816 protein-coding genes, 18 tRNA genes, 2 other RNA genes, 17 pseudogenes and 3 riboswitches (2 of these 856 cut by a window edge) are annotated in these 918,190 nt (G+C 68.2%); of the genes and pseudogenes, 329 read left to right on the top strand and 524 right to left on the bottom strand.

Annotated elements, in window-relative coordinates; translation table 11 throughout:
* Positions 1-633, bottom strand: the 5' portion of a protein-coding gene (locus tag QFZ52_RS08565; RefSeq protein WP_373425708.1) for an NADP-dependent oxidoreductase. 198 nt of this gene lie to the left of the window's left edge; the window shows 633 of its 831 coding nt (coding positions 1-633); the start codon lies at positions 631-633; its stop codon lies beyond the left edge, outside the window.
* 455 nt (positions 634-1,088) lie between these two features.
* Here QFZ52_RS08565 and QFZ52_RS08570 point away from each other — a divergent pair, with 455 nt between their 5' ends.
* Positions 1,089-1,622, top strand: coding sequence for a GNAT family N-acetyltransferase (locus tag QFZ52_RS08570; protein WP_307497197.1), 534 nt, complete (start codon positions 1,089-1,091; stop codon positions 1,620-1,622).
* 99 nt (positions 1,623-1,721) lie between these two features.
* Here QFZ52_RS08570 and QFZ52_RS08575 read toward each other — a convergent pair whose 3' ends face one another.
* Positions 1,722-2,093 (bottom strand): DUF488 domain-containing protein, encoded by a 372-nt coding sequence (locus QFZ52_RS08575; protein ID WP_307497198.1) that lies wholly within the window; start codon positions 2,091-2,093, stop codon positions 1,722-1,724.
* A gap of 118 nt (positions 2,094-2,211) precedes the next feature.
* Positions 2,212-2,586, bottom strand: coding sequence for a protease inhibitor I42 family protein (locus QFZ52_RS08580; RefSeq protein WP_307497200.1), 375 nt, complete (start codon positions 2,584-2,586; stop codon positions 2,212-2,214).
* Positions 2,587-2,701: 115 nt separating this feature from the next.
* Between QFZ52_RS08580 and gluQRS the strand changes: the two genes are divergently transcribed.
* The 4 genes from gluQRS (at position 2,702) to QFZ52_RS08600 (ending at position 8,978) form a co-directional block, all read left to right on the top strand.
* Positions 2,702-3,610: a tRNA glutamyl-Q(34) synthetase GluQRS gene (gluQRS, locus tag QFZ52_RS08585; RefSeq protein WP_307497201.1), complete on the top strand. Its 909-nt coding sequence runs from the start codon at positions 2,702-2,704 to the stop codon at positions 3,608-3,610.
* A gap of 38 nt (positions 3,611-3,648) precedes the next feature.
* A complete protein-coding gene (gene valS / locus QFZ52_RS08590; protein ID WP_307497202.1) occupies positions 3,649-6,264 on the top strand; it encodes a valine--tRNA ligase in 2,616 nt (871 codons plus the stop codon).
* 323 nt (positions 6,265-6,587) lie between these two features.
* Positions 6,588-7,700 (top strand): ribosome small subunit-dependent GTPase A, encoded by a 1,113-nt coding sequence (gene rsgA, locus QFZ52_RS08595; protein ID WP_307497203.1) that lies wholly within the window; start codon positions 6,588-6,590, stop codon positions 7,698-7,700.
* A 390-nt stretch (positions 7,701-8,090) separates the two neighbouring features.
* Entirely contained in the window at positions 8,091-8,978 is an 888-nt protein-coding gene (locus tag QFZ52_RS08600) for an Fpg/Nei family DNA glycosylase (RefSeq protein WP_307497204.1), read from the top strand.
* Positions 8,979-8,993: 15 nt separating this feature from the next.
* Here QFZ52_RS08600 and QFZ52_RS08605 read toward each other — a convergent pair whose 3' ends face one another.
* The 6 genes and pseudogenes from QFZ52_RS08605 to QFZ52_RS08630 all read right to left on the bottom strand — a co-directional run bounded on the left by QFZ52_RS08605 (position 8,994) and on the right by QFZ52_RS08630 (position 14,130).
* Positions 8,994-9,599 carry a mycothiol-dependent nitroreductase Rv2466c family protein gene (locus QFZ52_RS08605; protein ID WP_307497205.1) on the bottom strand — a complete coding sequence of 202 codons (606 nt, stop codon included), beginning with the start codon at positions 9,597-9,599 and terminating at the stop codon, positions 8,994-8,996.
* A gap of 59 nt (positions 9,600-9,658) precedes the next feature.
* Complete coding sequence (gene clpX / locus QFZ52_RS08610; protein ID WP_307497206.1) at positions 9,659-10,936, bottom strand: ATP-dependent Clp protease ATP-binding subunit ClpX; 1,278 nt, start codon at positions 10,934-10,936, stop codon at positions 9,659-9,661.
* Positions 10,937-11,086: 150 nt separating this feature from the next.
* Entirely contained in the window at positions 11,087-11,746 is a 660-nt protein-coding gene (locus tag QFZ52_RS08615) for an ATP-dependent Clp protease proteolytic subunit (protein ID WP_107002914.1), read from the bottom strand.
* Positions 11,747-11,776: 30 nt separating this feature from the next.
* Positions 11,777-12,370, bottom strand: a complete 594-nt coding sequence (locus QFZ52_RS08620; protein ID WP_208189416.1) for an ATP-dependent Clp protease proteolytic subunit — start codon at positions 12,368-12,370, stop codon at positions 11,777-11,779.
* A gap of 244 nt (positions 12,371-12,614) precedes the next feature.
* Positions 12,615-13,968: pseudogene (gene tig, locus QFZ52_RS08625) on the bottom strand (trigger factor).
* Positions 13,969-14,055: 87 nt separating this feature from the next.
* Positions 14,056-14,130: transfer RNA gene (locus QFZ52_RS08630), tRNA-Pro, on the bottom strand.
* 118 nt (positions 14,131-14,248) lie between these two features.
* On the opposite strand from QFZ52_RS08630, the gene QFZ52_RS08635 reads away from it, so the two are divergent.
* A tRNA-Gly gene (locus QFZ52_RS08635) sits at positions 14,249-14,319 on the top strand.
* A gap of 129 nt (positions 14,320-14,448) precedes the next feature.
* Here the strand turns inward: QFZ52_RS08635 and QFZ52_RS08640 are convergent.
* From QFZ52_RS08640 to QFZ52_RS08650, 3 genes and pseudogenes are all read right to left on the bottom strand, one after another.
* Positions 14,449-15,340 (bottom strand): annotated as a pseudogene (locus QFZ52_RS08640) (Fpg/Nei family DNA glycosylase).
* Complete coding sequence (locus tag QFZ52_RS08645) at positions 15,340-15,834, bottom strand: ribose-5-phosphate isomerase (protein WP_307497207.1); 495 nt, start codon at positions 15,832-15,834, stop codon at positions 15,340-15,342. The pseudogene QFZ52_RS08640 and the gene QFZ52_RS08645 overlap by 1 nt, the downstream one beginning before the upstream one ends.
* A gap of 64 nt (positions 15,835-15,898) precedes the next feature.
* Complete coding sequence (locus tag QFZ52_RS08650; protein WP_307497208.1) at positions 15,899-16,909, bottom strand: hypothetical protein; 1,011 nt, start codon at positions 16,907-16,909, stop codon at positions 15,899-15,901.
* A 130-nt stretch (positions 16,910-17,039) separates the two neighbouring features.
* Between QFZ52_RS08650 and pepN the strand changes: the two genes are divergently transcribed.
* Both pepN and QFZ52_RS08660 read left to right on the top strand, forming a co-directional pair.
* Positions 17,040-19,592, top strand: coding sequence for an aminopeptidase N (pepN, locus tag QFZ52_RS08655; RefSeq protein ID WP_307497209.1), 2,553 nt, complete (start codon positions 17,040-17,042; stop codon positions 19,590-19,592).
* Between the two features lie 168 nt (positions 19,593-19,760).
* Positions 19,761-20,231, top strand: a complete 471-nt coding sequence (locus QFZ52_RS08660; protein WP_307497210.1) for an OsmC family protein — start codon at positions 19,761-19,763, stop codon at positions 20,229-20,231.
* Positions 20,232-20,307: 76 nt separating this feature from the next.
* On the opposite strand, the gene QFZ52_RS08665 is transcribed toward QFZ52_RS08660, so the two are convergent.
* Positions 20,308-21,291, bottom strand: a complete 984-nt coding sequence (locus QFZ52_RS08665; protein WP_307497211.1) for an NAD-dependent epimerase/dehydratase family protein — start codon at positions 21,289-21,291, stop codon at positions 20,308-20,310.
* Positions 21,292-21,419: 128 nt separating this feature from the next.
* On the opposite strand from QFZ52_RS08665, the gene QFZ52_RS08670 reads away from it, so the two are divergent.
* Positions 21,420-22,019: a mechanosensitive ion channel family protein gene (locus QFZ52_RS08670; protein ID WP_066211865.1), complete on the top strand. Its 600-nt coding sequence runs from the start codon at positions 21,420-21,422 to the stop codon at positions 22,017-22,019.
* A 4-nt stretch (positions 22,020-22,023) separates the two neighbouring features.
* Positions 22,024-22,461 (top strand): globin, encoded by a 438-nt coding sequence (locus QFZ52_RS08675; RefSeq protein ID WP_307497212.1) that lies wholly within the window; start codon positions 22,024-22,026, stop codon positions 22,459-22,461.
* Positions 22,462-22,508: 47 nt separating this feature from the next.
* Here the strand turns inward: QFZ52_RS08675 and QFZ52_RS08680 are convergent, their stop codons facing one another.
* Both QFZ52_RS08680 and QFZ52_RS08685 read right to left on the bottom strand, forming a co-directional pair.
* Complete coding sequence (locus tag QFZ52_RS08680; RefSeq protein WP_307497213.1) at positions 22,509-23,219, bottom strand: hypothetical protein; 711 nt, start codon at positions 23,217-23,219, stop codon at positions 22,509-22,511.
* Between the two features lie 89 nt (positions 23,220-23,308).
* The gene (locus QFZ52_RS08685; protein WP_307497214.1) at positions 23,309-23,791 is read right to left on the bottom strand and encodes an acyl-CoA thioesterase; all 483 of its coding nucleotides are present in this window, start codon (positions 23,789-23,791) and stop codon (positions 23,309-23,311) included.
* Positions 23,792-23,936: 145 nt separating this feature from the next.
* Here QFZ52_RS08685 and QFZ52_RS08690 point away from each other — a divergent pair, with 145 nt between their 5' ends.
* Positions 23,937-24,863, top strand: coding sequence for an acyl-CoA thioesterase (locus QFZ52_RS08690; protein WP_307497215.1), 927 nt, complete (start codon positions 23,937-23,939; stop codon positions 24,861-24,863).
* Between the two features lie 135 nt (positions 24,864-24,998).
* On the opposite strand, the gene ettA is transcribed toward QFZ52_RS08690, so the two are convergent.
* The 3 genes from ettA to QFZ52_RS08705 form a co-directional block, all read right to left on the bottom strand.
* A complete protein-coding gene (gene ettA, locus QFZ52_RS08695; RefSeq protein ID WP_307497217.1) occupies positions 24,999-26,681 on the bottom strand; it encodes an energy-dependent translational throttle protein EttA in 1,683 nt (560 codons plus the stop codon).
* Between the two features lie 126 nt (positions 26,682-26,807).
* Positions 26,808-27,347 carry a DUF6993 domain-containing protein gene (locus QFZ52_RS08700; protein WP_307497218.1) on the bottom strand — a complete coding sequence of 180 codons (540 nt, stop codon included), beginning with the start codon at positions 27,345-27,347 and terminating at the stop codon, positions 26,808-26,810.
* An 82-nt stretch (positions 27,348-27,429) separates the two neighbouring features.
* Positions 27,430-28,005 carry a single-stranded DNA-binding protein gene (locus QFZ52_RS08705; protein ID WP_307497219.1) on the bottom strand — a complete coding sequence of 192 codons (576 nt, stop codon included), beginning with the start codon at positions 28,003-28,005 and terminating at the stop codon, positions 27,430-27,432.
* A 151-nt stretch (positions 28,006-28,156) separates the two neighbouring features.
* On the opposite strand from QFZ52_RS08705, the gene QFZ52_RS08710 reads away from it, so the two are divergent.
* The 5 genes from QFZ52_RS08710 (at position 28,157) to QFZ52_RS08730 (ending at position 32,657) form a co-directional block, all read left to right on the top strand.
* Positions 28,157-28,232, top strand: a tRNA-Arg gene (locus QFZ52_RS08710).
* 180 nt (positions 28,233-28,412) lie between these two features.
* A complete protein-coding gene (locus tag QFZ52_RS08715; protein ID WP_278266596.1) occupies positions 28,413-28,673 on the top strand; it encodes a hypothetical protein in 261 nt (86 codons plus the stop codon).
* A gap of 66 nt (positions 28,674-28,739) precedes the next feature.
* A complete protein-coding gene (glmS, locus tag QFZ52_RS08720) occupies positions 28,740-30,560 on the top strand; it encodes a glutamine--fructose-6-phosphate transaminase (isomerizing) (RefSeq protein WP_307497220.1) in 1,821 nt (606 codons plus the stop codon).
* 50 nt (positions 30,561-30,610) lie between these two features.
* The gene (locus tag QFZ52_RS08725; RefSeq protein ID WP_307497222.1) at positions 30,611-31,363 is read left to right on the top strand and encodes a YoaK family protein; all 753 of its coding nucleotides are present in this window, start codon (positions 30,611-30,613) and stop codon (positions 31,361-31,363) included.
* 61 nt (positions 31,364-31,424) lie between these two features.
* Positions 31,425-32,657, top strand: coding sequence for an MFS transporter (locus tag QFZ52_RS08730; protein ID WP_307497224.1), 1,233 nt, complete (start codon positions 31,425-31,427; stop codon positions 32,655-32,657).
* A gap of 50 nt (positions 32,658-32,707) precedes the next feature.
* Here QFZ52_RS08730 and mptB (QFZ52_RS08735) read toward each other — a convergent pair whose 3' ends face one another.
* Positions 32,708-34,216: a polyprenol phosphomannose-dependent alpha 1,6 mannosyltransferase MptB gene (gene mptB, locus QFZ52_RS08735; RefSeq protein WP_307497226.1), complete on the bottom strand. Its 1,509-nt coding sequence runs from the start codon at positions 34,214-34,216 to the stop codon at positions 32,708-32,710.
* A gap of 271 nt (positions 34,217-34,487) precedes the next feature.
* On the opposite strand from mptB (QFZ52_RS08735), the gene QFZ52_RS08740 reads away from it, so the two are divergent.
* Together QFZ52_RS08740 and QFZ52_RS08745 are read left to right on the top strand one after the other, a co-directional pair.
* Positions 34,488-35,792 carry a glycosyltransferase 87 family protein gene (locus QFZ52_RS08740; protein WP_307498692.1) on the top strand — a complete coding sequence of 435 codons (1,305 nt, stop codon included), beginning with the start codon at positions 34,488-34,490 and terminating at the stop codon, positions 35,790-35,792.
* Between the two features lie 9 nt (positions 35,793-35,801).
* Complete coding sequence (locus QFZ52_RS08745) at positions 35,802-37,085, top strand: glycosyltransferase 87 family protein (protein ID WP_307497227.1); 1,284 nt, start codon at positions 35,802-35,804, stop codon at positions 37,083-37,085.
* 135 nt (positions 37,086-37,220) lie between these two features.
* Here QFZ52_RS08745 and mptB (QFZ52_RS08750) read toward each other — a convergent pair whose 3' ends face one another.
* A complete protein-coding gene (mptB, locus tag QFZ52_RS08750; RefSeq protein WP_307497228.1) occupies positions 37,221-38,765 on the bottom strand; it encodes a polyprenol phosphomannose-dependent alpha 1,6 mannosyltransferase MptB in 1,545 nt (514 codons plus the stop codon).
* Positions 38,766-38,962: 197 nt separating this feature from the next.
* Here mptB (QFZ52_RS08750) and orn point away from each other — a divergent pair, with 197 nt between their 5' ends.
* Both orn and QFZ52_RS08760 read left to right on the top strand, forming a co-directional pair.
* Positions 38,963-39,610: an oligoribonuclease gene (gene orn / locus QFZ52_RS08755; protein WP_307497229.1), complete on the top strand. Its 648-nt coding sequence runs from the start codon at positions 38,963-38,965 to the stop codon at positions 39,608-39,610.
* A 132-nt stretch (positions 39,611-39,742) separates the two neighbouring features.
* Positions 39,743-39,818: transfer RNA gene (locus tag QFZ52_RS08760), tRNA-His, on the top strand.
* Between the two features lie 348 nt (positions 39,819-40,166).
* Here QFZ52_RS08760 and QFZ52_RS08765 read toward each other — a convergent pair.
* A complete protein-coding gene (locus QFZ52_RS08765; RefSeq protein WP_307497230.1) occupies positions 40,167-41,300 on the bottom strand; it encodes a hypothetical protein in 1,134 nt (377 codons plus the stop codon).
* A 179-nt stretch (positions 41,301-41,479) separates the two neighbouring features.
* On the opposite strand from QFZ52_RS08765, the gene QFZ52_RS08770 reads away from it, so the two are divergent.
* Both QFZ52_RS08770 and QFZ52_RS08775 read left to right on the top strand, forming a co-directional pair.
* Positions 41,480-41,956 carry a GNAT family N-acetyltransferase gene (locus QFZ52_RS08770; RefSeq protein ID WP_307497231.1) on the top strand — a complete coding sequence of 159 codons (477 nt, stop codon included), beginning with the start codon at positions 41,480-41,482 and terminating at the stop codon, positions 41,954-41,956.
* Positions 41,957-42,066: 110 nt separating this feature from the next.
* Complete coding sequence (locus QFZ52_RS08775) at positions 42,067-42,918, top strand: PhzF family phenazine biosynthesis protein (protein ID WP_307497232.1); 852 nt, start codon at positions 42,067-42,069, stop codon at positions 42,916-42,918.
* 38 nt (positions 42,919-42,956) lie between these two features.
* Here the strand turns inward: QFZ52_RS08775 and QFZ52_RS08780 are convergent, their stop codons facing one another.
* Positions 42,957-44,159, bottom strand: coding sequence for a BCCT family transporter (locus QFZ52_RS08780; protein ID WP_307497233.1), 1,203 nt, complete (start codon positions 44,157-44,159; stop codon positions 42,957-42,959).
* Positions 44,160-44,265: 106 nt separating this feature from the next.
* Positions 44,266-44,748 (bottom strand): annotated as a pseudogene (locus QFZ52_RS08785) (BCCT family transporter); the annotation flags it as partial.
* Between the two features lie 219 nt (positions 44,749-44,967).
* On the opposite strand from QFZ52_RS08785, the gene def reads away from it, so the two are divergent.
* Positions 44,968-45,552, top strand: coding sequence for a peptide deformylase (gene def / locus QFZ52_RS08790; RefSeq protein WP_307497234.1), 585 nt, complete (start codon positions 44,968-44,970; stop codon positions 45,550-45,552).
* A 3-nt stretch (positions 45,553-45,555) separates the two neighbouring features.
* Positions 45,556-46,398 carry an acyltransferase domain-containing protein gene (locus QFZ52_RS08795; RefSeq protein WP_307497235.1) on the top strand — a complete coding sequence of 281 codons (843 nt, stop codon included), beginning with the start codon at positions 45,556-45,558 and terminating at the stop codon, positions 46,396-46,398.
* A gap of 76 nt (positions 46,399-46,474) precedes the next feature.
* Here QFZ52_RS08795 and QFZ52_RS08800 read toward each other — a convergent pair whose 3' ends face one another.
* The gene (locus QFZ52_RS08800; RefSeq protein WP_307497236.1) at positions 46,475-47,362 is read right to left on the bottom strand and encodes a LysR family transcriptional regulator; all 888 of its coding nucleotides are present in this window, start codon (positions 47,360-47,362) and stop codon (positions 46,475-46,477) included.
* Positions 47,363-47,452: 90 nt separating this feature from the next.
* On the opposite strand from QFZ52_RS08800, the gene QFZ52_RS08805 reads away from it, so the two are divergent.
* The gene (locus tag QFZ52_RS08805; RefSeq protein WP_307497237.1) at positions 47,453-47,959 is read left to right on the top strand and encodes a GNAT family N-acetyltransferase; all 507 of its coding nucleotides are present in this window, start codon (positions 47,453-47,455) and stop codon (positions 47,957-47,959) included.
* Between the two features lie 51 nt (positions 47,960-48,010).
* Here the strand turns inward: QFZ52_RS08805 and QFZ52_RS08810 are convergent, their stop codons facing one another.
* The 4 genes from QFZ52_RS08810 to rnpB form a co-directional block, all read right to left on the bottom strand.
* Positions 48,011-48,829, bottom strand: a complete 819-nt coding sequence (locus QFZ52_RS08810; protein ID WP_307497239.1) for an HNH endonuclease family protein — start codon at positions 48,827-48,829, stop codon at positions 48,011-48,013.
* A 116-nt stretch (positions 48,830-48,945) separates the two neighbouring features.
* The gene (locus QFZ52_RS08815; protein ID WP_307497240.1) at positions 48,946-49,137 is read right to left on the bottom strand and encodes a hypothetical protein; all 192 of its coding nucleotides are present in this window, start codon (positions 49,135-49,137) and stop codon (positions 48,946-48,948) included.
* Between the two features lie 83 nt (positions 49,138-49,220).
* On the bottom strand, positions 49,221-50,663 hold the full coding sequence (locus tag QFZ52_RS08820; RefSeq protein WP_307497241.1) for a glyceraldehyde-3-phosphate dehydrogenase: 1,443 nt from the start codon (positions 50,661-50,663) through the stop codon (positions 49,221-49,223).
* 189 nt (positions 50,664-50,852) lie between these two features.
* Positions 50,853-51,229, bottom strand: an RNA gene (rnpB, locus tag QFZ52_RS08825) — RNase P RNA component class A.
* A 104-nt stretch (positions 51,230-51,333) separates the two neighbouring features.
* On the opposite strand from rnpB, the gene QFZ52_RS08830 reads away from it, so the two are divergent.
* Positions 51,334-52,098: a YaaA family protein gene (locus tag QFZ52_RS08830; RefSeq protein ID WP_278266612.1), complete on the top strand. Its 765-nt coding sequence runs from the start codon at positions 51,334-51,336 to the stop codon at positions 52,096-52,098.
* Between the two features lie 10 nt (positions 52,099-52,108).
* On the opposite strand, the gene QFZ52_RS08835 is transcribed toward QFZ52_RS08830, so the two are convergent.
* Positions 52,109-52,843 (bottom strand): zinc ribbon domain-containing protein, encoded by a 735-nt coding sequence (locus tag QFZ52_RS08835; RefSeq protein WP_307497243.1) that lies wholly within the window; start codon positions 52,841-52,843, stop codon positions 52,109-52,111.
* Between the two features lie 125 nt (positions 52,844-52,968).
* A complete protein-coding gene (locus QFZ52_RS08840) occupies positions 52,969-54,072 on the bottom strand; it encodes a Nif3-like dinuclear metal center hexameric protein (RefSeq protein ID WP_307497244.1) in 1,104 nt (367 codons plus the stop codon).
* 130 nt (positions 54,073-54,202) lie between these two features.
* On the opposite strand from QFZ52_RS08840, the gene msrA reads away from it, so the two are divergent.
* The 4 genes from msrA (at position 54,203) to QFZ52_RS08860 (ending at position 57,112) form a co-directional block, all read left to right on the top strand.
* The gene (gene msrA, locus QFZ52_RS08845; protein WP_307497245.1) at positions 54,203-54,727 is read left to right on the top strand and encodes a peptide-methionine (S)-S-oxide reductase MsrA; all 525 of its coding nucleotides are present in this window, start codon (positions 54,203-54,205) and stop codon (positions 54,725-54,727) included.
* 65 nt (positions 54,728-54,792) lie between these two features.
* A complete protein-coding gene (gene cysK / locus QFZ52_RS08850) occupies positions 54,793-55,728 on the top strand; it encodes a cysteine synthase A (protein WP_307497246.1) in 936 nt (311 codons plus the stop codon).
* A gap of 189 nt (positions 55,729-55,917) precedes the next feature.
* Positions 55,918-56,493, top strand: coding sequence for a serine O-acetyltransferase EpsC (epsC, locus tag QFZ52_RS08855; RefSeq protein ID WP_066211882.1), 576 nt, complete (start codon positions 55,918-55,920; stop codon positions 56,491-56,493).
* 94 nt (positions 56,494-56,587) lie between these two features.
* A complete protein-coding gene (locus tag QFZ52_RS08860; protein ID WP_307497247.1) occupies positions 56,588-57,112 on the top strand; it encodes a hypothetical protein in 525 nt (174 codons plus the stop codon).
* A 151-nt stretch (positions 57,113-57,263) separates the two neighbouring features.
* Here the strand turns inward: QFZ52_RS08860 and gndA are convergent, their stop codons facing one another.
* Positions 57,264-58,700, bottom strand: coding sequence for an NADP-dependent phosphogluconate dehydrogenase (gene gndA / locus QFZ52_RS08865; protein ID WP_278266616.1), 1,437 nt, complete (start codon positions 58,698-58,700; stop codon positions 57,264-57,266).
* A gap of 191 nt (positions 58,701-58,891) precedes the next feature.
* On the opposite strand from gndA, the gene QFZ52_RS08870 reads away from it, so the two are divergent.
* Positions 58,892-59,641: a FadR/GntR family transcriptional regulator gene (locus QFZ52_RS08870; RefSeq protein WP_307497249.1), complete on the top strand. Its 750-nt coding sequence runs from the start codon at positions 58,892-58,894 to the stop codon at positions 59,639-59,641.
* A gap of 119 nt (positions 59,642-59,760) precedes the next feature.
* Here QFZ52_RS08870 and QFZ52_RS08875 read toward each other — a convergent pair whose 3' ends face one another.
* The 3 genes from QFZ52_RS08875 to QFZ52_RS08885 all read right to left on the bottom strand — a co-directional run bounded on the left by QFZ52_RS08875 (position 59,761) and on the right by QFZ52_RS08885 (position 61,682).
* Entirely contained in the window at positions 59,761-60,021 is a 261-nt protein-coding gene (locus QFZ52_RS08875; protein ID WP_307497251.1) for a GlsB/YeaQ/YmgE family stress response membrane protein, read from the bottom strand.
* A gap of 114 nt (positions 60,022-60,135) precedes the next feature.
* Positions 60,136-60,747 (bottom strand): FMN-binding negative transcriptional regulator, encoded by a 612-nt coding sequence (locus QFZ52_RS08880; protein WP_307497253.1) that lies wholly within the window; start codon positions 60,745-60,747, stop codon positions 60,136-60,138.
* Positions 60,747-61,682 (bottom strand): DMT family transporter, encoded by a 936-nt coding sequence (locus tag QFZ52_RS08885; protein ID WP_307497254.1) that lies wholly within the window; start codon positions 61,680-61,682, stop codon positions 60,747-60,749. The genes QFZ52_RS08880 and QFZ52_RS08885 overlap by 1 nt, the downstream gene beginning before the upstream one ends.
* Here QFZ52_RS08885 and QFZ52_RS08890 point away from each other — a divergent pair.
* Positions 61,681-63,099 carry an aminotransferase-like domain-containing protein gene (locus QFZ52_RS08890; protein WP_307497255.1) on the top strand — a complete coding sequence of 473 codons (1,419 nt, stop codon included), beginning with the start codon at positions 61,681-61,683 and terminating at the stop codon, positions 63,097-63,099. The two genes, QFZ52_RS08885 and QFZ52_RS08890, sit on opposite strands and share 2 nt — an antisense overlap.
* A gap of 78 nt (positions 63,100-63,177) precedes the next feature.
* Positions 63,178-63,852, top strand: a complete 675-nt coding sequence (locus QFZ52_RS08895; protein ID WP_307497256.1) for a class I SAM-dependent methyltransferase — start codon at positions 63,178-63,180, stop codon at positions 63,850-63,852.
* Positions 63,853-63,902: 50 nt separating this feature from the next.
* Here QFZ52_RS08895 and QFZ52_RS08900 read toward each other — a convergent pair whose 3' ends face one another.
* The 7 genes from QFZ52_RS08900 to glyA are packed head-to-tail and all read right to left on the bottom strand — an operon-like array spanning position 63,903 to position 72,094.
* Positions 63,903-64,754 carry an HAD family hydrolase gene (locus tag QFZ52_RS08900; protein WP_307497258.1) on the bottom strand — a complete coding sequence of 284 codons (852 nt, stop codon included), beginning with the start codon at positions 64,752-64,754 and terminating at the stop codon, positions 63,903-63,905.
* 38 nt (positions 64,755-64,792) lie between these two features.
* Positions 64,793-65,647, bottom strand: a complete 855-nt coding sequence (purU, locus tag QFZ52_RS08905; RefSeq protein ID WP_307497259.1) for a formyltetrahydrofolate deformylase — start codon at positions 65,645-65,647, stop codon at positions 64,793-64,795.
* Between the two features lies 1 nt (position 65,648).
* Positions 65,649-66,308 carry a sarcosine oxidase subunit gamma gene (locus QFZ52_RS08910; protein WP_307497261.1) on the bottom strand — a complete coding sequence of 220 codons (660 nt, stop codon included), beginning with the start codon at positions 66,306-66,308 and terminating at the stop codon, positions 65,649-65,651.
* Complete coding sequence (locus tag QFZ52_RS08915; protein ID WP_307497262.1) at positions 66,301-69,273, bottom strand: sarcosine oxidase subunit alpha family protein; 2,973 nt, start codon at positions 69,271-69,273, stop codon at positions 66,301-66,303. Before QFZ52_RS08915 ends, QFZ52_RS08910 begins: the two co-directional genes overlap by 8 nt.
* Positions 69,270-69,563: a sarcosine oxidase subunit delta gene (locus QFZ52_RS08920; RefSeq protein ID WP_066210618.1), complete on the bottom strand. Its 294-nt coding sequence runs from the start codon at positions 69,561-69,563 to the stop codon at positions 69,270-69,272. The genes QFZ52_RS08915 and QFZ52_RS08920 overlap by 4 nt, the downstream gene beginning before the upstream one ends.
* A 21-nt stretch (positions 69,564-69,584) precedes the next feature.
* Positions 69,585-70,802 carry a sarcosine oxidase subunit beta family protein gene (locus QFZ52_RS08925; protein WP_066210620.1) on the bottom strand — a complete coding sequence of 406 codons (1,218 nt, stop codon included), beginning with the start codon at positions 70,800-70,802 and terminating at the stop codon, positions 69,585-69,587.
* Entirely contained in the window at positions 70,802-72,094 is a 1,293-nt protein-coding gene (gene glyA / locus QFZ52_RS08930) for a serine hydroxymethyltransferase (RefSeq protein ID WP_307497264.1), read from the bottom strand. The genes QFZ52_RS08925 and glyA overlap by 1 nt, the downstream gene beginning before the upstream one ends.
* 125 nt (positions 72,095-72,219) lie before the next feature.
* Between glyA and QFZ52_RS08935 the strand changes: the two genes are divergently transcribed.
* The 9 genes from QFZ52_RS08935 to QFZ52_RS08975 all read left to right on the top strand — a co-directional run bounded on the left by QFZ52_RS08935 (position 72,220) and on the right by QFZ52_RS08975 (position 84,609).
* The gene (locus QFZ52_RS08935; protein WP_307497265.1) at positions 72,220-72,876 is read left to right on the top strand and encodes a GntR family transcriptional regulator; all 657 of its coding nucleotides are present in this window, start codon (positions 72,220-72,222) and stop codon (positions 72,874-72,876) included.
* Between the two features lie 291 nt (positions 72,877-73,167).
* Positions 73,168-74,175 (top strand): quaternary amine ABC transporter ATP-binding protein, encoded by a 1,008-nt coding sequence (locus QFZ52_RS08940; RefSeq protein WP_307497266.1) that lies wholly within the window; start codon positions 73,168-73,170, stop codon positions 74,173-74,175.
* Entirely contained in the window at positions 74,172-76,229 is a 2,058-nt protein-coding gene (locus QFZ52_RS08945) for an ABC transporter permease (RefSeq protein WP_307497267.1), read from the top strand. The genes QFZ52_RS08940 and QFZ52_RS08945 overlap by 4 nt, the downstream gene beginning before the upstream one ends.
* Positions 76,230-76,243: 14 nt before the next feature.
* Positions 76,244-77,233 (top strand): ABC transporter substrate-binding protein, encoded by a 990-nt coding sequence (locus QFZ52_RS08950; protein ID WP_307497268.1) that lies wholly within the window; start codon positions 76,244-76,246, stop codon positions 77,231-77,233.
* A 70-nt stretch (positions 77,234-77,303) separates the two neighbouring features.
* The gene (gene fdhA, locus QFZ52_RS08955) at positions 77,304-78,521 is read left to right on the top strand and encodes a formaldehyde dehydrogenase, glutathione-independent (RefSeq protein ID WP_307497269.1); all 1,218 of its coding nucleotides are present in this window, start codon (positions 77,304-77,306) and stop codon (positions 78,519-78,521) included.
* 208 nt (positions 78,522-78,729) lie between these two features.
* The gene (locus tag QFZ52_RS08960; protein WP_307497270.1) at positions 78,730-79,314 is read left to right on the top strand and encodes a TetR/AcrR family transcriptional regulator; all 585 of its coding nucleotides are present in this window, start codon (positions 78,730-78,732) and stop codon (positions 79,312-79,314) included.
* A 242-nt stretch (positions 79,315-79,556) separates the two neighbouring features.
* Complete coding sequence (gene betA / locus QFZ52_RS08965; RefSeq protein WP_307497272.1) at positions 79,557-81,263, top strand: choline dehydrogenase; 1,707 nt, start codon at positions 79,557-79,559, stop codon at positions 81,261-81,263.
* 4 nt (positions 81,264-81,267) lie between these two features.
* A complete protein-coding gene (locus QFZ52_RS08970; RefSeq protein ID WP_307497273.1) occupies positions 81,268-82,773 on the top strand; it encodes an aldehyde dehydrogenase family protein in 1,506 nt (501 codons plus the stop codon).
* 138 nt (positions 82,774-82,911) lie between these two features.
* A complete protein-coding gene (locus QFZ52_RS08975; protein WP_307497275.1) occupies positions 82,912-84,609 on the top strand; it encodes an APC family permease in 1,698 nt (565 codons plus the stop codon).
* On the opposite strand, the gene QFZ52_RS08980 is transcribed toward QFZ52_RS08975, so the two are convergent.
* Positions 84,560-85,765 (bottom strand): MFS transporter, encoded by a 1,206-nt coding sequence (locus tag QFZ52_RS08980; RefSeq protein WP_307498693.1) that lies wholly within the window; start codon positions 85,763-85,765, stop codon positions 84,560-84,562. The genes QFZ52_RS08975 and QFZ52_RS08980 overlap by 50 nt on opposite strands.
* A gap of 55 nt (positions 85,766-85,820) precedes the next feature.
* On the opposite strand from QFZ52_RS08980, the gene QFZ52_RS08985 reads away from it, so the two are divergent.
* A complete protein-coding gene (locus QFZ52_RS08985; protein WP_307497276.1) occupies positions 85,821-86,321 on the top strand; it encodes a winged helix-turn-helix transcriptional regulator in 501 nt (166 codons plus the stop codon).
* Positions 86,322-86,513: 192 nt separating this feature from the next.
* Here QFZ52_RS08985 and QFZ52_RS08990 read toward each other — a convergent pair whose 3' ends face one another.
* From QFZ52_RS08990 to QFZ52_RS09005, 4 genes are read right to left on the bottom strand one after another with little or no spacing between them, the layout of a single operon-like run.
* Positions 86,514-89,021, bottom strand: a complete 2,508-nt coding sequence (locus tag QFZ52_RS08990) for a GcvT family protein (RefSeq protein WP_307497277.1) — start codon at positions 89,019-89,021, stop codon at positions 86,514-86,516.
* A gap of 25 nt (positions 89,022-89,046) precedes the next feature.
* Positions 89,047-89,970, bottom strand: coding sequence for a formyltetrahydrofolate deformylase (gene purU, locus QFZ52_RS08995; protein ID WP_444861217.1), 924 nt, complete (start codon positions 89,968-89,970; stop codon positions 89,047-89,049).
* A 51-nt stretch (positions 89,971-90,021) separates the two neighbouring features.
* Positions 90,022-91,416: a ferredoxin reductase gene (locus tag QFZ52_RS09000; protein ID WP_307497278.1), complete on the bottom strand. Its 1,395-nt coding sequence runs from the start codon at positions 91,414-91,416 to the stop codon at positions 90,022-90,024.
* Positions 91,413-92,717: an aromatic ring-hydroxylating oxygenase subunit alpha gene (locus tag QFZ52_RS09005; protein WP_307497279.1), complete on the bottom strand. Its 1,305-nt coding sequence runs from the start codon at positions 92,715-92,717 to the stop codon at positions 91,413-91,415. Before QFZ52_RS09005 ends, QFZ52_RS09000 begins: the two co-directional genes overlap by 4 nt.
* Positions 92,718-92,839: 122 nt before the next feature.
* On the opposite strand from QFZ52_RS09005, the gene QFZ52_RS09010 reads away from it, so the two are divergent.
* Together QFZ52_RS09010 and QFZ52_RS09015 are read left to right on the top strand one after the other, a co-directional pair.
* A complete protein-coding gene (locus tag QFZ52_RS09010; protein WP_307497280.1) occupies positions 92,840-93,769 on the top strand; it encodes a LysR family transcriptional regulator in 930 nt (309 codons plus the stop codon).
* A gap of 114 nt (positions 93,770-93,883) precedes the next feature.
* Positions 93,884-95,428 carry a S53 family peptidase gene (locus tag QFZ52_RS09015; RefSeq protein WP_307497281.1) on the top strand — a complete coding sequence of 515 codons (1,545 nt, stop codon included), beginning with the start codon at positions 93,884-93,886 and terminating at the stop codon, positions 95,426-95,428.
* Positions 95,429-95,460: 32 nt separating this feature from the next.
* On the opposite strand, the gene QFZ52_RS09020 is transcribed toward QFZ52_RS09015, so the two are convergent.
* Entirely contained in the window at positions 95,461-95,709 is a 249-nt protein-coding gene (locus tag QFZ52_RS09020) for a hypothetical protein (protein ID WP_307497282.1), read from the bottom strand.
* Between the two features lie 185 nt (positions 95,710-95,894).
* Between QFZ52_RS09020 and QFZ52_RS09025 the strand changes: the two genes are divergently transcribed.
* Entirely contained in the window at positions 95,895-97,571 is a 1,677-nt protein-coding gene (locus tag QFZ52_RS09025; RefSeq protein WP_307497283.1) for a serine hydrolase domain-containing protein, read from the top strand.
* 10 nt (positions 97,572-97,581) lie between these two features.
* Here QFZ52_RS09025 and QFZ52_RS09030 read toward each other — a convergent pair whose 3' ends face one another.
* Complete coding sequence (locus tag QFZ52_RS09030) at positions 97,582-98,688, bottom strand: LacI family DNA-binding transcriptional regulator (RefSeq protein WP_307497284.1); 1,107 nt, start codon at positions 98,686-98,688, stop codon at positions 97,582-97,584.
* A gap of 184 nt (positions 98,689-98,872) precedes the next feature.
* On the opposite strand from QFZ52_RS09030, the gene QFZ52_RS09035 reads away from it, so the two are divergent.
* Together QFZ52_RS09035 and QFZ52_RS09040 are read left to right on the top strand one after the other, a co-directional pair.
* Positions 98,873-100,228, top strand: coding sequence for an MFS transporter (locus QFZ52_RS09035; protein ID WP_307497285.1), 1,356 nt, complete (start codon positions 98,873-98,875; stop codon positions 100,226-100,228).
* A complete protein-coding gene (locus QFZ52_RS09040; RefSeq protein WP_307497286.1) occupies positions 100,225-101,223 on the top strand; it encodes an alpha/beta hydrolase in 999 nt (332 codons plus the stop codon). Before QFZ52_RS09035 ends, QFZ52_RS09040 begins: the two co-directional genes overlap by 4 nt.
* A 17-nt stretch (positions 101,224-101,240) precedes the next feature.
* On the opposite strand, the gene QFZ52_RS09045 is transcribed toward QFZ52_RS09040, so the two are convergent.
* Complete coding sequence (locus QFZ52_RS09045) at positions 101,241-101,405, bottom strand: hypothetical protein (protein WP_307497287.1); 165 nt, start codon at positions 101,403-101,405, stop codon at positions 101,241-101,243.
* Between the two features lie 601 nt (positions 101,406-102,006).
* Here QFZ52_RS09045 and QFZ52_RS09050 point away from each other — a divergent pair.
* Positions 102,007-102,957: a hypothetical protein gene (locus QFZ52_RS09050; RefSeq protein WP_307497288.1), complete on the top strand. Its 951-nt coding sequence runs from the start codon at positions 102,007-102,009 to the stop codon at positions 102,955-102,957.
* Between the two features lie 21 nt (positions 102,958-102,978).
* Positions 102,979-103,518, top strand: a complete 540-nt coding sequence (locus QFZ52_RS09055; RefSeq protein ID WP_307497290.1) for a hypothetical protein — start codon at positions 102,979-102,981, stop codon at positions 103,516-103,518.
* A gap of 610 nt (positions 103,519-104,128) precedes the next feature.
* On the opposite strand, the gene QFZ52_RS09060 is transcribed toward QFZ52_RS09055, so the two are convergent.
* The 4 genes from QFZ52_RS09060 to QFZ52_RS09075 all read right to left on the bottom strand — a co-directional run bounded on the left by QFZ52_RS09060 (position 104,129) and on the right by QFZ52_RS09075 (position 106,115).
* A tRNA-Val gene (locus tag QFZ52_RS09060) sits at positions 104,129-104,204 on the bottom strand.
* A 134-nt stretch (positions 104,205-104,338) separates the two neighbouring features.
* Positions 104,339-105,205, bottom strand: a complete 867-nt coding sequence (locus tag QFZ52_RS09065; protein ID WP_307497291.1) for an NAD-dependent protein deacetylase — start codon at positions 105,203-105,205, stop codon at positions 104,339-104,341.
* Complete coding sequence (locus tag QFZ52_RS09070; RefSeq protein ID WP_307497292.1) at positions 105,202-105,696, bottom strand: peroxiredoxin; 495 nt, start codon at positions 105,694-105,696, stop codon at positions 105,202-105,204. The genes QFZ52_RS09065 and QFZ52_RS09070 overlap by 4 nt, the downstream gene beginning before the upstream one ends.
* Positions 105,696-106,115, bottom strand: coding sequence for a DUF3052 domain-containing protein (locus QFZ52_RS09075; protein ID WP_307497293.1), 420 nt, complete (start codon positions 106,113-106,115; stop codon positions 105,696-105,698). The genes QFZ52_RS09070 and QFZ52_RS09075 overlap by 1 nt, the downstream gene beginning before the upstream one ends.
* 346 nt (positions 106,116-106,461) lie before the next feature.
* On the opposite strand from QFZ52_RS09075, the gene aceE reads away from it, so the two are divergent.
* From aceE to fabF, 6 genes are all read left to right on the top strand, one after another.
* The gene (aceE, locus tag QFZ52_RS09080; RefSeq protein WP_307497295.1) at positions 106,462-109,200 is read left to right on the top strand and encodes a pyruvate dehydrogenase (acetyl-transferring), homodimeric type; all 2,739 of its coding nucleotides are present in this window, start codon (positions 106,462-106,464) and stop codon (positions 109,198-109,200) included.
* A gap of 199 nt (positions 109,201-109,399) precedes the next feature.
* Positions 109,400-110,629: a PucR family transcriptional regulator gene (locus tag QFZ52_RS09085; protein ID WP_307497297.1), complete on the top strand. Its 1,230-nt coding sequence runs from the start codon at positions 109,400-109,402 to the stop codon at positions 110,627-110,629.
* A gap of 91 nt (positions 110,630-110,720) precedes the next feature.
* Entirely contained in the window at positions 110,721-111,704 is a 984-nt protein-coding gene (locus QFZ52_RS09090; RefSeq protein ID WP_307497299.1) for an ACP S-malonyltransferase, read from the top strand.
* Positions 111,701-112,750 carry a beta-ketoacyl-ACP synthase III gene (locus tag QFZ52_RS09095; protein ID WP_307497300.1) on the top strand — a complete coding sequence of 350 codons (1,050 nt, stop codon included), beginning with the start codon at positions 111,701-111,703 and terminating at the stop codon, positions 112,748-112,750. Before QFZ52_RS09090 ends, QFZ52_RS09095 begins: the two co-directional genes overlap by 4 nt.
* 99 nt (positions 112,751-112,849) lie before the next feature.
* Positions 112,850-113,095: an acyl carrier protein gene (locus QFZ52_RS09100; RefSeq protein WP_066210694.1), complete on the top strand. Its 246-nt coding sequence runs from the start codon at positions 112,850-112,852 to the stop codon at positions 113,093-113,095.
* Between the two features lie 206 nt (positions 113,096-113,301).
* On the top strand, positions 113,302-114,540 hold the full coding sequence (gene fabF / locus QFZ52_RS09105) for a beta-ketoacyl-ACP synthase II (RefSeq protein WP_307497302.1): 1,239 nt from the start codon (positions 113,302-113,304) through the stop codon (positions 114,538-114,540).
* Between the two features lie 211 nt (positions 114,541-114,751).
* On the opposite strand, the gene QFZ52_RS09110 is transcribed toward fabF, so the two are convergent.
* From QFZ52_RS09110 to rpsP, 15 genes are all read right to left on the bottom strand, one after another.
* A complete protein-coding gene (locus QFZ52_RS09110) occupies positions 114,752-115,255 on the bottom strand; it encodes a DUF3145 domain-containing protein (RefSeq protein ID WP_066210699.1) in 504 nt (167 codons plus the stop codon).
* A 232-nt stretch (positions 115,256-115,487) separates the two neighbouring features.
* Positions 115,488-116,411, bottom strand: coding sequence for a tyrosine recombinase XerC (locus QFZ52_RS09115; protein WP_307497304.1), 924 nt, complete (start codon positions 116,409-116,411; stop codon positions 115,488-115,490).
* 217 nt (positions 116,412-116,628) lie between these two features.
* The gene (gene dprA / locus QFZ52_RS09120; RefSeq protein ID WP_307497306.1) at positions 116,629-117,828 is read right to left on the bottom strand and encodes a DNA-processing protein DprA; all 1,200 of its coding nucleotides are present in this window, start codon (positions 117,826-117,828) and stop codon (positions 116,629-116,631) included.
* On the bottom strand, positions 117,825-119,378 hold the full coding sequence (locus QFZ52_RS09125) for a YifB family Mg chelatase-like AAA ATPase (RefSeq protein WP_307497307.1): 1,554 nt from the start codon (positions 119,376-119,378) through the stop codon (positions 117,825-117,827). The genes dprA and QFZ52_RS09125 overlap by 4 nt, the downstream gene beginning before the upstream one ends.
* Positions 119,378-119,734 carry a YraN family protein gene (locus tag QFZ52_RS09130; protein ID WP_373425645.1) on the bottom strand — a complete coding sequence of 119 codons (357 nt, stop codon included), beginning with the start codon at positions 119,732-119,734 and terminating at the stop codon, positions 119,378-119,380. The genes QFZ52_RS09125 and QFZ52_RS09130 overlap by 1 nt, the downstream gene beginning before the upstream one ends.
* 152 nt (positions 119,735-119,886) lie before the next feature.
* The gene (locus QFZ52_RS09135) at positions 119,887-121,182 is read right to left on the bottom strand and encodes a hypothetical protein (RefSeq protein WP_307497309.1); all 1,296 of its coding nucleotides are present in this window, start codon (positions 121,180-121,182) and stop codon (positions 119,887-119,889) included.
* Between the two features lie 22 nt (positions 121,183-121,204).
* Positions 121,205-121,531 carry a DUF2469 domain-containing protein gene (locus QFZ52_RS09140; protein ID WP_278266662.1) on the bottom strand — a complete coding sequence of 109 codons (327 nt, stop codon included), beginning with the start codon at positions 121,529-121,531 and terminating at the stop codon, positions 121,205-121,207.
* A 61-nt stretch (positions 121,532-121,592) separates the two neighbouring features.
* Positions 121,593-122,360, bottom strand: coding sequence for a ribonuclease HII (locus QFZ52_RS09145; protein WP_307497310.1), 768 nt, complete (start codon positions 122,358-122,360; stop codon positions 121,593-121,595).
* Positions 122,361-122,362: 2 nt separating this feature from the next.
* Positions 122,363-123,181 (bottom strand): signal peptidase I, encoded by an 819-nt coding sequence (gene lepB / locus QFZ52_RS09150; RefSeq protein ID WP_307497311.1) that lies wholly within the window; start codon positions 123,179-123,181, stop codon positions 122,363-122,365.
* 19 nt (positions 123,182-123,200) lie between these two features.
* Positions 123,201-123,857 (bottom strand): signal peptidase I, encoded by a 657-nt coding sequence (gene lepB / locus QFZ52_RS09155; protein WP_307497312.1) that lies wholly within the window; start codon positions 123,855-123,857, stop codon positions 123,201-123,203.
* 54 nt (positions 123,858-123,911) lie between these two features.
* The gene (gene rplS, locus QFZ52_RS09160; RefSeq protein WP_307497313.1) at positions 123,912-124,271 is read right to left on the bottom strand and encodes a 50S ribosomal protein L19; all 360 of its coding nucleotides are present in this window, start codon (positions 124,269-124,271) and stop codon (positions 123,912-123,914) included.
* A gap of 260 nt (positions 124,272-124,531) precedes the next feature.
* Positions 124,532-125,341 carry a tRNA (guanosine(37)-N1)-methyltransferase TrmD gene (gene trmD, locus QFZ52_RS09165; protein WP_307497314.1) on the bottom strand — a complete coding sequence of 270 codons (810 nt, stop codon included), beginning with the start codon at positions 125,339-125,341 and terminating at the stop codon, positions 124,532-124,534.
* Positions 125,342-125,344: 3 nt separating this feature from the next.
* A complete protein-coding gene (gene rimM, locus QFZ52_RS09170; protein WP_307497315.1) occupies positions 125,345-125,893 on the bottom strand; it encodes a ribosome maturation factor RimM in 549 nt (182 codons plus the stop codon).
* Between the two features lie 153 nt (positions 125,894-126,046).
* On the bottom strand, positions 126,047-126,289 hold the full coding sequence (locus QFZ52_RS09175) for an RNA-binding protein (protein WP_307497316.1): 243 nt from the start codon (positions 126,287-126,289) through the stop codon (positions 126,047-126,049).
* On the bottom strand, positions 126,290-126,703 hold the full coding sequence (gene rpsP / locus QFZ52_RS09180) for a 30S ribosomal protein S16 (RefSeq protein WP_066210725.1): 414 nt from the start codon (positions 126,701-126,703) through the stop codon (positions 126,290-126,292).
* A 295-nt stretch (positions 126,704-126,998) separates the two neighbouring features.
* Between rpsP and QFZ52_RS09185 the strand changes: the two genes are divergently transcribed.
* Positions 126,999-127,364, top strand: a complete 366-nt coding sequence (locus QFZ52_RS09185) for an ArsR/SmtB family transcription factor (protein ID WP_307497317.1) — start codon at positions 126,999-127,001, stop codon at positions 127,362-127,364.
* Here the strand turns inward: QFZ52_RS09185 and QFZ52_RS09190 are convergent.
* Entirely contained in the window at positions 127,349-127,504 is a 156-nt protein-coding gene (locus tag QFZ52_RS09190) for a hypothetical protein (RefSeq protein ID WP_307498745.1), read from the bottom strand. The genes QFZ52_RS09185 and QFZ52_RS09190 overlap by 16 nt on opposite strands.
* Positions 127,505-127,543: 39 nt before the next feature.
* On the opposite strand from QFZ52_RS09190, the gene QFZ52_RS09195 reads away from it, so the two are divergent.
* Positions 127,544-128,419, top strand: a complete 876-nt coding sequence (locus QFZ52_RS09195) for a cation diffusion facilitator family transporter (protein WP_307498695.1) — start codon at positions 127,544-127,546, stop codon at positions 128,417-128,419.
* Between the two features lie 84 nt (positions 128,420-128,503).
* Here QFZ52_RS09195 and QFZ52_RS09200 read toward each other — a convergent pair whose 3' ends face one another.
* The 3 genes from QFZ52_RS09200 to QFZ52_RS09210 form a co-directional block, all read right to left on the bottom strand.
* The gene (locus QFZ52_RS09200) at positions 128,504-128,950 is read right to left on the bottom strand and encodes a hypothetical protein (protein WP_307497318.1); all 447 of its coding nucleotides are present in this window, start codon (positions 128,948-128,950) and stop codon (positions 128,504-128,506) included.
* A gap of 72 nt (positions 128,951-129,022) precedes the next feature.
* Entirely contained in the window at positions 129,023-129,901 is an 879-nt protein-coding gene (locus tag QFZ52_RS09205; RefSeq protein ID WP_307497319.1) for a VOC family protein, read from the bottom strand.
* Positions 129,902-129,928: 27 nt separating this feature from the next.
* Complete coding sequence (locus QFZ52_RS09210; protein ID WP_373425647.1) at positions 129,929-131,056, bottom strand: amidohydrolase family protein; 1,128 nt, start codon at positions 131,054-131,056, stop codon at positions 129,929-129,931.
* Positions 131,057-131,158: 102 nt separating this feature from the next.
* A riboswitch (TPP riboswitch) is annotated at positions 131,159-131,265 on the top strand.
* Here QFZ52_RS09210 and thiC point away from each other — a divergent pair.
* Positions 131,259-133,031 (top strand): phosphomethylpyrimidine synthase ThiC, encoded by a 1,773-nt coding sequence (gene thiC, locus QFZ52_RS09215; RefSeq protein ID WP_307497321.1) that lies wholly within the window; start codon positions 131,259-131,261, stop codon positions 133,029-133,031. It overlaps the preceding riboswitch by 7 nt.
* Before the next feature lie 76 nt (positions 133,032-133,107).
* Here the strand turns inward: thiC and QFZ52_RS09220 are convergent, their stop codons facing one another.
* Positions 133,108-133,617: an alpha/beta fold hydrolase gene (locus QFZ52_RS09220; RefSeq protein ID WP_307497322.1), complete on the bottom strand. Its 510-nt coding sequence runs from the start codon at positions 133,615-133,617 to the stop codon at positions 133,108-133,110.
* A 3-nt stretch (positions 133,618-133,620) separates the two neighbouring features.
* Complete coding sequence (gene ffh, locus QFZ52_RS09225; RefSeq protein WP_307497323.1) at positions 133,621-135,192, bottom strand: signal recognition particle protein; 1,572 nt, start codon at positions 135,190-135,192, stop codon at positions 133,621-133,623.
* A 141-nt stretch (positions 135,193-135,333) separates the two neighbouring features.
* On the opposite strand from ffh, the pseudogene QFZ52_RS09230 reads away from it, so the two are divergent.
* Positions 135,334-136,738 (top strand): annotated as a pseudogene (locus tag QFZ52_RS09230) (glucose-6-phosphate dehydrogenase).
* A gap of 128 nt (positions 136,739-136,866) precedes the next feature.
* Here the strand turns inward: QFZ52_RS09230 and QFZ52_RS09235 are convergent.
* From QFZ52_RS09235 to coaD, 9 genes and pseudogenes are all read right to left on the bottom strand, one after another.
* Complete coding sequence (locus QFZ52_RS09235; protein WP_066210740.1) at positions 136,867-137,205, bottom strand: P-II family nitrogen regulator; 339 nt, start codon at positions 137,203-137,205, stop codon at positions 136,867-136,869.
* A pseudogene (locus tag QFZ52_RS09240) lies at positions 137,202-138,570 on the bottom strand (ammonium transporter). The gene QFZ52_RS09235 and the pseudogene QFZ52_RS09240 overlap by 4 nt, the downstream one beginning before the upstream one ends.
* Before the next feature lie 325 nt (positions 138,571-138,895).
* On the bottom strand, positions 138,896-140,101 hold the full coding sequence (gene ftsY / locus QFZ52_RS09245; RefSeq protein ID WP_307497324.1) for a signal recognition particle-docking protein FtsY: 1,206 nt from the start codon (positions 140,099-140,101) through the stop codon (positions 138,896-138,898).
* A 21-nt stretch (positions 140,102-140,122) separates the two neighbouring features.
* Positions 140,123-143,695 (bottom strand): chromosome segregation protein SMC, encoded by a 3,573-nt coding sequence (gene smc, locus QFZ52_RS09250; protein WP_307497325.1) that lies wholly within the window; start codon positions 143,693-143,695, stop codon positions 140,123-140,125.
* A gap of 167 nt (positions 143,696-143,862) precedes the next feature.
* Positions 143,863-144,822 carry a bifunctional DNA-formamidopyrimidine glycosylase/DNA-(apurinic or apyrimidinic site) lyase gene (gene mutM / locus QFZ52_RS09255; protein ID WP_307497326.1) on the bottom strand — a complete coding sequence of 320 codons (960 nt, stop codon included), beginning with the start codon at positions 144,820-144,822 and terminating at the stop codon, positions 143,863-143,865.
* Positions 144,823-144,825: 3 nt separating this feature from the next.
* Complete coding sequence (gene rnc / locus QFZ52_RS09260) at positions 144,826-145,521, bottom strand: ribonuclease III (RefSeq protein ID WP_307497328.1); 696 nt, start codon at positions 145,519-145,521, stop codon at positions 144,826-144,828.
* 16 nt (positions 145,522-145,537) lie between these two features.
* Positions 145,538-145,741, bottom strand: coding sequence for a 50S ribosomal protein L32 (gene rpmF, locus QFZ52_RS09265; RefSeq protein ID WP_307497329.1), 204 nt, complete (start codon positions 145,739-145,741; stop codon positions 145,538-145,540).
* Positions 145,742-145,793: 52 nt separating this feature from the next.
* Positions 145,794-146,321, bottom strand: a complete 528-nt coding sequence (locus tag QFZ52_RS09270; protein WP_307498696.1) for a YceD family protein — start codon at positions 146,319-146,321, stop codon at positions 145,794-145,796.
* Positions 146,322-146,466: 145 nt separating this feature from the next.
* On the bottom strand, positions 146,467-146,949 hold the full coding sequence (gene coaD, locus QFZ52_RS09275) for a pantetheine-phosphate adenylyltransferase (RefSeq protein ID WP_307497330.1): 483 nt from the start codon (positions 146,947-146,949) through the stop codon (positions 146,467-146,469).
* A gap of 178 nt (positions 146,950-147,127) precedes the next feature.
* Here coaD and QFZ52_RS09280 point away from each other — a divergent pair, with 178 nt between their 5' ends.
* Entirely contained in the window at positions 147,128-148,333 is a 1,206-nt protein-coding gene (locus QFZ52_RS09280) for an aminotransferase class I/II-fold pyridoxal phosphate-dependent enzyme (RefSeq protein WP_307498697.1), read from the top strand.
* The gene (locus QFZ52_RS09285) at positions 148,330-149,115 is read left to right on the top strand and encodes a spermidine synthase (protein WP_307497331.1); all 786 of its coding nucleotides are present in this window, start codon (positions 148,330-148,332) and stop codon (positions 149,113-149,115) included. Before QFZ52_RS09280 ends, QFZ52_RS09285 begins: the two co-directional genes overlap by 4 nt.
* A 145-nt stretch (positions 149,116-149,260) precedes the next feature.
* Here QFZ52_RS09285 and rsmD read toward each other — a convergent pair whose 3' ends face one another.
* From rsmD to thiL, 4 genes are all read right to left on the bottom strand, one after another.
* Positions 149,261-149,824: a 16S rRNA (guanine(966)-N(2))-methyltransferase RsmD gene (gene rsmD / locus QFZ52_RS09290; RefSeq protein ID WP_307497333.1), complete on the bottom strand. Its 564-nt coding sequence runs from the start codon at positions 149,822-149,824 to the stop codon at positions 149,261-149,263.
* A gap of 75 nt (positions 149,825-149,899) precedes the next feature.
* Positions 149,900-152,119 carry an ATP-dependent DNA helicase RecG gene (locus QFZ52_RS09295; protein ID WP_307497334.1) on the bottom strand — a complete coding sequence of 740 codons (2,220 nt, stop codon included), beginning with the start codon at positions 152,117-152,119 and terminating at the stop codon, positions 149,900-149,902.
* Between the two features lie 63 nt (positions 152,120-152,182).
* Entirely contained in the window at positions 152,183-153,157 is a 975-nt protein-coding gene (locus QFZ52_RS09300) for a DAK2 domain-containing protein (protein WP_307497335.1), read from the bottom strand.
* A gap of 22 nt (positions 153,158-153,179) precedes the next feature.
* The gene (thiL, locus tag QFZ52_RS09305) at positions 153,180-154,238 is read right to left on the bottom strand and encodes a thiamine-phosphate kinase (protein ID WP_307497336.1); all 1,059 of its coding nucleotides are present in this window, start codon (positions 154,236-154,238) and stop codon (positions 153,180-153,182) included.
* Positions 154,239-154,380: 142 nt separating this feature from the next.
* Here thiL and QFZ52_RS09310 point away from each other — a divergent pair, with 142 nt between their 5' ends.
* The 3 genes from QFZ52_RS09310 to QFZ52_RS09320 all read left to right on the top strand — a co-directional run bounded on the left by QFZ52_RS09310 (position 154,381) and on the right by QFZ52_RS09320 (position 156,327).
* Positions 154,381-154,914: a DUF3515 domain-containing protein gene (locus tag QFZ52_RS09310; protein WP_307497337.1), complete on the top strand. Its 534-nt coding sequence runs from the start codon at positions 154,381-154,383 to the stop codon at positions 154,912-154,914.
* A gap of 440 nt (positions 154,915-155,354) precedes the next feature.
* Positions 155,355-155,963, top strand: coding sequence for a hypothetical protein (locus QFZ52_RS09315; protein WP_307497338.1), 609 nt, complete (start codon positions 155,355-155,357; stop codon positions 155,961-155,963).
* A gap of 16 nt (positions 155,964-155,979) precedes the next feature.
* A complete protein-coding gene (locus tag QFZ52_RS09320; RefSeq protein WP_307497339.1) occupies positions 155,980-156,327 on the top strand; it encodes a hypothetical protein in 348 nt (115 codons plus the stop codon).
* A 36-nt stretch (positions 156,328-156,363) separates the two neighbouring features.
* On the opposite strand, the gene QFZ52_RS09325 is transcribed toward QFZ52_RS09320, so the two are convergent.
* The 5 genes from QFZ52_RS09325 to QFZ52_RS09345 all read right to left on the bottom strand — a co-directional run bounded on the left by QFZ52_RS09325 (position 156,364) and on the right by QFZ52_RS09345 (position 162,084).
* The gene (locus QFZ52_RS09325; RefSeq protein ID WP_307498699.1) at positions 156,364-157,494 is read right to left on the bottom strand and encodes a D-alanine--D-alanine ligase family protein; all 1,131 of its coding nucleotides are present in this window, start codon (positions 157,492-157,494) and stop codon (positions 156,364-156,366) included.
* 54 nt (positions 157,495-157,548) lie between these two features.
* A complete protein-coding gene (locus tag QFZ52_RS09330; RefSeq protein ID WP_307497340.1) occupies positions 157,549-158,613 on the bottom strand; it encodes an NAD(P)H-dependent glycerol-3-phosphate dehydrogenase in 1,065 nt (354 codons plus the stop codon).
* On the bottom strand, positions 158,610-159,389 hold the full coding sequence (locus QFZ52_RS09335; protein WP_307498700.1) for a lysophospholipid acyltransferase family protein: 780 nt from the start codon (positions 159,387-159,389) through the stop codon (positions 158,610-158,612). The genes QFZ52_RS09330 and QFZ52_RS09335 overlap by 4 nt, the downstream gene beginning before the upstream one ends.
* A gap of 36 nt (positions 159,390-159,425) precedes the next feature.
* Positions 159,426-160,748 carry a UDP-N-acetylglucosamine 1-carboxyvinyltransferase gene (gene murA / locus QFZ52_RS09340; RefSeq protein WP_307498701.1) on the bottom strand — a complete coding sequence of 441 codons (1,323 nt, stop codon included), beginning with the start codon at positions 160,746-160,748 and terminating at the stop codon, positions 159,426-159,428.
* 109 nt (positions 160,749-160,857) lie between these two features.
* Complete coding sequence (locus QFZ52_RS09345; RefSeq protein ID WP_307497341.1) at positions 160,858-162,084, bottom strand: ROK family protein; 1,227 nt, start codon at positions 162,082-162,084, stop codon at positions 160,858-160,860.
* A 232-nt stretch (positions 162,085-162,316) separates the two neighbouring features.
* Here QFZ52_RS09345 and QFZ52_RS09350 point away from each other — a divergent pair, with 232 nt between their 5' ends.
* The 5 genes from QFZ52_RS09350 (at position 162,317) to QFZ52_RS09370 (ending at position 168,965) form a co-directional block, all read left to right on the top strand.
* Positions 162,317-163,609 carry an ABC transporter substrate-binding protein gene (locus QFZ52_RS09350; RefSeq protein ID WP_307497342.1) on the top strand — a complete coding sequence of 431 codons (1,293 nt, stop codon included), beginning with the start codon at positions 162,317-162,319 and terminating at the stop codon, positions 163,607-163,609.
* Entirely contained in the window at positions 163,606-164,508 is a 903-nt protein-coding gene (locus tag QFZ52_RS09355) for a carbohydrate ABC transporter permease (RefSeq protein ID WP_307497343.1), read from the top strand. Before QFZ52_RS09350 ends, QFZ52_RS09355 begins: the two co-directional genes overlap by 4 nt.
* The gene (locus QFZ52_RS09360) at positions 164,508-165,416 is read left to right on the top strand and encodes a carbohydrate ABC transporter permease (protein WP_307497344.1); all 909 of its coding nucleotides are present in this window, start codon (positions 164,508-164,510) and stop codon (positions 165,414-165,416) included. The genes QFZ52_RS09355 and QFZ52_RS09360 overlap by 1 nt, the downstream gene beginning before the upstream one ends.
* A 49-nt stretch (positions 165,417-165,465) precedes the next feature.
* Positions 165,466-167,172: a glycoside hydrolase family 13 protein gene (locus QFZ52_RS09365; RefSeq protein ID WP_307497345.1), complete on the top strand. Its 1,707-nt coding sequence runs from the start codon at positions 165,466-165,468 to the stop codon at positions 167,170-167,172.
* A 74-nt stretch (positions 167,173-167,246) separates the two neighbouring features.
* Complete coding sequence (locus QFZ52_RS09370) at positions 167,247-168,965, top strand: glycoside hydrolase family 13 protein (protein ID WP_307497346.1); 1,719 nt, start codon at positions 167,247-167,249, stop codon at positions 168,963-168,965.
* Positions 168,966-169,089: 124 nt separating this feature from the next.
* Here the strand turns inward: QFZ52_RS09370 and leuD are convergent, their stop codons facing one another.
* Both leuD and leuC read right to left on the bottom strand, forming a co-directional pair.
* On the bottom strand, positions 169,090-169,689 hold the full coding sequence (gene leuD / locus QFZ52_RS09375) for a 3-isopropylmalate dehydratase small subunit (RefSeq protein WP_307497347.1): 600 nt from the start codon (positions 169,687-169,689) through the stop codon (positions 169,090-169,092).
* A gap of 33 nt (positions 169,690-169,722) precedes the next feature.
* Positions 169,723-171,174 (bottom strand): 3-isopropylmalate dehydratase large subunit, encoded by a 1,452-nt coding sequence (leuC, locus tag QFZ52_RS09380; RefSeq protein ID WP_307497348.1) that lies wholly within the window; start codon positions 171,172-171,174, stop codon positions 169,723-169,725.
* A gap of 133 nt (positions 171,175-171,307) precedes the next feature.
* Between leuC and QFZ52_RS09385 the strand changes: the two genes are divergently transcribed.
* Positions 171,308-172,027 (top strand): IclR family transcriptional regulator, encoded by a 720-nt coding sequence (locus QFZ52_RS09385; protein ID WP_066210786.1) that lies wholly within the window; start codon positions 171,308-171,310, stop codon positions 172,025-172,027.
* Between the two features lie 15 nt (positions 172,028-172,042).
* Positions 172,043-172,582 carry a DUF1697 domain-containing protein gene (locus tag QFZ52_RS09390; protein ID WP_307497349.1) on the top strand — a complete coding sequence of 180 codons (540 nt, stop codon included), beginning with the start codon at positions 172,043-172,045 and terminating at the stop codon, positions 172,580-172,582.
* 190 nt (positions 172,583-172,772) lie between these two features.
* On the opposite strand, the gene QFZ52_RS09395 is transcribed toward QFZ52_RS09390, so the two are convergent.
* The 7 genes from QFZ52_RS09395 to QFZ52_RS09425 form a co-directional block, all read right to left on the bottom strand.
* Positions 172,773-172,848: transfer RNA gene (locus QFZ52_RS09395), tRNA-Glu, on the bottom strand.
* A gap of 102 nt (positions 172,849-172,950) precedes the next feature.
* Positions 172,951-173,023, bottom strand: a tRNA-Glu gene (locus tag QFZ52_RS09400).
* A 65-nt stretch (positions 173,024-173,088) separates the two neighbouring features.
* Positions 173,089-173,160, bottom strand: a tRNA-Gln gene (locus QFZ52_RS09405).
* A gap of 115 nt (positions 173,161-173,275) precedes the next feature.
* Complete coding sequence (locus QFZ52_RS09410; protein WP_307497350.1) at positions 173,276-174,130, bottom strand: HAD family hydrolase; 855 nt, start codon at positions 174,128-174,130, stop codon at positions 173,276-173,278.
* An 8-nt stretch (positions 174,131-174,138) separates the two neighbouring features.
* The gene (gene gltX, locus QFZ52_RS09415; RefSeq protein WP_307497351.1) at positions 174,139-175,656 is read right to left on the bottom strand and encodes a glutamate--tRNA ligase; all 1,518 of its coding nucleotides are present in this window, start codon (positions 175,654-175,656) and stop codon (positions 174,139-174,141) included.
* Positions 175,657-175,797: 141 nt separating this feature from the next.
* Positions 175,798-176,574, bottom strand: coding sequence for a fumarylacetoacetate hydrolase family protein (locus QFZ52_RS09420; protein WP_307497352.1), 777 nt, complete (start codon positions 176,572-176,574; stop codon positions 175,798-175,800).
* Between the two features lie 51 nt (positions 176,575-176,625).
* Positions 176,626-177,249: a TetR/AcrR family transcriptional regulator C-terminal domain-containing protein gene (locus QFZ52_RS09425; RefSeq protein WP_307497354.1), complete on the bottom strand. Its 624-nt coding sequence runs from the start codon at positions 177,247-177,249 to the stop codon at positions 176,626-176,628.
* 63 nt (positions 177,250-177,312) lie between these two features.
* On the opposite strand from QFZ52_RS09425, the gene QFZ52_RS09430 reads away from it, so the two are divergent.
* Complete coding sequence (locus tag QFZ52_RS09430; RefSeq protein ID WP_307497355.1) at positions 177,313-178,539, top strand: beta-ketoacyl-[acyl-carrier-protein] synthase family protein; 1,227 nt, start codon at positions 177,313-177,315, stop codon at positions 178,537-178,539.
* Here the strand turns inward: QFZ52_RS09430 and QFZ52_RS09435 are convergent.
* From QFZ52_RS09435 to QFZ52_RS09445, 3 genes are all read right to left on the bottom strand, one after another.
* Positions 178,536-179,414 carry an MBL fold metallo-hydrolase gene (locus QFZ52_RS09435; RefSeq protein WP_307497356.1) on the bottom strand — a complete coding sequence of 293 codons (879 nt, stop codon included), beginning with the start codon at positions 179,412-179,414 and terminating at the stop codon, positions 178,536-178,538. The genes QFZ52_RS09430 and QFZ52_RS09435 overlap by 4 nt on opposite strands.
* Positions 179,415-179,503: 89 nt before the next feature.
* Positions 179,504-180,616, bottom strand: coding sequence for a branched-chain amino acid aminotransferase (locus QFZ52_RS09440; RefSeq protein WP_066210804.1), 1,113 nt, complete (start codon positions 180,614-180,616; stop codon positions 179,504-179,506).
* Positions 180,617-180,702: 86 nt separating this feature from the next.
* A complete protein-coding gene (locus tag QFZ52_RS09445) occupies positions 180,703-181,764 on the bottom strand; it encodes a 3-isopropylmalate dehydrogenase (RefSeq protein ID WP_307497357.1) in 1,062 nt (353 codons plus the stop codon).
* 139 nt (positions 181,765-181,903) lie between these two features.
* Between QFZ52_RS09445 and QFZ52_RS09450 the strand changes: the two genes are divergently transcribed.
* The 4 genes from QFZ52_RS09450 (at position 181,904) to QFZ52_RS09465 (ending at position 187,270) form a co-directional block, all read left to right on the top strand.
* Entirely contained in the window at positions 181,904-183,130 is a 1,227-nt protein-coding gene (locus QFZ52_RS09450) for a sensor histidine kinase (protein WP_307497358.1), read from the top strand.
* Between the two features lie 2 nt (positions 183,131-183,132).
* A complete protein-coding gene (locus tag QFZ52_RS09455) occupies positions 183,133-183,846 on the top strand; it encodes a response regulator (protein WP_307497359.1) in 714 nt (237 codons plus the stop codon).
* A 113-nt stretch (positions 183,847-183,959) separates the two neighbouring features.
* Positions 183,960-184,736 carry an ABC transporter ATP-binding protein gene (locus tag QFZ52_RS09460; protein ID WP_307497360.1) on the top strand — a complete coding sequence of 259 codons (777 nt, stop codon included), beginning with the start codon at positions 183,960-183,962 and terminating at the stop codon, positions 184,734-184,736.
* A complete protein-coding gene (locus tag QFZ52_RS09465; RefSeq protein ID WP_307497361.1) occupies positions 184,736-187,270 on the top strand; it encodes an ABC transporter permease in 2,535 nt (844 codons plus the stop codon). The genes QFZ52_RS09460 and QFZ52_RS09465 overlap by 1 nt, the downstream gene beginning before the upstream one ends.
* Positions 187,271-187,375: 105 nt before the next feature.
* Here the strand turns inward: QFZ52_RS09465 and metG are convergent, their stop codons facing one another.
* From metG to ilvD, 8 genes are all read right to left on the bottom strand, one after another.
* Entirely contained in the window at positions 187,376-188,932 is a 1,557-nt protein-coding gene (gene metG, locus QFZ52_RS09470; protein WP_307497362.1) for a methionine--tRNA ligase, read from the bottom strand.
* Positions 188,933-188,975: 43 nt separating this feature from the next.
* Entirely contained in the window at positions 188,976-189,788 is an 813-nt protein-coding gene (locus QFZ52_RS09475) for an ABC transporter ATP-binding protein (protein ID WP_307497363.1), read from the bottom strand.
* The gene (locus tag QFZ52_RS09480) at positions 189,785-192,580 is read right to left on the bottom strand and encodes an FtsX-like permease family protein (protein ID WP_307497364.1); all 2,796 of its coding nucleotides are present in this window, start codon (positions 192,578-192,580) and stop codon (positions 189,785-189,787) included. Before QFZ52_RS09480 ends, QFZ52_RS09475 begins: the two co-directional genes overlap by 4 nt.
* A 181-nt stretch (positions 192,581-192,761) precedes the next feature.
* Positions 192,762-194,357 (bottom strand): phosphoglycerate dehydrogenase, encoded by a 1,596-nt coding sequence (serA, locus tag QFZ52_RS09485; RefSeq protein ID WP_307497365.1) that lies wholly within the window; start codon positions 194,355-194,357, stop codon positions 192,762-192,764.
* A 193-nt stretch (positions 194,358-194,550) separates the two neighbouring features.
* Complete coding sequence (gene ilvC, locus QFZ52_RS09490) at positions 194,551-195,576, bottom strand: ketol-acid reductoisomerase (RefSeq protein ID WP_066210821.1); 1,026 nt, start codon at positions 195,574-195,576, stop codon at positions 194,551-194,553.
* Between the two features lie 50 nt (positions 195,577-195,626).
* A complete protein-coding gene (ilvN, locus tag QFZ52_RS09495; RefSeq protein WP_066210822.1) occupies positions 195,627-196,139 on the bottom strand; it encodes an acetolactate synthase small subunit in 513 nt (170 codons plus the stop codon).
* A gap of 2 nt (positions 196,140-196,141) precedes the next feature.
* A complete protein-coding gene (locus tag QFZ52_RS09500; protein ID WP_307497366.1) occupies positions 196,142-198,031 on the bottom strand; it encodes an acetolactate synthase large subunit in 1,890 nt (629 codons plus the stop codon).
* A 319-nt stretch (positions 198,032-198,350) separates the two neighbouring features.
* Complete coding sequence (gene ilvD, locus QFZ52_RS09505) at positions 198,351-200,054, bottom strand: dihydroxy-acid dehydratase (protein ID WP_307497367.1); 1,704 nt, start codon at positions 200,052-200,054, stop codon at positions 198,351-198,353.
* 287 nt (positions 200,055-200,341) lie between these two features.
* Between ilvD and QFZ52_RS09510 the strand changes: the two genes are divergently transcribed.
* The 3 genes from QFZ52_RS09510 (at position 200,342) to QFZ52_RS09520 (ending at position 202,172) form a co-directional block, all read left to right on the top strand.
* Positions 200,342-200,417: transfer RNA gene (locus QFZ52_RS09510), tRNA-Lys, on the top strand.
* A gap of 630 nt (positions 200,418-201,047) precedes the next feature.
* Positions 201,048-201,944, top strand: coding sequence for a hypothetical protein (locus QFZ52_RS09515; RefSeq protein ID WP_307497369.1), 897 nt, complete (start codon positions 201,048-201,050; stop codon positions 201,942-201,944).
* 15 nt (positions 201,945-201,959) lie between these two features.
* Positions 201,960-202,172: a hypothetical protein gene (locus tag QFZ52_RS09520; RefSeq protein WP_307497370.1), complete on the top strand. Its 213-nt coding sequence runs from the start codon at positions 201,960-201,962 to the stop codon at positions 202,170-202,172.
* Positions 202,173-202,702: 530 nt separating this feature from the next.
* On the opposite strand, the gene QFZ52_RS09525 is transcribed toward QFZ52_RS09520, so the two are convergent.
* The 3 genes from QFZ52_RS09525 to QFZ52_RS09535 all read right to left on the bottom strand — a co-directional run bounded on the left by QFZ52_RS09525 (position 202,703) and on the right by QFZ52_RS09535 (position 203,856).
* Positions 202,703-203,155, bottom strand: a complete 453-nt coding sequence (locus QFZ52_RS09525; RefSeq protein WP_307497371.1) for a hypothetical protein — start codon at positions 203,153-203,155, stop codon at positions 202,703-202,705.
* Positions 203,156-203,243: 88 nt separating this feature from the next.
* Positions 203,244-203,444, bottom strand: a complete 201-nt coding sequence (locus QFZ52_RS09530; RefSeq protein ID WP_307497372.1) for a hypothetical protein — start codon at positions 203,442-203,444, stop codon at positions 203,244-203,246.
* Positions 203,445-203,457: 13 nt separating this feature from the next.
* Positions 203,458-203,856, bottom strand: a complete 399-nt coding sequence (locus tag QFZ52_RS09535) for a hypothetical protein (protein ID WP_307497374.1) — start codon at positions 203,854-203,856, stop codon at positions 203,458-203,460.
* A gap of 362 nt (positions 203,857-204,218) precedes the next feature.
* Here QFZ52_RS09535 and QFZ52_RS09540 point away from each other — a divergent pair, with 362 nt between their 5' ends.
* The 9 genes from QFZ52_RS09540 to QFZ52_RS09580 all read left to right on the top strand — a co-directional run bounded on the left by QFZ52_RS09540 (position 204,219) and on the right by QFZ52_RS09580 (position 215,313).
* Positions 204,219-205,472: an APC family permease gene (locus QFZ52_RS09540; protein WP_307497375.1), complete on the top strand. Its 1,254-nt coding sequence runs from the start codon at positions 204,219-204,221 to the stop codon at positions 205,470-205,472.
* A gap of 126 nt (positions 205,473-205,598) precedes the next feature.
* On the top strand, positions 205,599-206,084 hold the full coding sequence (bcp, locus tag QFZ52_RS09545) for a thioredoxin-dependent thiol peroxidase (protein WP_307497376.1): 486 nt from the start codon (positions 205,599-205,601) through the stop codon (positions 206,082-206,084).
* Between the two features lie 128 nt (positions 206,085-206,212).
* A tRNA-Leu gene (locus QFZ52_RS09550) sits at positions 206,213-206,297 on the top strand.
* Positions 206,298-206,374: 77 nt separating this feature from the next.
* Positions 206,375-208,048: an ABC transporter substrate-binding protein gene (locus tag QFZ52_RS09555; RefSeq protein WP_373425652.1), complete on the top strand. Its 1,674-nt coding sequence runs from the start codon at positions 206,375-206,377 to the stop codon at positions 208,046-208,048.
* Between the two features lie 78 nt (positions 208,049-208,126).
* Positions 208,127-209,638, top strand: coding sequence for a malate:quinone oxidoreductase (locus QFZ52_RS09560; RefSeq protein WP_307497378.1), 1,512 nt, complete (start codon positions 208,127-208,129; stop codon positions 209,636-209,638).
* Between the two features lie 127 nt (positions 209,639-209,765).
* Entirely contained in the window at positions 209,766-212,873 is a 3,108-nt protein-coding gene (locus tag QFZ52_RS09565; protein WP_307497379.1) for an efflux RND transporter permease subunit, read from the top strand.
* 203 nt (positions 212,874-213,076) lie between these two features.
* Entirely contained in the window at positions 213,077-214,210 is a 1,134-nt protein-coding gene (locus tag QFZ52_RS09570) for an LLM class flavin-dependent oxidoreductase (protein ID WP_307497380.1), read from the top strand.
* Positions 214,207-214,680 carry a MarR family winged helix-turn-helix transcriptional regulator gene (locus tag QFZ52_RS09575; RefSeq protein WP_307497382.1) on the top strand — a complete coding sequence of 158 codons (474 nt, stop codon included), beginning with the start codon at positions 214,207-214,209 and terminating at the stop codon, positions 214,678-214,680. Before QFZ52_RS09570 ends, QFZ52_RS09575 begins: the two co-directional genes overlap by 4 nt.
* A 102-nt stretch (positions 214,681-214,782) precedes the next feature.
* Positions 214,783-215,313 (top strand): GtrA family protein, encoded by a 531-nt coding sequence (locus tag QFZ52_RS09580; RefSeq protein WP_307497383.1) that lies wholly within the window; start codon positions 214,783-214,785, stop codon positions 215,311-215,313.
* A gap of 41 nt (positions 215,314-215,354) precedes the next feature.
* On the opposite strand, the gene QFZ52_RS09585 is transcribed toward QFZ52_RS09580, so the two are convergent.
* The 5 genes from QFZ52_RS09585 to QFZ52_RS09605 are packed head-to-tail and all read right to left on the bottom strand — an operon-like array spanning position 215,355 to position 221,260.
* Entirely contained in the window at positions 215,355-216,512 is a 1,158-nt protein-coding gene (locus QFZ52_RS09585; RefSeq protein ID WP_307497385.1) for a cysteine desulfurase family protein, read from the bottom strand.
* Entirely contained in the window at positions 216,509-217,411 is a 903-nt protein-coding gene (gene nadC, locus QFZ52_RS09590) for a carboxylating nicotinate-nucleotide diphosphorylase (protein ID WP_307497386.1), read from the bottom strand. Before nadC ends, QFZ52_RS09585 begins: the two co-directional genes overlap by 4 nt.
* Positions 217,408-219,192 (bottom strand): L-aspartate oxidase, encoded by a 1,785-nt coding sequence (locus tag QFZ52_RS09595; RefSeq protein WP_307497388.1) that lies wholly within the window; start codon positions 219,190-219,192, stop codon positions 217,408-217,410. The genes nadC and QFZ52_RS09595 overlap by 4 nt, the downstream gene beginning before the upstream one ends.
* Positions 219,189-220,502: a quinolinate synthase NadA gene (gene nadA, locus QFZ52_RS09600; protein ID WP_307497389.1), complete on the bottom strand. Its 1,314-nt coding sequence runs from the start codon at positions 220,500-220,502 to the stop codon at positions 219,189-219,191. The genes QFZ52_RS09595 and nadA overlap by 4 nt, the downstream gene beginning before the upstream one ends.
* Positions 220,499-221,260, bottom strand: coding sequence for an NUDIX hydrolase (locus tag QFZ52_RS09605; protein ID WP_307497390.1), 762 nt, complete (start codon positions 221,258-221,260; stop codon positions 220,499-220,501). The genes nadA and QFZ52_RS09605 overlap by 4 nt, the downstream gene beginning before the upstream one ends.
* A gap of 249 nt (positions 221,261-221,509) precedes the next feature.
* Here QFZ52_RS09605 and QFZ52_RS09610 point away from each other — a divergent pair, with 249 nt between their 5' ends.
* Positions 221,510-222,334 carry an alpha/beta fold hydrolase gene (locus QFZ52_RS09610; RefSeq protein ID WP_307497391.1) on the top strand — a complete coding sequence of 275 codons (825 nt, stop codon included), beginning with the start codon at positions 221,510-221,512 and terminating at the stop codon, positions 222,332-222,334.
* 96 nt (positions 222,335-222,430) lie between these two features.
* On the opposite strand, the gene QFZ52_RS09615 is transcribed toward QFZ52_RS09610, so the two are convergent.
* Positions 222,431-223,744, bottom strand: a complete 1,314-nt coding sequence (locus QFZ52_RS09615) for an MFS transporter (RefSeq protein WP_307497393.1) — start codon at positions 223,742-223,744, stop codon at positions 222,431-222,433.
* A 188-nt stretch (positions 223,745-223,932) separates the two neighbouring features.
* Here QFZ52_RS09615 and QFZ52_RS09620 point away from each other — a divergent pair, with 188 nt between their 5' ends.
* Positions 223,933-225,351 (top strand): DUF2130 domain-containing protein, encoded by a 1,419-nt coding sequence (locus QFZ52_RS09620; RefSeq protein ID WP_307497394.1) that lies wholly within the window; start codon positions 223,933-223,935, stop codon positions 225,349-225,351.
* A gap of 37 nt (positions 225,352-225,388) precedes the next feature.
* On the opposite strand, the gene QFZ52_RS09625 is transcribed toward QFZ52_RS09620, so the two are convergent.
* Positions 225,389-225,754: a VOC family protein gene (locus tag QFZ52_RS09625; protein ID WP_307497395.1), complete on the bottom strand. Its 366-nt coding sequence runs from the start codon at positions 225,752-225,754 to the stop codon at positions 225,389-225,391.
* Positions 225,755-225,847: 93 nt separating this feature from the next.
* Between QFZ52_RS09625 and QFZ52_RS09630 the strand changes: the two genes are divergently transcribed.
* Positions 225,848-226,834: a helix-turn-helix transcriptional regulator gene (locus tag QFZ52_RS09630; RefSeq protein ID WP_307497396.1), complete on the top strand. Its 987-nt coding sequence runs from the start codon at positions 225,848-225,850 to the stop codon at positions 226,832-226,834.
* Positions 226,835-226,897: 63 nt separating this feature from the next.
* On the opposite strand, the gene QFZ52_RS09635 is transcribed toward QFZ52_RS09630, so the two are convergent.
* Positions 226,898-227,863, bottom strand: coding sequence for an MIP/aquaporin family protein (locus tag QFZ52_RS09635; RefSeq protein ID WP_307497397.1), 966 nt, complete (start codon positions 227,861-227,863; stop codon positions 226,898-226,900).
* 223 nt (positions 227,864-228,086) lie between these two features.
* Complete coding sequence (locus QFZ52_RS09640; protein WP_307497398.1) at positions 228,087-228,467, bottom strand: helix-turn-helix domain-containing protein; 381 nt, start codon at positions 228,465-228,467, stop codon at positions 228,087-228,089.
* A gap of 53 nt (positions 228,468-228,520) precedes the next feature.
* Between QFZ52_RS09640 and QFZ52_RS09645 the strand changes: the two genes are divergently transcribed.
* Positions 228,521-229,441 (top strand): alpha/beta fold hydrolase, encoded by a 921-nt coding sequence (locus QFZ52_RS09645; protein ID WP_307497399.1) that lies wholly within the window; start codon positions 228,521-228,523, stop codon positions 229,439-229,441.
* Here the strand turns inward: QFZ52_RS09645 and QFZ52_RS09650 are convergent.
* Together QFZ52_RS09650 and QFZ52_RS09655 are read right to left on the bottom strand one after the other, a co-directional pair.
* Positions 229,385-229,717: a DUF202 domain-containing protein gene (locus tag QFZ52_RS09650; RefSeq protein ID WP_307497400.1), complete on the bottom strand. Its 333-nt coding sequence runs from the start codon at positions 229,715-229,717 to the stop codon at positions 229,385-229,387. The genes QFZ52_RS09645 and QFZ52_RS09650 overlap by 57 nt on opposite strands.
* 2 nt (positions 229,718-229,719) lie before the next feature.
* Positions 229,720-230,076, bottom strand: coding sequence for a YidH family protein (locus tag QFZ52_RS09655; RefSeq protein ID WP_082723999.1), 357 nt, complete (start codon positions 230,074-230,076; stop codon positions 229,720-229,722).
* Between the two features lie 71 nt (positions 230,077-230,147).
* On the opposite strand from QFZ52_RS09655, the gene QFZ52_RS09660 reads away from it, so the two are divergent.
* Entirely contained in the window at positions 230,148-231,266 is a 1,119-nt protein-coding gene (locus QFZ52_RS09660) for an ADP-ribosylglycohydrolase family protein (protein WP_307497401.1), read from the top strand.
* Between the two features lie 114 nt (positions 231,267-231,380).
* Here QFZ52_RS09660 and QFZ52_RS09665 read toward each other — a convergent pair.
* From QFZ52_RS09665 to QFZ52_RS09680, 4 genes and pseudogenes are all read right to left on the bottom strand, one after another.
* Positions 231,381-231,938 (bottom strand): annotated as a pseudogene (locus tag QFZ52_RS09665) (3'-5' exonuclease); the annotation flags it as partial.
* Positions 231,939-232,026: 88 nt separating this feature from the next.
* A complete protein-coding gene (locus QFZ52_RS09670; protein WP_307497402.1) occupies positions 232,027-232,713 on the bottom strand; it encodes a hypothetical protein in 687 nt (228 codons plus the stop codon).
* Positions 232,710-233,657 (bottom strand): ABC transporter ATP-binding protein, encoded by a 948-nt coding sequence (locus tag QFZ52_RS09675; RefSeq protein ID WP_307497404.1) that lies wholly within the window; start codon positions 233,655-233,657, stop codon positions 232,710-232,712. Before QFZ52_RS09675 ends, QFZ52_RS09670 begins: the two co-directional genes overlap by 4 nt.
* A gap of 2 nt (positions 233,658-233,659) precedes the next feature.
* Entirely contained in the window at positions 233,660-234,061 is a 402-nt protein-coding gene (locus QFZ52_RS09680) for a GntR family transcriptional regulator (RefSeq protein ID WP_307497405.1), read from the bottom strand.
* A gap of 164 nt (positions 234,062-234,225) precedes the next feature.
* Here QFZ52_RS09680 and QFZ52_RS09685 point away from each other — a divergent pair, with 164 nt between their 5' ends.
* On the top strand, positions 234,226-234,897 hold the full coding sequence (locus tag QFZ52_RS09685) for a DedA family protein (protein WP_307497406.1): 672 nt from the start codon (positions 234,226-234,228) through the stop codon (positions 234,895-234,897).
* Positions 234,898-234,997: 100 nt separating this feature from the next.
* Here QFZ52_RS09685 and rdgB read toward each other — a convergent pair whose 3' ends face one another.
* The 6 genes from rdgB to clpS are packed head-to-tail and all read right to left on the bottom strand — an operon-like array spanning position 234,998 to position 239,194.
* The gene (gene rdgB, locus QFZ52_RS09690) at positions 234,998-235,651 is read right to left on the bottom strand and encodes an RdgB/HAM1 family non-canonical purine NTP pyrophosphatase (protein ID WP_307497407.1); all 654 of its coding nucleotides are present in this window, start codon (positions 235,649-235,651) and stop codon (positions 234,998-235,000) included.
* Positions 235,648-236,433, bottom strand: coding sequence for a ribonuclease PH (gene rph, locus QFZ52_RS09695; RefSeq protein WP_107002769.1), 786 nt, complete (start codon positions 236,431-236,433; stop codon positions 235,648-235,650). The genes rdgB and rph overlap by 4 nt, the downstream gene beginning before the upstream one ends.
* Before the next feature lie 23 nt (positions 236,434-236,456).
* Positions 236,457-237,254, bottom strand: coding sequence for an MBL fold metallo-hydrolase (locus tag QFZ52_RS09700; RefSeq protein ID WP_307497408.1), 798 nt, complete (start codon positions 237,252-237,254; stop codon positions 236,457-236,459).
* Positions 237,251-238,249: a glutamate racemase gene (gene murI / locus QFZ52_RS09705; protein ID WP_307497410.1), complete on the bottom strand. Its 999-nt coding sequence runs from the start codon at positions 238,247-238,249 to the stop codon at positions 237,251-237,253. The genes QFZ52_RS09700 and murI overlap by 4 nt, the downstream gene beginning before the upstream one ends.
* The gene (locus tag QFZ52_RS09710) at positions 238,246-238,851 is read right to left on the bottom strand and encodes a DUF2017 domain-containing protein (RefSeq protein WP_307497411.1); all 606 of its coding nucleotides are present in this window, start codon (positions 238,849-238,851) and stop codon (positions 238,246-238,248) included. The genes murI and QFZ52_RS09710 overlap by 4 nt, the downstream gene beginning before the upstream one ends.
* On the bottom strand, positions 238,844-239,194 hold the full coding sequence (gene clpS / locus QFZ52_RS09715) for an ATP-dependent Clp protease adapter ClpS (protein ID WP_208189260.1): 351 nt from the start codon (positions 239,192-239,194) through the stop codon (positions 238,844-238,846). Before clpS ends, QFZ52_RS09710 begins: the two co-directional genes overlap by 8 nt.
* Positions 239,195-239,304: 110 nt before the next feature.
* On the opposite strand from clpS, the gene QFZ52_RS09720 reads away from it, so the two are divergent.
* From QFZ52_RS09720 to QFZ52_RS09740, 5 genes are all read left to right on the top strand, one after another.
* Positions 239,305-240,630, top strand: coding sequence for a nicotinate phosphoribosyltransferase (locus QFZ52_RS09720; protein ID WP_307497414.1), 1,326 nt, complete (start codon positions 239,305-239,307; stop codon positions 240,628-240,630).
* Positions 240,627-241,241 carry an isochorismatase family protein gene (locus QFZ52_RS09725; protein WP_307497415.1) on the top strand — a complete coding sequence of 205 codons (615 nt, stop codon included), beginning with the start codon at positions 240,627-240,629 and terminating at the stop codon, positions 241,239-241,241. The genes QFZ52_RS09720 and QFZ52_RS09725 overlap by 4 nt, the downstream gene beginning before the upstream one ends.
* A gap of 119 nt (positions 241,242-241,360) precedes the next feature.
* Positions 241,361-242,197 carry an IclR family transcriptional regulator gene (locus tag QFZ52_RS09730; RefSeq protein WP_307497417.1) on the top strand — a complete coding sequence of 279 codons (837 nt, stop codon included), beginning with the start codon at positions 241,361-241,363 and terminating at the stop codon, positions 242,195-242,197.
* 171 nt (positions 242,198-242,368) lie between these two features.
* Positions 242,369-243,841: an aromatic amino acid ammonia-lyase gene (locus QFZ52_RS09735; protein WP_307497418.1), complete on the top strand. Its 1,473-nt coding sequence runs from the start codon at positions 242,369-242,371 to the stop codon at positions 243,839-243,841.
* 2 nt (positions 243,842-243,843) lie between these two features.
* Positions 243,844-245,148: an MFS transporter gene (locus QFZ52_RS09740; protein ID WP_307497420.1), complete on the top strand. Its 1,305-nt coding sequence runs from the start codon at positions 243,844-243,846 to the stop codon at positions 245,146-245,148.
* 65 nt (positions 245,149-245,213) lie between these two features.
* Here QFZ52_RS09740 and QFZ52_RS09745 read toward each other — a convergent pair.
* The 7 genes and pseudogenes from QFZ52_RS09745 to QFZ52_RS09775 all read right to left on the bottom strand — a co-directional run bounded on the left by QFZ52_RS09745 (position 245,214) and on the right by QFZ52_RS09775 (position 253,858).
* Positions 245,214-246,990, bottom strand: a pseudogene (locus tag QFZ52_RS09745) (DEAD/DEAH box helicase).
* A gap of 133 nt (positions 246,991-247,123) precedes the next feature.
* On the bottom strand, positions 247,124-247,432 hold the full coding sequence (locus QFZ52_RS09750) for a DUF3039 domain-containing protein (protein ID WP_307497421.1): 309 nt from the start codon (positions 247,430-247,432) through the stop codon (positions 247,124-247,126).
* Positions 247,433-247,521: 89 nt separating this feature from the next.
* Positions 247,522-248,304, bottom strand: a complete 783-nt coding sequence (nagB, locus tag QFZ52_RS09755; RefSeq protein ID WP_307497422.1) for a glucosamine-6-phosphate deaminase — start codon at positions 248,302-248,304, stop codon at positions 247,522-247,524.
* 90 nt (positions 248,305-248,394) lie between these two features.
* Entirely contained in the window at positions 248,395-249,966 is a 1,572-nt protein-coding gene (locus QFZ52_RS09760; protein WP_307497423.1) for a transporter, read from the bottom strand.
* Positions 249,948-250,766 (bottom strand): ABC transporter ATP-binding protein, encoded by an 819-nt coding sequence (locus QFZ52_RS09765; protein ID WP_307497425.1) that lies wholly within the window; start codon positions 250,764-250,766, stop codon positions 249,948-249,950. The genes QFZ52_RS09760 and QFZ52_RS09765 overlap by 19 nt, the downstream gene beginning before the upstream one ends.
* Before the next feature lie 199 nt (positions 250,767-250,965).
* A complete protein-coding gene (locus QFZ52_RS09770) occupies positions 250,966-251,958 on the bottom strand; it encodes a tetratricopeptide repeat protein (RefSeq protein ID WP_307497427.1) in 993 nt (330 codons plus the stop codon).
* Positions 251,959-252,025: 67 nt separating this feature from the next.
* Complete coding sequence (locus tag QFZ52_RS09775) at positions 252,026-253,858, bottom strand: hypothetical protein (protein WP_307497429.1); 1,833 nt, start codon at positions 253,856-253,858, stop codon at positions 252,026-252,028.
* Between the two features lie 136 nt (positions 253,859-253,994).
* Between QFZ52_RS09775 and QFZ52_RS09780 the strand changes: the two genes are divergently transcribed.
* The gene (locus QFZ52_RS09780; RefSeq protein WP_307497430.1) at positions 253,995-255,338 is read left to right on the top strand and encodes an AI-2E family transporter; all 1,344 of its coding nucleotides are present in this window, start codon (positions 253,995-253,997) and stop codon (positions 255,336-255,338) included.
* Positions 255,339-255,438: 100 nt separating this feature from the next.
* Here QFZ52_RS09780 and QFZ52_RS09785 read toward each other — a convergent pair whose 3' ends face one another.
* The 3 genes from QFZ52_RS09785 to QFZ52_RS09795 form a co-directional block, all read right to left on the bottom strand.
* Positions 255,439-256,254: an alpha/beta hydrolase gene (locus tag QFZ52_RS09785; RefSeq protein WP_307497431.1), complete on the bottom strand. Its 816-nt coding sequence runs from the start codon at positions 256,252-256,254 to the stop codon at positions 255,439-255,441.
* 61 nt (positions 256,255-256,315) lie between these two features.
* On the bottom strand, positions 256,316-256,657 hold the full coding sequence (locus tag QFZ52_RS09790; protein WP_307497432.1) for an ATP/GTP-binding protein: 342 nt from the start codon (positions 256,655-256,657) through the stop codon (positions 256,316-256,318).
* Between the two features lie 83 nt (positions 256,658-256,740).
* Positions 256,741-257,922 (bottom strand): hypothetical protein, encoded by a 1,182-nt coding sequence (locus tag QFZ52_RS09795; RefSeq protein ID WP_307497433.1) that lies wholly within the window; start codon positions 257,920-257,922, stop codon positions 256,741-256,743.
* Positions 257,923-258,267: 345 nt separating this feature from the next.
* On the opposite strand from QFZ52_RS09795, the gene nucS reads away from it, so the two are divergent.
* Both nucS and QFZ52_RS09805 read left to right on the top strand, forming a co-directional pair.
* Entirely contained in the window at positions 258,268-258,963 is a 696-nt protein-coding gene (gene nucS / locus QFZ52_RS09800; protein WP_307497434.1) for an endonuclease NucS, read from the top strand.
* Positions 258,964-260,063: 1,100 nt separating this feature from the next.
* Positions 260,064-261,296: an N-acetylglucosamine-6-phosphate deacetylase gene (locus QFZ52_RS09805; RefSeq protein WP_307497435.1), complete on the top strand. Its 1,233-nt coding sequence runs from the start codon at positions 260,064-260,066 to the stop codon at positions 261,294-261,296.
* A gap of 113 nt (positions 261,297-261,409) precedes the next feature.
* On the opposite strand, the gene QFZ52_RS09810 is transcribed toward QFZ52_RS09805, so the two are convergent.
* The 12 genes from QFZ52_RS09810 to QFZ52_RS09865 form a co-directional block, all read right to left on the bottom strand.
* The gene (locus QFZ52_RS09810) at positions 261,410-261,841 is read right to left on the bottom strand and encodes a DUF2550 domain-containing protein (protein WP_307497436.1); all 432 of its coding nucleotides are present in this window, start codon (positions 261,839-261,841) and stop codon (positions 261,410-261,412) included.
* Positions 261,842-261,861: 20 nt separating this feature from the next.
* Entirely contained in the window at positions 261,862-262,137 is a 276-nt protein-coding gene (locus QFZ52_RS09815; RefSeq protein ID WP_066210930.1) for a F0F1 ATP synthase subunit epsilon, read from the bottom strand.
* Positions 262,138-262,139: 2 nt separating this feature from the next.
* A complete protein-coding gene (gene atpD, locus QFZ52_RS09820; RefSeq protein WP_307497437.1) occupies positions 262,140-263,594 on the bottom strand; it encodes a F0F1 ATP synthase subunit beta in 1,455 nt (484 codons plus the stop codon).
* A gap of 84 nt (positions 263,595-263,678) precedes the next feature.
* Positions 263,679-264,569, bottom strand: a complete 891-nt coding sequence (locus tag QFZ52_RS09825) for a F0F1 ATP synthase subunit gamma (RefSeq protein ID WP_307497438.1) — start codon at positions 264,567-264,569, stop codon at positions 263,679-263,681.
* A gap of 89 nt (positions 264,570-264,658) precedes the next feature.
* A complete protein-coding gene (gene atpA, locus QFZ52_RS09830) occupies positions 264,659-266,296 on the bottom strand; it encodes a F0F1 ATP synthase subunit alpha (protein WP_307498702.1) in 1,638 nt (545 codons plus the stop codon).
* Between the two features lie 82 nt (positions 266,297-266,378).
* Positions 266,379-267,206, bottom strand: a complete 828-nt coding sequence (locus tag QFZ52_RS09835) for a F0F1 ATP synthase subunit delta (protein ID WP_307497439.1) — start codon at positions 267,204-267,206, stop codon at positions 266,379-266,381.
* A complete protein-coding gene (locus QFZ52_RS09840) occupies positions 267,206-267,760 on the bottom strand; it encodes a F0F1 ATP synthase subunit B (RefSeq protein WP_307497440.1) in 555 nt (184 codons plus the stop codon). The genes QFZ52_RS09835 and QFZ52_RS09840 overlap by 1 nt, the downstream gene beginning before the upstream one ends.
* 50 nt (positions 267,761-267,810) lie before the next feature.
* On the bottom strand, positions 267,811-268,029 hold the full coding sequence (gene atpE, locus QFZ52_RS09845) for an ATP synthase F0 subunit C (RefSeq protein ID WP_066210942.1): 219 nt from the start codon (positions 268,027-268,029) through the stop codon (positions 267,811-267,813).
* Positions 268,030-268,104: 75 nt separating this feature from the next.
* A complete protein-coding gene (gene atpB, locus QFZ52_RS09850) occupies positions 268,105-268,905 on the bottom strand; it encodes a F0F1 ATP synthase subunit A (protein ID WP_307497441.1) in 801 nt (266 codons plus the stop codon).
* A gap of 78 nt (positions 268,906-268,983) precedes the next feature.
* Positions 268,984-269,271, bottom strand: coding sequence for an AtpZ/AtpI family protein (locus QFZ52_RS09855; RefSeq protein ID WP_307497442.1), 288 nt, complete (start codon positions 269,269-269,271; stop codon positions 268,984-268,986).
* Position 269,272: 1 nt separating this feature from the next.
* Positions 269,273-269,785, bottom strand: coding sequence for a hypothetical protein (locus QFZ52_RS09860; RefSeq protein ID WP_307497443.1), 513 nt, complete (start codon positions 269,783-269,785; stop codon positions 269,273-269,275).
* 95 nt (positions 269,786-269,880) lie between these two features.
* On the bottom strand, positions 269,881-270,987 hold the full coding sequence (locus QFZ52_RS09865; protein WP_307497444.1) for an MraY family glycosyltransferase: 1,107 nt from the start codon (positions 270,985-270,987) through the stop codon (positions 269,881-269,883).
* Positions 270,988-271,235: 248 nt separating this feature from the next.
* Here QFZ52_RS09865 and QFZ52_RS09870 point away from each other — a divergent pair, with 248 nt between their 5' ends.
* The gene (locus QFZ52_RS09870) at positions 271,236-272,132 is read left to right on the top strand and encodes a glycosyltransferase (RefSeq protein WP_307497445.1); all 897 of its coding nucleotides are present in this window, start codon (positions 271,236-271,238) and stop codon (positions 272,130-272,132) included.
* Positions 272,133-272,169: 37 nt separating this feature from the next.
* Here the strand turns inward: QFZ52_RS09870 and QFZ52_RS09875 are convergent, their stop codons facing one another.
* From QFZ52_RS09875 to argS, 10 genes are all read right to left on the bottom strand, one after another.
* Positions 272,170-272,916 (bottom strand): WecB/TagA/CpsF family glycosyltransferase, encoded by a 747-nt coding sequence (locus QFZ52_RS09875; RefSeq protein WP_307497446.1) that lies wholly within the window; start codon positions 272,914-272,916, stop codon positions 272,170-272,172.
* A complete protein-coding gene (locus QFZ52_RS09880; protein WP_307497447.1) occupies positions 272,917-273,906 on the bottom strand; it encodes an L-threonylcarbamoyladenylate synthase in 990 nt (329 codons plus the stop codon).
* An 83-nt stretch (positions 273,907-273,989) separates the two neighbouring features.
* A complete protein-coding gene (gene prmC, locus QFZ52_RS09885) occupies positions 273,990-274,874 on the bottom strand; it encodes a peptide chain release factor N(5)-glutamine methyltransferase (RefSeq protein ID WP_307497448.1) in 885 nt (294 codons plus the stop codon).
* A 9-nt stretch (positions 274,875-274,883) separates the two neighbouring features.
* Complete coding sequence (gene prfA / locus QFZ52_RS09890; RefSeq protein WP_307497449.1) at positions 274,884-275,957, bottom strand: peptide chain release factor 1; 1,074 nt, start codon at positions 275,955-275,957, stop codon at positions 274,884-274,886.
* 93 nt (positions 275,958-276,050) lie between these two features.
* Positions 276,051-278,192, bottom strand: a complete 2,142-nt coding sequence (gene rho / locus QFZ52_RS09895) for a transcription termination factor Rho (protein ID WP_307497450.1) — start codon at positions 278,190-278,192, stop codon at positions 276,051-276,053.
* A gap of 209 nt (positions 278,193-278,401) precedes the next feature.
* A complete protein-coding gene (gene thrB, locus QFZ52_RS09900; RefSeq protein WP_307497451.1) occupies positions 278,402-279,370 on the bottom strand; it encodes a homoserine kinase in 969 nt (322 codons plus the stop codon).
* 3 nt (positions 279,371-279,373) lie between these two features.
* Positions 279,374-280,477 carry a threonine synthase gene (thrC, locus tag QFZ52_RS09905; protein WP_278266783.1) on the bottom strand — a complete coding sequence of 368 codons (1,104 nt, stop codon included), beginning with the start codon at positions 280,475-280,477 and terminating at the stop codon, positions 279,374-279,376.
* A complete protein-coding gene (locus QFZ52_RS09910; protein ID WP_307498703.1) occupies positions 280,478-281,782 on the bottom strand; it encodes a homoserine dehydrogenase in 1,305 nt (434 codons plus the stop codon).
* A gap of 38 nt (positions 281,783-281,820) precedes the next feature.
* The gene (locus QFZ52_RS09915) at positions 281,821-283,356 is read right to left on the bottom strand and encodes a diaminopimelate decarboxylase family protein (protein ID WP_307498704.1); all 1,536 of its coding nucleotides are present in this window, start codon (positions 283,354-283,356) and stop codon (positions 281,821-281,823) included.
* A gap of 8 nt (positions 283,357-283,364) precedes the next feature.
* Complete coding sequence (gene argS / locus QFZ52_RS09920; protein WP_307497452.1) at positions 283,365-285,014, bottom strand: arginine--tRNA ligase; 1,650 nt, start codon at positions 285,012-285,014, stop codon at positions 283,365-283,367.
* A gap of 187 nt (positions 285,015-285,201) precedes the next feature.
* Here argS and QFZ52_RS09925 point away from each other — a divergent pair, with 187 nt between their 5' ends.
* The 6 genes from QFZ52_RS09925 (at position 285,202) to QFZ52_RS09950 (ending at position 293,745) form a co-directional block, all read left to right on the top strand.
* Positions 285,202-285,672 (top strand): FMN-binding protein, encoded by a 471-nt coding sequence (locus QFZ52_RS09925; protein ID WP_307497453.1) that lies wholly within the window; start codon positions 285,202-285,204, stop codon positions 285,670-285,672.
* Between the two features lie 7 nt (positions 285,673-285,679).
* Positions 285,680-286,555 carry an FAD:protein FMN transferase gene (locus QFZ52_RS09930; RefSeq protein WP_307497454.1) on the top strand — a complete coding sequence of 292 codons (876 nt, stop codon included), beginning with the start codon at positions 285,680-285,682 and terminating at the stop codon, positions 286,553-286,555.
* On the top strand, positions 286,555-288,084 hold the full coding sequence (locus QFZ52_RS09935; protein ID WP_307497455.1) for an FAD-dependent oxidoreductase: 1,530 nt from the start codon (positions 286,555-286,557) through the stop codon (positions 288,082-288,084). Before QFZ52_RS09930 ends, QFZ52_RS09935 begins: the two co-directional genes overlap by 1 nt.
* Positions 288,085-288,221: 137 nt before the next feature.
* A tRNA-Arg gene (locus QFZ52_RS09940) sits at positions 288,222-288,297 on the top strand.
* A gap of 293 nt (positions 288,298-288,590) precedes the next feature.
* Positions 288,591-292,658: an ATP-dependent RNA helicase HrpA gene (gene hrpA, locus QFZ52_RS09945; RefSeq protein WP_307497456.1), complete on the top strand. Its 4,068-nt coding sequence runs from the start codon at positions 288,591-288,593 to the stop codon at positions 292,656-292,658.
* A gap of 103 nt (positions 292,659-292,761) precedes the next feature.
* Positions 292,762-293,745 carry a beta-ketoacyl-ACP synthase III gene (locus QFZ52_RS09950; protein ID WP_307497457.1) on the top strand — a complete coding sequence of 328 codons (984 nt, stop codon included), beginning with the start codon at positions 292,762-292,764 and terminating at the stop codon, positions 293,743-293,745.
* A 152-nt stretch (positions 293,746-293,897) separates the two neighbouring features.
* Here the strand turns inward: QFZ52_RS09950 and QFZ52_RS09955 are convergent, their stop codons facing one another.
* Together QFZ52_RS09955 and QFZ52_RS09960 are read right to left on the bottom strand one after the other, a co-directional pair.
* On the bottom strand, positions 293,898-294,326 hold the full coding sequence (locus QFZ52_RS09955; RefSeq protein WP_307497458.1) for an HIT family protein: 429 nt from the start codon (positions 294,324-294,326) through the stop codon (positions 293,898-293,900).
* A complete protein-coding gene (locus tag QFZ52_RS09960) occupies positions 294,323-295,486 on the bottom strand; it encodes an NAD(P)-dependent alcohol dehydrogenase (protein WP_307497459.1) in 1,164 nt (387 codons plus the stop codon). Before QFZ52_RS09960 ends, QFZ52_RS09955 begins: the two co-directional genes overlap by 4 nt.
* Before the next feature lie 88 nt (positions 295,487-295,574).
* On the opposite strand from QFZ52_RS09960, the gene QFZ52_RS09965 reads away from it, so the two are divergent.
* From QFZ52_RS09965 to QFZ52_RS09980, 4 genes are all read left to right on the top strand, one after another.
* On the top strand, positions 295,575-296,501 hold the full coding sequence (locus tag QFZ52_RS09965; RefSeq protein WP_307497460.1) for a LysR substrate-binding domain-containing protein: 927 nt from the start codon (positions 295,575-295,577) through the stop codon (positions 296,499-296,501).
* Between the two features lie 91 nt (positions 296,502-296,592).
* The gene (locus QFZ52_RS09970) at positions 296,593-297,966 is read left to right on the top strand and encodes an MFS transporter (protein ID WP_307497461.1); all 1,374 of its coding nucleotides are present in this window, start codon (positions 296,593-296,595) and stop codon (positions 297,964-297,966) included.
* 31 nt (positions 297,967-297,997) lie between these two features.
* Positions 297,998-299,230, top strand: a complete 1,233-nt coding sequence (locus QFZ52_RS09975; protein ID WP_307497462.1) for a M20 family metallo-hydrolase — start codon at positions 297,998-298,000, stop codon at positions 299,228-299,230.
* Entirely contained in the window at positions 299,227-300,678 is a 1,452-nt protein-coding gene (locus QFZ52_RS09980; RefSeq protein WP_307497463.1) for an amidase, read from the top strand. Before QFZ52_RS09975 ends, QFZ52_RS09980 begins: the two co-directional genes overlap by 4 nt.
* A gap of 19 nt (positions 300,679-300,697) precedes the next feature.
* Here QFZ52_RS09980 and QFZ52_RS09985 read toward each other — a convergent pair whose 3' ends face one another.
* Entirely contained in the window at positions 300,698-301,537 is an 840-nt protein-coding gene (locus QFZ52_RS09985; protein ID WP_307497464.1) for a sulfurtransferase, read from the bottom strand.
* A gap of 130 nt (positions 301,538-301,667) precedes the next feature.
* On the opposite strand from QFZ52_RS09985, the gene QFZ52_RS09990 reads away from it, so the two are divergent.
* Positions 301,668-302,777, top strand: a complete 1,110-nt coding sequence (locus QFZ52_RS09990; protein WP_307497465.1) for a PLP-dependent cysteine synthase family protein — start codon at positions 301,668-301,670, stop codon at positions 302,775-302,777.
* Between the two features lie 76 nt (positions 302,778-302,853).
* On the top strand, positions 302,854-303,321 hold the full coding sequence (locus tag QFZ52_RS09995) for a hypothetical protein (RefSeq protein ID WP_307497466.1): 468 nt from the start codon (positions 302,854-302,856) through the stop codon (positions 303,319-303,321).
* Positions 303,322-303,393: 72 nt separating this feature from the next.
* Here the strand turns inward: QFZ52_RS09995 and QFZ52_RS10000 are convergent, their stop codons facing one another.
* Positions 303,394-304,080: an MBL fold metallo-hydrolase gene (locus QFZ52_RS10000; RefSeq protein WP_307497467.1), complete on the bottom strand. Its 687-nt coding sequence runs from the start codon at positions 304,078-304,080 to the stop codon at positions 303,394-303,396.
* 51 nt (positions 304,081-304,131) lie between these two features.
* The gene (locus QFZ52_RS10005; protein WP_307497468.1) at positions 304,132-304,965 is read right to left on the bottom strand and encodes an aldo/keto reductase; all 834 of its coding nucleotides are present in this window, start codon (positions 304,963-304,965) and stop codon (positions 304,132-304,134) included.
* Positions 304,966-305,170: 205 nt separating this feature from the next.
* Between QFZ52_RS10005 and QFZ52_RS10010 the strand changes: the two genes are divergently transcribed.
* Positions 305,171-305,608 (top strand): Fur family transcriptional regulator, encoded by a 438-nt coding sequence (locus QFZ52_RS10010; protein ID WP_278266801.1) that lies wholly within the window; start codon positions 305,171-305,173, stop codon positions 305,606-305,608.
* On the opposite strand, the gene QFZ52_RS10015 is transcribed toward QFZ52_RS10010, so the two are convergent.
* The 7 genes and pseudogenes from QFZ52_RS10015 to QFZ52_RS10045 form a co-directional block, all read right to left on the bottom strand.
* Complete coding sequence (locus QFZ52_RS10015) at positions 305,550-306,866, bottom strand: MFS transporter (RefSeq protein ID WP_307497470.1); 1,317 nt, start codon at positions 306,864-306,866, stop codon at positions 305,550-305,552. The two genes, QFZ52_RS10010 and QFZ52_RS10015, sit on opposite strands and share 59 nt — an antisense overlap.
* On the bottom strand, positions 306,859-307,743 hold the full coding sequence (locus tag QFZ52_RS10020; protein WP_307497471.1) for a metal ABC transporter permease: 885 nt from the start codon (positions 307,741-307,743) through the stop codon (positions 306,859-306,861). Before QFZ52_RS10020 ends, QFZ52_RS10015 begins: the two co-directional genes overlap by 8 nt.
* On the bottom strand, positions 307,744-308,547 hold the full coding sequence (locus tag QFZ52_RS10025; RefSeq protein WP_373425653.1) for a metal ABC transporter ATP-binding protein: 804 nt from the start codon (positions 308,545-308,547) through the stop codon (positions 307,744-307,746).
* Positions 308,548-308,601: 54 nt separating this feature from the next.
* Positions 308,602-309,099: pseudogene (locus QFZ52_RS10030) on the bottom strand (metal ABC transporter solute-binding protein, Zn/Mn family); the annotation flags it as partial.
* Positions 309,100-309,121: 22 nt separating this feature from the next.
* The gene (locus QFZ52_RS10035) at positions 309,122-309,631 is read right to left on the bottom strand and encodes a metal ABC transporter substrate-binding protein (RefSeq protein WP_307497472.1); all 510 of its coding nucleotides are present in this window, start codon (positions 309,629-309,631) and stop codon (positions 309,122-309,124) included.
* Positions 309,632-309,714: 83 nt separating this feature from the next.
* A pseudogene (locus QFZ52_RS10040) lies at positions 309,715-310,798 on the bottom strand (hemolysin family protein).
* The gene (locus QFZ52_RS10045) at positions 310,791-312,110 is read right to left on the bottom strand and encodes a hemolysin family protein (protein ID WP_307497473.1); all 1,320 of its coding nucleotides are present in this window, start codon (positions 312,108-312,110) and stop codon (positions 310,791-310,793) included. The pseudogene QFZ52_RS10040 and the gene QFZ52_RS10045 overlap by 8 nt, the downstream one beginning before the upstream one ends.
* A 345-nt stretch (positions 312,111-312,455) precedes the next feature.
* Here QFZ52_RS10045 and QFZ52_RS10050 point away from each other — a divergent pair, with 345 nt between their 5' ends.
* The 4 genes from QFZ52_RS10050 (at position 312,456) to QFZ52_RS10065 (ending at position 318,666) form a co-directional block, all read left to right on the top strand.
* Positions 312,456-316,289, top strand: coding sequence for a multifunctional oxoglutarate decarboxylase/oxoglutarate dehydrogenase thiamine pyrophosphate-binding subunit/dihydrolipoyllysine-residue succinyltransferase subunit (locus QFZ52_RS10050; RefSeq protein WP_307497474.1), 3,834 nt, complete (start codon positions 312,456-312,458; stop codon positions 316,287-316,289).
* A 171-nt stretch (positions 316,290-316,460) separates the two neighbouring features.
* The gene (locus tag QFZ52_RS10055; RefSeq protein WP_307497475.1) at positions 316,461-317,063 is read left to right on the top strand and encodes a GDSL-type esterase/lipase family protein; all 603 of its coding nucleotides are present in this window, start codon (positions 316,461-316,463) and stop codon (positions 317,061-317,063) included.
* 167 nt (positions 317,064-317,230) lie between these two features.
* Positions 317,231-318,049, top strand: coding sequence for a DUF4097 family beta strand repeat-containing protein (locus tag QFZ52_RS10060; protein ID WP_307497476.1), 819 nt, complete (start codon positions 317,231-317,233; stop codon positions 318,047-318,049).
* The gene (locus QFZ52_RS10065) at positions 318,049-318,666 is read left to right on the top strand and encodes a PadR family transcriptional regulator (RefSeq protein WP_307497477.1); all 618 of its coding nucleotides are present in this window, start codon (positions 318,049-318,051) and stop codon (positions 318,664-318,666) included. Before QFZ52_RS10060 ends, QFZ52_RS10065 begins: the two co-directional genes overlap by 1 nt.
* 118 nt (positions 318,667-318,784) lie before the next feature.
* Here QFZ52_RS10065 and QFZ52_RS16155 read toward each other — a convergent pair whose 3' ends face one another.
* The 4 genes from QFZ52_RS16155 to QFZ52_RS10080 form a co-directional block, all read right to left on the bottom strand.
* Positions 318,785-318,859: a 50S ribosomal protein bL37 gene (locus tag QFZ52_RS16155; RefSeq protein ID WP_369299106.1), complete on the bottom strand. Its 75-nt coding sequence runs from the start codon at positions 318,857-318,859 to the stop codon at positions 318,785-318,787.
* Between the two features lie 150 nt (positions 318,860-319,009).
* A complete protein-coding gene (locus tag QFZ52_RS10070; RefSeq protein ID WP_307497478.1) occupies positions 319,010-320,176 on the bottom strand; it encodes a zinc-dependent metalloprotease family protein in 1,167 nt (388 codons plus the stop codon).
* A gap of 284 nt (positions 320,177-320,460) precedes the next feature.
* Positions 320,461-320,712, bottom strand: coding sequence for a mycothiol system anti-sigma-R factor (gene rsrA, locus QFZ52_RS10075; RefSeq protein WP_307497479.1), 252 nt, complete (start codon positions 320,710-320,712; stop codon positions 320,461-320,463).
* Entirely contained in the window at positions 320,709-321,521 is an 813-nt protein-coding gene (locus QFZ52_RS10080) for a sigma-70 family RNA polymerase sigma factor (protein WP_307497480.1), read from the bottom strand. Before QFZ52_RS10080 ends, rsrA begins: the two co-directional genes overlap by 4 nt.
* Before the next feature lie 171 nt (positions 321,522-321,692).
* Here QFZ52_RS10080 and QFZ52_RS10085 point away from each other — a divergent pair, with 171 nt between their 5' ends.
* The 12 genes from QFZ52_RS10085 (at position 321,693) to QFZ52_RS10140 (ending at position 334,497) form a co-directional block, all read left to right on the top strand.
* A complete protein-coding gene (locus QFZ52_RS10085; RefSeq protein ID WP_307497481.1) occupies positions 321,693-322,148 on the top strand; it encodes a DoxX family membrane protein in 456 nt (151 codons plus the stop codon).
* 3 nt (positions 322,149-322,151) lie between these two features.
* Positions 322,152-323,519, top strand: coding sequence for a 3-phosphoshikimate 1-carboxyvinyltransferase (gene aroA, locus QFZ52_RS10090; protein WP_307497482.1), 1,368 nt, complete (start codon positions 322,152-322,154; stop codon positions 323,517-323,519).
* A gap of 1 nt (position 323,520) precedes the next feature.
* A complete protein-coding gene (gene rsgA, locus QFZ52_RS10095; RefSeq protein ID WP_373425655.1) occupies positions 323,521-324,645 on the top strand; it encodes a ribosome small subunit-dependent GTPase A in 1,125 nt (374 codons plus the stop codon).
* 64 nt (positions 324,646-324,709) lie between these two features.
* The gene (gene hisN / locus QFZ52_RS10100; RefSeq protein ID WP_066211009.1) at positions 324,710-325,531 is read left to right on the top strand and encodes a histidinol-phosphatase; all 822 of its coding nucleotides are present in this window, start codon (positions 324,710-324,712) and stop codon (positions 325,529-325,531) included.
* A gap of 72 nt (positions 325,532-325,603) precedes the next feature.
* Positions 325,604-325,719, top strand: a riboswitch (SAM riboswitch).
* A 38-nt stretch (positions 325,720-325,757) separates the two neighbouring features.
* A complete protein-coding gene (locus tag QFZ52_RS10105; RefSeq protein WP_307497483.1) occupies positions 325,758-327,167 on the top strand; it encodes an aminotransferase class V-fold PLP-dependent enzyme in 1,410 nt (469 codons plus the stop codon).
* A gap of 119 nt (positions 327,168-327,286) precedes the next feature.
* Positions 327,287-328,063, top strand: a complete 777-nt coding sequence (locus tag QFZ52_RS10110; RefSeq protein ID WP_307497484.1) for a class I SAM-dependent methyltransferase — start codon at positions 327,287-327,289, stop codon at positions 328,061-328,063.
* 87 nt (positions 328,064-328,150) lie between these two features.
* Entirely contained in the window at positions 328,151-329,410 is a 1,260-nt protein-coding gene (locus tag QFZ52_RS10115; protein WP_307497485.1) for an Nramp family divalent metal transporter, read from the top strand.
* Positions 329,411-329,484: 74 nt separating this feature from the next.
* Positions 329,485-330,198: a metal-dependent transcriptional regulator gene (locus QFZ52_RS10120; RefSeq protein WP_307497486.1), complete on the top strand. Its 714-nt coding sequence runs from the start codon at positions 329,485-329,487 to the stop codon at positions 330,196-330,198.
* A gap of 58 nt (positions 330,199-330,256) precedes the next feature.
* The gene (locus tag QFZ52_RS10125; RefSeq protein ID WP_307497487.1) at positions 330,257-331,006 is read left to right on the top strand and encodes a hypothetical protein; all 750 of its coding nucleotides are present in this window, start codon (positions 330,257-330,259) and stop codon (positions 331,004-331,006) included.
* A 62-nt stretch (positions 331,007-331,068) separates the two neighbouring features.
* Positions 331,069-331,614: an SRPBCC domain-containing protein gene (locus QFZ52_RS10130; protein WP_307497488.1), complete on the top strand. Its 546-nt coding sequence runs from the start codon at positions 331,069-331,071 to the stop codon at positions 331,612-331,614.
* A gap of 52 nt (positions 331,615-331,666) precedes the next feature.
* Positions 331,667-333,877, top strand: coding sequence for a transglycosylase domain-containing protein (locus tag QFZ52_RS10135; protein WP_307497489.1), 2,211 nt, complete (start codon positions 331,667-331,669; stop codon positions 333,875-333,877).
* A gap of 53 nt (positions 333,878-333,930) precedes the next feature.
* Positions 333,931-334,497: a phosphatase PAP2 family protein gene (locus QFZ52_RS10140; protein WP_307497491.1), complete on the top strand. Its 567-nt coding sequence runs from the start codon at positions 333,931-333,933 to the stop codon at positions 334,495-334,497.
* Between the two features lie 254 nt (positions 334,498-334,751).
* Here QFZ52_RS10140 and QFZ52_RS10145 read toward each other — a convergent pair whose 3' ends face one another.
* The 14 genes from QFZ52_RS10145 to QFZ52_RS10210 all read right to left on the bottom strand — a co-directional run bounded on the left by QFZ52_RS10145 (position 334,752) and on the right by QFZ52_RS10210 (position 347,815).
* A complete protein-coding gene (locus QFZ52_RS10145; RefSeq protein ID WP_307497492.1) occupies positions 334,752-335,807 on the bottom strand; it encodes an HIRAN domain-containing protein in 1,056 nt (351 codons plus the stop codon).
* A 575-nt stretch (positions 335,808-336,382) separates the two neighbouring features.
* Positions 336,383-336,751, bottom strand: a transfer-messenger RNA (tmRNA) gene (gene ssrA / locus QFZ52_RS10150).
* Positions 336,752-336,855: 104 nt separating this feature from the next.
* Complete coding sequence (smpB, locus tag QFZ52_RS10155) at positions 336,856-337,326, bottom strand: SsrA-binding protein SmpB (protein ID WP_066211021.1); 471 nt, start codon at positions 337,324-337,326, stop codon at positions 336,856-336,858.
* 149 nt (positions 337,327-337,475) lie between these two features.
* Positions 337,476-338,924, bottom strand: a complete 1,449-nt coding sequence (locus tag QFZ52_RS10160; protein WP_307497495.1) for a M23 family metallopeptidase — start codon at positions 338,922-338,924, stop codon at positions 337,476-337,478.
* Between the two features lie 25 nt (positions 338,925-338,949).
* Positions 338,950-339,864, bottom strand: a complete 915-nt coding sequence (gene ftsX / locus QFZ52_RS10165; RefSeq protein ID WP_278266825.1) for a permease-like cell division protein FtsX — start codon at positions 339,862-339,864, stop codon at positions 338,950-338,952.
* Positions 339,861-340,616, bottom strand: a complete 756-nt coding sequence (gene ftsE, locus QFZ52_RS10170) for a cell division ATP-binding protein FtsE (protein ID WP_307497496.1) — start codon at positions 340,614-340,616, stop codon at positions 339,861-339,863. The genes ftsX and ftsE overlap by 4 nt, the downstream gene beginning before the upstream one ends.
* 221 nt (positions 340,617-340,837) lie before the next feature.
* Complete coding sequence (gene prfB / locus QFZ52_RS10175; RefSeq protein ID WP_307497497.1) at positions 340,838-341,953, bottom strand: peptide chain release factor 2; 1,116 nt, start codon at positions 341,951-341,953, stop codon at positions 340,838-340,840.
* Between the two features lie 89 nt (positions 341,954-342,042).
* On the bottom strand, positions 342,043-342,591 hold the full coding sequence (locus tag QFZ52_RS10180; protein ID WP_307497498.1) for a GNAT family N-acetyltransferase: 549 nt from the start codon (positions 342,589-342,591) through the stop codon (positions 342,043-342,045).
* 133 nt (positions 342,592-342,724) lie between these two features.
* Entirely contained in the window at positions 342,725-343,228 is a 504-nt protein-coding gene (locus tag QFZ52_RS10185; protein WP_307497499.1) for a pilus assembly protein TadG-related protein, read from the bottom strand.
* Positions 343,225-343,665 (bottom strand): hypothetical protein, encoded by a 441-nt coding sequence (locus QFZ52_RS10190; RefSeq protein WP_307497500.1) that lies wholly within the window; start codon positions 343,663-343,665, stop codon positions 343,225-343,227. Before QFZ52_RS10190 ends, QFZ52_RS10185 begins: the two co-directional genes overlap by 4 nt.
* A 205-nt stretch (positions 343,666-343,870) precedes the next feature.
* Positions 343,871-344,218: a TadE family protein gene (locus QFZ52_RS10195; protein WP_307497501.1), complete on the bottom strand. Its 348-nt coding sequence runs from the start codon at positions 344,216-344,218 to the stop codon at positions 343,871-343,873.
* Between the two features lie 587 nt (positions 344,219-344,805).
* Entirely contained in the window at positions 344,806-345,744 is a 939-nt protein-coding gene (locus QFZ52_RS10200; RefSeq protein ID WP_307497502.1) for a type II secretion system F family protein, read from the bottom strand.
* The gene (locus tag QFZ52_RS10205; protein WP_307497503.1) at positions 345,741-346,595 is read right to left on the bottom strand and encodes a type II secretion system F family protein; all 855 of its coding nucleotides are present in this window, start codon (positions 346,593-346,595) and stop codon (positions 345,741-345,743) included. Before QFZ52_RS10205 ends, QFZ52_RS10200 begins: the two co-directional genes overlap by 4 nt.
* On the bottom strand, positions 346,595-347,815 hold the full coding sequence (locus tag QFZ52_RS10210; protein WP_307497504.1) for a CpaF family protein: 1,221 nt from the start codon (positions 347,813-347,815) through the stop codon (positions 346,595-346,597). The genes QFZ52_RS10205 and QFZ52_RS10210 overlap by 1 nt, the downstream gene beginning before the upstream one ends.
* Positions 347,816-348,014: 199 nt before the next feature.
* Here QFZ52_RS10210 and QFZ52_RS10215 point away from each other — a divergent pair, with 199 nt between their 5' ends.
* The gene (locus tag QFZ52_RS10215; RefSeq protein WP_307497505.1) at positions 348,015-350,498 is read left to right on the top strand and encodes a GH25 family lysozyme; all 2,484 of its coding nucleotides are present in this window, start codon (positions 348,015-348,017) and stop codon (positions 350,496-350,498) included.
* An 18-nt stretch (positions 350,499-350,516) separates the two neighbouring features.
* On the opposite strand, the gene QFZ52_RS10220 is transcribed toward QFZ52_RS10215, so the two are convergent.
* From QFZ52_RS10220 to QFZ52_RS10255, 8 genes are all read right to left on the bottom strand, one after another.
* A complete protein-coding gene (locus QFZ52_RS10220; RefSeq protein WP_307497506.1) occupies positions 350,517-351,767 on the bottom strand; it encodes a hypothetical protein in 1,251 nt (416 codons plus the stop codon).
* A gap of 190 nt (positions 351,768-351,957) precedes the next feature.
* A complete protein-coding gene (locus tag QFZ52_RS10225; protein WP_307497507.1) occupies positions 351,958-353,385 on the bottom strand; it encodes a hypothetical protein in 1,428 nt (475 codons plus the stop codon).
* Positions 353,378-354,580: an aminotransferase class I/II-fold pyridoxal phosphate-dependent enzyme gene (locus QFZ52_RS10230; RefSeq protein WP_307497508.1), complete on the bottom strand. Its 1,203-nt coding sequence runs from the start codon at positions 354,578-354,580 to the stop codon at positions 353,378-353,380. Before QFZ52_RS10230 ends, QFZ52_RS10225 begins: the two co-directional genes overlap by 8 nt.
* On the bottom strand, positions 354,549-355,556 hold the full coding sequence (locus QFZ52_RS10235) for an SDR family NAD(P)-dependent oxidoreductase (RefSeq protein WP_307497509.1): 1,008 nt from the start codon (positions 355,554-355,556) through the stop codon (positions 354,549-354,551). The genes QFZ52_RS10230 and QFZ52_RS10235 overlap by 32 nt, the downstream gene beginning before the upstream one ends.
* A gap of 5 nt (positions 355,557-355,561) precedes the next feature.
* Positions 355,562-356,620, bottom strand: a complete 1,059-nt coding sequence (locus QFZ52_RS10240; protein ID WP_307497510.1) for a sugar phosphate nucleotidyltransferase — start codon at positions 356,618-356,620, stop codon at positions 355,562-355,564.
* Between the two features lie 4 nt (positions 356,621-356,624).
* Positions 356,625-357,803, bottom strand: a complete 1,179-nt coding sequence (gene neuC / locus QFZ52_RS10245) for a UDP-N-acetylglucosamine 2-epimerase (RefSeq protein WP_307497511.1) — start codon at positions 357,801-357,803, stop codon at positions 356,625-356,627.
* Positions 357,787-358,839, bottom strand: a complete 1,053-nt coding sequence (locus tag QFZ52_RS10250) for an N-acetylneuraminate synthase family protein (protein WP_307497512.1) — start codon at positions 358,837-358,839, stop codon at positions 357,787-357,789. Before QFZ52_RS10250 ends, neuC begins: the two co-directional genes overlap by 17 nt.
* Positions 358,836-359,450, bottom strand: coding sequence for an acetyltransferase (locus QFZ52_RS10255; RefSeq protein WP_307497513.1), 615 nt, complete (start codon positions 359,448-359,450; stop codon positions 358,836-358,838). The genes QFZ52_RS10250 and QFZ52_RS10255 overlap by 4 nt, the downstream gene beginning before the upstream one ends.
* A 205-nt stretch (positions 359,451-359,655) precedes the next feature.
* Between QFZ52_RS10255 and QFZ52_RS10260 the strand changes: the two genes are divergently transcribed.
* From QFZ52_RS10260 to QFZ52_RS10270, 3 genes are read left to right on the top strand one after another with little or no spacing between them, the layout of a single operon-like run.
* On the top strand, positions 359,656-360,741 hold the full coding sequence (locus tag QFZ52_RS10260) for a Gfo/Idh/MocA family protein (protein ID WP_307497514.1): 1,086 nt from the start codon (positions 359,656-359,658) through the stop codon (positions 360,739-360,741).
* A 54-nt stretch (positions 360,742-360,795) separates the two neighbouring features.
* Positions 360,796-361,608, top strand: coding sequence for an acylneuraminate cytidylyltransferase family protein (locus QFZ52_RS10265; protein ID WP_307497515.1), 813 nt, complete (start codon positions 360,796-360,798; stop codon positions 361,606-361,608).
* The gene (locus QFZ52_RS10270; RefSeq protein WP_307497516.1) at positions 361,605-362,399 is read left to right on the top strand and encodes an SDR family oxidoreductase; all 795 of its coding nucleotides are present in this window, start codon (positions 361,605-361,607) and stop codon (positions 362,397-362,399) included. The genes QFZ52_RS10265 and QFZ52_RS10270 overlap by 4 nt, the downstream gene beginning before the upstream one ends.
* 24 nt (positions 362,400-362,423) lie before the next feature.
* On the opposite strand, the gene QFZ52_RS10275 is transcribed toward QFZ52_RS10270, so the two are convergent.
* From QFZ52_RS10275 to QFZ52_RS10290, 4 genes are read right to left on the bottom strand one after another with little or no spacing between them, the layout of a single operon-like run.
* The gene (locus QFZ52_RS10275) at positions 362,424-363,455 is read right to left on the bottom strand and encodes a hypothetical protein (protein ID WP_307497517.1); all 1,032 of its coding nucleotides are present in this window, start codon (positions 363,453-363,455) and stop codon (positions 362,424-362,426) included.
* Positions 363,456-363,471: 16 nt separating this feature from the next.
* Positions 363,472-364,446 (bottom strand): glycosyltransferase family 2 protein, encoded by a 975-nt coding sequence (locus QFZ52_RS10280; RefSeq protein ID WP_307497518.1) that lies wholly within the window; start codon positions 364,444-364,446, stop codon positions 363,472-363,474.
* A complete protein-coding gene (locus QFZ52_RS10285) occupies positions 364,443-364,862 on the bottom strand; it encodes a DUF2304 domain-containing protein (protein ID WP_307497519.1) in 420 nt (139 codons plus the stop codon). The genes QFZ52_RS10280 and QFZ52_RS10285 overlap by 4 nt, the downstream gene beginning before the upstream one ends.
* A 3-nt stretch (positions 364,863-364,865) precedes the next feature.
* Complete coding sequence (locus tag QFZ52_RS10290) at positions 364,866-365,603, bottom strand: glycosyltransferase family 2 protein (protein WP_307497520.1); 738 nt, start codon at positions 365,601-365,603, stop codon at positions 364,866-364,868.
* Between the two features lie 153 nt (positions 365,604-365,756).
* On the opposite strand from QFZ52_RS10290, the gene QFZ52_RS10295 reads away from it, so the two are divergent.
* Positions 365,757-367,811, top strand: coding sequence for a DUF6541 family protein (locus QFZ52_RS10295; protein WP_307497521.1), 2,055 nt, complete (start codon positions 365,757-365,759; stop codon positions 367,809-367,811).
* A gap of 138 nt (positions 367,812-367,949) precedes the next feature.
* Here the strand turns inward: QFZ52_RS10295 and QFZ52_RS10300 are convergent, their stop codons facing one another.
* The 6 genes from QFZ52_RS10300 to glf are packed head-to-tail and all read right to left on the bottom strand — an operon-like array spanning position 367,950 to position 376,063.
* The gene (locus tag QFZ52_RS10300) at positions 367,950-368,996 is read right to left on the bottom strand and encodes a hypothetical protein (protein ID WP_307497522.1); all 1,047 of its coding nucleotides are present in this window, start codon (positions 368,994-368,996) and stop codon (positions 367,950-367,952) included.
* Between the two features lie 51 nt (positions 368,997-369,047).
* Positions 369,048-371,213, bottom strand: a complete 2,166-nt coding sequence (locus QFZ52_RS10305) for an acyltransferase family protein (protein WP_307497524.1) — start codon at positions 371,211-371,213, stop codon at positions 369,048-369,050.
* Positions 371,214-371,220: 7 nt separating this feature from the next.
* Positions 371,221-371,970 carry an ABC transporter ATP-binding protein gene (locus tag QFZ52_RS10310; RefSeq protein WP_307497525.1) on the bottom strand — a complete coding sequence of 250 codons (750 nt, stop codon included), beginning with the start codon at positions 371,968-371,970 and terminating at the stop codon, positions 371,221-371,223.
* Positions 371,971-372,840, bottom strand: coding sequence for an ABC transporter permease (locus QFZ52_RS10315; protein ID WP_307497526.1), 870 nt, complete (start codon positions 372,838-372,840; stop codon positions 371,971-371,973).
* Positions 372,837-374,879 (bottom strand): glycosyltransferase, encoded by a 2,043-nt coding sequence (locus QFZ52_RS10320; RefSeq protein WP_307497527.1) that lies wholly within the window; start codon positions 374,877-374,879, stop codon positions 372,837-372,839. The genes QFZ52_RS10315 and QFZ52_RS10320 overlap by 4 nt, the downstream gene beginning before the upstream one ends.
* On the bottom strand, positions 374,876-376,063 hold the full coding sequence (gene glf / locus QFZ52_RS10325; RefSeq protein WP_307497529.1) for a UDP-galactopyranose mutase: 1,188 nt from the start codon (positions 376,061-376,063) through the stop codon (positions 374,876-374,878). The genes QFZ52_RS10320 and glf overlap by 4 nt, the downstream gene beginning before the upstream one ends.
* A gap of 166 nt (positions 376,064-376,229) precedes the next feature.
* Between glf and QFZ52_RS10330 the strand changes: the two genes are divergently transcribed.
* Complete coding sequence (locus QFZ52_RS10330; RefSeq protein ID WP_307497530.1) at positions 376,230-380,114, top strand: FtsK/SpoIIIE domain-containing protein; 3,885 nt, start codon at positions 376,230-376,232, stop codon at positions 380,112-380,114.
* On the opposite strand, the gene QFZ52_RS10335 is transcribed toward QFZ52_RS10330, so the two are convergent.
* Complete coding sequence (locus tag QFZ52_RS10335; protein ID WP_307497533.1) at positions 380,102-380,587, bottom strand: hypothetical protein; 486 nt, start codon at positions 380,585-380,587, stop codon at positions 380,102-380,104. The genes QFZ52_RS10330 and QFZ52_RS10335 overlap by 13 nt on opposite strands.
* Before the next feature lie 284 nt (positions 380,588-380,871).
* On the opposite strand from QFZ52_RS10335, the gene QFZ52_RS10340 reads away from it, so the two are divergent.
* Positions 380,872-381,120 carry a WhiB family transcriptional regulator gene (locus tag QFZ52_RS10340; protein ID WP_066211085.1) on the top strand — a complete coding sequence of 83 codons (249 nt, stop codon included), beginning with the start codon at positions 380,872-380,874 and terminating at the stop codon, positions 381,118-381,120.
* 190 nt (positions 381,121-381,310) lie between these two features.
* Here QFZ52_RS10340 and QFZ52_RS10345 read toward each other — a convergent pair whose 3' ends face one another.
* The 4 genes from QFZ52_RS10345 to QFZ52_RS10360 all read right to left on the bottom strand — a co-directional run bounded on the left by QFZ52_RS10345 (position 381,311) and on the right by QFZ52_RS10360 (position 389,873).
* Positions 381,311-382,813: a sensor histidine kinase gene (locus QFZ52_RS10345; protein ID WP_307497535.1), complete on the bottom strand. Its 1,503-nt coding sequence runs from the start codon at positions 382,811-382,813 to the stop codon at positions 381,311-381,313.
* A gap of 15 nt (positions 382,814-382,828) precedes the next feature.
* Complete coding sequence (locus tag QFZ52_RS10350; RefSeq protein WP_307497537.1) at positions 382,829-387,676, bottom strand: NAD-glutamate dehydrogenase; 4,848 nt, start codon at positions 387,674-387,676, stop codon at positions 382,829-382,831.
* A gap of 83 nt (positions 387,677-387,759) precedes the next feature.
* Complete coding sequence (locus QFZ52_RS10355; protein WP_307497539.1) at positions 387,760-389,124, bottom strand: AAA family ATPase; 1,365 nt, start codon at positions 389,122-389,124, stop codon at positions 387,760-387,762.
* Between the two features lie 113 nt (positions 389,125-389,237).
* Positions 389,238-389,873 carry a hypothetical protein gene (locus QFZ52_RS10360; RefSeq protein ID WP_307497540.1) on the bottom strand — a complete coding sequence of 212 codons (636 nt, stop codon included), beginning with the start codon at positions 389,871-389,873 and terminating at the stop codon, positions 389,238-389,240.
* Positions 389,874-390,023: 150 nt separating this feature from the next.
* Here QFZ52_RS10360 and QFZ52_RS10365 point away from each other — a divergent pair, with 150 nt between their 5' ends.
* Positions 390,024-390,254, top strand: a complete 231-nt coding sequence (locus QFZ52_RS10365; RefSeq protein WP_307497541.1) for a helix-turn-helix domain-containing protein — start codon at positions 390,024-390,026, stop codon at positions 390,252-390,254.
* A 27-nt stretch (positions 390,255-390,281) separates the two neighbouring features.
* On the opposite strand, the gene QFZ52_RS10370 is transcribed toward QFZ52_RS10365, so the two are convergent.
* Positions 390,282-390,890, bottom strand: coding sequence for a hypothetical protein (locus QFZ52_RS10370; protein ID WP_307497543.1), 609 nt, complete (start codon positions 390,888-390,890; stop codon positions 390,282-390,284).
* Between the two features lie 106 nt (positions 390,891-390,996).
* Between QFZ52_RS10370 and QFZ52_RS10375 the strand changes: the two genes are divergently transcribed.
* Complete coding sequence (locus QFZ52_RS10375; RefSeq protein ID WP_307497544.1) at positions 390,997-391,977, top strand: LysM peptidoglycan-binding domain-containing protein; 981 nt, start codon at positions 390,997-390,999, stop codon at positions 391,975-391,977.
* 68 nt (positions 391,978-392,045) lie between these two features.
* Entirely contained in the window at positions 392,046-392,558 is a 513-nt protein-coding gene (locus QFZ52_RS10380) for an Rv3235 family protein (protein ID WP_307497545.1), read from the top strand.
* 40 nt (positions 392,559-392,598) lie between these two features.
* Here the strand turns inward: QFZ52_RS10380 and secA are convergent, their stop codons facing one another.
* The 13 genes from secA to QFZ52_RS10445 all read right to left on the bottom strand — a co-directional run bounded on the left by secA (position 392,599) and on the right by QFZ52_RS10445 (position 408,141).
* On the bottom strand, positions 392,599-395,316 hold the full coding sequence (gene secA / locus QFZ52_RS10385) for a preprotein translocase subunit SecA (protein WP_307497546.1): 2,718 nt from the start codon (positions 395,314-395,316) through the stop codon (positions 392,599-392,601).
* A gap of 115 nt (positions 395,317-395,431) precedes the next feature.
* On the bottom strand, positions 395,432-396,649 hold the full coding sequence (locus QFZ52_RS10390) for a winged helix-turn-helix domain-containing protein (protein ID WP_307497547.1): 1,218 nt from the start codon (positions 396,647-396,649) through the stop codon (positions 395,432-395,434).
* A gap of 46 nt (positions 396,650-396,695) precedes the next feature.
* On the bottom strand, positions 396,696-397,376 hold the full coding sequence (gene hpf, locus QFZ52_RS10395) for a ribosome hibernation-promoting factor, HPF/YfiA family (protein WP_107004430.1): 681 nt from the start codon (positions 397,374-397,376) through the stop codon (positions 396,696-396,698).
* Between the two features lie 144 nt (positions 397,377-397,520).
* Positions 397,521-398,393: a ComF family protein gene (locus QFZ52_RS10400; protein WP_307497548.1), complete on the bottom strand. Its 873-nt coding sequence runs from the start codon at positions 398,391-398,393 to the stop codon at positions 397,521-397,523.
* Between the two features lie 273 nt (positions 398,394-398,666).
* Positions 398,667-400,478, bottom strand: a complete 1,812-nt coding sequence (locus tag QFZ52_RS10405; protein WP_307497549.1) for an LpqB family beta-propeller domain-containing protein — start codon at positions 400,476-400,478, stop codon at positions 398,667-398,669.
* 11 nt (positions 400,479-400,489) lie between these two features.
* On the bottom strand, positions 400,490-400,615 hold the full coding sequence (locus QFZ52_RS10410; protein WP_307498746.1) for a hypothetical protein: 126 nt from the start codon (positions 400,613-400,615) through the stop codon (positions 400,490-400,492).
* Positions 400,582-402,453 (bottom strand): MtrAB system histidine kinase MtrB, encoded by a 1,872-nt coding sequence (gene mtrB / locus QFZ52_RS10415; protein WP_373425657.1) that lies wholly within the window; start codon positions 402,451-402,453, stop codon positions 400,582-400,584. The genes QFZ52_RS10410 and mtrB overlap by 34 nt, the downstream gene beginning before the upstream one ends.
* Positions 402,425-403,099: an MtrAB system response regulator MtrA gene (mtrA, locus tag QFZ52_RS10420; RefSeq protein WP_066211108.1), complete on the bottom strand. Its 675-nt coding sequence runs from the start codon at positions 403,097-403,099 to the stop codon at positions 402,425-402,427. The genes mtrB and mtrA overlap by 29 nt, the downstream gene beginning before the upstream one ends.
* Positions 403,100-403,165: 66 nt before the next feature.
* On the bottom strand, positions 403,166-404,233 hold the full coding sequence (locus tag QFZ52_RS10425) for a hypothetical protein (RefSeq protein WP_307497550.1): 1,068 nt from the start codon (positions 404,231-404,233) through the stop codon (positions 403,166-403,168).
* Positions 404,230-404,625, bottom strand: a complete 396-nt coding sequence (locus QFZ52_RS10430; RefSeq protein ID WP_066211110.1) for a chorismate mutase — start codon at positions 404,623-404,625, stop codon at positions 404,230-404,232. The genes QFZ52_RS10425 and QFZ52_RS10430 overlap by 4 nt, the downstream gene beginning before the upstream one ends.
* 69 nt (positions 404,626-404,694) lie before the next feature.
* Positions 404,695-405,819 (bottom strand): tRNA 2-thiouridine(34) synthase MnmA, encoded by a 1,125-nt coding sequence (gene mnmA, locus QFZ52_RS10435; RefSeq protein WP_066211112.1) that lies wholly within the window; start codon positions 405,817-405,819, stop codon positions 404,695-404,697.
* Positions 405,820-405,943: 124 nt separating this feature from the next.
* Positions 405,944-407,167 carry a cysteine desulfurase family protein gene (locus tag QFZ52_RS10440; protein WP_307497551.1) on the bottom strand — a complete coding sequence of 408 codons (1,224 nt, stop codon included), beginning with the start codon at positions 407,165-407,167 and terminating at the stop codon, positions 405,944-405,946.
* Positions 407,168-407,211: 44 nt separating this feature from the next.
* On the bottom strand, positions 407,212-408,141 hold the full coding sequence (locus QFZ52_RS10445; RefSeq protein ID WP_307497552.1) for a diacylglycerol/lipid kinase family protein: 930 nt from the start codon (positions 408,139-408,141) through the stop codon (positions 407,212-407,214).
* 125 nt (positions 408,142-408,266) lie between these two features.
* Between QFZ52_RS10445 and QFZ52_RS10450 the strand changes: the two genes are divergently transcribed.
* Positions 408,267-409,220, top strand: a complete 954-nt coding sequence (locus QFZ52_RS10450) for a J domain-containing protein (protein ID WP_307497553.1) — start codon at positions 408,267-408,269, stop codon at positions 409,218-409,220.
* Positions 409,221-409,269: 49 nt separating this feature from the next.
* A complete protein-coding gene (locus QFZ52_RS10455; RefSeq protein WP_307497554.1) occupies positions 409,270-409,737 on the top strand; it encodes a tRNA (cytidine(34)-2'-O)-methyltransferase in 468 nt (155 codons plus the stop codon).
* Between the two features lie 156 nt (positions 409,738-409,893).
* Here the strand turns inward: QFZ52_RS10455 and QFZ52_RS10460 are convergent, their stop codons facing one another.
* From QFZ52_RS10460 to QFZ52_RS10485, 6 genes are all read right to left on the bottom strand, one after another.
* A complete protein-coding gene (locus tag QFZ52_RS10460; protein WP_307497555.1) occupies positions 409,894-411,276 on the bottom strand; it encodes a GntT/GntP/DsdX family permease in 1,383 nt (460 codons plus the stop codon).
* Positions 411,273-411,818, bottom strand: a complete 546-nt coding sequence (locus tag QFZ52_RS10465; RefSeq protein ID WP_278266874.1) for a gluconokinase — start codon at positions 411,816-411,818, stop codon at positions 411,273-411,275. The genes QFZ52_RS10460 and QFZ52_RS10465 overlap by 4 nt, the downstream gene beginning before the upstream one ends.
* Before the next feature lie 102 nt (positions 411,819-411,920).
* Positions 411,921-412,682, bottom strand: a complete 762-nt coding sequence (locus QFZ52_RS10470) for a PIG-L deacetylase family protein (RefSeq protein ID WP_307497556.1) — start codon at positions 412,680-412,682, stop codon at positions 411,921-411,923.
* A gap of 5 nt (positions 412,683-412,687) precedes the next feature.
* Complete coding sequence (locus QFZ52_RS10475; protein WP_307497557.1) at positions 412,688-413,626, bottom strand: electron transfer flavoprotein subunit alpha/FixB family protein; 939 nt, start codon at positions 413,624-413,626, stop codon at positions 412,688-412,690.
* An 18-nt stretch (positions 413,627-413,644) separates the two neighbouring features.
* Positions 413,645-414,445, bottom strand: coding sequence for an electron transfer flavoprotein subunit beta/FixA family protein (locus QFZ52_RS10480; RefSeq protein WP_307497558.1), 801 nt, complete (start codon positions 414,443-414,445; stop codon positions 413,645-413,647).
* 218 nt (positions 414,446-414,663) lie between these two features.
* A complete protein-coding gene (locus QFZ52_RS10485; RefSeq protein WP_307497559.1) occupies positions 414,664-416,277 on the bottom strand; it encodes a S1C family serine protease in 1,614 nt (537 codons plus the stop codon).
* 284 nt (positions 416,278-416,561) lie between these two features.
* Between QFZ52_RS10485 and QFZ52_RS10490 the strand changes: the two genes are divergently transcribed.
* Positions 416,562-418,583, top strand: coding sequence for a TPM domain-containing protein (locus tag QFZ52_RS10490; protein ID WP_307497561.1), 2,022 nt, complete (start codon positions 416,562-416,564; stop codon positions 418,581-418,583).
* A 117-nt stretch (positions 418,584-418,700) separates the two neighbouring features.
* The gene (locus QFZ52_RS10495) at positions 418,701-419,510 is read left to right on the top strand and encodes a PspA/IM30 family protein (RefSeq protein WP_307497562.1); all 810 of its coding nucleotides are present in this window, start codon (positions 418,701-418,703) and stop codon (positions 419,508-419,510) included.
* A 123-nt stretch (positions 419,511-419,633) separates the two neighbouring features.
* Here the strand turns inward: QFZ52_RS10495 and QFZ52_RS10500 are convergent, their stop codons facing one another.
* The 5 genes from QFZ52_RS10500 to QFZ52_RS10520 form a co-directional block, all read right to left on the bottom strand.
* Positions 419,634-420,167 (bottom strand): GNAT family N-acetyltransferase, encoded by a 534-nt coding sequence (locus QFZ52_RS10500; RefSeq protein WP_307497563.1) that lies wholly within the window; start codon positions 420,165-420,167, stop codon positions 419,634-419,636.
* 169 nt (positions 420,168-420,336) lie between these two features.
* Positions 420,337-420,410, bottom strand: a tRNA-Met gene (locus QFZ52_RS10505).
* A 149-nt stretch (positions 420,411-420,559) separates the two neighbouring features.
* A tRNA-Met gene (locus QFZ52_RS10510) sits at positions 420,560-420,633 on the bottom strand.
* A 102-nt stretch (positions 420,634-420,735) separates the two neighbouring features.
* Positions 420,736-423,723, bottom strand: a complete 2,988-nt coding sequence (locus QFZ52_RS10515) for a UPF0182 family membrane protein (RefSeq protein ID WP_307497564.1) — start codon at positions 423,721-423,723, stop codon at positions 420,736-420,738.
* Between the two features lie 232 nt (positions 423,724-423,955).
* Complete coding sequence (locus tag QFZ52_RS10520; RefSeq protein WP_307497565.1) at positions 423,956-425,089, bottom strand: YlbL family protein; 1,134 nt, start codon at positions 425,087-425,089, stop codon at positions 423,956-423,958.
* 167 nt (positions 425,090-425,256) lie between these two features.
* Here QFZ52_RS10520 and QFZ52_RS10525 point away from each other — a divergent pair, with 167 nt between their 5' ends.
* Complete coding sequence (locus QFZ52_RS10525; RefSeq protein ID WP_307497566.1) at positions 425,257-426,732, top strand: zinc-dependent metalloprotease; 1,476 nt, start codon at positions 425,257-425,259, stop codon at positions 426,730-426,732.
* Positions 426,733-426,817: 85 nt separating this feature from the next.
* On the opposite strand, the gene QFZ52_RS10530 is transcribed toward QFZ52_RS10525, so the two are convergent.
* The 3 genes and pseudogenes from QFZ52_RS10530 to nudC all read right to left on the bottom strand — a co-directional run bounded on the left by QFZ52_RS10530 (position 426,818) and on the right by nudC (position 430,779).
* Positions 426,818-427,381: a M48 metallopeptidase family protein gene (locus QFZ52_RS10530; RefSeq protein ID WP_307497567.1), complete on the bottom strand. Its 564-nt coding sequence runs from the start codon at positions 427,379-427,381 to the stop codon at positions 426,818-426,820.
* Positions 427,378-429,514: pseudogene (locus QFZ52_RS10535) on the bottom strand (ATP-dependent DNA helicase UvrD2). Before QFZ52_RS10535 ends, QFZ52_RS10530 begins: the two are co-directional and overlap by 4 nt.
* Positions 429,515-429,726: 212 nt before the next feature.
* The gene (gene nudC / locus QFZ52_RS10540; protein ID WP_307497568.1) at positions 429,727-430,779 is read right to left on the bottom strand and encodes an NAD(+) diphosphatase; all 1,053 of its coding nucleotides are present in this window, start codon (positions 430,777-430,779) and stop codon (positions 429,727-429,729) included.
* An 89-nt stretch (positions 430,780-430,868) separates the two neighbouring features.
* Between nudC and QFZ52_RS10545 the strand changes: the two genes are divergently transcribed.
* On the top strand, positions 430,869-432,386 hold the full coding sequence (locus QFZ52_RS10545) for a phosphotransferase (RefSeq protein WP_307497569.1): 1,518 nt from the start codon (positions 430,869-430,871) through the stop codon (positions 432,384-432,386).
* A 40-nt stretch (positions 432,387-432,426) separates the two neighbouring features.
* Here QFZ52_RS10545 and QFZ52_RS10550 read toward each other — a convergent pair whose 3' ends face one another.
* The 3 genes from QFZ52_RS10550 to QFZ52_RS10560 are packed head-to-tail and all read right to left on the bottom strand — an operon-like array spanning position 432,427 to position 439,806.
* A complete protein-coding gene (locus QFZ52_RS10550) occupies positions 432,427-435,819 on the bottom strand; it encodes an ATP-dependent helicase (RefSeq protein ID WP_307497570.1) in 3,393 nt (1,130 codons plus the stop codon).
* A complete protein-coding gene (locus QFZ52_RS10555) occupies positions 435,816-439,370 on the bottom strand; it encodes an ATP-dependent helicase (protein WP_307497571.1) in 3,555 nt (1,184 codons plus the stop codon). Before QFZ52_RS10555 ends, QFZ52_RS10550 begins: the two co-directional genes overlap by 4 nt.
* Before the next feature lie 13 nt (positions 439,371-439,383).
* Complete coding sequence (locus QFZ52_RS10560) at positions 439,384-439,806, bottom strand: MGMT family protein (RefSeq protein ID WP_307497572.1); 423 nt, start codon at positions 439,804-439,806, stop codon at positions 439,384-439,386.
* A 91-nt stretch (positions 439,807-439,897) separates the two neighbouring features.
* Here QFZ52_RS10560 and QFZ52_RS10565 point away from each other — a divergent pair, with 91 nt between their 5' ends.
* The 4 genes and pseudogenes from QFZ52_RS10565 to QFZ52_RS10580 all read left to right on the top strand — a co-directional run bounded on the left by QFZ52_RS10565 (position 439,898) and on the right by QFZ52_RS10580 (position 443,499).
* Positions 439,898-440,629 (top strand): 3'-5' exonuclease, encoded by a 732-nt coding sequence (locus QFZ52_RS10565; protein ID WP_307497573.1) that lies wholly within the window; start codon positions 439,898-439,900, stop codon positions 440,627-440,629.
* 329 nt (positions 440,630-440,958) lie between these two features.
* Positions 440,959-441,906 carry a substrate-binding periplasmic protein gene (locus tag QFZ52_RS10570; protein WP_307497574.1) on the top strand — a complete coding sequence of 316 codons (948 nt, stop codon included), beginning with the start codon at positions 440,959-440,961 and terminating at the stop codon, positions 441,904-441,906.
* A 93-nt stretch (positions 441,907-441,999) separates the two neighbouring features.
* A pseudogene (locus QFZ52_RS10575) lies at positions 442,000-442,765 on the top strand (amino acid ABC transporter permease).
* A complete protein-coding gene (locus QFZ52_RS10580) occupies positions 442,762-443,499 on the top strand; it encodes an amino acid ABC transporter ATP-binding protein (RefSeq protein ID WP_066211147.1) in 738 nt (245 codons plus the stop codon). The pseudogene QFZ52_RS10575 and the gene QFZ52_RS10580 overlap by 4 nt, the downstream one beginning before the upstream one ends.
* Positions 443,500-443,679: 180 nt before the next feature.
* On the opposite strand, the gene QFZ52_RS10585 is transcribed toward QFZ52_RS10580, so the two are convergent.
* Positions 443,680-444,135: an Lrp/AsnC family transcriptional regulator gene (locus QFZ52_RS10585; RefSeq protein ID WP_307497575.1), complete on the bottom strand. Its 456-nt coding sequence runs from the start codon at positions 444,133-444,135 to the stop codon at positions 443,680-443,682.
* An 80-nt stretch (positions 444,136-444,215) separates the two neighbouring features.
* Here QFZ52_RS10585 and QFZ52_RS10590 point away from each other — a divergent pair, with 80 nt between their 5' ends.
* Positions 444,216-444,911: a LysE family translocator gene (locus tag QFZ52_RS10590; protein ID WP_307497577.1), complete on the top strand. Its 696-nt coding sequence runs from the start codon at positions 444,216-444,218 to the stop codon at positions 444,909-444,911.
* Positions 444,912-444,935: 24 nt separating this feature from the next.
* On the opposite strand, the gene QFZ52_RS10595 is transcribed toward QFZ52_RS10590, so the two are convergent.
* From QFZ52_RS10595 to QFZ52_RS10605, 3 genes are read right to left on the bottom strand one after another with little or no spacing between them, the layout of a single operon-like run.
* A complete protein-coding gene (locus QFZ52_RS10595; protein ID WP_307497578.1) occupies positions 444,936-446,231 on the bottom strand; it encodes a glycoside hydrolase family 3 N-terminal domain-containing protein in 1,296 nt (431 codons plus the stop codon).
* Between the two features lie 14 nt (positions 446,232-446,245).
* A complete protein-coding gene (gene hemL, locus QFZ52_RS10600; protein WP_307497579.1) occupies positions 446,246-447,547 on the bottom strand; it encodes a glutamate-1-semialdehyde 2,1-aminomutase in 1,302 nt (433 codons plus the stop codon).
* A gap of 38 nt (positions 447,548-447,585) precedes the next feature.
* Positions 447,586-448,500, bottom strand: coding sequence for a LysR family transcriptional regulator (locus tag QFZ52_RS10605; protein ID WP_307497580.1), 915 nt, complete (start codon positions 448,498-448,500; stop codon positions 447,586-447,588).
* Positions 448,501-448,668: 168 nt separating this feature from the next.
* Between QFZ52_RS10605 and QFZ52_RS10610 the strand changes: the two genes are divergently transcribed.
* Together QFZ52_RS10610 and QFZ52_RS10615 are read left to right on the top strand one after the other, a co-directional pair.
* Positions 448,669-450,060 carry an MFS transporter gene (locus QFZ52_RS10610; protein ID WP_307497581.1) on the top strand — a complete coding sequence of 464 codons (1,392 nt, stop codon included), beginning with the start codon at positions 448,669-448,671 and terminating at the stop codon, positions 450,058-450,060.
* Complete coding sequence (locus tag QFZ52_RS10615) at positions 450,057-450,803, top strand: 3-hydroxybutyrate dehydrogenase (RefSeq protein WP_307497582.1); 747 nt, start codon at positions 450,057-450,059, stop codon at positions 450,801-450,803. Before QFZ52_RS10610 ends, QFZ52_RS10615 begins: the two co-directional genes overlap by 4 nt.
* 93 nt (positions 450,804-450,896) lie before the next feature.
* Here QFZ52_RS10615 and QFZ52_RS10620 read toward each other — a convergent pair whose 3' ends face one another.
* From QFZ52_RS10620 to hemE, 9 genes are all read right to left on the bottom strand, one after another.
* Positions 450,897-451,949 (bottom strand): LLM class flavin-dependent oxidoreductase, encoded by a 1,053-nt coding sequence (locus tag QFZ52_RS10620; protein WP_307497583.1) that lies wholly within the window; start codon positions 451,947-451,949, stop codon positions 450,897-450,899.
* A 22-nt stretch (positions 451,950-451,971) separates the two neighbouring features.
* The gene (locus tag QFZ52_RS10625; RefSeq protein ID WP_307497584.1) at positions 451,972-453,627 is read right to left on the bottom strand and encodes a hypothetical protein; all 1,656 of its coding nucleotides are present in this window, start codon (positions 453,625-453,627) and stop codon (positions 451,972-451,974) included.
* A 99-nt stretch (positions 453,628-453,726) separates the two neighbouring features.
* Positions 453,727-454,704, bottom strand: coding sequence for a porphobilinogen synthase (gene hemB / locus QFZ52_RS10630; RefSeq protein WP_307497585.1), 978 nt, complete (start codon positions 454,702-454,704; stop codon positions 453,727-453,729).
* Between the two features lie 18 nt (positions 454,705-454,722).
* A complete protein-coding gene (locus QFZ52_RS10635; protein ID WP_307497586.1) occupies positions 454,723-455,670 on the bottom strand; it encodes a uroporphyrinogen-III synthase in 948 nt (315 codons plus the stop codon).
* Positions 455,654-456,628 (bottom strand): hydroxymethylbilane synthase, encoded by a 975-nt coding sequence (gene hemC / locus QFZ52_RS10640; protein ID WP_307497587.1) that lies wholly within the window; start codon positions 456,626-456,628, stop codon positions 455,654-455,656. Before hemC ends, QFZ52_RS10635 begins: the two co-directional genes overlap by 17 nt.
* A gap of 44 nt (positions 456,629-456,672) precedes the next feature.
* Entirely contained in the window at positions 456,673-457,902 is a 1,230-nt protein-coding gene (locus tag QFZ52_RS10645) for a ferrochelatase (RefSeq protein ID WP_307497588.1), read from the bottom strand.
* Positions 457,899-458,609 (bottom strand): hydrogen peroxide-dependent heme synthase, encoded by a 711-nt coding sequence (gene hemQ / locus QFZ52_RS10650; protein WP_307497589.1) that lies wholly within the window; start codon positions 458,607-458,609, stop codon positions 457,899-457,901. The genes QFZ52_RS10645 and hemQ overlap by 4 nt, the downstream gene beginning before the upstream one ends.
* Before the next feature lie 91 nt (positions 458,610-458,700).
* A complete protein-coding gene (gene hemG / locus QFZ52_RS10655; protein WP_307497590.1) occupies positions 458,701-460,248 on the bottom strand; it encodes a protoporphyrinogen oxidase in 1,548 nt (515 codons plus the stop codon).
* A gap of 7 nt (positions 460,249-460,255) precedes the next feature.
* A complete protein-coding gene (gene hemE / locus QFZ52_RS10660) occupies positions 460,256-461,332 on the bottom strand; it encodes a uroporphyrinogen decarboxylase (RefSeq protein WP_307497591.1) in 1,077 nt (358 codons plus the stop codon).
* Between the two features lie 146 nt (positions 461,333-461,478).
* On the opposite strand from hemE, the gene QFZ52_RS10665 reads away from it, so the two are divergent.
* Complete coding sequence (locus QFZ52_RS10665) at positions 461,479-462,873, top strand: glutamyl-tRNA reductase (protein WP_307497592.1); 1,395 nt, start codon at positions 461,479-461,481, stop codon at positions 462,871-462,873.
* 37 nt (positions 462,874-462,910) lie between these two features.
* Here QFZ52_RS10665 and moeB read toward each other — a convergent pair whose 3' ends face one another.
* Positions 462,911-464,122: a molybdopterin-synthase adenylyltransferase MoeB gene (gene moeB / locus QFZ52_RS10670; RefSeq protein WP_307497593.1), complete on the bottom strand. Its 1,212-nt coding sequence runs from the start codon at positions 464,120-464,122 to the stop codon at positions 462,911-462,913.
* Between the two features lie 104 nt (positions 464,123-464,226).
* Between moeB and QFZ52_RS10675 the strand changes: the two genes are divergently transcribed.
* From QFZ52_RS10675 to QFZ52_RS10685, 3 genes are all read left to right on the top strand, one after another.
* Positions 464,227-464,850 (top strand): TetR/AcrR family transcriptional regulator, encoded by a 624-nt coding sequence (locus QFZ52_RS10675; RefSeq protein ID WP_373425660.1) that lies wholly within the window; start codon positions 464,227-464,229, stop codon positions 464,848-464,850.
* 175 nt (positions 464,851-465,025) lie between these two features.
* On the top strand, positions 465,026-465,250 hold the full coding sequence (locus tag QFZ52_RS10680; RefSeq protein ID WP_066211181.1) for a DUF3107 domain-containing protein: 225 nt from the start codon (positions 465,026-465,028) through the stop codon (positions 465,248-465,250).
* A 6-nt stretch (positions 465,251-465,256) separates the two neighbouring features.
* Positions 465,257-465,559, top strand: a complete 303-nt coding sequence (locus QFZ52_RS10685; RefSeq protein ID WP_107003580.1) for a hypothetical protein — start codon at positions 465,257-465,259, stop codon at positions 465,557-465,559.
* Positions 465,560-465,771: 212 nt separating this feature from the next.
* Here QFZ52_RS10685 and QFZ52_RS10690 read toward each other — a convergent pair whose 3' ends face one another.
* The 3 genes from QFZ52_RS10690 to thiO all read right to left on the bottom strand — a co-directional run bounded on the left by QFZ52_RS10690 (position 465,772) and on the right by thiO (position 468,003).
* Positions 465,772-466,569, bottom strand: a complete 798-nt coding sequence (locus QFZ52_RS10690; protein WP_307497594.1) for a thiazole synthase — start codon at positions 466,567-466,569, stop codon at positions 465,772-465,774.
* Position 466,570: 1 nt separating this feature from the next.
* A complete protein-coding gene (gene thiS / locus QFZ52_RS10695; protein ID WP_307497595.1) occupies positions 466,571-466,807 on the bottom strand; it encodes a sulfur carrier protein ThiS in 237 nt (78 codons plus the stop codon).
* Positions 466,804-468,003 (bottom strand): glycine oxidase ThiO, encoded by a 1,200-nt coding sequence (gene thiO, locus QFZ52_RS10700; protein WP_307497596.1) that lies wholly within the window; start codon positions 468,001-468,003, stop codon positions 466,804-466,806. Before thiO ends, thiS begins: the two co-directional genes overlap by 4 nt.
* A riboswitch (TPP riboswitch) is annotated at positions 467,999-468,115 on the bottom strand. Its footprint overlaps the gene before it by 5 nt.
* Before the next feature lie 27 nt (positions 468,116-468,142).
* Between thiO and thiE the strand changes: the two genes are divergently transcribed.
* The gene (thiE, locus tag QFZ52_RS10705) at positions 468,143-468,805 is read left to right on the top strand and encodes a thiamine phosphate synthase (protein WP_307497597.1); all 663 of its coding nucleotides are present in this window, start codon (positions 468,143-468,145) and stop codon (positions 468,803-468,805) included.
* Between the two features lie 74 nt (positions 468,806-468,879).
* On the opposite strand, the gene QFZ52_RS10710 is transcribed toward thiE, so the two are convergent.
* The 3 genes from QFZ52_RS10710 to QFZ52_RS10720 form a co-directional block, all read right to left on the bottom strand.
* On the bottom strand, positions 468,880-469,581 hold the full coding sequence (locus tag QFZ52_RS10710; protein ID WP_307497598.1) for a DUF805 domain-containing protein: 702 nt from the start codon (positions 469,579-469,581) through the stop codon (positions 468,880-468,882).
* Positions 469,582-469,687: 106 nt separating this feature from the next.
* Positions 469,688-470,398, bottom strand: coding sequence for a DUF805 domain-containing protein (locus QFZ52_RS10715; RefSeq protein ID WP_307497599.1), 711 nt, complete (start codon positions 470,396-470,398; stop codon positions 469,688-469,690).
* Positions 470,399-470,532: 134 nt separating this feature from the next.
* Positions 470,533-471,486 (bottom strand): DUF805 domain-containing protein, encoded by a 954-nt coding sequence (locus tag QFZ52_RS10720; RefSeq protein ID WP_307497600.1) that lies wholly within the window; start codon positions 471,484-471,486, stop codon positions 470,533-470,535.
* A 131-nt stretch (positions 471,487-471,617) separates the two neighbouring features.
* Between QFZ52_RS10720 and QFZ52_RS10725 the strand changes: the two genes are divergently transcribed.
* The 3 genes from QFZ52_RS10725 (at position 471,618) to QFZ52_RS10735 (ending at position 475,913) form a co-directional block, all read left to right on the top strand.
* Positions 471,618-473,105, top strand: a complete 1,488-nt coding sequence (locus tag QFZ52_RS10725; RefSeq protein ID WP_307497601.1) for an RNB domain-containing ribonuclease — start codon at positions 471,618-471,620, stop codon at positions 473,103-473,105.
* 265 nt (positions 473,106-473,370) lie between these two features.
* Positions 473,371-475,029, top strand: a complete 1,659-nt coding sequence (locus QFZ52_RS10730) for a DEAD/DEAH box helicase (protein ID WP_307497602.1) — start codon at positions 473,371-473,373, stop codon at positions 475,027-475,029.
* An 8-nt stretch (positions 475,030-475,037) separates the two neighbouring features.
* Positions 475,038-475,913 (top strand): DNA-methyltransferase, encoded by an 876-nt coding sequence (locus tag QFZ52_RS10735; RefSeq protein WP_307497603.1) that lies wholly within the window; start codon positions 475,038-475,040, stop codon positions 475,911-475,913.
* A 118-nt stretch (positions 475,914-476,031) separates the two neighbouring features.
* Here QFZ52_RS10735 and QFZ52_RS10740 read toward each other — a convergent pair whose 3' ends face one another.
* Positions 476,032-476,862 carry an alpha/beta fold hydrolase gene (locus tag QFZ52_RS10740; protein WP_307497604.1) on the bottom strand — a complete coding sequence of 277 codons (831 nt, stop codon included), beginning with the start codon at positions 476,860-476,862 and terminating at the stop codon, positions 476,032-476,034.
* Positions 476,863-476,898: 36 nt separating this feature from the next.
* On the opposite strand from QFZ52_RS10740, the gene QFZ52_RS10745 reads away from it, so the two are divergent.
* The gene (locus tag QFZ52_RS10745) at positions 476,899-477,525 is read left to right on the top strand and encodes a TetR/AcrR family transcriptional regulator (RefSeq protein ID WP_307497605.1); all 627 of its coding nucleotides are present in this window, start codon (positions 476,899-476,901) and stop codon (positions 477,523-477,525) included.
* Positions 477,526-477,530: 5 nt separating this feature from the next.
* Here the strand turns inward: QFZ52_RS10745 and QFZ52_RS10750 are convergent, their stop codons facing one another.
* Positions 477,531-478,376, bottom strand: a complete 846-nt coding sequence (locus tag QFZ52_RS10750; RefSeq protein ID WP_307497606.1) for a PHP domain-containing protein — start codon at positions 478,374-478,376, stop codon at positions 477,531-477,533.
* Positions 478,377-478,409: 33 nt separating this feature from the next.
* Complete coding sequence (locus QFZ52_RS10755) at positions 478,410-479,699, bottom strand: MFS transporter (RefSeq protein ID WP_307497607.1); 1,290 nt, start codon at positions 479,697-479,699, stop codon at positions 478,410-478,412.
* Positions 479,700-479,907: 208 nt separating this feature from the next.
* Here QFZ52_RS10755 and QFZ52_RS10760 point away from each other — a divergent pair, with 208 nt between their 5' ends.
* Positions 479,908-481,470 carry an aminopeptidase P family protein gene (locus QFZ52_RS10760; protein ID WP_307497608.1) on the top strand — a complete coding sequence of 521 codons (1,563 nt, stop codon included), beginning with the start codon at positions 479,908-479,910 and terminating at the stop codon, positions 481,468-481,470.
* A gap of 165 nt (positions 481,471-481,635) precedes the next feature.
* Here QFZ52_RS10760 and QFZ52_RS16160 read toward each other — a convergent pair whose 3' ends face one another.
* Both QFZ52_RS16160 and QFZ52_RS16165 read right to left on the bottom strand, forming a co-directional pair.
* The gene (locus QFZ52_RS16160; RefSeq protein ID WP_373425662.1) at positions 481,636-482,169 is read right to left on the bottom strand and encodes a hypothetical protein; all 534 of its coding nucleotides are present in this window, start codon (positions 482,167-482,169) and stop codon (positions 481,636-481,638) included.
* Positions 482,150-482,572: a general stress protein gene (locus QFZ52_RS16165; protein WP_373425663.1), complete on the bottom strand. Its 423-nt coding sequence runs from the start codon at positions 482,570-482,572 to the stop codon at positions 482,150-482,152. The genes QFZ52_RS16160 and QFZ52_RS16165 overlap by 20 nt, the downstream gene beginning before the upstream one ends.
* A gap of 76 nt (positions 482,573-482,648) precedes the next feature.
* Between QFZ52_RS16165 and QFZ52_RS10770 the strand changes: the two genes are divergently transcribed.
* From QFZ52_RS10770 to QFZ52_RS10780, 3 genes are read left to right on the top strand one after another with little or no spacing between them, the layout of a single operon-like run.
* The gene (locus tag QFZ52_RS10770; RefSeq protein WP_066211215.1) at positions 482,649-483,932 is read left to right on the top strand and encodes a magnesium transporter MgtE N-terminal domain-containing protein; all 1,284 of its coding nucleotides are present in this window, start codon (positions 482,649-482,651) and stop codon (positions 483,930-483,932) included.
* A complete protein-coding gene (locus QFZ52_RS10775) occupies positions 483,925-484,587 on the top strand; it encodes a DUF1003 domain-containing protein (RefSeq protein WP_307497610.1) in 663 nt (220 codons plus the stop codon). The genes QFZ52_RS10770 and QFZ52_RS10775 overlap by 8 nt, the downstream gene beginning before the upstream one ends.
* Positions 484,584-485,714, top strand: coding sequence for an Mrp/NBP35 family ATP-binding protein (locus tag QFZ52_RS10780; protein WP_307497612.1), 1,131 nt, complete (start codon positions 484,584-484,586; stop codon positions 485,712-485,714). The genes QFZ52_RS10775 and QFZ52_RS10780 overlap by 4 nt, the downstream gene beginning before the upstream one ends.
* Before the next feature lie 97 nt (positions 485,715-485,811).
* Here QFZ52_RS10780 and QFZ52_RS10785 read toward each other — a convergent pair whose 3' ends face one another.
* Complete coding sequence (locus tag QFZ52_RS10785; RefSeq protein ID WP_307498706.1) at positions 485,812-486,201, bottom strand: twin-arginine translocase TatA/TatE family subunit; 390 nt, start codon at positions 486,199-486,201, stop codon at positions 485,812-485,814.
* Between the two features lie 84 nt (positions 486,202-486,285).
* Positions 486,286-486,927 carry an RNA polymerase sigma factor SigE gene (sigE, locus tag QFZ52_RS10790; RefSeq protein WP_307497613.1) on the bottom strand — a complete coding sequence of 214 codons (642 nt, stop codon included), beginning with the start codon at positions 486,925-486,927 and terminating at the stop codon, positions 486,286-486,288.
* A 158-nt stretch (positions 486,928-487,085) separates the two neighbouring features.
* On the opposite strand from sigE, the gene QFZ52_RS10795 reads away from it, so the two are divergent.
* The gene (locus tag QFZ52_RS10795) at positions 487,086-487,718 is read left to right on the top strand and encodes an O-methyltransferase (protein WP_307497614.1); all 633 of its coding nucleotides are present in this window, start codon (positions 487,086-487,088) and stop codon (positions 487,716-487,718) included.
* 77 nt (positions 487,719-487,795) lie between these two features.
* Here QFZ52_RS10795 and QFZ52_RS10800 read toward each other — a convergent pair whose 3' ends face one another.
* From QFZ52_RS10800 to QFZ52_RS10815, 4 genes are all read right to left on the bottom strand, one after another.
* Positions 487,796-487,966 carry a DUF3117 domain-containing protein gene (locus QFZ52_RS10800; RefSeq protein ID WP_307497615.1) on the bottom strand — a complete coding sequence of 57 codons (171 nt, stop codon included), beginning with the start codon at positions 487,964-487,966 and terminating at the stop codon, positions 487,796-487,798.
* A gap of 105 nt (positions 487,967-488,071) precedes the next feature.
* A complete protein-coding gene (locus QFZ52_RS10805; RefSeq protein WP_307498707.1) occupies positions 488,072-489,262 on the bottom strand; it encodes a hypothetical protein in 1,191 nt (396 codons plus the stop codon).
* A gap of 58 nt (positions 489,263-489,320) precedes the next feature.
* Positions 489,321-489,671 (bottom strand): DivIVA domain-containing protein, encoded by a 351-nt coding sequence (locus QFZ52_RS10810; protein WP_307497616.1) that lies wholly within the window; start codon positions 489,669-489,671, stop codon positions 489,321-489,323.
* A 100-nt stretch (positions 489,672-489,771) separates the two neighbouring features.
* Entirely contained in the window at positions 489,772-490,548 is a 777-nt protein-coding gene (locus tag QFZ52_RS10815) for an LOG family protein (RefSeq protein WP_307497618.1), read from the bottom strand.
* A 104-nt stretch (positions 490,549-490,652) separates the two neighbouring features.
* On the opposite strand from QFZ52_RS10815, the gene QFZ52_RS10820 reads away from it, so the two are divergent.
* From QFZ52_RS10820 to QFZ52_RS10835, 4 genes are all read left to right on the top strand, one after another.
* Entirely contained in the window at positions 490,653-491,408 is a 756-nt protein-coding gene (locus tag QFZ52_RS10820) for an amino acid ABC transporter ATP-binding protein (RefSeq protein WP_208186400.1), read from the top strand.
* Between the two features lie 138 nt (positions 491,409-491,546).
* Positions 491,547-492,461: a glutamate ABC transporter substrate-binding protein gene (locus tag QFZ52_RS10825; protein ID WP_307497619.1), complete on the top strand. Its 915-nt coding sequence runs from the start codon at positions 491,547-491,549 to the stop codon at positions 492,459-492,461.
* A gap of 69 nt (positions 492,462-492,530) precedes the next feature.
* Complete coding sequence (locus QFZ52_RS10830) at positions 492,531-493,178, top strand: amino acid ABC transporter permease (protein ID WP_307497620.1); 648 nt, start codon at positions 492,531-492,533, stop codon at positions 493,176-493,178.
* Complete coding sequence (locus tag QFZ52_RS10835; RefSeq protein ID WP_307497622.1) at positions 493,175-494,050, top strand: amino acid ABC transporter permease; 876 nt, start codon at positions 493,175-493,177, stop codon at positions 494,048-494,050. The genes QFZ52_RS10830 and QFZ52_RS10835 overlap by 4 nt, the downstream gene beginning before the upstream one ends.
* Positions 494,051-494,136: 86 nt before the next feature.
* Here QFZ52_RS10835 and dapE read toward each other — a convergent pair whose 3' ends face one another.
* Complete coding sequence (gene dapE, locus QFZ52_RS10840; RefSeq protein WP_307497623.1) at positions 494,137-495,240, bottom strand: succinyl-diaminopimelate desuccinylase; 1,104 nt, start codon at positions 495,238-495,240, stop codon at positions 494,137-494,139.
* A gap of 68 nt (positions 495,241-495,308) precedes the next feature.
* Here dapE and dapD point away from each other — a divergent pair, with 68 nt between their 5' ends.
* A complete protein-coding gene (gene dapD / locus QFZ52_RS10845) occupies positions 495,309-496,319 on the top strand; it encodes a 2,3,4,5-tetrahydropyridine-2,6-dicarboxylate N-succinyltransferase (RefSeq protein WP_307497624.1) in 1,011 nt (336 codons plus the stop codon).
* Positions 496,320-496,396: 77 nt separating this feature from the next.
* Entirely contained in the window at positions 496,397-497,251 is an 855-nt protein-coding gene (locus tag QFZ52_RS10850) for a hypothetical protein (RefSeq protein WP_307497626.1), read from the top strand.
* 65 nt (positions 497,252-497,316) lie between these two features.
* On the opposite strand, the gene QFZ52_RS10855 is transcribed toward QFZ52_RS10850, so the two are convergent.
* Complete coding sequence (locus QFZ52_RS10855) at positions 497,317-497,958, bottom strand: hypothetical protein (protein WP_307497627.1); 642 nt, start codon at positions 497,956-497,958, stop codon at positions 497,317-497,319.
* 89 nt (positions 497,959-498,047) lie between these two features.
* Complete coding sequence (locus QFZ52_RS10860; protein ID WP_307497628.1) at positions 498,048-498,656, bottom strand: TetR/AcrR family transcriptional regulator; 609 nt, start codon at positions 498,654-498,656, stop codon at positions 498,048-498,050.
* A 66-nt stretch (positions 498,657-498,722) separates the two neighbouring features.
* On the opposite strand from QFZ52_RS10860, the gene galE reads away from it, so the two are divergent.
* Positions 498,723-499,736, top strand: coding sequence for a UDP-glucose 4-epimerase GalE (gene galE, locus QFZ52_RS10865; protein WP_307497629.1), 1,014 nt, complete (start codon positions 498,723-498,725; stop codon positions 499,734-499,736).
* Between the two features lie 82 nt (positions 499,737-499,818).
* Here the strand turns inward: galE and QFZ52_RS10870 are convergent, their stop codons facing one another.
* The 3 genes from QFZ52_RS10870 to fdxA form a co-directional block, all read right to left on the bottom strand.
* The gene (locus tag QFZ52_RS10870) at positions 499,819-501,102 is read right to left on the bottom strand and encodes a citrate synthase (protein WP_307497630.1); all 1,284 of its coding nucleotides are present in this window, start codon (positions 501,100-501,102) and stop codon (positions 499,819-499,821) included.
* 225 nt (positions 501,103-501,327) lie between these two features.
* Positions 501,328-502,470, bottom strand: a complete 1,143-nt coding sequence (gene dapC / locus QFZ52_RS10875) for a succinyldiaminopimelate transaminase (RefSeq protein ID WP_307497631.1) — start codon at positions 502,468-502,470, stop codon at positions 501,328-501,330.
* An 11-nt stretch (positions 502,471-502,481) separates the two neighbouring features.
* A complete protein-coding gene (gene fdxA / locus QFZ52_RS10880; RefSeq protein WP_066211251.1) occupies positions 502,482-502,805 on the bottom strand; it encodes a ferredoxin in 324 nt (107 codons plus the stop codon).
* Between the two features lie 120 nt (positions 502,806-502,925).
* On the opposite strand from fdxA, the gene QFZ52_RS10885 reads away from it, so the two are divergent.
* Positions 502,926-503,183: a putative acetyltransferase gene (locus tag QFZ52_RS10885; protein ID WP_307497632.1), complete on the top strand. Its 258-nt coding sequence runs from the start codon at positions 502,926-502,928 to the stop codon at positions 503,181-503,183.
* A gap of 41 nt (positions 503,184-503,224) precedes the next feature.
* Here QFZ52_RS10885 and QFZ52_RS10890 read toward each other — a convergent pair whose 3' ends face one another.
* Positions 503,225-503,659, bottom strand: coding sequence for a DUF3592 domain-containing protein (locus QFZ52_RS10890; RefSeq protein ID WP_307497633.1), 435 nt, complete (start codon positions 503,657-503,659; stop codon positions 503,225-503,227).
* Between the two features lie 162 nt (positions 503,660-503,821).
* Here QFZ52_RS10890 and QFZ52_RS10895 point away from each other — a divergent pair, with 162 nt between their 5' ends.
* Positions 503,822-504,307 (top strand): hypothetical protein, encoded by a 486-nt coding sequence (locus QFZ52_RS10895; RefSeq protein WP_307497634.1) that lies wholly within the window; start codon positions 503,822-503,824, stop codon positions 504,305-504,307.
* A gap of 16 nt (positions 504,308-504,323) precedes the next feature.
* Here the strand turns inward: QFZ52_RS10895 and QFZ52_RS10900 are convergent, their stop codons facing one another.
* From QFZ52_RS10900 to typA, 3 genes and pseudogenes are all read right to left on the bottom strand, one after another.
* Complete coding sequence (locus tag QFZ52_RS10900) at positions 504,324-504,785, bottom strand: hypothetical protein (protein WP_307497635.1); 462 nt, start codon at positions 504,783-504,785, stop codon at positions 504,324-504,326.
* 52 nt (positions 504,786-504,837) lie between these two features.
* Positions 504,838-506,382, bottom strand: coding sequence for a WXG100 family type VII secretion target (locus QFZ52_RS10905; protein ID WP_307497636.1), 1,545 nt, complete (start codon positions 506,380-506,382; stop codon positions 504,838-504,840).
* A 131-nt stretch (positions 506,383-506,513) separates the two neighbouring features.
* A pseudogene (typA, locus tag QFZ52_RS10910) lies at positions 506,514-508,422 on the bottom strand (translational GTPase TypA).
* A 348-nt stretch (positions 508,423-508,770) separates the two neighbouring features.
* On the opposite strand from typA, the gene QFZ52_RS10915 reads away from it, so the two are divergent.
* Positions 508,771-509,541, top strand: coding sequence for an SGNH/GDSL hydrolase family protein (locus QFZ52_RS10915; RefSeq protein WP_307497638.1), 771 nt, complete (start codon positions 508,771-508,773; stop codon positions 509,539-509,541).
* Positions 509,542-509,713: 172 nt separating this feature from the next.
* Here QFZ52_RS10915 and QFZ52_RS10920 read toward each other — a convergent pair whose 3' ends face one another.
* The 7 genes from QFZ52_RS10920 to QFZ52_RS10950 form a co-directional block, all read right to left on the bottom strand.
* A complete protein-coding gene (locus QFZ52_RS10920; RefSeq protein WP_307497639.1) occupies positions 509,714-511,426 on the bottom strand; it encodes a dipeptide ABC transporter ATP-binding protein in 1,713 nt (570 codons plus the stop codon).
* An 11-nt stretch (positions 511,427-511,437) separates the two neighbouring features.
* Positions 511,438-512,427 (bottom strand): ABC transporter permease, encoded by a 990-nt coding sequence (locus tag QFZ52_RS10925; protein ID WP_307497640.1) that lies wholly within the window; start codon positions 512,425-512,427, stop codon positions 511,438-511,440.
* The gene (locus QFZ52_RS10930; RefSeq protein WP_307497641.1) at positions 512,417-513,346 is read right to left on the bottom strand and encodes an ABC transporter permease; all 930 of its coding nucleotides are present in this window, start codon (positions 513,344-513,346) and stop codon (positions 512,417-512,419) included. Before QFZ52_RS10930 ends, QFZ52_RS10925 begins: the two co-directional genes overlap by 11 nt.
* Positions 513,347-513,491: 145 nt before the next feature.
* On the bottom strand, positions 513,492-515,132 hold the full coding sequence (locus QFZ52_RS10935; protein ID WP_307497642.1) for a peptide ABC transporter substrate-binding protein: 1,641 nt from the start codon (positions 515,130-515,132) through the stop codon (positions 513,492-513,494).
* A gap of 294 nt (positions 515,133-515,426) precedes the next feature.
* Positions 515,427-515,972 carry an MOSC domain-containing protein gene (locus QFZ52_RS10940; RefSeq protein WP_307497643.1) on the bottom strand — a complete coding sequence of 182 codons (546 nt, stop codon included), beginning with the start codon at positions 515,970-515,972 and terminating at the stop codon, positions 515,427-515,429.
* The gene (locus QFZ52_RS10945; protein ID WP_307497644.1) at positions 515,969-516,184 is read right to left on the bottom strand and encodes a hypothetical protein; all 216 of its coding nucleotides are present in this window, start codon (positions 516,182-516,184) and stop codon (positions 515,969-515,971) included. The genes QFZ52_RS10940 and QFZ52_RS10945 overlap by 4 nt, the downstream gene beginning before the upstream one ends.
* A gap of 110 nt (positions 516,185-516,294) precedes the next feature.
* Positions 516,295-517,302, bottom strand: a complete 1,008-nt coding sequence (locus tag QFZ52_RS10950; protein WP_307497645.1) for an ArsR/SmtB family transcription factor — start codon at positions 517,300-517,302, stop codon at positions 516,295-516,297.
* 92 nt (positions 517,303-517,394) lie between these two features.
* Here QFZ52_RS10950 and QFZ52_RS10955 point away from each other — a divergent pair, with 92 nt between their 5' ends.
* Complete coding sequence (locus QFZ52_RS10955; protein ID WP_307497646.1) at positions 517,395-517,619, top strand: hypothetical protein; 225 nt, start codon at positions 517,395-517,397, stop codon at positions 517,617-517,619.
* 47 nt (positions 517,620-517,666) lie between these two features.
* A complete protein-coding gene (locus tag QFZ52_RS10960) occupies positions 517,667-518,374 on the top strand; it encodes an IclR family transcriptional regulator (RefSeq protein WP_307497647.1) in 708 nt (235 codons plus the stop codon).
* A gap of 77 nt (positions 518,375-518,451) precedes the next feature.
* On the opposite strand, the gene QFZ52_RS10965 is transcribed toward QFZ52_RS10960, so the two are convergent.
* Positions 518,452-520,350 (bottom strand): FAD-binding monooxygenase, encoded by a 1,899-nt coding sequence (locus tag QFZ52_RS10965; protein ID WP_307497648.1) that lies wholly within the window; start codon positions 520,348-520,350, stop codon positions 518,452-518,454.
* 288 nt (positions 520,351-520,638) lie between these two features.
* Between QFZ52_RS10965 and QFZ52_RS10970 the strand changes: the two genes are divergently transcribed.
* Complete coding sequence (locus tag QFZ52_RS10970; protein WP_307497649.1) at positions 520,639-522,282, top strand: thiamine pyrophosphate-binding protein; 1,644 nt, start codon at positions 520,639-520,641, stop codon at positions 522,280-522,282.
* A gap of 140 nt (positions 522,283-522,422) precedes the next feature.
* Here the strand turns inward: QFZ52_RS10970 and QFZ52_RS10975 are convergent, their stop codons facing one another.
* Positions 522,423-523,790, bottom strand: coding sequence for an MFS transporter (locus tag QFZ52_RS10975; protein WP_307497650.1), 1,368 nt, complete (start codon positions 523,788-523,790; stop codon positions 522,423-522,425).
* 151 nt (positions 523,791-523,941) lie between these two features.
* Here QFZ52_RS10975 and QFZ52_RS10980 point away from each other — a divergent pair, with 151 nt between their 5' ends.
* Genes QFZ52_RS10980 through QFZ52_RS11005 form a run of 6 tightly spaced genes read left to right on the top strand, consistent with a single transcriptional unit; the run spans position 523,942 to position 530,455 of the window.
* Positions 523,942-525,414 carry a fumarylacetoacetate hydrolase family protein gene (locus QFZ52_RS10980; RefSeq protein ID WP_307497651.1) on the top strand — a complete coding sequence of 491 codons (1,473 nt, stop codon included), beginning with the start codon at positions 523,942-523,944 and terminating at the stop codon, positions 525,412-525,414.
* A gap of 4 nt (positions 525,415-525,418) precedes the next feature.
* Positions 525,419-526,096, top strand: coding sequence for a GntR family transcriptional regulator (locus QFZ52_RS10985; protein ID WP_107003547.1), 678 nt, complete (start codon positions 525,419-525,421; stop codon positions 526,094-526,096).
* Between the two features lie 41 nt (positions 526,097-526,137).
* A complete protein-coding gene (hpaE, locus tag QFZ52_RS10990) occupies positions 526,138-527,649 on the top strand; it encodes a 5-carboxymethyl-2-hydroxymuconate semialdehyde dehydrogenase (protein WP_307497652.1) in 1,512 nt (503 codons plus the stop codon).
* Between the two features lie 34 nt (positions 527,650-527,683).
* Positions 527,684-528,847, top strand: coding sequence for a 3,4-dihydroxyphenylacetate 2,3-dioxygenase (gene hpaD, locus QFZ52_RS10995; protein ID WP_307497653.1), 1,164 nt, complete (start codon positions 527,684-527,686; stop codon positions 528,845-528,847).
* Between the two features lie 25 nt (positions 528,848-528,872).
* Positions 528,873-529,658 (top strand): 2-oxo-hept-4-ene-1,7-dioate hydratase, encoded by a 786-nt coding sequence (gene hpaH, locus QFZ52_RS11000; RefSeq protein ID WP_307497654.1) that lies wholly within the window; start codon positions 528,873-528,875, stop codon positions 529,656-529,658.
* Positions 529,643-530,455: an HpcH/HpaI aldolase family protein gene (locus tag QFZ52_RS11005; RefSeq protein ID WP_307497656.1), complete on the top strand. Its 813-nt coding sequence runs from the start codon at positions 529,643-529,645 to the stop codon at positions 530,453-530,455. Before hpaH ends, QFZ52_RS11005 begins: the two co-directional genes overlap by 16 nt.
* Positions 530,456-530,501: 46 nt before the next feature.
* On the opposite strand, the gene QFZ52_RS11010 is transcribed toward QFZ52_RS11005, so the two are convergent.
* The gene (locus tag QFZ52_RS11010) at positions 530,502-531,737 is read right to left on the bottom strand and encodes an acetyltransferase (RefSeq protein ID WP_307497657.1); all 1,236 of its coding nucleotides are present in this window, start codon (positions 531,735-531,737) and stop codon (positions 530,502-530,504) included.
* Between the two features lie 66 nt (positions 531,738-531,803).
* On the bottom strand, positions 531,804-532,742 hold the full coding sequence (locus QFZ52_RS11015; RefSeq protein ID WP_307497658.1) for a DMT family transporter: 939 nt from the start codon (positions 532,740-532,742) through the stop codon (positions 531,804-531,806).
* A 72-nt stretch (positions 532,743-532,814) separates the two neighbouring features.
* Between QFZ52_RS11015 and QFZ52_RS11020 the strand changes: the two genes are divergently transcribed.
* Positions 532,815-533,720: a LysR family transcriptional regulator gene (locus tag QFZ52_RS11020; protein ID WP_307497659.1), complete on the top strand. Its 906-nt coding sequence runs from the start codon at positions 532,815-532,817 to the stop codon at positions 533,718-533,720.
* Positions 533,721-533,798: 78 nt separating this feature from the next.
* Complete coding sequence (locus QFZ52_RS11025) at positions 533,799-534,629, top strand: oxidoreductase (RefSeq protein WP_307497660.1); 831 nt, start codon at positions 533,799-533,801, stop codon at positions 534,627-534,629.
* Between the two features lie 33 nt (positions 534,630-534,662).
* On the opposite strand, the gene QFZ52_RS11030 is transcribed toward QFZ52_RS11025, so the two are convergent.
* The 7 genes from QFZ52_RS11030 to QFZ52_RS11060 form a co-directional block, all read right to left on the bottom strand.
* Positions 534,663-534,956 carry a HigA family addiction module antitoxin gene (locus QFZ52_RS11030; RefSeq protein WP_373425711.1) on the bottom strand — a complete coding sequence of 98 codons (294 nt, stop codon included), beginning with the start codon at positions 534,954-534,956 and terminating at the stop codon, positions 534,663-534,665.
* On the bottom strand, positions 534,952-535,233 hold the full coding sequence (locus QFZ52_RS11035) for a type II toxin-antitoxin system RelE/ParE family toxin (RefSeq protein WP_307497662.1): 282 nt from the start codon (positions 535,231-535,233) through the stop codon (positions 534,952-534,954). The genes QFZ52_RS11030 and QFZ52_RS11035 overlap by 5 nt, the downstream gene beginning before the upstream one ends.
* Before the next feature lie 274 nt (positions 535,234-535,507).
* Positions 535,508-536,044, bottom strand: a complete 537-nt coding sequence (locus QFZ52_RS11040) for a hypothetical protein (protein ID WP_307497663.1) — start codon at positions 536,042-536,044, stop codon at positions 535,508-535,510.
* Positions 536,045-536,090: 46 nt separating this feature from the next.
* On the bottom strand, positions 536,091-536,954 hold the full coding sequence (locus QFZ52_RS11045; RefSeq protein WP_307497664.1) for an AraC family transcriptional regulator: 864 nt from the start codon (positions 536,952-536,954) through the stop codon (positions 536,091-536,093).
* A 72-nt stretch (positions 536,955-537,026) separates the two neighbouring features.
* Positions 537,027-538,058 (bottom strand): GNAT family N-acetyltransferase, encoded by a 1,032-nt coding sequence (locus QFZ52_RS11050; protein WP_307497665.1) that lies wholly within the window; start codon positions 538,056-538,058, stop codon positions 537,027-537,029.
* Between the two features lie 26 nt (positions 538,059-538,084).
* Positions 538,085-539,062 carry an alpha/beta fold hydrolase gene (locus tag QFZ52_RS11055; RefSeq protein WP_307497666.1) on the bottom strand — a complete coding sequence of 326 codons (978 nt, stop codon included), beginning with the start codon at positions 539,060-539,062 and terminating at the stop codon, positions 538,085-538,087.
* Between the two features lie 213 nt (positions 539,063-539,275).
* Positions 539,276-540,709: an MFS transporter gene (locus QFZ52_RS11060; RefSeq protein WP_307497667.1), complete on the bottom strand. Its 1,434-nt coding sequence runs from the start codon at positions 540,707-540,709 to the stop codon at positions 539,276-539,278.
* A 117-nt stretch (positions 540,710-540,826) separates the two neighbouring features.
* Here QFZ52_RS11060 and QFZ52_RS11065 point away from each other — a divergent pair, with 117 nt between their 5' ends.
* Together QFZ52_RS11065 and QFZ52_RS11070 are read left to right on the top strand one after the other, a co-directional pair.
* Entirely contained in the window at positions 540,827-541,381 is a 555-nt protein-coding gene (locus QFZ52_RS11065) for a TetR/AcrR family transcriptional regulator (protein ID WP_307497668.1), read from the top strand.
* 283 nt (positions 541,382-541,664) lie between these two features.
* Positions 541,665-543,218, top strand: a complete 1,554-nt coding sequence (locus tag QFZ52_RS11070) for an LGFP repeat-containing protein (RefSeq protein WP_307497669.1) — start codon at positions 541,665-541,667, stop codon at positions 543,216-543,218.
* Between the two features lie 628 nt (positions 543,219-543,846).
* On the opposite strand, the gene QFZ52_RS11075 is transcribed toward QFZ52_RS11070, so the two are convergent.
* Positions 543,847-545,355 carry a DUF2971 domain-containing protein gene (locus QFZ52_RS11075; protein ID WP_307497671.1) on the bottom strand — a complete coding sequence of 503 codons (1,509 nt, stop codon included), beginning with the start codon at positions 545,353-545,355 and terminating at the stop codon, positions 543,847-543,849.
* 40 nt (positions 545,356-545,395) lie between these two features.
* Positions 545,396-546,481 carry a redox-regulated ATPase YchF gene (ychF, locus tag QFZ52_RS11080; RefSeq protein ID WP_307497672.1) on the bottom strand — a complete coding sequence of 362 codons (1,086 nt, stop codon included), beginning with the start codon at positions 546,479-546,481 and terminating at the stop codon, positions 545,396-545,398.
* Between the two features lie 78 nt (positions 546,482-546,559).
* On the opposite strand from ychF, the gene QFZ52_RS11085 reads away from it, so the two are divergent.
* The gene (locus QFZ52_RS11085) at positions 546,560-547,756 is read left to right on the top strand and encodes a DNA recombination protein RmuC (RefSeq protein WP_307497673.1); all 1,197 of its coding nucleotides are present in this window, start codon (positions 546,560-546,562) and stop codon (positions 547,754-547,756) included.
* 74 nt (positions 547,757-547,830) lie between these two features.
* On the opposite strand, the gene QFZ52_RS11090 is transcribed toward QFZ52_RS11085, so the two are convergent.
* The 3 genes from QFZ52_RS11090 to QFZ52_RS11100 all read right to left on the bottom strand — a co-directional run bounded on the left by QFZ52_RS11090 (position 547,831) and on the right by QFZ52_RS11100 (position 552,276).
* Positions 547,831-548,676 carry a PhzF family phenazine biosynthesis protein gene (locus tag QFZ52_RS11090; protein WP_307497674.1) on the bottom strand — a complete coding sequence of 282 codons (846 nt, stop codon included), beginning with the start codon at positions 548,674-548,676 and terminating at the stop codon, positions 547,831-547,833.
* Positions 548,677-548,832: 156 nt separating this feature from the next.
* On the bottom strand, positions 548,833-549,918 hold the full coding sequence (locus QFZ52_RS11095) for a 4-hydroxy-3-methylbut-2-enyl diphosphate reductase (protein ID WP_307497675.1): 1,086 nt from the start codon (positions 549,916-549,918) through the stop codon (positions 548,833-548,835).
* A gap of 123 nt (positions 549,919-550,041) precedes the next feature.
* Complete coding sequence (locus tag QFZ52_RS11100; RefSeq protein WP_307497676.1) at positions 550,042-552,276, bottom strand: MMPL family transporter; 2,235 nt, start codon at positions 552,274-552,276, stop codon at positions 550,042-550,044.
* Between the two features lie 131 nt (positions 552,277-552,407).
* Here QFZ52_RS11100 and QFZ52_RS11105 point away from each other — a divergent pair, with 131 nt between their 5' ends.
* Positions 552,408-552,986: a MarR family winged helix-turn-helix transcriptional regulator gene (locus tag QFZ52_RS11105; protein ID WP_307497677.1), complete on the top strand. Its 579-nt coding sequence runs from the start codon at positions 552,408-552,410 to the stop codon at positions 552,984-552,986.
* Between the two features lie 16 nt (positions 552,987-553,002).
* On the opposite strand, the gene QFZ52_RS11110 is transcribed toward QFZ52_RS11105, so the two are convergent.
* Positions 553,003-553,896: a hypothetical protein gene (locus QFZ52_RS11110; RefSeq protein ID WP_307497678.1), complete on the bottom strand. Its 894-nt coding sequence runs from the start codon at positions 553,894-553,896 to the stop codon at positions 553,003-553,005.
* A 141-nt stretch (positions 553,897-554,037) separates the two neighbouring features.
* Between QFZ52_RS11110 and xseA the strand changes: the two genes are divergently transcribed.
* Together xseA and QFZ52_RS11120 are read left to right on the top strand one after the other, a co-directional pair.
* A complete protein-coding gene (gene xseA / locus QFZ52_RS11115; protein WP_307497679.1) occupies positions 554,038-555,399 on the top strand; it encodes an exodeoxyribonuclease VII large subunit in 1,362 nt (453 codons plus the stop codon).
* A gap of 1 nt (position 555,400) precedes the next feature.
* On the top strand, positions 555,401-555,625 hold the full coding sequence (locus QFZ52_RS11120) for an exodeoxyribonuclease VII small subunit (protein WP_208186461.1): 225 nt from the start codon (positions 555,401-555,403) through the stop codon (positions 555,623-555,625).
* 69 nt (positions 555,626-555,694) lie between these two features.
* Here QFZ52_RS11120 and QFZ52_RS11125 read toward each other — a convergent pair whose 3' ends face one another.
* The 4 genes from QFZ52_RS11125 to QFZ52_RS11140 form a co-directional block, all read right to left on the bottom strand.
* A complete protein-coding gene (locus QFZ52_RS11125; RefSeq protein ID WP_307497680.1) occupies positions 555,695-556,558 on the bottom strand; it encodes a polyphosphate kinase 2 family protein in 864 nt (287 codons plus the stop codon).
* 51 nt (positions 556,559-556,609) lie between these two features.
* Complete coding sequence (locus QFZ52_RS11130) at positions 556,610-557,830, bottom strand: pyridoxal phosphate-dependent aminotransferase (RefSeq protein ID WP_278266994.1); 1,221 nt, start codon at positions 557,828-557,830, stop codon at positions 556,610-556,612.
* Between the two features lie 28 nt (positions 557,831-557,858).
* Positions 557,859-558,857: an ABC transporter substrate-binding protein gene (locus QFZ52_RS11135; RefSeq protein WP_307497681.1), complete on the bottom strand. Its 999-nt coding sequence runs from the start codon at positions 558,855-558,857 to the stop codon at positions 557,859-557,861.
* 89 nt (positions 558,858-558,946) lie between these two features.
* Positions 558,947-560,770, bottom strand: a complete 1,824-nt coding sequence (locus tag QFZ52_RS11140) for a glycoside hydrolase family 35 protein (protein ID WP_307497682.1) — start codon at positions 560,768-560,770, stop codon at positions 558,947-558,949.
* A 103-nt stretch (positions 560,771-560,873) separates the two neighbouring features.
* On the opposite strand from QFZ52_RS11140, the gene QFZ52_RS11145 reads away from it, so the two are divergent.
* Complete coding sequence (locus QFZ52_RS11145) at positions 560,874-561,914, top strand: pirin family protein (protein WP_307497683.1); 1,041 nt, start codon at positions 560,874-560,876, stop codon at positions 561,912-561,914.
* Positions 561,915-561,932: 18 nt separating this feature from the next.
* On the opposite strand, the gene QFZ52_RS11150 is transcribed toward QFZ52_RS11145, so the two are convergent.
* The 3 genes from QFZ52_RS11150 to QFZ52_RS11160 form a co-directional block, all read right to left on the bottom strand.
* On the bottom strand, positions 561,933-562,739 hold the full coding sequence (locus QFZ52_RS11150; protein WP_307497684.1) for a Fic/DOC family protein: 807 nt from the start codon (positions 562,737-562,739) through the stop codon (positions 561,933-561,935).
* Positions 562,739-562,960 carry a hypothetical protein gene (locus tag QFZ52_RS11155; RefSeq protein WP_307497685.1) on the bottom strand — a complete coding sequence of 74 codons (222 nt, stop codon included), beginning with the start codon at positions 562,958-562,960 and terminating at the stop codon, positions 562,739-562,741. The genes QFZ52_RS11150 and QFZ52_RS11155 overlap by 1 nt, the downstream gene beginning before the upstream one ends.
* An 82-nt stretch (positions 562,961-563,042) precedes the next feature.
* Positions 563,043-563,966, bottom strand: coding sequence for an N-acetylglucosamine kinase (locus QFZ52_RS11160; protein WP_307497686.1), 924 nt, complete (start codon positions 563,964-563,966; stop codon positions 563,043-563,045).
* A 29-nt stretch (positions 563,967-563,995) separates the two neighbouring features.
* Here QFZ52_RS11160 and QFZ52_RS11165 point away from each other — a divergent pair, with 29 nt between their 5' ends.
* Complete coding sequence (locus QFZ52_RS11165) at positions 563,996-565,048, top strand: NAD(P)H-dependent flavin oxidoreductase (RefSeq protein WP_307497687.1); 1,053 nt, start codon at positions 563,996-563,998, stop codon at positions 565,046-565,048.
* A 62-nt stretch (positions 565,049-565,110) separates the two neighbouring features.
* Entirely contained in the window at positions 565,111-565,614 is a 504-nt protein-coding gene (locus QFZ52_RS11170) for an Lrp/AsnC family transcriptional regulator (protein ID WP_278267003.1), read from the top strand.
* A gap of 103 nt (positions 565,615-565,717) precedes the next feature.
* Here the strand turns inward: QFZ52_RS11170 and QFZ52_RS11175 are convergent, their stop codons facing one another.
* Positions 565,718-566,950 carry an MFS transporter gene (locus QFZ52_RS11175; RefSeq protein WP_307497689.1) on the bottom strand — a complete coding sequence of 411 codons (1,233 nt, stop codon included), beginning with the start codon at positions 566,948-566,950 and terminating at the stop codon, positions 565,718-565,720.
* A gap of 171 nt (positions 566,951-567,121) precedes the next feature.
* On the opposite strand from QFZ52_RS11175, the gene QFZ52_RS11180 reads away from it, so the two are divergent.
* The 4 genes and pseudogenes from QFZ52_RS11180 (at position 567,122) to QFZ52_RS11195 (ending at position 572,870) form a co-directional block, all read left to right on the top strand.
* Positions 567,122-567,637, top strand: coding sequence for an Lrp/AsnC family transcriptional regulator (locus tag QFZ52_RS11180; RefSeq protein ID WP_066211360.1), 516 nt, complete (start codon positions 567,122-567,124; stop codon positions 567,635-567,637).
* A 7-nt stretch (positions 567,638-567,644) separates the two neighbouring features.
* A pseudogene (gene corA, locus QFZ52_RS11185) lies at positions 567,645-568,642 on the top strand (magnesium/cobalt transporter CorA).
* Positions 568,643-568,650: 8 nt separating this feature from the next.
* A complete protein-coding gene (locus tag QFZ52_RS11190; RefSeq protein WP_307497690.1) occupies positions 568,651-571,257 on the top strand; it encodes a hypothetical protein in 2,607 nt (868 codons plus the stop codon).
* Positions 571,258-571,448: 191 nt separating this feature from the next.
* The gene (locus QFZ52_RS11195) at positions 571,449-572,870 is read left to right on the top strand and encodes a hypothetical protein (protein ID WP_307497692.1); all 1,422 of its coding nucleotides are present in this window, start codon (positions 571,449-571,451) and stop codon (positions 572,868-572,870) included.
* 62 nt (positions 572,871-572,932) lie between these two features.
* Here QFZ52_RS11195 and QFZ52_RS11200 read toward each other — a convergent pair.
* From QFZ52_RS11200 to galU, 4 genes are all read right to left on the bottom strand, one after another.
* Positions 572,933-573,005, bottom strand: a tRNA-Ala gene (locus QFZ52_RS11200).
* A gap of 70 nt (positions 573,006-573,075) precedes the next feature.
* The gene (locus tag QFZ52_RS11205) at positions 573,076-573,972 is read right to left on the bottom strand and encodes a hypothetical protein (RefSeq protein WP_307497693.1); all 897 of its coding nucleotides are present in this window, start codon (positions 573,970-573,972) and stop codon (positions 573,076-573,078) included.
* A 101-nt stretch (positions 573,973-574,073) separates the two neighbouring features.
* Positions 574,074-574,688: a GNAT family N-acetyltransferase gene (locus QFZ52_RS11210; protein ID WP_307497694.1), complete on the bottom strand. Its 615-nt coding sequence runs from the start codon at positions 574,686-574,688 to the stop codon at positions 574,074-574,076.
* An 11-nt stretch (positions 574,689-574,699) separates the two neighbouring features.
* Positions 574,700-575,596: a UTP--glucose-1-phosphate uridylyltransferase GalU gene (gene galU, locus QFZ52_RS11215; protein WP_307497695.1), complete on the bottom strand. Its 897-nt coding sequence runs from the start codon at positions 575,594-575,596 to the stop codon at positions 574,700-574,702.
* A gap of 73 nt (positions 575,597-575,669) precedes the next feature.
* Between galU and QFZ52_RS11220 the strand changes: the two genes are divergently transcribed.
* The 3 genes from QFZ52_RS11220 to cpaB all read left to right on the top strand — a co-directional run bounded on the left by QFZ52_RS11220 (position 575,670) and on the right by cpaB (position 577,495).
* Positions 575,670-576,308: a 5-formyltetrahydrofolate cyclo-ligase gene (locus QFZ52_RS11220; RefSeq protein WP_307497696.1), complete on the top strand. Its 639-nt coding sequence runs from the start codon at positions 575,670-575,672 to the stop codon at positions 576,306-576,308.
* A 100-nt stretch (positions 576,309-576,408) separates the two neighbouring features.
* Positions 576,409-576,684, top strand: coding sequence for an FmdB family zinc ribbon protein (locus QFZ52_RS11225; protein ID WP_307497697.1), 276 nt, complete (start codon positions 576,409-576,411; stop codon positions 576,682-576,684).
* A gap of 124 nt (positions 576,685-576,808) precedes the next feature.
* Positions 576,809-577,495, top strand: coding sequence for a Flp pilus assembly protein CpaB (gene cpaB / locus QFZ52_RS11230; RefSeq protein ID WP_307497698.1), 687 nt, complete (start codon positions 576,809-576,811; stop codon positions 577,493-577,495).
* A gap of 701 nt (positions 577,496-578,196) precedes the next feature.
* Here the strand turns inward: cpaB and QFZ52_RS11235 are convergent.
* The 4 genes from QFZ52_RS11235 to QFZ52_RS11250 all read right to left on the bottom strand — a co-directional run bounded on the left by QFZ52_RS11235 (position 578,197) and on the right by QFZ52_RS11250 (position 585,276).
* Positions 578,197-581,973: an AAA family ATPase gene (locus QFZ52_RS11235; RefSeq protein ID WP_373425665.1), complete on the bottom strand. Its 3,777-nt coding sequence runs from the start codon at positions 581,971-581,973 to the stop codon at positions 578,197-578,199.
* 198 nt (positions 581,974-582,171) lie between these two features.
* A complete protein-coding gene (guaA, locus tag QFZ52_RS11240; RefSeq protein WP_370959580.1) occupies positions 582,172-583,719 on the bottom strand; it encodes a glutamine-hydrolyzing GMP synthase in 1,548 nt (515 codons plus the stop codon).
* A gap of 229 nt (positions 583,720-583,948) precedes the next feature.
* Entirely contained in the window at positions 583,949-584,434 is a 486-nt protein-coding gene (locus QFZ52_RS11245; RefSeq protein WP_307497702.1) for a DUF3817 domain-containing protein, read from the bottom strand.
* The gene (locus tag QFZ52_RS11250) at positions 584,431-585,276 is read right to left on the bottom strand and encodes an SURF1 family protein (RefSeq protein WP_307497703.1); all 846 of its coding nucleotides are present in this window, start codon (positions 585,274-585,276) and stop codon (positions 584,431-584,433) included. The genes QFZ52_RS11245 and QFZ52_RS11250 overlap by 4 nt, the downstream gene beginning before the upstream one ends.
* A gap of 210 nt (positions 585,277-585,486) precedes the next feature.
* Here QFZ52_RS11250 and QFZ52_RS11255 point away from each other — a divergent pair, with 210 nt between their 5' ends.
* Positions 585,487-587,208 carry an ABC transporter ATP-binding protein gene (locus tag QFZ52_RS11255; protein WP_307497704.1) on the top strand — a complete coding sequence of 574 codons (1,722 nt, stop codon included), beginning with the start codon at positions 585,487-585,489 and terminating at the stop codon, positions 587,206-587,208.
* 55 nt (positions 587,209-587,263) lie between these two features.
* Positions 587,264-589,033, top strand: coding sequence for an ABC transporter ATP-binding protein (locus tag QFZ52_RS11260; protein ID WP_373425712.1), 1,770 nt, complete (start codon positions 587,264-587,266; stop codon positions 589,031-589,033).
* A gap of 112 nt (positions 589,034-589,145) precedes the next feature.
* On the opposite strand, the gene QFZ52_RS11265 is transcribed toward QFZ52_RS11260, so the two are convergent.
* Together QFZ52_RS11265 and QFZ52_RS11270 are read right to left on the bottom strand one after the other, a co-directional pair.
* The gene (locus tag QFZ52_RS11265; RefSeq protein ID WP_307497706.1) at positions 589,146-589,634 is read right to left on the bottom strand and encodes a PTS sugar transporter subunit IIA; all 489 of its coding nucleotides are present in this window, start codon (positions 589,632-589,634) and stop codon (positions 589,146-589,148) included.
* An 85-nt stretch (positions 589,635-589,719) separates the two neighbouring features.
* A complete protein-coding gene (locus tag QFZ52_RS11270; RefSeq protein WP_307497707.1) occupies positions 589,720-591,456 on the bottom strand; it encodes a glycerol-3-phosphate dehydrogenase/oxidase in 1,737 nt (578 codons plus the stop codon).
* Between the two features lie 138 nt (positions 591,457-591,594).
* Here QFZ52_RS11270 and QFZ52_RS11275 point away from each other — a divergent pair, with 138 nt between their 5' ends.
* Positions 591,595-592,080 carry an SRPBCC family protein gene (locus QFZ52_RS11275; protein ID WP_307497708.1) on the top strand — a complete coding sequence of 162 codons (486 nt, stop codon included), beginning with the start codon at positions 591,595-591,597 and terminating at the stop codon, positions 592,078-592,080.
* An 85-nt stretch (positions 592,081-592,165) separates the two neighbouring features.
* Positions 592,166-592,669, top strand: a complete 504-nt coding sequence (locus QFZ52_RS11280; RefSeq protein ID WP_307497709.1) for a hypothetical protein — start codon at positions 592,166-592,168, stop codon at positions 592,667-592,669.
* 195 nt (positions 592,670-592,864) lie between these two features.
* Here QFZ52_RS11280 and QFZ52_RS11285 read toward each other — a convergent pair whose 3' ends face one another.
* From QFZ52_RS11285 to QFZ52_RS11300, 4 genes are all read right to left on the bottom strand, one after another.
* Positions 592,865-593,248, bottom strand: coding sequence for an excalibur calcium-binding domain-containing protein (locus QFZ52_RS11285; protein ID WP_307497710.1), 384 nt, complete (start codon positions 593,246-593,248; stop codon positions 592,865-592,867).
* A 705-nt stretch (positions 593,249-593,953) separates the two neighbouring features.
* Complete coding sequence (locus QFZ52_RS11290; protein WP_307497711.1) at positions 593,954-595,084, bottom strand: GuaB3 family IMP dehydrogenase-related protein; 1,131 nt, start codon at positions 595,082-595,084, stop codon at positions 593,954-593,956.
* Positions 595,085-595,129: 45 nt separating this feature from the next.
* Entirely contained in the window at positions 595,130-595,930 is an 801-nt protein-coding gene (locus tag QFZ52_RS11295; protein ID WP_107003797.1) for a family 1 encapsulin nanocompartment shell protein, read from the bottom strand.
* Positions 595,931-595,956: 26 nt separating this feature from the next.
* Entirely contained in the window at positions 595,957-597,096 is a 1,140-nt protein-coding gene (locus QFZ52_RS11300; protein WP_307497712.1) for a Dyp-type peroxidase, read from the bottom strand.
* 251 nt (positions 597,097-597,347) lie between these two features.
* Between QFZ52_RS11300 and QFZ52_RS11305 the strand changes: the two genes are divergently transcribed.
* Together QFZ52_RS11305 and QFZ52_RS11310 are read left to right on the top strand one after the other, a co-directional pair.
* Positions 597,348-597,479, top strand: coding sequence for a hypothetical protein (locus QFZ52_RS11305; RefSeq protein ID WP_307497713.1), 132 nt, complete (start codon positions 597,348-597,350; stop codon positions 597,477-597,479).
* Positions 597,479-598,126, top strand: a complete 648-nt coding sequence (locus tag QFZ52_RS11310; protein WP_307497714.1) for a hypothetical protein — start codon at positions 597,479-597,481, stop codon at positions 598,124-598,126. The genes QFZ52_RS11305 and QFZ52_RS11310 overlap by 1 nt, the downstream gene beginning before the upstream one ends.
* A 112-nt stretch (positions 598,127-598,238) precedes the next feature.
* Here the strand turns inward: QFZ52_RS11310 and QFZ52_RS11315 are convergent, their stop codons facing one another.
* Positions 598,239-599,714 carry an MFS transporter gene (locus tag QFZ52_RS11315; protein WP_307497715.1) on the bottom strand — a complete coding sequence of 492 codons (1,476 nt, stop codon included), beginning with the start codon at positions 599,712-599,714 and terminating at the stop codon, positions 598,239-598,241.
* Positions 599,715-599,798: 84 nt separating this feature from the next.
* Here QFZ52_RS11315 and QFZ52_RS11320 point away from each other — a divergent pair, with 84 nt between their 5' ends.
* On the top strand, positions 599,799-600,188 hold the full coding sequence (locus QFZ52_RS11320; RefSeq protein WP_307497716.1) for a MarR family winged helix-turn-helix transcriptional regulator: 390 nt from the start codon (positions 599,799-599,801) through the stop codon (positions 600,186-600,188).
* Between the two features lie 38 nt (positions 600,189-600,226).
* Here the strand turns inward: QFZ52_RS11320 and QFZ52_RS11325 are convergent, their stop codons facing one another.
* Genes QFZ52_RS11325 through QFZ52_RS11335 form a run of 3 tightly spaced genes read right to left on the bottom strand, consistent with a single transcriptional unit; the run spans position 600,227 to position 603,185 of the window.
* Entirely contained in the window at positions 600,227-601,045 is an 819-nt protein-coding gene (locus QFZ52_RS11325; protein ID WP_307497717.1) for an ABC transporter ATP-binding protein, read from the bottom strand.
* The gene (locus QFZ52_RS11330) at positions 601,042-602,148 is read right to left on the bottom strand and encodes a FecCD family ABC transporter permease (RefSeq protein WP_307497718.1); all 1,107 of its coding nucleotides are present in this window, start codon (positions 602,146-602,148) and stop codon (positions 601,042-601,044) included. Before QFZ52_RS11330 ends, QFZ52_RS11325 begins: the two co-directional genes overlap by 4 nt.
* Positions 602,145-603,185 (bottom strand): FecCD family ABC transporter permease, encoded by a 1,041-nt coding sequence (locus QFZ52_RS11335; RefSeq protein ID WP_307497719.1) that lies wholly within the window; start codon positions 603,183-603,185, stop codon positions 602,145-602,147. Before QFZ52_RS11335 ends, QFZ52_RS11330 begins: the two co-directional genes overlap by 4 nt.
* 150 nt (positions 603,186-603,335) lie before the next feature.
* On the opposite strand from QFZ52_RS11335, the gene QFZ52_RS11340 reads away from it, so the two are divergent.
* Positions 603,336-604,346: an ABC transporter substrate-binding protein gene (locus tag QFZ52_RS11340; protein WP_307497720.1), complete on the top strand. Its 1,011-nt coding sequence runs from the start codon at positions 603,336-603,338 to the stop codon at positions 604,344-604,346.
* 106 nt (positions 604,347-604,452) lie between these two features.
* Here the strand turns inward: QFZ52_RS11340 and guaB are convergent, their stop codons facing one another.
* Positions 604,453-605,964 carry an IMP dehydrogenase gene (gene guaB, locus QFZ52_RS11345; protein WP_307497721.1) on the bottom strand — a complete coding sequence of 504 codons (1,512 nt, stop codon included), beginning with the start codon at positions 605,962-605,964 and terminating at the stop codon, positions 604,453-604,455.
* Between the two features lie 136 nt (positions 605,965-606,100).
* Positions 606,101-608,200 (bottom strand): acyltransferase family protein, encoded by a 2,100-nt coding sequence (locus QFZ52_RS11350; protein ID WP_307497722.1) that lies wholly within the window; start codon positions 608,198-608,200, stop codon positions 606,101-606,103.
* A 173-nt stretch (positions 608,201-608,373) separates the two neighbouring features.
* On the opposite strand from QFZ52_RS11350, the gene QFZ52_RS11355 reads away from it, so the two are divergent.
* The 3 genes from QFZ52_RS11355 to QFZ52_RS11365 all read left to right on the top strand — a co-directional run bounded on the left by QFZ52_RS11355 (position 608,374) and on the right by QFZ52_RS11365 (position 610,443).
* Complete coding sequence (locus QFZ52_RS11355; RefSeq protein WP_307497723.1) at positions 608,374-608,739, top strand: PadR family transcriptional regulator; 366 nt, start codon at positions 608,374-608,376, stop codon at positions 608,737-608,739.
* Positions 608,736-609,737, top strand: a complete 1,002-nt coding sequence (locus QFZ52_RS11360) for a hypothetical protein (RefSeq protein ID WP_307497724.1) — start codon at positions 608,736-608,738, stop codon at positions 609,735-609,737. The genes QFZ52_RS11355 and QFZ52_RS11360 overlap by 4 nt, the downstream gene beginning before the upstream one ends.
* A 91-nt stretch (positions 609,738-609,828) precedes the next feature.
* Positions 609,829-610,443, top strand: a complete 615-nt coding sequence (locus tag QFZ52_RS11365) for a suppressor of fused domain protein (protein ID WP_307497725.1) — start codon at positions 609,829-609,831, stop codon at positions 610,441-610,443.
* Between the two features lie 88 nt (positions 610,444-610,531).
* Here the strand turns inward: QFZ52_RS11365 and groL are convergent, their stop codons facing one another.
* The 3 genes from groL to QFZ52_RS11380 form a co-directional block, all read right to left on the bottom strand.
* Positions 610,532-612,142, bottom strand: a complete 1,611-nt coding sequence (groL, locus tag QFZ52_RS11370; RefSeq protein WP_066211404.1) for a chaperonin GroEL — start codon at positions 612,140-612,142, stop codon at positions 610,532-610,534.
* A 104-nt stretch (positions 612,143-612,246) separates the two neighbouring features.
* On the bottom strand, positions 612,247-612,543 hold the full coding sequence (gene groES / locus QFZ52_RS11375) for a co-chaperone GroES (protein WP_066211406.1): 297 nt from the start codon (positions 612,541-612,543) through the stop codon (positions 612,247-612,249).
* 223 nt (positions 612,544-612,766) lie between these two features.
* Positions 612,767-613,153, bottom strand: coding sequence for a hypothetical protein (locus QFZ52_RS11380; protein WP_144627767.1), 387 nt, complete (start codon positions 613,151-613,153; stop codon positions 612,767-612,769).
* An 81-nt stretch (positions 613,154-613,234) separates the two neighbouring features.
* Here QFZ52_RS11380 and QFZ52_RS11385 point away from each other — a divergent pair, with 81 nt between their 5' ends.
* Positions 613,235-614,458, top strand: a complete 1,224-nt coding sequence (locus tag QFZ52_RS11385) for a class I SAM-dependent methyltransferase (RefSeq protein ID WP_307497726.1) — start codon at positions 613,235-613,237, stop codon at positions 614,456-614,458.
* A gap of 103 nt (positions 614,459-614,561) precedes the next feature.
* Here the strand turns inward: QFZ52_RS11385 and QFZ52_RS11390 are convergent, their stop codons facing one another.
* From QFZ52_RS11390 to QFZ52_RS11405, 4 genes are all read right to left on the bottom strand, one after another.
* Positions 614,562-616,646 carry an endo-beta-N-acetylglucosaminidase gene (locus QFZ52_RS11390; protein ID WP_307497727.1) on the bottom strand — a complete coding sequence of 695 codons (2,085 nt, stop codon included), beginning with the start codon at positions 616,644-616,646 and terminating at the stop codon, positions 614,562-614,564.
* Positions 616,647-616,797: 151 nt separating this feature from the next.
* Positions 616,798-617,634: a shikimate 5-dehydrogenase gene (locus QFZ52_RS11395; RefSeq protein ID WP_307497728.1), complete on the bottom strand. Its 837-nt coding sequence runs from the start codon at positions 617,632-617,634 to the stop codon at positions 616,798-616,800.
* Positions 617,635-617,687: 53 nt separating this feature from the next.
* A complete protein-coding gene (gene ykgO / locus QFZ52_RS11400; RefSeq protein WP_287902055.1) occupies positions 617,688-617,810 on the bottom strand; it encodes a type B 50S ribosomal protein L36 in 123 nt (40 codons plus the stop codon).
* A gap of 50 nt (positions 617,811-617,860) precedes the next feature.
* Positions 617,861-619,066, bottom strand: a complete 1,206-nt coding sequence (locus tag QFZ52_RS11405; RefSeq protein ID WP_307497729.1) for a GTP-binding protein — start codon at positions 619,064-619,066, stop codon at positions 617,861-617,863.
* A 220-nt stretch (positions 619,067-619,286) separates the two neighbouring features.
* Between QFZ52_RS11405 and QFZ52_RS11410 the strand changes: the two genes are divergently transcribed.
* Complete coding sequence (locus tag QFZ52_RS11410; RefSeq protein WP_307497730.1) at positions 619,287-620,441, top strand: glutamate--cysteine ligase; 1,155 nt, start codon at positions 619,287-619,289, stop codon at positions 620,439-620,441.
* Positions 620,442-620,577: 136 nt separating this feature from the next.
* Positions 620,578-620,910 carry a TfoX/Sxy family protein gene (locus QFZ52_RS11415; RefSeq protein WP_307497731.1) on the top strand — a complete coding sequence of 111 codons (333 nt, stop codon included), beginning with the start codon at positions 620,578-620,580 and terminating at the stop codon, positions 620,908-620,910.
* A gap of 10 nt (positions 620,911-620,920) precedes the next feature.
* Here QFZ52_RS11415 and QFZ52_RS11420 read toward each other — a convergent pair whose 3' ends face one another.
* The gene (locus tag QFZ52_RS11420; RefSeq protein WP_307497732.1) at positions 620,921-621,820 is read right to left on the bottom strand and encodes a LysR family transcriptional regulator; all 900 of its coding nucleotides are present in this window, start codon (positions 621,818-621,820) and stop codon (positions 620,921-620,923) included.
* Positions 621,821-621,943: 123 nt separating this feature from the next.
* Between QFZ52_RS11420 and QFZ52_RS11425 the strand changes: the two genes are divergently transcribed.
* Entirely contained in the window at positions 621,944-622,642 is a 699-nt protein-coding gene (locus QFZ52_RS11425; protein WP_307497733.1) for a type 1 glutamine amidotransferase domain-containing protein, read from the top strand.
* An 84-nt stretch (positions 622,643-622,726) separates the two neighbouring features.
* Here QFZ52_RS11425 and tsaD read toward each other — a convergent pair whose 3' ends face one another.
* The 5 genes from tsaD to alr form a co-directional block, all read right to left on the bottom strand.
* Positions 622,727-623,824 carry a tRNA (adenosine(37)-N6)-threonylcarbamoyltransferase complex transferase subunit TsaD gene (gene tsaD / locus QFZ52_RS11430; protein WP_307497734.1) on the bottom strand — a complete coding sequence of 366 codons (1,098 nt, stop codon included), beginning with the start codon at positions 623,822-623,824 and terminating at the stop codon, positions 622,727-622,729.
* Positions 623,821-624,291: a ribosomal protein S18-alanine N-acetyltransferase gene (rimI, locus tag QFZ52_RS11435; RefSeq protein ID WP_307498708.1), complete on the bottom strand. Its 471-nt coding sequence runs from the start codon at positions 624,289-624,291 to the stop codon at positions 623,821-623,823. The genes tsaD and rimI overlap by 4 nt, the downstream gene beginning before the upstream one ends.
* Before the next feature lie 68 nt (positions 624,292-624,359).
* Positions 624,360-625,064, bottom strand: a complete 705-nt coding sequence (tsaB, locus tag QFZ52_RS11440) for a tRNA (adenosine(37)-N6)-threonylcarbamoyltransferase complex dimerization subunit type 1 TsaB (protein ID WP_307497735.1) — start codon at positions 625,062-625,064, stop codon at positions 624,360-624,362.
* Positions 625,061-625,636, bottom strand: coding sequence for a tRNA (adenosine(37)-N6)-threonylcarbamoyltransferase complex ATPase subunit type 1 TsaE (gene tsaE, locus QFZ52_RS11445; RefSeq protein ID WP_307497737.1), 576 nt, complete (start codon positions 625,634-625,636; stop codon positions 625,061-625,063). The genes tsaB and tsaE overlap by 4 nt, the downstream gene beginning before the upstream one ends.
* Positions 625,633-626,889: an alanine racemase gene (alr, locus tag QFZ52_RS11450; protein ID WP_307498709.1), complete on the bottom strand. Its 1,257-nt coding sequence runs from the start codon at positions 626,887-626,889 to the stop codon at positions 625,633-625,635. The genes tsaE and alr overlap by 4 nt, the downstream gene beginning before the upstream one ends.
* Before the next feature lie 207 nt (positions 626,890-627,096).
* Here alr and mshA point away from each other — a divergent pair, with 207 nt between their 5' ends.
* Positions 627,097-628,308 (top strand): D-inositol-3-phosphate glycosyltransferase, encoded by a 1,212-nt coding sequence (gene mshA, locus QFZ52_RS11455; protein WP_307497738.1) that lies wholly within the window; start codon positions 627,097-627,099, stop codon positions 628,306-628,308.
* Positions 628,309-628,602: 294 nt separating this feature from the next.
* Here the strand turns inward: mshA and QFZ52_RS11460 are convergent, their stop codons facing one another.
* The 10 genes and pseudogenes from QFZ52_RS11460 to QFZ52_RS11505 form a co-directional block, all read right to left on the bottom strand.
* The gene (locus tag QFZ52_RS11460) at positions 628,603-629,643 is read right to left on the bottom strand and encodes a glycoside hydrolase family 32 protein (RefSeq protein WP_307497739.1); all 1,041 of its coding nucleotides are present in this window, start codon (positions 629,641-629,643) and stop codon (positions 628,603-628,605) included.
* A 91-nt stretch (positions 629,644-629,734) separates the two neighbouring features.
* Positions 629,735-630,202: pseudogene (locus QFZ52_RS11465) on the bottom strand (glycoside hydrolase family 32 protein); the annotation flags it as partial.
* A gap of 104 nt (positions 630,203-630,306) precedes the next feature.
* Positions 630,307-630,462 (bottom strand): hypothetical protein, encoded by a 156-nt coding sequence (locus QFZ52_RS11470; protein ID WP_307497740.1) that lies wholly within the window; start codon positions 630,460-630,462, stop codon positions 630,307-630,309.
* Between the two features lie 144 nt (positions 630,463-630,606).
* Entirely contained in the window at positions 630,607-632,172 is a 1,566-nt protein-coding gene (locus QFZ52_RS11475) for a glycoside hydrolase family 32 protein (protein WP_307497741.1), read from the bottom strand.
* Entirely contained in the window at positions 632,172-633,221 is a 1,050-nt protein-coding gene (locus tag QFZ52_RS11480; RefSeq protein WP_307497743.1) for an ABC transporter ATP-binding protein, read from the bottom strand. The genes QFZ52_RS11475 and QFZ52_RS11480 overlap by 1 nt, the downstream gene beginning before the upstream one ends.
* Positions 633,218-634,147, bottom strand: a complete 930-nt coding sequence (locus tag QFZ52_RS11485) for an ABC transporter ATP-binding protein (RefSeq protein ID WP_307497745.1) — start codon at positions 634,145-634,147, stop codon at positions 633,218-633,220. The genes QFZ52_RS11480 and QFZ52_RS11485 overlap by 4 nt, the downstream gene beginning before the upstream one ends.
* Positions 634,144-635,145, bottom strand: coding sequence for an ABC transporter permease (locus QFZ52_RS11490; RefSeq protein ID WP_307497747.1), 1,002 nt, complete (start codon positions 635,143-635,145; stop codon positions 634,144-634,146). The genes QFZ52_RS11485 and QFZ52_RS11490 overlap by 4 nt, the downstream gene beginning before the upstream one ends.
* A 9-nt stretch (positions 635,146-635,154) precedes the next feature.
* Positions 635,155-636,132, bottom strand: coding sequence for an ABC transporter permease (locus QFZ52_RS11495; RefSeq protein ID WP_278267051.1), 978 nt, complete (start codon positions 636,130-636,132; stop codon positions 635,155-635,157).
* A 322-nt stretch (positions 636,133-636,454) separates the two neighbouring features.
* Entirely contained in the window at positions 636,455-638,128 is a 1,674-nt protein-coding gene (locus QFZ52_RS11500; protein ID WP_307497748.1) for an ABC transporter substrate-binding protein, read from the bottom strand.
* A gap of 68 nt (positions 638,129-638,196) precedes the next feature.
* The gene (locus QFZ52_RS11505) at positions 638,197-639,258 is read right to left on the bottom strand and encodes a LacI family DNA-binding transcriptional regulator (protein WP_307497749.1); all 1,062 of its coding nucleotides are present in this window, start codon (positions 639,256-639,258) and stop codon (positions 638,197-638,199) included.
* A gap of 1,045 nt (positions 639,259-640,303) precedes the next feature.
* Between QFZ52_RS11505 and QFZ52_RS16170 the strand changes: the two genes are divergently transcribed.
* On the top strand, positions 640,304-640,801 hold the full coding sequence (locus tag QFZ52_RS16170) for a uracil-DNA glycosylase (protein ID WP_370959576.1): 498 nt from the start codon (positions 640,304-640,306) through the stop codon (positions 640,799-640,801).
* Between the two features lie 132 nt (positions 640,802-640,933).
* Here the strand turns inward: QFZ52_RS16170 and QFZ52_RS11515 are convergent, their stop codons facing one another.
* The 6 genes from QFZ52_RS11515 to glmS (QFZ52_RS11540) all read right to left on the bottom strand — a co-directional run bounded on the left by QFZ52_RS11515 (position 640,934) and on the right by glmS (QFZ52_RS11540) (position 649,999).
* Complete coding sequence (locus tag QFZ52_RS11515; protein ID WP_307497752.1) at positions 640,934-642,019, bottom strand: inositol-3-phosphate synthase; 1,086 nt, start codon at positions 642,017-642,019, stop codon at positions 640,934-640,936.
* A 235-nt stretch (positions 642,020-642,254) separates the two neighbouring features.
* Entirely contained in the window at positions 642,255-643,307 is a 1,053-nt protein-coding gene (gene mgrA / locus QFZ52_RS11520; RefSeq protein ID WP_307497753.1) for an L-glyceraldehyde 3-phosphate reductase, read from the bottom strand.
* A gap of 574 nt (positions 643,308-643,881) precedes the next feature.
* On the bottom strand, positions 643,882-646,002 hold the full coding sequence (gene glgX, locus QFZ52_RS11525; RefSeq protein ID WP_307497755.1) for a glycogen debranching protein GlgX: 2,121 nt from the start codon (positions 646,000-646,002) through the stop codon (positions 643,882-643,884).
* 84 nt (positions 646,003-646,086) lie between these two features.
* Positions 646,087-647,727, bottom strand: a complete 1,641-nt coding sequence (locus QFZ52_RS11530) for an NAD(P)H-hydrate dehydratase (protein ID WP_307497756.1) — start codon at positions 647,725-647,727, stop codon at positions 646,087-646,089.
* 14 nt (positions 647,728-647,741) lie between these two features.
* On the bottom strand, positions 647,742-648,089 hold the full coding sequence (locus tag QFZ52_RS11535; protein WP_066211436.1) for a holo-ACP synthase: 348 nt from the start codon (positions 648,087-648,089) through the stop codon (positions 647,742-647,744).
* Between the two features lie 5 nt (positions 648,090-648,094).
* Entirely contained in the window at positions 648,095-649,999 is a 1,905-nt protein-coding gene (gene glmS, locus QFZ52_RS11540) for a glutamine--fructose-6-phosphate transaminase (isomerizing) (RefSeq protein ID WP_307497757.1), read from the bottom strand.
* Between the two features lie 83 nt (positions 650,000-650,082).
* Here glmS (QFZ52_RS11540) and coaA point away from each other — a divergent pair, with 83 nt between their 5' ends.
* From coaA to mscL, 3 genes are all read left to right on the top strand, one after another.
* Positions 650,083-651,033 carry a type I pantothenate kinase gene (gene coaA, locus QFZ52_RS11545; protein WP_307498710.1) on the top strand — a complete coding sequence of 317 codons (951 nt, stop codon included), beginning with the start codon at positions 650,083-650,085 and terminating at the stop codon, positions 651,031-651,033.
* Positions 651,033-651,863: a M15 family metallopeptidase gene (locus tag QFZ52_RS11550; RefSeq protein ID WP_307497758.1), complete on the top strand. Its 831-nt coding sequence runs from the start codon at positions 651,033-651,035 to the stop codon at positions 651,861-651,863. Before coaA ends, QFZ52_RS11550 begins: the two co-directional genes overlap by 1 nt.
* A 136-nt stretch (positions 651,864-651,999) precedes the next feature.
* Positions 652,000-652,374, top strand: a complete 375-nt coding sequence (gene mscL / locus QFZ52_RS11555) for a large conductance mechanosensitive channel protein MscL (RefSeq protein WP_307497759.1) — start codon at positions 652,000-652,002, stop codon at positions 652,372-652,374.
* A gap of 79 nt (positions 652,375-652,453) precedes the next feature.
* Here the strand turns inward: mscL and glmM are convergent, their stop codons facing one another.
* The 11 genes from glmM to QFZ52_RS11610 form a co-directional block, all read right to left on the bottom strand.
* Complete coding sequence (gene glmM / locus QFZ52_RS11560; RefSeq protein WP_307497760.1) at positions 652,454-653,812, bottom strand: phosphoglucosamine mutase; 1,359 nt, start codon at positions 653,810-653,812, stop codon at positions 652,454-652,456.
* Positions 653,813-654,384: 572 nt separating this feature from the next.
* Positions 654,385-654,891 carry a 30S ribosomal protein S9 gene (gene rpsI, locus QFZ52_RS11565; protein ID WP_307497761.1) on the bottom strand — a complete coding sequence of 169 codons (507 nt, stop codon included), beginning with the start codon at positions 654,889-654,891 and terminating at the stop codon, positions 654,385-654,387.
* A gap of 37 nt (positions 654,892-654,928) precedes the next feature.
* Complete coding sequence (gene rplM / locus QFZ52_RS11570) at positions 654,929-655,372, bottom strand: 50S ribosomal protein L13 (RefSeq protein ID WP_066211456.1); 444 nt, start codon at positions 655,370-655,372, stop codon at positions 654,929-654,931.
* Between the two features lie 257 nt (positions 655,373-655,629).
* A complete protein-coding gene (gene truA, locus QFZ52_RS11575) occupies positions 655,630-656,520 on the bottom strand; it encodes a tRNA pseudouridine(38-40) synthase TruA (protein WP_307497762.1) in 891 nt (296 codons plus the stop codon).
* A 29-nt stretch (positions 656,521-656,549) separates the two neighbouring features.
* Positions 656,550-657,089, bottom strand: coding sequence for a 50S ribosomal protein L17 (gene rplQ / locus QFZ52_RS11580; RefSeq protein ID WP_278267065.1), 540 nt, complete (start codon positions 657,087-657,089; stop codon positions 656,550-656,552).
* A 68-nt stretch (positions 657,090-657,157) separates the two neighbouring features.
* The gene (locus QFZ52_RS11585) at positions 657,158-658,168 is read right to left on the bottom strand and encodes a DNA-directed RNA polymerase subunit alpha (RefSeq protein ID WP_066211477.1); all 1,011 of its coding nucleotides are present in this window, start codon (positions 658,166-658,168) and stop codon (positions 657,158-657,160) included.
* Positions 658,169-658,295: 127 nt separating this feature from the next.
* Complete coding sequence (gene rpsK, locus QFZ52_RS11590) at positions 658,296-658,697, bottom strand: 30S ribosomal protein S11 (RefSeq protein WP_066211479.1); 402 nt, start codon at positions 658,695-658,697, stop codon at positions 658,296-658,298.
* Positions 658,698-658,750: 53 nt separating this feature from the next.
* Complete coding sequence (gene rpsM, locus QFZ52_RS11595; RefSeq protein ID WP_066211481.1) at positions 658,751-659,128, bottom strand: 30S ribosomal protein S13; 378 nt, start codon at positions 659,126-659,128, stop codon at positions 658,751-658,753.
* Between the two features lie 178 nt (positions 659,129-659,306).
* A complete protein-coding gene (rpmJ, locus tag QFZ52_RS11600; protein WP_011775570.1) occupies positions 659,307-659,420 on the bottom strand; it encodes a 50S ribosomal protein L36 in 114 nt (37 codons plus the stop codon).
* Between the two features lie 58 nt (positions 659,421-659,478).
* Positions 659,479-659,700 carry a translation initiation factor IF-1 gene (gene infA / locus QFZ52_RS11605; protein WP_009358723.1) on the bottom strand — a complete coding sequence of 74 codons (222 nt, stop codon included), beginning with the start codon at positions 659,698-659,700 and terminating at the stop codon, positions 659,479-659,481.
* 231 nt (positions 659,701-659,931) lie between these two features.
* The gene (locus QFZ52_RS11610) at positions 659,932-660,963 is read right to left on the bottom strand and encodes a P1 family peptidase (RefSeq protein ID WP_307497763.1); all 1,032 of its coding nucleotides are present in this window, start codon (positions 660,961-660,963) and stop codon (positions 659,932-659,934) included.
* Positions 660,964-661,211: 248 nt separating this feature from the next.
* Between QFZ52_RS11610 and QFZ52_RS11615 the strand changes: the two genes are divergently transcribed.
* The 4 genes from QFZ52_RS11615 to QFZ52_RS11630 all read left to right on the top strand — a co-directional run bounded on the left by QFZ52_RS11615 (position 661,212) and on the right by QFZ52_RS11630 (position 666,245).
* The gene (locus QFZ52_RS11615; protein ID WP_307497764.1) at positions 661,212-662,195 is read left to right on the top strand and encodes a carbohydrate ABC transporter permease; all 984 of its coding nucleotides are present in this window, start codon (positions 661,212-661,214) and stop codon (positions 662,193-662,195) included.
* Entirely contained in the window at positions 662,192-663,061 is an 870-nt protein-coding gene (locus tag QFZ52_RS11620) for a carbohydrate ABC transporter permease (protein ID WP_307497765.1), read from the top strand. The genes QFZ52_RS11615 and QFZ52_RS11620 overlap by 4 nt, the downstream gene beginning before the upstream one ends.
* 85 nt (positions 663,062-663,146) lie before the next feature.
* Positions 663,147-664,493, top strand: a complete 1,347-nt coding sequence (locus QFZ52_RS11625) for an ABC transporter substrate-binding protein (RefSeq protein WP_307497766.1) — start codon at positions 663,147-663,149, stop codon at positions 664,491-664,493.
* Positions 664,494-664,784: 291 nt separating this feature from the next.
* A complete protein-coding gene (locus tag QFZ52_RS11630) occupies positions 664,785-666,245 on the top strand; it encodes a chlorohydrolase family protein (RefSeq protein ID WP_307497767.1) in 1,461 nt (486 codons plus the stop codon).
* A gap of 116 nt (positions 666,246-666,361) precedes the next feature.
* Here the strand turns inward: QFZ52_RS11630 and map are convergent, their stop codons facing one another.
* The 31 genes and pseudogenes from map to QFZ52_RS11785 all read right to left on the bottom strand — a co-directional run bounded on the left by map (position 666,362) and on the right by QFZ52_RS11785 (position 695,431).
* Positions 666,362-667,192, bottom strand: a complete 831-nt coding sequence (gene map, locus QFZ52_RS11635; RefSeq protein WP_307497768.1) for a type I methionyl aminopeptidase — start codon at positions 667,190-667,192, stop codon at positions 666,362-666,364.
* Positions 667,193-667,318: 126 nt separating this feature from the next.
* A complete protein-coding gene (locus QFZ52_RS11640; RefSeq protein ID WP_066211500.1) occupies positions 667,319-667,912 on the bottom strand; it encodes an adenylate kinase in 594 nt (197 codons plus the stop codon).
* Positions 667,909-669,219 carry a preprotein translocase subunit SecY gene (secY, locus tag QFZ52_RS11645; RefSeq protein WP_066211503.1) on the bottom strand — a complete coding sequence of 437 codons (1,311 nt, stop codon included), beginning with the start codon at positions 669,217-669,219 and terminating at the stop codon, positions 667,909-667,911. Before secY ends, QFZ52_RS11640 begins: the two co-directional genes overlap by 4 nt.
* A gap of 178 nt (positions 669,220-669,397) precedes the next feature.
* Entirely contained in the window at positions 669,398-669,886 is a 489-nt protein-coding gene (gene rplO / locus QFZ52_RS11650; protein WP_066211506.1) for a 50S ribosomal protein L15, read from the bottom strand.
* Positions 669,886-670,092 (bottom strand): 50S ribosomal protein L30, encoded by a 207-nt coding sequence (gene rpmD / locus QFZ52_RS11655; RefSeq protein ID WP_066211508.1) that lies wholly within the window; start codon positions 670,090-670,092, stop codon positions 669,886-669,888. Before rpmD ends, rplO begins: the two co-directional genes overlap by 1 nt.
* A gap of 3 nt (positions 670,093-670,095) precedes the next feature.
* Positions 670,096-670,764, bottom strand: coding sequence for a 30S ribosomal protein S5 (gene rpsE, locus QFZ52_RS11660; protein ID WP_174521246.1), 669 nt, complete (start codon positions 670,762-670,764; stop codon positions 670,096-670,098).
* 29 nt (positions 670,765-670,793) lie between these two features.
* Positions 670,794-671,177, bottom strand: coding sequence for a 50S ribosomal protein L18 (gene rplR / locus QFZ52_RS11665; protein ID WP_066211516.1), 384 nt, complete (start codon positions 671,175-671,177; stop codon positions 670,794-670,796).
* A gap of 2 nt (positions 671,178-671,179) precedes the next feature.
* Positions 671,180-671,716, bottom strand: coding sequence for a 50S ribosomal protein L6 (gene rplF, locus QFZ52_RS11670; RefSeq protein WP_278267073.1), 537 nt, complete (start codon positions 671,714-671,716; stop codon positions 671,180-671,182).
* 18 nt (positions 671,717-671,734) lie between these two features.
* On the bottom strand, positions 671,735-672,133 hold the full coding sequence (rpsH, locus tag QFZ52_RS11675; RefSeq protein WP_066211521.1) for a 30S ribosomal protein S8: 399 nt from the start codon (positions 672,131-672,133) through the stop codon (positions 671,735-671,737).
* A gap of 67 nt (positions 672,134-672,200) precedes the next feature.
* On the bottom strand, positions 672,201-672,779 hold the full coding sequence (gene rplE, locus QFZ52_RS11680) for a 50S ribosomal protein L5 (protein ID WP_066211524.1): 579 nt from the start codon (positions 672,777-672,779) through the stop codon (positions 672,201-672,203).
* A complete protein-coding gene (rplX, locus tag QFZ52_RS11685; protein WP_066211529.1) occupies positions 672,779-673,141 on the bottom strand; it encodes a 50S ribosomal protein L24 in 363 nt (120 codons plus the stop codon). The genes rplE and rplX overlap by 1 nt, the downstream gene beginning before the upstream one ends.
* A gap of 2 nt (positions 673,142-673,143) precedes the next feature.
* Complete coding sequence (gene rplN, locus QFZ52_RS11690) at positions 673,144-673,515, bottom strand: 50S ribosomal protein L14 (RefSeq protein ID WP_066211533.1); 372 nt, start codon at positions 673,513-673,515, stop codon at positions 673,144-673,146.
* Between the two features lie 304 nt (positions 673,516-673,819).
* A complete protein-coding gene (locus tag QFZ52_RS11695) occupies positions 673,820-676,090 on the bottom strand; it encodes an excinuclease ABC subunit UvrA (protein ID WP_307497770.1) in 2,271 nt (756 codons plus the stop codon).
* 245 nt (positions 676,091-676,335) lie between these two features.
* Entirely contained in the window at positions 676,336-676,629 is a 294-nt protein-coding gene (rpsQ, locus tag QFZ52_RS11700) for a 30S ribosomal protein S17 (RefSeq protein ID WP_066211537.1), read from the bottom strand.
* On the bottom strand, positions 676,626-676,949 hold the full coding sequence (rpmC, locus tag QFZ52_RS11705; protein WP_307497771.1) for a 50S ribosomal protein L29: 324 nt from the start codon (positions 676,947-676,949) through the stop codon (positions 676,626-676,628). Before rpmC ends, rpsQ begins: the two co-directional genes overlap by 4 nt.
* Before the next feature lie 2 nt (positions 676,950-676,951).
* Positions 676,952-677,368, bottom strand: coding sequence for a 50S ribosomal protein L16 (gene rplP, locus QFZ52_RS11710; RefSeq protein ID WP_307497772.1), 417 nt, complete (start codon positions 677,366-677,368; stop codon positions 676,952-676,954).
* A complete protein-coding gene (gene rpsC, locus QFZ52_RS11715; protein WP_066211544.1) occupies positions 677,369-678,172 on the bottom strand; it encodes a 30S ribosomal protein S3 in 804 nt (267 codons plus the stop codon). It lies immediately after the preceding gene.
* Positions 678,173-678,538 carry a 50S ribosomal protein L22 gene (gene rplV, locus QFZ52_RS11720; protein WP_066211546.1) on the bottom strand — a complete coding sequence of 122 codons (366 nt, stop codon included), beginning with the start codon at positions 678,536-678,538 and terminating at the stop codon, positions 678,173-678,175. It abuts the gene before it with no gap.
* Positions 678,539-678,576: 38 nt separating this feature from the next.
* The gene (gene rpsS / locus QFZ52_RS11725; protein WP_066211549.1) at positions 678,577-678,858 is read right to left on the bottom strand and encodes a 30S ribosomal protein S19; all 282 of its coding nucleotides are present in this window, start codon (positions 678,856-678,858) and stop codon (positions 678,577-678,579) included.
* Positions 678,859-678,870: 12 nt separating this feature from the next.
* Positions 678,871-679,710 carry a 50S ribosomal protein L2 gene (gene rplB / locus QFZ52_RS11730; RefSeq protein WP_307497773.1) on the bottom strand — a complete coding sequence of 280 codons (840 nt, stop codon included), beginning with the start codon at positions 679,708-679,710 and terminating at the stop codon, positions 678,871-678,873.
* Positions 679,711-679,738: 28 nt separating this feature from the next.
* Positions 679,739-680,044: a 50S ribosomal protein L23 gene (gene rplW, locus QFZ52_RS11735; protein ID WP_066211554.1), complete on the bottom strand. Its 306-nt coding sequence runs from the start codon at positions 680,042-680,044 to the stop codon at positions 679,739-679,741.
* On the bottom strand, positions 680,041-680,661 hold the full coding sequence (gene rplD, locus QFZ52_RS11740) for a 50S ribosomal protein L4 (RefSeq protein ID WP_307497774.1): 621 nt from the start codon (positions 680,659-680,661) through the stop codon (positions 680,041-680,043). The genes rplW and rplD overlap by 4 nt, the downstream gene beginning before the upstream one ends.
* Before the next feature lie 4 nt (positions 680,662-680,665).
* Entirely contained in the window at positions 680,666-681,316 is a 651-nt protein-coding gene (rplC, locus tag QFZ52_RS11745; protein ID WP_307497775.1) for a 50S ribosomal protein L3, read from the bottom strand.
* Positions 681,317-681,333: 17 nt separating this feature from the next.
* Entirely contained in the window at positions 681,334-681,642 is a 309-nt protein-coding gene (gene rpsJ, locus QFZ52_RS11750) for a 30S ribosomal protein S10 (RefSeq protein WP_003803825.1), read from the bottom strand.
* A gap of 714 nt (positions 681,643-682,356) precedes the next feature.
* Positions 682,357-683,547: an elongation factor Tu gene (gene tuf / locus QFZ52_RS11755; RefSeq protein ID WP_066211563.1), complete on the bottom strand. Its 1,191-nt coding sequence runs from the start codon at positions 683,545-683,547 to the stop codon at positions 682,357-682,359.
* 224 nt (positions 683,548-683,771) lie between these two features.
* A pseudogene (gene fusA / locus QFZ52_RS11760) lies at positions 683,772-685,887 on the bottom strand (elongation factor G).
* 69 nt (positions 685,888-685,956) lie between these two features.
* Positions 685,957-686,427, bottom strand: a complete 471-nt coding sequence (rpsG, locus tag QFZ52_RS11765) for a 30S ribosomal protein S7 (protein WP_066211568.1) — start codon at positions 686,425-686,427, stop codon at positions 685,957-685,959.
* A gap of 1 nt (position 686,428) precedes the next feature.
* On the bottom strand, positions 686,429-686,803 hold the full coding sequence (gene rpsL / locus QFZ52_RS11770; RefSeq protein ID WP_066211570.1) for a 30S ribosomal protein S12: 375 nt from the start codon (positions 686,801-686,803) through the stop codon (positions 686,429-686,431).
* 435 nt (positions 686,804-687,238) lie between these two features.
* Positions 687,239-691,138 carry a DNA-directed RNA polymerase subunit beta' gene (locus tag QFZ52_RS11775; protein ID WP_307497776.1) on the bottom strand — a complete coding sequence of 1,300 codons (3,900 nt, stop codon included), beginning with the start codon at positions 691,136-691,138 and terminating at the stop codon, positions 687,239-687,241.
* An 85-nt stretch (positions 691,139-691,223) separates the two neighbouring features.
* A complete protein-coding gene (rpoB, locus tag QFZ52_RS11780; RefSeq protein WP_307497777.1) occupies positions 691,224-694,724 on the bottom strand; it encodes a DNA-directed RNA polymerase subunit beta in 3,501 nt (1,166 codons plus the stop codon).
* Between the two features lie 287 nt (positions 694,725-695,011).
* Positions 695,012-695,431 carry an aminoacyl-tRNA deacylase gene (locus QFZ52_RS11785; RefSeq protein WP_307498711.1) on the bottom strand — a complete coding sequence of 140 codons (420 nt, stop codon included), beginning with the start codon at positions 695,429-695,431 and terminating at the stop codon, positions 695,012-695,014.
* Between the two features lie 227 nt (positions 695,432-695,658).
* On the opposite strand from QFZ52_RS11785, the gene QFZ52_RS11790 reads away from it, so the two are divergent.
* On the top strand, positions 695,659-696,858 hold the full coding sequence (locus QFZ52_RS11790; protein WP_307497778.1) for an acetyl-CoA C-acetyltransferase: 1,200 nt from the start codon (positions 695,659-695,661) through the stop codon (positions 696,856-696,858).
* Positions 696,859-696,964: 106 nt separating this feature from the next.
* Here the strand turns inward: QFZ52_RS11790 and QFZ52_RS11795 are convergent, their stop codons facing one another.
* The 10 genes and pseudogenes from QFZ52_RS11795 to QFZ52_RS11840 form a co-directional block, all read right to left on the bottom strand.
* Entirely contained in the window at positions 696,965-698,791 is a 1,827-nt protein-coding gene (locus QFZ52_RS11795; protein ID WP_307497779.1) for a bifunctional metallophosphatase/5'-nucleotidase, read from the bottom strand.
* Positions 698,792-699,083: 292 nt separating this feature from the next.
* A complete protein-coding gene (gene rplL / locus QFZ52_RS11800; RefSeq protein WP_307497780.1) occupies positions 699,084-699,461 on the bottom strand; it encodes a 50S ribosomal protein L7/L12 in 378 nt (125 codons plus the stop codon).
* Positions 699,462-699,523: 62 nt separating this feature from the next.
* On the bottom strand, positions 699,524-700,081 hold the full coding sequence (rplJ, locus tag QFZ52_RS11805; RefSeq protein ID WP_066211587.1) for a 50S ribosomal protein L10: 558 nt from the start codon (positions 700,079-700,081) through the stop codon (positions 699,524-699,526).
* Positions 700,082-700,380: 299 nt separating this feature from the next.
* Positions 700,381-701,502 (bottom strand): GNAT family N-acetyltransferase, encoded by a 1,122-nt coding sequence (locus QFZ52_RS11810; RefSeq protein ID WP_307497781.1) that lies wholly within the window; start codon positions 701,500-701,502, stop codon positions 700,381-700,383.
* Positions 701,499-702,623 (bottom strand): GNAT family N-acetyltransferase, encoded by a 1,125-nt coding sequence (locus QFZ52_RS11815; protein WP_307497782.1) that lies wholly within the window; start codon positions 702,621-702,623, stop codon positions 701,499-701,501. The genes QFZ52_RS11810 and QFZ52_RS11815 overlap by 4 nt, the downstream gene beginning before the upstream one ends.
* A gap of 177 nt (positions 702,624-702,800) precedes the next feature.
* On the bottom strand, positions 702,801-703,508 hold the full coding sequence (gene rplA / locus QFZ52_RS11820) for a 50S ribosomal protein L1 (protein ID WP_066211592.1): 708 nt from the start codon (positions 703,506-703,508) through the stop codon (positions 702,801-702,803).
* A gap of 127 nt (positions 703,509-703,635) precedes the next feature.
* On the bottom strand, positions 703,636-704,064 hold the full coding sequence (gene rplK, locus QFZ52_RS11825) for a 50S ribosomal protein L11 (RefSeq protein WP_307497783.1): 429 nt from the start codon (positions 704,062-704,064) through the stop codon (positions 703,636-703,638).
* A gap of 130 nt (positions 704,065-704,194) precedes the next feature.
* A pseudogene (gene nusG, locus QFZ52_RS11830) lies at positions 704,195-705,002 on the bottom strand (transcription termination/antitermination protein NusG).
* Between the two features lie 158 nt (positions 705,003-705,160).
* The gene (gene secE, locus QFZ52_RS11835; RefSeq protein WP_066211598.1) at positions 705,161-705,442 is read right to left on the bottom strand and encodes a preprotein translocase subunit SecE; all 282 of its coding nucleotides are present in this window, start codon (positions 705,440-705,442) and stop codon (positions 705,161-705,163) included.
* A 115-nt stretch (positions 705,443-705,557) separates the two neighbouring features.
* Positions 705,558-705,630 (bottom strand) — tRNA-Trp (locus QFZ52_RS11840).
* Between the two features lie 182 nt (positions 705,631-705,812).
* Between QFZ52_RS11840 and QFZ52_RS11845 the strand changes: the two genes are divergently transcribed.
* Positions 705,813-707,033, top strand: a complete 1,221-nt coding sequence (locus QFZ52_RS11845; protein WP_307497784.1) for a pyridoxal phosphate-dependent aminotransferase — start codon at positions 705,813-705,815, stop codon at positions 707,031-707,033.
* 233 nt (positions 707,034-707,266) lie between these two features.
* Positions 707,267-708,481 carry an MFS transporter gene (locus tag QFZ52_RS11850; RefSeq protein WP_307497785.1) on the top strand — a complete coding sequence of 405 codons (1,215 nt, stop codon included), beginning with the start codon at positions 707,267-707,269 and terminating at the stop codon, positions 708,479-708,481.
* On the opposite strand, the gene QFZ52_RS11855 is transcribed toward QFZ52_RS11850, so the two are convergent.
* From QFZ52_RS11855 to QFZ52_RS11880, 6 genes are all read right to left on the bottom strand, one after another.
* Positions 708,397-709,155 carry a helix-turn-helix domain-containing protein gene (locus QFZ52_RS11855; RefSeq protein ID WP_307497786.1) on the bottom strand — a complete coding sequence of 253 codons (759 nt, stop codon included), beginning with the start codon at positions 709,153-709,155 and terminating at the stop codon, positions 708,397-708,399. The two genes, QFZ52_RS11850 and QFZ52_RS11855, sit on opposite strands and share 85 nt — an antisense overlap.
* Positions 709,156-709,259: 104 nt before the next feature.
* Positions 709,260-709,781 carry a M23 family metallopeptidase gene (locus QFZ52_RS11860; protein WP_307497787.1) on the bottom strand — a complete coding sequence of 174 codons (522 nt, stop codon included), beginning with the start codon at positions 709,779-709,781 and terminating at the stop codon, positions 709,260-709,262.
* A gap of 188 nt (positions 709,782-709,969) precedes the next feature.
* A complete protein-coding gene (locus QFZ52_RS11865) occupies positions 709,970-710,656 on the bottom strand; it encodes an ABC transporter ATP-binding protein (RefSeq protein WP_307497788.1) in 687 nt (228 codons plus the stop codon).
* Between the two features lie 2 nt (positions 710,657-710,658).
* Entirely contained in the window at positions 710,659-712,068 is a 1,410-nt protein-coding gene (locus tag QFZ52_RS11870) for an ABC transporter permease (RefSeq protein WP_307497789.1), read from the bottom strand.
* Between the two features lie 155 nt (positions 712,069-712,223).
* Positions 712,224-712,919 carry a LuxR C-terminal-related transcriptional regulator gene (locus QFZ52_RS11875; RefSeq protein WP_307497790.1) on the bottom strand — a complete coding sequence of 232 codons (696 nt, stop codon included), beginning with the start codon at positions 712,917-712,919 and terminating at the stop codon, positions 712,224-712,226.
* On the bottom strand, positions 712,916-714,292 hold the full coding sequence (locus tag QFZ52_RS11880; RefSeq protein ID WP_307497791.1) for an ATP-binding protein: 1,377 nt from the start codon (positions 714,290-714,292) through the stop codon (positions 712,916-712,918). The genes QFZ52_RS11875 and QFZ52_RS11880 overlap by 4 nt, the downstream gene beginning before the upstream one ends.
* Before the next feature lie 126 nt (positions 714,293-714,418).
* Between QFZ52_RS11880 and QFZ52_RS11885 the strand changes: the two genes are divergently transcribed.
* The 4 genes from QFZ52_RS11885 (at position 714,419) to QFZ52_RS11900 (ending at position 717,870) form a co-directional block, all read left to right on the top strand.
* Positions 714,419-715,819, top strand: coding sequence for a PspC domain-containing protein (locus tag QFZ52_RS11885; RefSeq protein ID WP_307497792.1), 1,401 nt, complete (start codon positions 714,419-714,421; stop codon positions 715,817-715,819).
* The gene (locus QFZ52_RS11890; protein ID WP_307497793.1) at positions 715,819-716,379 is read left to right on the top strand and encodes a hypothetical protein; all 561 of its coding nucleotides are present in this window, start codon (positions 715,819-715,821) and stop codon (positions 716,377-716,379) included. Before QFZ52_RS11885 ends, QFZ52_RS11890 begins: the two co-directional genes overlap by 1 nt.
* 31 nt (positions 716,380-716,410) lie before the next feature.
* On the top strand, positions 716,411-716,665 hold the full coding sequence (locus QFZ52_RS11895; protein ID WP_278267095.1) for a PspC domain-containing protein: 255 nt from the start codon (positions 716,411-716,413) through the stop codon (positions 716,663-716,665).
* Positions 716,666-716,844: 179 nt separating this feature from the next.
* Positions 716,845-717,870 (top strand): 6-phosphofructokinase, encoded by a 1,026-nt coding sequence (locus QFZ52_RS11900; protein WP_307497794.1) that lies wholly within the window; start codon positions 716,845-716,847, stop codon positions 717,868-717,870.
* 139 nt (positions 717,871-718,009) lie between these two features.
* Here the strand turns inward: QFZ52_RS11900 and QFZ52_RS11905 are convergent, their stop codons facing one another.
* The 5 genes from QFZ52_RS11905 to QFZ52_RS11925 all read right to left on the bottom strand — a co-directional run bounded on the left by QFZ52_RS11905 (position 718,010) and on the right by QFZ52_RS11925 (position 723,113).
* Positions 718,010-719,512, bottom strand: coding sequence for a DHA2 family efflux MFS transporter permease subunit (locus tag QFZ52_RS11905; protein WP_307497795.1), 1,503 nt, complete (start codon positions 719,510-719,512; stop codon positions 718,010-718,012).
* Between the two features lie 70 nt (positions 719,513-719,582).
* The gene (locus tag QFZ52_RS11910) at positions 719,583-720,155 is read right to left on the bottom strand and encodes a PadR family transcriptional regulator (RefSeq protein WP_307497797.1); all 573 of its coding nucleotides are present in this window, start codon (positions 720,153-720,155) and stop codon (positions 719,583-719,585) included.
* Between the two features lie 173 nt (positions 720,156-720,328).
* On the bottom strand, positions 720,329-721,444 hold the full coding sequence (ygfZ, locus tag QFZ52_RS11915; RefSeq protein ID WP_307497798.1) for a CAF17-like 4Fe-4S cluster assembly/insertion protein YgfZ: 1,116 nt from the start codon (positions 721,442-721,444) through the stop codon (positions 720,329-720,331).
* A gap of 63 nt (positions 721,445-721,507) precedes the next feature.
* The gene (locus QFZ52_RS11920; protein WP_307497799.1) at positions 721,508-722,134 is read right to left on the bottom strand and encodes an FABP family protein; all 627 of its coding nucleotides are present in this window, start codon (positions 722,132-722,134) and stop codon (positions 721,508-721,510) included.
* 133 nt (positions 722,135-722,267) lie between these two features.
* Positions 722,268-723,113, bottom strand: a complete 846-nt coding sequence (locus tag QFZ52_RS11925; protein ID WP_307497801.1) for a permease — start codon at positions 723,111-723,113, stop codon at positions 722,268-722,270.
* Positions 723,114-723,272: 159 nt separating this feature from the next.
* On the opposite strand from QFZ52_RS11925, the gene QFZ52_RS11930 reads away from it, so the two are divergent.
* From QFZ52_RS11930 to QFZ52_RS11995, 14 genes are all read left to right on the top strand, one after another.
* Positions 723,273-723,971, top strand: a complete 699-nt coding sequence (locus QFZ52_RS11930) for a winged helix-turn-helix transcriptional regulator (RefSeq protein ID WP_066211624.1) — start codon at positions 723,273-723,275, stop codon at positions 723,969-723,971.
* 42 nt (positions 723,972-724,013) lie between these two features.
* Positions 724,014-725,000 carry a mycothiol synthase gene (gene mshD / locus QFZ52_RS11935; protein WP_307497802.1) on the top strand — a complete coding sequence of 329 codons (987 nt, stop codon included), beginning with the start codon at positions 724,014-724,016 and terminating at the stop codon, positions 724,998-725,000.
* Between the two features lie 54 nt (positions 725,001-725,054).
* Positions 725,055-727,298, top strand: a complete 2,244-nt coding sequence (locus tag QFZ52_RS11940) for an RNA degradosome polyphosphate kinase (protein ID WP_307497804.1) — start codon at positions 725,055-725,057, stop codon at positions 727,296-727,298.
* The gene (locus QFZ52_RS11945; protein WP_307497805.1) at positions 727,298-728,275 is read left to right on the top strand and encodes an NUDIX hydrolase; all 978 of its coding nucleotides are present in this window, start codon (positions 727,298-727,300) and stop codon (positions 728,273-728,275) included. Before QFZ52_RS11940 ends, QFZ52_RS11945 begins: the two co-directional genes overlap by 1 nt.
* Positions 728,276-728,286: 11 nt before the next feature.
* Complete coding sequence (locus QFZ52_RS11950) at positions 728,287-728,907, top strand: hypothetical protein (protein ID WP_307497806.1); 621 nt, start codon at positions 728,287-728,289, stop codon at positions 728,905-728,907.
* Positions 728,908-729,059: 152 nt separating this feature from the next.
* Entirely contained in the window at positions 729,060-730,697 is a 1,638-nt protein-coding gene (locus QFZ52_RS11955; RefSeq protein ID WP_307497808.1) for a hypothetical protein, read from the top strand.
* A complete protein-coding gene (locus QFZ52_RS11960; RefSeq protein WP_307497809.1) occupies positions 730,694-731,122 on the top strand; it encodes a GntR family transcriptional regulator in 429 nt (142 codons plus the stop codon). Before QFZ52_RS11955 ends, QFZ52_RS11960 begins: the two co-directional genes overlap by 4 nt.
* 4 nt (positions 731,123-731,126) lie before the next feature.
* On the top strand, positions 731,127-731,930 hold the full coding sequence (locus tag QFZ52_RS11965; RefSeq protein WP_307497810.1) for a thymidylate synthase: 804 nt from the start codon (positions 731,127-731,129) through the stop codon (positions 731,928-731,930).
* Positions 731,927-732,502 (top strand): dihydrofolate reductase, encoded by a 576-nt coding sequence (locus QFZ52_RS11970; protein WP_307497811.1) that lies wholly within the window; start codon positions 731,927-731,929, stop codon positions 732,500-732,502. Before QFZ52_RS11965 ends, QFZ52_RS11970 begins: the two co-directional genes overlap by 4 nt.
* Before the next feature lie 37 nt (positions 732,503-732,539).
* Positions 732,540-732,770: an NF038396 family protein gene (locus QFZ52_RS11975; RefSeq protein ID WP_307497812.1), complete on the top strand. Its 231-nt coding sequence runs from the start codon at positions 732,540-732,542 to the stop codon at positions 732,768-732,770.
* Positions 732,771-733,288: 518 nt separating this feature from the next.
* A complete protein-coding gene (locus tag QFZ52_RS11980) occupies positions 733,289-733,876 on the top strand; it encodes a hypothetical protein (protein ID WP_307497814.1) in 588 nt (195 codons plus the stop codon).
* A 57-nt stretch (positions 733,877-733,933) separates the two neighbouring features.
* The gene (locus QFZ52_RS11985; RefSeq protein ID WP_307497815.1) at positions 733,934-734,563 is read left to right on the top strand and encodes a hypothetical protein; all 630 of its coding nucleotides are present in this window, start codon (positions 733,934-733,936) and stop codon (positions 734,561-734,563) included.
* Between the two features lie 1,094 nt (positions 734,564-735,657).
* On the top strand, positions 735,658-736,788 hold the full coding sequence (asd, locus tag QFZ52_RS11990) for an aspartate-semialdehyde dehydrogenase (protein WP_307497816.1): 1,131 nt from the start codon (positions 735,658-735,660) through the stop codon (positions 736,786-736,788).
* Positions 736,789-736,975: 187 nt separating this feature from the next.
* Entirely contained in the window at positions 736,976-738,121 is a 1,146-nt protein-coding gene (locus QFZ52_RS11995; protein WP_307497817.1) for an aminotransferase class V-fold PLP-dependent enzyme, read from the top strand.
* Positions 738,122-738,171: 50 nt separating this feature from the next.
* Here the strand turns inward: QFZ52_RS11995 and QFZ52_RS12000 are convergent, their stop codons facing one another.
* Complete coding sequence (locus QFZ52_RS12000; RefSeq protein WP_307497818.1) at positions 738,172-739,311, bottom strand: winged helix DNA-binding domain-containing protein; 1,140 nt, start codon at positions 739,309-739,311, stop codon at positions 738,172-738,174.
* A gap of 65 nt (positions 739,312-739,376) precedes the next feature.
* Between QFZ52_RS12000 and QFZ52_RS12005 the strand changes: the two genes are divergently transcribed.
* Positions 739,377-739,853, top strand: coding sequence for a hypothetical protein (locus tag QFZ52_RS12005; RefSeq protein ID WP_278267117.1), 477 nt, complete (start codon positions 739,377-739,379; stop codon positions 739,851-739,853).
* Between the two features lie 98 nt (positions 739,854-739,951).
* Here QFZ52_RS12005 and QFZ52_RS12010 read toward each other — a convergent pair whose 3' ends face one another.
* From QFZ52_RS12010 to QFZ52_RS12040, 7 genes are all read right to left on the bottom strand, one after another.
* Positions 739,952-741,016: a UDP-N-acetylmuramate dehydrogenase gene (locus QFZ52_RS12010; RefSeq protein WP_307497820.1), complete on the bottom strand. Its 1,065-nt coding sequence runs from the start codon at positions 741,014-741,016 to the stop codon at positions 739,952-739,954.
* Positions 741,013-741,456: a MaoC family dehydratase gene (locus tag QFZ52_RS12015; protein WP_307497821.1), complete on the bottom strand. Its 444-nt coding sequence runs from the start codon at positions 741,454-741,456 to the stop codon at positions 741,013-741,015. The genes QFZ52_RS12010 and QFZ52_RS12015 overlap by 4 nt, the downstream gene beginning before the upstream one ends.
* 23 nt (positions 741,457-741,479) lie before the next feature.
* Positions 741,480-741,929 (bottom strand): MaoC family dehydratase N-terminal domain-containing protein, encoded by a 450-nt coding sequence (locus QFZ52_RS12020; protein ID WP_307497822.1) that lies wholly within the window; start codon positions 741,927-741,929, stop codon positions 741,480-741,482.
* Between the two features lie 125 nt (positions 741,930-742,054).
* Positions 742,055-742,282, bottom strand: coding sequence for a DUF3188 domain-containing protein (locus tag QFZ52_RS12025; protein ID WP_307497823.1), 228 nt, complete (start codon positions 742,280-742,282; stop codon positions 742,055-742,057).
* A gap of 14 nt (positions 742,283-742,296) precedes the next feature.
* Positions 742,297-743,157: an HpcH/HpaI aldolase/citrate lyase family protein gene (locus QFZ52_RS12030; protein ID WP_066211663.1), complete on the bottom strand. Its 861-nt coding sequence runs from the start codon at positions 743,155-743,157 to the stop codon at positions 742,297-742,299.
* Between the two features lie 162 nt (positions 743,158-743,319).
* Positions 743,320-744,264 carry an aldo/keto reductase gene (locus tag QFZ52_RS12035; protein ID WP_307498713.1) on the bottom strand — a complete coding sequence of 315 codons (945 nt, stop codon included), beginning with the start codon at positions 744,262-744,264 and terminating at the stop codon, positions 743,320-743,322.
* Between the two features lie 103 nt (positions 744,265-744,367).
* Positions 744,368-745,963 (bottom strand): Na+/H+ antiporter, encoded by a 1,596-nt coding sequence (locus QFZ52_RS12040; protein ID WP_307497824.1) that lies wholly within the window; start codon positions 745,961-745,963, stop codon positions 744,368-744,370.
* Positions 745,964-746,070: 107 nt separating this feature from the next.
* Between QFZ52_RS12040 and QFZ52_RS12045 the strand changes: the two genes are divergently transcribed.
* Positions 746,071-746,538 carry a group II truncated hemoglobin gene (locus QFZ52_RS12045; protein ID WP_307497825.1) on the top strand — a complete coding sequence of 156 codons (468 nt, stop codon included), beginning with the start codon at positions 746,071-746,073 and terminating at the stop codon, positions 746,536-746,538.
* 111 nt (positions 746,539-746,649) lie between these two features.
* Here the strand turns inward: QFZ52_RS12045 and QFZ52_RS12050 are convergent, their stop codons facing one another.
* From QFZ52_RS12050 to QFZ52_RS12065, 4 genes are all read right to left on the bottom strand, one after another.
* Positions 746,650-748,365 (bottom strand): ABC transporter ATP-binding protein, encoded by a 1,716-nt coding sequence (locus QFZ52_RS12050; RefSeq protein ID WP_307497826.1) that lies wholly within the window; start codon positions 748,363-748,365, stop codon positions 746,650-746,652.
* Positions 748,362-749,414 carry an ABC transporter permease gene (locus tag QFZ52_RS12055; protein ID WP_307497827.1) on the bottom strand — a complete coding sequence of 351 codons (1,053 nt, stop codon included), beginning with the start codon at positions 749,412-749,414 and terminating at the stop codon, positions 748,362-748,364. The genes QFZ52_RS12050 and QFZ52_RS12055 overlap by 4 nt, the downstream gene beginning before the upstream one ends.
* On the bottom strand, positions 749,414-750,499 hold the full coding sequence (locus QFZ52_RS12060; protein WP_307497828.1) for an ABC transporter permease: 1,086 nt from the start codon (positions 750,497-750,499) through the stop codon (positions 749,414-749,416). The genes QFZ52_RS12055 and QFZ52_RS12060 overlap by 1 nt, the downstream gene beginning before the upstream one ends.
* 131 nt (positions 750,500-750,630) lie before the next feature.
* On the bottom strand, positions 750,631-752,259 hold the full coding sequence (locus tag QFZ52_RS12065; RefSeq protein ID WP_278267126.1) for an ABC transporter substrate-binding protein: 1,629 nt from the start codon (positions 752,257-752,259) through the stop codon (positions 750,631-750,633).
* A gap of 397 nt (positions 752,260-752,656) precedes the next feature.
* On the opposite strand from QFZ52_RS12065, the gene QFZ52_RS12070 reads away from it, so the two are divergent.
* Positions 752,657-753,139: a GNAT family N-acetyltransferase gene (locus QFZ52_RS12070; RefSeq protein WP_307497829.1), complete on the top strand. Its 483-nt coding sequence runs from the start codon at positions 752,657-752,659 to the stop codon at positions 753,137-753,139.
* Between the two features lie 150 nt (positions 753,140-753,289).
* Here the strand turns inward: QFZ52_RS12070 and QFZ52_RS12075 are convergent.
* The 5 genes from QFZ52_RS12075 to QFZ52_RS12095 all read right to left on the bottom strand — a co-directional run bounded on the left by QFZ52_RS12075 (position 753,290) and on the right by QFZ52_RS12095 (position 757,372).
* Positions 753,290-753,363, bottom strand: a tRNA-Met gene (locus QFZ52_RS12075).
* A gap of 62 nt (positions 753,364-753,425) precedes the next feature.
* A tRNA-Thr gene (locus QFZ52_RS12080) sits at positions 753,426-753,497 on the bottom strand.
* Positions 753,498-753,617: 120 nt separating this feature from the next.
* Positions 753,618-754,055 (bottom strand): LysM peptidoglycan-binding domain-containing protein, encoded by a 438-nt coding sequence (locus QFZ52_RS12085; RefSeq protein WP_307497830.1) that lies wholly within the window; start codon positions 754,053-754,055, stop codon positions 753,618-753,620.
* Positions 754,049-756,256: a DEAD/DEAH box helicase gene (locus tag QFZ52_RS12090; protein ID WP_307497831.1), complete on the bottom strand. Its 2,208-nt coding sequence runs from the start codon at positions 756,254-756,256 to the stop codon at positions 754,049-754,051. The genes QFZ52_RS12085 and QFZ52_RS12090 overlap by 7 nt, the downstream gene beginning before the upstream one ends.
* A 459-nt stretch (positions 756,257-756,715) precedes the next feature.
* A complete protein-coding gene (locus QFZ52_RS12095; protein WP_307497832.1) occupies positions 756,716-757,372 on the bottom strand; it encodes an MOSC domain-containing protein in 657 nt (218 codons plus the stop codon).
* Between the two features lie 84 nt (positions 757,373-757,456).
* On the opposite strand from QFZ52_RS12095, the gene QFZ52_RS12100 reads away from it, so the two are divergent.
* Positions 757,457-757,870, top strand: coding sequence for a GNAT family N-acetyltransferase (locus tag QFZ52_RS12100; RefSeq protein ID WP_307497833.1), 414 nt, complete (start codon positions 757,457-757,459; stop codon positions 757,868-757,870).
* A gap of 13 nt (positions 757,871-757,883) precedes the next feature.
* On the opposite strand, the gene QFZ52_RS12105 is transcribed toward QFZ52_RS12100, so the two are convergent.
* Positions 757,884-758,558 (bottom strand): response regulator, encoded by a 675-nt coding sequence (locus QFZ52_RS12105; RefSeq protein WP_278267132.1) that lies wholly within the window; start codon positions 758,556-758,558, stop codon positions 757,884-757,886.
* A complete protein-coding gene (locus QFZ52_RS12110; RefSeq protein ID WP_307497834.1) occupies positions 758,555-760,093 on the bottom strand; it encodes a sensor histidine kinase in 1,539 nt (512 codons plus the stop codon). Before QFZ52_RS12110 ends, QFZ52_RS12105 begins: the two co-directional genes overlap by 4 nt.
* Positions 760,094-760,316: 223 nt before the next feature.
* Here QFZ52_RS12110 and QFZ52_RS12115 point away from each other — a divergent pair, with 223 nt between their 5' ends.
* The 3 genes from QFZ52_RS12115 to QFZ52_RS12125 are packed head-to-tail and all read left to right on the top strand — an operon-like array spanning position 760,317 to position 763,749.
* Entirely contained in the window at positions 760,317-761,039 is a 723-nt protein-coding gene (locus tag QFZ52_RS12115) for a Tat pathway signal protein (RefSeq protein ID WP_307497835.1), read from the top strand.
* A gap of 2 nt (positions 761,040-761,041) precedes the next feature.
* Positions 761,042-762,265, top strand: a complete 1,224-nt coding sequence (locus QFZ52_RS12120) for a glutathionylspermidine synthase family protein (RefSeq protein ID WP_307497836.1) — start codon at positions 761,042-761,044, stop codon at positions 762,263-762,265.
* The gene (locus QFZ52_RS12125) at positions 762,262-763,749 is read left to right on the top strand and encodes an APC family permease (protein WP_307497837.1); all 1,488 of its coding nucleotides are present in this window, start codon (positions 762,262-762,264) and stop codon (positions 763,747-763,749) included. Before QFZ52_RS12120 ends, QFZ52_RS12125 begins: the two co-directional genes overlap by 4 nt.
* Here QFZ52_RS12125 and QFZ52_RS12130 read toward each other — a convergent pair.
* Entirely contained in the window at positions 763,730-765,778 is a 2,049-nt protein-coding gene (locus tag QFZ52_RS12130) for a DUF2264 domain-containing protein (protein ID WP_307497839.1), read from the bottom strand. The genes QFZ52_RS12125 and QFZ52_RS12130 overlap by 20 nt on opposite strands.
* A gap of 141 nt (positions 765,779-765,919) precedes the next feature.
* Here QFZ52_RS12130 and QFZ52_RS12135 point away from each other — a divergent pair, with 141 nt between their 5' ends.
* From QFZ52_RS12135 to QFZ52_RS12160, 6 genes are all read left to right on the top strand, one after another.
* On the top strand, positions 765,920-767,011 hold the full coding sequence (locus QFZ52_RS12135) for a substrate-binding domain-containing protein (RefSeq protein ID WP_307497840.1): 1,092 nt from the start codon (positions 765,920-765,922) through the stop codon (positions 767,009-767,011).
* 149 nt (positions 767,012-767,160) lie between these two features.
* Positions 767,161-768,072, top strand: a complete 912-nt coding sequence (locus tag QFZ52_RS12140) for a Vgb family protein (protein WP_307497841.1) — start codon at positions 767,161-767,163, stop codon at positions 768,070-768,072.
* The gene (locus QFZ52_RS12145; RefSeq protein ID WP_307497842.1) at positions 768,069-768,560 is read left to right on the top strand and encodes a hemerythrin domain-containing protein; all 492 of its coding nucleotides are present in this window, start codon (positions 768,069-768,071) and stop codon (positions 768,558-768,560) included. The genes QFZ52_RS12140 and QFZ52_RS12145 overlap by 4 nt, the downstream gene beginning before the upstream one ends.
* A gap of 153 nt (positions 768,561-768,713) precedes the next feature.
* A complete protein-coding gene (locus QFZ52_RS12150) occupies positions 768,714-769,751 on the top strand; it encodes a hydroxyacid dehydrogenase (RefSeq protein ID WP_307497843.1) in 1,038 nt (345 codons plus the stop codon).
* Between the two features lie 178 nt (positions 769,752-769,929).
* Positions 769,930-772,380, top strand: a complete 2,451-nt coding sequence (locus QFZ52_RS12155; RefSeq protein ID WP_307497844.1) for a cation-translocating P-type ATPase — start codon at positions 769,930-769,932, stop codon at positions 772,378-772,380.
* A gap of 211 nt (positions 772,381-772,591) precedes the next feature.
* Positions 772,592-774,733, top strand: coding sequence for a phosphocholine-specific phospholipase C (locus QFZ52_RS12160; RefSeq protein WP_307497845.1), 2,142 nt, complete (start codon positions 772,592-772,594; stop codon positions 774,731-774,733).
* 108 nt (positions 774,734-774,841) lie between these two features.
* On the opposite strand, the gene QFZ52_RS12165 is transcribed toward QFZ52_RS12160, so the two are convergent.
* On the bottom strand, positions 774,842-775,246 hold the full coding sequence (locus QFZ52_RS12165) for a hypothetical protein (protein WP_307497846.1): 405 nt from the start codon (positions 775,244-775,246) through the stop codon (positions 774,842-774,844).
* 486 nt (positions 775,247-775,732) lie between these two features.
* On the opposite strand from QFZ52_RS12165, the gene QFZ52_RS12170 reads away from it, so the two are divergent.
* Positions 775,733-776,605 (top strand): EamA family transporter, encoded by an 873-nt coding sequence (locus QFZ52_RS12170; protein WP_307497847.1) that lies wholly within the window; start codon positions 775,733-775,735, stop codon positions 776,603-776,605.
* Between the two features lie 239 nt (positions 776,606-776,844).
* On the opposite strand, the gene QFZ52_RS12175 is transcribed toward QFZ52_RS12170, so the two are convergent.
* Entirely contained in the window at positions 776,845-779,190 is a 2,346-nt protein-coding gene (locus QFZ52_RS12175; protein WP_307497848.1) for a BNR repeat-containing protein, read from the bottom strand.
* Between the two features lie 1,618 nt (positions 779,191-780,808).
* Here QFZ52_RS12175 and QFZ52_RS12180 point away from each other — a divergent pair.
* Both QFZ52_RS12180 and QFZ52_RS12185 read left to right on the top strand, forming a co-directional pair.
* Positions 780,809-781,231 (top strand): hypothetical protein, encoded by a 423-nt coding sequence (locus QFZ52_RS12180; RefSeq protein ID WP_307497849.1) that lies wholly within the window; start codon positions 780,809-780,811, stop codon positions 781,229-781,231.
* Between the two features lie 59 nt (positions 781,232-781,290).
* Positions 781,291-781,662 (top strand): helix-turn-helix domain-containing protein, encoded by a 372-nt coding sequence (locus QFZ52_RS12185; protein WP_307497850.1) that lies wholly within the window; start codon positions 781,291-781,293, stop codon positions 781,660-781,662.
* Between the two features lie 24 nt (positions 781,663-781,686).
* On the opposite strand, the gene QFZ52_RS12190 is transcribed toward QFZ52_RS12185, so the two are convergent.
* From QFZ52_RS12190 to QFZ52_RS12215, 6 genes are all read right to left on the bottom strand, one after another.
* Positions 781,687-782,274 (bottom strand): ClpP family protease, encoded by a 588-nt coding sequence (locus QFZ52_RS12190; protein WP_307497851.1) that lies wholly within the window; start codon positions 782,272-782,274, stop codon positions 781,687-781,689.
* On the bottom strand, positions 782,271-782,900 hold the full coding sequence (locus tag QFZ52_RS12195) for a ClpP family protease (protein ID WP_307497852.1): 630 nt from the start codon (positions 782,898-782,900) through the stop codon (positions 782,271-782,273). The genes QFZ52_RS12190 and QFZ52_RS12195 overlap by 4 nt, the downstream gene beginning before the upstream one ends.
* A gap of 81 nt (positions 782,901-782,981) precedes the next feature.
* Positions 782,982-783,767: a VOC family protein gene (locus QFZ52_RS12200; RefSeq protein ID WP_307497853.1), complete on the bottom strand. Its 786-nt coding sequence runs from the start codon at positions 783,765-783,767 to the stop codon at positions 782,982-782,984.
* A gap of 678 nt (positions 783,768-784,445) precedes the next feature.
* On the bottom strand, positions 784,446-785,612 hold the full coding sequence (locus QFZ52_RS12205; RefSeq protein ID WP_307497854.1) for a cystathionine gamma-synthase: 1,167 nt from the start codon (positions 785,610-785,612) through the stop codon (positions 784,446-784,448).
* Between the two features lie 36 nt (positions 785,613-785,648).
* The gene (locus tag QFZ52_RS12210) at positions 785,649-787,034 is read right to left on the bottom strand and encodes a cystathionine beta-synthase (protein WP_307497855.1); all 1,386 of its coding nucleotides are present in this window, start codon (positions 787,032-787,034) and stop codon (positions 785,649-785,651) included.
* A gap of 99 nt (positions 787,035-787,133) precedes the next feature.
* Positions 787,134-787,682, bottom strand: a complete 549-nt coding sequence (locus QFZ52_RS12215; protein ID WP_307497856.1) for a Chromate resistance protein ChrB — start codon at positions 787,680-787,682, stop codon at positions 787,134-787,136.
* A gap of 82 nt (positions 787,683-787,764) precedes the next feature.
* Between QFZ52_RS12215 and QFZ52_RS12220 the strand changes: the two genes are divergently transcribed.
* The 5 genes from QFZ52_RS12220 (at position 787,765) to QFZ52_RS12240 (ending at position 796,777) form a co-directional block, all read left to right on the top strand.
* Positions 787,765-788,952 carry an MFS transporter gene (locus QFZ52_RS12220; protein WP_307497857.1) on the top strand — a complete coding sequence of 396 codons (1,188 nt, stop codon included), beginning with the start codon at positions 787,765-787,767 and terminating at the stop codon, positions 788,950-788,952.
* 211 nt (positions 788,953-789,163) lie between these two features.
* Positions 789,164-789,910, top strand: coding sequence for a hypothetical protein (locus QFZ52_RS12225; protein WP_307497858.1), 747 nt, complete (start codon positions 789,164-789,166; stop codon positions 789,908-789,910).
* On the top strand, positions 789,907-791,583 hold the full coding sequence (locus QFZ52_RS12230) for a Y-family DNA polymerase (protein WP_307497859.1): 1,677 nt from the start codon (positions 789,907-789,909) through the stop codon (positions 791,581-791,583). The genes QFZ52_RS12225 and QFZ52_RS12230 overlap by 4 nt, the downstream gene beginning before the upstream one ends.
* Positions 791,584-791,654: 71 nt before the next feature.
* The gene (locus tag QFZ52_RS12235; RefSeq protein ID WP_307497860.1) at positions 791,655-795,686 is read left to right on the top strand and encodes an error-prone DNA polymerase; all 4,032 of its coding nucleotides are present in this window, start codon (positions 791,655-791,657) and stop codon (positions 795,684-795,686) included.
* An 83-nt stretch (positions 795,687-795,769) separates the two neighbouring features.
* Entirely contained in the window at positions 795,770-796,777 is a 1,008-nt protein-coding gene (locus tag QFZ52_RS12240) for a DNA-3-methyladenine glycosylase family protein (RefSeq protein WP_307497861.1), read from the top strand.
* A gap of 20 nt (positions 796,778-796,797) precedes the next feature.
* Here the strand turns inward: QFZ52_RS12240 and QFZ52_RS12245 are convergent, their stop codons facing one another.
* The 3 genes from QFZ52_RS12245 to QFZ52_RS12255 form a co-directional block, all read right to left on the bottom strand.
* A complete protein-coding gene (locus QFZ52_RS12245; RefSeq protein WP_307497862.1) occupies positions 796,798-797,091 on the bottom strand; it encodes a DUF1905 domain-containing protein in 294 nt (97 codons plus the stop codon).
* A gap of 63 nt (positions 797,092-797,154) precedes the next feature.
* Positions 797,155-798,285 (bottom strand): NAD(P)-binding domain-containing protein, encoded by a 1,131-nt coding sequence (locus QFZ52_RS12250; protein WP_307497863.1) that lies wholly within the window; start codon positions 798,283-798,285, stop codon positions 797,155-797,157.
* Positions 798,282-798,782 (bottom strand): MarR family winged helix-turn-helix transcriptional regulator, encoded by a 501-nt coding sequence (locus tag QFZ52_RS12255; protein ID WP_307497864.1) that lies wholly within the window; start codon positions 798,780-798,782, stop codon positions 798,282-798,284. The genes QFZ52_RS12250 and QFZ52_RS12255 overlap by 4 nt, the downstream gene beginning before the upstream one ends.
* 81 nt (positions 798,783-798,863) lie before the next feature.
* Here QFZ52_RS12255 and QFZ52_RS12260 point away from each other — a divergent pair, with 81 nt between their 5' ends.
* Positions 798,864-799,526 carry an NADPH-dependent F420 reductase gene (locus tag QFZ52_RS12260; protein ID WP_307497865.1) on the top strand — a complete coding sequence of 221 codons (663 nt, stop codon included), beginning with the start codon at positions 798,864-798,866 and terminating at the stop codon, positions 799,524-799,526.
* Between the two features lie 61 nt (positions 799,527-799,587).
* Here the strand turns inward: QFZ52_RS12260 and QFZ52_RS12265 are convergent, their stop codons facing one another.
* The 4 genes from QFZ52_RS12265 to QFZ52_RS12280 form a co-directional block, all read right to left on the bottom strand.
* On the bottom strand, positions 799,588-800,508 hold the full coding sequence (locus QFZ52_RS12265) for a hypothetical protein (protein ID WP_307497866.1): 921 nt from the start codon (positions 800,506-800,508) through the stop codon (positions 799,588-799,590).
* A 127-nt stretch (positions 800,509-800,635) separates the two neighbouring features.
* Positions 800,636-802,321 carry an AMP-binding protein gene (locus QFZ52_RS12270; protein WP_307497867.1) on the bottom strand — a complete coding sequence of 562 codons (1,686 nt, stop codon included), beginning with the start codon at positions 802,319-802,321 and terminating at the stop codon, positions 800,636-800,638.
* 10 nt (positions 802,322-802,331) lie between these two features.
* The gene (locus QFZ52_RS12275; RefSeq protein WP_307497868.1) at positions 802,332-802,961 is read right to left on the bottom strand and encodes a rhomboid family intramembrane serine protease; all 630 of its coding nucleotides are present in this window, start codon (positions 802,959-802,961) and stop codon (positions 802,332-802,334) included.
* 100 nt (positions 802,962-803,061) lie between these two features.
* Positions 803,062-803,448, bottom strand: a complete 387-nt coding sequence (locus QFZ52_RS12280) for a thioredoxin family protein (protein ID WP_107004346.1) — start codon at positions 803,446-803,448, stop codon at positions 803,062-803,064.
* A 121-nt stretch (positions 803,449-803,569) separates the two neighbouring features.
* On the opposite strand from QFZ52_RS12280, the gene QFZ52_RS12285 reads away from it, so the two are divergent.
* Genes QFZ52_RS12285 through QFZ52_RS12295 form a run of 3 tightly spaced genes read left to right on the top strand, consistent with a single transcriptional unit; the run spans position 803,570 to position 806,043 of the window.
* Positions 803,570-804,226, top strand: a complete 657-nt coding sequence (locus tag QFZ52_RS12285; RefSeq protein WP_307497869.1) for a TetR/AcrR family transcriptional regulator — start codon at positions 803,570-803,572, stop codon at positions 804,224-804,226.
* 1 nt (position 804,227) lies between these two features.
* On the top strand, positions 804,228-805,250 hold the full coding sequence (locus tag QFZ52_RS12290; protein ID WP_307497870.1) for an ABC transporter ATP-binding protein: 1,023 nt from the start codon (positions 804,228-804,230) through the stop codon (positions 805,248-805,250).
* A 1-nt stretch (position 805,251) separates the two neighbouring features.
* Positions 805,252-806,043: an ABC transporter permease subunit gene (locus QFZ52_RS12295; protein WP_307497871.1), complete on the top strand. Its 792-nt coding sequence runs from the start codon at positions 805,252-805,254 to the stop codon at positions 806,041-806,043.
* 29 nt (positions 806,044-806,072) lie between these two features.
* Here QFZ52_RS12295 and QFZ52_RS12300 read toward each other — a convergent pair whose 3' ends face one another.
* The gene (locus QFZ52_RS12300; RefSeq protein WP_307497872.1) at positions 806,073-806,615 is read right to left on the bottom strand and encodes an acyl-CoA thioesterase; all 543 of its coding nucleotides are present in this window, start codon (positions 806,613-806,615) and stop codon (positions 806,073-806,075) included.
* 16 nt (positions 806,616-806,631) lie between these two features.
* Positions 806,632-807,438, bottom strand: coding sequence for a N5-glutamine methyltransferase family protein (locus QFZ52_RS12305; protein WP_307497873.1), 807 nt, complete (start codon positions 807,436-807,438; stop codon positions 806,632-806,634).
* Between the two features lie 170 nt (positions 807,439-807,608).
* Between QFZ52_RS12305 and QFZ52_RS12310 the strand changes: the two genes are divergently transcribed.
* Both QFZ52_RS12310 and QFZ52_RS12315 read left to right on the top strand, forming a co-directional pair.
* Entirely contained in the window at positions 807,609-807,818 is a 210-nt protein-coding gene (locus tag QFZ52_RS12310) for a hypothetical protein (protein WP_307497874.1), read from the top strand.
* Positions 807,819-807,882: 64 nt separating this feature from the next.
* Positions 807,883-809,205, top strand: coding sequence for an erythromycin esterase family protein (locus QFZ52_RS12315; RefSeq protein ID WP_307497875.1), 1,323 nt, complete (start codon positions 807,883-807,885; stop codon positions 809,203-809,205).
* 74 nt (positions 809,206-809,279) lie between these two features.
* Here QFZ52_RS12315 and QFZ52_RS12320 read toward each other — a convergent pair.
* Both QFZ52_RS12320 and QFZ52_RS12325 read right to left on the bottom strand, forming a co-directional pair.
* Positions 809,280-809,364: transfer RNA gene (locus QFZ52_RS12320), tRNA-Tyr, on the bottom strand.
* A gap of 117 nt (positions 809,365-809,481) precedes the next feature.
* Positions 809,482-809,784 carry a hypothetical protein gene (locus tag QFZ52_RS12325; RefSeq protein ID WP_307497876.1) on the bottom strand — a complete coding sequence of 101 codons (303 nt, stop codon included), beginning with the start codon at positions 809,782-809,784 and terminating at the stop codon, positions 809,482-809,484.
* Between the two features lie 193 nt (positions 809,785-809,977).
* Between QFZ52_RS12325 and QFZ52_RS12330 the strand changes: the two genes are divergently transcribed.
* The 4 genes from QFZ52_RS12330 to efeB all read left to right on the top strand — a co-directional run bounded on the left by QFZ52_RS12330 (position 809,978) and on the right by efeB (position 814,188).
* Positions 809,978-810,469, top strand: a complete 492-nt coding sequence (locus QFZ52_RS12330) for a YajQ family cyclic di-GMP-binding protein (RefSeq protein ID WP_066211754.1) — start codon at positions 809,978-809,980, stop codon at positions 810,467-810,469.
* 255 nt (positions 810,470-810,724) lie between these two features.
* Complete coding sequence (efeU, locus tag QFZ52_RS12335) at positions 810,725-811,624, top strand: iron uptake transporter permease EfeU (RefSeq protein WP_307497878.1); 900 nt, start codon at positions 810,725-810,727, stop codon at positions 811,622-811,624.
* Positions 811,625-811,657: 33 nt separating this feature from the next.
* Positions 811,658-812,830, top strand: coding sequence for an iron uptake system protein EfeO (gene efeO, locus QFZ52_RS12340; protein WP_307497879.1), 1,173 nt, complete (start codon positions 811,658-811,660; stop codon positions 812,828-812,830).
* Between the two features lie 2 nt (positions 812,831-812,832).
* Positions 812,833-814,188 (top strand): iron uptake transporter deferrochelatase/peroxidase subunit, encoded by a 1,356-nt coding sequence (gene efeB / locus QFZ52_RS12345; RefSeq protein WP_307497880.1) that lies wholly within the window; start codon positions 812,833-812,835, stop codon positions 814,186-814,188.
* Between the two features lie 85 nt (positions 814,189-814,273).
* Here the strand turns inward: efeB and htpX are convergent, their stop codons facing one another.
* The 3 genes from htpX to QFZ52_RS12360 form a co-directional block, all read right to left on the bottom strand.
* Positions 814,274-815,143 (bottom strand): zinc metalloprotease HtpX, encoded by an 870-nt coding sequence (gene htpX, locus QFZ52_RS12350; RefSeq protein ID WP_307497881.1) that lies wholly within the window; start codon positions 815,141-815,143, stop codon positions 814,274-814,276.
* 91 nt (positions 815,144-815,234) lie between these two features.
* A complete protein-coding gene (locus QFZ52_RS12355; protein ID WP_307497882.1) occupies positions 815,235-816,506 on the bottom strand; it encodes an MFS transporter in 1,272 nt (423 codons plus the stop codon).
* A 3-nt stretch (positions 816,507-816,509) separates the two neighbouring features.
* Positions 816,510-817,121, bottom strand: coding sequence for a TetR/AcrR family transcriptional regulator (locus QFZ52_RS12360; RefSeq protein WP_307497883.1), 612 nt, complete (start codon positions 817,119-817,121; stop codon positions 816,510-816,512).
* A 192-nt stretch (positions 817,122-817,313) separates the two neighbouring features.
* Between QFZ52_RS12360 and QFZ52_RS12365 the strand changes: the two genes are divergently transcribed.
* From QFZ52_RS12365 to katG, 5 genes are all read left to right on the top strand, one after another.
* Positions 817,314-817,928, top strand: coding sequence for a DUF6230 family protein (locus QFZ52_RS12365; protein WP_307497884.1), 615 nt, complete (start codon positions 817,314-817,316; stop codon positions 817,926-817,928).
* A complete protein-coding gene (locus QFZ52_RS12370) occupies positions 817,919-818,515 on the top strand; it encodes a DUF6114 domain-containing protein (protein ID WP_307497885.1) in 597 nt (198 codons plus the stop codon). The genes QFZ52_RS12365 and QFZ52_RS12370 overlap by 10 nt, the downstream gene beginning before the upstream one ends.
* Entirely contained in the window at positions 818,512-819,327 is an 816-nt protein-coding gene (locus tag QFZ52_RS12375; RefSeq protein WP_307497887.1) for a hypothetical protein, read from the top strand. The genes QFZ52_RS12370 and QFZ52_RS12375 overlap by 4 nt, the downstream gene beginning before the upstream one ends.
* A gap of 87 nt (positions 819,328-819,414) precedes the next feature.
* On the top strand, positions 819,415-819,885 hold the full coding sequence (locus QFZ52_RS12380; protein WP_278267195.1) for a Fur family transcriptional regulator: 471 nt from the start codon (positions 819,415-819,417) through the stop codon (positions 819,883-819,885).
* Between the two features lie 65 nt (positions 819,886-819,950).
* Positions 819,951-822,125: a catalase/peroxidase HPI gene (gene katG / locus QFZ52_RS12385; RefSeq protein WP_307497889.1), complete on the top strand. Its 2,175-nt coding sequence runs from the start codon at positions 819,951-819,953 to the stop codon at positions 822,123-822,125.
* Between the two features lie 84 nt (positions 822,126-822,209).
* Here the strand turns inward: katG and QFZ52_RS12390 are convergent, their stop codons facing one another.
* The 4 genes from QFZ52_RS12390 to QFZ52_RS12405 form a co-directional block, all read right to left on the bottom strand.
* Positions 822,210-822,632, bottom strand: coding sequence for a hypothetical protein (locus QFZ52_RS12390; protein WP_307497890.1), 423 nt, complete (start codon positions 822,630-822,632; stop codon positions 822,210-822,212).
* A 117-nt stretch (positions 822,633-822,749) separates the two neighbouring features.
* A complete protein-coding gene (locus QFZ52_RS12395) occupies positions 822,750-823,307 on the bottom strand; it encodes a TetR/AcrR family transcriptional regulator (protein WP_307497891.1) in 558 nt (185 codons plus the stop codon).
* A 216-nt stretch (positions 823,308-823,523) separates the two neighbouring features.
* Entirely contained in the window at positions 823,524-825,020 is a 1,497-nt protein-coding gene (locus QFZ52_RS12400; protein WP_307497893.1) for an APC family permease, read from the bottom strand.
* 130 nt (positions 825,021-825,150) lie between these two features.
* Complete coding sequence (locus tag QFZ52_RS12405) at positions 825,151-826,596, bottom strand: FAD-dependent oxidoreductase (RefSeq protein WP_307497894.1); 1,446 nt, start codon at positions 826,594-826,596, stop codon at positions 825,151-825,153.
* 111 nt (positions 826,597-826,707) lie between these two features.
* Here QFZ52_RS12405 and rarD point away from each other — a divergent pair, with 111 nt between their 5' ends.
* Positions 826,708-827,691, top strand: coding sequence for an EamA family transporter RarD (gene rarD, locus QFZ52_RS12410; RefSeq protein ID WP_373425715.1), 984 nt, complete (start codon positions 826,708-826,710; stop codon positions 827,689-827,691).
* A gap of 88 nt (positions 827,692-827,779) precedes the next feature.
* Positions 827,780-830,215 carry a polysaccharide lyase 8 family protein gene (locus QFZ52_RS12415; RefSeq protein WP_307497897.1) on the top strand — a complete coding sequence of 812 codons (2,436 nt, stop codon included), beginning with the start codon at positions 827,780-827,782 and terminating at the stop codon, positions 830,213-830,215.
* Positions 830,216-830,331: 116 nt separating this feature from the next.
* Here the strand turns inward: QFZ52_RS12415 and gabT are convergent, their stop codons facing one another.
* Entirely contained in the window at positions 830,332-831,684 is a 1,353-nt protein-coding gene (gene gabT / locus QFZ52_RS12420) for a 4-aminobutyrate--2-oxoglutarate transaminase (protein ID WP_307497898.1), read from the bottom strand.
* Positions 831,685-831,826: 142 nt separating this feature from the next.
* Here gabT and QFZ52_RS12425 point away from each other — a divergent pair, with 142 nt between their 5' ends.
* From QFZ52_RS12425 to QFZ52_RS12435, 3 genes are all read left to right on the top strand, one after another.
* Positions 831,827-833,275: a PucR family transcriptional regulator gene (locus QFZ52_RS12425; protein WP_307497899.1), complete on the top strand. Its 1,449-nt coding sequence runs from the start codon at positions 831,827-831,829 to the stop codon at positions 833,273-833,275.
* Positions 833,276-833,356: 81 nt separating this feature from the next.
* Complete coding sequence (locus QFZ52_RS12430) at positions 833,357-834,676, top strand: MFS transporter (protein ID WP_307497901.1); 1,320 nt, start codon at positions 833,357-833,359, stop codon at positions 834,674-834,676.
* Between the two features lie 4 nt (positions 834,677-834,680).
* Complete coding sequence (locus QFZ52_RS12435; RefSeq protein ID WP_307497902.1) at positions 834,681-835,400, top strand: FadR/GntR family transcriptional regulator; 720 nt, start codon at positions 834,681-834,683, stop codon at positions 835,398-835,400.
* 98 nt (positions 835,401-835,498) lie between these two features.
* On the opposite strand, the gene QFZ52_RS12440 is transcribed toward QFZ52_RS12435, so the two are convergent.
* Positions 835,499-837,025 (bottom strand): FAD-dependent oxidoreductase, encoded by a 1,527-nt coding sequence (locus QFZ52_RS12440; RefSeq protein ID WP_307497903.1) that lies wholly within the window; start codon positions 837,023-837,025, stop codon positions 835,499-835,501.
* 46 nt (positions 837,026-837,071) lie between these two features.
* Positions 837,072-838,331 (bottom strand): uroporphyrinogen-III C-methyltransferase, encoded by a 1,260-nt coding sequence (cobA, locus tag QFZ52_RS12445; RefSeq protein WP_307497904.1) that lies wholly within the window; start codon positions 838,329-838,331, stop codon positions 837,072-837,074.
* A gap of 106 nt (positions 838,332-838,437) precedes the next feature.
* Here cobA and QFZ52_RS12450 point away from each other — a divergent pair, with 106 nt between their 5' ends.
* On the top strand, positions 838,438-838,902 hold the full coding sequence (locus tag QFZ52_RS12450; protein WP_307497906.1) for an SRPBCC family protein: 465 nt from the start codon (positions 838,438-838,440) through the stop codon (positions 838,900-838,902).
* Positions 838,903-838,975: 73 nt separating this feature from the next.
* Here QFZ52_RS12450 and ppnP read toward each other — a convergent pair whose 3' ends face one another.
* Positions 838,976-839,260, bottom strand: coding sequence for a pyrimidine/purine nucleoside phosphorylase (gene ppnP, locus QFZ52_RS12455; RefSeq protein WP_307497907.1), 285 nt, complete (start codon positions 839,258-839,260; stop codon positions 838,976-838,978).
* Positions 839,261-839,752: 492 nt separating this feature from the next.
* Between ppnP and QFZ52_RS12460 the strand changes: the two genes are divergently transcribed.
* Complete coding sequence (locus QFZ52_RS12460; protein ID WP_307497908.1) at positions 839,753-841,138, top strand: hypothetical protein; 1,386 nt, start codon at positions 839,753-839,755, stop codon at positions 841,136-841,138.
* 363 nt (positions 841,139-841,501) lie between these two features.
* Positions 841,502-842,104 carry a hypothetical protein gene (locus QFZ52_RS12465; RefSeq protein ID WP_307497909.1) on the top strand — a complete coding sequence of 201 codons (603 nt, stop codon included), beginning with the start codon at positions 841,502-841,504 and terminating at the stop codon, positions 842,102-842,104.
* 67 nt (positions 842,105-842,171) lie between these two features.
* Here the strand turns inward: QFZ52_RS12465 and QFZ52_RS12470 are convergent, their stop codons facing one another.
* Complete coding sequence (locus QFZ52_RS12470) at positions 842,172-843,188, bottom strand: LLM class flavin-dependent oxidoreductase (RefSeq protein ID WP_307497910.1); 1,017 nt, start codon at positions 843,186-843,188, stop codon at positions 842,172-842,174.
* A gap of 206 nt (positions 843,189-843,394) precedes the next feature.
* Between QFZ52_RS12470 and QFZ52_RS12475 the strand changes: the two genes are divergently transcribed.
* Entirely contained in the window at positions 843,395-845,599 is a 2,205-nt protein-coding gene (locus QFZ52_RS12475; RefSeq protein WP_307497911.1) for a hypothetical protein, read from the top strand.
* 332 nt (positions 845,600-845,931) lie between these two features.
* Positions 845,932-848,871, top strand: coding sequence for a TIM-barrel domain-containing protein (locus tag QFZ52_RS12480; RefSeq protein ID WP_307497912.1), 2,940 nt, complete (start codon positions 845,932-845,934; stop codon positions 848,869-848,871).
* A gap of 22 nt (positions 848,872-848,893) precedes the next feature.
* On the opposite strand, the gene QFZ52_RS12485 is transcribed toward QFZ52_RS12480, so the two are convergent.
* A complete protein-coding gene (locus QFZ52_RS12485; protein WP_307497913.1) occupies positions 848,894-849,112 on the bottom strand; it encodes a hypothetical protein in 219 nt (72 codons plus the stop codon).
* Positions 849,113-849,231: 119 nt separating this feature from the next.
* Between QFZ52_RS12485 and QFZ52_RS12490 the strand changes: the two genes are divergently transcribed.
* A complete protein-coding gene (locus tag QFZ52_RS12490; protein ID WP_307497914.1) occupies positions 849,232-849,801 on the top strand; it encodes an NPCBM/NEW2 domain-containing protein in 570 nt (189 codons plus the stop codon).
* Here the strand turns inward: QFZ52_RS12490 and QFZ52_RS16175 are convergent.
* The 6 genes from QFZ52_RS16175 to QFZ52_RS12515 form a co-directional block, all read right to left on the bottom strand.
* Positions 849,749-849,883: a hypothetical protein gene (locus QFZ52_RS16175; RefSeq protein ID WP_373425716.1), complete on the bottom strand. Its 135-nt coding sequence runs from the start codon at positions 849,881-849,883 to the stop codon at positions 849,749-849,751. The two genes, QFZ52_RS12490 and QFZ52_RS16175, sit on opposite strands and share 53 nt — an antisense overlap.
* A gap of 12 nt (positions 849,884-849,895) precedes the next feature.
* Positions 849,896-851,293 (bottom strand): sulfate adenylyltransferase subunit 1, encoded by a 1,398-nt coding sequence (locus tag QFZ52_RS12495; RefSeq protein ID WP_307497915.1) that lies wholly within the window; start codon positions 851,291-851,293, stop codon positions 849,896-849,898.
* Positions 851,293-852,222 carry a sulfate adenylyltransferase subunit CysD gene (gene cysD, locus QFZ52_RS12500; protein ID WP_307497916.1) on the bottom strand — a complete coding sequence of 310 codons (930 nt, stop codon included), beginning with the start codon at positions 852,220-852,222 and terminating at the stop codon, positions 851,293-851,295. Before cysD ends, QFZ52_RS12495 begins: the two co-directional genes overlap by 1 nt.
* Positions 852,223-852,433: 211 nt before the next feature.
* On the bottom strand, positions 852,434-853,144 hold the full coding sequence (locus QFZ52_RS12505) for a phosphoadenylyl-sulfate reductase (protein WP_307497918.1): 711 nt from the start codon (positions 853,142-853,144) through the stop codon (positions 852,434-852,436).
* Positions 853,141-854,889 (bottom strand): nitrite/sulfite reductase, encoded by a 1,749-nt coding sequence (locus QFZ52_RS12510; protein WP_307497919.1) that lies wholly within the window; start codon positions 854,887-854,889, stop codon positions 853,141-853,143. Before QFZ52_RS12510 ends, QFZ52_RS12505 begins: the two co-directional genes overlap by 4 nt.
* A gap of 75 nt (positions 854,890-854,964) precedes the next feature.
* A complete protein-coding gene (locus tag QFZ52_RS12515; protein WP_307497921.1) occupies positions 854,965-855,663 on the bottom strand; it encodes a sirohydrochlorin chelatase in 699 nt (232 codons plus the stop codon).
* Positions 855,664-855,776: 113 nt separating this feature from the next.
* Here QFZ52_RS12515 and QFZ52_RS12520 point away from each other — a divergent pair, with 113 nt between their 5' ends.
* From QFZ52_RS12520 to QFZ52_RS12530, 3 genes are all read left to right on the top strand, one after another.
* On the top strand, positions 855,777-856,415 hold the full coding sequence (locus tag QFZ52_RS12520) for a trimeric intracellular cation channel family protein (RefSeq protein ID WP_307497922.1): 639 nt from the start codon (positions 855,777-855,779) through the stop codon (positions 856,413-856,415).
* A gap of 190 nt (positions 856,416-856,605) precedes the next feature.
* Positions 856,606-857,547: a hypothetical protein gene (locus tag QFZ52_RS12525; protein WP_307497923.1), complete on the top strand. Its 942-nt coding sequence runs from the start codon at positions 856,606-856,608 to the stop codon at positions 857,545-857,547.
* Between the two features lie 194 nt (positions 857,548-857,741).
* A complete protein-coding gene (locus QFZ52_RS12530) occupies positions 857,742-858,170 on the top strand; it encodes a hypothetical protein (RefSeq protein WP_307497924.1) in 429 nt (142 codons plus the stop codon).
* A 329-nt stretch (positions 858,171-858,499) separates the two neighbouring features.
* On the opposite strand, the gene QFZ52_RS12535 is transcribed toward QFZ52_RS12530, so the two are convergent.
* The 3 genes from QFZ52_RS12535 to QFZ52_RS12545 are packed head-to-tail and all read right to left on the bottom strand — an operon-like array spanning position 858,500 to position 861,704.
* Positions 858,500-859,603 (bottom strand): polyprenyl synthetase family protein, encoded by a 1,104-nt coding sequence (locus tag QFZ52_RS12535; RefSeq protein WP_307497925.1) that lies wholly within the window; start codon positions 859,601-859,603, stop codon positions 858,500-858,502.
* Positions 859,604-859,612: 9 nt separating this feature from the next.
* Positions 859,613-860,953: a geranylgeranyl reductase family protein gene (locus QFZ52_RS12540; RefSeq protein WP_307497926.1), complete on the bottom strand. Its 1,341-nt coding sequence runs from the start codon at positions 860,951-860,953 to the stop codon at positions 859,613-859,615.
* A 10-nt stretch (positions 860,954-860,963) separates the two neighbouring features.
* Positions 860,964-861,704, bottom strand: a complete 741-nt coding sequence (locus QFZ52_RS12545) for a demethylmenaquinone methyltransferase (RefSeq protein WP_261372188.1) — start codon at positions 861,702-861,704, stop codon at positions 860,964-860,966.
* A gap of 150 nt (positions 861,705-861,854) precedes the next feature.
* On the opposite strand from QFZ52_RS12545, the gene QFZ52_RS12550 reads away from it, so the two are divergent.
* From QFZ52_RS12550 to QFZ52_RS12565, 4 genes are all read left to right on the top strand, one after another.
* Entirely contained in the window at positions 861,855-863,186 is a 1,332-nt protein-coding gene (locus QFZ52_RS12550; RefSeq protein WP_307497927.1) for an isochorismate synthase, read from the top strand.
* Positions 863,187-863,591: 405 nt separating this feature from the next.
* Positions 863,592-864,551 carry an ABC transporter substrate-binding protein gene (locus tag QFZ52_RS12555; RefSeq protein WP_307497928.1) on the top strand — a complete coding sequence of 320 codons (960 nt, stop codon included), beginning with the start codon at positions 863,592-863,594 and terminating at the stop codon, positions 864,549-864,551.
* A gap of 31 nt (positions 864,552-864,582) precedes the next feature.
* Complete coding sequence (locus tag QFZ52_RS12560; protein WP_307497929.1) at positions 864,583-865,515, top strand: amino acid ABC transporter permease; 933 nt, start codon at positions 864,583-864,585, stop codon at positions 865,513-865,515.
* A 14-nt stretch (positions 865,516-865,529) separates the two neighbouring features.
* Positions 865,530-866,306 (top strand): amino acid ABC transporter ATP-binding protein, encoded by a 777-nt coding sequence (locus QFZ52_RS12565; RefSeq protein ID WP_307497930.1) that lies wholly within the window; start codon positions 865,530-865,532, stop codon positions 866,304-866,306.
* Between the two features lie 101 nt (positions 866,307-866,407).
* On the opposite strand, the gene QFZ52_RS12570 is transcribed toward QFZ52_RS12565, so the two are convergent.
* Both QFZ52_RS12570 and menD read right to left on the bottom strand, forming a co-directional pair.
* Positions 866,408-866,659 carry a hypothetical protein gene (locus QFZ52_RS12570; protein WP_307497931.1) on the bottom strand — a complete coding sequence of 84 codons (252 nt, stop codon included), beginning with the start codon at positions 866,657-866,659 and terminating at the stop codon, positions 866,408-866,410.
* Positions 866,660-867,166: 507 nt separating this feature from the next.
* Positions 867,167-868,825, bottom strand: coding sequence for a 2-succinyl-5-enolpyruvyl-6-hydroxy-3-cyclohexene-1-carboxylic-acid synthase (menD, locus tag QFZ52_RS12575; protein ID WP_307497932.1), 1,659 nt, complete (start codon positions 868,823-868,825; stop codon positions 867,167-867,169).
* A 343-nt stretch (positions 868,826-869,168) separates the two neighbouring features.
* Between menD and QFZ52_RS12580 the strand changes: the two genes are divergently transcribed.
* The 8 genes and pseudogenes from QFZ52_RS12580 to QFZ52_RS12615 all read left to right on the top strand — a co-directional run bounded on the left by QFZ52_RS12580 (position 869,169) and on the right by QFZ52_RS12615 (position 878,283).
* On the top strand, positions 869,169-869,282 hold the full coding sequence (locus QFZ52_RS12580) for a potassium-transporting ATPase subunit F (protein ID WP_278267232.1): 114 nt from the start codon (positions 869,169-869,171) through the stop codon (positions 869,280-869,282).
* Entirely contained in the window at positions 869,282-870,922 is a 1,641-nt protein-coding gene (gene kdpA, locus QFZ52_RS12585) for a potassium-transporting ATPase subunit KdpA (RefSeq protein ID WP_307497934.1), read from the top strand. The genes QFZ52_RS12580 and kdpA overlap by 1 nt, the downstream gene beginning before the upstream one ends.
* Positions 870,919-873,070, top strand: a pseudogene (kdpB, locus tag QFZ52_RS12590) (potassium-transporting ATPase subunit KdpB). Before kdpA ends, kdpB begins: the two are co-directional and overlap by 4 nt.
* 9 nt (positions 873,071-873,079) lie before the next feature.
* The gene (locus tag QFZ52_RS12595; protein WP_307497935.1) at positions 873,080-873,688 is read left to right on the top strand and encodes a potassium-transporting ATPase subunit C; all 609 of its coding nucleotides are present in this window, start codon (positions 873,080-873,082) and stop codon (positions 873,686-873,688) included.
* A 55-nt stretch (positions 873,689-873,743) separates the two neighbouring features.
* Positions 873,744-876,320 carry a DUF4118 domain-containing protein gene (locus tag QFZ52_RS12600; protein WP_307497936.1) on the top strand — a complete coding sequence of 859 codons (2,577 nt, stop codon included), beginning with the start codon at positions 873,744-873,746 and terminating at the stop codon, positions 876,318-876,320.
* Entirely contained in the window at positions 876,317-876,991 is a 675-nt protein-coding gene (locus tag QFZ52_RS12605) for a response regulator (RefSeq protein ID WP_307497937.1), read from the top strand. Before QFZ52_RS12600 ends, QFZ52_RS12605 begins: the two co-directional genes overlap by 4 nt.
* A gap of 43 nt (positions 876,992-877,034) precedes the next feature.
* Positions 877,035-877,685: an HAD-IA family hydrolase gene (locus QFZ52_RS12610; protein ID WP_307497938.1), complete on the top strand. Its 651-nt coding sequence runs from the start codon at positions 877,035-877,037 to the stop codon at positions 877,683-877,685.
* A gap of 40 nt (positions 877,686-877,725) precedes the next feature.
* Positions 877,726-878,283 (top strand): GNAT family N-acetyltransferase, encoded by a 558-nt coding sequence (locus tag QFZ52_RS12615; protein WP_307497939.1) that lies wholly within the window; start codon positions 877,726-877,728, stop codon positions 878,281-878,283.
* Here the strand turns inward: QFZ52_RS12615 and QFZ52_RS12620 are convergent.
* Positions 878,269-879,066: an SDR family NAD(P)-dependent oxidoreductase gene (locus QFZ52_RS12620; protein WP_307497940.1), complete on the bottom strand. Its 798-nt coding sequence runs from the start codon at positions 879,064-879,066 to the stop codon at positions 878,269-878,271. The genes QFZ52_RS12615 and QFZ52_RS12620 overlap by 15 nt on opposite strands.
* A 118-nt stretch (positions 879,067-879,184) precedes the next feature.
* Here QFZ52_RS12620 and QFZ52_RS12625 point away from each other — a divergent pair, with 118 nt between their 5' ends.
* Positions 879,185-879,418, top strand: coding sequence for a type II toxin-antitoxin system ParD family antitoxin (locus QFZ52_RS12625; RefSeq protein ID WP_278267241.1), 234 nt, complete (start codon positions 879,185-879,187; stop codon positions 879,416-879,418).
* Positions 879,415-879,702, top strand: coding sequence for a type II toxin-antitoxin system RelE/ParE family toxin (locus QFZ52_RS12630; protein WP_307497941.1), 288 nt, complete (start codon positions 879,415-879,417; stop codon positions 879,700-879,702). The genes QFZ52_RS12625 and QFZ52_RS12630 overlap by 4 nt, the downstream gene beginning before the upstream one ends.
* Positions 879,703-880,109: 407 nt before the next feature.
* Here QFZ52_RS12630 and QFZ52_RS12635 read toward each other — a convergent pair whose 3' ends face one another.
* From QFZ52_RS12635 to QFZ52_RS12650, 4 genes are read right to left on the bottom strand one after another with little or no spacing between them, the layout of a single operon-like run.
* A complete protein-coding gene (locus tag QFZ52_RS12635) occupies positions 880,110-881,108 on the bottom strand; it encodes a glycosyltransferase family 4 protein (RefSeq protein WP_307497942.1) in 999 nt (332 codons plus the stop codon).
* Positions 881,108-881,497: a 6-pyruvoyl trahydropterin synthase family protein gene (locus QFZ52_RS12640; RefSeq protein ID WP_307497944.1), complete on the bottom strand. Its 390-nt coding sequence runs from the start codon at positions 881,495-881,497 to the stop codon at positions 881,108-881,110. The genes QFZ52_RS12635 and QFZ52_RS12640 overlap by 1 nt, the downstream gene beginning before the upstream one ends.
* Positions 881,498-881,499: 2 nt before the next feature.
* Positions 881,500-882,507: a zinc-dependent alcohol dehydrogenase gene (locus QFZ52_RS12645; RefSeq protein ID WP_307497945.1), complete on the bottom strand. Its 1,008-nt coding sequence runs from the start codon at positions 882,505-882,507 to the stop codon at positions 881,500-881,502.
* 49 nt (positions 882,508-882,556) lie between these two features.
* Positions 882,557-883,816 (bottom strand): MFS transporter, encoded by a 1,260-nt coding sequence (locus tag QFZ52_RS12650; RefSeq protein WP_307497946.1) that lies wholly within the window; start codon positions 883,814-883,816, stop codon positions 882,557-882,559.
* A gap of 72 nt (positions 883,817-883,888) precedes the next feature.
* On the opposite strand from QFZ52_RS12650, the gene QFZ52_RS12655 reads away from it, so the two are divergent.
* Positions 883,889-884,761: a LysR family transcriptional regulator gene (locus QFZ52_RS12655; protein ID WP_307497947.1), complete on the top strand. Its 873-nt coding sequence runs from the start codon at positions 883,889-883,891 to the stop codon at positions 884,759-884,761.
* 103 nt (positions 884,762-884,864) lie between these two features.
* Positions 884,865-885,308: a hypothetical protein gene (locus QFZ52_RS12660; RefSeq protein ID WP_307497948.1), complete on the top strand. Its 444-nt coding sequence runs from the start codon at positions 884,865-884,867 to the stop codon at positions 885,306-885,308.
* Positions 885,309-885,367: 59 nt separating this feature from the next.
* Here the strand turns inward: QFZ52_RS12660 and QFZ52_RS12665 are convergent, their stop codons facing one another.
* Together QFZ52_RS12665 and QFZ52_RS12670 are read right to left on the bottom strand one after the other, a co-directional pair.
* Positions 885,368-886,657, bottom strand: a complete 1,290-nt coding sequence (locus QFZ52_RS12665) for a C39 family peptidase (RefSeq protein ID WP_307497949.1) — start codon at positions 886,655-886,657, stop codon at positions 885,368-885,370.
* Positions 886,658-887,375: 718 nt separating this feature from the next.
* Positions 887,376-887,894 carry a helix-turn-helix domain-containing protein gene (locus tag QFZ52_RS12670; RefSeq protein ID WP_307497950.1) on the bottom strand — a complete coding sequence of 173 codons (519 nt, stop codon included), beginning with the start codon at positions 887,892-887,894 and terminating at the stop codon, positions 887,376-887,378.
* A 22-nt stretch (positions 887,895-887,916) separates the two neighbouring features.
* On the opposite strand from QFZ52_RS12670, the gene QFZ52_RS12675 reads away from it, so the two are divergent.
* Positions 887,917-889,155 (top strand): benzoate/H(+) symporter BenE family transporter, encoded by a 1,239-nt coding sequence (locus tag QFZ52_RS12675; RefSeq protein WP_307497951.1) that lies wholly within the window; start codon positions 887,917-887,919, stop codon positions 889,153-889,155.
* Between the two features lie 87 nt (positions 889,156-889,242).
* Here QFZ52_RS12675 and QFZ52_RS12680 read toward each other — a convergent pair whose 3' ends face one another.
* A complete protein-coding gene (locus QFZ52_RS12680) occupies positions 889,243-891,276 on the bottom strand; it encodes a PhoX family protein (RefSeq protein ID WP_307498714.1) in 2,034 nt (677 codons plus the stop codon).
* Positions 891,277-891,460: 184 nt separating this feature from the next.
* Positions 891,461-892,477, bottom strand: coding sequence for an o-succinylbenzoate synthase (locus QFZ52_RS12685; protein ID WP_307497952.1), 1,017 nt, complete (start codon positions 892,475-892,477; stop codon positions 891,461-891,463).
* A 127-nt stretch (positions 892,478-892,604) separates the two neighbouring features.
* Here QFZ52_RS12685 and QFZ52_RS12690 point away from each other — a divergent pair, with 127 nt between their 5' ends.
* Entirely contained in the window at positions 892,605-893,675 is a 1,071-nt protein-coding gene (locus tag QFZ52_RS12690) for a LacI family DNA-binding transcriptional regulator (RefSeq protein WP_307497953.1), read from the top strand.
* 116 nt (positions 893,676-893,791) lie between these two features.
* Here QFZ52_RS12690 and QFZ52_RS12695 read toward each other — a convergent pair whose 3' ends face one another.
* The 4 genes from QFZ52_RS12695 to QFZ52_RS12710 form a co-directional block, all read right to left on the bottom strand.
* Positions 893,792-895,165 carry a glycoside hydrolase family 32 protein gene (locus QFZ52_RS12695; protein ID WP_307497954.1) on the bottom strand — a complete coding sequence of 458 codons (1,374 nt, stop codon included), beginning with the start codon at positions 895,163-895,165 and terminating at the stop codon, positions 893,792-893,794.
* A gap of 101 nt (positions 895,166-895,266) precedes the next feature.
* Positions 895,267-896,154: a carbohydrate ABC transporter permease gene (locus tag QFZ52_RS12700; protein WP_307497955.1), complete on the bottom strand. Its 888-nt coding sequence runs from the start codon at positions 896,152-896,154 to the stop codon at positions 895,267-895,269.
* 8 nt (positions 896,155-896,162) lie between these two features.
* Entirely contained in the window at positions 896,163-897,035 is an 873-nt protein-coding gene (locus QFZ52_RS12705) for a carbohydrate ABC transporter permease (RefSeq protein ID WP_307497956.1), read from the bottom strand.
* Positions 897,035-898,450, bottom strand: a complete 1,416-nt coding sequence (locus QFZ52_RS12710) for an extracellular solute-binding protein (RefSeq protein ID WP_307497957.1) — start codon at positions 898,448-898,450, stop codon at positions 897,035-897,037. Before QFZ52_RS12710 ends, QFZ52_RS12705 begins: the two co-directional genes overlap by 1 nt.
* A gap of 301 nt (positions 898,451-898,751) precedes the next feature.
* On the opposite strand from QFZ52_RS12710, the gene QFZ52_RS12715 reads away from it, so the two are divergent.
* Both QFZ52_RS12715 and QFZ52_RS12720 read left to right on the top strand, forming a co-directional pair.
* Positions 898,752-899,027 (top strand): MafI family immunity protein, encoded by a 276-nt coding sequence (locus QFZ52_RS12715; RefSeq protein ID WP_307497958.1) that lies wholly within the window; start codon positions 898,752-898,754, stop codon positions 899,025-899,027.
* A 116-nt stretch (positions 899,028-899,143) separates the two neighbouring features.
* The gene (locus tag QFZ52_RS12720) at positions 899,144-900,055 is read left to right on the top strand and encodes a phosphatase PAP2 family protein (RefSeq protein WP_307497959.1); all 912 of its coding nucleotides are present in this window, start codon (positions 899,144-899,146) and stop codon (positions 900,053-900,055) included.
* A gap of 8 nt (positions 900,056-900,063) precedes the next feature.
* Here QFZ52_RS12720 and QFZ52_RS12725 read toward each other — a convergent pair whose 3' ends face one another.
* The gene (locus tag QFZ52_RS12725) at positions 900,064-900,690 is read right to left on the bottom strand and encodes a TetR/AcrR family transcriptional regulator (protein WP_307497960.1); all 627 of its coding nucleotides are present in this window, start codon (positions 900,688-900,690) and stop codon (positions 900,064-900,066) included.
* Between the two features lie 77 nt (positions 900,691-900,767).
* Here QFZ52_RS12725 and QFZ52_RS12730 point away from each other — a divergent pair, with 77 nt between their 5' ends.
* Positions 900,768-902,498 carry an amidase gene (locus QFZ52_RS12730; protein ID WP_307497961.1) on the top strand — a complete coding sequence of 577 codons (1,731 nt, stop codon included), beginning with the start codon at positions 900,768-900,770 and terminating at the stop codon, positions 902,496-902,498.
* A gap of 177 nt (positions 902,499-902,675) precedes the next feature.
* On the opposite strand, the gene QFZ52_RS12735 is transcribed toward QFZ52_RS12730, so the two are convergent.
* From QFZ52_RS12735 to QFZ52_RS12745, 3 genes are all read right to left on the bottom strand, one after another.
* Positions 902,676-903,176, bottom strand: coding sequence for a tetratricopeptide repeat protein (locus QFZ52_RS12735; RefSeq protein WP_307497962.1), 501 nt, complete (start codon positions 903,174-903,176; stop codon positions 902,676-902,678).
* A gap of 218 nt (positions 903,177-903,394) precedes the next feature.
* On the bottom strand, positions 903,395-903,682 hold the full coding sequence (locus QFZ52_RS12740; protein ID WP_307497963.1) for a hypothetical protein: 288 nt from the start codon (positions 903,680-903,682) through the stop codon (positions 903,395-903,397).
* A gap of 164 nt (positions 903,683-903,846) precedes the next feature.
* Positions 903,847-904,665, bottom strand: coding sequence for an MBL fold metallo-hydrolase (locus tag QFZ52_RS12745; RefSeq protein WP_307497964.1), 819 nt, complete (start codon positions 904,663-904,665; stop codon positions 903,847-903,849).
* Between the two features lie 205 nt (positions 904,666-904,870).
* Here QFZ52_RS12745 and QFZ52_RS12750 point away from each other — a divergent pair, with 205 nt between their 5' ends.
* Together QFZ52_RS12750 and QFZ52_RS12755 are read left to right on the top strand one after the other, a co-directional pair.
* Entirely contained in the window at positions 904,871-906,115 is a 1,245-nt protein-coding gene (locus QFZ52_RS12750) for an MFS transporter (RefSeq protein ID WP_307497965.1), read from the top strand.
* A 65-nt stretch (positions 906,116-906,180) separates the two neighbouring features.
* Positions 906,181-908,394, top strand: coding sequence for a S9 family peptidase (locus tag QFZ52_RS12755; RefSeq protein ID WP_307497966.1), 2,214 nt, complete (start codon positions 906,181-906,183; stop codon positions 908,392-908,394).
* 76 nt (positions 908,395-908,470) lie between these two features.
* On the opposite strand, the gene QFZ52_RS12760 is transcribed toward QFZ52_RS12755, so the two are convergent.
* The 5 genes from QFZ52_RS12760 to QFZ52_RS12780 all read right to left on the bottom strand — a co-directional run bounded on the left by QFZ52_RS12760 (position 908,471) and on the right by QFZ52_RS12780 (position 913,096).
* Entirely contained in the window at positions 908,471-908,995 is a 525-nt protein-coding gene (locus tag QFZ52_RS12760; protein ID WP_307497967.1) for a GNAT family N-acetyltransferase, read from the bottom strand.
* A 54-nt stretch (positions 908,996-909,049) separates the two neighbouring features.
* Positions 909,050-909,643, bottom strand: coding sequence for a GNAT family N-acetyltransferase (locus QFZ52_RS12765; RefSeq protein ID WP_307497968.1), 594 nt, complete (start codon positions 909,641-909,643; stop codon positions 909,050-909,052).
* 174 nt (positions 909,644-909,817) lie between these two features.
* Complete coding sequence (locus QFZ52_RS12770) at positions 909,818-911,290, bottom strand: amino acid permease (protein WP_307497969.1); 1,473 nt, start codon at positions 911,288-911,290, stop codon at positions 909,818-909,820.
* A 269-nt stretch (positions 911,291-911,559) separates the two neighbouring features.
* On the bottom strand, positions 911,560-912,636 hold the full coding sequence (locus QFZ52_RS12775; RefSeq protein WP_307497970.1) for a choice-of-anchor A family protein: 1,077 nt from the start codon (positions 912,634-912,636) through the stop codon (positions 911,560-911,562).
* Entirely contained in the window at positions 912,578-913,096 is a 519-nt protein-coding gene (locus tag QFZ52_RS12780) for a choice-of-anchor A family protein (protein WP_307497971.1), read from the bottom strand. The genes QFZ52_RS12775 and QFZ52_RS12780 overlap by 59 nt, the downstream gene beginning before the upstream one ends.
* A gap of 140 nt (positions 913,097-913,236) precedes the next feature.
* On the opposite strand from QFZ52_RS12780, the gene QFZ52_RS12785 reads away from it, so the two are divergent.
* From QFZ52_RS12785 to QFZ52_RS12795, 3 genes are all read left to right on the top strand, one after another.
* Positions 913,237-914,190 carry a 1,4-dihydroxy-2-naphthoyl-CoA synthase gene (locus QFZ52_RS12785; RefSeq protein WP_307497972.1) on the top strand — a complete coding sequence of 318 codons (954 nt, stop codon included), beginning with the start codon at positions 913,237-913,239 and terminating at the stop codon, positions 914,188-914,190.
* A gap of 53 nt (positions 914,191-914,243) precedes the next feature.
* Positions 914,244-915,359 (top strand): AMP-binding protein, encoded by a 1,116-nt coding sequence (locus tag QFZ52_RS12790; RefSeq protein ID WP_307497973.1) that lies wholly within the window; start codon positions 914,244-914,246, stop codon positions 915,357-915,359.
* A gap of 90 nt (positions 915,360-915,449) precedes the next feature.
* Positions 915,450-916,331 carry a 1,4-dihydroxy-2-naphthoate polyprenyltransferase gene (locus QFZ52_RS12795; RefSeq protein ID WP_278267272.1) on the top strand — a complete coding sequence of 294 codons (882 nt, stop codon included), beginning with the start codon at positions 915,450-915,452 and terminating at the stop codon, positions 916,329-916,331.
* Between the two features lie 224 nt (positions 916,332-916,555).
* On the opposite strand, the gene QFZ52_RS12800 is transcribed toward QFZ52_RS12795, so the two are convergent.
* Positions 916,556-916,879 (bottom strand): DUF4229 domain-containing protein, encoded by a 324-nt coding sequence (locus QFZ52_RS12800; protein WP_307497974.1) that lies wholly within the window; start codon positions 916,877-916,879, stop codon positions 916,556-916,558.
* Between the two features lie 210 nt (positions 916,880-917,089).
* Between QFZ52_RS12800 and QFZ52_RS12805 the strand changes: the two genes are divergently transcribed.
* On the top strand, positions 917,090-917,506 hold the full coding sequence (locus QFZ52_RS12805; protein WP_307497975.1) for a PLDc N-terminal domain-containing protein: 417 nt from the start codon (positions 917,090-917,092) through the stop codon (positions 917,504-917,506).
* Positions 917,507-917,670: 164 nt separating this feature from the next.
* On the opposite strand, the gene ccsB is transcribed toward QFZ52_RS12805, so the two are convergent.
* On the bottom strand, positions 917,671-918,190 hold the 3' portion of the coding sequence (ccsB, locus tag QFZ52_RS12810) for a c-type cytochrome biogenesis protein CcsB (RefSeq protein ID WP_307497976.1). 494 nt of this gene lie beyond the right edge of the window; 520 of the gene's 1,014 nt are visible here — the last part of the coding sequence; its start codon lies beyond the right edge, outside the window — the gene reads right to left on this strand; the stop codon is at positions 917,671-917,673.

The raw sequence follows: 918,190 nt of genomic DNA on the forward strand, positions 1-918,190 counted from the left end.
CTCGCGCGCCGCGTCCCGGAATGCCGCACTCTCGGGTTTGGTGCCGGCGAGCGCCTGGAACCCGTGTTCCTCGGCCTGGCGGGGAGCGGCGACGGTGACGATGCGCTGCCGGTCGGAGACGAGGGACCACGACAGCTCCACGGCTTCGTCGGTTCCAGCGGCGTCCAGTGCGGCATCCACTCCGGTGCGTTTGAGAGAACGGACCGCCTCCTCAACCCGCTCCTGCAACCCGGGCCCGTAGCGGACCGGAGTCCCGCCGAGTGCCCGGACGTCCTCCGCCCGGGCCTCACTCGCCGTGCCGATCACGGTGATGCCTCGCAGCGCCGCGAGCTGAAGGACGATGGACCCGACCGCGCCGGACGCCCCATGCAGCAGAAGGGTCTCGCCGGCGGTCGCGCCGACCGCGTGCAGCATCTCCGCCGCGGTGGTCCCCGCCAGCAGGAGATTCGCGGCTTCCTCGACATCAAGCGACGGCGGACGGTGCAGGACCTTCTCGGCCGGCACCGTGAGTTCCGTGGCATAGCCGCCGCGGACCCGGAAGGCGAGCACCTCGTCGCCGACCGCGACGGGGCCTGTCACCGCCGTCGTGCCGGGACCCACCGCCACCACGGTGCCGGCGACCTCGTAGCCGATGGCGACCGGTAGCTGCTGACCCGCACGCGGCGCCGCGACGTGCTTGGCATCGGGCCGGGTTGACCCCGGCGGCCCGCACGGAGATCGTCACTTCTCCGGGCCCGGGCTTCGTGGGAGCGTATTCGACGAACTCCCATCCTTCGGGGCTTCCCCATTCCGACGCGATCCAGTGCCATGCCATGAGTTCTCCTTCTGTCGAATGCCTACCGGCTTTCAGATGACTGCCTGTCGAAGGCCGGCCGATTCCGGCCCTTCGCTCCTCCCGCGACTGCTCTCCCCGCATCTTTCCGCGCCCCAATCGGTTGCGTGGCGGTGCCTGCCCGTTGCCCGCGCTGTCGTTCGACCGTACTCCCGTGTATCACTCCTGCGCCTCCGAGAGGACATCACACAAGACGAACACCGTCACCGGAGACAACTCTTCCCACCCCACGGAAACCCAGGATTACAGTGGATGGATGCTGCCTTCCCCCACGTCACGCCTCCGTTTCCGGGACATGGCCCCGGCTGACCTGGACGCGATGGCCCGGCTTCTCGGTGATCCCACCGTGATGGAGTTCTACCCCCGCCCGAAGACCAGGCCCGAGGCGCTGGCGTGGATCGAATGGAACCAGCGCAACTACCGCGAGCTCGGTCACGGGCTCTGGATCGTGGAGGACCACGACGGCACCTTCGTCGGGGACTGCGGTCTCACGTGGCAGCGGGTCAATGGCCTGCCCCGCCTCGAAGTGGGCTACCACATCGTGCCGGAGTTCCAGGGCCGGGGTTTGGCCACGGAGGCTGCTCAAGCGTGCCGGGACTTCGCACGGGACGTGCTCGGTGCCCAAGAACTCGTCGCGATCATCCACCCGGAGAACCGGGCATCCCGGCGGGTGGCGGAGAAACTCGGCATGGCGCAGGGCCCGGATGATCACGGGGATTCTGGAGCTCTCGAGGGCATCGGACCGGCCCGGACCGTCATGGCCCTGGAGTTTCCTCGGCCTCGTCCGTGAGCTCCCTTGAATCCGTGAGGCGCAGTGGCCGCTTGAGGTGCGCGGGCGAGTTCCGTCCGCCTCTGGCCTTCCCGCCCGGACCGTGGCACCGGACGGATGTCACTCCAGCTGTTCCAACAGATAGGCGCGCAGCACCTGGGCGTGATTGATCTCGCGATCTTTCGCCGCGTAGAGCAACTCGACGTCCCGGCCCTCCCTCACGAGTCCGATCACGTGGTCCACCGGTACCGGGTGCTCATCGAGCTCCCCCCGGTACAGCGTGGTGAACTCCTCGAAGCGGGATGCCATGTGGGCGAACTCCGTCCGGAGTGGGCCGGACGGGGCGATGTCCTTGAGCCACTCGTCCAGCGCGGCCTTCTCCTTGCTTACCCCGCGCGGCCAGAGCCGGTCCACGAGTATGCGGTACCGGCCTTCGACGGGCTCGTCGTAGATCCGGGCGGTGGTCAATTGTCCAAGCTGCTGATTCGTCATGGTTCATGCTAGGCACCGCGGATCCATGGAGACCCAGGTGAAGGTCTTTATGTGGACAACCGGCCGGGCCACGCCCTGTGAGGTTCCGCTGACCGCCTGGGCAGCCCAGGCGCTCCGGTCAGGACGCCGTCACGGTGAACGTCATCCGCTGCCCGTTGAGTTCGTAGCGGTCGCTGAGTTCAGGCCGGACCTCGAACTCGTAGATGATGGTCGTCGTCCCCGTGGAGACCGCGGTGAAGGTCTCCACCTGTTCCGAAGGTCCCCCGATAGGCCGTCGCTCGGCGGGAGGCTCCTTCCTGACTTCGGCGAGATGAGATCCCGGGCCTTCGACGCGCACCCAGCGGTATCCGACGGAAGAATTGGTCATGCCGAGATCGATGATGACCCGGCCGCCCACGGGGACTGTCGCAGCGGTGTGGTCCTTGTCCAGACGGACCTCCGGCGCCGCACATGCGCTGGCGGCGAAGGCCAGCCAGACTGCCGGAACCGACACCAGCACCGCGCGCCGGCTCGTTGATGATCCTGACGCCATTCCCCTGTTCCCCCGATGACCGGCCATGGTCGGAGTGTACCCCCAAGGCGTGCGCCGGCCCGGTTACAGTGGCACCGTGAACTCTTCCGGTGCCGGCCGCTACGCCCCGTCCCCCAGCGGTGACCTGCATCTGGGCAACCTCCGCACCGCCTTGCTGGCCTGGCTCTTCGCCCGCAGCACGAACCGCCGTTTCCTTCTGCGGGTGGAGGATCTGGACAGGGTCCGGGCCCGCGCCGAAGAGTCGCAGCTCCGAGACCTCGAGGCCGTGGGCGTGACCTGGGACGAACCCGCGGTCCGCCAGTCCGAACGCGGAGGGCTCCACGACGCCGCCCTCGAAACGCTGATCCGCGACGGGCGGACCTTCGAATGTTTCTGCACCCGCCGCGACATCGCCGAGGCGACGTCCGCGGCGCACGGCGCGATTCCCCTCTACCCCGGGACCTGCCGGAACCTCAGCGATGCCGAACGCGAGGAACGGCGCCGTGAGCGCCCTGCCGCGCTGCGCTTCCGGTCCGGGGGCGGCACGGAACGCTTCACCGACGCCCTGGCGGGCGACTACGTGGGTCCCGTGGACGACGTGGTCCTGCGCAGGAACGACGGAGCCGTCGCCTACAACCTGGCGGTCGTGGTCGACGACGCCGACCAGGGCGTGGACCAGGTGGTGCGCGGTGACGATCTCCTCGCCTCCACGCCCACCCAGATCCGGCTGGCGCGCACCCTGGGCCACGCGCCGCCGTCGTACGCCCACGTGCCGCTCGTCCTGGGGCCGGAAGGCAAGAGACTGGCCAAGCGCGACGGCGCGGTGACGCTCAGCGATCTGGCCGCGGCAGGCTGGGACGCGGCGGAGGTCCGCGACGCGCTGTTGCAATCGCTGGGTCTGCCCGGGGGCGGGCTGGAGAACGCCCTGGCGGCCTTCGACCCCGAACGGCTCCCCCGCGAACCCTGGGTGTTCCGCGGCACACTGGGCCGCGGAACACCCGGCTGAGGACCGCCGCGCGTACCAGGCATGAAAGAATTGCTCTCATGACTGATGCGACGCAGGGTACAGACACGCCCGAGGCCACCACCGTTCCCGACAAGCCGGCCCTCGAGGGCCTGGAAGCCAAGCTCACCGAGCGGTGGCTGGCCGACGGGACCTACAAGTTCCAGCAGGACACCACCCGGGGTGAGGTCTACTCGATCGACACTCCCCCTCCCACCGCTTCCGGCTCGCTGCACGTGGGCCACATGTTCTCCTTCACCCAGACCGACGTTCTCGCGCGCTACCAGCGCATGCAGGGCAAGAACGTGTTCTATCCGATGGGCTGGGACGACAACGGTCTGCCCACCGAGCGCCGCGTCCAGAACTACTACGGCGTCCGCTGCGATCCGGCCATCCCCTACCAGGAGGGCTACCAGCCCCCGGCCGAGCCGGCGAAGAACCAGCGTGACTGGGACGTCGTGTCCCGTCGCAACTTCATCGAGCTGTGCGAGCGCCTGGCCGTCGAGGATGAGAAGGTCTTCGAGCACCTGTTCAAGACCCTCGGACTCTCCGTGGACTGGGACATGACCTACCGCACCATCGATGACGCCTCCCGTGCGGTCTCCCAGCGCGCCTTCCTGGCGAACCACGCGGCCGGGGACGCCTACCTGGCCGAGGCCCCGACCCTCTGGGACGTGACCTTCCGGACCGCCGTGGCCCAGGCAGAGCTCGAGGACCGCGAAGTCGCCGGCGCGTACCACCGGTACCCGTTCTTCACCGAGGACGGCGAGAAGATCTTCATCGAGACCACGCGTCCCGAGCTGCTCGCCGCGTGCGCCGCGCTCGTGGCGAACCCGGACGACGAGCGCTACCAGCCGCTCTTCGGCAAGAAGGTCACGTCGCCGCTCTTCGGCGTCGAGGTCGAGGTCAAGGCCCACCCACTGGCCAAGGCCGACAAGGGCTCCGGCATCGCCATGGTCTGCACCTTCGGTGACCTGACCGACGTCACCTGGTGGCGCGAGCTGCAGCTGCCCACCCGCGCGATCATCGGCCGCGACGGCCGCATCCTCGCCGAGACCCCCGAGTGGATCACCACCGACGCCGGCCGTGAAGCCTACGAGCGGATCGCCGGCAAGACCGCGTTCTCCGCCAAGGAGGCCGTGGTCGAGATGCTGCGCGAGCAGGACCTCCTGGACGGCGAGCCGAAGAAGATCATGCACGCCGTGAACTTCTTCGAAAAGGGCGACAAGCCCCTCGAAGTGGTCACGAGCCGCCAGTGGTACATCCGCAACGGCGGCCGCGACGAGGACCGTCGCGAGCGCCTCATCGCGCGTGGCCGGGAGATCGACTTCCACCCGGCGTTCATGCGGTCCCGCTACGAGAACTGGATCGAAGGCCTCAACGGTGACTGGCTGGTCTCCCGCCAGCGCTTCTTCGGTGTGCCCGTGCCGGTCTGGTACGGCCTCGACGCCGAGGGCAACCCGGACTACGAGAACCCGATCGTCCCCGCCGACGAGATGCTTCCCGTGGACCCTGCCGCCGACGTGGCTCCCGGTTACACCGAGGACCAGCGCGGCGTGCCCGGCGGCTTCATCGGTGACGCCGACGTCCTGGACACCTGGGCCACCTCCGCGCTGACCCCGCAGATCGTGGGCGGCTGGAGCCGCGACGAGGACCTCTTCGCCAAGGTGTTCCCGTTCGACCTCCGCCCGCAGGGCCACGACATCATCCGCACCTGGCTCTTCTCCTCGGTGGTCCGCGCCGACGCCCTGCAGAACGTGGCGCCGTGGAAGCATGCCGCCATCTCCGGCTGGATCCTGGACCCGGACCGCAAGAAGATGTCCAAGTCCAAGGGCAATGTGGTGGTCCCGACCGCCGTCCTCGAGGAGTTCGGTTCGGACGCCGTCCGCTACTGGGCCTCCTCCGCCAAGCTCGGCGCGGACACCGCGTACGAGATCGCCCAGATGAAGATCGGCCGCCGCCTGGCCATCAAGCTGCTCAACGCGTCCAAGTTCGTCCTGAACCTCGGCGCCACGGAGGCCTCCGTGCTGACGGCCGACAGCGCGGTGCTGACGAACGCCCTGGACCGCGGGCTGCTGACGCAGCTCGCCGAGGTCGTCCGTCAGGCCACGGACGCGTTTGAGAAGTACGACTACGCCCGCGCCCTGCAGGTGACCGAGTCCTTCTTCTGGCAGTTCACGGACGACTACGTCGAGCTCATCAAGGACCGTGCCTACGGCGCTCAGGGCGAGGAAGGACAGGCGTCCGTCCTGGCCGCCCTGGCGACCACGCTGGATGCGCTGCTGCGCCTCTTCGCGCCGTTCCTGCCGTTCGCGACCGAAGAGGTGTGGAGCTGGTGGCGCACCGGGTCCGTGCATCGAGCCGCGTGGCCGGCTCCGCTGGAGGACATCGACGGCGACGTCGCTCTGCTCGCCACGGTCGGTGAGGCCCTCTCCGGTCTCCGCAAGGCGAAGTCCGAGGCGAAGGTCAAGCAGCGCACCGAGGTCCTGCAGGCGACGGTCTCCGGCCCCGCTGCGCGGATCGCTCAGCTCGAGGCCGGTCTCGCCGATCTGAAGGCAGCGGCGAACGCCCGCGAAGTCTCCCTGGTGGAGGCCGACGGCGAGCTCACCGTCAGCGACGTCGAGCTGGCTCCGGCCGAGGCGCCGGCGCAGGCTTGAGTCGAGCGCATGACTGAGTCGCGGCACAGGGTGCCGTGACGCCGAAGGGGTGGTCCCGGAACTTCCGGGACCACCCCTTCGGCGTTATGCTAGGGTTGCTTCACATTCAGGCGTTCCGACCGCCTGCCCGAGACGCAGAAGGAGGTGTGACCATGACTGTCACGTTCACTGTCGCCATGCCCGGCGACGCTTCGACACTCCACACCTCCCCCGTCTCCGCCTGAGCCGCATTCCTTCCCGCGCCGTCCGCACCCCGTCCCTCCGGGACGCACCGCACCGCGCCACAACCTGCGGCAGGAGACCTCCACGAAAGAGTCTCCACTGTGACTTCTTCACTGCATGAAACTTTCGATTCCCCACTGCTCCGCGCCCACGGCTGGGATCCGGAATGGCAGGACATCTTCTCCGGGCTCGCCGTGCCCGGAACTCTCCCGGCCCGGGTGCTCCGGGCCGAACGCGGCCTCTGCGAGGTCATCACCGCACACGGACCGGACCGCGTCCAGCTCCACGGTTCCCCCGGCATCGGCCGCGGCGTCTGGCCGACCACGGGAGACTGGATCTCCATGGTCCCCGCCACGAGTTCGACGGCGGCACATCTGGGCTCAGTCCTGCCGCGGCGGACGCTGCTCGCCCGGGCGACGGCGGGCGGCAACTCCCAGGAACAGGCACTCGCCGCGAACGTCGACACCGTCGTGGTGGCGGTGTCTCTGGCGAGCCCGCTCCGGCATTCCCACACGGAGCGGCTCCTGGCCCTTGCCTGGGCATCAGGGGCCACGCCCATCGTGGCGTTGACGAAAGCCGACACCCATCCGGACCCGGAAGCAGCACTCGAGGAACTGGGACCTGTGGCACTCGGTGTCCGGGTCGTCGCCACGAGCGCCGAGACCGAGGAAGGCGTGGACGAACTCCGCGCCGCGATCACCGGCACCGTGGCCCTCATCGGACCTTCCGGCGCCGGCAAGTCCAGCCTGGGCAACCGCCTGCTGGGAGCCGACCTCCTGGCCACGGGAGAAGTCCGCGCCGTCGACGGGAAGGGGCGCCACACCACCGCCTGGCGGGAACTGCTGCCGATGCCCGACGGCGGCGTGCTCCTGGACACCCCCGGCCTGCGCTCGGCGGGCGTCACCGGATCTGAAGAGGGAGTGAGCGACGCCTTCTCCGACCTGGAGGAACTGTCCGCACGGTGCAGATTCTCGGACTGCGCCCACACCAGCGAACCAGGGTGCGCCGTCCAGGCAGCGATCGACGAAGGCACTCTCACGGAGCGCCGGCTGCAGAGTTACCGGAAACTCCAGCGGGAGGCCGAACGCATGGCGGCCCGCACGGACGCGAGGCTGCGCTCCGAACGACTGGCCCAGATGAAGTCGATGGCTCACCAGCACCGGGCCTTCGCCAAGGAACGGGGGCTTTCGAAGAACCGCGACCGTCGCCGCTGAGGTGTCGGCCTCGGAGCTGTCCTGGTCCGGGACAAAGGGGAAGCCCCATCGGCGTGTTGCCGTCGGTGGGGCTTCGACTTTCGGCTGCCTGGTGACGGACCGGCAGTCTGGCGGAATCCTCGGATCTTCAGGTCTTCCCGCCTCGTCACTGGCGGCGAGTTCCCGACTTCGCCGATGGCTGCGTCAGGAGTCCCTCATCTCTGAATCTCTGGCTTCCGCGTCCTCTCCTTGCGGAGTGGTACTCACCATTGTGAACCTGCCCGCGGAGCAGGACAAGACCTCCGGAAGAACTACTCCGGTGTGATTCCGGGACGTCGGTTTCCGTGCCCGTGCGCCGGCCCCACCGAGTGCCCGCATCGCAGGCCGGGCACTCTGTGGCACAGTAGTGGCATGCCGGAACTGCCAGAGATCACGGGGCTGCGGACCTTCCTGGACCACGCTCTCCACGGCGCCGTCGTGGACTCCGTGCGCATCACCTCCTTCGCCGTGCTCAAGACGGCGGATCCCCCGTACTCAGCGCTGGAGGGCCGGACCATCACCGGCGTCGCGCGCCACGGGAAATTCCTCGACCTCGACGCCGACGGGATCCATTTCGTCTTCCATCTGGCCAAGGCCGGCTGGCTCCGCTTCACGGACAACCCTTCGCCCAAGCCGCTCCGACCTGGTTCCGGCCCGATCGCAGCCCGGCTCGCCTTCACGACGGCGACCCAGGACGGACAGGAACCGGCGCGCGTGGGTTTCGACCTCACGGAGGCCGGCACCCGGAAGAGCCTGGCCGTCTACGTGGTCCGCGATCCTTTTGAGGTTCCGGGCATCGCCAGTCTGGGACCGGATCCGCTCGACCCCGGCTTCACTCAGGACGTGCTGGACGGAATCATCGAGGGCAGCTCGCAGCAGATCAAGGGGCTGCTGCGGAACCAGGCCGTGATCGCGGGTATCGGCAACGCCTACAGCGACGAGATCCTGCATGCCGCGAAGATCTCCCCGTTCGCGATCGCCAAGTCGCTGGACCAGGACGAGCGCACCCGTATCTTCACCGCCGTCGAGCAGGTTCTCGGTGAAGCCGTGGCCTCCGCGTCCGGTAAGCCGCCGGAACAGCTCAAGGACGCCAAAAGGGGTGGCATGCGCGTCCACGGCCGGACGGGCCAGACGTGCCCGGTGTGCGGTGACACGGTCCGCGAAGTCTCGTTCGCCGACAGGGCGCTGCAGTACTGCCCCACCTGCCAGACACACGGGAAGGTCCTCGCGGACCGCCGCACCTCACGGTTCCTGAAATAGCGTCAGGGCACGGCGTCAGTCGAATTCAGGGCTTTCGGTCCTGCTCCGCTTGAGCTCGAAGAAGTGCGGGTAGGCGCCGAGGGTGACGGCGGCATCCCAGATGCGGCCTGCTTCCTCACCGCGCGGGATCCGGGTCATCACCGGGCCGAAGAAGGCGGTCCCGTTGAAGGCCACCACCGGCGTCCCGACATCCTGGCCCACGCGGGAGATCCCGTCCTCGTGGGAGGCGCGGAGTGCCTCGTCATAGGCGTCGCTCTCGCCTGCCGCGGCCAGTTCGGCCGGGAGACCCACCTCGGCCAGTGCCTTCGCGACGACGGCCGGGTAATCCTTGTTGCCGTTGTTGTGGATCTCGGTGCCCATGGCGTCGTAGAGCGGCTTGATGCACTGCTCACCGTGCTGCTGACTCGCCGCGATGATCACCCGCACGGGCCCCCACGCCTGGTCCATGAGGGCCCGGTAGTTCTCCGGAAGCTCTCGGCCCTCGTTCAGCACCGAAAGGCTCATGACGTGCCACTGCACCGTGATGGGCCGGACTTCTTCCACCTCGCCGATCCAGCGACTGGTCACCCAGGCGAAGGGGCATACGGGATCGAACCAGAAATCGGCGCGCTGCTGTTCCACTGGAAATGCTCTCCTTGCTGTACTGGACTGTTCCGGGTCTGGATCTCAGACGGATCGGATCAGGCGGACTTGTTCCGGCGCTTGGCCCGGACCTCGTGACTGATGATGGTGGGTTCGGCCTGATCGGTGACCACGTCCTTGGTGATCACCACGGTGGCCACGTCCTCGCGGCTGGGCAGATCGAACATGATCGGCAGCAGGACCTCTTCGAGAATCGCGCGCAGGCCTCGGGCGCCGGTGCCCCGTTCCAGGGCCTGGTCCGCGATGGCGTCCAGCGCCTCCTGCTCGAATTCCAGCTCCACCCCGTCCAGGTGGAACATCTTCTGGTACTGCTTGGTCAGGGCGTTGCGCGGCTCGGTGAGGATCTGGATGAGCGCGGGGCGGTCCAGATGGGAGACGCTCGTGATGACGGGCAGGCGACCGATGAACTCGGGGATCAGACCGAACTTCAGCAGGTCCTCCGGAAGGACGTCCGCGTAGTTGTCCGTGTGGTCCTCGGCGGAATGCAGAGGGGCCCCGAACCCGATGCCCTTCTTCCCTGCCCGCGAGCCGATGATCTCCTCCAGGCCGGCGAAGGCGCCGGCCACGATGAAGAGCACATTGGTGGTGTCGATCTGGATGAACTCCTGGTGCGGGTGCTTGCGGCCACCCTGTGGCGGCACGCTGGCGACGGTCCCTTCCAGGATCTTCAGCAGGGCCTGCTGCACGCCCTCACCGGAGACGTCACGCGTGATGGACGGGTTCTCGCTCTTGCGGGAGATCTTGTCGATCTCATCGATGTAGATGATGCCGTGCTCGGCCTTCTTGACGTCGTAGTCCGCGGCCTGGATGAGCTTGAGGAGGATGTTCTCGACGTCCTCGCCGACATACCCGGCCTCGGTGAGGGCGGTGGCATCGGCCACCGCGAACGGGACGTTGAGCCGCTTGGCGAGGGTCTGTGCCAGGTACGTCTTGCCGCAGCCCGTGGGGCCGACGAGCAGCACATTGGACTTCGCCACCTCGACCTCGTCGAGTCCTTCGCCCAGGGCGGTGCCGGAAGCTCCCGAGCGGATGCGCTTGTAATGGTTGTAGACGGCGACGGACAGCGCGCGTTTGGCCGGCTCCTGGCCGATGACGTACTGCTGCAGGAAGTCGAAGATCTCGCGGGGCTTGGGCAGCTCCATGGGGCCGAGGTCCTTGACCTCCGCCAGCTCCTCTTCGATGATCTCGTTGCAGAGCTCGATGCACTCGTCACAGATGTACACCCCGGGACCTGCGATGAGCTTGCGCACCTGCTTTTGGCTCTTTCCGCAGAAGGAGCATTTGAGCAGGTCCGTGCTCTCACCAATCCGAGCCATGAGGGACTTCCCTTCGTCGCCCACCCGGGAACGGTGTGTCTCCGGGCTCCAGTCGTATTTCCACTCTAAGTCAGGGCTCCGACACTTTGGCCGAAGACAGACGTCGCCGGGGCAAATAATTGCCCCGGCGACTTCCGGTTGCGCTGAGGATCAGCGCGTGATCGCGGCCTTCTTCACCTTGCGAGAATCAAGCACCTGATCCACGAGGCCGTATTCCACGGCCTCGGCGGCGGTCAGGATCTTGTCGCGCTCGATGTCGTTGTTCAGCTGCTCGGGCGTGCGGCCCGAGTGCTGAGCCAGCGTCTCCTCCAGCCAGGAACGCATCCGCATGACCTCGTTGGCCTGGATCTCCAGGTCGGAGGCCTGACCGCCCTGGCCGCCGGAGAGGGCGGGCTGGTGGATCAGGACACGGGCGTTCGGCAGGGCCAGACGCTTGCCGGGGGTTCCGGCGGCGAGCAGGACCGCGGCGGCACTGGCCGCCTGGCCGAGGCAGACCGTCTGGATCTCCGGGCGGATGTACTGCATGGTGTCGTAGATCGCGGTCATCGCCGTGAAGGACCCACCCGGGGAGTTGATGTACAGGGTGATGTCCCGTTCCGGGTCGGTCGACTCAAGCACGAGCAGCTGCGCCATGATGTCATCGGCCGAAGCGTCGTCCACCTGGACACCCAGGAAGATGATGCGGTCCTCGAACAGCTTGGTGTACGGATCCTGGCGCTTGAAGCCGTACGGCGTGCGCTCCTCGAACTGGGGCAGGACGTAGCGGTTGTTGGGCAGGTTTCCCGCGGACCAACCGAAGTTGTAGTTCATGTCTGTGACTCCTTGCGAATCGGTCCGATGTTACTTGTTGGTTCCGCCACCGCCGGGCACGGAGGCCGCGTGCTCGGCGATCTTGTCGAAGAACCCGTATTCCAGGCCCTCCTTCGCGGTGAACCACTTGTCCCGGTCGTTGTCCTTGAGGATGGTCTCCACGCTCTGACCGGTCTGGTCGGCGGTGAGTTCCGCCATGACCTTCTTCATGTGAAGGATGAGCTCGGCCTGGATCTTGATGTCCGAGGCCGTGCCGCCGATGCCGCCGGACGGCTGGTGCATCAGGATGCGGGCGTTCGGGGTGGCGTAGCGCTTGCCCTTGGTGCCCGAGGAGAGGAGGAACTGACCCATGGAGGCGGCCAGACCGGTCGCCACCGTCACCACATCGTTCGGGATGAACTGCATGGTGTCGTAGATCGCCATGCCCGCCGTGACGGAACCGCCGGGCGAGTTGATGTAGAGGTAGATGTCCTTCTCGGGGTCTTCTGCCGACAGGAGCAGCAGCTGGGAGCAGATGGCGTTCGCGTTCTCGTCACGCACCTCCGAGCCGAGCCAGATGATGCGCTCCTTGAGCAGGCGATTGTAGATGTAGTTGTCCTGCGCCGCAGGGTCAACACTCGCCATGCGCGGTGCCGGTGTTTGCTGTGACATGGTTGCCTACCTCTTTCGTGGATGGCCGCAAACGGATTTCGGTTACTTGGACACTAACCGTTTTCGGCGGGCCGTTGTTCGCCAAAACGGTCCTGTTCGCTTTAGGCGCACCGGGCCGGCGGCCGGACAGCGCAAAGGACCGCCGGAGGATGAATCCTCCGACGGTCCTTCGGGTCATGCAGCGTGCGACGGCGGCAGCCCGCCGTCGTGGTCGCGCTTACGCCTTGGCGTCAGCAGCTTCCTCAGCGCCTTCTTCGGCGGCTTCGGCTTCGAGCTCGTCGCGGCCCTTGACGAAGTCGCTCAGGTCCACGGCCTTGCCCTCGGAGTCGACGACCTCGGCCTGGCCCAGCACGACGGCCAGAGCCTTGCGGCGGCGGACCTCGGCGACCATGAGCGGCACCTGGCCGGCCTGGTCGAGGATCTGGGCGAACTGGTTCGGCTCCATGCCGTACTGGGAAGCGGTGGTCACCAGGTAGTCGATGAGCTCGTTCTGGGAGACGCCGACCTCTTCCTTGTCCGCGATGGCGTCCAGGATGATCTCGTTCTGGAACGCACGCTCGGAGTTGGCCTTGACCTCGGCGCGGTGCTCCTCGGTGTCGTGGTCCTCACCGGAGTGGTTGTTCTCCGGGGAGAAGTGCTGCTCGATCTGCTCTTCGATGACGGACTCCGGGACCGGCACGGAGATGAGCTCGACGAGCTTGTCCAGGACCTTGTCGCGGGCCTCGACGCCCTGCTCCATGAGCTTGCCCTCGGCGGCCTGCTTGGCCAGGTCCTCACGGAGTTCGGCGATGGGTGTCGAACTCGGAGGCCAGCTGCGCGAAGTCGTCATCGGCCTTCGGCAGTTCGCGGACCTTGACGCTCTTGAGAACGACCTTGACCTGAGCCTTCGTGCCGGCGTGCTCGCCGCCCACCAGGGTGGTGTCGAAGACGGCGTCCTCGTCGACGGACAGGCCGGTGACGGCCTCGTCGAGGCCTTCCAGCATGGTGCCGGAGCCCACCTGGTAGGACAGGCCACTCGCGCTGTCGACCTCTTCACCGTCGATGCTGGCGGTGATGTCGATCGTGATGAAGTCATCGTCGGCGGCCGGGCGATCGGCGGCGACGAGGGTGCCGAAACGGCCACGCAGGTCTTCCAGCGCCTTGTCGACGTCGGCTTCGCTCGCCTCTGCGGCGGCGACCTCGACCTTGATGCCGGCGTAGTCCGGGAGCTCGACCTCGGGACGGACGTCCACCTCGACCTGGAACTTCAGCTCACCGTCGGTGGCGGAGGGGTCGGGGACCTCGGTGATCTCCACCTCGGGACGGCTCAGCGGACGGATCTCCGTCTCGGCCACGGCCTGCTGGTACCAGCCGTTGAGGCCGTCGTTGATGGCGGTCTCGAGGACGTAGCCACGACCGACACGCTGGTCGACCAGCTTGGACGGAACCTTGCCCTTGCGGAAGCCCGGGACCTGGATCTGGGAGGCGATGGTCTTGTACGCCTCGTCAATGCTGGGCTTCAGCTCCTCGAAGGGGACCTCGACATTGAGCTTGACCCGGGTGGGCGAAAGGTTCTCGACAGCGCTCTTCACGGCGTTCGTTCTCCTGATTGGTGTCTGGATTCAGTTCTGCGCCGCCGGATTGCTGTGAACGCACCGATGGCAGATGTGTGCGCAGAGTCGGGGTGACAGGATTTGAACCTGCGACTTCCTGCTCCCAAAGCAGGCGCTCTAGCCAAGCTGAGCTACACCCCGTAAGTGCAGATGACAGTCTATAGGCCACCGTGACGCATTCCCTAAATCGGGTTCGGCGCACCTGGGGAAGCCCCGTTTTGCGATCATCCCGGCTCGCCTGTAAGCTCAAACGCGCAACGGGGACGTAGCTCAATGGTAGAGCCTCAGTCTTCCAAACTGATTACGCGGGTTCGATTCCCGTCGTCCCCTCTCCCGATGCCCCGGTTCAGCTGAACCGGGGCATTTTTCATGCCCTGGGAGCGGCTTGTCTGCTCAGTTGTTGCGGGTCTCTCGGCAGAACATCCGCAACAACTGAGCAGACAAAGAGGGAGCGGTGATTCAGCGCTGGCAGCCCGGGCACCAGTACAGCTTGCGCCCGGCCAGTTCGCGGAGAGCGATGTCCGTGCCGCAGCGCGGGCAGGGGCTGCCCTGGTGCTGATAGACGGAGAACGCCTCATGCTCCTCCGGCAACGGACCCGACCAAGTCGCGGGATCCGTCGTGATGATCCTGCCGTCCCGCACCCCGTCGGCCAGGAGACGCTCGGCGTCGGCCCAGAGTCCGGCGGCCTCCTCGGCGCTGAGGGAGGTGCCAGAGCGCGCCGGATCGATTCCGGCGCGGAACAGCAGCTCTGCGCGGTAGATGTTGCCGATCCCGGCCACCACGCCCTGGTCCATCAGCAGTTGCCCCACAGAAGTGCGACGCGACCTCAGGCGGCGGGCGAACTCCTCGCCGTCGTGCTCATGGCCGGGAAGGCCTCGGTGCAGCGGGTCGGGGCCGAGCTTGGCGCGCGCGGCCGCCACGTCAGGGCCGGTGGCGGCGTCGCAACGGCTCGCTCCCCGCAGGTCCGCCCAGCCGTGCTCGCTCACGAGGCGGACGCGGACCGCGCCCACGGGCGCCGGAGGGCCGGTGTAGACGTCCTCGCCGCTGTCCGCGACTTCGCGCTCACCGATACGCCGCGGGGCGCCGATGCTCGACGCCCCCGTGAAGGTCTCATCCCCGCCGAACTCCCACGCGCCGTACAGGCCGAGGTGCACGTGCAACCAGAGATCGCCCTCGAAACCGAGGAACAGCTGTTTTCTCATGCGCCTCGGAGGAGAGCAGGCGACGCCCGTCAAGCAGGGCAGCGCCCGCGGCGAACCGCCCCTGAGGGCTGCTCACCGCCAGGCGCTGACCGGCGAAGACGTCGTGGAACTGGATGGCCAGTCGCCTGACCGAATGCCCTTCAGGCACTAGGCCAGGACCTCGCCCGTCTCTTCGTAGTGGGCGATCTTGCCGATGCGGCGGACGTGGCGCTCGTCGTTGCTGAACGGCTCGGTGAGGAACGCGTCGATCAGCGCGGCGGCTTCTTCGACCGTGTGCTGACGGCCGCCCACGGCCACCACGTTGGCGTCGTTGTGCTCACGGGCCAGGCGGGCCGTGGAGTCGTTCCAGGCGAGCGCCGCACGGACGCCCTTCACCTTGTTCGCGGCGATCTGCTCACCGTTGCCGGAACCGCCCAGGACGATGCCGAGAGCGTGGACACCTGCGGCCTGATCGGCGACGACGGCCTGCGCCGCGTTGATGCAGAAGCCCGGGTAGTCATCGAGCGCGTCGTACTCGGTGGGCCCGTGGTCGATGACCTCGTAACCGTGCTCGGTCAGGTGCTTCACCAGGTAGGCGCTCAGCTCCATTCCGGCGTGGTCGGTGGCGATGTGGACGCGGGGCTTGACGGCAGTGTCGGTCACGTGGGTCTCCGGGGAATTCTGAGGAGGGATCGGTCCTCTCCACCCTACCCGTCCCGGGCGCACGTTACGCGGGACGGGTGAGGCTGCGCAGCGCGGCCGCGAGCAGTTCGGCCGTTTCCGGATCGGGGGCGGAGAACGTCACCGCCGGGTGCCCGGCGTCCGCCACCGGCAGCACGACGACGGCGGGCCCGCTCGCCACGAGGAAGCTGCGGCCGCGCTCCCCCGTCCTCGGCCCCCAGCCGCCGTAGTCGGCCGCCGTCGCCTCAAGCGCTTCGGCGCCTCGGATGTCCCCCGCGGAGATCCGGCACACGGGAAGGAACCCGCCCAGGCGCAGCGAGAGCCCCTCACGGCTCACACGGATGCGCAGGATCAGCAGCGCCGCGGCGGCCAGGGCGAGCACCAGGAGCACCAGGGCCGGCCACGGGTTCACGATGCTCACAAGGGCCGCCGGGAAAACCCCCAGGAGGCCCGTCATCACGAGCACCGAGGTGCGGGGACGCGCCCACACCGCGGTCTCCACGGCGGCCAGCTCCGGATGCGCCAGAGCCTCGAGCTCCCGCTGCAGCGCACGGTCATCGCGGGGATCCCATTGCGCGAGCGGTGTGTACACGTAATGGACCAGCAGGCCGAGACCGAGGGCGCCGCCGGTGCCCAGGAGGAGGACCAGGTTGTCCACATGGGAATTCCGCGCATCAGAAACGTCGAACTGACCCGCGAGTCCCGCCGCGGCCACCGTGCAGAGGAACAGGCTCAGGGTGATGCCGGCGGAGAGCATGATCCGCCGCATCAGCACGGGGAGGTTCGTCAGACCGGAGGCCACCAGGAACGGCAGTGAGGGGATGATGATCAGGAGGACCGCCATCGTCAGATAGCCGGCGAGGTCCGTGAACGCCACGCCACCCTGGCTCTCCCAGCGGAAAGCCACGGGCGTGGGCAGGCGGCGCGCGACCGCCTGCACGGCCAGCCAGAACGCGCCGGCCAGGACCACGGGGAAGCCGACCGCGAAGCGCAGGGTCCGCCAGTCGATCACCCCGTCACGCCGACGTCGTGTTTCGTCTCCTTCTGCACCGCGCATGTTCTTCACGCTACCCTCTGGCGGAGAGGAGCGGTCAGCGGGCATAGTTGTGAAACACTAGCTTCAAAGTGGCGCCAAAGGTGGCGCTCCTCACCATCAGCCCCAGGGAAAGGCGCAGAACTTGCCAGGAATGAATCTCACCCGAGCGGAAGCCGAGGAGCGCTCAGCGCTCCTTTCTGTTGACTCCTACACGGTGGACCTGGACCTCACCAGGGGCGATCGGGTCTTCGGCAGCACCACCACGGTGCGCTTCACGGCCAAGGACGGCGCCTCCACCTTCATCGACGCGGTGACCGACTCGGTCTCCCAGGTGATCCTCAACGGCGCGGATCTCGACCCCGCCCAGGTCTCCGACGGCGTGCGGATCCAGCTCGACGGGCTGGCCGCCGAGAACGTCCTCACCGTGGTCGCCGAGAACCCCTACATGAACACCGGCGAGGGTCTGCACCGCTTCGTGGATCCCGTCGACGGCGAGGTGTACCTCTACACGCAGTTCGAGGTCCCGGATTCGCGCCGCATGTTCGCGGTCTTCGAGCAGCCCGACCTCAAGGCGACCTTCACGTTCAACGTCACGGCCCCCGCGCACTGGGACCTGGTCTCCAACTCCCCCACCCCGGTGCCCGTGCCGCAGCCCGCAGGCGCGGACGGCGGCGCCCGCTCACTGTGGAGCTTCACCCCCACCCCGCGGCTGTCCTCGTACGTCACCGCCCTGATCGCCGGCCCGTACCAGTCGGTGCGCAGCGAACTCGTCAACTCCGAGGGCCGGACCATCCCGCTCGGCGTCTTCGCCCGCAAGTCCCTCATGCAGTACCTCGACGCGGACAACATCTTCGAGCTGACCCGCCAGGGCTTCGAATTCTTCGAGCAGCAGTTCGGCATCCCGTACCCCTTCGAGAAGTACGATCAGCTCTTCGTCCCCGAGTTCAACGCGGGCGCCATGGAGAACGCCGGCGCCGTGACCATCCTGGAGGGCTACGTCTTCCGCGGGCAAGTCCCCCAGGCCCAGGTGGAGCGCCGTGCGATCACCGTGCTGCACGAGCTCGCCCACATGTGGTTCGGTGACCTGGTCACCATGCGCTGGTGGAACGACCTCTGGCTCAACGAGTCGTTCGCCGAGTACATGTCCCACCTGGCGGCCGTGGAGAACACCGCGTTCACCAACGCCTGGACCACATTCGCCTCGGTGGAGAAGTCCTGGGCCTACCGCCAGGATCAGCTGCCCAGCACCCACCCGATCTTCGCCGCGATCAACGACCTCGCGGACGTCGAGGTCAACTTCGACGGCATCACCTACGCCAAGGGCGCCTCGGTGCTCCGTCAGCTCGTGGCCTGGGTGGGCCAGGAGGAGTTCATGGCGGGCGTTCGCGCCTACTTCGCCAAGCACGCCTGGAAGAACACGGTCCTGAACGACCTGCTGGTCGAGCTGGAAGCCGCCAGCGGGCGCGACCTGGGCGACTGGGGCAAGCTCTGGCTGGAGACCGCCGGCGTGAACACCATCAAGCCGGAGCTAGAGCTCGATGCGGCCGGCGTCATCACGTCCTTCACGCTCGTGCAGACCGCGCCCGCGGACCACCCGACCCTCCGCCCGCACCGCCTGGCCATCGGCCTGTACTCTCTGGACGCCGTGGGCCGCCTGGTGCGCACCCGCCGCCTGGAGCTCGACGTCGACGGCGAGCGCACCGAAGTTCCGGAGCTGGTGGGCACGCCGCACAACGGGCTCATCCTGATCAACGACGACGACCTCGCGTACACCAAGGTCCGTCTCGACTCGGCGTCCTGGAGCTATGCGCAGGAGCACCTCTCCGCGTTCGCCGAGTCCCTCCCCCGCACCCTGGTGTGGGCCTCCGCCTGGGACGCCGCCCGCGACGCCGAGGTGCCGGCCCGTCAGTATCTTCAGCTGCTCCTGAACAACATCGGCGCCGAGACGGACTCCTCCGTGGTGCTCATCCAGCTCCGCCAGCTGGCCACCACGCTGAACTTCTACGTGGCCCCGGAGCACCGGGAGCAGGCCATCATCGAGGCGGCGGACGCCCTCCTGGAGCTCGCCGAGAACGCGGCGCCGGGCAGCGACAGCCAGCTCCAGTTCATCAAGGCCTTCGCGCTGCACGCCCGCAGCCAGGCTCAGCTGGACTGTGTCGCCGAGATCCTCGACGGCACCCGGGAAGTCCCCGGCCTCGCGGTGGAGCAGGACCTCCGCTGGGAGCTGCTGACCTCGCTCGTGGTCGGCGGACGGGCCGCGCAGGCGGAGATCGACGCCGAGCTGGAGCGCGACAACACCGCGAACGGCCAGAACTCCGCGGCACTGGCCAAGGCCGCCATCGCCACACCCGAGGCCAAGGCTGCCGCGTGGCAGGAGATCGTGGTGGACGGCAAGCTGTCCAACGCCATCCAGGGTTCCGCGGTGTCGGGCTTCACCCGCGTGCACGACGCGGCCCTCCTGGCGCCGTACGCGGAGAAGTTCTTCGAGGCCGTCCCCGGGATCGTGAAGAGCCGCACGCTGGCCCTCGCGCAGCAGATCCTCGTCGGCCTGTACCCGTCCTACCAGACGACCCAGCAGACGGTGGACCGCACCAACGCGTTCCTGGAGACGCTGGATGAGGACAGCGCCGCCCTGCGACGCACCCTCCTGGAGAACCGGGACGCCGTGGAGCGCGCACTCCGGGCACAGGCCGCGGACGTCTGACCCCCGGCGGTGACCTGAGCGGCAGAGCCGCCACAGCAGCCCCGACGACGGCGGGTGGGCCACTCACGCGAGTGGGCCACCCGCCGTCGTCGTGCCGCCGTCCTGATCCGGACAGCGCGGATGGCCTGGGCAAGCACGGCGCGCATAGCGCGGCATTAGGCTGAGCACATGGCCATCGACCTGCATCATTACAACGTGACCGTGGACTGGACCGGGAACCTCGGCACGGGCACGAGTTCCTACCGCGCCTACTCGCGGGACCACACCGTCCAGCTGCCCGGGCTGCCCCCGCTCCCCGGCTCGGCGGACCCCACCTTTCACGGGAATGCCGAACGGTACAACCCCGAGCAGCTCCTGCTCACCGCGCTGACGCAGTGCCACATGCTGTCGTACCTCCACGTGGCGGTCCAGCACGGGGTGACCGTCACGGCGTACCGCGATCACGCAACCGGGACCATGCGGCTGAACCGCGACGGCAGCGGCCAGTTCGAGGAGGTCACCCTGCACCCCGAGGTCACCGTGGCGGATCCCGCGCATCGCGAGCTCGCCGACGAGCTGCACCGCGAGGCCAACCGCCTGTGCTTCATTGCGAACAGCGTGAACTTCCCGGTCCATCACGAACCGAGCGCGCGGGCCTGACGGTCCGCCTGCTCCTTCGGCGCCCCTGGCAGGACGCGCCCCCGGTAAGGACGGGCCGCGCCTACCGCAGCGGGGCCTACCGCAGCAGTCCCAGCAGTTCAGCCTCCCGGGCCGCGCTGAGTCCTGCCTTCCGCTCCCGGTCGAAACCCTGACGCCGCTCCCACTCGAGAGTGTCGGCCCAGGTCTCCTCACGATGACGCTGACGCAACCCCGAGGCGACGGCTCCCGCCGCGGTGCGGGTCATGAAACCCTCATAGCCGGCCGGGAGCCAGACGGGGAGCGACCCGGGGCCGGCCCACGGAGCGACGCCCTGTTCCTCCAGCCAGGCGTCCTCGGCGACGGCGGGCTCGCCGTCGAACCCTGAGACGCGCAGCCATTCGGCCACCTCATCCACCCAGGGCCGGGACGCGCCGGCCGCATTGAAGGTTCCCGCCAGGCGCCGTTCCGCGGCGGTCAACAGGAACGCGGCGTAATCCCGGACGTCCAGGTATTGCACGCTCGAGCGTTCCCCGCGGGGCAGCAGCACCCGGCCTCCCTGGGAGAGTCGGGCGGGCCAATAGCCGAACCGGTCGCTCGGATCACCGGGACCGACCAGCAGCCCCGGCCGGCTGATGTGGGCGCGTTCCGGGAGGGCGTCCAGGACTTCCAGCTCGCAGCGGACCTTCGCCGGCCCGTACTCCTCCATGGACGCCATCGGCGTGCCGGCCGGGAGCGGATCCAGCAGCTCCGCCGTCTCGTCGGCCTCCGGCACGTCATGCGCGGCGTAGACGGAGCAGCTGGACACGAGGGTCCAGTGCGCCGCCCGGTCCGCCAGGGCCTCCAGAGCCCAGGCCGCATGGTGCGGCTGGCGCGTCACGTCCACGACGGCGTCGAAGTCTCCTGTGAGCGCGTCCAGGGCGGCGGTCCCAGCTTCCCGGTCGGCCCGGTGCCAGTGGGCGCCATCCGGGGCCGCTCCACTCTCCCCTCGGGCGAGGATGTGGACCTCGTGGCCCGCGGCGAGGGCCTGCCGGGCCAGTTCGGACGAGAGGAATGCGGTGCCACCGAGGATCGCTATGCGCATGCGTTCAGGCTACGGCGCTAGGGTGGTGAAGGCCATGGCTTCCGCCCACGGCAGAGATCGACACGTACGGCGAGGAAAGGACCCGAGTGGCAGTCAAGACAGGCAGCAGTGAGCAGGCGGCGATCGTGATGACAGGAGCGTCCGTCGATTTCCTCGAAGTGGCGATCGTGATCGCGGTCGGAGTGCTGATCTGGGCGCTGGCGACCTTCTTGATCCGCAAGGTCACCAAGCGGATCGCCCAGGGGATCACGTTCCTGAAGAAGGAGCGCTTCCGCTGGGTGGCTCCGGCGCTGCAGGCTCTGGAGAGCCAGCGCCGCGAGCAGCGGGCCAAGACGATCGGCTCCCTGCTGACGAGCGTGACCACGGTGGTGATCTCCGTGATCGTCGTGTTCTACGTTCTCAAGGCGTTCGGCGTGGACATCGCGCCGCTCCTGGCGAGCGTCGGCGTGGTCGGCATCGCGATCGGCTTCGGCTCCCAGCAGCTCATCCGGGATTACCTCGCCGGCATCTTCATCAGCCTCGAGGACCAGTACGGCATCGGGGACCGGATCGTGACCAGTGAGGTCGAGGGCGTCGTGAAGGCCGTGGGTCTGCGGATCACCAAGGTCGAGGGAGACGACGGCACCATCTGGTACCTCCGGAACGGTGAGATCATGAGGGTGGGCAACCGCTCACAGGGCAACTACGTCCCCGCAGAGACCCCCTCCGGCACGGAAGAAGGACAGTAAGCGCATGGTCAACCCCGAGGAGCGTCCGCAGCTCATGCGCAACGACCCGTTCTCGCAGCCCACGTACACGGACAGCTTCTACGAGCTGATCGGTGGTCACGAGACGTTCGTGAAGCTGGTCGATGTGTTCTACGAGGGCGTGGCCCAGGACGAGCTGCTCCGGCCGATGTACCCCGAGGAGGACCTCGGCCCCGCGAAGCACCGGCTCACGATGTTCTTCGAGCAGTACTGGGGCGGGCCGAACACTTACAGCCAGGAGCGCGGCCACCCCCGTCTGCGGATGCGGCACTTCCCCTTCACCGTGACGGCGGAGGCCCGCGACCGCTGGCTCCTGCACATGCGCACGGCCGTGGACGCCCTCGAACTGGCGCCCCTGCACGAGGCGACGCTCTGGGACTACCTGGAACGCGCCGCCCACTCCCTGGTCAACACGCCAGGCTAGGTCTCCTGGAGTCTTCGGGGCGCGCCTTCGGGTGCCCTGGGGAAGGATCAGCCGAGCAGGCTGGCAGGGCGACGCACCAGCACGTGCCCGGCGGGCGTGCTCAGCCGCCACCAGGTGCCGTGGCGGAAGAGGGTGGCGTCGGCGTCGTCGGTCAGGAATCCGAGGGCATGCGCAGCGAACGCCGCACCCCGCGGCAGTTCCGCGGCGGATTCCGCTGCCTCGCCCTGCTGCACGATCCACGGCGCCGTGAACGGCTCGCCCCAGACGCTCGCGCGGGCATTGTTGACGATCAGCGCACCCGGACTGTCCGGCAGGATCCCCGCCACCCGGCGGATGCCTTCCTCGGCTGCGTCTCTCAGGGCGGCGCCGGACACGGCGGCGACCGGCTCCCAGGGACCGCGGGGCACCCCGACGCCGGCCCACGACTCACGCACCGTGGTCGGCGGGATCTCCAAGTGGGACGCCTCCGGCTGTCGCGCCACCCGGTCAAGGATCGCCGCGAGCGGGACGGTGACGTCGAGCTCCGCGGGGGCGGCCAAGGCGACCGTGCGCAGACCCAAGACGGTCGGCGTCGACTCGCCCAGCAGCGCGGGACGCAGCACGCAGACCGAAGCCAGGAGGACGGGTCCCGCGGCTTGCAGCCGGATGCCCGAATCCTGGATCGACTTGGCGCGCGTCACGAAGTTCTTCAGGTCTGCGAGGTCCCGGGCGTCGCTGAAGTCCAGCTGCTCCGGGCGGAAGAGGGTGGGTGCTTGCACCTCATCGACTTTACTCGGGCCTGCGCCGCCAAGGGTCGCGCTGTGTCATACGCCTCAATGGCCGGTCCCGGCCTACGCCGCCATGCCGATCAGCGACGACGGCGGAACGGCACCGCCTCACCGTTCCACTGTTCCAGCGCGTGCCGCTGAGCGGGGCTGAGGCGGACGGGCACGCCGCTTGCGCGGTTGACCAGGACCATGGACGACGCCGCCAGGGCATACACGGCCGAGCCGTCCGGTTCCGCCACCTCGTACCCGAAGTCGAAACTCGAGCCGCCGATGCCCGTCACCCAGATGTTGACGTGCACTGGATCGGTGCGGAAGAGCAGCGGCTTGACGTACTCGATCTCGTGCCGTGCCACCAGGGTGAAGTTCTCCACGCCCACCAGATCGTCGAAGGAGTCCTCCTCCGCGGCGCCCGCTCCCGCATCCTCGCCGAGAGCCCGGTGGATCAGCTGCACGCGCGCATCCTCGAGATAGCTGAGGTAGACCACGTTGTTCACGTGGCCGTAGCTGTCGATGTCGCCGAAGCGGATCTGGACGGGGAAACTCAGGCCGGGTCGTTCTGTCATGAAGGAGATTCTTCCAGATCGGCGCGGCAGTCCTCGTCCCGCAGGCCGCACCGGGTGGCCTTCCGCCGGGCCCGGAGGATCACCGCCGAAACGCCACCACGCTCTCGGTTGAGCCTGCCGGAAGACACTGAGTAAAGTCGGCTCCATGACTGCAGAGCGTGATCGTCCCAGCCCCACCGTTCCGGACTTCCAGGAGACCGGGCGGAAGGCCACTCAGGAACTGCTGAAGCTGTTGGAACTGGACGACTTCAACGGCATCAGGACGGACGAGGACATCTTCGTCGGGCCGGTGCACGAGCAGCCGCGCAGCCGCGTGTTCGGCGGTCAGGTCCTGGCGCAGTCCATCATGGCGGCCGGTCGCACGGTCGATCCGGAGCGCGCCGTCCACTCGATGCACGGGTACTTCCTCCGGGCCGGTGATTCCCAGGAGCCCATCACGTTCGGGGTCCAGCGCCTGCGGGACGGAAGGTCCTTCTCCGCCCGCCGCGTGCACGCCTACCAGGGCGGTGTGCCGATCCTCTCGATGATCGCGTCCTTCCAGACCGAGGACGAGGGCGTGGACCACTTCGAGCCGATGCCCCAGGGGATGCCGGATCCTGAGTCGCTCCCGTCCACCGCCGAGCTGCTGGCCGGGATCGACCATCCGGTGGCCCGGTACTGGGCCTTCGAGCGTGCCTTCGACATCCGGCACATCGACGCCCCGCTCTACCTGAGCGCCGATCCTCAGGCCGGAAGCCGGAACGCGGTGTGGATGAAGACCTTCGACAAGCTGCCGGACGATCCCGCGCTGCACCGCGCCGCCCTCGCCTATGCGAGCGACTACACGCTGCTGGAGCCGATCCTGCGCAGGCACTCTCTGGCCTGGAGCAAGCCGGGGATGAGCGTCGCCAGCCTGGACCACGCCATGTGGTGGCACCGACCCGTCCGCGCTGACGAATGGCTCCTCTACGTGCAGGACTCCCCCAGCGCCCAGAACTCCCGTGGCCTGGCGCAGGGCCGGATCTACGACCGGAACGGCGTCCTCGTCGCGTCCGTGGCCCAGGAGGGCATGGTCCGCGTCCCCGAGCTGTAAGGCACACGGGACCGGCGCCGCCTCGTTTTAGGACGGAAACGGCAAGGGCCGACGACGGCGGTCTCCCGCGGTCGTCGGCCCTTGCCGTTGCGCTGTGTCTTAGTCAGCCGCGCTGACCTGTCCGGCCTGTCGCGATCAGTCGCGGGTCAGGCGGCGGTGCGTCACGCGGTGCGGACGGGCCGCTTCGGCGCCCAGACGGTCGACCTTGTTGGCCTCGTAGGACTCGAAGTTGCCCTCGAACCAGTACCAGTTGGCCGGGTCTTCCTCGGTGCCTTCGTAGGCCAGGATGTGCGTGGCCACTCGGTCCAGGAACCAGCGGTCGTGGCTGACCACCACGGCGCAGCCCGGGAACTCGAGCAGCGCGTTCTCGAGGCTGCTGAGGGTTTCGACGTCGAGGTCGTTGGTGGGCTCATCGAGGAGCAGGACGTTGCCGCCCTGCTTGAGGGTGAGCGCCAGGTTCAGGCGGTTGCGCTCACCACCGGAGAGCACACCGGCCTTCTTCTGCTGGTCCGGGCCCTTGAAGCCGAAGGCGGCCACGTAGGCGCGGGACGGCATTTCGACCTGACCCACCTGAATGAAGTCCAGACCGTCGGAGACGACCTCGAAGAGGGTCTTCTCGGGATCGATGCCGCCACGGCTCTGGTCGACGTAGGAGATCTTGACCGTGTCACCGATCTTGAGCTCGCCGCCGTCCAGGGGCTCCATCCCGACGATCGTCTTGAAGAGCGTCGACTTGCCGACGCCGTTGGGGCCGATGACACCGACGATGCCGTTGCGGGGCAGGGAGAAGGTCAGGCCGTCGATCAGGACGCGGTCATCGAAGCCCTTGCGCAGGTTCTCTGCCTCGATGACGAGGTTGCCCAGGCGCGGTCCCGGCGGGATCTGAATCTCTTCGAAGTCGAGCTTGCGGGTGCGCTCGGCCTCCGCAGCCATCTCCTCGTAGCGGGCCAGACGGGCCTTGGACTTGGTCTGGCGGCCCTTGGCATTGGAACGGACCCAGTCCAGTTCCTCGGCCAGGCGCTTGGCCATCTTGGCGTCCTTCTTGCCCTGGACTTCCAGACGGGCGCGCTTCTTCTCCAGGTAGGTGGAGTAGTTGCCTTCGTACGGGTAGAGACGGCCACGGTCGACTTCACAGATCCACTGAGCGACGTGGTCCAGGAAGTAGCGGTCGTGGGTGACCGCCAGGACGGCGCCTTCGTAGTTGCTGAGGTGCTGTTCCAGCCACAGCACGCTCTCAGCGTCCAGGTGGTTGGTGGGCTCATCGAGCAGGAGGAGGTCGGGCTTCTGCAGCAGGAGCTTGCAGAGTGCGACGCGGCGGCGCTCACCACCGGAGAGGACCGTCACATCGGCGTCGCCCGGCGGGCAGCGCAGTGCATCCATGGCCTGCTCCAGCTGGGAGTCGAGGTCCCAGGCGTTGGCGGCGTCGATGGCCTCCTGCAGCTTGCCCATCTCTTCGAGGAGAGCGTCGTAATCCGCATCGGGATTGGCCATCTCTTCGGAGATCTCGTTGAAGCGCTGGACCTTGGAGTAGATCTCAGCGACACCTTCCTGGACGTTGCCCAGGACGGTCTTCTCCTCGTTCAGAGGAGGCTCCTGGAGAAGGATGCCCACGGTGTAACCGGGGCTCAGCCGGGCCTCACCATTGGAGGGGGTGTCCAGCCCGGCCATGATCTTGAGGATGGTCGACTTACCAGCACCGTTCGGGCCCACGACACCGATTTTGGCACCGGGGAAGAACGACATGCTGACGTCATCGAGAATGACCTTGTCACCAACGGCCTTGCGAGCCTTGGTCATCGTGTAAATGAATTCCGCCATGACCTTAAATCTAGTGCGTGGGCGCGCCGAAGTCCTATTCGTTCCTCGAACCGCCCCACGCTGGCATCGCAGCCGGCGCGCCTCCGGCCCGCCGCGTCACCGCACGAAAGGTCCTGACGGCTGAGCTCAGGCGCCGGTCCGAGGAGCGCCCTGGTCGCCGACGAAGCACTTGCCGTTGCTCAGCGTCGGCAGCACAGCAGTGCTGACCGCTCCATCCCGGAGGTAGACGAACACACAGTTCTTGGGGGCCACCACTGCCGCGCCGACCACGGAGTCCGCTTCCAGCCCGGTCGGGGTGACCGAGTTGCTGACCTCCACCGCCACGCCCGGACTGACCGCCGCCTGCAGGGCCTTGCGGACCGCGTCCGTGGACGGCTTGGAGACTCCCTTGAGGCTCTTCTCCACGGAAGCCTGGACCTTCAGCCTCGCTTGCTCGGCAGGGTTCGGTGTTGCGGCGGAGCCTGCGCCCGCCGTCGTCGGGGATTCCGGCGCCACTGGTCCCGGGGCCGGAGAGCTGCACGCGCTCAGGAGAAGGCCCAGGCTCACGGCGCCCGCCGCCAGGAGGCGGCGCAGATGACCGCCGCGCCGCACGTCGGACCCTGACCACACACGGTAAAGTGCGGGCTCACGGAAGGAGGATTGCGGGGCGGGAGCGGAGGGCTTCATCAGGCGTTATTGTGCCATGCCGCCCCGTCAGGATGCCGGGACCCCGCCTCCCCTGGCCCGGATCCCCCATCCGCCGGGGCGCTCAGGCCGCCTCCGGATAGCTCCCGGACTCCTCGTCATCACGCACTACACCGAGCGGCCCGTCCTTCTGCCCCTCACCGCCCTCGCCACGTGGCGCGTCGGCCGACCGATCGTCCAGGAACTCGCCCGTGTCCGGATCCACGCGCCGCCCCTCGACCAGGAGCACGTCCTCACGTGCCGCCTGCGTCCCGGTCTCGGGCTCGCGGTTCGCAGGCTGCTGCGCGACGCTCCGCTGATAGTTCGCCGTCCCCCAGCTGAGGTCGTGGCCGATGCTCTCCGCATCGATCTGCGCGACGTTGTAGATCCTGCCGTCCCGTTCCCATTGCCGGAGCTTCAAGCGGCCCATGACCACCACGCGCTGGCCCTTCTTGACGCTGCCCGCGATGTTCCCCGCCAACTGGCGATAGGCCTGGACCGTGAACCAGTTGGTGTCCCCGTCCACCCATTGCTGCGTGGCCCTGTCGTAATGCCGGTCCGTGGAGCCCAGGCGGAAGTTCGCCGTGTTGACGCCGCCGTTGGTGGTCCCGGGCCGGACGTCCCCGGCCACGAAACCCCGCACCGTGATGATGTCTGCCATGGTCTTTCCTTTCTCGTGCTGAATCGATGACTCCAGCCTGGGCCAGGGCATCCCGCTCCGGACCGATGTATCCCCGTATGTGGACACCTCGCGCAACTGGCGCTCCACAACTTCGGGGTAGACTCGATGGGCCGCCGGGTTACCCCGGCCGGCCCCTGTAGCTCAGTGGATAGAGCAGCGGCCTTCTAATCCGACGGTCGGGGGTTCGACTCCCTCCAGGGGCACCAGCCCGGATGCCCGGGCCTCCTTTCACCGGAGGCCCGGGCATCTCGCGTTCAGGCGCTGACGCACCCTCTTTCCCCTCTCCGGATCACCCTTGGCACCAGGAATCGTGCCGCACTCTCATTTTCTGCCCGAATTCGGGCGGATTTTTGCCACTCGACTCCGAATAGGGCAATACTCCCTGTATGCCTGACCACGACCTCATCCGCCGGATCGCCGGTTCCACGGGCCTGCCCGAGTCCGTCGCGGCCCGGGTGATCGAGGACGTCCTCGCCGTGCACTCCGAGACGGTCGACAGCTACGTCCGGCGCCGTCACGCGGAATTGCAGATCCACGGCACCCGTAACACCGAGGCCTTCGAACTCATCGCGGCCGAGCTCAAGGACCGCCCTTTTGCGGCGCCCGACCTCTCGGTCCGGCAACTGCGCCGCATGATCTACGGCTGAGCCGGCACCGCCCGGCTCAGCCACCCAGCATCACCATCCAGCCCCTCGACCCCCAGGAGACTCCCCATGTGCGGAATCGTCGGATACATCGGCCACCAGCCGGCCGCGCCCATCCTCATCGAAGGCTTGACCCGCCTCGAGTACCGCGGCTACGACTCGGCGGGCATCGCCGTCGTCGGCAGCAAGGGCACGACGACGGTCCGCCAGGTCGGCCGCGTGCGCCAGCTCGAGGCGGCCCTCCCCAAGCGGCTGGCCGGCAAGGCGGGCATCGGCCACACCCGCTGGGCGACCCACGGCCCCGCCGTCGAGGAGAACGCACACCCGCACCGGAGCCAGGACGGCCGGATCAGCGTCGTCCACAACGGCATCATCGACAACGCCGCCAGTCTGCGAGCGCAGCTCACGGACGCCGGCGTGACCTTCACGAGCGAGACCGACACCGAGGTGATCGCGCATCTGGTCGCGCGCTCCACCGCGGGCACCCTCGAAGAAGCGGTCCTCGACGCCCTCGGCAAGATCACCGGCACCTACGCGCTGGCCGTGCTCGACGAACAGCACCCGGACCGCATCGTCCTGGCCCGGAGCGGCTCGCCGCTCATCATCGGGATCGGGGACAAGGAGATGCTCGTGGCCAGCGACGTCGCCGCCCTCGTCCGCCATACGAACCAGGTGGTGCATCTGGAGGACGGCGAACTCGCCACCGTCACGGCCACCGGCTTCAGGACTTTCGACCGCGGCAACAGCCCCACCAGCCGTGAGCCCGTCGAGATCAGCGTCGCCGCCGAGGACCTGGAACTGAGCGGTTACGAGCACTACATGCTCAAGGAGATCCACGAGCAGCCCGACGCGGCGGCCATGGTCCTGCGCGGACGCCTGGACGAGCGCTTCGCGACCGCCCGCCTGGACGGCCTCGGCCTGGACCCCCGGGAACTGCGCGGATTCCGCCGGGTGAAGATCCTGGGCTGCGGCTCCGCCTACTACGTCGGCCAACTGGGCGCCCAGTTGATCGAGGACCTGGCCCGCATCCCTGCGGACGCCGAGGCCGCGTCCGAATTCCGGTACCGTCAGCCGATCATCGAACCGGACACGCTCTACGTGGTGGTCAGCCAGAGCGGCGAGACCGCGGACACCGCGTTCGCCGTCGAGGAGATCAAGCGCAAGGGCGGGCGCGTGATCGGCGTCGTCAACGTGGTCGGCTCCACGATCGCCCGGACCGTGCACGGCGGCATCTACCTGCACGCCGGGCCTGAGATCTCGGTGGCCTCCACCAAGGCGCTCACCAACATGGCCCTCGCGTTCGCCCTCCTCGCCCTGCACCTGGGCCGTCTTCACGACCTCTCGCATGCCGAGGGCGAGCGCATCCTGCGCGGTCTGCAGCGCATCCCGCAGCAGGTGAAGGCGATCCTCGACGACGCCGGCCAGGTGACCGCGCTCGCGCAGGAGATCGCGAAGGCGCGCAGCGTGTTCTACATCGGCCGGGTGCGCGGCTTCCCGGTGGCGCGGGAGGGCGCACAGAAGCTCAAGGAGATCAGTTACATCCACGCGGAGGCGTACCAGACGAGCGAACTCAAGCACGGCCCGCTGGCCCTGATCGACGAGCAGATGCCGACCATCGCCGTGATCCCGGATGACATGCTGACCGACCGCAACGTCGCCGCGGCCGAGCAGGTCCTCGCCCGCAAGGGCCCTCTCGTGGCGATCACCCACGAGTCCGTCGACCTCGCGCATCTGAAGACACACACGATCGTCGTTCCGAAGAACGAACCCGAGCTGGACCCGATCCTCCTCACGATCCCGACGCAGCTGCTCGCCTACCAGGTGGCGGTGCTTCTGGGTCATGATGTGGACAAGCCGAGGAACCTCGCCAAGTCCGTCACCGTCGAGTGACCCGGGCGGCCGGACCGGCCGAGCGATGAACCGAACGATCAGGAGCACCCATGAGCACACCCTGGCGCGACGCGTGGCACACCCTCAGGCCTCGGCCGGATGACCCTCATGGGCCGCTCGCCCCGATGCTCGTGCTCCTGACCGTCGTGACGGGCCTCGTCGACGCGTTCAGCTACCTCGAGCTGGGCCGGGTCTTCGTGGCGAACATGACCGGCAACGTCGTGTTCCTGTCCTTCGCCCTGGGCGGGGCGCCGGGCTTCCTCTGGTGGGCGTCGCTCCTGGCGGTGCTGACGTTCCTGCTCGGGGCGTTCCTCGGCGGCAGGATCGGCGCGACCTCGGGCGGTCACCGTGGCCGGCATCTGTTCGCAGCAGCGGCCACCCAGACAGCCCTCCTCCTCGCGGCGGTGATCCTCACACTCATCGTCCCCACGCCGGCGCCCCGGGATTCGTACGACGGCGTTCTGCTGACGGTCCTGATCGTCATCCTCGGCATCGCCATGGGCCTCCAGAATGCGACGGCGCGCGGTCTCGGCGTCCCGGACCTCACCACGACGGTCCTGACCATGACCCTCACGGGCATGGGCGCGGACAGCAGGTTCGCGGGCGGCCGGGACAGCCGGATCGGCAGGAGACTCCTCTCGGTGGTCGCCATGTTCCTGGGAGGACTGTGCGGGGTCCTCCTCATCGAATCGGGGCAGGGCCGCTGGGTCCTGGTGTGCGCCACGCTCCTGCTGGGAGGGGTCACGCTGTGGACGGCACGCTCCCGTCGCGCCACCACCGGCTGGGTGACCAAACCCGCCTGAACGGGATCGGAAGGGGCCGGGCTGAACTCCCCGTGACGGACGGCCCGGCTAAGATCGACTGGTGCTGAACACCCCCGAACCGCGGAAGACCCGGCTGCCCTTCGAAGTCTGGGCCCTCGTGGCCGGAGGGTTCACCGTGGCCCTCGGCTACGGCGTGGTGGCGCCGGTCATCCCGCAGTTCGCGCTGGAGTTCGGGGTCTCGAATTTCGCCGCCTCAGCCATCGTCAGCGCCTTCGCACTCATGCGGGTGGTCTCCGCCCCCGTGGCCGGCCGCGTCATCGACCGTTTCGGCGAACGCCGCACCTACATCACGGGCATCCTGATCGTCGCACTGTCCACGGGTGCATCCGCCCTCGCCGTCGACTACGCCCAGTTCCTCGTGCTCCGGGGCGCGGGTGGCATCGGCTCCGCCCTCTTCACCATCGCGGCGACCGCCCTGTTGATCAAGGTGAGCCCGCCCGACGCACGCGCCCGGGTCGCGAGCCTGAACGCCGCCGGTTTCCTGCTGGGCGGCCTGCTGGGACCCGTGTTCGGCGGCATCGTCACGGCCTTCGGGCTGCGCGCGCCGTTCGTGTTCTACTTCTTCACCCTGCTGGCGGCGGCCACCGTGGTCGCGATCGCCCTCCGCGGTTCGAGCCACGCGGCGCGGAGCGTGCCTCTGCCCGGGGCCGAGGCGCCGGTGGCCTTCCGGACCGCGCTGGTCATCCCCCAGTACCGCGCATTGCTCCTGTCGGTCTTCGCTTTCGGCTGGACGTCCTTCGGGGTGCGCGTATCCGTGATCCCGATCTTCGTCGTCGTCGGTCTGCACGGCGACCCGGCGACGGCGGCCTGGGTTCTTGCCGCCTATGCGGCGGGCAATGCCGCGCTCATCTTCCCGGCCGGACGCTGGGGCGACACCATGGGCCGCAAGCCCTTGCTCGTCTCCGGACTCCTGCTCATGACAGCGGTGTATCTGCTGGTTCCCGCGGTCCCGATCCTCTGGGCCACCCTCGCCCTCATGGTGATCGCCGGCATGGGGTCCGCCCTGGTCAATCCGGCGCAGCAGGCCGTGCTCGCGGATGTCCTGGCGCAGCGCCGCGGCGGCAACGTGGTGGCGGCCTATTCGATGGCGAGCGACCTGGGCGGTGTGCTCGGTCCGCTCATCGCGGGTGCGCTGCTCGACGCCGCGGGCTTCGGCTGGGCGTTCTCCGTCACCGCCGCGCTGCTCGCCGCCGCCACGCTCACCTGGGCGCTGGTCCCGGACTCACGCAAGCTCCAGTCCGCGGATCCCGTGGACACCGCGCCCGGGCGCTGAACCCGGACACCGAACCCGCGCGGACCGTCGCCCCGGACGGCGCCTGTGCGTCAGCCGGCTTTGCGCTTCCGCAGACGCGGAGCGTTGAAGAGGTGATGCGTCTTCCGGTCCGTGTAGATCAGGTGCAGCACGAGCACCACACCGACCGCGATCGCCACGCCCCGTGCCACGGGCATCCCGAACGGGATCCAGCCGAACACGCTCAGCTGGTCGGTCAGGGCGATCAGGACGAAGAACACCGTCAGGTAGTACACCAGGCGGAGCTGCCAGCCCTCCGCGATCCCGGTCATGCCGAAGAAGACCAGGAGCCAGACCATGTACCAGGGCTGGATCACCGGCGCGAGCACCACCACGGCGGCGAACGCCCAGGCGTTGTTCCGCAGGATCTCCCGCGTGAAGTCCTGGTCCTTGCGGGGCCAGCGGAACACGAGCCAGAGGACCACCAGGACGGACAGCACCTTGCCGATGGTGAGGATGACGTCGGTGACGGGGTCGCCTGAGCCCCCGAGCAGCTGCACCACGAATCCGACGGCGTGACCGACGAGTCCCACCGGGGCGAACCAGATCCAGACCGCGCCCGGCGTCTGGAGGGCGCCCAGCCAGCCGAAGCCCAGCCCGTTCAGGTACCCGACCACCGCCAGCAGCCCCAGGGAGATGCCCGCCGTCGCGCCCCAGCAGAGCAGACGGCGCGGCCAGCGCGCGTCACGGCCGGCCCACAGGAGACCCGCGAAGGGCAGAGCGAGGATGGTGATGGGTTTGATGGCGATCGACGCGGTGATCAGGATGACCCCGCGCACGGCCCGGCGGGTCGCGGCGTAGTACAGGCCGGCCACGACGAGCCCCATCATGAGGGAGTCGTTGTGGCCGCTCGCGACGAAATTGATCAGGAGCACCGGGTTCAGCACCACGAGCCAGAGCGTGCGCTCCGGGTTGAGGCCGGCCAGCGAGGCGATGCGCGGCAGGTAGATGTACAGCAGGACCACACCGAGCACCCCGGCGAGCCGGAACAGGAACAACGCCGGTTCGGGGATTCCACCGGACACGAGCACGGCGCCGAACTCAATCCACAGCCACAGCGGACCGTATGGCGTCGGCGCTTCGGTCCAGAGGGTGTCGGGCCCCAGGTTGAAGTAGTTGCTCAGCGAGGAGATCCCGTTGGTGTACGGATCGAGGCCCTCCAGCATGAGGCGGCCCTGTCCGATGTACGCGTACATGTCCCGGCTGAAGAGCGGCACGGCGAACACCATCGGGGTCACCCAGTACCAGAGCGCCTTCTTCAACAGCGGCCGCGTCTCCGGAGTCCATTCGCCCACCTTCTGGCCGAGACGCAGCCAGGCACGCAGGAGCAGCACGGCGCCCGCGCAGAGCAGGACGGTGCACACGACGACGGCGGGCAGCGTGGTGCGCGCGACGATGAAGGGCCAGGTGCGGATCAGGACGCTGCTGGTGCCGGCCAGCCAGCCGACACCGACGGAGCCCAGGGTCATCAGAACGGAACCGAGCAGTCCCTGGCGCAACGCCACCTTGACCCCGCCCCCAGCGGGCTTCGGCGCACTCATCTGCAGTCCTGGTTCCTTCCGACACTCTGAATCTGTGGCACGTGATGGAAGGCACGTGCCCGGCCCGGTGACCGCGTGGCACCCGGGCGGAAGCGGCACCCGGAGGTCGCCGCACCCCCACCGAGGCTATCCGAGCGTTCTCAGGATCGGCTGGGAAGAGGGTACTGGGATAAAATGTACCGTCTGGGCCTCTGTCTCCGTACCACCACGCCCAGGCCGAGGCCGCGCGTGTTGGCCGTGGACCCATTCGCTGGCAGACAAGGACAAGCCCATTTTCTCCGACGCCTTCTTCTCGAAACTGACGGACCTCAGGACAAGGCTCATCCCCCGCCGAGCCCAGGACTGGCTGACCACCCCTCGCGGTCTCTGGACCGGTTTCGGAGTGCTCCACGCGGTCTTCCTGATCTTCGCCCTGGTGCTCGCCACGCGCAATGAGGCCTTCAGCGACACCTTCATCTACCGCGACTGGGTGGCGGCCGGGTTCAACGACCAGCTCATCTCCGGCCCGAGCCCCTGGGTGTACCCGATCCTGGCCCTGCCGCCGATGGCGATCGCCTACGCCTTCGGGCCCGCGCTGTTCTTCTTCCTCTGGGTGCTCATGATCACGGTGCTCAATGGCATCGCGCTGGGGATGCTCACCGACTGGGGCCGGAACCGGAAGTCCATGACGGCGGCCTGGTGGTGGCTCAGCTTCGTGTTCCTCATGGGCTGGCTCGGCTTCGCCCGGGTGGACGGCTTCACCGCTCCGATCGTCCTGATCGCCCTCATCCACGGCGTCCGCCGGCCTTTCGTGGCCTCCGTGATCCTCGCCGTCGGCACCTGGATGAAGGTGTGGCCCGCCGCGGTCATGCTCGCGCTCTTCGCCGTGGTGAAGAACCGCGTCCGCGTGATCCTCGGCGGTGTGGTGGTCACCGCGGGTGTCGCCGCCGTCGCCGCCGCGCTCGGTGTGCTCCCCCGCCTCCTCAACTTCCTGACCCAGCAGGGTGACCGCGGCATGCAGCTCGAAGCCACGTTCACCACGCCGTGGCTCTGGCTCTCCGTGCTCGGCGTCGGGGACTCCCACATGTACATGAACACGGACATCAACTCGATGCAGGTGGACGGCCCCGGCACCACCGTGATGTCGGCCCTCATGCAGCCGCTCCTGGTCCTCGCCGCACTCGTGGTGACCGGCCTGGTGTTCTGGGCCCTGCATCAGGGCAAGCAGCGCGGCGGCATCGACCGCACCGAGCTGCTGCTCGCGGGTGCGCTGGCCCTGACCACGGCGTTCATCGTGTTCAACAAGGTGGGTTCCCCGCAGTTCATGGTGTGGCTGGCTCCCGCGGTCGCGCTCGGTCTGATCCACGACTTCAAGGCGTGGCGCACGCCGGCCGTCATGCTGATCCTGATCGCGATCACCACCTTCCTCATCTACCCGCTCTTCTACGACGCGCTGAGCCACAACAATCCGCTCATGGCCCTGGTCCTTACGGTCCGGAACCTGCTGCTCGTCGGCCTGCTGGTGATCTCCGTCCACCGCCTGTACGTCCTGGGCCGCGACGCCAAGACCGCCGCCCCGGCCGTCACCGCGGCCTAGGAGCTGACCATGCTGGATCGTCTGACCTCCCTGCGGGACCGTCTCCTGCCCGCCTCCGTCGTGGCGTGGTTCGGCACCCGTGCCAGCGTCTGGTGGGGCTTCGCCGTGGTGCACGGCTACTTCCTGGCGTGGATGGCGTCCTTCTTCCTCCGGGGGGACACCTTCAGCGACACCGAGCAGTACCGCCAATGGGCCACCGGCGTGGTTCCGGACCGCCCCGGCATGGCGCCCATCACCCCCTGGGTGTATCCGGCGCTGGCCCAGATCCCGATCCACCTGGCGAACGTCTTCGGCCCTTCGCTGTACCTCCTCGGCTGGTTCCTGCTCATCACCGCCCTGAACGCCTGGGCCCTCGTGGTCCTGCTGTCCGGTCCGCGCCGGACGACCGGCATCGCGCCGGCCTGGTGGTGGATGTTCTTCCTGGTGTTCATGGGCTACCTGAGCTTCGCCCGCGTCGAGGGGGTCGTGGCGCCGATCGTGCTGGTGGGCCTGCTCGCCGCGGTGCGCCGTCCGGTGCTTGCGGCCGCCCTCCTGAGCGTCGCCACGTGGATCAAGGTCTGGCCGGCCGCGGTGATCGCGCCGATCATCATCGCCAGCCGGGACCGGCTCAAGGTCCTGGCCACCGGCGTGGTGGTCACGGTGCTGGTCGCCGTGGGCCTCTGGAGCACGGGCAACCTCTCCCACATCGCCGACTTCATGCTCCAGCAGGGTGAACGTGGCATGCAGCTGGAGGCGACCTTCTCCACCCCCTGGGTGTGGCTGAGCGTCTTCGGGATCGCCGGCTCCCGCATCGCGGACAACGTCGCGATCAACTCGTCCGAGGTTTACGGCCCAGGCGCCTCCGTGGCCGCCTGGCTCATGCAGCCCCTGTTCCTGCTGGTGATCGTCGGCGGCGCCGCGATCCTCGTCTGGGCCCTGCGCCGTGGCGCCGAGCGCGAGGAGCTGTTCCTCGAGGGCGCGCTCCTGATGACCACCGCGTTCATCGTATTCAACAAGGTGGGTTCCCCCCAGTTCATGATCTGGCTGGCACCCGTGGTCATCGCCGGCCTCACACACGACTGGGACCGCTGGAAGGTCCCCGGCGCACTGCTCATGGTCATCGCCATGACCACCTTCGTCATCTACCCGCTGTTCTACACACCGCTGATCCACGCGCACCCGGTCATGGCCGCCGTGCTGACCCTGCGGAACGTGCTGCTGGTGGTCCTGCTGGTGTGGTCGATCCGGAGGACGCTGGACCTCGGGCGCAGCGCCTCCCGCCGCGCGGAGGACGCACCGGCCCCGGCTCTCTGAACCACGGCTGCGGCCACCACCGCCTGACAGGACGACGACGGCGCGCCACCGGCGCGCCGTCGTCGTCCTGTTCCGTCTCCCGGCTCCGCGTCCGGGCCGGGCCAGGCGCCCCCGCTCAGGCGCGCGCTGCGCGGCTCAGATGACGCCCCAGTTGCCGTCCGCCCGACGACCGCCGAACAGGGCCTTGCGGGTGTGCACGTCGAGGAACGCGAGGTACACGGTCATCCCGAGCGCCACGAAGAAGGCGATCGAGGAGACCGGCACGCCCAGCTGGACGAAGGAGTAGACCGAAAGCTGGTCCTGCGCTCCGAACACCACGAAGAAGGTCACCACGATGTAGAGGGACTTGACCTGCCAGTCGTTGCGGATGCCGGTGGCCGCGAGCAGCGGCACGAACCACAGGATGTACCAGGGCTGGATGATGGGCGAGAGCAGGACGATCGACGCCATGGCCAGGCCCGCGCGCCGCACCAGGTGCTCGTGCTTGCCGCGCAGGATCAGCAGGGCCGCGATGACCATCGAGCCCACCTTCAGGAGGGTCCGGAAGCCCGTGGCGATGTCGCCGCCGGGCAGACCGAGCGCGTTGAAGATCATCTCCAGCTGCTGTCCCAGGAAGCCCGAGGGCGCATAGCCGGTGTATCCCGGGGTGGGATCCGTGAGGGCGAACAGCCACCCCATACCGAGGTGGTACGGGATCCCGCTGACCACGAGGATCGCCAGGGACCCCACGCCGCTGATGGCCCAGAACACCACTTTCCGGAGCCAGCCGGCGCCCTTGCCGGCCCACATGAGCGCCAGGAACGGCAGGAAGACCACGGTGATGATCTTCACCCCGATCGACGCCGTGATGAGCAGCAGAGCGGTCTTGTGTCTTCCCACCGAGGCGAAGTAGAAGGCCGCCACCGCGAGGCCGATCATGAGCACGTCATTGTGCGCACTGGCCACGAAGCTGATGATGAAGAGCGGGTTCGCCACGGCCAGCCACAGCGCCCTGCCCGGGTTGATGCCGTGCTGAGCCGCGAGCTTGGGGACGTACACGATACACAGCACGACGCCGATGAGAGCGACCACCCGGAAGAGCAGGACGGAATAGTCCGGCTGAGCTCCCGTGATGCCCACGACCGCGCGGGCCAGCCAGAGGAAGTACGGCCCGTACGGAGTGCGGTTCTCCGCCCAGGCCTTGTCCGCGCCCAGCTGGAACCAGTTGCTGAGCGAGGAGATGCCTTGCGTGTACGGGTCGAGGCCCTCGGCCACGAGCCGTCCCTGACCCGTGTAGGCGTAGATGTCACGGGAGAAGATCGGGACGGCGAAGAACAGAGGCAGCGCCCACAGGGAGATCGCCCAGACCACCGCCTTGAGCGAGCCGGTCCCCCAGCCACCCAGCCGTTGCCCGAGCCGGATCCAGGAGCGGATGAGGATCATGGCGCCGAGGCTGAGCGCCAAGGTGGACGCCGCGATGCCCTGGCCGTCGGTGCGGAGGAAGATGACCAGCGGATGCCGGAGCATGGGTGAGGCGGGGGCGATCCAGCCCATGCCGATCGACCCGGCGAACATCAGGAAGGAACCGACGGTCCCTTCGATGATGGCCGGCCAGGGATTGCCGGCCCATGGCTCGCGCCAGGACAGACGGCGCTTGCGGTCCGGTTTTTCCACGGTGGTGCTGTCCTGCGTCTCCGCCATGCCCGTCACCACCGCCACCCGTCCGTTCCTACCACTTCCATTCCAGCGTGCCGGCAGGGGTGATCGTCGGCCGGCCGGCCGCGCCCCTGCTTTTGCAGACGCCATTTTATCAGCGCGGCCGCCGCATAAGCGGAAGGCGGCCACCCCGAGCCGCCGGTCTGCCGGTCTCCCGCACCACTGACCGGTAGTCTGTCCTCGTGGCTAAAACACAAGAGCGAATTGTCTGGATCGACTGCGAGATGACCGGGCTGGACCTGGAACACGACGCCCTGATCGAGGTGGCTGCCCTGGTCACCGACTCGGAGCTGAACATCCTGGGTGACGGCGTGGACGTGGTGATCAAGCCGTCCGACGAGGCACTGGCCCAGATGAACGACTTCGTCCGCCAGATGCACACGGACTCGAAGCTGCTGGATGAACTCCCCCACGGCATGACCATGGCGGAGGCGCAGGAGAAGGTCCTGGCGTACATCAAGGAATGGGTTCCCGGGGTCGGCGTCGCCCCTCTGGGCGGCAACTCCATCGGCACGGACAAGATGTTCCTGCTCCGCGACATGCCGGAGCTGGTGAACCACCTGCACTACCGGGTGATCGACGTGAGCACCATCAAGGAGCTCTCCCGCCGCTGGTTCACCCGGGCCTACTTCCAGGCGCCGGCCAAGCACGGCGGTCACCGCGCACTGGGCGACATCCGCGACTCCATCGACGAGCTGCGCTACTACCGCCAGGCCGTCTTCGTCCCGGCCCCGGGCCCGGACACGGCCACCGCGCGGGAGATCTCCGCTCAGATCTCAGCCGCCCCCGAGAGCGCCGCCACCGCGGCCCGACTCGGGCAGGAGCTGTAATCTGCGCCACTCGCTGAAACTTTTTTCGCGAAAAGTGCCAAAAGTGGCACGAAGTGGGTTCCGGAGCAGGTAAGCTAGTTGACGTTGCTTTTCGGGGGAACACCGGGAAACCTGTCCGTCGAAAGCCGCATGGTGGGCGTAGCTCAGTTGGCAGAGCGCCTGGTTGTGGTCCAGGAGGTCGCGGGTTCAACCCCCGTCGCTCACCCCATGTGCCGGCCCCAGCATTTCGATGCTGGGGCCGGTTTGCTTTTCGTGGTGCCTCCCCTCCGGTCAGTGCTCGTTTCGTTTTGGTCGATGCAACTCACTCCTCGTCTCAGTTGAGGTGGAGCGGATCCGACAGCAATCGAGACGTAGCTGAATGCCTGGCGGATCGCAGTTCGGCCGTCGATGGCGATTGGGAATCATGGACGTTGTGGGCACCTCTTCGCTCGCAGCACGGAGCCTCCTTAACTCTTCATGGCCAACCCATTCATTGCGCAAGCTCAACTATCACACCTAGGACTACGTGAGATTTCGTCGCAGTCCCTTGTGCCGGCACCGCGCACCCTGTGGCGGCCTACCGATGCCACTGATGCCGAGGTACCGACCATGTGCTTAGCAAGATTGCCACCCGTTCCATCACGAGTCTGACCTTTGCATTGAAACCGGCCCAAGTCTCGCCTGGAAAGACCGCTTCGACGATCCCGAACATCGGTAAGTTTGGGTTGACAATGACTCGCGGGTCATTGATCTCGTAGTGCATGCATCGATTGCGCACCATCTTGCCGTGCGAGGAAAGTATCGCCCGAACCGCGCTATCAGCCAATAGCTCTCTCAACAGCGGCAGCGACTTACTGTTCGCCGAATCGTAGTGCTTCGCAATTCGCACCAAAGCAGTCAGGGAGTGGTACAGCGTGATGGTCCGGGCACGGAACACAGCGAACTCGTGGCCAGGTTCGCTATGTGACGCGACGATAGCAAGAGTGTTCATGTCGCCTTCGATGCCGAGCAGTAGCATCTTAAGAGCATCCGGGAAATCGCCCTCAAAACGTTGTCGTAGATATCTGTCGGACCGCTTGTCCATGCCTCTGATTGCCGGGACACCAGTCAGGTCCAGAGTCGCGGTCGACTCGGCGGGATTTAGACCAGCTGCTCCGAGAACGGCGAGCATGCCGCCCCATTCCTGGGTTACGGCCTGCAAATCATGACCCGCGATGGTTCCGTCTGTCTCGACGCTGAGGCCAAGACGGTAGGCAGTCGGCCAACTGGCACCTAGCAACCGCCCGTCTGCCATATAGAGTCCGATGTCGCTTTCGAGCCATCTCGTCCATGGGCCGGCATTGCCGGTAAAGGTAGAACGGTGCTCGGTGATGACCTGATCGAGCTCGCCGAGGATAGTGTCATAAGACTTCCTTTTATCATCGAGCATCTTAGTGATGTGTCGGCCGCGCTCGGTGACTGAGGCAAATGTGCTACCCAGAAGATTCGCAAGTTGTGGGATGCCCACATGAGAATTGCGTGACCTAAGTGCCGCCGATCCTTCATATACGATGCGGACGAAGTGATGCCCGAGGAGGAGTGCGATATAGGGGTTGAGGTCAGGCATGCTTTGAGCAGAGAGAACGAGATCCATCGCCCAGCGAGCATCCTCAGCGATCATCTGACGTGCTGCCCTGCCACGCGCCTCTGCTCCAGTATCGTTCGCCGACATGAGTCGAACAATACTTGAATGCCTCCCGACGTTGAACTGTGGCGTGTCGTGCGAATTTCTTCCGTATCCGCTCAATGCCATTTCCCCTGTCAGTCCCGCTCTTTAGACTGGCGGTGCGATTCCAGACGACGGAACGGCGCGGCCACGTGACCGGACAAATGCACCAGAGAGGGGACACCATGGAGCTTCGTCTCCGCGAGCTGAGGGATGCGGACCTGGACGCGGTCTTCGCGTGGGAAAGTGATCCGGCCGGCGTCGGGCTGGCAGCCTTCACCCGGAGCGATCCGAGCGATCGCGACGCCTTCGACGAGCACTACCGCAGGATCCGGGAGGAGCCGTCCAATCTGATCCGCGTGATCGAGGCCGCGGGCACACCGGTCGGGACGATCTCCAGCTTCTGGATGGACGGAGACCGCGAGATCTCGTACTGGGTCGCGCGGGAGCACTGGGGCCAGGGCATTGCGTCCCGGGCACTCGGCCTCTTTCTCGCGGTGGAGACCAACCGTCCGCTGCGAGGCCGGGTCGCCGAGACCAATCCCGCATCCCGTGCCGTGCTCCGGAAGAACGGCTTCGAGGAGGTCGGGCAGGACACCGGTTATGCGGCCGGCGTCGGCCGCGAGGTGACGGAGTACCTCTACCGCCTCGACGCGCGCTGAGGTCTCCACCGGGGATGCCGTCGGAGACGCCGCGCGGCGGTTGCCGGGAACGTGACACCTGAGCAGGCAGAATGATCGGTGAACCCGGCCATCAGCAGCGAGGATCCCCCATGCGCCACCGCCCCTTCCGCCAAGTCGACGTGTTCTCCGGAGCCCACTACCGGGGCAACCCCCTCGCGGTCGTCCTTGATGGCGACGGGCTGGATCCCGAGCAGATGCAGGAATTCGCCCGCTGGACGAACCTCTCCGAGACCACGTTCCTGCTACCGCCGGACTCCCCCGAAGCCGACTACCAGGTCAGGATCTTCACCCCGCTCACGGAGCTGGCGTTCGCGGGCCATCCCACGCTGGGCAGTTGCCACGCCTGGCTCGCCGCCGGCGGCACAGCCCGGAACGCGGATCACGTGGTGCAGGAATCCGCCCAAGGTCTGGTCCGGGTCCGGCGCGATGACGGCTTGCTGCATTTCGCCGCCCCGGATCCTCTCCTGGAGCCGGTCCCGGAGGAGCTTCAGGCGGAGGTCGCCCAGGCTCTGGACCTGCCGGACGGCGCCCTGCTCGGCGCCTGCTGGATCGACAACGGCGCACGCTGGATGGGATTGCTCCTGCGCGACGTCGAGACGCTGCGAGCGGCAAGTCCGCAATCGGCCGTGCTGCGGGCACTCGGGGTCAAGGCAGGGATGTGCGCACTGCACCCGAGGCGCGACGGCGAGGAGCCTGTTCTGGAGGTCCGCGGCATCACCCTGACACAGCAGGGCACCGCGGAAGACCCCGCGACCGGCAGCCTGAATGCCGGGCTGGCGGGCTGGCTGTCCCGTGAAGGAGTCCTGGACACGCCCTACGTCGCCCATCAGGGCACCGGCATCGGCCGGGCCGGCCGCCTGTTCCTGACCCGTGACGCCGAGGGCCGGTTGTGGGTGGGCGGTGCGGTGCGCGACGGCTTGGCGGGTACCGTCCTGCTGTAACTCCGGCCCCGCCACGCCGCACCGCGTCTACTCCGTACCTACTCCTTGCGCTTGCGCCGTCCCAGGAGGTTTTCCCGGTGCTCCGGGCGCATCGACTGGGCGGCCTTCGTCACCCCCATGACGATCGCCTGCTGACGGCGGCTGCTCAGACCGTCCCACCATGCGTCCGCACTGCGCGGGCCGGACTCGATGGCGTCGTCGTCGGACTCCAGGCCGAACTTCTCGGACAGATCCGCCACGAGGGCTTCCCGCCGCAGGCGGTCCGCCCGGCGGACATTCCGCTGGAGTGCTTTGAAGGTCGCCACGCACATGAGAATCATCACGACGCTGAAGGGCAGTGCGATGGAGACGGCGAGCGTCTGAATGGCCGCAAGACCCCCGGCGAGCAGCAGTGCCGCGGCCAAGGCCGCCGTCGCGAGCGTGAAGAAGACCCGGATCCAGTTCCGCGGCTCGGTGTCCCCGCCCGTGGCCAGCATGGCCATCACCAGGGAGCCGGAGTCCGAGGACGTGATGAAGAAGATCGCGGAGAGGATGATCGCGCCCACCACCAGCAGACCGCCGGCGGGAAGCTGCTCCAGCACCTGGAACAGGGCCGCGTTCGCATCCACGCTGCCGTCGGCCGCGATCACCGAGGTGTAACCCGCGGTCTTGTTCATCTCGTGGAAGATCGCCGTGCCACCCAGGACGCCGAACCAGACGAAGGTGATGAGGGCCGGGACGAGCACCACGCCGAGGATGAACTCCCGGACGGTGCGGCCGCGGGAGATGCGCGCGATGAAAACGCCCACGAACGGCGCCCAGCTCATCCACCAGCCCCAGTAGAAAGTGGACCAGGAGGCCTGCCAGGCCTCACCGGCGGCGCCCGTGAACGCGGAGGTGTCCGTGGACATGCCCAGCCAGTTCTGCAGGTAGTGCCCCACGGACTGCACGATCTCCTTGGCCAGGAACTGCGTCGGGCCGACGATCAGGATGAAGAGCAGGAGTGCGCCCGCGAGGATCAGGTTGATGTTGGAGAGCCACTTCATGCCGCGAGAAACGCCCGACAGCACCGACCACAGCACGAAGCACGTGACCACCACGATGATCACGTATTCGATCCAGTGATTGTCAGCGGCGATCACGCCGAGGGATTTGAGGCCAGCGCTGATCTGGGTCACGCCGAGACCGAGCGAGGTGGCCACCCCGAAGACGGTGCCGACCAGGGCCACGACGTCGATGGTGTTGCCCCAGCCGCCGCGCATCGCTTTCTCTCCGAACAGCGGCTCGAGGGCCCAGCGCACGGCGAGGGGCCGCCCCCCGGCGATGGATGGCGTGCGCCAGCGCCAGGCCGACGACGACGTAGATCGCCCAGGGCTGGAATCCCCAGTGCAGGAAGGTGGTCGCGATGGCCTCCTGCGCCTGGGCGCTCGGCTGGAGGTGCTGCCCGGCGAGGGACGGCTTGGGCGTGGCGAAATGGGTCAGTGGCTCGGTCACTCCGTAGAAGACGAGGCCGATGCCCATGCCGGCCGCGAAGAGCAGGGCGAACCAGCTCACCAGGGAGAATTCGGGGTCATGGTCGGGACGTCCGAGCTTGACGTCGCCCTTCCGGGAGAACCCGAGGTAGACGCAGAAGAGCACGAAGCCGAACGCGAGGAGGACGTACCACCAACTGAAGTTGGCGATGATCGCGCCCTGGACGGCCGCGATGCCGACGCTCATGCCCTCAGGGCTGACGATGGTCGCCGTCACGAAGGTGAGGACGATGACCGCGGTGGGCCAGAACACCCAGCGGGCGATCCCGGTCCGGGAGACTGTCGAAGGGACGGGCGGGCTATTGCTCTCCGTGCTCATGCTTCGACCGTATCCAAGCGCTGAATGGACGGGCAAGCCGACGGTCCCGCCCTGCGGGCCCGTCAGAGCCGCACGGTTTGTCCGGGATTGCGGCTTCCGGTAATGTTTCCGGACGTGCCCCACGGCACGGTTCCAGGGCTCCGGCCCGCTTGGCCGTATCGGATTCCGATGCGGCCTTATTCGTTCATCCGCACATCGGCAAGAGGGGAAGTGGCGGCCATGGCAGTCCGTCCTGTGACTATCTGGGGCGAACCGGTGCTCCACCGCCGGGCCGACGAGGTCACCGTGTTCGATGACGAGCTGCGCGCTCTCATCGCGGACATGTTCGAGACCAATGACGCGGCCAACGGCGTGGGCCTGGCGGCGCCGCAGATCGGTGTCGGCCTCAGGATCTTCGTCTATAAATACGCCAATGAGGACGGTGTCCCGCCCGAGGGCGTCCTGGTGAATCCCCGCCTCACGCTGTCCAAGGTCTCCGGGGCCGCGCCGGATCCGGAGGACCACGTGGAGGGCTGCCTCTCCTTCCCGGGCGAGCATTACCCGCTCCAGCGCGCCGACTGGGTCCGCGTCGACGGCTTCGACGGCTTCGGCGAACCGGTCTCCTTCGAGGCCACCGGCTGGTTCGCGCGCGTCATGCAGCATGAGTACGACCACCTGGACGGGCTGCTCTACGTGGACCGCCTGATCGACCGTTACGCCCGCCGCGCCAAGCGCCAGGTGAAACGCAACGGCTGGGGTGTTCCGGGCCTGACGTGGATGCCCGGCGTCGACCCGGATCCCTTCGGCCACGACACGGAGGACTGAGCCGTGGAAACCACCGCGCTGGAACCGGCCGAGCTCCTGACACTCCTCGGCGTGCAGGACGCCGACCGTGATGCGGCGCTGGCGCTGCTGGACGGCCCGCCCAGTGAGGGCGCACGGACCGCACTCGGTGTTCTGCGGGAGCGCCTCGGCACCTTCCCCGGCGGATACGCCCCGAAGAGCGACGTCGACGAATTCGGCTGGCTGGAGGCGTACGCACGCTTCACCCCCGAACTCCTCGCCTACTGGGAGGGCCTCGGCATCCCCCAGGAGATCGTGGCCGCGACGCTCGCGGACCTCGGCCGCCACGTGGACATCAACCGCCGGGTGTTCGGGACCTTCGGTTTCGAGACCTTCGGCTGGCTCTCCCTGCACTTCGCCGGCAGTCTGTTCCAGCTCGGGCGGTTGCAGTTCCATCTGCTCCAGCACCACGAGGACGCCGACTGGGCCGAGCCCGGCGAGTGGATCCTCTCGGTGCACATCCCGGAAGGCGGCGGCCTGTCCCCCGCCGCCGTGGACGCGAGCTTCGAGCAGGCCGTCGAGTTCTTCGCCCGCCACTTCCCGGACAAGCCGGTCCGCAGCGCCGAGTGCATCTCCTGGCTCCTGGACCCTGAACTGGCGCGACGCGTTCCGGGCAGCAACATGGCCGCCTTCGCCCAGCGCTTCACGCTCGACCGCACAAGCGCCTCCCCCACGGACGCCGTGTACTTCACGTTCCGCCAGCGCGGCCTCGAGGGCCTGGACCGGCTCCCCCGCGACAGCTCGCTCCAGCGCGCGGTGCTGGAGCACATCGACGACGGCGGCGAGTGGGGCCTCGGCCACGGTCACCTGACCCTGCCGCGCGGCTGAGCCGGGCTTCCGTCCGGTTCCCGTCGCCGCCAGGGCGGCGGCGGGCTCAGCGAACGCCGGCCCAGCAAGGGCCGGCTCAGAGGACGCCGGCCGCCTGCCGGAAGGCCTCCACGACAGCCCGGTGGTCGCCGTCGCGCGTCGCGAGCTGCACCTCCGTGGTGTAGCGTTCCGGCCCGGCAAGGCTCACGCGGACCGCGCCCACGGGTAGCTCCCCCGTCACGCTCTCCGGGGCGATCGTGACACCCAGCCCCCGGGACACGAGCTGGATGATGGTGTGCCAGCCCGTGCATTCCTGGTCGGCCCGGCGCTCCACCCCGAGGTCCCGGAACGGCTTTACGTTGAGGTCATAGGCCCGGGGGCCGCTCGTGCGCGGGAACAGGATCAGGGGCGAATCGAGCAGCTCGGCGGCGCCCACCTCGGCGGACCCCGCTGCCGGATGATCCGCCGGGAGCACCGCCACGAAGTCCTCACGGCTCAGCGTGCTCAGCAGGATCCCGGCTTCGGGCTCCGCATCGCGGACGATCCCGATGTCGCAGCTGCCCCGCCGGAGCTGGTCCAGCACCTGGGTGGTGTCGCCGTTGGACAGCCGCACCTGGACATCCGGCCGCACCGCGGCGAACCCTTGCAAGTGTCCGCTGACGATCACGCCGGCCGAGGTGATGAAGGCCAGGTCCAGCCGTCCGGTCTCGCCGCGCGCCACACGCCTGGCCTCCTCCACGTCCCGGTCCAGGCGGTCCAGGAGGTCCAGGACGCGCGGCAGGAATGCGGCGCCCGCCTCGCTGAGCGCCACGTGCCGCGACGTCCTCTCGAAGAGCCGGAGCTCCAGCAGATCCTCCATCTGCCGGATCCGCTGTGACAGGGCCGGCTGGGCGATGCCCAGCTCGAAGGCCGCCTGACCGAAGTGAAGTTCCTCGGCCAGCGCGGCGAAGGCACGGAGGTGTTTCAGCTCGAGCGAGTTATCCATAAGGTGAGCTTATCAATCACTATCGTCTGATTTATTGGACTTCTTGATCGCGGCTGGACAGACTGATTCCACGCCTGAAAGGAGGCCTCCATGTCCCAGCAACCCACCCTCGGTGTCACCATCGACTCGCTCCGGGGAGCGGAGGACGCTCTCGCCTTCCGTCAGATCAGCGAGGAATGGCTCACGGAGCACTTCCAGGTCGAGCCGGAGGATCTCCATGCCCTGGGCGACCCGCAGCGCACCATCATCGACACCGGTGGCGATGTCCTGCTGGCCCGCGATGACGCGACCGGCGAGGTTCTCGGGGCCGTCGCCCTGGTGGCGTATCCGGAGGACGTTTTCGAACTCGCCAAGATGGGGGTGCGCCGTGCCGCACGCGGGCGGGGCATCGGCGGACTTCTGGTGCACGCCGCGATCGAGCGGGCCTCTGCTCTCGGCGGCCGCAGACTCTTCCTGAGCACCAACCACGCCCTGACCAGCGCCCTGCGCCTCTACCGGGCCGCGGGATTCGTGAGCATCCGGCCGGACGAAGTGCCCGTCAAGAACTACTACGCCCTCGCCCTGGACCGCGCCGACGTCTACCTGGAACTGAAGTAGCCCGCCTGACTGACCGGGCCGTACTCCGGATCAGCGTGCCGGCAAGCCGGATCAGCGAGCCGGGACGGCCGGGCGCGCGATGGCATGCTGGTCAGGGCAGCCGTCCAGCACTCGGCGCATGGCATCCCGTTCCTGAGGGCTGACGCTCAGCCCGTAGCTGTATTTCACAGACACCTGCCGCGCCACATAGTGACAGCGGAATCCTTTACTGGCGGGGAGCCAGGTGGACGCGTCCTGGGCGCTCTTCTGCTGATTGGACGGACCGTCCACCGCGAGAAGGTTCAGTGGATCGTTGGCGAGGGTCTCGCGCTCAATGGCCGTCAGGTGGTCCGCCCCGCTCTTCCAGGCTTCAGCCAGCGCCACCACATGGTCGATCTGGATGACCTGGCTGCTCCCCTGTCCGCGCTCGAAGGGAATGTGGTGTCCGGTGTACGGGTCCCAGAGCTGGCCCGTGGCCACACGGCACTGCGTCCGCGCGGAACTCGTCGTGAACGTCACTGCGTCCAGATCCCGGCGCAGGATGTCATTGCGGGTGTCGCAGCCGTTGCGGTCCTCATCGGCCCAGGCCTGACCGAAGACCGCGCGGTCGTAGCCACGGGAGGAGCCTTTCGGCGCCACGGGCAAGGCATCCAGCACGGCACGTGCCGGGGAGTCGGGGACGGCGTGCACGCCCGGCAGCGGCTTCATCCAGGCCATGTCGTACAGACGGGCGGTGGTCGGCCCGGAGCCGCCCTCCGCGATCTCGAACTGCCCCCGCAGGAAGAACCAGCCGAGCAGCCCCACGACGGCGGCCGTCACCGCGGCGAGGAGCGCCGCGGCGGACCGGGAGCGCCGTCGTCGTCTCCGGTAACCGGTCCAGTTCACGCTCACAGACAACCCCTTCCAGACCGGACCGATGCCCGCACCGGTCCAGCCTAGGAGGAGTCACTGACAGGTTCCGCGGCCCGCCGTGTGGATGTGGAAAAACTCACACACGGGCCGGGGTCTTACTGCTCTTTTCGCACCCTGACGAGGTCGGCGTCAGCGGCGTCGGCCAGCTCCTGGAGCTGGTTCACCCGTTCCTGGGTGACGTCGCCGGTCGCCAGCATGTCCTTCGCCTGGTCAAGGAGACGGTGCGCCTCCTTGCTGTTGGCGGTGGCGATGTCGAGTGCGTGTTCCAAAGTGGTGTCGTGTTCCATGAAGCCCATCTTGATCCCGCGCCGCGTTAAAAGCGAGAGGCCACGCCAGGGTGGCGTGACCTCTCAGCTCCTAGCGGAAATGCTCAGGCGGCGGGGAAGGCAGGCGGGTTCACGCCCGCCATCTCCTCCATCACGCGGACGACCTGGCAGCTGTAGCCGAACTCGTTGTCGTACCAGACGTAGAGGACCAGGTTCTTGTCGTTGGCGATCGTGGCGAGGCCGTCCACGATGCCTGTGCGGCGGGAGCCGACGAAGTCGGTGGAGACCACCTCGGGCGAGTCGATGAAGTCGATCTGCTTGCGCAGGCCCGAGTGCAGGGACAGCTCGCGCAGGTACTCGTTGACCTCGTCCTTGGTGGTGCCGTTCTCCAGGTTGAGGTTCAGGATCGCCATGGACACATCCGGCGTGGGGACGCGGATGGCGTTGCCCGTGAGCTTGCCCGCCAGCTCCGGCAGGGCCTTGGCGACGGCCTTGGCGGCGCCGGTCTCGGTGATGACCATGTTCAGCGCGGCGGAACGGCCACGGCGATCGCCCTTGTGGAAGTTGTCGATCAGGTTCTGATCGTTGGTGAAGGAGTGGACGGTCTCGACGTGGCCGTGGAGGACGCCGAACTTGTCGTTGATGGCCTTCAGGACCGGGGTGATCGCGTTGGTGGTGCAGCTCGCGGCGGAGACGATGGTGTCCTCGTCCGAGATCACACCGTGGTTGATGCCGTGGACGATGTTCTTCAGCTCGCCCTTGCCCGGAGCCGTGAGCAGCACGCGGGCCGCGCCCTTGCTCTGCAGGTGCTGGCTGAGGCCTTCGGCGTCACGCCAGCGGCCGGTGTTGTCCACCACGAGGGCGTTCTCGATGCCGTACGCGGTGTAGTCCACGGTGGACGGGCTGTCCGAGTAGATGACCTGGATGCGGATGCCGTTGACCGTGATGGTCTGGGATTCCTCGTCCACCTGGATGGTGCCCTCGAAGGGGCCGTGGACGGAGTCGCGGCGGAGCAGGCTCGCGCGCTTGGCAAGGTCGTTGTCGCTGCCCTTGCGGACAACGATGGCCCGCAGGCGCAGGCCCTGGCCGCCACCGTGCTTCTCCACGAGGATGCGGGCCAGCAGGCGTCCGATGCGGCCGAAACCGTACAGCACCACGTCCTGGCTCGTACGGTCGTCGGCGCCCTGGCGGCCGACGACGGGGGCCAGCTCCTCACGGAGGAACTCCTCGAGCGGACGGCCGGCGGCGGTGTCGTGGTACTTCTCGTTCAGCAGGGCCAGGTCCACGGCCGCGGCGCCGAGCTCGAGGCGGTCGATCGCCTCCACGAGAGGCAGGGTGTCTTCCAGGGTCAGCTCGCGCTGGCTGATCCGGCGGGCGAAACGGTGCGCCTTGAGGATCTGCATGGTGGACTTGTTGATCAGGCTGCGCCCGTGGATGCTGGTCACCACATTGTTGTCGCGGTACAGGCGGCCGACGATCGGGATCATCGCCTCGGCCTTGGCCTCACGGCTCATCCACTGCTCGAAGGACTCGGAGTTCTGACTCACTCAAGGAACCTTTCTCTTCTGCGCGCGACGTCGGGCGCAGTTCGCCACCGGAGTTCAGGGCATGAAAAAACCGCCTAGGCGAACGCAGGCCCGGCGGGGTGAACAACAGCGTTCAGAATCAGTTTATCGTCCCCGGGACCGGCTCCGGGACGGGACTCCGGTGACATCAGTCACAAACGGATCGATGAGTGGACGGGTTGGCCTGTGAGCCGGGTTCTGTCAGCCGCGCCCGTTACCGGAGGCGGCGCAGCGATCATCCATCTAGGACCACTGTTGCCAGTGGCCTCAAGCGGCCTACCCGGATGCTCGGGCGAGCAGCCCTCGAACACATCCTGTCTGGCCTTGCTCCAGGTGGGGTTTACCTAGCCTCCCCGGTCACCCGGGGAGCTGGTGGTCTCTTACACCACCGTTTCACCCTTACCCCGCGCCGAGGCGCGTGGCGGTCTGTTTTCTGTGGCACTGGCCTGCGGGTCACCCCGAGTGGGCGTTACCCACCACCCTGCTCTGCGGAGCCCGGACTTTCCTCGGTGACGCCGGAGCGTCAACGCGATCGCCCAGCCAACCCGTCCAGCGACCATTCTATCCGCCGCGGGCACGCCCGGCCGCCAGCCTGGACCGGACGGCGTCGAGCCGGATCGGGAGCGGTCCCCGGATTCGCTACCATCGAACGGTGCTGATCCTCCTCCCTCCCTCCGAAGGCAAGACCGCCGCCTCCCAGGGCCCCGGCGTCGACTTCTCCGCCCTGAGCTTCCCGGAACTGAACACCGCCCGGGCCGAGGTGCTGGAAGCGCTCGGCACCGTGAGCGCCCACGAGGACGCGCTGGAGCTGCTGGGCGTGGGAGCCTCCCTGCACGAGGAGGTGGCCCGCAACACCCGGCTCCGGCACGAATCCGCCGCCCCGGCGCACAGCGTGTACTCCGGCGTCCTCTACGACGCCCTCGGCTACGCCTCGATGACCGCCGCCCAGCGGCGCAAGGCGGATGACGCCGTCGTCATCATCTCCGCACTCTGGGGCGCCTTGAAATTCGACGACGCCGTCCCCGCCTACCGCCTGTCCATGGGCACCGCTCTGGCCGGGCTCGGCCGGCTCGCCTCCTACTGGAAGCCCCGGCTGTCCGAGGCGCTGGCCCCGCTGATCGACGGGGAACTCCTGGTCGACTGCCGCTCCAGCACGTACGCCACCGCCTGGGTCCCGCCGGCGGAGCAGACCGTGGCGGTGAACGTGTTCCGCGAACGCGACGGCAAGCGGAGCGTCGTGAGCCACTTCGCGAAGCACACGCGGGGCGAGCTGGCGCGGCACCTGCTCACGCGCCGAGGCAAGGCCCCGCAGTCCCCCGAGCAGCTGCTCAAAGCCGCCTCCGAGCTCTACCGGGCGGAACTCGTTCCGGGCACGGCACGCAAGGCTCACGCCCTGAACATCATCCTCACGGACTGACGATCCCGGTTCAGCTCCACTCGGGGCTGCGCACCAGGATGACTCCGGAGTCCGGGCAGTACACCACGTCGTCCTCCGCGGCGGCCCTGACCTCGGCCAGGTCACCGGGGCTCAGGTCCAGGCCCGAGCCTTCGCTGTGGCCGTGGAACAGTCGCGCCGCACCCACGCCGCGCCGGGCCAGGGTCTTCTCGTAGAGGGCCAGGAGGGCCGGATCCAGCGTGACGGCGAACGCGTCCCGTTCGCCGCGCACGCCGTCGCGTTCCGCCTCGGCCTCCGCCGTCTTCGCGGCCAGTTCGTCCTGCACGTCACGGAGCCGGTGCTGTGCCTCGGCGAGAGCCTCCTCGGTCCTGACCACCTCGGCTTCCGCGGCTTCGAGCTCCTCCATGAGCTCCAGCTCGGTGTCCTCTTTGCCGGACTTGAACGCACTCAGCGTTTCAATGTCCTTCTGCAGCGCCATCAAGTCCTTGGAGAGGCCGCCGGAGTTGAGCCGCACCGTGTCCCGCTCGATCTTGACGTCCAGCGCGGAAACCTCGTCCTCCAGCGCGGTCAGCGCTTTCCGGACGGCGTCCCGTGCCTGCCCCGCTTCCTCGGCGCCGGCCTGAGCATCCTCCACGGCGGCGAGAAGGGCCGGCAGACGCGGGTCCTGCTCCAGTGCCTTCAACCGCGTGGCGTTCGCCTTCAGGGCGCTGTCGAACGCCTGCAGTTCGAGGAGTCTGAGCTGCTCGGCAGCCGGTGCCTTGGCCATGCGGACCTCCTATGACGGCGCTGAGAATCAGGCCGCCTCTCTGGTGACAGGTGCTTTGAGACTAGGCCATATCCGGGCCGAACGAAACGCGCACTGCGCCACGGCTCATCCCGGACCGGTCCAGGTCAGCCTTCGCCGTCGCCGTGGGGGGTGAGGATGAAGTCCCACGGGTCCGTGTTGATCCCGCTGACGCCGATCTCGACAGGGAAACCCTGGTCCTCGAGCACGTTGTCGAGAGCCTGGGCGGCCGCGGGCAGCCAGAGCCACTCGCTCGCGAAATGGGAGACGTCGATGAGGTACGGGCGGCCACCGCGGGCGGTCTCACGTGCCTCCGACGCCGGGTGGTGCCGCAGGTCAGCGGTGATGTACACATCGGCCTGGCGCGCGCGGACGTCGTCGAAGAGGGAATCCCCCGCACCGCCGCAGATCGCCACGCGCTGCACAAGCGCGTCCCGGTCCCCCGCCACGCGGACCCCACCTGCGACGGAGGGCAGGAAACCGCAGAGCCGGGCGGCCAGCTCGGCCAGAGTGACGGCGGAGCCGAGGGCGCCGACGCGTCCCACGCCTTCCTCGGGAAGCCCGTTGCGGGCGGCCGTCAGCGGTTCGCGGTCGTGCAGCTTCAGGGCGTCGGCGATGACATCGGAGACGCCGCCCACCGCCGAGTCGCCGTTCGTGTGGACCGTCAGCAGGGCCACGCCGTTCTCGATGAGCCGGTGGATCACCCGGCCCTTGGCGGTGGTGGCGGCCACCGAACTGACGCCGCGCAGCAGCAAGGGATGGTGGGTGATCAGCAGATCGACGCCGAGGTCCACCGCCTCCTGGACCACTTCTTCGGTGGGATCCACCGCGAACTGGATGCGGCGCACCGGCTGCTCCGGCCGGCCCGTCACGAGGCCGACCTTGTCCCAGTCCTCGGCGAGCGACTCGGGCCAGAGCTCCTCGACGGCGAGCAGCACTTCGGCGAGCGTCGGCGCCTGCTGGTCCGGGGCCGCGGTGCTGGCCGCCTCACCGGTGAGGGAGGGGGCGTCCTCGGCCGGCGTCGTCGTCTCGCCCGCGGGTCCGGAGGCCGCGGCCTCCCCGCGGCGCCCGTCCGAATGCTCCTGGCCGTGAAGATCCAGCAGCTCGGCGTCGTGGGCCGCGGTTTCAGAGCCAGCGGTTTCAGCGGCCGCGGTGGGCGGAACCTGCCCTTCCAGAGCCGGTCCGGGGCTGCCGTGCGTCTCATTCTGCATACTCAAGTTCTACCGCACCTCACGCGCACAGGGGCCGCTCCCCCGGTCCGCGAACGGCGCTTCTCCCAGAGCTGAACCCGCCCGGGACCATCCGGGGAACATTTCAGCTCCGTCGGCCATTGAGCATGCTGTGAAAACTTTCATCTTGGCCGGCGGCTGCTTCTGGTGCCTTGACGCGGTGTACCAGCAGACGCGCGGCGTCTCTTCTGTTGTTTCCGGCTACATCGGCGGGCACGTGCCCGATCCCGGCTACTACGAGGTCTGCTCCGGCACCACCGGGCATGCCGAAGCGGTGGCCGCCACCTTCGACGAGGACATCATCCCGGCCGACGTCATCCTGGACATGTTCTTCGCTCTGCATGACCCCACCACGCTGAACCGTCAGGGCTACGACGTCGGGACCCAGTACCGGTCCGCGATGTTCTACCAGGACGAGGAGGAGGCTGAGCTGTTCCGCGCCGCCATCGAGCGCAACCAGGCGCTGTGGAGCGCCCCGATCGTCACCGAGGTGACCCGGGCCAGCCGCTTCCACGAGGCCGAAGCGATCCACCAGGATTACTACGCCAACAACTCCGGGCAGGGATACTGTCAGGTGATCATCAATCCGAAGCTGGCCAAGGCCCGGAAATATTACTCCGCATGGCTGAAGTCATGACGCTGGGTGAACCGGCTCACTAGGCTTTCCTTAACCATCCACCTGGAGATAGGCAGCAGTACACCATGGCACGTATCTACGATGACGTCACTCAGCTCATCGGCCGGACCCCCCTGGTCCGGCTGAACCGTCTGACCGAGGGCCTGGACGCCACGGTCGCCGTGAAGCTCGAGTTCTACAACCCGGCCAACAGCGTCAAGGACCGCATCGGCGTGGCCATCATCGACGCGGCCGAGAAGGCCGGCGCGCTGAAGCCGGGTGGCACCATCGTGGAAGGCACGTCGGGCAACACGGGCATCGCCCTGGCCCTCGTCGGAGCGGCCCGTGGCTACAAGGTCATCCTGACCATGCCGGAGACCATGTCCACCGAACGTCGCGTCATGCTGCGCGCCTACGGCGCCGAGATCGTCCTGACCCCCGGTTCCGAGGGCATGCGCGGAGCCGTGGAGAAGGCCCAGGAGATCGTCGCCAACACCGAGAACGCCATCTGGGCCCAGCAGTTCGCCAACCCGGCCAACCCGGCCATCCACCGCACCACCACGGCCGAGGAGATCTGGGCCGACACCGACGGTGAAGTGGACATCTTCGTGGGCGGCGTGGGCACCGGCGGCACCGTGACGGGCGTCGGCCAGGTCCTCAAGGAGCGCAAGCCTTCGGTCCAGGTCGTGGCCGTGGAGCCGAAGGACTCCCCCATCCTCAACGGCGGCGCCCCGGGCCCGCACAAGATCCAGGGCCTCGGCGCGAACTTCGTCCCGGAGGTGCTGGACACCAGCATCTACGACGAGGTGCTGGACGCCAGCCTCGAGGACGCCGTCGCCACCGCGCGTGCGCTCGGCGTCAAGGAGGGCATCCTCGGCGGCATCTCCTCGGGTGCGGCCGTCTGGGGCGCCCTCGAGCTGGCCAAGCGTCCCGAGAACAAGGGCAAGCTGATCGTGGCGGTCGTGCCCGACTTCGGCGAGCGCTACATCTCCACCGTCCTGTACGACGACATCCGCGGCTGATCCTCCCGGCTTCGCCTGCCCGGCGTCGCCCCTCCCGTCCCGGCGGTTCCTGCGTGCTCCAGCGCACGGACCACGGACGGAAGGCGACGTCGGGCAGTCGGCTGCCCGGGGAATTCTTTCCCGGGCCCGCTGGTTATCCGTTCAGCATCCACCACGTACGCGCCCGTGTACGGCGACCAGAAGGAAAGCGTGAGCTTCTTCACCCGCCTGAAAGAGGACCTCGAGAGCGCCCGCTCCCATGACCCCGCCGCCCGCGGGTCCGCGGAGAACTTCTTCGTCTATTCGGGCCTGCATGCCATCTGGGTCCACCGCGTGACGCACCGCATGTGGCAGAAGCCGGCCCTCCGCTTCCCCGCGCGAGTGCTGTCCCAGCTGACCCGCTTCCTCACGGGCATTGAGATCCATCCCGGCGCGACCGTGGGACGGCGTTTCTTCATCGACCACGGCATGGGCGTGGTCATCGGCGAGACGGCCGAGATCGGCGATGACGTCATGATCTACCACGGCGTGACGCTCGGCGGACGGTCCCTGGCCAAGGTCAAGCGGCACCCGACCATCGGCAACAGGGTCACCATCGGCGCCGGCGCCAAGGTCCTCGGCCCCATCGTCATCGGTGACGATTCCGCGATCGGCGCCAACGCCGTCGTCGTGAAGGACGCACCCGCCAATTCGATCGTCACCGGCATCCCCGCCACCTGGCGTCCCCGCGTGGCCGAGGTCGAGACGAAGCCCGCCGTGGACCCCGCGGAGTACTACTACATCTGACGGGTTCTCTCCGCCCGCGGGCCGAGAGGCCTCATGCGCAAGTCCGTCCCGGGACCGAGGCGGAGGCTGGGGCCCCGCTCCTAGCGTGGACGGTATGAGAACCCTGAAGAACCCCACCGTGTCCGGTCGCGCTCGGAAGCTGACGGTCCTCGGCCTGGCCGGAGCCGCCCTAGTGCCGTTGAGCGGCTGTGGCATCGCGCCTCTGGTCGACAACTACGACAAGCGGGAGAGCCACGACTGGCCCCGCGGAGCGGAGGCGACGAAGGACGGCGTGGCCCCCGCCTGGATCCCTGCCGGTGCGACCGACGTCCGTGAAGTCATCCGGACCACCGGTGCGGAGCGGATCCTGAAGTACTCCGGCGATGTGTCGGGCCTCCCCGCTCAGTGCACGGCGCTTCCCTCCGGCACCCAGCCGGGACCCCAGGCGGAGACCGGGGATTCGCGGAAGGCCGAGGACTTCATCTCGGAGGCCACCCTCTCCGCCGACTGGTGGCCGGCGGGTCAGGAGCGCAAGGCGAGCCATTACTGCGGCAGGTGGTGGGTGTCCGGGGCGCACGGGACCGTCTACGCGTTCGCGCCGGAGATGAAGACGATCGCCCGGCACCTCGGCAAGGACTGACCGCATCGCGCGCTGCGTGCTCAGTTGTTGCGGGTGTTCGCCGGGAACACCCGCAACAACTGAGCACGCAACGCGATTGGCAACTCAGGGCGATGAAGCACGACGGCGGCCCCCACCGGAAGGTGAGGGCCGCCGTCGTCGTGCAGGGGTGTCAGTGGGTGTCGACCGCGCTGACCTCGGTGCGGTCACCGCTCCACTGGGTGTGGAACGTGCCCTCTTCATCCACGCGCCCGTAGGTGTGGGCGCCGAAGAGATCACGCTGGCCCTGGATCAGGGCGGCGGGCAGGCGCTTGCGGCGCAGACCGTCGTAGTAGGCCAGCGAGGAGGAGAACACCGGCACCGGGATGCCCAGCTGGACGGCGGTGGCCACCACGCGGCGCCAGGCCGGGACGGCCTCGCCCACGGACTTCGCGAACGCCGGGGCGAACAGGAGGTTCTCCGGCTTGGCGTCGCCTTCGTAGGCGGCCATGATGTCCTTGAGCAGCTCGGCGCGGATGATGCAGCCGGCGCGCCACAGAGAGGCGATCTCGTCCAGCTTGAGGTCCCAGCCGTACTCCTTGGCGGCGCTGGTCAGCATGTCCAGGCCCTGCGCGTAGCTCACGAGCTTGGAGGCGTAGAGGGCCTGGCGGACGTCCTCCACGAAGTTCTCGGGAAGCGCCACCTCGATCTCGTGGCCTTCCAGGGTCTCCTGGGCGATCGCGCGCTGACCGCGCTGCGAGGAGATGCCGCGGGCGAACACGGACTCGGCGATGCCGGAGACCGGCGAACCCAGATCCAGAGCGGACTGGACCGTCCAGCGGCCGGTGCCCTTCTGGCCGGCGGAGTCGACCACGACGTCCACGAACGGCTTGCCCGTCTTGGCGTCCACGTGGCCGAGCACCTCGGCGGAGATCTCGATCAGGAAGGAGGACAGTTCGCCCTTGTTCCACTCTTCGAAGATCTTGGCCTGTTCCGCGGGCTCGATGCCGGCGGCGCTGCGCAGCAGGTCGTAGGCCTCACCGATGACCTGCATGTCGGCGTACTCGATGCCGTTGTGGACCATCTTGACGAAGTGGCCGGCGCCGTCGGTGCCGATCCAGGCGCAGCAGGGCTCTCCGTCCACGTGGGCGGAGATCTTCTCCAGCAGCGGGCCGAGAGCCTCGTAGGACTCCTTGGAGCCGCCGGGCATGATGGACGGGCCGTTGAGCGCGCCCTCCTCGCCACCGGAGACGCCGACGCCCACGAAGTGCAGGCCCTTCTCCGCCAGCGCGGCTTCTCGGCGGCGCGTGTCCGTGTAGTGGGAGTTGCCGGCGTCGATCACGATGTCGCCCTCGTCCAGCAGCGGGACGAGCTGGTCCACGACAGCGTCGACCGGAGCACCCGCCTTCACCATGATGAGCACGCGGCGCGGCTTCTCGAGCGAGTCGACGAGTTCCTGGAGGCTCTCCGTGCGGACGAAGTCGCCTTCGTCGCCGTGGGCGGCGAGCAGGGCGTCCGTCTTCTCCACGGAGCGGTTGTGCAGAGCGACCGTGAAGCCGTTCCGGGCGAGGTTCCGGGCCAGATTGGCCCCCATGACGGCGAGACCGGTGACACCGATTTGTGCAGGCATCTACACTCCAAGTCAATGCTAGTAATCTGATTTTAACAAGACGTTTTCAACCCTACGTCCTGGACACCGGCGACGGAAGAGCAAGCTGTAAGGTGAAACACCTTTAACGTGGTCGGGGCGGAATCCGCCGGAAGAACCTACGCTGGTGTTACTTCACATTTGACCACTTCACCCTGAGGATTTCGACATCGATGACGAGCCGTCAGCCCAGCCTTCACCACCAGGCACTGGAGATCCTCGGACGCAGGATCGTGACGGGAGACCTTCCCGCAGGTCACGTCATGCTGGCGGAGAATCTTGAGGCCGAGCTCAAAGTGTCACGGTCCGTGGTCCGTGAAGCCGTCCGGGTGCTCCAGTCGATCGGCATGGTGGAGAGCATCAAGCGCGTGGGGATCCGCGTGCGTCCAGCCCACGCCTGGAATCCCTTCGACTCCAGCGTGATCCGCTGGAAGATGGACAGCGACGCGCGGGGCGCCCAATTGCGGTCCCTCGCGGAACTGCGGTCCGCGGTGGAGCCCGTGGCCAGTGAGCTCGCAGCGCAGAACGCACCCTTCGCCATGCGCCGCGAGCTGCTGCAGGTGGCCGAGGAGATGGCGAGAGTGGGTCGCCAGGGGAAGCTCGAACGCTTCCTCGACCTCGACACGCGCTTCCACGCCCTGGTGCTCAGTGGCTCCGGCAACGAGATGTTCGCGACCCTCATCGGACAGGTCGCCGAGACCCTGGCCGGTCGCACCACCCACGGGCTCATGCCAAGCCAGCCCAAGGAGGAAGCGCTCCAATGGCACCTCGACGTGGCCCGGGCGATCCTCGACGGCAAAGCGGCGGCCGCCCGCCGCGCCTCGGCCAAGCTGATCAACGAGACCATCGAGGACCTCTCGTCCCAGTGGGCCGGTCAGCCGCGCGTCTTCGTCCCGCTCAAGCCGCTCAGCACGCAAGCCTAGCGGCGACTCCGCCGCGCGCGAACGCCGGGCACCGCACCCTATGACAGAACGACGGCGGGGCGGAACGACGGCGGGGCCGGCCCCGAAGGACCGGCCCCGCCGTCGTCGTCAGCACACCGTCAGGCGCGCCGCTTCGTGATCAGGCCCCAGATGAAGAGCACCACCAGCGAGCCGACGATCGCCAGCAGCCAGGTGGACAGGGACCAGAATTCATTCACGCCGACATTGAAGATGGCTGATCCTATCCAGCCACCGACCAAGGCGCCCACCACTCCGAGGAGCAGGGTCGCCAGCCAGCCGCCGCCCTGCTCGCCCGGCATGAGGGCCTTCGCAATCGCGCCGGCGATGAGTCCAAGGACGATCCAACCAAGAAATCCCATGATGAACCTTTCTGTAGAAAGCCTTCTCAGAGCCCGGTTGAGGCTTCTTTCAGCCTACCGTCAGACTCCCGCACCCGGCGGACCTGACTTTTCGAGGGCGTGCCGGGATGGGCTTCACACGTCCCGGTCAGGGTGAACCCGGCGCATCTCTTCGGCCAGCGCCGGGTTGCCCTTTCCCAGCTCCCCCACGATGTTCTCCACGACCTCCGGGCTCTTGTTCTGACTGAGCTTCGCCCGCGCCTCGAAACGGGTCACCCTCATCCGGAGGCCGACGGTGCCCTTCGCGATACGGCGAGTCCCCTCCTCGTCCTCGCTCAGGCTGCGGCCGTGCGGCTGGTGGCGCTCGAAGTGATCCGTGAGGCGGCCGAGCATGGCGTAGTTCTCCTCATCGCTGAGGATCTCGGGCGTCCCGTAGAGGTGCGCGGTGACGTGATTCCAGGTGGGCACCAGGTCGCCGGGCGCGTACCAGCTCGGGGAGACGTAGTCGTGAGGGCCCTGGATGATGACGAGGATCTCGTGCTCGCCGAGTTCGTGGAGTTTCTCGTCCGGCCGTCCGAAGTGGCTGACGATCACGATCCCTTCCTCGTCCTCGTCCAGGATGGCCGGGTAGTGCGAGGCCGTGAGTCCCTGCGAGGACGGAGAGACGAACGTCGCCCACGGGTTGTTGCGGATGAGCCGCTTGACCTCGGCGGGATCGGTCATGAGATAGCGGGGTGTGTGACGCATCAGAGTCCTTTCGAGGAGGAGACGGGCGTGGTCCGGGTGCGGACCGCGAGCGCGGCGCACAGGATGACGGCGACGCCGCCGAGGAGGGTCGGCACGCCGGGATGCTCACCCAGCAGCAGCGCGGCCCAGAGGATGGTCATGACGGGCTGGGTGAGCTGGATCTGACTCACCTGGGCCATCGGGCCGAGGGCGAGTCCGCGGTACCACGCGAAGAATCCGAGGAACATGCTCACCACGGCCAGGTAGGCGAAGGCCCACCACTGCGCCGGGCCCGCTTGGAGGACCCGGTCGTCGAGCGAGGAGATGGTCAGCGCGGTCATGAGGGGCGCCGCCAGGACGAGCGCCCAAGAGACGGTCTGCCAGGAGCCGAGTTCGCGGGCGAGCAGCCCGCCCTCCGCGTAGCCGGCGGCGGCCGCGAGCACTGCGGCGAACAGCAGGGCGTCCGCCCAGTGCAGGGTTCCCATCCCCCCGCCCTGCACGGACGCGAAGGCCACGGCGCACACCGCGCCGAGTGCGGAGAACACCCAGAAGGAACGCGCGGGCCGTTCTTTGCCGCGGAGCACGGCCAGGACCGCCGTCGCGGCGGGCAGCAGGCCGATCACCACCGCGGCGTGACTCGCAGGCACGGTAGTGAGGGCGTAGGACGTGAGGACCGGGAAGCCGACGACGACGCCGGCGGCAACGACCGCGAGCCGGAGCCACTGTGCCCCGCGGGGCAGCCGTTGCCGGGTGAGTGCGAGGGCGCAGGCGGCGAGCACCGCCGCGACGACCGCGCGGGCCGAGCCGACGAACAGGGCCGGAAGACCCGTGGCCGCGATCCGCGTGAACGGGAGGGTGAAGGAGAAAGCCACGACGCCCAGCAGGCCCCACCAGAGGCCCGGATACCGGGATAGCACTGTCGGTCGATCGAGAGTAACGCTACTATCTACTTTCATGAATCATGATAGCACCGAGCGAATCGTCCAGGGCTTGCGCACGTGGATCTCCACCGCGGCACCCGGCGCCAGAGTGCCGTCCAACCGGGCCCTCATGGCGGAATACGGCGCCAGCCCGGTCACCGTTCAAAAGGCGATGCGGGCCCTCGCCTCGCTGGGACTCATCGAAAGCCGCCCGGGCGTGGGCACGTTCGTCCGGGGCGTCCGGCCCACCCGGCCCGCCGATTTCGGCTGGCAGACGGCGGCCCTCGGGGCTCCGCCGTCGCGGGGCGGCTCGCTCTCCTCGACCCAGCGCACCATGGCCCCCGACGCGATCGGGCTGCACTCCGGATATCCCGCCCGCGAGCTGCTCCCGGAACGGCTCGTCCGCTCCGCCCTCGCCCGCGCCGCGCGCACCGAGGCCGCCATCGGGCGCTCCCCCGCCGCAGGTCTGCCCGAGCTGCAGGCCTGGTTCGCCGGAGAGCTGGCGGCCTTCGCCCCCGTGGACGTCACACCGCCGAGCGCACGGGACGTCCTGGTGCTCTCGGGGAGTCAGAGCGGCCTGAGCTCGATCTTCCGGGCCCTCGTGGGGCCAGGCCAGCCTCTCGTCATCGAATCGCCCAGCTACTGGGGGTCGATCCTCGCGGCAGCCCAGGCCGGGGTGACCCTGGTGCCCGTGCCGAGCGGTCAGCACGGTCCCGATCCCGCCGACGTCGAGCGGGCCTTCGAGGAGACCGGAGCACGCGCGTTCTACGCCCAGCCGAGCTACGCCAATCCGAGCGGCGCGCAGTGGAGCCGCGAACGCGGGCTCGCGATCCTCGACGTGGTGCGCCGGCACGGGGCCTTCCTGATCGAGGACGACTGGGCTCATGATCTGGGCATCGACACCGAACCGCATCCGATCGCGGCCCAGGACGACCAGGGGCACGTGATCTACCTGCGCTCCCTCACCAAGAGCGTCTCCCCGTCCCTCCGCGTCGCAGCCCTGATCGCCCGCGGTCCCGCGCGGGACCGCATCCTGGCGGACCGGGCCGCAGAGTCCATGTACGTGAGCGGACTGCTCCAGGCAGCCGCGCTCGACGTCGTCACGCAGCCATCCTGGCGGACGCATCTCAAGGGTCTCCGGCGTCAGCTGAAGGACCGGCGCGACCTGCTGCTCGACGCCTTGCGCGAGCACGTTCCCCAGGTGCAGGTGGAGTTCACTCCCCCGGGCGGCCTGAATCTCTGGGCGCGGCTGCCCGACGGCACGGACGCGGAGCTGCTGGCGCGCCACTGCGAGAGCCGCGGCGTCATCCTCGCACCGGGCACGGAGTGGTTCCCGGCCGAGCCGTCCGGGTCCTACATCAGGCTCAATTACTCCGGTTCGAACCCCGAACGCTTCCCCGACGCGGCCCGCATCCTGGGAGAGGTGCTGGGAGAAGCCCTGCGCGAGAGCTGACCGACGCCCCGGTTTGCCCTTCCGGCAAACGGGCTTGCCACTCGCCGTCGCGGTGGCGATGCTGGGAGGAGACTCCGGATGAAAGGCCGCCACGTGACGCACACCTTCGACAAGCAGTACTGGGACGGGCATTGGCGCGACGCGGCAGACCGGCCGACGCCAGCGAACCCGTATCTCCAGGAACATCTGTCAGCGCTGCCTCCGGGCACTGCCCTGGACGCCGGCTGCGGGACAGGAGCCGAAGCGGTCTGGCTCGCCGAACACGGCTGGCGAGTGACCGGGGCCGACCTCTCCCCGCACGCGCTGCGGGAAGCAGCGGCACGGGCCACCCAGGCCGGAGTGGCCGATCAGGTGCGCTGGGTGGAGGCTGACCTGACCACGTGGGAACCGGGCGAGCGCTTCGACCTGGTCGTCACCAACTACGCACACCCGGCCACACCACAGCTGGACTTCTACCGAAAGATCGCGGACTGGGTGACGGTGGGCGGCACGCTGCTCATCGTGGGGCACCTGCACGGTCACCTGTCCGAGGTCCGGCACCCCGCGCCGGACGAGGCGGAGGGACCGGATCACGACCACGACGGCGGTCACGCCCCGGAGAAGAGCACCGTCACTCTGGTGGACACGGTGGCCGTCCTGGACCCGGAGCGCTGGAGGATCGACGCGGCCGACGAGCGGCATCGCACCGTGCGGATGCCCGAGCGGGAGCTGTCCCTGCACGATCTGGTGGTACGGGCCACCCGGCTCGCCTGAGGCGGGCAGGCTCGGCCGGCCCAGTGACTCAGCCCTGAACGCAGCCGACCTCAGCGTGCCAGCACGGTCTCCAGGACGCGCGCCACGCCGTCGTCCGCACAGGCAGGCGCCCGGAACCGCGCGGCGGCGAGCGCTTCCGGATGCCCGTCCGCCATGGCATAGCCCTCGCCGGCCCAGGAGAGCATCTCGAGGTCGTTGGGCATGTCGCCGAAAGCGATGACCTCGGACGCTCCGATGCCCAGGGAGGCGGCGTGCTTCTCGAGCGTCCGCGCCTTGGTGACGCCGGGGACGGCCAGCTCCAGAAGTGCCAGGCGACGGACGTCCGAATAGGTCACGTGTGCCAGTCCCTGCACGGCCGGCGCGACGAGCGCGTGGAACTCCTCGGCGCTGAGCACCGGCGAGAGGGCGAGCAGCTTCACGACGGCGGCGTCCGGCGCGAGCGTCTCGGACAGCGGCCCGACCACCTGGTCCTCCACGGGGAGGCCGGGATGGAGACGGAGGAATGCCGGCTCACGGTGCGGACCGGTCACCAGTTCGCTGGAGAACCCCGCCTCGGGGTGGAGCGCCCTGATGAGCTTCTGCAGGTGGAGGGCCTGCTCGAGCCGGAACGCCTCAGCGGCCACGACCTCCCGCCGGGCCATGTCCCAGACGACCGCGCCGTTCGAACAGATGACGGTTCCGGCGTGGTCGAGCTGTTCCTCGAGCGGCCCGAGCCAGCGGATCGGACGGCCGGTCACGAAGACGACCTCCACTCCGGCCTCGCGCGCACGACGGAAGGCGGCCCTGGTCCGGGCGGAGACGACTCCGCCCGGACTCAGGATCGTGCCGTCCACATCGCTCGCGATCAGGCGCGGCCGCGAGGGCCGGGCTGTGGATCCCGTGCGGATCGCCGGTGTGTCCATCAACCCAGTCTCCGGCACTTCCGTCCCGAGGAGCAGGGTCACCGCAGCACCACGGTCCGGTTCCCGTTGAGCACGACCCGTCCTTCACAGTGCCAGCGCACCGCGTTGGAGAGGGCCTTGCACTCGGCGTCACGGCCCACGGCCACCAGATCCTCGGGCGAGTGGGTGTGGTCCACATCGATCACCTGCTGGGCGATGATCGGCCCCTCATCCAGCTCGGCGTTGACGTAGTGCGCCGTGGCGCCCACTGTCTTCACGCCGCGCTCCCAGGCCTGGTGATACGGCTTCGCGCCCTTGAAAGACGGCAGGAAGGAGTGGTGGATGTTGATCACGCGGCCGGCCATGCGGGTGGCCAGCGCATCCGAGAGGACCTGCATGTAGCGGGCCAGGACCACCAGCTCGGCGCCGTACCTGTCCACCACGGAGAGCAGCTCCGCCTCGGCTTCCGGCTTGTTCTCCTTGGTCACCGGGATGTGGTGGTACGGGATGCCGTGCCACTCCACGAGCCCGCGATGATCCTCGTGGTTGGACACCACGGCCACGATCTCCACCGGCAGCTCCCCGATCCGGGCACGGAACAGCAGGTCGTTGAGGCAGTGCCCGAACTTGGAGACCATCAGCAGCACCTTGGTCTTCTCCCCGGCGGGCCGCAGGGACCAGGTCATGCCGAACGGCTCGGCCACGGCGGCGAAGTCCTCCGCCAGCGCCTCCGCCGTCTCTCCGGCCCGCGCTTCGAAATGCAGCCGCATGTAGAAGTGCCCGCCGCGGCGGTCGCCGTATTCCTTGATGTCCTCGATGTCGCAGCCCCGCTCCGCGAGGAAGCCGGACACCGCGGCCACGATCCCCGTGGACCAGCCGCAGTCGAGGGTCAGGACGAATTCCGGTCCGGTCATCTCAGTACACCTCCGGCGCGGAGAACTCGCGCATCGCATCCACGAGCCAGCGGCCCACATGATCGGCGAACGACGCCCGGGGCAGCACCCGGAACGTCTCCGCGCCCGTTTTCCACACCAGGACCGGAACGTGATCCAGCACCGTGACGATCGCCTGACCTGCGGGGAAGGACCGCGGGTGCAGATCGAAGGAGACGCCCTTCTCCAGGACCAGGCGGGCGCTCGGACCGCTCAGTTCGAAGGTGGTGCGGTTCGCCGAGAGGTCGACGACGGCGCCCGGCAGCCGGGAGCCCGGCTCGCCGAGGGTCGCGGCGAGACGTCCCGCCTCCGCCGGACCGCGATCCAGGCCGGCAGTGCTCTCGTCACCCACCGCGAGGAACTCGTCGGGGCCGATCCACAGGACGGTGTAGCCGCCACCCGCCGTCGTGCTCCCATGACCGGACGGGAGCGGGAAGCCCAGCGCCGCCTCCACGGCCGCGGCCGCAGCGGATCCCGGCACGGCACGGAGGCCCAGCTGGGTCAGGAACGGGATCTCCCGGAGGGTCACGCCCCGTTCGCCGGCCACACCGGCGGCCGCGAAGGCCTCCGCGAGCTGCGCGGCAGGGCTGCGCCGCAGGCTCGCGACGTCGGCCAGGGTTGCCTCGGAAATCATCTCAGCCATCACGGCGCTTCCCTTCAGGGTCGTAAAGGACGGTGTCACCGACCAGGACTTCCACGATCCGGTCCCCGGCGACGGCGGTGAGCTTCTCGCCGATGCGGTTCCGGCCGTTCTTGATCAGAGCCAGCGCGAAGGAACGTCCCAGCGCGGCCGAGTGGTAACTGGAGGTCACGTGTCCCAGCATCGGGACCGGGCCGTACGCCGGGTTGAGCGAGATGCCCTGCTCCACCACCTGCGTGCCTTCCGGCAGCCGGAAGGAGTGGTCCACCGGGAGCAACGAGACCATGTGCTTGCGGTCCGTGCGCGCGGTGTCGATCCGGGCGTAGGAGCGCTTGCCCACGAAGTCCTTCGCCTTGGAGACGATCCACTCCATGCCGGCGTCCTGCGGCGTCACCGTGCCGTCCGTGTCCTGGCCGACGATCGGGTAGCCCTTCTCGGCGCGGAGCACGTGCATGGTCTCCGTGCCGTACGGGGTGATCCCGAACTCGGCTCCGGCCTCCGCCACATCCTCCCAGACCTGCAGGCCGTACCAGGTGGCCACGTTGATCTCGAAAGCCAGCTCGCCGGAGAAGGAGATCCGGCAGACGCGGGCGGGGATGCCCGAGGCCAGGGTGGTCTCGCGCCAGGCCATGAACGGGAAGGCGTCGTTGTCCACGTCGAGCCCGGGGGCGACCTTGGCGATGACGTCGCGGGACTTCGGGCCGACGACGGCCACCGTGGTGACCTGCTCCGTGACGGACGTGAAGTTGACGTCCAGGCCGGGCCACTCCGTCTGGTGCCACTCCTCCAGCCAGTCGAGGACCTTCGCGGCCCCGCCGGTGGTGGTGGTCATGAAGAAGCGGTCCTCGTCGAGGCGGAGGGTCACGCCGTCGTCGAACATCATGCCGTCCGGGCCGCACATGACGCCGTAGCGGCCCATGCCCGGCGCGAGCTTCTTGAACGCGTTGGTGTAGATGCGGTTCAGGAACTCGCCGGCGTCGGCGCCCCAGATCTCGATCTTGCCGAGCGTGGTGGCGTCCATGAAACCGACCGATTCGCGGACGGCCCGGCACTCGCGGAGCACGGCCTCGTCCATCGACTCCCCCGGCTGCGGGAAGTACCAGGGGCGCAGCCACTGGCCGACGAACTCGAACTCGGCGCCGTGGGCCACGTGCCAGGGGTGGATCGAGGTGATCCGCTCCGGATCGAACAGGTCGCCGCGCTTCCGTCCGGCCATGGCCGCGAAAGCCACGGGTGCGTAGGGGGCGCGGAAGGTGGTGGTGCCGATGGAACCGAGGTTCTCCGGCACCCCGCCTTGGGCGTCCTTCAGGGCCGCGGCGATGACGCCGATGGCGTTGACGCCGGAGGTCTTGCCCTGGTCGTTGGCCGTGGAGATCGAGGTGTAGCGCTTGATGTGCTCCACGGACCGCATGCCGGCTCCGGTCGCGCGCAGGACGTCGGCCACGCTCTGGTCCCGCTGCTGGTCCACGAAGTGGGTCTTCCACTCCCCCGGGCCGCCCTCGGATCCGGGCACCAGCCAGAGCTGGCGGGTCGGCGCGGCGGCGGACGGAGCGTGGCTGGACAGGGCGGACGCGTGCGCTCCGGCCTCGGTCACGAAGCCGGCGTTGAACGCTGCCACGGCGCCGGCGTGGGCGCCCTCGGACGCGCAGTCCGCCAGGCGGTACGAGCCGCGGGCCGCGCCCACGATCTGCTGCGCCTTGACCGTGCTCGCCGGCACGAATCCGGCCAGTTCCTCGTCCCAGCGCAGCTTGCCCTGCCGCTGGCTGAAGAGATGGACCACCGGGCTCCAGCCGCCGGAGACGGCCAGGAGATCAGCCTCGATCCGCTCGGGCTCGCCGCTCAGCGAGCCGTCGGCATCGAGCGAGCGGACGACGACGGCGCTCACGCGGCCGGTCTCCCCCTCCGCCTCGGTGCCGCAGACGGCGGCCCCGCTGATCACCCGCACGCCGGCCGCCTCGGCGGTCAGGGCGGCGTCGCTCTTCTCGGGGCGGGCGTCGACGACGGCCGCCACGGGAACCCCGGCGGACGCCAGGTCACGGACCGTCTCGTACGCGGAGTCGTTCGTGGTGAAGACCACGGCCCGGCTGCCGGGCACCACACCGTACCGGTTGAGGTACGTGCGCACCGCGGAGGCGAGCATGATGCCGGGACGGTCGTTGTCCGCGAAGACGAGCGGCCGCTCGTGGGCGCCGGTCGCAAGCACGACCTGGCCTGCCCGGATGTGCCAGAGCCGCTGCCGGGACACGCCCTGGGCGTCCAGCTCGCGGGCGCGCTCCGAGCCGAGGTGATCGGTCCGGGACTCCAGGGCGATCACGTAGTTGGAGTCGTAGGAGCCGAAGGCGTTGGTGCGGGTCAGCACCGTGACCTCCTCGGCTGCGGCGAGTTCCGCGGCGGCCGCGGCGATCCACTCGGGTGCGGGCACGCCGTCGACGGTCTCGCCGGGAGCCGAGAGCAGCGAACCGCCCAGCTCGGGCTGGTCGTCGATCAGGATGACGCGGGCGCCGGTGGCGGCGGCCTGACGTGCGGCGGACAGGCCCGCCGGGCCGGCGCCGATCACCAGGACATCCGTGTGGACGTGCTTCTTGTCGTAGTAGGCCTCATCCTTGCGCGGATCCAGCTTGCCGAGGCCGGACAGGTATTCGGCGTCCAGACCGTCCGTCAGCTCGACGATCGTGGCGGGGAGCATGGACTCGTCCACGCCGCCGGCGCCCCGGTCCTTGACCTTGAGCAGGGCGTTGGGCTCCTCGACCCCGGCGGCCAGGATGCCGCGGGGACGGCCCAGGTACAGGGACGGCGCCGCTTCGACCACCCCGTGGGCGATCAGCGCGGAGGCGACCGTGTCACCGGCGTGACCGGTGTACTCGGCGCCGTCCACTGTGAAGCGGAGCGTGTCCTCACGGGAGATGCGGGCGTGCGGTGCCCGGTCCGCGGGGAGGCGGAACGGCTGGGCGGACTCTGCGGTGCTCACTGGGAGTCTCCTTTCGCGCCGGCGGTGAGGGGTTTCTCCCCTGTGTAGATGGTCTTGAACTCGTACGTCACGGTGTCGCGGAGGGCGTTGAACCACTTGCGGCAGCCGGCGCTGTGGACCCAGCGCTCGGCGAACAGGCCCTTGGGGTTCTCGCGGTAGAACAGGTACCGCGACCATTCGGCGTCGCTCAGGGCGCTGGGGTCCTCGGGATACGGGACGTGCGCCTGTCCCCCGTAATGGAACTCGGTCTCGTCGCGCGGCCCGCAGTTCGGGCAGGTGATGAGCAGCATGGCTCGGCTCCTTTCGTGGGGTCAGTGAGCGACGGCGGCCGCGCCGTGCTCGTCGATGAGTGCGCCAGTTTCGAAGCGCTCCAGGGCGAACGGGGCGTTCAGCGCGTGGGGCTCGTCCGTGGCGATCGTGTGGGCCATGGTCCAGCCGGCGCCCGGGGTCCCCTTGAAGCCGCCGGTCCCCCAGCCGCAGTTCACGTACAGGTTCTCCACGGGCGACTTGCCGACGATCGGCGAGGCGTCCAGGGTGACGTCCACGATGCCGCCCCAGGTGCGGAGCAGATGAGCCCGGGCGAACACCGGGAACAGTTCGACGGCGGCGGCCATCTGCTCCTCGATGACGTGGAAGCCGCCGCGCTGGCCGTAGCCGTTGTAGGAGTCGATGCCGGCGCCCATCACGAGCTCGCCCTTGTGGGCCTGGGAGACGTACACGTGGACGTGATTCGACATCACGACGGTCGGGTGGACGATCTCGTGCAGCTCGGAGACGAGGGCCTGGAGGGGGTGGGACTGGATCGGCAGATCGAAGCCGGCCATCTTCGCGAGCACCGAGGAGTGCCCGGCGGCGCACAGGGCCACCTTGCCGGCGTGGATGGTGCCGCGGCTGGTCTGGACGCCCACCACGCGGTTGCCGTCCTTCAGGAACCCGGTGACTTCACAGTTCTGGATGATGTCCACGCCCAGCTCGTCGGCCTTGCGGGCGAAGGCCCAGGCCACGTGGTCGTGCTTGGCGATGCCGGCGCGCGGCTGGTAGGTGGCGCCGAGGACCGGGTAGCGGATGTCCTGGCCGATGTTCAGGATGGGGCAGAGTTCCTTGACCTGCTCCGGTTCCAGCCATTCGGCGTCGACCCCGTTGAGCTTGTTGGCGCCCACGCGCCGCACGGACTCCCGCACGTCCTGGAGGGTGTGGGCCAGGTTCATGACGCCGCGCTGGCTGAACAGGAAGTCGTACTCCAGCTCCTCCGGCAGGGCCTCCCAGAGGCGCAGGGAGTGCTCGTAGATGGCCGCCGACTCATCCCAGAGGTAGTTGGAACGGATGATCGTGGTGTTGCGGGCCATGTTGCCGCCGGCGAGCCAGCCGCGTTCCAGGATGGCGATGTTCGTCATGCCGTGGTGCTTGGCGAGGTAGTAGGCGGTGGCCAGACCGTGCCCGCCGCCGCCGACGATGATCGCGTCATAGGAGGGCTTGGGGTCCGGGTTCCGCCAGAGGAAATCCGGGTGTTCGGGCAGCAGATCCGCCATCAGAGCGCTCCGTTCTCGGCGTTCAGGTTCGGGTAGAGGGGGTGCTTGTCCGCCAGGACGCGGACGCGGGCGCTGAGTTCCTCGGCGAGCTCGTCGCTGAAGTCCGGCTTCAGGGCGGCGGCGATGATGTCCGCCACCTCGGTGAACTCGGCGGCGCCGAAGCCGCGGGCGGAGAGCGCCGGCGTGCCGATGCGCAGACCGGAGGAGACCATCGGCGGTCGCGGGTCGAACGGCACGGCGTTGCGGTTGACCGTGATGCCGATCCGGTGCAGGCGGTCCTCGCCCTGCTGGCCGTCCAGCTCGGAGTTGCGGAGGTCCACCAGGACGAGGTGCACATCGGTGCCCCCGTTGACCACGGAGACGCCGGCCTGAGCGACGTCGTCGGCCAGCAGGCGGCGGGCGATGATCTGCGCCCCTTCCAGGGTGCGCTGCTGGCGGTCGCGGAAGGCGGGTTCGGCAGCGAGTTTGAAGGCCACGGCCTTCGCCGCCACCACATGCTCGAGCGGGCCGCCCTGCTGGCCGGGGAAGACAGCGGAGTTGATCTTCTTGGCCAACGACTCCTTGCTGAGGATGACGCCGCCGCGCGGGCCGCCGAGGGTCTTGTGCGTCGTGGTGGTCACGACGTCGGCGTACGGCACCGGATTCGGGTGCAGGCCGGCGGCCACCAGACCGGCGAAGTGGGCCATGTCCACCATGAGGTAGGCGCCCACGAGGTCCGCGATGCGGCGGAACTCGGCGAAGTCCAGCTGGCGGGAGTAGGCGGACCACCCGGCGACGATGAGCTTGGGGCGGTGCTCCAGGGCCAGGCGCTCCACCTCCGCCATGTCGATCAGCAGGGTGTCCCGGTTCACCTCATACGGCACCACCTGGTACAGCTTGCCGGAGAAATTGATCTTCATGCCGTGCGTGAGGTGGCCACCGTGAGCCAGGGAGAGGCCGAGGATGGTGTCTCCCGGATCCAGGAGAGCGAACATCGCGGCGGCGTTGGCCTGGGCCCCGGAGTGGGGCTGGACGTTGGCGGCTTCCGCGCCGAAGAGGGCCTTGACGCGGTCGATCGCCAGCTGCTCGATGACATCGACGTGCTCGCAACCCCCGTAATAGCGCTTTCCGGGATACCCCTCGGCGTATTTGTTGGTGAGGACCGATCCCTGAGCCTCCATGACCGCGAGCGGCGCGAAGTTCTCGGAGGCGATCATCTCCAGGGTCCCCTGCTGGCGCAGGAGTTCCCGGTCGATGGCCGCCTTGACGTCGGGATCGGTGTCGGCGAGCGAACGCGTCAGAACCTCGGTCATCTGGTCTCCTCACAAGGCTGGTCTCTGATGGCTAGTATCTAATTGATATATCAGAGTTCTAAGACGAGTATCGCGTTGGTCTGAGAAGATGTCAACGACGATCCATCAGGAAAGGAAGGACTGACGTGACAGCGGATCCGGGAGTCGCAGGACGGTCCCTCGCAGACCAGGCGTACGAGACGATCAAGGACCGCCTGGTCATGCTCGACATCCGGCCCGGCGAGCCCCTGAACGACGGACTCCTGGCAGCCGAGCTCGGCATGGGCCGCACGCCCGTGCGCGAGGCGATCAAACGCCTGGAAACCGATCATCTCCTGGTCTCCTATCCCCGGCGCGGCACCTTCGCCACGAGCGTGGACATCACGGAGCTCGCCGCCATCTGGGACATCCGCTCGGTGCTGGAGCCCGTCGCCGCGCGCCGCGCCGCCGAGAACGCCACCCCCGCCGTGCGGCAGGAGATGAAGGACGTCATCGAACGGCTCCTCGCCGTCGACGAATCGGGGGACGCGCAGAGCGAGCTCATGCGCCTGGACATGGCGGTGCACCGCCTCATCTACCGGGCCGCGGGCAACCCCCACCTGGAAGACGTCCTGATCCGCTACGACAACCTTTCCACCCGCATCTGGTGCCTCGTGATCGAGCGCCTGCCCGGACTGTCGGGGCACATCGTCGAACACGCCGCCTTGCTGCAAGCGATCGTCGACGGCGACGCCGACCGCGCGGCCGAGCTCGCCCTGGCGCACGTCACCGACTTCGAGACGGAGATCCGCAAGGTCCTCTGAGCGGCTCCGCGAACGGCGGGCCGACGGCCCCTCCCCCGGAATTCCGCGCCGCTCCGGCCGGCGCGAACGGTCACCTCCCCGGACTTCTCGACGCAACGCAGTGTTTACACCGCGAACCCTTGACGCTGATATATGAGTTGCGTCACAGTTGTGCATGTTGCTTCCAGTTGCCTCCGATGACCTGAATCGGAGGCCGCAACCGCTAAGGAGAACGACGTGAACACTGTGGCCACCGCGGAACCATCCTCTGCCGGAAGATCCGCCCCAGCCTCTGAAGACACCGCTCTCCGTGTGGAAGGACTGTGGAAGATCTTCGGTCCGAAAGCGGACAAGATCATGGGCACGGCCCAGGCGGATCTCAGCCGTCAGGAGCTTCTCAGCCAGACCGGATGTCTCGCCGCCGTGAAGGACATCTCCTTCGAGGTCGCCCGCGGCGAAGTGTTCGTCATCATGGGTCTCTCCGGCTCCGGCAAGTCGACCCTGGTCCGCCTGCTGACCCGGCTCATCGAACCGACTGCCGGCCGCGTCACGATCAACGGCGAGGACGTCACCCAGGCGAGCAAGGCGAACCTCAGGACGCTGCGCCGCAAGCACATGTCGATGGTCTTCCAGCAGTTCGGCCTCCTGCCGCACCGGAAGGTCATCGACAACGTCGCCTACGGACTGGAGGTCCGCGGTGAGTCCAAGGCGGTCCGCCAGGCGCGGGCCCAGGAGATGGTGGAGCTCGTCGGACTGTCCGGTTACGAGCAGTCCTTCCCCGACCAGCTCTCCGGCGGCATGCAGCAGCGCGTCGGGCTCGCCCGCGCCCTCGCGGTCGATCCCGAGGTCCTCTTCTTCGACGAACCGTTCTCCGCACTGGACCCCCTGATCCGCCGCGACATGCAGAACGAGGTCGTCCGCCTTCACGAAGAGGTGGGCAAGACCATGGTCTTCATCACCCACGACCTTCAGGAAGCTCTGAAGATCGGGGACCGCATCCTCATCATGCGCGACGGCGAGATCGTCCAGGTGGGCACCCCCGCCGAGGTCGTGGCCAATCCGGCCGACGACTACGTCCGCGACTTCGTCTCCGAAGTGCCCCGCTCCCACGTCCTGACCCTGCGCTACGTGGTCCGGCAGCCGCGCCCCGGCGAAGCGCTGGACGGTCCCATCATGCAGGCGGACCAGGTGGTCCGTTCCGCGGCCCGCCAGGTGCTCCACTCCTCGCTTCCGGTCCGGGTCTTCGACGGCGAGGACTTCCTCGGCGTTGTGGATGACGATGACATCCTGCGCGTGGTCGTGGCCGAGGAAGCCCCGTGAGCACGTCCACCAGCGCTCCGGAACGCCAGGCGGGTCCCGCCTCCGAAAGCCCGGCCACGGCCGCAGCGGCGCCCGCCGACTCTCTTCTGGGCAGCCTCCGGCGGCACTGGCGCAGGACGCTGCTGGTCGCCGTCGTCGTCCTCTGGCTGATCCTCTGGGCCCTGCTGAAGGGCACCCAGACCCTGGAGATCGGCGGCGCGGACAAGACCGACATCCACCTGTGGCTCAACAGCGTCCGGGACGCCTTCGACTCGGCCCGGGACACGTCGGCGTTCTTCCAGTACGTGGTGCAGCCCATCACGAACGGCGTCAACGGCCTCGTCACAGGGCTGCAGAGCCTGTTCAGTCAGGGAAGCGCGACGCGGCCCGTCCCTGAAGTGGGCTGGCTCGGCGTCGTGGCGCTCCTCGCCTGGCTCACCTACACCTTCGCGGGGCTCCGCTCCACCATCCTGGTCACGATCTGCGTCCTGCTCTTCGGCTTCTTCGGCTACTGGCAGCAGAGCATCGACACCCTGATCGTCACCTTCGTGGCGGTGATCCTCTGCGCGATCGTCGGTCTGCCCCTCGGCATCTGGATGGCCAGGAGCCAGCGGGCGTCCGCCGTCTTCACCCCCGTACTGGACCTGATGCAGACGCTGCCGTCCTTCGCCTACCTCGCGCCGCTGGCCCTGGTGTTCGGCATCGGCCCGGCCGCGGCGATCGTCACGACCATCATCTACTCCCTGCCGCCCCTGGTGCGCATCACCGAACACGGCATCCGGAACGTCTCCCCGACCACCCTCGAGGCCGTGACCTCCATGGGCGGCACCGCCTGGCAGACGCTCGTCAAAGTGCAGCTGCCTATGGCCCGGCGGACGATCGTGGTCGGCATCAACCAATGCACCATGGCCGCCCTCTCCATGGCGACCATCGCGGCCCTGATCAATGGCCCAGGCCTCGGCCAGCCGGTCCTCCAGTCCCTGCAGTCGCTGGATGTCGGCGGCGCGTTCGTCTCCGGCCTGGCCATCGTCCTCATGGCCGTCATGCTGGACCGCACGACGACGGCCGCCTCCGAGCGCTCCGCCGTCGCCGCCCGCTTCCAGAAGCGCTCCCGTTCGGGCCTGATGCCCGGACCGCGCAAGCGCCGCATCCTCGTGACCGCGGGAGCCGTCGTGGCGGCGATCGCCGTGTACCTCTCGCACAACTACCTGGCGCTCGCCAAGTTCCCGTCCTCCCCGGACCTCGGAACTCCGCTGGCCAACGCCATCTCCGCCGCCACGCAGTGGATCGTCTCCACCTTCGCCGGCTTCACCGGCTGGCTCAAGGACACCGTGACGGCGCTTCTGGTGGACCCACTGCAGTCCCTCCTGGCGCAGGCCCCGTGGTGGGTCATGGTGATCGTCCTGCTGGGCGTCGCACTGGCCCTCGGCGGGATGCGTGCCGCCGCCGTGACGCTGGTCTGCGAGGCGGTCATCCTCGGAACGGGTCTCTGGAACGAGAGCATGAAGACCCTGGCCACCACCCTGGTGGCCACCCTCCTGGTCATCATCGCGGCCATGGCGCTGGGCGTCTGGATGGGGCGGAGCAAGGTGGTGGACTCAGTCATCCGGCCGGTGCTGGACGCGCTCCAGACCATCCCGTCCTTCGTGTACCTGGTCCCGGCGCTGGCCCTGTTCGGACCGACGCGCTTCACCGCCATCATCGCGGCGTTCTGCTACGGCGTGCCCATCGCCACCAAGCTCGTGGCCGACGGGATCCGGGGAGTCTCCCCCGTCACGGTGGAGGCGTCCGAGTCGATGGGCACCACCTCCTGGCAGATGATCTCCAAGGTTCAGCTGCCCATGTCCCGCTCCGCCGTCGTGCTCGCCGCGAATCAGGGCCTCCTCTACGTGCTGTCCATGGTCGTGGTCGGCGGTCTGGTGGGCGGCGGCGGACTCGGGTACCTCGTGGTCGCCGGCTTCTCGCAGTCCCAGCTCTTCGGCAAGGGTCTGGCCGCAGGCATCTCGATCACCGCACTGGGCGTCATGCTCGACCGCATCACCAAATACACCGCGGCCCGTCTGGGCCGGGACTGACAAAGGAAAATGCCATGAAGAAAACGAATCACCAGCGTGGGGGCGCAGCACGCTTGAGGAACACGGCCCTCGCCGCGGTCTTCATGACGGGCCTGCTCGGACTCACGGCCTGCGGCGGGGACATCTCCTCGGCGGGTTCCTCGTCCGGAGCGGCCGCGGCCTGCGGCGCCTTCAACGTCGCCGTGAACCCCTGGGTGGGGTATGAGGCGGACGCCTATGTGGTCGGCACGGTCGCCAAGGAGAAGCTCGGCTGCACCGTCAACTACAAGACGCTGAAAGAGGAAGTCGCGTGGCAGGGCTTCGGCAGCGGTGACGTCGACGTCGTCCTGGAGAACTGGGGCCACCCCGAGCTGACGGACAAGTACATCAAGCAGCAGAAGACGGCGGTGGACGCCGGACCCACCGGCAACACCGGTGTGATCGGCTGGTACGTTCCGCCATGGATGGCCAAGCAGTACCCGGACATCACGGACTATAAGAACCTGAACAAGTACGCCGATCTGTTCAAGACCTCGGAGTCGGGCGGCAAGGGACAGCTGCTCGACGGCGACCCTTCCTACGTCACGAATGACGAGGCCCTGGTCAAGAACCTGAACCTGAACTTCAAGGTGGTCTACGCGGGCAGTGAGCCCGCCCTGATCCAGGCCTTCCGTCAGGCGGAGCAGAAGCACACCCCGCTCCTCGGCTACTTCTACGAGCCCCAGTGGTTCCTCAACGAGGTGCCGCTGGTGAAGGTCAACCTGCCCGCCTACACGGCCGGCTGCGACGCCGACGCCGCGAAGGTGGCCTGTGACTACCCGAAGTACGAGCTGAACAAGATCGCCTCGAGCAAGTTCGCCTCCTCCGGGAGCCCGGCCTACAAGCTGGTGAAGAACTTCACGTGGACCAACGAGGACCAGAACGCCGTCGCCGGTTACATCGCGAAGGACGGGATGAGCCCGGAGGCCGCGGCCAAGAAGTGGATCGACGCCAACCCGGACAAGGTGGCGGCCTGGCTCAAATAAACGTCCCCGGGGCGGAGCCGTCCTCGGCTCCGCCCCGGGTTCGCCACATCAACAGAATGGAGAGCAGCGCATGTCAGGAAACAGAGCAGTAGCCTACAAAGCGCCCGGAGTCGTGGAGGTCATCGACACCGAGTACCCGACGTTCGAATTGAAGGACGGGCCGGGGGTCAACCCGCTCAACGTGGGCCGCAAGGTCCCGCACGGTGCGATCCTGAGGACCGTCACCACCAACATCTGCGGCTCGGACCAGCACATGGTCCGCGGTCGCACCACGGCTCCCCAGGACCTGGTCCTGGGTCACGAGATCACGGGCGAGGTGATCGAGGTGGGGCCCGACGTCGAGTTCCTCAAGGTCGGCGACATCGTCTCGGTCCCCTTCAACATCTCCTGCGGCCGCTGCCGCAACTGCAAGGAGCGCAAGACCGGCATCTGTCTGAACGTGAACCCCGACCGCCCCGGCAGCGCCTACGGCTACGTGGACATGGGCGGCTGGGTCGGAGGCCAGGCCGAGTACGTCCTGGTCCCCTACGCGGACTGGAATCTGCTGAAGTTCCCGGACCGGGACCAGGCCCTGGAGAAGATCATGGATCTGACCATGCTCTCCGACATCTTCCCCACCGGTTTCCACGGCGCCGTGACGGCGGGCGTGGGTGTGGGGTCCACCGTCTACATCGCCGGCGCCGGCCCGGTGGGTCTCGCGGCGGCGGCCGGAGCGCAGCTGCTGGGCGCCGCCGTCGTGATCGTCGGCGACATGAATGAGGACCGCCTGGCACAGGCCCGCTCCTTCGGGTGCGAGACCGTGAACGTCGGCGCCGGTGATCCCCGCGACCAGATCGAACAGCTGCTCGGAGTGCCGGAGGTCGACTGCGGTGTCGACGCCGTGGGCTTCGAGGCCCGGGGGCACGGCAAGGACGCCTCGCACGAGGCCCCGGCGACCGTGCTCAACTCGCTCATGGACCTGACGGCCGCCGGCGGCGCGCTGGGCATCCCCGGACTCTATGTCACGGGCGATCCCGGCGGCATCGACGAGGCCGCGCAGCGGGGCTCCCTCTCGCTGTCACTCGGCACCGGCTGGGCGAAGTCGCTCTCCTTCACCACGGGTCAGTGCCCGGTCATGAAGTACAACCGCCAGCTCATGATGGCGATCCTCCACGACAAGGTGCAGATCGCCAAGGCGGTCAACGCCCGGGCGATCCCCCTGGAGGACGCTCCGCGCGGTTATGCCGAGTTCGACGCCGGCGCCGCCACCAAGTACGTGCTGGATCCGAACGGTTACGTGAGGAACTGACACAGGCCGCCCGCGCTGCGGGCCCACTCCTCCGTGAGTGGGCCCGTGCGTGCGTGTCCCGAGCCCTCCCGGCGAGATCCGGGAGGGCTCTCTCCGCGCGCCCGGGATCGCGCTTGGGAGCGCGCCCTGGAGCGCGCCCGGCGTCGTGCGGAGACCCGCGGAAAGCCGGTGGATGCGCCACCGGGGATTTTCGCCATAGTCTGTCCGAGTGGAACCCAGCACAGTGAATTCCCGGCAGCAGGTGGACCGTCAGTCCCGCATTCTGGATGCGGTGCTGGAGCTGCTCTCGCGTCATGGCATCTCGGGGGTCAACATGCGAGCGGTGGCGAGGGAAGCCGGCGTCGCGCTCGGACTCGTGAACTACTACTACGCGGACAAGCCCAGTCTCATCCGCGCGGTGCTCGGCCGGATCAGCGAAAGCGATCTGCGGCTGGTCGCCCCGGATCCCGACGCGACCCCCGATGAGCAGCTGCGCACGGCGCTGCGTCGCGTCGCGGCGCCGGAGATCCTGACCACCCAGTACCTCTCCCTGCGTCTCCACCTCTGGGCCCTCGCCCAGGCCGATGAGGAGTTCGCCGCCATCAACGCCGAGGCGTTCGACCGGTATCTCGACGGGCTCGCCGAGCTGATCTCCAAGGCGAAGCCCACCCTCACGCCGGCGCAGTGCAAAGACCGGGCGGCCGACGTCGTCGTGGTGCAGAACGGCATGTGGCTCACGTCGCTGCTGGGCATCGATCCGTCGTCCATCGAGCGGAGCATCCTTCGCACGGAAGAGATCGCTTTCGCCGACTGAACGGCGGTCCTCCCCCTCGTCCGCGCCAATGTGACGCGACTCTTTCCCTCTGGCCGGACCGCCCTCTTCCGCGCCTGAACAGGCCTGACGGGCGCCGGCGCGCACCCCTTTGAACAAACGTCCAAACTGGGTCTTGAACGTTTGTTCAAGCTCCGCTAACCTCGAAAATATGACCCGCGTCACACCGGCGCGGGTCGCGCGGAGCAGACGCCGTGCTTCCGCTCGAGGTGCAAGGAGACTTCATGAGCAACAGCAGCTACGACTACGTGATCGTGGGCGGAGGAAGCGCCGGCTCCGTGCTGGCCAACCGCCTGAGCGAGGGCGGCACCCGCAGCGTGCTGGTCCTGGAAGCGGGCCGCAGTGACTACCCCTGGGACCTGTTCATCCAGATGCCCGCGGCCCTGACCTTCCCCAGCGGCAACCCGTTCTACGACTGGCGCTACGAATCGGACCCCGAACCGCACATGGGCGGTCGTCGCGTGGCCCACGCCCGCGGCAAGGTGCTCGGCGGCTCCAGTTCCATCAACGGCATGATCTTCCAGCGCGGCAATCCCCTGGACTACGAGCGCTGGGGCGCCGACGCCGGGATGGAGACCTGGGACTACGCCCACTGTCTGCCCTACTTCCGCCGCATGGAGACCACACTCGCCGCGGACCCGGACGACGAGTTCCGCGGCCATGACGGCCCCCTCGTCCTGGAACGCGGCCCGGCCACCAACCCCCTCTTCGGCGCGTTCTTCCAGGCCGCCCAGCAGGCCGGCTTCCCTCTCACCGACGATGTCAACGGCTACCGCCAGGAGGGCTTCGCCCCCTTCGACCGCAACGTCCACAAGGGCCAGCGCCTCTCCGCCTCCCGCGCCTATCTCCGTCCGAACCGCGGCCGCCCGAACCTGACCGTGCAGACCCGCGCGTTCGTCACCAAGGTCAACTTCAGCGGCGACACCGCCACGGGCGTCACCTACCGCCACAACGGCAAGACGCACACCGTCAACGCCGGCGAGGTGATCCTCTCCGGCGGCGCCATCAACACCCCGCAGCTGCTGCAGCTCTCCGGCGTGGGCGACGCGCAGCACCTCCGGAACTTCGGCATCAAGTCGGTGGTCAACCTCCCCGGCGTCGGCGAGAACCTGCAGGACCACCTCGAGGTCTACATCCAGCACGCCTGCACCCAGCCCGTCTCCATGCAGCCCGCGCTCGACGTGTGGCGCATGCCGTTCATCGGTCTGCAGTGGCTCCTCGGCCGGAAGGGTCCCGCCGCCACCAACCACTTCGAAGGCGGCGGCTTCGTCCGGTCCAACGAGGACGTGGCCTACCCCAACCTCATGTTCCACTTCCTGCCGGTGGCGGTGCGCTACGACGGTCAGAAGGCCGAGGCCAAGCACGGCTACCAGGTCCACATCGGCCCCATGTACTCCGATGCCCGTGGCAGCCTGAAGATCCGCTCCTCGGACCCGACCGTGCACCCGTCCATGATCTTCAACTATCTCTCCACGGACCAGGACCGCCGCGAATGGGTCGAAGCCGTCCGCATCTCGCGCGACATCCTCGGCCAGTCCGCCATGGCCCCCTACAACGGCGGGGAGATCTCCCCCGGCGCCCGCGTCCAGACGGACCAGGAGATCCTCGACTGGGTCGCCAAGGACGCCGAGACGGCCCTGCACCCGTCGTGCACCGCCAAGATGGGCCCGGCCTCGGACCCGATGGCGGTGGTGGATCCACTCACCATGCGCGTGCACGGCACCAAGGGTCTGCGCGTCGTGGACGCCTCCGCCATGCCGTACGTGACCAACGGCAACATCTACGCACCGGTCATGATGCTGGCCGAGCGGGCCGCGGACCTCATCCTGGGCAACGAGCCGCTCGCCGCGCAGCACACCGAGTTCTACCGCCACGGCATCTCCCCGCTTGAGCGGGACCAGTCCGCCAACGGCCAGTCAGTGAAGGGTTGAGAAGATGACCGTGACACCCACCGAGACGAAGACCATCCGGGGCCTGTACATCGACGGGTGCTGGCAGCAGGCCGCCGACGACGGGACCACCACAGTGCGCTGTCCGGCGGACGGGCGGGAGGTCGCCGTCGTCGTGTCGGCCACCGTCGAGGACGCCGAGCGGGCGATCGCCGGCGCGCGCAACGCCTTCGACGAGGGCCCGTGGCGCCGGAAGACCGACATCGAGCGCGGCGAGGTCCTTCTGAAGATCGCGGGCCTGCTCGAACGCGACAAGGCCGCGTACGCGCGGGCCGAGGCCCTGGACACGGGCAAGCGCCTGGTCGAGGCCGAGTACGACATCGACGACATCGCCTCCTGCTTCCGGTACTACGGCAAGATCGCTGGCCTCGACGCCGGCCGCGTGATCGACACCGGACTGCCGAACGCCATCAGCCGCGTGGTGTATGAACCGCTCGGCGTCTGCGCCCTCATCGCGCCGTGGAACTACCCACTCCTCCAGGCCGCCTGGAAGGTGGCCCCGGCACTCGTGGCAGGCAACTCGTTCGTGCTCAAGCCCAGCGAGCTCACCCCCTCGACGTCCATCCTGCTCATGGAGACGCTGGCGGAGGCCGGGGTTCCGGCCGGCGTCGCGAACCTCGTCACAGGAAGCGGCTCCAAGGTCGGACCGGTGCTGAGCTCCGATCCCCGGGTGGATCTCGTCTCCATGACGGGAAGCCTGGCCACGGGCCAGACCATCATGGCGTCCGCGGCCGAGACCGTGAAGCGCATCGCCTTCGAACTCGGCGGGAAGAACCCGAACGTCGTGTTCGCCGACGCCGACTGGGACGCGGCGCTGGACAACGCCCTGACCGCGGTGTTCCTGCACTCCGGTCAGGTCTGCTCGGCCGGCGCCCGGCTCGTCGTGGAGGAGAGCATCGCGGACCGCTTCGTGGCCGAGATCGTGGAGCGCGCTCAGAAGATCCGGATGGGCGGCCCGTTCGACGCCGACGCCGAGACCGGCCCGCTCATCTCCGCGAAGCACCGTGACCAGGTCCACGCTTACGTCCAGGCGGGCATCGCCGAGGGGGCCGAGCTGCTCTGCGGCGGCTTCATCCCCGACGACGGCCCGCTCGCCGACGGCTTCTTCTACCCGCCCACCGTGCTCGGCAACTGCCGTTCCGGCATGAGCGTGCTGCAGGAGGAGTCCTTCGGCCCCGTGCTGACCGTCGAGACGTTCCGCACCGAGGCCGAGGCGGTGGCGATCGCCAACGACACCGAGTACGGCCTGGCGGGCGCGGTGTGGACCTCGGACGCGTCGAAGGCGCAGCGGGTCGCCGGCGCTCTGCGGCACGGGACCATCTGGATCAACGACTACCACCCCTACGTCCCCCAGGCCGAGTGGGGCGGGTTCGGCAAGTCGGGCATCGGGCGGGAACTCGGACGCGCCGGGCTCAACGAATACCGGGAGGCCAAGCACATCTGGCAGAACATCCAGCCTGCTCCCAGCGGCTGGTTCGGCTCCTCCGACTGAGCAGCGCCTACCGGCAGAACAGCAGCATCCGGTATTCCAGGAGATCCGGCCGGGCGTGCAACGAGGCACGCCTGATCGGTTCCGCCGCCCCATTCCCGGGGCGGCGGGACCGGCGGGTCACATGAACGAGGAGCACAGATGTCAGAATCACGCACCGCCACCGGCCCCGGTAAGGCCGCCGACAGCAGCGGAATGGATGAGTTCGGCTACGCCCAGACTCTCGACCGCAGCATCGGGAAATTCGCCAGTTTCGCCGCAGGAGTCAGCTACATCTCCATCCTGACCGGCGTCTTCCAGCTTTTCTATTTCGGTTTCTCCACCGCCGGACCGGCGTACGCCTGGTCCTGGCCCATCGTCTTCGTCGGCCAGCTCATGGTCGCACTCTGCTTCGCCGAACTCGCCGGCCGGTATCCGGTGGCCGGTTCGGTCTACAACTGGGCCAAGAGGCTCAGCAGCGGCACCCCGTCCTGGCTGGCCGGCTGGCTGCTCCTGATCTCGTCGATCATGGCGCTCGGGTCCGTCGCCCTGGCCCTGCAGATCACCCTGCCGCAGCTGTGGAGCGGCTTCCAGTTCATCGGCGATGGTTCCGGCCCCTACGACTTCGCGATCAACGGCGTGGTCCTGGCCACGGGCATGATCGTCATCTCCACGCTGATCAATGCGTTCGGAGTGAAGCTGATGACCAAGATCAACAGCATCGGCGTGTTCGTCGAGCTCATCGCCGCCGTCCTGCTGGTCGCCGCACTCTTCTGGCACGTGAACAACGGCCCCGAAGTCCTGCTGGACACCCGCGGTTTCGGCGAAGGCAAACCCATGGGTTTCTTCGGGGTGTTCCTCATCGCGGCGATGGCCTCGGGCTACGTCATGTACGGCTTCGACACCGCCTCGTCCCTGGGTGAGGAGACGAAGGATCCCAAGAAGACCGCCCCCAAGGCGATCATCCGTGCCGTCACGGCGTCCTTCCTGCTCGGCGGCCTGCTGCTGTTCGGCGGCATCCTCGCGGCTCCGGATCTGAACGATCCGAAGCTGGGGTCCCCCGACGGCGGGCTGCAGCACATCGTGCTGTCCGTCCTGGGCGGCCCCTTCGGGAAGGCGTTCCTGGTCTGCATCGTCGTCGCCGTCGTCGTGTGCACGCTCGCAGTCCACGCCGCCGCCATCCGCATGATGTTCGCCATGGCCCGCGACAACAACCTCCCGTTCAGCCGCCAGCTGAGCAAGGTGGATCCGGTGCGCAAGACCCCCAAGGTGGCCGCCATCGTCATCGGCGTGCTGGCGATCATCCCGCTGCTGGTGAACATCACCCAGCCGGCCATCTTCACGATCCTGTCCAGCATCAGCATCGTGCTGATCTACCTGTCGTATCTGCTGGTCACCGCGCCGATGCTCCGCCGTCGCTTCCAGAAACGCTGGCCGCTGAAGGACGACGGCGCCGAGGTCGGTTTCAGCCTCGGGAAATGGGGCCTTCCCGTGAACATCCTGGCGGTGCTGTGGGGCGGGGCCATGACGCTCAACCTTGTGTGGCCGCGTCAGGAGATCTACAACTCCGTCCCTCCGTTCGAGTGGTACTTCCAGTGGGGCGGGGTGATGTTCGTGGTCGGGGTGATCGTCATCGGCACCCTTCTGTACCGCCTGAAGCTCCGGCATCAGACAGGTGTTCTCGCCGAACATGCGGCGGTGGCGGAGGCGCCGGCGGATCCGGCCGCCGGGGCGACTTCCGTGGAAACGGACGACCTGGCGCTCCAGCCGTGCCCGGTGCATCACCGTCACCATCGGCGGACGCCGGCCCTCAGCGGCGCCGGGACCGCCCGCTGTCCTTACGAGCCGCAGGGGAACTAGCTGAAAAGGCCGTGACAGTGCGCCGGCTGAATGCCCAGGCGAGGAGCCCGCACAGGGCGAACCCTGCGCCGAGAATGGCGCATCCGATCCACCCCGAGGCGGAGTAGATCGTGGAGGTGGCGGTCGCGCCGAGGGCGGAGCCGAGCGAGTAGAAGATCATGTAACCACCGATCGCGCTGCTGGTCTGTTCGGGGTAGGCGGCGGTGAGAAGGGACTGATTGCTGACGTGCGCGGCCTGGACTGCGAAGTCCAGGCCGATGACACCGACGGCGACCCACCAGAGGGACCACGTGACCTGCCCTGATGCGATCCAGGACAGCGCCAGCACTGCCAGAGCAGCACCGGTAACCTGGTTGGCGTGGCCATGGTCGGCCCATCTGCCGGCCCGTGCAGCGCCCAGCGCGCCGGCGAGCCCGGCGACTCCGAACATGCCGATCTGGGCCGCGCCCAGCCGCCACGGTTCAACTGCCAGTGGTAGCGCGAGCCCGCTCCAGAGCGTGCCGAAGGAAGCGAAGAGGAAGAACGCGATCATCCCACGCGAAACGAACAGCGGCTCACGGAAGAGGTGCGCCAACGAGGTCAGCACGTCGCCGTAAGTCCGGCGATGTGAGCGATGGTCCGCAGGCAGCAGCGTCAAGACCGCGATCGACAGTGCGGCGAGAAGCAGCGCGAGCGTGATGTAGACGCTTCGCCACCCCCACAGATCTGCAAGGATCCCGGCCAGCACTCGAGCCCCGAGTATTCCGATGATGACTCCGGATGTGACGATTCCAAGCGTGCGGCCACGCTCCTCCGGCGTCGACAGGTCAGCGGCGAATGCGACGGTCGTCTGCACGACGACGGCGAACAGGCCCGTCGCGGCGATACCTACGAGGAGCAGCCACAGCCCAGGAGCGACCGCGGTCACCAGCATGCCGACGGCGGCGAGGACCAGCTGACCTCCGATGAGCTTGCGCCGGTCCAGCATGTCTCCCAAGGGGACCAGGACAGCCAATCCGATCAGGTACCCGATCTGTCCGGCGGCCACGATCCACCCGACGTCAGACTCGGGCATTCCCAGATCTCGCCCGATCTGCGCGAGCACGGGCTGAGCGACGTAGATCGTCGCGACGGCAACCGAGCAGACCGCCGCGAGCAGCATCCTTCGGCCAGGCATGGGTCCCACAGCGCCTCCAATCAGTAGCAATTTGCAACTGATTCAGTATGGCAGAATGGTTTCGATCTGCAACTCATTGGGAGGCGTGATGAACGCGGCCGTACACCGTGACAAAGTGATCTGGACCGATCCGGAGTGCCCGGTCGCGCGGACGCTCGACCTCGTCGGTGACCGGTGGAGCTTCCTGATCATTCGCGATGCGATGGATGATGCCCGATCATTCACGGACTTCCAGCACCGCACAGGGGTCGCCCGCAACATCCTCACGGACCGACTGCGTCGCCTTGTTGATCGCGGCATCCTTGAACGGGAGACGGCGGCGTCCGGACGTCGCCAGGTCTACGTCCTCACCGCAGCGGGCCGAGACCTCTTCACGGTCATCGTGGCCCTGCGCCAGTGGGGCGAGCGATACGCGTTCAACGACGATGAAGCGCATTCCGAACTCGTTGACGAGAACGGTGACCCGCTGGCCCAACTGCGCCCGACCGACGTTCACGGTCATCGCGTCGGCGTCGCCTCAACCGCGGTAAGGCGCCCCAACGAACACAACTCCTGAGCACGTTCTCGGAAGTGCCAGGGTGAAGGGCATCGACCGGCCGGATCGCCCGTGCCTCCCCTGCTCCCGCAGGCCTCCTCCTCTCCCCCCGGCCGGACAGTCATCTCCCCCGGAAGCACAGCCCACGCACGACACAGCTCCGCCCCGGTCACGGATGTCCATGACCGGGGCGGAGCCGTGGGTGACTGCGGATCAGCCGCGGATGCGCTCCATGGAGGGGTCGTAGAGCGGCTCGGCCGTCACGGTGGCGGGAATCCGCTCACCGAAGTACTCGATCTCCACCTGGTCGCCGATGCCGACGGCGGTGGGCAGCCAGGCGTAGGCGATCGGGCGGTGGATCGAGAAGCCGTACGCGGCGCTCGTGACATACCCGGAGGCCTCGCCGTCGACGTACACCGGCTCCTTGCCCAGCACCACCGAGCGGCCGTCGTCGATCGTCAGACAGCGCAGCGTCTTCTCCGCCGGCTGTTCCTTGCGCTCGGCGAGCGCCTCAGCGCCGGTGAAGCCCACCTTGTCCTTGGCCACGGAGAAGCCGAGGCCCGCCTGGTACGGGTGGTGCTCGGTGTTCATGTCCGTGCCCCAGAGCCGGTAGCCCTTCTCCAGACGGAGGCTGTTGAAGGCGCCACGTCCGGCGGCGATGATGCCGAACTCCTGGCCGGCCTCGAAGAGCAGGTCCCAGAGCTTCAGCCCGTACTCGGCGCTCGTGTAGAGCTCCCAGCCGAGTTCGCCGACGTAGGACAGGCGCATCGCGGTGACCGGGATGCCGCCCACGGAGATCTCCTTGGCGCGGAAGTACTTCAGGCCGTCGTTGCTGAGATCGTCGCCGCTCACCTTGCCGATCACCTCACGGGCCAACGGGCCCCAGAGGCCGATGCAGCAGGTGCTGCCGGTGATGTCGGTGACGTGGGCCCACCGCGACGGATCCTCGGCGGACTGCTTGCGCGCCTCGGCCCGCAGGTAGTCGAAGTCGACATTGCTGTTGACGCCGAGCTGGAAGCGCTCCTCATCGAGGCGCGCGACCGTCACGTCACTGCGGATGCCGCCGTCGTGCTCCAGGAGCAGACAGTACGTGACCGCACCCGGCTTCTTGGTGATGTTGCCGGTGCTGAGGCGGTGCAGCAGCGCTTCCGCGCCCGGGCCGACCACCTCGAGGCGCTTGAGCGGCGTCATGTCATACAGCGCGACGGCGGTGCGCGTCTTCCACGCCTCGGCGGCGGAGATGGGCGAGTGGAACATGCCGGACCAGGACTCGCGCTCCGGCGCCTGCCACTCGTCCGGGAGCTCTTCGAGGAGCCCGCGGTTCGCCTCGAACCAGTGCGGGCGTTCCCAGGCCGAGGCCTCCAGGAAGAAGGCGCCCAGTTCCTTCTGCCGGACGTGGAACGGGCTCACGCGCAGGTCCCGCGGGGATTCCTTGGGCTGCAGGGGGTGAAGGATGTCGTAGATCTCCACGAAGTTCTGCTGCGAGGTCTCCGAGACATAGTCATCGGACGTCTGCACCTTTTCGAAGCGGGTCAGCTCCGTGCCGTGCAGATCCGTGCGGGAACGGCCCTCGATGAGGAGTTCGGCCACGGCCTTCGCGACGCCGGCGGAATGGGTCACCCAGACCGCTTCGGCGACGAAGAAGCCGCTCAGGTCCGGGTGCTCGCCGATGAGCGGGCCGCCGTCGGGGGTGAAGGAGAAGATCCCGTTGAAGCCGTCCTCGATCTCCGCGTTCCGCAGGGCCGGAAGCAGGTCCTGGCTGTCCTCCCAGGCCGGGAGAAAGTCCTCCAGCGTGAAGTCCAGGCGGGACGGCATCTTGTGATCGGACATCTCCTCGGCGGAGACCTGCGGCAACTGGGTCATGTCCACGGGCATCGGGCGGTGGGCGTAGCTGCCGATGCCGATGCGGTCGCCCCACTCGCGGTAGTAGAGGTCCTTGTCCTGGTAGCGCAGGATCGGCTTGCTGGCGCCCTTGGGCAGCTCGTTGACCCCGTCGAGTTCGGGCAGGGGCGTGGTGACGGCGTACTGGTGCCCGAGCGGCAGCAGCGGCACTTCGAGGCCGACCATCTTGCCCAGCTCCCGGCCCCAGAATCCGGCGCAGGAGACCACGATGTCGGCCGGGATCAGGCCGGCGTCCGTCTCGACGCCGGTGACCTTGCCGCCGTCGCGGGCGATGCCGGTCACGGTGGTGGAGCCGCGGAACTCGACGCCGCGCTCGCTCGCGCGTTCGATGAGCAGCTGCACGGCACGAGCGGCGAGCGCCAGTCCGTCACTCGGGATGAGCAGGCCGCCGAGGATCTCGCGGCCATCGCTCAGCGCACCCGTGGTCAGCAGGGGGTAGTGCTTCTCGCATTCGTCGGCGTCGATGATGCGGCTCTCGACGCCCCAGGAAGTCATGAGACCCATCTTGCGGTGGAGGTCCTTCAGCCGTTCCGGCGTGGTGGCGAGCTCGAGGCCGCCCACCTGGTTGAAGCAGGACTGGCCGTCCTTGCTCAGGGCCAGGAGCTTCTCCACGGTGTACGTGGCGAACTGGGTCATGGTCCGGGACCCGTTGTTCTGGAACACCAGGCCCGGCGCATGGGATGTCGAGCCGCCCGCCAGCTCCAGGGGTCCCTGCTCGACGACCGTGACGTTCGTCCAGCCGCGACTGGAGAGTTCGTCCGCGAGGTTGGTGCCGACGATGCCGGCGCCGATGATGACGACTCGTGGTGATGTGCTCATCTTCTTGTGTTTCTCCTGGTTCGCGTCAGCGGAAAACGACGGTTCGGGTGTTGTTCAGCAGGACCCGGTGCTGGCAGTGCCACTGCACCGCCCGGGACAGGGCCTGGGATTCGGCGTCGCGGCCGACGGTGGCGAGGGCGTTCGCGTCCAGGCTGTGGTCCACCCGGAACACCTCCTGCTCGATGATCGGGCCTTCGTCCAGGTCCGCCGTGACGTAGTGCGCGGTGGCCCCGATGAGCTTCACGCCGCGGTCGTAGGCCTGGTGGTACGGCTTGGCGCCCTTGAAACCCGGGAGGAACGAGTGGTGGATGTTGATCGCCCGGCCGCGCAGGGTCTGGGTGAGGCCGTCGGAGAGGACCTGCATGTAGCGGGCGAGCACCACCAGATCGGCCTGGTACTCCTCCACGAGTTCCAGCAGCCGCGCCTCGGCCTGAGGCTTGGTGTCGGCGGTGATCGGCACGTGGATGAACGGCAGGCCCGCGGCCTCCGCCATGGCCCGCAGGTCCTCATGATTGGACACCACGACGGCGATCTCCGCCCCCAGGCTGCCGGCTCGCCACCGGAAGATGAGGTCGTTGAGGCAGTGGCCGAACTTGGACACCATCACGAGCAGACGCTGCGGCTTGCCGTCATGGATCGTGAAGTCCATGCCGAACTCCTCGGCCACGGCGGCGAATTCCGCGCTGAGCCCTTCGACAGTGACGTCCTCGTCGCCGGGAGTGAAGGCCGTGCGCAGGAACAGCTTGCCGCTGACCTGGTCGTCGAACTGCTGGTGCTCGATGATGTCGAAGCCACGGTCCGCCAGGAAAGCGGTGATGGCTCGGACGATCCCCGGGCGTTCCGGACAGGCGAGGGTGAGGACGTACTGAGGCATGGGGGTCCTGCCCTGGGTGGCAATGTTTTCGGCGGTCGCCTCGCCGGCGGTGCGGCTTTCAAGAACAACGGTCACGATCTACTCCTGGATCTTGAGACGTGCTGTGTGGTGACGGGGAGCTGAGGGTCAGGCGTCGATGACCAGGTCGGTCTTCGCCGTGGAGCAGCAGGGCAGGAACTTTCCGGCCGCGATCTCCCGCGCCCGGATGCCGCCCTGATGGTTCATGTCGACGTCGCCGGAGAGCTTGACGACCTTGCAGGAGCCGCACATGCCTTCCTTGCAGTTGGCGCCGATCCGCACGCCCGCGCGCTGAGCCACTTCGAGGATGTGCTCGCTGGGGTCGATCCGGACGTTGACACCGGTGCGGAGGAAGGACAGGGTGAGGCTTCCGGTGCCCACGGTGCTGAACTCGGAAGGGTCCGGGGTGCCCGGGTCGGCCGCCACCGCGGGCCCGGCCGCTTCCGTGCCCGCGGCTTCCAGCGGCAGCCCGGTGGCGTCGAGCGTGCCGTCCTCGTCGTAGCCGGGTTCGTAGAGCCCGAAGGCGGCCGGCTGGCTCTCGTAGTAATCCTCGGGGGATTCCGCGATCTCCTCCGCGATCTCCTCCGCGATGTCCGAGGCCAGCGCGATCTCCTGCTGGTATTCCAGCAGCGTCTGCCGGTTACCGGTGAAGAACTCCATGTAGATCGAGGTTTCGTCCACCCCGACCTTCTTCAGGAGCTCCGTGGCGGTGTTCAGATAGCCCTCGGGCCCGCAGGCGTACACCTGCCGGCCGTTGGCGTCCGGGGCGACCTCGTCGATCATCGCCGCACTGAGCCGCCCGCGCAGGCCCTGCCATCCCTCCGGGATGCCCCGGTCGCCGAGCGAGTAGTGCACCCGGATCCGCGCGTCGACGGAGGCGATGTGGTCCAGTTCCCGCTGAAAGGCGAAGCCATCGGCCTCGGCCCCGTGATAGAGCACGACGACGTCGGCCTGGCCGGGCAGCGAATGGATGGTCCTGACCATGGACATGATGGGAGTGATGCCCGCCCCTGCGGCCAGCAGGAGATAGCGGGCGCGACGGTCCGCATCCGGCAGATGGAACGCGCCGACCGGCCCGAGCATATCCAGCACGGTGCCGGGCTTCACGTTCTCGTGGATCCACGGCGAGACCGCGCCGGTGTCATCCCTCTTCACGGAGAAGCTGAAGGTCCACGGCTGGGTGGGCGAGCTGGACAGCGAGTAGCTGCGGTCCACCGGGTCCTCGTCGTCGCCGTTCACCGGGAAGGCGATGTTGACGTACTGGCCCGCACGGAATGCGAGCGGCGCCCCGTCGCCGCGGCGGAACACGAAGGTCATCAGACCGCCCGCCTCGGGGATGGTCTCGACGCACTCGGCCATGAACTCCTGCGGGTGCCACGGACCCAGTGCCCGGGCGGCCCGGGCGGGGGTCTCGGCGCTGCCCATCACCCGGTTCCAGGGCATCTCCAGCCCGCGGATGCGCTGGGGTTCCCGGACCGCCTGCTGAGTGAGGACTTCGGTCATGCCAGGTGCTCCTGCACGCGGTGCACGTACCAGTTGATGAACGCCTCCACCTGGTACTCGCTCTTCATGTACGGGCCGGGTTCGTAGGCGGGGCTCGCCGCACCCTGCTGGCAGAGCTCCACGAACGCCTTGTCCTGGATGTTGGTCTGCTTCCAGGTGTAGGTGAGCTTGTCCAGGTCGTAGTCGACGCCTTCCACGGCGTCGTCGGCCACGAGCCAGGTGGTGCGGACCAGCGTCTGGTGCTCGTTGATCGGGAAGACACCGAAGGTGATGACGTGATCGCTCATGAAGTGGAACCAGCAGTTGGGCTGGAGGTGCATCGAGCAGCGGCCCAGGCGGAAGTCCCGCAGATCGCCGAGAAGCTTCTTGGACAGCCGGCGGCCGTCGGCGGAGAACGACTCGCCGTCACCGTCGAGGGCTTCGCGGGAGATGCGGATGCCGGCGATGCGGGTGTCGAGCTCCTCGACCACCTGGTGCGGCAGGCCGTACCGGTCGCAGCGCGCCTCGAGGTCCGACTGGGCCACCTTGTTGCGCTCCCAGACCTCTTCGAGGTGGGTGGGGATGAGTCCCTCCGTCAGACCCCAGGTGGGGAACAGGGAGCAGGCGAGCTCGGGGTGCCCGTCGCAGTGGTAGCACTCACGGTTGTTCTCCATGACGAGCTTCCAGTTGCCCTCTTCGATGATGTTCTGCTGGTACGCGATCTTCGTCGTTGCCAGCTCGTGGGGCGCCAGGTACGGCTCGAAGATCTTGGCGGTCTCGTAGAAGTCGGTGGGCGGCTCGGCCGCGAGACACACGAAGATGAGCCCGGCGACCTCGAGGCCGTGGGCCTTCTTGAGCGCGAAGCAGTTCTTGTCGAACTTGGCCTCGCCCGGCGCGGAGGCGTGGATCAGGTTGCCCTCGGGCGAGTACGTCCACGAGTGGTACCCGCAGACCAGGTTGCCGGTCTGCCCAGCAGCCTCGGTGAGCACCCGGGCGCCGCGATGGCGGCAGACGTTGTGCAGGACGTTCACGCCGCCGTCGTCGTTGCGCAGGACGATCAGGGAGTAGGGCCCGTAATCAACCGTCACATAGTCCCCCGGCTCCGGCAGTTCCGCGGTGCTCGCGGCGAAGATCCAGTGCTGTCCGAAGATGGCTTCCATGTCCAGCTTGAAGATCGTGGGGTCCGTGTAGAACGGGGCGTCGAGCGAATATCCGGTGCGCCGGAACTCGAACAAGGCGGAGATCTCGGCCAGCTGCTCCACGGGCAGAGTGGCGGCGAGTCGTCCGCGCGAGCTGAGGGGAGCGTTCGCTGGAGCGGTCATGGGTTTCCTCCCGGGGAGACACGAGGGGCGGGGTGCGCGACAGGCTTGTCATGATGAGATTAGAGTCACATTCCCCGCAGAAAAAGCGCGAGATTTTGCGAATATCCATGCAGAATTAGCGCATGATCGATGTCAGGCTCATCACACTCCGCGTCTTCGGCCAGTGCGGCACCATCGGCGCCACCGCGGAGCTCACGGGCTACTCCCCCTCAGCGGTGTCCGCACAGCTCCGCGAGCTGCAACGGGTGCTCGGAATGCAGCTGCTCACCAAAGACGGACGCGGCCTCCGGCTGACCACCACGGGACGCATCCTCGTCGCCGGCTCGGACGCGCTGATCGCCGAATGGGAACGCCTGCGCGCGGCCGCCATGGAGGCCGGGGACCAGGTCCAGTCCCACTTCGGCCTTGGAGGCTTCTCGACGGCGGCGGCCCACCTGCTCGCCCCGCTCGCCGCGACCCTGCGGTCCACGCGTCCCCTCGTGGATGTCCAGGTCCTCGAAGCCGACCCGGCCCGGTGCTTCGACCTTCTGGTCGCGGAGCGGATCGATCTGGCCGTCATCATCGCGATGCAGTCGGACGCTCAGGAGGAGGATCAGCGCTTCGAGAAGACGGTTCTGCTGGATGACCCGCTGGACGTGATCGTCCCGGCCGATCATCCCCTGGCCTCGCGGGAGGTAGTCACCCTGGAGGAACTGGCCTCGGAACCGTGGATCACGGAGGCCGTCGGCTCCACCTATCACTCGCTCTTCACGGCCGCGTTCACGGCGGTCGGGGTGACACCCCGGATCGCTCACGAGGCCTCCGAGTGGGAGACCATGATCGCCTTCGTCGGCGCGGGCCTCGGCGTCGGCCTGCTGCCGCGGCTGGCCCCGTTGCGCGGCGCCGAGAACGTCGTGCGGCTGCGGATCTCCGGCAAGGGGCGGCCCTCGCGGCGGATCATCGCCGTCGCCCGACGGGGCAGCCTCGGCTCCCCGCTGATCCAGGAATCGCTCGGGATCCTGCAGGCCGGCGCGCACCAGATCCTCACCGCGCGCCTGGACGAAGAGGACTGATCTCCTCGGGTTTCACGGCCTGCCCGAGGGAGCGAAGGGCCTTTACCCTGTCAGTCGGCACGGTGATACTGACATCGGGGATCCGTTATGAACCGACGATGTCTGGAGGACCCGATGGCCGGAGTGAACGAACCCTACAACGCACGGGAAGACGGCATTCCCCTCAAGAGTTCGGCCCGGGCGGTCGTGCCCGGCGTAGAGCTGCACGGCCCGGCGGACGGCGCCAGCCGTCTGGAGATCACGGTGGTCCTGCGGCGCAGGACGGCCCTGCCGGCTCCTGCGGCGGTCGGCCATCTGACCGCCGCCGAGCTGGCCTCCGAGTACGGGGCCTCCGACGACGACGTGCGGCTCGCCACCGAGGTCTTCACCCGGCTGGGGGCGGACGTGGTCGAGTCGGACCCCGCATCGAGGCGTCTCCGGCTGTCCGGCACGGTGGAGCGACTGAGCAGCATCTTCGGCACGACGCTGGAGGATGCCACGAGCACGGCGCCGGACGGCGCCACGGTGCACTACCGCCACCGGCAGGGTGAACTGAGGATCCCCGCCGAACTGAACGGCATCGTGATCGCCGTGCTCGGCCTGGATGACCGCCCCCAGGCCCGTGCCCATTTCCGCGTGCTCCCCCGCGCGGCGGCGGGCACCAGCTACAGCCCCGTGGACCTGGGCCGCGTGTACGACTTCCCTGATGGCACCGACGGCTCGGGCCAGACGGTGGCCATCATCGAACTCGGCGGCGGCTACGCTCAAGCCGATCTCGACGCCTATTTCACCGGGCTGGGACTCGCCACACCCCACATCACGTCCATCGGCGTCGACGGCGGCGCGAATCAGGGCGGGAACGATCCGCAGGGCGCGGACGGCGAGGTCCTGCTGGACATCGAGGTGGTCGGCGCCCTGGCGCCGAAGGCAGCGATCCAGGTCTACTTCGCCCCCAACACGGACGCTGGATTCCTGGACGCCGTGGTCGCCGCGACCAAGGCTTCGCCGTGTGCCATCAGCATCAGCTGGGGCCAGAGCGAGGACCAGTGGACGGCCCAGGCCCGCGACGCGTTCGACCAGGCCCTCGCCGATGCCGCGGCGCTCGGCATCACCACGACCGTGGCCGCCGGGGACCGCGGCAGCAGCGACGGCGCGGCCGACGGAAAGGCCCATGTGGACTTCCCGGCGTCCAGCCCGCACGCCCTGGCCTGCGGCGGCACAAGGCTCGAAGCGGATCCGGCAACCGGGACGATCAGCTCGGAGACCGTGTGGAACGAAGGTCCCGACTCTGCGACCGGCGGCGGCTACAGCAAGGTGTTCCCCCGGCCGGCCTGGCAGTCGCCGTCAGCCGGGAAGTCCGGACGCGGCGTACCGGACGTCAGCGCCGTCGCAGATCCGCAGACCGGCTACCGGATCCGCGTGGACGGCAAGGACATGGTGATCGGCGGCACGAGTGCCGTGGCCCCGCTCTGGGCTGCGCTCATCGCGCGCTTCGCGCAGGCCGGGAACCGGCGTTTCGGGCTCATCCAGCCCTCGCTCTACGCCGTGTCGTCGGGGTTCCGGGACGTGACCGTCGGCGACAACGGAAGCTACCATGCGGGGCCCGGCTGGGATGCCTGCACGGGACTGGGCACACCCGACGGCACGGCGCTCCTGGCGGCGCTGAAACCGGGCTCCTGAAAGCCGCGCTGAGACCGCGCTGACCCGAAGCGCTACACCGAGCTGCTGGCCCGGTGCCGCGCCCTCGCGCCGCGCCGTGACTTCATCCAGTTTCTGCGAGCCCGCCTCGCACTGCCCGGGAGCCACCGGAACAGCGCCTTCGGCACAGCACCGGAGAAGACGTACGTCTTCCCGTCGCGCTCCAGGGCGAACTCGGGTTTGCCCTCCGGGGCCGTCGATCCGGCGCCGAGGGACAGGGCGAAGGCGCACTTCCCACCGAAAGCCAGGTAGCTCTCACTCACGTTGACATCCTCAATCCTCTGGGCGGACCACCGATGGCAGACCTCGGCACCACCGCATCACTCTGATGAGTGGCGTGAGGCCCCGGATCATGACGTGATCCGGGGGCCTGAATTCGTCCGGGTCCCGTCTCTTGCACGAGGGGTGGACCGAGGGCTCCCGCTTGCATAGGCTGACGTCAAGCGCCATGTATGCGCATACAGCCCTCTGGTGGAAGGTGGTCATCGTGACCCAGGAAGTGTTGCCTCGTCAGACTCCCGAACAGCTCGGCGTGGACCCCCGCGGAATCGGTTCCTTCCTCGACGCGGTCGAGGCCGCGGGCATCGAGCTGCACAGCCTCATGATCTCGGTCGACGGCGCCGTCGTCGCCGAGTCCTGGTGGCATCCGTACGACGCGTCCACACCTCATCTGCTGTACTCGCTGAGCAAGAGCTTCACCTCCCTGGCGGCGGGCATCGCGGAGTCCGAGGGCCTGCTCCGCAGGGACGATCGGCTGTCCGATCTCCTCCCGGAGGCCTCGGGTTACGGCGAAGCGACGATCGCCGACGCCCTGCGGATGTCGGTGTGCCATCTCCTCGACCCGGTCCTCGACCCGAGCGTCGAGCTTCCGGTCACCGACGACGGCCTCCTCCAGCTGCTGTCCGCGTACCACCCCGAGCGGCGTCCGGGCGAGATCTTCACCTACGACCAGCTCGCCACCTTCGCGGTCGCCAAGATCATCGAACGCGCCGCCGGAACCTCCCTCTTCGACTATCTCCGCCCTCGCCTGCTCGAACCCCTCGGGGCGACGGAGGCGAAATGGGCCGGCGGCGACTCCAACCCCGGCTTCACGGGCCTCCACCTCCGCACCGAATCGATCGCCGCGTTCGGGCAGCTGCTCCTGCAGCGCGGCGTCTGGCAGGGCCGCCGGCTCGTGCCGGCGGAGTGGATCGATCAGGCCACCTCGGTGCGGATCAGCAATGACGCGGACCACCGGTTCCCGCCGGGCCAGCCGGTGGATCGGGACAGCTCGCTCGGGTACGGGTATCAGTTCTGGATCGGCGATCACGGCTATCACGCGGGCGGCGCCTACAGCCAGTTGTGCATCGTGCTTCCGGGGGTGAACTCGGTGATCGCCCTGACCGCCTCGACCGTGCTCGGCCAGCCCCTCCTCGACGCCGTCTGGGAACATCTGCTCCCCGTGCTGTCCGACCGGGACGACGCTCCTGGGGCCGATGCCGAGGCCACGGACAGCGCCACTCTCTCCCGCCGCCTTCAGGAAACGGCCATCTCCGCGCCCACCGCCGGCGCCGAACGCCGCGCCGAGGCGCAGGCGAAGGCCAATCTGGGAATGCTGGCGGGACTCGTCCTGGCGCTGCGGGGCGAGGCTGCGCCTGACGGCTGGGTGGAGGCCGCCGAGCGTGCGCCGGAGTGGGCCGCCCTGGCCGCCCAGGCGATCGGGGCTGCGGGCGCACGGCTGGCGCCGCCGTCGTCGTACAGCGTCGCCGGGACTGTTTTCACTCGCGCGCCCAGCGAGCCGGGCCTCCCCGAGGTGCGTTTCGGCGGGCTGGGCGGCACAGACCTGCCGGAGCTCGAAGAGGTGCGGCTCGACGGCGACACCCTGACCTTGACGCTCGACGGCGTGGCCTATCGTCTCCAGGTCGGCGGCGATGACTGGGCGCAAGGCAAGTTGCTGAGCGATCCTCCGGTCCGCTTCGCCACGCGGGGCGGCTGGAACGGGACCGATGCGTTCGAGGCCGAGCTCCGGATGATCGAGGGCCCGCATGTGGGGCTGCTCAGCCTCTCCCCCGCGACCGGGCGCTTCTCCTTCACGTGGCGGGAACCGACGCTCGTGGGCCGGGGCCTCGCGGGCTACCAGGTGTAGTGCCCGCCCCTCAGGGGCAGCCGCAGCTGCGGCCCAGGAGCATCGCCACGGGCAGGACGACGTGCCGGCTGGTCCCCGGCGCGTCGAGCGCCTCGGTGAGGAGCTCTACGGCGACGCGCCCGAGCTCGTCCATCGGCTGACGGACCGTCGTGAGTGGCGGATCCGCCAGCCGGGCCGCGTCGATGCCGTCGAAGCCGGTGACGGCGATGTCGCCGGGGACCGCGATCCCGTGCTCCACGAGCGCGGCCTGCACCCCCAGGGCCGTCTGATCACTGGAACAGACGATCGCGTCCGGGAGTGAGTCCGCGAACGTCGGAGCCGACGTCAGCAGTGTGGTCACGGCGGCGTACGTGGCGGAGCGGGACCCGGCGTCCACGAGCGGCTCCGCCGGCGCCCCCAGGCCGCGGTCCTGCAGTGCCGCGGTGAAACCCGCGTGGCGAGCCGCATGCTCGGCTCCCGTGGCGGAACCCGCGAACGCGAAACGGCGAGCGCCGTGCTCGTCGGCCAGATGCGCCGTGAGGGCCCGAATGCCGCTGAAGTCGTCCACCCTGACGGAGGATGCCGCCATACCCTCCGGCACCAGCTGGGAGACGAGAACCATCGGGAGCCGCTGCGCCAGGAGCCGCAATTGCGCCTCCTCGATCGTGGCGGGCAGCACCACGAGACCGTCGCTGCGGCGTGCGATGTCATCGAGCCCCACGCCGCGGCCGTCGGCGTCCTGCCATCCGACCAGGAGTGGGAGCCGGCGCAAGGTGCACTCGAGTTCGATGCCCCGCAGCACCTCGTCGGCATAGAGAGGGAACAGCCGGGGCCAGCGTCCGCGGTACTCGACGCGAGGCACCTCGCCCTCGGCGCTCGGCACCGGGCCGCGGTCCCATTCGTCGGGTTCGTGCCCGCTGAACGAGTAGAAGCCGAGGGTACCGGTGCTCCGTTCGGCGAGGCCGCGGGCCAAACCGCTGGGCAGATAGCCGAGTTCCTGGACGGCGCTCTGGATGCGGTCCCGGAGCGTCTCGCTGAGCTTTTCCGGAGTGCGGAAGTACCTCGAGATCGACGCCGTGGACACACCGGCCGCCGCTGCGACGTCGTACACCGATGGACGCGCCTTCGTCACGGTCATCCCTCACTCTCTGTCCTCCGACGCCGGTCCGGCGTCGGCCGCCCCGGAATGGGCCGGGGCCGCCGCCCCCAACGGTATCGGAAGAAGCGCGACTCCAGCCCTTGTTTCCACGAATGTACGCGCATACGCTCGTGTCCACCAACCTCGGGTACGACATCCGTGCACCAACTCGATGAGGAGTTACATGTCGGTCCAGAAGAGAATCCCCGCCGCGCTCGACCCGTCGCCGGCCGTTCCGGAACCCGTCCTGCACCTGGCCGACGCCGAAACGGTGCCCGGGGAACGGCAGACTCCCTGGTTCTGGGTGAGCTTCGCCCTCGCCTGGGGCGCCACCGGCGTCGCGCAGGGGGTGGCCGGCGTCGCGGTGCCTCAGCTGCTGAAACAGTGGGACGCTGCGAGCGCCTCGGCGAACCTCAGCGTCCTGCTGACGGTGGGCGGCTTCGCAACGCTTGTGGTGACCCCGGTCTTCGGGCGGCTGAGCGACCGCTCGCGATCCCGCCTGGGGCTGCGGCGGCCGTGGATCCTGACCGGATCGCTGATCGCCCTCGCCGGCTACCTCGCGCTCGCCTGGGCGCCCTCCCCCGCCTGGCTCTGGATCGGCATCGTGCTGAACTATGTGGGCTGGGGCGCCGTCGCCATGGCGCAGCACAGCCTCTTCGCGGATCAGATCCGGCGCCGGATCCGCGCCATCATGTCGGCGGTCACCGGGGCGGCCGGCACGGTCGGCATCCTGGTGGGCACGATGATGACCGGGCAGCTCGCCTCCCTGGGGCAGGCCGCCATGTTCCTCATCCCGGGCGCCGTGGCGGTGGTGCTGTCTCTGACGCTGTTCTTCACTCTGCGGGATCTCCGTCGGACGGACGCTCCCCCGCCGTTCAATCTGGAAGCGTTCATCAGCACCTTCTGGCTCAGTCCGCGGCGCCATCCTGATTTCGCCTGGGCCTGGATCTGCCGTTTCCTCATGACCGCGTCGATCGTCACGGTGACGAGCTACCTCTATCTGACGATCTCCGGACGGTTCGACCTCGACGATCCCTCGGTGATCGCCGGCGTGCAGACCCAGGCCACGCTGGTCTTCACCGTCTGCAATCTGCTGTTCGCCTTCATCTTCGGCGTCATCTCGGACCGGACCAGGCGGCGCAAGCCGAGCGTGCTGTTCGGCGCGATGCTCAGTGCCATCGGTCTCATCGTGGCGGTCGCGACGCCGGGGCTGCCCATCTTCCTGGTCGGCATCGCCCTGATCGGCGCGGGACAGGGCGCGTACATCTCGGCCGACGTGGCCCTGATGACCGAATGCCTCCCCTCGGTGGACGAGGCCGGCAAGGACCTCGGGATCGTCGCGCTGGCGTATCTGCTGCCGAATATCTTCGTCCCGGTGCTCGGCTTCCTCCTCACCAGGATCGGCTCGCCCACCGGGGAGAACTTCGTAGCCCTCTATGTGGCCGCCTTCGCCATGGCCGTGCTGGCCGGTCTGTCCGTCCTCAGAATCAGGAGTGTGCCGCTGATGAACTGCCTCAACGGGAAGGTCGGCCTCGGATGAGGTGGAGACGTGGGCGCTGGCGGCGTCCCGCCGTCGACCCGGCCGTCACCGCCTTCGAGAAGGCTGCGGCTCCTTTCAAGAAGCCGGAACCGTCCGATCCCGCCGGGCGTCGCCGCGTGGCCCAGGAGAATGACGACCGGATCCAGGCCGAGTTCGCCGAGCAGCCTCCTGAAACCGCGACGGCGGATCACCTCATCCCGGTGCGTCAGGCGCCAGACGTGCGGGTGCGGGTGTACTGGCCGGGCGAGGAGCCGACGTCCCCCGGGGCCGGGCTCCCGGTACTCGTGTACTGCTACGGCGGCGGCTTCACCCTGGGCGGGATCGACTGGCAGGCCTGGGACGCCCGATTGCGACGGCGGGCGCAGGACGCCGGGGTCATCATCGTGGCGCCGGACTACGCGCACGCGCCTGAGCTCCAGTTCCCGGTCCAGCCGGAGCAGTGCTGGGCGGCGTTCGAGTGGGCCTTTGAGCACGCCGAGGAGCTGGGAGGGTCGCGGGACCGGATTGCCGTCGGCGGCGCCTCGTCTGGCGGCAACCTCGCGGCGGCGGTGACGCTCATGAATCGCGACCGGAACCGAATCCCCGTGCGGCTTCAGATCCTGGAGAACCCGGCCCTCGATCTCACGATCGGCCACGCGGACATGAGCGGCATCGGCCCGAGCATGCCGCACGTCATCCTGGAGAAGGCGGGCCGGGCGCTCGTGGCCCAGTACCTCGGACCGGACCGGGCGCTGGCCCGCGAGCCGTATGCGTCACCTCTCCTCGCGGAGTCGCACGAGGGTCTCCCACCCGCCGTGATCTTCACCGCGGAGTTGGACCCGCTGCGCGGCGATGGCGAGGCGTATGCCCGGGCGCTCTCGGCGTCCGGTGTCCCGGTGACGGCACTGAGGTTCGTGTCGCAGACCCACGAGTCCTTGGGGATCCCGGTCCCGTTCGCGGCGGGCGACTTCGCACACCGCGCGTGGGTGAACGAGGTGGCGCGGCTGCGGGAGTAGGTGGTGCGGGGCATTTCTCAGCCGCGCTCGCGGGCCGCTTCCCGCTCGATGCGCTTCCGGCGGGACGACTCCGCCAGGATCGCGGCAGTGATCGCCCCGATCGCCGCCGACGTCGGTCCGTTCACGTAGTAACCCACTCCGGCGCCCAGCAACGTCACGATGGCCGTCCCCCACAAGTTCATCAGAGCGCTCCCCACTGCTCACGATTTTCGACCTGTTGTCTCTGGAGCCTATCGATGAGAGCGCTCGAGGACAACGGCAAAGGTCATCGGCGGGCCAGCCAATATTACGCCAAGCCACATTCGACGCCTACCTCGCAACGCCCCGTCGACACCAGACGTGTACCGCTCCTGCTCCGCGAATGGAGAGCCCGCATCCGATGTCGGCTACCCCTACTGGAGCGAGTTGAATAAGCCACGGCATAGTAGGAAGACTGACGCCGGCGTAGCGACCACTGCCAAGCAATTCGGGCAAACGGCGGACAATCCCTAATAGCACTTGGATTCGCCCTCCGCTCACGAGGCGCGGCGACGCCCTTCACTTGACGAGCCTCGGCTCTGGCACCTAGCCAAAGGCCTGACACGCGTCCGGGAATACGAACCCACACGTCTTCACTTCTGTCGGAATAGGCACCGAGGACACCACGCCGAAGCAATCAAGGAAGCGTTAGGCGGCGCCCGAGACGGTCACCCGGTAATATCCATGAGTCACACGACTGAAAAAGACTTTCAGCCACGACACTGACACGAGCCACTACTGGGGGAATCTATGGCACAGCGAACTATGACGCTTCAGGCAATCCGAATCAAGGCCAGCCGAAAGGACGCCTTCTACTTCCTCGACAATGTCAGTGGAGTTGAAGTCCTCGACTACTTCGAAAAATGGGCCAAAAGCCTCAGCCCGGACCACTTCAACAACCACACCAAGCAGACCTACGGAACCAAGCCACTGGTCGAGCGCCGGAATCGGCTCGTCGTGCTGACCATGCGTACAGGTCACTACGGAAGCCCAGGAGAACATGTTATTGATACAGCGAAGCATGCTCCTCAGTACGAGACAAAGGACATAGACGCGGCCACGGTGGAAACTCGGTGCGCCTTGTTGGTACCGCCGGGAGCTGATCGGGGACTATTCTTCATCGAACGCGTAGTGATCGAAGGATGCGGCTCTCGAGTTTGGAGCTCGTTCAGCGAACACCTGAAGGATCTACTTCACACGAAGAATGCAGATGACGGCCGGCCGCTAAGGGCAACCATCCAGGCCCATACGGTGAATGAACTTGACGAGTGGCTCGAGGGTGCCGATCTTGAGTCGATCAAGGCAACAATCAAGTCAGCTCATAAGGATGTAGCCGACGACGGTGACACAAGAGGCTACAGCTTCGAGTACACGGGCATGTTGAAACCGACCAATGGGACCAAGTATTTCCCGCGCTGGGTCCGGGACCTCATCCTAAAGCATGGCATCGGCGAAGCCGCCGAGATTGGATTCCCGGTCGTCGAAGGGAGCGATTACGAAGACATCGCCGTCACCGTCGGGGATGGAGACCGTCACAAGACTTTTGTCGTAGGTAGGGAGAAGACTCCTGCACTGAAGCTCCTACTTAGCGGACACGGTGAGCAGAAGCTCACCACCGATAGACTGATCGAAGAGATCGACGAAGCGGCGAAGGACTACTACGCACGGCACAACATCGCGTACCAGATGGGGTGGACGAGAGCGCCGCGAAGCTGATCTCCAAACAGAGGGGAAACTGTGAGCGCCAAGGTCAGCGTGCTGCCGATCGTAAAGGACCACTTCGCAACTCTGCGAGATGCCCGCAACGGAAAGATTTCATTCGGGGACTTATTCACTCAACTCGGTGTCCCAGTTCTAGCTGGAGGTACCAGCTATGCCGCCGGGCTCAACCTTGACCAGGCTTACGGCAACGTCGTCGCCGCCTTAGCCATCGTGTTCGGTTTCGCGTTTGCCGTGGCTGTTTTTGTCTTCCAACTCCGGATGCAGATGGCAGACCTGCAAGTCTCGGCCGAACAGTCCCATGTTGCAGAGATCACCCCCCTAATTGACACTCGAGCGCCCCAACTTGTAAACGAACTGTTTTCAAACTGTCTCTACGCGGTCGTCGTGTCGGGCGCAACAACGGTCCTCGCCACGGCAGCAGGGCCGTTTCATCTAGGACGGGTCGGCGACTCCGCCCTACTCACCTTGGTCATCCATCTTGCTCTGGTGCTCATGATGTGTCTCAAACGCCTGAACTCGGCGTTCACAAAGGTTGCAAAACGGAGATCTCATTGAAACCCGCCCTGGAATACGAGGCGTAATACGCACGTTCCAGGCGACATGGGTACTCACAGGGCACGTCGCGTACTTAGATGGCAGTCAATCAGCAATATCTAACCGACTATTACGCTCGCCAACTCGAACGATGCCACGACGTGGACAAAGCCACAAGCAGTTCATAGTGCAATAACATTACCTCTCGACCTCGCTGCAAACGGCGTCAACGACGGCACATTGCTTCGCACCAGACTCCAAGAAAATGCCGTCGAACAATCAAACATCCGCGACCAACTCACCAACAACCAAATAGGCCATCGCGCAGGGGTGAAGCCAGCTTGACCTACATCACGCTGTTCGCTGATCCTCCGAGGCACTATCGCGTTGCGAGCGACACAACAAGGCGGCACTTCCGCAGATGCTGGCTCGTCCGTGCCGATGGGGACAATTGACCCCCACGGTAACCGGGACCCTCCAAGCACCTGCCGCTGCTCTCTTCGGCAAGACCCTCGAGAACACAGTACCCATCCCCAAGAATCAAAAGACCACCCAGTCCTTACGGGACTGAGTGGTCAATTCGACACGACATCCAAAAACCAACATGTCCTTGGTGTGAGTAAGTTCACCTTGGTGGGCCCTACCGGGATCGAACCGATGACATCCACGGTGTAAACGTGGCGCTCTACCAGCTGAGCTAAAGGCCCTTCTCTGCTGTCCGCGCTGCGGTCAACAGGTATCAACCTTAGCGGATGCCCAGTTCAGCGGGCAAACGGCGACACCGCCGGCAACCCTGCCGCGGCACCCCCGGAGGAGGCCGACCGCCGTCGTCGTGCGCGGGTCAGTGCGCCCGGGGCGCCGGCGGCGGGAGCAGTGCGCGCGCGAACGCCCGCAAGGTCTCCGAGGTGCCGCTGTGCAGCCGTACGGTGGCCAGCTCATCGCCCCTGGTGGGGCCCTGGTTGACCAGCACCACCGGAGTGCCCGTCTTGTCGGCCTGCCGGACGAATCGCAGCCCGCTCATGACCGTGAGCGACGTCCCTGCGACCAGCAGCACGTCGGCTTCCTCCACGAGCTTCAAGGCACGCGCCAAACGCGGCTTCGGCACGTTCTCACCGAAGAACACGAAGTCGGGCTTCAGCACTCCCCCGCAGCGCGGACACGGAGCGACCACGAACTCTCGGGCCAGGGCGTCATCGATCTGGGCGTCGGCATCGGGGGCCTCCACGACGCCAAGTTCCTCGGCCCGCTCGATGAACCCGGGATTGAGCGCGGTCAGCATCTCCTCGAGCGTCCGGCGCCGCAGCAGATCGCCGCACTCGGTGCAGATGATCTGGTCGACCCGGCCATGCAGATCCACCACATTCTCGCTGCCGGCGTCCTCATGGAGGCGGTCCACGTTCTGCGTGATGACGGCCTGGATGGCTCCGCCGCGTTCGAGCTCGGCCAGCGCGAGGTGACCGTCATTGGGCTCGGCCCATTTCACGCGTCGCCAGCCCAGATGGTTCCGGGCCCAGTACCGCTGCCGAGCCGCGGCGGAGCCCATGTACTCCTGGAGCGTGATCGGATTCGAGGGGCGCGAATTCGGGCCCCGATACGCGGGGATCCCGGAATCCGTGCTGATCCCGGCCCCCGTCAGCACCACCACGGCACGGGAGCGGAGAAGGCCCAGGGCCTCCTCGAGCGCCTCGTCCGTGGTGATTTCGGTCATTCCGCGAGGTCCGCCAGGGCCTGCCGGTACGCCTCGAAGTCGCGTGCCTGGCCGCGCGGATTGACCACGCCGTAGCGGACCACTCCGTCGGCGTCCAGGATGAACGTGCCGCGCACGGCCATGCCGGACTCCTCGTCGAACACCCCGTACGCCCGGGCAGCTGCGCCATGCGGCCAGAAGTCCGCCAGAAGATCGAAGTCATAGCCCTGCTGATCGGCCCAGGCCCGCAGCGCGAACTTGCTGTCCACGGACACGGCCAGCACGCGGGCGTCGAGCCCGGCGAACAGAGAGATGTTGTCCCGGATCTCACACAGCTCACCCGTGCAGATGCCGGAGAAAGCGAACGGGAAGAACACGACGACGGCGGGGCGGCCGCGCAGCGCACTGAGCGTCACCTCTTCACCGAACTGGTTCACCAGGGTGAAGTCGGGTGCCTCCTCCCCCACGGCCGGGGAAACCAGCCCCAGAGGGTTCGCCACTTGTTGAGACATCACTTCTTCTTCCGGAACACCAGTCGGGTCCCGGACCAGTCCTTCGCAGCGGACAAAGTCGATGTGCTGTGCAGACCTGCGGTGGGGGCGGCCTGCTGGATATCCGCGGGAGGAACGTACCCGTCCCGGCCGGACTTGGGGGTCAGGATCCAGACCACACCGTCGCCCTCCAGGGCGGGAAGCACGTCCACGAGGGCGTCCACCAGGTCGCCATCCTCGTTGCGCCACCACAGGATGACGGCGTCGACTACTTCCTGTTCTTCCTCGTCCAGCAGCTCCGAACCGGTGATGTCCTCGATGTCCGCGCGGAAGTCGAAATCGACATCCTCGTCGTATCCGAACTCCTGGATCAGGTCGCCGTCCTTGAAACCCAGACGGCTGGCAGTGGTGACGTCCGCGACGGCGTCGGCCTCGCTCACTCGTTCCTCCTCGTAGTAGGCCGGTAACTCCATTCCGGCCCGCGTCACTTCCCATTGTGATGCATGAGAGGCGCTTTCGCAGCGGTTGACACCGAATTGTCCTCAGGCGTCGCTCCGAGACCCGCGGACCGCGCGCAATGCACAGGTCCCCAAATGCGAAGGCCGCGATGTGAGGGCTAGAGTGATCCATGAACACGAGTGAGTCATGTCCGGAACCCCGGCCGTGCAGGACGAGTGACCAGTTGAGAGTGCCGGAATCACCTGACCGGCGCCCGGAAGCGATTTGCCGCGCGCGGTAGCCCCTGGATCAGCGAGGCGCCGCAGTTGCATCAAAGAGAGGTTTGACGTGGCTGCTGAAGAAATCACCCCTTCGATCCTGAGCGGTCTGACCGCCGGAGTCCCCGATGTGGATCCCGAGGAGACCAGCGAATGGGTTGAATCATTCGACGCGTTGGTCAAGGAGCAAGGCACGGAGCGCGCACGCTTCATCATGCGTTCCCTGCTCCAGCGTGCCGGCGCACAGTCCGTGGGCGTCCCCATGGTCACCACCACCGACTACGTGAACACCATCCCGGTGGACCAGGAGCCGGCCTTCCCGGGCAACGAGGAGCTCGAGCGCCGCTACCGCGCCTACATGCGCTGGAACGCCGCGATCATGGTGCACCGCGCGCAGGATCCGCGGATCGGCGTCGGCGGCCACATCTCCACTTACGCGGGCGCCGCGACCCTGTACGAAGTCGGCTTCAACCACTTCTTCCGCGGCAAGGACCACCCCGGCGGCGGCGACCAGGTCTTCTTCCAGGGCCACGCCTCCCCCGGCATGTACGCCCGCGCCTTCATGGAAGGCCGCCTGAGCGAGGAAGACCTCAACGCCTTCCGCCAGGAGAAGTCCAAGGCTCCGCACGGCCTGTCGTCCTACCCGCACCCGCGCCTCATGCCGGAGTTCTGGGAGTTCCCGACCGTGTCCATGGGCATCGGCCCCATGAACGCCATCTACCAGGCACAGTCCAACCGCTACCTGCACAACCGCGGGCTCAAGGACACGAGCGACCAGCACGTCTGGGCCTTCCTGGGTGACGGCGAGATGGACGAGCCGGAGAGCCGCGGCCTGCTGCAGCTCGCGGCCAACGAAGGCCTGGACAACCTGACCTTCGTGATCAACTGCAACCTCCAGCGCCTCGACGGACCCGTCCGCGGCAACGGCAAGATCATGCAGGAACTTGAGGCCTTCTTCCGCGGCGCCGGCTGGAACGTCATCAAGGTCGTCTGGGGCCGCGAGTGGGACGACCTGCTCGCCAAGGACCAGGACGGCTCGCTCGTCGACATCATGAACACCACGGTCGACGGCGACTACCAGACGTACAAGGCCGAGAACGGCGCCTTCGTGCGTGAGCACTTCTTCGGCCGCACCCCGCAGACCAAGGAACTCGTCGCGGACCTCACCGACGACCAGATCTGGAACCTCAAGCGCGGCGGTCATGACTACCGCAAGGTCTACGCGGCCTACAAGGCAGCCATGGAGTTCAAGGGCAAGCCCACGGTCATCCTGGCCCACACGGTCAAGGGCTACGGCCTCGGCACCCACTTCGAGGGCCGCAACGCGACCCACCAGATGAAGAAGCTGACCATGGAGGACCTCAAGGCCTTCCGCGATCACCTCCGCATCCCGGTCACGGATGAAGAGCTCGAGAAGGACCTCTACAACCCGCCGTACTACCACCCGGGCACCGACGCACCGGAGATCAAGTACATGATGGAGCGCCGCGCGGCCCTCGGCGGTTCGGTTCCCGAGCGCCGTGCCAAGCACGACGAACTCGTGCTGCCGGGTGATAAGGCCTACGAGGTCGCGTACAAGGGGTCGGGCAAGCAGAAGGCCGCCACCACGATGGCCTTCGTCCGCCTCCTGAAGGACCTCCTCCGCGACAAGGACTTCGGCAAGCACGTCGCCCTGATCGTCCCGGATGAGTCCCGCACCTTCGGCATGGACGCGTTCTTCCCGACCGCGAAGATCTACAACCCGAACGGCCAGAACTACCTGTCCGTGGACCGCGAGCTCGTCCTGGCGTACAAGGAAGCCGCGACCGGTCAGCTGATCCACCCGGGCATCAACGAGGCCGGCGCCGTCGCCGCGTTCACCGCCGCCGGCACGTCCTATGCGACCCACGGCGTCCCGCTCATCCCGATCTACGTGTTCTACTCGATGTTCGGGTTCCAGCGCACCGGCGACTCCTTCTGGGCCGCCGCGGACCAGATGACCCGTGGCTTCATCATCGGCGCCACCGCCGGCCGCACCACCCTGACGGGTGAGGGTCTCCAGCACGCGGACGGCCACTCGCCGATCCTGGCCGGCACCAACCCGGCCATCCGCAGCTACGACCCCGCCTTCGGCTACGAGATCGCCCACATCATGCGGGACGGCCTGGAGCGCATGTACGGCCCGGACTCCGATGACCGGAACATCATGTACTACCTCACGGTGTACAACGAGCCGATCCACCAGCCGGCGCAGCCCGAGAACGTGGACGTCGAGGGCATCACCCGCGGCATCCACCACATCAGCTCCCCGAGCGTCGACGGCCCCCGCGCCAACGTGTTCGCAGCCGGTGTCTCCGTGCCGTGGGCCCTGGAGGCCCAGCAGGTCCTCGCCGAGGACTGGGGCGTCGCGGCCGACGTCTGGAGCGTCACGTCCTTCAACGAGCTGCGCCGTGACGGCGTGGCCGTGGACGAGCACAACCTGCTCAACCCGGAGGACCTCCAGACCCCGTACATCACGCAGAAGATGGCCGACAACCCCCACCCGGTGGTCGCTGTCTCGGACTACATGCGTGCCGTGCCGGACCAGATCCGCCAGTACCTCCCCAACCGCTTCACCGCGCTGGGTGCGGACGGCTTCGGCTTCTCCGACACCCGCCAGGCAGCCCGCCGCTTCTTCAAGAACGACACCCACTCGATCGTGGTCGCCGTTCTTCAGCAGCTGGCCGCCGAGGGCAAGGTCGACGCGACCGCGCCGCGCCAGGCGATCGAGAAGTACGACCTGAACAACGTGAACGCCGGAACCACGGGCGGTGCGGGCGGCGACGCCTGATCCCCGTCCACCGACATCACTGAAAGCTGAGGCCCGCATCCGCACCGGATGCGGGCCTCAGCCGTCCTGCGCACAGCGTCAGCCGCGCACGACGACGGCGGGCGGGGCACGCCGTCGTCCTCACCGCGGTCATCACCCCAGGTGGGCCGCGGCTCAGTTGTAGCCTTCACACAAAGCACCTGGCACTAAGCTTCTTAGCATGACGCAGTCCGATGGAAAGCCCTCGCCCACCCCGTCCGCCTCCGCGGACAAGGCGGAGACCTTGAAGAAGCTGCGCGCCAACGTCGGGCAGCTCTCGACCCGGACCACCCGGCAGCTCGAAGCCTCGCTCCCCTGGTACGCCCGGCTCAGTGCCGATGAGCGGTCCACGCTGGGCCTGGTGGCACAGAACGGCATCGCGGCATTCGTCACCTGGTACGAGCGGCCCAGTTCCCCCGCCTGGATCCTGTCCGATGTCTTCGGCACGGCGCCGAGCGAGATGACCCGCTCCATCAGCTTGCAGAAGGCGCTCCAGCTCATCCGGATCGTGGTCGAAGTGGTCGAGGAACAAGTCCCCGTGCTCGCCCCGGAGAAAGCCCAGCCCGAACTCCGCGAGGCCGTGCTCCGGTACTCCCGGGAGGTGGCCTTCGCGGCTGCCGATGTCTACGCCCGCGCCGCCGAATCACGCGGTTCGTGGGACACTCGCCTCGAAGCGCTCATCGTGGACGCGATCCTGCGCGGCGAGAACACGGACGCCCTCCGGTCACGGATCGCGGCCCTCGGCTGGAAGGCCCAGGAGCGCTTCACGGTGGTCGTCGGCAAGACGCCCCTGGAACCCAGCGCCAGCTACGTGAGCGAACTGCGGCGCACGGCCGGCCGCTACGCCGACGACGCGCTCGTGGGCATCCAGGGCGACCGGCTCATCCTGGTGCTCGGCGGCCTGCATGACCGCGAGAACTCCCTCGCCAAGCTGAGCGAACTGTTCGCGCCGGGGCCCGTGGTGCACGGCCCCGAAGCGGCCTCGCTCACCGATGCCAGCCTGTCCGCGCAGGCGGCGTTCGCCGGACTGACCGCGGCCCGCGCCTGGCCTGCCGCTCCCCGCCCCGTGGCGGCAGGCGACCTCCTGCCGGAGCGGGTCATCTCCGGGGACGAGACGGCTCGGAGGCAGCTCGTGGCCGGGATCTACCGTCCGCTGCTGGCGGCCTCCAACGGCTTGGTGGACACGCTGAGCAGCTACCTGGAACTCGGGCATTCGCTCGAGGCGACGGCCCGCGAGCTCTTCGTCCACGCGAACACCGTGCGGTACCGGCTCAAGAGGGTCTGCGACGTCACCGGCTGGGACCCGTTGATCCCCCGCGAGGCGTATGTGCTGCAGACCGCGCTGGCGGTCGGCCGCCTCGCTCCGCCGCAGCGACCCGCGCACGACCGCCATGCAACGCGCCCACATTGACCCATTCTTGTAGACTTCCTACAAACAGGCCCCCTGAGCTTCGTTCAAGCAAACAGGCGGCAATGCCCCCTCGATTTGGAAAGCTGATTAAGTGCTAGCAATCGTCTGCCCCGGACAGGGCTCTCAGACCCCCGGTTTCCTCGCCCCCTGGCTGGAGGTCCCCGGCGTCGCCGAGCACCTGGCCGCCCTGAGCGAAGTGGCTCAGCAGGACCTGGCCGCCCACGGAACCACCTCCGATGAGGAGACCATCAAGGACACCGCCGTCGCGCAGCCGCTCATCGTGGCTGCCGGTCTGGTCTCTGCGAAGGCCCTCTTCGACGTCGAGCTCTCGACCCTGCCCGTCACTCTGGCCGGTCACTCGGTCGGTGAGATCACCGCGACCGCCCTTGCCGGTGTCCTCAGCGAAGCCGACGCCATGCGCTTCGTGCGCGAGCGCGCGAACGGCATGGCCGAGGCCGCAGCCGTCACGCCTACCGGCATGAGCGCCGTCGTCGGCGGCGATCCCGCCGAGGTTCTCGCCGCGATCGAAGCGTCCGGCGCCGCCCCCGCGAACGTCAACGGCGCCGGACAGGTGGTGGCCGCGGGCACCTTCGAGCAGCTCGAAGCCCTCGCCGCCAACCCGCCGGCCAAGGCCCGCGTGATCCCGCTGAAGGTCGCGGGCGCGTTCCACACCACGCACATGGCCCCCGCCGTGGCCGCCCTGGACGTGCTGCAGCACGAACTGAACATCCACGAGCCGCAGGTTCCCCTGCTCTCCAACTACGACGGTCAGCTCGTCGCCAACGGCAAGGCCGGTGTCGCCAGCCTGGTCGCCCAGGTCTCCCGCCCGGTCCGCTGGGATCTCTGCATGGAGACGCTGCTGGCGCAGGGCGTCAAGGGCGTCATCGAGCTCTCCCCCGCCGGCACCCTCACCGGTCTCGCGAAGCGCGGCATGCCCGGGATCAAGACCGTCGCCGTCAAGACCCCGTCCGACCTCGACGCCGCCCTGGCACTCTTCGCCGAGGTCGAGCAGGATGCCGCTCCCGGCGGCTCCGGCCACCACGCGGCGGGGAACGGCGAGGGCGCGCAGGCATGACCCCCGTCCTCCGGCAGAACGAAGTCCGGGCAGGAACCCGCATCCACGGTGTGGGGGCCTTCCGTCCTGACGTCGTGGTGACCAATGACGACGTCTGCCAGTGGATCGATTCCTCGGACGAGTGGATCCGGCAGCGCACGGGCATCGTGACCCGGCGACGCGCGTCCCAGGACGTGAGCGTCATCGACATGGCCGAAGGCGCCGCGCGCGACGCGCTGGCCAAGGCAGGTATCGAGGCTTCCCGTCTCGGGGCGGTCATCGTCTCCACGGTCTCGCACCCCTTCGCCACGCCGTCCGCAGCGACGGCCCTGACCGAACGCCTCGGGGCGACCCCGGCGCCGGCCTATGACGTCTCCGCGGCCTGTGCTGGATACTGCTATGGCGTGGCCCAGGCGGACGCTCTGGTCCGTTCCGGCGCAGCAGAATACGTCCTGGTGGTGGGCGCGGAGAAGCTCTCCGACCTGATCGACAACCACGAGCGCACCATCTCCTTCCTCCTCGGGGACGGGGCCGGGGCCGTGGTGATCGGCCCCTCGGACGAGCCGGGCATCAGCCCGTCGATCTGGGGTTCCGATGGCAGCAAGTGGGGCGCCATCGGCATGACACACTCGCTCAACGACGTCCGCGGTCTGGAAAGCCTCGCCGCGGCAGGTGACGAGGACGCCGTCGTCGAGGCCGCCCGGAACATCTGGCCGACCATGCGCCAGGACGGCCCCACGGTCTTCCGCTGGGCCGTCTGGGAGATGGCCAAGGTGGCGCAGTCCGCGCTCGACGCCGCCGGCGTCACCGCCGAGGATCTGAGCGCCTTCGTGCCGCACCAGGCGAACATGCGCATCATCGATGAGATGGTGAAGCAGCTCAAGCTTCCCGAGCACGTCAAAGTCGGGCGGGACATCGCCGATTCGGGCAACACGTCCGCAGCGTCGATCCCCCTGGCCATGCACCGCCTGCTCGAGGAGAATCCGGACATCAGCGGCGGCCTCGCGCTGCAGATCGGCTTCGGGGCCGGTCTGGTGTTCGGAGCGCAGGTGGTCCGGCTCCCCTGAGCCGCATGACTTCCCGACCACAACTTCACAAGCACCGGTCAGCACAAGCTGGCCGTCAAGCCCCGGCAGCTGCCGGAACAACACAGAAAAGGAGCCGACATGGCTAGCAACGAAGAGATCCTGGCCGGCCTGGCTGAAATCGTCAACGAGGAGACCGGCCTGGCTCCCGAGGCTGTCGAGCTGGACAAGTCCTTCACCGAGGACCTGGACATCGACTCCATCTCCATGATGACCATCGTGGTGAACGCTGAGGAGAAGTTCGGCGTGCGCATCCCCGACGAAGAGGTCAAGAACCTCAAGACCGTCGCCGACGCCGTGAACTTCATCGCGAACGCCCAGGCCTGATCGCCTGCTGCCGGAGCTGACCATCCCGGGATGACCGCATCCCGGGATGGCGCTCCCTGGCACGGCCGACCGCGGCATCCCTCTCAACAGAGGGCGCCAACGCCGGCCCTGCCCGTGCCGGACGCCGTCCCAGGAGGCGTCCACCACGGCACTCCCCTGAACCTGACGCCCTACAGGGCAGACCCTAGATCACTTGGAGAGTGACGATGCCTCGCAAAGTTGTCATCACCGGCCTCGGTGCCACCACGCCCATCGGTGGCGACGTCCCGACTCTGTGGAAGAACGCCCTCAAGGGCGTCTCCGGCGCGCGCACCCTCGAGGACGAGTGGGTCAGCACCTACGAGCTCCCCGTCACTTTCGCAGCCCGCTGCTCCGAACCGGCGTCTGAAAAGCTCAGCCGTGTCGAGATGAAGCGCATGGACCCGTCCACCCAGTTCGGCGTGGTCGCGGCCCGTGAGGCCTGGGCGGACTCCGGCATCGAGGACATGGACAAGGACCGCCTCGGCGTGGCCTTCGCCACCGGCATCGGCGGCGTCTGGACCCTGCTGGACGCCTGGGACACGCTCAAGGAGCGCGGTCCCCGGCGTGTGCTGCCCATGACCGTGCCGATGCTCATGCCCAACGGTGTGGCCGCGGCCGTGAGCCTGGACCTGGGCGCCCGCGCCGGCGCCCACACCCCCGTGTCGGCGTGCGCCTCCGGCACCGAGGCCCTGCACCTGGGCCTGGACCTGATCCGCTCCGGCAAGGCCGATGTGGTCATGTGCGGTGGCGCAGAAGCCGCCATCCACCCGATGCCGATCGCGGCGTTCGCGTCCATGCAGGCCCTGTCCCGCCGGAACGACGACCCGCAGCACGCTTCCCGCCCGTACGACGTGAACCGTGACGGCTTCGTCATGGGTGAAGGCGCCGGTGCTCTGGTGCTCGAAGCCGAGGAACACGCCCTGGCCCGTGGCGCCCGCATCTATGGCGAGCTGGCCGGCACCTCGGTCACCGCCGACGCCTACCACATCACGGCTCCGGACCCCGAGGGCCTGGGCGCCACCCGTGCTCTCAAGGCCGCCATGTTCGACGGCCGCATCCAGCCCGAGGACGTGGTGCACGTGAACGCCCACGCCACCTCCACCCCGGTGGGCGACAAGCCCGAGTACACGGCTCTGCGTGCCGCTCTGGGGACCCACGTGGACGACGTGGCGGTCTCCGCCACCAAGTCCCAGATGGGTCACCTCCTGGGCGCCTCCGGTGCCGTGGAGGCCGTGCTGACGACGCTGGCGGTCTACGAGCGCAAGGCGCCGGTCACGATCAACCTGGAGAACCAGGATCCGGAGATCCCGCTGGACGTGGTCACCAAGACCGCCCGCGAACTCCCCGCCGGTGACATCGTGGCGCTGAGCAATTCGTTCGGCTTCGGCGGCCACAACGCCGTGATCGCGGTCCGCAACTACTGATCCGCGCTCAGCCGCACTGACGACGACGGCGCCGCTCACCTCACGGTGAGCGGCGCCGTTCTCGTCGGTGCAGGTTTTCCGCTGCCGCGGTTGCGCTACGGACAGCCTCGTGGCGCGTGCTGTCCGACGGCTTTCACTCTCGGGGCGGGCCCATGGCTTGGAGGACGGGCCGTCCCGAGTGTGTTTGCATGATGCTGCGCGTAGGAAGTGGTCAGCCCACCTGGTGGAGCCAGCGGACGTTGGAGCCTTCCGAGGCGTGACGGAACGGCTCGAGCTCCTCGTCCCAGGCTTCGCCGAGAGCGAGCGACAGCTCGTGGTAGACGGCGGCGGGGTCCCCGGCGCCGGCTTCGTAGGCGAAGCGGATGCGGTCTTCGGACACCATGATGTTGCCGTGGGCGTCGGTGACGGCGTGGAAGATGCCGAGTTCCGGGGTATGGGACCAGCGGCCGCCATCGGTTCCAGGAGAGGCTTCTTCGGTCACTTCGTAGCGGAGATGAGTCCAGCCGCGGAGCGTGGACGCCAGCTGGATCGCGGTCCCGGGGGCACCGGTCCAGGCCAGCTCAGCCCGGAACATTCCAGGCGCGGCGGGCTGAGCCACCCACTCCAGGGTGGCCGAATCGTCCAGCAGCGATGCGACGGCCCACTCGACGTGGGGGCACAGCGCAGCTGGGGCGGAGTGCACGAACAGCACTCCCCGAGTCATTGCAACAGACATCCCATCCTCCTTAGCCGTAGGTACGTCTTCCCCAACGCCCTCGACTCCGTGAAGTCCGGTGATTCCTGTTTCGCCTTCTTGCAGGCTCTTGAGTTGTCTGTGGCCTTGCGGCACCGACCGATGGTTCAAGCACTACTTGAACCCCGGCGCTGGTTCTTATTGTGCCGTAGGGCGGTGATTTGTGCCAGTGGCAGGGACGGCCGGGCCGCACGCGCGGCCAGGTATCGGGTTTTCAGGCGCGCGGGTGTGCTTGGCGGTAGCTGTCCCTGAGCCGTTCGACGGAGACGTGAGTGTACAGCTGGGTAGTGGCAGGCGTGCTGTGGCCCAGGAGTTCCTGCACGGCCCGGAGTTCCGCACCACCGTCCAGGAGGTGGGTGGCGGCCGTGTGACGGAGAGCGTGGGGTCCGGTGGCCGCGGTGTCCCCCAGAGTGGCGAACCGGTCCGCCACCAGACTGCGGATCTGCCGCGGATCCACCCGGCCGCCTCGCGCACCGAGGAAGAGCGCTGGACCGCTCGACGCCGTGACCAGCGCAGGCCGTCCCCGCCGCAACCAGTCGACGATCGCGCGGGAGGCAGGAACGCCGAAGGGAACGGTGCGCTCCTTGTCCCCCTTGCCGAGGACCCGGAGCGTGCGGCGTTCCAGGTCCACGTCGTCCACGTCGAGCCCCACCAGTTCACCCACACGGATGCCCGAGGCATAAAGGGTCTCGACCACGGCGAGGTTACGCAGTGCGACAGGATCGGCCTCCTGGGCCGCGGCCTGCAGGTCCTGGAGCACCTTGTCCATCTGTGCCGGGCGGAGCACGGTGGGCAGACCGGACGTCTTCTTCGGAGACCGCAGCCGGAGCGTGGGGTCCTGCGTGACCCCGCCTTCGCGGAGGAGCCACGCGAAGAAGGTCCTGGCGCTGGCCGCATGCCGAGCCAGGGTGGCCCGCGCCATCCCCCGGGCCGAATGATCCGCGAGCCACTCCCGGAGAAGGTGAAGGTCCACGTCGTCCCAGGATGCGGCTCCGGCTTTCGCCGCGAATTCCTGCAACTGACGGACGTCCGTGAGGTACGCCCGCAGGGTGTTCCCGGACCGGCCCCGCTCACCCGTAAGGTACCGGGAATATTCGTCCAGGATGCGGTCCTGGAAGGGGGCTGGTTTCTGTGGCACTTCTCCACTCTGCCGCCCTCGTGGGCCAGGATCAAGCCGGATGGGGAACGTGCCGCCGGGCCTGAGACAGACCAGGAGGGCTGAGATCGAGTCTCACTGGATCAGGGGGCGCAGGTCTGGCAGCGGTGAATCGGGCGGTGCCAGATCCGGTGGTGCCAGATCTGCGCCTGGTGGGTCTGCCCTGGCCGGATCGGGTAGCCCACTCCCCTCCAATCTCTTATGCGGGATTTCTCGTCGGCCCTCGGCGCCAGAGAAGCCCGACCGATTCGGCCAGTCCCAGCACCTGGAGGCGTCCCAGCCCCGCACGGACCGCCAGCAGACTGAGCCCGGCCACCACGCAGAGCTTCTCCGGCGGGACGGGGGTCCTCAACGGCAGGGCGTCCAGGAGGATCAGATCCTCCAGGGTCAGTCCGTCCTGAATCGCCGCCTCGTCCCGATGCAGGCCGTCACTCTCGGAATCCGGCGGCCCTCCCAGCAGTTCGAGAACCTCCGTGACATCGGTGACGAGGACCGCCCCGCCGTCGCGCAGGAGCCGATGACAGCCGGCACTGTTGGCCGACAGCACCGAACCTGGGACGGCTGCCACGGGTCGGCCCAGGGCCTCGGCGTGGTGGGCCGTATTCAGGGCGCCGGACCTCCACCGGGCCTCGACCACCACCGTCGCTCCGGCGAAGGCGGCGATCATCCTGTTCCGTTGAAGGAACCTATACCGGGTGGGCGCAGCTCCGGGTGGCACCTCTGCCAGCACCAGGCCACGGCGAGCGACCGTCCTCAGGAGCTCGTCATTGCCGCTCGGGTAGAAACGGTCCAGCCCGCCCGCCATGAAGGCGACGGTCGGAGCCCGGTCGCCGCCGGGATCGGCTCCTGCCAAGGCCGCACGATGCGCATGCGCATCGATCCCGTAGGCACCGCCGGACACCACCGTGAACCCGCGGCGCGCCAGCCCGTGGGCGATGTCGGCACTGACCGTGGCGCCGTACGCCGTGGAATCACGCGATCCGACCACCGCCACGGCGCGCCCGGCGTCAGGAAGGAGGGAAGGATTCCCCCGGAACCAGAGTCCGAGCGGTGCCTGGAGCCCGAGATCATCCAATTGCCGCGGCCATTCCTCGTCCGACGGCATCAGGAACCCACCGCCGAGCCGGTGCAGCACCATGAGATCGCGTTCGGGGGCCAAGGACGGCACCCGAGGCCTCCACCGTCCGAAGGCTGCGCCGAGGCCCTTCCACGTCGTGTTCCCGCTGTGCTCGGCGAGCAGGCCTTGCAGCGAAGCCTCCACGCGCTGGTCCGGATCGCCCCCGGAGACGATGAGGTCGAGCGCCTCTTCCGGGCCGAGGACCGCGACCAGGGCGAGCCCCACCGCGTCCTGCGGTTCGAACAACCGTGTCAGAGAAGCACGGGCCAGAAGTTCACTCATGCTGCCGCCTCCGGCGTCCTCAGAGCGAGCGCGAGGCCCACGTGGTCGCCACTCGGAGTCGTGGAGCCGTCCAGGTCGGCCAGCGTCCACGCCAGGCGCAGGACACGGTCGTAGCCGCGCGCGCTGAGCGACCCACGGTCCATCGCCGCGTCGAGAATGCGAGTCGATCCGCGATCGAGCCGGAGACTGCCCCGGAGGATCTTGCCCGGGACCGTCGAGTTGGTCTCGAGGCCGAACCGACCGAGGCGCTCCTTCTGCGTCTGCCGCGCCCGGCTGACCCTGTCCCGGACGACGGCGGTTTCCTCGTTCTCCCCTTGTGAGTCCAGATCCAACCGGCTGATCTTCTGGACGCCGAGCTGGATGTCCACGCGGTCGAGAAGTGGCCCCGAGAGACGCCCGAAGTAGCGTCGCCGAGCCAAAGGGGTGCAGGTGCAGTCCAGTCCTTTACCGCTCGCCTTGCCGCACGGGCAGGGGTTGGCCGCCAGGAGCAACTGGAAGCGCGAAGGATAGGACGCGCTGCCACCGGCCCGGTGGATCACGAGCTTTCCCTGCTCCAAGGGCTGGCGCAGCGCGTCGAGGACCCTTCGCTCGTACTCCGGAGCCTCGTCCAAGAAGAGCACCCCGCGATGAGCTCTTGAGGCGGCGCCCGGCCTGGGCAGACCCGCACCGCCGCCCACGATGGCTGCACACGTCGCCGTGTGGTGGGGGTTTTCGAAAGGTGGCTGCCGGATGAGTTCGGTGCGGACTTCTCCTTGCATGGCCAGTGAGTGGATGCTCGTCACTTCGAGTGCGGCGTCGTCCTCCAGGGCGGGAAGCAGACCCGGCAACCGCTCGGCCAGCATCGTCTTTCCCGCTCCCGGCGGGCCGACCATGAGCATGTGATGCGCCCCGGCCGCGGCCACTTCCAAGGCGAAACGCGCCTCGTGCTGTCCGGCGACGTCCGCCAGATCCGGCACAGGAGCGGAGGGCTCCACGGCCTCCCCCTTGCCCTCGGAATCAGCCGGATCGAAATCCAGGTTCAGTTCCTTCCGATCCGCACCGAAGTCGAAGACCAGCCGGGCGAAGGTCCGATACGAGGACACCTCCGCACCCGGCACCAAGGACGCTTCGGCGGCATTCCCACGAGCCACCACCACCCGCGAATGACCGGCCTTGACCGCCGCCGCGACCGCCGGCAGCACGCCCCGCACTGGACGAAGCCGACCATCCAGCCCCAGCTCCGCCAGGAACACCACACCCTCGGTCCCCCGGATCTCCCCGTTCGCAGCGATCGCCGCGACGGCGATGGCCAGATCAAATCCCGAACCGCGCTTGGGCAGTGACGCAGGAAACAGGTTCACTGTGATCTTCCGGCGGCTCAACGGAATCCCCGAGTTCGACGCACATGCCCGGATCCGCTCCCGTGATTCCGACAACGCGGTGTCCGGCAGGCCGAGAATGACGAACCCCGGAAGGGTGTTCCCGATGTCCGCCTCAACCTCGATCACGCGGCCTTCCAGACCATGAAGCGCCACGGACAGAGACCTCCCGACCCCGTTCCGGCCCGCCATCAGCCGATCCCCTTCAAGTGCTCGATGACCGGCTCCTCACCGCGCACGGCGACGACGGCGATCGCATCAAGCCGACGCCGCGGAAGACGCAGCCCCCGCTCCCTGATCCAGCGGCACGCCAGAAGATGTAACCGGGCCAGCTTCGGCGGCGTCACCGCCTCAAAAGGATGCCCGTAATCCAGGCTGCTCCTGGTCTTGACCTCGGCCACCACCAACGTGTCACCGTCCACGGCCACGATGTCCAGCTCGCCCGCAGCGCACCGCCAGTTCTGCTCCACCACCCGGATCCCCTGGTCCTCCAGGAAATCCGCGGCAAGCTCCTCGCCCCGCTGCCCGAGCGCGTCTTTCGCTCTCATGTCCCTCACCTCCACACCCAGTCTCAAGGCGCGGAACAAAGGACCAGAGAGGTGGATCAGAGAATGTGGACAAACTCCAGATCGAACAGCCCACAGGAACCCGAGTGCCCGCCGTCGACGGCTGGGCAGGAGCTCAGAGCGCTACGGCGCGCTCACCGCTCCTGAATGGCGCCGACAGCCTCGGGAGTAGGGTGCTCAGTATCCCGTCCGCGGAACAGCAGCAGCGCCCCGCCGAGCACCGTGACGGCACCGCCGAGGCACACCGCCCACGGAACCAGTGGGCCACCGGCACTCGGAAGGGCGAACAACAGCGACACGACGGCCGCGGCCAGGAGCGAACTGAGAGCGGCGACGGACGCTGTCGTCGAGACGACCCGCCCGGTAAGCGCTGTCGGCGCGGCCTCCAGGAGCATGGGCGATTGCACGACGGCGTAGAGGCTGAACAGGAATCCGCTCACGAACATGAGCGCGAAGGACACGAAGTGATCCGGCGTCCACGCCAGCAGCCCGTAGCTCACTCCCAGCGCCGCAAGGCTTGCGGCGAAAAGCCGGTGGAGGTTCCCGTGTGCGACCAGCCGATGCGCGGCCACCGCCCCCACGAAACCGCCCACCCCGAACAAGGAGGATCCCAGTCCGTAGTCGATGAGGGTTCCGCCTTTGGTGTCCACCCAGAGCAGCACCAGGGCCACGTTGTTCACACCCAGCGGCACGCCGTAAAGCACCGATCCGAACAGCACGAAACGGAGCCGGGGCACCGTCCAGGATGCCTTCCACCCCTCGACCAGAGAGGTGAGGAATCCGGGCCGAGCGCTCACGGGAGGCGCTCCGTCACCGGTCGTGCGCGGGAACCCCGCGAGGCTCAGGACCGTGCCCACGGCGAACAGCAGGGTGATGAGGAGCAAGCTGAACTCGAGGCCGGCGGAGGTGAAAGCGAACGGCCCCAGCGACGCCGACACGATGCTCAGCGCGGTGAGCACGGTCATGGAAAGACTGGAGGCGGATCCCCGCAGTTCCTGCGGCACGTACTGCTGGACGGCCTTGGCCCGGGCCGCCGTGAACAACTGGTTCACCGTGGAGCAGCAGACCACGAGCACGAGCAGGACCACGGCCAGAAACGGCACCTCGGTCCGGCCCAGATAAGCACTGCCCGCGGCGCCCGCAGCGAGCCCCGCACGGGCCGCCGTCGAGATCTTCAGCGAGAGTGCGGCGCCGAGGGAGTCCGAGCAGACCCCCATGACGGCCGCACCGAAGATCCTCGGGACCGTGGACAGCACCACGTAGGACCCGAGGAGCAGGGAGCGCACCCCCGGATCCGTGGCCGTGGCGGCGACGATCCAGCAGTACACCACGGATTCCAGGAGGAACTCCGCGAAGACGGTCGCCGACATCACCTGCAGGAGACGGCGGAACCCCGGGATCCGCAGGACGGAACCGCGCGCGTCACTCACGTCGGTCCCGCCCACGGGCACATCAGTTTCCGAGGTCTCCGGGCTGCGGCAGACCCAGGTCATCGTTGCGGGGCAGTTCCTCGACGTTGACGTCCTTGAACGTGATGACCCGGACGTTCTTGACGAAGCGAGCCGTGCGATAGACGTCCCAGACCCAGGCGTCGGTGAGCTTCAGGTCGAAATAGACCTCGCCGTCGGCGCTGCGGGCGTTCAGGTCCACGTGGTTCGCCAGATAGAAGCGCCGTTCGGTTTCCACGACGTAGCTGAAAAGCCCCACCACGTCCCGGTACTCCCGGTACAGCTGGAGTTCCATCTCCGTCTCGTAGTTCTCAAGATCCTCGGCACTCATGCCTCCATCTTCCCCCAGGCGGGACGTGAGTGCACACCGGCTCGTGGGCGGGCCGTCAGGCTCAGAGGAGTTTCCAGCTCCGACGGTGGTGATCGCACGGCCCGAGCTGCCGGATCGCGTCCTTGTGCGTGGCGGTGCCGTACCCCTTGTTGACGTCCCACCCGAAGGCCGGGTGCTCGCCGGCCAGCTCGGCCATGATGGCGTCACGCTCCACCTTCGCCAGGATGCTGGCGGCCGCCACGCCCTGGCAGTCCATGTCCGCCTTGATGCGCATGGTCACCGGGATGTCGCGGATGTCCACTGCGGGCGCGACGACGGCGGTCCCACCGCCGCGCGAACCTGCCGCGCCGTCGTCGGCGGCGAAGCCTGTGGTCACCGGGGCGGCACCGGTCACCGGGGCCGCACCGGCAGGAGCGAACAGGTCGAAAAGAGACTCCTCCGGCCTCCGGAGCCAGTTGTGCTTGCCGTCCAGCAAGACGGCGTCCGCCCGTCCACCCGCGGCCACCACGCCATGCCAGGCACGCTGCGCGGCGAGGGCCAGCGCCTCCACGATCCCCAGCGCGTCGATCTCGGCCGCTGCGGCGTGCCCCACGGCGCAGAACGCAGCCCATTCCCGGACCACGGGTGCGAGTTCCTCCCGGCGGGCGGCCTTGAGCAGCTTCGAATCCCGGACATCGGGCAGTTCCACGAGCGCCGTGAGGTCCAGCACCGTCAGGCCCACACTCACGGGTCCGGCCAGCGCTCCGCGGCCCACCTCATCGAGGCAGGCGAGATACCGGACGGACGGCCCGGCCAGGGACCGTTCCATGTCGAGGGTGGGAGCGGCCATGGTTACTCCCCCGAGTGGGTGGTGCCCGCCGCGGCACCCTGGTCCGGGCGGGTGTCCTCGGCCGCCTTGGACGGAGCCGGAACGTCCTTGAACACATCCGGGTAGTTGTCCAGCACGGACATACGGTTCAGCGGCAGCACGATGACCGCGGCCCGGCCCTGGATGTCCTTGATGTCGATGAAGCCGCTGCCCGGCCCCTCCACATGAGACCGGGAGTCCGCGGAGTCATTCCGGTTGTCCCCCATGACCCAGACCTTGCCTTCGGGGACCACCACGTCGAAGGGCTTCACCACGGGCGCGCTGTCCGGGTTGATGTACTTCTCGTTCAGACTGGCGCCGTTGATCTGAATCCGCCCTTGCGCGTCGCAGCACACCACGTGATCTCCGGGCAGCCCGATGAGCCGCTTGACCAGGTACTGCTTGGTGTCATCGGCCTGCAGACCGAGGAACACCAGGGCGTCCCCCACCCACGCGAACGGGCCGCGGCTCTCGACCGGCGCGGGCGCGAGCCAGCCCTTCGTGTCCCGGAAGACCACCACGTCGCCGCGCTCCAAGCCGATCGGATTGGGCACCAGGCGGTTGACGAAGATCCGGTCGTTCACCTCGAGCGTGTGGACCATCGACGGACTCGGCACGAAGAAGGCCTGGAACAGGAAGGTCTTGATGAGGAACGACAGCAGCACCGCGGCGGCGACGATGCCACCGACCTCCTTCACGAAGGACAGCAGCGGATGGTCCTTCTTCCGTTGCCGCGCCCGGCTCTTGCGATCCTGCGGACCCTCTTCAGGCTGGGGTTCCGGTTCGGGAAGGTGTGCTCCCAATGCCGTCCTTCCGTTCAGGTCACGGGCCAGTTGCCGGTGACGGAATCTGTCCAAATCTATCAAGAGGCCACACGATGCTTTCCGCTGTGCCGATGACACGGCCGAGCGGGATCATGCCGCCGCCGGGAGCGCCGAGCAGGGATCGTGAGTCCCGGGACACCGAGCGATGATCGCCCATGACCCACAGACGATCCTCCGGCACTTTCACATCGAAGGTGAAGTCACTCGCCGTGTCCCCAGGAAACAGATAGCTTTCCGGCACGGGTTTGCCGTTCACGTCGAGTTTCCCGTCCACGGTGCAGCACCGCACCCGGTCCCCGCCCACACCGATGACACGCTTGACGTACACGGTGTCGTGCCCGATCACACCGAGCCACTGCCCGACCGCGGTGAACGCGTCGAGCACGGGACCCCGTCCGCTCTCGGCCGGGTCCAGAGAACCCCGTCCGTCGAACACGACCAGGTCACCGCGCTGCGGCGGACGGCCCTGGAACGCCGTGCGGGACACGGCGATCCGGTCCCCCTCCCGCAGCAGCGGCTCCATGGAGGCGGAGGGGATGTAATACACGTCCACCCACAGGGCGCGGACGCAGGAGACCAGAAGGATGGCGAGAACCACCCCGGAAGCGACAAAACGCCAGCTCCGCAGAGGGTTCTGGCGTTTTGTCGTCTTCATGCGAAGGAAGATCCCAGGAGCGTCCTGCCGAGGCGGAGACGCAGACCTGAAGACTTACTTGGCGTTGCTGAAGTCGCGCTTTTCCTTGATCTTCGCAGCCTTGCCGCGGAGCTTGCGCATGTAGTACAGCTTGGCGCGACGCACGTCACCACGGGTGACGAGCTCGATCTTCTCGATGATCGGGGAGTGCACCGGGAAGGTACGCTCCACGCCGACACCGAAGGAGACCTTGCGGACCGTGAAGGTCTCGCGCACGCCGGCGCCCTGACGACCCACGACGAAGCCCTGGAAGACCTGAACACGGCTGTTCTTGCCTTCGATGATGTTGACGTGCACCTTCAGGGTGTCGCCGGGGCGGAAGTCGGGGACATCGTTGCGCAGCGACGCTGCATCAATGGAATCGAGGATGTTCATATCCATACTCCTGGCGGGCGCCACAGGTCATCCGCTTGGGTAGCCAGCGCCGCGACGGCCGGAGCCGGGCACGGTGCTGAAGTTGCAAGCCGCGGTCCCCTTGTGGGTTCCGCGGTGGTCCTCTTGTTGACGGCACACCCCCTGTGGCAGGCGGCAGCCCAATGGACACCAAGAATCAATTTTGCCACAGCCACGGGAGCGAGGCCAATCCGGCGTCCGGCAGGGCAAGCCCTTCCCCACCGGCGTCAGCGCGCGGCGCGTCAGGCTCCGGCGTCGCCGCTCTCGGGACGGCGCACCAGGCGGCCGCCGACGACGTCGTACCCCAGCGCCGAAAACGCCTCGCGGTCCGCGCGGGGCAGCTTCGCCGCGTCGAAGTCCGCGAGAAGGTCCGGCCTGCGCTCGGCCGTCCGGGCGTACTGCTGGTGACGGCGCCACTGGGCGATCTTGCCGTGGTTCCCGGACAGCAGGACCTCAGGGACCTCATGGTCCCGCCAGGAAGAGGGCTTGGTGTAGACGGGGTACTCGAGGAGGCCGTCGGAATGCGACTCCTCCACGAGGGACTCGGCGTTCCCCACCACACCGGGCACCAGCCGGCCGATCGCCTCGACCATGGCCATGACGGCCACCTCGCCGCCGTTCAGGACGTAATCGCCCAGGCTGACGGGCCGGACGTCGAAGTGCTCCTGCGCCCAGTCGATCACGCGCTCGTCAATGCCTTCATAGCGTCCGCAGGCGAAGACCAGCTGCGGCTCCTCGGCCAGCTCGTACGCCATCGCCTGGGTGAAGCGCGCCCCCGCGGGAGACGGGACGATCAGGACCGGCTTGCCCTCACGGGTCCCCTCCACCGGCAGGACCGATTCGAGCGCCTGGGCCCACGGCTCGGGCTTCATGACCATCCCGGCGCCACCACCGTAGGGGGTGTCATCCACGGTGCGGTGCCGGTCGGTGGTGAAGTCGCGGAGGTCGTGGACCTCGAGCGACAGGAGGCCGTCCTGGCGGGCCTTGCCGAGCAGCGAAAGCCCCAGCGGCTGCAGGTACTCCGGGAAGATGCTGATGACGTCGATGCGCATGGGTCAGGCCTCGTCGCCGGACGGGGCGGAGCCCTCCTGCTCGGCGTTCAGTTCCAGCAGTCCCGGCGGCGGAGTGAGCAGCACGTAGCCCTCTTCGGGGTCGATCTCCGGGACGATCTCATCCACGAACGGGATCAGCACGTCCCGGCCGTCGACGGTGCGGATGACCAGCAGATCCTGGACCGGCATGGTGCGGAGTTCGGCGACGGTGCCGACCTTCTCCTCACCCACGCGGACCTCCAGGCCGAGCAGTTCGTGCTCGTACCAGCCCTCGTCCTCGCCGTCGTCCTCGAGTTCGTCGCTGTCCACAAAGAGGTAGGTGCCACGGAGCTCCTCGGCACGGTTACGGTCCCGCACGGCGTCGAATCCGAGCAGGAGCGTGCCCTTGTTCCAGCGCGCGCTGGTCACCGTCAGCGGGCCGTTGGCCGCGGGCTCGGTCACGAACTCGGTGCCGGGCGCGAAACGGCCCTCGGGATCGTCCGTGAACAGTTCGACGGTGACTTCCCCACGGATGCCGTGCGGCCTGCCCAAGCGTGCAACCTGGAGCTGCATGTTCCACCTACCAATTCATGTCTGTCGATGGCGCCGGGAGCGCCGGGTTTACACCGTGAAGGTCTTCTGAGGATGTCATCTGACGGGAACGGCCCCTCCACCACGAGGGCGGAGGGGCCGTTCCGGCTTTAGCCTTGTCTTCGCAGGCCGGTTCTAACGACGGCGTTCGCCGTCGACGACGTCCACGCGGATGGGGCCACCCTCGGAGAGGGCACCCACCACCGTGCGGAGCGCGCGTGCCGTACGGCCCTGACGGCCGATGACCCGGCCCAGGTCGTCGTCGTTCACACGAACCTCGAGGCTCTCACCGCGGCGGCCGTTCTTGGCGGCTACGGAGACATCCTCGGGGCTGTCCACGATGCCGCGGACCAGGTGCTCAAGAACCTCGGGAAGCAACTACTCAGCCTCGGTGGTCTCGGCGGCTTCCTCGGAAGCCTCCTCAGCCTTCTTGGCCTTCGGGGTGATGGCTTCCGGCATGACGACGGAGTCGGTGGACGGAGCCACGAAAGCCGGCTTGGCTTCCTTGGTCTTCAGGGTGCCCTCGGCGCCCGGGAGACCCTTGAACTTCTGCCAGTCACCGGTGATCTTGAGGAGGTTCAGAACCTGCTCGGTCGGCTGAGCGCCAACGGACAGCCAGTACTGAGCACGCTCGGAGTCGACCTCGATGTAGGAGGGCTGCTCGGTGGGGTGGTACTTGCCGATCTCCTCGATGGCACGGCCATCGCGGCGGGTGCGGGAATCCGCAACGACGATACGGTAGTACGGTGCGCGCATCTTGCCGAAGCGCTTAAGGCGAATCTTAACGGCCACTGTTGTGGTCACTCCTGTTTCTGAAACGGGGTTGAACCCAGCGTTCTGCTCCCGTGGGGCGGGCCATACTGGAGGGTTCGAAAGGAACATGATCATGCACGGGAAGAGGGGCCACGCAGATCAGGTACCCGTCCATTATGCCAGAGACGGCCAAGGGTGCCTAATGCGCCGCGCAGCGCGCTGAACCGTCGGGGCCCGACGCCGGATATCGAGCCCCGGAGGCGCCGGGGGCTTCGTGTCACTCCCCCATCCCTCCACATGACATCCCGCGATGCCATCGTGCAATAATCTGCGTATGGACGCAGATAAGCAGATATGCGGAATGGATCCCGACGGTCAGTTCGTGGAACTGGCCGTGGAGGTCTTCACCCTGCTCGCGGACGCCACCCGGGTGCGGATCATCCTGGCGCTGCGACGCGAGGAGGAACTCTCCGTCAATCATCTCGCCGAACTTGTGGGCAAGTCCCCCGCCGCAGTGTCGCAGCATCTGGCCAAGCTGAGGATGGCCCGGATCGTCGCCACCCGGCAGGAAGGGCAGCGAGTGTTCTACCGCCTCGAGAACGAGCACGCCTCCCAGCTCGTCTCCGACGCGATCTTCCAGGCGGAACACTCCCTCGGCGGCCTCCCGCGCCACCACCACACCGGTCAGGGCGAGGCATGACGACGGACGAGCACGCGCACGGACACGACGCCGGACATCCGCATGGCCACGGAGCGCACGGCCACTCCCACGATCACGGCCACGGCCACGGCCATGACCATGACCACGCGCACCCCTCGGGGCTGAAGGGGTTTCTCCACGGGCTCTTCGTCCCGCATTCCCACGACACGTCGGACTCGATCGACGATGCCCTCGAAGCGCATTCAGAAGGCATCCGCGCTCTGAAGCTGAGCCTCGTCATCATGCTGCTCACCACTGCCGCGCAGGCCGCGGTGGTGGCCTTCTCGGGTTCGGTGGCCCTGCTGGCCGACACCATCCACAATCTGTCCGACGCTCTGACGGCGGTGCCGCTGTGGATCGCCTTCGTGCTCTCCCGCCGGGCCGCGACCCGGCGCTACACCTACGGCTTCGGCAGGTCGGAGGATCTGGCGGGCCTGTTCATCGTGCTCATGATCGCCCTCTCCTCCGTGATCGCCGCCTGGGAGGCCGTGGACCGGATCATCACGCCGCGCCCGGTGGAGAACATCGGCTGGGTGATCGCGGCCGGCGTCATCGGCTTCCTCGGCAACGAGGCGGTGGCGGTCTACCGCATCCGGGTGGGCCGGCGGATCGGATCGGCCGCACTCGTCGCCGACGGCGTCCATGCCCGAACCGATGGTTTCACGTCGCTCGCCGTGGTGCTCGGCGGCGTCGGAGTCCTGCTCGGCTTCCCTCTCGCGGATCCCCTGGTCGGACTGCTGATCTCGGTCATGATCGCCGTGCTGCTCATCGGCACGGTCCGTTCCGTGGGACGCAGGCTCATGGACGGCATCGAACCGGAACTCGTGGACCGCGCCGAGCATGCCCTCGAACACGTCGCGGGAATCGAGGCGGTCGAGCGCGTGCGCCTCCGCTGGGTCGGTCACCGTCTGCACGGCGACGCCGTCGTCCGCACCTCGGCCCTCACGCTCGCCGAGGCCGATCTGGTCGCGGAAGACGCCGAGAAATCCCTGAAACGGCACCTGCCCAAACTGGACGAGGTGACGGTGCGGGTCACCGCGACCGGCCCGTCCTGAGCCGGATTCGCAGGCTTCCCGGCAACAGAAAGGCGCGTGGGCGCCGGCCTCTCCAGGCCGGTGCCCACGCGCCTTTCGCAAACGTCAGGCCGAGTACAGGTACAGCCGGTTCCGGGAGGAGGAATCGGTCCTGCCCGCGAGCGCGGACAGGGCGAGCAGGTACTGCTGCGCCTCACCGGCCGCGAACGGCACGTCCTCGTCAGCCGCCCACTGGACCGCCACCGACTGGAGCGCCGGGTCCTCGCCGTCGCTCTGGTAGCCGGGCAGTTCCTCCAGAACGCGGACGGCGGAGGCCGGGAAGGCGTACAGCTCGTCGACGGCGATGTCCGCCATCTCAAGTTCCTGCTCGCCCTGGGTGTGCACGGCCTGTGCGGCCAGAGAGCACAGCTGCTCGACTTCGAAATCACTGATGCCGGGGATCCGGAGAGCGGACCCGTCCGGGGCCGCACCGCCGGACAAAGCCTTGGCCCGCTGCAGGGCCTCCTGGTGAGTGGCGATGAAGACCTCTACGAAAGCGTTCGACTGGCTCATGTCATCCTCGGGTTCGTCGGTGGCGCTGGGGTTCCCGGATCTCCAGGACGACTGGAGCCGGATGGCTTCAGGCTATCCCACCGCGACGCGCACCTGGTTGCGCCACGGGTCTTCGAAGCGCAATTCCGCACCGGTGTGGTGATGGGTCACCCCGGCGACGAGCAGACGGTCCGCGAGCGCCGCGACGTCGTCGTCCGCCGGGACGTGGAGGAGGACCTCGCCGAGGCCCAGCGTGTCCTTGCGGGGACCGGCGCCGCGGCTGTTCCACACGTTCATGGCCATGTGGTGGTGGTAGCCGCCCGCGGAGACGAAGAGCGCGCTGTTCCCGATCTCGGCGGTGCGCTCGAAGCCCAGCGTGTCCACGTAGAAGCGCGCGGCGGTCGCGACGTCGCCGACCTGCAGATGCACGTGCCCGACGTCGGCACGCGCCTGCCGCTGCTGCTGCAGCGCCGTCTCGCTCAGGTGCTCCCCGAGGTAGCCGTTGGGGTCCAGCGGCAGCGAGTCCATGACGACGGTGCTCCCGTCCCAGGACCATTCGCTGCGCGGGCGGTCGTAGTACAGCTCGATGCCGTTGCCCTCGGGGTCGCCGAAGTAGAACGCCTGGCTGACCAGGTGATCGGCGCTGCCCTGGAAGAGCCGCGCGTCATAGGAGGCGGCCGTGGCCAGCGTCGCGGCGAGGGACGCCTGATCTTCAAAGAGGAGCGCCGTGTGGAAGAGCCCGGCCTCTCCCCTGCCCGGCAGCTGCAGTCCGGCGGCCGGCTCCAGGTGGACGAGGGCGGAGTCGCCACGGCCGAGGTAGAGGCCGCCGTCCTGTTCGGCGACGACCTCCAGGCCAAGGGCGCGCTGGTAGTAGTCGCTCATGAGGTTCATATCGGCGACCTTGAGCATGACGGTCCCCATGCTCAGATCGGCGGGGAGGAGGTCCTGGGACTGCGGGAGCGAAGTGTTCATACCTCTAAAATTACTTGAAGCTTCAATTTATTCCATCCCGGTGGCGCGTTTTTCACCCGGCAGGTCGCCGTTCAGGACCACACGGCGCGGCGCGGCCAGCGTTCCCAGGTTCCGCCGCGGGTCCTGTGCATACAGCACCACATCCGCCGGGGCGCCCTCTTCGAGGTTCTCCGCCCCGAGCCACTCGCGGGCCGACCAGCACGCGGCGTCCAGGGCCACCACCGACGGCAGCCCGGCACGGTGCAACTCAGCGATCTCGTCCGCGATCCGCCCGTGCGCGATCACGCTGCCCGCGTCCGTCCCCGCGAAGACCTGCACCCCCGCGGAATAGGCACGCGCGACGTTCTCGTAACGCCGCTCCCAGAGGGCGTGCATATGCGCCGCGTAGACCGGGAACTTCGGCTCGGCCTGCGCCACGATGTCCGGGAACGTGGCGATGTTGACCAAGGTGGGGACGATCGGAATACCCGCCTCCACGAGCCGGGGCAGGTGCTCCGGCTGAAGTCCCGTGGCGTGCTCGATGCAGTCGATCCCGGCGGCGATGACGTCGTCCAGGACCTCCTCCCCGAAGCAGTGCGCCGTGACCCGGGCGCCCTCCTCGTGGGCCGCGGCGATCGCCTCCGCCACCAGTTCGGCGGGGAACGATGGGCGGAGGTCCCCGGCGTCGCGGTCGATCCAGTCCCCCACCAGCTTCACCCAGCCCCGCGCGTCAGCAGCCACGGAGAGCCGTGCCTGCTCGCGGACGGTCTCGACGAGGTCCCGGTCCTCGACCTCGAGGGCCAGGCCGCGGAGGTAGCGACGGGAGGCGGCGACGTGCCGCGCCGCCCGGATGATGCGCGGCGCGTCGGCCCGCCCGGCGAGCCAGCGGGTGTCCGCCGGGGACCCGGCGTCGCGCACCAGAAGAGTGCCGGCGGCCAGGTCGGCGCGGGCCTGCGCCAGGGAGGTGGGTTCGTCCGCGGCGCCGCCCTCCACGAGGCCGATGTGGCAGTGCGCGTCCACCAGGCCGGGGACCACCCAGCCGTCCAGCGTGAGGTCCGGTTCCACCGTGGGCATCCTGAAGGTCAGGCGTCCGTCCACGGACCAGAGCCCGAGCGCTTCGTCGTCCGGCCCCAGCAGAACGGGGCCCGTGAACTCGATGACTGGGTGACGTCGCATGTCCGGCATGGCTTCAAGCGTAGGTCAGCGAGCCTGCGAGTGGGAGATGACGGTCACGAGCCGGGCGTTGCGGAGCGCCCCGTCCGGACCGTGCTACGGTGTTCGCGACCACACGGGTGTCCCAGGAGGGGCTGAGATCGGACTGCCACTGTCCGGACCGTAGAACCTGACCGGGTAATGCCGGCGAAGGAAGTGAGTACCGATGAAATCCTTGCAGCAATCCCCTGCCCACAGCCTGGAATTCCTCACGGGAGACGACGGCATCGCCGTGCCCGTGACGAGCATCCAGCTGGACGACTCCCCCGACGGCACGGCCAACGCCCCGTTCCAGGCGTACCGCACGGTCGGCCCGGGCAGCGATCCCGAGCATGGCCTGCCGGCCCTCCGCGCCGGCTGGATCGCATCCCGCGGCGACGTCGAAGAGTACGAAGGGCGCCAGCGTGATCTGCTCGACGACGGCCGCTCCGCCGCACGCCGCGGCGCCGCCTCCCAGGAGTGGCGGGGTGCGCAGCGCCCTCCGCTCAGGGCACGGCCCGGGCGGCGGGTGACCCAGATGCACTACGCCCGCGCCGGGATCGTGACTCCGGAGATGAGATTCGTGGCGCTCCGCGAGAACTGCCCCGTGGAGCTGGTCCGTTCCGAGGTCGCGGCCGGGCGCGCGATCATCCCCGCCAACATCAACCACCCGGAATCCGAACCGATGATCATCGGCAAGGAGTTCCTGGTCAAGATCAACGCGAACATCGGCAACTCCGCCGTGACCAGTTCCATCGCCGAGGAGGTCGACAAGCTCCACTGGGCCACCCTGTGGGGCGCCGACACCGTCATGGATCTCTCCACCGGAGACGACATCCACACCACTCGCGAGTGGATCCTGCGGAACTCCCCCGTGCCGATCGGGACCGTGCCCATCTACCAGGCGCTGGAGAAGGTCAACGGCGACGCCTCGGCGCTCACCTGGGAGGTCTTCCGGGACACCGTGATCGAGCAGTGTGAGCAGGGCGTGGACTACATGACCGTCCATACCGGGGTGCTGCTGCGGTACGTGCCCCTCACGGCGGACCGCGTCACCGGGATCGTGTCCCGCGGCGGCTCCATCATGGCCGGCTGGTGCCTGGCGCATCACCAGGAGAACTTCCTGTACACGCACTTCGACGAACTCTGTGAGATCTTCGCGCAGTACGACGTCGCGTTCTCCCTGGGTGACGGGCTGCGCCCCGGCTCCACCGCGGATGCCAACGACGCCGCACAGTTCGCCGAACTGGACACGCTCGCCGAACTGACCAAGCGGGCGTGGGAGTACGACGTGCAGGTGATGGTGGAAGGACCGGGACACATCCCGTTCCACCTGGTCCGCGAGAACGTGGAACGCCAGCAGGAACTCTGCGACGGCGCCCCGTTCTACACGCTCGGCCCGCTCGTGACGGACGTCGCCCCGGGTTACGACCACATCACCTCGGCCATCGGCGCCACGGAGATCGCCCGCTACGGCACGGCCATGCTGTGTTACGTCACGCCCAAGGAGCATCTGGGGCTGCCGAACAAGGACGACGTGAAGACCGGTGTGATCACGTACAAGATCGCGGCCCACGCGGCGGACCTGGCCAAGGGCCACCCGGGAGCGCACGAACGGGACGACGCCCTGTCCAAGGCCCGGTTCGAGTTCCGCTGGAAGGACCAGTTCTCGCTGTCCCTCGACCCCGCCACGGCCGAGGCCTTCCATGACGAGACGCTGCCCGCCGAACCGGCCAAGACGGCACACTTCTGTTCGATGTGCGGGCCGAAGTTCTGTTCCATGAGGATCTCCCAGGACATCCGACGGGACTTCGGTTCGCGGGAAGCTCAGGAGGCCACGGTGGAGGAAGCACTGGCTCAGGAAGCACTGGCCGGGATGGCGGCGAAGAGCCGGGAGTTCCGGTCCCAGGGCGGCAAGGTCTACGTGGAATCGATCCCGGTGGGCGCACCCCAGGACTGAGTCGCAGGAATGCGGGGTCATTTGATGCCGGATGGTCCGTCCGGAGCCGGCCTTAAGTGACCCCGCAATGCGTCTCTCAGGCGGTTCGGCGGAGGAAGTCCTTGATGGCGGCCGCGCCCTCGGCGGAATCCTGCGGCCGGTGACCTCCGGGCGCCACGACGTGTTCCGCCCCGGACTCGGCCAGGAGCCGTGCGGTGCGCTCATAGGCGGGCTCCCACCCGCCGGAGAGCACGAGCATCGGGACACCCGGGATGATCGCACCCTCGGTCCCCTGGGGACGGGGCGCGGTGAGGTCCGGCAACCAGGGTTCGCACAGGACCAGGGCCCGCACCAGTGAGGGATACTCGACGGCGGCCTGCACGGCCGCCGTCGAGCCCTCGCCATGCGCCACAAGGACGGACGGCACGTCGGCCAGGGTGCCGAGGACCGCCTCGGCGTCGAGGGCCTGACCGTCCGGCTGCTTGAGGAACAGCGCGTCGAATTCGAGCGCCAGTCCGTGCTGCCGCGGCCAGGCGGCGGCCCCGGACGCGTCACGCCCGGGGACGAAGACCACCCGGGGCAGCGCGCCGGTGCTGTTCAGGACCAAACCTTATTTGCCCAGGAACTTCTCGAAGCCCTTGGGGAGCTCCATGGTGGACGGGTCGAAGTCCTGCGCCTGCTGCCCGAAAGCGGCGCCGGACGGGGCGCGGTTCGCCTTCCGGGCCTCGGCCTCGCGCAGTTCCTGAGCGGCCTTCGCCGGGTTGCCCGAGCGGGCCTTCTTCTTGCCGGCGTTCTTCTTGGCCGCCTTACGAGCCGTTCCGCCACCGGCGCCCATCGACATGCCGGGCATCCCCGGCATACCGCCCTGCGCCATCTTCTTCATCATCTTCTGAGCCTGGCCGAAGCGCTCCAGGAGGCCGTTGACCTCGGAGACGTGCACGCCGGAACCACGGGCGATGCGGGCGCGGCGCGAGCCGTTGATGATCTTCGGCGCCACACGCTCGTGCGGGGTCATGGAGCGGACCATCGCCTCGACGCGGTCGATCTCGCGCTCGTCGAACTGCTCCAGCTGCTGACGCATGTTCTGTGCGCCGGGCATCATCATGAGCATCTTCTTCATCGAGCCCATTTTGCGGATCTGCTGCATCTGGGCGAGGAAGTCCTCGAAGGTGAAGTCCTCCTGGTCGGCGAACTTCTTCGCCATCCGGGCTGCTTCGTCCTTGTCCCAGTTCTGCTCGGCCTGCTCGATCAGGGACAGGATGTCGCCCATGTCGAGGATGCGGGAGGCCATGCGGTCCGGGTGGAAGAGCTCGAAGTCGTCCACGCCTTCGCCGGTGGAGGCGAACATGACCGGCTTACCGGTGACAGAAGCGACGGAGAGGGCGGCGCCACCGCGGGCGTCGCCGTCGAGCTTGGACAGCACGACGCCGGTGAAGTCGACGCCCTCGTGGAAGGCGTTCGCCGTGTTGACGGCGTCCTGGCCGATCATCGCGTCGATGACGAAGAGGACCTCGTCAGGGTTGATCGCCTCGCGGATGCGGCGTGCCTGGTCCATCATCTCGGCGTCCACGCCGAGACGTCCGGCGGTGTCCACGATGACCACGTCGTGCAGCTTCTGGCGGGCCTCGGCCACGCCGGCCTCGGCGACGGCGACCGGATCGCCGGTGGGGACGTCGAATTCGCTGGTGGTGCCCGGGTGCGGCGCGAAGACCGGCACGCCGGCGCGCTGGCCGACCACCTGGAGCTGCGTCACGGCGTTGGGACGCTGAAGGTCACAGGCCACCAGCAGCGGGCTGTGGCCCTGGCCCTTGAGCCACTTGGAGAGCTTGCCGGCCAGGGTGGTCTTACCGGCGCCCTGGAGACCCGCGAGCATGATCACGGTGGGCGGGTTCTTGGCCAGACGCAGGCGGCGGGTCTCGCCGCCCAGGATCGTGACGAGCTCCTCGTTGACGATCTTGACGATCTGCTGGCTCGGGTTCAGCGCAGCGGAGACCTCGGCGCCGAGGGCGCGCTCCTTCACGCGGGAGGCGAATTCACGCACCACGGGCACGGCGACGTCGGCATCCAGCAGGGCGCGACGGATCTCGCGCACGGTGGCATCGACGTCGGCCTCGCTCAGGCGGCCTTTGCCGCGGAGGTTCTTGAACGTCGCTGTGAGCCGGTCAGAGAGTGAATTGAACACGCGCCGCGCACTTCTTTCGGATGGAGGTTCCTGGACTTCACCCCGGTGAGGGATGGAACCCTCACAGGGCCCCGCGCCAGGGTGGCACGGGCTTTCAGCTTTCTAGGGTACCAAGTCGGACTGACGAGATGGCATGCTGGCATGGTGACCAGTACGCGACGCGCCCGGCGATCCCGGGCCCAGGACATCAAGACACTGCTCATCCTCGGCGCCTCAGGCGACCTCACGGGACGGCTCCTTCTGCCAGGGCTCGCTTCCCTGGTCTCCGCCGGCCGGGCTCCCGGGCTCACCCTGGTGGGTGCGGGGACCGAGCCCTGGACGCCCAGCAAGTGGCAGCGGCGGCTCGCGAAGGCCCTCCCCCTCGACGCCGGCGAGGAGGCGAGCGCCCATTGGAAGGAGCTCATGGCCACCTCGCAGTACCGCCAGGTGGACGTGACCGCTCCCGGCGCCCTGGCCGGTCTGCTCGCCTCACTCGACGGCCCCGTGGCCGTCTTCTTCGCGCTGCCGCCGCGCATCAGCCAGCTCGCCTGCGAATCGCTCTCCCCCGAGGAAGTGCCGTTCGGAACGCGCCTGGTCCTCGAGAAACCGTTCGGCTCCGACGCAGCCTCGGCCCGCGAGCTCAACGGCACCCTGCGCCGTCTGGTCCCCGAGGAGCACATCCACCGGGTGGACCACTTCCTCGGCAAGTCCACGGTGCTCAACATCATCGGCATGCGCTTCGCGAACCGCTTCTTCGAGCCGCTCTGGAACCGGGACAACGTGGCCGAAGTGGAGATCGCGTTCGAGGAGGACCTCGCCCTGGAGGGCCGCGCGGGCTATTACGACTCCGCGGGCGCGCTGCGTGACATGATCCAGAGCCACCTGCTCCAGGTGATGGCGCTCATGGCGATGGAACCTCCCGCGACCCTGAGCGAGCGCGATCTGCGGGACGGCATCGCCACCGTGCTGCGCGCCAGCCGCGTCGCCACGCCGTTCCGGCGCAACACGCGCCGTGCCCGGGTACACCGCCGGCAAGATCGGCGGTCGGAAGGTCCCCGACTACGTGGCCGAAGAGGGCGTGCACCCGGAGCGTGAGACCGAGACGTTCGCCGAGGTCCGCGTCGAGATCAACAACACCCGCTGGGCCGGGGTGCCGTTCATCCTGCGCACGGGCAAGGCCATGGGGACGCGCCGCAAGGAGGCCGTGGTCCGTTTCCGTCCGCTGGCGCACCTGCCGGCAGGCTTCAGCGGCACGGATCAGCCGGACGAACTGCGGATCGGGTTCGGGCCGGACACCCTGAGCGTCGGGCTGGACGTCACGAGCGCCGGCAACGGCTTCGAACTGTCCCGGGCGGAGCTGGCCACCGAACTGCATTCCTCGGCGCTGCTGCCCTACGGCGAAGTCCTGGACGGCGTGCTGCACGGCGACCCGTTGCTCTCCGTGCGCGCCGACGTGGCGGAGGACTGCTGGCGGATCGTGGATCCCGTCCTCTCCGCGTGGTCCCACGGGCGCGTCCCGCTCGAGGACTACCCGGCGGGGTCCCAGGGGCCCGTCATCGAGAGCTGACCCGCACTCGCTGCACGCACGACGACGGCGACGCACCCTGGCCGGGTGCGTCGCCGTCGTCGTGGGGGGAGGTGATCGTGCTGGGGAGGTCTTCGCCTCCCGCCGGGCGGGAGGCCGGAACAGCTCCGCTAAATGGCGGCTGCTCCGCGTTCTCCGGTCCGGACCCGGACCGCTTCGTACACGTCCACGGACCAGACCTTGCCATCACCGGCGCGGCCAGTGTTGGAGCTGGCGATGATGACGTCCACGACGTCATCCGCCGTCTCGTCCGTGGCCAGGACCTCCACCCGCAGCTTCGGCAGGAGGTTCACGTTGTACTCGGCCCCGCGGTAGACCTCGGTGTAGCCGCGCTGACGGCCGTAGCCGCTGGCCGCGCTCACCGTGAGTCCCTGGACCCCGTATGCTTCAAGACCTTCGCGGATGCTCTCGAGCTTCTCCGGGCGAACGATTGCCGTGACGAGTTTCATGCGTCAACACTCTCCTTGCGATCCTTGCCTGCGCTCTTCTTGGATCCGGCGGAATCCCGCTGGAACTCTGCTGCCCGGCGGTCCAGCGCCTCGGAGATGGCCTCCAGCGAACCGTGCGGCTGGAAGGTGCCACCTTGACCGGCGATGCCGAACTCGTAAGCCGACTCCGCGTGGAGGGACAGGTCCACGCCGATCTCCTCCTGCTCCTCCGAAACCCGGAAGCCGAGCGTCTTGTGGATGGCGAAGCCGATGATGGCCGTCAGAACCGCGGTGTAGACCATGGAGAAACCTGCCGCTGCCAGCTGCGACCACAGCTGGTCCCAGCCGCCGCCGTAGAAGAGGCCGGCACGGGAGCCTTCGAGCGGGATGGCGATGAAGCCCAGTGCGACGGTGCCGATGAGACCGGAGACCAGGTGGACACCCACCACGTCCAGGGAGTCGTCGTAGCCGAAGCGGAACTTGAGGCCGACGGCCAGGGCGGAGGCCCACACCGGCCACGATGCCCAGACCGATGGCGCCCACCGGGCTGACGTTGGCACACGCGGGGGTGATCGCGACCAGACCTGCGACCACACCGGATGCGGCGCCCAGCGAGGTCGGGTGGCCGTCACGGATGCGCTCGGTCACGAGCCAGCCGAGCATGCCGGCGGCCGGAGCGGCGAGGGTGTTGATCCAGATGAGACCGCCCTGCTGCGCGGTGGTGGCGGCGCCGGCGTTGAAGCCGAACCAGCCGAACCAGAGGATCGCCGCACCGAGCATGACGAACGGGATGTTGTGCGGGCGGTGGTTCGGGTCCTTGCCGAAGCCGCGGCGGTTGCCGATGATCAGGACGAGGATGAGGCCCGCGACACCGGCGTTGATGTGCACCACGGTGCCGCCGGCGAAGTCGATTGCCGGGCCGAGCGCCTTGCCGATGGCGCCGTCGGGGCCGAAGAGACCGCCGCCCCACACCATGAACGCGATCGGGCAGTAGACCAGGGTCACCCAGACCGGCACGAAAAGCGCCCAGGCGCCGAACTTCGCACGGTCGGCGATGGCGCCGGAGATCAGAGCCACCGTGATGATGGCGAAGGTGGCGGCGTAGCCGGCCTTGATCAGGCCGTCAGGGGTGCTGACGTTCTCCAGACCGAAGGTCGCGAAGGGGTTGCCGAACAGTTCGAAAACGCCTTCGCCGCCGCTCATGGAGGATCCCCAGAGGACCCACACCACGCCGACGATGCCGATGGAGATGAAGCTCATCATCATCATGTTCAGGGCGGCTTTGGCACGGGTCATGCCGCCGTAGAAGAATGCCAGGCCGGGCGTCATGAACAACACCAGGGCCGCAGCCACCATGACCCACACATTGCTGGCGGTAAGTTCCATGGCTTTCGGTCCTTTCTCGAAGGGGCTCTCTCGCGAGGTGCCCGTGGTTCTCTCTGACGCCGGGGCGTCCTGCATTCAACTTTCGGCTTCCCGTGTTTCACCTGGCCTGGTGGTTCATTGCGTGGTTGTTACGCTTCCGGCCCGGGCGTAAAGGGTCGGTGTCCAGAACGTTTCCGGCATGTTTCACGGCCGGGTTCGGGGCCTGGTTCATGGCAGGGTCAGTGCCCCCGGGACGCACGAAGGCCCCGCAGGCGTTCGCCTGCGGGGCCTTCGGAAGATGTCCGGAGTAGCGCTGTGTCCGGAGAGGTGCGGTCCGGAAGACTGCTCAGTCGAGCAGCGCGTCGACGAACGCCTCCGGGTCGAACGGCGCCAGGTCGTCGGGGCCCTCGCCGAGACCCACGAGCTTCACCGGCACGCCCAGGGTGCGCTGGATCGCGACGACGATGCCGCCCTTGGCGGTGCCGTCGAGCTTGGTGAGCACGATGCCGCTGATGTCCACGACCTCGGAGAACACCTTGGCCTGAGTGAGGCCGTTCTGGCCCGTGGTCGCATCCAGGACCAGCAGGACCTCGTCCACCTCGGCCAGCTTCTCGATGACGCGCTTGACCTTGCCGAGCTCGTCCATCAGGCCGGTCTTGTTCTGCAGCCGGCCTGCGGTGTCCACCATGACCACGTCGACTTCCTGCTCGATGCCGGCCTTCACGGCCTCGTAGGCGACCGACGCCGGGTCGGCGCCTTCCACGTCGGACTTGACCGTGGGCACGCCCACGCGCTCGCCCCACGTGGTGAGCTGTTCGGCGGCGGCGGCGCGGAAGGTGTCCGCCGCGCCCAGGAGCACGTCCTTGTCCTCGGCGACGAGCACGCGGGCCAGCTTGCCGACCGTGGTGGTCTTGCCGACGCCGTTGACACCGACCACGAGCACGACGGCGGGGCGCTCAGCATGGCGGGTCACATTGAGGGCGCGGTCCATGGACGGGTCGACCAGCTTGAGGAGCTCCTCGCGCAGCATGGCGCGGACCTCGGCGGTGTCACGGGTGCCCATGACCTTAACGCGGGCACGGAGCGCATCCATCAGCTCCAGGGTCGGCTCGGTGCCGAGGTCGGCCAGGAGGAGGGTCTCCTCGATCTCGTCCCAGGTGTCCTCGTCGATGCGGTCGCTGGAGAGCAGGGCGAGCAGGCCCTTGCCCAGGATGTTGCCGGAGCCGACCAGGCGGGCCCGGAGGCGGTTCAGGCGGCCGGCCACCGGCGCGGGGCGCTCCACGAGCGGCGCGGCCGGCAGGACCTCCTCGACGGGCTCTTCGACGAGCGTGCCCGCGGAGGGCGAGGTGGCGGCGTCGTGCGCGGCGCCCGCTTCGTCGTCGCGGTCCAGGACGGCGGTGCCGCCCGAGGAGGGACGCACGGGATCGTTCGCGTCACGCGTGCTGGTGTACTTCCGGGAGTTGCGGCCCTTGAGAAGCAGCGGGACCGCCAGGCCGATGACCACCAGGGCGCCGACGATGGACAGGATCACGGGAAGGAGGACGTCATTCACCCCACTAGCTTCTCACGCGGGCTACTCCCCCATGCGCTGTGAAATCACGGTGGTGACGCCGTCGCCGCGCATCGTGACGCCGTAGAGGGCGTCCGCCACCTCCATGGTGCGCTTCTGATGCGTGATCACGATCAGCTGGCTGGACTCCCGCAGCTCCTCGAAGATCGTGATGAGGCGGCCGAGGTTGACGTCGTCCAGGGCGGCTTCCACCTCGTCCATGACGTAGAACGGCGAGGGGCGCGCCTTGAAGATCGCCACGAGAAGCGCCACGGCGGTCAGGGAGCGTTCACCACCGGAGAGCAGGGACAGGCGCTTGATCTTCTTACCGGCGGGCCGGGCCTCGACCTCGATGCCGGTGGTGAGCATGTCATCCGGATCGGTCAGGACCAGACGGCCCTCGCCGCCCGGGAACAGGCGTCCGAAGACGTGGACGAACTGCTCCGACGTGTCGGCGAACGCCTGGGAGAAGACCTCCTGCACGCGGGCGTCCACCTCCTTGATGATGTCCAGAAGGTCCTTGCGGCTCGCCTTCAGGTCCTCGAGCTGGGTGTTGAGGAACTGATGACGCTCCTCGAGTGCAGCGAATTCCTCCAGGGCGAGGGGGTTGATCTTGCCCAGCGAGGACAGGTCCTTCTCGGCGCGCTTGAGACGCTTCTCCTGCTCGGCGCGGACGAAAGGCACGCCCGTCGGGATCGGATTGCCGTCGTCATCCACCTCCTGCCGCAGCTCGGCCCACTTGTCCTGGGCGCCGTCCACGGACGGCACGGGAAGATGCGGCCCGAATTCGGCCACGAGTTCCTCCGGACCGAGCCCGAGTTCGTCGATGGCCCGCTGCTCGACGGCCTCGATCCGCGCGCGCTGCTGAGTGAGCGCCAGCTGATCCCGGTGCGCGGAACCGGTCAGCTCCGCGAGTTCCCGGGCCAGGGCGTCGTTCCCGGCGCGCAGGCCTCCGAGGAGGGTGTCGTACTTGCTGCCGTCCTCCTCCACGCGGGCAAGCTCCGCGGCGGCGGATTCGACGGAGCGGTCCGCCACCAGGACGGCCTGCCGCGCGGCCTCCGCTACGGCGGCCGCACGGGCTGCCTGGCGACGGCGGCGTTCTGCCCGGACCACGGCCTCCTGCTGGGCCCGGCGTTCGCTCGCGGCCGCGCGTTCCAGCCCGGCCGCCCGCCGTTCACCGTTGGACAGCTGTTCCTCGGCCGTGCGCAAGGCGAGCCGGGCATCCACTTCCATGGCGCGGACCTCGCGTGCGCGGGTCTCCAGCGTCTCCCGCTGGTCCTGGATCGCTTCGCCCTCCTGCGACTGCGAGGCGTCCTCGTGGGCCTGGGTCAGCTGGGCCGCGAGGGTTTCCAGGCTTTCGTTCTCCTGGGCGAGGGTCTGCTGGGCCCGGTCGCGGGTCTCGCGCAGACGCTCGGCCTCGGCGGTGATGGAGCGCAGCTGCCCCTTGAGGCTGCCGAGCCTCTCGGCGGAGGCGGCAAGGGTGGCATCGGACTCGTGCAGGCGGTCCAGGGCGGCGTCGGCCCGTTCGCGGGCTTGCTCGAGCTGGTCCGCGAGTCCCTTGCGGGCGAACCGCAGCCGTTCGAGCTCCGAGGTCACTGTGCCGAGCCGCTGTTCGGTCTCCTCGAGGGCCGTCTGGGTTTCCAGGAGCGAACCGCTCGCCGGCGAACCGCCGCTCGCAGTGTGGGCGGAGAGGACATCGCCCTCACGCGTCACCACGGTGGAATCCGGTGCTTCGGCGAGGATCCCGCCGGCCGCCTGGAGCGTCTCGGCGATGAGGACGGACTCCAACAGCCGGAGCACCGCTTCCCCACCGGGACCATGGGCGGTCACGACGGCGTGTGCGGGCACGGCGTCGGTGGGAACAGCGCCGTCGGGGCTTTCCGCCGACTCGGTCCGCGCCGGGCCGTCCTGCTCGCCCGGGCGCCCGATCAGGACGTTCGCCCGTCCGGCGTCCTCGTCCTTGAGCTGTTCGAGCGCCCGGGCGGCACCTTCCACGCCGTCGGCGACGAGCGCCTCGGCGAACGGCCCGAGGGCTGCGGCGATGGCGGCCTCATGGCCCGGCGTGACCTTGACGGCGTTCGCGATGCTCCCCAGGATCCCGGGATGGCCCTCCAGGCGGGCACTGCCGTCCCGGGGTGCCGTGGCCTGGCGGAGCGCCTCGATCCGGGCGCCGAGCGCGGCCAGCTGGTGCTCGGCGTCGCGCTGTTCCGCGGCGAGCCGTTCGTCCCGTGCTTCGAGCGCTTCCAGGGCGTCCGCGGCCTGCTCGTACTCGCTGTCCAGATCCTGTTCGCCGGACTCGCTGTCCGCGAGTTCGGCCTCCTGGGACGCGAACTCGGCCTCCGCCGTCGCGCGGCGGCGTTCGCATTCCAGCAGGGAGTCGTGGATGCGACCGAGCTCCGCCTCGACGGACTGCACGCGCGACCGCGCGGCGCCCACCTTGCCGCTCAGGGTGGCGAGCGACTCCCGGCGGTCCGCGGCGGCCCGCAGCGCGGCGGTCACGCGGGCGTCCTCGGCCCGCGCGAGCGCTTCGGCTTCCGCCCGCTGGTTCACCACGACGTCGAGCATCTCCTTCAGCTGCTCCACCTCGGCGGCGATCCGGGCGGCCTCCTCCCGGGCCCGGACGGCCTGCTGCTCCATCTGTTCGGCGTCGTTCTGACGCGTCACAGGCTCCGAGCTGCCCAGCAGGCGGTGGCGCTCGGTGGCGAGCTGCCCGAGGCCGCGCAGGCGCTCCCGGGCGGTGGTCAGCTGGTGCCAGGTGGCGCGGGCCTGGGTGATCCGCGGGGACATCGCGGCCGCCGACTGCTCGGCGAGGGACTGCTGCTCGCGGCCCTGCGCGAGATCCGCCTCGACCACGGCGATCCGTTCCCGGAGCGCCTGCTCGCGGGCGGCGTCGGACTCGAGCTCCCCGGTGAGGCGCACCAGATCATCGGCGAGGAGGCGCGCCTTGGCGTCCCGGAGTTCGCTCTGCACGGTCTGCGCCCGGCGCGCGACGGCGGCCTGCCGCCCGAGCGGTCCGAGCTGGCGGCGCAGCTCGGCGGAGAGGTCGCTGAGGCGCTGAAGATTGCCCTGCATGGCGTCGAGCTTGCGGAGCGTGCGCTCCTTCCGGCGGCGATGCTTCAGGATGCCGGCGGCCTCTTCGATGAAGCCGCGGCGGTCCTCCGGGGTGGCGTGGAGGATGCGGTCCAGCTGACCCTGGCCCACGATCACGTGCATCTCGCGGCCGAGGCCCGAGTCGGACAGGAGCTCCTGGATGTCGAGGAGACGGCAGCTGGTCCCGTTGATGGCGTACTCGCTGCCGCCCGTGCGGAACAGGGTGCGGGAAATGGTGACTTCGCTGTAGTCGATGGGCAGGGCGCCGTCGGCGTTGTCGATGGTGAGCGAGACGTGCGCACGGCCGAGCGGTGGGCGTCCGGAGGTCCCGGCGAAGATGACGTCCTCCATCTTGCCGCCGCGCAGGGTCTTGGCGCCCTGCTCCCCCATCACCCAGGCGAGGGCGTCCACCACATTGGACTTGCCGCTGCCATTGGGCCCCACGATGGCCGTCACGCCCGGCTCGAACGTGAAGCTCGTAGCCGAGGCGAAAGACTTGAAAGCCACGGATGGTGAGGTTCTTCAGGTGCACGGTGGTGGGGACTCTCTGGCCGGCTCAGCACGGGTTGGCGGAATACGCGTCCCCCAAGACTATCCTGGGATGGCGGGGATTCTGAGGGTGGCGCGGCGGGGCGGAGGCCCGGTCAGGCTGGCGGGAGCCGGTCCGGCGGCGGCTACTCGGCTCGCCGCCCCCGCGGCACCGGCTGGCACTTGGGGCAGAAGTACGAGGAGCGGTTCATGAACGACGCGCGGCGGATGAGCGTCTCCCGGCCCTCGGCGGCGCAGCGCAGGCACGGCTGCCCTTCCCGTCCGTAAGCGTTCAGAGACCGGGAGAAGTACCCTGACGCTCCGTTCACGTTCACGTACAGGGAGTCGAAGCTGGTGCCGCCCGCGGCCAGAGCCCGTTCCATGACCTCGCGGCACGCGTCGAGGAGCCGGAACGTCTCGGGCCGCCGCAGGGTCGCCGTCGAGCGTTCGCCGTGCAGACGCGCGGCCCACAGCGCCTCGTCGGCATAGATGTTGCCCACGCCGGACAGGAGGTTCTGGTCCAGCAGCGCCCGCTTGACGGTGCTGCGGCGGCGGATGAGCACCTGGTGAACGGCTTCGGGATTGAAGTGGGGATCGAGCAGGTCCCGGGCGATGTTGCTAACCTCGCCGGGCAGCAGCGGCGCCTCGGAACCCCGCCCGCCGGGCAGGCCGTCGAGCGTCGGCACGAGGGAGGTGACGGACAGCCCGCCGAAGATGCGCTGATCCACGAACCGCAGCTCGTCCGGCATCCCGGGACTCGGGCTGAGGGCCAGCCGGACCTTCAGGTGCTTCTCGTCCGGAGCGTCCGGCTCTTCGAGGAGCAACTGGCCGCTCATGCCGAGATGGGCCAGGAGCGCGGTCGCCGGGAACGGACCGGGAGGATCGGCCTCGCTCCCGGTCGGCTCGAGCAGAAGCCAGAGGTACTTGCCACGGCGGACGGCCGCGTTGATGCGGGCGCCGCCGAGGGAGGAGGTGAAGTGTGAAGGTGCGCCGTCGTGACGGCGGATGCTCCGCGCGTCGAGCACTTCCGCCTGTTCGATGCGGCGGCCGACCGCCCACCGCTCCAGGCCGGAGCGCACCACCTCGACTTCGGGCAGCTCAGGCATGGATCAGGATTCGACCGGAGCGGGGTTCAGCTGACGCCAGGCGTCACCCGCGGCTTCCTGTTCGGCTTCCTTCTTGGAATTGCCGTGGCCGGTGCCATAGGCGGTGCCGCCCATCATGAGCACGGCCTGGAAGACCCGGGCATGATCCGGGCCGGAACCGGTGACGTCATAGACCACGGGGCCGAGCTGACGGCTGGCCGCGTACTCCTGGATGTAGGTCTTCCAGTCGGTGGCCGCGCCCAGGGCGGCGGCATCCGTCAGGAGGGGACCCATCAGGCGCATGACCATGTCCCGTGCGACGTCGATCCCATGGTTGAGGTAGCAGGCGCCGATCAGGGCCTCCATGGTGTCCGCGAGGATGGAAGCCTTGTCCATCCCGTTGGTGCGCTTCTCGCCCTGGCCGAGGTAGATGTGCTCCCCGACGCCGAGCTGGCGCGCGACGCCGGCCAGCGCCCGGGTGCTGACGACGGCGGAGCGGCGCTTGGCGAGCTCGCCTTCCGGCAGATCCGGGTAATCGCGGTACAGCGCATCGGTCACGGAGAATCCCAGGATCGAGTCGCCCAGGAACTCCAGGCGCTCGTTGGTGGGGATCCCGCCGTTCTCGTAGGCGTAGGACCGGTGTGTGAGTGCAAGACGAAGCGTCTCGGCGTCAAGAGTGACGCCGAGACGCTTCATCAGGTCTTCGGGTGAAGACGTCATATCAGCCGGGGGCGGATTAGACGTCAGCGACCTTGCGGCCCTTGTACTCCAGGAAGAGCTCGGTACCGGCGGAGTCGGTCACGACCTTGGCCTGGTGAGGCAGGCTGTAGGTGACGCGGCCGTTCTCAACGGTCTTCACCAGGTTGGGGGCGGTAGCCTTCCACTGGGAGCGGCGGGCACGGGTATTCGAGCGAGACATCTTCCGCTTGGGAACAGCCACGGCTAACTCTTTTCTCTCTCAGTCCATCTCTGAACTTGGGTCCAACACTGAATCAATCGGTTTTGCCGGTTTGGCCTTGCAAATTCGCGAGGGCAGCCCAGCGAGGGTCCAATACCTCGTGGTGGTGCCCCGGCTCATCGTCAAGGCGTATCCCGCATTCGGAACACAGCCCCTGACAATCTTCCCGGCACACCGGCTGGAAGGGCAGCGCAGTCACCACCGCATCCCGCAACACCGGCTCAAGATCGATCTCATCGTGCTCGACTCGACGTTGCTCTTCATCGTCTCCCTCTGCCGCGGACACGTGTTCCGGGTAGAAGAAAAGCTCTTGCACAGTGACGCGCTGGTCATACGCAAGGGGATCCAGGCAGCGGCCGCATTCGCCCTCGATGAGGACGTCCGCGGTTCCCGATACCAGAATTCCTTCGTGTACGGACTCCAGCCTCAAGTCCAGCTCCACGGGGGAACCTTCCTTGACGCCAATGAGCGGCACACCAAGATCTCTTGGTGCTGGCACCTGCTCTTCCAGGGTCCGCATGCTGCCTGGGCTGCGCCCAAGATCCTTGACATCGATAGTCAAAGGTGTGCGGTGATCGCGTTTGATGAGAACTCCTGAAAGAACATAGGACCGACGAACCATCTTAGCGTGAGGCAGGCACTTGACTCAAACCGCAGGCCTCAGCCTGGTCCGTTCACCCAGAAATCCTACCGTTAAACGCCGGGTCTCAGCCCTTCGGCGCGCCGCCGCCGAGCCGCTTGAGCACGGCACGAGGCACGAAATCGGAGATGTCCCCGCCCAGAGAATCCACTTCCTTGATGAGCGAGGAGGAGATGTGGGTGAAACGGCCCTCAGCCGCGAGGAACACCGTCTCCACGCCGGAGAGCTGCCGGTTCATGGTGGCCATCGGCAACTCGTAGTCGAAATCACTCGAGGACCGGAGACCCTTGACGATGGCACTGGCGCCGCGGCGGTGGCAGTACTCCGCGAGCAGTCCCTCCCCCATCGGCTCCACGATGATCCCGCTCAGATAGCTGAGCGTCTCCCGCGCCATGTCGAGCCGTTCCTCCAAGGTGAAGCGGTACTTCTTCGCAGGGTTGGTCGACACGGCCACCACCACTTCATCGAAGATGTTCGCGGCACGCGCGATCACCTCGAGATGCCCATGATGGATGGGATCGAAGGAACCGGGGCACACAGCACGACGCATGTCTCGACGCTACAGCAGAGGCACCCGGGATAGCATGACCGACAGGGGCGCGCCGCGCCTCCTCCCAGGGCCCACGACGTGATGCACGGGCGAGGACGCCCCGGAGCGGCACCATGCGAAGCAGGCACCTCACGTGACTCCAGCAGAAGACATCACCTGGCTGACGGACTCCCCGTGGATGGACGCGGCCCGGGGAGCGAACCTCCTCGGCGCCGACGGCTCCCTGGGGACGACCATCTTCGAGGAGATGACGGGCCTGGCGGTCCGGCACCAGGCGATCAACCTGGGCCAGGGGTTCCCCGACGAGGACGGCCCCGGACCCATCCGTGAGCTCGCCCAGGAGGCGATCGCCCGCGGCGAGAACCAGTACGCGCCGGGGAAGGGCATCCAGCCCCTGCGTGAGGCGATCGCCGGACACCAGCACCGCTTCTACGGGATCGGGCTCGACCCGGAGACCCAGGTGGTGGTGACCACCGGCGCCACCGAGGCGATCGCGGCGGCGATCCTCGCCGTCGTGCGTCCGGGGGATGAAGTGGTGACGTTCGAGCCCTTCTACGACTCGTACGGGGCCATGATCGCGCTGGCGGGCGGCGTGCATCGGACCGTCCCCTTGCGTGCCCCGGACTTCCAGCCCGACCCGGAGGAGCTGGCCGCCGCGTTCGGTCCGCGGACCCGCCTGGTGATCCTCAACAACCCTCACAATCCCTGCGGTGTGGTGTTCGGGACCGAGGTGCTCGACCAGATCGTCGAGCAGGCCGCGCGGCATGACGCGGTGATCCTGAGCGACGAGGTCTACGAGCACCTGACGTTCGACGTGCCCCACGTGCCGATCGCGACGCGTCCTGGTGCCTTCGACCGCACCCTCACGGTCTCCTCGGCCGGTAAGACCTTCTCCTTCACCGGCTGGAAGGTCGGCTGGCTGAGCGGGCCGGCTCCCCTGGTCGCGGCCGCGCGCACCGTCAAGCAGTTCCTGAGCTACAGCTCCGGGACGCCGTTCCAGGGCGCCGTGGCGTCGGCCCTCAACCTGGACGACTCCCTCTACCGCGGCTTCGCCGAGGCCCTGCGCGGGAAGCGGGACCTCCTCTCGGACGGTCTGCAGGCCGCCGGTTTCACCGTCTACGAACCGCAGGGCACCTACTTCGTCACCGTGGACACCGCTCCCCTGGGCTTCCATGACGCCGCCGCCCTCGCACGGCTGATGCCGGAGCGCATCGGGGTGGCGGCCATCCCCCTCTCGGTCTTCTGCCACGACGACGGCGCGCGCCGCACCGCGAGTCTGCTCCGCTTCGCCTTCTGCAAGCGTGAGCCGGTGCTCCGTGAGGCGGTCGCCCGCCTCGGCGGACTGAGCGAGGCACTGGGCCAGGCCTCAGAGGTGAGCCGGTGAGCTCGCGGTACCTGCGGGCCAGTGGCGTCCACGCGAGCATCGAGCCGGACACCCTGGTGCCCGGCTCGGCGATCCTCGCGCTGGGCGGCGCCGAGCAGTCCCACGTGAACCTGGCCGACCCGGGTCAGATCTTCTACGAGTACCTCGCCCGCATGGCCCATGCGACGGATCTCGTGGCGCCGCCCGGTCAGCCCGTGACGGCCGCTCACCTCGGCGCCGGTGCCCTCACCCTGCCTCGGTACCTGCAGCACACGCGCCCCGGCTCTCGGCAGTGGGCCGTGGAGCTAGAGAGGGAGCTGCCGGACTTCGTCCTGACCGAGTTGCCCCTGCCCGAGGGTACTGTGCTGGAGATGGCGCTGGGCGACGCGCGGGCGGAGTTCGCGGCGCTGGAACCCGAGGCCGACGGCGGGCCGCGGCGTTTCGACGTCGTGGTGCTGGACGTCTTCTCCGGCCCGGAAGCCCCGGCTCACCTCGCGTCGGCGGACTTCTACCGCGAAGTGGCGGAGCGGCTCGAACCCGGCGGCCTCTTCCTGGTCAACGTCGGCGACGACCCGCCCTTCACCCTCATCCGCAGCCAGGGCAAGGCGCTCCTGGAGGTCTTCCCCGGCGGGGTCGCGGCCCTCTGCGAGACCGGCATGCTCGCCGCACGCTACCCGGGCAACATCGTGTTCGCGGCCCGCGCCGAACCCTGGCCCGCCGCCTGGACGGACGCGCTTCTGGCCGCAGGACCCCATCCCGCCGCGGTCCTGAACGGCATGGAGCTCGAAGACTGGCTGGGGTGAACTCGGGGACTGCCCGTCGGGCGTTTTCCCGGAAGCGGCGCATCGCGCCTCGCAGCGAGGAACGAGCGCAGAGGCGTGTCTAAGCCGCGGGGGAAAACACCCGGCAGGCACACCGGCCGTACCCGCCAGTCCTAGGAACGAACGCTCAGGCCGGCTCCGCGAACCACAGGGTCGTCTCGCCGTACTTCTTCTCCGCGAACCGCTCGAGCCCCGCAGGCCACTCCGGCTCGGGTGACCGCGAGCTCCGCTCGACCACCACGACGGCGCCGTCCGAGAGCCGCGGCACGAGCAGTTCCAGGACCTTCACCAAGTCCTCCTCGGTGAGCGGGTACGGCGGGTCAAGGAACACGAGGTCCCACGATCCCACGGCGGTCCGCTCCAGGAACGTGCCCACCTTGGCCCGCTGCACCGACGTCCGCAGCCCCTTGGCCGAGGCCGTCACGAGTTCGGCGTTCTTCTGGCAGACCCGGGACGCCTTCTCGTCGAAGTCCACGAGCGTGACCGAGGCGGCGCCACGGCTTCCGGCCTCCAGCCCGAGCGCTCCGGAGCCGGCGAAGAGGTCGAGCACCTCGGCGCCCTGCAGGATCCCGTACGCCTCCAGGCGCGAGAACAGCGCCTCCTTGACCCGGTCGGTGGTGGGGCGCGTGGCCGTGCCCGGCACCGAGACCAGGCTCAGCCCTCCGGCGGCGCCTGCGATGATCCGGCTCATGGGTTCCTTCCTTCCAGTGCCTGACGAAACAGTGCATGACGGACCTCGGGTCCCGCCGTGCACCGTCGTCCGTGCTCAGCCCCGTTCAAGGAATGCTTCCTTCTCCGGGTTCAGATAATTCTCCATCGCCACCCGGAGCGCCTGATGCTGCTGCAGGGTGGGGTCCTCGGCCACGAGATCCTGGGCGTCGTCCCGCGCCTCGGCGATGATCTTCTCGTCCTGGATGACGCGCAGCAGCTTGAGGGTCGACCTCCCGCCCGACTGCCGGGCGCCCAGGATATCGCCTTCGCGCCGCAGCTTGAGATCCTCCTGGGACAGCGCGAAGCCGTCGGTCGTGGCGGCGACTGCCGTGAGCCGCTCTCGGCTCGGGTGGTCCGGTTCCAGGCGCGTCACCAGGAGGCACGTGCCTGGCAGGCCGCCACGGCCCACCCGGCCGCGCAGCTGGTGCAGCTGGGAGATGCCGAAACGGTCGGCGTCGAGGATCACCATGAGCGTCGCATTGGGGACGTCCACGCCCACCTCGATCACGGTGGTGGACACCAGCACGCCCACCTCGCCGGCGGCGAAGGCGGCCATGGTGGCGGACTTCTCCTCCGGGGCCATGCGCCCATGCAGGGCCTCCACCCGCACGCCCTGAAGAGCCGGGGCCGCGCGGAGCGTCTCCAGCATGCCGACGACGCCGGCCAGCTGCTGCGTGCCCTGCTCACCGCCGGCCGGGTCGGCGAGGCCCTCGCCGCCGTCGTCGTTGGAGACGTCACCGTCACCGATCTTGGGGCACACGACGTAGACCTGACGCCCGGCGTCGACCTCTTCCCGGGCCCGCTGCCAGAGCCGTGCCTCCCAGGACGGGTGCTCCTGCAGTCCCACCACGTGGGTGATGATCGGCGCACGTCCAGCCGGCAGTTCGTCCAGCACCGACGTCTCCAGATCGCCGAAGACCGTCATGGCCACGGTGCGCGGGATGGGGGTGGCCGTCATGACGAGCAGGTGCGGAGGGGCGTCCGCCTTGGCGCGGAGGGCGTCCCGCTGCTCCACGCCGAAACGATGCTGTTCGTCCACCACCACGAGTCCGAGGTCGAAGAACGTCACGTTCTCCCCCAGCAGGGCGTGGGTGCCCACCACGATGTCCGCGTCGCCCGAGGCCGCATCCAGGAGCGCCTGGCGGCGTGCCGCCGTCGAGAGGGAACCCGTGAGGAGAGCGACGCTCACGGAAGGGCCGTCGCCGGGGCCGAGAAGGCCGTCGCGCGCGAGGGTTCCGAGAGTCCTGCGAATCGACTCGGCGTGCTGAGCGGCGAGGACCTCCGTGGGGGCCAGGAGCGCGGCCTGACCTCCCGAATCCACCACCTGGAGCATCGCCCGGAGTGCGACGAGTGTCTTGCCCGAGCCCACGTCGCCCTGCAGGAGCCGGTTCATGGGGTGGGACGTCGCCAGGTCGCGGGAGAGCTCCTCGCCCACGCGCCGCTGACCCGCAGTGAGCGTGAACGGAAGCTGGGCGTCGAAGGCCTGGAGCGCGCCGTCGAGCCTTCCGGGACGGGAGGTGGCCACCTCCTGCGCCATCTCCGCGCGGCGACGGGCCAGCGCCGTCTGGAGGACCAGCGCCTCCTGGTACCGGAAGCGGTGACGCGCACGCCAGTAGTCCTCGGCCGTGGCGGGCTGGTGAATCATCCGGTATGCCTCAGACAGCCCGGGAAGGTGCTTCCGGTGCCGGATCTCCGCGGGAATCGGGTCACCCCAGCCGCCGGTGTCCACCTGGTCCAGCACGATGCCGACCGCCCGCTGGACGGTCCAGGAACTCACCTTCGCGGTGGCCGCGTACACGGGGATCGGCATCCGCGCGAGGGCCTCGGCGTCCGCGGTGCTCGTGACCGCCTCGTCCAGCAGGATGAAGTCCGGATTGGTGAGCGTGAGCTTGCCGGCGTAGGAGCCGACCCGGCCGGAGAACAGCGCGAGCACGCCCGGCTGGAGCTGCTGCTTCGCCTTGAAGCCATTGAAGAAGCTCAGCTTCACGGAGGAGAGCGCCGGCCCGAACTCGTCCTCGGCGTCGCTGATCACCACTTCGGTGATGGAGCCGCGGCGGGCGCGCATGGTACGGGTGCTGCTGGAGATGACGCGGGCGAGAATCGTGACGTCCTCATCGAACGGCAGGGTCTCGATGCTGCTCAGCTCCCCGCGGTCCAGGTACCGGCGCGGGAAGTCGTCCAGGAGGTCCGCCACGGTGTGCAGCCCCAGGTTCTTCTCCAGGCTCCCGGCCACGCGCTTGCCGAGGAGGAGTTCCAGCGAGGTGTGCTGTTCCATGGGTCATCGTCTCCGGCCGGAGGGGTCCAGGACCGCGGGCACGCGTGCGTTCCGCCGTCCCATTCAGGACTCGCGGGGGGCGGCGAGCTCCGACAGGGTGACGTTGGCGGGCTCGCCCAGGGCGTTGATCAGTTCGAGCACCGGGGCGGGATCCGCCGCGTGCACGTGGACGCGCCAGCGGTAGCTGAGTTCGCCTTCCTGCACATCGACGCCGTCGCGGTGCCCGGACACGGCCTTCACCGGCGAGATGATGACGGACTCACCGATCTCGTCGAGGCGCTGGCGCAGGGTGGCGGCGTCCAACGGCGACAGCTCGATGGTGCACATGACCTCGTAGCCGTCATCGGCGGGCATGTCGCCGTGGATGTGCGGGAATTCGGTCTGGTAGCCGTGCAGCTCGTCCCAGGCCGTCTCGCTCGTCTGCGTGCCCAGGATGGTGCCGCGCAGGCAGTCCAGGACCAGGAGGAACCCGACGGCGCCGGCGTCCACCACCTGGGCCTGACGCAAGGCGCCGAGCTGCTCCTCCGTGCGGACCACGGCCTGCTGGACCGTCTCCACCACGTGGTTCAGGGACTGGGCGAGGGCCAGATTGCTGTCGTCACCGTTGAGAGCGGAGTCCATCTCCTCGGCGGCGTCGGCGGCGGCCGCGAGAGCCGACAGCATGGTCCCTTCCACGGGCTCGCTCAGCGCGGACCAGCAGCGCATCCGGGCCCGCCGCAGACCGGAGGCCAGCAGGGGGGCGCTGAGGCGGGTGTGGCCCTGCACGGATTCCGCGAGCGCGGCGAGGAAGACGGCCAGGAGGGTGCCGGAGTTCCCGCGGGCGTTCTCCATCGCGGCGCCCGCGGCATCGGCGAGCACGACGCCGACGTCGTTGCCGACCGGGTATTCCTCGGGGCCGATGGCGCGTGCCGCGGCCCGGAGGGTCAGATAGAGGTTGGTTCCGGTGTCGCCGTCGGCCACAGGGAAGATGTTGATGGCATTCAGACGGTCGCTGTGATTGCCCACCACCTGCTCCGCGGTGCAGAGCCAGCGCCTCATCGCCTGAGCGTTGGCGGCAATCTTATGGTGCCCCAAAGTGATCCCATCCTCGCGTCGCGTGCCCTGCTGCATCCCCGTCACCGTTGCGGATCCGGGAACCGTGTTCCTGTCCAGGCGGGGTGGGCACCACTGAGCCTATAACAGTGAAGCTGTCCGGCACGGGACCGTTTCCTGGGAAAGTGCTGAGGAGGCAGAAGTCCTCTCCCCCGCCCTGAATCCACGCCCGGAGCAGGTTCTCCGCGGATTCGCCGGACCCCGGCACGGCGGCCAGGAGTTCTGCCGCGGGGCGCAGTTCCGGGCCGAAGACGGCCAGCAGGAGAGGGTCGAGTTCGAGGGTGACCCCGCTCGCCCGGGCAAGCCGCCCGGAGTCCTTCAGCAGCCCGTCCGAGACGTCCATCATGGCCGTGGCGCCCGCTGCCAGCGCCTCGGCGCCACTGCCGAGGGGCGGGCACGGCCGGCACTGGGCATCCATCAGCTCGCGCTGGTCAGGCGTGAGATCCCCCACGAGGACGGTGCTCTCCAGGAGGGACCAGCCGGCGGCGGCACGGCCGGGCTTCCCGGCCACCGCGACGACGTCCCCGGCCGTGGCCCCCGAACGCAGACCGACTCTCCCGGCCACCTCACGGCCCATCGCCGTGGCGGTCACCGAGATCTCCCGGCCACGGCCGAGATCACCCCCGACGACGGCGACCTCCGCTCCCAGCGCGCGCACGGCGTCGTGCACTCCGCGGGCGAAGTCCTCCACCCAGGCGACCGGCGTCTCCGGGGGCAGGGTGAGACTGATGAGAAGCGAATGGGGCTCCGCGCCCATGGCGTTGATGTCACTCAGGTTCTGGGCCGCGGACTTCCACCCGACGTCGTGGCCGGTGCTCGCATAGCCGTTGTTCCAGCGCAGGCGGAAGTCCTGGTCCTGCGTCTGGGTGTCGATCGAGACCACCACGGTGCCGCCCGGTGCGGCGACCACGGCGGCGTCGTCCCCGGGGCCGAGGAGCGTCGCAGGGCCCTGCGGCAGGAGGGGGAAGATCCTCGCGAGGAGGCCCGACTCCCCTACGGTGGCGACGGTCGGCTGGTTCTCTGGCACACGGCAACGCTATCCAACTTCCGCCCGGGAGCGTCAACCGCTCCCGGACCGGACCTGTCATCCGGTGCGGGAAGTGCGGACGGCGCCACCGCGCGACCGTCTCCTGACAAGGGCTCCCAGCGAAGCTCGGTAGGCTGGTGCCATGCGTGTCTCCCGTCCTGCCCCGCGGTCCGCGGCCCGGAAGCTCCCGAAACCGGCGGCCCTGCTGGCCCTCTCGCTGGGCTCCGTGCTGGCCCTGAGCGCCTGCTCTCCCGCCGTCGACGTCACCCCGGCCAAGGATGCCGCCAACCCGGATTGCGCGCCCATGATGGTGGCGCTTCCGGACAAGATCGGCGACGCGGCGCTGCGGAAGACGAATGCTCAGGCCACGGCGGCCTGGGGCGACCCGTCCCTGGTGATCCTACGCTGCGGCGTCACCCCACCCGGTCCCACGAAGGACCGCTGCGCCACCGTGAACGGCGTGGACTGGGTCATCAAGGAGGGCGAGAAGGGCAACCCGATCTACACCCTGACCACGTTCGGCCGGACCCCTGCCGTGGAGGTGCTCCTGGACCCGGGGAAGATCTCGTCCGCCACCGTGCTGGCCGACCTCTCCGCCCCCGCGAGCAAGATCAAGGCCACCAAGAAGTGTGTGGGCCAGGAGGATCTGCAGAACCTCCCGGGCAGCGGCAAGTAGGCGGTTGCCCGACGGGGAAGCCCCGACGGCGAGGGCCCCCACCGCGGAGAAGTTCAACATCTGCTTGGTGCCGAAACCTTGACCGCCGAATCAGGCGGAGCACCAAAGAGCGGAAGCGCATAGCGGAGCCTCGTTCTACGGAATCGTCAACGCCGTCACTCGCTCCCGCACGATCGAACTACGGCTTTCCTGAGCAGAGATCGGCACCACACCAGAGCTTGCGCCAAACGAATATTGACTGCCCCGAGGACCTGGTCCGCGAGCTCGATGGCGCAGGCTATTTCGCATGCTGGTGAGATCTCCAGTCGAACTGAGACATGGGCAGTTACCGAGAAATGAACTTGCCCCGCCCTTCTCCTCCCTGGAAACGTCGGTGACCCTTCACCAAACCGACCTTGATCAAGAGGAGCTTGATGCCATCCCTGTCTAAGAAGCTCGTGATGACTGCAACGATGGCCCTGCTGGCTCTTGGCGGGACGGCGACTGCCGCCAATGCGGCCGCAGGCGATCCACCAGTGGTCAAACAGGTCGACGCCTCGATTGAGACGGTCACCACCACGTCGCTCCGGCCGACGTCCGAAGCGCTGGACCAGGCAAAAACAGTTGTCGACCAGAAACGACAGGCCGACCCGGCACTGTTCACCAGGAAAACTGCCATGATCCTCGCCTCGCCGGCGACCACGGCTTACCTCAAGAAGTTCGACTACGCATCGCTGACAGACCAGAGCGACATTCTGGCAGCATCCATGCCGACCGAGGCTCTACAGGGCTTCACTCAGATGCTGGACACGAAAGCCATCGAAATGGCGGTGGTGCGAACCGATGACGGCTACACCACGGTGATGACCGTGCATAAGGCCTCCGGCGTAGGTCCACAGGACCGTGGAAATCTCCCACAGTGCCCGCCGGCATGGGCGGCCTTCTGGGCCTGGTTTGCTACGAATGCCGCAGTTTGCGGCCCAATGGCAGCGATGCCAGTGGCGGCGTTCGCGTGTGCTGCCGGATTCGCAGTTGGAGGGACCATTATCGATTTCAATGAGGGCTGCTGAAGGGAGGAATGCTGTCATGAGTGTTAAAGATCAATACTGGCTGTCCGTCAGCGCTCTTCTCTCTGCCACCGTCTTCGTGGTCGGTGGAGCTCCGGCGCCCATGATCTTCTTCCTCGGTGCCGTGATCATCCTGGGACTACTTTTCACTGGCCTCATATTCGGGCAGTTGAAACGGGTCAAACCGAAGAAGGGAACAGGCTCCGCGGTCCTTCCTCTCCTGGGATTCATGGTCATCCTGTATGCAGCCATCCTGCTACGAGGCACCACCATCTCGTTCGTTGCCACCCCCGTCCTCGCAATCGTGATGGGCACGGGCAGTTTCATCTGGGCACACAAGAGGGGCCCATTCATCCATCAGAACTGAGGACGGACGCGACGCTCGACTGGCAGAGCCGAACCGTCAGCGCAGCCCGGTCTTGCGGTGCAGCGCCAGGTGGATGAGCTCGTCGATCAGCTCGGTGTAGCTCAGGCCCGTGGCGGCCCACATCTGCGGGTACATGCTCTTGGGGGTGAAGCCGGGCAGCGTGTTGATCTCGTTGATGATGAACTCGCCGTCCGGGGTGTAGAAGAAGTCCACGCGGCTCAGTCCCTCGGCGCCGATCGCGTCAAAGGCGACGCCCGCCAGCTTCCGGACCTCGGCGATGGCCTCCTCCGGCAGGTCTGCCGGGCAGCTGAGCGACGCGGCGTTGTCCACGTACTTCGCCTGGAAGTCGTAGAAGGAGTGCTCCCCCACGGCCACGGCGATCTCGGCGGGCAGCGAGGCGCGCGGTTCGTCGGTGTCCCGGCCTTCCAGCACGGCGCACTCGATCTCCCGGCCCACGATCCCGGCTTCGATCACGAGCTTCGGATCGTGCCTGCGGGCCTCCTCGATGGCGGCGTCCAGATCCTCCACGCAGTCCACCTTGGAGATGCCCATGCTGGACCCGGCACGGGCGGGCTTGACGAAAACGGGGAACCCGAGGTCCTCCACCCGACGGCGCACCCCGGCGGGGTCGCGGAGCCACTGACGGTCGGTCACGGCGACGTACGGTCCGACCTTCAGCCCGGCGGCTTCGAAAACGACCTTCATGAAGTGCTTGTCCATGCCGATGGCCGAGGCCAGCACGCCGGCTCCCACGTAGCGGGTGTCGCTGAGCTCGAGCAGACCCTGGACCGTGCCGTCCTCGCCGAAAGGCCCGTGCAGGAGCGGGAAGACCACGTCCACCTGTCCCAGCTCCGTGGGGACCTGATCGGGCGCCGCCACGATCAGCTGGTGCTCTCCGCCGATCTCGGCCAGGGCCACGGTGGCCTCCCCGGGGGTGACCTCGGGCAGCGCGTCAGCCGTGAGGGACCACTGGTCGAGGTCCGCCTCGGGCAGCACCCACTGGCCCGTCTTGGCGATGCCGATCGGGATCACGTCGTACTTCTCCCGGTCGATGGCTCCCAGGACGCCCGCTGCGGTGACACAGCTGACGGCGTGCTCACTGGAGCGTCCTCCGAAGAGGACGGCGATGCGGGGCTTCCGGGCGTCAGTCACAGTGGTTCCGTTCAGGTTGTCGAAGGAGCGGTTCGTCGAAGGTGCGGTTCGTGGGTCTGAGCGGCCGGCTCAGTAGCCGTCCTCGGACTTCAAGGAGCGGTTCAGGAGCAGCGGGCCCAGATCCTCGACAGCCAGCTTACCGGCGAGCACCGCCACGACGGCGGCGGTGATGGGCATCTCGACGCCCTGGCGCGCCGCCAGCTCCTGCACGGCGTCCGCGGACTTCACACCCTCCGCGGTCTGGGTCATGCGCTCCACCACTTCATCCAGCGTCAATCCCTGGCCGAGCAGCTTGCCGGCCGTGTGGTTGCGGGAGAGGGGCGAGGCACAGGTGGCCACGAGGTCGCCCAGACCCGCCAGGCCGGCCAGGGTGTGTGCTTCGCCGCCCAGCGCCAGCGCCAGGCGGGTGGTCTCGGCGAGGCCGCGCGTGATCACGGAGGCCTTGGTGTTGTCCCCCATGTCCCGGCCCTCGCAGATGCCGACGGCCAGGGCGATGACGTTCTTGACGATCCCGCCGATCTCCACCCCGACCACGTCCGAGCTCATGTACGGGCGGAAGTACGGCGCCGTGCAGAGTTCCGCGACGCGCTGCGCCATGGCTTCATCCGCGCACGCCACCACGGAGGCGGTGGGTTCCTCCCGCGCGATCTCCATGGCCAGGTTCGGACCGGAGAGCACCAGGATCTGGGAAGCGGGCGTCCCCCACTCCTGGGCGATCACCTCGCTCATCCGCTCATCCGTGCCACGCTCCAGGCCCTTCATGAGGGAGACCACCAAGGCGCCGGGCGCCACGGCGTCCTTCCAGGCGCGCAGCTGCTCGCGCAAGGACTGCGCAGGGACCGCCAGCACGACGACGACGGCGTCCCGCAGGGCCTCGACGGCACTGTCCGTGGCGCGCACCGCGTGCGGCAGCGGGATCTGCTGCAGGTAGCGGCTGTTGCGGTGCTCGCGGTTGATCTCCTCCGCGGCCTCGGCACGCCGGGCCCAGAGCACGACGTCCCGGGGTTCGCCCGCCGCGAGGGCGGCGTCGCCCAGGACCTTCGCGAAAGTGGTCCCCCAGGATCCGGCGCCCATGACGGCGATCTTCTCCACAGCTGCCTTTCCCGGTGCGGTGGCGGTGTCGTGAGCGCTCACGCGGCGCCGCCGTCGTCGTTCTTCGGGGCCGGAGCGGCGCCCGTCGGGTCGAGCCGGCCCGTGGCGCTCTGGCCGTGGGCGGCCGGATCCCAGCGCTCGGCCGGCGCGGGCTCCTGCCGGAGCTCCGCGACCAGGGCGGTCACGGCGTTCATGATGCGCGTGGTGGCCTCGGTGAGCACGGTCTTGGTCATGGGCTTGCCGCGCAGGTCCTCCAGGTCCACCGGCGGGCCGACCACCACCCGTACCGTCTTCCGCGGGAAGACGTGGAGCTTCTTGGCGTAGCGCGGGAAGAGCTCCTGGGCGCCCCAGTGGCCGATCGGGACCACGGGCGCACCGGTCTGCAGCGCCAGCCGCGCTGCGCCCGTGTGCCCCTTCATGGGCCACAGATCGGGGTCACGCGTCAGGGTGCCCTCCGGGTAGATGATGATGGAGCCACCGGCGTCCACCACCTCCTGCGCCACCTTGAGCGAGTTGTTCGCTCCGGCGGTGGTGCGCTCCACCGGGATCTGCCGCGAATTGTGCAGCAAGCGTCCGAACACCGGGATCTTGAACAGACTCGCCTTGGCCAGGAAGTGCGGCGGGCGCTTGGCGTTGTAGAGCATGTGCCCCACCACGACCGGATCGATCTCCGTGACGTGATTGGGCGCGGCGATGAAACCCCCCTCGGGCAGGTTCTCCAGGCCTTCCCAGCGCTTGGAGAGCACCAGGTTGATGAGAGGCCGGAGCACACCGGCCAGGAAGGCGAAGGTGGCCCGGGTCCCCAGGCTCTCCTTCATACCGTGCTGAGTCGTCTCGTTCTTCCCCATCGGGTTCTACGCTCCGGTGAGTTCGAAATCGGCGCCGAGCCCGGCGATCTTCTCGGTGAAACGCTCATAGCCGCGCTGGATCACTTCGGTGCCGGTGACGCGGGAGACGCCCGTGGCGGCGAAGGCCGCGATCAGGTGACTGAAACCGCCCCGCAGATCCGGGACGTCGATGTCCCGTCCCACGAGCGGCGTGGAGCCGGAGATGACGGCCGAGTGCAGGAAGTTCCTCTGACCGAAGCGGCACGGCACGCTACCGAGGCATTCGCGGTGCAGCTGGATGTTCGCGCCCATGCGGGTGAGGGCCTGGGTGAAGCCGAAGCGGTTCTCGTACACGGTCTCGTGCACGATCGACACGCCGTCCGCCTGGGTCAGGGCCACCACGAGGGGCTGCTGCCAGTCGGTCATGAATCCGGGGTGCACATCGGTCTCGAGCACGAGCGGGTTGAGCTTGCCACCCGGGTGGTAGAAGCGGATGCCCTCGTCCATGATGTCCATGCCACCGCCCACCTTCCGGTAGGTGTTGAGGAAGGTCATCATGTCGTGCTGGGCGGCGCCCTCGACGAAGATGTCGCCCTGGGTCACGAGCGCGGCGGAGGCCCAGGAGGCCGTCTCATTGCGGTCCGGGAGCGCCCGGTGGTCGTAGCCGCGCAGCTCGGAGACGCCTTCGATCCGGATCGTCCGGTCCGTCTGGACGCTGATGATGGCGCCCATCTTCTGGAGCACCGCGATGAGGTCCACCACTTCGGGTTCCATGGCGGCGCCGCGCAGCTCCGTGATGCCCTCGGCACGGGTGGCGGAGAGCAGCACCTGCTCGGTGGCGCCGACGCTCGGGTAGTCGAGGGTGATCTTGGCGCCCTTGAGTCCTTCCGGCGCCGAGAGGTGGATGCCGTTGCCGGTCTTCTCCACCACGGCGCCGAACTTACGCAGGACGGCGAGGTGGAAGTCGATGGGCCGGTCGCCGATGCGGCAGCCGCCCAGGTCCGGGATGAAGGCCGCGCCAATCGCGTGGATGAGCGGTCCGCAGAGCAGGATCGGGATGCGGGAGTCACCGGCGTGCGCGTCGATCTCGGTGTGGGAGGCGTTCCTGGCGTTGGCCGGATCCAGGCTCAGATCCCCGGTCACCGGGTCCTTCTCCACCGTCACGCCGTGCAGCTGGAGCAGGCTGGTGACGACCTCGACGTCCTTGATCTCCGGGACGTTGCGGAGCACGGAGGGCTCGCTGCCGAGCAGTGCCGCGACCATCGCCTTGGGCACCAGATTCTTGGCGCCCCGCACGGAAACCTTGCCACTGAGCGGAACCCCGCCCCGGATGGTCAGCACACTACTCATCGACATCTGCCCTCGCACTTCTACGTTCGGAGCTGGGTCCCAGCTCCTCATCAAGCATAGAGCCCTGACGGCGCGCGGGCGGGACCCTGCGCCCCTGTCCCGGCGTGGATCAGACCCGTTCGGCCGGGGTCCGGCGCAGCGACGCAGGGTACACGTCCAGGGCGTTCTCCTCGACGTAATCGAGGGCGTGGCGGACGGCTCCGAGGGACACGATGCCCTCTCCCAGGGACGACACGAGCACCCGCGGCGGGGTGTGGGTGTAACGCGGCAGCTCGCGGGCGATCCCGGGCAGCAGCGCTCCCGCAGACTCGGCCACGGCCCCGGCGATGACCACGGCTTCCGGGTTCACCATGGTGCTCAGCGCGCCGATGACCCGCGCCATACGCCGGGCCACCCTGTCGAGGATCCCGACGGCGGTCGCGTCGCCGTCCGCCGCGGCCGAGAACACCATCTCCGCGCTCAGTGCGGAGGGGTCCCCGCCGCAGAGGACGCGCAAGGTGGTGTCCGCGCCGTCGTCGAGAGCTTCCCGCGCCCACTGCGCCACGTGGTGCGCGATGCCGTGCGTGTCGCCGACCCCGTCGAGGTGCTCGAGGTAGCCGAGTTCGCCGAAGCCCCCGAGCTGGCCGTGCAGGAGCCGGCCGGACTCGAGCACGCCGGAACCGAGCCGGTCGCCGGCCAGCATGACCGCGAGGTTGTCGATGCCCTGCGCGACGCCCATCCAGCGTTCGGCGAGCGCGGCGAGGTTGGCGTCATTCTCCAGGAGCACGTGCCAGCCGTGACGTTCGGAGACGATGGCCCGGACGTCGAAGGACCGCCAGAACTCCTGGACGGTGAGGACGTTCCCGTCCCGGCCGACCGGGGCCGCCACGCCCACCGACACCGCGAGCACCGAATCGGCCGCCACGCCGGCGTCGGCGAGCGTCTGGGCGGCGAGGCGGTCCAGGACGTCCGCTCGTTCGTCGGCGGCGACGTTGTCGGCGCGGAACGGCAGGGTCACCTGGGACAAAGGGGTTCCGGCCATGTCCGCCACGATGGCAGTGATCTTGTTGGCGCCGATGTCGATGCCCAGGACACTCGCGGCACGGTCATCGAAGACGAAACGGCGGGCCGGGCGGCCCTTGACGTAGTCGCCCGCGTCCCGCTGGTTCCCCAGCTCGCGGAGCCAGCCGAGCCGCACGAGTTCGTCACAGATCGAGATGACGGTGGCCCGGGAGAGACCGGTCCCCGCCATGAGTTCAGTGCCCGTGAGGACCCCGGCGCCGCGCATGGCCTGCAGCATGGCTCTCGCGTTGATCCTGCGCACCACCTGGGTCGAAGGCGCGGTCTCGCTCATCATCGACGCCCACACTCCTTCTGCCTGCGAGGCCCGTCCGCGGGCCTGCTCTGAAATCTAGCTCATGAATCGAGGTGGCGAAACACGTCACGACCGCCCTTGACGGCGTGAGCCGGGTCACCTCTATACTGTCGATAGGTTATAAATTTACCTCCTATCTAAACTCGCCCGGCAACTCTCAGAAGGACTCTCCCGCCCGGCGCCTGCGGCTCGGCCGCACGACGAAAGGACAACGGTGTCTGTGAAACCGACACGGGCCAAGCGCACGGCGGGGCTGGCGCTGAGCCTCGCCCTGCTGGGCGGCCTGCTCTCAGGGTGCGCGAGCGACGGCGGGACGGAGACCATCCGTTTCACCTTCAGCAAGCGCGAAGCGATCCCCTTCATGACCAAGGTGGTCAACGAGTACAACGCGTCCCAGAACAAGACGCGGGTGGTGCTGGACACCTCGGGCGTGGACGTGGTCTCGGCGAGTTTCGTCCGCGGCAACCCGCCGGATCTGATGCTGGCGAACTACAACACCGAGGTCTCGCGGTTCATCGACCGCTGCGCGCTCAGCGATCTGAGCGGGACGGCCGCCGCCGGTCAGATCCGCCAGGACTACCAGCCCTTGCTGGATCAGTATGGGCACTGCGAGGGACGCCAGAGCGCACTCCCCTACTCCGTCATGGCGTCCTCGGTCATCTACGACAAGAAGATCTTCGCCGCCCACCGCATCGCCGTGCCGAAGACCTGGGATCAGCTGCTCGCGGCCTGCGAAGCACTCAAAGCCTCCGGCGTCACTCCCTTCCAAGCGACCATCATGGACAACTGGACGGTCGGCCAGGGCTGGTTCGACTACGCGGTGGGCGGCTCGCTCAACTTGGTGGACTTCTACCAGCGGCTCGCGGCCGAAGGCGACACGGTGGGCACGACGTCCACGACGTCCTTCTCCCAGGCGTTCACCGCGCCGATGGACCGGATGCAGCAGCTCCTGAAATACGCGAACAAGAACGCTTCAAGCCAGACCTACGGCGACGGCAATCTCGCCTTCGCCCAGGGCAAGGCGGCCATGTACCTGCAGGGGCCGTGGGCCTTCAGCGAGATCGCCAAGACGGCGCCCGATCTGGAGCTCGGCACCTTCCCCCTGCCGATGACGAACAACGAGAAGGACCTGGCCGTGAGGGTCAACCTGGACCTGGCGGCCATGGTGCCCCAGGCCTCGAAGCACCAGGAGGCCGCCCGGGCCTTCCTGGACTACCTCTACAAGCCCGAGCACATCCAGGCCTACAACGACTCCCAGCTGGGGTTCACCCCGCTCAAGGGCGCGGCACCGCCGAAGGACCCGCGGGTCGCCGGGATGATCCCCTATGTCGACCAGGGCAAGGTCTACCAGGGCCCCTCGGTGCTCATCCCGAAGACCATCCCGGTCTTCAACTACGCCCAGGCGATCGCCCTCGGCGCCGAGCCCGAAGCCACCCTGCGCACCCTCGACGCCGACTGGGCCCGGCTCGCGTTCCGGGCGCCGGCCACGAAGGAGAAGACGAAATGAGCACCTCCACCAGCGCCGCAAGGCGCACGGTCCGGCGCGGCCGGCGTCGTGTCGAACCCGTCTACTGGCTCTTCCTGCTGCCGAGCCTCGTCCTGTTCACTCTGGCCATCACGGTCCCCGGCATCATCGGCATCACGTTCAGCTTCACCGACTCCATCGGCGTCGGTGACTGGAGCTTCAACGGCCTGACGAACTACATCGCCCTGTTCAGTGACCCGGCCATCCTGCAGAGCTACCTGTTCACGTTCGGCTTCTCGATCGTCACTGTGCTCGTGGTGAACGTGATCGCCTTCCTCCTGGCGATCGGTCTCACCGCGCGCATCCGTTTCAAGACCGGGCTCCGCACCGTCTTCGTGATCCCGATGGTCATCTCCGGCATCATCATCGCCTACGTCTTCAACTTCCTGTTCTCGAACTCGCTGCCCGCCGTCGGCTCCGCCACAGGCGTGACCTGGCTCCAGACGAGCCTGCTCGCCAACCCGGACCTCGCCTGGGTGGCGATCGTGGCCGTCACCGCCTGGCAGGCCATCCCCGGCACGCTGCTCATCTACATCGCCGGGCTCCTCTCGGTCCCGGGCGACGTCTACGAAGCGGCCGATCTGGACGGCGCCAGCAAGACGCAGCAGCTCCTGCGGGTGACCATGCCGCTCGTGGCGGGCTACGTGGTCATCAATGTCATCCTCGGCTTCAAGGGCTTCCTGAACGCCTACGACATCATCAAGGGCCTCACCGACGGCGGCCCGGGCACCTCGACCCGCAGCATCGCCATGAGCATCATCGCCGGATTCAACGGCGGCGATTACGGCTACCAGATGGCCAACGCGACGATCTTCTTCGTCGTCGCGGTCCTCATCTCCCTGCTCCAGCTCTCGCTGACCCGCGGAAGGAACGCACTCTGATGTCGACACAGACGCTTCTCACCCCCGAGGCTTCCGCCACCGACGGCGAGCGCGGCCGCGGCCTGGGCCGCACGCCCCGTGTCCGATTGGAACGGGTCAACTGGCCCGCCACCGTCCTGCTCCTGCTCTGCGCGGTCACCGTGCTCCTGCCGCTCTACGTCACCCTCTCGATGGCGTTCAAGACCGGGGCGCAGGCCGTGGACGGCAACGCGTTCTCCCTGCCCGCGCCGTTCTCGGTCGACGGCTTCGTGCAGGCCTGGAATCTGACGAGCTTCCCCGTGGGGGCCGGGGTCAGCCTCCTGGTGACCGCAGGCACCGTGGTGCTCACCATTGTGCTCTCCGCGTTCACGTCCTATGCGATCGTGCGCAACTGGGACCGCAAGGTGTTCCGCTACTCGTTCTACTACCTGCTGGCCGCGATGTTCATCCCGTTCCCCGTGGTGGCGCTGCCGCAGATCCAGCTCACCGGGCTCTTGCACCTGGACAACCCGCTGGGAGTCATCCTGCTGGCGAGCATGTTCCAGCTGAGCTTCAGCGTGCTCCTGTTCACCGCGTTCCTTCGGTCGATCCCGCTCGAACTCGAAGAGAGCGCCCGGATCGACGGGGCGAGCACCTGGGTCACCTTCTGGCGCATCATCTTCCCGCTGCTCGCCCCCATGAGCGCCACGGTGGGCATCTTCGCGTTCCTGTACGCGTGGAACGACTTCATGATGCCGTCCCTCATCATCTCGGATCCGGCACTGCAGACCCTTCCGGTTCGGCAGAACCTGTTCCAGACTCAATTCAGCAACAACTACAACGTGTCGTTCGCGTCTTATCTCATGGCGATGGCTCCCGCGATCGTCGCCTACCTGTTCACGCAGCGCTGGGTCATGGCGGGCGTCACCCAGGGCGCCGTCAAGGGCTGACGCCCACTCCGCCGCATCCGTCACACCGACTTCCCCGAGGAATCCCCCCATGGCAGCAGAACCCGTCCTCCTCCCCGAGGCCACCTGGTGGCGTCAGGCCGCCGTCTACCAGATCTACCCCCGCTCTTTCGCGGACGCCAACGGCGACGGCATCGGCGATCTGCGCGGCATCATCTCGCGGGTGCCGTACCTGGCCGGCCTGGGGATCGACGCCGTGTGGCTGAGTCCCTTCTACCCCTCGGCACTCGCGGACGGCGGCTACGACGTGGCGGACTACCGCGACATCGACCCGCGGATCGGCACGCTCGAGGAGTTCGACGAGATGGTGACGGCCCTGCACGCGGCCGGCATCCGCGTCATCGTGGACATCGTGCCGAACCACTCCTCGGACGAGCACGCGTGGTTCCGGGAGGCCCTGGCCTCGCCCCGCGGCTCCGCGGCCAGGGAGCGGTACCTCTTCCGGGACGGGCTGGGTGAGCACGGGGAGAACCCGCCGTCGGACTGGGACTCGGTGTTCGGCGGCCCCGCCTGGGAGCGCATCACCGAACCGGACGGGACGCCGGGCCAGTGGTACCTGCACACCTTCGCCAAAGAGCAGCCGGACTTCAACTGGGACAACCCGGAGGTCCGCGAGGACTTCCTGAGGACCCTGCGTTTCTGGTCCGATCGCGGCGTGGACGGCTTCCGCGTGGACGTGGCGAACCTGCTGGTGAAGGACCTTCCGGAGACGCTGCCCAGCCGCGCGGAACTGGAGGCCCTGGACCGCGACTCCGGCACGCACCCGCTCATGGACCGGGACGAGGTGCACGAGATCTACGCCGACTGGCGCGCCGCGTTCAACGAGTACGACCCGCCCCGCACCGCCGTCGCCGAGGCCTGGGTCGACTCGCCGGTTCGCCGCGCGAAGTACGCCTCGCCGGACGGGCTGGGCCAGGCCTTCAACTTCGATCTCCTGACCGCGGACTTCGACCCGGAGGCGTTCCGGCGGATCGTCACGGAGAACCTCGCCCAGTCGGCGACCACCGGCTCCTCCTCCACCTGGGTGCTCTCCAATCACGACGTCACCCGCCACGCCACCCGCTATGGGCTGCCGCCGCTGGGCGACCGCAAGGGCGTGAAGCAGGGCATCGAGTGGATGATCGCCGGGGCGCCGGCCGACGGCGTCGATCCCGCGCTCGGCCTCGCCCGGGCCCGCGCCGCGACGCTCTTCCTCCTGGCCCTGCCCGGCAGCACCTACCTCTACCAGGGTGAGGAGCTCGGGTTGCAGGAGGTCGGTGATCTGCCGGCCGAGGCGCGGCAGGACCCGGCCTACCACCGCTCGGTGCACCAGCCGGCCTGGTCCTACGACGGCCTGGGGCGCGACGGCTGCCGCGTGCCCCTGCCCTGGACGTCGTCCGGACCGTCGTTCGGCTTCGGGCCGGGCGGCGCCCATCTGCCCCAGCCGGCGTGGTTCGGCGCGTACTCGGTGGAAGCCGAGGACTCGGATCCGGCGTCGACCCTCCATCTGTACCGCACGGCTCTGCGCCTGCGCAGCACGCTGCAGGGCGCCGAGACGCTGGACTGGGTGGAGACGCCCCCTGCAGCGCTCGGCTTCACCCGTCCCGGCGGCTGGCTGACGATCACCAACTTCGGCCAGGAACCCGTGGACCTGCCCGTGGGAGAGCTGCTGCTCGTGAGCGCGCCCGCGGAGAACGGCCTGCTGCCCGGCTCCGCGACCGCCTGGCTGCGTGTCCCGGGCACCGCGGCCTCGGCCTGACCGCCTTCATTCCCGTTCCCGGCCCGGGTGACCCCTCGGCCGGGAACACCCCCGACCTTCCGACAAGGAGCATTGTGAGCACCACCGCCCCCGAGGCACAGCACCGCGACGCCGACCACCTGAGCGACCCCGACTGGTGGCGCCAGGCGGCCGTCTATCAGATCTACCCGCGCAGCTTCGCCGATTCCAACGGCGACGGCATCGGCGATCTGCCCGGCATCACGTCCAAGGTCGGATACCTCAGGGAACTGGGGGTCGACGCCGTCTGGCTGAGTCCGTTCTACCCCTCAGCGCTGGCCGACGGCGGCTACGACGTGGACGACTACCGCGACGTCGACCCCCGGCTGGGGACGCTCGCGGACTTCGACGACATGGTCGCCGCGCTCCACGCAGCCGGCATCCGTCTCATTGTGGACATCGTGCCGAACCATTCCTCAGACCGCCACGCGTGGTTCCGGGAGGCACTGGCCTCGGAGCCCGGCTCGCCTGCCCGCAACCGGTACATCTTCCGCGACGGCAAGGGCGAGCACGGCGAGCTGCCCCCGGCCGACTGGGATTCGGTCTTCGGCGGGCCCGCCTGGGAACGCATCACCGAACCGGACGGCACTCCCGGCCAGTGGTACTTCCACCTCTTCGCCAAGGAACAGCCCGACTTCAACTGGGACAACCCCGAGGTGCGTGAGGACTTCCTGAAGACCCTGCGCTTCTGGTCCGACCGCGGTGTCGACGGCTTCCGCGTGGATGTGGCGCATGGGATGGTGAAGGACTTCTCCGAGCCGATGCCGTCCAAGGCGGACCTCCAGGCACTGAACACCGGCACGGACGGGTTCGTGGACGGCTCCCACCCGTTCTGGGATCGCGACGCGGTGCACGAGATCTACGCCGAGTGGCGCACGGTCTTCAACGAGTACTCCCCCGCCCGCACGGCCGTGGCCGAGGCCTGGGTGCACCCGGACCGCCGAGCCCGGTACGCGAGCCCGGAGGGACTGGGCCAGGCGTTCAACTTCGACCTCCTCCAGGCGGACTTCCGGGCCGACGACTTCCGTGCGGTCATCACGAAGAACCTCGCCGAGGCAGCGGCAAGCGGCGCCTCCTCCACGTGGGTCTTCTCCAACCACGACGTCGTCCGGCACGCCACACGCTACGGGCTGCCAGAGTCCGGCCCGGCGGAGTCCGGCGCCATCATGGCGAACGCCGGCAAGTCCTGGCTGCTCGACGGCGGCGACCCCGCCGCGGTGGACGCCGCACTCGGCCTGCGACGCGCCCGCGCCGCAACGCAGCTCATGCTCGCCCTGCCGGGCTCGTCCTATCTGTACCAGGGCGAGGAGCTCGGGCTCCAGGAAGTCGGTCAGATCCCGGACTCGGAGCGGCAGGACCCGTCCTTCTTCCGGAACCCCGGCGTGGAGATCGGCCGCGACGGCTGCCGCGTCCCCCTGCCCTGGACGTCGTCCGGACCGTCGTTCGGATTCGGGCCCGGCGGCTCCCACCTGCCCCAGCCCGCGTGGTTCGCGGACTACTCGGTGCAGGCGGAGGAAGCGGATGAGGACTCCACGCTGAGCTTCTACCGCAAGGCCCTGGCTCTCCGTGCCGAGCTCCAGGGCGCCGAGGACCTCGAGTGGCTGCCCACTGAGGAGCCCTCGGTGCTCGCCTTCCGGCGTCCCGGCGGCTGGATCAGCGTCACGAACTTCGGCGACGCTCCGGCCACGCTCCCGGACGGCGAGGTGCTGCTGAGCAGTGCCCCGCTCAAGGGACACACCCTCCCGGGCGCGACCACCGCCTGGCTGCGGGGCTGACCAGCCGCACACCGGCTGACGCACCCAGCACACGACGACGGCGGCCCCTCCCGCAGGAGGGGCCGCCGTCGTCGTGCGTCACGTCAGTCCTGGCCGGCTGCGCGGCCGTTCAGCACGCTCCCGTTCAGCTTTTGGCGGGGAGCGTCTTCGGCTTGAAGGACGGCCGCGTCGCCTCGTAGGCGGTGATGTCCTCTTCGTGCTGCAGGGTCAGCCCGATGTCATCCAGGCCTTCCAGCAGGCGCCAGCGGGTGTAGTCGTCGATCTGGAACGGCGCCACGACGTTGCCGCATTCCACGACCTTGGACTGCAGGTCCACGCGGATCTCGGTGCCCGGCGCGTTCTCGAGGACCTTCCAGATCAACTCGATGTCGTCCTGCTCCAGCACAGCGGCCAGGAGGCCCTGCTTACCGGAGTTGCCGCGGAAGATGTCGGCGAAGCGGGAGGACAGCACGGCCTTGAACCCGTAGTCCTTGAGCGCCCAGACGGCGTGCTCGCGGGACGAACCGGTGCCGAAGTCGGGCCCGGCCACCAGCACGGAACCGCGGCTGAAGGGCTCCTGGTTCAGGATGAAGTTCTCATCCTTGCGCCAGCCCGCGAACAGCGCGTCCTCGAAGCCCGTCCGGGTGATGCGCTTGAGGTAGACGGCGGGGATGATCTGGTCCGTGTCGACGTTGCTCTGACGCAGCGGGACGCCGATGCCGGTGTGGGTGGTGAATTTTTCCATCGTGTGCTCCTGGGAATTCGTGTCGCGGCGGGCTCAGGCGGCGGCGGTGCCGGCGTCTTCCTGTGCCAGGGGTTCCAGATCCGACGGGGAGCTCAGCGTCCCGCGGACCGCGGTGGCGGCGGCCACCACGGGCGAGACCAGGTGGGTGCGCCCACCCTTGCCCTGACGGCCTTCGAAGTTGCGGTTGGACGTGGACGCGCAGCGCTCGCCCGGGGCCAGCTGGTCCGGGTTCATGCCGAGGCACATCGAGCAGCCCGCGAAGCGCCACTCGGCGCCGAACTCCTTGAAGACCTTGTCCAGGCCGATCGCCTCCGCCTCCAGGCGGACGCGGGCGGAGCCGGGGACCACCATCATGCGGATGTTGGGATCCTTGCGGCGGCCACGGATGACGTCCGCGGCGGCCTGCAGGTCCTCCAGGCGGGAGTTGGTACAGGAGCCGAGGAAGACCGTGTCCACCCGGATGTCCTTCATCGGGGTGCCGGCTTCCAGGTCCATGTACTCCAGGGCGCGGCGCGCGGCGGCCTTCTGGTTCTCGTCACCGAAGGACTCGGGGTCCGGGACGGCCTGCGAGAGAGAGACGCCCTGGCCCGGGTTGGTGCCCCAGGTGACGAACGGCTCGAGGGTGTCGGCGTCCAGGAACACCTCTTCGTCGAAGACGGCGCCCTCATCGGTGTGCAGGCTGTTCCAGTACTCGACGGCGGCGTCCCAGTCGGCTCCTTCGGGAGCGTGCGGGCGGCCCTTCATGAAGTCGTACGTGGTCTGGTCCGGCGCCACCATGCCGGCGCGGGCGCCGGCCTCGATCGACATGTTGCAGATGGTCATGCGCGCTTCCATGGACAGCGCCCGGATGGCGGAGCCGCGGTATTCCAGGACGTAGCCCTGCCCGCCGCCCGTGCCGATCTTGGCGATGACCGCCAGGATGATGTCCTTCGAGGAGACGCCCGGCTTCAGGGTGCCCTCCACGTTGATGGCCATGGTCTTGAACGGCTTCAGGGACAGCGTCTGCGTGGCCATGACGTGCTCGACCTCGGAGGTGCCGATGCCCATGGCCAGCGCGCCGAACGCGCCGTGCGTGGAGGTGTGGGAGTCGCCGCACACCACGGTCATGCCGGGCTGCGTCAGGCCGAGCTGGGGGCCGACGACGTGGACGATGCCCTGTTCCTTGTCACCCAGCGAGTGCAGGCGGACGCCGAACTCCTTGCAGTTGGCGCGCAGCGTCTCGATCTGGGTGCGGCTGGTGGGGTCCGGGATCGGCTTGTCGATGTCGATCGTCGGGGTGTTGTGGTCCTCGGTGGCGATCGTCAGATCCGGGCGGCGCAGCGGACGGCCGGCCAGGCGCAGGCCCTCGAAGGCCTGCGGGGAGGTCACCTCGTGCACCAGGTGAAGGTCGATGAAGAGGAGATCGGGCTGGGCGTTGACTCCTTCGCCCTCGCCTTTACGCACGATGTGCGCGTCCCAGACCTTCTCGGCCAGTGTCTTCGGCATGGCCTTCTCCCTTCATTGCGCGGGCCGGTGGCCCCGCGGTGTGCTGATGCTGTATTTCAACTGTTCCAGCCCGCACCGGAGAGTGCCAGCGAAATGATTTGCATCTCAGATATTGAGACGGCAATATCATTGTATGGACACTTCAAGTGGCGTCGGCGTCATCGACAAAGCGGCTCAGGTTCTCGACGCTCTCGAGGCCGGACCGACCACCCTGGCACAGCTGGTCGCTGCCACCGGACTCGCACGCCCCACCGTGCACCGGCTCGCCCTCGCCCTGGTGCACCACCGACTGGTGAGCCGCGACATGCAGGGCCGCTTCGTGCTCGGCAGCCGCCTCGTCGAGCTGGCCTCCGCCGCGGGTGAGGACCGCCTGATCGCCTCCGCCGGCCCGGTGCTCCTCCAGCTGCGGGACGCCACCGGCGAGTCCGCCCAGATCTTCCGCCGCCAGGGCGAGTGGCGCGTGTGCGTCGCGTCCGCCGAGCGCCCCGTCGGCCTGCGGGACACCATCCCCGTCGGCACCCAGCTGTCGATGAAGGCCGGCTCGGCCGCCCAGGTGCTGCTCGCCTGGGAGGACCACGACCGCCTGCTGGAGGGTCTGCAGAACGCCCGCTTCACCCCCACCGTCCTCGCTGGCGTACGACGCCGCGGCTGGGCTCAGAGCCTCGGTGAACGCGAGCCGGGGGTCGCCTCAGTCTCGGCCCCCGTGCGCGGGCCGTCCGGCCGCGTGATCGCCGCCGTGTCGATCTCCGGACCGATCGAGCGCCTCACGCGCCAGCCGGGCCGGATGCACGCCGAGGTCGTCTGCAACGCCGGGCGACTGCTCACCGAGGCCTTGCGCAAGGGAAACGACTGAGGCACGGTTGACGTCATGACCGAGCCGCACCGCTACGCCGTCTTCCTCCGCGGGATCAACGTGGGAGGGATCAACATCCGGATGGCGGATCTCAAGGCCTGCCTGAGCGAAGGGCCCTTCCGGAACGTGAAGACGCTGCTGGCCACGGGCAATGTGATCCTGGAGGCGGATGCCGGGCCGGATGTCGTGAAGAAGGCCTGCGAAGACGCCCTGCGGGCCCGGTTCGGCTACGACGCCTGGGTGATCGTCACGGACCGCGAGGAGATCGACCGGATCGTCGAGTCCACCCCCTATCCGGCCGACGACCCGGCCCAGCACTCCTACGTCACCCTGGCCAGCGACCCCACGGTGCTGGACTCCCTGATCGAGGCCGCCTCGGCCCTCGGTCCCACGGGCATCGTCCGCCTGACACCGGGTGCCATCGCAACCCAGGTGGCCGTGGGATCCAGCACGGACGCTCCCGTCTCCAAGCTCATGGCACGGGCCGCCTACAAGCCCTACACCACGACCAGGAATCTCCGGACGCTCCTGAAGGTCCAGGCCGCCCTCGCCTGAGAGCCGCGCGTCGGTGACGCCTCGCACCCACACCCCCACGACCCCCACCCGCTGAGTTCGGGGGGTTCGTTGCGAGCGCGGTGGCTGCAACCCGGGTATTCGAAACGAACCCCCGAACTCGGTGAACAGCCAACAGCCGAACAGGCTTAAACGCAAGAATCCCCGGCCCATGAGGACCGGGGATTCTTCGTGGTGACCCCAGCGGGATTCGAACCCGCGTTACCGCCGTGAGAGGGCGGCGTACTAGGCCGCTATACGATGGGGCCGAGCACTTGCGGCTCTTGTTCCGGAGAACAACGCCGCACCGATTATCGTCTGCGAACAGACGTGAAGACCATCCACCCGGCATGCCGCGTGAATGGATTCCGTGACCCCAGCGGGATTCGAACCCGCGTTACCGCCGTGAGAGGGCGGCGTACTAGGCCGCTATACGATGGGGCCAGTACTTTTCGGAGGATCAGAGAGAACTCGACCTTCCGGCTGTTTTTCCCGAAGGAAATCCTGCGCTGGGATACCAGGACTCGAACCTAGAATGACGGTACCAGAAACCGTAGTGTTGCCAATTACACCATATCCCATCGGCATTTCAGGGCATTCGCCGGTTCCCACTTGCGGTTCACCGTGCCCCTCAGCACGAGTAATTACTTTACCTGCTCGCCTGGCCGCTGACAAATCGGCGGCCGGAGCGGTGGATCACACCGCGTCACCGACGCTCAGGGACTCCCTCGCCGGGTCGTCGAGACCGAGCAGAGCCGGCACCTCGGACAGGGAACGGATGGTCAGACGCTCCCCGGCAGGCCGCACGAATCCGGGCACGGGAGAGTTCCCGGAGCTGCCGCTCCCGGGGATCCCGCGATCCAGGTACACGCCCTTCAGCCCGGCGGCCACGGCGCCGTCGTGGTCCACCACCGGGTTGTCCCCCACGTACCAGCACTCGGCCGGCGGAACGGCCAGCTGGCGCGCGCCCTCGTGGAAGATGGCGGGGTCGGGCTTGGTCACGCCGAGGGTGTCGGTCCCCACCACCACGGCGATGCGGGACAGCCCGGCATAGCCCAGCTTGGCCCGCTGGAAAGCCTCCACGTTGTTGCTGACCGCTCCATACGGGATACCGTGCACGTCGAGGAAGTCGAGCACGGGCAGCACGTCCGGGAACGGGGTCACCCCGGACTCGGCGAGCTCCGCGAACCGGACGACCCAGCGCAGGGCCAGCTCGTCGTCGACCCTCAGACCGAGCGGTTCCGCCGCCCGGTGCAGCCGCAGGATCCGCATGGACCGGAAGTCCAGCCGGCCGGTGAGGTAGTCGTCGTAGGCGCCGGTGACGTCCTGCACGAAGTGCTCACTGAACGCCAGCCAGCGACGGCGGGCCTCGGCGTCGTGCGCGGAAAGCCCCGCGCCGTCCGCGGCAGGCACGCCGGAACCCAGTCCCAGAGACGCCAGCGCCCCGGGCGGCAGGACCTCGAGGAGGCTGCCGCCCAGGGCGCGGGTCATGGCGGAGGCCAGGTCCACGAGGGTGTCATCGATGTCGAACAGGACTCCCGTGGGGACCATGGCGCGCCTCAGCGGGTGGCGCGGAAAGCGCGGAGGCGGGCCAGGGAGGAGTCCTTCCCTAGGATCACCATCGACTCGAACAGCGGCGGGGAGATCCGGCGGCCGGAGAGGGCCGTGCGGACCGGCCCGAAGGCCAGGCGGGGCTTGAGGCCCAGGCCGTCCACCAGAGCGCCTCGCAGGGCCTCCTGGATGGTCCCGGCGTTCCAGTCCTCCAGGGCGTCCAGCGCGTCGACCGCGGCATCCAGCGCCTCGCCGGCGTTCTCCGGCATGCCCTTCAGCGCGTCATCCGCGACGTCGATCGCGTCGTCGGCCTTGAAGAGGAAGGCAAGCATCTCCGGGGCCTCGCCCAGCAGGGTGATGCGCTCCTGGACCAGCGGCGCGGCTTCGGTGAGGATCTCCTCCTCGCGACCGGTGAGGGTCTCCCCCACCAGGCCCGCGGCGCGCAGGTACGGCACCAGGCGGTTGCGGAAGTCCTCGGCGCCGAGGAGACGGATGTGCGTGCCGTTGATGGCGTCCGCCTTCTTCTGATCGAAACGCGCCGGGTTGGCCAGCACGTCGTGGATGTCGAAGTTCTCCACGAGCTGGTCCACCGTGAAGATGTCCTCGTCGGCGGAGAGCGACCAGCCGAGCAGGGCCAGGTAGTTCAGCAGACCCTCCGGGATGAAGCCGCGGTCGCGCTGCAGGAAGAGGCTGGACTGCGGGTCGCGCTTGGAGAGCTTCTTGTTGCCCTCGCCCATCACGTACGGCAGGTGGCCGAAGAGCGGCATGTACTCGGCGACGCCGATGGCGTAGAGCGCGCGATAGAGCGCGATCTGGCGCGGCGTGGAGGACAGCAGATCCTCGCCGCGGAGCACGTGCGTCACGCCCATGAGCGCGTCGTCCACCGGGTTCACCAAGGTGTAGAGGGGCTGGCCGTTGGCGCGGACCACCACGAAGTCCGGGACGGAGCCCGCCTTGAAGGTGATCTCGCCGCGCACCAGGTCGGTGAAGGTGAGGTCCTCGTCCGGCATGCGCAGGCGCAGCACGGGCTCGCGGCCCTCCGCCTTGAACGCCGCCACCTGGTCCTCGCTCAGCTCACGGTCGAAACCGTCGTAGCCGAGCTTCGGATCGCGGCCTGCGGCACGGTGCCGGGCCTCGATCTCCTCCGGGGTGGAGTAGGACTCGTAGACGTGCCCGCCGGCGACCAGCTTGGCGATGACGTCCTGGTAGATCTCACCGCGCTGCGACTGGCGGTACGGCTCGTGCGGGCCGCCGGTCACGACGCCTTCATCCCAGGTGATCCCAAGCCACGCCAGGGCCTCGAGGAGCTGCTGGTAGCTCTCCTCCGAGTCGCGCTGCTGGTCCGTGTCCTCGATGCGGAAGATCATCTTGCCGCCGGTGTGGCGGGCGTAGGCCCAGTTGAACAGGGCGGTGCGGATCAGGCCGACATGCGGGGTGCCCGTGGGAGACGGGCAGAAGCGTACGCGGACAGGCGTGGTGTCATCGACGCTGGGGATTTCGGAGCCAAGGCGTTCAGCGGTAGTCATAGTGGTTCTAACTTTACGACTTTCCGGGAGCATCCCACGGACGCCGCGGCTCAGTCCGGACAGCGCGACGGCGCGTCGCGGCTTCCGCCGCCACGCGCCGTCGTGACCGTACAGGCCGTCCGAGAGGCCCGGGTGGGACGCTTAGCGCCGCACCACCGGGTTGGTCAGCGTCCCGATGCCCTCGATCTCCACGGAGACCCGGTCCCCCTCGTTCAGCAGCCCGACGCCGGCCGGGGTGCCCGTGAGGATGACATCGCCGGGCAGAAGGGTGAACGCGCGGGACACCTCGGCGACGAGCTCCTTGACGCCCCAGACCATGTCCGCGGTGCTGCCGTCCTGCTTGACCTCGCCGTTGACCAGGGTGCGCAGGCCGAGCGACTCGGTGTCCAGCTCGGTCTCGATCCACGGGCCCAGAGGCGCGGAACCGTCGAATCCCTTGGCACGGGCCCACTGCTTCTCGCGGCGCTGCACGTCGCGGGCGGTGAGGTCGTTGGCGCAGGTGTACCCGAAGATGACCTCGTCGGCACGCTCCACCGGCACGTCTTTGCAGATGCGGCCGATCACGACGGCGAGCTCGCCTTCGAAGGAGATCTCATCGCTGAATTCAGGCAGGAAGACGGGCTCACCGGGGCCGATCACGGAGGTGTTGGGCTTGAAGAAGAGCAGCGGCTCCTCGGGAACCTCGTTGCCCAGCTCGGCGGCGTGTTCGGCGTAGTTGCGGCCGACGCCCACCACCTTGCTGCGCGGGATGATCGGGGCCACGAGGCGGACGTCGACGAGCGGGTGGGTGGTTCCGGTCCGCTCGACACCGTTGAAGAACGGGTCGCCGTGGATGACGGTCACGGTCTCGGACCCGGCGGGGCCGTCGACGATGCCGTACTGGGGTTCGGAGTCAAGGACGAAACGGGCGATACGCATGGTGCTAAGTCTAGGGGGCGCGGAAACCGATTCCGGGCGCAGAACACGGTCTCAGTCCAGCGGCTCAGACCCGTCCCGGACGCTGAGCACTCCGGCCAGGTCCAGGTCATCGGCCGTGCCGTCGGCGCCGGCCCGGGCGAGGAGCGCCGCCCCCAGCGCCGTGCTCCAGAAGGTGCGGGCCTCGGCTTCAAGAGGCCGCGCCGTCACCCACCCCCGGCCGTCGATCTGCTGCCGCAGGAACCGCTCCGACTGGCGGAACAGCAGGTGCAGGTGGTGATCGACCACGGGAGCGAGTTCAGGCTTGGCGACCCCGGTCGCGAGGGCCTTCGCCACGAGAGGAAGCGCGGGAAGGGCCAGCACGGCCCGGGATATGTTCCGCCGGAACGCCCCGGCGTCGGGGGCCTGCCGCCCGATCCGCTCAACCCTCCGCGTCTCCTGCAGCAGTACCAGGAAGGCGGCCTGCAGGAGCAGGGAGTCCTTGGACCCGAAGTGATACGTGACCTGGTTGGGGAAGACGCCGGCCTCCCGGGCGATCTCCGCCACGCTCACGTCGAGACTCCGCCGTTCGGAGCAGAGCCGTGCGGCGGTGGCCATCAGCCGGTTCCGGGTGGCGCGGCCCCGCTCCCCTCCCGAGGAGAGGGCTGCGGCGGACGCCGAGTGTCGTTCCACGATCATCCTCAAATTGTATGTGATACAACTTTAAGCATTGTTGTATCGCATACAAGAAAGGCGATCCCCTTGGAATCCTCCGATGTGGTCATCACCGGCCTCGGCGCCATCACTCCCCTGGGCCAGGACGTCCCCTCGACCTGGGCCGCGTTGCTCGCAGGCGACTCCGGGCTGGGCATCGTCACCCTGCCCGGCACCGGGGTCGCGGAACTCGCCCCACAGGTCGCGGGCCGGATGGCGGCGGATCCGGCCACCCTGCTGGATCCCGTCCAGGCCAAGCGTCTCGACCGCTCCCAGCAGGCGGCCCTGGTGGCGACGGCGGAGGCATGGGCGGACGCGGGGACACCCGACGTCGACCCGGACCGTTTCGCCGTCGCCATCGGCACGGGCATCGGCGGGGTGACCACGCTGCTCGAGCAGGACGACGTGCTGGAAACGTCGGGGCAGCGCCGCGTCTCCCCGCGGACGATCCCCATGCTCATGCCCAATGCCGCCGCCGCGACCGCCAGCATCCAGTACGGCGCCCGCGGCGGGGCATACACCCCGGTGTCGGCCTGCTCGTCAGGCGCCGAGGCCATCGCGCTCGGGGCCCGGCTCATCAGGTCCGGAGAGGCGGACGTGGTCATCGCGGGAGGAACCGAGGCCGCCATCGCGCCGATCACCGTGGCCGGATTCGCCCAGACCCGCGCCCTCGCTCAGCCCGGCGAGGACCCCGCCTCCGCCTCGCGGCCCTTCGCCGCCGACCGGCGGGGCTTCGTGCTCTCCGAAGGCGCCGCCGTCGTCGTCCTGGAGAGCGCTGAGCATGCGCGACGCCGCGGGGCTGCGGTTCACGCGGTCTTGGCCGGGGCGGGCATCACCTCCGACGCACACCACATCACAGCCCCGGCTCCCGACGGCTCGGGGCAGACCGCCGCCATGTGCAAGGCCCTCGCCCAGGCCGGGCTGCGCCCGGAGGACATCTCGCACGTCAACGCTCACGCGACCGGGACGCCGGTGGGCGATTCCGGCGAGGCCCGCGCGATCCGCGAAGTCTTCGGACGGGCCACCGTCACCGCGCCGAAAGCCGCCCTGGGCCACCTGTTCGGCGCCGCGGGCGCAATCGAGGCGCTCCTGGCGGTCCTGAGCGTGGAACACGGGGTCGTCCCGCCCACCCGGAACCTCTCTCCGGGCACGGTGGACCCGGACATCGATCTGGATCTCGTGGTCGAGCGCCGGGAGGCTCCTCAGGACGCGGTGCTGAGCAATTCCTTCGGCTTCGGCGGGCAGAACGTGTCCCTCGTGGTCACCCGCGCCTAGGCGTCGCGAGACTCCCGCAAGTACCGCAGTTGCGCTTCGATGCTCAGGCGCGCGGCGCGGCGCACGCCGTCCGACACGTCGGGGTAGACGGCGGCGGTGACCGCGTCGACGTCGTCGCCCACGGCGGTGACGGCGCGGCGCACCTCGGCGAGCCGGGCCAGGCGGTGCTCCCGGTACTCCCGCACGACGACGCCGAGGTCCCCGCCCAGCCCGCCGTGGGCCGGGAGCAGGGTCACCGGAGCCCCGGCGTCCTCCGCGAGGGCGGCCAGCTTCCCGAGGCTGGCGAGGTAGTCGGCGACCGTGCCGTCCGGGTGGTCCAGCATCGTGGTGCCGGTGCCGAGGATCGTGTCACCGCTCAGGAGGCTTCCGCCGTCCGGTCCCCCACCCACACAGGACGCCTGCTTGCCCAGCACGTGGAAGCAGAGCGAGTCGGAGGTGTGGCCCGGCGTCGCGAGAACCCGGATCTCCAGATCGCCCACCGCCAGGATCTCGCCGTCCGCCAGCGGTTCGGCGTCGCGGCAGAAGGCCGAGGACGCGGCCCGCACCGGCGCACCCGTCAGGGTCCGGAGCCGGTCGATCCCCGCGGTGTGGTCGGCGTGGCGATGCGTGACCAGGATCAGCACCGGACGGAGGGCCGCCAGAGCCGCCAGATGACCCTCGTCCTCGGGTCCGGGATCCACGATCACACAGGAACCGTCCGGCCCGATCACGTAGCTATGCGTGCCGCGCAGGCTCATGGGCCCGGGGTTCGGGGCGAGCAGCACCCGGAGGCCGGAGCCGGCGTCGCTCAGGACACCCGGAAGCAGCTCGGCGGCAGAATCCCCCGCCCGCGGCTCAGACACGGGAGGGACGGCGTCAGGTGTGGTGTCCGGCATGAGGACAGCTTGCCAGATGCGGCCGTGGCCGCCCAGCGACGCGATGCGTCGCCGGGCGGCCACCAGATGCAGGACCGGGAGGAACGGACTCAGGCCAGGCGGGTCAGCCAGCCGTGAGTGTCCTCGACCTTGCCGGTCTGGATGCCGAGCAGGCGTTCGCGGATGGCCATGGTGACCTCGCCGGCCTTGGCATCCTCGCTGCCGATGCTCTCGGTCTCATCCTTGAGCAGGCCGATCGGGGTGATGACCGCTGCGGTGCCACAGGCGAACACCTCGGCGATCTCGCCGGAGGCCACGCCGTCGCGCCACTCATCCAGGGTGATCTTCCGCTCGACCACTTCGCGGCCCATTTCGCGGGCCACGGTGATGATGGAGGACCGGGTCACGCCTTCGAGGATCGTGCCGCTGAGGGCCGGAGTCACCAGGGAGCCGTCCTTGAGGACGAAGAAGACGTTCATGCCGCCGAGCTCTTCGACCGCGTTGTCATTGAACGGGTCCAGGAAGAGGACCTGCTTGCAGCCGTGCGACTCGGCTTCCATCTGTGCGATCAGTGATGCGGCGTAGTTGCCGCCGCACTTGGCCGCACCGGTGCCGCCGCGGCCCGCACGGGCGTATTGACGGGAGATCCAGATGGAGACGGGCTTCAGCTCGCCGCCGAAGTAGTTGCCGGCCGGGGACGCGATGACACGGAAGGAGACCTCGCGTGCCGGGCGGACACCCAGGAAGGCCTCCGTGGCGATCATGAACGGGCGGAGGTAGAGGGCCTCGCCGTCTCCGGACGGGACCCAGTCCTGGTCCTCGGCCACGAGCCGCTTGATCGCTTCGACGAAGACCTCTTCGGGAAGCTGCGGCAGCGCGAGACGCTCGGCGGACTTGTTCAGACGGCGGGCGTTGGCGTCGGGACGGAAGGTCCAGATGGAACCGTCGGCGTGACGGTACGCCTTGAGGCCTTCGAAGATCTCCTGGCCGTAGTGCAGCACGCCGGCCGCGGGGTCCAGGCTGATCGGGCCGTAGGGCTCGACGCGGGCGTCATGCCAGGAACCGTTGCCGTCCGCGTCGACGGTGTAGTCGACGACGGCGGTGTGGTCGGTGAAGTGGTTGCCGAATCCCGGGTTCGCCAGGATCTCGGCGCGTTCCTCAGCGGACTTCGGGGTCTCCGAGCGCTGGATGGTGAAGGTGACGTCTTGAGCCGTCGCAGTCATGATTCCTCCAAAAAGTGCCGCTGAAGCGGCGCCTGCTCATCGCTGAGGGGACGCCGCCTGCGGCTGGTGAGTTGTCCTTGCCAAGCTTACGCTTTGCGGACGGCTTCGGTGATGGCTGCGCCGATCTCGCTCGTGGTGCGCGGGGCACCCGTGCGGGACTCGACGTCGGCCGCCGCGGCCGTCTCAATGCGCCGGGCCGCCTCGTGGTGGCCCAGATGATCGAGCAGGAGCGCGGCGGAGAGGATGGCCGCCGTGGGGTCCGCCTTCTGCTGGCCGGCGATGTCGGGCGCCGAGCCGTGCACGGGTTCGAACATGGACGGTGCGGTGCGGTCCATGTTGATGTTCCCGGACGCCGCCAGGCCGATGCCACCCGTGACGGCAGCGGCGAGGTCGGTGAGGATGTCACCGAAGAGGTTGTCCGTGACGATCACATCGAAGCGGCTGGGATCGGTCACCAGGAAGATGGTGGCCGCGTCGATGTGCAGGTAATCATGGCTGACCTCAGGGAACTCCTGAGCGACAGCCTCCACGGTGCGCTTCCACAGATGTCCGGCGAAGACCAGGACATTGTGCTTGTGCACCAGGGTGACCTTCTTGCGAGGGCGCTGGCTGGCACGCCGGAAGGCGTCCCGGACCACGCGCTCGACGCCGTAGGCCGTGTTGAGCGAGACCTCGGTGGCCACCTCCTGCGGGGTCCCCGTGCGGAGGGAGCCGCCGTTGCCCACATACGGGCCTTCGGTTCCTTCGCGGACCACGACGAAGTCGATCTCCCCCGGGTTCGCCAAGGGGCTGCCCACCGTGCCGTACAGGCGGGAGGGGCGCAGATTCACGTAATGGTCCAGGGAGAAGCGCAGCTTGAGGAGCAGTTCGCGCTCGATCAGGCCGGACGGGATGCGGGTGTCGCCCGGCGCGGCGCCAATGGCTCCGAACAGGATCGCGTCCCGGGTCTTCAGGTCCTCCAGCACGGATTCCGGTAGGGTCTCGCCGGTCTCGAGCCAGTGCTGGGCGCCCAGTGCGTAGTGCGTGGGCGAGACCTGAACGCCGTCACGTTCGACGGCGGCGGTGAGCACGGCGAGCGCCTCAGCGGTGACTTCGGGTCCGATGCCGTCGCCGGGGATGACTGCCAGATCAATGGTGCTCGTGCTCATGTTTCCACAGTGCCAGAGCATCCAGAATATGGTCAACGCGTCTCACATTGTGAAACGGACCTCTCCTGGGGCGGGTGCGCGCCGATTTCCGACCCAGGGTTGAGGACCCTGCCGGGGTGGTGGCATAAGGTCGGGAACGATGGAATTCTGGCAGCGCATCACCCATTGGACCCACCGGCACCACTTCATCGTGGACGTGATCGTGGCGGTCCTCGTCATCCTCGGCGTGGAGTCCATCTACCTGCTGTCGACGGTCACCTCACCGGACCCGGGCGATCCGATGTACACGAGCAGGATCTGGGGCGCCATCCTGAGCCTCCCCATGCTCGCGACCCTCGCCTGGCGCCGGACCCGGCCGCGGATCGCGATGTGGACCCTCGCGGTGCTCTGTCTCGCGAGCCTGGGGATCGAGTACGACCTGGCGGGCGGCATCCTCGCCGTCCCCTTCATCATCTACGCCGCGGCGGCGTACGGCCGACGCTGGGACGGCCGCTTCGCCCTGATCCTCGGCCTGCTCGGCGGTGTCCTGCTCCCCGCCAAGATCCTCGCGCAGAATGTGAACGACTTCTCCCGGGGCGAGATCTTCGGCGTCGCGATGGCCGCCGTCACCCTGTGGCTCGTGGTCCTCTTCTGCTGGACGCTCGGCGCCCTCACCCGGGCACGCCGCATCAGGATCCAGGCCCTGGAGGACCGAGCCCGGCGGCTGGAGATCGAGAACCAGCAGGAACGCGCCCTGGCCGCCGCGGACGAGCGGGCGCACATCGCTCGGGAGATGCACGACATCGTGGCCCACTCCCTCTCGGTCATCATCACCCAGGCCGACGGCGGCCGGTACGCCGCGGTTGCCGATCCGGAGATGGGGCGCAAGGTGCTGGAGACGATCGCTCAGACCGGCCGCTCCTCACTCGCCGAGATGCGCAGGCTCCTCGGAGTACTGCGGCAGGAAGAGGACACGGAGTACCGTCCCCAGCCCGGGCTCGAGGACATCCCGCATCTGGTGACGGACATGCGGGCCAGCGGGCTCGTCGTCGCGCTCCAGGAGGAAGGCGCACCGCGCTCGGCACTGCCCGCCGGCGCGGGGCTGACCGCCTATCGGCTGGTCCAGGAGGCGCTCACCAACTGCCTCAAGCACGCCGGTCCCGCTGCCTCAGTCGACACCACGCTGCGCTGGAGCGGCAAGGGCCTGCACCTCACGGTCAAGGACGACGGCCGCGGAGCTGCCGCCGATCCGCCGTCGGCCGGCGGCGGGAACGGACTGCGCGGGATGGCCGAGCGCGTGGCGCTCTACGATGGAAAGGTCACGGCAGGCCCCGCTCCCGGCGGAGGATTCACCGTGGAAGCACTGATCCCCTACTCGGAGGCCTGACCATGCAGGAACCCACCCCCATCCGCGTCGCACTGGTTGATGACCAGCAGCTGGTCCGTTCGGGCTTCAGCATGCTCATCAACTCCCAGCCGGATCTGAGTGTGGTGGCCGAGGCGTCCAACGGTCTCGAAGCGCTCCAGAATCTCGCGGCCACCACGGCCGACGTGGTCCTCATGGACGTGCGCATGCCGGGGATGGACGGGATCGAAGCCACCCGCCGGCTGCTGGAGGACTCGTCCCGTCAGAACCCCGGTTCGCAGCGTGCCGGCCTCAAAGTCGTGGTCCTGACCACCTTCGACCTGGACGAGTACGCACTCGAGGCCATCCAGGCCGGCGCCAGCGGATTCCTCCTGAAGGACGCGCCCCCGGAGGAGCTCCTGGAAGCCATCCGGACCGTGCACCGCGGCGACGCCGTGATCGCCCCCTCCACCACCCGCAGGCTGCTGGACCACGTGGCGCCCATGCTCCGCAACAGCCCCCAGGCCCGAGGCAACCACCAGGAGGAGCTCGACTCCCTCACGCCCCGCGAACGCGAGGTGTTCGAGATGATCGCAGCCGGCGATTCCAACCCGGAGATCGCCGCCCGCCTGTTCGTCTCCGAGGCCACCGTCAAGACCCATGTGGGCCACGTCCTGGCCAAGATGCAAGCCCGGGACCGCGTCCAGCTGGTCGTCATGGCGTACGAGGCCGGAGTGGTCACCCCGGGCGTCGGCTGACCCTGGTCGGAGGCGCGCCCTCCGAGGCTCATCCCGCGGTATGAGCCCGCCAGTCCCGAAAGGCAGACCCTGGCCCGATCCGCCGGAGTGGCGCCGCGCCATAGCGTGGAATCATGACCACCACAACGCACCAAGTCCCTTCCCCAGGTTCACCTTCCGGGGCTACGAACCTGGCCGTCAGCGCCCGCAATCTCGTGAAGAACTACGGCAAGGGCGAAACCGCCGTGGCCGCCCTGAGGGACGTCAGCATCGACTTCGCCAAGGGCCGCTTCACGGCCATCATGGGCCCCTCCGGCTCCGGCAAGTCGACCCTCATGCACCTTCTCGCGGGCCTGGACACCGCGGATTCCGGGCAGATCCACCTCGGCGACACCGAGATCACCGGCCTGAACGACACCCAGCTCACGACCCTCCGGCGCGAGAACGTCGGATTCGTGTTCCAGGCCTTCAACCTGGTCCCCACCCTCACCGCGGAGCAGAACATCCTGCTCCCCATCGAACTCGCCGGCGGGAAGCCCGATCTCGAGTGGTTCGACTTCATCGTGGACGTCCTCGGTCTCAAGGACCGCCTGAAGCACCGCCCGCACGAGCTCAGCGGTGGCCAGCAGCAGCGCGTCGCCGTGGCACGCGCCCTCCTGACCCGCCCCCACGTGCTGTTCGGTGACGAGCCCACTGGAAACCTGGATTCCCGCTCCGGCGCCGAGGTCCTCTCGCTCCTGCGCCGCAGCAGCAAGGAACTGGGCCAGACCATCATCATGGTCACCCACGACCCGGTGGCCGCGAGCTACGCGGACCGCGTCATCCTGATGAGCGACGGCCAGGTGGTGGGACAGATCGAGGAGCCCACCGCGGAATCCGTCCTGGCCGCCATGAGCGAGCTGGGGGCCTGATGCTGCGCGTCGCACTCTCCCAATTGCGCACCCACGGGCGGCGCTTCATCGCCGTGGGCCTGGCCATCATGCTCGCGGTGGCCTTCCTGGTCAGCACCCTGCTGGTGTCCTCCAGCACCAAAGCGTCCCTGGCCGCCAGCCTCGGTGAGAGCTATCACCGCGCCGGCCTCGTGGCGGCCCCGGTCAAGGGCACCGAGAACTTCACCGCTCAGGACGTCAAGACCCTGGCCAAAGTGCCCGGCGTCGAATCCGTGTACGGCCAGTCCAATGCCATGACCCTCGTGGACGGCCGCAATGCCTCCTTCCTCGGCATGGTCCAGAACTCCGCCCCCGCCGAACTGGAATCCGCGCGGACCCGCTCGGGCCATCTCCCCGGCGGCACCGGCGAAGTGGCCATCGACGCGAGCACGGCCGGGCAGTTCCGGCTCAGCGTCGGGTCCGTGCTGAAACTTCAGCCGGCCGGAGCTGCGGACGAAGGCGCGGGAGCGAGCAAGCCCGAGCCGATCACCCTGAAGGTCTCCGGCATCCTGGAACCGAGCTCGGATCCACTGCGCGGGAGCTTCGCTCAGCTCCTCGCGCCCGCCTCCGTGGTCTCGCAGCTCTCGGGTGGCGAGGACCGGGTGTCCATGATCCAGCTCAAGCTCGCCTCCGGCGCGGATCTCGGTCAGGTGAAGCAGGAGGTCTCGAAGGCCCTCGCCGCCGGCCCCGTCGCCGCAGCCGTCCGCACGCCGGAGGAGGCCGCCGTCGCGCAGGTCCAGCAGTTCACGGACGGTCAGGATCAGCTGACCGTCGTGCTGCTCGCCTTCGCGGTGATCGCCTTGTTCGTCTCCGCCCTGGTGGTGTCCAACACCTTCTCCGTGATCATCGCCCAGCGCACCCGCGAACTCGCTCTGCTCCGCTGCATCGGCGCGACACGGTCCCAGATCCGTTCGTCCGTGCTCGTGGAGGCCGCGATCGTGGGCCTCGTCTCCTCGGTGGTCGGCGCCCTGGCGGGTGTCGGCGTCATGGCCGGGCTGATCGCTCTGGCCAAGACCGATCCCACCCGTTCCTTCGCCACCCTCGCCGTCGATCCACTCGCCCTCGTGGCGGGCGTGCTCATCGGCGTGATCATGACCTTCATCGCGGCGCTGGTGCCCGCCCGGGCCGCGACGCGTGTCGCCCCGCTGGCGGCCCTCCGTCCCCTCGACGACGCCTCGCTGAGCAACCGCCGCGGCCGGGTCCGTCTGGTGATCGGCTTCATCCTGCTGGTCATCGGTCTGCCGATGCTGCTGGGCGGAGCCTGGATGAACAGCCTCCTCGTGGCTCTTCCCGGCGGTCTCCTGACCTTCCTGGGCGTCCTGTTCTGCGCCGGGCTCTTCATCCCCGGCGCCGTGCGCGCCGTGGGCCGGCTGGCCCAGCCGAGCGGAGTCCCCGGCCGGCTGGCCGCCCTCAACGCGGTCCGCAACCCCGCCCGCACCTCCGCGACGGCGTCGGCACTGCTCATCGGCGTGACGCTCGTGACCATGATGATGGTGGGGGCGGGCTCCGCCAAGGCGGCCCTGGGACAGGGTCTTGCCGAACGGTACCCCGTGGACATCAGTGTCAGTTCACCCGCCGGTCCGGCTGTAGGTCAGCAGGGTTCCTCCGCCAAGGGGTTCACCCCGGCCTCGGCCCAGAGCGTCGCCGGTCTGAAGGGTGTCGCGGCGACCGCGATGCTGGTCACCGCGGGCAACGTCGTCGACACTTCCGAAGGCGCCAACGGGTCTCAGATGACCGTCTACGCGGTGGATCCGAGTGCAGCCCGCACAGTGCTCAACGACCAGAACCGGCAGCCTCAGAACGGGACACTCCTGGTGTCGCGCACCGGGCCCAAGGGCCCAGTGACCGTGAACGGCCCGCGCGGCAAGATCGTGCTCGAGGCCATCCGCACCAGGACCGATGAGATGGTCCCGGTCATGACGCTCGACGACGCCCGCGCCATCAACAACGCCCTCCCCGCCAGCGGGGAACGGCTCTGGGTGAAGCTCAACGCCGACGTGCAGGCCAGCGACATCCGCGGCGTGGTCAACACGATCGCCACAACCCTGGACGTCCCGGCCGCCTACGTGAGCGGGGCCGTCATGGAACGGGCCGCGTTCGAGGAGGTCATCAACGTCATGCTCCTGGTGGTCACCGCCCTGCTGGCGGTGGCGGTCTTCATCGCCCTGATCGGTGTGGCCAACACCCTGAGTCTCTCGGTGCTGGAACGCACCCGGGAGAACTCGCTCCTCCGGGCACTCGGTCTGACACGGCGCCAGCTCCGGCTCATGCTGGCCCTGGAAGCGGTCCTGATCGCGGGCGTCTCGGCACTCCTCGGTGTGCTGCTGGGCGGAGCGTTCGGCTGGCTCGGAGCGAAGTCCGCCCTCGGCGTGATGGGTCCCGTCCCGTTCGACGCCCCGTGGCTGGGTGTCGCCGGGGTGCTGCTGGTGGCGATCGTGGCGGCGCTGCTCGCCTCCATCGTCCCGGCACGGCGTGCGGCACGACTCTCCCCCGTGGAAGGTCTGGCCGTGAGCTGACCCGCTCCGTGAGTCGGGGTTCCCCCTGACGCGAGAGAACAGCTGAGGCCCGGAAAACATGGTTTTCCGGGCCTCAGCTGTTCCTTCGCGGAAGACGACGGAGGGTCAGGCCTCCTCGGGCTCCTCGTACTTGGGGAAGACGGGAGCCGGGGCGGGCAGTGCCGTGCCGGCCACCAGGCGCGTCGGAAGCGCCGCGAACAGGCGGCTCTCCTCGGTGTCCTGGCCGAGCAGGTCGAGCACCTTGCCTGCGGAGGCGGGCATGACGGGCTGGCTCAGGATGGCCACCTGGCGCAGCACTTCCAGGGTCACGTAGAGCACCGTGTTCATGCGGGCGGGGTCGGTCTTGCGCAGGACCCACGGCTGCTGCTCGGCGAAGTACGCGTTGCACTCCCCCAGCACGTGCCACATGGCCTCCAGGGCCCGTGAGAACTGCTGCTCCTCGAACTCCGCGCGCACGGTCCCGAGCAGCGCGTCCGCCTGTGCCAGCATGGCCTCGTCCGCGGCGGTGAAGTCACCGGGGACCGGCACGGCGCCGTCGCAGTTCTTCGCCACCATGGACAGCGACCGCTGCGCCAGGTTGCCGAAGTTGTTGGCCAGATCGGCGTTCATGCGGCCCACGATCGCGTCATGGCTGTAACTGCCGTCCGCGCCGAAAGGCACCTCCCGCAGGAAGAAGTAGCGCACCTGGTCCAGGCCGTACTGCGCCACGAAGTCAGCTGGCGCCACCACATTGCCCAGCGACTTGGACATCTTCACGCCGTTGTTGTGCAGGAAGCCGTGGATCATCACGCGCTTCGGCAGCGGCAGCCCGGCGCTCATGAGGAACGCCGGCCAGAAGATGGCGTGGAACCGGGAGATGTCCTTGCCGATCACGTGGACATCGGCGGGCCAGAACCGCTGGAACTTCTCGCTGGACTCGTCCGGGAACCCGACGCCGGTCAGGTAGTTGGTCAGCGCATCCACCCAGACGTACATGACGTGCTTGTCATCGCCCGGGACGGGAACGCCCCAGTCGAAGGTGGTGCGGCTGATGGAAAGGTCCTCCAGACCGCCCTTGACGAAGCTGATGACCTCGTTGAAGCGGCCGCGCGGGTAGCCGAATTCCGGCTGCTCCTCATAGAGGGCCAGGAGCTTCTCCTGGTACTGGGAGAGCCGGAAGAAGTAGCTCTCCTCCTCGGTCCAGGTCAGCTCGGTGTCCGTGGCCTTGGAGTAGCGCTTGCCGTCCTCGCGGAGCTCGGTCTCGTCCTCGCCGTAGAACGCCTCGTCACGCACCGAGTACCAGCCCTCGTACTTGCCGAGGTAGATGTCGCCGTTGGCCTCCATGCGGCGCCAGATCTCCTGGCTGGCCGCGTAGTGGTCCTCATCCGTGGTCCGGATGAAGCGGTCGTAGCTGATGCCCAGCTCCGCGTGCGTGGCCTTGTAGATCTCCGCGTTGCGGTCCACGAGCTCCTGGGGCGTGATGCCCTCCTTCTCGGCGGCCTGCGCGATCTTCATGCCGTGCTCGTCCGTGCCGGTGAGGAACATGACGTCGAAGCCGTCCAGCCGCTTGAAGCGGGCCATCGCGTCCGTGGCGATGTACTCGTAGGCGTGCCCGATGTGCGGGACGCCATTCGGGTACGTGATGGCCGTGGTCAGGTAGTAGGACGGCTTCTGCTGCGTCACGGTGTGTTCTCTCCTGCTGTGCGTGCGGTGCGCTGGGCGGTGATCAGTTGAGTTCGGTCATCGTGTCGGACACGCGGATGAGCTCGTGGTCGTGCGAGGCGACCAGGACCGAGATGCCGTCCTTGGTGGTGTCCTTGAGGATGCCGATGATCTTGTTGGCCGCGGCGCGGTCCAGGCTGGCGGTGGGTTCGTCGACCACCAGCACGCGGGTGCCGAGGATCAGTGCGCGGGCGATCGCCACGCGCTGACGCTCACCGCCGGACAGCTGGGCCGGACGGTGCTTGATGCGCTTGCCGAGACCGACCAGCTCGAGCAGGTCCTTCGCGGCTTCGGTGCGCTGTTCCACCTCGCCGTCCGGGACGGCGGGCAGCAGCACGTTCTCCAGGGCGCTCATGCCCTCGATCAGGGCGCCGCCCTGGTCCACATAGCCGATGAGCGCGCGACGGCGGTCGGCCACCTCGTCGTCGTTCATCGCGTCGAGCGGGGCGTCCTCCCAGAACACGCGGCCACTCGTGGGCAGCGTCAGGCCCGCGCTCACGGTCAGGATGGACGTCTTGCCGGAACCGGAGCGGCCCGCGACGCAATGCATCTCACCGGCGTCGAGGTTCATGGTGAAATTCTCGACCACGGTGACGCGCTCGGCGCCATTGCGCTCCCCGCCGTAGCGGATGGTGACGTCCTCCAGGCGCAGCGGGGTCTCGTGGTCGGCCACCTTGATGATGGTGTTCGCACGGGTCTGGAGTTCGGTGCCGTCCACGGCGGACTGCTCCACGCTCACGGTGTTCTCCTGGTCCTGGGTCGGGGCGGGGCGCTCTTCGGCGCGGCGGTTCTTCCGGGATTCCGGTTCAATGGTCATCGAATGATCCTTGTCGCTACGGGAACCCACACCACGACGGCGAGCAGACCGGCCAGGCCTGCCCAGACAGCCGCGTAGGGGGCGAGGAAAATACCCAGGAGCGCGGCACCCAGCACGCCGATGGGGAGGGCGTACAGGCCCACGAGGGCGTGTTCGAAGAAACGGACCTGACGGAGCATGTCAGGGTTCCAGCCCATCGCGTTGAGCACGCCGATCTGTTCGCGCTTGGCGCCCAGTTCGAAGCGGCCCGTCACGATGGTCAGGAACAGCCCCACCACGGCGCCGGCCACGGCCAGGATGATGGCCGGGAGCACGATGCTCCCCGCCGCCAGACCGCCCAGGGCGGAAGCGCCGGCTGCTCGCGGGATGTCCACGAGGACCGAGACGAGCGCGCCGACCGCGGCACCGAAGACGCCGACCGCGACGGCCAGGGACAGGGTGTTGAAGCGGTGGGTCTTCAGCTGACGGTTCGCGAAGGTCAGCGGCGAATCGATCGTGATGAGGCTCGAGTCGTCCACGACTTCCTGATCGACCACGTGATGGTGGCGCAGCTGGCGCACGGCCAGCCAGGCCGCGACCGCGTAGATGACGAGGACGAGCAGCGAGACGATCGCGGTGGCGAGGTTCCAGCTCAGGAGGCTGAGGATCAGACCTGCGGCGGCCAGCGCCGCGGCGCCCACGCCGAACTCCTGAAGGACCCACTTCCTGATCTGCTTCTGGTTCCAGCCCATGGCCCGCAGGATGCCGGCGTCGCTCCGGCGCTTGCGCACATAGCTGACGGTGGAGGCCGCGGTCAGCAGGGTGGCGCCCAGCAGGGCGAGGAAGAGGAGCATGATGTTGGTCCCGGAGAGCGAGCTGCTCACCGCGGCCGCGGCGTCCTGACGGACCCACGACTGCTGGACGGTGCCGAGGGCCTGCTCGGCGCCGGAGGCGTCCTTGCTGTAGCCGGGCACGAAGATGTTCGCGTCCTCACGGGCGGAACCGGAGACGATCGTGGCCTTCAGGCCCAGGGCACGGATCTGGTCGGCGAGCTTGGCGATGTCGCCGCCGGCCTGACGCCAGCCGCCCTCCGCCTTGGCACGCACGCGGATGGCATCCACGACGTCGGCGTCCTTGGTATAGCCGCGGGCGGCGGCCAGGCCGTAGTAGTCCGTGATCGCGCCGGCGGACTGGCTGACCAGACCCGTGGCGCTCAGGCTCGGCTTGAGGGCCTTCGAGCCGGCGTCGCCGCCCGAAGCGTCCTTCGCGAGGCTGAACGGCACAGGGTCGTAGCCACCGAGCGGCAGACGGTTGATGTCACCCGCGGCCTTCTGGACCGCGGAGGGGTCGAAGGTGCCGTAGACGATGGGCAGCGGGGTCGCCTTGGCGTCGCCACGGGCGACGTCCTTGCGGTAGGAGCGGTCCTGGACCGGCTTGCGCTGGCCCTGATCCACGGCCGTGCCGTCGAGGGCGCGCTCCGGGAGGCTGTTGACCGTGACCCAGTCACCGGGGACGGCCTGCTTCTCCTCGGAGCCGTTGGCTTCGGTGCTCTTGGCGGAGTAGTCCGGCGCGGCCGCGAACTGGGTGCTCCAGGTGGCGGGGTCGTACAGACCGGACGCGAAGCTGGAGGTGGAGCCCAGAAGGTCGGAGTGATCCGTGCCGCCGGGCCACTGCAGGACGAACGGGGACTTGGAGACGAACGGGAGGTAGCCGTCACCGAGGTTCTTGGAGACGGTGCCGACCTCCTTGGTGACGTTGCCGGCGTCGTCGAGCTCTTCGATCTTGACGTTGTACTTGACGTCCAGGTTGGTGCCCTGGCGCACCACCAGCGGGATGGCCTGGGAGTCGTCGGTGATCTGCTTGCTGCGCACGCTCGCCTCATACTGCATGAGCGTGGGGGCCCAGTACTTCAGGCGGACGCCCAGGAAGTCCGGGCCGTCCTGGATGTCCTGCTGGGACATGCCGGAGGAGAGCTTCTCCTGGAAGAAGCGACCGATGGCGCCGGCGTTGCGGCCGTCCGCGGGCGGAGCCTTCTCGAGGGGTGCGAGGAACGCGCCGGCCTCACCGAGCAGAGCACGCTCGGCGGTCGGGTCCACGGCCACCACGGACTCACTGATCTCCGGGGCGAGCGGCAGCGCGATGTTGGCGTTGAAGAGGGTGTGGGTGGAGGTGCCGGCGGGGGCGGGGAACTTGATACCCGTCTCGCCTTCCGGAGCCTGGATCTGCACGGACTTGCCGCCGGCGACCGTGGTCTGGACGACCTTGGCCTTGCCGAGCGTCCCCTCGCCCACGGTGCTGAACAGCTGCCGCTCGGTCACCCCGTCCGAGCTCGTGGCGCTGGCCGTGATCCGGTACTTCGTCGCCTTGTCCGGAAGCACGGACTCGGCCTGCGGCCACTTCGAGCCGTCGGTGGAGCCGGGGGTGCTGGTCTGCTGCAGCCCCACCAGGCCCGAGTTGTATCCGAGGTAGTCCATCGCCCGCAGCTGCGGGGCTTCGAGGTTCTGCGTCACGCGGGACACCAACGAGATGGGCGCGGCCACCGCGGTGCCGTCCATCTGGCGGATCTTGTCCAGCTGATCGAAGCTGATCCCGCCCTGGCCGGTCACGATGTCCGGCTGCATGAGCTTGCCCTCGCCCTGTCCCGGCGCCTGCACCAGGATGTCGTAGAGGCCGCGGGAGTTCTGGTCCACGGTCTTCACCAGAGCCGCCTGTGAGCTGCTCTGGACCAGGACGGACAGCGCCATGGTCGCGATCAGGATGGTCGCGGTCAGCAGCAGCACGCGGCTCCTGATGAACCGTTCAACGGCGTTCATTGCACTCCTGGGGTGAGGGAACGGGAGAGGGCTGCACTGCAGACATGGCTTCGCCCACGCTCCGACGGGGTGGTTCAAGACTTCGGGCCGGCCTGCCGACCGCTGTGACGCTCAAAGCGCCATAGCTATTGTAGGCAGACCGGCCCAGGTTCCCGGGACCTTCGGTCCCGTCAGTGTGGCCCTACGACTCGAGGTCGACCTCACGCACGGCGTTGGCGCCCACGCCCGCCTTGATGGCGTCGAGGACCTGCTGCGGGACGGAGGAATCGACCGTCAGCAGTGCCAGGACGTCGCCGCCTTCAGCGCTGCGCGCCACCTGCATGCCGCCGATGTTGATGTTGTTCATGCCCAGGATGTGGCCGATGGTGCCGACGACGCCGGGACGGTCCTGGTAGCTGACCACGATCAGGTGATCGGTGATGGGGATCTCGATGTCGAAACCGTTGACGCCCACGAGCTTCTCGACCTGCTTCGGACCGGTCAGGGTGCCGGACACCGTGATCTGCGACCCGTCGCTCAGCGCGCCGCGGAGGGTCAGCACATTGCGGTAGTCCTCGGCGTTCTCGGTAGTGATCAGGCGGACGTTGATGCCGCGCTGCTCGGCGATCACCGGGGCGTTGACGTAGGAGACCTGCTCGGAGACGACATCGGCGAACACACCCTTCAGGGCGGACAGCTCGAGGACCTTGACGTCCAGGGCTGCGATCTCACCGGCCACCTCGACGTCGATCTGGGTCACCGAGTCGTGCGTGAGCGCGGTGAAGATCCGGCCCAGCTTCTCGATCAGCGGGATGCCGGGGCGGACGTCGGAGTGGATGACGCCGCCGGCCACGTTGACCGCATCGGGGACGAGCTCGCCGGCCAGGGCCAGACGGACCGACTTCGCCACGGAGATGCCGGCCTTCTCCTGAGCCTCCGCGGTGGACGCGCCGAGGTGCGGGGTGACGACCACGTTGTCCAGGCCGAAGAACGGCAGGTCCGTGGAGGGCTCCTTGGAGAACACGTCGATGCCGGCGCCGGCGATCTTGCCGGCCACGAGCGACTCGTGCAGGGCGGTCTCATCGACCAGGCCACCACGGGCGACGTTGACCACGTACGCGGTCTCCTTCATCTTCTCGAAGGCGTCCGCGCCGAGCATGCCCACGGTCTCGGGGGTCTTCGGCATGTGGATGGTGATGAAGTCGGACTGCGCCAGGAGCTCATCCAGGGTCACGAGCTTCACGCCGAGCTGTGCGGCGCGGGCCGAGGTGACGTAGGGGTCGTAGGCGAGGATCTCGGTGCCGAAAGCCTGGAGACGAGCGGCGACGAGGGCGCCGATGCGGCCGAAGCCGATGATGCCGATCTTCTTCTCGAACAGCTCGGTGCCCGAGTACTTGGAGCGCTTCCACTCCCCCGCCTTGAGGGCGCCGCAGGCCTGCGGGATGTGGCGGGCCAGGCTGAGGATGTGGCCGACCGTGAGTTCGGCGGCGGAGATGATGTTCGAGGTGGGCGCGTTGACCACCATGACACCGGCCTGGGTGGCGGCCTTGATGTCGACGTTGTCGAGGCCGACGCCGGCGCGGGCGATCACCTTGAGGTTCGGCGCGGCGGCGATGGCTTCGGCGTCCACCTGAGTGGCGGAGCGAACCAGGATGGCGTGGGCGTCGGCCAGGGCCGGCAGGAGCTGGGAACGGTCGGCGCCGTCGGTCTGCCGGATGTCGAAATCCGGTCCCAGTGCCGCCACGGTGGCAGGCGATAGTTCTTCGGCAATGAGTACTACGGGCTTGGTGTCTGTCACCGGTGACCTCTTTGTGGCGATCGATACTGCAGTGGCTTGTCTCAGGTGTCCTGAGCGTGGAATCGCCGGACCCGCACAGCGTGCGGGCCCGGCGTCCTTGCTTCACACGCCTGCCACCGAGATTACTGGCTCGGTGCGGCGTGCCGGGAATCGGCTTCCCTTTTGTGAAGGATCACGGTCCTTCGGGCGGCGATCAGCGAGCGGCGGAACCGTCGACGTAGTCGGAGTCCTGCTGCTTCCAGGAGAACAGAGCACGGAGATCCTTGCCCACGGCCTCGATCGGGTGCTGCTCCGCCTTGGCGCGCAGCTCCTTGAACTCGACGGCGCCGTTGTCCTGGTCGTCGATGAAACGCTTGGCGAAGGCGCCGTTCTGGATGTCGGCCAGGACGGCCGCCATGTTCTCCTTGACGCGCGGGTCGATGACACGCGGGCCGGAGACGTAGTCACCGAACTCGGCGGTGTCCGAGACGCTCCAGCGCTGCTTGGCGATGCCGCCCTCCCACATGAGGTCGACGATCAGCTTGAGCTCGTGCAGCACCTCGAAGTAGGCGATCTGCGGCTGGTAGCCGGCCTCGGTCAGGGTCTCGAAGCCGTACTGGACCAGCTGGGACACGCCACCGCAGAGGACGGCCTGCTCGCCGAAGAGGTCCGTCTCGGTCTCTTCGGTGAAGGTGGTCTTGATGACGCCGGCACGGGTGCCGCCGATGGCCTTGGCATAGGACTTCGCGGTCTCCCAGGCGGTGCCTGTGGCATCCTGCTCGACGGCGATGATGTCCGGGATGCCGCGGCCGGCGACGTACTCGCGGCGCACCGTGTGGCCGGGAGCCTTCGGAGCGACGAGGATGACGTCCACGCCTTCGGGGACCTGGATGTACCCGAAGCGGATGTTGAAGCCGTGGGCGAAGGCCAGGGTCTTGCCCGCGGTCAGCTTGTCCTTGATGGAGTCGTTGTAGATCGCGCGCTGGTGCTGGTCCGGCGCCAGGATCATGATGAGGTCGGCCCAGTCGGCGGCGTCTGCCACGCTCTTGACCTCGAAGCCCTCGTCCTCAGCCTTGGCGATGGACTTGGAGCCCTCCTTCAGGCCGATGACGACCTGGACGCCGGAGTCGCGCAGGTTCTGGGCGTGGGCGTGGCCCTGGGAGCCGTAGCCGACGATGGCGACCTTCTTGCCCTGGACGATCGTCAGGTCTGCATCGTCATCGTAGATCAGCTCGGTCATGGAAATTCTCCTTGGAATGGTGGGGGGTGGAACGGTGTCTCGTGTGGGATTCAGGCGGACCGCAGAGCGCGGTCACTCATGGAGCGGGGTCCCCGTCCAACGGCCAAGGTGCCGGACTGCACAATCTCGCGGATGCCGAAGGGCTCCAGGACTGACAGCAGTGCTGTGATCTTCTCCGGATGACCGGTGGCCTCGATGATCAATGAATCGGTGGACACATCGACCACGGAGGCGCGGAACAGGTCTGCGGCTTGGGTGACCTGCAGACGCGTTGCGGCATCGGCCCGTACTTTGACCAGGATATGGTCGCGCTGCACGGAAGCGTCGCTCGTGAGCTCTACGATCTTGATCACATTGATCAATTTGTTGAGCTGCTTGGTGACCTGCTCGATGAGGTCACCTTCCGCCTCGACCACCGCGGTGATGCGGGACGTGCCCGGCACCTCCGTGGGGCCGACGGCGAGGGAATTGATGTTGAAGGCCCGGCGGGCGAAGAGGCCGGAGACGCGCGTGAGCACGCCGGGCTTGTCCTCCACCAGCACGGAGAGAGTGTGACGGCTCATGATCAGTCCTCTTCTTCCCACTCGGGGGTCATGTTCCGGGCGACCTGGATCTGGTCATTGCTCACGCCGGAGGGCACCATCGGCCACACCATGGCGTTGGGGCTGACCACGAAGTCGATCACGACGGGGCGGTCGTTGATCTCCAGGGCCTTCTGGATGGTGGCGTCGATGTCCTCTTCCCGCTCACAGCGCAGCGCGGCGCAGCCGTAGGCGTCGGCGAGCTTGACGAAGTCCGGGATCCGGACGGTGTCGTGGCCGGTGTTCAGGTCGGTGTTCGAGTACCGGCCTTCATAGAACAGGGTCTGCCACTGGCGGACCATGCCCAGCGAGGAGTTGTTGATGATCGCGACCTTGATCGGGATGTTGTTGATGGCGCAGGTGGCGAGTTCCTGATTGGTCATCTGGAAGCAGCCGTCGCCGTCGATCGCCCAGACCACGCGGTCCGGGTTGCCGACCTTGGCGCCCATGGCCGCCGGGACGGAGTAGCCCATGGTGCCGGCACCGCCGGAGTTCAGCCAGGCGTGCGGGCGCTCGTACTTGATGAACTGCGCGGCCCACATCTGGTGCTGGCCGACGCCTGCCACGAAGACGCCTTCGGGACCGGTCAGCTCGCCGATCCGCTGCAGCACGCGCTGCGGGGCGATCAGGCCATCCTCCGGTTCGGTCCAGCCGAGCGGGTAGGTCTCCTTGAGGTTGTTCAGGAACGCCCACCAGGCGCCGAGGTCCGGCTTGCCGTTGGCCTCGAAGTACGCGCGGAGGACCTCGGTCAGCTCGGGGATGATCTCCTTGACGCTGCCCACGATCGGCACATCCGCGGTGCGGTTCTTGGAGATCTCGGCCGGGTCGATGTCGGCGTGGATGACCTTGGCGTTCGGCGCGAAGGTCTTCAGCACGCCGGTCACGCGGTCGTCGAACCGGGCGCCGAGCGTGATGAGCAGATCCGCCTGCTGCAGTGCGGTGACCGCGGACACCGTGCCGTGCATGCCGGGCATGCCGACGTGCTGCGGATGGGAGTCCGGGAAGGCGCCCTTGGCCATGAGGGTGGTGACCACGGGGGCGCCGCTCAGCTCGGCGAGTTCCTTGAGCTCCTCGCAGGCATGGCCCTTGAGCACGCCGCCGCCCACGTAGAACACGGGCTTCTTGGCGGCGCCGATCAGCTTGGCGGCCTCACGCAGCTGCTTACTGTGACCGCGCAGCACGGGACGGTACCCGGGCAGGTCGATCTTCGGCGGCCAGGAGAACAGGGTCTTGGCGACCTGGGCGTCCTTGGCGAAGTCCACCAGGACGGGGCCGGGACGGCCCGTGGAGGCGAGGTGGAAGGCCTCGGCCATGACCCGGGGGATCTCGTCCGGGTCCGTGACCAGGAACGAGTGCTTGGTGATCGGCATGGTGATGCCGACGATGTCCGCCTCCTGGAAGGCGTCCGTTCCGATCACACCACTGCTGACCTGACCGGTGATGGCGACCATCGGCACGGAGTCCATGTGGGCGTCCATGATGGCGGTGACCAGGTTGGTGGCGCCAGGACCGGAGGTGGCGATGCACACGCCCACCTCACCGGTGACCATGGCATAGCCCTGCGCGGCGTGGCCGGCTCCCTGCTCGTGACGGACCAGGATGTGATTCAAACTGGAAGCCATCAACGGGTCGTAGGTGGGCAGGATGGCACCACCGGGCAAACCGAAAATGTCCTTGACGCCGAGTTCTTCGAGCGAGCGGACGAGTGCTTGTGAGCCGGTCATCTCCGTTGGGGGTACAACGTTGTTCGGCCCGAGGACAGGAGAGAGGGCCGCTGCGTCATCGGCAGCGGTGACGGCGCGCTCGGACTTTTCCGCATTCTTCGCGGACTTTGCAGCCAACAGCGTGGGGCTGATGGGCGATCCTTTGCTCATCGGACTCTTCCTCGTTGGTGCCCCAAACGGGGCGATTTCGGGTGGGCGACTGATCGTGGCGTCTGTAGCAACAAAAAAACCCCTCAGCCGTGAGGCTCTTCGAGGGGTTGCGCGTGACTGACCGTTACCAGCTTGGCTTATGCCACGCGCTTGGTAAGGACTACGACGATCACGGTTTCAGTCATGGCTACAGTGTTCCCCGTGGCGCGATTTAGTGTCAACTGCTGGACGCCTCGTCTCACAATGTGGACCGCCGCGTCCGGCATGCGGGCACGACGACGGCGGTGAGCCGCCGCCGTCGTCGTTGCGAGAGCGTGGGCTAGCCGCAGTACGCGCCCGTGGACGCCGAATTGACCAGCTTGGCGTACTTGGAGAGGACGCCCGTGGTGAAGCGCGCCGGCAGAGGCGCCCAGCCCACCTTGCGGGCCGCGAGCTCGTCCTCGTCCACCAGGAGATCGAAGGACCGGGCCGCGATGTCCACCCGGATCCGGTCGCCGTCCTGGACGAAGGCGATGGGCCCGCCGTCGACGGCTTCCGGCGCGACGTGTCCGATGCAGAGCCCGGTGGTGCCGCCGGAGAAGCGCCCGTCCGTCAGCAGCAGGACGTCCTTGCCGAGGCCCGCGCCCTTGATCGCGCCGGTGATGGCGAGCATCTCGCGCATGCCCGGGCCGCCCTTGGGGCCCTCGTAGCGGATGACGACGACGTCGCCCTTCTGGATCTCGCCGCGGTCCAGCGCGTCGAGGGCGCCCTGCTCCCGCTCGAAGACGCGGGCCGTGCCTTCGAAGATGTCGGCGTCGAAGCCCGCGGTCTTGACCACGGCGCCCTCCGGGGCGAGCGATCCGTGCAGGATGGTGATGCCGCCGGTCTTGTGGATCGGATTGTCGAGAGCCCGCAGGATCTTGCCGTCCACATCCGGCGGGTTGATCGCCTCGAGGTTCTCGGTCACGGTGCGACCGGTGACGGTGAGGCAGTCGCCGTGGAGGAGGCCGGCGTCGAGCAGCGCCCGCATGATGACCGGGACGCCGCCGATGCGGTCGACGTCGGTCATCACGTAGCGGCCGAACGGTTTGAGGTCGCCCAGGTGCGGCACCTTGTCGCCGATGCGGTTGAAGTCGTCGAGGACGAGGTCGACGCCGGCCTCCCGCGCGATCGCGAGAAGGTGCAGCACCGCGTTGGTCGAGCCGCCGAAGGCCATGGTGACGGCGATGGCGTTCTCGAACGCGGGCTTGGTCATGATGTCCCGCGCCGTGATGCCCAGCCGCAGCAGGTTGACCACGGCTTCACCGGAGCGCCGCGCGAAGTCGTCACGACGCCGGTCGGCCGAGGGCGGCGCGGCGGAGCCGGGCAGGGACATCCCGAGTGCTTCGCCGATGCACGCCATGGTGTTCGCCGTGTACATGCCGCCGCATGCACCCTCCCCCGGACAGATCGCGCGCTCAATGCGGTCCAGGTCTCCCCTGCTCATCCGGCCCGCGGCGCAGGCGCCCACCGCTTCGAAGGCGTCGATGAGGGTGACTTCCTTCTCGGAGCCGTCCTCCAGACGGACCCAACCGGGCATGATCGAACCCGCGTAGAGGAAGACGCTCGCGAGATCCAGGCGCGCGGCGGCCATCAGCATTCCGGGGAGGGACTTGTCGCAGCCCGCGAGGAGCACCGAGCCGTCGATCCGCTCGGCCTGCATCACGGTCTCCACCGAATCCGCGATCACCTCGCGGGAGACGAGCGAGAAGTGCATGCCGTCGTGACCCATGGAGATCCCGTCTGAGACGGAGATCGTGCCGAACTGCATCGGGAACCCGCCTCCGGCGTGCACGCCCTCCTTCACCGCCAGCGCGAGGCGATTGAGCGACAGATTGCACGGGGTGATCTCATTCCACGAACTCGCGACGCCGATCTGCGGCTTCGCGAAGTCCTCATCGCCCATGCCCACGGCGCGGAACATGCCGCGCGCCGGAGCCGCGTGGATGCCGTCCGTCACCACCCGGGAACGCGGCTTGATGTCTGGAGTGGGTTCTGCGGTCATGGCATCCTCCGTCGCTCGGGAGCCAGGGCCCAGCAAGCAAGGCCCGGCACGTTGCGGCCAGTCTATGACGTGCCTCACAGAATGGCACCGGACGAGTTGCTGGCGGTCTGATTGCGACAGCGCCCGGCATCCACTCCCCCGGAAAACCGGGGCAGAAGGACCTGCGGGACCGCTCCGAGGCGCCCCGGAGGCCTCGATTTCACTTTTGCGGAAAACTCCAGTAGAGTTCTTACTCGTTGCGGGGAACGCAGACGGGAAGAAAAGCCCGCCTGAGAAGCCACAACGATGCACCTCTAGCTCAACTGGCAGAGCAATTGACTCTTAATCAATGGGTTCCGGGTTCGAGTCCCGGGGGGTGCACCAACGAGTCCCGCTCGATCTGCTGAAAAGCAAGATCGGGCGGGACTTTTTTGTGTCGCGCATCGTCGCATCTCTTAGATGCTGCGGGAAGACCGTGCGCCCGCGTTTCAGCGCCATGCGACCTGCCTCAGCACGACTCCATTCCTTGACGCGGACGCCCGGGCAATCATGTCTCGTGTGGGCACCATGGACAGGACCTCCAGGCCCCCTGCTCAATGGGACGTGCTAGCCGGCGACCGCCATGAGGAACCACGGCCACCCGAACCAGCACATGCACGCCTCCGTCGAATGCACCCGCCGGGCTGAACTCGGCGCAGAACCGCCACACACCCGCTTGGCGCGGTCGGCACCCGCTTCGTAGAGGTCGGGCTCTGGGCGCAGATCGCGCGCTCACCCATCCCGACTTCTGGTTCCCCCACAAGGTCGGGCTGCCCCCAGAACGTTCAAACGCGCCCCGCCGCTTCGCCAGTTTCGGGCAGGCCGTATGAACAGGCCCTAATTATTCTCAAATCGGTGTAGAAAATACCCCCTAGGCGCGACAGCAACTGTCACGTCGCGTCGGCTAGCGTGAAAAATGGCCAGTACGATCGGTCAAAAATTTCCAAGTCAACAAGCAGTTCAGGGGAGAACTAAATGTCAGCACTGAAGAAGTTACTGACGGGCGCGGCAGCCGCATTCGTCGTCGCAACATCGTTGGGAGTCGCCGGACCGGCGAACGCCGCCGAGGCGAACCACCACAAGGATCCGCTCGCCGTGGTCCAGCAGCAGGGCCTCATCGGTTCACCTGCCGCCAAGGCGCAGAACGAGATCGCCGCACGAAACCTGGCGGCCAAGCCCGCGAGCGAGTCGAAGGTCGCCCCCGTGAACCTCACGGCCTCCGTACCCGGCACTACCGCCACCGTCGAGAACGGCGCCAAGGTCAACCGCGCCCGCGGAAACGACTACGGAACCGTCGTCGGCACCGGCCCGAACGGCACCAAAGCCGGATACGTGGTGATCAACACCCCCACGGCTCCGAGCGAGTACAAGTTCATCGTCGGAGACGCCAACACCAAACTGAGCCTCAACAAGAACGGCTCCGTCACCGTCAAGAACGCCGCCGGCGAGCAGGTGAACAACATCCTGCCGCCGTGGGCGAGTGACGCCACAGGGAAGTCCCTCCCCACCTCGTACACGGTGGCAGGTAACACGCTCCTTCAGAAGGTCGATCACCGTGGCGCGGCGTACCCGGTCGTGGCAGACCCAGAGTTCGGGTGCGGCGTCCCGTGGTGCTCGATCTACTTCGACAGGGGCGAGACCGCGGCTATCGCCTCCGGAGGTTCACTCGGGCGACAGTACATCTCTGCGGCCTGCCAAGCAGCTCCTGGCCCTGCTGCAATCGCCTGTCGGCTCGCAACGGCGTATGTGACGATTACCGCTGGCGTTGCAACGGCCCAGCAGAAGTGTGTCGGAATTATCGGCTACCCAATCCCACTTCCGCCATACGCTTCGTGGAACACGTTCGTCTACAGTGGAAGTCAATGCCACTAGTTGGGAGGCGAAGTCGTGAAGAAGGAGAATTTCCTCAAGATTCTGAAAGTCGTCATGGCGTTGATCGCGACATCCTTCGTGGGCTGGCTCGCCGGCCCACTCCTGCTCCACCCAACGGTTGAGAGCTGGTTCTACATCGCACTTATTGCGGCTGGTGGACACATCATCTACGTGGAGGGCACGAGGATGATTTTGTACTTCGCCAATAAGGAATGGCTCCGAAATTGATGAGTTTCCCATCGGGTAGGTTGTGGCGTTATAGGTCGCGCCACAAAGAGGCCCGGGTCGGCGGTTTGTCGGCCCGGGCCTCTTGCGTGCCACGGCCAGTCGATTCAAAATCTGCGGTGAGGCCGCAGCGCGGCCACCGACGTATTCCACCACACCGCCCAGCAGCCCTCGCCCCCGAGCACCCTTCCCGGGTGCCATTTCATGCCCGAAAGCCTGACCATGCCCACCCTGTTCCTCTTCCCACCGCCGCTCTGCGGACAGTGCAAACACCCCACCCACCTGAACAGGAGCTGCGTGCGGGCATGCACAACCTGCCGGCTCTGATGGCCCTTCACCGACCAACCCGTTTACACAGCACAAGGACAAAGGACATGAACTCCGCACTGTTCCCCGGCTTGGAGCCGGAGGACCCCAAAACCGCGGCGCCGCCGGACCAGCGGACTGTCAACTACGAGACCATCCACGGCGAGCACTAGATCGACGCAACCGCCATCGGGACCTACACCTGCGGCCATGCCGTGTTGCTCTTCTCACCCCGCGTGCGCACGCACCAGGTCCGCCTCTTTGACCAGCACGCCGTTCTCCGCGCTCGTCAGGCCGTACAGCATCGCCCCCGGGGCGGCGTCGGCGGCGAGCGCCTCCACCTCGTCCCACAACGGCCGGCACGTGTGGCAGCCCCCGTGCGCGAGATAGTCCGCCGGGACCCAGAAGGACACGAACGGGTCATCGGCGAAGCGGACCTTCAGCAGGACGCCTGCCGTGTATGGCGACGACGCGGAGAACTGGCCCAGGAACTCCACCTCAGGGCTCATGCCCCGGTCCATGGCGGTCCGGTGCCCGAGCCGAGCGAACGGGAGGTACACCGCTCCCCCGGACAAGATGTGGTCGACGACGGCCAGCGCTTCCGAGCTGAGCCCGTCGCGATGGTCCCCCGTGAGACGAAGCGTCGCCGGCAGACGGTCGATGAAGGAGAGGGTGCTCACGGTGTGCCGCCTTCTGGTGTGTTCCGGATCCATATGCAACGATTCGGAGCCACACGCGGGAACGGATTGGAGCCGCCCGGCCCCCGCGCTACTTCCGGGCGGACCCCCGCGGCGGCGGTTCACGACGGTCGCGCCACAGCCATCCCGCGATGACCACGACGGCCATCACTGAGCTCGCCGTCACCAGCCCGATCTTCCACCCCGGGCTGTGGTCCGACAGAGCGTTGCTCACCGCCAGGAAGATGAACAGTGAACCTTGCCAGCAAGCGGCCTTCTTGCAGTAGCTCATCGCGCTCCTCTCGTCAGCCTCGGCCGACGGTATCGAAGGGTTCCGCTCCGGTCGGCCCAGGCTTCACGACGGCGAAACGCAGGTGGACGTCTGCGGTTTCAAGGGTCAGAGTGTCCTCCAGTGACAGCGACGGCATCAGAGGAAAGGCGATGTCCTCCATACCCGCAAAGGGCCCGTCGCTGAACCCGGCTGATTGCAGAGGACTCAGCCGGTTGCCCGATTCATCGGACAGGTTCACTCCGTCCGCCAGGAGGCTCCGCCGTGTGAGACGCACACCTCTGGGCGTGTCCACGTATTCCTGCCGTTCGTCGTCGACGCGCAGACGCACCAGGAGATACCCCTCCACGATTTCCACGGTCTGCACCTCGAATCCCGGGCTCGAACCTTCCAGCGTTTCCGTCCTCAGCAGCACAGCGGTCTCCCCCTGACCTTCCGGCCGCACGCGTCGTAGAGTGTGGCCATTTCGTCGCGTCGTGGGCACAGCCGCCGGGCGGCGTCGTACACACGGCGCGAAGTTCGATTCAAACCGTCCTCCGATCCAAGCACGCCCCTGAGACAAGCGATAGTCGCAAGGAAAGGCCACCTAAAGCGAGTAGCGCCGACCGCCGTCCATTGCGAACCCGTAACCCATTGATTAAGAGTCAATTGCGGTGCCGCAATGTGTGCCGGTGCACTCGGGATGCGCGTTCACGCAGGCACGTGCAACGATCTGTGGGAGAGGCACGGTTCCCGACGGACGCCTCCTGAGCGACGACACCCGAGAAGGAACCCCGCATGAGTGAGACCCCTGCGCTGGCACGCCGTCTCGGCACCCTCGACGCCGTGCTGATCGGGCTCGGGTCCATGATCGGCGCCGGAGTGTTCGCGGCCTTCACCCCGGCGGCTGCGGCGGCCGGGTCGGGGCCGCTCATCGGACTGCTGGTGGCCGCGTTCGTGGCCTTCTGCAATGCGAGCTCCTCGGCGCAGCTCGCCGCGGCGTATCCGGCCTCGGGCGGCAGCTACCTCTACGGCAGGGAGAGGATCGGTCCGTGGGCCGGATTCCTGGCCGGCTGGGGGTTCGTGATCGGTAAGACCGCGAGCGCCGCCGCCATGGCCATGACGTTCGCCGCGTATGTCGCGCCGCCCGGCTGGGAACGCCCGGTGGCCATCCTGGCGGTGATCGCGCTCGCCGCGGTGAACTACCGCGGCATCACCCGGACCGCTCGGCTGACCCGCATCCTCATGGTCCTGGTCCTGGCCGCGCTGACCATCATCGTCGCCGCCTGCTGGGCGGGATCCTCCCCCGATCTGGGCAAGGTCGCCGGAGAAGGTCTCCTGGCGCACGGCTGGTACGGCATTCTGCAGTCCGCAGGGCTGCTGTTCTTCGCGTTCGCCGGGTACGCCCGCATCGCGACCCTGAGCGAGGAGGTCCGCGAACCCCGGCGGACCATCCCCCGTGCCATCCTCATCGCCCTGGCCGTGACCGCCGTCGTGTACGCGACGGTGGCCGTCACGCTGCTCGCCACGCTCGGACCGTCCGGCGTCGCCGCGGAACCAGCACCGCTCGCCGCTGCCGTCGCGTCGGGAAACGCTGCCTGGGCGACGCCGGTCGTGCGCGCCGGAGCGGCGGTCGCCGCGCTCGGGGCTCTGCTCGCCCTCATCGCCGGTCTCGGAAGGACGAGTCTGGCGATGGCCCGCGAACACGACCTGCCCCACTGGCTCGCGGCCGTGCACCCCCGGTACCGGGTGCCGCACCGGGCCGAGGTGACGGTCGCCGTCGCGATCTGCGGGATCATCGCGGTGGCAGATCTCCAGGGAGCCATCGGCTTCTCGTCCTTCGGCGTGCTGATCTATTACCTCGTGGCCAACCTCGCCGCATTCACCCAAGTGGGCGCGGACCGCCGGTATCCGCGCGTGTTCCAGGTCCTCGGCGCGCTGGCCTGCGTCGGACTGGCCGCGACCCTGCCCCTGCCGTCCGTGGTCGCCGGGGCGGCGGTGTTCGCCGTCGGCGTCATCGTGCGCTGGATCCGCATCGCCAGGACCTCTTGAAACCGCCTGCCCGCGGCATCAGTCTGATTAGGGCGCCCCTGGCCCGGACTATAGGCTGAAAGACACCGACGGCCCCGCGCAGCCGGCGCCGTCGTCCCCCGGATCACCGCTTCAAGGAGGAGACTCTTGCCCACGTCCACCACTCCGCGCCTCACGCCGGGAACCCCGGCTCCGGACTTCACACTGAAGAACGCCCAGGGCGACGACGTCACGCTCTCCTCGCTCCGCGGCCAGCGGGTCATCCTCTTCTTCTACCCGCAGGCCGACACCCCGGCGTGTGCGCAGCAGGCCTGCGACTTCCGCGACAACGTGGCGCGTTTCGGTCAGGAGGGCTACACCGTGCTGGGCATCTCCCCCGACTCGGTGGACAAGCTCGCCGCCTGGGACCAGCGGGAGCACTTCGGCTACACGATGCTGGCCGATGAGGGCCACCTCGTGGCGGAGCGCTATGCCGTCTGGGGCGAGAAGCTCAACTACGGCAAGCCGTACCAGGGGATCATCCGCAGCACCTTCGTGATCGACGAGGGCGGGAACGTCGCGGTGGCCCAGTACAACGTGCGCGCCAAGGGCCACGTGGCCAAGCTGCGCCGGGACCTCAAGCTCCCCGCCTAATCCTGCACGGGTCCTGATGCGGCGGCCACGGACCGCCGCATCAGGACCCACATCACGCAATTCGCTGAGCCGACTCCCCGGCGATTGCGTCTAGACTTGAGCGTGGCGTTCAGCGCCGCACAGCACCAGCGCGAGTGGTGAAATTGGCAGACACGCAGGATTTAGGTTCCTGTGCCTTCGGGCGTGTGGGTTCAAGTCCCACCTTGCGCACCAGTGACACAGCATGACCCCAGAACACCAAGCAGTCCACGGGCCGCCGGACAGCCGGCGGCCTTTCCACACGTGAGGTGATGAAGCCAGTGGCCCCAGCCCGCTCCGTCCGTGTTCCGCGCACGCGGCGCCTGCTGGCGGCCGCCAGTGCCGCCGTCGTCCTTCTCAGTGGCTGTACGCCCACCACGACGCCCGAGCCGAGCATCAGCTCCTCCACCGCCCCCACCAAGGCGTTCCGCTTCGGAACTCCGGCGCCGCCTGTGGGCCTCGACCCGGCGCTCACCTCCGATCTGGAGTCCTACCGGGTGACCCGGCAGGTGCTGGAGGGCCTCCTGACCGTCGACGCCATCACGGGCAAGCCCGCGCCGTCTCTCGCCACTGAATGGAAGGCGTCCGACGACGGTCTGCGCTACGACTTCACCCTCCGCCAGGGCGTGAGCTTCCAGGACGGGACCCCCTTCAACGCCCAGGCCGTCTGCGCCAATTTCCAGCGCTGGTACAAGCTGAGCCCGGCCCTCCGCAAGGAGAGCAGCGCGACCTTCGGCACGATCTTCCGCGGCTATTCGGACGAACCGGCCAAATCGATCTACCGGGGCTGCACCACCAAGGACGCCCATCATGTCTCGATCGATCTGGCGGAACCCTTCACCGGTTTCCTCCAGTCGCTCACGATGCCGTCGCTGGCGATCTCCTCCCCCAAGGCCCTCACCGAGGGCAAGGCCGACGCCCTCACGCAGACCAAGGCCGGAACGAAGGTGTCCGCCTATGGCACCCACCCCGTGGGGACCGGGCCCTTCCAGTTCGCGTCCTGGGACGACTCCGAGGTCACTCTGAAGGCCAACCCGCGGTACTGGGGCGACCGTGGCGAGATCGGCACCGTGACATTCCGCGTCATCTCGCACCCCGAGGTGCGCCGCGAAGCCCTCGACAAGGGTGAGATCGACGCCTACGACAACATCACCGTGGACACCATGGAGGCCCTGGTCAAAAAGGGTCAGCAGGTGGTCCAGCGCGACCCCTTCTCCGTGATGTACCTGGGCATGAACCAGTCCGTGGCCCCGCTGAACAATCTCAAGGTCCGGCAGGCCATCGAGTACGCCGTGGACAAGAACACGATCGTGCGGCGCTTCTACCTGGATGGCACCGCCCAGGCGACGCAGTTCGTCCCGCCGCGGCTGTCCGGTTTCAACAACGGCGCCCCGGCGCTCGGCTACGACCCGAACAAGGCCAAGGCCCTCCTCAAGGAGGCCGGCTACGACGGCAAGCCCATCCCGTTCTACTACCCGGTCAACGTGACCCGGGCGTACCTGCCGTCCCCGGAGAAGGTCTACGCAGAGATCGCCCGCGAGCTGACCGCCGTCGGCCTGGTGATCAAGCCGGTGCCCGTCCCCTGGACGGACGGCTACGCGCAGAAGGTGACCTCGGCGGGAACCCACGGCCTTCACCTGTTCGGCTGGAACGGCTCGTACGCCGATCCGGACAACTTCCTCTCGCCGCTTTTCGGCTCCACGCGCAGTGAGTTCGGTTACACCGACGCGGACGTCTTCAAGGACATCGCACGTGCCCGCACCCTCCCGGACGGGGACGAACGCTCCACGCTCTACCGCTCCATCAACGAGGGGATCGCGAAGGCGCTGCCCGCCCTGCCCATCGCCTATCCGATCTCGGCTCTGGCGATGTCGGACCGCGTGGTGAGCTACCCTTCGTCCCCCGTTCTGAACGAAGTCTTTTCGAAGGTAAAACTCAAAGGATAACTCCCAGGGGCAATTTTTGATAGAGACCGCCAGGGGATATTCTGCTACTGCCCAATGTTGCTGCAATCGGAGTTCACTGTGACCTTCATTTCCAAGACTTCCTCCGCCGACGTCGTCCTCATCGGTGGAGGCATCATGAGCGCCACCCTCGGTGCGTTCCTCAAGCAGCTCCAGCCGGACTGGTCGATCGTGCTCTACGAGCGCCTCGACCAGGCGGGCCTGGAAAGCTCCGATCCCTGGAACAACGCGGGCACCGGCCACTCCGCCTTCTGCGAGCTGAACTACATGCCGCAGGCCAAGGACGGTTCCGTGAACCCGGCCAAGGCGCTCGGCATCGCCGAAGGTTTCCAGCTCTCCCGGCAGTTCTGGTCCCACCTGGTCTCCGAACAGCTCATCGGCTCCCCCAAGGGCTTCATCAACACCGTGCCGCACATGAGCTTCGTGCTCGGTGACGACCACTCCGATTACCTCAAGAAGCGCTACGAGGCCCTGAAGCCGCACCCGCTCTTCTCCACCATGGAGCACAGCGAGGACGCCGCGACCATCGGGGGCTGGGCACCCCTGGTGATGGAAGGCCGTCAGCCGGGCCGCTTCGCCGCCACCCGCGTGGCCGAGGGCACCGACGTCGACTTCGGCGCCTTGAGCCGCGAACTCACCGCGTACCTGGAGCGCTCCGGCGTGGAGGTCAACTACTTCCACGACGTCACCGACCTGGAGAAGCTGTCCTTCGGCCGCGGCTGGCAGGTCTCCACCCGTCACCTGGGATCCAACGAACGGGGCAGCGTCAAGGCCAAGTTCGTCTTCGTGGGCGCCGGGGGCGGCGCACTGCACCTGCTCCAGGCCTCCGGCATCCCCGAGTCCAAGGGCTACGGCGGATTCCCGGTGTCCGGCAAGTTCTTCCGCTGCACCGACGAGACCGTCACCGCGCAGCACAACGCCAAGGTCTATGGCCAGGCCTCCGTGGGCGCCCCGCCCATGTCCGTGCCGCACCTCGACACCCGCTATGTGGGCGGCCAGCGCTCCCTGCTGTTCGGCCCGTACGGGGGCTTCTCCACCAACTTCCTCAAGAACGGCTCGTACTGGGACCTCCCCGGCAGCGTGCGCCCCAACAACATCGTGCCGATGCTGGGCGTCGCCAAGGACAACCTGGACCTGGTCGCGTACCTGGTCAAGGAGGTCACCAAGAGCCATGGCGCCAAGGTCGAGGCCCTGCGCGAGTACTACCCCAAAGCCGACGGCGACAAGTGGGAACTGATCACGGCCGGCCAGCGCGTGCAGATCATCAAGAAGGATCCCAAGCGTGGCGGCGCCCTGCAGTTCGGGACCGAGGTCATCACGAGCCGTGACGGCTCGATCGGCGCCCTGCTCGGCGCCTCCCCCGGAGCCTCCACCGCGGTTCCGATCATGCTCGAGCTCCTCAAGCGCTCCTTCCCCGCGCAGTTCAAGGGCTGGGAAGGCAAGATCAAGGAGATGCTCCCCGGCTACGGCGTGCGCCTGAACGACAACCCGGAACTGGCCCGTGAGCTGGCAGCCCACACCGCCACCGTGCTCCAGCTGGACGAGGCCAATACCGTCAGGACCGCACAGTAAGATTGCCCTCAGCAACAGTGTTTGGCAGCGCGGGTCCTTGAACCCGTGACGAACCCCCGCCCTGTGGCGGGGGTTCTCTGCATTCACGGCCGAGTCCCGCACTGACCGTTCCTGCTCAAGGAGTACCGTGTTCCGCCTCTCCCAGCTCTCCCTCGCCAACAGGGCCCTGATCGCGCTGATCACGGTGTTCGCCGCGGTGTTCGGCGTCATCACGATGGGCTCCCTCAAGCAGGAGCTCATCCCGTCGATCGAGTTCCCCCAGATCTCCGTGCTCAGCACCATGCCAGGCGCCTCCGCCGAAGTGGTGGACAAGCAGGTCGGCGAGCCTCTCGAACAGGCCCTGGGCGGCGTGGAGGCGGTCGAGTCGACCACCTCCACCTCGCGCAGCGGCGTCTCCACGGTGAGTCTCAAGTTCGCTTACGGCACCAATCTGGACCGGGCCCGCAACCAGGTGGACCGCGCGATCTCCAGCGCCAAGCGCAACCTGCCGGCCGACGTCGACCCCCAGTCCTATGCCGGCAACATCAACGACTTCCCGGTCGTCTACCTCGCCGTGTCCTCGGACCAGCCGCTGAGCGTGCTCAGCGAGCAGCTGAACCGCCTGAGCGTGCCGCGTTTGCTCAAGCTCGACGGCGTGCGCGGCGCCGAAGTCAGCGGCGCCACCGGTCAGTACGTCTCGATCCTGCCGCAGACAGGAGCGCTCGCCCAGCGCGGCCTCAGCGCCCAGTCGATCCGACAGGCCCTCAAGGACAACGGCTCGGTCATCCCGGTCGGGACCATCACCGAGCAGGGCAAGGAACTGTCCCTGCAGGTCGGGACCCGGGTCGACACCCTGGACGCCGTGAAGGCGCTCCCGCTTACGGGGGCGAACACCCCGACCACGATCGGCGACATCGCCCAGGTCCAGCTCAAGGACAACCCCGCCACCTCCATCACGCGCACCAACGGCGTGCAGACGCTCGCGCTCTCCGTCACGAAGAAGCCGGAAGCGGACACCGTGGCGCTCTCCCACGCGGTGCGGGACGCGATCCCGGCCCTGCAGGACGAACTCGGTCACGGCGCCAAGTTCACCTCGGTCTTCGATCAGGCGCCCTTCATCGAGAAGTCCATCAAGGACCTCACCACGGAAGGTCTTCTGGGCCTCGGATTCGCCGTGGTCATCATCCTGCTGTTCCTGCTCTCCGTGCGGTCCACGCTGGTCACGGCCATCTCGATCCCGCTCTCCCTGCTCATCACGTTCATCGGGCTCGGGGCTGCCAAGTACTCCCTGAACATCCTGACGCTCGGCGCCCTGACCATCGCGATCGGACGGGTGGTGGACGACTCGATCGTGGTGATCGAGAACATCAAGCGGCACCTCAGCTACGGCGAAGACAAGAAGACGGCCATCCTGACCGCCATCCGCGAGGTGGCCGGGGCCGTGACGGCCTCCACCCTCACCACAGTGGCAGTGTTCCTGCCGATCGCCTTCGTGGGTGACATCGCGGGCGAGCTGTTCCGGCCGTTCGCGCTCACGGTGACCATCGCCCTGCTCGCCTCGCTCTTCGTCTCCCTCACCATCGTCCCCGTCCTCGCGTACTGGTTCCTGAAGTCGGGGAACGTCCAGGGCCGCGAGCAGGCGGAGATCGAGCGGGAGGCCCACGCCAAGGAGGAGCGCTCCTGGCTCGCCCGTGGCTACGTCCCCGTCCTGCACGCCACGCAGCGCCATCCCGTCATCACCCTGGTCTCCGCCGTCGTGATCCTGGTGGCGACCTTCGCCATGACGCCGCTGCTGCCCACCAACCTGCTGGGCGACTCGGGCCAGAACAGCTTCACCATCCGGCAGTCCCTGCCTGCGGGCACCACCCTGGACGATTCCAGCAAGGCCGCGGCGAAGGTGGAGAGCGCGCTCAAGGACGTCGACGGCGTCAAGGACGTCCAGGTCATCCTCGGCAACGCCGGGACCGGCTACGGCGCCATGGTCTCCAGCGGCTCCTCCGACGCCAACTTCACGGTGACCACGGATGAGAAGAAGAACCAGCTGAAGCTCCAGGACGCGGCACGGGCCAAACTCGACGACCTGAAGGACGCGGGCAAGCTCACGATCGGCTCGCAGCAGGGCGGCTTCGGCAGCTCCAACACGGTGGACGTGACCATCCGCTCGGGCGACTCGGACGCCCTCGCCAAGGCCTCCCAGCAGCTCGTCACGGCCTTCGGCGACGTGCCGAACACCACCTCCGTGACCAGCAATCTGGCGTCCTCCTACCCCGTGGTCCAGGTGGAGGTGAACCGGGCCAAGGCCGCGGCGCTGGGCCTCTCGGAGCAGCAGATCGGCGGCCTGCTGGCCAGCGCGTCCAACCCGCCGCTCGATGTGAAGCTGCGCCTCGGCGTCACGGACTACTCCGTCCGCGTGGGCGAGGCCCAGCCGTTCCGCAGCATCCAGGAGCTCAAGGACAGCAAGATCCCGGGCACTCCGCTGACGCTCTCCGCGGTGGCCGACGTCCAGCAGGTCAACGTGCCGTCCAGCATCACCAGCAGCAACGGCCAGCGCACCGCCGTCGTCTCGGTCACTCCGGACGGCAGCAATCTGGGCGCGGTCAGCACGGAGGTGCAGAAGCGTCTGGCGTCCATCAAACTCCCGGCCGGCACGACGGCGGCCGTGGGCGGCGCGACGACGCAGCAGGCCGACTCCTTCCGTCAGCTGGGGCTGGCCCTGCTGGCCGCCGTCGCGATCGTCTACGTGATCATGGTGGCGACGTTCAAGTCCCTGGTCCAGCCGCTCATCCTGCTCGTCTCGATCCCGTTCGCCGCGACGGGCGCGATCGGCCTGCTCCTCGTGTCCCGTGTGCCGCTCGGCCTGCCGTCCCTGATCGGCATGCTCATGCTGGTGGGCATCGTGGTCACGAACGCGATCGTGCTGATCGACCTCATCAACCAGTACCGGCGGGCGGAGCCGGGGCGCAAGGCGATGTCCGTGGCGGATGCGATCGAACACGGCGCCCGCCGCCGTCTGCGGCCGATCCTCATGACGGCGGCGGCCACGGTGTTCGCCCTGACCCCGATGGCCCTCGGCCTGACGGGCGGCGGCGGTTTCATCTCGCAGCCGCTGGCGATCGTGGTGATCGGCGGGCTGGTGTCCTCCACGCTTCTCACCCTGGTCCTGGTGCCGGTCCTCTACCGCCTCGTCGAGGGGCGACGGGAACGGCGTCAGGAACGGAAGCAGGAGCACCACCGGCACGTCGCCGTGCAGGAGTGACTCGTCCCCCGGCTTGACCTGGGGGAACTCCACAGGACCCGGCCCGTCCGGGGCCTCGGCAGCACGCCGGCGCCCGGGGCGGGCCGCTCCGTTCCACCTCCGGATCCCCGGGAATAGATCCAGACCCTCCAGCGCTGACACGAGTGAAATTAGATGCAAATGCATATAATTTGGTAGAGTTGGACGTGGCCAAGGAGGCAGCAATGCAATTCGGAATCTTCACCGTGAGTGACATCACCACGGACCCCACCACGGGCACCACCCCCACGGAGCACGAGCGGATCAAGGCGACGGTCGAGATCGCCAAGAAGGCCGAGGACGTGGGCCTGGACGTGTTCGCACTCGGCGAGCACCACAACCGCCCGTTCTTCTCCAGCTCCCCCACCACCACGCTGGCGTACATCGCGGCGCAGACGGAGAAGCTGATCCTCTCCACCTCCACCACGCTCATCACCACGAATGACCCGGTGAAGATCGCCGAGGACTTCGCGATGCTGCAGCACGTGGCCGATGGCCGCGTGGACCTCATGCTCGGCCGCGGCAACACCCCGCCGGTCTACCCCTGGTTCGGCAAGAACATCCAGGACGGGGTGAACCTGGCGATCGAGAACTACAGCCTGCTGCGTGAGCTGTGGGACAAGGACATCGTCAACTGGCAGGGCAAGTTCCGCACCCCGCTGCAGAACTTCACCTCCACTCCGCGTCCCCTGGACGACGTCGCGCCGTTCGTCTGGCACGGCTCCATCCGCACCCCGCAGATCGCCGAGCTGGCGGCCTACTTCGGTGACGGGTTCTTCGCCAACAACATCTTCTGGCCGAAGGAGCACTTCCAGCGGCTCATCGCCCTGTACCGCGAGCGCTACGAGCACTACGGCCACGGCACGGCGGAGCAGGCCATCGTGGGTCTCGGCGGGCAGTTCTTCATGCGCCGGAACTCCCAGGACGCCGTCCGCGAATTCCGCCCGTACTTCGACAACGCCCCCGTCTACGGCCATGGCCCGTCCCTGGAGGACTTCACCTCGCAGACGCCGCTCACCGTCGGAAGCCCGCAGGAGGTCATCGAGAAGACCCTGAGCTTCCGTGAGACCTTCGGCGACTACCAGCGCCAGCTCTTCCTGGTGGACCACGCCGGCCTGCCGCTGAAGACGGTCCTGGAGCAGCTGGACCTGCTCGGTGAGATCCTGCCGGAGCTCCGCAAGGGCTTCGCCGAAGGCCGTCCCGCCACCGTGCCGGACGCCCCGACGCACGCCTCGCTCGTGGCCGCCAAGGAGGCCAAGCAGGCCGAGGGTGACGCCGCAGGACAGGACGAACCGGCCGGGCAGGTCGCGACGTCATGAGCAAGGCACCGCACGTCCGCACCGCTGCCGCCACCTGGGAGTCCCTCTTCCGGGCCCAGGTGGCGGTCATGCGGCGCCTCAATGAGGCTCCCGCCTTCCGGCAGGTCGGCGTGTCCCACAAGGTCAGCGTGAAGGAGTACGACGTCCTGTTCACGCTCAGCCGCTGTCCGGAGGGCTGGCTGCGCCTGCACGAGATCAACGATCGCGTGCTCCTCAGCCAGTCGAGCCTGAGCCGGCTGGTGGAGCGCCTGCAGAACCGTGGGCTGATCGAGCGTCAGACCGCGCCGGACGACGGTCGGGGCATCCTGATCCGCCTCACGCCAGAAGGCCGCGCGGTGCAGAAGGAGATCGGCCGGGCGCACGTGCGGGACATCGCCGCCGTCGTGGGCCCGGCGCTCAGTGAGGACGAGATGGCCGACCTCATGCGCCTGACCGAGAAGCTGCGGCAGGGACTCGGGCACCCGGAATAGGGCCCGGCCCTCCGCACGACCGGTGGTGGCCGGCCAGGAAATCCCCAGCCACCGCACAGCAATCCACCGGCACGCCACAGGGTGCCGTGAAAGACTGAGAGCATGAGCAGCAGCACCACCGGGACCGTCGGAAGCACGGCCGCCGCGGAACCCGGACCCGGGTCGCCGGCGGCCGTCGCCGTGACGGCTGAACCCGGCGGCGCCTCCACTGCGCGACCCACGACGGCGGCCTCCCGCCTCTGGGGCCAGATCGGCCGGTTCACGGTGGTGGGCGTGCTGTGCACGGCGGCGTCGATCGGACTGTACGCGCTGCTGCGCCCCTCCGTCGGACCCCAGTGGGCCAACGCGCTCGCTCTGGTCTCGACGTCGATCCTCAACACGGCCCTGAACCGAGCCGCCACGTTCCGCATCCAGGGCGGACAGGGCGCGGCCCGGGATCACGCGCGCGGACTCCTCGTGATGGGCATCGCCTGGGTCATCACGGCGTCCAGCCTGGCCCTGCTGCACTGGCTCCAGCCGGAAGCGACCGTCACCGAGGAACTCTGGACCACCACCCTGGCCGGGTTCCTGGCCACCGTGGTCCGCTTCACCCTGTTCCGGCAGTGGATCTTCCGCCGCGCACGGAACGCGTGAGCACGCAACACCTGAGCACGGAACGCCCGAGCGCCTGAGGATCAGACGGTTCCGGCGCCCAGCCTGCTGAAGATGTCGCCCAGCGCTCGCGCGGTCACCGTCAGGTCTTCGTCGCTCGTGTCCCGCGGCAGGCTGAAGCGCACCGCCGTGAGCGCCACGTCCGCCGGATGACCCATGGCCGTCAGGACGGCCGACGGCTCGCTGGACCCGGCGGCGCACGCCGAGCCGCTCGAACAGACGATTCCCCGCCGCTCCAGCTCGAGCAGCACCGTCTCCCCCGCCACACCGGGGAAGCAGAACGAGGCTGAACCGGGAAGCCGGTTCACGGGATCGCCCGTGAGCACCGCACCCGGGACGGTGTCCTGGACGGCGCGGATGAAGCGGTCCCGTCGAGCCGCTGCGGCGGCGCCGTCCGCGGCCCGGCGTTCGTCCTCGGCGAGTTCCAGCGCGGTCGCGAACGCCACCGCTCCCGCCACGTCCTCGGTTCCTGAACGGCGGTCCCTCTGCTGGCCACCGCCGTGCAGGAGCGGTTCAAAGGGAGTCCGGGCCTTCAGGTACAGCACGCCGTTGCCCTTGGGCGCGCCCAGCTTGTGACCCGCGAGGGACAGCGCCGCGACACCCAGCTCCCGGACGTTCAGCGGGAGTGCACCGGCTGCCTGCACGGCGTCGCTGTGCAGCGGGGCGCCGGCCTGCTGCGCGAGGGCCGCCAGGGCCGGGATGTCCTGGACGGTGCCCACTTCGTTGTTCGCATACATGACGCTCGCCACCGCCGTGCGTTCCCCCAGGAGCGCGGCGAAGTCCTCGGCGAGGACCACGCCCCGGTGGTCCACCGGAACGACATCCACCGCGAAGCCGTGCACCCTGGCAAGATACTCCGCCGATTCCGTCACCGCGGGGTGTTCGATCGCGCTGATCAGGACCCGGTCGAGCCGGGGATCGCGCGCCCGGCGGGCGAGGGCGATGCCCTTCAGCGCCGCGTTGTCGGCTTCGGTGCCGCCGGAGGTGAAGAGCACCTCCGCGGGGCGGCAGCCGAGCACGGCGGCCACCCGGCGTCGTGCGTCCTCCAGGACCGCCCGGGCGCTTTCGCCCACTTCGTGGTGGCTCGCCGGATTGCCGAACGTCCCGGACAGCACCGGCCAGAGCGCCTGCAGCACCTCGGGGCGGACCGGGTTGGTGGCCGCCGCGTCCAGGTAGATCACGGCGTGCCCTGGGAGTGGATGTCCATGTCGAGGCCCAGGTCCAGGTTGGCGACGCTGTGCGTGATCGCGCCGGAGGAGATGATGTCCACCCCGGTGGCGGCGATCGCCGCGATGGTGTCCAGCCGGACGTTGCCGCTCGCCTCCACGAGCGCCCGTCCCGCCACCCGGCGCACGCCCTCGGCGAGGTCCTCGAGGGAGAAATTGTCCAGCATGATGGTGTCCACCTCGGCGGCCAGCACAGGTTCGATCATCTCCAGACCGTCGACCTCCACCTCGAGGTGCACCGTGTGCCCAAGGCGGGATTTGCCGTCCAGAAGCGCCTGGGTGATCTTCCCGGGGTCTCCGCCGGTGAGGACCGCCAGGTGGTTGTCCTTCACCATGACCGCGTCGGACAGACTGTAGCGGTGATTGTGCCCGCCACCGCAGCGCACGGCGTACCGTTCGAGGTTCCGCAGGCCCGGCGTCGTCTTCCGGGTGTCGACCACCCGGGCACGGGTCCCGGCCACAGCCTCCACGAGCTCGTGGGTGGCGGTGGCGATGGCGCTCATCCGCTGCATCAGGTTCAGCGCGATCCGCTCGCCCAGCAGCACCGAGCGGGCCGGGCCCTCGATCAGGGTCAGCCGCTCTCCCGGCTCGAACGACCGGCCGTCCTCCACAAGCGGCGTCACCCGGACCCGGGGATCGACCAGCGCGAACACCCGCTGCACCACGGGTCCTCCGCTCAGCACACCCGGGACCCGGGCCCGCACCACTGCCTCCGCGGTCGCCTCCAGCGGAATGAACGTCTCACTGGTGACATCGCCGTGCGCGGCGTCCTCCTCGAGCGCGGTCAGGATGACCCGGTCCAGGGCCCGCTCGTCCGGGCCTGCCAGGAATCCGGTGGTCAGCGTCTGGTTCATGGGGTGGGGATCCTTCCGGAAGGCGAGGGGACGACGACGGCGCGCGGCTCGGCGCGCCAGCTGAGGTGCCGCTGGTCGACAGGCCGTCCGAGTGGGGCGTCCGCGCGGTGATGAGCGCCGACACTGACCTCACGGGAGAGGGCTCCCGCCACGAGGACCCGGGCGGCGAGGAGACTGTGCCGGAACGCGGGGGTGTTCGACCTCGCGAGCCAGCCGTCCAGCACGGACGCGGCGTGGGACAGCCCCTCCGCGGTGCGGGACATGCCGGCCTCCGCGGTCATGAGGTGCTGCAGCGCCTCGAGGCCCGGGGACTCAAGACTCGGGTCCTCACGACTCAGGGCCTCGGGGCGGGACGTCGCGGCGCCGGACACGGGCGCGCCGCCTTCGGTAGCCTCACCGGGGATCATCACCGGCAGCTCTGCCACGCCCGCCGCCGGATTGCCGGCGGGCCACCGGGTCCCAGCGGATTCGCCGGAACCCGCCCGTTCCGCCGAGAGCGCCTCGATGACGCGGCGGGCGAACACCAGCCCTTCCAGCAGAGAGTTGGAGGCGAGCCGGTTCGCACCGTGCACGCCGGTGCACGCCACCTCGCCGGCGGCCCAGAGGCCGGGGACGGACGTCCTGCCCCAGAGATCCGTGGCGACGCCTCCCATCCAGTAGTGGGCGGCGGGGGCCACCGGGACGGGCTCGCGCTCCCAATCGATTCCGGCGAGCGCCAGCGCGGCGCTGATACTCGGGAAACGGCGCGCCAGGAATCCCCGGCCCTCGCGTTCCACGAGTGGCCTGGCATCGAGGAACACGGCCCCTTCGGGGGTGCCGCGGTCGGCGAGGTGGGCGGCGACCGCCCGCGAGACCACATCGCGCGGAGCCAGCTCGGCCAGAGGGTGATAATCCGGCATGAAACGACGGCCCTCGTCGTCCAGCAGCACAGCGCCCTCGCCACGGACAGCTTCGGAGACCAGCCAGCCGTCCTGTGCCTGGCCCGGCAGCCGCAGCGCGGTCGGGTGGAACTGCAGGAATTCGGCATCCGTCACGACCGCGCCGGCCTCCAGTGCCAGGCCGACGCCCTCCCCGAGAGCCCCGGACGGATTGGTGGTCCGGGCGAAGAGACGGCCGGCGCCGCCGGTGGCCAGGAGCACCCCTGCCGCCGGCAATTCGTGGCGCACGCCGTCCCGCTCGAACACGACGCCGCGGACGCTTCCGCCGTCGCGGGCATCAGGCAGCAGCGCCGTGACCCAGGCGTTCTCCACCAGACTGACCCGTCCGGCCAGCACCTGGGCGATGACGGCCGAGACCAGGGCACGGACGATCCCGGCCCCGGTAGCGTCCCCACCGACGTGAAGGATCCGGGGGTGGGAGTGCGCGGCTTCCAGGCCGAGCGCCGGATCGCCGGACGCCCCGGCGTCGAAGCGCACGCCGAACCGTTCCAGATTCCGCACGTCCAGCTGCGCGCCCGAGCAGAGGATGCGGACAGCCTCCGGATCGCACAGTCCGGCCCCCGCGGCCAGCGTGTCCCGGACGTGGGCCTCCACCGAGTCCCCGGGGGCACGGCGGGCCTCGTCCAGGACGGCGCAGATCCCGCCCTGGGCCGCGAAGCTGTTACTGGCCTCCAGTTCGCTCCGGGTCAGGAGCACCACGGGGATTCCGGCTTCGGCGGCGAGCAGCGTGGCGTAGAGGCCCGCGATCCCGGCGCCGACCACGGCGAGCCCGGCGGACGGCGCGCGACCTTCGGATGGTGTGGCGGCGTCGTCGGCCCTGGGAAGGTCCGGACGGGCTGTCATGGCCGTGCCGCCAGCATCCGTTCCAGGGCGACGCGGGCGCCCTGCTGCACGGCGTCGTCTACGACGATCTGGTTCACGACCCGGCCCTGCACCAGTTCCTCCAGCACCCAGGCCAGGTAGGCGGGGTGGATGCGGTACATGGTGGAGCAGGGGCAGATCACGGGGTCGAGGCAGAAGATCGTGTGCTGCGGGTACTCGGCGGCGAGCCGGTTGACCATGTTGATCTCGGTGCCGATGGCGAAGGTCGTGGGTTCGGTGGCGGATGCGACGGCCTTCCGGATGTGGTCGGTGGACCCCGCCGAGTCCGCCGCGTCCACCACCTCCATGGGGCACTCGGGGTGGACGATCACGGTCACGCCCGGGTGGTCCTGACGGGCCTTCTCGATCTGCGCCACGGTGAAGCGCTTGTGGACCGAGCAGAAGCCCTGCCAGAGGATGACCTCGGCCTCCTCCAGGGTGGCCTCGCTGTTGCCGCCCAGGTCCTTGCGAGGATTCCAGAGGGGCATGTGCTCGAGCGGCACGCCCATGGCCTTCGCCGTGTTGCGGCCCAGGTGCTGGTCCGGGAAGAACAGGACCCGCTGCCCGCGTTCGAAGGCCCATTCCAGCACCGTCGCGGCGTTGGAAGACGTGCAGACGATCCCCCCGTGCTCACCGCAGAACGCCTTCAGTGCGGCCGAAGAGTTCATGTAGGTCACCGGGATGACGGGGAGCCTGCCGTCGGCATCCGGTGCGGTGCCGTAGATCTCCTCGAGCTGCTCCCAGCACTCCTGCACGGAGTCGATGTCCGCCATGTCCGCCATGGAGCAGCCGGCCGCCAGGTTGGGCAGGATCACGGCCTGGCGGTCCGTGGAGAGGATGTCCGCGGTCTCGGCCATGAAGTGGACCCCGCAGAAGATGATCGCCTCCGCCTCGGGACGGGTCAGGGCGGCGTTCGCGAGCTGGAAGGAGTCGCCCACGAAGTCGGCGTACTTGACCACTTCATCGCGCTGGTAGAAGTGTCCCAGGATCACGGCCCGGTCTCCCAGCACCTCTTTGGCGGCCAGGATGCGGCGGTCCAGTTCGGCGTCGCTCGCCTGCTTGTACTCGGCGGGGATCTCACCCTGGCGGGGCGTGCTCGACGGCGCGACGTCGGCGCTGGAGGCGCCCGGCCCGTACGCGGGGACGCCGCGAGCGGCCTCGGCGGCGTCGTACTCCCAGGGGCCGCTGGCCAGCTCGGTGCTGCACGTGCTCTGCCCGGCAGCCCGGGACAGCGCCGCGCTTTCGGCCTGCTCGCGGGTCAGGAGCTGAATGGTGGCGTTGACGCTGCTCATGAGGGGTTCCTTGCTGTGTTCGGTGCTGTCCGGGGAGTGCTCGACGGCGCGGGGCCGGTGTAGCGGTAGAGGCGCGGCGGGCGGTGCTTGCCGCCCTGGAGGTAGCGGTCGCTGGGTTCGATGCCGACGGCGCTGGTCACGTGCCGCCGGAAGTTCGCGGGATCGAGAGGCTTGTCCAGGACGGCCTCGTAGACCTCCCGCAGCTGGGCCAGCGTGAAGTACTCCCCGAGGAAGTGGAACGCGATCGAGGCGTATTCCATCTTGTTGCGGAGCCGCCAGAGGGCGTAGTCCACGATCTCCTGGTGGTCGAAGGCCAGGTCCTCGACCTTGTCCGCCCGGAACCAGCGGACGTTCTCCTCCTCCCCGGGCAGCTCGGCCTCCTCCGGCTGGACCAGCGCCCAGTAGACGATGCTCACCACGCGCTGAGCGGGCGAGCGGTGCAGGCCACCGAAGGCGTAGAGCTGTTCCAGGTAGCGGGGAGCCAGCCCCGTGGTGTCGAGGAGGTTCCGCGAGGCGGCCTCGGGCAGCGATTCGTCGTGGCGGAGGGGGCCGCCCGGGAGCGCCCACTGTCCTTTGAACGGCTCCCGGATCCGTCGGACCAGGGGAAGCCAGAGCGTCGGACGACCGGAGGTCTCGCTGGGTTTCAGCGCGAAGATGACCGTGGAGATCGCCAGCCCGGGCGCCGCGAGGCGGCGTTCCTCCACATTGCCGACCGGGTTGGCCTGCACGGGGACCGTCAACGGCTGCCACTGATCCATCGGCTCTCCTTTCCCGGGATTCGGGCTCCCGGCTCCTCCACCGAGTTAAAGTCGCTATGACTATAACTGAGGATAGTCCTCCACAGGCCCGACGGACAAGCGGATGAAGCGGGCTGTCCGGGACTGCTGTTCCCTCTCAGGCGAGCGGTAGAGTGACTTCACGGGCCGACCCAGGCCCCGGACCCCGACGACGGCGCCCCGGAGGCGACCGGCGCGACGGCCGCGAGATCACCCAGGAGGGACACGGACATGACCCGGCACGCAGGCCAGAACCAGCCGCACACCGTGGAGGGACGCGACCCCGGGCTGAACGTCGAAGTGTTCCGCGCTGACACCGACGCCGGCCTGCCGCCCATCCTGCTCGTGCACGGCTTCTCGTCCAGCATCGAGCTCAACTGGGTGCAGAGCGGCTGGATCCGGGACCTCCTGAAAGTCGGCCGCTGGGCCATCGCCGTGGACCTCCCCGGCCACGGACACAGCGAGGCGCCCGCCGACATGGACTCCTACTCCCCCGGCAAGATCCGCGCCGATCTGTTGCAGGCCGTGACCGACGTCGGGGCCCGGCCCCTGCGCGACGGCGACCCAGGCAGCGGCCTCGACGTCATCGGCTACTCACTGGGCGGTCGCATCGGCTGGGAGATCGCCGGCACACAGCGCGGGCTCGTCCGGCGCGCGGTGCTCGGCGGCCCGAGCCACAACGACCCGCTCGCGGAGTTCGACGTCGTGGCCGCTCAGCGTCACCTCGCCGACGGCACTCCGATCGCCGACGCGTCCACTGCGGCGCTGCTCACCATGGCTCAGCTGGTGCCGAGCAACAACATCTTCGCGTTCCTGCAGCTGATCGAGGCGGCGAAGGTCGAGCCGTTCGACCCGGAGGACGCCGTGCCCCATCAGGACGTGCTCCTCGCGGCGGGTTCGGAGGATCCCCGGGCGGCGTCGCTCCCCACCCTCGCGGCTCTGGTCGAGGAGGCGGGGGGTCACGCCGAGACCCTGCTGATCCCGGGCCGGAATCACACGAACGCCGTCACCAGCCGGGTCTTCAAGGAAGCCGCGCTCGAGTTTCTGGCGCGCTGACCCTGCCTCTCCCGCGTTCCGTGCGTTGAGTGCTCAGTAGTTGCGGGTTCAGACGCCCAGGACCCGCAACTACTGAGCACTCAACGGGGAGCGCACTCAGCGCGACAGGGCCTTGAGGATCCGCCCGGCCACCAGGCCGAGCAGCATGAGCAGCAGCGCGGCCGACCCGGACACCAGGAACGCCGGATGCGAACCGCCGGCCTGCGCCGCGGCGCCCGCCACGGCATAACCGAGAGCCGTCCCGGCGACGATCCCGCTCGAGAGGGCGGTCATGACGGTCGACATGCGCGCCGCGGGGGCCACCTGGGCGCCGATCGCGAACACGGTGACCATGAGCGGCCCCACCGCGACACCCAGCAGGAGCAGCACCGGGATGATGCTGCCGAGGGTGAGGGGAAGGAGAAGCAACGCACTGCCCGCCGTGAGGAGCAGGGCGCAGAACACCCACCGCGCACCATGGCGGAACTTCTCGGGCCAGGCGGCGATGGACAGCGCCATGACCGCGGAGCTGAGCCCCATGGCCGAGTAGAGCAGGCCCGCGAGCTCCGGGTTGGCGAACTCACCGGCGAAGGCGCTGAGTGCTGCTTGGGTGCCGCCGAAGAAGGTGCCCATGCAGACCATGGCCAGCACGGCGACGGCGACCATCGCCAGACGCAGGCGGGCCGCGCCGTCGGGGGCTTCCGCCGTCGTCGTCCCGGCCGGCGCGTTCCGCGTCCCCTGGACGGCGGTGACACTCGGGTGAAGGGCGAAGAGCGGGACGAGGACCAGAGTGAGCAGCGCGGCGAGCGCGAGCGGCAGCCAGGGGGCGAGGAACGCCGCCAGGACTCCCACGAGGGCGGGGCCGAGCACGAAGGTGAGTTCGTCCGTGGTGCCCTCGAAGGACATGGCGACGTCGTTCATGCCGGCACGCGAGCCACGCTTCCGTCCGATGAGCGCGAGCCAGCGCACCCTGGAGAGCGGCCCGACCTGCGGAGACGTGAAGCCACCCGCGAAGGCCGCCACCACGATCCACAGCACGGAGGGCTCCTGCGAGGTGAGGCAAGCGCCCAGAAGAAGGGCGAGCGAGACGACGTTGGCGGCCGCGTAGCCGAGGAGCACGGGACGCTGGCCCAGGCGGTCGGCGAGCATGCCGACCAAGGGCGCGCCCACCGCGGAGCCGATGCCGACCGCTCCGGCGGCCAGGCCGGCCGAGGCGTAGGAATGGGTCACGGCGGTGACCAGGCTCATGGTGCCGATGGTGAGCATGGCCAGCGGAAGGCGGGCCAGCATGGTGAGGAAGATGTACCAGCCGCCGCTGAGACGCGGAAGCTGGGCGTACTGCCGGAACATGCCGACGATGCGCTCCCAGGCGGAGACCGGGGATGCCGCCACGGAGGGGCGGTCTTCAGAGGTACGGGAGGGTGCTGTCATGCGCAGGACTCCTGAAAGGTGATACTGCAGAACGCAGTGCGCACCGTCCCTGCCACCCGATGCGCCCGACCCTTTGTACTCCCTCCAGTATACCGGCGTTCCCGTCCACGCAGCGCGTCAGAGTGTCGGCCGTCCGCTATAGGCTGAGGGCTGCGAATGCATCCTGGCGACGTGGAAGGAACGCGCACATGCACGAGGTGGTTTGCCCCCATTGTGGGAAGGCCTTCACGATCGATGAGGCGGGCTACGCCGAGATCGTCCGGCAGGTCCGGGACCGCGAGTTCGAGGAGCAGCTGCATCAGCGGCTCGAGCTGGCCGAGAAGGACAAAGCGGCGGCTGTGGAACTCGCCGAGTCGCGGATGGCCCAGGAGCTTCAGAAGTCCGCCAGCGCCAAAGACTCCCAGATCCAGGATCTGAAGGCACGGCTCGAAGCCGAGGAGACCGCGCGCCGCCTCGCTGTCGCGGAGGCCCTGGGCGGTCTGGAAAAAGAGCGCGACACCCTCCAGAGTGAGCTCCAGCAGGCCCGCCGTGACCAGCAGACCGCCACCGAACTGCTCGAAGCGAAGCTGCGCAGTGAATTGCAGGCCGCGGCCGCCGCCAAGGACGCGGAGATCCAGAGCCTCAAGGCGAAGCTCGACGCCGGCGAGACCGCCCGGCGGCTGGCGATCACCGAAGCGGTGGGCAACGTCGAGAAGGACCGCGATGCGCTGCGCAACGAGCTGGACCGCGCGGCCCTGGAGAAGAAGCTCGCGGAGCAGGCGCTCAAGGACAAGTACGAGACCCAGCTCAGGGACCGGGACGACGCGATCGAGCGTCTGCGGGACATGAAGGCCCGGCTGTCCACCAAGATGGTGGGCGAGACGCTGGAACAGCACTGCGAGACCGAGTTCAACCGCCTGCGGGCCACAGCGTTCCCGCGCGCGTACTTCGAGAAGGACAACGACGCGCGGAGCGGCAGCAAGGGCGACTACATCTTCCGCGACAGCGATGAGAACGGCACCGAGATCGTCTCCATCATGTTCGAGATGAAGAACGAGAACGACGGCACGGCCACCAAGCACAAGAACGAGGACTTCCTCAAGGAACTCGACCGGGACCGCGCCGAGAAGGGCTGCGAGTACGGCGTGCTGGTCAGCCTCCTCGAAGCCGACAGCGAGCTGTACAACGGCGGGATCGTGGACGTGTCCCACCGCTACCCGAAGATGTACGTGGTGCGGCCGCAGTTCTTCATCCCGATCATCACCCTGCTCCGCAACGCCGCGCTGAACTCGCTGAAGTACAAGACCGAACTGGAACTCGTCCGGGCTCAGAACATCGACATCACGGAGTTCGAGGACCAGCTGGAGGACTTCAAGAGCCGCTTCGGCAAGAACTACGAGCTGGCGTCACGGCGCTTCCACGAGGCCATCGACCAGATCGACAAGTCGATCGCGCAATTGCAGAAGGTCAAGGAGTCGCTGCTCGGATCGGAGCGGAACCTGCGGCTGGCCAATGACAAGGCGCAGGACGTGACCATCAAGAAGCTCACCCGCGGCAATCCGACCATGGCGGCCAAGTTCGCCGAGCTGTCCCGGCCGGACGCTCCGGAGCAGCCCACGCTGGAGTAGCGCGGGCGGCCCCGGGCGGGCTGCCGACGTCGGGCGCCTAGTCCACCGGCGAGACCCGGATCAGATTGCCGTCCGGGTCGGCGATGACGAAGGTGCGTCCGAAGACGTCGTCATGCGGCTCCTCCAGGACCGTGACCCCCTTCGCGGCCCACCGCGCGTACATCGCATCCACGGCCTCCGCCGAGCCGGGGACCATGAGCCCGATCTCGCTCGTCCGCGGCGTGCCCGGGACGGCGTGCTCGCTGCGGCCGGTCCACAGGGCGAACAGCACGCCCGGGGCGGCTTCGAACGCGACGTAGCGCGGGCTCGTGAAGGTGGGCGCCATGTCGAACAGATCGCTGTAGAAGGCGGTGGAAGCCTCGGCATCGCGGACGTAGAACAGGAACAGATTCGGTGCAGACATGAGATCTCCTCGGGTCGCTGATGATCGGTACAGGACCATCAGATCCTCTAAACACGACACCTTCTGTCACCTTTTCTGCGAGGATTGCTGTCCATGAAGGCTTCGCGGCTGCTGCATCTCCTCCTCCTGCTCCAGGTCCGCCAGCGCGTCACCACCACGGAGCTCGCGGAGCGCCTGGAGGTGTCTCGCCGGACCATCCTGCGGGACGTCGAGGCGCTCTCCGCGGCCGGGGTTCCGGTGTATGCGGAACGCGGACGCGCGGGCGGGATCGTCCTCCTTTCCGATGCCCGGCTCAACGCCTCCCACCTGGATCCGGAGGAGCTGGAAGCCCTGTCTCTGACGGGGCTGGACGCGGCGCAGCTCGACGCTCTCGGACTGTCCGCCGCGCACCAGGCGGCAGCACACAAGATCGCCGCGCGGGCCGCCGCGAACCCGGGAACCCGGCAGCTGGCCCGCCTGGCCGATCTGGTCCATGTCGAGAGCACGGCCTGGTTCGCCGATCCCGGCGCGGGAGCCGACGTCGCGGATCTCGCCTGGGCTCTCCGCACCGGCAACCGCCTGCGGATCGAGTACCGGCGCAGCGCGGAAGCCCAGCCGTCCTCACTCGACGTGGACCCGTACGGAATCGTCGCGAAATCGGGGCGCTGGTACCTCATAGCGGACGCGGACGGGGAGGGCCGCCTGTTCGCCCTGGAACGGCTCGCGGACTACCGGATGCTGGAGGCCCCGGCACGACTGCGCGACGGCGAGACCCTGCGGACCGCGTGGACGGCCCTGAAGGAACGCACCGAGTCATCGGGCCGGGTGCGCGTCACGGTCCGTCTGCGGGCGAACCGGCTCGACCTGGCCCGGCGGATCCTCGGGTCCCGGCTGAAGACCGTCGATCCTTCGGAAGCCGCGGATCAGGACGGCTGGTGCACCGCGGTGCTGCACTATCCGGACCTCGAATCGGTGCGGCAACTGCTCCAGTTCGGGGACCATCTGGAGGTCCTCTCCCCCGACGGCGCCCGCGACGTCATCCGCCGTCTCGCCGAGGATCTGGCCCTGCGGCACGCGCCGCGTCCTGCCGGGGACGGCTGACGCCGGAAACGCGCAGGGGCCGCCGACCTCGTGGTCGGCGGCCCCTGCGGAGAGGGAAGCGGGCTACTTCTTGTCGAAGAAGTCCCGGGCCTCCTCATGCTCGGCGGCGGCGCGAGCGCCGTCGGCCTTCTCCTGAGGAGCCTCCTCCACCACGGTCTCCTGCACGACCTCCTGAGAGGCCTCCGGCGCGACGACGCCGGTCCCGGCCTCCGCCGGCAGGCCGGCCTCCGCGGCGCGGACCTCCTCCGCTGCCGCGAGGTCGGCGCCGGTGACACTGATGAGGCGTGCCACCATGCCCGTCAGCAGGGCGCCGGCGAGCGGTGCGACCCAGAAGAGCCACTGCTGCTGAAGGGCCCACGGCTCGGCGAAGATGGCCGTGGCCAGGGCCCGCACCGGGTTGAACTGGCTGTTGGACAGCCCCTGGGCGAACTGTCCCAGAACGGCGAGCGCCAGGCCCACGGAGACGGCGGCGGCGGGGATGTTGCGGTTCTTGCCGTCCTTGCTCGCGGCGAGGTACACGGCGGCCAGCACGGCGGCGCCGACGATCTCCACCAGGAGGACGCCGGGCAGCTGCACCGAGAAGGGCGAATGCTCGGCGTAGCCCGCGGCGACGAAGCGGAACGAGCTGTCCACCTTGATGCCCGGGATGTTGCGGAGCACGGCCGCGAGCGCCAGCGCGGCGCCCAGGGCGCCGACCAGCTGTGCGAGAAGGTAGACGATCGCGTCACGCCAGGCCGATCGTCCGGCGACGGCGGAGGCGAGACTCAGCACAGGGTTGAAATGGCCGCCACTGACGCGCCCCAGGGCGTACATCGCCGCGATGGTCGCCAGACCGGTGGCGATGGGGCCCGGGAACAGCGCGAGTGAGGTGTTGGTGAACATCACTACGCCCGCACCGGCCAGGACCACCAGGAAGGTGCCCAGGACCTCGGCTCCGGCGCGCAGCAGTAGGCTGTGCGCCGGCTTCTGTCCGCTGCCGGGAATCGTACGGATGGCCGTTTCGGCGCGCTCAGCGTCGACGGAAGTCATGAATGTCCTGTCCTTCGAATGTCAGCTTGATGTGGTGCGCGGCAAGGTTCCGGCCACGCGGGCCCCCTCACCATGGCATCACTGCCTGGGAACCCCCTGTAGCTGTAAGTCTAGTGCCAGGGGTCCCCGGGCTGAGCTCTGCGAAGTCCGGGGCAGGCACTGGACGCTAGTGCCAGGGGTCCCCGGGCTGAGCTCTCCGAAGTCCGGGGCAGGCGCTGGACGCTCACGAGGACGGGATGCCGCCCGACGCATATCGCGTGCAGTCCGGACATCTCGACAGCAGATCATGAGTACATCCGAGGACATGTTCGAGAAATCGCTCGGCGTCCTCCAGCTGCGAACGCTGCGAGCGGATCCGTGCCAGCCGGTGTCCGATGACCTCGGCCCGCCCGGCCTCATCGCGATGCAGGATGAGCCGGATCTCCGCAAGGCTCATCCCTACCCCCTGGCACGCCCGCACGACGCTCAGCCGGGTGACCTGATCGGACGTGTACTCCCGGTGTCCCGACGGGGCCCGGTCCGGCACGACGACGCCCATCTCGTCCCAGTGCCGGAGCACGTGGATGTCGACCCCGGCTTCTCTCGCGGCCATCCCGATCTTCATCCCTGACCACCTTTCCTTGACCTCAGGTTGACCTGAGATTTTACCGTGGCCTCATGAGCATCCATGAACCAGTCCTGCCGGAACCGACCATCGTGACCGTTGACGGCCACGCCATCGCGACGCGCGTCCTGGAACCGTCCGGGCCATCCCGGGGTGACATCGTGTTCTGCCACGGCACGCCCTGGTCGTCCGCCGTCTGGGGCGCTGTCGCACAGGACCTGCGGCGGGACCATCGTGTCTTCCTCTGGGACATGCCCGGCTATGGCGACTCCGCGATGGGTCCGTCCGTGTCCACCAGCCTCCGGGCTCAGGCGCCCCGGCTCGTCCGGCTCCTGGACCGGTGGGAACTCGACCGGCCTCATGTCGTCGCGCACGACATCGGCGGGGCCGTCGCGCTCGGCGCCCACCTCCTCCACGGGGCGGAGTACTCGGATCTCCTGCTGTGGGACATCGTCACGCTCGAACCGTGGGGGTCCCCATTCTTCCGCCTGGTGTCGGATCACTCCGGGGTCTTCTCGGAGCTTCCACCCAGCCTCCACGCCGCCCTGGTCAGGGAGTACATCTCCGGAGCGCTGGCCCGAGACCTCCCTGCTGAGGACATTCACCGGCTCGTGTCACCCTGGCTGGGTGAGCCGGGTCAAGCCGCGTTCTATCGGCAGATCGCGTCGCTGAGCGCGGAAGACACCCGGCCCCTGGCCGAACGCCTCGGGTCGGTCCGCTGCCCCACCCGCATCGGCTGGGGCGCACAGGACCCGTGGATCCCGCTCGAGCAGGCTTACCGGCTCCAATCGCTTCTTGCCGGCAGCCCGGACGTCACCGTTCTTGACGACGCAGGCCATCTCGCTCCGTATGAGGATCCCGCCGCGGTGTCCGCGGTCCTCCGGGGCTGGCTTGCGGACATCGAGGATCACTCCCCCTCAGCGCACCAGCATCACGGCGACCGCACAGCAGGCCAGAAGACACACGGCCGCTGAGCTGCCGGCGACGGCGAGCGCCCGGGGCGCCCCTTCGCCGTCGCGCAGGTGCCGCACGCGAAGGACCGCGAAGGTGCACACCACGACGGTGGCGGCTGCCGCGGCGGCCACGGCGACGCCGTTCGCCACGGTCACGGCGCCACTCCCGTCGGCACGGGGGAACAGCCAGGACCGCAGGATGAAGAAGTCCACCACCAGCAGGGAGAGGAGCGTCCGTCGCCAGGCGAGCGCGGTGCGCTGCGGCTGGAGCCCCGGGTCCCGCTCGGTGTCGTCCATGCTCAGTGCCGCACCACGATCAGCACGGCCAGGACCATCGCGGCCAGGACCACCACCACGCTCATGACCAGCAGGATCCAGGAGAACGGCAGTTCCCGCCCCTGACGCATGGCGTCCTCGGCCTGAGCCCAGCGGCGGTACGCCATCCCGGCCAGTCCCGCGCCGATCAGCGCCAGGACCACGCACAGCGTGATGCGAAGAAACACCGGGGCGATCCCGGGCGCCAGCTGGTCGACGGCGACGGCTCCGGCGAGCAGTGCCAGCGACGTCCGGAGCCATGCCAGGAAGGTCCGTTCATTGGCCAGGGAGAAGCGGTAGTCAGGGGCAGTGCCACGCTGCCGCCACCGAGGTTGTCGCATGAACCAAGGGTACCGGCGCAGCGACGCCGGGCCGCGCGCCGGGCGCCCTTCCGGGACGATAGATTGGCACCATGGCAATCGCATCGAAGATCCGCGGCTCACTCCTGGGCGGCGCCCTCGGGGACGCTCTCGGCTACGTGGTCGAGTTCGACCGGACCCCCGTCATCCGCGAGCGCTTCGGCGCCGAGGGACTGCAGGGGTTCGAGCAGCTGAGCGGTCCCGTCGACTTCTCCGATGACACGCAGATGACCCTGTACAGCGCGGACGGCCTCTCGGAAGTGCTCGCCTGGGCCCGGGACGGGGTCGCCGCCGACGAACTGGCCTGCGTCTGGCTCGCCTATCTCCGCTGGCTGGAGACTCAGGGAGTCGAGCTGCCGGACTCCGCGCCGCACCCTCAGCCCCGCTGGATCGACGACCAGGAGATCCTCCGCCATCAGCGCCATCCCGGCAACGCCTGCCTGACAGGCCTCTCGACCGGGCAGATGGGCACCCCGGCCCGCCCCGTCAATCCCGACAGCAAGGGCTGCGGCACCGTCATGCGGTCCGCCCCGTTCGGCCTGGTCCCCCAACTGGCCCCCGAGGCAGTGCTGCGCCTGAGCGCCGACGCCGCGTCCCTCACCCATGGGCATCCGTCCGCCCGGCAGTCGGCCGCGCATTTCTCGCTCCTCGTTCATGAACTGTTGCTCGGGGCATCGCTCGATGACGCGGCCGCCGCGCTGGCGGCGCGGCTCCGGAAGGACACCGCGACCGACCCCGCTCTGCTGCTCCGCGTCTCCCGCGCCCTGGAGCTCGCCGCCGAGGGCCGCGTTCTGACGCCCGAACGGCTGTGCGCTGAGCTCGGCGAGGGATGGGTGGCTGAAGAAGCACTCGCCATCGCGCTGTACGCCGTGCTGGCCACCCGGCCCACGGGTGATGCTTCCGGCACGACGACGCCGGGCACCCCCGCCGCGCAGGCTCAGCAGGCTGCCGGGCAGTCCGCCGCGGCCCAGGCCCAGCGGCACTTCCGTGCCGCCGTCGCACTGGCGGTGAATCACGACGGTGACTCCGATTCCACGGCGTCCCTGGCCGGCAACATCCTCGGGGTGCTGTACGGCGAGGAGGCGCTTCCGGAAGCCTGGCTGAGAGGCGTCACGGGTCTGGACGTGGTGGAGCACATCGCGGACGAACTCGCCCGGCTCGTCGCGGAGTAAGGCGCAGAGGAGTAAGACGCAGAGGAGTTCGCAGAGCGGCCCGCACTGCGGCGACGGTACTGCGCACACGGCACTCAGCGGACCCCGGTCTCAGCGGGTCGGCACACCCGAGGTCTGCGGCAACGCCATGCCGAGGCCCTGATACAGCTCTTCGACCGAGCCGGCGCCCTGCCGGGTGGCGATGTCCACCAGGATGCCCGCGCAAGCCCGTGCGTCCTCCGCCGGGTCGTGATGATTGACCAGGGTGACGCCCGCCTGGTGAGCCGCGAACGGCAGCGAGTTGGATGGCAGGCTGTAGCAGCGGCGGGAGAGCACCACGGTGCAGGCGTAGCGGTAGCGGGGTGCGCGCTCCCCCGAAACCCTCAGCGCGGCGTCGATGACGCCCAGGTCGAAGGCGGCGTTGTGAGCCACCACCACGTCATCCCCGATGAACTCCTGAATGCGCGGGAACAGCTCCAGGAAGCGGGGCTCCCCGGCCACTTCGTGCGGGTGGATGCCGTGGATCGCGATGTTGCGGGGGTCGAAATGATCATGCCCCGCGGGCGGCCGGATGAGGAAGCAGTCCTCCTCCACCACGAGGCCGTCGCGGACCCGGGTCATCCCCAGGGCACAAGGAGAGCCCCAGAATCCGTTCGCGGTCTCGAAGTCGATCGCGGTGAAATTCAGGGGCACTCCTCAAGCCTACGCCTTCGTGCCGGTCCTCCGGGTCAGGCCATCCGGCGAGGTCACGCCGTCCGGCCTTTCGCACTCAGGCGGCCCGTCAGGGCACTGCACGGCGGATGGTGAGGAACGCGCCCAGTCCCATCGCCGCCGCCAGCAGCGCGAGGATTCCTGAGAGACCCAGGATGGAGATCTGGACGAGGAAGTCGCCCACCGCGCCCCAGAACCCGCCCAGCGTGATGACGAAGATCGCGGCCACCACCAGGAGAGCCAGTCCGATGCTCACCACGAGGACTCCCGTGACACCCCAGCGCTTGTAGAGCGTGGCGCCCCAGAAACCGAGCGTGAAGAAGAACAGCGTGATCACGAAGGACACGATCATGCTCTGCCACCACGGCCCGTCGAAGAGGAACGGGACGCGGAAGAAGTAGCCGTCCATCCCCCAGCCGTGCGTCGCGAGCTCCACCTGGGTGCCGATGCCGTAGATCACGGCCATGCCGAGCGCCACCGCGGTGAACGTCACGTAGGTGCCGAGGAAGAAGGCCCGGCGGGTGACGCTCATGCCGAGCGAGAACGGGAACGTCAGCGTCAGACTCTGGATCCCGAGGGCGAAGAAGTACCAGAGCGGCGCGAAGGGCGCGCCACCGCTGAACTTCGGGCCGGCGGGGATGATGGCGAAGAGCGCCAGGCAGAGGGCGAAGGCTCCGCCGAGGATGACGGACGGGATCCCCAGGAACGTCCACTTGTTGATGAGCTGCATGCGGCTGACCGCCAGGACCCTGTTCACCGGGCCACCTCCTTGCTGTCCGTGCCGCGGCCGGAGCCGGCGGCGTCGTTCAATGAGCTCTCCGCGCCCCGAGCGGACAGGGAGGCGTGGACCACCAGTTGCTGGAGCGAGACCTGTCCGAGCGTGAGCCCCAGTTCGGCCGCCTCGCGGCGCTGCATCGGGCTGAGCCGTCCGGCGATCGACACCGACACCGTGTTGAGCAGGCGCTCTTCAAACAGGACCGGATATCCCCCGACGAAGGCGGCGACCACGTCGGCCGGACCCGCCACACTGACGGCCGAACCACGGATCTCCTCCGCCTCGTCGTCCATGATGATCCGGCCCCTGTCGATGACCACGATGTGCTCCAGGAGGTTGGCCACCTCGTCGATCAGGTGGGAGGAGAGCACCACGGTGCGGGGATGCTCCGCGAAGTCCTTGACCAGGTGGTCATAGAACAGGTGGCGGGCCACCGCGTCCAGGCCCAGGTACGGCTCGTCGAAGAACGTCAGCTCCGCCCTGCTCGCCAGGCCGATCACGATCCCGACGGCGGAGAGCTGGCCCCGCGAGAGCTTCTTGATCCGCCGTTTGAGAGGCAGCTGGAAATCCTCGGCGAGGCGTTCGGCGAAGGCCTGATCCCAGTCCGAGAAGAACAGGGCGGCTGCCCTGAACGCCTGCGCGGGGGTGAAATCATCCGGGTACTTCTGAGACTCACGGATGAAGCAGATCCTGCGCAGGACCCGTTCGTTCTCATACGGATCCTCGCCGAACACGCGGACCGTGCCGCTGCTCGGGAAACCCTGCGCGGTCAGGATGGACATCAGGGTGGTCTTGCCCGCCCCGTTGCGCCCCAGCAGGCCGTAGATCCTGTTCTCGCGGAACTCCAGATCCACCTCCTCCAGGGCGGTGACGTCCTTGTACCTCCGGCCGAGGCCGCGCACCTGGACCACTGTCTGTTCGTTCATGGCTATGCCTTCCCCTGCGTGCTCGTGTCGTGGCCTTCGGCCGTCCCGTCGTCCAGCGCCGCGGTCAGCATCGCCAGGAGCTCGGCGCGGGCGATGCCCAGCTTTCCGGCCTCGAGGCAGAGCGGCTCCACGAACTGCGACTTGAAATGCTCCCGGCGGCGGCCGAGCAGCTTGTCCCGCGCTCCTGCGGCGACGAACATGCCGATGCCGCGGCGCTTGTACAGGATTCCTTCTTCCACCAAGGTGTTCACTCCTTTGGCAGCCGTGGCCGGATTGATGCGGTAGTACTGGGCGAACTCATTGGTCGAGGGCACCTGGGATTCCTCCGGCAGCGCGCCCGAGACGATGTCGTTCTCGATGAGCGCGGCGATCTGGAGGAAGATCGGGCCGGAATCGTCGATCACGGCGCGCCTCCCAACCACGTTGGTTCATTACTCATGTAACTAACCATAGAACCACCGAACCCGTCACGCAAGCCCATGGAGCGAACGTCCAGCGAAACCCCAGTGGGGACCCGTAGGCTGGGACGGTGATTGATGCCTCTTTTGCCGCCGATACCCTGCACGCCATGGCGCGTGTACCCGTACCGACCGCTTCCTTCCTGCCGGACTGGCTGAACCCGCAGATCTTCCTGGCCGACCCGGCGCTGGCGCCGTGGGTGGTCCTGCTGGTCTGCGGCATCGTCTTCGCGGAGACCGGCCTGCTGGTGGGGTTCTTCCTGCCGGGTGATTCCCTGCTCTTCACGGCCGGCCTGCTCGTGGCCACCGGAACCATCAAGTTCAACATCGTCGCCCTGATCACCCTCGTGGTCATTTCGGCGATCATCGGCAACCAGTGCGGCTACCTGATCGGCCGCAAGGCCGGCCCCGCACTCTTCAACCGGCCCGAATCCCGGCTGTTCAAGCACGAGAACGTCGAGAAGGCCCATGTCTTCTTCGAAAAGCACGGCGGCAAGGCCCTGATCCTGGCCCGCTTCGTGCCCATCATCCGCACCTTCGTCCCGGTGATCGTGGGCGTCGCGGAGTACGACCGGAAGAAGTTCTTCCTCTTCAACGTGATCGGCGGCGTCCTCTGGGGCGGCGGCGTCACCCTGCTCGGCTACATCCTCGGCGACCGCGTGCCGTGGGTCTCCAAGAACCTGGACCTGATCTTCATCGCGATCGTCCTCGTCTCGGTCCTGCCGATCCTCATCGAGGGCATCCGGGGTTACCTGGACAAGAGGAAGTCCGGACAGGCCTGAGTCCTGCCGCGGACCCTGTCCGGCCCCGGACACACGAGAGCCCCCACTGGATCCCAGTGGGGGCTCTCGTGTGTCACCGGCAGATCAGCCAGATCAGCGGCTAGGACAGTGCCTTCACGATCGCGGGCAGCAGGGCACGGAACGCCTTGCCGCGATGGCTGATGGCGTTCTTCTCCTCGCGGCTCAGCTCGGCACAGCTGCGGGTCTCGCCCTCCGGCTGCAGGATGGGGTCGTAGCCGAAGCCGCCGTCGCCGCGCGGCTCACGGAGCAGGGTGCCATTCAGCGTGCCGTATTCGACGACGTCGTACGCCTCCTCGTCCGCCCCCGGCACCGTGAGTGCGGCGGCACAGACGAACGCGGCGCCGCGGTGCGGCTCGGCGATGTCCCCCAGCTGGGCCAGCAGAAGATCGAGGTTCGCCTGGTCGTCGCCGTGGCGGCCGGCCCAGCGGGCGGAGAAGATGCCCGGGGCGCCGCCCATGATGTCCACGCTCAGGCCCGAGTCGTCCGCGATGGACGGCAGCCCGGTGGCCGTCGCCACGGCGCGCGACTTGAGCAGGGAGTTCTCGGCGAAGCTCGTGCCGTCCTCCACCACGTCCGGCACGCCCGCCGTCGCGGCGTCGATCACCTGGGTGTCGACGTCCAGGCCGGGCACCTGCCCGCGCAGGAGGTCACGGAGTTCGTTCAGCTTGCCGGCGTTGCGGGTGGCGAGCACCAGCCGGGCACCGTCGGGAACGGTGTACTCGGGGGCCGTCACAGGATGCCGTCCAGGGTTTCCCCGAGCGTCTCCCGCTGGATCGCGGCAAGCTGGCTCGTGCCGATCAGGGCCAGGTCCAGGAGACGGTTCAGCTCGTCCCGGTCGAACGGCGCGCCCTCGGCCGTGCCCTGGACCTCCACGAACTTGCCGCCACCGGTGACCACCACGTTCATGTCGGTCTCGGCGCGCACATCCTCCACATACGGCAGGTCCAGCATCGGCACGCCGTCGATGATGCCCACGGAGACCGCGGCGATCGTGTCGGTCAGCGGCTTGGCCTTCGGGGCGATGAGCTTGTTCTCCCGCGCGAAGCGGATGGACTCGGCGAGCGCCACGAAGGCGCCGGTGATCGCCGCGGTGCGGGTGCCGCCGTCGGCCTGGAGCACGTCGCAGTCCAGGACGATGGTGTTCTCGCCCAGTGCCTTGGTGTCGATGATGGAGCGCAGCGAACGGCCGATGAGCCGGGAGATCTCGTGCGTGCGACCGCCGATCTTGCCCTTCACGGACTCACGGTCGGAACGCGTGTTGGTGGCACGGGGCAGCATGGCGTACTCGGCCGTGACCCAGCCGCGGCCCTCCCCCTTGAGCCAGCGCGGCACCCCTTCGGTCAGGGACGCGGTGCACAGCACCCGGGTGTTGCCGAACTCGATCAGCGCGGACCCTTCGGCCTGGTTGGACCAGCCGCGGGTGATGCTGATGGGCCTCAGCTGCTCGGGGCTGCGCCCGTCGGCGCGCACCACGGTGGCGGGCAGGGATGACTCGTTCGAAAGGTTGGGGGTCATGACACCAAGCCTATCGCGGGCGGTCAGAGCTCGTAATGCACGCCCGCCACGGCCACCGAGACCCCGCCGCCGAAGACTTCCTTGGCCTCCGCGAGCACGGTGTTCGCGTCCGTCCAGACCGGGATGTGCGTCAGGAGGAGCCGCTTGGCCTCCGCTTCGACGGCCGCTTCGCCTGCCCTCTTGCCGGTCAGATGCACGTCCTTGATCGCGTCGTCCCGGCCCTCCTGGAAGGCCGCCTCACAGAGGAACAGATCGGCGTCGCGGGCTGCTTCGACCAGTGCGGGGCAGCTGTCCGTGTCACCCGAATAGCTGAGCACGGTCTCCTTGACGGTCCCGTCCTCGAGCTCCTGACGGCACTCCACGCGGAGGGCGTACGCCTCCTCGATCGGGTGGTTCACGGCGTAGGGCGTGACGGTGAACGGGCCCACCTGGACCGGCTTCTCCACGGTCCAGGAGCCGAAGTCGAAGTCCTCGTGCATGCCCGGATCCAGCTCCAGGCCGTATGCCGTGGCCAGGCGGTCCGCCGTCGCTTCGGGTCCCCAGACCGGGATCCGGCCGCGGTCCCAGCCACCGGGCTTCCAGTGCACCGCGACGTGCAGTCCGCACAGGTCCATGCAGTGATCCGGGTGCAGGTGACTCAGGAAGATCGCGTCGATGTCCTCGAGATCCGTGTACCGCTGGAGCGAGCCGAGGGCGCCGCTGCCGAGGTCCAGGATGATCTTCCAGCGGCGTCCACCGCTGTCTGCGGTCAGGAGATAGCACGACGCCGGCGAACCGGGCCCGGGGAAACTCCCCGTGCAGCCCACGATGGTCAGCTTCATCCCTGTCCCCCGTCCGCCGTGGCCTTCGCCACGAAGTGGGAGATGCGCGGCTGCCGGGCCGCCGCCCGTGCCGCCTCCAGCATCTCCGGTGTGATCTTCGCCAGGCTTCCGGTGGGATAGCTCGCCGAGACATGATCCACATGCTCCACGCTGACCACCTCCGGTCCGAGGAATCGACGGGCCAGTTTCCCGAACCCGTCGGCGTCACCCGTCGCGACGAAATGGTGCTTCGGAGTGGCCGGGTCCTGGCGTTCCAGACCGTGCCTGATGAGTGAACGGTACACGTCCTTGGCCGTCTCCTCGGCACTGGAGACCAAGGTGACGTCCTCCCCCATCACGTAGGAGATGACGCCGGTGAGCAAGGGGTAGTGCGTGCACCCGAGCACCAGCGTGTCCACGCCTGCGGCCTTGAGCGGAGCCAGGTAATCCTCCGCGAGCGCCAGAAGCTCCGGCCCCGTCGTGATGCCCTCCTCCACGTACGGCACGAACTCGGGACAGGCCACCGAGAGGACCTCCAGGTCAGGGGCCGCCGCGAAAGTGTCCTCGTACGCCCGGGACCCCACCGTGGCGGAGGTCCCGATCACGCCGATCCGCCCGTTCCGGGTCGAGGAGACCGCCCGGCGCACCGCGGGCTGGATGACTTCGATCACGGGGATGCCGTAGCGGGCCTCATAGCGTTCGCGGGCATCGCGGAGCACGGCCGCCGACGCCGTGTTACAGGCGATGGTGAGGAGTTTCACGCCCGAGTCGACGAGTTCGTCCATGATGCCGAGGGCGTTGGCCCGCACCTCCGCGATCGGCAGAGGGCCGTAGGGGCCGTTGGCGGTGTCCCCGACATACAGCACGGCTTCGGTGGGCAGCTGGTCGATCACGGACCGTGCCACGGTCAGACCCCCGACACCCGAGTCGAAGATCCCGATCGGACGCTCGGAGCGTGGCAGCTGCGTGGCCTCGTTCGCGGCCGACAGCAGCTGCTCGGAACCCGGCAGACTCATGCGCGGCCCTCCCCCTCGCCCTTCTTCCCGGCCCGGGACGAGCCGGCATCCAGGCTGTAGCTGAGGGCCTGGACCAGGGAGTCCTGAAGCCAGGTCACGAAGTTGTAGACCACGGAGAGGTAGGTCTCCAAGTCATCGGCGTCCGACCACTCCTGCATGGCGTGGACCGCCTCGGCGTCATCCTGGGTGCGGATGCCGAGGCGTTCGCTCACCACCAGGCGCACGTCGTTCAGGGCCATGGCGAAGTTCCGGGCCTGGTTCTCATCCAGGTGAAGCTCATTGCTTTCGAGCGCCAGGGAGGCCGCACGCAGCGCGCCGATCTTGCTCTCCCGCAGCGAACGCTCGGTGAAGCGGCGGAATTCGAGGGCGGCCTCGTCGTCGTCCTTCACGCCGTCCGGGAGGAGGCGGCGCAGCGCGGCATCCGACGGAGGGGCGATGTGGGGGTCGAAGCCGACCAGCGCCACCAGCGGATCCTCGGAGTCCAGGGCCTCGGGCTCCAGCATGCTGATGACGTCGGAGAACAGCTTCCGCAGGAGTTCCCGTTCCTCTTCCTCGAGGAAACCGGTGATGCCCCGGCTGCCCGGCACGAATGTCTTAGCCATGCTGTCCCTTTCCACCGGCGCCGGCTCGTTCCACGGTGGCCCAGAGGCCGTACCCGTGCATCGCCACCACGTGCTGTTCCATGCGCTCCCGGCCCCCGTGGGCCACGATCGAGCGGCCTTTGCGGTGGACTTCCATCATGAGCCGGTCGGCCTTCTTCTGGGAGTAACCGAAGTAGCTCCGGAACACGTAGCTGACATAGCTCATGAGGTTCACGGGATCATTCCAGACCACCAGATTCCACGGGGTGTCCGTGAGCGTCCGTTCCTCCAGGCCCTGCTCCTCACGGACCTCCGGGTCCGTCAGGGCGGCAAGCCGCACCTCTGCCGTGGCTGTGGGATTCATTAGTCCATTCTAGGCAGTGTCCGGGACCCACCGTGTCCCCGGCGGGTCGCCCGGCGCCGGGCGCGGAATGGACCAGCGCCGGATCACGGCGTGGGGATAAAGTGTGATGCGTGAGTACACCCTGGCAGCAACCCCGCGCTTCGCTGTATACCGACCACTACGAGCTCACCATGGTGCAGGCGGCTCTGGAGTCAGGCGCCGCCCAGCGGCGCTCCGTCTTCGAGGTCTTCGCCCGTCGCCTTCCGGACGGCCGCCGTTACGGCGTCGTCGCGGGCACGGGCCGTCTCCTGGAGGGCATCCGGAACTTCCGTTTCGGGCCCGAGGAACTCGACTTCCTCCGCAGCACCGGCGTGGTGAATGAGAAGACCCTGGCCTTCCTCGCGTCCTACCGTTTCACGGGCGACATCTGGGGCTACCCCGAAGGCGAGCTGTACTTCCCCAACTCCCCGCTGCTGGTGATCGAGTCGACGTTCGCCGAGGCGTGCATCCTCGAGACCTACGTCCTCTCGGTCCTCAACCATGACAGCGCCATCGCCTCGGCGGCGTCCCGGATGGCGCTGGCCGCCCGGGGCCGCCCGTGCATCGAGATGGGCTCCCGCCGCACGCACGAGGAGTCCGCCGTCGCGGCCGCCCGTGCCGCCATCATCTCCGGCTTCGTCAGCACCTCCAACCTGGAAGCCGGTCTGCGCTACGGTCTGAAGACCTTCGGCTCCGCCGCGCACTCCTTCACCCTGCTGCACGACACCGAACGCGATGCGTTCACCGCGCAGCTCAGCTCGCTGGGCCCGGAGACGTCTCTCCTGGTGGATACCTACGACGTCGAGACCGCCGTCCGCACGGCCGTCGACCTGGCCGGGGACAAGCTGGGCGCGGTGCGCCTGGACTCCGGCGACCTGGTGGCGCAGGCGCAATGGGTGCGTCAGCTCCTGGACGAGCTCGGCGCCGTGAACACGCGGATCGTGGTCACGAGCGACCTGGACGAGTACGCCATCGCCGCCCTGCAGTCCGCCCCGGTGGACTCCTACGGTGTAGGCACCTCGCTGGTCACGGGCAGCGGCGCCCCGACCGCGGGCATGGTCTACAAGCTCGTCAGCCGCACCAACGACGACGGCGAGTTCGTCTCCGTCGCCAAGGCCGCCAAGAACAAGGCGAGCGTCGGCGGCCGCAAGTACGCGCTGCGACGGCTCAACGAGCGGGGCACGGCCACCGCGGAACTCGTGGGCATCGGCCACGAGCCCGAGAACGACGGCAACGACCGGCCGCTCCTCGTGCAGTTCGTGGCGGGCGGAGAGGTCCTCCCCGGCTGGACGGGCCCCGAGGCGGTGACGCGCGCCCGCGAACGGCATGCCGCGTCCCTGGCCGAGATGCCGCCGGCGGTGAACAGGCTCCAGCGAGGAGAACCGGTCATTCCCACCCTCTACGAGGAGGCACCATGAGCAAAGCCCTGATCATCGTGGATGTGCAGAACGACTTCTGCGAAGGAGGATCGCTGGCCGTCGAGGGCGGAGCCGCCCTGGCCGCGGCCATCAGCGAATACCTGGACGATCACGGCCATCTGTACGACCATGTCGTGGCAACCCAGGACTGGCATGTCGATCCGGGCAGCCACTTCTCCGACGAGCCGGACTACCAGGACACCTGGCCGCGCCACTGCGTCGCCGGGACGAGCGGCGCGGAACTCCATCACGACCTGGACCAGGAGTTCATCGAAGCGATCTTCCGCAAGGGCCGCTTCGCCGCCGCCTATTCCGGCTTCGAGGGGCTGCTCGCCCCTGAGGACGCCGTGTCCACCGGGGACCGCCAGCCCGGCGCGCTGCCCTCGGAAGACGAGGACGGCGAGTCCCTGGACGAATGGCTCCAGGAACGCGATGTCGAGGACATCGTGGTGGTCGGGATCGCCACGGATCACTGCGTCCGCGCGACCGCCCTCGACGGCGTCCAGGCCGGTTACGCCGTCACGGTCCTCCGCGAGCTGACCGCCGCGGTGGCGGATGACCCGGAGCCGACCTTTGACGAGCTCGAGGAGTCCGGCGTCGCCATCGCCTGATCCGGCGTTGCGTGGGGGCCGGCCTCCGGGCCGGCCCACGGCGTGTCCCGTGAAGCGCCGCCCGTCGTTCGACGGCGTGGGCCACGCGGCGAGGTCCACGCGGCGAGGGACAATGAGGCATGGCTGAGAAGCGCGCATCACAGGTCCCCTCCGCCTATGAGGTCCTGGCCGTCCTGGAATTCATCGGCACTCAGCCTGCGCCGGTGCAGGCCTCGACCATTGCGCGGGAGCTGAAGCTTCCGCGTTCCACCACGTATCACCTCCTCACGGCCCTGGTCAGCGAAGGCTTCGTCACGCACCTCCCAGAGGAGCGGCGCTATGCCCTCGGAGCGGTGGCGCACGAGCTCGGCACGGGCTATGCGCGCCAGGTGCCGTTGCAGCGTCTGGCCATCCATCCGATGGCGGGCCTGGTGAAGAAATCACGGAACACGGCCCACCTCACCGCCATGCGGGGCCGCGAAGTGATCTACCTGATCGAGCAGCAGGCTCCGCGCAAACCGTCGTTGGTCACCCACGAAGCCGTCCGGCTTCCCGCCCATCTGACGGCCAGTGGACGAGCCATGCTCGCCTGGATGCCGGAGGCTCAGGTCGCCGCCATCTATGCGGGTGAAACCGTCCTCTCCCGGCGCACCGACCACGGCCCGGCGACCGTGGACGAACTGATCGCCCTGCTGAGTTCCATGCGGACGGCCGGGTTCGCCTGGGAATGCGAAGAAGTGACGCGAGGTCTGTTCTCCGTGGCGGCGCCGGTCTTCGACCGCTCCGCTCATCCCATCGCCAGCGTCGCGCTGACGGTCCGCGCTGAGGACATCGCGGCACCGGAACCCGAAACCGCCGTGGATTCCGCACTCCCCTCAGAAGTCCGGGCCCTGGGTGCGAAGTACGCCAAAGCCGTCAGGGACTGCGCCCACGAACTGACCAGACGCCTGGGGACGGCGCGTTCCACCGACCGCTAAAGTCTCAGATCCGAGACACGTGTTCCCGCGGACAGCGCCCGTGGGGCCGCCGCGTCGCGTTCAATGGAGTATGACCTGGATCACGCCAGAGAGGGCGGGCCGGGTCCTTCCCCTCGGACAGCCCGGGGAAAAGCCCTCGGCCAGGGCATCGCGACGCAAGGATTCACGCACATGCACCAACCACCCCCTCTTCACGACCCGGTCCTTCGGCTCGGCCACGCACCGTTGACCTGGCAGGAACTGTTCCGTCGAAGCCGGACACCCCTCAGAGTCGACATCGATCCCGAGGCCGCACGCCGGGTGACCGTGTCCTGGGAAACCGTGACACGGGTCGCCCAGCAACGTCCGGTCTACGGCCGGACCACCGGCGTCGGCGCCAACCGCACGGTTCACCTGGACACCTCAGATTCGGAAAAAGACCTCAGTCTCCTCCGTAGCCACGGCACCGGCTCGGGACGCTGGCTGCCCTCGCGAATGGTGAGGGCCGGGCTCCTGGCACGGCTCAACCAGCTGCTCCAGGGCGGTTCCGGGATGCACCCGGACATCATCCCGGCGCTGGAAGACACGCTCGCCTCCGATGAACTCCCCCGCGTCCACGCCTTCGGGGCCATCGGCACCGGAGACCTCAGCTCCTTCGGTGAGGTCGCGCTCGGACTCATGGGAGAGTCGGAGCTCTCTGGCGGATCACTGATCCGGCGGTGGTGGCCTCACGAAGGTGACGCACTGCCGTTCCTCTCCACCAACGCGATGACGACGGCGCAGGCCGCCCTCCTCGCCGGCCGCCTGCACGCCTGGCTCTCGTGCTACGAAAAAGTCGCCGCCCTGTCCTTCCTGGCAGTGGGTGGATCCAGCGAGACGTTCGCGCCCCAGCTCGACCGGGCCCGTCCGCACCGAGGACAGCTCACGGTCGCGGAGCGTCTGAGGACCCTTCTCCAGGGCGAGGACCATGAGCCCCGGCGCGTGCAGGACTCCTACGGGTTCCGGGCACTACCCGCGGTCGCAGGCGCGTTCCAGCAGACTCTCGACCGGCTCGGAGAGGTCCTGGACATCGAGCTCAACGCGGCCTCCGAGAACCCCTTCGTGTCCCTCGAGGCCTCCGACGTGTTCCACAATGCCAACTTCCACACCATGGAGCTGGCACTCGCCCTGGATCAGACGAAGCTGGCCTTGTCCGGCGTCGGGCATCTCTCGCTCGCCCGGCTCGGTGACCTGTCGAACCCCGGAATGACCGGTCTCCAGCCCTTTCTGGCCCAGGGGAACCCTGGTGACAGCGGCATCATGGTCCTCGAATACAACGCGGCCGCCGCGCTGTCACGCCTGCGCGCAGCCGCTCAGCCGGCCTCGCTCGGATCGGTCGTCATCTCCCGGGGAACCGAGGACCACGCCAGCTTCTCCACTCAAGCGGTGGAGCAGCTCACCCAGTGCCTCGACGCCGCCGAGACCGTGCTGGCGTGCGAACTGGTGGCCTGTGTCCGCGCGCTGGTGCTCCAGGGCCGGGCCCCGGCCGCCGACTCGGATCTCGGTTCCTTCTTCGATTCCCTCCAACCCCTCCGCGCCGCCCAGGCGCCCGGCGACCGCTCCTTGAGCGATGACATCGCCCAGGCAACCCGCCACCTCCACCTTCTCTCCGCTGACGAGGACTGATCATGCACAGCACCACACCGGCCACCCACCGGAATCTCGACGACATCCCGTTCGGACGTTTCCACCTCAAGGTCACCGCCATGACCTTCGGCGCCAACTTCTCGGACGGCTACGCGCTGGGCATCATCGGCGGGGTTCTCCCCGTCCTGACCGAAAGGATGAACCTGGACGGTTTCTGGCAGGGCATGCTCGCCAGCTCCGCGTTGATCGGGCTCTTCCTCGGCAGCCTGTGCCTGGGGAGGGTGGGTGACATCATCGGGCGCCAGAGGGTCTACGTGCTCAATTTCATCCTGATCGCCCTCGCATCACTCGCACAGCTGTGGGCGCCCAATGTGGAGACCCTGTTCGTCCTGCGACTGCTCATCGGCTTCGGGCTGGGCGCGGATTACGCGGTCGGCCCGACCCTCCTCTCCGAGTTCGCCCCACGACGCCACCGCGGCATGATGCTCGCCTCGCTCACGGTGCTCTGGACCGTGGGGTACGTCGTGGCCAACATCCTCGGAACCTATGCCTCCTCAAGCCCCGACGCCTGGAAATGGCTTCTGGCCAGCGGCTTCATCCCGGCCGTGATCGTGCTGATCGTCCGGATCGGCACACCCGAATCGCCGGGCTGGCTCATCAGCAAGGGCCGTGTGGAGGAGGCCCGGGAGATCGTCCGCAAGTATCTGAAGGTCGAACTTGATCCCGCCGAATACGACGTCACCTCCAGCAGTGGCAACTACCGCGAACTCTTCAGCCCCGCGATGTGGCGCCGCACTGCCTTCGGTTCCCTGTTCTACAGCGCCCAGGTCCTTCCCTATTTCGCGATCTACACCTTCGTGCCCACGATCCTGGGAGAGCTGAAGATCGACGATGCGGATCTGCAGAACCTCATCATCAACCTGTTCCTGCTGGCCGGTGGAGTGGTGGGCCTGTGGTTCGTGCAGAAGATGCCCCGGCGCGGCTTCACCATCTGGACGTTCCTCATCCTGGCCGCCTCCCTGGTCGCCCTCGGCGCCATGGCTGACCTTCCGGCCGTGTTCATCATGGTGCCCTTCGCCATCTACACCTTCGTGATGTCGGGGGCCTCGAACATCACGCAGGTCTACCCGCCGGAGCTGTTCCCCACGGAGATCCGCGCCTCAGGCGTCGGCTTCGTCAATGCGATCAGCCGTATCGCTTCGGCGGCAGGAACGTTCCTGCTGCCGCTCAGTCTGGAGGCGTGGGGAATCCCGGTGTCCATGTACTGGCTGGCGGGTGTGCTGGTCCTCGGCATGGTCGTGACCATCGCCTGGGCGCCGGAGACCCGCAAGGAACACCTCGTCTAGTGACAGGACAGCAAGAAGACGCGTGAGGGTCCGCCGGAACCGGCGGACCCTCACGCGTCTGGACGCTACTTCCGTCCGACGAACCAGCCCTGGATCTTCGCCAGACGAGCCTTGAGCTGCTCCTCGCTCGCCTGCGCGACGGCCGGACCGCCGCACACCTCACGCAGCGTGTTGTGCACCATGCCGTGCGGCGTGCCGGTGCGCGCCGACCAGGCCGAGACGTTCTTCGCGAGCTCGTTGCGCAGATCCATCAGACGGCGGTGATCCGCGACGCCGGGCGCCTCCGTGGGAGCGGCGGCGGGCTTCCGCCGGCGGGACTGCTGCTCCGCCTGGCGTTGCCGCAGCAGCACGCCCACCTGGTCGGCGTCGAGCAGACCGGGAATCCCGAGGAAGTCCAGCTCGTCCTCACTGCCGATGTCTCCACCGGTGCCGAACTCGCCGCCGTCGAACAGCACGCGGTCGAAGGAGGCCTGCGAGTCCAGCGCCTCGAACTTGCCCTTGGTCAGGGAGTCTGAGGCCTTCTCCTCCCGGTTCGCCTCGTCCATCAACGAGTCCTCCGGGTTGAACAGCCCGTCCTCGTCCTCGTTCCGGGGCCGGTCCAGCGCGTGATCGCGCTCGGCCTCCATGGAGTTGGCGAGGCCCATCAGCTGCGGGACGGACGGCAGGAACACCGAGGCGGTCTCGCCGCGCTTCCGGGCACGCACGAAGCGGCCGACGGCCTGGGCGAAGAAGAGCGGCGTGGAGGTCGAGGTGGCGTACACGCCGACGGCCAGGCGCGGCACGTCGACGCCTTCGGACACCATGCGCACCGCCACCATCCAGCGGCTCTGCCCGTCGGAGAACTCCTCGATCTTGCTCGAGGCCTTCGCGTCGTCGGAGAGGATCACCGTGGGCGACTCCCCCGTGATCCGGCGGAGCTGCCCGGCGTAGGCGCGCGCGTCCTCGTGGTCCGTGGCGATCACCAGCGCGCCCGCGTCGGGCACGGTGCGGCGGACCTCGGAAAGGCGCTTGTCCGCCGCCGACAGGACCGCGGGGATCCATTTCGCCCTGAGGGTTCAGCGCCGTCCGCCACGCCTGCGACGTCACGTCCTTGGTCACCGCCGCCTCGCCGAGCGACGCGGCCATCTCCTCGCCGGCACTCGTCCGCCAGCGCATCTGTCCCGAGTAGGCCATGAAGATGACCGGGCGGACCACGTGGTCCTTGAGCGCATTGCCGTAGCCGTAGCTGTAGTCGGCCTTGGAGCGACGGATGCCGTCCTTGTCCTCGGCGTACTCCACGAACGGGATGGGCGAGGTGTCGGAGCGGAACGGGGTGCCCGTCAGGGACAGACGTCGCACGGCCGGTTCGAACGCCTCACGGAGCCCGTCACCCCAGGACAGGGACTCGCCACCGTGGTGGATCTCGTCCAGGATGACGAGCGTGCGGGCCGCCTCGGTCCGGGCCCGGTGCAGCATGGGCTTCGACGCCACCTGGGCGTACGTCACCGCGACGCCGATGAACCCCTGGCCGTGCCGGCCGTCCGAGTTCTTGAAGTTCGGGTCGATCGACAAGCCGACCCGGGCTGCGGCGTCGGCCCACTGCCGCTTCAGGTGATCGGTGGGCGCCACGATGCAGATGCGATTCACGACGCCGGAATCCACCAGGGTGGTCGCCACCCGGAGGGCGAAGGTCGTCTTACCGGCGCCCGGCGTGGCGACTGCGAGGAAGTCCCGCGGCCGGGTGCTGAGGTACTTGTCCAGAGCCTCCTGCTGCCAGGCACGCAGTTTGGGCGCGGTGCCCCAGGCGGCACGCTCAGGGTAGGCCGGTGGGAGGGTGGGGCCGCCGAAGAGCGTGTCAGTCATGGGGAAAAGAGCCTCGCTAGGGTCGTCGGTCGTCAGCGGAAGAAGCAATGGCGGGCCGTGGGGAACGCCGGGGCGCGGCGGCACCCGGCCGGTCCCTCAGGAAACCCGCGCGCAGGGCGCGGAAGGGCGGGCGCTACTTGGCGCCGTCGTTGTCCTTGCCCGGACGGAGGCCCTCGTAGATCTCCTTGCACGTGGGGCACACGGGGAACTTCTGCGGGTCACGGCCCGGGGTCCAGACCTTGCCGCAGAGCGCGATGACAGGCTCGCCCGTCAGCGCGGACTCCATGATCTTCTCCTTGCGCACATAGTGCGAGAAGCGCTCATGATCGCCCGGTTCCACCTGTTCGCGCTGCTCGGTGCGCTCGATCGTCGCGGTTGAACCGCCCGGGCCGGAGAGCTCGCGCGAGGGGTCGTTCTCAAAAGGATCGGGAGGCAACGTCATGACACCCACTCTACCGTGCCCGGACCTGAAGAAGGGCTCCCGGCGGACGTCTGAACGTCCGCTGGGAGCCCTTCGCGGGACAGCTGGACTCAGAGTCCCTGCCACTCCGGCTTGCTCTCGAAAGCATGGCGGTAATAGTCCGCGAGGCGCAGTGACGAGGCGGCCGCCTCGTCGATCAGAATGGTCGCGTGCGGGTGCAGCTGGAGGACCGAGGCCGCGCAGATCGCGGCGACCGGCCCCTCCACGAAGTCGTGGACCGCCTGTGCCTTCTGGGCCCCCGTGGCCACGAGGACCACGTGCCGGGCGTCCATGATGGTGCCGAGTCCCTGGGTCACGACGTGATGCGGGACATCGTCGATGCTGTCGAAGAACCGGGCGTTGTCCTTGCGGGTCTGTTCCAGGAGCGTCTTGATCCGGGTCCGGCTGGCGAGCGAGGAGCCGGGCTCATTGAACCCGATGTGCCCGTCGGTTCCGACACCCAGGATCTGAAGGTCGACCCCTCCCGCTGCCTTGATCGCGTCCTCGTACTCCTGGCAGGCCGCCGCGAGGTCTTTCGCGGCGCCGTTCGGGCTGTGCACGTTCTCCGGATCGATGTTGACCCGGTCGCTGAACTCGCGGCGGATGACCTCGCGATAGGACTCCGGATGCCCCAGGGGCAGACCGACGTATTCGTCCAGGGCGAAGCCGTTCGCCCGGGAGAAGTCCAGACCGTCCTCCGCATGGCGGCGGGCGAGTTCGTCGTAGATCGGCAGCGGTGAGGAGCCCGTCGCCAGGCCCAGCACCGCCTCCGGTTTGCGCTTCAGGAGCGCCTCGATGGCGTCCGCCGCCATGGCACCGATGTGAGCGGCATCGGGGAGGATGACAACTTCCATGCTCTTGCGGCCTCATTTCCTACTCAGGAGCTGTGAACTGCTTCGATCTTATACAGTTCGACCCCAAAAAACGATAGAAAGTGAGTGAAGTCAGCTATTTTTAATCAATTGTGCTAAAAGTTCCGGTCCTCGGCGCTCAACGTCCCGGCCACCGAGACGCACTCCCAGCCACAGGAGGAAGGCTCCCCAGGCCGTCCCGGCCACGAGGTTGATCCAGCCCCACAGGTGGTTTCCGGTCACGAGCTCCGCGATCAGCAGCCCGGCGAGCGGCAGGCAGATCACCAGGAGCACGAGCATGCCGACACCCTGGACCGCCAGGGTGAGGCCCTTGCCTCCGGGCGGGTTCTTGAACGGACTCTCGCCGGGCTTCGGGACGGCCGTCACGTAGCGGGCCGAGATCACCGAGGACAGGCCCAGACCCGCCATGAGCACGCCGGCCGACGCACCGAAGATGCCCGCGAGCAGTTCCCACCGCCCGCTGAGCGCGATGGAGGCGAAGACCACGACCACCACGGCGGGCACTGCCAGGATGCAGCAGCCGAGGACGCGGCCCCAGCGGTCCGCGCGTCCCGGCGTGCCGGTGGAGAGGTGCAGGGCGAAGGCGGTGTCGTCATAGGAGACGTCCGAACTGATGCTCCAGGACATGAGGAACGCCACGAGCGGGCCCACCACCAGCAGCATGGTGAAGTTCCCGTTCCGCATGCCCATGAAATACAGGAGGACCGGCATGAGCGGCACCACGATCAGTGACGCCGAATACCGCGGATCGCGGAACCAGTACGTGGCCGTGCGGGCCGCGACAGCACCCGTGGGGGTCGCGGGGAACCACGAGAAGAAGCCGAGCTTGCCGGCGGCGCGCTTGGCGCCGGTGGCCCGCGGCGGGTTGACCATGGACCGCACCAGGGCGATGTTCCACAGCCAGACCGCCAGTGCCATCACGGCGAGGCAGATCAGGATCCGGAGCGCGGCCGAGCCGTAGTCCCCGGCCGCGACGTCAGCGGGCAGGGCCCAAGGGGCGCCGAAAGGAGTCCACGCGAGAGCAGCGGCGAGGTCGGGAAGGTACCGCGCATTGTCCTTGAGTCCCTGGGCGGCGCCGCTGAAGATCGGGCCCAGCAGCACGAGCGGGATGAAGATCAGGATGGTCCCGATCTCCCGGTAGCGGCGGGACTGCGCCAGGTTGTTGCCCCAGGCGGCGGCACACCGTGAATAGAGCAGGCAGCTCGCCAGGCCCAGGAGCGCGCCCACCAGGGCGGCGAACACCTGCAGCGGCGACCTCCACCAGCTCACGACCGTGGTCAGACTCAGGATGGCCGTCAGCAGGCCGGGAATCCCCACCAGGCCGGCGAGCGCCATGCCGGTCATCAGGTCACGCTGCGGGATGCCGAAGGCGGCGAACCGCTGCGGGTCCAGGGTCATGTCCATGCCGGAGGCGAGGATCGGCACCACGGTCCAGCCCAGCACCGCGGCGAATCCGGCCAGCACCAGAATGGTCCTGGCGAGGTCGACGTCCGCCAGGCGCAGCACGATGAGGCCGATGACCATGAACGTCAGGACGCCCAGGCCGTACAGCCCGCCGAGCACCAGACCGACGATCTGCCACGGACTGCGGCGGAACCCGTTGCCCAGGATCTGGAGTTTGAGCCTCAGGAGTGTCGCAACCATGCCAGCCCCTCCCCCTCGTGACGGCCGCCCACCAGGCTGACGAAGCGCTCTTCGAGGCTCTGCCCCGCACGCACCTCGTCCACGGTGCCTGCCGCCAGGAGACGCCCACCGGCCACCACGGCCACGTGGTCACAGAGGCGCTGGACCAGGTCCATCACGTGGCTGGAGATCACCACGGTGCCGCCGGAGGCCACGAAGCCCTTCAGGATGTCGGTGATGTTCGCGGAGGACACGGGGTCCACGGCCTCGAAAGGCTCGTCGAGCACCAGGACCCGCGGAGCGTGGATCAGCGCCGAGGCCAGGGCGATCTTCTTGGTCATGCCGGCGGAGTAATCCACCACGAGATTCCCGGCGTCCGCCGTGAGATCCAGGGCGGCCAGCAGTTCCTGGGCGCGCACGGCCACGGTCTCCCGGTCCATCCCCCGCAGGAGACCGGAGTACGTGATCAGCTGCTCACCACTGAGGCGGTCGAACAGGCGGACACCGTCAGGAAGGGTCCCCAGCAGCTTCTTGGCCGCCTGCGGGTCCTGCCACATGTCCACCCCGAGGATCTCGGCGCTTCCGAAATCGGGGCGCAGAAGTCCGGTCGCCATGGACAGCGTGGTGGTCTTGCCGGCGCCGTTCGGTCCGACCAGGCCGAAGAAGGATCCCACGGGGACATCCAGGCTGATGCCGTCGACGGCGATCTTCTCACCGAAGCGCTTGGCCAGGCCGCGCAGGGCGATGGCCGGGACGTGCGACGGGGCCCTGGGGACTTCCACCGGGGAAAATGGCTGGGATTCCGGGTGCGAGTGAGTCATGCATTTCACGCTAACAAGTGTGATGACACTCGGGGATGCTACTTCAGGACGATCTTTGCCTACGCCCAGCGGGTGCCCTGCGCCCGGTTCCGGACAACCTCCGGACACACCGCAGGGAGGGCATCCACTGTGGGATGCCCTCCCTGCGGTCACACGCGTCGCCGGCGGTCGGCTCACTGAGCGTCCGCTCAGAGTCGGCTCAGAACAGAACCCTCGCCAGAGCCTGGCGCGCCGCGGCCACGTGCGGATCCTTGACGCCCACCACTTCGAAGAGTTCCAGCAGGCGGACCCGTGCGGTCTCACGTTCAGGTCCGAAGTGGCGTCCGATGAAGGTGACGATCCGCGAGAAGGCGTCCTCGACGTGGCCGCCCGAGACGTCCAGATCCGCCAGGCGCAACTGGGCCTCGACGTCGTCGGGGTCGGCTGCGGCCTGCTGGCGCAGAGCCTCGGCGTCCGTGGCGCTCAGACCCTCGAGGCGCAGCAGGAGGCGCACCTGCGCCAGTCCGGCCTTCGCCTCGTGGTCGGCGGGCTGCTCGTCGAGAGCCTGCTGGTAGGCGCGTTCGGCCGCGGCGTAGTCGCCGGACTCGATGGCCTCCAGGGCCTCCTGATGTAACGGCGGCAGCGGCGCCTCGGCAGGCTCCGCGCCGGCGCCGTCACCGGAGACCGGGCCGATCCGGCCGTGCACGCCGTTCGCCTGCGCCAGCTGCAGCAACTCGGTGAAGAGCGCTTCCAGATGCGCCTCCTCCACGGGACCCTGGAACAGGGGCACGGGCTGACCCTTGACGACGGCGACCGCGGCGGGAACCCCGGAGATCTGCATGGCCTGCATGATCTCGGGGAAGGCCTCGACGTCGACCGCGCCCAGGACCATCGCGCCGTCCTGGCGATTGACGAGCTCCTCGACCAGGCTCAGCGTGCGCTGCGACTCGGGCGAGTACTGGGCCCAGAGGGCCAGGATCACGGGCACCTGGACGGAGAGCTCCACCACGTCCTGGAAGTTCGCTTCGGTGACGTTCGCGCGGTACGACCCCGCGCCGCCGGCGCTCTCCGCTCCGTCAGCGGCGGACGCGGCCGGAGCGGCTGCCCGGGGAGCCGGGGCCGGAGCCTGGGCGCGCGCCTTCAGGGCCGAGAGATCGACCGCGCCGCGAAGGCTGGCGAGTGAATCGAATGGGTTCTGTGCTGCCTGGGGCAACTGTCCTCCTAGGGGATCGGCCGGTGAGGGATCACCTCACCGGCCGGGAAACGATGCGTGGACGGGCTCAGCCCAGCTTGACGCCCGTGAGGTAACGGTCCGCGGACAGCAAGGTGAAGCTCTCCTTGGAACCGGCCGGCGGGATGCGCAGCGTCACCGAGTCGATGAAGTGCTGAGTCACCTTCTTGTTCGTCTTCTTGGTGCCCGCCAGGGTGGCCACGGCCTGATCGGACAGGTCCACGGTGTCGCCGTCGTTGGTGGGCTCGAGGGTGATGGTGAACTCGAGGTCCGCCACGACCACGGCGCCGCCGTCGTCCGACTGGAACACGGCGTCCGGCTGACCGAGGAGCTTGTAGTCGAACCCGGGCTTCACGTTCGCCCCGTTGTTCTTCGGGTCGATCGCGTCCTTCTTCTGCTGCTCCGCCTGCTGGAAGTAGGTGTTGTCACCGAACTTCAGCTTCGCCGAGCCGTTCGGGTCCTTCAGGCGCGCCACCAGTGCCGCGATCGCGTCCGTGGGGCTCGCCGTCAGGCCGCTGGCGCTCTTCGCATCCAGAGTCTTGACGCCGTCCGCGCTCATCGCGGGGAAGGTGTTGCCCGGCAGCAGGTAGGACGCGCTCACGAGCTTGTAGTTCTCCCGGGCCGACTTCTGGGTCAGCGTCAGGATCAGCGGCGTGGGGTTCTTGGCACCCTGGGTCACGGCGGTCACCGTGCGCGGCCACGCGCGATCCGTCGGGACGACCTGGGCCAGCAGCTTCTGAGCGGCGACCGGCGCGACCGCCGGGTGGCTTGAGGCCGAGGCGCGGATCTTGTAGTTCTGCGTGCGGATCGTGAGCGCCTCACCGGTGGCGCGATCGCCCAGGTCCTTGGCGTTCTTGGCGGCATCCGCGGTGCCGACCGCGTCCGCGGTGCTGGAGAGGATGCGCTTCAGCTGATCGTGTGTCACCACGGGCACCGCGCCGGACCCGGCGTCGGAGGCCGCGGGGCTCGACGGCGAGCTCTCGGCGTGAGCGGGGACGGCTGCTCCCAGCGCGCCGGCCACGGCCAGGCTGAGCGCACCGGCGATGGCGGGGATCCGCTGGAATGCAGACGGCTTGTCCTTCGGCTCGGCGTTCTCCGCCTCGCTGTCCTTCGGCTCAGCATTCTTCGGCTCGACGTCCTTGGGCTCGACGACGCCCGCGGTCTCCTCGGAGGCGGTCGTCTCGGCGTCGGAGGCATCGGAAGCCGGAGCCTCCACCACGGTGTCCGCGTCACCCGAGGTCGTGGAACCGGCGCCGCCGGTCGAGGTGGCCTTGGCCGGCGTGGAGCCGCCCTTGCCGAAGAGGAAGGCGAAGAGGAGTGCGCCCAGCATGAGCAGGCCGCCCAGCACCATGAGCGGAACGCTCCACGGGGTGCTGGTGTCATTGGCGTAGCTGAATTCGAGCTGGGACGGGGCCGGCTTGGTGCCGTCGCTCGCGATCACCAGCGACCAGTCGCCCTTCTCCGGTTCGGACCAGGCGAACTTGAGCTCACCGTTGCCGGACTGGGTGCTCGCCCAGATGTCGGCGGTGGCGGGGTTCGGCGCCTTGGCGTCGCCGTCGACGTGCTGGACGTCGAGCGCCTTGCCTTCCGCGTCCGCGCCCTTGACGGTGTTGTGAGCGGTCTTGTCCACCCAGGCGGCGACGTCGTCGGGGCGTCCGACCGCGACGGTGAAGCTGCCTTCACCCTTGATGTCCAGGTCGACCTTGCCGTCGCCGAACTTCGCGAACGCGGGGTCCACCACCGTGAGCGGGGCCTGCTGCACCGAGGAAGGGAGCGCAACGCTCACCCTCTCGGGCGGAGCCCAGAAGGTCTTCTGGCCGATGCCCAGGAACAGGGCTACCAGTCCCAGGACAAAGACGGCGATCGCTGACTTCAAACGCACAAATGCACCTAACATCGGGGTCATGGTCTCTTTCATGGTATCCGCTGAGGCTGGGAAGCAGGGAGGAAAGGACTGCGCTGATAGTGTGAATCCGGCCCCAGCCCATCATTTCGCCTGACCACCCAAGGAAGACCCCATGAGTGAACACCAGCCGGAGAACACCCCGCCCACCGAGGCGACGGAACAGACGACTCCTGACGCGGAGTCCGCCGCCTCCGTCCCGGCGCCCACCCCCGCTGCGCCCGCCTCCCGCGAGGGCGCGGGCGCAGCCGCGGCGAAGCTGCCGGAGGCCGTGGCTGCGGACACGGGTCTGCTCGGCCGGGTCAAGCGGGCCTTCGGCCAGCTGAAGAAGCCGGTGCCGGGCGCACTGCCCCGGGCGCACTTCGCCCTTCCCGAGGCGAGCGACGACGAGGCCAACCTCACAGAACCGGCCGGACAGGGCTTCTCGGTGCAGCGTCCGGTGTTGCTGGGATTCATGCTCACCGTGGGCGTCGGGCTGGCGCTGCTGCTCTTCTACGTCGGAAGCCACACCACGCAGCTCATCCTCTGGATCATCGCGGCGCTGTTCATCGCGCTGGGTCTCGATCCCGTGGTCCGCACCCTGGAGAACCGCAAGGTCCCTCGCCCCGCGGGCATCGTGATCGTCCTGCTCGGTCTCCTGGCCGTGGTGGGCGGCTTCTTCGCCACCCTGATCCCGACCGTGGTCGACCAGGTCAATCAGATCATCACGCAGGGCCCGGTCTGGATCAACGACTTCCTGCGCTCGGACTTCTACAACAACCTGAATGAGCAGTTCGGGCTGAAGGACCGCGTGACGGAGGAGATCCAGAAGTTCATCAAGGACTCCAGCGCCGTGGGTGGCGTGTTCGGCGGAATCGTCGGCTTCGGCACCTCGGTCGCCAACGGCCTGTTCGGCGCGTTGATCGTCCTCGTCCTCACGCTGTACTTCCTGGCGGCGCTGCCGTCCATGAAGTCCTTCGCCTACCGCCTGGCCCCGCGCTCGCGCCGCCCGCGCGTGATGGAGCTTTCTGAGGAGATCACCCGCTCGGTGGGCAACTACGTGATCGGCCAGGTCTGTGTGGCCCTCCTCAACGCCACCTTCGCGTTCATCGTGATGTCCATCCTGAACGTGCCGTTCTCCGTCCTGCTCGCGTTCGTGGTGGCGCTGCTCGCCTTCATCCCGCTGGTGGGAGGCCTGATCGCCGGGATCCTCGTGACGCTGGTGTCCTTCACCATGGGCTGGCAGACGGCCGTCATCTACGCCATCTGCTACTTCGCCTACCTGCAGTTCGAGGCGTACTTCGTCTCGCCGCGCATCATGCAGCGCGCCGTGTCCGTCCCCGGTTCCGTGGCCGTGATCTCCGTGATCGCCGGTGGCAGCCTTCTCGGAGTGCTCGGCGCCCTGATCGCCATTCCGACCGCCGCGGCGATCATGCTCCTCATCAAGGAAGTCCTGGTCCCACAGCAGGACCGGAAGTAGCCCCGACGGGAACGCAGCGCTGACCGGAAGAAACAGCCCTGACGAGCGAGGGCCCCACCGCTGATGCGGTGGGGCCCTCTCCCGTTCGGAGGAGTCCTCGCTACTGTCCCTGCGCGGCGGGACCTGCCCACTCGGTGGGCAGCGGCGTGGGAACCTCCGGTGCCACGGTCGCCACGATCTCGTTGAGCACCCGCTGCACCTGCTTCTCCCCCACCCAGAGGTGCTTGGCGCCGTCGACGCCGATCACGTCCGCCTGCGGCACCAGCGCGAACCGCTGTGCGGCCTCCGCCGGCTGCAAGTAGTCGTCATGCTCCGGGACCAGGACCTTCAGCGGCAGACCGCTCGGACCCCAGCGACGCAGTTCGTCATCGCCCGCACGGTGCAGCGGCGGGGACAGGAGGATCGCGCCCTCGATCGCTTCGGCGGCCGGGCTGACACTGCCGTAGCTGAGCGCGAGTTCCGTGCCGAAGGACCAGCCGAGGAGCCAGCGCCGCGGGAGTCCACGGTCGACGGCGAAGCGCACCGCCGCCTCGAGGTCGTGGCGTTCGGCAACGCCGCCGTCGAACTCACCGTCACTCGTGCCGCGCGGCGAGGAGGTGCCGCGCGTGTTGAAACGCAGCACGGCGATCCCGGCGAGGGCCGGCAGGCGGTAGGACGCCTTCCGGTAGACGTGGGAGTCCATGAACCCGCCGTGCGTGGGCAGCGGGTGGAGCGTGATGAGGGTGGCGCGGACCTGCCCGTCGGCCGGGAGCGCGAGTTCGCCGTACAGTGTCAGGCCGTCCGCCGTGCGCAGCTCGATGTTCTCCCGCACGGCCGGAAGAACCGTGGACGCGCGGATGGGCTGCGGCCCTCCCGCGTCGGTGAAGGTGAGCGTCGCCGGGTCGGCGGGGTCATAGGCGGAGGGCACTGCAGTCATGCTCACAAGCCTAAGTCAGGACCACCCGCCGTCGCGCCGGGTGACGGAGCACGACGGCCCTTCAGCGGTACCGGTAGCTGCGGCCCGTCCAGCAGCGCGTGTGCCAGTGGCGGCGTTCATTGATGCCGGCCTGCTCGCCGAAGAGGTGGTCTTCCTCCCACACCACCAGGTGAGCGAGACCGGGCGGGATCTGCCGATGGCAGCCGGGGCAGGTGTACTCCTTGCCGGCCCTGAGCGCCGTCATCGTGCGGACCATCCAGACACCGTCCGGGGCCACCTCCCGCCGGTCGATGCCGATCCGCGCGCGCTCCAGTCCTTCGAGCGGAGCAGGCGCCCCACCACGCTTGCCGCTCCCGGTAGGCGTGCTCCCGGGACGACGGCGGGGACGGTTGCTGCGGGGCATGGTTCCATTGTGCCAAAGCCGTGGCCGCCGGACCGCCGCTGTGTCGCCCCGGGACGTGCCCGGAACCTTGCGGGATAAGCCGGTCAGCGCAGCGCGACGACGGGTTCCCCGCCCAGCAGGCCCGTGCCGGAACGCGCGCAGCTTCCGCCCTTCGGAGCGCCCTGGTTGTAGGCCTGGCGCAGGCAGGACCGCAAGGCCAGCTGGCCCCAGTAGTTGGGGTGCAGGGACTCCTGGACGAAGTAATCCGAGTTCGCGGTGCTGACGGTGCGGATCTGGTTCACCCACTCGGTGGCGTCGGAGGCGCCGGCCTGGGTCCAGGACGTCACGCCCTTCTCTTCCAGCAGCCCCACGGTGTTCTCGCAGAGCCTCCGGCCCGAGAAGAGCGAGGTGACATCCAGGGTCTTCACATTGCTCAGCCCGCTCTGCGCGACGGCCTGAGTGACGGCGCCGTTGATGGCGGGCAGGAGGGTGTTCGCCGCGTAGTCGACGTCGGCGTCCCACAGTCCGCATCCTCCGGTGTTCTGCCGGGTGTAGCCGCTCTGGCCGTAGCGCATCGCGCCGCTCGCCGGCAGCGGCGACGGGTAATTCTGCACGAGGAGTGTCCACGAACCGTCGCTGTACCCCGCGTTCCGCATGGCGGTGCGGATGTTCTGCATCGCCGTCGCGATCTTGCCGGTGTTTGCGGCGACCGTGCTGGAACTCATGGCGGTGGCGACCGTGCTCCCGTTCTTGCAGTACTTCGGGCTCCAGCTGAAGGAGGTCAGGAAGTCCGTGACGCATTCCTGCATGATCGTGCCGAACTCGAAGTCGTTGCCTCCGATCGAGAGCGCCACCATCTTCACGTTGTGATTCGTGGCGAAGTTCTGAAGCATGAGCGCCTGGCCCTGCTGACCACCGGCGTTGTAGAAGTCCAGGCCGGGCTTGAAGTAGCCGCTCGAATTGGTGAAGGTCGAGGTGCGCGCCCCGGAGCAGGCGAGGTTCATACTGTTCACCCCTCCCCCGATGCTCACTTCAGCCGAGTGGCTCCGGTGGCACCGGGCGATGGTCTCGGCGGTGTTCGAAGCGTTGTCGTTGTAGGCGCTCGCGCCCAGAGCATCGACCGTGCCGGCACCGCCGTTGGTGTTCCCGGCCCAGCGTCCCGCCTCCCCCGAGATGTAGGAGTCCCCGACGGAGACCACCCACGGATCACCTGCGCCGGGACTGTCTGCGCTGGCGGCAGGCGTGACGGCCAGCAGGGAGCCGAACGCCAGGGCGGCGATGCCCAATGTCGAGGTCAGTCCTGTTGTCCGTGTTGTGGTCAGTGCTGGAACAAGACGGGAACGCATCCCGCGGGCATGATGCTGCATGTCTGGAGACTCCTGGTCGGTGACGCGTCCCCGGGTCCGATGGTCCGGCGGACGGCCCCGGCGGTGGGGCCGAGACTGAAATTACCAACGAGTAACCCGGCTGCCCAGAGGTCCCGAGGAGTTCCGACGAAGAGTTCATGGAGCGCTCTCGCACCGTTCAGATGACGTTCGTCAGGAGCGCGGGAGGTTCACCCGCGCGACCCGGCGCGCACAGGGCCGTGGCCCGCACGCCCGTTCGCTGCCCGAGCCGGTATTGTTCTGTGCGTGCGTTTGGTGATTGCTCAGTGCTCCGTGGACTATGTCGGCCGGCTCAAGGCCCATCTGCCGTTGGCTAAGCGCCTCCTGGTGGTCAAGGCGGACGGTTCCGTCCTCGTCCACTCCGACGGCGGCTCCTACAAGCCCCTCAACTGGATGAGCCCGCCCGCCACCCTGCGGGTCCAGGCCCCTGAGGACACGGAGCTGGAGACCGGCGTTTCCGAGCAGTGGGTGGTGCAGTCCGCCAAGACCGACGACCGGCTGATCGTCAATATCCACGAGATCTTCCACGACACCGCCCACGACCTCGGCGTCGATCCCGGGCTGATCAAGGACGGCGTCGAGGCCGACCTCCAGCGGCTTCTCGCCGAACAGATCGAATTGCTCGGGACCGGATACAGCCTCATCCGCCGTGAGTACTTCACCGCGATCGGCCCTGTCGACATTCTGGCGCGCGACGCCGCCGGCGCCACCGTCGCGATCGAGCTCAAGCGCCGCGGCGACATCGACGGCGTCGAACAGCTCACCCGGTACCTCGAACTGCTCAACAGGGACCCGGTGCTCGCCCCCGTGCGCGGCATCTTCGCCGCCCAGCAGATCAAGCCGCAGGCCCGGGTGCTCGCACAGGACCGCGGCATCGACTGCGTGACGCTCGACTACGACGCGATGCGCGGCGTGGACGACGCGGAGAGCCGGCTGTTCTAGGTACCTTGCTGAACCTAAGAATTTGGATCTCCACAGCCTTGCTCGCGGAAACGAAGGATCCGCTCCCTATGCCGGCGCGACCAAGTTAACTTGGTGATCGCTGAATCCTTCAAGGTGAGACGAGACTACGAATCGCATCCGGGAAGATGCGATATCGGCACAAATCACGCAATCACTTCAGACTCATCGAAACCGTAGGGACGCTCGAGTCCATACTTCGCGTAGACATCTTTGTCGTCCTCATGAAGACCTCCACTGGTGCTTCGCGTCCAAGTTGTCCCTTTCGCGTCTCGAAAGGTGACCTTGGCGTATGGCACAGCGCTCATGCCAGCCCAGCCCTGGCCCAGGACCGCGCGGACCGTCGTCCTCGGAGGCACAACTCGCATGAGTCGACTGAAATCGCGGCCTTGACTCTTAGAGGAGCTCCAATCGTCGGGCTTATTCAAGATGAGTGCAGCGAATACCTCGTAAATAACGGCACCCGAGTCGTTTCGCACGCAAACGCTATTGCTCGCCACGTCGAACCACGCTGTCACTTGTGATGCTTGCAAACTGTGAGCTTCACTGCGACGCCGCTTGAACTCCAGCCGAAGCTGTACCACCGCAAATACGAGCGCGCCCGCTGTCGCAATCCCTGACACCCAGCCTGCTGCGTCCCCCCAGTCGATCGTTCTCCACCAGTCCCAGAAGAGCATGGACCAATATTAGCCGGACCGTTCACTCGGGAGGTGGAGTTGTGCAGGCGACAACAGGCCTGACGACTGAAATTGTCTTCGAACAACCGAGATTTCAGTCTCTTTCCGGTCAGAACGACCTTCGACCTGTAGCTGAACTCGGCACTAACAATAATCGGTCAGTCTGAGATGACCATCCCATCTGCATTGTTGAATAAGTGCAAAGCCGGACCGCCCAGGAGCACAGCGTGATCGACTGCGCGCCCCTGGACTGCGACGCCATGCGGAACGTGGGCGCTGCGGAAGGCTACCTGCCCCGAGCGCCACCTCCCGCGCTGGTTCCACTCCGCCTGAGGACGGCAAGCCGGCGCCACCCCAAGCAGGTCACGCTTCAACCGTCCGCGGTCCTGCCCGTAGACTCATGGCATGCCTCTGGACAGCACCTCTTCACCTGATGGACAGCGCGTCATCCTGCGCGGCCGCATCGTCTCCGACGGCGACTCCCTCGCTGACGGACTGGTGGCCATCGCGGACGGCAGGATCGTCCACGCCGGGCCCGCGGAGGGCTTCTCAGACCCGGCCTTCGATGGCGTGGAGCCCACGCCCCTGCCCGACGGCGCCATCCTGATCCCCGGCCTGGTCGACATCCACTGCCACGGCGGAAACGGCGGTGACTTCCCCTCGGGGCAGGAAGACTCCGCCCGGACCGCCATCGACTTCCTGCACCGCGCCGGCACCACCTCGCTCCTCGCGAGCATGGTCACCGCGTCCCGCGAGGATCTTCTCCAGGGCATCGGCCTCTACGTCGATCTGACCGAGGAAGGACTCCTTGAAGGCATCCACCTCGAAGGTCCCTTCCTGTCCGAGGCCCGCTGCGGAGCGCAGAACCCCGCCTTCCTGCTGAATCCGGATCTGGAGCTCGCCGAGGAGCTCATCCTCGCCGCCAACGGCAAGCTCCGCACCATGACCTACGCCCCGGAACTGCCGGGAGCGGCGGAGCTCGTGGACCTGCTGACCACCCACGGCGTGGTTCCGTCGCTCGGTCACACCGATTCCGATGACCCCACCGCCGCCAGCTCCCTGGCCGCCGCACGGGACGGCCTCGCCGCCGCGGGTTTCGACGGTTCCACGAGCCGCCCGACCGTCACCCACCTGTTCAACGGCATGCGGCCCATCCACCACCGCGATCCCGGCCCCGTGACGGCGTGCCTCCGCGCCGCCCAGGCCGGGCGCGCCGCCGTCGAGCTCGTGGCCGACAACACCCACCTCGACCCCCAGACCACGCTGACCGTCTTCGAGCTGGTGGGCTCTGCGAATGTGCTGCTCGTGACGGATTCCATGGCCGCCGCCGGCCTGAGCGACGGGCACTACATGCTCGGCCCCTCCCCTGTCACTGTCGCGGACGGGGTCGCGACCCTCGACGCCACCGGGTCGATCGCGGGTGGCACCGCCACGCTGCTTCAAGTGGTCCAGCGGACCGTCGCCGCCGGCGTCCCCCTCGCCGACGCCGTCCGCTCGGCGACGGCCGTCCCCGCGGACGTCCTGGGACTCGATGACGAAGTGGGGAGCCTGCGGCGCGGCCTGCGTGCCGACGTCGTGGTGCTCGACGCCGATCTCCAGCTCCAGCGCGTCATGCGCCAGGGGGAATGGCTCGGCTGAGCCGCACGACCCTCAGAAATGCCGAAGGCCGGGCCGTGTGCCGCCGTGGAGAATCCCACAGCGGCACACGGCCCGGCCTTCGTCGTTCCCGGGAGGTGCTCCCGGGCACGTGCTCAGTCGAGCCGGTTGAGTCCCGGTCTCGGCCCGGCTTCCAGCCAGGAGGAGAGCCCCGTGTACTCATCGAAACGCATCGCGAGCAGCACTTCCTGACCCTCATAGCTCAGCTCCACGATCACCGAGCCCGGCTGGATCCTGGAGGACTCCGCCTCGCCCGGTTCACGCCGTCGCACCAGATCAAGCTGGTTGCGCTCGAAGCTGTAGCGCGGCGTGGGACTCAGGGAGAACATCTTGAACCACTCGAGTTCCGAGCCCTGGAAACGACAAACCCCCATCTGCCAGCGGCCGTTGGCCAGGCAGATGGAGGCGTCAATGGTGCCCAGGGCGCGCCGCAGATTGACGCGGCGCACCCCTACCAGGCACAGAGCACCGATGATGATCGCGAGGATCGCTGCGATGCCCAGAGTGACAATGACCGAATCACCCATCTAGCGCGGACTATTCAGCCCTACGCCGCGGCGGAATCGTTGAGCTGAGCATTGTCAGCCACGATCACCACTCGGTCATTGTCAACGGAGAAGAATCCCCCATCCACGGTGACGTGGATGCGGCTGCCCGTGACCGGCTCGATGGACAGCTCACCTTCCGCGAGGATCGCCAGAACCGGCGCGTGCCCGGGGAGGATGCCGATCGCGCCATCGCTGGTGCGGGCGTTGACCACCTTGGCCGCGCCGGACCACACGAAGTGGTCCGCCGCGACGACCTCAACGTCGAGCTCAGCCATGATCAGCGGGTCTCAGACTGGATCTTGGCCCACTGACGCTCGACATCGTCCATGCCACCGACGTTGAAGAACGCCTGCTCGGCGATGTGGTCGACGTCGCCGTTGCAGATCGCCTTGAAGCCCTCGATGGTGTCCTTGATGGACACGGTCGAACCCTCGACGCCGGTGAACTGCTTGGCGGTGTAGGTGTTCTGGGACAGGAACTGCTGGATACGACGGGCACGGGCCACGACGATCTTGTCCTCTTCGGAGAGCTCATCGACACCGAGGATGGCGATGATGTCCTGGAGTTCCTTGTTCTTCTGCAGGATCTGCTTCACGCGCACAGCGGTGTCGTAGTGGTCCTTGCCGATGTACTGGGGATCCAGGATGCGGGAAGTGGAGGTCAGCGGGTCCACGGCCGGGTACAGACCACGGGAAGCGATCTCACGGGAGAGCTCGGTGGTCGCATCCAGGTGCGCGAAGGTGGTGGCCGGCGCCGGGTCGGTGTAGTCGTCAGCAGGGACGTAGATCGCCTGCATGGACGTGATCGAGTGGCCCTTGGTCGAGGTGATGCGCTCCTGGAGGAGACCCATCTCATCGGCCAGGTTCGGCTGGTAACCCACGGCGGACGGCATGCGGCCCAGCAGGGTCGACACCTCGGAACCGGCCTGGGTGAAGCGGAAGATGTTGTCGATGAAGAGCAGCACGTCCTGGTTCTGCACATCGCGGAAGTACTCCGCCATGGTCAGAGCGGACAGGGCCACGCGCAGACGCGTTCCCGGCGGCTCATCCATCTGGCCGAACACCAAAGCGGTGTCCTTCAGAACGCCGGCCTCGTCCATTTCGACCCAGAGGTCGTTACCCTCACGGGTGCGCTCACCGACACCGGCGAACACGGAGGTGCCACCGAAGTTGCGAGCAACACGGGTGATCATTTCCTGGATGAGCACGGTCTTGCCCACGCCGGCGCCGCCGAACAGGCCGATCTTGCCACCCTTGATGTACGGGGTGAGAAGGTCGATGACCTTGATGCCGGTTTCGAGCATCTCGGTGGAGCCTTCGAGGCTCGCGAAGCTCGGGGCCTTGCGGTGGATGGGCCAGCGCTCGGAGACCTGGAGCTCGGACTCTTCGACGTCCAGCGGCTGCCCGAGCACGTTGAAGATGTGGCCCTTGACGCCGTCGCCCACAGGCACGGAGATGGGGGCACCGGTGTCGAAGACCTGCGTGCCGCGGACCAGGCCGTCGGTCGCCTGCAGCGAGATCGCGCGGACCAGGTTGTCACCCAGGTGCTGCGAGGTCTCGAAGGTGATGGTCTTGGTCTCACCGTTGAGGGTGACCTCAGTGGTCAGGGCGTTGTAGATTTCCGGGATGGCGTCGGCCGGGAATTCGACGTCGACAACCGGCCCAATGACGCGGGCAATACGACCGGTGGCGCCGGCCGCGGTGGCTGCGTGCTCGGTAGCGGTGGCAGTCATCTCTCTCACTTCACTCAGTAGATGGCGTGTGTTAAGTCTAGCTTTGGGTACAGCCGCGAAGGCTGCGCCGGGATCCTCGGGCGGTTACGACGCGAGTGCGTCGGCACCGGCCACGATCTCGGTGAGCTCCTGCGTGATTTCGGCCTGACGGGCCGTGTTGCGCAGTCGCGTGTACTTTTTGATCAGCTCGGTCGCGTTGTCGCCTGCGGACTTCATGGCACGCTGACGGGCAGCCAGCTCGGACGCGGCAGCCTGCAGCATCGCCGCGAAGATGCGGGATTCGATGTAGCGCGGCAGCAGCGAGTCCAGCACCTGCTCGGTCTCGGGCTCGAAATCGTAGAGGGGCAGGATCTCCGCTTCCGGAGTGTCCTCCTCTTCCACGACCTCCAGGGGCAGGAGGCGGACCACGGTCGGCTCCTGGGTCACCATGGACTTGAAGCGCGTGTACACCACGTGGATCTCCTCCACGCCGCCTTCTTCGAAGTCGGTGGCGAAGTCTTCAAGGATGACCTTGCTGACCTCCTGAGCGGTTGCGAACTCCGGAGCATCGGTGCCGCCGGTCCAGACGCGGGCGTAAGGACGGGAACGGAAATCGAAGTAGGCCTGCGCCTTGCGACCCACCAGGTAGGTCTTGACGTCCTTGCCTTCGCTGTGAAGCAGCTCGATCAGGCCCTCGGCCTGCTTGAGCACGCTCGCCGAGTACGCACCGGCGAGACCACGGTCGGCCGTCATCACGACGACGGCGGCGCGGCGCACCTGAGCGGGCTCAGTGGTGAGCGGGTGCTCCACCTGGCTCTGGCTGGCGACAGCAGAAACGGCACGGGTGATGGCGCGGGCGTAGGGCTGCGATGCAGCAACACGAGCACGTGCCTTACCGATGCGAGAGGTCGCGATCAGTTCCATCGCCTTGAAGATCTTGCGCATCGACGTGGTCGAGGCGATCTTCTGGCGGTAGACCCGGATCTGGGCTCCCATACTTGTCCTTTCTTAGGATCCAGCGGATCCAAGGCTCCGGTGCGGTACCCCGGGGCCACCCGTGAAGGTGGCCCCGGGGTGATGCGCCTCTAGCGCTTCTGCTTGACGATCTTTTCCTGGTCGACGGAGTCGCCCGAGATGGCCTCGTGCTCCTCGTGACCGGCGCCGACCAGCTGGCTGTGACCCTCGCCGAAGAAGCCGCGCTTGAAGTCGGCGATCGCCGTCTTCAGAGCCTCGACCGTGTCGTTCTCCAGCAGGTTGGTCTGGCCGATGGTGGTCAGGATGGACGTGCTGTGCTTCAGGTGCTCGAGGAACTCGGACTCGAAGCGGGACACGTCCTCCACCGGGACATCGTCCAGGTAGCCGTTGGTGCCGGCCCAGATGGAGACGACCTGGTTCTCGACCGGGTACGGCTGGTACTGGCCCTGCTTGAGCAGCTCCATGAGGCGGGCGCCACGGGTCAGCTGCTGGCGGGAAGCCGCATCCAGGTCCGAGGCGAACATGGCGAAGGCCTGCATGTCGCGGTACTGAGCGAGGTCCAGCTTCAAGGTGCCGGAGACCTTCTTCATGGCCTTGACCTGAGCGGAACCACCCACGCGGGACACCGAGATGCCCACGTCGACGGCCGGACGCTGGTTGGCGTTGAAGAGGTCCGACTGCAGGAAGATCTGGCCGTCGGTGATGGAGATGACGTTCGTCGGGATGTAGGCGGACACGTCGTTCGCCTTCGTCTCGATGATCGGCAGACCGGTCATCGAGCCCGCGCCCAGCTCGTCGGAGAGCTTGGCACAACGCTCGAGCAGACGGGAGTGCAGGTAGAACACGTCACCCGGGTAGGCTTCACGTCCCGGCGGGCGGCGCAGGAGCAGCGACACGGCGCGGTAGGCTTCGGCCTGCTTGGAGAGGTCATCGAAGATGATGAGGACGTGCTTGCCGCCGTACATCCAGTGCTGGCCGATGGCCGAACCGGCGTACGGTGCCAGGTACTTGAAGCCCGCGGGGTCGGACGCCGGGGAGGCCACGATCGTGGTGTACTCCAGGGCACCCTTCTCTTCCAGGGTCTGGCGGACAGCGGCGATGGTGGACGCCTTCTGACCGATCGCGACGTAGATGCAGCGAACCTGCTTGTCGACGTCGCCGGACTCCCAGTTGGCCTTCTGGTTGATGATGGTGTCCACCGCGATGGCCGTCTTACCGGTCTGGCGGTCACCGATGATCAGCTGACGCTGGCCACGGCCGATCGGGATCATGGCGTCGATGGCCTTGAGACCCGTCTGCATCGGCTCGTGAACCGACTTACGCTGGGTCACGCCCGGTGCCTGGAGCTCCAGTGCGCGGGTGCCCTCAGCCTTGATGTCGCCCAGGTCGTCGATGGGCTGGCCCAGCGGGTCAACCACACGGCCGAGGAACGCGTCACCGACGGGGACAGAAAGAATCTGACCCGTGCGGTGCACTTCCTGGCCTTCTTCGATACCGGTGAAGTCACCGAGTACGATCACGCCGATCTCACGGACGTCAAGGTTCTGGGCCAGGCCCAGAGTTCCATCCTCGAAGCGAAGGAGTTCGTTGGCCATGACCGAGGGAAGGCCCTCGACACGGGCGATACCGTCGCTGGCGGCGGTCACACGGCCGACCTCGACGCGCTCGGCATTGCCGGGCTCGTAAGACGCCGCGAACTCGTTCAAGGCATTGCGGACGTCGTCGGCATTGATGGTCAATTCGGCCATCTGCAGTCCCTGCTCTCCTGTTTCGTGATCATCGCTGCTCACGATGACCTGGTGTTCTGTCGGTAAGTTGTGCTTGCCTGGCTCAGCCGGCCAGCTTGCGGCGCAGTTCGCCGAGTTTGGTCAGCAGGGAAGCGTCAACCACTTCGTCACCGACCTTGACGCGGATTCCGCCGATGAGCTCCGGATCCACGACGGTGTTGACCTTGAGCTCCCGGCCGTAGAGCGCGTTCAGACCGGCCTGGAGGCGGGCCTGCTGCTCTTCGGTGAGGGGGCGGGTCACTTCCACCGTGGCGATCCAGCGCTCCTGGCGCTTGGCGGCCAACTCTGCAAAGCGCTCCACCAGCTTGGCCGGCTTGACGCCACGCGGGGCGACGACGGCCTGACGGATGAGGAGCTGTGCCTCTTCGCTGGCTCCGGGCACGAGCTTGCGTGCCAGGTCTGCCTTCTGCTGCGGTGCAGCAGCCGGCTCCACGAGGGCGCGCTGCAGCTCATGGCTGCCATCGACCACCGTGTTGAACGCGAAGAGATCGTTCTCCAGTGCTTCCAGCCCGGAAGCGCCGCGACCTGCTGCGGCGCCCTTGGACTCAGCGACGGCGATCGCCACGGTTGCGGCGATAGTTTCGAGCGCATCGCCGATGTCGCGGGAGTCAGCCCAGCGGGAGGCCGCCAGCGAACTGACGATCTGCTCTGCATCGGCTGAGACCTTGCCGGCCAGCAGTCCGCGGATCAGACCCGCCTTCTCCTCCGCGGTGCGCGAAGGATCCGTCAGAGCCCGGCGCAGACCGGCCGAGCCGTCAAGAGCCTCGAGGGTTCCGAAAAGCTCGTTTGCCAGGGACAGCGGAGCCGTGGGGAGCTTGGGCTCCACCTCGGCCAGCGCCGTCTTCAGCGATTCGCTCGATACACCTGCCATTACTGTGCTGCACCTGCGCTCTGGTTCTCCAGATCGGCGAGGAAGCGATCGACCACGCGGGATGCGCGGGCGTCGTCATCCAGCGACTCACCGACGATGCGCCCGGCGAGCGTCGTGGCAAGGCTGCCGACTTCGCTGCGCAGGGAGACGACGGCGGCCTGACGCTCTGCCTCGATCTGTACGTGGGCCTGCTCGGTGATACGGGCTGCCTCGGCGGCGGCCTTCTCCTTGAGGTCAGCCAGAATCTGGGCGCCTTCAGCACGGGCTTCTTCGCGGATGCGATTGGCCTCAGTGCGGGCGTCCGTCAGCTGCTGCTTGTACTCTTCCAGAGCGGCCGTAGCCTCGGCCTGGGCCTTCTCAGCCTTCGCGATGCCACCTTCGATGGCTTCGGCACGCTCGGCGTAGGTCTTCTCGAACATCGGGACAACGAACTTGACCACGATGAAGAGCAGAACCAGGAAGCCGACCAGGACCACGCCCATTTCCCAGACATTGGGAACAAGCGGGTTCGGAGACTCATGGGCTTGGTCTGCAGCAAGGATCAGCTGATCCATATTCACCCGTCCTATCTACTCGTAACTGATTTGGCGTAGGGGCTGAAGGTTTACTTCAGAACGAACGCGAAAACCAGGCCGAGGATGGCGAGGGCTTCGGTCAGGGCCAGGCCCAGGAATGCGATCGGCTGCAGCACGCGCTGCGCCTCGGGCTGACGAGCCACACCGTTGATGTAGGCCGCGAACACGAGACCCACACCGATGCCACCGCCGATGGCGGAGAGGCCGTAGCCAACGAGGTTGAGGGAGCCGTTGATTTCGCCGTTCATGGTTTTCCTTTCAGTCGCCGCGGAGCGGCTGTTACGGGGTTGTTTTTCCCCGAGAGGGGAAGTGTGGGTGAAGTCTTAGTGGCTGTCCGCGTGGAGAGCGCCTTCAATGTAGATGGCGGTCAGCAGCGTGAACACGTACGCCTGCAGCACCATGATCAGCGCTTCCAGCATGTACATGGCCACAGCGCCTGCCAGCACCAGCAGCGAGGTGCCCTTCAGCAGGACGTTCTCCTGGGCGATGAGGAACTCGATGCCGGAGCCCGCGATCATCACGATCAGGTGACCTGCCAGCATGGTCGCGAACAGACGGAGGCTGTGCGTGATGGGGCGGACCACGAAGTTCGAGATGATCTCGATCGGGACGACGAGCGGCAGGATGTAGAACGGCACGCCCGAGGGAACGGTCGCCAGCTTGAAGTAACGGATGCCGTTCTTCTTCACGCCGATCACGATCCAGGTGAGGTACACGAGACCTGCCAGCACGTAGGCGCCGCCCACGTGGGAGAAGGACGGCAGCTGGATCACGGGGATCGCGCCGTAGATGTTGTTCACCAGGATGAAGAAGAACAGGCTGAACAGCAGTGGGACGTACTTGATGAAGTCCTTACCGCCGATGATGTCCTTGGCGATGCCGTTACGGACGAAGCCGTAGGCGGACTCACCGGCGAACTGGAGCTTTCCGGGCACCAGCTGGCCCTTGCGGGCGGCGGCCACGAAGAACGCCGCAATGATGACCACGGAGAGGATCACCAGGAGCATCTGCTTGGAGAAGCCGTCCGCTGCACCCCAGGGCAAAATCGCCGGGAGGTGCATTTCGTCAATACCAGGCGGGTTGAAAGAACCCGAATCCTGAGCGGGGAGCGTAAGCGCGAACAACGCGTTTCCTCTCTGCAGTGTCCATCGTTGGGCAAATTAGCGGGGCTCCACGCTCGGTGAGCGGCTCCCCCTGTGAAATTATTTGGAAGGCGTGTGAGGCTTCTTCGAGTCCGTGCCGGAACTGTCAGCGCGGTGTTTGAAGAATCCATGCATCTGGGCGAGATAGAAACCGCCGACCGCCCCGAGCAATGCTCCGGCGAGTACAATCCAGCGGGTCCCCCACAGTGAATCCAGTCCCCACCCTATCAAACTCCAGACCAGGATTCCGCCGACGATATAGCTGAAGACCGCCATTCCGGCGTTGTAGCCGCCGTCGCCCTGATGCGAAGGATCGGCTTCCGACGGGCGCTTGTTTTCTGTCGCCATGTCAGCGGCCTCCTTCCGTGGTTCCGGAGGAGTCTTGTGCCTGTTCAGCGGCCTGGGTGGGCTCGTTGAAAATCAAGAGGCGGGCCTTGGAGAAACCATAGAGTTCCGCGATCTGCCACAAGACAACAGTCACGACTGCCGCAGTAACAAACCATCGGCCATGGAGCCAGCCGGGAGCACCGAGGACCAGGAACACGACGCCGAACACCACGACCTTCACGAAGTACAGCGCCACCATGAGGCCAATGGCCCCAGAGGGGTTGTTCCTGCCGACGAAGTGCCCGGCGAGCAGGGAGATCGCAAAGAAGACGATCACCAGTGCACCGCCGCAGAGCACGGACAGTGCGCCCAGTCCCCCGTTCATCACCACGGCGATGACCGCGGTGACGAGAAGACCGGCGGTGGCCGCCGCTGAGCTGAGTGCCAGAAGGCGGAGCCAGAGCGATCCGGGATCCCCCGCCGTCGTCGTCCGACGCCGAGAAGCCCTGGAAGGGCGGGGCGTGGATGCAGACATGGCGGCCTATCAGCGTGTGAGATGAGGGTGCGGAAGCTGAAGTGAACTTCCGGGGTTAAATTCTACACGAGATAGAAAGAGGGGTGATCGGTGCCTCAGGAGTCGTCGGCGGAGCGCGCGAGGCGGGGCTTGAGGGTCATCGCGGTGAGGATCGCGCACAGCACCAGCACCACGGTCACCACGGTCCCCCACGGGAAGAACGCCATCGCAGCGCAGCCGTAGGCGAGGACGGCGGTCCACGCGTACATGAGGAGCACGGCCGACCGGTCGGAATGCCCGAGGTCCAGGAGCTTGTGGTGCAGATGCCCACGGTCGGCGGCCCAGGGGGACCGGCCGCGCGCCGTGCGCCGCACCACGGCCGAGATGAGATCCAGCAGCGGGACGGCCATCACCATGAAGGGCAGCAGCAGCGGCAGCACGGTGGGCAGGCCGTTGACCCGCTCGTACAGCCCGGAACCCACCTGGCCCGTGGCCACGATGCCGGCGGAGGCCATGAGCAGGCCGATCAGCATGGCGCCGGAATCCCCCATGAAGATCCGCGCCGGATACCAGTTGTGCGGAAGGAAGCCCAGGCAGCTCCCCACGATCACGGCAGTGAGCAGCGTGGCCAGGTCCGAATAGTCGAGGAGCACGGCATTCCGGTGCACCCAGTACGCCATGAGGAAGAACGCCGAACCACCGATGATCGAGACACCCGCCGCGAGGCCGTCCAGCCCGTCGATGAAGTTCAGGGCGTTCATGGTGACGGCGATCAGGAAGGCCGTCACCGCGACGCTGAGGGGGTAGGAGGTGAGGTGGATCGGCTCCCCGAAGAACGGGATGACCGTCATGCGCACACCCCAGACGGCCACGACGAGCCCCGCGCCGAACTGCCCCAGCAGTTTGATCCACCACTTGAGGTCGATGAGGTCGTCCAGAAGTCCGACCAGCACGATCACGGCGGCGCCCGCGAGCACCCCCCAGGGCGAGGCGTTGCCTTTGAAGATGTCCTTGACGAAGAAGGACTGGCTGGCCACCAGGAGCGCCACCAGAACACCGGCGAAGATCCCCAGGCCGCCCAACCGGGGCACCGGTTTCGAGTGCTGGTCGCGGAGGCGGATCGGTGTGAAGAGCTCGTACCGGTTGCCCAGCGATCGGGCCAGCCACGTGGCGAAGTAGGAGACGACCATGGCGGTGAGCGCCATGAGGGAATACATGATCATGCGGAACGGCCCCGCGATGCGTGAGTGGGAACCAGGTCCCCGCTTCCGCGTCGGTTGTTCTTCTGCACTGATCCTGCTCTCATGGGATCGTCGGATCCGCGGTGTCCTGCGTTGCACCGTCCCGACGGCGACCGGACCACGTAATAAGGTTGACGGTAGTCAGGATACTCAGTCCGTGACGTGGTTGCGGGTTTCACCATACCAAGTGGTGACACGGCGACGTGGCAGAACACCCTGAGAGGAACACAATGAATCCGACCGTTGCCGTGGCGGCGGTGACCTTCGACCGTCCCGACGATCTCGAGGTCCTCCTCGGTTCACTGACGGCTCAGAGCGCACCGATCACCAGCATCTGCCTGGTGGACAGCGGCACCCGGCCGGCCTCCGACATCGCCGCACGGTATCCACAGGTGGACTACGTCCGGTCCGAGGCGAACCTCGGAGGCGGCGGCGGTTTCGCACTGGCCGCGCTGAAGGCCGTCGCCAGCGGCGCCGAATGGGTCTGGATGATGGACGACGACGCCGTCCCGCTCGGCGAGGACTGCCTGGCCACCCTGGTGCGGGAGGCCGAAGCGCGAGGACTCGACGCCGTCGTGCCCCTGGTCGTCTCCCCGCAGGACTCCAGCAGGCTCTCGTTCTTCTTCCGCCTGGACGGCAAGGTCACCCACGACCGCTCGGAGGTGGAACGACTGGGCTTCATCCCCGACGACGGGCACTTCTTCAACGGGGCGCTCATCCGTTCGGACGTGTTCTTCCGCGTGGGATTCCCGGACATCCGGCTGTTCATCCGGGGCGATGAGGTGGACTTCACCATCCGGCTCCGCAAGGCCGGGATCCGGTTCGGCACGGTGACCACTGCCGCCATCAGCCATCCGGCGGCGGAGGACGAGACGCAGCACGTCTTCGGAGCGCGCTGGCACGTGATCGTGCCGGGATCCGCGTTCAAGCGCTTCTATTACTACCGCAACCGGGGGTACCTCATCCGCCGCTACAAGCGGGTGAAGTCGTTCGTGGCCGACGTCGGCGGCTACACCGTGTATTTCCTGCGCCGCGGCGACCTCAAGGGGTATCTGGGCTGGCTCCGTGCGTTCTCGCTCGGCTTGCGGGAAAAGGGCTTCGCGCCGCTGGACCAGCAGAAGTTCTGATCCGGGCACGATCCGTGCCGCGCCCGGAGGGCGCGGGTCAGCCCCGGAACCTGCGCTGGACCAGGAGCCACGCGAGCTTCCACGGTTCCACGAACACGCGGTAGGCGACCCTGCGCGGATGGAACAGCAAGCGGTAGGCCCACTCGAATCCGAGGCGGCCGATCCACCGGGGCGCCAAGCGCTGGAGACCCGCCGTCTGCTCGATCGCGCCACCCACGGCGCAGTACACCGCGGGAAGGCCCTCAGCGGTCAGACGGCCGATGACCTGCTCCTGCAAGGGCATGCCGAGACCGACGAGCACGAGCTGAGGGCGGAATCCCCTGAGCCACGCCACGGCACGGGCCTCGGTCTCCGGGCCCCAGTCCTCACCTGACATGCCCTCCACCCGGGCGTCAGGAAGCCGTCGGGCCAGTTCCCCGACGGCGGCGTCATTGGCCTCCGCGCCCGCGCCCAGGACGGCGACACGGTCCAGACCGGGCACTTCACCGATCCGGTGCAGCCAGTCGGTGGTGCCAAGACGGTACTCCCCCGCACCCGACGCCGGCCCATGAGCCCGCGCCCAGAGTTTGGCGACGGGAGCTCCGTCCATCAGGACCACGGAACTCTTGTCATAGAACTCCGCGAAATCCGGATCGGACAAGCAGAGGGTGACGCTGTGCAGATTGTGCCCCGCCACGGTGTGGGTGCCGCCGTCGGACACGAGCCGTCCGAACTCTTCCAGAAGCTCCGTGGCGGTGCAGGGGGTCACCTCCACGCCGAGCAGAGGGACCCTCTCGCGCTTCACTCAGGCGTCCTTACCCGGTTCCTGCTGTCCGGGGATCCGCTCGGCCCCGGCGGACTGTGCCGTGTCATCCGTCGGGAGGTCGGCTGGGGCGTCGGGCGTTGCGGCTTCGGCTGTTGAGGCGTCCTCCGCCGATGGGGTGTCCTCCGATGAGTTGTCCTCCGCCGCAGCGTCGGCGGCGTCGGTGGCGGCGTCGGGGGTCTCCGGGGCATCGGTCTGTTCGGCCGGCTCGGCCGGCTCAGCGTCGTCCGCCACGTCGGCGTCCGTCGCAGCATCCTCACCGTTCAGCGCGCTGTCGGCGCCGGGCTGCCAGACGGGGACCTCCTGGCCGAACGCCAGGATCGAGGGGACCACGTCACGGAGATCTTCCAGTGCGATCGCACCCTGGCGCACCACACGGGCGCGGCTGCCGGTGCAGTCGACGATCGTGGACGGCAGGGCGATGTCCTCGCTCTCGGACTCGGCCGGGCGGGGTCCGCCGTCGAGGTAGACCTCCACGGACTCGGCGAGCTGTTCCTGGGCGTTGGCAGCCGTCTGCGCGGCCGGCTGACCGCTCCGGTTGGCCGAGGAGACCGCCAGAGGACCGGTCCGGGCCAGGATTTCCAGGGCCAGTTCGTCATCGGGGACGCGCAGCGCGACGGTGCCCTTGGTCTCGCCCAGGTCCCATTCCAGGGACGGCTGGGCGTGCAGGATCAACGTGAGCGCGCCGGGCCAGAACTTCTCCGCGAGCTTGCGGGCATCGTCGCCGATGTCCACGGCCAGCCCGTCCATGGTCTGAACCCGCGGGATGAGCACGGGCGGAGGCATGGTCCGGGAGCGGCCCTTGGCGGCCAGCAGGAGACGGACGGCCAGCGGGGAGAAGGCGTCCGCGGCGATCCCGTACACCGTGTCCGTGGGGAAGACGATGCACTGCTGTTCGGCGATGGCTCGCTGCGCGTGCGCCAGTCCCTCGAAGCGGGTTTCTTCCGTTGAGCAGTCGTAGCTAGAAGTCACGCTGACATTCTCCCATCTCTTTTCGGATCCAGAGTCCGTGCCGTGTCACACCTCCGGCAGAGGCGTCCGTCCCGGTGTCCACCTCAGACGCGACGGGCGGATGTGGCGCGGTCCAGGCCGTTGAGGTCCTGGTGGGTCCTCACGTCGGACCAGGCGGGATCCTGGCCCAGACGCGCGGCGAGCCACGGCGCCTGCACCTCGGCGTGCTCCATGATGAACCAGCCGCCCGGTCTGAGCAGACGCGCCGCACTGACGGCGGCCGCGAGAGGCAGCTCCATGCCGTCCACTCCCCCGCCGTACAGCGCCATCTCGGGGTCGTGCTCGGCGACCTCGGGTTCGCGGGGCACCGCTTCACTCGGGATGTACGGAGGATTGGACACCACCACATCCACCAGGCCGTTCAGTTCCGGCAGCGCGTCCCGCAGATCGCCCTGATGAAGCTCGACGCCGTGAGGCCGGGTGTTGCGCTCGGCCCAGGCGATCGCCAGCGGGCTCAGCTCCACGGCATGCACGCGCGAGCCCGGAACCTCATGCGCCAGCGAAGCCGCGATGGCTCCCGAGCCCGTGCCGAGGTCCACCAGAAGAGGTGCCAGGACCCCGTCGGTCCGCAGCTCGGCGCACCGGTCGACGGCCCACTGGACGACGGTCTCGGTCTCGGGCCTGGGGATGAAGACGCCCGGGCCCACGGAGAGTTCCAGGTGCCGGAAGGAGGCAACCCCGGTCAGATGCTGAAGCGGGATGCGTTCCGCGCGCTGTTCCACGAGGCTCTGAAACCCCACCGGGACGACGCGCGATCCCATGAGGACAGCGTGCTGCAGTTCCTTGAGGTCGAGGCCGAGGGTGTGCGCCAGGAGCAGCTCGGCGTCGCGGCGCGGACTCGGCACGCCCGCCGCGGTGAGCACGGCCGCGGCGGCCCGGACCGCAGGGGCCAGGGGCGCGCCGGAGCGCAGCGCGTCGTCGTCGTACACGGTGTTCCGCTACTCGCCGATGGCGTCCAGGCGGGCCTGCTCGTCCATCTCGATGGCGGACTGGATGACCGGGTCCAGATCGCCGTTCATGACGGCGTCCAGGTTGTACGCCTTGTACCCGGTGCGGTGATCCGCGATGCGGTTCTCCGGGAAGTTGTACGTGCGGATACGCTCCGACCGGTCCATGGTCCGGATCTGCGACTTACGGTGTTCGGCGCTCTCCGCGTCGAGCTGTTCCTGCTGGTGCGCCAGAAGACGGGCCCGGAGCACGCGCATGGCCGCCTCTCGGTTCTGCAGCTGGGACTTCTCGTTCTGCATGGCCACCACGATGCCCGTGGGCAGGTGGGTGATGCGGACGGCGGAGTCCGTGGTGTTCACGGACTGACCGCCGGGGCCGGAGGACCGGTAGACGTCGATCTTGAGATCGTTCTGGAGGATCTCGATCTCCTCGGGCTCGTCCACTTCGGGGAACACCAGGACACCGGCGGCCGAGGTGTGAATGCGGCCCTGGGATTCGGTCGCGGGGACACGCTGCACACGGTGCACGCCGCCCTCGAACTTCAGACGGGCCCAGACGCCCTCCGCGGGGTCGTTGGAGGATCCCTTGATGGCCATCTGGGCGTCCTTGTACCCACCGAGGTCGGACTCGTTGGCGGAGATCAGTTCGGTCTTCCAGCCACGGGCCTCTGCATAGCGGGTGTACATCCGGAGCAGGTCGGCTGCGAACAGCGCGGCCTCCTCACCGCCTTCGCCGCCCTTGACCTCGATGATGATGTTGCGGGCGTCGTCGGGATCGCGCGGGATGAGCAGACGGCGCAGCTTCTCCTGCGCGGCCGGCAGCTTCTCCTCGATCTGGGCGACCTCTTCGGCGAAGTCAGGATCCTCGGTGGCCATCTCGCGGGCGGCCTCCAGGTCATCGGTGAGTCCGCGCCAGATGTTGTACGCCTCCACGATGCCATTGAGCTGCGCGGAACGACGCCCCAGTTTGCGGGCCAGCGACTGGTCCGCGTAGACGGCGGGATCGCTCAGCTGCGCCTGGATCGCGGCATGCTCGTCGAGCAGACCCTGGACGGACTCAAACATGTTCTAAACCTCTTTCGACCTGGTCACCAGTTTATCGGGAGACGGCAAACGGGGATGGGACCGGCGTATGGCCGGTCCCATCCCCGTCAGGAGCTACTTGTCGTTCTCCGACTTTGCAGCCAGGGTGGTGCGCTGCACCTGGAGCAGGAACTCGGCGTTGCTCTGCGTCTCACGGATCTTGCTCGTGAGCAGTTCCAGGCCCTGCTGCTGCTCGAGGCCGGAGAGCAGACGGCGCAGACGCCACATGATCTTGACCTCGTCCGCGGAGAGCAGGTTCTCCTCGCGACGGGTGCTGGACGCGTTGACATCGACGGCCGGGAAGATGCGCTTGTCCGCCAGGTGGCGGGACAGGCGGAGCTCCATGTTGCCGGTGCCCTTGAATTCTTCGAAGATGACCTCGTCCATCTTGGAACCGGTCTCCACCAGGGCCGTGGCCAGGATGGTCAGCGAGCCGCCGTTCTCGATGTTGCGGGCCGCGCCGAAGAACCGCTTGGGCGGGTACAGCGCTGCGGAGTCGACACCACCGGAGAGGATGCGGCCGGAAGCGGGCGCGGCCAGGTTGTAGGCACGGCCCAGGCGGGTCATGGAGTCCAGGAGGACCACCACGTCCTTGCCCATCTCCACGAGACGCTTGGCTCGCTCGATGGAGAGCTCGGCCACCGTGGTGTGGTCATCAGCGGGGCGGTCGAAGGTCGAGGCGATGACCTCACCCTTCACCGTGCGCTGCATGTCGGTGACTTCTTCTGGACGCTCGTCCACCAGGACCATCATGAGGTGGACCTCAGGGTTGTTGGTGGTAATGGCGTTCGCGATCGACTGCAGGATGAGCGTCTTACCGGCCTTGGGCGGGGAGACGATCAGGCCACGCTGGCCCTTGCCGATGGGAGCCACGAGGTCGATGATGCGCGGGCCGATCTTCTTGGGATCGGTCTCCAGACGCAGTCGCTCGGACGGGTAGAGCGGAACGAGCTTGTTGAACTCGACGCGGTTCTTGAGCTCCTCCGGCTGCAGGCCATTGACGCTCGTGACGCGGACCAGAGCGTTGAACTTCTGTCGGTTGTTCTGCTGGTTGTTGTTCTCGCCCTCGCGGGGAGCACGGATCGCGCCGACGACGGCGTCGCCCTTGCGCAGGTTGTACTTGCGGACCTGGTTGAGGGTCACGTACACGTCCTGCGGGCCCGGCAGGTAACCGGAGGTGCGGATGAACGCGTAGTTGTCCAGGACGTCGAGGATGCCGGCCACGGGCACCAGGACATCGTCATCGCTCAGCTCGGTGTCGTCCACCTCGGGGCCCTGGTTACGGCCGCGGCGGCGCTCGTTGCGATCGCGGAACCGGTCGTTGCGATCGTTCCGGTCATTGCGGTCGTTCCGCTCGTTGCGGTCACGGCGGTTGCGACGGTTCCGGCGGTTTCCGCCCTCTTCCTCGTCGCCGCGGGTTTCCTGCTGGCGGTTGTCCTGCTGACGGTTATCCTGCTGGCGTGCGCCCTGCTGATTGCCGTTGGTCTGAGCGTTGCCCTCGCCATTGCGGGGGCCGCGCTCGGAGCGCTGACGGTTGCGGCGGTTGCCTTCGCCGTCACGGACGTCGCCCTGCTCGGAGGGAGCCTCGGTGGTCTCGGACGGGGTTTCGGAACGCTCGACGGCGTTCTCGCCGCCTTCGGCACGACGGTTGCGGTTGCGCGTGCGGGTGTTGCGGCGCTCGGAACCCTGCTCGCCGGAAGCGTTGTCGGCGTTGTCGGAGCGCTGCTCGGCGGCCGGAGCAGCCGTCTCGGCGGGTGCGGTCTCCGCAGCGGCTTCGGTCGCGGCGACGACGCCGTCGCTGCCCGCGCGGCGGGAGCGGCCACGGGTGCGGCTGCGGGCCGGCGCGGCGTCCGAAGAGGACTCCTGCTCGGAAGAAGCGGGCTGAGCGTCGGCCTTGGCCTCAGTCTTTGCCTCGGCCTGCGGCGCGGCGGCCTTGGCGGAGGAGGTCTTGGCGGCGGTCGCCTTGGTGGTGGCAGGCGCTTTGGCGGCTTCCTCGCCCTTGGCGGGACGATCGGCCACGGAGGAACCGCGCTGGTGGTCGGAAATGGCGGTCACGAGGTCGCCCTTGCGCATCCGGGAACTCCCGGAGATGCCGAGCTGGCTGGCAAGCGCCTGCAGCTGGGCGAGCTTGAGGCCCGCCAGGCCGCCGCTCTTCGCTGCCGGTGCAGCGGAGCTTGTCTTGTCCACATCCGTAGTCAGGACAGTGGTTTCAGTCACGAAGGATCCTTCCCCCTCGATGGCGTCCGGGCTGGAGCCGGACGGTTGGGTTGACAGCACAGGCCTTCAGATCATCCTGGGCTGCTCATGACCGCGCAATGGGGCGGAGCACGAGTTTTTGCAAGGAATTTGCCGCGCGAAACACACGGTCCAAGAAGAGGATCCGCGGGTGGATTCCCCGCGCGCAAAAAGTGGCATCCACTGCGGATTTACCGCGGATGCACTTCCACTTTAGCACCTTCACGGTCCACGGCCGGTCGCAGAACACGCCACGACACCGCGGCCGATTCCCGCTGCCGGATGAATTCCTCCACCTCTGCGGCCTCCGCGGCCGAACGGGCGAGGGTCATGACCGTGGGACCGGCTCCGGAAACGACGGCGGCGTGGCCGCGTTCGCGCAGCGCGGCGATGAGATCCGCGCTGGGCTGCATGGCCGTGGCGCGGTAATCCTGGTGGAGGTAGTCCCGAGTCGCCGGGACGAGCAAGTCCGGCTGTGACGTCAGCGCCGCCACGAGCAACGCGGCCCGGCCGGAGTTCATGGCCGCGGCGTGGTGGTCGACCTGCGCCGGCAGAAGCGTCCGGGCGAGTTCCGTGGAGAGCTCGAAGTCGGGAATCGCGACGACGGGGACCACGTCCGCGTGCACCTCCGCGCGGGCGCTGCGGAACTCCGCGCCTTCCTGCCAGGAGAGGGCGAGGGCGCCGAAGATCGCCGGTGCGACGTTGTCCGGGTGCCCTTCCAGCTCACTCGTGAACTGCAGGACCCAGTCCAGCCCGCGGCGGGACTCCTCCGGCACCAGGCCGTTGGCTGCGAGAGCTGCGGCCACGACGGCGGCGGCCGAGCTTCCCAGCCCGCGTCCGTGCGGAATGACGTTCTCAGCGCTCAGGTGCAGACCCTGGTGCCGGTACCCGAGCTGGGCCAGGGCTGACTCGAGAGAACGGACCACCAGGTGGCTGCCGTCCCGGGGCACGGATTCCGTGCCTTCACCCGTGAGGGTGAATTCGAGGGCGCCGGACTCGAGGGTCTCGACCGTCACGGTGTCGAAGAGCTGCACGGCCAGGCCGAGGCTGTCGTAGCCGGGGCCGAGGTTCGCGCTCGTCGCCGGGACGCGGACGGTGACGGAAAGACCGGACGGCAGTGCGACGAGAGACGCCGCACCGCCGTCGTGATGGTGAGCCAAGACCTAGCCCTCGAAGCCGAGGGCCGCGGCCACGGAGACCACGTCGTTCTGCACCTTGACCGGGGAGACATCACTGCCGTCCTCGGTGCGCAGGGCCCACTGGGGATCCTTCAAGCCGTGACCGGTCACGGTGATGACGATGGTCTTGCCGGTGGGGACTTCGCCCGCGGCATGCTTCTTGATCAGACCGGCGACACCTGCGGCGGAGCCGGGCTCCACGAAGACGCCCTCCTTGCTGGACAGCCAGCGGTGGGCGGCGAGGATCTCCTCATCGGTGACGGCCTCGATCAGGCCGCCCGACTCGTCGCGGGCGGCGACGGCGGTGTCCCAGGAAGCGGGATTGCCGATCCGGATGGCGGTGGCGATCGTCTCGGGATGAGTGATCGGGTGTCCGGCCACGAACGGCGCCGCGCCGGCCGCCTGGAAGCCCCACATGGCGGGGGTGCGCGTCGCGACGGCGGCGAGTTCGCCGGCGGTCGCGGACTGGTACGGCGCCGCGTACTCCTTGTAGCCCTTCCAGTACGCGCTGATGTTGCCGGCGTTGCCGACGGGCAGCACGTGGATGTCGGGGGCGTCGCCCAGGGCGTCGACGACCTCGAAGGCGCCGGTCTTCTGGCCTTCGATACGGGCCGGGTTGACGGAGTTCACGAGGAACACCGGGTACGCCTCGTTCAGCTTGCGGGCGATCTCGAGGCAGTCATCGAAGTTGCCGTCCACCTGGAGCAGCGTGGCGCCGTGGGCGATGGCCTGGGACAGCTTGCCCATGGCGATCTTGCCTTCGGGCACCAGAACGGCACAGCGAAGGCCGGCCGAGGTCGCGTAAGCCGCGGCGGACGCCGAAGTGTTGCCGGTGGAGGCGCAGACCACGGCCTGCGCTCCTGCCTGCACGGCGGCCGTCATGGCCATCGTCATGCCGCGGTCCTTGAACGAACCGGTCGGGTTCATGCCCTCGACCTTGAGGTAGACGGTGTTGCCGGTGAGCTCGGAGAGCTTCTGGGCGTGCACCAGAGGAGTGCCGCCTTCGCCCAGGGTGATGACCCTGGTGCTCTCGTCGACAGGCAGACGTTCGGCGTATTCGCGGATCACGCCGCGCCACTGATGAGCCACTTAGACACCTTCCACACGGAGGACGGACGTCACGTCTTGCACGACGTCCAGTTGAGAAATGGATGCGACGGTCGCCGCGAGGTCCGCCTCGCTGGCCCGGTGCGTCACGATCCGCAGTTCGGCGGACTGATCAGCACTGCTGATGCTCTGCCGGAACAGTTCGATGGACACACCGTTGTCACTGAAAACCTGAGCGATCCGGGCGAGGACACCCGGCTGGTCGGCTACCCGCAGACCGACGTGGTAGCTGGTCCGGCTGGCCGAGATCGGCAGCGCCGGGACATGGCCCGTGGTGGTCTCGGTGCGGCCAGGGCCTCCGAGCACGATCCGTCGTGCCGCAGACACGAGGTCGCCCAGGACGGCGGACGCGGTCGGAGTGCCGCCCGCGCCCTGGCCGTAGAACATCAGCTCGCCGGCGTTCTCCGCCTCGACGAACACGGCGTTGAACGCTCCCCGGACCGCGGCCAGCGGGTGCTCCCGCGGCAGGAGGGTCGGGTGGACGCGGACGCTGACGCCCTCGGCGTCGGCGTCGTCCGTCAGCTTCTCGGCGATGGCGAGCAGCTTGATGACGAATCCGGCGTCCTTGGCGGCGGCGATGTCCGCAGCGCTCACCTTGGTGATGCCCTCGCAGTACACGTCGTCGAGGGAGAACCGGGTGTGGAAGGACAGGGCGGCCAGGATCGCGGCCTTGGCCGCGGCGTCGTGGCCCTCCACGTCAGCGGTGGGGTCCGCTTCGGCGTACCCCAGTCGCTGTGCCTCCGCCAGGGCGTCCTCGAACTGGGCTCCCGTGGAATCCATCTGATCCAGGATGAAGTTCGTGGTGCCGTTGACGATGCCGAGCACCCGGGTGATGCGGTCACCCGAGAGGCTGTCACGGATGGGACGCAGGATGGGGATGGCACCCGCGACGGCGGCCTCATACGAGAGCTGCACACCCGCCTTGTCCGCCTCTTCGTAGAGGGTGGGGCCGTCCTGGGCGAGCAGCGCCTTGTTGCCCGTGACCACGCACGCGCCGTGGCGGACCGCGGACAGGATCAGACTGCGAGCGGGCTCGATGCCGCCCATCAGCTCGATGACGAGGTCGGCGCCGGCCACGAGAGACTCGGAGTCGGTGGTGAAGAGCTCCCGGGGAAGCTCGACGTCACGGGGCGCGTCGATGGTGCGGACGCCGATGCCGACGAGCTCCAGACGGGCACCGGTGCGGGCGGCCAGGGTCTCCGCGTCCTCGAGGAGGATGCGGGCCACCTGAGATCCCACGTTGCCGCAGCCCAGAAGCGCGACCTTGAGGGTCTTGGTCTCATTCACGTCAGTCTTCACGACATCAGAGTTCACAACGTCGGTGTTCACAGCTGTCCGGCTCCCATGTCTCGGTTCAAGAGGTCTTCCTCGGTTTCCCCACGAATGATCCACCGGGCGGTCCCGTCGGAGACCGCGACCACTCCCGGACGTGCCAGGTAGTTGTAGTTGCTCGCGAGTGCCCAGCAGTAGGCACCGGTGCCCGGCACGGCCAGGAGATCACCGGCCCTGACATCCGAGGGCAGGTAAACATCTTTAACAACAATGTCCCCGCTCTCGCAATGTTTGCCCACCACTCGGGACAACTGGGCGGGAGCATCCGAGGATCGGCTGGCCAGGGCGGCCGAATAGTCGGCGTCATAGAGCACCGGGCGGGCGTTGTCGCTCATGCCGCCGTCGACCGAGACGTAGCGCCGCGGATACGTCTGCTCCGCGTCGTCCGGCGCCTCGACCTGGACGGTCTTCCGAGTGCCGACTTCGTACAGCGTGAAGGTGGTGCTGCCGACGATCGCCCGGCCGGGCTCGATCGAGATGCGCGGGCACACGATGCCCAGCTCGCGGCAGGTCTCCCTCACGACGCCGGCCAGGGCCTGCGCGATCTCGGCCACCGGGCGCGGGGTGTCCACGGGGGTGTAGGCGATGCCGTGGCCTCCTCCGAGATCCATCTCCGGCAGGACGATCCCGTGTTTGCGCTGCATCGCGTCGTGGAACGCGAGCAGCTTCCTGGCCGCGACAGCGAAGCCGTCCGCCTCGAAGATCTGCGATCCGATGTGGCAGTGCAGGCCCAGGAGTTCGATGCCCTCCAGTGCCACGGCCGCATCCACGGCCTGCTCCGCCGCGGACAGGGCCGGGTCGATGCCGCGCAGTTCAGCATCCTCTGCGGTGCCCGGCGCCATGGAGAGACCGAACTTCTGGTCCTCATGGGCCGTGGCGATGAACTCATGGGTGTGGGCGTGCACCCCGGGCGTCAGCCGCAGCATGACCTTCGCGGTTGCCGGCCGGCCGGGCTCCTGAGCGCCCTTGTCCTGAACGCCCTTGTCCTGAGCGCCTTCGGCCCGCCGGCGCTGGACGATGTCCGCCACGCGCTCCAGCTCGTCGATGCTGTCCACGACGATCCGGCCGAGGTTCATGTCCAGGGCACGGTTGATCTCGGCGACCGACTTGTTGTTGCCGTGCAGTCCGAGCAGTTCACCGGGGAAGCCGGCTCGCTCAGCGACCGCCAGCTCGCCACCGGAACAGGTGTCGAGCCGGAGCCCTTCCTGACGGACCCACCGGGCGACCTCGACACTCAGGAAGGCCTTGCCCGCGTAATAGACGTCCACTCCCCCGCAGAGGTCGGCGAAGGCCTCGTTGAACGCATCACGGAACGCCCGGGCACGAGCACGGAAGTCACCTTCGCTCAGCACGAAGAGAGGAGTGCCGAACTGCTCCTTCAGAGAGCTGACGGTCACCCCGTCCACGGTGAGTTCGCCCGCGTCGGACCGTGCGACGTCGTGCGCCCAACTCGGGGCGTGCAAGGCGTTCAGATCGGAAGGAAGCTGCAGCCATTCCGGGGCCAGCGGACTGGGCCCGGTCACGTCCACGCCGCTCACTACATCCGCTCCGGGGCGGAGACGCCGAGGAGCGCGAGGCCGTTGGCCAGGACCTGGCTGGTGGCGTCGTTGAGCCACAGCCGGGTGCGGTTGACCGTGGTCACCTCTTCGTCGCCCTGCGGGGTGACGCGACAGGCGTCGTACCAGCGGTGGTACGCCCCGGCGATGACCTCGAGGTGGCGGGCGATGCGGTGCGGCTCCCGGAGCTCGGCGGCCTTCGCCACGATGGACGGGAAGCTGCCCAGCTGGGACAGCAGCTCGTTCTCGGTGGGATCGGTCAGCAGCGACGCGTCGAATTCGCTGCGGTCCACGCCCGCAGCCACGGCGTTGCGCGCCGTGCCACGGGAGCGGGCGTGCGCGTACTGCACGTAGAAGACGGGGTTCTCGTTGCTGTTCTTCTTGAGGACCTCAGGCTCCAGCGTGATCGGCGAGTCCGCGGGGAAACGAGCCAGCGAGTAGCGCACCGCGTCCTTGCCGAGCCAGCTGATGAGGTCCTTGAGCTCGATGATGTTGCCCGCGCGCTTGGACAGCTTCGCGCCGTTCACCGACACGAGCTGCCCGATCAGGACCTCGATGTTCTTCTCCGGATCGTCACCGGCGCAGGCCGCGATGGCCTTGAGGCGGTTGACGTAGCCGTGGTGGTCGGCGCCGAGAAGGTAGATCTTCTCCTCGAAGCCGCGGTCCCTCTTGGTGAGGTAGTACGCGGCGTCCGCGGCGAAGTACGTGGGCTCGCCATTGGCGCGGATGAGGACGCGGTCCTTGTCATCCGTGAAGTCCGTAGTACGCAGCCAGACGGCGCCGTCCTGATCGAAGACATGACCCTGCTCGCGCAGGCGGTCCACCGAGGCTTCAAGTGCGCCGGACTCGTGCAGGGTCCGCTCCGAGAAGTACACGTCGAAATGCACGTCGAAATCGGCCAGCGTCTGCTTGATGTCCTCGAGCTGCGCCTGGTAGGCGGCCTCGCGGACGATGGGCAATGCGGCCTCATCGGTCAGTTCCCGGATGGCGGGGTGTTCGCGGAGGACCTCGTGGCCCAGGTCCACGATGTACTGGCCGGGGTAGCCGCCCTCCGGCACGTCCCGGCCACGCAGGCGGGACAGCACCGAGTTGGCGAACACGTTCATCTGGCTGCCGGCGTCGTTGATGTAGTACTCGGCCGTGACTTCGGCGCCGGCGGCACGCAGCACGCGGGCGATGGAATCGCCCAGCGCCGCCCAGCGGGTGTGGCCGATGTGCAGCGGACCCGTCGGGTTGGCGGAGACGAATTCCATGTTGACCGTGTGGCCCGCGAGCGCGTCATTGTTGCCATAGGTGGCGCCCGCCTCGACGATGGTGCGCGCGAGCTCGCCGGCGGCGCCTGCGTCCAGGGTGATGTTGATGAAGCCGGGACCGGCGATGTCCACCGAAGCGACGCCGTCCACACCTTCGAGCTTCGCGGCCAGAATGGCGGCGAACTCGCGGGGCGAGAGGCCGGCGCGCTTCCCGAACTGCATGGCGGCGTTGGTGGCCCAGTCGCCGTGCTCCCGATTCTTCGGTCGCTCCACACGGACCTCGGCCTCCAGCGCCTCGGCGGGGAGGTTGATCGAGCCGTCAGCGACGGCGTCCTTCAGGCATGCGGTGATTGCTGCGGAAAGCTGTTCGGGAGTCACCCCTCAATCCTACGGGGAGGGGCCTGCCCGGCGGAAAAGCATGAACCCGCCATGTGGACAGCTTCGGACGGGTTGTCCACATAGAGCATCCATTCTCAGGAAACTCTGGACATACGCCCAGCAAGGCGATTTACGGTGGAGCCAGCCCTCTGGGTCTCCATCCCTTCTTCCCCCACCAGGAGCATCGATGACCACCTCCACCCCTTCTCTGAAGATCCTGGCCGGCACCGCCGCCGGGCTGGCCGTGCTGGCCGGCGCCACGGCCTGCGCCCCGGCGAAGCAGGGGACCTCGACCGCCGATGTCTCCCCCACAGGCGGCGCGTCCAGTGCCGCAGGCAGCACCGGAGCCCCTGCCACCCCTGGTCACTACAAGGACGGCACCTACAGCGCGGACGGGCATTACACCTCGCCCAACGGTGAGGAGACCGTGGGGGTCACTCTCACGCTGGCATCCGGCAAGATCAGCGATGTCAAGATCGCCACCCATCCCACCAGCGCGAACACCCAGCTGTTCCAGAACCGCTTCGCCGGCGGCATCAAGGACCTGGTGGTGGGCAAGAGCATCGATGAACTCGACGTGAGCCGGGTGGCCGGATCGAGCCTGACCAGTGGCGGATTCAAGGACGCGGTGGAGGCCATCAAGAAGCAGGCGGGCTGAGCCCGGTATGAACAGTCCCCTGGAATTCGACGCGATCGGCACCCGCTGGTGGATCCGGGCCGAGGGAATCACCGAACGGACCGAAGCAGACATCCGGCGGAGGATCGACGAGTTCGACGGCGTGTGGTCGCGTTTCCGCTCCGACTCCAAGGTCGCGCGCTGGGCGGCCGAGCCCGCCCCACGGGACGGCGCCGAGCGGACTCTGGCGCTCCCCGCCGAGGCAGCACCCCTCGGGCGCCTGTACCGGGAGCTCCACGATCTGAGCGGAGGCTCGGTGACCCCCTTCATCGGGGAGTCCCTCGTGCGGCTGGGCTACGACGCGGCCTACTCCCTGACTCCACGCGGCCCAGCCGTCCCCGCGCCCGTCTGGGGCCGGGACGTGCGCTGGGAAGACCGGACCGTGTCGGCAAGCGCGCCGGTCCTGCTGGACATCGGCGCGGCGGGCAAGGGACTTCTGGTGGATCTGGTCTGCGGAGTCCTCGAGGACGCCGGGGTTTCCGACTACCTGGTCGACGCCGGCGGCGACCTCCGGCACTCGGGCTCCGTGGCTGAGCGGATCGGGCTGGAGAGCCCCTTCGACAGCAGCCGGGCGATCGGCGTCGTCGCGGTCCATCAGCAGGCGCTCGCGGCCTCCGGCACCGCGCGCCGCGCATGGGGCCGCGGGCTGCACCACGTCCTGGACGGCCTGACGGGCGAACCCGTGCGGCGAGTGGTGGCAAGCTGGGTTCTGGCACCCGAGGCCATGCAAGCCGACGGGCTCGCCACGGCGCTGTTCTTCGTCCCCGGCCATGAGCTGGCGGCGCGCTACGGCGTGGAGTGGCTGACCGTGCACAGCGATGGGCACGCCGAAGGTTCCGAGCACTTCCTGGAAGGCCTGTTCTGATGTCCGCACTTCTGAGCGTCACGCAGCGTGTGACCCGGCCGCTGGGCCGACTGTCGATGACCCGCGTGGTGGCGCTGTCCCTCGGCGTCCTGATCGTCTACAGCCTCGTTCTGGACGCCCTCGGCTGGACCGAGTTCGGTGTTCCCGAACTGTGCCTCCACCTGTTGCTCTGCCTTGCGGCGACCACGCTGTCCAACGGAGCCTGCGCCCTGTTGTTCCGGATGCGGCCCTACTGGGATTCGTCGCTGGTCACCGCCGGCCTGCTGTACTTCCTCTTCTGGCCGGCGACGGGCTTCCGCGAGGGGCTGGGCGTGGCGCTGGCCGCCGTGCTGGCCTCCGCGTCGAAATACGCTCTCGCCTGGCATGGCCGGCATCTGTTCAACCCTGCCGCGCTCGGGGCCTTCATCATCTCGCTGACAGGTCTGAACGCGGCGACCTGGTGGGTGGGCTCCCCTCTGCTGCTCTGGGCGGTGGTTCCGCTGGGTCTGCTGGTGCTCTACCGGGCCGGCCAGTTCCCGGTGGCCCTCACGTTCCTGGGAGCCTCGCTGGTGACGGCCATCGCCGTGGCCCTGGGCCGCGGAATGTCGGCGGCGGAGGTGCCCGCGCTGTGGTTCACGAGTCAGGCCACGGTGTTCTTCGCCTGCTTCATGCTGAGCGAACCGCTCACCCTTCCGCCGCGACGGTGGCAGCGAATCCTGGTCGGCGTCCTGGTCGGAGTGCTTTTCAGCCTGCCGTTCTCCCTCCAGCTCGGCGCCGTGATCCTCTCGAATGCCCCGGAGGCCGTGCTGCTCGTGGGCAACATCCTCGCGTTCATCCTCCGACCCAAGAGTTCCAGCCTGGTGACGTTCCTCGATCACCGACCGGTCGGCAAGGACATCACCGAATTCACCTTCCGCGCCGCTGACGACCCACGCCTCGCCGCGGGTCAGTATGTGGAACTCACCATTCCGGTTCCCGGCATCGGTTCCTCGCGGCGGGTGTTCAGCCCGGTCGCGGCCGGCGACGGTGACCTCCGGATCGCCACCCGCATGCCGAGCCAGCCATCGCCCGCCAAGAAGGCCCTCTACGACATGGAGACAGGCACGGCGCTCCGCCTGAGCCGCACCGGGGGCGAATTCCTGCTCGGCCCGTCGGACCGCCCGGCACTTCTGGTCGCGGGAGGCATCGGGATCACCCCGTTCGTGGGGATGCTGGATGGCGCCACTGCCGGGTCCCTCCCGGACACCGTGGTCCTGTACTCCGTGCGGGACTACGACGACGCCGCCTACCTCGGCGCGCTGGCCCGCTCCGGCGCGAAAATCCTCCTGCGCACCTCCGCGCCGCTCCCTGAGGGCGCCCAGCTGCCCAACGGTGTCGAGCACGTGGGCAGCGAGCGTTTCAGCGCCGCGCGGATCGCCGAACTGGTGCCCGACGCCGCAGGGCGGCATGCGCTCGTGTCCGGCGCCCCGGACTTCGTCGCCGCCCTCCGCGGCGCCCTACGTGCCGCAGGAGTCCGACGGGTGAAGAGCGATTCCTTCCTGGGGTACTGATCCTGCTGTTCCCTCGGTGAGAACCAGCCCGTGGTCTGCACCTCCAGGGCTTGCCGGACGAGTGCCGATTTCGCATCCGGAGGTGGATTCCTGCTAAGCTCGAGGACGTTCCGGGGCCACCCCGGGATCCCTGGCCCGCCCTCGTAGCTCAGGGGATAGAGCGTCTGCCTCCGGAGCAGAAGGCCGTAGGTTCGAATCCTATCGAGGGCACCAGATACAGCGAGAGCCCCGGTTCCACGGAACCGGGGCTCTCGTCATTTCTCCCTTCCCCGGATCGGCACGACTGATCAGTCCGCAGACGCCGAGCACGGGGCGGGCAATCACGCAACGCAGCGCCCGGGAGACCGAGGTGCGGCAGCTTGCGTCAAGGGGCCCCGCGCCCAGGCCCCATCGTCAGCCAGCAACAGAGCGCGGGGAAAGCAAGCAGAGCACCTCGGTCACCCGGGCATCCACACCGAAGCATTCCTTTCAGCCGGGCGATCCGGGACAACTAGACTGATCAGGTCATGCCTCTGAACATCACATACCCTGCCGCGCTCCCCGTCTCCGAACGCCGTGAGGACATCATGGCCGCCATCTCGGAGAACCAGGTGGTCATCGTGGCCGGCGAGACCGGCTCCGGCAAGACCACGCAGCTGCCGAAGATGTGTCTGGAACTCGGCCTGGCCGAGCACGGCCTGATCGGCCACACACAGCCCCGTCGTCTGGCCGCCCGCACCGTCGCGGAGCGCATCGCGGAGGAACTGGACGTGGAACTCGGCCAGGAAGTGGGCTATCAAGTGCGCTTCACCGGTGAGGTGGGGCCGCAGACCCAGGTCAAGCTCATGACGGACGGCATCCTGCTCGCGGAGATCCAGCGGGACCGTCTCCTGCGCAAGTACAGCGTCATCATCGTGGATGAGGCCCACGAGCGCAGCCTCAACATCGACTTCATCCTCGGATACCTCAAGCGCCTGCTGCCCCAGCGGCCGGATCTGAAGATCATCATCACCTCGGCCACGATCGATCCGGAGCGCTTCGCCCGGCATTTCGGCGGAGAGGACACCCCGGCACCGATCGTCGAGGTCTCCGGGCGCACCTTCCCCGTGGAGATCCGCTACCGCCCGCTGTCCGAACCGGGCGGCGAAGAGGAACTGGACGACGAACTCGAAGAGGACCGCGACCCCGTGGACGCCGTCTGCGACGCCGTGGACGAGCTCTCGCGCGAAGCGCCCGGCGACATCCTGGTGTTCTTCTCCGGCGAGCGGGAAATCCGCGAAGCCGCGGAAGCGCTGCAGGGCCGTCTCCCCCGCAACCCCCGCCTCGCCGACGCCGAGATCCTGCCGCTGTTCGCACGGCTGAGCCTCGCGGAGCAGCACAAGGTGTTCAACCCGGGACCGCGCCGTCGCATCGTCCTGGCCACCAACGTCGCCGAAACGTCGCTGACGGTCCCCGGCATCAAGTACGTGATCGACACCGGCACCGCACGCATCTCCCGGTATTCGCACCGGACCAAGGTCCAGCGGCTGCCCATCGAACGCGTGTCCCAGGCGTCCGCGAATCAGCGGTCCGGTCGTTGTGGCCGTGTCAGCGACGGCATCGCCATCCGGCTGTACTCGGAGGACGATTACCTCGGCCGTCCTGAGTTCACCGACCCCGAGATCCTCCGCACCAATCTGGCCGCCGTCATCCTCCAGATGATCGCGATCGGCGTCGCGCGCACTCCGAAGGACGTCGAGGGCTTCCCCTTCGTCGAGTCGCCGGACACCCGCGCGGTCAACGACGGCGTCACCCTCCTGCGCGAGCTCGGCGCCCTTCCCGCGCCGGGCGAGTCGGCCGATGCGGCCCCTTCTGAGAGGGCCAGCGCTGACGGCACCACCGGTGGCGGCAAGGCCGGCCGTGGCGAGCGCGGCGGCGGGCGGGGCCGTGGCGAGCGTTCCGGGGGCCGCAAGCCGTCCGGGCTGACCGCCGTCGGGCATCAGCTGGCCCAGCTCCCCGTGGATCCGCGCCTCGGCCGCATGATCGTGGAGGCCGCCCGCCGCGGCTGCGCCCGTGAGGTCATGGTGCTGGCCGCCGCACTGACCATTCAGGACCCGCGCGAACGGCCCACCGACAAGCAGCAGCAGGCCGCGGAGAAGCACGCCCGCTTCAAGGATGAGAAGAGCGACTTCACCGGCTATCTGAACCTGTGGAACTACCTGCAGGAGAAGCAACGGGAGCTCTCCTCGAGCCAGTTCCGCCGACTGTGCCGCACCGAGTTCATCAATTACCTCCGGGTCCGGGAGTGGCAGGAGCTCTACGCGCAGCTCCGGCAGCTCGCCAAACCGCTCGGCATCGCGGTGGACAACAGCCGGGACACCGATCCGGTGGGCCTGCACGACGTGATCCACCAGTCCCTCCTGTCCGGTCTGCTCAGCCAGATCGGACTCTACGACGAGCGCAAACGCGAGTATGCGGGCGCCCGCGGCACCCGTTTCGCCATCTTCCCCGGCTCAGCGCTGTTCAAGAAGTCCCCGGCCTTCGTCATGGCGGCAGAGCTGGTCGAGACCAGCCGTCTCTGGGCGCGGGTCGCCGCGGCGTTCGCGCCAGAGTGGGCCGAGCTGGTGGCGCCGCAACTGGTCAAGCGGACCTTCAGCGAACCGCATTGGTCCTCGAAGTCCGGCTCCGTCATGGCCTATGAGAAGGTCACGCTCTACGGCGTGCCCATCATCCCCAAGCGCCGCATCAACTATGCCTCCGTGGACCCGGAACTCTGCCGCGAACTGTTCATCCGGCACGCCCTGGTGGACGGCGAATGGCGCACCCACCACAAGTTCTTCCAGCGCAACCGCGCCCTCCTGCGGGAGGTGGAGGAACTCGAGACCCGCATGCGCCGCCGCGACATCCGGGCGGATGATGAGACGCTGTTCGAGTTCTACGACCAGCGGATCGGCCGCGAGGTCGTCTCGGAACGGCACTTCGACGCCTGGTGGAAGCAGGCCCGCCAGCAGGATCCGGGCCTGCTCGACTTCGACCGCGCCCTCGTCATGAGTGACGAGGCCGATGACCTGGACGAGTCGGCCTTCCCCCGGACCTGGCATCAGCAGGGCTTCGAGTTCCCGCTGAGCTACGAGTTCCATCCCGTGGCCCCGGGCGCCACCCCGGATCCGTCCGACGGCGCGACCGTGGAGATCCCGGCGCTGTTCCTGAACCAGGTGGATCCCGAGCCCTTCCGCTGGCAGATCCCCGGCCAGCGTGTCGAGCTGGTCACCGCCTTGATCAAGTCCATGCCCAAGGCGGTCCGGAAGAACTTCGTCCCGGCTCCGGATGTCGCCCGGCAGGCCGTCGCGGCACTGGACACCGACTTCTCCCCCACCGAGGACCGGATCGAGAACGCCCTGGCGCTGACCCTTCGGCGGCTCCGTGGTCAGGTGGTCCCGGACGGCAGCTTCTCCTGGGACTCCGTGCCGCCCCACCTGCGCATGAGCTTCCGCGTGGTGGACGCGAAGGGCAAGGTTCTCGGCGACAGCAAGGACCTCGCCGCGCTCCAGGACGAACTCGCCCCCGCCACACGCCGGGCGATCGCGGAGAGTCTGGGCGCCACACCGAAGTCGGTGAACGGCACGCCGGGCAGGCCGGGTAAGGCCGTCGGGAAGACCGGCGCCGGCGCGCGCACTCCGGACAGCACGACGACGGCGGGCGCCCAGCCGGGCCTGCACGCCTCGGGCGTCGCGGAGCTGAGCGGGCTCAAGGACTGGGCCGCGCTGACCGCCGCGAGTGGCGGCGTGATCCAGCGCAGCGTGAGCCGGCAACTCAGCGGCCACACGGTCACGGGCTACCCGGCGCTCGTGGATGAGGGCTCCACGGTCGGCCTGCGCGTGTTCCAGACCGCCGAACGCCAGGAAGCCGCCATGCGTGCTGGTGTCATCCGCCTGCTCGCCCTGAAGATCCCCGCCCCGGACCGCTATGTCCTCGAACACCTGAGCAACACCGAGAAACTGACGTTCAGCCAGAACCCGCACGGCAGCGTGAGCGAGCTGATCGCGGACTGTGCCCAGGCCGCGATCGACAAACTGGTGCCGGCCCAGCTTCCCTGGGACACCAAGGCGTTCGACGCGCTCTACGAACAGGTCCGGGCCGACCTCATCGACACCGTGTTCACCGTGACCGCGGTGGTCGAGCGCATCCTCGCCAGCGCCCGCCGGATCGAGAAGCAGCTCAAGGGCAGCACGAGCCTGGCACTCATCAGCGCGCTGAACGACGAGAAAAGCCATCTGTCCCAGCTCGTGTACCGCGGGTTCGTCGCACAGACGGGTTACCAGCAGCTCGCTCAGCTGCCGCGGTACCTGAATGCCATCGAACGCCGGCTCGAGAAGCTGCCGACGAACGTCCAGCGCGACGCCAACAACATGGCGGTCGTCCAGCGCCTGGAGGATGAGTACGACGACGCCGTGGCGGCACTCCGCTCGGGCGAAGGACCCGGCCCCGAGTTAACCCATGTGCGCTGGATGCTGGAGGAACTGCGGGTCAGCCTGTTCGCCGTCGAGCTCGGCACGCAGTATTCGGTGAGTGAAAAGCGGATCCGCGTCGCGCTGAACAAGGCCCTCGCACCCTGACTCTCCTCACCATGACCCTCCGCGCCGGACGTCATGGAAGCCAGGATGCGGCCCGGTCAAATAAACTTGGATGGTCCGCCCATCCGCAACCTAAGGACTCCATATGAAGCTCAGCTTCCCTGCGCCGAACGCCGGCACTGAAATCCTCGGCCTCGGCCATGCCCAGCCGGAACGGGTCATGGACAACCATGAGCTCGAGGGGATGATGGAGACCTCCGACGAATGGATCCGTCAGCGGACCGGCATCGTCACCCGGCACATCGCCGGTGAGGAGGAGACGGTCAAGGACCTCGCCATCCACGCGGCCGGGATGGCGCTGGAGGACTCCGGGATCGCCGCTGAGCAGATCGACCTGGTCATCGTGGCCACCACCACCGCGGCGGAACGCTCCCCCAACACCGCCGGGCGCGTGGCACAGGCCCTGGGGCTGGGCGATGCCGAGCGTGGCCCAGGCATCATCGACATCAACACGGCCTGCTCCGGCTTCGAATACGCGCTCGGTCTGGCGGACCAGTCGATCCGCTCCGGCACCGCGAGCCACGCCCTCGTCCTGGGCGCCGAGACGCTCTCCAAGGTCACGGACTGGACCGACCGCAGCACCGCCGTGCTCACCGCCGACGGCGCGGGCGCCATGGTGATCGGCGCTACCGACGAACCCCGCATCGGCCCTGTGGTGTGGGGCTCCAAGGGCGATCTGGCCGACGCCGTGCTGATCACGCCACCCACCAACAAGTTCTGGCAGAACGGCCGTGAGGTGCTCCGCTGGGCGCTCAAAGACGCAGAAAAGCACGCCCGCGCCGCCGTCGAGCGCGCCGGACTGCAGATGGAGGACATCGAGGTCCTCGTGACGCACCAGGCGAATCTGCGCATCATCGAGCCCATGGCGCAGGTCCTCGGCCTGACCGACAAGGTCGTAGTGACGGACGTGACCGAGTCCGGCAACACGTCAGCCGCGAGCGTCCCCCTCGGCTACAGCAAGTGGTGGCACGCGGGCAAGATCCCGGCCGATGTCCCGGCGCTGCTCTTCGGCTTCGGTGGCGGCTTCACGTTCGCGGGCATGGTCGCCATGACCCCGCGCAAGAAGTAACACCCCCACCCCCATCGACTGTCCCCACCGGCTCCCAGCGCTCGTACCTCGCGCTGGGGCCCTCGCCGGCGTGGGCCCTCCATACGATGCTGGAATCCCCGGAAATCCGGGGAATTCAGCATCGTATGGAGCAGTCGATTGTGTTTAAAGCCTCACGCCTCCGGCACGAACTCGGCGTAACCCGCGGCGCGCAGTCCCTCGCGGATCTTCTCCGCGTTCGCCTCCAGCTCCGCGGGATCCGGGTTGGTGTCCACCGCGGCGAAGTCGTAGTCCTTCATCGAATTCGACGGCCATACGTGCACGTGCAGGTGGTCGATCTCGTACCCGGCCACCAGAAGCCCTGCCCGCTCCGAGCCGAAGGCCTCCACCTGGACCTTGCCGATCCGCTGGGCCACGATCATGGCCTTCGAGAGGGTCTCCGGCGAAGCGTCGGTCCAGCGGTCGACCTCCTCCACCGGGACGACGAGGGTGTGGCCCGGGGCCAGCGGGCCGATCGAGAGGAAGGCGACCACCTCAGGATCGCGCCAGACGAACCGTCCGGGGATGTCGCCGTTGATGATCTTGGTGAAGAGAGTGCTCACGCGTCTGCTTCCTTCCCTGCGGGCTGCAGTGTGCTGTTGTCCAGGACAAAACGGTACTTCACGTCACCGGCCACCATCCGGTCGAAGGCCTGGTTGACCTGCTCCGCGCCGACCAGTTCGATATCGCTCGTCAGGGAATGCTCCGCGCAGAAATCGAGCATCTCCTGGGTCTCCGCGATCCCGCCGATCAGGGACCCCGCGTAGGCCGCGCGCTTGCGGATGAGCAGTCCGGGATCCACGGGCGGCATCTCGCCGGAGGGGAGGCCGAGCTGATAGATCACGCCGTCCCGCCGGAGGGTCCGCAACAGGGCGTTGAGGTCATGCGGAGCGGCGACGGTGTCGATGATGACGTCCACGGAGTCCGCGGCGTCCCGCATCTGTTCCTCGTCGCGGGAGTTGACCACACGGTCCGCGCCGAGCTCGGCCGCCGCCTCGCGCTTCGACTCCGAGGTGGTGAAGACCGTGACCGTCGCGCCCATGGCCTTGGCCAGCTTCACGGCCATGTGGCCGAGCCCGCCCAGGCCGACGACGCCGACGTCGTCGCCTTCCTCGACGCCGGCATGGCGCAGAGGCGAGTACGTCGTGATCCCCGCGCAGAGCAGCGGCGCCGCCGCGGCGGGATCGAGGGATTCGGGGACTCGCAGGACGTAGTTCCGGTCCACCACGATGGTCCGCGCGTAGCCGCCCTGGGTCCGCTCGTTCCCGTGGCGGACGTCGGAGGCCCCGTAGGTGCCCACCATGCCACGGGAGCAGTACTGTTCCAGGCCGTCCTCGCAGGCGTCGCACTCGCGGCAGGAGTCCACCATGCACCCCACGCCCACGCGGTCGCCGACGGCGAAGTCCGTCACCGAGGACCCTGTGCGCAGGACCCGGCCCACGATCTCGTGGCCGGGGACGAGCGGATAGTTCGCGCTCCCCCACTCGCCACGGGTCGAATGGACGTCCGAATGGCACAGGCCGCAGAATTCGATCAGGATCTCGACATCGTCAGGGGCAGGAGCCCGCCGCGCCAGCGTGAGCGGCTCCAGGCCGCCCTCCGCCGAGCGGGCGCCGAGGGCCGCGACCAGGCGCCCCTCGTCGTCGCGCGGATCACCGAGCGGGGAGGCGAGATCGGGAAGGGGTCTGCCCAGCGGAGGGGGCACGGGACGTCCGGGAGTCATACCCGAAACGCTACCGCCCGGGCCGCGCGGCTGACCAGGCGGACGGGTCTGGACGCCCTGCGGGATGGCCGGATGCCACCATGGAGTCATGTCACGTCCCTTCACGCTGACCCAGCTGCGCTACTTCGCGGTGGTCGCCGAGCTTCAGAACATGACGGCCGCCGCGAAGGCCCTGAACATCTCTCAGCCTGCCCTCTCCACGGCGATGGCGCAGCTCCAGTCCGCTTTGCAGACGCAGTTGCTGGTCCGCCAGCGGCCCCGTGGGGTGCGGCTCACGGCGAGCGGCCGTCAGCTGGCCCAGGACCTCAAACCGATCCTGGAGCAGGCCGACTCGCTGTACGAGTCCGTCAACGGCATGTCCGCGTCCCTGAGCGGCGAGCTGAAACTCGGGGTCTTCGCACCGCTCGCTCCGTTCCGGCTCCCCACCATCCTGCAGGCGTTCGAAGCGGAGCACCCGGAGGTGTCGGTCTCGATCGTGGAGGCCGACCTCGCCCGGCTCCACGAGGTGCTGCTCCGTGGCGAGTGCGACGTCGCGTTGATGTACGGCCTCGGACTCGGCGCCGGCTTCACGTCTGAAGTCCTGGAACGGATCCCGCCGCACGTCCTCGTGCATGCTGACCACCCGCTCGCCGTCGCTGGACGGAGCCGGATCGCGCTGCGGGAGCTGGAGAACGATCCAGCCATCGTGCTGGACCTCCCCCACAGCCGCGAATACTACGAACTGCTGTACCGGAGCGCAGGCATCAGCCCACGGGTGCGTCACCGTTTCTCGGGCTACGAGACCGTGCGCTCCTTCGTCGCCAAGGGACACGGTTACGCCGTCCTCAATCAGCGCCTCCACAATGACCGCACCTACTCCGGTGGCCGGGTCGTCGCGCTGGAACTGAGCGATGACTTCCCGCCCATCGAGGTGATGCTGGTGCGCCCCGCAGGAGTCCAGGCCACGCGCCGCGCCCTCGCGTTCGAGGACACCTGCCGGCTCATCTACGGACGGGCGGGCTCACCGGACTCATAAGGGAAATCTATGAGAGGGCTAAAAACAATCAATTAGACAGATGTGATCCGCACCACTGATCGTTGATGGCAAGTCCTTCAAAGGAGATCCCATGGTCCTGAAGCACGCCATCGACCTCACCGGAACCCCCACCGGGAGCACCACGAAACCCCCAGCCCCCACCGTCACAGCAGCAGCCACAGCCGCAGCCGGCAAGAGCACCGTCATGCAGCGACGGGTCCTCCTCGGAGGAAGCGTCGGCCAGTTCATCGAATTCTACGATTTCACCCTGTACGGCCTCACGGCCGTCATCTTCTCCCAGTTGTTCTTCCCGAGCGGAAACCCGGTCGTGGGCCTGCTTGCCACCTTCGCGACCTTCGGCGTCGCCTTCGTGGTGCGGCCGCTGGGCGGCCTGTTCTTCGGCGCGCTCGGCGACCGCATCGGACGACGCCGGGTCCTCACCATCACGCTCATGGCGATCGGCGGGGCCACGGCCCTGATGGGCGTGCTGCCGGGCTATGCGCAGATCGGCCCGTGGGCGCCCGCGCTGCTCGTACTGTGCCGGCTCATCCAGGGGTTCTCTGCCGGCGGCGAATCCGTGGGGGCGCCGTCCTTCGTGTTCGAACACGCCCCCGTGCACAAGCGGGCCTTCTGGCTCAACATCACCATCGCCGCGACGGCCCTGCCCTCCGTGGTGGCGGGAGGCATGATCCTGCTGCTCAGCCGCTCCCTGCCCGACGAGGCGTTCACCTCCTGGGGCTGGCGCCTGCCGTTCTTGCTGGCGCTGCCGCTGGCCCTGGTCGGGGTGTGGATCCGCAGCCGGACCGAGGAGAGTGAAGCGTTCCACCAGGCACGTGCCGATCGGGACCCCGAATTCAGCCCCGTCCGCGCCGCATTCCGCGAGAACGGCCTCCGCATGGTCCAGGTCATCGTCGTGATGGGCCTGACCGCCATGGGGTTCTACTTCCTCTCCGCCTACTTCGTCTCCTACGTCCAGACCGCGGGGCACCTCACCCGCGAGCAGTCGCTTCTGGTGAACGCCTCGGCCTTGGCCCTGTACGCGATCCTGCTCCCGTTCGGCGGACGGCTCAGCGACAGATTCGGCCGGAAACCCCTGCTCATCGCGGGGGCCGCCGCGCTCGCTGTCCTGTCGGTGCCCAGCTTCGCGCTGGTCACGAGCGGGAACATGATGCTCGCACTCCTGGGCCAGGCCCTCTTCGTGGTGGCCCTCTGCACCTACGGCGGCGGCTGTTACACCTTCTTCGTCGAGATCTTCACGACCAGGACCCGCTTCACCTCGGCCGCCGTCAGCTACAACGTCGCCTACGCCCTCTTCGGCGGCACGGCGCCGTTCATCGGCACGGCCCTGGTCGGAGCGAGCGGTGTGCCCTTCATACCGGGCGTGTACATGGCTGCAGCCGCCGCCGTCGTGCTCCTGCTGCTCCTGTTCACCAAGGTTCCCGAAACCCGCGGCCGCCTCGGCTGACCCACCTTCCTTCACGACAAAGGAGAAGCTCATGAGCGCTTCCGAATTCCTCAGCGACTTCCACCACGTGGCAACCATCGGCGCGACGCCGCGCCACGGCGTCGAACGCCAGGCCGCGACCGACACCGACCGCCAGACCCGTGACTGGTTCGCCGGCAAGACCCGCGACGCCGGATGGCAGCTCCGCGTGGACGGCATCGGGAACATGTTCGGCCTGCTCGAATGGACTCCCGGCGCCCCGTACATCCTGCTGGGCTCGCATCTGGACAGCCAGCCGCTCGCAGGCCGCTTCGACGGCGCGTACGGCGTTCTCGCGGCCCTGCACACCGCCAAGGCACTTGACGCCGAGGTGGCCGCCTCCGGCGAGCGCCCGCGGTTCAATCTCGCGGTGGTCAACTGGTTCAACGAGGAAGGCAGCCGCTTCGCCCCGAGCATCATGGGCAGCTCCGTCTTCGCGGGCCTCTTCGACCGCGATGAGATGCTCCGGGTCCGTGACCTGGAGGGGACGGCGGTCCGCCAGGCGCTGGACCTGATCGGATACCTCGGCACGGACGAGGGTCCGGACGTGGCCGGGTACGCCGAGATCCACATCGAACAAGGACGCATCCTGGAGCGCGAGGGGCACACGATCGGTCTGGTCGACTCCAGTTGGTACACCCAGAAGCTGGACATCGAGGTCCTGGGTGAACAGTCCCACACCGGGGCCACCGCCATGGCGGACCGGCACGACGCCCTGGTGGCGGCGTCCAAGATCATCCTCCAAGTGCACGATGTGACGGGCGATTTCCCGGACGAGGCACTGGTCTCCTCCGTGGGTCAGCTGACCCTGGAGCCCAATTCCCCCATCGTCGTGGCGCGGCGCGTCCATCTGGTAGCCGATCTGCGCTCCGGAGACCCCGCGATCGTGGCTGCCGCGCGGGAGAGTCTCCTGCGGGACATCGACCGGCTGGCCCGGGAACACGACCTCACCATCAACGTGAAGGACTTCGACGTCCGCCCCATCCGCCGCTTCCCGGAGAACGGCCTGGAACTCTCCGAGAAGGTCGCGGCGAACCTCGGCCTGTCCGCCCGCCGCATCCAGACGATGGCCGGCCATGATTCGGTGGCGCTCAACACCATGACCCCCACGGTGATGCTGTTCATCCCGAGCGTGGACGGCGTCTCCCATTGCGAGCGCGAGTTCTCCACGGACGCCGACATGACCGCCGGCCTCGCCATGCTCACCGGGGTGGCCCGCGAACTCGTCGCCGGAGCTCTCTCGTGACGGGCGGCTCCACCGAACTGCACCGGCTGGACGCCACCACGGCACTCCGCCTCTTCCGCAGTAGGGAGCTCTCCCCGGTCGAGCTGATGGAAGCGCTGATCGCACGGATCGAAGACGTCGACGACGCCGTCAACGCACTCAGCGAAACGCTCTTCGACACGGCGCTCGCCTCCGCCCGGGAGGCCGCCGACCGCTACGCCCGCGGGCACGGCATCACCCCCTTGCTCGGTCTGCCGGTCGCGGCGAAGGAGAAGCACGGATTGGCCGGACATACCCTGTCCCAAGGGCTGGTGGCCCACCGTGACGTGATCGCCGAACAGGACCACCCCGTCATCGAACGGATCCGCGCGGCCGGCGGGATCATCCACGCCCGGACGACAACCCCTGAATACAGCTGCGCCACCGTCACGCACAGCCCGCTCTGGGGGGTCACCCGGAACCCGTGGAACCCGCGGTACTCACCTGGAGGGTCGTCCGGCGGGGCCGGCGCCGCGCTGGCCGCCGGGATGTCGCCGCTCGCCACGGCGTCGGACATCGCGGGCTCCACCCGGCTCCCGGCCTCCTTCACGGGCACGGTCGGATTCAAGGCGCCTTACGGGCGGATCCCGGGGCTGGCGCCTCTGGCCGCGGACCACTACCGCGGCGACGGACCCATGGCCCGGACCGTGGCCGACACGGCGCTGCTCGCCTCCGTCCTGGCGGGCCGGCACCCCGGTGACCACGCCACGCTCGCGGACCCTCCGCCCGTGCTGACTCTCCCGGACACGGCCGTGGACGCGGTCCGGGGCCGCCGCATCGCCCTGTGTGTGCGGCTCGGCGACTACCCCGTGGAACCCGACGTCGAGGCCAACACCCGGGAGGTCGCCGCAGCACTGCGGGCGGCCGGCGCTGTGGTCGAGGAGATCTCCCTGCCGTGGACCACGGAAGAGATCGGTCGGACCATGTTCACCCATTTCGGGCATCTGCTGGGGCCGGCCATGGAGGACGACACGGCCGGCTCGGATCACCTCCTGGCGCCGTACACCCGGCGGTTCATGGCGGACGCGCGTGCCGCCGCGGCCCGCGACCGTCTGCTCGACGGGATCCGGGCCGAGGCGCGGATCCAGGCACAGCTCGCCGGGGCCATGACCGGCTTCGACGCGCTGCTCTGTCCCGCGTCCGCCGTCGCAGCGCTGGAAGCCGACGGTCTGTATCTCGACGGCATCGACGTGAACGGGGTCCACCTGGAGCACTACTGGCAGGCCCACATGACCGGGCCGTTCAACATCGCCAACCGCTGTCCGGTGCTCGCGGTGCCGAGTGGTATGGCCGCGTGCGGCATCCCCACGGGAGTGCAGATCGTGGGTCATCCCTTCGACGACGCGACCGTGTTCTCACTGGGCGCCGCCGTCGAGGAACTGCGCCCCTGGAATCACCGCACGCCGTCGCTGGGGCTCAGCCGGGTCTGACGGCGTCGACCGGTCCCCCTCACTCCCCCGTGGCGACCTCGCGGGAAGCATCGTGGGACCACTGGGAGAATGAGCCGGGGTACAGAGTGGCGTCGATGCCCGCGAGCGCCAGGGCCGCCACTTCGTGCGCCGCCGTCACGCCGGAACCGCAGTAGACGGCCACGCGGCTGCCGGGCTCGACGCCGAGGCCCGCGAACCGCTCCCGGAGCGCCTCCGGCTCGAGGAACAGCCCGTCCTCGTCGACGTTCTCGGTGGTGGGCGCGCTCACCGCGCCCGGGATGTGGCCCGCGCGGGGGTCGATCGGTTCGGTCTCGCCGCGGAACCGCTCCCCGGCGCGGGCGTCGAGCAGGATGCCGTCGGCAGGCCACTCGGCGGCCTGGTCGATGGTGATCGCGGCGTCCTGGGCCAGCGGCCGGAGCGTCACGTTCCCCGCGGGGAGGACCACCTCGTCCTTCTCGATGGGGAAGTCCTCCTGGACCCAGGCCATGAGCCCGCCGTCGAGAATGCGCGTGTCCGCGTGGCCGTACGCGCGCAGCAGCCACCAGGCGCGGGCGGCCGCCATGGATCCGGAGTTGTCATAGACCACGACCGTGTCGCCGTCGTTGATGCCCCAGCGCCGCGCCGCGGCCTGGAAGCTCTCCAGATCGGGCAGGGGGTGACGGCCGTCCTCCGGACTGGCAGGACCCGCCAGATCGGTCTCCATGTCCACGAACACGGCGGCCGGCAGGTGTCCCATGAGGTACTTGTCCCGGCCTAGCGGATCGCCCAGCTTCCATCGGACATCCAGGAGGACGAGCTTGTCCGGGTCCAGATCGTGGACTTCGGCAGGGGCGATGGTCACGGGGAAGTCTTGGTCCATGAGGCACACTCTATGCCCGTCGACGCGTTCCCCGGCAACACCTCACCACCAGCTGAGCTGGGCGGGGACCGGCTCCGGAGACAGGTCCACCACGCCGATGTGGAGGCACCTGCCCAGTAGGCTAGTGCCCGTGAGCGCAGCAGATTTCCCCCAGGTGGTCCGTTCCGAGGAGCGGGCCTGGGCCGACGAAGCCATCCGGATCATCACGGCGGAGGCCAACCGCTCCGCCGACACCCACCTGTACAGCGTGCCGCTGCCGGAGCAGTGGGGCATCGAGCTGTTCATCAAGGATGAATCCACGCACCGTTCCGGCAGCCTGAAGCACCGGCTCGCGCGCTCGCTCTTCCTCTTCGGCCTGGTGAACGGCTGGATCGGGCCGGGAACCACCATCGTGGAGGCCAGCAGCGGCAGCACGGCCGTTTCCGAGGCCTACTTCGCGCGGCTGCTCGGCCTGCCCTTCATCGCGGTCATGGCCCGCAGCACGAGCGAGGAGAAGATCCGACTCATCGAGGACTTCGGCGGCTCCTGCTTGCTCGTTGACCACCCCGGCGAGGTCTACTCGACCGCGGAAGAGGTCGCCCGGACCACCGGCGGCCACTACATGGATCAGTTCACCTATGCCGAGCGGGCCACGGACTGGCGCGGCAACAACAACATCGCCGAATCGATCTTCCAGCAGATGTCGCGCGAGAAGCATCCGGTCCCGGAGTGGATCGTGGTGGGCGCCGGGACCGGCGGCACGAGCGCCACGATCGGCCGCTACCTGCGGTACCACCGGCACCCGTCGAAGCTCGCCGTGGTGGACCCGGAGAACTCCGCCTTCTACCCTTCCTGGCGGGACGAGGACCCGGAGCTCACCACCGGGATGCCGTCGAGGATCGAAGGGATCGGCCGTCCGCGCGTGGAACCGAGCTTCGTACCCGCCGTCATCGACGCCATGATCCCCATCCCAGATGCCGCGTCCATCGCGGCGATGCGTCACCTCAAGCGCTACGCGAACCTCGACGCCGGCCCCTCCACCGGCACGAACCTCTGGGGCGTGTGGCAGATCATCGCCGGCATGGTCGCGCGTGGCGAACAGGGCAGCGTGGTGACGCTCATGTGCGATCCGGGGAACCGCTACGCCTGCAGCCACCAGAACGACGCGTGGCTCGCCGACAAGGGACTGGATCCCTCGCCGCACGAGCGCACGATCGAACGCTTCCTCGACACGGGGGTGTGGGAGCCGTTCGCGGAATGATCCGCAGGGACTCATCCGCCTACATCACCAACGAAAAGCCTACGGGAGTCCCTGGCGGCGAGGGCCAATTCTGGGCGTGGACGAACTGAAGCTGGATTCGGAGTACCGTGGCCGCATGTGCAGAGCCCTCCTGTGGAAGCGACGGCTGAATCGAATTTCCCTGTGGCTCCTCATGGCGGTCGTCATCTACCTGGCGACCGTCGTCGTCTCGGCGACCGTGATGGGCGTGACCGGGCGGCACTCGCTCAATAACTGGTTCGGCCGCGCCTTTGGCGCAGGAGGTGGGACCGCAGCCCTGATGTCGTTGACCGCTCTGAACGCACTCGGCTGGATCACCCACGCACGGTTGGTGGCCTTGATCTTCCAGAGATCGCCGGGATCAGTGTGGTTACGCCTCTGTGATGTGGCGCTGTGCGTCGTACAGGCGGCCACTGCAGGAATATTCGCCATGGCCTCGCTGCCGGATGAGATCGCGTTCCAGCTGGTCGGGGCGGCGATAGGCATCGCATCTTTGTGCTTCCTTCAGCCTTCACGGGAAAACTGACCGGGACCGCGGCGTATCCAGCGCCTTGCCGGCAAACGCTCGGCGGACGAACCGCCCATGAGCGTGCATGCCTCACCCGAGGTCGCGGGTCTCCCCCGGATCGAGGTGCTCGTAGCTGGTGCCGTACAGGCCGCCCAGCCGGGTGACGTGTCCTTCCAGCATCGACAGGCCCGCGGGGTTGAGCAGCGCCTCGTGGATGTTGAACGCGCGGCGTGCCCGGACGCTGATGACGAAGTCGACCACTTCCTGGATCTTGGACCACGGCGCGTGCACCGGCACGAGCAGCGTGTCCACCTCCACCCCGGACGGCACCGTGAAGCTGTCACCCGGGTGGAACAGCGTCCCGTCCACGAGGTACCCGGTGTTGGCCACGAGCGGCACGAGCGGGTGGATGAGCGCGTGCTGGCTTCCGAAGCCGCGCACCGAATATCCGGCCACGACGACGTCGAGCCCGCTCCCGGCGTCGTGCACCCGGCCGTCCGGATCAGTGGCGCCCGCTGCCGCGGCCTCCTGCCGCAGAGTGCCCGCGATGCCCGCCGGCGCATAGACGACCAGGTCCGGGGAGCTCACGAGCGCCGCCACGACCGCCGGCACGTCCACATGGTCCGCGTGCTCGTGGGTGATGAGGATGGCGTGAGCACCGTCCAGAGCGGGCCCGGTCTCCGAGAACGATCCCGGATCGATGACCAGGGTGCGGGGACCGTCAGGGGTGTCCTTGTCGAGGCGGACGCAGGAATGGGTGTACTTGGTCAGCTGCATGACCTCAGGGTACGCCCGCAGACTGTCCTGGCATCAGCGGTTCCAGCACCCTCACAGCATCTCCAGCGGAATCTTCCGGGTGGGCGCCGGGAACGCGGCGTCGATGCGGTCCAGGTCCGCAGCGCTGAGTTCCAGTGCGGCGGCGGCAGCGTTGTCGCGGACGTGCTCGACGCTGGACGCCTTCGGAATGGCGATGACGTCCCCGGACCGGATCGCCCAGGCGAGGAGCACCTGTGCCACACTCGCGCCGCGTTCCGCCGCGATGTCCCGGAGTGTGGGGTCCTCCAGCAGACGGCCCTGCTCGATCGGCGAGTATGCCATGGTCTTCACCGGGCGAGCGAGCCGCGCCTGCGCCGGGAACAGGTCGAATTCGGGGCCGCGCCGCGAGGGGTTGTAGAGCACCTGATTCACTGCGGGGGCGCTCGGGAAGCGGTCCAGCGCGTCGGCGTCGAAGTTGCTGATCCCCCACGCCCCGATCAGCCCGCGCCGGATCAGTTCCTCGAACCCTTCAACGGTCTCCTCCAGCGGATGGGAGCCGGGCCAGTGGAGCAGGTACAGGTCGATCCAGTCGGTTCCCAGCACCTCGAGGGACCGCTCGCAGGCCTGCACGGTGCCCCGCCGGGACGCGTTGTACGGCAGGACCTTGTCCACCAGGTACACCCTGTCCCGGATCGGAGCGATGGCCTCCCCGACGAGGTCCTCCGAGCGCCCGTCGCCGTACATCTCCGCCGTGTCCACCAGGGTCAGGCCGAGCTCGATCCCCTCCCGCAGCGTGGCGATCTCGGCATCACGGCGCCAGGGGTCGTTGCCCACGAACCAGGTGCCCTGACCCAGCGCGGGCAGAACGGTGCCATCGGACAGCGTGACGGTTTTCAAAGCGGCCATGGCAGTGAAGCCTACTGCGTGAACCACCGTGGCGTGCTGGGAACCCGATTGTTGCCATCCAGTCTGCGCCGAACTCTCTGCACCGAACTCTCTGCACCGAACACCCTGAGCCGAACCTCTCACCACCCCCGGTCCACGTGGGACTAATCCCCGTCCGCTCCTTGTTAAACTGGACGTTCAGAACAGGACAACCAGGAGAGTAGTCGTGGAGCAGAGCTCAGAGGCCCGGGTGCAGACGAGGGTGACCAAGCAGCGCCTTGCAGTGGACGCCGCCCTGGATCAGCTGGAGGACTTCGTGAGCACGCAGGAACTGCACCGCTCCCTGCAGGACTCCGGCGTCTCCGTCTCCCTGGCCACCACCTACCGCATCCTGCAGTCCATGGCGGATGAGGGCGTCGTGGACGTCCTCCGCAGCACCGACGGCGAGGCCGTCTACCGCCGTTGCGAGGCCGACAGCCACCACCATCACCTGCTCTGCCGGCGCTGCGGCAAGGCCGTGGAGATCGAAGCGCCCGCCGTCGAGGCCTGGGCCGCGAAGATGGCCGCCGAGCACGGCTTCACCGCCGTCACCCACACCGTGGAGATCATGGGGCTGTGCGCCGAGTGCTCCCAGTCCGCTGGGACCACAGCACCACAGGAATGAGCAGGAGGGCGAGCACCCCTCCTCCGAGAGTGACCGCGGCGTAATCCCCCGCCGCCATCACCACACCCGCCATGGCGCTGCCACCGGCGCCGGACAGCGCCACGAGAACGTCGACGCCGCCCTGCACCCGGGCGCGGCTCTCCGGTTCGGTGGCGTCCACCAGGAGCGCGGTCGCCGTGATGAGGCCGAAGTTCCAGCCGAGGCCCAGCAAGGCCAGCGCCAGCAGGAGCAGTCCCAGGGAATCGCTCGGGGCCAGCGTGGCCAGAACGGCGGAAGCCACCAGCACGACCCCACCGGCGCAGGCCATCCAGACCCTGCCGATCCGGTCCACGAGCCAGCCCGTGACCAGGGACGGCAGGTACATGGCGCCGATGTGGACGCCGATCACCAGACCGACCTCCCCGAGACCGTGATGATGTGCCCGCATGTGCACCGGGGTCATGGTCATGATCGCGGTCATGGTCACCTGGGTGAGCACCATGATGAGCGCGGCCAGCGCGACGCCGTGACGCGCGGGCGTCCTCTCCGGCGCCACCCCGGCAGACGCGGGAGCGGGTGTCTCCGGGACCGCGGGGACCTCGGCCACGGCTTCCGCCGACTGCCGCAGCTCGTGGGCCAGGCGGTACGGATCGGGCCGCAGGAGGACCCAGAGCACCAGACCGGCCGCCGCATACGCCACTGCGGCCAGCAGGAACGGCCCCGACAGGACAGGCAGCCCCCAAGAGCGGGCCAGTGCGCCGAGCGGTTCCACGAGATTGGGACCGGCGACCGCGCCCAGCGTGGTGGAGACCAGAGCGATGCTCACGGCCCGGCCGCGCTGATCGGCCGTCGCGAGATCGGTCCCGGCGTAACGAGCCTGAAGGTTCGTCGCGGAGCCTCCGCCGTACAGGAACAGCGAGACGAAGAGCAGCACCGGGTTCCACAGGATCGCGGCCAGCACCACACCGGCCGCTCCCAGAGCGCCCGCGCCGAAGCCGAACGCCAGCCCGGGCCGCCGGCCGAAGCGCTGCGTCGTCCGGCCCACGAGATAGGCCGCCAGGGCGGAACCCAGGGTGAAGAGCGCGGTCGGCAATCCGGAGACACCGTCGCTGCCGAGCATCTCCTGCGCCAGCAGCGCGCCCACCGTGATGCCGGCCGCGAGCCCGGCGCCGCCCAGGATCTGACTGATCACGACGACGGCGAGCGTCCGCCGCTGCGCCCGCGCCCGGCCGCCGTCGTCGGTCAGCTCACCGGCCACCGCCGGAGACGCCTCAGGCACCTGCCCCGTCCTCGACGCGGCGCCCGTTGCGGCCCTTCCGCTTCCGCCAGGACCCGATCCCCCAGCACACGAGGTAGATGAGGAAGGAGATGGTCGTGACGTAGGGGCTGATCGGGATGCGCCCGCCCAGCGCCAGAAGGATGCCGCCCACGGTGGACGTGGTGGCGAAAATGACGCTCAGCAGCACGACGAGGGCCGGCGAACCCGTCACCTTGAAGGCGGCGGCCGCCGGAGTGATGAGCAGAGCCAGCACCAGGAGCGCGCCCACCACCTGGATGGACAGCGCCACGGAGACTCCCAGAATCAGCATGAAGGCCATGGACAGGCCTTTGACCGGGACGCCACGGGCCTCGGCCACATCGGGGTCGTCACTGGCGAAGTTCAGGGGCCGCCACAGGACCACGAGCGCCACCATCACGAGGGCGGCGGTGACCGCGAGCATCTGCAGCTGCACGGCGTCCACGGACACGATCTGCCCGGTGAGCAGGGAGAACTTGTTGGCCGCGCGGCCCTCGTACAGCGAGAGGAACAGGATGCCGAGACCCAGGCCGAAGGGCATGAGCACTCCGATGAGGGAGTTCTTTTCCCGGGCCCGCAGACCCATCACGCCCAGGAGCAGGGCGGCCGCCACGGAGCCGAGCAACGAGCCGAACACCACGTCCGCCCCGATCAGCAAGGCGAAGGAAGCGCCGGCGAAGGACAGCTCGGAGATGCCGTGCACCGCGAAGGAGAGGTCCCGCTTGACCACGAACACGCCGACCAGGCCCCCGAGCACACCCAGGATCGCCCCGGCCCAGAGGGAGTTCTGGAGCAGGGCCAGCAGTTCGCCGTAGTTCTCGAAGTTGAAGATGGCACTCAGAACGGAGTTGAAGTCCACTTACTCGCTCTCCTGTTCGTGGTGCACCTGTTCGGGGATGCCCGAGACCATCAGCCGGTCGCCGGACCGGATCACTTCCACGTGGCCCTGGTACAGCTCGGACAGGGTCTCGGTGTTCATGACTTCGTCGGGGGTGCCGATGCAGAAGCGTCCCCCGGCCAGGTAGAGGACCTTGTCCACATATGGCAGTACCGGGTTGAGTTCGTGGGTCACGAACACCACGGCGGAGCCCTCGTCACGGCACTGACGGTTGACCAGTTCGCTCACGATGTTCTGGTGGCGCGGGTCCAGGGAGAGCAGCGGCTCATCGCAGAGCAGGATGGCGGGGTCGGCCGCGAGCGCCTGCGCGATCCGCAAGCGCTGCTGTTCGCCGCCGGAGAGCTGGCCCACGGGGACCTTGGCATAGTCCGTGGCACCGACATGGGCCAGCAGCTCGTCGACCTTCCGGTTGACGCCGCGCCGTTCCAGGCGGACGCCCCACCGGTGACCGTCGACACCGAGCGCCACGAGATCGCGTGCCCGGAGGGCGGTGTCCGGGGCGAACGACTTCTGCTGGGGCACGTAGCCCACGCGCTCCTTGGGCACCCTGCTCTCCAGCGTGCCGGAGGTCAGCGGCAGCAGCCCCAGCAGGACGCGGAGCAGCGAGCTCTTGCCGCTGCCGTTGGCGCCGAGCACCGCCAGGAACTCGCCGGCCTTCAGATCCAGGTTCAGGTCCTCCCAGAGGACGCGCCGGCCGAAGCCGAGCCCGGCCTCCCTGAGTGACATCAGGGAGGCCGGGCCCGGGTGAATCGTGTTCTCGTTCATGTTCTCCCTGAGCACGGGACGATGGAGGATGCGCAACGGCGCATCGCTATCACTTTAGCCCCGGACCTTCTCCACGGCCTTCTGGACGGCGTTCACGTTGTCCGACATCCAGCTCAGGTAGTCCTTGCCATCCGGCAGCGTCTCGGTGAAGGAGACGACAGGCGCACCGGCGTCGGTGGCGGCCTTCTTCACCGCTTCGGTCTGCGGGCCGGAGGTCTGCTCGTTGTAGGCGAGGAAGGACGCCTTCTTCGAGGAGAACAGTTTGAGGGTCTCGTCGAGGACGGAGGCCGGGACGTCATGGCCCTCCTCCACCGCGCTCGTGAACTCCTCGGGGGTGACATTGTGCAGGCCTGCGGCCTCCAGGAGGTAGAGCGGTACCGGCTCGGTGACCGCCACATCCACATGGCTGCCCTTCGTCATCTTCTCCAGGGTCTGCTGGTAGCCGCCCAGGCGGGAGGTGAAGGCCTCAGCGTTGTGCTTGAATTCCGCCGCCGACGCCGGGGCCAGCGCGCTCAGCCGCTGCTCCACCTGGGCCGCGACCTTCTGCATGGCCGGGAAGTTGTACCAGACGTGCTCATTGAAGGAGCCGTGGTCGTGATCGTGCCCGTGGTCGTCCGCCGCGGAAGCGGTCGGGGCGGCGGCTTTCGGTGCTCTCCTGCTGGAGGCCGGAGACGTTCACCGCGTTGATGACGTTGGCGGGATCGAGCTTGGCGTCAGACACCATGCCGTCCATGAACGCGTCATAGCCCCCGCCATTCACCACGACCAGGCCGGCCTTGGAGACCTTGAGGCGGTCCTGGGCCGTGGCCTCGTAGGAGTGCGGGTCCTGGCTGACCTTGGAGACGATCGATTCGACCGTCACCTTGTCTCCGCCGATGGCTTTGACGAGACTGCCATAGGCGCTCGTCGACGCGACGACGGTGATCCCGCCGGACGTGGCGCTTTCCGTGCCCGCGGCGCTGCTGCCGGGGGTGGAGCAGGCGGCGATGCCCAGGAGGACGACGCCGGACAGCGCGGTCAGGGACAGGGTCTTCTTTCGGGACTGCACGTTCTTTCGGAACTGCGCGTTCTTTCGGGACTGCACGGGCACCTCGGATTCAGGCTGGGGGAAGGTTGCTTCCCCCAGCCTAGACCTAAATGAGAATCATTTCCATTTAAGGGTGGATGTCACGATTCCTCGGATGTCCGCTGACTCTCCCAGTACCGCACGGCGTCCTTCGCCTGAGTCTCGTCCTGGATCTCACCCACCAGTTCCTCGATGACGTCCTCGAAGAAGAGGACACCCAGGGTTCGCCCCTGCCCGTCCACCACACGAGCCACGTGGGACCCGCTCTTCTGCATCCGGGCCAGCACGTCCTCGATCTCCATCTCCGGGTCGATGTTCACCAGCGACCGCTGGCGGACCACCGCGATGGGCTGGTCGTACTGGGACTCCGGAATGGAGATGACGTCCTTGATGTGGAGGTACCCGGACAGCTCGCCCTCGTCGTCCTTCAGCAGGATGCGGGAGTAGCCGGTCTTGGAGACCATCCGTTCGAACTGCTGCGGCGTGGCGTCCTCACTCAGCGTCGCCAGGCGGTCCAGCGGGACCATCACCTGGGACGCGCGGCGCTCGGAGAACTCCAGAGCGCCCGTGAGCAAGGCCGGCGTCGTCCTCCACGAGGCCGTGCCGCGTGGATTCGTGGACGATCGACTGCACCTCCTCCAGGGTGAAGGTGGAGGTCACCTCATCCTTCGGCTCCACCCGCATGAGCTTGAGCACGTGGTTGGCGCACCAGTTCAGCGTGGCCACGACCGGCCGCAGCATGGTGGCCAGCGCCGCCAGCACAGGGGCCAGCAGCAGGGCCGCCTTGTCCGCGGCGGACACCGAGATGTTCTTCGGCACCATCTCACCGAAGGTCACGTGCAGGAAGGTCACCACGAGCAGTGCCGCAGCGAACGCCAGCGCACCGGCGAGCGTCTCCGGGATGCCCAGGTGCTCGAGCGGCTCCGCGATCAGGTGGTGGATGGCCGGTTCGGCCACCTGCAGGATGAGCAGCGAGCACACCGTGATGCCGAGCTGGGCGCAGGCGAGCATGAGCGAGACCTGCTCCATGGCCTTCAAGGTGGTGGCCGCGCGTCGCGACCCCGCCTCGGCCAGAGGCTCGATCTGACTGCGGCGCGCGGACATGATGGCGAACTCCGCCGCCACGAAGAAGGCGTTGCCGAGCAGGAGCACCACCAGCCAGAGGATTCCCATCCAGTCACTCATGGCGCGCCCCCTCAGTGGATTCCTCGTCGCGCGGCACGAAGGCGAGCCGGTCCACCCGGCGCCCGTCCATACGGACCACGCGCAATTCGCCGCCCTGGACCGCGACGTGATCGCCGGCCACCGGGATGCGTCCCAGGCTGCCCATCACGAAGCCACCCACCGTCTCGTAGGAACCGTCCTCGGGGATGACGAGGCCCTTGATCTGGGCCCCGACCTCGTCCGGCCGCAGCAGGCCGGGGAAGAACCACCGGCCGTCCGCGCCCTGGAGCACGCCCGGCCTCCGCCGGTCATGCTCATCGGCGACCTCGCCCACGATCTCTTCGACCAGGTCCTCCAGCGTCACGACGCCGGCAGTGCCGCCGTACTCGTCCAGCACCACGGCCAGCTGCATGTTGGAGGCGCGCAGCTCGGCGATGAGGTCATCCAGCGGGATGGTCTCCGGAACCCGGAACACCTCGGTCATGAGGGAGCCGACCTCCAGTTCGGCGCGTTTGGCGGTCGGCACCGACACGGCCTTCTTGATGTGCACCACTCCCCTGATGTCGTCCACGGACTCTCCGGTGACGGGGAAGCGGGAGTAGCCGGTGGCACGGGCCGCATCGACGACGGCGGTCACCGGCTCCACGGCGTCCAGCGTCTCCATGCGGAAACGCGGGGTCATGACGTCCGCCGCGGTCTTGTCGGAGAAGCGCAGGGTGCGCGCCAGGAACTCGGCGGTGCCGGGATCCAGGGTCCCCATCTCGGCGGAACGGCGCACCAGGGAGGCGAGCTCGTCCGGGGTGCGGGCGCCGGAGATCTCCTCCTTGGCCTCCAGTCCGAAGATGCCGAGCACCTTGTTGGAGAAGCCGTTGAGGACGATGATCGCGGGCTTGAAGATCATCGTGAACACGAGCTGCGGACGGGCCACGGCCTTGCCGACGGCCATGGCCTTGGCGATCGCGAGGTTCTTGGGCACCAGCTCGCCCAGGATCATGGAGAAGACGGTGGCCGCGATCATCGCGACCACGAGAGACACCGGGGTCGGGTCGGCGAGACCCAGGCCCCTCAGAGGTTCCTTGAGCAGACTGCCGACCGACGGTTCCAGCACATAGCCGGTGAGCAGTGTGGTCAGCGTGATGCCCAGCTGGCAGCTGGACAGCTGGGTGGAGAGGGACTTCAGGCAGGCCAGCAGAGGCTTGGCGGCCTCATCGCCGTCGTCGACAGCGGCCTGGACCTGTGCCTGGTCGAGGGCCACGAGGGAGAATTCCACGGCCACGAAGAAGCCGGTGCCGAAGATCAGCAGGATGCCGAAGACGAGGAAGAGCCATTCCATGGGGCGTGGTCACCCCCTCGGCTGGCAGCGGTCAGCCCGCGGGCGGGTGGATGGGCATGGGATCGGGGTCTGCCGGCTGGATCGGAAGCCGCTGGGGCAGCGTGGCTGCGGCGGCGTCGGGAGTGTCCAGGCCGGCACCTGGAATGACTGTCCATAAGAAGACCAGTCTATCCAGAGCCGGGCCCGGATGGCACGCAAAGTTTTACGCTCTGTAGATTAGCCCTCAGCAAGCCTCGTCACTAGACTTGCAAAGGTCTGGGTTCACGCAACCCGGCACTGGACCAGGCCGGCACCGAGGCCGGCTCTCATTCCAGCGGGCAAACAAAAATGGAAGAGGCGTATCACGTGCCAGAGCAGCCAAACCACCGTCTACCCGAAGAGTTCGGCGGAAATGAGTGGCTTGTAGATGAGCTCTACGAGCAGTTTCTGAAAGACAAGAACTCTGTGGACTCCAAGTGGTGGTCTGTCTTCGAGAACTACGGTTCAGGCAACCCGGCCCCGTCGACGCAGACTCAGGTGCTGCCGACCGTGGCCCAGGCGACCAAGACCGCCACTGCGACCGAGGCACCCGCCTCACCTGCTCCCGCGACGGCGCCGCCCGCCGCCGCTGCACCGGCGCCTGCCGCTCCGGCACCCGCCGCCCCGGCCCAGGGTGATCCGGCTCAGACCGCCCCGGCCGCGCCCGCGGCGAAGGCCCCGCCGCGCGTCGTCGCCAAGGACGGCAACCGCACCACGGCCACCGCGCCGATCCCCGCCCAGCTGCCCAAGAGCGCCCCCGCGGACTCCGGCCCGCACGAGGAGAACGTGGTCCAGGTCCTCCGTGGACCGGCCAAGGCCATCGCCGCCAACATGGTGAGCAGCCTTGAGGTCCCCACGGCCACGAGCGTGCGCGCCGTCCCGGCCAAGCTCCTGATCGACAACCGCGTGGTCATCAACAACCACCTGGCCCGCGCCCGCGGCGGCAAGGTCTCCTTCACGCACCTCATCGGCTTCGCCGTGGTCAAGGCGCTCAAGCAGTTCCCCTCCATGAACGTCACGTACGACGTGCAGGACGGCAAGCCGGTCGCGGTCGAGAACGCCCACGTGAACTTCGGCATCGCGATCGACATGCCCCGCCCGGACGGCAGCCGTCTGCTGGTGGTGCCGAACATCAAGAAGGCCGAGACCCTGCGGTTCGCCGAGTTCTGGCGCACCTATGAGGACCTCATCAAGCGCGCCCGCAACGGCAAGCTGACCGCGGACGACCACTCCGGCACCACGGTCTCCCTGACCAACCCCGGCGGCATCGGAACGGTGCACTCGGTCCCGCGCCTGTCCAAGGGCCAGGCCGCGATCATCGGCGTCGGCGCTCTCGAATACCCGGCCGAGTTCCAGGGCTCCAGCGAGAAGAAGCTCGCCGAGATGGCCGTGGGTAAGATCATCACTCTGACCTCCACCTACGATCACCGCGTGATCCAGGGCGCCGGTTCGGGCGAGTTCCTGCGGATCGTCCACCAGCTCCTGCTGGGCGAGCAGAACTTCTACGACGAGATCTTCGAAGAGCTCCGCATCCCGTACGAGCCCGTGCGCTGGAGCCCGGACGTCCAGGTCGACCCGGCCGACGAGATCAACAAGGTCGCCCGCATCCAGCAGCTCATCCACTCCTACCGCGTGCGCGGACACCTCATGGCGGACACCGATCCGCTCGAGTACGTCCAGCGCAAGCACCCGGACCTGGATGTGCTCAACCACGGCCTGACCCTCTGGGATCTGGACCGCGAATGGCCCACCGGCGGCTTCGGCGGCAAGCAGTTCCTCAAGTTCCGCACCATCCTCGGCGTGCTGCGCGACGCGTACTGCCGCACCACCGGCATCGAATACATGCACATCCAGGATCCTGAGGAGCGTCAGTGGTTCCAGGATGAGCTGGAGCACCCGTACTCCAAGCCGAGCCGCGAGGAGCAGCTCCGCATCGTCTCGCGCCTGAACGCCGCTGAGGCCTTCGAGACCTTCCTGCAGACCAAGTTCGTCGGGCAGAAGCGCTTCTCCCTCGAAGGCGGCGAGTCGCTCATCCCGCTGCTGGACGCCATCATCTCGGACGCCGCGGACAAGGGCCTCGACGAGGTCGCGATCGGCATGGCCCACCGTGGCCGTCTCAACGTGCTGACCAACATCGCCGGCAAGACCTACGCTCAGGTGTTCCGCGAGTTCGAAGGCACGCAGGACCCGCGCAGCGTCCAGGGCTCCGGTGACGTGAAGTACCACCTCGGCACCGAGGGCACCTTCACCTCCGAGTCGGGCAACGCCACCAAGGTCTACCTGGCCGCCAACCCGTCCCACCTGGAGGCCGTGGACTCGGTGCTGGAAGGCATCGTCCGCGCCAAGCAGGATCTGCTGGACCAGGGCACCGCCTTCCCGGTCCTCCCCATCCTCGTCCACGGCGACGCGGCCTTCGCGGGCCAGGGTGTGGTCGCGGAGACGCTGAACCTGTCTCAGCTGCGCGGCTACCGCACCGGCGGCACCATCCACGTGATCGTGAACAACCAGGTCGGCTTCACCACGTCGCCGTCGTCCTCGCGGTCCTCCACGTACTCCACCGACGTCGCCAAGATGATCCAGGCGCCCGTCTTCCACGTGAACGGCGATGACCCGGAGGCCGTGGTCCGCGTGGCCCAGCTCGCCTTCGAGTTCCGCGAGCGGTTCCACAAGGACGTCGTCATCGACATGGTCTGCTACCGCCGCCGCGGTCACAACGAGGGTGACGACCCCTCGATGACCCAGCCGCTCATGTACAACCTGATCGAAGCCAAGCGCAGCGTCCGCAAGCTGTACACCGAGGCCCTGATCGGCCGCGGCGACATCACCGAGGAAGAAGCGGAGCAGCTGCTGCGCGACTACCAGGAGCGCCTGGAGCGGGTCTTCGCGGAGACCCACGCCGCCCAGACCTCCCCGATCCCGGTCATCACCTCGGATTCCGCGGCCGTGTCCGGCATCGAGCGGCCGATGGCGCAGCGCAACGACGGCATGGTCAACACGCCGAGCACCACCGCGATCAGCGCTCAGACCCTCGCCCACATCGGCAAGGCCTTCCTCAACGTCCCGGAGGGCTTCACGGTCCACCCGAAGCTCAAGCAGCTCCTCGAGAAGCGTGCGCAGATGTCCGTCGACGGCGGCATCGACTGGGGCTTCGGCGAGATCGCGGCCTTCGGCTCGCTCGTGATGGAGGGCGTCCCCGTCCGTCTCACCGGTCAGGACTCCCGCCGCGGCACCTTCGTGCAGCGTCATGCGGTGTTCCACGACCGCAAGACCGGCCAGGAATGGGCCCCTCTGGAACACCTCTCCGAGGACCAGGCCAAGCTCTGGATCTATGATTCGCTGCTCTCCGAGTACGCGGCCATGGGCTTCGAGTACGGCTACTCGGTGGAGCGTCCGGACGCCCTGGTCATGTGGGAGGCGCAGTTCGGCGACTTCGTCAACGGCGCCCAGACCGTGATCGACGAGTTCATCTCCTCGGCCGAGCAGAAGTGGGGTCAGCGTTCCTCGCTCGTCCTCATGCTGCCGCACGGCTACGAGGGCCAGGGCCCGGACCACTCCTCGGCCCGCATCGAGCGCTTCCTGCAGATGTGCGCGGAGAACAACATGGTGGTGGCGGAGCCGACGACCGCGGCGAACCACTTCCACCTGCTGCGCCGTCACGCCTACAGCCGCCCGCACAAGCCGCTGATCGTCTTCACCCCGAAGCAGCTCCTCCGTCTGAAGGGCGCCGCCAGCTCGGTCGCCGACTTCACCACGGGCGGCTTCCAGCCGGTGATCGGCGACCACGCCGAGCTGGATCCGGCTGCCGTGCAGCGCGTCATCCTGGTCGCGGGACGTCTGTACTACGACCTTCTGGCCAACCGCGACAAGGCTCAGGACTCCAGCACGGCGATCGTCCGCGTCGAGCAGCTGTACCCGCTGCCCGAAGAGGAGATCCGCGCGGAGCTCGCCAAGTACCCGAACGCCGACGTCGTCTGGGCCCAGGACGAGCCCGCCAACCAGGGCCCGTGGAGCTTCATGGCCCTGAACCTGGTGCCGTCCCTGGACCGCCCGGTCCGCCTGGTCAGCCGTCGCGCGTCCGCCTCGACGGCCGCCGGCACCGGCAAGCGTCACGCGGCCGAGAACGCACTGCTCCTGCAGCAGGCCTTCGACCACCGGGCCTGACCCGGCCGACGCGCCGTCGTCGCCCACCGCACAGCGGTGACGCACGACGGCGCGTCGCGGCTTCCAGACGCCCGTCACCTGCGCTTCGTGGCACAGGCGGCGGGCGTCTGTCGTTTAATGGAGTGGGGACGCTGCGCCGGACACGGCGCATCAGCTGCGCGAAAGGACATTGTGGAGGACAGGAAACTTCGAATCGCCGCGATCGGCGATGAACTGCTGGCAGGACTCGGCGACCCTCGCGCACTGGGCTGGTACGGCCGGGTGCTGGCCCGCACGCCGCGGGATCAGTTCGCTCTGGAGAGCTACTCGCTGCCGTGCCCCGAAGAGGGCACCGAGGGTCTTTCGGCGCGCTGGGCGGACGAGACGGGCCGCCGTTTCGGTCAGGGCTATGAGAACCGCCTGGTCATCGGCCTCTCCGGACGGGACATCGACTTCGGGCTCTCCACCGCGCGCAGCCGCCTGAATCTGGCGAACATCCTGGATCACGCGTCGCAGGCGAGCGTCTCCGTCTTCGTGGTGGGCCCGCCCCCGAGCCTCGACCCGGCCAAGAACCGGCGTCTGGCAGATCTCAACACGGCCTTCGCCGATGTGACCACCCGCCGTCACCACCTGTACGTGGACACCTTCGCTCCCCTGCTCAACCATGAGCAATGGCGCAATGACCTGGCGGCCAATGCCGGCGCCCCCGGCCAGGCCGGCTACGGGCTGATGGCCTGGCTCGTCCTGCACCGGGGCTGGTTCCAGTGGCTCAAAATCGCGGAGCCCACGGACTGACTCTCCCCGCTTCCCGCACTGAGTGCTCAGTTGTTGCGGGTGTCGAACGCCGACACCCGCAACAACTGAGCACTCAGTGCGTTTAAAAGAACCTCTTGACTCGAGATATATCGCGATATATCGTGAAATCACAAACGCGATATATCGCAAGATCCGAGGAGGAGAGCATGGCAGAGGAACGCTGGGCCGTCACCGGTCCGCAGACGATCGACATCGAAGGCGTGACGTCCCTGAAGCTCGGCATCGTGCACGGGCGCTTCGACGTGGTCACCCACGAGGACAGCATCACCCGCATCGAGGTCTCAGAGATCTCCGGTGATCCCCTCGACGTCAGTTTCAACGCCGGACGCCTCGAGGTCCGGCACCAGGAACCGGGACCTCAGGGCTGGTTCAAGAACGTCATGAACACCGTGACCCAGTCCCAGGAGAACTCGGTCATCATCAGCATCGCCGTGCCTGTCGGCATCCAGGTGGACGCGTCCACCGTCGCCGGCAACGGACTGGTCTCCGGCACCACGGCCAAGACCTCCCTCAACACCGTCTCCGGCGACGTGGTGGCCGACCAGACCGCCTCCCACCTGGACGTGAACTCGGTCAGCGGCGAGGCGATCGTCCGCAATCACCGCGGCAGCCTGTCCGTGAACACCGTGTCCGGAGCCGTCACTGCCACCGGCGCGCTCAACCACGTCCGGCTCAACAACGTCAGCGGCGAGATCCTCCTGGACGTCTCCGCGGACACGCAGGACATCGGCGCCAACACCGTCTCGGGTGACATGACCATCCGGCTCCCCCACACCGTGGGCGTCGACCTGAAGGCCAAGACCGGCTCCGGCCAGGTCACCATCGACACGCAGCGCTACATGCCCGTGAAGAACACGGTCGCCACCATCGTCGGACCGGAGGAACACCTCCTGGTGCTCCGCACCAATTCCGTGTCCGGCGACGTCTCGGTGGTGCACGCCCCGGACGAGGAAGGAGAACTGTAATGCCCCCCGTCTTCGCCCACGGCGCCCTGCGTCTCTACCTTCTGGCTCTGCTGGAGGACGGCGCCAAACACGGCTACGACCTCATCAAGGCCCTCAGCGACCGCTTCAACGGGACCTACTCCCCCAGTGCCGGGACCATCTATCCCCGGCTCGCCAAGCTGGAAGAGGAAGGACTGGTCAGCACCCAGGTGGACGGACGGCGCACGAGTTACAGCCTGACCGACGCCGGCCGCCGGGAACTCGAGAATCGCCGGGAGGAGCTGTCCGGCGTGGAGAACGACATCTCGGCGTCCGTCCGACGCCTGGCGGACACCCTGCGGGAGGACATCGGGAGCAACATGCGCTCCCTCCGCGAGGAACTGACGTCCACCACTCGCCAGGCCCGTGCGGAGGCCGCGCACCACGGGTATGTGAAGCCGGGGACCTCGGCGTCGCAGGCCCGGGCCACCGCCCTCAGCCAGGCCGCGGAACAGCTCATCACCGGTTTCCGGTCGGAGCTCCTGATGCTCGTGAGGCTCCGCAAAGCCCACGGTGAGCTGAACGAGACCGAGCTGGACGCACTGCGCACCATCCTGGACAGGGCCCGCACGGAGGCGAAGGAGCTCTTCAGGAGCTGACCCCGCCACACGCCGTCCTGATCCACAGACGCCTCGGGCCCTGGAACCGCAATGGTTCCAGGGCCCGACTGTTCAGCGTCACGCTGAGATGATCTGCCGCACGGGGCGGCAGTCAGTCTCAGGTGTTGGGGCGCTTGCCGTGGTTGGCACCGCCACGCTTACGATCACGACGCTTGCGTGCACGCTTGCTCATAGCTGGACTCCTTCTGTTCTCGACTCTCAAAGAGCTGCCCTCAAGTCTCCCATATGGAGGCGACCGGAGCGAAACCGCGCCATCGGCGCAGAGTGAGGGCCGACGTCGGGCGTTCAGGGTGTGAGCAGGCGTCCGGCGCGCTCACGCCGCTCAGCGCTTGGCCGGGACCTTGTCCGGGTGGAGCTGCCGGGCCAGTTCGTAGGTGAGCTCATTCGTCTCGGCCACGAGCGGGACCGGTGCGCTGCGGGCGGTCCGGCCGCTGTACGCCTTGCCCTTGGTGCCGACGGCGAGACTCAGGTTCTGCAGATCATTCGGGGCGTTCAGGGTGCCGACCGCTTTGTCCTTGTTGATGTCCTGCTTCACGGTGCCCGGGTTGATGACGCCGTTCCAGTTCCAGTCGATCGCGGCGTCGGCTCGGGCCTGATGGCGCGTGCCACCGGTCCACCAGTACAGCTGGTTGCCCGCCGCCGCGGCTCCGAGTCCGGCCCCTTCGTTGAGGGCCGCCTCGTTGAGGCTGATCTGCGAGCGGGTGGAGTACCCGAAGTAGGCCGCTCCCGCGGTCTGCGGGACGCCCGTGAGCTGGTACGAGTAATTCATGATGCTCAGGTAGTTCGGCTTGTTGTTGACGTTGTCGGCGCCGCCGTGCGTCAGACCGAGGTTGTGCCCGAGCTCGTGGATGAAGGTGCCCACGCGGGTGTCGCTGCTGGCGTTGCCCCAGTAGCGGGGTCCCACCGTCACCAGCAGTTCCAGCCCGTTGATCCACGCCTGTCCCGACGACGAGCTGTTGCCGTAACTGTCACCGAACACCGCGTAGTGAAAGACATTGGCACGGTTCGCGTCGGAGTACTGCTGCCGAAGTGTGCGGACCTCGTCCACGCCGCTCAGGTTCTGCTTGTACGGGATCTCATTGCCGCCGCCCAGATCGTAGGCCGCTCCACGTGCTGATCCCGCGTCGAGGTGGATCGTGACGCCGGTCGTGCCGTCGGGGTTGTTGACGGGGAGGTCCGCGAAGCCCTGCCGGATCCTGTCGAGCTCCGCCGTGGACGGCAGGAGACCCGGCATGTAGTCCAGCTCGACGAAGAGGTCCGCCCGGTGCGGGTCAGCCCCCAGCGCGGGAAGGTCAAGGTCGATGACGCCGTCCCCGTTCGTGTCGACGCCGTTGGTCTCCCAGGCGTCGGGCAGGCCGTCGCCGTCGGAGTCCGTCGAGGTAGGGGTGATGGCCGCCTGGGCCGGGCCGGCGGGAAGCAATACGCCGAACAGGCCCAGACCCAGGGTCAGGACCCCGGCGGAGGCTGCGCTCACGATCTTCTGTCTCATGGTGATCACCTTTCAGGGTGGAGGTGCGAGGACCACAGGATGCTCCGGCCGGGTGGGCCGGGCTGTGATCACTTCCACAAGACCAGATCGTCACAGTCCTCTTCAATGACTGTTACAGAAAAAGTTAAACAATTAACAACAGGCGACCGAGCGGAAGACAGCCTCCTGCGAAGCCGCGTCCCAGGGCACGGAAAAGCCCCCGTGCCGGTCCACTCGGGACGGGCACAGGGGCTTCCACGGAATTCAGCTGGCGCCGAGGCTCGGCGCGCCGCGAGGGTCGAAGGTCAGCCGCGGGCGGCGTGGATCTTCTCCAGGATGCTCTGCTTCAGCTGGTCCGGGGCGGCTTCCGTGCAGGAACGCTTCACCATGGACCGGATCATGCATTCGAGGTCGTGCTGCTCCAGGCAGTTGGGGCAGTTCGCCAGGTGATCCTTGATCTCCTCGACATCGGCGCGGGGCAGCGCGCCGTCGAGGTATTCGTAGATGCGTTCAATACGGGCGTCTTCACAATCGCCCAGGCCTTGGCAGTCTTTCATTTCGCTTTCTCCACTGGTGCCGTGTCGGCCGCGGTGCGCCGCACGCCGATCCCCCGTTCCGCCGCGTACTCCGCCAGCATCTCGCGGAGCATCCGGCGTCCACGGTGCAGGCGGGACATGACCGTCCCGATCGGGGTGTTCATGATTTCTGAGATCTCTTTGTACGCGAAGCCTTCGACGTCCGCGAAGTACACCGCCAGCCGGAATTCCTCCGGAATGGACTGCAGGGCCCGCTTGACGTCCGAGTCCGGCAGGTGGTCCAGGGCTTCCGTCTCAGCGGAACGGAGGCCCGTTGACGTATGGGACTCCGCCCGCGCCAGCTGCCAGTCCTCGATGGTCTCCCCATGGGACTGCAGAGGCTCGCGCTGCCGCTTGCGGTAGAGGTTGATGTACGTGTTGGTCAGGATGCGGTACAGCCAGGCCTTCAGATTCGTTCCGGGCTTGTACTGGTGGAAGGCCGAGAACGCCTTGGTGTAGGCCTCCTGCACCAGATCCTCAGCGTCGGCGGGGTTCCTGGCCATGCGCATGGCCGCCGAATACAGCTGGTCCACGTACTGCATGGCGTCCCGCTCGAAACGGGCCCGCCGCTGGTCGTCGCTCTCGGACGCGACATCCACCGCACTGCTGTCCGAGGCCGACCGCCCCGTTGCTTCTTCGTCCGTCTTCCGGGCCGCTGCGGCTCCGGACCCGGGGATCTCCGATTCCGTGGTGTTCATCGCGTCCCAGTCTAGCCCCGCGGACAGGGCCGGAACCCGGGAGCCACCGGTCCAGCCCACGGGTGCGGCCGGGCGATCCAAGACCACGGGCATGGGCACTCCTGAAACATCGTCGGCACGAGGCTTCTCCTCGTGTCATCACTGCTTCGGACAACCGGTTCCGCGGCGCAATTATTCCGCAAAGATGCAAGACTAGAGGTAGTCCGGGCGCTCCTGTCCCGTGACCCACCAGGTGAACCCATCTCTCCAGGAGGTCTCGTGTCCATGGTTCGAATCCTTGCCCGTCCGCTCCTCGCCAGCAGCTTCATCGCCGACGGCATCCACAAGATCAAGAAGGCCCAGGATCCCACCGTCCGGCCCGCCGTGCTGGCACGCCGCGTGGCGGACACCCTGCCGGTCGAGCTCGGGGACGCCTTCCTGAATCGCGCAGCCGGCGGCGCGCAGCTGGGTGCGGGCGCTCTCTTCGCCTTCGGCAAACTGCCGCGTCTCGCCGCTCTGGTGCTCGCCGCCTCCGCCGCGTGCACCACGGCTCTGGAGTACCGCGCCGCTGACGCGACCACCAAGGAAGGCCGCGCGGCTCGCCGCAATCAGCTCCTGAAGAACCTCTCGCTCAACGGCGCCGCCCTGCTGGCCATCGTGGACACCGCGGGGAAGCCGAGCCTCGTGTGGCGTGTGCAGAACCGGCCCGAGGGTGGCGCCGGCGCCTCCAAGGGAGACTGATTCGTGCCGCAGCAAGCCCCTGTCGTCCAGCCCTGGGCGGCGCCCCTGGCCACCGGTCCGGTCGACGCGACCGTCTCGGTGCCGGGTTCCAAATCCCTGACCAACCGCTACCTCGTGCTCGCCGCACTCGCGGACGGCCCCTCCCGGCTCCGCGCGCCTCTGCATTCCCGCGACTCGGCGCTGATGATCGCGGCCCTGCGCAGCCTGGGCGCCACCGTGGAGGAGGTCCCCGGGGACGGGTCCTTCGGTCCGGATCTGGTCATCACCCCGATCCCCCAGGACGCCCCGGCCTCCGCCGTGAGCGTGGACTGCGGGCTCGCCGGGACAGTCATGCGGTTCGTCCCCCCGCTGGCGGCCCTGCGCAGGGGTGACACCCACTTCGACGGTGACCCCCACGCCCGTCAGCGCCCCATGGGCGCGATCATCCAGGCACTCGCGGCGCTCGGCATCACCCTGACGTCCGACGACGGCGGCGCCCCGGCGTCGCTCCCCTTCACCGTGCGCGGCGAAGGCTCCGTCCCCGGCGGCCACGTGATCATCGACGCGAGCGGGAGCAGCCAGTTCGTCTCGGCCCTCCTCCTGGTCGGCGCCCGCTTCGACGATGGCCTCCACATCGAGCACGCCGGCAAGCCCGTGCCCAGCCTGGACCACATCCGGATGACCGTCGAAGTCCTCCGGTCCCTGGGTGTCACGGTGGACGACTCCGTGCCGGACCACTGGTTCGTCTCCCCCGGCCCCATCAGCGCCTTCGACGTCCGGATCGAGCAGGACCTCAGCAACGCCGGTCCGTTCCTCGCAGCGGCGCTCGTCACGGGCGGCACCGTCCGCGTGCCGCATTGGCCCAGCCCCACCACGCAGGTGGGCGACCTCTGGCGAGACATCCTCACCCGGATGGGCGCGACCGTGACCCTGGACGGCTCCACCCTCGTGGTGCAGGGCGGGTCCCGGATCCTGGGCGGCGACTTCGCCGACACGAGCGAACTGGCTCCGACGGTCGCAGCGCTGTGCGCCCTGGCCGACTCGCCGTCGCGCCTGAGCGGCATCGCTCATCTGCGCGGTCACGAGACCAACCGGCTCGAGGCCCTCGTCACCGAGATCCGCCGGATGGGTGGCGACGCGGAGGAGACCGCCGACGGCCTGATCATCCGGCCCGTCCCTCTGCACGGCGCCGTCCTGGACAGTTATGCAGACCATCGCATGGCCACCGCGGGCGCCATCTGGGGTCTGGCCGTGCCGGGGACGTTCGTGGAGGACATCGCCACCACCGCCAAGACCATGCCCGATTTCCCCGCACTCTGGACGGCCATGCTGGACGGACGCGCAGGGGACACGGAGCAGATCTCGCCCGCCGGCACTCAGGCTGGCTCCTGACGTGGGGCAGGGTCAGTCCGGTCGTTCCCTGTCCTCCTGGGATGAATCCGATGTCCGGCTCCGGCCGAGCAAACGAGGGTCCCGGCCCCGCACGAAAGACCGCCCGAGCCACTCGGATGCGGTGATCGGGCGCATCATCACCGTGGACCGCGGACGCTACACCGCCGTCCTGGACGAGGGGACGCCGCAGGAGCGGACGGTGATCGCGGCGCGGGCGAAGGAGCTCCGGCGCAACCCGGTCGTGGTCGGCGACTTCGTGGCCCTCGTGGGCGACGTCTCCGGAGATCCCGACACGCTGGCCCGGCTGGTCCGCATCGAACCCCGCAAGACGCTTCTGCGGCGCAGCGCGGACGACACCGACCCGGTGGAGCGCGTCGTCGTCGCCAACGCGGACAAGCTCGTGGTCGTGGTCGCGGCCGCGAACCCCGAGCCCCGCACCGGCTTCATCGACCGCGCCCTCGTGGCCGCGTACGACGCCGGGATCGAGCCGATCCTGCTCATCACCAAGGCCGACGTGAAGGACCCCGCCGAGCTGCTGGCGAACTACCAGGCCCTGGATCTCAAAGTCATCATCAGCCGCACCACGGAGGCGGGAGCCAGCGGGATCGACGCCCGGAGCGCCGACGGCGGTTCCGCCTCCCTGCTGGGCACCGCCGTCGAGGAACTGCGGGAGGAGCTCGACGGCTCCGTCAGCGTCCTCCTGGGGCACTCCGGCGTCGGCAAGTCGACCATGGTCAACGCCCTGACGGGATCCGAACGGGCCACCGGACAGGTCAACGCCGTCACCGGCCGCGGACGCCACACGTCCAGCTCCGCCCTGGCACTCCAGATGCCGGGGGCGCGGCCCGGAACGTGGATCGTGGACACTCCCGGCGTCCGGTCCTTCGGCCTCGCCCTGGTCGATCCCGAACGCATCCTGCAGGCGTTCCCGGATCTGGCGCCCGGCACCGAGGCCTGCGAGCGCGGCTGCAAGCACGGCGCGCAGGCGATCGGCTGCGGCCTGGATGCCTGGGTGGCCGAGGGACACGCCGGGCCCGCCGGAGCCTCGCGGCTGGAGTCGCTGCGCCGGGTGCTGGACGCCGGAACGCAGGAGGAACGCGAGGCCAAGGAGCTCGGCACTCCCTGACGGCGCGGTCACGTCCACGCCCCGGATGAGCTGGGATGCGTGCTTTGTGGGTACGGTTTAACCCATGATGGACTCCTCCCAGAACTACACCGATGACCTCCGGCTTGCCCATGTCATGGCGGACCAGGTGGATGCCCAGACCATGGCGCGCTTCAAAGCCCAGGATCTGAAGGTCGAGACCAAGCCGGATCTGACACCGGTGAGCGATGCGGACCGGAGCGCCGAGGAGTACATCCGCGCCCAGCTGTCCCGGGCCCGGCCTCGGGACTCCGTCATCGGCGAGGAGTTCGGCACCACGGGCCACTCCTCCCGCCGCTGGGTCATCGATCCGATCGACGGCACCAAGAACTTCGTGCGCGGCGTGCCCGTCTGGGCCACGCTGATCGCCCTCATCGAGGACGATCAGGTGGTGGTCGGCGTCGTCAGCGCCCCCGCCCTGGGCCGCCGCTGGTGGGCCTCCAAGGGCCATGGCGCCTACACGGGCCGTTCCCTCGCCTCGGCCACCCGGCTGAAGGTGTCCGACGTCCACCGCCTCGAGGACGCCTCCCTCTCCTACTCCAGCCTGGGCGGCTGGAAGGAACTCGGCCTGCGGGACGAGTTCCTCGACCTCCACGACACGGTCTGGCGCACCCGCGCCTACGGCGACTTCTGGTCCTACTGCCTCCTGGCCGAAGGCGCCGTGGACCTCGCCTGCGAGCCGGAGCTGAACCTCTACGACATGGCGGCGCTCGTGCCGATCGTCACCGAGGCCGGTGGCCGCTTCACCTCGCTCGACGGGCAGGACGGCCCGTTCGGCGGCAACGCGGTGGCCAGCAACGGCATCCTGCATTCAGAGTTCCTCCGGAGGCTCAATCCCGGGCTGGACGATCTGCTGCAGGCCCCCTGAGCAGGTCATATTCCACGTAATATTGGCGGCGCGTTCCTTCGGGGACGCGCCGCTGTTTTACTCTCGTAATCAGGTCACGAGTGCCAGCGCAAAACCCCGGTTTGCTGGCCGGCAACCCTCCAGACGCGGTGGGGTGCCCCGGGTGACGACCAGGCCGGCCACAGAAAGTGGTGCGGCAAGCGCGGTGCCCGCCTGTGCGGGCCCCTCCACGATGCAGAGGTCCAGCATGTCCGTCAACACCCTCGCCCCCCGCTCCACCGCCGCCGGAACCGGTCGCGCCCACGCGCCGTCGTTGGCCGCCAATCCGTTCGCCGCGGTCACCGGCGCGGAGATCCAGGCCCCGCTCATCCAGGGCGGCACGGCCCGGTACGCCAATCTCGACTACGGCGCCTCCGCCCCCGCGCTCAGCGTGGTCTCGGCCTACCTGAACGAGATCCTGCCGTACTACGCGAGCGTGCACCGCGGCGCCGGCTACGCCTCGCAGATCAGCACCTCGGTGTACGAGAATGCCCGGGAGATCGTGCGCGACTTCGTGGGCGGACGTCCGGATGACCTGGTGATCTTCACGCGCAACACCACCGATTCGCTGAACGTGCTGGCGGGCTGCCTCCCCCAGCGCCAGGGCGAACAGGCCGGCGACGTGCTCTACCTGGACATCGAGCACCACGCCAATCTGCTCCCCTGGCAGCGGGTCGGTCACCGGAGCCTCGTGGCGCGGGAGACCATCGCGGCCACCGTGGAGGCCCTCCGGGAGGAGCTCGAAGCCGGCGGTGTCGCCCTCCTGGCCGTGACGGGCGCTTCCAATGTCACCGGTGAGATCCTGCCGATCGCCGAGCTCGCCGCCTTGGCGCACGAGTACGGCGCCCGGATCGTCGTGGATGCCGCCCAGCTGGCGCCGCACCGCCGGATCGACATCACCGCGCTCGACGTCGACTTCCTCGCCTTCTCCGGCCACAAGCTGTACGCGCCGTTCGGCGCCGGAGTCCTGGTGGGCCGTGCCGATTGGCTCGACGCCGGGACTCCCCACCTGCTCGGCGGCGGCGCCGTGCGGGAGGCCCGCCTCGATTCGGTCGTCTGGACCACCGGACCGGCCCGGCATGAGGGCGGCTCCCCGAACGTCCTCGGCGCGGCCACCCTGGCCCGGGCGACCCAGGTCCTGGCATCCCTCGACCACGACTCGTGGCAGCAGCACGAGGCGGACATCCGCCGCCACCTGGAGGACGGTCTCGCCGCCCTGGACGGCGTCACCGTGCACCGCATCTTCAGCGATTCCACCGACTCGATCGGCGTGGTGAACTTCTCCGTGGAGGGTTACGACGCCGGCCTCGTGGCTGCTTACCTCTCCGCCGAGCACGGGGTGGGACTCCGGGACGGCAAGTTCTGCGCCCACCCGCTGCTCAAGCGGCTGGGCCTGCCCGCCGGATCGCTCCGGGCCAGCTTCGGTCTGGGGTCGCGGCTCGAGGACGCCGAGTGCCTCATCGAGGGGATCCGGCAGCTGCGCGAACGCGGTCTCGGCTGGGACTACGTGGTCGACGCCGGACGCTGGGTTCCCGCGAACGATCAGCGCAGCTACCCGCACTGGGCGCCGAACACCCCCGGCACGGCGGGCGCCGCGCCCTGCACCACCACGGACTGATCCTCTGACGCAGCACGTCCGGTCGCACAGGGGCCGGCGCGTCCGCCCCCTGTGCGACCCTTAAACGGCAAGCCGCCCCGCGCTCCGCGGGCGGATCCCGTCATCGTCCAGGAGTCAGCATGTCAGCCCGTCACGTGTCGCCGCCCGGTGGTCCCCGCATGGACACCACCACCCGCCGGGAGATGGGCCGCGCGTTCGAACAGGGCGGGGAGCACTACGCTCAGGTCCGGCCTTCGTATCCGGCGGAGTCAGCTGCATGGTGCGTGCCGGACGGCGCGCGATCGGCCGTGGACCTGGGAGCGGGCACCGGCAAATACACCGCGCTGCTCGTGGATCTCGGCCTGGACGTGACGGCCGTGGAGCCCTCCGCCGACATGCTGGCCCAGCTGCATGCGGAACTCCCCGGCGTCGCGACCGTTCAGGGAACGGCGGAGGCCACGGGGCTTCGTGCGGAGAGCGCCGATCTGATCGCGGTGGCCCAGGCCTGGCACTGGTTCGATCCTCTCGCCGCGAGCGCGGAGGCCCTCCGGGTCCTGCGGCCGGGCGGGACCCTCGCACTGATCTGGAACCAGCTGGACACGTCCGTCCCGTGGGTGCACCGGCTGTCCCGCATCATGCACGCCGGTGACGTCATCAAGCCGCACTTCGTGCCCGCCGTCGGGCCCGGCTTCACCGAGCTCCAGGCCGCGGTGATCCCGTGGCAGGACCGGGTGACGCCGGAGGATCTCCTGGAGCTGACCAAATCCCGGAGCTACTACCTGCGGGCGTCCGCCCCCACCCGGGAGAAGGTCCTCAGCAACCTCGAGTGGTACCTCTGCGAGCATCTCGGACATCGCCCCGGGGAGATCCTCACCCTCCCCTACCGCTGCTACGCGTGGAAGACCACGCGGCGCTGACGGTCACACTTGCGCCGAGAGGTCTCCGAGCCTAGAGTTTTAGGCAAGCCGAAATTACCTGGTTCGGCTCGCCTAAAGGAGGATGAGATGAAGACCGAGCTGTCCCCAGGAGTCGTCGCACCACGCCGCGGCGCGGGAATCCTGCTGCTCGGGCCGGCCTTCGTCGCCGCCATCGCCTATGTGGACCCGGGCAATGTCGCGGCCAACCTGACCGCGGGCGCCCAGTTCGGCTATCTGCTGGTCTGGGTCCTCGTGGCCGCGAACATCATGGCCGTCATGGTCCAGTACCAGTCCGCCAAGCTCGGGCTGGTCACCGGACGCTCCCTCCCCGAACTCCTGGGGCAGAGGTTCCCCACGTGGGGCCGGCGGCTCTTCTGGCTGCAAGCCGAGACGGTGGCCGTCGCCACGGATCTCGCGGAGGTGGTCGGCGGCGCCATCGCCCTCAACCTGCTGTTCGGCATCCCGCTGCCCCTCGGCGGCATCATCATCGGCGCGGCGTCCATGGTCCTGCTCCTGATGCAGAACCGGCGGCGCCAGCGCAGCTTCGAGAACGCGATCATCGTGCTGCTCGCCGTCATCACAGTGGGGTTCCTGTGCGGTCTGATCGTGAGCCCGCCCAGCGCCGGCGGTGTGCTCGGAGGCCTGGTGCCCCGCTTCCAGGGCACCGAGTCCGTGATGCTGGCGGCGAGCATGCTCGGTGCGACCGTCATGCCCCACGCGATCTACGTGCACTCCGCGCTCTCCCGGGACCGGCACCGCCCGGTGGGTGGCCCGGAACCGGACGACCGGGCTCTGAGCCGCCTCATCCGGGCCACCCGCTGGGACGTCGTCTCCGCCCTGGCCATCGCCGGCGCCGTGAACATCGGCATGCTGCTGCTCGCGGCCTCCGCCCTGAGCGGCCGGGAGGGCACCGACAGCATCGAGGGCGCGCACGCCGCCATCACGACGACGCTCGGCCCGGTCATCGGCGCGGTGTTCGCCGTCGGGCTGCTCGCCTCGGGTCTCGCCTCCACCGCGGTCGGGTCCTACGCCGGCGCCACGATCATGGGCGGCCTGCTCAAGGTGCAGATCCCGCTCCTCCTGCGCCGGGTCCTCACCCTCATCCCCGCCGTGATCATCCTGGCGGTCGGCATGGATCCCACCCAGGTGCTGGTGCTGAGTCAGGTCGCCCTGAGCTTCGGCATCCCCTTCGCCCTGATCCCGCTCTTCCTGCTCAGCCGGGACCGCCGCGTCATGGGCCGTCACGCAGACCATCCCGCGCTCCAGGTGGCGGCCGCCGTGAGCGCCCTCCTCGTGATCGTCCTGAACGGCGTGCTGATCTGGCTGACATTCGTCCCGGGCGGCTGAGGAGTCGCGGCTCCGGCGCGACGGCGGCCGACCACCACCCCGGCGCCGTCGCCCGCCTCGACTAAACTGGGGCCGTGAAGTCTGCCGTCGCCTCCTCCTCGATCGAGGACTACGTCAAGGTCATCTACTCGTTCACCGAGTGGCAGGACAAGCCCATCAGCAGCACCCAGCTGGCCCAGCGGCTGGGCGTGGCGAACTCCTCGGTGTCCGAGATGGTGCGCAAACTCAAGGACCTCGGCCTGGTGGACCACAAGCCCTACGGCGCCGTGACGCTCACAGCGGAGGGCCGGACTTTGGCTCTCGCCGTCGTGCGACGGCACCGCCTGATCGAGACGTTCCTGGTCCGCGAGCTCGGCTACGCGTGGGACGAGGTCCATGACGAGGCCGAACTCCTGGAACACGCCGTCTCCGAGACCTTCGTGGAGCGCCTCGCGGAGAAACTCGGCCACCCGGACCGTGACCCTCATGGCGATCCCATCCCCACCGCCGACGGCACCGTCGCGCTGCCCGACGCCCGGTTGCTCTCCGAGCTGGATGAGGGGCACCACGGGCTCATCACCCGGATCAGCGACGACGACCCGGAGCTCCTGCGCTACCTCAGCCGGGAGGGCGTGGACGTCGACGCCGTCGTCGAGGTCGGCGAACGCAAGCCGTTCAGCGGCGCACTGCAGGTTCATGTGGCCCCTCCCGGCGGCCAGGAGGGCCACACCGCGGAGCTGGGCGAGCAGGCGCTGCACGCCCTCTGGGTCGCGGACGACTCGCCGCATGAGGGCTGCATCCTCCCCTGAGGGTCCGTTCCTTCCCCGGAGCATTGCGGATCGCGGGGCATCGTGTTTGCATCCTTGCATGAGCATCATCGATCCGGACGCCGCCGCTCGTGCCAAAGCATCCAGGACCCCGCAGGCCCAGGACCTCTGGGTGCCCGGCCTCACACTGGTCCTCGGCGCTTTCGTGACGGCGTACAGCATCACCGCGTTCGTGACCGTGCTCGATACGGAGAACGAGGATCCGGAGCCGTGGCAGTGGATCCTCCGGATCATAGCCCTGACCGTCGCCGCAGGCGCGACGATCGTGGGCCTGAACACCTGGGTCGCCCGCTCCGTGCGCAATCCCCGGCTGCCCGGGTTCGGCGCGGCTCAAGCCCTCGCCTGCGCCTCCGCCGCCTTCGGAACGACCGTCGTCGCGCCGGCACCGGAATGGTTCCGGGAACCGCGGATGATTCCCGGGACCTGGTGGCTGGCCGGAATCGCCCTGTTCCTGGGGATCCTGTCCGTGGTCTCCTGGGGCGCGCGGGCCGCCGACCGGCGCCGTGAAGAGGACACCGTGCGCACCGGACGGCTGACCACGGGAGTGGTCACCAACCAGGGCTATGAGCGGTTCCACGAGTCCAACCGGATTCTGACGTCGGTCACCTACTCCTTCGAGGACCTCAACGGCACCCGCCGGTTCGTCCGCCGTCCGGCCATGATCACCGCGGACGATCCCGTGGTCACCGGTGAGCTGGTGGATGTCTGGTTCGACCCGGCCCGGCCGGATCACCTCAAGACGATCGCCGTGCGACGGCGGCCCGCGGAACGACGACAGGCCGCAAGCTGACGGAGCACTGCCAGACACTGCACGCGGTCCGGACGTTCCGGGCCCCGAGAGAAGGAGACTTCATGGAAGACCAGGACAGCACCCAGCAGAAGCCGAACGCCCAGCAGAATCCCGCCGCCCAGCAGGAGCCCAGTGGCGGCGCTCCGGTCACGGACCTCCGCTTCGAGGTCTTCGGCTTCATCGCCCGGCCCGTCGCGGACGTGTACGAGGCGGTGGCCGATCCGGCCATCCTGAGTGAGTACTTCACCACCGGCGGCGCGGTGGGCCGCCTCGAGACCGGAGCCACCGTCCAGTGGGACTTCGCGGACTTCCCGGGCGCCGTCCCCGTCACGGTCCTCCGGGCCGAGCCGGGCGAGGCGATCTCGGTGCGCTGGGGCGCGGCCCCGGGCACGTCCGTCGAGGCGGACGGCACCGTGGTCGACTTCCTGTTCTCCTCCGTGGACGACGGCGCCCGCACCAAGGTCGTGGTGCGCGAGCACACGTGGAAGCCCACGGAGGACGGCGCCACGGCGGCCTTCGGCAACTGCATGGGCTGGACCGGAATGCTCGCCGCGATGAAGGCCTGGCTGGAACACGGAGTCCGCCTCCGGGACGGTTTCTACCGCTGAAGCACGTCGTCTTCTGAGCGGCCGTCCAGGCATTTCCGTTAGGCTCGAAGGGATGAGCCCTGCGAGAAATGTCCTGAAGTCCGTGGCCGCAGTGGGTGGAAGACTCCTGGCCTTCGCCACCGTGAGCGCCGTGATCGGTGCGCTCCTGGTCGGTTTCCTGGCGCCTTTGGTGGCCGCCACGGATGCCGCCACCAAGGGCTCGGTGCAGTTCTTCGACAGCCTGCCGGAGGAACTCACCATCAACCCTCCCGGGCAGGTGAGCAGGATCCTCGCAGCCGACGGCTCGCAGATCGCCACCGTCTTCAGCGAGAACCGTCAGGATGTGACGCTCAAACAGATCGCCCCCGACATGCGCAACGCGCTCGTGGCGATCGAGGACTACCGCTTCTACGAACACGGCGGCATCGATCCGATGGGCATCATGCGCGCCCTGGTCAGCAACGCCTCGGGTGGCCGGCAGGGCGCCTCCACCCTGACCCAGCAATACGTGACCAATGTCCTGAACGACAGCCGGACCGCCCGCGGCGACGCAGCCGACGTCGTGCTCAACGGCCAGAAGACCACCGGGGACAAGCTGCGGGAGATGAAGCTCGCCCTCGGACTCGAGAAGCGGCTGAGCAAGGACCAGATCCTCCAGGGCTACCTCAACATCGTGGCGTTCAGCGGCAACGCGTATGGCGTCCAGGCCGCCAGCCAGTACTTCTTCTCGGTGGACGCCGCGAAGCTCAGCCTGCCGCAGGCCGCTCTGCTCGCGGGCCTGGTGAACGGCCCCGGCTACTACGATCCGATCGCCCACCCGGACCGCGCCGTCGAGCGCCGCAATCTGGTGCTGGACGCGATGCTCAAGCACGGCTACATCACCGCCAAGAAGCACGACGCCGCCGTCAAGACCCCGCTCAAGCTGGCGGTGAAGCAGCCGCGCCAGGGTTGCGCTTACGCCGCGCAGTCGCCGTACTTCTGCGATTACGTGCTGCACCAGTTCCTGAACGATCCCGCCTATGGCGCGACGCCGGACGAGCGCCTCAAACTGCTGCAGCGCGGCGGTCTCACGATCCGCACCACGCTCGACCCGCGTCTGCAGGGTCCGGCGCAGCGCCAGGTCGACGCGACCACCGGCGCCAATCCGGACAAGTGGGGCGCCTCCCTGGTGACGATCCAGCCGGGCACCGGCAAGGTGGTCGCCATGGCCCAGAACTCCCGGATGCTCGCGAAGCAGGGCTCCGGCTTCGTCACGGCGTACAACTTCAACGTGGACAAGACCGACGACGCCGGCCAGGCCCTGGGCGGCGTGGGCGGCATGCAGCCCGGTTCCACCATGAAACCGGTGACGCTCGCCGCGTGGCTCGGTGAGGGCAAATCGCCCGATCAGACGGTGGACGCCGCGCGACGTGTCTATCCGCTGAACTTCCCCTGGAAGAGCACCTGCGGCCCGGTCGCGGGCGCCTACAACTCCCGGGAGATGGACAAGGGCGCGGCCCCGGACCTGCAGAACGACACACCCGGCTTCTACCGGCCCATGACCGTGCGGATGGGCATCTACTACTCCATCAACACGGCCACGTTCGCCTCGGCCGCCGGCCTGAATGACTTCTGCGACATCCAGCGTGCGGCTGACGCCCTGGGCATGCACGACGGCGCCGGGAAGGGCCAGAAACTCCAGCTCAACACCCTCGGCAACCTCCTGGGCGGAGCCAATGTGGCCCCTCTGACCATGGCGAACGCCTTCGCCACCTTCGCGAGCAATGGCACGTACTGCACCCCCATCTCCATCACCCGCGTGGAGGACGGGAAGGGCAAACGACTCGGAGGCCAGAGCCCGTCCTGCAGGGCCGGCGCGATCACCCCCGAGGTGGCCAAACGCGCGACCAACGTGCTCCAGGACGTCCTCTCCAAGGGCTCCGGTCTCCTGATCCCGGACAAGGTCACCGCCCCGGCCGCGGCTAAGACCGGCACGAACCAGTACAACAACCAAACCTGGATCGTCGGCTATACGCGAGGGCTGGCGACGGCGTCCTTCTTCGGCGATCCGTTCAACGCGAGCGAATCGCGTCCGGGCACCAACGTGACGATCAACGGCCGCACCTACCCGGCCGTTGACGGCGCGGACATCGCCGGGCCGCAGTGGGCACGGTACATGCAGGCTGTTTACGGTCTGTACGCTCACGGCCCCTTCGATCCGCCGACGCTGCCCAAGAAGGCCCCGCCGAAGAAGGCCGACCAGAAGAAACCGGACACGGCGAAGAAGGCCAAGCCCCGGCGCTGAGTGGCTCTTCAGCAGTTCCCCGGGGTCGTCTGCCGCCGGATACGATGGGCGACGTGCGCCGTCTAGCCCGGATCCTCACTGAGGCCTTCTCCCCCACCGTCCTCGTCACCGCTTTCCTGTTGATCAGCTGCGCTGTGGCGGACGGCTGGCGCGGTCTGTGGTTCGGCCTGCTCGCCGCCGTCTTCACGGCGATCGGGCCATTCCTGGGCATCGTCATCGCCTCCCGGAGTGGGCGGCTCAGCGACCACCACGTCGGCGACCGCCGGCAGCGCCTGCCCGTGCTGATCGCCTCACTCGGCTCGGCGGCGATCGGCTGGGCGGTTCTCCTCCTCCTGCACGCGCCGTGGTCCGCAGTGCTCGGGCTGCTCGGGGTGGCGCTGGGGATGATCGTGGTGGGCGCCGTCAACGCGTTCTGGAAGCTCAGCGTGCACACCGCCGTCGTCGTCTTCACCACCACGGCGCTGGTGACCGCCTTGGGTCCGTGGAGCGCCCCGCTCCTTCTCATCCCCGTCGCCGTCGGCTGGTCGCGGGTCCGGCTGGGCGACCACACCGTCGCCCAGGTGCTCGCCGGAGTTCCCGCCGGACTGCTCGTCTGGGGCGCCTACGCACTCATGGCGTGACAGGGTCCTGGCAACACCCTGAAGACGGCGAAAGGCCCTGGATCTCAAGGATCCAGGGCCTTTCAACAGTGGAGATGGCGGGAATCGAACCCGCGACGCCCTTTTCGTGCTCTGCGTTGTAATGCTACAAACCTGAAGTGACGGAGCACCTGACGTGCAGTGGTGACCGCAACCGGGACGCGGATTGCCTACGGCAACCCTGAGACGGACCTGTCCGGCACTGCTGCAATCAGCGCCCCAAAGCACAAACACACTTAGCCTTTTGAGCCAGTTCTCGTGCCGGCGGCGGAGTTGACCCGCCATCTTCGCAGCTGACGCCAGCCGAGAAACCCACACCATGCGGCCGGAACAATTGCGATCGGGGCGCCAATAATGCTTATCAAGAAGACCCCCGCGACGCAGAGCCAGAAGACGGCCCACCCCAAAGACCCTTGCTTGGCACCTTTCGCCAGAGATTGCGCTGTAACAACCGTGCGAACCTGGCTTTTGCCAGCTTTCGGATCTCGCCCAGGCGAAGCTACGAACCCGCTATCCCAGCCAGCAGGAATTTCGTACTCAAGACTCCAAGGAACCAGCTTCATTGCATGGTCTGGACCAGCCTCCACCCACTCGTCAGGGATTTCAGATGCTCTTGCGGCCTGGAGCACAAGCTGGGCGGCCAAGGCTGACCCCTTTATCTTGACAGTTGCCACAGGTGCAATCCCTAGACCTTCTAAATGCTCGATGATCGGGAGGAAATGCTGCGAGGTCACGGGCGACATTTCACCTACACGCTCGCCGTCAATCCGCAGCTCAACATATGGGCGCTCCTGCCCAGTTCTCAGGGTGCGAACCCCCCTATGAAGCGTCGAATACAAGAAACCCTCTCCGCTGGGTGGCACGAAGTTGAACAGCACATCGAAGTGCTCTTCTTCCTTAGTGACCTGCAAGCCGCTCCCCCATGGCAGTTGCTTGTGTTCCCGATCCGGAAGTTGGTTGAGAGGAAGCAAGTCGACATGAGGGATTGCAACTTGAACTCTGGTCCTGATGTCGCTTGAAGTTCGGAATGCCCAAATCCTTCCAATTGTGCCTGGAAGATAACCACTCGCCACGATGCGACGGACCAGCGGACGGTACCGGATCGCATCTTCTCTTGACAAATAGCCAACATGGTAGTCGTTGGCAATCACCATTACAGCGTTTTGATCATGGGCATTGGATGGCTCGGGCACGAGAAGGCACTGGACATCCTCCACAACGATCTGTTGATTCAGCGGTAAAACACCGCCGGCGGCCGCCGCGAGTTCATCCAAGCGGTAATACTCACCCACGACGTCAACATTTGCCCACGTGCTACTGCTGTCTGTTATCGGATACACCGGAAGCACTGTCTCCCCCACTCTGTCCAAGTCCACGGTTTCACCCAAGGCTATCCAGGAGCACACTTGAAAGGAACTAAAGTCAGCGTTCTTGGCTTCAGATACCTATGTTACGTAGAGCATCCAACTGCGATTCTGCAAGCGTTCGAAGGAAGCTGCGAAGCCCATCCGGCAAGACAACAAGCAATGCTGCTACTTCCTGAGCCGAAACCGCCTCTTACGCCAGGGTGTCAAGGACGTCGTTATCTATTGCCTGCCAGGCTGTGCACCAGTTCAGCAGCAGCACTCATTCCGGGGCCGCGCCCTGGCGTCAGTTTTACGCATACACATGTTCGTGCATCAATGTTCAAGACCTCTGGAGCGGGTGGAGCACTGGCCTGATCGCGACGAGGCGGTGGCTGGGATCACAGACTCCGGTCCCCTGAGTAGCGAGTATCGCAAAGGGTCTTGTCGTACCAACAATTCCTAGGAATAAGGCAACAGGAGAAGCGAAAGGCCCTGGATCTCAAGGATCCAGGGCCTTTCAACAGTGGAGATGGCGGGAATCGAACCCGCGTCCGATGTTGCTTCTGCAGGGCTTCTCCGGGCGCAGTTTGCGTCGGAATTTCTCGGCCCCAGCCATGCTGCAAACAGCTGGCTGATCCGGGCCCAGTCATCTTAAAGTCCCAGAAGCCCCGATGACGAGGGCCCCTGGCAGTGGCTATCTAGACGACGCCAGATTCCACGGCGATAGCAACCGTGGGCTGACGGACTGTCTTACTGCTTAGGCAGCAAGAGCGAAGTCAGTGCGCTTAGATTCGGCACTTATTGGTTTGCAGACATCGTTTACGAGATAAGCCTGCATCCTCGGCCCGCTTCACCTGCGTCGACAGACATCGTCGAAACCGATCATCCCCATGTTCATTTACCAATCCCTGTCAGGACTCCCCAACAGGACTCTTCAGCATAGCGCCGTCGGCGCAAGATGCCAAGCCCAGAGGCCTCCCCCGGGCGAGGCGGATCAGCGCTTGTTGCGCGCCCGGAGGACCCGCTGAGCCTCGCGCTTGTCCTGGGCTTCGCGCAGGCTCTGCCGCTTGTCGTACTCCTTCTTGCCACGGGCCACGCCGATCTCGACCTTGGCCCGCCCGTCGACGAAGTACAGCTGCAACGGGACGATCGTGAAGCCGCTCTCCCGGATCTTGTGCGAGATCTTGATGAGCTCCGCGCGATGCAGGAGCAGCTTCCGGCGACGGCGTGAGGAGTGGTTGGTCCAGCTCCCCTGGCTGTACTCCGGGATGTTGACCTGCTCCATCCAGAGCTCATCGTTGTAGAACGTGCAGAACGCGTCGCCCATGTTGGCGTGCCCCTCGCGGAGGGACTTCACCTCGGTCCCCATGAGCGCGATCCCCGCCTCATAGGTGTCCAGCACTTCGTAGTCGTGGCGCGCCTTGCGGTTCGTGGCCACGACTTTCCGGCCACTTTCCTTCGGCACGGCTGACTCCTTCGGTCTGAAAACAGTCCTTCCAGTCTACCCATGCGCCACGCCGTACCGCGCATTGTCCGCTCAGGAAGAACGCGCCAGACGCCGGAAGGCCCGCTCCCCCTCGGGGAACGGACCTTCCACGTGATGCTCCCGGGCGTCTAGAGCATGGTCATCGGGTCCACCGGGGAGCCGTTGACCCACGTCTCGAAGTGGGCGTGGCAACCGGTCGAGTTGCCGGAGCTGCCCGAATAGGCGATGACCTGGCCCTGCTCGACGTGCTGCCCCGCCGACACCACGACCGAGCTGTTGTGGTAGTTCACGGTGGTCAGCGCATTGCCCTGCACGACGCCGTGAGACACCTGGACGGTCCAGCCACCACCGGTGGTGATCCAACCGGCCAGGGTCACCGTGCCGGATGCCGCCGCGTGCACGGGGGTGCCGCACCCGACGCCGAAGTCGACGCCCGTGTGCATGTAGCCACCGGTGCCCCAGAAGTCGATGGTGCCCGGCGGCACCGCACGCCAGCCCCAGCCGGACGTGATGGGCGGGTTGCCGTCGAACGGAGCCCGGATCCCGAACGAGGAGATCGGTCCCGGCGCCGGCGGCACGTACGGCGGCTGGGCCGGAGGCTGTGCCTGACCCTGCCGTGCGGCCTCGGCGGCGGCAGCAGCGGCGGCCTCCTCGGCCTTGCGGCGCTGCTCGGCGAGCCATTCCTGGCGGAGCCGCTCGTCGCGGGCCTTGATCTGAGCGGCCACCTGGTCCTGAGCCTGGTTGACCTTGGCCAGCTGAGCCTGGATCGCCGGCTTGGAGGCTTCGAGTTCCTTGTTCAGCCGCGTGGTGTCCGAGACGAGCTTGTCCACCGCCGCCTTCTGGCGCGCGGCTTCGTCGCGGGCCGACTGCTCCCGGGCCAGGGCCGCGTCGGCCTGCGCCTTGAGATCGGCGATCTCCTGCTCGACGGCGGCGAGGCGCGCGGACTGGTTGACGTTGACGGCGCTCTGCTGGTTGAGCTTCTCCATCGCGGCGTTCTGCGTGCGCAGCGCCTGATCGGCCAGGTCCATGCTGCTGACCAGCTTCTCCGTGTCCGTGGCGCCGAAGAACAGCGTGAGGTCATTGGGCACGCCACCCGACTTGTAGGCCTGCGTGGCGATCTGCCCGATCAGCTTCTTGGTCTCGCTGGACTTCGCCTTGTCCTGGCTCATCTCCTGCGCCAGCTTCGCCTTGCTCTGCTGGGCCGCGTCGACCCGCACGGCCAGGGACTGCGCCTCTGACGCAGCCGCCGCGACCCGCCCCTGAGCGTCGGCCAGAGCCTTCTGGGCACCCGGCAACCGGCCCTGGAACAGGGTCAGATCAGCCGCGGACTTGGCAATCTTGCCGTCCAGGAACTCGAGCGAGGACTGCACCTGGTTCGCGCGGTTCTGGAGTGCCTGCTGCTGATCGTCCAGGTTGTCGGCCTGGCTCGGTGTGAGGCCGAAGCCCAGCAGGAGCGCGACGACGGCGGATACGCCCACGGTGCGGCGCGCGGCCTTGCGGCACTGGTCGCCGTCGTACGGGAAACGGAGCCGCGCAGCCTTCGCGAGAGCCCTCTGAGTCGGTCCTGCAACGTTCATGACGTTCCTTTCCATGGGCCCACGCTCAGGCGTTGAGCGGCTTGCGGAGGGTGAACAGGGACGAGACGCCGGCGATCACGGCGCCCAGAGCGATCAGGCCGGGAACCAGCCAGAGGGTCTGCGCATCCGAGATGAAGGCGGTCTGCTTGTACTGCTCGGCAAGGTAGCCGGTCAGGAAGAAGTGCGAGATCCCCCAGATCGCTCCGGAGGCGAGGAGCGCTCCGACCACGGCCGCGATCACGCCTTCGAGGATGAAGGGCAATTGGATCACCGCCTTGGAAGCCCCCACCAGTCTCATGATGGCAGTCTCCTTGCGCCGCATGAAGGCCGAGAGTCTGATGGTGGTCGCGATCAGCAGCGCCGCACAGATGATCATGATCGCCGCGATGCCGATGGCCACGAACGAGGCCGTGTTCATGGCGGAGAAGAGCTTCTCCAGGATCTGGCGCTGGTCGATCACGCTCTCCACGCCGGGCTGGGCGGAGAAGGTCTCCGAGATGACCTTGTACTTCTCGGGGTCCTTCAGATTCACGCGGAAGGAGGAGGGCAGCTGGTCCGGCGTCACCGAGTCGACGATCGGCGAATTGGCGAACTGCTCCTTGAAGTGCTTGTACGCCTCGTCCTGGGACTCGAACTGGAAGTCGTTGACGTACTGGCGGATCGCATCCGAATCCAGGGTCTTGCGCAGATTGTCCTGCTGTTCCTTGGTCACCGGACCGGAGGAGCAGTTGGCGGTGGTGGAGCCGGGGCTGCAGAGGAAGATGGCGACCTGGACCTTGTCGTACCAGTAGCCCTTCATCTGGTTGATCTGCATCTGGAGCATCCCGGCGGCGCCCACGAAGGTGAGGGACACGAAGGTCACCAGGACCACGGAGATGAACATGGAGAGGTTCCGGCGGAGGCCGTTGACGATCTCTCCGAGGATGAACATGGGCCTCATGCGCGCGGCTCCCCCGTCGTCGTGGCGGCGGTCTCCGGCGCACCGGCGGACGTCTTCACCTTGGGGATGAGGGACGTGTACGTGGCCTTGGCCTCGTCACGGATGACCTTGCCCTTGGTGAGCTCGATGACGCGGCGGCGCATCTGGTCCACGATGTCGTCATCGTGCGTGGCCATCACCACGGTGGTGCCGTTGGCGTTGATCTTCTTCAGCACCTCGGTGATCTCCACGCTCGTGGTCGGGTCGAGGTTACCGGTGGGCTCGTCGGCCAGCAGGATGTCCGGCTGATTGACGACGGCGCGGGCGATCGCCACACGCTGCTGCTCACCACCGGAGAGCTCATGCTGCATGCGCTTCTCCATGCCCTCGAGGCCCACCATCGCGAGCACGTCGGTCACGCGCTCCTTGGTGCGGGCACGGCTGGCGCCGATCACCTGCATGGCGAAAGCGACGTTCTGGTAGACGTTCTTCTGCGGAAGGATGCGGAAGTCCTGGAACACCACACCGATCTTCCGGCGCAGCTTGGGCACACGCCAGCTGGAGAGGGAGGAGACGTTGTGTCCGGCGACGTAGACGGATCCCGTGGTGGCCACGTCTTCGCGGTACACCATCTTGAGGAAGGTCGACTTACCGGAACCGGAAGCGCCCACGAGGAAGACGAATTCGCCGCCCTCGATCTCCACGCTCACCGAGTCGAGCGCGGGTCTGGCCTTGGGGTCGTGGATTTTGGTGACATTTTCGAATCGAATCATGGCTTCACACAGCCCGGTCGGCAGGCGCGACGGAACCGCTCCAGCGGCCGGGGCCTGGGCCTAGTGTTGGGGGAAGTGATGGCACCGGCTCCTCGAGTTTATGTTCGTGCTCCGGGAACGCCGCCCCATTCGGGCGGCGTGTCGTGCAAAGGCTTGCACGGCTCTCCCAGGTGAGGCCGCTGTCATCGACGCTCCGCGCCGGTGTTCTCCTCGGCTCCGGCTCAGGCCTCGGCCTTGCGGCTGTCGGCGCGCCAGCGGATGCCGGCGTCGATGAAATCGTCGATGTCGCCGTCGAGGACCGCACTGGTGTTGCCGACCTCATGGTTGGTCCGGAGGTCCTTGACCATCTGATACGGGTTCAGGACGTAGGACCGCATCTGGTCGCCCCAGGACGCCTTGATGTCGCCGGCCAGGGCCTTCTTCTCCGCATCCTCCTGCTCCTTCTTGAGGAGGAGAAGACGGGACTGGAGCACGCGCATGGCGGCAGCGCGGTTCTGGATCTGGGACTTCTCGTTCTGCATGGAGACCACGATCCCGGTGGGGATGTGGGTCAGGCGGACAGCTGAGTCCGTGGTGTTGACCGACTGGCCGCCGGGGCCCGAGGAACGGAACACGTCCACACGGATCTCGTTGTCCGGGATCTCGATGGAGTCGGTCTGCTCGATCAGCGGGATGACTTCGACGGCGGCGAAGGAGGTCTGGCGGCGGCCCTGGTTGTCGAAGGGGCTGATCCTCACGAGACGGTGGGTGCCGGCCTCCACGCTGAGGGTGCCGAAGGCATACGGCGCGTTGACCTCGAAGGTGGCGGACTTGATGCCCGCTTCTTCGGCGTAGGAGGTGTCCATGACCTTGGTGGAGTAGCCGTGGCGTTCGGCCCAGCGGAGGTACATCCGCATGAGCATCTCGGCGAAGTCGGCGGCGTCCACGCCACCGGCGCCGGACCGGATCGTGACCACGGCCTCGCGCTCGTCGTATTCACCGGACAGGAGCGTGACCACTTCAAGCTGCTCGAGGGAGGACCGGATGGAAGCGAGCTCGGTGGCTGCTTCGGCCATGGAGTCCGCGTCGCCGGCTTCCTGGCCGAGTTCGACCAGCACCTCCAGGTCCTCGATCCGGCTGGCCAGCGTGGTCAGGCGTTCGAGTTCCGATTGACGGTGGGAAAGCTGTGAGGTCACCACCTGAGCGGCGGCCGGGTCGTCCCAGAGATCGGGGACGCCTGCCTTTTCGCTGAGTTCGGCGATGTCCCGGCGCAGGGAATCGACGTCTGACACTTGTGCGATCGAGTCGTAGGTAGCCCTCAGTGCACGGATCTCTGCAGGAAAATCAATCTCAGCCATGGTCTTCCAAGACTACGGCATGCGCGGCGGTCGCTGTCCTGGCCTGGGTGTCCGGCGCCAGCCGGCACACTTCAGGACGAAGCCGTGGTTCAGGCGGGATCTTGTCTAATCCTGCTGTACACGTACATGTCCTTCCGGGCTCCCCCGATCTGCTGCCATGATCGCAGCAGTCCCTCGCGCTGAAACCCGCAGCGTTCAGCGGCCTGCCACGAAGCCCGGTTCCACGGTTCGACGAACATCTGGAGACGCTCCACCTCGTCGAGCTCGAACGCCCAGACGGTGAGTGCCTGCAGGGCGGCGGTGACATATCCCCGGCCCCGGTGAGCCCTGGCCACCCAGTAGCCGGTGCTCGCACGCCCCTGCTCGATGTCTCGGAGCCACAGTCCGATCTGGCCGACGGCTTCGCCGGACGCGGCGTCCGCGATGGCGAACGAATAGCCTGTGCGGGCGACCAGGCGGTCCTGTTGCCGCGCGATGAACGCCAGGGCGTCCTCGCGCGTCCCGCTGACCGGCACCGTGGTGATCAATGGGATGAGGTCATCGGACGCGGCCGCCTGCACCAGCGCAGCGTCGCGGCTTTCGAAGGCTCGCAGCACGACCGGGCCGTGCTGAAGGCGGGGCATCTCGTTCGGCAGCATCGCCCCAGTACACCACGAGTCCAATAGGCTACGGGCCCAGCACACCAAGGGCCCTCTACACCACGGGGGTCGCCCTTCGGCAAGTGCGGGGGCAGGGTCTGCCCGGCCCTCTGGGGGTTCCGGCTCCGGCTCCTCACCGCACCAGCCGGGCGCGCGCCGTCGAGCCGGCCTCGATCGTGATGCCATCCGGAACGAAGACGCCGAGCAACGGTGGGTGCGCCACGGCGCTGAGCTTGACCATGGCGCTCCGCCCGTCGGGACTGCCGGAGGCGCCCACCACCGCCAGATGGTCCAGGTTCGACGCCGACGGGCTGCGTCGCAGGTAATCCGTCGCCGTCGCGCGGACCCTGCCGTCGTCGAGTCGCACCGCGGCACGGTCCGGCCCCTCCCCTGCGATGCCGGTGATGTCGAACGAATCCGCTGCGGCGGAGGCCGCGCCGTCGGCCAGGGCCAGCAACTTCTTGTGCTCGAGGTACACAGAGGAGACATCCAGCAGAACCACGGCGGCCAGCAAAGCGATCACCACATAGCCGAGGGTGAGGATGTTGATGCTCCCGAGCTCTCTTGAGGAGGTCGCTGGTCGCCGGCCCGCCCCTGCACCGGATCCGTTGAGCAGCCCGCCGTCGCCGGCCCTCATCCGAACCTCCCGACGATCTGTGTGCCGCTGGCGCTGAGATGCGCGACGTCGAGTCCGAGGCCCGGTGGTGTGAAAGGGAGCTGGACGTCGACGGTCACCTCCACCGTCACCGCTGTGCCGGGCCGCTGGCAGTCTTCCGGCTGGCAGGTGACCGTGAGCTGCGCGGTCCCGGTCGGGAGATCCTGATCAGCCAAGGCGAGTTCGACGGCACGGTCCATGGCGAGGCGGGCGCTTCGTTCATCCTTCGAGTGGACCGCCAGACGTGACGCCTGGTCCGCAGCGCCCGTCACCGCGAATCCCGCCGCTTGAATCCTCGTGACCGTGAGGACGAAGTAGAGGACCGGGATCAGGACCAGAAGGGACAGGAAGACGAACTCGACGGTGGCGCTTCCCTGCTCAGAGGCACCGCTCACGACGAGCGTCCGGCTCTCGTTCACACAGCCGCCCTCTCCCTCGCCCCAGCCCTCGCTCGCACAGGCCTCGCGACCCGGCCTGGAGGACGACGTCACGCCGCGGGGCGCGGGGGCCGCGCTGTTCTCAGGACCGAGGTGTTTCTCAAGTGCCTGGTGTTTCTGAGGAGCTCTGTGTTTCTCTGGAGCTCTGTGTTTCTCAGGAGCTCTGTGCTTTTCAAGTGCGGCGCGCTCACTCGACGCGTTCGGCATGTCCGCACACTTCCAGTGCCTTGTCCGGGCCCAGGAGGCCCAGGACCGGGAACGGGGCCCTTACGGTCACGGTGATCAGCCGGACCTCGCCTTCCCGGGACTCGGCGACCGAGATGTCCTGCGCGAATCCCTGACCGACGGATCCTGAGATCAAGTCCTTGGCTCTCGAGACCGCGTCCTCCGGAGACCGGTCGGCGAGCGCACCATAGCGCGCACCCGACGAGGCCGCATCGATCAACGAGTTGCGGACATGAAGGATCAGGGTGAGCTGCAGAACCCCGAGGAACACCAGGGTGAGGAGCCCCGACACCAGCACGAAATCGACCACCGCCGAACCCCGTTCCCGGCCACACCCAAGAGCCGTCCACCCCGCCGGTGGCGCGACGCCGCCACCCAGCTCGATTCGTCGGCGCACCCCGGCCCTCACACGCACCTCATTTCCGCGTGACGGTGTCGATCGCCTGGCGGAACAGACCTTCGAGAGCAGGTCCCGCCACCGCCAGCAAGAGGGCCACCAGTGCTGCCGTCATGAGCGTCACCATCACCCAGCCGGGGACGTCCCCTCGTTCCGGGTGCCGACTCCGCTCCTCCAACTCCGCGCAATGATGGGTCCAGAGGGACGTGCGGAACGTGAGAAGGAAATGACAGAGCGCCGCGATCCAGATGGACAGCAGGGTCGCGACCGTTCGGACGCCCCTGGGCGCTGGACGGCGCGAGGTACGGAGAATGCCGGGGTTCCCTCGTCTGTCCGCTGGGCCCCAGGGCGGGCCCTGCATCCCAGGCGCGGGTTCTGCCGCCCGTCGCAAGCGGGCCAGCCTGTTTTCATAGGGTGTCATCGATATACCTTTCCTTCAGCGGAAGTGGTTGGTCCTTCGGTGAGCTTGCACGGGCGATCGGCCTGGAGCATCAGGGTGCCTAGAGCATCAGAGTGATGGCCGCGAGACCGGGGAAGACGGCGAAGAGGACGGTCAGCGGCAGCACGCCGAACACGACCGGCACCATCATGAAGATCTCCTTACGGCCGGCGGATTCCATGAGCTCGCGCTTGCCGAGGTCGCGAACGTCCTGGGCCTGGGCACGCAGCACGTCGCCGAGTGGCGTGCCTCGCTCCATGGCCACGATGAGGCCATCCACGAACCGCTCGACTGGTACGAGGCGCACCCGTCGGGCGAGACCCCGCAGCGCGTCCAGAAAGGGCGTGCCGGACCGGGCATCGGCCACCGTCCGCGCGAACTCCTCGGCCAGTTCGCCCTGGGCGATCGTGGCGATCCTCTCCACCGCGCCACGAGCGTTCATCCCGGCTCCGACGGCCAGTGCCATCATCTCGGCGAGTCCGGGGAACTCCCGCAGAATTTTCGCCTCCCGTGCCCTGATCCGCTGCGCCAGCCATTGCCCTTGCGCCAGTGCCACGACCGCCGCTGCGCTCAAGGAGGCGACGACCGCCTGCACAGGAGTGACCCGTCCGGCGATGACCCCGAGCAGGCTCACTGTGAGAATGCCTGCGAAGGCTGCGACGCCGAGCAAGAGCTGAACCACCCTGAAATCCAATGGTGTTCGAGCGCTTCCGGCCCGCGTCAGCCGGTCCTGGAGCGCGGCATTCCCCCAGCGGAACCGACTCAGCCAGGCGCCCGCATCACGGACGACGGGCGCGAGGATCCGCTCCAGCGGGCCGAAGGGTGTCAACGAGTGCGCCGCGGACCTGAGCAGACGCGAACTCGTGTCCTGAGACCGCAGCTGCGGGGCGACGCGTTCAGTGAGCGTCGTCGACCTCATGATGGGCAGCCGCACCACCGCGAGCCACACTCCGCATCCCCAGAGGAAACCGCACAGTGCGGCCACGAACGCCGGACTCATCCGAGGACCCGTTCGTCGGATGGGAGCGCACCGATCCGCTGCATGACCCGGTAACAGACGACCGACACGACCAGCCCACCCGCGAGGACGGCCATCCCCTGCACCGTGCTGTAAGCGCTGATCGCCTCATGCCGCGTCGACATCAGAAGGAGCACCAGCCACGGCGCCGCCACCGCCAGCCGCGCGGCATTGACGGTCCACGACTGCCGGGCCTCGAGTTCGCTCCGGGTCCTCGCATCATCCCTGAGGAAGTCGGCCAGTGCGGAGAGCAGAATTCCCAGATCCGCTCCACCGACGTCCCTGGTCAGTTTCAGCGCCTCGATGATCCGGTCCGCGACAGGATCGGACAGACGGCCCTTGAGGCGTGCGAGGGAGATCTCGAAGCTCCCACCGGACCGGTAGTCGGCCGCGAACTCCTCGAAGAAGGGACGCAGGTCCTCCGGCCCTTTGAGCGCCAGCTGCATCAGTCCTTCCGGCAACGAAAGCCCGGCCCGGATGGCGGACCGCAGGTGGTCCACGGCGTCCGGCCAGGCACGGCGCAGGGCGACAACTCGGCGTCGTGCCCGCCAGGTCACCAGTGACCACGGCCCCCAGGCGGCGAACGCGGCGAAGCACAGGGCGATGGGTCCTGATCGTGTGAGCGCCAGGAGCGCCAGCCCGGTGACCAGCGCCAGAGCGGCCGCGGAACCCACCAGGCCGGCCGGTGTCACCCGCTCCACCCCTGCCGCCTGAAGCGCACTGGACATCCGCGAGGGGCGTGACGGCGCCGTGGCGCGTTCGGGACGTGGCCAGCAGGACCACCAGATCAGCAGTACGCCCATGCCGAGCACGAGCCCCAGTGCCGCCGACATCAGGCAGCTCCCACGAGCGATTGCAGCCGGAATCCGGCGCGGACGAACTTCTCGTCTGGCGGGAACTGGCCGGTCGCTTCCAGGACACCGTCCTGCAGAGCGAAGATCACACTGGACTCGATGACGTTGTTCTCCACCCGTCTCCCGAGCGCGACGATCTCCGTGACCAGCCGTCGGCCGTTGGGCTGCCGCTGACAGTGCACCACGAGGTCCAGGCACGAGGCGACCGTTGGCACCACGAAGTCACTGGTGATGTTGCCGCCGGCGAGCAGGGGCAAGGTGCAGATCTTGGTCACGGCGTCCCGGGCGGAGTTGGCATGGACACTCGCCATCGCCCCCACCCCGGAGTTCATGGCGATCAGCAGATCGAGACTCTCGGCGGCACGGACCTCACCGACGATCAGCCGGTCCGGTCTCATCCGCAGCGCCTCCTTCACCAGCCGCCGCAGGGGGATCTCGCCCTCCCCTTCGAGATTCGGCTGGCGGCATTGAAGACCGACCACGTCCGGGAGCGGACATTGCAGCTCGAACACCTCCTCCACGGTGATGACCCGTTCGCGGGCGCCGATCGCAGACGTCAGGCAGTTGAGGAGCGAGGTCTTCCCGGCCTGGGTGGCTCCCGAGACGAGGATGTTGAGCCCGCTGCTCACGGCGGCTCCGAGGAACCGCGCGGCCGACCGGGTCAGGGTGCCGAGTTCCACCAGATGCTCCAGACGGGACGCCCTCACCACGAACTTCCGGATGTTGACGGCCCAATGCCGACGCGTGATGTCCGGAATGACCACGTGGAGTCGGGAGCCGTCCGGCAGTGAGGCGTCCACGAAGGGGGAACTCAGATCGAGACGGCGGCCGGACGTCTTCAGCATCCGCTCCACCAGGGCTTCGACCCGTGCCTGAGAGATGACCAGTCCGGTCCGCTCCGACTCCCCGGCTCGCGCCACGAAGACCTCACTCGGCCCGTTCAGCCAGATCTCCTCCACCTCAGGGTCGTCGAAATAAGACTGGAGCTCGCCGAATCCCGCCACGGAATCCAGCAGGTGACGCGCCGTTTCCTCCGGCCTCACCAGCGCGGGCAGACCACCCCGCACCGCCCGCTCCTCATAGTCCGCCACCGCCTCCGCGACGAGGCTCTTGATCTGGTCCGCGTCCGCCCACGGATCGATCCCCCGACGCCGCACCAGCTCCCGCACCTCGGACTCGATGAGTTCCACAGCCTCCACGGCTCACCCTCCGTTGATTTCTGTCATAGTGAAGTCATGTTATGAAACATCTCAATTCACGACAAGTAACATCTGGAGGCCTGTGGACAACGCCTCGACGACCCCTGACTCATCCGAGAGCGCGCTGTTAGTCTGGAGGCACTGCGCGAGTCCGCCCCGCTCCCGCCTCCCCCACCCTTCCGGCCCTCGGAGAAGTCTCATGCACCACGGGTTCCAGCCCGCCACCCCAGCCCACCGTCGTCGTGCATTCGCCAGAAGCCTGGCATCCGCGGCACTGTCCACAGTGCTGCTTCTCTCCCTGGTCAACTCCGCGACCGCGGCTCCCACCCCGCAGCCGAGCGGCACCGCGACGCCGACTCGCACCACCCCTTCCACCACGGCCCCCAGCGAACCCGCGACGGCGGCACCCGCGACGGCGGCGCCCACGCCGTCCCAGAGCACCCTGACGCCGCCGGCGACCGAGCCGCTGCCCGACGGCGAGACGGCCGGCGATCCCGCCACGGCCCGGAACGCCGTGGGACGGATCGGCGCCACCATGCGGTCGAATGCCGACCGGAAACGCCTGGCGGTCCAGCCCACCGCCGGCCCACAGCCCAAGCCCGAGGCCTTGACGGCTCCCGACCATCCCGACGCCCCGGTCACCGGCGCGGGCAACGGCCCGGTCTCCTCCTCCGGTCTCTCCCGCATGGCACCCGCCGCCTTCAGCACGGGCCACTGGCGCCCCGGCTTCGGTGTCCCGGGACAGGACGTCAGCGCCTGGCAGGGCACCGTCGACTGGACGGCACAGTGGAACCTCGGGTCTCGCTTCGCGTATGTGAAGGCGAGCGAGGGCTCCTATTACACGAACGCGAACTTCGCGTCCCAGTACAACGGATCGGCCAACCAGGGCATGGTGCGAGGGTCGTACCACTTCGCCATCCCGAGCTGGTCCTCGGGCGCGGACCAGGCCAAGTATTTCGTCGCCAACGGCGGCGGATGGAGCAGCGACGGCATCACCCTTCCGCCCGTCCTGGACATCGAGTACAACCCCTACCAGGGCCGCACCGACCTCGGCTACAACTCCGGCGACACCTGCTACAGCCTGGGCGGCGCGCCCATGGTCCGTTGGATCACCGATTTCGGCAGCACCATGAAGCAGCTGACCGGGCGGTACCCGGTCATCTACACCACCACGGACTGGTGGAGCCGCTGCACCGGCAACTCGGCCGCGTTCTCCGACTACCCGCTGTGGATCGCGGCCTACCCGTCCTCCGCCAGCAACACCCCCGGGACGCTCCCGGCGAGCTGGCAGCAGTACAGCCTCTGGCAGTACAGCGACGAGGGCCCGTTCGTCGGCGACTCGAACGTCTGGAACGGCGATCAGGCCGGTCTGACGCGGTTCGCCACGGGCCGTGACGACTCGCGTGGCGCGATCGTCAACAAGTGGCTCGCCACCGGCGGAGCCACCGGTCCCCTGGGTGCCGCCAAATCCACGGCCGACATCTGCGGCCTGGTCAACGGGGGCTGCTACAGGCCCTATGCGAACGGCAACATCTACTGGAGCCCTGCGACCGGCGCGTACCCGGTCACCGGCAGCTTCTGGACCGCCTGGGGCCAGGCGAAGTGGCAGGCCGGAATCGGCTATCCGACCAGCGACGTCACGTGCCCGTCCGGCACCACCACGTGCCATCAGACGTTCCAGCAGGGCAACATCTACAACACCCCGAACGTCGGAACCTTCGCCGTGACCGCGGCTTATCTTCCTGCCTGGAAGGACGCCGGCTGGCAGTACGGCCTCGGCTACCCGAAGGGCAACGTCACGTGCGGGCTCTACGGCAACGGCTGCTACCAGCCCTTCACCAAGGGCAACATCTACACGAGTCCCACCACGACCCCGCAGGCGGTCACCGGCGCCTACTGGAACGCGTGGGAAGAGGCAGGGTTCCAGCCGAACCTCGGCTACCCCACGGGCCCCGTCACCTGTGGGCTCTACGGCAACGGCTGCTACCAGCCCTTCACCAAGGGCAACATCTACGCGGGCCCCGACACCGCACCCCACGCCGTCACCGGCGCGTACTGGAGCGCCTGGCAGGAAGCCGGATTCCAGCCGAACCTCGGCTACCCCACGGGCCCTGTCACCTGTGGGCTCTACGGCAACGGCTGCTACCAGCCGTTCACCAAAGGCAACATCTACGGCGGTCCTGGCATCGCCCCGCACGCCGTCACCGGGATCTACTGGAATGCGTGGCGAGAGGCAGGGTTCCAGCCGAACCTCGGCTACCCGACCGGTCCTGTCACGTGCGGGCTCTACGGCAACGGCTGCTACCAGCCGTTCACGAAGGGCAACGTCTACAGCAGCCCTGCCTCGGGCGCCCATGCCGTGACCGGAGCGTACTGGACCGCCTGGCAGCAAGCCGGTTTCCAGCCCAATCTCGGCTACCCCACGGGCCCCGTCAGCTGCGGGCTCTACCGCAGCGGCTGCTACCAGCCCTTCACCCAGGGCAACGTCTACAGCAGCCCCACCTCGGGCGCCCACGCCGTCACCGAGCCGTACCGTGACGCCTGGCGCCAGGCCGGCTGGCAGATGGGCAAGCTCGGCTACCCCACCGGAGCCGCGGTTGCCGGGCTGGGATACCGCACGGTGCCGTTCGAGGGCGGGACCATGAACTGGACGGCAGCAGGGGTGAAGGTCAGCTACCGCTGACGCCCGCTGCGGAGACCATCACGTCAACTGATCCCGACGACGGCGGCCCGCGCCGCCGTCGTCGGATGCCTTCCGCTGTCCGCCCAGGCTGAACAGGAACCACGCGAGGAAACCGACGCCGAGCGCGGCCACGACCCAGATACTGGACCCGAGCCGTTCCGCCTGGCTGTAGACGGGATGCCCCACCACGCTGAGCACGCCGTAGAGTGCCAGCGCGATCAGCGGCCAGCCCGACAGGTCGAAGCTGCGGGCACGCAGGGCCAGGACGATCCCCATCACGCCCGCGGCGAGGACTGAGAAGTATCCCAGGTTCTCCAGGATGTCCGCGACGAACGAGTTCAGGAAGTCGAACTCGAGCGCGATCAGCCGCTGGACCGGATCGGAGACCGGCGGCAGGCGGAAGTGGTCCGTGAAGGTGTCCTGCAGGCTGTGTTCCAGGCCGGGGAAGGAGAACAGGGCATTCAGGCCGAGGGTGACCAGCAGCAGAGCCACGGACAAGAGGGTCGCCACCCGCAGTTCGCTGCGTGCGCGAAGGGTCCGGAACAGCAACAGCATGAGGCAGACCAGCACGATGCTCACGCAGAGCAGCAGCATGGACGAGTACTTGAAGAACAGGACCAGCCCCAGTCCGGGCACCGCGAGCACGACACCGAGGACCGTTCGTCTCCTGAGGACGTAGGCGAAGCCCATGGCGAGCACCAGGGAGGCCGCCAAGGTGGGCGCCTCGGCCAGCAGCGCGATCCCGTGCGGAATGCTCACCGGAAGCAGGTAGAAGGCGATCTGCGCGATGATGGCCGGGACGCGGGGCAGTCCCGCCAGACGCGCCAGCCTGGTGAACAGGAGCCCGGCCACCGTGATCGAGAGGATCGAGATCAGCCACAGACCAGTCCGGTCACCGAGCCAGTTCATCAGCGGGATCGCCATCAGGGGATACCCGATCCGCGGGCTGAAGATCTCCTGATACTGCGGATTCCTGTCGACGTACCCGATGATCGGCCCGCGCCCCGCCATGGTGGTCGTCACACAGTTCTCGACCGTCCCCTGGTACGGGATCGAGGGGTTGCGGCAGAACTCCGTGTAGGCCGCACGCCAGGCGTCATCGGCGGACTCGCCCTGCAGTTCGTGAGCGATCCGGATGTACTGGACCGTGTCGGCCCACACAACACCGGGGCCGAGGCACGCGACGGTGATCGCGAAGATCGCGGCGATCACGCCGTGCACCCACCCCAGGCGTTGCTTCGTCCCCCGAAAAGCCGTGAACTGAGCCATGCCTGATTCCCACGTTCCCTTCTCAGGATCTGATGCGAGTGGCTTCCGGTCCCCGACGGGACCGGACTCATCGGGGCAGGGCGTCGCTGACGGCCGCGCTCCCCCGGACAGCCGGGTCGATTCTACCAAGACCCGCGTATCAGGGCTGGTGGCGCTGGGAAGCGCGCTTGCCGGCTGCTTGCGGAAAGGTTCAGGCCCGGGCCGCAGAACGGCGGGCCTTGATCCTCCAGAGCACGGCGCCCGCGAAGGCGATGACCGCAGCCACGCCCACGGTGGCGAGGCCGGTCACGACGTCGGTGGGCAGAAGGAGCAGCACGCCGACGTAGGCGACACCGACCACCCAGCACAGGGCATAGACACCGAGGGCCCAGCCACCGGCGGCCCGTCGCCACGCCACGGCCAGATAGGCCAATCCGAGCAACAGGAACGAGATCACCGAGACCAGCGCGACACCCTCGAGGTTTCCCTCCCTGGCCGGCCACAGCGCCAGGGCGCCCGAGGCCACGAGCACGGCCGGCGTGACGACGGAGAGCCACCAGGTCACGTTGTCCGCGAAGAGCAGCGTGGAGGCATTGAGGTAGAGGAGATATCCCAGCGCGATGAGCGGCATGATCTGCGCCACCGGGATGAGGCTCTCCTTGCCACCCGCCATCACATGCACGACGAGGTTCGCCCCGGAGGATGCGGCCACCACGATGGCGAGCCCGGCCAGGCTCGCGGTGGTCATGGTGGACCGCATGCGCCGGACGCGGTCTTCTCCTCGGACCGACATGAGCGCGGGGACCCAGGCGTTGTTCAGGGCGCCGAGCAGCGTGATGCTGCCCAGCACGAAGATCTGGACCTTCCCGTAGTCACCGGAGACGCCGCTGACCGCGACCACCGCGAGCAGGAAGGGGGCGCCCTGGGTCAGAAGCATGAGAGCCCCGGTGTGGGGCAGGACCGGAACGCCGATCGCCACGGCCTCCCGGATGGCTTCCGGATGGGTGAAGGGAATCACCGGACGGGCCACGATCACGGACAGGATGGCGCTCAGGAAGACGAGGAACCCGTAACCGGTCATGAAGATCGAGGCTTCCGCCCCGAACAGCAGCATGGCCACCAGCCCGCCGAGGTAGGCGGCCATGGAGGAGCACAGACTCAGGACGACGAACATGACAGCGCGTCCCTGGGCTCGCAGGATGGCCTGGGCGGCGAGCACGGAGGCCTGCAGCCCCATCGCCACCAGGGCGATCGAGAAGCTGGTCGAACCCTTCAGGCCCGACGCGAAAAGCAGGCAAGCGCCCCCGGCGAGAAGCCCGAGCACCAGTCCGCCCAGCGTGAGGAACCCGCTGATCGCACGGGCCTTGGTATGGCCGCCCGGATCGAACCAGGCCTTGGTGATGGCCAGGGGCAGGCCGGCCGCGGCGAGAACCACGCCCACCTGGATCACCGACACGGACAGGAACAGTTCCTGCCATTTGGCGTCATTGTTCAGGACATGGAGCGCGAACGGCTGAACGATGAAGATGCCGAGGCCCTGCATGAGGGCTCCGACGAGGTACAGGACCGAATTGCGCCCCGTGCGCACCGGTGCACCCGGGGAGGGTGCACCGGCTTCAGCGAGCTGCGGGTCACTCACTGCCGAGGGCGAGCCATTCCCGGACGCGGTCGATGACCCGCTGCTGGTCCTCGGGAGTCAGCTCGGTCGAGCACGGCAGGGACAAACCGCGGGAGAAGAGGTCCTCGCCGACGGCGCCGCCGACGCGCGCCTCGTCCTTGAGCGGCGGCTGCATGTGCAGCGGACGCCAGAGCGACCGGGATTCGAGGTCGACCTCGGCCAGGAAGTCCTGCAGTTCGTCGCGGGCATTCGCTCCGCGCGAGGCCGGCACCAGGATCGAGTACAGCCAGTACGTCGACTCCTGTCCCTCCAGAGCCGGAGGGGTCTGGATCTCGGTGCCGGCGAACGCCTCGTTGTACCGTGCGGCGATCTCCCGCTTGGTGACGACGAAACCGTCCAGGCGCTCCAGCTGGGCCACGCCCAGCGCAGCCGCGATGTTCGTCAGACGGTAGTTGAAGCCGATCTCGTCGTGGAGGTAGCCCCGGTCAGGCATCCTGGCCTGGGTGGACAGGTGCTTCGCACGGCGGGCGAGCTCCGGATCGTCGGTGGTGAACATTCCACCACCGCCGGTGGTCATGATCTTGTTCCCGTTGAACGAGAACGCCCCCATGTCACCCACGGTGCCCACGTGCCGGCCGGCCAGAGGACCGGAGGTCCAGGTCGCGCCCAGAGCCTCCGCCGCGTCCTCGATCACGAGAATGCCGTATTCACGGGCCAGTTCGACGGCGGCAGCCGCGTCAGCAGGCTGGCCGAGGATGTGGACGATCTCGATGGCCTTCGGAAGCTTCTCCCCCGCGGCCTGACGGCGCTCGAGTTCGGCGCGGAGCTTGGGGACGTCCATGCACCAGGACTCGGCGTCGGAGTCCACCAGCAGCAGATCGGCGAACTGGTAGGAGGCCGCGTTGGAACTCGCCATGAAGGTGAAGTCCGAGACGGCCACCATGTCGCCGGGCTGGATGTCCGCGAGTCGCATGGCGATGTGCAGAGCCGCGGTGCCGGAGGCACAGGCCACGGCATACTTGGCTCCGACGTAGTCCGCGAAACGTTCTTCGAAGTCGCTGACGAAATGGCCCACCGAGGAGACGAAGCCGCTGCGAACGGCTTCATTCATCAGTTCAGCTTCGCGCTCTCCGATGTTCGGGATTGCAAGAGGGACTCGCGACACGTTCTGCCTTTCCGACGATTCAGCGGGAGTACTTGGCTGCGGCCGCGGCATCCACACCGCGGGCCTTGATCCACTCGGCCGAGCGGCGCAGGCCCTCTTCCAGGCTGACCTGGGGGGCCCAGCCGAGCTCGGCGAGAGCCTGGGACGGGTCGGAGAGGAGGTGCATGACTTCGCTGGCCTCGGGACGGACGCGGACGTCTTCGGTGACGATCTCCGCGGTGGAGCCCGTGACCTTGGCGGCCATCTCGACGAGTTCGCCGATGCTGACGTCGTGGCCCGTGCCGAGCTGGATGACCTGGCCTTCGAGCGGGATCTGGGCCGTGGCGGCCTTGAAGAAGCCGTCCGCGGTGTCCTCCACGAAGGTGAAGTCACGACGCGGGGTCAGGGAACCCAGGTGGATCTTCTCAGCACCGGCGATCATCTGTTGAAGAACCGTGGGGATGACGGCGCGGGCGGACTGACGCGGGCCGTACGTGTTGAACGGACGCAGCACGACCACGGGGGTCTCGAAGGAGCTCGCCCAGGCTTCACAGAGCTTGTCGGCGGCGATCTTGGTGGCGCTGTACGGGGACTGGCCCCGCAGTTCGTTCTCGATCGTGATCGGGACGGTCTTCGGCGTGCCGTACACCTCGGAGGTGGAGGTGTTCACGAGGCGCGGGACGTCGTGACGGCGGACGCCCTCGAGGACGTTCAGGGTGCCCACGACGTTCGTCTCGACGTAGGAACGGGGAGCCTGGTAGGAGTACGGGATCGCGATCAGCGCGGCGAGGTGCAGCACCACATCGGAACCCTTGACCAGGTCGGAGACGAACTCGGCGTCGCGGATGTCACCCAGCTGCAGGTCGACGGCGTCGCGCTCCGCGGGGCTCAGGTCATCGAGCCAGCCGTAGGAGCCGTTGGAGTTGTAGACACACAGCGCCCGGACGTTCGCGCCCTCAGCGATCAGCCGCTGCGTGACGTGGCTGCCGATGAAGCCATCGGCACCGGTGACAACTACTGTCTTGCCCTTGATGTCGTTGTAGTTCATGGTGTTCACTGGCCTTTCGCTGTTGCTAGGTCTTTGGGGGTTCCGACGTCGATCCAGTCGGAATCAATGGGCCATGCGGCCACGGTCTTCGAGTCGTCGATGCACGCCTTGACCAGCTCGGGCATCGAGAAGGGTTCCATGTAAGGGACCATCGCCAGTGCCTGAGGAGAGACGGCGTAGATGCCGGTGCTGATCTCGAACTCCACCGTGGGCTTCTCCACCACGGAGCTGATCGCGCGTCCCTCGCCGATCTCCAGGACACCGAACGGCACCTGGTGGGTGTACGGCCGTGCCGCGACGGTCACGGCCGCGCCCTTGGAATCGTGGAACGCCAGCAGATCGCTCGCGGAGTAGCGGACCATGAGATCGGCGTTCGTCACGATGACGGCGTCCTTGATCTCCGGGACCTCATGGTGAAGCAGGCCCAGCGCGCCGGCCGTGTTGAGCGGCTTCGCGGGATCCTCATGCAGGTACTTGATGGTGCAGCCGAGGCGGCTGCCGTCGCCCAGGTGATCGATGATCTTCTCGGCGAGATGCGCGACCGAGACGTAGATGTTGGTGATCCCGGACTCGACCAGGCCGAGGATGATCCACTCGATGATCGTCCGGTCCGCCACCGTCATGAGAGGCTTCGGGGTGTCCTTGGTCAGGGCGCCGAGACGGGTTCCCTTGCCGCCGGCCATGATGACGGCGAGGTTGTTCAGCTGCTTCCGCCCGACGATGTCGGTGAGGGTGTGGAGCCCCACGAGCCGGCCGTCGTCGTCGACCACCGGGACCTCGCTGATCCGCAGGCTCCTCATCAGGTCCAGCACGGACGCCCGGGTGGCGCCGGTGCCCACGACGTGGGGGCTGCCGTTCGCGAATTCGAGGACGTTCGAGCCCAGCTCCGCTCCCCGGAGGAGACCGCGGCGGATGTCACCGTCGGTGAGGACTCCCTGCAGGACTCCGTCGGCGTCGGTGACCAGCGCTATTGCGGACGCCCCGCGATCGATGGCTTCGAGCGCCTCCCGCACAGTGGCCTCCGGACCGATGCACACGTTGCTCAGCGGGCCCTCAATAGTCATAGATTCAGTCTCCAACGGATATGTCAACGAATGTCTTGCTCAACCCGGTCTCAGGGCTGTCCACGACGACCTTTTCGATCAATGCAGCAGCGTGTGAATCTCCGTAAGGATTGACCACATCACGGCTCAGGGCGCGAAACGGCGTCGTCAGAACCTTCTCAATACTAGCGCGGATCTCTTCGCGCTCATCGCGGGCGTGGAGCACGTTGGCCCCGTGTTCCCGGCCCCGCTGCCTGTCTCCGACGTTGACCACCGGCACGCCGAAACTGGCGGCCTCCAGGATTCCCGACGAGGAATTGCCCACCAGAGCCTGCACGGTCGCCATGACACGGGGGTACAGCGGGCCCAGGCTTTCCCGGACGATCACGCCCGGAATCCCCTCGGCCTCGAGGGACTGGAGTTCCGCGATGATCTCCTCGCGTCCCGTGTCGAAGCCCGGGTACGTGAGAATCGTGGTGCCCGCCTGCGTGATGCTCTCCTCGAACACCTGACGGGCGAGTTCACCGGCCCCTCCGCGCATCTCGGCGGTGGGAGGGTGGTAGGTGACGAGCACCAGGGGCTGCACCAGCGGGGTGCCGAACTCGCGTTCGAACTCTTCGGCGCTCAGCGGGACGGGATCGGCGAAGCGGTCCAGTCCGGGGGCTCCGGTCTGATGGATCCGGTCCGCGGATTCCCCGAGCTGCGCGACACGCCGGGCGGCGCCGGCGGTGCTGACGCAATGCTGATCGGCCAGCTTGGTCACCGCGTGACGGACGCGCTCGTCCAGGGCCCCTTCCGTGACCTCCCCGCCGTGCAGATGGATCAGACGGATGCCCCGGAGGATGAATGGCGGGATCACGTACAGCAGTTCCCAGCGGTCGCCCAGGACGACGATCGCCTCGGGCTCCAGGTCACGCGCCAGATCGGCCATCTTGGCCGAAAGCCCGGCCCCGGCATGCGCCTGGGAGTCGGCGGTCAGGGTCTTGAGGTGGAGTCCCAGCTCGTGGTGGGTGAAATCTCCGTCGGTCAGCCCGGCCTCGAGCAGCCGCGCCTTCGCGGTCCCGTCCGGGAACCCGATGGCGGTGGCCACATGGAGGTCCACCGCTTCATCGGCGGCGAGCGCGGTGAGGACGGGACCCAGCGGGAACAGGTCGGCGCGGGTGCCGACGAACGCGAGGACCTTCATCTCAGACGAGGTCTTCACGACGGAGCGCGGAGCCCGCCGTGACATTGCGCGCGGTGGTCTCGCCGATCACCAGCGACGACGGCGCGAGGCCGCCTTCCGGCCGGAGGATCGCGACGTCGTCGGCCGTGATCACAGCCCCCTGCGCGATGTCCCGCGCGGCATGGTACGAACGGCGGACGAGCGACGCGTTCGCCTCCTCGCTCGGCATCCGGCGCTTCCGGCCGTCACCCAGCGCACGGTGCGCCTCACGGACGGAGCGGACGTAGTCGGCGAACTCCTCGCGCTCCAGGGAGGCCGAGTGGTCCGGGCCGTTCCGGGTCTTGTCGGTGGTGATGTGCTTCTCCAGCAGGGTGGAGCCCAGCGCGGTCGCGGCGATGGCCGTGACGGCACCGGGGGTGTGGTCGGACCAGCCGACCTCCACCCCGAACTGCTCACGCAGCGCGGGGATCGCCCGGAGATTCGCTTCCTCCAGCGGCGCCGGGTAGGCGGAGACGCAGTGCAGCAGCACCGTCGCGGGCGCCTTGGCGGTCGCTTCGAGCGCCGCCGCGATCTCCTCAAGGGTGCCCATGCCGGTGGACACGATCATCGGGATCCCGAATTCGGCGATGGCCGAGAGGTACGGGGTGTTGGTGAGTTCACCCGAGCCGATCTTCAGGCCCGGCACACCGAGCTCGGCGAGCATCAGGGCGCTCTCGTAGTCGAACGGCGTGGAGAGGAAGGTGATGCCCCTCTCGTCACAGTGATCACGGAGCTCAGCCCACGCGGTGCCCGGCAGGGTGAGACGCGCCAGCATCTCCGACTGCGACTCCGCGAATCCGGCCTTCTTCTGATACGGCGTGGTCCCCGCAGAGCTCGTGACCAGCGCCTCCGGCTTGAAGGTCTGGAACTTGACCGCGTTGGCCCCCGTGTCCGCCGCGAGATCGATGAGCTCATGGGCGACGGCGACGTCGCCGTCGTGGTTGACGCCGGCCTCGGCGATCACGAAGATCTCTTCGCCCGCGCCGATGCGGTGGCTGCCGAAAGTGACGGAGGCGGGAACCTGATCATGCGTCAATGTGCTGGGCCTTTCGTAGAGGGGAGCCGCCGGGCGGGCACTCCCACATATGTTGCCATACCGTCCAGTGGCCGGGTCGCCACGGCGCCGGCCCCGAGGACCGTCTCATCACCCAGCTCAAGGCCCGGGAGGACCCGGGAGCCCGAACCGAGGAAGGCCCCGGATCCCACGCGGACCGCGCCCAGGAGAACCGAGCCTGGCGCGAGGTGCGTCCCGGCACCGACGAAGCAGTCGTGTTCCACCACGGCGGCGGTGTTCACGATGACGGCCGTCCCCACCTGGGAGAGGGGTCCGACGTGCGCGTGCTCGGCGACCTGCGTGTAAGCGCCGAGTTCCGCCGTCACATCGACGGTCGCGCTCCGGGCGACGAGGGCCGGGGCGAGCGCGGACAGGCGGGGGTCCGCGAGCAGACGGTCCGCGATCCTGCGGCGCACCCCATTGGCGCCGATGCCGATCGTGATGGCCAGTCCCTCGGCGACGGCGAAATCGACACCCTCGTCGTCCGCGGTGAACCACCGCGGCAGAGTGCCGTCCAGGTTCCTGAAGGCTTCGGCCTCGGGCGAGCCGGCGACCGGTTCCACCGGCAGACCGCTGTCGCTGACGGCGGCCACACGATCCCCCCGGCCCCGGATGATGGACGCAAGACTCCGTGCGTGACCCGACCCGCCCAGGATCAGCCAGCCGGTCATCCCACTCGCCCCGTCAGTCCGGTCGGGAGCCCTGCTATGTTGTTCCGGGCGGATTCGCCGGGACGGCGGGACGCCGTTTCATGGTGGTCCATTACCGCCGCAGCACCTCAGAGCATAGATTGGCCAGATGACGTTCACATCATACTTGGATGGCTCCTCTGCGGCCGGGGAACTGGAAGCCCCACGGCTCTCCCCCGGCGCGGACCGCGGCCTGCGGGTCCTGGTCAGAGGCAGTGGATCGATCGGCGCCCGGCATCTCCGGGTGCTGGCGGGACTCGGCGTCGACCGGCTCTACGTGTGGCCGGTGCGGCCCGGGATGGTGGTGGGCGACCGGCCTGACATCCCCCCGACGGCGGAGGTGGTGGACCGCTACCCGGAGGAGCCCCTGGACCTGGTCGTGATCGCGACCGACACCAGGCGCCACATCGAGGACACGCTCGAGGCTCTGGAGCACTCGCCGTCGGCGATCCTCCTCGAAAAGCCTGTGGCCCCCGACGTCGAGCAGGCGGCTCGCCTGCTCAGTCGCCCGCTGGCCGGCATCATCTCGGTCAGCGCCCCGCTCCGCTTCCACCAGGGCTTCGCGGTCGCCTCCGAGCTCCTGCCCCGCCTCGGCAGGATCACGAGCGCCCAGGTGGTCTCGCAGTCGTGGCTCCCCTCGTGGCGTCCTCAGCGGGACTTCCGCAGCAGCTACTCCGCACGCAGGGAGGATGGCGGCGCACTCCGCGATCTGGTCCACGACATCGACTACCCCTGCCAGCTCCTGGGCGTTCCCGAACAGCTCAAGGCCACCCTGGGCCAGGGGATCCTCGGCATCGAAGCCGAGGAAGCCGCTGATCTTCTCTGGAACACGCCCGCGGCCGTCCATGTCCGGCTGGATTACGTCACTCCGGTGAAGACGCGCGGAATCCGGATCGCGACCGCACTCGGAGCTCTCAGCTGGGACGTCGTGACTCATCGCGTCAGCCTTGAATGGCCGGGGGCGGTGGGCAGTGCCATCGACCGGTCCGAGCGGCTCTTCCCCGCGGACTCCGACGTTGATACGATCCTGGGCCGGCAGACCCTGGCGATTCTTCAGAGGTCCGGCCTGGATGCCGGGACCTCCATGAACCGCTTCCGTCCGGCGAGCCTCCTCGAGGGCGTTCAGGCCGTGGCGGTGTGCGATGCGGCGCGGCGCTCCGACCGGTCCGCAGGCGCCGAAACGGTAGTGTGGTGATACTGCATTCCCGCCACGTCACCGTGGTCGAACATCACAAGGATGAAGCCAATCATGAATGAGAATCCGTCCAGGCCCAAGGTGCTCGCGGTGATTCCTGCACGAGGCGGGTCCAAGGGACTTCCCGGCAAGAACATCCGTCCGCTCCTGGGCAAGCCTCTCCTCGCGCATTCGGTGGCGCTGGCCGGCCTTCTGGGTGATGATGTCCGCTGCATCGTCTCGACCGATGACGAGGGCATCGCGGCGGTCGCACGCGAGGCGGGCGCGGAGGTGCCCTTCATGCGGCCCGCCGAGTTCGCCAGCGACACGGCCCCCATGAGCGTCGTGCTCCGGCACGCGCTGTCCTCCATGGAGGAACTGGACGGCACGTCCTATGACATGGTCCTGCTGCTGGACCCCACCAGCCCCACCCGGACCCCCGAGAGCGTCCGGGCGGCCATCGATTCCCTGGCCGGGTCCCCCGAACTGGACGGCGTGATAGCGGTGTCGGAACCGTTCTTCAACCCGACCTGGGTGGGCGTGAAGCCCGCCGAGGACGGCGGCTCCCACCTGGAGCGCTACTTCAGCGAGGGCACCGGCGTGGTCCGCCGGCAGGACGTGCCGCGGTTCATGCGCATCAACGGCAGCTTCTACGTCTGGCGCTCGGACTTCGTCCGCCGTCTGGAGAACAGCTGGTTCGACGAGGGCAAGCACGGGTACGCCGAGATCCCCGAGACCCACGCCTTCAGCATCGACGACGAAAGCGAGTTCCGTCTGGTCGAGGCGGTGGTCGGCGCAGGGCTGGCCTCGCTCCCGGGGATCACCCCGCAGCAGGCGGCACAGCACGCGACGGCAGTCCAGGCAGCGAGCGAAGGAGCACAGGCATGACCCCTCAGGATTCCCTCTTCTCCCTCCGGGGTCGCCGCGCACTCGTCACGGGTGGCAGCGGCCCTCTGGGCAGCGTGCTCGCCGACGCCCTGGCCGGCCAGGGCAGCGACGTCATCATCTCCGACGTCGATCCGGAGGCCTGCCAGCGGGTGGCCGAGGAGATCGCGGAGCGCCATGGCGTCCGGACGTGGGGCATCGCGTCCAATCTGCTCAGCGCCGAAGGCACCACTGAGCTCGTGGAGGCCATCGACGGCCCGCTGGACATCCTCGTGAACAACGCGGCGTTCACCGGCACCTCGGGCGTGCCGGGGTACGCGGTCCCGTTCGAGGAACAGAGTGATGAGGCGTTCGAGCTCGCCTCCTCCCTGAACCTGCGGGCCCCGTTCTCCCTCGCCCGCCAGCTCGCCCCCCGCCTCTCAGCCAGCCCCGGCGGATCCATCATCAACGTCTCGTCGATCTACGGCCTCGTCGGTCCGAACATGGGCCTCTACGAGGGCACCCGGATGGGCAATCCCGCGGCCTACGGTGCGACCAAGGGCGGCATCGTGCAGCTCACCCGGTACCTCTCGACCGTGCTGGCGCCGAACGTCCGCGTCAACGCGTTCGCTCCCGGCGGCATCGCCCGAGGCCAGGACGACAGCTTCACCGAGCGCTACGAGAAGCTCACCCCCCTGGGGCGGATGGCCACCGAGGATGACTTCCGCGGCGTCGTCGTCTGGCTCGCCTCGGATGCCTCGCGCTATGTGACCGGGCAGACGATCGCCGTCGACGGCGGCTGGAGCAGCTGGTAGACCCAGCGCCCCAGCCGCTCCGGCTCAGGGCCGCAGGGGTTCGACGGCGGCCATCGCCGGCAGCTTCGGCAGCGGCGACGGAAGGTGCTTGAACGGGTGCCGGATCCAGTGCCACGGGGACAGTCCGGCCTCCGTGGCGTGGGCTCCCTCGGGGATCTTCTTCAGGCCGAGCACCGTCTGCGCCTTGGTGAGCGGGCCGCTCGCCCAGTATTCGAGGAACGGAGCCGCCGTGCTCCCGTCCCAGCCGAGCAGCGCCTTGAGCTCCTCCGGGGTGCGCATATCCCCACGGCCCAGTTCCGCCTCGGCGATCCCCCGCAGGACCTCCTGCGGGGTCGACGGGTCGTGGAACTCCGGCCAGAAGTCACGCATCACGAGGCCGGGATCGGCCTGGGCGTTGTTCCCCAGCTTGAAGTCGGGACCGTACACCTCCACGTCCGCGCCGGAGACGCTCGCGTACATGATGGACGTCGACAGCCGGTTCGACACGACACGCGGCGCCTCAGACATCATCCAGAGGATCCGGCCGATGAACTGAGGATCGCGACGGTCCCCCGCGCTGATCACGTCGTGGCCGGCGTCGGTCCAGGCCGACATGATCTCCTGGTTGTCCAGGTCATCGATGTGCAGGCAGACCGTGGCCGCGCCTTCGCGTTCGCGCACCATCCGCGCGTACTCGCCATGATCGCCGTCGACCTTCAGCAGTGCCGTCCCATGCAAGGGCAGCACGAGCGTGCGCTCACCGCGGGCCGGAACGGAGCCCGCCTTCCGGGCGCCGTCCAGCAGGTACAGGTAGGGCGCTCCCACGGCGTGCAGCATCGGTGTGCCGTCCTCGAAGAAGTTGCCGGGGTCGTTGGGGCTCCAGCCCCGGGAGGTGCTGGTCCAGGAGAGGCGCCGGCGCTTGGGACCCCAGCTGGCGAAGTCGCCGAACTGTGCCGTGATGGGGCTGCTCACGGTCCATCCGTGCTGAATGAGCCCGGAGACGTGCCGCAGCCGCTTGAGCCCGCAGTACAGGCCGAAGACGGCGGAGTGACCGTAGTAGTGATTCTGGATATCCATGAAGCGTCAGGCACCTTCAGAGGTCTGGGGGCGGACAACGAAAATGCGCCGCCGGATTCGTGAACGGTCCAGTCGGCGCATCAACGTCGGAGATCAGGGACGGACTGCGTGCGCGGCGAGCTTGCGCAGGCCGGGCCACATGCCCTTGGAGATGACCTTCGGGGTCAGGGAGGCCGCGTTGAGGCGGGACGTCAGGTGCCACTTGGCGGCGCGGGCGGCCTGCGGCCAGCCACTTGGCCGTGAAGTCACGGACGCACTCGTCGAAGAAGGCGCGCTCCTCGGCGAAGCGGCGGCCGTCGAGCGCACGGACCGACGAGTCGGACTCACGGTGGCGGCGGTACTGGAAGCAGACCGTGGAGACCACGGCCATGCGGCCACCGGACAGGATGATGTCGGTCGCCAGCGCGAGGTCCTGGACCACGTTGTACTGGGGACGGAAATCGTGGTGCTTGACGGCCTCGGAGCGCCACGCCACCGACGGGAAGTACAGCCAGTCGCCCACCATGAGGCTCTCGGCGATCGCTTCGCCCTCGACGACGGCCTCGCTGCTGCCGCCGACGAGCTTGTGGCGGAGGTAGGTCTTCACCTTGTCGCCGAGCGGCTCGTAGACGGCGCCGTTCTCATCGATGACCTCGACGCCGGGCTGCACGATGCTGACGGACGGGTCCTGGAACGCCTTGCGGACCGTGCTCAGGTAGTTGGGCAGCATGATGTCGTCGGCGCCCATGATGATCACGATGTCGTGCTCCACGAGGCCGATGCACTTCTTGTAGTTGCCGTTGGCCCCGAGGTTCTCCTCGTTCCGGTAGTACCGGACGCGGTCGTCGCCCTCGACCAGGCCGTTGAAGTAGGCCGGGAGGCTCTCGTCCGGGTAGCCGTCGTCGACGATCGTGAACCGGAAGTCCTTATCGTCCTGGGCCAGCACCGAATCCACGGCGGCCTTCATCATGGCCACGTCGCCGTAGTACGGCAGCATTACATCAATCGTCACTTGTCTTCTTCTCTCGCTAGAAGGCTTGGCTGAGTGGCGGCCTGGGAATCCGGGGCCAGGGTCTGGGAAGCGTGGACATCACGCTGGAGCTGCTCCACGGAGCAGCGAAGGATGGCGACCTCTTCCGCGAGGATGCGGGTCTCGTCCTCGAGGATGGTCAGTTCTCGGGACACGTGCAGGCTCACGCCCACCAGGAGCAGGATCGACAGCGCGAACAGCAGGTTCGACGGCACGACCACGCCCACCAGCGAGGCGGCCCAGTTCAGAAGGTGCGGGAACAGCCCGAGGATGATGGTGAGGCCACCGATGACCAGCCAGAGAATGGCGTACTTCTCACGGAGGCGTCCGTTCCGGAGCATGACCAGAACGACGATGACCATCAGGATGGACAGGACCAACGACACTGCGACACTCATGCCTCAGACACTTCCCTCTCCGGCGATGTCGCCCGACTGTGGTGCGTGCAGCTCCAGCGGGCGCGGGGTCCTGCGCCGGGCCAGTGCGAAGCACAGGACCAGACCCGAACGGGCCAGGTAGATGGACGACTTCAGAGGGCTCTGGCTCGGCGTGCCGGCCTGGCGCTCCTTCATCTCCACGGGGATCTGCGTCACCTTGCAGCCGGACTTGATGGCCACTACGAGGGAGTCGATCGTGTCACCGAGGTATTCGGTGGGGAAATGCGAGATGTACTGCCGGATGGCCCGCTCGTTGGCAGCGCGGAACCCGGACGTCACATCCGTGAGCTGCGTGTGCGCGACGCCGGAGATCACCTTCGCGAGGAAGAACATAGCCCAGCGGCGCGGGCCCTTGGCGCCGTAGCTGCCGCGGCCGGCGAAACGGGCGCCGATCGAGATGTCCGCATGTTCGAGGCCCGCGAGCACCCGGTCGATGTCATGCGGATCGTGCTGACCGTCGGCGTCGACCTGGATGACCGCGCGGTACCTGTTGCGGAGCGCGTACTTGAACCCGGCACGCATGGCGCCGCCGACACCGAGGTTGAAGGGGAGCCGGAGAACCGTGGCCCCTGCCTCCGCGGCGATCCTCGGCGTGTCATCCTTGGAGCCGTCATCGACCACCAGGACATCGTGCTGGGGAACCACAGCAAGCACATTTCGGATGGTGTCACCGATCGCCTCGGCTTCGTTCCACGCTGGCATGACGATGAGAACGCCAGAACGCCGTGAGTTACCCATGGTTTGCAAGTATAGCAACGGGACTAACCCGGTTCGCCGCCCGCACACACCAGCCCTTGCGCCGACTGGCAGGACAACCCTTGTAACCTTGGATGGACGTAATAGAGGAGTTGATTCATGTCCTGGTGGGAAGCCGTCCCCACGCTCGGTTTGGCCATCGTCGTATTCGTGGTGCCAGGTCTAGCGTTGCTCATAGCCAGCGGAGTCAGGGGATTGAACCTCGCGGCACTCTCCGTGCCGACGACGGCGACCATCGTCGCGTGCGGCGGAGTCGTCTTCGGAATCCTCCGGATTCCGTTCAATCCGCTCACGATCCTCGCCCTCACCCTCGTGCTCGTCGCCATCGCGCTGGCGGGCCGCGCCGTGATCCGGCGCCGGCGCCTCGTCGCCGCGGGAGCCGGCCTCCGCGACTCGGCGTCTGAAGCCGTGAGGGAAGCGAACCCCCGCCTTCTCGCCTGGCTGATCCCTCTCGCCGTCGCGGTTCCCGCGATCATCATCACAGCCCGGTACATGAGCGGCTTCGGGACGCCGGAGTCCTTCTCCGAAACGTTCGACAACATCTACCACCTGAACGCGATCCGCTACATCGCCGAGACCCAGTCGGCGAACTCGCTGACGATCGGCAATCTGACGGACTCCTCGAAGGCGCTCTACCCGGTCGGCATGCATGCCATGGTCGCCCTGGTCTACATGATGGGCGCTCCGTCGATCATGGTCGCGCTGAACTGGTCGACCATCATCTTCGCGGCCCTCGTCTGGCCGATCTCTTGCATCTTCCTGATGAGCCGCATCATCGGGTTCCGCCCCTTCGGCCTCCTCACCGCCGGTGTGCTGTCGGCAGGGTTCAGCAGCTTCCCATATCTCATGGTCGCCTTCGGCGTGTTGTACCCCAATCACGCGGCCCTGACGATGCTGCCCGCCGTCCTGGGCCTGCTGATCGAGTCCACGAACATCACGTCGGAGAAGCTCCGGCTGCACATCCCGGCATTCCTGGCCCTGATCGTGACGGTCCCTGGACTCTCACTGACCCACCCGAGCGCCCTGGTGGCCCTGCTGATGTTCGGCTGCCCGGTGGCGCTGGCCCTGCTCCTCCGCATCCTCAAGCGCGCCGTGGCCCGCGAACTGAGCGGCCGGCAGCTCGTGCTGTGGCTCGGCCTCATCGTCGGCTATTTCCTTGTGACCCTGGCGCTCTGGGTCGTGGCACGCCCGCCGGCCAGCGCGGCCAGCTGGGCGCCGATCCAGAGCAACGCGGACGCCGTCGGCGAGGTCCTCACCAGTGCGCCGATGGGCACCACCGTCGCCTGGATCCTCTTCATCCTCACGCTGGCGGGCCTCTACACGATCGCCCGGAACTTCCGCTCCATGTGGTGGATCCTCCTGATCTACGTGATCGCGGCCACGCTGTTCCTCATCGTCTCCGCCTGGCCGGCCGGCCAGTTCCGCTTCTTCATGACGGGTGTCTGGTACTCGGACAGCAACCGCTTCGCGGCCATGCTCCCGATGGCGACGCTCCCCATCGTCGTCATCGGGGCCGAGGCGATCATCCTCAAGGTCATCGAATGGGGCCGTGCGCTCAAGACCGCCCCGGCAGCCTCCGAGCCCGGCGCGAGCCCGGTGCGTGCGCCTCTCGCCCGCCTGGTGCAGAGGCTCTCCCCCAAGACCCTGACGGTCGCGGCCACGGTCCTGCTGGTGATCCTGGGTCTTGCCACCCAGGGCGGTTCCCTCGCGCCCGTCCAGGAGAAGCTCACGACCACCTTCCTCACCAAGAGCGACACGTCCCTGGTGAACTCGGACGAGCTGGCGCTGCTGAAGCAGCTCGACCAGCTGGTCCCCGAGGGCGACATGATCGTCGGCAACCCGCGGACGGGCGCCTCGCTCGCCTTCGCCTTCAGCGGGCGCAAGGTGGTGGCCCCCCACATCCTCGGCGCACGCAGCGACGAGGAACGGCTCCTCATGGATCACTGGAGCGAGGCCGCGTACAACGACGCCGTCTGCCCGGTGATCAAGGAGAAGCGGGCCTACTGGGGTCTGGACTTCGCCGACTCCGAGATGGTGCCGCGCAGCGAACCGCTCGAAGGGACACGGGACCTCGCGGACGACTCCGCCCCCGGGGTGAAGCTCGTGAAGGCCGTCGGCTCAGCACGGCTGTTCAAGATGACTGCCTGCGGCTGATCAGCCCAGCAGACGCCGGAGGGGCGGTGACCGATCGGTCACCGCCCCTCCGGCATTTCCTCGTAAGTCGCGGCGGATCAGCGCATCCAGCCGTCACAGGGCCGTGTCCGCCTGCTCAGGTGGACACGGCCCGCGGGCTCAGGCCTTGGCGCTCAGGTAGGCGAATTTGGCGAGCTCCGGGACCACATTGCGCCCGAGCCAGGAGGCGCCCAGGGAGGAGGTCTTCTCGAAGCCGAAGGCGTTGTCCGTGGTCACCACATAGACCTCACCCTTACCGAGCTTCGGGAACAGCGTGAGGTCCTTCGACGCCTTGTAGTTCTGGTAGTCGGCGTAAGGCACCGCGAGCATGATCACATCCGCGGTCAGAGACTTCGCCTCGGTCTGCGGGATGTAGGCGGAAGCGCCCTGCCGGTCAGCGTCGTTCCCCGGGTGCGCCAGGACCTGGTCCAGCGACGGCGCCGGGACGAAGCCGACCTCACGCAGGAGCCGCAGGGGGCTGCTGTCCTTGTTGTAGAGCTGGATGTCCGCGCCCTTGGCCGAGGAGGCCCGCACGAAGAGGGCGGTCTTGCCCTTGATCCCGGGATAGTCCTTGATCGACTGCGCCAGATCATCCGTCGTCGTCTTGACGACGTCCTCAGCAGCGGACGCCACCCCGAGCACCTTGCCGTAGAACCGCTGGACGTCCGCCCAGGAGTCCACGTTCAACGTCTTCGGGGCCAGCACCACCGGGGCGATCTTGGACAGGGAGTCATACAGAGCCCGGGGAAGGACCTGAGACACCGAGATGATCAGCTGGGGCCGGATGTCCCGTGCGGCCTGGAGCAGCGGCTTCGGGGTGTAGTCGACCAGCTGCGGCATCGGATCCGGTCCGAGAGCGCGGAGCGCGGCCCCGTACCAGGCGGACACGTTGTCCCCCGTCCGGGCGATCGGAGCGAGCCCCAGCGCCAGCATGGACTCGGAGTCCTGACCGCCCACGGTGAGCACCTTGGTGAACGGGCGCTCGACCACGGTGGAGCCGTAGACGTGCTCGACCGTGAAGGGGAATCCGGTGCTCTGCTGCACAGGAGGGCTGGAGGCAGGCGCCTTGGGCGAGCCCGAGCAGGCGCTCAGGGCCAGAGGGATCGCTGCACACAGCGCCAGGAAGCCGCGGCGGCTGGTGCTGTTGAGTTCGGGTCCGGAGGTCATTTCTCGCTTCCCATCATGAAAATCGGCATTCCTGTCGTCATGGCGTCCTGGCTATGCCCCTTGCGCGAGGCCCAGGAGCCTCCGCTCGAACACGGGTGCAAGGCTTTCAACATAGCTCCTGGTGAGGTGATTGTTGTCGAAGTAGACGAAAAGCCCACCCGTGACCGCGTAACAGCGGGAGTCGTCGCAGAACTGGTCGGTCATGTCCAGCACCTTCAGATTCCGCACCTGGAGCTTCTCGGCCGCCTGAGCGGTCGGGTCAGCCACGAGCGCCTTGGCGCGTTCCGTGGCACAGGCGAGGGCGTTGCCCTTGTTGTTGAGCACGCAGGTCGGGGTGCTCTTGCCGAGCGTCAGCGGAGGATCCCGCACGATGATCACCCGGGTGCCGTTCTGGGCCCACTTGGCGATGCGCCGCTCCGTGCTGGAGTGGTACTGGCTCAGCTGATCGCGCCCCGTGCCGTCGTCGATCGTCTCCTTCGCGGAGAACGTCGAGGCGACCACCAATTCAGGGCGCTGCTTCATGATCCGGTCGGAGACCTGACGGCTCCAGTCCAGGCACTTGCGCTGGCTCGTGGCGTCGAGCCGCGGCGCATCCATGAAGGCCACGCGGCGGACGTCCGCGAGGGAGCATCCCCCGGCGAGGCTCATCCGCACCTTCCACTGCTGTTTGCGCGCCAGATCGAAGAAGACCGACTTCCACTGCTCGGCGTGGGAGTCCCCGATGAACCACACGTCCTTGGCGTCCGCCTTGCCCTGGGAGAAATCGCACTCCTGCAGGTAGGACACGCCCTGGACGACCAGCGGATCAGCCGCACCACGGCAGCCGGGCACCGCGAAGTAGGGGGACTCGGCCTTGCCGATGTTCTGCGCGTCGGGAGGGCCGTACTTGTTCGGGCAGGAAGAACCTTTGAGAAGGCTCGCAGCGCCATAGCACGGCGACTTCGCCAGCTGGGCGAGCTGTTCCTGCTCCATCTTCTCGGCCTGACCGGCGGAGAAGACCATGGCGACGGAAAGGGCCCCGGCGACGGCCATCGTGCCGAACCCGGCGAGGATGGTGACGCGGGCCTTCCGGTTCCGGAACAGCCGGGTCCGGCCTGGATCCTCCACGTACCGCTTGGTCAGGAACGCCAGGATGATCGCCAGGACCGCGATCACCACCTTCTCCCGGTTCCCCAGCTCCCGACCGAGCAGGGGCATCGCCAGGATGATCAGGGGCCAGTGCCAGAGGTACAAGGAGTACGAGATGTCTCCCAGGAACTGGACGGGCCGGAATCCCACCCACGGGAGCGCGCTCCGGCCGAGGACGGACCCGGACAGCACGATCGCCCCGGTGCCGAGCACGGGGATCAAGGCCATGAAGCCGGGGAAATCCGTCTCCGTGCTGAAGGTCGCGAGGGAGTAGACCAGCGCGGCCACACCGGCGAATCCCAGCGCGCCCATCCACCGCTGCGCCGCGGCCGGCGGCTCGGCGTCGTGGGCACGGGCGCCACGGCCTGACAGGGCGAAGGTGACGATCGCGAGCAGACCGCCCAGGGCGAACTCCCACGCCCGGGTGGTGGTGACGAAGTACGCCTCGTTCTTGCTGGTGGCGGTGAAGTAGACGCTGTAGGCCAGGGAGGCGGCGAACACCACGCCCATGACCAGGCTCAGCAGACGCAGAGGCTGCTTGCGCAGACGCAGAGCCAGCAGGAAGGCCCCCGCCAGCAGCAGCGGCCAGATCAGGTAGAACTGCTCCTCCACGGAGAGGGACCAGTAGTGCTGCACCGGCGTGGCCAGCTCGTGATCGGCCGAGTAGTCGATCGACTTCGCGGCCAGCATCCAGTTCTCGCCGTAGAAGGACGCGGCCAGCGTTTCCCACGCCACGTCGAGCCAGCGCGAATACGGCAGGATGAACCAGGACGCCACCAGCCCGACCACCGAGACCAGCAGGGCCGCCGGCAGGAGCCGGCGCATACGGCGGGCGTAGAACGCGGCGAAGCGGACCCTGCCGGTCCCCCGCAGTTCGCCCACCAGATGACGGGTGATCAGGAAGCCCGAGATCACGAAGAAGATGTCGACGCCCACATAGCCGCCGGGCAGCGCGGCGGGCCAGAGATGGTTGACGACGACGGCGGCCACGGCCAGGGCGCGCAGGGCCTGGATGTCGGTGCGGAACTTCCCCTGGGGCTTCTTCGGCTTCTCGGTCGCCGGCGCCAGGGTGGGTGCGTCCTGCGTCATCGGGCGATCACGCGCTCTCTCGGGAGCGCAGGAACTCCACGACCTCGTGGCTGGGCCCGTCCTTGATGACGCGGCCGTGCTCCAGGAGGACTCCCCGGTCGCAGACCCGCTGCACGAGGTCCAGGTCATGGCTGACCACCACGAGGGTCTTGCCCTCGTCGGCGAGTTCCTGGATCTTCGCGAGGCACTTGCGCTGGAACGGCTCATCTCCCACAGCGAGGATCTCGTCGACCAGGAAGACCTCCGGATCGGTGTGGACCGCCACGGAGAACGCCAGGCGCAGGTACATGCCCGAGGAGTAGAAACGGACCTCGGTGTCGATGAACTCGCCGATCTCGGCGAAGTCGACGATCGCGTCGAAACGCTCCTTGATCTGGGCCTCCGACATCCCGAGGATGGCGGCGTTGAGATAGACGTTGTCGCGGCCGGAGAGATCAGGGTGGAATCCGGCCCCGACCTCGATGAGGCCGGCGACGCGTCCGCGGGTGCGCACGGTCCCCTCATCCGGCGTCATGACGCCGGAGATGTGCTTGAGCAGCGTCGACTTGCCGGAGCCGTTGAATCCGAGGAGGGCGACGGTCTCGCCCTGGCGGATGTCCAGGCTGACCTCGTGCAGGGCGTGGAACTTCGCGGAGAGATCACCCTTGCGGCCCTTGAGGAACCAGATGAGGGCTTCCTTGATCGAGCGCGTGTGCCGCAGGACGAACTGCTTGCTGATGCCCTTGATCTCGACGGTGACGGGGGGTTGTTCGGACACTCAGAGCTCCTGCGCGAACTTGACTTCCAGCTTGCGGAAGGTGAACTGGCCGAGAGCCAGGACCGCAGCCGAGACGATGAGAGCCACCGGGAGCCACAGCTCGAAGAGCATCGGCGGGGCGGCCTGGGTGGCCGAGCCCCCCGTCGTCGTGGACCAGAAGGCGTAGTGGAAGAGCTCGACGCCCACGGTGACCGGATTCGCCTGATACACCGCGAACCAGAACTCGCCGAGGCGGTCGTGCACCATGTTCCACTGGTACATGACCGGGGATGCCCAGGTGGCGACCATGAGCATCATCTCGACGAAGTTCTCCGAGTCCCGGAAGTACACGTTGACGGAACTGAAGAACAGACCGAGCCCCACGGAGAGCATGGCGAGCACCACGAATCCCGCGATGCCGGCCATCAGCCCGAGCAGCGTGGGACGCCACCCTGTGAGGAGACAGCCGATCAGCAGCACCACGAGCTGCGGGAGGAAATGGGCCGCCGAGACGAAGACCGAGGCGACCGGGAACAGCTCGCGGGGCAGGAAGATCTTCTTGATCAGCCCGCTGTTGTAGACGATCGACCTGGCCGCGTTGTTGAGGGCTTCGGTGAAGAAGTTGATCATCACGATGCCGGAGAAGAGGTACACCGCGTAGTTCTCGACGTTGCGGTTCTGCCCGAGGAAGACACCCATGGCGACGTAGAACACCACGAACTGGATCGCAGGCTTCACGTAGGACCACAGGACGCCCAGCACCGAGCCGCGGTACCGGAGCTTGATCTCCTTCTGCACCAGCAGCTTGAGCAGATACCTCTGCCGGAAGACATCCTTGAGCCCGTGCCCGATCCCAGGCCGGATCAGGGGGGTGTCCTGGAGCGAACTCATGCTCGCTCCCCCACCGCCTGGGAGCTCTTCTCACGGGTGTCCGAGATGGTGTGCTCCGCGAAGGTCTTCGCCCAGCTCTCGCGGGAGGTCAGCTCCGGCAGTGCGGCCTTGTACCGTGCCGCGAGGTCATCCCAGTTCCGGACGATCTGTGCCAGGCTGCCGACCGCGTTCATCAGGAGGGACTTCGCCAGCCGGGGGTCGCGGACGTACCAGGACGCCCCCGTGCCGTCGGCATTGGTCACGATGGCCGAATCGAACTGCGACACCGTCCACCATTTGTTGTCCTGGTGGGCGATCCGCGTCTGAGGCACGGCGCGGTCCCGGTCCGAGACGTCCGTGAACAGCTGCTTCCGGAGGGTTTTCAGACCCCACGGGAGCATCGTCTTCAGCGACGGGCGGCTGGACACCGCGGCACTTCCTCCGAGGCTCTGCTCCTTCTGAGCGGTCGGGAACGCTTCGGGGTCGCTCTTGTACACGGTGTCGCTGTGGGATGCGAGCATCGTCCGGATGCGCGGCAGCGTGGTGCTCAGCGTGCCGTGCAGTTCACGGGGCCCCTTGAGCAGGTCCTGCATGGCCCAGACACGTCCCTGGGACGTGGCGTACTGCATGGAGAGGGTGTGCTTGATGTCGGCGAACAACGCGCCCACCAGGGCACGCCCGCCGCGGGCGAAGGGACTGTAGAGCAGGGCGACCATGAGCCGGTTGCGGTTGTGGAAGTAGGCCTGCCAGCCGACCAGATCGTCCTTGTCACCCCACGAGATGTGCCACACGGCCGCGCCGGGAAGGCTGACCGTCTGGTACCCCTTCGCCTTGGCCCGCAGGCCGAACTCGACGTCGTCCCACTTGATGAAGATCGGCAGTGCCAGGCCGATCTCGCGGATCACCGACGTCGGGATGAGGCACATCCACCAGCCGTTGTAGTCGACGTCGACCCGCCGGTGCATCCACGGCGTCTGCCGCAGATTGGACGTGAGGAAGTCGTGGCCGAGTTCCATCTCCCCGTAGGGCTGGTCCGGCTGGATCCGGTGAGGGTTCACGATCTCGCCGAGCGTGTGCAGGGCGGTCCGGTGGTGCAGATCGAACATGTGTCCGCCCACGAGCGTGGGCTTGCGGCAGTAGGCCGCGAACGTCAGGAGGCGCGTGATGCTCTCCGGCTCGATCACGACGTCGTCGTCCATGAGCAGCACGTAGTCGCTGCCGTTCTCGCAGGCCTCGAACATGCCGCGGGAGAACCCTCCCGAACCGCCCAGATTGGACTGCTCGATGATCCGGAGCTTGCCTTCGAGACGGCTCGCAACGTCGTCGAACCCTGCGGCCTCCACGAGTTTGTCGGTGCCCTGATCCACGATCAGGACCTCGGTGACCTGCTCGAGGCACTCGGGGTGGTCCGCCAGGAGCCGGAGGTTGTTCAGGCAGTAGGACGTCTTGTTCAGCGTCGTGATCTCGAGCGTCACCGTGGCACGCTCCGGGGCGGGGCCCGGCGCCTGCCATTCGGCCGACTCCAGGAAGAGCTCGCCGCGGCCGGCCACCAGGTCGAACCAGTACCAGCCGCCGTCGCCGAACGGCAGAAGGTCGAGGTCCACCACGGAGGTCTGATCGCCCGTCACCGGGATGCTCTTCTGCTGCAGAAGTGCGCCCTTGGCGTTGGAGCGGAAGACCACGATCGTGCCTTCACCGCGGGTGCTCACACTGAGGCGGATCTTGCTGAGAGTGGTCCACTTCCGCCAGTACCCGGCCGCGAAGGCGTTGAAGTAGCTGCCGAAGGACACACGCTCACCCGGGCGGACCCTGGTGGAGCAGCGTCCGGTGAAATCCTCGGCGTGTGCTTCACGGGCCTGAGAGCTCAGGCGCACCGGGCGGCGGCCCTGCCGCCGGGCCTCCTGCTCGCTCGGCGCGGGCATGCCTGCGGCGGTGCCCATGTCCACATAAAGCGGGGCGGTGTCCATCTCCGAATGCTCCGGGAAGATGACCCGCTGGAGGGTGACCCATCCGGAAGCGTCATCCACACCGGTCTGCCCGGGAAGGACTCCCTTGCTCATGCGTCCACCCCACCGCTTTCCATCTTCGCCCCGTCCGCGAAGGCGGGACGGATCTTGTTCTCGAACATGGAGAGCGCCGAGCCGATGGCCATGTGCATGTCCAGGTACTTGTAGGTGCCGAGGCGGCCGCCGAACAGGACCATGTCCTCGGCGGCGGCGAGATCGCGGTACTTGAGGAGCTTCTCGCGGTCCTCGGGGGTGTTGATCGGGTAGTAGGGCTCGTCGCCCTTCTCGGCGAAGCGCGAGAATTCGCGCATGACGATGGTCTTCTCCTCCTGGTAGCCGCGCTCCGGGTGGAAGTGGCGGGGCTCGATGATGCGGGTGAAGGCGACGTCCTCGTCGTTGTAGTTCACCACGCTCGTGCCCTGGAAGTCGCCCATCGGCAGGACTTCCTCTTCGAAGTCGATCGTGCGCCAGGAGAGGTCGCCCTCGACGTAGTCGAAGTAGCGGTCCACGGGACCGGTGTAGACCACGGGGATCTTGCCGACGACCTTGGACTTGGAGTACTCGTGCGAATCGTCGAAGAAGTCGGTGTTCAGCCGGACCTCGATGTTCGGGTGCTCCGCCATCTTCTCGATCCACGCGGTGTATCCGTTGGTGGGCAGACCCTCGTACTTGTCGTTGAAGTACCGGTTGTCGTAGTTGTAGCGCACCGGGAGTCGGGAGATGATGCTGGCCGGCAGGTCCTTGGGATCCGTCTGCCACTGCTTGCCTGTGTAGTGCTTGATGAACGCCTCGTACAGCGGACGTCCGATGAGCTGGATGCCCTTGTCATTGAGGTTCTGGGGGTCCGTGCCTGCCAGTTCGCCGGCCTGCTCCTGAATCAGGGCCTTGGCCTCGCCCGGGGTCATGTTGGCCCGGAAGAACTGGTTGATCGTGGCGAGGTTGATGGGCAGGGAGTAGACCTCGCCCTTGTGAACGCCGTAGACCTTGTGCACGTAGTTCGTGAACGTGGTGAAGCGGTTGACGTACTCCCAGACCTTCTCGTTTGAGGTGTGGAAGAGGTGGGCGCCGTAGCGGTGCACCTCGATTCCCGTCTGGGGTTCGGTCTCGCTGTACGCGTTGCCACCGATGTGATGACGCTTGTCCAGGACCACGACATTCAGGCCCAGCTCACGCGCAGCCCGTTCCGCAATGGTCAGACCAAAAAAGCCTGAACCGACAACAACCAGATCAGCGTTCACCAATTCTCCTGAACTACTCGGGGCGGACCGGCGGCCATGCATGGAGGAGCATGCGCCTGCTGAACTAGGGTACCCGAGTTTGTGCCCACAGGCCGGAGGGCCGGTTTGTCCACATAGCGAGACCGACGGGGTCATTCCAGGGCATCCGCTCCCTAGTCTTCACGTCATGAAACCTCTCCGGTCACCGGTGATTCCCGAGTGCACACTGGTAGCGCCCGACGGCGCGGAGGCGCCTTCCGTCCTCGGCCCGCGGTCCGTGGAACTCACCGTCGACTGCGGGCCGGCGGCGGAGGGAACCCACCTCTCCGCCGCCCTCGAGAGCCGCTACGGCCCAGGCCCGTACACCGTCGCGGGCAGGCCCCTGCTCTCGCTCACCCCCGGCACGGAACCCCTCGTGACCGGGTGCGTCATCCTGGGTCCCTCGCTCGGGAACACGCTCGGATCCGGCCGGTCCGGCGAGCCCGCGGCGCATCTCGAACTGGTCGTGCTGTCCGGCCCGGACGCGGGGGCCGCTCTTCCTCTCCGACGTGGTGAGCATCACCTCGGACGGGGCGCCCCTGCCCTCGGTCTCACCGATCCGAGCCTGTCGCGGGACCATGCGGTTCTGTCCGTGTCGCCTGAAGCCATCCGGTGGACCGACCGGGGCAGTCTGCACGGGACCATCGTGGATGGCGTGGACCTCCGCGGCACCTCGGCCGTTTCGACGGAAAGCACCATCAGATGCGGGGCCACCGAGTTCGTCCTCCGCCCGACCGCACTATGGGAAACGGACCTGAGTTCGCTCGGTGCGCCACCCGGAACACCTCATGAGATCACGGCGCCGCAGAAGGAACACGGCAGAGCGATGACCCTGCTCCTGGCGGCCGGTCCCCTGCTGGGTGGGATGGCCCTGGCATGGAGTTCCGGGACCTGGCAGTTCGCGCTGCTGTCCCTGCTGTCCTCGGCGCCTTTCGTCTTCCCCGCGATCGCCGGCACCCGCGCGAGCCGGACCTTCCAGGTCCGGCTCGAGGAAGCGATGGCCGAGGACCGCGAGCGCCTGGAGACCGGATTCCCTCCGCTGGGGATACTGCTCCTCGCACAGGCCGCCTCCACCGCGACGCACTGCGGCTCACCCCCGGCGGGACCGGGACGCACCCTTCCGGAGGGTGGCGAACCGGCCTCCGACGACGGCCTGTGGCTGAGGCTCGGCACCGGGGAGGCACCGGCCAACATCGTCTGCCATGCGGAGACTCCGCTCATCGCCCGGGCGATCCGGACCTCCGACGCCGGGAGCCCCCGACGGTCCCGAGACCGAACTGAAGCGTTCCGAGCTGGGGACCAGGAAACGCGCGGGCGGTGGAGGGAAGCACGATTCCGTTCCCACAGCCGTCTGCGAGCGCGCCTCCACGGCGGATACCCCGGCTCCCGGACGATGCGCGACCTCACGGGCGCTGTTCCAGGATTTCCGCCCCTCCTTCATCACGATGCCCCGATCCTCGTCCGGGTCGACCCCGGACTGAAGGTGGTGGCCGAATCTCCCGAGTACAAGGAGTTCGTCTGCGGGCTCCTGGTCCACCTTCTCCGGAGACCAGGCGGACGCCGGCCGAGCGTGATCCTGGTCGACCCTGACCGGGTCATGCCCGCCTCACTGCGGTTCCTGCCCGGCATCCGCTGGGTCAAAAGCTGGGCGGAGGCCTTCTCACAAGGGACGACGCCTCTTCACACCCTGTCCCAGCACCCGGCGGCTTCGGCGCCGGCCCGCCTGGTCGTGGTCGGCGCGCCCGCCGTGCCGGCTCCCGGTGGTCCGAGGGAATGGAGCGCCCAGGGGTCACTGACGGTGCTGTTCCAGGAATCGCCCGGCGCCGGCGCCTCGGTTCACCGCGGGCCTCACGGACTTTCGGTGGTGAGAATCGACCGCACTCTGGGCACGGTGCTCCCCGGCCACACGAACCCTCCCGCGGGACGACCACGTGCCACCACGAAACTGCCTGCCCGAACCTTCATCCCCGATCTCGTCTCGCCGGAAGTCCTGGACCGGTTCTGCCGGAGATTCCGCGATCTGCACCCTTTCGTCACGGGCAGCGGATTCTCCGAGAAACGCACGGCCATCCCTGACACCGTGCCCCTTGGCGGCCTCTCCCCCACGTCCACCCCAGCGATCTTGGAGGCCTGGCACTCCATGTGCGCGGCGGGTGCCTTCACCTTCCCTCTGGGCGTCGGGCAGGAGGGACCGGCCATGCTCGATCTGGTGCACGACGGCCCGCACTTCCTCGTGGCCGGCACGACAGGAGCCGGCAAGTCGGAACTTCTCCGCACGATGGTCCTCTCCGCCGCGAGCCACCTGGCCCCGTCGGAGCTGGGTTTCGTCCTGGTCGATTTCAAAGGAGGAGCGGCCTTCGACGGGTTGGGTGGCCTGCCGCACGTCCATGGACTGGTGACCGATCTCGGGCCGGCCGAACTGGACCGGGCTCTCGCCTCCCTACGGGCCGAGATCCTCCACCGGGAACAGCGGTTCCGCGAACTCAGAGTCGCGGATTGGGCGGGCTATCGGAAGGTACGACGGCCACACGAGTCTCCGCTCCCCCGCGTCTGCCTCATCATCGACGAATTCCGGATGATGATGGATCACGCGCCGGACAGTCTGCGCGAACTCATCAGGCTGGCCAGTATCGGTCGGTCGCTGGGACTGCACCTGGTCCTTGCGACCCAGCGGCCTCAGGGTGCCGTCAGTGCCGACATCCGGGCCAACCTGGGTACGAGCATCGCCCTGAGGGTGCAATCGGAACTCGACTCCCTGGACGTGATCGGCACATCCCAGGCCGCAGGGATCCCCTTGGAGCTGCCCGGCCGTGCCGTGCTGGCGAAGGGAGCCACCAGGACACTGATCCAAGTGGCCGACGCTTCCTCGACACCTCTTGTCGCCGACGACGACGTCCGGGTGAGCGTGTGGGGCGATCAGGAGCCGTCGAACGAGACGGCATTCCGCGAGGCGGACGACCCCGGCACTCACCTCACGTCGTGGTGCAATGAGGTGTCCTCCGCCTGGGAAGCGTGGATCGCGGAACACGATGGCGGGGCTCCTCGTGACGGGCGCCCGGGTCATGCACTGGGAATGGAGCCGGGCGTGGGGCCGCGGCCGCGGAGAGTTCTCGCGCCACCCCTGCCCCGACGGTTCGATCCGGCCAGGCTCCCGGATTTCGCACCCGTTCAGGCAGACGATGATCCACCGCTCGCTCTGGTCGACCGGCCCGAACACCAGCGCCTGGACGTCCTACGGTGGGCGCGCGGGGAATCCGTCGCGGTGCTGGGAGCCCCACGCGACAGGAACGCGTTGGCCTCTGCTCTCTTCGCCACCGCCGCCGACAGTCGCGCTCCTCTATTCGTCGCGATCACCGTGCAGGCGACCTGGCCTGGAACCGACCCACCGCCTCACGGAAGGGTGAACTCTTCAGTCGCTCCGGCGACCGGCCGGCTCTCGTCCGCGAGCCCGCCGGAGACGGCTCCTGGCCCCCGGATCATCCCGGCTCAGAACACCGCTGACATCGCCCGGCTGTTCTGCGAGTTGCGGGAGGGCCGGCAGGATCCCGACCGAGAGGTGTTCCTCTACATCGAGTCCTGGGAATCGACTCTCGCGGCGATCAGGTCCTCGGAGCATTACGGGCTGGAGGGAGAACTCCTGGACCTGCTGCGCAGTGACGGGGTCGGTGGGGTCCGCGTTCTCGTCGGCGGCAATGAGGGTCTGGCGTCGTCCCGCGCCGTGGGAACTGTCTGCCACTCGATCTATCTGTCCTCGGCCCGGGCCGAGGAGGACCTCCGGCTGTCCGCGGCGCTTGCTCGGCTCGAGCCGTCGTCGTCGCGCGTGCTGCTGAGGAGTTCGCGCTTCGGTGGAGGTCTGCAGGTGGCAGAGCCGGTGTCCGCCAGGGCCTCGACGCCGGAGGCGTGGCGCCCTGCTCCGAATGCCGAGGCCCAGCGGCTCCGGTCCCGAACCACCAGGTCGGAGGGCGGCCGGTCCGAGGGTGGAGCCTCGGCGGACGCCGCCTCACCGGACAGCCAGTGGAACTACTTCGGCTGACCTTCAGAAGGTCCGTCGGCCGCGCCCTGCTCGGCGCTGGTCTCGTCTTCGTCGGCGGCCTGCGTGCTCCATCGGCCGTAGGCGACCGCCCTCGGATCGAAAATAAGCACGGCGGAAACGGCAGCGGGAATGATGATGAGGAGACCCTGCCAGATCAGACCGGCCTGAAGCGTGGGAATTCCGATCGCGAGGATGAACAGCTGCGCCACCAAGGCGCCGGATCGAGGCCACCGATAGCCGCGGAAGAGGAAATGTCCGATCGCCATGAGACCCAGCCCGAGCGCCGCGAACAACACCGCGAGGAAGACGGCGCCCGCGAAGGTGAGGACGGGAGTGCCGGCGAGGAGGTTGACCACGTAGATCCCGGCGACCACCAGGAGGACCAGGCCTTCCACCAAGGCGACCAGGGAGACCACCGTCACCGAGAGTGGCCGGGACAGGGGGGCACCGGTCTGAGGGGAATTCATCGGCATGCTTTCTCTTTCAGCCACACGGCTGGGACGGGCGCCCTATGGCGGGACCCTTGACACAGTCGCACCCTACCGGACATAGTCAAATTCGGGACATCACTGAGCCGGGGATGTGATGCACCACTCATGTTTTCCGGCGATTTGACGGCTTTCACCCCTTGTTTGCTCCGCGTTAACGTGACACGCTTGTTAATAGAGTCGCGGGGCCAGAAATGGCCCCTTTCCTATGAAGGGCCAAGTGAAATTTTTCACAAAGCCTGAAACACAGATTTGGAGTGAGTGATCGCATGGATTGGCGTAGCCGTGCCGCCTGCCTGGACAAGGACCCCGAGCTTTTCTTCCCTGTCGGCAACACGGGCCCAGCGCTTCTCCAGATTGAAGAAGCCAAGAGCGTCTGCCGCCGGTGCCCCGTGGTGGACACCTGCCTGCAGTGGGCACTCGAATCCGGCCAGGATGCCGGTGTCTGGGGTGGCATGAGCGAAGACGAGCGCCGCGCCCTCAAGCGCCGCGCCGCGAGGGCTCGCCGCGCCTCCTAAGGGGCAACGAAGCAGTCGAACGTCCAAGCAGTACAACGCAGTGGCGGGCCGGAACCTGAGGGTTCCGGCCCGCCACTGCGTTGTCGTGCTCCTTGCGGACTGGGCTACTGGAAGTCGACGCCGCCGGACTGTGGCGCCCACGGTAATTGCCGCGGCCTCTCCGGGACAGCCCCGTGCGGATCCGACGGCCTCAGGCGTCGAGCGGGACCACCAGACGGACGACGGTTCCTCCACCGTCACGGGACAGCCAGCGGATCGTGCCGCGAAGCTCTGACGTGATGAGTGTCCGGACGATTTGAAGGCCGAGGCCCCCGCCGGTGCCGCCGAGGGCGCCCGGCCCGGCCGCGGGATCGGCCTCCGGAGGCAGCCCCACACCGTCGTCGGAAATCGTGACGGTGAGCTGACGCTCACCCGCTTCGGTGACGCTTCGCTGCGCGTCGAGCCAGACCGTGCCTGCCCGGTCCTGCAGGCCGTGTTCGACCGCGTTGGTGATCAGCTCGTTGATGACCAGGGCGAGCGGCGTCGCGAGGTCACTCGGCAGTTTGCCGAATTCCCCGGTGAGTTCGGTGCTCACCTTCTGCGCCGGGGAGGCGACCTCCGCCGACAGCCGGAATTGCGGGCTGATGAGCTCGTCGAAATCCACCACCTGCGACAGGCCCTGCGACAGGGTTTCGTGCACACGGGCGATCGTCGCCACCCGGCGCATGGCCTGTTCCAGCCCCTGCCGGGCCTCCTCGCTCACCATGCGGCGCGACTGCATCCGCAGCAGCGCCGCCACGGTCTGGAGATTGTTCTTCACCCGGTGATGGATCTCCCGGATGGTCGCGTCCTTGCTGACCAGCTCTTGTTCGCGACGGCGGAGCTCGGAGACGTCGCGGCATAGGACAAGCGCTCCGAATCGATGGGTGCCGTCCCGCAGAGGGATCGCCCGCAGCGTCAGCGAAACGCCCCGGGACTCGATCTCGGAACGCAACGGCATGCGGCCCGTGACGACGAGCGGAAGGGTTTCATCCGCCAGACGCCGGTCCTTGATGAGGCCCGCCGTGACCTCCGCCAGAGAGCGTCCCTCCAGCGACTCGATGTCACCGAGCCGGCGGAAGGCGGACACCCCGTTGGGGCTGGCGTACTGCACGATGCCATCGGCATCCAGCCGGATGAGACCGTCTCCCACACGGGGCGCGCCACGACGCGACCCCGTCGGAGAGGCGAAGTCCGGCCAGAGACCCTGCGTGCCCATCTTGAGCAGGTCATAGGCGCACTGCCGGTACGTGAGTTCCAGCCGGGACGGCATCCGGGAACTCGACAGGTCCAGGTGAGAGGTGACCACCGCCAGCGTCCGGCCATTGCGGACCATGGGGATCGCCTCCACCCGGAGCGCCGAGTCGCCGTTGCTCCAGGCCGCTTCGGAAGACCGCTCGATGTGGCGGGACTTCCATGCCCGCTCCACGAGTGGCTGAAGATCCGAGCGGATGCCTTCGCCGACGAAGTCCGTGTGGAACACGGTATGACTCGTGGACGGCCTCACGTGAGCGAGAGCCACGAATCCCAGCTCGGGATCCGGGAACCACAAGGCGAGGTCGGCGAAGGCGAGGTCGGCCACCATCTGCCAGTCACCGACCAGCAGATGGAGCCACTCCGCGTCCCCGGGGCCGAAATCAGCATGTTCCTTGATGGGATCAGTGAATATGGCCACGGGGAGTCTCCTCGATCAGTGCCGGACGATGGAACGCAAGAGCCTCAATGCTACCGAGAGAGACGCCATGTCGTCCTTCTCGAGCGAGTTGACCTCTTCGAACATGTTCCGCGCCCGCATCAGCTGCTCGGCGTTCCGGTCCTCCCACTGCGCCAAACGGTCGTCGGCCGCGGTCTCCCCCTGGCTGACGCCGAGCACCGACATGGTCATGTCGGCGACCGTCGAGTAGAGGTCGTCGCGCAGCGCGGCACGGGCCAAGGCCTGCCAGCGGTCATCCCGGGGAAGCGCGCTGATGCGTTCCAGCAGGGAGTCCACGTGGAAGCGGTCGAACACCGTGTAGTACACGCGTGCCACATCGTCCATGTTCTCGCCGGTCTGACGGGAGATCCTGGCCATCTCCAGCAGCGGGAAGCTCTCGAAGAGTTCCGCCCACCGGATGCCGAGTTCGTCCGGCAGACCCCAGGAGCTGGCGCGGGTCCGCCAGGCCTCGAAGCGCACCAGGTCCTCGCCACGGAGGTAATCCGCGAGGCGGCCGCGCAGGGCGGCGACCTTGGGACCGAAGTCCGCCACGATGTCCGCCACCGGAGCGCTGGTCGCGCCGTCGGCCACGAGCCAGCGCACCGCACGGTCGAGAAGACGACGGATGTCCAGGTGCACCGTGGTCCAGTGCGCGGTGGGGAACGACGCCGGCAGGCTGTTCAGCGCGTTCAGCATCTCCGGGAGCTTGTAGATCTCCCGGAGGGCGATGAACGCCTTCGCCACGGCCGACTCGGTGGCCGAGGTCTCCTCGATGGCGCGGAACGCGAACGTGATGCCGCCGACGTTGATCATCTCGTTGGCGACCACCGTGGCGATGATCTCGCGGCGCAGCGGGTGGCTGTCCAGCTCGGCGTCGAAACGCTCCGCCAGAGCCTTCGGGAAGTACGCCCGCAGCGTCGAACCGAACCACGGATCGTCCGCGAGGTCACTGTCGCGCAGAGCGTCGGCCAGTTCGATCTTGGCGTAGGCGGCGAGGACCGACAGCTCCGGAGAGGTGAGGCCCTGACCCTGTGCCAGACGCTGGCGCAGCACCTCGGTGGACGGCAGGGCCTCCAGCTCGCGGTTCAGATCGGCCTTCACGTCCAGCCAGTCCATGAGGCGCTCGTAGCTCGGGCTCCACTCGGCGACCCGCGTGCGGTCGTTGAGCAGCAGGATGTTCTGCTCGATGTTGTCCTCAAGCACCAGCTCGCCGACCTCGTCCGTCATGGACGCCAGGAACGCGGCGCGTTCCGCTGGATCGAGCTTGCCCGCCGACACCATGCGATCGATGAAGATCTTGATGTTGACCTCGTGATCGGAGCAGTCGACGCCGGCGGAGTTGTCGATGGCGTCCGTGTTGAGGATGACGCCCTGCAGGGCCGCCTCGATCCGGCCGCGCTGGGTCATGCCCAGGTTTCCGCCCTCACCGACGACCTTGACGCGCAGGTCGCGCCCGTCGACGCGGATGCCGTCGTTCGCCTTGTCGCCCACCTCGGCGTGGCTCTCGGTGCTGGCCTTGACGTAGGTCCCGATGCCGCCGTTGTAGAGGAGGTCGGCCGGTGCCAGGAGGATCGCCTTGAGGAGCTCAGGCGGGCTCATGGACTCGGTGCCCTCGGGCAGGCCCAGAGCCGCGCGGACCTGGGGCGAGATCGGGATCGACTTCGCGGAACGCGGGAACACCCCGCCCCCGGCACTGATCAGATCCCGGTTGTAGTCGTCCCACGAGGAACGCGGCAGCTCGAACAGACGCTTGCGCTCCGCGAAGGAGGACGCGGCATCCGGCTGGGGGTCCAGGAAGATGTGCCGGTGGTCGAACGCGGCCAGCAGCCGGATGTGCTCGGACAGGAGCATGCCGTTGCCGAACACGTCGCCGGACATGTCGCCGACGCCGACCACGGTGAAGTCCTCATTCTGCGTGTCGAGGTCCAGCTCGGAGAAGTGCCTCTTCACGGACTCCCACGCACCGCGGGCGGTGATGGCCATGGCCTTGTGGTCGTAGCCCACGGAACCGCCGGAGGCGAAGGCGTCGCCCAGCCAGAAACCGTATTCGGCCGAGATGGCGTTGGCGATGTCGGAGAAGGACGCGGTGCCCTTGTCGGCGGCCACCACCAGGTAGCTGTCATCCGCATCGTGGCGGACGACGTCGCGCGGGGCCACCACGTGCTCACCGTTGGCGTCGGTCACGAGATTGTCCGTGATGTCCAGCAGACCGCGGATGAAGGTCTTGTAGCTTTCGATGCCCTCGGCCATCCAGGCGGAGCGATCCACCGACGGGTCCGGGAGCTGCTTGGCGAAGAAGCCGCCCTTGGCGCCCGTCGGGACGATCACGGCGTTCTTGACCATCTGGGCCTTCACGAGGCCGAGGATCTCGGTCCGGAAGTCCTCACGGCGGTCGGACCAGCGCAGACCACCACGGGCCACGGCGCCGAAGCGCAGGTGGACACCCTCGACCCGGGGCGAGTAGACCCAGATCTCGAACGCGGGCCGCGGGAACGGAAGACCTTCGATGCCGGCCGGGTTGAGCTTGAAGCTGAGGTACTCCTTGCCCTGGTAGTAGTTGGTCCGGAGCGTCTGATCGATGAGGTTGATGAACGTCCGCAGCACGCGGTCGGCGTCCAGCGTCGCGACCCCGGCCATGGCCTCCTCCAGCGCAGCGTGAGCCTGCTCGACGGCGGCGGCGCGGCCGTCGTCGTCGAGCTCGCCGCCGGCGGTGGGCAGGGCAGGATCGAAACGGGCCTCGAACAGGGCCACCAGGCCGCGCGTGACTTCTGCGTTGGCCAGCAGCGTGTCCGCGATGAAGCCGTACGAGTTGGTGTTGCCCATCTGCCGCATGTACTTGGCGTAGCTGCGGAGGATCAGGACCTGACGCCAGGTCATGCCTTCGGCGAGCACCAGGCGGTCGAAGCGGTCGGATTCGATGGTGCCGTTCAGCGCCGCGGAGAACGATTCGGCGAGCAGGGTGCTGCTGGCCAGCGGATCGGTGCCGGCGGGGTACTTCAGGCCGAGGTCGTAGAGGAAGAAGTCCCGACCGTCCTTGGTCTCGATCTCGAACGGACGCTCATCGAGCACCTCGAGACCCAGGTTGTGGAAGACCGGCAGGATCTTGCTGAGGCTTCGCGGAGCAAGCAGGTAGATCTTGACGCGGGCGTCCTCCTCGAGGACCTCGCCGGCGCCTTCCGGGAGGTACGCGTGCAGCTGGATCTGCTGTTCGACCGCCTTCTCGCCGCCCTGCGCCGCCGCGTGGGCGAGGCAGTCCTCGAAGCGCCGGATGTCCAGCAGGGCATCCTCCACCTCGTAATCCACGCGGTAGCTGGCCGGGAAGGCGTCGCTCCACTGGGAGGCCAGGCGTTCCGCAGTCGCCTCCGGGTAGTTCTCGCCGAGGACCTCGCCCAGTCCCTCGGACCAGGAACGGGCGGCGCGCACCAGGCGCTCTTCAAGGCCATCGGTGTCGAACGCACTCAGATCGGCGCCCTTCGGCAGCCGGATCCGGAAGAACACGCGGGCGAGGGCGGACTCGCTCATCCGGGCCTCGAAGTCGATGGAGACCGCGTCGAACGTGCGGGTCAGCTCGTCCTGGAGGCGCAGGCGCACGGACGTCGTGTACCGATCACGCGGAATGAAGACCACCGCGGACATGAACCGCCCGTAGATGTCGGGGCGGAGGAAGAGGCGCGTACGGCGGCGCTCCTGCAGCAGCATGATGGCCTGAGTCGTGGCGACGAGTTCCGGCACGTCCATCTGGAACAGCTCGTCGCGGGGGTAGGTCTCCATGATGCCGAGGAGATCCTTGCCCGAATGCGACTCCGTGGGGAACCCGGAGGCTTCGAGGACGGCGCGCACCTTGTCCTTGATGATCGGGATCGTCCGCACGGAGCCCGTGTACGCGTTGGTGGAGAAGAGCCCGATGAAACGGCGCTCTCCGGTCACGTTGCCTGCAGCGTCGAAACTCTTGATGCCGATGTAGTCGAGGTACGCGGCGCGGTGCACGGTGGACCGCGAGTTCGCCTTGGTGATCACCAGAGCGCGCTTCTCGCGGGCCTTCGGCCGGCCGGAATCCGTCAGGTGCTGGATCTTCGGGGAATCGCCGAGGCTCCGCATGAGGCCGAGACCGCCCTCTTCGTGAGCTTCCAGGACGTCCTCGCCGTTGACGTCCAGGAGGTCGTACTCGCGGTAGCCGAGGAAGGTGAAGTTGTCATCCTCCATCCAGCGCAGCAGCGCCTGGGCGCCGGCGACATCCTGGATACCGGCGTCGGCGGGAAGCTGGCCCAGCTCATCGGCGACCTCGGAGGCCTTGTCACGCATCTTCTGCCAGTCTTCGACGGCGGTGCGGACGTCGTGAAGGACCTTCTCGAGTCCGGTCACGAGCTCCGCGGCTTCCTCCTCGTCAGCCCTGTCGATCTCGACGGCGATCCACGACTCGAGGCGCGTGGTGGAACCTTCCGCGGCGACGAACGAGGCGAGCGAGGGGATGGCGGCGGTGTCACCGCTGGTCTGGCCCACGTGTGCGGGGACCTGGGAGATCTTGCCGGCGTCGTGGGTCTCGGAGTCGCGCTGCACGACGAGCATCGGGTGCACCACGAGGCGGATGGCGCGGTGCTGGCGGACCAGCTCAGCGACGACGGAGTCGACCAGGAACGGCATGTCATCCGTGACGATCAGGACGACGCTGCATCCGGGTTCGGTCCGGACTTCCACCAGGGCCTGCTCCGGGGAGCGGCGGCTCCCGAGCCCGTGGTGGGCCAGCGCACGCTCGCGGAGCACGTCCGCGTCGTAGCGCGCCCGATCCTCGGGAGCGAGGTGCTGGTAGTAGTTGTCCAGGAAAGTGTCGACCGTTTCCTTGGTCATCGTCGGATTGCTGTCTGCCAGCGACACGTTGCACGCCTCCAGGGAGAATGATTCACCGCTTCATTGCGGTCTTAGTGGCGAGCCTAGCGCGATCCCGCCCGCCGCGTCGTGGCGTAAAACACAGAGGATTTCCGAGAACGCTGTGCAGATGCACAAACCAATGTTCGGACCGCCTGGCGCAGTTCAGAGTGCGGAGCGGACTCCGCCAGAACACTCCCCAGGCGCAGCGCGGTGTCCGCAACCTCCGGGGTGAACGGGAGAAATGAGCCGATCGGCAGGGACGGGCCGAAACGCTCCCACGCTTCTCGCAGCTGGCGCTCCGGAAAGCGTCCGACAGCGTCCTGCCGCACCTTGTTCATCAGCACAACCACTTCAGCCTCCGGCGAAGCCTCGCGCAGAGCGGGCGCGGCGCGCACCAGACGGGGCAATCCCACCGCGGTGGCCTCCCCCACGGCGTAGACCCTTTCCGCCGCTTCCAGCGCTACGAGAGAGGCGGCGTTCCGCCGGGGAGCCATGGTGTCGAAGCTGAGTTCCTCGTCAGCCTCCAGACAGAAGCCCACGTCGATGACCACATGGTCATAGAGCGCGGAACAGAGCTCCAGAACGATCGCCAGCGCGGGCCCTCTGAGCTCGCTCCACCGTTCCGGCCGGGTGAGTCCACTCAGCACGTCCAAGGATCCCGTCCCCAGTGCGAGCGGCACCCTGAGGCGTTCGAGCGCCGTCGCGTCGAGCCTGCCCTGGTCCGCCAGACGGCACGCCTGGGCGAGACCTGCGGACTCGTCCAGTAAACCGAGGTGTGCGGCCACGCTCGCCCCGTAGACGTCGGCGTCGAGAAGTGCGACGCCGCGTCCCTCCATCGCGAGTTCGGCCGCGATGTTGACCGCCACCGTTGTCCGCCCCGGTGCCCCGGCAGGCCCCCAGACCACGAGGACGCACGGTGGTCCCGCCGGATCCTGCGCCGCGTGCTGTCGATGCCGTCGCCCCTCGGCGGACCTCCCGGCACCGGCTGCATTCTCCCGCGATCCCTCCGCAAGAACCCGTCCGTCCGCGTGACTGCCGGCGGAGTCTCCGTCAGCGTCCACGGACCCGTCCACTGCGGATCCCGACGGTCGCGCGGCGGCCTGATGGTGAACCCGCGCCCAGGAGTTCCCCGGCTTCGCCCTCGACCCGGACGCGGCGCCGTCGTTCGCCGCACGAGGCGGATCCATCCGCCGGCCCACGAGGTCCAGAGCCGTCGAAAGCGATTCCTCCACCTGCGCGACCTCGGCGTCGGAAGGCAGGGTCAGCGCCCCCACGCGCGTCAGCCGCTCCCGCTCCGAAGAATCCTCACTCAGCACGAGCACCACGACCCCGAGAGCCCTCAGGCGGTCGACCGTGGTGGCGTCCAGCGCCGAGTCGCCGCCGGCGAAGAGCGCCACCTGCGCCAGGCCGGCCTGACAGGCGCCCATCAATTCCTCGAGGCTCTCGCTCCGTCTGACCACCGTGAACACGCCGCGTCGCGCCCCGCTCAGCCTCTCTGCGACTTCCGCCGATCCACCGCCAAACGCGGCGATGCTCACCGTCATGAAGCGTGCCCCGCAGGATTCCAGACCAGCGAGATCCTGGACTTGTTCGCCTGCGCGGCGAGAACCTGGGACAACTGGCCATCAGGGATCAGCACGATGACCACCTGAGACGTATTCGCACCGAACGTCTGCTGGTTCTGCACCACTTTGACCACGTCACCCGCGCGGACGAGAAGGCGAGGCTCCTTGAACCCGTTGCGCTCATCCGGAGCGGCCACCCACAAATCAGCGGTGGCCCCTTCCTGCAGTTGCTCCGGAAGTACGCCCTCCACGGGAACGGCGACCGGCTTGCTGGTGAGCGTGCGGGCTGCAGCGATGCTGCTGGTGGGGACGAGCTGCCCCTTTCCGACGAACGCCGTCGCGATCATCCCCTCCGGAAACGGCTGATCCGCGCGGAGGTACTGAGTCTCCGTACCTCCAAGCCTCATGGTGGAGCGCTCGAAGTCAGCCGCCACGAGGTGATCACCTGCCGGAATCCCCTTCCGTGCCACGTAGACCTCGACTCCCCGATCAAGACTGGCGACCAGGACGATCGTGCCCGCAGTGGACAGCAGAACCAGAAGAAGCCCCAGGAGGAGACGAGGGTCCTTCCACGAGGGCTTTCTCAGGCGGCCCACGGCAGCATCACTCACGGAACTCTCCAATCCATCGAGGGGAACACATCACTTTCCCGGGACATTATTCATGAAGCGTGACGCAATTTTCTGTCGAGTGACATGGCGTGATCGCTGACTGTGGATAACTCGCCTTCGCGCAGATCCACAAGATGGCAGAATGGGTTCATGCGCCGCTTCCTGACCCTCGCCGACGTGGAGGAGATCCTCCAGATCAACTCCTCGCAGGCCTATGCGCTCGTCAGGAGCGGGCAGCTGAAGGCCATCCGGATCGGCGGACGCGGCGTCTGGCGCGTGGAGGCTGAAAAGCTCGAGGAGTACATCCAGGAGCAGTACGAGCAGACGAGGCTCAGCATCGAGAACACCGCTTCCTCGTCCGAGAGTCCCACTTCCAGCTGAGATCCGAGCCCCACCGGACTGCGGGCTTCAGAGGGCGCCGAACACCCCTGCTCCCGCTCCACTCTGGAGAGCCCTGAATGCGGCCAGTGGAATCGTGTGGACCGCTTGCCGTCCTCCGGCCTCCATGGCGCGGTCCACCTCCCAGAGATCCAGAAAATCGGCGCCGACCCGGGCGATCACGCCGGACAGCACCGAGGGACCGGGGCCGTCAGAAGCCAGGAAGACCCGGACCGCTGACCGATCACGGGACACCGTCCTCAAGGCGGACGCCACTCCCAGCCGCCCCCATAGGGCCCCTTCAGCGGGAGGAGCGGACGCGCCCATCCCTGACGCCGACAGGATCGTCGGGGTGAAGATCAGCCAGTCGGAGGCGCTCTCTTCCACGATCAGCCAATCGCTGCCGACCCGTCGCACCACCCCTTCCAGTCGACCCACGCCGGCCACCTCCAGCGTGACCACGCGACCACTCGCACCCCTCAGACGGTCCCGGAACAGCACCCGAGCGAACTCGGCGCGTTCCATTTCGGCCGCGCCGGATTCCCTCTCCAGGCGCAGAGCCTCTTCGAGTTGAGCTTCGATGTCTTCAAAGAGCAGTCCCCAGCGCATGGGATCACCGTAGAAGCGACGCCTTGTCATTCAAAAGTCACCCTGTTTGAAACAGACTCTGGACAAACACGGCCAACCGGATCAAGATGGATCTACTTTCATCAAATGACACCAAATGACATCAAAGGAGAGGTCGATGACGCTCGCACAGCCTCCTCACCACCGCCGCGTGCCTTCAGGGACGAGGGCAGACGCCGTGCTGTCCTTGTGTGTCCTCGGCGCGGGAGCCGGCCTGATCCTGATCGGCTGGATCAGCCGCTCCTCCGGATCGGGACGCGTCGACTGGGCCGCCTCAGACCTGCCGAACGAGCGGGTGGAGACACTGGTGGGTTCGCTCGCTCTCTGGGCGGGCTCGGCGACAGTGGTCTGGTGGCTGCTGTCGATGCTGTTGGCCTTCCTGTCCGCCGCCTCTGAGATCCGGGGGCACCGCACCCCGTCCGATCAACTGGGCAAGTGGACCCCCGCGTTCATGCGGCGCCTGGCGCTGGCGGTCCTGGGCCTCAGTCTCCTCGGCGGCACGGGAGCCCAGGCCGCCGTCAGTGTCGCACCTGGCACAGTCCTTGCGGGCTCGCCCGCTCAGATCGCTTCCCCGACGCAATTCGGGCATTCGGCATCTCCAGGTGGGGACACTCTCCTGGACCGGGTGAGCGGCGCCCCCGGAAAGACCGCGTCGGCGGAGTCCGTCCTGAGCCCTCCCAAGGACCGATCTCTCGATCCGGTGTGGTCGGACGGAACCCCAGAAAGGAACAGACTCCCCCAGCCGATGGCCCCGGCTCACGATAGTTCTGCGGACGCGGTCCGTTCCCCCGCCTCCTCGGACGGGCCGGGTTCCCTGGATCCTGGGTGGACGCCTTCCGCCGGCCTCCCTGAGGCGGGTCATCTGGCGGCAGGACCGCGGCGATCCCCGGTGACCCATCCATCCGCGCCGCGCGAAGTCGAAGTCCGGTCCGGTGATTCCCTCTGGATTCTGGCGGCCCGCGAGCTGGGCCCCGGGGCCACGGACGTGGAGATCGCCAAGTATTGGCCCCGCTGGCATGCCGCCAATCGCGGCGTCATCGGCGGGGACCCGAACCGCCTTCTGCCGGGGACGGTCCTCACAGTGCCGGACAGGGGCTGACGTGACGGCTTCTCCACCCTGCCTGATGGCTGCGCCCCGACACCAACGTTTTCGAAGGAGAACATCGCATGACACCGCCTGCAAGGACACCGGCCGAGGCCGGAGCACCTCCCACAGCCAGTCCGCGCCGATTGCCCAAGGCCCTTGATGGCCGTGCGGAAACCCTCCGGACCATCACGCCTCCACGGCCGATCCCGCCGCAGCCGCTTCCCGTGTCCCTGGACGACGCTCGAAGGCTGCACCAGCTCAAAGGGCAGGTCCATCGCCTGGTGCAGGCCATCATGGAGGCGCTGAACGGCACCCGGCCACTTCAACAGCTGTCGCGCTGGATGGAACCCCCGCTGTTCTCATCGCTCCAGCTCCGGAGGGCCCTGGTCCAGGAGTGTCAGGAACACTTCGGGCGGGACCGCCCGTCACCCTACGCGGACGCCCACGTGCAGAGCATCCACGCCCAATGCGTCACACCCCTGGTGGTCGAGGCCACCGCCGTTGTCCGTTGCCGCCAACGCACGAGGGCCGTCGCGATCCGGATGGAAGCACGGCGTGCTTCCTGGATCGTGACGGCCCTCGAGGTCGGTTGACCACCGGACGGTTTCCCGCCCTGGCGATCACTCCCGGCGACTAGCGACGCTTACGGTTGCCCTTCTTGCCACCACTGCGGGCAGGGTTCCCGGACCGCGCGTCACGAGTGGCGTCCGTCGCGGAGTCCTTCCGCTCGACGTGGGTCTCCGTCTCGCCGTCCTCGCCCGGAGCGGAGTACTGAAGTTGCGCGGGCTGTTCCGGAGTCTCCAAGCCTGCGGCGTGGATGTGCGGCTCCGACGTGGCCTCGGCGGCGGGAGTCTCGGTGACCTCCACCTCCAGGTTGTAGAGGAAGCCGACCGACTCCTCGCGAATACCGGCCATCATGGCCTGGAAGAGCGTGTACCCCTCGCGCTGGTACTCGACCAGCGGGTCGCGCTGGGCCATCGCCCGGAGCCCGATGCCTTCCTTCAGGTAATCCATCTCGTACAAGTGTTCCTGCCACTTGCGGCCGATCACCGAGAGGACGACGCGGCGTTCGAATTCGCGCATGTTCTCGCTGCCGAGCTGCTTCTCCCGTGCCTCGTAGGCCAGACGCGCGTCGGAAAGGATCTCGTCCTTGAGGAAGGAAGCAGTGACACCGGACTTGCCCCCGGCCTCATCGAAGATGTCCTTCTGGCTCAGGGTCATCGGGTACAGCGTCTTGAGGTTGCTCCAGAGCAGGTCGTAGTCCCACTCCTCGCTGTGTCCCTCCGCCGTGGCGTCGTCGATCACCGCGTTGATGGTGTCCTCGAGGAAGAACTGCACCTTCTCGTGCAGATCGTCGCCCTCGAGGATCCGGCGACGGTCACCGTAGATGGCCTCGCGCTGGCGGTTCAGGACGTCGTCGTACTTGAGCACGTTCTTCCGCTGCTCAGCGTTGCGCCCTTCAACCTGGCCCTGGGCCGAGGCGATCGCACGGGAGACCATCTTGGACTCCAGCGCGGTCTCGTCGTCCAGGGTCGAAGCCATCAGACGTTCCGCTGCGCCGGAGTTGAAGAGGCGCATGAGGTCGTCCGTGAGCGACAGGTAGAAGCGGGACTCACCCGGGTCGCCTTGACGGCCGGAGCGGCCACGGAGCTGGTTGTCGATACGGCGGGACTCGTGACGTTCCGTGCCGAGCACATACAGACCGCCGAGTTCCAGGACTTCCTCGTGCTCGTCCTTGACCGCCTTCTTCGCGGCTTCCAGAGCCTCAGGCCAGGCGGCCTCGTACTCTTCGGGATTCTCTTCGGGATCCAGACCACGGGCCTTGAGCGCTGCGACCGCGGTGAACTCGGGGCTGCCGCCCAGCATGATGTCCGTACCGCGACCGGCCATGTTGGTGGCCACGGTCACGGCGCCCTTGCGGCCCGCCTCGGCGACGATCGCGGCTTCGCGAGCGTGGTTCTTGGCGTTGAGGACTTCGTGACGGACGCCCTCCTTGGCCAGCTTCTGGGAGAGGTACTCGCTCTTCTCGACGCTGGTGGTGCCCACCAGGACCGGCTGGCCCTTTTCGTGACGCTCGACGATGTCCTGCACGACGGCGTCGAACTTGACCACTTCGTTCTTGTAGACGAGGTCGGGCTGATCGATGCGCTGCATCGGCCGGTTCGTGGGGATCGGCACCACGCCGAGCTTGTACGTGGACATGAACTCCGCGGCCTCGGTCTCGGCCGTGCCGGTCATGCCGGAGAGCTTGTCATACATGCGGAAGTAGTTCTGCAGAGTCACGGTCGCCAGAGTCTGGTTCTCAGGCTTGACCTCGACCTTCTCCTTGGCCTCGATCGCCTGGTGCATGCCCTCGTTGTAGCGGCGGCCGGCGAGTACACGCCCGGTGTGCTCATCGACGATGAGGACTTCGCCGTCCATGACGACATAGTCCTTGTCGCGCTTGAACAGTTCCTTGGCCTTGATGGCGTTGTTCAGGAACCCGATGAGCGGTGTGTTCGCGGATTCGTAGAGGTTGTGGATGCCGAGGTAGTCCTCCACCTTGGCGATGCCGGACTCGAGAACACCGACGGTGCGCTTCTTCTCGTCGACCTCGTAGTCGCGGCCTTCCTCAAGCTTCTGCACCAGCGAAGCGAACTCGCCGTACCAGCGGTTGGCGTCGCCCTGGGCGGGGCCGGAGATGATGAGCGGCGTACGGGCCTCATCGATCAGGATGGAGTCCACCTCATCGACGATCGCGAAGTTGTGACCGCGCTGCACCAGTTCCGACTTGTCCCACGCCATGTTGTCGCGCAGGTAATCGAAGCCGAACTCGTTGTTGGTGCCGTACGTGATGTCCGCGTCGTACTGGACCTTGCGCAGAGCGGGATCCTGATTGGCCAGGATGCAACCGCTGGTCAGGCCGAGGAAGCGGTAGACGCGGCCCATCAGTTCGGACTGGTACTCCGCGAGGTAGTCGTTGACCGTGACGACGTGCACGCCCTTGCCGCTCAGCGCGTTCAGATACGCGGGAGCGGTGGCCACCAGGGTCTTGCCTTCACCGGTTTTCATCTCGGCGATGTTGCCGAGGTGAAGCGCGGCTCCACCCATGAGCTGGACGTCGAAGTGTCGCATGCCCAGGGTGCGGGCTGAAGCCTCACGGACGGCGGCGAAGGCCTCCGGCAGCAGCGCGTCCAGGGACTCGCCGTCCTCATGGCGTTCCCGCAGCCGGTCCGTCTCAGCACGGAGCTCGGCATCGGTGAAGCCTGTGAAGGAATCCTCAAGTGCATTGATGGCGTCCGCATAGTTGCGGAGACGCTTGAGCGTCTTCTTGTCGCCGGTGCGCAAGAGTTTTTCAAGAAGTGAGGCCACGTGCGGGTACTCCCAATCGATACGCGTGTCTTGGCATGCCGTTCACGGCGTGTTCAGTCTACGTGAGACACGTGTGGGAACCGCCCAGGGTTCCCGGTTGCAGGCTCGAATGCGCCTACAGCGAACGCTTCAGCCGGGCGGTGAAGTCGTCGCTTCCCTCGACCTCGACCGATTCCAGTCCCAGCCAGGACGCCATGGTCTCCAGTTCCCCGGCCAGCCGGACCGCCGTGTCCGACGGAGCGCCGGGCTCCTCGTAGGCGCCGGGGACCAGCAGACGCGATGCCGCGCGATCCGCCTTCAGGTCCACCCGCGCGGCCATGGTGTCCCGGAGCAGGAACGGCAGCACGTAGTAGCCGTAACGCCGGCGGTGGGCGGGCGTGTAGATCTCGATCCGATAGTGGAAGCCGAAGAGCCGTTCCAGGCGGGTGCGCTCGAACACCATCGGATCGAACGGACTCAGCAAGGCCTGCCCCGCGGCGGCCCGCGGGAGTTTCACCCCCAGATGCCGGTAGAGCCCGCTCCCCCAGCCGTCGACGTCCACGGAGCGCACGACGTCGCGCGCGGCCAGCCGCTCGAGTGCTTCGGCCACCGGGCGGACCGGCAGCCGGAAATAGTCCGCGAGGCACTTCACCGTGCCGACGCCGTGGGCTCTGGCGGAAGCCTCGACCAGGAGATCGAGGGACGTTTCACGAGCGGCAGGATCTTGGAGATCGGGCCCCTGCGGGGAATCCAGGAGGGGGAAGGCCCGGGTGGTCAGGGTGTAGCGGCGTTCGAATTGTTCCGTCCGGCCGGCTGACGTGACTTCACCGCGGGCGAACAGGTACTCCAGCACCACCTTCACGGCGTTCCAGTTCCAGCCCCAGTGGTCGTTCCGCTTCTCTTCGACGTGGCCGAGGCGCTCCGTGAGCTGGGACGCGGTTAACGGCCGCGAGCGCCCGAGCACGTCCAGAATGCTCTCCCGCAGCTCTTCGCGCTGACCGGCGTCGAGGTGCTCGGCGCTCACCCAGCGGCGGCGCTGCCAATGCCGCAGGGCTTCGAAATGGGACGGCTGGATGAAGCTCGCTTCGTGCGCCCAGAACTCCATCATGCTCCGCGGAGCCTTCTGGGACATCCGGTCCACCAGGGCCTTGTCATACGCTCCCAGCCGGGAGAAGAACGGCAGGTAGTGGCTGCGGGACAGGACGTTGACCGAGTCGATCTGCACCAATTGCATCTGGGCGAAGGAACGGCCCACCGACCTCGCCGTGGCGGGGCCGGTGGGCCGTTCCTTCGAGAGTCCCTGTGCCGCCAGTGCGATTCTCCTCGCCTGGGCGAGAGTCAGCGTTTCCGGCACGGTGCTCCTTGTCTGTCCTGCGCGCCGCCTCTGGCGCGCGCTTCCGTCAGGCGACGACCACCGCGTCCTCATCGTCGGAGCGGTAGGCGTGGATCTTCTCCTGGCCCTCGGCTTCGGTGCATTCGGGATCGAGGGTGATGACGCCGTAGGTCCATCCCGTGCGACGGTACACCACGGAATGCTGTTCGGTCTCCTTGTCCACGAAGAGGTAGAAGGCGTGGCCCACGAGCTCCATGTTGTCCACGGCCTCGTCCACCGTCATGGTCGTGGCGGGGAAGACCTTCCGGCGGATCAGCACGGGCGAATCGCCCGCGGGGATGTCGTTGGGGATCTCATAGGGTGCCGGAGGTTCAGGGGATTCCGGTGCCGGTGGTTCCAGGCTCGCGGTCGCCTCATGCACCGCTTGTGGAGTGTGCCTGCCGTGATGCACCTTGCGCCTGTCCTTGGCCCGGCGCAGGCGCTCAAGGAGCTTCCCGTAGGCCAGGTCGAAGGCCGCGAACTTATCACCCGAAACAGCCTCGGCCCGGATCACCGGACCACGTCCCAGAACAGTGACCTCGACGGTGAGATCGTTATCCGCCGACCGGGAGTGGGCTTTCTTGGAGACCTTCGTGTCGATCCGCTGGACCTTGTCGCCCAGCGTTTCCAGCTTGGAGAGTTTCTCGCTCGCGTACTCGCGGAAACGGTCCGATACAGTCACGTTGCGGCCGCTGATCATGAACTCCATGGTGTCCTCCACAGTGTTTCGGTGGCACGACGACGGCTGGTTCCTGGGGCCGGTCTGTTTGACAGTCGAGCCCCTTTCCGAGCCGCTATCGACAGGTACCTTCTTGGCTTGGTACCCAGTACTGACGTTAGTGGATAGCGCTCACTAATTCATCCCTTGTTCACTTATTTCTTCCTGGGAACTCCCCCGGTCCGAGGGCGGCCTCGCAGCGGCGACCACCACCGCGCCGAGAACCCTGGCCCCGGCCTCCTCCAGGACCCGGCCCGCCTCATCCAGCGTGGCGCCGGTGGTCAGGACATCGTCCACGAGCACACAGTCGGCGCCCCTCAGCGCATCGTCCCGGTACGCGAGCCGGAAGGCCAGGGACAGCCTCATGCTGCCGGACAGGCGCGATCGGCGGGCCGAGGCGCCGAGCCCCTTCTGCCCGTTTCCCGGCCGTGGCAGGGCTTTCCAGAGCACACGGCCCACCCTGCTCAGCACCGGATCCGGGCTGCCGTCATCGCGCAGGCGAGCACCGCGCACGACCGCACGCACCAAGCGTTCCGGCAGGCCGCGGACGGCCAGCGCCGGCATCATGCCGCAGTCGGCCGGAAGCCCGGCGGCAGCGGCACAGCGCACCACGAGGGCCAGAGGGTCGAAGCCACGTTTGCGGAACGAGGCCCCACTGCCCGGCACCGGCACGAGCCACACCGGACGCGGAGCCTCCTGCCGTGCGGGCGCGGGTGCGGCCACTCGGGGGAACGCCCAGATCACACGGTGCAGCAACGCCCCGAGTTCGCGCGACAGTTCACGATGGCCAAGGCGTTTCTGGGTCAGGATCACCTGTGTAAGGACCCCCGCGTAGTCGGCGGCCGTCAGCACCGTCCAGTCCGGACGGCCCGCGAGAGCCGGCGCACGGTGCCCCACCGGAAACGGCGCCAGGCCGTGGTGGTGCAGTTCGCGCCGGCAGGCGGGACAGAGCATGACCTCGGGCAGCCCGCAGGCCGCGCATTCGGCGCCGGTGACGAGGCTGGCCATGGAGGTCAGACCTGCGAGGAGCGCACCCGCTGCGCGTGACAGTCCGGTCCGAGGCGCCGCGCGTCGTCCGCCGGGAGAGAGCCGGCCGCCGGGAGAGAACGGTACGCCGGGAGAGAGCCGGCCGCCGGAAGGCAGCCGTCCACTGGCAGAGACCGAACTGGTGAAGGAGTCCATGGGACGATCCTGGCCGAGGACCATCTGCAGTGGAACACACGCCCGCTGCGTGTGGATATCGATACCCACAAGGGCCGGATCAGGTCGTCCAGACGTCCCTCAGCCGGCGAACTTCGGGTCCTTCACACCCGCGCCCTGCTGGACCCAGGTGTTGCCCACCCGCTGAGCCAGCCCGGTGGCCGTCTGCACGTAGATGTCCTGGATGCCGTTGCCGACGCTGATCCCGCGCAGGCCGACGACATCGGACAGTTCCTGGACCTGGAAGCTCCGCAGGGACAGCAGCAGGGGCGATTCGGCGCCGGAGCCCGAGGTGTTGGCCACGAGCACCTGGGTGTCGCTGACCCAGGCGCCTTGGGTGACGTTCTTCCCGTCGGAGAGCGGCAGCGGCGTGGTCAGGCCACGGGGCGTTCCGTCCGCGCTGCGGATGACCCCCGCGATGAGGACCTTGGTGCCCTCCCCCGAGCCGGTGAGGATCAGGATCCTGGTGCCGTCCCGCGAGAGCTGAGCGTCCTTGACGGTCTGCCCGCGCAGCCAGTCCGGGGTGAGCGTCACGGAGGCCGGCGGCGCGGCGCCGAAGGCGTTGTCCGAGTTGAACGCGGTGAGCTTGCCGCCCTGGGGACTGCTCATCCCGCTCCAGACCCAGCCCTGCGGATCGAAGCTCGGCCGGAGGAGGTCCGTGCCGTCGAGGACTTCCTTCACGGTCCTGCCGGCGGTGGCCATGTACAGCGCCGTCCGCTGCTGATTGAGGAAGGCGAAGCTGTCCTGCGTGTAGGACACGGCCGGGTTGCGCGGGTTGTAATTGGCGGCGGTGTCCAGACCCTTGACCCGCTCCGCCTTGTTGTTCTCGTAGATCCCGAGCTGTCCCTGGAGCACGGACACCTGCCACGAAGGAACGGTGGCGTTCAGGATGGGAGGGACCACGGAGTCGGAACCGTCCATGGTCAGCGCCGTGGAACCGGCCAGAAGCTGGACACTGACCACCGAGGCGGGCGCGCGCAAGGCGATCGTCAGCTGGTTCAGCATCCGGTGCCGATCCGTCACGGAGCTCTGCAGCAGTTCCGCCGTGAGGTCCACCTGGGCGGTGCCGGACACGATCGGCACCGAGTCCTTGGCGAGCCGGGTCCCATCCGGGAACGCGCTGACCACGGCCCCCTTCAAGTGGGGCGCCGGGCCTGCGAGGACCGCCTTGACGATCGACGTGGCCGTGCTGGAACCGGTGATGAACCAGCGCACATCGGGGACGGCGTACCGGAAACTGGGGTCGTAGAAGTAGAGCGTGTACGGGTTGTACCGGCGCTGGAAGACGTCCTGAGGGATGACCGTCCCGCCGTCGAGCTGGCTGATGCGCCACTCGCCGTTGACCTGGGCCAGGGTCAGCGGCACCCGGCGGTGGGTGCCCTTCGGGTGGGTGGTCACGATGCCCTGGCCGTCCACCTCGTAGGCGAGGTCGAGGTCATAGACGTACTCGTTGGCTTTGGCCCCGCGCTCCACCTTCGCGGAGCGGTACACCAGGGTGCCCACCTCCGCCTTCCACGTGGTCGAGGCACTCTGCGACAGGTACAGGCGGGCCACCTGGTAATCGTCGGCGTCGCTGCTGCCCGCGTTGTAGAAGCCCTCGATGATCGAGTCCTGCGATCCGCCGGGCGTCGGCGCATGCGGATAGTAGTTCTGCGCGTCCTTGGCCTGCAGCACCGTGTCGCCCTGGCTCTTGCCCACCGGCCCGGAGCGCGGGATCGAGGCGCAGCCGCCCGCCGCCACCAGCACGACGACGGCGAGCACCAGCGCGAGGGCCTCCCGCACCGACGGCGCGCCCCGCCGTCGTCCGGCATTCCGTCTGCGACTGACCGCACCCTGCGCCGTGGTCACGGCCGCGGAGTCCGCGGGCGCCGCGCCGGACCGTCTCGGTTCCACGGGAAGTCCTTTCACCGGGAGTCCTCCCGCCCGATCTCCTCGATGAGAGGTTCGGCGATGCCGGACCCGGCCGGAAGGGCGGGCGGCAGGAAGCGCGGAAGGCTCACGGGCGCTTCGGCGGGCTGGTAGTTGTCCACGGGCAGGGGGGATTCGACGATCGTGCCGTCGACCTTGAGCGGGAGGGTGAGCCGGAAGGTGCTGCCGTCGCGCCCTTGCGGCCACGCGCCTCGAGCCAGCCGTTGTGGAGCTTCGTGTCGGCCAGGGCGATGGACAGGCCCAGGCCGCTGCCGCCGGTCGAGCGGGCTCGCGCCGGGTCGGCCCGCCAGAAACGGTCGAACACCCGGGCCGCCTGGGCCGGATCCAGTCCGAGACCGTAATCCCGCACGGTCACCGCCGCCGCATCACTGTTGGCGGCGACCATCACGTCGATCCGGCGGCCTTCGCCGTGCTCCAGGGCGTTCAGGAGCAGGTTCCGGAGAATCCGCTCGATCCTCTTGGCATCCATCTCCACCACGACACCGGCCGGGGGCGCGGTGAGGTGCACGACTGAGCCGTACTCCTCCGCGACCGGCTCGGCGCCCTCGATCACGCGTCCCATGAGCGCGGCGAGGTCGAGCGGTTCGGCGTCGAGCTGCGCGGCTCCGGCGTCGTAGCGGGAAATCTCCAGGAGGTCGGCCAGCAAGGACTGGAACCGCTCCACCTGGGTGTGCAGGAGCTCCGCGGAGCGCTTGTTGATCTGGTCGAAATCGTCCCGCGATTCGTACAGCACATCGGCCGCCATGCGGACCGTGGTGAGAGGCGTCCGCAGCTCATGGGACACGTCCGAGACGAAGCGCTGCTGCATCTGCGAGAGCGTGTTGAGCTGGGTGATCTGTTCCTGCAGGCTCGCCGCCATGTGGTTGAACGAAGCGCCCAGACGCGCGACCTCGTCCTCGCCCTTGACCAGCATCCGTTCCTGGAGCTGACCGGCCGCGAGGTTCTCGGACACGTGCGCGGCATGGCTGATGGGCCGGACCACGGCGCTCGTCACGTACCAGGCGAGCACGCCGATCAGGACCACCAGGACGCCGGCGCCGATGAGGAGCACGTTCTGGATGTCGTTCAGGGTCGTCTCGGCCGAGGAGATGTCGTAGATCAGATACAGCTCATAAACACTGCCGTTGAAGGACACCTTGTTGCCGATGGCGATGGCGGGATCCGTCCCACCCGGGACGGGCAGCGAGGTGGAGGCCCAGTACTGCTCGTGGCCGGCCTTCTGCACCGCCTCGCGCAGATCATCCGGGAGGACGCTCAGTCCGATGTCGGTGGAACTCCGCGAATCCACCCAGCGGGTGCGCGGCTGGGTCTGGTCCGGGACGGCCAGGAAGATGAACCGCCGGTTCATCTGGGTTCCCCTGCTGTCCAGCGCCGCGAGGGTGTCCCCCACGAGCTTCTGCACCGAGTCGAGGTCCGTGACCTGAGCACCGTCGAACGTGTTCTGGACGGTGGCGACACTGCTCCGGGTGTCGTTCTCCGCCTGGTGGAGGCGCTCCTGGAAGAGGTTGCTGGCGATCTGGCTGCTGAGGTACGCGCCCACGGCCACCAGGGCTACGGACGCGAGCAGCACCGTGACGAGGACCGTGCGGAACTGGAGCGAACGGCGCCAGCGGTGGATCACGGAGCGGCCGAGCCAGGTCACGCCGCGCCAGAGCAGCCTCGCGGCTCGCCGCAGCATGGCCAGCGCCCGGAGCCCGAAAAGCCGGACGAGACGCCCGCTCCGTCCGCCGTAGCGCTTCAGAACGCCGCTGGTGTCCTGGGTCTCCGGCACGACGGCGGCCGGCTCCGGCTCCGTTCCCCCGGCCGGGAGCGTGCTCGCGGCCGTCAGTCGCACCAGCGCCTTGCCCGGCACGGCGGTCGCGGAACCGGCGGAGGCGCCGGCAGGCGAGGAACTAGCGGAGGCGCCGGAGTCAGGAACCGGCTTTATATCCGACACCACGCACCGTCAGGACGATCTCCGGGGACTCCGGGTCCTTCTCGATCTTGGACCGCAGCCGCTGGACGTGGACGTTCACCAGGCGGGTGTCCGCGGCGTGACGGTAACCCCAGACCTGCTCCAGGAGCAGCTCACGGGTGAAGACCTGCCAGGGCTTGCGGGCCAGGGCCACGAGAAGGTCGAATTCCAGCGGGGTCAGGGAGATCGGCGCACCGGCACGGGTCACGGTGTGACCGGCCACGTCGATGGACACGTCACCGATCTTGAGGGTCTCGGGGGCCTTCTGATCGCCCGGGCGCAGCCGGGCGCGCACTCGGGCCACGAGTTCGGCGGGTTTGAACGGCTTGGGGACGTAATCGTCCGCGCCGGACTCCAGACCGCGGACCACGTCCGTGGTGTCCGACTTGGCGGTCAGCATGACGATCGGGACGTCCGACTCCGCGCGGATCGCGCGGCAGACTTCGATGCCGTCCGACCCGGGCAGCATGACATCCAGCAGGACGAGGTCCGGCTTGGCGCTGCGGAAGGCGCTGAGCGCCTGGGCGCCGTCGGCGCAGAAGCTCGGGTCGAAGCCGTCGTTGCGCAGCACGATGCCGATCATCTCGGCCAGTGCCTCGTCGTCGTCAACTACCAGAATGCGTCCCTTCATGGCACCCATCTTCCCTTAACGGCCGTGGCTTTGTCGTATCCGTGTCGTCAGCGGTGATTCGCCCGGTCAGGACGCGATCGACTGCTCCAGTGAGTCCGCCAGCGCGGTGACGCGCTGCAGGGTCCGGAGCGCCTCCTCAGGGGTACGGCTCCGCCCGCCCCGTTCGGACACGAACCGCGATTCCGGCAGGAGCCGCAGCCGTGTCATCAGCGAGGACGGCAGGCCCAGATCGCGGAAGGTGCGCAGCAGCGAGTCCGCGAGCGCCGTCGTCGTGCGCGCCTCCTGGCCGGGCGCGACCGTCAGCGGCACGCATTCCGCCCACACGGTCTTGCCGCCTTCCAGAAGCCCCGCCAGCCGTTCCCATTGCCGGGTGGTGAGGGTGGCCGTCTTCAGCCCCACCCCGTCCGCGCCCGCCTGCACGATGCGCTCCAGTGGCGCTTCCACCCCCGGGACCGCGATGGCGACCTCGGCGGCGCCCGCGGAGTGCAGGGCGTCCACGAGCCAACGCCAGGAAGCGGTCACCTCCTCGCCGGGCAGGGACCGCAGGGTTCGGTAACCGCTCGCGGTGGGGATGGTGCCGGCGAGCGCCTCGGTCACAAGAGGCTCCTCCACGACGACGGCGATCTCGGCGCCGGGAACCGCGCGCCGGGCGGCGGCCACATGGTCCAGGACCCCCTCCGCGAGGGCCTGCGCCACGTCGCGGCGCGCACCGTGGTCGGAGATCACGCGTTCACCGTGGTGCAGATACAACGAGCCCGCCAGGGTCACGGGCCCGAGCAGCTGGAGCTTGAGGGGCCCGGGCACGGCCTCTTCCGCCCCGGCGACGTCGGCGAGCACCTGCAGATCCGTGGCGAGTGCCGACAGAGCCCGGCGATGATCCGCGGAGCCGGCCTCTCCGAGGCGCCAGCCATGGGGCTGCACATCGGCCGACAGCCCAGCGAGGAGTGCCGCGCTCCGTCCGGTGGCGTCGGAGCCGACACCCCGGGACGGCAGTTCGGCCAAAGGAGCCGCGTGCGGTGCGCCGAGTTCTCCGCGCAGGGCCCGCGTGGCTTCGAGCGGGTCGGTCCCGGGCCAGGGGCCGTGGGCGGATCCGATCACGCGGGCGCCGCTCAGACCCGGCAGCTCCGTGGTCACGCCGGGGAGCCGGCCTGACCGGCCTGGCGCTCGTGGTCGGCGGAAATGGCCTCGTGGTGCCGGATGACCTCACTGATGATGAAATTCAGGAACTTCTCGGCGAAGGCGGGGTCAAGATGAGCCTCCGTGGCAAGGGCCCGCAGGCGGGCGATCTGCGCCGCCTCACGGCCCGGATCCCCGGCGGGCAGCTTGTGACGGGCCTTGAGCACGCCGACACGCTGCGTGGCCTTGAACCGTTCGGCCAGGAGGAACACGAGCGTGGCGTCGATGTTGTCGATGCTGGACCGGATGGTGAGCAGCTCGTCCATGACACTCTGGTCCACTTCACCGGCGAGCGAGCTCGCTTCGGGATCGAAATCAAAGGCCTGGCTGATGTGATGCTCCGCGGTCATGGGAACCAGTTTACTGACGCGGACTGGCAACCACGGCGGCCGTCCGCTGAGTGGGACGGGTGCCCCGCCTCAGAGTTCGGCGCGCTGGAGGGAACGGGCCTTGTCGATGGTCGCCTGACCCAGCACGCGCGAACCCTGGTAGAGCACCACGGTCTGGCCGGGGGCGACGCCGCGGAGGGCCTCGTCGAGCGTCACGACGAGCTGCGGCGCGCCGTCGCGCTCCTCGACCCGCGCACGGGCCGGAACGGGGTCGCCGTGCGCCCGGACCTGGGCGTGGCAGGGGAACTCCTCGCCCGTGGCGACCTCGGCGATCGGGAGGCCGGCCCAGGAGATCTTGATGCCGCGGATCTCGTCGATGGCCAGGAGGGCCTGCGGACCCACCACCACGGTGTTCTCCTTGGGCCGGATCTCGAGGACGAAGCGGGGCTTGCCGTCGGACGCCGGGCGGCCGAGCTTGAGGCCGCGGCGCTGCCCGACGGTGAACGCATTGGCGCCGCCGTGCTCGCCGACCTTGGCGCCGGTCTCGTCCAGGATGTCCCCCGGCTCCATCTCGATCTTCTCGGCGAGCCAGCCGGCGGTGTCGCCGTCGGGGATGAAGCAGATGTCGTGGCTGTCCGGCTTGTTGGCCACGGAGAGCCCGCGGCGCTCCGCCTCCGCCCGGACCTCAGCCTTCGACGGGGTTTCGGCCAGGGGGAACATGGCGTGCTTGAGCTGCTCGTGGGTGAGGACCCCCAGGACGTAGGACTGGTCCTTGGCCCAGTCGGCGGCGCGGTGGAGTTCGCGGTTGCCGTTCTCGTCCTCGATCACCTTGGCGTAGTGCCCGGTGCAGACGGCGTCGAAGCCGAGGGCGACGGCCTTCTCCAGCAGCGCGGCGAACTTGATGCGCTCGTTGCAGCGCATGCACGGGTTCGGGGTGCGGCCCGCAGCGTACTCGTCGATGAAGTCCTGGACCACGTCCTCCTTGAACCGCTCCGAGAAGTCCCACACGTAGTAGGGGATGCCGAGCACGTCGCAGGCGCGGTAGGCGTCGCGGGAATCCTCGATCGTGCAGCAGCCGCGGCTTCCGGTCCGCAGCGTGCCGGGCATGCGGGAGAGCGCCAGGTGGACGCCGACGACGTCGTGGCCGGCCTCGACCGCCCGTGCTGCGGCGACGGCGGAATCGACTCCGCCACTCATGGCTGCTAGAACTCGCATACCGGCTTTCTCATCAGGTTTCTCGGGGAGGGGGTGTGGAAGGACGCGCACCGCAAGCGGTCTGCGCGTCCTTCCATCTTAACGCCCACGGCTGAGCGGTATTCCCGGAAAAGCCCGCGACCGCTCAGGCTCCGCTTCCCCGCGCGACGGTCGCGGCCGTCTGGATGCTCGACTCATGGCCCGCCATGCCCGCCTTGCGGGCCTGGGCGAACGCGCCGGGCAGGGCCTTGAGCAGGGCGTCGACGTCGGCGTCCGTCGTCGTGTGACCCAGGCTGAAACGCTGGGCGCCGCGCGCCGTCTCCTCGTCGAGCCCCATCGCCAGCAGCACATGAGACGGTCGCGGAACGCCCGCGGTGCACGCAGAACCAGTCGAGCTCTCGACACCGGACATGTCCAGCAGGAAGAGCAGCGAATCCCCTTCGCAGCCGGGGAACGTGAAATGCGCGTTGGCCGGAAGGCGGCCCGGACCCGGCGCACCGCGGAGGACGGCCTCGGGCACCGCGGCCCGCACGCCCTCGATGAGACGGTCGCGGAGTGCGGAGAGCCTGGCGCCTTCCTCCTCCAGCGCCTCCGCGCAGGCGGTCGCGGCCGCCGCGAAACCCACGATCGAAGCGGTGTCCAGCGTGCCGGAACGCACGTCGCGTTCCTGTCCCCCGCCGTGCTGCACGGGGACGAGCTTCACGTCGCGGCGCAGGAACAAGGCCCCCACGCCCACGGGTCCCCCGATCTTGTGGCCGCTGACGCTCATGGCGGCCAGCCCGGAGTCGCGGAATCCCAGCGGGAGCGCTCCGAACGCCTGCACGGCGTCCGAGTGCACCGGGACCCCGGCGGTCTCCGCGAGTTCCACGACCCGGCGGATCGGCTGGATGGTCCCCACTTCATTGTTGGCCCACATGACGGTGACGAGCGCGATCGACTCCGGGTCCCGCCGGAGTTCTGCCTCCAGGGCCCCCAGATCCAGGAGCCCCTCTCCATCCACCGGTAGCCAGATCACCTCTGCGCCCTCGTGACGCTCCAGCCACTCGACCGTGTCCATGACGGCGTGGTGCTCGATCGTCGAGCACAGGATGCGCACCCGGCGGGAATCCTCCGCCCGGCGCTGCCAGAAGAGGCCCTTGACCGCCAGATTGTCGGCTTCGGTGCCGCCCGAGGTGAAGATCACCTCGGACGAATGCCCGCCACCGGCCGCTGCGATGGCCTCGCGGGCCTCTTCAACGGCGCTCCGGGCCCGGCGTCCCGCGCCGTGCAGCGAGGACGGGTTCCCGGTGCGCGTCAGCTCACGCGTCATGGCTGCGAGCGCGGCGGGATGCAGGGAGGTGGTGGCGGCATGGTCGAGATAGACAGGCACCTCACCAGTTTAAGTCCGCGGCGACGACCGCGTGGCGTCGCCCGTCAGACGAGCACGCGCAGCGCCCCGGGCAGCACCGTGACGGTGAGTGGCGGCGCGGTGAGGGCTTCTCCGTCGGCATGACACACGGGACCGCCGGATTCCAGACGCACCTCCCGCACTCGGCGCACCGTCACGGCCGGATGGAGCACGTGCAGGCCGAAGAAGGCGAGCGGGAAGATCAGCACCAGGAGCAGACGGGAGATCGGCGCGACCGTGACCAGGTCCAGCATCCCGTCGTCCGGCACGGCCCGGGGAGCGATCCTCAGCCCTCCGCCGAAGGACGAACCGTTCGCCACCGTGAGGATGACGGCGTCGGTCTCCTCGGCTACTCCGTCCACCCGCAACCGGTAGTGCAGCGGGCGGAATCCCCCGATGCGGCGGAAGATGGCCCCCACATACCTCAGCGTTCCCCGCGGGCGGGTCCACTCATTGGCCTGCCGGTTCACGACGGCGTCGAAGCCGGCCGCGAGCGCCGTCACGTAGTGCCGCACGGCTCCGTCCGGCAGGTCCACGCGGGCCACGTCCACGGCCCTGCCTCCCGAGGCCCAGACGCCGATGAGCCGGTGGACCGCGGAGTCACCCCGGCGAGGAATTCCGAGGGCCCGGGCCGCGTCGTTCCCCGTGCCGGCCGGGATGATGCCGAGCGGCAGCCCGCTCCGGAGGGCCGCCTCGGCGCCGGCCTGGACCATGCCGTCCCCGCCGACGGCGACGAGCGCGTCCGCGGAGGAGGCGGCGTCGTCGGCCATCACGGCGAGGGCATCCGGATCCGCGGCCGACAGCACCGTCGTCCAGGCGCCGGCCTCCTGCAGGACCGCGACGGCACGGGCCGCCCGGAGCATCCCTTGCCGGCTGCCGGCCGAGGGGTTGACCAGGACGGCCAGCCTCACGCCGTCCAGGGGCCGTGGTTTGACGGGGCGCGGGCGATTGATCACGCTTTATTGTGCACGCCAGGAACCGGCCCGGCGAACGATTCGTTGCACCACCACCCGGCGATCGCGGGATGGCCCCGGTGGAATGGGACGCCGGACAGGAATGTCGGACAGGAAAGGCAGTGCTGATGACCGCAGTACCTGGTGAGAACCACTACCAGGTTCTGGGCGTGGCCATGACGGCCAGCACCCAGGAGATCAAGGTCGCCTACCGCAGGGCCGCCCGCCTGACCCATCCGGACCACGGCGGGGATCCCGAACGCTTCCGTGCCGTCACCCTCGCCTACGAGATCCTGGTCGATGATCAGTCCCGGGCCCGGTACGACTCAAACTACGGTTCGAGCCGCGGGGCGGGCCAGGCCAACGGCCAGAGCGGCTGGGGCACCCCGCCCCGGGACGGATTCTCCACGGCGTGGGAGGCCGGCACCGATTCGCACGCCACCACACGTTCCTCCGGTCCACGGCCCAAGGCCTCCGACCCCGCGGTCTTCGCTCCCCCGCTCGACGCTCCAGGGACGCTGCTCCCCGAGGATCTCGCCCGGCTCCAGATGCACGGGCTGCCCCGGAAGCGCGGCATCTTCGGGGCCGAGGCACGCATCCGGCGCGAGCAGCGGACGATGCACCTTCTCCTGCGCCACGTGGTGGCCCAGCAGCCCTCCGCACGGCTGATCAACGGCCTGAAGGCCCCGGACGGCAGAACCCACATCGATCACGCGATCCTCGCCGGGTACCGGCTGGCGCTGATCGATTCGATGGTGCTCCCCCATGGCGCGTACGCCTGGGATGGGGAGAGCCTGCTGCACGGCGGCCGCTCGGTGCTGCCGCCGCTGCTCGCCCACTCGGTGCGCCACCTCCAGGACCTCTTCCCGGAGCTCCACGTCACGGGGTGGACCATGGTCCTGGGTCCCGGGGACAATCTGCACGAACCCGTGATCGACCGCAGGCCGGGCGTCACGGGAGGCGTGGAGGTGGGCAACGCCGCGGGGACCATCCGCGGGTTGCGGGAGTTCCTAGGCGGCGGGCCGCAGCCGAACGTGGTGCACGTGCCGTCCCTCGCACGGCTCATCCGGGGGATGCACTGAGCGGGCCGTCCTGAGCAGGCCATCCCCTCCGTCCGGATAGGATGATCGGGTGTTCCGCATCCTGTTCTACACCCCCGAAATCCCTGGCAATACCGGCAACGCCATTCGTCTGGCCGCCATCTCCGGGGCGGAGCTCCACCTCGTGGAACCTCTCGGATTCGACTTCGACGACGCCAAACTGCGCCGCGCCGGCCTCGATTACCACGACCTCGCCGTCGTGACGATCCACCCCACCCTCGAGGCGGCGTGGGAGGCTCTCAAGCCCCGCCGCGTCTTCGCGTTCACGAGCGACGGCGAGACCTCTTACACGGATGTCGACTACCTCCCCGGTGACGTGCTGATGTTCGGCCCGGAGTCGGTGGGCCTGCCGCGCGAGGTGAAGGACGACCCCCACGTGACGTCCCGGGTCCGGATCCCCATGCTGCCTTCGCGCCGCTCGCTGAACCTCGCGAACTCGGCGTCGATCGTCCTCTTCGAGGCCTGGCGCCAGAACGGCTTCCAGGGCGCCCAGCTCTGATCCCCGCTCCCCACTGATCGACTGCTCCATACGATGCCGTTTCCGGGCCTCCGGGACCCTGGAATGGCATCGTATGGAGCAGTCGATCGGTTTAAACGACGACGGCGGGTGGCCACCCGGAGAAGGTGACCACCCGCCGTCGTCGTCAGTGTGGCGTTACGGGACCACGAACGAGAGCAGCATGACGCAGACGAAGCCGACCACGGAGATCAGCGTCTCCATCACGGACCAGGTCTTGAACGTCTGACCCACGGTGAGGCCGAACAGTTCCTTCACGAGCCAGAAGCCGGCGTCGTTGACGTGCGAGAGGAAGAGCGAGCCCGCGCCGATCGCGAGGACCAGGAGCGCTCCGTGCGCCGGGGAGAGTCCGCTGGCGAGCGGAGCCACGATGCCTGCCGCGGTGACCGTGGCCACCGTGGCGGATCCGGTCGCGAGCCGCAGAGCCACCGCGATGAGGAAGCCGAGCACCAGCACCGAGATGTTGGCGCCGGTCGCCCACTTGGCCACCGCGTCGCCCACGCCCGCGCCGATCAGCGTCTGCTTGAAACCGCCGCCCGCACCGACGATCAGGATGATCGCGGCGATCGGGCCGAGGCTCGCGCCGAGCTTGGAGGTGATGGTGGAGCCGTTGAAGCCGACCGCGTAGCCGAAGGTCACCATGGCCAGGATGACGGCCAGGGTCATCGCCACGAGAGGCTCACCGATGAAGTCGGCGAAGATCCGGAGACTGGACGGGTCCTTGGCCGGCGTCGTGATGTCCACGATCGCCTTGAAGAGCATGAGGATGACCGGGAACACGATCGTGAAGAGCGTGATGCCGAAGCTCGGCACGCGCTTGACCTCGTTGAGGTCGGGACCGGACTGGGTGTCGATGCCGCCGGCCACGGCCGGGGCGTCGACCGGGACCCAGCGGGCCGCGAGCTTGGAGAACAGCGGACCGCAGATGATGACCGTCGGCACGGCGACGGCGAGGCCGAACATCAGGGTGAGGCCGAGGTCGGCCTTCAGCGCGGCGATGGCCACGAGCGGACCCGGGTGCGGCGGGACCAGGCCGTGCAGCACGGACAGGCCGGCCAGTGCGGGGATGGCGACGCGCATGAGCTTGAGCCCGGAACGCTGGGCGACCAGCACGATCACGGGAAGCAGCAGCACGAGGCCGATCTCGAAGAACATGGGCAGGCCGATGATGACCGCGACGAGGGTCATCATCCAGACGAGCTTGTTGCCCTTGGCCTTGTCCAGCAAGGTGTCGACCACCCGGTTGGCGCCGCCGGAGTCCGCGAGGAGCTTGCCGAGCATGGCGCCGAGAGCGATCAGGAGGCCGACCTCCTTGAGGACGCCGCCCACACCGTCTTCGAAGTTGGAGATCACCTTCGGGAAGTCGACCCCGGAGGCCAGGCCCACGAAAGCCGATCCCAGCACGAGCGCCAGGAAGGGGTGGACCTTGAGTTTGGTGATGAGGAGGACGATCGCGGCGATGCCGAGAAGCGCCACGATGATGAGCTGAGTGTCATGCCCTGTCCACGCCGTCGTGTTCATGCGATTTCTGCCTCTCCATACGGGGTGGGCTTCAGTCCGAGACCTTGGATGATGCGGTGTGCTTCCTCTGCGGGTGTCCCCTCGATGTCCACGATGAGGACGTTCTCGTCCTCAGTGGGCTCTTCGAGAGCCTCGAACTGGGACTGCAGGAGTTCCGGCGGCATGAAATGCCCGTGACGCGCCTGGAGGCGGTCGGAGATCTGTCCCTTGCCGCCGTGCAGGTAGACGAACACGACGTTCGGGCCGCGGAGCACGTCCCGGTAACGCTTCTTGAGCGCCGAGCACGTCACGACGCCGGGTTCACCCAGGGTGTCCCGGTTACGGATCCAGTCGGCGATGGTGTTGAGCCACGGCCACCGGTCTTCATCGGTGAGCGGCTGGCCGGAGGCCATCTTGGCCACATTGGCCGCGGGGTGGAAGTCGTCGCCTTCGGCGAGTTCCCACCCCAGCGCGCCGGCCAGGAATCCGCCCACGGTCGACTTGCCGGAGCCCGAGACACCCATGATCACGAGGACCGGGTGCTCGATTGCAGTCTTCTCCATTGAGGTCTGCCCTTCAGAGGAATAAGTATTATTTAATTTCTCTAGAACTGTAGACCCAGCCTACTCCTCGCGCAAGATGGCGCTGTGGAATAAATCACATTTTTAGAAGCCGGCGAACGTCGACTCCGCGTTCACGAACACCACGTGGAAGCACTCGACCAGAGCGTCCTCCCCCGCATCGGTCCGCGCGCCGTTCTCCCGCAACTGGGCCCTGACCTGGGCATCCATGGCCTCCGGGTCCGGGTGCTGGGAAGCGTGGATGTGGATGGCGGCCAGCTTGGCGTCCACGGTCCCGGCGACGTCCACGAAGTGGTTCTCCCGCTCCTGCGGCGCCGCCATGAACCAGAGCTGCGGGACCTTGTACGCGCGCAGACCGCGCTCCTCCAGCTGGGGGTACGCGAACGGGTTCTCGGCCGCGGGGTACACCGCGCGGGTCACGATCTCCCCCGCCGCCAGATGATCCGGGTGGCTCTTCTGCAGACGCTCCCAGTTGCGCTCCGGGTGCATGGTCAAAACCACGTCCGGCCGGTACTGCCGGATCAGCGCGACCACCTGGCTGATGACCTCATGGTTCGGCTCGAGATACCCGTCCCGTTCGTGCAGATAGTGGACCGTCTCCACGCCCACCAAGGCGGCCGCACGGCGCTGCTCCTCCACCCGGCGGGACGCGATGTCCTCCTCGGCTTCGAAGCCGCCGGCGTCGCCGTCGGTCATGACGCAGTAGATCACCTCCACCCCTGCGGCGGTCCAGGCGGCGATGGTGCCGGCTGCGCCGAAGTCCACGTCGTCCGGGTGGGCGGTAAAACAGAGCACCCGCCCGCCCTCACGCGGGGTGAAAGCGGACGGGTGATGAGTGATGCTCACGTGGTTCAGCCCCTCCGGCGCCGGATCTCTTCGCTGGCCTGCGGCAGCACGGTGAACAGGTCGCCCACGATGCCGAAGTCGGCGATCTCGAAGACGGGCGCGTCCTCGTCGGTGTTGATCGCGACGATCACCTGCGCCGTCTGCATGCCGGCCTTCTGCTGGATCGCGCCGGAGATGCCGGCGGAGATGTACAGCTGCGGGGATACGACGACGCCGGTCTGGCCGACCTGCGAATCGTGGCCGATCCAGCCGTTGTCGGTGGCGACGCGCGACGCGCCCACGGCGGCGCCGAGCAGGTCGGCGAGTTCCTCGACGGGGCCGAAGTCGCCGTCCACGCCGCGGCCGCCGGCCACGACGATCCGCGCGTCGGCCAGGTCCGGACGGCCCGTGGCGGGCTTCGCTTCACGGGACGTGATGCGGGCCGCCGCGCCGAAGGCGGACTCCGGAAGGTCGATCGCCTCGGTCCGGCCTTCGACCGGAGCCTCGGACGGCTCCACCGCGTGGGCCTTCACGGTGTAGACGGCCACGGCGGTGCGGGCGCGGGCCACCGTGGTGTAGGACCCGGCCAGGACGGACTTGGTGGCCGCGCCGTCGCCGCTCAGGGACACCACATCGGTCACGACGCCGGCATTCAGCTTCACGCCGAGGCTCGCCGCGAGCTCCTTGGCCGCGACGCCGTTCTCGAGCAGGACGACGTCGGCGCCGGAGCGCGACACCGCTTCCGCGACGAAGGCGGCCCGCGCGGAGCCGCCGAGCGTGCTCACGGCGGCAGGGGCTGTGTAAGTGACCTCGGCGCCGTAGCTCGCGGCTTCGGTGGCTGCGGCGTCGTCGCCGATCAGGGCGACGGACACGTCACCCAGGCCGCGGCCCAGGGTGAGCAGTTCGCGCTGGTTCTTCTTGAGGGCGCCATCGGGGCTGGTGATGACTGCAAGGACATGTGCCATGGTTCGCTCCTGGTAACGCTAGATCAGCTTCTCGGCGGCCAGGAACTCGACCAGCTTGATGCCGGCGTCGCCCTCGTCCGTGATGATGGTGCCCTGGGTGCGGGCCGGACGCTCCTGCGCGTCCTCCAGGACCGTGAGCGATCCCGCGGCGCCGACCGACGCCGCCCCGAGGCCCAGGTCGCCCAGCGCCAGGGGGTGGGTCTTCTTGCGCTTGGCCGCGATGATGCCCTTGAAGTTCGGGTACCGGGGCTCGTTGATCTGATCCGTCACCGACACCACGGCCGGCAGGGAGGCTTCGAGGGTCTCGGCGAAGCCGTCCACCTCGCGGGACGCGGCGACCGTTGCGCCGTTCACGTCGAGGGACTTGGCGTGGCCCACATAGGCCCAGCCGAGGCGCTCGGCCAGCTGTGCGGGGACCAGCGAAGTCTCGCCGTCCGTGGAGGCCATGCCACCGATCACGAGGTCCACGGGACCGTCCTGGGCGATGCGCTGGATCGCCGCCGCGAGGGCGAGGGACGTGGCCGCCGCATCCGAACCGGCCAGGGCCGGATCGCTCAGGTGATAGCCCTCGGATGCGCCGATCTGCAGGGACTTCTTGATGGAGTTGGACGCGCCGTCGGCGCCCATGGTCAGGGCGATCACGGTGTTGCCGCCCTTCTCACCACCGTTCGCCTCGCTGATCTGCAGAGCCGCTTCCAGAGCGTACTCATCGAGCTCGGAAAGGATGCTCTCCGAACGGTCGACGGTGTGACCCGGACCGGACAGATGGCGCTCGAATTGAGCGTCCGGGACGTGCTTGACCAAGACCACGATCTTCATGGTTCTCCCATAGTGTTCTCACGCAGGCCTCGGTTCAGGCCCTGGCTGACGGGAATCACCGCGCGGGGCGGACAGCCGCATCTGCCCGCGACGATGCGGACGGACGGCTGCAACTCCTAGCTTGCCACACGACGGAGGCCGGGTCCTGCCGCCGGTCACGGTGCGTCACCACGACCGGCCGCAGCGCCCGGCCTCACTGCGAGGACGGAGCCTGACGCCTACTGCTTGGCGGCGTCCAGGGTCACCTCGATCTGCTTGCTCTGACCGTTCCGCAGCACGGTCACCGTGGCCTTGCCGCCGGCGGGCTGCTCGCGGACCGCCGCGGTCAGCTCCTTGGCGTCGGAGATGGTGTACCCGGCGAACTGCGTGATCACATCGCCCTTCCGGATCCCGGCCTTGTCAGCCGCGGAACCCGGCACGACACTCATGACGAGGCCGCCCACGGAGAACGCCGAGGAGTCGCTGGAGCCGGCGGACTGGCTCTGCACCGTGGTGCCGAACTGACCGTGCGTCGCCTTGCCGTCCTTGATGATGTCCTGGGCGATCCGCTTGGCGTAATTGATCGGGATGCTGAAGCCGACGCCGATGTTGCCGGTGCTGCCGCTGCCGTCGCTGGAACCGCTGCCCGCCGTCGCGATGGCGACGTTGACGCCGACCACCTCACCCTTGCCGTTGACGAGGGCGCCGCCCGAGTTGCCGGGGTTGATGGCGGCGTCCGTCTGGATGACGTTGAGGTACACCGAGCCGCCGGAGGACGAGGACTTGTTCTGGCCGAACGGCGGGGCGAAGTTGTAGCCGCCGTCGTCCTTGCCGGAGTCACTGCCGTCCGAGGGCGCAGCCGAGGACTGCACCGAGATCGTGCGGTTCAGGGTGGAGACGATGCCGTCCGTCACCGTGTTGGTGAGGCCGAGCGGCGAGCCGATGGCCACCGCCGTGTCACCGACGTTCAGCTTGCCGGAGTCCCCCAGGGTGGCGGGAACCAGTCCGGAGGGGTCGACCTTGATGACCGCGAGGTCGGAAAGCGGATCCGTCCCGACCACGGTGGCTTTGAGGACCTTGCCGCCGCTCGTGCGGACCTCCACCGTGGGCTTGGAGACGGCGCCGTCCAGCGTCACGACGTGGGTATTGGTGAGGATGTGGCCCTGATCGTCGAGGACGATGCCCGATCCCGTGCCCGAGGAGTTCCCGCCGCTGGCGGCGATGGTCACGACGCTCGGGGCCGCCTTGGCCGCCGCGGCCGTGACCGCGGTGACGCTGTCCTTGTTGTTGATGACGATCCCGCCCTGTCCGCTGCTGTTGGACTGGGTCGCCGCGGCCGGCTGACCGGCGTTGAGCAGGGAGTTGCCACCGACGCCGACGGCGCCGCCGACCAGTCCTGCCGCGAGCACGGCCGCCACGAGCGTGCCGACGCCGATCTTCCGCGATGTCTTCGGCTGGGTTCCCTGCGTGGCGTACGGCTGAGCCGGGGCCGCCTGCTGCTGCGGGTAGCCGCTCTGCTGGCCGTAGAACTGGGGACCGGCGCCGTCGTGCGTGCCGCCGTGCTGCGACGCCGGGGCGCCCGCCATGGCCGGCGCGGCCGGCGCACCCGGCGCGTAGCCCGGCTGAGGCGGTTGCTGCGGCTGGGGCTGCTGATATCCGCCCTGCTGGTACGGAGCCTGGTGGGCCTGCGGCTTCTGCACCTGGTCCTGAGAAGGAGACCCCGGGGCGGACGGGTGACTCGGGAGTGCCTGCGTGGGCTCCGTGGCGTGCTCGAGAGGCATGGTCGGGTGCTCCTGTGGGCGGGGCTCGTGGGAGGCCGCGCCGCCGTGCTCGTTGCTGGGGTTCTCCGTCATCGTTCTGCCTTTCAGATTCGTCTTCCGGCTTCCACTATCCATAAGGAGTCTGAGCGGACTGAAAGCACTGGCTGACTGTTTGCTGAAAGCCTAGACGCGGCATACGACCGGCTGGGGAACCTTTTCGCCATGGGCGGAGTTCCACTGATGGACGCCCCTTTCGGGGCATGCCTAGAATCAAGGAAATGCCACAGCGGCCAACGGCTGAGCAGTACGGCTGGGGGACGTTCATGGCAGCGGGTCCGACTACCTCAGCGGGTCCCGTGACTGCTGAAAGGTAGCGGATGCGCACCCTGTTGAAACAGGCCAGGACGATTCTCGCCGTGGGGCTGGGCCTCTCGGCCACACTTCTCCTCGGCACCACCGCCGCGCAGGCGGCCGACCCCGTGACCATCGGTCCGGGGCAGAACATCGTGGACCCCGGCAACAAGCTGGACCAGGGCAAAGTGCAGTCCGCCATCAGCAAGCTGTACAAGGACCAGAAGATCAACCTCTACGTCGTGGTGGTGGACACCTTCACGAACCCTTCGGCCCCGACCGACTGGGCCAACGCCGTGGCCAAGAAGAAGAGCTTCGGTTCCAAGGACCTGCTGTACGTGGTGGCCTCTTCCGAAGGCAAGGCCAATCTGACCCGTGGCCCGAAGAGCCCCATCAGCAATGATCAGCGCGGCAAGATCAGCGACGCCGCCACCGCCCAGCTCGCCCAGGGCAAGCTGGACTTCACCGCGGCTGCGGTCGCCGTGGCCGAGCAGACGGACAAGGAGCTCTCCGGCCCCGGCGCCACGCCGTTCCTCGTCGGCGGCGCCGTGGTGGTCGTCGGCGGCGCGGGCGCCTTCTGGCTGGTCCGCCGCCGTCGTCAGGCCGCGCAGGCCGCCGGCATCGAGAACGCGCCCACCGAGCAGGACCGTCTGGCCCGGATGAGCATCGAGCAGCTGCGGGCCGAGAGCGGCCCCCTCCTGATCGCAGCCGACGACGCCATCAAGACGAGCGAGCAAGAACTCGGCTTCGCGGAGGCGCAGTTCGGCCCGGACGCGGTGAAGGACTTCGCCGCGGCGGTGCAGCAGGCCAAGGCCCAGCTCAGCGAGTCCTTCAAGTTCCAGCAGCAGCTGGATGACCACATCCCGGACACCCCGGAGCAGCAGCGCACCTGGCTGACGCAGATCATCGGCTACTCGGAGGCGGCGATCGCCTCCCTCAAGGATCAGCAGGCCTCCTTCGACTCCCTGCGTGAGCTGGAGAAGAACGCACCGCAAGCCGTGGTCCGGATCAAGTCCGACGCCGGCGCGGCCACCCAGGCCATCCAGGCTGCCGAGCAGAAGCTCGAGGGTCTCCGCCAGGGCTACGCCCCGACGGCCCTCGCGCAGGTCCAGGACAACATCGCGCAGGCACGGGAGCGTCTCGACTTCGTCGGTAACGCCGTGAGCACCGCCGAGCAACGTCTGCAGGCCGGCGACGGCGGTCAGGCCGCCGTCGCGGTCCGCGCTGCGGAAGGGTCCCTCGGTCAGGCGCAGAAGCTCGTCGAGGCGATCTCCTCCGTTGACCAGAACCTGGCGCAGGCCAAGACCTCGCTGGAGGCGGCGGTCTCCCAGGCCGCACAGGACCTGGCCCAGGCGAAGGCCTACGCCCAGACCGGTCAGCACCCTGAACTGAACGGGCCCGTGGCGGGCGTGGAGGCCGCACTGGCCGGAATCAAGGCCCGCTACCAGGACGGCCACCTCGATCCCGTCGCGGATCTGCAGGCCCTGTCGAACTCCACCGCCGCCCTGGACCAGGTGCTCACGGGTGTGCGGGACCAGCAGGAGCAGGCTCAGCGGGCGCGTGCGTCGCTGCAGCAGAGCATCGTCACGGCCCAGTCCCAGATCAGCGCCACGAGCGACTACGTCGCGGCACGGCGCGGCGGCGTGGGGACCGAGGCGCGCACCCGTCTCGCGGAGGCCCAGCGCAATCTCGACTACGCGATCTCCATCTCCCAGAGCGATCCGGTGCAGGCCCTCAACTACGCCAACCAGGCCAACGCCCTGGCCGGACAGGCCGCCCAGCTGGCCCAGTCCGATGTCGACCAGTTCGGCATGAACCAGCGCGGCTACGGCGGCGGTGGCATGTTCGGTGGAGGCAACGGCAACGGACTGGGAGGCGCGATCCTCGGCGGCCTCCTGATCAACTCCATCCTCAACAGCGGAAACCACCACGACTCCGGCGGGGGCTGGGGCGGAGGCTTCGGCGGAGGCGACTCCGGCGGAGGCTGGGGTGGAGGCGATTCCGGCGGGGGCTGGGGCGGCGACTCAGGCGGCGATTCCAGCTTCTGACCCCGTCCGACCAGACCCTACGATTTCAGACACTTTCAGACACACATCACCCACGCGTCCATGACCACGCCGGCGGCGGCCGCCTTCGGCATCACGGGCCACACGAAAGGTAACACCATGGCAAAGCAGTCCATTTTCGGTCGCATCGCGCAGCTGGCCAAGGCGAACATCAACGCGCTGCTCGATTCCGCCGAAGACCCGCAGAAGATGCTGGACCAGATGGTCCGCGACTACACCAACAACATCGCGGAGGCCGAGTCGGCCGTGGCGCAGACGATCGGCAACCTGCGCATGCTGGAGCAGGACCACGCCGAAGACGTCCGCAACGCCCAGGACTGGGGCAACAAGGCCCTCGCGGCCTCGCGCAAGGCTGACGAGTACCGCACCGCCGGCAATGCCGCCGACGCCCAGAAGTTCGACAATCTCGCCAAGGTCGCCATCCAGCGTCAGATGACCTCCGAGAGCGAGGCCCGTGCGGCCGAGCCGAACATCGCAGCCCAGACGGAGGTGGTGGACCGCCTCAAGACCGGCCTGGACCAGATGCGCGGCAAGCTCAACGAGCTGACCTCCAAGCGCAACGAGCTCGTGGCACGCGCCAAGACCGCTCAGGCTCAGACCCAGGTCAACGACGCGCTCCGCAGCATCGACATCATGGATCCCACCAGCGAGGTCGGCCGCTTCGAGCAGAAGATCCGCCGCGAGGAGGCCAAGGTCCTCGGTCAGCAGGAGCTCGCTGCGTCCAGCCTGGACGCCCAGTTCAACCAGCTTGAGGACCTCGGCGAGCAGACCGAGATCGAGGCCCGCCTGGCCGCTCTGAAGTCCGGCGGCAGCCCGGCCGCGATCTCCGGCGCCCCGGCCGCGCCTGCGGCCGCCAAGCCGCTGGCGGGCGCGGGCACCGTCAACGAAGAGGACTTCGACCGCCTCTGAGCCTCAGTCGCTCCTGAAGGGTGTGCCCTTCGGAAAAGAGCCCCCGGACCTTCGTGGTCCGGGGGCTCTTCTGTTCGTTCTCGACGCCGGCGGTCGACCGCCGGCGTCGTCGGCGCCCGGGCGTCAGCCCTCGTTGAGGCGCTGGAACAGCCGGTGGTCCTGCCAGCGGCCCTCGATCTTGAGGTACCGCGGTGCCGTCCCGAATTCCGTGAAGCCGTTCTTGAGCAGAACACGCTGTGATGCCGCGTTGTGGAGCAGTGTGCCCGCCTCCAGCCGGTGGAGCCCCAGCTGGCGGAAACCGTGCTCGACAGCCTCTCCGACGGCCCTTCCGGCCAGGCCACGGCCCGTGCGCCCGGCGGCGACCCAGTAGCCCAGGCTGCCCGACTCGAAGGCGCCCCGCACGATGTTGTTGATGTTCAGCCGGCCGGCCACGGCGCCGTCGTCGTCCAGGATGACGAAGGGCGCCCGGCTCCCCTGCGCCAGCGCCTCCAGCGCGCCGCGGATCTCCAGGCGTTGCCCTTCCTCCGTGAAGAAGAACTCGGGCCGCACGGGCTCCCACGGCGCCAGGTGCTTGCGGCTCTCCTGCAGTAGGGTCGCGACGGCGGCGGCATCGTTCAGAGTGATCGGGCGCAGAGTGAGGGGGCGCAAGGAGGTCATCAGCTCATCCTCGTCGCCGCCGGGCCGGACGGCAAGCGGACAGGCCACCCGAAGGGGTCGAGCTTGCACTTTCTTGGGGTTCCCCCGCCCGAACTCCCGAGAAACTGCAAGGTCAACCAGTGCCAGGGCATGAAAAAGGGCCGGAACCATTGGTTCCGGCCCTCGCGAGTTGCGGGGACAGGATTTGAACCTGTGACCTCTGGGTTATGAGCCCAGCGAGCTACCGAACTGCTCCACCCCGCGTCGTACCGTCAACGTTACCCGCTCAGCCCTGTCGCACCAATTCGAGGCCGCGTGATCTCCGCCTCATGGTGCCGGACGTCGGAAAATGCAGTGCTGCATGCACCGGGAAAACAAGAAGGCCGGAACCAATGGTTCCGGCCTTCTGCCAGTTGCGGGGACAGGATTTGAACCTGTGACCTCTGGGTTATGAGCCCAGCGAGCTACCGAACTGCTCCACCCCGCGTCGCAAGAACTACTCTACCGGCTGATGAACCGCAGACCAAATCGAGGTGACGTGATCAGCGCCTCACCTGCCGCGATACGCGACGCGGGGCGGGCTTTCGGGCTACTTCCCCGTGCTCGGCGAAGGGCTCGACGACGGCGACGGGCTGGGCGTCGCCGCACCCTGAGCGCCCTCGGCGGCCAGAGCCCGGTTCAGCGCGTCCTGCAGCTTCTTCTGCTGCTCGCCGTAGGTCGCGAAGTCGCCGTTCTTCAGGGCGGCCTGGCCGGCGTCGATCGCCTTCTTCGCGTCGTCCAGCGCCGCCTTCAGCCCCGGCGCGGGAGCAGTGCCGCCGCCGTTGCCTCCGGTGTTGCCCGAGGCCGAGCCGGAGCCGGTGCCACCGGAGCTGCCGTTGTTGTTGGCGGCGTCACCGGCCTTGGTTCCCGAGTTGCCGCCGAACAGCTGATCGAGCGCCGCATCCAGCGTCGGAGCGAAGCCGACCTGGTCACCGAACGCCACCAGCACGCGCTGCAGCGTGGGGTACGCCGTGCTGCCGGTGGACTTCAGGTAGACCGGCTGCACGTAGAGCAGACCGCCGCCCATCGGCACCGTGAGCAGGTTGCCGCTCACCACGGAGGAGGCGCCCTGCCGCAGCAGGTTCAGTTCGCGGGAGACGTTCGGGTCCGAGTCGAACTTGTTCTGCGCCTGCCCCGGACCCGGGACCAGCGTGTCGGTGGGCAGCCTGAGGAGCTCGAGCTCGCCATACTTGGGATCCTTCACACCCGCCTTGTCCCCGGCATCGCCATTGGCGGCCAGGAAGCCGTAGAGCACGTTGCGGGCGTTGCCACCCACGGTCTGCGGGATGAAGGTGCTCGTGAGGCGGAAGGCCGTGCTGGACTCACCCGGCATCTGCATCGACATGTAGTACGGCGGCTGCTTCACAGGCGCGACGTCGTTGCCCTTGATCGTCGGGTCGTTCGGCACGCTCCACGCGTCGTTGTTCTTGTAGAACCCGTCGGCGTCGGTCACGTGGTAGCGGCCCAGCAGCTCACGCTGCACCTTGAAGAGGTCTTCGGGGTACCGGACGTGGCTGATCAGGTCGCCGGACATCTCGGACAGCGGCTTCACCGTGGTGGGGAAGACCTTCTGCCACGCCTTGAGGATCGGGTCCTGATCGTCCCACGCGTACAGGGAGACGGAACCGTCATAGGCGTCCACCGTGGCCTTGACCGAGTTGCGGATGTAGTTCACCGACTCACCGGGGAGTGCCGCGAGCCGGCCCGCCGCGGTCTGGGAATCACGGGTCGCGGAGTCCAGCTGCTGCGACTGCGAATACGGCAGATCGCTGCTGGTGGTGTAGCCGTCGACGATCCACTTCACCCGGCCGTCCACCACGGCGGGATAGGCGTTGCCGTCGATGGTGAGGTACGGAGCCACCTTCTCGACGCGGTCACGCGGGTTCCGGTCGTAGAGGATCTGCGAGTCGGCGTTCACGCCGTCGGAGAGCAGCAGGTCCGAGGACTGGAACTTGATGGCGTACAGCAGCTTGTTGAGCGGATTGCCCACGTTCGGGCCGCCATTGCCGGTGAAGGTGTACTGGGTTTCGCCGCCGTCCTTGCTGGCCGGCCGGTCCTGCTCCCGGTGAGGGGCACCCTGAGGGGCGCCCACGATCGAGTACTCGGGCGAATTCTCGCCGAAGTAGATCCGAGGCTGGTACTTGCTGTCGTCACCGAACACGCCGGTGCTCGGGATCCCCGACTGCAGGAAGTCCGGCTTGCCGTCCGAGGTGAACTTGTTGCCCTTGGCCGCCACGACGCCGTAGCCGTGCGTGTAGACGATGTGCTTGTTGTACCAGGACTGCTGGTCGGCATTCAGCCCGTCCGGGTTCAGCTCGCGCAAGGCGATCACGGTGTCCTGGACCTTGCCGTTGATCTTGTAACGGTCCACGTTGAGGGTGCTCGGGAACTGGTAGTACGGGCGGTACTGCTCGAGCTGACCGAACGACGCCGAGACCAGGTTCGGGTCCAACAGACGAATGCTCGCCGCGGTCTCCGCGTCATTCCGGAGCGCGCCCTGAGCCGCGGTGGTGGTGGCTTTGTACTCGTTGACCTTGATCTTGTCGAGGCCATAAGCCGCGCGGGTAGCGTCGATGTTCCGCTGGATGAACTCCTTCTCCAGGGTCTGCTCCGACGGACGCACCTGGAACTGCTGGATGACCCACGGGTAGAGGCCGCCCGCGAGCAGCGAGGTGATGATGAGCATGGCGGTGCCGATGACCGGCAGACGCCATTTGCCGATGATCGCGGCCACGATGAACAGCACGGCCACGATCGCAGCGGCGACAGCCAGGATCGACCGGGTGGGCACCACGGCGTTCACATCGGTGTACAGGGCACCGGCCCAGCGGCCGACGTTCGGGTTCTGCACGGTGGTGTAGCGGCCGAGCCAGTAGTTCGCGGCCAGCAGGAGGAGGAAGACGGCGATCGTGATGCCGAGCTGCAGACGTGCGGCGTGGCTGAAGAACACGCCGCGCGGCTGGATCCGGATCGCGCCGTAGAGGTAGTGGGTCAGCAGACCCGCGAGTCCTGCCACGGCGACGATGCTCATCAGCAGGGACAGCAGGAAGCCGAGGAACGGCAGCGAGAAGACGTAGAAGCCCAGGTCCAGGTTGAACTGGGGGTCGGTCTGACCGAAGGACTCCTGATTGAAGAAGAGCAGGACCTTGGGCCACTGACCCATCGCAGCAGTGCCGGCGAAGAGCCCGAGGACCGCCGGAAGGCCGATCATCACGGCCCGGCGCACCGGTTCCAGCTGGGCCTGGTAGCGGCCCAGATTGTCCTGGGCGGCCTGGTCAGGCGCGTACACCGGGCGGGCCCGGTAGGCCACCCGGATGGAGAAGTAGACGGCCAGTCCCATGAGCAGGAACACGGCCAGGAAGACTCCGATCCGCGCCAGATTCTGGGTCACGAAAACCCCGATGAACCCGAGCTGCTGGTACCAGAGGACATCTGTCCAGACATTGGCGAAGAAGACGAAGCCGGCCACGAGTGCGGCCACCACGATGAGTGTTGGCACGAAGGCTCCGCGTCGCCTGCGGGGCCCGGGGGCTGACATGGGATGGGGTGTTCCTGACACGCTCAGTACCTCGATGGAAGTTTCGCTGCGGTGATGGACGGGGGACCCGTCACACCTGTTCCACGAACGGATCGGCCGTGAGGTTCCCCGCCTTCAGCCTAACTCCCCCGCCCCGCGCCTGCCCGGGCCGTTCCCGCGCAACCGGCCGGATGACGTGGCACGACGCCTCGAGCAGGGCAGGACGCGTGCCCGGCCACGCGCCGTCGGGCGCTCAGCCTGTTGTGCAGTGCGGCAGGGCTGCGAGGTCGCCGCCCTTGGCGTAGGTCTCCACCGCGGTGCGGGCGTCGGACACGGTGTTCACCTTCACGACCTCCAGCCCGTCCGGGATGTGGCCCACCACTTCGTCGCAGTTGGCTGCCGGGGCGAGGAAGAGGCCTGCGCCGGCAGAATGGGCGCCGTGCATCTTCTGGGCGATGCCGCCGATCGGTCCCACCTGACCGTCAGGGGTGATGGTGCCGGTGCCCGCGATGTGCTTGCCACCCGTCAGGTCCCCCGGCGTCAGCGAATCGATGAGACCCAGGGTGAACATCAGGCCGGCGCTCGGGCCGCCCACCTGGTCCAGCTGATACTGGACCTTGAACGGGAAGTCGAAGGAGAAGACCAGCCCGATGCCCATGAGGTAGCGGCCGTCCTTGTCGTCCTTGACCGGGGCGAAGCGCACGGTCGGCTTGTCCGCGCCGCGCTGCACCTGGACGGACACCTCGTTGCCGTTCGACGCGGCGAGCGCGTCACGGACGGCGGTCATCGAAGTGGAAGGCTTCCCGTCGATGCTCAGCAGGACGTCGCCGTCCTTCAGCTTGCCCTCGGCCGGAGAGTTCTGGGTGAAGCCGCCCACCGTGAGCTTCTGCTGGAACGGGATCTTCAGCGCGCCCAGCGCCGCCGCGGTGGCGTTCTCCTGGGAGCTGGTCATGGCCTGGGCGTTCTCCTTCTGGTTCTCCTCCTTGGTGACGCCCTTAGGGAAGATCTGGTCCTCGTCATAGACCGCCTTGGATGGATCGAGGAACGCCTGGATCAGCTCGAAACCCGTCACCTTGCCGCCCGGGCCGCCCGAGACGTACACCGTGGTGAGGTCCAGGTCGCCCTGGGCCGGGAAGCTCTCGTGCCCGGTGATCTGGATGACCTTCTTGTCCTCGACGGTGCCGATCGTGTTGTAGGTCGGGCCCGGGGATTCGATCACGTACGGCAGCGGCACGAGCGAGCCGATCGCGAGCACCACGAAGAACAGTCCCCAGATCACCGCGCCGATCGGGAAACGACGACGGCGGCGCCGGCCGGGCGTGCCCTCCGGCGGGGCCGGCATCGAATAGGGCTGCGCCGGCGGGGTCGCCGGGAACTGCTCGCTCATGGTTTCCTTCCGGATCAACGGTGCTCACTCAAGGGTAGGCGGCGAAACTGAGTGTCCCCGCCGCACGGCCCTGCTTTGCCCTCAGCGAAACCGCCATCAGCACCGGCGACAGGGGCGCCTGGGCAGGGGTACCGTGAAGGAAAAGGCCCAGGAAAGATCGGTGGACCATGAGCAACGAGCCCAACACGAACAACCCCGGCGAGGATCCCCAGGACCAGTTCCAGGAGATGCTGCGGCGACTCATGGGAGGTGCTGCTCCGGAGGGCTTCGACGTCCAGGAGTTCGCCAAGGCCAGTGGTCTGCCGGATGACCCCCAGTTCCTGGCCTCCATGTTCCAGCAGGTGCAGGCGATGCTCTCATCGAGCTCGGACGGACCCGTGAACTGGAAGCTGGCTCACGACACGGCCCGGAACGTCGCGGCGCAGTCCAGCGACCCGACCCCCAGCTCCGCCGAACAGCGCGACGTCGACCAGACCCTCCGTCTGGCGGACATGTGGCTCAACAAGGTCACCGACTTCCCGGAGCCGAACATCATCGGCAAGGCCTGGTCCCGCGCCGAGTGGGTCGAGGCCACCATGCCCACCTGGCGCCGCCTGACGGAGCCCGTGGCCAACAGCGTCGCCAAGGCCCTCACGGACGCGATGACGCAGAACCTCCCCGAGGAGCTCAAACTCCAGGGCCTCGGCGGCATGATGGGCGGCGCCGGATCGATGCTGCAGAACATGGGCGGCGCCATCTTCGCGATGCAGCTCGGCCAGGCGATCGGGTCGCTGGCCACCGAAGTGGTGGGTTCCACCGAGATCGGCATTCCGCTGGCGGACCTCGAGATGGCTCTCCTGCCCACGAACATCGCGGCGTTCGGCGAAGGCCTGGAGATCCCCGCCGAGGACGTCCGGATCTACCTCGGCGTCCGCGAAGCGGCCCACGCCCGGCTCTTCACCTCCGTGCCATGGCTGCGCGGTTACGTCCTGGGCGCCATCGAGGACTACGCGCGCGGCATCCACATCGACGTCTCCCGCATCCAGGACCTGGCACAGGACGTGGATCCGTCCAACCCCGAGTCCCTGCAGGCCGCACTACAGGAGGGCGTGTTCATGCCGGAGCGGACCCCCGCCCAGCAGGCCGCGCTCGACAAGCTGGAGACGGCCCTCGCCTTGATCGAAGGCTGGGTGGACGAAGTGACCACAGAGGCCCTGGAAGGGGTGCTGAACACAGCCCCCGCACTGCGCGAGACCGTGCGCCGCCGTCGCGCGACCGGTGGCCCGGCCGAGCACGCGTTCTCCTCGCTCGTGGGCCTGGAACTCCGTCCCCGCCGCCTCCGTGAGGCCGCCGCCCTGTGGGCCGCGCTGAAGGAGGAACGCGGCACCGAAGGCCGCGACGCCGTGTGGAAGCACCCCGATCTCATCCCGACCACCGAGGATCTCAACGACCCCCAGGGCTTCGGCGCCCGCCGTCAGCTGGCCGAGGCCAGCGACGCCGAGGTGGACGACGCGATCGAGAAGCTGCTCTCGGGCGGCTTCGACGAGCCGGCAGAGGGGTCCGCGGACGAGTCCACCGAGAAGCCGGCAGAGGGGTCGACGGAGGAGTCCACCGAGAAGCCGGCCGATGGGCCGGCGGACGAGGACGGCAAGCCCGGCGCCTGAGGCGCTGAGATCTTGTGTGCTCAGTTGTTGCGAGTGATCCGCCGGATGACCCACAACAACTGAGCACACAAGATCAACACCGCCATCAGTCCTCGGTGAGGCCCCGTGACTGTGCGTACGCGACTCCGGAGAGGAACGCCTTCGCCTTCTCCAGATCGGGGTAGGCAGAACACAGTTTCCAGAAGTCCGGGCCGTGTCCCGCCACGAGCAGATGCGTCAGCTCGTGCACCAGGACGTAGTCGACCACCCAGTCGGGCATGCCCTGGAGCTTGTCGGACAACCGGATGGAACGGTCCGCCGGGGTGGCGGATCCCCACCGCGAATTCTGGTTGCTGACCCAGCGCACGCTGCTCGGCCGCGCCTGGCCGCCCAGGTACCGCTGGGACAGGAGCCGGGCGCGCTCGGCGAGCTCGTCGTCGTTCCGACCGGCTGACTTGCCGGAGGCTTCCCGCGACTGGAGGCGGAGCAGCATCTTCTGCACCCATTCGTCCTCCTGGGCGTGCGTGAAGCGCGCCGGGATGGCGACGACGACGGTCCCGCCCTCCCAGAACGCGCTCACGGTCCGCTTGCGGCGGGCCGAGCGGCGCACTACGACCGGGGTGCCGTCCGGCGCGAACCGGGGCTGCTCCGCTTGACCCGCACGGCTCATTGAGCCGCCACCACCTTCAGCACGGCCTCACCGTACTTCTCGAGTTTGCGCTGCCCCACACCGGAGAGGACCGCGAGCGCCTCCATGGTCTCCGGCTTCTCCTCCGCGATCAGCGTGAGGGTCGCGTCGGTGAAGACCACATAGGCCGGGACGTCCGCCGTGGACGCCTCCGCCTTGCGCCACTCACGCAGCGCCTCGAACAGTTTCTCGTCCAGCGACGGCGGGCAGTCGACGCAGCGTCCGACCTTCCGCTCCGGGCCGGTGGTGAGCTGCGTGCCACACACCTTGCACTGGGTCGCGACGGCCTTGACGCGGTTCTTGCGGAGCCGCGTCGCGGATTCGCGCACCGTGCTGCCGTTGCCGCCGGGCCGCAGCGCGTCAAGGAACCGGGACGGCTTCCGATGGGCCCGGCCGCCCGGGGTGCGAGCAGTGGACCAGGTGAAGCAGAGGTCGGTCCGCGCACGCGTGATGCCCACGTAGAGCAGCCGTCGTTCCTCATCCACGTCCGACGGGGTCTCGGCGAAGGAGATCGGCATGAGTCCTTCGCTCATGCCCACCAGGAACACGGCGTCCCATTCGAGGCCCTTAGCCGAGTGCAGCGAGGCGAGGGTGACGCCCTGCACCGTCGGGGCGTGCTGGGCCGTGGCCCGCTCCTGGAGTTCCGTCACGAAGTCGAGGAGGGAGAACTCCTCCCCGCGGCTGGTCGCCAGATCCTGTGCCAGGTTGACCAGGGCCGCCAGGGATTCCCAGCGCTCCCGGACGGCGCCGCCGCCCACCGGCGCCTCGGACGTGTAGCCCAGGCTCGACAGGACGTCCGCCACGGTCCCGGGAACGGCGGTGCCGCGGGTCGAGTCGGCGCGGGCCGCGGCGCGCAGCTGAAGCATCCCTTCGCGCACTTCGCGGCGCTGGAAGAACCGTTCCCCTCCGCGGAGCTGATACGGGATGTCCCGGGCGGACAGGGCCTGCTCGAACGCCTCGGACTGTCCATTCGTGCGGAACAGGACGGCGATCTGGGCCGCGGGAGTGCCGGCCGCGATGAGCGTCGAGATGCGTTCGGCCACGACGGCTGACTCCGCTTCGTCGTCGGGGCACTCGACGAAGACGGGTTCCGCGGCGTGCGGCCTCTGCGCCACGAGTTCCAGGGGCTTCGCCCAGACCTTGTCGGCCTCCGGCCCACCCGAGGGACGGCTCCGCAGGAGGGTGTTCGCGAGCTTCACCACCTCCGGCGTGGAACGGTAATCGCGGATCAGGCGCACCACCTGCGCCTGCGGATACGTCTTCGGGAAGTCGAGAAGGTGCCGCGGGGGTCGCGCCCGTGAAGGAGTAGATGGTCTGGCTGGCATCGCCCACGACGCACAGTTCCTCACGGCCGCCCAGCCACAGCTGGAGGAGCCGTTCCTGGAGCGGGGAGACGTCCTGGTACTCGTCCACCACGAAGTGCCGGTACTGGTCGCGCACGGTCGCGGCCACCTTGGGATCCTCTTCCAGGATGCCCACCGTGATGAGCAGGACGTCCTCGAAGTCGATGATGTTGCGGTCCGTCTTCACCTCTTCGTACGCCTCGAAGATACGCGCGACGGCGGGCAGCTCCAGGCCGCCCGGCTCACCGCGGCCCTGGGCGCGGGCGAGGTAATTGGCCGGGGTCAGCATGGACACCTTGGCCCACTCGATCTCCGCCGCGATGTCCCGCACCGCGGCCCGGTCCACGGTGAGGCGCAGCCTGCGGGCCGATTCGGCGATGAGACCGGCCTTGTGGTCCAGGAGCTGCGGGACCGACCCGCCGATCGCCTGGGGCCAGAAATACTGAAGCTGCCGGAGCGCTGCCGCGTGGAAGGTGCGGGCCTGCACCGCGGGGACGCCGAGGTCCCTCAGCCGGCTGCGCATCTCCGCGGCGGCACGGGCGGTGAACGTCACCGCGAGCAGACGCTGCGGGGTGTAGACCCCGGAATGGACGCCGTACGCGATGCGATGCGTGATGGCGCGCGTCTTACCGGTCCCGGCGCCTGCCAGGACACACAGCGGTCCGGTCAGCGTGGTCGCGACCGCTCGCTGTTCCGCATCCAGGCCTCCGAGAATCCGTTCCTCGAGGCTGCTGCCGTTCTCCACGTCCAGGGTGTTTGCTCCTTCAGTCACTGCGGCACCTGAGGTGCCGGGTCATGCGTCGTGCCAGGTCTTGCATCGGGTCTTGCCGCGGGCCGGCCCGGGGCCCGTGCCCGGTTTTGCGCCCTTCCGCCGTCAGGCGGCGCCGGGTGAAGCCGGGGTGAAGCGGTGGTGCTGTGCGGCCCGGGCCGGTGGTCTGGGCCTGTGGTCTGGGCCTGTGGTCCGGCGGAGCGTGCCCGCCCCGCTCAGTTCCGCACGCTCACCGGCTGCGCCGGAGGCTCCAGCACCTCACCGCCATACCAATGTTCGATCAGATTCCTCGCGATCGACAACCGGCTGGGGATGACGACTGTTCCGGCCAGGACCGCATCCTGCAGTTCCTCACGGGTGAACCAGCGGGCGTGAGTCACCTCGACGCCGTCCGGCCGGGCATCGCTGCTCCTGGTCCGCGCGGTGAAGCCCAGCATGAGGGAGGCCGGGAAAGGCCACGACTGTGAACCGAGATACTGGACCGCGTCCACCTCGACCGCGACCTCCTCCCCCAGCTCACGGACGACCGCCTGCTCAAGCGACTCCCCCGGATCGACGAAGCCGGCCAGCACCGAATGTCCTTTGCCATCGGCCGGACCACCGCCGCCCAGCAGGATCCGGCCGTCCGGACCCACCACGCTCACGATGATGGCGGGGTCCATCCGCGGGAAGATCTCCACGTTCTCCCGGGGGCAGCGCCGCACCCAGCCGCTCTGCTCGATCCCGGTCGGAGTTCCGCAGCGCGGGCAGAATCCGTGGCCTTCGTGCCACCCCGCGATCGCCTGCGCCTCGATGAACAGCTCCGATTCGAGAGGGGAAAGCCACGCACCGCTCTCGCGGTAGCCGCGCCACACCGCTCCTGCGGGAAGTGCGGGACTGTCCGCGGCGAGAGGTTCGCTCAGCACGAGGGCGACGACGGCGGTCCCAGCCGGCAGCGGACCGTCGCCGGACCCGGTGGCCGGGTCGGCGTCGTCGCGCGTCGGAAGCACGCGGCCCAGGTGGATCTCCTGGAGGACCTGCACCGGACCCAGACCGTCGACCTCGGTGGAAGAGAGGAAGACGAGCCGCTGCGTGTCCTCCTCGGCCAGAACCGGGGTGCTGCGCCGGGCCAGGAGCAGGTACCGAGTGGCGGGGTCTTCGCGAAGTGCCGCCAGAGCTTCCGCCCTCGCTCTCTCACCGGACACACGGTCCATGAGAGCCGGAGGCGTCCCGAGAACCGTCGGCGAGAGCAGGCCTGCGGAAGTGGTGGAAAGCCCGGGGGAATGCATGCCTCAACCGTACCCACTGCCTTCCGGGATTGGCGACTCGCCGCCCGTGCTGGGGACAGTCGGGTGCACACCCCTCTACGGTGGAAGATGTGAAGCGCTCCCCCCTCGAACTGGCGGCCCTGGCCGCCGCTGCAGTGCCCGGCATCTCCCCCACCGCCGTCCGGGCCGATCTTGACGACCCCGCAGACTTTGACGCCGCCCTGCTCTTCGGCGACGACGAACAGCGCTGGCGCGTCCGGTCGCCTCGCCACGAAGAAGCCAGTGCCCGGCTCGAGAGCGAATTCGCCATCCTCCGCGCCTTCCCGGCGGGGCTGCGGGCCGAGCTGCCGTTCCGCATCCCGACCGTGCTCGGCTGCGTCCGACGGGGCCCGCTCAGCACGTTCGTCTACACCCACGTGGCCGGGCAGTCGTTCCCGCTCGAACAGCTCGAACGGTCCGGGGATGCCGCGGCAAGAGAGGTCGCCTCGGTCCTGGCCGCCATCCACGCCCTTCCGCAGGACGTCGTGGACCGCGCCGACCTTCCCCGCTACAGCGCCAACGAGTTCCGGCAGCGCCGCCTGAACGAACTGGATCAGGCCGCCACCAGCGGGAAGATCCCCGCCGAACTCCTGCTGCGCTGGGAGCACGCCCTGGAGGATGTGACGCTGTGGCGCTTCAACGCCTCGGTGGTGCACGGCGATCTGCACGAGGACAACCTGCTGTTCGACGACGGCAAGGTCACCGCCGTGACCGGCTGGACCGATCTGCACATCGGCGATCCGGCGGACGACTTCGCCTGGCTCGTCGCCTCCCATGACACCTCCTTCGTGGACGCCGTCCTGCACCACTACCGCGACGCGCTGCCCGGCCCGGCCGGGCAGGTCCCGGACCCGCATCTGCTCCGCCGCGCCGCACTCTCCGCGGAGTTCGCGCTGGCGCAGTACCTCATGAAGGGCCTGGCCAAGAACGACGCCGCCGTGATCGGCGAGGCGGAGACCATGCTGGCCGATCTCGCCTCGGACATCCGGGCGAGCGAGGCCGCGGCCCGCGAACTCGAGGAAGCGGAGGAAGCAGCGGCCGAGGCTGACGCTGCCGAGGCCGCCGAGGAGTCCGCGCGTCTGGAGCGGGAGCGGGAAGACGACGGCTCCGGTGTTGCCCCGGTGACAGGCCAGGGCGCCAAGGTCACCGTGACGTCGATCTCCGGAACCGCCGCAGCGGAGGCCGCGAAGGCCCCCGGCGGTGAAGCGGAGGACGTCCATGAAGAGACCTCTCCTCGCCTCTCCGTGGTGCCGTCTCCGTCTGAGTCTTCGGCAGATCCGGATGCCGATGGCACTGCGGGCGCCAGCGAGGGTGACGGAACCGGCGCCGGGACCGTGAACGACAACGGCGATAGCACCAGCATCAGTGCCCACGAGGCCAAGGGCGCCGGCGCCGGTGAGCCCGGTACTCCCGGGGCCCCGAGCTCCGAACACTCCTCGGAAGCCGAAGCCCCTGCCGGCTCGGAACCGTTGAACGGCGCACCCGCCGAGAACGCACCTTCTCCGTCGTCCGAGCGCGAGGGAGAAGCTCGCGACGCGCAGGCCGGCGTCGAGACCACGGCCCTGCCGGTCATCAAGCACGAAGGCTGACCGGCAGTCCGCACCACGGCCCGCCGGAGGCTCGACGTGCTCAGCCGAGCGCGTCGCTGACGATCCTCTCCAGTTCCTCCGCGTCCGCAAGGTCATGCGGCCTGATCTCCTGGCCGTCGGCCACGTAGTAGAAGGCAGCCCTGACCGAGTCCAGGGGAACTCCGCGCAGCCGTGACCACGCCAGCCGGTAGACCGCCAGCTGGACCGACTTCCGCGCCAGATCCTGGGCGTCCCGCGGTGCCCTGCCGGTTTTCCAGTCGACGAGGTCCCACCCGCCGTCGGCGTCGCGGAACACGGCGTCGATCCGGCCCCGGACCACGAGGGGTCCCACCGATGTCTCGACCGGCGCTTCCAGGTACGCCGGAGTGCGGTGGGCCCAGTCCGAGGCCTTGAAGCGGGCCACCAGCTCATCAAGTCCGAGCGCGGCGTCGAAGGCGGCGTCCTCGCTCAAAGGCTCGTCGAGGTCCAGCATGCCGGCCTGTCCGAAGAACTCCTCCACCCAGCCGTGGAACACCGTGCCCTTCCGGGCCGCCTGGCCCGGCTCCCGGGGAACCGGACGCCGGAGTCGACGCGCCACCGCTTCGGCATCCGTGCCCAGTTCCACCAAGGTCGACGCCGAGATGTGCGCAGGCAGCCGGACCTCGTGTCGCCGGGGCTGCCGCTGCTGGGCTGCCAGCAGGAGCTCGGCATCCTCAAGCCAGGCTTCGCCCTGTGGTGTTCGGACCGGATGCTGTCCGTCGGGTTCAGCCGCAGTGAGCCCGGGTCGCCCCGGACGGACTTCCTCGCCCGGTTTCAGTGCGGCGAGCACGGCGTGAGCGGACGCCTCCAGAGCGGCTCGACGGCCCGCGACCATGCTTCTGCGCTGCCCCGTCTCGCCGTCGAGGGGACCCTCGAGCGGGTCGTACGGCCAGGGCGAGCGACGGGTCTGCGCCGTCAGCGGATTGGCGTCCGGGATGTCCTCTTCCCCGACGCTGAGCCCGTGGAGCTGCACTTCGGGGAAGTCCTCGTCCTCAGCCAGCGGGAGCAGTTCGGCCAGGAAGTCCGACATCGGGCGCAGCGCACCGGCCGTGGCGTACGCGTGGCTCGACACCCAGAGCAGGTCCTTGGCCCGGGTGTACGCCACATAGGCGAGCCTCCGTTCCTCACGGACGGCGTGCACCTTCGCCTCCTCGGCGAACAGCTTGGCGCTCCGGGTCCATTCGGCCTGCCCCGCCTCCGTGGTGTCCCACAAGGGAAGGCTGGCATGATCGCCGCGCAGAGGCCACGGCAAGGTGTCGATCTCGACGTCCCAGTGCGCGGCCCGCTCCGAGGGGAAATCCTTCGTATTGAGACCGGGCACGAAGACCGCGTCCCATTCCAGGCCCTTGGACGCGTGCACGGTCAGGATCTGCACCGCTTCCGGATCGGGTTCAGGAGGAGCAGCCGCAAGGCCGTTCTCCTCGCGTGCCGCGGCCTCGAGCCACGACAGGAACGCCAGGAGGTCCACCCGCTCGTTGCTGCGATTGAACTGCAGCACCTGATCCGTGAAGGCTTCGAGATTCCGGCGTGCGGAATGGAGGCTCCGCCCGGCCCGCGCCTCCACCTCGATGTCCAGGAGCATGGCCCGTTCCACCTCGGCGATCAGGTCCACGAGTTCATGGCCCAGGTGTCCCCGGAGCCGCCGGAGTTCCTCGGACAGTCGTTCCAGACGCTGCTGGCCGAGCGGGCTCAGGGACCGCCCGGCGGGAGACACCCAGCCCGGTTTCGGCAGGAAGTCGAGGCCTTCGATCAGACTCGAATCGTCCACCGGGTCCGGGGTCAGAGCACTGTCCTCGTCCGGTTCCTCCGCGTCCTCCCGGATCCGGGAGGACCGACGCCGCGCCAGCTGGGAGGACCACTCCTGCAACGCCATGAGGTCAGCGGGCCCGATCCGCCAGCGCGCCCCCGCCATCAGGCGCATGAGCTTGTCCGACCGTCCCGGATCAGCCAGAACGTGGAGGGTGGCCGTGAGGTCCATGATCTCCGGCGTCTCCAGCAGGCCTCCCAGGCCGATCACTTCATATGGGATGCCACGCAATTCGAAGGCTTCCTGGACCGGGAGCATCTGTGAACGCTTCCGGCACAGCACCGCCATCGTGCGGGCGGGCCGTCCGGGGGCGCGCAGAGACAGCACATCGTCGGCGAGCGCCGCGGCCTCGCTGTACTGGTCGGCGAAACGAGCCAGCACGACCGCTCCGGCAGGGGCCCCTGGACGAGGCCTGAGTTCGGGAACGCTCGCGGCGCCCGAAGCGGAGGAGAGCGGAGCGGCCACCCGGTTCGCGACTTCCAGGATCCGTTCGCCGTTGCGCCAGGCCGTGGTGAGGTAAGCCGTGCCGGACGGTTCGAAACCGCAGTCGGGCCGCCGTCGGGGGAATGCTTCGGTGAAGCGGAAGAGCTGGCCCGCGGAGGCGCCGCGGAAGCCGTAGATCGACTGGTTCGGATCGCCGACCGCGGTGACCGCGTGGCCTTCGCCGAACAGCTCCGAGAACAGGACCATCTGCGCGTGGGACGTGTCCTGGAACTCGTCCAGGATCACGACCCGGCTCCGGTCCCGCTCCAGCTGACGGGCCTGCGGGACGTCCTGGGCGATCGTGGCGGCGAGAGCCACCAGATCGCCATAGTCCATGAGACCACGCTGCCGCTTGACCTCGGCGTAACGGCCGACCATGCGGGCCAGGGCCACCCGGGTGCGGAACTTTGTCTGGAGCGACCGTGCCGCGGTCTCCGCGGCACGTCCTGCGACCTTCGGGGGCAGCGCCTCATACTGCGAGAGCAGATCCGCCACCCACTCCTCCACGCTGAGTCGCTGCGAGGACCCGGCCAGTGCACCCGGCACGGCGGGGCGAAGATGCTCGGCACACTCTCCCGCGAGTTTCAGGACGCCGTTGACCAGGCTCGATTTCGCGGCTTCCACGTACTCCATAGGACCGTCATAACTTTCGACCACCTGACTGGCGAGCTGCCAGGCCTGTGCCGGGCCCATCAGGGTGACGTCCCGCTCGATCCCGAGGCGAAGGCCGAAGTCCGAGACGAGGGAGTTCGCATAAGAGTGGTACGTGGAGACCCGCGGTTCGTGGAGCTCGTCCACCGCCAGTTCCACGGGAGCCATTCCGAGCCGCTGATTGACCTGGGCGAACTGCTGGAGCGCCTTCCGGACCCGATGGGCGAGTTCCCCCGCCGCCTTGCGGGTGAACGTGACGCCGAGGACCTCCTCGGGACGGACCAGTCCGTTGGCGACGAGCCATACGACCCGGTCGGTCATGGTGGCGGTCTTGCCCGACCCCGCGCCGGCGATCACCAGCAGTGGTTCAAGGGGCGCCGCGATGATGCGGGACTGCTCCTCCGTGGGGGTGTTGCCGCCGAGCAGGACGGCCAGTTCCTCCGGCGAGATGATCGCCGCTGTGGTTTCCGTCATTCCGTGACCTGCCTTCCCGAGTGGCACAGCGGACAGACTTCAGGGGTCTTGCAGCCGCCGAAAGGCGTCCCCGCCGAATCATGCCGGGCCTCGAATGCGTGGCCGGCCATGGCGATGGCCGCCTGGTGGACCAGGTCCATCGCCCAGCCGTCCTCCGGGCCGAGCTGCGGCTGCTGCTGCTCGGTGAATCCTTTGGTGGTGTCACCGAGCTGCACCAGGGCCGCACCACCACTCCGGGTGATCGGCGGGACGGTCCTGGACCCGGCGGAGGGATCCTCCTGAACAGCCCCGTTCTCAAATGCCCCCGCATTGATGGCGGCCTGATAGGTGCCGAGCTGGGCGTGCTGGATGATGTCCTCTTTCCGGGGCTTGGACTTCCCGGTCTTCAGGTCGACGACATAGGCGCCGCCCTGTGCGTCCACCTCCAGCCGGTCGATCTGTCCTCTGATCCTGGTGTGCAGCTTCCTGGTCGTGGTCTCCCCCTCCGGCACGAACTCCAGCGGCTCCGCGAGGTCCACGGTGAAGTCGATCTCGACCGCCGCGAGGGACCGTCCTGTGCCCGTGGCTCCTGTGCCCTTCAGTGATGCGACGTAACTGGCGAGCTTGAAGAGCATCAGGTCCGCACGTCGCCGAAGGGCGTCGTTCTCCCAGCCTTCCGGAAGGCCCAGTTCAGGCCAGCGGCGGTCCAGCAGTTCCCTGTACTCATCGAGCGTGCCGTCCGGGAGTTCCGCTGCGATGGCGTGAATCAGGGTTCCCAGGCTCCTGGCGAAGTCCGTGTGCGCCTCTCCGCCTGCGGCCGGGACGAACCATTCGAGCGGCGATTTGCTGGCCTTCTCCACCTTCGACGGCGACACCACCACCGTTCCACCGTCCGGGACCAGATCGTCCTCGGTGCTGGCCGGCGCCAGCCCCCACCACTGCGCGGGGTGCGCGCCGGGAACGTTGTGACGGGAGAGCAGAGCCAGCACCTGGGCCGCATCCCGAGCGACGGCGGCCTCGGCGTCGTGAGGCACAACGTCATGAGGCAGGGGGTCGCGAAGCAGGGTGTCGTGAGGTGGAGCATCGTGGGCCGCGGCGTCGCGGGACCCGGTGGACGGGTCGGCACTCTCGCGACCGACTGACGAACCCTCGGACCGCGACGGGCCTGTCCCGGAGGCCGGCCCTGCGTGATACTCCTCCGCGGTGCGTCGCAGCTCCGCGACGAGCGAGCGCAGATCAAGGGAACGGATGGCCTGGGTCCCCACCTCGTCCGAGGCGCCGGGGACGGCCAGCTCCAGGAAGGCCGAAGAGCGAGATTCCTCATCCTCCACGGCCGTCAGCACCAACCGTTCTGACGCCCTGCTGAGTGCCGCGACGAAGGTCCGGAGCTCGTCGGTGCGGATGGCGCGCAGCCGCTCCCCGGGCCCCTGCTGCAGTGCGACGACGGGACCGTGTTCCATGGCATCCGCGAGCAGCGTGTTGCCCAGAAGCTCACCCCGCAGCCTGGTATTGGGCCAGGTTCCCTCCTGCAGGCCCGCGATGAAGACCACGGGCCACTCGCGTCCGGCGGCTCCGGCAGGCGTCAGCACCTCCACGGCCTCCTCGACAGGAGGCCGCGCCGTGAGGGTGTCCATCGGAAGTTCCTGCGCGGTCAGGTAGTCGTAGAACTGCGCCGCTCCTGACCCGGGAAATTGCGTGGCGAAACGCTCGGCGCTTTCGAACAAGGCCATCACGGCGTCCAGATCGCGGTCCGCCCGTGCGCCGGCCGTGCCGGATTCGAGAGCGGTCTCCGCCCAGGGATCAGCCAGACGGGAGGCCTTCCAGATGGCCCAGAGCACGGTCTCACCGTTGGCCGCCTGCTCTTCCGCAGCTCTCCTGCCGTCCGCGAGCATCCGGGCGATCCGGAAAGCATGGCGGGCCACGATGCCCAGCGATTCCAACCAGCCCGGATCCCCGAGGGCCTCCACCAGCAGATCGTCGCTGCCCCGCGTCCCACCGGCGATCAGTTCCTCATGGCGCAGCCCCTGCCGCAACCGCCGGATGTCGAGGCTGGAGGCCCCTCCCACCCGCGAGGACAGCAGTTCCACGGCACGTTCGGGGTCCAGCGCCACGTGGTCCAGGACCACGCCCAGGACGTCCAGCAACGGTCGGACCGCGAGCTCGTCACGGACGGCCGTCTCTCCGAGCGACACGCGCACAGGGATGCCCTGGGCCAGGAGGAATCGCTGGACGCGAGAGACCTCCGCCCCGTTGCGGACGACCACGGCGAGGTCCTCGAGGCTCCTCTTCCCCTTGAGGTGTTCGGACTTGATCTCCGACGCCAGGAACCTCAGTTCATGACCGCTCCCGCGGAACACGGCTCCGGTGACCGGCGGTTTCCGCCCATCAGTCGCCTCGGTCGGCGCCGAATCGGGATCCGGCTCGCCCTCACCCGGGCGCGGCGCTGTGGCGTCCAGAGTGCGGGTTTCCAGTGTGCGGGCCCAGGACGCGTCCGCGCCCCGGGGCACCCGGGCGGCGGCTCTCTGGTACACCTCAGCCAGCGGCCGGGTCAGACGGTGCGAGGTGGTGAGTTCACGGTTCAGGACGCCCTTCCCGTCCGCGCCGGATGCCTCCGCGCTGAGTTCCTCCGCGACCCGGGCCACCAGGTCAGGCCGGGCTCCACGGAATCCCTGGACTGCGGTGTCCGGGCAGACCGTCGCGATGACGTCCTTCCCTTGCGCCAGGTCGAGGAAGAATTCGTACACGGAGCGGTTGGACTCGTGGAGGTCGTCCACCAGGATCAGTTGCAGACGGTCCCGTTCGGCGGCCAGGAACCCGGGAGATCCTGCGAACACCGATCGTGCGGCCGAGATGATCCCGGCGGGGTCGAAGGCGCCGGCGTTCCGCAGGTCCATGACGTCCCGGTACTCACGGTAGAAACGGGCGGCGGCCAGCCATTCCGGCCGCCCCACCTCTCCGGCCAGCTCTTCCAGATCCTCCGCGCCGCCGTCGTGCTCGATCAACCGGTCGAAGAGTTCCCGGACCTCCTGGCGGAAGCCGCGGGTGGGCAGTGCGGCCTCCAGGTCGCGAGGCCATGTGATTCCAGTGCCGGGGGTCTCCCGCGCACCGTCCAGCAATTCCTTGATGACCTGATCCTGTTCGGGCCCGGAGAGCAGCCGGGGCGGCCCGTCCAGGGCGATCGCCCCTTCAGCATGGGCACGGCGGATCACGTCGAAGGCGTACGCCGCCCAGCTCCGCGCCGGAGTGGTGCCGAGGCTCCTGCCCAGCCGGGCCGTCAGGGAATCCCGCAGCCGGGTTGCCGCCACACGGCTCGGAGCCAGGACGAGGACACGCTCCGGATCCACCTCACCGGCATCCACCCGTCGCACGGCCGCTTCCACCAGCGTGGTCGATTTTCCGGTGCCGGGCGCTCCCCACAGGATCACCGGTCCGCTCCCCTGGGGGAGACCCACCACGGCCTGCTGGTCCGGGCTCAGCTCCGGCCGGGCGCCCGCCACCCGCAGAGGTGGCAGCAGCGTGGGCCGTGCGCCGCGGACTGCCGCGGCCTGCCGTCCTGAGATCTGTTCCGTCACGCGAACCATTCCATCACGGTGCTCCGACATTCTTTCCGCCGATGCCGGCCCCTTCCGGCCCCGCCGCCCGCAGGGTCTCGGCGAGGGCATCCATCACGAGGAACTCCTCCTCGCGAGGCGCCCACCGCGCCGCAGGAAAGTCCACTCGCCAGCGGCCCTCCCCGGTCCGCGCGAAGTCCTCCACCTGACCCCGGAGCGGCGTGCCCTCCTCCCGGTACTTCCGGAAGGCGTCCAGTTCGTGACCGCTCGGCGCCTCCCCGCTGGCGCGCAGCACCCGCCACCAGCAGAGCCCTTCCGAGTGTCTCGCCATGATCGCGCCGATCTGACGAGGACCACCCTGTCCGAGCAGATCGGAGATGTCGCTGTACGCCACCGCGGTGCCCGGGGGCACCATGGCCACGATCCGCCGGACCGCATCGATGTATTCCTGCCGCATGTTCCTCAGCGTAGAGGGCCGCGGCCGAGCTGCTCTGCCGCGAATGCCGCATGTGGATAATTCCGTCGGCCGGTCCAGGTAGCGTTGAGGCATGAGCAGCACGCAGCGGAATGAGAGCATCTGGAACGCGGGTCCCCGCGCGGCCTTCGACGTGGAGACCACCGGAAAGAACTCCCGCGCCGCCCGGATCGTCACCGCCTCGCTCATCGTGGTGGACGCGAAGGGCGAGGTCCTGCAGGAACACGAGTGGCTCGCGGATCCCGGCGTCGAGATCCCCGCCGAGGCCGCCGAAGTGCACGGCATCACCACCGCCAAGGCGCGCGCCGAGGGCCGTCCGGCCGCCGCCGTCGTGCTGGAGCTGCGGAACACCATCCAGGACCTGTTCGACGCCGGCACCCCCGTCATGGCGTTCAACGCCAACTACGACTTCACCGTCCTCGCCGCTGAATGCGCCCGCCATGGAATCCCCCAGGTCACACGCTTCCCCGTGCTGGACCCCTTCATCATCAACAAACAGGTGGACCGCTACCGCAAGGGCACCCGGACCCTCGGCGCGCTCTGCGAGGAGTACGGAATCCGCCTGGACAATGCTCACACCTCGGCGGCGGACGCCCTGGCCACCGTGCGACTGCTGGACGCGATGGCGAAGAAGTTCCCCAAGATCCTCATGCCGACGGCTTCGCTCCACCAGTTGCAGATCGAATGGGCCGCCGCCCAGGCCGCCGACTTCCAGCAGTACCTCCGCCGGACCAAGCCGACCGCGGTGATCGAGGGCGAGTGGCCGGTCCTGCCTCCCGAAGAGCCTGAGCGCGGCGGCTTCTGACACCGGCGTGAGATCAAGGTCACAACGCGACGTGATCCGGTCCGCACCTCAGTGCTTCTGAGATACGGCTCTCACGCCACCACATTCCCAGCAATTCTTCAGCTTCACTTGCAGAAAATTCGGCGAAATCAAGTCAACTCCGAATGTTACGCCTTCATGAAGCCGCGAATCCCCGCGTGCCATACTTAAATTCATTCTTCGGCCCGCGCCAGGTGACTGATCAGAACACCCTTCCTGCGGGCCGTTTCGACGACCGGAACCCCCGGAGTCCGCGCGGATCATCTCCCCCGGACTGACCGGGTCAGGCCACGAGAGAAAGCACCACACCTTTGAAACTGACCGGAAATCTCCTGAAGACCGGCGCCATCGCCGCAGTCCTCTCCCTGTCTCTTGCCGCGTGCGGCGGGACCTCGGGCCCGGCCAGCGGCGGTGCCTCCACGGACGCCCTCGCCGGCGCTCAGACGCCGGACAAGTACACGACGGCGGACGTGACCCCGATCGACAAGATCGAGAAGGACAAGCTCGGCCTCCTGACCCCGGGCGTCCTGAAGGTCGGCACCCTGTCCGACGCCCCGCCGAGCATCTACATCGACAAGTCCGGCAACTTCACCGGCTTCGACAACGAGCTGCTCCGTGCCATGGGCGCCAAGCTCGGACTCAAGGTCGAGTTCGCCTCCACCAAGTTCCAGAGCCTGCTCGCCCAGGTCAAGAACAAGCAGTTCGACGTCGGCTCCTCGTCCATCTCCACCACGGACGCCCGTCGCAAGACCGTCGCCTTCACCAACGGTTACGACTTCGGCTTCATGGCCCTCGTCTCCAAGACGGACAGCAAGGTCAAGGCCATCTCCGAGCTCAAGGAAGGCGTCCGCGTCGGCGTCGTCCAGGGCACCGTGCAGGACGACATGGTCACCAACCAGCTCAAGCTCGATCCGGTCCGTTACCCGGACTACAACACCGCTTACGCGAACGTGAAGAGCGGCCAGATCGACGCCTGGTTGGCTCCGTCCCAGCAGGCCGAGGGTCAGATCAAGGAAGGCGACGGCACCAAGATCCAGGAGAAGAAGGTCGCCACTCAGAACTTCTCCGCCTACGCCGTGGCCAAGGACAACCAGCCGCTGACCGACGCGCTGAACTCCGCCCTCGACGCCGTGATCGCCGACGGCACCTGGACCAAGCTCGTGAAGCAGTGGTTCCCGGAGCGCAAGACCGACGCCGAGCGTCTGCCGGACGGCTGGAAGCCGGGCAGCAAGACCGTCAAGGTCCCCGCCGACAAGTAACGGCTGACCGCAGGTCACGTCGCTGTGAACACCGCCCCTCAAGCCTGGGCCCTTCGGGGTCCAGGCTTGAGCGGCTGATACCGAAGGAGTCATATGGACGCCTGGAGCCGCCTTGCGGACACCTTTCTGAACTGGGACTACATCGCTGAGGTTCTGCCCACGATGTTCTCCTACGGCTTGCTGAACACGATCGTCCTGGCTGTCAGCTCGGCACTGATCGGCATGGTCCTCGGCATCCTGCTGGCCCTGATGGGCATCTCCCGGAACCCCGTGGCCCGGTGGATCGCCCGCATCTACACCGACATCTTCCGCGGCCTGCCCGCCGTGCTGGTCATCCTGGTGATCGGCCTGGGCTTCGGCCCGATCCTCAAGGACTTCACGGGCATCTCCAGCCCGTACCCGATGGCGATCATCGCCCTCGGCCTGATGGCCGCCGCGTACACCGGCGAGATCTTCCGTTCCGGCATCCAGAGCGTGGACAAGGGACAGCTGGAGGCCGCCCGCGCGCTCGGCTTCGGCTATGGCTCGTCCATGCGCTCGATCGTGGTGCCGCAGGGCATCCGGCGCGTGCTGCCAGCCCTGATGAACCAGTTCATCTCGCTCATCAAGGACTCCTCCCTCGTGTTCACCCTGGGCCTCATGTCCCGCGAACGCGAGCTGTTCCAGATCGGCCAGGACTTCGCCGCGAACAACGGCAACCAGTCGCCGCTGGTCGCCGCCGCCATCTTCTACCTGGTGCTGACCATCCCCCTGACGCACCTGGTCAACTACCTCGACAATCCGCCTGCGCACCGGCAAGGCCCAGAAGGCCGAGCCGGATGAGGCCGCAGCCGTCATCGGGAAGGGATCCCACGCATGAGCCAGTTCGAATCCGGTTCCCTGACAGGCAAGAACCTCCACCTCGCCTTCGGCAGCAACAAGGTGCTCCGCGGCATCGACCTCCATGTCGAGAAGGGCACGGCCGCCTCGGTCATCGGCCCGTCCGGCTCGGGCAAGTCGACCCTGCTGCGGGTCATGAACCGCCTGATCGAGCCCGACCAGGGTGACATCCTGCTGGACGGCCGCTCCGTGCTCAAGGACAATCCCGACGAACTGCGCCGCCGCATCGGCATGGTCTTCCAGCAGTTCAACCTGTTCCCCCACAAGTCGGTGGGCGAGAACGTGGCGTTCGCCCTGCGCAAGCTCCGGAAGCTGCCCAAGGACCAGGCCTGGACCGAGGCTCTGGCACAGCTCGACAAGGTCGGGCTGAAGCACAAGGCCGAGGTGCGTCCCGCCACCCTGTCCGGCGGACAGCAGCAGCGCGTGGCGATCGCCCGTGCCCTCGCCATGCAGCCCGAGGTCATGTTCTTCGACGAGGCCACCTCGGCCCTGGACCCCGAGCTCGTCAAGGGCGTCTTGGCCCTCATGACGGACCTGGCGAAGGACGGCATGACCATGGTGGTCGTCACCCACGAGATGGGCTTCTCCCGCAACGTCTCCAACCAGGTGGTGTTCATGGACGGCGGCGTCGTGGTCGAGAACGGGTCCCCGGACCAGCTCTTCACCGACCCGCAGACCGACCGTCTGAAGACCTTCCTCTCGGACGTCCTCTGACACCTCACCCCTTCGCGAGGGAACAGCTGAGGCCCCCATCCGGCTCGGGTGGGGGCCTCAGCTGTTCCCTCGCGGGGCCAGGGGGCGCGGGCAGGTCAGGGGCACGGCGCACGACGACGGCGGCGCACCGTCACGCCGTCGCTCGCCTCCGCCACCGCATGCCGGAGAGACGCGCGCGCCTCACAGCGGCAGGACGCCGGCGCCCTTCAGATCCCGCATGACGATCGTGGAGCTGAGCTTGGCCACCCCGGGAAGGGCCGCGAGATGGGTGTCGTACAGGGACTGGAAGCCGGCGAGATCGGTCGCCACGCACTTCAGCAGGTAGTCCGGATCCCCGAACAGGCGGTACGCCTCGACGATCTGCTCCTCCGCCACCACGGCGTCCTCGAACGCCCGGATCGTCTCCTGGGACGTCTCCCGGAGCGTGACGAACACGAGGGCTCCGAAACCGAGTCCGACGCTCTGCAGGTCCACCTCGGCACGGTAGCCGCGGATGACGCCGTCGGCCTCCAGATCCTTGAGCCGTCGATGGCACGGCGCCACCGTCAGCCCGACCTCCGCGGCCAGCGCGGTGGCCGTCATCCGGCCGTCCTTCTGGAGGCTGCGCAAAATACTTCTGTCAATGGCGTCGATCACGAGAAGAATCTATCCCAGAATGTGGGAATCCGCCGCAAAGTCGCGAGCACTTCTCGCGCAGATTTCCCTAGTCTTGCGCCATGGACTTCTCGCCGTTCCTGGGCTTCGCAGGCATCTCCCTGGCACTCGTCATGACTCCGGGCGCCGACTGGGCGTACACGATCGCGGCGGGTCTGCGGCGTTCCTCCCCGGTCCCGTCCGTGGCGGGCCTCTGCACGGGCTACGTGCTGCACACGGCTCTGGTCACCGCCGGGCTCGGGGTGCTCCTCGCGGCCCGGCCGGACCTCGTCTCCTGGCTGTCCATCGCGGGGGCCTTCTACCTCGCCTGGCTGGGTCTGAGCACCCTGCGGTCGTGGCGTTCGGCGCGGATCGAGTCCACCGGCCCGGCGTCCTCGGGTGACCTTCCGACCCTGAACCAGACCGCGGGAACCCTTCCGTCCACACCCATCGCCGAGCGTCCTCGCCGCGGGCGGGAGTTCCTCGTGGGGCTGGGCACGAGCGGCATCAATCCGAAGGGCGTGCTGCTGTTCGCCGCGGTCATGCCTCAGTTCGTGACGCTAAGTTCGCCGCTGCCCGTTGCCGCGCAGACGACCGTGATGGGCCTGTCCCACGTGCTGATCTGCGTGCTCGTCTACGGAGCGGTGGCGTTCGCCGCCCGCCGCCTGCTGCGGAGCCGTCCCGGACTGGCCCGCACCGTCACGCTGGGCAGCGGCTTGCTCATGCTGCTGATCTCCGTCGCGCTTCTGGTCGAGCAGGGCGGGCACCTGCTCGCCTGACCGCCACCGGCCCTGCCGTCCGGTTCAGGATGCGGACTTGGTCCGCACGACGAGCTGAGCGGCCGCCTCGACCTTGGCGCGGAAGGCGGGATCAGCCTCGGCCCGTGCCACCACGGCATCCAGCATCCGGCCCGCCTTCCAGCTGTTGGCGCACACCAGCAGCGACCCACCGGCGTTGAAGAACCCGATCGCGCGGTCCTCCAGGCTCAGCGAGGACAGCTGCTTCGCCTCACAGAGGTCGTCCGAGACGACGGCCCCGCGGAATCCGAGATCCTGGCGCAGCATGCCCTGGATGACCACGGGCGAGAGCGGCGCCATCCGGGACGGATCGATCCGGTCGTAGTAGGCGTTGGACAGCATCACCCACCGGACACCCGACTGGACGGCCTGGCGGAACGGCTGGAGGGAGGGATCGTTCCGTGTGGTGACGGTGTCATGCACATCGGTGGCGACGTCCGTGTTGGCCGTGACCCGGCCGAGGCCCGGGAAGTGCTTCACCACGGGATCCACGCCCGCCGAGGTCATCCCCTGCGCGAAGGCGTTTCCGGACGCCGCGACCGTCGCCGGGTCGAAGCCGTAATTGCGCTGGTAGTGGCCGATCGGGATGTTCTGCGGCGCGAAATCCGCAGAGGGGACCACGTCCAGCACGGGCGCCAGATCCATCGTCAGGCCCGCCGCGCGAAGCTCGCTCCCCCACTGCCGGGCGGCCGCCCGAAGGCCCGCGGGAGCCCACTGGCCCTGCTGAAGAGCACTCGGAATCGCGCTGAACCCGGGCCCACGCAGCACCTGCACCTGCCCGCCCTCCTGGTCCGTGGCGATGGCGGGAGGGATGACGGTCTGCGAGGACTGGACGGCGGCGCGCAGCTGAGCGACCACGGAGGCCGTCGCATCGACGCCGCCGTACGTCCGGCCGTTGAGATAGAAGTTGCCCACGCCTGCCTGGAGGGCCGCCGCGGTCGCCCCGAGGTTACTGCCGTCCGCCTTGGCCGAGACCAGGAAGAGCTGCCCCAGCCGCTGGCGCAGGCTGAGCGAGGCCAGGCCGGTGGTCGGCTTGGCGGGGCTGGTGCCGGGCGTGGCGGACGACGGCGCCGGGCTCGGAGTGCTGCGCGTCGGGGTGGGCGTGGGCGTCGGAGTGGGGGTCGCCGAACCTGTCGGCGACGGCCCTGCCGTGGCACTCGCGCTCCCGGACGCCGTGGTGGAGCCCGGCGGATTCACCGGCTGCGCCTGGCACGCACAGCCGGAGAGGACGCCGCCGGAGAGGACCAGGAACAGGGCGGTGATCCCCGCTCCCCGGGTCCTTCTCAGGCTGCGCGCGCCCATGGTGAGTCCTGCGCTCAAGCCCCCGCGGCTGCCTTGGCCGCGGCGGGAAGTGCGGTGAAGATGCGGTCCATGGCGGCGTCGTCGTGGGCGGCGGACAGGAACCAGGCCTCGAAGACGCTCGGCGGCAGGTAGATCCCGGAGTCGAGCATGGAGTGGAAGAACGGCGCGTAGCGGTGCGCTTCCTGGGCCTGAGCCTGGGCGTAGTCGTGGACGCCGGTGGCGGACGTCCCGAAGGCCACCGAGAAGAGGTTCCCAGCGCGCTGGATGGAGTGGTCCACCCCTTCGGCGTCCAGGGCGACCGAGAGGGCCGTGGACAGTTCCAGCGAACGGGCGTCCACCGTGGCGTAGACCTCGGGTGTCGCGTGGGTCAGGGTGGCGACGCCGGCCGCCATCGCGACCGGGTTACCGGACAGGGTGCCCGCCTGGTAGACGGGACCCAGAGGAGCGAGGTAGTCCATGACCTCGGCGCGTCCGCCCAGAGCGGCGGTCGGCAGGCCGCCGCCGATCACCTTGCCGAAGGTGAAGAGGTCGGGAGCCCAGCCCTCGGTGGCACCGGTCAGGCCCCAGTAGCCTGCCCAGCCGGTGCGGAAGCCGGTGAGGACCTCGTCCAGGATGAGCAGGGCGCCGTTGGCCTCCGTGATCCGGCGCAGACCCGCATTGAAGCCCTCATCCGGGGTGACGACGCCCATGTTGGCGGGCGCGGCCTCCGTGATGACCGCGGCGATACGGCCCGGGTGAGCGGCGAACGCGGCTTCGACGGCCGCGAGGTCGTTGTACGGGAGCACCAGGGTCTGCGACGCCGTGGCCTCGGTGACGCCCGCGCTGCCCGGCATCGCGAGAGTGGCGAGGCCGGAACCGGCGGCGGCGAGGAGCGAGTCCACGTGGCCGTGGTAGCAGCCGGCGAACTTGATGACGAGTTCACGGCCGGTGAAACCGCGGGCCAGGCGGATGGCGGTCATGGTCGCCTCGGTGCCGGTGGAGACCATGCGGATACGCTCGACGGCGGGGACGCGCTGCATGACCAGCTCGGCCAGGCGGCCCTCGTCCTCGGTGGACGCTCCGAAGGACAGACCGCGGTCCACGGCCTGGTGCACGGCGTCCAGAACGGCGGGGTGCGCGTGGCCCAGGAGCGCGGGGCCCCAGGAGCAGACGAGGTCGACGTATTCCTGGCCGTCGGCGTCGTACAGGTAGGCGCCCTTCGCGCCCGCCATGAACCGAGGAGTCCCGCCGACCGAGCCGAACGCCCGGACGGGCGAGTTCACCCCACCGGGCATGAGTTGCTGGGCACGGGCAAAGAGCTCTTCGGAGTGGGTCATGACTCCATTCTCCCACTCCGGGAGGGCTCCACGCACGTTCAGGAGGCCCCTGGATCCGCCCGTCCCAGGAGCATTTCGCGCTCCTCCGCCATCCTGCTCCGGATGGCCGTGATGACCGCTGCGACGGCGGGCTGGCGGAGCGCGTCGGCGCGGACCACCATCCAGTACGGGAGCTGTTCGCTGAACCGGTCCGGGAGGAGCCGGACCAGGTCCGGATGCCGGTCCGCCATGAAACAGGGCAGGAAGCCGATGCCCGCGCCGGCCCGCGTGGCCTCGACATGGACGAAGACGTTGGTGGACGTCAGGGCGTCCCGCATCTGCGGCGCGAGCCGGCGCGGGGCGTCGAGGTCGTCCACCTGGAGCATCGAGTCGACGAAGTACACCAGGCCGTGCCGGGCGAAATCCTCCTCGCACTCCGGCGTCCCGTGCCGCTCCAGATAGTCACGTGAGGCGTACATGCCGAGCGTGTACGCGCCGAGGGGGATCGCCTCGGCCCTGTGCACCTGCGGCTCCCCGACCACCACCTCGATGTCGACGCCGGAGCGCTGCTGCTGGGCACGCCGGGTCATGGTCACGAGCTCCACCGCGAGACCGGGATGCGTCCTGCGCAGCGCCGCGACCGCGGGCGAGGCGATGTAGGCGCTGAACCCGTCCGTGGCCGTCATCCGGACCACCCCGGTCACCGGGTCCTCCGCCTCGGGCCCCAGACGCGCGACGGCGTCGGCCACCTGGGCGGCGACGCCCACCGCCCTCTCCCCCAGCGGCGTGAGTTCCCAGCCACCGGCCGACCGGACGAGGACGCGGCCTCCGAGCGTTTTCTCCAGAGCGGCGATCTTCCGGGCCACCGTGGTGTGGTTCAGTCCCAGCGCTCCGGCGGCCACGGTGAACCGTCCGGAGCGGGAGACCTCCAGGAGGACCAGCAGTTGATCCGGCGAGGGTGACGGCGTCGTCATGGGCACCACCTTAGACCCGCCGCCCACCACGTGCTGTGCAATTCTGCACATGCAGGGTGCGGCACTGGCCATTGAAGCCGCAAATTCGCGCAGCGATACTGGCAGGGATCCAGTGACGCGCATCACAACGCGGTGGTGCGGACTCACTGCAGACACCGGAGGAACTCCATGAGCACCAGAGAACAACCCGCCGAAGCGGCCGCCGACCGTCCGCTCCTGACCCGCATCGTCTCCGCCTCCATGGCCGGGACCGTGGTGGAGTGGTACGACTTCTTCCTCTACGCCACGGCGTCGACGATCGTCTTCAACAAGATCCTGCTGCCGAAGATGGGCAACGAGTACGACGCCATCATCGCGGCCTTCATCACCTACGCCGTCGGCTTCATCGCGCGGCCCCTGGGCGGCGTGGTCTTCGGGCATCTCGGCGACCGCGTCGGCCGGAAGCAGACCCTGCAGATCACCATCATGATGATCGGGGTCGCGACCGTCCTGATGGGCTGCCTTCCGGGCTACCAGCAGATCGGGGTGTGGGCGCCCATCCTCCTGGTCACGCTCCGTTTCATCCAGGGCCTGGCCTTGGGCGGCGAATGGGGCGGCGCGGTGCTCCTGGTCGCCGAGCATGCCCCCGACGGTCAACGGGCCTTCTGGTCCTCCTGGCCCCAGGCCGCGGTGCCGCTCGGCAACGTGCTGGCCACCCTGGTCCTCTGGATCATGACCTCGGTCCTCGCTCCGGCGGAGTTCCTGTCCTGGGGCTGGCGCGTGGCGTTCTGGCTGTCCGCCGTGGTGGTGCTGGTCGGGTACTACATCCGGACCAGGATCACGGACGCACCGGTGTTCCAGGAGGCCAAGGCGGAGATGGACCGGGAGAAGAGCGCCGGGTTCGGGGTCTGGGAGGTCCTCCGCAAGTACCCCCGCGGCGTCCTGGTGGGCATGGGTCTGCGCTTCGCGGAGAACATCCTGTACTACCTCGTGGTGACGTTCTCGATCGTCTACCTCGGGACGGCCCTGAAGGTGAACACGGCGGAGATCCTCGGCATGATCGCCGTGGCGCACGTGTGCCACTTCATCGCCATCCCTCTCGTCGGACGCCTTGCCGACCGCGTGGGGCGGCGGCCCGTGTACCTCGCCGGCGCGGTCCTCGGCGGCACCTGGGGCTTCTGGGCGTTCCCCGCCTTCGGGACGCGGAACACCTGGATCGTGGTGCTCACGATCATCGTGGGTCTGCTGTTCCACTCCTTGATGTACGCCGCGCAGCCGGCCATCATGGCGGAGATGTTCCCCACCCGGATGCGATACTCGGGGGTCTCCATCGCCTATCAGGTGACCTCGATCGTGGCGGGCTCCCTCGCGCCGGTCCTGGCCACGGAATGGCTCAAGACCACCGGCTCGTGGTGGCCCACCGCCGTGTACCTCTCCGTGGCCGGCGTCATCACCCTGATTGCGGCGCTGTGTCTGCGCGAGACGCGCGGGGTGTCCCTGCGGGCCCTCGACGCCGGAGCCGCGCCGGGCCGCGGGGCGTCCGCCGCCGTCGTCGGCCACCCGAAGGAGTCCCTGCGATGAGCGCGGACCGGCAGCGGAAGGCGCTCGTCACAGGAGGGGCCTCGGGGATCGGAGCGGCCGTGGCCGCGACCCTGGCCGACGCCGGGCTGCACGTGGTCGTGGCGGACCTGGACGGCCGGGCAGCCGAAGACGTCGCCGCACGGATCGGCGGGGAGGCGTGGGCCGTCGACCTCCTGGACACCGCCCCTCTCGAGTCCCTGGAGCTGGACTGCGACGTCCTGGTCAACAACGCCGGGTTCCAGAAGGTCGCCCCGATCACCGAGTTCGACCCGGACACCTTCCGGCGGATCCAGCGGCTCATGGTGGAGGCGCCGTTCCTCCTGATCCGGGCCGCGCTCCCCGGGATGTACCGCCGGGGCTGGGGCCGGATCATCAACATCAGCTCGGTGCACGGGCTGCGCGCCTCGCCGTTCAAGAGCGCGTACGTGACCGCCAAACACGCCCTGGAGGGGCTGTCGAAAGCCACCGCGCTCGAAGGCGCGGCCCACGGCGTCACCTCGAACTGCGTGAATCCTGGATACGTCCGGACCCCGCTGGTCGAACAGCAGATCGCGGACCAGGCCACCGCGCACGGCATCACCCCCTCCGAGGTGCTGGAGAAGGTGATGCTGACCGAGATGGCGGTCAAACGCCTCGTGGAACCGGAGGAGGTCGCCTCGCTCGCGCGTTTCCTCGCCTCCGACGACGCCGCCATGGTCACCGGGGCCGGCTACACCATGGACGGCGGCTGGTCGGCGCGCTGACCCCGGCTTCACTCTCCACGCGAGAACGCGCCTTCCCCGGCGCCGGAACGCCGGGGAAGGCGCGCTCTCGGGGGCGCGTCTCAGGGGTGAGAGCTACGCCAGCATGTTGTTGACGAGCGGCGCGACCTGGGTTCCCAGCAGCTCGATGCTCTTGAGCATGGACGCGTGCGGGAGCGTGCCGTTGGAGTACTTCAGGTCGAAACGCTGCATGCCGAGGTTCTTCTTGGCCGTGACGATCTTCCGGGCCACGGTCTCCGGCGAACCGACGTAGAGCGCGCCGTGCGCCGCGACCTGCTCGTTGAACTCGATGCGGCTCGCGGGACCCCAGCCTCGCTCGGCGCCGATCTTGTTGCGGCTGGCGAGCCAGTGCGGGAAGAACTCCTCGCGGGCCTGCTCATCCGTCTCGGCCACGTGGCCCGGGGAATGGACGGCGAGAGGCTGCCATTCCTTGCCCTGCTCCTCGAGCGACTTGTAGTACAGGTCCACGTAGGGACGGAAGCGGGCCGGATCGCCGCCGATGATCGCGAGTGTCATCGGGTAGCCGTAGCTCGCGGCGCGCACCACCGACTGCGGGCTGCCGCCGACGCCGATCGACACGGGAAGCAGACCGTCGGACACCTGCGGGTACGCCATGAGCCCGCGGATCGGCCCGCGGGTGCGGCCCTCCCAGTGGATGGGCTTCTGCGAGCGTGCCTTGTCGAAGAGGGCGAGGCGCTCCTCGAACAGGAGCTCGTAGTCCTCCAGGTCGTAGCCGAAGAGCGGGAAGGACTCGATGAACGATCCGCGGCCCAGCACCACCTCGGCCCGTCCGCCGGAGACGGCGTTGAGGGTGGAAAAGCGCTGGAAGACGCGGATGGGGTCGTCGGAGGAGAGCACGGTGACGGCCGAGGAGAGGCGGATGTTCTCCGTCTTCCCGGCGATCGCGGCGAGGACCACCTCCGGTGCGGAGACCGCGAAATCCTTGCGGTGGTGCTCCCCCACGCCGAATCCGAACAGACCCACCTGATCGGCCAGGACCCCCTCCTCCACCACGTCGCGGAGGACTTCCTCATGAGACTTGGGCGTGCCGTCCTGGTGGAGGGTCACATCACCGAAGGTGTCGACGCCGAGATGAACCGAGTGCGTGGAATCTGTATGCATATGCATGCAAACCGAGGGTGGGCCCGTTTCATTCCCGGCCGCGGAACGGGCCGTCCGGGACCGGCCCGTCGTACTCCAGCTCCCGGATCTCGACTTCCCCGTTCCCCACGTCCCACGCCCTCGATCCGGCCACGGACGCCGCCGCCGCCGCGCGCCGTCCCGCAGAAGAAGCGCCTCCGGCCGGCTCCGTGAGACCGCGGGCCTCCTGCCAGGCGGCCAGCTCACGCGTGCGCCAGGCGAGCAGGCCCATCAGGCGAGGAGCGCGCTCGAGGATGGACGGAAGCCATGCCGCGCCGGCCGAGATCAGGGCGGTGAAGACGCCGCCGAACAGAGGAAGGTACCAGGGCAGCGACACCCCCGAGGAGTACCCCGGCGCGGGCCCGTCCGACGGCGGCATCATCACAGGCTCGAACCAGGAGACGGCATTCACGAACGTCTGCTGAAGGATCACGAGCAGCACCGTCACGAGCACCGGAAGCGCCACGGCCCGCCCGGCCCTCCTCCGGCGGGAGCGGATCATCTCCCAGCTCCGCGCCTGCCCCTCTTCCGCACCCGACGGCCGCCCCTCGGCCAGGTCGCGGGCGGCCAGCGCCTCGTCGGCGGCCCGCCGTCGCAGTCCGAGCACGACGGCGGGGCGCAGCGCCAGCACGAGCGCCAGCATCCAGAGTCCGAGCAGCAGCGGTGTCGCCTCTACGGCGCCCTCCGGTCCGAAGCCCGAGGTGAAGGGAGCGGGGGTCTCCACCAGAGCCTGGAAGGGCAGCGACACCGAGGACCAGGTGATGATCCCTCCGCCGACCACCGTCGCCGCAGCGAGGAACCCCAGGTACACGGGATCCGCCAAGAGCAGCGCAGGGCCCAGTGTGCCGTCGCCCGGCACGTCCGGCAGTGGAGGGGCCGAGGCCAGGGCGACGACGGCGATCACCGTCGCGATGACCGTGAACGCCACCAGGAAGTGGACGGCGACCCGCCGCACCTCATCGACGAGAAGTTCCAGCAGACCCTGGCCCGGTGCGCGCAGCCATTGGAGGCGGCCGGTCAGCGCCGCCAGGAAGACCAGGGCGAACACGGTGAGAGCCATCGACCACCAGCGCGTCTGCAGAGTGACGCCGAGAGTCAGCGGAAGGTCCACCGTCGGGGACCAGAAACCGAGCGCGGGCACGACCACGAGCACGGTGAACAACGCCTCCCAGAACGCCCGCGCCAGTATCGCCGGGATCGGCCAGGGACTCTGTTCCCGGCGGCTGGACCGCCGGTACACGCCCCGCACACACCACCAGAGGAGCAGGAGAAAGCTCATCACCAGCCCGGTCGCATGGAGCTGGGAGAACGCGGTGCCCTGAGCGATCTGTGCGCCGTGGAAGGTCGCGTCGAGCCCTCCGCCGAGCAGCATGCCCGCTTCGACCAGCAGGACCACGACGGCGGTTTCCGGGTGCTCGGCCAGGGCGCCGGCGTTGAGGGGAAGGCCGGTGACCGTCGCCAGCATCGTGGTGAGGACGATCGTCAGCACGACGCCGGCCAGCACCGAGAAGACGAGGATCACCGCCACAAGCGACAGCAGCGTTCTCAGGCCGCTGCGGGAGAACACCGCCTGACCCTGAGCGCGCAGGACCTCGATCCAGGACTCCTCCGGCCCCGTCGGGACCGCCCCCGTCCAGGCTTTGCCCGCAGCCCGCTCTGCACCCATCGACGTCCCCCTCGCCATCGGCGCCACGGCCGATCCGGGACGCCATGCCACCCGCGCCGTGCAGGCCGCCGTCTCAGACGCCCCGGAACACCTCCGGGTTCAGCCCCGGCGCAGCCACCCGGCCAGCTCACTGGCCCAGTACGTCAGGATCATATCGGCACCGGCCCGCTTGATGCTCAGGACGGACTCCATGATCGCCGCGTCGCGGTTGATCCAGCCATTGGCGGCCGCGGCCTCGATCATCGCGTACTCGCCGGAGATCTGGTACGCCGCCACGGGCACGGGGCTCATTTCAGCGACATCCGCCAGGATGTCCAGGTAGCTCATGGCCGGCTTGACCATGACCATGTCCGCACCCTCGTCGAGATCCAGCTGGACCTCGAGCAGGGCTTCGCGGCGGTTGGCGGCGTCCATCTGATAGGTCCGGCGGTCGCCCTGGAGCTGGGAATCCACCGCTTCACGGAACGGGCCGTAGAACGCCGAGGCGTACTTGGCGGCGTAGGCCAGGATCGAGACGTCCTGGAACCCGGCGGCGTCCAGCGCGGAGCGCATCGGGGCGATCTGGCCGTCCATCATGCCGGACGGGCCGAGGACGTGCGCGCCGGCCTCCGCCTGTGCCACGGCCATCCGCGCGTAGATCTCGACCGTGCGGTCGTTGTCCACGCGGCCCTCGGCGTCGAGCACGCCACAGTGGCCGTGATCGGTGAACTCGTCCAGGCAGACGTCGCTCATGACCACCAGCTCGTCCCCGACTTCGGCGCGGACGTCGCGGATGGCCTTGTTCAGCACGCCCTCGGGGTCGAGGCCCGCGCTGCCCTCGGCGTCGCGCACCGCCGGCACGCCGAACAGCATGATGCCGCCCACGCCCAGCTCCACGGCCTCGGCGGCCGCGCGCTTGAGGGAGTCGGTGGTGTGCTGCACGACGCCGGGCATCGACGTGATCGGCGCGGGCTCGCTGAGGTCTTCGCGGATGAACGCGGGCAGGATCAGCTCGGCCGGCGCCAGGCGGTGCTCGGCCACCAGACGGCGCAGAGCAGGGGTGGTCCGGAGACGGCGGGGACGGTGGTGGAGTTCCATGGGTTCTTCTCCTGAATGTCAGTCGTGCAGCGCCGCGATGACGGCGTCGACGATTCCCTGGGGTGTGGGGGTGGCCGCGACGGCGGCCACGGTGAGGCCGAGGCGCTCCGCCTCGGCCGCGGTGCTCGGCCCGATCGCCACAAAGCGGGCCTGGAGAGCGCTGCCGAAGCGCTCCACGATGGCGCGTGCGGCGCTCGGCGAGGCCGCGACGACGGCGTCGAGCCGCCCCTGCGCATCGGCCTCCCGGGCCTGTTCCGGGCTGAGGACGGCGAAGGAGGACACGCTCGGCGCACCGGTCACGCTGCGGCCGAGTTCGACCGTGAGGCGGCGTTCCGGCCGGGCCGGGGCGTCCACCGTGTGGTACGCCGTGACGGTGTCCACGGTGTTCCCTGCGGCCCGGAGCCCTTCGGAGAGCACCGTGCCCGCGATGTCCGCCTGGGGCAGGAGGATCCGGTGGCCCCGGTCGGTCCAGAGTGCCAGGAGTCCTTCGGCGGACTGCTGGTCCTCCGGGGCGAGCGCCACGGTGAGGCCCAGCCGCTCCAGGATCGCCTTTGAGGTGGGCCCGATGGTCGCGATCCTGACCGGGGCTTCCGTGAGAGCCTTCCAGCGCTCACTGCCGGCGTACTGCACGAGCGCCCGGACCGTGGTGATGCTGCTGACCACGAGCCAGTCGTACTCCCCCGCGATCGCACGGTCCACGGCGTCGACCACCGCGGACGGCTCGTCCACGGCTTCGAAGTCGATGAGGGGCAGCAGCGCCGGCTGGGCGCCGTGCACCTTCAGGGCCTGGTTCATGCTCTTCGCCCGGTCCGGAGAACGGGTCAGGAGCACGGTGCGGCCCGCGAGCGGCAGACGCTCAGGATCCAGGCCGAGGCGTTCCCGCTCGGCCCGGATGTCCTGGTCCTCCAGATCGGTGGACGCCTGAGGGAACCCCTCGCCGGACCGTCGCTCAGCCGAGGTCGGCAAAGTCCGCCACCCCGGCGTCGAGAAGTTCCTCGGCCAGTTCGATCCCCAGGAGGGTCGCCCCCACCTCGGTGAAGACGTCCGTCGCCTTGGAACGGCGCTCGTGCCGGGTGCCGTCCGGCGCGCAGACCACGGCCTGCAGGTGCAGGAAGCTGCCCTTGCGGAACGCGTGGGCGCCGACCGGCGCGGCACAGCCGGCCTCGAGCCGCGCCAGCAGCGCGCGCTCCGCGGTCACGGCGAGGCGGGAGTCGGCGTCGTCGATCGCGGCGAGAGCCTGTGCCAGGACGTCCGGCGCGGCGGCCTGCGAGAGGTCCTGCGGCGCGTCGGCGCTACGCGTCTCGACGGCCAGTGCGCCTTGCCCGGGGGCGGGAAGCATGACGGACGTCTCAAGGTACTCGCTGATGACATCCGTGCGGCCCAGGCGCTTCAGCCCTGACGCCGCCAGCACCACGCCGTCCAGGTCACCGGGGGCGTCCGCGGCGTTGCCCGGGAGACCCGGCACGCGGCCCAGCCGGGTGTCGACGTTGCCGCGGATGTCCACGATCTCCAGGTCCGGACGGGTCAGCAGGAGTTGCGCCGCCCGGCGCGGGGAACCCGTGCCGACCCGGGAGCCGATGGGCAGCGTCTCCAGCGTGAGGCCGTCCCGCGCGCAGAGCGCGTCACGGACGTCCTCACGCGCCGGGACCGCCGCGATCGTCAGACCGGGGACGGCCGCCGTCGGGAGGTCCTTGAGCGAGTGGACGGCCACATCGCAGCGTTCCACCAGCAGCGCGTCGCGCAGGGCGACGGCGAACACGCCGGTGCCGCCCATCTGGGACAGCGGGCCGGTGAGGACGTCGCCGTCGGTCTTGATGCGGATCAGCTCCGTCTCAAAACCGCCGACCGCGGCCAGCTGATCTGCGGTGTGCTGGGACTGCGTGACAGCCAGCTGACTCCCACGCGTTCCGATGCGGACGCCCATGCTCTTCTCTTCCTCCCTGTCCCGGTGTCCCGGGGTGATGCGGCCTAGGCCGGGTATGCGTCGTGCGTGGTGCCGAGGGTGACACCGGCTTCGGCGATCACCGGCTTGGCGCCGCGGAAGTTCTCGCAGCAGCCGGGACGGCAGATGTCGTACCAGGCGCCGAGGTCCGTGACGTGCGGGCGGTCGGCGATGTTCTGGGCCACCGTCCGCTCGCTGATCAGGTCCACGAGGCCGGCCACGAACGTGCCGTGCGTGCCGGGGGTCGGCACGCGGACTGCTTCGACGCCGAGCTCCTTGCAGGTCTCCAGCGCCTCAGTGTCCAGGTCCCAGGCGACCTCCATGTGGTCGCTCACGAAGCCGAGAGGCACGATCACGGCGCCCTTGACGCCCTGCGGAGCGATCTCCTCCAGGTGGTCGTTGATGTCCGGCTCGAGCCACGGCACGTGCGGGGCGCCGGAACGGGACTGGTACACCAGATCCCAGGCGACCTCGGGGGCCACGACGGCCATGATGGCGCGGGCGGCGGCCAGGTGCTGCGCGACGTAGGCGGAGCCGCCCTCGAAATCGCGGGGCTCGTCCGCGCTGCGGCCGGCGGCCTCGGCGTCACGGGTGGGGATGGAGTGCGTGGCGAAGAGGACGCGGATCTCCGAGTCCCGGGAACCGTCCTCGGCTTCCAGCGCGACGCGGATCTTCTGCAGACCCTCGAGAGTGCCCTCGACGAACGGGAGGATGAAGCCCGGGTGGTCGAAGTACTGGCGGACCTTGTCCACCTGGAGCTTGCCGTCCAGGCCGGTCTCGGTGAGCGCGAGGCCGATGTCCTCGCGGTACTGGCGGCAGCTGGAGTAGCAGGAGTAGGCGCTCGTGGTGATCATGAGGACGCGGCGGTGGCCGTCGTCGTACATCTGCTGGAGCGTCTGCGGGATGTAGGGGTCCCAGTTGCGGTTGCCCCAGTAGAGCGGCAGGTCGAGGCCGCGGGCGGAGAGCTCGGACTCGATGGCCGCCTTCAGCTCACGGTTCTGCTGGTTGATGGGGCTGATGCCGCCGAAGGCGCGGTAGTGGTGGCTCACCTCTTCAAGGCGCTCGTCCGGGATGCCGCGGCCACGGGTGACGTTGCGCAGGAAGGGGATCACGTCGTCCTGGCCCTCGGGGCCGCCGAAGGAGGCGAGGAGGACGGCGTCGTACTCGGCCGGGGCCATGCGGCCGCGGTCGGTCACGGTGTTCGGTTCGGTGCTGATGTGCAGCGCCTCGAGGGCGGCGTCGACTGGGGTGCTCATGCAAGGACCTCGGCAATCTGGGCCGCCGGGATGCGACGACCGGTGTAGAACGGTATTTCTTCGCGAACGTGGTTACGAGCCTCGCTGTGACGCAGGTGGCGCATCAGGTCCACGAGGTCCACCAGCTCCGGCGCTTCCAGGGCCAGGATCCACTCCCAGTCACCCAGGGCGAAGGATGCCACGGTGTTCGACTGGACCTGCGGGAACTCGCGGCCGAGCAGACCGTGCTCACGGAGCATCTGGCCGCGCTCCTCGGCGGGGAGGATGTACCACTCGTACGAGCGGACGAACGGGTAGACGCACAGCCACTCCTCGGCGGGGACGCCGCGGGAGAAGGCCGGGGTGTGGCTCTTGGCGAACTCCGCGTCGCGGTGCACGCCCATGGCGGAGAACGCCAGTTCGGTGCCGGCGAACAGTTCGGTGCGGCGGATGCGGCGCAGTGCGGCCTGCAGCTCCTCCGGCTTGGCGCCGTGCAGCCAGAGCATGACGTCGGCCTCGGCGCGCATGCCGGAGACGTCGTAGGCGCCGCGGAGGGTCACCTGCTGCTCCGAGAGCGAGTCGATGAGGGTCTCGAAGGCGGCCACCGCGCTCTCGGCCCGCTCCACGGTGCCGGTGCGCTTGAAGACGGCCCAGAGGGTGAAGAACTCGTTGCCGCCGCCCTGGGGCTCCGGCGCCCCGGCGTGGTGTCCTGCTGCTGCGTGGCTCATGCTGCTGTGTCCTCCTGCATCGGAAGTGATCGGATGTCCGTCTCCGCTGTGTACTTCGGTACTTCTTTTGACTTCTACGATATGTAGAATTCTAGGCCCGCGAGGGACCCTGCCCGGAACCGGTCCCGGCTCCGGTGAAAATCTTGAGCGTGTCCGCCACCACGGCGGCGAGCCCGGTTCCTGCCAGCCATGCTCCCACGACGTCGAGTCCCGGCTCCGCGGCGCACAGGTCCCGGACGGCCGCGACACGCTGCCGGTGCCCGACCGCCGCGAACGGCAGCGCCCCGGACCAGCGGACCACGTCGTGATCTAGCACATCCTCCGCGGCGAGGGGCACGCCCAGCAGCTCGGACGCGTCGACCAGGGCTGACTGGAAGAGCTCGTCATCGCTCTCGACGGCGACGGAGCTCTCCGGATGCTGACCCGGGTCACCGTCCTGGCGGCCGTAGCTGAGGCGCAGCACGTGCACGCCCGGCCCGGCGGCCTCGGCCAGCCAGGGCCACTTCGCCGTCGCGTGGGTGAGGGCCTTCGCCTGCACGCCCTGCGTCTGGGGCGCCACGAGGATGCCGGTGCCGCGGGGGCGGGCGTCGAGCTCGGGCTGATCGACCACGAGGGTCACCAGCTTGATCTGCGCCCCCGGCTCGGGGCGGTGCGCTGCGAGAGCGGGCACCTGGGAGGCGAGCAGCTCCACGGCGGCCGGGCCGTCCAGCGCCACGACCAGGTGCTCGGCGCGCAGTGTCTCGACCGCGCCGTCCTGCTCGACGGGAAGGGTCCACACGCCCTCGGCGTCACGGCTGACGGGCCGCGCCGCGGCGGAGGTGAGGACGCGGGTGCCGGCCTCCCGGACACGGGCCTCCAGCGCCTCCACGAGCCGGTGCATGCCGCCACGGAGACCCGCGACGGCGGACCCCGCACGGCGCGAGGCGCCGCTCCGGTCCGCGTCCCCGGCGATCGCCCGGGCGGACTGCCGCTGGGCGAGGACGGCCGCGCCGAGCGAGCCGTGTTCCCTCATCCGGTTCCGCAGGCCCGGAGCGACCATGTCCACATCGAGCAGGCCCGGATCGGCGGCGTGGACTCCGCCCACCACCGGTTCGACCAGGCGTTGCAGCACCCGCCGGCCCTGCCGCAGCCTGACCAGCCGGGCCACGCTGCTGACGTCCGCGCCCGCTCCAAGGTTCCCGGGCAGGACCCGGTCGAGGCTCGCCCGCAGCGATCCGGCCCAGCCGAGCGTGCGGCGAACCTCCTCGTCCCAGGGGTCGGCGGGGATGCCGAGGACACCGGTCTTCGGGAGTTCGCGCGGCCCTTGGGGAAGCCTCACCCACGCGCCCGACGGATGCGGCGCGACCACGTCCTGGTCGAGTCCCAGCTCCTTCAGCAGAGCAGGGATGGCGTCGCCGCGCGTCGCGAACGACTCCGCGCCCGAGTCGAGCGTCAGCCCGCCCACCGTGTGCGAGCCGACCGCACCGCCCAGCACAGGCCGCGCCTCCACGAGGGTAACGGCCACGCCGTCGGCGCTCAGCCGGTACGCGGCCAGCAGCCCCGACACTCCCCCGCCGACGACGACGGCGCGCCGCACCCCGGCGGGCGCGGTCGCCGGGGCCGGGCCGCGGCCCTGCTGTGGCTGGGTGGGCTGGGACATGGCGGGCTCAGTACCCGATCGAGTGGATGAGCTCGACCACGCGGGTGAGCACTGCGGGATCCGTCTCCGGGGGAACGCCGTGGCCCAGGTTGACCACGTGGCCCGGGGCCGAGGCGCTCGCCGCGATGACCTCGCGGACGTGGGCTTCCAGGACCTCCCACGGGGCGGGCAGCAGGGCAGGGTCGATGTTGCCCTGCAGCGGGACCGCGCCCCCGAGGCGGCGGTTGGCCTCGTCGAGCGGCAGACGGTAGTCGACGCCCATGACGTCCACGCCGACCCGGTGCATGGCGGGCAGCAACTCGGAGGTCCCGGTGCCGAAGTGGATCAGCGGGGCGCCGAGGCCGCGGACCGCGTCCAATGCCCGGGCGGACGCGGGGGCGACGTAGCGCTCGTAGTCGGCCAGGCCGAGGGAACCGGCCCAGGAGTCGAACAGCTGCGCGGCGGAGGCGCCGGCTTCGAGCTGCGCCTGAAGGAAGAGACCCGAGGCGTCGGCGGCCCAGGCGGCCAGGGCCTCCCAGGTCTCGGGGTCGGCGTGCATCATCGTCCGCGGGCCGAGGTGGTCGCGGGACGGGCGGCCTTCCACCATGTAGGCGGCCAGGGTGAACGGAGCGCCCGCGAAACCGATCAGCGGGGTGCTGCCCAGTTCCTCGACGGTGAGGCGGACGGCCTGGCGGATGGGCTCGAGCGCCTCCCAGGTGAGCTTCGGCAGGGCGGCGACGTCCGCCGCGGTGCGGACCGGGTTCTCCAGGACCGGGCCGACGCCGGGGACGATGTCCACGCCGACGCCCGCGAGCTTGAGCGGGATGACGATGTCGGAGAAGAAGATTCCGGCGTCGACGTCGTGGCGGCGCACGGGCTGCAGCGTGATCTCGGCGGCGAGTTCAGGCTTGAGGCAGGAGTCCAGCATGGAGATCCCCTGGCGGGCCTCGCGGTATTCGGGCAGCGAGCGGCCGGCCTGGCGCATGAACCACACGGGCCGGCGGGTGGGCTTGCCCCCGCGGTACGCGGTGATCAACGGGGAATCCGACGTGGCGCCGGTGACCAGAGGGTGGGCAGCCGGGAGGGCCTGGAGCATGGAAGGCATATCTTGATTGTGCCTATCTTCAGGGCTCCCACTTGACGACACTTCGTCACTGACACTGTGTCAGTGATTTCCGCGCCATTGCTGGGATCCGCGGATTCGCGGCCGGTTTTTCTACAAAGGTGCGAAGAGCATAAGATGGTGCCACTGTGGTGCTCTTTTCCCTCACGGCGACCCACGCCGATCTGAACCTCGAAACCGTTGCTCGGCTGAGCAAGGGCGCTTCCGCCGTCGCCTCGCGGAGCGCCATGTCGCCGCCCCTGCCGGGCCGGACCGCTGACGGCGCTGAGGACCTCGCGCTGAACGGCTCCGTGGTGCTCGCGACCTGCAACCGCTTCGAGATCTACGCCGAAGCCGCCACCGAACGCGGTCTGGAAGCCGCGCGTGACGAACTTCTCAAGAACATCACCACCCAGAGCGGCCTGGACGTGGACACCGTCTCCCAGGCCCTGACGCTCCGCCGCGGCCCCGAAGTGGCCCGCCACCTCTTCTCGGTCGGCGCCGGACTCGACTCCGCCGTCGTCGGAGAACGCGAAATCGCCGGCCAGGTGCGCCGCGCCCTCATCACCGCCCAGGATTCCGGCACCGCCAGCCCCGGCCTGGTGCGCCTCTTCCAGGCCGCCAGCCGCACGGCGAAGGAGGTCGGCACCCGCACCGCGCTGGGCAGCCGCGGCCTCTCGATCGTCTCCGTGGCTCTTGAACTGGCCACCGAGCTGTCCGTGGACCGCGACTGGCAGAACACCCGCGTGGTCCTCTTCGGCACCGGCGCCTACGCCGGAGCCACCATGGCCCTGCTCCGCGAACGCGGCTGCACCCAGGTCAGTGTCTTCTCCGGTTCCGGCCGGGCGGGCGAATTCGTGGCGGCCCGTGGCGGCACCGCGCTCGACGCGGACAATCTGTCCGCCGCGATCGCCGAAGCCGACGTCCTGATCGGCTGCAGTGGTTCGGACCGCCGGGTGTCCGCCGAGGAACTCGCCGAGGTCCGCGGCCCTGAGCCCAAGCCCAAGCCCTTGATCGTGATCGACCTGGCGCTCAGCCGCGACTTCGACCCCGCCGTGGATGAACTCGACGGCGTGGAACTCCTCACGCTGGAATCCGTGCGGCTCGCCGCGCCCGAGGAAGCCGCAGAATCCCTGGCCGAGGCCACCCGGATCGTGGATTCCGCCGCTCATGAATTCGAAGCGGAGCGTCGCTCCCGCAGCGTGGATTCCGCCATCGTGGCGCTGCGCCGCCACACCATGTCCGTGCTCGACTCCGAGATGGAGCGCGTGCGGGCCCGGCATGGCTGCACCGCCGCCGCCGAGGAGGTGGAGTTCGCGCTGCGCCGCATGGTCAAGCAGCTCCTGCACACCCCCATGGTCCGCGGCCGCGAACTCGCCGCCGCCGGCATGCAGGAACAGTACGTGAACGCCATCGAGGCGCTCTACGGCATCGACGTCGCCGAGCCGCAGCCTGCCTCGGCCGAGGCCGGTTGCCCGGCCCACGAGGTGCCGGCGCATGAGATGTCCGTGCACGAGGACACCGCCCAGGACCTCAGCGCCTGAACTCCGGGCGCCTGATCCACGGACACAGGCCCGAACCTCAGTAGACCGGTTTGCCCGGCTCCACGTCCCGCACCCACGCCAGCACGCCGCCGTCGAGGTGGCTGACCTTCGTGTACCCCTCGCGGCGCGCGGCGGCCAGGACGTTCGCGGAGCGGCTGCCCGCCTTGCAGTGGAACACGATCTCCGTGTCCCGCGGCAGCTCGTCCCAGGCGTCGCCGGCCAGGATCCGGCCCTGCGGGATGAGGACCGAGCCCGGGATCGCCACGATGTCCCGCTCCCCCGTCTCCCGCACGTCCACCAGCAGGAAGTCCCGCGCCCCGGCGTCGCGCTCTTCCAGCATCGCGGCCAGGCGCCGCGCGTCGATCACTCCGTCGTCTGCACCGCCGGCCTCCGACGACGACGGCGCCTCCTCCGCAGGAGCCGTGCCGCAGAACACGGCGTAGTCGCTCAGCTCGGTGATGGGCTGCGCCTCCGGATCCTTGAGCACGGTGATCTCCCGCCAGGACCCGCCCAGGGCATCGAACAGCGCGACGCGGCCCAGCAGGGACCGGCCCACGCCCGTCACGAGCTTGATGGCCTCGCTCACCATGAGGGAGCCCACCGCGGCGCACAGCATGCCGAACACCCCGCCTTCGCCGCAGCTCGGGACGCTGCCGGCCGGCGGGGCTTCGGGGTACAGATCCCGGTAGGTGGGGCCGTGCTGCTCCCAGAACACGCTCACCTGCCCGTCGAACCGGAAGATCGAGCCCCACACGTACGGCTTGCCGGCGATCGCCGCGGCGTCGTTGACGAGGTAGCGGGTCTCGAAGTTGTCGGCCCCGTCCAGGATCAGGTCGTACTGGCGGAAGAGCTCCACGGCGTTGGACGAGTCCAGGCGGACGCGGTGCTGGACCACGGTCACCAGCGGGTTCAGCTCGGCGATGGCCAGCGCGGCCGATTCGGTCTTCGGCAGCCCCACTCGATCCACCGTGTGCATCACCTGCCGCTGGAGATTGCTCAGCTCCACGACGTCGTCGTCCACCACGCCCAGGGTGCCCACGCCCGCAGCCGCGAGATAGAGCAGGGCCGGAGAGCCCAGCCCACCGGCGCCGATCACCAGGACGCGCGCGTTCTTCAGCCGGCGCTGACCCTCGGAGCCGATCTCCGGGATGATCACGTGCCGCGAATAGCGCTCGAGCTCTTCGCGGGTCAGATCCGCCGCGGGTTCGACCAGGGGCGGCAGGGCGGTGCGGGAAGTCAGGGAGGACATGTCTTCAATGTATGCCCACCGCCTCACACGCGTCATATTACCTATGGGTAAACTGGCCTTCACGCCGGACGCACAGGGATGGCGCTGGAAGTAAAGGATGGAATGTGACGGTGAGCGAAGCACGGCCGGGCGCTCGTACCGCGCGTCTTCCCCGGGACGAACGGCGGGCACAGCTGCTCCAGGCGGCCCAGGAGGTGTTCGTCGCGAACGGCTATCACGGCGCCGCGATGGACGAGATCGCCGAGACGGCCCGGGTCAGCAAGCCGGTCCTCTACCAGCACTTCCCCTCCAAACGGGAACTCTTCCTCGCGCTCCTGGAAAGCCATCTGGCGGTGCTGACGGACATGCTCCTGAGCGCCATCGACTCCACCACGGACAACAAGCTCCGCGTCCAGGCCGTCATGCGGGCCTACTTCGAGTTCATGGCCGGCGACGATCAGGCGCACCGCCTGGTCTTCGAGTCCGGGCTGACCAATGACGAGGAGGTCAGCGACCGTCTGGAGACGTTCAACCGGACCTTCGCGGACGCGGTCGCCCGGGTGATCGCCGAAGACACGAAACTCCCGCTCCTGGAGGCACAGCTCCTGGGCCGCGGTCTGGCCGGCATGGCCCAGGTCAGTGCGAGGTACTGGCTCGAGACGGACGGGAAGCTCGACCTCGACGTCGCCAGCGACCTCATCTACCGCCTCGCCTGGCGCGGCATCAGCCGCTTCCCGAAGGAGAGCTGAGCGCGCGGCGTCCACGCCACGCCACGCCGACTGCTCTGCCCGACCTCGTGTTCGCTCCCAGCGTGCCCGAACGGGCCTTCTCCCCCGGCCCGCCATATTAGGCTTGGAACAGCTGTTGAAGCCTGCGGTGCGCCGTGTTCGTCCGTGGCCCGCACGAAACTGCCAGGAGGCAATTGTGGAAGTAAAGATCGGCATCCAGAACGTCGCTCGCGAAGTCGTGTTCGAGTCCTCCGAGGAAGCGGAGGCCATCGCCACCGCCGTCTCCGAGGCGCTGGCCTCCGGCGGGCAGCTCTCCCTCACCGACGACAAGGGCCGTCGCGTGATCATCCCCGCCGCGGTCCTCGGCTATGTCGAGATGGGCCCGGAGGAGCAGCGCCGCGTCGGTTTCGGCGCTCTGTAGGCAGACATGCTGTCCTTGATCATCCCGGTCCTGCTCGTGGCGGCCGTCGGCGCGCTCGCCTGGGCCGTCAACCGGCAGCGCGCCACGCTGGGCGCCGCGCTCCCGGCCGGGGCGGGCGTCCTGGTCACCGCGCTGAGCTGGATCATCTTCATCGCGTTCGGACTGGGCTACCTGCCCGGCTGGACCTGGCTGCCGTGGATCGGACCGCTGGTCCTGGGCATCGCGGCGTCGTTCGCCGTGTCCTGGATCCTCAGCTCCCGCCGGTCCGCCGAGGACGCCAAGGCGCTGACGGAGATCCTGAAGGTCTGACTCAGTCAGCGCAGACGTCTTCAGGCCCGACGCCGAGGGGCGCCTCCCGTACCGTTCAGGTCCGGGAGGCGCCCCTCAGTCGTTGTGGCCAGGCGGGCCCAGGCCTGCCGCGCTGCGCAGCGGTCGGGCGTAGCCTGCGGAATCAGCCCGCGATCAAGCGTGGCCCGCAGTGCGCGCACACGCCCGGAAGCCGCCGTCGTCGAGCCCGCGCCTCAGAGGAACTCGGCCCGGCCCTCCATGCTGGACGAGGCCAGGGCGTGCTCCCGCCGGGGGATGCGGCCTGCGGTCCGGGCGAGGCGGCCCGCGACCACGGCATGCCGGAACGCTGTCGCCATCCGCACGGGGTCCTGTGCACGAGTCACGGCCGTGGCCAGCAACACCGCGTCACAGCCCAGTTCCATCGCCAGCGCCGCGTCCGAGGCGGTGCCGATGCCGGCGTCGAGCACGACGGGAACGGACGCCCGGGAGACGATCACTTCGATGTTGTGCGGATTGAGGATGCCCAGCCCCGTGCCGATCGGGGCGCCCAGCGGCATCACGGCCGTGGCGCCGAGCTGTTCGAGGCGCAGGGCCAGGACGGGGTCGTCGTTCGTGTAGGCGAAGACCTTGAAGCCCCGGGACACGAGCTGCTCGGTAGCGTCCACGAGCTCCACGGCATCCGGGAGCAGCGTGTGCTCATCGGCGATGACCTCGAGCTTCACCCAGTCCGTCTCCAGAGCCTCGCGCGCCAGTTCCGCGGTGAGCACGGCGTCGCGCGCCGTGAAGCATCCGGCTGTGTTCGGCAGGACGCGGATCCCCTGGTCCACGAGCAGCTGGAACAAGGAGCCGCTTTGTGCCGGGCTGTACCGGCGCATCGCCACGGTGGTGAGCTCGGTCCCGGAGGCGACGAGCGCAGCGCCCAAGCCGTCCAGGCTCGGTGCCCCTCCCGTGCCCATGATGAGCCGGGAGCCCAGCTCCACGCCGTCCACCACCAGCGGATCGAGCCTCTGGTCCTGCAGGATCTCCGTCATGTCAGCCTCCCTGCACCGCGGTCACGAGTTCCAGTTCATCGCCGTCTTCCAGCGCGGTCCCGGACCACAGGCTCCGCGGGATCACGGTGGCGTTCCGGGCCACGGCCATCCCGACGCGGCGTCCGTCCGCGGCCCGTCCATCGGCCAGGATCTCGCGACCCGTCACCTGAGAGACCAGGACCGCCACGGTGGCGTCCTCCCCCACGGCGCGCTGTTCGCCGTTCACCGTGATGTTCATGCGTGCGCCTCCACTGTGTTCTCCTTCAGAAGTCCCGGGCTGAACCGGTCGGGCCGGAAGGCCGCCCAGCGCCCGTCGGAGTGTCCGTCGAGCAGGTCCAGGACCGCCCGGGCCGCCACCGGCGTCAGCAGGACGCCGTGCCGGAAGAATCCCGTGGCGATGACTAGACCCGCCACCTCGCCGCTGCCTGCCGCGGCGACCCGCCCGAGCAGTGGCGCGTTGTCCGGTGTCCCGGGCCGCGCCCGGGCAGTGATCTCCTCGAGTTCGAGCTCCGCGACTGCGGGGACCAGCTGCTGTGCGTCCCGGAGCAGCTGGTGCACACCGCCCGCCGACACTCCGGCCTGCCCGTCCTCGCGCTGGGTCGCTCCGATGACAACGGTGCCGTCGTCGCGGGGCACGAGGTAGACGGGGAGGCCACGGACCGAGCCGCGCACCGTCGCGGAGAGGAAAGGCCGCAGGCGTTCCGGGACCCGCAGGCGCAGGATGTCCCCGTGCACCGGGCGCAGCGGCAGGTCGAGCCCCTCGGGAAGCCCTCGCAGTTCGGGCGATGCCAGGCCGTTCGCCACGACGACCTCGTCCGCGGTCACGACACGGCCCGAGGCGAGCAGGACCCCCGTCACCCGGCCCGCCGTGGAGCCGCCGTCGTCGTCCGCCGACCAATGCAGCGCATCCGCGCGCTCGGTCAGCACCGTCCCGCCGTCGCGTCGGAAGGCCTCCAGCATCACGGCGTGCAGGACCCGCGGATCCACCTGATGGTCACTCGGGGTGAGGAACGCGCCGGACAGCTGGGGCGAGAGCAGAGGCTCCATCCGACGCGCCTCGCGCAGCGACACCGTCTGAACCTCAAGGCCGTGCGCCTGCTGCGCCGCCTGCAGGTCGGCGAGCGCGGCACGGTCGGCCGCGTCGAAGCCCACCACGAGGGTCGGCGTCGTCCGGTGGCCGTTGAGGGGTCCGAAGGGGGCGGCGAAATCCTCCCAGAGCGCCGCCGATTCCAGCGTCAGTCCGAGGAGGGCTTCCTCCTGATAGTGGTATTCGCTCACCGGGGCCAGCATGCCGGCGGCGGCGAAGGTCGCGCCCTGTGCGGGCGCCGGGTCGATCAGGGTCACGCGGCGGCCGGAGCGCAGCAGCGTCCAGGCGATCCCCAGGCCCACGATGCCCGCGCCGATCACCGCGACGTCCGCCGGCTCCTGCTCCATGCTCCTCGTCCTTCCCTACGCCGGTACTAGCCGGATCAGGTGTGGCGGTCGGCGCTCAAGCCCTCTCAGCCGGCGAATGTGACCATCCGCTCCGGCTCCCGCAGTACCGCACCAGTCTAGAGGAACTAGGCTGAAGCCCATGGGTAATCGAGCAATTGCGACACCATCCCTCGCCGCCGCACGGCTGTACGTCTGCACGGATTCGCGCGCGGAACGAGGGGACTTCGCGGACTTCGTGGACGCCGCGTACTCGGGCGGGGTGGACATCATCCAGCTGCGGGACAAGAAGATCGAAGCGGCCGAGGAACTGGAACTCCTCACGGTGCTCCGGGAGGCCGCCGAACGCCATGGGAAGCTCTGGGCTGTGAATGACCGGGCCGACATCGCTCGCCTGTCCGGCAGCCCGGTGCTGCACGTGGGCCAGAAGGACCTGCCGCTGCCTGCCGCGCGTTCTCTGCTGAACGACGACGTCCTGCTCGGCCTCTCGAGCCACGCGCCGGAGCAGGTGGACGCCGCCCTCGCTGCCGCGGCCCGCGGCGAGACCGACTACTTCTGCGCAGGGCCGCTCTGGGCGACGCCGACCAAGCCCGGCCGCGCCGGGGTGGGTCTCGATCTGGTCCGGTACGCGGACTCGACCGGGACCTCCGTGCCGTGGTTCGCCATCGGCGGCATCGATCACAGCAACGTGGCCCAGGTGGTCGAGGCCGGGGCGCGGCGCGTGGTGGTGGTCCGCGCCGTCACCGAGGCCTCGGACCCCGCGGACGCCGCCCGGCGCCTGCTGGCGGAGCTTCCCGACGCCTGACATTTCTCTTAAACCGCCACGGCCCCGGCCGCCTTCTCGCGAAGGCGCCGGGGCCGTGGTCGTCGCAGCCGGAGCTACTGGACTTCGTACTTCATGCCCTCGGGCTTGCTGGGCATGGCACACAGCACGATGAGGATGATGCCACCCACGTACGGGATGAACGTGAGAAAGAACATCGGGCCGGGGAAGCCTGCGTCATGCAGACGGCGCCACGCGACGGCGATGAACGGCACCAGCAGAGCCAGGCTGATGAGGCCACCGAGGATCAGGAGGATGATGCCGAACACCATCGCTCCCGTGAAAGTGACGTCCGAGGAGGACGTGTAACCGGTCGAGGAGTCCGAGTAGGCGGACTGGGAGACGATCCCACCAATGAACAGACCGTAGCCGATGGCTACCGGAATGCCCGCCACCAGTGCCTGGAAGAGGTACCACCACCAGAACTCACTCCGGCTGGCGCGGCCCTTGAAGTTCGCGTAGTTGGCGAAGCCCATCTTGATGGCCTGCGAGAACCCGACGCTCGGGCGCGGGACGTACGGCGGGTAGAGGCCGCCGCTATAGGCGGGCTGGCCGTAGGGGCTGGAGGGCTGCTGCTGGTAGCCCTGCTGGCCGTAAGGCTGCTGCTGGCCGTACTGAGGAGCCTGCGGCGCCTGAGGGGCCCCGTACTGGGGTGCCTGAGGAGGCTGCTGGCCGTAGGACGGCTGCTGCGGCGGCTGCTGCGGCTGCTGCTGCGGCTGGCCGCCGTTGTTGTTCTGCCAATCGGGTTGTTGCGTCATGGTCCTGTTCTTTCCCTGTTCATGGGTGCGCTTGATGCTTCTTCACCGTACAGTCTCCACCACATCCAGCCTTCGCTCAATGGGGAAAACTCCCCATTGAACAGGCTCAATATCCGTACTTCATGCCTTCGGGACTGCTTTCCATGGCAAGGAGCGCCAGCACGACCACCGAGCCGAACGGCACGAGGCTCAGCAGGACGAACCAGCCGCTGTAACCGGCGTCGTGCAGACGGCGGACCCGCAGAGCGAGCCCGGGGATCAGAAGCGCCAGTGCCACGATGAGGAAGAGGATGCCCAGAACGATTCCGGCCACCAGCGGAGCACTCCAGATGAAGTCGGTCTCCGGACTGCGGTAACCGCGTCGGGACGACGTCGACAGCGCCCCGCCCAGCGACGTCATGATGCCGGCGAACAGGAAGAAGTACGCCACATAGCCGAGGATCCCGAGCACCAGGTACTCGAAGACGAACCACCACCAGAACTCGGAGTTGACCGCACGGCCGTTGAACGTGGCGTAGTTGCGGAAGCCGGACTTGATGGCGTCCACGAACCCGACGCGGGGGCGTGGCACGAACGGGACGGGCTGACCCCATCCCGGCGCCTGCCACGCGGGAGTCTGCCAGGCGAGACCGCCCTGCGGATGAGGCTGCGGGTAGGCCTGGGGGTACTGCTGCGGGTACTGCTGTGAGTACCCCGGCGCGGTGTCCGGTGGGACCGGGACGCCCGCGCCAGGCTGGACCGGCTGGGGGCCGGGCTGCGACGGCTGCGTGCCGGTCATGGGAGGGGTGTCGCCGGGGTGGTTCGGAGGCTGGCTCATGATCACGCTTTCCCTGGTGTTGTCCTGTTCTCCCGCCAGTCTCGCCCACCGAACGCTCCAGGGAAAGGAAAGGCCGCCACGGAGAGTCTCCGTGGCGGCCTTTCAAGGCTCCATCCTGGCCGTCGACGACGGCGTCAGAAACTCGCGTCGAAGCGCGCGCCTTCGGGCTTGGGAGCCTGAGCCCACAGGAACAGGAGCACCAGGTTGCCGATCGGCACGAGGTAAAGGAGCAGGAACCAGGCGCTGAAGTTGGCGTCGTGCAGACGGCGAGCCCCGACGGCCGCGGTCGGCACGATCACCGCCAGCGAGAACAGCCCCGCGATGCCCCAGAAGATGAAACCGATGATCATCAGGGCATTGGTGTTCACCTGGGCCTGGCCGGTGCCCGGGATCTCCGTGTAGTCACCGTTGGCGACCGCCTGCGACAGACCGGTGCCGAAGAAGATCGCCGCAAGGGTGCTGAGAACCACCGCGATCACGGCCACGAAGACGAACCACCACCAGAATTCCTGACGGCCCGCCCGGCCGGTGAAGGTGGCGTATTTCCGGAACACGGTCTTGATGGCCGCCATGAAGCCGAGGCTTGCGCCCGGGTCCAGGGGGCCCGACGCCGCGGCGGACTGGCCACCGTAGACGGGCTGCTGCTGACCGTACGCCTGCTGGGCATACGATCCACTCGCCTGGCCGTACTGCTGCGGCGCAGCCTGGGCGGCCTGCTGATACTGGGCGGCCGGCTGCTGACCGTACTGCTGGTGCTGGCCGGTGTGCTGGTACTGGCCCTGCTGCGGGTAACCCTGCTGCTGCGTGGGCTGGCCCTGGCCGTACTGCTGTTGGTTGTACTGCTGCTGGTTGTACTGCTGAGGCTGCTGCCCGTACTGCTGGGGCTGCTGTCCACCCTGGCCGTACTGCTGCGGCTGGTTCCAGTTCTGCTGGCCATACTGCTGCTGGCCGTACTGCTGCGGCTGCCCCTGCTGCTGTCCCTGGCCCGGCTGAGCCGGCGCACCCTGGGTCGGTGCGTTCTGGGGGCGCTGCGGGGGAACCGGCGGCTGCTGAGGCTGCGGCTGCTGGGACTCGGGCTGATTCGTCATGGCTGGCCCTGCTCCTGACTGGCCTTGACGGCCGTGACACGCGGTGATGATTTTGCTGTCAGTATGCCAGAAGCCGGGCCCGGTGGGATGTCGGGGAAGCCGGAAGTCCGCCCGGGGGCTAGCCTGTGAGCGTGACGAACACATGGATCCCCAGTGGCGCCCCAGGAGTTCAGGACGGTCTCGCGGAGGCGCTCACCGCGCTCCGCGAAGAACTCGAAGTCCCCCGGGCCTTCCCGCCCGAGGTCCTTGAGGAGACCGAGCGTGCCATCCGCGCCCACGTGCTTCCGGACCAGGACCGCACCGACGTGGAGTTCGTGACCATCGACCCGGCGTCGTCCACGGATCTGGACCAGGCCCTCTTCATCGAGCGTCATGAGGACGGGTACACCGTCTACTACGCGATCGCGGACGTGCCCTCGTTCGTCGCGCCGGGCGGGGCGCTGGACGCCGAATGCCGTCGTCGCGGGCTCACCCTGTACGCTCCCGACGGCCGGATCCCGCTCCATCCGGAAGCGATCTCCGAGGATGCCGGCAGCCTGCTGCCCGACGTCGACCGGTCCGCCTTCCTCTGGGAGTTCACGCTCGACTCCACCGCCGCCGTCGTGAACGCCACGGTCCACCGGGCCCGCGTCCGCTCGCGCGCCAAGCTGAGCTACCAGGGCGTGCAGGAGGCGATCGACGGCGGCACCGCGAGCGAATGCCTGCAGCTCCTCAAAGAGGTGGGTCTGAAACGGATCGAGCTCGAACGCCTCCGGGGCGGCGCCTCCTTGAAGCTCCCGGCCCAGGTGGTGGAGCAGGACCCGGAGAGCGGCGCGTACCGCCTCCTCACCGAAGTCCCCCTTCCCGTGGAGGACTGGAACGCCCAGATCTCCCTGATGACCGGCATGGCGGCCGCGGATCTGATGGTGCGCGGCTCGGTGGGCATCCTGCGGACCATGCCCTCTCCGGACGCGCGCTCGCTGGAGACCTTCGAACGCCAGACCGCCGCGCTCGGCAAACCGTGGAGCGCCGACGGCCCGGACGGCATGAGCTACGGCGAGTACCTGAGGACACTGGACCCCTCTCAGCCGAAGGATCTCGCGATCGTCCATGCGGCGGCAGCGCTCTTCCGCGGCGCGGGCTACGTCGCGTTCGACGGCGAGGTCCCCGAGGACACCGTCCAGGCCGCCATTGCGGCGCCCTACTCGCACGCGACCGCGCCATTGCGCCGTCTGGTCGACCGCTGGGTGCTCGTGATCTGCGAAGCGCTCAGCCAGGGCACCGAGGTCCCGGGGTGGGCCAGGGAGAGCCTGTCTCAGGTGCCGGATCTCATGAAGGCGGCCGAGCAGCGCTCGTCCCGCTTGGACCGTGCCGCGATCGACACCGTCGAAGCCGCCGTGATGCTGCCCCGCCTGGGCGAGGTCTTCGACGCCGTGGTCATCTCCACCGGCAACGGGAAGAACGCCACCGCGCCGGTCGCCACGGTCCAGCTGCTCGACCCAGCGGTCTCGGCTCGCTGCACCGGCGCCATGGAACCCGGGACGCGGGTCAGGGTCCGGCTGGACGCCGCGGACGTCAAGGGCCGCTCAGTCACCTTCAGCCTGGTCGAGGAGGCCTCACCGGCCGCTGCCGCGGGGTGAAATCAGGGGAATCAGCCCTCCATCCCCTAGAATGAGGGGGTAGTCATGGATGCCCGGTCGTTGATTGACCATTGATTTCCCCCGCCCCGCCCGTTCTTCACGGGCCCGGCACCCCTGATGGCCGCCAGTGCGGCCCACGCAGACCGCGATCGGCTTCCACCCGTACTCCGCCTTCTCCGGGACCTTTCCTGGAACGACCGGTGCCGTCGCCAAGGTTGGCAGACGCCCGTCCCGGCGCTGGCGGAGCAATGCCAAGGAGGCACGCGTGAGCGAAACCCACAGTCATGAAGTCCTGGTCGACACCAGCGGCACCGAGAGTGTCGAGCCGGAGGAGACCATCACCACCACGGCGGAACCGCACGCCGAGGTCCAGAAGACCTTCGCGGACTTCGGCGTCCGCGCCGAGATCGTCGATTCCCTGGCCCAGGCCGGAATCATCCACCCCTTCCCCATCCAGGCGCTGACGCTCCCCGTCGCGCTCGGCGGGCACGACATCATCGGCCAGGCGAAGACCGGCACGGGCAAGACCCTCGGCTTCGGCGTCCCGGCGCTGGAACGCATCGTGACCAGCGATGACCCGAAGTACTCGAAGCTGCAGGTCCCGGGCGCTCCGCAGGCCCTCGTGATCGTCCCGACCCGTGAGCTCGCCGTGCAGGTCGCCAACGACCTCGCCACCGCCAGCCGCCTGCACCAGGTCCGGATCGCCACCATCTATGGCGGCCGCGCGTATGAGCCGCAGATCGAGGCCCTTCAGAACGGCATCGACCTGGTGGTCGGCACCCCGGGCCGCCTGATCGACCTCTACAAGCAGCGCCACCTGAACCTCTCCAACATCAAGATCGTGATCCTGGACGAGGCCGACGAGATGCTGGACCTCGGCTTCCTGCCGGACGTCGAGACGCTGATGGCCGCCACCCCGGCGGGCACGCGCCAGACCATGCTCTTCTCCGCCACCATGCCCGGGCCGGTCATCGCCATGGCCCGCCGGTACATGACGCGCCCCACCCACATCCGCGCGGCCGACCCCGATGACGAAGGTCTGACCAAGCGGGACATCCGCCAGCTGGTGTACCGCGCCCACGCTCTCGACAAGATCGAGGTCGTCGCCCGCATCCTGCAGGCACGGGGCCGCGGCCGCACCGTCATCTTCACCAAGACCAAGCGCACCGCCGCGAAGGTGGCAGAGGAGCTCGTGGACCGCGGGTTCGCCGCCGCCGCTCTGCACGGTGACCTGGGCCAGGGCGCCCGCGAACAGGCCCTGCGGGCCTTCCGCAACAACAAGGTGGACGTCCTCGTGGCCACCGACGTCGCGGCCCGCGGCATCGACGTCGACGACGTCACCCACGTCATCAACTACCAGTGCGTCGAAGACGAGAAGATCTACCTCCACCGCGTGGGCCGCACGGGCCGTGCCGGCAACAAGGGCACCGCCGTGACTTTTGTGGACTGGGAGGACATGCCCCGCTGGGGCCTCATCAACAAGGCTCTGGGGCTGGACTTCGCCGAGCCCGTGGAGACCTATTCCTCCTCCGCGCACCTCTACACGGATCTGGACATCCCGGAGGGCACCAAGGGCCGCCTGCCCCGGGACAAGCGCGTTCTGGCCGGTGTGGACGCCGAGGTCCTCGAGGATCTGGGCGAGACCGGCAAGCGCGTGGCCAAGCGCCCGTCGTCCTCCTCCCGCGGTGACCGTCAGGGCGGCGGCGAGCGCCGCTCCGGTGGCCAGCGCAGCGAGGGGGCGTCCGGGGATGCCGAGGGCCGCCGTCGTCGGACGCGTCAGCCTGCCGCGGAGACCACCGAAGCGCCTGCCGCCGAGAAGAAGAGCGACGACGACTCCCGTCGCCGCCGCCCGCGCAACCGCACCCGCCGCCGCAACGGCGAGGTCGTGGCCCGCGAGGCCGGCGCCCCCGCCCAGGAATCCTGACGGGATCCATGGCCCGGACCGCTGAACAGCTCTGGCAGCCGGACGGCGGGAACCTGGTGGTCCAAGCGGACAACGCCGGGTTCCTGCCGACCCTGCCGGATGACTCGTTCACGCTCATCTACATCGATCCCCCGTTCAACACGGGTCGCACCCAGCGCCGCCAGCAGACCACCATGGTCCGCAGCGCGGAGGGCGAAGGTGACCGGATCGGCTTTCAGGGACGGTCGTACCAGACGCTGCGGGGGGACCTGCACCGCTATGACGACGCCTTCGAGGACTACTGGGCATTCCTGGAGCCCCGGCTGCGGGAGGCATGGCGTCTCCTGGCGCCGGACGGAACGCTGTACTTGCACCTGGACTACCGCGAGGTGCACTACGCCAAGGTGATGCTCGACGCGATCTTCGGGCGGGAGTGCTTCCTCAACGAGATCATCTGGGCCTACGACTACGGCGCCCGTGCCCGTCGCCGCTGGCCCGCCAAGCACGACAACATCCTGGTCTACGTCAAAGACCCGGAGGCGTATCACTTCGACGCGTCCGAGGTGGACCGCGAACCGTACATGGCCCCTGGCCTCGTGACCGAGGAGAAGCGCCAGCGCGGGAAGCTGCCCACGGACGTCTGGTGGCACACGATCGTCTCCCCCACCGGCAAGGAGAAGACGGGCTACCCGACGCAGAAGCCGGAGGGTCTCCTGCGCCGCATGGTCATGGCGTCCACCCGGCCGGGCGACTGGTGCCTGGATTTCTTCGCGGGTTCGGGAACCCTCGGGGCGGTGGCCGCGAAGACCGGCCGGCGCTTCATCTGCGTGGACGAGAACCCGTCCGCCGTGTCCGTCATGGCAACCCGCCTCGCGGACTCCGCCACGGTGCATACGCTGGGCTGAGAGCACCTTCCCGGCATCGTGTGCCGTTGGTGACGGTTTGCGCCCTTGTTGGCGTGGCGCGCCCCCATTGCGGCGCATTGCGTCGACAGGGGCGCCGAGACCGGCGAAACCGGTCCGGTCAGCCCCGGATCACGCTGCCGCGTCCCTGGTCCTCGATCCGAGCGAGGGCGTCGAGGAGGCGTCCCAGCCCGACGGGGTCCTCCAGATGCGCGAGGTGGCCCACTCCGGCGAGTTCGTGAATCCGCGCGCCGGAAACCCGGCCTGCGATGGCGTCGAACGCCGTCCCATAGGGCTCACCGTGGCGGTTGCGCTCGCCGACGATGAAATCCACCCGGCCGGCTTCCTGCGCCAGGGTCTTCGGCGGCGCCACCGCGTTCAGCGCCGTCAGTTCAGCCGACAGCGGCACGCTCAAGCGCCGGAGTTCCTCCCAGACGGCGGGGTCCGCCCGCAGCCCCGTGACGTAGTCGGCCGTGAAACCTGAGATATCGCGGTTGACGATCTCGACGCTCCGGTCCCAATCCTGTGCCTCCTCCGCCGTCCGCAAGGCCGGGAGGGCCTCCGCGGCGAAAGGCCGTTCGACGGGCTCGTAGGCGATCACCTGCTCCATCGGATGCCGGCCGGCGGCGAGCAGAGCGATCAGGCCCCCGTAGCTCCAGCCGAACACGGACTTCACGGGACCGAGGACGTTCAGCACCTCGAGCAGATCGCCTACTTCGGTATCCAGGGAGTAGTCCGCGGTGAGCGGGCCAGACGGCGTCCTGCCCCGGCGGTTCAGCACGGCGACCGAAGGCCAGGCCGTGATCGCCCGTGCCACGGCTCCCCAGGACCGCGCGTCGCTCATCACGCCCGGCACCACCATGAGGCCGGGAGCGGCGGGGTCGCCGTACACATCGACCGTCACCCAGCTGCCGTCGTCACGCTTCACTGTTTTTTGAATCGTTTGCTCCATAAATCAATTATGGAGCAAACGATCTATAATTCCAGGGTGTCTTCCACCACCCGCGGCCGCCCCTCGACGTTCAGTCGCGATCGCGCCATCCTGGGTGCCGCGCGCCTCTTCTGGCGCCACGGCTACTCCGGGACGTCCACCCGTGCGCTGACCACGGAGCTGGGGATCTCGACGTCGAGCCTCTACGCCGCCTTCGGGAGCAAGGCCGGCCTCTTCGAGGAGACTGTGCGGACCTACGCCGAGCGCTACCGCGAGATCTACCAGCAGGCCGTCGCCGAACCGGACGTTCTGGGGGTCATTGAGCGAGTGCTCATCGATTCGGTGGGCGAGTTCACCCAGAGCAGCGAGGTTCATCCCGGCTGCCTCATCAGCAGTGCCGCCCTGGCCGACAGCACGAGCACCCTCGACGCCCGCGCTTATATCGCGGACCTGCAGGCCTCCAACGCGGAGGCCCTGCTCACGCGGCTTCGCCGGGCGGCCTCCGACGGCGAGCTGCGCCCCGGCGTCTCACCGACGACACTGACGTCCTTCATTCAGTCGGTGTGGCACGGGCTGTCCGCACAATCGAATCTCGGGGCAGGACGGGATGAACTCCTGGACACGGCTCGTCTCGCCCTCCGGCTGATCGCCGGGCAGGCACTTGCCGCACCCTCCAAGGACTGACCCCCTCAGCCCCGGATCACGCGACCCTGGCCCTGGTCCTCGATCCGGGCGAACTGCTCCGGTGACGTGAGGTTCTCCCCCAGCAGATTGGGCTTGCCCTTGCCGTGATAGTCGCTCGAACCGGTGACGATCAGGTCGTGCTTCGAGGCGAGGCCCAGCAGGTATTCGCGGCCTTCGCGTGGATTGTCCCGGTGCCAGACCTCCAGGCCCCCGAGACCGGCGTCGATCATCTCGTGGAAGGTCCGCTCCCCCACCACGCGGCCGCGCGCGCTGGCCACTGGATGGGCGAACACGGGAACGCCGCCGGCGTCCCTGACGAGTTCGACGGCGAGCGCCGGCTCCACGGCGTAGTGCTGCACGTAGTACCGCGAATGGGACGTCAGGATGGTGGCGAAAGCCTCGGTCCGGTCACTCACGATCCCCGCGGCCACGAGTGCGTCTGCGATGTGCGGCCGGCCCACGGTGGCACCCGGCGCCAGGTGCTGGGTGACATCGTCCCAGTTGAGCGGGTAGTCCTCGGCGAGCAGCGCGACCATGTGCTCGGCCCGGCTGAGCCGTGCGTCGCGGGCCTTCGAGATCTCCTCCAGCAGGCCGGGGTGCGTGGGGTCGTGCAGATAGGACAGCAGGTGGACGCTGATGCCCTCGGAGGTGCGGCAGCTGATCTCCATGCCCGGCACCAGGGCGACGCCTAGAGCCTTCGCCGCCTCGGCGGCCTCGGCCCACCCGTCGGTGGTGTCATGGTCGGTCAGCGCGACGACGTCGAGTCCGGCCTGAGCGGCGGAGGCCACGAGGTCGGCGGGCGGCTGAGTGCCGTCCGAGATGTTCGAGTGTGCATGCAGGTCGATCCTCACGCTCCCAGCGTAGTCCCGGCGGACCCGCGGAGCTCACCCGTCGCCGTCGTCGCCCCCGGCAGCACCGGCGTGCTCCACAGGAGCAGTCTCCCGGGTCAGCCACCAGGCGACGCCACACAGGACGACCGCGATCACCCCCGACACGATCAGCGCCGGACGCGCCCCGAAGGACCCCACCGACCAGGCGGCGGCCAGCAGGACGACGATTCTCAGCGCGTTGTCCACCGACACGTCCAGGCCTTCGACACGCCCCAGGAACTTCTCCGAGATCGACTTCTGGAACAGCGTCGTGACGGCCACGTTGTACGGAGCATTGACACTTGCGCTCACCGCCACACCCACCAGCAACAGGACCACGTTCGGAGACAGCCCCATGATCACTTGCGAGGTGGCGAGCAGGAGCAGACAGGCGAGGAAGTACCGGCGCAGAGCCTCGGTGCGCAGGAAGACGCCCGTGAGAACCGCGGCGGTCACGGCCACGATGCCATTGAGTGACAGCACGACACCGAAGACCTCGGCGGGCAGCCCGAGATCGGATGCGATCAGGAAGATCAAGCTGAACGAGTTGACCGCGGCGGTGATGGTGACCCCATAAGAACCGAGGAGTATCCCGAGAGCCGGACGGTGTCCTGCCAGATACCGCACCGCGGGAGGAATGCCCAGCACCAGCTCCCGCACTTCCTCCCTGAAGACCCGAAGCCGGTCCGCCAACGGCACGCGTTCAGCACCCGCTCCAGGCGTCTTCCGGACGACCTTGGAGAACAGGCACGCGGCGACCATGAAGGACACCCCGTCGATGAGGAAGGCGGGCACCGCACCCCAGAGCGCGAAGGCGCCTGACGCCAGGGCTGGCCCGACCGAGCTCACAGCCCACGTGGCCGACTCGAGGTAGCCGTTCGCCCGGGACAGCAGACCTTCCTTGACCAGCCGCGGAAGGAAGACGAACGCCGACGAAGCGAAGAACACCGACGAGATCGCCGAGGCGGTCACGATCAGCACCGCCAGATACCCCGGCCCGGCGAGCCATGCCGCAGCGGCAAGTCCGAAACTCAGAACCCCTCGGAGCACGGTGGTGACGAGGAAGGTCCGCCGCAGATCCCACCGGTCCGCCACGGCACCGGCGAGAGAGCCCAGCACCAAAGCCGGGAGAATCGTCATCAGCAGCAACGTGACCCGTGCTGCCTCCTTGTCCGCTGATGCCTCGTAGAACCACAGATCAAGGGAAAGCGACCGGAAACTGTCCCCGATGTTCGAGATGCTGACGGCGGTGAGGAAGCCGAAGAAGGCAAGGGGCAGCCCGGCTCTCCGGGCCGTATCCGTCACTTCCGCCCTCATCGATGACCTGACCTTGAATCGGGCTGCCGAACCGATCCGGCGGAACACCACGTTCCCCCGAGTGCCCCGGGCGGGCCGGAGTTTCGGCATGAAGTACGACATATACAGCGGACTCGTCTGTGACGCGAGTCAAACCGCTCGAGCGGCACTCCACGCCCCGGCTCCTGCCCGCCCGGATCAGTGAGACGATAGAAGGGTGAATGACGCAGAACACACCACTGATGCCAGCACCCAGCCGTTGGAGGACCGTGTGAACAACCGTTCGCAGCGCCCCTCCTCCGATGCCTTCAAGGCCTTCATGGCCAGCAGCTGGGCTCCCGCCTCGCAGGAGCTCCCGGCCGAGGAAGCCGTCGCCGCACACGCCGCCCGCCGCCGTCGTGCGATCTCGGAGCAGTTCAAGGGCGAACGCCTGGTGATCCCCGCCGGTCCGCACAAGGTCCGCAGCAATGACACGGATTACCGCTTCCGCCCCCACTCGGCCTTCGCGCACCTGACGGGCCTCGGCGTGGACCACGAGCCGGATGCGGTCCTGATCCTCGAACCCACCGATGACGGCCAGGGCGACGACGGCGGCCACCACCACGCCACCCTCTACTTCCGCCCGATGGCCGGCCGCGACACCGAACAGTTCTACGCGGACGCCCGCTCCGGCGAGTTCTGGATCGGCCCCCGCCCGAGCCTGGCCGACCTGAAGGCCCGCCTCGACCTGGCGACCGCGCACCTCGACGAGCTCGAAGTGGCGATCACCAAGAACGTCGGCGCCTCCGAGATCGGCGGGATCTCCATCCGCCTGCTCCGCAAGGTGGACGAGAACATCGATGCCCTGGTGGACACCGCCCGCTACAACACCGCCCAGGACCCCGAGAATTTGGACCTCTCCCAGCTCGACGCCCTGGACGAGAAGCTGGCCGAGGCCCTCTCCGAACTCCGACTGATCAAGGACGAGTGGGAGGTCGAGCAGCTCAAGCTGGCCGTCGCCGCCACCATCGAAGGCTTCCACGAAGTGGTCAAGGCCCTGCCCCGCGCCGTCGCGCACCACCGCGGTGAGCGCGTCGTGGAAGGCGCGTTCTTCGCGAAGGCCCGCGAGGAAGGCAACGACCTCGGCTATGACACCATCGCCGCCTCCGGCAACAACGCCACCATCCTGCACTGGATCAACAACAACGGTCAGGTGAAGGAGGGCGATCTCCTCCTGCTGGACGCCGGCGTCGAGGCCGAGAGCCTCTACACCGCGGACATCACCCGCACCCTGCCGGTCAACGGCACCTTCTCCGAGGTGCAGCGCCGCGTCTACGAAGCCGTCCTGGACGCCGCCGATGCGGCCTTCGCCGCCGCACGCCCGGGCCTGAAGTTCCGCGAGCTGCACCAGATCGCCACTCGCGTCCTGGCCGAGCGCCTGGCCGAGTGGGGCCTGCTGCCCGTGACCGTGGAGGAGGCCGTCGCGGACAGCGGTCAGCAGCACCGCCGCTGGATGCCGCACGGCACGAGCCACCACCTCGGCATGGACGTCCACGACTGCGCCCAGGCCAAGCGTGAGCTGTACCTGGACGCCGAACTCGCCGAGGGCATGGTGTTCACCATCGAGCCGGGCCTGTACTTCAAGTCCGAGGATCTTGCGATCCCGGAGGAGTACCGCGGCATCGGCGTGCGCATCGAGGACGACATCCTCGTGACGGCGGACGGCGCCGTGAACCTGAGCGCCGTGCTCCCCCGCACGGCCGACGACGTCGAGGCCTGGATGGCCGGCCTGCGCGGCTGAGTGCCGCTCACCGCCGTCGTGGCGCGCTGAGCGCGACAGCGTGAGCACCGCGCCTCGGGCATGAGAATGGCCCCGCACCGGAATCCCGGTGCGGGGCCATTCGTCGTTCCGGACCCGTGCGACGCGCGGCGTCACATTCCATAGTCCCGCCGGAGCGGGCCGGGGCTACTCGCCTCGGGGGTCCTTGGGGTGCTGCTCACTGTGCTGTCCCTGCTGAGGCTCGTCATGCTGGCCCTCCTGCTGCTGCCCGTGCTCGCCGAACGGTTCAGCCTGCGGAACCTCAGCGTGCTGCTGTTCCGCGGACTGCGGCTCAGCCTGCTGCGGTTCCTGGGCCGGAACGGCGGGAGCCGCCGAGGGCGTCTGGTTCAGCCGGACGCCATACTGCGGGCGGCCATCCGGGAGGTCGCGGTAGTCCGAGGACACCGTGGACGGCGCCTGCTGTTCGGGCGACTGAGCCTGCTGGCCGGCGTCCTCAGCGCGCTGTCCGTACGGATTGCCCCAGGCCTCGGGCCGCTGCGGCTCCTGTGGCGCCTGCGGCTGGCCGTGGCCCTGCCCGTAGCCGGGGTGCTGACCACCCTGCTGCTGGCTGTGCTGGCGGGCGCCGCCGTCGTTGCCCCGCATGGGGAGATGCAGGAGCATCCGGCTCGCCTCCCCCGCGACTTCGGGAGCCACGATCACGTCATAGCTGCTGGCCAGCACCTGGCTGGTCGAGGTGAAAGTCCCGCTTGCCCCGCTGCATGGCGTAGCTGACGATGCCGAAGAGGGCGAAGAAAGCCGCGCCCATCAGGACCGAGGTCACCACGGAGAACGCCCCGCCCGGGGAGAACAGGGACAGCAGCAGACCGATGAAGAGACCGAACCACACGCCGCTGAGCAGGCCGGACATGGCCACGCGCGGGTAGCTCAGACGGCCGGTCACGCGCTCCACGAGTTTCAGGTCGTTGCCCACGATCGAGACGTACTGGACGGGGAACTGCTGGTCCGCCAGGTAGTCCACGGCCTTCTGGGCATCGAGGTAGGAGTTGTAGGAGCCCACCGTCACGCCCTGCGGCACGGAACGGAGCTCCTCGGGAATCCTGGGTGCACCAAACAAGTTCGACATACCCACATTCTTGCCTATTCAGCCGGGCTGCAACCGGAATTCAGCCAAACGTGGACGAAGTGGATAGCCTAGTCGGGTGAGCAACCCTACTTCCCGCGTCTTCGTTGCCCGCCTCCTCGGTCTGGATGTCTTCGACCCTTTGGGTGATCGGCTCGGACGCGTCCGCGACGTCGTGGTGCTGGCCCGCGCCAACAACGCGCCTCCGCACGCGGTCGGCCTGGTGGTGGAAGTCCCGGGCAAGAAACGCGTCTTCGTGCCGATGACGCGCGTGACGAGCATGGACCAGGCCCAGGTCATCAGCACCGGGCTCGTCAATCTGCGCCGTTTCGAGCAGCGCGGCATGGAGACCCTGGTGGTCGCCGAGATGTTCGACAGCCGGGTCACCCTCACGGACGGCTCGGGTTCGGCCACGATCGAGGACATCGCGATCGACCAGCACCGTTCCGGCGACTGGTTCGTCTCCAAGCTCTTCGTGCGCCGCGGGCACTCGTTCTCCCCGCTCGCCCGGCTGCGCCGCAACGAGACCATGATCATCAACTGGACGGACGCCGTCCCGGCCGCGGCCACCGAACCGCAGGCCGCCACGGCCTTCGTCGCCAGCCACGAGGACCTCAAGGCCGCAGACTTCGCCGAAGCCCTGCAGGAGATGAGCGACAAGCGCCGCTTCGAGGTGGCCAGCGAACTCCAGGATGAACGCCTCGCGGACGTCCTCCAGGAACTCCCCGAAGAGGACCAGGTGGAGATTCTGTCCTCGCTGGACCGCGAGCGCGCCGCCGACGTGCTGGAGGAGATGGACCCGGACGACGCCGCCGACCTCCTCTCCGAACTCCCGGAGGCGCAGCAGGAGGAGCTCCTGCAGCTCATGGAGCCGGAGGAGGCCGAGGATGTGCGGCGACTCCTGGAGTATGACGAGGACACCGCGGGTGGTCTCATGACCCCGGTCCCCGTGATCCTCCCGCCGGAGGCCACCGTGGCCGAGGCCCTGGCCCACGTGCGCCGCGAGGAGCTGACACCGGCACTCGCCTCCTCCATCTTCATCGCCCGCCCGCCGCTGGAGACCCCCACGGGCCGCTTCCTCGGCGTCGTGCACATTCAGCAGCTCCTGAGGTATCCCCCGCCCGAGCCGATCGGCAATCTGGTGGACAAGAACCTGGAGCCCGTCCAGGATCAGGCCCACATCAGCGAGGTGGCCCGCATCATGGCGGTCTACAACCTCAATGCCCTGCCCGTGGTGAACGACACCGGCCGGCTGGTCGGTGCCGTCACCGTCGATGACGTCCTGGATCACCTCCTGCCCGAAGACTGGCGTGCCCACGCCGAGGACGTCCCGTTCAAGAAGCTGAGGGGTCGCAATGGCTGACAACAGGGATCGCCGCCCCGGGGCGGAGAAGAACAGCCTGGACACCCCCCGTGCCGCACGGGGCCGGTTCTTCCCCCGGTTCTCGCCCAACCCGGACGCGTTCGGCAAGGCCACCGAGGGCTTCGCCCGTTTCATGGGCACCCCGCAGTTCCTCGTCTACATGACGATCTTCTGTGTGTTCTGGCTGGCCTGGAACAGCTGGGCTCCCGCCGACTGGCAGTTCGACCAGCAGGCGCTCGGATTCACCCTCCTGACGCTCATGCTCTCCCTTCAGGCCTCCTACGCGGCGCCACTGCTCCTCCTCGCCCAGAACCGGCAGGACGACCGTGACCGCGTCGCCCTGGAACAGGACCGTCAGCGCGCCGAGCGGAACCTCGCGGACACCGAGTACCTCACCCGCGAGCTCGCCGCGCTGCGCGTGGCGCTGCGTGAAGTGGCCACCCGTGACTACGTCCGTGCCGAGATGCGCTCCCTCCTCGAGGACATCATCGAGGCCCAGGAGGAGTTCCACTCGGGCGAAGACGGCACCGGCGACGGCGAGACCACCGCGGACAAGGTCAAGGAGAAGATCCGCGACAAGCGGGACCGTCAGCGCGGCCCCCGCACCCAGCAGATCCCGAAGATCAAGAAGCCCAGCCAGGACCCGGGAGCATGACCCCGCCCACCACGGAGCAGCTGCACCGCGCCCTGGACACGGTCATCGACCCTGAACTCCGGCGCCCCATCACGGAGCTGGGCATGGTCGACGCGGTCGCGATCGACGACGACGGCGCGGTCCGTCTGCGCGTGCTCCTCACCATCCAGGGCTGCCCCCTGCGGGACACGATCACGGCCGATGCGACGGCAGCCCTGTTCACGGTCCCCGGAGTGACGGCCGTGGACGTGGAGCTCTCCGTCATGACCCCCGAGCAGCGGCAGGCGCTCAAGGATCAGCTCCGCGGTCCCGGCGACACCCGCGGGATCCCGTTCAACCAGCCCGGCAACTTCACCAAGGTGTTCGCTGTGACGAGCGGCAAGGGCGGCGTCGGCAAGTCCTCCGTGACGGTGAACCTCGCGTGCGCCCTCGCGGCCCGGGGCCTGCGCGTGGGCATCGTCGACGCCGACGTCCACGGTTTCTCGGTCCCGGGCCTCATGGGCATCACCCAGTCCCCGACCCGCGTGGACGAGCTGATCCTGCCGCCCGTGGCCCACGGGGTGAAGGTCATCTCGATCGGCATGTTCGTGGAGGGCAACGCCCCCGTGGCCTGGCGCGGCCCCATGCTGCACCGCGCCCTGGAGCAGTTCCTCTCCGAGGTGTACTTCGGCGACCTGGACTACCTGTTCCTGGACCTGCCCCCGGGCACCGGCGACATCGCCATCTCCGTCTCCCAGCTCCTGCCGTCCGCCGAGGTCCTCGTGGTCACCACCCCGCAGTCGGCGGCGGCCGAGGTGGCCGAACGCTCCGGCACGGTCTCCACGCAGACCGGCCAGCGGGTGGTCGGCGTGGTCGAGAACATGTCATACCTGGACACCCCGGGCGGCGAGCGGCTCGAAGTGTTCGGCTCAGGAGGCGGTGAGACGCTCTCCCAGCGCCTGACGGAGACCCTCGGCTACCAGGTCCCACTCCTCGGAAAACTGCCCCTGGAAATCGCTCTCAGGGAGGGCGGCGACTCCGGCATGCCGGTCGTCCTGGCCCACCCGGACACCGCGGTCTCGCGCGAACTGCTCTCGGTGGCGGACGCGCTGGCCGCCAAGCCACGCGGGCTGAGCGGGCTCTCCCTCGGAGTCACCCCGCGGGGGTGACCGCCGGCCGTCCAGCCGGCCACGGCTCACCCCGGATACGACGACGGCGTGCCGACCATCGGTGGTCGGCACGCCGTCGTCGTGTTGGCAGCTCGGCTCAGGTCGCCTCGGTGTCGAAAGGCGCGCTTTCGCCTTCGGCCAGTCGCGGGATCTCCCGCTCCGGCATGGCGGTCGCGACGGCGGCCGCACCCACGGCGGCCGCACCCACGGCGGCCGACGCCGCGGCCGGGGCGTCCGGTTCCAGCAGCGCTTCGCGGATGATGCGGCGCGGATCGTACTGACGGGGGTCGTACTTGCGCCAGTCGACCTCGTCGATGTCGATGCCGACCTCGTCCTTGATCTGCTCCCGTGCGCCGGAAGCCATCTTCCGGACGCCACGGACCAGATTCATCAGGCCCTGAGTGTATTCGGGCAGACGCTTGGGGCCGATCACCAGAATGCCGATGATCAGCAGGATCAGGAATTCTGGCCCATTAATACCGAATATCACGTTGGAAAGACTACCCTCTCCCCCGCCTCCCGGACGATCCCGGACGTGGGGCCGATCTTCAGTGACACGGAGCGGATCCGGTCAGTGGATTCCCGCCACACGAGGGAGCTTGAGCTGGGGCCGTCCGGTGGCCGTGCGACGCGGATCGCGGTCCGCCAGAGCGGTCCGGAGAAGCGCACGCCCACGGTGGATCCGGGAGCGCACGGTGCCGAGCTTGATGCCGAGTGCGGTGGCGACCTCATCGTAGGAGAAACCCTCGATGTCGCACAGGATCACGGCCGTGCGGAATTCGATCGGCAGCTTGTCCAGCGCCGCCTGGATGTCGGAATCCAGGTTGTTGAATTCGAAGCTGCGTTCCGGGCTGGTCTCGTTGCCGGGAATCCGCTGATCGGCGTCCTCGGGCAGTCCGTCGAAGCGGATGCGGGCCTTGCGGCGCACCTGGTCCAGGAAGAGGTTGGTGGTGATGCGGTGGAGCCAGCCGTCCAGCGTGCCGGGCTTGAACTTGTCCAGGGACTTGAAGGCCCGGACGAAGACCTCCTGCGTGAGGTCCTCGGCGTCGTGGCGGTTGCCCGTGAGACGGAAGGCGAGTCGGAAGACCTTGGCGGAGTGGTTGGTGACCACTTCCTCCCAGCTGGGGCGCTTCCATTCCTCCAGCGGCGTTTCCACCTGGCCGGAGTCCTCGACTGCCACCGCGGTGGCAGGATTGTCAGCCATGTTCAGCATGTCCTGCTCCCTTCCGATCCATCCCCCGATGGCGGGTATGCGCCATACCGAGCCCCGGCTTCAATCGCCAGCACTTTGACCGTTATCATGTCAAGGTTCCCTGTGAAATATCTGGGGAGCTTCTTCCGAATTCATCTTTTCCGCAGAGGGCGAACCACATGAGCACCGACAAATCCACCAGCTGGTCCTTCACCGAAGGCCTGCCGGAGGAAGACCAGGTGCTCCTCAGGGCACGGGAACGTGCTTTCGACCTGGGGGTTCCCGCGGTCTCGGCGGGCACCGGCATGGCCCTCTCGGTCCTCGCCGCCACGGCGAAGGCCCGGACCGCCGTGGAGATCGGCACCGGCGCGGGCGTCTCCGGCGTCTATCTGTTGCGCGGGCTCTCCCCGCAGGCGGTGCTGACCTCGATCGATCACGATGTGGAGCACCTCCGTGCGGCCCGTGTGGCCTTCGCCGAAGCCGGCGTCCCCGCCAACCGCACCCGCACCATCTCCGGCCGCGCTCAGGACGTCCTGCCGCGCCTCACCGATTCCGCCTACGATCTCGTCTTCATCGACGCCGACAAGGCTCAGGCGCCCGTCTACGTCACCCAGGCGCTCCGCCTGCTCAAGCCCGGCGGCGTCCTCCTGCTCAACGATGCCCTCGACCGCGACCGCGTGAGCAACCCTGCGAACCGCGACCAGACCACCGTCGCCCTGCGCCAGCTCATCAAGAGCCTGCGCGAGGACGAGGGCGTGCTGGCGACCGTGTTCACCGCCGGCGACGGCCTCCTCGCCGCGGTCAAGCGCTGAGTCCGCGGAACTCTCAAACCGCTCAGCCTTAAATGCCGCAGCGCGGCCGCTTTCCAGCAGCCGCGCTCCGTGTGCCTTCAGCTCTGCGTCACGCCCTCCAGGCAGCCCTTGAGCTCAGCGGCCTCCGCGGCGTTGAGCTCCACCACCAGGCGGCCTCCGCCTTCCAGCGGGACCCGCATGATGAGACTGCGTCCTTCTTTGGTCACTTCCATGGGTCCGTCCCCGGTCCGGGGCTTCATGGCGGCCATAGGAGATTCTCCTTGTGTTCGTCGAGTGCGTCCAGCCTATTATCCCCTGAGTCGCGCGTCACAGGCTAATCGATGGACCAACCCGGACACGGGCGGGGCCCCAGGTCACGGCGGATAGTCTCCCCCGCCCGGCAGCTGGGCCCAGGCCCAGAGCCAGACGATCCACACGATCTGGAGCAGGGAGAACATCAGGACGACCGTCCAGCGGTACGCCCTCGAACGCGAGACGAATGCCGTCGCGAGGGCCAGCGGGAAGAGCGGCAGCAGCATCCGGAAGGTGCTGGTCTGCGGGTGCAGGAAGGCCAGCAGGTACCCGAAGTAGCAGGCACACCACAGGCGGAGTTCGACGCCGATCGCCCGGACCGCCGGAGCCTTCAGCAGAGCCCACGCCAGCCCGCCCACGAACACTACGAGGGCGATCGGGCCGAGTCCCGGTCCGAGAAGCCCGACGGCCATGTCCCACCACGGCTTGAACGGCACCAGGTCGGTCCCCCGCCAGACGGTCTCGGTGCGGGTGTAGGCCTGGGGGTCGCCGGTCTTCAGCCAGGCGAGCGCCGGCCAGGTGAGGGCGGCCGCGCAGGCCGCCACGGTCAGCGCCGCGTGGCGCAGCAGCGAGCCGAGCTCCTCCGGGGCCGGCCGGCGTCGTGCGCGCAAGAGCTCCCACAGGCGGTGGACCAGCAGCAGCCCCACGAGCGCGCCGAAAGGCACGCCGGTGGGACGGGAGAGCGCCGCGAGGATGACGAACGGGATCGCGGTCAGGTAGCGCTTCCGCACGAGCGCCAGGAGCGAGGCGGCCAGCAGCAGGAGGTTCAGCGATTCCGCATACGGCACCTGCAGAATCCCGGCGACGGGGAACACGGCCACGAAGGCGGCGCCCCAGAAGGCCGTGCGATGCGAGGCGAAGCAGAGGAACAAGCGGAAGATCACCAGCACGGCGCACAGCCCGGCCACCATGGCGATCGCCGTCAGGGATGCCAGGACCGGCACCCCGAGGACGCCCGTGAGCGCCTTCCCCAACAGCGGGAACAGGGGGTAGAAGGCCCAGGCGTTCTCCTGGACGTTGCCGAGCGCGTCGACCGGGAGCTGCGACGGGTATCCCTGTTCGGCGGCCGTCTGATACCAGCGGCCGTCCCAGATGGTGATGAAGTCCCAGTACCCGGGACTCGCCGGCATCCAGGGATTCATGCCCTGTTTGAACGCGGCGCCGGAGAAGACGAAGAAGCTGAAGACCCTGGCCGCCACGTAGACCGCGCTGAGCTGCGCCCACCAGGGCCAGCCCCGCGGCGACGTGATCATGTCCCGGGCGCGCGGCGCCGGCTCTCCCACGCCCCGGCGGAGCTCCTCGGAGACCGGCTCACTCATGCGGCTGGTCATCGCCGGCGGGCCCGACGACGGCGCCGCCCGCCGTCAGCTCCGCGATCCGGCCACGCAGCCGGCTCAGTTCGCTCTGCTGGACGGCGAGCTGATCCCGCAGGCGATCAAGGACCTCGTCGACCTGGTCCATCCGGTACCCGCGCAGGCCGAGCGAGAACCGCAGCCGGTCCACATCCGCGGGCGTGGGGCGTTCCGGGAGCAGCACGGCCGGCAGGTTCGCCGCCGGCTCCTCGAAACCGTCCTCCAGATCGGGGGCTGTCACGGATCGTCCTCCCACCTTGATCCTGCGCAGCAGCGGCGTGGCCATGACGAAGGCCGCGCCGAGCACCACGATCGCGAGAAAAAACCAGGAGGAAACTCATGCCTCCATGGTGCCAGAAAGCCCCGCCCCGGCCGACAACCGACCGGGGCGGGGCTCGCGGGGCGGAACCCTACTCGGGGCGCTCGTCCGAGGTGCCCGGGTGGACGTCGTGGAGCACCCGGCGCACGGCGTCGTCGGGGTCGTCCACCAGCTGGATCAGGTCCAGGTCCTGAGGGGACACCATGCCCTCGGCCACGAGCGTCCCCTTGATCCACTCGAGCATGGGCGTCCAGTAGTCCACGCCCACCAGCACGATCGGGAAGGAGGTCACCTTGTGGGTCTGGACCAGGACCATGGCCTCGAACAGCTCATCGAGCGTCCCCAGACCACCCGGCAGCACCACGAAGCCCTGGGCGTACTTCACGAACATGGTCTTGCGGGCGAAGAAGTACCGGAAGTTGACGCCGAGGTCCACCCACTCGTTCATGCCCTGCTCGAACGGCAGCTCGATGCCGAGGCCCACCGAGACCCCGCCGCCCTCGACGGCGCCCTTGTTGGCGGCCTCCATCGAGCCGGGCCCGCCGCCAGTGATCACCGCGACGCCGCTCTCGGCGAGCTTGCGGCCGATCTGCACGCCGAGTTCGTAGTACCGGGAACCGGGTTTGGTGCGGGCCGAACCGAACACGCTGATGGCCGGTCCGAGCTCCGCCAGGGCGCCGAAGCCCTCAACGAACTCGCTCTGGATCCGCATGACGCGCCACGGGTCGGAGTGGACGAAGGCGCCCGGCGTGCCGCTGTCCAGCAGGCGGTGGTCCGCCATTTCGATGCCGGCCTGCCCGCGCCGCAGTTCCACGGGGCCGCGACGCCGGGGTTCGTTGTGCCGGGGGGAAGTGAAGTGCGTGCTCATGGTCTTAGGCTAACGGGATCAGCCCAGCTCAGCGTGGATCACAATCCGGCAGAGATTGTGCGCTTGAGTTCACATTGCCCAAAAGATGTGACTAAGGTCATGGCATGACCGCACATGAGGAAGGGGAGGCCCTCGTCTCCCTCAAGGGCGTTAACAAGCACTACGGCGCATTGCACGTTCTGCAGGACATCAATCTGCAGGTGAAGCGCGGCGAGGTGGTGGTGATCATCGGACCGTCCGGGTCCGGGAAATCCACGCTGTGCCGGACCATCAACCGCTTGGAGACCATCGACGACGGTGTCATCACCATCGACGGCAAGGAGCTCCCGGCGGAAGGCAAGCAGCTCGCGAATCTGCGCGCTGATGTCGGCATGGTGTTCCAGTCCTTCAACCTCTTCGCGCACAAGTCCATCCTGGACAACGTGACGCTGGGCCCCATCAAGGTCAAGAAGCAGGACAAGGCCACCGCCGAGCGCGATGCGAGCGCACTTCTGGAACGGGTGGGGGTGGGCAAGCAGGCCCCGAAACTCCCCGCCCAGCTTTCGGGAGGCCAGCAGCAGCGCGTGGCGATCGCCCGTGCTCTGGCCATGAAGCCCAAGGTCATGCTGTTCGACGAACCCACCAGCGCTCTGGACCCCGAGATGATCAACGAGGTCCTGGACGTCATGGTCCAGCTGGCCAAGGAGGGGATGACCATGATCGTGGTGACTCACGAGATGGGCTTCGCCCGCAAGGCCGCGGACCGGGTGGTGTTCATGGCCGATGGGCAGATCGTGGAGGATTCCGAGCCCGAGGCGTTCTTCACGAATCCTCAGAGCTCCCGTGCCAAGGACTTCCTGTCCAAGCTGCTCACCCACTGACCCCACCCACCACTGACGCTGTCGGCATGTGATGGCTCAGTGACCGATTTCTACTCGATTGCTCAGTACCGAGCCACGCACCCGGCTCATCTCCATCTCCCCGGTCTGCCGACCGGACACGGAAAGGGAACGACAACCATGAGGAAGCTTTTCACCGGCCGCACCGCGGCCCTGGGCGCCGCAGCCGCGGCACTCGCCCTGACGCTCTCCGCCTGTGGCGGCTCGAGCGGCGGTTCCCCGAGCGACGGCGCCGCAGGCGGCGGTGACGCTCCGTACACCGTCGCCAAGGACGTCTCCCTGACGGGCAGCCCGACCTTCGACAAGATCAAGTCCAATGACAAGATCCGCATCGGCGTCAAGCAGGACCAGCCCGGACTCGGCTACAAGGACGCAGCCACCGGCGAGTTCAGCGGCTTCGATGTGGAGATCGCCAAGTGGATCGCCGCTTCGCTCGGCTACGACAAGAGCAAGATCGAGTTCAAGCCGATCCCCTCCGCCAACCGCGAGTCCGCGATCCAGAACGGTGACATCGACTACTACGTCGGCACCTACTCCATCACCGACAAGCGCAAGAAGCAGATCGACTTCGCCGGACCGTACTTCATCACGGGTCAGGGCCTGCTGGTGAAGTCGGACAACACCAGCATCAAGAGCGAGAAGGATCTCGGCGGCAAGAAGGTCTGCTCCGCCACCGGTTCCACTCCGATCCAGAACATCAAGGAGAACTTCAAGACCGCCGTCCCGGTCGAGTTCGAGAACTACTCGCAGTGTGTCGACGCCCTGAAGAGCGGCTCCGTTGACGCGGTCACCACTGACCAGGCCATCCTCCTGGGCTACGCCTCGCAGGATCCCGACAAGGCCCTCAAGGTGGTCGGCGAGCCGTTCACCACCGAGAAGTACGGCGTCGGCATGGCCAAGGGCGACGCCGCGCTGCGTCACTTCGTGAACAAGCTGTTCACGGATGGCAAGGACACCTGGACGAAGATCTACGACTCGACCCTCGGCAGCACCGGCACCAAGGTGCAGCAGCCGCCGGTGGATGACTACAAGTGACATCCCTCGTGGGGCGGGGAACCGCCCCACGAGCCGTCCCTGTCCCTGCGAGCGAAAGCGATCTGAGACGTGAACACGCTGCTCGACAACCTCGACCTCTTCACTGAGGGCTTCAAGAACACCATCATCCTGTTCTTCTTCTCGGCCATCTTCGCCTTGATCATCGGCTCGGTGGTCGGCGCCATGCGCGTCTCCCCCGTTCCGGCGGCCCGGGCGGTCGGCACGGTGTACGTCAACCTGGTCCGCAACACCCCGCTGACCCTGATCCTGTTCTTCTTCGCTCTGGGCTATCCGAAGCTCGGCCTGCCGCAGATCAGCTTCATGGTGGCGGCGATCATCGGCCTCAGCCTGTACACCGCCACGTACATCGCGGAGACCATCCGGTCCGGCATCAACACCGTGCCGGTCGGTCAGGCTGAAGCGGCCCGCGCCATCGGTCTGGACTTCGGACAGACCCTGAGCCTGGTGGTCCTGCCCCAGGCCGTGCGCGCGGTGATCCCCCCGCTGTTCAGCGTGCTGATCGCGCTGCTGAAGAACACGACGGTGGCCGCGGGCTTCTCGGTCATGGAGGCCGGCGCCATCCGGGCCAACCTGTCCGAACGCGGTGAACCCGCCATGGTCGGTCTCCTGTGGGTGGCCCTGGGCTTCATCATCCTGGTCGCTCTGCTCTCCCTGCTCCAGCGGCACTTTGAGAAGAAGTGGAAGGTGGCACGATGACCTCGGTACTCTTCGACGCACCCGGCCCCAAGGCCAAAGCCCGCTATCTCGTGGGCGGCGTGGTCACGCTTCTGGTGGTGCTGGGCGTCATCGCCTTCGTCGTCATCCGCTTGATCGACTCCGGGCAGTTCACCGCGGCCAAGTGGAAGATCTTCACCTTCCCCCTGGTGCAGCAGACGATCCTCCAGGCCGTCGGCGCCACGCTCTCGGCGTTCGCCCTGGCCGCGGTGCTCAGCATCGTGCTGGGCATACTGCTCATGGTCGGCAAGCTGTCCGATCATCGCTGGGTCTCCGTGCCCTGCTTCTGGTTCGTGGAGCTGTTCCGGGCCGTGCCGCTGCTGATCCTCATGATGATGATCTACTACGGTCTGCCGACCATCGGCGTGCACGGCGTGACGCCCTTCGCGGCCGTGGTCGGCGGCCTCACCCTGTACAACGGCTCGGTGCTGGCGGAGGCCTTCCGCGCCGGCATCGAGTCGCTGCCGAAGGGCCAGAAGGAGGCCGGTCTGGCGATCGGCCTGCGGAAGAGCCAGGTCATGAGCCTGATCCTCTTCCCCCAGGCGTTCCGCGCCATGCTTCCCCTGGTCCTGGCACAGCTCGTCGTGATCCTGAAGGACACGGCGCTGGGCTTCATCGTCACCTACAACGAGATCCTGTTCCAGGCGAAGTACTTCGGCTCGCAGGCGCTCTACGGCTCGCCGATCATCCCGGCCGCCATGGTGGCCGCGGTGATCTACATCGGCCTGTGCCTCATCCTGTCCGGCATCGCCAAGCTGGTCGAGATCCGGTTGCGGAAGGGCCGTAAGGGCAAGGTTCTGGACGCCAACCCGGCTCCGGGATCCACGCTGGAAGGCGGCAGCGCCGGCGCCTGACGCCGGCATCCGCGTACGCGAGAGGCCGTGACCCCTGGGGTCACGGCCTCTCTGCTGTTCCGCAGGACTCTGTTGTTCCGCCGGACTCAGTCCGAGAGCCAGGCGGTGAGCGCCGCGAGGCACGTCCGCACGGCCTGAGCGTCCACGCGCTCGTCGTCCTTGTGAGCCAGCAGCGCATCCCCCGGTCCGAAGTTCACGGCGGGGATGCCGAGTTCGGAGAAGCGCGCGACGTCGGTCCAGCCGTACTTGGGCTTCGGCTCGCCACCGACCGCGGCCACGAAGCTCGCGGCCGCCGGGTGGTTGAGGCCGGGCCGGGCGCCCGGTGCGGCATCCGTCCGCACCACATCGAAGCCCTCCATGAGCTGCTTGACGTGCAGCTCGGCGTCGTCCGCGGTCTTGTCCGGGGCGAAGCGGTAGTTGATCTCCACCACGCAGCGGTCCGGGATGACGTTGCCGGCGGTGCCTCCGTGGATGAGCACCGCGTTCAGGCTCTCGCGGTAGTCCAGCCCGTCCACCGCGACGGTGCGGGGCTGGTACGCGGCGAGCCGGGTCAGCACCGGGGCCACCGCGTGGATGGCGTTCTCCCCCATCCATGCGCGGGCCGAATGCGCGGCCACGCCGCGGGTCGTCACCTCGAAGCGGCTCGTGCCGTTGCAGCCGCCCTCCACCACGCCGTTGGTGGGTTCGAGCAGGATCGCGAAGTCACCCGTCAGCAGCTCGGGGTGGTTCTTCACGAGCCGGCCCAGACCGCTCTTGGAGGCTTCGACCTCTTCGTGGTCGTAGAAGACGAAGGTGACATCGCGCTGCGGGACCAGTTCGCCTCGGCCGATCGCGGCGGCGAGAGCCAGCTGCACTGCCACGCCGCCCTTCATGTCGACGGCGCCGCGCCCGTGGAGCACTCCCTCACCCGGAGTGCCGTCCCAGCTGCTGGGCACCGTGCCGCGGGAGCCCTCGGTACCCGGCAGGGGCACGGTGTCCAGGTGACCGGCGAGGATGACGCGTTCGGCGTGGCCCGCCGTCGTGCGCGCGACGATCGAATCGCCGTCGCGCGTCACCTCGAAGAAGTCCAGGGCCCGCAGGGCCTGCTCCACCGCGTCGGCGATGGCGGTCTCCTGATCGGAGACGCTGTTGATGTCGATCAGTGCGGCGGTGAGGAGCGAAACGTCCTGCTGAAGGTCCAGAGCGGTCATTTTTTCACTCTACCGTCACGCGGAGCCGCTGCTTTTGAGGCCGCACGACGCGCCGATAAACTGCTCGCATGACTTCCGCAGCCCCTGAGAACGCTTCCGCCCAGAGCCGCACCGCCCACGGTTTCGGCATCGCCACCATCGCCGTCCGCGGCGAGGACGCCACCGTCCTGGACGTCTGGTTCCCGGCTCCCGCCCTCGGTGAGGCCGCCGAGTCCCTGCGCTCCGTGGAGAACGCCCCGCAGGACCTGATCGAGGCGGCTGCCGCCGGGGACGACGCCGACCGCGGCACCCAGCAGCAGGTGGTCTTCGCGCAGATCGACCTGGACGAGGCCCCCGCGGACACCGCCGACGCCTACCTGCGCCTGCACCTGCTCTCCCACCGCCTCGTGGCCCCGAACACCATCAATCTGGAGGGCCTCTTCGGCAAGCTCGCCAATGTCGTGTGGACCAACTTCGGCCCGGCGCTGCCCGAGGGCTTCGAAAGCGTTCGCGCCAAGCTGCGCAAGCGCGGCAACGTCACGGTCTACGGCGTGGACAAGTTCCCGCGCATGGTCGACTACGTGGTCCCCACGGGCGTGCGGATCGCCGACGCCGACCGCGTCCGCCTGGGCGCGCACCTCGCCGAGGGCACCACGGTCATGCACGAGGGCTTCGTGAACTTCAACGCGGGCACCCTCGGCACCTCCATGGTGGAGGGCCGCATCTCGGCCGGCGTCGTGGCCGGCAACGGGACCGACGTCGGCGGCGGAGCCTCCATCATGGGCACCCTCTCCGGCGGCGGCAAGGAACGCGTCGCCCTGGGCGAGCGGGTCCTGCTGGGCGCCAACTCCGGTGTGGGCATCAGCATCGGCGACGACTCGGTGGTCGAGGCCGGCCTGTACGTCACGGCCGGGACCCGGGTCCGCCTCCACGGGCCGAAGGACGCCGACGGCGAGGAGCAGCAGCAGATCGTCAAGGCCGTGGAACTCTCCGGCGTCCCGAACCTGCTCTTCCGCCGCAACTCCAGCACGGGTGAGGTCGAGGTCCTGCCGCGCAAGGGCCAGACGGTGGAACTGAACGAGGCGCTGCACGCCAACTAGTCAGGAACGCCATTTACCATGGAGGGGGCGGGGCCACAGGCTCCGCCCCCTCTCCTGTCCCCCAACGGAAGCTCCTCGTGTCACGACGTCGCCACCTCAGGCTCTGGATCACGCTCGTCCTCCTCGCCAGCCTTGTGGCCGGAGGCATCTGGGTCGCCGTCCAGCTGACCCACTCGATCAGCGCCGACGGACCCGAACTGTGCACCACCGAGACGTCCGGGCAGAAGTTCCAGCTCACCCCCGAGCAGTCCGTCTACGCTTCGCTGATCTCCGCCGTCGGCGTCAGCCGCGAGCTCCCTCCGCGCGCCTCCTCCATCGCGATCGCCACGGCCATCCAGGAGTCGAACCTGCGGAACCTCAACTACGGCGACGCGGCCGGCCCGGATTCCCGCGGACTGTTCCAGCAGCGGCCTTCCCAGGGCTGGGGCACCGAGGCCCAGATCATGGATCCGTACTACTCCACCGCCACGTTCTACAAGGCCCTGGTGAAGGTGCCGAACTACCAGTCGATCCCGTTGACCGAGGCCGCCCAGACCGTTCAGCGCTCCGCTTTCCCCGAGGCCTACGCGGATCATGAGAGCGAAGGCCGCGCGTTCGCCTCCTCCCTGACCGGGCAGTCCCCCGCGTCCTTCAGCTGCAGCCTGGCCCCCGCGTCCGGCGCCGGTGATCCCCAGGCCGTGCGGAAGGAACTGGCGAAGGCCTTCCCGCACCTCGGACTCGACGGCTCCGGCCGCGAGGTCCGGGTGGACGTCTCCGGGACAGCGGGCTGGGCCGTGGCTCACTGGGCCGTGGCTCATGCCAAGGCGTTCGGGATCGACCGGGTGGACTACGACACGCAGACCTGGCTGCGGGAGAACCGGGACGGTTGGCGGTCCACGCATGCGCTCAGCCACCAGGTGGTCATCACCCTCGCCTCCGGGCCTGGCGCCTGACCCGAGCCCTGGCACGGGCTCCCCGCAATCCTCAAACCGGCGCAGTCCTCAAACCGATGCAGTCCTCAGACCAGCAACTCCACGATCGGCTCCAGATAGCTGCGCAGCAGCAACGGGTCCTGCGTGAGGTGGTGGCTGAGCAGCACCAGATCGGGCGCCGAGTACCAGGCCCGCGGCTCGGCGAACGGCAGCACCACGACGTTCAGGCTGAACGTCCTCGCCCGGCGTCGCACGGCTTTCTCCCGGGCTTTCACCACGGCTTCCACCTCGGCCTCGAGGACCCCGGAATGCCGCGCCTGATGCTGGGTGTGCTCGCGGACCCTCGCCTCCGCCCAGCTGTACGCCGCGCCGCGGTGCGCGCTGGCCACCCGGTGGAGCGCCGGGGACCCGACGAACTGTGCGGTCTCCAGGATGGCGGGCGACTGGGTGTGGCTGTGATGGGTCCGGAGGAGATGCTCCCACCAGGCCTCCCACTCGATCCGGAGGGCGTCGCGACCGCCCACTTCCGAGATCAGGTGGTGGTGCTCACTGCCGTGCACGCGCGGTTCGATGGGCGCCAGGGTGGGGATCCCGGCGTCGTGCATCCCCGAACTGTCCCGGAGATACAGGGCGACAAGCAACGGGAATGAGGTGCCCACGGTGATGTGCCATGGTGCAGGCTCGTCCGCCCCGGACCCTCCGGAGCCGATGGGTTCATCGACGCTCATGCAGACCTCCTGGCCCTGCCGACACCGCGGCATACGGCCCCGGCTCTCAGTGTAGATCCGCGGCCCGGCAGTGTTAATGGGCTGGGGGCTTAAACCTCGGGAGACTCCAGGCTCGCCAGATGGGCCACCAGGACGCTCCGGCACATGGACGCGTCCAGCCACTGGGTGTGCACGAGGCCGTGGAGGGACAGCCCGTCCAGCAGCGACATGAGGCGTTCCGCCTCCACCACCAGATCCTCCAGCCTCCCGTCCGGCCGGAACGCCTGGATGACCTGCCCGACGACGGCGGCCGACGCCCGGTAGCCGCGCTCGGCCTCCGCCTGCAGCCCGGCGTTCCCGCGGGAGGCCAGGCGGAACTCCGTCCTGGCGCTGCATTCGGCCGCGCTGTTCCCGTCGAGGGGCAGGAACTCCGCGAGAAGCAGGAGTGAGGCTTCCGTCAGGGCCTCCCGGTCCCCGGCTTCGACGGCCGCGTGCACGGCGGGGAGGCGGGCGCTCAGGCGCTCCTCCAACCGGTCGTGAGCCGTGGCGAAGGCGTGCTCCAGAAGCTCGGCGCTGTCCTTGAAGTAGTGCCGGACTGAACCGACCACGAGGGACGCCTCCGCGGCGACCTCCCGGAGTGACACGCGGGCCAGGCCATCGGTGGCGATGATCCGGAAGACCGCATCGGCCACATCGGCTCTTCGGGCTACTGCATTCACGACTTTCGGCACCCTTAGTTTGTAGCACACCTGCGCTTCTTCTGCGCGCTGCGATACGGTGATGCCATGACGATTTTGGTTACCGGCGGTTCCGGCTACATCGGTTCGCACACCGTCCTGGCGCTCCAGGAGGCCGGGCATGACGTGGTGGTGATGGACAATCTGTCCAATTCGAGCGAGGAGTCGCTGCGCCGGGTGGCGCAGCTCAGCGGCAAGCCGGTCCCCTTCCACCAGGTGGATCTCACCGACCCGGAAGGCCTGGACCGGCTGTTCTCCGCCTACGACTTCACCGCGGTGATCCACTTCGCGGGCCTGAAGGCCGTGGGCGAATCCGCGAGCATCCCGCTCGAGTACTACTACCGGAACGTGGCCGGCACCATCAATCTCCTCCGCGCCATGGACGCCCACGACGTGCGCAGCATCGTGTTCAGCTCGTCCGCCACGGTGTACGGGGAGCACAACCCCATCCCGTACATCGAGAAGATGGAGATCGGCGCGAGCAACCCCTACGGCCGCACCAAGGAGCAGATCGAGGACATCCTCAGTGATCTCAGCGCCGCAGACGAGCGCTGGTCCGTGGCACTCCTGCGCTACTTCAACCCGGTCGGCGCCCACCCCTCGGGCCTCATCGGCGAGGACCCGCAGGGCATCCCGAACAACCTGGTGCCGTACATCGCCCAGGTCGCGGTGGGCCGCCGCGAGAAGCTCATGGTGTTCGGCGGGGACTATGACACTCCGGACGGGACCTGCCTGCGGGACTACATCCACGTCGTGGACCTCGCCGAGGGCCACCTCGCCGCGCTGAACCACATCGCTTCCCGCACCGGCACCTTCCGCTGGAACCTGGGCTCCGGGCGGGGATCCAGCGTCCTGGAAGTGCTCCAGTCGTTCGAGCAGGCCGTCGGGCGCCGGCTCCCCTACGAGATCACCGGCCGCCGCCAGGGCGACCTCCCCGCCTTCTGGGCCGACCCCTCCTCCGCCCTGGCCGATCTCGGCTGGTCCACCACCCGGTCCCTCGACGAGATGTGCGAGGACCACTGGCGCTGGCAGAAGAACAACCCCCACGGCTACGCGTCCTGACGGCGGAGCCTCCAGCGCTTCAACGACGACGGCGGCCGCTCACCGGAAAGGTGAGCGGCCGCCGTCGTCGTTGCTGCGGAGATCAGACCGCCGGGTAGTTGCGCTCCGGGTAGCCCGTGTAGAGCTGGCGCGGGCGGCCGATCTTGGTGGCGGGATCGTTGATCATCTCGCGCCACTGGGCGATCCAGCCCGGCAGACGGCCGATGGCGAAGAGCACGGTGAACATCTTCTCGGGGAATCCCATGGCCTTGTAGATCAGGCCGGTGTAGAAGTCCACGTTCGGGTAGAGCTTGCGCTGGATGAAGTAGTCATCCGCCAGGGCCTTCTCCTCCAGGCGCATCGCGATGTCCAGCAGTTCGTCGTTGCCGCCGAGCTTGCCGAGGACCTCGTGAGCAGTCGCCTTGATGATCTTGGCGCGCGGGTCGTAGTTCTTGTACACGCGGTGGCCGAAGCCCATGAGCCGGACGCCGTCCTCCTTGTTCTTCACCTTCTCCATGTAGTCCTCCGGCTTGATGCCGTCGGCCTGGATCTGGCGGAGCATCTTCAGCACGGCCTCGTTGGCGCCGCCGTGGGCAGGGCCGAAGAGGGCGTTGATGCCGGCGGAGACGGACGCGAAGAGGTTGGCGTTGGCCGAGCCCACGAGGCGCACCGTGGAGGTGGAGCAGTTCTGCTCGTGGTCCGCGTGCAGGATGAGCAGCAGGTCCAGGGCCTTCACGATCGTGGGGTCCATGTCGTACTGCTCCACCGGAAGGCCGAAGGACAGGCGCAGGAAGTTCTCCACCAGATTCATCGAGTTGTCCGGGTACAGCATCGGCTGCCCGATCGACTTCTTGTGGGCGTACGCCGCGATGACCGGGACCTTGGCCAGGAGGCGGATCGTGGACAGCTCCACCTGCTCCTGGTTGAAGGGGTCCAGGGAGTCCTGGTAGAAGGTGGACAGCGCGGAGACTGCGGAGGAGAGCACCGGCATCGGGTGGGCATCACGCGGGAACCCTCCGAAGAAGCCCTTCAGGTCCTCGTGCAGCAGGGTGTGACGGCGGATCTTCTGGTCGAACTCTTCGAGCTCGGTGGGGGTCGGCAGTTCGCCGTAGATCAGGAGGTAGGAGACCTCGAGGAAGCTGGAGTGCTGCGCCAGCTGCTCGATCGGGTACCCGCGGTAGCGGAGGATCCCGGCGTCGCCGTCGATGTAGGTGATGGCGGACGTGGTGGCCGCCGTGTTCATGAACCCGGGGTCGTAGGTGACGGCGCCCGTGGCCTTCAGGAGCTTGGAGACGTCATACCCGTCGTTGCCTTCCACCGCGGCGATACGGGGAAGTTGCAGCTCGCCGTTTTCATGGCGGAGCGTTGCGCTCTTGTGCTCAGTCATGGAGTCTCCTTCATGGGGGCGTCGCCCCGGTAGAACTCGTGATCCAGTGGCTTCAGCGGCTGCGGGTTGGCCGTATCCGACAAAGCCAGGGCGGATTTCCCGGAGGAATCGCCAGGTTTCCAGTAACAAACTACAACCACCGGCAAGCGCTACCCTAATCGACAGCTTCTTCCCAGCAAGGCTTGCGCGGCACCTCGCGGCGGAGTAGGTGTGCGACGCCGGGGCTCAGGCGAGCAGGCGTTCGACCGCGGCGTCCACGCGCTCGTCCGTGGCCGTGAGCGCGATCCGGACGAAGCCTTCGCCGCGCCGCCCGTAGAAGACGCCGGGGCCGCACACGATGCCGCGCTCGGCCAGGCGGTCCACCGTGGTCCAGGTGTCCTCGCCCGCGGTGCTCCACAGGTACAGTCCGGCCTCGGAGTGCTGGATGTCCAGGCCGAAGTGCCGGAGGGCGGGCAGGAGACGCTCGCGGCGGCCACGGTAGAGGTCCTTCTGCGCCTGCACGTGGGCATCGTCCCCCAGCGCGATCCGCAGCGCGGACTGCACGGGCGCCGGGACGATCATCCCGGCGTGCTTGCGGGCGTTGACTTGGTTGGCGATCAGGGCGGGGTCACCGGCCGCGAACGACGCGCGGTACCCGGCCAGATTGGACTGCTTGCTCAGGGAGTAGACGGCGAGCAGACCGGACACGTCTCCCCCGCTGACCCTCTCGTCCAGCACGCTGGGGACGGCCTCGCCGCCTCGCTGCGCATCCCAGGCGTCCCAGCCCAGTTCGGCGTAGCACTCGTCGGAGGCGACCACGGCGCCCTGTGCCCGCGCCTGGTCCACCACCTTCTTGAGCCGTTCGGCCGTGCGGACCTCGCCGGTGGGGTTGCCCGGGGAGTTCAGCCAGACCAGTCGCACCTTGGCGCGTGTGGCGGCGTCCAGCTCGTCGAGGTCATCGGCGGCGATCGGGGTGGCGCCCACCAGCTGGGCGCCGATGTCATACGTGGGGTAGGCGACGCTCGGCCGCACCACGACATCGCCGGGCTTCAGACCCAGGAAGAACGGCAGCCAGGCGACCATCTCCTTGGACCCAACGGTGGGCAGCACGGCGTCGGGATTCAGCCCTGCGACGTTCCGGCGGCGTTCGAACCAGTCGACCACGGCTTCGCGGAGCGCCGGGGTGCCGTGCACCGTGGGATACCCGTGAGCGTCGGCCGCGGCCGCGAGAGCGTCCTGGATGAAGGCCGGCGTCGGATCCACGGGAGTGCCGATGGACAGGTCCACCACACCGCCCGGGTGCTGCGCCGCCTTGGCACGGTAAGGCGCCAGGGCCTCCCAGGGGTACTCAGGAAGACTCAGACCGAAGTTCTCGGAGGGAAACGCCATCGTCGCGGAACTCAGTCCTGGTTCTGCGGAGGGAGGGCCGAGATGAAGGGGTGGTCCGTGCCCGTGTTGCCGACCTTGGCGGCGCCGCCGGGCGAACCGAGGTCGACGAAGAACTCGACGTTGGCCTTGTAGTACTCGCTCCACTCGTCGGGGACGTCATCCTCGTAGTAGATGGCCTCGACGGGGCAGACCGGCTCGCAGGCGCCACAGTCGACGCACTCGTCCGGGTGGATGTAGAGGGAACGCTCGCCTTCGTAGATACAGTCGACCGGGCATTCCTCAATGCAGGCCTTGTCCTTCACGTCCACGCAAGGCTGCGCGATTACGTACGTCACGTTCCCATATTCCTTCCGATAACGGTGCCCGTGTCCCGCAGGCGTTCCTCCGTTGGACTCCACTGTATTACCCCGGAGGTCACTTCACCGAAGAGGATGACGCCGCTCTACGATGGAGGCGTGTCGTTCTCCACCCTTCGCGGCGTTCCCCTGCTGCTCAGCGCCCCCTTGGGCACCCGGGTGGTCGTGCGTTTCCGGCTCGACGACGGCGCCCTCAGCGACGCTCTTGGCGAGCTGACCGCGCGGGACGGCGCCGCCGTCGTGAGTCCGCGGGTCGTCATCACGGGCAGGACCGGCGAGATCAGCATCCCGCTGGACCGCGTGACCCTGGCCAAGCCCGTCCCAGCGCCGCCGGCGCGCCGTGCGCCGCGATTCTGACGCTGGTCCCGGACGGCATCCGGGGTCGCCGGCCTGGGCCGTCAGCCCAACAGGATCCTGAGGAAGAAGAACGATCCGATCAGGAAGACCCCGGCGAACACCATGGTGCAGCCGAGCATGGCCTTGCTCGTCTTCTCGATCACATAGGACTCACTGGGTTTCTGCGGGTTGACGCAGATCTCGAGGGCGCTGCCCAACGGGTACGGCGTCGGTCCGCCCCGCAGGCCACGCCCCTGGAGCACCCGGCCTTCGGGGCCCTGGTACTGGTAGATCGGGAAGTACCGCACCCGGCCGTCCGTGCCATCGCCGACTCCGGGACCCAGCTTGTGGCCGACCACCACGGCCTGCACGTGCGGCCACTCGCGCATGCCGCGCTCCCGCCGTCGTAAAGCGAACATCTGGACCACGGAGACGACCACCATCAGGACGACGAAGGCTCCCCAGATGCTCCAGGCGATGATCTGAACGGTGGACATGGGCAGTTCCTCTCTTCACCGGATCCGTGGCTCACGCCGGGACCCCTTTCCGTCCGGATGGGCAGGTCTCCCCATCCACCTGACATGCGCGGGCCGGTCGGTCCCGGTAGCGTGGCTCACAGTACACGCACCGTCCAGAACACGACCGGCAGAAAAGGCACCATGAAGAAGACCTCCATCTGGCCCGCAATGGCGCTCGTCCCCCTGCTCGCGGCGTGCGCACCGACCATTCCGCTCCCCGCTCCGGCCTCAAGCCAGCCGAGCGAGGCCGCCACCACGCCGGTGGACGAATCCTCGCCTTCCGACAGCGCCGGGAGCCCCTCCGCGAGCACCGGCGCCCTGAGCCTGAAGGAAGGCTGCGAGAAATTCAACGCCCTGGATGAGAAGCTCGCCGGTCTGCAGCCGACGGACAAGAAGGGGCTTCTCGATCTCTGGGACGAATTCGATCAGGCCTCCGACGCCGTTCCCTACGATCTGCAGGGACTGTACAAGTCCATGAGCATCGTGGTGCTGGCGTACCAGGGCAAGGCCGCCGGTGAGGGCGACGGCCCCAGCAAGCAGGACAAGGACCTCGTGTCGCAGCACTTCCTGCGCGCCTCCGGGCTCTGCACCCCGGAGGGCGTCACGCTCACCCTCAAGGTGCTCTGACCGGCCCTTCCGAACGTTACGACGCCGGCGGAAGCACCGTCACGGCGCCGACGATCTCGCGCAGGAGTTCCGTGCGCGGCTCCACCGACTCGTCGAACACCGGCCACACCGTCACGAGGCCGAGGAACGACCCGTTCTGCACCATCCCGACGCAGGAGACGATCCGCGGCGCCTCCTCGTCGCCCGCGGGCAGCTTGAGCATGACGACGTAGGCTGCCTTCCCGTCGCCGTTCAACGCGCCCTCGGTGAGCTGCGAGGCATTCATCTCGGTCAGGTAGTAGTCACCTTGACGGTGCGCCCACAGATTGGCGCCGGCGACGTCGACGGGGATGTTCCGGTCCTGGTACAGGGTGACCAGGACGTTTCCGGGAAGGCCGTACTGCTCGGTCAGCGGCCCGCCCGTGGACTCGTCCAGCGTGAGGGTGTGCTCGGGGAACTCGGCCCGGAAGCCGAGCGGGGAGTCGATGTTCACGGTCATGATGCGATTCTCCTTGAGGACTGACTACTCGGAAACAGCCTATCGGCGCAGCTCACCAGCCACCTGACCCCGTCTGGTCCTTGCCGTTCACCACGTCCAGCCGGCCGTCGTTGGGCACTTTGTAGTAGGTGACCACGTTCTGGGTGACCTTGGCCTCGGTGCTGACCTTGGCCTCCACCACCTTGGCGTCCACCTTGAACTCGTTCTTGTTCGTGACCACCTCGTTGACCTGGACCGTGGCGGAGCCCGCGTCGTAGAGCCTGGAGAGGTCCCCTGCCACCCCTGCGGTGTCGTTCGACGCCGCATGCTGCAGGTACTGCTGGATCAGTTGCTGGTTCTCCTGGGTGTAGGGGATGTCGATCTTGACCGACCCCTGGGTCCCGGTGGTGGTCGTGGAGCTCGCGGACAGCCCGTTGTCCGCGCCCTTGACGGAGTCCTTCACACCTTGTGCCACGGTGCCCTCGACGGCCACGGAGACCGACTTGATGTTGTGGTCCTTGTCCCAGTTGACCGTCAGGCCGCCTTTGCCGTCTGCCTCGAAGCGCCGGCCGTCCAGATCGAGGTTGCCCTTGGCGGAGAACTCGCCGGAACCCTTGGAGGTGCCGTCCGAGAGATTGTGCTCGTACGCCAGATCGAGCTTCGCGCTTCCGGAGGCGCTTCCGGCCTTGCCTTCGGCCTCGAGCGAGAGCGAGCCCTTCAGACGGTCCACATGGCTCGAGGCGCCGTTCTTGTCCGCGGCGTTGTCGATCGTGTCCAGCACGTACTTCGGGGCGTTCGTGGTGGCGTCCACGGCCTTGTCGAAGCTGTCCGGCGGCAGATCCGTGACCATCTGGGTGCGGGCCTTCATCGCCTCCTCCAGGGAGGCGAACTTGTACTCGCGGGACATCTCGCCGTTGAGCGTGGCGCCCAGTTCACCCGTGGGGTTGTTGGCGCCGATGCCGAGCTTCCCGGAGACCCTGAGGGTGGCGGAACCGTCGGCGTTCTGCACGACCTCCGCGCTCACACCCACGCCTCCGTGCACCCAGGCCACCCGGAGGTTGGCGTCGGCCTTGAGGGATTCCTTGTAGACCGGGATGGTGCGCTTGGCCTCGTCCTGCAGGAACTTCCGGGCCTGCTCCTGCGCGGAGTCGGGCACGCCGCCGTCGAGCTTCATGATGAGCGCCGCGGTGGCCGGATTGCTCAGGAGGTACTTCTTGTCCTCGTCGGACAGGGCGTTCCACCAGGCCGCCTGCTGCGCCGGCGTCGCGTGGGAGATGTCCTCCAGGGATTTCGTCAGTTCCTCGGGGGACGTCTTCTGGACTCCGCCCGGGCCGCCACCGGTTCCGGCGCCTGAGGAGTTGGAAGCGTCTTCCTGCTCCTTCGCCTGGGCGGTGAGCGTCTTCGCGTTCTGGCTCAAGGCGTTGATGGCCTTCTCCAGCATCGGCTGGTACTCACTGCTCCAGCTCTGCAGGAACCGGCGCGCGTCCTGGCCCTTCCACGGCGAGTTCATGATCTCGGCCTGGAGATTCCTGGTCCGGGATTTCAGCAGTTCCGCCGATTTGTCCATGGCGCTGGACAGTTCCCGGAGTCTGGCGACATCCGCTCCGTAAAGGCCCATCAGTTCGTTCCTCCCCGCGCCGGGCATCCCCTGGCCACCGTATTGATCCAGTCGACAGCCTTTCACGACAAAGGCGCCGTGCGCCATGGGGATAACTCCCCATGGCGCACGGCGCCCAGGTCAGGCGGGAATCAGGAACGCGCGCGGGCCCTGGCGGCCTTCAGGCGCTCGTTGGAGTCCAGGATCACCTTGCGGATGCGGATGTCCTCGGGGGTGATCTCCACGCACTCGTCCTCGCGGGCGAATTCGAGGGATTCCTCCAGGGTCAGCTCGCGCGGCGGCGTGAGGTTCTCGAAGGAGTCCGAGGAAGCCGCACGCATGTTGGTGAGCTTCTTCTCCTTGGTGATGTTGACGTCCATGTCATCGGCGCGGGAGTTCTCGCCGACGATCATGCCCTCGTACACCTCGGAGGTGGGCTTCACGAAGAAGGAGCCACGCTCCTGCAGGTTGATCATGGCGAACGGCGTCACCACACCGGCGCGGTCGGCCACCATGGAACCGTTGGTGCGGTACTCGATCGGGCCGGCCCACGGCTCGTAGCCCTCGGCGATGGAGGAGGCGATGCCGGCGCCACGGGTGTCCGTGAGGAACTTGGTGCGGAAACCGATCAGGCCACGGGCCGGAACGATGAACTCCATGCGGCACCAGCCGGTGCCGTGGTTGGCCATGTTGGTCATGCGGCCCTTGCGGGCGGCCATGAGCTGCGTGACGGCGCCGAGGAACTCCTCCGGCACGTCGATGGTCATGTGCTCCATCGGCTCGTGGACCTTGCCGTCGATGGTCTTGGTGACCACCTGCGGCTTGCCCACGGTCAGCTCGAAGCCCTCACGGCGCATCTGCTCCACGAGGATGGCCAGCGCGAGCTCGCCACGGCCCTGGACCTCCCAAGCGTCGGGACGCTCGGTCGGCAGGACGCGGAGGGAGACGTTACCGATCAGTTCCTTGTCCAGGCGGTCCTTGACCTGACGGGCCGTCACCTTGGCGCCCTTGACCTTGCCGGCCAGCGGGGAGGTGTTGATACCGATGGTCATGGAGATCGCGGGGTCGTCCACCTTGATGAGCGGCAGCGGCTGCGGGTTCTCCAGATCGGTCAGGGTCTCACCGATGGTGATGTCCTCGATACCGGCGACGGCGACGATCTCACCCGGGCCGGCGGACTCGGCCGGAACGCGCTCCAGTGCCTTGGTGGCCAGGAGCTCGGTGATCTTGACGGTCTTGAGGGTGCCGTCCTGACGGGCCCAGGCGACCTGCTGACCCTTGCGGAGGGTGCCGTTATAGATGCGGAGCAGCGCCAGACGGCCCAGGGAACGGGGAGGCGTCCAGGTTGGTCACGTGGGCCTGCAGCACGCCGTCCGGGTTGTAGGTCGGCGCCGGGATGTGATCGATGATCGTCTTGAAGAGCGGCTCCAGGTCCTCGTTCTCCGGAGCGGTGCCGTCGGCCGGCTGCTCGGTGGAGGCACGCCCCACCTTGGCGGCGGCGTAGACCACGGGGACCTCGAGGACCTTGTCCAGGTCCAGGTCCGGAACCTCGTCGGCCAGGTCGGAGGCCAGGCCCAGGAGGAGGTCCATGGACTCGTGGACGACCTCTTCGATACGGGCATCGGGACGGTCGGTCTTGTTGACCAGGAGGATGACCGGCTTGTGCGCGGCCAGCGCCTTGCGGAGCACGAAGCGGGTCTGGGGCAGCGGGCCCTCGGACGCGTCCACGAGCAGCACGACGCCGTCGACCATGGACAGACCGCGCTCCACCTCGCCACCGAAGTCGGCGTGGCCGGGGGTGTCGATCACGTTGATGGTGATGGTCTCGCCGTTGGAGGCGGGACCGTTGTAAGCCACCGTGGTGTTCTTGGCCAGGATGGTGATGCCCTTTTCACGTTCAAGGTCACCAGAGTCCATGACGCGGTCCTCGACCTCGCCGTGGGAGGCGAAGGAGTTCGTCTGACGGAGCATGGCGTCCACGAGCGTGGTCTTGCCATGGTCAACGTGGGCGACGATTGCGACATTGCGCAGATCAGAACGCGAGGCAGTGTTTTCGGACATGCGGTTTTCGACTCGTTTCAACGACGACAAGACAGTGAATTCCGTGCCCGCGGATCACTTGTCCAGCGACGGGGCACAAAGCAGGGGGAGGACACCACAGCCCTTCCACGACAATTCTACCGGTTGGAGCAAGGGCTCTGGGACCAGCCGGGAATCCCGCGGCGGGACGGGCCTCGGGCCGCCCCCTTCCGTGCCCCGGACCGGCACTGGCGCGTCCTCCGACGTCAGGGGCGCCATGCCCTCTCGCGCGGGGTTCCAGGTCGTGATCATTTCGATACGCCCACCGACTGGTCAAACCCCTTCCACGGGCCCCACACTGAGTGAGAGCCCCCTCGTCTAAGGAATCCCGTGAACATCGCCTTCCGTCGCGTCGCACTCTCCGCGGCCGTGCTCGCCCTCGTGGCGGGCTCCGTCGTCGTCAGCGAGAAGGCCCCCCTCTCCCCCGCTCACAGGTCCCCCGGTCAGATGGCCGCGGGCGGAGTCGGCGCAGGGCGCGGGACCGCCGTCGTCGCCCTGACCGGGCCGGACGGCGTGCGGAAAGGCACCGCGCTCCTCGTGGGCGACTCCCAGTCGGCCGGAGCCGCCGGTGTCCCCGGCGAGGACACCTGGCCGCGGCGCGGACTCGCCTCGCTCGGCTACTCGGTCACGTGGGTCGGGGCAGGCGGCACCGGGTACGCCGCGACCAGGCCTCGGTCCGGGAACTACCTTCAGTCGTACCGGCACGGCGCCTGGAAGCTCCCGCCGTTCGCGCCGGAGCTGATCGTGTTCCAGGGCGGCGGCAACGACGCCGGCCAGGGCAAGCAGCTCTCCGAGGTCTCGCAGAACGCCCGGCAGCTGGCGTATCTGATGCACCGTCGCTATCCCGGTTCCCGGCTCGTGATGGTGGGCGTGCTCTCCCGCTCGGCGAACGACGGCGGAGGGCGCCGCCTGGTGGTCGACTCGATGCTGGCGGGGGTCGCCGAGGAACTGCGGGCCCCGTTCGTGGATCCCGGCGGCTGGGTGTCCACGTATGGACTCCAGAACGACATGGCGGACGGAGTGCACCTGAAGGCGAGCGGCCATCAGCGCCTGACGCCGGTGTTCGCGGAGCACCTGGCCCGGGCGCTGGAAGGCCGTTGAGCGCCCCCGGTTGCTGAACTCTCCAGCCCGCTGAACGCCCCAGGCCGCTGACACGCGACCGCGGACCGGGACGGAACAGGGCGGGATGCGTACGACACCGCGGCCCTTCAACACCGAAGGCCGGAGCCCCACCGCATGCGGTGGGGCTCCGGCCTCTGCCGGTTTCCAGGTCTCAGGCGACCTCAGGCGGCAGCAGCAGAGTGGCGCCCGGGATGGCGTCAAGCAGCCTCCGGGTGTAATCCTGCTGCGGGTTCTCGAACACGTCGTCCGTCGTGCCGGTCTCCACGAGCTTGCCACGCTCCATGACGCAGACTTCGTCGGCGATCTGGCGGACCACCGCGAGGTCGTGCGTGATGAAGAGGTAGGTCAGACCCAGATCGGACTGCAGGTTCGCGAGCAGGTTGAGCACCTGATCCTGAACGAGCACGTCAAGGGCGGACACCGCCTCGTCACAGATGATCACTTCGGGATCGAGCGCGAGAGCGCGGGCGATCGCCACACGCTGACGCTGACCGCCGGAGAGCTCATTCGGGTACCGGGTCATCGCCGACTGCGGCAGCGAGACCTGGTCCAGCAGCTGCCGGACCTTCTTCTCGCGGCTGGCCTTGTCGCCGACCTTGTGGGTGCGCAGCGGCTCTTCGATGGTCCGGTAGATGTTGTACATCGGGTCCAGCGAACCGTACGGGTCCTGGAAGATCGGCTGCACACGCCGGCGGAACTTGAACAGCTCCGCTGCGCTCAAAGTCGAGGTGTCCACGCCGTCGAAGATGATCTTGCCGCTGGTGGGCTTCAGCAGGTTCAGGACCATCTGGGCGACGGTCGACTTGCCGGAGCCGGACTCACCGACGATCGCGGTGGTGGTGCCGCGCTTGACGGTGAAGCTGACATCGTCCACCGCGGTGAAGTCCGTGCTGCGTCCGAAGCCCGAGCGCAGCTTGAAGACCTTCTTGAGGTTCTCGATCTTCAGGACCTCGTCCGGCTTGCCCTTCTCGTGCACCACTTCCGTGGGAGCAAGGAGGTCGACGGCTTCCACCCCTACCTCCTTGGCCACCTGGATGCGCCGGGAGGACAGCGACGGAGCCGCGGACACGAGGCGCTTGGTGTACGGGTGCTGCGGGTTGCGGAGAAGCTCGAGCGACGGCCCGGACTCGACCACCTGGCCCTTGTACATGACGACGACCTTCTGCGCACGCTCGGCCGCAAGACCGAGGTCGTGCGTGATCAACAGCACGGCGGTGCCGAGTTCCGACGTCATCCGGTCGAGGTGGTCCAGGATCTGGCGCTGGACCGTCACGTCGAGCGCCGAGGTGGGCTCGTCCGCGATCAGCAGACGCGGCTGGCACGAGAGGCCGATGGCGATCAGCGCACGCTGGCGCATGCCGCCCGAGAACTCGTGCGGGAACTGCTTGGCACGCCGTTCGGCGTCCGGCAGTCCTGCCTCGGCGAGCACCTTCGCCACGTCCTTGGGGCCGCTCGGCAGACCATTGGCCTTGAGCGTCTCCTTGACCTGGAAGCCGATCTTCCACACCGGGTTGAGGTTGGACATGGGGTCCTGAGGCACCATGCCGATGGAGTTGCCGCGCAGTTCGATCATGCGCTTCTCACTCACATGAGTGATGTCCTCCCCATCGAAGATGATCTGGCCGGCGGACACCCGTCCGTTGCCAGCCAGCAGGCCGATGGCGGCCAGGGCCGACGTCGACTTGCCCGAGCCGGACTCGCCGACGATCGCGACGGTTTCGCCCGGCATGACCGTGAAGTTGGCGTTCCGGACCGCGTCGACCTCTCCGTGGCTGGTGCGGAAGGTGATGGCGAGGTCTTTGATCTCCAGGAGCGGACGCTGTGCGTCCGCACCGCTTTCTCGGATCTGAATGTTCTGAGTCATGGGAGCTCCTGTCACCGCTTCCGTGCTTTGGGGTCAAGCGCATCGCGCAGGGCGTCACCCAGCATCATGAAACTCAGCACGGTGAGAATCAGGGCGAAGGAGGGCCACAGCAACGGCCAGGGGTTCGAGCGCAAGGACGCCTGAGCACTCTGGATGTCGTTGCCCCAGCTCATCGCGCTCGGAGGCAGACCGATGCCGAGGAAGGACAAGGTGGATTCCGCCGCGATGAAAGTACCGAGCGAAATGGTCGCGACCACGATCACCGGCGCCATGGCGTTGGGGATCACGTGGCGCAGGAGCGCCCGGAATCGCGAGACACCCAGCGACCGCGCCGAGGTGATGAAGTCGGCGTTCCTGACCTCGATCACCGCGCCACGGGTGATGCGGGCGACCTGAGGCCAGCCGAACAGGGCCAGGATGACCACCAGGGTCCATGCCGTACGGGACGAACGGAACATGGGGAGCTGCATCACGACGATCGCGCCCAGGATCATGGGCAGTGCGAAGAAGATGTCGCTGATGCGGGCCAGGACCGCGTCGACCCAGCCACCGTAGTAGCCGGCCAGGGCGCCGATCGCACCGCCGAGAAGGACCACGGCGAGGGTGGTGAAGACACCCACCGTCACCGAGTTCTGCGTGCCGAAGATCACACGGGCGTAGACATCGCAGCCCTGCTGGGTGAATCCGAGTGGATGCCCTGCGGTCGCCGGTCCGTTGGAGTTCTCCAGCAGGCACCGGTCGTCGGCCGGGTTCAGCGGCGAGAAGAGGCTGGGGAACAGGGCCACGAGGACCACCAGGAGGATCAGGAAGGCCGAAAGGATGAAGAGCGGCTGACGGCGCAGGTTCCGCCAGGCTTCCTTCCAGAGGCTGGACGGAGCCGCGCCCTCGTCCACCTTGTCCGTGGCCTGGAGCGGCGTCTCGTCCAGCGGCGCGACGAAGTGCGGGATGGTCTGCGGACGCGGAGTCGCGTTCATGTTCGGAATGTCGTTCTCAGGAGTCATAACGGATCCTCGGGTCGAGCCAGGCATAGAGCAGGTCCACTACGAGGTTGGAGATGCAGTACACCAGCACCAGCAGCGTGACGATGGACACCACGGTCGGTCCCTCACCGGAGAGGACCGCACGGTAGAGCCTGTTGCCCACACCGGGCACGTTGAAGATGCCTTCCGTCACGATCGCGCCGCCCATGAGCGAACCGAGGTCGGCGCCCAGGAAGGTGACCACCGGGATCAGCGAGTTCCGGAGGATGTGGACGGTGACCACGCGGGACCGCGAGAGGCCCTTGGCCGTGGCGGTGCGGACGTAGTCGGCGTTCATGTTCTCGATGACGCTCGTGCGGGTCAGACGGAGCACGTACGCGAAGGACACCAGGCCCAGGACGAGCGCCGGAAGAATGAGGTCTTCGAAGGGGGCGCCGGCGCCGACGGTCGGTTTGGCCCATTTGAGCTGAACACCGATGAAGAACTGCATCAGGAAGCCGAGAACGAAGATCGGGATGCCGATCACGATGAGGGAGGCCACCAGGACGGTGCCGTCGAAGATCTTGCCCTTGCGCAGGCCGGCGAACAGGCCGAACAGGACGCCGAAGACGGCCTCGAAGACCAGCGCCATGATGGCGAGCCTCGCCGTGACCGGGAAGATCTCGCCGAGAACCGCGGCGATCGGACGACCGGAGAAGTCCTGTCCGAGGTCGAACGTGAAGATGCTCTTGAGGTAGAGCAGGTACTGGACGAAGAACGGCTGATCCAGGTGGTACTGCACGCGCAGCTGAGCCGCGACGGCGGGGTTGACCGGCTTGTCGCCGAACAGCGCGGCGATCGGGTCACCGGGAAGGCTGAAGACCAGGTAGTACACCAGGAAGGTGGCGCCCAGGAAGACGGGAATGAGCTGCAGGAAGCGTTTGAGGATGTAGCTAACCACGGGGTCAACCCACCTCTCCGGAGTTGTGCTCCGCTGTGCGGGAGATGGATGTGTTCATCAAGGAACCTTATTTCGAAACATGAGAACGACGGCGGAGCCGTGCCGTCCAGCGGCCGGCGGGCTCCGCCGTCGTCGTCTTCAGGTGTTACTTGGCGGTGATGTTGTAGTACAGCGGAACGCCGTCCCAGCCGTAGTCCACGTTGGTCACCTTGGTGCTCCAGCCGCCCTGGGCGACCTGGTACCAGAGCGGGATCGCCGGGAGATCCTGCAGCAGCATCTCCTGAGCCTTGTTCATGGTCTTGTTGCCCTCCTCGACCGAGGTGGCGCCCAGACCCTCGTTCAGCAGCTTGTCGAACGCCGGGTTGTCATACCGGGCGTCGTTCGATCCGGCGCCCTTGGCGTAGATCGGGCCGAGGAAGTTGTAGAGCGACGGGTAGTCGGCCTGCCAGCCGGCGCGGATGCCGCCGGTCAGGGTGCCCTTCGTGGCGTCGTTACGGGCTTCCTTGAAGGTGGCGTAGGGCTTGCCCTCCGCCTTGATGCCGAGGTTGTTCTTCAGCTGGTTGGTGACAGCCTCAACCCACGCCTTGTGACCGCCCTTGTCCGCGTTGTACGCGATGGTGAAGGTCTGGTTCGGGTCCCACTTCTCGATGCCGTCGGCCTTCGTCCACAGTTCCTTGGCCTTGGCGGCATCGAACTTCAGGTTCTCAGAACCCGGCAGGGAGTCGGAGTAGCCGGACAGCACCGGTGCGGTGAAGTCCTTGGCCGGCTGGCGGCCGTCGTGGAAGATGACCTTGGTGATCTCGGGCCGGTTGATGGCCATGGAGATCGCCTGGCGGCGCAGCTTGCCTGCTTCACCGGACCAGCCCTTGAGGTAGTACGGGATGGCGATGGTCTGGTTGCCCGCGTAGGGCTTCTCGATGTTCCGGTCCGGCAGATCGGTCTTGAAGTTCGCGATCGCGCTGGTCGGGATGGTCTGGAGCACGTCCAGGTTGTCCCCGACGAGGTCCTGGTAGGCCGCCTCGTCGTTCTGGTAGATCTTGAAGACCACGCCGCCGTTCTTCGGCTTGCGCGGGCCGTCGTAATCCGGGTTCGGAACGAGCTTGATCTGGACGTTGTGCTGCCAGCCGGAGTCATCCAGCTTGTACGGGCCGTCACCGACCGGCTTCTCGCCGAAGCCCTTCGGGTCCTTGATGGCGCCCGAAGGCAGCGGCATGAAGGCGGAGTAGCCGAGACGCAGCGGCCAGTCAGACTCCGGCTGGGCCAGCTCGACCGTGAAGGTGGTGTCATCCACGACCTTCAGGCCGGACATCTTGTCCAGGGTGGAACCTTCCTTGTTCACCTCGTCGAAGCCCTTGATGCTCTCGAAGAAGTAGGAGCTCAGCTGGGCGTTCTTCGCAGCAGCACCGAAGTTCCAGGCGTCCACGAAGCTCTTGGAGGTGATGGCCTCGCCGTTCGTGAACTTCTTGCCCGCACGGAGCTTGATCGTGTAGTGCTGGGCGTCCTTGGTCTCAATGGACTCTGCGAGCTCATTGACCGGCTTGCCGGTGGGATCGTAGCTGACCAGACCCGCGAAGATGAGGTCGATGATCTTACCGCCGCCGACCTCGTTGGTGCCGGCAGGCATCAACGGGTTCTGGGGCTCGGATCCGTCCACCGTGATCACCTTGGTGGTGTCGCCGCCACCGTTGGAGCCGCCAGCGGTGGTGCCGCCGCCACCACAGGCCGTGAGGGCCAGTGCAGCGATGGCCGCCAGGCCCAGTGCTTTGGAAGTGCGCGAGAAACGCATTCCGCCTCCTTTGGAGTTCCTGAGTAGAGATGGGGAATCTCACGGATTCCCATGAACGAGGTCCAGGACACACAGGTGTGACTTGGCCTACATAACGTGAAAGCTTAGCTTGATTTTGTCCACCCAGTGGGCATCCGTTGCCAAACCGTGATCCTCAAACCGGCCCTTTGTTACGTCACCGCGGGAAGTTGACTTGATTGTCACCTCGAATGACGCAATACGTCCGGCGTTCGCCATTTCTCCACCACTTCTCCGCGGGTTTGTCGAAGGCCCAGTTCAGCGGCCCGAGCCGGTTCAGACCCTTGTCAAAGGGAAGTGGTCTCCGGCGGGAAGCACCACCTCGATGCGGTCGCCGGTGGACAGCTCTCCCCCGCGCGAGACGATGCCCATCACGCCCGCCAGTCGGATCGGACGGCCCTCCCGATCAACTTTCAGGACCTGCTTCAGCAGCCCCTTCTGGAAGCCGTTGATCTGCTGGCAGGGGTTCCTCAGGCCCGTCACCGTGACGACGGTCTCACCCATGAGCAGCCGGGTCCCCACCGGAAGGGACAGCAGATCCACTCCCTTCGTGGTCAGGTTCTCCCCCAGATCTCCCGGCTTGACCGGGAAGCCGGCCGCCCGCAGGTCCTCGAAGAGCTCGGCCTGGATCAGATGCACCTGACGGAGGTTGGGCTGGGAGGGATCCGCCGCCACCCGCGAGCGGTGCTGAACAGTCACCCCACAGTGGGCGTCCCCTTCGACGCCCTGCCCCTCCAGGAGACGGAGCGAGTCGACGGTCTCCTTGGAGAAACCATGCACAGGACTCCGATGCAGAGCCACGACGTGGCCGGACACATTCATCCCCGCCCGCCCTTCTCATTGCCGCGGCGGTAATTACCGGTGGCCCGGGCCAGGAGCTGCTGCCGGGCGTCCTCATCCGACCGTGCCAGGCGGGCCGCCAGATCCTGCGCCCGGCCTCCTGCGACGGTCACGACCAGTCGTCCACTGCGACGGATCAGGATCTTCCCGTCCTTGGTCTCGCTGTAGTCGAAGGGGTCATCGAGGAGGCTCACGGAGCCAGCCTAGGATACGGCGGGTCCCTGTGGAAGAGCACCCGGCCGGCACCTGCGGAAGGCCGACCGTGCGACATCGGTTCACGTCCCGGGCGCCTTTCCCTCGGCGGTCAGGCCTTCAGCAGTTCGTCCGCCAGCGAGGTCCGGCGGTAGAAGACCTCCCGGCCCCGCCGGTACGCCTCCAGCAGCCGCGCCGCGGACAGCACCTTGAGATGTTCGCTGACGGTGGCGGGCGAGATGTCCAGGTGCCGCGCGAGGTACTTGGTCGTCATGGGGATGTCCAGCTGAGCCAGCACGGCTGCGCGCGTGCCGCCCATCAGATCGGACAGCGCGCAGGCGTCCCGTCCGCCGTCGCGCACTTCCCAGAGGGAGCCCACGCCGCGGGGCGCATAGCTGACGGTCGGCGTGTAGGGACGGGCGTTGAGCAGGACCGTTCCCGGCCAGGCGAAGACACAGGGGATGAGGGTCAGGCCTGGGCCGGCGGGATCGACCGCGGGGTCGCAGCTCGTGCCGGAGAAGACGTCGCAGCTCTTGCCCACGAAATCGAGCCCCTCGTCCACCCGCAGCACCTGGGGGTGGAGGGTCCTCAGCACCTCGTCGAGGCCGCCGCGGGAGAGCAGACGGAGCCGGTAGTCGATGTCGGCCACCTGCAGCGCATGGATGCGCTCCCAATGAGGTTCGACGGCGAGCCGCCAGACCCATTCGACGGCGTCGCACAATTCCTCGATCACCCGGTGCGGCTCGGCTTCGAAGGCGTCCAGGATCGCGGGGGCGGCCGGGTGATCGGCCACCGAGCGGATGATCCGCAGGTCATGCAGCAACAGATTCGCGTCCTGATTCAGCACGCGGTCTTTGCTGTCCTGGAAGCTCTCATCCCGCGACGGCGTGGGGGTCAGCCCGTCCAGGATGTGGCCGTTGGCCGTGATGAAGGCCCGGAGCACGTCCCATTTCCGTGCGGCGCCGGGGCTCGCGGTCAGGACCTGTTTGGACTCGGCGATCCACCGCCGGTGCATCGGCACCCCTTTGGCGAGCGTGAGCACCGAGGTGACCGCTTCCCACCAGGGCGAGACGCAGAAACGGATCCGGGTGAGGTCCGCCGGGGTCAGTTGCAGCAGCATGGCTTGAGACTAATACGGTGCGCCGTCGGCCTCGATGATTCGGCCTGAGCCGAATCGAGGACTCCACCGGCCGGCCCACGAACACTGGGGACATGGTCACTTCACCCCTTCACTCCAGCCCATCCCTCCGCCGTCGCCTGTTCCCGTCCCTCGCCCGCTTCATCCCCCGGCACACCCTCCAGCCTTCCCTTTCCCCGCGCGAGCGGGACCTGCTCCGCGACCGTCTGGATCTCGAGTACCGCGCACGGAAGGAGGCCGAGACCGTCCGCCGCGAAGTCGAGCTGGCGCGTGCTCAGGCGCGCACCGTCATCCACTGAATTCCAGCGGCCGGGATCCAGGCCGCGCCTGTTCTACTATCGAACGTGTGAGTGAGACGAGCACGCCCGGATCCCAGACTCTCAGCCGCGGCATCCGCCTGCTGGAGATCATCGCCGCGTCCGACCGTCCGCCGACCATCGCGGAACTGGCCGCGGCGCTGGACGTCCACCGCTCCGTCGCCTACCGGCTCCTCCTCACTCTGGAAAGTCATGGCCTGGCGACCCGTGACGCCTCCGGCAGGGTGGTGCTCGGCGCCGGTCTGGCCGCTCTCGCCGCGGGCGTGTCCCGCGACCTCCAGCAAGCCGCTCTCCCCGAGCTCAACGCGGTGGCCAACGAACTCGGGATGACCTGCCTCCTCGCCGTCCAGCTGGACCACGAGGAGGCGGTCACCCTGATCAGCGCATCACCGCGGCAGACCGTGGCCGTGGTCTCCTACCGCCCCGGGCACCGTCACCCCATCACCCGCGGCGGACCCGGAAAGGCGATCCTGCTCTCCCTCCCGGCCGAAGCCTGGCCCGACGACGTCGACGAGCAGCTCCGCGCAGAGATCGACCTCAGCCGGCGGCGCGGGTACGCGGTGAGCCACGACGAGGTGGTCCCGTCCCTCTGGTCCGTCGCGGTGCCGCTGACCCTCCCGGGCCAGCCGCCGGCGTCGATCGCCGTCATCCACGTCTCGCTCCCCCACGAGGAGGACGGCATCGCCGAGCGGCTCAAGGCCGCGGGCGAGCGGATCGCCCGCGCGTACGGGGCCTGAGCGCGCTCCGCCCTTAAGGACTCTGCCCCTCAGTACTCTGCTCTTCAGGACACCTGCTGCCCAGGCCGCCGAACCCGTCAGGAGTGCGAGGGCTTCGGGCAGGCCTGCGCGAAGAATCCGGCCAGTTGGTCCCGAGCCGTGAGCGGAAGGACCTGCGCGACGTACTGGTCGGGGCGGACCACGACGATCACGCCGTCCCGGTCGATGCCGCGGGCGTCGAAGACGTCATGCTGCGGATCGGCGGCGTAGACCTTTTCATAGTCGACGACCTGGAACGGCCCGGTGCGGGGTAGGAAGACCTCCGGCGCCGTGGTGATGTCGATGTCCAGATGGGGCTGCTGGTAGATCACCTTGGCGTCGAACCAGGCGTCCGTGTCCAGACCGGCCGGGGTGGCGGCGAGCGGTGAGTCCGGGGACTCCCCCAGCCACCGCCCGAGTCCGGCGGTCTCCGACGCCGGATCCAGGCCGTCACGGCCCGCGAAGACGTAGATGCGCCAGCGGCCATCGGCCCGGGCGTGATGACCGAGGTGCACGGGGTTGCCGTCGCACACCCGGGTGACCTCGGCGGACTTGAAGCGCTTGCCCAGCGGGAAGCCGGTGGCGAGATCCTGGTGGTCAGCGGTCCCGACGATCAGCGACGGGGTGTATTCGGTCATGAACCCGGCGGGGAACTCCGCGGTCTGGACATAGAAACGCTCCAGTTCCGCGGGATCGGCCATCTCGTCCGGACGGGCCGCCATGAGACTGGACCACTCCTTGTCGAAGTCGATCAGATTCTGCGCCACCACCTGACGTTCGGCGGAGTAGGTGTCGAGCAGGGAGAGCGGCGCCCGGCCTTCCAGCACGTGCCCGAGCTTCCAGCCCAGGTTGAAGCCGTCCTGGATGGAGACGTTCATACCCTGCCCGGCCTTGGCGCTGTGAGTGTGGCAGGCGTCGCCCATGATGAACACCCGCGGCGTCCGGGAGCCTACCTCCTCGGCAGGGACGTCGTCGAAGCGGTCCGTGACACGGTGCCCCACCTCGTAAACGCTCCGCCATGCGACATGCCGCACGGTCAGGGTGTAGGGGTGCAGGATCTGGTTGGCCCGGCGTTCCACTTCCTCCTGGCTGGTCAGACGGACCTTGCCCGAGTCGTCGTGCGGCACCTCGCCGAGGTCCACGTACATGCGGAAGAGGTGGTTGCCTTCCCGGGGAATGTGAAGGATGCTGCCGCCGTCGTGGGACTGGATGGCGCACTTGCGGCGGATGTCCGGGAAGTCGGTGTCCGCGAGGACGTCCATGACTCCCCAGGCGTGGAAGGCCTGATCGCCCACCGGCTTGCGGCCGATGGCGTCGCGGACCTTGCTGCGCGCGCCGTCGCCGCCCACCACGAACTTGGCCCGGATCACCCTCTCGGAACCCTCCTCCGCACCCGCGGTGCGGCGCAGCGTGACTGACACGGGGTGGTCGCCGCCGTCGTCAGCGACCTCGAGGCCCACGAACTCCCAGCCGTAGTCCGGCCGGTTGCGGGTGGGAGAGTTCTTCATGAATTCCAGGAAGTAGTCCTGCACGCGGGCCTGATTCACGATGAGGTGCGGGAACTCGCTGACCCCGCTGGGGTCATCCGGCGCCACGGCGGTGCGGATGATGTCGCCGGGCTGCTCGGGGTTCGGCTTCCAGAACGCCATCTCGGTGATCCGGTACGCCTCCTCGGTGATCCGTTGGGCGAAGCCGAACGCCTGGAAGGTCTCGACGCTGCGCGCCTGAATGCCGTCGGCCTGTCCCACTTCGAGCCGGCCCGGACGGCGCTCGATGATGCGGGTGGTGACGTCCGGGAACTGGGACAGCTGCGCGGCGAGGGTGATGCCCGCGGGCCCCGTGCCGACGATGAGGACGTCCACCTCATCCGGCAGCTCATCCGGGCGATCGAGCCCGACGCCCGCGGCCGGCTGGATTCGCGGGTCGCCGGATACGTACCCATGGTGGTGGAACTGCACGGTGGATCTCCTCACGTCGCTGTGTGGTGACAGACGTTGCTGATTTTCAAAGTTCGATAGTTGAACTTGCTATTCCTTTATCGAATGATGCGAGCATAACCGCCGGGAACCGGCGCGACAAGAGAACGTATACGATCCAATTTCTTGGGTATGATGTGTGACGTCCGGCACAGCCAGCCCCGCAGGCGGTTGAGCCCGGTGCCCGAAAAAGGGGCACGAAGCCGTGCAGGCAGCACGCGCGAGACACATACGGACACCACCTCTCCGTCTGTCTCGAAAGGCACGACCATGCCCACCGTCTCTCAGCACGTCGCGATCGCACTCTCCCGTCACATCGATCAGGTCTTCGGCCTCATGGGCAACGGGAACGCCTACTTCCTGGATTCGATCCTGCGCGACACGGACGCCACCTTCACCGCCGTGCGGCACGAGGCCGGCGCCGTGGTGGCGGCGGATGCGCACTACCGCGCATCCGGCCGCATCGCCGCGGCCACCACCACCTACGGCGCCGGGTTCACCAACACGCTGACCGCCCTGGCGGAAGCGGCCCAGGCCCGCATCCCGCTGGTGCTGATCGTCGGGGACGAGCCGACCTCCGGCCCGCGCCCCTGGGATGTGGACCAGATCGCCCTCGCGTCCGCCGTCGGGGTCCGCACGTACACCGTGGGGCGCCTCGACGCGGCGGCGACCACCATCATCGCGATCGAACACGCCCTCGCGTACCGGCTCCCGGTGGTCCTCGCCATCCCCTACGACGTGCCCACGCTGGAGGCCGGCGACGTCCCCGCCACCCCCCCGCTCCGCCTCCCGCAGCCCCAGGCGCCGGCCCCCTTCACCGAGGCCGCCATCGCACGCGTGGCCGAGGCCCTCGCTCAGGCCGAACGGCCGCTCCTGCTCGCCGGTCGCGGAGCGCATCTCGCCGGCGCCGGCCCCGCCCTTGGAGCTCTCGCGGACGCCACCGGGGCCGTCACCTCCTCCAGCGCGCTCGGACGCGGCGTTTTCCCCGACGAGCGATTCGACCTCGGGGTGACCGGCGGCTTCGGGGCGCCTGGCGCCATGGAGCTCATCCGGGAAGCGGACGTGGCGATCGTTTTCGGCGCGTCGCTGAACCCCTTCACCATGCGGTTCGGCGAGCTGTTCGCGCCGGACACCCGCGTGGTGCAGGTGGACATCGCTCCGGCCGCGACCCATCCCCGCGTGGGCGACTATCTGCAGGGTGACGCGCGCCTGGTGGCGGAAGCACTCACCGCGGCCCTCGACGGCGCACGGGCGTCGGGCTGGCGGGACACCGTGGACGTCGCGACCCTCCGCACGCAGGACCCCGGAGAGTCCGAGCTGGCCGACGGCCGGCTTGATCCCCGGCTGGCAGCCGCGCGGATCGCCGAACTTCTGCCGGAGGACCGGATCGTGGTGAGCGACGGCGGGCACTTCATCGCCTGGGCCAACATGTTCTGGCCGGTGGCCTCGCCCACCCGCATGATCATGGTCGGCACCGCGTACCAGTCGATCGGGCTGGGTTTCCCCAGCGTCGCCGGCGCGGCTCAGGCCGACCCTGATGCGACGATCGTCCTCACGACCGGCGACGGCGGCGGCCTGATGGCGCTGTCCGATCTGGAGACCGCGGTGCGGACCGCCGGCGGCCGGGGCCTGTGCGTGGTCTGGAACGACGGCGCGTACGGGGCCGAGGTCAACCTCTACGGTCTCAAAGGCCTGGCCGAGGATCCCATGCTCATCCCGGATGTGGACTTCGCCGCCCTGGGCAGCGCCGTGGGGGCCGAAGGCGTGGTGGTGCGGCGCATCGAGGATCTCGACCGGCTCGCCGAGTGGGCCTCCCGTCCGGCGGGAGAGCGCCCCTTCCTCGTGCTCGACCTGAGGATCTCGCGCTCGGTGATCGCGCCGTACCAGCGCGAAGTCATCCGCGTGAACAGCTGACGCCGGGGGCCGGCGTCGTCGTCGAGGTGACACTTTCTCGGGGAAACCGCGAGGTTCCGCCCGAGAAAGTGCCTTCTCAACCACGCACGACGCCGGCGCCGGGCCTCGCGTTCAGCTCGCCGCCCTGCTCGCCGTCCTAGTCAGCGCTGCCAGGCGTAGACGCCGCGCGACTGCTCCTCCTCCGCGGTGGGGCTGAGATCGATGCCCCGCCGGTCCCGGAGGAGCAGTGTGGCGATCAGACCCACGACGGTCATGCCCAGCAGGTACCACGTCACGGACTGGGACGTGCCGGTGGTCTGCTGGAGCCAGGCGGCGATGGTCGGAGCGAAGGCGCCGCCGACGATGGCCCCGATGGCGTACGAGATCGAGACACCGGAGAAGCGCACGGACGCCGGGAACATCTCGGAGTACCAGGCCGACTGCGGGCCGTAGGTGAACCCGAGCCCGAGCGTGAGCAGGATGAGCCCCAGGGCCAGCAGGCCGGGGTTGGCGGTGTTGACCAGCGGGAACAGCGCCAGGACCGCCGATCCTTGGAGCACCCACCCGATCAGATAGGTGTTCTTGCGGCCGATGCGGTCGCTCAGCCAGCCGGCCACGAAGGTGGACACGAGCCAGCTCACCGACGACGCGGTCACGGCCCACAGCACCGAACCGCGGTCCAGACCCACCGGCCCGTCCGGATTGGTGGCGTAGTTCTGCACATAGCCGCCGGTGGTCATGTACCCCGCGGCGTTGTTGCCGGCGAACACGAGGGCGGCCAGGAGGACCAGCGGCGTGAACCGGGCGAAAAGCCGCACCACGGGCATGCCTGTCTGCTCCTTGCGGGCGGCGATCTCGGTGAACACCGGGCTCTCCTCCACCCGGCGGCGCACCCAGTAGCCCACGAGGATCAGGACCACCGAGAAGAGGAACGGGATGCGCCAGCCCCAGCCGAGGAAGGCTTCGCCCGGGAAGAGCACGTTCATGATGGCGAGCATCGCGCTGGCGAGGAGCAGCCCGATCGGCACGCCGATCTGCGGCATGGCCCCGTAGAGCCCTCGCCGGTTCCGCGGGGCGTGCTCGACGGCCATGAGCACCGCGCCGCCCCACTCGCCACCGGCCGAGATCCCCTGAAGAATCCGCAGGACGATGAGAAGAATCGGTGCGAGCAGACCCGCCTGCGCGTAGCCCGGCAGCAGGCCGATGAGCACGGTCGAGACGCCCATCAGGATCAGCGTCACCACCAGGACGATCCGGCGGCCGTACTTGTCACCGAAATGCCCGGCGAGGAAGGCCCCGAGAGGGCGGAAGAGGAAGCTGATGCCCACCGTGAGGAAGGCCAGGATGGTCCCGATCCCCTTCCCGGCGGGCTCGAAGAACAGGTGTCCGAAGACGAGCCCCGCGGCGGAGGCGTAAATGAAGTAGTCGTACCACTCGACGGTGGTTCCGACGACGGTGGCGAAGAGGACCCGCCGGCGGTCCGTGGAGGACGCTTCCGGGCGGGTGAGGACAGGGGATTTCTCGTTCATCTGGTGCTCCAGGGGCGAGTTCGGGCGATGCACCATCGCATTGCACCAGAAAATATACGATTTCAGATATGACCTGACAACCCCCTTGTCAGGGAATCCAGATCGTATATGATTTGGTGTACGACCTCCGTCAGCGAATGAAGGGACGCCCGTGCCGACCAAGGAAACCACGCCGTTTCAGGTGACTCCCGGCAAGATCATCGCCGTGCATCTGAGCTATGCGTCGCGTGCCGCGCAGCGCGGCCGGACACCCGCTTCGCCTTCCTACTTCCTCAAACCGACGAGCTCCCTGAGCGCCTCCGGCAGCACCGTGGAGCGGCCCGCCGGCACCGAACTGCTCGCTTTCGAAGGCGAGATCGCGCTCGTCATCGGTGAGCCCGCGCACCAGGTCTCCGTGAATGAGGCCTGGAACCACGTCGCCTGGGTGACGGCGTCGAATGACTGGGGCCTGTACGACCTCCGGTCCAATGACAAGGGCTCCAATCTGCGGAACAAGGGACGGGACGGCTACACGCCCGTGGGTCCCGAGCTGATCGACGCGCGCACGATCGACCCCGCCGCCCTCCGCGTCCGGGCCTGGCGCAATGGCGAGCTGGTTCAGGACGACACTTCGGGCGCCATGATCTTCCCGTTCTCGCAGCTGATCGCCGATCTCTCCCAGCACCTCACCCTCGAGACCGGCGACGTGATCCTCACCGGCACCCCGGCGGGCTCCTCCGTGGCCCTGCCGGGCGATGTCATCGAGGTCGAGGTGGACGCACCCACGGTGGACGGCGCCCCGTCCACCGGACGCCTCGTCTCCCGCGTAGTCGAGGGCCCGGGCGCCTTCGACCCCGCCCTCGGCTCGCTGCCCTCCGTGGACGACCACCAGCGCGAAGAGGCCTGGGGCTCCCGTGAAGCCGCCGGTCTCGGCGAACCCGGCCCCGCCCTCTCCCCCGCCCTGCGCGCCAAGCTGCTGGAGACCCCGGTAGCGGGCCTTTCGCAGCAGCTGCGCAAGCGCGGCCTGAATAATGTGGCGATCGACGGCGTGCGGCCCTCCGTGCCCGGCACCAAGATGGTGGGCGTCGCGAAGACGCTCCGCTTCGTCCCGAACCGCGAGGACCTCTTCCGCAGCCACGGCGGCGGCTTCAACGCCCAGAAGCGCGTTTTCGACAGCGTCGGCGAAGGCGAGGTCATCGTCATCGAGGCCCGCGGTGAGCGCGGCTCCGGCACGCTCGGGGACGTGCTCGCGCTGCGCGCCCAGGTCCGGGGAGCGGCCGGCGTCGTGACCGACGGCGGCGTGCGAGACTACGTCACGGTGGCGGAGACCGGCCTCCCGGTCTTCAGCCAGGGCCCCCACCCCGCGGTCCTCGGGCGCAAGCACGTGCCGTGGGACAGCGATCTGACCATCTCCTGCGGCGGTGCCACCGTCCAGCCCGGCGACATCATCGTCGGCGACGACGACGGCGTGATCGTCCTGCCGCCGTCGCTCGCCGAAGAGGTGGCGGACGCGGCCCTGGCCCAGGAAGCGGAGGACGCCTGGATCGCGCGTCAGGTGGCCGACGGTCATCCCGTGGACGGGCTGTTCCCCCTGAACGCCGAGTGGCGGGCCCGCTTCGAGGCCGACCACGGCACGGGAGAATGACGTCATGAGCAGCACCGTGACCTCCCTCAGCAAGTCCCAGATCGCCTACGAGTGGATCCGCGAGCGCATCGCCCGCCACGAGTTCGGGCCCGGTTACCGGCTCGTGCTCGGGTCGATCGCCTCCTCCCTGGACATGAGTGTGGTCCCGGTCCGCGAAGCCGTGCGGCGTCTCGAAGCCGAGGGACTCGTGGAGTTCGAACGCAATGTCGGCGCCCGCGTGACGCTCGTGGATGAGCAGGAGTACGTCCACACCATGCAGACGCTCGGCGTCGTGGAAGGTGTCGCGACCTCGCTGTCCGCACCACACCTCGGCTCGATCGACCTGGACCGGGCGGCGGAGATGAACGAACGCCTGCGCCGGCTCCTCGACGACTTCGACCCCCACCTCTTCACCGTGGTGAACCAGCAGTTCCACACCGTACTGTTCGAGCCCTGCCCGAATCCGCACATCCTGGACCTCGTGCACCGGGGCTGGGCCCGCATGGCCGGGGTCCGCGATTCCACCTTCTCCTTCATCCCCGGCCGCGCCCGCGAGTCGGTGGAGGAACACGACCACATCATCGAGCTCATCCGGAGCAACGCCAGCCCTCTCGAGATCGAGATGGCCGCCCGCGACCACCGCTGGGCCACGATGAACGCCTACCTCGCCCAACGCCATCCCGGCGACGGGCACACCGCCTGAGCACCCATCCGGGTGTCACGATCACATCCTTGGAGGAGAGCATGACCTCACCCGCCCTCGATCAGCGGCACGTCCCCGCGGATCTCCCCGAGCGCATCCGTCACTACATCGACGGGGAATTCGTCGACTCTCTCGACGGAGACACCTTCGACGTCCTCGAACCCGTCTCCAACGAAAGCTACGTCACCGCAGCGGCGGGCAAGAAGGCCGACATCGACCGCGCCGTCGCGGCCGCCCGTCGTGCCTTCACCGAGGGGCCGTGGCCCCGTATGCTCCCCCGCGAGCGCTCCCGGATCCTGCACCGCATCGCGGACATCGTCGAGTCCCGGGATCAGCGCCTCGCGGAGCTGGAGTCCTTCGACTCCGGCCTGCCCATCACGCAGGCTCTCGGCCAGGCCCGCCGCGCCGCGGAGAACTTCCGCTTCTTCGCGGACCTGATCGTGGCGCAGGCCGATGACACCTTCAAGGTCCCCGGACGCCAGATCAACTACGTGAACCGCAAGCCGATCGGCGTCGCCGGGCTCATCACGCCGTGGAACACCCCGTTCATGCTGGAGAGCTGGAAACTCGGCCCCGCCCTGGCCACCGGCAACACCGTGGTGCTCAAGCCGGCCGAGTTCACCCCGCTCTCCGCGTCCCTCTGGGCCGGCATCTTCGAGGAGGCCGGCCTGCCAAAGGGTGTGTTCAACCTCGTCAACGGGCTCGGCGAGGACGCCGGCGACGCCCTGGTGAAGCACCCGGACGTGCCCCTCATCTCCTTCACGGGCGAGAGCCGCACCGGCCAGATCATCTTCGGCAACGCCGCGCCGTTCCTGAAGGGCCTGTCCATGGAACTGGGCGGCAAGAGCCCGGCCGTGGTGTTCGACGACGCCGATCTGGACGCCGCGATCGACGCCACGATCTTCGGTGTCTTCTCCCTGAACGGCGAGCGCTGCACCGCCGGCTCGCGCATCCTGGTCCAGCGCGGCATCTACGACGAATTCGTGGAGCGCTACGCCGCCCAGGCCCAGCGGGTCAAGGTCGGCTATCCGCACGATCCCGCCACGGAGGTCGGCGCGCTGGTGCACCCCGAGCACTTCGAAAAGGTCATGGGCTACATCGAGATCGGCAAGGGTGAGGGCCGCCTCGTGGCCGGCGGCGGGCAGCCGGAAGGCTTCGCCTTCGGCAACTTCGTGGCGCCGACCGTGTTCGCCGACGTCGCTCCGGACGCCCGGATCTTCCAGGAGGAGATCTTCGGACCGGTCGTGGCGATCACCCCCTTCGACACGGAGGAGGAGGCGCTCGCGCTGGCCAACGACACCAAGTACGGCCTGGCAGCCTACGTGTGGACGAACGATCTGAAGCGCGCCCACAACTTCTCGCAGGCCGTGGAGGCCGGCATGGTCTGGCTGAACTCGAACAACGTCCGCGATCTGCGCACCCCCTTCGGCGGCGTCAAGGCCTCCGGTCTCGGCCACGAGGGCGGCTACCGTTCGATCGACTTCTACACCGACCAGCAGGCCGTGCACATCACGCTCGGCAAGGTCCACAACCCGACCTTCGGCAAAGCCTGAGCCGCACGCCCCATCTCACGCAAGGACGCATGACATGACGCATCTGGATGACCGCACCCTCACCTCCTCCGGCTTCTACGTGAGCCAGGAGGCCCCGATCCACGCCACGGACCCCGTGACCACGCCGACCTCCCCCGCTCCGGACATCCTCCGCTGCGCGTACATGGACCTCGTGGTCACGGACCTGGCGGCTTCGCGGGTCTTCTACGTTGACGTGCTCGGCCTGCATGTGACGGAGGAGGACAAGGACGCGATCTACCTGCGCTCCACCGAGGAGTTCATCCACCACAATCTGGTGCTGCGCAAGGGACCCGTGGCCGCCGTCGCCGCCTTCTCCTACCGTGTCCGCACACCGGAGGACCTGGACCGCGCGGTCGCGTTCTACACGGAGCTCGGCTGCCGGGTGGAGCGCCGCCCGGAGGGCTTCGTCAAGGGAATCGGCGACTCGGTCCGCGTGGAGGATCCCCTGGGCTTCCCGTACGAGTTCTTCCACCAGACCGACCACGTGGAGCGGCTGTCCTGGCGTTACGACCTCCAGACGCCGGGCGAGCTGGTCCGGCTGGACCACTTCAACCAGGTCACCCCGGATGTCCCCCGCGCCGTCCGGCACTACCAGGATCTGGGTTTCCGGGTCACCGAGGACATCCAGGACGAGGACGGGGTGGTCTACGCCGCCTGGATGCGCCGCAAGCCGACCGTTCATGACACGGCCGCCACGGGCGGCGACGGTCCCCGCATGCATCACGTGGCTTTCGCGACGCACGAGAAGCACAACATCCTGGCGATCTGTGACAAGCTCGGTGCCCTGCGCCGCAGCGACGCGATCGAGCGCGGTCCGGGCCGGCATGGCGTGTCCAACGCCTTCTACCTGTACCTGCGCGATCCCGACGGGCACCGGGTGGAGATCTACACCCAGGACTACTACACGGGAGATCCGGACAACCCCGTCATCACGTGGGATGTGCACGACAACCAGCGGCGTGACTGGTGGGGCAATCCCGTGGTGCCCAGCTGGTACACCGAGGCGTCGCTCGTCCTGGACCTGGACGGGAACCCGCAGCCCGTCGTCGCGCGCACGGATGCGAGCGAGATGGCCGTGACCATCGGCGCGGACGGTTTCTCCTACACCCGCCCGGATGACCAGGACGCCATGCCCGAATGGAAGCAGGGCGAGTACAAGCTGGGTCACCAGCTCTAGAGTCATCGGAGAGGGAGGCAGGACCATGCTCGACGACAGCACGATCAGCCGGCTCGCGGAGGAACTCGCCGACGCCGAACGCGACCGTGCGGTGATCCCCCGGATCACCGCACGGCACCCCGAGGCGACGGTCGACGATTCGTACGCCATCCAGCGGGTCTGGCAGGAGAAGAACCTGGCTGCGGGCCGCCGGCTGGTGGGCCGCAAGATCGGGCTCACCTCCAAGGCAATGCAGCAGGCCACCGGGATCTCGGAGCCCGATTACGGCGTGATGTTCGATGACACCGTGTGGGAGAACGGCTCCGTCCTGCCCTTCGACGCGTACTCGAATGTGCGGATCGAGGTGGAGCTGGCCTTCGTGCTCAACGCGCCTCTGGAAGGACCGCACTGCACGGTCATGGACGTCCTCCGGGCCACGGAGTACGTCACCCCGGCGCTGGAGGTGCTGAACTCCCACCTTGAGCTGGAGGGGCGCACGATCGTGGACACCATCAGCGACAACGCCGCCTACGGTGGCATGGTCCTCGGCGGGAATCCCACCAAGCCGGACGCGATCGACCTGCGCTGGGTGTCCGCCCTGCTGTACCGCAATGAGACCATCGAGGAGACCGGCGTCTCCGCGGGCGTCCTCAACCATCCGGCCACGGGCGTCGCGTGGCTCGCGAACAAGCTGCACCACCACGGAGACCGGCTGGAGGCCGGGGAGATCATCCTGGCCGGGTCCTTCACCCGGCCCGTCTGGATCTCCCGGGGCGACAGCGTGCTCTGCGACTACGGACCGTTGGGAACCATCTCATGCCGCTTCCTCTGAGCCCCACACTCCGCCACCGACTGCGCGAGTCCGACCGGCCCCTGTTCGGCGGCTGGGTCTGCTCGGGCTCGCCCGTCATGGCGGAGGTCATGGCCGGCTCGGGCCTCGACTGGATCCTCCTCGACATGGAACACGCGCCCAACGGTCTCGAATCCGTGCTCTCCCAGCTCCACGCCGTCTCCGGGTATCCGGTCACGGCCGTGGTGCGGGTGCCGTCCGCTGATCCGGTGATCATCAAGCAGGTCCTGGACCTGGGCGCTCAGACCATCCTGGTGCCGATGGTCTCCACCGAGGAGCAGGCGCGGTCCGTGGCGGCCGCCGCCCAGTACCCGCCGCACGGCATCCGGGGTGTGGGCAGCGCCCTGGCGCGGTCCGCCCGCTGGAACCGCGTCCCGGACTACCTGCAGAACGCCGCCGAGCACGTGTCGGTCTTCGTCCAGGTGGAGACCGGCGAGGGCGTGAAGAATGCGCGTGCCATCGCGGCGGTGGACGGGATCGACGGCGTGTTCGTCGGTCCCAGCGATCTGGCCGCGTCGCTGGGCCACCTCGGCCGGCAGGGTCACCCGGAGGTCGTCGCCGCGGTGGGCCGCGCCTTCGCCGACGTGACGGCCGCGGGGAAACCCGTCGGCGTCAACGCTTTCGACCCTCAGGCCGCGGCCGACTATGCGGAGGCCGGGGCGACCTTCCTGCTCGTGGGGGCCGACGTCGCGCTGACGGCCAGGGCGTCCGAGGCTCTCGCCGCGCGCTTCATCCCTCAGTCCGGGGGCGACGACGGCGGGGCCACGGCCTCCTACTGAAACGCGCCCTGGCCCGGGCCGGGGCCGACAGGACCGGCCCGGTTCCCTACCGCCGCACCCGCGCCACCCACTCGCGGAGCAGCTCACGGACCTTCTCCGGCTGGTCCAGGTGGACGTTGTGGCCGGCTTCATCCAGCTCCGCGTACCGCGCGTCCGGGAAGCTCTGAGCGAGGACTTCCTGGTCCTCGAAACCGACCACGTGATCCTGCCGCGCGGCCACGATCAGCACCGGCTTGGCGAACCCCGCCAGCCGGGCCTCCGGCGCCGGGTCCAGGACGTACCGCTCGGCCAGCCGGTCCATTGCGCGCGTGTCCGCGGCCTTCAGCCCGGGCAGGGCCGCAGTCCGGAACCTCTCCCAGTTCTCGGGCGACTGCACCACCGACAGCTCCTCGTACGCCTTGGCCTCGCCGGGTTTCAGCGAACGGAGCAGGTCCTCGTCGCGCCGCAGCACGGTCTGCTCCGGCAGCGTGCGATGAGAGAGAACCGGGTCCACGACGGGCGCGAGCAGCGCCAGTCCGAGCACCTGGTCGGGCCGCCTCGCCGCCAGTTCGCGCGCCAGCAGGCCACCCAGGGAGTTGCCGACGACGGCGAACGGCCGCCCGCCCGTCAGCTCACCCGCCGCGGTGTCGAGCCAGTCCGCGAGGGCCGGCAGGTCGCCGTCACCGGCCAGCGCGGGAGTGCCGCCGAACCCGGGGAGGTCGAGGTACAGACGCTCCCAGCCGCCGTCGTCGAAGACGTCATCCAGATCCAGCAGCAGGCGGTGGTCGATGCCGTTGCCGTGGACGAAGAGGAGCGGTGTGCCCTCGCCCCGCCGGACGAGGTGCGGCACGGGCCGCACCGTCGAGAGGGCGAGGTGGAGGAGCGGATACGGGCGCCCGGCGTCGTCGGTCTCGCTGCGCCCCGTCACGACGAAGCCGCGGTGCGCATAGAAGGCGGCGGCTCCGGCGTTCTGTTCGTTGACATCCACGGACCGCACGCCCTGCGCGCTGATCACGTGTTCCAGCAATGCGCCTCCGATCCCCTGCCGATGAGCGGAGGCGTCGACAAAGAGCATCTCCAGCCGGTCCTCGGCCGTCCCGGCGAAGCCGACCACCCGCCCGTCCAGCTCTGCAACGCTCAGCCGCACCTGCGGGAAGTACGCCTTCGCGAGCTGCGCCTCGATCTCGTCGCGGTCCGCGGCCGCGAGGAAGTCATGGGTCGCGTCCACAGCACTGCGCCAGATGGCGACCAGCCCGGGGTACTCCTCAGGTCCGCGGCAGTCGCGGATGAGCACGGAAGACATCGCGGGGAACTCCTTTGTCAGGGCCGGATCGCCGCTGCAACGGGCGGGAACGGATCAGTGACCACACTAATCGAGGGCCTTGTCCTTCCGGGCGGTGGTGATCGTGAGCGTGGCGACCGCGATCAGGACGATGCCGGCGAGCTGGACCAGGTCCGGGATGTGGCCGTAGACCGCGATGTCCGCGAAGATCGCCACGGCCGGATTCACGAAGGACAGCGCCGCGAGGGCCATGGTGGACAGGACCCGCGCCGAGCCGTACAGGGCCGAGTACAGCAGGCCGGTGTGGATCACGCCCATCGCCGCGATCCACCACCAGCCGGTGCCGCTCCACTGCAGCTGCGCGGCGAACGGCAGGAGCAGAAGGGCGCCGGTCACGCACTGGATCAGGGTCATGACGTACGGCCGGATGCCTGAGGTGTGCTTCGCCGCCAGCGTTGCGAGGGCGTAGAGGAGTCCGGCGAGCAGCGCCGAGAGGACGCCTCCGATCTCGCGTGGCGCGAGGCTCTCGATTCCTCCGGGCCCGATGAACTTCGTGGCCAGGAGAAGCCCACCGAAGGCCACGACCAGCCAGATCAGGTCCCGCCTTCTCGGCAGTTCGCGGCTGATCAGCGCGCCGAGCGCCACCAGCAGGAAGGGCTCCATGTGGTACGAGACGGTCGCGACGGTGAGCGTGGTGGTGGCGAAGGACTGGAAGAGGAACACCCAGTTGGCGACGAGCGCCACCCCGCCACCGAGGGTGAGCAGCACGGCTTTCACCGTCCACGTGCTCTGGCGGAACGCGTCGGTCGCCAGCGCGAGGAGCAGCAGCGCGCCGGAGGCGAAGACGCAGCGCCACGCGACGGTGGTGATCGGGTCGGTCCCCGCCTGGATGCTGAACACGCCGATGGTGCCCCAGCCGGCCATGGCGAGCGCGAGCCAGATCTTGGCGCGCAGCACCGTAGAGGCTGACGGCGAGCCTGATGGAGGCTGTCGGCGGTTGGTGGTGAGGTCTGCGGAGGAGGTCATGTATCGATCATGAGCGCGAATTTCTTTTAGCACCAGTAATAGTTTCTAGGCCTTTCATCGTAGAATTTGTGAATGATCGATGTCCTCTCGCTCCGCGCCCTGATCGCCGTGGCCGACACGGGATCGGTGACCTCGGCCGCGACCCTGCTCAGTTACACGCCGTCGAACATCACCCAGCACATCCGCCGGCTCGAACGGACCGTTCAATGCGCCCTCCTGGAGCGGGTGGGGCGCGGGGTGGTGCTCACGGAGTACGCGCGGTCCCTCGTGGAGCGCGGACGTCCGATCGTCCTCGCGCTGGACGACCTGGCGGCGGCGCACGACGGCGAACCGGCGGGCCGGGTGCGGATCGCCGTCTTCCCCACGGCGCTGCGGGGGCTGATCATCCCCGCCGTCGCGGCCCTCGCCTCCGCGCATCCCGCCCTGGTGGTGCAACCACTGGAGCTCGAGCCCGAGGAATCCCTGCTCTTCGTCCGGACCGGCCTGACCGATCTGGCGCTGGTGAAGACGTGGGGCCGTCTCGCGGAGGAGGCACCCGATCCCGAACTGCGGCGCATCTCGCTCGGGGTGGACCGCGTGGACGCGATCCTGCCGAGCGGCCATCCGCTGGCAGGGCGGCCAGGCGTGTCCATGGAGGAGCTGCGGCATGAGCCGTGGGCCGTGACACCTGATGACGGACCGTATCGCCAGTGGATCGCCGCGCAGGGCGGACTCGGCAATCCCACCGGGCCCGTCTACGAGGCCGCGGAATTCCAGTCGATCATCGAGTACATCGCGGCGGGCCTGGCCGTGGGCGCGGTCCCCCGCCTCGGTCGCGGCCCCCTGCCACCGGGCGTCACCGCGGTGCCCCTCACAGGGGAAGCCTCGTTCCGCGAGGTGTCGCTCGTGGTCCGGGCGGCGGCCGCCGACGGCCCCAATCTGCACACGGTCATCCAGGAGATTCTGCGGCAGTCAGGATTGTCCCTGGAAACTCCGTGAGAATGAGGTGAGCAAGCGCTTCACCTCACTGCCCGGACGATCCGGCGGGGAGTCCACACGCCAGTAAAGGACGAGGACATGACGCAGAAGGTCGCAGTGGTCACGAGAGCCTCCTCGGGGATCGGCGAGGCCGCCGCCCGCGCATTGCACGCGGCGGGCTTCACCGTCTATGCGGCGGCCCGCCGCCTCGACCGCATGGCCGCCCTCGCCGACGCTGGCATCCACACGATCGCCCTTGATGTCACGGACGCGGAGTCGTCCGCCGCCGCGATCGTCGCGATCCTGGAAGCGGAAGGCCGGATCGACGTGCTGGTCAACAATGCCGGCTATGGGTCCTACGGCTCGGTGGAAGAGGTGTCGCTCTCGACGGCTCAGGCGCAGCTCGACGTCAACGTCTTGGGGCTCGCGCGGATGGCGCAACTCGTGATTCCGGGGATGCGCGCTCAGGGCAGCGGCCGGATCCTCAACGTCAGCTCCATGGGCGGCCGCTTCGCCATGCCGATGGGCGCCTGGTATCACGCCAGCAAATACGCCGTCGAGGGACTCAGCGACGCCCTGCGGATGGAGCTCGCGCCCTTCGGGATCGACGTCGTGCTCATCGAACCGGGATCCATCCGGACCGAGTGGGGCGGCATCGCCGCGGGGAACCTTCAGGAGGTCTCCGGGGACGGGCCGTACGCCCGACAGGCCGCGGCCATGGCCGTGACGATCGGTGGCAGCTCGGGTCCGACGGCGCGCCTGGCTTCCCGGCCCGAAGTGGTCGCCAAGGCCGTCGTGAAGGCCGCCACCGCCAAGCACCCCCGGACGCGGTATCTTCCGGGCTTCGGCGCCAAGCCGCTGGTGTTCCTGCGGGCGATGCTCCCCGACCGCGCCTTCGACGCGCTGATCGCCCGAGGTCTGGGGATCTGAGGCTCGGAACGGGAGTGCGACAGCACGCTTCTGCTAAGCCACCTGCAACGGCGTGATCTCGGCGATCTGCCCGGCCACCCGATCCTCGGCACGGTCCAGTTCATACTGAATCTGGAGATTGAGCCAGAACTGGGGCGTGGTCCCGAAGTACCGCGCGAGCCGGAGCGCGGTATCAGCCGTGATCGCCCGCTTTCCGTGCACGATCTCGTTGATCCTTCGCGGAGGCACCTTGATCGAGACTGCCAGTTTGTTCTGCGTGATGCTGAAGGCTTCGATGAAGTCGGCCAGGAGCACTTCACCGGGGTGGACCGGCGCGAGCCGCTCAATGATAGTCAACGATCTCGACCTCCTCGGGACCAGCGTCCGTCCATTGGAAACAGATGCGCCACTGGTCATTGATCCTGATGCTGTGTTGCCCTGCACGTTCTCCCGCGAGCGCCTCCAGGCGATTGCCAGGCGGAACGCGCAGATCAGCGAGTGATTCAGCCGCTCCCAACTGACGGAGCTTTCGCAGGGCGACACGATGGATCCGAGAATCGATCGACGGCACGCGCTCCCTCCGCCACAGGCGACCGGTGGCGGAGTCGCGGAACGACCTGATCACAGCGCCAGCGTATAACGCATCGCGTTATTAACGCAATGCGTTATACCCAGAACTTGTCACGTCACCAGCGACCGATAGGGCGAGTTGGTCCCCTGCAGGGCTCCCGGGACGAAGACCTGTGGCCGGATGAACTGTCTGATGCTCATACCCTCAGCTTCGTCCAGGCGCATCGCCTCGTCGCCTGGTGAAGTGCGCTATGTGGACAAGGTGTCCTGCGTGGACAACTCGAAACGCGGCGAAGCAGGCTCCACTCCACCACAGGCGACCAGCGGTCTCAGCTCAACGGCCAGGACCAGTGCGCATCAGCAGCGTTGCAGTCCCGGGCCATGCGCCGGGCATGAGACGCAGCGCGCTTAGTGGACGGTGGCACCGCTGATTCCCAGACCCAGTCCTTGGGGAGGACATGGAGGGCGAGAGTCTCCAATCGCCCCCGTTCGTCGACAGCGCGGACGAGCACGACCGCGAAATTCTGAATCCCCCACCACAGCACAGCGCTCCCGTGGGGAATGGCCCCGGCGTCGAGCACCTTCCGCCCGTAGCCGTCGTCCGGGCTCAGGACCGACTCGGCGTGAAAGGAGTCGCCGCCGTAGAAGTGAATGCAGTGACGCCTCAGCGTGGTCTCAGTCTCGAGAAGCGCGCCGGCGTCACCGGAATCACTCAAGGGCGCTATCGCGAGAGGGAAGATCGCATGGTCACCTCGGTCGACGACGGGCACGCCAAGATCTCCCCACCGGGGCTTCCTCCACGTGGGGATCGTCTCCAGGGTGCGGAGAAGCGCAATGCCATCCGTGATGTTCTCGACGTCGGTCATGGACACTGATCCTGCCATGACCGACGTCGGCCGCGTAGCTGTTCCCTCACCCCTTTTCGATCGGCAACCAGAGCTCGCACGAGGCGAAGTTCTCCGTGAATTCCAGGTACCGCACGATCGACGGCCCGGGCCGCAACCGCCACGGGTTGGACGGGAACCATTCAGTCGCCGTCGCGGCCCACAGATTCTGCAGCGTTCCCGGGAACGGGCCCCGCGCGGCGAACACCGCCCAAGTGCCGGGATCAAGCGGGAGAGCGTCGAGATCCTCCGGCACCTCCGTGCCGGACTCCACCGCGACGCCGTGCAGATACGTGAGCGGGGATCCTTCCGGAGCGTCCGGCTCGGCGCCGTCGGTGACCGCGAGGATTCCCGACGGCTCGGCGTTGCTCAGAGCCTTGAGCCGCACGTGTTCCTCGACCGGGATCGCGGCGATGTGCGCCTGGATGTGAGGGTTGACCCCGCGATGGATGAGCGGGACCCGAACGGCATGCCCGACGAGCATGAGGCCGGGCAGTTCGGTGATGGTGACGTCCATGGACGTGCCCCCTTCTACGCTCAGGCGGAACCTGAGCGTGGTGTGAGTGCTGAGCGGACCACCTTGACGTCGCACCTCGGACGGGCTGGCGCCGTGCACGGAACGGAACGCCCGGCCGAACGCCTCGACCGACCCGTAGCCGTAGCGCACGGCGACATCGAGGAGATGCGGCGCGCCCGAGGCCAGCTCGGCACCGGCGAGGGTCATCCGACGGTTGCGGATGTACTCCGAGAGCGGCACCTGCGCCAGAGACGCGAACATCCTCCGCAGGTGATACTCCGTGGTGCCGTGCCGCCGGGCGAATCCGGCGACGTCGACCGGCTCACCGAGGTTCTCCTCGATGTGGTCGACCAGGGCGTTGAGCGTGGCGATCATGTGGTCCTCCTGACACCAATGATTCTCCGGGGCGGGCCGGGGAAGGGACCCGATAGTTCCGGTCAGGTTCGATCAGGACTGCGATCCCTTCGGCAACCGCACGTCGAGAGGGTCGAAGGAAGGCCAGGGATCGGACAGCAACCTGCCGTAGGTCGCGACGTCGATCCGCTGTCCGTCGATCAGGAACTTGCCGCGTTCGGTTCCCTCCCGGACGAAGCCGGCCGCATTCGCAACGGCACCCGACGCCGGATTGTTGACTCGATGTCCGAGTTCGAGACGCTCAAGGCCGCTCTGCGACAAAGCACGGTCGGCGATGGTCGCCGCAGCACGGCTCATGAGACCCCGACCGCGGGCGGCGGCGTTCATCCAGTACCAGAACCAGCCCGAGCGGTTGTCCGGATCCACACTCACACAGACCAGCCCCACCAGGCGCCCACCGTCCACGATCGCCCAGGGTTCATGCGGAGAGTCCGCGGAGACGAGATTCGTGACGTAGCGCTGAGCCTCCTCCACGGTCGTCACTTGACCCTGGCGGTCCATGTCCGGGCTCGAACGGAACGCCGTGAGCACCTCCGGGACGTCTCCCCCGGCCAAGGGGCGAAGGTAAGTCCGCACGTCCACGGGTTCGGGGTTTCCAGGGATGGCGTTCTCCGATTCCGGGTCAGACGCACCAACCGGATTTTTCTCAGGTTCGACCCGCCCCAGCCGGGCCCCGAAGCCCGCGCACAGCACGTGACCTTGCTCCAAGGGCGCCCACCAGCACGTCCAGCGCTGCGCCTGCCCCTCGGACGGATGCTCCTCGCCGGCGTGCCATCGTTCCGGGACAGAGTCCTCCACCGGTGCCAGCTGGAAGAAATGACGTTCGTGACGTTCGTCTTTAGCCGGCCTCACATCGTAGAACTCCGTGCCCAGGTCACGAACAACACGGGTCCTCAGGCCGGTCTCCTCGAACACCTCTCGGACGGCGGCTTCCGCGGGAGTCTCCCCGGGCTCGACCGTTCCCGCCGGAACCTGCACGCCCGTAACCTCGATCGGCACGTCGTCGTGGGTGAAGACCAGGAGCCGTCCGCGGTGGACGACGTAGGCGACGGCTTTCTGGACCACCCGCGTCTCCCGGCGCGCTGCGCCACTCACGCCGCGCCCCGGACTCGGGCAGCCGCCAGGATTTCGGCATTCGCCCGCGACCACGCCTCGATCATCCCGGCGCCTCCATGGCCTTCCCCCTCATCGATCACCAGACGGGACTCAGGCCAGGCGCGGTGCACTTCCCAGGCGGTCACCGCCGGACCGGAAACGTCGTTCCGGCCGTGGATGAGCACGCCCGGTATGTCCGCGATGCTGGCCATACCAGCCAGGAGCCCGGCCTCGCAGAACCCTGAGTTCGACCAGTAATGCGTCGTCAGCGTCGCGAACGCGAGGCGGTAGGCGTCGGACTCCCATCGCGGGTCCCGGGAGAATCCGCCAGCTCCGATGGACACGTGGGTGTCTTCCCACAGGGCCCACTCCTTCGACGCCGCATCGCGAAGCGCACTGTCCGGCGATTGCAGGAGCCGGGCATAGGCGTCGATCAATCGCCCCTCGCCCCGCCGGTATCCGATTCCCGAATCCTCCGCGAACGTGGCAAATCTGTCCCAGGCCTCGGGGAACATCATGCCGACCCCTTCGGTGATCCATTCGACCTCACGGCGGCTCGTGGTGGTGACCGCCACGAGCACAAGCCCCAGCACCCGGTCCGGGTGGGTCTGGGCATACGCCAGTGCGAGAGTAGAACCCCATGAGACGCCGTTGACCACCCAGCGGTCGATCCCGCGGTCGGCACGAAGTGATTCGATATCCCCGATGAGGCGGGCCGTGGTGTTCGCCCCGAGGTCTGTCAGCGGATCGGAGGCGTGTGGGAGCGAGCGCCCACACCCTCGCTGTTCAAAACCCACCACCCGGGTCCGTTCCAGGTCCACCCGACGCCGGTAACCACTCGCGCCGAGCCCTCCGCCAGGACCTCCGTGCAGATAAAGGACAGGAGTTCCCAGAGGGTCGCCCCATTCCTCCCAGTAGATCCGCTGGCCATCGGTGACCTCGAGGGATCCGGACTCGCGAGGAACCTCTGACATGGCGTCACGCCCTTTCCCTGCCGCGCCCCGTGAGGCGACGGGTCGCCGTCGTCGTGGCAGCCTCCGACCGTGCCACAGCACGAGCCTGCCACACGACCTCCCGTTCCGCGGCGACCACGGTCACCTCGCCCGACGACTCCCGACACGGAAAGACCCCGGCACCAGGTGGCGTCGGGGTCGGTCCCGTCGGGGCGTGAACGGACAACGGAGGGCTCAGGCGGCGTCGACGTCGGCCGTCAGCGGTCGTGCAGTCCGCGTCCGGAACGCAAGGCCGAGCACCGACAGCAGCGCGATGACCGAGAGGATCGTTGCCGCAAGGAAGCCCGCCCGTCCGCCGGCGTAGAAGTCGCCCGGGATCGCAAAGGCCGCGAAGACGGACGCCACGATGGCCAGGCCCACCGCCCCGCCGAGCTGCTGCATGGTCTGGAACAGGCCCGATGCGGCACCGGCCTCCTCGGGATCGACGTTGCGCAGGGCGAGCGTGGTCAACGGCATAAAGGTGAGACCGGCCGAGATGCCCGTAAAAGCGAGCGCTGCGATCACCACCGCGAGCGGCGTCTGCGGACCGATGAGAGCCAGCGGCACGAAGGCCGCCACCCGGAGTGCGGCGCCGACGTTCACCAGACGCTCCGCGCCGAATCGCTCCACCAGGCGTGGCACGATGCGGGACATCGTGAACACCCCGACGGGCATCGGCAGGAACATCAGGCCCGTGACGAGCGGCGAGTACCCCTTCGAGTCCTCCAGGTACTGCACCATCAGGAAGAACATCGCGAGCATCCCGGCATAGGTCGCCGCCATCGCGGCCAGCGCCGCCACCCGGCTGGGGCTGCGGAGCAGCTGGGGCCGGAGCAGCGGATGGGCCACCCGGCGTTCCGTCACGGCGAGCGCGACAAGCAGGAGGACGCCGACGGCGAGTCCCGTCAGGGTGAGCGGGCTGGACCAGCCGTCCTCGGCCGCCTGGATCAGGGCCCACACGATCGCGACGGCGCCGCCGGTTGCCGTGACGGCTCCCAGGACGTCGAAGTGCCCGGTCTGGCGCGGGGTCTCCGCCACCAGCCTCGGCACGGTCACGAGAATCGCCACGCCGATGGGGACGTTGATGAACAGCGTCCACCGCCAGTCCGCCGTCGAGGTCAGGATGCCGCCGAGGATGAGACCGAGCGCGCCACCCATGGAGGAGATCGCGGAGAACATTGCCAGGGCGCGGTTGCGGGCCTTGTCATCGCGGGCACTGGTCGTGATGAGGGCCAGCACGCTGGGCGCGGCGAATGCGGCGCCGACGCCCTGGAAGGCGCGGGCCACCACCAGGAAGAGCGGGTCGGTGGCGAGGCCGCCGAGGAGTGAGAAGAGAGTGAAGACGGCGACGCCGGCCAGGAAGGTCCGGCGGCGGCCGAGCACGTCGCCCACGCGACCGCCGAGCAGCAGGAGGCCGCCGAAGGCGAGGGCGTAGGCGTTCAGGACCCAGCTGAGCTGAGCCGGGGAGAAGTGGAGGTCCGTGGCGATGCGGGGCAGCGCCACGTTCACGACGGTGGCGTCGAGGACGAGCATGAGCTGGGCGAGCATGACGAGGCCCAGCCCGAGGGAAGTGGTCCGGGCTGTGGCCCGGTTCCGGGTGGGCAGAAGGGTGTCTGTGAGGGGAGCCATGGGGAGTCCTGTTCTGACGACGGGGACTGGCGTACACTAATCGGAGAGTTGCTCCGCTTAGAACTATACGGAGACACTCTCCGTTTTCGCAAGACTTTTCTCGAAGGAAGTGTTCAGGTGCGCGCTGACGCCCGTCGGAACCGTGACCGGATCGTCGAAGTGGCCCGGGAGCTGGCCCGCGCCAAAGGCTACGATGCGCTGACCATGGATGAGGTCGCCAAGAAGGCCGGCATCGGCGCCGGCACGCTCTACCGCCACTTCCCCACCAAGGACGCGCTGCACGACGCCGTCATCGAGGCCTGGGCGGACAAGGTCAACGCCGCCGTGGACGCCGCCATGGAGGCGCCGGGGACTCCGCGGGAACGACTCGCCCTGTGGCTCCGCGAGTACACCGCGATGCTGACGGCTCACCAGGGCGCCGCCGCGCGGATCACCGCCTCACTCGGGGTGGCCGGGTCCCCCTACGAGGCCAAGTGCCAGACCTATATGCAGGCCAACCAGCGGGTCATCGACGCCCTTGGGTCCGACCTCCGGCCCGACGCGGAAGCCCTGCAGATGTGCCGCCTGGTGGGTGGCGTGGCCGCCGTCGCCGACAACAGCGGCCTGCCTCCGGAATCTGTCACCGCCATGCTCGACGTCCTCGCAGACGGACTCCTCGCGCCGCGCGCCTGACGCTCACGCAGCACCCTTCCCAGGGGCCCTCCCACCCGATAGAATCCGTTCAGCAATCCGGCCGTACGGTATTTTTTGGGGGACCATGGCACATTTGCCCAGCATTCGGCGTCGAGGGCTGAAAGCTCTCTTCTCGGTGACCGCAGCGATCGCTCTGTGCAGCGGATTGGTCACCCCGGTGGCCTCTGCGAATGCTGAGGAATCGCCCACCCCCGAGGTCAGCAGCACCTCTGTTCCGTCGGAGACACCCTCCCCGACGGAGTCCGCCCCCGCCACGGACCCGGTGAGCACTGACGCACCGACCGCCACGCCGTCGTCGGAGCCGACACAGTCGCCCTCCCCCAGCGACACGGCCACCGTGGCACCCACCCCGCTTCCGACCGCCACACCGACGCCCGTCGCCATCGGCGACAAGTTCGCCGAGTGGTACCGGTATTACGAGATTCCGCCGCGGTTCGGCAAACCGGTCGCCGCCCAGGTGTGCGCGTCCGCCACCTTCTGCACGCAGGAGTTCGAAGACGGCACCGCCTACTGGAACAACAGCCTCGGAGCCCATGGGGTCTCGCGGACGACGGCGGTGGGCGCCAAGTACTTTGAGGGCGGCGGATACGCAAAGTACGGCATGCCGGAAGGTGACCTCGCGGACTACCAGTGGACCGAGCCCGGTCTCTCGGTGCCCGGTTCGACCCAGCAGCTCTTCGACAAGGCGATCATCGTCGCGCCCGACGGGGCCGCCGCCTTCGTGCTCGACCGCAGCCAGCCGATCGTCCAGTACCTGCAGCCGCGCGGTTCCAGCGACAGCGGCGTCCGCTGGCTGTCTCCGGTGCAGTGCGGTCTGGCCCAGGGAGGCTGTTCCGCCCGGTTCGTGGGTTACGCGAACAGCGTGAGAAACCGCGTCATCGTCCAGATGTACTCTCTGGGGACCTCGGTCCGAGGCTCCATCGCGGTCGGCAGCCCCGAGTGGACGCGCTGGCGGGCCCTCGGCGGCGAAGCAGGCCAGGCGGCAGGCTATCCGCTGTACTCGACGTGCGACCTGACATACGCGGTCGGCTACTGCAAGACGACGTTCCAGCACGCCTCCATCTACACCAAGGGGACATCACTCGCGGTGGTCCGGGGAGCGATGTTCCGCTGGGACGGCGACAGGGTCAACGTCGGTCTGTACGGGGCGCCGCTGTCCGACGAGCGGTGCGGTCTGGTCCAGAAGGGCTGCAGCCAGGAATTCGCCCGTGGAACCGTGATGTGGACCCCCACCACCGGCGCCCAGCCCGTCGCCGGCGCCATCCGCACCAAGTGGCGGTCCCTGGGCGGCGAGAAGGGGTACCTGGGGTATCCCACCGCCGTCGAACAGTGCTTCGGTCTGATCGTGAACTCCGTGAACAAGTCGGGCTGTTACCAGCGCTTCCAGCACGGGATGATCTGGTGGTCGAAGGCGAGCGGCGCCCGCGCCGTCCGGGGCGCGGTCCTGGGCGCCTACCAGCGCGCCAACTACGTGTGGGCGGACTACAAGTCGTCGGCGTACACCGGGAAGTCCCTGGGCTACCCGATCGGCGATGAGCAGTGCACGGCCCCCGGTCGCGGCTGCTACCAGTGGTTCCAGAACGGGATGATCTGGTGGTCCCCCACGACCGGCGCCCAGCGGGTGATGGGGCCGGACGCGAAGGTCTACCAGTCCCTGAAGTGGGCGTGGGGCCGTCTGGGGTACCCCACCACGGAGGAGAAGCCGCTGCTCATGGGCCGGACCTACCCGAACAACGTCTGGGGCTCCCGGCAGTTCTTCCAGCACGGATACCTCACCTGGCATCCGCGCTACGGGGTCACGGTCACGTACCGCTGACCACTGAATAACGGGAAAGGCCCCGGCAGCTGAAGCTGCCGGGGCCTTTCCGTGCGCAGAACTACACGTTGAAGCGGAACTCCACCACGTCGCCGCATGCACGTCCCAAGAAAACCGCGTATCGGGATGTTTCGATTTTGGGCACACCACCAATTCTAAATCTGAAAAGCACCTACTCAACAGTACCCCTAGCACTCACAGCAGAATCGACGACAAGCTCGCCCAGAGTTCGCACGCTTGATTGCATCTCTGATACGAAGGAGCCAGCGAATCAAGCGGATCCCGGCTTCGCCAAGCACTCGAGGGGATTCCCGTTGAGGTATCACCCAGTCCGGACTCATCGCAGGAAGCACGAACGACGTCCACGCAATCAGCTCACAGTCGTCTGGATGTCACTCTGTCGATCACGAAGTGCCGGATGCACTCGTGCACAACACCAAGGCCTAAATTGACCGTGCAACTTGACGGCTGCCCCTTAAAGGGATGCTTGGTCCCGGTCAGTGGAAGTAGATCTACAGGATCTCGCGTCGCGGGCCACGAATGGACATTGCAACACCGCCGGAAGAAGACCAGACTATGCTTTAGCCGGAAAGGAAACAAATTCGCCGAAAAATACAACCATCATGCCCTAATCGACGGCGCGAATATCGCGGCAAATCAAACCGCGGAGAATATCAAACTTCAAACGAGCCTTGGGTATTTCATCGATGAATTCCTCCAACGCCTTACGAGCGACAACTGAAAAATCCTGCTCAGAAAAATCGCGTTGCCCTCGATACAGGTCCTGCCGTTTGTTGCCGGAATCGATCCACTCTTCAGAACTAATGCACGCATGGACGACTCCACTGCCATCCGATCTGAGCTGAAGCGCAATCTGTGCAACCCAAGTGAAACTGTACGCCGGATCCTGCTCCGCGATAGTTCCCACTCCACCTTCGTAAACAATTTCGTCTCCACGAACGCCAGGTCGGGTTTGACGTTGCCCACTGGGGATTTCAGACGTCGAGGACCCCCAGTCACCGGTTAGCATATTCGTCCAGTTCTCAAGTAGCCGGGACTGATTCATAAGGTGGTCATGCCACATCCGCAACACGGGCGCAGCAAGCTGCGTCGCGACTTCCCGAGCGATAGCCGCAGTTCGCTCGACCTCGTCGAGTGAGCTTAGTCTTTGAGTGAGATCACCCGAACGTCGAGGCGAGATATTCGAAATGGTCGCAGGAACGGGAATGGTCCTACGGCCCGCCTCTTCGAGTATGTCGACCGGACACAGATAAAGATTACGGTTATGGAACCTGATTTGATGCACTTCAACATCGTCAAAGCCAGCCAACATCGCGCGCAAGGCTGGAACTCGGTCACGCGGGAACGCATCTCCCAGCACGACGCCGCGAAGGGCAGTGGTGATATCGAAGTAGAACGGCTCAGTGGACAGGTCTGTTCTAACTAACCTGAATTCGGACTCACTCGCCCAATCAGCATGTTTGCGGAAGAACACGCGGTCACGATGGACTTGCGCATAACGAAGTGCAACGGCGTCGATCCCGAACTCCTCAGCCTGGGCAAGACTAATACCGTACGGGCCGCTTCCCGTCTCCGCGCGTCGATAACGCACTGGCCCATAAAATTGATGGATCGCGCCGCCACGAGATTTCTCAAAAGACTCAATGAGGCGCGCACGATCAAATTTCAGACACACGCCTGCATGCCCGGCGCCGTAGTGGGCCCACAACGATAGATGCCCCCATCCTCGGAGCGCATCCGGATGAATTACGCGCTGAGCGATCTCCCAGTCTTGTGTGAAACACGCCACCTTCGAGTAGCCTCGAATAAACTGATCAATGTCAGTCCAGACTTTCGAATAGTCGTACGCGTCCGAAGGCAAGCCTTCGAAGCCCCCCTCAAGATTTGGAATTAGAGGACGCGATTCCCACAGGTCATTAGTGCCCTGAAATGGAGACATTCTAATGGTGCGAGTCGCGAGAATGCCCAGAATTGCCGCTTCAGAAGAGGTGTAATGATAGAGATCCGATGTCAGCACCTTAGGCGCAAAGTTCAGCTCCAGTTCGGGATGATCATCCCCCTCGTCTCCAGTAAGGAAATTTGAATCCGCAGGCAACATTATTGGCTCATCATGCATAGTAAAAACCAACTTTAGACGAGGAAACGAAGAGGCGCACTCACACGTTGAAGCGGAACTCCACCACGTCGCCGTCGGACATGATGTATTCCTTGCCTTCGATGCGGACCTTGCCACGGGACTTCGCCTCGGACATGGAACCGGCGTCGACCAGGTCGTGGAAGGACACTACCTCGGCCTTGATGAAGCCGCGCTGGAAGTCGGTGTGGATCACACCGGCGGCCTGCGGAGCGGTGTCACCCTGGCGGATGGTCCAGGCCCGGGCCTCCTTGGGACCTGCGGTGAGGTAGGTCTGCAGGCCGAGCGTGTGGAACCCGACGCGGGCGAGCTGGTCCAGGCCGGACTCCTCCTGGCCGTTCATCTCCAGCATCTCGCGGGCCTCCTCCTCGGAGAGCTCCACGAGGTCGGATTCCAGCTTGGCGTCGAGGAAGATGCAGTCGGCCGGCGCGACCAGGGCCCGCAGTTCGGCCTGCTTCTCCTCGCTGCTCAGGATGCCTTCGTCGGCGTTGAAGACGTAGATGAAGGGCTTGGCCGTCAGCAGGCTCAGTTCCTTGAGCTTGTCCAGGTCCAGCTTGTCCGAGGCGATCGAGGAGAAGATGGTGTCGCCGCGCTCGAGGACGGCCTGGGCGGCCTTGATGGCGTCGAGCTCGGACTGCTCGCGCTTGCGGGCGCGGATGTCCTTCTCCAGGCGCGGGATCGCCTTCTCGATGGTCTGCAGATCGGCGAGGATCAGCTCGGTGTTGATGGTCTCCATGTCGGAGCGCGGGTCGACCTTGCCGTCCACGTGGATGACGTCCGGGTCATCGAACACGCGCACCACCTGGGCGATGGCTTCGGCCTCGCGGATGTTGGCGAGGAACTGGTTGCCCAGGCCTTCACCCTCCGATGCGCCCTTCACGATGCCGGCGATGTCCACGAAGGACACGGTGGCCGGCAGGATCCGCTGGCTGCCGAAGATCTCGGCGAGCTGGTTGAGGCGCGGATCCGGGAGGTTGACGACGCCGACATTCGGCTCGATCGTCGCGAACGGGTAGTTCGCTGCGAGGACCTGGTTGCGGGTCAGTGCGTTGAAGAGCGTTGACTTGCCAACATTGGGAAGTCCGACGATGCCGATAGTAAGAGCCACGGTCAACCATCATACCGGGAACCGCCCCTCGGCCCGCCGCCGCCATTAATGTCAGTCCCCCATGGCACAGTGAAAAGTATGGAAAACATCCTGCTCGTTCTTCTCGCACTGCTGCTCGGACTCGCCGCCGGTTTCCTCTGGGGACGTTCCCGGAACGACGACGGCGCGCCCCTCCTGCGCGCCCAGCTGCGGGATGCGGAACAGCAGCTCGGCCTCAGCCGCGAATCCCTCGCCGACGCCCGGGCGCGTGCTGAACTGCTCGAACGCCAGAACAGGGCCCTCAGCAGCTTCGACGAGCAGGAGAACACCGTCCTGCATGCGCTGGCGCCCGTGGCCGAGAAACTCGCCGCCGTCCAGCAGCACGTCGCCCTCCTGGAACGGGACCGGCAGCACCAGTTCGGCCAGCTCTCCGAGCAGCTCCAATCGGCCCGTCAAGTGGAGGCGGCCCTGCTGGAGAGCACGCATTCACTGGCCTCGGCCCTCAAGAACAACGCCAGCCGCGGACGGTGGGGAGAAGTCCAGCTCCGCCGGGTGGTCGAGTCCGCCGGCCTTCTGGACCATGTGGACTTCCACGAACAGTTCAGCTCGGTGTCCGGTGACGCGGCGGTCCGTCCCGATCTCGTGGTGCAGCTGCCCCAGGGCAAGTACCTGGTGGTGGATTCGAAGGTGCCGCTCAGCTCCTTCCTGGAAGCCCAGGAGAACGGAGCGTCCTCACCGGAGCGGAGGAACGACCTCCTGAAAGCCCACGCCAAGGCTGTCCGGGCCCACATCGACGCCCTCGCGAGCAAACGGTACTGGGATGCCGTGCCCGCCAGTCCCGAACTCGTGGTCTGCTTCCTGCCCGCGGAGTCCTTCCTGGCCGCAGCGCTGGAAGCCGACGGCAGCCTGCTCGACTACGGCTTCAGCCGGAACGTCGCCCTCGCCTCACCCGCCACCCTGATGGCGCTGCTCAAGGCCGTCGCCGTCACGTGGCGGCAGGAGCTCCTGACCGAGAACGCCAAGGACCTCTACGACCTCTCCCAGGAGCTGTACACCCGTCTGGGAACCATGGGCGGCCACATCTCCAAGATGGGCACGTCGCTGAAATCGAGCGTGGAGAACTACAACCGCTTCGTCGGCACCCTTGAGACCCGGGTCCTGAGCACCGCCCGCAAGATGACGAGCCTGAACCTCGGCGACGCGGAACAGTTCAGCACCCCGGCCACCATCGAAACGACGCCCAGGGTGCTCACCTCGGCCGAGCTCCTCGACGAGGAGGATCGGGCCGCCTCCTGACGGCGAAGCCCACGAGGTCAAGCCCACGGGCCTCAGCCCGCCAGCCTCAGCTTGCGGGTCTCAGCCCACGGGACTCAGCCGCGATACTCTCCGCTGAAGACCACTTCGGCGGTGCCGCCGACCCACAGCTCGCCGTCGACGTCCTTGAGGTGCACGCGGCCGTCCCGGTCCATGCAGCCGCCCTGCCGGTTGGTGAACGGAGGCGTCGCGCGACCGGTCTCGATCATCCACTGGGATGCCGACGCGTTGAGGCTGCCGGTCACCGGGTCTTCCATCAAGGGGCCGCCGAGCCCGTCGGAGAAGAAGCCCCGCACTTCGAACGCATCCTGGTCACCGTCGGCGCACGGGCCGAGGACACCGATGTCCCATCGTCCGGGATGACGGCTCGCATTCGGCTGAAGGTTGACCACGGCGCGGTCGTCCGCCAGGAGGACTCCCACCCACCCGGGACCGTTGTCGATCCACCGGGCCTCGACCACGTCGTCGCGCTCGATGCCCAGGATCTCCACGACGTCCTGCAGATAGGACTCCTCCACTTCACCGCCACGGATCAGACCCGGGGCCGAGAAAGCCAGCAGGCCCTCTTCTTCTCGGACCTGGATCAGACCGGCGCCGCACTCCTGCACGATGACCCCGGGCGTCTTCGGCACCCCGCCGGCATCCAGCCAGGCCCGTGCCGTTCCGAGCGTCGGGTGACCCGCGAAGGGACACTCGGAACCCGGGGCAAAGATCCGGACACGGTACTCCGCTTCGTCGGTGGTGGGCGGCAGGACGAAGGTGCACTCGGACAAGTTGGTCCAGGCGGTGAAGCGGACCATCTCCTCGGTGGTCATCCCCTCGCCGTCGAGCACCACGGCCACCGGGTTACCACCCAGTGGTGACGTGCCGAAAACATCCACTTGCCTGAAACGCCTGCTCATCCTTCGAGGCTATCAGCCGGCAAGGGTTGGAAATGACCGGATTCTCAGGCATCAGCGCAGGTCAGCGGGCTTTCGGCCGCGCCTGCCCGAAACGGGGAAACCCCCTGCATCACGCAACGGTGATCCAGGGGGTTTCAGACGGCGAACGACGGCGCGTCAGCTCAAGGGTCGGTTGCCGCGGCCGCCCAGGGCCCGGCTGGAATCGCCGGCCGCCTTGAGCGTCGCGCGCAGTTCCTTGGGGAGGGAGAACAGCAGGTCCTCCTCGGCCGTCACGACTTCCTGGACATCGCCGTACCCGTAGTCGGCCAACAGACGCAGGACGTCCTGCACCAGGACCTCGGGGACCGACGCACCGGAGGTGACGCCGACGGTGGCCACGCCTTCGAACCATGCCTCATCGACCTGGTTCGCATAGTCCACGCGCTCGGACCGCTTGGCGCCGTACTCCAGCGCCACTTCGACGAGGCGGACGGAGTTGGAGGAGTTCGCCGAACCGACCACGATCACGAGGTCGGCCTGCGGGGCGACCTTCTTGATGGCCACCTGGCGGTTGGTGGTCGCGTAGCAGATGTCGTCGCTGGGCGGGTCCTGCAGAGTCGGGAACTTCTGGCGGAGCAGGCGCACGGTCTCCATGGTCTCGTCCACGCTCAGGGTGGTCTGCGAGAGCCAGATGACCTTGTCCGGGTCACGGACCGTCACCTGGTCCACCTCGTGGGGCCCGTTGACGACCTGAATGTGCTCCGGAGCCTCACCCGCGGTGCCTTCGACCTCCTCATGACCTTCGTGACCGATGAGCAGGATGTCGTAATCGTCCTTCGCGAAGCGGACGGCCTCGCGGTGAACCTTGGTGACCAGCGGGCACGTCGCGTCGATGGTCCGCAGGCCACGGTCCTCGGCGGACTGCACCACGGCCGGAGAAACGCCATGGGCGGAGAAGATGACCAGAGCACCCTCGGGCACCTCATCGTTCTCCTCCACGAAGATCGCGCCCTTCTCCTCGAGAGAGGTCACCACGTGCACATTGTGGACGATCTGCTTGCGCACATATACGGGAGGACCGTAGTGCTCCAGCGCCTTTTCGACGGCGATCACGGCACGGTCCACGCCGGCGCAGTAGCCGCGCGGCGCAGCCAGCAGAACCTTCTTCGGCGCGGTGACGGGCGCAGCGGCCTCCACATCCTCGCGGGTCCGGCGCTTACGCGGGATGGAGGGCATGGGCACTGAGATGGCGGCCGAGGTCATGACATCCATTCTACTGAACCGGACCCGGCCTCCGGGGGTGAGCTGCGTCCCAGCCCTCCCCCGGAGGCCGCCGGCGTGCCGTCACGGTCCCCCATCGACTGTGAACAGCACGTCCTGCCGGGCTCACCGCTTCCGCGACCAGCGCGAAGGCCACCAGATCCACCGGCCCAGCTCGTAACTGACTGCCGGCACCAGCAGCGACCGGACCACGAAGGTGTCCAGCAGCACACCGAAGGCCACGATGAAGGCGATCTGGGCCAGGAAGAGGATCGGGATCACGCCAAGCGCCGCGAAGGTCGCTGCCAGCACCAGACCTGCCGAGGTGATCACCCCGCCCGTCGCCTTCAGCCCGCGGAGCAGTCCCTCCCGGGAGCCGTGCTTCTTCATCTCCTCCCGCACCCTGCTCATGAGGAAGATGTTGTAGTCGATGCCGAGTGCCACGAGGAACACGAACCCGTAGAGGGGCACCGACGCGTCCGCTCCGGGGAAGTGCAACACGTGGTTGAACACCAGAGCCGACACCCCCAGAGCGGCGCCGAAGGACAGCACCGTGCTCAGGATCAGGAGCAGCGGCGCCACGATCGAGCGCAACAGCAGACCCAGGATCACGAAGATCACCCCGAGCACCACGGGGATGATGAGATTCCGGTCGTGGACCGAGGCGGTGTTGGTGTCCAGGGCGGTGGCGGTGACGCCGCCCACCAGACTCCCCGGGACCTCCCGGCCCACCGCGTTCCTCAGTGCCACCACGGTGTCCTCCGCGGCCTGCGAATCCGGGGCGTCCCGGAGCGTCGCCTGGAGCAGCACGCGGCCGTCGGCCTCGGTCGGGGTGGCCTTGGCGGCCTGCGGGGCGCCGCCCTGCGAGGCACCACCCTGCGCTGTTCCGGCTGGCTTCTCCCCCGGCGGGGTCCACGGAATCGACCCGCCTGGGGCGTCCTTGGAACTCACGCTCACCGACTGGACTCCCGGCTCCCGGGACGCGATGGCGGCGGCATCGGTCCAGCGATCCGCGGGAACGACCAGCAGCGCGGGGCTGCCTGACCCTCCGGGGAAGTGCTCCCCCAAGGCCTTCTGGCCATCCCGGGCCTCGGACGCCCCCAGGACGAGATCCGACTGCGGCACGCCGGACGCCTGCAGCCCGCCCAGCCCGAAGCAGGCGGCGACCAGGAGCACCACCGTGCTGCTCCAGATCAGCCGCGGACGACGCCGGATGGCCACGGCGAGGCGGTCCCAGACGGTCCGGCGCGTGGGCGCCGAGGCTGGGTCGGCGTCGTCGTCCACGGCACGCGGGCGGCGCGGCCAGAACGCGGCCCTGCCCATGACGTAGAGCAGCGCGGGAAGGAACGTCAGAGCCGACAGCATCGCGAAGACGATGCCGATCGCCGCCACCGGACCGAGGGCGCTGTTGGACTTCAGGTCACTCAGCAGAAGACACAGCAGACCGGCGATGACGGTACCGCCGGACGCCGCGATCGGCTCGAGAGAGCGGCGCAGAGCCGTGCGAGAGGCGGCCCAGCGCTCGTGGCCACGGGCCAGTTCGTCCCGGTAGCGGGACACGTAGAGCAGTGAGTAGTCGGTGGCCGCGCCGATGACCAGGATGAACAGGATGCCCTGCGTCTGGCCGTTGAGCAGCAGCACGCCGGCTTTCGCAAGCCACCAGACGGTCAGCAGGGCCACGCACAAGGCGAAGACACTGCTCAGGAGCACCGCCAGCGGCAACAGGAAGGAACGGTAGACGACCACCAGGATGATCAGCACGGCGATCAGGGAGACCGCCAGCAGCAGCCCGTCGATCCCGGAGAAGCCTTCCAGGAGATCCGCGGTGAACCCTGCCGGCCCCGTCACCTGAACGCTGACCCCGGAGGGCGTGTTCTGACGCAGGTCCTGGCGCAACTCCTCGACCACGGCGCCGACCTCTGACGTCGAGTCGATGCTCACGAACGCCTGGACCGCTTTCCCGTCCTCCGACGGGATCGCCGGGGAGATGTCCCCCGCGACACCCTGAGGCCCCTTCAGGTCCTGGAGCGCCGCGGAGATTCTCGTGGTCTGGTCCTGGGTGAGCGCCGAGTCCGCGGTGAACAGGACGATCGCGGGGATCCGGTCTGGCTCATTGAAGGCGGGCAGCAGCTGCTGGACCTGAGTGGCCTCCGCCGAGGACGGCAGGTACGTGGTCTGGTCGTTGGAGGAGACCTCGTCCACCTTGCCGAAATACGGGCCTCCGACACTTCCGGCCACGAGCCAGCCGACGATCAGCAACGCCGGCAGGAGGATCCTGATCCAGCGCGCCGGAGTCCTCGTGGCGCTCGGAGATGGGGGCGCCACGCCCTCTCGGAGAGGTTGTTCCTGGGTCCGCTGCATTCTCATGTCCTGCCCTCGTCATCCCGATCGGAAGCGTTCCGGTTCGGCCACCAATATACTTCCATTGCCTTGTTTCTAGCCAGGCTAGCAATTAGACGAGTTGAAAGAAAGCCGGAGAGTAAACTTGAGGGATGACATTCTCTGGTGACGAGGAGGGCCTCGGACCCGCGTCCATGTATCACGCTGAGACCACCGATCCGCACCAGGAACTGGTCGACCGGTCGGGCGTGTCCCCCGAAGACCTCCAGCAGATCAACCGGGTCATGGAGGCGCTGGCGGCACTCCGCACAGCGGAAAACGAGTTGTCGGACGCCTCACGCCGCTATATGAAGCTCAATGAGTCCGATATGCGAGCGCTGCACTACTTGATCGTGGCTCGAAATCAGGGCATCGTTGCCACCCCGGGCGGCATCGCGACGCATCTGGGGATCTCCACCGCCTCGACCACGAAGCTCCTGGACCGGCTGGAACGAGCGGGACACGTGCTGCGCCAGGCGCACCCCAGCGATCGCCGGGCCCTGGCCATCACCGTCACCGAGGAGACCCGCGCGGCCGCGATGAACACGGTGGGCCGTCAGCAGGCGCGCCGGTTCGGCGTCGCGGCAGGGCTGACACCGGCCGAGCGGGAGGTCGTCATCCGCTTCCTGCAGGAGATGGCCCAGGAGATCACCCCGTCACCGGAGATCTGGGCATCCGCGACGGCGGAGTGAACCGCCGCAGGGACGGTCAGCGGCCGGGCAGGAAACCGTCGTCGTCGTAGTCGTCCTCGCGGGGCGCGGTAGCGCCGACCCGGCGGATCTCCTTCCGGCGACGGACCGACTCGATCACGATGCCGGCCAGGAATCCGGCGAGCCCGGCGACGACGAAGGCCCAGAAGGCCTGGTCGACCTGCGCCGTGACGACATCGCCGACGCGGGTGAGGACCACCCCTTCGAGTTCGCCGCCCATGCGCTGACCCAGGACGGTGACGCCGGCGAACGTGACCACTTTCCAGATGACGGCGATGACCACCGCGCCGACGCCTGCCACCATGAGGAATGCGCCCCGCCGTCGCGCGCTGACCAGGGCCAGAAGGAATGCGATGACGGCGCCGACGGTCAGCGGCGTGCCGTACGGCGCGACCTTGAGGACGGGTTCGATCATCTGGCGCTGGCTGAGATCACCCATGCTGATGAGCGCCACCTTGGGCCCCGCGACCTTGACCGGGAGTTTCTTGTTCGCTTCCTTCACCACGAGGTCCACCAGCGGCGCGACGTCGAGGGTGAAGGCGGTGGTGGAGGTCTTCGACTCCGCGCCGATGGTGAGGGCGTGGCTCCGCTCGAGAGTGGCGTTCCAGGCCTCGGGATACCCCGGGAGGTCGAACATGCCGTTCGCCGCGACGGTCACGGCCTTGCTCACCACGGAATCCACCTGCTCCGGAACCGGGGCTTCGGCCGCCACGCGCCGTCCGATGGCCGTCGCGAGATCCCTCTTGAACGAGTCGTCCTGGCCGAGCGGACTCATGGTCTGCACGAATCCAGCCCGGTCCACGACATTCTTGTCCAGCCACAGCACGGGACCCGCGATCAGGGTCAGGACGAAGGACAGGATGGCCGCGAGGACGGCGATGGTGGTACGCACCGTGGCCTTTCTATTGGCGGGGAAGCGGGGCGGAGGAACCCGCGGGTGGGTCGCCGGGGTCACCAGCCAGTCTAGTCGGCACGAAAATGTCCTCGCTCCTCGATAGGGTGAAGGAAAGAATGGCGAGAGTGAGGAAAGCACATGAGTGAACCGCAGGACAGCCTTGCGGCCCTGCCCGCCACCGCGGGCGAGACCTCCCCGGACAACCCCTGGCCCCTGCGCCTCCTGTCGGAGAAGCTCAAGGCCCACATCGACCGGACGCCCATGGCGTGGGTCGAGGGCCAGATCATCGAGCTGAACCACCGCGGCAGCGCCTCGTATCTGACCCTGCGCGACGTCGACGCCGAAGTCTCGCTCCCGGCATCCATCTGGGCGAACAACCTCAACCGGCTGGACGCCACCCTGGAGCGCGGCTCCCGCGTGGTGGCCCAGCTCAAGCCGGAGTTCTGGCTCAAGACGGGCCGCCTGAACATGTCCGTGCGGGACATCCGCCCCGTAGGCCTGGGCGATCTGCTCGCCAGGATCGAACGGCTGCGGCAGGCCCTGGCCGCCGAGGGCCTGTTCGCCGACGAGCTGAAGCGGCCCCTCCCCTACCTGCCGCACCGGATCGGACTCATCACCGGCCGGGACTCAGACGCCAAGAAGGACGTGCTCCGGAACGCCGCGCTCCGCTGGCCGGCGGTCGAATTCGACGTGCGCGAGGTCGCCGTCCAGGGCGTCACGGCCGTCGGCCAGGTCACCGCCGCCCTTGCCGAGCTGGATGCCGACCCCGACGTGGACGTCATCGTCATCGCACGCGGTGGCGGTTCGCTGGAGGACCTGCTCCCGTTCAGCAATGAGGAGCTCATCCGGGCCGTGAGCCGCACGACCACACCGGTGGTCAGCGCCATCGGGCACGAAGCGGACCAGCCTCTGCTGGACTACGTGGCCGATCTGCGTGCGTCGACCCCCACCGATGCCGCTAAACGGATCGTTCCGGACGTCGCCGAGGAACTCGCGGGTCTCGCCTACGCCCGGGACCAGATGCGCCGCGTCATCCACCAGCGCGTGGACCGCGAGTCCGAGCGCCTGGAACAGCTCCGCTCGCGCCCGGTGCTGGCGCAGCCTCTGACCATGGTGGACTCACGGGCCGAGGAGCTCCGGCGCCTCCGCCAGACGTCCACGACGGCGCTCACTTCCGCCCTGGCGCGCGGTCAGGATCAGATCACCCACCTCCAGGCTCAGCTGCTCGCGCTGTCGCCGCAGAAGACGCTCGACCGCGGGTACGCCGTCGTGCATCTGGAAGGCGGCGAGGATTCCGGGGCGATCGTCCGGGACCCGGCACAGACCGAGGGCGGGCGGGACCTGCTCATCCGCGTCGCCGGAGGCAAGTTCGCGGCACAGGCGACCACTCGGGCTTCGTCCGGGACCACCACCCGCGCCCGCAAGAGCACCCAGCAGGACAAGACCACCCAGCAGAAGAAGCCCGGAAGCGACACCGCTTCCCAGGACGTGAGGAACTGACATGGCCGAGAAGACCACCACCGCACCGGACGTGACCGCTCTCAGCTACGAGGAGGCCCGTGAAGAACTGCTCCTCGTGGTGCAGCGCCTGGAGGCCGGTGGAAGCACCCTGGAGGACTCGCTGGCGCTCTGGGAGCGCGGCGAGGCTCTGGCCGCACGCTGCGAGGAGTGGCTGGAAGGCGCCCGCGCCCGGCTCAAGGCCGCCCAGCCGGACGCCGAGGTCTGACCCGGCAGCGGTCAGCCGACCGCTGACTTCGGGGGAACCACGTTCAGGGCACCCACCTGGACGGTTCCCTCAGGAGGCCTCGACCGCGGCGATCTGCTCCGCCACGTCGAAGTCGGCGGCCGGCCACTGCGGATCGATGTCCTCCAGCGCGTCGATGAGCAACTGCTGGACGGCGATGCGGGCGTACCACTTCTTGTTCGCCGGGACCACGTACCACGGCGCCGCCGCGGTGGACGTCTTCTCGAACATGGCCTGGAAGGCGGCCTGGTAGTCCTCCCAGAAACCGCGCTCCTTCAGGTCCCCGGTGCTGTACTTCCAGTGCTTGGCAGGATCCTCCAGCCGGGCGAGCAGGCGTTCCTTCTGCTCGTCCTTGGAGATGTGGAGCATGACCTTGACCACGCGCGTGCCTTCCGCGATGAGGCGTTCCTCGAACTCGTTGATCGCGGCGTAGCGGCGTTCCAGCTCGGCGTCATCGGCCCAGCCGTGCACACGATGAATGAGCACGTCCTCATAGTGGGAGCGGTCGAAGACACCGACCATCCCGGCGCCGGGCACCTCCTTCTCGATGCGCCACAGGAAGTCGTGGGACTTCTCCTCCTCCGTGGGGGCCTTGAACGCCTTCAGACGCACACCCTGCGGATCCATCGCGCCCACCACGTGGCTGACGATGCCGCCCTTGCCCGCGGTGTCCATGGCCTGCAGCACCAGGAGCACCCGATCCGGGGCGCCGCCCTTGGACGCCGCGAACAGCCGCTCCTGCAGCCCCTCCAGCAGGGCGTCCTGCCGCTCGAGGTGTGCGGCGCCGTCGCTCTTCCGGCCCGGGAATCCCGGGGAGGAGTCAGGATCGACGTCCGCGAGAGCGAAGCCCTCCTTCACCTTCAAGGTCTTCGCAGGATCTTTCGTGAAGTCCACCAGGCTCTTCTTCGACGCCATGTTCCGTTCCTTCCCCAGGGATGTGCGGGCTATTGGGTGACCGGAGGCCGGTCAGTTGCCGGGATACCGGCTCAGGAAATCGGCCATGCGCCCGATCGCCTCTTCGATGTCGGGGACCGCCGGAAGCGTGACCATGCGGAAGTGATCCGGGCGGACCCAGTTGAACGCGCGGCCGTGCGACACCAGGATCTTCTGCTCCCGCAGGAGGTCCAGGACGAACTTCTCGTCATCCCGGATGTGATAGACCTCGGGGTCCAGTTTCGGGAACAGATACAGGGCGCCGTGGGCCTGTTCCGTGCTCACGCCGGGAATGGCGTTGAGCAGTTCGTACGCCTTGTTCCGCTGTTCGAGGAGGCGGCCGCCGGGCAGGATCAGATCGTTGATGCTCTGGTACCCGCCCAGAGCAGTCTGGATCGCGTGCTGGCCCGGGACGTTGGCGCACAGCCGCATATTGGCCAGGAGGTTGATGCCCTCCAGGAAGTCCTTGGCGGCGGCCTTCGGGCCCGAAATGGCCATCCAGCCGGCACGGTAACCACAGATGCGGTACGCCTTGGACAAGCCGTTGAAGGTGAGGCAGAGGACGTCGTCCCCCGCGATCTTGGCCGTGTTCACGTGCACGGCGTCGTCGTAGAGGATCTTCTCGTAGATCTCGTCGGAGAAGACCACGAGGCCGTGCTTGTCCGCGAGCTCGACGATCGCCCGGACGGTGCGCTCGGAGTACACGGCGCCCGTGGGGTTGTTAGGGTTGATGAGGACGATGCCCTTGGTGCGTTCGGTGATCTTGGACTCGAGGTCCGAGATGTCCGGCGCCCAGCCCTCTTCCTCCACACAGAGGTAATGGACGGGGCGGCCGCCCGCGAGGCTGACGGACGCAGTCCACAGCGGGTAGTCCGGGGTAGGGATCAGGATTTCGTCGCCGTCGTTGAGCAGCGCCATGAGGGAGAGCGTGATGAGCTCGCTGACGCCGTTGCCCAGGTAGATGTCATCCACGCCGATGTTCTGGATGCCGCGGGTCTGGTAATACTGCGAGACGGCGGTGCGGGCGGAGAAGATGCCGCGGGAGTCGCTGTACCCCTGGGCGTGAGGCAGATGGCGGATCATGTCCACCAGGATCGCGTCCGGCGCTTCGAAGCCGAAGGGCGCCGGATTTCCGATGTTCAGCTTCAGGATCTTGTGACCCTCGGCCTCCATCTGCTGCGCAGCCTCAAGGATCGGTCCCCGGATGTCATAGAGGACGTTGTGAAGCTTGGTGGACTGCTTGAATTCTGCCATTCACCAAATATGCCATATGACACAGCCTCTACCCTGTGATCCCCCTCTCTTTCAGCCAGGAGAGGGCGACATCGTGCGGCGTGCGGGCCTGGTCACCCCGGATGGCCCGGTTCATGGTCACCAGATCGTCCACGGTGAGAGTTCGCGACACGTTGTTGACGGCGTCCCGAGCCCGGTCCGGCAACGCGGCCTCGTCCACCACGGGCACGACCTGCTCCGGCAGCAGCGCCTTGCGGTTGTCCTCCAGGACCACCAGGTCGTTGTCCACGATCGCGGGATCGGTGCTGAGCAAGACCGCCACCTGAGCCTCGTCCTCGAGGAGCGACTTGAGCGGCTGCGGGAGCGCCGCATTGGGCTGAGCGTCAGAGTTCGGGAGCGACGGTCCGCCGTCGGGTCCGCTCGTCATGCCATAGGTGATCACGCGCTTGGGCGTGCAGGAATACGCGGTCTTCAGCGCCTGGGAGCCGTAGGGTCCGCCACTGAAATCCGCCGCCGCGGCGAACACCGTCTGCGAGCAGACCTTCCCCAGATCCTCCAGCGTCCTGAGCTGGTACTTCTCGGCCGTCACCTTGGTGACGGCCACGACCTCACGGTCCTGCGCGCCTGAGGCGTCCAGGAGGGCCAGGGGCTTGCGCAAGGCGGCGTTGATCCCCGTCTTCACCGCGTCGTCGCCAGTGTCCTTGGTGGTGCCGCCCAGCGCTTCCAGGAGGCTGCCGGTGTAGGCCGGGACCAGTTGCACCCTGCCGGAGCGGAGGGCTTCCAGCGTCGCGGCGCGTCCGCCGACATTGAGCTTCACGCTGCTCGGCACCCCGGCCGAGCGGAGTGCGCCGGAGTACAGCTCCGCGAGAAGCGCGCCTTCCGCCGTGTCCAGCGCACCGACGACGACGGGCCGCTGGGGCGCGGCGCTCGCCACGGCCGGGCTCGGGGCGGGCTGTCCGGGCGTGCAGGCGGTGAAGGCCGGCAGGCAGGCCAGAACGGCGGCGGCCATCACGGTCCGGACGACGGCAGACGGACGCAGCGGGGCCATGGGGGCACTCCTTCGAGGGGGCGTTCAGGACGGTGCGAGAGCCTGTCCAGCATATCCCGCGGCCCCGCACCGATCCCGGGTGCTCCGGCTCAGGCGAGTTCGGCCTCCGTGAGGACGTCCACGCGGGTGGCCCCGAGCTGTGGCGCCTCCCGGAACTCCACCGTGCCGCCGCTGACGCCCAGTTCCAGCACATGCACCGTGTTCCGGCCGGCCTTCACGAGCGGCGCCGGCACGTACAGGGTCTCCTGTGGCCCGATCTCCCAGTACCGTCCCAGCAGGAACCCGTTGACCCAGACGAAGCCCTTGGTCGAGCCGGGCAGCGCGAGGTACGTGTCCGCCGGGGTCTCCGCCTCGAAATCGGCGGCCGCCAACTCAGCCAGCTCGTCCGCGCCGAACCGTGACGGGTCGACCACCAGGTGCTCCCAGCCGAGCGTGAAGCGCTGGTTGACGAGGACCCCGCCCAGGAGGCCCTTGCGCTGGCCCGTGTGCGGGCCGTAGTTGATGCGGCCCAGGTTCTCCACCAGGATCTCCAGGACCACTTCGCGCCCGTGGCCCTGCACCGCCAGGCCCGCCGCGCCGGTCTTATCGTCCAGGATGCCCACCGGTTCGCCGTCCACCCAGATCTGGGCGCGGTCGTGGAGTTCGGGCAGCTTGAGGAGGCACTCCTGGGGAGCGTCCTCGCGGCCCGGGAGGACCGCCGTCGCGCGGTGGAAGAGCAGGCCGTGGTGCTGGCCGATCTCCTCGAAGCTCAGCGGCCGCTCGCTCGGGTGGTGCTCCCCGGCCGCGACGGCGGAGTCGAGCCCCGCGCGCAAGGAGTCCAGAAGCGGCAGACGGGCCGGGGACAGCTCCAGAGTGCGGGCGGGCAGCACGGGCGCCTTTTCCAGGAGCTCCGCCGGGATGGCCGGCCACTCGTCTTCGGGCAGTCCCTGCGCGCGCAGGAACTCGGCGCGGATGGCGTGGAACTTCTCTGTGAGGGCTCCGTTTTCGGCGATGGGGGCGTCGGAGTCGTAGCTCGTCACGGTCGGCTGGATGCCGCCGTCCTCGTTCGCTCCCGCACCGAGCCCGAAGTTCGTCCCGCCGTGGGCCATGTAGACGCAGAGGGAGCCGCCGGCGTCGAGCATCGTGCGGATCTCCGCCGCCGCCTCACTGCCCAGACGCACGTGGTGGGCTTCGCCCCAGTGATCGAACCAGCCGCCCCAGAATTCGACGTTGAAGAACGGCTCGGCGGGCCGGCGGCGCTTCCACACCTCGATCGCCTCGGCGCCGCGGGAGCCCAGCGTCGCGGTCGCCCAGATCTCCGGGACGGCGCCGCCGTCGAGGTAGTAGTCGCTGCCGCCGTCCGCGGTGAAGAGCAGCTCGGTGATGCCCCGCTCCCGCAGCGCCTCGGCGCTCCAGCGGATGTACTCGGCGGAGTCCCCGTAGCTGCCGTATTCGTTCTCGACCTGGACCGCGACGACGGGCCCGCCCTGCGCCGCCTGCCGGCTCGCGATGACGGGGACCAGGTGGTCGAGCCATTCGCCGACAGGCCCGGTGAAGCGCGGATCGGTGGAGCGGAGCATGATGTCGGGGGCCCCGGTAAGCCAGGACGGGAACCCGCCGTTGTCCCATTCGGCGCAGATATAGGGTCCGGGGCGGACGATCACGTCCAGGCCGAGTTCGCCCGCGAGGTCGATGAACCGGCCCAGGTCCCGCCAGCCGCTGAAGTCCGGGGCATCCTCACGCCGCTCCTGGTGGAAGTTCCAGGCGACATACGTGTCCACGGTATTGGCGCCCATCGCCTTCAGACGCGACAGGCGGTCCTCCCACAGCTCGGGGTGAACACGGAAATAGTGGATGGCGCCGGCCAGGATGCGGTGCTCGCGGTCGCCCTTGAAGAGGCGGGCATCGCGGTAGCTGAGAATCGGAGTGGGCATGGCACCAGTCTAGAAGTGGCACCACACTTAATCGATACAAAATAAACAATTACGCACACATAGGCCCACTGCCCGGGCCGCTCCGGCGGCGTAGAGTGGCGCTGTGACCAACCTCGACCCGTCCCCGGACCAGCAGGCCTGCCCGGCCCGGACCACCGTGCCGGAACCGTGCCTCGAACTCTGGCCCGAACGCGCCGTGCCCCTCGGTGGAATCCGCGCCATCACCGTCCAGCGGACGCTCCCCCTCAAGGATCTTCCCACCATCGGGGCGTGGTGCTTCCTGGACCGGTTCGGCCCGGGCCGTGTCGCCATGACCGTGCTGCCTCATCCGCACATCGGCCTGCAGACCGTCACGTGGCCGCTGAAGGGCGAGATCCGCCACCGGGACAGCCTGGGCAGCGATGTGACCGTCCGCCCCGGAGAGCTCAACCTGATGACGGCCGGCCGCGGGATCGCCCACTCCGAGTTCACGTGCTTCGAGGGCGACGAGATCCCGGTGCAGGAAGGCCTGCAGTTCTGGGTGGCACTGCCCGAAGAGCACCGGCACCGCGAACCCGCGTTCGAACAGCACCAGGACCTGCCCGTGGCCTCGGGTGAGGGCTGGGAGGCCACCGTCGTGATGGGGTCGCTGGCGGGCGTCACCTCCCCTGCGAGCGCATTCAGTCCCCTCGTCGGCGCACAGGTGGACACCGCGGGATCCGCGGTCATCCCGCTGGACCCGGGCTTCGAGCATGCCCTGCTGGTCATCGACGGGACCCTCAGCGTCGAGGGACAGTCCCTCGGACCGGGCCCCCTGCTCTACCTCGGTGGGCAGCGCACGAGCCTGACCGTCGACGCCGGAACCGGCGCCCGCTTCTTCCTCCTGGGCGGCGAACCCCTCGGCGAGGACCTCCTCATGTGGTGGAACTTCGTGGGCCGCAACCACGAGGAGATCGTGCAGGCCCGGGACGACTGGGAAGCGAGCGGAACCCTCTATACGGACGACGGCGTCGAGCCCACGGCCGCGGAGGTCGCCGGGTCACGCTTCGGCTGGGTCGCGGGTCACCAGGGAGGCGCGACCGCCGCGGCGCAGGCGGAAGTCGGGCACATCCCCGCGCCACCGCTGCCCGGCGTGACGCTCAGACCGCGCGTGCGGCGCCGCTGAGGCCCGCCGTCGTCGGGCTCAGTGCTCTCTGGGCCGTTCCTCGCCGTAGCCGTGATACCGCCGGTGCTCCGCCTCGTCACGGCGAGCCCTGAGGGCATCCGGGCTGGTGAAGCGTCCGGAGGAACTCCTGCGGGAGATTTCGCGCATCGCCTGGATGGTGCGGTTCGGAACGGGGGTCGTGCGGATGACCGAGGCCGCCCGGAAGACGGCGACGGCCTCCGTCGCCCGGGGCATGAACTCACCCCGGGCGGGCAGAGTCGCCCGGGTCATGGCGTCCCAGGCGCGCCGGCTCACCCGATCGAAGTCGAACTCGAACCTGCTGAGGGTCGAGATCTCATGCAGGACGGCCATGATCATCCGCCCATTGCCCGTGCGGAAAGGCCGCACGTGGTTGAGCCCCGCGAAGAGGATCGACGCCATGCGGGCGAAGCCGTCGTGATCGATCCTGCGCCAGTCCGTGGTGGCCGCCGTGCACAGGAGCGGGCGGAGATGAGTCCGCAGAAGGTTCTTGTCTGGGAACGCACTCTCCCCCAGGGTGAGGTTCACGGTCCGCAGTTCACCGGCCCACGCGTAGGTGTCCTGGAACAGGTGCCGGTGGACGTCCTGCAGGTACGCGGTGTCCGGTTCGATCGGTATCCGGACCACGCCCTGCAGCAGCTGCCGGAACCGGGCGGTCGCGAGTTCTGACTCAACCGTGGCGAGGGTGGAGAAGTCCCGGATCCCGTGGAGGTTCCGGAGCACCGCGCGACCCGTGGCCGGGTCATAGGTCTCCGGATAGACGTAGTCCTCCTGCGCAGCGGCCTCCGGGCCGGGCAGAGTTTCCATCACCGGACTCCGGCGCGTCGCAGCACCCGGTGTTTGAACTCATCGAAGCTGATCTCGCTCCGGGCGCGGGCAGCGATGTCCCGGACAAGGTCCGCCGTCGGCTCGACGCCCTCATGCCAGGAGGACACGAGGGCCTGTTCCAGGGCATGCGTCTGCAGTGCGCTCAGGCCTTCGAAAGCCCCGGGCCACCGCTCCCTGGCGTTCAATCGCTGGTCTTCCATCACGTGCTCCTCTTCGGATCCTAACCACAAGGTACGCCGTGGCACCGACAATGGAGAACAGGACTTCGTTGGCCGCCACCGCTCACCCCGCCGTGAGCAGCGCGACCGCGCCGAAGACCGGCTCCTGGTCCAGCACTCGGACGTCGTGGTGACCGCGGGCGGCCAGGCCCTCGCGGAATGGGACCGAGATCTCCGGGACGTGCTGTCCCAGGCCGCCGCCGAGCACCACAGGGCCCTCGATGCCGAGGTTGTCCAGTACGCCGAGAGCGAGGGTCGTGAGTTCTTCAGCGGCGCGGCGCAGGATGTCCTTGGCCCCTTCGTTGCCGCCCCGCGCGGCGTCCACCACCACGCGGCTCCGCTCCGCCCAGTAGCGGCGGCCCTTGTCGGGGTGATGGAAAGCGGCGATCAGCCCGGCGACGTCGGGCGCTCCGACCGACTCGCACAAGGCCAGAGCGAGCGCGTCGGCTTCCAGGCCGGAGTTGAAGCGGCGCAGCGAGTGGCGCACGGCCTCGCGGCTCAGCCAGTAGCCGCTGCCCTCGTCGCCCAGCAGATAGCCCCATCCGCCGAAGCGGGACTCCCGGCCCGAGATGTCACGGCCCCAGGCCGCGGTGCCGGTCCCGGCGATGACGGCGACGCCGGCCGTCGCACCCGCAGCGGCCAGGAGGAGGGCGGAGTCGTGCACGACGGTGATGTGCGCGCCCGGGACATGCGGCTGAATGAGGGACGCGAGGGCGTGCTTGTCCTGCTCGGTGTCGACGCCGCCCGCACCGACCACCACGCGGTCCACGGCCGTCGGGGCAAGGCCCGCGAACAAGTCGGCGAAAGCCTGCTGTGCGGCTTCGACGCTGACGTTCTGCACATTGGCACTGCCCACGGTCAGATCACCCGCGATCCGGCCGTTCCGCAGCAGCACGCCGCGGGTCTTCGTGCCCCCGATGTCGATGGCCACGGCTTCGTGGGAGGCGGTCTCGGGCAGCTCGGTGGCAGGATGGCTTGGAGTAGTCACGAGTCCAAGGGTACGCAGGAGGAAACCCCATGTCAGGAACCACCAGCGGCATGCCGTTGCCGTCCCGTGTGATCGCGGCGCCCATGGCGGGAGGAACCAGCAGCACCGCTTTCGTGAGTGCCGCGCTGGACGCCGGAGCCATGGGATTCGTCGCCGCCGGCTACCGGAGTGCCACGGCGCTCGGCGCTCAGCTCAAGGAGGTCGTGGAACGCTCCTCCGCGCTAGGAGGGGCCCCGTTCGGGGTGAACCTGTTCGTCCCGGACACCGCTCCCGTCGACGCGGAGGCCGTGCTCGGCTATGCCGAGGCCCTGCGTCCCTGGGCAGACCGTCTGGGAGTCGCGGTGCCCGAGCCGGTCCTCGACGACGATGACGACTACCCCGCCAAGATCCGCCTCCTGCTGGATCACCCGATCCCGGTGGTCAGCTTCACCTTCGGCCTGCCGTCCGCCGAGGATGCCGAGGCGCTCCAGGCCCGTGGCACACGGCTTTGGGCGACGGTGACCCACCGCGCGGAGGCCGAGGCTGCGCTCGCTCTCGGCGTCGACGCCCTCGTGGTCCAGCACGAAAGTGCGGGCGGCCATTCGGGTCGCTTCCTCCCGGGCGAACCGCCCGCAACGGACGACGCCGCGGGCCTCGTCGCCGAGCTGGCCCGGCACATCCCCCTGCCGCTCATCGCCGCCGGCGGCATCATGACGCCCGCCGACGCTCGTGCGGCGTACGACGCCGGAGCCTCCGCGGTGCAGCTCGGCACCGCGCTGCTGCGGACGCCGGAGTCCGGGGCGCGCCCGCTCCACAAGGACGCCCTGGGCGACCCCCGCTTCGCCGCGACCCGGATGACGAGAGCCTTCACGGGACGGCGGGCCCGGGGGCTCGAGAACGCCTTCCTGCGAGAGTACGACGCGCTCGCACCGGAGGCGTACCCCGCCGTTCACCACCTCACGGCGCCGCTGCGCGCCGAGGCGGCCCGGCAAGGACTCGCGGACGGCGTGAACCTCTGGGCCGGCACCGGCTGGCGGCAGGCCTCCACCGCTCCGCTGCGCGACGTCCTGGCGCCGTTCCTCGCCGTCGCATCCGAGCGCTGAACCGGCATTTCGCGAATCGCCGCCCGGCCGTATCATGTAGTGACATTCGAAGCGGAGGAACAATGGCCGATTCAGCGAAGAATCTTCGCAATCCAGGGGCTACTGGCGAAACCTTGGACGACGTGGACCGGAAAATCATCCGGATTCTTTCGGAGGACGCCCGCATCTCCAACAAGCAGCTGGCCGAGGACGTGGGCATCGCACCCTCCACGGCGCTGATGCGGACCAGGACGCTCCAGGAACGCGGCATCATCAAGTCCTTCACCGCCGAACTCAATCTCGCCTCGATCGGCCGCAGCGTCCAAGCGCTGATCGCCGTTCGCCTCCGGGCGCACGACCGCGATCAGATCGATCAGTTCACCGCACGCGTTCCGCGCCTCCCTGCGGTGCTGTCCACCTTCCACACCTCGGGCTCGGTGGACTACCTCCTGCACATCGCGGTGGCCACCACCGAGGAACTCCGTGACTGGGTCCTGGACAACCTCGCCACGGACCCGGTGGTCGGGCACACCGAGACCACCCTGGTGTTCGAGCACATGGACGGGAACTCGGGCCTGCTCGACTGAGGGCGGGCACGGCCGGGGCTCGGGTACGGGCGGAGACGCGGGCTCGGGCACGGGCGGAGCCGTGGACTTCAGGCTCGTGGGCGTTCACGCGCCCGTCCGCCCCTCACACCCGGCGAGAACCGCGCAGTGAGGCGAGGGCCAGGAGGAACGCCGCTACGGCGGACAGGATCGCGAAGGCGGTGACCGCCGTCGTCATCCCCCAGACCGCGGCGGCGAGGCCGAGACCGAGCACCGGCACCGCGCTCCCAAGGTAGGTCACCACGTACACCGTGGAGACCATCTGTGCGTGCTGGGTCGGTGACACGGCCATCGCCGCACGGTTGAACACGGTCCGGAAGGACAGACCCTGGCCGAAGCCGGCGGCCACCGAGGACACCACCAGCAGCCAGAGTGCGGAGGTATTGCTGGCCCAGGCGGTCAGGAGCATCGAGAGTCCGAGCACCGTGAGTCCCACGGGGACGGTCGCCTTGCCAGAGAATCCCGTGAGCTGACTCAGGGCCGAGGCGCCGAGGGAGAGGCCCGCCAGGACCCCCACCAGGGGAAGGGAGTTGAGGTGCATCCCCTGGGCGAAGAACCCGGGCGCGAGGGAGAGCTGGAAGCCGAAGATCGCGAAGCTGAGGAATCCGACCAGCGCAGCGAGCCAGAAGGGTCCGCGGGCCTCTGACGGCACGCCGAGCCGCCGAGGAGCGAGGGCCCGGTGGTTGAAGCCGTGCTCGGCGCGCATGATGGCGGGTCGGGCCTTGATGAGCCAGAGCGGCACGAGAAGAAGCGCCAGCACCACCATCTGCACGACGAACGGCGCGGTGCGGCCACCCGGCAGCAGGGCGAGCAGACCACCGATGGCCGGCCCGGCCGCGACTCCCCCGGAGGACGAGAGCAAGGTGAAGCGGGAGGCCCATTCCGGGCGGCTCGGCAGCAGTTCCCGCAGGGCCGCGGCGCTGGCTCCCGTGGCGAGCGCGATCGAGATGCCCTGGAGCACCCGCCCGCCGCACAGCATCAGCAGATTCTGAGCCAGGCCGAACACCGCGGTGCCGGCCAGTCCGACCACCACCGAGACCACCAGTGCGGCACGCCGTCCGATGTGATCGGACCAGTGGCCCGCGAGCACGAGGGTGGCCACGAGGGCGATCACATAGCTGGAGAAGGCGACCGTGGTGCCGAAGGGTCCCAGGGCCAGCTCGGCCTGCAGCGAGGGGTAGAGCGGGGTGGCCAGATTGGCTCCGACCAGGAGCACGAAGATGACCACGCCGGACAGCACCAGGCGGGCCGTGGTGGACGCTTCCCAGCCCCATTCACGGGCGGCCGGGCGCATACGCAGTTCACTGATGACGGTCATCGGGATCTTCCTCGCGGCTGTGGACGGTGGGTGTGCCGTCGCGAAGCTCTCAGGCCCTGGGTTGAGGCCTGTTCAGATCATGAGGCATTCACGTACTATCGATCAGTATGCGCAGAGAAAATTGCGCAAAACATTCAACAGATTCGCCGTCTCTTGAGCTGGAGTGCGCAATTGAACAATCTCGATGCCACCGATCTGAAGATCCTGCTGGAACTCGTCCGGGAGCCACGGATCCAGGTCAGCGAACTCAGTGAGGTCCTGGGCATCGCCCGCAACACCGCGCAGGCTCGGCTGCGCCGCCTGCAGCGCTCCGGCGTCCTGACCGGAGGCGGCCGGGAGATCGACCTCGAAGCGGTGGGGTACGACGTCGTCGCGTTCGTCACGATCGAGGTGACCCACCGCGAACTGGACTCCGTCATCGCCGCCCTCAGGCTCATCCCGCAGGTGCTGGAAGTCCACGAGATCTCGGGTCGTGGCGATCTCTGGGTCCGGCTCACCGCCACGGACACCCATCAGCTCCAGTCCGCGCTCCGTCAGGTGGTCCGCATCAAGGGCGTGATCAGGACTGAGACCGTGCTGGCCCTCCACACCCACATCGCCTACCGCACCGAACCGCTGCTCAGCCGGGCCCTGGATGTGCAGGAGAATGCCCGCGCAGCGCGCGCCCAGGCCTCCGCTCATCCATAATGAAGCCGTGACGATCATCGACAACGCCGTCTACGTGGACGGCCGCCGGATTCTCGAACCTCAGTCCGTGCTGCAGACCAGCGAGTGCATGGAGGAGACCGGCGGGATGGCCTGGCTCGGCCTGTACCGCCCGAGCCAGGAGGACATGAAGGACATCGCGGTGGAGTTCGGCCTCCACCCCCTGGCCGTCGAGGACGCCGTCACCGCGCATCAGCGCCCCAAGCTGGAACGGTACGACTCAACCCTCTTCACCGTGCTCCGCCCGGCACGCTACATCGACTCCACGGAGACCGTGGAGTTCGGCGAGCTCCACATCTTCACCGGCCCGGACTTCGTGGTGACCATCCGTCACGCCGAGACCCAGGGCGTCGCGGCCGTGCGCAAACGGCTGGAAGACAATCCCGAGCTGCTCAGCATGGGCCCGGAGGCCGTGCTGTACGCGCTGCTGGACAAGGTGGTGGACGACTACTCCCCCGTGGTCGCCGGTCTGGAGAACGACATCGATGAGATCGAGGACCAGTTGTTCGCGGGTGACTCCACGGTCTCCCGCGGCGCATCTACGAGCTCACCCGTGAGGTGATCCAGTTCCAGCGGGCCATCCAGCCGCTCCCGGACATGGTCGAGGTGCTGGAACGGGGCTTCACGAAATACCAGGTCAACGTCGAACTGCAGCGCAATCTCCGGGACGTCCGCGACCACGTCGCATCCGTGATCGCCCGAGTGAACTCCTTCCGCGAAATCCTCCAGAACGCCCTCACCCTGGACGGCACCCTGACGGCCAACCGGATGAACGAGGTGACCCTCGCCCAGAACGAGCAGGTCAAGAAGATCTCCGGCTGGGCAGCGATCTTCTTCGCCCCGTCCATCGTGGCCGGGATCTACGGCATGAATTTTCACGACATGCCGGAACTCGAGTGGCCTTTCGGCTATCCGCTCGCCGTGTGCATGATGGTCGCCCTCGCCGCGCTGCTGTATCTGATCTTCAAGAAGAAGGGCTGGATGTAGGGAGCACCATGAGCATCGACGCCGAATTCCTCACCTTCGTCCGTGTCCTGTCCGACGGCGGTGACGACGAGCAGGCCGTCGAGCTGCTCAGCGCCGCCCTCGCGGATGCCGCGCCGGCCCGGACCGAACCGGAGGCGGTCGCCCTGGCCGAGGCCGTGGGCCTCCTCCTCCGGCTGAGAACCACCCCCGAGACCTATCCGTTGGCCACTGAACACCTCCTGCGGCTCGGCGAGCTGACCGCCAGCGTGCCCACCCCCGCGGTCCGGGAAGCGTGTGCTCTCGCGGAGCTGGAGGCCATCGAGTGGATCCACGGTGCAGATCCCGACGCGATCGTGCTCGTGGACGTGCTGCGCGCCGCAGAGGCGTACGCCGCGCGGTACTCCGATCCCACGGAACCGCTGGTCATCCGGCGCGCCCGTGCCGAGGCCCTGCTGACCGCCGGCCTGCTCGTGCGGCACCTCGGCCGGCCGGGGAATGACGTGGCACGCGCCTTCGAACACCTGGCCCTGTCCCTGACCGGCGAGGACGATCCGCGCCTCCGGACCGTCCGCCTCCACGCTCTGTACGAGGCGTCGAAAACCCGGCTGAACCTCGACGACGGCCGGGCCGAGAGCCTCGAGCTGCTGCAGCGCGTGATCGAAGAGGCGCAAGGCCTCCCCGACGCACGACCCCTCCTTCACCGTGCCGCGCTGCTGCTTCTGGACGCCGAGGACGACGATCCGGCATCCGCACGCTCCAGGGCCGACGCCGCGCTCGCCCTGCCTCTGACAGAGGAAACACGGCGCGGATTCGCACAGCACCGCGCCTTCCTGGAGGAGGTGCTCCTCCGCGTCCCCGAGGAGCACCAGGAAAACGAGGCTGAAGCCCGTCACCGAGCTCTCATCGACCGGTTCGGCGCGCATCCCGACGACGAACTCCGGGACGGCCTGCTGTGGGCCCTCCTGCTCCGCTACGGCCGGCAGGGCGAGCAGTCATCCCGCACGGCCACGGCCCTCCGGGTTCTGGGTCACGCGGACGCCGCATTCGCCGGGGACCACAGCACGGTGACCGTCGCCGCCCGGCTGCGGCTGGCGGCCCGGGTGGCGGAAGCGACCGCCGCGCTCGGGGACCCGGTGCGCGCCGTCGCGCTCTCTGAAGACCTGGCACGGCGCTTCCCCGGCGCCGAGAGGGATCCCGAACTGCGGGTGCCGTTCGCGCTCGCCGAGCTGGAACGGGCCCTCCGTCTGGACGATGTGGGCCGGCGCGAGGAGGCGCGGGCACTCCTGGCCTCGATCCCGGGGCGCTTCGCCAACGCGGAGGGCCTGCCGGATGCCTCGGGCGTCATCGCTCAGGCCCTGTACTGGCAGGGACGGCAGCTCCGCGAAGCAGGGCACCTGGCCGAGTCCCGTGCCGTCATCGAAGAGCTCCTCGGGCGGTTCGCCACAGCGGAAGACCCCCGGCAGAGGGCCCAGGCCGCGAACTCCCTCTTCTCGCTCTGGCAGTCCCCGGACGTGTCGCCGGAGGAACAGGAAGCCGCACGGGCACGCTTCGGTGTCCTGTTCGGACAGGACGAGGATCCTCACATCCGCGGGCTCGACGCCCGTCGGCTCCTCCTCCAGGCCACGGACGAGGCGGAGCGCGGCCGGAAGGACACCGCTGTCGCGCTTCTGAACTCGCTCGTCGCACGGCACGGCGAAAGCAGCGAGGCTGACGTCCAGGACACCGTGCGCCTCGCCCGCGAGAATCTGGGCATCCTCAGCGTGCCGGCCGTGGCGCAGTCGGACAGCGCGTCCGGCGCCCGCTACCGCGATCTGCGGGCACGCCTCGACGAAGCGGACCGGGCGGTCAAGAGCGGCCACCTCGCGCACGCCGAGGCGGTGCTGCGCTCCATCACCGACGACGCCGGCGCCCGCCCCACCGACCAGGCGACCGTCCTGCTGGTGCTGGCCGCGCTCGACGGCCTGGGTGGGATCCTCGAGGATGCGGGGCGCTGGGAGGAGCTCTCCCTCGTGGCGGGTCGCGCCGCGCCACCGCGCCCGGACCTCGACACGCGCGCCGCCCGCATCAACGCGCGGGCGCACCTCCGCCTCGCCCGGGCGCAGGCCCAGCTCGGCGATCCGGCCTCGGCCCTGAACGTCTACGACGCCCTCGACCGCTTCGCCGACGGCTCACAGGACGGGGACATCGTCAGCGCGCGCGAGACGGCGCTCTACAACCGCGCCGTGCTGCTCGACGACCTGGGGGACGTCCACGCCGCGCTGGCGGCCTACGACCGCCTCCTCTGGGTTCAGCAGGCGTCGGTGCCGTCCCCTGAACGCCGGCTCCGAGCGGTGAAGGCCCTTCGCAACAAGAGCCTGCTGCTGGACCGGCTCGCCCTGTTCGCGGACTCCGCCACGGCGCACCGGCAGGTCCTGGACATCGCGGGCACCGCCCCGGAGCCCGCCGTTCTGCAGCGTGCACGGTCCTCCGCCTTCGCGCTGGCCACTTGCTTCGCGCACCTCGGCGACCACCGCTCCGCCGCCGACACCTACGCCTGGATCCGCACGGCGCATCACTTCGGCTTCAGCCCGGAGGAGCTCCGCGAGGCCGCGGGCCTCCTCAAGCTCGCGCAGAAGGCCGCCAAACGGCAGCGGTGACCTCGCGGGGCGGCTAGCGGCGGCGCAGCGGCGGCACACGGAGCCCGTTCTCAGCGTCATTCCACAACACAGGCGGTCCTTTCCCGCCCACTTGAACCGCACTATCCTGAGCGGATTCACTCGCGCCGGATAGGTCTGCCACGGGCTGCGTGAAGTTTTGGCAGACACTCTCGCATCGAAAGGACCGGCTCATGACACACACCGCATTCTTCGAGACTGCTGAAGTCTCGGCCACTCAGTACTCTGACTTGGTCGTGGCGGGCGATTGGACCGCTGCGATTGAGAAGTGTATTGAAGTGCTCCCCGCGAAGAGCGACATAGAGGGCCAGTCCGGCGGCACGGTACGGCTTCCTTCTGGTCTGCTCAAGGTGTCGAAAAAAATTACTGTGAACAAGGCCATCGTGATCGAGGGGGCCGGGCCAGCCTCGACGCTTATTGTTCCCGACACCGGTTTCACCGACGACGTGATATTCGATTTTGTGCACGATCCGAACCTCATGCTGGCGCCAGGAGCAGGCGTGAAGAACCTGCTCATCAACATGCAGAACAAACCTGCAGTGGCCATCCGCGGAGCCGGTCTCTACGACAACATCCTGTTCGAAAACGTTCGAGTGGTCGACGTGAATGGCACGGTAAACGCCTTTCGTTTCATCCCCAGCGACGGCAGCCTGAAGATCAGCCAGACCATGACTTTCGTGAACGTCTACGCTCGTTCACACGACGGCTTGGGTACAGAACCCCTCTACTACTTCAATCAATGCCAAGAAGTCGTATTGGAGAACACAAAGGCCATCGGCTCCTACGGCGGCGGCACCGTCATTGGAAGACGTCCAGGCTTTCAGATCGTGGACTCCAGGGGATTCGTCTTCATCGGGTGCTCGGTCGCCTTCTGCAAGGACGCATTCGACCTCAGAGCCAACAGCAGGGACGTCAATGGAATCTTCCTCTACGGAACCACCGTCGAATCCTGTGAGACCTGGCTCTACGCACGAGGCCTCCTGACCAACAAGGTCCGTGAGCTGAACGTTTCACGCGTCCGGCTCGAGGGCGGAGGAGGAGGCTGCGACATCGACAATGTCGTGCGTGCGTCCATCGACTACCAACCGGTGACCGCAGGTCCTGACGTCACCAATTTCTCCGGCCCCCAGACTGAATGCATCTTCATCTCGCCCAACGAACTGATCCCAAACTTAGGCAATCCGGCCGAGTTCACGAACGATTCGTCCTACGCCGCCGGTCGCCTCATGCCGGAAAACGGAACCACCGCCGTCATCGCAAACTTCGTTCTGCCAACGCATTGGTCAAGCTATAGCGTCATCCTCGTCTGGACGCCCACGCAGAGTAAGAGCGGGCAACAGGTGAAACTCGGCATTCACCACGGCCCCATGATCGCAGAAGGGAGTCAGACTATCGCTGGCTCTGTCAGCGGAACCTATACCAGGCAAGCGCCAGAGACCGCCTTCACCCAGACGCGAACGGTACTCGCGTCTGGCATCCCGGCAGCGGCGACCACGATGCGAGGAACTCGCATCACAAGATTCGGTGATGACTCTGCCGACACGCTTCAATCACCTGTCGTGTTTCAAGGGATCATCATCCAGCGGAACTCATGAGCCAGAACTCGCACTCAACGGAAAAGGCCCCTCCTGAGCAGGAGGGGCCTTCGGTGAAACTGTGGAGCTAAGGAGATTCGAACTCCTGACCTCTTCGATGCGAACGAAGCGCTCTACCAACTGAGCTATAGCCCCGGACCCGCTCTCGCGGGAACCAACTGGATCAGACTACAAAGAAACAGCCGCAAGTTCAAAAACGCGAGGCTCAGGCCCTCCGGCGCTGCAGGATCGCGTCCAGATTCCGGAGTGCGGACTGGCCCTGTCCCACCACGGCGACGTTCGCCGCACCGGCCTGAACGGCCTGCGCGAGATCCGGCTTCAGCGCGTCCTTGATGATCGGTTTACCCTCGGGCTTGGGTGCCTCGGGCAGGTCGAGCGGCTCCGGAGCGGGACGTTCCGCACGCGGCGCGTCGACGTACAGGGGCTTCGGGACATCGACCGGCTCCCAGGTCTCGCCGGACGCGGCCTCGGAGTCACCGATCTCCCGCGCGACGGCGAGGGCCGCGAGCCGCAGCTCGGCCGCCGTGAGCGGGGGTTCCTCCGTCTCCTTCACCGGCTCCGCGGGCGAACCGTCGAAAGGCTCACTGGGCGACGACAGCGGACGTTCCACCGCGACGTCGCGCACCGGAGAGGCAGGGGACGACATCGCGTCCTGGAAGGCGCGCTCCACCCGGCGCAGGCGGTCACGCTTGGCCAGCTGGCGCAGGACAGCGACGCATGCCGCGGTCACGAACAGGCACAGCAGGGGTGCGCTCGGCGCGACGACCGAGAACAGCGTGAGGACAGCTGTCACCGGGACGGCGACCAGGGAGACGGCGCCGAGCAGCGCGAGCGATGCCCGTCCCTTCTTGATCCTGGGACGGCGGACAGGGTTCACCGAGAGATCTTGCTGGCCTGGATTCTCCATGGGCACGGTCTCTTCCTCCTCGCTGCCGTCCTGCACTGTCACCGTGGGCCCGATCCTTGCCACTGACAAGTGAGCGGGATGCTCCTCCCCCTCCACTTCCACGGTCCGGACCCGGACGCGGCGCTTCAGCAGGGATGGAGCGATCCCCAGGAGCCAGAACGCGACAGCAGCCACCAGGACCACTGAGCTGCTCATGGGGAAATCCACAGTCTTCACGTTAGGGGGTGGTCACCACCCGCCTGACCATTTGACCTAGTGTGTCGCCCAACTCGCCAGGAAATGACGGCGACGTGATCTCATCTGCTGGTGAGCCAGCGGTTCAGGACACCACCGGGTACCTCGTCGGCTGTCAAAGCGAAGCTGAGATGATCCGCCCATTCGCCGTTGATGTGGAGAAACGCCGGGCGCAGCCCTTCCGGCCGGAAGCCGAGCTTCTCCACCACCCGCAGACTCGGGGTGTTCTCCGGACGGATGTTGATCTCCATCCGGTGCAGGCCGAGTTCCTCGAAACAGAAGTCCGTCGCGAGAGCCACCGCGGTCGGCACGATGCCCCGGCCCGCGCGGTCCTGATCCACCCAGTAGCCGATGCTCGCCATCATGGCCGACCCCCACATGATGTTGGAGACGGTCAGCTGACCAACGATCGCGGGAGCCGCCAGGCCCGGCCGGCGCTCGGTGATCACGAAGGGCAGCGCACTGCCCTGACGCGCCTGCGTTCTGAGCGAGCTGACCATCTCCCGGTAGCTGGGCAGACGGCCGCCCGGATTCGGGTTGCTCGCCTCCCAGGGCTGCAGCCAGTCCCTGTTGCGCTGACGGACCGTCGTCCACTCGACACGGTCCTTCTGCCGGATGGGCCTGAGGACGATGTCACCGTGTTCCAGGGTGACGGGCCAGTACGGAACCTGACGCACCGGCGGCGGCGTCAGAGAGCGGAGGTGAACTCGCCGAGCCAGGTGCGGAGGTCAGGACCGAGGTCCTCACTTTCCGAAGCCAGCTGGATCACGGCCTTGAGGTAGCTCAGCTTGTCCCCGGTGTCATAGCGGCGGCCGCGGAAGATCACACCGTAGACGCCGTACCCTTCGCCGTCGCCGGCGGCGAGCGTCTGCAGGGCATCGGTCAGCTGGATCTCGCCGCCACGGCCGGGCTCGGTGTGAGCCAGGACGTCGAACACGGCGGGATGCAGCACGTAACGGCCGATCACGGCGAGGTTGGACGGGGCCTCCTCGACGGACGGTTTCTCGACCAGCTGGCTGACGCGGACGAAGTCCTCGCCCTCCACCGGGGAGATGTCGGCGCAGCCGTACGCGCTGATCTGGTCCGGTTCAACCTCGATGAGGGCGATCACGGAACCGCCGGTCTTCTGCTGCACCTTCATCATGGTGGACAGCAGTTCATCGCGGGCGTCGATCAGGTCGTCGCCGAGGAGCACGGCGAAAGGCTCCTGACCCACGTGCTGCTGGGCACGCAGCACCGCGTGGCCCAGGCCGAGGGGGTCGCCCTGCCGGAGGTAGTGGATGTCCGCGAGATTCGTGGACTCCTGGATGGCGGAGAGCTTGCGGGCGTCGCCCTTGGCCTCCAGCGTCGCTTCCAGGGACGGGACGCGGTCGAAGTGGTCCTCCAGGGCCCGCTTGCTGCGGCCCGTGATCATCAGAATGTCATCCAGGCCGACGCTGGACGCTTCTTCCACCACATATTGAATGGCCGGCTTATCCACCACCGGCAGCATTTCCTTGGGCATGGCCTTTGTGGCCGGCAGGAATCGGGTTCCCAGGCCTGCGGCCGGGATGACGGCTTTACGGATCTGCTTCTGTTCGGTCACAGGACTAATCTAGCCGATACAGTCACCAGTCCATCCTCCCGGGTTTTCCTGCGACAGAATGACGGTTTTATCCATGCCAGCAGCAAAAGCGGAATTCCGATCCGCGCAGCGCACCCGACGGCGTGCGGACGCCGCTCTCCGCACCGACGACGACGCCGCACGCCTGAGTGCGGCCTTCGCCGAGCAGGCCTCGGCCTGGCTCTCCACGGTGCTGCCCGCGGACTCGTCGTCCGCTCCCAGCGTGGCGTGCTACCTGAACGCCGCCGTCGAACCACCCACCGCCGCACTGCTCCACGCCCTCCACGACCGGGGGTGTACGGTCCTGGTCCCGGTCTGCCTTCCCGGGCACCTGATGGAGTGGGTCCGCTGGCATCCCGGCATCGAGGTCCGGCGCAGTGCCCTCGCCCCGGTCGACGAACCCGTGGGTCCAGGGCTTGGCTTTCAGGAGCTGTTCGCTGCGGACGGCCCTGGGCTCGACGTGATGCTTCTGCCCGCGACCGCCGTGGATGCAGCGGGTAACCGACTGGGGCAGGGCGGCGGTTACTACGATCGTTTCCTGGCGACGCTGGCGGACACCGGGCATGCCGTTCCGATGGCGGCACTGGTCTTCGAGCCGGAGCTGGTCCCGGAGGGCTCCTTCACCGTCGGCCCGCTCGACCGCCCCGTGGACGCCGCCGTGACGGAGCGCCAGTGGCGGGCGTTCGGGAAGTGAATCCACCGTCCGTGCGTTGACCTCTTTGATAGAATTGGCACTCGGAACCTGACAGTGCTAATCCGTATCCGTTCAGGACCCAGAGAACTGAGGAGAATCCGTGCCGACTTATGCGTATGCCTGCAAGGACTGCGGCCACGATTTCGAGATCGTCCAGTCATTCAGTGACAACTCCCTGACCACGTGCCCCGAGTGCGGCGGAACTCTGCGCAAGAAATTCAACAGCGTTGGCGTGGTCTTCAAGGGTTCCGGTTTCTACCGGACCGACTCCCGCGGTTCCTCCTCGCAGAGCACCGTCCCGGCCGCCTCCTCGGCGTCCTCCACGGCCTCCAGCTCCTCCGCCCCTGCGGCGGCGCCCGCCAGCAGCGGCAACTGACCGGCGCTCCCGGGCGCCTTCCACAGGGGAGACTCTCCCCTAACGGAACCCGGGAGCATCCCCGTCTGTCCACATAGAGGATTTCCCCACCGTCGGGAGCCCCTCCGCTCCCTAGCCTCGGTGTATGAGGAATCCACCGTCAGGCCCACGCCGCATCTCCGCCCCGCGTCGAGTCCGTTCCTGGGCCATCCGGCACCGCCGTTTTCTCGCGGCCGCCAGTCTCGCCGCCGCGGCAAGTCTCGCGGTGTACCAGCTCACTCCCGGGCCTGCCCAACGCACGTCGGTGGTGGCCGCCTCGGCTGATCTTCCGGCCGGGGCCACGCTGGAACGAACCCAGCTCACCACGGTGCAACTGCCACCCTCAGCGGTTCCCCCGGGCAGCTACCGGGACCCGACGGCCCTCCTGGGCCGTCGGTTGGCCACACCCCTGCGCCGGGGTCAGGCACTCAATGACACCTCGCTCACCGGGCCCGGACTCCTCGCAGGAACTCCGCCCGGCACCACTGCTGTGCCTCTCCGGATGGCCGATCCGTCGTCCTTGCGCATTCTGAGTCCGGGACAGCTCATCGACGTGGTCTTCAGCCCCGAGCCCGGCCCGGAGGCAGCACGGGATCCCGAGGACCAGGGCTCGCGGCTTCTGGCGCGCCGGGTCGCCGTTCTCTGGATCGGACAAGGGGAGAAAGGTTCCGGCTCATGGCTCGGAACCGAGGAATCACCGGGCCTGGTGGTGGTCGGAGCGACGCCGTCGCAGTCGAGGGCGCTTGCCGGAGTGCAGCGGCAGGGCCGTCTGTCCTTCGTGCTGGTCCGATGAGTTCGCAGACCATGAAACTGCGTGGAACATGCTTGGATCACACCCCCACGTGGAGCGCCGGCGCGCTGCGACCGTCAGTCCCAGTGGGGAGGCCGCTGTTCCTTCAGCCAGTCGTCCCGTTCGGGATTGCCCGTCGATCCGCCCCAGGCCGCGTCCAGGTCTTCGGCGGCCTTGTCGGGCAGGATCCCTTCCCGGGATGCCCTTCCGCCCCGAGGCCTTCGGAGTGGACACCCCCGGAGTGGAGGCCACCGGTGACGCCGCGGCAGTCTGCTGAGCGGTTCGCACGGAATCCGGCGTCGCGTCCCCTTCGGCCGGGTCTCCAGCGGATGGCCCACCAGTGGTCGTGCCTCCGGCGGTGGCTCCTCCGGGGGCCGGACGGCCAGGGGCTGGTGGGGACGGCTGCGCACGCGGAGCCTTCGCCGACGGCAGCACGATCGACTGGCCGACGGCCACGTCCAGCCGTGTCACCTGGACCGTGGCGCGACGGGATCCCCGCCGCTTCCGCCCTGTGCCTGACTCGTTCCGCCCTGGGTCTGACTCGCCGGCCGGGGCGGTCCGGGAAGCGGTCGCGGCAGCAGTGGAGTCCACGCTCTCTGTTCCTGTGCCGTCTCGTCCCGCGGGCCCCGATGGTGACGTGGAGTCTGCCGAGGTGGCGTCCGGCGAGCCGTCCAGGCCTCCCCCGGAGTCGCCGGGCGCACCGCTCACAGCACTCCGTCGTCGCCCAGGGGCACCTGCGTCATGAAGCCGGTCGCGGTGTTCTCGGTCCCTGCCGGTTCCTCGCCTTCCAGGTGGAGGAAGGAGGCGATGCGGTCGGCGCAGAACGAAGGATCCGTGAAGACCTCGATCGTCCAGAGGGAGACATGACGCCAGCCCATCCGTTCCAGCAGCTCGGGACGCAGGCGGCTCCGTTCACGGATGGACCGCTTCTGATAGGCGGCGGTGCCGTCGGACTCGATGGCCACGGGCGTGGGGATCTCGGAGTCGTCCTTGCCCATGGTGTGCAGGGGGTCGGCTGCGGCCACCACGTCGATGGCGCCATCGTACTGGTGCCACACCCGGGCGCCACGCACCCGGAGGCGCTCGGCGAGGTCGACCACCAGGGCGTCCTCCCCCAGGCTCGGGTCGCTCGACGCGGCACGGGACGCGTGACTGCCCAGGGAGTAGTTGCCCCCGAGTTCACGGTCCAGCAGATCATAGAAGTCCGCGGCGCCGTGGCTCAGGCGACTGCGGTCCAGGTCCTCCGGCTTGAAGCAGCTGAGGACATGAAGATTCTGACGCGCCCGGGACATGGCCAGAGCGAACTTGGCACGGCCGCCGCGAGCCGAAAGGGGCCCGAAGCTGTGCAGCGCCCGGCCGTGGGGCGTCCGTCCGAAACCGAGCGAGAAGATGATGTGATCCCGCACCAGGCCACGGGCGCGTTCCAGGTCCACCACGCGGAAGGACTCCGGCCCGGTCCCATGGAAGAAGTCCGCCAGCAACGGGTGGTTCGGCAGCTGAAGCCTGATGGCCTCGCCGATCCGCGCTGCATGGTTCAGGGTGCTCGTCACAACCGCGAGAGAGCGCCGCGGACGAGTCCTCGCGTGTTCGAAGACCAGCTCCACCACGCGATTGACCTCGGCCATCACCGACTCCACGGCTTCCTTGCCCTGCACCGGCAGGCCCGTGCCGTCCGGAAGGTACTCGACCACGATCGACCGGTCGAGACCGGTGACCGCGTTCCCGTCGGGCAGACGGTTCAGGCGTTCGCCGTAGAACGAACGGCTCAGCTGGAGGCTCAGGTCCTCATCCACCGAGCGGTAGGCATTGCGCAGTTCGACACTGGGCAGCACCTCGCTCAGGGCGTCGAGAGCGCTCGTGACCGTCTGAGTGGCGTCGGCCCGGTCATCCGGTCGCTCGACGGCCACCGAGAAAGCCCGGGGCGATCCGATGCTCGCATCGCCGAAGGCCACCACCTGGGTGCCTCGGGCCAAGGCGGGCAGAGCGCTCCGCAGCGAGGTGGATTCGGCGTCGATCACCACGACCGCGTCGAAGTGGACGCCCGCCGGCAGGGCGCGGGACAGCGAATGCGGGCTGACCGTCCAGATCGGGACGAGGCTGGAGAGCAGCTGGGGAGCCTGCGCCCAGAGGGCGGCCATGCTGACCCGGCCGTCCTTGAGGAGACTCCGCAACAGCTCGGCCTGGCGGGTCTCCCGCTGCACGAGGTCCCGCCAGCGCTCCGCCAGAGACCACCGCAGGCGTCCGGCGCCGCTCGCGATGTGGGCGCTGTCCGCGAGGCGGAACTCGCCTTCGATGGTGCGGAGGCTGTCGCCGTCGGACATCGCGAGATAGTCGTCGCCGCTGATCATCGCTTCGAGCACGGACTGCCACCAGGCGAGGTCCAGCTCGGCGCTGACGGCCTCAGCCGGGACCTCCCGGGCCGCCAGGTCGTCCAGCAGCTCATCCAGTCCCTGTCCCCGCAGGCTGTCCAGGATGAGAGTGCGCTCGGGAAGGGTTTCCAGCGCTTCGGTGTCACCGCTCAAAGAAGCCAGGCGGGTCTCCAGGGCCCCCAGCGGCATCTCCTGCAGATCGGTCCCGCCGCGGGTCCCCTTGAGCGCCTGGCTCAGGGTCAGCAGATCCTTCTTGACCTCGGTGTAGCGGGTGTCCAGATCGGCGAGGCCGGACGGCACCACGGGGTGCCGCTGGGACGCCGCGTACTTGGACCACTGCTCGCGCTGCACCTGCACCTCTTTGAGGCTTTCGTGCAGGTCCAGGATGTGGACGCCCGGACGGACGAACTCCTTGGCGTACTTGCGCAGCTTGGCGCGGCCCAGACTCGTCATCTCGATGCCCCGCTCGCGGCGCCAGGCGCTGGGAGCCGTGGCCGCGATGAAGTCATGGACGTCGCGGTCGAAGATCTCCACGGAGAAGCGGCTGAGGCTGTCACGCATGCCGAGGAACAGCCCGAGCTGCTCGCCCCACTCGTGGAAGTTCGCCCCGAGGTGGAGCTGCGCCTGCTCGGCGAACTCCTCCATGCGGCGGCGAAGCTCCGGCACCGAGGTGTTCAGGCGGGCCGCCGTCTCGTGGGCCTCCTGGGCTTCTTTGCGGGTCAGGAGGCGTGCGCCATGCCATTCGCTCGTCACGGTGGAACGGGTGAAGCTGCCCAGCTCGGCCGCACGGATCAGCTGCGTCGCGGTGGCTTCACGGTCCTTGATGCTGTCCAGGACGCTGCGCTTGAGGCGCACGGTCGTGCCCGGCGTCGTGTCGGTGGCCACGGCGCGAGCGAGAGCCTGCATCGCCTGATACGGCGAGCAGCCCCACCGCGACCGGACGTTGTGCAGCGACGCGACGTGCTCAGCCAAGGAGTGCCGGCGGGTCCGCAGGGTGTTGTGCAGCTGTTCGAGCTGCGGCTCCTCGGCCTTCTCATTGCGCACGATCGCCTGGATCAGCTGTGCCTTGAGCTGCGCCGGATTGGCGCTCGTGCTCAGCGGCAGCACCAGGCTCTCCAGACCCAGGGCTCCGAGCCGCTGGTTGAGCTCAGCCAGCGAGGTGCGGCGTTCGCCCACCACCAGAACGGACTTCCCGGCCATCACGAGCTCGCCGAGGGCATTCACCACCGTCTGCGTCTGACCGGTGCCCGGGGGCGCGGAGATCACCACGGAGTCGCCGGCGCGGACCACGTCGAGGGCGAGCTGCTGGGACGCGTCGGCGTCGAGCAGCAGGAATTCGTCCGCGGGATCGCGCTCATCCAGCGGCACGAACTCGTCGGCCGTGATGGGCACCCGCGGTTCCACCCTGCTCGGGTCCGCCAGCGCGGTGATCAGCTCATGACGGTCGCTGATCCACGGATCGTCCAGATCCTGCGGGAGGTCCGCGAACGTGGAGACCAGCAGCTCAGGCAGGATTTCGGCGCCATGGATCGGCGCGATGACCGTCTCCATCCGCTCCAGCACGGGCTGCGGATCGAAGCGGGCGGTGCTGTAGGCGAGACGTGCCAGAGCGTTGACGTCGAAGATGATGCCGTGCACCGTCTTCAGGTGCCGGACCAGGGCCGGATTGATCCGCGCCTGTTCCAGAACCTGGAGTTCGTAGTCGTCGCCGCTGGGCCGCAAGCTCAGGCTGATGGCGGCCAGCAGGACCGGAGCCGTCACGCGCTGCGGCTTGCCGCCGACGGCCGACGTCCACACGGCCGTTCCGGCGGAGAGGTAGCCGACGTCGATGCCCCGCTCGTTGCCCATCTCGTAAACCTTGGCGCGGATGCTCCGGGCGGCCCTGGCCGCGCGGGTGTACTCCTGTGGCTCGCGGATCAGCGTGGACAGGCGGGTCTTACGGCCCGCCATCAGCTGGGCGAGGCCGGACGGGTGAGCGTGCGCCAGGTCGATGGTGCCGTCCGCCGTGCGTGAGAAGCGCAGCAGGGTGTCCGGACCTGACACCGGCGCGAACGCGGCGAGCCAGCGGCTCAGCTCCTCGGAGCGTTCGTCGTGTTGTGGGTTCTCCGGCACGGGTTCCTTCTTCTCTGCACTGGCTGCACTGGCGCGTGAGGCTTTAGACCAGATAGGCATACCTTCGAGGGTATCCGCCTCGGAGCGCCACCGGGGCTTGCAACGCCCACGACTTGCCAAAGTCCAGCGGAATTCCGGGGAAAAAGCCGTGACCGGCCCGCAGAAGCGGACCGGTCACGGATCAACTGCCGGGTGGGATCACTCCCACTCGATGGTTCCCGGCGGCTTGCTGGTCACGTCCAGCACCACGCGGTTCACGCCATCCACCTCGTTGGTGATGCGGTTGGAAATGCGGGCGAGCAGGTCGTATGGCAGGCGCGACCAGTCGGCCGTCATGGCATCCTCGCTGGACACGGGACGCAGGACGATCGGGTGACCGTAGCTGCGGCCGTCGCCCTGAACACCCACGCTGCGCACATCGGCGAGCAGCACGACGGGCATCTGCCACACTTCGTTGTCCAGGCCGGCAGCGGTCAGCTCGGCGCGGGCGATCGCGTCGGCCTTGCGCAGCAGATCCAGGCGCTCGGCGGTGATCTCACCGACGATGCGGATGCCCAGACCCGGGCCCGGGAACGGCTGGCGTCCCACGATCTCGGCCGGAAGGCCCAGCTGGGCGCCGACCGCACGGACCTCGTCCTTGAACAGCGTGCGCAGGGGCTCCACCAGCTCGAACTGGAGATCCTCCGGCAGGCCGCCCACGTTGTGGTGGCTCTTGATGTTGGCCGTGCCCTCGCCGCCACCGGATTCGACGACGTCCGGGTACAGGGTGCCCTGGACCAGGAACTTGATGCTCTCGCCGTCGGCAGCCGCCTCGGCGATGATCGCGCGCTCAGCCTCTTCGAACGCGCGGATGAACTCGCGGCCGATGATCTTGCGCTTGGTCTCGGGATCGCTGACCCCTGCCAGAGCGTTCAGGAAGCGCTCCTGCTCATTGGCGACATAGAGGTTGGCGCCGGTGGCGGCGACGAAGTCGCGCTCCACCTGCTCGGCCTCGCCTTCACGCAGCAGGCCGTGGTTCACGAACACACAGGTCAGCTGGTCGCCCACGGCGCGCTGCACCAGGGCTGCGGCCACGGCGGAATCAACACCGCCGGACAGACCACAGATCACGCGGGCGTCGCCCACCTGCTCGCGGATGCGCTCCACCTGGTCCTCGACGATGTTGCCGGTGGTCCAGTTGGCGTCCAGGCCTGCGCCCTTGTAGAGGAAGTTCTCCAGGATCTTCTGGCCGCTCTCGGAGTGCTTGACCTCGGGGTGCCACTGCACGCCGTACAGGCACTTCTCCTCGTTGGCGAAAGCCGCCACCGGGGCGCCTGCCGTGGTGGCGAGGACCTCGAACCCTTCGGGAGCGCGGTGCACCGAGTCGCCGTGGCTCATCCACGAACGGTGGTCGGTCACGCCTTCCAGCAGCGAATGGGGCTCACCGATGAGGGTGGTCTCCGTGGAGCCGTACTCGCGGAGACCGGTCTGAGCGACCTCTCCGCCGAGGGCGCGGGCCATGGCCTGGAAGCCGTAGCAGATGCCGAGGACGGGGACGCCGGCCTCGAAAAGGTCCGCACCGACGTTCGGGGCACCTTCGGCGTAAACGCTGGAGGGACCACCCGAAAGGATGATGGCGGCGGGGTTCTTGGCCAGAAGTTGTTCGGTGCTGAGCGTGTGCGGAACGATCTCCGAATACACGTTCGCCTCACGCACGCGGCGGGCGATCAGCTGCGCGTACTGTGCACCGTAGTCAACCACCAGCACGGGGCGCTGAGAAGTCTGAGCTGCGGGGGAATTGGTCACCCCTCAAGGATACGGTCCCGCGGCCCTCCCCCGCACACCGGACCGGCTCCGAGTAGTGCGGCTCACAACCGGGGCCGTCACAGCGGCGGCGCGTGGCCGCCGTCGCGCGCGGAGTCCAGACACACGACGACGCCGGGCGGCTGCTCAGCGCGACCGCCCGGCGTCGTCATGACCTGGTGAAACGGACCGCTCAGTAGCGGCTGGCGCCCTGGGGGTTCGCCGCGAGTTCGGACTCCACCTCCGCGTGGGTCTTCTTCTCGACGATGAAGGAGAGGAACGGCACCACGCCGCCGAGGGCCAGGACCACGAGCTTGCCGAACGGCCAGCGCATGAGGCTCCAGAGACGGAAGTTGGAGATCAGGTACAGCACGTACATCCAGCCGTGCACGATCAGCACGATGATGGAGAGGTTCGCCCCACCGACGACGCCGGCCGGATCGGCACTGGCCAGCCCGAAGACGTGCGGCTGACCCGTCACGGCGTTGGTGCCACCGGCGAAGAGGAACTGCCCGAAGCCGTACCGCAGGATGAGCTCGACGCAGAGCAGCAGCAGGAACGAGCCCGTGGCGTAGGCCAGGACCTTGTAGAACTTGAGCGCGGAACGGATCTGCTGCTCCGTCCCTCCGAAACGCCGCGGACGGGGCGCGGGGGTGCCTGCGGGCTTGGGGTCGATCATTCGCTGCTCCTGTGGTCATCGGGGGTGTTCTGCGAAGCGGACTGATGGCGGGCGAACAGCGCCGCGTCCTCTTCGGCTTCGAGCTGCCGCTGGTAGTCGTCCTTCACCAGGCGCCACCAGATGAAGAGGGCGAATCCTGCGAAGACCACCCACTCCACGGCGTAGAAGATGTTGAGCCAGTTCACGCCCTGCTCGGGGGGCGCCGCCTTCAGGCGCAGCGGCTTGAGGTCCGCATCGTCACGGGCGCCGACATCCTGGCCAGCGCTCTTCTCCTGGCTGGCGCCGACGAAGCCCTGATAGCTCGACACGTCCCAGACGTTGATGAGTTCCGCCACGGACAGATTGGAATAGCTGCTCTGCGGGAGATTCTGAGTCACCGTGGGGGCTTCGGAGGGAACCAGCCGCCCCGTGAGGGCGATCTGACCCTGAGGCGCCCGGGGCGCCTGATCCTCGGACGCGATCCATCCGCGGGCCACGGGGATCCACGTGACAGGAGTGGCTTTCGCCCCGGCGAGGCGCGGGGCGCCGTCGACAGCGAATGCCGTGACCACCCAGAACCCACTCCTGCCGTCCAGCAGGCGGTCCTTGACCAGCACCTGGCGCGACGGGTCGTAGTGCCCGGTCAGCGTGACCATCTGATCCGCCACGGACGAGGGGAAGAAGCTGCCCGGTTTGAGCACCTCGCTGAGGGGCCGCGGGGACTCCAGAGCACTGTCCGGGGTCTGCTCCTGTTCGGTGGAACGCCCGAACTGCCATTGACTGAGGAGCACGAAAACCGTGGACACCAGCAGCGCGAAGAGCAATCCGGCGATCCAACGCGGCTTGAGGGCAGTTTTCAGCACCGTTCCACCGTACTGTCTGAACCTCGGAATTCCCCAAAAGCCTCCCCTCGCCCACTCGACTCCCACGGAGTCCATGCAGGCCCTCGAGACCGGGCCGGCACCCGTAACAGAATGGCCTTCCACCAGCCAGAACGCTTTATTCCAGAATTTCCCGAAAGAAATCTTTCACATGAACTTCCCTGTGACTCAGGCCTCATTTAGGCTGGCGCTGTGCGAGAGTACCCTTACCCCCGTCCTGACGAGCCTTTCGGTCTCTCCCCCAGTCGATTCCTGCTCTGGCTGGGTCGCCTTCAGCTGCCCACCCTCATCGGCGGGTTCTTCTTCGGCATCATCTGGATGCTGTCACAAGCCTTCGCACCGTTTGTGATCGGCAAGGCCCTGGACCTCGGCGTGGTCGCTCAGGACTTCAACGCGCTGCTGTTCTGGACGGCCATCTTCCTGTGCCTTGCGGCGATCCAGGCGGCCACCACCACCATCCGGCACCGCCTCGCGGTGAGCAACTGGCTGCAGGCCACGCTGACCACCAAGGAACTCATCGGGGTGAAGGTCTCGCGCGGCGGCGAATCCGTGGGACGCGCCGTGCCGACCGGCGAGATCGTGACGGTCGCGTCCAACGACGCCCCGCGTATCGGACAGCTCTTCGACGTGACGGCCCGGCTCTCCGGCTCGATCGTCTCCTACCTCGTGGTCTCCGCGCTCGTGGCGGGCATCCACCTGCCGCTCGGCATCGCCGTCCTGATCGGAGTGCCCGCGCTCGGCGCACTCCTGGTCTTCGTGGTCAAGCCGTTCCAGAAGCGCCAGCAGGCCCAGCGCGAGGCGACCGGCAAGATGACCTCCGTGGGTGCGGACACGGTCGCGGGCCTCCGGGTGCTGCGCGGCATCGGCGGTGAGCGGATCTTCGTCAACCGGTACCGCGAGCGCTCCCAGCACGCGCGTCAGCAGGGCATCGAGGTGGCGAAGTCAGTCGCGACCCTGGAAGCCTCGCAGCTGCTCATCGGCGGCGCCTTCAGTGTGTTCTTCACTTTCACGGGCGCGGCACTCGCCCTGGACGGCACCATCACCCCGGGACAGCTCATGTCCCTGTACGGCTTCTCGGTGTTCCTCGTCGCTCCGATCAGGACGGGGTCCGAGGCCCTCAACGTGGGCATCCGCGGCGTGGTGGGATCGCGCAAGGTCAGCAAGCTCCTGGGGGCGCTGCCTCTCGTGAGCGACGGCGGGACGTCGGCGCCGCCGTCGTCCTCCCCGCTGGAGGACGGCGAGAGCGGCGTGACGGTCCCGCCGCAGGGGCTCACCGCGCTGGTCTGCTCGGATCCCGGCCGCTCGGCCGCGGTGGCGAAGCGTCTGGGCCGCTTCGAGGACGCCGCCTCCCGCAACGTCCTCTGGGGCGACCTGCCCCTCGAGGCCTACCCGCTCGCGGACATCCGCCGGCGGATCGTGTTCAGCCAGGCGGAGGCCCAGCTGTTCACGGGCAGCCTCCGCAGCGCGCTGGACCCGCAGGGCCGTCACAGCGATCAGCGCATCCTGCAGGCGCTGGAAGCCGCCGCGGGTCTGGACATCCTGGACGCGCTCGAGGAAGGCCTGGACCACGAGGTGGACGAGAAGGGCCGCAGCTTCTCCGGCGGGCAGCGCCAGCGGCTCTCCCTCGCCCGGGCGCTGCTGAGTGAGCCCGAGTTCCTGTTGCTCGTGGAGCCCACGAGCGCGGTGGACGCTCACACCGAGGCGCGGATCGCGGAGGGGCTCTCCGAGTCCCGCGGTTCGCTCACTGGTCACGGCGGCTCCGCGACGCTGGTGACCACCGCGAGTCCGTTGCTGCTGCATGCGATGGACCGCGTCATCTTCCTTCCCGAAACCGGCGAACCGCTGACCGGCACCCATGCCGAATTGCTGGAACGCTGTCCCGAGTACCGAATGGTCGTGATTCGCAGTGAGTAACACGGTGGAGTCCTTCGAGGAACCTCTGCTGGAGGAGAACGAGGCGCGCCAGAGCCTGCCCGAGGCAGCAGCGGCCCTCCCCCGCCCCGGCAACCGCCTGCCCATCGCCGCGTCCGCCCAGGTGCGTGCGGAGGCATGGCGGCTGCTCCGGCGCAACCGGCGCGGCCTGGTCGGCGTGATGGTGTTCTACGCGGCCGCCGCGATCATGGGCCTGGTGGGGCCGTTCATCATCGGGCGGCTGGTCGACACCGTCACGACGGGAACCACCATGTCCACCGTGACCGCTCTGAGTGTGACCCTCCTGGGATCGGTGGTGGCGCAGGCACTGCTGCAGCGGCTCGCCTCCTACCGTTCGATGGTCCTCGGCGAGAAGGTGTTCGCTGACCTCCGCGAGGAGTTCATGGGCGACGTCACCTCGCTGCCCCTTTCCACCGTGGAACGCGCCGGCACGGGCGATCTGCTCTCCCGCACGACCAACGACGTCGAAGCGCTCTCCCACGCGGTGCGCTTCGGGGTGCCCCGGCTCCTGGTCGCCGTCGTCACCGTGACGCTGACGCTGGCCGCAGCGCTCGTGGTGTCCCCGCTGCTCGGCCTCGGACTGCTGGTCAGCGCGCCGTTCATCATCCCGGTCACCCGCTGGTACCTCAAGCGCTCGGGCCCCGGCTACCAGCGCGAGCACGCGGCGTACGGCACCATCGATGGGACCATCTCCGAGGCGGCGGACGGCGCCCTCACGGTGGACGCTCTCAGCCTCGGACCCCAGCGGATCCACCGCACCCGGGCCGCGATCCGTGAGGCCTTCGAAGCGGAGAAGTACACGCTGTGGCTCCGCTCGATGCTGTTCCCGGTGACCGAGCTGGCCCTGTGGCTGCCGGCCGTGCTGGTGGTCCTCTGGGGCGGGTGGCTGGTCTCCGTCGGCGCCGTGTCCGCGGGGTCCGTGGCCGCCGTCGCGCTGTATGCCGTGGCCCTCGTGGAACCGGTGAACACCCTCATCATGTGGCTCGATGAACTGCAGTTCGGCGCCGCCTCACTCGCGAGGATCGTGGGCGTCAAGGAGGTTCCCGCGGACCGTGAGGTGAGCGGCGAGACCCCCGACGGCAGCCGGATCTCGGTCCGCGGGGCGACCTTCGCGTACCGGGCGGGGCGGAACGTCCTGCACGGGGTGGATCTGGAACTGGTGCCCGGCGAGCGGCTCGCCATGGTGGGTCCGTCGGGCGCCGGCAAGTCGACGCTCGGCCGCCTGATCGCCGGCATCAACCCGCCGTCGTCCGGAGCAGTCACCGTCGGCGGAGTGCCGCTCGTGGACCTGCCGGTGGAGGAGCTCCGTCGCGAGGTGGCCCTCGTGACGCAGGAACACCACGTGTTCGTGGGTACCCTGGCGGACAATCTGCGCCTCGGCAAGGAGGAGGCGAGCGACGCCGAGCTGCTCGCCGCCCTGGACGATGTGGGAGCCGCGCCGTGGTTCTCCGCGCTCAAGGACGGCCTGGAGACGGAGCTGGGCTCGGGAGGTCACGCGCTGACCCCGTCGCAGGCCCAGGAGCTCGCCCTGGCCCGTCTGGTGCTGGCCGACCCTCACACGCTCGTGCTCGATGAGGCGACCAGCCTCATCGATCCGCAAGCGGCACGGAGTGTGGAACGCTCCCTCGGGGCCGTGCTGAGCGGCCGCACCGTGGTGGCGATCGCGCACCGCCTGCACACAGCCCACGACGCCGACCGGGTCGCCGTCGTGGAGGACGGCCGGATCACCGAACTCGGCAGTCACGACGAACTGCTGGCGCTCGACGGTTCCTATGCCGCCCTGTGGCGGTCATGGCGCAGCGAGTGACGCATCCCTGCTGAAACAGACATTCCCCGGCGCCGAAGCGCCGGGGAATGTCCGTTTGAGGGGGTGGCTCCGACCGAGACGGGCCAGTGGACCGCTCAGTGGCCGGGGAACCTCAGTGATCGAAGAACACCAGCGAAGTGTTGATCAGCTCGGCGATGACTTCGGGATCGTGAGCCCGGCGGAGGGACTCACGGTAGCTCTCCTTGGACAGCGAGCGCGCCAGCGTCGCGAGCACTTCGAGGTGCTCCGAGAACGACTGGGCCGGGGTGGCGATCAGCAGGATCAGATTGGCCGGTCCGTCCGCGGCGCCGAAGTCGAGCGAGTGCCCGTACCTGGTGACGCCGACGGCGATCGACGGCTGGGTGACGAATTCGCTGCGGGCATGCGGGAGCCCGATGCCGCCCGGCAGACCGGTCGCCATCTGGTGCTCACGGGAGTTGACGCTCTCGAGGAAGCCTTCCAGATTGGACACTCGCCCGGCCGTGAAGAGCCGCTGCGCGAGCTGCGCCGCGGCGTCCTCCCGGTCCGTGGCTTCCATTTCCAGGATCACCATGCTGGGCAGGGTGAGCTCAGCGTCATAACGGTTAAGATCCTCAGCCACGGGGGCGTCCTTTCAGTCAACGGTCGATGGTGGCGGGCCCGCATCGCTGCGGGTCACCACCGGACGGCGCCTCCAGGCGTCGTCCTCAGCGGAGCGGAATGATGTCGTCCACGCCGATCCGCGCCGCATCGGCGGACTCGTCGTCCGGTTGCTCCTGCGACAGGCGTTCGGCCTCCACCCGGGCCAGGTAGTGCTTGATCTCGCTCTCCTCCTGGACGGGGCTCCAGCCGAGCACCTCGCCCATGAGGCGGGCCACCACGGGCACCGCCGAGACTCCACGGTCCCAGGACTCGATGGAGATCCTGGTCCTGCGCGTGAGGACATCATGCACATGACGAGCGCCCTCGTGGGTAGTCGCAAAGACCACTTCGGCACCCAGATAATCATCCGCTCCCGGCAACGGTTCCGCCAACTCGGGCCGTTCCCGGATCAGGTCCAGGAGCTCCTGGGTCTCCGAACCGTAGCGATTCAGGAGATGCTCCACCCGGGCCACATGCACGCCCGCTTCCTCCGCACTGCGATGACGGCGGTTCCAGGCGGCCTTGTAGCCTTCGGCTCCGAGGAGCGGGATGCCCTCGGTGCAGCTCGGGGCGACCCGGTCGTCGAGGCCACGCACCGCCTCGTCCACGGCGTCCTTGGCCATCACGCGGTACGTGGTCAGCTTGCCGCCGGCCACCACCACGAGGCCCGGCACCGGATGGGCCACGACGTGTTCCCGGGAGAGCTTCGCCGTCGAGTCGTTCTCACCGGCCAGGAGCGGACGGAGCCCGGCGTACACGCCCTCCACGTCCTCCCTGGTCAGAGGGCGCTTGAGCACCTTGTTGACGTGCTCCAGGACGTAGTCGATGTCCTTGCTGGAGGCCGCCGGATGGGCCTTGTCCAGCTTCCAGTCGGTGTCCGTGGTGCCGATGATCCAGTGGCGGCCCCACGGGATGACGAACAGGACGCTCTTCTCGGTGCGGAGGATCAGTCCGACCGTCGACTGGAACCGGTCCCGGGGAACCACCAGGTGGATGCCCTTGGACGCGCGGACCTTGAGCTGACCACGGTCGGTGACCAGGGCCTGCGTCTCATCCGTCCACACACCGGTGGCGTTCACGACCTGCTTGGCGGCGACGTCGAACGTGCTGCCGTCCTCCATGTTCTCCAGGCGCGCGCCCACCACGCGCTCGCCCTCGCGGAGGAATTCGACCACTTTCATGCGGTTGACGGCGTGAGCGCCATAGCCGGCGGCGGTGCGGATGATGTTCACCACCAGGCGAGCGTCGTCCACCTGGGCGTCGTAGTAACGGATGGAGCCCACCATGGCGTCATCCTTGAGACTCGGAGCCGCCTTGAGCGTGCCGCGCCGCGTGAGGTGCTTGTGCATGGGGACGCCGCGGGCGTTGCCGCTGGTCATGCCGAGCGTGTCATAGAGGAGGATGCCGGCGCCGACATACGGGCGCTCGACGAACCTCTTGGACAGCGGGTACAGGAACGGCACGGGCCGGACCAGGTGCGGCGCGATGCGCTGGATCAGCAGACCGCGTTCCTGCAAAGCTTCCGTGACGAGAGCGAAGTCCAGCATCTCGAGGTAGCGGAGACCGCCGTGGATGAGCTTCGACGAGCGGGAACTAGTGCCGGAGGCCCAGTCACGCTGCTCGACGATGCCGACCTTGAGACCGCGGGTGACGGCGTCGAGGGCGGCGCCGGCCCCGACCACACCACCGCCCACGATCAGGATGTCGAGTTCCTGACCCGGCTCCGTGGTCTTCTTGAGTGCCTCGATGGACAACTCGCGCTGTTCCGGACCGAGGACCTTGCTGCTGGCATTCTGGCTCATGGAAGACTCCCGATATGCGTGGCTAAGACTTGGTTCCACCCTAGTCTTTCGGGGGCTCCTTGGGCAGGGGCGAAAGCGGTCCGTTCGACACCGCTCGCCGCGAGCCGCGGTCCTGCCTCCTGAGGTTAGATTGGCACCATGCCATGGTTCAGATCGAAGACGAACGGCCCTTCCGACGTGCCGTCGCTGTTCACCGTCCGGAATTCACGGGCGATCGCCGCGGACCCTCCCGCCGTCTGGAACCTGATCCGTCCGGCGGAGAAGGCGCGGCTCCTGAATCCGGACATCGTCCGGACCTTCTCGGCCCCCGCCCAGCCCGAGGTCGGCGGAGCGATCGAGTGTTTCCTCGCCGTGGTCGACGGCGAGGAGCAGCTCAGCGCCATCGTCGTTGTCGAGGAGGTGGAAAACCGTCTGGCGGTCGTCCGGGGCTGGGGCAGCCACGATCCGCTGTCCCGACAGGAATATCATCTGGCGCCTTCGGGCGAAGGGACGGAGCTGACACTCATCTCCTTCTTCAGCCATGGCCCTGACGCCCCGGTCAGCCTCGAGAAGTATCAGGCCGGACATCACGTGTGGAACGAGGAGTACCTGACGGCCGTCGAGCGGTACTTCACCCGGGTCTGATGTTCCCGGGCCCCGGGGCGTCTACTTTCCGGTTCGCTGTGGCATCCGGTTCGCCGCGGCATCCGGGAGTGGATACGCTGGCCCCATGCCGTGGTGGACCTCAGGACCAGACCGTGACGCCGGAAAGCACCGCGTCGTGGAGATGCGCGACAGCGCCGAGATCTTCGCTCCCGTCGAACTGATCTGGGGCCTGCTCCGGCCCGCCGAATATGCGCCGCTGCTGGTTCCCGGAGCCGTTCGCGGGTATGCGGATCCGCCGGCGGAGGGTGTCGGCGAAGTCCGCCACCTGGTGGCCAAGCGTGCGGGGAAGGAGTTCCACGCCGCGGTCGAGATCCTCGAAGAAGTCCCGTTCCGGAAGATCGTGGCCCGCAGCTGGGGTCAGAGCGGACCCGAGGAACGATTCGAACTCCGCCTCGAACCGACGGAGAAGGGCGCCCTGGTGGAGCGGATCTGCACTCATCACCCCCGCAAGTGGTCCCTGGTCCCCGCGAGCGCGTGCCGGAAGCAGCACGCGCAATGGCATCGGCGGGAGTTCGTCCGGATCCAGGAATTGCTCGACGGCGGCTGGACGCCCGGAGCGAGCACCTGAAACCCGGCTGAGTTCGCTATCGGGGGTCTGAGTCCGCTACATGTTGTAGCGGACTCAGACCCCCGATAGCGTTCTCAGCGGCAGGGCACGGCGGGGTGACGATCTCAGCTCACCCAGCCCGAAACAGCCCCGAACACGACGACGGCGCGGCCCCCATCCGGGGGCCGCGCCGTCGTCGTCGCTGGAGGGAGCCCTCTATTCGCAGCCGACTCCGTCGCCGTCGCGGTCCAGTTTCGGGCTGTATCCCGGCTGACCGATATGAATCGGAGCCGCACCTGCCGCCCTCACCGCAGCACAGTTGGCGTAGTACACCGAGCCCGGATCCGGGGCTGCGGGAGCCACCGGTGCGGGCGGGTTCTGGGGTGCTTCCGGCACGAACCGGCGAGGCGTCTGCTCCGCCGGCGCCTGGGGTTTCTGCGCCTCAGCGGCGGCCTGCTGGGCCGCTGCTGCAGCCTTCTGCAGCTCTGCCGCCGCAGCTTTCTGCCGGGCCGCCTCCTGGGCCTTCTTGCGCGCAGCCTCTGCCACGGCCTTCGCCTTGGCGACATCCGCCTGAGTCTGACGCACCTGGGCGGCTGTCATCCACAGTGCTTTGCCGGCCTTGTCTTTGAAACACAGAAGCGCGGGCTCAACGGCAAGGTACTTTTCACCAGTTTTCGCGCACACTTCGCCGGACCGGTGAAGAGCCACGGTGATGGTCTCGGTGGCGGTCGGACAGGGCGCTGGGGCGTCATCGGTGGGTGCCGAGGTCGCCACCGTCGACGGTTCGACGCCCGCCGTGGCCGTGACTCTCACCGTGGGCTCCGGGCTGGGACATGTCTCCGTGGGCGAAGCAGACGATGATGCAGTCGGCGCACCACCGGCCCGCTGCACCGTGACGGAGCATCCCGTCAGCGCGAGAGCCGCTCCCACGACGAGAGCCGCCAGCCGCGCGGAACTCGCCGACTGCGGAAATGTCCGGCGATTGCTGACAGAAGAATTCATGATGACTCGATCCCCCCAGGAACGTGCGATATCCCTGGAACGTACTCCCTTGCCGGGAATTCCCGAAATTCCGCCAGTCACCACTCCGTCACGAACGGCCGGCACGCCGGAGATCGGCCCTTCACCGCGAGCGTGAGCTGAACTCGCTATTCCGAGGTTGACCTCGCTGCGTCCGACAGCGAGCTCAGACCTTGGGTAGCGATCTCGGCGCACCCGGCAGGGAACAGCCCCGAAGACGACGACGGCGCGGTCCCCATCCGGGGGCCGCGCCGTCGTCGTGTGGAGCAGCGGGTGCGGGGCGGCTCAGTGCCGCGGGCGCACCACGACATCCACGCGCTGGAACTCCTTGAGGTCCGAGTAGCCCGTGGTCGCCATGGACCGGCGCAGGGCGCCGATCAGGTTGGAGGTGCCGTCGGTGTGGTGGCCCGGCCCGAAGAGGACCTCCTCCATCGGCCCGACGGTGCCCATCTGGACGCGGTCGCCGCGCGGGATCTCCGGGTGGTGTGCCTCGGCGCCCCAGTGCCAGCCCTTGCCCGGGGCCTCTTCGGCGCGTGCCAGAGCGGAGCCGAGCATGACGGCGTCGGCGCCCATGGCGATGGCCTTCACGATGTCGCCCGAGGTGCCCATCCCGCCGTCGGCGATCACGTGCACGTAACGACCGCCGGACTCATCAAGGTAGTCGCGACGTGCGGCGGCGACGTCCGAGATGGCCGAGGCCAGCGGCGAGTGGATGCCGAGAGCGCGGCGCGTCGTGGTGGTGGCGCCACCACCGAAGCCCACGAGGACGCCGGCCGCACCGGTGCGCATGAGGTGCAGCGCCGGGGTGTACCCGGCGGCGCCGCCCACGATCACCGGGACGTCCAGCTCGTAGATGAACTGCTTGAGATTGAGAGGCTCCGTGGTCTTGGAGACATGCTCGGCCGACACGGTGGTGCCGCGGATGACGAAGATGTCGACGCCGGCGGCCACGACGGTCTTGTAGAACTCCTGAGTGCGCTGCGGCGTGAGCGAACCCGCCACGGTGACACCGGCGGCACGGATCTCGGCAAGACGCTGCGTGATGAGCTCGGCCTGGATCGGAGCCTGGTAGATCTCCTGCAGGGTGCGGGTCACGAGCTCGCTCGGGGACTCCTGCTGCAGTTCTGCGATGCGGTCCAGCTGGGCCTGCGGGTCCTTAAAACGGGTCCAGAGACCTTCGAGGTCCAGCACGCCGAGGCCGCCGAGCTCGCCGAGGCGGATGGCCGTGGTCGGGGACATGACCGAGTCCATCGGAGCGGCGATCACCGGCATGTCGAACTTGTAGGCGTCGATCTGCCAGGACACGCTCACGTCCTGCGGGTCACGGGTCCGGCGGTTGGGGATGATCGCGATGTCATCGAGTCCATACGCACGGCGTCCGCGCTTCCCACGGCCAATCTCAATCTCGTAAGTCACGCGTCCAACTCTATCGTGAAGCGGGTTCCGGACGGATTGCGTCGCTCAGGCGAGGACGATCGCGGCCTCCGGCGTCGCCACGCGGAAGCTGAAGGTCTCCTGGAGATACAGCTCCACGCTCGCGGCGGAGTGGTCCGCATAGCCGACGGCCAGGTCCTCACCGCTCTCCAGGATGAAGTCCCCGCCGCGCAGGCTCAGCACCACGGAGGAGTTGATTCCCGGGGTCCACTGCACGGGACCCTCCAGGATGCGCTGCAGGTGCGTGAGGAGCGGCGAACCGCCCATGTCATTGCCGCCCGTCGCGTTCACCCAGGCGTCGTAGCCGAGGGCGAGCCCGTAGGGGCCGCCGATCCCGGAGTTCTTGAGCGCGGCCACCGCGGCGGCGACATGGACGGCGAGACGGCGGGGGTCATCACCCGTCTGGATCGGGGTGTGCGGAGAGGCCGCGGCGATGCCGGTCATGCCGAGTTCGTCCCAGCCGTCGAAGACCGCGGAGTTCTCGACTTCTGCGATCTTCCGGGCGGCAGCGTCCAGGGTCGCGAAGTCCACGTCCACGGCCCCGCGCGTGGCGGCGTCGAGCTCTTCGCGGGACATCGAGAAGCCGGCCCGGACCTCGGCGAGCGGCAGCACCTTACGCGGCCGGGCGATCACACCCTCCGCCGGCGCGGACACGACCGGACCGACCCGGCCCGTCGACGTCGCGGAGTGCTGCCAGCCCAGAGGGCCGGCGAAGTCGACCAGACGACGGGCGCCCAGGGCCGCGGACAGCCGGGTCTTCGCCTCGTCGTCGATCATCGCCCAGGTGTCCCGGGTGATGGGAGCGTGTTCGCGCAGCAGGTGATTCATGGCTGGTCCTTTCGACGGGCGGGCGTTCAGGGGCGATCAGGAAGTGGGACGTTCCGGAGGGAACCGATCCCCAGGGAACCGGCGGCAGGTGCGGTCGCCGGGGCGGGAGCGGCCGCCTCCGGCGCGACGACGGCGGGCTCCGCCACCGCGGGCACGTCCTCCTCGGCGGGCGGCGCCGGAGCTTCCGCGGCAGCGGCGGTATCGCCCAGGCCGGCGAGCATCTCGGCGGTGGGGACGAAGAACGTGGTGCCGGTCTCCGCCGTCGAGAAGTCCAGCAGCCGGTCATGCAGTCCGGGAGGGTCGCCGATGAACATGCGTTCGAGCATCTTCTCGATCACCCAGAGGTGCCGGGAGTACCCGATGAAGTAGGTTCCGAAGGCGCCGGCGCCCGGAGTGCCGAACGGCATGTTGTCCCGCACGATGTCGTGCTCGCCGTTCTCATCCGTGATGGTGGCGAGGGTCTTGTGGGACTTCTGGCCGTGCACGGCATCGTCGAGTTCGACGTTGTCGGCCTTGGTGCGGCCGATGATCTTCTCCTGCTGCTCCGTGGTGAGGCCCTGCCAGGCGCTGATCGGGTGCAGGTACTTCTGGACCACCACGTAGCTGCCGCCGGCGAACTGAGGGTCCTCCTCTCCCACCAGGGCGGACTCAGGGAGGTCAGGGCCTACGGGATTGGCGGTGCCGTCGATGAAGCCGAGCAGATCACGGGCGTCGAAGTACCGGAATCCTGAGACCTCGTCCACGGTGCTCACGGACGTCCCGAGGGCGGCCAGCAGGAGGCGTTCGAATTCGAAGCAGAGGTCCTGGCGGTCCGAGCGGATATGGAAGAGCAGGTCACCCGGAGTCGAGACGGCGGTGTGGGTGCTGCCCACGATCTCGCGGAAGGGATGGAGTTCTGCGGGCCGGGGCAGGCCGGACAGTGGCGCCCAGACGCGATCCCCGATTCCGACGGTGCAGGACAGGCGGCCGTTCAGGTCACGGAATCCCACGGTCTTGACGAGGCCGTCCAGGTCCGAGAGGACGTCGCGGACGGTGTCCAGCGCGCCCGGATCGTCCGCGACGGACAGCACCAGGAAGACGGCGGAGCGGGTCAACGGACCGGACACGTTCTGGGTGATGGACCCCGCCGTGTAGCCGCCTCCCGGCGGCAGGCTGTGCGCCGTCACCGGCGTCCCTCGCTCTGCCGGACGGTCGTTGCGGAGAGGGGTTCGACAGCCGTGATCCACACCGTGAGTGACATGCCCTCACAGTAACAGCGTGCCTGGTCACGGCGGCACTGTTCTCGCCGGCGTCGAACGACCGGCGTCACGTTCGAAGACCACGCCGCACACCCGGCCACCGATGGGCGCCGGCGCCACGCTTTCCTAGACTGAGACCGGAGACACCGAGACGACGACGCACCCGAGAAAGGGGCCCGATGACCCCGCAGAACGACGATGCCCCCTCGTTCCCCGTGAACGGACACGAACCCGCGGCCGTGTCCGTGCCCACACCCGCGTCCTTGTCCGCCACGACCGGCAGCACGGACATTCCGGGAGCCGGCGTCTGATGGCCAGCGTGCATCCCGCCCCGCTGCCGCAGCCCTCCCATCCGCTGGACCACTGGCTGGATCCGGAGCTCGCCCGGGTCAGCCCGCCGAACGCGCCCTCCCGGCTCCGTCAGCTGGCCGATGCCCAGGGGACGCTGTCGGCGGCGTGGAGCAGTGCGATCGGCATGGGCCCCGTCCTCATCCTCGCCGGCGCCTTCATCACGGCCATGACGGGCGCCGTGGCAGCAGTGCTGGTGCCCGGCCTCCTGGGTGCGGTCCTGCTGGTCCTGGGGCTCGTCTTCTGGAAGCGGGTCCGTTCGGCGTTGCCCGACACCTCCCGCACGCTGATCTCCCGTGGGCCGGGCTCCGCGCGAGGAGGGCTGATCATGGCGGGGTTCCTCGCCGCAGTGCTGGGAGCGGTCCTCGCCGCGATCATCCCCGGCGCGGCGCCCCGCGGCCCCACCACCGTGACCGGCCTCGTCGGCGCCTATGTCCTCTTCGTCCTGCTGCTCGTCGCCTGCATCGTGGTCCCTTCGACCGTCCAGGGCCGCGCGCGGGAATCCTTCCGGAAGCGGGCCACCGCCGACCCGGAGCTCCGCTCCCTCCTGGAACAGGACTTGGCCACGTGGCGCGATCCCGTCGGCAACGCGAGCTACGGGCCTCTCTGAGCGCCCCCTCTCCCACGCGAAGTAACAGTTGATGCCCCCAAAACCGGGTTTTGGGGGCATCAACTGTTACTTCGCGGGTAAGACCGGCGCGGGTAAGACGGGCGCGCCTGGGTCAGACGCGCGACCGGCGGCGCTGCGGGAAGAGCGCGATGGCGAGACCGACCACCGCGATCACCATGCTGAGCACGAGGCCCGGGCGGAACTGGGCGAGCATCGCGGAGGCGTCATGGGTCGGGGAACCGCCGTGCGAGCCCGAGGTGACGATCGCCGTCGTCACGGCGAGGACGAGCGCCGCGCCCACCTGGGTGCTCGATTGGATGAGGCCTGCGGCGAGGCCCTGCTCGTCGTCGTGGATGCCCGCCGTCGCCTGCACGTTGATGGCCGGGAAACCGAGGGCGAAGCCGACGCCGAGCAGGAGGACCGACGGCAAGACGTCGACCACGTAGTTGATGTCCGGGCCGATGCGCAGGAACCAGGCGTACCCGGCCGTCAGGGCGGTCAGCCCGACCACGATCAGGCGGGTGGCGCCGAAGCGGTCGATGAGCTTGTCCGCGAACGGGGCGCTGCTGACCACCAGGAGTCCGGCGGGCAGGAGAGCCAGTGCCATCGAGAGCGGTGCCCAGCCGAGAACTGACTGCAGGAACAGCGTGACGATGAACTGGAAGCTCAGGTAGGAGCCGAAGAGCGCGACGGCGGCGAGGTTGGCGCGTGCCACCCAGCCCTCCCGGAGGATTCCGAAGCGGATGAGGGGGTGACGCGTGCGGGTCTCGATGAGTCCGAACAGCGCCAGGATCACGGCGGAGAGGACGAAACCACCGATGGTGAACGGCGAGGTCCAGCCGGAATCGGGCGCCTGGACCACGGTGAACACGAGGCCGAGCATGCCGACGGCCAGCGTGAGGGCGCCCCAGATGTCGTGTCCGCCTTCGGCCGCAGGACGGTCACGCGGGATGAACCGCAGGGCCATGAGCAGGACCACCGCTGCGACCGGGACAGAGACCAGGAAGGTCCAGCGCCAGCTCAGTTCGGTCATGAAGCCGCCCACCACGAGGCCCAGCGAATAGCCACTGGCGCCGAAGGTCGCGTAGATGGAGATCGCCTTGTTGCGGGCGGGGCCCTCGACGAAGTTGGTGGTGATGATCGAGAAACCGGCCGGGGCCGTGAACGCGGCGGCCAGTCCCTTGATGAAACGGGTGGCGATCAGCAGGGTGGGGTCGCTGACCAGGCCGCCCAGCAGGGAGGCGAGGCCGAAGACGCTCAGGGCCACCAGGAACACCCGGCGGCGGCCGAGGAGGTCCGCCATGCGGCCGCCGAGCAGCAGCAGGGCGCCGTAGCCGAGGACGTAGGCCGAGACGATCCACTGGAGGGAGCCGGTTCCGAGTCCGAGTTCCTGGCCGATGGAGGGAAGGGCGACGCCCACCATGGAGACGTCGAGGCCGTCGAGGGCGAGAACGATGCAAAGGGTCACGAGGAGCAGCCAGGTGCGGCGGCTCCAGAGAAGGTCGGAGACAGCCAGGCCGGATGCCGGGGAGGTCCGGGGGCCGGCCCCTGTCACGGGGGCTGCGGTCAGTGTGCTTCCTGAATCCATGGCAACAACTTATATGACACATCATCGAATGACAAGGAAAATGTTTCCGTGGAAAAATATTCCGTCATGGACTAAAATGGCGACATGTCAACTACAGACGCCACGGCCCTCGTGGAGCAATGGCGCTCCGTGCAGAGCTGCTATCTCAAGACCTCCAACACCTTGGACCGCGAGCTGGCCTCGCACTTCGGGATCGGGCTCAACGACTTCGAGACCCTGGACCTCCTCGCCGAATACGGGGACGCCGAGTGCCGGATGAAGGACCTCACCCAGGTCTCCCCCATGACACAGAGCGCCCTGAGCAAGATCGTCGACCGGCTCGAGAAGGCCGGCTATGTCCACCGCTCGGCATGCAGCGAGGACCGGCGCTCGCTCGTGGTCGGGCTCACCGACGCCGGGGTCCGCATGCATGAGGACGCCGCGAAGATCCACCGCGAGGTCCTGCAGAGCGCACTCTCCACGACGGAGTCCTGAGCCGGCGGTCTCAGACCGGGAGTGTCAGACCGGGAGTGTCAGGCCGCCCCGAGACGCGAGGCGTCGTCCGCGCCGGCGCCGAGTGGGATGACATGCGGCCGACCTTCGGATGGCTCCGACACCACCTGCGCCCGCAATCCGAAGACGGACCACAGCAGTTCCGGTGTGACGACGTCCACCGGCTCGCCCTGCGCCTCAACGCGGCCGCCCCTGAGGGCGACGATGCGGTCCGAGTACCGTGCGGCCAGCGAGATGTCGTGCAGCACCATGACCACGGTCCGGCCCAGTTCGCGGTTGAGCCGCCGCACGAGTTCCAGCACCTCCACCTGATGCGCCAGGTCCAGGTAGGTGGTCGGTTCGTCGAGCAGGAGGATGTCGCTCTCCTGAGCCAGCGCCAAGGAGATCCAGGCACGCTGCCGCTGTCCGCCCGAGAGATCGTCGAGCGCCATGTCCGCCAGATCCGTGATGTCGGTGGCCGCGAGGGCCGCAGCCACGGCCGCCTCATCCCCCGCCGAGAACTGCTGATACCACTTCTGCCGGGGATGACGGCCGCGTGTGACGAGCTCGGTGACGGTGAGCCCTGAAGGCGCCTGCGGTGTCTGCGGCAGGACCGCCACGCGCCGGGCGAGCTCCCGCTGCGAGAACGACAGGACGTCGCGGCCCTCCAGGAGCACCCGTCCGGCGGTGGGCTTCAGCAGCCGGGAAAGGCCCTTGAGCAGCGTCGACTTGCCGCAGCCGTTCGGCCCGATGATGGTGGTGACGCTCCCCTGCTCGAACTGCAGGCTCAGCTCCTCCACCACGGTCCGTCCCTCGAAACCCAGGCTCAGCCGCTCGGCGGCCAGGATGGAGTGGGTCATGAGGTCCTCCTCTGTGAGCGGAGCACCAGGGCGATGAGCACCGGGGCGCCGAGAACGGTCGTGAGCACGCCCACCGGGAGGGTATGCGGAAGCAGGAAGCCGGCCACCAGATCGGCGACGACGACGAACGCGGCCCCCAGGAGCGCGGTCACTCCCAGCGGGGGCACCACGGCGCCGGTCACGTGGCGTGCGGCGAGCGGGCAGACGAGCGCCACGAACGCCACGGGCCCGGCAAGAACCGTGCCCGCGGCGGCCAGCAGCACGGCCAGCAGCAGGAGAGCGGGGCGGGTGACGCGCAGCGGCAGCCCGAGGCTCCGTGCCGTGTTGTCGTCGAAGGACCCCAGCAGGAGCCAGCGGCCTGCCATGGCGCTGAGCAGGAGCAACGGAAGTGCGACGGCGACGACCGGGATCACCGCGTCCCAGTCCCGGCCGTTGAGCGAGCCACTCATCCACGTCAGGGCCTGAGCCGCATTGCTCACGTCCCCCAGCGTCAGCATCCAGGTCACCAGGCTCGTGGCGACGGCCGTGGCACCCAGACCGACCAGCACCATCCGGTTGCTGTCCAGAAGGTCCTGACTGCGGCGGAATGCCAGGAGGAACACGGCCCCCCCGAAGAGCACGGCCCCGGCGGCGGCCGCGAGCGGCAGACCCAATGCCGCAGCCACGCCGCTCAGTCCACCGGCCCCGCCACCGGCGAGCACCAGGACGGAAACCGCGCCCAGGGAAGCTCCGGAGGTCACGCCGAGGATTTCGGGCGTCGCCAGCGGATTGCGCGCAACATTCTGCGTGAGCGCGCCGGACACGGCCAGGCAGGCGCCCGCCAGGGCCCCGGCGACGGTCCGCGGCAGCCGGAACTCCTGCACCTGCAGAGTGAGACGCGGTGGCGTCCCGGCCGGGGTGGTCAAGCCGCGGAGGACGTCGCCCAGCGACAGCGGCCGGCCCGCGAACATGAGGTGGGCGAGCACCGCGAGGAGCAGGACGGCCACGGCGAGCAGCCCCACCAGAAGCACACGCGGCCGGAGGACGAAGGAGGCCCGGCCTGCCCGGAGCACCTGGGGACGCAGGCGAGGGCGAGTGCGAGCCGAGGTCGCCGCGGCGCTCACAGGGACATCAGCTTCCGCCGACGGGCCAGGTGAATGAAGAAGGGTCCGCCGATCACGGCGAGGAGGACGCCCACGGGGAGTTCACCGGGCCGCGCCACGACACGCCCCGCCGTATCGGCGAGAAGCAGCACCGCGGCGCCGAGCACGGCGCTGCAGGGGACCTGCCAGCGGTAGTCGAGCCCCACGAGACGACGGGCCAGGTGCGGTACCAGAAGTCCCGCGAAGGCGATGGGCCCCGCCAGAGTCACGGCGACGGCAGCCAGCACCGCGATCGCCGCCACTCCCACGGTCCGGGAGCGCCTGACGTCGACGCCGAGGGAGGCAGCTGTCTCCTCCCCCAGAGCCAGGGCATTGAGCGAACCGATGTTCAGGGCCGCGAGCAGCAAACCGACCACGAGGAACGGCAACACCCCGGGGATCATGCCTCCCCGCACGGCGATCGAGCCGAGCTGCCAGAAGCGCAAGGTGTCCAGAGCGGCGTCACTGCTCAGCACGATGACGGAGACCAGCCCGCCGGCGAGCGCCGTGACGGCGGCACCGGCGAGGACGAGCGTCACAGTCGTGACGCCGTGCCGGCTGGCCGATCCGACAGCGAACACGAGAGCACTTGCTGCGACGGCTCCCACGAACGCCAGCACGGCCTGCGGACCGGAGGCTTCCAGCGCGGCGCCGCCGAGCAGGGAGCCGGTGACGATGGCGAGCGCGGCGCCGGAGTAGATTCCGAGGAGTCCGGGGTCTGCGATGGGGTTCCGGGTGTGGGCTTGAGTCAGGCAGCCCGCGATGCCCAGGCACGCGCCGACCACCAGACCGTTGAGGGTTCGGGGCCAGCGCAGCTCTCTGATGGCCACATCCGCCACGGAGCCGTCGGGGGTCGCCAGCGCGTGCCAGACGTCCGCGAGGCTCGATTCGAGCCCGCCGATCAGCACACTGCCCAGCAGCGCGGCGAGCAGCAGCACGACCGCGGCGCCCAGGCCCCGGGTGGGCGCGCGCCGTCGTCGTCCCTCCGCGAGTGGCACGCGGGGAAGCACAGCAGTCACAGCAGACCCCCAAGGGTAATACGCAAGGAAAATTGCACGTAATCGATGCGTGCCGCTACAGTCTAGCAACATGGCTAAAGCAAGCCTTGCCTTAGTCCGGGCGTGCGCGCTCCGGCCGCCCGTCCCCCACCTCAGTAAGTGAAAGCACTCATGATCCGCACCCGATTCACCCGCGCGGCCTTCGGCGCCGCCGCTGCCACCGCCCTTCTGGCCCTCACCGCCTGCGGCGGCTCCACGAGCGCGGCCCCCTCTCCGTCCTCCGCCGGCGACGGGCAGTTCCCCAAGACCATCGAGCACGCCATGGGCAAGACCACCCTGGAGGGCAAGCCGCTGCGGGTCGCCACCCTCGACGCGAGCTACACGGATGCCGCGCTCGCTCTCGGGGCCGAAGTGGCCGCCTACACGACGTACCGCAAGGGCGACGAGAGCTTCCCGTCCTACCTGGGCGACGTCTCCGCGCTGACCAAGAACGCCGTCAACGTCGGAGCCCTGGCCGAGCCGAGCCTGGACAAGATCCTGGAGGCGCAGCCCGATCTCATCGTCTCCGCCAAGGTCCGCCACGAAGCCCTCTACGGTCAGCTGTCCAAGATCGCGCCGACCATCTTCTCCAAGTCCACCGGCCCCACGTGGAAGCAGAACATCGTGATGCTCGGCGACGCGCTCGGCAAGAAGAGCCTCGCGGACCAGCTCATCAAGGAGTACCAGGACCGGGCCAAGAAGGTCGGTGCGGCCATCCTGTCCAAGAAGCCGGGGCTGACGTACTCCTACGTCCGTTTCGCGGGTGAGGACACGGCCCGCCTGTACTCCAGCACGTCCTTCCTGGGCGAGATCATGAAGGATGCGGGCATTCCCCGCCCCGCCGGGCAGCCGGACTCTCAGGACAAGATCATGGTGGAGCTCGGCCAGGAGAAGATCACCCAGGCTGACGCCGGACTCATCATCACCTCCGCCTTCGGTCAGGACACCGCGGTAGGCGCCAAGTCCCGCGCTCAGATGGACAAGTTCCTGAGCAACCCCCTGTGGAAGTCGCTCAAGGGCCAGGTCCTGAAGGCCGATGACCGCGTCTTCGCCACTTCCGTGAGCCTGCAGGGTGCCCACGGTGTGCTCACCAAGCTCGCGGAGACCTTCGGCGTGGACCCGCAGCTGCCCGCGAAGAAGTAGCCCGGCAGCCCTCGCAGGGGAACGACGACGGCGGCGGGTCACCTTCACAGGTGACCCGCCGCCGTCGTCGTTCAGCGAGAGGTGCCGCTGAGCGCGGCACGGGAACTCAGCGCGAGGTGTAGTTCGGCGCCTCGACCGTCATCTGGATGTCGTGCGGGTGGCTCTCCTTGAGGCCCGCCGGGGTGATGCGGACGAACTTGCCGCGGGCCTTGAGCTCCGCGATGTTCGGGGAACCCACGTAGAACATGGTCTGGCGGAGGCCGCCCACGAGCTGGTAGGCCACGGACGACAGCGGACCGCGGTACGCGACGCGGCCTTCGATGCCTTCGGGGATCAGCTTGTCGTCACCGGAGACGTCCGCCTGGAAGTAGCGGTCCTTCGAGTACGAGGTGTTCTTGCCACGGCTCTGCATGGCGCCCAGGGAGCCCATGCCGCGGTAGCTCTTGTACTGCTTGCCGTTGACGAAGATCAGGTCGCCCGGGGACTCGGCGCAGCCGGCCAGGAGCGAACCGAGCATGACCGTGTCGGCGCCGGCGACCAGGGCCTTGCCGATGTCTCCCGAGTACTGCAGACCGCCGTCGGCGATCAGCGGGACGCCGGCCGGGATGGCTGCCTTGGCGGATTCGTAGATGGCGGTGATCTGCGGGACGCCCACACCGGCCACCACGCGGGTGGTGCAGATGGAGCCCGGGCCCACGCCGACCTTGATGCCGTCGGCGCCGGCGTCGATCAGGGCCTGCGCTCCCTCGCGGGTGGCGGCCTGACCGCCGATGATGTCCACATGCGCGGCCGACTTCTCGGCCTTCAGGCGGGAGATCATGTCCAGCACGCCCTGCGAGTGGCCGTTGGCGGTGTCGACGAACAGCGCGTCGACGCCGGCCTCGACCAGGGTCATGGCGCGCTCCCAGCCGTCTCCGAAGAAGCCGATGGCGGCGCCCACGCGGAGGCGGCCCTCCTCGTCCTTGGTGGCCAGCGGGTACTGCTCGGCCTTGGTGAAGTCCTTGGTGGTGATGAGGCCTTGGAGACGGCCGTCGGCATCCACGAGGGGGAGCTTCTCGATCTTGTTCTTCGCCAGGAGGTCGGAGGCCTCGTCACGGCTGATGCCCACGCGGCCCGTGATGAGCGGCATCTTGGTCATGACGTCGCGCACCAGGCGGTTGGGGTATTCGCTCTCCGGGACGAAGCGGGTGTCGCGGTTGGTGATGATGCCGAGCAGGCGGTTGTCGGCGTCGACCACGGGGAGGCCGGAGACGCGGTAGCGCGCACAGAGCTGGTCCAGCTCCAGGAGCGTGGCGTCCGGGCCGATCACGAGCGGGTTCGTGATCATGCCGGATTCGCTGCGCTTCACGCGGTCCACGTGATCGGCCTGATCGGCGATGGACAGGTTGCGGTGGATGACGCCGAGGCCGCCCTGGCGCGCCATGGCGATGGCCATGCGGGACTCGGTCACGGTGTCCATCGCGGCGGAGAGCAGCGGGGTCTGCACGGTGATGCGCTTGGAGATGCGGGAGGAGGTGTCGGCGTCCGACGGGATGACGTCGGTGTGGCCGGGCAGGAGCAGGACGTCGTCGTAGGTGAGTCCTACGAAGCCGAACGGATCGTGTTCAGGGGTGGTCATGAGTGCGCCTCTTTCGGGGATACCGGGTGGGTGTGCAACAGATGACCAGCCAGTCATTACGGGTCTGGTCCGTGCGTAGTTGATTAATTCTAAACGCGACGAGAGGGGCCGCTGTTCCTCCGGACGCGAGTGAGCTTCACCACTTGATGAGCCGGGTGAACTCCGAGGCGAACGGCGCCGCGAGCGTGTCCACGAACGTCTCGGTGAGATGGTTAGAATCCAGGAACACCCGCACCTTCCCCACCACCGGCGGGCACGTGGTGGGCAGGCAGATGTAGTCGCTGAGGTCGATGAAGGTGGTGTTCTTCAGGACCGGCTCGAGCGGCGCGTACACGGGCACCGCCGGCAGGACCTGATCCCGCTGCATCACACAGGCCGGGTTGTCGACGCCCTTGACCAGCGCGCACTCCGCGAGGTTCTTGGAGGAGCGGGGGTTGTCCCGCAATCCGACCACCTTGATGCCCTGCTCGCCGAGGTCACGGGCCGTGCTCTCGAACCCGGTGCTCAGCTGCTCATCCGGGGAGTCCGGGGTGGACTGGGTGGCCATCGTGATGACGAGATCCGGCTTGAGCTGCTTGATGTACTGGCGCAGATCCGCGTTGAACGCGTCGCACTCCTCGTTGCCCGTGGGCTCCACGGCGGAGTACGGGCAGCCGCCCTTCACATCGGCGATGAGGTTCCAGTTCTGCTGTGCCGCCAGGGGCTTGATCGCGGCGAGCATCTGCTGGGCATGGGAGTGGCCCACCACCAGAACGGTCTTGGAAGCGGTCCCCTCGGCAGGCTGCAGGGCGCAGTTGCGGATGACCTCGTCGCCCTGGCTCGGGCTGAAAGCGCCCTCGCAGCCGCCCTCCAGCGTGGACCAGTCACTGCCGACGCGCTCCGGCTGAGGCACGACGGCGCTGGCGGACTGCTCCTCCGGGACATAGCCGGGCTCCAGGCTGGTGGCGCCCGGGTTGGTGGCGGTGGAGACGCTCACGGGCGTCATGGACTTCGCTTTGTAGTCGACCCGCCAGGCGGTCAGCGGCACGGCGGCGCACATCACGAGCGTCACCGTCGCGACCACGGCGTTGCGCGTGCGGCGCTCGACCCAGTTCCAGCTGCGCAGCGGCTTCTCCACGAAGCGCGTGGTGAGGACCGCGGCGGCGAGGGAGAAGACGATGATGCCCAGGCCCAACAGGAAGCCGGCGGATTCGCGATCGGCCACCACCAGGGCGAGGGTCAGCACCGGCCAGTGCCAGAGGTACAGCGCGTAGGAGTTCCCGCCGAGCCGCGCCAGAGTCTTGGAGCTGAGGATCCGGTCGACCCCCACCCGGGATTCCGTGGCGCCGGCGACCAGCACCGCGGACACCGCGAGGGTAGGCCACAGGGCGACATAGCCGGGGAAGGCGCCCTGGACGTCGAGGATGAAGCCGCAGCTCAGCATGGCGGCCACGCCGGCCCAGCCCAGCACGATCCGCACGGCGCGCGGGAAGTTGAGGTACGGCAGGACCAGCGCCAGCAGGGTGCCCAGCGCGAACTCCCACATCCTGGCGAAGGTGTCGAAGTACGCCAGCGCCTGATGGCTCGCGGTGTACTGCACCGAGAAGACGAAGGACGCCACGAACACCAGGGAGAACACCGGGATCAGCACCGCGCGGTAGTTCCAGCCGAACTTCCGCGCCAGGATTCCGCAGAGCACGAAGATCAGAGGCCACAGGATGAAGATCTGCCCCTGGATGGACAGCGACCAGAAGTGCTGGAAGGGGCTGGCCAGCGAATGGTCCGGGGCGTAGTAGTCCACGGACTGCGCCTGGAGGGCCCAGTTCTCCACATAGAACAGCGAGGCGAGGCCCTGGCCGATGATGTCGGCCCAGCGCGTGGCGGGCACCAGGAACCGGACGGCCAGGAGCACCACCACGATCACGAGGACGGCGGCAGGCAGGAGCCTCTGGAAGACATGGAGGTAGTGCTTCGGCAGGCTGACCCGCTGTCCCCGTTCGAAGCGCCGCGTGAACTGCAGCGTCATCAGGAAGGCGGAGATCAGCAGGAATGCGTCCACGCCTCCAGACACGCGCCCGAACCAGACGTGATACGTGACGACCATCAGGACCGCGAGAGCGCGGAGCCCCTGGATCTCAGGACGGAAAGAACGCGCCGCGCCCGCGGAACGAGTCGCGTCAGGGCTCGAGGGGCCGGCCGTGCGAGCCGTGCCTCCAGAGAGCCGTGTGAGGGCGTTCTTCATCGTCGCGGTGAGCATACCTATCCAGCCGTCGGAGCGTTATCTCATCGTTACATTCTAGCCTGTGCGCCGGCTATGTGCCTCCTCGGGACCCGCTGGTCTACTCCGCACTCTTGACTAGTGTGCATTGCGTAGTAGTGTCGTGTGCAGAAGATCCGTGGACGATCCATGAGGTCGGAAAGGGGGAATCCGTGGAAACCACGCAGTTGCTCAAAGGCGTCCTGGACCTGGCGGTCCTGGCCGTGCTGGACCGTGAGGACGGCTACGGGTACGACGTCGTCCGACGGCTCCGTGCGGCGGGACTCGAAGAGGTCGGGGACGCCTCGGTGTACGGCACGCTGCGCCGCCTCTACAACGGGGGCGCGCTCAGCAGCTATGTCGTGCCCTCCGACGGGGGCCCGCACCGGAAGTACTACGGCATCAATGCGCAGGGCAAAGCCCTGCTGGAGGTCCAGGCCAAAGGATGGCAGGACTTCTCGCGCAGCATGGACCTGCTGATCTCCGGGGGTCCGCTCCCCGGCACCCGCACCACCGAAACCACCCAGGAGACGGAATGAGCACCACAGGAATCACGGGCGTTCCGGCAGCCATCGCCGACTACGCCGCGGCCGTCCGCCGCGAGCTCGGCGACCTGCCGAAGCACGACGTCGACGAGCTGACCGAAGGCCTCGACGCCGACCTCCTGGAGCAGTTCCGTGAGTCCGGGACGGCGCCGCTGGAGTCGCCGGCCTCGTACGCGGCGGAGCTGCGGACGTCCGCCGGACTCGCCCCCAGGACCGAGGGCCGGTCCGGCGCGGCGCGTGGCTTCACCGCCACATACCGCGAGGCCGTCACCAAGCTCCGCCTCGCCGCGGACCGATACCCCCTCGTCCGGGCCACCTGGGATTTCCTCGTCCTGCTGCGACCGCTCTGGTGGGTGGTCCGGGCCTGGACGGTGTATCAGATCATCGCATCGGCGTGGGGATCGGGCATCCCCCGTTTCGTCTTCCCGCACGGGCCGCTGACGTGGGCGTTCTTCATCCTCTGCGTGGTGCTGAGCGTCAGTTGGAGCACCAGGGTCCTCCGGCCCGGGCACTGGCCTGCCCGGCTGCGGACGATCACCAATGTGGTCACGGTCATCGCGTCTCTCCTGACGGTCCCCATGGCGATCTCGGTGGCGAACAGCACCGAAGAGTACACCGGGTACATCCCCGCCGGCGGACCGTGCACCCTGTTCGACGGGGTCTGCCACAACGGCTCGGTCGTGGGACCGTTCTTCGTCTACGGCCCGGACGGCACGCGCCTGGAGAACGTCCGGTTCTTCACCAACGACGGGTCCAGCATCCCGATCGATCTGGCGCCGGCGGAGGATCCCGGTCCGTGGGTCGTGGCGCCGCGGAGCACGTCCGGAGCCGCGGCCCCGGGCATGAGCCCCGCGCCCAGCCCAACTGCGCCCGGCCCGACAACACCGGGCGGCACCGTGCCCGGCACCGGCGCGACGTCCGCGCCGCACTCCCCCGCGCCGTCGTCGGCGGTCACTCCAGGTCCGAAGCCGAGCGCCACATCCGGCCGCTGAGGCCCGACCCCTGAACCGAACGCAGACCCCTCAAGCCGAAATCATGGTGTGATCGTGGAGTGCGCTCTCTGTAACCGCCAAGGAGAAAACAATGACGCTTGATTCAGGCCCTGCCGTCCCTGGTCTCATCGGACATTTTGAGCGCACTCTGGGCATGATCGAGGCAGGATGGTCCGTCGATCCAGACGGGGCTGAGATGCCCTATCAGATCGCTCAGTTCACCGGCGGGTCTGACGAAGATTCTGTCGGCTATTCGACAATCGGCTTGAGCAGACACTCGTTGGCAACAACGTCGTCCGACCAGACGATCCGTCAAGAACTCTTGATGCTTGCCCCAAAGTCTATGCAGCCGGATCTTCCAGCTGGTTTTATTCACCAGGTTGCTTCGATGGTACTTACGACTCATCAAGCGCTGCTGCGAGGATCGGTGATAGGTCCGGCGGGGGCACTCGTACCAGGGTCAGAGCTGACCGCACTGTACGTCACCATGCCAAGCTACTTCCCTGTCGATTTCGCGACGTACCCCGGCGATGACGGCGACATTGCAATTGTCTGGCTGGTACCCATCACCTCCAACGAGGCAAACTTCGTGGCGAAGTACGGATGGGACCCCTTTGAAGACGCACTCGTTGAACAAGACCCTGATCTGGTCGACTTCCACCGGCCTGAAATGGAGCTATATCCGAGCGCCACACCCGGCCGCTGAGTCCGGCCGCCGGCGCCGAGCCTGCCCTGAAAACACGAAAGGCCCGGATCCATTGGGGGGATCCGGGCCTTTCCGTGTCAGAGACGGGTCAGTGCTGGTGACCTGCGTGCTCGTCCTCGTCGGAGGGCTTCTCGGCGACCAGGGTCTCCGTGGTCAGAACGAGCGCGGCGATGGAGGCCGCGTTGCGCAGAGCCGAACGGGTCACCTTGACCGGGTCAATGACGCCGGCCTCGATGAGGTTCTGGTACTCGCCGGTCTTGGCGTTGAAGCCGTGGTTGTTCTCCAGCTCGGAGACCTTGGAGACCACCACGAAGCCGTCGAATCCGGCGTTCTGGGCGATCCAGCGCAGCGGCTGGGCCAGAGCGCGGCGGACGATGCCCACCGCAGCGGCGGCGTCACCCTGCAGGGCGGCGACGGCCGGGCTCTCATCCAGCGCCTTGAGAGCGTGGATCAGAGCGGAACCACCGCCGGAGACGATGCCCTCTTCGAGAGCGGCACGCGTGGAGGACACGGCGTCCTCGATGCGGTGCTTCTTCTCCTTGAGCTCCACCTCGGTGGCGGCGCCGACCTTGATGACGCCGATGCCGCCGGCGAGCTTCGCCAGACGCTCCTGGAGCTTCTCACGGTCCCACTCGGAGTCCGTGCGCTCCAGCTCGGCACGCAGCTGAGCCACCCGCGAGGCGACGTCGTCGGCCGTGCCGGCGCCGTCAACGATCGTGGTGGAGTCCTTGGTGACCGTGATGCGACGGGCGGTGCCGAGCACCTCGAGGCCCACCTGGTCCAGGCTCAGGCCCAGCTCCGGGGAGATGACCTGGGCGCCGGTCAGGATCGCGATGTCCTGCAGCATGGCCTTGCGGCGATCGCCGAAGCCCGGAGCCTTGACGGCGACCACGTTCAGGGTGCCGCGCAGGCGGTTGACGATCAGCGTGGACAGAGCCTCGCCGTCGACGTCCTCAGCGATCACGAAGAGCGGCTTGTTGGCCTGCAGGGTCTTCTCCAGCAGGGGAAGCAGGTCCTGAAGGCTGGAGATCTTGCCCTGGTTGATCAGGATGAAGGCGTCCTCCAGGACGGCCTCCTGGCGATCCTGGTCTGTGATGAAGTACGGGGACAGGTAACCCTTGTCGAACTGCATGCCCTCGGTGAGGACCAGTTCGGTCTGGGTGGTGGAGGACTCTTCGATGGTGATGACACCATCCTTGCCGACCTTGCCGAAGGCCTCGGCGAGCAGCTCGCCGATCTCCTCGGACTGCGCGGAGATGGCGGCCACGTTCGCGACGTGGTTGCCCTCCACTTCGCGGGCGTTCTCCAGGAGGCGGTCGGCCACGGCTTCCACCGCGGTCTCGATGCCACGCTTGATCTCGCCCGGGGCTGCGCCGGCGGCCACGTTGCGGAGGCCTTCCTTGACGAGGGCCTGGGCCAGGACGGTGGCGGTGGTGGTGCCATCGCCGGCCACGTCGTTGGTCTTGGTGGCGACCTCCTTGGCGAGCTGTGCGCCAAGGTTCTCGTACGGGTCGTCCAGTTCGACTTCACGGGCGATGGTCACACCATCGTTCGTGATGGTGGGGGCGCCCCACTTCTTGTCCAGCACGACGTTGCGGCCGCGCGGGCCGAGGGTGACCTTGACCGTGTTGGCCAGCTTGTCGATACCGGCCTCGAGCGCGCGGCGTGCGGCGTCGTCGAACGCCAGTTGCTTTGCCATGAGTGTCCTTTCAAGAGCAGATCCCCGTCACCGACAGGGAGCACCGGCCAGGCCGGGCACCCGGTCATGGTGCGGGGATCTGCGCTACATGAGCTGTAGGGGCGTTACTTGACGATGATCGCCAGGACATCGCGGGAGGACAGCACGAGGTACTCCTCACCGCCGGCCTTGACCTCGGTGCCGCCGTACTTGGAGTACAGCACGACATCGCCCACGGCAACGTCGATCGGAACACGGTTGCCATTGTCGTCCACGCGGCCGGGGCCAACGGCCACGACTTCGCCTTCCTGCGGCTTCTCCTGAGCGGAGTCCGGGATGACCAGGCCGGAAGCGGTGGTCACTTCAGCGGCGAGCTGGCGGATGACAATACGATCCTCAAGAGGCTTGATGGAGACCGACACGATCTCTCCTTTGCATGAGATTTCTTACGTCTTCAGCCGCGGTGCCAACCGTCGTCGCGGTGCCGGCAGCAACCTTGGGCTTAGCACCCGAGGGGTACGAGTGCTAATAGCAACTGTAGGGATGCGTTAGCACTCGGTCAAGGCGAGTGCCAACTATTCGTCATCGGCGGAACACATCCGCCTCGACGTTCGGCGCTACGTTCGGCGCTACGCCGGGACACGGTCAGTCGAGGATGTCCTCGACGCCCAGGTCGCCCTGCTCCGGATCCTGGCCCTTGGGACGGTTGTCCCGGTTGAGATAGAGACCGACGGCGCCGAGCGCGGCGAACACGGCGGCGAGGATGAGGACCACCCAGGCCCCGGCACGTACCGGCGAGTAGATCTCCCGCAAACCCTTCGCTTCCTCGGTGGCGTCGGCGATGTTCTTGCCGTCCACGGAGTACACGGCGGCATTGAACGTGTCGAGGACCCACAGCACGCCCAGGACGGCGAAGGCCACCAGGAGCACCACGACACCCACGATCAGCAGGGCCCGCGAATACTCGCCGAGCAGGGCCACCAGCACCTTCCGGGAGCTCGAGGCGGATGATCTGGGCTGGTGGGCGCTCATACTGCCAGCCTACCGGCCATGGCTGGACGCCCGCTCCGCTCCCTGCTCTTCCGCCGTCGGCCCGCGCACTAGGCTGGAACCATGCCCACCCCCGACGGCCAGATCGCGCCCCTGCTCACTGCCGAGGCCTTCTCCCTGCTGAACTCACTGGAACCTTACTCCGAGAAGGACGCTCTGGCGCAGAACCTCCGGCTCCGTAAAGAGGGACATGATCCGGCCCTGGTCGCCGCCCTGCTGACCCAGAGCCGGCTGCGGGCGAAGGCCGAGGCGAAGTTCGGGCCGTTCGCGCAGGACATGCTCTTCACCCAGGCCGGGCTGGAACAGGCCACGCGGCTCAATGTCGCGGCCTTGCACGCCGAACGGTACCGCCGGGCCGGAGTGGCGCGCGTGATCGACCTCGGCTGCGGCCTCGGCTCCGACGCGCTGGCCCTGGCGTCCCTGGACCTCGACGTCACCGCCGTCGAGCGGGACGAGGAGACCGCCGCCTGCGCCGCCGTGAACCTGCGGTCCTTCCCGGAGGCGCGCGTGCTGCACACGGACGCCACCACGCTGGACCTGGCGGAGTACGACGGCGTGTGGCTGGATCCCGCGCGCCGGGAGGTCTCTACGTCCGGCTCGGCCAGGCTGTGGGACCCCGAAGCGTTCTCCCCTCCCCTGTCCTTCGTGGAGCGCCTCGCCGCGGAGGGGAAGGCCGTGGGCGTGAAGTTCGGCCCGGGCATGCCCCACGAATCGATCCCGGCGGGCTGCGAGGCCGAGTGGGTGTCCGTGGACGGCGACGTCACGGAGGTCACCCTCTGGTTCAACACCCTCGCGCGGGAGGGCGTCCGGCGCTCGGCGCTCCTGATGACACCCGCGGGCCGGGTGGAGCTCACCTCCGGGACGGAGTTCGGCGAGAGCCCGGAGGCGCAGACCGGCCCGGTGGAGGGCTTCCTCCACGAACCAGATGGGGCCGTCATCCGTGCCGGACTCGTCTCGGACCTGGCGGAACAGGTCGGGGCACACTTCCTCGATCCCCAGATCGCCTACCTTGCAAGTGAGCAGGCTCTTGCAACGCCGTTCGCTCGGAGCTACCGCATCCTCGAGACCATGCCGTACAACGTCAAGGCGCTCCGGAACTGGGTCAAGGCCCACGACGTGAGCAGCCTCGACATCAAGAAGCGCGGCACCGCCGTCACGCCCGAGGAACTCCGGAAGCTCCTCCTGCCGGGCAAGCCGCGCAAGGGCGGGAACCACGCCACGCTGGTCCTGACCAGGATCGGCCAGGACCGCGTGGTGATCGTGGTGGAACCGGTCGAACGGGGCTGAGCGGGCGGACGGCGGGCCCGGCACCCGGTCCGAAACGACGGGCCGGCCCTGACGCGCTGTCCACGGGTCGCCGTGCCCGCGAACAGCGCATCAGGGCACCGAATCACGCGAGTGTGACCCGAGTGGCCGGCCCGCGGACTCCCGCAGAGGAGATCGGCACCACGGAGAACGTCCGGCCCGAAGCCAGGTCCACCGCCGGAGAGAAGAACGCGTCCCGGTGCGTCCGCCCGAGCCACAAGTCCCCCTGGAACACGTCATACGCGGTCGCGCCGCTGCCGAGGGTCCAGGTGAGTTCCACGTCCGTGCCGCCACCGACCGTCCGGACCGCCAGGCCACGCACCGCGGCGGGCGCCGTCGCAGCCCCCGACTCGCGGAAGCTCAGGCGTCCGAGTCGTCCCGTGCCGCTGATCCGCAGCGAGAGCCGCACGACGGCGTCGCGGTCGGCCGGGATGACACCGCGGTGCGGCGCCCACGGAGTGGAGGCACCGCCGTCGCGCGTGAGAGGCCGCCACTCGATGCGGCCCGGCCGCGACCGGCGGGTGACACCCACCTCCAGTGAGAGGCCGGGGCTCGCGACGACTTCCACCTGCACTGCACGGCTCTGGCGAAGATCGGTCTTGAAGAGATGCAGCACGCCCGTGCCGGAGACGGAGAGGCTGTGGCCGCTGTCGTAGGAGGCGGTCTCGTCCAGCGCGACGGCGAGCCGGCCCTCCGTCCAGTACTGCCAGCTGAGCGAGGGGTCGGCGATGCCCTGGTTGTCCCAGCCCCGCGAGCTGACCGTCCGTCCCCCGACGCTGAACGACGACCCGACGCCCACGTTGAACGAGTGCACGATCGGCAGCGCACCGTACGGTGACCGCTCGACCACGGAATGGGCGATGCCGTCCCATTGCCGGTAGTTCAGCACATCGTTGCGGTACGGAGGCTTCCGCGGCTCCAGCCGGCCCGATTCCGCCGGATTCCCGGTGGGTCCGGACCAGAACTTCTGCTCCAGATCGCGGTACCGCGCCCGGCCCTCCGGGTCATGGACCTCGCCGCGATGGGCGGCGTCCAGCCAGAACTCGCTGTCCACGAAGAGCGCGACCGACAGCGGGCCGGGCTTCCCCGGCGCTGCCAGGTCCCCGAAGCACTCCATCGGTCGGAAGCCGCCCTTCTGGTGCTCCACCCCGGCGAAACCGACCTCGCGGGGGTCGAATCCGGCGGCCTTGACCGCTGCTGCGCTGTTCCGCAGGCCCGGGTCCACGCGCGGCCAGTCGTAGTTGATGAAGATGGAGTCGACGGCGCGGTCCCCCGGCGTGCCGAGCGAGGGCAGGTTCCGGGCGTTGAGTTCGTTCTGGTAGTCCAGGACGCCGCTGTCCGGCAGCACCGCATCGTAGTACTGCAGATAGAAGTCCGGGTCGATCGACTTGATGTACCGGAAGAGCTCGAACAGCTTGCCCACCTGGGCCTTGGTGATCGAGGCCTCCTGGTTGATGAAGAGCCCGTCGAAGCCGAAGTACTGCTTCAGCTCCACGATCTTGTCCCCCACCGGGAAACCGCCGTCGGCGCGCTGCACGAGGAACTCGTCGAACGCCGTGGTGCTGCGGGGCCAGAACCAGCCGCCGATGGCGCGGGCGCCATTCTTGTGCGCAGCCTCGGTCCATCCGGGGTTCGGGATGTCGATGACGCCGTAATCGCGGCCCGGGGCGGACGGGTTCTTCACCACGTCATCCGGCACGGAGGCGAGCACCTGCCCGTGCCAGGTCCCCCAGATGTCGATGTACGGCCAGTACCGCTGCGTGTACACATACGGTTCCTGGCCGATCGCCTGGTTCCGCCCTTCGTAGACCGAGCCGGCGTCGTCGATCGTCAGGGTGGACAGCTGGACGGCCGGGTCGAGGTCGGGGTGGGCCTGCGTCGGCGCGAACGGCGCGATGCGTTCAGCCCGCGGCAGGAGACACCGCAGATGCCGCCCCCAGGGGGTGGTCGCGGGGTCGAAGTCGAGCAGGTCCCGGGGATTCCACCCGAAGGTGGACGGCCCGGCCGGGATGCCCCCGCTGCCCGGCACGGGGGCGCCCGCCGGTGCCATGGCGGGATGGACCCCCGCCGAGGCACCACCTGCTGCCGAGGCCGCGGGAGCCGTTGCGAGGCCGAGCACTCCGGCCAGGCCCGCTCCGCCCACGGTGAGGAAGGTTCGCCTGCTGGTCATGCTGGAACTGGACATTCAGATACCGCCCTTCAGGTCGCTGGCGGCGCAGCGCTGCGCCGCTGCCAGGAACTATAACGGTTTAGTGATGAGCCGCCAAGGGTTCCGGACAGGACTGCACAGGAGTTTTGAAGGGCTTGCGGCAGGCGGCTTGTCAGGCCTCGCGGCGGGAGAACTCGCTCGCCTCGCGGACCAGCTCCGCATCCGGACGCACGCCGGTGTACAGCACGAACTGCTCCTCCGCCTGGATCGACGCCACCTCAGCGCCCGTGATCACGGGCTTGCCGGCGGCGCGGGCAGCCTTCAGCAAAGGCGTGTCGGACGGCATGGCGACGACGTCGAACACCAGCTCGGCCGCTTCGATCGCCGACTGCGGGAAGGACAGCGCGTCCTCCTCGGCGCCGCTCATGCCGAGCGGGGTGACGTTGACCAGCACCTGGGCCTGCGTCCCGTCCGCGAGGCGGCCGCCGTCGTCGTCGGCCTGCCAGGCGAAGCCGTACAGCCCGGCGAGGGCGCGGCCCTTCTCCTCGTTGCGCGCGACGACGGTGACCTTGCGGAAGCCGGCGTCCCGGAAGGCGGCGACCACGGCTTTCGCCATGCCGCCGGAGCCGCGGAGCATGACGGACAGCCCGCTGTCGACGCGGTTCTCAGCGAGGAGCCGCTCCACGGCCTGGTAGTCGGTGTTGTAGGCGGTCAGGACGCCGCCGTCATTGACGATCGTGTTGACCGAGTCGATCGCGGCGGCCGACGGCGCAAGGTGATCGACCAGCGGGATCACGGCCTCCTTGTACGGCATGGACACGGCGGCGCCACGGATCGGCAGGCCACGGATACCCTGCACCGCGGCAGCCAGATCGGCCGGGGCGAACGCCTTGTAGACGAAGTTCAGCCCGAGCTTCTCGTAGAGGTAGTTGTGGAAACGGGTCCCGATGTTGCTGGGCCGTGCCGCCAGGGAGATGCAGAGGGTCATGTCCTTGTTCAAGATCGCCATGCGCTCATTAAACTGCACGGCCTGGCGTCCATGGACGCCAGGCCGTGGCGGAGTCAGCCCTGCCGGGCCTTGAACCGCGGATTCTTCTTGTTGATCACGAACGTCCTGCCGCGCCGCCGGACCACCTGGGCTCCGGGGATCTTCTTCAGGGCGCGCAGCGAATTGCGGACTTTCATGGCTGTTCCTTTCGGGAGGGTGGTGATGGAAGCCTGGGGGCCCGCCGCGGTCAGAGGCCGGGCCAGGCCGTCGGATCGCGGTCCGGCAGACCGAAGGGGTCCGGGAAGCGTGCGGGGTTGAGGGCGAGCTCGGCGTCACTGAGCTGGCAGGAATCGAGCAGCCGCGCGACCGTGGCCGGGTCGATGTCCTCGGCGCGCCCCGTCACGGCGACGACGGCGGCCTCCGCCGTGCGCGGACCCCCTCCCCAGCGCGTGGGGAACGGTTCTGGGCGGGCGCCGGGCGCGGGCCGCTCGGCCAGTTCCATCCACACCCGCGGGCCGACGCCCTGAAGCGCCACGCTCCGATAGCCGGACGACGCCAGACGGAGCGTGCCCCGCAGCCAGTGCGCCCCCTGGGCCAGTTCCGGGAGATTCAGATGAAGCCGGAGCGGATGCAGGGGCCGGGCGAGACGGTGCACCACAGTGCGGAACGCGCCCGGGCCATCGGCCGGGCCCTGCTCCCGCGGAGCGAGCACCACCCCCGGGCGTGAGCGGGTCAGCGCCTCCGCCCGGTCGTGGCATCCGGGCCGGAACTCGTCTCCGGCGGCGAGCACCGCGGCATGGGGCGCCAGGTGCCCCAGCAGGCGCACGCCCTCGGTCCACGACGGTCCGGTGAGGGCCGGCGCAGAGGGCGCGTCGGCGTCGCGGTCGGCGCCAGGGTTCGAGGCGGCGTCCATAGCGAGGTCGGCGGCGAGGGAGCCCGACAGCCCAGGAACGGTCAGCACGGTGTCGCCGAGCGCGAACTCGCCCACCAGGAACTCGCCGCTCACGCGGTCATCTGCCTGCATCGGGGTGAACCCCGCGTCATGCAGGGTCCGCGGATCCCAGATCTGGTCATCGAGTTCGGACGGATCTACGGCCACGAGGAGGTTGTCGATCACCAGATCCTCGGGTCCGTTGATCCGCAGTTCCTCCAGCACCTGTCCCGCGGCCACACCGGGCGGAAGGCCGAGCACCAGATGGGGACAGCCGGCCCGGGCGAACTCCCGCACGGTCGGCACGACGTCGAGGCGGACGGTGCAGGCCAGGCAGCCGTGTTCCAGGAGCTTCTCCTGGCGGTCGATGATCCGGTCGCGGAAGTGCACCCGGCGCAGGACGCGGGAGTCGGGAAGCAGGTCGTGGAGCACGAGCACCGAATCGCGGTGACCTCGGCCCACCAGCTTCACGGCCTCCGCGCGGCAGTGGCTGTCCAGGGAGCTGACCATGGTGAGATGCATGGAGAGAGCTTATCTGAGAATGATTCTCATTAGCAATTCCGGCGCCCGGCCGAGTCCCCTGACGACGCGCGGCGTCATGTGTCAGCGAGTGACGCATCTCCCGCCGTCACGCAGTATTCACCAGCTCGGCCAAGGCCCCTCGCATATTAGACTTACGCAAGCATCGGCAAGGTCTCCTGACCGCCACTCAGAGGAAGCCGAGCGAGAAGGAGGGGACCAGGTGCAGATCGACTTCGCAGACTCGGAGCAGTCCACACTCGGCATTGAATGGGAGCTCGCTCTCGTCGACGGCCACACCGGAGAGCTCGCGTCCGTGGCCCAGGAAGTCCTGGACCAGGTCACCGCGAACCACCCCGGGCTCCAGGATGGCGAAGAACACCCGCACATCAAGCAGGAACTCCTCCTGAACACCGTGGAACTCGTCACCGGCGTGCACCACACCGTGTCCGAGGCCAAGGCCGATCTGCAGCGCTCCCTCGACGCGGTCCGCGAAGTCACCGACCCCATGGACGTCGAGGTCTTCTGCGCCGGCAGCCACCCCTTCAGCCCCCCGCAGCTCCAGCCCGTCACCGACAAGGAGCGCTACGCCAAGCTGATCGACCGCACCCAGTGGTGGGGCCGCCAGATGGTGATCTACGGCGTCCACGTGCACGTCGGCCTCGATCACCGCAACAAGGCGCTTCCCGTCATGGACGCGCTGCTGAACTACATGCCGCACTTCCAGGCGCTCTCCGCCTCCAGCCCGTACTGGGGCGCGGAAGACACCGGTTACGCCTCCCAGCGGGCGCTCATGTTCCAGCAGCTTCCCACCGCGGGCCTGCCGTTCACCTTCCAGTCCTGGGGCCAGTACGAGGACTACGTCTACGACATGTTCACCACCGGGGTGATCGACACCGGCAGCGAAATCCGCTGGGACATCCGCCCCGTGCCCGCTCTCGGCACCATCGAGATGCGCGTCTGCGACGGGCTCGCCACCCTCGAAGAGGTCGGCGCCATCGCCGCGCTGACCCAGTGCCTGGTCGAGGAGGCGTCTCAGCAGCTCGACGCCGGCTGGGCCATCCCCACCATGCCCCGCTGGTTCCTCAAGGAGAACAAGTGGCGTGCGGCCCGCTACGGCCTGGACGCCATCATCATCCTGAACCGCGCCGGCGACGAGCTCCTGGTCACCGACCACCTGCGCAACAACGTGCTGAACCGCCTCGAGCCCATCGCGGCCAAGCTCGGCTGCTCCGAGGAACTCGCCCACGTGGACAGGATCATCGAGCGGGGCGCCGGCTACCAGCGGCAGCGCACGGTGGCGGCAGCGAACGACGGCGACCTGCACGCCGTCGTGCTCGACCTCATCCAGCAGATGCGCAAGGGCCCCGACGCCTGATCGCACCTCCCCCACCCCGCGAGGGAACACTTCGTGCCCCTTCCGTGGGGTTTTCCGGGCGTGAGCTGTTCCTTCGCGACTCCGTCGCGACGGGGAAGCCATTGCCGCTCCCCCGTCCCGGTGCGACGATGAGGGCGTGGCATACGACGAGGAACTCGCGGCCCGGATCCGTCATCTGCTGACGGGCACCGTGGACTTCACCGAGAAGAAGATGTTCGGCGGGCTCGCCTTCCTGGTGGGCGGCAACATGGCCGTGAGCGCGAGCGGACAGGGCGGCCTCATGCTCCGCGCCGACCCCACCGCGAGCGATGAACTCTGCTCCCACCCTGGCGTCGAGCGCGCGATCATGCGAGGCAGAGCCATGGACGGCTGGCTGCGCGTGGCCGATGACGTGACCCGCGACGACGACGGGCTGGCCCGCTGGGTGCGCGTCGGCGTCGACTACGCGCGTTCGCTGCCGCCGAAATAAAAAGCTCTCGTCAGAGATCGCCCCAGGACGCGGCCAGCTCCCGGAGCCGGCGGGCCACCCGCGATGCCGCCGGAGTCGGAGGCACCCCGCCTTGGCGTGCCAGATGAAGCGTGTTGAGCGGAGCCACCACCGGCTCGTGAAGCACCTCGGCCTGCCCCACGCTGACGGCGGGACCGGCGAGATAGCGCGGGAGGACGGACGCCCCCACACCCGCGACGACGGCGGCCAGCACCGCCCGCAGGTCCGGAACCAGGAGCGCCACGGGGTTACCCGGCCGCTGCCCGAACTCGCTGCGCCAGTACCGACGGATGATGGGGAGTTCCTCGGAGTACGCGACGAGAGGCAGTGACGCCAGCGCCTTCAGGGGCGAGGAGCTCAAGAGCTCCGGATCCACTCGCCGTGCGATCCCCGGGGCAGCGATCAGGACGAACTCCTCATCGATGAGCGGCACGGCCTCCACCCCGGGCATCCGCGGCCGGACCGAGGACACCACCAGGTCCAGCCGGCCCTCGACGAGCTCTGGAAGCAGCGCCTCCGGATGTCCGGTGGTGAATCGCAGCTGCAGCCCCGGGCCGGCCAACGATGACAGCCCGGGGACCAGCCGGGCCGCGGTGATCTCGGCAGCGGCTCCGATCCTCACCGTGCCCGTCCACCCCTCCTCATCGCTCTCCCGGAGTGCCGCCTTCACTTCATCCAGGTGGCTTCCGAGCCGGTGGGCCAGCAGGTCGGCACGGGCGGTGGGCGTCACTCCCTGGCCGGTCCGCTGAAAGAGGCTCTCGCCCAGGTGCTCTTCGAGGCGCCGGAGGTGTCCGCTGACCGCGGGCTGGCTGAGTCCCCGTGCGGTCGCCGCCGCCGTCAGGGACCCTCTCCGGTAGATCTCCAGGAAACTCTGCACCACATCGAGATTCATTCCGCCACCCTTCTGTCATCAGAAATCTTATGGCTTACCGACAGGACACGGAAGAATCACGATGGTCCAGGGCTTCACTCCATAGCGGCCGATCGTCGGCCGGCTCATCGAACGGAGCCCTTCATGTCAAGCATCCTCATGGTCCTCAGTGCGGCCACCGAACTCCGCCTCTCGGACGGCACCCTGCATCCCACCGGCTTCTGGGCGGAGGAGGTCGCGGAGCCTCACCGGCTCTTCAGCGAGGCCGGCCTGACGGTCATCTTCGCGACTCCGGGAGGCGTCGTCCCCACCGTCGATCCCGCCAGCCTGTCGGAGCAGGGCGGTGTGGAGCCCGAGGCCGCCGCACGGTTCCGCGCCTATCTCGACGGAATCGCCCCTGCTCTCGAGAACCCCGTGGCGCTGGAAGACACGAGCCTGGAACACATCGACGCGCTCTTCCTGCCGGGCGGCCATGCGCCCATGGCGGATCTCGTGGACCATCCCGGGTTGGGGGCGCTCCTCGCCGACGCGGACCGGGACGGCCTGCCCATCACGGCCCTGTGCCACGGGTTGGCGGGTCTGCTGTCCGCACGGAATGACGACGGTTTCCTCTTCGCCGGACGTCGCCTCACCTCGTTCAGCGATGTGGAGGAGCAGCAGGGCGGCCTCGGTGAGCTCTCCCCGTTCCTGCTCGAATCCCGTCTACGGGAGAGCGGAGCCGTGGTGGCCACGGATGCCCCGTGGTCCTCGCACCTCGTGATCGACGGGAACCTGCTCACCGGACAGAACCCTCAGTCCAGTGCCGTCACCGCCAACGCGCTGATCGATCTGCTGTCCGCCTGACCGCCCCGCTCCCCTGCACGAACCGCCAGTAGGTGCCCGTATCCGCGAGGAATACGGGCACCTCGTGGCGGTTCGGGGGCGAAACTACGGCAGCAGGACCGTCGACACCGGCAGCGACGAGTCCGGGGCGAAGCCGAGGCTGGACGGCTCCGCGCCGTCCATCACGAGCCGCGACGCCAGCGCCGCGACCATCGCGCCGTTGTCCGTGCACAGGCTGATCGGCGGCACGTGCAGGCTGATCCCGTGCGACGCGCAGCGCTTGGCGGTTAGTTCCCGCAGCCGCGCGTTCGCGGCCACCCCGCCGCCGAGCAGCAGTTCCGTGATGCCGTGCTCCTTGCAGGCGAGCATCGCCTTCGCGGTCACCACGTCCACCACGGCCTCCTGGAAGCTCGCGGCGATGTCCGCCACGGGAGGCTCCTCGCCGCGCGCTTCGAACTGCTCCACGCAGCGCGCGACGGCGGTCTTCAGGCCGCTGAACGACCAGTCGTAGCGGTGCGGGCCGGGTTCCTCCGCGGTCCCCATGTACTTCGGCTGGGTCAGGCCGCGCGGGAACCGGATGGCCTTCGGATCACCCTCGCGGGCCAGCCGGTCGATCACCGGCCCGCCGGGGTACCCCAGCCCCAGCAGACGCGCCACCTTGTCGTAAGCCTCGCCCGCGGCGTCGTCGATCGTGCTGCCGAGCAGTTCGACGTCGTGGATGCTCCGCACGCGCAGCACTTCCGTGTGCCCGCCGGACACCAGGAGGGCGCCGAGGTTCTCCGGCAGCGCGGCGGAGCCTTCGGGGCCGGGTGCGAAGACCTGCTGGTCGAGGAGCCCGACCGCGACGTGCGCCACGAGGTGGTTGATCGCGAAGAGCGGCTTGCCGGTGGCCACCGAGAGCGCCTTCGCGGCGCTCACGCCCACCATGAGCGCGCCCGCGAGACCCGGGCCCGCCGTCACGGCGATGCCGTCGAGCTCGTCGAGGGTGACATCGGCCTCCATCAGTGCCGCGTCGAGGGCGGGGACGATCGCCTCGAGGTGGGCGCGGGACGCGATCTCGGGGATCACCCCGCCGAAGCGCACATGCTCGTCCATGGAGGAGGACACCGTGTTGCTCAGCAGCGTGCTGCCGCGCACGATCCCGACCCCGGTCTCATCGCACGAGGATTCGATGCCGAGGATCAGCGGTTCGGTTCGGTTCATGGCTTGCCTCCGTCGTCCTGCACGGCGTCCGGTCCCTGTCCGGGGTCCAGCACCCGCCGCATGATGAGCGCGTTGACCCCGCCCTTGTAGTAGTTCTTACGCACGGCGATCTGCTCGAAGCCGAATCGCTTGTAGAGCTCCTGCGCGCGGGGGTTGTCCTCCCGGACCTCCAGCAGCATGTCGTCGGCCTTGCCGTGCGCCGCCCGCTGGAGCAGCGTCCGCAGCAGCGCGGAGCCGATCCCCCGGCCTTCGAATTCGGGGATCACGGCGATGGTCTGCACATCGGCGATCGGCGGGATGCACATGAGCCCCGCGTACCCCACCACCGTGCCGCCGATGGTCGCCACGAAGTACTCGCGGGTGTCCCGCTGCATCAGCTCGGCCTCGAACATGTCCAGGGGCCAGGCGTCCTCCGGGAACAGCCGCTCCTCCAGGCCGTGCACCACGGGGAGGTCCTCCGGGGTCATCGCCCGCAGGCTGAACCCGGGATCCCGCTCATCCACCACATACCTCCGGGGCGATTCGTCGTTCCCGCTCACAGAGCCCGCTTCCTCGGGCCGGGCACTTGGGCGTCGGATTCCCGCAGGTACAGCGGTTCGGTGTCCAGGAGCTGCTCGCCGCGGGCCAGCCGCTGCAGGGCCAGCTTTCCGAGCGCGACGGCGCCGGGCTGGGTGTGCGCGAAGCCCTCCACCGGGGGCAGGGCTTCGGGGTACAGGCCCGCGCCCGCGCCGTACACGGCGGTGCCACGCGCCGCGGCGTCGCTCAGCAGCTCGCCGAGCGGGACCTCGGCCGGGAGTTGCACGTGCGGGCCGTCGAGCAGGACCGGGGCGCCGGCGTCGTGCGTGTAGAGAGCCCAGTAGACCTCCTTGCGGCGCGCGTCGGTGGCGACCAGGAAACGCTCCGGCGCCCCGGCGTCGACCGCCTCCGCGGCGATGGCGTCCAGGCTCATGACGCCGTGCACGGGGAGGCCCCAGGCGAAGCCGAGCGTGCGCGCGACCGTGAGCCCGGCGCGCAGCCCGGTGAACGGGCCCGGCCCGACGCCCACGATGATCGCGTCCAGGTCCTTGCCGGTCAGGCCGGTCTCCTCGAGGAGCTCTGCGACGGCCGGGGCGGTGACCTCGGCGTGGCTGCGGGTGTCCTCGGTGGCGAAGCGTGCCAGGACCTCGACGCCGTCGGGCGCGGTCCGGAGGATGGCGGCGCCGGCGATGGCCGAGGTGTCGATGGACAGGACTGTCGTCACTGTTTCCCTTCCTGCGGGGTGGCTGATGCGTCCGCGGTCCGGGCCCAGGCCGGGCGCTCGGCCCAGCGGTCCCCGTACGCGGTCACGGTGAGGGTGCGCGGTTCGTCCTCATCCTCGAAATCCAGGATGATCTGCTCCCCGGCCTCCTGGCCGGTGGCGCGCTCGAGGTCGATCTCCAGGCGGCTGGCGGACAGCTGCTCGGCGCGGTCACGGCCCCACTCCACCACGGTGACCGAGGTGTCCAGGGTCTCCTCGAGGTCGATGTCCTCGAGTTCCTCCGCGCTGCCCAGCCGGTACGCATCCACGTGCACCAGGTCCGGGCCGCCCGGGCGCGGCCCGTCGGGCAGATTGGGGTGCCGGCGGGCCAGGACGAAGGTGGGCGAGATGATGCCTTCACGGACGCCGAGGCCGCGGCCCAGTCCCTGGGTGAAGGTCGTCTTCCCGGCGCCGAGGCCGCCGCTGAGGATGAGCAGGTCACCGGCGTCCAGGGTGGTGCCGATGGTCTCGGCGAGCGCCTGCGTCTCCTCCACATCGGCCACATGGAACGTCGCGGTCCAGAGGGCTTCGCTCATGCGTCCGTCTCCTGCCGGGTGTCGGTCTCCTGCCGGGCTTCCGGGCCGTCCTCGGCGGGCGCCGCATCCGGGCGGGCCTCGCTGTCCACATAGACGCGCGGGACCCTGCCGCTGATCCGGGTCACGATCTCATAGTTGATGGTGCCCGCCGCGGCGGCCCAGTCATCGGCGAGCGGCCCGCCGTCGCGGCCCGAGCCGAAGAGCACCGCGGGGGTGCCCACCAGGGCGAGCCGTTCCGCGCCGTCCAGTGCGGCGTCCAGGTCCACCACCATCTGATCCATCGCGATCCGGCCGACCACGGGGTAGGTGCGCCCGGCGAGCCGGACCGGCCCGCCCGTGGCGATGCGCGGCACGCCGTCCGCGTAGCCGAGCGGGATCAGGGCGAGGGTGCTGGGCGCCTTGGTCTTGTAGTGCAGCCCGTAGGAGACGCCCTGCCCCTCTGGGACGGCCTTGCAGTTCGCCACCCGGGTCTGAAGGGTCATGGCGGGGATGAGGCCGAGGTCGTCGCTGCGCTGATCGGCGAACGGCGAGAGTCCGTACACACCGATGCCCACGCGGACCAGGTCGAAATGCGCGTCCGGCCGGGTGAATGTGGCGGGGGTGTTGGCGAGGTGCCGGACCTCCGGGTCGATCCCGGCGTCCTCCGCGAGCGCGATCGCCTCACGGAACACGTCCAGCTGGTGATCCGTCTCCGGGCGGTGCGGCTCATCGGCCACGGCCAGGTGGGAGAAGATGCCGACCACGCGCAGCAGACCCTGATCCTGGTAGTCGATGGCCTCGCCGATGAGCTGGTCCCAGGACTCGACCGTGGACCCGTTGCGGCCCAGGCCGGTGTCGACCTTGAGGTGGACACGTGCGGGGTGCTCCACGGAGCGCGCCGCGGCCACGATGTGCTCCAGTTCCCAGCCCGAGCAGCCCAGGTCGATGCCGGCTTCGATAGCGGCGGTGAAGTCGGTGTCCGGAGTGTGCAGCCACGCGAGCAGCGGCGCGTCGATCCCGGCGTTCCGGAGAGCCAGCGCCTCGCTCACGTGGGCCGTGCCGAGCCAGCTCGCGCCGCCGTCGAGCGCCGCCTGGGCAGTACGCAGAGCACCGTGACCGTACCCGTCGGCCTTGACCACGGCCATGACCTTCGCCGGCGCCGCGATCTCCGCCATCCGGCGGACGTTGTGGCGGATGGCGGCCAGATCGATGATCGCGGCCCGCTCCGGGAGGGCGGCGCCGTCCTGCGCTGTCACCGGGTGGCTGTGCGGCACGGTCGGGGAGGTCGGGATCTCGGAAGTCACCCGTTAAGTCTAGGTGCGTGGCCCATCTCTTTCCCGGCGCCACCGCGTAGCCCTCGTCACGGGGCCGGTGTCACCCCTCCGGCGTCGCGGGCGTGACACCGCGGAGCGGTAAAGTCTCTGAGGGACGTCAGCATCCTCCGTCCCTGCCGAATCAGCCCCGCGAACCAGGGAGGGATCATGCCGCCGGTCAGCCGCGTCGCGCTCCTCTCGCTCCACACCTCACCGCTGGAACAGCCCGGCTCCGGGGACGCGGGAGGCATGAACGTCTACGTGCGGTCCCTGGCGTCCGCCCTGGCGCGCTCTGGCGTGGAGGTGGAGATCTTCACGCGCGCGGTGGCTCCCGGCCAGCCCGACGTCGAGCATCCCGAGGCCGGCATCTGCGTGCACAACATCCAGGCCGGCCCGAAGCGGCGGATCCCCAAGGAGCAGCTGCCCGCCCTGGTCCACCGGATGGCCGACGAGGTGGACGCCATCCGTTCCCGCCAGGCGCAGGGCCATTACCAGCTCATCCACTCCCACTACTGGCTCTCCGGGGTCGCCGGGCTGCATCTGGCCCGGGCCTGGGACGTGCCGCTGGTCCACACCATGCACACCATGGCGCGGGTCAAGAACCAGCATCTGCACTCCGGGGAGCACGCCGAACCGGCGAACCGGGAAGAGGGCGAGCAGTGCGTGGTCGACGGCGCCGCGCGGCTCATCGCCAACACCCGGGCCGAGGCACTCGAACTCCAGTCCCACTACGACGCCTCCCCCGCCGCGATCGACGTGGTGGCGCCGGGCGTGGACCTGGACGTCTTCTCCCCCTCCGGTCCCGTGGCGCCCGCTCCCCCGGGGTTCCATGTGGTCTTCGCCGGCCGGATGCAGCGGCTCAAGGGCCCGCATGTCCTGGTCCAGGCGGCCGCCGTGCTCCGGGCCCGGCGCCCGGACATCCCGTTGGGCCTGACCCTGCTGGGTGAGCAGAGCGGCAGCCGTCAGTACGACATCGACGCCGTCATCGCCGCGAGCGGCATGAGCGACGTGGTGACCCGCCGGAACGCGGTGCCCCGCGAAGAGCTCGCGGCCTGGTTCCGCGCGGCGGACGTGGTGGCGATGCCCTCCTACAGCGAGTCGTTCGGGCTCGTCGCGCTCGAGGCGCAGGCCTGTGGCACACCCGTGCTGGCAACCCGCGTGGGCGGGCTCGCCGACGCCGTGGATGACGGCGTCAGCGGCCTGCTCGTGGACGGTCACCGGATCACCGCCTGGGCCGCCGCCCTGGAACGCCTCCACGACGACGCCGCCCTCCGCACCGCCCTCAGCCTCGGGGCCGTGCGCCACGCCTCCGCTTTCGGCTGGGACAGCGCGGCCCGCGCCACCTTGGCGTCCTACCGCAAGGCACTGGACGCCGGCTGACGGACCGGGCCGCCGGCGTCGTCGTCATCCACCCGAGTCACCCGACGCGAAGCCCCCGGACCACGAGCTCCCGGTCTCCCCTCCGACCCACCCTTGTGTGGAATACCCACGGAAATGTCCGTGGGCATTCCACAAAGCCGGCGGCAAAGCCGGGTTAACCCGACCGCCAGGCCGCCCGTCCACCTGGTGCCCGCCTGCCGGCCACCCGTCCCCTCCGACCCACCCTTGTGTGAAATACCCACGGAAATTTCGGTGGGTGTTCCACAATGCTGGGGGTCGATCCGGGTGGCCCGCCTACCTGACCCGGAGCTCCCGGACCGTGAGCCCGCGGAAGGTGGCGTCGCCGTCGTTCGCATAGAGCCGGATGCCGTCGTCGCCCTCCAGGGGGAAGACCCGGTGCGAATGGACGACCGTGCCGTCCCCGACGAAGAGCTCGACGCTCGTCCGGTCCACCAGGACGCGGATCGCCAGCCGTCCCGTCGAAGGATCGATGGGGGTCTGGGACTCACCGCCCGTCGGATTGATCGTGGGTCGGCGGTTGACGTAGCTGAACGGGCCACGGAGGTAGGCGCCCACGGCCACGTGCCGTCCGCCGCCCGGAGCACGGCACAGCTCGAGCCCGATATTGGACGGCGGCGCCGATGGATCCCACACCAGTTCGCAGTTGAGGTCGTAGGCGCCGGAGCGGATTGCGAGGTCCTGGGTGCCCCGGACCCGGACGTCGCCGAGCCGGTGCGTGCGCGTCACGTACGAGGCGAGCGCGGCGGGCGGCCTCGACGCGAGCTGGTAACCGCTCCCGGTGCGGACCAGGCGGAGTTCCCGGACGATCATGTCGTCCCCGTTGTACCCGTCCGTCGCGAGCGTGGGAGTGTTGTGCGGGTAGTCCCAGAAGTTGGCCCAGCCGATGGCACGCCGGAGAGCGGGATTCTCCGCGCCGGAGGCCAGGTGATCCGGATAGGTGACGGCCCCGTAGAAGTCGAAACCCCAGTCCAGCCAGTGAGGTTCGTCGTGGTCCGTGGCGAAGGACGCTCCATCGAACGTCCCGGTCCAGTACGCGTAGGTGGCGGGCAGCCCGCGACCCTTGCCGTTCGCGCTGGTGCCGAGAACCCAGTGAGCGCTCCCGTCGTCCGCGGTCATCCGGAAGAGGTCCGGGCATTCCAGCAGCCCGATGTCGGTCCGGACGAACTCCCCCACCCTCGCCCAGGACCGCAGATCGGACGAGGCGTAGAAGCCCAGCCGGTGACCTTCGGCGTTGACGAGGATCCAGCGCCGCCGCTCGGCATCCCAGACCACTTTCGGGTCCCGGAAGTCGGGGACCCCGGGGTTCGGCAGCACCGGCTCCGTCCCACCCGGCTGGAAGGTGCGCCCGCCGTCGGTTGGAGTACCAGAGGTACTGGGCCTGCTTGCCCTCCGGGGCCTGGGTGACGACGGCGATCACCGCGCCCCTGCCGTAGCCCGCGGTGTTCTCCTCATCCACCACGAGACTCCCCGACCAGCAGTCCCCGTTGGCGTTGGTGAACTTCGGGATGGCGACGCCCCGGTCCCGGAAGGACACGTGGTCCAGCGTGGTGGCGAGCCGCCAGGAGGTGCCGCCACCGCCTGCGAGATAGTCCCCGTTGTAGAGGTAGTAGTACAGATACTCGCCGTTGACGTAGACCGGCCGCTGGGGGTCGTTCTTCCAGTTGTCCGGGACGCTGAGATGGAATTCGGGCCGCTGACGCATTCGTCCTCCGTTCGTTGCCGGCGCCGCCTCCGCGTGCGAGCCGGTGAGAGGAACCGCCAGCGCCGCGACTGCGGCTGCCCCGGCTCCCGTGACGAGGGATCGCCTGGTCATCCCTGGTCCCTCGCCCGTGCCGGCGGCCGGGCTGCGGTCCTTGCTGATGGATCTCCTCATGTCTCCTGTTCCTTTCTCGGAATGATGCTGGTCTCGGGATGATGCTGGGATGGTGCTGCGCTCGGGGCGATGCTGCTCCCGGGTGTCTCTCGTGGTCACGCTGCTCAGAGCGGCGTGACGACCACGTCCTGGTAGGCGGCCCTGCCCCCGAAGGAGTTCAGGCCCACCCGCCCGGACGTCAGGCGGGAGTCCGTCACGTCGATCAGCGGCGAACCGTCGAAGGAGACGGTGATCCGGTTGCCCACGATCGAGGCGTCCACCCGGCCGGAAGTCCGGCCGCGAGAATCTTGCGCATGGGATCACCTTTGATCGGGACGTTCTCGGTGGACGTTCTCGGAGGTCTGGGGCTCCGCCGGGCCGGGTCTTTCCTGAGGAGCCGGCCCGGCGGAGCACCCGGGTGGGGGTCACGGACGGAGCGTGCGGCCGTCCGGGGTGCTGTCCGCCATGGTCCAGGCGTCGAAGGACAGGAGACGGACGGTCCCGCTCATCGCGCCGAGGGTGACTTGGCCCCCGCCGAGCGTCGGGTGAACCCGAGCCGTCAGGGGCTTGCCGTTGGCGAACACCTCGATGGCGGATCGGTCGACCAGGACGCGCAGCCGAACCCGGCCGGACGGGAGCGGGACCGGGCCGGCGAGGCCGGAGCGGTCCAGCCCGGAGGTGGTGCCCATACTGCTCAGGCTCCGGTCCAGGGACAGGGCGCCATTGCCGTCGACGTCCCTGGACACCGAGACGGCCGTCTCTTCCACCGCCCGGCCCGCGGCACGGACCGCCAGCACTCCGAGTCGCAGCTCGGAGCCGGGGGCCAGTTCGGCGTCGAGTTCCAGGTCCAGCTGGACCCCCTCCACGGGCAGCACGACGGTGGCGAGATCCCCGGGACGCTCCGGCCCCACCAGGACCCGGGGCTCCACGGTCCGGTGATCCCGGCGCAGCGCCTCCAGCTCCGGGACCGGCGCGAAGTCGAGGGACCCGTCGGCAGCCGGAAGGACCAGGCGGGGAACGCTCAGGACACCCGCCCAACCCGCCTCCGCCGCGGCCGGCTCGCTCTGTGCTTCCTGGAGCCAGCCGAACATGATCCGGCGGCCGGCGTCGTCCCGGAAGGACTGCGGGGCGTAGAAGTGGCGCCCGCCGTAGTCGAGGCGGTGGAGCGCCTCCGGGAGAAACGAGTCGTCCTCATACCGTCCGGTCCAGTACAGCGGATGGTGCGTGACGCCCTCGTCCCAGGCTGAGAACACCAGGACGTCCCGGGCCTCCGGATCACCGGCGGCCCCGCTCCCCGCGCTGAACAGGTCCACGCACTCCCACATCGTGCCGGTCCAGTCGTCGTCCCCGGACGTGCCGTCCGCCGCGGACCCCACCAGCAGCGGGCCGAGGAGCTCCCAGCGCCGCAGATCCGCGGACTCGTACAGGAACGCCGTCCCTCCCTGGCCACGGATCCCGGAACCGACGAGCTGCCGCCAGCGTCCGTTCTCCTTCCAGACGCAATGGTCCCGGAACGCGGTCACGTCCACCCCTGCGGGCGGGGCGGCGATCACGGGATTGCGCGGATCCTTCGTCCAGTTGAGGAGGTCCGGGCTCCCGACCGCCACACAAGGAAGCTCGCGCTCGCCGTGCCGGCCGGAGTAGACCAGGGTGGGCGTGCCGCCGTCGTCGACCAGCACCCCCGACCAGCAGCCGTCCCGGTCCGGTTCGTCAGGTCCGTCCCCGGGGACCAGGGCCACGGGGCGGTCGGTCCAGTGGACCAGGTCGGTCGAGGTGGCGTGGCCCCACTGGATCCGGTGGTGGAAGGCCCCCTCCGGGTTGTACTGGTAGAAGAGGTGGTACTCCCCGTTCCACTGGCTGACGCCGTTGGGATCGTTGAGCCAGCCGGCCGGCGAAGCGAAGTGGAAGCGCGGCCGGAGCGGATCGGATTCCGCGCGGGCCACCAGCTCGTCCTCCGGGACGAGGGCGAGCGGGTGCAGGGTTTCGGTCATCAGTGCCCCTTGGTTTCTGCGAGTGCGTGGCCGGCCGAGGATGCGGCCGGGCGGTAGAGATGGCAGCGGACCCAGTGCCGCTGTGCGGGGTCGCCCACGTGGTGGCGCACGGGACGCTCGGCGGAACAGGCCTGCTCGGGGTCGCCGTCGAACGGGCACGACGCCGCGTGCATCACGGCCGCCCGCAGCTCCGCCCTCAGCGCGGGATCGTAGGAGCCCGCACGCGCCGGGTCGGGCACGGCCGAGACGAGCAGCCGGGTGTAGGGATGCCGGGGGTCCGCCAGAAGATCCAGCGACTCCCCCTCCTCCACCAGCTCCCCCGCGAACATCACGGCGATCCGGTCCGCCAGGTAGCGGGCGGAGGCGAGGTCATGGGTGATGTAGAGCATGGAGATGCCGCGCTCGTCACGCAGCGATCGCATGAGGTTCAGGATCCCGATCCGCACCGAGACGTCCAGCATCGAGGTGGGCTCGTCGGCGAGGATCACCTCCGGCTCCACGGCGAGCGCCCGGGCGATCGCCACGCGCTGCCGCTGCCCTCCGGACAGCTCGTGCGGATACGACTGCAGCATTGCCGCCTCGAGCCCCACCACGGCCATGAGCTCTTCGAGACGCTCGCGGGTCTCCTTCTCCGAGCCAGCCCGGCCGTGCAGCGCCAGGGAGCGCCGGAGGAAGTGTTCGATCCGGTGGACGGGGTTGAGGGAGCCGAAGGGGTCCTGGAACACCATCTGGACCTGGGAGCGGTATGCCCGCGCGGCCTGGAAGCGGTTTCTGGCCAGCACGTCCGTGCCCTCGAGGAGGATCCGGCCTGAGCTGGGCGTCTCCAGCCGGGCGACGCAGCGGGCCAGGGTGCTCTTGCCAGAGCCCGACTCCCCCACCAGGGCGACGATCTCGCCCCGCCCCAGAGTCAGGTCCACCTCGTGGAGGGCCCGCGTGGATTTCCGGGAGAACAGCCCGCCCAGGGGGAACGTCTTGCTGAGTCCCTGCAGTTCCAGGACCGTCTCCGTGGGGGTGACGGGGGCCAGTGAGGTCACGTCGGTGATGCTCATCGGAGCGCTCCTTCCAGGACGGGTGCCACGAAGTGGCCCGGGGAGACCTCCTCCAGGTCCGGGATGTCCCGGAATTTCACTCCGTCGGCGAGGCCGGTGAGCGGCACGCGCGGGCCGCTCAGGGGTGGGAAGGCGCCCATGAGCGCCTGGGTGTAGGGGTGCCGCGGCTGCTGGTGGATGTCCGCGGCCCGTGCGGTCTCCACGATCCGCCCGCCGTACATGACGGCCATCCGGTGCGAGAGCTCCACCATGAGGGACATGTCATGCGTGATGAACAGGACCGAGAACCCGAGTTCGTGCTGGAGCTCTTTGATCTGCGCCATGATCTCCTGCTGCACCACCACGTCCAGGGCGGTAGTCGGTTCGTCCAGGATCAGCAGGGACGGTTTGAGCGCCACAGCCATCGCGATGACCACGCGCTGCCGCATGCCGCCGGAGAGCTGGTGTGGGTAGGACTTCAGACGGACCGGATCGATGCGGACCAGTTCCAGGAGCTGGGCCGCCCGGCGCAGGGATTCCTTGCGGGAGTAGCCGACGTGGGTGGTGTAGATGTCCACGATCTGCTCCCCGATGGTGAGCACCGGGTTGAGCGAGTTCATGGCCGACTGGAACACCATCGCCACGTCCTGCCAGCGGAACCGGCGGAGCTCCTCGGGACTCATGGCCAGGACGTCGCGGCCGCCGAACCGGATGGAGCCGCCCGCGATCCGGGCCGGGCCTTTGAGCAGCCGCATGAGCGTGTTGGCGATGGTCGACTTACCGCAGCCGGATTCCCCGGCCAGCCCGAACACCTCCCCCGCCCCGATGCTGAAGGACACGCGGTCCACGGCCGTGGTTGAGCGAGCCTCGCCCACGTACTGAACCGTGAGGTCGGTGACTTCCAGGACGGACTCGTGAGATCCGAAGGACACCTGGGAGACGGTCATGACGCGCTCCTTCCAGAACGACGCGCGACGGCGGCCGGCCGCGCTGCCTTGATCGTGCGCAGGCGAGGGTTGGTGACCTCGTCCACGGCGTAGTTGATGAGGGCGAGGGCGAAGGCGACGAGGGCGATGCAGAGCCCGGAGGGCACGAACACCCACCAGCTACCGGTCAGCAACGCACCTTCATTGCCGGCCCAGAAGAGGTTGTTGCCCCAGGAGACCGTGCTGATGTCCCCGAGGCCCAGGAATTCGAGGCCCGCCTGGGCGCCGATGCCGTAGATGACGCAGCCGAGCAGGGTGCCCATCACGATCGAAGCCATGTTGGGCAGGATCTCCGCGAACATGATCCGCAGGGTCCCTTCGCCGGAGACGATGGACGCCGCCACGAAGTCCTTGGACCGGATGGACAGGGCCTGCGAGCGCAGCACGCGCGCGGATCCCGCCCAGCCCGTGACGATGAGGACCAGGATCACGGTCCCGAGCCCGGGTGGGAGGAACGCGGCCAGGATCACCAGGAGCGGCAGGCCGGGCAGGAGCAGGAAGACGTTGGTGACGAGGGAGAGGGTCTCGTCGATCGCCTTGCCGAAATAGGCCGACGCCAGGCCGACCAGGATGCCCACGAGGGTCGAGGCGAGCCCCACCGTGAACCCCACGAGCAGGGAGCTGCGGGCGCCGTGGACGGTCAGGGCCAGGACGTCCTGGCCCTTGGCGGTGGTGCCGAGCCAGTGCTCGGGCGACGGTTCCAGGCTGGCCAGGTCCGTGATGCGGGAGGGGTCCTCCGGGAAGAGGACCGGGGCCAGGAGGGCCAGCAGGACGAAGACCAGGAGGATGGTGACGCCCACCAGGGCCTTGGTGTTGCGCAGGAATCCCAGCCGCGGCTTCCGCGTGCCCCGCGGCGCGGTCGGGGCCGCGCCGGCGACGGGCGCCGTCGTCGTGCCGGGGTTCGGCGCCGGCTCGTGCTCAGCCGTGGCGTCCACGGAGGGGTCGGTGAAGATGCTCATGGTCGGCTCCTAGTTGCTGCGCACGCGCGGGTCGAGGCGGACGTAGAGGACGTCCACCAGGAAGTTGGCCAGCAGGACCGCCGCCGTGATGGTCAGGAAGAGGCCCTGCATGAGCGGGTAGTCGAGGCCCTGCACGGCGTTGAGCAGCTGGTACCCGACGCCGGGGTAGGCGAACACCACCTCGGTGAGCAGGGCGCCGCCCACCACGAAGCCGAGGCTCATGCCGAAACTGGTCACGGATGGCAGCATCGCGTTGCGGGCGGCGTAGCGGAACATGATGCGCCCCGGCCGCAGGCCCTTCGCCTCGGCCATGGTGATGTAGTCCTCGGCGTTCGTGGCGATCATGGTGTTGCGCATCCCGAGCATCCAGCCGCCGATCGAGACGAGCACGATCGTCAGCGCCGGCAGCACCAGGTGCGCCCCGGCGTCGGAGAGGAACTCCCACGTGAACGCCGGTTCCAGCCCGTCACTGTAGGCGTGCCGCAGCGGAGCCCAGCCGAGCGTCACCCCGAAGAGGTACAGCGCGCCCATCGCGAGCCAGAAGTACGGGAACGAGCCGATGAAGATCAGGACCGGCGGGAGCGCCGAGTCCACCCAGCCGCCGCGTCGCCAGGCGGCGAGGATCCCCAGCAGATTGCCGACGACGGCGGCGATCACCAGGGCGGTGGCCCCCAGCAGGAGGGTCCAGCCCACCTGGGACGCGATGACCTCGGTGACCGGCGTGGGGAAACGGGTGATGGAGATGCCCATGTTGCCGGTCAGGATGTTGTGCAGGTAGTCGGCGTACTGCTGCCAGAGCGGCCGGTCGTCCACACCGAGCATGGTGCGGAGCGCCTCGAGCTGCTCGGGCTGCATCTTGCCTTGCGACTTGGCGAACATGCGGGAGACGGGGTCTCCCGGCATGAAGCGTGGGAGCAGGAAGTTCAGGGTGATGGATGCCCAGAAGGCGATCAGGTAGAAACCCAGGCGGCGCAGGATGAAGCGCACGGGATCCCTCCGTTCGGGATGGCTGATGGGGTTCCCTCCGGGTGCGCGGAGGGAGGGTGGGGCCCGACGGCGCGCGGGCGCCGCAGGACGGTGAGGTGCAGGACGGTGAGGTGCAGGACGGTGAGGTGCAGGACTCTCGTGCGCGGGGCGGCGGCGGGCGGCCGGAGCGGGCACGCCGCCGGGGTGGCGGAGTGGCGCCGCCGGAGCGCGGGACGCAGTGGCGCCGCCGTGGCGCCGCCGACACGGAGCCACGCGACGCACCGGGTGTCCTGACCGGCCGGGCGGGAGCTTCAGCAGCACCCGGCCGGTCAGGAACGCCGGGTCATTTCCGGGGTTCGAGGTTCGTGAGCACCAGGACGGTCGTGGCGGAGCGGACCGAGAGGGTCGCGTACGGATTCGCCTCGGTGGGCCAGCCCGTGAAGTGAGCGTCGGTGTAGGCCCCCCACTCCGGGCCGGAGAACAGCGGCACCACCGGCGCGGCGTCGTTGTACTCGGCCTGCAGCTTCTTCGCCAGGCTCTTCTGCGCGGCGTCGTCACCGGCGGCGGCGAACTGGCTCAGCAGGGTGTCCGCCTTGGGGTCACCGAAGCGGTGGTAGTTGTCCGTGGTCTTGGTGCCGACCGGCTTGACGGTGTCGGTGCCCATGATGGTGTCGAAGTACTTGTAGGGGCTCGGGTCGTTGGCGCTCCAGACGATGCCGGAGTCGAAGGTCCCCTGCTCGTAGCCGGAGACCACGGAGGCCCAGTCCGGGGAGTCGACCTTGGCGGTCACACCGACCGCCTGCAGGTTCTGGGAGATCACATTGGCCACGGAGAGCCAGTCGGAGGACGTGGCGCCCACGGAGATCTTGAACTCGAACGGCTTGCCGTTCTTCAGCGTCCGCTTACCGTCCGCGCCCTTCGGGTAGCCGGCGGCGTCGAGCGCCTTATTGGCCTCGTCCACGTTCAGCTTGGTCCAGGTGCAGCCCGCCGCGAGGTCCTGGTCCTTCCAGGTGCTGTAGTTCCCCGAGAGACCGGTGCAGTCGGCCGGCTGGGCGTAGCCGCTCATGCCGATCTTGGCCACCTGCTCGCGGTCCACGGCCATGCTGAGGGCCTTGCGCACCTGCGGGTCGTTGAAGGGCGCCTTGGTGGTGTTGAGCTGCCAGTTGATCATGGCGCCCGTGGGCGGGAACCAGTAGTGACGGTGCTCCTTGTCCTTGGAGACGTAGGTCTTCTCGATGTTCGGCATGTACTGCGGGGCCCAGTCGACGTCCCCATTGACCGCCGCGAGGTTGGCCGCGTCGTTGCCGGACATCGCCAGCATCTTGATGCCGGCGATCTTCTGCTTCTCCGGCTGCCAGTACTGCGGGTTCTTCTTCAGCACGTAGGACTGTGACTGGAAGCCGTCCACCTCGGTGTACGGACCGGTGCCCACGGGCTTGGTGTTGGGGTCCTTGGCCGGGTCGGAGATCTTGGACCACACGTGCTGCGGGACGATCGGCAACTGCCCCACATCGTAGAGGGCCGGGGACCACGGCTTGGCGAAGGTGAAGACCACCTTGTTCTTGCCGTCCGCGGTGACGGACTTCAGGTAGTCGAAGCCGCCCTTGAGCTTCTTCTGGAGCTGGAAGGTGTACGCGACGTCCGCGGCGGTGAAGCCCTGACCGTCGGACCACTTGACCCTGTCCCGCAGGGTGAAGGTGATGGACCGGCCGTCCTTGGCCACATCCCAGGCGGTCGCGAGCCACGGGGTGGTATCGCCCTTGGCGGGGTTGAAGACGAGCAGCGGTTCGTAGATGGCCTGCTGCACCAGGGGGTTCACGGTGGGTGCGAACGGGTTGAAGTTGTTATCGAAGGTCGCCATGTCCTCCCGCGGGATGGTGAGCAGGGCGCTCACATCGGCCGCGGGGGCTTTGCCTGCCCCTCCGGGGTTGGCGGAACAGCCGGTGAGGAGCAGGGTCCCCAGGGCGAGGCCTGCGGCGGTGACCCGCGCAGCCCTCAGAAAACGAGGGTGTGTCATGATGGTGGTCTCATTCCTGTCTTACAGCAAAGGTGGGGTGGGATTGTTCTTCAGCGGTGATTTCGCGGTCAGACTGAAGAACGTTCAAGCAGCGGACAGCCGACCAGTTGCCGGTCGGCGGCGATCGGCTGTCCTGCTGTGAGCGCGGCCAGCGTTTTCACGCCGAGCGCGCCCATGTCTTCGAAGGGCAGGGCAACCGTGGTGAGCTTCGGCCTGAGGTAGGCGGCGATGAGCTCCTGGTTGTCGAACCCGATCACGGCGATGTCCCCGGGGATGGTCAGTCCCCGTTCCTTGATGGCGTCATAGGCGCCCATCGCCATCCGGTCGTTGAGGCAGAACAGGGCGGTGGGTCTGCCCCCTCCTGCCGGGAACCGGTCAAGAATCGTTGCGGCCGCTTCGTAGCCGCCGTCGGCCGTGGCGTGTCCGGAGACCACGAGCTCGTCGTCGAGCTCCAGCCCCGCGGCGGCGAGGGCTTCGCGGCACCCTTCCAGCCGTCCGACGGACGCCGGGATCCCGGGGTCCAGGTCGATCACGCCGATCCGGGTGTGGCCGGCGCGCAGCAGACGTTCGGTGGCCACGCGCCCGCCGCCCCGCTCATCGGGGACGATCGAGGGGAAGCGGCCGTCGGCGTCGTAGCAATTGATCAGGACGGTCGGCACCTCGCCGGCCGCGGCCGGGACGTGGAGGCCGCGGTGATAGGTGGCCGCATACAGCAGGCCCTCCACCCGCTGTTCGAGCAGCTTCTCCACCGCCGCGTCCTCGAGACCGCGGTTCGGGCCCGTGGAGTCCGCCTGGTCGGAAGGCGCGACCAGCAGGAACCGGCGGTCCTTCCAGGCCTGGTCCTGGGCTCCCTTGATGATGTCCACGGCGAAGGGGGCCGTCACGATCTCGGTGACGATCCCGTACCAGTCGCTGCGGCGCGCGGCCAGCGCCCGGGCCCCGGCGTTCGGACGGTAGCCGAGTTCCTGCACCGCCTCGGCGATACGCTGGCGGGTCTCCTCGGAGATGTTCGCGTCTTCCCGGTTGCTGAGGACGAAGGAGACGGTGGTGCGGGACACCCCTGCGCGACGCGCGACGTCGGTCATGGTGACGCCTTGTCGCCGCTTCTTCGCGGGGGTGATGTTCGCCATTGAATGCTCCGGTGCCTGTCCTCGCCCGCTCCGCACGGAGGCGGTGCGAGGCCGTGATGAAGTCCTTTAGTAACGCGCGTTACCTGCGCGATGTGATTTAGGTTACGCGCGTTACTAATGCGTGTCAACGAGGTTGCCGGAACATTCCCCACGGCCCGTTTCCTTGCCCACGCGACGCTCCTCCACCCCTGGCCGGTCGCTTCGTCCTCGACGCCACCCACGCTTTTGTGGATCACCCACGGAAATGTCCGTGGGTGATCCACAAAAGAGTGGGTGAAGCCGCACGGGCAGTCACGAACCGTCGGAGAAGAGACCTGTGCCACGAGCGCTCCAAAAGAGTCTCGCGGCTTGCTAATATTGACAGTCTCACCGGCTTTCCGGTGGGCACCCCTCACCCCACTTTCCCGGCCAGGACCGGGCGCACTGTCTTGCGCCCTGAAACCGGCCCGCATGACCCGAGGAGAGCCCTGCCCTCATGACCGCCCTGGCCGATACGGATTATTTCGAGGACGAGGACTACGACAGCCGTAGTTCCCGCTACGACGAGGGCTTCGGCCACACCGATGAGCCCGACGACGAGTACGACAACGGCTTCGACGAGCTGGACAAGCTGCTGAGCGGCATTCTCGTCGACGAGGACGAGCTGGACGCCCCGGCCACTGAAGCGAAGAAGCCGGGCCGCAAGGCCGCCGTCAAGGCGGCGGCCACTCAGAAGGCTCCGGCCGCCGCCAAGAAGACCGTCAAGACTCCGCCGAAGGCGAGCGAGGTCATCACCCGCCGGATCGAGCCGGTCGTCGCCGAACCGGTCGCAGCGGCGTCCGCCGCCCAGCCCGCAGCCCCGGCCGAGGCTCTCGCCGCGGAAGCCGATGCCGAGCCCGCCGCCGTCGCAGTCGATGCCGATGCCGATGCCGAAGAGGCTCCGGCCGAAGAGCCTCGCACCCTGCCGGACAGCCCGTTCTTCGCCCCGCACATCGCGCCCGTGAACGAGCACATCGAGTTCCTCCGGAAGCTCCGACCCGGCTTCGAGGTGCCCTATGTGGACCCGATGCACTCGGTGGACGACTGCCGGATTCTGAGCCTGTTCTCCAACAACAGCGCGGCCTCTCCGCAGGGCGTGGTGTGGGCGGGCGACGACGCCGCGGCCACCCGCCTGCTCGGCCTCCAGTTCCAGCTGGGCCTGCGCCCCGAGTGGATGATGCCGTGGAACACCCACCCGTGGTTCACCCCGGGCGAGCCCAATGCCAAGCTGACCCCCGAACAGGTCAGCGCGGGCCTCAAGCCCCTGATCGCCCTCCTGCGGATCCTGCCGCGCGTCTCGGCGATCGTCGCCCACGGCACCGAGGCCAACCGCCTCGCCCAGATGCTCCTCAAGACGGACAACCCGCTGATCTGGCGCCGCGGCCTCAAGGTCTACAAGGCCCGCTCCCTGCACGGCCGCTCCTTCGCCGGCTCGAAAGAACGCCAGACCGAGTGGCTGATCGACATGGGCCGTTCCTACGCGGACGCCATGGCGCGCGCCGGCCTCCAGGCCGGCCGCCGCTGACGGTCGACGCCGGCGGCTCCCGCTGACGGCGCACACTGCCTGCGCCACTGACGCCGCCCCGGCACCGGGCATGACGAAGGCCCCCTCCACGCGGAGGGGGCCTTCGTCATGTGCGGGTCAGAGCCCGGAGGCTCAGCGCTCGAGGTCGCCCCGGATGAACGCCTCGACGTTATCGCGTGCCGCGGAATCGTTGACCTGCTCCGGCGGGGACTTCATGAAGTAGCTGGAGGCGGACAGCAGCGGGCCGCCGATACCGCGGTCCAGGCCGATCTTGGCGGCACGGATCGCGTCGATGATCACACCGGCCGAGTTGGGGGAATCCCACACCTCGAGCTTGTACTCCAGGGACACCGGAGCGTCGCCGAAGTTGCGGCCTTCCAGGCGGACGAAGGCCCACTTGCGGTCATCCAGCCAGGCCACGTAATCGGACGGGCCGATGTGCACGTCGTCGGCGTGGAGTTCGGCCTCGACGTTGGACGTCACGGCCTGGGTCTTCGAGATCTTCTTGGACTCAAGGCGGTCGCGCTCCAGCATGTTCTTGAAGTCCATGTTGCCGCCGACGTTCAGCTGGTACGTGCGGTCCAGGGTCACACCGCGGTCCTCGAACAGCTTGGCCATGACGCGGTGCGTGATGGTGGCGCCGATCTGGCTCTTGATGTCGTCGCCGACGATCGGGAGCTTGGCGGCCTCGAACTTCGCGGCCCACTCCGGGGTGCCCGCGATGAAGACGGGCAGCGCGTTGACGAACGCCACGCCGGCGTCGATGGCGCACTGCGCGTAGAACTTGGCGGCTTCCTCGCTGCCGACGGGCAGGTAGCAGACCATGACGTCCGCGTCGGCGGCCTTGAGCGCGGCGACGACGTCGACCGGCTCCTCCGGCGACTCCACGATGGTCTCGCGGTAGTAGCGGCCCAGCCCGTCCAGGGTGTGGCCACGCTGGACTGTCACGCCCGTGCTGGGCACGTCGGCGATCTTGATCGTGTTGTTCTCGCTGGCACCGATGGCGTCGGCCAGGTCAAGGCCCACCTTTTTGGAGTCGACGTCGAAGGCGGCCACGAACTGCACGTCGCGAACGTGATACTGCCCGAATTCCACGTGCATGAGGCCGGGAATCGTACTGTTCGGATCAGCATCCTTGTAGTACTCGACGCCCTGCACCAGGGAAGCGGCACAGTTGCCTACGCCAACAATGGCAACGCGAATGGGGTGTGACGGCACGGAACTCCTTAGTCAAAAACGTGAACTGCGGGCTCCACCCGGGGCCGGGGAGCGGCAGCGAGCGCCCGGCGGCGATGCCTCAGGCGCTCATGCAGTCTATCGAACACGCCGAAGTGGCCCTAAAACCCTCGGCAACACCTCACAACGCCCCCAGCCACGTTTTTAGTCCCGGCCCCGTGACGCGAGCGACGACGGCGGCCGGGCAGCCGCCGTCGTCGCCCCCGTGTGAGGGGGGTCAGGAGTTGCGGTGCAGCTTCGGCGACCAGACGTTGATATCCGACTCGACCGCGAACTTGTCGATCGCGGAGAGTTCATCGGCCGTGAAATCGAGCCGGTCGATGGCTCCGAGAGTGTCTTCGAGCTGCCGCACGCTCGACGCGCCGACCAGGGCGGACGTGACCGGGGAGCCCTTGGGCTGGTCCCGGAGGATCCACGCGATGGCCATCTGGGCGAGGGTCTGCCCGCGCCCGGCGGCGATCTCGTTGAGGCCACGGACCCTTTCCATGGCCTCGTCGGTCAGGGCCTTCTCGCTGAGGAACCGCTGCTGTGCGGCGCGCGAGTCCGCGGGGATGCCGTTCAGGTAGCGGTCGGTGAGCATGCCCTGGGCCAGGGGCGAGAAGGCGATGCTGCCCGCTCCCACCTGATCCAGCGCTTCGTAGAGGTTCGGCGTGCCGTCCTCGGTCCAGCGGTTCAGCATCGAGTAGCTCGGCTGGTGGATGAGCAGCGGGGTCCCGAGGTCCTTCAAGATGCGGGCCGCCTCCAGCGTCTGCTCCGGGGTGTAAGAGGAGATGCCCGCGTAGAGCGCGCGGCCGGAACGGACCGCGGTGTCCAGAGCGCCCATGGTCTCTTCGAGCGGCGTCGCCGGGTCCGGGCGGTGGCTGTAGAAGATGTCGACGTACTCCAGGCCCATGCGCTGGAGCGAGGCGTCGAGGCTGGAGAGCAGGTACTTGCGGGAGCCCCACTCACCGTAAGGGCCCTCCCACATGTGATAACCCGCCTTGGTGGAGATGACGAGTTCATCGCGGTACGGACGGAAGTCCTCCGCAAGGTGGCGGCCGAAGTTGGTTTCGGCGCTGCCAGCGGGCGGGCCGTAGTTGTTGGCGAGGTCGAAGTGGGTGACGCCCAGGTCGAAGGCGCGGCGCAGGATGGCGCGCTGGGTTTCGAAGGGCTTGTCATCACCGAAGTTGTGCCACAGGCCGAGGGAGATGGCCGGCAGCTTCAGACCGCTGCGTCCGACGCGGCGGTAGGGCATGGTGTCGTAGCGCTGAGGGGAAGCAAGGTAAGTCACGTCACCATCCTGCCACTCGAGTAACCACGGGGCGAGGAGTGTCCCGCAGAGTGAAACCCGGTGCACACGGGCCGGGGCGGGGTCGGATCCACCTGTGACGCGCCGGAACATGGTCGACTTGCCTGCGCAGGAGGGCCCGATGGCGACGGCGATCAGCCCGACTGAGCACCCATCACTCGACCTTGCACTTTCTCGGGATTCGCGGCGCTGAGCCCCGAGAAAGTGCAAGGTGAACCACGGTTCCAGGCCTCCACTCCAGCCACCACGGGGGCTTCACCGGAGGATCTGTGGATAGCGCTTGGAAGGGGCCGGGGGCGGCGCCGCTCACCGTCAGGGGGATTCCTCTCCCCCACTGGGTTGATCCCCTGCCGATCGTTCTCTGCCGCGAGAAAACCCGGCTGGTTCAGCGCATCGAGGACAACCTGGCCCGGTACCTGACCACGGCTGTCGAGCAGCGCTCGGCAGAACTCGCGAAACTCAAAACCTTCCGCGAAGAGGCTGCAGTCCGGGCGTCGGCCCTGACGAAGTGGCAGTCCGCCTCCTGTGACGCGCCGGGTCACTCCACAGGTGCCCTCTACCCCCGCCAGCCCTGCAGCACGAGCATCGACTTGGCCGGCACCGCGACCTTCGAACGCGCCGCGAGCGATCCCTTGCATTCACGGCCCGAGGTGTCCAGCACGGGGGTCCAGGAGGCGGAGTAGTTCTCGGCGGGGAGCGTGAACTCCACCTCGTCGTCGTGGGCGTTGAAGCAGAGGATGAAGTCGTCGTCCAGGATCTCCTCGCCGCGCTCCCCCGGCGCCTGGATGGCCCCGCCGTTGAGGAACATGGCGAGAGTCCGGGCGAAGCCGTTGTTCCAGTCCTCGTCCGTCATGGGCGTGCCGTCGGAATCGAGCCAGACGACGTCCGGGAGCCATTCGCCCTCGGACGTCTCCGCCGGGTGTCCGTCGAAGAAGCGGCGGCGCCGGAACACCGGGTGCTCCTGCCGCAGCTTGCTCAGCCGGCCGGTGAAGTCGATCAGGTCCTCGTCCACCTCGTCCCAGTGCACCCACGTCAGCGGCGCGTCCTGGCAGTAGGCATTGTTGTTGCCGTCCTGGGTCCGGCCCAGTTCGTCGCCGTGCAGGATCATCGGGACACCCTGGGACAGCAGCAGCGAGGCCAGGAGATTCCGCTGCTGCTGCGAGCGCAGTGCCAGCACCTCCGGATCGTCGGTAGGACCTTCGACGCCGCAGTTCCAGGACCGGTTGTGGGACTCGCCGTCGCGATTGTCCTCACCGTTCGCCTCGTTGTGCTTCTCGTTGTACGAGACCAGATCGCGCAGGGTGAACCCGTCGTGGGCTGTGACGAAGTTGATCGAAGCCACCGGACGCCGCCCCGAGTGCTCGTACAGATCCGCCGAACCCGTCAGGCGCGAGGCGAACTCGCCCAGAGCGGCCGGCTCACCGCGCCAGAAGTCGCGGACGGTGTCCCGGTACTTGCCGTTCCATTCGGTCCACTGCGGCGGGAAGTTGCCCACCTGGTAGCCGCCCGGCCCCACATCCCACGGCTCGGCGATGAGCTTCACGCGGGACACCACCGGGTCCTGCTGCACGAGTTCGAAGAAGGAGGACAGCTTGTCCACGTCGTAGAACTCGCGGGCCAGGGTGGCCGCCAGGTCGAAGCGGAAGCCGTCCACATGCATCTCCGTCACCCAGTACCGCAGCGAGTCCATGATGAGCTGCAGCGAGTGCGGGTTCCGCGCGTTCAGGGAGTTCCCCGTCCCCGTGTAATCCATGTAGTACTGGGGATCGTCATCGGTCAGGCGGTAGTACGCGGCGTTGTCGATGCCCCTGAAGGACAGCGTCGGGCCGAGGTGGTTGCCCTCCGCGGTGTGGTTGTAGACCACGTCCAGGATGACCTCGATGCCGGCCCGGTGCAGATCCCGCACCATGGCCTTGAACTCCTGGACCTGCTCGCCCTGCTCCCCCGTGGAGGAGTACTTGTTGTGGGGCGCGAAGAAGCCGATCGTGTTGTAGCCCCAGTAGTTGGAGAGGCCCTTGTCCTGCAGCACCGAGTCGTTCACGAACTGGTGCACGGGCATGAGCTCGATAGCCGTGACCCCGAGTTCCTGCAGGTGCTTGATCACCGACGGGTGCGCGATGCCCGCGTAGCTGCCCCGCTGATCCTCCGGCACATCGGGGTGGAGCTGGGTGAGGCCCTTGACGTGTGCCTCGTAGATGACGCTCTGGTGGTACGGGATGCCCGGCTGCTGATCGCCCGCCCAGTCGAAGTACGGGTTGATGACCACGCCCAGCATCACATGCGGCGCCGAGTCGTCATCGTTGCGCTGCGTGGGGTCCTCGTGGTCGTAGCTGAACACGGCCGGGTCCCAGTCGACCTGTCCCGCCACGGCTTTGGCGTACGGGTCCAGGAGGAGCTTGTTCGGATTGAAGCGGTTGCCGTGCTCCGGCTCGTAGGGGCCGGACACCCGGTACCCGTACTTCTGGCCGGGGCGCACGGCCGGCAGGTACGCATGCCAGACGTAACCGTCCACCTCGGTGAGCGGGATGCGCTGCTCGCTGCCGTCGTCGTCCACCAGGCACAGCTCGACGGCCTCGGCCCGTTCGCTGAAGAGCGCGAAATTGGTGCCCGCGCCGTCATACGTCGCCCCGAGCGGGTACGGCTTGCCCGGCCAGACTTGCTGATTCACATTCTCCACGCGGTGTGCCTCCTCAGGCGATAGTCCCGGTGCCCCTGCGGGCTCACCTTAGTGCACTCAGATGTCGATTCCGCTACGCGGAGGTCAAGGAGCATCCCACACGAGGCGTACGGCATGCGCGATGTCCCGTGCGGTGATCGGATGGCCCCGCCCGCCGTCGGCCTCCCCCGACGCGATCCGCCCCGCTCTGCCGTGCACCGCCGCGGCCAGAGCAGCGGTGGCCGCCCAGCGTCCGCCGTCGGGTTCCTCCCCGCACGACGACGGCGCCACGCCGCCTTGCGCGAGCAGCGCGCCGAAGACTCCGGCCAGGACGTCCCCGCTGCCCGCCGTCGCGAGCCACGGTGTGCCGTCGGCCTGGGAAAAAAGGATCCCGCCGGGCTCGTGGCACAGGGTGTGTGGTCCCTTCAGTAGGATGGTCGTCCCGGTGAGCCGGACCGCCTCCCGCAGCGAAGCCCCTGCGGTCGCTTCGACCTGCGCACGGTCACGCTCCGTCCCCAGACGGCTCAGGAGCCGGGCGAGTTCCCCGGCATGCGGGGTGAGGATGAGCTCCGGGCGGTCCGCGACCCGCTCCCCCACGAGGTCCAGCGCCCCTGCGTCCACGACGGCGGGCTGTCCCAGGCTCAGAGCCTGTCGGCAGCGCTCCAGCTGTTCCTCGCCAGACACCCCGGAGCCGAGGACCCAGGCCTGGACCCGGCCCTGCAGTTCAGGACCGGTGTGGCAGACCACCTCCGGCAGCGCGGCGTTGACCAGAGCGGTCACCGACGGCGGGCCGAAGTAGCGGACCATGCCGGCCCCGGCGGCCAGGGCGCCGGTGCAGGCCAGGATGGCGGCGCCGGGGTATTCCTCCGAGCCGGCCACCACGCCGAGCACGCCGCGCGTGTATTTGTGGCCCTCGGCCGCGGGCCGTGGCAGAAGGCGGGAGACGTCCTCCGGCGCGAGCCGCAGCACGACGGGTTCCGGCAGGCGGTCCTCCACGCCGATCGGAACCTCTTCCACCCGGCCTGAGCACCCCGCTCCCGGGGGAAGGAACAGCCCGGTCTTGGCGGCGGCGAACGTGACGGTGGTCCCGGCCCGGAGCACCGGCCCGGCCACTTCACCAGTCGACGGATCGACGCCGCTGGGGATGTCGCAGGCCACGACGTACGGAACGTCGCGACCCTCGGAGCGCTCACGGAGCAGGAGTTCGACGAGCCCGGCCGCTGTTCCCCGCAGTCCACCGCGTGCGCCCGTGCCCAGGATCGCGTCGATCAGGAGGTCCGCCCGGACGCACTCATCCCGCGCCTCGGTGAGCGTGCACAGCGGGAGCCGGGCCGCGCCGTCGTGCGCGGGATCGTCAGGCGCCGAGCTTTCGCCTGCCGAATCGTCAGGCGCGCTCTCGGAGGGCGCGGTCTCGGAGGGTGCCAGACGCACCGCCCGGCCTCCCGCGGCCAGGAGCGCGGCGAGGCCCTCGGCATGGGCCGACGCGTCCACCAGGACGGCCGTGACCGCCACGCCGCGACGGGCCAGGAAGGCCAGGGCCCAGAGCCCGTCTCCCCCATTGTTCCCCTTGCCGATCAGCCCGGTCACACGGCTGCCGTACACCCGGCCACGCCGGGCCCGGAGTTCGCGGGTGACCGTCAGAGCCATTCCGTAAGAGGCCCTGCGCATGAGTTCGGCGCCCATCCCGGCGTCCAGGGCGGGCCGCTCAGCGGCCCGCACCTGATCCGCGGAATGAGCGCCGATCATATCTTGCTCGTCGTCTAGCGTTCCGCCACGACCATGGCGGTGGCGATCCCACCGTCGTGGCTCATCGACAGATGCCAGTGCTTGATGCCCTTGGAATCGGCCACGGCCTTGACCGTGCCTTTGACCTGGATGCTGGGCCCTTCAGAGGAGAGCCCGATCCAGCAGTCCTGCCAGTTCATGCCCGCCGGAGCGCCCAGAACCTTCGCCACCGCCTCCTTGGCGGCGAAACGCGCAGCCAGGGAGCGGTCGTTCAGTTCGCGCTCGGCAGGGACGAAGAGCCGGTCCCGCAGCGCCGGAGTGCCCTCCAGCTGCCGCTTGAAACGCTCGATGTCCACCACGTCAACGCCGATTCCAACAATCATGGCGCCTATTCTACGGTCACGCTCTTGGCGAGGTTACGCGGCTGATCCACGTCGTAGCCCTTCGCCTCGGCGAGTGCGGCGGCGAAGAGCTGCAGCGGCACCGTGGTCAGGAGCGGAGCCAGCAGCGGCGGGGTCTCCGGCACGTAGAAGACGTGCTCGGCGTAGTCCACCACGTCCGTGTCGCCTTCCTCGGCGATCACGATGGTCCTGGCGCCGCGGGCGCGGACTTCCTGGATGTTCGAGACCACCTTGGAGTGCAGCGAGTCGCGGCCGCGCGGGGACGGCACCACCACGAAGACCGGCTGGCCCTCCTCGATCAGCGCGATCGGGCCGTGCTTGAGCTCGCCGGCGGCGAAGCCCTCGGCGTGGATGTACGCCAGCTCCTTGAGCTTGAGCGCGCCTTCCATGGCGACCGGGAAGCCCACGTGACGGCCCAGGAACAGGACGGACTTGGCTTCGGCCATGTCGCGGCCCAGGGACTTGATGTCCTCTTCACGCTCCAGGATCGCGGAGATCTTGGCCGGGATCTTGCCGAGGTCGGACAGGATGTCCTTGATCTCGCCCTTGAACTTGTTACCGCGCAGCTGTGCCAGATAAAGGCCCAGCAGGTACGCGGCGGTGATCTGCGCCAGGAACGCCTTGGTGGAGGCGACGGCGATCTCTGGGCCGGCGTGCGTGTAGAGCACGGCGTCGGATTCGCGCGGGATCGTCGAGCCGTTGGTGTTGCAGATCGCCACGGTCTTGGCGCCCTGCTCGCGGGCGTACCGGACGGCCATGAGGGTGTCCATGGTCTCGCCCGACTGGGAGATGGAGACGATCAGGGTGTTCTCGTCCACGATCGGATCGCGGTAGCGGAACTCGTGGCTCAGTTCCACCTCGGTGGGGATGCGGCACCAGTGCTCGATCGCGTACTTGGCCACCTGGCCGGCATAGGCGGACGTGCCACAGGCCAGCACAATGATCTTGTTGACGGACTTCAACAGCTCGGGGTCGATGCGGACCTCGTCGAGCGTCAGGTTGCCGTGGGAGTCGGAACGGCCCAGGAGCGTGTTGGCCACGGCCTCGGGCTGGTCGTGGATCTCCTTCTCCATGAAGGACGGGTAGCCGTCCTTCTCCGCGGATGCCGGGTCCCAGTCCACGTGGTACTCGCGGCCCTCGGCCGGGTTGCCGTGGAAGTCGGTGATCTCCACGGTGTCCGGGGTGATCGTGACGATCTGGTCCTGGCCCAGTTCGACAGCGCGGCGCGTGTAGTCGATGAAGCCCGAGACGTCCGAACCCAGGAAGTTCTCGCCGTCGCCGAGTCCGACGACCAGCGGGGAGTTGCGGCGGGCCGCGACGACGGCCTCAGGGGCGTCGGCGTGGATCGCCAGCAGGGTGAAGGCGCCCTCGAAGCGCTGGCAGGCCTGGCGCATGGCCTCGGTCAGGATGGCGGTGCCGGAGTCGCCGGACATGGCGCCGCCCGCGAGCTTGCGGTACAGCTGGCCGAGCAGGGCCGCGGCCACCTCGGTGTCCGTCTGGGAGAGGAACTCGACACCCTGGGCGACGAGTTCCTGCTTGATCTCCGAGTAGTTCTCGATGATGCCGTTGTGGATCAGCGCCAGCTTGCCACCGTCGGCCAGGTGCGGATGCGCATTCTGGTCGGTCGGGCCGCCGTGGGTCGCCCACCGGGTGTGCCCGATCCCGGTCAGGGACTCAGGCAGCGGGTGCGCTTCGAGCTCGCTCAGCAGGTTCGCCAGCTTGCCGGACTTCTTCCGGGCGGCGACACCGCCTTCTTCGAGCACGGCGACGCCCGCGGAGTCGTATCCACGGTATTCCAGACGACGGAGGCCTTCCAGGACCACGCCGAGGGCTGAGCGCCCCGCTTCATCGGCAGTGGTGGTCCGGCCGGTGTATCCCACAATTCCACACATGCGCACAAGCCTACCGGCCCGGGCGTGTGCATTTCATTCTGGCCCCGCGGGCGGGCAGAATCTCTTAGGTGAGTTTGCACCGCATGGACAACCAGGGCGACGGCGCGTCCCCCTTCGTGGAGCTGGACCGCCAGACCTGGTCGCGGTTGGCCGCCCAGATGGAGCAGCCGCTCAATCAGGAGGACCTGGACCGCCTGCGCGGCCTCGGCGACCCCCTGGACATGGCGGAGGTCCGGGACGTGTATCTTCCCTTGTCACGCCTCCTTCACCTCTATGTGGAGGCCGCCGGTCAGCTGCACTCCGCCACCACCACCTTCCTGGGTGAGCGGACTCAGCGCACCCCGTTCGTGATCGGTGTCGCGGGCTCGGTCGCGGTGGGCAAATCGACCATCGCGCGCGTGCTCCGGGAGATGCTGCGGCGCTGGCCCGGCACCCCCAATGTCGAGTTGATCACCACCGACGGCTTCCTCTACCCCCTGGCCGAGCTCCGCCGTCGTCAGCTCCTGGACCGCAAGGGCTTCCCGGAGTCCTACGACCGCCGCGCCCTCCTGCGGTTCGTCGCGGCGATCAAGGGCGGCGCCGAGGAGGTGCGGGCGCCGTGGTACTCGCACGTCACCTATGACATCGTCCCGGGCCGCGAAGTGGTCGTCCGCCGGCCGGACGTGCTGATCGTGGAGGGCCTCAACGTCCTCGCCCCCGCACAGATCCGCCAGGATGGCCGGCTCGGACTGGCCCTTTCGGACTTCTTCGATTTCTCCATCTACGTGGATGCGAAGACCCAGTACATTGAAGAGTGGTACGTGGATCGCTTCCGTAAGCTCCGCACCACGGCGTTCTCCCAGCCCGACTCCTATTTCCACCGCTACGCGTCGCTCAGTGACGCCGAGGCCGAGGAGACCGCGCGGGACATCTGGAAGCGCATCAACGAACCCAACCTCGTCCACAATGTGCTGCCAACCCGGGGCCGGGCACAGCTCGTGCTGACCAAGGACCCGGATCACTCGATCCGGCGCATGCTGCTCAGGAAGGTCTGATGGAACCACGACGGAGAGATCTTCTGCGGGCCGGTCTGCTCGGCGCCGGGGCACTCGGCCTCGCCGCCTGTTCGCCGACGACGCCGCCCCAGGGTTCCGCCTCGGCCTCACCGGCCGCGGCGGGCGGCATCTCCGCCTCCGGTTCGCGGTCGCCGTCGCCGACCGCTTCCGTCGCGCCGTCCCCGAAGCCCGCACCGGCCGCACCGTACTTGTCGCTGCGAGGCCCACGGCACTCGTTCGATGACCCCCGGAGCCCGTGGGTCGTGGTGAACAAGCACCGTCCGCTGCGACCCGTGGACTTCGCGCCGCAGGATCTGCGCGCCCCCGCGGTCGCGTGCACGGCACAGGGCGAACTGGCGCTCGTGAACGCGACCACCGCCACGGCGGCCGAGAAGATGTTCGCCGCCGCCTCTCAGGACGGCGTGGGCCTGGTCCTGGCGAGCGGTTACCGCTCCCACGCGACCCAGGTGGGCCTGTACCAGTCGTACGCGAACGCCCGCGGCACCGCCAGCGCGGACACCGCGTCGGCCCGTCCGGGCTACTCAGAGCACCAGACCGGCTGGGCGTTCGACATCGGGGACAGCGGCGGCTCCTGCGCGTTCGTCCCGTGCTTCGCTTCCACTCCGGCCGCCGTCTGGGCCGCCAAGAGGGCCCACGAGTTCGGCTTCATCGTCCGGTACCAGATGGACCAGGAGGCCGTGACGGGGTACCTCGCGGAGTCATGGCACCTGCGGTACATCGGTCCGGAAGCCGCCCGGGACATGCATGCTCGCGGCATCAAGAACCTGGAGCAGTACTTCGGTCTGCCGTCCGCCCCTGGCTACCGCTAGCCTGCGGAAACCGTGTCAAACGGCGGCCGTGGTGGTTGCAGCGGATGTGGAATTCTGTCACTTCCGGACACGCCGTTCGGAGAAAAGTAAGCTTTAAGCCACCTGATCGGGCGTTGGATGCGCTAGTTTGAAGCTTATGCTCAAGGGTTTCAAAGAATTCATCATGAAGGGCAACGTCGTCGATCTGGCCGTTGCCGTCGTTATGGGCGCCGCCTTCGGTGCGGTCATCGACTCCATCGTCAAGGGGCTGCTCACTCCGCTGATCGCCCGTCTGTTCCAAGCCAAGGACCTCGCAGGCATGACCTGGGAGGGCTTCGCCTACGGCAGTGTCATCGCAGCCGTCATCAACTTCGTCCTCATCGCCGCCGCCATCTACTTCGTCGTCGTCGTGCCGATGAACCACATGATCGCCCGTCGCAATGCCAAGCTCGGCATCAAGGAAGAGGAAGAGGCGGTCGATCCGCAGATCGCCCTCCTCACCGAGATCCGCGACTCCCTCAAGAACCGCTGACCCACAGACCCTTCTCCCCGGAACGACCGAAGGCCGCCACCCTTGCCGGGTGGCGGCCTTCGTCGTCGTGAAGCGGGACTCAGGAGGTCGGCTCGAGGGCCAAGTGCTCCTTGACGATCGCCGCGAGGTCCTCGCACACGCGGGTGGCGGTCTCCATGTCCGCGGCCTCCACCATGACCCGGACCACGGGCTCGGTGCCGGAGGGGCGGAGGAGGACACGGCCGGTCTCGCCGAGCTCCTGTTCCGCGCGGGCCACGGCGGCGGCCACGTGGGGATCCTGAGTGGCGCGGGCCTTGTCGACGCCCTTGACGTTGATCATGAGCTGCGGGAGCTTGTTCATGGCCCCGGCCAGCTCCTTGAGGCTGCGGCCGGTGCGTGCCACCTGAGCGGCCAGCTGCAGGCCCGTGAGGAGGCCGTCACCGGTGGTGGCGTAGTCCGCGAAGATCACGTGGCCCGACTGCTCGCCGCCGAGGTTGAAGCCGCCCTCGCGCATGCCTTCCAAGACGTAACGGTCCCCGACCGCAGTCTCCTTGATGGTGATCCCGGCGTCGCGCAGGGCGATCTTAAGTCCGAGGTTGCTCATCACGGTGGCTACCAGGGTGTCCTGGCTGAGCTGGCCGGCCTCCTTGAGGGAGAGCGCCAGGATCGCCATGATCTGGTCGCCGTCGACCTCCTGACCCTCATGGTCGACCGCGAGGCAGCGGTCGGCGTCGCCGTCGTGAGCGATCCCGAGGTCCGCGCCGTGCTCCAGCACGGCTGCCTTGAGCGGGCCGAGGTGGGTGGAACCCACGCCGTCGTTGATGTTCAGGCCGTCCGGATCGGCGCCGATGACCACGATGTCCGCGCCGGCGTCCTTGAAGAGTTCAGGGGAACAGCCGCTGGCGGCGCCGTTCGCGCAGTCCAGCACGACCTTGAGGCCTTCCAGGCGCTGGGGGGCGATCGACCGCAGGAGGTGCAGGATGTAGCGGTCCTCGGCGTCGGAGAAGCGGCGGATACGGCCCACGCCGGCGGCCTGGGGGCGTTCGAAGCCGAGTTCCATCTGGGCCTCGATCGCATCCTCCACCTCGTCCGGCAGCTTGTGGCCGCCGCGGGCGAAGAACTTGATGCCGTTGTCCGGCGCCGGGTTGTGGGAGGCGGAGATCATGACGCCGAAGTCGGCCTCCAGATCGGCCACCAGGAAGGCGGCGGCCGGGGTGGGCAGCACGCCCGCGTCGTAGACGTCCACGCCGGAGCTGGCGAGGCCGGCCTCGACGGCCGCCGAGATGAACTCGCCGCTGGCCCTCGGATCTCGTGCGACGACGGCGCGTGGCCGGCTCCCGTTGCTGTGGTTGTGCCCCAGCACCACGGCCGCGGCCTGGGCCAGCTGCAGGGACAGTTCAGCGGTCAGCAGTCCGTTCGCCAGGCCCCGGACACCATCGGTTCCAAATAATCTAGACATCGGATCGATTCTAGCCGACGGGACCCCCGGCAGCGCAGACCGTTGTCCCCGGGCGCCTCTCCGCTCCCCCGTTTCCACCTCGTCGCGGCCAGGCCGCCGCAGGCCCGCGCTCAGGGCCGCCGTCATCGTTTTCCCCGCTCATCCGGACTTTCCCCGCCGCTCCAGCGCAGGGGAAAGTCCACAAGCCCGGGGAACTCCGACGGCCCCGAGAAATCTGCGCTTGTGGAGCCAAGCGCTGATTTCTGCCGAGGGACCCCAAAGGGCCGGTCGCTCTGCGACCGGCCCTTTGGGGGAAGACGACGCGCCCAGCGCTTGTGGAGCCAAGCGCTAAATCGCGCCGAGGCACCAAAAAAGCGGCTCGCGCTGCGAGCCGCTTTCTTGGTAGGCCGAGAATTCTGCGCTTGTGGAGCCAAGCCCTGATTTCTGCCGAGGGACCCGAAAGGGCCGGTCGCTCTGCGACCGGCCCTTGGGGGAAGACGACGCGCCCAGCGCTTGTGGAGCCAAGCCCTGAATCGCGCCGAGGCACCAAGAAAGCGGCTCGCGCTGCGAGCCGCTTTCTTGGTAGGCGCGATTTAGCGCTTGGAGTACTGCTGAGCCTTACGGGCCTTCTTGAGACCGGCCTTCTTACGCTCGATGACGCGGGCGTCACGAGTCAGGAAGCCGGCCTTCTTGAGGGTCGGGCGGTTGTTCTCGACGTCGATCTCGTTCAGGGAACGAGCGATGCCGAGACGCAGCGCGCCGGCCTGGCCGGAGGGGCCACCACCGTGGATGCGGGCGATGACGTCGTAAGCGCCCTCGAGCTCGAGGATGCGGAACGGCTCGTTGACTTCCTGCTGGTGCAGCTTGTTCGGGAAGTAGTTGTCCAGCTCGCGGCCGTTGATGGTCCACTTGCCGGAACCCGGAACGACGCGCACGCGGGCGATGGCTTCCTTACGGCGGCCGACACCGGAGCCGGGCACCGTCAGGGCCGGGCGCTCCTTCTGCTCGGAAGCCTGCGCCGGGGCGCTCTCCGAGGTGTAGCTGGTGGGGATTTCCTCGGCCTCGACGGCCTCGGTGGTCAGTTCTTCGTTCTGAGCCACGATTCTCCTTGAAAAATAAGTTGGGTGGTGGCCAGGACTACTGGGCGACCTGGGTGATTTCGAAAGTCTGGGGCTGCTGAGCGGCGTGCGGGTGCTCAGCACCGCGGTACACCTTCAGCTTGGTCAGCTGAGCGGCAGCCAGGGAGTTCTTCGGCAGCATGCCCTTGACGGCCTTCTGCACGGCCAGAACCGGGTTCTTCTCCAGCAGTTCGGCGTAGTTGACGCTCTTGAGGCCGCCCGGGTAACCGGAGTGGCGGTAAGCGCGCTTCTGCTCGAGCTTGGCGCCGGTCAGGGCCACCTTCTCGGCGTTGATGATGATGACGAAGTCGCCCATGTCCATGTGAGCGGCGAAGGTCGGCTTGTGCTTGCCGCGCAGGAGATTGGCGGTGTGGCTGGCAAGACGGCCCAGGACGACGTCGGTTGCGTCAATGACGTGCCACTGGCGATCAACATCGCCGGGCTTCGGGGTGTACGTACGCACGGTGTATGCCTCGTTCTTGTTCTGGCGTTCAAAGTAGTTTCAGCAGGCGTGAGTTCCTGCTGAAGGGTTCCTGTGCGACCGGATCAGAGGTGAGGGCTCTAGGGAACCAGTGAGACCCGAAGCTCGATAGCGCGACCAGATACACGATCCATGCAACAGAATCATCCGGCCGGCACCCAACATCGAGAGGGCACACGCACAACGACTTAAAACTTTATCGTTAATGACCCGTTCAGGCAAAAGCGCTCGCGTCGCCCTCAGTCCCGGAGGGCCCTGGTCTGGTCGGCGCGGGCCTTGAGCTGGTCGTCCTCGGGGTAGGCCACGCACTCCAGGACCAGGGGATGTGCCGGCGCCAGGACCGATCGCGAGTCACGCCGCTTCTCCAGCAGCCGTTCCCAGAGCCAGGGCGGCGGCTCGGCGCCCTCCCCCACGGTCAGCGTGGCGCCGATCAGCGCCCGCACCATGTTGTGACAGAACGCGTCGGCCTGGATGTGCGCCGTGATCACGCCGTCCGCGCCCCGCTCGAAGTCGAAGCGCTGGAGCTCGCGAACTGTGGTCGCCCCTTCGCGGGGCTTGCAGTACGACCGGAAGTCGTTCAGGCCCAGGAGCTGCGCGGCGCCGCGATTCATCGCCTCGGTGTCCAGCGGCTTCTTGTGCCACAGCACGAGCGAGCGGCCCAGCGGATCCCAGCTCCGCGCGTCGTCGGCGATCCGGTAGCTGTAGCGGCGCCACAGGGCGCTGAAGCGGGCGTCGAAGCCCTCTGCCGCGAGTTCCACGCTGTGCACGACGACGGCGCCGTTCAGGTCCCCCAGAACCTTCGCCAGGGTGCCGCGGAGCCTGCGCTGCAGCGTCTTGGCAGCGCCGTCCACGTTCCCGCGGCCCACGCGCTCCCACTCGGCCTCGGTGGTGTCCCAGTGGACCACCTGGCCGCGGGAATGGACGCCCGCGTCCGTGCGCCCGGCGACCGTGAGGCGCACGGGCCGGCGAAGGACCATCTCGAGGGCTTCCTCCAGCACGCCCTGGACCGTGAGCAGTCCCGGCTGCACGGCCCAGCCACGGAACGGGGCGCCGTCGTAGGCCAGCCCCATCCGGACACGAAGAAACCCGCCGTCACCGGTGGGGGTGACGACGGGTTCTTCGAACTGCATAGACCAAAGTCTACTGGGTGGAGGGCGCCTTACTTGGCGTCCTTCTCCTCAGCTGCTTCCTCGGTGGCCTCTTCGGCGACGGGAGCCTCGACGGTCTCCTCGACGACCTCAGTGGTCTCCTCGGCCGGAGCCTCGACAGCGGCTTCCTCGGCCGGAGCGGCCTTCTCAGCAGCCTTGGTGGCCTCGGCCACAACAGCCTGCTTTGCGGAGAGCGGCTCGAGCACGAGCTCGATCACGGCCATGGGGGCGTTGTCGCCCTTGCGGTTGCCGATCTTGGTGATGCGGGTGTAGCCGCCGGGACGGTTCTCCACCTGCTTGGCGATGTCGGTGAACAGCTCGTGGACGATGCCCTTGTCGCTGATCAGGCCGAGCACGCGGCGGCGGGAGGCGAGGTCGCCACGCTTGGCGAAGGTGACCAGACGCTCGGCGTACGGCTTCAGGCGCTTGGCCTTGGTGACCGTGGTGGTGATGCGCTTGTGCTCGAAGAGCTGAGCGGCCAGGTTCGCGAGCATCAGGCGCTCGTGAGCCGGGCCACCGCCCAGGCGCGGACCCTTGGAGGGGGTAGGCATAGTTCTATCTCCTAGATGGGTGGCTTCACCGGACCATCAACGGCCCGGGAGAACCAAAATCTGCTTTATCAGGCTTCTTCGTCGCTGAAGGTCGCGTCGTCCTCATCGATCGCGGCCGCGCGGGCGGCGAGATCGAATCCGGGAGGCGAATCCTTCAGAGAGAGACCCAGTTCAACAAGCTTGGCCTTGACCTCGTCGATGGACTTGGCACCGAAGTTCCGGATGTCCATCAGGTCGGCCTCGGAACGCGCCACGAGTTCGCCCACGGTGTGGATGCCCTCGCGCTTGAGGCAGTTGTAGGAACGGACCGTGAGGTCCAGTTCCTCGATGGCCAGCGCCATGTCGGCTGCCAGAGCAGCGTCCGTGGGCGACGGGCCGATTTCAATGCCCTCAGCGGCAACGTTGAGCTCGCGGGCCAGACCGAAGAGCTCGACCAGCGTGGTGCCGGCGGAAGCGACGGCATCGCGCGGGGCGATGGACTGCTTGGTCTCGACATCGACGACGAGCTTGTCGAAGTCGGTGCGCTGCTCGACACGGGTGGCCTCCACGCGGAAGGTCACCTTCATGACGGGCGAGTAGATCGAGTCGACCGGGATACGGCCGATCTCGGAGTCGCCAGCCTTGTTCTGAGCAGCGGAGACGTAGCCACGGCCACGCTCGATGGTCAGTTCGAGCTCGAACTTGCCCTTGGAATTCAGGGTCGCGATGTGCAGGTCCGGGTTGTGGAATTCCACGCCGGCCGGCGGAGCGATGTCCGCAGCGGTGACGACACCGGGGCCCTGCTTGCGCAGGTATGCGACAACCGGCTCATCGTGCTCGGAGGACACCGAGAGGTTCTTGATGTTCAGGATGATCTCAGTGACATCCTCCTTCACACCCGGAACAGTGGTGAACTCGTGCAGCACGCCGTCGATCCGGATGCTGGTGACAGCAGCGCCGGGGATCGAGGAGAGCAGGGTACGACGCAGGGAATTGCCGAGAGTGTAACCGAAGCCCGGCTCCAGCGGTTCGATGACGAACCGGGAGCGGTTTTCGGAAACGACCTCTTCAGTGAGGGTGGGGCGCTGTGCAATGAGCACTTATGTTTCCTTTCAGCGAGCATCCGCTATATGACGCAACACAGGTAGTGGAAATCGACGTCGTTCCGTCGGTCATGCCGTCACCGCCGCCCGAGGCGGTGATGACGGCATGACCAGGCCACTGCTACTAGACGCGGCGGCGCTTCGGCGGACGGCAGCCGTTGTGAGCGCTCGGGGTCACGTCCTGGATGGAACCGACCTCGAGGCCGGCGGCCTGCAGCGAACGGATAGCCGTTTCGCGGCCGGAGCCCGGGCCCTTCACGAACACGTCCACCTTGCGGAGACCGTGCTCCTGCGCGCGCTTCGCGGCAGTCTCAGCAGCCATCTGCGCGGCGTACGGGGTGGACTTGCGGGAGCCCTTGAAGCCGACCTCACCGGCGGAAGCCCAGGAGATCACAGCACCGGACGGGTCCGTGATGGACACGATGGTGTTGTTGAAAGTGCTCTTGATGTGCGCCTGTCCAAGCGCGATATTCTTCTTGTCCTTCTTACGCGGCTTGCGGACAGCGCCACGAGTCTTCGGGGGCATGCTTTTCTCCTACAGAAAGTTTCTTGGGAAACCCGGAGCTAAACCCAAGGGGTTTAGCGGCCGGCCTTCTTCTTGCCTGCGACGGTCCGCTTCGGACCCTTACGGGTACGAGCGTTGGTCTTGGTGCGCTGACCGTGGACCGGCAGGCCCCTGCGGTGACGCAGACCCTGGTAGCTGCCGATCTCGACCTTGCGGCGGATGTCAGCAGCCACTTCGCGGCGAAGGTCACCCTCAACCTTGTAGTTGCCCTCGATGTAGTCACGCAGCTGAACCAGCTCAGCGTCACTGAGGTCCTTGACCCGGACGTCCGGGCTGATGCCGGTGGCAGCCAGGGTTTCCTGTGCACGGGTCTTGCCCACGCCGTAGATGTAAGTAAGCGCGATCACCAACCGCTTTTCGCGGGGGATGTCAACGCCAGCGAGACGAGCCATGTTTGGCGGTACTCCTTGATTGAACCGGAGGTCGTAGGCAGTACACCCGCAGTTTCACTGCGGCCCCAGCCTCCGACCGGGGGTTAGCTGTCCGGGCCCATTACGTCCCAGCGCAGCTTGTGCTGCCTTATCTATTACTTGCGTGGGCAAGCAGTCCAGTGTGGTCCCCGAAGGGGAATCAGCCCTGGCGCTGCTTGTGGCGCGGGTTCTCGCAGATCACCATGACCCGGCCGTTACGGCGGATCACTTTGCACTTGTCGCAGATCTGCTTGACGCTCGGCTTGACCTTCATGGCTTTCCTTTGCGTGTTTGCAGTTGTCCTCTGCCACGGCGGACCGCGGCAGTGGTCTTTACTTGTAGCGGTAGACGATACGACCCCTGGTGAGGTCGTACGGGCTCAGCTCCACCACCACGCGGTCCTCCGGGAGGATCCTGATGTAGTGCTGACGCATCTTTCCAGAGATGTGTGCCAAGACGATGTGCTTGTTCGTCAGCTCAACACGGAACATCGCGTTGGGCAGCGCTTCGGTCACCACGCCTTCGATCTCAATGACCCCGTCCTTCTTGGCCATATCCTCCGCTAACTGTTGTGCCGGAGAGCACGGGTGTGCTCAGCAGGCAATGGGTGTTTTCCTGTGGGATCATTCCCACAGGCTGCCAGTCCATGCATTCCCACCCTGAAGTGGGCCGACCCCACACGCTCGGAAGCGCAGAGGGCATGACGGAACAGACAACCAACCATCAACTGTACGGCATCCGGTGCCAGAAGTTAAATCGGGCCATGATAGCCGTCCTTTGACGGATCACGCACCCCCATCGCCGAATGCCGGGAACGTCCCCGCCGGCGTCGTGATGGCCTCCGCCTGAGCCACGCCGTCCAGAATCGCCAGGCGGACCGCCTCGGCCGCGGCGCTCTGCAGACCGATCAGGAACGCGGTCCGGGCCGCCGGATCCAGCCCGGTCCAGCCTGCGGATCCACCGGTCGAGAGCGCGAACACCGTGTCCCCGTCGGCCAGGGTGTGGCTCGGGTTCAGGGCCCGCGCCAGGCCGGCGTGCGCCGCCGTCGCGGTGCGGCGGCACTGGGCGGCGTCCAGCGCGGCATTCGTCACGACGACGGCGAGCGTCGTGTTGAGCGAGCCTGCGCCCGGCACGGATTCGGGCACCGCCGCCTGCGAGTCGGGAGGAATCCTCCGCGCGCTCGCTCGTTCCTCGCTTGTACGCGCGCTGACAGGATTCCCTCGCTGCGCTGCTGCTGGTTCGAGTCCGATCGGAGAACCCAGCGCGTTGACGATCGCGAGCGCTCCGACCACGATGCCGCCGTCCAGGTGGACGGCCGACGTTCCGAGCCCTCCCTTGTACGCGCCCTGGGCGATCAGCGCGCCGGTTCCGGCGCCGACGTTGCCCCGCTCGACGTCGTGCCCCGGCTCGCGCGATCCGCCGTCCCGCGCCGCCCGGTACCCCATCTCCAGATCGGGGCGCGCGCGGAAGTCGCCTCCGCGCCCCAGGTCGAAGATCGCGGCGGCCGGGACGATCGGCACCACGCCGCCCTGCACCGGAAAGCCCAGGCCCTGTTCTTCGCACCAGAGCTGCGCCCCGCCCGCCGAGGCGAGTCCGTAGGCACTGCCGCCGGTCAGGACGACCGCGTCAACGGTCGGGACCAGTGTGCTGGGGTCCAGGGCGTCGGTCTCGTGGGTCCCGGGTCCGCCGCCTCTCACATCCACCGACCCGACAGTCCCGGGCGGCGGCAGCACCACGGTGACCCCGCTCAGCCATCCGTCGCCGACGTGTTCCGCATGACCCACCCGTACCCCGGGCACCTCCGTGATCCGTCCCATGCCTTCATTGTCCTCCCCGGCACTCCGGTCCACCGGGGACGCGTCGCAGGAACGCTCCCGGAACCGGGAGTCGCCCCTCGTTTGTGAACGCGAGGTGCCGCTCCGGTGGCCGTCCGGCGAACCGGCCCTGAAGTGTCCGGGAACTCTGCCCGGATGGCCCGGAAACCCGGGCCGCAACGCGCGCCGCTGTGGTGAAGTGAGCATGTCCTGCGCGTTCTGACGCAGGTTGGAACGACCCAGATTCCCTGATGACTGATACTGAGATTCCCCTTGCCCAGCGCCCCGTGACGCAGGCCCCTCCCCGGGCCGCCGCCGGCGCTCCCGCCCCAGCGACGGCGGAACGGAAACGCGGTTGGAGCCCCCGGCGCCGTCGTGACTTCCTGGTGTTCCTCGCCTTCGCAGCGCCGAACCTCCTGCTGATCGGCGTCTTCACCTACCTGCCGTTGCTGAACAACATCTACTACTCCACCCTCGACTGGACGCTCGGCTCGGCGGAGGCCACCGTGGTCGGGTTCGGCAACTACCTGACCTTCTTCACCAGCCCGGACGCGCCGCGTGTCCTCGGGACCACTGCCGTGTTCACCGTGCTCACGGTCGGCGGCTCGATGGTCCTGGGCCTCCTGGTGGCCCTCGCCCTGAACGCCAAGGTCAAGGGCACCACCTTCGCCCGCGCCGCGGTGTTCGCCCCCTACGTCCTGTCCGGTGTCGGCGTCGGCCTGGTCTGGCTGTTCATCTTCGACCCCGGCTACGGCGTCCTGGCCTGGATCCTACGCGGCGCCGGGCTGAAGAGTCCCGAATGGATCAACGATCCCCAGCTGGCGCTGGTCATGGTGATCGTGGTCTACGTCTGGAAGAACCTCGGCTACTGCGCCGTCGTCTTCCTCGCAGGCCTGCAGTCGCTGCCCACCGAGGTGATGGAGGCCGCGTCCCTGGACGGCGCCAACGGCGCGCGGCGGTTCCTGAGCATCTCCCTGCCGCTGCTCTCCCCCACCACGTTCTTCCTGCTCATCACCACCATGATCAGCTCGCTCCAGGCCTTCGACCTGATCCGGATCATGACGCCGCTGGGCAACGGCACCAGCACGCTCATCTACGAGGCCTATCTGCAGGCCTTCGGCGCCTACAACCGCGCCGGCTACTCGGCGGCCATCTCCGTGGTGCTGTTCGCCATCCTTCTGGTTGTCACCGTCCTCCAGCTGCGTTTCGTGGAGAAGAAGGTGCACTACGCATGAGCACTCTGACCGACGGCCGTCCCCGCGCCCTCAGCCGGAAGAACCTCGTGGCCACGCTCGCCGGCGGCTACATCCCCTTGATCGTGGCCACCCTGGTGGTGTTCCTGCCCCTGCTCTGGATGGTGCTGAGCTCCTTCAAGCAGCCCGGCGAGATCGTCACCACGGACCTGAAGATCCTGCCCCAGGCGCCCACTCTGGACAACTACCACACGGCCATGACCACCGTGCCGTTCGGACAGTTCTTCCTCAACAGCGTGATCGTCACGGCCGTGGGCTCCGCCATCAAGGTGAGCCTGGCCATCCTGACGGCCTACGCCCTGGTGTTCGTCCGGTTCCCGTTCAAGAACGTCGTGTTCGTGATCATCCTGGTGGCCCTCATGGTCCCTGCCCAGGTGTCCATCCTGCCGAACTACATCCTGATCGCCGGGCTGGGCGGGAAGAACACCCTGTGGGGCATCATCCTGCCGGGCCTGGGCACCGCCTTCGGGACCTTCCTGCTCCGTCAGCACTTCCTCACCCTGCCGGGTTCCATCCTGGAAGCCGCGGAGCTCGACGGAGCCGGGCACTGGCGCCGGCTCTGGCGGGTCGTGGTGCCGGTCTCCATCCCTTCGATCGCCACCGTGGGCCTCGTGACCGTGGTCAGCGAGTGGAACGACTACATCTGGCCTCTCATCATCACGGACCGCCCCGAGAGCATGACCCTTCCCGTCGGCCTGACACTCCTTCAGAACTCGGAGAGCAACGGCGCCGGCTGGGGCATCCTCATGGCCGGCTCGGTCCTGGTCATCCTGCCCGTCCTCCTCATCTTCGCCATGCTCCAGCGCTACATCGTCGCCGGCCTCACCCAGGGCAGCGTCACGGGCTGATCTCCGGCCCCACCCCGGGAGGCGCGCCTCCCCACCGACACCACACCAGCACCATCGCACCCCAGCATCACTGAAAGGTCACCTCATGAACACGCCACTGCGCCGTCGTCAATTCCTCGGCCTCTCCGCCGCCGCGGCCGTCACTGCCGCCCTGGCCGCCTGCGGCGGCCCCTCCACTGGGGGTGGCGGAGCCTCCCAGGCCGCCGCCGACACGGACTTCTCCGGCGTGAAGCCCGCCGCCAGCTTCGACTTCTGGTCCACCCACCCCGGGAAGTCCCAGGACGTCGAGAAGCAGCTGATCGAGAAGTTCCAGGCCAAGCACCCGGATATCAAGGTCAACCTCATCACGGGCGGCAAGGACTACGAGGAGATCGCCCAGAAGTTCCAGACCGCACAGGCCGCCAAGAGCGGGCTGCCGGCGCTCGTCGTCCTGTCCGATGTGTGGTGGTTCCGCTACTACATGAACAAGAGCATCATCCCGCTGGACAGCCTCATCAAGCAGCTCGACTTCAGCATGTCCGACTTCCGCGAGACCCTCGTGGCGGACTACGGCTACGACAACCAACAGTGGGCCATGCCGTACGCCCGCTCCACTCCGCTCTTCTACTACAACAAGGACCACTTCAAGGCGGCGGGCCTGCCGGACCGCGCCCCGAAGACCTGGGCCGAGTTCGCCGAGTGGGCGCCGAAGCTCAAGGCCGCGTCCAAGGCGCAGTTCGCCTTCATGTACCCGGCGCTGGCCGGCTACGCGGGCTGGACCCTGCAGAACAACCTCTGGGGTGAGGGCGGCGGCTGGTCCAAGGACTGGGACATCACCGCCGACTCGGACGCCAACGTCAAGGCGCTCCAGTTCGCTCAGGACTCCGTCTACAAGGACGGCTGGGCCGGCGTCTCCTCCAAGGACTCCGCGGACGACTTCTCCGCGGGCATCGCCTCCGCGACCCTGTCCTCCACGGGTTCGCTCGTGGGAGTGCTGCAGGGCGCCAAGTTCAACGTGGGCGTCGGTTTCCTGCCGGGCGGCTCCGCCTCGCAGAACCCGGTCTGCCCCACGGGCGGCGCCGGCCTGGGCATCCCCGCCGGTGTGCCGAAGGACCAGCAGCTCGCCGCCGCCACGTTCCTGAAGTTCGTGACCGAGCCGGAGAACACCGCGCTCTTCTCCGCGGCCACCGGCTACATGCCCACCCGCAAGTCCGCGGACATGACCTCGGCGCTGGCCAAGACGCCTCAGATCAAGATCGCCATGGACCAGCTGGCCGTGACCCGCAAGCAGGACAACGCCCGCGTGTTCCTGCCGGGCGCCGACCAGGAGATGGCCAAGGCTGCCGCGGCGATCCTGACCCAGAAGGCCGATGTGAAGAGCAGCCTCACCACCCTGAAGGGCACCCTCGAAGGCATCTACACCAAGGACGTGAAGCCGAAGATCGCCAAGTAGGGCATTCACGCTTCGGAGCACGACGGCGGCGGTCACCTCAGCGGTGGCCGCCGCCGTCGTCGTGTCGGGGCGTCGGTGCGTCGGGGTGCCCAGCCGCCGCGGCGGGCACAGTGGCGGGACACCGCGACAACAGCACGGCACTGCCATCAACCGCTGCAGGCCGGGATTTAGCACGTACGCGCTATGAACGGCGGAGCCTGCTGGTCCTGGAACACCGGGGATGCCATCCTGGTCAGGCGGGGTTCCCGACCGGTGACCCCACACTCCCCCAGCCATCCGAGGAGCATACGAGTGATCACCCGCATCAAGGCGGCCTTCATCATCGGCTACGCCGACGGTGATCATCGCATCCTGCCGGACGCCGAACTCGTCCACGAGGACGGCACCATCCTCTTCGTCGGCCGGGACTACTCCGGGCCGGTCGACCGGGAGATCGACGCGGGACTCTCGATCGTCTCCCCCGGTTTCATCGATCTCAACGCCCTCGCCGACATCGACCACGCGATCTTCGACTCCTGGCACGGGCCGAACACCCGGCTCGGCCTCCTCTGGTCAGAGCAATACCTCCAGGACCACGCGCCGGTCTTCACTCCCGAGGAACTGCGTTTCCGCCGCGAGTTCGCGCTCACACAGCTCGCACTCAACGGCATCACCACCCTCATGCCGATCGCGGCGGAGAGCTACCTCGACTGGTGCGAGGACTATGAGGATCTGGCGCGCCTGGCCTCGGCCGTCGAGGACATTGGCCTGCGCGCGTACCTCGGTCCCAGCTACCGCACCCACGTCCCCTACACCGACGGGACACGCGTGCTGCTGCACGAGGACGAGCAGCGGGGCCTGGACGGGCTGGCCGAAGCCATCCGCTTCGCGAAGGACCACGAAGGACGGGCGTATGGAAGGATCCGCACCGCCCTGTTGCCCGCCCGGATCGAGACGCAGACGGAGAAGACACTCCGGCTCACGCGCCGGGCGGCCGACGAGCTGGGGATTCCGGTCCGGCTCCACGCCGCGCAGGGGCTGTCCGAGGTGGAGACCATGATCGAGCGCACCGGGCTCCGCCCCCTCCCCTACCTCCACTCGATCGGCTTCCTGGGGGAACGCACTTTTATCCCGCACGCCTGGACGGTGCCCGGCCACCGTCATGTGCCTCAGGCATTCGGCGCCGGCGACGATCTCGCCCTCCTCGCGGAGACGGGGACGACCGTGGTGTTCTGCCCCATCCCCTCCGCCCATTACGGGAGCGTGCTGGAGGACTACGACGAGTACCGCGCCCGCGGGATCCGGGTGGTGATGGGCACCGACTCGGCGCCGCCGAACATGATCCGCGGCCTCGACCTCGCCATGGCCATGCAGAAGACCGTCACCGGAGACCGGGCGGCGGCCCAGGCGGGCGACCTCTTCCGCTCCGCGACCCTCGATCCCGCAGAAGCCCTCGGGCGGGACGACCTCGGACGCCTCGCGCCCGGCTGCCAGGCGGACTACTTCGTCCTGGATCTCACGGGACGTCACATCGGCCCATACCCAGACCCCATCCGCACCCTGGTCCTCAACGCCGACGGGCGGGACATCTCACGGGTCGTCGTCGCCGGCCGGACCGTGGTCGAGGACCACCGGATCATCACCGTGGACACGAGCGAGCACCGCCGCCGTGCGCAGGATTTCCTGAACCGCTACATGGCGTCGCTCAGCGCATCCGACCACGCCCACCGGCCCACGGTAGAACTGCTCCCGCCGAGCTTCCCGCTCGCCTGAGTGGGGCGAGCCGCACCAAGAAACTCCAGGGGCCCCTGACCAACCACGGTCAGGGGCCTCTGCGCAGGCTGTCACGCCGTCGCCGTCGCCCGTTCACGCGCGACGACGGGCCTGGCTCACGCCGGGATCGGCACCACGGTCACGCCCAGCTTGGACAGCTCGGACGCGCCGCCGTCGGGCGCCGTGAGAACCCAGATGCCCTCGCGGTGAACGGCCACCGAGTGCTCCCACTGCGAAGCGCGGGATCCGTCGGTGGTGACGACGGTCCAGTCGTCCTCCAGCACGGCGGTTTCGAGACCACCGCGGACCAGCATCGGTTCGATCGCGAAGCACATGCCCGGCTTGACCTTCGGCCCACGGTGCTTGCTGCGGTAGTTCAGGACGTCGGGCGCCATGTGCATCTGCGAGCCGATGCCATGCCCGCAGTAGTCCTCGAGGATGCCGAGCGGCTTGCCCTTCTGGGCAGACACGTAGTCGTCGATGGCGTCGCCGATGTCCCCCACGTACTTGGCGGTGGCCAGGGCCGCGATCCCGTGCCACATCGCCATACGGGTGACCTCGGAGAGGCGCTCGTCCTCCGGATCCCCCTCGCCCACGATCACGGTGCGCGCGGAGTCGGCGTTCCAGCCGCGCACGATGCAGCCGCCGTCGATCTTCACCACGTCACCCGGCTCCAGAGCGCGAGGGCCGGGGATACCGTGGACCACCTCGTCGTTGACCGAAGCGCAGATGTGCTTGGGGTAGCCGTGGTAGCCCAGGAAGTTGTACTGCGCGCCCGCCTCGTCCACCACTGCGGCGAAGACGGCATCCAGCTCATCGGTCGTGACACCCGGTGCGACCGCGGCCACGGCCGCGTCCAGGGCACGGCTGAGAAGCTCGCCGGCCTCCTGCATGATGCGCATCTGGGCGTTGGTCTTGTATTCGATCCGCGGAGAGTGGAATGCCACAGGTCTTCCTTCGGTTCCGGCCGCGCGTCACGCGGCCTTCTGGGTTACTGGCGTCGGGGCGGCCGGTCGAGGCCGACGGGGAAAAACCATGCCCCCGGAGTGTCTCCGGGGGCATGACAGGGATTTCTAGGCGCTGGCGGCTTCGTCCGCCACAGCCTCGGCGATGGCGGCCATCACGCGGTCCGTGACCTCGTCGATGGCTCCGATGCCATCCACGCGGCGGAGGATCCCGCGCTCGGCGTACTTGCCCACCACGGCTTCGGTCTGCTCGTGGTAGAGATCCAGCCGGTGGCGGATGACGGTCTCGTTGTCATCGCTGCGGCCGGTCTCCAGCGCCCTGCCGAGCAGACGGGTGACGAGTTCCTCATCGTCCGCGGTCAGCTGGAGCACCACGTCCAGGCGGGTGCCGGATTCGGAGAGGATCTGGTCCAGCTCGTCCACCTGCGCCACGGTGCGCGGGTAGCCATCGAGCAGGAAGCCCTCCGCCACGTCGTCCTGGCCGAGCCGGTCACGGACCATGCGATTCGTGACCGAGTCCGGGACGAAGTCCCCGGCATCCATGTACTTCTTGGCTTCCAGGCCCAGCGGGGTCTCGCCCTTGACGTTGGCGCGGAAGATGTCGCCGGTGGAGATGGCCACCACACCGAGACGATCGGAGATCCGCTCGGCCTGCGTTCCCTTGCCGGAGCCGGGAGGACCGATAATCAGCATTCTTGTCATCGCAAGAGCCCTTCGTAGTGCCGTTGTTGAAGCTGCGCGTCGATCTGCTTCACCGTCTCCAGCCCGACACCGACCATGATGAGGATCGAGGTGCCGCCGAAGGGGAAGTTCTGGTTGGCCTGGACCAGGACCAGGGCCACCAGCGGGATGAGCGCAACAATGCCGAGGTACAGCGCACCTGGCAGGGTGATCCGGGACAGCACGTACTGCAGGTACTCAGCAGTGGGACGGCCTGCCCGGATCCCGGGAATGAAGCCACCGTACTTCTTCATGTTGTCCGAGACCTCTTCAGGGTTGAAGGTGATCGAGACGTAGAAGTAGGTGAAGAAGATGATCAGCAGGAAGTACACCGCCATGTAGAACGGGTGATCGCCCTTGGTGAGGTTGTTGTTGATCCACACGACCCAGTCCGGCACGGGGCGCCCGTCCGTCGGGGTGTTGAACTGCGCGATCAGCGCCGGCAGGTACAGGATGGACGACGCGAAGATCACGGGGATCACGCCGGCCATGTTGACCTTGATCGGGATGTAGGTGGTGGTGCCACCGACAGTACGGCGACCGACCATGCGCTTGGCGTACTGCACCGGGATGCGCCGCTGGGACTGCTCGACGAAGACCACGAGGGCCACCGTCAGGAGGCCGACCAGCAGGACTGCGATGAACGTGCCCCAGCCCTTGGCGCCGATGATGCCGTTCATGGCGGGCACGAAGCCGGCGGCGATGGAGGTGAAGATCAGCAGGGACATGCCGTTGCCGATGCCCTTTTCCGTCACGAGCTCGCCCATCCACATGATGAGGCCGGTGCCTGCGGTCAGGGTGATGATCAGCAGGATCGTCGTGATGATGCTGTTGTCCGGGATCAGCGGCAGGGCACAGCCCTGGAACAGCTGACCGGAGCGGGCCAGGGACACCAGCGTGGTGGCGTTCAGGAGGCCCAGCGCGATGGTCAGATACCGCGTGTACTGCGTGAGCTTGGTCTGCCCGGAGGCGCCTTCCTCATACAGTTCCTGGAACCGGGGGATCACGACGCGCAGCAGCTGAACGATGATGCTGGCGGTGATGTACGGCATGATGCCCAGCGCGAAGATGGAGACCTGAAGCAGGGCGCCACCCGAGAACATGTTCACCATCTGCTGCAGGCTGCTGTTGCCCTGCGTCAGCTGGAGACACTGCTGAACGTTGTTATAGCTCACACCCGGTGCCGGGATGAACGCGCCGAGCCGGAAGATCGTGACGATGCCAAGAGTGAACAGCAACTTGCGTCGCAAGTCAGGGGTCCTGAAGGCACGGCCGAATGCGCTGAGCAAGCGTCCTCCTGAGGGATCTGTGAGGTAAAGGAGAGTGGGTTCCTGGTTGAACCCGACATCAGAGTCTAACCGTTGTGTCGGTCAGCCCCGTAATTCGTCGCGAATGCAGGAACTCCCGGCACCCGGACAGCTGTCCGGGTGCCGGGAGTTCTCAGATCGCGTTCAGCGGGTCCGGCTCTCAGAGAGCGGTGACGGAACCACCGGCGGCCTGGATCTTCTCAGCCGCGCTGGCGGAGAAGGCATCCACGGTCACATCGACCTTGACGGTGATGTCACCAGAGCCGAGCACCTTGACGGGCTGGTTCTTGCGAACCGCACCCTTGGCGACCAGGTCGGCCACCGTCACGGTGCCACCCTCCGGGAAGAGCTCGGAGAGACGGTCAAGGTTGACCACCTGGAACTCGACACGGAACGGGTTCTTGAAGCCGCGAAGCTTCGGCAGGCGCATGTGCAGCGGCAGCTGGCCACCGGCGAAGCCGGCCTTGACCTGGTAGCGCGCCTTGGTGCCCTTGGTACCACGACCGGCGGTCTTACCCTTGGAGCCTTCACCACGGCCCACACGGGTCTTCGCGGTCTTGGCGCCAGCGGCGGGACGCAGGTGGTGGATCTTCAGAGCGTGCTGCTTCTCTTCGGTCGCTGCAGGCTCAGCAGTCTTCTTCTCAGCCATTACTTCGCCTCCTTGACCTCTACGAGGTGCGGAACCGTGTTGAGCATGCCCACGGTCACGGCGTCGGCGGAACGGACCACGGAGTGGCCGATGCGCTTGAGACCGAGAGACCGGAGCGTGTCACGCTGGTTCTGCTTGGCGCCGATGACGCCCTTGATCTGGGTGATTTCCAACTGAGCGTCGGACGGAGTCAGGTTCTTTGCCATGGCTCAGGCACCTGCCTTCTGGTTGTTCAGAGCACGCACCAGAGCTGCGGGAGCAACCTCGTCCAGCGGCAGGCCACGACGAGCGGCAACAGCTGCCGGCTCCTCGAGCTGACGCAGAGCCTCAACGGTCGCGTGAACGATGTTGATGGCGTTGGAGGAGCCCAGCGACTTGGACAGCACGTCGTGGATGCCGACGCACTCCAGCACGGCGCGGACCGGGCCACCGGCGATAACGCCGGTACCCGGGGAAGCCGGACGGAGCATCACGACACCAGCGGCGGCTTCGCCCTGGACGCGGTGCGGGATGGTGCTGCCGACGCGGGGGACGCGGAAGAAGGACTTCTTGGCCTCTTCAACACCCTTCGCGATGGCGGCGGGGACTTCGCGAGCCTTGCCGTAACCGACACCGACCATGCCGTTGCCATCGCCGACCACCACGAGGGCGGTGAAGCTGAAGCGGCGGCCACCCTTGACCACCTTGGCGACACGGTTGATGGTTACAACACGCTCAACGAACTGGCTCTTCTCGGCCTCGCGGGCGTCACGGCCACGGCCGCCACGCTCGCCACGGCCACCACGTTCGCCGCGCTCACCACGACGGCCGCCACGGCGGTTGTCGTTGTTGGCAGCCTCAGTGGTTTCAGTTGCAACAGCGGCTGCAGCTTCAGTCACCTGGGTTTCCTTTTCGTTGTTCACTTCGGTCACAGCGCCAGACCACCTTCGCGAGCACCGTCAGCGACGGCGGCGATGCGGCCGTGGTACTTGTTGCCACCGCGGTCGAAGACCACGGCCTCAACACCGGCTGCCTTGGCACGCTCGGCGACCAGTTCACCAACGCGCTTGGCCTTGGCGGTCTTGTCACCTTCGAACGCACGCAGATCGGCTTCCATGGTGGAGGCCGAGGCGAGGGTCTTTGCCACGGTGTCATCCACGACCTGCACGAAGATGTGACGGGCCGAACGGTTGACGATGAGGCGCGGACGAGCCGGGGTACCGGAGATGCGCTTGCGGATACGCAGCTGACGACGGCTACGGGCCGAGGTCTTGTTCTTGCTGTTGCGCTTCTTGTTAATGCTGATGGCCATGGTTACTTACCAGCCTTTCCGACCTTGCGGCGGATGATTTCGCCGGCGTAACGGATGCCCTTGCCCTTGTAGGGGTCGGGCTTGCGCAGCTTGCGGATGTTGGCAGCGACTTCGCCGACCTGCTGCTTGTCAATGCCAGCAACAGAGAGCTTGGTCGGGCCTTCAACGGCAAACGTGATGCCGGCGGGAGCGACGACGCTGACCGGGTGGCTGTAGCCCAGAGCGAACTCCAGGTCAGAACCCTTGGCCTGCACACGGTAACCCGTGCCGACGATTTCCAGCTTCTTCTCGTAGCCCTTGGTCACGCCGTCGATCATGTTGGCGATCAGGGTACGGGTCAGGCCGTGCAGCGAGCGAGCAGTGCGCTCGTCGTTCGGGCGGGACACGGAGATCGTGCCCTCTTCCAGGGCCACCTCGATGGGGCTGGCCACGGTGTGGCTCAGTTCGCCCTTGGCACCCTTGACGGTGACAACGGCTCCATCGATCTTGACCTCAACGCCAGCCGGAACGGTGATGGGGAGACGTCCAATACGCGACATTCTTCTCTTCCTTTCCCGTTACCAGACGTACGCGAGGACTTCGCCGCCCACGCCCTTCTTGCCGGCCTGCTTGTCAGTCAGGAGGCCGGAAGAGGTGGACAGGATAGCGATACCCAGGCCACCCAGCACGTGCGGCAGGTTGGTGGACTTCGCGTAAACGCGCAGACCGGGCTTGGAGATACGGCGGACGCCAGCGATGGAACGCTCGCGGCTCGGACCGAACTTAAGGGTGATGGTCAGCGTCTTGCCGACGCGTGCCTCTTCTTCCTTCCAGTCCGAGATGTAACCCTCGGCCTTCAGGATGTCGGCGACGCGGGCCTTCAGCTTGGAGTACGGCATCGACACGGTGTCGTGGTACGCCGAGTTTGCATTGCGCAGACGGGTCAGCATGTCTGCGACGGGATCAGTCATGGTCATGAGGGCTCATGCCCTTCCTCGTACCGGTTTCCACGGGCGGAGCCAGTGGACCTTTTACGTAGTTGGATTAGTCTTCGGTCTTGAACGGGAAGCCGAGGTGCTTGAGCAGCGCGCGGCCTTCCTCGTCGGTCTTCGCGGTGGTGACAACCGTGATGTCCATACCACGGACGCGGTCGATGGCGTCCTGGTCGATCTCGTGGAACATGACCTGCTCCGTGAGACCGAAGGTGTAGTTGCCGTTACCGTCGAACTGCTTGCCGTTCAGGCCGCGGAAGTCGCGGATACGGGGCAGTGCGAGGGTGACCAGACGATCCAGGAATTCCCACATGCGGTCGCCACGCAGCGTCGCGTGGGCGCCGATCGGCATACCCTCACGCAGCTTGAACTGGGCGATGGACTTGCGGGCCTTGGTGACCTGGGGCTTCTGACCGGTGATCGCGGTCAGGTCGCGGACGGCGCCGTCGATCAGCTTGGAATCCTTGGCGGCGTCACCGACACCCATGTTCACGACGACCTTCACAAGGCGCGGAACCTGGTTGACGTTCTCGTACTCGAACTCATCCTGCAGGGACTGCTTGATGTTCTCGGCGTACTTGGTCTTCAGACGCGGGACGATCTTCACCGGGGTCTCGAGGGTCTCAGTCATTAGATGTCCTTCCCGGAGGCCTTGGCGACGCGGATACGCACTTCGCGCTCCACACCGTCGCGCTCAACCTTCTCGACACGGAAACCGACGCGGGTCGGCTTCTTGGTGGACGGATCCACCAGAGCGACGTTCGACAGGTGGATCGGGGCCTCGACGACCTCGATGCCACCGGTGTTGGTGCCGCGCTGGGTCTGGCCGGCCTTCACGTGCTTGGTGACACGGTTGATGCCCTCAACCAGAACGCGGTTGGATTCCGGGAACACACGCAGGACCTTGCCCTGCTTGCCACGGTCTCCACCACGGGACTGACGAGCGCCGGTGATGACCTGGACGAGATCGCCCTTCTTGATCTTTGCACCCATAGTTACAGCACCTCCGGGGCCAGCGAGACGATCTTCATGAACTTCTTGTCGCGAAGCTCGCGGCCAACCGGGCCGAAGATACGGGTGCCGCGGGGCTCCCCGTCCGTGTTCTTCAGGATCACGGCTGCGTTCTCATCGAACTTGATGTAGGAACCGTCCGGACGACGGCGCTCCTTACGGGTGCGGACGACGACAGCCTTGACGACGTCGCCCTTCTTCACGTTTCCGCCAGGGATAGCGTCCTTGACGGTGGCGACGATGACGTCGCCGATGCCTGCGTAGCGGCGACCGGATCCACCGAGAACGCGGATGGTCAAGATTTCCTTGGCACCCGTGTTGTCGGCGACCTTAAGCCGCGACTCCTGCTGAATCAATGTTTACTCCTTGCGTCGCGCCGGTTCTCACGCTGAAATACTGCCTACAGTGCGAGCCTTGCGGAACGGTTGTTGGGGTGTCTCTGCCCTGCCTGGATTTTGCCAGCACAGGGTTAAACCCTCGTTCCAGACGCATCTGGGCCCCCTGGCCGGGGACCGGCCCTGAGGCAGTATGCACTGGCACGATGGTTTACGAGGATCTGTTCGGGCGCATGACGCACCCATACAAGCTCAATATCCTAGCACAGCGAAGGCTCGCTCCACGAACCGGGATCCCGCGTGAATGCCGGGATCCCGGGGTGTTTCAGGACACGTACGCCTTGAGGTAGCGGCCGGTCAGGCTGTCCGAGTCCGCCAGCGCCTCGGGGGTGCCCTCGAAGACCACGGTGCCGCCGTCGTGGCCGGCTCCCGGACCCATGTCGATCACCCAGTCCGCATGGGCGACCACGCCGAGATGATGCTCGATCACCACCACGGTGTTGCCTTCGTCCACCAGCTGATCGAGCAAACCGAGCAGGTTCTCGACGTCGGCGAGGTGCAGTCCGGTGGTCGGCTCATCCAGGATGAACACCCCGGCGTCGCTGCCCATGTGCGTGGCGAGCTTGATCCGCTGCCGCTCCCCGCCGGACAGGGTGGAGAGCGACTGGCCCAGGGTGATGTATCCCAGGCCGACGCGGGCCAGCCTCTCCAGGATGGGCCGGGCCCTCGGCACCGCGAGCTGGTCCAGAGCTTCTTCGACGCTCAGGCGCATCACTTCGTAGATGTTGAGCCCGCCCAGGCGGTACTCCAGGACCTCGTCCGTGAAGCACTTGCCGCCGCAGTCCTCGCACAGCGTTCCCACCGGCGCCATGCCGGGGATCTCGGTGAACGTCTCCCCCGCCCCCTTGCAGGTGGGGCAGGCCCCTTCGGAGTTGGCGGAGAACAAGGCCGGTTTGGTGCCGGTGGCCTTGGCGAAGGCTGCGCGGATGTGGTCCAGCGCCCCGGTGTAGGTGGCGGGATTGGAACGGCGCGAACCGCGGATGGCGGACTGATCCACCACATGCACACCGTCCCGCTTGCCGAGCGCCCCGTGGATGAGCGAGCTCTTCCCCGAACCGGCCACGCCCGTGACGGCGCACAGCACCCCGGTGGGCACGTCCACATCCACGTCCCGCAGATTGTGCGTGTTCGCACCGCGAATCTCCAAGGCTCCGGTCGCGGTCCGCACGGACTCCTTGAAGGGGACCCGCGAGCCGACGTGCTGTCCGGTGAGGGTCTGAGCGGAGGACAGGTCCTCGAAGGTGCCCTGGAAGACGATCTCTCCGCCGTGGATGCCGGCCTTTGGGCCGATGTCGACGATGTGGTCGGCGATCGCCATGACCTCCGGCTTGTGCTCGACCACCAGGATCGTGTTGCCCTTGTCCCGCAGGCTTCGCAGCAGGTCGTTCATCCGGGCGATGTCATGCGGGTGGAGGCCCACGGTCGGCTCATCGAAGACATAGGTGACGTCGGAGAGCGGAGACCCGAGGTGACGGACCATCTTCACCCGCTGGGCCTCTCCCCCGGACAGGGTGGAGGAAGCCCGGTCCAGGCTGAGGTATCCGAGACCGATGTCGACCAGGGCCTGCAGGGTGCCGAGCAGGTTCGAGATCACCGGCGCCACGGAGGGCTCGTCGACGCTCCGCAGGAACTCGATCAGATCCGTGACCTGGATCTGAGCGCACTCCGCGATGTTCCGTCCGTCGATCCTGCTGGCCAGGGCCTCCTGGTTCAGGCGGCCACCGTGGCACAGCGGGCACTCGGCGAAGGTGGCGGCCCGTTCCAGGAAGGCCTTGATATGCGCCTGCTTGGGTTCCTTGCCACCGGCCAGGTAGCTCTGCCGGATCCGGGTCTCCAGCCCGAGGAACGTCATGTTGACGTTGTCCATCTTGACCTTGACGGCCGGCGAACGCAGCAGGAAGTCGAGCGTCTCCGGGTCGTAGTCCTTGACCGGCAGCTCCGGATCGAACCGTCCCGTGCCGAGGAGCACCTTGATCAGCCAGCCGTCCACCGTGAAGCCCGGCACTTTGATGGCCCCCTGGGACAGGGACAGGTTCCGGTCAAGGAGCACGTCCACGTCCAGCGCGGAGATCTCCCCCGCGCCCTCACACTCAGGGCACATCCCTTCGGCCAGGTTGAACGAGTACTTCCCGGCGTGACCAGCGCTCGGCATCCCCACGCGGGAGAAGATGATCCGCAGCAGGGCATGGGCGTCGGTGACGGTGCCCAGGGTGGACCGCGAGTTGCTCCCCATCCGCTCCTGGTTCACCACGATCGCCGCGGAGAGGTTCTCCAGCTCGTCCACGTCAGGACGCGGCAGGCTCGGCATGAACGACTGCACGAAGGTCGTGTAGGTCTCGTTGATGAGCCGCTGAGACTCCGCGGCGATGGTTCCGAAGACCAGCGAGCTCTTGCCCGAGCCGGACACTCCGGTGAACACCGTGATGCGGCGCTTGGGCAGATCCAGCGAGACGTCCTGAAGGTTGTTCTCGCGCGCCCCGCGCACTTTGATCAGGCCGTGCGAATCGGCGGCATGGCGGGCAAGGTCAGCAGGCATGAGTCACCTCAGGATCATCGGCGGAGCGCTCCCCCGCGCACTGAGGACAGAATACCCGCCGCCTCGGACATCCTGGCCCGGCGCCCGGTGGACGCACGACGCCGCGCAGCCAGACCGCCGTCGTCGTCTCGCCGTCCGCGCGCTGCACTCAGCCGATGCCGGGACCGGGGAATGCGGAAGACCCCCGCTCCCAGAAGGGAACGGGGGTCTTCTCGTTGCTCAGTGGAGCGATCAAGCGGCCGGTTTTACTTGGCGCGCTCGATGACCTCCACCAGACGCCAGCGCTTGGTGGCGGAGAGCGGGCGGGTCTCGGCGAGGAGAACCAGGTCGCCGATGCCGGCGGTGTTCTCTTCGTCGTGAGCCTTGATCTTGGACGTACGACGGATGACCTTACCGTACAGAGCGTGCTTCACACGGTCCTCGACCTCGACGACGATGGTCTTCTCCATCTTGTCGGAGACCACGTAGCCGCGACGCGTCTTGCGGTAACCGCGCTGCTGCGCAGCAGTTTCCGTCACGTTCTGATCCTTTTCACTCACTTGGCGTCCTCCTCGGTAGCTGCGGCCTCAACGGCCTCGGCCTTCTTGGAAGACTTCTTGGCCTTCTTCTCTTCCTTGGCCTCGACCACCGGAGCGGGCTCCGGGCGAATGCCCAGCTCGCGCTCACGCAGGACCGTGTAGATGCGAGCGATGTCGCGCTTCACGGACTTGAGTCGGCCATGGCTCTCCAGCTGACCAGTGGCGGACTGGAAACGCAGGTTGAACAGCTCTTCCTTGGCCTTACGGAGTTCAGCAACCAGACGCTCGCTGTCGAAACCGTCAAGCTGTGCCGGGGCCAGATCCTTGGATCCAACTGCCATTTCTATTCACCACCTTCGCGACGCACAATGCGTGCCTTCAACGGGAGCTTGTGGATTGCCAGGCGCAGTGCCTCGCGGGCCACTTCTTCATTCACACCGGAGAGTTCGAAGAGAACCCGTCCCGGCTTGACGTTGGCCACCCACCACTCGGGGGAACCCTTACCGGAACCCATGCGGGTTTCGGCAGGCTTCTTGGTCAGGGGGCGGTCCGGGTAGATGTTGATCCAGACCTTACCGCCACGCTTGATGTGACGGGTCATGGCGATACGCGCAGATTCGATCTGGCGGTTCGTCACGTAGGCCGGGGTCAGCGCCTGGATACCGTACTCACCGAAGGTGACCTCGGTGCCACCGGTGGCAGCGCCGGAACGACCCGGGTGGTGCTGCTTACGGTGCTTGACTCGACGTGGGATCAGCATTTAAGCCTGTCCTCCTTCTGCTGCTTCAGCAGCCGGTGCCTCGGCAGCCGGAGCTGCGTCGGCGGCCGGACGCTCGTTGCGACGACGACGGTCGCCACCGGGGCGGCCGGGACGCTCGTTGCGGCCACGGGACGGGGCTGCGGCCTGCTGTGCAGCAAGCTCCTTCGCGGTCACATCGCCCTTGTAGATCCAGACCTTCACGCCGATGCGGCCGAAGGTGGTCTTGGCTTCGTAGAAGCCGTAGTCGATGTTGGCGCGCAGGGTGTGCAGCGGCACACGACCTTCGCGGTAGAACTCCGAGCGGGACATTTCAGCGCCACCCAGACGACCGGAGCAAGCGACACGGATGCCCTTGGCGCCGGCGCGCTGCGCGGACTGCATGGCCTTCTTCATCGCACGGCGGAAAGCCACGCGGGAAGAGAGCTGCTCGGCGATGCCCTGGGCCACCAGCTGAGCTTCGATCTCGGGGTTCTTGACCTCGAGGATGTTCAGCTGAACCTGCTTGCCCGTGAGCTTCTCCAGCTCGCCGCGGATGCGGTCTGCTTCGGCGCCACGACGGCCGATCACGATACCCGGACGGGCGGTGTGGATGTCCACACGCACACGGTCACGAGTACGCTCGATCTCGACCTTGGCGATGCCGGCGCGCTCCATGCCGGTGGTCATGAGCTCGCGGATCTTGACGTCCTCACGGACGAAGTCCTTGTAGCGCTGACCGGGCTTGTTGCTGTCCGCGAACCAGTGCGAGATGTGATTGGTGGTGATGCCGAGTCGGAACCCGTTCGGGTTTACTTTCTGTCCCACTTAGCGGGCCTCCTCGTTCTCCGGGGTAGCGACAACCACGGTGATGTGGCTGGTGCGCTTCTTGATCTGGAAGGCACGACCCTGGGCACGCGGCTGGAACCGCTTCATGGTCGGACCCTCATCAACGAATGCCTCGCTGATGTACAGATCACCTTCGTCAAACGCGACGCCGTCACGGTCCGCGAGGACACGGGCGTTCGCGATGGCGGACTGAACTACCTTGTAGACCGGCTCCGAAGCTGCCTGCTCAGCAAACTTCAGGATCGCCAGAGCCTCATTCGCCTGCTTGCCACGAACAAGGTTGACGACGCGCCGGGCCTTCATAGGCGTTACGCGGATGTGACGCGCAATAGCCTTGGCTTCCATTGCTTTCCTTCTCTCGTCTTAAGACCGAGGTCAGGCGCCTAGCGGCGCTTGCCCTTGCGGTCGTCCTTCACGTGGCCGCGGAAAGTCCGCGTCGGGGCGAATTCGCCGAGCTTGTGCCCGACCATCGACTCCGTGATGAAAACCGGCACGTGCTTGCGTCCGTCGTGCACGGCGATCGTGTGACCCAGCATGTCCGGGATGATCATCGAGCGACGGGACCACGTCTTGATGACGTTCTTGGTGCCCTTTTCGTTCTCCTTGGCGACCTTCACGAAGAGGTGCTGGTCAACGAAAGGACCTTTCTTCAGGCTGCGTGGCATGTTTCCAGGCTCCTATCGCTTGTTCTTGCCGGTACGACGACGACGCACAATGAGCTTGTCGCTTTCCTTGTTGGGGCGGCGGGTGCGACCCTCAGGCTTGCCGTTCGGGTTGACCGGGTGACGGCCACCAGAAGTCTTGCCTTCACCACCACCATGCGGGTGGTCAACCGGGTTCATGGCCACACCACGCACGGTCGGGCGGACGCCCTTCCAGCGCATACGGCCGGCCTTGCCCCAGTTGATGTTCGACTGCTCGGCGTTGCCGACCTCGCCGACGGTAGCGCGGCAGCGCACGTCGACGTTGCGGACTTCACCGGACGGCAGACGCAGCTGGGCGAAACGGCCTTCACGGGCGACGAGCTGCACGGAGGCGCCGGCGGAGCGGGCCATCTTGGCGCCGCCACCGGGGCGGAGCTCAACTGCGTGGATCACGGTACCGACCGGGATGTTGCGCAGCGGCAGGTTGTTGCCAGGCTTGATGTCAGCGTTCGGACCCGACTCCACGACGTCGCCCTGGGAGAGCTTGTTGGGAGCGATGATGTAACGCTTGGTGCCATCAACGTAGTGCAGGAGCGCGATGCGAGCCGTACGGTTGGGGTCGTACTCGATGTGCGCGACCTTGGCGTTCACGCCGTCCTTGTCGTGACGACGGAAGTCGATCACGCGGTACTGGCGCTTGTGGCCACCACCCTTGTGACGGGTGGTGATACGACCGGTGTTGTTGCGGCCACCGCTCTTGGTGAGCGGACGCAGCAGCGACTTTTCCGGAGTCGAGCGAGTTACTTCGCTGAAGTCGGCCACGCTCGAGCCACGACGGCCCGGGGTGGTCGGCTTGTAATTGCGGATTGCCATAATTTATTCCTCGTTAAAGTGGTCTCCGCTACGCGAGCGGACCGCCGAAGATGTCGATGGTGCCTTCCTTCAGGGTGACAATCGCGCGCTTGGTGCTCTTGCGCTGCCCCCATCCGAACTTGGTGCGCTTACGCTTACCGGCACGGTTGATGGTGTTGATCGTGTCGACCTTCACGGAGAAGATCTTCTCCACGGCCAGCTTGATCTCGGTCTTGTTCGAGCGGGGGTCCACCAGGAAGGTGTACTGACCCTCGTCGATCAGGCCGTAGCTCTTTTCGGAGACCACGGGCGCGAGAATGACGTCACGCGGGTCCTTGTTGAAGACGGCGCTCACTTGGCTTCCTCCACGGTCTTGTTGTCCTTACCGGCAACGAAGGCGTCGAAGGCGTCCTTGGTGAAGATCACGTCGTCGGAGATCAGCACATCGTAGGTGTTGAGCTGGTCGACGTACAGAACGTGAACCTCGACGAGGTTGCGCACGGACAGTGCTGCAACATCGTTGGCGCGGTCGATCACCACGAGCAGGTTCTTGCGGTCGGAGATCGCCTTCAGCGCGGCGCGTGCATCCTTGGTGTTCGGCGTGGTGCCGGAAACCAGGGACTCCACCACGTGGATGCGACCGTTACGAGCGCGGTCGGAGAGGGCGCCACGGAGAGCAGCAGCCTTCATCTTCTTGGGGGTGCGCTGCGAGTAGTCACGCGGGGTCGGGCCGTGGACGACGCCACCACCGGTCATGTGAGGAGCACGGACGGAACCCTGACGGGCGCGGCCGGTACCCTTCTGCTTGAACGGCTTGCGACCGGCACCGGCGACTTCGCCGCGGGACTTGGTCTTGTGAGTGCCCTGACGAGCAGCAGCGAGCTGCGCGACGACGACCTGGTGCAGCAGCGGCACGTTGGTCTGAACGTCGAAGATCTCGGCGGGCAGGTCAACCTTGATGGTGTTGGCCATGGTACTAGGCTCCCTTCACGGCGGTGCGTACGAGGACGACCGAGCCGCGGGCGCCGGGAACGGCACCCTTGATCAGGAGCAGCGACTTCTCGGCGTCGACACCGTGAACCGTGAGGTTCAGCGTGGTGTGACGGACATTGCCCATGCGGCCGGCCATTTTCAGGCCCTTGAAGACGCGGCTCGGGGTGGATGCGCCACCGATGGAACCGGGCTTGCGGTGGTTCTTGTGAGCACCGTGGGAAGCACCGACACCGTGGAAGCCGTGACGCTTCATGACACCGGCGAAGCCCTTGCCCTTGGTGGTGCCGACGACGTCGATCTTCTGACCGGCTTCGAAGAGCTCCACGGAGAGCTGCTGGCCGAGCTCGTAGCTCTCGGCGTCAGCGGTGCGCAGTTCGACGACGTGGCGGCGCGGGGTGACGCCGGCCTTGTCGAAGTGGCCGGCGAGCGGCTTGGTGACCTTGCGCGGGTCGATCTGGCCGAAGCCGATCTGAACCGCGGTGTAGCCGTCGGTGTCTGCGTTACGCAGCTGGGTGACGACGTTGGAGTCGGCCTGGACGACGGTCACGGGGATGAGCTTGTTGTTCTCGTCCCAAACCTGGGTCATGCCGAGCTTCGTGCCCAGCAGGCCCTTAACGTTGCGGGTTGCGGTCATAGTCTCTCAGCACCTCCCTAGAGCTTGATTTCGATGTTCACGTCGGCCGGCAGGTCGAGACGCATGAGCGAGTCAACAGCCTTCGGCGTGGGGTCGATGATGTCGATCAGACGCTTGTGAGTACGCATTTCGAAGTGCTCACGGCTGTCCTTGTACTTGTGGGGAGAACGGATAACGCAGTAAACGTTCTTCTCCGTGGGCAGCGGCACCGGGCCGACTACCGTTGCGCCTGCGCGCGTGACCGTCTCAACGATCTTCCGTGCCGAAACATCAATGACCTCGTGGTCATATGACTTCAGCCGGATGCGGATCTTCTGTCCCGCCATGTCGCCTGACTCTCTTTCATTAGGTTCAGTCCTGAGTGATCAGGACCGCTATTCGCATCTCTTTGCTGTTATGTGCGGCTGCCGAGGCATTTGAAGTCGTGACTACCGCTCTCCGCATGAGCTGAATCCGAGCTGAGCCCGGGTTCCTCAACCCACCGGAGCAACCGACCCACGCGGTCGGGCGTGTCGGCCAGATTCTGGACGCGCCACACCGTTCTCAGTGGATGGATTGGTCATGTTTGGTCCCCAGCCTGGTCCCTGACACCCGGCATTATCCGGGTCGGGGCACGAAGGGGCGCTTGAACAACCCTTCAAGTATGGCGCATCTGGAAGGGAATAGCGAATCGGCCTCCAAACGGACCTTCGCAGGGCCCGCCCCGTGCGCTATGGCAGCGCCTTCGACGCACCTTCGGGGGGCGATGCCGGTTGGAGGTGTCCGCGCTCCAGCAGTCCCGTCGAGACGCCGCGCCGCCCACAAGGGCGCGCCCAGCAGCGTCCGAGCAGCACACAGTGCACCCAGAAGCCGGGAGAAGCCTGCCAGGCGTGCTCCAGCGCCTGTGAACAGCGCCGTCGGCCGTTCCCCGCCTGCGCCGAGAACGTGGCAACCCAGCCCGGCTTCACTCTGGCCCACCGGCGGGCATTAACAGCAAAGGCCCCGCTGCCGAAGCAGCGGGGCCTTCACGCCGGCATCAGCCGGCGATCATCAGTCAGTGACTACTTGATGATCTTGGTCACACGACCCGAACCAACGGTGCGGCCACCTTCACGGATGGCGAAGCCGAGGCCCTCTTCCATGGCGATGGGCTGGATCAGCTCAACGCTCATTTCGGTGTTGTCGCCAGGCATGACCATTTCGGTGCCCTCGGGGAGGGTGATCACGCCGGTGACGTCCGTGGTGCGGAAGTAGAACTGCGGGCGGTAGTTCGAGTAGAACGGGTTGTGGCGGCCGCCTTCATCCTTGGAGAGGATGTAGACGTTGGCCTCGAAGTTGGTGTGCGGGGTGATGGAACCCGGCTTCACCACAACCTGGCCACGCTCGACATCGTCGCGCTTGAGGCCACGGAGCAGCAGACCACAGTTCTCGCCGGCCCATGCTTCGTCGAGCTGCTTGTGGAACATCTCGATACCAGTGACCGTGGTCTTCTGGACCGGGCGGATGCCGACGATCTCGACCTCGGAGTTGATGGCGAGGGTGCCACGCTCGGCGCGGCCGGTCACCACGGTGCCACGACCGGTGATGGTGAAGACGTCCTCGATCGGCATCAGGAACGGCTTGTCACGGTCACGAACCGGGTCCGGAACGGACTCGTCGACGGCGGCCATGAGCTCCTGGACGGAAGCAACCCACTTGGGGTCGCCTTCCAGAGCCTTCAGACCGGAGACGCGGATGACGGGAGCGTTGTCGCCGTCGAAGTCCTGCGAGGACAGAAGTTCACGAACTTCCATCTCCACGAGGTCGAGGAGTTCCTCGTCCTCGACCATGTCGGACTTGTTCAGCGCGACCAGCAGGTAGGGGACACCAACCTGGCGGGCGAGCAGAACGTGCTCACGGGTCTGAGCCATCGGGCCGTCAGTGGCGGCAACCACGAGGATTGCACCGTCCATCTGAGCAGCGCCGGTGATCATGTTCTTGATGTAGTCAGCGTGACCGGGGGCGTCAACGTGTGCGTAGTGACGCTTCTCGGTCTGGTACTCCACGTGGGAGATGTTGATGGTGATACCGCGCTGGCGCTCTTCCGGAGCAGAGTCAATGGAAGCGAAGTCGCGCTGCTCGTTGAGATCCGGGTACTGGTCGTACAGCACCTTGGAAATGGCGGCCGTCAGCGTCGTCTTACCGTGGTCAACGTGACCGATGGTGCCGATGTTGACGTGCGGCTTAGTCCGCTCGAACTTTGCCTTTGCCACAGGTTCCTCCTAGAACATTTTTCAAGTGACGTGCTGACTCTGCTACGGGTGTCGCGGCAGAACTTCTACAAGTCTACTTGGGGGCAGGGGTTTTGATGAAATTGCGGTTCAGGGGCCGGTTGGTCCCTGGGGCCTGAGTGTCGCGGCTCCCTCGGCGAGCTGCCGAAAGCCACGCGACGCCGGCGGGGAAAGCCCGAAGGCCTCCCCCACCGGGGTGCGACAACTTACTCGCCGCGGTTCTTCTGGATGATCTCGTCAGCCACAGCCTTGGGAACCTCGGCGTAGCTGTCGAAGGTCATCGAGTACACCGCGCGGCCCTGCGTCTTGGAACGCAGGTCACCGATGTAGCCGAACATCTCGGACAACGGAACGTTGGCACGGATGACCTTGACGCCGGCAGCATCCTCCATGGACTGGATCATGCCACGGCGGGAGTTGAGGTCGCCGATGACATCGCCCATGTACTCCTCGGGAGTACGGACCTCGACAGCCATGAGCGGTTCCAGCAGAACCGGGTTGGCACGGCGTGCGCCTTCCTTGAACACCTGGGAACCGGCGATCTTGAACGCCATTTCCGAGGAGTCGACGTCGTGGTACGCGCCGTCGATCAGGATGGCCTTCACACCCACCATGGGGTAGCCGGCCAGGATGCCGAACTGCATGGCGTCCTGGATACCTGCGTCGATGGAGGGGATGTACTCGCGCGGAACGCGGCCACCGGTGACCTTGTTCTCGAACTCGTAGAAGGTGCCGTCCGTGGTCTCGAGCGGCTCGAAGGAAACCTGCACCTTAGCGAACTGACCGGAACCACCGGTCTGCTTCTTGTGGGTGAAGTCGACCTTCTCAACGGCCTTCTTGATGGTTTCGCGGTACGCGACCTGGGGCTTGCCCACGTTGGCCTCGACCTTGAACTCGCGGCGCATGCGGTCCACCAGGATGTCCAGGTGGAGCTCGCCCATGCCGGCGATGACCGTCTGGCCGGTGTCCTCGTTGAGGGAGACCTGGAAGGTCGGGTCCTCAGCGGAGAGCTTCTGGATGGCCGTGGAGAGCTTCTCCTGGTCACCCTTCGAGTTCGGCTCGATGGCCACGGAGATCACGGGCTCCGGGAAGCTCATGGACTCCAGCACGATCTGGTTGTTCGGATCGCACAGGGTGTCACCCGTGGTGGTGTCCTTCAGACCGATGGCGGCGTAGATGTGGCCGGCGGTGGCGCCCTCGACGGGCATCTCCTTGTTGGCGTGCATCTGGAAGAGCTTGCCGATGCGCTCCTTCTTGCCCTTGGTGGAGTTGACCACCTGGGCGCCGGCCTCGACGTGACCGGAGTACACGCGGACGAAGGTGAGCTGACCGAAGAACGGGTGTGCCGCGATCTTGAAGGCGAGAGCGGAGAAGGGCTCGTCAGCGCTGGGCTTACGGACCAGTTCCTCTTCCTCGTTGCGCGGGTTGTGACCGATCATGTCGGGCACGTCCAGCGGGGACGGCAGGAAGTCGATGACGGCGTCGAGCATCGGCTGCACACCGCGGTTCTTGAAGGCGGAGCCACAGAACACGGGGTAGAGCTCGGAGTTGACGGTCATCTTGCGGATGCCGGCCTTGAGCTCCTCGAGAGTGAGTTCTTCGCCCTCGAGGTACTTCTCCATGAGCTCTTCGGAGGACTCGGCGACGGTCTCCACGAGCTGTGCGCGGTATTCCTCGGCACGCTCCTGCAGATCGGCCGGGATCTCCTGGACCTCGTAGGAGGCACCCATGGTCACGTCACCCTTGGCATCGCCGGGCCACACCAGGGCGCGCATCTCGAGCAGGTCCACGACACCGATGAAGTCGTTCTCGGAACCGATCGGCAGCTGCATGACGAGCGGCTTGGCGCCCAGGCGGCTGATGATGGTGTCGACGGTGAAGTAGAAGTCGGCGCCCAGCTTGTCCATCTTGTTGACGAAGCAGATGCGGGGGACGTTGTACTTGTCGGCCTGACGCCACACGGTCTCGGACTGCGGCTCAACGCCTTCCTTGCCGTCGAAGACGGCGACGGCGCCGTCGAGGACGCGCAGGGAGCGCTCAACCTCAACGGTGAAGTCCACGTGACCGGGGGTATCGATGATGTTGATCTGGTTCTTGTTCCAGAAGCAGGTCACGGTCGGCAGACGTGATGGTGATGCCGCGTTCCTTTTCCTGTTCCATCCAGTCGGTGGTGGACGCACCGTCGTGCGTTTCACCGATCTTGTGGTTCACACCCGTGTAGAAGAGGATGCGCTCCGTAGTAGTGGTCTTGCCGGCATCGATGTGGGCCATGATGCCGATGTTGCGGACCTTGTTAAGGTCGGTAAGCACGTCCTGTGCCACGGTGTCTCCCTTTGAGATGGACAACACGTCCGCCGCCGACCGAGGAGGCCGGCGGCGGTTCGTGTGTTTTTACCAGCGGTAGTGGGCGAAGGCCTTGTTGGACTCGGCCATCTTGTGGGTGTCTTCGCGACGCTTCACGGCGGCGCCGAGACCGTTGGAGGCGTCCAGGATCTCGTTGCGGAGGCGCTCGGTCATGGTCTTCTCACGACGGGCCTTGGAGTAACCGACGAGCCAGCGCAGGGCCAGCGCGGTGGCGCGACCCGGCTTGACCTCGACCGGAACCTGGTAGGTGGCGCCACCGACACGGCGGGACTTGACCTCAAGGCTCGGCTTGATGTTGTCCATGGCCTTCTTCAGGGTGGCGACGGGATCGTTGCCGTTCTTCTCGCGGGCACCTTCAAGAGCACCGTAGACGATGCGCTCGGCGGTGGACTTCTTACCGTCCACGAGAACCTTGTTGATCAGCTGGGTGACCAGCGGGGAGCCGTAAACCGGATCCGAAACGAGCGGCCGCTTGGGGGCCGGACCCTTGCGAGGCATATTACTTCTTCTCCATCTTTGCGCCGTAGCGGCTGCGAGCCTGCTTGCGGTTCTTCACACCCTGGGTGTCGAGGGCACCACGGACGATCTTGTAGCGAACGCCGGGGAGGTCCTTCACACGACCACCGCGCACCAGCACGATGGAGTGTTCCTGCAGGTTGTGACCCACACCCGGGATGTACGCGGTAACCTCGACGCCGCCATTGAGGCGGACACGGGCGACCTTACGGAGAGCCGAGTTCGGCTTCTTCGGGGTGGTGGTGTAGACGCGGGTGCAGACGCCGCGGCGCATCGGGCTGCCCTTAAGGGCAGGAGCCTTGGTCTTGGAGACCTTCGGCGTGCGGCCCTTACGGACCAGCTGCTGAATAGTAGGCACTGTTCGTGTTCTCCATCATCTGGAGCGGCCGTTCCCAGCCGCTCCCCATTTGCTTTGCCCCGGCCTGTCAGTCTGCGGACCGAACCACAGGAACGCCAAGGCGAAGCACTTCAAAGAGATGCACACCCGGCCCCGATCCGAACAATCCGCAAGGGCCCCAGGCATGCAAAATCGTGGCATTCGTTGTGCAAGTTCCCCACAACATGGACGGTGTCCGCTGCCACGTAAATCAATCAGATCAACTGTACCACGGCGGAGACCGCCCCCGTGAATCGCGGGCGGCCTGGCGCCTCGCCGCGCTCCCCCTGCCCCGGCGGTCCCCTGCCCGACCGACGACGGCGCGTGGCCGCCGTCGTGCCGCCCACGGAAACGCGGGAGGGCCCCACCGGAAACCGGTGAGGCCCTCCCTGTCACGCATCAGATGCGCTGCGATCCTTAGCGGTAGTCGCCGCCGAGGTCGTAGTCATCCAGCGGGATGGCGTGGAACTCGCTGCCTCCGTCGACACCCATGGGGTCGTAGGAGAAGTCGCTGAACGAGGCCTGCGCGGAGAAGATGCTCGCCTTGGCCTCCTCCGTCGGCTCGACGCTGACATCGGTGTAGCGCGGCAGGCCGGTGCCGGCCGGGATGAGCTTACCGATGATGACGTTCTCCTTGAGGCCCAGCAGCGGGTCGCTCTTGCCTTCCATGGCCGCCTGGGTGAGCACCCGGGTGGTCTCCTGGAAGGAAGCGGCCGACAGCCACGACTCAGTGGCGAGCGACGCCTTGGTGATGCCCATGAGCTCGGGACGGCCGGAGGCCGGCTTCTTGCCCTCGGACACCACGCGGCGGTTCTCGCCTTCGAAGCGGCTGCGCTCGGCGAGCTCGCCGGGCAGCAGATCCGAATCGCCGGACTCGATCACGGTGACGCGACGCAGCATCTGGCGGACGATGACCTCCACGTGCTTGTCGTGGATGCCGATGCCCTGGCTGCGGTACACGCCCTGGACCTCGTCCACCAGGAACTTCTGCGCGGCACGGGGACCCATGATGCGCAGCACCTGCTTGGGGTCCACCGGACCCTGGACGAGCTTCTGGCCCACCGAGACGTGCTCGCCATCGGCGACCAGCAGACGCGAGCGGCGCAGGATCGGGTAGGCGAGCTCCTCCGTGCCGTCGTCAGGAGTGACGACGATGCGGACCGAGTTCTCACCTTCCTCGATGTTCACGCGGCCGGCGGCCTCGGAGATCGGGGCCACACCCTTCGGGGTGCGGGCCTCGAAGAGCTCCTGGATACGGGGCAGACCCTGGGTGATGTCGTCGCCACCGCCGGCGGACACGGCACCACCCGTGTGGAACGTACGCATGGTCAGCTGCGTGCCGGGCTCACCGATGGACTGGGCGGCGATGATGCCGACAGCCTCGCCGATGTCCACGGTCTTGCCGGTGGCCAGCGAACGGCCGTAGCAGAGAGCGCAGGTGCCCACCGTGGACTCACAGGTCAGCACGGAGCGGACCTTGACCTCGGTGATGCCCGCGGCGAACAGCTCGGCGATGACGACGTCACCGCAGTCGCTGCCACCGGCGGCCAGCACATTGCCCTCGGCGTCGACGACGTCGACGGCCAGGGTGCGGGCGTAGGCGCTGTTCTCGACGTTCTCGTCCAGACGCAGCTCACCGTTCTCGTCGACCAGGGCGATCGGGGTCACCAGACCACGCTCGGTGCCACAGTCGGCCTCGCGGACGATGACGTCCTGCGAGACGTCCACCAGACGACGGGTCAGGTAACCCGAGTTGGCGGTACGCAGAGCGGTGTCGGCCAGACCCTTACGGGCACCGTGCGTCGCGATGAAGTACTCGAGCACGGACAGGCCCTCACGGTAGGAGGACTTGATCGGACGCGGGATGATCTCACCACGGGGGTTGGCCACGAGGCCACGGATACCCGCGATCTGACGGACCTGCATCCAGTTACCACGAGCACCGGAGGACACCATGCGGTTGATGGTGTTCATCGGGGACAGCGACTTGCGCATGACCGAGGCGACCTCGTCGGTGGCCTTGCCCCAGAGCTCGATGAGCTCCTGACGGCGCTCGTCCTCGTCGATCAGACCCTTGTCGTACTGGCTCTGGATCTTCGCTGCCTTCTCCTCGTAGCCCGCGAGGATCTGCGGCTTGGCGGCCGGGACCTCGATGTCGGACACGGCGACGGTCACACCGGAGCGCGTGGCCCAGTAGAAACCGGCGTCCTTGAGGTTGTCCAGCGTCGCGGCGGTGACGACCTTGGGGTAACGCTCAGCCAGATCGTTGACGATCCGGGAGAGCTCGCCCTTGTCGGCGACGGCCTCGACCCAGGGGTAGTCCGCGGGCAGGGTGTCATTGAAGATGACCTGTCCCAGGGACGTCTCGACCAGCACCGGCTGACCGAGCTCCCAGCCCTCGGGGCCTTCCCAGCCTTCGTACGGCACGAAGTTGTCCAGGCGGATCTTCACCTTGGAGTTCAGGTGGAGTTCCCGCGCGTCGAACGCCATGATCGCCTCGGAGACGGAGGAGAAGATCCGGCCTTCACCAGCAGAGCCCACACGCTTGGTGGTCAGGTGGTAGAGACCGATGATCATGTCCTGCGACGGGAGGGTCACGGGGCGGCCGTCGGACGGCTTCAGGATGTTGTTCGAGGACAGCATCAGGATGCGCGCCTCAGCCTGGGCCTCGGGGCTCAGGGGCAGGTGCACAGCCATCTGGTCGCCGTCGAAGTCCGCGTTGAAGGCGGCGCAGACGAGCGGGTGCAGCTGGATGGCCTTGCCTTCCACGAGCTGCGGCTCGAAGGCCTGGATGCCCAGACGGTGCAGGGTGGGAGCACGGTTGAGCAGCACCGGGTGTTCGGTGATGATCTCTTCCAGCACGTCCCAGACCTGCGGACGGTAACGCTCGACCATGCGCTTGGCGCTCTTGATGTTCTGCGCGTGGTTGAGGTCCACGAGGCGCTTCATCACGAACGGCTTGAAGAGCTCCAGGGCCATCTGCTTGGGCAGACCACACTGGTGCAGCTTCAGCTGCGGGCCGACGACGATGACCGAACGGCCGGAGTAGTCGACGCGCTTGCCGAGGAGGTTCTGACGGAAACGACCCTGCTTGCCCTTGAGCATCTCGCTCAGGGACTTCAGCGGACGGTTGCCCGGACCCGTGACAGGGCGGCCACGACGGCCGTTGTCGAAGAGGTTGTCGACAGCTTCCTGCAGCATGCGCTTTTCGTTGTTGACGATGATCTCCGGAGCACCCAGCTCAAGCAGACGCTTGAGGCGGTTGTTGCGGTTGATCACGCGGCGGTACAGGTCGTTGAGGTCGGAGGTCGCGAAGCGGCCACCGTCCAGCTGCACCATCGGGCGCAGTTCCGGCGGGATCACCGGGACGGCGTCCAGGACCATGCCCAGCGGGCTGTTGTCCGTGGTGAGGAACGCGTTGACGACCTTGAGGCGCTTGAGCGCACGGGTCTTCCGCTGGCCCTTGCCGTTCTGGATGATGTCCTTGAGCAGCTCGGACTCAGCCTGGAGGTCGAAGGTCTCGAGGCGCTTCTTGATCGCCTCGGCGCCCATGGAGCCCTCGAAGTACATGCCGTAGCGGTCGCGCAGCTCGCGGTACAGACCCTCATCGCCCTCGAGGTCGGCGACCTTGAGGTTCTTGAAGCGGTCCCAGACCTGCTCGAGACGCTCGATGTCGGCGTCCGCACGCTTGCGGACGTTCGCCATCTGACGGTCGGCGGAGTCGCGGGCCTTCTTCTTGTCGGCAGCCTTGGCGCCTTCGCCCTCGAGGCGAGCGAGCTCGTCCTCCAGGTCGCGGGCGATCGCGGCGATGTCGGCGTCGCGGGTGTCGACCAGCTGCTTCTTCTCCACGTCGTGCTCGATCTGGAGGTTCGGCAGTTCGGCGTGACGGTTCTCCTCGTCAACGCTCGTGATCATGTAGGCGGCGAAGTAGATGACCTTCTCGAGGTCCTTCGGCGCCAGGTCGAGCAGGTACCCCAGGCGGGACGGAACGCCCTTGAAGTACCAGATGTGGGTGACGGGAGCGGCGAGCTCGATGTGGCCCATGCGCTCACGGCGCACCTTGGCGCGGGTGACCTCGACGCCACAGCGCTCACAGATGATGCCCTTGAAGCGCACGCGCTTGTACTTGCCGCAGTAGCACTCCCAGTCACGGGAAGGACCGAAGATCTTCTCGCAGAAAAGACCGTCCTTCTCCGGCTTCAGAGTGCGGTAGTTGATGGTTTCCGGCTTCTTGACTTCGCCATAGGACCACTCACGGATGTCATCCGCAGTGGCCAGGCCGATCTGCATGAGGCCGAAGGAAGATTCGCTGGACATGGAATCCTGTTCTCTCTTGTCTCTAAGTCTTGACTGTCAGGAAGAGGTGGGGTGCAGCGGCGGCCGGAGCCGCCGCTGCACGTCACTACACCTCTTCGACGGAACTGGGCTCTGCGCGGGACAGATCGATGCCCAGTTCTTCGGCAGCCGTGAAGACTGCATCGTCAGAGTCACGCATCTCGATCGTGGTGCCGTCGGTGGAGAGGACCTCCACGTTCAGGCAGAGCGACTGCATTTCCTTGATCAGAACCTTGAAGGATTCGGGAACGCCCGGCTCCGGGATGTTCTCGCCCTTGACGATCGCCTCGTACACCTTCACGCGGCCGTGGATATCGTCAGACTTGATGGTGAGGAGCTCCTGGAGCGTGTACGCCGCGCCATAGGCCTCCAGCGCCCACACTTCCATTTCACCGAAGCGCTGGCCGCCGAACTGGGCCTTACCGCCCAGCGGCTGCTGCGTGATCATGGAGTACGGACCGGTGGACCGGGCGTGGATCTTGTCGTCCACCAGGTGGTGGAGCTTCAGGATGTACATGTAGCCCACGGAGATCGGGTCCGGGAACGGCTCGCCGGAACGGCCGTCGAACAGACGGGTCTTTCCGGAGGCGTCGATCAGACGGTCGCCGTCACGGGTCACGTTGGTGGAGTTCAGCAGGCCTGCGATCTCCTCTTCACGTGCACCGTCGAACACCGGGGTGGCCAGGGTCTGGTTCGGCGCGGTCTCACGGGGCAGGTTCGGGAGGTTCTTGACCCACTCCGGCTCGCCCTCGATCTTCCAACCGGTCTTCGCGACCCAGCCCAGGTGCGTTTCCAGCACCTGACCGACGTTCATTCGGCCCGGGACACCCAGCGGGTTCAGGACCACGTCGACCGGGGTGCCGTCCGCCAGGAACGGCATGTCCTCGATCGGCAGGATCTTGGAGATGACACCCTTGTTGCCGTGACGGCCGGCGAGCTTGTCACCGTCCGTGATCTTGCGCTTCGCGGCCACGTAGACGCGCACCAGCTGGTTCACGCCCGGGGGCAGCTCGTCGTCGTTGTCACGGTCGAAGACGCGCACACCGATGACGGTGCCTGACTCGCCGTGGGGCACCTTCAGGGAGGTGTCACGCACTTCGCGGGACTTCTCACCGAAGATGGCGCGCAGCAGGCGCTCCTCCGGGGTCAGCTCGGTCTCGCCCTTCGGGGTGACCTTGCCGACCAGGATGTCCCCGGCCTCGACCTCGGCGCCGATGTGGATGATGCCACGCTCGTCCAGGCCCGCCAGGACCTCTTCGGAGACGTTCGGGATGTCACGGGTGATCTCCTCGGCACCGAGCTTGGTGTCGCGGGCATCGATCTCGTGCTCCTCGATGTGGATGGAGGACAGGACGTCCTCGGCCACCAGGCGCTGGGACAGGATGATGGCATCCTCGAAGTTGTGGCCTTCCCAGGACATGAACGCGACCAGGAGGTTGCGTCCCAGGGAGAGCTCACCCTGGTCCGTGGAGGGACCGTCGGCGATGATGCCGCCGACCTCGAGGCGCTGGCCTTCATCCACCAGAACGCGGTGGTTGTAGCAGTTGCCCTGGTTGGACCGGGAGAACTTGCCGATGCGGTAGCTCGTCTCGGTGCCGTCGTCGTTCAGCATGACCACGAGGTCGGCGGAGACCTCGGAGACCACACCGGCCTTCTTGGCCACCACGACGTCGCCGGCGTCCACGGCTGCGGCGCGCTCCATGCCGGTGCCCACGAAGGGGGCCTCGGCGCGGACCAGCGGCACGGCCTGACGCTGCATGTTCGCACCCATGAGGGCGCGGTTGGCGTCGTCGTGCTCGAGGAACGGGATCAGGGCGGTCGCCACGGACACCATCTGGCGCGGGGAGACGTCCATGTACTGCACGTCCTCGGCCGGGATGAGCACGGGCTCGCCTCCACCGCCGCGCTCACGGACGAGGACGGTCTCCTCGGTGAAGCGGTTGTCGGCGTCCAGCGGCGCGTTGGCCTGGGCGATGACGACCTCGGCCTCGTCATCGGCGGTCAGGTACTCGACCTGGTCGCTGACGACGCCGTTGGCCACCTTGCGGTACGGCGTCTCGATGAAGCCGAACGCGTTGATGCGACCATAGGATGCCAGCGAGCCGATCAGACCGATGTTCGGGCCTTCAGGGGTTTCGATGGGGCACATGCGGCCGTAGTGCGACGGGTGTACGTCACGGACTTCCATGCCGGCACGGTCACGGGACAGACCACCCGGGCCAAGAGCCGAGAGACGGCGCTTGTGAGTCAGACCCGAGAGCGGGTTGTTCTGGTCCATGAACTGGGACAGCTGCGAGGTTCCGAAGAACTCCTTGATGGCTGCCACCACCGGGCGGATGTTGATCAGCGACTGCGGCGTGATGGCCTCGACGTCCTGCGTGGTCATGCGTTCGCGGACCACGCGCTCCATACGGGACAGACCCGTGCGGACCTGGTTCTCGATGAGCTCGCCCACGGCGCGGATGCGGCGGTTGCCGAAGTGGTCGATGTCATCGACCTCGACGCGCAGATCCACTTCCTGGCCGTCGCGGACGCCCTTGATGGTGCTTTCGCCGGCGTGCAGTGCCACGAGGAACTTGATCATGGCCACGATGTCCTCGACGTGGAGGATGGAGGCCTCACGGTCGGACAGCGGGCGGTCGATGCCGAGCTTGCGGTTGATCTTGTAGCGGCCGACCTTGGCCAGATCGTAGCGCTTGGCATTGAAGTAGAGGTTGTCCAGGAGGTTCTGGGCGGCCTCGACGGTGGGCGGCTCGCCCGGGCGCAGCTTGCGGTAGATGTCCAGGAGGGCTTCCTCCTGGGTCTGCGTCGCATCCTTCTCGAGGGTGGCGCGAATGGAGTCGTACTGGCCGAACTCCTCCAGGATCTGGCCTTCAGTCCAGCCGAGAGCCTTCAGCAGCACCGTGACGGACTGCTTGCGCTTACGGTCCAGACGGACGCCGACCTGATCGCGCTTGTCGATCTCGAGCTCGAACCAGGCACCCCGGGACGGGATGATGCGGGCCGAGTAGATGTCCTTGTCACTGGTCTTGTCCGGAGACTTCTCGAAGTAGGCGCCGGGAGAACGGACCAGCTGCGAGACGACGACACGCTCAGTGCCGTTCACCACGAAGGTGCCCTTCTCCGTCATCAGCGGGAAGTCACCCATGAACACGGTCTGCTGCTTGATCTCGCCCGTGTTGTTGTTGATGAACTCAGCCTTGACGTACAGCGGGGCAGAGTAGGTCGCATCGCGATCCTTGCACTCGGCCATGGTGTACTTGGGCTCGTAGAACTCCGGATCGGAGAAGCTCAGGGACATGGTGCCCTGGAAATCCTCGATCGGGGAGATCTCTTCGAAGATGTCGGCCAGGCCGGACGTCGTGGCGACGGACTCGTCGCCGGCTTCGACAGCGGCGGCGACCTTGGCCTGCCAGCGCTCGTTCCCTACCAGCCAGTCAAAGCTGTCCGTCTGGAGTGCGAGCAGATTCGGGACGTCAAGCGGCTCGTGAATCTTCGCGAATGAGATGCGACGAGTCGCACCATCAGTGGTAGCGGTTTCATTGTTTGGGGTGCTCGAGGCGACCAAGAGGGTTCCTTCCACAGACCTTCGGGCTGAACAGCCCTCCCCCATGGAGTGTGCTAAGCGCGCGACACGCTTGGCACCACCTGACCGGGACCGCTATATGACCCGGGATCGTAGAGCGGCATAAGCACTCTTTGCTTAAATGCCACAGACACGACCAGCCCACCGCTATATGAAGGCCGAAGGTACAGAGGGAAGACGCAAATATCCACGATACAGGACAGAAACGAATATGTCTACCGCAGTCGTGGTGCCCTAGTCAAGCCGGGCCGGGGCCCGGCGAGCCGTGGTCAGTCCTCCGGGACCGTGATGTCGGCGACCGTGGCGCCGTACGCGCGGATCAGTTCATCGGCGTCCACGAACAGGCTGTACCCGTGCGCGCCTGCGCCCATGGCCACCCTCCGGCCCGTGATCGACTGGTCCGCGAACACGGGCCAGTCCGTGGTGCTCCCGATCGGGGTGATGGTGCCCCGCACGAACCCCGTGGCCTCGAAGGCGAGCTCGGCCTCCGGCAGACGGAGCTTGTTCACCCCCACCACCGCGCGCAGCTTCGGCCAGGAGATGGCGCGGCCGCCCGGGACCAGGGCGAAGAGGTACGTCCCGTCCGAACGCTTGACCACGAGCGTCTTCACGATGCCCGACGGCGGCAGGCCCAGCAGCGCCGCAGCCTCCTGGAGGGACCCGGCGGCGGGCCGCTCACGGATCTCGATCTCCAGGTCACGTGCCGCCGCGGCTTCCCTGACGCGATCCTGCGGGTCCACGGGCACTCCGGGGGCGGCCGGTCCCTGGGATTCGGCGTCTGCTGTCGAATCGGTCACGGGGGTCTCCTTCATCGCCGTCCTTCCCCTGCTGTCCCCACCATCCTGGCAGGCCGGCGAAGCGGAGGCCACCACGCGATAGCCTTGGTGGAGAACCACATCACGGAAAGCGAAGGCCCATGTCCAGCACTGAAAACAACAATGACGTTGTCATCCTCGCCGCTGCCCGCACGCCGCAGGGCCGGTTGAACGGACAGCTCGCCAGCAAGACCGCCGTCCAGCTCGGCAGCCACGCCATCAAGGCCGCCGTGGAACGCGCGGGCATCGACCCGGAAGACGTCGACGCCGTCATCATGGGACAGGTCCTCCAGGCGGGCGCCGGCCAGAATCCAGCGCGCCAGAGCTCGGTGGGAGCCGGCCTCGGCTGGAACGTGCCCACGGTGACCCTCAACAAGGTCTGCCTCTCCGGACTCACCGCCGTGATCGACGCCGCGCGCCTCATCCGCTCGGGCGAGGCCGACGTCGTCGTGGCCGGCGGTCAGGAGTCCATGACCCGCGCGCCGCACCTGCTGCCCGGTTCGCGGCAGGGCTGGAACTACGGCACCGTGCAGGCGCTCGACCACGCGGCGCACGACGGCCTCACGGACGCCTTCGACGGCCAGTCGATGGGCCTGTCCACGGAGAGCCTGAATCTCACCCTGGGCATCGATCGCCGTGCCCAGGACGAGGTGGCCGCAGCGTCCCACAACCGCGCCGCCGATGCCATCGCCTCGGGCGTCTTCGCCGAGGAGATCGCTCCGCTCAGCATCGCCCAGCGCAAGGGCGACCCGCTGATCGTGGACACCGACGAAGGGGTTCGCCCGGGGACCACCCTGGAGACCCTGAGCGGCCTCAAGGCCGCCTTCGCGACGGACGGGACCATCACGGCCGGCAACTCGTCGCCGCTCTCCGACGGCGCGTCCGCCCTCGTTCTCTCCTCCCGCAAGTACGCGGAGGACCACGGCCTGGACTACCTCGCCGTCGTGGGCAGCCCCGGCCAGGTGGCCGGACCGGACAACTCGCTCCACTCCCAGCCGTCGCACGCGATCCAGGCGGCCCTCCGCCGGGCCGGCTGGGAGACCGGGGACCTGGACTTCATCGAGATCAACGAGGCCTTCGGCTCGGTGGCCGTGCAGTCGCTCAAGGACCTGGACTACCCGCTGGACCGCTGCAACATCCACGGCGGGGCGATCGCCCTGGGCCACCCCATCGGCGCGTCCGGCGCCCGCCTGGCGCTGCACGCCGCGTTCGAGCTGAAGCGCCGCGGCCACGGCAAGGCCGCCGTCGCCCTCTGCGGCGGTGGCGGTCAGGGCGAGGCTCTTCTGCTCTACCGCGACTGAGTGCTCGACCGCGGCTGATCCCGCATCAGGCCGTACGCGAGAGGCCGGCCGGGCATCCCAGTGATCTGGGCGTGCTCGGCCGGCCTCCGGCGTTAAGTGAGACTTGTCAGGCGGTGACGGTCAGCGGCCGGCCGTCGACCACCAGCTTCCAGTCGTTGCGGGCGAAGACCGCGGGATCCAGGACCCCGTGCTCCACGACGTAGTCGATCATGAGCTGACGGATCTCCTGCTGGCTGTTCGTCAGGACCGGGGCCTGGGTGACGCCCGGGAAGCTGCCGCCACCGCTCTGACGGTAGTTGTTGATCGCCAGGGCGAACTCCGCGCCGTCCGCGACAGGCGCTCCCCCGTAGCTCAGGCCCTGGATGCGCTGACCCGCGGGACGGGCCACGTCGATGCTGTACTCCAGGGGTGCGTCCAGGCCGAAGACGATGTCGTAGTTGTAATCCGGGGTGCCCGCCGGAGCCAGCGCGGTGGGGGCGTTGGTCAGATCCGCGGCGGCCACCGTAGCGCCCGCGACGGTCTTGTAGTACGTCGCCGACCACTCCAGGTAGGCCTTGAGCTGGGCGCCGGTGAGCTTGATGCTGAGCAGCGTGTTGTCGAAGATGTAGAGGCCCGCGATGTCGCGGATGGTGAGCGGACCCGCGGCCACGTCGACCGAGCGGGAGAACGGCGCGGCGATCGACAGCACCGGCAGCCCGGCGTTCGGGCCGCCCGCCATTTCTGCCTTGATCCGGGTCGCCTGAACGAAGTTGATCGCGTCGATGGCCGCGGTGTCCTCCCAGCAGGCCGTGGCCGTGGACAGCGGCGCCGTGGAGGACCCGATGGCGGTGTTCACGTACTTCACGGCCTCGCGGTGGGCCGACGTGACGGCCTTGACGACGGCGGGGTCCTCGGGCGCCGTCTTGGCGTCCAGCAGGTGGGAGTGCGCGGTCTCGACCTTCCAGTGGCCCCGCTCCTTGACGAGGTCCAGATCGATGACGGAGACCCGCATGCCCCAGCGCAGAGGCTCGGTGAGCAGCACCTGCCGCCCCGTGGCCGTGTTGGTCACGAACCGTTCCGGGATCTCCTGGTGCGCGTGGCCGACGAGGATCGCGTCGATCCCGGGCACCTGCTCGGCGAGCTGGCTCGAGGCGTTCTCCGGGAACGGCAGGGCGTCGCCATAGGAGGAGCCCGGCGTCGCTCCGGAGTGGCAGGAGACGATCACGACGTCCGCGCCGGCGGCACGCACCTCGGGGATGACCTTCTTCGCCTCCTCGACGATGCCGTTGAAGTCCAGTTTGCCCTCCACGTTATGGCGGTCCCACAGGGCACAGCCCGGGGTCACGAAGCCCACGATGCCCACGGTCACCCAGCCGGCGGAGGTCCGCACGCGCTTGAGGACGTACGGGCTGAAGGCGCGTGCCACACGGCCGGCCACGTGGACGTTCGCGCCCAGGACGGGGAACGTCAGCTGGCGCTCCCAGGTGCGCAGGTGGTCGATGCCGTAGTTGAACTCGTGGTTGCCCAGCGCGACGGCGTCGTAACCCACCGCGTTCATGGCGAGGGCCATGGGGTGCTTGACCGTGCGGGAGGCCGGGCGGATCTTGGCGAAGTAATAGGCGAGCGGGGTGCCCTGGATGGTGTCGCCGGCGTCGATGGTCAGGGTGCTGGACTCACCGCGTTCGGCCCGGACCGCCTTGATGAGCGACGAGGCCTGGGCGATGCCGATCTGGTTGCCCGCCTTGTCCGCGTAGGCGGTGTCCTTGAAGTAGTCCCAGTTGAAAACGTTGTTGTGCAGGTCCGTGGTGCCCAGCACGGTCAGGCGGAAGCGCTTGGCGCCGTGGCCGGGGCTCGCCTCGGCGGGCGCGGCGGCGAGAAGGGCTCCGGCGCTGGAGCCCGCGACGACGGCGGCGCTCAGCATGGCGCGGCGGCTGACGGTGCTGGTTTCACTCATGAGTTACCTCTGCGGGGTGACGATGGGTTGACGCCCGGAGACCGGGCGCGAGGGGATGGACCGAGGGGCCCAAAGCGCCAGTCTAGGCCGCCGTCACAGCCCTGGGAAGGAGTTGTGAAACGATTCCTGAATTGTTCACCGGAGGTTGCCGCCCGTCCGCGCAGTGCCGGCCAGCGCGGCACTCCCCCGGTCCGGTTAACGCGGAAGGTCCCGCCCACCGAAGTGGACGGGACCTTCTCAGCAGACAGTCTCCCGATCCTCAGAGGACCGGGGAACCGACCAGCAGCAGGTGCTACTTGACGGAAACCGAAGCGCCGGCAGCCTCGAGCTGCTCCTTGGCCTTCTCGGCGGTCTCCTTGTTGACGCCCTCGAGGACGGCCTTGGGGGCACCGTCGACGAGGTCCTTGGCCTCCTTCAGGCCGAGGGAGGTCAGGGCGCGCACCTCCTTGATGACACCGATCTTCTTCTCGCCAGCGGCTTCGAGGATGACGTCGAACTCGGTCTTCTCCTCGGCCTCTTCAGCAGCGCCGCCACCGGCGGGGCCTGCAACGGCAACAGCTGCGGCGGTGACCTCGAAGGTCTCCTCGAACAGCTTGACGAACTCGGAGAGCTCGATGATGGTCAGTTCCTTGAAAGCTTCAATGAGCTCTTCGTTGCTGAGCTTCGCCATGATTGGCGTCCTTCCTGTAGTTGGTGCCTGCGCACCACAGTGTGTGGGTGGGGAGAAGAGACTCAGGCCTCTTCGGAAGCGGCCTCGGCCGGAGCCTCGGCAGGTGCTTCCTCAGCGGCGGGCGCCGGAGCGCCGTTCTCTTCTTCGAGCTTGATGCGCAGGGCATCAATGATGCGGGCAGCTGCGGCAGCCGGGGCCTTGAGGACACCGGCGACCTTCGCGAGCTGCAGCTCACGGGACTCGAGAGCGGCCAGTGCGGCGACTTCCGAAGCGTTCAGAGCCTTGCCCTCGAAGTAACCGGTCTTGATGACCAGCTGCTTGTTGGCCTTGGCAAAGTCCGTGAGGCTCTTCGCGGCAGCAACAGCGTCGCCCTTGATGAAGGCGATTGCGGTGGGGCCTGCGAGCTGGCCGTCGAACGCGTCGACACCGGCTTCCTTGGCTGCAATCGCGGTCAGGGAGTTCTTGACGACGGAGTACTTGGTCTCCGCGCCCAGGGAACGACGCAGCTCCTTGAGCTGTGCGACAGAGAGCCCGCGGTATTCGGTCAGGACAGCGGCGGTCGATTCGTTGAAATCGGTGGTGATCTCAGAAACTGCGGCCACCTTGTTCGGCGTTGTCATAACCCTCCTTCCGGGGAATCAGGCCGGTCAGGAAGGTCCTCGCTGCTCGCGGCGTGAGCCGCGCATCAGGTACTCAGGGGCACCAACAAAAAACGCCCCGCGCAGGCGCACGGGGCGTGGAAGATCAGACTTCTCGCTCGGTTCACCTGCGCCGGCCGCCCTTATGCTGAAGGGTCCTTCGATGGAGATCCACACGCCTCTGCGGGGCAGAAAAGCACAGGGATATCCAACAACCGACGGTCTTTGGTGAATCCAGCTTACGGGAGACCCCGCCGGAGGGGCAAATCGGCGGCCGGTCCTCAGCTCAGGTGCGGCTGGCGGAGGTCAGGCAACTGCTTCTGCCAGAGACCCGTCACCCCCGCCGTCCGGAATCCCAGTTGCTGATTGACGGTGAGCAGATACCGGTTCTCCAGGGCGTTCCAGGTGTAGATCACGCGGACGTCCGGGAAGAGGTCCTGGAGCTGTTGCATATTGGAGATCTTCAGCAGCAGGCCCAGTTTGTTGCCGCGGTGCGCGAGCCGCACATGGGTCTCATCCTGGAACACCACGTCCTGCCGCTGCGGCAGCACGCTGATGGTGGTGACGCCCACGAGGACGCCCGTCTCCACATGCTCGACGGCGGTGACCACCGTCCGCCGCCCCTGCGCCATGGCGATCTCCTCCGCACGGCGCAGCGCCTCCACGTCATAGTCCTCCCAGACATCGGCGGGCACCCCGGCATCCGCAGCAGCGGCGAGGGTGAGGTCCTCCGCGGAGGAGTCCAGCGCGGTCATGTCCGCCAGCCAGCGCTCGGGGCAGCGGTCCCGCCAGTGGTGCAGACGGTACCGGCCGTCGTTCGCGGCTTCGGCCTCCGCCGTGAGCTGCCCCTCCAGCACCGTGTCCAGCGGCAGGGCGCAGGAGCTGAACTGCTCGATCCGCTCCAGGGTGTAGCCGCTGCGCTGGGCGAAGTCGACGGAGCGGCTCGCGAGCGGCACGAAACCCGGACCGCTGTCCGGCTGCAGGCTGTCCTCCGTGTCCCCGAGGCTGGCCGCGGGGTGGTTCGTGTCGACCAGAAGGTGCCGCCGACCCTCCGAACGGGCGAACTGCTCCGCGGCGCGGATCAGATCGCGCCCCACGCCACGGCCCTGGGCCTCCGGCAGGATGTCCAGGGTGAACTCCGCGACGTCGATGTCGCCCAGCAGTGGCAGCGAAATGTCCGCGACGCCGACCATCATGCCGTCCAGGGTGGCGGTCAGCAGCACCTGCCGCTCATAGGGGTCCCGCAGTTCGTAGAGCTTCTCCAGCGGGGTGTAGGCGAGGTCGTCCGTCCCCCACGTGGCGAGCCGGACCCGCCGTGACACGTCCACGGCCGCCAGGAAGTCCTCGGCGTCCGGACCGTCGAGGGTGTCCGGGATCCACAGCTGCTCGATCCTGATGCTCATGAACCCTCCCCTGCCGCCACCCGACCGTCCAGATGTGCCTGCCACTGCCCGTCATGACCCGCCGGTCGGAAACCCATCGCGATGTTTATAGCAAGCATGTGCTGATTCTCGTCCGCGTTGTACGTGTAGATCCTGCGCACCGCCGGGAACGCCTCCAGCAGCCGTTCGAAGTTGGCGGCCTTCATCCACTGGCCCAGCGCGTGCCCGCGGTGCCCCGGCAGCACCAGGGTGTTGTCCTGCTCCCCCACCTCGGGATGGTCCGGGAGGTACTCGAGCACGGAATAGCCGGCGAGCTCCCCCGTGGACCGGTGACGGGCCGCCGTGGTCACCGCCCGCACGCCGCCTTCACGGCGGCGGGCGTCGATCTCACGGACCCTTCCGGCGTCGAAGACCTCCTCGCCGAGTTCCAGGCCGCCGAGCGGGATCTCCGTGGACATGCTCGTGGAGAGCCGCACGAGATCGTCCACGTATTCCTCGGGCGTCCCGTCGAACCACGTGACCAGTTCGTAGGACTCCTCGGCCCGGGCGGCGGCCTCCTCCAGCAGCGCGTGGGCCGCGCGGCGGGACTCGTCGGACACCTCGAGCACACTCGTCCGCTCCACCTGCACCAGCTCATAGCCGCGACGCAGCGCGAACCGGACCGCCCGCGACGCCGCGGGGACGCTGCCGCTGCCGGTCGGCGGGAGGAGCCGCTCGCCGTCGTCGTCCGCAGTGCCCGTGGGGTGTTCGGTGCCCATCTGGACCACGGTGCGGCCTTCACTCAGCGCCACCGCCTCCACGTGGCCCGCCAGCGCGCGGCCGAGACCGCGGCCCTCGAAGTCGGGGTGCACGCCGACACTCAGCCAGGCCGTGTCGAGGTTGTCCTTGAGCGGCAGATGGATCCAGGCGCGGGCCACCACGCGGCCTTCGAGGCGCACGAAATAGACGCGCAGCCGGGCGTACTCGGTGTCCCGCCACAGGATGAAGCGCGCGCGGTCCGGAGTGGCCAGGTCCAGATTGCCCCGGGTCCGGAGCACCAGCTGATCGGACAGCGTGCACACGTCCAGGAAGTCCCGCGCCTCCGGGGACTCCAGAGACTCCGGCAGGACCAGCCGTTCGATGCTGAAGGTGGACTCCGTCATCCCTCCACCCTAACCCGGCGCCGCTCCGCCCGGCCCCGGCGATGGCACGGCACAGCCCGATCCGACGCGGCCGCAGTCCGGGAACGCCAGAGGCCGCCCAGCGATGCTGAGCGGCCTCTGTCAGGGGTGGCCTCCGTCGTCAGACGGGACCTTGCAGGCCAAGCCTGCGAGGGGCGACTAGGCGCCGAGGACGACCTTGGTCACGTTCGGGTCCACGGAGATGCCCGGGCCGAAGGTGGTGGCCACGGTGGCCTTCTGGATGTAACGGCCCTTGGCGGCGGTCGGCTTCAGACGAAGCACCTCTTCCAGAGCAGCGGCGTAGTTCTCGGCGAGCTTCTCGGCGTCGAAGCTGGCCTTGCCGATGATGAAGTGGAGGTTGGAGTGCTTGTCGACGCGGAAGTCGATCTTGCCGCCCTTGATGTCGTTGACAGCCTTGGCGACGTCCGGGGTCACGGTGCCGGTCTTGGGGTTCGGCATGAGGTTACGCGGACCCAGGACCTTACCGAGACGACCGACCTTGCCCATGAGCTCGGGGGTCGCGACGGCGGCGTCGAAGTCGGTCCAGCCACCGGAGATCTTCTCGATCAGGTCGTCGGAACCGACGAAGTCGGCGCCGGCGGCCAGTGCGGCCTCAGCCTTGTCACCCGTGGCGAACACGAGGACGCGGGCGGTCTTACCGGTGCCGTGCGGCAGGTTGACCGTGCCACGGACCATCTGGTCGGCCTTACGGGGGTCGACACCCAGGCGGAAAGCCACCTCGATGGTCGCGTCGAACTTGGAGGGGTTGGTCTCCTTGGCCAGGGTGACCGCCTCGGCCGGAGCGTAAAGCTTTTCCGCGTCGATCTTGGCGGCGGCTGCCTCATATGCTTTGCTGCGCTTTGCCATGCTGCGTATTTCTCCTTGTGCAGTTGTGGTCTGCGGACCGCGCTCGGCCCTGCCACTGCCCCGTCGTTGCACGGGACGTTATGAATTTCGAAGTGCCGGCGAACCGGCGGGTGGCCTGAGGCCGTGATTACTCGACCGTGATACCCATGGAGCGAGCGGTGCCGGCGATGATCTTGGCAGCAGCCTGGACATCGTTGGCGTTGAGGTCGGCCAGCTTGGCGGTGGCGATTTCCTCGACCTGTGCCTGGGTCAGCTTGGCGACCTTGACGGTGTGGGGGGTTGCAGAGCCCTTGGCCACGCCTGCGGCCTTCTTGATGAGCTCAGCAGCCGGCGGGGTCTTGGTGATGAAGGTGAACGAGCGATCCTCGTACACCGTGATCTCGACCGGGATGACGTTGCCGCGCTGGGATTCCGTCGCAGCGTTGTACGCCTTGCAGAACTCCATGATGTTGACACCGTGCTGACCAAGCGCGGGACCGATCGGAGGGGCCGGGTTGGCGGCACCTGCCTGGATCTGCAGCTTGATGAGGCCGGTGACCTTCTTCTTGGGAGCCAATGTAGGGTCCTTCTCTCAATTGCTTACTGAGGAACAGGAGTGCGCCTCAGCTGGGTGACCACCTTGGCGAGGTGGCCGGACGTTCCAGAACCGCTAAAGCAGCACGGTCCGGGAACGAAATCTCGGGGTGTCAGATCTTGGTGACCTGGTTGAACGCCAGCGTGACCGGGGTCTCGCGCTCGAAGATGGAGACCAGGACCACGAGGGTCTGGGACTCGACCTTGATCTCGGAGATCGTGGCGGGCAGGGTCTCGAACGGGCCCTCCTTCACGATCACGGACTCGCCGACCTCGAAGTCGACGTGGACCGGAGCGGCGGCGACGCGGGCCTGCTTGCCGCCTTCCTGCTCCGCCTGCTCCTGCTCGAAGACCGGGGCCAGCATGGAGACGACCTCGTCCAGCTTCAGCGGGACCGGGTTGTGGGCGTTGCCCACGAAGCCGGTGACGCCCGGGGTGTGGCGGACGGCGCCCCAGGAAGCGTCCGTGAGTTCCATGCGGACCAGGCAGTAGCCCGGGATGCGCACGCGCGTGACGACCTTGCGCTGCGCGTTCTTGATCTCCACGACCTCTTCCATGGGGACCTGGATCTCGAAGATGTAGTCCTCCATGTCCAGGGTCCTGGACGCGGGTCTCGAGGTTGGTCTTCACGCGGTTCTCGTAGCCGGCGTAGGTGTGGACGACGAACCAGTCGCCCTCCTGGCGGCGGAGCTTGGCCTTGAAGGCCTCGAGGGGATCCTCGGCAGGTGCTGCGGGAGCGGCGTCGTCGCTCTCCTCCGCGTCGACAGTCTCCGCGTCGTCTGCCTCGGCGACGGCTTCCGCATCCTCGGCCTCGGCGGCCGGGGTTTCGGGCGCAGCAGTGTCAGCCTCGACGGCGTCCTGGGACTCCGGGGCGACGTCCTGGTTGACGGCCTCGCTGAATTCGAGCTCCTGCTCAGACACGTGGTCTCCTGCTTCGTCGTTAGTGCATTGCAAGCGTGGGTACGCTCGGGGTGGCCGAGCCACCCAGAGGGGCATCCCACTTAAATGGCTCAATTCCACAGGCAGCCATCTCAACCCCCTCGCGGGGGCGATCCGGTGGCCTGCGGAAAGTCAGTCGGTCAGCGTTCCGTGGGACCCGTGCCGCCGAACACCCAGCCGACGCCCACGCCGAAGGCGAGGTCCAGGAGGGTGACGATCAGCATGACGATCGCCACGAAGACCAGCACCACCAGCGTGTAGTTGAGGAGTTCGGAGCGGGTCGGCGTGACGACCTTCTTCAGCTCGCCGATCATCTGCCGGAAGAACAGGGCGATCCGGGCGAAGAAGCCCAGCTTCTTACCCTTCTTCCCGCCGCTCTTGGCTGGACGGCCCTGAGCGTCATTGGCGGCAGTATCGGTCACTGTTCCCTCGCTCTTCTTTGCCGTGCTGTTCTGACGAACCCGTGCGGCTACCGTTCGGCAAGCCTCAGTGCTGGTGCTGTGGTTTTCCCGGCTCACGCCTGGAGCTAACCATGCGCAGGGCAGACAGGACTCGAACCTGCAACCTGCGGTTTTGGAGACCGCTGCGCTACCAATTGCGCCACTACCCTATGGAATCGGATGGCCTTTCGGCTTCCAACACCGAGGTACAACTATACGCAAGATGTGGGAAAACGTCTAAGTGGGACTCATCGCCGCTTCCGGCTGTGCCTCGTGGATCACCTCAGCCTAAGCTTGGAGGTGCCGGTTGACCCCGGGATCACGCTGAAAAACACGCGAAGGACTCCGCCCCATGCCCTCTTCACGCATCTCCCGACGCATCTCCTCCATCGCCGAATCCGCCACCCTCGCCGTGGACGCGAAGGCCAAGGCCCTCAAGGCCGCGGGCCGTCCGGTGATCGGCTTCGGGGCGGGTGAGCCGGACTTCCCCACCCCCGGGTACATCGTGGAAGCCGCGATCGAGGCCGCGAAGAACCCCGCGTACCACCGCTATTCCCCGGCCGGCGGGCTGCCCCAGCTCAAGCAGGCCATCGCGGAGAAGACGCTCCGTGACTCCGGCTACCAGGTGGACGCCTCCCAGGTCCTGGTGACCAACGGCGGCAAGCAGGCCGTGTACAACGCCTTCGCCACGCTCCTGGATCCGGGCGACGAGGTGATCGTCCCGACCCCGTTCTGGACCACCTACCCCGAAGCGATCCGGCTGGCCGGCGGCGTGCCCGTGGAGGTCTTCGCCGGACCGGAGCAGGGCTACCTGGTCACCGTGGAGCAGCTCGAAGCCGCCCTGACGGAGAACACCAAGGTGCTGCTCTTCGTCTCCCCGTCCAACCCCACGGGCGCCGTGTACTCCCCGGAGCAGGTCGCCGAGATCGGCGCCTGGGCCGCCTCCAAGGGCCTCTGGGTGGTCACGGATGAGATCTACGAGCACCTGACCTACGACGGTGTGCCCTTCACCTCCATCGCGGCCGCCGCTCCGGAGCTCGGCGACAAGGTCATCATCCTCAACGGTGTGGCCAAGACGTACGCGATGACCGGCTGGCGCGTGGGCTGGATGATCGGCCCGGCCGACGTCATCAAGGCGGCCACCAACCTGCAGTCGCACGCGACCAGCAACGTCTCCAACATCATGCAGATCGCCGCGCTGGCCGCCGTCTCCGGACCGCTCACCGCGGTGGACGAGATGAAGGTCGCCTTCGACCGGCGCCGTCAGGCGATCACGGCGGGCCTCAACGCGATCGACGGCGTGGAGTGCCCGACGCCGAAGGGCGCCTTCTACGCGTATGCGGACGTCCGCGGGCTGCTGGGGAAGTCGTTCCCGACCGCTGCCGGCGGGACCGCCACGCCGCAGACCAGCGCCGAGCTGGCGGCCCTCATCCTCGATGAGGTCGAGGTGGCCGTGGTCCCGGGCGAGGCGTTCGGCCCGAGCGGCTACCTCCGTCTGAGCTACGCCCTGGGCGACGACGACCTCGCCGAAGGCGTCCGCCGCCTGCAGGAGTTCCTCGGCAAGGCCGCCTGAGCCACGCCGGCAGCGCCGCACGGCCGTACCGAGCGGCATCCGGAACGCCCCGCACCGTCCAGCACGGTGCGGGGCGTTCGTGTCTCCGGGGTCTGTCTCCACGGTCCTGGCTCCCCTGCTTCCTGGCCGGTCGGGTTCCCGGCAGCCGCCGTCCCCGCAGTCCTGGACGGCAGGGCAATGACCGCGGACTCCGGGTCAAAGACGAACGCCCTCAGCCCGGCACAGTGGAGTTCATGAAACCCACCACCCTTCGACGCGCACCCTTCGCGATCCCCGCCCTGGCCCTCGGCATCACCCTGCTGGTGGCCAGCGAATTCCTCCCGGCGAGCGTCCTGCCCCTCATCGCCGCCGACGTGGGGGTCAGCGACGGCACCGCCGGACTGGCCGTGGCGGCCACGGCCCTGGCCGGCGCGCTGACCGCTCCCAGCCTCGCCAGTCTGGTGCCCCGGGCCGACCGACGGCACCTCCTGATCGTCCTGCTCGGGATCGGAACGCTGGCCGATGTGCTGGTGGCCCTCGCCCCGTCCTTCCCCGTCCTGCTGCTCGGACGGCTGATCCTGGGCGTCGCGATCGCGGGCTACTGGTCCCTGGCGTTCGGGGCCGGTGTCCACGTCCTGCCCTCGCGTGCCGCCCTGGTCTCCACGGCCCTGGCGACCGGCACCAGCGTGGCGACCATCGCCGCGATGCCGCTCGCCGCCGTCGTCGGGACCGCGCTCGGCTGGCGGCAGGTCTTCTGGGCGGCCGCCGCGGTGGGCGTCCTCGCCACCCTCACGCTCGCGCTCACGCTGCCGTCCGTGCCGGCGCATCCCTCGGCCGGGTCCGCGATGATGCGCCGGGCTCTTGGGCATCGCCGTCTCATGCTCGGGATCCTCTGCGTGGGACTGGCCGCCTTCGCGAACTTCACCGCGTACCCGTATATCAGGCTCGCGATCGACTCCGTGGATCCGGGGGCCATGGGCTGGCTCCTGCTGCTCTGGGGCGTCGGCGGCCTCGTGGGGAATGTCCTGGCGGGCGCCATCTCCCGCCGGCTGCGGCTCGCCGTGTCGCTCGGACCCTTCGTCCTGGCCGCGTCGCTCCTGCTGGCCTCTCAGAGTGGCACCACGGCCTCCCTGACCGTGGCGAGCCTCGCCTGGGGACTTGGATTCAATCTGGTGCCCGTCACCACTCAGCTGTGGGTCACCACGGTCGAGCCGGACGACGCCGAGGCCGCGGTCAGCCTCCAGGTCACCGCGTTCCAGGCGGCGATCACGCTGGGCGCCGTCGTGGGCGGACTGCTGCTGGATCACTCGGGGCTGGCCGCGGTCTTCCTTACCGCGGCGACGGCGGCCGTGCTGGCCGGCGCCGGCTTCGCGATGCTGCCCGCTCAGCCCGCTGAAGCCCGCCAGCGGCCGGGAGTGGTCCCGCGTTCCGCGGAGAACGCCCGGACGAAGGCGGCGTCGGACGCGTAGCCGACGCTCGCGGCGATCTGACTGATCTGCTGGTCGCCGTGCCGCAGCAGGTGGGCGGCGCGGGCGAGCCGTTCCTGGCGCACGTACTGCATGGGCGTCACGCCGGTCTGGGCGCGGAAGCGCTCCGCCAGGGCCGAACGGCTCAGGAGCGCCAGCCTGGACAGTTGCAGGAGGGTCCAAGGGTGCCCCGGATCCTGGCGGATGGCGGAGGCGGCCCGGCACACGCCGGGGTCCCATTCGCCCACGGATTCCGCCGTGTCCAGGGAGACGAGCATCGCGCCGCCGATCAAGTGCCCGTACCCGCGGTTGAAGTCGCGGACCGTCGGCTTCCCGCTCAAGGGGCACGCGGCGATGAAATCAGTGACACCGTGGTGCCGGGCATTGAAGTCGGGCACGATCGCGGGCTCCGGCAGGGCGGCGCCCGTCAGTTCCGCCAGATCGACGTGGAGCACCCGGCTCGGTTCCTTCGCCCGCGCCTGGAAGCGTGCCGCCTGCCGGAGGAACGCGGCCGCAGAAACCGGGAGCGCGCGCTCCTCGGTGTTCCAGCGGAGCACCACGGTCCCGGAGAGCACCAGAAACCAGACCGAGGGTGAAGTCCACGGAAGGGCTTCACCCTCGGCGAGGTCGACCACGGTGGAGGCGCTGGCTTCCCACTGTGCTTGAAAGTCCGTCACCTTCACCGGAACGCGTCCAGGGACCCGGTCATTCCTGGGATCCCGCCGGAAGGCCGGCCGAGAGTCATTCAGCTGAGAGTGCTCCGGCCGGGCCCGGGTTCAGCTCACGGCCAGAGGTTGGGGTTCTTGTCCGAGCCGTACCCGCCGTAGCGCGGACGGCGCTCCAGGTGCAGGTGCGGGCCGGTGGTGTTGCCGGTGTTGCCCGAGTACCCGATGAGCTGGTTGGTGGCGACCCGCTGGCCCTCGCTCACCACCGAGCGGGAGAGATGGCAATAGCCCCAGTCAGAACCGTCCACATTGTCATTGATGAGGATCATGGTGCCGTAGGCGGAACCCCAATTGGCCCGGCCGGTGCGCACATCGCCGCCGATGGTCGCGTACACCGGGGTGCCGACGGGGCATCCGATGTCCACGCCCGTGTGATAGCCGGCGGCCCAGGAGCCGGGCTGACGCCACTGCGCCGTGATCGGGTGGGCGGCGGGGTCCCGCACGGGACGCACGTAGGACGCGGCCTGGGCGGCCGGCGCGCCGGCGATGCCCGCCACGGTGAGGCCGGCGACGGCGAGGCCGCCTCCGAGAATGCTTCGTCGGCTGGGCAGGATCGATGGTTCCTGACGATCGGTCATGGCTGATCTCCTGAGTGCTCATGGGCTGGCGAGGCGGAAGGGCGCCGTCCGTGGTTTAACACGGCGTCATGATGCCCACGAACAACCTGTCAACACATCGACCAAGCTGTCAAGAGTTGCACCGGACCGGTACGGCCGCTCGGGGGCATCCTCCCCCAATGGAGGACGCCCCCGGTCATGGGACGCCATCAGGCCCGCGACGTCTCCTCCTCGCGCAGCGTGCCCTGCTGGAGGCGGAAACGCCGCTGGGTCTTCTGGGCGAGTCCACGGTCATGCGTGACCACCAGCACCGTGGTCCGGTTCTCACGGCTCAGCGAACTGAGCAGCTCGACGATGTGCTCCCCCGTCTGCTCATCGAGGTTGCCGGTCGGCTCATCCGCCAGGATCAGCTTGGGTTCGTTGCTCAGTGCCCGCGCGATCGCCACCCTCTGCTGTTCGCCACCCGAGAGGCGATTGGCGTTCCGGACGTGTTTGTCCGGGTCCAGCTGAACACGCTCCAGCAGCGCCTGGGCGCGGGCTTTCCGGGCGCTCCGGCCGAGACCCGCGAACTCCATGGGCAGCATGACGTTCTCCAGCGCGGTCAGGTTCGGCACCAGATTGAACTGCTGGAAGACGAACCCGATGTCCTTGCGGCGGTACGCGGTGAGCTTCGCGTCCGGCAGGCCGGCCAGGCTCACCCCGTCCACCACCACATCGCCGCTGGTGGGCTTGTCCAGCGCGCCGAGCAGGGACAGCAGCGTGCTCTTGCCACTGCCGCTCTTACCGACGATCGACGCGAACGCCCCGCGCTCCAGCTGGAAGCTGACGCCGTTGACCGGCTTGATGGTGCGGTCCCCCGAGCTGAACTGACGGACCAGATCCTTGACTTCGATCATGACTACTCTCCTCGGAGGACTTCGATGGGGCGGATGCGCGCAGTCAGGAGCGCGGGAACCAGGGCGCCGATGATGGCCACGACGAACACGGCTCCGATGCCCAGGGCGATGACACCCGGGGAGACGCTCGCATTGACGGAGGTCAGGAGCTGATTAGCGCCTCCCAGGAAGCCGCCTCCCCCGCCGCCCGGACCGAACCCTCCGCCCTGACCACGGCGCCCGGACGCCGCCCCCGCGGTGTTGGAGCTGACGAGCGCGGACGCGATCCCGCTGCTGGCGAAGGAGGCGATGACACCGCCCACCACGCTGCCGAGCGCCACGAGGACGAGTGCCTCCAGCACGAACTGCAGACCGATGGTGCGGTTCGGGGCGCCGATCGCCTTCAGGACGCCGATCTCGCGGCGGCGTTCCCGGACGAGCAGCACCATGATGAAGAGGACCACCAGCCCGGCCGTCGCCAGCGAGGCGATGAAGGCCACCATCGAGATGTTCTTGACGCTGTCCAGCGAGCTCACGGCACTCGCCAGGTTCCGCTGGCCCTGCGTCACGTCGGCCTTGCCGGAGCCCAGCGCGGACTGCAGGGCGGTGCGGGTCGAGTCGACGTTCGCCATCGAGTCCACGGTGACGATCATGCTGGACACCTCGCCCATGGTTCCCGCGAGAGCCTGCGCCTGCGGCAGGGCCAGATAGACCGCGTTGTTCCCGAACTCGGTGCCTGCGTCGAAGAGGCCCGCCACCGTGTAGTTCTTGCCGTCGATGGTGAAGACCGAACCCGGCTTCAGGCTGTTCTTCGTGGCGAGGGTCGTGCCGACCAGGGCCTTGGTGCTCGCCTTCGTGTAGTCGCCGAGCCCGCTGCCCTCGGTGATGTTCAGGGCCTTGCCGGAGCTGTCCACTTCGGCGCCGGTGCCGGTGGCCGTGATGGGGAGCTGGAAAGTGCGGTTCTGCGCGCCGCCGGTTCCCCCGCCGGCGCCGTCCGTGGAGCCGGAGTTGTTGCGCCGTCCCAGGGTGCCGGCGTCGATGGCGGGCTGCAGGCTCGTGGTCACAGCGGTGCTCTGCCCGCCGGGACCGCCGAAGCCCGGCTCCTGCGTGGCGGACGACGACGAGCTCTCCGTGCGCAGGCGCAGGGCCTTCGTCGACACGACCGACTGCACATGCGGCACCGCGGCGGCCGTCTTCGCCTCGGCCTCGGTCAGCGGTTCCCCGCCGCCGTCGAAACCCTGACCGCCCGCGGGATTGACCGTCAGGACGGTCCCCACGGAGGCATTCAGCTCCTGGACTTTGGCCCCGACCGCCTGGTTGGCCACGAGCATGGCCAGCGCCAGGCCGATGGCGACCGCCAGGACGGCCACCACCGCCGTCGTTCTGATGGTGTTGCGGAAGGCATTGCCTACGCTCCGGGCAAGGACGTTCACGGTTCTCCTCGGGAAAAGTCCGCCGGTCGCGGACTGCTCCCCTCAGAGTGCGCAGTCCCGCTGTGTGAGGAGACGGCCCAGGCTATGCGCGGGCTGTGAGAACGATCGTGCTGGCCGGGAGCGGCCAGGTCTGGACCAGGCAGGTCTGAAGAAGCTCAGAGAAGGCGCCGCTCGGCCGCCCAGCGGCTCAGCTCATAGCGGTTGGAGAGCTGCAGTTTGCGGAGCACGGCGGAGACGTGGGTCTCCACGGTCTTGATGGAGATGAAGAGCTCCTTCGCCACCTCCTTGTAGCTGTAGCCGCGTGCGATCAGACGCATGACTTCGAGTTCACGCGCCGAGAGGCGATCCAGCTCGTCGTCCGCGATGTCCTCCACCGCGGTCCCGAAGGCGTCCAGCACGAAGCCCGCCAGCCGCGGGGAGAAGACCGCATCGCCGCCGGCGACCCGGTGCACGGCCGCCGTGATCTCCTCCCCGGAGATCGTTTTGGTCACGTACCCGCGAGCGCCCGCCCGGATGACGGACACGACGTCGGACGCGGCGTCGGAGACGCTCAGGGCGAGGAAACGGACCTGGCCCAGGAGGGCGGCGCAGCGGTTGATCACCTCACGGCCGCCCCCGCCCAGACCTCCGGGCAGGTGGACGTCCAGGAGCACGACGTCGGGAACCTCGTGGGTGATCACCTCGACGGCCTGATCCACGGAGCCGGCCTGGCCCACCACCTCGATCGTGTCCCCGAGATCCGCCCGCAGGCCCGACCGGAAGATGGCGTGGTCATCCACGATCACCACGCGGGTGGTGGCGCGGGTATCCGCGGTCGTGCGGGCATCCGCGGCGGGGCTCTGGTCGGTCATGCGTCGTCTCCATTCCGTGGCTGTGGTTTCCGTGCGTCCGGTTTCCGGGAGTCCGTGTCGTCGTGGTCGTGCGCCGCCGCCGGAAGGCTGAGGCGGACCTCCGTGCCGTCCTCGTCGCTGAGGATCACGGCGGTGCCGCCGTGGCGCTGCATGCGGCCGATGATCGACTCCCGCACGCCCATGCGGTCCTCGGGCACGGCGTCCACGTCGAAGCCCGGGCCGCGGTCCTTGATGAAGACGTCCGCCCCGCGCTCCGAGCATTCGAGGTAGACGGACACCGCTCCGCCGCCGTGCCGGACGGCGTTCAGCATCGCTTCGCGCGCCGCCTGGACGAGGGCTTCGTGGCGTTCGCTCATGTCCGCGTCGCCCACGCTGACGACGTCGACGGCGTGGCCGTGCGTGTCCTCCACCTCCGCGGCGGCCGCCTTGATCCGCTCGGCGAGCAGGCCGGCGTCGCGGTTGGTGTCCCCGAAGAGCCAGGTGCGCAGTTCGCGCTCCTGGGCACGGGCGAGGCGCACGACGTCCTGCTCGGACCCGGCGCGGCGCTGGATGAGCGCGAGCGTCTGGAGGACCGAGTCGTGCAGATGGGCCGCGATCTCGGCGCGTTCGGTCTCGCGGATGCGCCCGGCGCGTTCGGCTTCGAAGTCCTTCCAGAACTTCAGCCCCCACGGCAGCAGCACGAGCCCCACCCCGCCCAGCACCGTGACCGAGGCCAGAAGCGCCAGCCAGGTCTGTTCCCACGAACCCGCACCGGACACCATGACCAGCACCCCGGCCATCACGAGGGCCAGTCCGGCCAGGAGCCGTACCCAGCCCCCGGCCTGATTCGCCCGGGTCCGGTCCACGAGATGAGCCCGGCGGGTCTCATCGAGCTGCATCCAGGCGATGGCCGCGCCACCCAGGATCGCCGCCACGGGGATGAGGGTGCCGAGAGGGACGTCGACCCCCAGCTGCCGTGCGACGAGGATCGCGGCGAGCAGGAGCAAGCCCGCTCCCAGCAGCACCTCCTTGCCGTACGGGATGGACCGGCCCTTCCCGTCGCGCGTGCGCAGCCACGGCGGACCCGCGGGCCGCCCTGCGGTCTGCGCACCGGCGTCCTCCGCGGGACCCGGTTCCGCGCCGCTCACGGCGGGGGCGATCGGCGACGCCGGGCGGGCAGCCTTCCGCTGGGCGTCCTCGTCCGCCGTCGGGACCATGGTCCAGAGCCAGCCGTAGAAGACCAGACCCGCGCCGCCCGCGAACGCCGCGATGATCATCCCGAGCCGCACGAACTTCACGGGCCACCCCAGATGCGCGGCCAGCCCGCTGCACACACCGGCGATCATCCGATCGCCACTGCGGACCAGGGGCGGGCGCTGGGCGGCTGTCGTCATGTCGTCCATCCAACCACGGAACAGGGTCTCCCCGGCCGGGCGGACTGGGATCTCAGGGCAGTCTCAGGGACGCTTCAGGGTATCCCCCAGTAGAGGGGCGGGGCTCCGGGACGAGAGGATCGAACCATGAACACGCACAGCACCACACCAGAGGAACCCCGGCAGCCGGCCGGGGCCACGGCCGGGGCCGGTCGGCAGGGGGCGGGCACCTCGCAGGAGGCGCCCGGAACGGCACACACGTCCCAGGACTTCTTCTCCTGGATCCGCAGCCTCGGCATCCGGCGCGGCAGCGACCGCTGGCTCGGCGGTGTCTGCAGTGGACTGGCCGACCGTTTCGGGATCGACCCGCTGATCGTCCGCGGCATCTTCATCGTCCTGGCGGTCTTCGCCGGCATCGGCGTCCTCGCCTACGGCGTCGCCTGGGCCCTGCTGCCCGAACCGGACGGCCGGATCCACGTCCAGGAGGCGGGAGCGGGGCGGTGGAGCGGCGGCATGACCGGCGCGCTCATCACCACCATCATCGGTTTCCCGAGTCTCGGACGCGGCTTCTGGGACTGGGGCTGGAACGGATTGAACGCCCTGTTCTGGACGCTCGTCTGGGTGGGCGCCGCGGCCTTCGGCATCTACTACCTGATTCAGCACAAGCGTGCCAAGGACGCCCAGCGCCACCCGGCGGAGGGTTTCCGGCACACGGACTGGGACACCACCGGCGTTCCGCAGCCGTTCACGGCCGCTGCCGCCGGCACAGCGGCACCCGCCCCGGCGTTCCAGGCCACGACGACGGACCTCCCGGCGCCGCCGCTGCCGTCGCCGTCGCTCGCGGCCCCCTCAGCCACGGCACCGCACCGCGCGACGCCTCCCGCCCAGCCCCGACCTCCGAAGATCCCGCGGCACCGGCAGGGTCCCGGCAGCGCGCTCGTCGCGGTGTTCGTGGGTCTGGCCCTCCTGGTGGGCGGCGCGCTCAAGGCTCTGGACGCGGCCCGGGTCATCGACCTCGGCACGGCCTCCACCGCGGTGGTCCTGGCCAGTGGCGCGGCCGTGCTCGGCCTCGGTGTCCTGATCGCCGGGATCCGCGGGCGGACCTCCGGTTTCCTCGGATTCCTGGCCGTGGTCGGGCTGGTCATCGGAGCGTTCTTCACGATCGCGCCGCGGGCCGAAGGACTGCACTTCCAGAACCGCGACTGGACCCCGGCCGGCGTCGAACAGGCCCGCCAGGGCTTCGACCTCACGGGCGGCAAGGGCACCGTCGATCTGAGCGGCCTGGGCGGCGGGGCGCCCCTGAGCAGCCGCGTCGTGGTCCCGCTGGACGTCACCGCCGGCAGTCTGACCCTGGTGATCCCGGAGAACATCCCCGTGCAGATCCGCACCGACCTCACCTTCGCCTCGCTCGAACAGGACGGCTCGGACACAGGCCATGTGGCCGACAAGGGCACCCGCAGCTACAACGATGGCAAGCCGGGCCAGCCCCTGGTCATCGAACTCGATGGAACCTTCAGCAACATCTCCGTCCAGGAAGGAAGCCTCTGATGAACACCTACGAATCCCCCCGGGACGCGGACCAGGAGAACACCGATGACACCGCAGTCCCCCGCACGGAGACCTTCAGCACGGCGCTTCCCGCGACGCATCGCTTCGACGCCGCCCCGTCCTTCGCGGATGAGGCGCTCGGGGCTCCCGGAGCGGGCAAAGCCCCCTCGGTGGACGACGCCGGCGAGCCTCCTCACAGCGCCCCCTTCGCGGCGGCCACGGCCCCTGCGCCCGACGCCGCACCCTACGTCGCACCAGCAGCCGCACCGCTCACCGCTCCCGCTGCCCCTGCCGCCGTCGCTCCCGAGGAGCGCCGCGGCGGACCCCGCGTCAGCACCATCGTCTGGGGGCTGCTGATCATGGCGCTCGCCGGGCTCCTCATCGTCTCCCGGCTGGGAATCGTGGCGCTGGACGGGACCTACGTCCTGATCGGCCTCATGATCGGGACGGGCGCAGCCCTCGTCCTCGGCGGACTCGTGGCCGCCGCAGCACGGAAGAACCCCGCCGGGCGGGGCACCGACCACCGCCGGACGCCGGGCAACGGCTCCGGCATCGCGTGACAAAGCACGCCTGACACGGAAGGCTAGAGACATGGACAAGTTCTTCAGCATCATCAGGGGCCTCGGCCTGAAGCGTGGACCAGAACGCTGGCTGGGCGGCGTCTGCGGCGGACTCTCCGCCAAGTTCAAGGTGGACGTGGCCTGGATCCGCATCGGCTACCTCCTCTTCTGCCTCCTGCCGGGACCGGCCTTCGTGGTCTACCTGGCGGCGTGGCTCCTCCTGCCGGACACCAAGGACGGCCGCATCATCCTGCAGGGCTTCCTGCAGAACCGCGGCGTCAAGTAACCATCACGTCAGCAGGAAGCTGGTCCGCGGCACAGCCGCGGCGCGACCCGTGACGAGCATGGCCCCCCGTTCATGAACGGGGGGCCATTTGTCATCTGGGTCACAGAAAACCGTAGAATTGCCGTGGGCTCAACGGGGCGCTCTTCAACACTGCTTCATCGACGAAGGGCCTCTGAGCTATGAAAATCGGCATCCTGACCAGCGGCGGCGACTGCCCCGGACTCAACGCCGTCATCCGCGGCGCCGTCCTCAAGGGGATCGCCATCCACGGCCACGAATTCGTGGGCTTCCGTGACGGCTGGCGAGGTGTGGTCGAAGGTGATGTCATCGACATCCCCCGCACCATGGTCCGTGGCATCGCCAAACAGGGCGGCACCATCCTCGGCACCTCCCGCACCAACCCGTTCGAGAACGGCGGCGGCCCGGAGACCATCATGCGTCACATGGAGCGCCTCGGCATCGACGCCATCATCGCGATCGGCGGCGAAGGAACCCTCGCCGCGGCCCGCCGTCTCACGGACGCCGGCCTGAAGATCGTGGGCGTCCCGAAGACCGTCGACAACGACCTCGATGCCACCGATTACACCTTCGGTTTCGACACCGCCGTGCAGATCGCGACCGAGGCCATCGACCGCCTCCGCACCACGGGCGAGTCCCACCACCGCTGCATGATCGCCGAGGTCATGGGCCGCCACGTCGGCTGGATCGCACTGCACGCCGGCATGGCCTCCGGCGCCCACGCCATCCTCATCCCGGAGCAGCAGGTCAGCATCGAGCAGATCTCCGAGTGGGTCACCGAGGCCCACGACCGTGGTCGCGCACCCCTCGTGGTCGTGGCCGAGGGCTTCGTCCCGGAGCATCTCGAGGCGCCCCATTCCGAGCGCGGCCTGGACACCTTCGGCCGTCCGCGCCTCGGCGGCATCGCCGATCAGCTCGCCACCGAGATCGAGGCCCGCACCGGCATCGAGACGCGTGCCACCATCCTGGGCCACATCCAGCGCGGCGGCGTGCCGAGCGCCTTCGACCGCGTGCTCGCCACCCGTCTGGGCATGGCCGCCATCGACTCGGTGGTCGAAGGCCGCTGGGGCACCATGGTCGCGCTCAAGGGCACGGAGATCGAGCACGTCACCTTCGAGAACGCCCTGGGCCGCCTCAAGACCGTGCCGCTGCACCGCTACGAGGAGGCCGCGGTCCTCTTCGGCTGATCGCCGCTCCGGCGGACGGCCGGACTGCAGACACGGAAAAAGGACGACGACGGCGGGTGAGCACCCGCCGTCGTCGTCCTATTTCCGTGTCCCGACTCCGCCCGGTGAGGCACCGCCCCGTGGCCCACCGGGTGCCGCGTCAGTCGGCGGAGACCTTCTCCTGCTCCGGGGCCGGCGCGGTCGCGGCGGGCCGGATGAAGAAGAGCGAGGCCACCGCGGCCACGAGGATCGCGCAGGCCGGCAGCACGATCGACTGCGCCATGGCCGAGGAGAACCCGGCGTGCAGGAACTCGGGCAGGACACCCGTGGCCATCTCGCCGCTCGGGGCTCCCTTGCCGGCCGGGGCCTGCGGGAGTTCCGCGGCCAGGCGTGCCTGGATGAGGGCCGCAATCGCCGCCGAACCGAGCACCGCGCCCACCTGGCGGGTGGAGTTGTAGATGCCCGAACCGGCGCCCGCCTTACGCGGCGGGAGGTTCCGCAGCGCCGTGGCGCTCATCGGCGCCCAGATGCCGGAGCTCGCCACACCCATGATGGCGGCTGGGATCAGGTACATCAGCACCGGGGTGTCCGGCGTGGTGAGGAACGAGTAGATGAACAGGGAGAGCGACATCAGGCCGAAGGCCACGGGGATGATGACCTTGGGATTCATCCGCGGGATCCACTTGCCGACGAACGGCGCCAGGACACCCGAGACCACGGCCGTCGGGGCCATGAGCAGCGCCGACTGGGTGGGGGTCAGGCCACGGACCATCTGGATGTAGAAGATGATCGGCAGCATCATCGAGCTGATGGTGAAGCCCATGAGGCTGATGCCGAGGTTCGCCAGACTGAAGTTGCGGTCCTTGAACAGGTCCAGGGGCATGAGGGGCTCACCGTTGTAGCGGCGCCGGTACACGGACTGCCAGATGACGAAGACCACCAGCACCACGATGCCCGCGGTGATCAGACCCCAGACGGTGATGCCCGCGGTGACGGTGCCCCACTTGTAGCTCTGGCCCTCCTGCAGGCCGAAGACCAGCAGGAACATGCCGACGGCGCTGAGCAGCACCCCGAGCCAGTCGAAGCGGTGCTGATGCCGTTCGAGCTTGGGGACGAAGCGGGCGGCGGCGATGAAACCGACGATGCCCACGGGCACGTTCACGAAGAAGATCCACTCCCAGCCGAGACTGTCCACCAGCAGGCCGCCCAGGAGCGGGCCCACGAGGGTGGCCACACCTGCGGTGGCGCCCCAGAGGGCCATGGCGGAGCCGCGCTCCTCCGGCTTGAAGATGCGGGTGATGACGGCCATGGTCTGCGGGGTCATGAGGGCGGCGCCGAGGCCCTGGACGGCGCGGGCCGCGATCAGCATTCCGACGTCGCCGGCCAGGCCACACCAAAGGCTGGCGAGCGTGAAGACGGCCAGGCCGGTCAGGTAGAGGTTGCGCGGACCGAAGCGGTCACCGAGGCGGCCGGTGATCAGCAGCGGCACGGCGTACGCGAGAAGATAGGCGCTCGTCACCCAGATGACGGCGTTGATGTCGGTGTTCAGGCCTTCCATGATCTTCGGATTGGCCACGTTCACGATGGTGCTGTCCACCAGGATCATGAAGAAGCCGACCACGAGGGACCAGAGAGCGGGCCACGGTCGGGCGATCTGTTCCACGTCGGAACCTTTCGGTGTTGTTGTCGAGTCGGTCGGAAAAGGACGGGAAGCCTGCTCCCCGCCGTCAGGGTCAGGAGGGGACGCTGATGTCCAGGTCCCCGCTGCGGATCTCCGCGACCAGGCCGGTGAGCCAGTCGATCTCCGCTGCGAGCAGATGGTGCTGGTACTTCACATCGAGCCAGAACTGGCGCGGGACCTGGCGCTCCACGGCGCGGGCCTCGGCGGAGCGGTACTCCGCGAGGCGCTCGGACAGTCCGGCGATCCGGGCCTCCAGCCGGTCCACCACCACCTCGCTCGGCAGGTTGTGGCACTCGGCCAGAGCCAGAGGAAAGGGCGGATAGGCGTTCGAGGCATCCCCCAGCAGCACGATGAGGTTCGCTGCCAGGGCGTCCTCCCCCGCCGGGGTGCTGCGGTAGACGGTGCGCTCGGGCCGCTTGCCGTCGCGCTCCACCCCGTCCTCCTCCACGAACCCCTGCTCCTCCAGCCGGGAGACGGCGTGGTAGAGCGTGCCGGGCCGGACCTTCACGGTCCGGTCCTCGCCGCGGAACATCAGCGTCTGGTACATCTCGTACGCGTGCATGGGCTTCTCACGGAGCAGCCCCAGCGCCGCGAGGCTGAGCGGGGTGAGGGAAGGAGAGGTCATGGAGTGCGGTTCCTTCCGGGATGGTGGCGCGGCGGGCGGACCGGAACGCCCCGAGGTGGCACGGGGCTGGTCGATGCCAGCAACCATCATTCCACACCGATTATTCCACGTGGAATAGTCTGACGCGTGAGATGGCTCTCGTCAGGCGTTGTGCCGGACGGCGCGGCCGGGGCTCAGCGAGGAGTGCGAAGGAAGCCGCTCTGGCGGCCGACCACCTGGCCGGCCTCGGGGGCGACGATCACTTCCTGCGCCGCGGCGTAGGTCTCCTCCACCGGGTTGCCGTCGGGGTCCTGCGACCCGGTCGCGTCGACGACGCTCAGCACGGCCGTGGGATCGACGTTGCGCTTGATCAGGGCCAGGGCGATCGGCCCCATCTCGTGGTGCTGCGCCACGCTGCTGAGGCGGCCCACCGTGCGTCCGTCCAGGACCACGGGGCTGTCCAGCGAAGGAAGCGTGTGCTGCGAGCCGTCGAGCTGGAGCAGCACGAGACGCCGCGGAGGATGCCCCAGATTGTGCACCCGGGCGATGGTCTCCTGGCCTTTGTAGCAGCCCTTGGACAGGTGGACGGCCGTGCGGATCAGATCCAGCTCATGGGGAATGGCGCGGTTGTCCGTCTCGAATCCCTGCCGGGGACGCCACGCCGCGATCCGGAGCGCTTCGACGGCCATCATTCCGGCCGGCTCGAGGCCTGCGGTCCGCTCGGCGAGCTCCGCCTGGGGGACGAGCCATTCGCGCCACGGACGGTCGCGGCCCGGGTGCTGTTCGACGTCGACGGCGGCGTAGGAGTAGCCGCCTTCCGTCACCTCGGGCCAGGGGTCCTGCCAGGACAGGAGACCTTCGAAGGCGGGCACCGGTCCGGTGCTCCCGACCACGGCCCAGTCCGCGCTGACGTCCTGCACCTCCACGCGCAGCATGAAGCGCATGCGGTCCAGGAACGCGGCCAGCGGCTCGGCGAGGCCGGGCTCCACGATGAGCCATGCTGTCGTGCCGTCATCGACCAGGCGGATGTCGAAATCGATCCTGCCCTGCAGGTCGAGGAGGAGAAGCTGCGTGGAGGAGCCCTCCGCGAGGCCGTTCAGGCGCTGCGAGGACAGGGTGTCCAGCCAGGAGAGCCGGTCGGGGCCGCTGACCGTCACCACGCCAAGATGCGAAAGGTCCGCGACGGCGCGGCCTGCGGCCAGGGCCCGCTGTTCCTTGAGCGGCTGCCCGTAGTGGGCGGCGACCGGGCTGTCCACGCCGGCTCCCGCCACGGCTGAAGGGCGCGACAACAGAGGGCTTGTGTACTCCATACAGGGTGCAACCTTCCCGGGGTGGGAGCTATTCCGCGTCCGAGGCGTCCCGGGCGGGGAGAGTCAGGTGAGCTTGCTGAGGATGGCCGAGGCGTGGGCTTCCAGGCCGCCGTTGCCCTCCGCGGAGTCACCCGAGGACTTGCCCTGCGAGACGTCCCAGCGCCAGAGCAGCTTGCCGTCCACCAGGCCGAAGATGCGGGTCGCCGCCGAGTAGTCCTTGGAGTGGCTGCCCCGCATGACCATGTCGGTGCTCAGCTGGATCTGCGGCCCCTTGATCTGACCGTAGTACAGCTCCGAGATGCCGCCGGGGTGGGCGATCGAGACGGAGATGTCGAAGCCGCCGTCGTCGTTGCGCAGCGCCTCCACGTCATCCGCCGTCTTGAGCGCGGGGACCATGTCGGCCGGAAGCATGCCGGGGCCGCCGTCGGCGTCCACGAGCTTGCGCTCCAGAGCCCAGAAGCCCATCTCCACGGTGAGAGGACGCAGGATGGTCCCCTCGTCATCGCAGAGCCAGCTCTCGGCACGGTACTGCAGATACGGCAGACCGTTGTGGGCGAAGGTGGCGCGCTGCACGAAGTGCTCGGAGCCCTCTTCACCCGTGCCGAGACGGCCTCGGCCTTCCCACTCCCCGATCAACCAGGAGAGAGGGACCAGCTCAGGCGTCAGGTCACTGGGGATCTCGACGGGCACGGCTTACTTCTGGCCCTTGAAGAGGCGGTACACCACCAGGCCGGCGAACCAGGCCATCGCGATGCTCGCGACGCCGAGGAGGACCAGGAAGAAGATTTCAAATGCAAGGACGGACATGACTTCATCCTAACGGTTAAACGAGCAGGAGCTTGCCGAGGAAATACGCCACGCTGCCGAGGGCGAGCACCGGTCCCAGACCGAGCGCCACGGCGCCCACCAGGGAGGCGCTGTGGACCCGGAAGGTGATGAGCCGGCGGAAGCTGACCACGAGGACCGCCGCGGCCAGGCCGAGAGCGGCGCTGGGCAGCATGGACACGTGTGGATTGAACCAGCCGACCAGCGGACCGACGAGCACGGCCAGCACGATGCCGAGCGGCGCCACGATGCTGTCCGGCCAGCGGATGAGGCCCACGCACACCGCGACGGCGGCGCACACCACCACGATCACGAGCATCTCGCGCAGGCCGCCCAGGCGCACATTGGCCACCCAGCCCGCCGCGAGCGCGGACAGCACCACGCCGCCGCTCGCTCCGAAGGTCGATTCGAGACGCTGAGGCTGGCCCGTGCCGCGGATCAGCTCCACGAGCATGACGGCCATGATCCCCAGCGCGATGAGCGGAGCCGCCCAGGCCAGGAACCCCGGACCGGGCGAGACCGCCGCGCCGAGCACCGAGAGCGCTCCGACCGCGGCGATGATGCCGCCGAGGGTCTTGCGCGCCGGAATGCCGAGGTAGTGGGGCCAGGCCAGGCCGAAGACGACGGCAAGGACGGCGCAGATCACGGCGTGGGTGGTGGGGCCGAGCCAGGGTGAGACGCCGAGGACGGCGAGCACCACGAGGGATGCCAGACCCACCGTGCGGTATCCGTGCCCCGTCGAGAAGAAGCCCCCGGCGCGGCCGGAACCCGCACGGGAGGCGCCGTGGCCCAGGAGGGCGAATCCGGCGTCGTCGTTCTTGGAAGGTTCAGCGGCTGGGCTCACACAGCCATCCTCCCCCATCCGGAGCTTTCACGCCCATCCCCGCACGGCGCCAGCCCGCCGCCCCGTCCACATTGTGACGGGAATAACTCGATGCGGGGGCCGACTCGATATACTGGGTCATCAGGCTCGACGACGCGCTCCAGATCCTTGGAGGGGACAATGTCGCAACTCTTGTTACTGACCAACAGCACCGATTCGTCGGTGGACATCCTGCCTGCGCTCGAACTGCTCAATCACCGGGTGCACATCCTCCCGGCGGAGCCGACGGCGCTGCTGGAGACCGATCCGTGCGACATCATCTTCCTCGATGCCCGGAAAGACCTGGTCGGGTCCCGCTCCCTCACCAAACTTCTCAAGGCCACGGGCCTCTCCGTGCCCCTGCTGCTCATCCTCACCGAGGGCGGCATGGCGGCGATCTCCTCCCAGTGGGCCGTGGACGACGTCGTCCTCGAATCCGCCGGCCCCGCCGAGGTGGAGGCCCGCATCCGACTGGCCCTGGCCCGGGGGCGCAGCGCCGAGGAGGAGGCGGACACGGAGATCCGCGCGTCCGGCGTCGTGATCGACGAGGCCAGCTACACCGCCCGCATCAACGGCGAGGCGCTCAACCTGACCTTCAAGGAGTTCGAGCTCCTCAAGTACCTCGCGCAGCACCCCGGGCGCGTCTTCACCCGTCAGCAGCTCCTCACCGAAGTGTGGGGCTACGACTACTACGGCGGCACCCGCACCGTGGACGTCCACGTCCGGCGCCTGCGCGCCAAGCTGGGCCCGGACCACGAGACGCTGATCGGCACGGTCCGCAACGTGGGCTACCGCCTCACCATGACCCGCGAGCAGGACGAGCAGCACGCCCAGGCCTGACATCCGGGACGCGCCCGCGCGGCCGGTACTAGCCTTGGTGACATGACTAGCGCTAACGCCTCCCACTGGCCGGTCCACCGTCACCTGGCGCCGCTCGACGCCGCAGTCCTCGCCGAGACCGCACAGCTCCTGAAAGCGTCCTCCGCGGCGGACGGAACCCCGAGCGTCTCCGAGCAGTCCCTCATCGCCCTGCGCACCGGCGGCAACGACGGTCAGCAGGTGGAGGCGTACCTGGTCTACTCCCCGGAGGACCCCTTCGCCGAGGAGGAGTCCGCGCGCGACGCCGTCCTGGCGGGCTTCGCGGTGCTCGTCACCACCGGGGACGACGCCGTCCTCGAGATGGCCGTGCACCCCGGCTACCGCAACATCGGGGTCGGCCTCCGCCTGGCCGGACAGCTGCAGGCGAGCCGCGGAACACTCGACGGCATCCAGGCCTGGTCCCACGGCGACGCCGCCGCGGCCGAGGACCTCGCCGCGCAGTTCGGCTTCACCCGGGTGCGCGAACTGTGGCGGATGCGCCTGAGCACCCCGTCCGCGGTCTCCCCCGTCGACGACGGCGCCCTCCCGGAAGGCTTCACGCTCCGCACCTTCGTGCCCGGCCAGGACGAGGACGCCTGGCTCGACGCGAACGCGCGGGCTTTCGCGCATCACCCCGAACAGGGCGCCCTGACGCTGCGGGACCTCCAGGAACGCCAGGCCGAGCCGTGGTTCGATCCCGAAGGGTTCTTCCTCATCCTCGACCGGCAGGACCGCATCGCCGGCTATCACTGGACCAAGCTGGAACCCGCCCACGACGGCCACGGCCCCCAGGGCGAGGTGTACGTGGTGGGCGTCGTCCCGGAAGCGCAGGGGAAGGGCCTGGGGAAGGTCCTCACGCGGCGCGGGATCACGCACCTCCGAGACCGGGGAGCGGCCACCGTGCTGCTCTACGTCGAGGCGGACAACGCCCCGGCCGTGCGGCTCTACGAAAGCCTCGGATTCACCCATTGGGACAGCGACGTCATGTACCGGAAAAACCCGGCTTCCTGACCGTTTCCGTTCTGTAAGGTTGAGGTGGATCGACTGCGGTTTAAGGAGTGTGGCATGAGCAGCGACAACAAGGGTTCCACGGGGACCGTGAGCAGGCTCTCCCAGCGTTTCGGTTCGTCCGAGGTCAACGCCGCCCGCGCGACGCAGGACCGGATCGAGCTTCCGGAGTTCCAGGAGCCGAGCCTCCTGCCGGACGGCGACATCAGCCCGGACCGTTTCCTCGACCGCGAGCTGTCCTGGCTGAAGTTCAACGCCCGCGTGCTGGAACTCGCCGAGGACCCGGATCTGTTCCTGCTGGAACGGGTCAACTTCCTCTCCATCTTCGCGTCCAACCTGGACGAGTTCTTCATGGTCCGCGTGGCCGGCCTCAAGCGCCGCATCGCCACGGGCCTGGCCGTGCCGTCCCCCGCCGGGCTGAGCCCCGTGGAGGTCCTCGAGCAGATCAGCGAGGCCGCCACCGCCCTGCAGGAGCGCCATGCCCGGGTCTTCGCCGAGCAGATCCGACCGGCCCTCGCCTACGAGCACATCCACCTCATGCACTGGGACGAGCTGGACCACGAGGCTCAGCACCGGGTCAGCACGATGTTCACGGAGAAGGTCTTCCCGATCCTGACCCCTCTGGCCGTGGACCCGGCCCACCCGTTCCCCTACATCTCCGGACTGTCCCTGAACCTGGCCGTGGTGGTGCGCAACCCCGTGAGCCAGAAGGAGCTCTTCGCCCGCGTGAAGGTGCCGGACCAGTTGCCGCGTCTGATCGCCGTCGACGGCCCGCGTGCCGGCGCCGTGCCCGGCCGCGTGGCGCGCTTCATCACACTGGAAGAGGTCATCGCGGTGCACCTCGATCAGCTCTTCCCGGGCATGGAGGTCGTGGAGCACCACACCTTCCGCGTGACCCGTAACGAGGACGTGGAGGTCGAAGAGGACGACGCCGAGAACCTTCTCCAGGCCCTCGAGAAGGAACTGCTGCGCCGCCGTTTCGGTCCTCCGGTCCGCCTCGAGGTCACCACGGACATCAACCCCGCCGTGCGGGAACTCCTGGTGCGTGAACTCAGCATCGACGAATCCGAAGTGGTCGCGGTCCCGGCGCCGCTGGATCTCCGCGGGCTCTCGGTCATCGCGGGGATCGACCGCGCCGATCTGCACTACCCGAAGCAGGTCCCGCACACCTCGCGGTACCTGAACGAGTCCGAGACCTCCAAGGCGGCGAACGTGTTCGCGGCCATGCGCCGTCGTGACATCCTCCTGCACCACCCGTACGACTCCTTCTCCACCTCCGTGCAGGCCTTCCTGGAGCAGGCCGCGGCGGACCCCAAGGTCCAGGCCATCAAGCAGACCCTGTACCGCACGAGTGGCGACTCCCCGATCGTGGATGCGCTGATCGACGCGGCCGAAGCCGGCAAGCAGGTCCTGGCCCTCGTGGAGATCAAGGCCCGCTTCGACGAGCAGGCCAACATCTCCTGGGCCCGCAAGCTCGAGCAGGCCGGCGTGCACGTGGTGTACGGCATCGTGGGCCTGAAGACGCACTGCAAGCTCTCCCTGGTGGTCCGGCAGGAGTCGGACGGCATCCGCCGCTACTGCCACATCGGCACGGGCAACTACCACCCCCGCACGGCCCGGTACTACGAAGACCTGGGCCTGCTGACCGCGAACCACCAGGTGGGCGAGGACCTGTCGAAGCTGTTCAACCAGCTGTCCGGCTACGCCCCCAAGTCGACGTTCAAGCGTCTGCTCGTGGCCCCGCGCTCCGTGCGCAGCGGCCTGATCGAACGCATCGACCAGGAAATCGCCAACGCCCGGGCCGGGAAGAAGGCCAAGGTCCAGATCAAGGTCAACTCCATGGTGGACGAGGCGATCATCGACTCCCTGTACCGCGCTTCCCAGGCCGGGGTGGAGGTCAACGTGATCGTGCGCGGCATCTGCTCCCTGCGCCCCGGCGTGCCCGGACTGAGCGAGAACATCACGGTCCGGTCCATCCTGGGCCGCTTCCTGGAGCACTCGCGGGTCTTCACCTTCGCCAACGACGGTGACCCCGTGGTCTACATCGGCTCCGCCGACATGATGCACCGCAACTTGGACCGCCGCGTCGAGGCCCTGGTGCAGCTGACCAATCAGGATGACATCCAGGAACTGCTGGACCTCATGAACCGCTACGTCGATCCGGGCACCTCCAGCTGGCACCTGGACAGCGACGGCGAGTGGGAACGCCACCACGTCGGCGAGGACGGCAAGCCCCTCCTGGACATCCAGTCGTGGCTGCTCGCCTCCCGCGCCCGCCAGCGCACGGGGTCCCTCCGCTGATGCCCGCAGCACGTGCCGACGCACTGGTCGCCGACCAGTCCGAACATCCCGGCGAGAAGATCGCGGTCGTCGCCGCGGGCGGCCTCCCCTGGCGTGTCACCCGTGGCGCGCTCGAGGTGCTGCTGATCCACCGCCCGCGCTATGACGACTGGTCCTGGCCGAAGGGGAAGCTCGACGACGGCGAGACGGTGCCGGAGTGCGGCGCGCGGGAGATCTTCGAGGAGATCGGCCTGACCGCCGGCCTGGGAATCCCCCTGCCGAGCATCCACTACCGTGTGGCGTCCGGCCTGAAAGTGGTGCATTACTGGGCCGTCAACGCCCAGAACGCCAAGGTCAAGCAGGACGGCAAGGAAGTGGACAGCCTCCTGTGGTGCTCGCCGGAACGCGCGGCGGAACTTCTCAGCAATCCCTCCGACCGCGCGCCGCTCGCCGCCCTGGTGTCGGCTTTCGAGTCCGACACGCTGGACACCTGGCCCCTCGTGATCGTGCGCCATGCCAAAGCGAAGCCCCGCGCGTCCTGGACGAAGGGCGAGGGAGACCGGACCCTGGCCGCCTCGGGCCTCCGCCAGGCCCAGGCCGTGCGGCGGCTCCTGGCCGTGTGGGGTCCGGAGCGGATCGTCAGCAGCCCGTGGAAACGCTGCATCTCCACCATCGCGCCCTATGTGAAGGCGACGAAGGCGAAGGTGAAGCTCGTGGACGCCCTGACGGAGCACAGCCACGAGCGCAAACCCCAGAAGACGGCGGCCGCCATCGAGGCGGTCTTCGACAAGGGTGTGCCCGCCGCCGTGTGCGTGCACCGGCCCACCCTCCCGACCATCCTGGAGCAGGTCTCCAGGCACATGAAAGCGCCGCTCGCCCAGAGCCTGCCCTCCCGGGATCCGTACCTGGCCCCGGGTGAGGTGCTCGTCCTCCACGTGGGCAAGGACTCCCGGTCCCGCGTGGTCGCGGTGGAGCAGTACCGGCCTTTCGACGACTGAAGGATCGACTGATGACTGAAAACGCAGCACCCGAGCCGATCGGCTTCGGCATCGCCGAACTGGCCTTCCTGCTGAGCAGCTTCGAAGGGCCGGGCCACGATCGCTCCGTCGAAGCACTCGACGCCGCGGCGTGGGCCGCCGACCCGACCCTCTCCGAGGTGGGGGTGTCCGGCCTTGCGGCCCGCGGCTTCGTGCAGCCCGAGGGTGACGGCCTGGGCATCAGCGGCGCGGCATCCGCCGTCGCGCACGTGCTGGGCGGCGGACGGCTGTGGATCACGCTGCAGGTCAGCGCGGGCGAGGACGCCTCCACCCGCCTGGTGATGGTGGAGGCCGAGGGCATGCGCATGCTGTTCCAGCCCGGCATCCTGAGCACGTGGTTCGCCACCCCGCTGCCGGAGGAGCTGACCGCCGCGCAGACCGCCGTGTCCATCCTGCATCAGCACGCCGACGAGAACCCGGGCAGCCAGGCGACCGTCACCGTCAGCACCCAGGAGCGCAACAGCTCCTACGCCGTCACCCGCGACGCCGAGGGCTGGCGCTTCGCCGGGATCTCCGCCGACGGCGCAGAGGAGCCTGTCGGTGGGCTCGGTCCCGCTGAGGTGGCCGCCCTTCTCGAGGCCGCCGCGCTCTGAGTTCCTCCCGCCTTCCCGCGAGGGAACAGCTGACGCCTCTTCCCGCCGCGGAAGAGGGCGTCAGCTGTTCCCTCGCGGCGATTAAGGGGGATACATGCTCTTGACACCTCCCGTTTTGTATCAAACACTTGATACAAAATTGGGGGTTTGAGATGAGCATTCCGTACGAGCTGACGCCTTACGTTCCATTCGGCATGGCCCTGGCCGGCGCCGTCATCCTGTTCCTGCTGCTGCGCCGGATGGTGTCAGCCGGCCCGCACGGGGCGACGCAGGCCACCGCCGCCCGGCATTCACTCACCGTGGGGGTGCTCGGCTGGATGGCCAGTTCGCTGGCCGGAGCCTCGACGTTCTGGGAGATCCAGCAGGCGCAGTTCAGCCCCGCGCCCGCACCGTGGATGCTCTTCGTCCCGGTCCTGCTGGTCCTCGGCATCCACGCCCTCGGCCAGTGGAGCTATCCGGGCGACCGGCGGTCCGTGCGGACCGCGGACATCCAGCCCCGACGGCTGATCGATTTCCTTCCCAAGCCGCTCACAGCCGTCACGGCGCTGGTGTTCCTGATCAGCCAGCTCATGATCCTCGCGACGCTCGGCTTCGCCGAGATGGCGCCGCGCGATGACCCCTCCCCCTACGCCGTGCCGAATCCCGGCCGGCTCCCCGGCGTCGAGGTCGCGGCCTCGCTGGGCGGCGCGTGGCTCGTGCTCGCCGCCGGCACGGTCGCGGTGCTCCTGTTGATCACCCACCGTCACCAGTTGCCGGGACTGACCCGCCGGGAGAACTCCTACCTGCGGACCCTGTCCATGAATCGGCTGCTGCGGACCTCGGCCACCATCGCGTCCGGGCTGGGGGCGATTGGCGCAGGGTTCGCCGGGATGAAGGTGCCGGGCTTCGGGACCGCCTCGTGGATCGAACCCGGGTCGGCCTTCAACGTCCTGGTCCTCCTCGTGATGTGGCGCTGGCCTATCCCCTTCTTCCGGCCGGTGTCCGACCCGAGGCCCACCGACCCGGCGCTGCGGTGGCACCGTCTCGCGGTGGTGCCGGCCGTGCCGTTCGGGCTCGTCACCCTCCTCGTCCTCGTCTCGTCGATCGGACTGAACGGGGCGGGACTGCATTCGATCGTGATCGTCCTGTCGACCGGGGTCCTGTTCGTGCTCTGGGTGCTCTGGTGCACGCGGAAGATCTCCCAGGATCCCCGGATGGCGCAAAACCCCCTGGCAGCCCAGACGCACCTGGCTTCCCCGACCCACCTGGCGGCGCAGCGCGTCCGTTTGCCGTTCCCCCGCGCCTCGACCCTGACCGTGGCCGCCCTCTGCGGCATCACCGTCCTCGTCGCGCTGGCGAGCGTGCTGTGGAACGTCGCGTCCTCCGAGGGAGATCACAGCGAGATCGCCACCCCGGCCATCATCGTGTGCGGTCTCGGCTCGCTCCTGATCATCGTCCTGACGCTGCTGACCGGGCGCCGGATCGCCATCCGCACCCTCACCTCGGTGCTGCCCGCCACCCTCCGCCTGGACCGCGAGGCCGTCACCCAGGAGCGCTGGCAGCGGCTGACCCTGTGGAGCGGCGCCATCCTGCTCTGCGTCTCCGCCTTCCTGCTCTTCCAGATCAGGCTCCCCGTGGAGATCACGGGACGGACGGAGGAGGGCGGCGTGGCCACCGCCATCCTCGGCTTCGCCCAGCTGGCCGGCACCGTGCTGATCCTCCTGGCCGTGCTGCTCTGGTCACTCAGCGCCGTCGACCCGGTCCCCGAGCCGGAGGACGCGGTTCATGTCCCGGAACCCCACCACGTATGAACGCCCGGATCGAGATCCACCTCGACTCCCCCGTGCCCCCGTTCGAGCAGGTGCGGGCGCAATTCGAGGCGATGATCCGGAACGGCGCCCTGGCGGACGGGGCCAGGCTCCCCACGGTCCGGGCCCTGGCCGGGGACCTGGGCCTTGCGGCCGGGACGGTCGCGCGCGCGTACCGGGAACTCGAGGGGGCGGGGCTGATCCGGACGGCACGGCGCTCGGGAAGCACCGTCGTCGCGCCGCCGCGCGGGTCCGGGGCGCCGCATCAGGCCGGCGAGACTCCCGTGCTTCCTGCGCCGGTGGCCGCCGCGCTGGAGGAGCTGCTCGCCGTCGCGCGCCGTCACGGGGTCGGTCCCGAGACCCTGAGCCGCGCCATCCACAGGAGCGGCCAGGACCCTCCGTCCCCTGCGCCTCGCCCGCTAGACTGAACCCATGAGCATCCCCACGCCTTATGAGGACCTGCTGCGTGACGTCATGGATCATGGCACCCACAAATCGGACCGGACCGGCACGGGGACGCGGAGCGTTTTCGGGCGCCAGATCCGCTTCGACCTGTCCGAGGGTTTCCCGCTGATCACTACGAAGCGTGTGCACTTCAAATCCCTCGCCCTGGAGCTCCTCTGGTTCCTGCGCGGCGACTCGAACGTGCGCTGGCTGCAGGAGCGCGGCGTCACCATCTGGGATGAATGGGCGGACGACGACGGCGAACTCGGCCCCGTCTACGGCGTGCAGTGGCGCTCGTGGCCGACCCCGGAAGGTAACCACGTGGACCAGATCGCCGAACTGGTGGCGAACCTGAAGTCGAACCCAGACTCACGCCGCCACATCGTCTCCGCGTGGAACGTCGCGGAGATCTCGAACATGGCGCTGCCCCCGTGCCACGCGTTCTTCCAGTTCTACGTGGCCGACGGCAAACTGTCCTGCCAGCTGTACCAGCGCTCCGCGGACATGTTCCTCGGGGTTCCGTTCAACATCGCGTCCTACGCCCTGCTGACCCACATGATCGCCCAGCAGGCCGGCCTCGACGTGGGCGACTTCGTCTGGACCGGCGGCGACTGCCATGTCTACGACAACCACGTTGAGCAGGTGGAACTCCAGCTCAGCCGCGAAGCCCTCCCGTATCCGACACTGCACATCAAGCGCGCCCCGGAGAGCATCTTCGACTACGAGTTCGAGGACTTCGAAGTGGTCGACTACCAGCACCACCCGGGCATCAAGGCCCCGGTGGCCGTATGAGCGGCGACGGGCTCACGGCTTTCGCGGACCGCATCCGCGGCGGGCTCCAGGGTACCGGCATGATCTGGGCCCAGACCGCCAACGGCGTGATCGGCAATGCCGGGACCATGCCGTGGCACGTCCCGGAGGACCTCAAACACTTCAGCTCCATGACCTCGAGCCGGCCCGTGATCATGGGCCGCCGGACCTGGGAGTCCTTCCCCGCGAAGTTCCGTCCCCTTCCTGGCCGCACCAACATCGTGGTGACCCGGAACGAGGACTGGGCGGGGACGCCCGAGGCGGAGGGCGCCGTCGTCGTGCCGTCACTGGAGGCGGCCTTCGCGGAGGCCGGGGACGGGCTCCGCTGGGTGATCGGCGGCGGTCAGATCTACCAGCAGTCCCTGCCGGAGGCCGACTTCGCGGTCATCACGGTGATCGACTCCGACGCCGACGGCGACACCCACGCTCCCGAGCTGCCGGACACGTGGCGGCGCACCGCCGTCGAACCCGAGCCGGCAGAAGACGGCGCCGAGCGCTGGCTGACCTCTTCGAACGGCACCCGCTACCGCTTCACCCTCTGGGAACGCGCCTGAGGCGCGCACACCATCCCCGCATTCTGAAAAGGCCCGCATGAAACACCTTCTGACCCGCTCCGACGTCCTCTTCGTGCTCGGGTACATGCTCTTCCCGCTGCTCGGTCTCGTGACCGCCGTCCTGGGCCTCTTCATGATCCTGGGTGGCAACCGGATCCCCGGAGTGATCGTTCTGGTGGTGGTCACTCAGGTGTTCGTGTTCGGCTCCTGGTGGGCCGTGAAGAAGCGCCGCACCGCCCTGGCCGAGGAGGCCTCCCAGCCGGAATGAGCCGATGGGGAGTGCTCCCCATCGCTCGCCGACGGGCATCCGGGATACTCTCGCTGGTGGATGAACATGACAGAGGGCGACAGGAGTCCTGATGGGAAGCACGGTGTGGGGCGCGGATGTCGCGCAGCTGCGCACTCTGGCGCAGACCTTCGGTAAGGCATCGGAGAATCTGCTCCAGCAGTCGAGCCAGCTGGGCCAGAGCATCAACAGCGCACAGGCATGGCAAGGCCCGGACGCGGTCCGGTTCAAGTCGGAGTGGAACAGCAGTCACCGCACGGTGCTGATGAACGCGGCGTCGGCGCTCAAGAAGCAGTCGCGCTTCCTGCTCACGCAGGCCGACGAGCAGGAGACGGCGTCGAACGCGGCCCACGGGTCCGGCGGCGGCCCTATGCCGGGAGGTCCGGGCGGGCGGGCCGGGTGGCAACGGCGGCGGTGGACCGTTCGACTGGCTGAATCAAGGATCCGATTTTCGCGATATCTGGGGCCTTCGCGGCAAGATCAAGGCGCCTTTCGATCTCGTGAAGAACAGCATGGGCCTCTACATGGCTTGGAAGAACGGCATGCCGAGCCCGAAGGACTTCTCCGCCTGGTCGTCGTTGATCGGCAAGCTGCCGGCACGGAGCGTCCCTTACAACCTGCTCGATTCGGCGACCGACATCCTTGGCCTGAAGAACCTCCAGAAGTACGTGCCTGAGCTCAACAAATTCTCCGGGGTCTTCAAGGAGAGCGAACTGTTCTTCAAAGGCAAGGGGCAGGTTCTGGAGGCCCTGGGCAAGGGCGGCCTGGGCAGAGCGCTCGGCTGGGCCGGCGTCGGCCTGAATGCCTATGACACGGTCAACAACATCTCGAAGGGCGAATACGGAGACGCGGCGATCTCCGGTGCAAAGACCGCGCTCGCCGTGGGTTCCTTCCTGCCGCCTCCGGCAGGTACCGTGTGCATGGTGGCCAGCGCTGCGTGGGCCGTGTACGACATCCCGGTAGTCAAGGACTTCGTTAACGGCGCAGTCTCACACACAGTTGATGCTGTAGCCGACGCAGGCAAGGCTGTAGGCAAGGGACTTGTGGATGCCGGCAAGAGCGTGACGAAATTCTTGGGTTTCGGGTGAGCGCGCTGCTGACTGCAATAAGCCATGACCACGTACGATGACCGATGAGGAGCACCCTTGACATCCACCGATGAGAGAATGGCCCCCACCTACAGCGGATTCGGATACAGCGAGCTCGCATACATCCTCCGCTCCTTTGACACCCCGTCTTCAGCGCGCTCAGTTGAAGTGCTCCGCATGCAGGACGAAGTATCCGATGACGCCCTGTGTATGGCGGGAGCGTCTTCTCTTCTGGCCCACGATTACGCCAGCTACTCCGATGGCACCGAGTTCCTGGTGCCTGCGGCTCCGGTGGCGTATGCCTTGGCCAATGCCACTATCTGGACGCAGATCGAACTGCTGACTGCAGAGACCAACGACACCGTGGTGCATGTCGAATCCGATGACGTCTCCATGCTCATGCAGCCGCGGATGCTGATGTCGTGGTTCATCTTCCCGCAGAACCCTACGCTGGACGGCTCCGAAGCAGTGTTGAGCGTGCTCGAGGAGCATATCCGGCAGCATCCCAGCGGCACGGCCATGCTGCGAACTTTCGGGCTCACCGAGGAGAAACACCTTCTGATACGCCGTGATGGCGAGAGCTGGACAACCGCGGTGGTTCCCGACCCCTCGAAGGATGCCGTGGAGACTACAGGCCTGGATCGAGTCGCGTTCCTGAAGAAGATCCGCGTCACGCGGGAATTCTGATGGTCCGTCGCCCGGGACCTTGGGAGCGGCGCGCCCGTGAAGATGCCCTTTCCCGGGGGCTCACCCGTGAGGAGTACGGCGTCTATAAGGGCGACTTCGGCACACCGATCAAGCCCGTGACCTCGGTGGGTGGGCTGCTGATCATCGCGGTCGCCTGCACGATCCTGTCGGTGGTCGTCATATTCGCGGTGGTCATGAGTATTGTCGCACCAGGGTCTAGCCCCGGCAGCCGCTTCCAGCCGTCTCTCATCCTATGCGTGCTGATCACGGTGGCCGTCACGGCAACCGCGTGGGGGTACTTCCTTAAGGAGCACCAAGCATCACGCCTCCGTCGCTCCCGAGGCAAGTCCCTGAGTTCGCTACGCTCTGAACCACAAGACCAACCGATGAATGTTGGGCCACACGTCCTACCGGGTACCCCGCCAACTCGGGCGCGTAGACCTTCTCCGGCGGGCTTGATACTCGGAGGAGCACTGCTCGTCATTGGCGGCGGCCTTGGAATAGTCGTCCTTGTCCGATCTCTCACGATTCTCCTCGGCGGTGACACTCTCGAGCTTCTTTGGACCGGTCTGTGGCTTGCCGCACTGGCATGTTTCTTGATGCTCGCCGGGATCGCGGGGATTCGCAGAGCCCGTGACCGAACTGCTGCGTTCCGACGAGAAAATAGATAACCATGGAAGTCATCCTCGGAGCAGGAATCGTTGTCCTGGTACTCTCGGGCCTATCGGTGATCTGGACGCTCCGCGACCGACGCAGGCGCCGTCTCAATCCGCCCCGCCGACGTGGAGCGCAGCAACGGTCAGACGAGCCCACCCGTTACGACGGTTTGGGCCACAACGATGCTCCGAGCTCGCACACCTGACTTCTTGTAGCCCCTCTGGATTACCGAATCGGTGACTCCGGCGCCCTTGTGGTGTTTCGGCGCCCCCATGGGGGCGCCGAAACACCACAAGGGCGCCGACGCGGCCGGGGCCGACTCCCGGAGGCCCGCTCGCCCTCCGCGCCGCCCGCCGTCGCGCGCTTCCGGGCCGTTCCCAACACCCATGTGACGTAACCGGCGGAAACGCGGGCGTCTTTCCCCGTAAAATCAGGTCATGACTAACGCAGCCGTGCCTTCCGTAGGTTTTGTCGGGTGGCGTGGCATGGTCGGTTCCGTCCTCATGCAGCGCATGCAGGAAGAGCATGACTTTGCCAGCCTGAACCCCGTCTTCTTCTCCACCTCCAACGCAGGTGGTGCCGCCCCGTCCTTCGCGGAGGGCGCCGGCACGCTGGAAGACGCGTTCGACATCGACACCCTGGCGAAGCTGCCGATCATCGTCACCGCTCAGGGCGGGGACTACACGAAGCAGGTCCACACCGCGCTGCGCTCGCGCGGCTGGGACGGCCTGTGGATCGACGCCGCCTCCACGCTGCGCATGAACGACGACTCGATCATCGTCCTGGACCCCATCAACCGTGACGTCATCGACCGGGGGCTGGCATCCGGGGTGAAGGACTTCATCGGCGGCAACTGCACCGTGTCCTGCATGCTCATGGGCCTGGGCGGCCTGTTCAAGAACAACCTGGTCGAGTGGGGCACCTCCATGACGTACCAGGCGGCCTCGGGCGGCGGCGCACGGCACATGCGAGAGCTGCTCAACCAGTTCGGCACCCTGAATGCCGAGGTCAGCAGCGAACTGCAGGACCCGGCGTCGGCGATCCTGGAGATCGACCGCAAGGTGCTCGCCCACCAGCGCGACGGCGTCGACGCCGCCCAATTCGGTGTTCCGCTCGCGGGCTCGCTCATCCCCTGGATCGACTCGGACCTCGGCAACGGCCAGAGCCGCGAGGAGTGGAAGGCCGGGGTGGAGACCAACAAGATCCTCGGCACCACCGACGCGGACCGCATCATCATGGACGGTCTCTGCGTGCGCATCGGCGCCATGCGCTCCCACTCGCAGGCGCTCACCCTCAAGCTCCGCGAGGACCTCTCCGTCGGGGAGATCGAGAAGATCATCGACGCCGACAACGAGTGGGCCACGGTCGTGCCCAACGTCAAGGAGGCGTCCATGAACGACCTCACCCCCGTCGCCGCCTCCGGCACGCTGAACATCCCGGTCGGCCGCATCCGCAAAATGGAGATGGGCCCGGAGTACATCAGCGCCTTCACCGTGGGTGACCAGCTCCTCTGGGGCGCCGCCGAACCGCTGCGCCGCATGGTCAGCATCGCGACCGGCCGCCTCTGACAGCTCCGGCTTCCCGGCGTCTCCGGAAGGCGCGGATTCCTGCGGGAGTCCGCGCCTTCCGTCGTTTCCCGGGCACGACGACGGCGGGCGCGCGGTCGGCGCTGCGGGTCTCGGCTATGTGCATGACTCCGTCCACAAGGCAGCCCCAGTGCTGTGCTTGCTCCGCCGGTCATGCCACCATGGAGCCATGAACCTGCCCACGCCTGAGCTGCCCCGTCCCGATGTCGATCCCGATGGCCTGTTGGAGTACTCGGTAGTCTTCACGGACCGGTCGCTGAACCACATGTCCCAGCGCTTCATCACCGCGATGCAGCAGACGCTGGAGATCCTCCGCACCGCGTACTCGGCGGACGCCGTCGCCCTCGTCAACGGCGGCGGAAGTTACGCCATGGAGGCGGTCGCGCGGCACTTCGCGGCGGGCGCGCATGCCCTGGTGGTGCGCAACGGGCTCTTCTCCTACCGCTGGTCCCAGATCCTCGACGCCGGTTCCATCGCCTCCAGCGTCACGGTCTGCACTGCGCGCCCGGACGGCGAGGGCGCGCAGGCGGCGTGGAGCCCTGCGCCGCTCGACGAGGTCGTGGCCGCCATCCGCGCCGAGCGGCCCGCCGTCGTGTTCGCGCCGCACGTCGAGACGGCGGCCGGCATGGTCCTCCCTGACGAGTACGTCCGGGGCCTCGCCGATGCCGTGCACGAGGTGGGCGGCGTGCTGGTGCTCGACTGCATCGCGTCCGGCGCCCTGCTCGTGGACATGCAGGCGCTCGGGGTGGACGTCCTGCTCAGTGCCCCTCAGAAGGGCTGGAGCGGCTCTCCCGGCGTCGGTTACGTCATGCTCAGCAGGACAGCCCGGGAGTTCGTGGAGTCCCGCTCGTCGACGAGCTTCGCCCTCGACCTGCGGACCTGGCTCAACATCTCCGAGGCCTACCGCGAGGGCCGGGCCGCGTACCACGCCACGATGCCGACGGACACGATCGTGCGGAACCTCGCCCAGATGATCGAGACGCGGGACCGCGGCTATGAGCAACTGCGGGCGGCTCAGGAAGAGCTCGGGCGGCGGGTCCGGGAGCTTCTCGCGGAGCGTGGGCTGCCGTCGGTGGCGTCCTCGGAGTTCGCGGCGCCAAGCGTCGTGGTCGCGCACACCACTGACCCCGAGCTGAAGTCCGGAGCCCGCTTCGGGCGGGAGGGCGTTCAGGTGGCGGCCGGTGTGCCGCTGCACTGCGGAGAGCCGGAGGACTTCTCCACGTTCCGTGTCGGGCTGTTCGGGCTGGACAAGCTCGGCGACGTCAATGGCACGGTCGAGCGGCTGCGCGCTGCCCTGGACCGCATGGGAATCTAGCCGGGCTCCGGCGTCACGCTTCCCGGCTCGGACACCGGGAAGGACAACACCTACACCCGCTGAGTGCCCATGAACCGCTGGTAGGCAGCTGCCCGCGCCGAGCTCGAACGGTGCGGCCGGGCGCCGGCCCCATCGAACGGCTCAAGGACGACGGCGCCGCGCGAATCCGTGGACCAGGTCCCGTCCGTCACGCCGCCACTCATCGTGGTGCGTTTGAACATGCCGTTGCCGCCGGGCACGATCAGGTCGAAGTGCTCACGGGCAAGGACAGGAGTGCGGTCCGTGTACCCGAGGATGTACTCGTCGAAACCGGCCAGCACGTGGAACGATCGCGCCCCCGGCAGCGGCTCGCCATCCCTGGCGTCCAGCCACGCGGCCGTCTCCACGCTGAGCAGCCAGCCGCCTTCGTACTCGCGCGCCCGGTCGCCGAGGCGAAGTTGCGCCGCACGGCACGGGCCGAGGGGCAGGCCGGTCCACCAGGCGAAGTCGCGGATGGTCGCGGGGCCGTGGCTGCGGACATAACGTTCCAGCAGGTCATCGAGGGCGTCCTCCACGGACAACTCGCGTGGCGAGGTGATCCACTCGTCCTGGAGCACGAAGAGATGCTCTTTGCCGTCGGCGGGTCCTTGAACGAGAGTTCCCGTGATGGACAGGACCAGGAGCAGGTGGGCGCCCCGCTGCTCCCGGGTGCCCTGCCCCGCCTCCTCGAGAGCCGTGAACAGTTCAGCCCGGGTGGCCCGGCCTCCCCCACGCAGGGTCCCTCGGACCACGGTGCGGGCCTTCTCCCAGTCCTCCGGGACGATGCTCAGATTCCGGTGCCGGGCGGCCATGGACTTCAGGAGGCGTTCGGCGGTCAGAGCGTGGAACAGGGGAAGGTCCTGCGGGAGCAGCGTGTGCAGGGTGCCGCGCATGGGCCACGACCGCACGATCTTGCCGTCGGCGAAGGCCTGGCGCACCGCAGCCGCTGAGGCCGCAGACGCCTGGGCCGCCGTCGTCGCGCCACCGGTCCACCGGGCGCCGATCGACCACGGGACCGAGTACCAGTCCTGCCCCTGCAGGGCCGTCATCCAGCCGACCACGTCCTCCGGGGAGTGGAAGTCGGAGCGGGGGAATCCTTCCGGCGCGGGCAGCAGCCCGTGACTGAGGAGCCGGAGGCGCGGGATGTCCCGCGGAGTCAGCGTCGAGGCCATGCTGTCATCCTAGGCACAGGGGTACGACACCGCCCCGGCGACGCCGCACCGGATAAGGTGGATGAGTGACCCTGGGAGAACTCTGGCCGAACATGCGCCTGCTGAGCCGGTGCCTGGCCGTGCCCGGCTGGTTCCTGGCGTTCCTCGGGATGGGCGCGGCCCTGTTCGTGGCGATCACGTCCGGGCTCAAGGTCTCAAGCACGCTGCAGATCATCCAGGTGATCGGCTCCACGGCCGCCGCGCTCTCGATCGTCTTCCTGGCCTGCGCGGTGTTCTCGCAGCCCCTGGACAAGCCCCGATCGGCGCGCTGGCAGCTCTCCCTCAGCAACGAGCTGCCCGTCATGGTGCGGAGCTTCTACTTCGGGGCGCTCATGATGCTCTCGGGGGCCATCGCGTTCTCCGTGATCGGCCTGTTCCTGGTGGGTGGCCCCACCTCGCAGACCCTCGCCTTCAGCCAGGTCTTCCTCACGGGCGCCTGCGCCTCGGCCCTCAGCTACCTGCTCTTCAGCCGCGCCTGCTCACTGGACGAACCCGAGGCCTGATCGACTGTCCCCTCCATACGATGTCGTTCCCGGCCGATTTTCCGGGAAACAGCATGCTAAGGAGCAGTCGATGGAAGGGTGGTCGATCGGAGGGGCGGTCAGAGTTCCAGGCCGATGAGCAGCGGCTCGTTGTGGAGCACGACGCCGAACGCCGCCTCCACGCCGCCCCGCACCTCGCGCGCCAGGGCCAGGAGGTCCTGAGCGCTGGCGCCGCCGCGGTTGGTGAGCGCCAGGGTGTGCTTGGTGGACAACGAGGCTCGGCCATCCGTCACGGAATCTTCGGCCAGGCCGAAGCCCTTCGGGAAGCCTGCGTGGTCGATCAGCCAGGCCGCGGACAGCTTCACCAGCCCGTCGCCCGCCGGGTACCGAGGAGCGTCCTCCGGCAGCCGGGCCGCCTCCGCCTCGCTGACCACGGGGTTCGTGAAGAAGGACCCCGTGGACCACGTGTCGTGGTCGTCCGGGTCCAGCACCATGCCCTTGCCCTTGCGGAGCCCGAGCACGGCGTGACGGACCTCCAGCGCGTTGGCCCGCTCCCCCGGCTCCACGCCCAGGGTGCGCGCCAGCTCGGCGTAGCGGATCGGGGCGCTCATGCGGCCCAGCGGGAACTGGAAAGTCACGCTCAGCACCACGAAGCGCGGGGACCCGTTGCTCGTGGTCCGCTTGAGGATCGAATCCCGGTACCCGAACTCCAGCTCGGAGAGAGTGAACGTCCGGACCGCGTTCGTGTCGCGGTCCCAGGTCCGCACCTGGGCGATGGTCTGGGAGACGTCCGCACCGTACGCGCCGACGTTCTGTACCGGGGTCGCCCCCGTGCTGCCGGGGATCCCGGACAGCGCTTCGACTCCGGAGTGTGCGTGCAGCACGCTGTGGTGCACGAACTCGTCCCAGGGATGCCCCGCCTGGACCGTGACGGTGGCGCCGCCGCAGGTCTCCTCAGAGGAGATCCGGATGCCCCGCGACGTGATGCGCAGGACCGTGCCGGGGTACCCGTCGTCGGACACCAGGAGGTTCGATCCCCCGCCGAGGATCAGGAGATCCTCGCCCGCCGCGTCGGCGCTGCGGACTGCGTCGATGATCGCGGCTTCGGAGTCGGCCTCCACGTAACGGCCCGCGGGGCCGCCCACGCGGGTGGTCGTCAGTTCGGCGAGCGTCGGCTGTGTCATGCGGAGAGCTTCACCACGGCCTGGGCCTTCATGAGGACGCGCTGACCGTCGAAGGTGACGGTGAGGTCGATCCGGGCGGTGCCGGCCTCTTCGTCAAGCGCGCCGACGATGCCGGCCACCTCGATCTGCGCACCGGGCTCGTCAGTCCCGGTGGTGTCCTGGACCAGGACCGGCTTGGTGAAGCGGGTCTGGTAGTCGACGACGGCCCCGGGATCGCCCGCCCAGTCGGTGACCAGCTGAACCGCGGAGCCCATGGTGAACATGCCGTGGGCGATCACGCCCGGCAGCTCCACGCCCTGGGCGAAGGCCTCGTTCCAGTGGATCGGGTTGAAGTCCCCGGAGGCCCCGGCATACTTCACGAGGTCGACGCGGTTCACGTCGATGACGCGACGGCCGATCTCCTGGCCCTTTTCCAGCTCATTCAGTGCAGGTCGATTCAAGGCAGGTCGATTCAGTGCAGGCATTACTGTCCCTCTCCGCGGACCAGGATGGACGACGTGGTGGTGGCGACCTTCTCGCCGTCCACGGTCGAGATCTCCGAACGGGTGGTGATCATGGCGCCGCCGCCCATACCGCGGACAGTGTCCACGTGCAGCTCGGCCACGAGACGGTCCCCGGCGACGATGGGGCGGTGGTGCGCGAAGCGCTGGTCCGCGTGCACGACGCGGGAGAAGTCGATCCCGGATTCGGGGTCCTCGATCAGCTGGGCGTCGGCCCGCTGCGCCACGATGATGGCGAAGGTGGGCGGCGCCACCAGATCGGCGTGGCCGAGCGCCTGGGCGGCCTCGACGTCGAAGTGTGCCGGATGGGTGGCCTTCACGGCGCGGGCGAACTCGCGGACCTTCTCACGGCCCACCTCGTACACCTCGGCGGCCGGGTAGCTGCGGCCCTGCAGATCGGGATTGATACTCATGGAACAAGCCTACTTGCCTCACCTAATACGGTAGGTCGGCTGCGTGGCTCACCGAGGTTACAGATGATGCCCGGAAGAACGCATCTTCCGGGCATCATCTGTCACTTCGCGCGCGACGGCGGGGGCTACTTCCCCGGGCCGCCCTTGCGGAGTTCGCGGGTGCGGATCACCATGCCCACCACGTGGAGCAGGAGACCCACGCCGATGACCGGGAGCGCCCCGATCGCGAGGGGGTTGTTGTGCTTCACCAGGCCGATGATGTTCAGGCCGAGACCCACCACCATGAAGCCAAGGGCGCTGAGCACCACGGTCTTGTACACCGTGGACGCGCTCGCCCAGAAGTCACCCAGCATCGAGGAGGCCCGCTCTAGAGCGCCGGGGTGACGCCGAAGGCGGTGGCGAGCTTCATGATCTTCTCCGCGCGGCCCAGGCGGGGCAGGTCGGAGCCGTCACGGATCACGCGGCCGTTGGCCTCGAAGTCGTTCATGAAGTCGGTGGCCCAGGCGACGTCGGACGGCGTCGGGCTGATGACCTCGTTGATGATGGCCGTCTGGTCCGTGGCGAGGCAGAGCTTGCCGGTCATGCCCATGGTGACCGTGATGGCGCTCTGCTCGCGCAGGATGGGGTGGTTGCTGCCGACGGTGGGTCCGTCGATGGGGCCCGGCAGGCCGCCGACGCGGCTCGCGACGACGAGCTTGGCCCGCGGGTAGGCCATGGCCTCCGGGGTCGCCGCCATGCCGGTGTCACGGCGGAAGTCGCCCGAGCCGAACGCCAGGCGGAAGCAGCCCTGGCCCTTCGCGATGTTGTTGGCCTCTTCGATGCCGACGGCGGACTCCACCAGGGCGATCACGGGGGTCTTGCCGTCCATGCGGTGGTAGGACTCGGTCACCTGGTCGGCGGACTCCGTCTTCGCGAGCATCACGCCGAGCAGGCCCGGGGTGCCGCGGAGGCCGGCCAGGTCATCGGCCCAGAAGGGGCTCGTGGCGTCGTTGATGCGGACCCAGGCCTGCCCGCCGGCTTCCAGCCAGCCGCGCACGTTGTCGCGGGCCTCGTCCTTATGCGAGGGGTCCACGGCGTCCTCGATGTCCAGGATGATGGCGTCCGCGCGGGATGCGGCGGCGTCATCGAAGAGTTCCGTCTTCATGGCGTTGACCAGGAGCCACGAACGGGCGATATCCGGGCTGACTTTTCGAGTGGGACGACCAGTGGAAGTGACGGAAGAACTCATGAGAATACGGTACCGGTCCGGGGCCACACCCGCCCAAGCGTTTGTGGGCCCCGGACAGTCATATCTGGTTTTATTTGACTTTTCTCACAGATTCCGAGCGGCAAGCGTCACCTTGACCCTAGACCGGTATAGCCAGTGGGAGCGGCCGCACCGGCCCGACGGCTACGGGATGAACTCGCCCCGCGCCGTGATCCAGAGCCGGTACCACTGCAGCCGGTCCATCCGTTCGGCCACCGCGATCGCGTCGCCGCAGGCCGCGATGCGGCCGGGGTTCGTGGTGCCGATCACCGGGGAGATGCGGGCCGGGTGCTTCATGAGCCAGCCGAGCAGCACGGACTCCGGCGCCACGCCGAACTCAGCGGCGAGCTCCTGGACCAGTTCCGCCGTCGCGCGGTCCGCGTCGCTGAGATCCTGAACCGGCACTCCCCCGGTGTAGCGGCCGTTGGCCAGCGAACCGTAGGCCTGCAGCTCGATGCCGCGGCTCATGCAGTGCTCGAGCGTGCCGTGCGGGAACGGGTTGCCGGCGCCCTGGCGATGGTTCACCGTGACGGTCGAATCCAGCCAGTCGCGGGTGCCGAGGCTCATCTCGAGCTGATTCGCGACCAGCGGGGTGGAGAGCGCATCCTGAAGGTGGTCCATCTGCGCCGTGGACATGTTGGAGACGCCCAGCGCCTTGATGCGGCCGTCCGCGAGGAGTTCGCGCACCGCGCGGGCGGCCTCTTCGCGGTTGAGCAGCGGGTCCGGCCGGTGGAACAGGAGCGTGTCCAGATGGTCGGTCCGGAGCCGGCTCAGGATGCCCTCGACGCGCTCCATGATGGAGTCGTAGCTGAGGTCGTAGTAGTTGTTGAGGCCGTTCTCGTGAAGCCGGATGCCGCATTTGCTCTGCAGGAGGATCCGGTCCCGCAGCTCGGGCCGCGCCGCCAGGACCTCGCCGAACACGGCCTCGGCCTTGCCGAAGCGGTAGATGTCCGCGTGATCGAACAGCTCGACGCCGATCGCCAGGGCCGCGTCGATGACCTCGGACGCCTGCGCCACGTCCGCCTCGGTGTACGGCGTGGGCTCCCAGGCGCCGCCGAGTCCCATGCAGCCGTAGATGATCCGGCCCATGCCGGACCCGTGTTCTGTGTTCTGGCTCATACCGGAACTCTTTCACGGCCCGCCGCGACGCCGCCAGTCACGGCAAGCGCCTGAACATCGGCGCGCGGACGGCTCAGTCCGCCTTGGGCATCACCATGGTGCGCAGGTCGAGCTGGCGCAGCACATGGTCCGCCACCTCGGGATCCATGCCGAGTTCCTTGCGGGCCACGAGCACCTCCTGGCGGGCCGCGTCGAGGGCGATGGTCTGCGCCGCCACCATGAGCTCGCGGCCCTTGGCGAAGCGTTCGCGCAGATCATCGGGGACGCCTTTGCCCGGGTGCTCCGGATGGGCGCCCTGGAGTTCCAGGTGCAGGGACTTGAAGCGCTTGGCCATCAGAGCCTGCTGCTCGGGTGTGAGCTGGTTGACGAGTTCGCTCTCCTTGAGCGCCAGCATGGCGGCCTTCTGCGCCCGGCGGCCGAGCATACGGGTGGCCTCCTTCTCCTCGGCGCCGTCGTCCTGGGCCTTGAGCACCTTCATGAGGGCCGGCAGCGTCAGGCCGGGGAGCACGAGCGTCACCAGGAGCACGGCGCAGGCGGTCACCAGGATCTGGTCGCGGGCCGGGAAGGCCGAGCCGTCGTCGAGCACCAGCGGCAGAGCGAGTGCCAGGGCGAGGGTGGCCAGACCGCGCATGCCGCTGTAGCTGAGGATGATGACGTCCTTGAGCATCCCCACCCAGTCGCCGCGATACAGCGACCGCCGCGTGGACAGATAGAGCCACATCCACAGGAACCGGACCGCCACCACCACGGCGCAGACCGCGATGGCCGCCGGGACCATCTCGAAGATCCCGGCGCCTTCGTGCTGGATGACCTGACGGATGTCGAGGCCTACCAGGCCGAACGCCAGGCCGGTGGCCAGCAGCTCCACCACATCCCAGAACGCCGCCTGGCTCACGCGCTCCGAGGCGTCCTCCGGCCGCGCGTGCCGCTTCATCTCCAGTGCCACGACCACGACGGCGATGACGCCCGACGCGTGCACCTCTTCCGCCAGGATGTACGCGGCGAAGGGGACCACCAGGCTCACGGCGGTGCGCGCGACACCCGCGGTGACGAGCCAGGTGACGAGTTTGGCCGCGTAGCCCATGACCACGCCGATGATCACGGCGAGCACGATGCCCAGGAGGAATTTCGGCACCAGGCTCGCGTCGAGGTTCCGCCCGGCCAGGGTCGCGGCGACGGCGGCCTGGAAGATCACGATCGCGGCCGCGTCGTTGAACAGGCCCTCGCTCTGCAGGATGTTCATGAGCTTGCGGGGCATGTGGACCTTGCCGGCCACGGACTCGACCGCGACCGGGTCCGGCGGGGCCACCATGGCTCCGAGGGCGATGGCCGCGGGGATGCCGATGCCCGGGATGAGGAGCCAGGCTGCCCCGGCCACGAACACCGTGGTCACCACCACGAGCCCGACGGCGAGCCACAGCAGGGTGCGCCAGCGCAGCTGGAACACCTGCCACGAACTGCGCTGCGCCGTCGCGAAGAGCAAGGGCGGGAGGAAGATCGGGAGGATCAGCTCGGGGTCGATCGCCAGTTCGGGGAACCCGGGGATGAAGGTCATCACCATGGCCATGAGCAGCATGAGGACCGGGTACGGGAGTTTCAGGCGGTCCCCGAGGCCGACGGCGAGCACCGTGGCGAAGAGCAATCCGACGATGAGTGCGAGCTGTTCCATGCCGCCATTGTTCCATCCGCCGAGTTCGGGGGATCCGTCCGTTGGCGGGGCCTGCAGACCCCGATCTCGGCAGGATCCCCCGAACTCGGCGGGAGTATCGTGCTCGTATGGGCACCGATCATTCCCCGTCCGTCTTCGACGCAGCGGGCGGCTTCGACGGCCTGCTCGCCCTCGCGGAGGCCTGGCACCGGCGGGTGCTGGACGACGCCGTCGTGAGTCATGCTTTCCGGAACGGGGCCAGACCTGATCACACACCACGCCTGGCGGCCTACTGGGCCGAGTCCCTGGGCGGACCGAAGCTCTACTCCGAGGCCTTCGGGGACCAGAGTTCAGTGGTCCGCCTGCACAGCGGGAACGGAGAACACGAGGAGATGAACGCCCGGGCCGTCGCCTGTTTCGATCAGGCTCTGGAGGACGCGGGGCTGGCATCCGATGAACGGCTGCGGCGGACGCTGCACGACTACTTCACCTGGGCCACCACGGTGGACATGTACCGCTACCACCGGAGCGCGGACGAGGTCCCCTCCGGGCTGCGGATGCCACAGTGGTCCTGGGACGGGTTGGTGGAACCCTGACAGACCGCCGAGTTCGGGGGATCCGTCCGGAGACGGGGCTTGCAGGCCCCGGTCCCGGTACGATCCCCCGAACTCGGCGGTGAGTCATGCATTCAGGTCAGGCATTCAGACTCAGGAACCCAGCCCCGCCCGGTACGCCTTGCGCCGGGCCGCCTGCTCGTCCGGATCCGGCACGGGCAGCGAGGCGATGAGCCGCTTGGTGTACTCCTGGCTCGGGTGACCCATGATCTGGCTGCCGATGCCCTGTTCCACGAGCCGGCCCTTGAGCAGCACGCCCACCCAGTGGGAGAGCATGTCCACCACCGCCAGGTCGTGGCTGATGAAGAGCGCCGCGAAACCGTATTCCTCCTGGATGTCCCGGAAGAGTTCCAGGACCTTCGCCTGCACGGAGACGTCCAGGGCGGAGGTCGGCTCATCCGCGATCACGAGCGGCGGGTTCAGGGCCAGGGACCGCGCGAGCGAGGCCCTCTGCCGCTGGCCACCCGAGAGCTCGTGCGGGTACCGGGACGCGTACGACGCCGGCAGCTGCACCGATTCGAGCAGCTCACCGACGCGCTTGCGCGCCTCTGCCGCGCTCGGCTTCCGGTGGATGATGAGCGGCTCGGCGATGCACTCCCCGATGGTGAGGTGCGGGTTGAACGACGCCGCCGGGTCCTGGAACACGAACCCGATGTCCTTGCGGAGCGGCTTGAAGTTCTTCTCGCGGAACCCGACCATCTCCTGCCCGAACACCGTCAGGCTGCCGCCCGTGACCCGGTTCAGGCCCGCGATCGCACGGCCGATGGTGGACTTGCCGGAACCCGACTCGCCCACCAGGCCGAAGACCTCGCGCTCCCGGATGGTGAAGCTGACGTCGTCCACGGCCTTGAACCCCGGGCGGCCGAAGCGACCCGGGAACTCGATGCTCAGGCCCTTCGCCTCCACGAGGATCCTGCCGTCCTGGTGCAGCCGCCCCTCGGCCCCCTCCGATGCGGAGTTCCGTCCCAGGTGCGGCACCGCGGCCAGCAGGTCCTTGGTGTAGTCCTGTTTCGGCTCGGCGAACAGGGTACGGACCGGCGCCTCCTCCACGACGTCGCCGCGGTACATGACCACCACCCGGTCGGCCAGGTCCGCCACCACGCCCATGTTGTGCGTGATGAGCACGATCGAGGTGCCGTAGTCGTCCCGGAGTTCCCGCAGGAGCTCGAGGATCTCCGCCTGCACGGTGACATCGAGCGCTGTGGTGGGCTCGTCCGCCACGATCAGACCGGGATCCAACGCGAGCGCCGCGGCGATGACCACGCGCTGCTTCTGGCCACCGGAGAGCTGGTGGGGGTAATAGTCCACCCGGACTTCGGGCTCCGGGATGCCGACCTTGCGCAGGGCTTCCACCGCACGGGCCTTGGCGTCCTTGGCCGAGACCTTCTGCCCGTCGCGGGCGTGGGCCCGGATGCCCTCGGCGATCTGCCAGCCGATGGTGAACACCGGGTTCAGGGCCGTCGACGGCTCCTGGAACACCATCGCCACGTCCCGGCCGCGGATCCTCCGCAGTTCGGCCGGGCTGACGCTGACCACGTTCCGGCCGTTGATGAGCACGGCTCCCTGGCTCGTGGCCGTCTCGGGCAGGAGGCCCAGGATGGTCCGCGCCGTCACGGTCTTGCCGGAGCCGGACTCGCCGACGATCGCGAGGACCTCGCCCGGACGCACTTCCAGACTGACGTCCTTCACCGCGTGGACGTCCCCGCCGTCGGTGGCGAACGTGACGTTCAGGTGCGCGATGTCCAGGACCGCGGCCCCACTGTCCTGCTGCGCGGGACCGGTCGCCCCGCGATGTGCTGCCGCGTTCATGCGGTGGCTTCCTTTCCGTTCGAACCCGGAGCGCTCTGGGCGCCCTGTGCGGAGCCGGCGACGGCGGCGCGGGCCTTGCCCGTGCGGCCCGGCCTGCGGCGTCCGCGCAGTCGCGGGTCGTTGAGATCGTTCATGCTCTCACCCATGAGCGTGAGGCCCAGGACGGTCAGCACGATGGCGGCGCCCGGGAAGACGCCGGTCCACCAGATCCCGGAGGAGGCGTCGGACATCGCCTTGTTGAGGTCGAAGCCCCACTCGGCCGCAGACGTCGGTTCGATGCCGAAGCCCAGGAAGCCCAGACCGGCCAGGGTCAGGATGGCCTCCGAGGAGTTCAGCGTGAAGATGAGCGGCAGGGTGCGGGTGGCGTTCTTGAAGATGTGGCGGCCCATGATGCGCCACGGGGACGCGCCCACCACCTTGGCGGACTCCACGAACGGCTCGGCCTTGAGACGGATGGTCTCGGCACGGATCACGCGGAAGTACTGCGGCACGAACACCACGGTGATGGAGAACGCACAGGCGAGCACACCGCCCCAGAAGCTGGACTGGCCGTGGCTGATCACGATCGACATGACGATGGCGAGCAGCAGGGACGGGAAGGCGTAGATCGCGTCGGCGATGACCACGAGGATCCGGTCCACCCAGCCGCCGAGGTACCCGCTGAGCAGGCCCAGCAGGACGCCGAGCACGAGGGACAGCGCGACCGACACGAGGATCACGATCACCGCGGTCTGGGAGCCCCACACCGCACGGGAGAAGACGTCGTAGCCACCGACCGTGGTGCCCCACAGGTGTTTGCCACCCGGGGCGGCCTGGGCCGGGAAGGTCCCGTCGGCGTCGGAGATCTGGGAGTAACCGTACGGCGCGATCACCGGCGCCAGCAGGGCCACGAGGACGAAGAGCACCGTGAGCGCGGTGCCCAGCACGAGCATGCCGCGCTGGAGGCCGACGCTCTGACGCAGATGGGAGATGACGGGAAGGCGGCGCAGCCACGAGCCGCGCTGAGGAAGCTGCGGCGCGGGGGCCGGCGTCGTCGGTGTTGCAGACATCAGTACCTCACCCGGGGGTCGATGATGGCGGCCACGATGTCCACCACGAAGTTGGTCACGGCCACGATCACGGCGAGCAGCATCACGATGCCCTGCACGGCCACGAAGTCGCGGGCGGTCAGGTACTGCGCCAGCTGGTAGCCCAGGCCCTTCCACTCGAACGTCGTCTCCGTGAGGACCGCGCCGCCCAGCATCATGGCGATCTGAAGGCCCATCACGGTGACGATCGGGATCAGCGCGGGCTTGTAGGCGTGCTTGGTGACGAGCCGGAACTCGCTCACGCCGCGGGATCGCCCAGCCTCCACGTAGTCCTTCCCGAGCGTGCCGATCAGGTTGGTGCGGACCAGCCGCAGGAAGATGCCCGCGGTCAGCAGGCCGAGGGCGATGGCCGGGAGGATCGCGTGCTTGACCACGTCACCGAAGGCGTCGAGGTTGCCGCTGCGCAGGGCGTCCAGCCAGTAGATGCCGGTGGGCGCCGCGAGCTGACTCATGGCGAGTTCCGTGGTGGTCGAGGCGCGTCCGGAGACCGGCAGCCAGCCGAGTGCCACGGAGAAGGTGAGCTTGAGCAGCAGGCCCGCGAAGAACACGGGGGTGGCGTAGCCCAGGATGGCGAAGAAGCGCAGGATGGCGTCCGGCGCCTTGTCCCGTTTGTGGGCGGCGATCATGCCGAGCGGGATGCCGATCAGCAAGGCCACCACGAGGGCGTTGAAGGTCAGTTCGAGAGTCGCGGTGCCGAAGGTCGCGAGCATCTCCGCGACGGGCCGGCGGTCCGAGATGGTGGTGCCGAAGTTACCCGTGGCGATCTGGCCGAGGTATTCGAAGTACTGGACGAGGATGGGCCGGTCGTAGCCGGCCTCATGGATCCTGGCGTCGAGCTGGTCCTGCGGCAGGCGTCCGCCCAGTGCCGCGGTGATGGGGTCGCCGGTGACCCGCATGAGGAAGAAGACCAGGGTGACCAGGATGAAGATCGTGGGGAAGATGAGCAGGAAGCGGACCAGGATGTACCGGCCCACTCCCCCGCTGCTCCGGGGGGAGACAGCGGGGCTGAGCGCCTCGGGCGACTCAGCTTCGATGATGGAAGACATGGGGAACCTTGCGTCGAGATGTGCGTGACCGTGCCGGGGACAGCAGCCCCGGCCACCGGGCGGCGGTCAGAGGCTGACAGCCGAAACGGCAGAAGGCCGGGAATGAAGCTTCCCGGCCCCCTGCCGTCGTGTTACTTGGAAACGCTGCCGAGCCGGAACTTGAAGGAGGCGTCCAGCGTGCTGTCCACGCCCTTGACGTTCACACCGGACACGGCCACCTGAGCGCCCTGGAGGAGCGGCAGGGTGGAGATGTCCTGAGCCAGCAGCTTCTGGACATCCTGGATGTCCTTCTCGCGCTGGGTCTTGTCCTTCTCAGTAAGCTGCTTCGCGATGAGCTTGTCCACCTCGGGGTTCGAGTAGTGGTTGTTCATGAAGCCGCCCTTGGGGAAGAACGGGGTGAGGTAGTTGTCCGGGTCGGAGAAGTCAGGGAACCAGCCGAGCTGGTAGACCGGGTACGCGTCAGCCTTGGAGGCTTTGTTGTAGGTGACCCACTCGGCGGACTGCAGGTCCACCTTGAACAGGCCCGACTTCTCGAGCTGATCCTTGACCATGGCGTACTCGTCGCCGGAGGACTTGCCGTAGTGATCCGGGTTGTACTCGAGCTTCAGGTCCACGGGGGTGGCGACGCCGGCGTCGGCGAGGGCCTTCTTGGCCTTGTCAGCATCCGGCTTGCCATCGGTGCCGTACAGGTCCTTGAAGGAGGTGTTGGCGCCCAGGAATCCACTCGGGACGTTCGAGAAGAGCGGAAGGTAGGTGCCCTTGTAGACCTGGTCCGCGATCGCCTGGCGGTCCACCAGGTTGGCGACGGCCTGGCGCACGGCCTGGGCCTTCTTCGGGTCCGCGCCCTGGGCCTTGGCGCCGAACGGCATGGTGTCGTAGTTGAAGACCACGTAGCGCATCTCGCCACCGGGGCCGACGTGCACCTTGAGCTTGGAGTCCTTCTTGAGGTCATCGATGTCCGTGGCGCTGAGGCTGCGGTTGGCCACGTCGATGGCGCCCTGCTGGATCTCGAGCTTCATGTTGCTCTGGTCCGTGTAGTACTTGACCGTGGCGCCGCTGTTGGCGGGAGCGCCGAGCAGGCCCTTGTAATCGGCGTACGGCTTGAAGCTGACCAGGGTGTTCTTGTTGTACGAATCGATCACGTACTGACCGGCGAACGCCTTGCCCTTGACGATGTCCTCATCGGAGAGCAGCTTGTCCGCGGGGAACACCTCGTCATCGACGATCGGGCCGGCCGGGCTGGACAGGATCTGAGCGAAGGTCTGGTCGTTGGCCTGCTTGAGGGTGAACACCACGGTGGTGGCGTCCGGGGCCGCGATCGACGCGATGTTGCCGAGGAGGCTGGCGGGGCCGTTCGGGTCGTTGATCTTGATCTGACGGTCGAAGCTGAACTTCACATCCTTGGAATCCAAAGTGTGTCCGTTCGCCCACTTGAGGCCGGACTTCAGCTTGACGGTGAACTGGGTGGGGCTGGTGAATTCGGCGGACTCCGCGATGTCCGGCTGAGGCTCGGCACTGCCGGGCTTGGAGTTCATGAGGAACGGGAACACCTGGTTCATCAGCATGAAGGAGCCGTTGTCGTAGGAACCTGCGGGATCCAGTGCGGTGACCTTGTCGGTGGTGCCGTAGGCGATGGTGGTCCCACCACTGCCCCCGGTGGAGGTCCCCCCGCCGGACGGGCCGGTGCAGGCCGTCAACGCCAGGGCGGAAACCCCGGCCAGTGCGATAACACTGCGCAGGGCGATCTTGTTCGTTGCCATCGGAGAACTTCCTTGTCAGTCTTCCAGCGCGTGGGAACACACGCTCGCCGGCCCGGGCCACATCTGAAAGAAGTGTTGCCAGTTCAGGCCAGACGCAACACTAGCGAATGTGATGCGCAGCACACAACACCTGTTTACCAAAGTGTGATGCGGCGCGGCCGAAGCGGACGACGGCGGCGCGACTGTTCCGCCGCACGGCACCGGTGCGGTCCGGACTGCACTCCCCCTCCCTTCATCGACTGCTCCACAGGGTTCCTTTTTCACCGGAATCCGGGGCGGAATGGCATCCTATGGAGCAGTCGATGGAGGGCGGCAGGAGAGATCCGCACCGATCCGCAGACCCGTCGCCCCGCGCGCGGGCTTGATATCCCACCCCACGTCTCCTACGCTCACCGGCGTGCCCAATTCCCTCATGCTGTCGAACGCCGAGTCACCGGTCTCGCACGAGCCGATTCCGGGGGTGCAATTCCGGCCGGTCACGCAGGAGGACCTTCCGGCCATCGGAGAGGCGTACTGGCAGACCTATGTAGGGACGCCCGAGGAGATGTCCCTGGACGAAGCCACCGCTGACGTTCTGGCCGCGTGGGAGGGTGAATACGGGCGTCTGCTGAGCTCGTCCTCCTTCGGGGCCCGGCACGATGGCCTGCTCGCGGGCGCCATCCTGACCGTGTCCGATCCACCGTGGGACGACGTGCCCCGCGGACCCTTCATCATCGATCTGTTCGTGCTCCCCGCCTACCGGAGATCGGGGATCGGGCGGGCCCTCGTGCAGAAGGTCCTGATGGCGCAGCAGGTGGAGGTCGGATTGCGCGTTGACGACTCGGCGACTGCGGCTCGAAGGCTTTACGAGCAGCTCGGATTTCGGGTTCTGAGTTCCTGATCCCCTTCACCCTTCCATCGGCTGCTCCATAGGATGCCGGAATCACGCTTTTCCGGGAGAGAACGGCATCCTATGGAGCAGTCGATCAAGGGCGCGGACGGGGAACGCAGAAGGCCCCCGGAACTGTGACGTTCCGGGGGCCTTTCTCGGTAGCGGCGCCGGGACTCGATCCCGGGACCTCACGATTATGAGTCGTGCGCTCTAACCAGCTGAGCTACGCCGCCACGGATGAGTAAAGCCCATGCCAAGCCGGTCAAAACCGCCTTGACACAGGCCACTCATCCAGAGCCCCCTGCCGGAATCGATCCGGCGACCTCGTTCTTACCAAGAACGCGCTCTACCACTGAGCTAAGGGGGCAACGAAGAAATACTTTACCGGATCCGGGGCTGCGCGCCAAATCGAGAATGCACCCACGCCCCGCGTTTGACGCAGATCACATCCGCCCAGCTCATCGGCCTTTTACAGCTCTCCGTGGGCTCAGACGGGGAGCCTCAGGACCTGCCCGGGAAACAGCAATCCCGGGTTCGGCACGAGCCACGCGTTCAGCGCCGCCAACTCACCCGCGTCGACACCCCAGCGCGCCGCGATGGACTCCAGAGTCTCCCCCTCCTCCACGGTCACCTCCCGCGGTCGCTCCGGCACGACGACGGCGGCCAGCACCTCCGTCTCCTCGGGCGCCTCGCCGGGGGTCCCGGCGTCGTCGGGGTCCAGTCCCGCGACGTGCGCCCCGGCAGCAGCCCCGCCGCCCTCGCCGTCGAACGGCTCAGCGCCTGCCGGCTCAACACCCGCCGGCTCAGCGCCCGCCGGCACAGCGTCGACCGGGGCGTCCTCCCGGTGCGCCGGAACATGCCCTGAATGCGCCGAAGAGGCGCCCACCCCAGGGGTGAACGCCTCTTCAGAGAAGTTTTTTACCACTTGTTCCGTCCGCCGAAGTCGCCCTTGCCGTGGCGCGGTTTGCGCTGACCGAAGCTGCTGTTGCCGCCACGGTCACCGCCGGAGCGCTCACCGTAGCCGCCAGTGCGCGGCCGTTCCCCGTATCCACCGCGGGAACCACTGTCCCGATCATAGCTGCGCTCGTTGCGCTCGGAATAGGTGCGTCCGCCACGGTCGGCGCTGCTGCGCTCCCCACGGTCACGGGTGAAGCCACCGCGGTCGCCACGGTCGGAACCGCCGCGCTCGCCACGGTTGAAGCCGCCCTCGTCGGACTTGCGGAATTCGCGCTTGAACCCGCCGTTGCCCTTGAAGTTGCCGCCGCGTCCGCCGCCGAAGCCACGGTCACCACCGCGGTCGCCGCCACGGTCGTTGCGGTCCCGGTTGGGGCGACGGCCGTTGTCGAGCTCGAGCTGGATCAGCTCGCCGCCGATCCGGGTGCGGGACAGAGCGGCCCACTGATCCTTGGTCAGCTCGGCCGGCAGCTCCACGAGGGTGTGGTCGCTGCGGATGTCGATGCCGCCGATCTGCGAGGAGCTCAGGCCGCCCTCGTTCGCGATGGCGCCCACGATCGAGCCGGGGAGCACGCGCTGGCGACGGCCCACCGCGATGCGGTAGGTGGCGTTGCCCTCGGTGACCGAGCGGGACGGGCCACGGGAGTTGAAGCCGTCCTTGTTGCGTTCACGCTTCTGGAAGTCCGGAGTCGCGGGAAGCTCTTCCACCAGGAGGGGTTTGCCGCCCTGGGCCATCACGGCGAGGGCCGCGGCGATCTCCGCAGCGGGGACCTTGTGCTCCTCTTCGTAGGAGGCGATGAGGTCGCGGAACGCGGTCAGGTCCTCGGACTCGATGGTCTCGGTGATCTGATCGGCGAACTTGCTCATGCGGAGGCTGTTCACGGTCTCCGCGGTGGGCAGGTGCATGTGCTCCACGGGCTGCTTGGTGGCACGCTCGATGGCACGGAGCAGGTACTTCTCGCGCGGGGTCATGAACAGGATCGCGTCGCCCTTGCGGCCGGCACGGCCGGTGCGGCCGATGCGGTGCACGTAGCTCTCGGTGTCGTGCGGGATGTCGAAGTTGACCACGTGGCTGATGCGCTCGACGTCCAGGCCTCGGGCCGCGACGTCGGTGGCGACCAGGATGTCGATCCGGCCGTCACGCAGGGCCTCCACGGTCCGCTCACGCTGGGCCTGGGCGATGTCACCGTTGATGGCGGCAGCCTGGAAACCGCGGGCCTTGAGCTTGTCAGCCAGGTCCTCGGTGGCCATCTTGGTGCGCACGAAGACGATCACGCCGTCGAAGTCCTCGACCTCGAGGATGCGGGTCATGGCGTCCAGCTTGTGCGGGCCCATGACCTGCACGTAGCGCTGGCGGATGTTCGCACCGGTGGTGGTCTTGGACTTGACCGAGATCTCTTCCGGGTTGTTCAGGTACTGCTTGGACATGCGGCGGATCTGACCGGGCATGGTCGCGGAGAAGAGGGCGACCTGACGGTCCTCCGGGGTCTCCTGGAAGATCTTCTCGACGTCTTCGGCGAAGCCCATGCGGAGCATCTCGTCAGCCTCGTCGAGGACCAGGTACTGCAGCTCGGAGAGGTCCAGGGAACCCTTTTCGAGGTGGTCGATCACACGACCGGGGGTGCCCACGACCACCTGTGCGCCACGGCGCAGACCGGCCAGCTGGGGGCCGTACGCGGACCCGCCGTAGACGGGAAGGACGGTGAAGTCGTCGATGTGCTTGGCGTACGAGGTGAAGGCCTCGGCCACCTGGAGCGCGAGCTCACGGGTGGGTGCCAGGACCAGGGCCTGGGTCTTGCGGGACGGGCCGTTGGTGTCATGCAGCTCGGCCATACGGGACAGGGCCGGGATGGCGAACGCGGCGGTCTTGCCGGTGCCGGTCTGGGCCAGGCCCACGACGTCGCGGCCTTCCAGCAGGAGCGGGATGGTGGCGGCCTGGATGGGGGACGGCTTCTCGTAGCCGACGTCCTTCAGGGCGGCCAGCACACGGCCGTCGATGCCGAGGTCGGTGAACTTGATGGCGCCGTCGTCGTCGCCCTCGGGGGCGACCGTGTCGGCGTCGGCCGGAGCCGCGTCCACGGCCTGAGCGGCGGTGGTCTCTTCGGGGGCCTGGACGGTCTCGTTCTCGACGGTCTCGGCGGAGTTGTTCTCAGTCAGATTGTTTTCGGGCACGGTGGAGGAACCTCATTCATTCCAGCCGGGCGGGCACACACACAGTCAGGGGCGGCCGCCAGTACGGGCATCGGAGCCGGTTGACCCGATGCTCGGAAACCCAGCGCTCTTGCAATCCCATGGCCAGGCATCCCACTGCATCCCTGTCGCTCTCTCAGCGAGTTCTGCGCAGTGCTTTCTTCCGAGCCTCTACGTGCTCAGCCGGCCGTTCCATGAATTGCCCACACACCCTGTGGACCCCTTGTTCAACCTGTCCTGCCTCAAAAATTGGGCAGGATAAATGGAAAACCGGATTGGGGGATGTCTCCATCATACGGGACGCCCCGGGCCCTGCGCCACACGACGGCGGCAGCTCGCGGTGTTAGCTTGGCCACAGAGGGGGCGCGACGCCGTCGTCGGCGCAGTGATCCGGTGCAGCGATCCGGCATAGGGAGCCGGCGCAGAAGTCAGCGGTGCAACTCAGCGGCCGAGGCGCTTCTCCAGCTTCTCGAACTTCACGTGATACTCGTCCTGCAGCACGATGTGGCCGTCCGCCTCGGCGTCCCGCAAGGCATCGACCATCTCGAGGGTCGGCTCGCTGAACCACTGCCCCACGGTGATGCCGTGGTCCGGGACATACACCCGGTGGACATGGTCGCCCTCGCGGATGTCGCCGGTCTTGATGACCCGCAGATAGCAGCCCACCCGGCCCTCCTGCGTGAAACGGCGGACCCAGGCCGCCTCCTCCACGCGGCGCTGGAAAGTGGCGCATGGGACGCGCGGCGAGGTCACTTCGAGTTCGACGTCGGTCCCGATCCTCCAGCGTTCCCCGATCACGGCCTGCGTGGTGGCGATGCCCGCGAGGCGCAGGTTCTCGCCGAAGTAACCGGCAGGGACGTCCCGGCCGAGCTCAGCGGCCCAGTGGTCCGCGTCCTCCTGGGAGTACGCGTAGACCGCCTGATCGAACCCGCCGTGGTTGGCGCGGTCCGCCTGGACGTCGCCGTGGAGGCCCAGCCGGTGGACCGTGACGGGACCCTCAACGGGTCGCTTGTCGATGGCGGTGACCCCCACCCGGCCCTCGGGGTCGGGACGGAGTTCGTGGACGCGGCACACGGCCAGCACGGTTCCGGGATGCATGCGACCAGCCTACTAAAGCCCACATCACCCGGGAACGGGCCGGTTCGACTCGCAGCCCACGGGAGTCCGGACTACCGTGAGGCCATGGACTCCGCCTACCGTTTCTCCACGCTGCTCGATGACATGGACCGCGAACAGGTGCACCGCTGGCTCAGCGAACAGGCCTACTGGGCGCAGGGACGGCCGCGGCCGAGGCAGGACGCCGCCATGGACTCCTCCCGGAACTACGGGGTGTTCGACCGGTCCACGGGCCGGCAGGTGGCCTACGCCCGGGTGGTCACCGATGGAGTGACCTTCGCGTGGCTCTGCGATGTCTTCGTGGATCCCGCGGTCCGCGGCCAGGGCGTCGGCAAGGACCTGATCGGCGGAGTGATCGCCGACCTCGAGCCGCTGGGCCTGCGGCGCGTGCTCCTGGCGACCGCCGATGCGCACGGGCTCTATGAGCAGTACGGCTTCGGGCCGCTGGGCGATCCCTCCCGCTTCATGGTGAAGCTCTGACCCGGCCTGCGCCCTACGGCTCGAAGCGGTAGCCCATCCCGGCTTCGGTGATGAGGTGCCGGGGCGTGGCCGGATCCTTCTCCAGCTTGCGGCGCAACTGGTTCAGGTAGACGCGGAGGTACTGCGTCTCCTTGGCATACGCCGGCCCCCACACCTGCAGGAGCAACTGCTGCTGGCTGACCAGCCGGCCCTGATTCCGCACCAGGATCTCGAGGATGCTCCATTCCGTGGGCGTCAGCCGCACCTCGGCCCCCTCCCGGGTGACCTTCCGCGCGGCCAGGTCCACCGTGAAATCCGCGCCTTGGACCTGCGGGATCTCCTGCACGACGGCGGAGCGCCGGGTCGCGGCCCTCAGCCTCGCCATGAGCTCTTCGATACCGAAGGGTTTGGTCACGTAGTCGTCGGCCCCGGCGTCGAGCGCGGCCACCTTGTCCTGCGACCCGTGCCGCGCCGACAGCACGATGACCGGCACCAGGCTCCACTGCCGGAGCCAGCGGATGAAATCCACGCCGTCCTCATCGGGCAGTCCCAGATCCAGGATGACCACCTCGGGCTGCTCGTCGGCGGCGAGCCGTCGGGCCACGGCGGCATTCGGCGCCAGCAGCGGCTGGTAGCCATGCGCCTTGAAGTTCAGCTGGAGCGCCCGGGCGATCCCGGACTCGTCCTCCACCACCAGGACCTTCGTCATGGCCGCCCCTCCGTCGACGGTGCGTTCATGGCTGCCGGACCCGGACCCATTTCGCCCGGGTCCGCCCTGCCCGGCCCCGCGGACAACGGCAGCGTCAGGACCATCGTCAGGCCTCCACCGGGAGTCTCCTCCGCGTGAAGCCGGCCGCCCATGGCCAGGGTGAAGCCACGGGCCACCGCGAGCCCCAGTCCGACGCCCCGGACCCCGCCCTGCGAGGAATCGTGGAGGCTCTGGAAGGGCCGGAACAGCTCCTCCTGGCGTTCCAGGTCCAGGCCCGGGCCATGGTCCGCCAGCCTCAGTTCCGCCGCGGGCCGCCCGCACAGCACCACGCCCTCCCGGGCCGTGAGCGTGATCCGGGACCCCCGCCCGTGCCGGACCGCGTTCTCCACGACGTTCGCCACCACCCGCTCCAGCATGCCGGGGTCCGCTTCCACGGGCGGCCGTCCGTCGACGTCCAGCGTCACCAGCCCGGCCGGGACACCCTGCAGCGCCGAACCCATCACCTGGATCCAGCGCACGGGCTGCAGCAGCGGCGCGGCCGATTCGCCCGTGAGCCGGGACATGTCCAGCAGGTTGGCCACGAGGGACGACAGCCGGTCCGTGTAATCCTCCACGGAGGCCAGGAGCTCCGCCCGTTCTTCCGCGCTGAATTCGATGCCCGGCTGCCGCAGCGTGGCCACATTGAGCTTGATGGCCGCGATGGGCGTCCGCAGATCGTGGGAGACGGCCTGGAGGATGGCCGTGCGCATCACGTTGCCCTCGCTGAGCTTCGCGTTCTCCTGCTGGCTCACCACGAGTTCCTGCCGCTCCCGCACGGCCACCACCAGGGCTACGAACGCCCCGAGCAGGTGCTGCTGCCGGGCGTCCAGTTCGGCTCCGCCCACCAGGAGCCGGTACTGGTCCCCGACGGCGACGGCGGCCTCCGCTGCCGCCGACCGCGCCGGCGCCTCGGGCGACGTGCTGGCGAGCAGGCGTTCCACCTGCGCGCCCTGCGGCCACGCGCCGTCGTCCTCCACGGAGAGCAGGGAGACCGGGCGGCCGTCCAGCGTTTCGCTCAGGCGGTGCAGGAACGACTCGAGGGAGTCGTCCGAGCCGAGGATGCGCAGGGCCAGGCCATTGAGGAGGGAGGCTTCGTCGCGGGCCTGCTCGGCCTGGATGGCGCGGCGGCCGGCCAGGCCGACCGCGAGCGCCATGGAGCACGCCACCACCAGGAAGATCACTACGGTGACGGCGGCCTTCGGATCGACCATGTGGAAGGACCCGATGGGCTGAGTGGAGAAGAGATTGAGCAGCAGGGTCGCGACCACTGAGGCCAGGACGGCCGGCCAGAGCCCGCCGAGCGCAGCCACCAGGACCGCCACCGCCAGGTGCAGGAGCATGACCACCGGGAAGTCACGGAACCCGGTGGCGGTGACCGCGGCCTCGAGGACCGCAGGGAGGACGATCGCCAGAACCAGGCCCAGCCCGGGCCGCTGCACCCCGAACAGTCTCCGGGCCCAGGTGCGGGTCAGCGCCCAGTTCTGCGTCTGCGTCATGGCACCAGTCTCGCAGGCCTGGCCGGGCCCCGCGGAACGCCCACGGAAGGTCCGCCCCCGGGCCTCCGGGGCAGGATGGGCAGTCCTCCCCATGTCATCCGCCTTCCTTTCCGGTCCCGTCTCAGTACACTGAGCGTGATCGGTCACACCGTGCCGGATGCGCCGCCGCCTGCCGGGCCGCGTCCGGCAAGGTCACGGAAGCACTCGCGGGGAGGACAGGCCCATGGCCCACAACGACACACCGTCCGGAGCGGAGCAGCCCCCACAGGGGGATCCCGCCGGCATGCCGCCAGCGGACAGTGGTGCGGGACGGCGCAAAGACGGCTCCTCCCCCACCCCTCCCTGGCAGCCGCCTCAGCCGCCGCTGCACGAGGATTTCGCGGCGGCCGGCGCTCCCGGACAGCCGCCCTACGGCGCCGGCATTCCGCCCCACGGCGGAGCGGCTCCGGAATCTTCCCCCGCCGGGTACGGCGGCAGCGCGGCGCCCGCCGTGGACCCGTTCGCCCTCGAAGCCGAGGCCACCGAACGCCGGAACACCAAGCGGAAGCGGCGGCGCACCGTCGTCATCACCCTCGGCGTGACCGCCCTGCTGGCCGGCACGATCACTGCCGTGGTCGCCAGCCAGAACGACGACGACGATTACGCCCAGGTCTGCACCGACGAATCCACGCAGCAGCGCGTGGAGGACTCGAAGTGCGAGGATTCCGGCGCCAGCAGCACGGCCGGACGCAGCCACACGCACTACGGCTGGTACTTCTTCCCCCGCGGCAGCAGCATCCCGGCGATCGGCTCCTCCGTGAAGAACTACTCGGGCGGCACGTCCACCCTGCCCAAGGGTTCTCACGCCGCGAAGGGCTTCTCCTCCAAGGGCGGCAGCTTCACCAAGAGCACCACGAGCCGCGGCGGCTTCGGAAAGAGCTCCGGCGGCCGAAGCACGGGAGGCTGAGCATGGAACGCAAACCCGCCACCCCGCGCCCGGACTGGCGCGAGAAGATCGAATCCGTGGGACTGGTGTTCTCCACGAGCACCAAGCCGGACGGCACCCAGGTGGAGTACTGGCACGAGAACGCCTACTACGAATTCCAGATGGACGAGGTGGAACGCCTGGAACTCGTGGCCGAGGAGATGCACCGCATGTGCCTGGAGGCCGCACGCTTCCTGGGCACCGGGGCCATGGGTGACCTGGGCATCGGGCCCGAGGCGCGTGAGCTCGCCGTCGCGTCCCTCGATGCCGGCGACCTGGACATCTACGGCCGCTTCGACTTCGCCTATGACGGCAAGGGCGGGGACGCCAAGCTGTTCGAATACAACGCGGACACCCCGACTGGTCTCATCGAGGCGTCTCTGGCCCAGTGGTACTGGCTGCAGGACGTCATGCCGGAGAAGGACCAGTGGAACGGGATCCACGAGGCGCTGATCGAGCAGTGGCGGCGCTACCAGGCCCGGACCGGCATGTCCCGTCTGCACTTGGCGCACGCGGAGGAAGAGGACTCCGGCGAGGACTGGATGACCACGGGCTACATGCGGGACGTGGCCGAACAGGCCGGCTGGGCGACCGTCGGCATCAACATGTCCGACATCGGCTGGAACCACGGGTACCAGCGGTTCGTCGACATGGACGACTTCCCCATCAGCACCATCTTCAAGCTGTACCCCTGGGAGCTCATGGCCAAAGAGCCCTTCGGCCAGTACCTCCTGCGGCGTGAGGTCAACCCGCAGTGGGTGGAGCCGGCCTGGAAGATGCTGCTCTCCAACAAGGCGCTGCTCGCCGCCCTCTGGCACCTCTACCCCGGGCACCCGAACCTCCTGCCCGCGTATCTGGATTCGCCCCGCGACCTGACCGCCTGGGTGGCCAAGCCCCTGCACGGCCGCGAAGGCGACAACATCCGCATCCACGCCCCGGGCATCGACCTGGAACAGCCCGGCGACTACGGCCGCGAGGGCTGGTGCTACCAGCAGTACCAGGAGCTCCCGGACTTCGACGGCAGTCATCCGGTGCTGGGCCTCTGGGTGGTGGGCGGCGAGTCCGTGGGCTGCGGCATCCGGGAGTCGGACGGCCCTGTCACGGACTTCTTCTGCCGTTTCGTCCCGAACATCATCGACGCCCCGGCGCCCACCGCCGCGGAGCTGGAAGCCGAAGCCGCTCAGGCGTTCACAGGAGGTGCGGCATGAGCCGTCAGGGCGTCACCGACGGCGGCCCCTCGGCCGCCGTCGCCGTCACGCCGAAGGGCCTCCGGGCCGGGATCCTGGACCTGGGCGATCTGACCATGCTGGGCATGGCCTCCACGGCCCCCGTCTTCGCGCTGTCCGTGACGCTGGGTCTGATCGTGTCCCGGGTGGGCGACTTCGCCCCCTTGGCGCTCCTGCTGGGCTTCGCCCCGGTGCTCCTGGTGGCTCTGGCCTTCCGGGAGCTCAACGCGCGCGAACCCGATTGCGGCACCTCCTTCACATGGGTCCGGCGCGCGTTCGGCCCGTACAGCGGCTGGGCCGCCGGTTTCGCCACGGCCGTGGCGAGCGTGGTGGTCCTGGTGAACCTGGGTCATGTGGCGGCGCAGTACCTGTGGGCTCTCATCTCCCGGGGTTCCTGGGAGGTCTCCCCCTGGCTGACCGTGCCGACGGCGCTGGTCATCATGGCCGCCATGTGCTGGGTCAACTCGCGCGGCATCCGCATGGGCGAGAACGTCCAGCGCACCCTGACCTATGTGCAGTACATCGCCCTGGGCGTCCTGGCGATCGCCCTCGTGGTGGGTGTGGTCCGCGACGGCGCGGCCGAGGTCTTCCACTGGGGCTGGTTCGACCTGGGCGCCGCCCTCCAGGACCCGTCCCGGCTCGGCCAGGGCGTGCTCCTGGCGATCTTCCTCTTCTGGGGCTGGGACACCTGCTTCTCCCTGAACGAGGAGAGTGACGACCCCTCCCGCACTCCCGGCCGCGGCGCGCTGCTCTCCACCGTGGCCCTGGTCCTGGTGTACCTGGCCCTCACCGTGCTGCTCATGATGTTCGCCTCCACGGACACCAACGGCATCGGCCTGGGCAACCCGGACAACTCGGGCGACGTCATGGGAGCGCTGCGCGAGACGGCGCTCGGCCCGTGGGGATGGGTGGTCCTCGTGTCCCTGCTGGGTTCGATCCTCTCCGGCGCCCAGGCGACGGTGCTCCCGGTGACGCGCAGCCTGCTGGCGATGGGCCGTCAGGGCGCGCTGCCCGCACGCCTCGGTTCCGTGGAGCCGGCCACACAGGCGCCTCGCACGGTCTCCTGGGTGGTCTTCGGCGCGGCCGGGGTCTACTACCTGGTGCTGACCTTCCTGGGCGCCAACGTCATGATCGACTCGGCCAACGCCGTGACGGTCTTCATCGCCTTCTACTACGCCGTCACCGCGTTCGCGTGCGTCTGGACCTTCCGGCACACGCTGCGGGACTCGGCCCGGAACCTCTGGCTGCGGGGCATCCTGCCGCTCCTGGGCGGGGTGCTGCTCACCGTCGCGTTCGTGTCCGGGATCATTCAGTGGGCGAAGCCGGAGTTCTCCCAGACCGCTGCCGGCGGCGTGGGCGGAACCCTGGTGGTCGTGCTGGTGCTGGCCGTCCTGGGGATCGGCCTGTTGCTCTGGGCGCGCTTCTCTTCGGCGACGCGCGCCTACTTCACGTCCCGGGCGTCCTGAACTCGAGCTCGAGGGTGAACGGCTCCCCCTCCAGATCCTGGAGGGAGAGCATCCGGACCGACGCCCGCACCCATCCCCCGCTTTCGGTGAGGGTGAACGGTCCGGGCCGGTGCCCGGGCGCCTCCAGCCCGAGGTGATGCACGGAGGCGAGGAGGGTCGTGGCGCCGTCCGGTGTCATGACGGTCTCCAGCGGCGTGGTGACCGTCGGGCACCGCGCCTCGCCGAAGGCGGTGGTCCCCTGCGCTTCCCCGACGACGGCGGCGCTCCCCTGTGTGAGAGGGCGCTGGGTGAGGGGGCGCTGCGTGAGGGGGCGCTGCGTGAGAGGCCACAGGGTGGCGTGGACCCCGGGAGTGACGGCCCAGCCACCCTCGCGGACGGACCATCCGTCGTACCGCCCGGCAGGACCCGCCGGAAGCTGAACCCGGTGCACGCGCAGCTGGTAGCCGCCGCGCGCCGTCGTGCCGGTGGCGACAGTGAGGGGCTGCTCCGCCTCGTCCTCGGTGACCGTCCAGACCGGCCGGTGGAAACTCGCGGCCGCCGCGTCTGGACCTGCGCCGGAGTCTGCGCTGGACCCGGTCTCCAGGCGATGGATCCGGGTGCGCCACGAGGCGCGGCCCGCAGCGTCGAGCACGGCCAGGTGATTGTCCACCGCCTCGGAGGGGACAGGATCAGTGCCGCTGCCGAGGCCCTGCCCCGGCAGGTGCAGGGGCCCCGTGTGGCTGGAATAGGCGAAACGACTGTAGAGGGCGTTGTCGCTGCCGGGGCCGTAGTGCTTGTCGCTGCCGTGGTTGGCCAGCTGGGCGATTCCGTCCGGTCCGCGGTGCAGCAGGAAGCCGGGCCCGGGGAGGAGGACCGGGTCCGGGCTCATCGGGTCCGTCTCGGCGGGAGTGTTCCAGAAGGGGCTGTCCTCCGGGAGCAGGAGCGCCAGGAACGCCTTCGAGGACCAGTACGGCGATCCGGGTCCGGAGTAGTTCTGGATCATGGGCTCGTACGGGCCCTGCCAGCCGAGGCAGGCGATTCCGTCCGGGAAGGCTTCCGGGGTGTCGAAGTACCGGAGGGTCTCCATGGCGAGGCTCCCGGCCCGGGCCAGTGATTCCGCGTCCCCGCTGGGGTCGCCTGGTTCCAGGAACAGCGCGCCCAAGGCAAACGGAGCGGCCGCGGCGAAGCGGTAGGTGAGCGAGCGACCGTGGTGGATCGGTTCCCCTCCTCCGCCGAAGAAGGCCGGGTACGTCCGGAGGAACTCGCTCAGGCGTTCCCGGTACCGCGGCAACCGGTCCGCTGCCCAGGGGTGAGCGCCGCCGACCGACCGGTCCGCGGCGAACCGGCACCAGAGCAGCGGGTAGAGGTGCAGGGCCCAGCCGCAGTAGTAGTCGAAGAAGTCGCCGGTGCCGCCGTTGTCCCCGTCGCGGTACCAGCCATCACCCACGGACCAGTCCTCGATCCGGTCCAGGGCCGCGGTGATGTGGTCCGGGTTGTGGTCCCGGCCGACGCCGGCCAGGAACTCCGCCACGTGGGCGTTGAACAGGACCCAGTTGTTGTCCCAGGGGTCGGCGGTCCCGGCGCCCTGCAGCCAGCACGCCACCGTGTCCTGTTCCTGCGGGTCCAGGCGGTCCCAGAGCCAGGGCCGGGTGAGCTGCAGCCCGATTGCCACGGACGCCGCCTCGACCAGGGCCTGGGTCCGACTGACGACGGGGTTCCAGGATTCGTCGGCGGCTGCTGTGCGCGCCGCGTCGGCACCCTCGCCCGCTACCCGCGCCGCGCCCGCCACCAGCCCAGGGAGGTACCAGTCCAGGTGTCCGTGGGGGTCGTCGCCGCCGGACCCCGCGACCCGCAACGCCGCCAGCAGGAACGTGCGGGCGAAGCCTTCGAGTTCGTCCGAGCGGACCCCGGAGAACGCCGGGCGTCCAGGAAGCCGCAGCAAGGCGTGTCCCGGCGAGAAATACGGACGCACCGCGAGGAGCTGCCGGTCCGCGAAGCCGAACCAGTACGCGCGGCGCTGCGCGGCGTCGTCGTTCACCTGTCCATTCACCCTCTCCGTGCGCCCGGGGGCACCGCGGCGGCGGCGCTGGGCGGTCAGACCCCGGACAGCTCTTGACCACGCTAGGGGCGGGCCTGTTCAGTTGGAAGGAACGCCGTTCATCTGAAAGAAACTGAACACCCGAGGGGGATCATGCACGCCGAGGAGCGGCACGCACTCATCCAGCAGGAGCTCACGCTCTCCGGCAAGCTGATGGCGACCGAGTTCGCGGAGAAGGTCGGTGTCTCCGGGATGACCCTGCGGCGTGACCTCGCGACGCTCGAACGCCGGGGCGTGCTGCGCCGCGTCCACGGTGGGGCGGTGCCCTCCGACGACGGCCTCCCTGGTGGCGCTTCCGCCTTCCGTCCGGCCGCGCCGAGTCAGTTGACGATCGGGCTGCTGGTCCCCACCTCGCAGTACTACTTCTCCCTCATCATCAAGGGCGCAGGCCGTGCCGCCCAGCAGGCCGGCGCCCGGCTGGTGCTCGGAGTCAGCGGCTACGACCCCGACGAGGAGCTGCGGCTGCTCAAACGTTTCCTCGCGTCGCCGATCGACGCCCTGCTGATCACCCCGCTCGGCGCGGACGACGGCCCGACCCCCACCCTGGAGGCCCTCTACGACGCCCGGATCCCGGTGGTCCTGGTGGAACGGCCGCTCGAGAACGTCCTCGACCCGGGCCCGTGGGACTCGGTGTTCACCGATCACGTGCGCGGCACCGAACGCCTCGTCCGGCGCTGGGTGCAGTCCAGCGGAGGACCGGTCGCGCTCGGGATCCTCGAGGACAGCCCCAACTCGCCGCCCATCGAAGAGGGTTACCGCCGCGCTCTGGAACTCACCGGCCACGCGCCGCATGTGGTGCGGATCCCGTCCTCGGCGCATGGACATGAGGCCCACCGCACTGCGCTCGCCCGCCTCGCCGAAAGCTGCCGGGCGGAGGGCATCCGAGGCGTGCTGGTCCACAACGACGGCTGCGCGCTCGCCCTCACGGAACTGTTCCTCGAGCAGGGCGTCCGGGTCCCGGAGGATGTGGAAGTGGTGGCCTACGACGACGAGATCGCCTCCCTGGGCCTGCTCCCCCTGAGCGCCGTGGCCCCGCCGAAGTTCGAGCTGGGTCACCGTGCCGCGAGCCTCTGCCTGCAGCGGGTCCGGGACGGGTTCTGCGCCCGCGAGCGCGTGGCCCTCTCGCCGCAGTTCGTGCCACGGCAGTCCACCCGGACGCAGCTTCCGGCCGGCCTGGCGCTGTAGGGGTGGACGGGTCCGTAAGGGCGGGTCCGTCCCGGACATCCCCCGGATGCGCAGGTCACCCGGCAGCACGCCCCATTGCCCGGATCGGCATCCTCGGGGAGGGTTGATCAGGACAGATGCAGTGCTCCGAGACGTGACAGGAGAAATTCGTGACTTCCCCACACCCGGTCTTCATCGAGGAGATCCCGGTCCCCGGATCGGGACCGTACGGGATCACCATCGGCCCTGATGGCGACGTCTGGTACACCCTCGAAGGGAGCGGCGGCATCGGACGGCTGAATGCTGAAGGCATCCCTCACACCTACGACCTTGACTCCGAGTGCGGTCCGACAGTGCTCACGAACGGACCCGATGGCGCCCTCTGGTTCACCGAATACCGGTCGCACCGGATCGGGAGGATCACCCCTGACGGCGAGCTCACCGAGTATCCCCTGGAGGCCTGCGGCCCTTACGGGCTCACCCTCGGGCCGGATGACGCACTCTGGTTCACCGAGACCGTGACCGACCGCATCGGGCGGCTGTCGGCGGAAGGCACCCTGACCGAATTCCCCCTGCCGTTCGCCGAGTGCTTCCCCTCAGCGATCACGACCGGTCCGGACGGCGCCCTGTGGTTCACCATGAACCGGGCCAATGCGATCGGGAGGATGACCACCGACGGCACGGTGGACCATTACACGGTGCCCACCGCCGACTCGGGCCCGGTCGGCATCACCGCGGGCCCGGACGGCGCCCTGTGGTTCACGGAGATCGCCGCGGGCACCATCGGCCGCATCACGACGGAGGGCCTGATCACGGAATACCCGCTTCCCGACCGGACCGCCCGCCCCCACGCCATCAGCGCGGGCGACGGCCATCTGTGGTTCACCGAATGGGGCGGCAACGGCGTCGGGATCATCACCACCGAAGGACGGATCAGCACCGCCGGGTTGAAGACGCCCGCGTCGGAGCCTCACGGACTCGCCGTCGACGCCGACGGTGACTGCTGGGTGGCCCTTGAGCGCGGCCTCCTGGCCCGGTTCTCCGTGGCGGCGGATACCGCGTCGGTAGGATCACCCTCATGACGGACTCGCCCCGCAGTGGAGAGCAGCCGGAAGTCGTGCGGCTGATCGCCTGGGGTGACGAACTGCGGGAGGTGCACCAGCGGCTCCGAAAAGCGTTGCACCTCGCCCGGACCTCCCTGGAATCCAGCCCGGACGATGCTCCCGTGGGCCGTGACATCCTGTTGTTCTGCCACGGATTCTGCGCCGCATTGACAGGTCACCACCAGGGTGAGGACCGCCGGCTGTTCCCTGCGATCGAGGAGGAGCATCCAGAGCTGTCCGGCGCGCTGCGCAAACTGGCCGAAGACCACGTCCTGATCTCCCAGCTGCTGGAAGACCTGGAAGCGGCCGTGCGCAGCGCCGATCCGCCGGAACGCCTGGTCTCCCGCCTCGACGGCATCGGCGCCATCATGGAATCTCATTTCCAGTACGAGGAGAGGCAGTTGCTGACGATCCTCGACTCCCTCGAGCTGGATGCGCGGCCTCACGAGGTTCTAGGTCCGCTGTGACCCAGGGGCCGCGCCCCGGTCCGGAGGTGCCCCCTGTCCTGACGGGAGGAAAGTCCGGCGGGAAGAAGGCACGGCGGAGAGGAGAATGCACCTCGCGTTCGCCTCTGTTCGCCTGGTTGTGCATCTGAACGTCGAAGCGTTCAGTAGAGAGCGATGAACACGTCCAGCAGCTCCCGCCCCGGCTCCTCCCCGTATCGCGTCGCCCTGGCCATGCCGGAGGCGATCGCCGGGCAGTTCTTCCCGGAAGATGTCCTGCGGAACCTCCCACCGGAACTCTCCCTGATCACGGAGACACCCCTGACCGAGTACGGCTCCCCCGAGGCACTCGAGGTCCTGGGTCAGGTCGATGCCCTCTTCACCTGCTGGGGCACCGCGTGGATCGACGCCGCCGTTCTGGACCGGGCCCCGCGGCTCCGTTCGATCCACCACGCGGCCGGCACGGTCAAGCCGCACCTCTCCCGGGACTGCTGGGAAGGCGGGATCCGGGTGACGTCCGCCGCGGACGAGAACGCCGTCCCCGTCGCGGAGTACACCGTGGCCATGATCCTGCTGGCCAACAAGAAGGTCTTCCGGCTCAGCGGGATGCTGCACCGCGAACGCGCGGAGCTGCATCCCCTCACGGTGTTCCCGGGCATCGGCAATCACCGTCGGAGGGTGGGGATCATCGGGGCATCCCGTATCGGACGGCACGTGCTGCGTCTCCTGAAGCCGTACTCACTGGAACTCCGCATCGCCGACCCCTACCTGAGCGCCACGGAGGCGGAGTCCCTGGGGGCGACACTGCTCCCACTGGACGAACTCGTCGCCACGAGCGACGTCGTCTCCCTCCACGCGCCGTCCCTGCCCAGCACGGCCGGGATGATCAGCCGGGAGCTGCTGGGAACCCTCAGGCCCGGGGCCACCTTCATCAACACCGCGCGGGGTGAGCTCGTGGATCAGGAGGCGCTGGTCGAGCGCCTGGCCCGCGGTGACATCGACGCAATTCTGGACGTCACCACCCCGTGGGTGCTCCCGGAGGACTCGCCGCTCTACACCCTGCCGAACGTCGTCCTCACACCGCACATCGCCGGCTCCCTGGGCACCGAGCTGGAACGGCTCGCGGAGAGCGCGATCGCGGAGGCCGCCCGCGCCGCCCGGGGCGAGTCCCTCCTCCATGAGGTGACGCTCGCCGAACTGGACCGCATGGCCTGACCCGCCGTCGTCGTCCGGCACCCTTGCCTTGTGTGCTCAGTTGTTGCGGGTTCCGGTGGCCAGGACCCGCAACAACTGAGCACACAACGGGAGCAGGGCAGGGTCATCCCGGAGGCGCACCCGTATCTCCACCCGTGCTCCGAGGCGCGGCCCAGGCGCCGCGATTAAGCTGGGCTTCGTGAGCACCGTGCAGACCCTCGATGACCGTCCCGGCGCGCCCCTGACAGGCCTGACACCGGATCAAGTGGCCGAACGCGTGGCGGCGGGCGCCGTCAACCGGACCGAGGACTCCACCGGGCGCAGCACCTGGCAGATCGTCCGGGCCAACGTCTTCACGCGCATCAACGCGATCTTCGCGGTCCTGGCCGCGATCGTGGTGTCCACCGGGTACTTCATCGACGCGGCGTTCGGCCTGCTGATCATCGCGAACAGCGTGGTCGGCATCATCCAGGAGATCCGGGCGAAGCGCACCCTGGACCGCCTGGCGATCGTCGGGCAGGCGAAGCCCCGTGTCCGCCGGGGCGGCGCCAGCCAGGACATCGCACCCGAGGACGTGGTCCGGGACGACCTCATCGAGCTCGGCCCCGGCGACCAGGTCATGGTGGACGGCGAGGTCCTCGAAGCGTCCAGCCTGGAGGTGGACGAGTCCCTGCTCACGGGCGAATCGGACGCCCTCGCCAAGACTCCCGGGGACGAGGTCCTCTCCGGCAGCTTCGTCTCCTCCGGTTCCGGCCTGTACCGCGCCACGAAGGTCGGCTCGGAGGCCTATGCCGCGAAGCTCTCCGCGGAGGCCAGCAAGTTCACCCTGGTGAACTCGGAACTGCGCAACGGCATCAACAAGATCCTCAAGGTCATCACCTGGCTGCTCATCCCGGCCGGCGTGCTCTCCATCTACAACCAGCTCTCCGGACATCAGGCGCTGTCCGACGCCCTGCGCGGCATGGTCGCCGCGCTGGTGCCCATGGTCCCGGAGGGCCTGGTCCTCATGACCACGATCGCCTTCGCCGTCGGCGTCATCCGCCTCGGCCGCCGCCAGTGCCTGGTCAACGAACTGCCCGCCATCGAGGGCCTGGCCCGCGTGGACGTGGTGTGCGCGGACAAGACGGGCACGCTCACGGAGAACGCCATGCGGCTGGGTTCCGTCGAGGTGCCGGGAACACTCCCCGCGGACGACGACGCCGCCACCCCCGGCGCCGACGGAGCCGCCCGCCAGCTGGCCGCCTCAGCCCTGGCGGCACTGGCGGCGAGCGACCCGCGGCCCAACGCCTCCATGGAGGCCATCCGCGAGGCCTACCCCGCCGCACCGTCCTGGGAGGTCTCCGAGACCCTGCCCTTCGCCTCCAGCCGCAAGTACAGCGGCGCGACCTTCCGGGACGACGCGGCCGCGGACGCCTCCGGCAGCTGGCTCCTCGGAGCGCCGGACGTCCTCCTGGACGCGGCCGAGGCCGCGGGCGTCACCGGACTGGAACCGTGGCGCCGCGAGACCGACCGTTTCGGCTCCACCGGCCTGCGCGTGCTGCTTCTGGCCCGCGCCCGCGAACTCGACTCCGCGACGATCCAGGCCCCCGCGGCTCTCGTGATCCTGGAACAGAAGGTCCGGGCCGAGGCGCCCGCCACGCTGGAGTACTTCGCGGAGCAGAACGTGAAGGTCAAGGTGATCTCCGGGGACAACGCCGATTCGGTCGGAGCCGTGGCCCGGTCCCTGCACCTGGCCGGGGCCGAGCGCACCGTGGACGCCCGCACCCTGGGTACCGACCCGGCCACGCTGGCGGATGAGGTGGACCGTGGGACCGTCTTCGGCCGGGTGACCCCGGATCAGAAGCGCGCCATGGTCAAGGCCTTGCAGTCCAAGGGCCACACCGTCGCCATGACCGGCGACGGCGTCAACGACGTCCTGGCCCTCAAGGACGCGGACATCGGGGTGGCCATGGGTGCCGGCAGCCCCGCCACCCGTGCCGTGGCCCAGATCGTGCTGCTCGACAACTCGTTCGCCACCCTCCCGCACGTCGTGGCCGAGGGGCGTCGGGTCATCGGCAACATCGAGCGCGTCGCCACCCTGTTCCTGACCAAGACGGTCTACTCCGTGCTGCTGGCCATTCTCGTGGGACTGCCCGGGCTGATCGGGCTGGACCAGGTGCCGTACCCGTTCCTGCCCCGCCACGTGACGATCGTGGGGTGGTTCACCATCGGCCTGCCCGCCTTCGTCCTGTCCCTCGCACCCAACCATGACCGGGCTCAGCCGGGCTTCGCCTCCCGGGTCCTGCGGCGCGCGCTGCCGGCCGGCGTCGTCGTCGGCATCGCGGCTTTCGTGTCCTATCTGATGGTGCGCGGCGATGCCGTGCCGCAGGCGCAGAGTTCGACCGCGGCCCTGCTGACCCTCATGACGATCGCCCTGTGGGTGCTCGCGATCGTCGCACGGCCGTACACCTGGTGGAAGGCACTGCTGCTGGCGGCGATGATCGGCGGGACGGTGGCCATGTTCGCGATCCCCGGGGCCCGCTCGGTGCTGCAGCTCGAGATCGGCGGACCGGCACAGCTCTGGACGGCGTTCGGGGTTGCGGCCGTGGGCATCGTGCTGGTGGAGATCGCCTGGTGGTTCGGCAACCGGAAGACCCGCGCCACAGCCTGACCCCCTCCCTTCCCTCACGCGAACCGCCAGTGGTGGCCCGTATCCACCCCGGACACGGGCCACCACTGGCGGTTCGCGCGCTGCGTGCTGTGGAAGGTACAGCCGCGCACTTCTGTTCGGGTGGTTGCCGGAAGATGTACAGACAAGTCACCGTGGGTTCACCGGGGCCTTCTAGCGTGGGAGGTCCCAACCCCTCACGGAAGGCATTCGCATGACGTCGCTACCTCCCGCTTCCCCGGACGACAACCCCACTCCCGGCACCACCGGCCTCTCCCGCCGCGGCTTCCTCGGCGCTACCGCCGCCGCCACCGCGCTGGCCGCGGCGGGCTCCCTGCTCCCGCCGTCGGTGCAGGCCGCCATGGCCCGTCCCGTCAGCCCGGGCGGCCTGAAGTCCATCAAGCACGTGGTGATCCTGATGCAGGAGAACCGCTCCTTCGACCACTACTTCGGCTCGCTGCGCGGTGTGCGCGGCTACGGCGACCGGTCGATCACCCGCCTGCCCAACGGCAAGAGCATGTATGAACAAGCCCGCCCCACCGGCGAGACAGTCCTGCCGTTCTCGCTCCGCAAGGCCGCGGAGCTCGCCGGCCGGCCGGATTCGGACATCCAGTACCTCGGCGCCCTGGACCACTCATTCGCCGGCACCACCAAGGCCTGGAACAACGGTTGGTGCGACCAGTGGATCCCCGCCAAGGGCCCGTCCACCATGACGTTTTACGAGCGCGCCGACATCCCGCTGCAATACGAACTCGCGGACACCTTCACCATCTGCGACGCGTACCACTGCTCCGTGAACGGCTCCACCAACCCCAACCGCACCTACCTCTGGAGCGGCACCACGGGCTTCGAACCCGGCTCCACGCAGCGCGCCGTCACCAATGCGGCGTACGACTACGCGCACGGCGGCTACGACTGGACCACCTACCCCGAGCGCCTCGAGAAGGCCGGGGTCTCCTGGCGGATCTACCAGGACTGGGACAACTTCACGGACAACGCCGTCGAGTACTTCCAGACCTTCAAGAAGATCGGGCGCACCATGCTCGCGGCCGTGGACGGGAACTTCCGCACCACCGAGGAGTTCTACGACTCCCTGCACGGCAAGACCCCCGCCGAACAGGACCGTCTGCTGGCACAGCTCGACGCCGGGCGCGCCCGCCTGAGCAAGGCCGACCAGGCCCTGTTCGACAAGGCCATGCACCGCGGCCGCCCGGACACGCTCCTGGAGCGCTTCGCCGCGGACATCACCGGCCGCACGCTCCCGAAGGTCAGCTGGCTGGTCCCGTCCGCCGCCGACTCGGAACACCCCAGTTCCTCCACGCCCGTGGGCAGCGCGAACTTCGTCTACCGGATGCTGGACATCGTCGCCAGCGACCCGGAGACCTGGGACAGCACCGCGATCTTCCTGAACTTCGACGAGAACGACGGCTACTTCGACCACGTCCCGCCGCCCGTCCAGCCCCGACCGGCCTCGGGCGAGTCGACCGACTGGACCACGGCCCGCCCCATCGGCCTAGGCCCGCGTGTGCCCATGACCGTGGTCTCCCCCTGGACCATCGGCGGGCACGTCAGCTCCGAGGTTTTCGACCACACCTCCGTGCTGCGGTTCCTGGAACAGTGGACGGGCGTGCAGGAACCGAACATCTCGGCGTGGCGCCGCGAGGTCTGCGGTGACCTCACGGGCGTCTTCGACTTCACGGCGGGCGGCACCCCGCCGCAGCTCGATCACCCGGCGCCCGTCCCCGCCGCCGTGGGCCGCTGGCACCCGGTTCCCCCGGTCGCGCAGGTGGCCCCGATCCAGGAACGCGGCGCCCGCCCGGCGCGGCCTCTCCCCTACCGGCCGCGCGTCGCCGTTTCGCTGCACGACGACGGCGTCGAGCTGTCGCTGCGCAACACCGGGACCCGCTCCACGCACTTCACCGTGTACGGCTATGCGGGTGAGGTCACCGAGCCGCGGCACGTGGACGTGAAGTCCGCGGAGACCGTCCGCCTTCCCGCGCCGAACGGCCGCGTCGACCTGATCGTCACCGGCCCGAACCGCTTCCAGTACGAGCTCAAGGGCACGACGGCGGGTGCCGCGGCCGGCGTCGACGTCTCCGTGGATCGCCGCACGGGCGACTCGCTGCACCTGGAGCTGCGGAACAACGGGACCGCCGCGGTGACGCTGCGCCTGACCTCGCTGCAGTACCGGGACCGGACCACCACGGTGCGCCTCAAGCCGGGGGCGCGCAAGCCGCTCGGCTGGGAGACGAAGAACGGCTGGTACGACGTCGAGATCACGGCCGAGCAGGACCCGACGTTCCGCCGTCGCCTGACCGGCTGCGAGGAGAACGGCCGGCCCGGCATCTCCGGCTAGTCCCGGCTCCGGCCCGAACCGCCGGTCGAGCGCCGTTCCCTGTCGGGGCGCGACGCTCGGCTGGCGTTTCGCTGTTGGACGGATCCGGAGAGCTGATTCGACGGGACTTCAGCCCATGCTCCGGGCTCGTCCGATGAGGCCTTGCAAGTACAGCGCCCGTCGGAGAATCTCGGCACGCTCCGCGGCTGAATGCACCGGCACCTGCTCGGTGTACGAGTAGCCACCGGACTGGATGTGGACGGCCACGAAACCACTGACGCGCGTCTCTTTGGCGAAGAGGAACAGCAGGCTCAGAAGGAAGAACCAGATGAAGAGAACGACCATCACGATCGCCCAGGCAGGGGTGTGCGTGGTGGTGGATGTCTGGTCGGTGGTAGTCACGTTGACCTGAGCAAGGGGCCACGCGCCGGCCGGAGTCACGACCGCTTGGTCGGTGACATGCACGTTCCCGATGCTGACAAGATGCACCGGTTCACGCATCGGCGGCCCCTGTGGCTGCATTTCCATACTCATGGTCTGGTCATCCTCTCGCGGTTCGGGTTCTACCCAGGACGGGCTGTCGTTCCTGGGACGCGCACCGCTGGAACTCCGACCAGTTCGGCGCTCGGAAGGTCCTGCAGCGCGGCACAGGGTCGAGAGTATCGGCGGCTTGCCCGCCGAATTTTCCGGAATTCTCCGGCCTGTCAGTGCTGGTGACAAGCCAGTCGAACAGGGCTGTGGAGGTGTCGAGAGAGCCACCCCTACTTGTCCGACATTTGCATATTCGTCTTCCATTCATCCGGAAGCCGCGAGATCGTCACCCACCGCCGGTTGTGTGGTTCTGCCCGTCGGAACTCCGCAAGGAGTGATCGAGACTTCCGAAAACTGAAAGGTGCACGTGACGACTGCAGCGAAATCGTCAGATCGAGCGCGAACTGCCCCACCACGTCCGAGCGTTCACCGACACCATCTCGAAGGATTCTCGGTTCCGCCGGAGGTCGCTGCGAGCAGGAAGCCCCGATGATCGGAGCCGGAGGTCTCGCCATCGTCCTGAGCCTCGGATCGGCCATGGCGGCCGCTGTGGAGAAGATCTGGCACCGGTCGAATCTGCGGGAGGTGGCCGTCACCGAGGGATACACATTCGTCTTCCAACTCACGTGCTTCGCCCTGTCGATTCCGCTGGGGATCATCGGCGCACTGAGGAGTCACCTGTCCTGGGAGTCTTTAGCGGCTTCCGCCGTCGCCGGTCTTTTCTGGGGCGCATACGCTTGGTTCAGCAACCGCGCAGACGCGAAGCTGGAAGTCGCCATCTCCACGACAGTCAGTCGATTCCGGATATTCCTGACCTGGGGCTTTGGGATCTTCGTGCTGAGTGAACAATCGACACCTCTGCAACTCGTGGGAGGTGTCCTCGTTGCTGTGGCTCCAGCGCTCATCTATGTGACCGGCCGTGGTCAGAAGAAACCTTCCCTCCTCGGCTTGGGCTATGCCATCGGCGGTTCGGTGTGTTCGGTCTGCGCGATGTTGTGTGACAAAGTCGCGATCGATCATGGTTTTGATCCATTGCTTACGACCTGCGTGTCCTTCGGCAATGGGGCCTTGCTCATGGTTCCTCTGGCCTTCCGCGTCCGCAGTTCGGGGAAGGGGCTCAGCTTGCCGGTCAGCATCGGGCGACTGGTGGTGGTCGCCTGCGTCAGTGTCTTCAGTTACATCTTGCTGATGGTCGCATTCCAGCACGGCGAATACAGCACCGTGATGCCCGTGTACTACGTGTCGCCGGTCATCGCGACCATACTTGCGATGATGTTCCTGCGAGAACGGGACTCTGCGGTGACGAGGCTGCTTGCTGTTTGTATCGCCACTGTAGGTGTCTGTCTCATCGCCGGGTCTTGATTGCGTGCGGAGATTTCACGATCGCTGCAGGCGGAGAACCGAACTACCGGCCCTCGCGAAACGCCGGTCGAGCGCAGTTCCCTTTCGGGGCGCGGCGCTCGACCGGCGTCCTGTGCGGTGAGAGGGACGGGACGTCCGTGTCAGGCGGGCAGGCCCGTGGTCGATGTGATGTGGTCCGGGATTTCCTTCATGGTATGAAGGCGGATCGAACGCTTCCGACCTAGGCGACGGGCCGGGTATCACCTCATGAGGTATATATCCATGGGTTGCCTGAGCTGGCTCTGCTGATCCTTGGGAATCCATGCACCGGTGGGGTCGCAGGGCCCAGTGTTATCGCTGTCGGTGTTCCCTGCTGCATCTGGATTACATTTCGCCGTCGGGAAGCCTGCATACCGCATGACGTAGCGGGCGCCAGCGTCAGTCCCCGACGCCACGCTGAAGTCAGATCCGTCTTCTGCGATCTGCCAAGCCATGCCAGGAGGGGCGCTTCCGGACTCGCCAGGCCGAACAGTGAAGCCGGAGTATTTAGAGGTTGTTGCCCCTTCGTTCTTCACCTCGAGCGATGCTTCGTCTATGAGGAAGGTCCCGCTTTTCCATCCGTAGGTGTAGGGGATGGCGAGTAGACCCGCGGGCGCGTTGGTGCTGGCTTGCCCGATGTCGACCGGAAATGCCATCGTTCCCGGACCTATCGGGGCCCAGCGCCCGTAGTGGTTGGTCAGCTGGGTCCGCTGCCATCCGGTGCTTTGGCTGGGCCGCGCGGCGAAGAATTGTGTACTCCCTGGTCCGTCGTCGAAGGTCTCCTCAGATGCTCTCTCATCGGTGACGTCGAAGCGGGTGTACCCAATCACTGGCCTGTTTTGCCGATCGAATCCAATGGAAACGAGTCCCGTGGCCACACCGTTGAAGGAACCTATTTGGTCAACGATCGTTGCAGTGTCGGTTTTCGAGAGGGGATCCATGGTGCCGTCTGCCCGCGGCCCTGCCACTTTGGTTCCATCCGCCCCGTACCAGGTGACGAAGTCATCGCTGACCGCGTAGGACACGAAGCCGTTGGCGCCGGCTTTCATTTCTGACCGCCAGGTCCATGCCAGGTGCCATCTGCCGTCTGGGCCGCGGAGCGGTCGCCCATGATTGGCGGGATAGGCACTTCCTCCCGTGGAGTCAAAGAGAGGGCCTTGCGGGGCAATCCAATTCCCACTCTGGTAACGGTTGTACCGCCATTCTCCGGCTCCACTGACTCCGCTTCGGTATCCGAAGTACAGGGTGCCCGCCACATCGAAGAACACCGGATAGGTCACCTGCGATTCTGGAGCGCCTGCCGCCATAGGGGTGGTCCTGGTCATTGTGCGGATGTTACCTAGCTGCGTCGACTTGAAGTAGTACATCGGGGTTGCATGCATCGAAGCGGCAAGATGGATCATTCCGTCGCTGCTGACAGCTAGTGCGATGTTGTTGTGTGCGTCGTAATGATCGAGTTGAGCGGAATCAACTTCTATGTAGTCGAATTGCCCCCATTGGCCGGCCGACATCGTTCGTTTGGCCAGAGCCAGTCGTCGGTTCTGGTTGTAGTACGCAACGTACTGGTCTTGTTCGCTCCCATCAGGACCTTTCACCGTGTATAGCGCCTGTGGGACGGGTGACATTGATTCGTTCTTCTCAGGCAGCCTCCACCCTCCCGGAGGTGTCGAAGCTGTTGGCACGGCAGGCGAGCCCGCGTAGCCGCTGAGGAACCGGGCGGTAGAGACAGGGTCGACTGTCCAGGTGGATCGCGCTGGATTGGCCGGATCGGGAATCTGGCGGATCGCGGGCGGATCGGCTGGGCGTGATGAGTCAGGCGAGGACAGCTCCACAGCGTCAAACGCAACATCGGAACTCTGAGCGACTAATCCCAGCGAACCTTCCAATGAGCGTGTGCCTTTCAGCGTTACCGTGCGAGGTGGGACGACCTGTACCCCGTCGCGGGACACCGCAAACCTGATCATGCGCGCCGGATCTGAAGCAGCTCGCCAAACGCTCAATTTGTACTTCGCATTCGGCGTTACAGAGAACGTACTATCGGCACAGTCCGAGGCGATGTCGCAAGCCGCCTCTTCCTTCATCACCGCTGCGCTGCCATACCCGTCTTCACGGGTTTCAATCCAGCGCCATCCGAACCCAGGTGCGAGTTGGAACGCGAAGTACTGTTCGTACCAGTTCTTTTGAGTTCCGGGGGCCCCGTAGAGGAATGCGCCACTCCAACGGCTTCCTGCAGCTGGCTTCAGGTCTACGGAGAATTGAAAATCCGTTCCGCTCGCCCACCGACCCGGCAACGCGGACAGAAGTCCTCGTCCGCGGCCCGCGTAAATTTCGTCGAGTGATGCCACTTTCGCAAGTCCGTCGCGGATCGACCAGTCCCCTCGAAACTCCTGCCAAGTGCCGGCGAGTTCCTGCCCAGGAAGCGTTGCGTCAGGTCCCTCGGGTCCAACACCTGCCGCACCTCGCAGGAAGTCATCTCGGAAGACGATTCCGTTGGTTGCGGCACGAAAATCATCAAAAGAGGCATCGGAGCCCTGCGAAAACAACACCGCATGGCTCTCCCAGAGCACCTATTGATGAGATATCAGGGGCAGTCACACTCTTAGTGACCAGCGGATTTCCGTTTTGCGTGATCGAGAGATCAATGCGACCATCGCGGTGGCTTCGGAGCGTCAATATTGCGGCTCGGGATGAATCGAAGTTCGCCAGTTCTCCCGTGAGGGCGATGCCCGATTCATCAAGGACTCTCGTCGGCTCGGAACCAGTCGTAGTCTTCACGACATCCCACATCGCCGGCGTTGGAGTGGAATAGCCCGTCGCCGGCGGAGTTACTCTGAGGACGAAACTTGTTCCGGCCCCCGCAGCTCGCACTCCGATTCCATGCCAACGCCGGAAGGGACTGGCTGCGGGAAGCACCGCCGCACTGACGACAGAGTCCGTTCCCAGGCTGAGGGCGTTGAGTTCTGCAGTGTTGGGCGCTCCAGCGGCCGCCCAGAGGGAACGTAATGATCCTCCGGCTGCGGACCAGCTCCCCTGCGTTTCCCAGTCCGATGGGTCGTGCCCATCGCTCTGGGTATACGATTCAGTGGCCGCGTCTCCATGCGAATCAATTTCAACATCGTCGGCGCGAATCGTACCTCGCATACTAGCCAGCCCTGCTCGCCCACCGACCGTCATCTGATATAGCGGAATAGAGAGATTCCTCTCGATCAAGACTTGAGCTGTGTCTGCACGAGAAATCTGCACTTCATAGCTGCCGTTGATCCCACCGGTCAGTTTGAGTCGTAACGTTTCACTTCCGGTCATTCCCGGAATGCTCCCGCTCGCTAAGGGTGTTTCATCGGCTGCGCCGTTCCTGACGTGCAGGAATTGCCACCATCCTCCTTGGGGTCCCTGCTTCACCCTTAGGGAGAGATAGTCGTAGATGCCGCCGCCATGGTCCGTGCTGGCATTCGCCACTATTCCGTTCCAGTCACTGACCGATGCATCTTTGGTTCCAACTGTGGCAGCGACCGTGAACTGATCGGCGAGGGGCGCCCCTTTCCGTAGCAAGAGACCGGCATCGGTCCCGCGAGTCGCTGAAGGGTCCAAGGACGCGAGCCGGACAGTTCCATCAGAATCCACCAACCATGATCGTCGAGCCTGAGTCCATCCCGGGATCACTGGGCCAGCAACGTCAAAGCTATCGACCTGAGGCCCGGCAGCTTCTACATTCGTCTGCGTGGAAACGACAAGGACGACGGCAATGCTCGCCGCGGAAAGCGCCTGAACAAAGCGTTGCGCCCGTATTCCTGATCCGAAACTCAGCATATTCTCCCCCAAATCGACGCTGACCGTCTCGGACAAAGAGTAACCCGTCTCCACCCCGCAATACACATCCCTATGCATGCGTCGGAAACGACCGATTGTGACTCACCTCGCCGTCGACAAACCTCCGCCTGGACGGACGCTATAACCTCAGGACTTTTCAAGGAGCCCTCGCCTGAACCGAATGATGGTGGCACGGCGGAGCTCGCTCTGATCACGCCGTTATCATCGGCTCGGCCGGGGCCGGGCGGAACGTCCGGTAGTGCGTGAGCCTGACGGCGACGCCGTGAGACCACCCGCGGTGCCGATCGACCCACCATGTCGCAACCCGCACTCTCCCGTTCCGGGCGTGTCTCCACCTCGTCTGCTTGGCTGGTCGGTATGAGTCAGAGATTCCTCCGCTACCAGTCCCCGGTGCCCGACAGCACGGGGATCCATCTGGGGATCTTCGCGCTGGCCAATCGGCTGGCGAAGCAGGGCCACCTCAGTCCTGAGGACTGGACGTCCTGGCGCAGCGCCAATGACTACTACGACGCCGCCTATCCGACCCCGGCGAAGTCGGTCTACGATCCCGTCGCGAATCCGGCGGCCCAGGCCTGGTTCAAGTCCACCGCCGAACACCTGCTGGCCAGGGTCGACTTCTACGTCGACCTCCTGCGCCGCTACGACGTCGCCTGCGAGCTGTTCCACTCGGACGATCCCGGCCGGGTCGTCTACGAGGACGACGTCCAGATCGTCGTCGTGCCGCAGAAGGCGGTTTCCCCAGAGCCGCCGTCCGAGGCGGCCGCGCTCTCAGCCCGGTGAGGTTCTCTGCTGACAGCAGAGAACCTCCTGCCCGGCGACCCGCCGTCCTACGATGAAGCATGGCCGAGAATCCCTTCCGCGAACAGCGCTCCGAAGCCCCCGACGTCGTCGCTCACCTCTCGCCAGTGAGCCCCCTGAGGCGGGAGCCTCTGTGGCGTCACCTCCTCGGCGGGTCGCTGCGCCGGCGGCGGACCGAGCGGGGTGAAACCCTCGAGACAGTTGCCGCGCGGGCCGGCGTCTCGACGCAGTACCTGTCCGAGATCGAGCGTGGCCGCAAGGAGCCGTCGAGCGAGATCATCGCCGTCGTGGCCCGTGCCCTGGACGTCACCCTCGTGGATCTCACCCTCGATGTGGCGCAGACCCTCACGGTCGAGCGTCCCGTGGCGGAGCAGAGCATGGCCGGCCCGACCTGCTTCGCGCTGGCCGCCTGATCCCTGACCCCGGCGCGGCCCTGCTCAGCGTTTCGTGATCACGAGGTCCAGCAGGCCGTAGTCGCGCGCCGCCTGAGCGGTGAAGGTGCGATCCCGGTCGGTGTCCCGGCGCAGGGTCTCCACGCTCTGGCCCGTGTGAAGCGCGAGCGCCTCCTCGATATCCGAGCGGATGCGGATCACCTCGTCGGCCTGCAGGATGAGGTCGGGAATCGTTCCCCGGCCCTGCGCCGCGGGCTGATGGAGCACGATGCGGGAGTGCGGAAGCGCCGCCCTCTTGCCGTCCGCGCCGGCGGCGAGCAGAACCGCCCCCACCGCGACGGCCTGCCCGACACACGTGGTCGCCACGTCCGGCTTGATGAACGTCATGGTGTCGTAGATCGCCAGCATGGCGCTCGGGTCGCCGCCCTCGCAGTTGATGTAGAGCTGGATGTCATGCTCCGGGTTCTGCGCCTCGAGATACAGCAGCTGCGCGATGAGCGCGTTGGCGACGCCGGCGTCGATCCCCGTGCCGAGGTACACCACCCGTTCGGTGAGCAGGTGCGAGTAGACGTCCATGATGCGTTCACCGCGCGGATGCTGAGCGATGACGTTCGGAATCGTGTAGCTGCTCATCGGACGGCCCCTCCCGTGGCATGCGCAAACCCTGCGGCGACGCGCGACGACGGCCGGAACTCCTCGAAGGAGCCGACCACCGCGTCGATGAAGCCGTAAGCCCTGGCCTCCTCCGCCGTGTACCAGTGGTCGTGCAGGGAGTCTTCGTGGATGCGCTCCACCGGTTGGCCGGTGTCCTGGGCGATCAGTCCGAGGACGGTGTCCCGCATATGGCGAAGATCGTCGGCCTGCAGGGCGATGTCGACCGCCGTTCCCCCGATGCCCGCCGAGCCCTGATGCATCAGGATGCGGGCGTGCGGGAGGGCTTTCCGTTTGCCCTGGGCGCCGGAGGAGAGCAGGAACTGCCCGGCGCTGCACGCGATACCGAGGGCGAGCGTGGAGACGTCGTTCGGGATGGTGCGCATGATGTCCCGGATGGCCAGCATCGCGGGAACGGAGCCGCCCGGGGAATGGATCCAGAGGGCGATGTCCGCCGACGGGTCCTCGGCGGCCAGCAGCATCAGCTGGGTGGCGAGCACGGTGCCGTTGTCGTCATCGAGGACGCCATCCAGCACCAGGACACGGCGCTCGAAGAACTCGCGCCGCATGGATTCGGAAAAGAGAGCTTGTTTCGGAGCATCAGTCATGAAGCCATCGTCACCCTGCGCGCCCCGGCCGTGGGCCCTTCTCTGCCACGGGCAGAGCAGCCCACAGCAGAGAGGTCCCGGTCACCTGACGATCTGGCTGAGGGCGAGCACGCCGCCCTGGGGGTCCGCGATCAGAGCGTTCCGAAAGCCCGGCGCATCGACCGGAGGCATGAGCACGGACCCGCCGAGCTCGACGACCCTGCGCGCGATGTCATCCGCGTCGGCGACCTGCACATTGATCGCCCAGTGCGTCGGCACGCCGGAGGCAGCGGGGGTTTCCGTGGCCACGGCGACCACGTCGTCGGGAAGGTCCGGGTCGGCGGCCTTGCGCGTGCTGCCGTCCAGGCGCCACAAGGCGAGCGCCGAACCGGGCACTGGCTCCATCCGCCACCCGAAGACCGCGGCGTAGAACGCGCCGGCCGCCTCGACGTCGGGGGTGTGCAGTGCGCTCATCTGCCAGGCGTTGGGGACGTCGACGGCTTCGCTCATGATCGGGGCGCTGCCTTCGCGTGCTCCGAACGCGGCGCCGGCCGGGTCCGTGAACAGCGCCGTGCGTTCACCCTCCCGGACCTCCTGGGGCCCGGCGAGCACCGTGCCTCCGGCTTCCTGGACGGCGTCGACGGTCGCATCCAGGTCAGTCACCAGCACGTACATCACCCAGGCGCCCCGGTCGAGGATCGGCGGTGCCTGCGCGACGCCGGCCACACGTCGCCCGTCGAGGCGCGCGACGCGGGAGCCGTTCGGTCCCGCCACATCAAACGTCCAGCCGAACAGCTCACCGTAGAAGGACGCTGCGGATTCCGGGTCAGGCTGAAGCGTCTCGACCCAGCAGGGCGACCCTGCGGGAAATGAAGGGGTGCCGGTCATGCCATGAGCTCCTCACCTGTAGGACATCGTTGTTCCAGAAACTGCCGCAGGCGGACCCGCGGTTCCTCACTGCCCTGGACCATATCGGGCCTTAACCGGACGACGTGCCAGTCCAGCTCAACGCTCCGGCCGGCTGAGGCTCTCTTCAGGCGGGCAACGACGGAATATCGTGGCCCGCCTGAAGAGCTAACTGAGAGTTACCGGTCGCCCTCTCACTTCTGTCGCGACTTAGGGTCCTGACGGAGGAAAGGTATGGAAACTACCGTTGCTGCAAGAAACAGACAGGCAAGCACGAAGAGCACGGGTTCGAAAGAACCCAGAAATCCGGTACCTTCCGGGTCCCAGAACAGGGCCCCAATATGATTCGCGGCGATGGTTGCGAAAGCGACTACGGCCAACGATCCGATGATGACTCGTGCTTTCCTCAAAGTGGCCAGCATGTCCATGTCACCCAACTGTAGTTGAACTGCGCACCATTCCCGCCGACATTGCACAAGGATCCACGCAGCAAGAGCGGGTCTTGTTTCCTTCGATTGATTCAGCACTGTTGAGCACCGCTGAGACGTGAAATGGCCCATTCCTCGGCTGGCCGCTCCCCCAACGCACAACGCCGGTCGAGCACGGCTCCGTGAGGGGCCATCGTGCTCGACCGGCGCTTTGTGCCGGAGTCCCGGGAAATCAGAGCTGCGCGAAGGCCTGCTCCAGGTCCGCCAGGAGATCCTCGACGTCCTCGATGCCGCAGGAAAGACGCAGTAGGTTGTCGGGAACGGCAAGCTCGGTGCCCTTGACCGAGGCGTGGGTCATCTCCGCCGGGTAGTTCATGAGGGACTCGATGCCGCCCAGGGACTCGGCCAGCGTGAACACCCGGGTGGACTCGGCCACCTTGCGGGCTGCCTCGGCGCCGCCCTTGAACTGCACGGACACCATGCCACCGAAGCCGCGCATCTGCTTCGCCGCGAGTTCGTGACCGGGGTGGTCGGGCAGGCCCGGGTACAGCACAGCCTCCACTTCGGGCCGGGTCAGCAGCCACTCGGCCACAGCCTGTCCGTTCTGGCAGTGACGATCCATGCGCACGCCCAGGGTCTTCAAACCGCGGGTGGTGAGGAACGCGTCCATGGGGCCGGAGACGCCACCGGCGGCGAACTGCAGGAACTGCACCTTCTGCGCCAGTTCCTCGTCGTTGAGCACCACGGCGCCGCCCACCACATCGGAGTGTCCACCGATGTACTTGGTGGTCGAGTGGATGACGATGTCGGCACCCAGCGCCAGCGGGTTCTGCAGGTACGGCGAGGCGAAGGTGTTGTCCACCACCAGGAGGGCCCCGGCGTCGTGGGCGATGTCCGCGAGCGCGGCGATGTCGCTGATGCGCATCATGGGGTTCGACGGCGTCTCGACCCAGAGCAGGCGGGTCTGGTGATCGCGCACGGCCTGAGCGGTGGCTTCCAGATCGGCCAGGTTCACGGCGGTGTTGCCGATGCCCCAGTCCCCGTGGATGCGGGAGATCAGACGGTACGTGCCACCGTAGGCATCGTTGCCCAGCACGATGTGGTCCCCCGGGCGGCAGAGGGCCCGGATCAGGGCGTCCTCCGCAGCCAGGCCGGACCCGAAGGAGTAGGCGTACTTCCCGCCCTCCACCGCGGCGAGCTGCTCCTGGAGCGCGTCACGGGTGGGGTTGCCACCGCGGCCGTACTCGTAGCCGTCGCGCAGGCCGCCGATGCCGTCCTGGGCGTAGGTGGAGGAGAAATGCAGAGGCGGGACCACGGCGCCGGTCCGGGGTTCGAAGGCCTGGCCGGCGTGAACTGCGGTGGTGTTGAACCCCGCGGTGCGGTCAGCTGCGTGGGACATGGTGTTTCCCTTCCATGAGGCGTGTGCCGGTGGGCGTTAGTTGCTGAGGTAGGCGAGGAGATCGTGACGGGTCACGATGCCCACGGGCGCTCCGACGAAGGTCACCATGATGGTGTCCGACTCGGAGAGCAGGGCGCGGGCCGCGGAGATGGACTCGAGGGAGCCGATCACGGGCAGCTTCTCCCCCATGTGGTCCGCGATCTTGTCCGTCATCTTGGCTTCGCCGCGGAAGAGCTTGCTGGTCAGGGTGCGTTCGTCCACGGATCCCAGGACCTCGCCCATCACCACGGGCGGTTCGGCGGACAGCACGGGAATGTGGTCCACCCCGTATTCGTTCATGATGTTGATGACGTCGCGGACGGATTCGTTGGGGTGGATGTGGACCAGGTCCGGCAGGGATCCGTTCTTCCCTTCCAGCACGGCGCCCACGGTGTCCTCTTCGGCGCCCGGGAGGAAGCCGTAGGACCGCATCCACTGGTCGTTGAAGATCTTGGCGAGGTAGCCACGCCCGGAGTCCGGGAGGATCACCACGACCACGGCCTCCTTCGGGAGATCCTTCGCCGCACGCAGCGCCGCGACCACGGCCATGCCGCTGGAACCGCCCACCAACAGGCCCTCTTCACGGGCGAGCCGGCGGGTCATGGCGAAGGAGTCGGCATCCGAGACGGCGATGACCTCGTCCGGCACGGACTTGTCATAATTGCCGGGCCACATGTCCTCGCCCACGCCCTCGACGAAGTACGGGCGTCCGGTGCCACCGGAGTAGACGGAGCCCTCCGGGTCCGCGCCGATGACCTTGACCTGGCCACCTTCGGATCCGGGACGGTCCGCGGAGACCTCTTTGAGGTACCGGCCGGTGCCGGTGATGGTGCCGCCGGTGCCCGCGCCGATCACCACGTGGGTGATCTTGCCGTCGGTGTCCTGCCAGATCTCAGGACCGGTGGACTCGTAGTGGCTGCCGGGGGCGGCCGGGTTGGAGAACTGGTCCGGCTTATAGGCGCCGGGGATCTCGCGGACCAGACGGTCCGAGACCCCGTAGTAGCTCTGCGGGCTGTCCGGGGCCACGGAGGTGGGGGTCACCACGACTTCGGCGCCGTACGCCTGCAGCACGGCACGCTTGTCCTCGCCCACCTTGTCCGGGACCACGAAGATGCACTTGTAGCCCTTCTGCTGAGCCACGAGCGCCAGGCCCACACCCGTGTTGCCGCTGGTTGGCTCCACGATGGTGCCACCGGGCTGGAGCTTGCCGCTCGCCTCCGCATCCGCGACCATCTTCGCCGCGATGCGGTCCTTGATGGACCCGCCGGGGTTGAGGTATTCGAGCTTGACCAGGACGGTGGCTTCGATGCCTTCGGTCACGTGGTTGAGCTTGATGAGGGGCGTGTTGCCGATCAGGTCCAGGACGGACTCCGCGTACTTCATGGCATCAACTCTATCCGCTGGCACTGACAGCGTGGGGGCGTCAGGAGGGATGTGGAAATCCAAGGTCACGCGGGCCTGTGGAAAGGCCCCGGGAGGGATTCAGGCCCCCGGTTCGCGCGTCGCCCGGTAGACGTGCTCGGAGAACCGGTTGAGATGATCTTCGCAACCGGAGAGTCGGCCGGAGGCCTCCTGCGCCTCCGGGAGTGCGAGGACGTCGCGCCTCTTCAGATCCCGGTACCAGCGGCGCAGCCGGTCCAGGCTCTGTTCCTCCTCTTCAAGTTCGGCGAAGGTGAATTTCTCCTTGGCGATCTCCCGGTCGATCTCCTCGGCGAATTTTCCGCAATCAGCCAGGAACTCGCGCCATTCATCCGCCCGGGCCGCCCGGAACGCGGACTCGATGAAGTCCTGCGAGGCACGGTCCCGCGGGCCGGCGTCGAACATCGCCAGGGTCCCGCCGCCGTCGGCCGCGAGCTGCGCGGCTTTCTCCAGCGCCGAGCGGAAGGGTTCGGTGGCAGGCAGCGCCCAGGTGCTCTGCGAGATGAGGACGGCTCCGGCACGGCGCAGCTCACGCCAGACCGCCACCCGGTGCCGCGATGGTTCGGCCGGGACCTGGACGACGGCAAGAACCCATTCGATCTCTGCACCCATGCCTTGGACCGTAACACCTGACGAGCCCTGACCGCTCACTGCAGACACCTGATCATTTGTAACACCTGTTACATTGGATGGTGTGACGGCATCGAAAGACACAGCCCGCCCCCTCGTCCCCCTCTACCTGGCGGGCTTCACCTCCGCCTTCGGAGCGCATGGAGTGGCCTCGGTCCTGGGCGCGGAATCGGCCGATCTGGGACTGACCCTCCTGGGGCTCGGGGCGGTCCTGGCGCTGTACGACCTGGCCGAGGTCGTCCTGAAGCCGGTCTTCGGGGCCCTCAGCGACCGGATCGGCGCGAAGCCGGTGATCATCGGCGGCCTGATCGCCTTCGCCGCGGCGTCCCTCCTGGCCTTGCTCAGCGCCTCCCCCGCCATGCTGGCCCTCGCCCGGCTGGGGCAGGGCGCGGCCGCGTCGGCGTTCTCCCCGGCGTCGTCGGCCGCGGTCGCACGACTGGCCGGCAAGGAACGGCTCGGCCGGTACTTCGGACGGTACGGCGCCTGGAAAAGCCTGGGGTATGTGCTGGGTCCGTTGATCGGAATCGCCCTCACCGGATGGTTCGGGATCCAGTCCCTCTATCTGGCTCTCGCACTCTTCGCCCTGGCCGCGACCGCCTGGGTGAGCCGCGGCCTTCCGGCGCTGCCCCCGGCGCCCCGGCAACGCTCGACCCTCCGGGATCTGGCACGACAGATGACGGCGCGCGGCTTCCTGCTGCCCACCCTGCTGATGGCCATGACCACCGCCGTTCTCGGCGTCGCGGTCGGTTTCCTGCCCCTGCTGGCCGTCCGGCTGGAGCTTCATCCCCTGACCGGCGCCGCCGCGGTGGCCCTGCTCGCTCTGACCTCGACCGCCGTGCAACCGGTCATCGGACGCCTGCACGACGAAGGGCGGCTCCGGACCGCCACCGGCAGCGCCGTCGGCATGGCCCTGGCCGCCGCCGGCCTCACCCTTCTCGCCCTCTGGCCGAACGCCGCCACGCTCTTCGCTGCGACCCTGGCATTCGGCGCGATGGCCGGCACGCTGACGCCGCTCGCCTTCGCGCACCTCGCCGCGACGACCCCCGAGGAGCGGATGGGCCGGACGATGGGCAGCGCCGAAATGGGACGCGAACTCGGCGACGCCGGCGGGCCTCTCCTCGTCGGCGCGCTCGCCACCGTCTGGACCCTGCCGGCCGCCCTTCTCACGCTGGCGGGCCTCAGCGCGGTCGCCGGCGCGGCAGGCTGGAGCGGTCTCCGGCGCGACGACGACGGCGACCCGCCGAGCCGCTGACCGCCCCGCCGAGCGCCGCCATCCCGCGCCGACCACCTGACCAGCGACGACGTCACCGCCCGCTCCGAAAAGGTCCCAGGAACCCGCCGAAAAGCACCCGAAACACCCCCTCCCGGAGCTTCGCCACCCCCTCCGGAAGGGGACCCGAAGTATCCACAGGCAGCCCTTCGCCCGATTGACTTAATCGAACATACTTTCGAATAATGGAGGCATGCCACTCCCGCTCAGCTCCGTCTCCACCGCCTCCGCGGAGGACGGTCTGCGCGCGCTCCAGGAACGCATCCACGTGATGCAGGGCAGGGGCAACAGGGAGGGCTCTCACCCCGTGATTCCGGGGTTTCGAAGGCTTTTCCCCTCTGGGCTGAAGGGCGGTGCGGCGTATTCGCTCGAGACCCCTCTTTCCGTGGCCATGGCTCTGCTCGCCGGGCCGTCCGCGAACGGCCAGTGGTGCGGCGCGGCGGGCATCCCCGACTTCGGCGCCGAGGCCGCCGCGGGCTTCGGCGTCGCGCTCGAACGGTTCGTGCTGGTCCCGGACACCGGGCCGGAATGGGTCCCCGTCGTCTCGACCCTTGCGGACGTCCTTCCGGTGCTGCTGGTCCGTCCTCCCGGCCGGGTCGCCCCCGGAGACGCGGCGCGCCTCGCTTCACGTCTGCGTGAACGCGGCGGAACGCTCCTGGTCCTCGGCCCCTGGCCGCAGAGCGAGGGGCTGCTCCGGGTGCGCGGCTCGCGCTGGGAAGGCCTCGGCGACGGGCATGGTCATCTGCGGCGGCACCGGGTGGAGCTGGAACTCCAGCACCGTGGGCGCACCAGGACCACCTCCCTGGATCTCGCGTCACTGGATTCCTCCGGAAACCCGGACGGCGCCGGAACGTGGCAGGGCACCGGAGGACAGTCAGCGTCCCGGGGCCCGCACGCGTCGACGGCTCGCCGCCCTGCTCTCGTGCAAGTCTCACCATGAACGCGAGAAGACCGGATGCGGGAACACCGGGCACAGGAACACCCAGCGCGGGGACGCCGGCCGGCATCCCCCGGGCGCTCATCGTCTGGTTCCCCGACTGGCCACTCGTCGCCGCGCAGCTGGCCGAGGAGCTCCCTGAACGCGTCCCCGCGGCACTCCTGGAGAAAGGTCTCGTCGCGGTCTGTTCGTCCGAGGCCAGGGCAGCCGGCGTGGTCCGGGGCATCCGCGTCCGCGAAGCGCAGTCCCGCTGCCCCGAGCTCGTGACGCTGCATGCCGACCCTGACCGGGACTCCCGGGAGTTCGAGCCGGTCGTCACGGCTCTCGAGGCCGTGCTGCCGGGGGTGCAGATCCTCCGGTCCGGCCTGTGTGTCATCCGTGCCCGGGGCGCCGTCCGCTACTACGGGAGTGAGGAGGCCGCCGTCGGCGCCGCCCTCGAAGCTGCCGCGCAGCTGGGGCTCGAGGCGAGGGCCGGGATCGCCGATTCGGTGTTCGCGGCCGAACAGGCGGCTCGCAGCACCACGGAGCTCTCGCCGCTGTTCATCGTGAAAGAAGGAGACTCCCCCGCTTTCCTCGCCGGGATTCCGGTCACGGTTCTGGGAGAGCCCCGGCTCGTCTCCTTGCTGATCCGTCTCGGCATCCAGACTCTGGGCAGCCTCGCGGCCCTGTCATCATCGGACGTCCGGTCCCGGTTCGGCGCCGCGGGGTTCCTGGCACACGCCTGTGCCCGCGGGCGGGATCCCCGGGAGATCGTGCCACGGATCCCGCCTCCTCCCCAGGACCGGACCATCACTTTCGAACCCGGCCTGGACCGGGTGGATCAGATCGCTTTCGCCGTGCGGCCGACCGCGGAGGAATTCGTGGAACGGCTGCGCCGCCAAGGGCTCGCCTGCACCACCTTGCGAGTGAGCATCACGGACGACGCCGGGCATCGCTCCGAACGCAGCTGGGGACACCCGCATCACTTCGGCGCGGGCGACGTCGTGGACCGCATCCGCTGGCAGCTCCAGTCTTCCGGCGCTCCGGCCCCGGCACGCCGGAAGACCACCTCGGCCGACACTGCCGCCCCGGGAGCCCGGTGGAGGATGACGGGCGAAGCCCTCGGCGCCCCCATCGTCCAGATCAGGGTCATCCCGGACGCCGTGGACCTGCTGGGCCGCCGCGGACAGGCCCTGTTCGGCGGGGTGGACGAACGTCTCGACCATGGCCTCCGGCGTCTCCAGACGATGCTCGGCCATGGATCCGTGCTGCACCCCGTGCCGGGAGGCGGCCGTCTCCTGGCGGAACGCAGCCTGCTGGTGCCCTGGGGCGAGGAAGCCCCGTCCGGCACGGCAGCACGCGCGGGACGGCCCTGGCCCGGCGCCGTCCCGGATCCTTTGCCTGCCACGGTGTTCCCCGAACCCCTGCCGGTCCGCTTGCTGGACGAGCACTCGGGCACCCTGCAGGTCGGGGAACGAGGGGATCTGGCCGCGCCTCCGGCCTGGTTTTCCCCCGGTCCCCGTGCCCTGCGCCGGGCCGTCGTGGGGTGGGCCGGGCCCTGGCTGCTGCGGCAGCGCTGGTGGGATGCGGAGGAGAAACGCCAGGCCGAGCGCTTTCAGATCCTCGACAGTGAGAACGAGGCCTGGCTTCTGCTCGGCGAAAGCGGCGAGTGGTGGGCGGAAGCCCGGTACGACTGACAGCATGAGCAGGCGGGGCAGCCACTCTGAACAGCGGAAAGGAGAAGACGGTGGGCTGGAACAACCCCTCCATGCCATGGCAACAGCTCCATGACATCCTCGACGGCACCGAGGTCCAGCGTGCCGGGAAACGGAAGGCCAAGCGCACTGACGCCGGGCGGGCTCCGATCGAGCGTGACGGCGGGGACAGCCCCGCGTGGTCCCACAAACGAGGTCCGTACATCCCTCTCCCTCAGCTGCTCGCCGCAGCCACCGAAGAGTCCGGAGCGGACCCTGCCGAAGCCAGCACTTCGCCCCTCACCGCCTCGTCCCCCAGCACCCCACTCCCCAGCGCAGATCCGGAATCCTCCGGCGAAAGCGGACGCACGACGGCGGCCGGAACCAGTGCCACCATTCCGTACGCCGAACTCCATGCACATTCCCACTACAGCTTTCTGGACGGCGCTTCCTCCCCGGAGGAACTCGTGGAGGAAGCCGTGAAGCTGGGCCTGCACGCCCTGGCCATCACCGACCATGACGGCTTCTACGGGGTGGTCCGTCTGGCCGAGGCCGCCGAAGCCTATGGGCTCAAAACCATCTTCGGCGCGGAGCTTTCCCTCGGTCTGAGTGCCCCGCAGAACGGGGTGGCCGACCCCGAGGGCGAACACCTCCTGGTGCTGGCCCGGGGCGAGGAGGGCTACCACCGTCTGGCCGGGGCCATCACGCAGGCCCAGCTCGCCGACGGTGCGGAGAAAGGGCGCCCCGTCTTCGACCTCGACGACCTCGCCGTGCGACTCCGTGGACACGCCGTGGTGCTCACGGGCTGCCGTAAGGGTGCCGTCCGGCGTGCCCTCGCAGGAGCCGGTGCGGACGGCGGGTTCCGCAGCCCCGAAGCCGCCGCCGAACACGCCGTGCGCCGCCTTGTCGAGCGGTTCGGGCCGGAGGGCGTCGCCGTCGAGCTCTTCGATCACGGCAACCCTCTCGACAACGCACACAATGACGCCCTCGCCGCGATCGCCGACCGGCTGGGCCTGCCCTGCGTCGCCACGAACGCGGTGCATTTCGCGGAGCCGTCCCGCCACCCGCTGGCCACGGCCCTCGCCGCGGTGCGGGCACGACGGAGCCTCGATGAGATGGACGGCTGGCTCCCCGCGAGCGACGGGGCCCATCTGAGAAGCGGGGCCGAGATGGCCCGGCGCTTCGCGCGGTATCCGGGCGCGGTGGAGAACACCGTCCTGCTGGCCGACCAGCTGTCCTTCTCCCTCCGCTCGGCACGTCCGAAGCTCCCGAAACAGGACGTCCCCGAGGGACACACCCCCATGTCGTATCTGCGCGAGCTGGTGGAGCAGGGCATCACGGAGCGGTATGGCACTCCCGGGCCTGGGTGGCATGGCCCCGCACCTGTGGAGGAGGTACGGGCGCGGGTCGAGCAGGAGCTGGCGGTGATCGAGAAGAAGGACTTCCCGGGCTATTTCCTGATCGTTCGCGAGATCACCCAGTTCGCAAAGAGCCGCGGCATCCTCTGCCAGGGTCGGGGTTCCGCCGCGAATTCCGCCGCCTGTTACTTCCTCGGCATCACGGCCGTGGACAGCATCCAGTACCGTCTGCCGTTCGAACGCTTTCTTTCGAGCCTGCGGGAAGAGGAACCGGACATCGACGTCGATTTCGACTCGGATCGGCGCGAAGAGGTCATTCAGCACGTCTACGCCACCTACGGGCGGGCCAATGCGGCACAGGTGGCGAACGTCATCAGCTACCGGCCCAAGAACGCCGTGCGGGATGTGGCGAAGGCCTTCGGCTACAGCCAGGGCCAGCAGGACGCCTGGTCCAAGCAGCTGAACCGCTGGGATGCCCTCTCGGAGGCGCGGGAATCCACCGCGGGCCCGGACGACGCCGCTCCGGACACTTCACACCGGAACGCCGCAGGCCGGGGCAAGGTAGGCCGGGGCGACGCGAGCCGGGACCCGGCAGCCCGGAATCCGGCAGCCCGGGACCAGGCCGCGGCGAAGGGGACGCGGCCCTCCGATTCCTCAGCGTCCTCCGGAGAAACGACGGACGACGCCGTCATTCCGGAACCCGTCCTCGCCCTCGCGGAGCAGCTGCTCGGCTATCCGCGGCACCTCGGCATCCACTCGGGCGGCATGGTCCTGACCGAGCGCCCCGTGGGGGAAGTGGTGCCGATCGAACACGCGCGCATGGAGAACCGCACGGTTCTGCAATGGGACAAGGACGATTGCGAGTGGATGGGGCTCGTCAAGTTCGACCTCCTGGGCCTGGGGATGCTCGCGGCGCTCCAGTACTGCTTCGACCTGGTCGAGGAGAACTTCGGCGAGCGCTGGACCCTGGCCGATCTGCCGAAGGAAGAGCCCGCCGTTTACGACATGCTCTGCCGGGCCGATTCGGTGGGGGTCTTCCAGGTGGAGTCCCGGGCGCAGATGAGCACGCTCCCCCGCCTGCGCCCACGGGAGTTCTATGACCTGGTGGTGGAGATCGCGCTCATCCGGCCCGGTCCCATCCAGGGTGGCGCCGTCCATCCTTACATCCGCCGCCGCTCCGGGGAAGAGAAAGAAACCTACCCGCATCCTCTCCTCGAGCCGGTCCTCAAACGGACCCTCGGCGTTCCCTTGTTCCAGGAGCAGCTCATGCAGATGGCCATGGCGATCGGCGGGTGCAGTGCCGAGGACGCCGATCTCCTGCGCCGGGCCATGGGTTCCAAACGCGGAATTGAGAAGATCGACAGCCTGAAGCAGAAGCTCTTCGCCGGCATGGCGGAGAACGGGCTGGGCCCCGAGGAAGCTCAGACCATCTATCTGCAGATCAAGGCGTTCGCCAACTTCGGTTTCGCGGAATCGCACTCTCTGAGCTTCGCGCTGCTCGTCTACGCGAGTTCCTGGCTCAAGCTGCACTACCCCGGGGCGTTCCTGGCGGCCCTCCTGCGGGCCCAGCCCATGGGCTTCTACTCGCCGCAGACGCTGGTGGCCGATGCCCGTCGCCATGGGGTGCGGGTACTGAGGCCGGACATCCTGCGCTCCCGGGCGGAAGCCTGTCTGGAACCCGACGACGGCGAGCCGGAGGACGGCGAAGAGCTCACCGACGCCGGACACGGCACGGCCGGACGCGATACAGCCGATCGCACTGCGGGCCGGCACGCCGCAGCCGGACGCCCCGCAGCCGCCCACCGGCAAGACGCCGGGTTCCAGGCCGGCACCGGGTTCCGGCAACACAGCACCCTCCAGCAAGACAGCACCACCCGGCAACACAGCGCCCTCCAGGACAGTGCGGGGCCTACGCGTCCCACCCAGAGGCCCTTCACCCCACCCGGCGGGCTCGATTCCTGTCTCAACGATTTCCATCCCAAGGCCGGTCCTTTCGATCCGGAGGCCCCGGACGAGGGCGCGGCACACCGCCGCGACGGTTCCCATGCCGTCCGGCTGGGCATCGCGAGCGTCACGAGCATCGGGAAGGACCTTGCTGAACGCATCGTGGCCGAACGTGAGCAGAACGGCCCCTTCCTCGGTCTGACGGATCTCTCCCGGCGGACCGGCCTCACCGCCGAACAGCTCGAAGCACTCGCCTCGGCCGGAGCCTTCGAATCCCTGGGGCTCAGCCGGCGTGAGGCCCTCTGGCAAGCAGGCTCGGCCGCTCTCGAACGGCCAGGCCAGCTCCCCGGCACGCAGCCCTACATCCAGCCACCCCTCCTGCCCGAACTGGGTGACGAGGAAGCCGTGGCGTACGAGCTGTGGGCCACCGGCATCGCCACGGACGACCATCCGGTCCGGCACGCCCGGGGTCCCCTCGACGCGCGCGGAGTCCTGCGGATCACGGCCCTGCGCAGCGCGGAGGACGGCACCCGGGTGGAGGTCGCGGGGCTCGTGACCCACCGGCAGAGGCCTCAGACCGCGCAGGGCATCACCTTCATGAATCTCGAGGACGAGACCGGGATTCTCAACGTGGTGTGCAGCGTCGGGGTGTGGACCCGCTATCGCCGCGTCGCGCAGACCGCCAAGGCCATGGTGGTGCGGGGCCTGATGGAGCGCAGCAAGGAGGGCGTCATCAATCTGGTGGCGGACCGCCTTGAGGCGCTCCCGCTGCGGGCCAAGACCACCTCGAGGGACTTCCGATGAGCGCGCACCGAGCGGCGATGAGGGGAGCCCATGAAACGACTCGGCGAAAGGAAGCGTCCAGTGTCCCGTGACATGATGCTCCCGTGACCTCCGTGCTCCCCACCTCCCGCGCCTCCGGCGCCACGGCTCCTGTCGCGCGCCCGGTCACGGTCTCCGCGGCGCCTGACGCGGAAGGGGTCTGGGAGGCGCCGGCTCACTACTCGCTCGCGGCCACGTGCTTCCCGTTGCGACGGGGCGACGGCGACCCCACCTTCGCCCCGCATCCGGGCGGACTCTGGACGGCCTTCCGCACCCCGGAAGGCACCGTCTCCCTCCTGCTCACCCATCACCGGGACGAATTGCGGGTCCGGGCCTGGGGCGAAGGCGCCGTGCACGCCGTCGCGTCCGCTCCGGCCCTCCTCGGCCTCACCGATGACTGGGCCGCCTTCGACGCCGACCCCTTCCACACCTCCCTGCCCTCACTGGTCCGGGAGGCCCGACGCCGGAACCCCGGTCTGCGGGCACCGGCCACGGGGAGGATCGTCGAGTCGCTCGTGCCCACGATCCTCGAACAGAAGGTCACCACACTCGAAGCCCGCCGGGGCTACCGTTACCTGGTGCGCCGCTTCGGCTCACCGGCCCCGGGCGCGGGCCGGTTCGCGCCCGCCGGGCTGCTGGTGGCGCCGTCGTCCGCCCAATGGCTGCGCGTGCCGTCCTGGGAGTGGCACCGCGCCGGAGTCGGCCCCCAGCGCTCGGCGACGGTCCTACGGGCACTGCGCTCGGCGTCGGGCCTCGAACGGCTGGTGGACAAGAGCGCCACCGAGGCCGCCGCTGGCCTCCAGAGCATCCCGGGCATCGGGGTGTGGACCGCGGCCGAAGTCACCCAGCGCACCCACGCCGATCCCGATGCGATCTCCGTGGGCGATTTCCACCTGGCCAAGTTCGTGGGCTTCGCGCTGACCGGCGAACGGACGGACGACGCCGGGATGCTGCGCCTGCTCGCCCCGTGGGAGGGGCAGCGGCAACGGGTCGTCCGGATGCTCTACGCAGCAGGCGTCCGGGCGCCGCGTTACGGTCCGAAGATGACGATTCAGGACCACCGAGGCCACTGAGGCCCCGAAGCCGAACCCGCTCAGGCCCGCCGCTCGGTCAGGTGGACCGTCACCTCGTCGCCCGTGGTCTTGCCGCTCCGTCGCCGCAGCGCCGCACTGATCGGAAGCTTGTGGGTGCCGTCGCCGAGGGCCATGAAGGAGCTTTCGAACGGCTCCCCGTCGACGGTTCCCGTGACCCGGACCAGCCCGCGGGTTCCGAAGAACTCCGCCGAGCCGTCCATCTGCACATAGGTCCAGCCGCCCTTGGCGGGACTCGTCACGAGCGTGGCGGTGAACGTCACGTCCAGTGGTCCCGGCTGTGTCGCGTCGGCCATTCGGGTTCCTCCCCGCGCTGAAAGCCTGCCCTCCTGCCACGGTACGCCTCCTGAGGAGTGGCGTCAGCCCTCGGCGGCGACCCGTTCGCGGTCCAGCAGTCGGACGATCCCCGCCACGGCATCCCGTCCGGCGCGATTGGCTCCGACAGTCGACTGCGACGGGCCGAAACCGATCAGATGCACCCGCGGGTCGGCCGCCACCTGGGTGCCCCGGACCTCGATTCCGCCGCGCTCATTGCGCAGCGCGAGCGGCTCCAGATGCGCCAGAGCCGGTCGAAATCCGGTGGCCCAGAGAATCACGTCCACCCCGGTGAAGGAACCGTCCGCCTCCCGCACGCCGTAGGGCTCGATCGCCCTGAACATCGGCCGGCGTTCCAGCGCTCCGCGAGCCTTGGCCGCACGAGCGTAGGGGGTCCAGGCGAGCTGTGTGTAGGAGACGATGCTGCCGGTCGGGTTTCCGGCCTCGGCGTCGGCAGTGACCTTCTCGATGGTCTCTCGTCCTTCGACTTCGGGACTGAATCCCGCGTCGCGGAACACCGGTTCGCGCCGGGTGTACCAGCGGACCGTGGCGACCCGCGAGATCTCCTCCAGCTGCTGCACGGCCGAGATCCCGCCGCCCACCACGGCCACGCGGAGCCCCGCGAACTCGTCCAGGGAGACATAGTCCTTGGTGTGGAGCTGTCGTCCCAGGAACGTCTCCCGTCCCGGGTAGTCGGGCAGGACGGGGTTGGTCCAGGTGCCGCTCGCGTTGATCACCGCACGCGCGATCCACCGGCCGGCGCTGGTCTCGATCAGGAGCTCGCCGTCCGGATCGTCATCCGCGCGGGACACGGAATGCACCGTGACCGGCCTGAGGATCGGGAGTTTCTCGGCCTCTTCGAACGCGGTGAAGTAGGCCGGGACCGCGGTCCTGCTGGGCGTGCCCGGATCGACCGAGGGCTGCCGGAGTCCGGGCAGATCGAAGATGTTGTTGACGGTCGCCATGGTGAGCGACGACCAACGGTGCTGCCACGCGCCGCCCGGCCGCTCCTCGGCGTCGAGGATCACGAAGCCGCGCTCCGCGTCCGGATCCGTGAGCGCGCTGACGAAGCCGCTGCGCCGCAGATGATGACCGGCGGAGAGGCCTGCCTGCCCTGCCCCGATGACGACGACGGCGGCGCGCCGGACGCCCTCCGCCGCTGCGGCGCCGCTCACTTCCGTCCGTCCTGGTCGAGGCCGAGATTCCGGCGCAGGGCGTGGCTCACCCGGTCGACGTCCACGAGCTCCTCGGGTGTGAAGGCCTCGAGGAACAGCTCGTGCACCGCCTTCAGATGGGGGACGGAGGCCGCCCGGAAGGTCTCCAGGCCGTGGTCCGTGGCGCGGACGTCGATGCCCCTCGCCTCATCGGTGCAGGTGTTCCTGCTGATGAGCCCGCGTTTCTCCATCCGGCCCAGGTGGTGTGAGAGGCGGCTGCGTTCCCAGCCGACCAGGTCCGCGAGTTCTGAGGAGCGCAGGGTGTTCCGCTTCGCCTCGCTCAGCGCCAGGAGCACCTGATAGTCGCCCGCGGACAGGGCGGTCTCGCTCAGAAAGCGCGCCGCGAGCCGGGCCTGCAGTGCCTCGGCGGTCTCCAGGTAGTTCCGCCAGATGCGCAGTTCCTCCCGCGTGGGCAGGTGGTCCCGGGCAGGGCCGGGGCGGTGCTGGATGTGGGCCATGATTCCTCCCGAATTGACATGTCAACTGTAGGAGCGGATTATTGACATGTCAATTCATTCAGCAGCGGAAGGCACCCGGCCATGACGGCACAGCAGGAGAACCCCCTCACCCTCGGCATCCTCGGCGCCGGAAAAGTGGGCACGGTCCTGGCGCGGCTGGCCGTCGCCGCGGGCTACAAGGTCTTGATCTCGGGTTCCGGCGACCCCGCCAAGATCTCCCTCATCACCGCCGTCCTGGCCCCCGGCGCCGTCGCGGTGCGCCCGGAGGAGGCGGCCCGGCAAGCGGATGTGGCGATTCTCGCCCTCCCTCTGGGCAAATACCAGAGCCTTCCGGTGGAGGAGCTCCGCGGGAAGCCGGTGATCGACGCGATGAACTACTGGTGGGAGACGGACGGCCTGCGCGACGATCTCCGGAACCCCGTGACGTCCACCAGCGAGATCGTCCAGGATTTCCTGCCCGAGTCCCGCGTGCTGAAGGCCTTCAACCACATGGGTTACCACGACCTGGACGAAGGCGCGCGGCCGGCGGGCGCTCCCGGACGGAAGGCGATCGCCGTCGCAGGCGACCTGGAATCGGATCTGGACGCGGTCGCCGCGCTGGTCGACGCCCTCGGCTTCGACCCCGTGATCCTGACCCCGCTCGCCGCGAGCGCCCGCCTCGAGCCCGGAAATCCCGCCTTCGGGGCGAACGTGGAGGCGGACGAACTCCGCGAGCTCATCGGAGTCGAATCCGCCGCCGCCTAGCATTGCGGGGTCACATGATGTCGCCCCTCGACCTGACAACCGGCATCAAGTGACCCCGCATTCATGCTGCCCTGCGAAGTCCATGCCTGATCCGTTCGATCGCCCCGACGAAACCTTCCGCGAGGTCGTCCGCATTCACCTTGAAGTAGAGCCAACCGGCGTTGACGAAGGCCTCATCTCGTCGATTGTCCCGGCTCTGCTGGAACCGGCTTCTGTGGTGCGCCCCCTCATATTGAATGGCCAGCCGAAACTCCCGGTAGCCGAGATCCGCTGGAGGTGACCACGGGTCGGCTGGGTCCACCCGGATCTGAAGTTCCGGCTCGGGCAGCCCGGCGTCGACCATCGCGAGCCGGAGAAAGGTCTCAGGGAGCGAATCAGCACCGATCCGCATCTGCTCCAGGGCCAGCGAAGCCTTCCGGACACCCTTCATCTTGCGATGATTCCGGATGATCGCGGCAACGTCCGACGGTGACGCGTACGGATCCGCCCGGCCCTCGAATCGCTCCCGCGGAATCCGGATCAGCTGGTCCCCCATCGCGATGAGATAGGGCAGCGGAAGGGTATGCGCGAGATCGAGCCATGTCCTGAGAGGAGTGGACATCGGGATGCCGTCGAATTCTTCGACTTCTCCAGGGAAGACCCGGACGCGATGCCCCACCACACCGTCCCGACGTACCCGCGGCAGACCATGCGGTTTACTCAGGTGCACCTGCGTCTCGTCCGCCAGCCACGAAGGCAAACCCAGCCCGCTCAACAGTGCGGCCGTCTGATGTGAGACCCACGCGGTCGGCGTCGCTTTCGCCAGGACCCTGCTCCGCTCCCGGAGGTCGGGAAGCACACCGCTCGGCACTCGGATCAGCCGACCTGCCGTTTCGAGATCCTTCGCACGCAGCCGCCCCGGAGAGACACCCATGTCCCGGGACTCGTACACCGTGAAAGGCCGGGCCCGAAGCCCTTCCGGGAGCGGTTTCGGCTTGGTCATGCTCCCAGCTTGGCCCAAAGTTCCGCGGCCCGCTGACGATATCCACAGGCTCCCGATGCGGGGTCAGTTAATGCCACCCGAAGGGGGCGGAGCCGGCATCAAGTGACCCCGCATTCGCGAAGAAGCCCTACAGCCCCATCCTCTTCACTGCTTCCTCCCGCATCTCGACTTTCCGGATCTTGCCCGAGACGGTCATGGGGAAACTCTCGCGCAGTTCCAGGTACCGCGGGATCTTGTAATGCGCCAGCCGTCCAGCACAGTATTCGCGGAGGCCTTCCACGGTCAGTTCAGGCGCCCCGGGCTTCAGGATGATGCAGGCCATGAGTTCCTCGCCGTACTTCTCGTCCGGAACACCGATCACCTGGACGTCCTGAACGTCCGGGTGCTGGTACAGGAACTCCTCGATCTCCCGGGGATAGATGTTCTCCCCGCCCCGGATCACGAGGTCCTTGATGCGGCCCTCCACCAGCACGTAGCCGTCCTGGTCCATCCGGGCCAGGTCCCCGGTGTGCATCCAGCCCTCGGCGTCGATGGCCTCAGCGGTCTTGTCCGGCTGATCCCAGTAGCCCTTCATCACGACGTAACCGCGGGTGCACAGCTCGCCGATCTCACCCCGCGGTACCACCGCGCCGCTCAGCGGGTCGATGATCCGGCTTTCGCAGTGCGGCATCGTCCGGCCCACCGACTCGGTGCGCTGCGCCAGGGTGTCGCCTTCGCGGGTCATGGTCGAGACGGGCGAGGTCTCGGTCATGCCGTAACAGATGGCCACGTCCTTCATGTGCATCTCCCCGATCACGCGCTTCATGACTTCGATGGGACAGAGGGACCCTGCCATGACGCCGGTCCGCAGGGCCTCGAGGCGGTACGAGTCGAAGTCCGGGAGCGCCAGCTCGGCGATGAACATCGTCGGCACGCCATAGAGCGACGTCGCCCCGAACTCCTGCACCGCCCGCAGCGCCGCCGACGGGTTGAACGTGCGCGACGGGATGATCGCCGTCCCGCCGTAGGAGAAGATGTTCAGATTCCCGATCACCATGCCGAAGCAGTGGTAGAACGGCACCGGGATGACCACCTTGTCCTCCTCGGTGTACTTCAGGAGGGCGCCGATCTGGTGCCCGTTGTTGAGGATGTTGTGGTGCGTGAGGGTGGCGCCCTTCGGGAACCCCGTGGTGCCGGAGGTGTACTGGATGTTGATGGCATCGTGCGGGTCCAGCCCCGCCATCCGCTCCGCGAGCGCTTCGGGCACGACGACGGCCGCCTCCTCGAGCAGCCCTCCCCAGCTCCACTCCCCGGGGCTCTGCGGGACCCCCTCCCGCAGGCTCAGCTGCGGATCGGTCTCGGTATTGCCGGGCAAGAAGACGAGTTCCTGCAGCTCGGGACAGTGCTCGACGGCCGCGCGGGCCATGGCCACGTAGTCGCTGTTCCGGTCATCCGGAGCGAGGACCAGCATCCGCATGCCGTTCTGCCGGGCCACGAATTCGAGCTCGTGCGTGCGGTACGCGGGATTGACGTTGACCAGGATGGCGCCGATCTTGGCCGTCGCGTACTGGAGGATGGTCCACTCGGCGCAATTGGCACTCCAGATGCCCACCCGCTCCCCCACGCCGATGCCCACGGCGAGGAGGGCACGTGCCAGGAGGTCGACGTCGTCGTTCAGTTCGCGGTACGTCCACCGGCGCGGAGGATGGCCGGGAAGTCCCGCCTCCACGAGTGCCTCCCGCTCGGGGAAACGCTGGACGACGGTTTCGAAGTCGTCGCCGATCGTCCGGTTCAGCAACGGGACGCTGGCGTCCCCGGCGGTGTAGGAGTCCATGTGAGGCAGGTTACTGGTTGGTACGTGTCGGCGACCAGACCTCGGGGCCGTCCTCCCGCGGCTTTTCGAGGCGGGCCGCCAGCCCTCCGCCGATCGCGCCGAACAAGTGCCCCTGCCAGGAGATCCCGGTCTGACCGGGGAAGACACCCCAGAGAACGGCCCCATAGGCGAGGAGGATGACGACCCCCAGCGCGATCTGGAGCACGCTCCGGGTGAAGACGCCGCGCAGCACGAGGTAGACGATCCAGCCGAACACCAGCCCGGAGGCGCCGAGGTGCAGCGATCCAGGTCCACCCGTGAGCCAGGTGCCGATACCGCCCACGAGCCAGACGACGGCGGTGACGCGCAGCCACGCCCCGATTCCGGACAGCAGGATCACGAAGCCCAGGACCAGCAGCGGCCCGGTGTTCGCGATCAGGTGACCCCAGCCCAGGTGCAGCAGCGGCGCGAACAGGATCCCGCTCAGCCCGGACGGATTCCAGGGCCTGATCCCGAAGGAATCGAGCCGGTGGCCCATCACGGTGTCGACCAGCTCGATGACCCAGAGCAGCAGGACGAACCCGCCGATGGTCACGGCCGCGGTCGCGACGCGGCTCCGGCCGGGCCGCTCCTGCTCGTCCTGCTCGGGAATGAGGCTCATGCGGACAGTCTAGAAGGCCGTCCTTTCCGTCCCGCGGACGACGACGGCCCGGCGGCGCCCGCTGGGGCGCTCACCGGGCCGTCGGCACGGAAGAGTGGGCTCAGTCCTCGGCGGTCTCGCCGGCTTCGGCCTGGGCCTTGGCGACCTGAGCGTGAACCTCGGTCATGTCCAGGCCCTTGACGGCCTCCACGAGCTGCTCGAGCTGCGGGGCGGACATGGCGCCAGGCTGGGAGAAGACGAGGACCTGCTCGCGGAAGGCCATGAGCGTCGGAATCGAGGTGATGCCGGCCTCGGCGGACAGCTGCTGCTCCGTCTCGGTGTCCACCTTGGCGAAGAAGACGTCGGGGTGCTTCTCCGAAACGGCGGCGTAGTTGGGGGCGAACATCTTGCAGGGTCGGCACCAATCGGCCCAGAAGTCCACCAGCACGATGTCGTTGCCCTGAATGGTCTCGGTGAACTGTTCTCCGGTGATGTCTACGGTAGCCATGTCTCCACGGTATCCACCCGGGCGGCGCCTGGCCACCCTGCCGGCGTGCTGTCCGCTGAGGGCGTGACCGGTTCCGCCACGCCTCTTCCCTTTCATTGAACACGTGTTTAGTATCTTAAACATGCGTTCAGCACCACAGAACGACCTCACCACCAAGGCCCGGATCCGTGACACCGCCATCCGGCTCTACGCTCGCGACGGCTTCGCGAAGACGAGCCTCCGTGCCATCGCCACGGAAGCCGGGGTCAGCCCCGGTCTGCTCATCCACCACTTCGGCTCGGCCGCCGGGCTGCGCGAAGCCTGCGACGAGCAGGTGCTGGGGGTCACCACCGAACGGGCGAGCAGCAAGATGCGGCCCGGCGGACTCAAACACCTCATGGCGGAGTTCAACCGCAATCCGGAGGGCTACACCCTGGAGATGGACTACCTCCGCCAGGCGCTGCTGGAAGGCACGGCCACGAGCGCCTCGCTGTTCCAGCACCTGGTGGAACTGAGCGAGTCGGTGATCTGCAGCGGCATCGAGGACGGGACCGTCCGGCCCTTCACCGACATCCGAGGGGTCGCCGTCCTCACCGCCCTCACCAGCGTCGGCTCCCTCGCCTTCGGCCCGATCGCGGCGAAGGCTCTGGGAGTGGAAGGCGACTGGCAGAGCGTCATGCAGCGCATCGGCGGACCGGGCCTGGAGCTCTACACCCACGGCTTCTACACCACCGACGCCTTCCTCACGGCCTACCGGGAGGCCACCTCCCCGGACCACGACGAACCTCAGGAGGCCTGACATGTCGTCCAGCACCAGTTCAGCCGGCGTCGTCTCAAACAGCGCCAGTTCAGCCAGCATCAGCGTCCAGGCCCTGCACAAGTCCTTCGCCCGGAACGAGGTGCTCCACGGGCTCAGCTTCGAGCTGCCTCCGGGCACTGTCCTCGGCCTGATCGGGCCGAACGGCGCCGGCAAGACCACCACGCTCCGGTGCCTCGTGGACATCATCCGTCCCAGCAGTGGGTCACTCCGGGTGCTGGGCGAGGACCCACGCCACGCGGGCCCTGAGCTGCGCCGCCGCATCGGCTACCTCCCGGGCGAACTGATCCTGGAATCGCGGGTCACGGGCCGCAAGCTCCTTCAGCATTTCGCCCGACTGAGCGGCCCGGTGCGCCACGGCCGGATCGAGGAACTGGCCGAACGGCTCAACGTCCCGCTGGACAAGCAGGTCCGCGAGCTCTCCAAGGGCAACAAGCAGAAGCTCGGGCTCATCCAGGCTTTCATGCACGACCCCGAACTCCTCATCCTGGACGAACCCACGAGCGGCCTGGACCCTCTGCTCCAGCAGGAGTTCCTCTCGATGATCGCCGAGGTCCGCGCGGACGGCCGTTCGGTCCTGCTCAGTTCGCACGTGCTCAGCGAACTGCAGCAGAGCGCGGACCGGGTGGCGATCCTCCGCGCCGGGTCGATCGTCGCGGACGCGAGCGTCGAGGAGCTACGGGCGACCGCGGTCCGCACCCTGCGGGTCCGCCTCGAAGACGGCGACCAGCAGCGTGAGGACGCTCTCGAACGCCTGCGCGGCGTCCCCGGCGTCGACGGCCTGAACACCCTCCCGGACGGACGACTGGAGGCGAGCGTGCACGACGGCGTCCGCCCCCTGCTCGCGGCACTCGCCGCCCTGCCGGTCACCGACGTCGTGCTGGAAGAGCCCGACCTGGAGCAGGCGGTGCTGACGTTGTACGGCACCCATCCAGGCTCCGCGCATCCTCCGGAGGCGGAACGACGGGGCGGCCGCCATGAGCGGCACGCACGGAAGGAGTCCTGAGATGTTCGCGATCTTCACGCGCGGCGTGGTGGACAGTTGGCGGGCGACGCTCGCCTGGGCCGTGGGCCTGGTGGCCGCGGCGGCGCTCTACCTGCCGCTGTTCCCTTCGATGGTCGGCAACGGGCAGATGCAGCAGCTGCTGAAATCGCTGCCCACCCAGCTGGTCAGGACCCTGAACTACGACCAGCTCGGCAGCGGACCGGGGTACACCCAATCGACGCTTTTCGGGCTGCTCGGCTTCCTCCTGCTCAGCATGGCCACGATCGCGTGGGGTGCGTCGGCGGTCGGCGGTGACGAGGAGTCCGGGCTGCTGGAACTGACCCTCGCGCACGGCGTGACCCGGGTGCAACTGGTGGCGGGCCGCGCTCTGGCCATCCTGGCCCGGCTGCTGTTCCTGGTGCTGGTCATGTACTGCGCGGTTGCGGTGCTCAACGGGCCGTCGCAGCTGAACCTGGACCTGGGCACGGTCGCGGGCGCGGCTCTTGGCTACGCCGGCCTTCTGGCACTGAGTGCCGCGGCCGCCCTGCTCGGCGGAGCGCTGCGGGGACGCCGCGTCCACGGACTCATCCTCGGCGCGGCCGTGGCAGTGCTCGGTTACGTCTTCAACGCGGTGGGCAAGCAGAGCGACTCGGCCAAGTGGCTCCTGGACTTCTCGCCGTACCACTGGTTCTTCGGTTCCGACCCGTTCAGTCAGGGCGTCGACTGGGGCGCCTGCGCCGGGATGTGGGGCGGGGCGATCGCACTGATGGCGCTGGCCGCGCTCGTCCTGCGCACCCGCGACGTCGGCCGTTGAGCCGCACCTTCACCGGACCGCGCGGTCAGTCACCACTCATGCGGCGCGGGCGTGCGGGACCCCGGCAGTGCGACGTCGGAACGCCACTCGTGGATCCATTCCGGCAGCACGAGGTCCTCGGGCACGGGGCCGACCTCGGCGATGATCTCCTCGTTGCTCACCGGACGTCCCCGGTGGACCAGCCGCGTGGCCATGTAGGCCCGGGCGTAGATCTCGCCGTCGGCGACCATGCGCTGTTCGAAGTAGATTGCTTTGGCGTCCAGACCGATGATGCGGGATTCGATGGTGTACCGCTGCCACAGCCTGACCGACTTGCGGTAGCTGATGGTCTGGGCGGAGACCACGGGGCTCCACCCCTTCCTGCGCATGCGCTCCCACACCCCGGCCCGGACCATGAGGTCGAAACGGCCCAGATCCATGAGGGAGAAATACATGCCGTTGTTGATGTGGACCGCGATGTCCACGTCGGTCGGCAGGGCACGCATCGGCAGGCTGGACGTGTCCCAGATGCTCAATGGTGAACGGCGACGCGAGGCGAACAGCAGCCAGAGGGTCCGGAAGATGAGGTGCATGCCCTTATGTTACTTGTCAGTAACTTAGTGGGGAAGACCCGGACCGGGACAGGCACAGCACCCCGGTGTGCCTGTCCTCCGCGACAAGGCGCTCCACGGCAAAGCCGGCTTCCTCCGCGTGAGCGGCCGCTGCGGTGAGCTGCTCGCGGTTCATCTCCAGCAGAATCCGCCCCGACGGACTGAGCCACGGACCCGCCTCGGTGATCACGGCCCGGACGAAGTCGAGCCCGTCCGGTCCGGCGTAGACGGCCGCGCCAGGTTCGTGTTCGCGGGACTCGCGGGACATGAACGCGGCCTCCGCCTCCGGCACGTAGGGCGGGACAGCGGCCAGGACGTCCACTGCACCGAGGAATCGCGGCGGCACCGCGGAAAGCACCGTCCCCCGCGACACCGCGGCCCCGGAACCGAGGTTCCGCTCCGCATGTGCCAGCGCGACGGCGTCGGCGTCGCTCGCATGAACCGTCGCCCCGGGAAGGTGGTGCGCCACCCAGGCGGCCACAGGAGCCGCTCCGGCGAAAGCCTCCAGCACTACAGGGTGGGAATGCTCCCGCGCAGCGGCAAGTGCCAGCCCGGCCAGGAAGAGGGTCCGCTGCCGAGGGATGAAGACGCCGGGCCCCACGGAAAGCCGCAGACCGCCGAAATCCACCCAGCCGACGAGCTGCTCCAGCGGCTCGCCCTGTTCCCGCCGCTCACACAGGCGCAGGAGATGCGCCTCGTCCAGCGCACTCTCCTCCAGGATGGCGGCCTCCTCCTCGGCGAAGACGCAGCCGGCGGTGCGCAGACGGAGCACCAGAGCGTCGGTGTCCAGGGTCGGGGTGTTCATGGGATTCATGCTCGGCGATCTGACGATCCGGCACAAGGAAGTGCGCATCGCATGTGGACGAAAGCCGAAGGCGACCTGGGGGTAATTCACGGCGGATGTTCACCCGCCATTCATTCATCTCCTGGAAAATAAGGTCATTACGAAGAGAACAAGCAGCAAAGGAGACTGCCGTGAGTGCACTGGGCACCACCGAGATCAACCACCTCTGGCCTGAAATCCCGTCGGGCCAGCCGATCGCCCTCGCGGACCAGCGAGGCGACCGCATCGTCGGCCACGTCGACGGCATGACGCACGACCGCACGACCCTCTGGATCCAGCTCGACGGCGGCCTGGGCCGCCGCCTGGTCCACCACCTGGACGGCTACGCGCTGGAGAACTGACAGGGTCTCTGCGCCGTCCGCGAATCATCGCCCCTCCTGCCCTTCGGCGCGTTAGCCTCAGGACGTGGCACATGATTCCGAAAGTGAACTGACCGCCTGGCTGACACAGAGTGCGCGGCGTCTTGCGACAGTGAGTCCTGACACCGAAGATGACGCCGATCTGGAGCCCTTGCTCGAGATCATCGGCGACGCCCGCGTCGTCGCGCTCGGTGAGTCGACCCATCGGATCCACGAGTTCTACTTGATCCGGCATCGGATCTTCCGGTTTCTGGCGCGCCATGCCGGATTCACCGCCCTCGTGATGGAATCGGGATTTCCTGAGGGCCTGAGGGTGGATCGCTGGATTCAGCATGGTGGCGGCCGGGTGAGGGAGGTACTGCGTGAAGGAATTTCCTACCACTTCGGGAAGTGCCAGGAGATGCTGGACCAGCTTGCCTGGATGCGCCAGCATGCCCTCGACGGCAGGCCCCTCCGCTTCTACGGCATGGATCTTGCGGACTCCGGGGCGTCCGCACTCCCCGGCCTGCTGACAGCGCTGGATCTTCTCGACGACGTCGATCCCGAGTACGCAGCGCACTCTCGGAAAACGCTGCTGCCCTTCTTCGAATACCTCCCAGCGGACCGCGCCGGCCTCGCCCAGGCCGCTCCCAGCATCCAGGCTTACCTCGTGCTTCCCGAGTCAGATCGTTTCGCCCTCACCGCACAGCTGCACGGCTTCGTGGAGCGGATGCGGGCCCGCAGGATCGACTACTCCGCCACCGCCGACCCGGGTCGCGTGGAGGCCGCGGTCCGGGCCGCTGAAACCGCGCTGGGCACGGATGCCTTCCTTGCCGCGATGACGGCCGGACCCACACGGACCTGGCCGGGAGCGAACATCAGAGACGTCGTCATGGCGGACACCGTCGAGTGGATTCTGGAGCGGGAACCCCGGATCCTCGTCGCCGCGGCCAACGGCCACATCAAGAAGACCCCGTACACGGCTCCGCCGGTCGTGACCGAGCCTTTGACCATGCTCGGAGAACACCTGGCGGATCGCTTGGGCGACGACTATGTGGCGATCGGGAGCACGTACGGCGGCGGCACAGCGTGGCTTCACCGACCAGGCCCGGACGACGGTCCCGGCCACTCCACCCCGTTCGTCGCGGACCTCGGAGCACCCTTCGACGGCAGCCTCGATCAGGCCTTGGCGCGACCCGGGATCGGAGACTACTTTGTGGATCTCCGTGACACGTCAGCCGCAGCGTTATCAGCGCTGAGACGGACGACGGGAACCCACAACGGGCCAGGACTGGAACCCTCCGACGCGGCCGCTTCGTTCGACGCCGTCGTCCACCTCGACCGGATCGGTCCCTGGCACACCTGGATCGACGAACACGGGATCGGCTAAGGGCCGACCGTGTCGAAGCGACCTCCCCCAGGAAACACGAAAGGCCCGGAACCGTGTGGTTCCGGGCCTTTCTTTGGTGGCAGATGAGGGATTCGAACCCCCGTAGGCAGTGCCAGCTGATTTACAGTCAGCCCCCTTTGGCCGCTCGGGTAATCTGCCGAGCTTCACGTAGAAGCACTTCCGCCCGTACGTTTCCGGCGAGTGGAAGCAAGACAACTTTACAGAAGATTCTCCGCAGAATCGAATCGGGCCTCGTCAGGCCCTTCGGACGGCGGATCAGGCCTGGTCTTCGTCCCCGCCGGAGCCGTCGCCGGACCCCAGGATCGTGCGGCTCATGCGCTCCTCGAAACGCGCGGCCTGCTCGGGCGTGAGCTGCTTGAGCTGCACCGCGCGCTGCAAGTCCTCGTGGATGCCGTTCACCCGGGCCTGAGGTGCGGCCTGCGGGGCGAAGGCCACGGACGCGGCCACCACCGCTGCGGATGCGAGCGCGGCCGAAGCACCCTTGATCACGCTGGCCGTCCGGCTGCCCTGCTTGCCGGCCGAGGCCGGGACCGCATACTTCTTGGGTTCCGCCGTCATGACTTCTCCTGCCTTCATTCAATCCGGGAACCCCCGTGGAGTTCCTACTGAGGCAACTCTCCCCGGCCCGGATGAGTTCCGCCCAGAGATCAGCTGAGAGTGAACTGTGAGCCACGAGCCCGCCTCCCCGCGCGTTCCGTGGCGTCAGGCCTTAAACTCGTAGGAAGAAACCACCCACCGCCTAAGGAGAATCATGGCCGGCGAGTCCACGTTCGACGTTGTCAGCAAGGTAGACAAGCAAGAGGTTGCCAACGCCCTCAACCAGTCCCAGAAGGAGATCGCCCAGCGCTACGACTTCAAGGGCGTCGGCGCCGAGATCGACTTCAGCGGCGAGAAGATCCTCATGAAGGCCAACTCCGAGGACCGCGTCAAGGCCGTCCTGGACGTCTTCGAATCCAAGCTCATCAAGCGCGGCATCTCCCTCAAGTCCCTCGACGCCGGCGAGCCCTTCCCGTCCGGCAAGGAGTACCGCATCGAAGCCTCCATCAAGGAAGGCATCGAGCAGGACATCGCCAAGAAGATCAACAAGCTCATCCGTGACGAGGCCCCCAAGTCCGTCAAGTCCCAGATCCAGGGCGACGAGCTGCGCGTGACCTCCAAGTCCCGCGATGACCTGCAGGCCACCATGGCGCTGCTCAAGAACTTCGAGGACGTCGACCTCCAGTTCGTGAACTTCCGCAGCTAACCGGCACCGGCGCACCAGCGCCACACCGAGCCAGCCCACGACGACGGCGGGCGCCTCCCACGCGGAGGCGCCCGCCGTCGTCGTCTGCGGACGTCGCCGCGGAAGCGACCGCGGAGCCGTGCCGGACCCAGGCCAAGCTCACCTGACTTCAATAGCCAACATAAAGTTTGCATAATTCAGCCGAGAGAGTAATGTTCTGCTCGGCGCACCCCTCCCCGGGCCGCGCTGCACCCCATACACAGCAAGGAATCCAGCATGCTCGGGAACTTCCTGATCGGTCTGCGCGAAGGCCTCGAAGCGACCCTCGTCGTCGTGATCCTCATGGCCTATCTGGTCAAGAGCGGACGCTCCCACCTCCTGCCGAAACTCTGGATCGGGATCGGCGCCGCCGTCTCCATCTCCATCGCGTTTGGCGCGCTCCTCACCTTCGGCCCGCGCGGTCTGACGTTCGAGGCGCAGGAGGCGATCGGCGGATCGCTCTCGATCGTCGCCGTCGGCATGGTCACCTGGATGGTCTTCTGGATGGCGCGCACCGCCCGAACCCTGGGCACCGAACTGCACGGCAAGATCGACGCCGCGGCCACCGGCGCCGCCTGGGGCATCATCCTGGTGGGCGCCCTCTCCGTGGGCCGCGAGGGCCTCGAGACCGCCCTGTTCCTCTGGGCCGCCGCACAGGCGACCGGCGAAAGCACCGTCCCACTGCTGGGCGCGGTCCTCGGCCTGGCCGTCGCGGTCCTGCTCGGATACCTGCTGCACCGCGGGGTCCTCAAGATCAACCTCGGCAAGTTCTTCACCATCACCGGCATCTTCCTGATCCTGGTGGCCGGCGGCGTGCTCTCCTACGGCATCCACGACCTCCAGGAAGCCGGCCTGCTCCCGGGCCTCCACAACCTCGCGTTCGACGTCTCCGGCGCGATCCCGCCGGACTCCTGGTACGGCACGCTCCTCAAGGGCACCTTCAACTTCTCGCCCGCCACCACCTGGCTGGAAGCGATCGCCTGGTGGGCCTACGTGGTCCCGACGCTCTACTTCTACCTGCGCAACTACCGCCGCTCGCAGGCCGCCCGCAAGGCCGCCGCCGCGCGTCGCGCCAAGCAGACCCTCCCCGCGGATGCCGCGCCGGTCGTCTCCCGCGCCGCCGCCCCCGTCTCCTGATTCCTCTCCCTCAAGAACTCTCCAAGGACAGTCATGCCTGCTTCCCCTCGTCGCGCCCTCAGCTCCCTGGCGGCCCTCGCCATCGTCGCCCCCCTGGCGCTGACCGCCTGCACGGACAACGCCAAGCCGGCCGCCGGCGCCACGGACGGACCGATCTCCGTGAGCAGCACGGACAAGGAGTGCACGCTCAGCGCGGCCACGGCCAAGAGCGGCCACCTGACGTTCGACGTGAAGAACGACGGCCAGCAGGTCACCGAGTTCTACCTCCTGGCCGAGGACGGCCTGCGGATCGTGGGTGAGGTCGAGAACATCGGCCCCGGCCTGTCCCGCAAGCTCGTGGTGACCGCTCCCGAGGGCAAGTACCTCACCGCCTGCAAGCCCGGCATGCAGGGCGAGGGCATCCGCGCGGCCTTCACCGTCGAGGCCTCCGGCACCACGGCGTCCGTCGACTCGGACACCAAGGCGCTCCTGGACACCGCCACCAAGCAGTACGTCTCCTACGTCAAGGACCAGACCGAGCAGCTGCTCACCGGCACCAAGGCCTTCGCCGCCGCCTACGCCTCCGGTGACGCCGCGAAGGCCCGCAGCCTCTACGCCTCGGTGCGCATGCACTGGGAGCGCATCGAGCCCGTGGCCGAGTCGTTCGGCGACCTCGACCCCAGCCTCGACCTCCGCGAGGCCGACCTGGAGAAGGGCCAGCAGTGGACCGGCTGGCACAAGGCCGAGAAGGACCTCTTCCCGCCGAAGGGCTACACCGCGCTGACCGCAGCCGAACGCCAGAAGCTGTCCCAGAAGCTCGTGACGGACACCCAGACGCTGTTCGAGCGGACCCGCACGCTGACCCTGACCCCGGACAAGCTCGGCAACGGCGCCAAGGAGCTCCTGGACGAGGTGGCCACCGGCAAGGTGACCGGCGAAGAGGAGATCTGGTCCCACACCGACCTCTGGGACTTCCAGGCCAACGTCGACGGCGCGCGCATCGCCTACCAGAACCTCCGCCCCGTGGTGGCCCTCAAGAAGCCCGAACTGGCCAAGACCCTGGACCAGCGGTTCGCGGCCCTGCAGACCGAGCTGGACAAGTACAAGGTCGGCGACGGCTTCAAGTACTACAACGAGCTGACCCCCGACCAAGTCAAGCAGCTCGCCGCCCTGGTGGACGCCCTCGGCGAGCCGCTCGGCCAGCTGACCGCCGCGGTGGTCCTCTGACCATGCCCGAGCAGGACAGCACCCCGGTTCCGCCCGCCGCCTCCCAGGAGACCACCTCCCAGGAGACGGCGGGCGTTCCGTCGTCTTCCGGTCCGCGGGTCAGCAGGCGCGGGCTCCTCACCACCGCCTCGCTGGTCGGCGCGGGGGCCATCGGAGCCGCCGCGAGCTACGCCGTCACGCGGCCCTCCGGCGCCGACGCGCAGCCGGCGGCGACCGCCGTCGTGCCCTTCCATGGGGAGCATCAGGCCGGGATCGTGACGCCGGTCCAGGACCGTCTGCACATCGCCGCCTTCGACGTCACCGCCACGAGCCGCGACGACGTCATCGGCCTCCTGAAGGACTGGACCGCCGCCGCGGAGGCGATGGCCGCAGGGCGTGAGGCCGGCGAAGGCGGCGCCGTGGGCGGCGACTACGAGGCCCCGCCGTCGGACACCGGCGAGGCCATGGGCCTCTCCGCGTCGAACCTGACCATCACCTTCGGTTTCGGCCGCTCCTTCTTCGTGACCGACGACGGCGCGCCGCGCTTCGGTCTGTCCGGCCGCCTTCCGGAGGCGCTCATCGAGCTCCCGCACTTCCCGGGTGATCAGCTGGAACCTCAGCGCACGGGCGGGGATCTGGTCATCCAGGCGTGTGCCGATGACCCGCAAGTGGCCGTCCACGCGATCCGCAACCTGTCCCGCATCGCTTTCGGCCGGGCCCGGCTGCGCTGGTCCCAGCTGGGCTTCGGCCGGACATCCTCCACATCCACCAGCCAGCAGACGCCCCGCAACCTCTTCGGCTTCAAGGACGGCACCGCCAACCTCAAGGCGGAGGAACCCGAGCAGCTGTCCGAGAACGTCTGGGTGGCGCCCGGGGGCAAGCCCGGCGAGCAGTGGATGGCCGGCGGCAGCTACCTGGTGGCGCGACGGATCCGCATGCACATCGAAGTCTGGGACCGGACGTCGCTCGGCGAACAGGAAGCCGTGATCGGACGGACCAAGTCCACCGGCGCACCGCTCTCCGGCGGCCAGGAGTTCACCGAGCCGAACTTCGAGGCCAAGGGGCGTGGCGACGCTCCCCTGATCGCCATGGATTCCCATGTCAGGCTGGCGCACGCGGCCACGAACAAGGGCGTGAAGATGCTGCGCCGCGGCTTCAACTTCACGGACGGCAATGACTCCCTGGGCCGGCTGGACGCGGGCCTGTTCTTCATCGCCTTCGTCCGGGATCCCCGCACGCAGTTCGTCCCCATGCAGAACCGCCTGGCATCCAGGGACCGGTTGAGCGTCGAGTACCTCAAGCACACGGGCTCCGGCCTGTTCGCCGTGCCGCCGGGGATCAAGCCGGGCGAATACGTGGGTCAGGGGCTGTTCTCCTAGGATTCACCGCCGCGAGAAGCCAGTTGAGCACAGTCCCGGAGTCCGGAACTGTGCTCAACTGGCTTCTCGCGAGACGGCGGAGGGTTCAGCGACCCGCCATGCGCTCCAGACGGGCGATGCGCTCCTTCATCGGCGGGTGCGTGGCGAACAGCTTGGCCACATTGGCGCCGCGGAACGGGTTGGCGATCATGAGGTGCGAGGTGTTCACGAGCGTCTGCTCCGCCGGCAAGGGGTATTGGCTGACGCCGCGCTCGATCTTACTCAGGGCCGAGGCGAGCGCCAGCGGGTCGCCCGTGAGCTTCGCGCCGTCCTCGTCGGCGTCGTACTCCCGGGTCCGCGAGATCGCCATCTGAATGAGGGACGCGGCGAAGGGCGCCAGGAGCGCCATGGCGATCGCGGCGAGCGGGTTCATGTTCCGTTCGCCGTCGCGGCTGCCGCCACCGAAGAACATCATGAACTGTGCCACCGAGGTGATGACGCCGGCCACGGCCGCGGCGACTGAGGACGTCAGGATGTCGCGGTTGTAGACATGCATGAGTTCATGACCCAGCACGCCCCGCAACTCGCGGTCGTTCAGCAGCTGCACGATGCCGTGGGTGACACAGACCGCGGCGTGCTTCGGGTTACGGCCGGTGGCGAAAGCGTTAGGCGTCATGGTGGGTGAGATGTAGATCCGCGGCATGGGCTGCCCGGCCGTCTGGGACAGTTCCCGCACCACGCGGTACAGCTCGGGAGCCTGAGCTTCGGGGATCTCCACGGCCTGCATGGAGCGGATCGCGATCTTGTCGCTGTTCCAGTAGCTGTAGAAGGTGGTGGCCACGCCGATCAGCGCCATGATCCAGATCGGGGCGGCGCTGCGCGTCCAGAACCCGATCAGCGCACCGAGCCCCAGCAGCACCGCCCAGAGCACTCCGAAGAGCGCTGCGGTCTTCAGGCCGTTGTGATGTTGGTGCACGGGTGGCTCCTCACTCGCGAAAGCCCCGGATGCGTCCGGGTGGGCGGCTGGTCTCTTCCATTCTCCAGCGTCTCTCTTCTCCAACGTGCACTCAGGGCACCGGGTTCCGCGCGTCGTAGGCCAGGAATCCGCGCTGGGCCCGGGAGACGGCCCACGTGACCACGATGCACACCAGCCCGCCGACCAGGAGGACCCAGCCTTCACGGAACCAGGTGGTGGCGCCGCCGGCCAGCATGTCGCCGAGTCTCGGCCCGCCGGCCACCACCACGATGAAGACACCCTGGAGACGGCCCCGGAACTCGTCCGGCGTGGCCGCCTGAAGGATCGTGCTGCGGAAGACGGCGCTGATGGAGTCCGCGACCCCGGCCGCGGCGCAGCAGAGCGCCGCGGGCAGCAACCAGACCGTGACGCCCTGGCGGCCGCCGTCGCCGGCCAGGACGACCATGAGACCGAAGGCGCCCAGGCTCGCACCCCACGCCATGATGGAGAAGACCACCGCGGCCCCCTGTTTCCGCACGTGGTTGAGGGGACCGCTGAACAGACCCGCCAGGAAGGCGCCCAGCGCGAACGCCGCGAGGAGGATGCCCACCGTGGTCTCCCCGCCGCCGAGCATCACGGCGCCGATGGCCGGAAGCAGCGCGCGGGGCTGGCACGAGATCATCGCGATGAGGTCCAGGATGAACGTCATGCGCACATTGGGGCGGGTGCCGAGGAAGCGGAAGCCTTCCAGGACGCTCGCCACCCCGACCGTACGGGGCGCGCCCTCGGGCGGCATGGCAGGCAGCCGCAACAGGGCCCACATGACGACGAAGTAGCTGATCGCGTCGAGGGTGTAGGTCCATTCGAACCCGAGCGACGCCACGAGGAAGCCGCCCAGGAGAGGCCCCACCATGGTGGAGAGACCGAAGGTGATCATGTTGAGGGCGTTCGCCGAGGCGAGCAGCTCGGGGCGCACCAGCAGCGGGATCATGGCGGAGCGGGCCGGGGCGTTGATGCCGAGCGCGGCGCTCTGCACGGCCGCGAGCGCGAACAGCAGCCAGACGTTCTCCAGGTGCAGCCAGGCCTGCACGGCCAGCCCCAGCGCGCTCAGCCAGAGAGCCGCAGAGGCGACGATCGCGACCGTCCGGCGGTCGTACACGTCCGCGACCGAGCCGCCGAACAGCCCGGCGATCACGAGCGGGACCAGGGCGAACACGCTCAGCAGCCCCACATAGGAGCTCTCCTGGGTGATCTTGTAGACCTCGAGGCTGAGCGCCACCACGGTGAGCTGGCTTCCGGCGTTGGAGACGGCGGTCCCGATCCAGAGGCGCTTGAAGGCGGGACTCTCCCGCAGGGGCGTCAGGTCAGCCAGGAATCTCCGCACCGGCTAAGCGTAGTCCGGCGCCTGCAGTTCGCGAGTCGCACCGACCATGCCTCGCAGCCCGGCCTCCAGGAAGCGCACGACGGCGTCCGCGTCAGTGTCGCGCTCGATCGCCAGGCTGATCAGGGCCTCCTCGGCGTAGGATACCCAGGCGCGCAGGGCCACGCGAAGCATGGCGGTGTCCTCGAATCCCAGCTCGATGAACGCGTCCCGGAGACGTTCCGCATTGAGCTCACGGGATTCGTCCACCACGGTCCGCACGGCTGGATCTCCACTGGCGATGCCGCGGACCAGCGAATAGAAGGTGCCACGGTGCTGCTGCACGAATTGGGTGATCCTCAGCAGGGTCTCGTGGACCCGCTCCCGGGGCGGCAGCTCGAGGCGCGGTGCGGTGGCGACCAGAAGGCTGTCCCGGGCTTTCGTCACGACGGCCAGATGCATCCCCTGGCGCGTCTCGAAATAGTGGAACAGCAGAGGGCGTGAGACTCCGGCCCGGCGGGCCAGCTCATCCATGGTCAGCTCGTCGAGGGAATGGTCGGCCAGGAAATTGACGCCGGTGGCGATCAGCTGGGCCCGGCGTTCCTCGGGGCTCAGGCGGACTCGCTGCACTTCGGACACCCTCTGAGTCTACTGACGCAGGCCGCTCTGAACGCCACGGAACGCCTGACGACACCAGCCCCGCCCCCGTCGTTTCTCCCCCGCCCGGCAGAGCCCGCCCCGGTGGACCACTATTGACTCGTAGTCAACTAAAAAGTTATCTTCATCACATGCGCGCCGCCGAAGGGGTCGGCGCCCGTTCCAGGAGGTCCGATGAAATTCCCCAGGTCTGAGCGTCTCCGTAAGATCAGTTCCTCGCACGCCGGGCGCATCGTGCTCGTCGCGGTCCCGGCGGCTCTCGCCGCCACCACCCTGATGGGCGGCATCGCCCAGGGCGCGGTCCCCGTCTCCTTCGCCGTCTCCGGCAGCCAGTTCCAGATCGGCGCCTCGTCGCTGGAGGGCACCGGCTTCTCCCAGTACGCGGGAGTCGCCCGGGACACCGAAGGAAAGAACCACACCGTGGCCATCGCCAACATCAAGAGCGCCACGCTGAGCGACCTCTGCCAGGCCGTCACCACCGACACCCCCCTCGGTAAGGTCGGCGTGCTTATCAAGGCCGGTGGCGGCGGATCCCCCGCCTCCGCTTCCGACCTGCAGATCGGCATGACCGGCCTGAAGGGCGACGCGTCCTTCGGCAAGATCCGCATCGGCGTGGATGCCTCCACCGTCAACACCGCGGCGAAGGGTACCCCCGGCGACTTCGCCCAGGACGCCGACACCGTCACCATCAAGAACCTCGAACAGACCGCCTGGAGCACCCAGGCCTCCGTCTTCACCCTCACCGGGATGAAGCTGGAGCTGACGGACGGGTCCAAGGGATGCTTCTGAGCGGCGACAGCGCACTGGCGGAGAACGGGCTGACACCGCAGGCCCCTCGCAGGTCCCGGCGAGCCGGCGCCACCCGGCCCGAGCGGCACACGGCAGAGAGGCACACCACCGCCCCGGTCGCGGAGTCCCGCACGGAGCCGACCGAGCCCCTGGAACCCGTGGAGTCGCTCCTGGCGTCCGAGTCCGTGGACGCGCCCGAAGCGGCCACCGCCCCCGCGGAGAGCGATTTCCGGACCTGGCGGAAGGAGCGGCCGTTCATCGGCGGTCTGCTCGTGGCGCTCGGCGGCGTGGAGATGTTCTTCTCCGGACAGCTGGACATCGGTCATCTGCACGTGCAGCTCGGCATCGAGGGCCTTCAGGCGACCATCATCCCGATCGCCCTGCTCCTGCTGGGCATCCTCGCCATGACCATGCCGGACCATCACGTGTTCTACGGCGTGATCGCCCTCGCCGTGGCCGTGTACTCACTGGTGGGCGTGAACCTCGGAGGCTTCCTGATCGGCATGCTGCTGGCCGGGACCGGAGGAGTGCTCGTGGCCGCCTGGATGAGACGGAGTCCCGCACCTCAGGGAGAACCCGCCTCATGACACAGCGCCGCCGCCGCGGACTGGGAGCGCTGCTGGCCGGCGCCGTGCTGGTGACACCGTTCACCCTCGGCGCCGCCCAGGCCCCCGAGTCCCAGCCCGCAGCCTTCTGCCTCCCCATCCTCTTCACGTGCGCCTCCCCGACGCCGACCCCCACCCCCGGAACCCCGAAGCCTTCGGCCACGACGCCCGCTCCGGGCGCCGGCACCCCCAGCGTCCCGGCCGGCGGGTCCGGCGGCATGCCGGTCATCCCCGTGCCCGGCGACTCCGGAACCAGCGCCCCCGGAAGCAGCACGCCCAGCGGGTCGCCGTCGTCGGCGTCCACCGATCCCGCGCACCCGTCACCCGGAGCGAAGCCCTCCCCCAAGAAGCCCGTGAAGGCGACCCGCGAGGACGGCGCCCCGATCTTCACCAGGACGCCCGCCTCCCTCGGCTCCCGGGGGCTGTCCTTCACCGGTCTGCACTCGATCGGGATCGTCTCGGTGCCGACGGTCGACGGCGGGAGCGTGCGCGCGCTGAAGATCAGCGCGGACTCCATCACGATCACCGGGTTCTCCCTCACCGTCCGGCCGCCGAACGGCCCCGGGCTCGTCACCACGGCGGACACCATGAAGCTCGAAGGCCACGTCGACGTGTACCTCGGCTCCGTCACCGCGACGACGGCGAACGGCCGTTCGCTCACGCTCGGCACCGACACGCCGCCCCCGCTGGACGACGTCGCGCCGGGACTCCTGCGGGTGACGATGGGCCTCGTGGGAAGCACCGCCGACTCGATCAGCTACACGAACACGAACCAGCGGATCGTCGAGTCCTGAGCGCCCTTTCCGGGTCCGCCGAACATATTCCTGGGAATTTGCCGCCACTAATTGCGAGCTAGTCAAAATAAGTGCTTGAATGGGGTCATGTCCCAGTTCACGGCACTCCCCGACCGGGCCTCCGCCTGGTCCGAGCAGCTGCGTACCGCCGGACGGCGCGTCACCAAGCAGCGCCTTGCCGTGCTCGCAGCCATCGACACCCATCCGCACTCCACCGCGGAGAACATCCTCGACCTGGCCCGCCGCGAGCTCCCGGGACTCTCCGCGCAGTCCGTCTACGTGGTCCTCGGCGACCTGACGGAACTCGGCATGCTGCGGCGTTTCGAGCCCCCGCACTCCCCCGCACTGTACGAGACGCGCACCGGGGACAACCACCACCACGCCATCTGCACGCGCTGCGGGCGCATCGAGGACGTGGACTGCGCCGTCGGGCATGCACCCTGCCTGCATCCCCACTGGAACGACGACCAGCAGCCCATGAGCATCCAGATCGCCGATGTCCTCTACCAGGGCATCTGCCAGGACTGCCTCGCCGCCGAGCGCCAGGACGGCGACTGAGCCGCACCCAGGCTCCCCGAACTTCCCTTCACACACCCGTATCAACCATCCCCGGAAGGAACACCGTGTCTGAGAGCACCGTCTCTAAATGCCCTGTCGCCCACGGCGGCCGTGTACACCCCACCAAGGGCAGCGCCAACACTGAGTGGTGGCCCAACAAGCTCAACCTCAAGATCCTGGCGAAGAACCCCGAGGTCGCGAACCCGCTCGACCCCGGCTTCGACTACACCGAGGCCTTCAACGCTCTGGATCTGGACGCGGTCAAGGCTGACCTGACGGCCCTCATGACGGACTCCAAGGACTGGTGGCCCGCCGACTTCGGTCACTACGGCCCCTTCATGATCCGCATGGCCTGGCACTCCGCCGGCACCTACCGCTCCCACGACGGCCGCGGTGGCGGCGGCGCGGGCCAGCAGCGCTTCGCGCCCCTGAACTCCTGGCCGGACAACGTCGGCCTGGACAAGTGCCGCCGTCTGCTGTGGCCGATCAAGAAGAAGTACGGCCAGTCGATCTCCTGGGCCGATCTGTTCATCCTGGCGGGCAACGTCGCCCTCGAAGACATGGGCCTGAAGACCTTCGGCTTCGCCGGTGGCCGTCCGGACGTCTGGGAAGCCGACGACGACGTCTACTGGGGCCCGGAGAAGGTGTGGCTGGACAACGAGCGCTACTCGGGCGCCCGTGACCTGGAAGCCCCCCTCGCCGCAGTGCAGATGGGGCTCATCTACGTGAACCCGGAAGGCCCGGACGGCAACCCGGACCCGCTGGCCTCCGCCATCGACATCCGCGAGACCTTCCGCCGCATGGGCATGGACGACGAGGAGACCGTCGCCCTGATCGCCGGTGGGCACACCTTCGGCAAGACCCACGGCGCCCACAAGGACGACCAGATCGGCCCGGACCCCGAGGCCGCTCCGCTCGAGAACCAGGGCTTCGGCTGGAAGAACGGCCACGGCACCGGCTTCGGCGATGACACCGTCGGCTCCGGCCTGGAGGTCACCTGGACCTACCACCCGACCCGCTGGGACAACGAGTTCTTCCACATCCTCTACGCGTACGAGTGGGAGCTCATGGAGTCCCCGGCCGGCGCGAAGCAGTGGCGTCCCACCAACGGCGCCGGCGCGGACATGGTTCCCATGGCCCACTCGGCCGGCCGTCGCGAGCCCCGCATGCTCACGAGCGACCTGGCACTGCGCGAGGACCCCATCTACGGCCCCATCTCGCTGCGCTTCAAGGACGACCCCGAGGCCTTCCAGGACGCCTTCGCCCGCGCCTGGTTCAAGCTGACCCACCGTGACATGGGCCCCAAGGTCCGTTACCTCGGCAAGGAGGTCCCGGCTGAGGACCTCATCTGGCAGGATCCGCTGCCCGCCGCTCCGGCCCAAACCATCGGCGACGCCGAGATCGCCGTTCTCAAGGAGAAGATCGCCGCGTCCGGTCTCACCGTCGAGGAGCTCGTCTCCACCGCCTGGAAGGCTGCGGCGTCGTTCCGCGGCTCCGACAAGCGCGGCGGCGTCAACGGCGGCCGCATCCGCCTGGAACCGCAGGTCAACTGGCCGGTCAACCAGCCGGACAAGCTGAAGCCCGTGATCTCCGTCCTCGAGGGCATCGTGGCCGACTTCAACGCGACCTCCCCCGTCAAGGTGTCCTTCGCCGACGTCGTGGTGCTCGCGGGCAATGTCGGCGTGGAGCAGGCCGCCCAGGCCGCCGGTCAGACCGTCACCGTCCCCTTCACCCCGGGCCGCGTGGACGCCACCCAGGAGCAGACCAGCCCGGAGCAGTTCGCCTGGCTGCAGCCGGTGGCCGACGGCTTCCGCAACTACAACAGCGGCTACATCAACCTGCCGGCCGAGTACCTGCTGATCGACCGCGCGAACCTGCTCAACCTCTCCGGCCCGGAGATGACCGTGCTTCTCGGTGGTCTGCGCGTGCTGGGCAACAACTGGGACGGTTCCAGCACCGGCGTCTTCACCGATCGCCCGGGCGCGCTCAGCAACGATTTCTTCGTGAACCTGCTGGACCTCGGCCAGACCTGGATCCCGGCGGATGACGAGCAGAGCTACACCACCGCCGACGGCCGCTGGACCGGCAGCCGCGTGGATCTGGTGTTCGGCGCCAACTCGGAGCTCCGCGCCCTCGCCGAGGTCTACGCCTCGGACGACGCCCAGGAGAAGTTCGTCAAGGACTTCGCCGCGGCATGGGCCAAGGTCATGGAGAACGACCGCTTCGAGCTGAAGAAGTAATCCCCTCCGGACGCTGAAAGGCCCCGGTGTCACCGACTGGTGACACCGGGGCCTTTCCCGTCTGACGGCGGAGTGGCGGGAACGCTACTTCTTGCAGACCTTGCCCAGCTCGGTGAAGCTGTCCGAGACCTTGGTAACCGAACCCGAAAGCTCGGTCATCTTGGCGGAGGCCGTGGACGGATCCGCGGCAGCGGACTTGATCTTCGCGGTGAAGTCGGCGTACGCGGCGCTGGCGGCCTCGGCCTTCGGCTTCACGTCCGGGTTGGAAACGCCCTTGACGCTCTCGGCCAGCTTGTCCGAGAACTTGCTCAGGCCGTCCGACGCCGCCTTGGGGTCGGAGGCGAACTTGCTCATATTGGACTGCAGTTCGTTGCTGATGCCGCTCATGTCGCTCTCCAGCTTCGAGCAGGCGTCCGCGACACTCTGGCCGCCACAGGCGCTCAGGCTCACGGCCAGCAGCGGGACGGCGACGATGCCGAGGGCACGCGTGACGATGGTCTTGCTCATGGTTTCCCCTTTTTCAGGCACTGGAGCACTGTGCGAGTGATAATCTCCAGCGATTTTCTTGTGACGATCGTCAGAGTAACACGGCGCAACAGACGGGAACGGCGGTATGACGGGCCTTCAGGCGCCGCGCTTCAGTTCCGAATCGATCGTGAGGAAGAAGGACTTCAGCAGACGTTCGAAGGCCTCCGTGGCCGCCTCCCGCTCGCCCGTGACGATCACGTCGTACCGCAGCCCGGTCAGCGTGGCCACGAACAGCCGTCCCGTCCTGCGGGCCTCCGGTTCGCCGAGACCCTGGTTCCTGAGCCATTCATGCAGGACATCCACCCAGGAGTGATACAGCTTGCCGCCGTTGCCGCGCGGCTTGTCCAGCACGGAATCCTGCATGGCGGCCTCGAAGTGCAGCCGCTGCAGCTGAATGCCGTACTCGCGCAGTCCGACCTTCCAGGCGGTCCGGAGCCAGGCTTCGAACTCCTCCCGACCCGCCGTGACGAGTTCCAGATCCAGCACTTCGGAGGGCCGGGCCTCGATCGCGTGCACGATCTGGGAGATGAGCTCTTCTCGGGAGCCGAAGTGGTACACCAGCACGTAGCTGCTGATGCCCAGCCCGTCGGCGAGGGTGCGGAAGGTGAGGTCGGCGATCGACTTGTCCTGCAGGTACAGCAGGATGTCGTGCATGAGCTCTGATTTACGTTCGGGTCGGGGAGGACGCGCCATAAGCGCAATCTTAGAACCCCACGGCCTCCCGGGGCCGCAGGCGGGCCGCGAGATGACGGCACTCCGACAGCGGGCGGCTCACCCGCTCACCCCGCGGACGACGACGGCGCCGCACCCCGGGAAGGGGCGCGGCGCCGTCGTCGTGCTGCGGCTCAGCGGTGGGAGACGCGGGCTGGATCAGCCCACGAACTCCTTCGCCTCGGTGAACCGTTCGTTCAGGCGGGAGTGCCGCTGACCGTACGCGAAGTAGATGGCGAAGCCGAGCACGAGCCAGAGGAGGAAGAACAGCCAGGTCTGCACGGCCAGGTTGGTCATCAGGTAGACGCAGAGCACGGCGGACAGGGCCGGGAGCACGGGGCCGAGCGGCACACGGAACGCCGGGCGCAGATCGGGACGCTTGCGGCGCAGCACCAGGATGCCGATCGAGACCATCACGAAGGCGCACAGGGTGCCGATGTTGATCATCTCCTCCAGGATGTCCACCTGCGTCAGGCCGGCCACGAGCGCCACGGCCACGCCGCAGAGGATCTGGGTGCGGGCCGGGGTGGAGTGCTTGTCGCTCGTCTTGGACAGGGCACGCGGCAGCAGGCCGTCGCGGCTCATGGCCAGGACCACACGGGCCAGGCCCATGAGGAGCACCATGATGACCGTGGTGAGGCCGATCAGCGAGCCGAACGCGATGATCTTGGCGGCGTCGGTGTTGCCGACCGCCTCGAACGCCGTGGTGAGGGTCGGGTTCTTGGCCTTCGCGAGGTCCGTGTAGGACACCATGCCGGTCAGGGCGAGGGAGACCAGGATGTAGAGGAGCGTGACCAGGGCGAGGCCGCCGAAGATGCCGCGGGGCAGCGTCTTCTGCGGGTTCTTGACCTCTTCCGCGGAGGTGGCCACGACGTCGAAGCCGATGAAGGCGAAGAACACCAGGGCCGCACCGGCGAAGATGCCCAGGGTGCCGTACTGTGCCGGGGCGGCGCCCGTCAGGAAGCCGAAGAGGGACTGCTTCATGACGTCTTCCACGGCATTGCCTGCGGTCGGCACGGACTGCGGGACGAACGGGGTGTAGTTCTCCGCCTTGATGTAGAAGAAGCCCACGATGATCACGAAGAGCACCACGGCGATCTTGATGAGCGTGAAGACATTGCCCACCCGGGCAGAGAGCTTGGTGCCGAGCACGAGCAGCACGGTGAAGATGGCCACGATCAGGAACGCGCCCCAGTAGACGTCCAGGCCGCCCACATTGATGGCCTCGGGCATCTTGACGCCCACCAGGTCGAAGACCTTGGAGAGGTAGATGCCCCAGTACTTGGCGATCACGGCCGCGGCCGTGAAGAGCTCCAGGATGAGGTTCCAGCCGACGATCCAGGCCAGGACCTCGCCGAGGGTCGCGTAGGTGAAGACGTAGGCCGAACCCGCCACCGGGATGGCCGTGGCGAATTCGGCGTAGCACATGATCGCCAGCGCGCACGTGACGGCGGCGATGACGAAGGACAGCGTGACGGCGGGGCCGGCGAAGTTGGCGGCGGCCTTGGCGCCAACGGAGAAGATGCCGGCGCCGACGGCCACGGCGACGCCCATGATCATGAGGTCCCAGGCACTCAGGGAACGCTTGAGCCGGCGCCCCGGCTCTTCGGCGTCTGCAATTGACTGCTCAATCGACTTGGTACGGAGAATGTTCATCGGTGTCCACATTCTGTGTCGTGTAAAGGATCGTCACAAGGGTAGTGTCCACCCCTCGGACACCCCGTACTCGTCCAGTATGTGAGATTAGGAAATGAACACTTCATTTCCCGCATTCTCCCGGAATGGCCTACTGACCTCGGGAAATGCTCACCATCTCCTCGCGAGGTACCACCTTGACCCGCTCGCGCGCAATACTCACGCCGTGCGAACCTCCGTTGGCGGTCGCCTCAGCCCCGAGCGCCAGTTCGTGAGCGTCCAGACGGTTCCAGCCCTCCCACGTCGTGTACTCGACACCGCGCTCCTCGAGCAGCGCGACGACGGCGTCCTCGGACGGCTCGACGGCGGCGGGCAGCTGGAGGCGGTCCTCCAGGAGGTAGCCGATGGTTTCGAGGGCGTCACCCTTGGTGTGGCCGATGAGGCCGACCGGTCCACGCTTGATCCAGCCCGTGGCGTACACGCCCGGCACGGGGGCCCCGTCCGCGCCCAGGACGCGGCCGCCGTCGTTCTTGAGGACGCCACGGCGCTCGTCGAACTCCAGGCCCGGCAGCGGGGAGCCGAAGTAGCCGATGGCGCGGTACACGGCCTGGACCGGGTAGTCCACATGCTCGCCGGTGCCGCGGGCATTGCCCGTGCCGTCCAGCTCCATGCGCTCGAAGCGGATGCCGCCCACATGACCGGGGCGCTCCGGGTCCTCGAGGATCTCCACCGGGGAGTGCAGGAAGTGCAGGTGCAGACGGCGGGACGCGGCGTCCTCGCCCTCGTGCGCCTCCTCCACCAGCCAGTTGGTCAAGGTGTTGACCATGGTCTTGACCTGGTTGTTCGTCTTGATGGCTTCGTCCGAGGCCTCGTCGAAGTCGAAGTCCTCCGGGTACAGCACGATGTCCACGTCCCGGGAGTGGGAGAGCTCGCGCAGCTCCAGCGGGGTGAACTTCACCTGGGCGGGACCGCGGCGTCCGAAGACGTGCACGTCCGTGACCGGGGACTTCTTCAGGCCCTCATAGACGTTGTCCGGGATCTCGGTGACCAGCAGATCCTCCGCGTGCTTGGACAGGACACGAGCCACATCCAGCGCGACGTTGCCGTTGCCGATCACGGCGATCTCCTGGGCCTCCAGCGGCCAGTCACGCGGCACGTCCGGGTGGCCGTCGTACCAGGAGACGAAGTCCGCGCCGCCGAAGGAGCCCTTGAGGTCGATGCCGGGGATGTTCAGCTCCGCGTCCTTGATGGCGCCCGTGGCGAAGATGACCGCGTCATAGTGCTTCTGCAGGTCTTCGAGGCTGACGTCCTGCCCGAAGTGGACGTTGCCGAAGAAGCGGATGTCGCCGCGGTCCAGGACCTTGTGCAGCGCGTTCACGATGCCCTTGATCCGGGGGTGGTCCGGGGCGACGCCGTAACGGATCAGGCCGTACGGCGCGGGGTAGCGCTCGAAGAGGTCGATGGAGACCTGCACTTCGCCGTCTTTCACGCCCTGCGACTTCGTGAGGATGTCTGCGGCGTAGACGCCGGCCGGACCGGAACCGATGATGGCGACGCGCAGAGGGCGGGCGGATGTGTGCACAGACTCGACAGACAAGAGCTGACCTTCCAAGGTTGACAGTGCCCGCGCCATTAGCGCAGGCAGAACTATTCTAATTGTTCGGAATAACGCCTGCATGCGGCCGGTTGTGCCCACGTGACGGACCCCATCTCGAAAACCCTCGCTCCCACCACCCCCGTGAGCGGAACCGCTGGCGGCAACCCGGCAGCCACCTCCGGTGACGCGGCCGAGCAGGCCGCCAAGCGAGAGCGCCAGGGTCTCGCCTACGGCGTCGGCGCCTACACCCTCTGGGGCCTGCTGCCGCTCTACTTCATGCTGCTGCTTCCGGCCGGCCCGGTGGAGATCGTGGCGAACCGGGTGCTCTGGTCCCTGCTCTTCTGCGCCATCCTGCTGACCGTCACGCGTTCCTGGAAGACGTTCACCCTCGTCCTGAAGCGGCCGAAGACACTCGGCGTCCTGGCGATCGCCGCCCTGCTCATCGCCGTGAACTGGCTCGCGTACACGTTCGGCGTGATGAGCGGGCAGGCCGTGGAAGCCTCGCTGGGGTACTACATCAATCCGCTGGTCTCGGTGCTGCTCGGCGTCCTGGTCCTGAAGGAACGCCTGCGGGCGCTGCAGTGGACCGCCGTGGGCATCGGGTTCCTGGCCGTCGTCGTGCTGACGGTGGCGTACGGCAAGCTGCCGTGGATCGCCCTGACCCTCGCCTTCAGCTTCGGCTTCTACGGGCTGGTCAAGAAGAAGGTGGGGTCCGGCGTCGACTCCATCACCAGCCTCAGCGTGGAGACGCTAGTCCTGGCCCCGTTCGCCGCCGTCACCATGGTGGCGCTGACGCTGAACCAGGCGGCCACGGTCACCGGCTACGGCTCGGCCCACTTCTGGCTCATGGCCGCGTCCGGCGCGGTGACGGCCGTCCCCCTCGTGTTCTTCGGCGCCTCCGCCGCCCGCCTCCCGCTGACCACCATCGGCATGCTGCAGTACCTGGCGCCGACGCTCCAGCTGATCATCGCCACCCTGGTCCTCCACGAGCGCATGTCCCCCGAGCGCTGGATCGGCTTCGGGCTGGTGTGGCTGGGGCTCGTCATCCTCACCGTGGACGCCCTGCGTCATACCATCCGCGTCCGGCGCAGGTGAAAGTAAATGAACACTTTCAACCTATTGTGATCAAGAACACTCAGCTCTAGGCTCGGACTACCCACTCCCCGAGCACTGGAGGTCCGAGTTGTCCGCCGAGCTGAATCGCAGAACCCTCTTCGCACTCCTGGGGGCCGGCGCGCTCCTGGGCGCCACGGCCGGCTCCGCGAGCGCCGCCCCCGTGGCCTCGCTGGACGAGCTGGTGGCCCGCCGTCGTCTGATGCTGGCCGGGGACGGCAGTGCCGCCACCGTCCCGGAGCTCGCCCCGGCGCTCCAGGCCATGAGCGACGCCGCCGCCAGGACCTGGGCGTCCATGATCACCCCGAGCGGGACCTCCGGTCTCTGGGCCGACCTGCCGCTCACGGGCATCGGCAGCGCAGCCGACGCCACCGGCAACATGGGCGTGAGCTTCAACCGTCTCTTCGACCTGGCCCTCGCTCACGCCACGGCAGGCTCCGCCCAGCACGGTGACGCGAAGCTGGCCTCCGATCTGGTGGCGGCGCTCAGTTATCTCAGCACCACCGCTTACAAGAGCGGCATGCGGGCCGCCGGCAACTGGTGGTTCTGGGAGATCGGCGTGCCGCGCAAGGCCGCGGACATCCTGGTGCTGCTGTACGACGTCGTCCCTGCCGCCCTGCGTTCCTCCCTCCTGGCCGCGGCACGGTACTTCACCCCGGACCCCAATTGGCGCGGCCGCGGCACCAGCCTCGCGGAGACCGGCGCGAACCGGACGGACAAGGCCCTTTCCTGCGCTCTGCGCGGCATCCTCGACGGCCGGACGGACGAAGTGGCCCTGGCCCGCGACGCCCTCAGCGACACCGTCCGCAACGGCAAGAACAGCGTGTTCGGCTATGTCACGAGCGGCGATGGCTTCTACGCAGACGGCTCGTTCGTCCAGCACAGCTATCTCCCGTACGTGGGGACGTACGGGGTGGTCACGCTCGGCGGGATCGCCGAGATCCTGGGCCTGCTGGGTGGCAGTTCCTGGGACGTCACGGACCCGAAGAAGTCCGTGATCCTGGACGCGGTGGAAGCGAGCTACGCGCCCTTCATCTGGAACGGACGCATGATGGACACGGTCCGCGGCCGGGCGGTGTCCCGCCAGGCCAACCCGGATTACGTGGACGGCGCCGGCGCCATCACGGCCATCCTCCTGCTGGCGCCGGGAGCCGGCGAACCGTACCGCAGCCGCTACCTCGCCCTCGTGAAGGGCTGGCTGGAACGCTGCACGGACGTCTCCCTGTTCGGTCTGCCCGGGCAGAGCATCGCCAAGTCCCTGCTGGTCACCTCGGCCCTCCAGGACTCCTCCATCACTCCGGCGCCCGCCCCGGTCTTCACCCGCGCGTTCGGGGACCAGGACCGTCTGGTGCACCACCGGCCGGGGTTCAGTTCGGTGGTCAACGTGTCCTCGAAACGGATCGGCCGCTACGAATGGGGCAACTTCGAGAACAACCTCGGCTGGTACCAGGGCGACGGCCTGACCTTCGTCTACACCCCGACGGACCCGTCCCAGTACAGCGCCGATTTCTGGCCGACCGTGGACCCGTACCGCCTGCCCGGAACGACCGTGACCCTTGAACCGCGCGAGAGCGGAGCGGCGAACGGCACCGGGATCCCCCGCGCGTACCAGGCCTTCGCGGGCGGGCTCGATCTGGACGGCCGTTGGGGTGTCCAGGGCATGGATCACCTGAACTTCAACAAGACCCTCAGCGCGCGCAAGTCGTGGTTCTTCCTGGAGGACAAGGTGGTCTGCCTGGGTGCCGGGATCACCTCCTCCGGCCCGCACGAGGTGATCACCACCGTGGAGAACCGGGCCTTCCCTCCCGGCAAGGCGCCGGAACTGCGCACCGACAACCGCAAGCGGACCCTGGCACCCGGAGACGCCCGCGTCAGGATCACCCGCAACGCCCACATCGTGGGTCATGGCGGCTATGTTCTGCTGCCCGCGGAGAACGTGAGCGGAGACGTCACCGTGGCGGTGGTGGCCCGCACCGGAACGTGGAAGGCCATCAACTCCGGCGCCGACACGGGCGGCTCGGACGAGGTCAAGACCCGCGACTACGTCACCATCACCCACAGCCACGGCACGGGGACTCAGGGTGGTGGCTACGCGTACTTGATGCTGCCGGGCGCGGAGCACTCGGACACCTTCAAGGAGTCGGCGAACCCCTCGGTGCGGGTCCTCGCGAACACGGCGGAGGTGCAGATCGTGGAGGACCGCGCGCAGGGCGTGACGCTGGCCAACTTCTTCGCCGCCACCCCGGCGGACACGAACCCCACGCACGGCGTCACCGTGAGCGGTCCGTGCTCGCTGGCGTTCCGGAAGGACGACGACGGGAAGGTGACGGTCGCGCTCTCCGACCCGAGCCGCACCCAGGCCGTCGCCCGGGTGAGCCTGGCGGGGGTGGCGGTGTCCGGCGTCGTGAGTCCGGATCCCGGCGTGACCGTGGTGAGCACCTCACCGCTCACGCTCGAGGTCGCGCTGGACGGGCACGGCCATGCCCGCACGGTGGTGCTGCGCTGATCCCCCGGTCGAGGCGGGCGGCCTTGGTTAAAACAAGGCCGCCCGCCTCGACCGTTCGCGGGCAGGTGAACGGTCGGGACGGGCGGCCAGGCTCAGAGAGCCGGAGCCGGGAAGGCTCAGGCGTTGGCGCGGATCGCTGCCTCGAGGACGTCGAGCGCGTCGTTGAGGAGGTCCTCACCGATCGTGAGCGGCGGCAGGAGACGGATCACGTTGCCGTAGGTGCCACAGGTCAGGATGATGACGCCCTGGGCCAGGCAGTAGTCGGCGATCGCCTTGGTCAGCGCGGCATTCGGCTCCTTGGAACCTGCCACCACGAGCTCGATGGCCTGCATGGCGCCACGGCCACGCACGTCACCGATCACGGAGAGCTCGCCGGCCAGCTTGTTCATGCGGTCCTGGATGAGCTGACCGATGCGCTCGGCACGGGCGTTCAGGTCGAACTGTTCCATGGTCTCGATCGCGGCGAGAGCGGCCGCACAGGCCACCGGGTTGCCACCGTAGGTGCCGCCCAGACCGCCACCGTGAACGGCGTTGAGCAGCTCGGCGCGACCGGTGACGGCGGACAGCGGCATGCCGCCGGCGATGCCCTTGGCCATGGTGATCAGGTCAGGGACGACGCCCTCGTGATCGACGGCGAACCACTTGCCGGTGCGGCAGAAGCCGGCCTGGACCTCGTCAGCGATGAAGACGACGCCGTTCTCCTTGGCCCACGCGGCCAGGGTCGGGAGGAAGCCCTCGGCGGGGACGATGAAGCCGCCCTCACCCTGGATGGGCTCGATGATGATCGCGGCGACCTCGCTGCCGCCGATCTGCTTCTCGATGGCGAGGATGGCGCGCTGGGCGGCCTCGGTGCCCGTGATCTCCGGGTTCTCCTCGCGGTACGGGTAGCTCATCGGCAGGCGGTAGATGTCCGAGGCGAACGGACCGAAGCCGCTCTTGTACGGCATGGCCTTGGCGGTCAGCGCCATGGTCAGGTTGGTGCGGCCGTGGTAGGCGTGGTCGAACGCGACGACGGCGTTGCGGCCGGTGGCCTTGCGGGCGATCTTGATGGCGTTCTCGACGGCTTCGGCGCCGGAGTTGAACAGCACGGAGCGCTTCTCGTGGTCGCCCGGGGTCAGCTCGTTGAGCTTCTCGGCGACGGCGACGTAACCCTCGTACGGGGTGACCATGAAGCAGGTGTGCGTGAAGTGCTGCACGGCTTCCTGGACCGCGGCGACGACGGCCGGGGCGGAGGCGCCGACGCTCGTCACGGCGATGCCGGAGCCGAGGTCGATGAAGGAGTTGCCATCCACGTCCTTGATGATGCCGCCATCGCCATCGGCGATGTAGACGGGGACGGAGGAGGCGACGCCGCCGGCGACGACGGCGTCACGGCGGGCTGCCAGCTCGAGAGACTTCGGGCCGGGGAACTCGCCGATGTTGCGCTTCTGCTCGAGGCGGTAGCTGAGCTCGGTGGTGGTTGCAGTCATGGGGGACTCTTTCCTTCTTAGTCGCCTGCGACGGGTGTGACTTCGAGCATAGGATGACGAAAGCTCGCCGATGTATAGGCGGGTGCACAGCCAAACCCCAAGCCTGCTGTGCGGGAGTCCAAAGGACTTCTATGATGGGATCATGTCCATCACGCTGGCGGCACTTCTGTCCGTTCCGTCTCTCAAGCTTAAGAAGGTCGGGGCCGCCGAGTCGACCCTTTCCACCCCGATTCAGTGGGTGGCCGTCACGGAGCAGGAGAACCCGCAGCGCTTCCTGAGCGGCGGCGAGCTCGTGCTGACCACGGGACTGCGCCAGAAGACGGCCGCCGCGCAGCGCCACTTCGTGCGCATGGTGCAGCGCTCCGGAGCGGTCGGGATCGGCTTCGGCACGGGCCTGTCCTCCGAAGTGGTGCCCCCGGCCCTCGTGGCGGAGGCGAACCGCTGGGACATCCCCGTCGTGGAGGTCCCGTACGAGACCCCGTTCATCGCACTGGGGAAGCTCGTGGCGGAGGCGCAGCACGCGGACCACCTCGCCAAGCTGGAACGCATGCTCTCCGGGCACCAGGTCCTGGCCCGTTCCCTCCTCTCAGGCGGCGGGCTGCCCGCCCTGCTGCGGCAACTGGCGGGACTGCTCCGCACGGACCTGCGGCTGCGGCGCTACGGACGCGAGATCTTCAGCACCACCGCAGGCTCCCTTGGTGAATCCGACTCCGGACGCTGGCTGGACGTGGCCATCTCCACCGGTCAGCGCGACGCCACCACACTCCAGGTCCGCGAGCCCTTCCGGGACGCCGGCATCCTGGACTACGCGAAGAGCCTCATCAGCCTCGAACTGAACAACCAGAAGCACCAGCGGGACGCCTCCCGGAAGCTGGCAGGGCAGGTCATGCAGGACGTCATCCGCGGCGTGCTGGACCCGAAGGACGCCGGCACCAGGCTCGCGACCATCGGTGTGGCTGCGGCCAAACGTCATGTGGTGATCCTCGTGCGGCCGGCGCCGGGCAACACGCCGGCTCAGAACAAGGCCATCATGTCCACGCCCCTGCCGCCCGAGCTCGAAGGCATCCCGACCGCCGTCGTCGACTCCGAGCTGCTCATCATCACGCCGGAGGACAAGACCGCCGTGGAGGCCGCCAAGGCCGTCCACGCGCTGCTGGCCGAGGCCGGGCTCAAGGCGACGATCGGGATCGGCGGCCACTACGCCAAGGCGAACGGCCTGCGGTGGAGCTACTTCGAGGCGCGCGACGCCGTCGCCCGCGGACTGCCGGTCAACGAACCCGAACGGCTCAGCCTGACGTCGCTGCTGCTGGCGAGTGAGGACGTGCCGCTGTCCGACATGGCGATGGAGACCCTCAAACCGCTCTACGACTTCGACGCCGCGCACGGCGCCGGACTGCTCAGCACCCTGGAGAGCTACCTCGAACACGACGGCTCCGTGGCGGCCGTGGCGCAGGCACTCACGCTGCACCGCAACACCGTCCGGTACCGCCTGGCCCAGATCACCGAGCTCAGCGGCTACGACCCCTCCACCACGGCGGACCGCGTCCAGCTCTGGCTGGCCCTGGCGATCTCCCGCCTCGGGACCCGCTGAGTCACCCTCACGCCGGCCACTTTCTGTGGCGCTCATCACGGAATGGCATACCAGAAGGACTAAAGGTCTAACCTTTAGAACATGCCAGCCACACCCACCTCGGAATCCACCGCGCCCATCCTCAGCCCCGCTGCTCTCGCCGACGCCTCGGCACTCGCCACGGGAACCGGAGGGTCGGGGCGCCGCAAGGTGCTGCTCGCCCTGGTGGGCGTCATCCTGGTGGGCCTCAACCTCCGCGTGGGCATCACGAGTGCCGCCGCGCTCTTCCACGAACTGCAGCAGGCCCTGGGCTACGGAGCCTTCATCGCCTCGCTCCTGCCGAGCATCCCCACCCTGTGCTTCGCGTTCGCCGGGCTGGCCACCAATCCCCTGAGCCGCCGCCTGGGCGTCGAGAACACCGTGGTGTTCGCGCTCTTCCTGCTGACCTGCGGCCTCGCGATCCGCGGCATCCCCAGCACCGTGGCGCTGCTGGTGGGCTCCGTGGTGGCGATGAGCGGCCTGGCCATCTGCAACGTCTCCATGCCCGTGCTGATCCGCCAGGACCACGCCGACCGGACGTCGCTGGTCACCGGCCTGTACACCTTCACCATGACCATTGGCGCGACGACGGCGGCCACCGTCAGCGTCCCCCTGGCCCATGCGCTGGGCTCGCCGTCCGCGGGGCTGGCCTCGTGGTCCGTGATCGCCGCGCTCGGCCTCCTCGGTTTCATCCCGCTGGCCCTCGGCCGTCGCCGGAGCCGGAACCTGGCCCCCGACGTCGCGCCCGAGCAGCATCACGGCATCTGGGCCTCGCTCCGGGGCCGCAAGGCCGTCCTGATCGCGATCGTGTTCTCGACGCAGGGTTTCCTCGCCTACGCCGTCATGAGCTGGTTCGCCTACATCCTGAGCGACAGCGGCATGGACGCCACGCAGAGCGGCCTGATGTTCGGTGTCATGCAGTTCGTGTCGATGTTCGCGGGCATGCTCTTCCTCGCCTTCGGTTCGCGGAACAGCACCCGCCCCTGGGCCCTCGCCATCCCCGCCGCCTGCACAGTGGCCGGCATCATCCTCCTCATGGTGGCGCCGATCGAGACGGCACTGCTATCCGCGTGCCTCACGGGCCTGGGCCTCGGCATCTTCCCGCTCGTCCTGGCGATCATCAGCCAGAGCGGCCGCACCCCCGCCGAGACCACGGCGCTTTCCACTGCCGCGCAGTCCCTGGGGTACTTCTTCTCGGCGCTCGGCCCGCTCGGCATCGGCCTCCTGCACGGCCTGACGGGGCAGTGGATTCTGCCGCTGGGTGTGGCGGTCGGCGTCGCGGTCGTCCTGACCGTGGCCGCCTTCGTGCTGGGGCGCCTGCACAGCGGGCACGGACCCCGCGTAGTGGTCGCGTCGCAGCAGGCCTCCCGGGGCGGGGAGTGATCCAGTGACCACCGCACGGAACACCTCGCAGTCCGCCACCCCCACCGGCGGCCTGCATCACCCGGAGGGACGGCAGCCCCTGGCGGCCGCCGTCGCCCGGCAGCTCCGCGAGGCGATCGCGGCCGGTGCCTGGGAGATCGGGCAGCGGATCCCCACCGAATCGGAGCTCATGGAGCGTTTCCAGGTCTCCCGGGGCACCCTGCGGGAAGGCATCAAGGCACTGGCCCACGCCGGGGTCCTGGAGGTCCGGCAGGGCGACGGCACCTACGTCCGCGCCCGCAGCGAGCTCGAAGGAACTGCGAGCCGGAGCGTCGGCGAGCACACGGCCGCCCATGTGTTCGAGGTCCGTCAGGTCCTGGACACCCAGGCCGCGCGGCTCGCGGCCCAGCGCGCAGAGGCCCCGGGCATCGAGGAACTGCAGCGCATCCTGGACGCCTCGCTCGAGGCCTGGCACGCCGGGAGGGTCTCCGAGTGGGCGGATCTGGACTGGGAGTTCCACCGCGGCGTGGCCCGTCTGAGTGGCAACCCGCTGCTGGAACAGCTCTACTCGGGCTTCGCGGGGGCCTTCAAGCGCGATCTGCTCAACCAGTCGGAGCACCGGGACTTCGACCCCAGCCTGCAGCCGGGACATCAGGACCTCATCACGGCCCTCTCCTCCGGCGACCCGGAGACCGCCGAACAGAGCGTCCGCTGTGGCCTGGAGATCGCCGAATCCCGTAGCTGAGTGCCCTTAAAGCAGTTGAGTGCTCAGTTGTTGCGGGTGATCCGTGGAAACACCCGCAACACCTGAGCACTCAAGGTGCTGAACGCACTGCGCGGACTTCAGGAGCCGACGACGGCGCCCGCCCCGTCACGCGAGATGCTCACCATCTCCTCGCGGGACACCACCTTGATGCGCTCGCGCTCGACGCTCACCCCGTGCGAGCCGCCGTTGGCCGTGGCCTCGGCACCGAGTGCGCGCTCGTGGGCGTCCAGACGGTTCCAGCCATCCCAGCTCGTGTACTGCACGCCGCGGCTTTCGAGCAGCGCGACCACGGCGTTCTCCGCGGCGTCGTCCGCCACGGGGAGGGCCGTGCGGTCCTCCAGCAGGTGGGTGATGGTTTCGAGGGCGTCACCCTTGGTATGGCCGATGAGGCCGACCGGTCCGCGCTTGATCCAGCCCGTGGCGTAGACGCCCGGCACCGGGGCGCCGTCCGCGCCCAGCACGCGGCCGCCGTCGTTGATCACGACGCCCTTGCGGTGGTCGAACTCGACGCCCGGCAGCGGGGAGCCGAAGTACCCGATGGTCCGGTAAACGGCCTGGACCGGGTAGTCCACGTACTCGCCGGTGCCGCGGGCGTTGCCCGTGCCGTCGAGCTCGGTGCGCTCGAAGCGGATACCGGCCACCTTGCCCGGGGTTTCGGGTGAGTCGGTGATCTCCACCGGGGAGTGCAGGAAGTGCAGGTGCAGGCGGCGGGAGGCGGTCAGCTCGGAGAGGTCCTCGGGCTGCTCGGCGAACCAGTTGGTGAGCGTCCCGACCATGGTCTTGATCTGGTTGTTGCTCTGGATCGCCTCATCGGAGGCCTCGTCGAACTCGAAGTCCTCGGCGTAGAGGATGATGTCCACGTCCTTGGAGTGGGACAGCTCGCGCAGCTCCAGCGGGGTGAACTTGATCTGCGCGGGGCCGCGGCGGCCGAACACGTGGACGTCGGTGACCGGGCTCGCCTTCAGGCCGGCGTAGACGTTGTCCGGGATCTCGGTGACCAGCAGGTCGTCCGCATGCTTGGACAGGACGCGGGCGACATCCAGCGCGACGTTGCCGTTGCCGATGACCGCGACCTCCTTGGCCTCCAGGGGCCACTCGCGGGAGACGTCCGGGTGGCCGTCGTACCAGGAGACGAAGTCGGCGCCGCCGAAGGAGCCCTCCAGCTCGACGCCGGGGATGTTGAGGTCCGCGTCCTTGATGGCGCCCGTGGCGAAGATGACCGCGTCGTAGTGCTTCCGCAGGTCATCGAGGGAAAGGTCCGTGCCGTAGTCGACGTTGCCGAAGAAGCGGATGTCGCCGCGGTCCAGGACCTTGTGGAGGGCGTTCACGATGCCCTTGATCCGCGGGTGGTCCGGGGCGACGCCGTAGCGGATCAGGCCGTAGGGCGCCGGGTAGCGGTCGAACAGGTCGATGCTGACGGTGAGCTCCCCGCTCTTGACCTCATCGCTCTTGGTGAGGATGTCCGCGGCGTAGACGCCGGCCGGGCCGGAGCCGACGACGGCGACGCGCAGCGGGCGCTCCGCGGAGCCGACGGCTGCGTTCGAGGGGGTGGGGAGTTCTGACACGGCTGTGTTCCTTTCGTCGACTGCTCCATAGGATGTCATTCCAGCCTGGGATTCCGGCGAGAACGACGTCCTGTGGAGCACTCGATCAGAGTGCATGAGTGTGGGTGAGGCGAAGATGCTCGGGGGCGTAGGGGCTGAGCCGGACGACGTCCCCCACCACGATGACGGCGGGATTCTCGACCCCGACGTCGGCGGCGCGGTCCGCGATGTCCGCGACGGTCGCCACGGTGACCCGCTGGTCCGGCGCGTAGCCGCGTTCCACGATCGCCACGGGGGTGTCCCGCGGGAGCCCGGAGGTGGCGAGGGTGTCCATCGACCGGGACAGGGCCTTGACGCCCATGAGGAGGACCACGGTGTGGTCCGGCCGGGCGGGCAGGCTGCCCAGTTCGTCGTGGCCCGTGACGACGGAGAAGCCCGTGGCCAGCCCGCGATGCGTCACCGGGATGCCGGCCGCGGCGGGCACGGAGATCGCGGAGGTGACGCCCGGGACCACGCGGACGTCGACGTCGTGTTCACGGCAGAAGGCGAGCTCCTCGCCGCCGCGGCCGAGGACGTACGGGTCGCCGCCCTTGAGCCGGACCACATGGTTTCCCGCGAGCGCCTCGCGGACCAGGATGCGGTTGATCTCGTCCTGCGGGACGGGATGATGGCCGGGGGTCTTGCCCACTTCGATCACGCGGACGTCCTCCGGCAGGCCGTCCAGGACGGAGCGCGGGCCGAGGCGGTCGGCCACGACGACGTCGGCCTCCGCCAGGAGCTGCCGGGCGCGGACCGTCATGAGGCCGGGATCGCCCGGGCCGCCGCCGACCAGGGCGACGCTTCCCTTGGCCCGGGTCCCGACCTGACCACCGCGCGGATTGCCCCGGCGGTGGTGGCGGAGCGGCAGGGCGCCTTCGTCGAGCGCGGCGGCGACGGCGTCGCGCACGGCCATGGCACGGCGGGGATCCGCTCCGGCATTGACCGCGATCTTCACGTCGTCCACGCTGGCGACTGCGGGCGTCCAGGCGGCGGAGCTCTCGTGGTCCCCGGCATTGACGCACCAGATCCGGCGGGCCTCGGAGTCGGCCGCCACCTGGGCGTCCACCGCGGGGTCACCGGTGGCGGTCTGAACGAACCAGGGGGTGTCGAGGTCTTCGGTGCGGTAGCCGCGGGCCTCCCAGTGGAGGAGTCCGGCGTCGGCGAGGTCACGGATCGTCTCCACCGCTTCGGGGGCGACCACCGTGACCCGGGCCCCGGCGTCGAGCAGGCCCTTGGCACGTCGCGCGGCGACCTTGCCGCCGCCGACCACCAGCACCGGGCGGCCGAGAAGGCGCAGTGCCGTGGGATAGATGTCCATCAGAGCCATGCGAAAACCATAGGGGTGGCGCGTAACACTCATCAAAGCTGCCGAAACGGCGGTTCACGCAAGGTCACGGAAGGTCACATAGGGCCGCGGAACTAGGCTGGAAACCGTGATCAGCTTCAGTGAGGAGATCCGTATCGCGGCGCGGCCGGAGGAAGTCTTCGGCCTGTCCCTCGATGTCGACGCCCACACCCGTTCCATGGCCGGTTCGGGTGAGCGGGCCGTGGCCGGGGTGATGACGGGCCGCATGGGGCCGGGCGACACCGTGACCTGGCAGGCCCGCCATTTCGGGGTCCCGATCCGCATGACGTCGCAGATCACCGAGTACCGCGAGCCGTCGCACTTCGTGGACGAACAGCTCCACGGACCATTCAGGCTCTGGCGCCACGAGCACCGCTTCACGCCCGACGACGGCGGCACCCTCCTGCGCGACGACATCACCTTCGCCGCCCCGCTGGGCCCGCTCGGACGCCTCGCCGAGCTGCTGGTCCTCCGTTGGTACATGCCGCAGCTGATCCGGCAGCGGAACGTGTTCCTCAAGGCGGCGGCCGAGGCCAGGCCGCCGAAACAGTGAGTTTGCGCTGAAACAGTGAGCTGAACTCACTGTTTCAGCGCAAACTCACTGTTTCACCGCATCAGATGACGTGTCACTCGTACGAGCAGAGGTAGGCCACGGGATCGCTGGTCATGACAGTGAAGGACACCCCGGCCTCGACGTCGAACGCCGAGCCGGCTTCATAGCGCACCCACTCGCCGCTCTCGGCCGGGAGCTTCACGTCCCAGCTGCCGCGCACCAACTGCATGCGTTCCGGGGAGGACGTGCCGAAGGTCCACTCGCCCGGGGCGATGACACCGACCGTGAACTTCCCCTCGTCGTCCCCGGAGCCCAGGCTGCGGACGTTGCCGTCGAAGTATTCGTGCTGGCTGATCATGAGGGCTCCTTCGCTGCGGGCCCGGCGGTCCGGCCGGGCGACTGTCCCCCACGTTAGGACGGACGGCCCTCCGCTCCAATCGCCGTCCGGATTGTTGCGGGGAGGTCCTTGTTGCGGGGCCGTCCTTGTTTCTGGGCCGCGCGGGACTTTCACGGTCGCACCGCGACCATGGCTGCCAGGGGACGCCTGCGGGTCTGTTCGAGGGAGACCTTTCCACCGCGCCGCACCAGTTCTCGAAGTGAGCCCTCCGCCCGGCCGCCTTGCGGTTCTCCCTGCTCATCGCCCCAGTTCAGCCCGCGTACTGCCGCACCACGGAGTGATTCGACTTGAGGTGTTACTGGTGACCTCCGTTGGATGAAGGCGAACGGCGCCCTCCGGCGTGAAGGTGCCGGTTCGCACTCATCGATCTCGTACGTGTAGTCGCACCATGTCAAAGGGGATGCCATGCCTGGATTGAAATCTCGCCGCGCACGAAGCGCCGGCATTGCTGTCGTGATTCTCACGCTGTCGTTGACGGCTTGTTCCGGAAAAACGCTGAAATTCGGCGGCCAGGAGGTCGAAGACCTGGACAAGACCATCACGGCGCTGGACGACAGTTGGAAGCAGAGCCTCACCGATGGAAAGAAGGCGAACACCGCCCCGGATGACGGGTCGCGGTGCTACGCCCAGATCAATGGCGAGGTCCTGGCCGATGAGGCGATCTGTGGTCCCGTGCACTACCTGGGGTCTGACGACACCACGTGGGACACGGTGTCGTTAAAGCAGGTGCTCGACAATTCTTCCGACAAGGTCCGCGTCGAGAAGGATTCCGGCTTCACCACGGGTGCCAAGAAGGCCAATGTGGAGCTGTACCGGCCTGACGGGAAGGAACCGCCGAGTGATCTGAACGTCCCCGAGCCCGAGGCGAATACTGAGGAACCCGGCCAGGCGATCTGGATGAAGTCATCCGGGCCCCAGGCCCCTGGCGATTCCTCGACCGGCGACTCATCGAAGTCGGTGACCATCGTGACCCCGGATGCTCGGTTGGTCGTGAGCAGCCCGAAGATCTCTGATCGGATCGGTGGGCCGGAGGATCGGCAGCAGGCCGGCGCTGGGAACAAGTTCGGCTCCGTCACCATCAGCACCGGCGCCAACGGTTCCTCCCAGTCCGACAGTAAGACGGTGCTCGCGTTCAGCGCCGGCGGGAAGAGCTACAACGTCGGCAAACCGCAGGACGGCACGCTCGCCATGGCCGTCCCCGGCGACGGGAAGGACCTGGCCCTCACCGTGACCTTCGAAGGCAAGACCCAGACATACTCCCTGGCTGACGGATCCCTGGATGAGAAGTCCAAGGGACTGTCGTATTACGACGGGTACAAGACGACCTCAGACGATTCCGCCAAGGTCGGCGATCTGAAGATCGAGAAGCAGAACGGGTTCGATCTGACCTTCTATGGAACCAGTTACACCGCCTATCGCGTCCCGTACGACGCATCTGTCGGCTGGGCGCCGGAGGGCAAAAGCTGGTTGGTGATCAGCGGCAGTCCGAGCACCGACAGCCTGCAATGGAAGCCGGACCACGGCTATGAGTACGGTTACTACAACGTCAAGGAGGACATCGTGTCCGGCACGGTGACCAACGTCAGCGGCGAGGCGTTCAAGACCACGCTCAAAGCCCATCCCAGAGTCGAGGGCAGCGGATGGTTCAGCTCCGACAGGGTCAATGCGATCTTCGAAGTACCCGCCAAAGCCAGAGACTTCAAAGCGTCCTTCGTCCTCCGTGCGACGGGCACTCTGAAGAAGGACCAGTCCAACACCGAGGCGCCCGCCACGGCGAACTTCGACAGCCCGGTGAACGACCTCCAATTCACCTTCCCCCAGGGCACGGACGCTAAATAGAAGGCGACGCGCCCCCGAAAGGTCCGCCGCCCCCGGCGGCGCCCTCACGTGCAGGAGCGGACGCGACGACGCCGGCCACGCGCCGTCGCGCCCGCTCCTTCATCGACTGCTCCATAGGAAGTCGTTCTGAGTGATCTCAGAGGGAAAACGACATCCTGTGGAGCAGTCGATGAGGGTGGTCGAGAGAAAGAACGCGGCCGAGGAGACTCGACCCCCGTGGGGACTCCTGCCCATTGCCCCGCCCCCGGCGACGTCGCATGCTGGAAGACAGGCGCCCAGGCCGACGCCCGCGCAGATCTGGAGGCTCCGGATCCGGCACAGTCGGCGATCCTCTGAGGAACCATGCGAGGCGAGGAGTTGGACATGAGCGATCACACCACCGATGAAGCACGGCAGGCCGGCACGATCCGGGACCTGGAGGCGCGCATCGCCCGCCTTGAGCGTGTGGCAGTCGGCGCCTACGAGGTGCTCCTCGGAGCCCTGCTGATCGCAGGACTGACCGTGCCGATCTTCACCACCCGCGAGACCCGGGGCGACTCCCGGGTGGATACGCCGGTCTCCGTGTTTACCGTCATCTTCCAGCGCGGCATCGCGCCGGATTCGAGCTCTGGTGACGATCCGGCGCTGTCTGCGCTGTTCATGATCGGTTTCGTCGGCCTGCTGGTCGTCACCGTGCTGTTGCTTGTTCTCCTGGTCGTCACCGCCGCACGAGCGCTGACCGTCCCGCTCCGGCGTGCCGGTTGGATCCTGGTGACGCTGGGGATCATCGGAGCCTTCGTTCTGCTGACCTTCACGATGATGGCTGCGAGCAACCACGAGTCCGACAAACCCGGCTGGGGTGCGGTCCTCCTGATGCTCGGCGTGCTCGGGGTCATTCCCCTGCTGACCAGGGCGGCTGCCTCCCTGGTGTCACCGTCGGCGTCTCCCGCCACCGACCACTCCCCTGACCCGTCGACTGCTCCATAGGATGCCGATTTCGCTCTGAATTCACTCAGAACGACTTCCTCTGGAGCAGTCGACGAGGGATTGGTGATCAGCCCTGTCCGAAGACGTGCTTGACGATGTTGCCGAGCAGCGCCGCGTTGTAGTCGACGCCGAGCTGGTTCGGGATGGTGACCAGGACGGTGTCCGCCTCCTGCACGGCCTCGTCGCGGGCCAGTTCCTCGGCCAGTTGGTCGGGCTCCCCGATGTAGGAGCGGCCGAACCGGGACACGGCCCCGTCCAGCCACCCGACCTGGTCGCGGCCTTCGACCTGACCGCGCAGACCGAAGTAGTGGTGGTCCTCCTCCGACACGAGCGGGATGATGCTGCGGCTCACCGAGACGCGCGGCGTCCAGTCGTGCCCCGCGTCCTTCCAGGCCTCACGGAACACCCGGATCTGCTCGGCCTGCAGCTGGTCGAACGGCACTCCGGTGTCCTCGGTGAGCAGGGTCGAGCTCATGAGGTTCATGCCCTGCTCAGCGGCCCAGACCGCCGTCGCGCGTGTGCCGGCGCCCCACCAGATGCGGCGGTCGAGGCCCGGCGACTGCGGCTCGACCGGCAGCAACAGACCCGGCCGGCCGTTGCCGGCATCGGCCGGAGCGATCCCGGTACCGGTGATCGCACGGCGGAAGAGCTCCGTGTGGCGACGGGCCATGTCAGCGGGGGTTTCGCCGTCGCGCGGGACGTAGCCGAAGTTCTCGGCCCCGTTGAGCGCCGGTTCGGGTGAACCACGGCTCACGCCGAGCTGGAGCCTGCCCTGGCTGATGAGGTCCGTCGCGGCGGCCTCTTCGGCCATGTAGAGCGGGTTCTCGTACCGCATGTCGATGACACCCGTGCCCATTTCGAGGGTCGTGGTGCGGGCGGCGATGGCGGAGAGCAGGGGGAAGGGAGCCGCGCCCTGCCGGGCGAAGTGATGGACCCGGAAGAAGGCCCCGGCCACGCCCTGCTCCTCCGCGGCGACGGAGAGCTCGATGGCCTGCCGCAGCGACTCACCGGCGTCCTGGGTGTGCGATCCTGCGGATCGACCATAGTGGCCGAAGGACAGGAATCCGATCTTTTTGCTGTTCACGACCACGAAAACCATGCGTTTGCATGGAAAATTCCCGGGCGACCGCGCGGCCTCCCCCTTGGCGGACGACGACGGCACGCGGCTTCCACATTCCGCCCGGCTCGTCTTATCCTCATAAATCCGGGAAACCATTGTAGGATCGTCACCGATGTCCCTACGATCATGCTGATCAGACCACTGATCACATCACTCGGGGGAGCATCTCTTTGTCATTCTTCAGGAACACCCATGCCCGGCCGCGTCCCGGCCGCGCCGTCGGATTCGTGGCGGCCACAGGCGCCATCACCTTGTTCGCAGGCCTGCTGATCGCGCCGGCCGCACAGGCCGCGCCGACTGCCGTGGCCGCGCGGTCGGTCGTCGCGGAAACGCCCACGGACGGACCCACCGGGGAGCCGACCGGCGAGCCCACCGGCGAACCCACGGAGACCCCGGCGCCGACGGACTCTCCGTCGCCGGAACCGACCGCGACCACCGAGCCCACCGAGGCCCCGGTGCCGACGGATACAACGTCACCGACTCCGGACCCGACCGCGACCACCGAGCCCACCGAGGCCCCGGCTCCGAGCAATACCGCGATTCCCGTCGTCCACGGCGAACCGGTGGTCGGCCAGACCCTCACCTCCAAGGGAGGACTGTGGGAGGGCGCGACGAAGTTCCGCTTCGTCTGGACCGTCGACGGCACGGCGGTTCAGACGACCGACCACACCACCGGAGAGATCGACTCCCTGGTGCTGCTGCCCGGCATGGCGGGGAAGACGGTTCAGCTCACGGTGACGGCCACTCGGGAGGATCAGCCGTCCGGAACGGACGCCGCGTCAACGCCCCTCGTCGTGCGGAATGCCGAGTTCACCGGCCTTACCTGGAGCAATGCCGTGGCGGGACGGGCCGTCGTCGGCGAGACGCTGACTCTCGACAAGCCCGCGTGGGATGACTCAGCCACGCGGGGCACCCTCCGCTACCAGTGGTACCGGGCCGGCGCTCCGATCCCCGGCGCCACCTCGGAGCAGTATGTGGTCAGCCCGGCGGACGTCGGCAGGCCCCTCCAGGCCACCATCACCCTCTCGGCCGAAGGCTTCACGGACCACGAGTTCCAGTCCACGCAGGTCACCGCCACCAGCGCCGCCTTCAGCTCGGTCGCCGTGCCGACCATCAGCGGCACGGCTCGGGTCGGCCAGGTGCAGACAGCGAACCCGGGCGTGTCCGCACCGGCCGCCGCCAGCGTCACCTACCAGTGGTTCCGCGGGACGACGGCGATCGCCGGCGCGGTGGGCCGCACGTACATCACCACCGCCGCGGACAACGGGAAGGCGCTCAAGGTCCGGGTCCGGTCGGCCAAGCCCGGTTACACCTCGGTGGACCGGTTCTCCGCGGCACGGACCATCGCGGTCGGCCTCCTCGTGGCCACGAAGTCACCGGTGGTGACCGGAACGCATCGCTACGGCAACACGCTCCGCGTGGCCCAGGGATGGCCCGTCGGGACGACCATCCGCTACCAGTGGTACCGGAACGGCGTCGCCATCAAGGGCGCCACCGGGAGTTCGCTCTACCTGACCACGGCATATATCGGCGCCCGGGTGAACGTGAAGGTCACGCTGTCCAAGCCCGGCTACGTGACGCGCGCCGTCAGCACCTCGCCGATCGGCGTGGGCAAGGCCCTCTTCGCCCTCAGGGCGGCGCCGAAGGTGACGGGACGGCTCGCCCTCGGGTCCGTCCTCGCGGCCTACGCGGGCAGCTACAACCCCGCCCCGAGTAGCATCACGTACCAGTGGTACCGCAACGGTTCCGCCATTGCGGGCGCCCGTGGCCGGACCTACAAGGTCAGCGCCGCCGACAACGGCCGTTCCCTCTCTGTGCGAGTGGCCGTGGGACGGATCTACTACGCCGGCAGGGCCACGATGAGTCCCGCGGTGAAGCTGCCGCTGTGGCCGGTGACCGTGCTCCGCGGTGACGGCGTCTACCGCGTCGGCACGCAGATCAAGCCCGGTCTGTACAAGGCGACGGGCACCGGAGCCGGCTGCTATTGGGCACGACTCAGCGGATTCAGTGGTCTCTTGAAGGACGTCAAGGCCAACTACTTCGGTTCCGCACGGACCTACGTCCAGATCAACGCAGGCGATGCCGGATTCGAATCCCATGGCTGCGGCTCCTGGACGACCGTGACCCCCACGGGCCCGAGGGCCACCCGGATCACCGCGGACGGCATCTATCGGGTCGGCATCGACATCCTGCCGGGGACGTACTACGGCAGCAGCTCACACGACGGCTGCTACCTCGCCGCCCTGACCGGATTCAGCGGGACCTTCGGGGACATCGCCGGGAACTACTACGGATCGGCCGATGTGATCGCCACGGTCCCGAGCTGGATCACCGCGCTCGAGGTCCGGAACTGCGGCACACTGACGCGGTATTGACGGACCCGTGAAGGCCCGGCGGCTTCGAAGCCGCCGGGCCTTCGTGGTGCCCGGGGTCGCGCGAACTCCGGCTCCTTCAGCCCTGCAGTCCCGGAAGCTCAGCCCTCCGGCCGGTGCGTCGGAGACGAGGACTTCGCCGTCGTCGGCGGACCCAAGCTCTCCGGAACCACCCGAACGCACCCGCGCAGCACACCCGGTCCGGCACACCCCGCGTCGTCGCAATCTGTGAATCGTTTCACACCAACCATTGACTCCCCCGACCCCAGCAACTGATTATTAGTGCACGGTTAACCGATTTTTTCATCACCTCAATGCATGAAGAAAGGCTGCCCATGAGACCGCACCCCGCCCGTTCCGGGGTGCACACACGGCAACGACGCCGCCACACCGGGAACCTCCTGGCCCTGGCCGCCGCCGTCACGCTCAGCTGTGCACCGCTCTCCCCTTTGTCTGCGGCCGTCGCCGCACCTGAACCCACCACCGCCACTCCCACCACCGCACCCGCGTCCGAGACCGGCACCCCCGTCAAGGTCAAGCCCGTGACCCCCGAGGTCCCGGTCGACCAGAGCGGCAGCACCCTCGGCACCGTCACCGGCGTCGCCCGCGACGGCGGCACGGTGAACCTGACCGCCGAGAAGGGCGCCTTCCGGATCACCTTCCTCGACCCCAAGACCTTCCGCATCGAGGCGGCCCCCGGCGGGACGTTCACCGATCCCGCGAACACGGACCAGGGGGATCCCGCCCAGAGTGCCGACATCGTCGTCGGCGCCAAGAGCTTCCCCGGCACCGGGCTCACCCTCAGCGACGGCGACTGGATCACCGCCTCCACCGATGCCGTCCGCGTCTCCGTGGAGAAGTCCAGCGGGCGCATCAAGGTCACCCGCCCGGACGGCAGCACCGTCTTCGAGGAGTCCGCTCCCCTGAGCTTCGGCTCCAAGAGCACCACCGAACACCTGGCGCCCCAGGCCGGTGAGCAGTTCATCGGCGGCGGCATGCAGAACGGCCGCGCGATCCACACCGGCGCGGTCATCAACATCGCCAAGAACTTCAACTGGACCGACGACGGCTACCCCAACGCCGTGCCGTACTACATGTCCAGCAAGGGCTACGGTGTCCTGCGGGACACGTTCGCGCGCGGCAGTTACGACTTCGGCACGTCCCCGAGCACCACGCACGAGGAGAAGCGCTTCGACGCCTACTACTTCGTGGGTGATTACAAGTCGGCCCTGGACGGCTACACGCAGCTGACCGGCCGCCCGATGATGCCGCCGGTCTATGCCCTCGAGTACGGCGACGCCGACTGCTACAACCGCTCGAACCCGGGCTACTCCTCCTCGGGCTACGGCGACCCCGACGGCGCGAAGCAGCGCACGCCGGACGCCATCAAGACGGCGCGGCAGTTCGTCGCCCACGACATGCCTGCCGGCTGGATGCTTGTCAACGACGGCTACGGCTGCGAGTACCAGCAATTGCCGGAGACCGTGAAGAGCATCCAGGACGAGACCCAGCTCAAGGTGGGCCTCTGGACGCAGCGCTCCCTGACCAACCAGGCCTACGAGGTCGGCCAGGCCGGCGTGCGGCTCCGGAAGCTCGACGTCGCGTGGGTCGGTTCCGGTTACCGCCAGGCGCTCACCGGCTGCGAGTCAGCCCACCAGGGCATCGAGGACAACTCCTCCGCCCGCGGCACCGCGCTCATGGTCGAAGGCTGGGCCGGTTCCCAGCGCTGCGGCATGCAGTGGACCGGCGACCACAGCGGCAACCTCGACGCGATCCGCTGGCAGGTCCCGGCCCTCACCGGCGCGGGCAACTCCGGCCTGGCGTTCACCACCGGCGACGTCGACGGCATCTTCGGCGGCTCCAAGGAGTCCTACGTCCGCGATCTGCAGTGGAAGGCCTTCGCCCCGGCCCTCTACTCGATGTCCGGCTGGGCCCCGACGGACAAGCGCCCCTGGCTCTACGGGGACGACGCCACCGCGATCAACCGCAAGTACCTCCAGCTGCGGCAGCAGCTCATGCCGTTCCTCTACACCCTGGCGCAGGACTCCCACTCCACCGGTGTGCCGATGATGCGCTCCATGGCGCTCGAGTTCCCGGAGCAGGCCGCGTCCTACTCCGCCGAGGCTAACCAGCAGTTCATGCTCGGCTCGGACTTCCTCGTCGCCCCGGTCTACACCCAGAGCACCGTGCGGAACGGCATCCAGCTGCCCGCCGGCCAGCAGTGGGCGGACTACTGGACCGGCAAGGTCTACGACGGCGGCCAGATCCTCAACGGCTACGACGCACCGCTCGACCGGCTCCCGCTGTTCGTCCGCGTCGGGGCCGTGATCCCGCAGGGCAAGGTGGCTCGCAACGCCTCCCTCGTCCCCGAGGACTCGGCCGTGACGGTGGAGGCCTTCGCCAAGGGCAAGTCCTCCTTCACCCTGTACGAGGACGACAAGGTCACGCGCGACTACAAGAACGGCAAGTCGGCACGGCAGACGTTCACCGTGGACGCCCCGGACTTCGGCACGGGCACCGTCAACGTCACCGTCGGCGCGCGGGAGGGCACCTACACCGGGATGGCCGCCGCCCGCCCGTACCTGATCAACGCCCACGTGGGCACGGCGCCGCAACAGGTGAAGACCGGTTCCACGGTCCTCCCCCGGGTCTCCGGACAGGCCGCGCTGGACGCCGCCACCCAGGGCTGGTTCTACGACGCCGCCACCTCGGTGGTGCGGGTCAAGACCGCTCCCCTGGCGTCCTCGGCGAGCGCCACGGTCCAGCTGAAGAACGCCGGGCCGATGGCCGGGAAGACCCAGGACGCGCAGGCCGCGGAACTGCGGGTCGGCGTCGACAAGGAGGTGTTCCAGGGCAAGCAGACGACGTTCACCGCGCAGTTCGTGAACACCGGGACCTGGAGCAAGACGGGCGTGAAGATCACTCCCGCTCTCCCCGCCGGGTGGACCCTCGTCTCCTCCTCCGGCGCGACCGCGTCCGAGGTCAAGGCGGGGCAGAGCGTCACCGCGAGCTTCACGGTGAGTCCCGGCCCGAGCGCTGCCGCCGGTTCGCAGCAGCTGGCGGCGACGGCGTCGTACACACGGCGCGTGACGGCAGCGCGCAGACCGTGCACGGCGGCAACTCGATCTACGTCGCCTACGGCTCCCTGCAAGCCGCGTTCAACAACGTCGCGGTCACCACGGTGGCGAACAAGAGCGCCGGGAACTTCGACGGCGGCGGGGCGAGTTTCTCCGCGGAGCAGCTCGCCCAGGCGGCCATCCCGGCCGGCGGCGTGAAGCCCGGCGGGAAGGTCCCGGTCTACGCGGGGACGCCGCGTGAGGTGGACTTCACCTGGCCGAGCGTCGGCCCCGACGTCCCCAACGCGACCGCGCTCGACGGCCAGACGATCGCCGTCAGTGGCAAGGGCACCCACTTGGCGGTGCTCGGGTCCGCGGCGGTCGGCGGCGGGACCACCCCGGTCCTGACCCTCCGGTACACGGACGGCAGCACCGAACAGCAGGGGATCTTCTTCCCCAACTGGCTGCAGCCCAAGGAGCTGGGCGGCGGCGTGGTGGCGGTGTCCGAACAGGGCCGCAACAAACGCCAACGGCCCGTCCCCGGAGTACACGCAGTACAAGTACCAGGCCTTCGCCAACATGGTCCGGCTGAACCCGGCCAAGGAGCTGGCCGCCGTCGTCCTTCCGACCGACACCCGGGTGAAGTTCTTCGACTGGCAGGTGACCACCCAGCCGCTGCCCGCCGTGCCGCACGGCACCGCGTACGCCTCCGACGTCGAGTGGGTCCAGGCCGTCAACGGCTATGGCGTGATCGGCAAGGACGTGGCGAACAAGGACACGGCGACCTCGCCGGACCTGCCGCTCGCGCTGAACTACACGGATCCCGCCACGGGCACGAGCCCCAGCTACACCAAGGGGCTCGGCGTGCATGCGGAATCCCGGATCACCTACTACCTGGGCGGGAAGTGCACGCGGTTCACGTCGCAGGTCGGTCTGGAGAAGGGGTTCGCGGGGAACATCATCTTCTCCGTCAACGCCGATGGCGCCACGGCCTACACCTCACGGACCTACGTGCCCGGCTTCGCCCCGGAGGGCGTGGACGTGGATCTGCGGGGTGTGAACTACCTCGACCTGGTGGTGAAGCCCTCCGGCTCCATCAACGGGGCCCACGGGGTGTGGGGCGACGCGAAGTTCGAGTGCGCCCCCTAGCGCCGGAACCCGGCTCCGCGAAGTGACAGCTGAGGCCCCTTCCCACGTCGGGAAGGGGCCTCAGCTGTTCTCTCGCGAGCAGGGGGCGGGGGCGCTAAATCCAGTACCGCTCGTCCTCGGAGTCGCCCGGGTGTTCCTTGACCATGCCCGCGGCGAGGGTGTTGCCGTCGGCGGGATCGATCACCAGGAACGCGCCCGTGCGGCGGTGCTTGGCATACGGTTCCAGCGGCAGGGGTGCGGCCAGACGGATCTGGACCTCGCCGATGTCGTTGAGCTCCAGGTCGGAGGCGGGCTGCACCTCGAACGTGTCCAGGTCCAGCTTGCCGGAGACCGAGCGGACGATCGCCTTCACAGTCTGCGTGCCGTGTTTGACGAACACCCGGGCCCCTTCGCGCAGCGGCTTGGAGGACAGCCACGCCACGGAACCGTACAGATCCGCGGAACTCTCCCCCACGGTGCCGGCCGCGGCGATCGTGTCACCGCGGGCGATGTCGATCTCGTCGGCGAGGCGCAGCGCCACCGATTGCGGGGCGAAGGCGGTCTCCAGGGAAGTCCCGGCGAAGTCGATGCCGGTGACCGTCGTCGTGCGGGGCTCATGACCCGGCGACAGGACGACCACCGGGTCGCCGACCGTCACCGTGCCCTCGGCCACCTGACCCGCATAGGCGCGGTAGTCGCGGTACTCCTCCACGTCCAGGCCACGCGCGACGGCGTCCGGCGCCAAGGCGCCCTGCGGACGGATCGCGAGCTGCACGGGGAAGCGGAACGCCTCGTGCTCGTCCTCCAGCTCGTCCGCGGCGGGCAGGGTCTCGAGGACCTCCAGCAGCGACGGGCCGTCGTACCAGGGCATGCGCGGGGAGCGGTCCACGACGTTGTCACCGTCGAGGGCGGACACCGGGATGACCCGGATATCCGCGTGATCCGCGGTTCCATCAGCCTGCGCGGCGCCGATCCCCAGCTCCTGGGACACCCGCCGGATGTCCGCCTCGATCTCCCGGAACACGGGCTCGGAGAAGTCGACCAGGTCCACCTTGTTCACGGCGACGATCACGTGCGGGACGCGCAGCAGGTGCAGGACGGACAGGTGCCGTCGGGTCTGCTCCAGGACACCCTTGCGGGCGTCGATCAGCACCACCACGGCATCCGCCGTGGACGCGCCGGTCACCGTGTTCTTGGTGTACTGCACGTGCCCGGGGCAGTCGGCCAGGATGAAGCTGCGGCGGTCCGTGGCGAAGTAGCGGTACGCGACGTCGATCGTGATGCCCTGCTCCCGCTCGGCGCGCAGGCCGTCGGTCAGCAGCGCCAGGTCCAGGCCGCCCTTCTCCCCGCCGAAGCCGCGGTCCGCGCTCGTGCGGGCGACGGCGTCGAGGGTGTCGGCAAGGATCGCCTTGGAGTCATGCAGGAGGCGGCCCACCAGGGTGGACTTGCCGTCGTCGACGCTGCCGGCCGTCGCGAAACGGAACAGCGTGCTGGACGCGAGTGCGGTGCTCATCAGAAATACCCGTCCTTCTTACGGTCTTCCATGGCCGCCTCGGAGATGCGGTCATCGGCGCGGGTCGCGCCACGCTCGGTCAGGGTCGAGGCCGCGACCTCGACGACGACGGCCGCCACGTCCGCGGCGTCGCTCTCCACGGCGCCGGTGCAGGACATGTCCCCCACCGTGCGGTAGCGCACGAGCTTGGTGATGACCTCCTCATGCGGAGCCGGCTGGGACACCTCGCCCACGGCACGCCACATCCCGTCCCGGGCGAAAACGTCCCGCTCGTGGGCGTAGTAGAGGCCCGGCAGCTCGATGCCCTCGCGCTCGATGTAGCGCCAGATGTCCAGCTCGGTCCAGTTGCTGATCGGGAAGGCCCGCACGTGCTGGCCCACCGTGTAGCGGCCGTTGTAGAGGTTCCACAGCTCGGGACGCTGATTGCGCGGATCCCACTGCCCGAACTCGTCCCGCAGGGACAGGATGCGCTCCTTGGCGCGGGCCTTGTCCTCGTCGCGACGGCCACCGCCGAAGACGGCGTCGAACTTGTTCCGCTGGATGGCGTCCAGCAGCGGCACGGTCTGCAATGGATTCCGGGTGCCGTCAGCGCGCTCCTGGAGCTCGCCGCGGTCGATGAATTCCTGCACGGAACCGACCACGAGCTTCAGGCCGAGCCGCTCGACCGTCCGATCCCGGAACTCGATCACCTCGGGGAAGTTGTGCCCGGTGTCCACGTGCAGCACCGGGAACGGCACCTTGCCCGGCCAGAAGGCCTTGGTGGCCAGATGCAGCATGACCACGGAGTCCTTGCCGCCGGAGAACAGCAGCGCAGGCCGCTCGAACTCGGCGACGACTTCACGGATGATGTGAATGGCCTCGGCCTCGAGGGCGTCAAGCGTGCCGAGCCGGTTGTCAGCCACAGCAGCCTCTTCCAGTAGTTCGGTCATCAGGAGCTCATTTCGGTCAGGAAGTTGGTGGGGATCCTTCGCAAAGATCCGTACAGGACGCATGCGGGCGACCCGTTGCGCGAGCCGAGCCCTGCTGCGAGCGGTGCAGAGGACTTTCCGGAAGCGGCGCATCGCGTGAGCGAGGAACGAGCGAGTGTGTCTAAGCCGCGGGGAAAGTCCTCCGCACTGCGGAGACGAGAGGCAGGACTGCTCACGTGTGGAGCCCGCATTCGGTCTTGTCGGATCCGGCCCAACGGCCGGAGCGGGGGTCCGCCCCCGGCGCGACCTTGTTCGTGCACGGCTGGCAGCCGATGGACGGGTAGCCCTGGCTCAGGAGCGGGTTGGACGGGAGCAAGTGCTCGTCCGAGTACTCCATGAGCTGCTCGTAGCTCCACGGGGCCACCGGGTTGACCTTGACCAGGCCGTTGGCCTCGTCCCAGGTCACGAGCGGGGTGTTGGTGCGGGTGGGGGCCTCGTCGCGGCGGACGCCGGTGAACCACAGCTCGTAGCCGGCCAGGTTGCGGCGCAGCGGCACCACCTTGCGCATGTTGCAGCAGGAGGCGGCGTCGCGGGCGAACAGGTCCTTGCCGAACAGCCGGTCCTGCTGCTCCACGGTGTTCTCCGGCAGCACGTCCACCACGTTCACGCGGAGGGTCTTGGCCACCAGATCGCGGGTCTGGTACGTCTCCGGGAAGTGGTAGCCGGTGTCGAGGAAGAGGACGTCGACGCCGGGCAGCTGCTCGGCGACCAGGGCCGGCAGCACGGCGTCGGCCATGGAGCACGCCACGGTGACCGCCGGCGTCGCGAAGTTGCGCTTCACCCAGGCGATGACGTCCTCGGCCGGGGCATCCCAGGCCAGTTCTGCCGCGCCCGCCTCAGCGAGGGCCTTCAGCTCCTCGTGGGAGCGGAGTGCCGTGCTCATTGGAGTGCCTCCTCATCCGCGGCGTGGGCCCATTCGGCGAAGCTCTGGCCTTCGGCGCGGTCGGCGACGAAGCGGCGGACCACGCGCTCCACATAGTCGGGCAGATCCGCCACGTAGACCTTGAGGCCACGGACGGTGCGGCCCAGGCCTGCCTCCTCGCGGGACGTCGATGCCAGCCCGCCGCCCAGGTGCACCTGGAAGCCGGGAGCCGGGTCGCCGTCGTCGACCGGGAGCATCATGCCCTTCAGCCCGATGTCCGCGGTCTGGATGCGGGCGCACGAGTTGGGGCAGCCGTTGATGTGCAGGCTCAGGGCGTCAGGCAGGCTGCCGGCCTCGACCAGGTCGGCGAGGCGCCGCTCCAGTTCGGCGATGGCCGTGGCCGCGGTGACCTTGGTCTCCACGATCGCCAGCTTGCAGTATTCGATGCCGGTGCAGGCGATGGTGCCGCGCCGGAAGACGCTCGGCCGGGCGGAGAGGCCCAGGGTGTCGAGTTCGGCGATGAGCGGTTCCACCTGATCGCCGGGGACGTCGAGGACCACGAGTTTCTGGTGCGGAGTGGTACGCAGGCGCTGCGAGCCGTGGGCCTCCAGCACATCGGCCAGGCGGACCAGGTTCTCGCCGGACAGGCGGCCGACCGTGGGGGCGACGCCGATGAAGAAGCGGCCGTCCTTCTGCTCGTGGACGCCGATGTGGTCGCCGGGGGTCGGCGGCTTGGGTGCGGCGGGGCCGTCGGCCAGCTGGTAGCCGAGGTATTCGTCCTCGAGGATCTGCCGGAACTTCTCCGGGCCCCAATCGGCCAGGAGGAACTTCAGGCGGGCCTTGGTGCGCATGCGGCGGTAACCGTAGTCGCGGAAGATCTGCGTGACGCCGTGCCACACTTCGGCACCCTGCTCCGGGGTGACGAACGCGCCCAGGCGCTTGCCGAGCATGGGGTTGGTCGACAGCGCGCCGCCCACCCACAGGTCATAGCCGACGCCGAGTTCCGGGTGCACCACTCCGACGAAGGCGCAGTCGTTGATCTCGTGCACCACGTCCTGCGACGGGTGGCCCGTGATGGCGGTCTTGTATTTGCGCGGCAGGTTCGCCAGCTCAGGATCGCCGATGAACTTGTCTGCGATCTCGTGGATCAGCGGCGTCGGGTCGATGATCTCGTCTTTGGCGATGCCGGCCACGGGCGAGCCGAGGATGACGCGCGGCACGTCGCCGCAGGCCTCGGTGGTGGAGAGGTCCACCGCTTCGAGGCGGCGCCAGATCTCCGGCACGTCCTCCACCTGGATCCAGTGCAGCTGGATGTTCTGGCGGTCGGTGATGTCCGCGGACCCACGGGCGAAGTCGACGGAGATCTGCCCGATCACCCGCAGCTGCTCCGTGGTGAGGGCCCCGCCGTCGATCCGGACGCGGAGCATGAAGTACTTGTCCTCGAGCTCGTGCGGCTCGAGCGTGGCGGTCTTGCCGCCGTCGATCCCGGGCTTGCGCTGCGTGTAGAGGCCCCACCAGCGGAAGCGTCCGTGGAGATCGGTGCCGTCGATCGAATCGAAACCACCCTTGGAGTAGATGGTCTCGATGCGTTCGCGGACGCTGAGCCCACCGTCCTCCTGCTTCCACACCTCGTTCGGGTTGAGCGGCGCGGTGCCGTCAACCTTCCACTGGCCATGCGGCTTGGCGGCCGGCCGGCCCGCGCGCGGCGTGCGTGCTGGACGGGCTTCGGGCGAGGGGGTCGCTCCGGCTAGAGCTGTGTCGGTCATACAGAAAATGTAGGGTGGGCCACTTTGGCCTCCCAAGGTCACCGGACATGTGACGACACGGGGGGCAATATTTCGTCACGCGCCGGGCGCGGCGGACACTGCCTCATCGAAGCGCTTCAGGACGAGCCCGGCCAGGGCCTCCGACGGCAGCAGCGGCTCGGTCACGAGATCCGCTCCGGCCTTGAAGAGCTGGTCATGGAACCATCCGTGGGCCAGCAGATAGGACGCGACGACGACGCGCGGCGCCCCCGCCGCCCGGGCCGCCTCCACAGCGTGGGGCACCTTCGGCTCTGCCGCGCTACCGTAGGCGCAGCTCACGGGCCTGCCGAGGCGGGTGGCGAGTCGCCCCGCGACCTCCTCCACGGCTGCGGAGGCCGCCGGGTTGGAGGAGCCCGCGGCGGCCAGGACGACGGCGTCGTCGTCCGCCAGCCCGGCCTCCCTCAAGCGTTCCTCCAGCACGTCCACCAGCACCGGATCCGGGCCGAGGGGCGCCGCCGCGGAGGTCCCGGGCCGGGAGTCCCGGGCCTGGGCGATGTCCACCTTCACGTGGTACCCGACGCTCAGGAGCACCGGCACGATCACGGCCGGCTCGCCCTCGGGCAGGGCCGCCACCACGTCGGGGAGCGCCGGCTCCTGGACGTCCACGTAGGCCTCGCGCACGTCCAGCGACGGGCGGAGCGCGGACACGGCCCGTCGGAGCTCGCGCACTTCGGCGTCGCCGGTGGCGTTGCTGGTTCCGTGCGAGCACGCGATCAGGACAGGGCTGTGAGTCATGACTGGGAGCTTAACGCGAGCGGTCCCCGGGTGCCTTAACCTTGATTGCGAAGCATGTCGGGCGGCCCGTTCCGGATTCCGGCGTGCGCACGGACAGAACGGAAGGGAAGGCCATGTCCTTTGACACCGGCCTCCTGGCCCTCGACCTGCTCGGCGTGTTCTTCTTCGCCGTCTCCGGCTCGCTGCTGGCGGCCCGCAAGCGCTTCGACGTGGTGGGCTCCGTCCTCCTCGCCTGCCTCGTGAGCCTCGGCGGAGGTGTGGTCCGCGACGTCATCCTCGGCGTGCACCTGCCCTCCGCGTTCGGCCAGCCCGTCTACCTGGTGCCGCCGATCTTGGCCGCCGCCCTCGTCTACATCCTGTTCAACAGCGTGCAGCGCTTCACCTCCCTGCTCACCCTGTTCGACGCCGGCGGGCTCGCCCTGTTCTGCATCTCCGGCACGCTGAAGGCCATCTCCCTCGGCGCGAATCCGGTGGCCGCCATCCTGCTGGGCGTCACCACGGCCGTGGGCGGCGGGGTCCTGCGGGACATCACGGCCAACGAGGTGCCCGCCCTCTTCGACGCCCGCGAGATCTACGCGCTCCCGGCCCTCTGCGGGGCTGCTCTGACCGCGCTCGTCTGGCATCTCGGCTGGTTCAACCCGGTCACCGGGCTCACGATCGCCGCCCTCGTCTTCGCCTTCCGGGTGACCGCCTGGCGGCGGCACTGGTACGTCCCCCTGGCCGTGCACGGCTGGCACCGCCAGCTCGACTGAGCACCTGGCCGTTCGCCTGGGACCCGTGTGACCGTCGACCTAGCACTTTCTCGGGTTTCCCGACGCTGAGCCCCGAGAAAGTGCAAGGTCACCCCCTCTCCTGGCCTCCGCTCCGGCCACCACGTGGGCTTCACCGGAGAAGCTGTGGATAACTCCTGCACGTGATCCCGGATCCGGTCCACACTGGACCATGCGCGCCAGCCCCCTGCCACCTCAATTGAGGGGCACGTCCTTCACGCTTCAAGAGGCGCTGCGCGACGGCACCCCCCGCAGCCGGTTGTACGCGCGGGATCTCGAGATCACCACCAACGGTTTCCGCCGCCCGGCAGGGGTTCGCCTCCGAGCCGCCGAAGAGGTCAGGGCCCTCGCCGCGCTGCGCCCGAAGGACACGTTCGTCCTGTTCACGGCGGCCGCCTTGCAAGGCGTTCCCCTCCCGCGCCGCCACGAGTCGCTGTGGCCCGTCCACCTCAGCAGCCCTCCCGGCACCGCACCGGCCCGCCGTCGTCGGGTCGTCGGCGTCAGTCTCGACCTCGCACCCGACGAGGTCCGCGTCCTCGACGGCCTCCGCATCACGACCGCCGCGCGCACCTGGCTGGACCTGGCCCGGGATCTGAGCCTCGAGGAACTGGTCATCGCCGGGGATCATCTGGTCTGCGCTCATCCCCAGGGGTTCCCGGCGCCCCGTATCCCGTGGACGACGCCGGCGGCCCTGGCGGAGATGCTTGAACGGCATCCGCGGGCACGGGGCGTCGTCACGGCCAGAAGGGCTCTGGGGCTGGTCCGGATCGGCGCCGACTCTCCTCGGGAGACGCGGCTCCGCCTGGCCCTTGCGGCGGCCGGCCTGCCGGAACCCGAACTCAACGTCATGCTCCGCGGCGGATTCGGGCAGCCGGTCCTCTGGCCGGACGGCGCTTATCCGGCGCACCGGATCTCACTCCAGTACGACGGCGAGCCCCACGCCGCCGCCCGGCAGCACCGCCGGGGCATCGACCGTGCCGCGATCACCGAAGCGCTCGGCTGGACGGAGGTGCGGCTCGGGGCGGCTGATCTCCACGGAACACCGCCCCGGGCGGTGTTCCGTGTCCGGCAAGCCCTGCTCCGGGCCGGCTGGCGACCAGGGGAGCTCGCCTGACACCTCCGTGCGCCACGCCCCTGGCCGTCGCCGCCGTCGACCTTGCACTTTCTCGGGTCTCCCGGCGCTGAGCCCCGAGAAAGTGCAAGGTGAACCACGCCCACGGTCGACCACACGCCGCGCGGAACCACGGGCGGAGTGAGCTCCGTCCCAGGCCACCGCGGGGGCTTGCTCCACTGGATAGGATGGAACTCATGAGCGAAATGTTCTTGGAGAAGTACCGCACGCTTGTCCCGAAGTACCTGGCAGACGAATGGCAGGAAGAGGACGGCATCCCCGAGGCTGAGCTCGACGCTGCCCTGGCCGGGCTGAAGCTGACGCTTCCTCAGGCCATGCGAGAGTTCTACCTGGCCCTCGGCGGCTGCGAAGACATCATGGAGGCCTACCACTACTTCTGGGACCCGGAAGAGCTGGAGGTCGACGACGAGGGCTTCCTCATGTTCCTGGAGGACGAGGACGAGAGCTACACCTGGGGCATCCGAGTGGGCGACCTCAGCGTCCCGGACCCGATCGTCTGGCGGAAGAACAACGCCCGTGGCGAATGGAAGAGCGAGGACGGCACCTTCTCCGAGTTCACCTTCGACATGCTGGCCTGGGCGTTCGAGGACGACGAAGAGTCCTGACTCTCACTTCTCCCCCGGGGCGTGAATTTTCAGTGAATGACTGGACTGCATGACAAGAACCGTCATAAGCTGACCTCAGGAATCGCCCCCTCCTAAGGTGGTTCTTTCGGGGGCCCTTCCAAGCAGCCCCTGATTTTCCAGGAAACAGGCCCGTCGGACAGATATCCCCCCTAGATGTCCTGCGGGTCTGTTTCGTTGTCCGGCGTGGATTAATTCCGGTTCACACGATGACATCCGGAAACAGGACATCCCGGCACGGTCCAGAACCATGCCGGGATGCTGTCACGGAGTGTCAATATGCAACGGCCCAGGTGGGAGCCGCCGTAGGCTCAGGCGGTGCGCTCCACCACGGCCAGTGCGAAGTTCGCCAGGGACTCCTTGACCACGCCTTCGGGGAGCGGCTCCAGAGCGGCCATGGCCTCATCGGCCCAGCGACGGGCCACGGCCCACGACTGTTCGGTCACCGGGTGAGCGCCCAGCGCGGCGACGGCGGCGGCCAGCGCCTCATCACCGCTCAGGTCACCGTCCACCAGCTCAAGCACTTCGGCGGCGGAGGCGTCGCCGTCGCGGGCGGCCTCACGCAACAGGAGGACCGGCAGGGTCGGAACGCCTTCGCGGAGGTCGGTTCCCGGAGTCTTGCCGGACTTCACGCGGGCGCTGGTGACGTCGATGACGTCATCGGCCAGCTGGAACGCGACGCCCAGCTTCTCGCCGTACTCGACCAGGACGTTCTCCACGGTCTCGTCGACGCCGGCGAAGATCGCGCCGAGCTGTGCGGACGCGGCCACGAGGGAGCCGGTCTTGTCCGCGAGCACCTGGATGTAGTGCTGCAAGGGGTCCTCGTCCTCACGCGGGCCCACGGTCTCGTGCAGCTGGCCGAGGCACAGCCGCTCGAAGGTGCGGGCCTGGATGCCCAGCGCGCGGCCGCCGAGCTCGGAGACCAGGATGGAGGCGCGGGCGAAGATCAGGTCCCCCGTTAGGACGGCCACCGAGTTGCCCCAGACCTCGTGGGCGGTCGGCGCACCGCGGCGTACGGGCGCGGAGTCCATGACGTCGTCGTGGTACAGCGTGGCCAGATGGGTCAGCTCCACCACGACGGCGGCCTGCAGCACCTCGGGACGGGTGTAGTCGCCCAGGTGCGAGCACAGGAGGGCCAGGAGCGGGCGGATGCGCTTGCCACCGGCTTCCACCAGGTGACGCGAGGTGGCGTCCGCCAGGGGATCGGAGTTCGCGATGGCCTCCCGCAGCATCTTCTCCACCCGGGCCAGATTGGTGGTCAGCGCGGGGCCGATCACCTGATCCTCGGAGATGGCGGCGAAGCCACGCGGCAAGGTCAGTCCGGTGGCGATGGCCGTGGTGCTCGGCTCGGGTTCCACGACGTCGGGAAGTCCGTGTCCGGCGTGCGTCCAGGTGCGGTCTGCGGGTGTGCTCACGGTTAAAGCCTAACGAGTCGCGGGGAGGGTCTGGGACGCACGGGGGGCGGGCGCCGTTCCGGTGTTCGACGTGGCTGGCACCAGTCGTTCGAGCAGAGCGATCACGGAGTCCTCGAAACGCCCCGAGCGGGGGTCCGTCAGGTTCGCGAGCATGCGCACCACGAACCGCATCAGCGCGGGCAGCGGCATGCCGGTGCGCAGAGCGAGTTTCATGATCCGCGGGTTGCCGATCAGGCGGGCGAACACCCGGCCGAGCGTGAAGTGGCTGCCCCATTCGTCGCGCACCTGGGTGGCGTAGGCGGCCAGGCCGACGTCGAGCGCACGCTGTGCCGCACCCGCCGAGGTGGCGCTGCGGGCGGCGCGATCGGCGTCGATGAGGTGTTCGGCGGCGAAACGCGCGGACTCCATCGCGTAGGAGATGCCCTCGCCGTTGAACGGCGAGACCATGCCGCCGGCGTCGCCGAGGAGCAGCATCCCGGGAAGGTGGTGCGGGGTGCGGTTGAAGCCCATGGGGAGGGCGGCGCCGCGGATCTCGCCGACCAGGTTCTCCTCACGGTAGCCCCACTCGCCGGGCATGGCGGCGACCCAGTCGCGCATGACCTGCTTGTAGTCGAGGCGACCGAACTCCTTGGAGGAGTTGAGGATACCCAGGCCGACGTTCGACGTTCCGTCACCCACACCGAAGATCCAGCCGTAGCCGGGCAGGGGCTTGCCGTCCTTGCCCGGGAGTTCCAGCCAGCCCTCCATCCAGTCGTCCTCGTGCCGGGGGCTCGTGTAGTAGCCGCGCACGGCCACGCCCAGGGGGCGGTCGTCGCGCTTGGCCACGCCGAGGGACACCGCCGTGCGGGTCGAGTTGCCGTCGGCAGCGAGCACGACGTCGGCGTGGAAGTCGCGCGTCTCGCCGGTCTTGCGTCCGCGCTCGTCGAGGATCGCGGCCCGGGCGCCGATGACGCGTCCGGAATCGTCGCGCAGCGCTTCGGTGACGGAATGGCGTTCCAGGACGGTGGCGCCCGAGGCCTCCGCGTGACGGGCCAGTGCCTCATCGAAGCCGAGGCGTGTCCGGATCAGGCCGTACTGCGGGAAGTCGCCGACCTCGGGCCAGGCGAGCTCCACCTGGCGGCCGCCGGCGATCAGGCGCAGGCCCTTGTTGCGACGCCAGCCGTCGACCTCCTCATGGGGCAGACCGAGGCGCTGGATCTCACGCACCGCACGCGGGGTGAGCCCGTCACCGCAGACCTTCTCCCGCGGGAACGACGTCTTCTCCAGGACCGTGACCTCATGGCCGTCCTGGGCGAGGTAGTGCGCAGCGGTGGACCCGGCGGGACCCGCACCGACAATGAGAACGTTCACCGGGCTCCCTTTAGCGCGCGGCGGGCGCCGGGCGTGCGGTGGAGGCTGCGGCGTCGTCGGTCAGAGGCTTGACGCCGCGGTGCACGGCGACGATGCCGCCGTTCAGGTTGCGGTAGGCGACGTCCTCCCAGCCGGCGTCCTGGAGCCAGTGGGCCAGTTCGTCCTGGTTCGGCCAGGCGCGGATCGACTCGGCCAGGTAGACGTAAGCGTCCGGGTTGGAGGACACCTTGCGGGCGATCGCGGGGAGCGCGCGCATGAGGTACTCGGTGTACATGGTTCGCCAGACGGGAACAGTCGGGTGGGAGAATTCCGCCACGACGATCCGGCCGCCGGGGCGGGTGACGCGGAGCATCTCGGCGAGGGCCTTGCGCGGTTCGTTCACGTTGCGCAGGCCGAAGGAGATGGTGCAGGCGTCGAAGCTGTCGTCCTCGAACGGGAGGTTCATGGCGTCGCCGGCCACGAAGTCGATGTCCGGGCGGCGGCGCTTGCCGACCTTGAGCATGCCGAGGGAGAAATCGCACGCCACGACGTCGATCCCGGCGTCCGCGTACGGCTCACTGGAAGTGCCGGTGCCGGCCGCCAGATCGAGGACTCGCTGCCCCGGAACCGCGCCGACCGCATCGAAGACGATCTTGCGCCACCGCCGCGTCTGCCCGAGGGACAGGACATCGTTGACCACGTCGTACTTCGGCGCAACATCGTCGAACATGGTGGCTACTTCTTCGGGGCGCTTGTCGAGCGAGGCTCGGATCGGTGTGCTGCTCACCGTCTCATTGTCGCAAACATTCGCGACGACCACGGATTCCGTGTGACCACGCTCTCCACACGACGGTTCGGAGAGGGCGGACGGAACAGGCCCTGAACAGGACAAAGCGCAGTTCGGGAGTACCCTTGTTCCATCATGAGCAGCACGCTGAAGAGCACCACCGTACCTCTGGGCGAGGACGCCTCCGAGGACGGTCTGGCGGCTTTCCTCGACGGCCCTCATGCCCCCGCCGTCGCACTGAGCTGGATCCGCCGCGGTTCGGGCCTCCTCGGCTTCGGCGAGGTGACCCGCTTCGAGGTCTCCGGCCCGGAACGTTTCATGCTCGCCGAGCAGTGGTGGCGCGCCTTGTCCCTCACGGCGCAGGTCGACGACCCCCTCAGCCTTCCCGGCACCGGCCCCACCGCGTTCGGGTCCTTCGCGTTCTCCAAGACGTCCGGCTACGCCTCGCGCCTCGTGGTGCCCCAACTCGTCATCGGCCAGCGGAACGGCCTGCGCTGGGCGACGCTGTCCACGCTCGCCGAGTCCGCGCCGTCCGAGGATGAGGTCCGCGACGCCGTCGAGCGGCTGCTCCCCCGTCCGAAGTCCTCGGACGACGACGCCGCGCAGCGCCCCGCGCTGGACGCCCCCATCCGCCCAGGCTCGCTGAGCGAGGCGGAGTGGATGACCGCCGTCGAGGAAGGTGTGGCGCGCATCCGCTCGGGCGCGGTCGAGAAGATCGTCCTGGCCCGCGACGTCGAAGTGGACCTGCCCTCCGCCGTGATCCCCGAGAACGTCCTGGCCCGGCTGGCGCGCCAGTACCGCGAATGCTGGACCTACCGGGTGGACGGCTTCGTCGGGGCGACCCCGGAGATGCTCATCCAGGTGGTGGGCCGCACCGCCCAGGCCCGCGTCCTCGCCGGCACCCTTGACCGTCGCGACGCGGTGGATCGCACGGCGGAGGAGGACGAGACCGCCTACGCCGAACGCGTGCTCGCCGGTTCGGTGAAGCAGCGCCACGAACACCAGATCGCCATCGATTCCCTGGTCAACGCGCTGGAACCGTTCTCCGAAGCCACCGACGCCCATGAAGAGCCGTTCATCCTGGAGCTGCCCAATGTGTGGCACCTCGCCTCCGATGTGAAGGCCGAACTCCTGGACGCCGAGGGGCACATCCCGTCCTCCCTGGCCCTGGTCAACGCCCTCCACCCGACCGCCGCCGTGTGCGGGACTCCTACCCTCCCGGCGGGCGCGATCATCCGTGAACTGGAGCACCTGGACCGCGGCCCTTACGCCGGACCGGTGGGCTGGCTCGACGCCGCCGGGAACGGCGAGTGGGGCATCGGACTGCGCGGTGGGCTCCTGGACGGGTCGACGGCGCGGCTGTTCGCCGGCTGCGGCGTCGTGGAGGGGTCGGTCCCCGAGTCCGAGCTCGCGGAGACCTGGGCGAAGTTCCGCCCGATGCTGGAGGCTCTCAACGTCGCGTCCTGAGGGGTGACGCGGGCGGGTTCTCCCGGCGTTCCACGCGGCGACCAGTCACTCAGCGACGCTTCGAGTCCTGCCCTTCCCGCGCTCACTTCCTTCGGCGCGACTGGCGCTGTGCCGCAGGAGGGTGTGCCGACGTCGTCGTTTTCCGAAGCATGTCTTTCGCGTCTGGAATACCGGACACAATGGCGTTTCGAATTCCCTCCTGAAGACCGATCTGCGCTTTAGTGATGGGAGTCACAGTGAGAGGCGGGGCTGAAGAATTTACCGTCAGGCAACATTCCAGGCTTGTGCTTCGCGGCGCGACGTTGTCCAATAGTCAATGCAAGTTGACTGTGACGCACCTCTCAGTGCGTGACTACACTTAAGCGGACTCAACTCCAGGTCCCAGCGCAACAAAGGGTAAAAATCATGATGTTCAACCGCTCCCTCTTCGGTAGCACCAAGGTCAAGACGGCAGCCGTACTGGCCATCGGCGCGCTGGCACTCTCCGCCTGCACCAATGCCTCCGAGACGGCAGACAACGGTTCCAAGCCGTCCTCCGGCTCCTCCAGCGCTGCGACGTTCGATCCCAGCACCGTCCAGAAGGACGACGCCCTCGCCGCCAAGGTCCCGGCCGCCATCAAGTCCAAGGGCACCCTGGTGGTCGGCTCCGACACCAGTTACGCCCCGGCGGAATTCCTCGACGCGGACGGCCAGACTCCCATCGGCTACGACGTCGACATCGCTAAGGCGATCGGCGCGAAGCTCGGCCTGAAGGTCCAGGTCCAGACTGCTGAGTTCACCGGCATCCTCCCCGCGCTGGGCCCCAAGTACGACCTGGGCATCTCCTCCTTCACCATCAACAAGGAGCGCCTCCAGGCCGTCAACATGGTCAGCTACTTCAAGGCCGGTACCACCTGGGCCGTCAAGAAGGGCAACCCCAAGGGCTTCAGCCTGGATGACGTCTGCGGCAAGTCCATCGGCGTCCAGACCGGCACCGTCCAGGAGGACCCGGATCTGAAGGACCGCAACAAGAAGTGCGTCGACGCCGGCAAGAAGCCGGTCGACATCGTGACCCTGAAGAACCAGACCGACGTCACCACCCGCCTGGTGAACGGCTCCATCGACGCGATGGCCGCCGACTCCCCCATCATCGGCTACGCGCTGACCCAGACCAACGGCCAGCTCGAGAAGATCGGTGACATCTACGACGCCGCTCCCCAGGGCGTGACCGTGGCCAAGGCGGACACCGCTCTGGCGACCCTGGTCCAGGACACCCTGAACAGCCTCATCGCGGACGGCTCCTACAAGAAGATCCTCGACGCCTGGGGCAACTCCGAAGGTGCGATCACCAAGTCCGAGCTGAACCCGGCTCCGGCCGCGTCCTGATCCGCTCTCTCCCCAGAAGCTCAGGTAGATCATGAGTCACAAAGACGACGCACCGGTGCTGAATCGCTCAGTGCCGGTGCGGCACCCGGGACGCTGGATCAGCGCCATCATCATCATCGGTGCAGCGCTGGCGTTCATCAGCACCTTCTTCACGAACCCCAAGTACGACTGGGACATCGTCGGTAAGTACATCCTCGATGTGCGCGTGGTCCAGGGCATCGGATGGACGCTGCTGCTCACGGTGGCGTCGATGGCTCTGGCCATCGTGCTCGCCATCCTGCTGGCCATCATGCGGCAGTCCGACAACCCGGTGCTTCGTTGGACAGCCTGGTTCTGGGTGTGGTTCTTCCGCGGCACCCCGGTGTACACCCAGTTGATCTTCTGGGGTCTGGTGACTGTCCTGTACCCCGTTCTGAGCCTAGGCATCCCGTTCGGGCCGGAACTCGTCCACGTGGTGCTCTCCGACCCCACCAAGGGCCTGATCCCGGCCATCCTCGGCCTCGGTCTGAACGAGTCCGCCTACCTGGCGGAGATCTTCCGTGCCGGCCTGAAGTCCGTGGACAAGGGGCAAACGGAGGCCGCACAGGCACTCGGCATGTCCAACGGCAAGATCATGTGGCGCATCGTGCTGCCGCAGGCCATGCGCATCATCGTGCCTCCGACCGGCAATGAGACCATCGGCATGCTGAAGACCACGTCGCTCGTTCTCGCCGTGCCGTTCACCCTCGACCTGACGTTCGCCACGAACGCTCTGGCCAACCGCCTCTACACCCCGATCCCGTTCCTGATCATCGCCGCCTTCTGGTACCTGGTCATCACCAGCATCCTCATGGTGGGTCAGCACTACATCGAGAAGTACTACGGCAGGGGCATCGACGGCGGAGCCCCCGAGGTCATCAACCCGGACGCGCTCAAGGCTGCCGCCGCAGGCCAGGGCGTTCCGACTACCGGCGCGCACACGTGAGGACCGAGGCTGAAATGAACACCGCTGAGAACAAGCCCCTCGTCCGCATCGAGGGCCTGCACAAGTACTACGGCCACCACCATGTCCTCAAGGGCATCGACATGACGGTGAAGAAGGGTGAGGTGGCCGTCGTCATCGGGCCCTCCGGTTCTGGTAAGTCGACCATGCTCCGCTGCGTGAACCTCATGGAGACGATCAGCGCCGGCCTCATCCACGTGGGCGACCAGCTGATCGGCTACCGCGAGAAGAACGGCCAGCTGCACGATCTCAAGGACAAGGAGATCGCCGCCCAGCGCCAGAACATCGGCATGGTGTTCCAGAAGTTCAACCTCTTCCCCCACATGACCGCGCTGGAGAACGTCATCGAGGCGCCCATGCAGGTCAAGGGTCAGAGCAAGGCGGTCGCCAAGAAGCGGGCCGCCGAACTCCTGGAGATGGTGGGACTCGGGTCGCGTATCAACCACTACCCGTCCCAGCTTTCCGGGGGCCAGCAGCAGCGCGTGGCGATCGCCCGGGCGCTGGCCATGGACCCCGAGGTCATGCTCTTCGACGAGCCCACCTCGGCCCTGGACCCTGAGCTCGTGGGTGATGTGCTGAACGTGATGAAGGACCTCGCCAAGTCCGGCATGACCATGATCGTGGTGACTCACGAGATCGGCTTCGCCCGCGAGGTCGGCGACACCCTGACGTTCATGGATGCCGGTGTGGTGGTGGAGTCCGGTGACCCCCGGGCGATCATCGCCGCCCCGCAGCACGAACGCACCAAGGAGTTCCTGAGCCGCGTGCTCTGACGCGTCCCTCTCCTCTGATCGACTGCTCCATACGATGCCGTTTTCCCCGATTTTCCGGGGATTCCGGCATCATATGGAGCAGTCGATCGGCGTTTAAGGAGTCACCACGACGGCGGGCAGGCGATGTCCCCGGCCGGGATGACCGGCTTGCGCACGCCCTCCGCTCCCGCGACGGCGACCGTGAGACGGAGGCACACGGCGTCGCGCCCGTGGACGAGGAAGCCGCCCGGCCACCACGTGTACGGCGTCACGGACGCGGGGCACGCGGTGAACGTGATCGAGGTGTTGCCATCCCGGGCGCCGTACTGCGCCACGAGGCCGACCGTCCGTTGCTGGTCCGGTGCCACGGTCACCGTCACAGTGCGGCCCGGCGCGCACGAAGAACGGGTCCTTCATCCACTGGACTCCCGCGTCGAACTCAGGGGTGGCCGAGCCGGAGAAGTTGTCCCGGATGAAGAGCGGGTCGAGGGAGATGACCTGTCGCGTCGGATCGAAGTCCTTGGCATCCGTCTGGCCCTGCCGGCAGCCCGCGTCGTAGTGACCGGCGGGCGGGGCGGCGCTGGTGGCGACCGGCGTCGCGGTGTCAGACGACGACGGCGGCGCACTACCTGCGGTCGACGCACCATCCGGAGTGCATCCCGTCAGGGTGCCGGCGGCGAGCAGCGCTGCCGCAAGCATGAGTCGCCCGATCCCCGAGACGCTCCGTCCCCTTGTTCCCCCCATCATGCCCTCAGGCTACGCCGACGCTCCGGCTCCCGGAACCCCCAGTCCCACCTCATCGGCTGCTCCATACGATGCCGAAATCCCCGGAAATCCGGGAAAAACGACATCGTATGGAGCAGTCGATGGAGGGAGAGGGGTCAGAGGGCTTCGCGGATGCGGGCGTGGAGGTCCCGGAGGCCGTCGCGCGAGCACCGGACCTCCAGCACACTGCGGCCCCGCACCGGTTCCGCGAGGGCGGCGTCGAGTTCCGCCGTCGACGTCACGGCGCGGTGCGGCACGCCGTAGGCGGCGGCCAGCGCGTCGAGGCGGACGGTGTGCGGAGTGCCGAAGAGGCGTTCGACGGCGGACTCGTAGCCCCCGCGCAGGCCGCCGTGTTCGAGGGTGCTGAAGATCGCGCCGCCCTGGTCGTTGAGGACCACCACGCGCAGATCCGGCTCGTCCTCCCCCGCACCGAGGAAGAGCCCGCCGGCGTCGTGCAGGAAGGTGACGTCGCCGCAGAGCAGCGTGGTCTCGCGGCCCGACCCCAGGGCCACGCCGACCGCCGTCGAGGTCATGCCGTCGATCCCGGCGAGGCCCCGGTTGGCGTGGACCGTCGCCAGGGGTTCCAGCGTGGGAGCGGCGGCGAGGTCGGCGTCGCGGATGCCGTTGGACGAGCCGAGCACGAGCTGCCCCCGGGTGGCCGCCCACACTGCGGCGGCGACCGCCGGACCCGTCAGGCCGGGTTCCTGGGCGAGCACCTGCTCAATGCCGTGCTGGGCCTTCTCGCCCGCCAGCAGCCAGGTGTCGAGCCAGCCCTCCGGCGCGCGCCCGGCGAACTCGGAGAGCTCCCGCAGCGTCGCGACCGGGCGTTCGAGGCGGCGTCCCGGCTGGTACCAGGCCACGGGGACCGGTTCGTAGAGCGCCAGCGGGATGTCCTGGCGTGCGAGGAGCGCCGTGACGGGACGGGACAGCGTCGGGCGCCCGAACACCACCACCCGTTCCAGCGGCTCGGCCGCCTCCGGGCCGAAGCGGTCCAGCAGGAGCCGGTACGGCCCCACGGCGTTCGGGCCGAAGCGGGCGTTCGAACTCGGCTCGGCGGCCAGCGGCAGCCCGTGGGCGCGGGCGAACGCCTCGGCGATCGGCCCGGCGTCGTGGCCGGCCAGCACCAGAGTGCGGTGTTCGGCGAGGCCGTCCGGGGCGTCGTAGTGGATCGGCGCGGGGTCCGGGGCGAAGTGGAACGGCCTGCGCTCGGAGACAGCGGGGAACTCCGCGTCCGCTCCGGGCAGCAGCGGGTCACGGAAGGCGAGATTCACCTGGACCGGGCCGGGCGGCAGCTCTTCGAAGGCGCCGGTCGCGGCGCTCAGGGCGGTCCGGACACCGCGCTGCGGGTCGTCCCCGGCGGGCACGTCCACGGCGAACCGCGCGTGCTCCCCGAACAGGTCCATCTGCTCCGTGGTCTGGCTGGCGCCGGTGCCGCGCAGTTCCAGGGGCCGGTCCGCGGAGAGCACCACGAGCGGCGCCGCCACATGGTCGGCCTCCATGACCGCCGGCAGAAGATTGCCCACGGCCGTCCCGGACGTCACGACGACGGCGGCCGGGGCCCCGCTGCCCAGGATCGCGCCCAGCGCGGTGAAGGCCGCCGCGCGCTCGTCGATCCGCACGTGCAGGGTGATGCGTCCCTCGGCCTCCGCTTCCGCGAGCGCATACGCGAGAGGCGCCGACCGCGAGCCCGGGGAGACGGCCACGTGCCGCACACCGCCGTCGAGCAGTTCAGCGACGACGATCCGGGCGGAGGCGAGGGCGGAGAGCTCAGTCACCAGACCAGTGTAGTGAGCGGCTTCGGGCGCGCTCACGCCGCGCCGTCACCGCTCTCCCGTGCCCCGGACAAGACCCGCGTAAAGGAAGTGCAAAGGTTCCCTCCTCACGCATCAAGGAAGCGTAAAAGGCGGCGTCAACGGCCCCGCACAGGACTTCACTGATGGTGTGGGCCGCGGCGCGGTCCAGGGTGCGGCGTGAACCGCGCCCAGTGCGAATGTCCGCCCGAGCCGGGCGGCGAAAGGAACGTGAGATGGACGACGTGATCGCGGTAGGGGTCTTCGTGCTCCTGTCCGGCGCCATGGTCTGGCTGGCCAGTGCGATCGACAAGGTGGTGGGACGGAAATGACCGTCGACGTCCTGGTCTGGGCGCTCCTGGGGCTGGTGGCGGCAGCGCTGCTGGTCTACCTGGTGGTCTCCCTCATCTCTTCCGACAAATCTTCCGACAAGGGGCAGTGATGCAGTACTCCTGGCTGTCCTTCGTCACGCAGATCGCCGTTCTGCTGTTGCTTCTGGGCGTGCTCCACAAGCCTCTGGGCCTCTACCTGCACGCCGCGCTGGAGGGCCGTAAGGACTCCCGCGTGGAGCGGGTCCTCTTCCGCCTGTCCGGGGTGTCCTCGTCCCGTGAACAGGGCTGGCTCGGGTACACCCGCAGCGTGCTCGCGTTCTCGGTCGTCTCCGTGCTGGTCATCTACCTGCTGCTCCGGCTCCAGGGGCTCTGGAACCCCGGCGGACCGGGCGCGGTGGATCCGTGGACCTCCATGAACACCGCCATCTCCTTCGTCACCAACACCAACTGGCAGGTGTACGTCCCGGAGACGACGCTCGGATTCGGCGCCCAGATGGCTCTGCTGGCCGTGCAGAACTTCCTCTCCGCGGCGGTGGGCATCTGCGTGGCCGTGGCCCTCATGCGCGGCCTCACCCGCTTCGGCACCAGCCACCTGGGCAACTTCTGGGCCGATCTGGTCCGCATCACGCTCCGGGTGCTGCTGCCCCTGGCCGTGGCGGGCGCCCTCGTGCTCGTGGTGGCCGGCGTGGTCCAGAACTTCTGGAGCGGCTCCGTCACGAACCCCTTCACCGGAGCCTCTCAGACCCTTCCCGATGGCCCCGTCGCGAGCCAGGAGGCCATCAAGCTCCTCGGCACCAACGGCGGCGGCTACTTCAACGCCAACTCCGCACATCCGTTCGAGAACCCGAACTCCTTCACGTCCCTCTTCGAGGTGTTCCTCATCCTCCTGATCCCCTCGGCGCTGCCGTACGTCTTCGGGCGCATGGCCGGCGACGCCCGTCAGGGCTTCACGGTGCTGGGCGTGATGGGCGGCCTTTGGGCCCTCACGACGACGGCGATGGCCTGGGCGCTGGCCGCATTCCCGGGTGCCGGCGAGGGTCTGGAGCAGCGCTTCGGCCCGGCGGCGAGCGGTGTGTTCGCTTCCGCCACCACGCTGACGTCCACGGGCGCCGTGAACGCGGCGCACGACTCCCTGCCGCCCCTGGCCGGCGGCCTGGCCATGGTCAACATGATGCTCGGCGAAGTGGCTCCGGGCGGAGTGGGGTCCGGGCTGTACGGCATGCTGGTGATCGCCGTGGTCACGGTGTTCCTGGCCGGGCTCATGGTCGGCCGCACGCCCGAGTACCTGGGCAAGAAGGTCCAGGCCCGGCACATGACGATCGCAGCGCTCTACCTCCTGGTGGTGCCCGTCCTGGTCCTGGTCCTGTCCGGCATCGCCGTGCTCGTCCCGGGAATCCTCTCCCAGGCGCCGGCCCAGGGTCCCCACCAGTTCAGCGAGGTCCTGTACGCCTTCACCTCCGGCGCCAACAACAACGGCTCGGCGTTCGGCGGCATCACGAGCTCGGGCCCGGCGCTGGCCACCATGCTCGGCATCGCCATGTGGCTCGGTCGCTTCGTGGGCATCGTGCTGGTGCTCGCGCTGGCAGGCGCGTTCGTCACCCAGCCCCGCGTTCCGGCGTCGGCCGGCACGCTTCCCACCCACGGCGGCCTGTTCGCCGTCATGCTCAGCACCGTCGCGGTCCTGCTGACCGCCCTCAACTACCTCCCGGCCCTCGCGCTGGGCCCGCTCGCAGAAGGCACCCTGTCATGAAGACCGCACTCGACGACACCACCACCCGGCCCGCAGCCGCTCCCGCACCCCGCGAGGAGGAGCTCTCCGGCCACAGCTACAAGCGCCGCAGCAGCTGGGACCGCAAAACCCTGCTGGGTGCGGTGCCCCTGGCCCTGAAGAAGTTCTCGCCCCGGGCCATGGCCCACTCCCCGGTCATGTTCACCGTCCTGGTGGGCACGGCGGCCTCCCTCCTGGTCTGCGTGGGACAGTTCGCCTCCGGCTCGCCGGAGGCCGGGTTCAGCCTGGCCGTGACCGTGTGGCTGGCCCTCACCGTCCTCTTCGGCAACTACTCGGAAGCCCTCGCCGAAGGCCGCGGCAAAGCCCAGGCAGACAGCCTGCGCGCCAGCCGGGAAGGCCTGAAGGCCCGGAAGCTCCACGGGGCCGGCGAGGAGATGGTCGCGGCGTCCGAACTCCACCGGGGTGACCTGGTGGTGTGCGACGCCGGAGACGTCATCCCCTCCGACGGCGAGATCGTCGAGGGCCTGGCGATGGTGGACGAATCCGCCATCACGGGTGAGTCCGCCCCCGTGGTCCGTGAGTCCGGCGGCGACCGCTCCGCCGTGACGGGCGGCACCACGGTGCTCTCCGACCGGATCGTGGTCCGCATCAGCGCCGAGCCGGGGGCGACCTTCCTGGACCGCATGATCTCCCTCGTGGAAGGCGCCGAACGCAAGCGCACCCCCAACGAGATCGCGCTGCACGTCCTGCTCGTGGCCCTGACCATCACGTTCCTGGTGGTGACGGTGACCCTGGTCCCGTTCTCCCAGCTCGCCGGAGCGGTGCCGAGCCCCATCGTCCTGGTGGCCCTCCTGGTCTGCCTCATCCCGACCACCATCGGCGCCCTGGTGCCCGCCATCGGCATCGCCGGGATGGACCGCCTGGTGCAGCACAACGTCCTGGCCACGAGCGGACGCGCCGTGGAGACGGCCGGGGACATCACCACTCTCATGATGGACAAGACCGGCACCATCACCTACGGCAACCGCCGGGCCGTCGAGTTCATCCCCGCCCCGGGAGTGGCTCGGGAGGAACTGGTGGAGGCCGCACGACTCTCCTCGCTCGCCGATGAGACCCCGGAAGGCCGGTCCATCGTGGAGCTGGCCGAGAGCACCGGCGCCGCCCCCGCACAGGGGCGGCCAACGCTGGAGGACCTGTTCAGCGGTCCGGACGCGGCCGAGGCCGTGGAGTTCACCGCGGCGACCCGGATGAGCGGCCTGGACCACCGCGGAGTGAAGGTGCGCAAGGGGGCGGCGGCCGCCGTCGGGCACTGGGCCGAAGACGGCGGCAGCGCGCTTCCCGGCGCGGTGTCCGCCACCGTGGAGGAACTCTCCCGGCGGGGCAGCACCCCGCTGGTGGTCGCACGGCAGGACGCCCGGGGCGGCGTGGAGGTGCTGGGCACCGTGGAACTGGCCGATGTGGTGAAGCCCGGCATCGCCGAACGGTTCTCCGCGCTGCGCACCATGGGCATCCGCACCGTCATGATCACCGGTGACAACCCCCTGACCGCGGCGGCGATCGCCGAGCAGGCCGGGGTGGACGACTACCTCGCCGAGGCCACTCCGGAGGACAAGCTCGCCCGGATCCACGCGGAACAGGCCGCCGGACGGCTCGTGGCCATGACCGGCGACGGCACCAACGACGCCCCGGCGCTCGCCGCCGCGGACGTGGGGGTCGCCATGAACTCCGGGACGCAGGCCGCCAAGGAGGCCGCGAACATGGTGGACCTGGACTGCGGATCCCACTAAGCTCCTGGACATCGTGGCGATCGGCAAGCAGCTGCTCATTACGCGCGGTTCGCTCACCACCTTCTCCGTGGCGAACGACGTCGCGAAGTACTTCGCGATCATCCCGGCCCTGTTCACCGTGGCGTACCCGGGCCTCGGGCTGCTGAACATCATGGGCCTGCACTCCCCGCAGAGCGCGATCCTCTCCGCCGTGATCTTCAACGCCCTGGTGATCGTGGCCCTGGTGCCGCTCGCGCTCAAGGGCGTGAAGTACCGCGCCGTGAGCGCCCAGAACGCGCTGCGGCGCAATCTGCTGGTGTTCGGCGTCGGCGGGCTGATCGCACCGTTCCTCGGCATCAAACTCATCGACCTCGTGGTGGCTCTGCTGCCCGGACTCGCGTAGGAGCACCTCATGACCGCGACATTGCGACAATTCCGCGTGGCCTTCGTCCTTCTGGCCCTGCTCACCGTCATCCTGGGCGGACTGTATCCCCTGGCGGTCTTCGGGCTCGGGCAGTCGATCGCCCCGGCGCAGGCCAACGGCTCCGTGCAGAGCGTGAACGGTTCGCCCGCCGCCTCCTCGCTCCTCGCCCAGCCCGTGCCGGAGACGGACCGCCGGTTCTTCTTCCCGCGGCCCTCCGCCGTGAGCTGGGACCCGAAGACGTCCTCGGCGACCAACCTCGCCCCCACCGCCGCCGCCCTGAAGGAAGCGAAGGACGCGGCTCGCACCGCCGTCGCGAACCGGGAGGGCGTGGACCGCTCGGCGGTTCCGGAGGATGCCGTGACATCGTCCGCCTCCGGCCTCGACCCGGACATCTCCCCCGCCTACGCGGCGCTGCAGGCGCCGCGCGTCGCCCGTGCCACGGGGCTGCCCCTGGCCGAGGTGCAGACCCTCATCCAGCAGTCGACCACCACGGGAGTGGAGACCTTGCTGGGCCAGGAATCGGTCAACACCACGACGCTCAACCTGGCGCTGGGGAAGCGGCTGCAGCCGGCTCCGTCGCAGGCCGGGAGCCACTAGTGGACCGCCCGAGGGTCACCCGTACGGTCCACGCTCGCGCTGTTAGGATCGGCGCATGAGACGCGGCCGGTTACGGGTGTTCCTCGGGGCGGCCCCGGGCGTCGGCAAGACGTACGCCATGCTGGAGGAGGCCCATCGGCTCCGGGCCGCCGGCGAGAACGTGGTGGTGGCCGTCGCCCTCGATCACGGCCGGCCGCAGACGGCCCGGCTGCTCGACGGACTCGAGACAGTGCCCCTCCGTCGCCACACGCACCGCGGCGCCGCCCTGGAGGAGATGGATCTCGACGCCGTGCTGGAGCGCGCGCCGGCCGTCGCCGTCGTGGACGAATACGCCCACAGCAACGCCCCCGGCTGCCGGAACGAAAAGCGCTGGGAGGACGTGGAGGAACTCCTGGCCGCGGGGATCGATGTGCTCTCCACCGTCAACGTGCAGCACCTAGCGTCCCTCCACGACGTGGTCCAGGCCATCACCGGCACCCGGCAGCAGGAGACCATCCCGGACGCGGTCGTGCGGCACGCGGACCAGATCGAGCTCGTGGACATCGCGCCGGAGCTGCTCCGGCAGCGGCTGAGCCAGGGCGACGTCTACCCGGCGGAGAACATCGACGCCGCCCTCGCCAACTACTTCCGGCTCGGCAACCTCTCGGCCCTCCGCGAGATCGCCCTGATCTGGCTCGCCGACCGGGTGGACGAAGGTCTGGCCCGGTACCGCGAACACCAGGGCATCGAGGGCACGTGGCCCGCGCGCGAACGGATCGTGGTGGGCCTGACCGGCGGGCCCGAGGGTGAGATCCTGCTGCGCCGTGCCGCCCGCGTCCTCTCGCGAGTGAACGACGGCGACCTCCTGGCCGTGCACGTCCGCCGCGCCGACGGCCTGGACGACGGTTCGGCGGGCCGGCTGGGCGTGCAGCAGCGCCTGGTGGAGGACCTCGGCGGCCGCTTCGTCCACGTCTCCGGCGAGGACGTCGCGGCGTCCCTCCTCGACTACGCCCGGGGCGCGAACGCAACGCAGATCGTCATCGGGGTGTCCCGGCACGGGCGGCTCCATCAGCTGCTCGGCACCGGGGTGAGCAACGCCGTGGTGCGCGGTTCCGGGGACATCGACGTCCATCTCGTGACCCACCCGTTCACGGGACGCCAGGCGGCCTTGCCGACCGCTCCGTCCTTGAGCCGGCTCCGGACCACGCTGGGGTTCGTTCTCGCGCTCGTGGGGCCACCGCTCATCACGCTGCTGCTCTCGCCGTTCCAAGGCCTCGACCTGGCCACCCACGTGCTCGCGCACCTGTGCGTGGTCATCGCGGTCGCCTTCGTGGGCGGGCTCAAACCGGCGGTCCCGGCGGCGATCCTGGATTCGCTGCTGCTGAACTTCTTCGTGACGCCGCCGGTGGGCACGTTCACCATCTCCGATCCCCAGAATCTCTTCGCCCTGATCGTGTTCCTCGGGGTCGCGATCGCCGTCTCGCTGGTGGTGGGCCTGTCCGCCCGGCGCAGCGTGGAAGCCCGGCGCGCGCGGGCCGAGGCGGTCACGCTGAGTGAGCTCGCGTCGTCGTCGCTGGCCAGCGACCAGAGCCCTGCGGACTTCGTGCGGCAGGTGCGGCAGGAGTTCTCGCTGGAGGCCGTGGCCCTGTTCGAGCGGGACGCCTCACAGCCTGCGGGCGACGACGCCGGCTGGCGGCTGAGCGCTTCCACCGGCGCCGGCGCGCCCGGCAGTCCCGAGGAGGCCGGCACCGCGGAGGAGCTCTCCCCCACCGTGCTGCTGGCGTGGAACGGGCGAGTCCTGTCGGGCGGCGAGCGGCGGCTGCTCCGGGCGTTCGAATCCCATCTGCTGGCGCTCCTGGAACGGGACCGGCTGGCCCTGAGCCTGGCCGACACCGTCAAGCTCGCGGAGGGCAACCGCATCCGGACGTCCCTGCTGCAGGCCGCGTCCCACGACCTCCGCACGCCGCTGGCCGGGATCGGTCTGGCCGCCACGGCCCTGCGGCGTCAGCGCGGCAAGATGACGGCGGAGGAAGAGGAGGAGATGCTGGAGACGATCGAGAGCTGCAACCACCGGCTGGAATCGCTGATCGCCAATCTGCTGGACATGTCCCGGATCTCGGGCGACGCCGTCACCGTGCTCCACGAGCCGGTCTCCTGGCTGGAGGTGGTCCCGGAGGCACTGTCCGGGGTCGGCGAGGGCCAGGTGCGCGTGGAGCTTGCACCGAATCTCCCGCCCGTCGACGCGGACCGTGGCCTGCTGGAGCGGGCGCTGGCGAACCTCGTGGAGAACGCCGTCAAGCACGCCCCGGATTCCGGGGTGGTCCTGGTGGCGACCCCCGGTGGTCTTCTCGGACCGGTGCTGGACGGCCGTCCCGCGAGCGAACTCCGAGTGGTGGACCACGGCTCCGGCGTGGCCCAGGAGCGTCTGGCCGAGATGTTCCAGCCCTTCCGTCAATTGGACACCCAGGCGAGCGGGCTCGGGCTGGGGCTCGCGGTGGCACGAGGCTTCATCGAGGCGATGGGCGGAGAGCTCACCGCGGAGCCGACGCCGGGCGGCGGCCTGACGATGGTGGTCCGGCTCCCGCTGTACGCGGGGCCGCACTCGCACGGCGCGGCTCAGGGAACACCCGAAGGACAGGAGGAACGGGCATGAGGAAAGTGCTCGTGGTGGACGACGAGCCGCAGCTGCTCCGCGCCCTCCAGATCAATCTGCGGGCGGAGGGGTACGACGTCGCGGTGGCCGCTGACGGCGCCTCCGCGCTGCGTGCCGCCGCCGACAACCCGCCGCACGTGGTGGTCCTGGACCTCGGCCTGCCGGACATGGAGGGCACCGAGGTGATCCACGGCCTGCGCGGCTGGACGGAGGTCCCGATCATCGTGCTCTCCGCCCGGCACGGCTCCTCGGACAAGGTGGAGGCCCTCGACGCCGGAGCGGACGACTACGTCACCAAGCCCTTCGGCCTGGACGAACTGCTGGCCCGGATGCGCGCGGTGGAACGGCGCAGGGTGCAGGATTTCGCACTCGGAGCAGTGGACGCCGGGGCGCTCCGCATCGATCTCGCCGCCTCCTCGGTCACCCGCGACGGCGAGCGGGTGCACCTCACACCGCGCGAATGGGCCGTGCTCCAGTTGTTGGTGGAGAACTCCGGGAAGCTCGTCACGCAGCAGCACCTGCTGCGCTCGGTCTGGGGTCCGGCGTACACGGAGGAGACCCAGTATCTGCGCGTCTATCTCGCCCAGCTGCGCCGGAAGCTGGAGCGTGACCCCGCCCATCCGGAGCACCTCGTGACCGAGCCCGGCATGGGGTACCGCTTCGTCCCGTGAGTCCCCGGACCGGCCGTTCCCGGACGCCCTTTAGGCTGGGTTCATGGGAGAAACGATGAACGTCAAGGCCATCCTGCTCGACATGGACGGGACCCTGGTGGATTCGTCTGCCGTGGTGGAGCGGCTCTGGACGGAGTGGGGCGAGTCCCACGGTCTCGACCCCGAACGGGTTCTCAGCGTGATCCATGGCCGCCAGGGCCAGGAGAGCATGGCGGTCCTTCTCCCGGAACGCGACCACGAGCTCAATCTCACGGAGAACCAGGCCATGCTGGCCCGTGAAGTCCGCGAACTGGACGGCGTCCACGAGGTGCCGGGAGCGCAGGCCTTCCTGCGGGCGCTGGAGGGGACGCCGCACGCGCTCGTCACCTCGGCCACCCTGGAGCTCGCCACGGCACGGATGTCGGCGGCCGGAGTTCCGCTGCCGCCCCTCATGGTCAGCGCGGAGGACGTGCGGAACAGCAAGCCTCACCCGGAGGGTTTCCTGGCGGCGGCCCGCGCCCTGGGTGCGGATCCCGAGGAGTGCGTGGTGTTCGAGGACTCCTCGGCAGGCATCGCCGCCGCCCGGGCGGCCGGCATGGCCGTGGTGGGCGTCGGGACCGCGTCCGCGGTGCACGGCCCGGACGTGCACGTGACGGACCTGACCGGCGTCGAGGTCTCCCGCGACGCCGACCAGATCGTCCTGCGCTTCCCGTGACCTGTTTCCCGTGGGCCGCGCGGAGTGACAGGCTGGATCCATGCCCCTTCTGATCAGGCCTGAGACGCCTGAAGACTTTTCTGCCATCCGGACCCTGACCGCGGCCGCGTTCCGCGGCGCGCCCCATGCAGCCCCGCCCGTCGACGGCACCTCGGATCCCGGAGAGGCTGCGCTCGTCGAGTGGCTGCGGGAGGATTCCGGCTACGTGCCGGAGCTGGCCCTCGTCGCGGAGGAGGACGGGGTCGTGGTGGGGCACATCATGACGACGCGCGGCACGCTCGACGGCGACGGCGCCCCGCCGGTTCCCGCGCTCGGCCTCGGCCCGCTGTCAGTCCTTCCGGCAGCACAGCGCCGCGGCGTCGGCGCCGTGCTGCTGGCCGCGACCGTGGACGCCGCCGTGCTCCTGGGTGAGCCGCTCATCGCGCTGCTGGGCGCTCCCGGCTACTACGGCCGCCACGGCTGGGTCGCGGCGGCCCGTCACGGCATCGGCTCGCCGGATCCCGCCTGGGGCGACTACTTCCAGGTCCGGCTGCTTCCGGCCTACGACGGCGAGGTCGGCACTTTCCGTTACGCGGAGCCCTTCTCACGTTTCGAGTGAGTCCCCGTCCGGATCCTTCCGGAGCTGGTGCAGGAGGTGCAGGGGGCCGGTTCCTCCGCCGCCGTCGACCGGCAACGTGATCCCGGTGATCCAGGCGGCGTCGTCCGACGCGAGGAAGGCGATCGCCGCGGCGATGTCCTCGGGCTCCCCCACCCTGCCCAGCGGGTACACCGGGGCGAGCCGGTCCGGGCCGCCCTGGTCGTCCCAGACAGGTGTCCGGATCGTTCCGGGGGCCACGACGTTGATCCGCACCCCGGCCGGGCCCAGCTCCACGGCGAGATTCTTGGCCAGGACCACGAGCCCGGCCTTGGCGGACGAGTAGGACTCCCCGCCCCACGCCTGCAGACCGTTGACCGAGCTCACCAGGACGATCGCCCCGCCCGGGCCCAGATGCGGCGCGACCGCGCGGATGCAGCGCATGGGGCCGCTCAGGTTGAGGTCGAGCGTCCGGTTCCAGCCGTCGTCGTCCATCCCGTGCAGGAGGCCGGGGTGCCGCAGGGCGCCGCCCGCCACGTTGACGAGGGCGTCGAGCCGGCCGAAGCGCTCCACCGCCGCCGCGACGGCGCTGTCCACGGACGCGCGGTCCGTCAGATCGCAGGGCACAACCAGGGTGCGGTCCGGATCGCCGAGATCCTCCGCGACCCGCGTGGCGCCGTCGGTGTTCCGCTCCGCGAGCACCAGCGTGGCGCCCTCCGCGAAGAGGCGCCGTGCCGTGGCCGCGCCGATCCCCTGGGCCGCCCCGGTCAGGAACACCACCCGTCCCGCAAAACGATTCATGGTCATGACCTCACGCTAGGCCACGGGCGGGGTGCGGACCAGGGGTGGGTTTCGGCCGCTCCACTCCGGGTCCGGTCCCGCGCGACACCTGTTCGCGATTACCAATTATTGGTACTTTGAAAGCATGAGCAGCAACACCTCGATCAGCCTGGACGAGCACTCCGCCGCCTTCCTGGCCCGGGAAGTGAAATCCGGGCGCTTCCGGACGGCGAGCGAAGCGGTGCGTGCCGGGCTGCGGCTGCTGGAGGACCAGGAAACCCACCTGGCAGCACTCCGGGCCTCCCTCGCCGAGGGTGAATCCAGCGGAACTCCCGAGCCGTTCGACCTGGAAGCCTTCATCGCCGAGAAGAAGGGATGAGCTTCCGGCTCACCCCCGCCGCGCGAGCCGACCTGTCGTCCATCTGGGACTACACGGCGGAGCGCTGGGACACGCGGCAGGCGGAGACCTACATCCGTGAGCTCCACGCCGCGATGGAACGCATCGCCGAAGACCCTGCCCGCGGAAGGACGTGCGATGAGATCCGTGCCGGGTACCGGAAGTATGCCATCGGCAGCCACCTGATCTTCTACGTGGTCGCCGACGACGGCGTCGACGTGATCAGAGTGCTGCACCAGCGCATGGACTCGGGCCGGCACCTGTAGGGCGGGCTACTCCGCTCGGTGAGCGTCTACCGCTTCGCTGAGGAGACTCTCTGCCGAATGGTCCAGACAAGCCCGAGGAGGGCGCACGCCGCCACGACTCCGCAGATCCCCGTGAGGATCTCGCTGAGCGGGGTGCCCAGGAGCGGCGTCTCGACACACTGATCGGCATCTCCATAGCCAGTGGAGGCGGGACAGCCCCGCACCCTGGAGGTCACCAGTGGCACGACGATGATCATCAGGGAAACCAACAGCGCCGTCCAGGACCACCACTCCGTCCAGGGCCAGACAAGCGCTCTCCGTCGTCGCGCCACGGCTTCCTCGTTTCTCCGCACCGGGTCTTGTCTTCGTGAGACTAATGCGATCAAGTGCGAACTTCCAGACTTGCCCGCCACTCAGCAGGACGGACCTCAGCCGCGGAGGAGGGCGAGCACCCTCTCGGCGGTCTCCGTCCAGCGGGGAAGGACCGCGCGCCGGAGCAGAGCCGCTTCCCGCCACCGGGCCGCGAGCTCGGGATCCTCCAGCCAGGTCGCCAGGGTCTCCGTCAACGCGTCCGGCCCGCCGTCGAGATCCACCGCCGCACCCGCACCGCCCGCGCCGAGCGCCTCCTCCGCCCCGGTTCCTCGACGGACCACCGCCGGAACCCCGTGCGCCAGCGACTCCTGCACGGCCATGCCGAAGCTCTCGCGCTCGGACACCAGGACACTGAGGTCCGCGACGTGCCATGCGCCCTCCAGTTCCTGGCCGTCGAGCTCTCCGGCCAGGTGGATGCGGTCCTCCAGGCCGTGGCGCGCGACGGCGGCCCTCAGCTGCGCGGCATACTCCGGGTCCGCGTCCGGCGAGCCGATAAGGGACGCCGTCCAGGGCAGGCCACCGAGGCGAGCGAGCGCGTCGATGAGTAAGAGCTGGCTCTTGTTCGGCAGCAGCGCCGCGACGCAGACGATCCGCGGCGGCCGCGATCCGACGGCGGGTTCGGCCGGCCGGGCTCCGGGCCGGGCGACGTGGACCTGGTCCAGGCCGTACAGCGCCTCGAGCTGGGAGGCGGCGAAGGAGCTCGGGCAGATGACGCCGGTCGCCGCGGCGAGCGCACGGCCCTCGAGCCCGGCGATGCCGGGGAAGGACATGTGCGAGAGCACCCACACCCGCGCGCCGGCCTGGACGGCGGCTTCGATGGCGTCCGGGGCTCCGGCCGCGACCAGGCCGTCGACGATCACCAGAGGCACGGCGCGGAGTGCCTGGGCCAGGGACTCGCGGTCCTCGGGGCGCCCGGGCGGCCACGCGCCGTCGAGCGCCATCACCTCGGTGCGGACGCCGAGCGCTTCCAGGTACTCCACGAGCCGGGCGTTGTAGAGGTTGCCGCCGGAGCGGTGCCCGATGTTGCCCGGCACGATGAAGCGGACGGTGTTCATCACCCTCGGCTGAGGTCGAGTGAGTACCCGGCCCAGGCGTCGGGGGTTTCGCGGAGGGTGACGTCGAGCCCGTGGAGACCGGCGTCGTCGGGGAGCTTCTCCGCGAGCTGTTCAGCGATGTGCCGGGCGAGGAATTCGGTGGTGGTGAGCCGTCCGGCGAATTCGGGCAGCTCGTCCAGATTCTTGTAGTCCAGCCGGTCGAGGATCTCCTGGAGCAGGTCCCCCGCCGCGCCGATGTCGATGACCACGGAGTCCTCGTTGAGCTCTGCGCGCCGGAAGCCGACCTCGGCCACGAAGGTCGCGCCGTGCAGCCCCTGGGCGGGCCCGAAGGACTCCCGCGGAAGGCTGTGGGCGATCATGAAACTGCGGCGGACGGTGAGACTGAACATGGTCATTCCTCCGGTTGCGGGGCACGGTAGCTGACGACAGGGCAGGCGCTCCCGCCGCCGCCGTCGGCCAGGTTCTCCATGGTGGTCGGCAGGTCGGCGAAGCTGGTGTCCTGGCTGAGGAAGAGGTCGAAGGCGGGGTCTTCCAGGAGGCCGACGGCGGTGGCAAGTCGCTCCGCGGTGCTGCGGCGGTGGCGCCGGGCTTTCGCGACGACACCCACCTGGCTGGCGATGATCGAGAGGCGGCGGGCATGGAAGTCTTCGCCGAGCGGCACCTCGACCGGCTTGTCGCCATACCAGGAGAGCTCGATGACTGTCGCTTCGTCACCGGCCAGCTGGAGGCTGCGGCGCAGGCCGTCGCTGGTCGCGGAGCAGTGGAAGACGAGGTCGCAATCCGCCTGCGCTTTATCCGGGTGGGCGAACGCGATGCCCAGCTCCTCGGCGATCCGCTCCTTGGCCGGGTCCACCTCCACGAGTTCCAGGCGGTCCAGCGGGAACTTCCGCAGGAGCGTCGCCAGCGTGCCACCCAGCAGCCCTCCCCCGACGACGGCGACCCGGTCCCCCAGCCGCGGCCCGGCTTCCCAGAGGGCGTTGAGCGCCGTCTCCACCATGCCGGTGAGGACCGCGCGGCGGGGTGGGACGCCGTCGGGAATCCTGGTGAGCTCGCTGAGCGGGACGACGTAGCGGTCCTGGTGCGGGTGGAGACAGAAGACCGCCTGGCCCGTCCAGTCGTCGGGGCCCTGCTCGACGACGCCGACGGAGAGATAGCCGTACTTCACGGGGGCGGGGAAGTCGCCGTCCTGGTGCGGGGCGCGCATCGCGTCCGCGACGCTGTCCGGGACCTGACCCTGGTGGACGAGCAGCTCGGTGCCGCGGCTGATGCCGGAGTAGAGGGCCCTGACGAGGGCCTCGTCGGCTCCGGGCTCGGGGAGTTCCTCCGTGCGGAGTTCGCCCTCACCCGGGCGGACGGTCCAGTAGGCGGTGGCGTGGCGGCGGTGCTCTGGGATGGTCATCGTGCTTTCGAATCTAGCCCGGTGCCGTGGGGCGGCGGAAGACCCCTTGTCAGCGCTCCGCGGGATGCGCGTTCGACGCCCTTCGCAACCCACCCTCCAGCACGCGCGGCCTCCTGCGGTTCGCTGTTGAGCCGCGAGGTCGGCTACGGAGCACCAACGGCGCGAGGAGTGCGACGGCGGTCAAGACCGCTCCCGTGATGACGAACGCCCCTCCGATGCCCCACAGCTCGATCAGTGATCCTCCGGCGAACATTCCTACGGCCGTGCCACTCTCCACGACGACGAGTTGACCGCTGAGGAGCGCGCCCCGGTCGGGTCCTTCGGTGCGCTCGGCGATGAGGCGGGTGATGGTCGCGAACCCCACGGCAGCCCCCGATCCGCCGACCAGCCCGCCGATCGCGTAGCCCCATTCGTCCGGCCATATCCCCATCAGCACCCACGCGGCGCCATTCACGGTCCACCCGAGCGCGGCCAAGGTCAGGCTCGGAGCAACCCAGGGGAAACGTCCGACGGTGAGCGTGGCGATGACGGCGCCGAGTGCGTAACTGCTGAGCCCGATCGCGTAGAAGTAGCCCGGACGATGCTGTAGTTCCCCTTGGATGGCAAGGCCGAGCGAGAAGGCGAACCAGGTCGCGCCCGCCGTCGCACGGATGATCCATCCGGCCCGGATGTCCGGATGCCGGCGCAGAAGGGTGCGCAGTTTCGGGGCGGACGCGGGCTTGTGGTCCGCACTCGTGAGGCCGGGGCCGCGCACCGTCAGCGTCAGCAACGCGCCGATGCTGATCGCCGCGGCTTCCGCGAAGAGCAAACCGACCCCGTACCCCGCGGCGACGACGAGAGCCCCCACCGCCGGTCCGACGATGCTCGTGGCACGTGAGGCCGCCTCCTGCCAGGCGAGAATCCGGACCGGCGATCCGGTGCGTTCCTGTTCCAGTTCAGCCAGCAACGTCTGGCGTCCAGGGAGCGTCAGAGTACGCCCCGCACCGGACACGAGGCCCGCACCGATGAGAACTCCAGCGGTCAGATGTCCGGAAATCGTGGCGATCGGCACCAGCAACGCCCCGGCCGCCTCAAGGAGAGTCAACGCCGCGAGCACCGCGGGCCGGGCGGCAGCGTGACGCAGCCTTCTCGCCCACCACGGTGACAGCAGCAGAGGCAACGCCATGGCGCCGCTCACGACGCCGGTGAGCGCCGCAGAGCCCGTCTCACTGAGCACGATGAGCGGCAAGGCGACGAACGCGGCACGCGAACTCACGTCGATGATGACGGCGGCCGAAAAGAGCGTGACCGTGGGTCGGGAGGAGGACATGAACTCATCCTCGGCGGAAATCGGAACGGGGAGTAGACATTCATTCCGTCCGCGAAGACATAGCATTTGGCTATGACCCTCAGACCAGATGTTGATGACTTGGAGTTGGTCTGGACGGTCTCCCAGGTGGGATCGATAGGCGCGGCCGCCCGGAGATTGAGAATCTCCCAGGCATCGGCTTCGGTACGATTGACCCGGCTGGAACGGCGGATGGGGGTTTTGCTGTTCACCCGAGGGCCACGCGGCGCCGCACCCACAGCGGCGGGCTACGAGATGGCCAGACGTGCCGAACACATCCTGGGCCATCTCGACGGAATAGTCGACGACATCCGCTCGGCTACAACCGATCCGCCCCTGAGGATCGGGTGCTTTCACGGGCTCGCCGACACCGTCCTGCCCCTCATCGATTCACAGCGCAACGGACGGACGATCACCCAGGCGGTCGATCATGGGCTCACCCTCATCGACTGGGTCGCGGAAGGGATGCTCGACGCCGCCATCGTGTCGGTGGCCGGACAGCGGCGCCTTCCTGCCGACGTGACGGGCCATGACATCGGGCGCGATGAGATGGTGGTCCTCATCCCTGACGGCGCGCCGCATCCCACCACTGGACGCCTGCCCCTGTCCGGCTTGTCTCTGCCCACGTCCACGTACGACCTCCGGGATCACGACCTCACGGCGCGGGTTGTCGCACTCGGAGGCACGCCGCGGCTGGGGGCCACCGTGACGGGAACGATCCGCATGGCACGTCTCGCTGGTGAGCCCGCCATCATTCCCCGCAGTTCCGCCGTCGCCGAACGTCTGCCCGGCGACAGGATCACAAGCCTCCCCTTCACGTGGAGCGTTCGCCTCAGCATGATCACGCGACCGGAACCGGACGGAGCCCTGCTCCGCCTTGCCAAGATGCTGACATCCCGCTTGGAGCTGACCTCGCGCTCCAGTTGACGACTCACCTCGCCTCGAACAGCCGACTATCATCGGTTGCGACAAGACGCAACCGATGATAGTTTCGAGGAAGACGATCCACCAGCCGAACGGAGCGAACCCGATGCCCGGAATCAGCCAGTCACCTTCCACCGCACTCGAAGAACTGGGAACGCGATGGTCCACGATCACCGCGGACCTCGAGGACCTGTTCACCATGCGTCGCGCGCTCTTCGATCACGGGTATGCGCTGGGAGTCGCCCCGCGGGATCTGAGCGATGCCGCAGGCGTCAGCGGAACGTTCCTTCGCAGCGATCTGGGCGCCGCCCCGAAATCCGGCACAGGAACGACGGCGGAGAAGCTTGATCTCCTGGAAAACCTTCTGACGGTGGCGAAGCGGATCACCTCCGTCCAGGCGGACAAGGCAGCCATCCGGGAACAGATCGACCGGGAGGTTGCGCAGCGCGTGGCGGCCGGCGACGACTGCACCACTGCCACACTGGCCCGGGAGTCCCGCCTCAGCACGGCCACGATCGACCGGATCCGCAAGGAGCTCAAGTCGTCCTGAGGTGGAGCGCACTACCAGGGACAGCCCCGTTCGCAGTCCATGCCCGCGCCCGGGACTCCCTATCCGATCTGCCAGAAGACGGCGCCGGCGTTGCGGTCGAACGGGTCCAGGGATTGATAGAACCAGAGGGTGTCGGGGTGATACCAGTCGTTGACCGTGCCGGCGTAGGGATTGCGGACGTAGGTGGCGCCGCTGCTCGAGAAGCCTGAGAGCGTGATGGCGTGAGTGGTGCCTGGCCAGGTGATGGATGCCGGGCCACGCATGAGCGCGACGACGGAGTGACCGGCCTTCAACGAAGCGCGCAGAGCCGCGACGTTCGTGATCGGGGTGGCCTTCACCCCGTAGTACTTGGCGGCCGCGACGATCGAGCGCGAGCCGGCCCCGGAGACGGTGCGGTTGTAGTCACCCAGACGATTCATCGTCACCGCGACACCGTACGGGGTGGTCTTGATGCCCTCGGACCACAACGCCATGGCGGTGGCCGTGGGGACGCAGCCGGAGGGTCCGATGAGCCTGATGCCCACGCGGATGTTCGCCCAGCGGGGATCGTTCTGCCGCCAGACCACGGGTGCCGGGCGCCGGATCGCCGCGGACCCTCCGCTCAGGCGGGTTTCCGGCGCGTATCCCGCTTTCGTGCCGCTGACGCGGAGAATGAGGCGCTTGCCCAGGTCCGCGGAGACCATCTTGTAGTTCAACCCCGTCGCGGTGGGGATCGCGATCCCGTTCCGGTACCACTGATACCGGAATGAGGTCCCGGCGGTCCACACGCCACTTCTTCCCAGCAGCACCTCGCCCAGGACCGTCTGCCCCGTGTAGCTGGGCGCCGCAGTCTTCAGCACCCGCGGCACGATCACGCCGCGGATGCTTGCCCGTGTCGCCGCGGCATAGCCGGCCTTCGTTCCTCTGACCCGCACGGCAACCGACTTGGTCACATCAGCTGCACCCACCGTGTAACTGGATCGGGTAGCGCCGACGATCGGGACCCCGTCGCGCAGCCACTGATACGTGAATGCCGTCCCCGCCGTCCAGGCGCCGGGCTGGGCGGTCAGCACGGAGCCGAGCTTGACGGTCCCCGCCAGTGTCGGCGCCGACGTCGCCATCAGCCTCAGCACCGACACGGGGGCGGATGTCTTCACACCCTCCTGGTAGCCGGCCAGAGCGCCGGTGATCCGCACCGAGACATTCTGCCCGCCGTCGTCGGACGTCAGGACGTACATCGGCCGGGTGGCTCCGGTGATCTCCGCGCCGTTGCGCAGCCACTGGTAGCTGAGGGCCGAGCCGGCGGGCCACGCGCCGGGGACGGCTGTCAGGGTGCCGCCCTGGACCGCGGGGCCGGTGATGGTGGGCATCGCGCCGGGCAGCTGGGCGCGGCACCACGAGGGGGTCGGACTTCACCTGGACCGGCTCGGAGCCCTCGCGGGCACCGGTGACGAGCACACTCAGTCTCGCTCCGGCGTCGGCCGCCGTGACCGTGTACGTCGCGGATGTCGCGGCCTCGACAGGGGCATCGTTGCGCAGCCACTGGAAGGCGAGCGTCACGTCAGGTTCCCAGCCCGCGACCACCGCCCGGATCGTCTGCCCGGTCGCCGCCGAGCCGTCGAGCGTCACCGCGCCCGGGACGATGGCGTGGGGTTCCGGTTCGGTCGTCACCGTCGGCGCAGGTGACAACGTCGGAACCGGCGACGACGTCGGATCAAGGGAGGCGCTCTCCCCCGGGCCCGGTTCACCCGTCGGCGGTGCGCTCGGCGGGGCCACCCCGACGGACGGCGAGACCGACGGTTGCGGCTCGTCCAGCGCCTGCGCTGCCGGGCCGGTCACGAGCGCCGACAGCGCCAGCGCCACGGTGCACAGAGCGACGGAACCGGCCCTCATGACGCCCAGAATCGCCCTGCGACCCCTCCGAACCCGACTGCCGACCATTTCGCCCCCAACGTCGCCCTGGATTGTTCATCCATCTTCCAGAAAAACCGACGGGAAAGCCAGGGATCCCGCTCGGCCTTCGCCTCGCCACGAAGTCGGGACCCGCGACGGCGGCGGCGACCGCCCGGCGACGGCGCCGGCGCCGCGCTACGGAAGCGGAGTCATGATGGTCAGCACGCCTTCTCCGGAACTCTCCGGGCTCGCGTAGTGGTGGCGGTCGTCGCTGGTCCAGGTGAACGAATGTCCTGCCTCGACGGTGACCGTCTTGCCGACCGGACCGACCTGGAGGGATCCTTCGGTGACCACCAAGTGCTCGATCACGCTAGGCCCGTGGCCGGGCGACGTGTGCGCCGTGCCCTTCGGGATCTCGATGATGAAGACCTCGACCGTGTGCCGTGCATTCCGCCGGACGGACAAAAGGGTGGTGCGCATCCCGCCGCTCGACTCGGAGACCGCTCCGGGCGATTCCCCCACGAGAGCGGTCAGTGGAACGTTGAGCGGCGCGCACAGGGAGTACAGCGTCTCGACGGTGGGGTTCCGCTTGCCCGATTCGATCTCGGACAGCGTGCCTTTGCCGATCCCCGCTTCGCGGGCGAGGTGCGTGAGCGTCATCCCCCGCGCCTCCCGCAGGGCGAGGACGTTGCGACCGATATTGAGCGAAGTCATTCCCCCATGGTACGTTCCACATATGGAACGTTCTGTAGATGGAACGCAGGAGGCCGGGCTTTCCGCTCCGCTGACCGCAGGCGTGGTGTGCGCCGTCGTGGGGTTCGCCGCCACATTCGCCGTCGTGCTCGGAGGCCTCCAGGCCGTCGGCGCCACCCCCGGACAGGCGACTTCCGGCCTCATCATGGTGACGCTCATGGTGGGTGCGGCATCGTTGCTGCTCTCCTGGCGCCACAGGATCCCGCTCGTGGCGGCGTGGTCGACCCCAGGTGCGGCGCTCCTGATGAGCGTCCACGAACTTCCCGGGGGATGGCCGGGAGCGGTGGGTGCCTTCCTGGTCTGCGGACTCCTGCTCACTCTCACCGGGCTGTGGCCGTTCCTCGCCACCCTGGTCGGCAGGATCCCGCCCCACATCGCTCAGGCGGTGCTGGCCGGGGTCCTCCTGCCACTGTGTGTGGCCCCGTTCAAGGAACTGCAGAGCAGCCCTCTCGCCATCCTTCCGGTGCTCGCCGCATGGCTCCTGATCGGCTGGTGGCGACCGCGGTGGGCCGTCCCCGGCGCGCTCGCCGTCGCCGTCGTCGTGGTCGCGGTGAGTGCCAGCGGGTCGGCGGTGAACGTCAGCGGGGCGACGTTCATCCCGCGCCTCGAGTTCGTCGCGCCGGTCTTCGACCTTCAGGCGATCGCCGGGATCGCCCTGCCGCTGTATCTCATCACCATGGCGTCGCAGAACATCCCCGGGGCGGCGATCCTCGGAAGTTTCGGGTACCAGGTGCCCTGGCGGTCGGGGATCGTGACCACCGGCGCCGGAAGTCTGATCGCGGCGCCCTTCGGCGGGCACGCGGTCAATCTTGCGGCCATCAGCGCGGCCCTGGCGGCCGGGCCCGAAGCCGGGCCGGCGAACCGCCGCTGGCTCGCGGGAGTGTCGGCCGGCGCGACCTACATCCTGCTCGGGCTGGGCGCGGCGAGCCTGTCCGTCATCATGCTCGCGGCCCCAACAGGCGTCCTCGCGGCGCTGTCCGGCGTGGCTCTCATCGGGACGCTCGCGTCCGCGCTCGCCGGCGCCGTCGCAGACCGGGCCCACTGGGACTCCTCGGCCGTGACCTTCATCGTGGCCGCGTCGGGGTTCTCGGCGTGGGGCTTCAGTTCGGCATGCTGGGCCCTGGCCGCCGGTCTCCTCGTGCAGTTCCTCCGCAAGCGCCCCGGCGCTTCTCCTGCCAAGGCGCCGAGTGAGGCCCCACTTCTCACCGGCAGCGGGAAATAGACTGACCCTCAACACCTCGGGCCCCGGAACGTCAGTTCCGGGGCCCGAGGCGCGTCTCAGCGGCTGTGCTTCAGCGGCGTCCGAAGGCTAGCGCGGCAGCACCTGCACGACGGCGGGACGCGGGGCCCGCGCCTGGCCGCGCTTGGGCTTCGCACCGGCGGGCACGTAGTCGGGGAAGTACGAGTGCGGCTCCTCCCAGCTGCCCTCCTCACCCGGGTGCTGCACCGAGACGAACACCGTGCGATCGCGGTCGTGGATGACGGGGCCGCAGGTCTCGGCGTCGCGGGGCACGGAGAGGAACTGCTCCACCTTGCCGCGCTCCGGACCTTCCAGGGTGACCTTGAAGAGACCGTCGTTGTAGCCGATGGTGCTCGGGGCGCCGTCGGTCGAGATCCAGAGATCTCCCACCGAGTCGAAGGCCACGTTGTCCGGGCAGGAGATCGGCGAGACCTTGTCCTTCGGGAACCCGGAGAAGTAGGTGGAGCCGTTCTTCGCGGGATCGCCGCAGACCAGGAGCAGGGTCCAGGCGAAGCGCGTGGAGGTCTGGTCGCCGCGTTCCGTGATCTCGACGATGTGGCCGTCGCGGTTGAGGCTGCGCGGGTTGACCTCGGTGGGGCCTTCCTTGCCGGGCTTGCCGCGGTCCGAGTTGTTGGTGCAGGCCACGTAGATCTTGCCGGTGCGCAGGCTCGGCTGGACGTCCTCGCAGCGGTCCATCTTGGTGGGGCCGACCTTGTCGGCGGCCAGACGGGTGTGGACCAGGACCTCCTCGACGCTCATGCCGGGGACGGCGGAGCGGCCATCCACCACCAGGGGGAGCCATTCGCCGGAGCCGTCAAACGCGCCGTCGGCGGGGAGCTTGCCGGTGCCGTCGATCTCGGCAACCGGGGAATCGCCCGTGAAGCGCGCGACGTACAGATCGCCCTCGGTCAGGAGGGTCATGTTGTGGCGGCGGTCGCCCTCACGGTACTTACCCTTGGAGACGAACTTGTAGAGGTAGTCGAAGCGCTCGTCATCGCCCATGTAGGCGACCACGTGACCGGAGCGGGCCACGATCACATTGGCGCCCTCGTGCTTGAAACGGCCCATCGCCGAGTGCTTGCGCGGCGTCGACGTCGGGTCGAAGGGGTCCACCTCCACGATCCAGCCGAAGCGGTTGACCTCGTTCTCGAAGCCAGGGTTGCGGGTGTCGAAGCGGGGGTCGTCCTGCTCCCAGCCGCGCGCCGTCGGCTTGGAGCCGAGCCCGTAGCGCTTCTCCTCCGCGGAGGTTCCGGGGGCCACGAAGTAGCCGTTGAAGTTCTCCTCGCCGGAGAGGATGGTGCCCCACGGGGTGGTGCCGCCGGAGCAGTTGCCCAGGGTGCCCTCGACCCAGCGGCCTTCCGGGTCGCGGGAGGTCTTCACGAGCGGGCTGCCCGCGGCGGGGCCGGTCAGCTCGTACTTGGTGTCGATCAGGTAGCGGCGGTTGCGACGCGCGCCCTGGATGTAGCTCCACGGCTTGGCGGAGTTGCGGCGCTCCAGCTCCACGACGCTCAGACCGTGGGCGGCACGGCCGATCGCGCGGGCCTCGGCGGCCGGCGTCTCCGGGGAGAACATGATGTTCTCGTTGGTGTACTCGTGGTTGGCGAACAGGAGCGCGCGGCGGCCCTTGCTGCCCGGCACCGTGATGATGTCCGAGTAGTCGTTGTTGTAGCCGAACTGGCGGGCCTGGGCGGCCGCGGTCTGGGCATTCACATCGAACGCCGGGGCGTCCTTGAACAGCGGGTCGCCCCAGCGGATCACGGGCTGCCAGGTGAAGCCGCGCGGCACGGTGAACTCGTCCACGGCGGCGTCGACGGGCTTGATGGCGCTGAAGCGCAGGTGGGACTTGTCGTACCCGGCCTTCGCGGCCGGGGCCAGCGTGGAGGACGCCTCGGCGGGAGCGGCGCCGTTCATGGCACTGCCGAAGACGACGGCGAGCGCACCGGCGGCGCCCAGGCCCAGGGCGGAGCGGCGGGACATCGCGGAGGACGCGATGTCGCGGAAGTAGTCATTGCGGCTGGTGTTGCAGACCTCGCCCGAGCAGGCGTTGTCGCACTTCAGGGCACAGGTGATGGGGCTTCGCTTGCCGCGGGTGTGGCCTGCCATCGGCAGGAGCTCAAGGAAGCGGGTACGGTTTTCGGACACGACGGTACCTCCGGGGATTCTGAGTGTTCCCTTGGAGAATCGCATCGGGGATTGAACTGCACCCCAGCACCCCGTGAACAGCCGGTGAACGCGGGCGGGTCTCCGGCGCGGCCGCTCAGCCCGGCCGCTCAGGGCAGCAGTCCGCTCAGCCCAGCAGCGCGTGGCAGCGGGCCAGCCGATCGAGCCACCACGCTTCGCGGTCCGGGGAGGCCCGGTGACGGTCCAGAAGGTCGGGGTCGGGTTCGACCGGCCCTACCGGCAGCACTCCCTCCCGCGGCGTCAGCGCATCCCGGACCACGTCCTCCTGGAACAGACTGACGGTTCCGAGCCCGCACGCGAACGGCAGCTCCGGCAGGGCCGCGGCGAGCGCCACCCCGGCGCTGATGCCAACCGACGTGTCGAGCGCGGAGCTGACCACCGCCGGCAGGCCGGCCTCCTGCACGATCCTCAGGGCCTTCCGGACACCTCCGAGCGGGGCCACCTTCACCACCAGCAGATCGGCGGCCCCCGCCCGGGCGACCTTCAGCGGGTCGTCTTCCTTGCGGACGCTCTCGTCCGCGGCGATCCGCACGGCTCCGCCCAGCTGCGAGCGCACCTCGGCCAGGCCGTCGATCCCCATGACAGGCTGCTCGGCGTACTCAAGCCCGGTCTCGGCCAGGCGGTGCAACTGCGCGACGGCGGTCGGCACGTCCCAGCCTCCGTTGGCGTCCACGCGGATGGCCGCGTCCCGCAGGCCGGCGGCGTCGAGGGCGCGGCGGACGGCACGGACCCGGTCGATGTCCTCGTGCGGCTCCTGGCCCTTCTCAGCCACCTTGACCTTGACGGCGGTGACGGGCCCGAACCGTTCGAGGACGGCCGGGACTTTGTCCGGGCTGACGGCGGGCACCGTGGCGTTGACCGGGACCTCCATGCGCAGAGGCGAGGGGAAGCCGTGCCAGCCCGCCTCCACGCCGGCGGCCAGCCAGCGGGCGGATTCGGCGTCGTCGTACTCCAGGAAGGGGCCGAATTCGGCCCAGCCGGCCGGCCCCCGGAAGAGCACCATCTCGCGATGCGTCACGCCGCGGAACTTCACGTGCAGGGGCAGCGTGACCACGCGGGCGGCGCTCAGAAGCTCGTCCAGGGTGGGGAGGCTCTCGTGCGGCGAGGTGGTGCTGTGGGTCATGGTTCCGACTTTACGCGCGGTTTTCTCCGCGGTTCGCACGAGCTCACCGGGAGCACGCGGCGCGGATCGCTAAACTTGGGGAGAACCCCGCGCAGAAGCGGCGGGCCGGGATCAAGGCAGGATCTGGATGCAGCGCAAGGCGACCGCCCAGGACGTGGCGAAACTCGCAGGGGTTTCCCGCAGCGCGGTCTCGCTGGTGCTCAATGGCCACGGGGACGGCAACATCGCCAGCGAGAGCCAGGAGCGTATCCGCCAGGCCGCCAAGGAACTGAACTACAAGCCCAACGCGGTGGCCCTGAGCCTGCGGAATCAGCGCACGAGCGTGATCGGGATCGTCTCGGACCGTGTCATCTCCGGCCCGGTGGATGGCAACATCATCGCGGGCGCGGACGCCGTGGCCCGGACCCAAGGCTTCGTGACCCTCGGCCTGGACACCGAGCTGGATGAGCAGCGCGACGTCAGCGCCGTCGAGACGCTCCTGGACCGGCACGTCGACGCGCTCATGTACGTCACGGTGGGTCTGCGCGAGCTCAAGGTGCCCGCGGGCATGGAGAAGGCGCCGTCGATTCTCGCGAACTGCTTCGACTCCCGCGGTCCCGGCCATGTGGGCAACGTCCTGCCGGATGAGATCTGGGGCGGCGCCGAGGCTTTGCGGCACGTCCTCTCCTACGGGCACCGGCGGCTGGCCTTCCTCACGGGTCCCGTGACGCACCCCGCGTCCCAGCGGCGGCTGGCCGGATACCGCGAGGCCATGGCGGAGGCGAGGCTGCCGTTCCCGGAGGACGCCGTGCTCCCGACCGGCTGGGACATCACCGATGGTTTCGCCGCCGCCGGCGCGGCATTGTCCGTGCCCGCGGACCAGCGGCCCACCGCACTGCTGTGCGCCAACGACCGCTGCGCCGTCGGCGCCGTGCTCGCCGCCCGCGGACTCGGCCTCCAGGTGCCGGGAGACGTCTCGATAGTGGGCTACGACGACGAGGAGCGCATCGCGGACACCATGGTCCCCGCGCTGAGCACCATGGCCCTCCCCCTCCGCGAGATCGGCGCCGCCGCGATGACCCGGCTGCTGTCGGCCGTGCCGCGGGTCGCCCGGAAGGCGTCCAAGCATCTCCCGCCGGACCGCAGTGTCCTCGAGGGCGAGCAGCTCATCCGGGGACGCTTCGTGGACCGCGGGTCGCTCGGGCCTGCCCCAGCCTGATCGGCCCGATCGCCGTGCCTGAACGCCGTGCCCGAACGCCGTTGAGTGCTCAGTTGTTGCGGGTTCCGAGCGGAAACACCCGCAACAACTGAGCACTCAACGAGCTATGAAGTGCCTCACGCCTCCGGCAGGGCGAGCCTCCAAGCGCTGGCCAGCGCGTCGCCGTCGAACACCATGCGGAGCTCCTCCCCGGGCTGCGGGTAGATGCGCAGCGTGGTCGCGACGCCGCCGCTCCGGTAGATCTCCAGCAGCGAGGCATCGACGAACACGCGGAGCTCCTGGCCCGTGGCCAGCTCCTCGCGGAGCAGCACCGTCTCCCCCAGCCGGACGGTCACCGTCGACTCCGCCCGCGCGACGACGGACGCCTCGCCCTGCGCAGGCAGCGTCACCGCACGATCGGTGAAGGGCAGCTCGCCGGCGCGGCAGGCGTCCACCTCGGCGACCGGGGCCACCTCGAGCCGGCCGTCGACCAGACGAAGGGTCCGCGGGTGGGTCAGCACGCCGGCCCAGCCCGCGGCGTCGATCTCGTCCTGGGTGCGGCCCCGGCGGCCGTCACGGCCCGGACCTTCGTTGGCCCAGCCGGAGAGGAGCACCCGCGGCGTCCCGTCCTCGGCGTCCTCGAGCTGGGCGATCTGCGGGGCGTAGAAGTCACGGCCGAGGTCCGACTTGCCACCCGAGACCGCGGTGAAGACCGGAAGACCCGTCTCCGGGTCCGCGGTCATACGGCCCACCAGGTGGCCGGTTCCGAGGGCGTGCTCGTGGAAGTCGTCTTTCTGCCAGAGCGAGAACATCGCGAGCCACGCGGTCCCGCCCTCGCCGTCGGGGATGCGCACCAGCTGGGGGCATTCCCAGATCTCGGCCAGATTCGCAGGGGCGTTGACGGGATTGTCCGTGGTGAGCCAGATCCCCAGGTACTCCCAGGCATCCAGGTCGGCGACGCGGTACAGGAGCAGCGCGGCGCGCCCGTCGGCCAGTCCGGCGCCCTGGATGGCGTACCGCGTGCCCTCGAAAGTGAAGAAGAACGGGTCCCGCACCGCGGTGACCTGAGGGTCCTCCGGCATGGAGGCCGCTACGTGCCCGGTCTGAACCCAGTCCACCAGGTCCTCCGAGCCACGCGCGATCACCACCTGGGAGGCGCCGCCGTCGGCACGCACGCCCGAGTAGGCCGCGGTGGGGACGCCGCCGTCGAGCGTGACGACGCCGGTCCAGCAGCCGAAGTCATCCGGCCCGCCGTCCTGCGGCTTCAGCGCCACGGGGTGCTCCTCCCAGCGCACCAGGTCCGTGCTGCTCACATGCCCCCACTGGATGCGGTGGTGCCGCGCGGACTCCGGGTTGTACTGGAAGAACACGTGGTAGCGGCCGTTGACGTGGCTGACGCCGTTGGGATCGTTGATCCAGCCCTGCGCCGGACGGGGGTGGAGACGCGGGAAGTACGGATCCGGGTGCTCCGCCGCCGTCCTGGCGAAGGAGAGGGCTGCAGGCTGGGTCACGGAGGAGGTCCTTTCGGGGAGGTGCGGGGAGGCGGACGGGTCCCTTCCCCGCCACGACGCGAGCATGGCGGCGAAGGGACCCGAGCCGTTCGAGGAGGTGGTTACTTGCCGATGCCGGAGGTGAGCCCGGCCCGCAGGGTGCGCTGGCCGAAGATGAACACCACGAACGCCGGGATCATGGACAGGATCACTCCCGCCAGGACCACGGAGATGCTGCCGGTGCCCATGTTGCCCTGGAGGGAGACCAGGCCCAGGGGCAGGGTGAAGTTCTGCTCCGAGATGGTCATGATCAGGGGGCGGAAGAACTCGTTCCAGTGGTAGTTGAAGGCGAGGATGCCCACGATCGCCAGGCCCGGCATGGCCAGCGGCGCGTACACGGAACGGAACGTCCGCCACGGGGTGGCGCCGTCGATCGCGGCGGCTTCCGCGAGGTCCGGCGGCAGGCCCAGGAAGTACTGGCGCATGAGGAACGTGCCGAACGCCGTCGGGATGGCCGGGATGATCAGGGCCAGCAGCGTGTCCGAGATGCCCATGCCGCGGATCAGGAGGAAGACCGGGACGATCGTGACCTGCAGCGGCACCATCATGGTGGCCAGGATGACGGAGAACAGGGCGCTCTTGCCCTTGAACTCCAGCTGGGCGAAGGCGTACCCGGCCAGGGCGGCGGAGGCCATCTGGCCGAGGGCCACCAGGCCCGTGACGAGTGCGCTGTTCAGGACCAGCAGGCCCATGTTGAGCTGCTTGAACACCTGGGCGTAGGACGTGAAGTCCGGGTTCCAGGGGATGAAGCTCGGCGGCAGATTGAAGGATTCGCTCGGCAGGCGCAGTGAGGTGGACAGGGTCCACAGCACGGGCCCGATGGTGAACACGGCGGCGATCGCCAGGATGACGATCCGTCCGGTCATGCTCCAGTCGATGCGACGGCGGGTTTTCGGTGCGGGGTCCACGGTGGAGGTGCCACGGGGCCGGAGAGTCTGGGTGGTGGTCATGGCGGGCCTCACTGGTAGAAGACGAAGCGCTTGCTGAGACGGAACTGCGCCGCCGTGATCAGCATGATGATGATGGTCAGGATGACGCCCAGAGCCGAGGCCTGGCCGAATTCGAGGCGCTGGAACGCGGTCTCGAAGATCACCATGACCGCGGTGCGGGTGGAGTCACCCGGTCCGCCGCCGGTGAGGACGTAGGGCTGGTCGAAGACCTGGAGCGCCGAGATGATCGCCATGACCGACGCCACCAGGGTGGTGGGGCTGAGGAGGGGCAGGGTGATCTGGACGAGCTTGCGCCAGCCGGTCGCGCCGTCGAGGGACGCCGCTTCGTAAGTCTCGGTGGGGATCGACGCCAGGCCGCCCAGGAAGAGCAGGAAGGAGAAGCCGAAGTTCTGCCACACGTAGACCAGGACGATCACGGCCGCGGATCCCGTGGGGCTCGTGAGCCAGGGCACCGAGGGGATATTGAGCAGGGACAGCAGCCAGTTCACCACGCCGAACTTCTCATTGAAGAGGTACTTCATGAAGATGGACACCGAGGCGGCCGAGAGGACGAGCGGGAAGAACAGCGCGCTGCGGAAGAAGCTGCGGAGCCAGTTGGGGAGCTTCTCGGTGACCAGGACGGCCAGACCGAGGGCGATGCCCAGCTGCAGCGCCACGGCCACCACCACGAAGAGGATCGTGTTGACGAACGAGACCTGGACCGTGGGGCTCTGGGCCACTTCGGCGAAGTTGGCGAAGCCCACGAATTCGGGGGCGGAGATGATGTCCCAGTGGAAGAAGGCCAGGACGATCGAGGCCACGATCGGGATGAGCGTGAAGATGCCCATGCCCGCGATGGTGGGTGCCAGGAAGACCCACGGGAGCCAGCGTTGTTGTTTCATCAGTTCCTCCCGAGGGCCAGGTCGAGATCCCGCTCGAGGGACTTCATGGCGTTCTTGAGCTGGGCCTGGTCACCGGAGACGGCCAGCGAGACGTTCTTGATCAGCGCGGTCTCCACGGCGGCCTGCTCCGGCGGCGCCGGGATGGGGCCGGTGGACGGGAACTTGTCCAGGGTGTCGTAGAAGACCTTCCAGTGCTTCGGCCCCTTGCCGGAGTACAGGGCCTCGTTGACCATCGACCGCCGGGTGGGCGTGGTGGTCGGCAGGGCGAAGGCCACTTCCATGGCCGGCTTGGAGGCCGCCCACTTCACGAACTCCCAGGCGGCGTCCTTGTCCTTGGCCGTCTTCATGATGGCGTAACCGGCGGTGCCGAACTGGTGCCGCTGCGTGCGCCACTGGGGGAAGAAGGAGACGTCGAACTCGTCCTCCTTCATGCCCGCCTCATGCAGACCCTCCACCCAGTAGCCGCCCGCGGGCGTGCTGCCGATGCGGCCGGAGGCGAAGAGCCCCACCAGGGAATTGCCGCCACCCTCTTCGGGGCGGACACCCAGGCCGTCCTTGACCAGCCCGCGCAGGAAGTCGAAGGACTCCTCCACGCGGGAGTCGAGGGCGTTCGGGGACTCCCAGAGCGAACCGCCCGCGCGCATCTTGCTGCTGGGGTCGTTCTTGTAGAAGCCGTCCCAGAGCCAGCGGCCGCCACTGGCCTTGGTCTCCTTCAGGAAGCTCGTGTCGTTGATGTAGAGCCACGGCACCACGCCGCCGAAGAGACGGTTGGTCCAGTAATACGGGGTGAAGTCGCTGCCGTTGGCCTGCTTCATGGAGCTGAGCATGTTCCGGAAGTCCAGGTGGCTCCAGTCCGCCGGAGGAAGCTCCAGTCCGGCCTTCTTCAGGGCGGAGGTGTTGAAGTACATGTTCGCGGCGTTCCAGTCGAGCGGAAGCTGGTACAGGCTGCCCTTGTACATCATGGCTTCCACGAGGCTCGGATGGACGTCGTCGAAGTACTCCTGGAGCACCGAGGCATCGCGCTGCACGAAGCGGTCCAGCGGCTCGGCGAGGCGTTCGGCGAAGAGCTGCGTGCCTTCGGTGGCGACGTACACCAGGTCCGGCGATTGACCGGCGGCGACCATGGTGAGGAGCTTGACGAAGAAGTCCTTCCAGTCCACGGACTGGATGGCCTGCACCTTGACCTTGATCTCGGGGTGCACCTTGTTGAAGTCGGCCACGAGCTTCTCGCGGGCGGCCGCGTCCGCCTTGGTGCCCTGGATGACGATGCTGAGGCTGTTGTCGCCCCGGCCGGGGATGTCGGCTGCGGTCAGACGCGGCCACGACGCCGCTGTCACCCCCACCACTCCGACTCCCAGGGCGCCGAGCGCGGCACGGCGGGTGATGTCCCCGACCGCTCCCACTTTGCTTGCCATGAGTTGTACCTTTCCTGGTGCGACGTCGCACCTAACACGTGTTAGGTAGATTAGGTTCCACGCGCCCTTTGTGTCAAGGATCACTTTTTGTCAAGTCGCTGAACTGCGGAAACAGTCTTCATCCTCGCTGACGACGACGCCGGGCCGGCTCGCCGGGCGTTCGCCCCGGCGTGGAGCGGGGCGCAGCGCCGGCGGACCACGGCAGCCTCGGGATCCCCACCTCACCGATCCCGGTGGCAGGCACGATCCGGCAGGGTTCCCGGTATCGTGATCTCACACCACGAGCTTCCCAGGGGGTTCCATGACGACGAAGCCGACTCCGGAAGAGATCACGGTCGCTCTCCATCGCGCGATGGATGCCGCCACCGGGCTCAGCATGGACGACATCAGCAACGTTCAATCGTTCATCGATGCGGGCGAGTGGGAGCTGGCCTTCGAGATCCTGTGCACGCAGATCTACGAATGGGACGTGGCCTTGAAGAGCAGCGTCATTCGCGAGCTCGAGCATCTCGGTTCCGCGCTTGGAGCCGCACCTGAATACACAGACTGCCTGTGGGAGGACGCCGTCGAGGGCTGAGTTCGGGCCCTAGTCCGCTTGAGGAGCACCGACGGGCACTGGACGTCCGGGGCCTGACGATGGCCAGGAAAGCCGGCGTACCGGCGGCTTCCAGATTCCTGTGTCACGCTGGACCCATGTCACCGATCAGCACGCTCGAGCACCGGGGAGCCCGCCAAGGCCGCGGCTCCGCCTGGCGCCCGCTCGCCCTGGCCTTCGGCGCCGTCCTCGGAGCACTCGGAATCCTCTGGATGTACCGTTTCTTCGTCCGGACCGTGGACGGTCAGACCCTCGACGCCCTGGTGCTGTCCCAGGCCAGAGCCATGAGCGGCGGGCGTCTGGACAAGGTGACCACGGCGGTCCTGGACAACCTCCCGGCGGCATCCATCATCCTGGCCGCGATCATCGTCGGACTGGTCGCGTTCGTCGGCAGACGGTGGACACCGGCACTGTGGGCCGTCATCGCGGCGGTCGCGGCGAACCTGGCGACGCAGGTCCTGAAGTACACCGTGTTCAGCCGCCCGGATCTCGGCGTCGAGACACCCACCAACAACTCCCTGCCCTCCGGGCACACCACTCTGGCCGCCAGCGCCGCCGCGGCCGTGACCCTGGCCGTTCCGCCCCGCTGGCGCCCGCTCGCGGCCGCGCTCGGCGGCACTTTCGCCTTCGTCTCGGGCGCGTCCACGGTGGTCAACCTCTGGCACCGTCCCGCGGATGTGGCTGCGGCGCTGCTCGTGGTGGGCGCGGTCTCCGCCCTCACCGCCATCCCGGTCCTGCTGCATGAGGCGCGGCACCCGGAACCCGCCGGCGGCGGCGCCTCCCGCGTGCTGTCCAACCGGCGTTTCTGGTCCACGGTCACCCTGCTGATCGCGGTGCTGAGCGCCGCGGCCGCCGTCGTCTTCCCCCAGCTGCCGCTCGGCTCGCTGAGCATGACCGGCAGCGACGGGGTGGACACCCGCGCCTTCTGGTCAGGCGTCGCGGCGATCTCCGCCGTCGCGTACACGGTGTCCTGGGCGGGCGTCCTCCTGCTGAGCCGCCCGAAGCGGTAGCCTGCGCGTCAGCTCACCCCGAGCAGGTGCTCCACCGCGGAGAGGAAATGTTCGCGGCGGTCGGGCACGCCCTCCCAGCGCACGAGCGCCTGGGCGTTGAGCCCGTCGATCATGCCGAGCACCTGCCAGGCCACGGCGGCCGGATCGGGCGCCGAGTAGACCCCCGCACGCACCCCGTCCCGGATGACACTCCGGAGCAGCTCCTGCCACGCGTCCATCTCCTCGCGGACGGCCGCGGCGAGGGCTTCATTGCGGCGGCCCAGACCCCAGGCCTCGACCCAGACGGCGGTGACGGGCAGCCGCTCCGAGTCCAGCGAACTGGCGAGCACGGCGCGCAGGCGCAGTGCGGCGTCGTCGAGATCCGCCATCGACCGCTCCACCTCGACCCGGTCCTCCGCGGCGATCCGCGCGAAAGTGGCCGCCACGAAATCCTCGATCCGCGGCTCGTAGTGCGCCACGAGCCCGGACGCCACCCCCAGCTGCCGGGCCACCCGGCGCAGCGTGATGGCCGCGAGCCCTTCTTCCAGCGCGACGACGGCGGCCGCCTCCCGGATCTCGGCGTGCCGTTCGGCGGGACTCTTGCGCACGCGGGGCGCCTGCCGCGCGGACGTCTCCGGGGAGTTTTTCGTTGACATGGTGGCCCCAGTCTAGCTACCGTTGAACTAATTGATCACTCGATCAACAAATAGCATCCGCCCTCAAGGGAGACACCATGGCCCGCATCGACGTCGTCGAAGCCTCCATCGCGCAGCTGCGCGCCGCCCTCGACTCCGGCGAGACCACCGCCGTCGAGCTTCTGGACGCCTACCTCGCCCGCATCGAGGCCTACGACGGCGAGCTCCACGCCGTCGTGGTCATGAATCCCGCCGCCCGCGCGGACGCCGAAGCCTCGGACGCCCGGCGCGCCGCCGGCGAGACGCGCGGCCCTCTGGACGGGATCCCCTACACCGCGAAGGACTCGTACCTCGCGAAGGGCCTCACCGCCGCGGCAGGCTCCCCCGCCTTCCAGGCCCTGGTCGCGCAGAAGGACGCCTTCACCATCGAGCGGCTGCGCGGCGCCGGCGCGGTGCTGGTCGGTCTGACGAACATGCCGCCCATGGCCAACGGCGGGATGCAGCGCGGCGTCTACGGCCGTGCCGAGAGCCCCTACAACGGCGACTTCCTCACGGCGGCCTTCGGGTCCGGCTCTTCCAACGGCTCCGGAACCGCGACCGCCGCCAGCTTCGCCGCCTTCGGCCTCGGCGAGGAGACGTGGTCCAGCGGCCGCGCCCCGGCGTCGAACAACGCACTGTGCGCCTACACGCCCTCCCGCGGCGTCATCTCCGTGCGCGGCAACTGGCCGCTCGTCCCCACCATGGATGTCGTTGTGCCGCACACCCGCAGCATGGACGACCTGCTGGAGGTCCTGGACGTGATCGTCGCCGATGACACCGAGACCCGCGGCGACTTCTGGCGCGTCCAGGAGTTCGTGGACGTCCCGGCGTCGTCGGAGGTCCACCCGGCGTCCTACCCGGCTCTCGTCCCCGCCGACCGCGGCGAGCGCGCCGCCCTGCTGCGCGGCAAGCGCTTCGGCGTGCCGAAGATGTACATCAACAAGGACGACGACGCCGGCACCCTCGCCGAGGGTGAGGCGCCGTCCGCGCGGGGCATCGGCGGCCCCACGGGGCAGAAGATCGACACGCGGGCTTCGGTGATCGCCCTGTGGGAGGCGGCCCGCCGGGACCTCGAAGCCGCGGGTGCCGAGGTCGTGGAGGTCGACTTCCCCGTGGTGTCGAACTATGAGTCGGACCGTCCGGGCGCACCGAGCATCACGACCCGTGGATTCGTCTCCCCGGAGTACCTGCAGGAGGAGATCGTCGATCTCTCCGCCTGGAGCTGGGACGACTTCCTCGCCGCCAACGGCGACCCGGCGCTCAACAGCCTGGCCCAGGTGGACGGAGCCTCGATCTTCCCGCACCCGGAGGGCGCGCTCCCGGACCGCTACACGGGCTTCGACGACGACATCGCCGAGTACCCCGCAGTCGTGGCCGAGCGGCCGATCACCCATCCGCGCGAACTGTACACCCTGGAATCCGGGCTCCTGGGCCTGGAGAAGACCCGACGCGTGGACCTCGAGGAGTGGATGGACGGGTTGGGCCTGGACGCCGTGATCCTGCCGGCCGCGGCCGATGTCGGACCGGCCGACATGGACGTGCGGGAGGAGTCCGCGGATCTCGGATGGCGGAACGGGGTGTGGGTGTCGAACGGCAATCTGGTCCCACGTCACCTCGGCATCCCCACGGTCACGGTGCCGATGGGCACCATGGCGGACATCGGCATGCCGGTCGGGCTGAGCTTCTGGGGCAAGGCCTACACGGACAACGAACTCCTGGCCCTGGCCGCCGCGTTCGAGGCCACCGGCGAGCGCCGCACCGAACCCCCGCGGACGCCGCGCCTGGGCTGAGGCCGGGGCGGACCGGCCGGGCGGGGTCTCAGCGGGGTCTCAGCGGCGTCCCAGCGGCGTCCCAGCAGCGGCTCGCCGGTACCGCGAGTTCGTGGTTTCCCGGGCGAGCCCGCCGAATTCGTGGATTCCAGGTGAGTTCGTGGGCACAGTCCACGAACTCACCTGGAACCCACGAACTCAGCTCGCGGACGCCCCGGTTCCGGGCTCCTTCAGCTCGTCGGCGTAGGCCGCGACCGGGCGCGAGTACAACGGGAGCGTCGGTGCGAGCGCAGCCAGGGCGACCTGCAGAGCCTCCCGGGAACGGCCGGCGTCGAACAGCGCCAAGGCGAGGAAGGCCCGCGACGCCGAGCCCGTCGTCGGGTCCTCCGGAAAGTCCTCCAGGAGGCTCACGGCCTCCGGCGCGCGTCCGACGTTCCGCAGGGAACTGGCCAGCTGGATGATCGCCTGCGGTCTGCGTTCACCGCCCAGACCGCCGTCGAGCGCCGCCTGATACAGCGGAATCGCCCGGCTTTCGTACCCCAGGAAATCGTGGACCGAGGCGAGTTCGTACAGGACGGCCGGGTCGCCTTCCGGCCGCTCCCGGGCGAGGTCCTTCATCGCGGCGAGGAGGATTTCCGGATCGCGGCCGTCTGCGTCGGCCCAGAAGGCGGCGATCCGCCCGTCCCATGTTTCATCCATCCAGGCATTCTGGCATGCCCGGAAAATACGGCAAGCGAGCACGGCTGAGTTCGTGGTTTCCGGGCGAGTTCGCGGGCCCAGTCCACGAACTGACCCGGAACCCACGAACTCAGCGCCGATCGGACAGCATGAAGGCCGCCCGGGAGTGCCCGGACGGCCTTCATGATGGTCGGAGTGGCGGTCGAAGTGGCGGTCGGCGTGGTGCTCGGAACCGCCACTCAGTTCTGGTGGTCGCCGCCGTCGCTGCTCTCACGCTGCTGAAGGTAGTCCTCGCCGTCCTCGGTGCGCACGACTTCGTACTCCTCGGAGACCTGCTCGATCGCGGCCTTGTCGGCCGGGCTGGGTTCCTTGACGGGACCCGGGTTGGGCGTCCGCTCGGCATCGCCGAGGACGGCGCCGAGTCCCTGCGACGACGGCGTCACCTCATCCTCGGCCACGGCGTCGTCGGCCGACTGCCGTTCGACGGGCTTCCCTGAATTGCGTTCTTCATTCCTGGCGTCGTTCATCCTGTCCCCTTTCCGGAGCCGTCCCGAGAGAGATGCCGAACAGTGCGGCCACCCACTTCCCTCGACAGCCATAAATGCTCGATCGTCGAGCTTTCAGGCTATCCAGAAGCGAACGACGGTGGCAAGGGGGCACTTCCGGGCTTCCGGCGCCAGCTCGCGCCGCCCTACGCCGTGACGCGGAGCCTTCGGATGAAGTGCCGGGACTGCTCCGGGCCGTACGGGAGCACCGGAATGGCCTTGGTGGCGTCGTCGGGCGTCTCGCGCGTGGCCTGGTGCGCCTGGCGGACCGCCATCGCCATGGTGTCCGCCATGGTCTTCACTTCGCGGTCGTCCATCGGAGCGCCATGACCGGGGACCAGGTACTCGTAGCGGTGGCGCAGCGCCGAGATATGCCGCAGGGCGTCCGCCCAGTCCACCGGATAGGAGTCCTCGAACGCCGGGTAGCCGCCGTGTTCGACCAGGTCACCCGCATAAAGGGTCGTCGCGGAGCCCACCAGGAGGTCGCCGTCGGTATGGCCTCGCCCCAGGTGGAAGAGCCCCACGCTCCTGCCACCCAGATCCACCAGGACCGGCTGATCCCGGACGATCGCCTGCGGCACCACGAGTGCCGTCGCGTCGCCCTCGCCGGCCGCCATCTCAGGCTCGAAGACCTCCACCGCCGGACGCTGCGCCTCGCCGGATTCCTCGATGGCGCGGGCGGCGTTCTCATGAGCCCAGAACTCGGTGACTCCCGCCTCCTCGAACACGGCATTGCCGAAGAAGTGGTCGTAGTGCGCGTGGGTGTTCACCACCACGAGCGGCAGATCGGTCACGCCGCGCACCGCCTCCAGGATCTCCCGGCCCTGCCGCGGACCGCATCCGGTGTCGATGACGAGGGCCCTCTCCTGCCCCACCACCAGCCCGGTGTTGAGAAACTCCGCCTCCGTGGTCAGGACGTAACTGCCCTGCCCCAGATCTCGCAGACCGACATCGTGCACCGCCACGGAAACCTCCTGTATCGCCGGTGAGCAGGCACGCGGGCCGACTCCCTGGATGTCGCTCATCGTACCTCCGCTCCCTGCCGCTTCCCTGAGACACGCGTAGGCGGGACGGCCCTGCGCTGGGGAGGCGAGGAGCCGTGTGACTCGCGCGACCGGACCCTGGATGGCTTAATGGCCACGGTCGACGGCGTTCAGGGAAGGGGCCGGCATGCACAAGTGGGCACTGACCTGCTTCGCCGCGGTGGGCGCGGTCGCGGAGGGCCTCCAGCTCATCGCGCTGATGTGGACCACGCTCCATCTCACCGGCAGCGCCTCGGTGGTCGGGGTGGTGAACGCCTTCGCCTACCTTCCGGGCGTCATCGCGGGTGTGGCGCTGCGCCGCGCCTTCGACCGCGGCTCCGCGATCACCACCCTGAGCCGGACGAACTGGATCTGCGTGGCCTTCTCGCTGGCTCTCGCGGCCACCGTCATGACCGGATTGCCGACGGCGGCGCTCATCACCCTCTTCTGCGCCTCGCAAGCGGCCCTGAGCATCGCCAAACTCGCCAACAAGAGCGCGCTGGCCCGCGCGCTCCGGCAGATCATCGGACGGCCGGACCTCCCCGCGGTCCAGGGGCGGATCTCCTCGACCACGATCATCGGCGGCGTGATCGGCAGCGGGGTGTCCGGCCTGCTCCTGGCCCTCGTCGGCGCCGCGTGGTGTTTCGCCGCCGCGGGTGCGCTGTACGCCGTGAGCGTCCTGCTCATCCGCGCCCTGGGCCGTGGCGATCGGGCGGAGGCGGCCGACGGCGGACCGGCGCGGGCCGTGCGGCCAGGCGCGCCGCAGAGTGGGGCGCCGTCGTCGGGCGCGGAGGTCTCCGTCATCGGCGCCGAGAGCGCACCGCAGCCCCTCGACGGCGGACGGCTGCTCGCACTCGTGCTCCTCGTCTCGATCCCCAGCAGCGGTGCACTGCAATTCGTCACCGCCCTCCTGCCCTCCTACGCGAACGCCGTCGTTCCCGGATCCGCCCCGTTCTACTCGGCGCTGGACATCTCCGCCATGCTGGGCGGCGTCCTCGCCGGAGCGCTCCTCGGCCCCTCGGCCCGCGTCCGGAGGATGGTCCAGCGCTACGCCCTGGTGACCGGCGGCGTGCTGTGCCTGCTCCTGGTGCCGCACTGGCCGGCCGTGGTGTCGGTCCTCCTGGTCGGCATCGCCGCCCTGGTCATCACGGCCCACGTGGTCGGCATGCAGATCGCGACCAACCAGCTGGCCCCGGACGGCGAGATCGGCCGGTACATGGCGGTCCGGAATGCGGGCGCCGGACTCGCCAAAGCCGTCTTCTCGGTGGCCGCCGGAGTGCTGGCACAGATCGCCGGCGTGCCATCGGCCTGGCTGGCACTCGCGGGCCTCCTCATCGCGGTGGCCGCCGCCTTCAGCCTGAGCCCGGCCTGGCGGAGATTCACGGCGGCTTGAGACGTTCGCCGAGAGCCGATCCCCCACCCCCTCTCCAGCGCTTCCCGTCCCACTAGGCTGGGGTCATGACCGCAACACCACACGCTCCTCAGCCGCCCCGCGCCAAGAAAGTCCCCGTCGAACGCTCCCACCACGGGGACCTGTTCGTGGACGATTACGAATGGCTCCGGGACAAGGAGAACGCCGAGGTCGTGCAGCACCTCGAGGCGGAGAACGCCTACCAGGAGGCCGTGACCGCGGACCAGGAGCCCCTCCGTGAGGCGATCTTCCAGGAGATCAAGGGCCGCACTCTTGAGACCGACCTCTCGGTGCCCGGGCGCAAGGACGGCTGGTGGTACTTCACACGGACCGCCGAGGGCAAGGACTACCCGGTGTTCTGCCGCGTGGCGGCAGCGGACTCCGGCGACGCCCTGGCCGACTGGACGCCGCCGGTGGTGGCGGCCGACGTCGTGCTCGACGGCGAGCAGACCCTCCTGGACGGCAACGCGGAAGCCGAGGGGCAGCCGTTCTTCTCCGTGGGCGGCACGGCCGTGACGCGGGACGGCACCCTGTACGCCTACGCCGTGGACAACGCCGGCGACGAGCGTTTCACCGTCCGCATCAAGGACCTCCGGACGGGCGAGCTCCTGCCGGACGTGATCGAGGGAGCCTTCTACGGGCTCGCCTTCTCCCCTGACGGCACGCGCCTGTTCTACACGGTGGTGGACGAGACCTGGCGTCCGCACCAGGTCCGCAGCCACACCCTGGGCACCCCGGTGGAGGAGGACGAGCTCGTCTACCAGGAGGACGACCCCGGCATGTGGCTCGGCTTCGAGCTGTCCGCCGAACGGACCCACCTGGTGGTCGCGTCGTCCTGCTCCGAGTACAGCGAAGTGCGCCTGCTCGACTTCGCCGATCCGGGCGCCGGCCTGCGCACCGTGATCCCCCGCGACGCGCGGATCCTCTACGAGGCGGAGCCGTTCGTCCTGGTGACGGAGGACGACGGCGAGCCCGTGGACGGCGTCCTGCTGACCCACGACCGCGACGCCGTGAACTCCATGGTCTCCTTCGTCGCATGGGACGAGCTGTCCCGACCGCTGGAGGACCAGCAGTGGATCACGCTGGTGCCGCACTCCGACGACGTCCGCGTCAACGGAACCGCGATCCTGAAGGACTTCGTCGTCCTCTCGGCGCGTCAGGACACCCTGGAACGCGTGCAGTTCCTGCCCCGCGAAGGCCTGGGCACCTCGCGGCAGGCCGAGCCGGTGGAACCCGTCTTCGACGAGGAACTGTTCACGTCCTACCTGAGCGGCGCCGACTTCGCAGCGCCCATGGTGCGCCTGAGCTACACGACCTTCTTCACACCGACCCGGGTGTACGACTTCGTGCTTCCGACGGCGGCGGCCCCGTCCGGTGAGCTGCTGCTGCGCCGCGAACAGCCCGTGCTCGGCGGTTACGACCCGTCCGACTACGTGGCCACCCGCGAGTGGGCCACGGCCTCCGACGGGACCCGCATCCCCCTGTCGGTGCTGCGCCACCGTTCGGTGCAGCCGGACGGGACGGCCCCGGGCCTCGTGTACGGCTACGGCTCCTACGAGGTCAGCATGGACCCGGCCTTCGTGGTCTCACGGCTCTCCCTGCTGGACCGTGGCATCGTGTTCGTGGACGCCCACATCCGTGGCGGCGGCGAGCTCGGCCGGCGCTGGTACGAACAGGGCAAGAAGCTCGCCAAGAAGAACACCTTCACGGACTTCATCGCCGCCACGGACCACCTCGTGGCTGCGGGCTGGGTGGACCCGCAGCGGGTCGCCGCCCTGGGCGGCTCGGCCGGCGGCCTCCTCATGGGCGCCGTCGCCAACCTGGCGCCGGAGAAGTACGCGGCGATCGTGGCGCAGGTGCCGTTCGTGGACGCGCTGACCACCATCCTCGATCCGGAGCTGCCGCTCTCCGCCCTCGAATGGGAGGAATGGGGCAACCCGATCACGGACCCCGAGGTCTACGCGTACATGAAGAGCTACACGCCGTACGAAAACATCCGGGAGACCGCGTACCCGAAGATCGCGGCGGTCACGTCCTTCAACGACACCCGGGTGCTGTACGTGGAGCCCGCCAAGTGGGTCCAGGCGCTCCGGGACAGGAACACCGGCTCCGAGCCCGTGGTCCTGAAGATCGAGATGGAGGGCGGCCACGGCGGCGCCTCCGGCCGCTACGTCCAGTGGCGCGAGCGCGCCTGGGACTACGCCTTCATCACGGACGCCCTGGGCGCCCGTGAGTTGCTGCCGGGTGCGGGACCGCGGTAGACCCCGCCACCATCACGCGCGCTGAAGGCCCGCTCCGTTCTCGGGGCGGGCCTCCAGTGTGTCCGGGCGACCTCCGTCAGCCGACCTGGAACCAGTACCGGCGGAACCCGTCCCGCGTGTCCTCGTACTGGCCGTCGTTGCCCTCGATCACGGCGCGGGAGGCCTCGTTCTCCTCGACGCACGTGACCAGGACGTCCTGGATGCCCAGGCCCGGGGCGAGCCGCAGGGATTCGGCGAGCGCCTTGGTCGCGACACCCCGGCGACGCGCGGAGGGCCGCACCGAGTAGCCGATGTGGCCGCCGTAGTTGAACAGGAAGTCGTTGAGGTCGTGCCGGATGGCCAGGAAGCCGAGGATCTCGTCCTGGCCGTCCTCCACGATCCAGTAGTAGCTGCAGTGCACCCGGCCCGGAGCCGGTTCCACGGACGTGTCACCCTCGGTGAGCCGCTGCTTCAAGTACTGTTCGAACCCGTCCCGGCTCAGGTTCGGCGCGGCCACTTCCTGGTTGAATCCGGAGCCGTCCAGAGGGCCGTCGCCGAAGTCGTGCAGGCAGTCCTTCCAGGCGTCGTAGGCGTCGGCGTGGGGCGCGATCAGAGTCAGCATCCCCTCATTGAAGCAAACTCCGTGCGCTCCGTCTTGTCACGCGCCCGGCCCGCCTCAGCGGGCCTTGCCCAGCCGGTACTCCAGGTTCCTCTTCACGGCGGCCCACTCCCCCGCCAGGATGGAGAACACCACGGTGTCCCGCAGCACCCCCTCGGGCGTCAGGGCCTGGCTGCGCAGCACCCCGTCCTGCTTCGCGCCGAGCCGGGCGATCGCTTCGCGCGACTGGTGATTGAGCCAATTGGTCCGGAATTCCACCGCCACGCAGCCCACCGTCTCGAAGGCGTGGCGCAGCAGCAGGTACTTGGAATCGGCGTTGGTGCCGGTGCCGTGAGCCGAGCGGCGGTTCCACGTCGAACCGATCTCCAGCCGGGGCAGCGCATGGTCGATGTTCATGAAACTCGTCATCCCGAGCACCTGGCCGGTCGCGTTGGAGAAGGCCGTGAAGGGCAGCATGCTGCCCGTCTCCTGCAGTGCCAGGCGACGGTCGATCTCGGCCCCCATCGCCTCCGGACGCGGCACGGAGGTGTACCAGAGGTTCCACAGCTCGCCGTCGTGGACGGCCTCGACCAGCCCGGCTTCGTGGTCCCGGCTCAGGGGTTCGAGGGTGACGTATTTCCCGCGCAGCGTCACGGGATCGATTTTTTGCACGAGGACTATTGTGCGGCCCGGACGGCCCGGATTCCAAGGGGTTCACCAAGCGTTCATCTGCACCGGCGAAGCTCCGGAAACGACGACGGCGGCGCCTCCCGCGTAGGGAGGCGCCGCCGTCGTGCGCTCAGTCCGTCCGGGCCGGGACCGCGGGTCCCGGCAACCGGTGGACTGTCAGCTGAAGAGTTCGTTCTTCGGCTTGTTGTTCCGCACCTTGAGCCAGCCGAGCCACAGGAGCAGCGCGAACAGCGGCACGGTCGCGAGGGTCCAGGCGCCGAGGTAGAACACGCTGCCGTCGGAGCCCTTGGTGGTGTCGAAACCGATCAGCACGGTGATGATCAGGAGCGCCACGAGACCGGCCCAGCTGGTCCAGGGCGAACCCGGCATGGGGAGGCTGGAGACCTCGCCCTTCTTCTTCCGGAGCATGATCTGGCAGGCGAAGATCGAGCCCCAGGTGAAGATCACGCCGATCGACGCGGTGTTGAGCGCCAGGTCGAAGGCGTGGGAGCCACCGAGCCAGACGTTCAGGATGATGCCGACGAGGTAGAACGCGCCGATCGCCAGGATGGCCGCGAACGGGATGTGCCGCGAGGACATCTTGGTGAGCCACTTCGGGGCGTGCCCGTTGTTGGCCATGGTGCGGAAGATGCGGCCGATCGAGTACAGGCCGGAGTTGCAGGAGGACAGTGCCGCGGTGATGACGATGAAGTTCATGACATCGCCCATCCACGGCAGGCCCATCTGGCCGAACACGGTGACGAAGGGACTGGTGCCGGCCTTGTACTGGTCGCTCGGGAGGAGCATGGCCAGCAGGGTCACGGAGCCGACGTAGAAGACCACGATGCGGATCACGACGGCGCGGATCGCCTTCGGCACCTCGCGGGCCGGGTTCTGCATCTCACCGGCGGTGATGCCCACCAGTTCGATCGCGTTGTAGGCGAAGATGACGGCGTTGAGCACGAGGACCATGACCAGAGCGCCATGCGGGAACATGCCGCCGTCGCCCGCGAAGAGGTTGGCCGGGCTGGCGTGCGAGGGGCCGACCTGGGCGTTCATGACGACCAGGACGGTGCCGACCACGAGGAAGATCAGGATGGCGCCGACCTTGAGGACGGAGGCCCAGAACTCGAACTCGCCGAAGGCCTTGACCGAAAGGAGGTTCACGGCCACCAGGAGGACGAGCGCCGCGATGGCGGAGATCTCCACCGGGACGTTCGGGAAGAAGTACTGGAAGTAGAGGCCGATGGCGATCAGCTCGGCGATGCCGGTCATGCCCCAGTTCAGGAAGTACATCCAGCCGGAGAGGAACGCGCCCTTGGAGCCGAAGAGCTCGCCTGCGTAGGACACGAACGACCCGGAGGTCTGGCGGTACATGATGAGCTCGCCCAGGGCCCGCATGAGGAAGTAGGCGATCACGCCGGCGATGGCGTAGGAGAAGATCAAAGCCGGGCCGGTGGAGGCGAGACGCCCGCCGGCTCCCATGAAGAGTCCGACGCCGATGGCCCCGCCCATGGCGATCATGGTCACGTGACGGCGGCTCAGGGACTTGCTGTAACCCTCGGCGCTGAGAGTGGTGCTGTCTGCGGCGCTGGAACCCTGCCTGTTGGCCTGGCCCTCGGTGCGCTCCTGCTGCGTTGTATCTGACACGGTAGACAAGTGTACGGACCCTTCACCGAACGTGATTTGACTAACACGCGCTTGAGTCGCACATCACACTGATCATGCGGCCCGCACGTGGGAGGATATTCGCCGGACTTCGACAGCTGGGCAGGCCGATTCCCGCAGTTTCCAACATTTGACGAATGTTTCAGAGTCAGATGTCGGGTTCCGTCCCCGGAAACACGGAAATCCCCCGCCCGGCGCTGGTCGCCGAGCGGGGGATTTCAGACTGGAGCCCAGGGTCGCGGGGCCGGGGATCAGTGCCGTCCGCGGCCTCGCACGGTCAGCAGGGTCACGGCGCCGATTACCAGGAACCCGAACGCGGCGAGCGCGGTGGGCAGCAGCGCCGAGGAGGCGCCCGTGACGGCGAGGTCACCGTTGCCGGTGGCGGTCGGCGTCGCGGAGCCGTTCACGGGAGCGCTCGTCGAGGACGACGACGGCGTGGCCACGGGGGCCGTGCTGGTCGCCGGAGCGGAGGTGACGGGGCTCGAGGTCGCCGGAGCGGACGTCGCCGGGGCGGACGTGCTGGTCTCGGTCGGGACCGGCGAAGTGGCCGTCTCGGTCGGCACCGGCGAAGTGGCCGTCTCCGTCGGCACCGGAGACGTGGCGGTCTCGGTCGGGACCGGAGACGTGGCAGTCTCCGTCGGCACCGGAGACGTGGCGATTTCGGTCGGGACAGGCGATGTGGCCGTCTCCGTCGGAACCGGCGAGGACGTCGTCGGCTGCGGGGTCGGGTCGACGGTGCAGGTGGTCAGCTCATCCGGGAACGGGTAGGCATGCACCTCGGACCCGCTGCCGCCGTGGACGAAATCGCCGTTGACGTAGACGCGGCCGTTGTAGCCGGGCACGTCGATGGTCGTGGTGCCGGCCCCGCTCGGGACCAGCATCGAGCCGGGCACCTGGGCCGATCCCGTCACGTGGACGTTCTGCGCCTCGGTGTAGTTCCACAGCATGTGGCCGGCGAGCTCGCCGAACGTGGAGTCGCTGATCGGCACGGGGACGCCGTTGAGGAGGAGGGCGTTCAGGCCCAGGGTCACCTGCGGACCGCCGGTGACGTTGATGATCATGCGCGACTTCGCCGGCACGTTTTTGACCTCGAGCGACCGCACCGCGGTGCCCAGCGCCTTGCCGTCGAGGGTGAAGACCTGGGTCGCGGAGGTGCCGTCGCCCACCAGGTCGATCCCCCAGCCGGTCACGGAGACCGTGCCCGTTGCGGGCAGCGCCGCATAGGAGGCCGACGTCGTCTGGATGCGGGCCGGAAGGCCGCGGAAGGCGTCAGCGGCGGACGAGTCGTTCGTGGTGACCTTGCCGCCGTTGGTGCTGAGCTTGGCCACGGTCACGTCGCCGCCGGCGGAGATCGCGCCTCCACCGGGGGGTGTTGTTGGCCCCGACGTCGACCGTCACGCCGGAGCTCGCGCTCAGCGAGCCGCCGACCACCAGGTGGTCCGTGCCCGGCTGCGGCCACAGGCCGGAACCGACGCCGGCCGTGCCGACGTTGTAGATGCCGCTGGCCTTGGTCACGGACGCGTTGCCGAGCACGACGGCCTTGCCTTCCATCTCCGCGGCGTTCTGCACGACCGTGAAGCCGCCCTTGACGAAGAGGTTCGGGCTGTTGTCGTAGCCTTCGGGCGCAGGATTCGCGTCGATCCCGGGCAGCGTCTGGATGCAGTTCACCGCAGCCGCGACGGCGGCCGGTGCGCTCTGGACCGCGAGAGTTCCTGCGGCAAGGAGGGCGGCGACCCCGGCCGCCAGCGAGAAAGTGGGCGCGCCGATGCGGCGCAGACTGGATTTCATCAGAAGAAGAACCTCGGTGGCTCGATGCCGCGCACCGCCCCCAGTGCGCCGACTCATGGTCATGTGGACATAGACGTCAACGTCACTGAGAGTATTCTATCGTTTATTTGGAGAGGGTTCGCCGGGCATAGTATGCACCCATGACCGCCAATGCCCTCCCAGCGTCCGTCTCCGACACCTTCGACCCCCGCCAGTGGCGCGTGGTGGACGGCTTCGATTTCACGGACCTGACGTATCACCGGCAGGTGGAGCGGGACGAGGACGGCGCCGTCATCCGTGACCTCCCCTGCGTCCGGATCGCCTTCGACCGGCCCGAGGTGCGCAACGCCTTCCGCCCTCACACCGTCGACGAGCTCTACCGGGCCATGGACCACGCCCGCATGACGCCCGACGTCGCCACCGTCATCCTCACCGGCAACGGCCCCTCCCCGAAAGACGGCGGCCACGCCTTCTGCTCGGGCGGCGATCAGCGCATCCGCGGCCGTGACGGTTACAAGTACGCCGAGGGCGAGACGAGCGAGACCGTGGACCCGGCACGCGCCGGACGCCTCCACATCCTCGAGGTTCAGCGCCTCATGCGCACCATGCCCAAGGTGGTCATCGCCGTCGTGAACGGCTGGGCGGCCGGTGGCGGGCACTCGCTGCACGTCGTCTCGGACCTGACCATCGCATCCCGCGAATACGGCAAGTTCAAGCAGACCGACGCCACGGTGGGCAGCTTCGACGCGGGCTACGGCTCGGCGCTCCTGGCCCGCCAGGTGGGCCAGAAGAACGCCCGGGAGATCTTCTTCCTGGCCCGCGAGTACTCCGCCGAGGACATGGTCCGGATGGGCGCCGTGAACGAGGCCGTGCCACATGCCGAACTGGAGACCGTGGCCCTGGGCTACGCCCGGGACATCGCCCGCCAGTCCCCGCAGGCCATCCGCATGCTCAAGTTCGCCTTCAACCTCGCCGACGACGGTCTGGCCGGTCAGCAGGTCTTCGCCGGCGAAGCGACCCGCCTGGCCTACATGACGGACGAGGCCGTGGAGGGCAAGCAGGCGTTCCTCGAGAAGCGCGATCCCGACTGGTCCGACTTCCCGTACTACTTCTAGGCCCGCCTCCTTCTGACCCTTCCCCTTTCCAGGCCCTCGACACCCAGGACCCCATGCAGAACCTCGACCCCGTCCTCCACGACCTCGCCGCGGCCCTCCACGGCGAAGGCCCGGCCGTCGACTTCGGTGAGCGGATCGGCACGGTGCGGCTGCCCGGCCACCCGGACGCCGCCGCCGTCGTCCGCACGTCCGGTTCCACCGGCCGGCCCAAGGCCGTCGTGCTCTCCTCGGAGGCCCTGGCGGCCAGCTCCATGGCCACGGCCGTGGCCCTGCGGGGCGAAGGACAGTGGCTCCTGGCCCTGCCGCTGCACTACGTGGCCGGAGTCCAGGTCCTGGTCAGATCCCTCTTCGCCGGGACGCGACCGTGGGCCATGGACCTCTCGGGCGGTTTCACCCCGGAGGCCTTCGTGGCCGCCGCGGACGAGCTGACCGATCCGGTGCGCTTCACGTCCCTCGTCCCCACACAGCTCGCGCGGCTACTGGAGAATCCGGCCGAGGACACCCTGCGCGTGCTGCGCCGCTTCACCGCGATTCTGCTGGGCGGCGCCGCGGTCTCCCCCACGCTCCTGGCGCATGCCCGGGAGCTGGGCCTGAACGTGGTCACCACCTACGGTTCCGCCGAGACGTCCGGGGGCTGCGTCTACAACGGGCGGCCTCTGGAAGACGTCGAGGTGCGCCTCGTGGACGGCCGCGTGCACCTGGGCGGTCCGACCCTCGCGGACGGCTACCTGGACGATCCCCGGGCCACCGAGGACGCCTTCGTGGACCTCGACGGCGAACGGTACTTCCGCACGAGCGATCTGGGCGAACTGGACAGCGACGGCGTGCTGCGTGTGACGGGCCGCGTGGACGATGTGATCAATTCCGGCGGCAGCAAGGTCGCCGCGCTGGATGTCCAGCGGGCGCTGGAAGCGCTCGACGGCGTCGCGCAGGCGTTCGTCGGCGGTGTCCCCTCCGCCGAGTGGGGGCAGGCGGTGGCAGCCGCCGTCGTGCTGCGCCCCGGAGCCGCCGGCGACCCGACGGCACTGGCCGAAGCGCTGCGCGCGGACTTCGGCGCCCTGCGTCCACGGCTGGTGTCCGTCTGGGACGCACTGCCCCTGCTGGAGAACGGCAAAGTGGACCGGCAGGCGATCCTTGCCCGGCTCGCCTCCGAACATGGGGGAAAATAGCTACGGCGCATCCGCGCCGCAGACTCCGCGACAGCGGATTCTGAAACAGCAGATTCTGAAACAGCACCCGATGCCGAGCGAGAGGTAACCGTGGCTACAGCCGCCCAGTGGATCCAAGGGGCCCGGCCCCGCACCCTTCCCGCGGCGATCGCCCCCGTGGTGATCGGCAGCGCGGCGGCGTACCAGCTGCACGCCTTCAATCTCGTCAACGCGATTCTGGCGGCGGTCATCGCGCTCCTGCTCCAAGTCGGCGTCAACTACTCGAACGACTACTCGGACGGCATCCGCGGCACGGACGAGAACCGTGTCGGCCCGTTCCGTCTGGTCGGATCCGGGGCCGCCAAACCGCGCGCCGTGCTCATCGCGGCGCTGAGCTGCTACGGGCTCTCCATGGTGGCCGGCCTCGTCCTGGTCCTGCTCACGCAGACGTGGTGGATGATCCTGGTGGGCCTGGGAGCCGTCATCGCGGCCTGGGGCTACACGGGCGGCAAGAACCCGTATGGCTATCAGGGCCTCGGCGAGCTGTTCGTGTTCGTGTTCTTCGGCCTCGTGGCGACGCTCGGCACCACCTACACCCAGGCGGGGCACATCAGCCTCAGCGCGATCGTGGGCGCCGTCGGAACGGGCCTCATCGCCTGCGCGGTCCTCATGGCGAACAACGTGCGGGACATCCCCACGGACAAGGCCGCCAAGAAGTACACACTGGCCGTCCGGCTCGGCGATCGCCTGGCCCGCCGCACCTACGTGCTGATGCTCGCGGTCGCCATCCTGTCCTCGCTCATCCTGGTGCCGGAGAACCTCTGGATCCTCCTGGTGCTGCTGCTGATCCCGGCGGCCCTGCTCCCCTGCTGGCTCATGCTCTCCGGCCGGACCGGCAAGGCCCTGATCCCGGTGCTGCAGCAGACCGGCATGCTCAACCTCGGCTACGCGGCCCTGTTCGCCGTGGCGCTCATCCTCCAGCACGGGGTGTAGGGCCCGGGCCTGCCTGGCGGCCGGCCGAGTTCGTGGTTTCCGGCTGAATTCGTGGCTTCTGCCCGCGAACTCACCCGGAAACCACGAACTCGGCACGGGGGAATCAGCATTTGGGGACGCGGGCCCCGGGGACCCGGACTCTTGGACCTCAACACCAGGCCCAAACGACGGATGCCCCGGACCATCGTGGTCCGGGGCATCCGTGGGTCTGGGCTGAGGGGTTTCTAAGCGTTCCGCGAATCCGTGGGGGCGTCGTTCCGGCGCGGTTCCACCGGTTCCGGCAGGCTCTGCTCGGCCCGGCCCACTTCGGCGTCCTCCGCAGCGGCGTCCTTCTCCGCGCGGCCGTCCCGCGGGCGGGCGCCGATGGTGCTCGCCAGCTGGACCGCGGCGTCGTCGCGCTGGCGGCTGAAGAAGAGGTAGCTGACCGCGAACGCGATCACGGCGGCGAAGATCGCGCCGAGGATCAGGCCGGTCCCCAGGAAGAGGCAGATGACCAGAGCCACCGCGAAGAGGGCCAGCCGGATGAGAAGGTACTTCAGATTCGCCACCTCACCATTCTACCGGCCGTTCCTGGGCGATCCCCGGCCTGCACCCGCACCACCGTCGGCCCACCCCACCCCCACGCCCGGCCGAGACAGTGAGTTTCCGCTGAAACAGTGTGTTCAGCTCACTGTTTCAGCGGAAACTCACTGTCTCAGCGGCAGGCACAGGCGCACGCGCCCCAGCTGGTTTCCAGGGCGGCTCAGTAGACTGACAGGATGCCCCGGGTCATCATCTCAGTCGTCATCGTCGCTGTCTGCATCTACGCCCTCATCGACTGCCTCCGCACGGACTCCCGTGAGGTGCGCGGAGTCCCGAAGGGCGTGTGGATCGTCGCGCTGCTTCTGCTGCCCCTGCTGGGCGCCCTCCTGTGGTTCCTGCTCGGCCGTCCCCGCTCCGCCGCGACGCGTCCGGCCACGGGCGGCCCCACCACGAACGGCCGGGCGGGCGGCGGTGGAACCGCGAGCGGACGGCCTCTGGGCCCCGACGACGACCCCCAGTTCCTGCGCAACCTCGAGGAGCGCCGCCGCAACCAGGAGGAGGCCCGCAAGCTCGAGGAGATGCGCAAGAAGCTGGAAGAGCAGGAACGCCGGCTTCACAAGGGCGACGACGGCGCTCCCGGCCAGGACGCCTGACGCACCTCCGCACCCCGCGCCTTCGCCCCCCGCACCTCCGGTCGGCTCCGCACCAAGCCCCGCGAGCGTCTCCGCCGGAGGCCCCGGATACACGTCAGGCCCGGTCCCAGGAATCCTGGGACCGGGCCTGATCGCTGTCCGGAAGGCGCCGCAGAGGCTCGGGCTCAGAGTCCGGAGTAGGAGTGCAGCCCGTTGAAGTACTGGTTCACGATCGTGAAGTTGAAGACCACGCACAGGTAGCCGACGATCGACAGCCAGGCCGCACGGGTTCCGGTCCAGCCGCGGGTGGCACGGGCGTGCAGGTAGCCTGCGTAGACCACCCAGATCACGAAGGTCCAGACTTCCTTGGTGTCCCAGCCCCAGAACCGGCCCCAGGCCTTCTCGGCCCAGATGGCGCCGAACATCAAGGTGAAGGTCCAGCCGACGAACGCGATGGTGTTGATGCGGTAGCTGAAGTTCTCCAGGCTCAGGGCGTTGGGGACCAAGCGCATGAAGCTGAGCTTGTCCTCGCGTCCCAGGGCGAGCTGACCCTCGCGGCGTGACTGGATGAGCTGCAGCACCGACATGGAGAACGTCAGGGTGAACAGCGCCGAGGACAGCACCGCGATGGAGACGTGGATGATCAGCCAGTAGCTCTGCAGTGCCGGGACCAGGTGGCCCACGGGCGTCCAGAACGCGACGGAG

Origin of the sequence: Arthrobacter woluwensis (assembly GCF_030816155.1) — a bacterium.
Taxonomy (GTDB): domain Bacteria; phylum Actinomycetota; class Actinomycetes; order Actinomycetales; family Micrococcaceae; genus Arthrobacter_E; species Arthrobacter_E woluwensis_A.

Coding starts and splice junctions, on each gene's coding strand:
- QFZ52_RS10450 (WP_307497553.1), top strand. CDS start 408,267: ATGACCGCAGTACCTGGTGAGAACCACTACCAGGTTCTGGGCGTGGCC.
- QFZ52_RS10330 (WP_307497530.1), top strand. CDS start 376,230: ATGAAACCTCTCCGGTCACCGGTGATTCCCGAGTGCACACTGGTAGCG.
- mutM (WP_307497326.1), bottom strand. CDS start 144,822: ATGCCTGAGCTGCCCGAAGTCGAGGTGGTGCGCTCCGGCCTGGAGCGG.
- QFZ52_RS12490 (WP_307497914.1), top strand. CDS start 849,232: ATGGTCCGGCTGAACCCGGCCAAGGAGCTGGCCGCCGTCGTCCTTCCG.
- QFZ52_RS09760 (WP_307497423.1), bottom strand. CDS start 249,966: ATGGTTGCGACACTCCTGAGGCTCAAACTCCAGATCCTGGGCAACGGG.
- QFZ52_RS12680 (WP_307498714.1), bottom strand. CDS start 891,276: ATGGCAGGCCACACCCGCGGCAAGCGAAGCCCCATCACCTGTGCCCTG.
- murI (WP_307497410.1), bottom strand. CDS start 238,249: ATGAGTCTGCCGGGTTCCGAGCAGCTGCTGTCGGCCGCGAACGAGGCC.
- QFZ52_RS09870 (WP_307497445.1), top strand. CDS start 271,236: ATGAATCCGACCGTTGCCGTGGCGGCGGTGACCTTCGACCGTCCCGAC.
- QFZ52_RS11055 (WP_307497666.1), bottom strand. CDS start 539,062: ATGTCAGAGGTTCCTCGCGAGTCCGGATCCCTCGAGGTCACCGATGGC.
- infA (WP_009358723.1), bottom strand. CDS start 659,700: ATGGCCAAGAAGGACGGGGTCATTGAGATCGAAGGCGTGGTGACCGAA.
- QFZ52_RS11315 (WP_307497715.1), bottom strand. CDS start 599,714: ATGGATTCAGGAAGCACACTGACCGCAGCCCCCGTGACAGGGGCCGGC.
- QFZ52_RS10870 (WP_307497630.1), bottom strand. CDS start 501,102: ATGACTGAGCACAAGAGCGCAACGCTCCGCCATGAAAACGGCGAGCTG.
- QFZ52_RS09660 (WP_307497401.1), top strand. CDS start 230,148: ATGGCAATCGCATCGAAGATCCGCGGCTCACTCCTGGGCGGCGCCCTC.
- QFZ52_RS10005 (WP_307497468.1), bottom strand. CDS start 304,965: ATGGCCGCTTTGAAAACCGTCACGCTGTCCGATGGCACCGTTCTGCCC.
- QFZ52_RS12255 (WP_307497864.1), bottom strand. CDS start 798,782: ATGGCCCACATCCAGCACCGCCCCGGCCCTGCCCGGGACCACCTGCCC.
- QFZ52_RS12185 (WP_307497850.1), top strand. CDS start 781,291: ATGGCCGAGAATCCCTTCCGCGAACAGCGCTCCGAAGCCCCCGACGTC.
- QFZ52_RS09085 (WP_307497297.1), top strand. CDS start 109,400: ATGACGCAGTCCGATGGAAAGCCCTCGCCCACCCCGTCCGCCTCCGCG.
- QFZ52_RS12760 (WP_307497967.1), bottom strand. CDS start 908,995: ATGCTGACTCTGATCGCGCCCCACGCCGACGCCTACGACGCCTGGAAG.
- QFZ52_RS09315 (WP_307497338.1), top strand. CDS start 155,355: ATGACTGCAACGATGGCCCTGCTGGCTCTTGGCGGGACGGCGACTGCC.
- hrpA (WP_307497456.1), top strand. CDS start 288,591: ATGCCTCTGAACATCACATACCCTGCCGCGCTCCCCGTCTCCGAACGC.
- rplC (WP_307497775.1), bottom strand. CDS start 681,316: ATGACCGCAACCCGCAACGTTAAGGGCCTGCTGGGCACGAAGCTCGGC.
- QFZ52_RS08675 (WP_307497212.1), top strand. CDS start 22,024: ATGGTCAACCCCGAGGAGCGTCCGCAGCTCATGCGCAACGACCCGTTC.
- rplL (WP_307497780.1), bottom strand. CDS start 699,461: ATGGCGAAGCTCAGCAACGAAGAGCTCATTGAAGCTTTCAAGGAACTG.
- QFZ52_RS12510 (WP_307497919.1), bottom strand. CDS start 854,889: ATGACCGACACAGCTCTAGCCGGAGCGACCCCCTCGCCCGAAGCCCGT.
- QFZ52_RS08895 (WP_307497256.1), top strand. CDS start 63,178: ATGAAAGGCCGCCACGTGACGCACACCTTCGACAAGCAGTACTGGGAC.
- QFZ52_RS09095 (WP_307497300.1), top strand. CDS start 111,701: ATGACCCCCGTCCTCCGGCAGAACGAAGTCCGGGCAGGAACCCGCATC.
- QFZ52_RS11485 (WP_307497745.1), bottom strand. CDS start 634,147: ATGACCGTCTCCCAGGTGTCCTTCGGATCTCACGAGTCCGTCCTGGAA.
- QFZ52_RS09640 (WP_307497398.1), bottom strand. CDS start 228,467: ATGAAGATCGGGATGGCCGCGAGAGAAGCCGGGGTCGACATCCACGTG.
- tsaE (WP_307497737.1), bottom strand. CDS start 625,636: ATGAGCGAAGCCCTCTGGACCGCGACGTTCCATGTGGCCGATGTGGAG.
- QFZ52_RS12060 (WP_307497828.1), bottom strand. CDS start 750,499: ATGTCTTCCATCATCGAAGCTGAGTCGCCCGAGGCGCTCAGCCCCGCT.
- QFZ52_RS11535 (WP_066211436.1), bottom strand. CDS start 648,089: ATGATTGTTGGAATCGGCGTTGACGTGGTGGACATCGAGCGTTTCAAG.
- QFZ52_RS10130 (WP_307497488.1), top strand. CDS start 331,069: ATGGAAGACCAGGACAGCACCCAGCAGAAGCCGAACGCCCAGCAGAAT.
- QFZ52_RS12530 (WP_307497924.1), top strand. CDS start 857,742: ATGAGCGAAATGTTCTTGGAGAAGTACCGCACGCTTGTCCCGAAGTAC.
- tsaD (WP_307497734.1), bottom strand. CDS start 623,824: ATGAACCGAACCGAACCGCTGATCCTCGGCATCGAATCCTCGTGCGAT.
- QFZ52_RS10855 (WP_307497627.1), bottom strand. CDS start 497,958: ATGAGCGTCGATGAACCCATCGGCTCCGGAGGGTCCGGGGCGGACGAG.
- QFZ52_RS08685 (WP_307497214.1), bottom strand. CDS start 23,791: ATGACAGAACGACCCGGCCTGAGTTTCCCCGTCCAGATCCGCTTCGGC.
- QFZ52_RS12480 (WP_307497912.1), top strand. CDS start 845,932: ATGAGACCGCACCCCGCCCGTTCCGGGGTGCACACACGGCAACGACGC.
- QFZ52_RS10795 (WP_307497614.1), top strand. CDS start 487,086: ATGAGCACCGACAAATCCACCAGCTGGTCCTTCACCGAAGGCCTGCCG.
- QFZ52_RS10025 (WP_373425653.1), bottom strand. CDS start 308,547: ATGAACGAGAACACGATTCACCCGGGCCCGGCCTCCCTGATGTCACTC.
- QFZ52_RS09205 (WP_307497319.1), bottom strand. CDS start 129,901: ATGAACACTTCGCTCCCGCAGTCCCAGGACCTCCTCCCCGCCGATCTG.
- QFZ52_RS10160 (WP_307497495.1), bottom strand. CDS start 338,924: ATGAACGTTGCAGGACCGACTCAGAGGGCTCTCGCGAAGGCTGCGCGG.
- QFZ52_RS10920 (WP_307497639.1), bottom strand. CDS start 511,426: ATGACTCAGAACATTCAGATCCGAGAAAGCGGTGCGGACGCACAGCGT.
- QFZ52_RS09435 (WP_307497356.1), bottom strand. CDS start 179,414: ATGCCGGACACCACACCTGACGCCGTCCCTCCCGTGTCTGAGCCGCGG.
- QFZ52_RS10215 (WP_307497505.1), top strand. CDS start 348,015: ATGCACCACGGGTTCCAGCCCGCCACCCCAGCCCACCGTCGTCGTGCA.
- QFZ52_RS11150 (WP_307497684.1), bottom strand. CDS start 562,739: ATGGAAACTCTGCCCGGCCCGGAGGCCGCTGCGCAGGAGGACTACGTC.
- valS (WP_307497202.1), top strand. CDS start 3,649: ATGACTGATGCGACGCAGGGTACAGACACGCCCGAGGCCACCACCGTT.
- QFZ52_RS12605 (WP_307497937.1), top strand. CDS start 876,317: ATGAGGAAAGTGCTCGTGGTGGACGACGAGCCGCAGCTGCTCCGCGCC.
- galE (WP_307497629.1), top strand. CDS start 498,723: ATGACGATTTTGGTTACCGGCGGTTCCGGCTACATCGGTTCGCACACC.
- coaD (WP_307497330.1), bottom strand. CDS start 146,949: ATGCGTCGTGCTGTGTGCCCCGGTTCCTTCGATCCCATCCATCATGGG.
- QFZ52_RS10955 (WP_307497646.1), top strand. CDS start 517,395: ATGGTCACTTCACCCCTTCACTCCAGCCCATCCCTCCGCCGTCGCCTG.
- QFZ52_RS11095 (WP_307497675.1), bottom strand. CDS start 549,918: ATGACCTCGGCCGCCATCTCAGTGCCCATGCCCTCCATCCCGCGTAAG.
- QFZ52_RS11910 (WP_307497797.1), bottom strand. CDS start 720,155: ATGACCTCTCCTTCCCTCACCCCGCTCAGCCTCGCGGCGCTGGGGCTG.
- QFZ52_RS08990 (WP_307497277.1), bottom strand. CDS start 89,021: ATGAGCACATCACCACGAGTCGTCATCATCGGCGCCGGCATCGTCGGC.
- QFZ52_RS09480 (WP_307497364.1), bottom strand. CDS start 192,580: ATGAACGCCGTTGAACGGTTCATCAGGAGCCGCGTGCTGCTGCTGACC.
- QFZ52_RS12580 (WP_278267232.1), top strand. CDS start 869,169: ATGACCGTCGACGTCCTGGTCTGGGCGCTCCTGGGGCTGGTGGCGGCA.
- QFZ52_RS09865 (WP_307497444.1), bottom strand. CDS start 270,987: ATGATCATGTATTCCCTCATGGCGCTCACCGCCATGGTCGTCTCCTAC.
- QFZ52_RS11385 (WP_307497726.1), top strand. CDS start 613,235: ATGCCCACCCCCGACGGCCAGATCGCGCCCCTGCTCACTGCCGAGGCC.
- mshD (WP_307497802.1), top strand. CDS start 724,014: ATGACTAGCGCTAACGCCTCCCACTGGCCGGTCCACCGTCACCTGGCG.
- QFZ52_RS09015 (WP_307497281.1), top strand. CDS start 93,884: ATGGCCGGAGTGAACGAACCCTACAACGCACGGGAAGACGGCATTCCC.
- QFZ52_RS12195 (WP_307497852.1), bottom strand. CDS start 782,900: ATGACTGATGCTCCGAAACAAGCTCTCTTTTCCGAATCCATGCGGCGC.
- gndA (WP_278266616.1), bottom strand. CDS start 58,700: ATGCCTGCACAAATCGGTGTCACCGGTCTCGCCGTCATGGGGGCCAAT.
- rpsS (WP_066211549.1), bottom strand. CDS start 678,858: ATGCCACGCAGCCTGAAGAAAGGTCCTTTCGTTGACCAGCACCTCTTC.
- QFZ52_RS10485 (WP_307497559.1), bottom strand. CDS start 416,277: ATGACGGAGAACCCCAGCAACGAGCACGGCGGCGCGGCCTCCCACGAG.
- QFZ52_RS16165 (WP_373425663.1), bottom strand. CDS start 482,572: ATGTCGAACTTGTTTGGTGCACCCAGGATTCCCGAGGAGCTCCGTTCC.
- QFZ52_RS08600 (WP_307497204.1), top strand. CDS start 8,091: ATGCCGGAACTGCCAGAGATCACGGGGCTGCGGACCTTCCTGGACCAC.
- QFZ52_RS09365 (WP_307497345.1), top strand. CDS start 165,466: ATGGCAGCAGAACCCGTCCTCCTCCCCGAGGCCACCTGGTGGCGTCAG.
- QFZ52_RS09740 (WP_307497420.1), top strand. CDS start 243,844: ATGCACAGCACCACACCGGCCACCCACCGGAATCTCGACGACATCCCG.
- QFZ52_RS12050 (WP_307497826.1), bottom strand. CDS start 748,365: ATGAACGCGGCAGCACATCGCGGGGCGACCGGTCCCGCGCAGCAGGAC.
- QFZ52_RS09100 (WP_066210694.1), top strand. CDS start 112,850: ATGGCTAGCAACGAAGAGATCCTGGCCGGCCTGGCTGAAATCGTCAAC.
- QFZ52_RS10275 (WP_307497517.1), bottom strand. CDS start 363,455: ATGGATATCCAGAATCACTACTACGGTCACTCCGCCGTCTTCGGCCTG.
- ppnP (WP_307497907.1), bottom strand. CDS start 839,260: ATGATCAGCCAGCACGAATACTTCGACGGCAACGTCCGCAGCCTGGGC.
- QFZ52_RS11060 (WP_307497667.1), bottom strand. CDS start 540,709: ATGGCTCCCCTCACAGACACCCTTCTGCCCACCCGGAACCGGGCCACA.
- QFZ52_RS09575 (WP_307497382.1), top strand. CDS start 214,207: ATGAGCAAGGCACCGCACGTCCGCACCGCTGCCGCCACCTGGGAGTCC.
- QFZ52_RS08890 (WP_307497255.1), top strand. CDS start 61,681: ATGAATCATGATAGCACCGAGCGAATCGTCCAGGGCTTGCGCACGTGG.
- QFZ52_RS10290 (WP_307497520.1), bottom strand. CDS start 365,603: ATGCCAGCGTGGAACGAAGCCGAGGCGATCGGTGACACCATCCGAAAT.
- QFZ52_RS10740 (WP_307497604.1), bottom strand. CDS start 476,862: ATGGAGCAAACGATTCAAAAAACAGTGAAGCGTGACGACGGCAGCTGG.
- QFZ52_RS09925 (WP_307497453.1), top strand. CDS start 285,202: ATGACCACCTCCACCCCTTCTCTGAAGATCCTGGCCGGCACCGCCGCC.
- QFZ52_RS12115 (WP_307497835.1), top strand. CDS start 760,317: ATGGCCCACAACGACACACCGTCCGGAGCGGAGCAGCCCCCACAGGGG.
- QFZ52_RS09210 (WP_373425647.1), bottom strand. CDS start 131,056: ATGCGACGTCACCCAGTCATCGAGTTCACGGGCCCCGTTCTGCTGGGG.
- QFZ52_RS12515 (WP_307497921.1), bottom strand. CDS start 855,663: ATGACTCACAGCCCTGTCCTGATCGCGTGCTCGCACGGAACCAGCAAC.
- QFZ52_RS09615 (WP_307497393.1), bottom strand. CDS start 223,744: ATGACAGCACCCTCCCGTACCTCTGAAGACCGCCCCTCCGTGGCGGCA.
- QFZ52_RS11900 (WP_307497794.1), top strand. CDS start 716,845: ATGAAAATCGGCATCCTGACCAGCGGCGGCGACTGCCCCGGACTCAAC.
- QFZ52_RS12560 (WP_307497929.1), top strand. CDS start 864,583: ATGAGTCACAAAGACGACGCACCGGTGCTGAATCGCTCAGTGCCGGTG.
- QFZ52_RS10685 (WP_107003580.1), top strand. CDS start 465,257: ATGCTGTCCTTGATCATCCCGGTCCTGCTCGTGGCGGCCGTCGGCGCG.
- QFZ52_RS11975 (WP_307497812.1), top strand. CDS start 732,540: ATGAAACACCTTCTGACCCGCTCCGACGTCCTCTTCGTGCTCGGGTAC.
- QFZ52_RS10240 (WP_307497510.1), bottom strand. CDS start 356,620: ATGACTATTGAGGGCCCGCTGAGCAACGTGTGCATCGGTCCGGAGGCC.
- QFZ52_RS09805 (WP_307497435.1), top strand. CDS start 260,064: ATGCCTCTGGACAGCACCTCTTCACCTGATGGACAGCGCGTCATCCTG.
- QFZ52_RS10465 (WP_278266874.1), bottom strand. CDS start 411,818: ATGGAGAAGACTGCAATCGAGCACCCGGTCCTCGTGATCATGGGTGTC.
- QFZ52_RS12235 (WP_307497860.1), top strand. CDS start 791,655: ATGCCATGGCAACAGCTCCATGACATCCTCGACGGCACCGAGGTCCAG.
- QFZ52_RS11120 (WP_208186461.1), top strand. CDS start 555,401: ATGGCCGAGAAGACCACCACCGCACCGGACGTGACCGCTCTCAGCTAC.
- QFZ52_RS09140 (WP_278266662.1), bottom strand. CDS start 121,531: ATGAGTGCCGAGGATCTTGAGAACTACGAGACGGAGATGGAACTCCAG.
- QFZ52_RS09710 (WP_307497411.1), bottom strand. CDS start 238,851: ATGGCTAAGACATTCGTGCCGGGCAGCCGGGGCATCACCGGTTTCCTC.
- QFZ52_RS10925 (WP_307497640.1), bottom strand. CDS start 512,427: ATGACTCCTGAGAACGACATTCCGAACATGAACGCGACTCCGCGTCCG.
- QFZ52_RS12160 (WP_307497845.1), top strand. CDS start 772,592: ATGACGTCGCTACCTCCCGCTTCCCCGGACGACAACCCCACTCCCGGC.
- rplV (WP_066211546.1), bottom strand. CDS start 678,538: ATGGAAGCCAAGGCTATTGCGCGTCACATCCGCGTAACGCCTATGAAG.
- QFZ52_RS11480 (WP_307497743.1), bottom strand. CDS start 633,221: ATGAGCATCACCGACGTGACCTCACTGGCCCCCGTCACCCCCACGGAG.
- QFZ52_RS12260 (WP_307497865.1), top strand. CDS start 798,864: ATGACGGCACAGCAGGAGAACCCCCTCACCCTCGGCATCCTCGGCGCC.
- QFZ52_RS10800 (WP_307497615.1), bottom strand. CDS start 487,966: ATGGCCGCCATGAAGCCCCGGACCGGGGACGGACCCATGGAAGTGACC.
- QFZ52_RS08770 (WP_307497231.1), top strand. CDS start 41,480: ATGGAGCTTCGTCTCCGCGAGCTGAGGGATGCGGACCTGGACGCGGTC.
- QFZ52_RS12390 (WP_307497890.1), bottom strand. CDS start 822,632: ATGAGCAAGACCATCGTCACGCGTGCCCTCGGCATCGTCGCCGTCCCG.
- hpaE (WP_307497652.1), top strand. CDS start 526,138: ATGACCTCACCCGCCCTCGATCAGCGGCACGTCCCCGCGGATCTCCCC.
- QFZ52_RS10615 (WP_307497582.1), top strand. CDS start 450,057: ATGAGCGCGGACCGGCAGCGGAAGGCGCTCGTCACAGGAGGGGCCTCG.
- QFZ52_RS10595 (WP_307497578.1), bottom strand. CDS start 446,231: ATGGGCGCGCGCAGCCTGAGAAGGACCCGGGGAGCGGGGATCACCGCC.
- thiC (WP_307497321.1), top strand. CDS start 131,259: ATGAAATCCTTGCAGCAATCCCCTGCCCACAGCCTGGAATTCCTCACG.
- QFZ52_RS11475 (WP_307497741.1), bottom strand. CDS start 632,172: ATGACCGAAACCCTGCACCCGCTCGCCCTCGTCCCGGAGGACGAGCTG.
- QFZ52_RS09295 (WP_307497334.1), bottom strand. CDS start 152,119: ATGGAACAGCACACCTCGCTGGAACTCCTCCTCGGCAAGCGCGTGGCC.
- QFZ52_RS11165 (WP_307497687.1), top strand. CDS start 563,996: ATGTCAGGAACCACCAGCGGCATGCCGTTGCCGTCCCGTGTGATCGCG.
- QFZ52_RS09385 (WP_066210786.1), top strand. CDS start 171,308: ATGGACACTTCAAGTGGCGTCGGCGTCATCGACAAAGCGGCTCAGGTT.
- QFZ52_RS10565 (WP_307497573.1), top strand. CDS start 439,898: ATGAGCAGCACGCAGCGGAATGAGAGCATCTGGAACGCGGGTCCCCGC.
- QFZ52_RS11965 (WP_307497810.1), top strand. CDS start 731,127: ATGAGCATCCCCACGCCTTATGAGGACCTGCTGCGTGACGTCATGGAT.
- QFZ52_RS11940 (WP_307497804.1), top strand. CDS start 725,055: ATGAGCAGCGACAACAAGGGTTCCACGGGGACCGTGAGCAGGCTCTCC.
- QFZ52_RS10185 (WP_307497499.1), bottom strand. CDS start 343,228: ATGAGGGCCGGCGACGGCGGGCTGCTCAACGGATCCGGTGCAGGGGCG.
- QFZ52_RS09825 (WP_307497438.1), bottom strand. CDS start 264,569: ATGGGAGCCCAGATCCGGGTCTACCGCCAGAAGATCGCCTCGACCACG.
- QFZ52_RS11530 (WP_307497756.1), bottom strand. CDS start 647,727: ATGATCGGCGCTCATTCCGCGGATCAGGTGCGGGCCGCTGAGCGGCCC.
- QFZ52_RS09785 (WP_307497431.1), bottom strand. CDS start 256,254: ATGACTGCAGTGCCCTCCGCCTATGACCCCGCCGACCCGGCGACGCTC.
- QFZ52_RS09650 (WP_307497400.1), bottom strand. CDS start 229,717: ATGGACGACACCGAGCGGGACCCGGGGCTCCAGCCGCAGCGCACCGCG.
- QFZ52_RS12330 (WP_066211754.1), top strand. CDS start 809,978: ATGGCCGGCGAGTCCACGTTCGACGTTGTCAGCAAGGTAGACAAGCAA.
- QFZ52_RS11140 (WP_307497682.1), bottom strand. CDS start 560,770: ATGCCCACTCCGATTCTCAGCTACCGCGATGCCCGCCTCTTCAAGGGC.
- QFZ52_RS11390 (WP_307497727.1), bottom strand. CDS start 616,646: ATGACCAGCAGGCGAACCTTCCTCACCGTGGGCGGAGCGGGCCTGGCC.
- QFZ52_RS10490 (WP_307497561.1), top strand. CDS start 416,562: ATGCGCACCCTGTTGAAACAGGCCAGGACGATTCTCGCCGTGGGGCTG.
- rpmD (WP_066211508.1), bottom strand. CDS start 670,092: ATGGCAAAGAACCTGACTCCGTCCGACGCTCAGTTGGAAATCACCCAG.
- QFZ52_RS10890 (WP_307497633.1), bottom strand. CDS start 503,659: ATGTCCACCGTTCAGATCATCGCCTGGAGCATCTGGGGAGCCTTCGTC.
- QFZ52_RS08815 (WP_307497240.1), bottom strand. CDS start 49,137: ATGGAACACGACACCACTTTGGAACACGCACTCGACATCGCCACCGCC.
- QFZ52_RS10520 (WP_307497565.1), bottom strand. CDS start 425,089: ATGAGCGAGCAGTTCCCGGCGACCCCGCCGGCGCAGCCCTATTCGATG.
- dapE (WP_307497623.1), bottom strand. CDS start 495,240: ATGACCGCTCTGGACCTTCAGCAGGACGTTTCGCTCCTCACCGCCGCA.
- QFZ52_RS12630 (WP_307497941.1), top strand. CDS start 879,415: ATGAGCTTCCGGCTCACCCCCGCCGCGCGAGCCGACCTGTCGTCCATC.
- QFZ52_RS10430 (WP_066211110.1), bottom strand. CDS start 404,625: ATGACCGCGGAGCATCACATCAGCCAGGCCTTTGATTTCGATCCCGAA.
- QFZ52_RS09050 (WP_307497288.1), top strand. CDS start 102,007: ATGACGCTTCAGGCAATCCGAATCAAGGCCAGCCGAAAGGACGCCTTC.
- QFZ52_RS10560 (WP_307497572.1), bottom strand. CDS start 439,806: ATGCGGCAGGAATACATCGATGCGGTCCGGCGGATCGTGGCCATGGTG.
- QFZ52_RS12205 (WP_307497854.1), bottom strand. CDS start 785,612: ATGTCCCACGCAGCTGACCGCACCGCGGGGTTCAACACCACCGCAGTT.
- QFZ52_RS11550 (WP_307497758.1), top strand. CDS start 651,033: ATGGAACCACGACGGAGAGATCTTCTGCGGGCCGGTCTGCTCGGCGCC.
- QFZ52_RS11045 (WP_307497664.1), bottom strand. CDS start 536,954: ATGATCGCCACGCTCAACGCCCTGGTCGACCACATCGAGGAGAACCTC.
- QFZ52_RS09345 (WP_307497341.1), bottom strand. CDS start 162,084: ATGATGAGCGAGACCGCGCCTTCGACCCAGGTGGTGCGCAGGATCAAC.
- QFZ52_RS10375 (WP_307497544.1), top strand. CDS start 390,997: ATGACGCTCGCACAGCCTCCTCACCACCGCCGCGTGCCTTCAGGGACG.
- QFZ52_RS11795 (WP_307497779.1), bottom strand. CDS start 698,791: ATGAGTGAAACCAGCACCGTCAGCCGCCGCGCCATGCTGAGCGCCGCC.
- nadA (WP_307497389.1), bottom strand. CDS start 220,502: ATGAGCAGCGTCAACGCCACCATTCAGCTCCTGACCCGCGAGCAGGCC.
- rpsH (WP_066211521.1), bottom strand. CDS start 672,133: ATGACCATGACTGATCCCGTCGCAGACATGCTGACCCGTCTGCGCAAT.
- QFZ52_RS12660 (WP_307497948.1), top strand. CDS start 884,865: ATGCCCGGAATCAGCCAGTCACCTTCCACCGCACTCGAAGAACTGGGA.
- QFZ52_RS12610 (WP_307497938.1), top strand. CDS start 877,035: ATGGGAGAAACGATGAACGTCAAGGCCATCCTGCTCGACATGGACGGG.
- QFZ52_RS09935 (WP_307497455.1), top strand. CDS start 286,555: ATGTCCGCACTTCTGAGCGTCACGCAGCGTGTGACCCGGCCGCTGGGC.
- QFZ52_RS12565 (WP_307497930.1), top strand. CDS start 865,530: ATGAACACCGCTGAGAACAAGCCCCTCGTCCGCATCGAGGGCCTGCAC.
- QFZ52_RS12105 (WP_278267132.1), bottom strand. CDS start 758,558: ATGACGAAGGTCCTGGTGGTGGAGGACGAGTCCGGGATCGCCCGGGCG.
- QFZ52_RS12705 (WP_307497956.1), bottom strand. CDS start 897,035: ATGAAACAACAACGCTGGCTCCCGTGGGTCTTCCTGGCACCCACCATC.
- dprA (WP_307497306.1), bottom strand. CDS start 117,828: ATGAGTGAACTTCTGGCCCGTGCTTCTCTGACACGGTTGTTCGAACCG.
- fdhA (WP_307497269.1), top strand. CDS start 77,304: ATGTCAGGAAACAGAGCAGTAGCCTACAAAGCGCCCGGAGTCGTGGAG.
- QFZ52_RS11040 (WP_307497663.1), bottom strand. CDS start 536,044: ATGACCGACGTCGAGAACATCACGGATGGCATTGCGCTTCTCCGCACC.
- prfB (WP_307497497.1), bottom strand. CDS start 341,953: ATGGCTGAGATTGATTTTCCTGCAGAGATCCGTGCACTGAGGGCTACC.
- QFZ52_RS10525 (WP_307497566.1), top strand. CDS start 425,257: ATGAGCAACGAGCCCAACACGAACAACCCCGGCGAGGATCCCCAGGAC.
- QFZ52_RS12720 (WP_307497959.1), top strand. CDS start 899,144: ATGTCACCGATCAGCACGCTCGAGCACCGGGGAGCCCGCCAAGGCCGC.
- QFZ52_RS11105 (WP_307497677.1), top strand. CDS start 552,408: ATGACATTCTCTGGTGACGAGGAGGGCCTCGGACCCGCGTCCATGTAT.
- QFZ52_RS09390 (WP_307497349.1), top strand. CDS start 172,043: ATGACCGAGCCGCACCGCTACGCCGTCTTCCTCCGCGGGATCAACGTG.
- pepN (WP_307497209.1), top strand. CDS start 17,040: ATGAATCTCACCCGAGCGGAAGCCGAGGAGCGCTCAGCGCTCCTTTCT.
- QFZ52_RS11505 (WP_307497749.1), bottom strand. CDS start 639,258: ATGGCGAACATCACCCCCGCGAAGAAGCGGCGACAAGGCGTCACCATG.
- QFZ52_RS12595 (WP_307497935.1), top strand. CDS start 873,080: ATGACCGCGACATTGCGACAATTCCGCGTGGCCTTCGTCCTTCTGGCC.
- QFZ52_RS11190 (WP_307497690.1), top strand. CDS start 568,651: ATGAGCATCGACGCCGAATTCCTCACCTTCGTCCGTGTCCTGTCCGAC.
- QFZ52_RS12735 (WP_307497962.1), bottom strand. CDS start 903,176: ATGGATGAAACATGGGACGGGCGGATCGCCGCCTTCTGGGCCGACGCA.
- QFZ52_RS10000 (WP_307497467.1), bottom strand. CDS start 304,080: ATGCAGCTGACCAAGTACACCCATTCCTGCGTCCGCCTCGACAAGGAC.
- asd (WP_307497816.1), top strand. CDS start 735,658: ATGACTAACGCAGCCGTGCCTTCCGTAGGTTTTGTCGGGTGGCGTGGC.
- QFZ52_RS08670 (WP_066211865.1), top strand. CDS start 21,420: ATGACAGGAGCGTCCGTCGATTTCCTCGAAGTGGCGATCGTGATCGCG.
- QFZ52_RS10735 (WP_307497603.1), top strand. CDS start 475,038: ATGGCCCGGACCGCTGAACAGCTCTGGCAGCCGGACGGCGGGAACCTG.
- QFZ52_RS09125 (WP_307497307.1), bottom strand. CDS start 119,378: ATGGCGGGCCGGAACGGGGTCGGGAGGTCTCTGTCCGTGGCGCTTCAT.
- QFZ52_RS10340 (WP_066211085.1), top strand. CDS start 380,872: ATGGATTGGCGTAGCCGTGCCGCCTGCCTGGACAAGGACCCCGAGCTT.
- QFZ52_RS12215 (WP_307497856.1), bottom strand. CDS start 787,682: ATGGGTGCAGAGATCGAATGGGTTCTTGCCGTCGTCCAGGTCCCGGCC.
- rplQ (WP_278267065.1), bottom strand. CDS start 657,089: ATGCCTACCCCCTCCAAGGGTCCGCGCCTGGGCGGTGGCCCGGCTCAC.
- QFZ52_RS09445 (WP_307497357.1), bottom strand. CDS start 181,764: ATGAGCACGAGCACCATTGATCTGGCAGTCATCCCCGGCGACGGCATC.
- QFZ52_RS12670 (WP_307497950.1), bottom strand. CDS start 887,894: ATGACTTCGCTCAATATCGGTCGCAACGTCCTCGCCCTGCGGGAGGCG.
- rnc (WP_307497328.1), bottom strand. CDS start 145,521: ATGACGTCTTCACCCGAAGACCTGATGAAGCGTCTCGGCGTCACTCTT.
- QFZ52_RS09735 (WP_307497418.1), top strand. CDS start 242,369: ATGCACCAACCACCCCCTCTTCACGACCCGGTCCTTCGGCTCGGCCAC.
- def (WP_307497234.1), top strand. CDS start 44,968: ATGGCAGTCCGTCCTGTGACTATCTGGGGCGAACCGGTGCTCCACCGC.
- QFZ52_RS09455 (WP_307497359.1), top strand. CDS start 183,133: ATGCAGGAACCCACCCCCATCCGCGTCGCACTGGTTGATGACCAGCAG.
- QFZ52_RS11310 (WP_307497714.1), top strand. CDS start 597,479: ATGGCCAGCGTGCATCCCGCCCCGCTGCCGCAGCCCTCCCATCCGCTG.
- QFZ52_RS10835 (WP_307497622.1), top strand. CDS start 493,175: ATGACCTCGGTACTCTTCGACGCACCCGGCCCCAAGGCCAAAGCCCGC.
- QFZ52_RS10045 (WP_307497473.1), bottom strand. CDS start 312,110: ATGGAATGGCTCTTCCTCGTCTTCGGCATCCTGCTGATCTTCGGCACC.
- ilvN (WP_066210822.1), bottom strand. CDS start 196,139: ATGAGCCGTCACACTCTCTCCGTGCTGGTGGAGGACAAGCCCGGCGTG.
- QFZ52_RS11775 (WP_307497776.1), bottom strand. CDS start 691,138: ATGTCCAGCGAATCTTCCTTCGGCCTCATGCAGATCGGCCTGGCCACT.
- rimI (WP_307498708.1), bottom strand. CDS start 624,291: ATGACCCCGGAGGACCTCCCCGTGGTGCACGGCCTGGAGGAGCGGCTG.
- QFZ52_RS11945 (WP_307497805.1), top strand. CDS start 727,298: ATGCCCGCAGCACGTGCCGACGCACTGGTCGCCGACCAGTCCGAACAT.
- QFZ52_RS12125 (WP_307497837.1), top strand. CDS start 762,262: ATGAGCCGTCAGGGCGTCACCGACGGCGGCCCCTCGGCCGCCGTCGCC.
- QFZ52_RS10220 (WP_307497506.1), bottom strand. CDS start 351,767: ATGGCTCAGTTCACGGCTTTTCGGGGGACGAAGCAACGCCTGGGGTGG.
- QFZ52_RS08575 (WP_307497198.1), bottom strand. CDS start 2,093: ATGACGAATCAGCAGCTTGGACAATTGACCACCGCCCGGATCTACGAC.
- QFZ52_RS11425 (WP_307497733.1), top strand. CDS start 621,944: ATGTCAAGCATCCTCATGGTCCTCAGTGCGGCCACCGAACTCCGCCTC.
- QFZ52_RS09620 (WP_307497394.1), top strand. CDS start 223,933: ATGCACGAGGTGGTTTGCCCCCATTGTGGGAAGGCCTTCACGATCGAT.
- QFZ52_RS10270 (WP_307497516.1), top strand. CDS start 361,605: ATGACCCCTCAGGATTCCCTCTTCTCCCTCCGGGGTCGCCGCGCACTC.
- cysD (WP_307497916.1), bottom strand. CDS start 852,222: ATGACCGAACTACTGGAAGAGGCTGCTGTGGCTGACAACCGGCTCGGC.
- QFZ52_RS11895 (WP_278267095.1), top strand. CDS start 716,411: ATGGACAAGTTCTTCAGCATCATCAGGGGCCTCGGCCTGAAGCGTGGA.
- QFZ52_RS09625 (WP_307497395.1), bottom strand. CDS start 225,754: ATGTCTGCACCGAATCTGTTCCTGTTCTACGTCCGCGATGCCGAGGCT.
- QFZ52_RS11305 (WP_307497713.1), top strand. CDS start 597,348: ATGACCCCGCAGAACGACGATGCCCCCTCGTTCCCCGTGAACGGACAC.
- mptB (WP_307497228.1), bottom strand. CDS start 38,765: ATGGCGGAGACGCAGGACAGCACCACCGTGGAAAAACCGGACCGCAAG.
- QFZ52_RS12755 (WP_307497966.1), top strand. CDS start 906,181: ATGACCGCAACACCACACGCTCCTCAGCCGCCCCGCGCCAAGAAAGTC.
- prfA (WP_307497449.1), bottom strand. CDS start 275,957: ATGTTTGAGTCCGTCCAGGGTCTGCTCGACGAGCATGCCGCGATCCAG.
- QFZ52_RS08980 (WP_307498693.1), bottom strand. CDS start 85,765: ATGCCTGGCCGAAGGATGCTGCTCGCGGCGGTCTGCTCGGTTGCCGTC.
- rpsG (WP_066211568.1), bottom strand. CDS start 686,427: ATGCCTCGCAAGGGTCCGGCCCCCAAGCGGCCGCTCGTTTCGGATCCG.
- mshA (WP_307497738.1), top strand. CDS start 627,097: ATGCCGCCGGTCAGCCGCGTCGCGCTCCTCTCGCTCCACACCTCACCG.
- QFZ52_RS11890 (WP_307497793.1), top strand. CDS start 715,819: ATGAACACCTACGAATCCCCCCGGGACGCGGACCAGGAGAACACCGAT.
- QFZ52_RS11360 (WP_307497724.1), top strand. CDS start 608,736: ATGAGCACCACAGGAATCACGGGCGTTCCGGCAGCCATCGCCGACTAC.
- rplE (WP_066211524.1), bottom strand. CDS start 672,779: ATGACTGAGACCCTCGAGACCCCGGTGAAGATCGTCCCGCGTCTGAAG.
- QFZ52_RS12740 (WP_307497963.1), bottom strand. CDS start 903,682: ATGAACGACGCCAGGAATGAAGAACGCAATTCAGGGAAGCCCGTCGAA.
- QFZ52_RS12200 (WP_307497853.1), bottom strand. CDS start 783,767: ATGACCGGCACCCCTTCATTTCCCGCAGGGTCGCCCTGCTGGGTCGAG.
- clpS (WP_208189260.1), bottom strand. CDS start 239,194: ATGAATCCCACAGCCACGGCAGAGGTGCGGCTTGCCGCCCTGACGGAC.
- QFZ52_RS11010 (WP_307497657.1), bottom strand. CDS start 531,737: ATGTCTTCCGTGCTCATCCGCGACTGCCGCGGACCTGAGGAGTACCCC.
- ilvC (WP_066210821.1), bottom strand. CDS start 195,576: ATGACCGAGCTGATCTACGATGACGATGCAGACCTGACGATCGTCCAG.
- QFZ52_RS12715 (WP_307497958.1), top strand. CDS start 898,752: ATGACGACGAAGCCGACTCCGGAAGAGATCACGGTCGCTCTCCATCGC.
- QFZ52_RS12690 (WP_307497953.1), top strand. CDS start 892,605: ATGCAGCGCAAGGCGACCGCCCAGGACGTGGCGAAACTCGCAGGGGTT.
- QFZ52_RS11695 (WP_307497770.1), bottom strand. CDS start 676,090: ATGCCTGCTGACCTTGCCCGCCATGCCGCCGATTCGCACGGCCTGATC.
- QFZ52_RS12285 (WP_307497869.1), top strand. CDS start 803,570: ATGCGTTCAGCACCACAGAACGACCTCACCACCAAGGCCCGGATCCGT.
- QFZ52_RS10645 (WP_307497588.1), bottom strand. CDS start 457,902: ATGAGCACCCCAGTCGACGCCGCCCTCGAGGCGCTGCACATCAGCACC.
- QFZ52_RS16170 (WP_370959576.1), top strand. CDS start 640,304: ATGCACTCGGTGGACGACTGCCGGATTCTGAGCCTGTTCTCCAACAAC.
- QFZ52_RS09360 (WP_307497344.1), top strand. CDS start 164,508: ATGTCGACACAGACGCTTCTCACCCCCGAGGCTTCCGCCACCGACGGC.
- QFZ52_RS10690 (WP_307497594.1), bottom strand. CDS start 466,569: ATGACGGAGATCCTGCAGGACCAGAGGCTCGATCCGCTGGTGGTGGAC.
- QFZ52_RS11365 (WP_307497725.1), top strand. CDS start 609,829: ATGACGCTTGATTCAGGCCCTGCCGTCCCTGGTCTCATCGGACATTTT.
- QFZ52_RS09070 (WP_307497292.1), bottom strand. CDS start 105,696: ATGTCTCAACAAGTGGCGAACCCTCTGGGGCTGGTTTCCCCGGCCGTG.
- QFZ52_RS08885 (WP_307497254.1), bottom strand. CDS start 61,682: ATGAAAGTAGATAGTAGCGTTACTCTCGATCGACCGACAGTGCTATCC.
- glyA (WP_307497264.1), bottom strand. CDS start 72,094: ATGACCGAGGTTCTGACGCGTTCGCTCGCCGACACCGATCCCGACGTC.
- QFZ52_RS08880 (WP_307497253.1), bottom strand. CDS start 60,747: ATGCGTCACACACCCCGCTATCTCATGACCGATCCCGCCGAGGTCAAG.
- QFZ52_RS11970 (WP_307497811.1), top strand. CDS start 731,927: ATGAGCGGCGACGGGCTCACGGCTTTCGCGGACCGCATCCGCGGCGGG.
- QFZ52_RS10060 (WP_307497476.1), top strand. CDS start 317,231: ATGGCAGAGGAACGCTGGGCCGTCACCGGTCCGCAGACGATCGACATC.
- QFZ52_RS12525 (WP_307497923.1), top strand. CDS start 856,606: ATGCGCGCCAGCCCCCTGCCACCTCAATTGAGGGGCACGTCCTTCACG.
- glmS (WP_307497757.1), bottom strand. CDS start 649,999: ATGTGTGGAATTGTGGGATACACCGGCCGGACCACCACTGCCGATGAA.
- QFZ52_RS09855 (WP_307497442.1), bottom strand. CDS start 269,271: ATGGCGACAGAAAACAAGCGCCCGTCGGAAGCCGATCCTTCGCATCAG.
- QFZ52_RS12210 (WP_307497855.1), bottom strand. CDS start 787,034: ATGAAGTACGCGGAGTCCGTCCTGGACCTGATCGGCAACACGCCCCTC.
- QFZ52_RS12495 (WP_307497915.1), bottom strand. CDS start 851,293: ATGAGCACCGCACTCGCGTCCAGCACGCTGTTCCGTTTCGCGACGGCC.
- QFZ52_RS10500 (WP_307497563.1), bottom strand. CDS start 420,167: ATGACCTCCTTGCGCCCCCTCACTCTGCGCCCGATCACTCTGAACGAT.
- xseA (WP_307497679.1), top strand. CDS start 554,038: ATGAGTGAACCGCAGGACAGCCTTGCGGCCCTGCCCGCCACCGCGGGC.
- QFZ52_RS09280 (WP_307498697.1), top strand. CDS start 147,128: ATGGACGCGGCCCGGGGAGCGAACCTCCTCGGCGCCGACGGCTCCCTG.
- QFZ52_RS12295 (WP_307497871.1), top strand. CDS start 805,252: ATGTTCGCGATCTTCACGCGCGGCGTGGTGGACAGTTGGCGGGCGACG.
- QFZ52_RS10460 (WP_307497555.1), bottom strand. CDS start 411,276: ATGAACACGACGGCGTGGACAGGGCATGACACTCAGCTCATCATCGTG.
- QFZ52_RS11865 (WP_307497788.1), bottom strand. CDS start 710,656: ATGATCGAAGTCAAGGATCTGGTCCGTCAGTTCAGCTCGGGGGACCGC.
- QFZ52_RS09005 (WP_307497279.1), bottom strand. CDS start 92,717: ATGACCGCTCCAGCGAACGCTCCCCTCAGCTCGCGCGGACGACTCGCC.
- mnmA (WP_066211112.1), bottom strand. CDS start 405,819: ATGCGAGTTCTAGCAGCCATGAGTGGCGGAGTCGATTCCGCCGTCGCC.
- QFZ52_RS08875 (WP_307497251.1), bottom strand. CDS start 60,021: ATGGGATTTCTTGGTTGGATCGTCCTTGGACTCATCGCCGGCGCGATT.
- QFZ52_RS12650 (WP_307497946.1), bottom strand. CDS start 883,816: ATGTCCTCCTCCCGACCCACGGTCACGCTCTTTTCGGCCGCCGTCATC.
- ftsX (WP_278266825.1), bottom strand. CDS start 339,864: ATGAGGCCCATGTTCATCCTCGGAGAGATCGTCAACGGCCTCCGCCGG.
- trmD (WP_307497314.1), bottom strand. CDS start 125,341: ATGCGCATCGACGTCATCAGCATCTTCCCGGAGTACCTGCAGCCGCTG.
- mptB (WP_307497226.1), bottom strand. CDS start 34,216: ATGAGTGCGCCGAAGCCCGCTGGGGGCGGGGTCAAGGTGGCGTTGCGC.
- QFZ52_RS10285 (WP_307497519.1), bottom strand. CDS start 364,862: ATGAGTGTCGCAGTGTCGTTGGTCCTGTCCATCCTGATGGTCATCGTC.
- QFZ52_RS10070 (WP_307497478.1), bottom strand. CDS start 320,176: ATGAGACAGAAGATCGTGAGCGCAGCCTCCGCCGGGGTCCTGACCCTG.
- QFZ52_RS10265 (WP_307497515.1), top strand. CDS start 360,796: ATGAATGAGAATCCGTCCAGGCCCAAGGTGCTCGCGGTGATTCCTGCA.
- hemG (WP_307497590.1), bottom strand. CDS start 460,248: ATGTCCCAGCCCACCCAGCCACAGCAGGGCCGCGGCCCGGCCCCGGCG.
- QFZ52_RS12245 (WP_307497862.1), bottom strand. CDS start 797,091: ATGGCCGACGCGACACAGCCGGGACCACTGGACGTGACGTTCACCGCC.
- QFZ52_RS11815 (WP_307497782.1), bottom strand. CDS start 702,623: ATGACGGAGTCCACCTTCAGCATCGAACGGCTGGTCCTGCCGGAGTCT.
- QFZ52_RS10715 (WP_307497599.1), bottom strand. CDS start 470,398: ATGAGCCAGCCTCCGAACCACCCCGGCGACACCCCTCCCATGACCGGC.
- QFZ52_RS10805 (WP_307498707.1), bottom strand. CDS start 489,262: ATGATCACGTCGCCGCGGGGCTGGCCCTGGTGGGCGCAGCTCAGCGCG.
- QFZ52_RS12600 (WP_307497936.1), top strand. CDS start 873,744: ATGAGACGCGGCCGGTTACGGGTGTTCCTCGGGGCGGCCCCGGGCGTC.
- QFZ52_RS08705 (WP_307497219.1), bottom strand. CDS start 28,005: ATGGCAGACATCATCACGGTGCGGGGTTTCGTGGCCGGGGACGTCCGG.
- QFZ52_RS11005 (WP_307497656.1), top strand. CDS start 529,643: ATGCCGCTTCCTCTGAGCCCCACACTCCGCCACCGACTGCGCGAGTCC.
- QFZ52_RS09790 (WP_307497432.1), bottom strand. CDS start 256,657: ATGCCCCGCAGCAACCGTCCCCGCCGTCGTCCCGGGAGCACGCCTACC.
- QFZ52_RS09440 (WP_066210804.1), bottom strand. CDS start 180,616: ATGACTGCGACGGCTCAAGACGTCACCTTCACCATCCAGCGCTCGGAG.
- QFZ52_RS08950 (WP_307497268.1), top strand. CDS start 76,244: ATGAAGAAAACGAATCACCAGCGTGGGGGCGCAGCACGCTTGAGGAAC.
- rplX (WP_066211529.1), bottom strand. CDS start 673,141: ATGGGTGCAAAGATCAAGAAGGGCGATCTCGTCCAGGTCATCACCGGC.
- QFZ52_RS09815 (WP_066210930.1), bottom strand. CDS start 262,137: ATGGCTGAGCTCGACGTTGAGGTCGTCGCGGCGGACCACTTCGTGTGG.
- QFZ52_RS09460 (WP_307497360.1), top strand. CDS start 183,960: ATGACCACCACAACGCACCAAGTCCCTTCCCCAGGTTCACCTTCCGGG.
- truA (WP_307497762.1), bottom strand. CDS start 656,520: ATGCAGTTCGAAGAACCCGTCGTCACCCCCACCGGTGACGGCGGGTTT.
- QFZ52_RS09475 (WP_307497363.1), bottom strand. CDS start 189,788: ATGACCATTGAACCGGAATCCCGGAAGAACCGCCGCGCCGAAGAGCGC.
- QFZ52_RS10940 (WP_307497643.1), bottom strand. CDS start 515,972: ATGAATGTGTCCGGCCACGTCGTGGCTCTGCATCGGAGTCCTGTGCAT.
- QFZ52_RS12225 (WP_307497858.1), top strand. CDS start 789,164: ATGCCACTCCCGCTCAGCTCCGTCTCCACCGCCTCCGCGGAGGACGGT.
- QFZ52_RS12305 (WP_307497873.1), bottom strand. CDS start 807,438: ATGAACACCCCGACCCTGGACACCGACGCTCTGGTGCTCCGTCTGCGC.
- rplF (WP_278267073.1), bottom strand. CDS start 671,716: ATGTCGCGTATTGGACGTCTCCCCATCACCGTTCCGGCTGGCGTTGAG.
- QFZ52_RS12230 (WP_307497859.1), top strand. CDS start 789,907: ATGAACGCGAGAAGACCGGATGCGGGAACACCGGGCACAGGAACACCC.
- leuD (WP_307497347.1), bottom strand. CDS start 169,689: ATGGAAAAATTCACCACCCACACCGGCATCGGCGTCCCGCTGCGTCAG.
- murA (WP_307498701.1), bottom strand. CDS start 160,748: ATGAGTAGTGTGCTGACCATCCGGGGCGGGGTTCCGCTCAGTGGCAAG.
- hpaH (WP_307497654.1), top strand. CDS start 528,873: ATGCTCGACGACAGCACGATCAGCCGGCTCGCGGAGGAACTCGCCGAC.
- QFZ52_RS11845 (WP_307497784.1), top strand. CDS start 705,813: ATGCCCTCTTCACGCATCTCCCGACGCATCTCCTCCATCGCCGAATCC.
- atpA (WP_307498702.1), bottom strand. CDS start 266,296: ATGGCCGAATTGACCATCAATGCCGACGACGTCCGCAATGCCTTGAAC.
- rpmJ (WP_011775570.1), bottom strand. CDS start 659,420: ATGAAGGTCAAGCCGAGCGTCAAGCAGATCTGCGACAAGTGCAAAGTG.
- QFZ52_RS12635 (WP_307497942.1), bottom strand. CDS start 881,108: ATGAACACCGTCCGCTTCATCGTGCCGGGCAACATCGGGCACCGCTCC.
- QFZ52_RS12110 (WP_307497834.1), bottom strand. CDS start 760,093: ATGACGCAGACGCAGAACTGGGCGCTGACCCGCACCTGGGCCCGGAGA.
- cobA (WP_307497904.1), bottom strand. CDS start 838,331: ATGGCTCTGATGGACATCTATCCCACGGCACTGCGCCTTCTCGGCCGC.
- atpE (WP_066210942.1), bottom strand. CDS start 268,029: ATGAACGGCGAAATCAACGGCTCCCTCAACCTCGTTGGCTACGGCCTC.
- hemC (WP_307497587.1), bottom strand. CDS start 456,628: ATGGGCGTCCGCATCGGAACGCGTGGGAGTCAGCTGGCTGTCACGCAG.
- QFZ52_RS10775 (WP_307497610.1), top strand. CDS start 483,925: ATGGCTGACAACAGGGATCGCCGCCCCGGGGCGGAGAAGAACAGCCTG.
- dapD (WP_307497624.1), top strand. CDS start 495,309: ATGACTTCCGCAGCCCCTGAGAACGCTTCCGCCCAGAGCCGCACCGCC.
- QFZ52_RS09645 (WP_307497399.1), top strand. CDS start 228,521: ATGAGCATCCATGAACCAGTCCTGCCGGAACCGACCATCGTGACCGTT.
- QFZ52_RS11295 (WP_107003797.1), bottom strand. CDS start 595,930: ATGAATCACCTGCTGCGCGAACACGCTCCCATCACCCGGGACACCTGG.
- QFZ52_RS08745 (WP_307497227.1), top strand. CDS start 35,802: ATGCTGGATCGTCTGACCTCCCTGCGGGACCGTCTCCTGCCCGCCTCC.
- QFZ52_RS12040 (WP_307497824.1), bottom strand. CDS start 745,963: ATGGAACAGCTCGCACTCATCGTCGGATTGCTCTTCGCCACGGTGCTC.
- QFZ52_RS12010 (WP_307497820.1), bottom strand. CDS start 741,016: ATGACACAGCCGACGCTCGCCGAACTGACGACCACCCGCGTGGGCGGC.
- QFZ52_RS09045 (WP_307497287.1), bottom strand. CDS start 101,405: ATGAACTTGTGGGGGACGGCCATCGTGACGTTGCTGGGCGCCGGAGTG.
- QFZ52_RS11955 (WP_307497808.1), top strand. CDS start 729,060: ATGAGCATTCCGTACGAGCTGACGCCTTACGTTCCATTCGGCATGGCC.
- QFZ52_RS09420 (WP_307497352.1), bottom strand. CDS start 176,574: ATGCGTATCGCCCGTTTCGTCCTTGACTCCGAACCCCAGTACGGCATC.
- QFZ52_RS09965 (WP_307497460.1), top strand. CDS start 295,575: ATGTCACGTCCCTTCACGCTGACCCAGCTGCGCTACTTCGCGGTGGTC.
- QFZ52_RS09950 (WP_307497457.1), top strand. CDS start 292,762: ATGAAGCTCAGCTTCCCTGCGCCGAACGCCGGCACTGAAATCCTCGGC.
- ykgO (WP_287902055.1), bottom strand. CDS start 617,810: ATGAAAGTCCGCAATTCGCTGCGCGCCCTGAAGAAGATCCCCGGAGCC.
- QFZ52_RS09500 (WP_307497366.1), bottom strand. CDS start 198,031: ATGAGCAAAGGATCGCCCATCAGCCCCACGCTGTTGGCTGCAAAGTCC.
- QFZ52_RS10315 (WP_307497526.1), bottom strand. CDS start 372,840: ATGAGTTCGCTCCAGGACACCCCCCTGATCCGGCCTGGGATCGGGCAC.
- QFZ52_RS12325 (WP_307497876.1), bottom strand. CDS start 809,784: ATGACGGCGGAACCCAAGAAGTATGCGGTCCCGGCCTCGGCCGGCAAG.
- QFZ52_RS09860 (WP_307497443.1), bottom strand. CDS start 269,785: ATGTCTGCATCCACGCCCCGCCCTTCCAGGGCTTCTCGGCGTCGGACG.
- QFZ52_RS10295 (WP_307497521.1), top strand. CDS start 365,757: ATGTCCTGGTGGGAAGCCGTCCCCACGCTCGGTTTGGCCATCGTCGTA.
- gabT (WP_307497898.1), bottom strand. CDS start 831,684: ATGACTGCAACCACCACCGAGCTCAGCTACCGCCTCGAGCAGAAGCGC.
- QFZ52_RS12655 (WP_307497947.1), top strand. CDS start 883,889: ATGACCCTCAGACCAGATGTTGATGACTTGGAGTTGGTCTGGACGGTC.
- QFZ52_RS10370 (WP_307497543.1), bottom strand. CDS start 390,890: ATGACAAGGCGTCGCTTCTACGGTGATCCCATGCGCTGGGGACTGCTC.
- QFZ52_RS12395 (WP_307497891.1), bottom strand. CDS start 823,307: ATGCACGACATCCTGCTGTACCTGCAGGACAAGTCGATCGCCGACCTC.
- QFZ52_RS10820 (WP_208186400.1), top strand. CDS start 490,653: ATGACCGCACATGAGGAAGGGGAGGCCCTCGTCTCCCTCAAGGGCGTT.
- QFZ52_RS12675 (WP_307497951.1), top strand. CDS start 887,917: ATGGAACGTTCTGTAGATGGAACGCAGGAGGCCGGGCTTTCCGCTCCG.
- QFZ52_RS09725 (WP_307497415.1), top strand. CDS start 240,627: ATGAGCAAAGCCCTGATCATCGTGGATGTGCAGAACGACTTCTGCGAA.
- ygfZ (WP_307497798.1), bottom strand. CDS start 721,444: ATGGAGTACACAAGCCCTCTGTTGTCGCGCCCTTCAGCCGTGGCGGGA.
- QFZ52_RS09630 (WP_307497396.1), top strand. CDS start 225,848: ATGAAGGCTTCGCGGCTGCTGCATCTCCTCCTCCTGCTCCAGGTCCGC.
- QFZ52_RS12030 (WP_066211663.1), bottom strand. CDS start 743,157: ATGAGTTCTTCCGTCACTTCCACTGGTCGTCCCACTCGAAAAGTCAGC.
- QFZ52_RS09530 (WP_307497372.1), bottom strand. CDS start 203,444: ATGAGCTACTGCAAGAAGGCCGCTTGCTGGCAAGGTTCACTGTTCATC.
- QFZ52_RS09000 (WP_307497278.1), bottom strand. CDS start 91,416: ATGACCGAAGTCCTCACTCAGCAGGCGGTCCGGGAACCCCAGCGCATC.
- QFZ52_RS10365 (WP_307497541.1), top strand. CDS start 390,024: ATGCGCCGCTTCCTGACCCTCGCCGACGTGGAGGAGATCCTCCAGATC.
- QFZ52_RS09145 (WP_307497310.1), bottom strand. CDS start 122,360: ATGGCCGCTCCCACCCTCGACATGGAACGGTCCCTGGCCGGGCCGTCC.
- QFZ52_RS10335 (WP_307497533.1), bottom strand. CDS start 380,587: ATGCCGATGAATTCCCCTCAGACCGGTGCCCCCCTGTCCCGGCCACTC.
- QFZ52_RS08775 (WP_307497232.1), top strand. CDS start 42,067: ATGCGCCACCGCCCCTTCCGCCAAGTCGACGTGTTCTCCGGAGCCCAC.
- QFZ52_RS12425 (WP_307497899.1), top strand. CDS start 831,827: ATGTCCATCACGCTGGCGGCACTTCTGTCCGTTCCGTCTCTCAAGCTT.
- QFZ52_RS10180 (WP_307497498.1), bottom strand. CDS start 342,591: ATGCTGCCGAACGAGATGCCCCGCCTTCAGCACGGCCCGGTCGTGCTG.
- QFZ52_RS10320 (WP_307497527.1), bottom strand. CDS start 374,879: ATGAGCAAGGGAGTCCTTCCCGGGCAGACCGGTGTGGATGACGCTTCC.
- QFZ52_RS09035 (WP_307497285.1), top strand. CDS start 98,873: ATGTCGGTCCAGAAGAGAATCCCCGCCGCGCTCGACCCGTCGCCGGCC.
- QFZ52_RS12020 (WP_307497822.1), bottom strand. CDS start 741,929: ATGAGTATCAATCCCGATCTGCAGGGCCGCAGCTACCCGGCCGCCGAG.
- QFZ52_RS08690 (WP_307497215.1), top strand. CDS start 23,937: ATGACTGCAGAGCGTGATCGTCCCAGCCCCACCGTTCCGGACTTCCAG.
- rplO (WP_066211506.1), bottom strand. CDS start 669,886: ATGGCTGAGAAGAAGACTGCTGAGCCTGCAGCGACCGAAGAGAAGCAG.
- QFZ52_RS11405 (WP_307497729.1), bottom strand. CDS start 619,066: ATGCATCTCACCATGGTCAGCTCCCTGGACAGCCACTGCCGCGCGGAG.
- QFZ52_RS08715 (WP_278266596.1), top strand. CDS start 28,413: ATGCCTGACCACGACCTCATCCGCCGGATCGCCGGTTCCACGGGCCTG.
- QFZ52_RS12780 (WP_307497971.1), bottom strand. CDS start 913,096: ATGAAATCCAGTCTGCGCCGCATCGGCGCGCCCACTTTCTCGCTGGCG.
- QFZ52_RS11490 (WP_307497747.1), bottom strand. CDS start 635,145: ATGAGCATCTTCACCGACCCCTCCGTGGACGCCACGGCTGAGCACGAG.
- QFZ52_RS12805 (WP_307497975.1), top strand. CDS start 917,090: ATGCCCCGGGTCATCATCTCAGTCGTCATCGTCGCTGTCTGCATCTAC.
- dapC (WP_307497631.1), bottom strand. CDS start 502,470: ATGGCGTTTCCCTCCGAGAACTTCGGTCTGAGTCTTCCTGAGTACCCC.
- leuC (WP_307497348.1), bottom strand. CDS start 171,174: ATGCCGAAGACACTGGCCGAGAAGGTCTGGGACGCGCACATCGTGCGT.
- QFZ52_RS12505 (WP_307497918.1), bottom strand. CDS start 853,144: ATGAGCACGGCACTCCGCTCCCACGAGGAGCTGAAGGCCCTCGCTGAG.
- hemQ (WP_307497589.1), bottom strand. CDS start 458,609: ATGAGCCACGCAGCAGCAGGACACCACGCCGGGGCGCCGGAGCCCCAG.
- QFZ52_RS12400 (WP_307497893.1), bottom strand. CDS start 825,020: ATGAACATTCTCCGTACCAAGTCGATTGAGCAGTCAATTGCAGACGCC.
- QFZ52_RS11995 (WP_307497817.1), top strand. CDS start 736,976: ATGAACCTGCCCACGCCTGAGCTGCCCCGTCCCGATGTCGATCCCGAT.
- QFZ52_RS09610 (WP_307497391.1), top strand. CDS start 221,510: ATGACCCGGCACGCAGGCCAGAACCAGCCGCACACCGTGGAGGGACGC.
- QFZ52_RS10590 (WP_307497577.1), top strand. CDS start 444,216: ATGGACTTCTCGCCGTTCCTGGGCTTCGCAGGCATCTCCCTGGCACTC.
- QFZ52_RS09540 (WP_307497375.1), top strand. CDS start 204,219: ATGAGTGAGACCCCTGCGCTGGCACGCCGTCTCGGCACCCTCGACGCC.
- QFZ52_RS09310 (WP_307497337.1), top strand. CDS start 154,381: ATGCGTGTCTCCCGTCCTGCCCCGCGGTCCGCGGCCCGGAAGCTCCCG.
- QFZ52_RS10895 (WP_307497634.1), top strand. CDS start 503,822: ATGAAGAAGACCTCCATCTGGCCCGCAATGGCGCTCGTCCCCCTGCTC.
- QFZ52_RS08660 (WP_307497210.1), top strand. CDS start 19,761: ATGGCCATCGACCTGCATCATTACAACGTGACCGTGGACTGGACCGGG.
- QFZ52_RS12135 (WP_307497840.1), top strand. CDS start 765,920: ATGCACGCCGAGGAGCGGCACGCACTCATCCAGCAGGAGCTCACGCTC.
- QFZ52_RS09355 (WP_307497343.1), top strand. CDS start 163,606: ATGAGCACCTCCACCAGCGCCGCAAGGCGCACGGTCCGGCGCGGCCGG.
- QFZ52_RS10125 (WP_307497487.1), top strand. CDS start 330,257: ATGAGCATCATCGATCCGGACGCCGCCGCTCGTGCCAAAGCATCCAGG.
- nagB (WP_307497422.1), bottom strand. CDS start 248,304: ATGGAAGTTGTCATCCTCCCCGATGCCGCTCACATCGGTGCCATGGCG.
- QFZ52_RS10530 (WP_307497567.1), bottom strand. CDS start 427,381: ATGAGCCGTGCGGGTCAAGCGGAGCAGCCCCGGTTCGCGCCGGACGGC.
- efeB (WP_307497880.1), top strand. CDS start 812,833: ATGCCCGAGCAGGACAGCACCCCGGTTCCGCCCGCCGCCTCCCAGGAG.
- QFZ52_RS08900 (WP_307497258.1), bottom strand. CDS start 64,754: ATGGACACACCGGCGATCCGCACGGGATCCACAGCCCGGCCCTCGCGG.
- QFZ52_RS12620 (WP_307497940.1), bottom strand. CDS start 879,066: ATGACCATGAATCGTTTTGCGGGACGGGTGGTGTTCCTGACCGGGGCG.
- QFZ52_RS09450 (WP_307497358.1), top strand. CDS start 181,904: ATGGAATTCTGGCAGCGCATCACCCATTGGACCCACCGGCACCACTTC.
- rplS (WP_307497313.1), bottom strand. CDS start 124,271: ATGAACATCCTCGATTCCATTGATGCAGCGTCGCTGCGCAACGATGTC.
- purU (WP_307497259.1), bottom strand. CDS start 65,647: ATGACCGGACCGGAATTCGTCCTGACCCTCGACTGCGGCTGGTCCACG.
- QFZ52_RS08870 (WP_307497249.1), top strand. CDS start 58,892: ATGACGAGCCGTCAGCCCAGCCTTCACCACCAGGCACTGGAGATCCTC.
- QFZ52_RS12150 (WP_307497843.1), top strand. CDS start 768,714: ATGAACACGTCCAGCAGCTCCCGCCCCGGCTCCTCCCCGTATCGCGTC.
- QFZ52_RS12275 (WP_307497868.1), bottom strand. CDS start 802,961: ATGAGCCTCATTCCCGAGCAGGACGAGCAGGAGCGGCCCGGCCGGAGC.
- QFZ52_RS11270 (WP_307497707.1), bottom strand. CDS start 591,456: ATGAGCCAGAATGCCAGCAGCAAGGTCCTCGGTCCGGAACAGCGCGAG.
- QFZ52_RS09765 (WP_307497425.1), bottom strand. CDS start 250,766: ATGACTCACTCGCACCCGGAATCCCAGCCATTTTCCCCGGTGGAAGTC.
- rsmD (WP_307497333.1), bottom strand. CDS start 149,824: ATGAGCCGGATCATCGCAGGCGCCGCCGGAGGGCTGAGCCTGGTCTCG.
- QFZ52_RS11885 (WP_307497792.1), top strand. CDS start 714,419: ATGAACACGCACAGCACCACACCAGAGGAACCCCGGCAGCCGGCCGGG.
- QFZ52_RS10230 (WP_307497508.1), bottom strand. CDS start 354,580: ATGCCGCGGCCGCAGCCAAGTACTCCCGCTGAATCGTCGGAAAGGCAG.
- QFZ52_RS08650 (WP_307497208.1), bottom strand. CDS start 16,909: ATGCGCGGTGCAGAAGGAGACGAAACACGACGTCGGCGTGACGGGGTG.
- QFZ52_RS09985 (WP_307497464.1), bottom strand. CDS start 301,537: ATGGACCAAGACTTCCCCGTGACCATCGCCCCTGCCGAAGTCCACGAT.
- QFZ52_RS12730 (WP_307497961.1), top strand. CDS start 900,768: ATGGCCCGCATCGACGTCGTCGAAGCCTCCATCGCGCAGCTGCGCGCC.
- QFZ52_RS09595 (WP_307497388.1), bottom strand. CDS start 219,192: ATGACAGCCCGTCCGGACCTTCCCAGGGCCGACGACGCCGCCACACCA.
- QFZ52_RS09515 (WP_307497369.1), top strand. CDS start 201,048: ATGTCAGCACTGAAGAAGTTACTGACGGGCGCGGCAGCCGCATTCGTC.
- QFZ52_RS11790 (WP_307497778.1), top strand. CDS start 695,659: ATGTCCAGCACTGAAAACAACAATGACGTTGTCATCCTCGCCGCTGCC.
- efeO (WP_307497879.1), top strand. CDS start 811,658: ATGCCTGCTTCCCCTCGTCGCGCCCTCAGCTCCCTGGCGGCCCTCGCC.
- hpaD (WP_307497653.1), top strand. CDS start 527,684: ATGACGCATCTGGATGACCGCACCCTCACCTCCTCCGGCTTCTACGTG.
- QFZ52_RS12045 (WP_307497825.1), top strand. CDS start 746,071: ATGGGCACCGATCATTCCCCGTCCGTCTTCGACGCAGCGGGCGGCTTC.
- mscL (WP_307497759.1), top strand. CDS start 652,000: ATGCTCAAGGGTTTCAAAGAATTCATCATGAAGGGCAACGTCGTCGAT.
- QFZ52_RS09685 (WP_307497406.1), top strand. CDS start 234,226: ATGGCGCGTGTACCCGTACCGACCGCTTCCTTCCTGCCGGACTGGCTG.
- QFZ52_RS12625 (WP_278267241.1), top strand. CDS start 879,185: ATGAGCAGCAACACCTCGATCAGCCTGGACGAGCACTCCGCCGCCTTC.
- thiO (WP_307497596.1), bottom strand. CDS start 468,003: ATGGAGCAGGAGCCGGCGGACGTCGCGGTGATCGGCGCGGGCATCGTG.
- QFZ52_RS10710 (WP_307497598.1), bottom strand. CDS start 469,581: ATGACGCAACAACCCGATTGGCAGAACAACAACGGCGGCCAGCCGCAG.
- QFZ52_RS10905 (WP_307497636.1), bottom strand. CDS start 506,382: ATGGGCCTTTACGGAGCGGATGTCGCCAGACTCCGGGAACTGTCCAGC.
- coaA (WP_307498710.1), top strand. CDS start 650,083: ATGGACAACCAGGGCGACGGCGCGTCCCCCTTCGTGGAGCTGGACCGC.
- QFZ52_RS12190 (WP_307497851.1), bottom strand. CDS start 782,274: ATGAGCAGCTACACGATTCCGAACGTCATCGCTCAGCATCCGCGCGGT.
- QFZ52_RS09320 (WP_307497339.1), top strand. CDS start 155,980: ATGAGTGTTAAAGATCAATACTGGCTGTCCGTCAGCGCTCTTCTCTCT.
- QFZ52_RS10975 (WP_307497650.1), bottom strand. CDS start 523,790: ATGAACGAGAAATCCCCTGTCCTCACCCGCCCGGAAGCGTCCTCCACG.
- QFZ52_RS10475 (WP_307497557.1), bottom strand. CDS start 413,626: ATGGCACATGTCCTTGCAGTCATCACCAGCCCCGATGGCGCCCTCAAG.
- QFZ52_RS12120 (WP_307497836.1), top strand. CDS start 761,042: ATGGAACGCAAACCCGCCACCCCGCGCCCGGACTGGCGCGAGAAGATC.
- hpf (WP_107004430.1), bottom strand. CDS start 397,376: ATGGAGTTCATGATCAGCGGCCGCAACGTGACTGTATCGGACCGTTTC.
- QFZ52_RS11085 (WP_307497673.1), top strand. CDS start 546,560: ATGGAAAACATCCTGCTCGTTCTTCTCGCACTGCTGCTCGGACTCGCC.
- QFZ52_RS12710 (WP_307497957.1), bottom strand. CDS start 898,450: ATGGCAAGCAAAGTGGGAGCGGTCGGGGACATCACCCGCCGTGCCGCG.
- QFZ52_RS10625 (WP_307497584.1), bottom strand. CDS start 453,627: ATGGGTGCAGAGCGGGCTGCGGGCAAAGCCTGGACGGGGGCGGTCCCG.
- QFZ52_RS12615 (WP_307497939.1), top strand. CDS start 877,726: ATGCCCCTTCTGATCAGGCCTGAGACGCCTGAAGACTTTTCTGCCATC.
- QFZ52_RS08920 (WP_066210618.1), bottom strand. CDS start 69,563: ATGCTGCTCATCACCTGCCCGAACTGCGGGCCGCGCGACGAGACCGAG.
- QFZ52_RS11350 (WP_307497722.1), bottom strand. CDS start 608,200: ATGCTCACCGCGACGATGAAGAACGCCCTCACACGGCTCTCTGGAGGC.
- QFZ52_RS11875 (WP_307497790.1), bottom strand. CDS start 712,919: ATGACCGACCAGAGCCCCGCCGCGGATGCCCGCACGACCGCGGATACC.
- thiS (WP_307497595.1), bottom strand. CDS start 466,807: ATGAACATCACGGTGAACGGCGAACAGCGCGCCGTGGGGGAGGACGCC.
- glmM (WP_307497760.1), bottom strand. CDS start 653,812: ATGTCTAGATTATTTGGAACCGATGGTGTCCGGGGCCTGGCGAACGGA.
- efeU (WP_307497878.1), top strand. CDS start 810,725: ATGCTCGGGAACTTCCTGATCGGTCTGCGCGAAGGCCTCGAAGCGACC.
- rplA (WP_066211592.1), bottom strand. CDS start 703,508: ATGGCAAAGCGCAGCAAAGCATATGAGGCAGCCGCCGCCAAGATCGAC.
- QFZ52_RS11075 (WP_307497671.1), bottom strand. CDS start 545,355: ATGCATGATGAGCCAATAATGTTGCCTGCGGATTCAAATTTCCTTACT.
- QFZ52_RS10135 (WP_307497489.1), top strand. CDS start 331,667: ATGAGCCCTGCGAGAAATGTCCTGAAGTCCGTGGCCGCAGTGGGTGGA.
- QFZ52_RS08620 (WP_208189416.1), bottom strand. CDS start 12,370: ATGGCGAGTGTTGACCCTGCGGCGCAGGACAACTACATCTACAATCGC.
- QFZ52_RS12055 (WP_307497827.1), bottom strand. CDS start 749,414: ATGTCTGCAACACCGACGACGCCGGCCCCCGCGCCGCAGCTTCCTCAG.
- rsrA (WP_307497479.1), bottom strand. CDS start 320,712: ATGAAAGACTGCCAAGGCCTGGGCGATTGTGAAGACGCCCGTATTGAA.
- QFZ52_RS10380 (WP_307497545.1), top strand. CDS start 392,046: ATGACACCGCCTGCAAGGACACCGGCCGAGGCCGGAGCACCTCCCACA.
- hisN (WP_066211009.1), top strand. CDS start 324,710: ATGATGGACTCCTCCCAGAACTACACCGATGACCTCCGGCTTGCCCAT.
- QFZ52_RS11620 (WP_307497765.1), top strand. CDS start 662,192: ATGAGCACTCTGACCGACGGCCGTCCCCGCGCCCTCAGCCGGAAGAAC.
- QFZ52_RS09040 (WP_307497286.1), top strand. CDS start 100,225: ATGAGGTGGAGACGTGGGCGCTGGCGGCGTCCCGCCGTCGACCCGGCC.
- hemB (WP_307497585.1), bottom strand. CDS start 454,704: ATGGAACTCCACCACCGTCCCCGCCGTCTCCGGACCACCCCTGCTCTG.
- QFZ52_RS09065 (WP_307497291.1), bottom strand. CDS start 105,205: ATGACCGAAATCACCACGGACGAGGCGCTCGAGGAGGCCCTGGGCCTT.
- QFZ52_RS11195 (WP_307497692.1), top strand. CDS start 571,449: ATGACACACACCGCATTCTTCGAGACTGCTGAAGTCTCGGCCACTCAG.
- QFZ52_RS09030 (WP_307497284.1), bottom strand. CDS start 98,688: ATGACCGTGACGAAGGCGCGTCCATCGGTGTACGACGTCGCAGCGGCG.
- QFZ52_RS08615 (WP_107002914.1), bottom strand. CDS start 11,746: ATGAACTACAACTTCGGTTGGTCCGCGGGAAACCTGCCCAACAACCGC.
- QFZ52_RS08800 (WP_307497236.1), bottom strand. CDS start 47,362: ATGGATAACTCGCTCGAGCTGAAACACCTCCGTGCCTTCGCCGCGCTG.
- QFZ52_RS09010 (WP_307497280.1), top strand. CDS start 92,840: ATGATCGATGTCAGGCTCATCACACTCCGCGTCTTCGGCCAGTGCGGC.
- QFZ52_RS08570 (WP_307497197.1), top strand. CDS start 1,089: ATGCTGCCTTCCCCCACGTCACGCCTCCGTTTCCGGGACATGGCCCCG.
- QFZ52_RS08725 (WP_307497222.1), top strand. CDS start 30,611: ATGAGCACACCCTGGCGCGACGCGTGGCACACCCTCAGGCCTCGGCCG.
- guaB (WP_307497721.1), bottom strand. CDS start 605,964: ATGACCACCCCTGAACACGATCCGTTCGGCTTCGTAGGACTCACCTAC.
- QFZ52_RS10350 (WP_307497537.1), bottom strand. CDS start 387,676: ATGACCAAGGAAACGGTCGACACTTTCCTGGACAACTACTACCAGCAC.
- QFZ52_RS10260 (WP_307497514.1), top strand. CDS start 359,656: ATGACGTTCACATCATACTTGGATGGCTCCTCTGCGGCCGGGGAACTG.
- QFZ52_RS09780 (WP_307497430.1), top strand. CDS start 253,995: ATGAGTGAACACCAGCCGGAGAACACCCCGCCCACCGAGGCGACGGAA.
- QFZ52_RS11135 (WP_307497681.1), bottom strand. CDS start 558,857: ATGGCCCCGCTGCGTCCGTCTGCCGTCGTCCGGACCGTGATGGCCGCC.
- QFZ52_RS12100 (WP_307497833.1), top strand. CDS start 757,457: ATGGACTCCGCCTACCGTTTCTCCACGCTGCTCGATGACATGGACCGC.
- QFZ52_RS12145 (WP_307497842.1), top strand. CDS start 768,069: ATGACGGACTCGCCCCGCAGTGGAGAGCAGCCGGAAGTCGTGCGGCTG.
- QFZ52_RS12785 (WP_307497972.1), top strand. CDS start 913,237: ATGACCGCCAATGCCCTCCCAGCGTCCGTCTCCGACACCTTCGACCCC.
- QFZ52_RS10780 (WP_307497612.1), top strand. CDS start 484,584: ATGACCCCGCCCACCACGGAGCAGCTGCACCGCGCCCTGGACACGGTC.
- clpX (WP_307497206.1), bottom strand. CDS start 10,936: ATGGCTCGGATTGGTGAGAGCACGGACCTGCTCAAATGCTCCTTCTGC.
- hemE (WP_307497591.1), bottom strand. CDS start 461,332: ATGCCTTCCATGCTCCAGGCCCTCCCGGCTGCCCACCCTCTGGTCACC.
- QFZ52_RS12180 (WP_307497849.1), top strand. CDS start 780,809: ATGAGTCAGAGATTCCTCCGCTACCAGTCCCCGGTGCCCGACAGCACG.
- QFZ52_RS09025 (WP_307497283.1), top strand. CDS start 95,895: ATGTATGCGCATACAGCCCTCTGGTGGAAGGTGGTCATCGTGACCCAG.
- QFZ52_RS11025 (WP_307497660.1), top strand. CDS start 533,799: ATGACGCAGAAGGTCGCAGTGGTCACGAGAGCCTCCTCGGGGATCGGC.
- QFZ52_RS09635 (WP_307497397.1), bottom strand. CDS start 227,863: ATGACTTCCGTCGACGCTGAGCGCGCCGAAACGGCCATCCGTACGATT.
- QFZ52_RS11220 (WP_307497696.1), top strand. CDS start 575,670: ATGCCAGCAGCAAAAGCGGAATTCCGATCCGCGCAGCGCACCCGACGG.
- QFZ52_RS09410 (WP_307497350.1), bottom strand. CDS start 174,130: ATGGTCCCCACGGGAGTCCTGTTCGACATCGATGACACCCTCGTGGAC.
- moeB (WP_307497593.1), bottom strand. CDS start 464,122: ATGTCCTCCCTGACTTCCCGCACCGCCCTGCCGCCCCTGGTCGAACCC.
- QFZ52_RS09930 (WP_307497454.1), top strand. CDS start 285,680: ATGAACAGTCCCCTGGAATTCGACGCGATCGGCACCCGCTGGTGGATC.
- QFZ52_RS11090 (WP_307497674.1), bottom strand. CDS start 548,676: ATGAGCAGGCGTTTCAGGCAAGTGGATGTTTTCGGCACGTCACCACTG.
- QFZ52_RS11280 (WP_307497709.1), top strand. CDS start 592,166: ATGCCGTGGTGGACCTCAGGACCAGACCGTGACGCCGGAAAGCACCGC.
- QFZ52_RS12685 (WP_307497952.1), bottom strand. CDS start 892,477: ATGACCCACAGCACCACCTCGCCGCACGAGAGCCTCCCCACCCTGGAC.
- QFZ52_RS09300 (WP_307497335.1), bottom strand. CDS start 153,157: ATGAGGCGCTGGCTCTGCACCGCGGAGCAGGTGGTGGGCAATCACAGC.
- QFZ52_RS10305 (WP_307497524.1), bottom strand. CDS start 371,213: ATGACGCAGGACGCACCCACCCTGGCGCCGGCGACCGAGAAGCCGAAG.
- QFZ52_RS12095 (WP_307497832.1), bottom strand. CDS start 757,372: ATGCATCCCGGAACCGTGCTGGCCGTGTGCCGCGTCCACGAACTCCGT.
- QFZ52_RS11325 (WP_307497717.1), bottom strand. CDS start 601,045: ATGACCCACTCCATCCTGGCCGCCGAGCGGCTGAGCCTGGGTTTCGAG.
- QFZ52_RS12165 (WP_307497846.1), bottom strand. CDS start 775,246: ATGAGTATGGAAATGCAGCCACAGGGGCCGCCGATGCGTGAACCGGTG.
- QFZ52_RS12365 (WP_307497884.1), top strand. CDS start 817,314: ATGAAATTCCCCAGGTCTGAGCGTCTCCGTAAGATCAGTTCCTCGCAC.
- nudC (WP_307497568.1), bottom strand. CDS start 430,779: ATGCATTCCCCCGGGCTTTCCACCACTTCCGCAGGCCTGCTCTCGCCG.
- QFZ52_RS08910 (WP_307497261.1), bottom strand. CDS start 66,308: ATGGCTGAGATGATTTCCGAGGCAACCCTGGCCGACGTCGCGAGCCTG.
- QFZ52_RS10300 (WP_307497522.1), bottom strand. CDS start 368,996: ATGACCTCCGGACCCGAACTCAACAGCACCAGCCGCCGCGGCTTCCTG.
- QFZ52_RS10110 (WP_307497484.1), top strand. CDS start 327,287: ATGTCAGCCCGTCACGTGTCGCCGCCCGGTGGTCCCCGCATGGACACC.
- QFZ52_RS10495 (WP_307497562.1), top strand. CDS start 418,701: ATGGCAAAGCAGTCCATTTTCGGTCGCATCGCGCAGCTGGCCAAGGCG.
- QFZ52_RS09235 (WP_066210740.1), bottom strand. CDS start 137,205: ATGAAACTCGTCACGGCAATCGTTCGCCCGGAGAAGCTCGAGAGCATC.
- QFZ52_RS11850 (WP_307497785.1), top strand. CDS start 707,267: ATGAAACCCACCACCCTTCGACGCGCACCCTTCGCGATCCCCGCCCTG.
- QFZ52_RS10480 (WP_307497558.1), bottom strand. CDS start 414,445: ATGAAGATCGTGGTCTTGGTCAAGCACGTCCCGGACGCTCAATTCGAG.
- rpsJ (WP_003803825.1), bottom strand. CDS start 681,642: ATGGCGGGACAGAAGATCCGCATCCGGCTGAAGTCATATGACCACGAG.
- rpsM (WP_066211481.1), bottom strand. CDS start 659,128: ATGGCTCGTCTCGCTGGCGTTGACATCCCCCGCGAAAAGCGGTTGGTG.
- QFZ52_RS12440 (WP_307497903.1), bottom strand. CDS start 837,025: ATGACATCCTATGGAGCAGTCGACGAAAGGAACACAGCCGTGTCAGAA.
- rplJ (WP_066211587.1), bottom strand. CDS start 700,081: ATGACAACGCCGAACAAGGTGGCCGCAGTTTCTGAGATCACCACCGAT.
- QFZ52_RS11130 (WP_278266994.1), bottom strand. CDS start 557,830: ATGGCAGAATTCAAGCAGTCCACCAAGCTTCACAACGTCCTCTATGAC.
- QFZ52_RS09335 (WP_307498700.1), bottom strand. CDS start 159,389: ATGAAGGAGAGCCTGGGGACCCGGGCCACCTTCGCCTTCCTGGCCGGT.
- QFZ52_RS11960 (WP_307497809.1), top strand. CDS start 730,694: ATGAACGCCCGGATCGAGATCCACCTCGACTCCCCCGTGCCCCCGTTC.
- hemL (WP_307497579.1), bottom strand. CDS start 447,547: ATGACCCACTCCGAAGAGCTCTTTGCCCGTGCCCAGCAACTCATGCCC.
- QFZ52_RS12700 (WP_307497955.1), bottom strand. CDS start 896,154: ATGACCACCACCCAGACTCTCCGGCCCCGTGGCACCTCCACCGTGGAC.
- QFZ52_RS10825 (WP_307497619.1), top strand. CDS start 491,547: ATGAGGAAGCTTTTCACCGGCCGCACCGCGGCCCTGGGCGCCGCAGCC.
- lepB (WP_307497312.1), bottom strand. CDS start 123,857: ATGAAGACGACAAAACGCCAGAACCCTCTGCGGAGCTGGCGTTTTGTC.
- rplD (WP_307497774.1), bottom strand. CDS start 680,661: ATGGCCAACACCATCAAGGTTGACCTGCCCGCCGAGATCTTCGACGTT.
- QFZ52_RS12520 (WP_307497922.1), top strand. CDS start 855,777: ATGTCCTTTGACACCGGCCTCCTGGCCCTCGACCTGCTCGGCGTGTTC.
- QFZ52_RS12280 (WP_107004346.1), bottom strand. CDS start 803,448: ATGGCTACCGTAGACATCACCGGAGAACAGTTCACCGAGACCATTCAG.
- thiE (WP_307497597.1), top strand. CDS start 468,143: ATGGGTAATCGAGCAATTGCGACACCATCCCTCGCCGCCGCACGGCTG.
- QFZ52_RS08665 (WP_307497211.1), bottom strand. CDS start 21,291: ATGCGCATAGCGATCCTCGGTGGCACCGCATTCCTCTCGTCCGAACTG.
- ettA (WP_307497217.1), bottom strand. CDS start 26,681: ATGGCGGAATTCATTTACACGATGACCAAGGCTCGCAAGGCCGTTGGT.
- rpmC (WP_307497771.1), bottom strand. CDS start 676,949: ATGGCAGTTGGATCCAAGGATCTGGCCCCGGCACAGCTTGACGGTTTC.
- QFZ52_RS11500 (WP_307497748.1), bottom strand. CDS start 638,128: ATGACACACCCTCGTTTTCTGAGGGCTGCGCGGGTCACCGCCGCAGGC.
- QFZ52_RS11155 (WP_307497685.1), bottom strand. CDS start 562,960: ATGGAAGACCAGCGATTGAACGCCAGGGAGCGGTGGCCCGGGGCTTTC.
- cpaB (WP_307497698.1), top strand. CDS start 576,809: ATGAGGAATCCACCGTCAGGCCCACGCCGCATCTCCGCCCCGCGTCGA.
- QFZ52_RS08805 (WP_307497237.1), top strand. CDS start 47,453: ATGTCCCAGCAACCCACCCTCGGTGTCACCATCGACTCGCTCCGGGGA.
- QFZ52_RS12370 (WP_307497885.1), top strand. CDS start 817,919: ATGCTTCTGAGCGGCGACAGCGCACTGGCGGAGAACGGGCTGACACCG.
- QFZ52_RS11125 (WP_307497680.1), bottom strand. CDS start 556,558: ATGGCGTCGAAGAAGAGCCTGGTGGACTTCACGAAAGATCCTGCGAAG.
- nadC (WP_307497386.1), bottom strand. CDS start 217,411: ATGAACCAGACGCTGACCACCGGATTCCTGGCAGGCCCGGACGAGCGG.
- QFZ52_RS10900 (WP_307497635.1), bottom strand. CDS start 504,785: ATGACCGTGAACATCGACTCCCCGCTCGGCTTCCGGGCCGAGTTCCCC.
- QFZ52_RS10205 (WP_307497503.1), bottom strand. CDS start 346,595: ATGTCGGCGGCACTGGGGCTCGTGCTCGGCATGGGCGTACTGCTGATC.
- QFZ52_RS09465 (WP_307497361.1), top strand. CDS start 184,736: ATGCTGCGCGTCGCACTCTCCCAATTGCGCACCCACGGGCGGCGCTTC.
- QFZ52_RS11860 (WP_307497787.1), bottom strand. CDS start 709,781: ATGACCGATCGTCAGGAACCATCGATCCTGCCCAGCCGACGAAGCATT.
- QFZ52_RS10065 (WP_307497477.1), top strand. CDS start 318,049: ATGCCCCCCGTCTTCGCCCACGGCGCCCTGCGTCTCTACCTTCTGGCT.
- QFZ52_RS12300 (WP_307497872.1), bottom strand. CDS start 806,615: ATGCACCTCATCTTCCGGACCCTCTGGCTGCTGTTCGCCTCGCGTCGC.
- rimM (WP_307497315.1), bottom strand. CDS start 125,893: ATGCAGCTCCAGGTTGCACGCTTGGGCAGGCCGCACGGCATCCGTGGG.
- QFZ52_RS09185 (WP_307497317.1), top strand. CDS start 126,999: ATGGACGCAGATAAGCAGATATGCGGAATGGATCCCGACGGTCAGTTC.
- QFZ52_RS12290 (WP_307497870.1), top strand. CDS start 804,228: ATGTCGTCCAGCACCAGTTCAGCCGGCGTCGTCTCAAACAGCGCCAGT.
- sigE (WP_307497613.1), bottom strand. CDS start 486,927: ATGCTGAACATGGCTGACAATCCTGCCACCGCGGTGGCAGTCGAGGAC.
- QFZ52_RS11420 (WP_307497732.1), bottom strand. CDS start 621,820: ATGAATCTCGATGTGGTGCAGAGTTTCCTGGAGATCTACCGGAGAGGG.
- QFZ52_RS11205 (WP_307497693.1), bottom strand. CDS start 573,972: ATGAGCAGCTCAGTGGTCCTGGTGGCTGCTGTCGCGTTCTGGCTCCTG.
- QFZ52_RS10970 (WP_307497649.1), top strand. CDS start 520,639: ATGCCCACCGTCTCTCAGCACGTCGCGATCGCACTCTCCCGTCACATC.
- QFZ52_RS09960 (WP_307497459.1), bottom strand. CDS start 295,486: ATGACTCCCGGACGTCCCGTGCCCCCTCCGCTGGGCAGACCCCTTCCC.
- QFZ52_RS11285 (WP_307497710.1), bottom strand. CDS start 593,248: ATGACAGCCGCCCAGGTGCGTCAGACTCAGGCGGATGTCGCCAAGGCG.
- QFZ52_RS12380 (WP_278267195.1), top strand. CDS start 819,415: ATGTCCCAGTTCACGGCACTCCCCGACCGGGCCTCCGCCTGGTCCGAG.
- betA (WP_307497272.1), top strand. CDS start 79,557: ATGAGCAACAGCAGCTACGACTACGTGATCGTGGGCGGAGGAAGCGCC.
- QFZ52_RS12550 (WP_307497927.1), top strand. CDS start 861,855: ATGAGCAGCACGCTGAAGAGCACCACCGTACCTCTGGGCGAGGACGCC.
- QFZ52_RS10115 (WP_307497485.1), top strand. CDS start 328,151: ATGAAGACCGAGCTGTCCCCAGGAGTCGTCGCACCACGCCGCGGCGCG.
- QFZ52_RS10620 (WP_307497583.1), bottom strand. CDS start 451,949: ATGCATATGCATACAGATTCCACGCACTCGGTTCATCTCGGCGTCGAC.
- QFZ52_RS09675 (WP_307497404.1), bottom strand. CDS start 233,657: ATGAACGAACAGACAGTGGTCCAGGTGCGCGGCCTCGGCCGGAGGTAC.
- QFZ52_RS10400 (WP_307497548.1), bottom strand. CDS start 398,393: ATGGCCAGCCTCGTCACCGGCGCCGAATGCGCGGCCTGCGGGCTGCCC.
- QFZ52_RS08840 (WP_307497244.1), bottom strand. CDS start 54,072: ATGCAGAATGAGACGCACGGCAGCCCCGGACCGGCTCTGGAAGGGCAG.
- QFZ52_RS09570 (WP_307497380.1), top strand. CDS start 213,077: ATGCAATTCGGAATCTTCACCGTGAGTGACATCACCACGGACCCCACC.
- QFZ52_RS11100 (WP_307497676.1), bottom strand. CDS start 552,276: ATGCAGCGGACCCAGGAACAACCTCTCCGAGAGGGCGTGGCGCCCCCA.
- QFZ52_RS09605 (WP_307497390.1), bottom strand. CDS start 221,260: ATGGATCAGTGGCAGCCGTTGACGGTCCCCGTGCAGGCCAACCCGGTC.
- QFZ52_RS08700 (WP_307497218.1), bottom strand. CDS start 27,347: ATGAAGCCCTCCGCTCCCGCCCCGCAATCCTCCTTCCGTGAGCCCGCA.
- QFZ52_RS12555 (WP_307497928.1), top strand. CDS start 863,592: ATGATGTTCAACCGCTCCCTCTTCGGTAGCACCAAGGTCAAGACGGCA.
- rplR (WP_066211516.1), bottom strand. CDS start 671,177: ATGGCCATCAGCATTAACAAGAAGCGCAACAGCAAGAACAAGACCTCG.
- kdpA (WP_307497934.1), top strand. CDS start 869,282: ATGCAGTACTCCTGGCTGTCCTTCGTCACGCAGATCGCCGTTCTGCTG.
- QFZ52_RS12465 (WP_307497909.1), top strand. CDS start 841,502: ATGAGCGATCACACCACCGATGAAGCACGGCAGGCCGGCACGATCCGG.
- QFZ52_RS09750 (WP_307497421.1), bottom strand. CDS start 247,432: ATGACGTTGCCTCCCGATCCTTTTGAGAACGACCCCTCGCGCGAGCTC.
- QFZ52_RS11395 (WP_307497728.1), bottom strand. CDS start 617,634: ATGGCGATCTTGAACAAGGACATGACCCTCTGCATCTCCCTGGCGGCA.
- QFZ52_RS09835 (WP_307497439.1), bottom strand. CDS start 267,206: ATGGCAGGTGTATCGAGCGAATCGCTGAAGACGGCGCTGGCCGAGGTG.
- QFZ52_RS12790 (WP_307497973.1), top strand. CDS start 914,244: ATGCAGAACCTCGACCCCGTCCTCCACGACCTCGCCGCGGCCCTCCAC.
- QFZ52_RS12035 (WP_307498713.1), bottom strand. CDS start 744,264: ATGGGCCGGATCATCTACGGCTGCATGGGACTCGGCGGCGCCTGGGAG.
- QFZ52_RS12265 (WP_307497866.1), bottom strand. CDS start 800,508: ATGACCAAGCCGAAACCGCTCCCGGAAGGGCTTCGGGCCCGGCCTTTC.
- QFZ52_RS09655 (WP_082723999.1), bottom strand. CDS start 230,076: ATGCGACAACCTCGGTGGCGGCAGCGTGGCACTGCCCCTGACTACCGC.
- QFZ52_RS11640 (WP_066211500.1), bottom strand. CDS start 667,912: ATGACAAGAATGCTGATTATCGGTCCTCCCGGCTCCGGCAAGGGAACG.
- mtrA (WP_066211108.1), bottom strand. CDS start 403,099: ATGAAGGGACGCATTCTGGTAGTTGACGACGACGAGGCACTGGCCGAG.
- QFZ52_RS08975 (WP_307497275.1), top strand. CDS start 82,912: ATGTCAGAATCACGCACCGCCACCGGCCCCGGTAAGGCCGCCGACAGC.
- QFZ52_RS12000 (WP_307497818.1), bottom strand. CDS start 739,311: ATGGCCTCGACGCTGACTCCGCGGGACATCCCGCGCCTCCGGCTCCTC.
- rplP (WP_307497772.1), bottom strand. CDS start 677,368: ATGCTGATCCCACGTCGAGTCAAGCACCGTAAGCAGCACCACCCGGGT.
- cysK (WP_307497246.1), top strand. CDS start 54,793: ATGGCACGTATCTACGATGACGTCACTCAGCTCATCGGCCGGACCCCC.
- QFZ52_RS11610 (WP_307497763.1), bottom strand. CDS start 660,963: ATGGGACGGATCACGGAGGTGCCCGGGGTACGGGTGGGTCATGCGGAA.
- QFZ52_RS10985 (WP_107003547.1), top strand. CDS start 525,419: ATGAGCAGCACCGTGACCTCCCTCAGCAAGTCCCAGATCGCCTACGAG.
- atpD (WP_307497437.1), bottom strand. CDS start 263,594: ATGACTGCCACCGCTACCGAGCACGCAGCCACCGCGGCCGGCGCCACC.
- QFZ52_RS08985 (WP_307497276.1), top strand. CDS start 85,821: ATGGTTTCGATCTGCAACTCATTGGGAGGCGTGATGAACGCGGCCGTA.
- QFZ52_RS09840 (WP_307497440.1), bottom strand. CDS start 267,760: ATGGATCAGCTGATCCTTGCTGCAGACCAAGCCCATGAGTCTCCGAAC.
- QFZ52_RS10080 (WP_307497480.1), bottom strand. CDS start 321,521: ATGCCCGTGGTCTTGGATCGCCCGGCCGCACCCGTGGGCTGGACCGGT.
- QFZ52_RS11170 (WP_278267003.1), top strand. CDS start 565,111: ATGGCCGATTCAGCGAAGAATCTTCGCAATCCAGGGGCTACTGGCGAA.
- QFZ52_RS12025 (WP_307497823.1), bottom strand. CDS start 742,282: ATGCTGGGTGACTTCTGGGCGAGCGCGTCCACGGTGTACAAGACCGTG.
- QFZ52_RS08925 (WP_066210620.1), bottom strand. CDS start 70,802: ATGGCGGATCTGCTGCCCGAACACCCGGATTTCCTCTGGCGGAACCCG.
- rpsK (WP_066211479.1), bottom strand. CDS start 658,697: ATGCCCCCGAAGACTCGTGGCGCTGTCCGCAAGCCGCGTAAGAAGGAC.
- fabF (WP_307497302.1), top strand. CDS start 113,302: ATGCCTCGCAAAGTTGTCATCACCGGCCTCGGTGCCACCACGCCCATC.
- QFZ52_RS11245 (WP_307497702.1), bottom strand. CDS start 584,434: ATGATCGACCCCAAGCCCGCAGGCACCCCCGCGCCCCGTCCGCGGCGT.
- QFZ52_RS11930 (WP_066211624.1), top strand. CDS start 723,273: ATGTCGCAACTCTTGTTACTGACCAACAGCACCGATTCGTCGGTGGAC.
- QFZ52_RS11020 (WP_307497659.1), top strand. CDS start 532,815: ATGATCGATGTCCTCTCGCTCCGCGCCCTGATCGCCGTGGCCGACACG.
- QFZ52_RS10815 (WP_307497618.1), bottom strand. CDS start 490,548: ATGAGCACGCACTTCACTTCCCCCCGGCACAACGAACCCCGGCGTCGC.
- QFZ52_RS09970 (WP_307497461.1), top strand. CDS start 296,593: ATGGTCCTGAAGCACGCCATCGACCTCACCGGAACCCCCACCGGGAGC.
- QFZ52_RS08765 (WP_307497230.1), bottom strand. CDS start 41,300: ATGTCGGCGAACGATACTGGAGCAGAGGCGCGTGGCAGGGCAGCACGT.
- glmS (WP_307497220.1), top strand. CDS start 28,740: ATGTGCGGAATCGTCGGATACATCGGCCACCAGCCGGCCGCGCCCATC.
- QFZ52_RS10200 (WP_307497502.1), bottom strand. CDS start 345,744: ATGAGTCCGGCGTTCGTGGCCGCACTGTGCGGTTTCCTCTGGGGATGC.
- QFZ52_RS09555 (WP_373425652.1), top strand. CDS start 206,375: ATGAAGCCAGTGGCCCCAGCCCGCTCCGTCCGTGTTCCGCGCACGCGG.
- QFZ52_RS11615 (WP_307497764.1), top strand. CDS start 661,212: ATGACTGATACTGAGATTCCCCTTGCCCAGCGCCCCGTGACGCAGGCC.
- QFZ52_RS12270 (WP_307497867.1), bottom strand. CDS start 802,321: ATGGACTCCTACACCGCCGGGGACGCCAGCGTCCCGTTGCTGAACCGG.
- QFZ52_RS10610 (WP_307497581.1), top strand. CDS start 448,669: ATGAGCACCAGAGAACAACCCGCCGAAGCGGCCGCCGACCGTCCGCTC.
- QFZ52_RS09425 (WP_307497354.1), bottom strand. CDS start 177,249: ATGATCGTGGAACGACACTCGGCGTCCGCCGCAGCCCTCTCCTCGGGA.
- QFZ52_RS09580 (WP_307497383.1), top strand. CDS start 214,783: ATGAGCAGCAGCACCACCGGGACCGTCGGAAGCACGGCCGCCGCGGAA.
- QFZ52_RS09110 (WP_066210699.1), bottom strand. CDS start 115,255: ATGTCTGTTGCAATGACTCGGGGAGTGCTGTTCGTGCACTCCGCCCCA.
- QFZ52_RS12430 (WP_307497901.1), top strand. CDS start 833,357: ATGCCAGCCACACCCACCTCGGAATCCACCGCGCCCATCCTCAGCCCC.
- QFZ52_RS12375 (WP_307497887.1), top strand. CDS start 818,512: ATGACACAGCGCCGCCGCCGCGGACTGGGAGCGCTGCTGGCCGGCGCC.
- QFZ52_RS08835 (WP_307497243.1), bottom strand. CDS start 52,843: ATGGCCAAGGCACCGGCTGCCGAGCAGCTCAGACTCCTCGAACTGCAG.
- QFZ52_RS12065 (WP_278267126.1), bottom strand. CDS start 752,259: ATGGCAACGAACAAGATCGCCCTGCGCAGTGTTATCGCACTGGCCGGG.
- QFZ52_RS11810 (WP_307497781.1), bottom strand. CDS start 701,502: ATGAGCATCAGGATCGAGCAGCTGTGGATCCCGGACACCCTCGACGGT.
- QFZ52_RS10355 (WP_307497539.1), bottom strand. CDS start 389,124: ATGGGCGCCTGTCAGGCCGGCCTGGCGCAGGTGGCGCTCTTCGCCGGC.
- QFZ52_RS12725 (WP_307497960.1), bottom strand. CDS start 900,690: ATGTCAACGAAAAACTCCCCGGAGACGTCCGCGCGGCAGGCGCCCCGC.
- QFZ52_RS10720 (WP_307497600.1), bottom strand. CDS start 471,486: ATGACGAATCAGCCCGAGTCCCAGCAGCCGCAGCCTCAGCAGCCGCCG.
- QFZ52_RS10580 (WP_066211147.1), top strand. CDS start 442,762: ATGAGCCAGTTCGAATCCGGTTCCCTGACAGGCAAGAACCTCCACCTC.
- QFZ52_RS09200 (WP_307497318.1), bottom strand. CDS start 128,950: ATGAGCCAGTCGAACGCTTTCGTAGAGGTCTTCATCGCCACTCACCAG.
- QFZ52_RS12640 (WP_307497944.1), bottom strand. CDS start 881,497: ATGTTCAGTCTCACCGTCCGCCGCAGTTTCATGATCGCCCACAGCCTT.
- groL (WP_066211404.1), bottom strand. CDS start 612,142: ATGGCAAAGCAACTGGCGTTCGACGACGCCGCACGCCGCGCGCTCGAG.
- rplB (WP_307497773.1), bottom strand. CDS start 679,710: ATGGCAATCCGCAATTACAAGCCGACCACCCCGGGCCGTCGTGGCTCG.
- QFZ52_RS11320 (WP_307497716.1), top strand. CDS start 599,799: ATGTCAACTACAGACGCCACGGCCCTCGTGGAGCAATGGCGCTCCGTG.
- ilvD (WP_307497367.1), bottom strand. CDS start 200,054: ATGACCGCAGAACCCACTCCAGACATCAAGCCGCGTTCCCGGGTGGTG.
- QFZ52_RS08780 (WP_307497233.1), bottom strand. CDS start 44,159: ATGCGCGGCGGCTGGGGCAACACCATCGACGTCGTGGCCCTGGTCGGC.
- gltX (WP_307497351.1), bottom strand. CDS start 175,656: ATGACTACCGCTGAACGCCTTGGCTCCGAAATCCCCAGCGTCGATGAC.
- QFZ52_RS08860 (WP_307497247.1), top strand. CDS start 56,588: ATGAGAACCCTGAAGAACCCCACCGTGTCCGGTCGCGCTCGGAAGCTG.
- QFZ52_RS12645 (WP_307497945.1), bottom strand. CDS start 882,507: ATGACCATCCCAGAGCACCGCCGCCACGCCACCGCCTACTGGACCGTC.
- QFZ52_RS11950 (WP_307497806.1), top strand. CDS start 728,287: ATGACTGAAAACGCAGCACCCGAGCCGATCGGCTTCGGCATCGCCGAA.
- QFZ52_RS11625 (WP_307497766.1), top strand. CDS start 663,147: ATGAACACGCCACTGCGCCGTCGTCAATTCCTCGGCCTCTCCGCCGCC.
- QFZ52_RS08970 (WP_307497273.1), top strand. CDS start 81,268: ATGACCGTGACACCCACCGAGACGAAGACCATCCGGGGCCTGTACATC.
- QFZ52_RS12750 (WP_307497965.1), top strand. CDS start 904,871: ATGCACAAGTGGGCACTGACCTGCTTCGCCGCGGTGGGCGCGGTCGCG.
- QFZ52_RS10950 (WP_307497645.1), bottom strand. CDS start 517,302: ATGCTGCTGCAACTGACCCCGGCGGACCTCACCCGGATCCGTTTCTGC.
- QFZ52_RS11175 (WP_307497689.1), bottom strand. CDS start 566,950: ATGACCGTCATCAGTGAACTGCGTATGCGCCCGGCCGCCCGTGAATGG.
- QFZ52_RS10105 (WP_307497483.1), top strand. CDS start 325,758: ATGTCCGTCAACACCCTCGCCCCCCGCTCCACCGCCGCCGGAACCGGT.
- rph (WP_107002769.1), bottom strand. CDS start 236,433: ATGACCCCCAACCTTTCGAACGAGTCATCCCTGCCCGCCACCGTGGTG.
- QFZ52_RS11275 (WP_307497708.1), top strand. CDS start 591,595: ATGCCATGGTTCAGATCGAAGACGAACGGCCCTTCCGACGTGCCGTCG.
- QFZ52_RS12665 (WP_307497949.1), bottom strand. CDS start 886,657: ATGCCCACCATCACCGGCCCCGCGGTCCAGGGCGGCACCCTGACAGCC.
- QFZ52_RS09130 (WP_373425645.1), bottom strand. CDS start 119,734: ATGAGAGCGAAAGACGCGCTCGGGCAGCGGGGCGAGGAGCTTGCCGCG.
- ftsE (WP_307497496.1), bottom strand. CDS start 340,616: ATGATTCGATTCGAAAATGTCACCAAAATCCACGACCCCAAGGCCAGA.
- QFZ52_RS10935 (WP_307497642.1), bottom strand. CDS start 515,132: ATGCGTTTCTCGCGCACTTCCAAAGCACTGGGCCTGGCGGCCATCGCT.
- QFZ52_RS11880 (WP_307497791.1), bottom strand. CDS start 714,292: ATGACGACAGCCGCCCAGCGCCCGCCCCTGGTCCGCAGTGGCGATCGG.
- QFZ52_RS09730 (WP_307497417.1), top strand. CDS start 241,361: ATGGCTGAGAAGCGCGCATCACAGGTCCCCTCCGCCTATGAGGTCCTG.
- QFZ52_RS09810 (WP_307497436.1), bottom strand. CDS start 261,841: ATGGGTGATTCGGTCATTGTCACTCTGGGCATCGCAGCGATCCTCGCG.
- QFZ52_RS11015 (WP_307497658.1), bottom strand. CDS start 532,742: ATGACCTCCTCCGCAGACCTCACCACCAACCGCCGACAGCCTCCATCA.
- QFZ52_RS11340 (WP_307497720.1), top strand. CDS start 603,336: ATGATCCGCACCCGATTCACCCGCGCGGCCTTCGGCGCCGCCGCTGCC.
- QFZ52_RS10085 (WP_307497481.1), top strand. CDS start 321,693: ATGGTTCGAATCCTTGCCCGTCCGCTCCTCGCCAGCAGCTTCATCGCC.
- QFZ52_RS10550 (WP_307497570.1), bottom strand. CDS start 435,819: ATGACGGAAACCACAGCGGCGATCATCTCGCCGGAGGAACTGGCCGTC.
- QFZ52_RS11380 (WP_144627767.1), bottom strand. CDS start 613,153: ATGAGCGCCCACCAGCCCAGATCATCCGCCTCGAGCTCCCGGAAGGTG.
- QFZ52_RS09975 (WP_307497462.1), top strand. CDS start 297,998: ATGAGCGCTTCCGAATTCCTCAGCGACTTCCACCACGTGGCAACCATC.
- QFZ52_RS10235 (WP_307497509.1), bottom strand. CDS start 355,556: ATGAACTACAACGACATCAAGGGCAAGACAGTAGTTGTCACCGGTGCC.
- QFZ52_RS09700 (WP_307497408.1), bottom strand. CDS start 237,254: ATGAAGCTGACCATCGTGGGCTGCACGGGGAGTTTCCCCGGGCCCGGT.
- QFZ52_RS10605 (WP_307497580.1), bottom strand. CDS start 448,500: ATGACGACGCCGTCACCCTCGCCGGATCAACTGCTGGTCCTCCTGGAG.
- QFZ52_RS12170 (WP_307497847.1), top strand. CDS start 775,733: ATGATCGGAGCCGGAGGTCTCGCCATCGTCCTGAGCCTCGGATCGGCC.
- QFZ52_RS10515 (WP_307497564.1), bottom strand. CDS start 423,723: ATGTCAGCCCCCGGGCCCCGCAGGCGACGCGGAGCCTTCGTGCCAACA.